Origin of the sequence: Microbispora sp. NBRC 16548, assembly GCF_030268985.1 — a bacterium.
Classification (GTDB): Bacteria; Actinomycetota; Actinomycetes; order Streptosporangiales; family Streptosporangiaceae; genus Microbispora; species Microbispora catharanthi.
Genome location: NZ_BSSF01000005.1, coordinates 1 through 648,336, shown reverse-complemented (window position 1 = coordinate 648,336; position 648,336 = coordinate 1). Strand labels below are relative to the sequence as shown.

Here is a 648,336-nt window from a genome sequence, read left to right as displayed (position 1 = left end):
TACGGCGGTCATAGCGGCAGGGAAACACCCGGTTACATTCCGAACCCGGAAGTTAAGCCTGTCAGCGCCGATGGTACTGCACCGGGGACGGTGTGGGAGAGTAGGACACCGCCGGACAATCTTTGTGAAGGGCCACCCCTATGGGGTGGCCCTTCCGCATTTCCGGAGGGGTTTCCCCCCGTGCCCCCGTGCCCCCGCGCCGGCTCGTCGTGGGGGTGTCCCGGACGGCGCGTGTGCGGGTGTGTGTGGTGTGTTGGTGGTGTGGGGGTGCCCCGGCTGTGGTTGGCCGGGGCTTTCGCATGTCCGGGGGGTGACGGCCGGCGCCGATCCGGAATTCGGAATGCTGTTGGGATTGTGGTGCGGGGCCGCACTCCGGTCGCGCAAACAACCCGGGGGAGCCGACTTGGCCGGAGGCGCGAGCAGCGCAGCGGTACGGGAGGAGCGGAGCGGGCGGGAGGGAGGACCGCAGCGAAGGCCCAGCGGAGCGGGCTTCGCGAGGACCGGACCTTCCGACCGGCGCAGTGACGTCCCAACACAACCCACCCGACCCCAACCACCCACCAAATACTTGACGAAGACATCAGTCGAGGGATAGCCCTGCGGCTGGAGTTACCCGAGCGGCCCGGCGTGCCGGGAGAACAGCGGCGAGGAGTCCGGACAGGGCGGCGATGAGGGCGACGACGCCGAGTGATGGCCAGGGGACCTGCATGGCGGCGTCGCTGAGAGCCCGCGTCACAATCGTCTCGTATCCGACCCAGGCGAACCCCACGCCGATCGCGGTGCCGAGCAGGGTGGCCACCACCGACAGCAGCACTGCCTCGATCGCCAGCATCCGCCGCAACTGCCCGCGGGTGAGCCCGAGCGCGCGCAGCATCGCGTGTTCGCGGGCGCGTTCGAGTACGGAGAGCCCCAGGGTGTTCGCGATCCCGATCAGGGCGATCACGACGGCGATGCCGAGCAGGCCGATCGCTGACCAGGTGTAGATGCCCAGCTGTTGATCTAGCGTCTCCCAGGTCCGCAACCCATTCTCGATCATCGCGCCGACCGGATCCGCCAGCTGGTCCAGGTCACTGCCGAGTCGGGCCGGGTCGGTGCCGGAGGAGGCGCGGATCCAGATGGCATGCGGCTCGGGGGCGTCGGTGAGCGTCGCCAGCGTCTCGGGTGCGACCACGGCCGCCGGGCCCCAGCCGGTGCCGACGGCGACCTGCAACTGGGCTCGCCGGTCGCCGACGCGCACCATGACCCGGTCACCGGGCCGGAGACCCAGGTTCTTGCCGAAGGCCTCGGAATCGATTCTGATCTTTCCCGGCTCGACCCGGGCGAACGCTCCGCCGTCGCGGGCCACCTGCGCCGCGGCCGGCGTGGTGACGACCGGGATCTGTTCGTCGAGCCCGGCCACTCCGGCCACGGCGCCGTCCACCGCAATGGCCTGCTCCACACCGGGAGTGCGACGTACCCGGTCGAGGAGGCCAGTGGTGACCGGCTCCTTGGGCGAGGTGAGCGCGACGTCGATGGGGTGGTCCCTACCGATCTGCTCATTCAATGACGAACGCCATGTGGCCATCCCGGTGAGTACGGCGGTCGTCAGGGTGACGCCGACCAGCAGGGAGGCGGTGGTGGTGGCCGTCCGCCGCGGATTGCGCACAGCGTTCTCGGTCGCCAGCCGCCCGGCGGGGCCGAGCAGCGCGCCGGTGATCCGAACCAAGCGGGGAACGAGCACCGGTCCGAAGAGGAGTACGCCGGTGAACACCGATCCCCCGCCCGTCACCATGAGCGCCGTACTGTTTCGGACCATCGCCACCCCGAGCAGGGCCAGCCCGATGACCAGGAGGATCACAGCGAGCGCCGGCCGCACCAGGCCGGTGGCCGTGTGCACGTCGACCGCGGCATCCGGGCGCAGCGCCGCCAGCGGGCTCACCCGCACCACACGCCGGGTCGGCAACCAGGACGCGACCAGGGTGACCACCAGGCCGACGGCGAACCCCGCGAGCAGCCAGGGCGTGGGCAGCCCGGCGGCGCCCATCGGGATGGCGGGCGTGAAGGCGTTGATCAGGGCGACCAGCCCGTAGCCGAGGCCGATACCGACCAGTGTCCCGGCCAGCGACGCGAGCACCCCGACGACGGCCGCCTCACGGCGTACCGAACGCACCATCTGCCGCCGTGTGGCGCCGATGCAGCGCAGCAGTGCGAAGTCGCGGAGTCGTTGCGCGAACAGGATGGAGAACGTGTTCGCGATGACCAGGACCGAGACGAAGAGCGCGCTGCCGGCGAACAACAGCAGCATCACCGACAAGCTGTCCACCCGGTTCTGGACATAGGTCAGCCGCTCCGCGGCGAACCCCTCCGGCGACTGCGCCTTCGCGCCTTCCGGGAGCTGACCCACCTCCCCGCGCACCGCCACCGCGCTCAGATGGAGTTGGTCGCGCCACTGCAGCAACTGCGGCCAGGTGACGTAGATCGCGGCCTGGGCCGGGGGCGAGGGCGACTCCACGAGACCGACCACTCCTACGTCACGCGCTGCGGCGCCCTCGCCGATCCGAACCCGGTCGCCGACCTCGACATTCTCGGCCAGGGCGAAATAGACGTCCGCAACGGCCTCGCCTATGCCTGCCGGGAAGCGACCCGAGGTGAGCTTCTGCCAGCGCCACTCCTCCGAGGTGGAGATCGGCCCCACGGTCGTTTCGGAGAGCCGCCGGCCGTTCGCGCGCGCCGGCAGCGTTGCCCGGCCGGTCGGGGCCGCGTTCTCACCGTGTCGCTCGGTGTATGCGATCGCGGCTTTCGGGTTCAGCTCGGACGATGGCCACGTCGCGGCCGAGACCACGTGGTCGGCATTGCGGTACGGCGCTCCCAGGCCGTCCATGAGTCCGCTACGTGCCCCGGACGTGAGCACGCCGACCACGACGACGAAGGCGACCGCGACGGAGACCGCGATGGCCGCTGCGACGTACCTGCGGATGTGAGTGCGCAGCGACGCGAGGAAAACGGTACGCATCACACGACCCGCCCGTCCTGCATGGTGACCACGTGGTCGGCGTACGCCGCCGCGTCCCGCTCGTGCGTGACCATCACGACGGTCTGGCCGAGCTCGCGCGCCGACCGGCGCAGGTGATCCAGCACCTCCGCCGACGTGGTGCTGTCCAGGTTTCCTGTGGGCTCGTCGGCGAACAGCAGGTCCGGCTGGGTGATCAGGGCCCGGGCGATGGCGACCCGCTGCTGCTGACCTCCGGACAGCTCTGCGGGCCGGTGGCCGAGCCTGTCAGCCACGCCGAGGACATCGGCGAGCGTGCGTGCGCGCTCCCGTGCCGCGTCGTCGATCCGGCGACCGCCCAGCTCCAGCGGCAGCACGATGTTCTCGCCCGCGGTGAGCATCGGCAGCAGGTTGAACGACTGGAACACGAAGCCGATGTGCTCGCGGCGGAAGATCGTGAGCGCGTCGTCATCGAGTGATCCGAGGTCGGTGCCGGCCACGGTGACGGTGCCGCCACTGGGTTGGTCGAGTCCGGCCAGGCAGTGCATCAGTGTGGACTTGCCCGATCCGCTCGGGCCCATGATCGCGATGAACCTGCCTCGTGGGAGGTCGAGGTCGATGCCCCGGAGGGCATGCACCTGCGCATCGCCTTTGCCATAGGTCTTGGTGAGGTCGCGCGCGCTGGCGGCCACGGTCTCCCGAGTGGCGGTCGTCATGGCGTAGCCGGTTTCGGCTGACCGGGCTGAGGTGGTTCGGGGATCGATTGCCGGAAGCCGACGGGTCTGGGCTGGGTCATGCCGAGAGTCGGTCACTGCTGCGTCCCCGGGCCCTGAGTGGGGTCGGCGTACCGCGGTGACGACCACGACGGCAGCGAGGATTTCCGTCGGGCACGGCGGGCTGCTGTTCGTGCTGGTTCGCTGTGGGTCATGCTCGTAGTCAAGGCAGCTTGGTGTTGTCAGCACGTATGCGGTTTTCGATATGCCGACGATATGCTCCGGCTCGTAGCCTCGAGAGTGTGCGAGTGTTGATCGTCGAGGACGAGCTCTACCTGGCAGAGGCCATCCGCGATGGCCTACGCCTGGAAGCGATCGCCGCCGACATCGCCGGTGACGGCCACACCGCGCTGGAACTGCTGAGCGTCAACGCCTACGACATCGCGCTCCTCGACCGAGATGTCCCCGGCCCCTCTGGTGACGAGATCGCCAAGCGCATCGTCGCCTCCGGCAGCGGCATGCCCATCCTGATGCTCACCGCTGCCGACCGGCTCGACGACAAGGCCTCCGGGTTCGGACTCGGCGCCGACGACTACCTCACGAAGCCCTTCGCACTCAAAGAACTCGTGCTCCGTCTCAGAGCACTCGACCGCAGGCGCGCCCACAACAGACCACCCGTGCGAGAGATCGCAGGCCTGCGTCTGGACCCGTTCCGCCGTGAGGTCTTCCGCGACGGCCGCTACGTCGCGCTCACCCGGAAACAGTTCGCCGTGCTCGAAGTCCTCGTCGCCGCCGAAGGCGGTGTCGTCAGCGCCGAAGAGCTCTTGGAGCGAGCGTGGGACGAGAACGCCGACCCCTTCACCAACGCCGTCCGCATCACCGTCTCCGCCCTGCGGAAACGACTCGGCGAACCATGGCTCATCGCCACGGTACCCGGCGCCGGCTACCGCATCGACGTAGGGCCTGGCGCCGGACGTGCGGGAGGGGACGGTGGATAGGGGGCGTGGCTTGAGCATCCGCCTCAAACTCACCCTCAGCTACGCCGCGTTCCTCATGCTTGCCGGCGCCATGCTGATCGCGGCGGTGTGGCTGTTCCTGCGTGTCATGCCCGACGATGTGATCAGGACCACCATAGGGTTCGTTCCCAACCGCTTCATTTTCCAGCGCAGCTTCCTGCCGGCCATGGGCACGGTGCTGGTCTTCCTGCTGATGTTCGGTCTCGTGGGAGGGCGGATTCTCGCCGGCCGCATGCTCGCCCCGCTGGCCCGCATCACGGACGCCACACGCATGGCCGCGAGCGGGTCACTCTCTCACCGGATCCAGTTGGAAGGCCGTAAAGACGAGTTCCGCGAACTCGCCGACGCCTTCGACACGATGCTCGCACGGCTCGAGGCGCATGTCGCGGAACAGCGAAGATTCGCAGCCAACGCCTCGCACGAACTGCGCACCCCGCTGGCGATCTCGCAGTCACTTCTGGACGTGGCACGCGAGGATCCGACACATGACCATGGCGAGCTCGTCGACCGCCTTCACGCTGTCAACGCTCGAGCGATCGACCTCACCGAGGCGCTGCTCGTGCTCAGCCGCGCTGACCAGAGGTCCTTCACTCGAGAACCTGTCGACCTGTCCCTACTCGTGGAAGAGGCCATCGAAACACTGCTCCCGCTCGCGGAGAAACGCGGTGTCACCATCGAGACTTCCGGTGACATCACCCCGGCTCTCGGGTCGCCGGCGCTCCTGCTGCAGATGACGACGAACCTGGTGCACAACGCGATCGTGCACAATCTGCCCGAACAGGGCAACGTATGGGTCGAGACCAGCGTTCGCCCCGAGACCGTGGTGCTCACTGTCGAGAACAGCGGCGAGAAGCTGTCCCACCAGTTGGTCTCGACACTCACCGAACCGTTTCAGCGCGGCACCGGAAGAATACGCAACGACCTCGCCGGTGTCGGCCTCGGGCTGGCGATCGTCAAGAGAATCACCCAAGTACACGACGGATCCCTCACTATCGTCCCGCGCTCTGGGGGCGGACTCCGCACCGTCGTTCAACTGCCCATCCCATGGAGGGCGCGAGCCGGCGGCGAGGAGGACCGGACCTTCCGGCCCGGGCGGTGATGCCCCAACCCGGTGCACGGATTGACAGCGATCAATAGCGGAGGATAGGAGCCTGAGGTGAGCTGTGGATCGTCGCTGCCCGAGGTGACCGCTGAGCAAATGGTCCCGATCTCCGCAGGGAGGATTCTCCTTCGAGATGAGGGGACGCAGAGGAACTGGGTGGCCGAGGTCGAGGATTTCCTGCTGGCGCCGTATCTCGTGACCGCTGAACTGTACCGAGCCGTCACGAATGAGACCCCATCGAACTTCAAAGAACCGCTGACGCCGGTGACCGAGGTTTCCTGGAACGACGCCGTCCGGTTCTGCAACCTCCTCTCGGAGGCGGCCGGGTTGACTCCTTGTTACTCGATCGGAGGAGACGTCAACGCACAGGACGTGATCTGCGACTGGGATGCCGACGGGTATCGGCTGCCGTCCGAGGCGGAGTGGGAGTACGCCTGCAGGGCCGGAACGACCGGCGAGCGGTACGGGGAGCTCGACGAGATCGCCTGGTATCGGGAGAACTCCGGCGGGCGGGTGCGCGACGTCGGAACCAGGGCGCCGAATGCGTGGGGCCTGTACGACATGCTCGGAAACGTGTGGGAATGGTGCTGGGACGTCTACGACGCGACGGTGTACGGCCCCTACCGAGTGTTCCGCGGGGGAGGCGCGCATGACCTGCCCAGGGGATGCCGGGCATCGTGCCGCCGCAAGAGCCACCCGACGTTCCGCATCGACGACCTCGGCTTCCGCCTCGCCCGATCTGTCTGAACCCGATCCCTCTGAACTCGATCTGTCTGAGCCCAGTCCGTCTGAGCGTGGTCGTTACGGCGTGGGTGGCGTGACCGCGGCCTGCAGCAGGGGCTCGATGCGGAAGGGGATCTGGGTCGACAGGGCGATCGTCGTGTCGGTCCGCTGGATGGCGGGCGAGGCGAGGATCCGGGCGATGACCTCCTGGAGGTGCGGGGTGCTGCGGGCGGCCACGCGGCACAGCAGGTCGGCCTGGCCGCTGGTGCCGTACACCTCGAGGATCTCCGGAACGTCGGCCAGCCACCGCACGGCCTCGGTCAGCCGGCCCTGCGCGATCTGCAGGGACGCGAAGGCGAGGATGGGGTAGCCGATCTGCTCCGTCGTGATCGTCGGACCGAAGTCGCTGATGACGCCGCGCGCGGTGAGCTTGTCGAGCCGCGCCTGCACGGTGCCGCGAGCCACCCCGAGCAGGCGGGCCAGTTCGGTGAGCCCGATCCGGGGGTTGGCCCGCATGGTGGTCAGCAGGCGGCTGTCGAGCGCGTCGAGCATGCGCCGAGGGTACGCCTCGACTGAGCGAATCGACCAGTGTGACCAACCAGAAGCGCACTGATTTGAGCGTTTCGCACACCCTGACTGGTCACTCTTGCCAGCTAAACGGTTACTTGCTGTCATATGGGAGTATGTTTGAAGAAGCGCAGTATTTCGCTCCGGTGGCGACGAAGGATGACGGATCCGTCGTCGTCGAGTTGGCCACGAGCCACCCCGGTTTCGCGGACGCCGTCTACCGTCAGCGGCGCAACGCGATCGCGGCGCTGGCGCTCGGTCACACCCCTGGTGATCCCATTCCGACGGCCGAGTACACCGACGATGAGCACCACGTGTGGGCGCTCGTCACCAAGGAACTGGCGGTCAAGCATCAGAAGTACGCGGTGCGCGAGTTCCTCGACGCGACCAGGCGGCTCGGCCTGCCCGAGGACCGCATCCCGCAACTCCAGGAGGTCGGCGACCTTCTGGAGCCGCTGACCGGATTCCGTTACCTGCCGGCGGCCGGGCTGGTCCCGCTCCGTGAGTTCTACGGCGTCCTGGCGGACGGCCTGTTCCACTCCACCCAGTACATCCGGCATCATTCCGTGCCCCTCTACACCCCCGAGCCGGACGTCATCCACGAGGTGATCGGGCACGCGAACACGCTGGCTTCGCCCCGCTTCGCCGCGCTGTACCGGGCCGCGGGCCGGGCGGCGCGCCGGGTGGAGACCGACGAGGCGCTGGAGTTCGTGTCCAAGGTGTTCTGGTTCACTCTGGAGTTCGGCGTCATGCGGGAGGACGGCGAACTCAGGGCGTACGGCGCGGGGATCCTCAGCTCGTACGGCGAGATCGAGGAGTTCCGCGGGATGGACATCCGCCCGCTCGACCTCGCAGCGATGGGGACCACTCACTACGACATCACGAAGTACCAGGAAGTGCTCTTCGAGGCGGCCTCGTTCGACCACCTCGAAGACACCGTCGGGACGTTCTGGGACACCTGCGACGACGACACGATCGCCCGTCTGCTCGCGGCGTCTTCGGCGTGAGCCGGCGCGTGAGTAGGCTCAGCGCGCGCCGACGATCAACAGGGCGTCGCCGACTCCCCGCTCGACGCCGTCGGACGGACGGTTGACCACCTTCTTGCCGATGACCATGGTGGTCGACCCGCCGCCGTCCAGGTTGATCGCGTCGCGCGCGCCGAGCCAGCGCATGAGCTCGGCCGCCTCGAAGAACGACGCGCCGATCGTACTGCCCGGCGCCCGGCCGTCGACGACCGCGATGACGAGCTTGCCGTTGCGGGTGACGCCGGCGAGCGTGCGCGGGTGGCGGCGCAGGATCATGTTGGTGTTGGCCATGCCGTCCCGCGACGCGGTGATGGAGGTACTGCCGTTCCTGACCAGGCCGATCGCGCCCCCGATGATGTTGGTCTCCGGGGTCAGCGGGACGGCCTTGTTCGTCCGCAGGTCGGTGACCCGGGTCGTGACCGTGACGGTCGTGCCCTCGCCCGCGTGCTGCGACAGCCAGTCGGCGGCGGCTCCGACCCCGTGCAGCACACGGGTGCCGGGCGTCACGGGACCGCCGGACCCGCGGACGGCGGTGACCCTGCCGGAGGCGTCGAGGACCACCTCGGTCCCGTCGTCCTGCGGAGTGTCCCGCCCGAGTTCCTCGGTGTACATCACCAGCTCGTCCGGCTTCGGCACCCGGTTGAGGCCGGTCACCTCGGCCGTGGTCCCGTCGGCCGCACGGGCGACGACCGAGGACGACAACTCGGTGACGCGGGCCGTACGGCCCCGCAGGACCAGGCCCACACGGCCGGCGACGGCCTCGCTGAGCAGCTTGCCGCCGACGACGGAGATGCCCGTGGGGTCGCCGCGGAAGGCGGGCAGCGTGTGGATGTCGAAGAAGCCGCCGTTCACCGCGGCGAGCGCCTTGGCGGCGGAGGCCATGGCCGAGACCTTCTCCCGCTTGGCGACGCTCGTGCCCAGGGAGGTCTGGTAGGAGCCGCGGAACGTACGCGGGTCGACGACGATGACCCGCACGCTCCAGGGACCGGTGGTGACGAAGCCGTCGTCGCCCTGGAAGTCGACCTTCGCGCTCACCCCGGCGTCCTTGAGCTGCTTGACGACCTCGGCGGCCTCGGCCTTCCGGTCGAGCGGCCAGCTGCCCACCCGGACCATGAAGTAGTCGCCGGCGGGGTGGTCCGCGACGGCGGGCCGGGTGAACTTCACGATGACGGGCTCGAGACCGGCCATCTGCACGGCCGTCGCCTGGGCCTGCGCGTTGGCCTCGGACATGAAGTCCTTGCCCTTGACGACGACGCTGACCGTGTACCCGTCCTGCGGTGTGCCATGGCGAAGGGTGAAGTAGCTGACTCCGGGGGCCAGGCTCTTGGCCGCCGACTTCGGGATCCCGGGCTCGCCGAGAGGGAAGTTCGTCGTCGGCAGTCCGGCGACGGGCTCGGCGGCGGCCGGTGCCGAAGGGGTGGTCGTCGCCAGGGCCAGTACGGCGGCCCCGACGACAAGGCGGCGTCTCATGCGATTACTCCCCATTGGTGATCCTTGCGGGACCATCGTGGCGACAATCGCGTACGGAGACGACTGAAACGCGCCAAAGAGCATGAAATTCCCCAACGCCGAATCGGGCGTTTAGGACATAAGCACATAAACGTCAGGGAGTACCGGCGTCGATCTCCCGGGCCCGCTGGACGAACTCCTGGGCGGATCGGGCCTCGATGTGGACGAGCAGTCCGTCGCGCCGCCGGGACATACCCCAGTAGTGCGTGGTGGCCTGGCCCCACCAGATGGTCCATTTGGGGAAACGTGCGGACAGGGCCCGCACCACGACCGTCGGGCTGATTTGGGGTTCGCTCATCGTGGGCACGTTTCGAGGTAAGCACGATTCACCCAGTGAGCGCGAGTATACGAAGAGTAGTCAGGTGCGATAGGACTTACACCCGGGACGACATACCTACTTTCCGGGTGTCACCATCTCCGCAAGGAGCCGCCCATCGAGCCCTGTAACGGTCAAATCATCTGCTCCGGTCATCGTCTCGGCCGCGACGAGCGCGTTGACGACGGCCTCCTCGGTCGCCTCGATGACCGCGTAGAAGAGCGGATCGAGGTACTCGTCCGCGAGCACCGTGACCTGGAACGTGCGCGGAGGGGCCGCGTCGAGGGCGTTGGCCGGCAGGTTCCGGTTGCCGGTCGAGAAGCACAGGAAGCCGTCGCCGCTGGAGTTCTCCCCGGCGCCTCCCGTGCGCGCCACGCCGAGTCCGGCGCGCTGTGCCACCCTCCGGCACTGGTGCGGCAGCAGGGGAGCGTCGGTGGCGACGATCCCGATGATCGACCCGGCCTCCTCATCGGGCAGCGCCGAGATCGGGAGGCTCCTGCCCACGTTGACGCCGTTGACCGTCAGCCGCTCCCGCCGTCCGTGGTTGGCCTGGACGAGCACGCCCACGGTGTAGCCGTCCACCAGACGGGAGGCCGTGCCGATGCCGCCCTTGAAGCCGTGGCAGATCATCCCGGTGCCGCCGCCGACCGCGCCCTCCGCGACCGGCCCGCCCGCGGCCTTCTCGTACGCCTCCCGGACGTGGGCGGCCTTCACGTGCCTGCCGTCGATGTCGTTGAGCATGCCGTCCCAGGTCTCGCCGACGACGGGCAGCGACCACGCCCGCCCGCCCTTGCCGAGCGAGCCGACCTCGATCTCGACGAGCGCGTCGCGGACCACGCCCACCGAGCCCGTGTTCGTCAGCCCGATCGGCGAGGCGAGCAGCCCGAAGTCCTGGAGGAACGCCATCCCGGTGATCTCGCCGTTGCCGTTGAGCCAGTGGAGCCCCGCGTAGAGGGGCTCGTCGAAGGCCGAGCGGTCGTGCGGGACGACAACGGTGACGCCGGTGCGCACCGGGCCCTCGCCGACCACGCGCGGGCCGCTCCCGCTGATCAGCGTGGTGTGCCCGACCCTCACGCCCGGAACGTCGGTGATCGCGTTGTGCTCGCCGGGGGTTCCGGTGCCGACGACGATGCCGAAATCCCGTGCTCTCAACGACGGCCCCTTCTCGATCAGGTGGTCTCGCGGCGGAAGGTCTCCAGGGCCAGCAGTGCGACGTGCAGCGACAGGCACGACTCGACGTCGTCGAGGTCGGTGTCGAGGACCCGCTCCAGCCGACGCAGGCGGTCGTAGAACGCGGGTCGGGACAGATGGGCCTTCTGCGCGGCCACCGCCTTGTTGCGTCCCGCGTCGAGGTAGATGCGCAGGATCCTGGTCAGGTCGCCGTGCCGCTGGGCGTCGTAGGCCAGCAGGGCCCCCAGCTCGCGCTCGGCGAAGGTCTGCAGCCGGGCGTCGTCGCGCAGCAGGTGGAGCAGGCCGCGCAGCCGCAGGTCGGGCAGGCGGTAGAACGGCCGTCCGTCGGGCTGGCGCACCGCGACCTCCGCCACCTGCTCGGCCTCCAGGAAGCTGCGCCGTACGTCCTTGATCGACTCCACGACCGAGCCGGCCGCCAGCACGAACGGTGTGGCGAAGTTCGCCCGCAGGCGCTCGGCCAGCGCGCCGAGCGCGGTCTCGGCGGCCATGCGGGGCGGCAGCGGCAGCAGCACTCCGACGCGGCTTTGGTCCAGGGCCCCGACCAGGGCGGGCAGCTTGGCCTCGCGGCAGGCGGCGGCGCCTGCCTCGGCGAGCTCGCCCAGCCTGGCCTGCTCGCCCAGCGCGGTGCCCACGGAGGCGGTCAGCCGGATGACGGCGCTGACCAGCCTGCGGCCGGTGAGCGGGACGCCGACGGCGCGGGCGCGGGCGGCGGCCTCGTCGGGGTCGGCGTACGCGTGGGTGAGGATGCCGGTCAGTATGGTCCCGTGTGCCTGCCGCTCCAGGGACTCCTGGTGCCGCTCCAGCAGGCGGCTCAGCGCGAGCGTGGTCGCCGCGCGTTCGGCGAGGACGATGTCGCGGGGGCTGGGCGGCCCGTCGCACAGCAGGATGAGCCGTCCCCAGTCCTGGCCGCGGGCGCCGACCATGGTCACCAGCCATCCGGCGGCCGCGTCGTAGGCGGTCCGCTCGGAGGGCATGACCGCGCGCGACCTGGTCTCCCAGTTGGCCAGCACGCTTCCGGTGTCGCCCCCGGCCGTGTCGCACGCCAGGACCTGGTGGGCCAGGTTCTCCAGCAGCACGGGGCGGCCGGAGAAGCGGGTGACCTGGTTGAGCACCTCGGCCGGGGACGCGCCCTCGACCGACAGCTCGGTGAAGACCTCGTGCAGCTGCTCGGAGGCCCGCAGCTCCTGGAGCTGGATGTCGATGATCCGCGCGTGGACCGACTCGGTGATCTGCACGAAGGGCGTCTCGCGGGCCAGCGTGATCAGGGGCAGCCCGTGCTCCTCCGCGGCCTTGACCACCGCTCTCGGCAGCTCGCGGACGAACCGGCGGCCGAGCTCCACGATCAGGCCCGAGGCGCCGACGGCGGCCAGCTCGCAGATGTAGTCGGCCAGCTTGTCGGGCTCGCTCGGCAGCGCCACCCCGGTCGTGAGGACCAGCTCGCCGCCGCGCAACAGATGGGCGATGTCGTGGACCTCGCCCACATGGACCCATCGGACCCGGGTGTCGAGCCGGTCGCCGCCCGCCACCACCCGGGGGCTGCCACGCCGGACGGTGTCCAGCGCGAGCACGTCGGCGACCGTGGGGAGCATGCTCAGAGGCTACCTGATCATTATGTAAGGATGACCCCCCAGTAGCTGACAGTGTGTGGGCCCGAAACGGACACTCAGCGCAGGCGCGTGCCGAGACCGTCGAGGAGGGCCATCAGCCCGAATTCGAAGGCGAGCCGCCGGGCCACGAGCGGGTCGTAGTCCTGGTCAGCGTAGGACCGATAGCGTTCCAGCAGGTTGGGCCGGTCGGAGGCCAGCTTCATCACGATCGGGTCCACCGCGGCCTGCAGCTCCGTCATGCTCTTGCCCGTCGCCTTCAGCGAGCTGAGAAAGGCGACCTCGGGGATCGTGGCGCCCAGCGTGTACGACACGACGGCCGTCATGGCGTAGTCCACGTCGATGCCCTCGAAACCCGCGCGGACGAAGGCGCCCATCAGCCGGTCGGACGCGGTGAGCGCGTTCGGCCCGAGCGCGGGGACCACGCCGATGAGGCTCGCGCTCCACGGATGGTCGAAGACCGCCTGGCGCATTGCGTAGGCGAAGACGCTGGCCGCTTCCCGCCAGTCGGCCGCCTCGGGCATCACGACGCCCGAGTAGACCTCGTCCATCACGAGTTCGATCAGCTCGTCCTTGTTGGCGACGTGCCAGTAGAGGCTGGTCGCCCCCGCGCCGAGCCGGGCGCCGAGCTTGCGCATGCTGAGCGCGTCGAGCCCTTCGGCGTCGAGCAGCTCCATGGCCGCCCGGACGATCTGGTCGCGGCTGAGGCCCTGCTCGCGCCCTCCCTTGCGCTCGCGGGTCCAGACCGAGGAGAACGGCTTCGCTGACACGGCCTCACAATATTCGCTCGCACGGTGTTCGATTGAGTCGTACAGTGTCCGATACTACTCGCACACTGTTCGAGGTGACCTTCATGTCCCATCCCCGACGCTGGTGGATCCTCGGCGTCCTCTGTCTGAGCCTGCTGACCCTGGTCGTGGACAACACCGTCCTCAACCTGGCGATCCCGTCGCTCATGCGCGACCTCGGCGCCACGCCGTCCGACATCCAATGGGTCATCGACGCGTACGTCCTGGTCTTCGCGGGCCTGCTGCTCACCGCGGGCAGCCTGTCCGACCGGTACGGCAGGCGGCGGATGCTCGTGATCGGCCTGGCGTTCTTCGGCGGGGCCTCGCTGGCGGCCACACTCGCCACCGAGCCGTGGCAGCTCATCGCGGCCCGCGCGCTGATGGGCGTCGGCGGCTCCTGCGTGATGCCGTCGACCCTGTCGATCCTGATCACCGTGTTCGACGAGAGCGAGCGGCGCAAGGCCATCGCCGCGTGGAGCTCGGTCGCCATGGTCGGCGTCATCGCCGGTCCGACGGTCGGCGGGTTCCTGCTCCAGCACTACTACTGGGGCTCGGTCTTCCTGATCAACGTGCCGATCGCGGTGCTGGCGATCGTCGCGGCCTTCGCGCTCATGCCGGAGACGTACGGCGAGACGCGGCGGGCCGACCCGCTCGGGGTGATCCTGTCCACGGCCGGGATGGGCGGGCTGGTCTGGGCCGTCATCTCGGCGCCCGGCGGGCACTTCAACCCCCTCGCGGTGGCGGTCTCGGCGGCCGCCCTGCTGGCGTTCGTGCTGTGGGAGCGCCGCACCCCCCACTCGATGCTGCCGCTCGGCCTGTTCCGGAACCGCTCGTTCAGCGGGGCGTGCTTCTCGATCGTGCTGCTGTCGTTCGGCGCGGGTGCGCTGATGCTGGCCATCACGCAGTATCTGCAGTTCGTCCTGGGCTACGACCCGCTGAAGGCCGGGTTCGCCCTGCTGCCCTACGTGGCGGCGGCGATGGTGTTCAACGGTCTGGGCGCGTCGCTGGGCAAGAAGGTGAGCAACCGGGTGCTCATCGTCTCCGGCCTGGTCGTCATGGCCGCCGGGTTCGTCCTGCTGTCCACGCTCACCGGAGGGTACGGCACGCTGATCGCCGGCCTGATGGTCATGGGCGTGGGCGGCGGCCTGGCCGGTCCCGCGGCGTACGCGACGCTGATGGGCGCGGTGCCGCCCGAGCGCGCCGGGGTCGGCTCCGCGCTTAACGACACCGTGCAGCAGGTCGGCATGGCGCTGAGCGTTGCCGTTCTCGGCAGCGTGCTCGCCGGGGCGTACACCGCGGCCATGCCCGAGTCGGCGCCGCCGGCGGCGCGGGAGTCGATCGGCGTCGCGGTGAGCCTGGGCGATCCCGCCCTGGCCGCAGCCGGGCGCGACGCCTTCGTGTCGGCGATGTCCGTCGGCTCGTGGGTGGGCGCGGCCTGCTCGCTCGCGGCGGCCCTGGTCGCGCTGCTGGTCCTGCGCCGGAAGGCCGCCGGGGCGGCTCCCGCGCAGGAGCCCGCAGCGCCCAGCACTGTGTAAGCCAAATTCGAGGTATCCCAGACAGGCTGACGGGTGAGGCGGTCGCCCGCCAGCCGGGATACTCGGAGCATGTCGGACCTTCTCGCACGCCATCGCGCGGTCATGCCGAACTGGATGGCCCTCTACTACAACGAGCCCATCGAAATCGTCGGCGGCAAGGGGAACCGCGTCGTCGACGCGAACGGGAAGAGCTACCTGGACTTCTTCGCCGGGATCCTGACCAACATGATCGGGTATGACGTGCCCGAGGTGCGGGAGGCCGTCGAGCGCCAGCTCGCCACCGGCGTCGTCCACACCTCGACGCTGTACCTCATCCGCAGCCAGGTCGAGCTGGCCGAGAAGATCGCCCGCCTGTCGGGCATTCCGGACGCCAAGGTCTTCTTCACCAACTCCGGCACGGAGGCCAACGAGACGGCCCTGCTGCTGGCCACCTACGCCCGCGGGTCCGACCAGGTGCTCGCCATGCGGCAGAGCTACCACGGCCGGTCGTTCGGCGCGGTCAGCGTGACCTCCAACCGGTCGTGGAAGAACAACTCGCTGTCGCCGCTCAACGTGCACTTCCTGCACGGCGCCGACCGCCACCTCGCGCAGTTCCGCGGCATGTCGGACGCCGACTACATCGCGGCCTGCGTGGACGACCTGCGCCACGTGCTCGCCACGGCCGTCACCAAGGACGTCGCCGCGCTGATCGCCGAGCCGATCCAGGGCGTGGGCGGCTTCACCATGGCCCCCGACGGGCTGTTCGCCGCGTACAAGGAGGTCCTCGACGAGGAGGGCATCCTGTTCATCTCCGACGAGGTGCAGACCGGCTGGGGCCGTACGGGCTCGGCGTTCTTCGGGATCCAGAACCACGGCGTGACGCCCGACATGATGACCTTCGCCAAGGGGCTCGGCAACGGCTTCGCGGTCGGCGGCATCGTGGCGCGCGGCGACCTCATGGACGGCCCGCACGCCGTGGGGCTGTCCACCTTCGGTGGCAACCCGATCTCGATGGCGGCGGCCAACGCGACGCTCGACTACGTGCTCGACCACGACCTGCAGGCCAACGCGGCGCGCACCGGCGAGATCATCGTCTCCGGGCTGCGCGAGGCCGCCGAGCGGCTGCCCGTCGTGGGCGACGTGCGGGGCAAGGGCCTGATGTTCGCGATCGAACTGGTCGATCCCGCCACCGGCGCGCCCGCCCCCGCGCTGGCCGCCCGCTTCATGGAGGAGACCAAGAGGCTCGGCCTGCTCGCCGGCAAGGGCGGGCTGTACGGCAGCACCCTGCGCATGGCTCCGCCGCTCACACTCACCGAGGACGAGGCCCGCGAGGGCCTGGGCATCCTCGTCACCGCTCTGGAGGCCGTCAACGATGAAGCGCGTTAACCACTGGATCGGCGGCGCCCGGACGGGCGAGGGCGGCCGTACGGCCGACCTGTTCGACCCGGCGACCGGCGAGGTGAGCGGTCAGGTGTCGCTGGCCTCGGTCGAGGAGGTCGACGCGGCGGTGGAGACGGCCGCGCTGGCCTTCCCCGCCTGGCGCGACGCCTCGCTCACCAAGCGCACCCAGGTCCTGTTCCGGTTCCGCGAGCTGCTCGACGCGCACCGCGACGACGTGGCCGCGCTGATCACGGCCGAGCACGGCAAGGTGCACTCCGACGCGCTGGGCGAGGTGGCCCGCGGCCTGGAGGTCGTGGAGTTCGCCTGTGGCATCCCCCACCTGCTGAAGGGCGGCTACTCGGAGAACGTCTCGACCCGGGTCGACTCCTACTCGATCCGCCAGCCGCTCGGCGTGGTGGCGGGCATCACCCCGTTCAACTTCCCGGCGATGGTCCCGATGTGGATGTTCCCGGTGGCGATCGCCTGCGGGAACACGTTCGTGCTCAAGCCCTCCGAGCGCGACCCCTCCGCGTCCCTGCTGATCGCGGAGCTGTGGCAGCGGGCCGGCCTGCCGGACGGCGTGTTCAACGTGGTCCAGGGCGACAAGGCGGCGGTGGACCGGCTGCTCGAGCACCCGGACGTACGGGCCGTGTCGTTCGTCGGCTCCACGCCCATCGCGCGGTACGTGTACGAGACCGGCACGGCCCACGGCAAGCGGGTGCAGGCGCTCGGCGGGGCCAAGAACCACATGCTCGTGCTGCCCGACGCCGACCTCGACCTCGTCGCCGACTCGGCCGTCTCGGCGGGCTTCGGCTCGGCGGGGGAGCGGTGCATGGCGATCTCCGTGGTGCTCGCGGTCGACCCGATCGGCGACGAGCTGGTCGAGAAGATCGTGTCGCGGGTGCGCGACCTCCAGATCGGCCCCGGGAACGACCCCGAGTCGCAGATGGGCCCGCTCGTCACCGCCGCCCACCGCGACAAGGTGGCGTCCTACCTCGACCTCGGCGTCGAGGAGGGGGCCAAGCTCGTGGTCGACGGCCGGGAGACCCCGGTGCGCGGGGACCGGGGGAACGGCTTCTGGCTCGGCCCGACCGTCCTCGACCACGTGCCGCCGAACTCCCGCGTCCACCGCGAGGAGATCTTCGGCCCGGTGCTGTCGATCGTGCGCGTCCGCTCGTACGAGGAGGGCCTGGAGCTGATCAACACCGGCGAGTACGGCAACGGCACGGCGATCTTCACCAACGACGGCGGTGCGGCCCGGCGCTTCCAGAACGAGGTCGAAGTCGGCATGATCGGCGTCAACGTGCCGATCCCGGTGCCGATGGCCTACTACAGCTTCGGCGGCTGGAAGGCCTCGCTGTTCGGCGACACCCACGTGCACGGCACCGAGGGGGTCCACTTCTACACCAGGGGCAAGGTCGTCACCTCGCGGTGGCTCGATCCCTCCCACGGCGGCGTGAACCTGGGCTTCCCGACCAACGCCTGACGCCGTAGGCGACGCCCCGGGCCGGTGGGGCCCAGTAGGCTCGGGGCGTCCGTCTTTCTCATGGGGGTCGTGCGTGCGCCGTACACACCTGGCCGCGACGGTCGCGGCCGTGGGACTGCTCGCCGCCGCCTGCGCCGGCCGGCCCGGGCCCGCGACGAAGGTGGCCACGCCGGGCACCTCGGCGGCCGCGGCGACGACGGCCTCCGGCGGCGCAGGTCCCAGCCCGTCGTCCGGCGGCCCCACGCCCACCCCGGTCGCGTCTGCCGGGCCGGGCGAAGGAACGGTCAGCGTGGTCGCGATCGACGGGTACGCCGAGTGGGGCGGCGTCGATCCCAAGGTCAAGTGGGTCGGCACGTTCGAGAAGGAGACGGGCTGCAAGGTCAGCCTGCGCTACTACGACCCGCGCCAGGAGGAGAAGCCGGGCGACTTCCCGCCGGCGTCGTTCGACGTGATCTCCGCGACGCCCGAGGTGGGCGGCAGGCTGATGGACGACGGCAAGGCCGCCCCGCTCAACACCGCTCTGCTGGACGGCTACGACAAGATCCCCAAGCGGCTGCGCACGCTGCCGTCGGTCACCCGGGGCGAGCGGGTGTACGGCGTGCCGTACGTGTGGGCGACCAACGAGATCCTCTACGACGCCGGCAAGGTCAGTCCCGACGGCCCGGAGTCGCTCTTCACGGACAAGGGTCCCGTGATGCTCCGGGACCGTCCGCTGTCGCTGGCCGACGCCGCGCTGGTGCTCAAGGCCCAGGGCACGGACATCGGCGAGGACATCAAGGACCCGTTCGACCTCACCGACGCCCAGCTCGACGCCGCCGCCAAGCTGTTCACGTCCGACGAGGACGGCCGCCGCGTCTTCTGGCGCGATCCCGTCGAGGTCGTCCAGGGCTTCGCGACCGGGTCCGTACGGCTCGCGCAGGCCACGCCGTACCATCTGGACGTGCTCAGGCGGGGGCACAAGCCGGTCAGGGCGCTGACGGACCGGCCGGTGACCGGATGGGCCGACGCGTGGATGATGTCGGCCCAGGCCCCGCATCCCTCGTGCGCGTACAAGTGGCTCGGCTTCACGATGTCGGCGGACGTGCAGCGCAAGGTGTCGGCCTGGATGGGCCTCGCTCCGGCCAACCCCGAGGGGTGCACCGGCGCGGCCCGCCGGATCTGCGCGGACTACCGCGCCGGCACCTCCCGGGCGTTCCAGGGCGTCTACTTCGCGGTGCGTCCCGAGGCGTACGACAAGTGGGTGGAGCGCTGGTCGCGGATCGTGTCCTGATCCGTGTCTTTGGATCCGCGTCTCCTCATCCGTGTCTCCTCATTTGGGCCGCGAACGTCCAGGGGTGGGCGGGTATCCATCGGTGCACGCGTGGGGAAGACGGTGCAGGCTAGCGGCCAGAACACCAGCCAGACCACCATGGCGAACGTCAGGCGACCGGCCCACTCCAGGAGCGCCGCCCCGCGTCCGAGGTCGCCGATGACCACGACGCCGGCCAGCAGCAGGCCGCAGGCGACGGCCCAGCCGATCATGCCCTTGCCCCAGGCGTGCCATTCGTATCGGGCACGCTCCCTGCCGTAACGCTTGCGCCGGTCGGGCGGCGGCCCCCGGCGTAGCGGTGGGCGAACCTGACGTCGGCAACCGGGTGCGGCGGGAGGAGATCGCCGAGGCGTTGTGGCGGGTCGTCCGCCGGGACGGCGTGGGCGCCGCCACCGTCCGCAGCATCGCGGCGGAGGCCGGCTGGTCACCGGGCGCGCTGCGGCACTACTTCTCGACCCGGGCGGAGCTGCTCGCCTTCGCGATGGAGCACGTCATCACGCGGGTCCGCGCGCGTATCGAGACCACCGACTTCCGCGGGCCCGTCCGCGTCGCCGTCCGCGCGCTCGCCGAGGAGGGGGAGCTCGCCGGCCATCGGGACGCCGAGTTCGAGGCGGCGCGGCTACACGCCCTCATCGACGGTCTGACCATCCACGTCCTGGCCCGGCCGGATTCGATGCCGCCGGACCGCGTGAGCGCCGTGCTGGCCGCCCATCTGGAGGATCTGGCGACCTGAGGACGTCACGAGGCCGGGGGAAGCTTCGCGACCGCGGCCTGGAGGGCCGGCCCGGAGATGTCGGCGAACCCGCCGCCCGGATAGTCGACCAGCCACACGTGCAGCATGTCGGTCTCCCCGGGCGGGTCGCAGAGGGGGCAGGTGTGGGAGTGCCACGGCGTGAGCGGGCCTATCGCCGGGCCCCGGGCGCCCGGCGGCATGACGAACACCGCGCCCAGCAGGGTCTTCCCCTCGTGGTAGACCAGCACCTCCGGCTGTGCCGGGTCGAGGACCAGGCCGTCCTGCAGCAGCGCGGGGTTGGCGAGCTGCTGGACGCCGTCGTTGTCGGTCCAGACCCGGTAGCCCGCCCGCTCCGCGTCCGCCGCCGTCGGCAGACGACCGGCGGTCTCCCGCCGTACCGCCGCCGCCAGGGCCTGCGCCGCGCTCGTCGCGGCGTCGGCCGCCACCACGCCCGCGCCCGGGGTGAGGGGCTCCTCGGCCGCCGCCGTGGCCGGCGGCTGCGCCGCCCCGTGGTGGTGATGTCCCGCGAGCGGTCCCGGCGAGGTCGTGGCGGGGCGCGCGACCAGGATCTCGTCGAAGGCCGTGGTGCCCCAGGAGGTGAAGCTGACGCCGACCGCGGCGGCGACCAGGCAGGCGACCACGGCCGCGCCCACACCTCCCGCTGACCGGCCCCGGCCGGTGGGAACGCCGATCGGCCGGCGGGAGCGGGCGCCGTCGTCGTCCGTGACCGACGCGTACGCGACGAGGGCCGGCGCGGCCGCCGCGAGCAGCGTCTCCAGGAGCGCCGCGAGCGCCTCGGGGGCGCCTCCGGGGTCGGGCGTCCACGCGTCGGGGCCGAGAGGAAGCCCGGCCGTCCTGCCGACCAGCCAGATCACGACCAGGGCGAGGTTGACGAACCCGCCGGTCAGCACCACCGCCTGTGTGGGACGGAGGAGCAGGGCCGCCGCCCAGGCCAGTTGCAGGCATCCCGCGACGGCGAACAGCGCGCCGTGCCCGGGAGACGCGGCGAAGTGGCCGGGGATCACGCCGAAGTGGATCGCGGCCGATCCTACGGCCGGCGCGGCCAGAGTCAGCGGCGGCGCGCCGCGCATTTTGTCCACATTGCGCATTATTGGGCGCAATGATCTCGTTAGGGAAGGCCCGAAAATAGGAGCAACCCGGCACTGGGGCAGACGCCGTGGATGGGGCACGCCGCGGGCCGACCACGGGCCGGCCGAGCTGAGCCGGGGTGAAACGGGGTGAAATGGGTGGTCAGGACATGGCCGCCCGGGAGCGGCGGGGCAGCGGCACCTTGCCCTCGGGGGCGGGCAGCAGGGCCTCGGCGCAGTCGTCGCAGGCGTGGACGGGGGCGTTGTCGGGCAGCATGCCGACCTTGACCCGGGGGCGGGGCCACTTCTTGTGGCAGACGACGCAGGCGTCGCCGTCGCGCTGCGTGGTGGTGAGGCCGGCAGGGTCGAACGTCAGCATGAGCCGCTCGGCGCCGTTCGGGTTCCAGCCCATCAAAGTCCCCCCTCGATCGCCTATCGGAACCGTTATAACGCGGTTACCCTTCGTGATCGGCGCGAGTCGGGCCAAGCGATGGTTAAATCGAGGCATAACGCAAGCCGTACAACAACAAAAGGGACACCTTGGAACAGACCGGGTGCCCCTTTTGGTGTTGTTCAAACTGTCTAGTCCACGTTGAGTGCCTTTTCCAGAATGGAGAGGCCCTCTTCGAGCAGGTGGTCCGGGATCACCAGCGGCGGCAGGAAGCGCAGCACGTTGCCGTACGTTCCCGCGGTGAGCACGAGCAGGCCCTGCTCGTGGCACCTGCGCGCGATCTCGGCGGCCGGGTAGGGCTCCTTGGTCCCCGGGACCACGAGCTCGACGGCGATCATCGCGCCGCGCCCGCGCACGTCCCCGACGATCGGGTTGTGCTCCTGGATGGCGCGCAGGCGGGGCAGCATGACCTCGCCGATGTGCCGGGCGCGCTCGACGAGCTTGTCCTGCTCGATGGTCTCAAGCACGCCCAGGGCCGCCTCGCAGGCGAGCGGGTTGCCGCCGTACGTGCCGCCGAGACCGCCGCTGTGGACGTGGTCGAGCAGGTCGGCCCTGCCGGTCACGGCCGCCAGCGGAAGGCCGCCGGCGATGCCCTTGGCGGTGGTGATGATGTCCGGGACGACGCCCTCGTCCTCGCAGGCGAACATGTGGCCGGTGCGGGCGAAGCCCGTCTGCACCTCGTCGGCGATGAAGACGATGCCGTTGGCGCGGCAGAACTCGACGATCTTCGGCAGGAAGCCGCGGGCCGGCTCGATGAAACCGCCCTCGCCCGCGATCGGCTCGATGAGCACCGCCGCGACGTTCTCCGCGCCGATCTGCTTGTTGATCATGTCGATCGCCTGGGCCGCGGCCTCCTCGGCGCAGTTGTCCGGGCCGGTCGGCCAGCGGAACGGGTAGGCGAGCGGCACCCGGTACACCTCGGGCGCGAACGGCCCGAACCCGTGCTTGTACGGCATGCTCTTGGCCGTCAGCGTCATCGTCAGCAGCGTGCGGCCGTGGTAGCCGTGGTCGAAGACGACGACCGCCTGCCGTCCGGTGGCGTGGCGGGCGACCTTGACCGCGTTCTCGACGGCCTCCGCGCCGCTGTTGACCAGGAACGTCCGCTTCTCGTGGTCGCCGGGCGTGAGCTCGTTGAGCTTCTCGCACACCGCGACGTACGACTCGTACGGCGCGACCATGAAACAGGTGTGGGTGAAGTCGGCGACCTGCTTCTGCACGCGCTCGACGACCCGGGGGGCGGCGTTGCCGACGTTGGTCACGGCGATGCCGGAGCCGAAGTCGATCAGCGAGTTGCCGTCCGCGTCGACGATCACACCGCCGCCCGCGTGGGTCACGAAGACGGGCAGCGTGGTGCCGATGCCCGGAGGCACGGCGGACTGCTTGCGCGCGAACAGTTCGCGCGACCGCGGGCCGGGGATCTCGGTGACGAGGCGGCGCTCCTGCGGGAGCTGCGGGCCGCCGTGCGTGGTGGCAGTGCTCATATCTCCGACGGTACGGCCGCCGCCTCCACCAGCCGATATGCCGCTATGTCAGAATGTAGGCGTACTTTTGGCCGGTGAGGACAAGCCGGGTGTTCGGGGGGAAGAGCAGTGGCACCCACGCTGCGCCGGATCGCCGCGATCGTACCGCTCCACCTGAAGGTGCTCGCCGGGCGGAACGGCTTCGACCGCCCCGTCCGCTGGGTCGCGGTGAGCGAGCTTGAGGACCCCACGCCGTTCCTCGAGGGCGGCGAACTGGTGCTCACGACCGGCATGCGCCTGTCCGCCGGCGACGCCGTGCCGTACGTCTCCCGGCTCGTGGCCCGGGGAGTCACCGGGCTGGGGTTCGGGGTGGGGCTGAGCCACGACGCCGTGCCGCCCGCCTTCGCCGAGGCGGCCGAGGCCGCCGGGCTGCCGCTGGTCGAGGTGCCGAGGGCCACGCCCTTCATCGCGATCGGCAAGGCCGTCAGCGACCTGCTCGCGGGGGAGCAGTACGAGGAGATCAGCCGCGCCTTCGCCGCGCAGGGCAGGCTCACTCGCGCCGCCCTCCAGCGGGAGGGGCCGGTGGCCGTGGTGGACCGGCTGGCCCGGGAGATCGGCGGCTGGGCGCTGCTGCTCGACCCCGCGGGCGCCGTACGGCACGCCGCCGACGCGACCGGCCGTCGCACTGTCGACAAGCACGCCGGTCCGGGTGACAGGCGCGGCGCGGCGGGGGACTGGGCGCGGGAGACGGCCCGGTCGCTGGAGCCCGAGGTCGCCCGGCTGCGGAGCGCGCCGTCCCTGGCGAGCCTCGCCTTATCCACCCCGGACGAGCACGTCGTGGTCCAGCCGCTGGGCCGGAGGGGATTCTTCGCGGTGGGGTCGCCGCGGCCGTTCTCGCCCATCGCGCACACGGTCGTCAACGCGGCCGGGTCCCTGCTGACGCTGGCGCTGGAACAGGGCAGGGAGCAGCGGTCCGCGGCGGCGCAGGTGCGGTCGGCGGTGCTCCGGCTGCTGCTGGCCGGTGAGGTGCGGGCGGCCGCGGAGACGCTGGCGGCCCTGGGCATGCGGCTGCCGGGGGAGCCGGTCACGGTCCTCGCCTGCGACACCTCCGATCCGGATGCGCTGACCGAGGCCCTGACCGGCACGTTCACCGCGCCCTGCGAAGGGCTGCTCGTCGTGCTGGCCCCGGACGCGCATGCCGACGAGGTCGTCGCGCTGGCCGCACAGCACGGCCGGGTGGGTGTCAGCGCGCCCGGTGTGGAGATCGCCCGTGCCGAGGGCCGCGTGGACAGCCGTTCCCCTGCGGACGGATCGGCGGCCCGAGGCGCGTCCCGCCCGGATCTCGCCACCGGGCTCGACCGTGTCTTCGAACGCGTTCCCGATCGTGCCTCCGACCGTGCCTCCGATCGTGTCCCCGACCGGGCCCTCGCCACCGCCCTCGACCGGGCCCTCGACCAGGCGCGGCGGGCACTCGTCTCGGCCTCACCGGTGGCGCGCTTCAGCGAACTGGCAGGGCGCGGGCTGCTGTCGCTGCTCGATCCCGCCGCCGCCGCGTCGTTCGCGGCGGCGATCCTGGCGCCGCTCCGCGAGTACGGCTCGCGTGCCGACCTGGTGGAGTCGCTGCGCGCCTACCTGGCCAGCAACGGCCATTGGGACGCCGCGGCGCAGCGCCTGGGCGTGCACCGGCACACGCTGCGCTACCGGATGAAGCGGGTGAGCGAGCTGCTCGGGCGCGATCTGGACGATCCCGCGGTGCGGGCCGAGCTGTGGATCGCGCTGTGCCTGTGACGCCGGTCAGGCCGAGGGGCGCGCGAGGAAAGCGCGGACGGCGGCGTCGGTGACGATCTCGTAGGTCTTGCCGTCGGGCAGATGCCCGGCACGTTCCAGGCTGAGCGCGCCCTGAGCCGCGGCCCACAGCGCGTCGGCGATCTTCCTCGGCTGGGTGGGCACGAGGTGACCGGCGGAGATGCAGTCGGCGATCACCCGGTCGACGATGTTGAGCGCGGCCCTCGCGAGCGTGCGAGCGCGCTCGCTCGGCACGAACCCGGGGATGGCCCGTTCGAACATGAGGCTGTAGTAGCCGGGCTCGGCCAGCGCCGCCTCCCGGTAGGCGGGACCGAGCAGGCTCAGGTGCTCCAGCGGGTCGTTGCGCTGCGGCACGGCCTCCAGCCTGCGCCGAAACCGCTCGAAGCCCTCCAGGTAGAGCGCTTCGGCCAGGCCCTCCTTGCTGCCGAACATCGTGTAGATGACCTGGGTGGAGCAGCCGGCCTCGGCGGCGATCCTGCGTACGGTGAGGCTCTCCGGCCCGGCCTTGGCGAGCAGGTCGTTGGCGACGTCGAGGAGACGGGTGCGTAACTCGTCGTAGTTGCTGCGATGGCCGCGTGCGTAGGCACCCTGAAGACCGAGCGGCGCCGGCGTACCCATCAGCGACGAGCCCTTCTCATATTGGGGGTCCCGCGACAGACCCGGATGATGACTTAACCATGCCGCTCGGCTTTCAAACCGCAGTGAAACAGAAAACATCATGAAATTGCCGCGCATCTGTGACATGTGAGTAGTTGTCCATGATGGCGCGACAGGGGACGGTGATTGGCCCGTCCGGAGTAGCGACCGGCTCCCACCAGCTGGCATAGCGTGAAGACATGGACGTAGGCCGCACTTCCGAACCCCGCCCCTTCTGGCTCGCCGGGCGCCCCGCGACGGGGGACGCCGAGCAGGCCGTGACCAATTCTCACGACGGCCGGGTCGTCGGCGTCCACTCGGTGCCGACTCCCGAGCAGGTAGAGCAGGCCGTGGCCGCCGCGGACGCCGTGCGCAAGCAGGCCGCCGCGCTGCCCATCCACGTCCGCGCCGAGGCACTGGCCCACGTGGCCCGGCGGCTGACCGAGCGCGCCGAGGAGATCGCCCGCCTGATCAGCGAGGAGAACGGCAAGCCGATCTTCTGGGCGCGCGGCGAGGTGGGCCGCGCGATCTCGACGTTCCGCTTCGGCGCCGAGGAGGCCCGCCGCTTCAGCGGCGAGGTGCAGCGGCTCGACACCGAGCCCGCCGCGCAGGGCCGGCTCGCCTATGTCTCGCGCGTGCCGTACGGCCCGGTGCTGGCGATCACGCCGTTCAACTTCCCGCTCAACCTGGTGGCCCACAAGGTCGCTCCCGCCATCGCCGTGGGCGCGCCCATCGTGATCAAGCCCGCGCCCGCGACCCCGCTGTCGGCGCTCGTCCTCGGCGAGATCCTGGCCGAGACCGACCTGCCGGAGGGCATGTTCTCCGTGCTGCCGGTGCCCAACGACCGCGCGTCGTCCCTCGTGGAGGACCCGCGGCTGCCGGTCGTCTCCTTCACCGGCTCAGGCCCGGTCGGCTATTCGATCATGGACAGTGTGCCGCGCAAGCACGTCACGCTGGAACTCGGCGGCAACGCCGCCGCGGTCGTGCTGGCCGACGCCGACCTCGAGTGGGCGGCGAGCCGCGTGGCGCTGTTCTCCAACTACCAGGCGGGCCAGAGCTGCATCGCGGTGCAGCGGGTGATCGTGGAGGACGCGGTCGCCGACGCGTTCACCGACAAGCTCGTCGCCGCCGTCGGCTCGCTCGTGACGGGCGACCCCGCGGACGACAAGACGCAGGTCGGCCCCCTCGTCAGCGAGGACGCCGCGATCCGCGTCGAGAGCTGGGTCAACGAGGCCGTCTCGGCCGGGGCGCGCCTGCTGGCGGGCGGCACCAGGGACGGCGCGACCGTCGCCCCCACCGTGCTGGCCGACGTGCCCGCCGACGCCAAGGTGGCCCGCGAGGAGGTCTTCGGGCCCGTCATGATCGTGCAGCGGGTCGCCTCGGTCGACGAGGCGTTCGCCGCGGTCAACGACTCCCGGTACGGCCTGCAGGCCGGGGTCTTCACCCGCAGCCTGGACGTCGCCTTCCGGGCCAACCGCGAGCTCGAGGTCGGCGGCGTCATCATCGGCGACGTGCCGTCCTACCGGGCCGACCAGATGCCGTACGGCGGGGTCAAGGAGTCGGGCGTGGGCCGCGAGGGGCTGCGTTCGGCCATGGAGGACCTCACCTACGAGAAGGTCATGGTGCTCACCGGCCTCACGCTGTAGAACCACGTGTCCGAGGGGGCCCGGGAGACCACCGTCTCCCGGGCCCCCTCGTCGTGGGAGGCCTGGCGACTTCAGAGGAGACTCAGCGCCTTGGCGAGGCCGGGGTCGCGGCCCGTGGCCAGATCGAGGGCCGTCATGGGGGCGTAGTGGTCGACGGGGACGCCGACGGTGTCGATGATCTCCCGGGCCGGCCCGAGGTGCCGGACCTTGGGCAGCAGCAGCACGCTGTTGTCGTCGAGCAGGTACGCCTCGGCCGGGCCGGAGACGGCCCCCGCGGTGCGGGTCCCGACGAGGGTGCCCAGGCCGTTGTCCTTCACGGCCCCGCTGAAGTCCTCGCAGGCCGAGGCGCACGCGCGGTCGGTGAGCACGATCAGGCGCAGCCCGAGCAGCGGGACGGAGTCGTCGGTGTGGTTGGCCGTGCAGTCACCCTTCAGCGGGCAGAAGTAGCTCGTGACCTTGCCGTGCGCGAACGCGCCGAGCAGCCGCGTCACCTCGCGCGGCGACCCGCCGCCGTTGCCGCGCACGTCGATGACCGCGGCCTTCGTCGTGTCCTTCAGCTTGGCGATGACCTGGTCGGCCGCGCCCTGGAAGAACCCGGGCACCTGGACGTAGGTGACGCCGCCGGGGAGCGTCTTCGACGTCACCGCCCGCTCCTGCTCTTCGAGGGGACCCTCCGTGAGCTTCACGGTCCGGACGCGTCCCGTCGTGGGCCGCTTCAGCGTGAGCCGTACGGTGCTGGAGGCGAACGTGTCGATGAGGCTCTGGTTCACCTTGTCCCCGATGAACGCCGGTATGCCGTCGACCTTCTCGATGATGTCGCCGGGCCGGATGCCGGCCTTGTCCGCCGGGCTGCCGGGCAGGACGCGGGTGATGAACAGGGGCGGCCGGGCGGCCGGGTCCAATCGTGGGCCCTGCGCGGCCGACAGACCGGCGATGCCCGTCCCCACCGGCCCGTCCTCCGACGGGGGAGTGATCTTCTCCACCCGGGCGTGGTTGTCGTGGAGCCCCGCGACCATGCCGGTGATCGCGGCGTGCAGCGCCGCCGGGTCGCCGGTGCCGATCATGTCGGCGAACGCGGCCCAGTCGGCGTCGCGGTTCCCCGTCAGCGCGGGCAGGCGGAGGCCGGCCCTGTCGGCCCCCCGACGCATCAGCTCCTGGGTGTACGCCGCGAGGGCGTCCCGCAGCAGGACTTTCGAATCCAGCACGGGCCCGCTGTAGTAGTTGTCCAGCACGCACTCGTACGCCTGCCGGAGCGTGTTCACCGACGTCGGCGGCGCGGACTCGGGCGGCGGCGCGGTTATCCGGGCACACGCGCCGTCCGTGGTGGCCTGCACGGTGGCGGCCTGCACGGTGGCGGCCTGCGCGGCAGGGGCCGGGAGGGAGGCGGACAGGGTGCCGGCCGTCAGCAGGACGGCGGCGCAGACAGTTCTGATCATGGCCGTCAGCGTGGCCGCCGACGGGTTGCACGGCCGTGAACGACACCGTTAACGCCACTGTTACCGCACCTGCGGTACGAACGAGGCATGCGGGTTCTCGTGGCCGAAGACGAGCGCGATCTGGCCGACCTCGTCGCGATGGGACTGCGCCGCCAGGCCATGGCGGTCGACGTCGTGTACGACGGCGCCGCCGCGGCCGAGCGGCTGGCGGTCAGCGACTACGACGTCCTCGTGCTGGACCGCGACCTGCCCGGGCTGCACGGCGACCTCGTGTGCCGCGAGCTGGTGGCGCGCGGGAGCCGTACGCGGATCCTGATGATGACGGCGGCGTCGTCGGTGCCGGAGCGGGTCGCCGGCCTCGGCATGGGAGCCGACGACTACCTGCCCAAACCCTTCGACTTCACCGAACTGGTCGCGCGGGTGCGGGCGCTGGGACGGCGCAGCCGGGACCAGGTGCCTCCGGTGCTGACCCGGCACGGGATCGTGCTCGACACGCACCGGCTCCAGGCGTCCAGGGACGGCCGGCACCTGCACCTGTCGCTCAAGGAGTTCGCCGTCCTGGAGGTGCTGATGCGGGCGGATGGCGCGGTGGTGAGCGCCGAGCGGCTCCTGGAGGAGGCGTGGGACGAGAACGCCGACCCCTTCACGACCGTGGTGCGGGTCGTGGTCAGCCGCCTGCGCGCGAAACTGGGCGACCCGCCGTGCATCCAGACCGTCCCCGGCGCCGGATACCTGCTGTGACGACGGTCCGCGTACGGCTCACGCTGATCTACTCGGGGCTCTTCCTGCTCACCTCCGTCGTGCTGCTGGTCATCGTCAACACGCTGTTGCGCATGGCGCTGCACTCGCGGATCGAGCGCCTTTCCCCGTCTCCCATGGGAGAGGCCCCGGCGGCCCCGGCCGCCCCGTTCCCCGGGTCGGAGGTGGAGCCGCTCCCGCCGCTGTCCGAGCTGGCGCGGGACGTGATCCACTATCAGTGGGACGTGAGCGCGCTGGCGATCGGGGTCCTGACTCTGGTGTCGGTGGTCGTGGGATGGGTGATCGCGGGGCGGATCCTGCGGCCTCTCCACCGGATCACCGCCACCGCGCAGCGGCTGTCCCTGTCCACCCTGCACGAGCGGATCGCCCTCGGCGGGCCGCGGGACGAGCTGAAGGAACTGGCGGACACGTTCGACGCCATGCTCGACCGGCTGGAGCGCTCCGTCGAGGGGCAGCGCCGCTTCATCGCGAACGCGTCCCACGAGCTGCGGACCCCGCTGGCCGTGCAGCGGACGGCGATCGAGATCGGCCTGCCCGAGGACGTCGGGGAGATCCGCGACAAGCTCCTGCTCCACAACCACCGCATCGAGAGCCTCATCGACGCCCTGCTGGTCCTCTCCCAGGCCGAGCACGGCCTGGAGAGGCGGAGCCGGGTGGCCCTGGACGAGGTCGTACGGCTGGTCCTGGCGGAGGGGGACCGCGGCGAGGTGACCGTCACGGCCCGGATCGAACCGTTCACCGTCCACGGCGACCCGGTCCTGCTCAACCGGCTCGTCACCAACCTCGTCGACAACGCCGTGCGCTACAACCACCCCGGCGGCGCCGTCGAGGTGACGCTCGCCGGGGGCGTGCTGACGGTCCGCAACACCGGTCCCGAGGTGCCGGCCGAACGCTTCGGCGACCTCTTCGCGCCCTTCCGGCGCCTGCACACGACGCGAGGGCAGGGCGCGGGGCTGGGGCTGTCGATCGTCGCCTCGATCGCGACGGCGCACGGGGCCGCCGTGGGGGCGCGCCCGAATCCCGGTGGCGGCCTCGAGGTCGCCGTGACGTTCCCGGCGGTCGTCCCTTAAGCCGTCCCATAAGTCGTTCCGTGACAAGGGGCGTGGTCAGCGGCGGGGGCGCAGGCCGTCGAACAGGACGTCGAGCGTACGACGCCGCAGTCCGTCGCTCCACTGGTCGCGTTCGGCCGCCAGGCACACCCCGCACAGCAGGGCCAGCAGTTCGGGCATCCGGAGGTCGGGCCGCACCGCGTCCGCCTCCTGCGCGGCCGTGAGCAGCCGCCCGATCGCGGCCCGCATGTCGCGGCTGACGTCGGCCGTCCCGGCCTTGGGGTCGGCGCCGGCCCCGGCGAGCAGGTCGGCGGCGGTCTTCTTCTGGGCCGCGTGCACCACGATCCGCTCGAGGAACGTGAAGAAGGCCGTGCCCGGATCCGGCGACGGCCTGTCCGCCTCCGCCAGGAGCCGTCGCGTACGGTCGACGATCACCGCATGGTAGAGCGCCTCCTGGGTGGGGAAGTGCCGGTAGATCGTGCCGAGCCCCACCCCTGCCTCCCCGGCGACCGCGCGCACCGATGCGGACGTCCCTTCGCGGGCCAGCACGGCCTCGGCCGCCTCCAGGATGCGCTCCCGGTTGCGCTGCGCGTCGGCACGCCGGGGCCTGACTTCGCCGGTCATCGTCCTCCTCGTCGCGTTGACAGCCGGAACACGTGTTCCGTATCGTCCCAGCCAACCGGAACAGATGTTCCTGATCCTACGGGAGGACACGTGATGGAGTACGCCACGCTCGGCCGTTCGGGACTGCGGGTCTCCACGGCGAGCCTCGGCACGATGAACTTCGGCGCCCCCGGGAGCTGCGACGAGACGGAGGCCGCCCGCATCGTGGACGCCTTCCTGGAGGCGGGCGGGAACGTCGTCGACACCGCCGACGCCTACAACGGCGGCGAGGCGGAGCGGATCGTCGGGCGGGCCGTGCGGGGCAGGCGGGACGCGGTGGTGCTCGCCACCAAGGCGTTCCTGCCGCAGGGGCCCGGTCCCAACGATCGCGGGCTGTCCCGGGCCCACCTCACCAGGGCGCTGGAGGGCAGCCTGCGCCGGCTCGGGACCGACCACATCGACCTCTACCAGTGCCACCAGTGGGACGACTCGACTCCGATCGAGGAGACCATGGCGACTCTGGACGGATTCGTACGGTCGGGCAAGGTGCGGTACGTCGGCTGCTCGAACTTCACCGCGGCCCAGATCGTGGAGGCCCAGTGGGCCGCGCAGCGGGCGGGCGGGACGCCGTTCGTCAGCCTCCAGCCGGAGTACTCGCTGGTGGCCAGGGGCATCGAGGCGGAGATCCTGCCCGTCTGCCGGCGGCACGGGCTCGGCACGCTCGTCTGGTCGCCCCTCGGCGGCGGCGTGCTCACCGGCCGCTACCGCAGGGGCGAGACCCCGGGGGCCGACACCCGGCTGGGGCGGCTCATGGCGTCGCCCATCCCCGGGGCCCGCACCTGGGCCGAGGGCTTCCTGAACGAGCCCAACCTCGCGATCGCCGGACACGTCGCCGACGCCGCCGCGGAGCTCGGCGTCGCCCCGGCGGCCGTGGCGCTGGCCTGGGTGCGGAGCAGGCCGGAGGTGACCTCGGTCATCGTCGGCCCCCGCACGCTCGACCAGTTGCGCGGCAACCTCGCCGGGCTCGGCCTCGCCCTGCCGCCCGATGTCGCCGCCCGTCTCGACGAGATCTCCGGTTGAGGGACGCGAACAGCGGTGATCGGGTGTACGACACCCGGCGTGGGGCAGCGGGACGTCCGCGGACATGCTGGCCAAGTGAACGGGACGCCTGAGATGCCGGAAGTATCACCGCAGTTAGGGGAGCATCCCGACGGGGTCGAGCTGCTGCGCCGTACGCCGGGGCTGAAGGTGCTGGACGACGATGACGACGATCCCGTCCTCGTGCGCGCCGACGGCGGCCCGGTGGACACCTGGCGCGAGCACTACCCGTACGACCACCGCATCTCCCGGCAGGAGTACGACCGGCACAAGCGGTTGCTGCAGATCGAGCTGCTGAAGCTGCAGTACTGGCTGAAGGACACCGGCGGCCGCCTGGTCCTCCTGTTCGAAGGACGGGACGCGGCCGGCAAGGGCGGCACCATCAAGCGCTTCATGGAGCACCTCAACCCCCGCGGCGCGACCGTGGTGGCGCTGGAGAAGCCCAGCGAGCGTGAGCGCGGCCAGTGGTACTTCCAGCGGTACGTCGAGCACCTTCCGGCCGCGGGGGAGATCGTGCTGTTCGACCGGTCCTGGTACAACCGCGCCGGAGTCGAGCGGGTCATGGGCTTCTGCACTCCGGAGGAGTACATGGAGTTCATGTACCAGGCTCCGCTGTTCGAGCGGATGCTCGTGCGCGACGGCATCCGCCTGGTCAAGCTGTGGTTCTCGGTGTCGCGGGCCGAGCAGCGCACCAGGTTCGTCATCCGTCAGGTGGACCCCGTGCGGCAGTGGAAGCTGTCGCCGATGGACATCGCCTCGCTGGACCTGTGGGACGAGTACACCCGGGCCAAGGAGGACATGTTCCTCAACACCGACACCGAGGACGCCCCCTGGACGATCATCAAGAGCAACGACAAGAAGCGCGGCAGGCTGGAGGCGATGCGCTACGTCCTGTCCCTGTACGACTACGACGACAAGGACGCCTCGGTCGTGGGCGCGCCCGACCCCCTGATCGTCCGGTCCGCCGCCGACATCGTGGACGAGGACAACGCCGAGCCGTTGTCGCCGTTCTGAGCCTCAGCCGACCTTCCACCCGGAGTCTTCTTCTCGTTCGTCACGCCCGCTCGGCGGTGCGGAACAGGTCGCGTACGGCGGAGCCGAAGTAGGGGCCGTACATCGTGCGGTGGTCGTTGCTGTACTTGAAGCTGCTGACGGACGTCAGCGTGCCCCGGCCGGAGACCGGGTCGAAGCCGCTGAGCCAGGGCCCTCCGCTGGCCCCCGCCGTGAGGTCGCAGCGCAGGCCCTGGTCGCGGGTCTGCCCCTGCGGGTCGCCGTGGGGGACGCCCGCGCAGTACAGCAGCCGTTCGCCGTCGTAGGGAGGGTCCGCGGGGAACCCGAAACCGTAGGTCCGGCGGCTCCGGGGCGGGTCGAAGGCGATGGGCTGTCCGCCCACCAGGTCGGTCAGGTGCTGCCCGTCCAGGTCGTCCACGGCGACCATGCCCACGTCGTAGTCGTCGTTCCCGGATCGCGACCAGGGCCCGGCGACGAACATCCGCCGTGCGGGGAAGGCGCCGTACGGCTGCCGCCCTTCGTCGTATCCGGGGACGAAGGTCCAGTTCTCCGCCCAGTCCCCGGCGCCGTCCTTGACGCAGTGCCCCGCGGTGGCGACCAGATCCCTGTTCGCGCTGCGCACGGCGCTGGCGGAGCAGGAGAAGTCCACCCCGTTCAGCGTGAGGAAGACCCTGCCGGTGGTCCTCGTCACCGAACCTCCCGCCGCCCAGCGCGTGCCGCTCGTCGTCGCCGGGGGCATCGCCGCCGCCTGCCGTGTCCTGGCCGTCCTGCTTGCCCGGGTCGTCCTGGTCGTTGCGGTGGACCGGCTTGCCGCCTGGCCGGGGGCGAGGACCGCTCTGGCGGCCGGCGGCAGGGCGGCCCTGGCGACGGACGGCAGCACCGACCCCGGGGGAGCGGCCGGCAGCGCCGATGGGGCGCCGGGCCGGGCGGCCGTGATCCTTTGCAGGCCCCCCAGCAGCCCGATCGGGACCGCCCGCGCCATCCGCTGCGGCGTCCAGTAGGTCCCGGAGGCGTGCCCGGCCACGTGCTCCACGACGTCTCCCACCGGGGAGACCTCCCGGTCGGGGGCTCCCAGGAGTCCGGTGACGAGGGCGGTGACGGCAAGCAAGGGGAGGCTCGGAGTCATGGCTCCCGAGTGTGGACCACCAGGAGTGCTCTTGTGGTTACTTTCGGTGAATCAGGTGAGGGCCGCGTTCTGGGCCGTGTTGTAGACCGCCTCGGCCTCCGGGCCGAAGTAGGGGCCGAACATCCAGTAGGACGCGAAGTTGTACTTGAAGCTGTTCACCGAGTTGAGCAGGCCGCCGCCGGTGCTCTCGCTGAAGTTGAGGAACCACGGGCCGCCGCTGGCGCCGCCGGTCATGCCGCAGCTCAGCCCCTGGTCCTGCGAGCTGAGGTAGTCGTCGAACGTCCGTCCGCTGCAGTAGACCAGCCTCGACCCGTCGTACGGCCCGCCCGCGGGGTAGCCGAAGGCGTACGTCTGGCGCCCGCGCGGCTGGTTGAACGCGACGCCCTGGCCGCCGACGACGTCGGTGAGACTCTTGCCGCCCTGCGGCGCGACGACGGCGGCGGCGACGTCGTAGTTCATGTTCTCGCCGGAGTTCCACTGCGCGGTGGTGAGCAGGGTGGTCGCCGGCCAGGTGCCGTTGGGCCTGTTGCCCTGGTCGTAGCCCGGGACGAAGACCCAGTTGGCGTGGAAGGCGCCGTTCAGCTTCACGCAGTGGCCCGCGGTGATGACCACGCTCTTGTTGGCGCTGGTGACGGCGGTGCCCGAGCAGGAGGCGTTCCTTCCGGCGTCCGATCCGGCCGTGACCGTGAAGAAGACCCTCCCCGTGGTCTTCGCCACCGTCCCGCCCGTCGTCCAGGACGAGCCGGAGGTCCGCGAGGAGACACGAGCCGTGGCGGCGGCCGTGCCGGTCGCGGCGGTCAGGGTGGGGGCGACCGTCGCGGGCCGCGCCGCGGAGGCGTCGGCGGGCGCTGAGCCGGCCGCCGCGAATCGCCGGTCGCCGGTGCCGGGGGCGTCCAGCGGCTCCGCGGCCTCCATCCGCGCGACGGTCCAGAACTTCTTGACCGTGCGCTGCTCCGTCGCCGTGTCGGCCGCCTCGTGTACGGCGGGCCGGGGGCCCGCGGCGGCCGACTGCGTGACGGTTCCCGTCACGGTCGCCGCGGCGCCGTGTGCGGCGGGGAGCATCACCCCCGCCGCGGTGAGGGCGGGGACCGCGAGAACGGCGAGACGTCGTGCCCTGGGGTGCATGCCTAGCTACCTCCGTGTCGGGATGCCTGAGGCGTGTCGGGATGTCCTGACGCGGGAAAGTAGCGACGCCTTCAACCGGATTTCTCGCAATCTGCCTATACGGTTATGGGCAGATTCGGGCATATATGTGCTTGTTTCTCCCCTGCATCTTTCTGCGCAGCGAGATGCAGCACCGTCCGCTTCGGCTCCGGCCGTTCCGCGTACGGGCGCGTGCCGTTGCGGGCCCGCGGGCCGTCTCGGAGACAATGAGGGGATGAGCTCCCAATCCCTGCCGCAGCCCCGATCTGTCGTCGTGCTGGGTTCGACCGGCTCCATCGGCACCCAGGCTCTCGACGTCGTCGCCAACGCCCCCGGACGGTTCCGCGTGACCGCGCTCGCCGCGGGCGGCGGCCGGGTCGACCTGCTGGCGAGGCAGGCGGCCGGCTTCGGGGCCGAAGCGGTGGCGGTCGCCGACCCGGCGGCCCTACCGGCGCTGCGCGAGGCGCTGTCGGCGGCGGGCGCGCGGGCGAGGGTGCTGGCGGGCCCGGAGGGGGTGGCGGAGGTTGCGGCGTCGCCCTGCGACATCGTGCTCAACGGCATCACCGGGGCCCTGGGGCTGACCTCCACGCTCGCCGCGCTGGAGGCGGGCCGGGTGCTCGCGCTGGCCAACAAGGAGTCGCTGATCGTGGGCGGCCCGCTGGTCAAGCGCCTGGCCCGGCCGGGGCAGATGATCCCCGTGGACTCCGAGCACTCCGCGCTCGCCCAGTGTCTGTGGGCGGCCGGGCCGGGCGGGGCCGACCCGGCGGCCGTACGGCGGCTGGTGGTGACGGCGAGCGGCGGCCCGTTCCGGGGCAGGAAGCGGGCCGAGCTGACGGACGTGACCCCGGAGATGGCGCTGAACCACCCGACCTGGAGCATGGGCCCGGTCATCACGGTGAACTCGGCGACGCTCGTCAACAAGGGCCTGGAGGTGATCGAGGCCCATCTGCTGTTCGACATCGGGTTCGACCGGATCGAGGTGGTGGTCCACCCGCAGTCGATCATCCACTCGATGGTGGAGTTCGCCGACGGCTCGACGATCGCCCAGGCGAGCCCGCCAGACATGCGGTTGCCGATCTCGCTCGCGCTGGCCTACCCCGACCGGGTGCCCGGAGCGGCCCGGGCGGTCGACTGGACCACCGCCCACACCTGGACCTTCGAGCCGCTCGACGACGAGGCGTTCCCGTCGGTCGCGCTGGCCCGTCACGTGGGCGCCCTGGGCGGCACGGCGCCTGCGGTCTACAACGCGGCGAACGAGGTGTGCGTGGAGGCGTTCCTGAAGGGCGCCCTGCCGTTCCTCGGCATCGTGGACACGGTGGAACGCGTGGTGGCCGCCCACACCCCCGGCCCGGCGGCGTCCGTGGAGGAGGTCCTCGCGGCGGACGCGTGGGCGAGGGCGCGGGCGGCCGAACTGACGAGCTGAGCCCGTGGCGCGACCCGGGTCAGGCGGGCCGCGCCGCGGGCCGGCGGGGTCAGGCCGCCGAGCAGGTCAGGGTCGGGGTGCTGCCGCTCGATCCGTTGGCCAGGAAGCCGAACGTGGTCGAGGCGCCGGCGCCCAGGCTGCCGTTGTAGCTCACGTTCTTCACGCTGACGTCGCTGCCGGACTGGCTGAGTGTGCCGTTCCAGACCTGCGTGATCGTGACGCCGCTCGGCTGGGTCCATCTGGCGGTCCAGCCGCCGATGGACGAGGAGCCGGCCTTCACCGTCACCTCACCCTGGAAGCCGCCGCCCCACGAGCTGACGACCTTGTAGGTGGCCGAGCAGCCGCCGGGGCCCGCGGTCGGGCTCGCCGAGGGGCTGACCCTCGGGCTCGGCGAGGTGTTGGGGGAGGTTCCGGGGGACGGGGAGACGGGCGGGTTGGGGCTCGGGCTGGTGCTCGGGCCCGTGCCGACGCCGGTCACCTCGCCGTTGCCGCCGTCGAAGACGACGTCGGAGCAGCTGTAGAACGTCTCGTTGCTGTCCGAGCGCTGCCACACGGTGTAGATGATGTGGCGGCCGCTCTTACCCGACGGCAGGTGGGCGTTCCAGTAGTAGTGGCCGTCCTCGGTGCCCACCGAGCCGACGCTCGGCGGGTCGGTGACGCTGTCGAACGGCGTCGACTCCAGGTCGCTCCAGGCCAGCGGCCGGGTCGGGCTCCAGGAGTCCTTGGTGATGTACGACCGGAACGTGCCGGGGTGCGCGGCCCACTTGTTGTACTTGAACTCGATGGTCGCCCCGGACGTCAGGTGGGTGACCGGCCAGTCGTCGCGGGCGAGGTCGAAGCCGCTGAAGTCGTAGACGATCGCGCCGCCGCTGCACAGCTGCCCGTCCGGGATGAAGCCGGACATCCGGCCCGCGCCGTCCGAGCGGAGCACGGCGAACCAGTTGTACAGCGCGTTGGTCCCGCCCTTGGCGACCGCGGCCGCGCAGGCGGGGTTCTTCGGCTGGATGGCTCCGCTCGAGGTCGTGCCGTCCTTCCAGCACAGGTAGGTACGGCTGCCGGGCACCATCGGGGCGCCGTGCGCGGACGCCGGGGAGGCGAGCACGACGGCGGAGACGAGGGCGGACAGCGCGGCGACGATCAGCCCGATCGTCGCTTTCGACAGTTTTCTTCGTGGTCTACCCACGGGCTACCCTTTCGCGTGGTCATGGCTGCCGCACTCGTGGTGCAGCACGGCACCGCCGACGGCGCGAGCACGTCGGCCCGGGGGGACAGCCGTTGACTTACCAACCAGGTGGTGCGTAGAGCGCTCTCGCGATTCGGACTCTAGGTCGGCCTCCGCCGCCTGCCCACCCGTACGAGGGCCACCGTGCCCGTCCTCGCAGGTGGCGGCTCTTCCTTCGGCCGCAGGTCATGAAACCTTCATTCCTCGTGAAAAGGTTTCGGGCCGTCCGGCGTCGCGGCACTCCTTAGACTGGGAGGGCCCCCCATCGGGCGTCGCCTATTACAACAAGGTGCAGAAATGTCTGTTGATCTCGGGATTCCCGCCGTACGGACCCAGCCGATCGCCAACCGGCGGGTGTCACGCCAGATCATGGTCGGCTCGGTCCCCGTCGGCGGGGACGCGCCGGTCTCGGTGCAGTCCATGACCACCACGCTGACCGCCGACGTCAACTCCACCCTGCAGCAGATCGCCGAGCTCACCGCCGCCGGCTGCCAGATCGTCCGCGTCGCGGTCCCCTCCCAGGACGACGCCGACGCGCTGCCGGCCATCGCGAGGAAGTCCAAGATCCCGGTCATCGCCGACATCCATTTCCAGCCCAAATACGTCTTCGCGGCGATCGAGGCGGGGTGCGCGGCCGTCCGGGTGAACCCCGGGAACATCAAGAAGTTCGACGACAAGGTCGGCGAGATCGCCCGCGCCGCCTCCGACGCCGGCGTGCCGATCAGAATCGGGGTCAACGCCGGCTCGCTCGACCCGCGCCTGCTGCAGAAGTACGGCAAGGCCACCCCGGAGGCCCTGGTCGAGTCGGCGCTGTGGGAGTGCTCCCTGTTCGAGGAGCACGGCTTCCGCGACATCAAGATCTCGGTCAAGCACAACGACCCGGTCGTCATGATCCAGGCCTACCGGCTGCTCGCCGAGCGCTGCGACTATCCGCTGCACCTCGGCGTGACCGAGGCGGGGCCGGCCTTCCAGGGCACGATCAAGTCCGCGGTGGCGTTCGGCGCGCTGCTGGCCGAGGGGATCGGCGACACGATCCGGGTGTCGCTGTCGGCGCCTCCGGTCGAGGAGGTCAAGGTCGGCACGCAGATCCTCGAGTCGCTGGGCCTGCGCGAGCGCGGCCTGGAGATCGTCTCCTGCCCGTCCTGCGGCCGTGCCCAGGTGGACGTGTACACCCTCGCCGAGCAGGTGCAGGCCGGGCTGACCGGGCTCAAGGTGCCGCTGCGCGTGGCCGTGATGGGCTGCGTGGTCAACGGCCCCGGCGAGGCCAGGGAGGCCGACCTCGGTGTCGCATCCGGCAACGGCAAGGGCCAGATCTTCGTGAAGGGCGAGGTCATCAAGACCGTCCCCGAGTCGCAGATCGTCGAGACCCTCATCGAGGAGGCCCTGCGCCTCGCCGAGGAGATGGGCGTCGACGTGGACTTCGACGATGACGAGGCCGCCGGTCCGGAGGTCGTCGTCCGCTGACCCCGGCATTACAGTTCGCAATGCTCTGACTACACAATGGCAATGATCGGGTAGTACGGACCGTACACGGTCGATCACATCGCGAAGCTGTCCTCTGCTGTTCGGAAGCAGAGGAGCAATGCCGGTGAAGCGGGTCGTTGGTGTGATCGCGGGCGTGGCGACGCTGGTCGCCGGGCTGGTCGGTCCGGAAGGGGTGGCCGCCGGGTCGGACCGGTCGGGGCACTGGGGGCCGCCGCAGCGTCCGCTCGAATGGAAGCAGTGCCCGCCGGAGACCAAGTCGGCCTCCGGCGGCCTGCTCGGCCTCGGCTCGGCCCGGCCGATCCGGCCGGCTCGCCGGGGCGACCGCCGGGAGTCCGTGCAGGAGTGCGCGGAGCTGCGCGTCCCGCTCGACTACCGCGAGCCGTACGGCCAGCAGATCACGCTGGCGCTCAACCGGATCAAGGGCACCGCCTCACGTGACGGCAACCACCTCGGCGCGCTGCTGGTGAACCCCGGTGGACCGGGCGGCGAGGGGCTCAGCCTGGCCAGGTACGTCGCGGCACGGCTGCCCAAGGACGTCGCGGCACGGTTCGACATCATCGGTTTCGCCCCGCGTGGGGTGGCGCCCAGCCAGCCCGCCATCTCCTGCGTGGACCCGGCCCGCTTCTACGCGCCGCCCCGGCCGGACAACGTGCCGAGGAACGACGCCGAGGAGCAGGTGCTGGCCGGCCGGGCCAGGCAGTACGCCGAGGGCTGCGGCAACCGCTGGGCCTGGTTCCTGCCCTACCTGACCACGGAGAACTCCGCGCGGGACATGGACGCCGTGCGCGCGGCGCTCGGCGAAGAGAAGATCAGCTACCTCGGCTACTCGTACGGCACCTACCTGGGGGCGGTCTACGCCACCCTGTTCCCACAGCGGGTGCGCCGCCTCGTGCTCGACAGCGTGGTGGATCCCGACGGCGTCTGGTACGAGGCCAACATCGCCCAGGACCACAGCTTCGACCGGCGGCACCGCGACTTCCTCGCCTGGGTGGCCGAACACGACGACGTCTACAAGCTGGGCGCGACGCAGGCGGCGGTGTCCTTCGCGTGGTACTCCATGCGCTCCCGCCTGCACGACAGGCCCGCGGGCGGGGTCGTGGGCCCGAGCGAACTGGACGACGTCTTCTCCAACGGCGCCTACAGCGACCGGCTCTGGCCCTACCTGGGCGCCGCCTTCTCGTCCTACGTCCGCAACGGCGATCCCACGGTCCTGGTGAAACTGTTCCACCTGGAGGCCGAGATCGACGCGGAGGAGGAGAACTCCTACGCGGTCTACCTGGGCGTGGAGTGCCGCGACGCGGCCTGGCCTCGATCCTGGGACCGCTGGCGGGCCGACACGCGCCGGGCGCACACCGAGGCGCCGTTCATGGCCTGGCCCAACGCCGTCTACAACGCGCCGTGCGCCTTCTGGCCGGAGAAGGGCGGCACGCCGGTCAAGGTGGGTACGTCGCACCTGCCGCCGGTCCTGCTGATCCAGGCCGAGCGCGACGCCGCCACGCCGTACGAGGGGGCGCTACGCATGCGCCGCCTGTTCCCGACCGCGCGCCTGCTCACCTCGGGCGGCGGCAACCACGGCGTGTCGCTCGCCGGGAACGCCTGCGTGGACCGGCAACTGGCGGCCTACCTGCGTGATGCGGCGCTGTTGCCGCAGCGCAGAGGCAAGCGGGGTGCCGACGCGACCTGCCCGGGAGAGCCGGAGCCGCGGGCCGCGCTGATGAAGGTCGCGGCGGGTGCTCCGGGAACGGCGTCCCACGCCTCCGACGTACGGTGAGCCCGGCCGGGCCGATACCTCCCAAACGCGAACCGTTCGCGTAGGCTGGGCCCGTGATGCTGCGAACATCGGCGTCGCGCGTGCTCGACGACAGCGATCGTGACGAGGTGCTGGCGCTCCTCGACACCGATCCGGTCGCCAATGTGTTCGTAGCGGCCCGGGTCAGGGCCGTCGGCCTCAGCCCTTCACGGCTCGGCGGTCAGATGTGGGGCTACGGCCCGCGCGGAGGGCTGGTGTCCCTGTGCTACGCGGGTGCCAACCTGGTGCCCGTGAACGCCACCCGCGAGGCCGTGCACGCCTTCGCCGACCGGGCTCGCAAGCAGGGCCGTCGCTGCTCGTCCATCGTCGGCCCGGCCGACCCCGTGGAACAGCTCTGGGAGCGGCTGGAGCCGCACTGGGGCGGCGCCCGGGCGATCCGGTGGGCGCAGCCGGTCATGGCCACCAGTTCCGCGCCCGCCGTCGAGCCGGACCCGCTCGTACGGAGAGTCCGTCCCGAGGAGTTCGGCATCCTGCTGCCCGCCTGCGTGGCGATGTTCACCGAAGAGGTGGGCGTCTCTCCGGACAACGGCGACGGCGGAGCTCTCTACCGGTCCAGGGTCGCCGAGCTCATCCGCATCGGGCGGTCCTACGCGCGCATCGACGACGGCCAGGTGGTCTTCAAGGCCGAGATCGGCGCGGTGACGCCGCAGGCGTGCCAGATCCAGGGCGTGTGGGTCCACCCCGACCTGCGCGGGCGCGGCCACGCCGCGGCGGGCATGGCCGCCGTGGTCGAGCAGGCGCTGAAGTACTTCGCCCCGGTTGTCACCCTCTACGTGAACGACTTCAACCTCCCGGCCAGGGCCGTCTACCGCAAGGTGGGCTTCCAGGAGGTCGACACGTTCATGTCCGTGCTGTTCTGACCGGCGCTGTTCTGACCGGTGCTGTTCTGAGCCTGTTGTTCGAGCGCGTGTTTTTCAAGCGAGTGCTGTTCTAGGCGCTGAGGCCGGCCTGCGCCGGTCGCACCAGCCGGGTCAGCAGGTGGTCCAGCTCGGCCGCCGGGTCGCGGGTCAGCCCGGCGTGCACCGGCCCGGTCTGCACGACCGTGCTGCGCGGCGCGGTGAGCCAGCGGAACCGTGCGCCAAGCGGCTCCCCGCACAGCGGCCCCGCCTCCTCGCCACACGCCCGCTCGTAGGCGGCGAGGGCCAGCCGTACGCCGGGCAGGTCCACCGGCGCGCCCAGCGCCAGCAGCCGGGCCTCGTCCAGCTCCACCCGCGCGCACAGGTAGCCGCGCGGCTGGCAGTAGAGGATGACCCCCGCGTTGACCAGTTCGCCCCGCTCCACGCTGGGCACCACGCGGATCACCGCGTACTCGTAGACGTCCAGGTCGCTCATCGGCCGCCCTCTCGCGCCGCACGCCAGAAACCGCCGATCGTCGCGTTCCGCTCGCCGCGTCGCGGCGCGGGAGCGGCGGCGGTGCCGATAGCGGGGTCGGGCAGCCAGTCGCGGGGCCCGGCGACCCGGGCGAGCAGGTGCTCGGTGTAGGCCCGCCGTACGGCCTGCGCGTCCGCGAAGCCCGGCTCGCCCTCCAGCCACTCGTCCGGCACCAGCGCGGTCACCTCGTCGAGCAGCGGGCGGGTGACGAGCCCGGCCAGGTCCGCGTCGGCCTGCTCCAGCTTCGTCGCGAACGGCGCGAGCACGTGGTCGCGGCCGTCGAACCGGCGGCGGGGGTCGGCCGTCGGCCAGTTGTGGTGGAACCACAGGGCAGCGCCGTGGTCGATCAGCCACACGCCGCCGTGCCAGACGAGCAGGTTGGGGTTGCGCCAGCTCCGGTCGACGTTGTGGACGAAGGCGTCGAACCACAGCACCCGGGAGGCGAACTCCGCGTCGGGCTCCCAGGCGAGCGGGTCGAAACCGAGCGCTCCGGGCAGGAAGTCGATCGCGAGGTTGTGCCCGGCGCTCGCCGTGAGCAGGTCCTGGATCTCCTCGTCGGGCTCGCGGACGCCGAGCTGCGGGTCGAGGTCGATGACCTTGAGCTCCGGCGTGGCGAAGCCGAGCCGCCTGGCGAGTTCGGCGCAGACGATCTCGGCGACGAGCACCCGCCGGCCCTGCCCGGCACCGCGGAACTTCACGACGTACGTGCCGAGGTCGTCGGCTTCGACGACTCCGGGCAGCGACCCGCCCTCGCGCAGGGGCGCGACGTACCGGGTCGCCGTGATCTGTTCGAGCACGAGAGGAAGGCTACCGGCAGGACCGGCGGGCGCTCCCCTCCACGCGCCCGCCGGCCGTTAGGCCGACCCAGTTCGGCTGACCCAGTTCGGCCGACTCAGGTGGCCTTGCTGGGCAGCCACCACATCCGGCCCTCGGCGACGTCGTGGTAGACGTCGAGCAGATCCATGCCGGTGGTCTTGCTGCGTGACTCGGCGGCGGCCCAGGCGTACACGCCGCGTGCGATCGAGCCGCGCTCCTGCTGGACCCGCAGCGCGTAGACGAGGGCCCTGATCTCGTGCACCCTCCGGTTCTCCGGCTCGGCCTGCGCGGCGAGCTCGGCGAGCTGGCAGGCCAGGCGCAGGTCGCCGTCGGCCGCCGCAGCGACGGCCCGGCCCGCGACCGACGCCGCGCCCGCCGACAGCTCGGCGACCGCGCGAGCGAACACGGCGTCCGGTGCGGGCTTGAGGTTGGCGGGGTTGCCGTCGTGCCAGCCGCCGTGCAGCCGCCAGATGTTGCGCACGATGAACTCGGGCTCGTCGTGGCGCTCGCGCAGGTAGGGCCGCCCGGCGAGCGCGGGCGGCGGCTTGACCGAGTGCAGGATCTCGTCCAGGCGGGCGCCGGCGTTCATCAGGTCGAGCGTCTGCTCCACCAGGCTGTCGAGATAGTCGGCCGTGTCGGTGAGCGCCCGGCGGACGCGTTCGGGCCCGCGGATCGGCAGCCCCCGCCCGGGGAGCAGCAGGTCGGCGTCGAGTGCGGCCATGGCCCGCAGCGCCACCGCCCAGTCGTCCGGATAGCGCTGGATCCGCTGTGGGTCGCCTGCCCCGGGGACCGTCCAGGCGAACAGGTCTCCGGTCAGCAGCACGCCCCGCTCGGGCAGGAACGCCCAGGTGGCGTCGTCGGTGTCGCCGCGGGAGTGGGTGAGCTGGAAGGTGACGTCTCCCAGTGACAGGGACAGCCGGTCGCGGTAGGTCAGATCGGGGAGCCGCTGCGGCGGTGGCCAGACCATCCGGGGAAAGCCCTGCTCACGCAGATCCACGACCGCGTTGTAACCGGCCGTCCTGCCTCGCTGGGCGAGCCTGTGGGCCAGCCCCTCCTGCGCCACTACCAGCGGGCGGGGGCCCGGCTCGGCGTCGAACTCCTCCATCCCGGCCAGCCGGTCGGCCCGGCTGCGGGAGAAAATCGCGTATTTGAGCGGTTCGGCCGACCACTTCCTGATCGCGCGGTACGACTGCTCGGCCTCACGGGCGTCGCCCGTGTCGAAGAGACCCAGCCCGTCCTCGCCGCGGACGACGTACACGTTGCCGCACGCCGGCCACATCGCCACGCCGTAGGCGATCTCCTGCACTCCGTCGCGGCGCAGCTCCGCGTAGGGCACGTCCTCGGGGCGCACCGAACCACGCCAGACCTCGTCGGCGTACGAAAGGATCGGTGATTCCATGGTCAAGAGCCTGATCCTCCGGGCGGACGGTGCACAGTAGGGAGATCCCTAATGTCCGTGCCGCCCCCGTGCCTTGCCCCCGCGCCTCGCCCTCACGCCTTGCCCTCACGCCGTGCCTCGCCCCTCGCGGCCGTGGGCGCCTCACCTTCGCACCCGCGCCTCGCCCCTCGCACCCGTGCGGGGCAGCGCCGTCCGGGCAGCGCCGTCCGGGCAGCGCCGTCCGGGCAGTGCCGTCCGGGCAGTGCCGTCCGGGCAGTGCCGTCCGGGCAGTGCCGTCCGGGCAGTGCCGCGCGGGTTACGAGCCGAATCGGCGAAACCGCTGTCCCGATGCGCGGTGCCAAGGACAAGTGGCGCCTAAAACGGCGGCACCTCGCGATCGTTCTTGAAGGAAGCTCCTTCGGCTTGGTCGTCGACCTGCTCTCTGATCGCATGGACGCCTTCGCCATTCGCCTCACCACTGGTCGTGCCACGACGTCCGCCGCTGGAATTTGCCAGAGGGCCGTATGGAGCCATGATCGTGTCCGGTGCTCCGGCAGGGTCGGCGGGCAGGCGTCCGGGCGGAGCGTCGGGCCAGTTTCGGGGCCGGGGTTCGGGGGCAGGTTGCATGATCTTCGGCAGCGGGCTGGGGTAGGCGTGTCCGAGCGGGCTGGTCCAGACGATCAGATGGGGTCCCGCCCAGGTGACCCGCCATCCGCCGAAGTGCCTGGCGCGGTGATCGTGGCGGCAGGCCAGGTGCAGGTTGTCGGCAGTGGTGGCGCCGTCGTCGGCCCACGCATGGATGTGGTCCTGGTCGGTCCGGGTGGCAGGCATGCGGCAGCCCGGCCAGGAGCAGACCCGGCCCCGAATCTGGACGTATCGGCGTAAGGCCGCACCGGCATGCCGCCGACCGGCGGACTCAGCGGACTCAGCGGACCCGGCGGACCTGGCGGACCCGGCGGACCCGGCGGACCCGGCCGCGTCGGGTGGGTGAGCGCCGGGGCGGCCGGTTTCCGGTTGCCTGGGCTCGGCGAGCTGGGCATGGCGGGCCACGTCGGCGATCAGGGGGGCCCAGACGCCGGTGGCGCCGGCTGCGGCGGCCAGTTCGCGAAGCTGGGTGACGGTGACTTGGAGCTCGACGATGCCGCCGCGTCGCGCATCGCGTGCGGGCCGTTGCGCGGGCGGGCAGGGGCGTCGGCCCGTGATGCCCGTCAGCAGCAGATGCCCGTTGTCGGCACAGACGGCAAAGCGCCATTGCCCGGTGAGCATGGACGCGACGATCCGGCGGGCCTGAGTGGCGTGGACCATGCCCCAGCCGGGCAGATGGGCCGGGTGCTCGTCGAGGCAGAGCAGGGTAGTGAGCTTCACCCGTATCTCCGGCACCGACCACGCCCGCACCGGCGAGGCGCGCACCGGCGAGGCCCACGCCGACATTGCCTGTGCCGACGTTGCCTGTGCCGACGTTGCCTGTGCCGACCATCCCTGGGTTGACGATGCCTGCGCAGCGGGGGCGCTCTCGTCGTGGTCAGGGGTCTCGTCGTCGCTTGTGTCGTCGGTCTTGCCGACGGGGGCGCCGGCGCGGTCGTCAGCGTGGCTCTCGGCGCGATCCTGCGTGGGATCTCCATCGCGCGCCTCGCCGTGGATTCCGGTGCCGGTCGAGCCGCCGGTCTCACAGGGGGCTTCAGGGTGTGTCTGACTGCGGGTCCCAGAGCACCTCGCGCCGCGGGGCTCGTCAGGGGTCTCGGCATCGGCCGCGTCGGCGGCCGCGTCATCGGGCTCGGTGGCGGGCTCGGCATCGGCCGCGTCGGCAGCCGCGTCATCGGACTCGGTCGCGGGCTCGGTGGCCTGGTCTGTGGGGCGGATGTCAGGGGAGCCGGCTGAGGCGTCGGAGGGGGTGGCATCCACGAAAGGGTGGGTGCGGACGTGAGTGACGATCTCGGCGTCGGACAGGCCTTCGAAGCTGCCGTCCAGGCTGCCCAGGAAGAGGTCGGCACGGATGTGGTCGACGGGCCGGTGGTCTCCCGCGCGTTTGCAGGCGCGGGCCAGCTCGTCGATGCGCTCGCAACCGGCCACCGCCCGATCAAGAGGCAGATCCAGACCCGAAACCGTCGCGGTGCCGTCGTCGTTGCGCATGCCGACCACGCGGCGCCTGCGCACCGCCTCCCTGTAGCGCTTCTCCGCCCAATCGGGGTCGATGGCCAGCACGAGACGCTGGATGTGCTCGATCAGCTCTCCCACCGTCCAGGCCGGGGCGCGGCTGATCAGGCGCTCGCAGACCCAGCCGGCCTGGGTGTCGGTCAAACCGCTCGTCCAGCGGATGAAGGCCGACGCCCGCGGCTCGTCCAGCTCTCCCGCCAGCATGGCCTCGCCGAGAGCAGGAAGGCGGCGGTGCAGGTTCCACGCCAGATCGAACGCCGAGTCCGCCCGGCGGCGGGACCACACCAGCGCCGCCCGCGCCTCATCGGGAGCGAACTCGTCGGGCACTTCCAGGCGGACCACGCTGTCGCCGGTGAACTGCTCGCGCAGCCCGACCTCCAGCAGCGTGTGCAGGAACCGTGCCCGGTCGTGGCAGGACTGGCGGTAGGCGGCCTTGAGCACCTCGACGGTGTCGAACCCCGACACCCGCTCGACATCGATGTCGGCCAGCATCTGGGCGAGTTCGGCCCCGGGCGGCATCGCCGCCAGCCCTTGAGGAATCGCCGACGGCGTCCCGTCCCCACTATGTGAGGACGGCCGCGCGAGAGCGGACGGCGATTGTGGCGCGGACACGGCGCGTGACCCCCGGGAGCGGAGACGAAGGCGACTGAACGGTTCCCGGCCGCCCGGACCGGGACTTCCTTCACGCAGACTCGGCTCAACACACGGCGTACGGCCACCGAGGGCCCGCCCACTAGGCTCACCTGTAACAGCTGCCCTCACTCTATCTCGAACACACTATCGATCCAAGCTCTCACCACCACAAACGTGGAGTCACAACCGGTCCCGCGTCACAGCTCACCGCGTTCGACGGCCAGGGCGAGTTCGACGCGCGACCGCAGGCCGGTCTTCGCGTAGACACGGGTGAGATAGACCTCCACGGTCTTGCGGCTGTAGTGCAGTTCCTCCGCGATCTGCGGGTTGCTCAGCCCGTCGGCGACCAGTTCGATGACGCGGCGCTCGCCGGGAGTGAGGCGGCCCGCCGGTTCGGGGACCATCCCGGCCTCCCGCAGGCGGCGTTCGGACAGCGCCGCCCAGGGCGCCGCGCCGAGCCGGGTGAAGATCGCGTGCGCGCGGGGGAGTTGCGTCGTGTCGCCGAGCGCGCCGAGGACCAGCCGGGCCCGGGCCTCCTCGAACGGCAGGCCGTCGGCGCGGGCCTGCTCCAGCGCCGCCCCCGTCCGCGCACGATCCCGGAACGCCCAGCCCACCGCCAGGTCGGCGGCGAGCCGGGCCCGGGGGGTGCCGTTCGCCGACCGCTCGTCCAGCCGGGAGGCCGCCGCCCGGTAGCCGACGTCGTCGCCCGCCGCTCCCGTCACCAGCACCTTGACCGCCAGGGCCCGGTGCACCACCTCGGGCACCTCGTACGCGAGGGCGCGGTCGAGTTCGCGCCGCGCGGCGGCGATGTCGCCCCGCCCGAGCGCCAGGCGCGCGCGGAACACGCATCGCATGCCCTGCTGCAGCGCGGAGCCGGGCGGGGGCTCGGCGAGCACCCGGGCGGCCGCGTCCAGCCTGCCCTGGTCGAGCAGGATGTCCAGCTCCATGTTGCGCAGCAGGGCGAGGTTCTCCAGAAGGCCCGCCTCGGCCAGTGCCCGGCCCGCGACCGCGATCTCCTCCAGTGCCCGTGCCCATTCGCCGCCCATCCGCCGGATCACGGCCATGGTCCGTACGTGCTGTCCGGCGATGTCGTGCCAGCCGAGGCCGCGGTGGATCTGCTCGGCCTGGTCGAGCACCTCGACGGCGCGGGAGCGCAGCCCGGCGATCGCCAGCACGTGCGCCGCCGACTCCAGCGACGCGAGCCGGGCGCCCGGCGGCAGCGCGGCGGCGAAGGTGAGCAGGTCGTCGACCGCCCGCTGCGTCTCGGCCCAGTCGCCCCGCACGAGCGCGTGGATGGCCAGATAGCCGACCGTGATCGCGCGGTCCTGCGGCGGGCAGTCGGACAGGCCCTCCCAGGCCCGCCGGGCGGCCTCCCTGCTGGGGAGGCCCATCTCCGCGCTGACCAGCGCCTGCTGGGCCAGCAGCGCCGAGGCGTCGTCGGCCTTCGGGATCTGGCGGCGGGCCACGTCGAGGGCCACTTCGTACCAGCCCATCGCGTGGGCCGCGCCGACCGCGGTGTAGGCGGCACGGGTGCGGCGGCGGCCGGAGGGCAGTGCGGCGAGCGCCCGCTGTGCCGAGTTGAGCGCCAGCGCGGGACGTGACCCCTTCCAATAGGCGAGAGCCTGCCTGGCCAGCAGTTCGCCGGGCTCAGGGGACAGCTCCGCGGCCTTGCCGTACCAGTGCGCGGCCGACAGCGGCGCGGTCCAGCGGGTCAGCTCGGCCGCGCGCAGCACCGCGGGCAGGGCCTCGGCGGGCGGCCCCGCCTCGGCCATGTGGGTGGCCCACTCCAGGACCCGCCTGGTCCCGGTCAGCCCCTCGCCATCGAGCATGTCGGCGATGCGGCGGTGCACCTCGCGCCGGCCGGAGGCGCCGAGGTCGTCGTAGAGCGCCTCGGCCACCAGCGGGTGCGCCAGCGCGTAGCCCTCGCCGTTCCTGGTGACGACGCCGTCCCTGACCAGTGCGTCGAAGGCGCGCTCGGCCTGATCGGGGTCGAGCCCGGCCAGTTCGGCGAGCGCGGGGAGATCGGCGGCCTCCCTCGTCCGCGACAGCGCGGCCAGCACGCGGGCGAGGTCGCGTCCGCCCCGGTCACGCTGGAACAGCCGGCTGAGGATCGCGCCGCGCCGCGCCCCCGGATCCGCCGAGCGCACGGCGCCGCCCTGCACCAGGGCCAGCACCGCCTCCTGTGCGAACCACGGGTTGCCCCGGCTCGCGACGTGGATCCGCCGCAGGACGGTGTCGCTCGGCGTACGGCCGAGCAGCGTGGTGACCAGCTCGGCGACCTCGGTCATCGTCAGCGGCTGGAGCCGGATCGACAGGTCCACGTCGAGCGGGGGAGGGTGGCGGGCGGTGCCGAGGATCGCGACGGCGTCGTGGCGGCGTGGCAGGGCCCGCAGCACGCTCAGGGTGTCGGCGTCGGCCAGGTGCAGGTCGTCGATGGCGAGGAGGGTGGGGCCGGGCAGCGACTCCAGCAGCCGGGCGGCCATCGCGCCGGGCGCCGCGGCGGGGTGTCCGAGCGCGGCCTGGTCTATCGCGTCGAGCAGGCCGGACAGGACGTCGGCCGCCTCGCCGCCCACTGCCCCGAGCGCCTCGACGAGTGGGGCGTAGGCGCGCCCGCCGTCCAGTTCGCGGGCCTGGCCGCGCAGCACGCGGAAGCCCTTCAGCCGCGCCGCGGCCTCACCGAGCAGATGGGTCTTCCCGATGCCGGGCTCGCCGAGGACGAGGACGGTCCGCGGCGTCTTCGACAGGGCCGAGACCACCTGGCCGAGCGCGCCCGCGCGGCCCTCCCCGACGGCCGGTACGTCCACGGCTGGCCGTCACTCCCTTCGCATCCGTCCGCTGGTGTCACGTAGGACGCGGCGGAAATGTTGAACGTGCACACGAAATGTGACGCGCTCCGAGAGTGATCGCAAGGGGGTCGGTATATCAAGATTCGAACACGGCCACGGCGGCGGTGGTCAGCGTTTCCTCGACCACCTCGGCGGGCACGTCCACGGTCTTCACCACGCCGGACTGCACCGCGCCGAGGGCGGCCCAGGCGCGTACGCGCGTGCCGGGGGAGGGGTCGGGCCCGGCCAGGCGGATGAACAGTTCACGGCCGAACTCCCTGATCGCCTCGCCCGGAGATCCGGGAGGGGCGCTGTCGGCGCCGCCGATGTCCTCGGTGAGCAGCCGGATCACCGCGCGGTGCCGTACGGCGAAGGCGGTGAACGCGCGCAGGAACTCCCGGTGGCCGGAGAACTCGCTGCCGAGCAGCGTGAGCAGGTCGTCGGCGGCCGGAGCGATGATCTCGGCCGCCAGCCGGTCCTTGGGATGGAAGTGGTAGGCGACCGCCGTCTTGGTCAGGCCGACCGCCGCCGCGATGTCGGCGAGCGACACGGCGGCGTATCCCCGCTCGGCGAACAGGTCGCGGGCCGCGGCCAGGATGCGGGACCGGGTCGCGTTGCCCTGGTCGAGTGTGGTCATCGTCTCATTTTCCGGCGCGACGCTCGCCGCCGATCAAATCCTTTTACCCTCGTTTTGTACGGCCGTACAGGACGGTCGTCAGGACATGCTACCCGGGACGGACGGCGATGAGCGGACTTCTGGGGCGGCTCGGCGGATGGTGCGCACGCCACGGCTGGATCGTGCTGACCCTGTGGGTGCTGGCGGCGGGCCTGCTGACGGCGGGCACCCTGGTGTGGGGCCGGCCGGTGAACAACAACGTGTCGATCCCCGGCACCGACGCGCAACGGGCGCACGAGCTCATGCGCGAGGGCTTCGGACCGGGGTACGACCCCGGCGGGACGGTGCAGCTCGTTCTCTACACCGCGAACGGCACGCTGATCGACAAGTCTCGCAAACAGGCCGTCGAGCGGTCGCTGGACGCTCTGCGGCGTACGCCGCACGTCGCCGAGGTGGAGACGCCGTACCGGATGGGCGGAATGTCGTCCAGCCTGCGGATCGGGATGATCACCGTACGGCTGAAGGGACAGGACACCACCAAGCTCGCGCAGACGTCCGAGCAACTCGTCGCCGTCGCCGCGCCGGCGGTGCGGGCGGGCATCGAGGTCGTTCCCTCCGACAGCTCCACACCCGCGGACAAGCAGATCAAGACCGGTGCCAGCGAGATCGCCGGCGTCGTCTTCGCGCTGCTGGTGCTGCTGTTCGCCTTCGGGACGCTGGTCGCCGCGCTCGTGCCGATCTTCACCGCGCTGATCAGCATCGGCGTGGGGCTCGGCCTCATCGCGCTGCTCGGCCACGTCGTCGACGTGCCCTCGACCGCGTCGATCCTGGCCACGATGATCGGTCTCGGCGTCGGCATCGACTACGCGTTGTTCCTGCTGTCGCGGCACCGGACGCTGCTGGCTGAGGGCGTGCCGGTCCACGAGGCGGTCCGGCGTACGGCGGCCTCGTCGGGCGGGGCCGTGCTGTTCGCCGGCGGCACGGTCGTGATCGCGCTGAGCGCGCTGATGCTCACCGGCTTCCCGCTGCTGCGCACGCTCGGCTGGATCACCGGCGTCTCGGTCGTGTGCGCCGTGCTCACCTCGATCACGCTGGTGCCGGCGCTGCTCGGCCTCCTCGGGCACCGGATCAACGCGCTGCGGCTGCCGCTGGCCGGGCGCACCGCCCGCCGCGACGGCCCGGCCACGGGCTGGGCCAAGCTGGGCGCCTGGGTGGCGCGCCGTCCCTGGCGGGTGCTCGCCGTCACCGTGGTCGTGCTCGCGGCGCTGGCCGCCCCGGCAGCCACGATCAAGCTCGGTCCGCTCGACAACGGGTACGGCGACAAGGGCACCTCCGCCCGGCGGGCGTACGAGCTGATCGAGGCGGGCTTCGGCCCGGGGGCCAACGGCGGGCTCGTCGTCGTGGCCGAACTGGACCAGAAGATCGCCGACTCGACCCCGCCCGACCCGGTCGTGCAGGTGCTGCGGCAGCGGGTCGAGCACACCGAGGGCGTCGCGTTCGTCGCCCCGCCGAAGGTCAACGAGGGCGGCCGCTCGGTGCTCATCCAGGCCGTCCCCGACTACGCGCCGAGCGACCCGCGGGCCCTCGACGTGGTGAAGCGGGTGCGGGCCATCGAGGTGCCCGGGGCGCACGTCCACGTCGGCGGCGAGGTGGCCGGGCTGGCGGACGCGGGCGACCGCATCATGGGCAGGACGCCGCTGGTCGTCGGCATCGTCGTGCTGCTCAGCGCCCTGCTCCTGCTGCTGGCCTTCCGCGCGCCCCTGGTCGCGATCAAGGCGGCGGTGATGAACCTCGTCTCACTCGGCGCCGCCTTCGGCGCCCTTGCCGTGGTGTTCTCCCACGGCCTGGGCAGCCGCCTGGTCGGCATGGACCCCCCGCCCTCGGCCGACGGGTCCTACCTCGCCACGCTGTTCTTCTCGGTGCCCATCGACACGTACGTGCCGCTCATCCTGTTCGCCGTGCTGTTCGGCCTGTCGATGGACTACGAGGTCTTCCTGCTGACCTCCGTACGGCAGGCCTACTCGCGCAGCGGGGACAACCGGAGCGCGGTGGCCGAGGGACTGGGGTCCACCGGCCGGGTCATCACCTCGGCCGCCCTGATCATGGTGGCGGTGTTCACCGCGTTCATCGCCTACCCCGACCCTCTGGTCAAGGTGTTCGGCGTCGGGCTGGCCGTGGCCATCGCCGTCGACGCGACCCTGATCAGGGGCTTCCTCGTGCCCGCCACGATGGTGCTGCTCGACCGGCTCAACTGGTGGATCCCGCGCTGGCTCGACAGGATCCTGCCGAACCTGTCGATCGAGGGCCACGAGGAGGACGGCGCGCCCGCCGAGACGGAGCCCGAACTGGTCGGCGCGGGCGGGCACGCCCGCGCCTGACCTCGATCGGCGTGAGGGATCAGAAGTTCTTGCTGCGGACCGTCCAGGGGGCCCTGGCCGCCAGGCCCGAGGGCCCCAGGATGTACGCCCGCGCCGTGGCGTTGTCGTTGAGCGTCATGTCCAGGAACTGGACCACCGCGGTCATGCCTTCGCTCATCTGGGCGCCGGTGATGAACCCGACGTGACCGGCCTGCGGCTGCTCGGCCAGCACGGCCGGCACCTGGGCCAGGTCGTAGTTGGCCCGGGTGTTGTCGTAGGCGATGTCGGAGGACCCGCCGTCGAGGAACATCACCGGAGTGTGCAGCTTGGAGAGCTCCGAGCGCGGGTATCCGAACGAACCGTCGGCGAAGAACCCGCTGTCCAGCGAGACGACGCTCTTGACCCGCCGGTCCTGGGCGGCGACCAGCGCCTCCAGCCCCCCGCAGGAGTGGCCGGCGGCGGCGACCCTGGACAGGTCGAGGCGCTGGTAGAGCGGTGAGCCGCTGCGGGCGTTCTCCCGCTCGGCCCAGCTGATCCCGTCGGTCAGCAGCGACGGAATCGGGGACCCGCTCTGCACGCCGTTCGACGAGCCGTCGACCGATGCGGTGTCCACCACGACGAACCCGCGGGCCGCGATGAACGTCAGCGCCTGGATCACCTCGCTCCCGTTGGTGTGCGCGCAGGCCCCGTTGCCGAAGACCAGCACGGGCATGGCACGACCGACGGCCGAGGGGTTCGACGGCCGGAACACGGTGTAGCGGTTGGTGCCGTACGCGCCCTCCCGAGTGACCGGGAAGTTGTTGTCGATGGCAGGACGGCCCGGCGGCGTGGGACTGGCACTCGGGGAGGCACTGGGGCTCGGGGAGGCACTGGCACTCGGCGAGGCACTGGGGCTCGGCGAGGGCGTGGGCGTGGGGGAGGGAGACGGCGAGGTGACGCCGCCGGTGCAGGTGACGCCGTTCAGGGCGAAGCCGGACGGCACGGGGTTGGAGCCGTTCCAGCTCCCGTTGAACCCGAAGCCGGCGCTGCCGCCGGTGGGGATGCCGCCGTTGTAGGAGGCGTTGGTGACCGTGACCTGCGAGCCCGACTGGGTGAAGGAGCCGTTCCACAGCTGGGTGACGGCCTGCCCGGCCGGGAACGACCAGGTCAGCCTCCAGCCGTTGATCGCGTCGCCGAGGTTGCGAACGCTGACGCTTGCGCCGAAGCCGCCGGGCCACTCGCTGGTCACCGTGTAGCTGACCTCGCATCCGGCCGTGGCCGCCGACGCGACATGGGCCGCGGTCACCGTGACGCCGGCCGTCAGCAGCACGGCGGCGGCAGCGGACAGCCGCGACCGCCGACGGAAAGAGCTGTCAAGTCGCACGGGCTTTCCCTCCGAGACAACGGGTGTTAGCGCTAACAACATCAGGACGCCGATGTCGACGGGTGGTGAGCTCCTGGAGTCGCGAGTCAACCCCGGCACAAAAGGGCGAGTCAAGGAAATTGATATTGCTGCTGTTCCCCTCGCGACGTGAGTTCCCTGTTGAGCAGGCGCTTCGGGGAAGCGTGTGAAAGGCCGGCCGTCAGGACGACGGTGAATATTTCATTCCCCCTGCTCGTCGTCGCAGGGTCAGGAGATCACTGGAGGGGGCGGGCTGTCCTGCGGATCGGGACTCTTCGGTTCGGGACTCTTCGGCTCGGGGTCGCGTGGTTCGGGACTCTTCGTCTGGGGGTCGCGTGGTTCGGGGCTGCGGGACTCGGGCGGCTCGGGACTCGTCGCCGGGGAGGGATCCTTCGCCGGACCCGGACTCTCCTTCGTGGGCTCCGAGGGCGACTCCTGCGGCTTCGGGCACCGGGGACCGGTGACCCGCACCTCGGCCTGGCGCGGCTCGCCGGGATCGGCCGGCTCGGTCGTGACGCGCACCCCGAACACGGCCCTCTTCCCGCACTCCACGACGCCGAGGCCGGCGGCCACCGTGAACGAGTAGGACGTGCGGCCAGAGAGCGTGCGGGTGTCGGACGCCGCCACGCGGCCGTCGCGCGTGAAGATGCTGGAGACCCTGACCGGGCCCTTGCCCGAGGTCCGCACCGTCACGGCCGCCGTCCTGCCGTCCCAATCATCGATCGCCACGCCCTCGACCGCGGGGGTCGGGCAGGGCGGCCCGGTCAGTTTCCGCGTGCGCGTACGGGTTCCTCCCTGTGCGGCGGGGACCGTGGACACCTCGACCCGCCGGTAGACGGTGGTTCCGCAGGCCGGGGAGGGGAAGGGCTGCTGCAGGCCGATGTGATAGGACGTCGCGCCCCGCAGCCCGACCATTTGCGAGGGCGCGGCGGCGAGCGCGTCCGGCGACGGCCCGGAGGCGAAACGCGCGGTGAGCAGGACCCGGGCGGCGGTGCTCGCCCGTACGTCGACCGTGACCGCCTGACCGTCGAACGCCGCGATGCCGAGATCGGTCACCCGCGCCGGCGCCGGCGACGCGGTCGCCCCCATGTGGGAGGGGGTGGCGCTCCCCTGCGGCCCGGAAGGTCCCGGCGGCACGGCCGGCCCGGTGGACACGGACGACACCGGCGTGCCGGACAGTTCGGGCGGCGTCGTCCCGGCGTTCTCGTCCGGCCCCGCATCGGTGGGTCCTGAAGCGGCCTCCGAGGTCTCGTCCGGCGCCGTCTCACCGGGTGCGGACTCGCCGGGCGCTGTCTCGTCGGGCGCTGTCTCGTCGGGCGCTGATTCGTCGGGCGCGGCCGGCGGGACCGTCTCGGCCGAGCCCGGGGCCGGGGGAAGCGCCGCCGGGGCGCTGTGCGGTGGCGGTGTGAGCAGGGTGTCCTGCGCGACCGGGGTCTGCCGGTTGGCCGCGACCACCGCCGCGATCACGGCGGCCGACAGCACGGCGGCGCCGATGGCGAACCGGGGCGCGAAGCGCGAGAGCCGCTCGGACAGCACGGTCTGGGCGAGGGACGTGGACGCCTCGACCGGCTCGGCCGGAGCGGCCAGGGGAAACGTCAGCGCCAGCAGGGTCGCGAGTTCGGCCAGGTGCCGGCGGCCCCGCTGCTCCCAGTCGGACCCGTACGCGGCGGTCGCGGCGGTCTCCAGGTCGGCGATGAACGCCCGTGCCGTGGGCGGCCGGTCCGCCGGGTTCTTGGCCATGCCGCGCGTGACGAGGCCCCGCACCGAGCCCGGCACGTCCGCCGCGGGGATGGGAGCGCTTCGGTGCAGCATGCGCAGCGCCGTCAGATCGTCGGCCCGGTACGGCCGGCGCCCGGTGAGGCACTCGTAGAAGACGCAGGTGGCGGCGTAGACGTCGGCGGCCGGGCCGGCGGGCCCGCCATACCACTGCTCGGGGGCCATGTAGGGCGGCGTGCCCGCGGAGGTCTCCGGCGAGCCGCTCGGTGTCGCGATGCCGAAGTCCGACAGCTTGCTGTTGCCGTCGGCCTGGATCAGCACGTTCTCCGGTTTGTAGTCCCGGTGGACGATGCCCGCGGCGTGCGCGGCCGACAGGCCCGCCAGCGAGCCCTTCAGCACGACCAGCGCCGCCTCCGGGCTGGTCGAGCCGTGCTCGGCGAGGATCCTGCGCAGCGAGACCCCGTCGACGAGTTCCATGACGATCGCCGCGCCGTCGCGCGCCTCGACGTACTCGTACAGGCGCACGATGTTCGGATCGTTCAGCTCCACCATGACCCGGGCCTCGTGGCGGAACCCAGCGAGGAAGCGCCGGTCCCGCCGCAGTTCCTCGCGCAGGTATTTGATCGCGACGTAGGCGCCGGTGGTCACGTAGGTCGCCAGCACGACCCGCCCGGCGCCGCCCGCGCCGAGTTCGCGCACCTCCCGGTAGCCCGGTACCGACCAGGCGTTCATGACGCCGCCCCCTCGGATTAGGTCGTCTCTGACAAATCAAGCCCTGCTGCGCGTGGCCCAGGCGGTGCCTCGCTGCGTTGTCGTCGTCGGCCGGAGGCTCCGCTCCGACCTCCTCCTCCGCCTTGCGATGCATCCACCTGGATCCCCGCTCGCGACGGGCAGCATTTGCCAGACACTCCCTGGCCCTGACTCAAGGTCTCACCCGAAAGGGCGGTTGTCACCGGAGCAAAAAAGTCACCTTGCGGATGTAGTCCTGGCCTGCGCGGTCACGTGCCGGGCCGCGCGTACGGCGAGGTCGCGGGCGCGGTCCACGTCCACCCCCACCAGGCGGCCTCCGCGCTTGACGATTCGCCCGCCGACCAGCACGGTGTCCACGGCGGCGGTGTCGGCCGCCGTGACGACCGCGGCGACCGGGTCGTGCACGGGCGCGAGGCCCGGGGCTCCGGCGTCCAGGATCACGATGTCGGCCTGCTTGCCGGGGCGCAGCGAGCCGATCCTGCGGTCCATCCCGATCGCGGCCGCGCCCTCGAGCGTCGCCATGCCGAGCACGTCGGACGCGGTGAGCTCCGGCGCCGCCTGCCCGGCGCGTCCGGCCGCGAACGCCGCACGCATCACGGAGAACATGTCGCCGGGGACGTCGGTGACCGTGTCCACGCCGAGTCCCGTCGTGATCCCGGACGACCGCAGCCTGCCGGTCTCGGGGTGGCCGTGCCCCATCTGCGACTCCACCGCCGGGGCCACCGAGGCCGTGCCGCCGCTGCCGGCGACCAGCTTCAGCGACTCGTCCGGGATGCCGTTGCAGTGCACGAACAGCACGTCCGGGCCGAGCAGTCCGGCGTCGTGCAGCCGCTCGACCGGGCCCTCGCCGGTGGCGTGCAGGCTGAGGCGCAGGCCGAGGTCGCGGGCGAGCGCCCAGTCGGCCCGCGCCGCCTCGACCGAGCCGTAGACCGGGCCCCAGGCGGCGAAGGCGGGGGTGACCAGGCCGTCGTCGGACGGCAGGAGCACCGAGCGGACCCGCCGCACCTCGTCCTCGGCACGGTCGGCGTCGCCCGTTCCCCGATGGGCGTACCCGAAGACCGCCCGTACGCCGGACTCGCGCAACGCCTCTACGGCCGCGTCGGTGTGGCCGGGGGTGAGCTGGATGTGCGACCAGTCGTACACGGTGGTGACGCCGGCGTTGAGCGCCTCGATCGCGCCCCAGAGGTTGGCGGCGTACACGTCCTCCGCCCGGAACGCCGGGGTGAGGGTGCCGAGGACCAGGCCGAGGTACGCGCCGAGCGTCGCGTCGGCCGCGATGCCGCGCAGCACGCTCTGCCAGACGTGGCGATGGGTGTCCACGAAGCCGGGCAGCACGATGCCGCCGGCGGCGTCGATGATCTCGGTGCCTTCCGCCGGGTCGTCCGGCCGCGGGCCGACCGACACGATGACGCCGTCCTCGACGACGACGGCCGCGTCCGGCACGACGTGCGGCCGCGGCTCGGTGTCGACGACGACGCCGTTGACGATGATCGTTCTCACAGACAAACCTCTTTCTCAAATGCTTTCGATAAAGCTTTTCGAAAAGCTATCAGGGTGGGGGACTAGGCTCAACCTCATGCGACAGCGGGACCGGGTCGACGAGATGATCGAGGGATGGCGGGCCGAACTGCCGGAGGCGGCCACCGTCCAACTGGAGATCGTCAAGCGCGTCAGCCGGCTCAAGGCCCGCATCGAGGAGGTCACACAGGCGGTGCTCGGCCGCTACGGCCTGACGTACGCGGAGTTCGACGTGCTCGCGACCCTCCGCAGGGCCGGTCGGCCGTACCGGCTCAAGCCGAGCAGGCTCGCCTCCCACCTCATGCTCACCACCGGGGGGACGAGCAACATCCTGCAGCGGCTGGTCGCCGCGGGGCTGGTCGAGCGGGAGCCCGATCCGGCGGACGGGCGCAGCTCGTGGGTCCGGCTCACGCCGCTCGGCGTCGAGAGGGCCGAGGAGCTGTCGCTGGCCACGACCGAGGCGCACAGGGAACTGCTGGCGGACGTGCCCGAACCGGCCGTGCGCGCCCTGGCCGACCTGCTCAGGGATGTCCTGCTCGCACTGGGCGACCGCGCCCAGCCCTGACCGCCATGACGCTCCGGGCGGGGCCTAAGGTGCTCTCATGCCGCGCAATCTCATCCTGTCCGGGGGGGTGGCCCACGACTTCCCGGCCACCTCAGCCGCCCTCGCGGGCGTGCTCGCCGAGATCGGCATCGAGTCGGAGATCACCGAGGACGTCGCCGGAGCCCTGGCCGCGCCCGCGCCGGTCGACCTGATCACGGTCAACGCCTTCCGATGGAGGATCGACGGCGACGACTTCGCGGAGGAGCGGGACCGCTGGCGTTTCGAGACGCCGGACTCCGTCAGGCGGACGGTGCTCGATCACCTCGCGAGGGGTGGCGGGCTGCTGGCCGTGCACACCGCCTCGCTCTGCTTCGACGACTGGCCCGAGTGGGCCGAGATCCTGGGCGGCGCCTGGAGGTGGGGCACGTCGTACCACCCGCCGATCGGCCGGGCGAAGGTCCGGCTCGGCGCCGGTCATCCGATCGTCGACGGCCTGACCGGCTTCGAGGTGACCGACGAGGTCTACACCGACCTCGACGTCCTCCCGGACGTGGAGCCGCTGGCGTACTCCGGAGACCAGCCCCTGCTGTGGGCGAGAACCGTGGCGGGCGGCAGGGTCGTGTACGACGCGCTCGGCCACGACACCCGGTCGTACGAGAACCCGGTGCGCCGCACCCTGCTGCGACGGGCGGCGCGGTGGCTCCTCGGGAGCTGACCTCCGGAGACCTACCGCCCCCAGAGCGTCGCGGCGACGAGTTCGGGCACCAGCGTCTCGGTGAGCAGGGCGACGTCCGGGTCGTCGTCGTGGCGGTAGCGCACCGCGGCCGCCTGCCCCTCGACCTCCCCGCCGACGGCCAGCACGCGCGACCCGCGCAGGCGAATCCACTCCATCGCCTGCTCGTCGTAGCGTGACCCGGGGAACAGCACGGCTCGGTAGTCGCGGGTCTTGGTGAGATAGACGTCCACGTGCGCCCAGTCGCCCGTCTCGCACGCGTCCGCCTGGATTCGCGGTCCCTCGCGGAACATCAGCGCCGACTGCTCGGCCGACGACAGCCGTTCGGCCGGCGCGATCGCGTAGACGCCGTGCGGCCCGTCGAGCAGCCTCACGGCGTCCGCCAGCCACTCACGCCGCCGCTCCAGCAGGTCGGCGGTGGCCGCCGCGGCCCGCCGTACGAGGCCCGCCACGGCATCGGGGCCATCGGCGAGCGTGAGCAGGAGGGCGAGCGTGTGCTGGAAGGTCCGGCAGGCGACGCCGCCCCGCTCCTCGCCCGCGAGCATCGGCACGACCAGGTCGGCGCCCTCGGTCACGGGGGAGCCGGGCCGGTTGGTCAGCGCCACGACGAACGACCTGCCCCGGTGACGGGCCAGGGCGTCGAGCGTCTCCCGGCTGCCGCCCGTCGCCGACACGACGACGGCGGCGGTGCGCGGGCCGGGCGGGGTGCCCAGCGCGGCGGAGGCGTATTCCGCGACGGCGTCCACCCCGGCCGCCCGCAGCCGCTGCGCCGCCACCCCCGCCGCGTAGCGCGAGCTTCCCATGCCCAGGAACACGACGCGGTCGAACCGCCCCTCAGTAAGCCGGGTGGTCAGCCCCTCGAACGGATCGCCGCCGTCCAGGAGGCCGGCCAGCGCCTCCATGGCCTCCGGCTTCGCCTCCAGGTCGGCAAGGAAGAGCTCCGCGTCCACGTCCATCTCCTTCGAAGAGTCTTCAGGCGTACCAGGCCCGCAGCACGCCCATCGGCGCGTACCGCCAGCGCGGCAGGTGGCGGGCGGCGTAGATCAGTTCGCGGCACTCCTGCTCGACCTCGAACGGCCGCAGCAGCGACCGGTCGAGCAGGTCGGCGCGGCCGGCCCGCGCGAGCGTCCGGGCGTAGGCCGCCGTCAGGCCCCGGCGCGCCGCGGCGGCCCAGGCGGCCGTCGCGTCCGGGTCGGCGGACCTGCGTCTGACCGCGACCTGCCCCGCGTGGTCCACGCTGGTGGTGAGCTGCGCGAGGTCGCGGGCCGCGGGCTGGTAGGGGTCGGCGTCGGCCACGGTCGGGTTGCCGTCGAAGTCGACCACCGCGTAGCCGTCCCGCCAGCGCAGGATCTGTCCCACGTGCAGGTCGCCGTGGACGCGGATCAGCGGTGTGGCGGGGGTGCGGGCGAGAGGCTCCAGTTCGCGGCGCAGGGCCTCGGCCCGCCCCGCCAGCCACGCGCCGTCCGCGCCGTCCGTCAGCGCCAGGGCCTCACGCAGCGCCTCCTCGGCGCGGGCCCGCCATGTCCCCTCGCCGGGCCGCGACAGCCGTACGGGGCCGGGGAAGACCGCGGACGGGGTGGCCATCGCGAGGTGCAGTTCGGCGGCGAGGGCGCCGACCTCGGCGGCGAAGCCGGTGCGGCCGGCCTCGGCCTCGTCGACGCACCACTCCCAGCCGTCCCGCGCCTCGGGCAGGTACGCCGTCACCAGGGCGACCAGCGCGTCCTCCCAGTAGATCGCCGCGTACGGCGTGGCCGTACGGCCGAAGCCGGCCAGATGGGCGAGCAGCCCGGGGGCGGGGTGCGGGGCCCGCGACGGCCGGGGGAACCACTTGACGACCACGGTCTCGCCGGCGACGACCGAGTGGTTGGTCTGGTCCACCGTGATGGCCCGTTCTCCGGGGGGCACCGGCGGCAGCGGCCGCAGCGCCCGCACCGAGAAGGGCGGCGGAGCGGCTCCCCGCGCCAGGTCGCGCAGCACGCGCTCGGTGATCCCTTCCGCCGTCTCCAGCGTGAGGACGCCGTCCGGGCCCTCGGTCACCCGAGGCCAATGGGAGCCTTCCACTCGGCCTCCTGAACGTGGATTCAACGCGGAAACGAAAGGAGCAGGTAGACGTAACGGGAAAAGTCTTGTCTATGTTGATGCGTCCTGCAACACTGGCCGCCATCCTCACGCAAGGGAGCCCCCCATGACGCGCCGCGTGCCCCTCGTCGTGGCCTCTGCCTTTCTGGCGTCCGCCCTGACCGCCTGTGGTGGAGGCGCGGCGACCGACTCCGCGGGTGCGCCCGCGACCCTCGACGCCAAGGCGGATCTGTCCAAGCAGAGCCTGACGATCTCGATCTGGGACGGTTACAGCCCGAAGGACCTTCCGCAGCGGGTGAAGGCCAAGCTCGGTTTCGACACCAAGGTCGCCATCCACGACACGAACGAGACGATCGTGGCCAAGCTGACCGCCGGAGGCGACAGCGGCATCGACGTGGCGTTCGTGTCCGGTCAGTACGCGCAGGCGCTCAACGCGCAGGGCCTGCTGGAGCCCATCCACCGTGAGCTGGTCCCGAACCTGAAGAACCTCTACCCCGAGGCGTCCCAGCTCGCCTACGACAAGGGCAACGTCTTCTCCGTCCCGTACACCTGGGGGACCACCGGGTTGTGTTACCGCAGCGACCTGGTGAAGACGCCGCCGACGAGCTGGAACGACCTGCTCAGCCCGGCCCCCGAGCTCAAGAAGAAGATCACCATGATGACCACCGAGCGGTGGCTGGCGCTGCCGGCGCTCAAGCTGCTCGGAGCCTCGGTCAACACCACCGACCAGGCCACGCTCGGCAAGGCCAAGGAACTGCTGCTGAAGGTCAAGCCCGACCTGCTGGCCTACGACGACACCACGTTCGGCGACCGGCTCAAGTCCGGCGAGGCCGTGATGGTCGAGGCATGGGACGGCTGGTGCCCGACGTCGGAGAAGAACGTCGAGTTCGCGGTGCCGAAGGAGGGCAGCGACCTCTGGGCGGACACGATGGTGATCCTCAAGAGCTCCAAGAACAAGGAGGCGGCGCACGCCTTCGTCAACTACATCCTCGACCCCGAGGTCCATGGCTGGGTGCCCGCGAACATCCTTTACAGGATCCCCAACAAGGCGGCCATGGACAAGGTGGACCCGGCACTGCTCAAGAGCTACCCGGCGCTGGCGGAGCCGCCGTCCGAACTGCTCAAGGGTGAGAGCCTGATCGACCTGGGCGAGGCCTCCACCGCGTACACGCGCCTGTCCACCGAGGTCTCGGCGGCGCAATGACGGCCCGACAGCCCGCCCGCGTCGTCGGCAAGGCGGCCGGCCGCCTCGCCACGATGGGGCCCGGGTTCGGCTACCTGACCGTCTTCCTGCTGGTCCCGCTGGCGCTGGTGCTGAGCTACACCGTGTTCAGGCGGGGCCGGTTCGGGGGAGTGGTCTACGAGCCGACGGGGGAGAACTTCACCCGCCTCGCCGACCCGCTCTACCTCGACGTGGTGATCGGGTCGGTGAAGCTCGCGGCGATCACGACGCTGCTCGCCCTGCTGCTCGGGTATCCGACGGCGTACATGATCGCGAGGCTGCCCGCCCGGTGGAAGGTCGTCGCCCTGGTGGCGGTCGTGCTGCCGTTCTGGACGAACTTCCTCATCCGTACGTACGCCTGGATCGTGCTGCTCAACTCCGAGGGGCCGGTGAACTCCGGGCTGAAGGCGCTCGGCCTGGGGCCGGTGGAGCTGCTCTACACGGACGGCGCCATCGTCGCCGGGCTGCTCTACGCCTATCTCCCGCTGATGATCCTCCCGCTGTATTCGGCCGTGGAGCGGCTGGACCCGCAACTGCGGGAGGCTTCGGCGAACCTGGGCGCACGGCCGGCCAGGACGTTCTGGTCGGTGACGCTCCCGCTGTCGCTGCCCGGTGTGCTGACCGGATGCGTGTTCGTGTTCGTGCCGAGCCTGGGCAACTTCGTGATCCCGGAACTGCTCGGCGGCGGACGCCGGATCATGGTCGGCAACCTCATCCGCGACCAGTTCCTCAAGGCCCGCGACTGGCCGTTCGGGTCGGTGCTGGCGCTTGCCGTGATCGCCGTGCTCGTGTTGCTGCTGTTCGCCCAGGCGTGGGCCGCGCGGAGGGCGGGACGCGGTGCGTAGACACGGCTGGCTCCGGCTGCCCTTCTGGCTGACCTATCTGTTCCTGTACGCGCCGATCGTCGTGCTCGTCGTGATGTCGTTCAACCGGAACAAGTCGCCCTACTCGTGGGGCGGCTTCTCGCTCGACTGGTACGGCAGGCTGGCGGGCAACGCCTCGATCCGCACCGGGCTGCTGAACACGCTGATCGTCGCTCTCGGCTCGACGGCGCTGTCCACCGTGCTCGGCACGCTGCTCGCGGTCGGGCTGGCCCGCCACACGCGCTCGCGGCTGCTCGACGCGCTCTCGACGCTGCCCGCGATCCTGCCCGACCTCGTCATCGCGATCGGGCTGCTGGCGTTCTACTCCGCGATCAAGCTGACGCTCGGGCTGCACTCCGTGCTGATCGCGCACACCGTCTTCGGCATGGCATTCGTCGCGGCCGTCGTCCGGGCCCGGCTCGGCGGCATGGACACGTCGCTGGAGGAGGCGTCCCGGGACCTCGGCGCGACCCCGCTGACCACGTTCGCCAAGGTCACCCTGCCAACGCTCGCCCCGGGCATCCTCGCGGGCGCGCTGCTCGCCTTCACGCTCTCCCTGGACGAGTTCGTGATCGCGTTCTTCACCGCGGCTCCGTCCGAGCCTACGCTGCCGATCGTCATCTACTCCATGGTGCGGTTCGGCGTGACCCCCGAGATCAACGCGCTGGCGACGCTGCTGCTCGCGGTGAGCTTCACCGTCGTGATCGTCGCGCAGCGCCTGACCAGACTGACCGAGGCCCTGCGATGACTCTCATATCCATCGACGGCGTCAGCCGCCGGTTCGGCGAGGTGACCGCGCTCGACTCGGTCGGCCTCGACATCCGGCAGGGCGAGTTCTTCGCCCTGCTGGGGCCGTCCGGCTGCGGCAAGACCACCCTGCTGCGGATCCTCGCCGGGTTCGAGCAGCCGGACGCCGGCACGGTGCGCCTCGACGGCGCCGACCTGCTCGCGATCCCCGCGCACCGTCGCCCGGTCAACCTCATGTTCCAGTCGTACGCCCTGTTCCCACACATGAGCGTGGAGAAGAACGTGGCATACGGCCTGGAACGGGAGCGGCTGCCCCGCGCGGAGATCCGGGAACGGGTCGGCGCCGTGCTGGAGACCGTCGGCCTGACCGCGCAGGCCCGCCGCAGGCCGCACGAGCTGTCGGGCGGGCAACGCCAGCGCGTGGCCCTGGCCAGGGCCATCGTCAAGCGTCCCCGGCTGCTGCTGCTCGACGAGCCGCTGAGCGCCCTGGACAAGAAGGTCCGCTCGGAGATGCAACTCGAACTCAAGCGGCTGCAGCACGAGGTCGGCATCACCTTCGTCGTGGTCACCCACGACCAGGAGGAGGCCATGTCGCTCGCCGACCGCATCGCGGTGATGAACGGCGGCCGGGTCGAGCAGGTGGACGCCCCCGTGGACCTCTACGAACGGCCGCGCACGCCCTTCGTGGCCGGCTTCATCGGGGCCAACAACCTCTTCACCGGCAGGGTCACGGGCAAGGGCCTGGAGGTCGACGGGCTGGGCGTGCTCCCCGCGCCCGCGGGGAGCGAGGAGGGCGGGACGGCGATGCTCGCGGTGCGGCCGGAACGGATCCGCCTCGGCCCGGTCGCGGCCGGCGAGGGGGTGCTGCGAGGCCGGGTCGTCGACGTCAGCTTCTACGGCGGCGTCTCCCACGTGGCGCTGAGCGTGCCCGGTCACGACCGCGCGGTGCTGGCGGCCACGCAGGGGCGGGCGAGGGTGGAGGCCGGCGCCGAGGTCGCCGTCTCCTGGGACGCCGACGACGCCGCCCTCGTCGACGGGGTCAGCGGCGATCGGCGGGCCTGAGCGGGTTGCCCGTGGCCAGGCGGGCGTAGTCGAGGATCAGCTCGACGGCCTTGTCCGGGTCGATCGAGTGGTGCCGGGCGATGATGCGGTAGCCGTACGCGTCCTCGAGTGCGACGAGGTTGCGGGCGATGGTCTCGGAGTCCTGCGCCAGCGTGAAGACGCCGTGGGCGGCGCCCGTCTCAAGGATCGTCTGGTACATCGACACCTGCCGGTCGAACAGCGTGGTCAGCAGCGTCGCGTAGACGCGGTTGCGGCCGGCGGCGCCGCCGAGCTCGCACAGCAGCCGCACCCCCGCGTCGTCCGGGCCGTCGGGCAGGCCCGAGCGGATCGTGACGATGAGCTTGTCCGCCGGATCGGAGATGCCGCTGATCTTCTTCACGCGCCGCTCGTAGAAGCGCTCCATGCCGGCGTGCTGGGCCTCGATCAGCAGCTCGCGCAGGTCGGGGTAGTGGTAGAGCACCGCGCCGGAGGTGAGCCCCGCCTCCTCGGCGATCTGGTTGAGGTGGACCCCCTCGGCGCCATGCTGGATCATCGCCCGATGGGCCGCGTCGATGAGGTCGAGCCGCCGGTCCGCCTTGCTCTTGCGCTGTGTCATCCCACCCCTTTCATTGCACCTCGCTTCACATCGCGCACACGATACTCCCCCAGCTCTTGACGGGTGTATCCCCCTCGTATTTGAATCTCGCTTCAACTAGCTTCAGAGGAGCCCCGAATGACGGCCACGCCCTTGACGATCCTGTTCATGCCGGAGAGCGCCTACGGACCGACGAACAACTGCGTCGGAATCGGCGATGTCCTGCGCCGCCGTGGCCACCGCGTGGTGTTCGCCGCCGAGGCGTCGTGGAAGGGCAAGCTGGAGGCGCTCGGCTTCGAGGAGGACCTGGTCGACCTGGCGCCGCCGGCGCCAGAAGAACAGGACGCGACGGAGCAGGACGCGGGCCAGTTCTGGAAGGACTTCATCCGCGACACCGCGCCGGAGTACCGCAAGAGCACCCTGGAGCAGCTGGAGACGGTCGCCAAGCCGATCTGGGAGGCGCTCGTCGACGGCGCCAAGTACTGCGAGCCGCAGCTCAAGGCCATCATCGAGCGGGTCCGGCCGGACGTGATCGTCGAGGACAACGTGGTGGCCTTCCCCGCCCTGGTGACGGCGGGCGTCCCGTTCGTACGGATCGTCTCGTGCAACCCGCTGGAGGTGAAGGGCCCGGGCGTGGCCCCGCCGTTCTCCGGACTGCCGGCCGACGGCACCGGCTGGGCGGAGTTCCGGGCGGAGTACGACCGGACCCATCGTGAGCTGTGGGAGGCGTTCAACGCGTGGGTGGTCGAGCAGGGCGCCCCGGCCCTGCAGGACCTGGAGTTCATCCACGAGGGCGACGCGAACCTGTACGTGTATCCCGAGATCGCGGACTACACGGCGGAGCGTCCCCTGGGGGACTCCTGGACCCGTGTCGACTCGTCCGTTCGGGAGACCGACGAGGAGTTCACGCTGCCGGACATCCCCGGCGAGGGCGCGCTGATCTACTTCTCGCTGGGTTCGCTCGGCTCGGCCGACGTCGAGCTGATGCGCCGCGTGATCTCCGTGCTGGCCCGCACGCCGCATCGGTACATCGTCTCCAAGGGCCCGCTGCACGAGGAGATCGAGCTGGCCCCCAACATGTGGGGCGCGGAGTTCGTGCCGCAGACGAAGATCATCCCGCTGGTCGACCTGGTGATCACGCACGGCGGCAACAACACGACGACCGAGGCGTTCCACTTCGGCAAGCCAATGATCGTCATGCCGCTGTTCTGGGACCAGTACGACAACGCCCAGCGCGTGCACGAGACCGGGTACGGCGTCCGCCTGGACACCTACGGATTCGCCGACGAGGAGCTGACCGGGGCCATCGAGAGGCTCCTCGGCGACCAGGACCTGCGCGACCGGCTCGCGGCGGCCGGCGAGGAGATCCGCCGTCGTGACGGCCTGCGCCTGGCCGCGGACGTCATCGAGAACATCGCCACCAAATGATCAAGGGCAGCCGGCTGATCGAGGACGCCGCTCCACGGGTCTTCTGGACCGACCGGCCCGGGGCTCCCGGCCCGTACGAGCCCCTGCACGGCCGCACCACGGCGGACCTGCTGGTGGTCGGCGGCGGCTTCACCGGCCTGTGGGCCGCCGTGCTGGCCAAGGAGGAGAACCCGGCCTGCGACGTCGTCCTCCTGGAGGCGCGCTCGATCGCGTACGGCGCGAGCGGCCGCAACGGCGGGTTCGTCTCCGACTCCCTGACCCACGGGCTGGGGCAGGGAGCGAGGTTGTGGCCGTCGGAGAACGCGGCCCTGCTCGCGCTCGGGCGGGCGAACCTCGCGGCCATCGCCCGCTTCGTCGACGACCACGGCATCGACGCCGGCCTCCGCCTGGTCGGCAAGACCACGGTCGCGGTGGCGCCTCATCAGGTGGAGGAGCTGAGGCGGGCCGAGAAGCTGCACCGCGAGCACGGCGAGGACGCGGTGTTCCTCGGCCGCGACGAGATGCGCGCGGACGTCGAATCGCCCACCTATCTCGCGGGGCTGCGCCTGCGCGGCACCGGCGGCGTCCTCGACCCCGCCGCGCTCGCGTGGGGCCTGGCCCGCGTCGCGGCGCGGCTCGGGGTACGCATCCACGAGGGCACCGAGGTCACCGCGCTGACCCGGACGCGGACCGGCGTTGAGGCCCGGACGGGAAACCGCGGCGCGGTGAGCGCCGGGCAGGTGCTGCTGGCCACCAACGCCTTCCCCTCGCCCCTGCGCAGGCTGGGCCTGTTCGTGCTGCCGATCTGGGACTACGTGCTCGTCACCGAGCCGCTGTCGCCCGAGCAGCGGGCGTCGCTCCGGTGGCCGGAGAGCCAGGGCCTGACCGACGCGGGCAACCGGTTCCACTACTACCGGCTCACCCGGGACGATCGCATCCTGTGGGGCGGGTACGACGCGATCTACAACTTCGGCGGCGGCGGCTCCGAGCAGCGGGACGCCACGCACGAGCGGCTCGCGCGGCACTTCTTCGCGACGTTCCCGCAGCTGCGTGGCCTGCGCTTCACGCACAGGTGGGGCGGGATGATCGACTCGACCAGCCGGTTCACCCCGTTCTTCGGCACGGCGATGGGCGGGCGGCTGGCCTACGCCCTCGGATACACCGGCCTCGGCGTCGGCGCGTCCAGGTTCGGCGCACTGACCGGCCTCGACCTGCTGGCCCGGCGGTCCACCGCGCGGACGCGGCTGCGCATGGCCCGCCGCCACCCGGTGCCGTTCCCGCCCGAGCCGCTGCGCTGGCCGGTGGTGCAGCTCACCCGCCGCGAACTCGCCCGCGCCGACGAGAACGAGGGCCGCAGGGGGCCCTGGCTGCGGTCACTCGACCGTTTCGGCATCGGCTTCGACAGCTGAGGACGACCTAATGACGACATTGATCAATCCCGCCGACGGCCGGGCCGTCGAGGACGTGCCCGACACCCCGCTCGACGGGGTGGCGCGGGCCGTACGCCTGGCCCGGGAGGCCTTCGAGCAGTGGCGCGAGACGACGCCGGGGGAGCGGGCGCTGGTGCTGCTGCGCCTGGCGGACCTCGTCGAGCGGGACGCCGCGGAGCTGACCCGGCTGGAGGTGGAGGAGACCGGCAAGCCCGCCGCCGTGTTCCGGGACGGCGAGCTGCCGTTCGCCGCCGACAACCTCAGGTTCTTCGCCGGCGGGGCCAGGTCCCTGGACGGCACGGGCGCCGGCGTGTTCAGCGCCGGATACACGTCCGTGCTGATCAGGCGGCCGATCGGGGTCGTGGGGGCGATCGCGCCGTGGAACTTCCCCCTCATCATGGCGGTCTGGAAGATCGGCCCGGCCGTCGCGGCGGGGAACGCCGTCGTGATCAAGCCGGCTCCCCGGACGCCCCGCACCACGCTGCGGCTCGCCGAGCTGTTCGCCGAGGCCGGGGCCCCGGAGGGCCTCGTGCGAGTGGTGACCGGCGGCGCGGACGTGGGGCGGGCCCTGGTGACCGACCCCGGCGTGGACATGGTCAGCGTCACCGGGTCCACCGCCACCGGCCGTGAGGTCATGCGCGGCGCGGTGGACGGCCTCAAGCGGGTCCATCTGGAGCTGGGCGGCAAGGCCCCCGCGCTCGTTTTCGCCGACGCCTCGCTGGAGGACATGGCGGCCGGGGTGGTCATGGGCGCCACCTACAACACCGGTCAGGACTGCACGGCCGCGACCAGGGTGTACGTCGAGAGATCGCGGTACGCCGAGGCGGTCGAGGCGCTGCGGGAGGCCGTCGCCCGCGTCCGGCCCGGCGACCCCTGGGCGCCGGACGCCGACATCGGCCCGCTGATCAGCGCCGAGCACCGTGAGCGGGTCCACGGCTTCGTGACCAGGGCGTCCGGCCGCGTCGTCCACGGGGGCGCGCCGATCGACGGCCCCGGCTTCCACTACGCGCCGACGTTGATCGCCGACGCCGACCCGGCGAGCGAGATCGTGCGGAGCGAGGTCTTCGGCCCGGTGCTGGTGGCGATGCCGTTCGACGGCGAGGACGAGGCGGTGCGGCTCGCCAACGCCACGCCGTACGGGCTGGCCTCGTCGGTGTGGTCCACGGACGTGGCCCGCGCGCTGCGCGTCTCCCACCGGCTGGACGTGGGCGTTACGTGGGTGAACGACCACCTGCCGATCGCCTCGGAGGCGCCGCACGGAGGCGTGAAGGGCAGCGGGTTCGGCAAGGACATGAGCCAGGAGGCCGTGCTGGAGTATTCGGTCACCAGGCACCTCATGATCAAGCACGCGGCCCCACAGGCGCGCGACTCGTTCCGCCCCGCCTGAGCAGCCCGCCTGAGCGGCCCGCCTGCTCTATGCGTCAGGGACGTTGCGCAGCGCCTCGCGGCGGCTCAGCCCGCTGATGCCCTGGTGCTTCACGTAGCGGAGCACCTCCTGCGGGTTGGTCTTCGCGTACTCCCGCAGCGCCCAGCCGATCGCCTTGCGGGCGAAGAAGTCGGTGTCCGACAGGCTCGGCTCGATGCAGGCGTAGAGCAGGTGGACGTCGGTCCGGTCCTTGAAGGAGTTCTGGCTCAGGATGGCGGTGCGCCGCTTCCACAGGTCGGCGTCGTGCGCCCACTCGAGCACCAGGCGGCGCATGCTCTCGGGATACAGCCGCAGCAGCGTGCCGATCCGGTGCACGGCGATGTCGTCCACCAAGTCCCACCACGCCCCGGTGACGATCATCTCCTCGTACATGGGGATCGTGTAGAGCGTCTGCCAGGACCGGTAGAAGCGGTGCGCGGACAGCTCGATGGCGGCGTAGCGCTCCTCGCGGTATTCCGCCTCGCGCCACAGCGCCAGGACCGCCCTGCGCCACTCGGGGGCGCTGTCCAGCCGGTGCTCGGCGAAGACCTTGCGCAGCGCGGCCCGCCGCGGCACGGCCGTCACCCCGAGGAAGGGCATCTCCGACTTCATGTACGACCGCATGCCCTCGGCGCGCGCGGGGTCGGCCAGCTCGGTCAGCGCGAGCCGTACGGCCTTGAGTAGCGTCATGACGGCTGGCTCGCCCGCTCGCCGGTCGCCAGGCCGTCGAACAGCAGCTTGACGAAGTGGTCGGCCAGGGCGTCGGTGTCGAGCCTGCCGCCGGGGCGGAACCAGCGCACGGTCACCCAGATCGTGTCGCGGATCATCCGGTAGGTGAGCTTGGGATCGACGTCGGGGCGGAACTGGCCGGCGGCCTGGCCGCTCGTGATCTGCTCCACCCACATGCGCTCGACCTCGTCCTCGGCCCGCACCAGGTAGTCGAACCGGTCGCCGGGCAGCGAGCGCAGGTAGTTCCAGTCGTTCTGCATGACCGTGATGGCCGCCCGGTGGTCCTCCAGCGTGCCGAAGCCGATGCGGACCATCTCCGCCAGGACCGAGCGCGGGTCGGTGTGCGTGCCCAGCACCGCGCGGTAGCGGTTGATCAGATCCTCGAGGAAGGTGCGCAGCACCTCGTCGACGATCGTCTCCTTGGAGTCGAAGTGGTGGTAGAGGCTGCCGGACAGGATGCCGGCCTCCAACGCGATCTCCCGCACGGTGGTGGCCTGGAAGCCCTTGCGCGCGAACAACTCGGCGGCGAGCTTGACGAGGTGGTCGCGCCGTTCGGACGCCGAACCGGCCGCCCCCCGCTTCGCCTTGACCGGCGCGGCCGTGCCGCCGGAGTCCTTACGCTGGTTCACGGCTCCCATTATGGCCGTCGAGCAAGAGCTTGTTCACATTCTCGCCTCGCCCGACCTTCCCGCATGGGCGGGATCAGTAGGGCAGGATCGAACCCATGGCGAAATTGGGCTATCCGTTCACCTTGGGGGTGGCGTCAGGAGAGCCGTTATCCGACGGCGTGATCCTGTGGACCCGTCTGGCCCCCGAGCCGCTGCATCCGACACAGCCCGGCGGCATGCCCAACCGGGCGATGACCGTACGGTGGGAGCTCGCCGAGGACGAGGCGTTCACGAAGGTGATCCAGTCGGGCACCGCGCCCGCGCAGCCCGACTGGGCGCACAGCGTGCACGTACGGGTGACCGGGCTGCGGCCCGGGGCCGACTACTTCTACCGCTTCTCCATCGAGGGCCACGTCAGCCCGGTGGGCCGCACCAGGACGGCGCCCGGCCCGGACTCGACCGCCCCCGTCCGGTTCTGTTTCGTCTCCTGCCAGCGCTACGAGCACGGCTACTTCACGGCGCTGCGCCACCTCGCCGCCGAGCGGCCCGATCTGGTCCTCCACCTCGGCGACTACATCTACGAGTACGGCAAGCCGAAGAACCCCAAGCCGGGCCGCTGGGTGCGCCCGCTCGAGTCGACGGCCGAGTGCACGACGCTCGGCGCCTACCGCGACCGCTACGCCCGCTACAAGATGGACCCGGACCTGCAGGCCGCCCACGCCGCCGCGCCGTGGGTCGCGATCCCCGACGACCACGAGGTCCGCGACAACTGGGCGGGCGCGCTGCCCGGTGACGGCGGCAGCCCCGCCGCCTTCCTCAAGCGCAGGGCCGCCGCGTTCAAGGCGTACTACGAGCACCAGCCGCTGCGCGTCCATCCGTCCGGCTCCGGCATGCAGAACTACCGCTGGCGGCCGTACGGCCGGGTGGCCGACTTCCTGCTCGCCGACACGCGGCAGTATCGCGAGGGGCGCGACATGCTCGGCGCCGAGCAGGAGAAGTGGCTGAAAGACCGGCTGCACGGATCGACGGCCCGGTGGAAGGTGCTCGCGCAGGCGGTGTTCTTCTCCCAGCGGAAGTTCCCGCTCGAACCCGTCAGCGCCGACGCCTGGGACGGCTACCCCGACTCGCGCGCCCGCGTGCTCGCCGCCGCCCCCGACGGGCTGGTCGTGCTGAGCGGCGACGTGCACAGCGCGTACGCCTGCGACGTGCGCGCCGACTGGGCGGACCCGGCCTCCCGCGCCCTCGGGGTCGAGTTCGTCGGGCCGTCGGTGACGAGCATGCCGGGCGTCACCGACGCGAGCGCGATCCTCGACCTGAACCCGCACATCGCGTTCTTCGACAGCCGCCACGGCTACGTGTCCTGCGTGGCGGACATGGAGAACTTCCGCGCGGACTACCGGGCCGTGGCCTTCGTGGACCGTCCCGGCGCGCCGCTGACGACGATCGCCGGCTTCGAGGTGAAGGAGAACAAGCTCCACCGCACCGACGTGTGATCGGGAAACAGGCGACAACCCAGGCCTGCCCTCTAGCAAATAGGAAACTTTCCTATTAGATTGCGGGGCATGCCTGAGCGATGCCCTGCGGGCGCAGCATGAAGCGAAGCCCTGACCTGCTCCGTCTGGCCGGCACGGTCCTGTTGCCCGGCTTCACCGGGACCACCGCCCCCGACTGGGTGCGGCGGCGGCTCGCCGGCGGGCTCGCCGGTGTGGTGCTGTTCTCCCGGAACGTCGACACCCCGGCCCAGCTCGCCGCACTCACCTCGGCCCTGCGCGCGGAGAATCCCGAGATCCTGATCGGCATCGACGAGGAGGCCGGGGAGGTGACGAGGCTTGAGGCCCGCACGGGCAGCTCGCGCCCGGGCAACTACGCCCTGGGCGTCGTGGACGACGTGGGCCTGACCGAGCGGGTGGCCCGCGACATCGGGCGGGACCTGCGGGCGGCGGGGGTGAACATCGACTTCGCCCCGGCCGCAGACGTCAACTCCAACCCGAACAATCCGGTCATCGGTCTGCGGTCGTTCGGCGCCGATCCGCGGCTCGTCGCGCGGCACACGGCCGCGTGGATCCGCGGCCTGCAGTCCACCGGCGTGGCGGCCTGCGCCAAGCACTTCCCCGGGCACGGGGACACGTCGGTCGACTCCCACCACGGCGTCCCGCGTGTGACGGCCTCCCGGGAGGAGCTGGCCGAGGTCGAGCTGGAGCCGTTCCGGGTGGCCATCGACGAGGGCGTGCGCTCGATCATGACCGGCCACCTGCTGGTCACGGCGTACGACGAGGAGCTGCCGGCGACGCTCAGCCCCCGCGTCCTCACCGGCCTGCTGCGGGAGGAGCTAGGCTTCGACGGCCTGATCGTCACCGACGGCATCGAGATGGCCGCCGTCTCGGGCCGGTACGGCCTGGGCGGCGCGAGCGCGATGGCCGTGGCGGCGGGGGCCGACGCGGTCTGCGTGGGCGGGGAGAACGCCGACGAGGCGACCCACGAGTACATCCGCGACGCCGTCGCGGACGCGGTGACCGAGGGCAGGCTGTCGGAGGAGCGGCTCGCGGAGGCGGCCGCGCGGGTGCGCGCCCTGACCGCCTGGCAGGCGCAGGCCCCGCCCATGGACGACCGCCAGGACGAGATCGGGCTGGTCGCCGCCCGCCGGGCCGTACGCGTGACCCGGCGCGGGGCCGGCGTGCTGCCGCTGGCCGCCGCCCCGCACGTGGTGGAGCTGGCGCCGGAGACCAACCTCGCGATCGACAAGGACATGCCGTGGGGCGCGGGGGAGCCGCTGGGCAAGCTGCTGCCCGGCACCACGGTCGCCCGGCTGCGGCGGCAGGACGTCCACAACGGCGTCGCCGGCACGGTGCTGAGCCAGGCCGCCGACCGGCCGCTCGTCATCGTGGTGCGGGACGCCCACCGGCACCCCTGGCAGACCGACCTGCTGGAGCGCCTGCTGGCCGCCCGGCCGGACGGCGTCGTGGTCGAGATGGGGCTGCCGGGCCGTACGGACCTGGGGGCGGCGCACATCGCCACGCACGGCGCCGCGCGAGTCTGCGGTCAGGCGGCGGCGGAGGTGCTGGCCGGCCTCGTCTGACATTGCCCATAGCATTGGTCACTGCTGACATGCGGATGGGAGCGTCATGAAGGTCGCCTACGTCACCACGGACCATCCGGCCGCCGAGCACGACGACGAGCGGGAGATCGCCCTCGCCGCCTGGCTCGGGGCCGGCATCGAGGGCTCGCCGGTGAACTGGCGCGACCCCCGCGTCGACTGGTCGGAGTTCGACGCGGCGGTCGTCCGCTCCGCCTGGGACTACATCGACCGCCGTGACGAGTTCGTCGCGTGGGCTCACCGGGTGGAGTCGGTGACGCGGCTGTTCAACCCGGCGCCGGTGATCGAGTGGAACACCGACAAGACCTACCTGCGCACGCTCGGTGTGCCCACCGTCCCCACGCACTGGGCCGAACCCGGGACGGACCTGCCCGAATGGGATGAGTACGTGGTCAAGCCCGCCGTCTCCGCGGGGGCCCGCGACACCATGCGCACCACGGACCGGGACGCCGCCGCGGGCCACGCGGCGACGCTGCTCGCCGCGGGCCGCACGGTCATGGTGCAGCCGTACATCCCGTCCGTCGAGCAGGAGGGGGAGCTGTCGCTGGTGTACTTCGGCGGCCAGTTCAGCCACGCCGTACGGCGGCACCCGATGCTCACCGGGGTGGCCGAGACCGCGGAGAACCGCGCCACGCTGCGCGACCCGGACGACGACCAGTTCGCCCTCGCCGAGCGGGTCCTGGCCGCCGTGCCGGCGAACCTGCTGTACGCCCGGGTGGACCTGGTGCGGATGCCGGACGGCGAGCCGGTCCTGATCGAGCTGGAGCTCACCGAGCCCTACCTGTTCCTCCGGGACGAACTGGCCGCGCCCGACCTGTTCGCCGAGACCCTCGCCGAGATGCTCAAGGGCTGAGATTGTCTAGGGGCTGAGCGGGCGGGCCCGCTCGGCGGCGGCGAGCGCCAGCCGCACGGCCTCGGCCGGGCCGGTGGCGGCCACCGGACCGGGCACGGAACGGCCCTCGGCGTCGAGGACCCGCCAGCCCCCGAGGGTGATCACCGGCGTGCCGCCCCGCTGGGCGAGCGCCAGCTCCGAGAGCGTGCCCCAGGAGCCGCCCACGACGACGACCGCGTCGGCGGCCCGCACGATCAGCGCGTTGCGGGCCTCGCCCAGGCCGGTGGGAAGGGCCACGGTGAGGTCCGGGCTCGCCCCGGCGCGGTCCCGGCCCGACAGGACGCCGACCACGACGCCTCCGGCCTCCCGCGCGCCCGCCGCCGCGGCGGCCATCACCCCGCCGTACCCGCCGCACAGCACGACCGCGCCGCGCTCGGCCAGCAGGCGGCCCACGTCGCGGGCCGCCTCGGCGTCCTGCGGGGTGCACTCGCCCGGCCCGCACACCGCCACCTGCCACATGCGCACAAGGCTAGGCGGAGATGCCGCCGTCCACCGGGATCACGGCGCCGGTCAGGTAGGACCCGGCGCGTGAGGCCAGGAAGACGGCCGCGCCCGCCATGTCGTCGGGCCTGCCGATGCGGCCGAGCGGGACGTTGCTCTCGATCGCGCCGCGCATCTGGGGATCGTCGAGCGCGAAGGCCATCATCTTCGACTCGAACGGCCCTGGCGCGATCGCGTTGACCGTGATCGACTCCCGGGCGAGCTGGCGCGCCAGATGCCGGGTCAGCATGTGGACGCCCGCCTTGGCCGCCGAGTACGCGTAGTTCTCCATGAACGGCACCCGGAGCCCGTCGATCGACCCGATGTTGATCACGCGTGCCGGGTCGTCGGGCGACGCGGCGGCGCGCAGCAGCGGCAGGAGGCGGCGGGTGAGGAAGAAGACGCCCTTGACGTTGATGTCCCAGAGCTTGTCGAAGGCGTGCTCCGGATACTCCTCGAGCGGCGCGCCCCAGCTCGCCCCCGCGTTGTTGACGAGCACGTCGAGCCGGCTCTCCCGCTCCGACACCGCCTGCGCCAGCGCCTCGACGCCGTCGGGGGTGGACAGGTCCGCCTGTACGGCGTGGCAGCCCAGCTCGGCGGCCGTGGCCTCCAGCTCGTCCTTCTTCCGTGAGGAGATGTAGACGGTGGCGCCCGCGTCGAGGAACCCCCGCGCGATCATCTTCCCGATGCCCCGGGACCCGCCCGTGACGACGACCGTCTTGCCTTCCACCGAGAACAGAGTCATGCGGGCAGCATACCGACCGGTCGGTTCCGCGTCAGGCACGTCACGCCTGGAAGCTCCCGTAGGCTCCGCGGAAGAACACCAGCGGGCCGCCGTCGTCGTGCCGGTCGAGCCCCGTGACCCGGGCGACGACGATCACGTGGTCGCCGGCCGGATGCTCCTTGTCCACCGTGCAGTCGATCCAGGCGAGCGCGCCGTCCAGCACGGGTGCGCCGCCGGGGGACAGGGCCCACGGAAGGCCGCCGAACTTGTCCCCGCCCTTCGCGGCGAGCCGATCGCACACCTGTCGCTGGTGGTCGGCGAGCACGTTGACGCACAGGGTCGTCGCGGCCTTGAGGCGCGGCCAGCTCGTGCTGGTCTGCGAGACGCAGAACGACACCAGCGGTGGATCGAGGCTCACGGACGTGAAGGAGTTGACGGCCAGGCCGCACGGCTCCCCGGTCTCCGGGTCGATCGCGGTGACGGCCACGACGCCGGCGGCGTACCTGCCGAGGACGTTCCTGAAGTGCTGGGGATTGACGGCCGGAATCCTCCTGGCGCCGTCATGGCCGACCCTCCGGGCCACAGGAATGCTCATCGCGCACGTGCCTCCTCGGTCGCCTCCCCATGAAGTCAAGGAGGGCCGGAGTCGATGCATTCCCTGTGTGTGGTTAACGGTGGCGCGTCCTGGCGGGCGTGGGGGACCCGCCAGGACGCGCTCCGCCCCGGCGCGAGACCTCGACCCCGGCGAGGGTTGGGGTCGAGATCTCGTTCAATCGCACGGAGTCCATGGGGAGCGGCCGTCCTCGATTGGCCGCTCCGGCGTGCGGTGGTACCGCGTGCTCGGGCATGTCACGCCGTTCCCGCACAAGGCGGTCATGTCGGTGGATACCGACAGCTCTGACATGTCGTTCCCGTCGCTCTGATAGGTCTGGGCTCTGGCAGGTCTGGGCTCGCGCCAGGGCGACTTCGGCGTTCCCGCACCGACCGCCCTCACGGGCCCACCTCCATTGGATGGATTTGTACCAACGTTTGGATAATGCGCGGCTGGGTGGGCTCTGGTCAAGGGGTTGTTTCCCGGTAGACCGAGATCCTCTAGATTTGTTGGAACAAAAGGGTGGATTGAGGAAAGATGGCACGATCGTCGCTCTACCAGCAGGTGGCCGCCGAGGTACGCAGGGCCATCTACGCGGGCGAACTCGCGCCGGGCGACCAGATCCCGACCGAGGCCGACCTCATGGAGGCGCACGGCGTCAGCCGCAACACCGTAAGGCTGGCCCTGGGCGAGCTGGAGAACGAGGGTCTCATCCTGCGGATGCGCCGGCGTGGAACGTTCGTACGCGAGCGCCGTCCCCTCCTCATGCGCCCCCAGGACGAGTTCCTCCCGTACGACCAGGAGGGGCGGCGGTTCGACACGTTCGTCCATGCGGTCCGCTCCGAGGGCCGTACGGCGGACCAGAGGATCGAGGTCTCGATCGTCGAGCCGCCCGAGGACGTGACCACCCGCCTCGCCCTCGCTGACGGCGCCCTGGCCGTCGTGCGCCGCCGGCTGCGCTTCGTGGACGGCCAGCCGTACAACACGCTGGACTCGTACTTCCCCCTGGAGATCGTGGGGGGCTCCGAGATCGCCCGGCCCGGCGACATCACGCGCGGGGCCAACCGGGTGCTTGAGGAGCTGGGCCATCTCCAGGTCCGCGTGATCGACGACCTGTCGGCCCGCATGCCGACCTCTGACGAGTCGTCGCGGCTCCAGCTGGAGCCCGGCACTCCGGTCGTCGTCCACACCCGGGTCGGCTACGACGCCGACGACACGCCCGTCCGCGTCGCCGTGTCCGTGCTGCCCGCCGACAAGCATCTGATCCGATACGAGCTGGAACGTCATTGACGAGGCCCGGACGCCCCTTGGCCTGAGCGGGCGTCCCCGGCCGCCGGGCCCTCCTCCGGAGGGCCGCTCCCGCGATTCCCATCCTGACCCCGGCAGGGGACCGCGCCGCACCCGCGCGCCCTAGCCGGGTCCGCCGTCTCCGGACGGACGCTGCACGGCATCATGCCGTCACTCTCAGTGATCAAACCGCCGCCGTCGGCACGAAAGGAATCAGGCATGCCCGCGAACACCCTGGATCTTGTTACGGAACTCACGCTGCGTCGCGCCACCCCGGCCGATCTGCAGGGGGTCCTCGCCCTGCTGGCGCGCACCGCCGGATGGCTGAACGGTCTCGGCGTACGGCAGTGGCCCGCCGGCGGCTTTCCCGCCGAGCGCATCGAACCGCTGATCGGCGCGGGCGTCATGTACCTCCTGGACGCCGGCTCCCAGGTGCCGGCCGCCACGATCGCCGTGGACGACCATGCCGACCCGGAGTTCTGGACCCCCGCCGACCGCCCCGGGGACGCGCTCTACGTCCACAAGCTCGCCGTGAGCAGGACCTACTCGGGCCGGGGCCTGGGGGACACGCTGCTCGACTGGGCCGCCCTGCGGGCCGCCGCTCACGACCGGCCGTACCTGCGGCTGGACTGCGCCAAGGACAACGCCCGCCTGCAGTCGTACTACCGGAAGGCGGGTTTCCGGCACGTCCGCACCGTCGACCTGCCGCACCGCGCCTCCGGCGCGCTGTTCGAGCGGGACGCCAGCGCCGCGATCCCGGCCGCGTTGTCCTATCGCCGCACGCCGGCGGTGCCGGCCCAGCGCTCGGGACATGCGGCGCAATCCTGGAGGGTTCTTGACATCACTGCACACAATGAGTTGATCGAGTGCTGAACAGGGCGGACGCCGTGAGGCGCCGCAAAGGGACCGGATACTGTTCACTTCATGACGGGATCCCTCCTTGAAGTGATCGCGCTCGACGTGCGTGACGCCGTGGCCGCCGAGGAGGGCGGAGCGGATCGCCTGGAGATCGTGTCCGACATGGACTCGGACGGGCTCACCCCCTCGGCGGACCTCGTCGCGGCGATCTCGCGCGAGTGCGGGCTGCCGCAGATGGTCATGCTCCGCTGCAACGCCGGGTTCACCGTGACCCCGGAGGAGCTCGACCGGCTGCGCGGCCACGTCAAGGAACTCGCCGAGGCCGGCGCGGCGGGCTTCGTCTTCGGCTTCCTGACCGAGGACGGGTCGGTCGACAGGGAGGCGACGGACGCGCTGATCCACGCGGTCTCGCCGCTGCCCTGGACCTTCCACCGCGCCGTGGACCACGCCGCCGACGTGCGGGCCGCCTGGCGCGCCGTACGGCTGCTGCCGAACCTGGCGACCGTCCTCACGTCCGGTTCGCCCGAGGGCGTCGGCAGCGGCCTCGGCGTGTTACGCGCGCGGGCCGAGGCGGGGGACGCCTCGCTCGTGCTCGCCGGCGGCGGGCTGCGCGAGGAGCACGTGCCGGTGCTGCTCGACTACGGCGTCCGCGCCTTCCACGTGGGCAGCGCCGTGCGGGGCTCGTGGCGCGAGCCGGTCGACCCGGACCGCGTCCGGCGCTGGCGCCGCATCGTCGACCGGCTGTGACCGCGCGGTTGTGACCGAGCAGCTCAGGCGCGGCGGCGGGCGACCAGGACGGCGTCGCGGATGGTGACCTCGCCGCCCTCCGGGTCCACCGCCGTGCGCGGCCGGGCCTCGGCCGCCGTGACCTCCCACTCGGCCGGATCGAGCGATGCCGCGACCTCCTCGGCGGTGAACATCATCTGCGGGAAGTGCATCCGCCGGACCTTGGTCAGCAGGTCCGACGGGTGGTGCCCGACGATCAGCAGGGTGCCGCCAGGAGCCACCGCGGCGGCCAGCCGGGCGAACAGCGTCCGCCTGGCCTCGCGCGGCAGGTGCATGTACTGCGCCGACACCAGGTCGTACGCGCCCTCGGGAAGGGCGTGGTCGCGCAGGTCCGCGCGCACCCACTCGGTGCGGTCCGCGACGTCCGCGCCCGCCTCGGCGGCGTGGGCGGCGGCCCGCTCCAGCGCCGTGGCGGAGATGTCGGTTCCCGTCACCCGCCAGCCTCTCGCGGCGAGCCAGACGGCGTCGGCGCCCTCGCCGCTTCCGACGTCGAGGGCCCGGCCCGGGGGCAGCTGCGCGGCCTCGGCCACAAGCTGCGGGTTCGGGCGGCCGCTCCAGACCGCCGTCCGGGAGCGGTAGCGCTCCTCCCAGGTCGCCTCCTCGAACAGCGTGCGCACCTCGTCCCGGTAGGCGTCGACGGCCTCCCGGGTCTCCTCGGCGATGAGATCCATGTTGATCGCCGCGCCGGCGGCCAGGCCCGCCGCGGCGGACGCGATCACCACGGCGCGCACGTCCGTCACGTTCCCCGCCACCCAGACACCGGGCACGGCGGTCGTCCCGGTCGGCTCCGCGGCGATCCGGGTGCCCGCCACGTGACCGCCGAGCTCCACCTCGACCGGCTTGAGCCCGAGCGATTCCAGCACCCCGGACCGGGCGGTGAGCGGCGCGCCGACGACGAGCGCGTCGAGCGCGACGACCTCGCCGGAGGCCAGCCGAACCCCGGTGAGCGCGTCGCCGGTCACCTCGATCCCCGTGACCGAGCCGTCCGCGACGGGGATCCGGCGCGCGGCGAGCCGCTCGGCATCCTCCTCGGACGGCGCGGGGCAGTGGTGGGCCAGGAACACCACGTCCTCGCTCCACTGCCGCCACAGAAGGGCCTGCTCGACGGCGAGCGGCCCGGTGGCCAGCACGCCGATGCGCCGGTCGCGGACCTCCCACCCGTGGCAGTACGGGCAGTGCAGCACGTCGCGGCCCCAGCGCTCGGCCAGGCCCGGCACGTCGGGCAACTCGTCCACGGCCCCGGTCGCCACCAGCAGGCGGCGGGCCCGGACGGCACGGCCGTCGTCCAGCGTCACGAGGAAGTCGTCGCCCTCCCGCGTCGCGGCCTCGGCCCGCCCGGCGACGACCTCGCCGCCGTACCTGATCACTTCCTCGCGCCCGGCCGCTCGCAACTCGGCGGGCGGCGTGCCGTCCCGGCCGAGGTAGTTGTGCATGTGCGCGGCCAGCGCGTTGCGCGGCTCTCCCGCGTCCACCACCAGCACCGACCGCCGGGCCCGCGCCAGCGCCAGGGCGCCGCTGAGCCCCGCGGGGCCGCCGCCCACCACGACCACGTCGTACTTCTTCTTCTCGTCCACCCCGTGCCTCCTGCGTCGACGTCTGCTTCAGATGTCTGCTGTCGAACAGTGCGGCACGGGCGGCGAGAGCGGCAAGGAACCTTGCCGATACGGCAAACCTCAGCAGAGGGCGCGGTCGGCCCGGGCCAGGGCGGCGACCAGAGTCCTGATCGTCGCGGGCTCGTCCAGCACGCCCCCCGCGGCCTCGCGCCGTTCCTGCCAGGCGCGCACCCGGTCGGCGTACTTCTCGTAGCAGGCGAGGTGGAAGGCGTACACGGTCGTGAAGCGGCTGACGAGGTGCGAGGGGTGCATGTCCCAGCCCTGGTAGAAGCCGTGCGCCAGCGAGTGCGACACCAGCGCCGAGTGCCTGCGCAGCAGGGCGTGCACGTCGGCCGCCGTGTCCGAGGCCGGGGCCGCGGCCAGTGAGCCGTCCGACAGCTCCACCCCCGTCCCCGACAGCGCCGTCTGCATGACGTGCCGCGCGTGGTCGCAGGCCGGGTGGTCGAGCCGCTGCTCGCCCGGCGGCAGCCCGAGCGCGGCCGTGTAGTCGAACACTCCGAAGTGGGCCGCCGCCAGCCGCCCGCCCAGCGAGGGCACCAGGTCGGCCGACCGCTGGAGCATGAGCACGGTCTGCGGGGCCTCCACCTGCATCTCGAAGCGCAGCGTGCCTGAGGGCAGGTGCAACGCGCGCTCCAGCGCCTCCAGGCAGCCGGCGAACTGGCGCAGGTAGTCTTCCATGAGGATCTTGGGGAAGGTCACCGTGAACCCGTCCGGAAGCCTGCCGGCCCGCCGCACGACCCCGGTGAGGAACCCGTCGAGCGTGCGCACCGAGCGCAGGGGGTCGCCGTCGGCGAACGACTTCACCCGCAGCCCCCACCTGCGGGGCAGCGTGCCCGCCTCGTGCATCGCGGCCACGGCCGCCGCCGCCGACTCGGCGTGCCGGTCCTCCTCCTCGGGGGAGCGCCCGCCGTATCCGTCCTCGAAGTCGACGCGCAGGTCCTCGATCGGCTCGGCGTGCAGCTTCCGGCGTACCCGGTCGTGCACGGGCTGGGCCAGCTCGGGGTCGAGCTCGAACAGCGCGGCCACCTCGGCGGGGGTGAACAGGAACCGGTGGAGGAGGTCGGTCGCGGCGTGCCGCCACTGCTGGACGATCTCCGCCGTCACCCGGTCCGCGGGCACGTACACGGTGTGCACCGGCTGCCACGCGGGTTCCCGTACGGGAAACCGGGCGAGCTGCTCGCGATGGGTGCCGGCGAAGCCGTCGAGCACCCCGTCCACGCCGGTCAGCGTCGTCTCCATGGGGACGATCCTCGCAGAGTCCCGCCACGGTGAGGTCAATCACGCAACGTCGCTGCGTGACCACGAAGCGTTGGCTATCCTTTTCCTCGAACAGCCGATCGAACAGGTGAGCGAAAAAGAAACGGCCCCCTCTCGGGGGCCGTAGAGCCCGGGGACGTAGCCGCGGGCGCGGTGACTCCATGTTAGGAGATGATGGCGGTGAGCGACAACCCCGTTCCCCAAGTCGTGCGTGTCGGGGTCTACGTCGACGGGTTCAATCTTTACTACGGGCTGCGCTCCCTGCGGGGGCGGCGCTATCTCTGGCTCGATCTACGGGCGCTGGCCCTTCGGCTGCTGAGGACCGGGCAGACGCTGACCGCCGTCCGCTACTTCACCGCTCCCGTCCGAGGCGACGCTCGTGCCCTCGCCCGCCAGCAGACCTATCAGGCGGCCCTGGAGACCCTGGGGGTCGAGGTGGTGCTCGGGCGTTTCCAGGAGCAGCGGGCCTCCTGCCGGGCCTGCGGCGTCTCCTGGCGGACCTACGAGGAGAAGCAGTCCGACGTCGCCCTGGCCGCCGCCATGGTCGGCGACGTCGCGCTCGACCTGGTCGACACGGTGCTGCTGCTGTCGGCGGACTCCGACCTGTGCGCGGCCATCGAGGCGGTGCGCGAGGTGGACGCACGGCGCGGCGGCAAGACCCGGGTCGTCACCGTCTTCCCGCCCGGCAGGCGCTCGGACGGCCTGCGCCTCGCGAGCGACGCCTGGTTTCCCCTCGGCGAGGCGCTCATCCGGCAGTCGCAGCTGCCCGGCTTCGTGCCCGGCCGCGACGGCGCGCGCTACCACCGGCCGGCCCACTGGTCCTGACCGGGACAGCCGTCAGGACGCGCCCCCCGGCCGGGCGAGCCGGCCGCACGCGCCCAGCATCGCGTCCCTGCCCACCAGCTTCACCCGCTCGCCCCTGCTCAGGCTGCCGGCCAGCGAGGCCTCCGCGGCCTCGATCGCGAGCCAGTCCTCGTACGTCACCGGGCTCAGCCCGCGCGCGGCGAGCAGGTCGTCCAGCCGGGCGGTCGCGGTTCCCGGCACCGCTTCGGCGAGCAGCGTGCGCACGGTCTCGGCGGCGTCGGACTTGTTGGTCCCGATCACCCCCGTCGGCCCCCGCTTGAGCCAGCCCGCGACGTACTGCCGGTCCGCCGCCTTGCCGGCGACGTTCGGCACCGTCATCGACCCCGGGTCGAACGGCACCCCGGGCAGCGCCACGCTCTGGTAGCCCACCGAGCGCATCACCATGTCCGCCGGGATCGTCTCGAAGTCGCCGGTCCCGACGACCTGCCCGTTCTCCAGCCGGGTCCGCTCCAGCCGCACGCCCTCGACCCGGGACACGCCGAGGATCTCCACGGGACGCAGCCAGAAGCGCACCTCCAGGCGGCGGGGCCGGTCGGCCGCCTTGCGCTCCGACCACGACCGCAGCACGTCCACATTGCCCCTGACCTGCCGCGACAGCGTCGTCAGGTCGGCGACCGCGATCTCGTCGGGGAAGGTGAGGACGTCGGCGTTCAGCAGCTCGCCGAGCTCGCGCAGCTCCTTCAGGGTGAACTTCGCGTGCTCGGGGCCGCGCCTGCCGACCATGTGGATGCGCTTCACCTTGGAGGCGGCCAGCCGGTCGAGCACCTCCTCGGGCACGTCGGTGCCGCGCAGCTCGTCGGCCGTCTTGGCCATGATCCGCACCACGTCCACGGCGACGTTGCCGACGCCGATGACGACGACCTCCTCCGCGTCGAGGGAGAAGGCGTCCGGCGGTACGTCGGGATGGCCGCAGTACCAGTTGACGAAGTCGGTCGCCGCGACGCTGCCCGGCAGGTCCTCGCCCGGGACGCCGAGGTGCCTGTCGACCATCGCCCCTGTGCAGTAGACGACGGCGTCGTAGCAGGACAGCAGGTCGTCCACCGAGAGGTCCGCGCCCAGCTCGACGCCGCCCAGGAAGCGCACCCCCGGAGTCTCCAGCACCCTTCGCAGGTAGCCGGCGATCGACTTGATCGACGTGTGGTCGGGGGCCACGCCGTACCGGACGAGCCCGTACGGCGTCGGCAGGCGTTCGAGGACGTCCACCTCGACGGGGTCGTGCGACTGTTTGACCAGTGCCTCGGCCGTGTAGATGCCGGCCGGGCCCGACCCGACGATCGCGACGCGCAGTGTCACCATGGCCTCCAGCAGCGGCGTCTTCAGCGGCGATTCTTCACCATAGGAGGGCGTGCGGCCAGGACCACAGGGAAACCGGCCGCGGCGCGGGCGTGTCGCCGCGACGGGCGGTCACCATCCGCGGTCTCTGATGACCACCGATTGTGCGTTGCCGGTGGCCTGGTCGATGGCGTGAACGCTCAGCACGCCGTTGGCGTCGATGTCGAAGGTGACCTCGATCCGCGGTACGCCCTGCGGCGCCGGGGCGATGCCGGTCAGTTCGAAGGTGGCCAGCTTCCTGTTGTCCGCCGCGATCTCGCGCTCGCCCTGGTGAACCTGGATCTGCACGGACGGCTGGTTGTCCTCGGCGGTGGTGAAGATCTCCGAGCGCTTGGTCGGGATCGTCGTGTTGCGCTCGATGATCCTGGTGAAGACGCCGCCCTTGGTCTCGAGGCCCACGGAGATCGGCAGAACGTCAAGGAGGAAGCCGGTGGTCTCCCCCCGGAACATCCCGGCGTGCAGTGCGGCGCCGATCGAAACGACCTCGTCCGGGTTGACACCCCCTTCGGGCTTCCTGCCAGTCAGCTCCGCGACCAGGCCGGACACGGCCGGCATACGGGTCGAGCCGCCGACCAGGATCACCCGGTCGATCTCGGAGATCCTGATCCCCGCGTCCCTGACGACCTGCTGGAAGGGGCCCTTGCAGCGCTCGAGCAGGTCCGCGCTGATCCGCTGGAACTTCGCCCGGGTCAGCTTCTCCTCCAGATGCAGCGGACCCTCGGAGGACGCGGTGATGTAGGGCAGGCTGATCGTGGTCTCGGTCTGGGCCGACAGCTCGATCTTGGCCTTCTCCGCCGCCTCGCGCAGGCGCTGGAGGACCATTGCGTCCCGCGACAGGTCCACGCCGTGCGCGCGCTTGAAACGGGTCACCAGCTCGTCGACGATCCTCTGGTCCCAGTCGTCGCCACCGAGCCGGTTGTCACCGCTGGTGGCCTTGACCTCGACGAGATCTAGCCGGTCCGAATCGTCGAGGACGGACACCTCGAGGAGGGACACGTCGAGGGTGCCGCCGCCGAGATCGAAGACCAGGACGAGCTGTTCCTGGTCGGTGCCATGGTCCGCGCAGTAGACCAGGGCCGCGGAGGTGGGCTCGTTGATGATGCGCAGCACGTTGAGACCCGCGCTTCGTCCGGCCTCCTTGGTGGCCTGCCGCTGGGCGTCGTCGAAGTACGCAGGGACGGTCACGACCGCGTCGGTGACCGTCTCGCCCAGGTACGCCTCCGCGTCCCGCTTGAGCTTGCGCAGGATGAACGCGCTGATCTGCTGGGGCGTGAACCTCTTGCCGTCGATCTCGATCGACCAGTCCGTGCCCATGCGGCGCTTGACCGAGCGGACGGTCCTGTCGACGTTGGTCACCGCCTGCCGCTTGGCGACCTCGCCGACGAGAACCTCGCCGTTCTTCGCGAACGCGACCACCGACGGCGTGGTCCGCGACCCCTGCCCGTTCATGACGACCACGGGTGTCCCGCCCTCGACGACCGAGACGACGGAGTTGGTCGTGCCCAGGTCGATGCCGACGTAGCGTCCGGTGGGAGTGGCCCGGGAGGAAGAGGCCTGCGGTTCGGTCCTGACCGAGTGCATGGACGCCGGCGCCGTGGGGACGGGCGAGGCGGGACCGGACGGTCCGCGGGCGCTCCGGAGGCTCCATTGGCGGTTGCGCACCAGGCCGATGCGGTCGCCGTTGTCGTACTGGCTGGACCTCGGCTCGGGCATGCCCTGTTTGAGGAGATTTAGCCGAACTATATGTGCTATGTCCGAGAGAGTGAGATATTCGCTCGTGGTCGAAATCCCTTCTCGCAGCACGCGGAGGAGTTGGCCGGTGAACACGGTGTTCCGCTCTCCGGGAAGAGCCAGCGACAGGGCGTTCTTCGCGGATGAGGTCATCACGTACGCGTTGGTCCGGCTGATGTGGGCGTCGAGAAACGACGCGTTGTCGGCCATTCCATGCGCCATGCCGCTGTAACAGCAATCCAGGATCACCACCGCGTTGAGGCAGCGGCGTGTCCGGATGAGGTGGCTCACGTCCGAATACATGACGCTGCGGTACGGCTTGTCCATGGTGGTCGTGGAGAGGGTCAGGCGTAATTCCTGGACGGTGCGCGAGCCGTGCCCGGCGTAATAGATGATGGCGGTGTCGTTCGCCTTACGGGTCGCCTCCGCGATGGCGTCGAGCACGTCGCCCACGTCCCGGGGGTCGAGCAGGGTGGTGCAGTTCTCCTCTGGGAGCCCCCAGAGCTCCGGATCGGTGAGAGTCTGCCGCAGGTCGGCCACGTTGGCGCGGACCGCGGGCAGCGGGGGCCACTCCTGCGGGTCCGCGTAGTCGGCGACACCGATCAGCACCGCACGGGAGCCCCGCGGATCGGGATGGTAGATCATTTCTCCCTTGATTTCGGCTCGGTGAGGTCGAGTTCGCGCAGCAGTTCGATGATCTGCCGCGGATCCCTGGCGGATTTGGCGTCCACTTCCACCGTCCGGTCGCCGTTGGAGATTCTCACGGTGATTCCCGAGGGGCGGCCGCGGAGCCAGCCGAAGACGCCCTCGACCACCGCGACGCCGGCGCCGCCCGTGGTGAACGCCACGAGGAGAGTTTCGGTTATCGGTCCCATCCCGCCTGTCGGCAGGCTTGTGCGGCTTTCTATGGTCGCGCCTCGAAGCGCGTCGTCAATGAGCAGATCTTCCCGTAAGGACTCCAGCTCGACGCCTGTCGATTCGGGTGCGGCGAGCTCGATGGTGAGATTCACGATGCAAGTATCGGCATGCCGCGCAGAGTGGCGCAATGAGTGGAGAAACAGGCCGCGTCCGCGATTCTCCGGCGTGGGCCGGAGCCACTGGTTTCCTCCATTTCCCCGCGAACCTCCCGGGGCTCCCGCTCCTCGCGGGGAGGCTGCGGGGGGTTGCGGCGACCCGGCTGCGGGGGTTGCGGCGACCAGGCGGCCACGATCAAAGTGATGCCCGTGGGCAGTGGGGCTAAAAGACGGGGAAACCCGCGGACGAGAAGGCCGGGCGGTGGCACCCTCCCTGACATGAGGGGACTCCGCGGGGGGCGGGACGAGCCCGGGGCCTCACCGGCCACGGCGTACGGCCCGCAGAACGGTCAAGACGACGGCGACGCGCCGTCGCCGCACGGCTCGGGGCCGGACGGGCTCAGGTATGAGGCGCTGGGGCGGGTCATGGCAGCCCTGTCCGGCGAGGCAGAGACGTTGGAGGCGTGCCGCGACCTCACGTGGTGGCGGGGCACCGACCGCTCCTGGCACATCGAGTGGCGCGACGGCCCGTACGCCGCCGAGGTGGCGGCGCTGCTCCTGGAACGGATCGGCGAGCCGGGCCCGGACGCCGTGCGGGCGGCGCCCGCGGGCCCGGCGACCACGTCGACCGCGATGCTGAACGTGATGGGCGTCACCTTCGTGCTGCGGGCCATCGACCCGTTCGGCATGGAGCCGCTGCGGACCAGGCCCGGCCTGTGGCGGCTGTCGGCGGCGCTGGACGGCCCGGCGGGCCCGGTGGGCACGGGCGGGCGGTCCCGTCAGCACTGGGAGGAACTGCTTGGCGGCTGACATCGGCGGGCCGATATCGGCTCGCCCGTCGTTTACGTGAGGCGGTGGGGCCCCCGGAGTCGATAGCCTTGGGAGCACATCGTCTTCGTCTCGTCCCTCCGGTCGTCTCCGAGGGTCCGCGAGGAGATCCGCATCTCGCTTCCCGAGGAGGCGCCGCGGACGAGACCTCTCACGAGCAAGGAGTAGCCGTGCTGCTGCGTATGTCGACCCTGTTCCTGCGCACCCTGCGTGAGGATCCGGCGGACGCGGAAGTGCCGAGCCACAAGCTGCTCGTCCGCGCCGGCTACATCCGCCGCGTCGCGCCCGGCATCTACTCCTGGCTGCCGCTCGGCAAGATCGTGCTGGAGAACGTCGCGCGGGTCGTGCGCGAGGAGATGGACCGGATGGGCGCGCAGGAGGTGCTGTTCCCCGCGCTGCTGCCCCGGGACTTCTACGAGCCCACGGGCCGCTGGACCGAGTACGGCGACACGCTGTTCCGGCTGAAGGACCGCAAGGGCGCCGACTACCTCCTCGGGCCGACCCACGAGGAGATGTTCACCGACATGGTGAAGGGGGAGTACTCCTCCTACAAGGACTATCCCGTCACCCTCTACCAGATCCAGACCAAATACCGCGACGAGGCCCGGCCCCGGGCGGGCATCCTGCGGGGCCGCGAGTTCGTCATGAAGGACTCCTACTCCTTCGACCTCGACGACGACGGCCTGAAGCGGTCCTACGAGATGCACCGCGAGGCGTACATCCGCATCTTCGAGCGTCTCGGCATCGACTACCGGATCTGCTTCGCGATGTCGGGAGCGATGGGCGGGTCGGCCTCCGAGGAGTTCCTCGCCCCCTGCCCGACCGGTGAGGACACCTTCGTGGCCTGCCACAACTGCGGCTACGCGGCCAACGCCGAGGCCGTCGTCACGCCCGCGCCGCCCGCCGTCACCGCCACGCAGCCGCCCATGCAGGTGCTCGACACGCCCGACACCCCGACGATCGAGTCGCTCGTCTCGTACGTCAACGAGCACCACGGCCTCGGCATCACCGCCGCCGACACGCTGAAGAACCTCGTCGTCAAGGTCCGCACGCCGGGCTCCGACGAGATCAAGACAGTGATCATCGGCGTGCCCGGCGACCGCGAGGTCGACTTCAAGCGCCTGGAGGCGGCGCTTTCGCCCGGCGTGCCGGAGATCTTCGAGGCCGAGGACTTCGCCCGCCACCCCGGCCTGGTGCGCGGCTACATCGGCCCGCAGGTGCTCAGGGACCTGGGGATCACCTACCTGGTCGACCCGCGCGTGGTGGACGGCTCGGCCTGGGTGACGGGCGCCAACGAGCCGGGCAGGCACGCCGCGCACGTGGTCGTGGGCCGCGACTTCCAGCCCGACGGCACGATCGAGGCCGCCGAGGTGCGGGCGGGCGACTCCTGCCCCCGCTGCGCGCACCCGCTGTCGATCGACCGGGGCATCGAGATCGGCCACATCTTCCAGCTCGGCCGCAAGTACGCCGACGCCGCCCAGCTCGACGCGCTCGGGCCCGACGGCAAGCCCATCCGCATCACCATGGGCTCGTACGGCGTCGGCGTGTCCCGGGCGGTGGCCGTGCTCGCCGAGCAGCGCCACGACGAGCTGGGCCTGGTGTGGCCCAGGGAGGTGGCGCCCGCCGACGTGCACATCGTCGGCACCGGCAAGGAGAACCAGATCGAGGTCGCCAGCACGCTCGCCGAGACCCTCGAGGCGCGGGGGCTGCGGGTGCTCGTGGACGACCGTCCCGGTGTGTCGCCCGGCGTCAAGTTCAAGGACTCCGAGCTGCTCGGCCTGCCCACCGTGCTGATCGTCGGCCGGGGCCTGGCCAACGGCGTGGTCGAGCTGCGCGACCGGGTCACCGGGACCAAGGAGGAGATCCCGCTGGACGAGGCCGTCGAGCGGGTGCTGGCCGCCTGCCGGGCCTGATCGCCGCGGACACAGGGCACCGCCGTCCCCCACGGGGGCGGCGGCGCCGCCTTTCGCGGGAGCCGCTCCTTGTGCGGGAGCCGCTCCTGGCCGTGGGTCGTGGCCCGCGCCGCCTACTGGCCGTCCGGCGCGGACGGCTCCGGCTGGACCTCCTGGCCGGGTGCGCCGGCGGACCCCGCCGGTCCCGAGGAGGCCGCCGACGGGGACTCGGCCCCCGGAGTGGGGACGGCGACGTCGAAGTCGGCACCGCCTCGGTCCATGCCCGGGAAGGGGCCGATCTTCGGCTGCCAGCCGTACGCCCGGGTCGCGCACTCCTGCGCGGCCAGCGCGGCGATCCGCCGCAGTGCCGGGTCGCGGTCGGCGGCGAGTTCCAGGTAGGCGGTGGTCACCCGCTGCTCCACCAGCACGGCCAGGCGCACCGCGTCGGCCGGTCCGCGCACCTCGAAGGGCAGGCGGTAGGTGGGGCCGGGCTCGGCGGGCGTGCCGCCCCGCTGGGTGATGAGCGTGCGGAGCTGGTCGCGCCGTGCCCGGTGGGCGTCGAACCCCGCGGTGGCGCGCCTGAGCAGCGCGCCGCTCGTCTTCCCGCCGATCACCCCGTACGCGTACACGGCGGCGTGCTCGGCGGACAGGGCCCGGCCGAGCGCGTCGCCGACCGGTGCCCCGGCCGGCGCTCGGGCGGGCTCGGCCGAGGTCTCAGTCACGCACCCTCCCCAGGGCGACGACGTGGACGGCCTCGCACGCGCCGATGCTCGCCAGGAGCTGGGCGAGCGCGGGGGAGGCCGTGGCCATCTGCGCCGGTCGCGCCGACGCCGCCCGCCGCTCGGCGTCCCTGAGCGCCCCGACGGAGACCGCGGACGGGCGCTCCGACGGGGACGCGGAGGACGACGCCGGCGGCGCGGGGCTCACGGGGAACGTTCCCGTGCCGTTCGCGGCGGGCAGGAGCGCGCGCAGGGCCTGCAGGTGAGCCGCGTGACGCTGGCGGAACGGCTCGAGCGCGGCGGCCCGGGCGGGCAGGGCGGCGACCGCGCGCCCGTAGAGCGACACCAGTTGCTCCTTGCCCGCGATCAACGAGGTGAGCAGCACGGTCTGCGGATCCGGAGGGGCAGTCGCGGCAGGTTTGCGCGGGGCCGAGGAACAACCGGCCGCGGCCAGACCGGTCGCGGCGGCGGAGCCCAGCAACGCGCGTCTCGTCACCTGTGCCCCGCCGCTGTGTCTCACGACACAGCATCGTACGGCGCGCCGCCCACTGGTCATCGCCCGTGACCGTGATGATCGTGCACGTGTCGGGTCGCCGCTCGGGTGTGGCGCTGTTTCCACCTCCCGGTGTCGATAGGCTGTTGGCACATCGGGCTAGGCACACGGTCACAGCCACACGGTCATTGGGAGGTCGGCATGGGCAGCGACGCTCGAAGCGGCCGCCTGGTTGAGCTGCTCGGCCCGGTGGTCGCCGCCGAGGGATTCGACCTGGAGGACGTCACGGTCACACCGGCGGGTCGCCGGCGGCTGGTGCGCGTCGTGGTGGACAGGGACGGCGGCGTGAGCCTGGACGACGTGGCCGACGTGAGCCAGTCCGTCTCCAAGCGGCTGGACGAGGTGGACGTCCTCGGCGGCAGCCCGTACGTCCTCGAGGTCACCTCTCCCGGAGTCGACAGGCCGCTCACCGAGCCGCGCCACTGGCGCCGGGCGCGCGGGCGGCTGGTGAAGGCGGAGCTGCGTGACGGCACCTCCGCGGAGGGCCGTGTGACCGAGGCCGACGAGACCGGCGTGGAGCTGGACGGCGCGCGCCGCATCGCGTACGGCGAGCTGGTGCGCGGCCGGGTGCAGGTCGAGTTCAACCGGCGCGACGCCGGGCTCGACGACGAACTTGATGAGGACCTCGATGTCGACGAAGACATCGACGACGCCGACGACGAGGGCTAGGGGGAGCCTTGTGGACATTGACATGAGCGTCCTGCGCAGCCTGGAGCGGGAGAAGGACATCTCCTTCGACCTGGTCGTCAAGGCGATCGAGGACGCATTGCTGATCGCGTACTTCCGCACGGAGGGCGCGGCACAGAAGGCGCGGGCCGAGCTGGACCGCCACACGGGCCACGTGATCATCTGGGCGGCCGAGCTGGACGAGAACGGGGAGGTCGTGCGGGAGTACGACGACACCCCGTCCAACTTCAGCCGGATCGCCGCGACCACGGCCAAGCAGGTGATCCTCCAGCAGCTGCGCGACGCCGAGGACGAGGTCAACTTCGGCGAGTTCGCCAGCCGCGAGGGCGAGCTGGTCGCGGGCGTCATCCAGCAGGGCAAGGACCCGCGGGTGGTGCTGGTCGACCTCGGCAAGATCGAGGCGATCCTGCCGCACAACGAGCAGGTCCCGGGCGAGGAGTACGCGCACGGCGAGCGCATCCGCTGCTACGTGGTGCAGGTGAAGAAGGGGCCCAAGGGACCGTCGGTCACCCTCTCGCGCACGCATCCCAACCTCGTGAAGAAGCTCTTCGCGCTGGAGGTGCCGGAGATCGCCGACGGCACGGTGGAGATCGCGGCCATCGCCCGCGAGGCCGGCCACCGCACCAAGATCGCGGTGAGGTCGCGCAAGCCCGGCGTCAACGCCAAGGGCGCCTGCATCGGCCCGATGGGCTCGCGCGTGCGCAACGTCATGACGGAGCTGCACGGCGAGAAGATCGACATCATCGACTGGTCGGAGGATCCGGCCGAGTTCGTCGGGAATGCCCTGTCGCCCGCGCGTGTTTCCCGTGTCGAGGTGGTCGACGCCGACAGCCGCACCGCGCGGGTGATCGTGCCCGACTACCAGTTGTCCCTGGCGATCGGCAAGGAGGGCCAGAACGCCCGCCTCGCCAACCGTCTGACGGGCTGGCGGATCGACATCCGGCCGGACACCGAGCAGGCACCTGCTGATCCCGCTGATGCGTCGGCAAGGTAAGCTGGAATATGGTTGCCAGGCAGCCCCGCTGAGAACGTGTGTGGGCTGCCGGGTTCGCACGGTAAAGTCCGAGTTGCTCCGCTTGGTCGTGGTCGAGGGCGTGATCGTCCCCGACACGCGAGGACGGCTCCCGGGACGCGGTGCCTCATTGCACCCGTCCCCGCGCTGTCTGGAGCTCGCCGAGCGTCGTCGGGCGTTCCCACGCGCGTTCCGCGCGCAGGGATCGCTTGACACGTCGCTCTTGCGGGCTCACCTGGAGGGGTTGACTCCGGGGCGGTCCGGGTGAATGGTTACCGCTGGCCCTCGGTATCGGCTCCGGGAGCCAGGGCACAACGAAATTGTCATGTAGGACGCCGAGTTGATGGGCGGAGTCAGATTGCTATGAGCGCCTGATGAGCACGCGGCGATGAGTACGTTCAGGTAGCGACGGTCCGGCGGCACTGCGAGCCTCCCGGGCCGAGTTAGGGAGTGCAGTGGCGAAGGTCCGGGTATACGAGCTCGCCAAGGAGTTCGGGGTCGAGAGCAAGGTCGTCATGGCCAAGCTCACCGAAATGGGCGAGTTCGTGAGGTCGGCGTCCTCGACGATAGAGGCGCCGGTCGTCCGCAAACTGACAGAGGCGTTCAAGGGTGACGTCTCCAAGGGCGGGGGTAAGCCCGCCCGTCCGGCGCAGCCGAAGCCTGCGCCGAGGCCGGCAGAGAGCCAGGCCAACGGGGGCGCCCCACAGGCGCCCGTTTCCCAGTCCACCGGCGCGGTGGCCAAGCCGGGCCCGAAGCCCGGTCCGCGGCCCGCTCCGCGTCCGGTTCCGATGCCTCACCCGCCGGTGTCACAGCCGGACGCGGCGCGCCCCGAGGCCGCCCGTCCGCAGACGCCTCGCCCGGAGTCTCCGCGTCCCGCGGCCGCCGGCCCGAGGTCGGGTGGCCCCGGAGCCGGTGCGCCCAAGCCGGGCCCCAGGCCGGCCCCGGCCCCGCGCCCGGGTGGCGCACCCGCCGGTCCCGGCGCGCCCACCGGTGGCGCTCCGCGCCCCGGCGCGCCCAAGCCGGGTCCGCGCGGCCCGCGTCCGGGCAACAACCCGTTCTCCTCGACCGCAAGCGGCATGGGTCAGCGCCCCGCGCGGCCCGGCGGCCGTGACGGCGGTCGTCCCGACCGCGGGGACCGTCCCGAGCGTGGCGACGGCGCCCCCCGCGAGCCGCGTCGTGACGGCGCGCGCGACGGTGCCATGCCGCGTCCGCCGGGCGCGCGTTCCGGCGCTCCGGGCGCCGGCGGCCCGCGTCCCGGACCCGCGGGTCCGCGTCCCGGGCCGGGCATGGGCGGTCCGCGTCCGGGCCCCGGGGCGGGTGGTCCGCGTCCCGGTGGTCCGCGTCCGAACCCGATGATGATGCCGCAGGGCCGTCCGGCCGCGCCGGGCGGCGGTGGCCCTCGTCCCGGTGGCGGCGGCGGTCGTCCCGGTGGTCCCGGCGGCGGCGGCCGTCCGGGCGGCGGCGGCGGTCGTCCCGGTGGGGGCTTCGGCGGTCCGCGTCCCGGCGGTGCCACGGGTGCCGGTCGTCCCGGTGGTCCCGGCGGCGGTCCTGGCGGTGGCGGCGGCGGTTTCGCCGGCCGTCCGGGCGGTGGCGGCGGCCGTGGCCGCGGTGGCGGCACGGCGGGCGCCTTCGGGCGTCCGGGAGGCCGTCCGACCCGTGGCCGCAAGTCCAAGCGCCAGAGGCGCCAGGAGTTCGACAACATGCAGGCCCCGGCGATCGGCGGCGTGCAGGTTCCGCGTGGCGGCGGCCAGATCATCCGCCTCCCGCGTGGCGCGTCCCTGTCGGACTTCGCCGACCGGATCGGCGCCAACCCCGCCTCGCTCGTGCAGATCATGCTGCACCTCGGCGAGATGGTGACGGCGACCCAGTCGGTCAACGAGGAGACGCTGCAGCTTCTCGGCGCCGAGCTGGACTACAACGTCCAGGTCGTCAGCCCGGAGGAGGAGGACCGCGAGCTCCTCGAGTCCTTCAAGATCGAGTTCGGTGAGGACGAGGGCGACGAGGCCGACCTCGCGCCGCGCCCGCCGGTCGTGACCGTCATGGGTCACGTCGACCACGGTAAGACGAAGCTGCTCGACGCGATCCGCCACACCAACGTGGTGGCCCGCGAGGCCGGCGGCATCACCCAGCACATCGGCGCCTACCAGGTGGCGACGACGCACGAGGGCGAGCAGCGGAAGATCACCTTCATCGACACCCCGGGTCACGAGGCGTTCACCGCCATGCGTGCCCGTGGTGCGCAGGCCACCGACATCGCGGTGCTGGTGGTCGCGGCCGACGACGGTGTGAAGCCGCAGACCATCGAGGCGCTGAACCACGCCCAGGCGGCGAACGTCCCGGTCGTGGTGGCGGTCAACAAGATCGACAAGGAGGGCGCGGACCCGACCAAGGTGCGGGCCCAGCTCACCGAGTACGGCCTGGTGGCCGAGGAGTTCGGTGGCTCCACCCTGTTCGTGGACATCTCCGCCAAGCAGGGCGTCGGCATCGACAACCTGCTCGAGGCCATCCTGCTGACCGCGGACGCCGAGCTCGACCTGCGGGCCAACCCGGAGATGGACGCCCAGGGCCTCGCGATCGAGGCGCACCTCGACAAGGGCCGCGGCCCGGTGGCGACCGTGCTCGTGCAGCGCGGCACGCTGCGGGTGGGCGACTCGATCGTCTGTGGTGAGGCGTTCGGCCGCGTCCGCGCCATGCTGGACGACAACGGCGAGACGGTCGACGAGGCCGACCCGTCGCGTCCGGTCCTGGTCCTCGGTCTGACGGCCGTCCCGCGCGCCGGTGACAACTTCATCGTCGTCACCGACGACCGCATGGCCCGCCAGATCGCCCAGCAGCGGGCGGCCAGGCAGCGGATCGCCGACATGGCCAAGTCCGGCCGCCGGCGCACCCTCGAGGAGCTGTTCAAGGACCTCGAGAAGGGCCAGGTCGACGAGCTCAAGCTCATCATCAAGGGTGACGTCTCCGGTTCCGTCGAGGCCCTGGAGGACGCGCTGCTCAAGATCGACGTCGGCGAGGAGGTGCGCCTGCGGGTGCTCCACCGCGCGGTCGGCGCCATCACCGAGCACGACGTCAACCTGGCGATGGGCGACGACAACGCCGTCATCATCGGCTTCAACGTGCGTCCCGAGGTGCGGGCGCGCGACCTGGCCGAGCGCGAGGGCGTGGACATCCGGTACTACTCGGTCATCTACCAGGCGATCGAGGAGATCGAGGCGGCCCTCAAGGGCATGCTCAAGCCGGAGTTCGAGGAGGTCAGGACCGGCACCGCCGAGATCCGCGAGGTCTTCAAGGTCCCGAAGATCGGCAACGTCGCCGGTTCGATCGTCCGCTCGGGCGTGATCACCCGCAACAGCAAGGCCCGGCTCATCCGCGACGGCGTCGTGGTGGCCGACAACCTCACCGTCTCGTCGCTGCGCCGCTTCAAGGACGACGCGACCGAGGTCCGCGAGGGCTTCGAGTGCGGTATCGGTATCGGCTACAGCGACATCAAGCTCGAGGACGTCATCGAGACGTTCGAGATGCAGGAGAAGCCGCGCGTCTGACGCTCCGTCCCGCCGCCCCCGCCACGCGCGGGGGCGGCGGCCGGGCGTCCGTGACGTGGTGACAACGCATGTTCATCGGTGCTCTTACTCTTGACATCCTGCTGGGCGACGTCCACTCGCTGAAGCAGAAGCGCTCGGTGGTCCGGCCGCTCATCGCCGAGATCCAGCGGAAGTACCCCGCCGTCGCCGTCGCCGAGGCGGGCCACCTCGACCTGCACCGGCGCGCCGAGATCGGCGTCGCCGTGATATCGGCGTCCGCGGCCAACTGCGACGAGGTGCTGGACGCCTGCGAACGCCTGGTCGCCTACCACCCCGAGATCGAGTTGCTGTCCGCGCGGCGGCGGCTCTTCAACGACCACGAGGAATAGACGCCGGGGCCCGCGCGTCAGCCGTACAGATACGAGGGAGCGTGAGCATGGACGCAGCGCGTGCCAGGAAGCTGGCCGATCGCATCCAGCAGGTGGTCGCGGAGATGCTGGAGCGGCGGATCAAGGATCCGCGGCTGGGGTTCGTGACGGTGACGGACGCGAGGGTCACCGCGGACCTGAGCGACGCGACCGTCTACTACACGGTCTTCGGCTCCGAGGCGGAGCGCGCCGACACGGCCGCCGCCCTGGAGAGCGCGAAGGGCATCATCCGGTCGGAGGTCGGCCGGCAGACCGGCCTGCGGCACACCCCCGGCCTCACGTTCGTGCACGACCCGCTCCCCGACAGCGCCCGTCACATGAACGACCTGTTCGAGCTGGCGAAGGCCAAGGACGCGGAGATCGCCCGCCAGGCGGAGGGCGCGCAGTTCGCCGGGGACTCCGACCCCTACCGCTTCGAGGAGGACCTCGACGCCGAGGCGGCCGAGGAGGCGGGCGAGGACGAGCCCACCGGCCAGGCGGGGCGCCCCGCCCGGTGACCACGAACGAAAGCGCCGCCGGCGAGGCGGACTGGCGGCGCGCGACCGAACTGATCCGTGCGGCCGACACGCCGGCGCTCGCCTGCCACGTGTCCCCGGACGCGGACGCCCTCGGCTCGATGCTGGGCCTCGGGCTGGCGCTTGCGCGTACGGGCAAGAAGGTCGTCGCGTCCTTCGGTGACCGCGTGTTCGCCGTGCCCCGGCTGCTGCGGTTCGTGCCCGGGCAGCACCTGCTGGTGGAGCCCTCGGCCTACCCCGCCGAGCCCGACCTGATGATCACCTTCGACGCCTCCACGATGGAGCGGCTGGGCCTGCTCACGCCCCACGCGGGCAAGGCCGGCGAACTCCTCGTGATCGACCATCACGTGTCGAACACCCGCTTCGGGACGGTCCACCTCGTGGATCCCGGGGCCGCCTCGACCACGATGATCGTCGAGGAGCTCATCAACCGGCTCGGCCTCCCGATCGACCGGGAGGTCGCCACCTGCCTGTACGCGGGGCTGGTGACCGACACCGGCTCCTTCCGGCACTCCATCACCAGCCCGGCCGCGCACGCCATGGCCGGCCGGTTGCTGGCCACGGGGCTGCGCCCGGAGGAGATCGCCAGGGACCTGTGGGACCGCTCGCCGTTCGCGTACCTGCGGGTGCTCGGCACGGCGCTCGGGCGGGCCACCCTGGAGCCGGACGCCGTAGGCGGCCTGGGGCTGGTGTGGACCTACGTGACCCGCGCCGACCGCGCCGCGGAGGGCCTGCCGTACGACGAGGTGGAAGGCATGATCGACGTCGTGCGCCGGGTCGACGAGGCGGAGGTCGCGGTCGTGCTCAAGGAGGACGACGAGGGCGGCTGGAACGTCTCGACCCGGTCGAAGGGCGCGGTGGACGTGGCCCGGGCCTGCGCCGCGCTCGGCGGCGGCGGTCACCCGCGTGCCGCCGGGTTCTCCTCGGCGCTGTCCGTGGCGGACACGATGGCCGCCCTGCGTCCCCTCCTCGCTCCGGAAGGGAGCCGGTCGTGAGCACGGCCAAAGCCAGAAGGACCCCGCCGCCGAGCGGTCTGATCATCGTGGACAAGCCCGCCGACTGGACGTCGCACGACGTCGTGGGCAAGATGCGCGGCATCGCGGGGACCCGCAAGGTCGGCCACGCGGGCACGCTCGACCCGATGGCCACCGGCGTGCTGGTGATCGGGGTGGAGAAGGCGACCCGCCTCCTCGGGCACCTCGCGCTGACCGAGAAGGTCTACGAGGCGACGATCCGCCTCGGCGTGACGACGAACACCGACGACGCCGAGGGCGAGGTGGTCGCCACCACCCTCGCCGGGCACGTCACCGACGAGCAGGTGCGCAAGGGCGTCGCCGCGCTCTCCGGCGAGATCATGCAGGTGCCGCCGCAGGTGAGCGCCATCAAGGTCGACGGGCAGCGGGCCTACAAGCGGGCCCGCGCCGGCGAGGAGGTGGCGCTGGCCGCTCGGCCGGTCACGATCCACGCGTTCGAGGTCGGGGAGATCCGGCGGACCCCGGAGACGGTGGACCTGGACGCCGTGATCACCTGCTCCAGCGGCACCTACATCCGGGCGCTGGCCCGCGACCTCGGTGCGTCGCTCGGCGTCGGCGGCCATCTCACCCGGCTGCGCCGCACCCGGGTCGGGCCGTACGGCATCGAGGCGGCGCGCACGATCGAGGACCTCGCCCGGGAGTGCGTGATCATGCCCATGGCCGACGCGGTGGCGGCGGCCTTCCCCCGCAGGGACGTGGGCGAGGACGAGGCGCGGCTGGTCGCGCACGGCGGGAGGCTGCGCGCGGCGGGCCTCGGGACGGGCCCGATCGGCGTCTTCGGGCCCGACGGCGCGCTGCTCGCGCTCGCCGAGGAGCGCGGCGGGACGGCCAGGCCTCTGGTGGTCTTCGCCTCCTGACGTCGGGGGCTGGTTCCCCGGCACCCCGCGGGGCATGGCAGTCTTGTCTACTGCGCTTCCGATGCGGGGCAACTCAGCCGCCTTGCCGAAGGCGAGGCAATCAGACACGAAGCGAGGTCGAGGTGCAGAGCTGGCACGGGCTGGACGAGGTCCCGCAGGACTGGGGCAGGTCCGTCGTCACGATCGGCGTGTTCGACGGTGTGCATCTCGGTCACCAGCGGATGGTGGCCCGCGCGGTCGACATGGCCCGCGATCTGGAGCTGCCCGCCGTGGCGGTCACCTTCGACCCGCACCCCGACGAGGTCGTGCGGCCCGGCAGTCATCCGCCGCGGCTCACCACCACCGACCGCCGGGCCGAGTTGCTCTTCGCGCTGGGCGTGGACGCGGTGTGCGTGCTGCCGTTCACGCTGGAGTTCTCCCGGATGTCGCCGGACGAGTTCGTCCAGACGGCTCTGGTCGACCGGCTGCACGCGGCGGGGGTCGTGGTGGGGGAGAACTTCCGCTTCGGCCACAAGGCGTCGGGCGACCTGGAGACGCTGCGGACGCTGGGGGAGAAGTACGACTTCCAGGCCGAGGGCGTGCCCCTGGTCAGCGACGGCGACGCCATCTCCTCCACGGTGATCCGGGAGCGGCTGGCCGTGGGTGACGTCGCGGGCGCGGCCGTCCTGCTGGGCCGCCCGCACCGGGTCGAGGGCGTGGTGGTCCGGGGCCACCAGCGCGGCCGGGCGCTCGGCTTCCCCACCGCCAACGTCGAGTCGCCGCAGCACACCGCCATCCCCGCCGAGGGTGTCTACGCGGGATGGCTGCAGTGCACCCAGAGCCCCTCGCCGTACGAGGGGGAGCGCTGGCCGGCCGCGATCTCGATCGGGACCAACCCCACGTTCGACGGGGTGGAGCGCACGGTCGAGGCGTACGCGCTGGACCGCGACGACCTGGACCTGTACGGCGCGCACGTGGCCGTGGACTTCGGCGAGCGGCTGCGCGACACGCTCAGGTTCGACTCGATCGAGGCGCTGATCGAGCAGATGCACGACGACGTCGCCAGGGCCCGCGAGTTCGCCTCCTGAACCAGCGGCTCCTGAACCTGCTGCGTGGCGCGTCGTGACTGGATGTGTCCGACGAGCTGGTAGGGTTGTATGTCAGCCATGCTCAGGTGGTGTGAGCCACCCGGCTGTCCTGTCACGGCGACTGTAGGCACGCACGGTCGTTCGCGGGATGGGAACCGTTGCGCGTGCCATTTCACCAGAACGGAGAAGCAGTGTCGCTTGACGCCGCTACCACCAAGTCCATCATCAGCGAGTACGGCACCACCGAGGGTGACACCGGGTCGCCGGAGGTCCAGATCGCGCTTCTGAGCAAGCGGATCAGCGACCTCACCGAGCACCTGAAGACGCACAAGCACGACCACCACAGCCGTCGTGGTCTGCTCCTGCTGGTGGGCCGCCGTCGCCGGCTGCTGAAGTACCTGCAGGCCAAGGACATCACCCGCTACCGCTCCCTCATTGAGCGGCTGGGCCTTCGCCGATAAGGTGAGGAAGGAGCGGCGATTCTTCGCCGCTCCTTTTCCATAACCGGCCACAATGGCCTGAGCACAACAACCGAATAGCCGAGACCAAGTGCCCCGCGTCCGCAAGCAAGCCGCAGCGCGATCCCGCGGCGTGAGAGGGCCGGTCCTCGGTAGTGGCCCCCGGTCGGCACGGCGACAGCCGTGCGGACGGACCGGGCGCTTCGATCGAAGACCGGCACTGCACCTGAACGGGGAGCCCGGCGACGCAGGACGCGGGAGACCGACCCGAAGAGGAGGTCCCCCGTGGAGGGTGTCCACAGCACAGAGGCCGTTATCGACAACGGTCCCTTCGGCACGCGCACGATCAGGTTCGAGACCGGGCGGCTGGCCCGGCAGGCGGCGGGCAGCGCCGTCGCCTACCTGGACGACGAGACGATGATCCTGTCCGCGACCACCGCGTCCAAGCATCCCAAGGAGAACCTGGACTTCTTCCCGCTGACGGTCGACGTCGAAGAGCGGATGTACGCGGCCGGCCGCATCCCCGGCTCGTTCTTCCGCCGGGAGGGCAGGCCGTCCGAGGATGCGATCCTCACCTGCCGTCTCATCGACCGGCCGCTGCGCCCGTCGTTCGTGAAGGGCCTGCGCAACGAGATCCAGATCGTCGCGACGGTCATGGCCCTGCACCCCGAGCACCTGTACGACGTGATCGCGATCAACGCCGCGAGCATGTCCACGCAGCTCGCCGGGCTGCCGTTCTCCGGCCCGATCGGCGGCGTGCGCGTCGCGCTGATCGACGGCCAGTGGGTGGCGTTCCCGACCCACACCGACCTGGAGCGCGCCACGTTCGACATGGTCGTCGCCGGGCGCGTCCTGGCCGACGGCGACGTCGCGATCATGATGGTCGAGGCCGAGTCGACCCGCGACACGCTCAAGCTGGTCGCCGATGGCGCGGTCGCCCCGACCGAGGAGGCCGTGGCCCAGGGCCTGGAGGCCGCCAAGCCGTTCATCAAGGTGCTCTGCGAGGCCCAGTCGAAGCTGGCCGAGGTCGCCGCCAAGCCGACCGCCGAGTACCCGATCTTCCTCGACTACCAGGACGACGCCCTGGAGGCCGTGACCGCCGCCGTGAAGAGCGAGCTCGCCTCGGCGCTGACGATCGCGGGCAAGCAGGAGCGCGAGCTGGAGATCGAGCGGGTCAAGATGCTGGCGGCGGAGAAGCTGCTGCCCGACTTCGAGGGCCGTGAGAAGGAGATCGGCGCCGCGTTCCGGTCGCTCACCAAGAAGCTGATGCGCGAGCGCGTCATCAGCGAGGGCGTCCGCATCGACGGCCGTGGGCCGAAGGACATCCGGCAGCTCAACGCCGAGGTCCACGTGGTGCCGCGGGTGCACGGGTCGGCCCTGTTCGAGCGGGGTGAGACGCAGATCCTCGGCATCACGACGCTGAACATGCTGCGCATGGAGCAGATGATCGACACGCTCAATCCCGAGCGGACCAAGCGCTACATGCACAACTACAACTTCCCGCCGTACTCCACGGGCGAGACGGGCCGCGTCGGTTCGCCGAAGCGCCGCGAGATCGGCCACGGCGCGCTGGCCGAGCGGGCGCTGATCCCCGTGCTGCCGTCGCGCGAGGAGTTCCCGTACGCCATCCGCCAGGTGTCGGAGGCGCTCGGATCGAACGGCTCGACCTCCATGGGGTCGGTCTGCGCCTCCACGATGGCCCTGCTCGACGCGGGCGTCCCGCTCAAGGAGATGGTCGCCGGCATCGCGATGGGCCTCATCGGTGAGGGTGACACCTACGTCACGCTGACCGACATCCTCGGCGCCGAGGACGCCATGGGCGACATGGACTTCAAGGTCGCCGGCACCAAGGACGTCATCACCGCGCTGCAGCTGGACACCAAGCTGGACGGCATCCCGGCCAGCGTGCTGGCCGCCGCGCTGAAGCAGGCGAGGGGCGCCCGGCTGGCGATCCTCGACGTGATGCAGGAGGCGATCGACTCCCCGGCGGAGATGAACCCGACCGCGCCGCGCATCATCACGATCAAGGTCCCGGTAGACAAGATCGGCGAGGTCATCGGCCCGAAGGGCAAGATGATCAACCAGATCCAGGACGACACGGGCGCCGAGATCACCATCGAGGACGACGGCACGATCTACATCGGCGCCACCGACGGCCCGTCCGCCGAGGCCGCCCGTACGCTGATCAACGGCATCGCGAACCCGCACATGCCGGAGGTCGGCGAGCGTTACCTGGGCACGGTCGTCAAGATCGCCGCCTTCGGCGCGTTCGTCTCGCTGCTGCCGGGCAAGGACGGCCTGCTGCACGTCTCGCAGATCCGCAAGCTGCACGGCGGCCGCCGGATCGAGAACGTCGAGGACGTCATGAACGTCGGCGAGAAGATCCAGGTGGAGATCGCCGAGATCGACTCGCGTGGCAAGCTCTCGCTGGTCCCGGTCGAGGTGGTCGAGAAGGAGGCCGCCGAGAAGGCCGCCGCGGACGAGAACGGCGAGGCCGCGCCCGCTCCGGCGGAGGCCGCCGCCGCACCGGCGGATGAGGAGCAGCCGCGAACGCCGCGGCGCAGCCGCAGCCGCACCCGTGGCGGTCGGGACGAGCGCAACTCGTGACGACCGAGACACTGTTCCCGGGCAAGGACGGTGCGGGGGTCATCCGCCGCACCGTCCTCCCCGGCGGCCTGCGGGTCGTGACCGAGACGATGCCGACCGTGCGCAGTGTGGCGGTCGGCCTCTGGGTGGGCATCGGGTCGCGCGACGAGGCCCCCGAGCACACGGGGGCCACCCACTTCCTGGAGCACCTGCTCTTCAAGGGCACGCCCACGCGCGACGCCATGGAGATCTCGGCGTCCATCGAGGGCATCGGCGGTGAGATCAACGCGTTCACCGCCAAGGAGTACACCTGCTACTACGCCCGGGTGCTCGACGAGGACCTGCCGCTGGCGATCGACGTGCTCGCCGACGTGGTGACCTCCTCGCTGATCACCGAGGAGGACGTGGAGTCGGAGCGCGGCGTGATCCTGGAGGAGATCGCCATGCACGACGACGACCCCTCCGACGTGGTGCACGAGCAGTTCTCCGCCGAGCTGTACGGCGACACGCCGATCGGCCGCCCGATCCTCGGCAACGAGGAGTCGATCAACGCGCTCACCCGTGACCGCATCCGCGAGTACTACCAGCGGTTCTACGTCCCGCCCCGCACGGTCGTCTCGGTGGCGGGCAACATCGACCACGAGCGGGTGGTCGCACTGGTCGCGGCGGCGTACGAGCGGGCGGGCGCGCTGGGCGGCTCCGCCGCGCCCGCGTCCCCGCGCATCGGCGGCCCCGGCGTGGACGTCAGGACCGGTGTCCGGGTGCTCGACCGGCCCACCGAGCAGGCCAACCTGGTCCTCGGCATGACCGCCTTCCACCGCAACGACGACCGGCGCTTCGCCCTCGGCGTCCTGAACGCCGCGCTTGGCGGCGGCATGTCGTCGCGCCTGTTCCAGGAGATCCGGGAGAAGCGCGGCCTGGCCTACAGCGCCTACAGCTACACCTCGCAGTACGCCGACACCGGCCAGTTCGGCATCTACGTGGGCTGCCTGCCCTCGAAGGTGGACGACGTGCTGAAGATCTGCCGTGACGAGGTGGCCAGGGTCGTGGCCGAGGGGATCAGCGCCGAGGAGATCGCCCGCGGCAAGGGCCAGATGCGCGGCGGACTGGTGCTCGGCCTGGAGGACACCGGCTCGCGCATGTCCAGGATCGGCAAGAGCGAGCTCGTGTACGAGCGGCTCATGACGGTCGACGAGGTGCTCGGGCGGATCGAGGCGGTCACCCCCGAGGAGATCACCGCGGTCGCGGAGGACATCCTCAAGCGGCCGCTGACGCTCGCGGTGATCGGTCCCTACACCGACAAGGACTTCGGCTCCGCCATCGCCTGACGTGCCGTTGGAGGCCGCGCCGGTGCTCTTCCGCACCGGCGCGGCCTCGTCGTTCCTCCCCTACGGCTCTCGCCTGAGGCGGCGCCTCCCGCCGCACGGGACCCGGGCGCGTCGGTCCGCTCCTCGCCGTCCCGCCTCCCACCGTCACGTATAGCCTTGGGCGCGTGATTAAGGTCGGTGTTCTGGGCGCCCGCGGGCGCGTGGGTGTGGAAGTGTGCAAGGCCGTCGCGGCGGCCGATGACCTGGAGCTCGTGGCGGAGGTCGACAAGGGCGATCCGCTCGACGCGCTGACCGGGGCCGAGGTGGTGGTGGACTTCACCCACCCCGACATCGTCATGGGCAACCTCGAGTGGTGCGTCTCCCACGGCATCCACACGGTCGTGGGCACGACCGGTTTCGACGCCGGACGGCTGGAGACCGTGCGGGGCTGGCTGGCCGCCAACCCCGGCACGAACTCGCTCATCGCCCCCAACTTCGGCATCGCGGCCGTGCTGATGATGCACTTCGCCGCGCAGGCGGCCAAGCACTTCGAGTCGGTCGAGATCGTCGAACTGCACCACCCGCACAAGGCCGACGCCCCCTCAGGCACCGCCCGCCGTACGGCGGAACTGGTGGCGCGGGCGCGGCGCGAGGCGGGTCTCGGCCCCTCTCCCGACGCGACCACCACCGCGCTCGACGGCGCCAGGGGCGCGGACGTCGACGGTGTCCACGTGCACGCCGTACGGCTCGCCGGGCTGATCGCCCACCAGGAGGTCATCCTGGGCGGCGAGGGGGAGACCCTCACGATCCGGCACGACACGATGAACCGGGCGTCGTTCACGCCGGGCGTCCTGCTGGGCGTACGCCGCGTGCAGGGGCTCGACGGCCTCACCGTGGGCCTGGAGCGCCTTCTCGACCTGTAGTAGTCGCGCCCGCCGCCCGGCCCGGACGTCGTTCCGGACAGTGCCGGGCGGCCTCTCGTCGTTCCGCGGACGACCGGCTCGGCGCCGGTCGACGGCGGCCCGGTGAGCCGGCGGTGAGGGAACGGTGAGCGGTCCTCGTCAGTGTTAGGCCATCGCCGGATCCACCGGGGACCGGCCTCAGAGAGGGAACACGACGATGGGCGAGCTGAGCGGCAAGACGGCGCTGGTGACGGGTGGGTCGCGGGGGATCGGGCGCGCGGTCGCGTTGCGGCTGGCCGACGAGGGGGCTCTGGTCTGCGTCCACTACGGCGGCAACGAGGACGCGGCCAAGGAGACCGTGGCGCGGATCCTGGACGCGGGTGGCCGGGCGTTCGCCGTACGGGCCCGGTTCGGTGAGGACGGCGCGGTGGACAGGCTGTTCGAGGGGCTGACCGCCGGGTTGGCGGAACACGGCGTGGACGGCCTGGACATCCTGGTCAACAACGCGGGCATCGCTTCCACCAGCCCTATCGCGCAGGTCACCGAGGAGGAGTTCGGCAGGCTGCTGGCGATCAATGTGAGCACGCCGTTCTTCGTGATTCAGCGGGCACTGCCGCTGCTGAACGACGGCGGCCGGATCATCAACATGGGCTCGACGGCCAGCCGGTTCGCGGTCACCATTCAGATCGGTTACACCATCAGCAAGGCGGCGCTGGAGTCGATGGCCCCGACGCTGGCCAACGAGCTGGGCAGGCGCGGTATCACCGTGAACACGGTCGCGCCCGGCGCGGTCTGGACCGACATGACCAGCGGCTACACCTCGATGCCCGAGGTGGTGGCGGGGCTGGAGGCGATGGTCGCGCTGGGGCGGCTCGGCGAGCCGGAGGACGTCGCGGACGTGGTCGGGTTCCTGGCGGGACCACGCGGACGGTGGGTGACCGGGCAGACCGTCGACGTGTCGGGCGGGACCTACCTGGGGCCGATCGTCCCCGCATGATCTCCACCGTGATCTCTACTGTGATCTCCTCTGCGATCTTCCCTGTGATCTTCCCTGTGATCGCCGGCGGGCCGCCGGGGGATATCGCGGGATAATCACGGGCATGCGGTTCGGAATCCTCGGCGAGACCCGGGTGTGGCGCGACGACGGGACCGAGGTCCCCCTGGGCGGACCGGCGCGGCGCGCGCTGCTGGCGCTGCTGCTGATCCGCCCCGGTCAGGTCGTGCCGTCCGACCGGCTGATCGAGGAGATCGATCCCTACGGCGCGCTGTCGGCGCACGCGCTGCAGTCGCAGGTGTCCCGGCTGCGCACCGCGCTGGGGCCGGCGGCCGCGATCGAGCGGAGCGGCGCGGGATACCGCATCGTCGTCACGGACGACGACGTCGACGCCTGCCGGTTCGAGCGGCAGGCCGGGCAGGGCCGGATGGCGTTGCGCGACGGCGAGGTGGAACGAGCGGTGACGCTGCTGCGCGAGGCGCTGGACCTGTGGCGCGGACCCGCGCTGGCCGAGCTCACCGAGAGCGAGACGGCACAGGCCGCCGCGATGCGGCTGGAGGAGCTGCGGCTGGCGGCCCTGGAAGACCGGATCGAGGGCGAGCTGCGGCTCGGCGAGCATCGCGCCGCCATCGCGGAGCTGCGCGAGCTGGTCGGCCGCCACCCGCTCAGGGAACGGCTGGCCGGATTGCTGATGCGCGCGCTGTCCGCCGAGGGCGGGCAGGCCGAGGCGCTGGTCGTGTTCGAGGAGACCAGGCTCCACCTGGCAGAGGAGCTGGGCGCAGATCCTTCGCCCGAGCTGGTCGCGCTGCACCGCGAGTTGCTGAGCGTCGATCCTTCGCCGTCGCCGGCCGCGCCGCCCGCCCCGCTGACCTCCTTCGTCGGCCGCGACGAGGAGGTGGCCGAGGTCGCCGGCCTGCTTCGGGTGGCCCGGCTGGTGACGTTGCTCGGCCCCGGCGGTGTCGGGAAGACCCGGCTGTCGGCCGAGGTGGCCGGGGCGGCGGCCGACGAGGTGTGCTTCGTGGAGTTGGCCGCTCTGGCCACGCCGGGCGACGGGGCCGGGCCGGCGCGGGCGGTGCTCGGCGCGCTCGGCCTGCGCGAGAGCGGGCTGCAGGTGGGGGACGGCCCGCGGACGCCGGTCGACCGCCTGATCGCGGCGCTGTCCCACCGGGTGCTCCTGCTCGTGCTGGACAACTGCGAGCACGTGGTCGAGGAGGCGGCCGCGCTGGCGGCGCGGCTGCTGGCGGCCTGCCCCCGGCTGCGGGTCCTGGCCACCAGCCGTGAGCCGCTGGGTGTCATCGGCGAGCACCTCTACCAGGTGCGTCCGCTCGACGGCGACGCGGCGGTGCGGCTGTTCACCGACCGGGCCCGCGCCGTGCGACGGGGGTTCGCCGCCGACCCCCGGCGCGTACGGCGAGTCTGCGCGGCTCTGGACGACCTGCCGCTGGCCGTCGAACTCGCGGCTGCGCGGCTGCGTTCGCTGGACCTCGGCGAACTCGAGGGGCGGCTGAACGACCGGCTCGCGATCGCGTCCCGCGGCAGCCGCCCGGCCGACGGCCGGCACCGGACGCTGCGTTCGGTGGTCGCGTGGAGCTGGGACATGCTGACCGAACCCGAGCGGCGAGCCGCCCGGCGGTTCACCGTCTTCGCGGGAGGCGCGACGGCGGAGTCGGCGCGGCAGGTGTGCGGAACGGACGCCGAGACGCTGGAGTCGCTCGCCGACAAGTCGCTCCTGGAGGTCTCCCGCGGCCGTTATCGGATGCTGGAGACGATCCGCGCCTACGGCGCCGAGCGGCTCGACGAGGCGGGCGACCGCGAGACGGCGCTGCGCGCCCACGCCCGGCACGTCCTGGAGCTGGTGCGGACCGCCGATCCGCACCTGCGGCGGGCGGAGCAGCTGGAATGGCTGCCGCTCCTCGTCGCCGAGCACGAGAACCTGCTGGCGGCGGTGCGCTGGGCGGTCGAGGCCCGGGAGATCGCGACGGCGCTGGAACTGCTCGCCGCGGCCTCGGCCTACCTGTGGATCCGGGGCGCGTCCGCCGTGGTCGCGCCGTACGCGATCGGGCTGCTCGGCGCGCTCGGTGACACGCCTCCGGACGGCCTCGGCGAGGAGTACGCGACGTGCGTGCTGCTGGGCGCGTTCGACCGCGCGACCTGGCTCCGCCACCGCGCGGCGGCGGACAGGGCCCTGGCCGCCGCGTGGTCGGGCGACCGGCCGGGCCGCTACCCGGCGGCCCTGCTGCCGTGGATGATGCGGAACGTCGGCGAAAGCGACGCGCAGGCCGCGTTCACCCTCCTGTCGGCCCAGCACGACAGCCCCGAGCCGTGGGTGCGGGCGGTCGTCCGATTCGTGTCGGGCTTCGGCGCCCTGGGCGCGAGGGACGTCGCACCGGCGGAGCGTGACTTCGGCGCGGCCGCCGAGGAGTTCCGCGTTCTCGGCGACCGATGGGGCGCCGCACTGACTCTGGACATGCTCGCCGGGCTGGCGGGCGGGCGTGGCGACCACGCGCGCGCGATCGCGCTGACCGACGAGGCCCTCACCCTGACCGGCCGGCTCGGCGCCCTGGAGGACTCCGCCGACCTGCTGGTCAACCGGGGCGACTACCTCGTCGCCGCCGGCGACGCGGAGGGGGCCCGCGCCGACTACGCGAGAGCCGCCGATCTGGCCCGCGGCGCGGGGAGCACCACCTGTCTGGGCGCGGCCCTGCGGGGACTCGGCGACATCGCCCTGGGGGAGGGCGGCCTGGACGAGGCGGAACGGCTGTACGCCGAGGCTCTGGAGCGGATCGACCCACACTGGATCAGAAGCCTCGGCAACCGGGTGCGCGCGCTCGCCGGGCTCGGCCGCGTCGCCGAAGCGCGCGGCGACCACCCGACGGCCCAGACGCGCTACCGGGAGGCCGCCGAGGCCGTGGGGGCCGGCGGCGTCGCGGCCCCGGACGCGCTGCGCCAGCTGGGACTTCCCGGTGCCCTTTCCGATGCCCTCACGGAGGCGGTGAGTCGGCGGTGAGCCTGCGGTGAGCCCTCACCGGCAGGCTCTCGGCCATGGACAACGCAATGACGAACCGCAGCGTGCTGATCTCCGGTGCCTCCGTCGCCGGCCCCGCCCTCGCCTACTGGCTCCACCGCCACGGCTTCACCCCCACCATCGTGGAGCGTGCACCCGCGCTGCGCGACGGCGGCTACGCCGTCGACTTCCGGGGTGAGGCGCACCTGTCGATCCTGCGCCGGATGGGCATCCTGGACGACATCGAACGCGCCAGCACCGGCATGGGCTCCATGTCGTACGTCAACAGCGCCGGCAAGCCGCTGGCCAAGATGCCCGCCGACCTGTTCGCCGGAGACGTCGAGATCCTCCGCGGCGACCTGGCCCGCATCCTCTACGACGCCACCAAGGAGCACACCGAGTATGTCTTCGGCGACTCGATCACCTCGCTCACCGAAGACGCCCACGGGGTGACGGTCACCTTCGAACGTGGCGCGCCGCGCCGGTTCGACCTGGTCGTCGGCGCCGACGGCCTGCATTCCATTACCCGCCGCCTGGCCTTCGGACCCGAGGAGGACTACGTCAGGCACCTGGGCCTCTACTGCGCGATCTTCACCACCGCCAACCACCTCGGTCTCGACCACACCGGCCACGTCTACCGCACCGCCAACAAGCTGGTGGCGATGTACAGCGCGCGCCGCAACACCGAGGCCAAGGCCGTCTTCTACTTCGGCTCGCCGATCCTGGACCTGGACCGCCGCGACGTGGCCCGGCAGCAGGCCGTCCTCGCCGACCAGTTCGCCGGCAACGGCTGGCAGAGCGATCGGCTGCTGCGGGAGATGCGCGTCGCGCCGGACTTCTACTTCGACTCGGTCGGCCAGGTCCGCATGGACTCCTGGACCCGAGGGCGGGTGGCTCTGGTAGGCGACGCCGCCTACTGCCCGTCCTCCCTGTCCGGGATGGGGTCCGGCCTCGCCCTGGCCGGCGCGTACGTCCTGGCGGGCGAACTGGCCGCCGCGCGCGGCGACCACCGCGTCGCGTTCGCCGCCTACGAGCGGGAGATGCGCGAGTATGCGGAGGGCTGCCAGAAGATGGGCGACGGCGTGGCCAAGCTCATGGTCCCCGGCAGCCGATTCCTGGCCTCGGCCCTCAACCGCTACTACAAGATCATGCCCTACCTACCGGGAAGGAACATACCCACCAAGATCGCCCGCAAGACCGCCGAGAACATCGCCCTCCGCGACTACGCCGAAGTCAGCGCAGCTCGACGGTGACGTCTGCCTCGGCGAACATGCCGAGCGGCTCCTCGCCCCGGCTGTCATCGCCCCGGCCGTGGAGAAGGAAGCCCTGCGCGTCCGGCGGTCGCGCGGTCGGATTCCCAGATGCGGGCGCGGTCAGAACAGGGCCAGGCCGAGGGTGAACAGGGCGCCGAAGACCAGTTGCAGGCGGCCGGTCTGCTGGAGCGTCGCGATGAGCGCGGGACCGGTCGCCCCCGAGCGGACCGTCCTGATCGGGGCCACCACGAGGGGGAGCGCCAGCACAGTCAGCGCGGCGAAGGGCCGCACCGGCACCAGGGCGAGCGCGAACACGAAGGGCAGCACCAGGGTCGCCGAGTAGGCCAGGCGCGTGCGGCTGTCACCCAGCACCACGGCCAGCGTGCGCTTGCCGGAGGGGCCGTCGGTCACGATGTCGCGGAGGTTGTTGACCATGAGAAGCGCGCAGGCGAGCAGGCCCACGGGCACGGCCGCGGCCAGCGAGAGCCAGGTCAGCCGCTCCACCTGGACGTACGTCGTCCCGGCGACGGCCACGACGCCGAAGAACACGAAGACCGAGATCTCCCCGAGCGCGCGGTAGCCGTACGGGCGGGAGCCTCCCGTGTAGAACCAGGCCGCCAGGATGGAGGCGAGGCCGACGAGCAGCAGCCACCACGCGCGGGTGGCGACCACCAGGACGAGCCCGGCGACCGCGGCGGCGAGGAAGCAGCCGAGGGCGGCGGTGAGCACCTGCTTCGGGGCCGCGACGCCCGAGCCGACCAGCCGCAGGGGCCCCACGCGGTCCTTGTCGGTGCCCTTCACGCCGTCGCTGTAGTCGTTGGCGTAGTTGACCCCGATCTGCAGCGCCAGCGCGACGAACAGCGCGAGCAGGGCTCGCCACCAGACCGCGCCGTCCTCCGCGACGGCGGCGCCGGTGCCGACGGCGACCGGGACGACGGCGGCGGGCAGCGTACGGGGGCGTGCGCCCGCTAACCATTGAGCTGGGGTGGCCACGTGACTCCCTTTTCCTACCTGTGCGTAGCCGGTAAAGGCGTACCTAGTTTGGCCAATCCCCTGTCAAGTCGTGACAGCGGGGTTGGCGGAGGCGACGCCGCCGGGGGCGGAAGCCGTACGGACGGGCGGAAAGGGAGGTCACTCAGCTGATGTCGGTGGTGAGGCGGATCATCCTGATCGGGCGGCCCATGTCGAGAACGCGCTCGGCCTCGTCCTCGCCCCAGCCGGCCGACTCAAGGAAGCCGATCATCGGATGGTTGTCGGCGAAGACCCAGGTGACGACCGTGTTGTAGCCGTCCTCGCGCAGGTGGTCGACGGTGGCGTTGAGCAGCCTGCTGCCGTGTCCGCGCCTGATGTGGTTGGGATCGACGAGCAACGTCATCAACTCGGCCGTGGTGGCCGGGTGCAGATCGGGGTCCTCGGCGGGTCCGTGCGACGCCAGCCCCACGACCCGGTCGGAGGCACGCTGCGCCGCGGTCGCCAGGATGCCGCCAGGGCCGAGCGCGGTGAACGCGTCGGTGTCGGGCACCACCCGCTCGACGGCGACGAGCAGACGGTGACGGGGCGTGGGCGGCGAGAGGATCGCCTCCTCCCACTGGCGGCGCCACATCTTCTCCGCCGCCGGCCCGGTCATCTGCTCCAACGGGATCGGTGGCAGGAAGTCGCGATAAACCGCCTTCCACGCCCGGATCTGGGTGCTGGTCACCGCGTCGATGTCCTCGAGGCGGGCAGCTCTAACACCCATTCGGCGGGCTCCTTTCTTAGCCTGTAACACCGTACTGGTCAGGAGGGCCTCGGCGTACCTTCCGCCTGGCGTCGTGCCCGATATGCCCGGGTTTTTGTGCGGTTTCCGCAGACGCGCATGGAGCACCAGGAGCGAGACCGGTTTTTCGAGGAGTCGATGAACGCCCATTGACAGGTGCTCTCGGCGCAGACCTTCAGCCGTGGCCAGGTGCCGTCGGCGTGGGCGGCCGGGATCAGCGCCGCGAGCCGCGTGAGCCCGCCCGCCACTCCGGACCTCACGGGCTCGAGCGCCGGCGTCCCCGCCGAGAGCGTCACGCGGACCGGCAGTCCCGCCAGCGCCGCGTCCAGCCCGTCCGGAACCTCGTACGGACCTCCGTCGTGGTTGCCGCGCAGCGCGGCCCGCAGTCCTTCGCGCAGCTGGGTCGCCACCGCGAGGTCCTCGTCGGCGGCGCGGTCGTCGTCGCCGATCAGTCCGCGTTCGCGCAGCCAGACGGACAGTTCGGCCGGCGAGGCCAGCTCGTCGGCGTCTCCCTCGACGTCGTAGGTGTTCACGAAGTCGCGGAGCAGCTCCGCCGGGCCCGTCATGATCGATCACCCCTCGTGACCACTGTACGACAGTCGGAGGTCGCGAAATACCAACACCATCGCAAGCGTTTCACTGGTGTCGGCTATTCCGAGGAGGATTCCATGCGTGTCGGCTACCTGGCCTATCTGGCATCGCGAAACAAGGAGCGCCGCGAGCGCCTGTCGGAGGAGCGCCGGCGGGCGGGGGCGCCGACGACCCAGGGATCTAGAGTCCGAGCCGTCGCACCGCGGTCCGCCAGTTCTTGGCGATAGCCTGCTGCGCCTTGGCGAGCGGCACCTCGCCGTGGCACACGGCCCTCCACAGCGTGAGCTCGACCGCGTCCTTGTCGGCCGGGGTCTTGCCCTTGCCCGCCAGAACCGGCTGGGGCCACAGGTTCTTCGCGCTCTTGGGCGACCCGCCCAGGGACAGCGGGATGAGGTGGTCCTCCTTGTAGTGCGACGGCTTCCTGTCTGCGTAGCCGTACTGGGCGATCTGCTTGACGCGCAGCGCGTTGGCGTAGCTCGCCGGAGGCGCGACCTTCCTGCTGTAGCCGGGGGTGCAGATCGTGGACTTGATCGTCTCCTGGGTGACGGCGGGGTTACGCGTCCCCGGCTGGCACTTCGGGTCCGGCAGCGGCAGGTACTTCTGGGAGCACTTCGACCCCGCCGCCTTCGCGGTCGGCGTGGGTTTCGGGGTCGGTTTCGGGGTCGGTTTCGGGGTCGGCTTGGCCGTCGGCTCCTGTGTCGCGCCGCCGGAGGAGCCGACCGGCTTCCACCGCCAGTAGGAGCCGTCCTGCACACACCGGTAGGAGTCGCCGTCCTCCGAGGTTCCGTTCCTGCCGTGCGCCGCCGCCGGGCAGAAGGCGCCGGGCGTGACGCATTCCCAGTGGTCCCCGACCTGGTGGTAGCAGCCGGCCGAGGCGGAGGAAGTCCCGGTGGGGGCGGCCTCGGCGGCGAACGGGAAGACGAGCAGGCCGGCTGACGCGAGCACGGCGCATAACGCGATCAACAGGGAGCGGACGCGCACGGTGTCTCCTCTGTGAGGGGGTTTGAAGGGCGACAGAGAAAAGACGACTCAGCCGGGGCGAAGGTTCACCAGTGGGACTGATGTGGCTCGCGGGACAGGACCGGGGCGAGGCGGCGGATGCCCTCTTCGAGCTCGGGCAGGCCGGTCGCGGCCGTGTGGGTCAGCCGCAGCCGCGGTCCCGGGGGCTCGGCGGGGTAGTAGATGCGCCCCGGGCTCACCAGTACGCCCCGTGCCTGCGCCGCCTCGACCACCTCCGCCTCGTCGGTGCCGGGCGGCAGCCGTACCCAGACGTGCAGGCCACCGGGAGGCGCCAGGTGCACCTCGGCGGCGGGCGCGTGGCGGGCGAGCCCGGCCAGCAGCGTGGCCTGCCGCACGCCGATCTCCTGCCGGACGGTGCCGAGGTGACGCCGCCAGGCGGTGGAGCCCACGAACTCCACGGCCGTCTCCTGCAGGGGACGGGCGACGAAGAACGACTCCACCACCTGGCAGGCCCGCAGCCGGTGCGCGGCCGGGCCCCGCGCGGTCAGGCCCGCCACTCGCAGACTGGGCGAGGTGATCTTGCTCAGCGACAGGATGTGGACCACCGTGCCGTGGGCGTCCATGGTCACCATGGGCGGCGGGACCGGTCCTGTGGCCAGATATCGCGCGTAGTCGTCCTCGATCACGAACGCCCCCGCCGCCCGGGCCACGGCGAGCACCTGCTCCCTGCGCTCGCGGGTCAGCGTCGCCCCGGTGGGGTTGTGCAGCGTCGGCTGGCAGTAGAACACCCGCGCCCCCGTCATCGCGAACGCCTCCGCCAGGAGGTCGGGCCGCACGCCGTCCTTGTCGAGCGGCACCGCGCTCGCGCGTAGTCCGGCCGCCTTGGCCGCCGCGAGCGCGCCCGGGTAGGTGGGGGTCTCGACGAGGATCGGCGAGCCGGGAGCCGCCAGCGCGCGGAACGCGAGAGTGAGCGCCGACTGTCCGCCGCTCACCACGAGCACGTCGTTCTGCGTCACCGCGCCGCCGACCTCCGTGGCGAACCACCGGCGCAGCTCCGGCAGGCCGTTCAGCGGCGGCATGCTCCACGCCTCAGGCCGGCGTACGGCTCTCGCGGCCGCCGCGGCCAGCGCCTTGACCGGGCGCAGCTCGGGGTTGAGATAGCCGCCCGTGAGCGGCACGACGCCGTCGGGGGGCTGGGCCAGCAGGCTCGCCGTCGCCGAGTCGTCCACCACCCGGTCGCCCAGGGCCACGGTCTGCCACGACAGGTCGGGCGCCTCCGCGACCGGCCGCCGGGCCGGGGCCACGAACACGCCCGCGCCGGGACGGGTGACGACCCGGCCCTCCGCCGCGAGCTGCGCGATCGCCCGCGAGACCGTCACCGGGCCCACGCCGTGGCGGCGCATGATCTCCCTGCTGGACGGCAGCCGTTCGCCCGGCCGCGACCGTTCCGTCTCCTCCCGGAGCATCGCGGCGAGGCGGACGATACTGCTATCGTCATGCATGAAAGCTGACGATAGCGCTATTGACGTCCTTCCGATAGCGGACGCCCCCGCCGCGAATACCCCTCGCCGCCTGGCATGGCGGGGCAGCCTCCTGGCGGGCGCGGGCGTCCTGTCGTTCTCGGGGTCGTTTCCCGCGACCGTGTTCGCGATGCGGGGGTTCGATCCGTACCTCGTCGCGATCGGGCGCGCCGCGCTCGCGGCACTCGCCGCGGTGATCTGCCTGAAGGCCGCCGGGGCGCCGCTCCTGCCGCCCCGCGCCCACCTGCGGTCGTACGTGATGATCGCCCTGGGCGTGGTCCTCGGCTTCCCGCTGTTCAGCGGCCTGGCCCTGGACGGCGGCGCGAGCACGGCCCACTCCGCCGTCGTCATCGGCCTGCTCCCGGCCGCCACGGCCGCGTTCGCCGTGCTGAGGGCGGGGGAGCGGCCGAAACCCCTGTTCTGGGTGGCCTGTGCGGCCGGCGCGCTGTCGATCACCGTGTTCACGCTGACCCGGGGGACCGGCCGCTTCGCCGGGGCCGACGTGCTGCTCGTGCTCGCCCTGCTGTCGGCCGCCGTCGGCTACACCGAGGGCGGACGCCTCGCGCGGGAGACCCCCGGCTGGCGCGTCATCTCGTACGCCCTGGTGCTCGCGGCCCCGCTCACCGTGCCCGTGACGGCGGTGCTGGCGATCACCACGCGCATGGAGCCGTCGGCCGAGTCGCTTGCCGGGTTCGCGTACGTGGGGCTGGTGTCGATGTTCCTCGGGTTCATCCCGTGGTATGCCGGGCTCGCCATGGGCGGGATCGCCCGTGCCGGGCAGATCCAGCTCGCCCAGCCGCTGATCACGCTGGTGTGGGCCTGGCTGCTGCTGCACGAGGAGATCGGCGTCGCGACGATCGCGGCGGCCCTGGCCGTGCTCGTGTGCGTGGCGGTCACGCAAGCCAGCCGCGGGCGGCGCGGTGTGGGCACTTGATTGGTGTGACGGCACGGCGCAGGATGAGGCTGACAGTGTTACAAGGTGAGGCGGGTCACACGCACGCGGGATGGTGAGGCGATGTCGGACGTCGTGGTTCCTGAGGGTGGTTTCTGGCCGGCGCCCGAGATCCCGCAGCCCAACATCTACCCGATGGAGTGGCGGGTGGAGACCGAGAAGCTCGCGGCGATCTACGAGAAGTCCAAGCGGATGGTCTGGAACCCCGCCGACCTGCCGTGGAACCTGCTCGACCCCGGCGAGTTCACCGCCGAGCAGCGGCTGGGGATCATGTACTGGTTCTCCGTGCTGGCCAACTTCGACGCCTCGGGCCCGGCCGTCTTCGCCCGCGCCACCATCCAGGCGTTCGAGAAGCACGAGGAGGATCCCGTACGCAAGTGCTTCTTCTCGATAACCCGTGACGAGATGAACCACGAGGAGTGCTGCCAGCGCGCGATCGCCCGGCTGTGGCCCGGCGGCCCGCTCGACTGGCAGCCCTCCACCGACCTGGAGCGGGCGGCGCACAACAACATCGGCTGGCTTTACCACAACGGCGGGCGCTACTGGAACGGCTACAACGCGGCCGTGGGCAAGTACTCGCTCGCCGTGCTGTTCACGAGCTTCATGATGGGGGAGATGGCGGCCTCGACGCTGTTTCGCGGGATGGCCTCCGGCACCGAGCACCCCCTGTTCTCGGACATGTTCCACAAGATCGGCCGGGACGAGTCGCGGCACCTCCAGATCTGCATGACGATCCTGGAGAACGAGTGGCCCGGGCTCACCGACGACGTACGCGGCCTGATCACGCGGCAGCTGCGCGCCGGGTTCGTGTTCCTGTCGATGATCCTGTGGGAGCCGCCCGAGGGCTTCTGGGAGCTCCCGCCGTACTTCCTGCACAACCACCGCGTGCTGATGGACCACGCGCGGGAGGGCGGCCTCGGCGTGCTGTCGTACGAGGAGCAGGCCGACAACTGGCGGCTGGCGATGGCCCGCGTACGCGCGATCGTCGAGCGGTGGGGGATCGAGTTCCCCGCGATCCCGGAACTCGACATCGACGGTGTGGATGTCGACGTCATCGACCCGGAGGACATCATCCCGGTGTTCTGAGCCCTATCGGACGGCGGAACGCAGGGCCGCGATCAGCGCGACGACGGCGGGGTGACCGCCGGCGCCCCGGCGGAAGGCGACACGGGTGCGGCGGCGCATCGACAGCGCGGTCAGCGTGACGCCTTCTGGCGGGTCGGCGGTGCCCAGCTCCGGCACGAGCGCCACGCCCTGCCCGACGGCGACCATCGCCAGGACCGTGGCGAAGTCGTCGATGTGGTGGCGTACGCGAGGGGAGAAACCGGCCGCCTGGCAGGCGCGCACGGTCATCGCGTGGCAGAGCGTGCCGGGGGTGGAGGCGATCCACGGCGCGTCCCGGCAGGTGAGGAGCGTGGCCGCGTCCCCCTCACCGCTCACGGTGTGCACGGTGGCCAGGTACATGGGTTCGTCGAGGAGGGGGACGGCGTCCAGGGCGAGGTCGGGCTCGGCCGGGACGAAGTCGTACTCGTGGACCAGGGCGACATCGAGCTCACCGGCGCGCAGGCGCGGCGCGACCTCGGCCGGGTCGACCTCGTCCACCATCGGGTCCAGGCCCGGGTGGCCGCGGGCGAGCGCCGCCAGGGCCGAGGGGAGGATCGCGCGGGTCGCCGTGGGAAAGGCACCGATCCGCACGGTCCCGGCCAGGTTGGTGCCGGACAGGTCGGTCCTGGCCGCGGCGAGTTCCGCCGCGGCCTGCTCCAGTCGTTCGAGGACGGCCTCCGCGTGCCGCACCAGCGCCACGCCGGCGGGGGTGAGCACGACCCGGCGTCCGGTGCGCTCCAGCAGGGCGACCCCCGCTTCGCGTTCCAGCGCGGCGAGCTGCTGGGAGACGGCCGAGGGGGTGAACGTCAGCGCCTCGGCCACGGCCGCGATCGTGCCACGGTAGGCGAGCTCACGGAGCAGGCGGAGCCTGCGGACATCGAGCATCAGCGCAGGGGGAGTCTGCGGGCATCGAGCATCAGTTCAGCTTATCGGTTTCGACAGAAAGGCGAACTGGACCTACATGGTCGCTCGCCGGAAGGATCGCGGTATGACTCTTTCCGGCATCCATGTCCCGCTGATCACCCCGTTCGCCGAGGACGGCGAGATCGCGTTCGAAGCGCTCGAAGACCTGGCCCACGGCGTGCTCGACGACGGCGCGTCCGGGCTCGTCGCGCTCGGCACCACCGCGGAGGTCGCCACGCTGGCCGAGGAGGAACGGCGCGCGGTGATCGAGATCTGCGGCCGGATCTGCCGCGAACGGGGCGCCACGCTCACCGTCGGCGCGGGGTCGGCCGACACGCGGAGCACGGCCGAGGCGCTGCGCGCCCTCAAGGGGGAGGCGGACGCGGCGCTGGTGACGGTTCCGGCGTTCGTCCGCCCGTCCGAGGCCGGCGTGCTCGCCCACTTCACCGCGCTGGCCGAGCAGACCCCGGTGCCGCTGGTCGTCTACAACATCCCCTACCGAACGGGGCAGTCGGTGGGCGCGGCCACGCTGCGCCGGCTGGGCGAGTTGCCCATGGTGGCCGGGGTCAAGCACGCGGTCGGCGGCGTCGACCTCGACACGGTCGCCCTGCTCGCCGACCCGCCGGCGGACTTCGCGGTGCTCGCCGGGGACGACCCGTTCCTGTCCGCGCTGCTCGCCCTGGGCGCCGCCGGCGGCATCCTCGCCTCCGCCCACCTGCGCACCGGCGAGTTCGCCGAGCTCTTCCAGGCGTGGCGGGCCGGAGAGGTCGAGCACGCCCGAGCCCTCGGTCACCGGCTGTCGCTCATGTCGGCGGCCATGTTCGCCGAGCCCAATCCGACCGTCCTGAAGGGCGTCCTGCACGCGCAGGGCCGCATTCCCACCGCCGCCGTACGGCTCCCGCTCGTCCCGGCGAGTCAGGCGTCGATCGAGGCCGCCCTGCGGACACTGTGACCGCCGGAGGCGACGCCAGCAGGACTCTTGGAGATAATCCACAAGCGGACGAATTGATAGCCTGGACGCATGACCGCCATGGCACCCTCGCGTAACGAGCCCGACCTGTCCTTCCTGCTCGACCACACCAGCCACGTGCTGCGAACGCAGATGGCGGCGGCCCTCGCCGAGATCGGCCTGACGGCGCGCATGCACTGCGTGCTCGTCCACGCGCTGCAGGAGGAGCGCACGCAGATCCAGCTCGCCGAGCTCGGCGACATGGACAAGACCACGATGGTCGTCACTCTCGACGCTCTGGAGAAGGCCGGTCTCGCCGAGCGCCGCCCGTCCAGCACCGACCGGCGCGCCCGGATCGTCGCGGTCACGGAGAAGGGCGCGCAGGTGGCGAAGCGGAGCCAGGAGGTCGTCGACGGCGTCCACCGGGCCGCCCTCGGATCGCTGCCGGAGGAGGAGGCGGAGGTGCTCGTACGCGCGCTCAACCGGCTGGTCACGGGGCATCTGGCCACGGCGGTGGAGGCGCCGCAGCCGGTCAGGCGGGCGCGTCATCGCGGATGATCGGTCCGTAAGGGATCGTCTATAACGAAACTATCTGCTACGGTTTTTCCTGTTCCTCATGAACAGGAGGCGACTCATGTCGCGTATATCCCGATCCCGGTGGCTCGTGCTTGGCGTGCTGTCCGCCACGATGCTGATGACGGTGCTCGACGGCAGCATCGTGACCGTGGCCATGCCCGCCATCCAGCGGGATCTCGGCTTCGCGCCCGCCGAACTGAGCTGGACCGTGAACGCCTATCTCATCGCGTATGGCGGACTGCTCCTGCTGGCGGGCCGGCTGGGCGACCTGATCGGCCGCCGGGCCATGTTCCTGGCGGGCAACGCCGTCTTCGCCGCCGCCTCCCTGCTGGCCGGAGCCGCCACCGGGCCGGGGACGCTGATCGGCGCCCGGTTCCTCCAAGGCGTCGGCAGCGCCATGGCCTCGGCGGTCGTGCTCGGCATCCTGGTGACGACCTTCACGGACGCGGGGGAGCGGGCGAAGGCCATCGGTGTCTTCAGCTTCACCGGCGCCGCCGGGGCGTCGCTGGGCCAGGTGCTCGGCGGAGTCCTCACCGACGCGCTGGGCTGGAACTACATCTTCCTCGTCAACGTGCCGATCGGCGTGGTCACGATCGCGCTGGCGGTCCGGGCGCTGCCCGCCGAGAAGGGGCTCGGGCTGTCGGCGGGCGCGGACGCCGTCGGCGCCCTGCTGGTCACGGCCGGTCTCATGCTGGGCATCTACGCCGTGGTCCAGATCGAGCGGTATGGCCTGCGCTCCCTGTGGTTCGGCGCGGTTGCGCTCGTGCTGCTGGCCGCGTTCCTCGTCCGCCAGGCGACCGCCCGGACCCCGCTCATGCCGCTGCGGATCCTCCGCTCGCGCGCCGTCGCCGGGGCCAACCTGGTGCAGGTCCTGACGCTGGGCGCGATGTTCGCCTTCCAGATCATGGTGGCGCTGTTCATGCAGCAGGTGCTCCGGTACGGCGCGCTCGACACCGGCCTGGCCATGCTCCCGGCGGCGCTGGCCATCGCGGGGGTGTCGCTGTTCGTGTCCCCGCGGCTGAGCACCCGCTTCGGCGCGCGTGCCGTGCTGCTGGGTGGCCTGGTGCTCCTGATCGGCGCGATGGCCTGGCTCACCCGCGTCCCTGTCGACGCCCGCTACGTGACCGACCTGCTCCCCGTGATGGTGCTCATCATGGGCGGGGGCCTGGTGCTTCCGGCGCTGACCGCGCTCGGCATGTCCGGGGCCCGTTCCGACGACGCGGGCCTGGTCTCGGGGTTCTTCAACACGACCCAGCAGGTCGGGATGGCCGTCGGCGTCGCGCTGCTGTCCACGCTGGCCGCCTCCCGCACGGAGGGGCTGCTGGCGGGCGGGGCGAGCGAGGCGGTCGCGCTGACCGGTGGCTACCGGCTGGCCTTCACGGTCTCCCTCGTTCTGCTGGTCAGCGCCCTCGTGGCCGCGTACGTCGTCCTGCGACGGCCCCGAGTGGGTGTGGAGCAGGCGGCGGAGCTTCAGCCCGAGCGAGTCTGAGGGCTGCCGCCCCCCAGGGCCCTGTGACTCCAACGAAACGGCCCCCGGCTGTCACCGGCCGGGGGCCGTGTGGCGTCCTCTCCCGTGCGACCAGTGTTCACGGAGGCAGCGATGCGCGTTCCCTCGCAGGCCATGCGCGCACCCGCGGTGCGGGTGACGAACCGCGCCCGCCTCACGCACTGCCTCGCCCGGCCGGTGAGTGACGGTGACCGCGCCCCCGCGCGACCGGCTTCCGTACGGCGACGCGTTCGTCGCCGGTCTGTCCCCCGACTACGGAGCCATGGTGGATTCCCAGACTCTTCTCGTCCTCGCCGGGGCCTTCTTCGGCATCTGGCTCGTCTCCGACTATGTACGCAACTACCTGTCCAGATGCCCCAAGTGCAAGGGGAGCGGCACGCTCAAGGCCACCTGGTGGTCCGGGCGATACCGGCCCTGCCCGCGCTGCGGACGCAAGGGAGAAGTCCCGCACGCCTTCGGCCCCAAGAGCTGAGCCGGGGGACGAGGGCGCGGGAAACATCGCTTTCCGGATGATCCATTGTCAGGCTGCCCCTGACGGCCTTAGCCTTGGGTCGAGCGTCAGGAACAGCCTGACAGGACATCCCCTTGGAGGCGACATGCCGGCACCTTCTCTGGCGGAACAGGACATCCGCTGCTCGTTCTGCTCGAAGTCCAAGAACGACGTGACCAAGGTGATCGCCGGTCCCGGCGTCTACATCTGCAACGAGTGTGTCGGGCTCTGCGCCGAGATCCTGGCGGCGGAGTCCGCCGGCACTCCGGAGATCTCCTACACCGAGAGCATGACCGTCGAGCAGATCCTGGAGCTCCTTCCGCGCGTCGCCAAGGTGGGCGCGCAGGTCGAGGACAACCTGCGGATCTGGGTGCAGCGGGCGCGTGACCGGGGCGCCACCTGGGCCAGGATCGGCGCCGCGCTCGGCATGACCCGGCAGTCCGCCTGGGAGAGGTTCTCCGGCGAGGAGTGACGCGGGGCCGGTCGTGTCCTCGAGATTCAGGTGCAGCTGGCGCCGTTGACGCTGAAGCCGCCGGTGCCGGATTCGTTCCGGTGTTCGTGCCGGTGAAGCCGATGTACACGGTCTGCCCGGGAGCGAGGTCCTTGTTCCACTCGTAGCCCTGGGCGTCCACACTGCTCCCGCTCTGGGTCCACTGGGCCGGCCAGCCGGAGGTCACGTGCTGGCCGCCCGAGGGGAAGGCGAACGCCAGGTGCCAGCCGGGAATGGTCCACAAACCGGTGTTGGTGACCGCGATGGAGGTGCTCATGCCGCCCTGCCAGGACGTGGAGGTGTAGTTCACGTGGCAGGAGGGCGGGATGGGCGGCGCCGACGGGGACGGCGAGGTGGGCAGCACGTCGTTGTAGACCGTCACCGCGACCGGCTCCGACGGTCCCTTAGGTCGCCAGGGGGAACTGGAAGGTGGCCCGCAGTTTGAGCAGGCCGTCCACCTCCATCGCGACGTCCTCGGCTTCGCCGCCCTGCACGACCACGTGGCGGGTGGCTACCGCTTCCTGCACATCGGCCTGCCCGGACAGGAGGGGGTGGGTCTGTGGCTGATGCCGATCACCTCCGAGCAGCAGCGCGAGCTCATCGGTCGGTAGACCGGCGGGCAGCCGCTGCTCGTCCTCTACACCCCGGTTGCGTCGGACTCCCGGTCAGGGCACGAGCACGATCTTGCCCATGGCGGCCCTGTCCTCCATGCGCCGGTGTGCCTTCGCGGCTTCCGCGAGTGGGAGCACGGTGTCGACCTGCGGGAGGAGGCGACCCTCGGCGACCATGCCCAGCACCCCCGCGCGGGCGGCCAGCACCCCCTGAGCCCAGGCGTCCATGCCGCCGCAGCCCACGAGGGTCAGCCCGCGCTGCAGGAGGTCCATGGGAGCGATGCCGGGCGCGCCGTTGAGGACGCCGTAGAACATGATCCGGCCGCTGCCGGGCGTGAGCGCGTCCAGCAGTCGCCCGGCCGAGGCGCCGCCGAGGGATTCGAAGACCACGTCCACCGTCCCGCCGTCGAGAGCGTCGCGTACCCCGTCGGGCCAGTCCGGGTCCGAGTGGTCGAGCACGTGGTCGGCGCCCAAGGCCCGTGCCCTGAGCCGCTTGGCCTCGCTGGCCGCCGTCCCGATCACCCGGCCCGCGCCCGACTCCCTGGCGAGCAGGGTCAGGTAGCCGCCGGTGCCGCCTCCCGCCGCTTCGATCAGCACGTTCTCCGTTCCGTTCAGGCGCGCCGCCCGTAGCAGGGCCAGCGCCAACGCCCCCTGCACGGCCACGGCGACGGCGTCCGTCGCCGTCACCTCGTCGGGAATGAGGGTGAGAGCACCCGCGTCCGCCGCCACGTACTCGGCGTACGCGCCGCTCGCGCCGTCCAGGTTCATGACGTGTGCGCGGGCGCCGGACAGGGACGGGTCCACTCCCTCCCCGACCTCCGTGACCGTCCCGGCGGCCTCGAAGCCGAACACCGCCGGAAGCGGCGCGGGGAAGGGGAACGCGCCCCCGCGCAGCAGGGTGTCGGCGTAGCCGACGCCCACCGCCTCCGTCCGTACGAGCACCTGCCCGGGGCCCGCGGTGGGTGTGGGGACCTCTTCCAGCCGAAGGACCTCGGGTCCGCCGCTCTCGTGCATCACGATCGCACGCATGTGTTTCTTCTCCTGTCGAAGTTAACTGGACCACAGGTCAAGTTAATGCGACCGCTACTATATGGACCGGTGGTCAAGTTGTCCACAGAGAGGGCACGAGTGGGCGAACAGCGGCGCGAGCGCGCTGACGCGGCGCGAAATCGGCGCGCGATCCTTCAGGCGGCGGAGGAACTGCTGCGGCTCCACCGGCCCGACGAGGTGTCGGTCGAGCAGGTCGCGGCGGCCGCCGGCGTGGGCAAGGGAACGGTGTTCCACCGTTTCGGCAGCCGGGCCGGGCTGATGCTCGCGCTGATGGAGGAACGCGCACAGGAGTTGAGCGATGCCATCGCCGCCGGCCCCCCTCCGCTGGGTCCGGGGGCGCCGCCGCACGAGAGGATCCTGGCCTTCCTTGACGCCATGGTGGCTCTCGCCTCGCGAAACGTCGGCCTGATCACGGCGCACGAACACGCCGTGGCCACGCAGAGAAGCGCGGCCGGTCCCCGGGAGGCCAACCCGGTCTACCGGCGGTGGCATGCTCATGTCTCGGAGCTGATCGCGCAGGCGCGTCCGGACCTGGACGCCACGCTCGTCGCCCACCTCCTCATCGGCTCGCTGCACAACGAACCGGTGGCGCGGCTGCTGCTCGACGGTGAGTCCGAGCGGCTCGCGCGCGGACTGCGGTCGCTCGCGGCGTCCCTGCTCGGCCCGGGCTCGGCCCAGTGGAGTGGAGATCGGCGGAGCGAGCCCGGCGGGAGGCCGTAGCCGGGCAGGCCGCACCGGTCAGGAGTCCGGCGGCGGTTTGAGGCGGATGCCGAGCTGCGAGTAGAGCTCCAGCTGGTCGTAGTAGTCCCGATCGGTGATGATCTCGCCGTTCTCGACCGCGCAGGCACAACTGCCCCACACCGTTATGCGACGGCCGGTCGCCGCCGCCACGCGGCCGCCCGGCAGCAGGAGCGGGCCCATGTGCGTGCCGGTCTGACAACCGCTTCGTCGCAGGGCATTCGGCCGGACTCGACACGGTGGTCGCGCCGGTGGCGTGATGTGCAATATCTGTGTCGTTGACGCCATGAAGCCATGCTCGGAAGCATGGAGGCCATGCAGCGACGCGTGGTCATCGTGATCTTCGATGGCTTCCAGATGTTCGACCTCGCCGGTCCGGCCGACGTCTTCGCCACGGCGGGACTGTTCGCTCCGGAGCCCGGCTACCGGGTCGAGGTGGCGGCCGTGCGCGTCGGAGCCGTGCTTGCGCAGAACGGGATCACGACGCTCGCGGAGACCGCGCTCGGCGAGGTCGCGGGGCCGGTCGACACGCTGCTGGTCGTGGGCGGGCTATCCGTGCCGGAGCACCTGGGCGACCAGGAACTGGTCATGGGCATCGCCCGGCTGGCGGCGGGGGCCAGGCGCGTCGCCTCCGTCTGCAACGGGAGTTTTCTCCTCGCGGAGGCCGGGCTGCTCCGCGGCAGGCGCGCGACCACCCACTGGCTGGTCGCGGGGGAGATGGCCGGCCGCTATCCGGACGTCGAGGTGGACGCCGATCCCATCTACATCCGCGACGGGAACGTCTGGACCTCGGCCGGGGTCAGCTCGGGAGTGGATCTCGCCCTGGCGCTCGTGGCCGACGACCACGGCCACACGCTCGCCCGCAACGTCGCCCGCGGACTCGTGGTGTACCTGCACCGTCCGGGCGGGCAGAGCCAGTTCAGCGCCCCCATGCGGGCCGCCGTCCCACGCGCCGAGCCGCTGCGCGAGATCCAGGCGTTCATCGACGCCAACCCGGCCGAGGACCTGAGCGTGCCCGCGCTCGCCCGGCGGGCCGGGATGAGCGAGCGGCACTTCTCCCGCGTCTTCACCGAGCAGACCGGGGTCTCACCCGGCAGGTACGTCGAACGCAGCAGGGCCGACGCCGCCCGGCGGCTGCTGGAGACCACCGGCCACCCCCTGGACAGGGTGGCCAGGGAGTCGGGACTCGGCGTTCCCGAGACCCTCTACCGGGTCTTCCGCCGGCACTGGCGCGTCTCACCCGGCGACTACCGCCGCCGGTTCCGATCGAAGGAAGGCAGCAGATCATGAACATCGCCATCCCCCTCTATCCCCGGTTCACCGCGCTCGACGCCGTCGGGCCGTACACGGTGCTGGCCTTCGCGCCGGGCTGCACGGTCACGTTCGTCGCGGCCGAGCCAGGCCCGGTGCTCGACGACCGGGGGAGCCTGAGCCTCGCGGCCACCGCGTCGTACGACGACCTGCCCGCTCCGGATGTCGTCGTCGTGCCCGGAGGACCCGGGACGATCGAGGCGCTGTCCGACTCGGAGCTGCTGGGCTGGATCGCGCGGGCACACGAGCGCACCCGGTGGACCACCTCAGTGTGCAGCGGCTCGTTCCTGCTGGGCGCGGCGGGCCTGCTGAAGGGCCGCAGGGCGACCACCCACTGGGGCTGGCTCGATCAGCTCGCCGGATTCGGCGCCGAGCCGGTGAGCGAGCGTGTGGTGATCGACGGCAAGGTCGTGACGGCGGCGGGGGTGTCCTCCGGCATCGACATGGCCCTGACCCTGCTGGCCGCGATGCGCGACGAGGAGACGGCGCAGGCCGTGCAGCTCGCGATCGAGTACGACCCGCGGCCGCCCTTCGACGCCGGCAACCCTAAGACCGCCCCGGCGGGCCTGAGCGACAAGGCGATGGCCCTCATCAACTGAGCCTTTCCATCCGGCGGGCTTCGGGGAGGCGCCGGCGCCGCCTGATGATGCTTTCGACCACGACCAGGTTGACGACCCAGCCCAGCGTCTGACCGATCGGGATCATCGAGGTCGCGAGTTCTCCCGTCGATCCCGGATCGGCCCCGCGGAACGGGATCTGGACCAGCAGGAACAGGGGAACGAGGATGCGCCCGGTGACCGCGAGGAACGTCAGGGCGTAGTTGCGCATCATCCAGTTCCGGTGGGCGGTGAAGTCGCGCCGGCGGGCGGCCCGGTACGCGAGACCGCCGGTGATCAGCCACAGAACGGCCGCGGTCGTGAGGCCGACCTGCGTCATGAGGCGGCCCGACCACAGCGCTACCGGGATCGTGGCCACCGCGGACGGCAGCACTCCGGCGAGGAGATAGACCCGGCCGAGCGTCCGGTGGACCCGCCTGCGCGCCCGCACCGCGGGCATGAACTGCAGGGAGCCGAGCACGAGCGCGACCGCGGCGGTCCCGATATGACCGACCAGAACGTAGTAGTGCAGGCTGTCGCGCACATCGAGGCGGCTGTCGTCGATATCGAGGCCCAGGTACGGATAGACGAGCACCGAAGTCGCGATGACCGCGACGATGAAGATCACCCATGCCGTTCGCCTGTGCATAGCCCGGAGCCTCGCAGGCACGGCCTGCCCCGGCATCCGCCCCCGGATGGCTGTACTCGTACGCAATTCGGCGTACGGACTCTGTCGCCTTGCCGTGGACGAACTCGACGGCGGCTCCTCATTTCGGCGCGAAGCGCTCCCCCCTACGCGGGCGTGATCAGTCTTCGATCGGCCAGTTCTCCGGGGGAGACACATAGGAGCCGCGTTGGGGAACGGTGTAGACCCAGCCTTCCTCGCGAAGTACGGCTATGGCTCGTCGCACGGTTTCGCGGGCTACGCCATATCGATGCACCAAGCTCGTCTCGCTCGGCACCGAACGGCGGGGCGCCAAACTTCCCTGTCTTATTCGCTCGACAATTTCCTGAGCGATCTGCCGGTAAGCAGGGTTCGAGCGCGGCGCTGCGGCCCTTGCATCGGAGGCGCCGGCAAACGCCCCCTGGCCGGGGACCGTGTATACGAGACCGTCATTCCGAAGTACCCGCAGGGCCCGGCGTGCGGTGGTTCGCGCCACGCCGAACTCGCGCTGAATGGCCGCCTCGCTGGGGACCGGGGAGCCGGGCGGGAGGTCTTCGATCCGCCGACGCAGGATCTCGGTCATCTGAAGGTAGAGATGCGTGTCGCCGTCGTGGTCAAGCACACCACCACGTTAGGAGTCGGACGCCCCGATCAGACGCCTCTTCTCGAATCGCGTGGTCAGTCCTGTGGCCAGTCATCCGGAGATGACACATAAGTGCCGCGATGGGGGACGGTGAAGACGTAGCCCTGGTCCCGGAGGAATCCGACGGCCAGTCGCACGGTCACCTTGGCCACGCCGTACTGCTCCATGAGCGCCTTCTCGCTGGGGATGGCGCGGTTCGGCTTGAATTCCTGCCGTCGGATGCGCTGCGCGACCTCTTCGGCGATCTCCTGGTAGAGGGGTTTTTTGCGGCGCGCACGCGGAGCGGCCTGATCGCCGACGAAGGTGCCCTCGCCCTGAACCGTGTAGACGAGACCCTGCTCGCGTAGCTCCCGAGCGACCCGGCGTGCCGTCGTCCTCGCTATGCCGTACTCGGCCTCGAGCTGCGCCTCGCTCGGCATCGGATTGCCGGGGGCCAGCTCGCCGCTGTCGATGCGTTCTCGAAGGATCTCGGCGATCTGCTTGTAGACAGGTACGGGTCCATCTCGGTCAAGCACGATCAAACCATAGACCGAAACAGACATCACTGCACAAAATGTAACATCTTAAGGCCCTGGCAGATACGGCCTGTAGACCGGCGGTAACGGTAGAACTTATAGTGACGATTCTGCTACTCATCGTGGGGCACTCGGCGCCAGGCGGTGTCGGTGACGATCACGTGGTCGAGGAAGCGGAGGCCGACGGTGTCGGCGGCCTCGTGGAGGCGGGCGGTGACCTCGACGTCGGCGGGGCTGGGGTCGAGCGATCCGCTCGGGTGGTTGTGGGCGAGGCCGAAGGCGGCCCCGCCGGAGAGGAGGACGGTCGTGACGATGTCGCGGACGGGCGCGGGAGTGTGGTCGCTGCCGCCCTCGGTGACCACGGTCCGGCGCAGCACGGCGCCGCGGCCGTCGCACACGACCACGACGAGCCGCTCGCGCGGCTGTCCGTGCAGCAGGGGAGCGGCAGCCGAAGCGATGTCGGCCGAGCAGGTGATCCGGCTTCGCTCCGGCTCCGCCTGGGCCCGCCGTACGAGATGGAACGCGGCCGCCACGCGGGCGGCCTTGGCGGGGCCCACGCCAGGGACGGCGAGCAGCCGATGGGCCTCGGAGCGGGCCAGCTCGCCGAGGTCGCCGCAGTGGGCGATGAGCTGGGAGGCGAGCTCGACGGCGCTCACGCCCCTGCTGCCCGAGCCGAGCAGCAGGGCGAGCAGCTCCCTGTCGGCGAGCGCGGCGGCTCCCGACGCCAGCAGCCGCTCACGCGGCTGGTCGGTCAGGGGCATGTCCTTGACGCGCATCGGCACCTCCGGATGGGGGATCCGGATCGGTTGTACCAGTGGGCACCGACAGTCAGAGGGGACTGGGAATGCCGTAGACCAGGCGGAATCTGTCGCCGGGCACCACGGCGTCGCTGGTCTCCACCGGACGCTCCCCGGCCCAGTACGTGCGCTCGATCTGGAGCACCTGGACGCCGGCGGGCAGTTCGAGCAGGTCGCTCTCGGTCGGCTGGGGGACGCGGATGAGCACGGTCTCGCTGATCTCGGTGAGCGGCAGGCCGCTCGCCACGAGCCGGAAGGCCGCGCTCCTGCGTTCGTACGTGCCCTCCTCGGGCGCCTGGCTCTGGCCTGGCTCGACCGGTTCGTACGAGGTGAGCAACTGCACCGGGCGGCCGTCCCCGCGGAAGACGTAGCGGGTCCTGATCACGGGGCTGCACTCCCCGACGCGCAACCGGTGGGCGATGTCGGGAGGGGCGTCGGCGAGCTCGCTGCGCCAGCTCCAGCTGGGTTGTCGTCCGCCCGCCTGCATGTCGTTGGCGAAGGCGGCGTGCGGTTCGGGGAGGCGGCTGCGGTGGAGCGGGAGCAGGATCGGTTTCTCCCGCACCCGGTGCCCGGAGCCCACGCGGCCGATGATGAGGCCCTCCTGGGCGAGCACGCGCAGCGCGTGGCGGGCGGCCGTCTCACCGACGCTGTACTTCCGGGTGATCTGGTGCCGCGAGGGGATCGGTGCGCCCGGGGGGAGCGTGCCGTCGACGATCTGGCGGCGAATGTCCTCGACTACGCGCAGGTAGACCGGATCAGAGTTTGCCATCAATCCATCCCTGAGGGGGTGACGGGTCCTCCAAATCTTGGCGTATTCGCCGGGCGACCGAGAGTGACGGAGATGGCCTGTGACTCCAACTTTGCCTGGTGAAAGGGCTGCTAATGGGTGATTGTGCCGCTAAGCGGCCAGGTGCTGATATTCCCCTCCCGCCGCCCTATCACGGCATCCATGCCAGCCCTCCCAGGGACGGGCACAAGAAGATCAACTGGATGAAGCCCACCAACCGGAGCGATCGAGTGCGGGTGCGCCGCCACACGTGTGAGTGCAAGGCGACGATCTACGAGCTGTGTGCGGCGGGCGGGCTGTTGTTCATCCGGCGGACGACGCGGGGCAAGAAGGTGGAGATCCGCGAGACCGAGCGGCTCGTCGCCACGCGGATGGAGGAGCTGTGGGTGAGGCTCCTCTCGGGGGAGGTCCACTGATCCGCCCCGGCCCCAGGGGTGCAGAAGCCGCTGTTCGCGGCCTTCCGGAAAAATTTCGCCAGCGGTGTGTAACGTCCGCGTAAGGCGCGGCGATTCCCGGTTAGAGGTCGCTGATGTGTGTACCCCCGAGCACATATCGGCGGCCTCTTCCGCTGCCGGCGGCGTCCGCGGGGCGGTACTGGACATAACGGGGTGGCGAGGTCCATCACTCCTGCGGATCCGGGTACCGTTCGGTCTATGGCATCGCCTACCGGAACCTCCGACGCCCCCTTCGGCCGCACGCTGACCGCGATGGTCACGCCGTTCACCTCTGACGGCGCCGTCGACTACGAGGGCGTCCAGCGGCTCGCCGCCTATCTCGTGGACGAGCAGCGCAACGACGGCCTGGTCGTCAGCGGCACCACGGGGGAGTCCCCCACCACCTCCGACGAGGAGAAGGACCGGATCCTCCGTGCGGTCGTCGAGGCCGTGGGCGACCGGGCCACCGTCGTGGCCGGCGCCGGTACGAACGACACGCGGCACAGCGTCGAGCTGGCCAAGGCCGCGGAGCGCGCGGGCGCGCACGGTCTCCTGGTGGTGACGCCGTACTACAACAAACCGCCGCAGGAGGGCCTGCTCCGGCACTTCACGGCCGTCGCGGACGCGACCGGCCTTCCGGTGATGCTGTACGACATTCCCGGCCGCGCCGGGGTGCCCATCACGATCGAGACCCTGTTCCGGCTGGCCGAGCACCCGCGCATAGCCGCCGTCAAGGACGCCAAGGGCGACCTGTTCGCGGGCTCGCAGGTGATGGCCTCCACCGACCTCGTCTTCTACTCGGGCGACGACCTGCTGAATCTGCCGTGGCTCTCGGTCGGCGCGGCGGGATACGTCAGCGTGGTGGGCCACGTGGTGGGCGCCGAGCTGGCCTTGATGATCGATTCCTACCGGTCCGGCGATGTCGAGAACGCACTGGCCGTCCACCGTCAGCTCCTCCCGGTGGTCTCGGCGATCATGACACGCACCCAGGGCGCGATCATGGTCAAGGCGGCGCTGAAGTTGGTGGGCCAGGACGCCGGGTACGTCCGCCCGCCGCTCGTGGACGCCACGGAGGAGCAGATCACGGCGCTTCGGGAGGACCTCATCACGGGGGGCCTCAAGCTTGTGGATTAGATCAACAGATGGAGCCGAATGAGCGACTTGACCAGAAGAAGTGAAAACAGGGAACCGCGCGTGAGCGCGTACGGCGCCGGGCGCGGGGCGGAGGGCGCGGAATGAGTCATCCGCATCCCGAACTCGGGCCGCCTCCGCCGCTGCCGGAAAACGGCCTGCGCATCGTCGCGCTGGGCGGTCTCGGCGAGATCGGCCGCAACATGGCGGTCTTCGAGTACGACGGCCGTCTGCTCGTGGTGGACTGCGGCGTGCTGTTCCCCGAGCCCGACCAGCCGGGCGTCGATCTCATCCTGCCCGACTTCGACTACATACGGGGGCGGCTCGACGACATCGAGGCGCTCGTGCTCACGCACGCGCACGAGGACCACATCGGCGCGGTGCCGTACCTGCTGCGGGAGCGGCGCGACATCCCGGTCGTCGGCTCGCGGCTGACGCTCGGGCTCATCGAGAGCAAGCTGAGCGAGCACCGGATGCAGCCGGTCAAGGTCGAGGTGATCGAGGGCGAGCGGCGCTCGTTCGGGCCGTTCGAGTGCGAGTTCGTCTCGGTCAACCACTCGATCCCCGACGCGCTGGCCGTGGCGGTCCGCACCCCTGCGGGCCTCGTCCTGCACACCGGCGACTTCAAGATGGACCAGCTTCCGCTGGACGGGCGGCTGACCGACCTCGGGGCGTTCGCCCGGCTCGGGGGCGAGGGCGTCGACCTGCTGATGTCCGACTCCACCAACTCGGAGGTGCCGGGCTTCGTCACCAGCGAGCGGGAGATCGCGCCGGTCATCGACGACGTCTTCCGCAGCGCGTCCAAGCGGATCATCGTGGCGAGCTTCGCCTCGCACATCCACCGCGTCCAGCAGATCATGGACGCGGCCGAGAAGCACGGCCGCAAGGTCGCGCTCATCGGCAGGTCGATGGTCCGCAACATGGGCGTGGCACGCGAACTCGGCTACCTGAAGGTGCCCGGGGGCCTGCTCGTGGACTCCCGGGAGATCGAGGAGTGGCCGCCGGAGGACGTGGTGCTGATCTGCACCGGTTCCCAGGGCGAGCCGATGGCCGCGCTGTCGCGCATGGCCAACCGCGACCACCCGATCAGGATCGCCGAGGGCGACACCGTCCTGCTCGCCTCGTCGCTCGTGCCGGGCAACGAGACGGCGGTCAGCAAGGTCATCAACGGCCTCAACCGCTGGGGCGCGCGCGTGGTCCACAAGGGCAACGCGCGGGTGCACGTCTCCGGCCACGCCGCCGCGGGCGAGCTGCTGTACGTGCTCAACCTCACCAAGCCGTCCAACTTCATGCCGGTGCACGGGGAGTGGCGGCACCTGCGGGCGCACGCCCGGCTGGCCGAGCTGACCGGCGTCCCCCAGGAGAACATCGTCATCGCCGAGGACGGCGTGGTCGTGGACCTCGTCGACGGCCAGGCGAGGATCACCGGCGCGGTCCCGTGCGGGTACGTCTTCGTCGACGGCACCTCGGTGGGCGACATCACCGACGTGGCGCTCAAGGACCGGCGCATCCTGGGCGACGAGGGGTTCATCTCCATCGTCGTCGTCGTGGACTCCACCACCGGGAAGCTCACCGGCGGGCCGGAGATCACCGCCCGCGGCTCGGGCATCGACCCCGAGGCGTTCGACGCGGTCATCCCGCAGATCGAGGCCGCGCTGCAGGAGGTCGCCGCGTCCGGCGTGGCCGACGAGATGCAGATCCGCCGGACCATCCGGCGTACGGTGGGCCGCTGGGTGAGCGACACCTACCGCCGCCGCCCGATGATCATCCCGGTGGTCGTCGAGGTCTAGCCGGTAATCCCGTTGTACTCGGAGACGGGCGTGGCGTAGCGTCCCGCCCGTGTCCGAGGTGAGGATCATCTACCGCAAGTACGGCGGATCGCTGCACTGGCACCACCACGCGAGGGTGCTGGGCGAGGACGAGCACGGGGTCTGGGTCGGCTGTCCCTCCGGGATGATCGCCCAGCGGGGGCACGAGCCCCCGACGGTCTTCGAGTTCGCGTCCGTCATCCTGTTTCCCCGCGACGCGTGGTGGACGGCGGCGTTCAACGCGCCGTCGCACAAGGCGGAGATCTACTGCGACATCACGACGGTCCCAGTGCGCGGCGACGCCCGGATCACGATGGTCGACCTCGACCTCGACGTGCTCCGGATGCGCGACGGACGGCTGATCCTGGACGACGAGGACGAGTTCGCCGACCACCAGGTGCGGTACGCGTACCCGGAGGAGATCATCCGGCAGGCGGAGCGGTCGGCCGCCTGGCTGATGAAGGCCGTGGGCAGCCGTACCGGCCCCTTCGACGGCGCCCACGACCGCTGGCTGTCCCAGGTCACATGACCGGGATCACTTGACCGGGACCGGCTCGGGCTCGTCCGCGGTCTCGGGGATCACCTTGGGCACGCCGCGCAGCGCGAACGGCACGGCGACCGCGAGCACGAGCAGGATGGCCGCGCCGGTCAGCACGGTGACGTGGATGCCCTCGACGAATGCCTGGCGGGCGGCCCGGGCGACGGCCCCCGCGGCGTCGCCCGGGAGCGTGGCGGCGGCCTTCAGCGCGCCGGCGAGCGTGTCGCGGGCCTCGGCCGCCGCGCCGCCGGGCAGGCCGGGCGGAAGCACCAGGCCGTTGCGGTAGGCGCTGGTCAGCACGGTGCCGAGCACGGCGATGCCGAGCGCGCCGCCCATCTCGTGGGCGGTCTCCGAGATCGCGCTCGCCGCGCCGGCCCGCTCCTTGGGCACCGAGGCGAGCAGCGTGTCGCCGGTCACCGCGAACGTGAAGCCCATGCCGACGCCCTGGATGAGCATGGCGACGAGCATGTAGAGGTAGGGCGTCTCGGTATCGATCCGGCTGAACAGGATGAACCCGGTCGCGGTCAGCACCAGCCCGAGGCTGACGACCGGTCCACGCCCCATCCGGTGCACGAGCACTCCTGACAACGCGCCGCCGAGGCCCCCGGCGAGGCCGCCCGGCATGCCGGCGAGCCCGGAGGTCAGCGGCGACCAGCCCATGACGAGCTGGAAGTACTGCGCGAAGACCACCGACATGGCGAGCATCGCGAAGACCGCGACCAGTTCGGCGCCGACAGTGGCCGCGAACGCGCGCCGCCGGAACAACTCGATGTCGATCAGCGGCTCGGCCAGCCGGGTCTGCCTGCGGACGAACACGACCAGGGCGGCGACCGCGATCACCGCCGCGACGATCACGGGGGCCTGCGCGACGCCGCCGGTCGTGGCCTCCTTCATCGCGTAGATCAGGCCGAGCACGCCCACGGCGGACAGCGGGACGCTGACGAGGTCGAGCCGTCCGGGACGGGGGTTGCGCGACTCGGGCAGCACGACGAACCCGGCGGCCAGGACGGCCACGACGACGGGCACGTTGATCAGGAAGACCGAGCCCCACCAGAAGTGGCCGAGCAGCAGGCCGCCGACGATCGGCCCGAGGGCGAACCCGATCGCACCCACGCTGCTCCAGATGCCGACGGCGGTGGTCCGCTCCTTCGGGTCGGGGAACACGTTGCGGATCAGCGACAGCGTCGAGGGCATGATCGTCGCGCCGGCCACGCCGAGCAGGGCGCGGGCGGCGATCAGCAGCGGCGCGTTCGGCGCGTACGCCGTCAGCACCGAGGTCGCGCCGAAGGCGGCCAATCCGACGAGCAGCAGCCGCCTGCGCCCGATCCGGTCGCCGATGTTGCCCATGGTGACGAGCAGCGCGGCCAGCGCGAAGCCGTAGATGTCGGCGATCCACAGCAGTTGGGTGGCCGACGGCGCGAGGTCCTCGCCGAGCTTCGGCAGGGCGAGGTGCAGCACGGTGAGGTCGAGGGACAGCAGGAGCATGGCCAGGCAGGCGATGACCAGCGTGCCCCACTTGCGTGAGGTGTCGTTCATGGCCGTCAGCGTGGCTGCGGACGCTGACGGCTCACCCACCGAGCGCTGACAGGTGCCCTTCGACGATGGTCAGCGCCGCCGCATCCGTGTCCGCGGTGATGGCCATCCGCTCGCGCGCGTACGCCCTGCCCTGGCCGTACGCCCGGTCGAACGCCTCGCCGCCAAGGGCGGCCCGCGAGCGCGCCTCGACCCGGGCGACGTCCGGGTCGCCCGCGGCCGGAGCCCCGCGCAGGGCGGCGCCCACGCCCAGCAGCCACGCGGACCGCCCGGGATCCTCCTCCAGCAGCGCGACGCCGGCGACTCCCTCCGCGACCGCGGCGGTCATCCCGAAGCTGCGGCGAGTGCCGGGCACGGTGGTGAGGGCGCGGCGGTGCCACGCCAGCGCCTCGGCGGCCGACTCGGAATTCTGCGCGGCCCAGCCGAGCGCGAGGTAGATGCGCGAGCGCGTCTCCTCGACGTTGAACCACGCGGTCGTGCACTCCGCGAGGGCCGCCTCGTATCCGCGCCGGGCCCCGGCCATGTCACCGTCCAGCCTGGCGAGCTCGCCGAGCCCGAGTAGCGCCGCGGCGAGCACCTCCGGGGCGCCCGTGCGGCGGGACAGCGCGGCGGCGCGGTCGTAGTCGTCTTTCGCGGCGTCCACGCGTCCGGAGCGCATCCGTGCCCAGGCGCGCCGGCAGAGGGTCTCCGCCACGTCCGACGTCGCGCCGAGCCGCTCGGCCAGCTCAAGCGCCTCGTTCACCAGCGCCTCGACCCGTTCGTGGTCCCCCCGCCGGTCGGCGACGTCGGCCACCGCGGACAGGATGATCACCAGGACCCACAGGTCGCCGATGGAACGGGCCTCCCGGAGCGCCTCGGCGAGCTCCTGTTCCGCCTCCGCGAGCCGGCCGTCGAACATTTTCAGGTACGAGAGGCTGAAGCGGCTGAGCGTCCGCGTCCACGGGTCGCGGTTGAGCGCGTCGAACAGGCCCCCCATGTCGTGGAACTCCTCCCGTGGGGGCGGGCCGTTGATCAAGGCGTGCAGGACGAGAAGGAACGGCTGCCGGGGCGGCATGGGCAGGGTGTAGGTCCGCCGGACGGCCTCGGCCACGCGGGTGTCCAGGCCGGGGCCGCTCATTCCGCCCCAGCCCACGAGGCAGGCGCACACGATGTACTCCTCTTCCAGCCCCTCGGGCGGCGCGGAGCCGATCCTGCCGAGCACTTCGGCGGCCGACCGGGCCGCCTCCCCACGCAGGCCGCGCAGGATCCAGTAGCCGGTCATGGCCGACAGCAGCCGCAACGCCGGCGCCACGTCACCCGCGCGTACGGCGCGGCGCAGCGCGGCCTGAAGGTCGTCGCGCTCGCCGTCCAGCCGGCGCAGCCACTCGATCTGGTCCGGCCCGCGCAGGTGCGGGTCGGCCGCGGTGACCAGGTCCAGGACGTACGCGAGGTGGGCCTTCCGCACGGGCTCGGTCTCGCCGGCCTCGGCCAGCCGTTCGGCGCAGAACGCCCGGATCGTCTCCAGCATCCGGTAGCGGTCGTCCACCACCTCGACGAATGACTTGTCCACCAGGGAGGCGAGCACGCCGTCGGTGTCGGGCAGGCCGCACACCCGCTCGGCCGCCTCCAGCGTCGCACCGCCCGCGAAGACCGTCAGGCGCCGCGCGAGCGCGCGTTCCGGTTCGTCGAGCAGGTCCCAGCTCCACTCGACGACCGCGCGCAGCGTCCGGTGGCGCGGCTGCGCCGTACGGCTGCCGCGCGACAGCAGCGCGAAGCGGGGGGCGTCGCCCTCCGGTCCCATGTCGGCTGTACCGTCATCGGTTCCGAGACGGGCGGCGATCCGGGCCAGGGGCAGCGAGCGCAGCCGCGCGGCGGCCAGCTCGACGGCGAGCGGCAGCCCGTCCAACGCCCGGCAGATCCGCAGCACGTGCTCGACGTCGCCGGGCGCGAGGACGAAGCCGGGCCGTACGGCGGCCGCCCGCTCGACGAACAGCCCTACGGCCGGATAGGCGAGCGCGTCCTCGACCGCGAGCTCGCCGCCGGGCGGGGGGACCCGCAATGGGGGAACCGGGCACAGGCGCTCGCCGGTGATGCCGAGCGCCTCCCTGCCGGTGGCCAGCACGCGCAGGGCGGGGCACGCCGCGAGCAGCCGGTCGGCGAGCAGGGCCGCCTCCTCCACGACGTGCTCGCAGTTGTCGAGCACGAGCAGCACCGGCCGCAGGGTCAGGGCCGCCACCAGACGGGCGACGGGATCGGCGGTGCCCTGCCGGGTCCCGGGAGTGGGGATGGCCACGGCGGTCTCGCGCAGCCCGAGCGCGCCCAGCACGGCCTGCGGCACGTCGGCGCCGTCGGTGAGCGGGGCCAGTTCCACGAGGCAGACCTCGCCGGGCCACCGGGTGGCCGCCTCGAGCGCCAGCCGGGTCTTCCCGGTGCCGCCCGGGCCGGTCAGCGTCACCAGCCGCGCCTCGGCGAGCAGCGCCTCGATGCGCTCCAGCTCGGCGGCGCGGCCCACGAGAGAGGTGAGCGGCACCGGCCGCCCGCCGGGCGCGGCGGAGGCGGGGGTGAGGGCCGGATCGGAGCGCAGCACCGCGAGGTGGATCGCGGACAGCTCGGCCGACGGGTCGGCGCCCAGTTCGTCGGCGAGGACCCGCCGGGCGTCGTCGTAGGCGGCCAGGGCCTCCGCCGGGCGGCCCGCGGCGTACAGCGCGCGCATGAGCTGCCCGCGCGAGCGCTCCCGCAGCGGGTGCGCGGCGATCCGTTCCTGCAGCTCAGGGAGCAGGTCGCGGTGCCGTCCCAGGGCCAGGCCCGCCTCGGCGAGGTCCTCGGCCGCCGACAGGCGCAGCTCCTCCAGCCGGGCCGCCTGGGCGGGTGCGAACGGCGCGTCGGACACGTCCGCGAGCGCCGGGCCGCGCCACAGCGCGAGGGCCTGACCGAGCAGGCCGGCGGCCCGGGCGGGGTCGCCCGCGCCGAGCGCCCGCCGCCCCTCGGCCGCCAGCCGTTCGAAGCGCGACGCGTCCACGTCGTCCGGGTCCACCGCCAGCCGGTAGCCCGCCGGTTCCCGCACGACCAGGTCGCCGAGGTGTCGGCGCAGCCGCGACACCTGGGCCTGCAGCGCGTTCTCCGCCCCGGAGGGAGGCTCGGCGCCGTACAGGCCGTCGATCAGGCGGTCGGTGGTGACCACCCGCCCCGCGTTGAGGAGCAGCAGGCCGAGCAGCGCCCGCAGCCCCGGCCCGCCGACCGGCACCGGGCGGTCGCCGTCGGGCCGCGCCTCCGTGGGGCCGAGGATGCCGAACCGCATGCCCATGATTGTTCCGCATCGTCCAGCCTTGTGCGGAGCGGTGCGGTTCAGCGGCGGACGGCCTCCGCGATCGCCTTCAGCCGGGCGGCGGAGGCGAGGCCGCCGTGATACCAGTGGATCTCGGCGGCGCCGGCCGCCGTGTAGGCCTCGGCCAGGAACGACAGCGCCGCGCCGTCCGCCGGGCGCGGGGGCAGGGCCAGCACGTACGCGCCCACGCGGGGGCCGAGCCGGCCCAGGGCGCGCAGCCCGGCCTCGTCCACCTCGGGGGCGTTCCAGCAGTTGCCGACGAGCAGGTCGACGTCCACCCCCTCGGGCACGGTCGCGAACGGGCCGGTCGCCCACGGGTCGGCGTTGGCGTGCAGGGCGATCTTCAGGCCAGGCCGCACCGCCCTGGCCTCGGCCAGCAGCAGGTCGCGCAGTTCGCCCGCGAGCCCCGTGCGCAGGTCGCGCATCGCGCCGGCCAGGTCGCCGAGCGCGTCCTCGACCGAGCCCGGCGCGCCGTCGACGCCCGCCCGCACCCGCGCGCGTACCTCGGCGACGTCCAGCCCGGCCGCCTCGTAGCGGCGTACGCAGGCCGCGCAGAAGCACAGCGACAGCAGCGCGACCTGCACGGGCGACCAGTCCGCGCCGTCGGTCTTCTCGTGGTGGCCGCCGTGGCGGAAGCCGAGCGCGCCGCACGCCTCCAGGATCAGCGCGTCGGGGTCGCCCACCTCGACGACCTCGTGGACCAGCGTGCGGCAGTAGTCGCGCACGTCGGCCGCCGCCGGGCACAGTGCATAGGGGTAGATCTCGCCGAAGGCGTTGGTGACGACCAGGTCGGGGTTGGCCGAGCCGAGCAGCGTGTTGTGGGTCAGCACGGTCCACGCCTGCACCGGCAGGCCGGCGGCGCGCAGGGCGTCTCTGGCCTCCCCGAACGGGTCGGCCGAGTCCATCCACGACGGCGTGCCGGGCACCAGCCGGTTGCCCTTCCACGCCTCCTCGCGTACGGGGACGTAGCAGGCCGCGTGCCGCGCCTCGACCAGCCGGTGGGCCGGATGGGCGGGGGTCGCGGCGCGGGTGGTGTGGTAGGAGGCGGCGAGCGCCACCGCGTCGACGCCGAGCGCCTTGAGGCGCGCGGCGGCGCCGGGGTCGCCGGCGATGTCCCAGGGGTAGGCGTAGATGACGTTCACCAGCGTGGCCTCCGTGCGGAGAAGGACGGGTCGACGGACCTCATGTACGTCGTGTCGTCGCGGGAGCGGACCCCGCACTTCTCATACTGCTCGTTCATGATTGCGAGGGCGTCGCGGTCGAGTTCCACCCCGAGCCCCGGGCCGTCCGGCACCGGGACCGCGCCGTCCACGAACCGCAGCGCGCCTTTACCGCCCGAAGATGGGGCGACCACGTCCTGGCCGTCCTGCCAGGGAGTGTGGGTGTCGCAGGCGTGGGTGACCGCCGGGGTGGCGGCGGCCAGGTGGGTCATCGCGGCGAGGCTGATGCCGAGGTGGGAGTTGGAGTGCATCGACAGCTCGATGCCGAAGGTCTCGCACAGCGTGGCGATGTGCGCCGAGCGCACCAGGCCGCCCCAGTAGTGGTGGTCGGTGAGCAGCACGCCGATGGCTCCCTGGCGTACGGCCGATGGGATGTGCTCGGGGGTGACGACGCACATGTTCGTGGCGAGCGGCATCGGCACCTCGGCGGCGACCCGCGCCATGCCCTCGATGCCCTCGGTCGGGTCCTCCAGGTATTCCAGCACGCCGTCGAGCTCGCGGCCCACGCGGATGGAGGTCTCCACACTCCAGACGGCGTTGGGGTCGAGGCGCAGCGGATGCTCGGGGAACGCCTCACGCAGCGCGCGGATCGCCTCGACCTCCTGCTCGGGCGGGAACACGCCGCCCTTGAGCTTGATCGAGCGGAAGCCGTACCGGCCGATCAGCAGGCGGGCCTGCTCGACCACCCCCTCAGGGTCGAGTGCGGCGCCGAAGCCGTCCTCCGGCGCGCCCGGATGACCCGCCCACTTGTAGAACAGGTAGGCGCTGTACGGCACGGCGTCGCGCACCCTGCCGCCGAGCAGGTCCACGACGGGCCGGCCCACCGCCTTGCCGCGGATGTCCAGACAGGCGACCTCGAAGGGGGAGAAGATCCGGTCGACGGTCTTGGCCCGTGAGGAGGTGCCGGTCAGGCCGTGCAGGTCGGTGACGACGTCGGCCCCGACGAGGCCGGCCACGGTGGCGTACATCGCGTTGTGGCCGTAGACGTCGTGGCCGATCAGCGCCTCGGCGGCGGCCCGCACCCGCACGAGGTGGTCGAGGTCGCCGTAGGTCTCCCCGAGGCCGGTCAGCCCCTCGTCGGTGACGACCTCGACGATCGTGCGCAGCGCCCAGGGCTCGTGGACGCCTGCGGCGTTGAGCAGCGGCGGGTCGCGGAAGGCGACCGGCGTGACGTTGATCTCGCGAATCCTCATCCGGCTCCTCATCCGACGATGTCCAGTCCGGTCGCGATCAGCTTCTCCAGCCGGGCGACGTGCTCGGGGGCCGCGTCGACCAGCGGCGGCCGCACTTGGCCCACGTCGAGGCCGCGCAGGGCGACGCCCGCCTTGACGAGCGAGACGGCGTAGCCGGGCACCAGGTCGCGCAGCTCGACCAGGGGGCGGTAGAACCCGGCGAGCAGGCGCCGCACGAGGTCGTCGTCCCCGGCGGTCACGGCCTTGTGGAAGGCCAGCGCCACCTCCGGGAGGAAGCAGAACACGGCGGAGGAGTACAGGCTCACGCCGATCCCCCGATAGGCGGGCACGGTCATCTCGGCCGTCGGCAGCCCGTTGAAGAAGGTGAAGTCGCGGTCGGTCGCCTCCCGTACGGCGAGGATGATCCGCTGCATCGCGTCGATGTCACCGAGGCCGTCCTTGAACCCGACGACGTTGGGGATCCCGGTCAGCGCCGCCGCGGCGGCGGCCGTGAAGCGGGCGTTGGCCCGCTGGTAGACGATGATCGGCAGGTCCGTGGCCGCCGCGACCTCGCGGACGTAGCGCACCAGCCCGTCGGCGGGCGCGCTGACCAGGTAGGGCGGCAGCAGCAGCAGACCGTCCGCGCCCGCGTCGGCGGCCCTGCGCGCGCACTCGCGGGCGAACGGGAGCGAGCCTCCGGCGCCGGACAGGACGGGAACCCGCCCACCCGCCGACTCGACGGCGATCCGCACCACCCGCGCGTACTCGTCGATGCCCAGCGCGTTGAACTCGCCCGTGCCGCAGGCAGCGAACACCCCGCCCGCGCCCTCGGTCACGCCTCGGGTCACGTGCTTGGCCAGCACGTCCTCGGCCAGCTCACCGTCCGGGCCGAACGGTGTGACCGGAAAGAAGAGAACGCCGTCGAGCTGCATCCGCCCACTCCCTTGGGTGTCCATATATATGGACAAAGTTCTTCAATATGTCCACGAAGCTAGCCGGGTGATCCGACGAAAGTCAACCTGGTCAGCCTTGACCGCGCCGCTGGTCAGCCCGCGCATGAACTGCCGCCGGAAGGCCGGGAGCGTGAGCGGTCGTGCGTACCCGGCCGAGTGGATGACGCCGACCGGGTAGACGACGCGGCATGCGCCCGCCTCCAGTTCGCGTACTCGACCTGTTCACGTTTCTGAATCGGCTCCGCAATTGTGTTCAGTTGCTAGCAAGACCGTAGAAATTGACAACAGTTGCGTCAAGAAGAGATCGTGGGTCAGATATGTGAATTGTGCCCGTGCTTGTGAACAGTTGGGAGATACTGGGAGACTGGCGGCGTTCGGCATTGACACGGTCCGCACGTCGCGCGGACGATCACGGAGCGCCGCGCTCTATTGCAGGGCCGATCCGACAGGAGACACATGCGAATTCTCATGACCGGCGCGGCGGGCGGCGTCGGCACCCTGCTGCGACCCCGGCTGGCCAGGGAGGGGCGCGTGCTGCGCCTGCTCGACGTCGTCCCGCTTGAGGCGGGGCCGGGCGAGGAGGCGGTGACCGCCGACATCACCGACCCCGAGGCGATGGACGCGGCGATGGACGGCGTGGACGCGGTGCTGCACCTGGGCGGCCACAGCCTCGAACAGCCGTGGGCGGACATCCTGCAGGTCAACATCCACGGCACCTATGTGGTGCTGGAGGCCGCGAGGCGGGCCGGAGTGCGCCACGTCGTGCTGGCCAGCAGCAACCACGCGGTCGGGTTCTTCCCGCGCAGCGCGGGCGAGGCCCCCGACTACCTGTTCCCGCGCCCCGACACCTTCTACGGCGTGAGCAAGGTGACCAAGGAGGCGCTCGGCTCGCTCTACCACGACCGTTACGGCATGCAGGTGACGTGCCTGCGCATCGGCTCGTGTTTCGAGCAGCCCAGGGACGTGCGCATGCTGTCGACCTGGCTGTCCCCGGACGACTGCGCCCGGCTGGCCGAGGCGTCGCTGGCGGCCGACGGCTTCCACGTGGTGTGGGGCGTGTCGGCCAACACGCGCCGCTGGTGGTCGCTGGAGGAGGGCCGGGCCATCGGCTACGAGCCCAAGGACGACTCGGAGGCCTACGCCGAGAAGCTCATCGCCGAGCACGGCGAGCCCGATCTCGGCGAGCTGCCGCATTCGCTGGTCGGCGGGGCGTTCTGCGGTCCCCGCTACGATGTCGAGAACCTTACGGCGGGGGGATGAGGTGACGGGTCAGGTGAACGATTCCGTCCAGGCGGCGGTCGAGCGGGCCGCCGCGGCGGGCGAGGCATGGCGGGCGACGCCCCCGGCCGAGCGTGCCACCGTGCTCGAAGGCGTCTCCGACGCCCTGCTCAAGCACGCCGAGGAGCTGTGGCCGGCCGCCGCGGAGGAGACCCGGCTGCCGGAGGCGCGGCTGCGCGGCGAGATCGCCCGTACGGCCGCGCAGTTCCGGCTGTTCGCCGACGTCCTGCGGGACGGCGGCTGGGTCGAGGCGGTGATCGACCACCCCGACCCCGGCGCCACTCCGCCGTGTCCCGACGTGCGCCGGATGAACCACCCGCTCGGCGTCGTGGCCGTCTTCGCGGCCAGCAACTTCCCCTTCGCGTTCTCGGTGGCGGGCGGCGACACGGTGTCGGCGCTCGCGGCCGGCTGCCCGGTCGTGGTCAAGGCCCACGAGGGGCATCCCCGCACCTCCGACCTGACCGCCTCCGTCGTACGGCAGGCCCTGCCGGACCCCGACCTGCTCGGGCTCGTGCACGGGTTCGAGGCGGGGGCCCCGCTGGTGAAGCACCCGCTCGTCACGGCGGTCGGCTTCACCGGCTCGCTCGCGGGCGGGAAGGCCATCCAGAAGCTGATCGACGAGCGGCCCGACCCCATCCCGTTCTACGGCGAGCTGGGCAGCGTCAATCCGGTCGTCGTGCTGCCCTCGGCCGACCCCGCCGAGGTGGCCTCCGGGTTCGCGGCCTCGCTGACGCTGGGCGTGGGACAGTTCTGCACCAACCCCGGCCTGGTGTTCGTCCCGGCTGAGGGAGGGTTCGAGCAGGCCGTCGCCGAGGCGGTCGCCGCCACCAGCGGCGGGCCCATGCTGACCGACAAGATCCGCGAGGGCTACCTGCGGGCGTCCGGCCGGCTGGCCGAGCGGCTCACCGTGCTGGCCGGTGGGAGCGCGGTGGACGGCATCACGCCGCAGGTCTTCGCCGCCGGCCTGGAGGTGTTCGCGGACGGGCTGCCCGAGCTGGGGGAGGAGTGCTTCGGCCCGTCGGCGATCGTCGTCCGCTATCGCGACCCCGCCGACCTGCCCGCCGTGCTGCGCCGGCTGCCCGGGTCGCTGACCGCGACCGTCCACGCGGCCGGCCCGGAGGAGGCCCGCGACCTCGTGCCGGTGCTGAACCGGCTGGCCGGGCGGCTCATCTGGAACGGCTGGCCCACCGGTGTCGCCGTCTGCTGGGCGATGCACCACGGCGGCCCCTGGCCCGCCTCCACGGCCCCGGCGCACACCTCCGTCGGCGCGGCCTCGATCAGGCGCTGGACGACCCCCGTGGCGTACCAGGACTGGCCGGCGGACCTGCTGCCGCCGGAGCTGCGCGACGACAACCCCCTTGGTGTGCCGCAACGTGTGGACGGCCGCCTGCGCGTCTGACGCCCCGCCGCGCGCGTTTCCGCGCCGCTCTCCCTTCTGGGGGAGCGGCGCCTCCATGCTCGGACCCGGACGAGGAGGACGAAAACCGCGTCTCGATAGCCTGGACTTCCGGATGCGGGAATCGGGGGTCTCGCGGTGGTCGACGTGGTGGGCCGGTATTTCGGCGCGTACAACGCCCACGATCTGGACGCGCTCATGGGGTGCTACTGCTCCAAGCCCGTCGCGGTGGGGCCGGGCGGCCCGGCGGAGGGACGCTCGGAGGTGGCGTCCTATCACACCGGGACCTGGCAGGCGTTCCCCGACGTGCACGTCACGGTGTTGCAGAAGGTCGTGGACGGCGAGGCCACGGCGGTCACCGCGGTGGGGACCGGCAGGCACACCGGGCCGTTCCCGCTCACCACGGGCGACGTGCTCCAGAGCACCGGGCGGTACGTCAGCGTGCGCTGCTGCTGGTTCTTCATCGTGCAGGACGACCTGATCGTCAACCAGCAGGTCTTCTACGACCAACTGGAGCTGTATCTCCAGCTCGGGCTGCCGCTGTCCCGCCTCGGCCCGGCGACATGAGGGTGCGCGCGGCCCCTCCGCACCCCCAGGGGCCGCGCGCCGCCGGCCGTCAGTGGATCTCGCCGGCCCCGGCGTGCCGGGAGACCTCCCTGCGCACGGTCTCGGCGGGGTCGACCCCCGTGTGCAGGGTCGGCGTCCAGCCCGCGTCGGCGCCGAGGTCGGGGTCGTTCTTCGCGTTGTAGGCGGCGATCAGGTCGATGGGCTGCTCCTTGCCGCCGACCCGCAGCAGGTTGCCCTTGGCCGTCAGCGCCGTGCCGCCCCAGTTGTAGAGCAGGTCGGCCGGGTCCACGCTCCGGCTCAGCCGGAAGTAGTTGTTCTCGGCGTAGATCTGGGACTCCACGCCCACGCCCAGCGCGTACTCGAAGGGCTCGGCGTCGGGCACCTGGTAGTAGTTGTTGTAGACGTGCACCTTGCCGAACCGCACGCGGGGCAGCCGCTGGAGGTTGCCGGAGAACTCGTTGTGGTGCACGGTGACGCTGAGCTTGCCCCGGTCGTTGGCGGGGTTGTTGGTCGAGCCGATCAGCATCGTCTTGTCGTGGTCGGAGAACTTGTTCCACGACACGGTCACGAAGTCGGACGCGCTGGTGATGTCCGCCTGCCCGTCGTGCACCTGGTAGGGCCGGCCGAAGTAGACCGGCTGGTTCGAGTCGGGGTTGTCCGCGTCGGTGAACGAGTTGTGGTCGATCCAGACGTGGGTCGAGCCGGTGACCGAGATGTTGTCGTAGAGGGAGTTCCAGTTGCCCTCGGCGCCGTCGGTGGGGTCCCACTGGGGGAAGCAGTCGGCCGCGTCCTCGAACCGGATGTTGCGGATGATGACGTTGTCCGCCTTGTCCACGTGCAGGTTGATGTGCCGGATGGTCGCTCCCGGCAGGCCCACGATCGTGGTGCCGGACGGCACCTTGAGCTTGATGTACTTCGTCTGCGCCGCGGCGGAGGCCGCCCGCGCGTCCTCCATCGGCCCGGACGGCTCGGTGTCGCGGCCCCACACCGCCGGGTCGTACGCCGCGAGGTAACCGGCCAGCGTGTAGCCGCCGGTGGCGAAGTCCGCGCAGGTCTTGTCGACGTCGATGACGCCCTTGACGTAGATGATGCGGGGGCCGGGGGAGGCGAGCGCCGCGGCCAGGCCCGCGCGGTCGGTGACGACGTGGACGTTCGACGCGGGGGCCGCCGCGCCGCCGGTGGTGCCGGTGCCGGCCGAGGCCCAGCCGTCGCCCGCGGGCAGCGTCTGCCGCCCGAGATCGGCCGGCTTCCCGGCCGGCGGCGTGGCCGCCCCGGCGGGGCCCGCTCCCAGCACGGGGACGGCGGCCGTGATCGCGAGGGCGGTCGACAGGAGTAAGGATCTTCCGGGCATGACTGTCTCCGTTCCGCGGTCGCTCCCCCGAGACGAGTCCGTACGTGTCGCCGGCGCTCAGGCCGGGTTGGGCGACCGCTCCAGTTCTTCGAGAAGGGCGAGACCGCGGTCGATCAGCGCGGCGAGCCTGTCGAGGTGCTCGGGGCTGGGATCGGACAGCGGCCGGCGGACGGGTCCCACGTCCAGACCACGCAGGCGCACACCCGCCTTGATGAGCGAGACGGCGTACCCCGGGCCCTCGCTGCGGAGGTCGACCAGGGGACGGTAGAAGCCCTCGATCAGACGGTTCGCGACGTCGTCGCGGCCGTCCCGCAGCGCCCGGTAGCAGGCGAGCGCGAGGTCGGGGAGGAAACAGAAGACGGCGGAGGAGTAGCGGACCACCCCGAGGTCCCGGTAACCGAGCTGGGACAGCTCCGCCGTCGGCAGGCCGTTGAAATAGAGCATTCCGGGCGGGGCGGCCTCGATGATCCGGCGCATGAGGCCGAGGTCGCCGTAGCCGTCCTTGAGCCCGATGACGCCCGGGTGCTCCGCGAGCGCCGCGACCGTCTCCGGCTCGAAGACGGCGTTGTCCCGCTGGTAGAGGATGATCGGCAGCCGGCTGCCGTCCGCGATCGCCTCGTAGTGGCGGCGCAGGCCGTCCTGACCCGCCTGCACGAGGTACGGCGGCAGCGCGAGCAGGGCCGAGGCCCCGCCGTCCGCTGCCGCCCTGGCGAACTCCAGGGCCATCGCGGTGCCGTAGCCGGTCCCGGCGACCACCGGGACGCGGCCGGCCGCCTCCTCGACCGCCGCGGCCACGCAGGCGGTGTAGTCGCGCAGGCTGAGCGAGGGGAACTCACCGGTGCCGCAGCAGGCGAACACCGCGCCGCACCCCGCCTCGACGCCCTGCCGCACGTGCCGCCGGAACACCTCGAGGTCGAGCCGCTCCTCCTCGTCGCAGGGCGTGACCGGGAAGAACAGCAGGCCGTCGAATGTCACCGGCTTCCTCCGTCATCCTTCTGAGCTGTCATTCATCTGACATCCATCTGAACCTGATTCATATTCATGAACACCGGGACCGTACGGCGCGCGGCGGCGCGCGGTCAAGACGTGCGCCTCAAGAGGGTGAATGTTTCGAATAGGACACGGGTTCTTGACAGGACCGAGGCCCGAACATCACCGTTGATCCGTCCACGTTTGTGAACTACGTTCAGGAATATGTCTTGAACATGGTTCGGGAAAAAGTCACAGAGGAGATGCGCCGGTGACGACGATGCGCCGCAGGGCCGTGCCGTACCTGCTGATCTCACCGACGGTCGCGCTCATCGCCGCGTTTCTCGTCTACCCGATCGCCAGCGTCGCGTACTACAGCCTGCAGCACCGCAACCTCACCCGGCCATGGGCGGACGGCTTCGCCGGTCTCGACAATTTCCGGCAGATGCTGTTCGAGGACGAGGTCTTCTGGCACAGCCTGGGCTTCACCGCCAAATGGGTGGTCGTCGAGATCGGCCTTCAGCTGATCCTCGGGCTGGCCCTGGCGCTGATCGTCAATGAAAGTTTCACCGGCAGGGGGCTCGCCCGGTCGCTCGTCTTCTCCCCCTGGGCCGTCTCCGGGGTGCTGACGACGGGCATTTGGATCCTGCTCTACACGCCGAGCACCGGGGTGCTGCGCTTCCTCGGGCAGCCCGAGGCGGCGGTCCTCGGCAACCCCGACACGGTCTTCCCGGCCGTGGTGGTGACCGAGCTGTGGCGCGGCGTGCCGTTCTTCGCGATCCTCCTGCTCGCCGGCCTGCAGGGCATTCCGGGCGAGCTCTACGAGGCGGCGGCGGTGGACGGCGCCGGGCGGATCAGGCGCTTCCTCCACGTCACGCTGCCGCACCTGCGGGACGCGATCGTGCTGGCCACGCTGCTGCGCGGGGTCTGGGAGTTCAACAACGTCGACCTGCTCTACACGCTCACCGGCGGCGGCCCGGCGCAGGTCACGACCACGCTACCGCTGTACGTCGCGCAGCGGGCCGTCGACTCCAAGGACTTCGGGTACGGCTCGGCGCTCACGATGGCGGGCTTCGTGATCCTGCTGTTCTGCTCCATCCTCTACCTCCGGCTCAGCCGGTTCGGCGAGGAACGATGAAGAGGCGAGGGGTTTCGCAATGAGCGCCGACGTGATGACCCGCCCGCGCACCCGAGCGGTGCCCGCGGGGACCCGCCGACGGAAGAGGCGCGATCCCGGCCGCGTGCTGCGGCTCTACGTCCCCCTCGGGATGTACCTGGTCTTCACCCTCGTGCCGTTCTACTGGATGCTCGTGTTCGCCCTGCGGCCGGCCGGATCGACCGACCCGGTGCCCTGGCCGATCACGTTCGAGCACTTCGAGACCGTCTGGAACGACATCGGCTACGCGGTGTTCTTCAGGAACAGCGTGATCGTCGGGGTCTGGTCGCTGCTGTTCACCACGGTCATCGCGGTCATGGGCGGCTACGCGCTGTCGCGCTACCGGTTCCGCGGCCGGGGCCTGTTCATGGTCGTGCTGCTGTGCACCCAGTTCATCCCCGGCGCGATGATGTTGATCCCGCTGTTTTCGATCTTCAAGACGCTCGGCCTGATCAACAATCTGGCCAGCCTCGTCGTCGCCGACACCGTCTTCAACCTGCCCCTGTCGATCATTCTGATGAGCGGGTTCATCTCGGCCGTGCCGTTCACGGTCGAGGAGGCCGCGATGGTCGACGGCTGCACCCGGTTCCGCGGCTTCCTCGCCATCGTGCTGCCGCAGCTGCGGCCCGGCCTGATCGCCGTGGGGTCGTTCGCCTTCATCCACACGTGGAACAACTTCCTGTTCGCGCTGATGTTCGTCAGCAAGCAGGACAGCTTCACGATCCCCGTCGGGCTCAGCTACACGATCGGGGAGTACAGCGCCGACTTCGGGGCTCTCGCGGCCGGGGGCGTCGTCGCCGCCCTGCCGGTGGTCTGCGTGTTCGCAGTGGTCCAGCGCTATCTCGTGCACGGCATCAGCGCCGGCGCGGTCAAGGGATAGCAACCCCCCAACCATTGAAGAGACCAGCCTGTCGTAAGCAGGAGGAACCATGAAGATCAAAGTGGCCTGGGCGGCGCTCGCCGTTCTCGCCGTCACCGCTACCGGATGTGGGTCGGACTCGGGTTCCGGCGAGGGCTCCGGCAAGACGACCATCACGTTCTGGGACAACAACGGGGGCGCCCGCACCCCGATCTACCAGGAGCTGATCAAGCGGTTCGAGGCGGCCAACCCCTCGATCCACGTCGAGTACGTCGGCGTCCCCATCGCCTCCGTCCAGCAGAAGTACGACACCGCCATCGCGGGCGGGGACACCCCCGACGTCGGCGGCGTCACCACGTCGTACCTGGCCAACCTGACCGGCCAGCAGGCGCTGGAGCCGGCGGACGAGTGGCTGGCCAAGAGCTCGGTGAACGGCAAGCTGGCCACGCCGATGCTCGACTCGGTCCGCAAGACCGTGCCCGACGGCAAGCTCTACCTGGTGCCCAACACCTCCAACATGGACGTGGTCTGGTACTTGAAGGACAAGCTCCAGCAGGCGCCGAACACCTGGGACGAGTTCTTCAAGGACGCCGACGACCTGACCAAGAAGCCCGACGAGTACGGCTACACCATCCGCGGCGGCGCCGGCTCGATCTTCCAGGTCCTGGCCGAGATGTACTCCTACTCCGGCGTGAGCGAGTTCTTCGACGCGTCCGGCAAGAGCACGGTCAACGACCCGAAGAACGTCGAGTTCCTCACCAAGATGGCCGGGCTGTACAAGAAGGACACCCCCGAGGCCGACGTCACCAACGACTTCCCGAAGATGGTCGCCGCGTTCGGCACCGGGAAGATCGCGATGATGCACCACAACCTGGGCTCCTACAACGACCACGTCAAGGCGCACGGCAAGGACAAGATCGGCGCCTTCGCGCTGCCGACCGGTCCCGGCGGCAAGCGGACCGTCGTCGCCAACCCCGTGGACGGCTTCGCGGTGTTCAAGAGCAGCGAGCACAAGGACGCCGCCTGGAAGTTCGTGGAGTTCCTGGTCTCCCATGACAGCAACAGCTACTGGAACCAGCAGACGGGCCAGATCCCGGCCAACACCGAGGCGCAGGGCGACTCCTGGCTGCAGGGCCTGGAGCACCTGAAGACGGCCGTCGACACGCTGAACGACCCGAACACCCAGGTCGTGTCGCCGCCCTACTACCTGCCCCAGTTCTCCTCCATCACGAAGGCCGACACCGAGCCCCTCTTCCAGAAGGTGCTGCTCGGCCAGATGAAGCCCCAGGAGTTCCTCGACACCCTGGCGCAGAAGCTGACCGACGCCCAGGCCGAATGGAAGAAGGCGACCGGCGGCTGACAACCGCCGCCGCGTCCCGGGACCGGGCCGGTGCGTCCCTGACCGCGCACCGGCCCTCCGGGCCCCTCCAGCACCGAAAGAGAAGGGAAGAGTCCATGGCGGTCGTCGAACGCGTCATCGTCACGGTCTTCACCACGGTCACCAGGTCCGTGGTCGACGGGCACGGCCACCGGCATCCCGGCCCGCCACGGGAGGTGCGGGAGGCGCTGCTGGCCATCACCGACAGCGACGGCACGACCGGATACTGCCTGGCGGCGCCGGACACCGTCAGGGAGGCGGTGATCACGAGCCACATCGGGCCGGCGCTGATCGGTCAGGACAGCCTCGACCGGGAGCGGCTGTGGCACCGCGTCGCCCGCCGGCAGCGGGGCGCCCAGGGCAACCTGTCCGACCGGGCGCTCAGCGCGGCCGACCAGGCCCTGTGGGACCTCGCCGGGCGCAAGCTCGGCCTGCCGGTCTGGAAGCTCCTCGGCGGCGCCCGCTCCGAGGTGCCCGCCTACGCGAGCACGATGTGCGGCGACGACATCCCCGGCGGCCTGGCCACCCCCGAGGACTACGCCGCCTTCGCCAAGGAACTCGTCTCCCGCGGCTATCGCGGGATCAAGCTGCACACCTGGATGCCGCCCATGCCGTACGGCGTGGACCGCGACATCGAGGCGTGCGCCGCGGTCCGGGAGGCGGTCGGCCCGGACGTCGCGCTCATGCTCGACAGCAACCACTGGTACTCCCGCTCCGAGGCCCTGGCCCTCGGCAGGGCCCTCGACGAGCTGAACTTCGCGTGGTACGAGGAGCCCATGGAGGAGGCCTCGGTGCAGTCGTACCGATGGCTCGCCGACCAGCTCAGGACGCCGATCCTCGGGCCGGAGACCTCCTGGGGCAAGCACATGGCGCGGGCGGAGTGGGTGGCCGCGGGGGCCTGTGACATCCTCAGGGTCGGCGTGGTCGGCTCCGGCGGGATCATCCCGGCGATCAAGGCGGTCCACCTGGCCGAGTCGTTCGGCATGGACTGCGAGATCCACGGCAACGGCTCCGGCGCCCTCGCCGTGATCGGCGCCACGCTGTGCGGACAGTGGTACGAGCGGGGGCTGCTGCACCCGCACTCGGACTACGACACGCCCGCCCCGCACCTGCGGTCGATCGTCGACCCGCTCGCCGACGGAAAGGTGCGGATGCCGGACACTCCCGGACTGGGGGATGATCTGGATATGGACTACATCGCCTCCCGGACGGTCACCTCCTGGGGAACCGGCTCACAATAGGAGGCGGACAGGCGGGTCAGGGAGGTTACACATGGCGGAACCCGTGCCGCACGTGAAGTCGGCACTCCGGACGGTCGAGCTGCTCGACTTCTTCGCGCAGTATCCCGGACTGCACAGCCTCACCGACCTACAGGGCAAGCTGGGCTACCCCAAGAGCAGCCTGCACGCCCTGCTGCGCACGCTGGTCGACCTCGGCTGGATCGAGACCGACGTCACCGGCACGCTCTACCGGATCGGCATGCGGGCTCTGCTGGTCGGGGCGACGTACATCGACGGCGACCCGGTGGTCCAGCTCGCGCACGACGCACTGGACTGGCTGGCCGAGGTCACCGGCGAGACGGTGCACCTCGCCCGTCTCGACCACTTCGACATCGTGTACCTCGCCACGCGCGCCTCGCGGCACTACCTGCGGCCGTTCTCACGGGTGGGCCGCCGCCTGCCGGCGAGCACCACGTCGCTCGGCAAGGCGATCCTGGCGAGCAGGGACGACGGCGAGGTGCGCGCCATGCTGCCCGCCGAGCTGCCCTCGCTGACGGCCCACACGATCGTGGACGCCGAGGAGCTGCTGGTCGACCTGCACCGGGTGCGCAAGCAGGGCTACGCGGTGGACCGTGAGGAGAACACCGAGGGACTGCGCTGCTTCGGCGTCGCGCTGCACATCAGCGACCCGCCGCGCGACGCCATCAGCTGCTCGGTGCCGATCCCGCGCCTCACGCCCGAGCGGGAGAAGGAGATTGCCTCCTGCCTCCTGGAGGCGCGCGAGCGTATCGAGCGCTCCGCCATGCGGCAGCGCCGCGCCTACTGACCGGCTCCGCCCCCGGCGGCGGAGCCGTGTCCTGCGCCTCACGCTCTCCAGCCGGTGGCGCGCAGCCACGTCTCCAAGGTCATCAGGCCCGGGTGCTCGGATCGCAGGGCCCGCAGATCGACCTGTGCGGACGGTTGCTGGTCGAAGAACTCGTACATCCGGGCCACCCACTCGTCGAACGCGCGCACCCGCTCGATCGGCGTCCGTTCGAAGCGGGCCGGCAGGCCGCACACCCGGCCGAACGTTTCGGCGATCTCGGATGGGGTGAGCTCGTCGGCGCCCAGGTCGACGGTGTGGCCGAGGAACCGGCCGGGGCGCTCGAAGGCGAGGGCGGCGAACACCCCGATGTCCTCGACGCCGATCAGCTGCATCGGCTTGCCGGGCTGCGCGGGGAGCCGCACGACCAGCGTGCCGTCCTCCAGGACCGGCCGGCTGTAGGTGGCGAAGTTCTCCATGAAGGAGACCGGGCGCAGGATCGTCGCCGGGAGCCCGAGGGCGTGGATCTCGCGCTCGATCCGTGCCTTGCTCTCGAAGTGGGGGATTCCGGAAGGGGCGTCCGCGCCGGGGACCGAGCTGTACACCAGGTGTCCCGTGCCGATCTCCGCGGCCAGCCGGGCCACCGTCAGGCCCCGCCGCTCCTCGGCGGCGGCGCCCTCGACGGTGATCCTCGGGCCCTGCATCATGGTCAGCGCGAGGAAGACCCCGTCCACGCCCCGCATCGCGTGGCGCAGCGACGCCTCGTCGTCGAGGTCGCCCACGACGAGTTCCGCCCCCGACTCTTCCAAGGTCTTCGCGGCGGAACGGCCCGGGTCGCGCACCAGGGCGCGCACGCTCCGGCCCCGGGCGAGCAGTTGCCGCGCGGCGGCGCCGCCCTGCCGCCCCGTGGCGCCGACCACCAGTACGGGATCGCTCATGGCGCCTACCTCCGTGGCACACTCGCGGTGTGAAGGATCATGGACGTCACGATAACGAGAGGGCGTCCGGCGGTCCTGGCACTCGTGCTGCCAGTCACGCGTCCGGCCGCCGCGCCAGGGCGTCGGACCGCAGGGCCGAGCTCGGCGCGTTCCTCCGCGCCCGGCGGGCCCGCCTGCGTCCGGCCGACGTCGGCCTGCCGGAAGGCGAGCCGGCCCTGCGCCGCACCCCCGGCCTGCGCCGCGAGGAGATCGCCGAGCTCTCGGGTGTCGGTGTCACCTGGTACACCTACCTGGAACAGGGACGGGACATCTCGGCGTCGGCGCAGGTGATCGACGCGCTGGCCCGCGCGCTGCTGCTCGATCCCGACGAACACCGCCACCTGCGCGACCTGGCCGGCCTGGCCCCGCCGGACACGCCGTCCGGCGAGGGGGAGCGGCCACGGGACCGGCTGCGGCGCCTGGTGGACGCCGCCGCCCCGAACGCCGCCTCCGTGTACGACGCGCGCTTCGACTATCTGGCCTGGAACACCCCCTACGCCCTGCTCCGCCACGATCCGCTGACGCTCCCGCCGGGCAGGCGGAACCTGCTGTGGATGATGTTCACCGACGCCGGCAACCGCGCCCGGATGGTCCACTGGGAACCCGCCGCCCGCGCCGTGATCAGCCAGTTCCGCGCCGCGATGGGACGCCGGCCGGGTGACCCCGCCTTCACGGCGCTGGTGGCGGAGCTGAGTGAGGTCAGCCCGGAGTTCCGGGAGTGGTGGGCGGACTACCCGGTCCGCCGCTTCAGGCCCGCGACGGTCACGATCGACCACCCCGAGATCGGGCGGCTGGACCTCGAGGTGTTCCAGCTGCGTCCGGCGGAGCACCCCGATCTCCTGCTGGTGCTGCAAGTGCCGGCGGGCGAGGACGGCCGCAGGCGGGTGAGCTCGCTTCTCGATGGACGGCGGGACTTCGGCGGCGCCCCAAAGGACAGTGCTCCGAAGGGCAGCGCCCCAAAGGGCGGCGCTCCAAAGGGCGGCGCTCCAAAGGGCGGCCTCCCGGCGCGCCGCCCCGGTAATCGCCCGCATCCGGGGTAACTTCGGCATCATGGCCACCCGTACGTCCGGACAGGGGTCCGGCAAGCGCCCCGCGTCGCGCTCCGGATCCCGTACGGCTTCCCCGAAGCGATCCCCGGCGGGTTCCCGAGGCAGGGCGGCGCCCAGGCCCGCGCCCAAGCGGCCGGTCGCCACCGGACAGGACCCGATCAGCTGGTTCTTCCTCGTGATCGGCAAGCTCTTCATCGGCATGTGGATGCTGGTGGCGAACGGCGTGGGCGCGGCGGCGCGGGCACTCGGGCAGGGAGCGCGCGACCTCGACCCCGTGCACCGCCGCGACGGGCAGGGGCTGTCGGTGCTCGCGGCCGCCATCGTGCTCGCCGCCCTGACCTGGCGGGACACCAAGACGGGATTCGCCGAGTTCGTCGACACCGTGGTGCGCGGGACGGTGGGATCGCTCGCCTGGGCGGTGCCCGTGCTGCTCGCGCTGCTCGCCTGGCGGCTGCTGCGCCACCCCGACCAGAACGCCGAGACCGGCAGGATGGGCATCGGCTGGACCGCGCTGCTGGCCGGGATCCTCGGGATCGTGCACGTCGCCCACGGCACGCCGTACCCCTCAGGCGGGCCCAACGACGGCATGGGCAACGTGTCGGCGGCGGGCGGCATGATCGGCTTCATCGTCTCGGCTCCGCCGTCGAGCATCCTGCCGGCGTTCATCACGATCCCGCTGCTGGTGATGCTGTCCGGCTTCGGCCTGCTGGTGATCACAGCCACTCCGGTCCACCGCATCCCCGAGCGTCTCGCCGAGATCCAGCACATGCTCTTCCAGCGGCCGGAGGAGACCGGGGAGCCCCGTAAGGCCCCCGCGCCGGCCAAGAAGCGCACCCGCAAGCAGCCGGGCGGCGGGCGCGACGCCGAGGGCGGCGATGGCGTCAAGCCGTACGACACGCCCGTGCTGTCGGAGAAGGACCACTCGCCGGAGATCGTCCCCGGCCTCGTGGACGACGTAGTGGAGTCGGCCGAGCCGACCGAGCCGGAGATACCCAAGCCGGCGCCTCAGCCTCCGCTGCCGACCCCCGCGCCGCGCAAGGTGGAGCAGCTCGTCCTGTCCAGCCAGGAGGGGCCGTACACGCTGCCGGACCTCACGCTGCTGCGGCCGGGCAGCGCGCCCAAGCAGGAGACCAAGGGCAACCGGACGGTCGTGAACGCGCTGACCAGCGTGCTGGAGCAGTTCTCCATCGACGCGCAGGTCGTCGGCTTCACCCGGGGCCCGACGGTGACCAGGTATGAGATCGAGCTCGGCCCGGCCGTCAAGGTCGAGAAGGTCACCGCGCTCACCAGGAACATCGCCTACGCCGTCAAGTCCGCGGACGTCCGGATCCTGTCTCCCATCCCCGGCAAGTCGGCCATCGGCGTGGAGATCCCCAACGTCGACAAGGACCTCGTGTCGCTCGGCGACGTGCTGCGCTCGCAGGTGGCCCAGGCCGACCACCACCCTATGATCGTCGGGCTCGGCAAGGACGTCGAGGGCCGCACCATCGTGGCCAACCTGGCCAAGATGCCGCACATCCTCATCGCGGGCGCCACCGGCGCGGGCAAGTCGACCTGCATCAACGGGCTGATCTCCTCGGTCCTCCTGCGGGCCACGCCCGACGAGGTCCGCATGGTGCTGGTCGACCCCAAGCGGGTCGAGCTCAGCGCGTACGAGGGCATCCCGCACCTCATCACGCCCATCATCACCAACCCGAAGAAGGCCGCGGAGGCCCTGGAATGGGTGGTGGGCGAGATGGACCGGCGGTACGACGACCTGGCGGCCAGCGGCTTCCGGCACGTGGACGACTTCAACAAGGCCGTGCGCGCGGGCAAGCTGGTGCCGCCGCCGGGCAGCGAGCGCGTCTACCAGCCGTACCCGTACCTGCTGGTGATCGTGGACGAGCTGGCCGACCTGATGATGGTCGCGCCGCGCGACGTGGAGGACTCGATCGTCCGCATCACGCAGCTCGCCCGGGCCGCCGGCATCCACCTGGTCATCGCCACCCAGCGGCCGTCCGTGGACGTCGTCACCGGCCTGATCAAGGCCAACGTGCCCTCGCGGCTGGCGTTCGCCACCTCCTCGCTCGCCGACTCGCGGGTCATCCTCGACCAGCCGGGAGCCGAGAAGCTCGTCGGGCAGGGCGACGCGCTGTTCCTGCCCATGGGCGCGAGCAAGCCGATGCGGCTGCAGAACGCGTTCATCTCCGAGAAGGAGATCGCGGAGGTCGTCGCCCATTGCAAGGCCCAGATGCAGGCCGAGTATCGGGAGGACGTCGCCGCGCCCGCCGCCGCGAAGCGGGAGATCGACGAGGAGATCGGCGACGACCTCGACCTGCTGATCCAGGCCGCCGAGCTGATCGTGTCGACCCAGTTCGGCTCGACGTCCATGCTCCAGCGCAAGCTGCGCGTGGGCTTCGCCAAGGCCGGGCGGCTGATGGACCTGCTGGAGAGCCGGAACGTGGTCGGCCCGAGCGAGGGGTCCAAGGCCCGCGAGGTGCTGGTCAAGCCCGACGAACTGCCCGGCCTGCTCGCCGAGTTGCGCGGCGGCGAGTAGTCGCCGGGCCTCGCCAGGCCCTTCAGGGACCAACCGGCGCGCCTCGGCGGCGCACGGGTGCACGTTCTGCTGGTCCGGAACGCGCAGCCGTGGATCGTACGCTTCCCCGGCCATGTCCCTGCGGCGACGCCCCCGTGATCGGGGTCCGCTGCGCGTCGAAAGGCTGTGCGATGCGTGGTTCTCCCTTTCCATTGGTCGGCCCCCCGGACGACGTCTTCCAACGCATGAGCCTCAGGAGGCCCATGAGGGCCGTCGCCGGCTGGCTCGCGCTCCTGCTCGTCGCGGTCGCCGGCCTGACCGCCACCGCCGTGTCCAATGCGCAACCCGCGGCCGCGGTGACGTCTGGCGCATCCAACACGTCGCGCCGCCGGCAAGTACGTCTCCGTCGAGATTCTGAACACCGGCGACCGCTTCGGTGAACTGCGGGCCCGGGCCGACGCGATCGGTCCGTGGGAGAAGTTCACCGCCGACACCACCGCCACCCGTACCGGCTGTTACCAGTATTCGTACGACCGTCTCGACGCGAGGCTGTCCTTCAGCACTCAAAACGGCGGCGGATGCGACGGCGGCGCGGTAACCGCCACCCAGACGCCGTACGACGGAGGCGTGCTCGAACTGCGCTGGGGTCCGAATTGCGAGACGAAAGAAGTGGCTGGGCAGCGCCTGGGGCCCCGACGTCTGCACGGGCTGGATCACCTGACATCAGCGCCGGCGACCCGGTGGGCGGCGGTGGCGAGCAGCAGGGCCGCGTGCGCGCCGGGGTCGGTCACCGGGTGGCCCAGCAGCGTCTCGATGCGCTGCAGCCGCTGGTAGAACGTCTGCCGCCCGAGGTGCAGCGCGGCGGCCGCCCGGGTCGCGCTGCAGCCGTGCAGCAGGAAGACCTCCAGCGTGCCGACGAGGTCGGTCCGGTGGGCCGTGTCCCAGTCCACCAGCGGGCCGATGGTCCGCCGTACGAGCTCGGCGGCGTGCCGGGCGTCGGCGTGGCGGGTGAGCTCCAGTTCGAGGGCGAGCGCGCGGGTGGTGACGAGCCGGGCGCCCCGCCGCAGCCCGAGCGCGGCCCGCGCGTCCCGCAGCGAACCGCCCAGCTCGGCCAGGCCGGTCGCGGCGTGCCCCACGGCGACTCTGAGCTGGGGGGTGTGCAGCCGCCGCAGCGCCTCCTCCAGCGCCTGGGCGGCCGCGCCGGCGGCGTCCGCCACGGCCACCGGCACCGCGAGGGCGCCGAGCACCAGGCGGCTCACCCGCCCCCGCAGGGCGGTCGTGTGCAGGATGTGCGCGGCCCGGTCGAGCACGGCGAGCGCGGCCGCCGTCTCCAGGGCGTCCACGGCCACGCCCACCAGCAGGTGGCCGGGCCCGGTGGGCAGGCCCGCCATGACCGCCCGTACGCCGGGGTCGGCCTCGGCCGTGCCCTCGATGAGGTCCCGCAGCAGCGCGGACGCCTGGCGGTCGCGCTCGCTCGGCGGACTGCCCGTCCTGAGCATGGCGAGGGCGAGGGCGACGGCCGTCCGCTCCAGCGCGATCGCCAGGTCGTCGGCGGGCAGCGCCGAACCGGGGCCGGCCACCAGCCGCCCCCAGGGGTGACCGTGGAGTGTGACCGGTGACTCGCAGACCGCACGCTCAGCCGCGCGCCAGGCGTCCCGGTCGCTGCCCACGCCGTGGGCGGCGACCAGCGCGCCGCCGGCGGACAGCAGCATCAGCGGTGCCCCCACCACCTCGGCTCCGGTCGCCAGTACCCCGGCGACCCCGGCGCCGGCGATGAGCGCCTCGTTGAGGGCGCGAGTGGCTGAGTCGCCCACCCGCAGCCGCCGGCTCGCGTAGTCGACGATCAGCGTGTTGACGTGCTCGGTGATCCGGATGAACGGGACGACCGCGTGCAGGGTGATGAAGGGCAGCTCCTGCCTGCGGGCCTCCTCCACCAGCTCGGGCGGCGTCTCGGGGAACGTGCGGCCGAGTTCGAGGGCGACCCCGGCCACGCCCCTGGCGGCGATCTCCCGCAGGTAGTGCCTCCGCGCCCCCGCGTCGGTGCCGGCCAGGCCGAGCCCGGTCGTCAGCAACAGCTCGCCGCCGGTGAGCAGGGGGCCGATCTCGTAGATCTCGCTGGAGTGCACCCATCGGACCACCCGGTCGAGCGCACCCTCCCCGGCGAGGACCTCCGGCCGGGCCTCCCGCAGCACCTCGAAGGACAGCAGCTCGCGCAGGGTCAGAGGCATCGGTGCACCCCTATACGGATCGTCCGTTAAGGGTCGTCATAGTACGGACGTTTCGTCCGTTCCCGAAGGCCCGGCGTGGAGGGATAGTGAGCGCATGACGAGCGACGCAGCCATGCTCAGCGTGGCCCTGGAAGAGGCAAGGAAGGGGTTCGCCGAAGGCGGCGTGCCGGTCGGCGCGGCCCTGTTCGGCCCGGACGACCGCCTGCTGGGGCGCGGGCGAAACCGCCGGGTCCAGGACGGCGACCCCTCGGTGCACGGGGAGACCGCCGCCTTCCGCGACGCGGGCCGCCAGCCCTCCTACCGCGGGACCACCATGGTGAGCACCCTGTCGCCCTGCTGGTACTGCAGCGGCCTGATCCGGCAGTTCCGCATTCCGCGGCTGGTGGTCGGCGAGTGTCGCACGTTCATGGGCGCGCACGAGTGGCTCGCCGAGGCCGGGGTGGAGGTCGTCGTGCTCGACGACCCCGAGTGCGCCGGGCTCATGACGGCCTTCATCACGGCCAACCCCGCCGTCTGGAACGAGGACATCGGAGATGAGGCATGAATTCGGTTCCCGTCGTCGACCTGACTCCCTGGTTCTCCGGTGAGGCGGACGACCGGGCGCGGGTGGCCGCCCAGGTCGACGCCGCGCTGCGCGAGATCGGCTTCCTGCTGGTCACCGGGCACGGCGTGCCGGCCGCGCTGCGCGAGGACGTGCGCGCCGCGGCCCGGCGGTTCTTCGCCCTGCCCGCCGAGGCGAAGCAGCGGTACGCGGCCATCGTGGGAGAGCGGGGCTGGCTGCCGCCGGGCGTCGAGGCCAACGGCTACGCCGAGGGCACGCCCACCCCGCCCGACCTCAAGGAGACCTTCGCCGTGGGCGCCGACCAGCCGATCGGCGTCCCGGAGATCGACGCCGACTGGTTCCTCGCCAACGTCTGGCCGTCCGAGGTGCCCGAACTCCAGATGCTGCTCACCCGCTACTTGGCGGAGATGCGCTCGCTGGCCGGCGAACTCCTGGTGGTCTGCGCGGCCGCTCTGGGAATCGAGGAGGACTTCTTCGCCTCCCGGGCCGACCACCCGTCGTACACGATGAACATCAACCGCTACCCGCCGCTGTCCCAGGTGGGCGAGCCGGAGCCGGGGCAGTTCCGGATCGGGCCGCACACCGACTTCGGCACCGTGACCGTGCTCGACCGGCAGCGGGGCGTCGGCGGCCTGCAGGTCTACACGCTCGACGGCGAGTGGATCGACGCGCCGTTCGTGCCGGACTCGTTCACGATCAACATCGGCGATCTGCTGGCCCGCTGGACGGGCGACCGCTGGCGCTCCACGCGGCACCGGGTGCTCCCGCCCGACCCGTCGGTGCCGGACGAGGAGCTGATCTCGCTCATCTACTTCTACGAGTGCAACCCCCTGGCCGAGGTGGAGTCGCTCGGCCCCCCGATCGGCCGGGTCTCCTACGAGCCCGTCCGCGCGTCCGACTACCTCCTCGAGAAGCTGAGGGCGATCACCGTATGACAGTTCTGGAACCCCCCGAAGTCGCCGTACGCGAGGGCCGGTACGGCGACAAGGTCGCCGCGATCGAGCCGGGCGGCATCGAGTTCATCCCCCTCTCCGAGCGCCACGGCAGGCCCCGGCAGCTCTTCTGGACGTGGACCTCGCCGAACCTGGAGTTCGCCACGATCTTCCTCGGGGTCCTCGCCGTGGCGGCGTTCGGGCTCGGCTTCTGGCAGGCCGTGCTCGCCGTCGTCGTGGGCAGCGGCCTCGGGGCCCTCACCCACGGCGTGCTGTCGGCCAGGGGCGTGAGCGCGGGGCTGCCGCAGATGGTGCTCGGCAGGCTGCCGTTCGGCTATTGGGGCAACGTCATCCCTTCGGCGTTCAACTCCGTCGCCGCCGGAATCGGCTGGTTCGCGGTCAACAGCGTGAGCGGCGCGCTCGCGCTGAACACGCTGACCGGTCTGCCGGGCTGGGCCTGCCTGCTGATCGTCGTCGCGGTCATGGTGGCGCTCGGTTTCTTCGGCCACAACCTCGTGCAGGCCTTCGAGAAGTACGCGTTCCCGGTCCTCGCGGTGATCTTCGCGGTCACCTCCGTGATCATCCTGTCGAAGGCCCAGCCGGGCTACGTGGGCAGCGGGGGAGGGCTGGGCGGCTTCCTGCTGACCGTGGGCGCCACGTTCGGCTACGCGGCCGGCTGGAACCCGTACGCCGCCGACTACACGCGGTACCTGCCGCAGGACGCGAGCAGGCGGGCCACCGGCCTGTCGGCGGGCCTCGGCGTGTTCGTGTCGTGCGTGCTGCTGGAGGTCGTCGGCGCGGCGTCCGTGACGATCGGGGGCGGCGACGCCCTCGGGCAGCCCACCTCGGCGTTCACCGGCCACCTGCCCGCGCTCGTGGCGAACCTGACGCTGCTCGCGATCGCCCTCGGGGCCGTGTCGGCCAACGCGCTCAACGTCTACTCGGGCGCGATGTCGCTGCTCGCCCTCGGCGTACGGCTGCCGCTGACGATGCGGCGGGCCATCGTCGCGCTGGCCTGCGGCGTGATCGGCTTCGCGGTGGCGCTGTCGGGCCTGGAGGACGCCGGGCACAAGTATGAGGCGTTCCTGCTGGTCATCGCGTACTGGATCGGCCCCTGGCTGGGCGTGGTGCTGACGGACATGCTGCTGCGGCGCGGCCAGGACGTCCGCGCGCTCGAACCGCTCATGTTCGACCGGCGGCACGCCAACTGGGCCGGGCCTGTCGCGATGGTGGCGGGGGTCGTCCTGTCGGTCTGGCTGTTCTCCAATCAGGAGCAGTACGTCGGCCTGGTGCCGCGGAGCGTGCCCCAGGTGGGGGACATCGCGTTCGAGGCCGGGTTTTTCATCTCCGCCGGGCTCTATCTCGCGCTGAAGCCCCTGCGGCGCGGCTGAACGGGCCCCGCGGCCGCTCCCCGCGTGCACTCTCCGTGCACATTCGACCCACCCCCGGGTACCCATCGTAGCCAGTTACTGATTGAATGTGACTAACTACGCATTGTGGGGCGAGCTGTGAGCTCGGACAGGGGGCGGAACGATGAGCGTTGGTGCTGTTTTGGCCGAAGCCCGTGAGCGCGCCGGGCTGACCGTGCGTCAGCTCAGCGAGCGCACGCGGATCCGCGAGACCGTCATCGAACGCTTCGAGCGCGACGACTTCTCGGTGGGCGACTTCTACGCGCGCGGGCACATCCGGACCATCGCCTCCGACCTCGGCCTGGACCCGGACGAGATCCTGCGGCAGTACGAGCAGGAGAACGCCGACATCGCGTCACCGGTCAAGGCGTCGGCGGTGTTCAGGGGCGACGTGGGGGAGCGGGCCCGCAGGGCCCCCAGCTGGACGATGGCCGTCGCGGTGGCCCTGGCCATCGTCGCGGTCGTCGTCGTCGCGCGGATGCTCGGGGGCTCCGGCGGGAAGACGGGCCCGACGGCCGCCCAGCTCCCGGTGACCGCGCCGCACGCGCACGCGCGTCACGACAAGGGCCACGAGAAGAAGACCCTCGAGGAGGCCGTCGCGCCCGGCCTCGTGGTCGTGAAGGTCACGGCGCGCAAGCAGGCCTACCTCAACGTGAGGGACGCCAAGGGCCACGAGATCTTCCAGGGGACGCTGCCCGAGGGGAAGACCACGACCTATTCGGCCAAGGACCGGATGAAGGTGACCATCGGCGACGCGGGGGCGGTGCGGCTGGAGGTCAACGGAAGGGACCTCGGCACGCCCGGCAAGGACGGCCAGATGATCCGGCGGACCTTCGACGCGGGCGGCCCGAGTCCCCGTTAATCGCCGACTGCCGATACCGTAGTTCGCATCATGTCTTCTCGCCGAACCGTATCGCTGATCACGCTGGGCTGCGCCCGCAACGAGGTCGACTCCGAGGAGCTGGCCGCGCGGCTGGAGGCCGCCGGCTGGCACACCGATGACGACGATCCCGACGTCGTCGTCGTCAACACGTGCGGCTTCATCGATTCGGCGAAGAAGGACTCCATCGACACCCTGCTCGCCGCGGCCGACTCGGGCGCGAAGGTGGTGGCGGCGGGCTGCATGGCCGAACGGTACGGCGCGCAGCTCGCCGACGCCCTGCCCGAGGCGACCGTGATCTCCTTCGACGACTACGCCGAGATCGGGGAGCGCCTCGACGACGTCCTCGCGGGCAGGCCGCTGGTCCCGCACTCGCCGCGGGACCGCCGCACGCTCCTGCCGATCACGCCGGTGGAGCGCGCGGCCGCCCGGGCCCACATTCCCGGTCACGCCCAAGAGGACCCGCTGCCGGAGGGCGTCGCCCCCGCCAGCGGCCCGCGCATGCTGCGCAAGCGGCTCGGCTCGGGGCCGGTGGCATCGCTGAAGCTCGCGTCGGGCTGCGACCGGCGCTGCACGTTCTGCGCGATCCCGGCCTTCCGCGGCTCGTACGTCTCGCGCCGCCCGGAGGACCTGCTCGCCGAGGCCGCCTGGCTGGCCGGGCAGGGCGTCAGGGAGCTCGTGCTGGTGAGCGAGAACTCCACGTCGTACGGCAAGGACCTGGGCGACCTGCGCGCGCTGGAGAAGCTGCTGCCCCCGCTGGCCGCGACCGAGGGCATCGAGCGGGTGCGGGTCAGCTACCTGCAGCCCGCCGAGCTGCGGCCCGGGCTGCTCGACGTGATCGCCTCCACCGAGGGGGTCGCGCCCTACTTCGACCTGTCCTTCCAGCACGCCAGCGGGACCGTGCTGCGGCGGATGCGGCGTTTCGGCGACCCCAAGCGGTTCCTCGACCTGCTCGCGCAGATCCGCGACCGCGCGCCGGAGGCGGGCATCAGGTCAAACTTCATCGTGGGGTTCCCGGGGGAGACCCAGGAGGAGTTCGACGAACTGGTGGGCTTCCTGGAGGAGGCCAGGCTGGACGTCATCGGCGTCTTCGGCTACTCCGACGAGGAGGGCACCGAGGCGTACGGCTTCGAGGGCAAGCTCGACCAGGACGTGGTCGAGGAGCGGGTCGCGACGCTGACCGAGCTCGCCGAGGAGCTGACCGCCCAGAGGGCCGAGGAGCGTATCGGCACCGAGCTGGAGGTCCTGATCGAGGAGGACCTCGGGGACGGCGGATACGAGGGCCGGGCGGCGCACCAGGGCCCCGAGGTGGACGGTGCGGTCACGGTCCAGGGGATCGGCCTGGTCCCCGGCCAGATCGTCCAAGCGGTCGCCGTCGACTCCGAGGGGGTCGACCTCATCGCCCGGATCAAGGCAGGCACATGACGGAGCGCGGTGAGCCGCCGGTGGACGTGGCGGGCCCGGGAGAGGTGACACCGGAGCCCGCGGCGCCGCCGGTCGCCGCCGTGCCCGCCGCGCCGGTGGCGATACCGGCGTCCGCCGACGTGGCCGGAGCGGTCGCAGGAGAGGGCGCCGCAGACGCCACGGTGCGCCACGTCAGCACCTGGAACATCGCGAACGTCCTGACCATCGCCCGGCTGGCGATCGTCCCCGTCTTCACCGTCTTCCTTTTCGTCGAGGGGGAGGGCTGGCGCTTGGCGGCCCTCGGCGTCTTCCTGCTCGCGTCCCTCACCGACCAGCTCGACGGCTGGCTCGCCAGGAAGTACGCGCTGATCACCGACTTCGGGAAGATCGCCGATCCGATCGCGGATAAGGCGCTGATCGGCGCCGCACTGCTCAGCCTGTCGTACCTCGGCGAGATCCCGTGGTGGGTCACCCTGGTGATCATCGCCCGCGAGGCGGGGGTCACGCTGCTGCGCTTCCTCGTGATCCGGCACGGGGTTATCCCGGCCAGTTACGGGGGCAAGGTGAAGACCGTGTTGCAGATCGTGGCCATCGCGCTCTACATCGTGCCGGGGGTGCCGGATCTGGTCAGGTGGGCGGCCATGGGCCTCGCCCTGGTGGTCACGGTGGGCACCGGCGCCGACTACGTGGTGCGGGCGGTGCGGCTGCGGCAGGTGGCGAGGAGCGCGCGAAGCCGATGATGGGCGTGGCGAGCGAGGTGCTGTCCCTGCTGGTTCGCCAGGGCGCGACGGTCGCCGTGGCCGAGTCGCTCACGGGCGGCCTGATCGGGGCCGCGATGACCGGTCCGATGGGGGCCTCGGCCGCCTTCCGGGGCGGGGTGATCGCCTACGCCACGGATCTCAAGGCGAGCGTCCTCGACGTGCCGTCCGACCTCCTCGGCAGGGAGGGAGCGGTGCACCCCGACGTGGCCGCGGCCATGGCCACGGGAGTGCGCAAGCTCGCGGACTCCGACTACGGCCTGGCGGTGACCGGGGTCGCCGGCCCCGATCCCCAGGACGGCAAGCCGGTCGGCACGGTCCACATCGCGCTGGCGGGACCGGGAGAGCGGCTCTGGCACCGCGACCTCCGGTTGACCGGAGACAGGGACGGGATCAGAACTGCCACCTGTCAGGAGGCGTTGACCCTGCTGGAAGGTGTGCTGAAGGCAAATTTGGGGGAACATTCGGGGTGATTACCGCGTTACGTCCCCAGCGAACATGCTCGCCTCGGTCTGCCGCGGTGTCGCCCTCTACAGGTACGGTGGAGCTGTGAGTGAGGTCCGTGAGCCAACGGCGAGGAGCAAGACAGGCGCACGCCCGGCGAAGGGGCCGAGCGAACCCATGATGACGGCGAGGCGTATGTACGAAGGGCAGACGAAGAAGGGGCGACATGAGCCCACCGTGAGAGGCGTCGTGAAGGCGCCCCCCTTGGGGAGGGAGCGACAGATGATCCTGCTGCGTCAGCTGCTCGGTGACGTGCTGCGGCGGCTGAGGGTGCGGCAGAATCGCACCCTTCGCGAGGTCTCCACTCTGGCGCGTGTCTCACTCGGCTATCTGTCCGAGGTCGAGCGCGGTCAGAAGGAAGCCTCCTCCGAACTGCTCGCCTCGATCTGCGGCGCGCTCGGGGTCCCGCTGTCCCAGGTGTTGCGCGAGGTGTCCGACCAGTTCGCGCTGGCCGAACTCCAGGCCGCCCCCGTGCTGGCAGAGGTGCCTGAGCACGAGCGCCTGCCCATCCCCGAGACCGTCCCCTCAGGGCCGGAATTCGAGGGCTTCCCCGAGGTCAAGGACATGGTCGCCGCCTAGGCGGCGTCTCGACGCCCCGCCGCGCCGGCGGTCGGCGTCTCCACGACTTCGCCTGACCGTCCCCGCAGGCCCCATAAGACACGGCTCGATAGGACACGCCCGGCAGAAGGCCAGGCGTGGCCCCGCGCTCGCAGTCCGGCTCGATCCGGACCCGGGTGCCCTGTCCCGATCCCACGGGCGGGCGCCTGGCCCCCGCAGGCCCGGTTCACAGGCCCGGTTGACAGGCACGGTTGACAGGCACGGTTCCGTTCCGGCGTGCCCATTCGGGCCCCGTTCGCGCTCGGTCGCGCTCGTCCGCTCCCGTCTCTGCGGTCTCTTCCGCACCGCGGTCCCGCGGCGTCCTCACGTCCCTCGGTCGCGTGGCTCCCTCGTCTCCGTACGGCTGTCCCCTCGCGGCCCCATCCCCGGCCTCCGTCCCGGGGTCGCCCTCGTCGACCGCCGTGATCACGATGCCTGGATCTCGACCATTCTGCCGTCCGGGTCGGTCATGAGGTGCCGGCCGGGCTCCAACCGCGGCTCGGCGGTGGCGCCGTCCACATGGAGACCGAGCCGTACGGCTCCGGTTCTGCGCTCGGTGGTCGCCGGGTACAACTCGAACACGGTGCCGTCGGCCAGGACGGCGGCGTAGTGCTGCGGGCCTCGGCCGTGCCGCTCCCGGGTGAATCCGACGCCGAGTGCGCCGTAGAAGGCGCGGCACTCCTCGATCCGATCGGTGTACAGGACGAGCAGCATGACGCGGGCGGCGGTGGGCACGGGATCCCCTTCGGTTCTCAGTCCCGCTGGCAGGCGGGGCACCAGTAGATCAGCCGCTCGGCCGGCTGCGGTCCCATCTCCCCGCCGCTGATCGGGGCGCCGCAGCGGCGGCACGGGCGGCGTCCCCTGCCGTAGACGAGCAGCGACCGCCCGGGGCGCGGATCGCCCGTCGTCACCGGGAGCGGCGCGTCCTTGCTCGCGTCCATCAGACGGTGGGCGACCGTGACCAGCGCCTCCAGCTCGTCCTGCGGGATCGACCCCACGGGGCGCCACGGGGACATCCGCGCGGCGTACAGCGTCTCGGCCCGCCAGATCGTGCCGATGCCCGCCAGATCGCGCTGGTCGAGCAGCGCCTCCCCGATCGTCCGTTCCGGAGCGCGCAGCAGGTTCCGTACGGCGAGGGCGGCGTCCCAGTCCGGCCCGAGCAGGTCCGGACCGAGATGCCCCACGACCCGCTCCTCACGGTCGGTCGGCACGAGATCGACCATCCCCAGCCGCGTGCCGACCGCCTGCCACTGGATGTTGGCGAGGATCAGCCGGACCACGTCGCCCCTCGGCGCCGGACGGCCGGCCGGGCCCACGCGCCAGCTTCCCTCCATGCGCAGGTGGGTGTGGACGGTGAGCCCGCCCTCCACCCGGGTCAGGAGGTGCTTGCCGCGCGAGACCGTCGTCAGCACGGTCCGGCCGCGCAGATCGGCGGTGGCGTACCGGGGCACCCGGAAGTCGCTGCGGGTCAGCCTCCGGCCGTCGAGGGCCTGCCTGAGCCGCTTTGCGGTCCGGTAGACGGCGTCACCCTCCGGCACGGCTCTCCTCCCGGGAGGATCGGGTTCAGGCGGCTCACACGGGCATGTGTGAGTCCCACGCCGCCGGGTCGGCGGCGAGCTCGGTCACCCGGTCCGGCAGCTCGCCCTTGGCGATCTGCTCCAGGGTGACCTCTTCGAGGATGGCCCGCTCACTCGCCCGCAGCGCGATCCACACCTGCTGCAGCGCCTGGGCGGCGCCCTGGTAGCCGACGTGCTCGGGCCGCTCGCCCCGCACGTTGGCCAGCGGCCCGTCCACCGCGCGGATCACGTCGGCGAGCGAGATCTGACTGGCCGGCCGTGCCAGGACATAGCCCCCCTCTGGGCCCCGCTGCCCGCGCACCAGTCCGGCGCGGCGCATCTGCAGCAGGATGTTCTCCAGATATTTGGGGGGCATCTCCTGCTCCTTGGCCAGCTCGCCCACCGTGGTGGGTCCCTCACCCGCCGCGGCGAGCTCGGCGGCGGCACGGAGGGCGTAGTCGACACGGGCAGAAAGTCGCATGTAGTCGATTATCCCGCCTGGTTGGCATCGGTAGGACGCCCGCCCGCCAACACGGCCCGGCCGGGCCTAATCCAGCCGGAGCCGCACGACGAGCGGGAGGTGGTCGGAGAACGGAACCCGGGGCGCGTCGGCCGCCACCGCGGTGAGCCCGTCCGAGATCAGCACGTGGTCTATGCGCCGCACGGGGGCGTCGGCGGGCGAGGTCGGCGGGTCGCCGAGCGCCCGCAGGGGGTCGGACAGGCCCGCGGCCTCCAGCACGCGCATCTGGGGCTCGGACGGCGTCGTGTTGAGGTCTCCCGCCACGATCACCGGTCGCGGGTCGGCCACACCGATGCCGGGTGGGAGGGGGTTCGCGGCGAGCCGCCGGGCGATCGCCGCCACCTCGGGCGCCTGCCCGCGTGGCTCCTGCAGGTGCGTGTTCACGATCCCCACCTCGTGGCCGCCGATGTTCAGCACGATCGACTGGGCCTGGGCGCCGGTCGGGTATCCGTGCCGCCCCAGCCGGGTCGAGCCGATCTCGGCGACGGGCAGGTTCGTGAGCAGCGCGTCGCCCCAGAGGCGGTCCGCGGCGGGGGCGAAGTAGTAGCGCATGCCCAGGCCGCGGGCGATCCTCGCCAGGTCGTCGTGCCCGCCGTTGAGCAGCCAGCCCCGGTCCACCTCGCTGAGCAGCACCACGTCGGGGCGTCGCGTCGCGGCCCAGGCGGCGACGCGGTCGAGGTCGAGCCGCCCGCCGAGCCCGAAGCCCATCCGGATGTTGTACGCCACGAGTGTGAACTCGTTCCCCCTGATCGTTTTCGTGGCCGGCGGCGACTGCCAGGTGAGGAGGCCGGTCAGCAGGGCCAGCGACACCGCGATCGACCCCCATCGGCGCGGCGCCCGCCGTGCCGGGGCGGTCCGGCGCCGCCGGCCCCCGCGTACGGCGACGGCGGCGACCGGAACGGCGACCGCCACCGGGACCAGGGCGTTGGGGAACCCCAGGTCGGCGTCGAAGGCCGCGTAGTAGAGGAACGCCCCGGCCAGGAACACGAGCATCCCGCCCAGCACCGCGACGCCCTCGCGCCCGCCCGCGCTCCCCGCGGTCGGGGCCGTGTGCCGCCCGGCGGCGCCGGCGCAGGCTCCGAGGGCGACCGCCGTCACGAGGGCCGGCAGGCCCTGTACGCCGGTCTCCGCCGCCGCCACCCCGGCGATCAGGACGAGCCCGGCGGTCCAGCCCCACGACGTGGTCCAGGAGTAGACGACGGCCGCGCACAGCGCCGCGACCTGGAGCGCGACCGCCAGGGCGGTGAAGGGCGCACTGTGCTGCCCGGTCTCCTGCGCGAGTATTGCCGGTCCGCCGCAGTACATGCCCGCGAGCATGAGCATCGGGCCGAAGGCGAACCACACGGCCGCCGGGGCGGGGATGGGCGACGCGGGCGAGAGCCGTACGGACCGCAGGAAGGCGGCGCAGAGGGCGACGGCGGCGAGCCAGGGGAGCGGCCCGCCCCGCCAGACGAGGTCCACCCGGTCGAGGGCCAGATGGACGATCGACGCGCCGGCCAGGCCGCCGATCAGTCCGGCGGGCACCCACGTGTCCGCCACCGTCCGCGCGCAGCCGTAGAGGAAGACCAGGCCCGCCGTGACCCCGGCGGAGGCGAGCAGAAGCTGGGGGGCGCCCCCGTCCGCGGCCTGCAGGCCGAGCCGGGCCACGACGAGCGCCACCGCACCCGCCGTCCTGACGATCCGGGGCGACGCGAGCCGCGCCGCGGGGACGGCGGCGAACGGCAGGACGAACCACAGCGCGGCGTACATCCCCATGCTCGCGGGGTCGGTCTCGCCCGCCCTGCCGTACAGGGTGATGAGGGACGGCAGGAACACCCGCAGCACGTCGAACAGGAGCGCGACGCCCGTCACGAGCATGACCAGTGGCCACGGGGGAGCGGGAAGTCGGCGGGTCGGTGTGGTGTGCGGCTGCCTGGCCGTCTCGGTCATGGCTCTCCCTTCGGACTCATATGAGCCATCCTCATGAAAGATGGGAGCGTTACCAAGACGTTCGACCTGGGGCGTTCCCCGCCCTCGTCGGCTCGCTAAGCTTGCTGGAAACCTTGTTGTTCATTCACGGGCGCACATGGTCGAAGCGCCGCCGGGGGCCGAGCGAACCGGAGGGGCATGGTGGGCGCACCGACGGCGAGCCGGAGACTCAGACGATGGGAAGCAGGAGCATGGAGCGACGTCCTGGCGTGCCCCGGCTGCTCCGGGAGATCAACGACCGGGCCGCCCTGGAACTGCTGCTCGCCTCGGGTCCCCTGACACGCGGCCAGATCGGGGAGCTCACCGGCCTGTCCAAGGTCACCGCGTCCCAGACGCTGGCGCGTCTGGAGGAGCGCGGCCTGGTGGAGGTCGTGGGAGAGCAGGCGGGCAACCGGGGGCCCAACGCCGCGTTGTACGGCGTGATCGCCTCCTGCGCGTACGTCGCGGGGCTCGAGGTGGGCCCCGACCGGGTGTCGGCGGCGATCGCCGACATCAACGGCGACGTGGTGGCCGAGGTGACGGCCTCCCCCGAGGGGCAGGACGACCCGGTGTCGCTGGTGCACGCGGCCGTGGTGAAGGCCTGCAGGAGCGCGAAGGTGGCGCTGTCGCGGCTGCGCGGCGTGGTCATCGGCACGCCCGGCGTCGTCGACCCCCGCACCGGCGATGTGCGGTTCTCCTTCGACCTGCCGCAGTGGCACGAGGGCATCCACGAGGCGCTGGCACGCGACCTGCGCCGGGATGTCACGATCGAGAACGACGTCAACCTCGCCGCGATCGCCGAACGTGCGAAGGGCTCCGCCCAGGAGGTGGACGACTTCGTGCTCGTATGGGTGGGCCGGGGCATCGGCCTGGCCGTCGTGCTGGGCGGACGGCTGCACCGGGGCCGGTCGGGCAGCGCGGGGGAGATCGGCTACCTCCCGGTGCCCGGCGTGCCGCTCGCCGAGGACGTGAGGGCGGTCCCGGGGCGTCTGCCGTCGCTCGGGGGCGGCCTGCAGTCGCTGGTCAGCTCCGAGGCCGTCACCGAACTGGCCCGCGGGCACGGCTTCGCCGGGAACACCGCCGCCGACTGCGTGACCGCGGCCGTCGCCGCCGGGTCCGCGGGCGAGCCCCTGCTCGACGAGGTCGCCTCGCGGCTCGCCCTCGGCGTGGCGTCGGTGTGCGTGGTGCTCGACCCCGGCCTCGTGGTGCTGGCCGGAGAGGTCTGCCGGGCCGGCGGGGCGGCGCTGACCACCCGTGTGGAAGAGGCGGTCGCGCGCATCTGCCCGGTCCCGCCGCAGGTCGTCACGAGCCAGGTGGAGGGCAATCCGGTGCTGCGCGGCGCCGTCCTCGCCGCGCTCGACCAGGCCAGGGAAGAGATCTTCACGGCATAGGGAGTGCTTCCAGCCGAAGCCCCGATCCGGACGTGTGACGGCGTCGCCGTTACGAGCCGTCCATGGAGTGGCTCGGCATCCCACTCATCGAGTGGTCCGGCATGTCGTCCATGGAGTGGCCCGGCACGTTTCCGTTCGCGTCGGTCACCGTGAACATCCCGGCCATTCCCATGTCGGAGTGGCTTTGTACGTGGCAGTGGTACATCCACATTCCGGGGCCGACGCGTTCGCCGGCGATGACCTGGAAGCCGAACGATTCGGCGGGTCCTGTGGTCTTGGTGTCGATGATCCGGCTTTGGTCTTGCGGGTCTTTGAGCATGCCGGTGCGGTTGTCGGCCCAGCGGTGTCCGTGGATGTGGAAGGTGTGGAAGAGGTTGCCGTGGGCGATGACGATGAATTCCACGCGTTCGCCGAGTTCGGCGGTGAAGTCGGGCGCCGGGGTGAGGTTGTTGGTCTTCATGTCGTTGAAGACGACGGTGAAGGTCTTGTCGGGGAGTGTGTCGCCGGTGCGGCGTACCACTAGTGGCCCGTAGAGTCCGCGCAGGATGCCGCCTGTGCCGTGGTCGGTTCCCACGACGTGGTCGTGGTAGTGCCAGTAGCCGGCGCTGCCGGGTGCGATGGTGCCGTCCGGGCGGGTGGTCGGGGTGTGGGTGCGCCAGGTGTAGACGTATCGGCCTCCCGGTTCCGCCACGCTGTTGTTCATCCGCGTGCCGTCGCTGGTCGTTTCGTAGTCGACTCCGTGCGCGTGCAGGCTGGCGGTCACGCCGGTGTTGTTGACCAGCTCGATTTCGAGGGTCTCGCCCTCGATCATCTCGATCAGGGGGCCGGGGATCGTGGGCTTGCCGGGCTCCAGGCCGTAGCCCATCTGACCGTCCGGCAGGTTGTCCGCGTAGAGGGTGATGCGGCGGACGCCGCCCGGCTCGCCCGCGGTCTTGCCTGCGGTCTTGCCTGCGGTGTTCTCGGGTGATTGTGCGGTGGCCTGGCTCGCCACGGCGAACGGCGCGATCGCGGCGGCTGTCGCCGCGGTGGTGGTGAAGGCGCGTCGGGAGAGCAGGCGTCGCGTCACATCAGTGCTTTTCTCAGTCATGGTTCCCAATCGGTGACGGCGCTCGCCCGGGCGCGGCGAGCGGGGGGGTGGTCCGTGATGCCGGCGGATACGACATGGGGCCGGGGTCGAGGCGCGGCCATGCCGATCCGGAGGAATTCGCGCAGGTGAAAAGGGAATGTCGAAGCCAGGTCAGCCGCAGCTGATCGCGTTGTAGTCGGTCTCGTAGGACGTGGTGACCTTCTCGCCGTCGATGAACGACGTTCCGGTCACGGTGACCTTGCCCGCGCCGATCTGTTTGGCCCGCGCGTTGAAGGACTGGTACGCCTGCTTGCCCGGGGCCACGTCGGCCACGGTCTTGGTGCCGTACGGGGTGGTCAGCGTCACGGTCGCCGGCACGTCGCCGTCGTTGACGGCCGTGACCGCGACGTACACCGACGTGCCCACGCAGCGGGACGAGGCGGTGACGGTCAGCGGCACGCTCTTGCTCGCGCCGGTCACCGTGAACGTCCCGGCCATTCCCATGTCGGAATAGCTCTGTACGTGGCAGTGGTACATCCACTTCCCGGGGCCGACGCGCTCGCCGGCGATGACCTGGAAGCCGAACGATTCGGCGGGTCCTGTGGTCTTGGTGTCGATGATCCGGCTTTGGTCCTCCGGGTCCTCGAGCATGCCGGTGCGGTTGTCGGCCCAGCGGTGTCCGTGGATGTGGAAGGTATGGAAGAAGTTGCCGTGGGCGATGACGATGAACTCAACGCGTTCACCGAGTTCGGCGGTGAAGTCGGGTGCCTGGGTGAGGTTGTTGGTCTTCATGTCGTTGAAGACGACGGTGAAGGTCTTGTCCGGGAGTATGTCGCCGGTGCGGCGTACCACCAGTGGCCCGTAGAGCCCGCGCAGGATGCCGCCCGTGCCGTGGTCGGTCCCAACGACGTGGTCGTGGTAGTGCCAGTAGCCCGCGCTGCCGGGCTCGATGGTGCCGTCCGGGCGGGTGGTCGGGGCGTGGGTGCGCCAGGTGTAGACGTACCGGCCTCCCGGTTCCACCACGCTGTCGTTCATCCGCGTGCCGTCACTGTCCCATTGGTAATCCACTCCGTGCACGTGCAGGCTGGCGGTCACGCCGGTGTTGTTGACCAGTTCGATTTCGAGGGTCTCACCCTCGATCATCTCGATGAGGGGGCCGGGGATCGTGGGCTTGCCGGGCTCCAGGCCGTAGCCCATCTGACCGTCCGGCAGGTTGTCCGCGTAGAGGGTGATGCGGCGGACGCCGCCCGGCTCGCCCGCGGTCTTGCCTGCGGTCTTGCCCGCGGGCTCCGCGGTGGCCTGACTGGTCACGGCGAACGGCGCGATCGCGGCGGCTGTCGCCGCGGTGGTGGTGAAGGCGCGTCGGGAGAGCAGGCGTCGCGTCACATCAGTGCTTTTCTCGGTCATGGTTCCCAATCGGTGACGGCGCTCGCCCGGGCGCGGCGAGCGGGGGGGTGGTCCGTGATGCCGGCGGATACGACATGGGGGTCGGGGTCGAGGCGCGGCCATGCCGGTCCGGAGGAATTCGCGCAGGTGTAAGGGCACTTCCACCGATGCGTAACGAGTCTTTGGCTGATTTCTTCGGTAAGTATGGTAACGAACTAGTCAACTTAGTAATTGATGTGGACTAAATGCAGCCAGACTGTTACGTTTTCCAGCCAAAGCGCCTGAGGAGCGGCCACCAGCCTCTGAAGGGATGTAGGACGTCACGGCACCGCTGCCGTCACCGGGAATGATCGATCGGCGCAGGGACGAGGAGACCGGCAAGGCCGGCGCCGCGTCCGCCATCGGCGAGCCCAGTGACCACCGCGGCTGATCAGGCAGTTCTTCCGAAGGTTGATGTTGCCCCCTCACAACCGAAGGAGCGGACGATGGGCCGAAGAGACCTCTTCGCACACCCCGGCCACCCGCCTGGCGCCGCGCCGTGATCATAAGGGAAACGCCGCCCTGGCTCTGGGCGTGGCGACGCCGCGCGTCATGACCGCCCGACCTACCACCGCTCCGAGGCCGACACCGCCTGGCCGAGTTCCGCGACGCCCGTGTACGCGAGCTCTCCCACCCGGCACGCCCTCTGAGTGACGTCGGCCAAAGCGCGGTGTCCGCCGGCCGAGGCATCAGATCATGAGAGGTACACGGTATATGCGCATCAGATCTTTCTCGGGCTTCCTCGGTGATTTGCGGAGGGCGCTCAGAACCCCTGCAACGCTCGGACGCATGGCCCTGGTGATTGTGGCAGTGGCACTGCCGACGGTGTGGCTGTCGGGAGTCGGGGCCGCGGCACAGGAACAGAGTCAGCAAGTCGGCCAGGCGGCGGAGCAGACGCTCGTCTGGACCGCCGACAACAGTTACACCGAGTACAAGTCCGCGCCGACCACGGCGACGGCCGGCCCTGTGACGATCATCTTCGAGACCAACGCGTCGACCGGCAACACCTCCGGGATGACGCACACGCTGACGTTCGACGTCTCCAGCCCCGGCTACAACCACGACGTCAACGTCAACATCGTCGCCAGCCCGTTCGACACGAACGGGGGCAGGCACGAGGTTCAGGTGAACCTCACCCCTGGAACGTACCGCTACTACTGCGCGATCCCCGGTCACTCGGGAATGGTCGGCGAGATCGTGGTCACCAGCGCCGGCCCCACCGACACGACGCCGCCGCAGGTGTCGGCGTCGGTGTCGGGCGAGGAGAACGCCGATGGCGACTACGTGGGTTCCGCCGCGGTGACCGTCTCGGCCACCGACACCGAGTCCGGTGTGGACACGGTGGAGTACGCCCTGGACGGTGGCGCGTTCCAGGCCTACACGGCTCCGGTGCCGGTGAACCAGGTCGGCGAGCACACTGTGCGGTACCGGGCCGCCGACAAGGCCGGCAACACCTCTGAGGTGCAGTCGGTGACGTTCACGGTGGTGGCCCCGCAGCCGAAGGACACCACCCCGCCGACGGTGTCGGCGGCTGTGTCCGGCACGAAGGATGCCGATGGCGACTACGTGGATTCCGCCACGGTGACCATCTCCGCGACCGACACCGAGTCCGGTGTGGACACGGTGGAGTACTCGGTCGACGGTCAGCCGTTCGCGTCGTACACGAAGGCGCTTGTGATCGACCAGCCGGGGGCGCACACCGTGAGCTATCGGGCGACCGACAAGGCCGGCAACACCTCCGACGTCGCCACGGCCGACTTCACGGTCGTCGTGGCGTCGCCGCCCGCCGAGACGCCGCTGACCGTCACCGCCTCGTCCCGCTGCGTGGGCACGTCGGTGTACGTCGCGGTCACGGCCGTCAACGACGGTGACGTGCCGGCGACCGTGACGCTGACCACCCCGTACGGCACCAAGACCGTGGCCGACGTGGCCCCGGGCAAGCAGGCGTACCAGTCCTTCAACGCGCGGGCCAAACAGATCGGCGCGGGCAAGGTCACCGCGACCGGAACGTCGTTCATCGACGGCGAGAAGGTCACCACGTCCTACGAGACCGACTACACGGCGATCAGCTGCGGCTGACCGGGCCGGCGTGGCGATCACGGTGTACGTACCGGGGACGCCACCGTAGTGAACCGGGGCCGACCGGCCGATGGGCCGGTCGGCCCCGCCCTCTACAGCCCCGCCACCGAGGGACCATCGCTCAGCAGCTCCACCGCGGCCCGGGCGTTGGCGCGGGCCGCGCCGTACGTCGCGATGTAGGCCCCCGCGACGGGCCGCCAGATCGGCAGGCCCATCTCCATCACGACGGCGTCCGGGCGGGCGGCGAGCAGCTCCGAGATCAGCGCGCGGCTTTCCGGGTGGCGGTGGGCGTCCTTGACGACCACGATCAGCGAACGCTCCCGGGCCCGGCCGAGCAGCGCCCCGGCGTCGGCCTCCGCCAGCGTGACCCGGACGATCTCGGCCTCCGGCAGCCACGGCGCGACCCCCCAGGGCACCTCGCCCACCGCGATCGTCGGCGGTGTGTCGATCTCGACCACGAACGGATCGACCAGTGGCCCCGCCGAGCCCGTCAGCGACACGGCGCGCCGGGCGGCGTGCAGGCCGACGGCGTCGCCCTCCGCGGCCTCCCCGGCCGGCCCGCTTCCTGATGGCAGATGCGCGCCGGCGAACCAGTCGCGCAGCCGCTCCACCCGCGCGGCGGCCTCTTCCAGCCGCTCGGCCGTGAGCCTGCCCTCGGCGACGGCGTCCACGATGTGGTCCACCATGCTCCGCACGTCCTCCGATGTGGGCAGCGGCCCGAGGCACAGCAGGTCGGCGCCCGCGGCCAGGGCCCGCACCGCGCCCTCCGCGAGCCCCACGTTCTTGCTGATCGCGTGCATGTCGAGGGCGTCGGTGAGCACGACGCCGTCGTAGCCCAGCTCGCGGCGCAGCAGCCGGGTGAGCGCCTGGGCGCTGAGCGTGGCGGGCAGGTCGCCGGTCAGCTCGGGAACGGCCACGTGCGCCGTCATGATCGACTTCACTCCGGCCTCGATCGCCGCGAGGAAGGGGACCAGCTCACGCTCTCTCAGCAGGTCGAGCGAGGCGTCCACCAGCGGGATCTCCAGGTGGGAGTCCTGATGGGTGGCGCCGTGGCCGGGGAAGTGCTTGACGCAGGCGGCGATCCCCGCCGACTGCAGGCCGCGTACGGCGGCGACCGTGTGCCGTGCCACCAGGCCAGGCGACGAGCCGAACGACCGGGTGCCGATGATCGGGTTGTCGTCGGCGGTGTTGACGTCGGCCACCGGGCCCATGTCGAGGTTCACCCCGCACCGCGCCAGGTCCGCGGCCATCGCGTGGTAGACCCGCTCGGTCAGGGCCACGTCGTCCACCGCGCCGAGCGCCGCGTTGCCCGGGTAGGCGCTCCCGGTGTGGTAGGCCAGCCGGGTGACGTCCCCGCCCTCCTCGTCGAGGGAGACGACCGGGCGGCCCGCCTCGTTCAGGCGGGCGCTGAGCGCGGCGACCTGCTCGCCGCCCGCGACGTTGAACCCGAAGAGGCAGACGCCGCCCAGACCGTCCTCCAGGCCGCGCAGGACCCAGTCCGGCGCGGTCGTGCCCTGGAACGAGATCAGCAGTGCGCCCGCCGCGAGCCGGTGCAGGCCCGGGTCGCCGGTACGCGTGGACAGGTCGGCGGCCCCCGCCAGGGGGTCGCGGGTGGCGGACATGGTGTCTCGGCTCCTTAGGTGACAGTGGGAGTGAGGACGCGCGGGCAGGGCTTGTACGGCCACCGGGTGCGGTGGCCGTACAAGCGGCCTTCAGGAGAGTGGGGTGCCGGTGAGCGGCGGGGTTATCCCTTGACCGCGCCCGCGACGAGGCCGGAGACCATCCGCCGCTGGACCAGCAGGAAGAAGACGAGGACCGGGATGGTCATCAGGGTGGAGGCGGCCATGATGCCGCCCCAGTCGGTCGAGCGCTGGCCGACGAAGAACTGCAGCGCGACCGGCATCGTGTACTTGCCCTGGTCGCCGATGAGGGTCAGGGCGTAGACGAACTCGTTCCAGGTGGTGATGAACGCGAAGATGCTGGTCGCGACGAGGCCGGGCGCGACGAGCGGGAACAGCACCCGCCAGAACGTGGTGAACCGGCCCGCGCCGTCGATCCAGGAGGCCTCCTCCAGTTCCTTGGGCACGGCCGCGACGAACGTGCGCAGCATCCAGACCGAGAACGGCAGCGTCAGGCCGACGTTGATGATGATCAGGCCGAGCAACTGGTCGTACAGGCCGAGCCGCTTGACCATGGTGAACAGCGGGATCAGCAGCGCCTCGGCCGGCACCATCTGCACGATCAGCAGCAGGATCAGGAACGAGGTGCGGAACCGGAAGCGGAACCTGGCCACCGCGGTCGCCGCGAGCAGCGCGAACACCGCGCCGAGCACGACGGCGCTGAGCGCCACGAGGGTGCTGTTGAACAGGTACTGCCAGATGGAGTGGCCGGCGACGCCCTTGGTGAAGACCCGCGAGACGTGGTCCATCGAGGGCGGGCTGGGGAACGGGATGAAGCTCGTGGTGAAGATCTGGTCGTTCGGTTTGAAGGCCGTGGTGACCATCCAGTAGACGGGGAAGACCGCGAAGAGGAACACCACGACCCCGGCCGCGTTCAGCGCGGCCCGTCCGAGCCTCCTGCGGGCGAGCGGGCTCATCGGATGTCGTCCTCCGTCTTCACGATCTGACGCACGTACACGAAGGTGATCAGCAGCAGGATCACGGTCAGCACGACCGCGATGGCGGCGCCCAGGCCCATCTTCGGCGGGCTGCTGAACGCCTCGGCGTAGCTCCACAGCGACAGGTTGAACGCGTCGCGGTTCACCGTGCCGCCGGCCAGCAGGTAGAGCTGCGTGAAGACCTTGAAGTCCCAGATGATCGACAGCACGACCAGCACCGAGAACACCGGCTTGAGCAGCGGAAGCGTGATCCTCCTGAACGTGCGCACCGCGCCCGAGCCGTCCATCTTCGCCGCCTCGTACAGCTCCGAGGGGATGCTCTTGAGCCCCGCGAGCACCGACACCGCGATGAAGGGGAACGACGCCCACACCACGGCCGCGATCAGCACGAAGTAGAGCGTGAGCGTGTCGTTGAACCACGGGTGCCCGCTCCAGTCGGCGCGGCCGAACAGCAGGTTCGACAGCCAGTCGGGCAGGAGGTTCAGCGTCCAGTTGACGATGCCCGAGTCGGAGTCGAACAGCCACTTCCACACGATCGCCTGAGCGGTGGGCGGGGTGGCCCACGCGGCCATGATGCCGACGATCACGAAGGTCGACATCTTCGGGCCGAGTTTGTTGAGCAGCAGGCCGACGAGGGTCCCGAGGACGAGCGTCGCCGCGACGGTGACGACGGCGAAGAGCACCGTGTTGCGCAGCGACGACCAGAACAGGTCCGAGTCGAGGATCTGCGAGTAGTTGTCCCAGCCGACGAACTCGGCGGGCGCGGGGTTGACGGCCTTGATCTGCCGGAGCCCGACCTTGTGGAAGGACATCTCGACCATCTGGTACAGCGGGTAGAGCAGCAGCACCGCGATGACCAGGAAGCCGGGCAGGAGCAGGACGTACGGGACGGCCTTCGGGGAGAGCCCCGGCCTGCGCGCCCGCTTGCGACTGCGCCGCGACGGGGCGGAGGTGTCGGCTCCGCCCCGGGCGAGGGTTGACGATTGAGTCATGATCTACTGGTTGAGGATCGTCTCAAGTTCGGTGTTCGCGTCCGTCAGAGCCTGGTCGACGCTCTTCTTGCCCTCGATCACCTCACGCGCCGCGTTCTGCAGCACGGCCTTGGTGTCGTTGGCCTCCGCCCAGTTGGGGCTGGCCGGGAAGCCCTTGGCGACCTTGAAGGTGTCCGTGAACGGCTTCTGGGCGGGGTCGCCGCCCATCTCCGCGAGCGCGTCGGGGTAGAGCGGGAGCAGGCCGCCCTCCTTGGCGTACCGGACGCCGAACTCCTTGCCCGCGGCGAGCTTGACGTACTCGAGGGCGAGCTCGGGGTTCTTGGAGTCCTTCCAGACGGCGATGTCGTTGCCGCCCTGGAAGGCCGGGGCCGGGCCGGAGCCGTCCTTGGCGGGCAGCGAGAAGAAGCCCATCTTCGACTCGTCGACCTTGCCCTTGCTCTGCTCCTTGATGGCGGCGATGTCCCAGCCGCCGGTGACGTACATGCCGACCTTGCCGGCGGCGAAGCGCTGGGCGATGTCGACGGAGTTCTGCGTCAGGCGGCCCTTGCCGGACACGCCGTCCTTGGCGACCAGGTCCGTGTAGAACTGGAAGCCCTCCTTGAAGGCCGGCTGGGTGAGCTGGCCCACCCACTTGCCGCCCTCGAACTTGGCGAAGTCACCGCCGGCGGACCAGACGAACGGCGACAGCGACATGTTCGCGTCGGAGCCGCCGTTGAAGGCGAAGCCGTCGACGTCCTTGCCCTGCTTGTCCACGATCTTCTTGGCCGCGGCGACCAGGTCGTCCCAGGTCTTGGGGACCTCGATGCCGAGCTTGTCGAACCAGTCCTTGCGGTAGAGCACGGCGCGGGTGCCGCCGCCCCACGGCACGGCGTAGATCTTGCCGTCGATGGTCTCGTAGCTCCACAGGTTCTGCGGGATCTGCTGAAGCTCGGAGTCGCCCTTCGCGGCGTCGGTGATGTCGGCGAGCGCGTCCTGCGCCACCCAGGCGGCGACCTGGTCGTTGCCGAACTCGGTGACGTCCGGGCCCTCGCCGCCGGCGAGCGCGGTGGTCCACTTCTTCTGGGCGTCGGGCCAGGGGATCCACTGGACCTTCGCCTCGGCGCCCGTCTTCTCCTTGAACGCGGCGTTCAGGTCGTCCATGTATTTGGTGAAGACATCGGTGGGGGCACCGAGTCGCCACACGGTAAGAGTCTGGCCGGCGAACTTCGGACCGCTCGCGGCCGCGGAGGCCGACGGGGCGGTCGTGCTACCGGAGTCGTCGCTTCCGCAAGCGGCGAGTCCCAGGGCCAGGGCAGCGGTCGCGGTGGCTGCGACCGCGATCTTCACGATCTTCACGATGGGTCTCTCCCTTCCCGGCTTCGCGTCGGGGGTGCGCCTCGTGGGGGGTGTCGGCGGACCGCTCACCTGCTGGAAGGCGCTCTCCTTTCGGTCGGCGCTCTGGCGTCCCGAGGCTGATCGGTTGCCTCCGGGCTGGCAGGCGATAAACTAACAAGAAACTTTCTTATAAAAAAGACCGCGTTAGCGGATCGTGACGAGAGGGGAACCAGCCGGTGCCTCAACGACCGGGTACGCCTCGGCTGCTTCGGCAGATCAACGACCGCGCGGCATTGGAACTCCTCATCTCCAGAGGCCCGCTGACCAGGGCCGAGTTGGGAGAGCTTACCGGGCTGTCCAAGGTCACATCCGGCCAGCTCCTGGCCCGGCTGGAGACGCGCGGGCTGGTCACGGCCGCGGGGGAGCGACCCGGCGGACGCGGCCCCAACGCCGCGCTGTACGGGGTCAACCCCTCCAGCGCGTACGTCGCCGGGCTGGAGGTGCTGCCGGACAGCGTCACGGCCGCCGTCGCCGACATCACCGGCACGGTCGTCGCCCAGGTGACCGTGGACCCGAGCGAGGCCCGCGATCCCGTGGGGATCGTCCACGAGGCCGTCCAGCGGGCGTGCGGGACGGCCGGGATAGAACTCACCCGGCTGCGCTGCTTCGTCATCGGCACGCGCGGAGTGGTCGATCCGCTCACCGGCGACGTGCGCTACTCCGTCGACCTGCCCACCTGGCACGTCGGCATCCTGGCCGGGCTGCGCACCCTGCTCGGCGAGTGCGTGATCATCGAGAACGACGTCAACCTGGCGGCCCTCGCCGAGCAGACGTACGGCGCCGCGCGGGGCGCCGACGACTTCGTGATCCTGTGGACCGGCGTCGGCCAGGGCCTCGGCGTCATGCTCGGCGGCCGGCTGCATCGGGGAATCACCGGCGGCGCGGGTGAGATCGGCTGGCTGCCCGTGCCCGGGGAACCGCTGCCGAGCGCGGTCACCGCGCCGCAGACCGGCTCCTTCCAGCGCCTCGTCGGAGGAGAGGCGCTGTGGAACCTGGCCCGCGCGCACGGCCTCGCCACCCCGGACGTGCGGGCCGCCGAGGTGGCCGTCCTGGTCCGTACGGCCGTCGACGCCGGCAATGAGGACTTCGTCGAGGACCTGGCCGGACGGCTCGCCGTCGGGGTCGCGGCGGTCTCCGTGGTCCTCGACCCGGGACTCGTCGTGCTCGGCGGTGACGTGGGCAGGGCCGGCGGTGTTCACCTCGCGGAGCGCGTCGAGGAGGCGGTGGCCCGGGTGTGTCCGAGCCGTCCCACGGTGGTGGCGACCGGAGTGGAGGGCAATCCAGTTCTCATGGGTGCGATCGTCGCGGCATTGGACCGAGCGCGTGAAGAGGTCTTTTCGGACACCGTCTGACGATAGGTTGATCCTTGTGCCCGACTCTCCGCGTGATCGCTCCACCGTGCCCGGCCTCGCCGAGGGTCCGGTGCTCATCTCCGACCCCCGCGTGACCTCGATCGGCGTGAGCGAGTGCGGGGAGAAGCTGAGCGACGTACGGGGGCGGCTGCGGGTGGACGGGCGGCTCGCCGACCCCGCCGGGGCCTACGCTCACCTGCGCGAGGGCCTGCTCGCCCGTCTGGAGGAGGCACAGGAGCGCCTGCCCGCCGGGTGCAACCTGGTGGTGGTCGAGGGTTACCGCCCGCCGGCGCTGCAGACGAAGTACTTCGAGGACTACAAGGACGAGTTGCGGGCGGCGTTCCCCCGGATGTCGGGCGCCGAGCTGCACGTCGCCGCGAGCCGGTACGTCTCGCCGATCGAGGTGGCCCCGCACACGGCCGGCGCGGCCGTCGACCTCACGCTGTGCGGCGACGACGGGGTGGAGCTCGACATGGGCACGGCCGTCAACGCGACCCCGGAGCAGAGCGGCGGCGCGTGCTACACCGACGCCCCCGTGGGCGCCGAGGCGCGGCGCAACCGCGACCTGCTGCGCGCTGCCCTGGAGGCGGCCGGGCTGGTCAACTACCCGACCGAGTGGTGGCACTGGTCGTACGGCGACCGCTACTGGGCCATGACCCGCCGCGCCCCCGCCGCCATCTACGGCCCGGTCGAGCTGTAGGGACGGCCCGATCGACGGTGCGGGGTCAGGCGTGCGCCCGCGCCGGCGTGCCGGCGCGGGCGGTTTGGTAGGACGGCGTGGCTCAGGTGAGCTGGATGTAGTCCAGCTCGGCATAGCCGGTGCCACCGGAGAAGCCGGGGGAGCCCTTGGCCAGGCGGATGACGTTGTATCCGGCCTTGAGACCGACGCTGGTGCTGACGGTGGCGCCGAACTGGCCCCACCCGGAAGTGGCCGGGTAGCTGACGGTGCTCCACGACCCACCGTTGACGGCCAGGCCCTGGGTGGCGGTGGCGTCGTCGCCGTTGGCGTAGCCGATGGTCATCGTGTACGTCCGGGCGGTCGGCACGTTCACCACGAAGTCCACGTAGCTGTCCGTCCGGTGCGTGCTCGTGTTGTTGTCGATGCGGCCCACGTAGCCGCCCTCGGACGCGCTGGAGCCCGTCTGCCGCTGGGCCCGGAAGACCGACGCGTTCTCCGCCTCGTAGCGCTGCTGGTAGGACGGCACCCCGCCGGCCGGCTGGACGACCACGTGGTAGGCGTTGGAGGTGGCCATGTTCGGTACCGTCACCAGTAGCTGATCGCCGGTCACCCGGTAGACGATGTCGGAGATGGCGGTGGCCGCCGGGACCGAGGTGAAGCGGTTCGGCGTGTGCGTGGACTCCAGCGTGACCCGGACGGAGGGACCGAGCGCGCCGATGCCCGTCAGGCGGACGGTGTTGGTGCCGGACTCGTCGCCCAGGACGACGTTGACGATCTTGCGGGTGGAGTCGTATGAGGCGAAGCCGTCCAGCCCGGTCTGGCCGGGCGGGGTGGTGGTGACCATGCGGCCGGCCATGTCGCCGTACCACTTGTACAGCCACCAGGTGCCGGTGGGCTGGCTGTTGTTGACGACCAGGCCGTTCATGGTGCCGTATTCGTACCAGAACGCCCGGTGCGCTGTTTCGACGCCGGCGCGCTCGAACTTGGCCACGTAGCTGGCGATGCGGCCGGGGACGTCCACCTCACTGGTGGCCGCGTACTCGTTGATCGCGATGCGGCGGGGGCTGATGCCGAGCGAGGACTCCAGGGAGCGGTAGTCGGCGATGTGCGCGGCGATGGCGGTGGGGTCGCCCAGCTCGTGCCAGCAGATGATGTCGGGCAGTGTGCCCGCGGCCTTGGCGCTGCTCAGGAACGACGACAACCAGGAGCGGTTGTAGTAGGCGATGCTCGGGCCGACGATCGGCGTCGTGGCGTCCAGTGCCCGCACGGCCCGGTAGGTGCGCGTCCAGCCGTCGTTGAACGACCCGGCGGCGGAGGTGTTCCAGGTCCAGTTGGGCTCGTTCCACAGCTCCCAGCCCTCGATGTTGGTCACCGAGGTCGCGTTGAGCCTGGCCCGGACCATCGTGTTCACCTTGGCCAGCCAGTCGTCCCAGCTCACCCACTGGTAGGGGAAGTTCGGATAGATGTCCGGCATCCGGATGTACTCCCCGGCGCCGATCCGGGTGGCCTGCGGGGCTACCAGCAGCGAGTCGCCGCCGGGGGGCTGGCCGTTGGGCCTCTGGCCCACGCCTGGGGCGGGCTGCGTCAGCGAGTTGACCTTCAGCGGCAGCAGCGCGGAGTCGGCCGGGCGGCTGTTCTCCGCCAGGCCGTACAGGCCGCCGGCCGCGACATGCGTGACCGGCCGGAACGGGGAGCCGGCTGCCACGGTGAGCACTTTCCCCACGGGGTTCGTCGGCGGCGTGGTGCCGGAGGGGCTGACCGAAGGGGTCGGCGACGGGCTCGCGGACGGGCTCGCGGACGGGCTCGAGGAGGGGCTCGAGGAGGGGCTCGCGGACGGGCTGGGCGACGCACTCGGACTCGAGTCGGGTGACCGCGTGGGGCTCGCCGACGGGCTGGCGACGGTGCCGGTGCAGGGGGTGCCGTTGAGGGCGAAGTCGGTGGGAACGGGGTTGGAACCGTTCCAGGAGCCGTTGAAGCCGAAGCTGGCCGTGCCGTTGGTGGGGATGGAGCTGTTGTAGCCGGCGTCGTTGACGGTGACCTGCGCTCCCGACTGCGTGTGGCTGCCGTTCCAGAGCTGAGTGATGGTCTGCCCGGCATCGAACGACCAGGTCAACTTCCAGCCGTTGACCGGATCACCGATGTTGTTAACGCTAACATCCGCACCGAAGCCGCCCGGCCACTGATTGGTGATCGTGTAGGTGACCTGACAGCCGGTCGCGGCCTGGGCGGTCAGGGCGGGCGCAACAGCGCCGGCGGTCCCGGCGCAGACGACGGCGGCCAGCGCCAGTCCTAACCGGTGGGAGAAGAGTCGCATCTGTCTCCTTGAAGACGGGGGGTGCATTGACGGGAGAAGGGAGCCCATAAGAGAGCCGCCGACGTGGAGCACTGAGCGGACGTGACCTGATGCGGCGGAGCGGCCGTTCTGATCCGGCGGTTGACGCCGACAGGCGGCGATCGACAGGACCGCCACCCTCGGCCGGCTCGCGCGCGTGCCGGCTCATCCGCTCCGCGAGGTCCCGCCCGGACGGTTCCTGCGGGGACGACAACAGCTGGGACATCGGTTGCCGGTTAGTTGCCGACAGGAGGGAAGGAGGCCGGGCAGGAAAGCCATCAAGCACTTCACCTGCCGGGTTCGCTGTCACCGCCGCTCCCGATGAGTCCGACAAACGATTTCCTTCACGGAAACTTTTCGTTTCCCGGCGGACCGTACGCAGGGGGCGGGTCAAGCGTCAACGGACATGTCGGCGGCGGACGGCCGGACAATCGGTATGGCACCGTTCCTGCGCCGCCCACGGGAGGTGTCGCGCCTTCGCGCGATCAGAGGATCGGCTGAAAATTACATGTCCGGGGAAGACGGCCGGCAACGCCGTGCCTGCTTTCGCCTGCGCGGGTGGCGGCCGGAAATCGCGTGTCGCCCTCTGTGTCGGAGGCGGCGCGGTGGGTGATGCCCGCCTCCGAACCCACCGGTGGCCGGAGCCCCCCAGCCGGTGCCTGCCGAGCCGTGGCGGAGGGTGGATTCAGGCGCGGATGCGCAGGCCGCGGGGAGTGGGGTGGAAGCCCGCGGCTTCGAGCGCCGCCGCGAGCGGAGAGTCGGCGATGGCGGTGCCGTCGGCTCGCTCGACCGTCAGCTTCCCCAGGGCTCCCCGCTTCACGGCGACCGCCAGGGCCAGTACGGCGGACCGCAGGTCGTCCTCGGGCCCGAACGACAGCAGGGTCTTCCCGCCGCGCTCGACGTAGAGGATCAGCGCGCCCTCCACCAGCACCACCAGCGCGCCTGCCTTGCGGCCCGGCTTGTGGGTCACGTCGTCCGTGCGGTCCGGCCAGGGCAGGGCCGCGCCGTAGGGGTTGGCCGGGTCGGTCGCCGCGAGCACGACCGCACGGCGGGGCGGCGGCGGGGCGGGGATCGACCACAGGTCCTCAACCGGAGCGGGACGCGTGGAGGACATGGCGCGCATGCGGTCGACCGCGCCCGGCAGGGCGAACTGGGCGCCGCCCAGGCCTTCGACGAAGTAGCCCCGGCGGCACCGGCCGCTCTCCTCGAACGCGCGCAGCACCTGGTAGACAGCGGAGAAACCACCGGGCAGGCGCTCGGCCGAGATGCCGCCCCGCGTCAGCACGCCGTGCCGCTCCAGCAGGACTTCGGCCTGCGCGTGGGCCCGCTGAGTGGCGTCGGCCGACGGCGAGGGCAGCAGCCACCATCGGCCGCTCACGGTCGGCGGGCCGCTTCTCGTCGGCAGCACCGCGCGGCGGCGCCTGGTCGCCGACGGCCGGTGGGCGGGCCGCCCGGTGCCCAGCGTCGAGCGAAGCGGGGCGAGCGTGTCGCCGGTGACCCGGCCCGCCCAGACGAGGTCCCATAGGGCCGCCGCGAGCGTCGTGTCGTCCGGCACCGCGCTCGCACGCGCGACACCCGCCGCCTCGTCCGGGACGCGGCCGAGGATTCTGGCCCGGCGGGCCGAGGCGGCGTCCTGGCCGGACAGGGACGGCGCCTGCTCGCCGAGCGCCGCGGCCGCGATCCGGTTGGACAACTCGCGGAAGAACAGCGCGCCGCCCCCGCTCAGGATCTCCAGGACCTGCTCGTGCAGCGGAGTCATGGTGATCTCCGACGGCGCGGGGAGCAGCAGGGGTGCGGTGTCGGCGAAGTAGAGACCGACCCACCCGTCGCCGCCGGGCAGGGAACCCTGGCCCACCCAGACGACCTCCCCGGACGAGGTCAGCTCGTCGAGCAGGGCGGGGGAGTATCCGGGCACTCGCGCGGGGAGCACCAGCGACTCCAAGGCGGAAGCGGGGACGGCCGCGCCCTGCAACCGTTCGATCGCCGTGATCAGAGCGTCCATGGCCCGCGCCGGGCCGTGGCCCTGGCCGTTCTGGGCGCCGGGCCCCGAGAGTCCGGTCCGGCCGCCGTTCCCGCCCTGCCCGCCGTCGGCCGGCGTGACGCTCTGCGGGACGACGCCGTGCCAGGCGGGCAGGAACGCCGCCAGCGTCTCCGGGGGGACCGGTTCGACCTCCTTGCGGAGCCGCGCCAGCGACCGGCGCCGCAGCAGCCGCAGCACCCCGGTGTCGCACCACTCCTCGCCCCGGCCCCCGGGGCGGAACTCGCCCACGACCACCCTGCCCGCCGCCGCGAGACGGCGCAGCGCCTCGTCCACCACGGCGACGCCCACGCCGAAGCGCGCGGCGGCCGTGCCGGACGAGAACGGCCCGCGGGTGCGGGCGTGGCGCGCGACCAGGTCGCCGAGCGGATCGGGGGCGGCGGCGCGGCCCGGCCCGCCGGACCCACCGGCGAGGGGCGCTTCGAGGAACTCGTGCGGGACGCCCACCGGCAACGGCACCCCGAGCGCGTCGCGCAGGCGCCAGGCGTCTTCCACCGCGGCCCATTGCTCGTGGCCCGCCACGCGTACCCGGATGGCCCGGCGCGCCCGTTCCAGGTCGGCGAGCCAGCCGGGATCTCCTTCGCGGATCGAGACGTCCTGGGCGAGCAGCGGGCCGTGCGAGCGCAGCAGGTCGGCGAGGTCCTCGGCGTCGCGCAACGGCCTGTCCAGCCGCGCCAGCTCCCGCTCGGTCTCGGCGACGACATCCGGGTCGAGCAGCTCCCGCAGGTCGGCCTGCCCCATGAGCTCGGCGAGGAGCGCGGTGTCGAGGGCGAGTGCCTGCGCCCGCCGCTCCGCCAGCGGCGCGTCACCCTCGTACATGAACGCGCCGATGTAGTTGAACAGCAGCGACGCCGCGAACGGGGACGCCTGGGAGGTCTCCACCTCGACCACCCGCACCCGGCGGGCGGCGACGTCCCGCATGAGATCCACCAGGCCCGGCACGTCGAAGACGTCCTGCAGGCACTCGCGCATCGTCTCCAGCACCACCGGGAACCCGGCGTACTTGCTCGCGACGCCGAGCAGATGGGCCGCCCGCTGGCGCTGCTGCCACAGGGGGCTGCGCCTGCCGGGCGAGCGGCGGGGCAGCAGGAGGGCGCGTCCGGCGCACTCCCGGAACCGGGAGGCGAACAGGGCGGAGCCCCCCAGCTCCTCGATCACGACCTGCTCGATCTCCTCGGCGTCGAACACCGCGACGTCGGTCGGCGCGTCCTCGAAGGTGTCGGGCACGCGCAGCACGATGCCGTCGTCGGAGTGGACGGCCTGGACGTCGACGCCGTACCGCTCGCGCAGCCGCCGCCCGATGGCGAGCGCCCAGGGGGCGTGGACCCGCGCGCCGAAGGGGCTGTGGATCATCACGCGCCAGTCGCCCAGCTCGTCGCGGAACCGCTCGACCACCAGCGTGCGGTCGTCGGGCACATAGCCCGTCGCCTCCCGCTGCTCGGTCAGGTAGGAGAGCAGGTTGCCGACGGCGTAGTCGTCGAGCCCCGCCGCGCGGATCCGCTCGCGCGCTGACGCCGCGTCGCCCCGGCCGCCCGCCCCGGTGGCCGAGAGCTCGCGGAGGAACGCGCCGATCGCCCGGCCGAGCTCGGCGGGCCGGCCCGGCGCGTCTCCGTGCCAGAACGGCAGCTTGCCCGGCTGCCCGGGGGCGGGGGAGACCAGGACCCGGTCGGCGGTGATGTCCTCGATCCGCCACGAGGTCGCGCCCAGCACGAACACGTCGCCGACGCGGGACTCGTAGACCATCTCCTCGTCCAGCTCGCCCACACGCGACGCCTTGTCACCCACCAGGAACACGCCGAACAGCCCGCGGTCGGGGATGGTGCCCCCGTTGGTCACCGCCAGGCGCTGGGCCCCGGGACGGCCCTGGAGGGTGCCCGTCACCCGGTCCCACACGATGCGCGGCCGCAGGTCGGCGAACTCCTCGCTCGGGTAGCGCCCGGCGAGCATGTCGAGCGTCGCCTCCAGCGCGCTGCGCGGCAGCGTGGCGTACGGCGCGGCCCGGCGCACCAGCGCCTCCAGCGAGTCGACCGTCCACTCGTCGAGCGCGGTCATCGCGACGATCTGCTGGGCCAGCACGTCGAGGGGGTTGCGCGGATAGCGGATCTCCTCGATCTGCCCCGTGCGCATGCGCTCGGCCACGACGGCCGTCTGGACCAGGTCGCCCCGATACTTGGGGAAGATCACGCCGCGGGACACGGCCCCGACCTGGTGCCCGGCGCGGCCGATGCGCTGCAGGCCGCTCGCCACGCTGGGCGGCGCCTCGACGCAGGCCACCAGGTCGACCGACCCCATGTCGATGCCCAGCTCCAGGCTGGAGGTGGCGACCACCGCGGGCAGACGGCCCGACTTCAGCGCCTCCTCGATCTGGGAGCGCTCCTCCTTGGAGACGGAGCCGTGATGCGCCCGCACCACCTCGGGGATCGCGCCGCCCGAGGCTCCCGCCTGGGCCATCATCTCCGACGGCATGGCCGGCGGGCCGGTGCGCCGGGCATCCCCGCGCCGGGCATCAGGCAGAAGGGCGTCCGTCCGCCCGATGCCCCCGGGCTCGCTGTCCCCGTGTCCGCTGTCCCCGTGCGCACTGTCCGTGTGTTGGGCGTCAGGTCCTTCGTGCCGGTCCGACCATTGCGCGCGCAACTCCTCGAAGGCATCCGACCAGTGGGCCGGATCTCCGAGGCCCGGGCTCGCACCCTCGCCCGGCGCGGGCGCGGTCCGCCGTTCCCAGGCGAGCTCGTTGAGCCGGGTGCACAGGCGCTCCGACAGACGCCGCGAGTTGGCGAAGACGATCGTGGATCGATGGGCTTCGATCAGGTCGAGAAGGTGCTCCTCGACATGCGGCCAGATGCTCCTGCGGTGCTCCGGCGACTCGCCGTCGGCGCCGGAAGGAGGCGGCGCCAGCTCGGTCATGTCCTCCACCGGCACCACGACGTCGACCTCGATGACCTTCTCGGAGGGCGGCTGCACAACCGTGGCCGGGCGGGACCCGCCGAGGAACGTCGCCACCTCCTGGACCGGCCGCACGGTCGCCGACAGCCCGATGCGCTGGGCCGGAGCGGGCAGCAGGGCGTCGAGCCGCTCCAGGGTCAGCGCGAGGTGCGCCCCGCGCTTGGTCCCCGCGACGGCGTGGACCTCGTCCACGATCACGGTCCCGACGCCGCGCAGCGCCTCGCGCGCCTGCGAGGTGAGGATCAGGAACAGGGACTCGGGCGTCGTGATCAGGATGTCGGAGGGCCGGGCGGCGAAACGGCGCCGCTCCTCGGCCGCGGTGTCTCCGGAGCGGATCGCCACCGAGATGTCGGGGGCGGGCAGGCCCATCCGTAGCGCCGTCTGCCGGACGCCCGTGAGCGGGGCCCGCAGGTTTCGCTCGACGTCCACCGCGAGGGCCTTCAGGGGGGAGACGTACACGACCCGGCAGGGCCGGGGCGGCTCCCCGTCGTCCTTCCGCCCGCGTCGCGCACCGCGGCGGCCGCCGGGCCGTCCCACCTCGGCTCCCGGCGGGGCCGGGCGCGTCGTGTGCTCGACGGCGAGGCGATCGATGGCCCACAGGAAGGCCGCGAGCGTCTTGCCGGACCCGGTGGGAGCGACCACGAGCGTGTTCTCACCCCGCGCGATCGACGACCACGCGCCCTCCTGCGCGGCGGTCGGCGTCGCGAAGGCGCCGGTGAACCACTCCCTGGTCACAAGGCTGAAGCCGTCGAGCGCACCCACCTGCCCATCATGCATCGCCCCACCGACAGAAAACGCCGCGCCGCCATCCCGTCACCAGGTGACAGGCAAGTGCGGGGCAAGCCGGCCCAGGCAGGCTGATCCCGTACGACACGACCACGACCACGACCTTCGACGAAGGGAAACGAGATGTTCCGCAGGACGAGCCGCACCGACCGGCAGGACCCCGCCCACCAGGCCCGCCAGGCCCGCGAGTCGCGATACGAGGCGCTGCGGGCGGAACGCGTGGAATGGGTGAGCTGGCGAAGATGGCTGCTCCCCTGACCCCGGACAGCATGAGATGCCGCCATCGGGCCAAACTTCCTCAGTATGGAAATCGACTACGCGGCCATCGAGGCGGAGCGCGCGCGGATCCGCGAGCGCTACCTGAGCGAGCGCCGTGCCGCAAGCAGCGCGAGGGGCCTGCACCACTTCGCACTGATCTCGTCTGACGTCGAGCGGACGATCCGCTTCTACCACGAGCTCCTCGAGTTCCCGTTGACCGAGATATTCGAGAACCGCGACTACCGCGGGTCCAACCACTTCTTCTTCGACATCGGCAACGGCAACCTGCTGGCGTTCTTCGACCTCCCCGGCCTCGACCTGGAGCCGTACAAGGAGGTCCTCGGCGGGCTCCACCACATCGCGATCTCGGTGGAGCGGGAGACATGGGAGCGCCTGCGCGGCAAGCTCGACGCCGCCGGCGTCCCCCACCAGGTGGAAAGCGGTAGCTCGATCTACTTCCAGGACCCGGACGGCGCCCGCCTGGAGCTGCTCGCCGACCCGCTCGGCGAGATGTACGGCACCCGCGTCATGTGACGCCGTCCCCTGCCGGTGGGGCAGCGACCGCGACGCCGCGGCCGGGACGGGACATCCGGGCCGCGGCGTCATACTGAACGCATGCGCCTCACAGACTTCTGGAACAGGATGCGCCGCCACTTCGGCGAGGCGTACGCGGAGTCGTGGGCGAAGGACTACGTGATCGCCGGGCTCGGCGGGCGCACGGTCGAGCAGGCCCTCGCGGAGGGCGTGGCGGCCAAGCAGGTCTGGCAGGCCGTCTGCCAGGCGGTCGACGTGGACCCCAGGCTGCGCTGACACTCCCTCTCCCGCCTACCGGCAGACCGCGCCGGGGGCTACCGCTCGGCGGCGGTCTCCGTCGACTCCACCCCGTGACCGCGGCGGTGTGATCCCGTCACGTGCCGCTCCCTCATGACTCATGTCCTCGGTCGTCTACGGCAACTACTTGAATGCCGGTTGAGTGCTTGCTACCGTGTTGAGCAGATGAACACGGAGGAAGCACATGAGCGGAGACGACTTCACTCCCGATGAGGCTCTCCAGGAGATCGGGCGCGTGGGGCGGCGGGTCCGGCGTTCCTCTCGCGGGCCAGGACGGGCATACCTGTTCGTGGGACTGGCCACGATGGTCTACTGGCCGGCGATGTTCCTCGGCGGCCGTCCGTTGCCGTTGCTCGCCGGGCTCGGGTGGATCGTCCTGACGGTCGCCCTGTGCGTGTACTGGGCCCGGCTGCGGGTGCACGACCGGCTGATGAAGCGGATCAACGGGCCGGTCTCGGCCGCGTACGTGGTGACGATGATGCTGCCGTTCGTCTTCGGCGTCTGGCTGCGGCCCGACCGGCCCACGGCGGGCTGGACGGCGGCGCTCGTCGCGCTGTCGGTGCTCGCCGGGCTGCCCCTGGTGTACGGCGGACTCCGCGTGATGAGGAACCGATGACGGCTCACCCGCGTCACGAGCTCGACGAGATCATCCACGCGCCGGTGCGGCTGTCGATCATGGCGGCCCTGGCGGCGGCGGACAAGGCCGACTTCCGCTTCCTCCGCGACACCATCGAGGTCAGCGACTCGCTGCTCAGCAAGCACATCCTCACGCTCGAAGAGGCCGGCTACGTCCGGGTGGAGAAGACCTTCGTCGGCAAGCGCGCACGCACCTGGCTCTCGCTGACCGACCAGGGGCGTAGGGCCTTCGAGACATACATGGATGTTCTGCGACGAATTGTGGAGGCGACCCCCCGTGCTTGAGATCGACGGCCTGCGCAAACGCTATGGAGACAAGACCGCCCTCGACGGGGTGGGCTTCACCGTACGGCCGGGCGAGATGTTCGGGTTCGTCGGCGCCAACGGCGCGGGCAAGACGACGACGATGCGGATCGTCATGGGCGTGCTCGACGCCGACTCCGGCGAGGTGCGCCTGGACGGGCGCCCGGTGACGTACGACGACCGCCGCACGTTCGGCTACATGCCGGAGGAGCGCGGCCTCTACCAGAAGATGAAGGTCGCCGAGCAGATCGAATACTTCGGGAGGCTCCACGGGCTCGCCCCGGCCGTCGCGCGCTCGGCCACCGCCGCCCTGATCGAACGGCTCGGCCTGGTCGAGCGGCGTGACGACGCCGTGGAGGCGCTGTCGCTCGGCAACCAGCAGCGGGTGCAGCTCGCCGTCGCGCTCGTCCACGAGCCGGCGGTCCTGATCCTCGACGAGCCGTTCTCGGGCCTCGACCCGCTGGCGGTCGACGCGCTCGCGGAGGTGCTCAAGGACCGCGCCGCCGCGGGTGTGCCGGTGATCTTCTCCAGCCATCAGCTCGACCTGGTCGAACAGCTCTGCGACTCGGTCGGCATCATCTCGGCGGGCCGCATGGTGGCGTACGGACCGGTCGGCGAGCTGCGCGAGCGGGAGGGCCGCGGGGTGCTGCGGGTCGTGGTCAGGGACGCCGCGCCCGGCTGGGCCGACGGCCTGCCCGGCGAGCTCACCCGCGAGGGCGACCGTGACGTCCTGCTGTGCGAGGAGGGCGACGACCAGGACATCCTGCGTACGGCGATCGGGGCGGGCAGGGTGGAGCACTTCGGCCGCAGGCAGCCGACGCTGGCCGAGATCTTCAGGGAGGCGGTGGCATGAACGGCCTGTGGCTGGTGGCCCAGCGGGAGATCCGCACGCGCGTCAGGACGAAGTCGTACCTGATCAGTCTGGCGGTCAGCGCGGTCCTGGTGGCGGCGCTCGCGTTCCTGCCCAAGGTCCTGGGCGGCGACGACACCTACGACGTCGGCGTCGTGGGCGACGCGCCCCCGCCCGCCGCCCAGCTCGCGTACTCCCGGTGGCCGGACGAGGCGGCCGCCCGGAAGGCCGTGGTCGACGGGGACCTCGACGCGGCCCTCATCAACGGGGACAAGGTCCTCGCGAACGGCGAACTCGACCAGCGGCTGGGGCTGATCCTGGAGAGCGCCCACCGTGACACCCAGATCAAGGCGTCCGGTCTCACGATCACGCCGCTGACGGTGGAGTCGGTCGGCGCGGACGCCCGCTACCAGGGCGTGCGCACCGGCATCGCCACGCTGATCGTGATGGTGCTGTTCTTCCTGCTCATCTACTCCTCGATGTTCGTCGCCATGGGTGTGGTGGAGGAGAAGGGCAGCCGCATCGTGGAGATCCTGCTCACCTCGGTGCGTCCCTGGCAGCTCCTGGGCGGCAAGATCGTCGGGCTGGGCTCGCTGGGGCTGGTCAACCTCGTCGTGGTCATCGCCGCCGGTCTGGCGGCGTCGTTCGCGACCGGCTTCACAGCCGACCTGCCGCCCGGAATGGGGGGAATCGTGGTCAGCGCGGTCGTCTGGTTCGTGCTGGGCTACGCCTTCTTCTCGGCGCTCGCCGCCGCGTTCGGCTCCCTGGTGTCGCGGCAGGAGGAGCTCAACACCGTCCTGACGCCGATGACCATGCTCATGATGTTCACCTACCTGACGGCCTACTTCGCCGCCGTCGAGCCGACGGGCACGGTCGCGCGCGTGCTGTCGTTCGTGCCGCCGTTCTCCTCGATGGTCATGCCCGTGCGTACGGCGGCCGTCGACGTGCCGCTGGGGGAGATCCTCATCGCCGGAGCGCTCATGGTCGTGGCCGTGGTGGCCGTCCTGCTGGGCGCGGCCCGCGTCTATCAGCGGGCGGTGCTCCGCACCGGCGCCCGGGTCAAGCTGGGCGAGGTCGTCCGCTGACGGCCGGGGCGCCGGCGGAGGATCAGGGGCGCCGGGAGAGCGTCCGGCCGATCAGTTCGGCCGCACGGCCGGGGTCGTCGGCGCTCTCCTGGCCGCCCGGCGCCCACAGGAACATCCAGCCTCCCTTGGCGGGCGTCGCGAAGACGATCGTCTGCCTGCCGGTGCCCGGGTGCCAGACGGACAAGACCGGATCGTCCGTGCCGAGCAGTCGCGCGGAGAGACCGTGCTCGGGGAGCCGCGCCGCGAGCGCCTCAAGGCGGGCGAGGCGCTGTCCGCTGTAGTCGCCGGTGCCCGTCACGTGGCCCCTCCAGCGGGGAGATCCAGCTTTGCTACAAGGATCGTCCCAGGTCAGCGCGCTGGCAACCATGGCAGAGTAACGCCCGGGAATGTAACGGCGCGGTTGGGACGCCGTTCGTCCCCGGGTTCGGCGGCGGATCGGGCATGTGATCGAACAGTCGTTCGGCTATATTGGACTGGTCGCCGCCGGGGTGCGCGCCGTCAGGTCGCCGGGGCGCGACAGGCTCCCGGCCCGCCTTCCGGGGCGGGCTGCGGGAAGCTCCGGAAAATGTCGGTGGCACCCCGTAGCTTTTCGGTGACCGAGCAGACGACCACCCTTCAGGGGGCACCCAATGGCAATCAACGACCGCGAGAAGGCCCTTGAGACCGCCCTCGCACAAATCGAGCGGCAGTTCGGCAAGGGCAGCGTCATGCGCCTCGGAGACGACGCGCGTGCCCCGATCGAGGTCATCCCCACCGGTTCTATCGCTCTCGACGTGGCCCTCGGCATCGGCGGCTATCCTCGCGGCAGGATCGTCGAGGTGTACGGCCCCGAGTCTTCCGGTAAGACGACGGTCGCCCTGCACGCCGTGGCCAACGCCCAGAAGGGCGGCGGCATCGCCGCGTTCATCGACGCCGAGCACGCCCTCGACCCCGAGTACGCCAAGAAGCTGGGCGTCGACGTCGACGCGTTGCTCGTCTCCCAGCCGGACACCGGTGAGCAGGCGCTGGAGATCGCGGACATGCTGATCCGCTCCGGCGCCGTCGACATCATCGTGATCGACTCGGTGGCGGCCCTCGTGCCGAAGGCCGAGATCGAGGGCGAGATGGGCGACAGCCACGTCGGTCTCCAGGCCCGACTCATGTCGCAGGCCCTGCGCAAGATCGCCGGTGCGCTGAACCAGACCCGGACCACCGCCATCTTCATCAACCAGCTCCGCGAGAAGATCGGCGTCATGTTCGGAAGCCCCGAGACCACCACGGGTGGTAAGGCGCTGAAGTTCTACGCGTCGGTGCGGCTGGACGCGCGCAGGATCGAGACGCTCAAGGACGGCACCGAGCCGGTCGGCAACCGGACCCGGGTGAAGGTCGTCAAGAACAAGATGGCCCCGCCCTTCCGCCAGGCCGACTTCGACATCCTTTACGGCATCGGCATCTCCCGCGAGGGCGGGCTGATCGACATGGGCGTCGAGCACGGGTTCGTGCGCAAGGCCGGAGCCTGGTACACGTACGAGGGCGACCAGCTCGGGCAGGGCAAGGAGAACGCCCGCAACTTCCTGAAGAACAACCCCGACATCGCCAACGAGATCGAGAAGAAGATCAAGGAGAAGCTCGGTGTCGGGCCGCGGCTCGACTCGCCGAGCGAGCCCCCCGCCGCTCCGGCGGCGCCGCCCGCCCCCACGTCCGGCCGGGGCAGCAAGGCGGCCAGCGCGCCCAAGCCGGGTGACGTCTGAGCGCAGGCATGAGGCGCGACGAGCCCCCCGGCCCGGACGACGGGATCGGGCCGGGGGACTGGAACTCGGGACCCTGGGGGCCGGCCGAAGAGCTGCCCGGATCGGCTGAGGACGCCTCCGCGACGATCGCCGCCCTGCGTGAGGAGATCCGGCGCGCGGAGATCGGACGTGCGGAGATCGGGCGTGCGGAGGCGGGTCAGGAGGCCGGCCGGGCCGGACGCCGGCGCCAGGGACGTGGCGGCCGGCGAGGAGACCCGGCAGGCCTGAGAGAACAGACAGCTCCGGGAGACTGGGCAGGCCAGGGGGGACAGACAGCTCCGGGAGACTGGGCAGGGCTGGGGGAACAGGCAGCTCCGGGAGATTGGGCGGGCCTGGGAGAACGGGGAGCGCCGAGAGGCCGGGGAAAGCGTAGGAGGTCCGGCGGGTGGCTTCCCGACGGGCCGCAGGAGGGCACCGCGGCGGGCGAGGGCCCGCCGGCCGATCCCGAGGCGGTGGCCAGAGCCATCTGCCTGCGGCTGCTGACGATGGCACCCAAGACCCGGGCCCAGCTCGCGGACGCCCTGCGCAAGCGGGACGTGCCAGAGGAGGCGGCGAACGCCGTGCTGGAGCGGTTCTCCGAGGTCGGGCTCATCGACGACGAGGCGTTCGCCGCCGCGTGGGTGAGTTCCCGGCACACCGGTCGCGGGCTCGCCCGCCGCGCGCTCGCCCAGGAACTGCGGCGGCGCGGCGTGGCCGAGGAGACGGTCAAGGACGCCGTCGGACGGCTCGATCCGGACGAGGAGGCCGAGACCGCACGCAGGCTGGTGGATCGGAAGCTGGCCGCCACCCGCGGGGTGGAGCCGCAGGCGCGCATGCGACGATTGGTCGGCATGCTGGCCCGCAAGGGCTACTCGCCGGGGCTGGCCTTCCGCGTGGTCCGAGAGGCGATCGAGGCCGAGGGCAGCCCGTCAGATGGGCTTCCGGATACCTTCGAGTGAGCCATAGCACCACGCAAAAGTCACTTGACAGGGCATCTTTGCTTGCTCGTTACCTCTCTGACGCTTAATCTCGACCGCAGTGAGGAGTTACTCCGCGCAGCGCGGATTGCCATAACGGTGTACCACGACGGACGAGAGACATTGACCGGCCTTCGGGCCATATGGGTCGCCCCTCGGGGCGCCTGGGCATTGCGACGATATTTGTCCTGGTGACGCCACCGGGCGCTGCCGTGCTGCGCGTGTGACCCCTGCCAAGAGTTGTCGTGAGGGGTGAGCGCGCATGGACACGATCGTGATCGTTCTTGCGGTTGCGGTAGTGCTGCTGGCTCTCGTGATGATCGCCGCCCTCGTCATAGTCATGCGCCGCACCGGAGCCGTCGCACCGCCCGGCCCCTCGCCCGAGCAGCTTGCCGAGGTGAAGGCCGAGGTCAACGAGGAACTCGAACGGGCCAGACGCGAGGCTGAGGAGATCCGCACGAAGGCGGAGCGTGACGCGGGGGAGATCCTCAAGAAGTCGGAGACACTCGCCGAGAGCGCAGCGCTGATGCGCAAGGAGGTCGAGGAGGAGGCGCGAATCCTCAAGACGGAGCTCAAGGAGCTGCGCTCCGACCTCGAACGCCGCGAGAACCGGCTGGCCGAGCGCGAGCAGCGGCTCGACGAGGAGGCGCGCAGGCAGACCGAGCGGGCCCGCAAGCTGGCCGAGACCGAGACCGAGCTGGCCGACCGCCGCGAGGAGCTGGAGCGGGTGGCCGAGCGGCGGCAGGAGATCCTGGAGCGGGTCGCCGGACTGACTGCCGAACAGGCCAAGACGGAGCTGGTCAAGGAGATCGAGAACCAGGCCAAGCGCGAGGCCGCGCTGATCGTCCGGGAGATCGAGAGCGAGGCCCGGAAGGAGGGCGAGAAGCGCGCCTGCAAGATCGTGACGCTGGCCGTGCAGCGGGTCGCCACCGAGCAGACGGCCGAGTCGGTGGTGAGCGTCCTCCACCTGCCCGGCGACGAGATGAAGGGCCGGATCATCGGCCGCGAGGGTCGCAACATCAGGGCTTTCGAGTCCACCACCGGGGTCAATCTGATCATCGACGACACGCCGGAGGCGGTGCTGCTGTCGTGTTTCGACCCGGTCCGTCGGGAGACGGCCAGGCTGACGCTGGAGAAGCTCGTGCTCGACGGCCGGATCCACCCCCAGCGCATCGAGGAGGCGTACGAGCGCAGCAAGGCCGAGGTGCGGGACCTGTGCGTGCGGGCGGGAGAGGACGCGCTGGTCGAGCTGGGCATCACCGAGATGCACCCCGAGCTGGTCACGTTGCTGGGCCAGCTCCGCTATCGCACCTCCTACGGCCAGAACGTGCTCAAGCACCTGGTCGAGTCGGCGCACATCGCCGGGATCATGGCCTCCGAGCTGCGGCTCGACCGTGACCTCGTCAAGCGCTGTGCGCTTCTGCACGACATCGGCAAGGCGCTCACCCACGAGGTCGAGGGCAGCCACGCGATGATCGGCGCGGAGATCGCCCGGCGGTACGGCGAGCACGAGGACGTCGTCCACGCCATCGAGGCGCACCACAACGAGGTGGAGGTCAGGACCGTCGAGGCGGTCCTCACCCAGGCCGCGGACGCGATCAGCGGCAGCCGCCCCGGCGCCCGGCGCGAGTCCCTGGAGGCGTACGTCAAGCGGCTGGAGCGCCTGGAGGAGATCGCCCAGTCGTACGACGGCGTGGACAAGGTCTTCGCCATGCAGGCGGGCCGGGAGATCCGGGTGATGGTCCGGCCGGAGAACGTGGACGACATCCAGGCCCAGGTCATCGCCAGGGACGTCGCCAAGCAGGTCGAGGAGGAGCTGACCTACCCGGGCCAGATTCGGATCACCGTGGTCCGCGAGTCCCGCGCCACGGAGTTCGCCCGGTAAGGCCTCGGCCGTCACGCCTCCTGCCGACCGCCTGTCAGGGCGAAGGGGCCTGGCTGATCCCTCTCGTGAGGGCGGGTGGTCGAGTCCCACACCCGCCGGAGCCCAGGACGGCCCCCGACCGGGTCACATGCCCGCCAAGGCCAAGGGCCCCCGCCCACTGCTGGGCGGGGGCCCCGGTCGTGCGGGGGACGCCCCGGTGGGACGCTCCCCCGAGGTCACCATGTCGACGCGGACCAGCGCATCGAGATCGACCGCATGCGCACGCTTCTCGCCGAGACGGACGGGTGACCGGCCCCGCTCATCGGAAGATCTGCAGGTAGAACGACAGCTCGGCGGCGAGGGCCGCCGCCTTGGTCTCCAGCCGCCGGAACCCGTGGGCCTCGCCCTCGAACGTCAGATGGGTGCAGGGCACGCCGCGCGCCATCAGGCGCTCGGCGAACGCCTGCGACTGGGCCGGCGGCACGACCGGGTCGGCGAGCCCCTGCATGAGCAGCATCGGACAGTTCACCCGGTCGGCCCGGGCCAGCGGCTCACGCTCGCCGTATCGGTCCTCGGGACCGACCAGCCACTCCACGTATCGCGACTCGAAGTCGTGGGTGGCCGCGACCAGGGGCCCGAGCGCGCTGACGCCCGCCACCGAGACGCCGCCCGCGAAGACGTCCGACGCGCCGCAGGCGGCCATGACCGTCCACCCGCCCGCGCTCGCCCCGCGTACGGCGATCCGGGCGGGGTCGGCGAGGCCCTCGGCGACCAGCCACTTCGCCGCGGCGATCACGTCCTCCACGTCGGTCACGCCCCACCGGCCGCGCAGGCGCTCCCGGTAGGCCCGGCCATACCCGCTGGATCCGCCGTAGTTGACGTCGATCACGCCGATGCCGCGGCTGGTGAAGAACGCCTTCTCCAGGCTGAGCTCGCTCGTCGCGTGCCCGGTAGGCCCGCCGTGCACGAAGACGACGTACGGCGCGCCGCCCTCGTCCGCCTGTTCCGGCGGATACAGGTACGCGTGGACCCGCGTGCCGGGCCCAGCCTCGAACCCCACAGCCTCGAACTCCACGGCCCGGGGCACCGGGAGGACACCGGCGGGAACGTCGTCGATCTCCCGTCGCAGCTCCTCGGCGTGACCGGCGTGACCGGCGTGACCGGGGTCACGGGCGTCACCGGCGGCGTCGATCCGGACGACCGAACGCGGCGCGCCCGCCCGGTAGCCGAGGCCGGCGAGCACGTCGCCGTCCGCGTCCAGCACGGGCGCCCACCCCTGAAAGGGGACGTCGAGGTCGGTCAGCGTGCCCGTCTCCGCGTCGAGGACGCCCAGGCGCAGGTCGCCGCGTCCGTGCAGCACGGCGAGCCGCCCGTCGCCCAGCACGGCGTACGGCAGGCCGCCGAGCTGCCACAGCGGTCCGGCGAACTCCTCCTCCGCCGGGCAGAGGGCCTCGCACGACGATCCGGAGATGTCGGCCCGGTAGAGGTTCCACCAGCCGGACCGGTCGGAGACCGCGTACAGGCGCCGCTCGTCGCACCACAACGGCGCGAGGACCGACTCGGCCGGCCCGCCCATCACCGTCCGCGTGGCGCCGTCGGACAGCCGCGTGACCCGCAGCTCGGTGCCGGTCCAGGGCATGTGCGGGTGGTTCCAGCAGATGTAGGCGAGGTGCCGGCCGTCGGGGGACGGCGTGGGTGAGGCGTAGAAGTCGCTGCCGGTGACCCGCTCGGTGACGTCGCCGGCCTCGGTCAGCGCCACCGACACGATCGATCGGGTGACCTTGGCGTCCTGGTGGTGGCGTTCCCGGACGCACCACACCCGGGGCCCGTCCGGGCCGTCCTGGACCCGCAGGTCGGCGTAGCGCAGCGCGCCCGGCTCGTCGGGCTCCGGCGTGATCGGCCGGGGCCGCTCCGCGCCCGAGCCCGGCTCGCCGCCGGACTCGGTGCATGGACCCGGCTCGCCGGGCCGTGGCCGGGCGAGATAGAGCCGCTGGTCGGGGTGGTGCGCGAAGACGAGCCCGTGGCCCGGGACGACGACATACGACCGCCCGCCGTACTCGTGGACGCGCGTACGGGCGTCCCAGGGCGCGGGAAGGAGGTCGGTGAGGGCGCCGTCGGCGGCCCGGTGGACGACCGTACGGCGGCCTCCCTCTGCGGCGCGGTCCTCCTCCCACCACGTCTCCCGGCCCAGCACGGTCGGGAAGCCGAGCCGCAGACCGGCGCGTGCCACGTCGGTGGTGGAGATGGGGGACGGCCGTGGCGAGAACGACCTCGGGCCAGGCGTGGGGGGCATGACCGCATCCTGCCGGACGAGCCCGCTCCCGCGGGTGCGAATGCGGCAACGCATCAGTCGAGGGACGGAGGGGTGGTGTAGCGGGTGGCGAGCGCGCCGAGCTGGTCGATGACCGTCCGCTTCCAGGTGCCGTCCTCGAACATCCGGCGCAGCGCCTCCTCGACCTGGTCGCGCAGTGCGGCCGTCCCGGTGGCGATGCCGTACTTCTCGGTGGCCAGCGACCTGCCGCTGAAGCGGAACCTGCCGGGATACTGCGCCGACAGCCCGGCGAGCACGGGGGCGTCGGCCACGATCGCGTCGGTCCTGCCGGAGGCCAGCAGCGGCGCACAGGCGGCGGGCAGGTTCGCCTCCGCGAGGAAGAACTGCCGCCAGCGGGTGCCGAACCTCTGCACGAGCGGCTCGGCGGACTCCCGGGTGGCGCAGACGCGTTTGCGGGCGAGGTCGCGCGGGCGGCGGATGGACAGGTCGTGGGCCCGGACGAGCACGTCGGTGCTGGTGACGAGGTAGGGGCCGGCGACATACCGGGAGCCCGGCGGACCGGTGGCGCCGACGACGAGATCGGCCCGCGCGGTGTCGAGCGTGTAGACGACCTGGTCGTCGCGGTAACCGAGCGCCCGGGCGACGTACTGCGCGACCTCGATGTCGAAGCCGCTGTAGCGCCCGTCGGGAAGCCTGGTGACCAGGCCCGGCTGCCCGGGACGCACGCCGACCACCAGCGTGCCGTCGTTCCCGCATCCACCGGTCAGGAACGCGGCCGCCAGGACGCCGACCACGGCAACGCCACGCCACACGCGCTCAATATCGAGGTCGCGCGCGTCCCCCCGCCAGCAGCGACACGGCAAAGAACCCTTGACCCGAGCGGCGTCAGGCGGGAGGGGGTCAGCTCATCAGCGCGACCTCGCCGCCCGCGGCCACCTCGGCGGCGGCCGGGTCGGCCGCGATCTTGCGGCTGCGCCTGCTGCGCCGTTCCAGCCAGGTGGCGAGGTAGCCCAGCGCCAGGTTGATCGCGATGTAGACCACCGCGATGACGATGACCGAGGGGATCAGGTTGGCGTAGTTGGCCGGCACCACGCGGGCGCCCGCGTTCAGCAGGTCGGCGTACGCCACGACGAACCCGAGCGCGGTGTCCTTGAGCAGCACCACGAGCTGGCTGACGATCGCGGGCATCATCGCGGTCACCGCCTGCGGCAGCAGGATCAGCCGCATCACCTGGTTCTTGCGCAGACCGATGGCGGATCCCGCCTCGGCCTGGCCGCGCGGCACGGCGAGGATGCCCGCGCGCACGATCTCCGCGAGGACCGACCCGTTGTAGACCGTGAGACCGAAGACCACGGCCGCGAACTCGGTCACGACCAGCCCGGCCAGGCTCCCGCCGTACTGGGCGAAGAAGATCAGCATGAGCACCGGGACCGCGCGGAAGGCCTCGACGATCACCGCGGCCGGGATCCGCACCCAGCGGTGGTCCGACAGGCGGGCAATGCCGAACACGGCCCCGAACAGCAGCGCGAGCACCGCGGCGACCGCGGCGGCGGCCAGCGTGTTGAGCAGCCCGGGCAGGATCAGCTCGGTCCAGGTGTCGGCCCGCAGGAACGGCTGCCACAGCTTGCCGTCCCACTGGCCCTTCTCGTCGAACTTCGTCCAGACGAAGTACGCGACCAGCAGCAGGACGACGCCGAACGCGAGGGTCAGCACGTTGTTGCGCAGGCGGGCGCGCGGGCCCGGGACGTCGTAGAGGACGCTGGCGCCGCGCCCGGTCATCGGACCACCGCCAGGCGCCGGGCCAGCCGGCCGGACAGCAGGTTCATGGGAAGGGTCAGCACGACGAACCCGGCGGCGAAGCCGAGGAAGATGGGAATGATCGCGTCTCCGTGGGCGTCGAACAGGTTCTTCATCCGCAGCGCCGCCTCCATGACGCCGATCGCGGCCGCGACCGTCGTGTTCTTGACCAGCGCGTTCAGCAGGCTCCCGAGCGGCGCGATGACCGTGCGCACCGCCTGGGGGAGGATCACCAGGCGGAGCGTCTGCAGGAACGTCAGCCCGATCGCCCGGGCCGCCTCGGCCTGCCCGAGCGGCACGGTGTTGATCCCTGACCTCACGACCTCGCACACGAAGGCGGAGGTGTAGGCGGACAACCCGATGATCGACAGCCAGAAGCTGTTGAGCGACAGGTCGTCCCGGGAGAACTGGACGTTCATCACCGTGCCCAGGCCGAGACCGCAGAACACGATGATCAGTGTGAGGGGCGTGTTGCGCAGCACGTTGACGTACAGCGCACCCGCCCCTCGCAGCACCGGCAGCGGACTGACGCGCATGGCCGCCAGCACGATCCCCCAGATCAGCGAGATCACCCCGCTGACCACCGTGAGCTTCACCGTCAGCCAGAACGCGCCGAGGATGACGGGAAGCTCGTCGACGACGGCCTCCACCGCCTGCCTCCTTCCAGTGCCGCTATCGGTGCTCTAGTACCGTTCGACGGACGGCGGCGAGGTGAAGTATTTGCCGAACTCGCCGAGGTTGGCGTCGAGGGCCTTGCGCCAGCTGCCGTCCTTGAAGAACTTCTCGATCGCGTTGTTGATCGCGTCGCGGCCGGCCTTGTCGTCCAACTTGATGCCGATGCCGTACTTCTCCTCGCTGAACGGCTGGCCGATCAGCTTGAACTTGCCGGGGAACTGGGCGGCGAACCCGGCGAGGATCGTCGCGTCCGTGGAGATCGCGTCGACCTGCTTGTTCTCCAGCAGCGGCAGGCACGCGCCGTACCCCTGCTGCTGGGTGAGGTTCTTGGACTCCCACTCCGCCCCGAACTTGTCGGCGAGGCGCTTCGGCGACGACGAGCCCTGCGCGCCGCAGACCTTCTTGTCCTTGAGGGACTCGACCCCGGTGATCGAGGTGTCGTCGGCGCGGACGAGGATGTCCTGGCCGGTGACCAGGTACGGCCCGGCGAAGGAGATCTTCTTCTTGCGCTCGTCGGTGATGGAGTAGGTCGCCACGACCATGTCCACCTGGCCCTGCTGGATGAACGGCTCGCGGTTGGCCGACTGGGCCTCCTTGAACGTGATCCCGCTCTCCGGCACGCCGAGTTCCTTGGCGACGTACCTCGCCACGTCGACGTCGAACCCGCCGTAGCTGCCGTCGGGCTTTTTCAGCCCCCAGCCCGGCTGGTCGATCTTGATGCCGATCACGAGCTTCTTGTCGTTCTTGGCCTTGTCGGCTATCGAGTCCGCACCGGAGTTGCCGCAGGCCGTCAGGCCGGTGGCCAGGGCGGCCAGGGCGAGCAGGCCGGCTCCGAATCGCATCCGCGTCACCTTTCGCTTCTTGTGGAGCTTGTCGTGAGCTGGGATCAGTGAGTGAGGATCTTGGAGAGGAAGTCGCGGGCGCGCTCGGTGCTCGGCTGGGTGAAGAACTCCGAGGGCGACCCCTCCTCGACGATCTGGCCGTCGGCCATGAACACGATCCGGTTGGCCGCCCGGCGGGCGAAACCCATCTCGTGGGTGACGACCATCATCGTCATGCCGTCCTTGGCCAGGCCGGTCATCACGTCGAGCACCTCCTGGACCATCTCTGGGTCGAGGGCCGAGGTGGGCTCGTCGAAAAGGATCATCTTGGGGTCCATGGCCAGCGCGCGGGCGATGGCCGCGCGCTGCTGCTGGCCGCCGGACAACTGGGCGGGATACTTGCCCGCCTGAGAGGCGATGCCGACCCGTTCGAGCAGTTCCATGCCCCGCTGCTCGGCCTGCTGCCGGGAGATCTTCCGCACCCTGGTCGGGCCGAGCGTGACGTTCTCCAGGATCGTCTTGTGGGAGAAGAGGTTGAAGGACTGGAACACCATCCCGACCTCGGACCGCAGGCGGGCCAGGGCCCTGCCCTCCGCGGGCAGCTCCCGCCCGTCGAAGACGATGGTCCCGGTGTCGATCGTCTCCAGGCGGTTGATCACCCGGCACAGCGTCGACTTGCCGCTGCCGGACGGGCCGATGACGACGACCACCTCGCCCCGGCCCACGCTCAGGTCGATGTCCCTGAGCACATGCAGGGGACCGAAATGCTTGTTGACTCCCTCCAGCCTGACAAGCGGGTCGGAACCACTGATCTCCGTCATGGTCAACAACGTAGGGGGGTCAATGCCGCCGAGTCACTAACGGGCCGGTACCGAATAGATCACATCCCGGCTGCTCAGGACATCACTCCCGGTTTGTCCGTACGGCCCGCCCCATGCGGCCCGGGACGCGGTCCCGGTTGGCTCCTGCCGACCTCTCACCGCGTAGGAGCACAGATGCTGAAAAATCCGGACCTGTTTCGGAAGACCGTGGCGGCGGCGGCCATGCTGGCGTGGCCCGTCCTGCTCGGCCTGGCCTTCCTGACCTCGCCGCCGGGCACCGAGCACGATCCCGCGGTGTTCCGCGCCAGCCCGGTGCAGGTGCAGGCCAGCGCGCTGCTGTTCCAGTGGGCGACCGTCTGCCTGGTCCCGGTGATCCTCGGGCTCGCCCACCTCCTCCGCGCGCGGGCGCCGCGCACCGGCAACATCGGCGCGGCCGTCGGCCTCACCGGCGCGGTCACCGCCACCTGCCTGTTCATGACCGACTTCTACGACCTGGCGCTGGCGCTCACCCTTCCGGACGCCCCGGCCACCAGGGTGACCGAGGTGGCCGGCGCGCTCGGCGGGTTCGTGTACGGCATCCTCCTGCCGGGCTTCCTCCTCCACGTGGGCCTGCTGGTGCTCCTGACGGGCCTGGCGGCGGTGCGGCGGGCGCCGTGGTGGGTCCCTGTGGCGGCGCTCGCGGGGACCTGCGGGCCGTTCCTCACGATGGGGCAGCCGCCGGCCGTCCAGGCCATCGGGTCGCTGTTCCATCTCGCCGCGTTCGGCGCGGTCGGGCTGAAGGTCCTGCGCATGCCCGTGGACGACTGGCGGGCCGCCTGAGCACCCGCGGGCGCCCGGCCGTCCGCTACAGGCCCGACTCCCTGACCCGCATGATCGCCTCGGCCCGGTCGGCCACGCGCAGCTTCGCGAAGATGCTGGACACGTGGTTGCGCACGGTCTTCTGGCTCAGCCCGAGCCGGGCCGCGATCTGGACGTTCGTCAGATGGCCGGCGACCAGGCCCAGGATCTCCCGTTCACGCGGGGTGAGTTCGGGAAAGCTCGGCTCGGGCCTGCGGCCGAGATCGGAGAAGTAGCCCATCAGCCGCCCGGCGAGGGCGGGGCCGAAGATCGCCTCGCCCTCGGCCACGGCCAGGATCGCACGCACGAGCTCGGCCCGCCGCGCACCCTTGAGCACGTATCCGCGGGCCCCCGCGCGTAGTGCCGCGAAGACCGCGTCGTCGTCGTCCGCCATGCTGAGCACCAGGACCCGCACATGCGGGTTGTCCCTCGTGATCCGCTCGGTCGCGGCCACCCCGCCCATGCCGGGCATGGCGAGGTCCATCAGCACGACGTCGGGCTGCACGCGGGGGAGGAGGGCGAGGGCCTGCTCGCCGCTGGCCGCCTCGTCGGCGACCTCCATCTCCTCCACCGGCCGCAGGAGCGCGCGCAGCCCCGCCCGGAAGGCCGCGTGATCGTCAACCAGCAGCACGCGGATCGGCTCCATCGCCCGCCTCCCGTCTCGTGTCCTGCGCCGTGTTCAGGCGTGTGCTCTGGGCTGTGTTCTCGACCGTGTTCTCGGCCGTGTTCCGGGCCGGAAGGCGGGCCAGCACGCGCGTCCCGCCACCGGGCCGCGGACCGATCACGCAGGTGCCGCCGAGCTCGGCCGCCCGCTCGCGCATCGACGCCGTGCCGACCCCGCTGCCACCGCCGTCCGCGTGCGGCTCGCCGCCCTCGTCGGCGATCTCCACTTCGAGCACGCCGGCATGAGTCCCGCCGGTCATGCCGAGCCGTACGCGCACCCGCCCGGCTCCGGCGTGGCGGCGCGCGTTCGCCAGCGCCTCGGCCGCGATCCGGTACGCCGCCACCTCGACGGCCGCGGGCAGCGCCGGGAGGGATCCGTCGATCTCGACCTCGATCTCGACGCCGGGCAGCCGGGCCGCGTGCGACCTGATCGCTCCGGCCAGGCCCAGCGTGTCGAGGGCCGGTGGCCGCAGCCCCTCCACCAGCGTCCGTACGTCGCCCATCGCCGTGCGGGCGTCCGTCATGATCTCTTCGAGCATCGCCAGGGCGTCCGGGTCGCGCACTATGTCCTGCACCATGTCCTGCACGGCCTCCGCGCGCATGGTCAACGCGGCCAGCGTCGGCCCGAGGCCGTCGTGGAGGTCGCGCCGCAGCCGCCGCCGCTCCTCCTCGCGGGCCGCCACGAGCCGTTCACGCGATCGCTGCAGGTCCGCCGACAGCCGCACGGCGTGCACGGCGATCCCCGTCTGGCGGGCGAGGTCGGCGAGAACCCGGCGATCTCTCGCGCCGAGCCCGCTCTCGCCCGGACGCGGAGACAGGACCAGGTCGCCCACCGGCTCGCCCCTGTGCACGAGCGGCAGCCGTACGGCGCCGGGGGAGGGCACGCCGTACGCGTGGGTCGGCCCTCCGGCCACCTCGACCGCGACGTGCGGCAGGCGCAGCGCCTCCGCCACCGACCGGGCCGCCGCGGCCAGCACCGCGCCCGGCTCCGCCGCCTCCTCCAGGCGCCTGCCCAGCAGGGCCAGCGCCGCGTACGGATCGTCGCGCCTGCCGTACATCACCAGATTGACGGCACGTTGCAGCCGCTCGCGCAGCGGCGCGAAGACGAGGGCGACCACCCCGGCGGCGGCCACCGACACCGGCAGCCCGCCCGCCGTGCGGAACACCGCGCCGAGATAGGTGACCACGAGCACGTAACCGCCGAACACGCACGCCGACAGCAGCACGTAGACGAGCGTGCGGTTGATGACGAGGTCGATGTCGAACAGACCGTGCCGCAGCACCGCCACCGCGCTGGCGGCCGGCAGCAGGCAGGCCGCGAACGTCCCCAGAACCTCCCAGAACGGGCTGGTGATGGGCCAGATGGAGCGCGGGTCGCCGTCCGACAACCCCGCGGCCACCCGCCCCGCGACGATCAGCCCGGCGAGCCCCGCGGCGTACCCGAGCCACTTGAGCCGGATCCGCTCGTCGGCGTCGCCGCGCCCGGCCCGGCGTACGAGACCGGCCGCGCCCGTCACGAACAGGGCAGCCATCAGCCCGGTCGTCAGCGGCTCGACGAACGGGGAGACCACGGCGAGCGCGGGCACCCCAAGGGGGTTCGGCAGCGGCGTGCCCCATCCGAGCTGGTGGCTGGGGCCGGGCAGCAGGGCGCTCAGCGCGGTCGTCACGGCGGCGACCGCGGCGAGCGCCCACAGGGTCGCCCGCCACCCGGGCGACGACGGCCGTCCCAACGGGAAGAAGGCGGGCACGGCGGCGACCGACAGGTTGGCGGGGACCCACAGCCACGTCTGCGGCCAGGCCATCGGGGCCGCGAACGGCAGCCCGGCCAGGGCGTAGTGCCCGGTTGCGTCCAGCAGCGCGAAGCACAGGCCACAGGCCGCCATCAGCCAACCGACGGCGTTGCCCGGACGTTCGGCGGTGATCAGGCCGCCGACCAGCGCGCAGACGGTGACGAAGAGGAGGTGGCTCTGGGCGAACAGCCCGGCGCCGTTGCGGTGACCGAACACCAGGGCCGCGACGACCAGGAGCAGGCTGAGCGCGCAGACCGCCCACGCCGTACGCCGCACTGCCCGCCTCCTTCGCGCCTCCGGCGCGACCGCCGAGTCGGGGCTCAGGCTAGCGACCGAAATGCCCAGACGAACAGGACGATGTCCCAGGACGTCCGGGGCCTCGCGGCGCCGGCCGGTTCATCGTCGGGCGTCGCGGTCCCGGGTAGCGGCTCATCCTGGGACGGCGGATCACCCTGGGACGGCGGCTCATCGTGGGACGGCGCTCATCGTGGGACGGCGCTCATCGTGGGACGGCGCTCATCGTGGGACAGGGAAACTGAAAAGGCCGGCGTGACCGGCACGATGCTCGCTTCGTCCGGCGATCTGAGGCGCTTCGCGGACGGGGAGGCGCAGCACGAACCGTGCTCCCCGTTCGCTGTCCTGGATGGTCAAGGTGCCCTGATGTGCTTCTGCGATCTCCCGCGCGATCGCCAGCCCCAACCCGGTCCCCCCTGAGTCCCGGTCGCGTGAGGCGTCCAGCCGGGTGAAGCGGTCGAAGACCCTTTCCCGGTGTTCCGGGGCGATACCGGCGCCGTCGTCGAGGACCTCCAGCGTCGCCGTCGGCCCGTCGGCCCGCACGCTGACGGTGATCTGTGAGGTGGCGTGCCGTTCGGCGTTGTCGAGCAGGTTCACCAGGAGCCGGGTGATCCGCAGCCGGTCGCAGTCGACGAAGACGTTCTGCTGGAGATCCCTCACGATCTCCATCCGGTAGGTGCGGCGGTCGAGCTCGCCGCGGACCAGCCGGCCGAGGTCGGTCGGACTGAGGTCGAGGGGGGCGCGGGCGTCCAGCCTGGCCAGGGTCAGCAGGTCGGTCACGATCGCCTGCAGCCGGTCGACTCCGGCGAGCACCGCCGCGGTCGTCCTCGGCCAGTCGGTGTCGTCCGGATCCATGAGGGCCTCTTCGAGTTGGGCCCGCATGGCGGTGAGGGGGCTGCGCAGGTCGTGAGAGGCGTCCGAGGTGAACTGCCGCAGTTGCTTGTACGCGCCCTCGAGCCGGTCCAGGGTGTCGTTCACCGTTCCGGCCAAGAGCTTGATCTCTTCCTGGTTGTTGTGCGCCACGGGGACCCGGCGGTGGAGATGGGTGGCGGTGATCTCCGCCAGTTCCGTGCGGATGGCGTCCACCGCGGTCATATCCCTTTTGGCCACATGGAAGGTCCCGGCTGCCGTCATCGCGGTCATCAGCAGGGACATGCCGATCGCGAAGGACAGCGCCGCCGTGTTCCCATACCAGGGGACCGTGGGCACCGCCACGTAGAGGAGCCAAGGCCCGTCCGGCTGATAGACCTTGTAGGAGAAGACGGTCATACAGCCCTTCAGCCCGGCCGGAGGGCACACCACCCGTTCGGAGTGCACGCTTGCGCTGGTCGCGTGGAAGGTGGCCATCGGGGGCTTGCGGGCGAGTTGCGGCGTCGCCGCGACGACCTGGTGCCGTGTGTTCAGGACCTGGATCGCGATGTCCTTGCCCGCCGGCAGCACGGAGGGGAGGAACCCCTCTCTGATGAGGGGCACCGCCCGGTCCCACGCCCCGGTGACACGAGCCCGGGCCGCGTCTGCGTCCTTGCTGCCCACGACAACGAGGAAGAGCAGGCTGACCCCGGCGCACACCAGTGCCGCGACGGCGGAGTAACCAACCGTCCTGCGGACGAGAACGGATGATCGGTTCCAGTTCGACATCGGTTCAGGCCAATCCGTGGGGAGTGTGGGTCTGGTGCCTTCACAAGGGCACCACATAGACATGAATGGTTCAATAAAGCGAACTTTTCGCTTTTCACAAGCCTGGGTAATGGCAGATGCGAGCCCTGGTCATGACGCGGATCCGCACCCGTGATCCGGTCCGCTCCGGGAGGGCTTGGCATGCGGCGACAACGCCGTTGTCGTCGCCGCTTGTACGCGATCGAGTGCGCGACGTTCCGGTACGGGCGGGGGTGGGAAAGCGCCTACCCTTGTAGTGCGATGACTGCGACCACACAGACTGTGACGACGACACAGGGCGCCGAAGGCGTGACGACGACACAGGGCGCCGAAGGCGCGACGACGACACAGGGCGCCGAGCGGACCTATGAGGTGCGGACCTACGGCTGCCAGATGAACGTGCACGACTCCGAGCGGCTGTCCGGGCTGCTGGAGGACGCGGGATACGTCCGCGCGGCAGAAGGGGACACGCCGGACGTCGTCGTGTTCAACACCTGCGCCGTACGCGAGAACGCCGACAACCGGCTCTACGGCAACCTGGGCCACCTGCGGCCGATCAAGATGGCCCGCAAGGGTATGCAGATCGCGGTCGGCGGGTGCCTGGCGCAGAAGGACCAGGGCGAGATCGTCCGCCGGGCCCCCTGGGTGGACGTGGTCTTCGGTACCCACAACATCGGGTCGCTGCCGGTGCTGCTGGAGCGGGCCCGGATCGCCGAAGAGGCCCAGGTCGAGATCAAGGAGTCCCTGGAGACCTTCCCCTCCACGCTGCCGAGCCGCCGCGAATCGGCCTACGCGGCCTGGGTGGCGATCTCGGTCGGGTGCAACAACACGTGCACGTTCTGCATCGTGCCGTCCCTGCGCGGCAAGGAGAAGGACCGCCGTCCCGGCGACATCCTCAGCGAGGTGCGCACCCTGGTCGACCAGGGCGTCCTGGAGATCACCCTGCTGGGCCAGAACGTCAACACCTACGGCGTGGAGTTCGGCGACCGGCTGGCGTTCGGCAAGCTGCTGCGGGCCTGCGGGGACGTCGAGGGCCTCGAGCGGGTCCGCTTCACCTCGCCGCACCCGGCCGCCTTCACCGACGACGTGATCGCCGCCATGGCCGAGACGCCGAACGTGATGCACCAGTTGCACATGCCGCTGCAGTCCGGCTCCGACCGCATCCTCAAGGCCATGCGCCGGTCGTACCGGTCCGAGCGCTACCTCGGGATCATCGAGCGGGTCCGGGCCGCCATGCCGGACGCCGCGATCTCGACCGACATCATCGTGGGCTTCCCCGGCGAGACCGAGGAGGACTTCCAGCAGACCCTCGAGGTCGTGCGGCAGTCGCGCTTCGCCAACGCGTTCACGTTCCAGTACTCCATCCGCCCCGGCACCCCGGCCGCGACCATGGAGGACCAGGTGCCCAAGGCCGTCGTCCAGGAGCGGTACGAGCGCCTGGTCGCCCTCCAGGAGGAGATCTCCTGGGAGGAGAACAAGAAGCAGGTCGGGCGCACTCTGGAGGTGCTGGTCGCCGAGGGCGAGGGCCGCAAGGACGACGCCACCCACCGCCTGTCCGGCCGGGCCGCCGACAACCGCCTCGTCCACCTCGCCGCGTCCGATGTCGCCGCCGGCGCCCGTCCGGGCGACATGGTCACGGTCGAGGTGACCTACGCCGCGCCGCACCACCTGGTGGCCGACAAGGTCCTGTCCGTGCGGCGGACCCGCGCGGGCGACGCGTGGGAGGCGCGGCAGGCCGCTCCGCAGCGGGGCAGCGCGGTCAGCCTGGGGATGCCCACCATCGGCCGTCCCGCTCCGCTGCCCGCGGAGCCGTCCGCCTGCTCGGCCGTCTGACGCGCCGAGTCCGGCGGCGGCCGGGTCACCGGCCGAGGCGGCTCAGGACCTCGTAGCAGTAGGCGCGCCGCAGGTCGTCGTCGAACCGCAGGCAGGGGTCCTGGATCCGGGTGTGCGTCACGCCGTCCGCGTCCTTGGCCGCTGTGTTCCCGGCGGCTGCGTTCTCGGCTCTGTTCTCGGTGGTGGTGTTTTGCGCCGCCGGGTCGCCGGTCGCAGAGGTCCGTACGGCCGGCTTCGAGGCGTCCAGCGGAGCGACGCGGGCGGGCCGGGGCCGGTGCGTCTCCCTCGTCCCGGCGCGATCTGCCGTGCCGGTGGAGTCGCTTCCGCCGCTCCGGGACGACGAGACGGGCGAGGGCGGCCGGGACCGGGAGGAGGGGCCCGCCGTCCGGTCAGGGCGCCTGGACGGCCGCGACGCTCCGGTCTCGTGACCGGGCGGCAGCGCACCGCCTCGACGTGCCGGCCGCTCTCGTTCCGGCTGTTCTCTCTGCGATTGTCCGCTTTCTGCGCTTTCCGGGTCGTCTCGCGTCGCCGTTTCCTCCGTCTCCTCCCGGTGCTCAGCCGCGCGTTCCGGTTCCGTTTCCGGCCGCTCGGATCCGGGTTTCCGCGGGGCGGTCGCCGGTGAGAAGAAGGGGCCGGCGGCGGGAAATCCCGGCGCCGGACGTGCCGGTGAGGCCGCAGTGCCCAAATCGGCGGCCACCGGCCGGGCGGCGGAGGGCGCCGGATCCCGCGCGGGCAGGACGGCCAGGACGACGCCGAGCCCGGCGATCGCGGTCACGCCGATCACGCCCGTCAGGGCGAGGACGGGATGGCCGTCGCGCCGGTGCCGTGGGGTGGGGGAGAAATCCGGCAAGGTCGTTTTCTTCCATGCGGCGGTCGGTTGTTTCCGATTTCTCAGTCTGCCCGCCGCGGGCGAATTCCAGCGGTGGTTCCGTCGATTTCCGGGAACTCCAAATACGCCGCCCGGCCATTATTGAGAGAAATATCCTGAATGATGGTGAATATTGACTGAGCCGCTTATACCAGGTGAAAGGCCGCGCATGACGGTGCTTCCGTCGGAGCGCGGCAGGGCCCGATCGCCGGACACGTCCTAGCATCGGCGGTGTGTCCGTTCGTGAACTGGTCGTCCTCGGCACCTCGAGCGCGGTGCCCACCCGTCACCGCAACCACAACGGTTACCTGCTCCGCTGGGACGGCGAGGGGTTCCTGTTCGATCCGGGAGAGGGCACCCAGCGGCAGATGCTGCACGCAGGGGTGAGCGCGCACGACATCACCTGGATCTGCGTCACCCACTTCCACGGCGACCACTGCCTGGGGGTGCCCGGCGTGGTCCAGCGCATCGCCAGGGACAAGGTGAACCACGAGGTGCGGGCGGCCTACCCCGCGAGCGGCGAGACGTACTGGCGCAGGCTGCGCAACGCGTCAGCCTTCGCCGACACCGACGTGATCGCGCCCCGGCCGGTCTCCGGCGAGGTGGTCCGGTGGCCCTCGGGACCCGTGACGCTGACCGCGCGGCCGCTGTCGCACCCCGTCCAGTCGTACGGCTATCGCCTGGACGAGCCGGACGGGCGCCGCATGCTGCCCGGGGAACTGGCCAGGCGGGGCGTGCGCGGGCCGATGATCGGGGAGCTCCAGAGGCACGGCTCGCTGACGATGCCGGACGGCTCCACGGTCACGCTGGACGAGTGCAGCGCCCCCAAGCCGGGACAGAGCGCGGCCTTCGTGATGGACACCCGGGTGTGCGACGGGGCGTTCGCCCTGGCCGACGGCGTCGACCTGCTGGTGATCGAGTCGACGTTCCTGTCGGACGAGAGCGCGATGGCCGCGCAGTACGGGCACCTGACGGCGGCCCAGGCGGGTCAGATCGCGGCCGCCTGCGGGGTGCGGCGGCTGGTGCTCACGCACTTCTCCGAGCGGTACACGACGGCGGACGAGCCGCGCTTCGTGGACGAGGTGCGCAAGTCCTACGCGGGGGACGTCGTGACGGCCCGCGACCTCATGCGCGTCCCCGTGCCGAAGCGCGCGGACTACCAGGCCCAGCGGGCGGCGAAGTAGCCCACGCCGTAGGGCGCGTCGTCGTACAGCAGCTCGGAGGCGGCCGGCGGGGGCGCCTCCTGCGCCGCGCCGCCGAGGACCTGGAAGGCCGCCCGGCCCGCCGCCCACAGCTCCCGCGCCTCGTCCGGGTCGAGGCCGAGCAGACGCCCGGCGTCGCCCGAGGCGAGCGCGCCGGCGAGCATCTCGTCGTACGGCACGGCGTCGGGATGGATGTAACCCGGTGCCTTCTCGGTGCGCCTGGCCGAGCCGTCGCCCATGACCAGCAGCGCCACCCGCCGCGCCGACTCCGCCAGACGGCGGCCGAGCGCGGCGCACTCGGCGGGCGGCGCGTCGAATCCGACCGCCTCGAACCGCAGCGCGGGCAGGCCGTCCCCGGACGCGTGCGCCCGCTCCAGCAGCCAGCGGCCGATCGTCAGCGACAGGGGCAGGACGAGATCCCCCGGGCCGACCCGGACGTCGGGGCCCCACGGGCGCAGCGTCCCCGCGGCGTCCCCGGGGAAGGACGCGGTGACCTCCGCGCCGCCGGCCACGGCCAGCACGTCGGGGCGGGCGTCCAGGAGCGGGCCGACCGCCGCGGCGCAGGCCGCGCGCAGGTCGTCGAGTTCGGGCGCGGCGGCCCCGGCGACCTGTGGGACGAGCAGCGGAGGATGCGGGCAGACGGCAGCGGCGACCAGCACCCGATCACCCTACCCCGCCCGGCCACGCGCAGAATGGGACGTATGGACAGCAGCACGGTGGCGTTCGCGACCGTACCGACCAGGCTGGGCGACGTGCTCGCCGCCGTCACCGAGGACGGGGTCGCCGCGACGCATTTCCAGGACGGCCCCCTGCTCAGGGAGCGCATCGCCGATCGCCTCGGGATGGCCGTCGCCGACGACCCGGACCGTACGGCCGCCGCCGGGGAGGAGCTGGCGGCGTACTTCCGGGGCGAGCTGAAGGAGTTCCGCGTGCCGGTGGACTGGCGGCTCATGTCGCCGCTGCAGCGGCAGGTCCTCGGCACGTTGTTCGCCACCGTCCCGTACGGCGAGGTCGTGACGTACGGGGAGCTGGCGGCGCGGAGCGGCACGGGGGTCCCGGCGCGGGCCATCGGCTCGATCATGGGCGCCAACCCGATCCCGATCATCGTTCCGTGCCACCGGGTCGTCGCGAGCAACGGGCTCGGCGGCTTCAGCGGCGGCGAGGGAGTGGAGTCCAAGCGGTGGCTGCTCACCCTCGAAGGCCACCTGCCTCCCACCCTCGACTGGGACATCTGACCTCCTCGCCGCTGGGACACTGGAGGGTGTGGGGCAGCTACCTGTGATCGCCGTCGTGGGCGCGACCGCGGCGGGAAAGTCCGACCTGGCCGTCGAGCTCGCGCTCCGCCTGGGCGGCGAGGTGATCAACACCGACTCCATGCAGCTCTACGAGGGCATGGACATCGGCACGGCCAAGCTGACCCAGGGGGAGCGGCGCGGCGTCCCCCACCACCTGCTGGACATCTGGCCGGTGACGCGGACCGCCAGCGTGGCCGAGTATCAACGCCTCGTCCGCCCCCTGATCGAGGACCTGCGCTCCCGTGGCCGGGTGCCCGTGCTGGCGGGCGGCTCCGGGCTCTACGTGCGCGCCGCGATCGACGATCTGGAGTTCCCGGGGACCGACCCGGACGTGCGCGCCCGGCTGGAGAAGGAGCTCGCCGCGACCGGCCCGGCGCCCCTGTACGAGCGGCTCAAGGGCCTCGACCCGGTGGCGGCGGAGAACATCCTGCCGAGCAACGGCCGCAGGATCGTCCGCGCGCTGGAGGTCATCGAGCTGTCCGGGCGGCCGTTCTCGGCCACGATGCCGTCGTACGACGCGGTCTACGACAGCGTGCAGATCGGCGTCGAGGTGCCGCGGCCGGTCCTCGACGAGCGGATCGGGCGCCGGGTCGACCTCATGTGGGAAGCAGGGCTGGTGGACGAGGTGCGCGCGCTCGCCGCGCGCGGCCTGGCCGAGGGCAGGACCGCCGGCCGGGCGCTCGGGTACGCGCAGGTGCTGCGCTTCCTCTCCGGGGAGTGGTCCGAGGATCAGGCGCGGGAGGAGACGGTGCGGGCCACCCGCAGGTTCGCCCGGCGGCAGGAGTCGTGGTTCCGCCGCGACCCCCGGGTGGTCTGGCTGCCGTTCGACGCGCCCGACCTGGCCGACCGCGCGATCGCCGTGATCACCGGCGCCTCCTAGACTGCTGCCATGCGGTTTGTGAAGGGCCACGGCACCGAGAACGACTTCGTCATCCTGCCGGACGCCGACGCCACGCTGGATCTGTCCGCGGCGGACGTCGTCGCGCTCTGCGACCGGCGCGCGGGCATCGGCGCCGACGGGGTGCTGCGCGTCGTGCGCGCCAAGCTCTGCCCCGAGGCGGCCGGGCAGGCCGGCGAGGCGGAGTGGTTCATGGACTACCGCAACGCGGACGGCGGCATCCCCGAGATGTGCGGCAACGGCGTCCGGGTCTTCGCCCGCTACCTGGTGGACGCGGGCCTCGCTGCGCCCGGCGAGTTCGCCGTCGCCACCCGCGGGGGCCTCAAGCGCGTACGGCTCGGGGTGACGGGCGACGTGACCGTGGACATGGGCAGGCCGCGGGTGCTGGGGAACAGCCTCGCGGTCGTCAACGGGCGCGAGTGCCGTGGCGTGAACGTGAACATGGGCAACCCCCACCTGGCGTGCGCCGTAGAGGAGCCGGTGGCCGGGTTCGACCTCGGCCGCGAGCCGGACTTCGACCGCGCGGACTACCCGGAGGGCGTCAACGTCGAGATCTTCAACGCCGTGGGCGACCACAAGGTGACCATGCGGGTGCACGAGCGGGGCTCGGGGGAGACGCGCTCGTGCGGCACCGGGGCGGTCGCGACGGCCGTCGCCGCCGCCCACGCCGCCGGGGAGACCACCGGCACCTGGGAAATCCGGGTGCTCGGCGGCACGGTCACCGTCACGCTGGAGGAGGACACGAGCTACCTGTCGGGGCCGGCCGTCCTCGTCGCCTCGGGGGAGTGGCCCGCCGTCCTCTGATCGTTTCAGGACTTGCAGAATCTTGTTCTGATGCGCCACCCTGGGTCTGGAGATTAGACCGAGGAGGGCGTATGGACCCGCGTGACGCGGTGGTGGAGACGAAGGCGGCCATCGGGGCCCTCGGCGGGGGCTTCATGATCTCCCGGGAGGTCAAGACGCTGTGCGAGCGCCACGGCCTCGGTCCACGGGAGATGTACTTCCGGGGCAGGTGCGGCGTCCTCGGCGAGGTGGACGCCGACGTCGTGCTCGCGGCGGTCGTCTTCTTCCCGGCCCGGCACGTCCGCGAGTCGTGGGAGGGCGGGCGCAAGCTCCCGGCCGAGGAGGCCGCCGCGCTCTACGCCGGCGCCTGCCACGACTGGGGACGGCGCAGGCTCGCCGGGCTCGGGAACGCCGACCGGCTGGCGGAGCTGCTCGCCGCCGTCGCCGACGGCGCCGACCCGTTCTGCGCGCCGCTGTTCGCCGGATGGCGGGCCATGCCGCGGCCCGGCGGCGGGCCCGCCCTGGCGGCCCACCTGCTGCACGTCGTGCGGGAACTGCGCGGCGCCCGGCACGCGACGGCCGTGGTGGCGCACGGACTCGGCCCGCTGGATGCAACCCTCGTGGGCGCGGACAACACCGGGACCCCGATCCCGTACGACCGCACCTCCGACGTCGCCCGCTTCCTCGCCTGGCCCGAGCCCTACCCGGAGCCGTCGGCGGAGGCGGCGGAGCGCAGGGCCGGAGCGGAGGAGCTGACCGACGACCTCGTCGCCCGCGCGTACGCGGCGCTCGGCCCGGCGGAGCTCGCCGAGCTCTCCGCCATCCTCCGGGAGGCGTCCCAGGCGGCCCTGGCGCGCTGACGCGCCGGTGAGCCGAAGGCCGCGTTCGTTTGGGTCATGGTCGGCGACCTGGCAGACTGACTGCTCATGGACGTGGACATCTGGGCCTGGGTCGGTGGCACCCAGCGTGAACTGCACGAGGCGGGCAACACGGGGCTGGCCATGGCGCTGGGTGACGTGCCCGCGCAGGCGCTGGAGGGCCGTTTCACCCAGCTCGACGTCGTGGCGCCGGCGATCGCGCAGCACGCCGAGACGCTGGAGAAGCCGTGGCTGGAGTTCTTCGCGCGCTACTGGCATCTGCTCGGCCGGGTGGGCGACCGGGCGATCGGCGCGGCCGCGCTTGACGACGCCGTCGCGCTGGCGGACTTCGCCCAGCGTGACGACGTCCGCGACTGTCCCGCCGCCCCCGGCGCCGTGGAGGTCCTGGCGATGGCCCAGGCCAACGCCGACGGTCCCGGCTACGCCGAGGCCCGGCTGGCCGCCCTCGGCGCGGCCCTCGACGGCGTCGGCCCGGACTCCCTCGCCTTCTCCGGCCTGGCCACGCAGTACGTCGCCGCGCTGATCGACGCGGGCCAGGCGGCCGAGGCCGTCGCGTACGCCGAGGCGGCGGTCGAGCGCCTGCGCGGCGAGGGGCGCGAGGCGAGCTGGGAGCTGGGCGCCGCCTCGGCGCGGGCGCTGCTCGCCGCCGGACGCCCGGACGACGCCCTGGCCGCGCTCGACGCCTCGACCGGTTTCAAGCCGGACGACCCGGTCGCGAAGGGCCGCCGCGAGACCCTGCTCAGGTCGCAGGTGCTGGCCACTCTCGGCCGCGTGCAGGAGGCCGTGGACGCGCTGCCCGACCTCGACGTGGTGGGCGACCACGCGCGTGAATGGGTGGAGTGGGCGCGCACCGTCCGGATGCTCACCGAAGGCATCGCCAACACCTGGCAGCTCGGCCGCATCCTGCGTCAGTGGATCGCCTACTTCGAGAGCGTGGGCGGCCACCGCGCCAGGTTCGAGCTGGCGCTGACGGCCGGGCACCTGGCGATCGTCCGGCAGGGCCTGTGGCAGGCCCGCCTGCTGGCCGACTACGCCGAGGCCGCGATCGCCGACCTCCGCGTCACCGAGGGACTCGCCGAGCGGGTGGCCGAGCTGCGCGCCGCGGCCGACGCCGCCAAGGAGCTTCCGCCGCCCGGCCCCCGCGACGAGCTGGTGGCCTACTTCGACGCCGCCGACGGCCGCACGGCCGACCCCGAGCGGTGGGTGGGCTGGCTGTGGCCGCTGTCCGGCACCGACCTCGAGGCGACCCGGCGGCACACCACGACGCTCGGGTTCCTCGGTTACGCCCCGGTGGGCGCCGACGTCTACTGGAAGACGATCGTCGAGGACGGCGACCCGGCCGCCGCCGGCGACGAGGACATCTCCTACCTCACCGGCCTGCTCATCGAGGCCGGGCAGGACGAGCGGGTGGAGACCCTGGCGGCCCGGCTGCCGGAGACCCGTTCGCACCTCGCGCTCGCCCGGCTCCACCGCGCGCGCGAGCGCTGGGAGCAGACGGCGGCCGAGGCCGAGCAGGCGGTGGCCCATGAGGGCGGGCTGGAGGCGCGCCGCCTGTGGTCGGGCGCCGTCCAGCAGCTCGGCGACAACGTCAAGGCGGCCGAGATCCTCAAGCCCCTGCTCGACTCCGGCGAGGGCGAGGAGGAGGACGTCTGGCGGATCATCGTCCTGTCCACCGCCGTGGAGGACTGGGCGACCGTCCGCGCCGCGGGCGCCAAGCTGGGCATGCCGATCGAGCCGGGCGAGGGCCCGATCGAGGAGGAGTGGCACCTGGTCCGGGTGATCCTCCCCGCCCCCGACGGCAGCCAGCGGGAGGTGCTCGCCGTACGGACCGGCCCGGCCACCGCGCGCCTGGCGATCCCGCAGCCGCGCGGCATGGAGTACAACGCGGGCGACGTCGTCGTGATCGACCCCCGGCCGCTTGAGCCGATCCCCGAGAACGAGCAGGAGCGGGAGAGCTTCGTCATCCCGTTCGCCGGGGTGACGATGCTGCGCCCGGGCGGCTACACGAGCTGGTTCTTCGACGGCGCGGCGCCGTCGGAGGACGAGTGGGCCGAGTTCAACGAGGTCCTCGCCGAGCGCGGCTGGCCGATGTGGGTCTACAGCGACGAGAACTACCGCGTCACCCACCCGGCCACCGGCGAGCAGCTTCCCGGCGTGTTCGGCTGGATCGCGATCCCGCCCGCCGTGCGGCCGGCGGAGCTGGACGCCGTTCTCGACGACGTCACCGAGCAGTGGTCGCACCCGCTGGCGTGGCTCGACCTCGCCCGTGAGGTCGGCATCGAGGCCGAGCGGCACGAGCGGATCTCCAAGGAGTACGGCCTCTGATCCGCCCGCCCGCCACCCTGGCAAAACGTCCCTCTAGAGTCGGGTTCGATTCTTGAGCGAGGAGGCGGCGTGATCCTGGACCGGTTCCGTCTTGACGGCAGGGTGGCCATCGTGACGGGGGCCTCGTCGGGGCTCGGCGTCGCCTTCGCCAGGGGCCTGGCGGAGGCGGGCGCCGACGTGGCGATCGGGGCCCGCCGTCCCGAAGGGCTGGAGCGGACCCGGCGGCTGGTCGAGGAGACCGGCCGCCGATGCCTGGCGGTCCCGACCGACGTGTCGGTTCCCGAGGAGTGCCAGGCCCTCGTCGACGCGGCCATGGGCGAGTTCGGCCGCGTCGACGTGCTGATCAACAACGCGGGCGTCGGCACGGCCGTGCCCGCCCTGCGGGAGACGCCCGGCGAGTTCCGCCGCGTGCTCGACGTCAACCTGAACGGCACCTATTGGATGGCCCAGGCCTGCGCCCGGGTCATGCGGCCGGGATCGTCCATCGTCAACATCGGCAGCGTGCTCGGCGAGACCACGGCCGGGCTGCCGCAGGCGGCCTACAGCGCGTCGAAGGCCGCCGTCGTCGGCCTGACCCGCGACCTCGCCCAGCAGTGGACCTCGCGCCGGGGCATCCGGGTCAACTGCCTGGAGCCGGGCTTCTTCGACTCGGAGATGACCGCGCAGTATCCCGACGGCTACCTCGACCGCATGCGGGAGCAGCGGGTCCTGATGAAGCGCTCGGGTGACCCGGAGGAACTCGTCGCCGCCGCCGTCTTCCTCGCCTCCGACGCCGGTTCGTACGTCACCGGGGCGGTGCTCCCGGTCGACGGAGGCATTCTCGCCACCTGAGCCCGGCCCGGGTGCCACCTCGCCGGGGCGGGCCCTCACGCCGCGCCGCCGCGCCCTCACTGCCCGGTAAAGCCCGTGGGGCAAAAGATCACCGGACGATCACGATATGGAGATTAGGTGGCATTTTTCACCATATGAGGGGCAGCAGGGCCCTAGCCTCAGACCTGTTGTCAAAACAGGATCCGTGTTGCGCGTAGCGCAACGCCTGTGCGTGTGCCCTGAGGAGTCGTTGGCCCCCCGCTCTTCATTCACGGCGTGCGAGCGGCAGCCCTCGCGCCGTGCTTTGGCGTTTCCGGGCGTCCACGCCGCCTCGCGGGCGAGCGCCAAGTGAGGGGAATCAGAGTGGGCACAGCCGCGATCGAGGTTCGCGGGCTCTGGAAGATCTTCGGTCCCAAGGCCGACCGGATCATCGGCAGCCCCGACGCCGAGCTTGAGCCCGCGCAACTGCGGGCGAAGACGGGGTGCACCGCCGCCGTCAGGGACGTCAGCTTCGAGGTACGCCCGGGCGAGGTCTTCGTCGTCATGGGCCTGTCGGGCAGCGGCAAGTCGACGCTCGTGCGCTGTCTCACCCGGCTGATCGAGCCGACGGCGGGCGAGCTGCGCATCGACGGTCAGGACGTGCGCGCCATGTCGGCCAGGCAGCTGCGGGAGCTTCGCCGTCACCGGGTGAGCATGGTCTTCCAGCACTTCGGGCTGCTGCCGCACCGGAAGGTCGTGGACAACGTCGGCTACGGCCTGGAGATCCAGGGCGTCGGAAAGACCGAGCGGCACGAGAAGGCCCGGCGCATCCTGTCGCTGGTCGGGCTGGAGGGCCACGAGGACTCCTATCCCGAGCAGCTGTCGGGCGGCATGCAGCAGCGGGTGGGGCTGGCCCGGGCGCTCGCCGTCGACCCCGAGGTGCTGCTGTTCGACGAGCCGTTCAGCGCGCTCGACCCGCTGATCCGCCGTGATATGCAGGCCGAGGTCATCCGGCTGCACCGCGAGGTCGGCAAGACCATGGTCTTCATCACCCACGACCTGTCCGAGGCGCTCAAGCTCGGCGAGCGCATCGCGATCATGCGGGCGGGCGCGATCGTGCAGCTGGGCACCCCCGAGGAACTGGTCGGGGCGCCCGCCGACGACTACGTGGCCGACTTCGTGCGGGACGTTCCGAGGGCGCAGGTGCTGTCGCTGCGCTGGATCTCCCGCGCCCCCGAGCCTGACGAGCCGCTCGACGGTCCCGAACTTCCCGCCGACACCGTGATCCACGACGCGGTCCCGGCCGCGATGGCGTCCGACCGGCCCATCCGGGTCGTCGCCGACGGCGAACTGGTCGGCGTGGTGAGCCGCGTCGACCTCCTCGGCGCGGTGCGGCCCGAGACCGAATCCGTAGTCGTCTCCGCCCCCGCCGAAAAGCCCGCCGACGAGTCCGACGAGTCCGACGAGTCCGCAGAGGAAGCCGCCGAGGAGCCGGCCGAGGAAGCCGCCGACGAGTCCGCAGAGGAAGCCGCCGAGGAACCCGCCGGCTCGGAGGAGTCCGGAGGCGACGAGCCCGTCGCCCCCGGCGGGGCAGGCGAGGACGCCCCCGCCGTCGAGGCCGTTCAGGACAAGCCGTCCGGTGAGGACGTTCACCAGGAACCGTCCGGCGAGGACGTTCAGGAGGAGCAGCCGGCGCGGGACGAGGGCGGCACCTCCGCGACCGCCAAGGCGAGGACTCGTGGGGGCGCGGCGGTCGCCTCCGCCGGCGCGCCCGGGGAGGCGTAGATGGTGAGCGCGCCTGTTCAGGTGGCGCCGCCCGTGCAGGCCCCGGCGCGGGTCCGGCGCCTGCCGCGGTGGGTCGCGCCGGTCGCCGGGGTCGTCGCCGTGGTGGCCCTCTACGCGGCCTTCCGCGGCAAGGCCACGCTGCCGCACGACGATGACGCCGGCCTGTTCCACTGGCTCAACGACGCCCGCGACTGGGTCGACGCCAACCGCAACAGCAGCCCGATCTTCCTGTACGTCGTCAACTACCTCCGCCTGGGTGCGGCGGAGGTCTTCGCGCTGATCCAGGGTGCCCTGGTGGCGCTGGGGTGGCCCGGGCTCGTCGGCCTGGCCGCCGGCCTCGGCTGGCTCGCGGGCGGCTGGCGGATCGCGCTCGTCTCGCTCGCGGGCTTCGCCGGCCTCGGCGTGCTCGGGTTCTGGGAGGCGAGCGTCGAGACGCTCGCGCTGACGCTGTCCGCGGTGGTGCTGTCGCTGCTGTTCGGCATCCCGCTGGGGATCTGGGCCGGCCGCTCGCCCCGCGTCCGCCGGATCGTGACGCCGGTGCTCGACGTCATGCAGATCATGCCGACGTTCTCGTACCTGTCGCCGATGGTGCTGCTGTTCCTCATCGGGTCGGCGTCGTCGACGGTCGCGACGATGATCTACGCGATGCCGCCGGCGATCAGGATCACCGCGCTGGCCATCGAGCGGGTCTCCGGCGTGACGGTGGAGGCGTCGGAGTCGCTGGGCGCCACCCGCTGGCAGACGCTGCGCAAGGTCCGCCTGCCGCTGGCGCTCAACACGATCATGCTGGGCGTCAACCAGACGATCGCCGCGGCTCTGTCGATGGTGCCGTTGACGGCGTTGATCGCGGCGCCGGGTCTTGGCGAGGACCTGCTCCGCGCGCTCGCCCGGGTCAACGTGGGCGCCGCGCTGGTGCCCGGCGTCGCGATCGTGCTGATCGCCATCGTGCTCGACCGCATGACGCGGGCGGCGGCGCAGCGGCGCGAGGGTGGGAGCCGGGCGAGGATCGTCCGCTGGGGTGGTTTCGCCGTCCTCACGGCCGCCGGGCTCGCCCTGACCCCCGTGCTGGCGCAGGAGTTCCCCGAGCAGTGGCAGGTGCAGATCGTCCGGCCGATCAACGACGTGGCCGACTGGATCGAGGCGCACTGGTACACCTTCACCGGCTTCCTCAACGACACCGTCGCGTACGGCCTGCTCAACCCGCTGCAGGACGTGCTGACCAGCGCTCCCTGGTGGCTGGTCACGGCGGCGGTGCTGGCGTTCGCCTGGCGGGTGAGCGGCGCGGGCCCGGCCCTGGTCGCCGCCGCCTGCCTCCTGGGCGTCGCCGCGCTCGGCCTGTGGGAGCACGGCATGGAGACGCTGACGATGGTGCTGGTCGGCTCGTTGATCACGATCGCGGTCGGGCTCGTGCTCGGCGCGGCGGCGGCGCGGTTGCGGTGGTTCGCCGCCGTGCTGCGGCCGCTCCTCGACGCCGCGCAGACGATGCCGTCGTTCTCCTACCTGCTGCCCGCCGTTGCCCTGTTCGGCAACGGCCGCTTCACCGCGATCGTGGCCGCGTTCATCTACGCGGTGCCGGTGGTCGCGCGCCTGGTCGAGGACGGCCTGCGGGCGGTCCCCGCGACCGTGATGGAGGCGGCGAAGTCCGCCGGTTCCACCGACCGGCAGCTGCTGTGGAAGGTCCAGCTCCCGATGGCCCGCGGCTCGCTGCTCCTGGCGGCGAACCAGGGCATCGTCATGACGCTGGCGATGGTGGTGATCGGCGCGCTGGTCGGTGCGGGGGCCCTCGGATACGACGTCGTGGCCGGGTTCGCGCAGCAGGAGGACTACGGCAAGGGCCTCGCGGCCGGCGTCGCCCTGGTCCTCCTCGGAGTCATGCTCGACCGGATCACGCAAGGCGCCAACGGGCGCCGCTCTCCCCACAAGAAGAGGAACGCATGAAGAAGTTACGCCTAATCGCAGGGGTTCTCGTTCTCGGCCTCAGTGCGGCCGCCTGCGGAGGCGCCAAGGTCGAGGACGACTCCGCGGCCGCGCCGAGCGCGAGCGCGGCGGGCTCCGCGGGCGCGTCCGCGGCGGGCACGGTCAAGATGGCCATCAACGGCTGGGTCGGCTACGAGGCCAGCGCCGCCGTGGTGTCCTACCTGATGGAGCACGAGCTCGGCTACAAGGTCGAGAAGGTGACGCTCGCCGAGGAACCGTCCTGGCAGGGCATGGAGTCGGGCGACGTCGACGTCATCATCGAGAACTGGGGCCACCCGGACCTCAAGAAGAAGTACATCGAGGAGAAGAACGTCGCCGTCGAGGCGGGCAGCACCGGCAACAAGGGCGTCATCGGCTGGTACGTGCCCGAGTGGATGGTGCAGAAGTACCCCGACATCACCGACTACAAGAACCTGAACAAGTACGCCGACCTGTTCAAGACCTCCGAGTCGGACGGCAAGGGCCAGATGCTGGACGGCGACCCGTCCTTCGTCACCAACGACGAGGCGCTGGTCAAGAACCTGAAGCTCGACTACAAGGTGGTCTACGCGGGCAGCGAGGCCGCGCTGATCAAGGCCGCCAAGCAGGCGACCGAGCAGAAGAAGCCGCTGCTCATGTACTTCTACGAGCCGCAGTGGCTGTTCAACCAGGTCAAGCTGGTGAAGGTCAACCTCCCCGCGTACACGGAGGGCTGTGACAGCGACCCCAAGAAGGTCGACTGCGACTACCCGCCGTACGACCTCGACAAGATCGTGAGCAAGAAGTTCGCCGACACCGGCGGCAAGGCGTACGAGCTGGTCAAGGCCTTCCAGTGGACGAACGACGACCAGAACGCGGTCGCCGACGACATCACCAACAACGGCATGTCGGCCGAGGACGCGGCCAAGAAGTGGGTGGAGGCCAACACCGCCAAGTGGCAGGCCTGGATGCCCAAGTGATCCGGGTCGTGTCCCCCGTGCGCCCGTCAGGGCGTTGAGCACTCGTCGGCCGCGATCTCCACGATCGCGGCCGATCCCGCTTGTTGTGGAATACTCTGCCGGTGTCGCCGCGGCCCCGCCGCTCGCGTTCGCCGCCCGTACGACATCAGATGAGGCTAGATATGAGGATCCGTCTCCTTGCCGGCGTGCTGACGCTCGCGCTGGCCATGACCGCCTGCAGTGGCGGGAGTTCGGATGACGCCGCCGGAGCAGGCGCCGGGGGCGGCACGAAGACCGTACGACTCGCGATCAACCCCTGGATCGGCTACGAGGCCAGCGCCGCGGTCGTCGCCTATCTCCTCGAGCACGAGCTCGGCTACAAGGTCGAGAAGATCGAGAGCGCCGAGGCGGACTCCTGGAAGGGCTTCGAGAAGGGCACGGTCGACGCCGTGCTGGAGAACTGGAGCCACCCGGAGCTGAAAAAGGAGTACATCGACGACAAGAAGGTCGCGATCACTGCGGGTGAGGACGGCAACAAGGGCGTCATCGGGTGGTACGTCCCCGAGTGGATGGTCCAGAAATATCCGGACATCACGGACTGGCACAACCTGGTCAAGTACAAGGACCTGTTCAAGACCGACAAGAGCGAGGGCCTGGGCCAGTTCCTCGCCGGCGACAAGTCCTTCGTCACCAACGACGAGGCGCTCATCAAGAACCTGAACCTGCCCTACAAGGTGGTCTACTCCGGCAGCGAGGACGCGCTGATCGCGGCGGCCCGCAAGGCCACCGAGAACGAGACCCCGCTGCTGATGTACTTCTACGAGCCGCAGTGGCTGTTCAACCAGCTCAAGCTCGTCAAGATCAACCTTCCGCCGTACGCCATCGGGTGTGACGACAACGTCAAGACGATCAAGTGCGACTATCCGCCGTACCTGCTCGACAAGATCGTCAGCGTGAAGTTCGCCAAGACCGGCGGCAAGGCGTACGAGTTCATCAAGAACTGGACGTGGACCAACGACGACCAGAACGCCGTGGCCTACGACATGTCGGTGAACAAGATGAGCGCCGAGGCGGCCGCGAAGAAGTGGGTCGACGCCAACAAGATCGTTTGGCAGGACTGGATTCCGGCCTGATCCACCGGATCTCATCCATCGGGCCGTTCACCGGGCCCGTTCGAGGGGCGTGGCGCGCACGGCGTGCCGCGCCCCTCGTCGTACGCCGCGGCTCTCCTGCGCGCCTCCTTTGCCACCTTTTTACTCTTTGCTATATCTGAGGGGGATATTTCATTACCTAGGGGTGGCAGTGGGCGGGCGTGGAACCCGGTTGATCGCCGGAATCTCGGTGGCGGTGGCCGTACTGGCGGGTTGCGGGCCGATGCCCGAACTAGACGGCGACCCCACGGGCAAGGGCGGCGGCGCCAAGAGCGACTCGGGGACGGAGCGGGGCGTCAACCCGCTCGACAACCCCGACGGCACCGGCCCCGGCCTGAAGCCGATCTCGTCGGACAAGGACCGCGCGAAGGCTCGCGATCTGATCGACAAGGTGGCGACGAAGGGCCGGGGGGCGAAGACCGGCTACGACCGCGACAAGTTCGGCTACGCCTGGGCCGACAACGTGGACGACGTGCCATGGGGGCGCAACGGCTGCGACACCCGCAACGACCTGCTCAAGCGGGACGGCCGGGACATCAAGTATCGCAGCGGGTCGAACTGCGTCATCGCCTCCATGACCCTGTACGACCCGTACACCGGCAAGACCATCGACTGGAGCAAGTCGCATGCGGCGGAGGTCCAGATCGACCACGTCATGCCCCTGTCGTACGACTGGCAGATGGGCGCGTCGCGGTGGAGCGAGAGCAAGCGCAAGCAGATCGCCAACGACCCGCTCAACCTGATCCCCGTGGACGGCTCCACCAACGGCTCCAAGGGCGACTCCGGCCCGGCCACCTGGCTGCCGCCCAGCCGCGACATCCGCTGCTCCTACGCCGTGCGATTCGCCCAGGTCTCCCTCAAGTACGACCTGCCGGTGACCTCCGCCGACAAGGCGGCCATGCTGGAGCAGTGCAGATGAGCCGCCGGCTCACCGGTACACGACCTTCTTGACCGATCGGCCGGGGAACACGACGACCAGGTGCTCCTCGGCCCCTTCGCCTCCCCGGGCGTAGACGCGCAGCCGATAGCGTCCGGGGCCCTTCAACGCCAGGTTCGGCAGCCGGGCCCCGGCGCCCTCGTCGCCGTCGGCGTACGAAGGCACCTCCAGGCGCCCGCTGCGGCTGACCAGGCCGACCTCGGCCACCTGCGCCCAGCCCTTCAGCCGCAGCCGGGGAGCGGAGCCGAACGCCTTCACGGTCAGGCACATCGGCTCGTTCTCGCCGTAGGTCATCACGACCGCGGAACTGCCCGCCGCGCCGAGGAACCCGTCGTCCACGCTCGCGTAGGGGTCCTCGCCCTCTGTGGTGTCGTCCGGGTCGTACACGCCGTATCCCCCGCCCTCGAACAGGAAGTACGCTGCCGTGCCCTGCCGCCGGGCCCGTAGCCGGGGCCAGGGGTCCCGGCAGCGGGCGTTGGCCTCCGCGACGACGTCGCTCTCGTGGTCCGCGCGTGCCCCGTCCTCGGACCGGGTCGCCTCGGGTGGCCCGGCGTCGTACCACGAGCCGTTGTAGGCGGGGCGGGCGGTCTCCTCCGGCCCGACCAGCGCGAGGAACGGCAGCAGGACCGCCGCCAGCAGGATCGGCCCGGACGGGCGGAGCGGCGCAGGTTCCGGGGGCGTGCCGCGTGGGCCGGTGAGTTCCCGGGCGGAGCGGGCCAGCCACACCGCCAGGAAGACGTCGAACTCCTCCAGCATCTCCATCAGCGGCAGGGTGGTGGAGGTGAACGCCCAGAGGACGGCCATGGCGGCGAGAGGGGTCGCCAGCGACACCGTGACGTGGCGCCAGCCGGCCGTCACGGTGTCGCGGCTCCAGCGGCCGTCGCGGTGCTGGCCGAAGAGGACGGCCACCTGCCAGGCCAACGCCATCGCCAGGCAGGCGAGCAGGAGGAACCGGGGCGCCGGCACCCCGGGCACCTCGTCCATCGCGATCATCGCCAGGCCTGCCGACCCCGGCCAGGCGGTGACGAGCGCGAACACCCGGAGCCGTCCGCGGAGGGTGAGCGCGAACAGCACCTGCAGCGGGCACCACAGGGCCAGCGTGAGCGCCTCGCCGACGAGGTCGGGGAGCCGTACGGCCGGCAGCGGGGGGATCAGGGCCTGGGCGACGGCCAGGTAGAGCAGGCGCCGCAGCCAGACCGTCCGCCGGTCGGCGGGCCGCGGCGCACGCGGGGGGAGGGTGAAGACCTGGCGGAGCATCCAGGTCTTGAGCGCGAGGATCGCGAAGAGACCCACCGCGGCCACCGCGGCCACCGCGGCGAGGCCGTCCGAGGAGTAGTCGTCGAGCGGATACCACAGGACGGCCGCCCAGAGGGCGTCGAGACGCCCGGTGACGGCCGTGACCACGGCGCCGACGGCCGAGACCGCCAGGTAGGCCCCGGCCGCGATCCACCCCGCACGCTGTCGTAACACTCGGCGCCCTTTCCGGGACAAAGAAGGACGATCTTAGGGGAGATCGCTTCCGGCGGCGCCTGGCGTCATCCGGCGAGCAGGTCACGCAGGCGCGCGCACTCCCGGGCGAAGCGGCTTCCCCGGCTCGCCCGGCCAGTGGCGGCGTGCGCCGACACGACCGGGATCTCGCCGCGGGCGCCCACCCAGGCGGCCACGTCGGCGGCGAGCGTCACCGCCTCGGTATGAGTGACGTTCGGCCGCTCTCCGGCAGCGGGCAGCAGATCCGGCAGCAGGGCCCTCAAGATCTCCCACACCTGCTCGTGCGCCCCCTGATGCGCGGCCTCCCGCAGCGATGCCAGCACCGGACGGGACTCGAACCAGGTGCGGCGGATCAGCAGCGCGAGCTGACGGCCGACCGCCTCGGCGGGCAGGACTCCCCGGCTCGCCATCCGCAGCAGCAAAGGGACCGGGTCCGGGCGACGCTCGGCCAGGAAGTAGGCCACGATGAGCGCGGTCGCGTGCCCGAGTGGGCCGTCGGCGTCCGCCACGGCCTCCAGGTATGGCGGGTAGACCCCCGGGTGGTTCCACTGGTAGAGCAGGTGGGGCAGATAGTTGACGGAGACGGCCTCACGGTGCGACGGGAGCATCGACGGCCACCAGCCCATGACGTAGCCGTGATCGTCCCAGCGCCACTTCGACGGCTCGCGCAGCAGCTCGTCGATGAGAGGGTGCCCGGTCGGCTCCGCGCGCAGCACCGGCACCAGCCGCACCTGCTCGACGTGCCCCGGGGCACGCTCCTCGAACAGGTGTTCGTGCGCGCCCTCGATGTAGCCCCACTTCAGCCCCGCCTCCGGGTCGGGCAGGCCGCCCCGGGCGAGCCAGGCGGCGACGGCCGACGCCGCCCGTGATCCCACGCGTCCGGCGCGTTCGGCGACGAGGGGGTGAGCCCCCCTCGGCAGCCGCAGCAGCGCCTGCTGCAGGTCGGCGGGCAGCGGTTCCGCGCCCGCGGCGGCGCACAGCTCCAGCCGGTCCACCAGGACGCCGGGGTCGAGATGCCCGGTCAGCACCGTCGGCGTCGCCAGCAGGACGGGCGGCGGCGTCCCTTCTCGAAGCGCCCGGTAGATCTCGCTGAGCCGGTGCAGCAGGAACATGTGCGGCGGAGAGACGTGCGCGGGCTCCGGCAGCCGGTTGCGGCGGCGGAACTCCACTGCGGGGTCCGGCTCCTCCGGCGTGCCGTACAGCGGCCGGAAGCCCGAGTACATGATCTGCACGCTGAACTCGGGCTCGCCGGGATCGCGCGCAGGCGTGGGCAGCCCGTCGCGCATCGCCGCCACCCGCTCGGCGGAGACCCCGATCTCAAGGATCTGGCGGAAGATCTCCTCCCGGACGTGCTCCGGCAGGTCGCCGAAGGCCGGCTCGGGCGCGGCCTCGTCTTCAGCGCCGTCTTCGTCCTCAGAGCCTTCTTCGTCCTCCGGCCCGCCCTGGTCTTCCGGCCCGGCCTCGTGGCCGTCCATTTCGTCGGGCGGCACGGCGCTGACGTGCACGGAGAAGCTCGACCCCGCCCAGGGATCGACGGGCTCCGGATCGGGCACGCCGGGATCGGTGCCGGGAGCGATCACCTCCTTCGCCAGGGCGGCGATCCAGGCGTCCGGATCGAGCCAGCGCTCCGTGTCGTACAGGTAGGGAAAGGAGTCCCGGAAGACGGGGGCGAGCGTCTCGCGCAGGGCCGCTCGGTTCTCGCCCACCAGCGCGACGAAGCCGGCGAGCCACTGCTCGCACGCCACCCACCCGTGGAGTTCCCCCGTGGTCCGGTCCACCGTCGGTGCGGGGAACGGGCCGGGCTCGGGGAAGATCGGCAGCGGCGCGGGGGAGAACGGCTCCGGTGTCTCCTCGGCCGCGACCTCGCCGCCGAACACCGCGGCGAGCTCCCGGCCGAGATCGGCGGGCAGCAGCGGGACCGCGTCGGCGATCGGCTTCGCGTCGGCGGTCGGCTTCGCGTCCGCGCCGAACGCCGCGGCGTGCTTGAGCGCGATCCGGACGGCTCGCCGCCGTACGTCGTCGGAAGCGTGAGCGAACGCCGTGACGAGCGCGGGAACCAGTTCGCCGGCGCGTGCGGGCCTCTGCCGCACCTCCTGGTCCAGCCGGGTCAGGCCGGCGCGGGCCAGCTTGGCCTCGGGCCTGAAGGTCAGCGCCTCGATCGCCTCCTGGACGTCGGCGTCGTCGTGAGGGCCGGTGCGGTTGATCTGGGTCAGGGCCAGCTCGGCGACCGGGCCGGGGGCGGCGGGGAGCAGGCGCAGGTAGTCACGGGCCCGTTCGGCCGCCTCCTGCGGCGCCGGGTCGATCAGCTCGTGCAGGCGCACGAAGAAGCGCAGGTCCGCGGCGTCGCCCCCGCGCAGGAAACGGCTCACGCAGCCGTCCAGGAGCTCCGCCCGCGACACCCGTCCGGCACGCAGGAGCCGCCGGATCAGGGAGAGCCACGGGGTGGGCGACGGCGTGAGCCGTTCCTCACGCAGGGCGCGGCCCGCGCCCTCGGCCTCGAAGATCCGCGGCAGCAGCGCGCCGAGCAGCGGATCGTCGTCCGCCGCCTCGCCGGTCAGCCACGCGACCACGAGCGGGTCGTGCGGGGGCGGTGTCACGGCGGAGGCCCGCAGCAGCGCGAGCACCAGCGGGGCGCCCCGGTCGTCGTCGGCCCTGCGAATCTTTCCGGCGAGCCGGCCCGTCACGTCGGCCTGCCACTCGGCCGGGCGGGTGACCAGCACCCGGACCACCTCGGCCGGGTCCGGGGCCGGCGCCCACTCCGGGTAGAGCTCGCGGCGGGTCAGCCAGGCCGCCGCGGCGGCGGGCCCGGAGATCGTCCCCGCACCCGCGATCCGCAGGGACGCGCCGAACTCGGCGAGGGCGCCCCGCACGGTCCGGCGACGCTCCCAGGCGAACCACGGGTCCTCGTCGTCGAGGTCGTGGGCCCCTCGGCTCTCGCGGGCCATCTGCGTGGCGGTGTCGCGCATCTCCGTGAGGAAGCCCGGCAGCCGCCTCGCCACCTCGGCGCGCTCGGCCTCGGTGAGCGCGATCACGCGGTCGGCCAGCGTCTTCGTCTCACGTGCGGTGACGAGGTCGCGCACCTCCTGCCAAGCGCTCATCGGGCCGCCTCCGAACTCATCTCCACACCGGTCTCCACACCGGTCTCCATGCCGGTCTCCGTGGTGGACCGCGAGGCGATCCTGGCCGCGAGCACGTGCTTGCACGGCCCGCGTGAGCCGCGGTGGTCCCACCACCAGGGGCAGGTGCACGACCCGTCGGTCAGGCCGGCCTCCCGCACCCCGCCGTCGGTCCGTACGCGCGCCGTGTCGCCCGTGATCTCCACGGCGCCGGCCTCGACCAGCGCCCGCGCGGCCGTCAGCCGCGGGTTGAGGTGCTGCACGTGCTCCCTGTCGTAGGGCAGCTCGCGGTGGAAGTACGCCGCCTCGGACAGGTCGTAGCCGACCCGCCCGGCCGTGCCGAGCTGGGTGAGGGCGGCCCGTACGCGCGTGGAGGACAGCCCGGCGCGGTCGGCCAGCAGGCCGATCTCCACCTCGGGCTCGAAGTTGAGCAGCATCCCCACCACGTCGGCGTCGGCCTCGGCCTCGTCGGTGGCGAGGTCGGCCAGCACCGCGCCCTCGCCGGAGAAGCCGCGCCAGCGCTCCGGCGACAGGACCAGCGTGTAGCGCATTCCGGGCAGCTCCAGCTCCCACGCGCTCGACGCCGGGCCGCCGGAAGCGGCCGGGCCGTACACCTTGAGGCTCCTGGCGAAGCGGAGCAGGGGCAGCAGCGTCGCCAGGCGGCCCACGCCGGACAGGCACACCGCTCCGGGGCCGGGCCGGTCGGCGACGCGCAGGTCGCGGCCCGCGGGGGCGACCCACAGGTCGGCCGTCGCCCGCTTGGGCAGGGACCGCAGGAACCGCACCGCGCTCATCCCGTGCAGCTCGGCCCGCAGGTCCATGCGGGCCGCGATCACCTGGACCTCGGCGAACCCCCGCAGCCACCGCTCGGGCAGCGGCACCTTCTTCTCCACCACCGCGCCGTCGAGCGTGGTCACCGTGAGCTCGTCCGCGCCGACCCCGAGGTGCAGCGGGTCGCGCGCGCCCACCCGGGCCAGCGCCTCCCGCAGCGGGCCGTTGACGTCGACGTTGGTCGTCCCCCGGTCGAACACCTCGCCGTCCAGGGCGTTCTCGAGCAGGTCGAGCCGGGCGTACACGCCGCCGCAGGCGGAAAACGACTCGAACCGCAGCCGGTCGCCGCCGCACGTGACGACCGGATCGCGTGTCCACCCCGGACGCGGCTGGTGATAGCGGGTGAGGGCCACGTCGGCCACGCCCAGCAGGGCCGCCGCCGCGGGCGCCGCCTGGGTCACCACCCCGCTGAAGAACCTCGGCGCCACGGCGGGGCCGCTCAGGGCCTTGCCGCCGGACGTTGAGAGCCCGAGGCGTCCGTCCACCAGCATCGAAGGCGCGGCGTAGCTGTACGCCTGCGTCGCGTTTGTCATGTGCCGGAGGCTAGAGATCACCACCGACAAATCGCCGTCCGTACGGCGGGCCGTACGGACGGGGGATCAGAGGCAGCCGGAGCGAGGGTCGTTCACCTCGGGCGCGGTGTCGTCGACCGTGACCTCCAGTTGCGCGGTCGAGGCCACCAGGCTGCCGTTGGGCGCCTTCGCCTCCTTCTCGTCCACCACGACGCCGCGCTCCCCGAGCAGCTCGTAGGTGGCCGGGTCGAAGATGATCTCCTCACGCACCCCGCCGGAGACCCGGCCGACGCCGATGCCGGTCCGTCCGGCGGCGTCCTCGGTGCTCTCGGTCACCGTGACCCCGGGGATCGTGGCGGCGGCCTTGAACAGCGCCGCGCGCTGGGGCGCCGGCACGTACGTCTCCCGCAGCAGGTCGCCGACGGCCGTCCACGCCCCCGTGTCGGGCGGATTGTCGCCGTGCGGCCGGTCGTACAGGTAGGCGCGCATCTTCTCCGGGTCGGCGGGCAGCTTCTTCAGATTCGTGTAGGCGGTGTCCCGCACGCTGTTGCAGGCGGGGAGCCGCATCCACTCGGTGCCCTTCTCCTTGTACGCCTCCGGCGGGATCGGCCACCCGGGGTAGGCGTGGGGCTCCAGATATTCGATCTTCAGTGCGCCGTCCCTCGTGCCGTCGGCGGACAGCCAGATCGTCCGCTTCGTCCGATAGAGGTAGCGCGACTCCTTCTCGCCCTCGCCGACCACGTCGGCCTCGTACATCGTCTGCGAGCTGACCTTGACGAACTGGTCGTCGCGCGGCGACAGGTCGGTCACCGCGCGGGCCGCCCTGCCCAGCACCTCCTCGGCCGACATGGCCGACACCTTCGGCAGCGTCACGACTCCCGGGCTCACCTTCGCCGGCCGGGCCTCCGGTTCCGTCAGTACGGTGGTGACGGCGACGACGCCCGCCGCGGCGAGCAGCGCCGTCCCGCCCGCCAGAAGCAGGTACGGACGTGGGCGCGGGCGGGCGGGACGGCCCGCGGGGTCGGCCAGCCGCCGCCGTACGGCCGCCTTCGCCGCCAGGGAGTAGGGCGCGACGTCGGGCCGCTCACGCGCCACCAGGTCGATCTCGTCGGTCATCACACGTTCTCCTCGGGAAGGTCGAGATGGCGGCGCAGCTTCGCGCGCACCCGGTGCAGGCGCGAGCGGACCGTGCCGATGGGGATCTTCAGCGCCTCGGCCGCCTCCTCGTAGGAGAGGTCGGCCCAGGCGACCAGCAGGAGCAGGTCGCGCTCGGCGGCCGACAGCCCGGCCAGCGCGGCGGCCAGGGCGGGCCGCAGGGCGGCGGCGCTCGCCCGCTCCGCTCCGCGCTCCTCCTCGTGGGCGCCGCGCTCGCCGGCGTCGCGCGGCGCACGGGCGAGCGCTCGCAGCCGGCGGACCTCCGACCGGCGGTGCCCGGAGATGAGGTTGCCGGCGATGCCGTACAGCCAGGGCCGGGCGTCCGGCCGGGAGGTGTCGTAGCGGTGCCGCTTGCGGAAGGCCACGAGGAACGTCTCGGCCGTCACGTCGTCGGCGTGCTCGGGGCCGAGACGGCGACCGGCGTAGGCGTGGATCTCGTCCGCGTGCCGGTCGAAGACGCCCGCGAACCGCTCGGGCACCGTCAGCGACGCCTCGATCAGCCCGGCGTCGCTCGGCTCCGCGCCATCCGGCCCGGTGTCGGACGGCCCGGTGTCGGACGGCCCGGCGCCCTCCGGTCCGGTGCCGTAAAGCCGGGTGCCGGCGACGCCGCGTGCCCCGCTGCGGGTCCCGGATCCTGGGTCCGTGCCGTCGCGGGAGCCGCCGGGCTCGCGGCCCGGGGCGACCGTGGGGAAGCGCGTGTCGCCGGAGACCGTCCTCACCACCCGATTTGTCCGTTCATAGGGGATTCCTTCCGTGGGCGCCGTCGCGCCCTTCACCCCTACTCCGCCGGACGGCCCGGGCCGGTTCCGTGGGTCGCCGGAGCGACGTCAGCCGGAGGGCGTACCGCCGGGCCGTCTGGTCTGTCCGTCCGCCTGCCGCGCGACGAGCGCCCCCTCGACAGGGGACGCCACGGGGGACGCCACGGAGACCGGCTGGTCGAAGATGTCGATGTCGACCTCCTCGCCGCCGACCGTCAGCGTCTCCCAGGCTCCGCTCACCAGCAGGGTACGCAGCGTCTCGCTCGGCAGTTCGCGCAGGTGCCGGATGAGGGTCGCGTCGTCGGGCATGCCGGGAACACGTGGTGACAGGCGGTCGCGGATCTGCCGCAGGCGCTCCATCAGGGCGTCGATGTCCGCTTCCCTGTCCGGGGCGGCGCGGCCCTCCTCGATGCCCTGGACGATCGTGTCCTTGATCGCCCGGGTGACCCCCTGCTCGTCGGTGGTCACCATCGCGTTCCACGCGCGGCTCTTGTGCCGATACTGCAGCATCGACATCGCCGCCTCGTGCCGTACGAAGTCGGCGTCCCGCAACGGCCTGCCGCGCCAGTTGCGGTTGAGCGACCGGGCCAGCGAGATGGCCGACGCCAGCCCGCTGTTGAGGCCCCGCCCCGGCCAGAAGTGGATCGCGTTGGCCGCGTCCCCCAGGAGGAACCCGTACGTCCCCGGGGTGGTCGAGGTGGGGGAGTACAACCGGGCGGTGAACCGCGGCCGCTGCACCATGTCCAGCCGGAAGGCGGTGACCGCGCTCACGTCGCCATCGGCGACGCCGAAGAGCGCGAGCCCTTCCTTCGCCCGCCTCCACAGTGCCGAACCCCTGATCAGGGCGGGCAGGAACAGCGTGTGGTGGGTCGAGCAGTGGAAGTCGCCGTCCTCGGTGCGCTCCATCAGGCAGGGACTGGAGGCGACGCACTCCTCGAACACGTGCCGGACGGGGTCGATGCCGACGACCTCCGCGGCCTCGTCGTCGGTGAGCCGCATGTTCAGGAAGCCCTCGCCGCGCAGGGAGTTCAGGAGAAACCGGTTCTGCGCCACGGTCAGCAGCACGATCGCCGGGTCCGGCAGGCTGGACTTCACCCGCAGCCCCAGCACCACGTCCTGCAGGTGCCGGCCGTCGAGCGAGAAGATCGAGTCGTCGGCCCGGCCGAACCTGTCGGTGAAGTGCTCGCGGGTCCGCGAGCGCCCTCCCTCGCAGATGGCGAGCACGTGCTCCTTGGCCACGGCGTCCTGGCGCTCCGCGGGGTCGAATACCTCGGGCACCAGACGGATGCGGGCGGACCTCTCGTTCGCCATCTCCAGCAGGGTGTCCTCGATGTAGGCGATCCGGATGTTCCGCGGGCGGTGGTCGCGGATCGAGTCCGGACCGGCCGGCCACATCTCGCTGTAGGACCCCTCGGTGAACAGCCGCGACTGGACGTCCTCCGGGAGGTTCAGATACTGGCGGCTCTGCACCGTCACGACCTGCTGCCGCCGGTTGTTGCCCTGCGTGGCGTTCTTCCACACGATCCGCGGCCCGTCCTCGGTCCAGCGGCCGTCGTAGATCGTGATGGCGACCCGGTGCCCCATGAGGTGTTCGAGGAGCAGGGCGAAGGCCAGCCCGACGGGCCCGCCGCCGGAGATGGTGACGTGCAGGACCTGCTCCGGTTCGACGTCCGGGAACGACCGGCGGAACCGTTGCATCAGGGAGGTGTCCATGACCGTCTCGGCGTCGTCGAACACCTCGAAGCGGAACGTCTCCCCTCCGATGGCGATCGTGTCGCCGGGCCGGAGCACATGCGTGGTGACACGCCTGCCGTTGACCAGCGTCCCGTTGCTGCTGCCCCGGTCGAGCAGCACGTAGCCCTCGGCCTCGAGGCGCACCTCCGCGTGGAAGCGCGAGGCCCTCTCACTCGTTATCACCACACTGTTGTCGCCTCTGCGACCGAAGGTGATCGGCTTGTCGTCGATCGGGAAACGCTGACCGGCAAGGGGACCTTCATGCCCGACGATCGCAGGTGGCACCGGTCCGCCCCCTTTCCCTCGGAACCGCCGATGCGATCATTAATCGTGACACGCTTCCCGTCTGCTGCAAAGCGCCGCAGTCAGGACAGGCAATCACCCCTGCGCGAGCGAGGCGGGGGCCGGCGTCCCACGGACTCGCAGAGACGCGAGAAGTCCGGGCGTGGTCACCGACGCCTCGATCAGCCCGGCGTCGCTCGGTTCGGCGCCCTCCGCCCCTACTCGGCCGGACCGGCCGGGCCGGTTCCATCCGATGTGCTCACCCGGTGACGAGGAAGCCGTTGTGGTCGCGGGCGACCCCGCCCGTGCGCTCGGCGATCGCGAGGGCGGCCCGCCGGGCGGCGGCGGGAACGTCCGTGCCGTAACCGCCGTCCGCGGACAGCTCGTACGTCACGTCGTCGGCGTCCCATTCGGTGACGAAGACCTCGATCGGGCTCTCGGCGCTGGTGAGCAGCGTCGTGCCGGCGTCGGTCACCGTCGTGACGGCCAGGCCGGGCACGTCGTCCGCGAGCAGGCCGATCACCTCGTCCACTGCGATGAGCCGCCCGCCGGTGACCTCGGCCAGGTCCTCCGGCGGCTCCTGGCACTCCGGGTGCTCCCGGCCGCCGAGCCGCTCGGCCAGACCCCGCACGAGCAGGCTCGGGCGCGCGAAGTCGCCGCCCGCCTCGCTGTCGATGTTGCGCGCGAAGAACGCGGCCGCCCAGCCTGCCGGCAGGCCCGCCCTGGCCGCCAGCTCCGGGGTCAGCTCGATCGGCCCGCGCAGCTCCACGTTCTCGCCGATCTTGAAGCCCCGCCCGTACGGCCCGGCCTGCGGGTCGTGCAGCCGCACCGTCTCCAGCAGGGTCGCGGGATCGGGCGCGTACGGCAGCAGCAGCGTGGGCCCCTTGCGCAGCCGCCGGGCCATGAGGAAGTCGGAGATCATACCCATGCGGCCACTGTCCCGCCCGGCACTTGTGGTCGGCTTGGACTCCCCTGCTCGGACCCCGTGCGTGAACTCCGGTGCTATCGGGCGGCCGAGCCGCGGACCTGGAGGGAGGCCAGCAGCGCCGTGCTGGCCTGCGCGATCTCCTCGACCGCGCGGTCGAACGCCTCGGCGTTGTGCGCGGCGGGCGCGCGGAAGCCGGAGATCTTGCGGACATACTGCAGGGCCGCCGCCCGGATGTCCTCCTCGGTCACCTCGTCGGTGAACGGCGGGCGCAGGGTCTTGATGCTTCGGCACATGACCCCATACTGGCCGATCCGTGGCGCGGTCAGGAATGGAAGACGGCGGTGCCGAAGTCCTCTGCCACCTTGCGCAGCATCGCGGCGAGCTCCTCGCGGTCGACCGCGTCGATGCGCTCGGCCGGTCCGGACACCGACATCGCCGCGAAGGTCCGCCCGCCGTCGTGGACCGGCACGGCCATGCAGTGGACGCCGCTCTCCTCCTCGCCCAGGTCGAGCGCGTACCCCCGGGCGCGCACCCGGCCGAGCTCCTCCAGCAGCTCGCCGACCGCCGTTATCGTCCGGTCCGTACGGCGGGGCAGCCCGGTGCGCAGGAACACCGCCTCCGCGTCGTCCCGCCCGGCCAGCAGGGCCTTGCCGACGGCCGTGCTGTGCGGCAGCACCCGGCGGCCGACCTCGGCGAACATCCGCAGCCTGCGCGGCGAGGGCACCTGGGCCACGTAGACGACGTAGTCGCCCTCCAGCACGGCGAGGTTGGCGGTCTCGCCGGACAGCTCGACCAGCCTCGCGAGGTAGGGCTCGGCCCAGACCGCGAGCATCCGCTCGGCCACGCCGCCGATCCGCACGAGCGCGCCGCCGAGGGCGTAGCGCCGGTCGGACTCCTGCCGGACGTACCCGCGGGCCAGCAGCGTCTGTAACAGCCGGTGGATCGTCCCGTACGGCAGGCCGGTCGTGGCGGCGATCTCCGACAGACCGGCCTGGCCGCCGTGCTCGGACAGTGCCTCGAGCACGTCCAGCGCCCGGTCGACGCTCTGCACGCTCACCGCGTCCTCCTCCTCGGCGGTGTCATCCTCTGCGGAGACCGTCCCAGCATGCCGGGTTCGAGGCCGCGCAGCGAGGCGTCGAGCACCTCGGCCGTGTGCGCGACCCGGATCTCCCCCTTGCCCGCCCTGCGGACGGAGGCCGCGATCTGCATCGTGCATCCCGGGTTGGCCGACACCAGCAGGTCGGCGCCGGCGGCGAGCACGCGCTCGGCCTTGCGGTCGCCCAGCTGCCGGGCCGCCTCGGGCTGGAAGAGGTTGTAGGTGCCCGCCGATCCGCAGCAGACGGCGGACTCCTCGACCTCCCGCAGCTCCAGCTCCGGGATCGCGCGCAGCAGCTCGCGTGGCTGGGCGCGCACGCCCTGGGCGTGGGCGAGGTGACAGGCGTCGTGGTAGGCGATCGTGACCGGCAGCGGGTGGCGCTCGGCGACAGGTCCCAGCTCGATCAGGAACTCCGCCAGGTCGCGGGTCCGCAGCGCCTCGGCACGGGCCGCCCAGGCGGGCTCGCCGGCCAGCACCTCGGCGTAGTCCTTCATACTCGACCCGCAGCCCGCCGCGTTCACCACCACGGCGTCCACTCCGGCCCGCTCGAAGGTGGCGATCGTGCGGCGGGCGAACCCGCGCGCCTCGGCCTCGCGGCCCGAGTGCAGCGACAGCGCCCCGCAGCAGCCCTGCCGGGGCGGGATCACCACGTCGCAGCCCTCCAGCGCGAGCACCCGGGCCGTCGCCGCGTTGACCTGCGGGAAGAACTCGCCCTGCACGCAGCCGGTGAGCAGCCCGACCCGCGCCCTGCGGCGTCGCCTCGCCCGCACCAGCGGCGGCAGCCGTACGGGCCGGGGGACGCCGGGCGCCAGTTCGGCCATCGCGCCGAGGGAGGGGTGCACCTGTTCCAGGAACGGTTGCAGGCGCCTGCTCAGCCGCATGGGCAGCCGCATCGCCCGCAGTCTGCGCCGGTAGGGGAACAGCGCGAACACCAGCGCGCGGATCGCGCGCTCGTCCGGGCGGCGCACGTGCTCGCGTTCGACGACCGCGCGGGTCTGCTCGATCAGGCGGTCGTACCGCACGCCCGACGGGCACGCGGTGACGCACGCCATGCAGCCCAGGCAGGCGTCGAAGTGGCCGGCCATCGCGTCGGTGAGCGGCGTGCCGTCGACGTGCTGCCCCATGAGGTGGATGCGCCCGCGCGGGGAGTCCATCTCCTCGCCCCACAGCACGTACGTCGGGCAGGTGGGCAGGCAGAACCCGCAGTGGACGCAATCCCTGATCAGCTCGGGGTCCATCAGATGCCTCCCAGGAAGCGGCCGGGGGAGAGCCGGCGATCGGGATCGAACCGCTCCTTGACCCGGCGCATCAGCGGCAGCGCGCCGACGCGTCCCCACCGGTCGAGGCGGCGCGCGGCCTCCTGCGGCGCGGCGAGCACGACCACCCGGCCGCCGAACATCCCCTCGGCGTCGTCACGCGCCAGGCCGGTGAATCCGGCGATCTCACCGGGCAGGCCCCGCAGACCGATGTGCAGGGTCCCGGCGGCGAGCGAGCCGCGGATCGCCGGCCGTGCCCCCGACACGTGGGCGGCCTCCCCCAGGGCGGGGAGCATGTGGGGAAGCGAGGAGATCCCGATCCTGAGCTCGAGCAGGGCGTCGTCGTTCGGCGAGGGAAGCCGGTTCCACCAGGGTGGCGGCTCCTCGGTCACCTCCGCCGTCTCGCCCAGCAGTTCGCACAGCGTCTTGGCGCGCTCGGCCGCGGCGGCGCCCTCGACGAGGACCGCCAGCGTGCAGGGGCCGTCCACGTCGGGCCAGTCGATCTCCACCGCGCTCGGCTCCAGCGGCGACTCGGTCACCGCGGGGACCGCCGTCAGCAGGACGTCGGCCGCCGACATGACCCGTCCGGTCTCGGTCACCGGGCGTTCCACCGTCGCCGTCACCCAGGCGCGGGCGGCGGGCAGGGGATGGAGGCGGAACGTCGCGTCCGCGATGATCCCGAGCGTGCCGTACGAACCGGTGAACAGCTTGCCGAGGTCATATCCGGCGACGTTCTTGACGACCTTCCCGCCCGACTTGGCGATCGTGCCGTCGGCGAGCACGACCGTGACGCCGATGAGCAGGTCGCGGGCCGTGCCGTGGCGGAACCTGCGCGGCCCGGCGATGCCGGTGGCCAGCAGCCCGCCGACCGTGGTGCCCGGCACGGGCACGTCGAGCGCGAGCTCCTGGCCTCCCTCGGCGAGAGTCCGCGCCAGCGCCTCCACGGTCACCCCGGCCTGCGCCCGGACGACCAGGTCGCCCGCCGCGTGTTCCGGCACCCGGTTCATGCAGCACAGGTCGACGAGCACGTCGCAACGGGCGGGCGGCGCGCCCCAGTGCAGCTTGGTCCCGCCGCCCGTCGCGACGGCGGCCAGGTCGTGCGCGGCGCACACCCGCATCACGGCCGCGATCTCCTCGGCCGACTCGGGCAGCGCCACCCAGCGCGGCCGCACGCCCGCGACCTCGTCTCCGTCGCCGGCCGCGCGCACGGCCACGCCGGTCGCCTCCAGTGCGTCCCGCGCGTCCATCAGAACTGCTCCGCCAGACCGGCCTCGACCAGGGGATGGGCGCCCCTGCGCACTCCCGGCACCTCGCCGCACAGGCGGGGGGTGGGGAAGACCTTGCCCGGGTTGGCCAGCCCCCGGGGATCGAACGCGCACCGCACGAGTTGCATGGTGTCGAGGTCGTCCTCGGTGAACATCCGGGGCATGTAGCGGGCCTTGTCCACGCCGACGCCGTGCTCGCCGGTGATCGACCCGCCGTGCTCGACGCACAGGTCGAGGATGCGCCCGCTGACGGCCTCGGCGCGCTCGGCCTCGCCGGGCACGGCGTCGTCGAACAGCACGAGGGGGTGGAGGTTGCCGTCGCCCGCGTGGAAGACGTTGGCCACGCGGATGCCGTACTCCTCCTGCAGCCGGTCGATCCCCGCGAGCACGCGCGGCAGCGCGGTCCGCGGCACCACGCCGTCCTGCACGATGTACGCCGGGCTGATCCGGCCCACGGCGGCGAACGCCGACTTGCGGCCCCTCCAGATGGCCGCCCGCTCCTCGGCGGAGGCGGCCACCCGGATCTCGAAGGCGCCGCTGTCGCGGCAGATGCGCTCCACGGCCGCGAACTGGTGCTCCACCTCGGCATGCGGGCCGTCCAGCTCCACCACCAGTACGGCTCCCGCCCCGGCGGGGTAGCGGCAGTGGACGGCGGCCTCGGCCGCCTCGATCGCCAGCGCGTCCATCATCTCGATGGCGGCGGGCACGACGCCCGCCGCGATGATGGCCGACACGGCGTGCCCGCCGGCCTCGATGCCGGTGAAGGCGGCGAGCAGGGTCGTGACCGCCTCGGGCGCTCGCGACAGCCGTACGGTGATCTTGGTGGCGATGCCGAGCGTGCCCTCCGAGCCGATGAACGCGCCGAGCAGGTCGTAGCCCGGGTCCCGGTCCGACAGCGCTACGATCTCCCCGTCCGGCGTGACGATCTCGGCGGCGAGCACGTGGTTGACCGTGAAGCCGTACTTGAGGCAGTGCGCGCCGCCCGAGTTCTCCGCCACGTTGCCGCCGATCGAGCAGACCTGCTGGCTGGAGGGGTCGGGGGCGTAGTAGTACCCCCGGTCGCGGACCGCCTCGGTGATCGCCAGGTTCGTCACCCCGGGCTCCACCACGGCCCGGCGGTTCGGGATGTCGATCTCCAGGATCCGCCGCATGCGGGAGGTGACGATCAGCACGCCGTCCGTGCGGGGGAGGGCGCCGCCCGACAGGCCGGTGCCCGACCCGCGGGCGACGAACGGCACGCCGTGCTCGCCGCACAGCCGCACGACCGCGGCGACCTGCTCGGCCGCCTCCGGCAGCACGACCACCCCGGGCGTCGCCCGGTGGTGGGTCAGCCCGTCGCACTCGTAGGTGCGCAGCCGCACGGGGTCGGTGACGACGGCGTCCGGCGGGAGCACGGCCGCCAGCCGTGCCGTCAGCCGTTCGAGCTCGGACATCGGCTCCCGCTTCCCCTCACATCGTCACGGCATCCGCTCGTACGCAGGAAGCGTAAGGAACTCCGCGAAGTCGTCGTCAAGGGCGACCTCCTTGAACAGCGCCGTGGCCTGCGTGTAGAGCTTCTCGTCGTAGCCCGGCTCGGCGGCGATCCCGGCCAGCTCCTCCTCGATGATCCGCTCGGCGAGCTCCCGTGTCACCACCGCGCCGGTGTCGGCCAGCGTGATGTCGTTGTGGATCCACTGCCAGACCTGCGAGCGGGAGATCTCGGCCGTCGCCGCGTCCTCCATCAGGTTGTGGATCGCCGCGGCGCCGTTGCCGCCCATCCAGGCCGCCAGGTAGCGCAGGCCGACGTCCACGTTGCTGCGCAGCCCGGCCTCGGTGATCTCGCCGGGGGTCTTGGACACCGACAGCAGGTCCTCGGCCGTGACGTGGACGTCCTCGCGTAGCCGGTCGAGCTGGTTGGGCCGGCCGCCGAGCACACCGTCGAAGACCTCCCGGCAGATCGGCACGAGGTCGGGGTGGGCCACCCAGGAGCCGTCGAAGCCGTCGCCCGACTCGCGGGTCTTGTCGGCTCGCACCTTCTCCAGCGCGACCTTGTTGACCTCGGGGTCGCGGCGGGAGGGGATGAAGGCCGCCATGCCGCCGATCGCGTGCGCGCCGCGCTTGTGGCAGGTGCGCACGAGCAGTTCGGTGTAGGCCCGCATGAACGGCGCGGTCATCGTCACCGCGTTGCGCTCGGGCAGCAGGAACTCCCGCCCCCGGGTGCGGAACTTCTTGATGACGCTGAACAGGTAGTCCCAGCGGCCGGCGTTGAGGCCCGCGGAGTGCTCGCGCAGCTCGTAGAGGATCTCCTCCATCTCGAACGCGGCCGGGTAGGTCTCGATGAGTACGGTCGCCCGGATCGTCCCCTGGGGGACGCCGAGCAGCTCCTGGGCCCGGACGAACACGTCGTTCCAGAGGCGTGCCTCCAGGTGCGACTCCATCTTCGGCAGGTAGAAGTACGGCCCGCGGCCCTTGCCGATCTGCCGCTGCGCGCAGTGGAAGAAGTAGAGGCCGAAGTCGAGCAGCGACCCGGACATTCGCGCGCCGTCCACCAGGATGTGCTTTTCCGGCAGGTGCCAGCCGCGCGGGCGGACCACGATCGTGGCCAGCTCCTCGTCCGGGCGCAGCGCGTACGTCTTGCCGCCGGACTCGAAGTCGATCGTGCGGTCGAGGGCGTCGCGCAGGTTGAGCTGCCCGTTGATCGTGTTCTCCCAGGTCGGAGAGTTGGCGTCCTCGAAGTCGGCCAGCCAGACCTTGGCGCCGGAGTTGAGCGCGTTGATCGTCATCTTGCGGTCGACAGGCCCGGTGATCTCGACCCGGCGGTCCTCCAGCCCCGGGGCGGGCGGGGCGACCCGCCACTCGGACTCGCGGACGTGGGCGGTCCCGGGAAGGAAGTCGAGCATGCCGCCCGCGGACAGCTCCTCCTGCCGCGCCTGGCGCGCGGCGAGCAGTTCCCTGCGCCTGGGGTCGAACTCGCGCTGCAAGGTGGCCACGAAGCCGAGGGCCTCGGGAGTGAGGATCTCGTCGAACCGGTCCAGCAGGGGGCCTTTGATCTCGACGCCTTCCGTCATTTTCCACCTTCCGGAAAAATAGTTCTGAATCGTGGAATCGACGCTACTTCAGGAGGCGGCCGGGGGTCAACGCAAGGGATTCCTCAGGGGGTGGTCCGGGGATTCCCCGATGGGAGACGCCGCACGCATGGCCGAGGATCGGTGCATGAGACACAAGACGATGGCCGTCGCGGGGGCCGTCCTGGGCATGAGCCTGCTCGTCGCGGCGTGCGACGTGCGGATCGGCTTCGGCGGGCAGCAGGCCGTGGAGTCCTACGACGTGACGGACAAGGTGGCCGTCCTCGACGCCCGCACCGATTCCGGCGACGTCGTGGTGAACGAGAGCGACAGGTCCGGCGTCCACGTCACCGAGACCCTGCACTGGCGGGGGGACAAACCCGCGAACGGCCACTCCGTCGACGGGGACACGCTCACGCTGGCGTACAAGTGCGGCAACTGCTCGGTGGACTACAAGGTGGAGGTGCCGCGCGGTCTCACCGTCAAGATCCACACCGGATCGGGAGACGTCACGCTGCGCGACCTGACCGGCCAGGTGAACGCCTCCACCGGCTCGGGCGACGTCGACGCGCGGGGGCTCGCCGCCACGCAGGTCAACACCCGCACGGGCTCGGGGGACATCACCCTCAGGTTCTCGGCCGTCCCTACGGACGTGCAGGCCGTGACCGGGTCGGGCGACGGCCGGCTCTGGGTGCCGGACGGCGTCTACAACGTCAACGCGTCGACGGGAAGCGGCGACCGCAAGGTCGAGGTGGCGCACGACGCCTCGGCGCCGCACACGATCACGATCAGGACCGGATCGGGCGACGCCGAGGTGCACAAGCTGTGATCGCCGTCAGGCGAGCACCGGCTGGTTGGCGCGGAAGACGCCGTCGGGGTCGCGGCGGCGCTTGATCTCACGCAGCCGGGCCAGCGTGTCCGCGTCGAACGCGGAGGCGGCCTTCTCAGCGCCGTTCAGGTAGGTGAACGGCTTGCGGCCGGTCGTGTGCGGCGCCATCGCCCGCGCGATCTCCGACTGCCGCGCGGTGACCGCCTGCCCGCCCTCCGGCGACATGACCGGCCCGATCATGTTCAGCAGGTACGGCTCGGCGATGTGCCCGCACGCCCCGCCGCCGTCGGCGGGCCGGCTCAGCGCGCCGCCCAGGTGGCGCACCTGCACCGTGGTCAGGGGGGCGACGTCGCCCACGGCCGCGAGCAGGTCGTCCGCCACGGCGTCGCCGAGCCCGGTCAGCAGTTCGCCGCGGCCCGCGCCGGGCACCGGCTGCGTCGGCTCGGCGCAGATGCCGCCCAGGGCGTCCAGGGGCATCGCCGCACGGCTGTCGCTCAGCACGCCGGGGATGTCCTCGAACCGCCGGAGCAGATCGCGCCCCTCCTCCTCGCCGCCCAGGAACGTCGAGTCCACCGCGACCGCGGCGAGTCCGCGCAGCGGCTCGGGCACCTGGGGCACCGGCGGGAACTTCACCATCGCGAACCAGACGGTCAGCTCCGCGGGCGCCGCCGCGGTCACCTCCCGGTAGGCGGCGAGCACCTCGGGCGCCCGCTCGGCGGGCCACAGCATGCGCCCGCCGTACAGCAGCGGCGCCGGGTGCAGGTCCAGCTCCATCGCCGTCACCAGCGCGAAGTCGCCCCCGCCGCCGCGCAGCGCCCAGAACAGATCGGGGTCGGAATCGGCCGTGACGCGGGCCTGCGTGCCGTCGGCGCCGACCACCTCGAAGGAACGTACGGCGCCGGCCGCCCAGCCGTGCCTGCGGGCGAACCATCCGAGTCCGCCACCGAGGGTGTAGCCGGTGACGCTGACGACGGGAGAGCTGCCGGGCAGGCCGGTCAGCCCGTGCTTGCCGGTCGCGGTCAGCAACTCGCCCCACTGCACGCCGGCCTCGACGCGGGCGGTCCGCCGCTCCGGCAGGACCTCCATGCCGCGCAACCGTCCGGTGCGCAGCAGGATCGTCCCGTCGAGGCGGGTGGTGGCGCCGTGTCCGCTCGGCTGCGCCGCGACGGCGAGGCCGGCCAGCCTCGCGCAGCGGACCACGGCGGCGGCGTCGGCCGCGTCCTCGACCTCCACGACCGCGGCCACCCGCTGGTCGACCGCCCGGTTCCACGGCAGCCGCGCGGTCTCGAAGCCGTCGTCGCCGGGGACGAGGACCTGCCCGCGTACCGTACGGCGAAGGTCGGTTCCCAGGGTTGTCACGTTCTCCTCCTGCTTCACGTGTTTCGGGTCGATTCAGAGCATGAAGCAAAAGGTTTGCGATCGATTAGGAATCGGCCAGGAACGGGCTAGTTGTCCTGCCGGCCGGGCACCTTTGGTGCCGAGTTCCACCGCCGTCGATACGAATTCTTCACCTGTCGATGGAGGCGCGGAGAGGAGGTTTGGGGCAGATGACCGTTTAAGCCCGATGCTGATTGGCGCCCACGTGAACCGAGCCGGAATATGGCCGATCAACACCCGCCTGTCGCTGATCACCGGCGGGAGTGTGGCCGTCCTGTGCCTTCTGTTCTCCGCTGTCCTGATGTTCGCACTCCACCGGCTGAACACCCATAACCTCATCAGGGAGGCGACCGCCGCCGGCGACCTCATCGCGTACCGTCTGGACCGGGGAGGGGTCGACAACCCGCTTCCGTCGATCTCGCCCACCCTGATCCGCCCCATCCAGGTCGTCGATCCCGACGGCAGGGTCGTCGCGGCGACCGCGGACCTGCAGGGCAGGCCGCCGATGGCCCGGTTCCTGCCGAAGGCCCCCCGCCGGAGTACGATCGGCGTCGTATGCGACCACGTCTTCGGTCCCGACCGGTGCGAGATCGTGGTCGCGCAGCAGGTCTACCGCAACGGCACGTGGACCGTCTACAGCGCGGTGCCGACGGTTCCGTTCTACGTCTATCCGAGTCTGGTGGCACTGCTGATCGGCGGGACCGTCGTCGCCACCACCGCCGTCGTGTACGGCGTCCACCGGGTCGTACGCCACTCTCTCCAGCCGGTCGACGCGATCCGCACCCAGCTCGACGAGATCCACAAAACCACCCTCGCCCGCAGGGTTCCGGTGTACGTCGAGAAGGACGAGATCCGTCACCTGGCGGAGAGCGTGAACTACACGCTGGACCGGCTCGAGAGCGCGTTCGAGGAGCTGCGCCGCTTCACCGCCGACGCCTCTCACGAGCTCCGCAGCCCGATCACCGCCATCCGTACGCAGATCGAGAGCGCGATGCTCGCACCGGAGGACACCGACCTGAACACGCTGGGACGGGATGTCCTGCGGAGCCTGGACCGGCTCCAGGCGATCGCGGCCGACCTGCGCACGCTCACCCGGCTGGACGAGTGTGCGCCGGGCGAGCGCGAGCGGCTCGATCTGAGCGAACTCGTCGCCGCCCAGCTGAACGCCCGCCGGCCCACGCGGAACGTCGTCCGTCGTCTCGAGAGCGGTGTGACGGTCACGGGCGACCGGGCCCGGCTCGACCGGCTGATCGCGAGCCTGCTCGACAACGCCGAACGGCGTGCGGAGTCCAGGCTGACGGTCTCCGTGCGGTGGGAGGCGCCTGTCGACGGCGATCCCCGGTTCCGAGCGGGGGCCGCCGTGCTGGAGGTGCTCAACGACGGCGCGGTCGGCGGTCGCGATCGCAGCGGGACGAGCGTCCAGGGCTTCACCCGGCTCGACGCGGCGGGCGGTGGGAGCGCCGGGGGCGCCGGGCTCGGGCTGCCCATCGCCCGCCAGATCGCGGAGAGCCACGGCGGCGCGCTGATGATCACGAACAGTCCCCGGGGCGCCTGCTTCCTGCTCCTGCTTCCGCCGGCCTCGCCGGGCTGAACCCCCGCGTCCGCGCGACCCGTGCCCGAGTCGCTCCCGGGGCGAGGCCCGTGCTCAACGTGGCCGGCGTCACATGACCGGAAGCCGAACCCTCAGCGCCTACGGTCGGGCGACAAGCCTGGTCGGCAGCGGGCGAATCCGGCAATACGCTACGAAGCGTTCACTCCGTCCCCGAGAGGAACGATGGACTTTCGCCTGTTCGGCCCGCTCGAGGTCACCGACGCCACCGGCCGGGCCGTCGACCTCGGCACGCCCAAGCAGCGGGCCGTGCTGGCCATGCTCGCGCTGGAGCCGGGCCGCGTGGTCTCCCTCGACCGCCTCATCGACGAGCTCTGGTCGGGGGAGGCGCCGTCGAGCGCGACCGGGACGCTGCAGGCGTACGTCTCCCAGCTCCGCCGGGCGCTCGAACCCGGCCGGCCGCCGCGTACGCCGCCGAAGGTGCTGGTCACCCGCGAGCCCGGCTACCTGCTGGCGGTGGCGCCCGGCCAGGTGGACCTGGTCCGCTTCACCGCGCTGGCCGAGGACGGCGGGCGGGCGCTCGCCCGGGGCGAGCACGTCGCCGCGGCCGAGTCGCTGCGCGGCGCGCTGGAGACGTGGCGGGGCGAGCCGCTCGCCGAGTTCGCCGCGTACGAGTTCGCCCAGCCGGTCGTCGCACGGCTGACCGAGCTGCGCGCCACGGCCACCGAGAACTGGTTCGAGGCCCGGTTGGCGCTCGGCGACGCGGGATCGTGCGTGCCCGACCTCGAACGCCTGGTGGAGGACCATCCCTACCGGGAGCGGCTGTGGAGCCTGCTCGTGCTCGCCCTCTACCGGTCCGGACGGCAGGCCGACGCCCTCGCCGCGCTGCGCAGGGTCAGGGCGCTGCTCGCCGGGGAACTGGGCCTGGAGCCCGGCCCCGAGCTGCGGCGGCTCGAGCAGGCCGTCTTCGACCAGTCGCCGGACCTCGACGGCCCCGGGCCGGTCCTGCTCGCCCCCGCCGCCGCGCCGATGACGGCCGTCCCGCCCGGGACCGCGCCGCGACCGGTCGTCGACGACGGGCTCGTCGCCCGGCGCGAGCAGCTCGGACGCGTGGCCGCCCGCCTGGCCGAGGCACGCCGAGGCCGGGGCGGCGTGCTGCTGGTCGCCGGGGAGGCGGGCATCGGCAAGACCCGCCTCGCGGAGGCCGCGGCCGACGAGGCGGCCGCCCTGGGGATGGCGGTCGCCTGGGGCCGCTGCGCCGAGGACACCGGCGCCCCCGCCTTCTGGCCCTGGCTGCGGGTGCTGCGCGACCTCGGCCCCGACGCGGCGGACGCGCTGGCCGCCCTGTCCGGGGGCTCGCCGGGACGGACACCGGGCGGTGACCCGGGCGCCGCGCTGTTCGAACTGCACGAGCGGGTGACCGCAGCCCTTCGGACGGCGGGGCCGTCGCTCGTCGTCCTCGACGACCTGCACTGGGCGGACGCGTCGTCCCTGCGCCTGCTCGCGTTCGCGGCCGGGGAGCTGCACCGGTCGCCGGTGCTGGTGCTGGCGACGATCCGGCCTGAGCCTGGCGGCGACCCCGAGCAACTGGGCGACACGCTGGCCGCGCTCGCCCGCGAACGCGGCGCGGAGCGCCTCACGCTGCCGCCGTTCACCCGGGAGGAGGTGGCCGCCTACCTGGCCGGGCGCGACCTGCAGGACACGCGGCTCGCCGCGCTGCTGCACGAGCGCACCGGGGGCAATCCCTTCTATATGGGCGAGCTGATCCGGCTGCTGGGCAGCGAGCACCGGCTCGACGCCGCCTCGGTCGGAGTGCCCGACGGGGTGCGCGAGGTCATCGGCCGCCGCGTCGCGCGGCTGCCGGAGGACACCCGTGCGCTGCTGGAGGCGGCCGCCGTACTCGGCCGCGAGGTGAGCCTCGACGCGCTGGAGGCGGCTTGCGGCGTGGGCGCGGAGGAGGCGATGCTGCGGCTCGAACCGGCCGTGGCGACGGGGCTGCTCGTCGAGGCGCCCGGCTTCGACTACCGGTTCTCGCACGCCCTCGTCCGCGACGCCCTCTACGCCGGTCTCGGCCGGGTGCGCGCGGCGCGGCTGCACCTGCGAACAGGGGAGGCGCTGGAGACGCTTCCGGGGGTCGAGGCGTCCGTGCTCGCCTACCACTTCGTGGCGGCCGCCCGGGCGGGCGGCGCCGCCAAGGCGGTGGAGTACGCCGTCCTGGCCGCCCGGCAGGCCGCCGCCGGCTGCGCGTACGACGAGGCGGTGGAGTGGTGGGGCAGGGCCCTCGCCGCCCTCGGCCCGGCGGACCCGGCCCGGAGGTGCGCGCTGCTGGTGCGCCGCGGCGAGGCGCTGCGCGCGGTCGGCGACGTGGCCGGGGCGAGGTCGGCCCTGCAGGAGGCGATCGGTCTCGCCGCCGGGAGCGGCGAACGCGCGACGCTGATCGAGGCCGTCACCGTGTTCGGCGGCATGGCCGTGTGGAACTGGCGCCACTACGGCGTCGTGGACGGCGAGTCGGTCGCCCTGCTGGAGGGCCTGCTGAAGGAGCCGCTCGGCGACGCGGAGCGGGCCACCCTGCTGGGCACCCTGGGCCTGGAGCTGTACTACTCGCCGCGCAGGGCCGAAGGGGAGCGGCTGGCGGCCGACGGCGTGCGGCTCGCCCGCCGCACCGGCGACCCCCGCCTGCTGGCCCGCTCGCTCAACAACTACGTGATGGCCGCCTGGGTCTCCGAGCGGGAGGACGAGCGCCGCCGGGCGGTCGAGGAGATGCTCGCCCTTCCTCTGGACGCGACGGCGGAGGCCGTCGCCCGGGTCTTCCGCATGGCGCACCTGCTGCGGGCGGGCGAGCTCGCGGAGTGGGACCGCGACCTTACCCGCTGCGTGCGGCTGGCGGACGAGATCAGGCGGCCAGAGATGACCGGGATGGCGCGGATCGCCGAGGCCGCCGGCCGCACGATGCGCGGCGACTGGGCGGAGGCCGAACGCCTCGCGGAGGAGTTCACCGCGCTCATCGCGGGGTTCAGCATGTGGGGGCTCGACTACCCCGGCCTGATCACCCTTTACACCTGCCGCCGCGGGCAGGGCCGGGTGGACGAGCTGGCCGACCGGCTCGTGTCCCGGGCGCACGACCCCGACATGGTGCCGCTGCGCGCGGTCGCCGTGCTGGCCGCCCTCGACGCGGGCGACACGGCGCTCGCCCGGCGGCTGGCGGAGCGCTGGAGCGGCGACATCCGCGACGACTGGACCGCCGAGTTCCTCGTCGTCGTGTGGGGTCATGTGGCCGCCCGGCTCGGCGTGCCCGACCCCGCCGCCCTCTACCGGAGGCTCGCGCCGTACGGGGACCGGCTCGTGGTCAGCGGCATGGGCGGCGCCGGCTGGGGCTCCACCCACCTGGTCCTGGCCGAGCTGGCGGACGCCACGGGCGAGCGCGGCCTCGCCCTGCGCCACGCGCGCCGGGCCCACGGGACGCACCTGAGCCTGGGGCTGGACCACTGGGCGGGGGAGAGCAGCCGGCTCCTCGCCGAACTGGACGGATGAGCCGCCGTCACCCGAGGACGGGGTGGTTGCCGAGGATCACGCCGTGCGGGTCGCGGCGGCGCTTGATCTCGCGCAGGCGGGCCAGGATCTCGGCCGGGAAGGCGGACGCCGCCGGCTCCCCGTGGCCGAGGAAGGTGAAGGGCGTGCGGCCGCTCGCGACCCCCGCCACCGCGTCGGCGACGGCCGACTGCCGCCTCTGGATCGCCTCCGCCATGCCGGGCGCCGCGAGGACGCCGAGCGTGCTCAGCAGGTAGGGCTCCGCGATCTGGCCGCAGGCGCCGCCCTTCTCGTCCACGCGGGCCAGCGCCCCGCCGAGGTGGCGGATCTGCACGTAGGCGAGCGGCGCGATGGTGCCGGGACCGGCGGCGGCCAGCAGCGCCGTCGCGTCGGCGTCGCCGAGCCCGGTGAGCAGCTCGGAGCGCAGCATCGCGGGCGTGGGGTCGGTCGGCTCGGCGCAGATGTCCGCGAGGTTCGCCACGGGCATCGGGCCGCGCGTGTCGAAGACGGGCTCGGGAATCCGGTCGAACCGGTGCAGCAGGGCCCGCGCCTCGTCCGGGTCGCCGAGGTAGGTGACGTCGATCGTCACGGCCGACAGGCCGCGCAGCGGCTCGGGCAGCTCGGGCAGCGGCGGGAACTGCAGCAGGTGGAACCAGACCGTCAGCTCCTCGGGCGCCTCGGCCGTGGTGGCGCGGAAGGCGGCCAGCACCTCCGCGGCCCGCCTGGCAGGCCACAGGATCCGCCCGCCGTACAGCACCGGCGCCGGGTGCAGGTCGAACTCCATCGCGGTCACCACCGCGAAGTCGCCCCCGCCGCCGCGCAGCGCCCAGAACAGCTCGGGGTCGCTGCCGGCCGTGACGGTCGCGTGCTCGCCGGAGGCGTCCACGACCTCGAACGCGCGCACGCTGTCGGCGGCGAAGCCGTACCTGCGCCCGAACCAGCTCAGGCCCCCGCCCAGGGTGAACCCGGTGGCGCTGACGGCCCCCGTGCTGCCCGCCAGCGGCGTCAGCCCGTGCTCGCCCGCCGCCGTGAGCACCTCGCCCCAGGAGACGCCGGCCTCCACCCGGGCCACCCGCTCAGCCGGCCGTACGGTCAGGCCGCGTAGCGCCGTCGTGCGCAGCAGGATCGCGTCGTCGAAGGCGTCGGGGGCGTGCCCGTTCGCCTGGGTCGCGACGCGCAGCCCGGCGAGGCCCGCGTAGCCGACCACGGCCGCGACGTCGTGCGCGTCCCGCGCCTCGACGACCGCCGCGACCCGCTGGTCGACGGCCATGTCCCAGGGGCGCCGGCTCTCGTCGAAGCCCTCGTCGCCCCGCACCAGCACCCGGCCGCGCGCCACCCGGCGGAGATCGGCGCCGAGCGCCTTCACCTGGTCCATCTCTTCTCCTCCCCATCGTGGGTTCCTCGTGCGGGACCACCGTGGAACACAGGGATCGGAGCCTGCATGGGCGTGGCTTGGAGACCGTCCAAGTCGCCCCCAAGTGGACCGTTCCGGTGGGGGTCGTCCCGGCTCTACGCTTGCCGCAGCTATCAGAGGGGTTTTCGGTCATGAACTCGCTGTCCTTCCGGCTGCTCGGCCCCTTCGAGGTCACCGGCGGCGACGGCCGCGTCATCGACCTCGGCCCGCGCAAGCAGCGGGCGGTGCTCGCCGTCCTCGCCCTGGAACCCGGCAGGATCGTCTCCCTCGACCGGCTGATCGACGAGCTGTGGGCGGACGAGCCGCCCTCCAGTGCCACCGCGACGCTGCAGTCGTACGTCTCGAACCTGCGCAAGGTGCTGGAGCCGGGACGCCGGCCGCGCACGCCCCCGGCCGTGCTGCTCACCCGCGAGCCCGGCTACCTGCTGTCCGTCGCGCCCGGCCAGGTCGACCTCGTGCGCTTCGTCTCCTGGGTGGAGGACGGCCGCAGGGCGCTCGCCCGGCGCGAGTACGCCGCGGTGCTCGGGCTGATCGACCGGGCGCTGGAGACGTGGCGGGGCGAGCCGCTCGCCGAGTTCGCGGCCTACGATTTCGCCCAGCCCGTCATCGCGCGCCTGTCCGAGCTGCGGGCGGTGGCGGTCGAGGACCGGTTCGAGGCCAGGCTCGCCATGGGCGACGGGCCCTCGTGCGTGGCCGACCTGGAGCGGCTGGTCGAGGGGTACCCCTACCGCGAGCGGCTGTGGAGCCTGCTCGTCCTCGCCCTCTACCGGTCGGGCAGGCAGACCGACGCGCTCGGTGCGCTGCGCCGGGTGCGGGCCCTGCTCGCCGAGGAGATGGGCCTGCAGCCCGGCCCCGAGCTGCGGCGGCTGGAGCAGGCCGTGCTGGAGCAGTCGCCGTCCCTGGACGCGCCCGCGCCCCTGGAAGCGCCCGCCGTCGCGCGGCCGGCCGCCCCGGAGGAGAGATCCCTCTCGGCGGCCGAGCCGCCGTCGTCCGCGGCCCTCGTCGCGCGCGAGCGCGAACTCGCCCGCCTCGGCGAACGGCTCGGCGCCGTACGGCGGGGCCGCGGCGGCGTGCTGCTGGTGACCGGCGAGCCGGGAATCGGCAAGACCAGGCTGGCCCAGCTCGCCGCCGAGGAGGCCGAGGCCCGTGGCGTCACGGTCGTCTGGGGCCGCTGCGTGGAGGCCGAGGCGGCCCCGCCGTTCTGGCCCTGGCTGCAGGCGCTGCGTGAGCTGGGGGAGCGGGGCCGGGCCGCCGCGCGGCTCCTCGCGGGCGAGGGCGACGCCGCCGCCGACCCCGAGGCCGCGCTCTTCGAGCTGTACGAGGGCGTGCTGGCCGCGCTCGCCCGATCCGGCACGCCGACGCTGGTGGTGCTGGACGACCTCCACGCGGCGGACGCCGCCTCGCTGCGGCTGCTCGCCTTCCTCGCCGCCGAGCTGCACCGCAGGCCCGTGCTGGTGCTGGCCACCGTACGGCCGGAGCCGGGCAGGGAGCCCGAGCGGCTGCGCGACACCCTCGCCGCCCTGACCCGCGAGCCCGGCACCGAGCGGCTCACCCTCGCGCCGTTCACCAAGGAGGAGGTCGGCGCGTTCCTGCGGCGGCACGACCTGACCGACCCCGCGCTCGCCGAGGTGCTCTACCGCCGCACCGGCGGCAACCCCTTCTACCTCGGCGAACTGCTGCGACTGCTCGGCAGCGAGCACCGGCTCGAGGACGCCGCGTCGCTGGGCGTGCCCGAAGGCGTCATGGAGGTCATCGAGCGGAGGGCCGCGCGGCTGCCCGAGCCCACCAGGGAGCTGCTGCGCCGCGCCGCCGTCCTGGGCCGCGACGTCAGCCTCGACGTGCTGGAGGCGCTCACGGAAACCCCCGCAGAGGAGGTGATGTCGCTGCTGGAGCCCGCCGTCGCCGCCGGCCTCCTCGCCGAGGCGCCGGGAGGCTTCGACTACCGCTTCTCGCACGCCCTGGTGCGTGACGCGCTCTACGCCGGGCTCGGCCGCCTGGAGAAGGCCAGGCTCCACCTGGGCGTGGCGGAGGCCCTGGAGTCCCTGCCGACGGCGCCGCCCGGCGGCGACAAAGCGGCGCGCCTGCCCGTCCTCGCCCACCACTTCGCCATGGCGGCGCGGGTCGGGGGAGCGGACAAGGCCGTCGGCTACGCCGCCAGGGCGGCCAGGCAGGCGACCGCGCAGCGCGCGTACGACGAGGCGGTCGAGCTGTGGGACAAGGCGCTGCTCGCCCTCGGCACGCGCGACCCGGCCAGGCGGTGCCGCCTGCTGATCGAGCTGGGCCGGTCGCTGCGCGTGGTCGGGGACGCCGTACGGGCTCGGGCGGCACTCGAGGAGGCCATCGAGCTGGCGGAGGACATGGCCGACCGGGAGGCCCTGGTGGAGGCCGTGGCGGTGTTCGGCACCCTCAGCGTCTGGAACTGGCGGTCGTACGGAGTGGTCGACGACCACACGGTCGCCCTCATCGAGAACCTGCTGGAGGGCCCCCTGGACGACGCCCATCGGGCGGCGCTGCTCGGCACTCTCGGCATCGAGCTCAACTACGGGCCTCGCCGGGCCGAAGGCGAGGCGATGGTGGCGGAGGCCGTGGAGATCGCCCGCGGGGTCGGCGACCCGGCCCTGCTCCTCCAGGTGCTCAACAACTACATGATCGCGTCCTGGGTGCCGGAGCGGGAGAACGAGCGGCGCCGTGCCGCCGAGGAGATGCTCGCGGTGCCGGATCTTCCCGCCGCGGCTGAGATCGTGGCCCGGGTGCACCGGATGGCGTGCCTGTTCAGGGCGGGGGAGCTGACCGAGTGGGAGCGGGATCTGGCCCGCGCCGAGCATCTGCTGCAGGAGGTCAGGAGATCTGAGCTGACGGCCATGGTGCGCATCGCCGAGGCCGCGCGGCTGACCCTGGACGGCCGCTGGGACGAGGTCGAGCGCCTCGTCGGCGAGCTCGGCGAGGTCTTCGGCGACAGCAGCATGTGGGGCCTGGGCGTCGTGCGGCCGACCATGCTCTACGCCTGCCGCCGGGGACAGGGCAGGGTCGCCGAAATCCTCGAGGAGGTCATCGCGGCGGCGTCGCAGCCGCACAACGACCCGCTGCGTCCCATAGCCGTGCTCGCGGCGCTCGACGTGGGCGATCGTGAGCTGGCCGGGAACCTGATCGCCCGATGGGGCACGACCGTCCCCGACGACTGGTCGGGGGAGTTCGTCGCCGTCGTCTGGTCGTACGTCGCGGCCCAACTCGGAGTCCCCGACCCCTCGGGCCTGTACGCCAGGCTGGCGCCGTACGCGGATCGGCTGGCCCTGCACGGCAGCGGCACGGTCGGCTGGGGCTCGATCCACCAGGCGCTGGCGATGTTGTCGATGGCCATGGGCGAGCGGGAGCGGGCCCTGGACCACGCGCGCCGGGCCCACGAGATCCACACCCGCCTGGGGCTGGACTACTGGGCGGAGCGGAGCGCGCGACTCCTGGCCGAACTGCGCGTATAAGGGAGTGCGTACGTCCCGGGGTCGTGTCACCATCGACGGAAGGCACCCGGGAGCCGGGAAGGCATCGGGGTGTCCGACTGTTCTGTCTAGTAGAGATGACATATATGCGAAACGAGCCCGAAGACCTCGCCGTAGGCGATTACGAACTGGAAGAGCGCCAGGCGCTCCGCCGCGTAGCGGGTCTGTCGACAGAGCTCGAAGACATCACCGAAGTCGAGTACCGGCAGCTCCGGCTGGAGCGCGTCGTCCTGGTCGGCGTCTGGGCGGGCGGCACGGCCCTGGAGGCGGAGAACTCGCTGCAGGAGCTGAAGCTGCTGGCCGAGACCGCCGGATCGCAGGTGCTGGAGGGCCTGATCCAGCGTCGCGACCGGCCCGACCCCGCCACCTACATCGGATCGGGTAAGGCGATCGAGCTGCGGGACATCGTGGCCGCCGGCGGCGCCGACACCGTGATCTGCGACGGTGAGCTGACCCCCGGTCAGCTCCGCCAGCTCGAAGAGGTCGTGAAGGTCAAGGTCATCGACCGGACCGCGCTGATCCTCGACATCTTCGCCCAGCACGCCAAGAGCCGCGAGGGCAAGGCCCAGGTCGAGCTGGCGCAGCTGCAGTACCTGCTGCCGCGCCTGCGAGGCTGGGGTGGCAATCTGTCCCGCCAGGTCGGCGGTCGCGCCGCGGGCGGCGTCGGCATCGGCGGCCGCGGCCCCGGTGAGACCAAGATCGAGCTGGACCGGCGGCGGATCCGCGAGCGGATGGCCAAGCTGCGGCGGCAGATCAAGGAGATGTCGACCGCACGGCAGACCATGCGGCACCGTCGGCAGGCCCGCGAGGTGCCGGCCGTGGCGATCGCCGGATACACCAACGCCGGCAAGTCGTCGCTGCTCAACCGGCTCACCGGCGCGGGAGTTCTGGTCGAGGACGCGCTGTTCGCGACCCTCGACCCCACCGTGCGCAAGGCCCGCACGCCCGAGGGCCGCCTGTTCACGCTGGCCGACACGGTCGGTTTCGTCCGGCACCTGCCCCACCAGCTCGTCGAGGCGTTCCGCTCGACGCTGGAGGAGGTGGCGGACGCCGACCTGATCCTCCACGTGGTGGACGGGTCGCATCCCGATCCCGAGTCGCAGATCGCGGCCGTCCGCGAGGTGCTGGCCGAGATCGAGGGCGCGCGGGACATCCCGGAGATCGTCGTCGTCAACAAGGCCGACGCCGCCGATCCCGTCGTGCTGACCCGGCTGACGATGAAGGAGCGGCACAGCGTCGTCGTCTCCGCCCGCACCGGGGCCGGGATCGGCGAGCTGATGTCCGTGATCGAGCGGGAGCTGCCCCGCCTCGACCACGAGGTCAGGCTGCTGGTGCCGTACGACAGGGGCGACCTGATCGCGCGGGCGCACAGCGAGGGCGAGGTCCTGTCGCTGGAGCACACCGGCGACGGCACGGTCCTGCACGCCCGGGTCTTCGCCGACCTGTACGCGGAGCTGGACCGGGTGGCCAAGCCCGTCGAGACCGTCTGACGCCTCTCACAGGCGGGCCACCTCCGGCGTGTCGGTGGCCCGCCAGCGGTTGCCCTTGCTACGATAAGGAAAGCCTAATGGGACCTTATGGCGTGGGTAACAACATGACACCAGGCAGTGCGGTCACCCTTTCCGAGGCGTTCGCGGACATCGGATCGGTCTCGTCGATCCTGATCTCGCCGCAGCGTGTGAGACGACTGATGCGCGGCGATGCGCATGAGACCGGCGTACGTTTCTGTCGCTAACCCTGTACATCAAGCCCACCTGTGAAATACCGTAACTGAACTGAATCGCCCGGGTTCGAGACCCCGGCGGTAGGGTCATCGCACAACATCGGTGCGCGATGAGGCAGGAGACCCCCCAATGACGTCCGGACGCGAAGCGGACCCGGCGGGCCAGGCGCCCGCAGGCGGGGGCCGTTCGTCGTCCCGGGGTGTTTGGCAGGTGATCGGATGACCGTTCGCCTTCTCACGAACATCGGCCGGCTCTGGACCGGGCACGATGTGTGCAGCAACGCGGCGATCCTGGTGCACAACGACCGGATCGCGTGGGTCGGCCGCGCCGCCGACCTCCCGCAGAGCGTTCCCGGCGTCGTGGACGACATCGTCGACGTCGACCACGTGGAGAACCTCGGCGGTGCGCTCGTCACGCCCGGCCTCATCGACGCGCACACCCACCCCGTCTACGCCGGCAACCGCTACGCCGAGATGGCGATGCGTTCCGGCGGGTCCAGCTCCTCGGCCATCGCGGCGGCGGGCGGCGGCATCGGCTCGACCGTCACCGTCACGCGTGGCACCGACCCCTGGACGCTGTGCAACGGGGTCCGCGAGCGGCTGCGCGAGTGGCTGCTCGGCGGCACCACGACCGTCGAGGCCAAGACCGGCTACCACCTGACCCGCGACGGCGAGCTGGCCGACGTGCGGCTGCTGCGCGAGCTCGAGAAAGAGCCGATGATGCCGCGGGTCCACGTCACGTTCATGGCCGCCCACGTGGTGCCGCCGGAATACTTCGGCCGCCAGCGCGACTACGTCGAGGCCGTGGCCTCGTGGTGCGCGGACGCCGCCGGCGCCGGGGCCGACAGCGTGGACGTCTACTGCGACGACGGTCACTTCACTGCCGAGGAGGCCCGCTGGGTGCTGGCCTCCGGCCGCAACGTCGGGCTGCTGCCGCGCATCCACGCGGGCGCCTACAACCGGCGCGGCGCCGTCCAGCTCGCGGCCGAGATGGGCTGCGCCTCCGCCGACCTGCTCCACCACGCCTCGGACGAGGACGTCGCCCTGATGGCGAGATACGGCGTGCCCGCCGTCGTCTGCCCGGGCGCGGCCCTGCAGGTGGGCCACCTCCCGCCGGTGCGCCGGATGCTGGCCCAGGGCGTCCCGGTGGCGCTCGGCAGCGACCACAACCCGGGCCACTGCGGCATCACCTCGATGTCCCTGGTCATCAGCCTCGCGGTGGCGGCGTTCGGGATGAGCGTCGGAGACGCTCTGCGGGCCGCCACGCTGGGCGGCGCCCAGGTCCTCGGCGCTCCCGACCGCGGCATCCTCGCTCCCGGCCGCCTCGCCGACATCGTCCAGTGGGACGCCGACCACGAGGGCGCGTTCGCCTGGTCGTTCGGCCTCAAGCCGCGTCGCGTCTGGCGGGGCGGCGTACCGGTCCAGTGACCGGTGTGGCCTGAACGTTCACGAAGAGGTTGCCGGGCGATCACCCTTGGGTAATCTCGCGATATGTCACCACCTGTCGCTGTCGTCACCGATTCCACGGCGTACCTGGGCGCCGAGGCGACCGGCAGATGGAACATCACCGTCGTACCGGTTCAGGTGATCCTGGGCGATCGCGAGATCGACGACGTGACCCCGTTCGACGCCGGTCTTCTCGCGCACGCCCTCAAGGGCCGCTCGCCGATCGTCACCTCCCGCCCGGCCCCCGAGCGCTTCGCCGACGCCTACCGGCGAGCCGCCGCGAACGGCGCCGCCGCGATCGTCTCCGTCCACCTGTCCGGCGCGCTGTCCGGCACCGCGGACTCCGCGCGACTCGCCGCGCGTGAGGCCCCCGTGCCGGTCGAGGTCGTCGACAGCGGGTCGATCGCCATGGGACTCGGCTTCGCGGTGCTGGCCGCCGCGCGGGCGGCCGTGGCGGGCGCCGCGGCCGCCGAGGTGGCCGACGTGGCCCGCCGGCGGGCCGCTGCCGCGAGCACGTTCTTCTACGTCGAGACGCTCGACTACCTGCGGCACGGCGGCCGCATCGGACGGGTGACCAACCTCCTGGGATCGGCGCTGTCGATCAAACCGCTGCTGCGCATGGCCGACGGCGAGATCGGCGTTCTGGAGAAGGTCCGCACCGGGAGCCGCGCCCTCGCCCGCCTGGAGGACCTGGCCGTCGAGGCGGCGGGGGACCGGCCGGTCGACGTGGCCGTGCAGCACCTGATGGCGGCCGAGCGGGCCGAGGCGCTGACCAAGGGCCTGACGGCACGGCTGCCCAGGCTCGTACGGATGTGGGTGGCCGAGGTCGGGCCTGTCCTCGGCGCTCACGTCGGCCCCGGCATGCTCGGCGTCACCGTCGCTCCCGCCGCCATGGACTGAGCGTCCGGGCAAGGCCGCCGCGCTGCTGTGCTGTGCTGTGCTGTGCTGCCCGGCCGTGCCACCGTGCCGCGCCGCTTGGCCGTGCCGTCGCGCTGTGCCGGGCCGCGCAAGCGCCGTGTCGCCGTGCCGCGCCGCGCCCTCCCGCCCTCGCCTGGCGGACCCTCCGGTGTTCGCGGGTTGTCCACAGAATCGCGTTCGGCAGCGGGCGGGGACCTGGCATGTCCCTACCGTCCATGGCGTGCGAAGCAAGGAGTCTCGCGGGGCCGTCCGCGGCGTCGTCGGCGAGTCCCGCCTGCGCGGGCTGTTGCGTCCGCTCGACCCGGTTCCCCCGTCCGCGCGCCTGCGGTCGACGCCGTCCCCGCCCGGGCCGCCGCCGTCGTTCGGCGCACCCCACCTCGTCCGTACGGAGACGTACGTGCCGGAGCATCCGACGGAGACCGAGGACGGCCCTTACCGGGAGGAGACCTCCGGCATGTCCGGCACGCCCGAAGAGGTCGCCGATCGGCGGGAGGGACGAGCGGACGAGCCGCGAACATCCGTGCGGGACCTGCGGACGCTCGGACGGGGGGCTCTCGGTCGTGCCCTGCCACGGCTCGACCCGGGCATGTCCGGGCTGCGGGTGCTGGTGGCCGCCGGGCTGCTCGCCGCGGTCGTCACCGGGATCCTGGCCTGGCGGTCGAGGCCGGTGGCCGAGCCCGTGGCCCCGCCGCTCCCGGCCGCCGCGGTTCGCGAGCTCGGCCCTGCCGCCGACCACGTCGCAGGCTCCGCCGCCGGCCCAATCGCGGCACCGGGTTCGGCCTCGCCCGCGACGTCGGGCCCCGCAGCCGATAGCGGGCCGGGCGCGACGGCCTACGTCGCGGGCGCCGGTGGTCCCATGGCCACGACCCCCGGTTCATCGGCGCGAGTCGTGGTTCACGTGACGGGCAAGGTCCGCAACCCGGGGGTGTTCGTCCTCGCGTCCGGCTCGCGGGTCGCCGACGCGATCGAGGCCGCGGGAGGTCTGCGGAAGGGCGCGAAACCGGATGGGATCAACCTGGCCCGGCGTCTGGTGGACGGTGAGCAGATCGTCGCCGGAAGCCCGGCGACGGCCGGCGCGGGCCCCGCTACCGGCCCTGAATCGGGCATGGCGCCGGGGGCACCGGGAGCCGGGGTGGTGAACCTCAACACCGCCACAGCCGAGCAACTCGACGCGCTGCCCGGGATCGGCGGCGTGATCGCGCAACGGATCGTCGACTACCGGGACGCGCACGGAGGCTTCCAGAGCGTCGACCAGTTGAAGGACGTCCCAGGCATCGGAGACAGGAAGTTCGCCGAGATGCGCGACAAGGTCTCCGTGTGACCACCGCCGGCTTTCCCCATGATCTCCCCGAGGCCCGCGACGAGCCGGGGCAGGACGAGCCGGGGCGTGAAGGATCGGGCAGCGACGAGCCGGGGCAGGATGAGCCGGGGCGCGGCAGGGCGGTCTCCGGTCCGGCGGCTCTGGCCGCTCCAGCGGTGGCCTCCTGGCTCACGGCACTCGTGCTGCTCGGCTGCCCCGCCGCCGCCGGAGCCGCCGTGGCGCTGGCCGCGGCTGTCGCGGGCGCCGTCACGTGGGCCGCGGCGCGGCGCCGCGACCAGGTGGCCGACCCCGACCAGGCGCCGGCAGGAGAGCACTCCGCCGCCGCGGGCGGGAAATGGGCAGGTGAGGCACCCCGCCACCGCTTGGGAGAGCAGCAGCGGTGGACGGGCGGGGCTGCCGCGAGGATCGCACTGGCGGTGCTCGCGTCCGTGGCCGTTACGGCCACGGTGACGGCGTTCACGGTCCACGCGGTGACGACCGGGCCGGTGCCGGACCTGGCCCGCCGGGACGTCACGGTGACCGCGGAGGCCGAGATCACCGACGATCCGCGCATCCGGCCGCACCAGGGCGGGGTGTCCCGGCGCGAGACGGCGGTCGTCCGGGCCCGGATGCTGCTGGTGTCGGCCGCTCGGGAGCGGTACGCCGTGGACGTGCCCGTCGTGCTGCTCGGTCCCGCCGACGGCTGGCGTCCGCTGTTGCCGAGCCAGCGGGTCAGGGTGCGCGGGCGGTTGCGCCCGGCCGAGCCGGGCGAGCCCGTCGCGGCCGTGATGCTCGTCCGGGGGCCGCCCGAGCCGATCGGCACGCCCTCGTCCGTGCAGCGTGCGGCCGGAGTGCTGCGCGCGGGGCTGCGCGAGGCGAGCGATGTGCTGCCGGACGATCAGCGCGGGCTGCTGCCCGGCCTGGTCGTCGGCGACGTGTCGCGGCTGGACGAGGAGGTCCGGCTCGACCTGGCGACGGCGGGGCTCGGCCACCTCACCGCCGTATCCGGCACCAACCTCGCGATCGTGGCGGGCGCCGTGCTGGTGCTCGGGCGCTTCGCCGGCCTGCCACTGGCCCTCAGGGCCGTCGTCGCGGTCGTCGCGATGATCGCGTTCGCGGTCGTGGCGAGGCCGTCGCCGAGCGTGCTGCGAGCCCTCGTCATGGGAACTGTCGCCGCCGTGGCCCTCGGCACCGGCCGCACCCGGGACGGCGTGGCCGCCCTGTCGGCGACCGTGCTGGGGCTGGTCGTGTTCGATCCAGGGCTGGCCCGGCAGTGGGGCTTCGCGCTGTCGGTGTTCGCGACCGGCGGCATCCTGGTCCTCGCGCCCCGGTGGCGGGACCGTCTGGCGGCGCGCCGGGTGCCCCGTCTGCTCGCCGAGGCCCTGGCCGTGACCGCTGCGGCGCAGGCGGCGGTCACGCCACTGCTGGTGCTGATGTCCGGGCGCCTCGACCTGGCCGCGATCCCGGCCAACCTGCTCGCGGAGCCCGCGGTGGCGCCCGCGACGGTGCTGGGGTTCGGGGCCGCCGTGATCGCCCCGGTGAGCATGGACCTGGCCCGGCTGCTGGTGCGCCCCGCCGGGTGGGCCGTGGGCTGGATCATCGCGGTGGCGCAGCGGGCTGCCGACCTTCCGTTCGCCTCGGCCCAGTGGCTCGGGGGAGCGGCGGGCGTCGCCGCGCTCGCGGCGGCGGCCGTCGCGGGATGGCTCGTCCTGCGGGGCCGTGCGCGAAGACGCCTGGTGGCGGCGCTCGCTGCGGGAGCGCTGCTCGCTGCCCTCGTGGCCATGCCGGTGGTGTCGCCCTGGCCGCCGACGGGATGGCTGCTGGTCGTCTGCGACGTCGGCCAGGGGGACGCCCTGGCGCTGGCGGCCGGTCCCGGCCGGGCCGTGGTGGTCGACGCCGGACCACAGCCGGGTCCGGCCGATCGGTGTCTGCGCGCTCTCGGAGTGCGGCAGGTGCCGCTCGTGGTCCTCACCCACCCTCACCTCGACCACGTCGGCGGGCTGCCGGGCGTGCTGCGCCGCCGCGCGGTGGGGGCGGTCGTCGTGAGCTCGCGCCGCGTGCCGGAGGGCGAGGCCGGTCGCGTCTCCACGCAGCTCAGGACGGCCCGGATCCCGGAATGGCAGGCGGTCCCCGGGATGCGGTGGCGATTCGGGCCGAGCGAGATCACGGTGCTCGCCCCCGAGCCCGGTGCGGCGCCGCAGGGCCCCGGCGAGGGGGCGACGGCCAACAACGCCAGCGTCGTCCTGCTGGTCCGCTGGTTCGGACCGCGCACCGCACCACGCGACCCGTCGGCGACACCAGGCGACCCACCCGGGGCACAGGACGCAGCCGCAGCGCCCGCAGCGCCCGCAGCGCCCGCAGCGCCGGGAGTGCCTGGAGTGTCGGGGACGCCGGCAGGGCCCGGAGCACGACCAGCATCCGGGTCGATTCTGGGGGCGGCCCTGCTCGCCGGTGACCTGGAGACGGAGGCGCAGGAAGCCCTGGTGCGGCGCGGCCTGCCACGGGTCGACGTGCTGAAAGTGCCCCATCACGGGTCGTCCCGGCAGGCACCGGCCTTCCTCGCCGCCACGGGCGCGCGGGCCGCCCTCATCAGCGTCGGCGCGGTCAACGACTACGGGCATCCCGCCCCGTTGACGCTGCGGCGCCTGAGCTGGCTCGGCATGCGCCCCTACCGCACCGACCTGTCGGGTGACATCGCCGTCGTCGCCACCCACAACGGCCTCGCCGTGGTCGTACGGGGCAAAGGAGCGCGAGCCAGGTGAGGGAGGCGTGGGGGCGGCGGCGGATGTGCCCCGGCCGCCTGGGCGTGGCATGCTGCCTGACATGGCGAACCCAGCACCTGTGACCCTGGTCGTCGGCGACGAGGAGTTCCTGGCCGATCGCGCCGTCGGCTCCATCGTGGCGGCGGTACGCGCCGAGGATCCGGGGGCGGAGCTGCGCGACCTTCAGGGGAGCAAGGTGGAGCCGGGGGAGCTGACCGGGCTCGCTTCCCCCTCGTTGTTCGGCGACCGGTCGATCATCGTGATCCGCGGGGCACAGGACCTCTCGAAGGACGTCATCGCCGAGATCCTGAAATACACCGCCCGTCCGGCCGACGACACGGTGCTGGTGCTGGCCCACCCCGGCGGGGTCAAGGGAAAGGCGCTGGTGGACGGCGTGAAGAAGGCGGGCGCCGACGTCGTGACCGTGGCCAAGGTGACCAAGGTGGGAGAGCGGCTCGACTTCATCAAGGCCGAGGTACGCAGGGAGGGCCGCTCGATCTCCGCCGCCGCCGCCCAGGCGCTGCTCGACGCCGTGGGCAGCGACCTGCGCGAGCTGGCGGCCGCCTGCGATCAGCTCGCCTTCGACACCGAGGGCAAGAACATCGACGAGGCGGCGGTCGCGAAGTACTACCGGGGACGCGCCGAGGTCAGCGGCTTCACCATCGCCGACCTGGCGATCGAGGGCCGCTTGGGTGAGGCGCTGGAACAGGTCCGGTGGGCCATCGCCACGGGTGTGGCTCCGGTGCTGATCGTCAGCGCGCTGGCGGGAGGCCTGCGCTCGCTCGCCAAGGTGGGCGGGGCGCCCCGCAACCTGCGCGGCGGCCAGCTCGCGAGCCATGTGGGCATGCCGCCCTGGAAGATCGACCGGGTGAAGCGCCAGCTGGCTGGCTGGGGGCCTGAGGGGATCTCCGCCGCCCTGCAGGCCGTGGCAACCGCCGACGAGCAGGTCAAGGGCGGCGGCACCGACCCTGCGTACGCGCTGGAGAAGGCCGTCCACACGATCGTGGCCAGTCGAAACAAACGCTGACTTCCGCCATCGGCTCGGGGTGTGGCCCGAGGGTGCCGAGGCGCCCGACCGGAGCCGGTCGCCAGGCCTGGTCCCGGGGCTCGCCGCCCCGTCTATCGGTCAGGGTGGCCGGGGTTCTCCATGCGGAGCAGCATCCGCTTGAGCAGCGCCGCGAGGACGTCCTGGTCGTCAGGTCCCAGGACGCCCACCATCGCGTCCTCGACCTCGCCGCGCAGGTCCATCGCCTTGAGCCAGATCGCGCGGCCCTCGCTCGTCAGCTCCACGTCCACCCGGCGGCGGTCCTCCACACTGCGGATGCGCCGGACGAGCCCCGCCTTCTCCAGGGTGTCCAGGCGGCCCGTCATGCCGGCGGGAGAGACCTTCAACTCGGCGGCGAGCTCCGACGGGGTGGCGCGGCCGCCTTCTCCCCGGGCGCCGAGCCAGTGAAGGGTCTCGTACTCGAAGTCCTGCAGGCCCACCGCGGCCAGCGCGCCGTCCTTCGCTTGGGCCAGGTGCTTCACCAGGAACTGCATGCGCGTGACGATCGCCTCCACGCGTTCGTCGAAGGGCGCCTTCCCGCGCCACCGCGCGATGTGCCGGTCCACCGAGTCGTCCACGGGGCAATCCTACGCCACATTAAAATACGTTGACGAAAGATTCGCTGACGAAATACCTTTCCTCGCATGATTGCACGTCTGGTCGCCGGGCGGACGGTCGCGGCGCTCGCCACCGCCCTCATCCCCACCGGGCTCACTCTCGCCGTCATCAGAGTGACCGGCTCCGCCCTCGATCTCGGCGTCGTCCTCGCCGCCGAGATGCTGCCCATGCTCCTGCTGCTCCCGGTCGGCGGAGTGTTCGCCGACCGCTTCCCGCCGAGGCGGGTGATCCTCGTGGCCGACCTGGTCCGCTGCGCCGCCCAGGTGGCGCTGGGGTCGCTGCTCCTCCTCGGGCACCCCGGTATCGCCGTGATGGCGGGACTCGCGGCGCTCACCGGAGCCGCGGTGGCCTTCGGCGTCCCGGCGGTGTCACCGCTGGTCGTCGGAGTGGTGCCGGCGGAGCGCCGGCTGCGGGTGAACGCCCACATCGGAGTGGCCGGCGGCCTCGCTCAGATCGCCAGCCCCGCGCTCGCCGGAGGCATGACGCTGTGGCTCGGCCCGGGCTGGTCCTTCCTGCTGACCGGGGTCCTGTTCGCGGGGTCCGCGGTCACGCTGGGCGGCCTGGTCACGGCTCCCCGGCCGGCGACCGAACGCGATCACTTCCTCGGTGACCTGCGGGAAGGGTGGCGCGAGGCACGTCGGCACCGCTGGTTCCTCGTCAGCGTGGCCGGGCACGGCGTCTGGCATCTCGGGGCGGGCGTCCTGCTGACCCTCGGCCCGGTCATCGCCGTACGCGAGCTGGGAGGGGAGGCCGTCTGGGTGGTCGTCGCGCAGGCGGGAACGGCGGCGGCGGTGCTCGGCGTCTTCGTCTCCCCCAGGCTGCCGATCCGGCGGCCCCTCGCCGTGGCGGCGGTCGGGGCGGCGGTCTACGCGTGCCCGCTCGTCGCCTTCGCGTTCCCCACGGCGTTTCCCGCGCCGGCCGTGGTCGTCACCGCCGCGTACGTCGTCGCCATGCTGGGCGTGGGGATGCTGACGCCGCTGTGGGAGACGGTCGTGCAACAGCGTGTGGAGCCTCAGGCCCTCGGCCGGGTGGACTCGTTCGACGCGCTCATCTCCTACGCGGCCCGGCCGCTCGGGCTCGCCGCGGCGGCGCCGATCGCCGCTTGGGCGGGCACCGCGCTTCCGCTGCTCACGGCCGCGGCGCTGGTGGCCGCGGTCAACCTGGCCGTGCTCGCCCTGCCCGAAGTCCGGCGGCGTTGGACGGAGGAGGCGGCGCAGTCGCCCGTGCCCGCCTGACGTCCTTCAGCGGGCACGCGAAAACGCCGCATCCCCCGCGAGGGGAGATGCGGCGTGCGCTGTGTGTGAACTACTTGGCGGCCTGCAGGGCGGCGGCGCGCTGGGCGATCGCCGACTTCCGGTTGGCGGCCTGGTTCTTGTGAATGACGCCCTTGCTGACGGCCTTGTCGAGCTGCCGGGACGCGGCCTTGAGCGCGACGAGGGCGTCGTCCACGTTGCCCTGGTCGGCGGCCTCGCGGAACTTGCGGACCGCGGTCTTCAGGGACGACTTGACGGCCTTGTTGCGCAGCCGACGCTTCTCGTTCTGCCGGTTACGCTTGATCTGGGACTTGATGTTCGCCACGAAGAAAGCCTCAGTGTTAAGTCTCGGTCGGATGGGGCGCGCGGGCTCGTGAGAGGGCGCGCCACACGCAGTTGGACAGGATACCAACAGCCCGGGCCGCCGCTCAAATTCACGACGACAGGGCCGCCCCCGCTCATGCTATCGCGGCGCGGCCGCCGCGGTCCGCACATCGGCCCGCCCGCCCGACGACTCCACGCTCCCTCCGGCGCCGCCGCGCACCCAGGCCCGCTCGTACTCCCTCCAGTCCTCCTCCGTGGCCGCGAAGTCGACGTACAGGGCCAGGCCGAACTCGGTGCGCGGGCCGTGCTCACTGAGCGCGAGCCGCGCGCCCTCGGCCGCGGCCTCGACGCTCTCCGCGTAGTCGAGGTACGCCACGCCGTGGTCGTGGTAGGCCGGAGCCCCGATGAGGAGGGTCTTGTCCTCGGGCACGAGGTCCAGGGCGAGCGAGGTCTGCCGCGCGACGTAGCCGCCGTACAGGGACGGCAGGGGCGTCCCCGAGTCGTACGTCATGATCGCGACCTGGTCGGTCAGGCCGACGACCCGGCGGAAGTAGTCCGGCGTCCAGTACTTGTCATGGCCGATCGCCAGGGCGGTGGGGGCGCGCAGGCCGGTCAGCGGCTCGATCTGCTGGGTGGCGACCGACAACGGCCGGGCGCCGATGGCCTGCCGCGTCTCGCGCAGGACGCTGAGGAACGGCTCGTCCCCGTCGGAGACCGGTTCGAAGTCGTAGTGGATCCCGTCGAAGCCGAGGGCGACCAGGTCACCGGCGCCCGCCACGACGCGGGCCCGCGTCGCCGTGTCGGCCAGGCTCAGGTGCTGCTTGCCGTTGTCGTTGACCGTCTGACCGAGCCAGGCCGACACTCGGACGCCGGGCAGGTTCTTCCGCCACCATTTCAGGAAATTTCTGGCATTGGCGTAGCGGTCGGGGGGCAGGGTCCCGTCGTACTTGAACGGCCCGCTGTGGACGTACACGTCCTTGATCCCGCTCGCGCGCAGCCGTACGGCGAGGGCCCGTACGTCGGCCTCGGTGCGGCGGCCGTCCACCCACGCGTGGCCCATCCACAGGGCGTCGTGGCCCGTGGTCCTGGCCCATCCGGCGGGCGTGCCGGCGAACTGCAGGCGCAGCGCGGCGGCGCCGGCCAGGGCGAGCACGAGCGGCACGGCCACTACGACGGCGGCTATTCGCAGAACACGTCTGGTGGTCAAGGCAAGCATCCGGACATGCCACCATGGAGGGTGGCTGGTCCGCCAGCCTCGGGAGGGCCCGCCGAGCGCGAGGCGAGGCGGACGGCCCGCCCGATCAGCAGTCAATCATCTTGTCGAAACGGACCTCGGTGCGCACTCAGCCTGGCCAGACCGACCCCGCGTTGATCCGCAACTTCTGCATCATCGCGCATATCGACCATGGCAAGTCGACACTCGCCGACCGGATGCTGCAGCTCACCGGTGTGGTGGACGACAGGTCGATGCGCGCACAGTACCTCGACCGCATGGACATCGAGCGGGAGCGGGGAATCACCATCAAGTCGCAGGCCGTGCGGCTCCCGTGGAACGGCCACGTCCTCAACATGATCGACACGCCCGGCCACGTGGACTTCACCTACGAGGTGTCCCGGTCGCTGGAAGCGTGCGAGGGCGCGATCCTGCTGGTCGACGCGGCGCAGGGCATCGAGGCCCAGACGCTGGCCAACCTCTACCTGGCCATGAACGCCGACCTCCACATCATCCCCGTGCTCAACAAGATCGACCTGCCCGCCGCGCAGCCGGACAAGTACGCCGAGGAGATCGCGGGCCTCATCGGCTGCGACCCCGGCGACGTGATGCGCGTGTCCGGCAAGACCGGCGAGGGGGTCAAGGAGCTGCTCGACCACGTCGTGGAGCACATCCCGGCGCCCGTCGGGAACACCGACGTCCCCGCCCGGGCGCTGATCTTCGACTCGGTGTACGACACCTATCGGGGCGTCGTGACGTACGTCAGGGTGGTCGACGGGCATCTGTCCAAGCGCGAGCGCGTGCTGATGATGTCCACCGGCGCACAGCACGAGCTGCTGGAGATCGGCGTCATCTCGCCCGAGCCCATGCCGTCCGACCGGGGGCTCGGCGTCGGCGAGGTGGGCTACCTGATCACCGGTGTGAAGGACGTGCGCCAGTCCCGCGTCGGTGACACGGTCACCAGCGCGGCCAAGCCCGCCGCGGAGGCCCTGGGCGGCTACGAGCACCCCAAGCCGATGGTCTACTCCGGGCTCTATCCGATCGACGGCGACGACTACCCCGAGCTGCGCGAGGCCCTCGACAAGCTGCGGCTGAACGACGCCGCGCTCGTGTACGAGCCGGAGACGTCGGCGGCGCTCGGCTTCGGCTTCCGCTGCGGCTTCCTCGGCCTGCTGCACATGGAGATCGTCCGGGAGCGGCTGGAGCGCGAGTTCAACCTGTCGCTGATCTCGACCTCGCCCAACGTCATCTACCGGGTGATCATGGAGGACGGCAAGGAGCACGTCGTCACCAACCCGTCGGAGTTCCCGGCCGGGAAGATCGACCAGATCTTCGAGCCGGTGGTGAAGGCCACGGTGCTCGCGCCGGCCGAGTTCATCGGCGCGATCATGGAGCTGTGCCAGGGCCGCCGCGGGCAGCTCCAGGGCATGGACTACCTGTCGGAGGACCGGGTCGAGATCCGCTACACGCTCCCGCTCGGCGAGATCATCTTCGACTTCTTCGACCAGCTGAAGTCGAAGACCCGCGGGTACGCCTCGCTCGACTACGAGCCGTCCGGCGAGCAGGAGGCCGACCTGGTCAAGGTGGACATCCTGCTGCAGGGCGAGACCGTGGACGCGTTCAGCGCGATCGTCCACCGCGAGAAGGCGTACGCCTACGGCGTGGAGATGGCCAAGAAGCTCAAGGAGCTCATCCCGCGGCAGCAGTTCGAGGTGCCCATCCAGGCCGCGATCGGCGCGCGCGTCATCGCCCGGGAGAACATCCGCGCCATCCGCAAGGACGTCCTCGCCAAGTGCTACGGCGGTGACATCAGCCGTAAGCGCAAGCTGCTGGAGAAGCAGAAGGAAGGCAAGAAGCGGATGAAGATGGTCGGCCGGGTGGAGGTCCCCCAGGAGGCCTTCGTCGCCGCCCTCTCGTCCGAGGCCCCGGACAAGAACAAGAAGTAGGCGTCCCTGGTTTGACCAGAACTTAATTGCAATCGCGGAGAAACATGACCCTCGGTTAACGTTTGGTCATGCGCATCCTCTCTGTGAACGTGGGCCGGGCCGTGGACGCCGAGTGGGCGGGCAACCTCCGGCGCACCGCCATCGACAAGCGGAAGATCGAGGGCCGGGTCGCCGTGCGCGAGAACGGTCTGGCGGGCGACGAGCGCGCCGACGTCGCCAACCACGGCCACCCGGACCAGGCGGTCTACGCCTACGCGCGGGAGGACTACGACTGGTGGGAGCCCCGCATGGGCCGCGACCTGCGCGACGGCCAGTTCGGGGAGAACCTCACGACGTCCGGGGCCGACGTGACCGGCGCGGTCCTCGGGGAGCGGTGGCGGGTCGGCACGGCCGTCCTGGAGGTGACCGCACCCCGCATCCCCTGCGTGGTGTTCCGCAACTGGCTGGACGAGCGCGGCTGGGTGAAGCGCTTCACCGAGGCGGGCCGCACCGGGGCGTACTTCCGGGTGCTCGAGCAGGGCGAGCTCGGCGCCGGCGACGAGATCGAGGTGCTCGACCGGCCCTCGGACAGCGTGACGATCGCCGAGTCGTTCCGGGCCTACCACGGCGACCGGGACCTGTTGCTGCGGATCCTCAGCGTCCCCGGCCACAGCGACAAGTGGGACCAGGTCGCCGAGCGCGTGCTCGCAGACCGCAGCGGCGTTGTCGCATCCTGATCACGAACTGCCCGCGGCCCTCGGTTCCGCCCGTGGAGCGATCTACCGTGGCCGTATGAGACGGCTCACGGGTCTGCTCGCGGCCGGGTTGATCGCCTTCGGGGCGACCGGCTGCACCGTCCCCATCAACGGGATCACGGGCGTCGGCGTCGACCAGGACGGTAACCTCGTCATCGTCCTGGCCTGGTGCGGGCGGCAGCCGGACGGCGTGACCGTCTACCACGACCGATACCCGGAGGACCCCACTCCCGCGACGTACGACCCCGACGCGAGCGGGCCGCCCAATCCCACCATCGACGACGCCTCCTATCTGGCTCCCCAGGTGACGGGTGAGACGGCGTCCTTCCGGCTCGACGCACCCGGCGACGGCTGGCGGGCCGAGCAGGAGATCCCGTCGTTCGACCCGGCCATCACCTACACGGCGTACGGCTGGACGCAGGACAACAGCTATTCGACCGCGCACATCGAGTTCCAGCTCGGCGACGCGGACAAGCTCAGGCGCAAACCGGGCACGGTGCTCGTCAACGATTACGACGACAGGACGGACAAGGTCGTCGACGTGCTGATCCCGCGGGCCGAGTTCGACCGGCAAGGACGGACGAAGTACTGCGAGGACTAGGCGAACCGCGTGAGGAGCCGGTCAGCATCCGTTTCCCGCCCGGCCAGGGGAAGGCCGGGACGCGCGCGTTGAGCACGGCGTAGCCGTGCAGGCCCACCCACATCGCGGTGGCGTCGAGTTCAGGGGAGTCGCCGCTGCCGGCGACGGCGGCGACGAGCCGGCCGAACGCCTGCACCACCACGGACAGGCACGAACTCGTGTCGGAGTTCTTCGCGGTCCGCACCGGAAGCGAGCCGCCCCAGGCGGCCTTCGGCGCCTACTGGACGGGCCTCGGACTCGACGGGTCTCCGTTCGGGCCGGACAACCCGAAGGTCCCGCGGAACGCGTGCCCAGGCAAGGAAGCTACGCGGGCAGGAGGCTGACGTCGCCGGAACCCGCGCGGGCCACGACCTTGTGCGGTGAGTTCTGATCGGTCGTCACCGAGACTGTCACGTCTCCCGACTTCGCCTCGGCGTCCACGTCGTACGGCCCGCCGGGAAGCGTGATCTTCGCGGTTCCCGAGCCGGTTAACAGGTCGATGCTGTCGGGAGCGGTGGCGTACTTCAGCGTGGTGTCGCCCGAGCCCGCCTCGACCGTGAGATCCGTGCCCGTCAGCCCGGCTCCCTCCAGGTTCCCGGAGCCCACCTTGACCTTGATCGGATTGCTCAGGGCTCTGAGGTGGATGTCGCCGGATCCGGTCTCCAGCTCTGTCCGCATGCCCTTGGGTACGTGGACCTTGTAGTCCACCGAGCAGTTGTCCATGGCGTGCGGGCAGTCGTACGTCATCACGAGAGCATCGCCATCCACGTGGTGCTCGGTGGTGGGCTTACTCGAGGACCAGTGGAGGGTCTCGCTCACTGTGACGACGTTGCCGGCCGCTTCACTGATCACGATGTCACCCGCACCGCCCACCACGACCAGCCTGGCCACCTTCTCTTTCACCTCGTAATCGAGGGTCGCCTGGTTGGCTGCCTGCGTGATGTCCCGCAAACCGCATCCGGTCAACAACGCCGCAGTCGCCAGCAGGCCGCCCGCCATCACCATCATCCTCACGAAGAGGATCATGCCGTCCCGAAAGGGGCTGCCGCAGTAGGGCCTACCCCCGTATGTCCGCTAAGGCATTCCCGACCCCTTGAGTCCGATGCGAGTGCCAGGTGGTGCCGTGGGGGCCCACCCGGCCCCCACGACACGGCCGGCCAGCGCGGGATGGAGGGCGGTGGTGGGTTGCCGTCGGCGGTCACGCCGGTCCAGCCCTGCGGAGACCGATCCTTGCGGATTTCGAACACTGCAACCCCTGAACAGATCAGGTGTTGCAACGATCCTTAGAACCTAAGGAATTGGGGGCCTTCAGCCTTCTATCGGTTGTCAGCGAGACGATGGAAGGCGCACCAAGCGTGGACGCCGGCGAGCCGAGGGCAGTAGCTTTCCGCCGTGGCGCCGCCGGCCCAACCGCTTCGCGGCCCTTCTGGGTGCCTACGGCATCGCGCCGGCCGCGCCACTCTCGGCTGCACGCCCGCCCGTCAGTGCGGCCTGCCGCCAAAGGACCAGTAATGACGTGCACCGATCTTGCTTAGCTCCGGCCGTGGGCCTTTCCCCGGGGGTATGAGGCGCACATCCCGGCAGAACCGGACAAGCGACGGCGAACGCCCGTCACTGAAGAAGAAGGTGCTACCAAGTTGTACCGCTACGCTGCACGGAATTCGCGCCACGCCGTGCTCCTGACGACCCGGCGGCTGGCCCTGACCACGCTTGTGATCACGGCGGCAGGGATTTCCGCCGCGCAGCCGTCGAACGCCCGCGTCACTGCCCACCACGCGGTGCTCGAAGTACATCACCGCCCTGGCCCCGGCGGAGGCGGAGGTCAGGTGATCAGAGGGGGACGAGCGGGCGGCGGCCAGGGCCGATCCGGCATGGGTAGGTTCAACCAGAGCGTCACCGGCACTGTCGCTCCCACCTTCGTCCAGGGAGCGTCCCAGCAGGCATTCACCAACGAGGGTTCGTTCGACGTGCAGAACGGCGTCTGCTGGAGGCAACCAACCATCTGCACCGTCGGGCAGAACCTGCCGGTCCGCTATAGGTCATGACGGGGTGAACTCCTCCCGCTCCCGCTCACGAGCCATCCGGCGGGCGGTGGCGATGCGTTGCCGGATCAGCTCGGCCCACAGGTGTTCGCCGTGCCGGTAGGCGCTCCCGGCGGAGCCGCCACTGGCCGACCGTCACCGTCTGCCGCTCATCTCGAGAAGACCGCGCCGTTCCCGAGCCCGATCGGCCTGGTGATCGGCGCGTACCTGCCGCAGCGCGCCCAGCGTAAGCGGCTCTTGGTTGAGAAATGGCCCCGGTAGCCGAGCATGTGCGCCCACTGCCGCAACGGGATCAGCCGGTAGTCCGGATCGTTCGCCAGGGCGAAGCAGGTGTAGATCATGCGCTGGGCGTGTACGGCGACGTCGAGCCGTGCGACTTCGGCGACCTCCCGGATCGGCCGGTCCCCGGTCCCGGCTGACTCGGCCGCCTTGGTCGCGTACTTCGCGATGTACGCCGCCACCCGCTGATCGGCGATGCCTTCCAATCCCGTCGCGACGTAGATGGGGTCCACGTCGAGTTGCGTCCCCCACCGCCGACGAACGACGGGGGCATCGTCCGGCACCGGAACCGAGACCGCAGCCGCGGTTTCCCGAATCGCCGCCTGGAGCACGGGCACCGTCGCCCAGCCCGGCGGACGATCGGACGGACCATCCGGGCCGTCGAGGCGGATCACGGTGTGGAAGTGGACCAGGCCCCGCGCCTGGTACTCGGCCACCTTGGCGTACGACAGCCGAAGCCGCCGCCGCAGTTCGGCCCGCGAGATGCCCAGGTGCCGGGCGAAGGTCGCCGGTAGCGCCTGCGTGAAGCGCCGCCACAACTCACCCGCGTGCGCGTTCCACAGCACGGCCCCGGCGTAGTCGTAGCAGTCCACACAGATCGGCTGCCCGACCTGGGAATCGTCGTCACCGTGCTGGACGCCGCAGCCTTCCGGCCTGCCGTGCTCGCACACCGGGCTATCCCGCCGAGGACGGCACGGCAGCACCCTGTCACCCTTCACCCGGCGCGCGTGGACCGCGCCGAACGAGGGGGCGGTGAAGGTGGCGAACACGCGGGGATGGGCGCTGACGTCTTCGGGGACACCCTTGCCGCCGCGCAGGCCGGACAGGATCAGGTGATAGGTGTCGTCCCGATAGACCTCCGAGCAGGCCGGGCACCTTGACGCGCGCCGGTTGCCGCACGCGGTCAGCAGGTACCCGGTCGGCTCGTCGGCCGTCCGGTAGACGTCCAGCACTTCCAACCCGGCATCGAAGGTGATCCGGCGTCCCTGGAGCCGGATCGGCTGGGCGCAGCCGCCCGTCGCGCGCACCATCTCCTGCCACCGGGCGAAGTCCGGCATGGCGGCGCGTTGGGCGGCGGCCAGCACATCGGGGGAGAGGGGAGGCAGTTCGCTCACGCGGCGTCCCTCCCGCTGTCGGAGGCGGTGTCGTGCGCGTCGCCGACGTACTCGGCACCGTGGATGGCGGCGAGCCGCCGCCACTTGTTGACGCCCCACCGGGGCGAGCGTTCGAGCTGCCGCTTGCACCACTCCTCAGCCAGCGCAGCCATTGGACCCAGTTCCTCGGGTACCAGCGGAGACCTCCTTTCCTCGTAGGAAGCCCCCTCGCGCGAACCCGGGAAAGACAAAGCACCAGCGCAGAGCAGACCGAAGGCAGGTCTGTAGTGCGGTGATGCTTGCAGCGAGGCGATTTGTGGAGTGTTTTATGCGACGGTGAACCGGTGAGCACGTCCAGGGGGCCTACCGCTGGGCCGGGTCCCTCCAGCGGAACGGCTTATCTGTTGTGTTGTTTGCCCGGTGGTTCCCCTGTGCTCGAATCTGTCGCGGCCGGTAGCTCGCTGTTGTGAATGTCTTTCCGCCCTGTCGCGGACGGAGCTCTTGCCCTTTCAGATGTACCACCCGGAGAACGTATTTAGCCAGGTCAGCGTTCCGCGCATGGCCCTTCTCGGGACTGTCCACCGTTGTTCGCTGGCGTTCACTGGCGTCCATTGGCGTTCGCTGGCGTATGTCTGCGTAGGGAGCGGGGGAAGGCAGATGTCACGCCGAGGTAAGGGCGTCAGTCCTCTCGCCAGACGGGTTCGAGCGCGTTCGGGTCGAAGTTGCCCCACGAGCCCATGCCCTTGCCCACGGGATGGACGATCACCGCGTGGAACGCCTCCATGACCATCGCGCGCTTGGTGCCCATGGAGAGGCCGCCCTGGTCCTCGGGGAGGTACCAGCGCCGCCGTATGTCGGCCCCGTCAACGATGCGCCGAACCCGCTTGCGGTCCTTGGCCCGCCGTGTACGACTGATGCTCCTGCCGCAACTCGTTGATCTGTTGCTTGAGCGAGGGCGCGAGCCCTTCGCGTTCGTCATCAAGGGATTTCAGAAGCCGCAGGCACGGGGGAGGGGGTGGCCTTCCCTCCCCCGAGCGGGGTCAGCGCAGGACGGAGTAGAGGGCGGTGGTGAGGGAGGCTTTGGCGTCGTCCTGGTCGATGGACCACAGCATGGAGCCGCCGAGGCCGTTGAGGCGGATGTAGGCGGCCTTCTGCAGCATGACGGCGGGGTCGTCGTAGGACCAGAACTCGTTGCCGTCGTAGAGCCACAGGGTGCCGGTGAGCAGGTCGCGGTAGCGCTTGCCGGGCTTGTTGACGAGGTTCTTGTAGTCGTCGCTGCCGGCGGCCCAGGTGCCGGGGGCGGGGCCGGTGGCCGGGGCGTACCGGCCGTCGCCGTCGGCGGTCACGCCGGTCCAGCCCTGGCCGTAGGCGGGGACGCCGATGACGATCTTCTGCTTGGGTGCGCCGCGTGCGATGTAGTCGCGTACGGTCTGGTCGACGCTGAACTTCACGTCGCTGGGGTCGCGCCGGTCGGTGAGCAGGTTGGCCTGGTGGCCGGTGCGGTTCTCCCATGGCCCGTGCAGGTCGTAGCCCTGGACGGTGGCGAAGTCGAGCTTGTCGAAGACCTTCCGCACCTCGAAGCCGACGTCGATCTTGGCGGCTGCGGCGGGGAGGAAGGCGGTCAGTTCGTCGCGCCGGTCGTGGGCCTTCATCTGGCGGCGTAGTTCGGCCAGGAACAGGGTGAAGTTCTGCTTGTCCTCGGGGCGGATGACGTTGCCGTCGTTCCCTGCGGATCCGGGCCATTCCCAGTCGAGGTCGATGCCGTCGAACACGCCGGCGGCGGCGCCGGGGGGCAGGCCGGGCAGGTCGCCCTTGAGCCACAGGCCGACGCAGGAGGCGGCGAGCTTGGCCCGGGACTCGGGGGTGAGGACGGCGTCGGAGAAGTATTTGGAGCCGGTCCAGCCGCCGAGGGAGATCAGGACCTTGAGGCCGGGGTGACGGGCCTTGAGCTTCTTGAGTTGGCCGAGGTTGCCCTTGAGTGGCTGGTCGTCGCTGTCGGCGATGCCGTCGACGCTCTGCTCGGCGGGGACGGGGCGCTGCCAGTCGGCCCAGGGGTCGGCGGAGTAGCAGGTGCCCTCGGGGCCGACGAATCCGAAGGCGTAGTTGAGGTGGGTCAGCTTTCCGGCGGCGCCGCTGGCGTCCACGTCCTTCACGTGGAAGTTCCGTCCGTAGATTCCCCACTGGATGAAGTAGGCGACCCGTTTGTAGCGGTCCCCGCCGGTGGTGGCCTGGGCCGCCGCCGGCGCCAGCCCGGCCGCCAGGGTGGCGGCGACCGCCACGGCGAGGGTCCTTCTCATGAGCACGCCGACCTCCCGAACGCTATTTATAGGAAAGTTTCCTGTAAATTGTCGCGATCGTAGACCCCGGTGATCAGGGCGTCAATGGCGCGCGTGAGGGGCGGCAGGCCGAACACGGCGCCGTTCCGCGCGACTACGCCGCCATCGCCGAGGAGGTGCGGTTGGCCCGGCGCGTGCGGAGGACGGCGTCCCCTGCACCCGCCGAGAGGAGCCGATCGAGCTCACGCAAGCCCGCCCAGGCCGGGTGCAGCGCGAGCGCCACGGCACCGGCCCGGCTGTCACGCGGGCAGAAGGACGTCAACGTGCCCGCGCCCGCATCCGCGCCCCCGGAGAACGCGCCACCGCGATCCTGTGGGCCGGCCTCGTCCTGCAAGCCGTCGAAGACGGCCGCTACTCACGATGAGAAGGGCTCAAGGATGCATGAGGAGCAACGGGTCGCAGGTGTCGGTTCCGAGCAGCTTGGGGTTGTTCGGGTCTTTCACACCCTTCTCGCTGTTGACGATGTAATAGCCTCCGGCGGGCCGAGGTATCACGATCAGCGTTTGATACTGCATCCTCGCCTGAGCCTTGGCGGTGGTCCCTCCATGTCCGAGAGAATGCCTCAGCATGGTCCTGAGCATGGCGAAGAGATTGTCGTGGTGGAATCCCGGCCAGATGAGCACTCGGTAGGTGTGCGGGATGATCCCGAGATTCTGGCTGAGGCCGCGGATCGACACGCGCGAGTTCGCCCAATTTGCCACGGTTCTGGCGGCCAAGTTGTCCTGGGCGGCGAGGTCGTGCCACGACTCCCATCGCGCCCGTGCCATATGAATGTGCAGCTGGTTGAAACCTCTGGCCTGCTTTGAATTGATTCCCAATCCCACGGGGGCGGGAACTACGGTGGGAGGCTTGGTGGCATAGTAGTTTGCGGCGCTCCAATAATTCGGTGCACTGCTGCCGCAGATCCAGGAACACTCGATGCCACTGATCCGCTGAGTGGGGACGAGAATATAGTTGGCGTACTTCTTCTTGCTCTTGGTGCCGCCCATCACCACGTAGTCGGCATGGTTCTGCCGGCAGGTGTTGTTGCTGTGACACTTCTGGCTGAGCCGCCAGAGAGAGTCCGAGTCACCGATCTTGCCGCACTCCTTGGGATCGGGCCCTTTGGCGAGTTCCAACGAAGGCGCGGCCAGCGCGTGCTCGGCACCGGAAAAAATGCCTACACCCGCGAGCACGCTGGTGCCCGCCAGGCTGGAGAACTGGATGAACCGGCGTCGCGTCAGCTCGCTCGCCTCGTCGTTCGGCCGGTCGCCGTCACGCATGATTACCCCCGATAAACTGCACCTGAAGCCGCTTGTCGCGATCTATGCACGCGCTGCGCCCTCGGCCATGTATGAGACCGGAACACTCCGCGGGCCGAGAGTCCGAGCAGCGTGTTCGCGACGCCTCTGCCCATCACTCGAAGATCGACGCACTCGGCCAGGTTGATCCCCTCCCGATCGGCCGATAAAAGCCCCTGGCGCAGCCTTGAGTTTCAGCAGGATAGATCGAAACCCTTCCCTCGGGCGCTGCGAAAATCACCGGGTGTTCCACTCTCGAGCGTGCACGGCGACTGGTCTCAAGAAGGCGATGATTTGTCATGGCGTTGCGCGGCGGCCGAGTGGGCGCGCCATTAGAATAACCGGCACGACATATTGTGCGATATGGGGTGAGTGCGACAAAGTCGGTCCCGGAGGAGGCGCAGCGTCTCCGGAAGGCGTGGATCAGCCGGCATCCGCATCCCGTGGGCGCCTCGCCCGAGCCGGAAACGGATCCCGGTGATCAGGGCGTCAGTGGCAGGGCGCGAGTGGCGGCAGACTGGAGAGCGTGCCTTCAGTGCTTCCCGACGGCGACCCCGTCCCCGCGAGCGGCGAGCTGCCGTCCGAGGCTCTCGACGGGCTCGGCTCCCGTCCGTTCGGCTTCTACGTCCACGTGCCGTTCTGCGCGACGCGCTGCGGCTACTGCGACTTCAACACCTACACGGCGGCCGAGCTGGGCCCCGGCGCCGCGCAGCGCGACTACGCCGCCACCGCGGTCGAGGAGATACGGCTCGCCCGGCGCGTGCTGGGAGACGCCGCGCCGCCTGTGGAGACCGTCTTCTTCGGCGGAGGAACGCCGACCCTGCTGCCCGCCGCCGACCTCGTACGGATCCTCGACGCGATCGGCGAGGAGTTCGGCCTGCGGCCGGACGCCGAGGTGACGACCGAGGCCAACCCCGAGTCGGTGGACCCGACCTACCTGAAGGAGCTGCGGGCGGGCGGGTTCACCCGCGTGAGTTTCGGCATGCAGAGCGCGGGCGAGCACGTCCTCGCCGTACTCGACCGGCGCCACACCCCCGGCCGGCCCGCCGAGGCCGTACGGGAGGCCCGAGCGGCCGGGTTCGAGCACGTCAACCTCGACCTGATCTACGGCACGCCGGGGGAGAGCGACGACGACTGGCGGGCCTCGCTGGAGGCCGCGCTGGCCGCCGGGCCCGACCACGTCTCGGCGTACTCCCTGATCGTCGAGGACGGCACCCGGCTCGCCGCCCGGATCCGTCGCGGCGAGCTGCCGATGCCGGACGACGACGTGGCGGCCGACCGCTACCTGATCGCCGAGGAGCTGCTGACGGCCGCGGGCCTGAGCTGGTATGAGATCTCCAACTGGGCGGCGGGAGACGAGGCCCGCTGCCGCCACAACCTGCTGTACTGGACCGGCGGCGACTGGTGGGGGGCCGGACCGGGGGCGCACAGTCACGTCGGCGGCACCCGCTGGTGGAACGTCAAGCACCCCGCGGCGTACGCCGCCCGCCTGGCGGCCGGGACCTCGCCCGCGCACGCCCGTGAGGTGCTGCCGGCGGAGGACAGGGCCGTCGAGCGGGTCATGCTGGAGCTGCGCCTCGCCTCGGGCTTCCCGCTCGCCGACCTCGCCCCCCAGGCGCGTACGGCGTGCGCGCGGGCGCTGGCGGACGGGCTGCTGGAGGTGGAGGCGTTCAAGGCGGGCCTCGCCGTGCTCACGCTGCGCGGCAGGCTGCTCGCCGACGCCGTGGTGCGGGACCTGACTCTCTAAGCCGGAGCCGTGACGAAGTCGATCAGTTCTTCCACGCGGCCGAGCAGTTCGGGCTCCAGGTCGGCGTAGGTCGTGACCCGGCCCAGGATGTGCCGCCACGCCTCCTGGGGGTCCATCCGCCAGCCGAGGGCCGCGATCACGCCCTCCTTCCAGGGCACGCCGCGTGGCACGTCCGGCCAGGCGGGGATGCCGAGCACCCGGGGCTTGACCGCCTGCCAGATGTCCACGAACGGATGCCCCACGACGAGCACGTCGTCGCCGGACACCCGGGCGGCGATGCGGCTCTCCTTCGAGCCGGGCACCAGGTGGTCCACGAGCACCCCGAGCCGCCTGCCCGGCTCGGGGCCGAACTCCTCGACGATGGCCGGGAGGTCGTCCACGCCCTCCAGGTATTCGACGACGACCCCCTCCACCCGCAGGTCGTGTCCCCAGATCCGCTCCACCAGCGAGGCGTCGTGGACGCCCTCGACGTAGATGCGGCTCTCCCTGGCGACCTGCGCGCGCAGGCCCCCGACCGCGATCGACCCCGAGGCGCTCCGCAGCGGCCCCTTCGGACCGGCCTGGGGGCGCACCAGCGTCACCGGTTCGCCGTCGAGGAGGAATCCGGCGGGCGTCAGCGGGAACACCCGCCGCCGGCCGAACCGGTCCTCCAGCGTCACGGCCTCCTTGTCGCAGGCCACCACGGCGCCGCAGAAGCGGCCTTCGGCGTCCTCGACCACGAGGTCGGGCTCGGCCGGGATCTCGGGGATCTGCCCCCGCCGTGGCCGCCGCCAGTCTCCGGAAAGCACGTCCCGCCCGTACATGCGGGGAACGCTAGCAAATCACGCCAGGCGACGGCGGGCAGCGGAGCGGCGCGCGAGCACGACGATCGTCACGATCAGCGCGGCCAGGAAGCCGACGGTGGGCAGCGCCAGCAGCGCGACGGCGCCGCCCACCAGCATGCCGACCGCCCCGGTGAGCTGCTTGCCGACGCCGAACCGCACCCCGTCGCCCTCGCAGGCGAGCTGGTAGGTGCCCGCCTCGGGGACTCCGGCCTCGAATAGCAGCTCCCAGGTCGTGCCGTTCAGCGTGACGGTCTGCGAGACGGCCGGCCGGGTCAGCCGCACCCGCGGGTCGGCGCCGTCGCCGAGCTGACAGCGGACGTCGGTGGGCTGGTCGACGGCCGCGTAGATCGCCGGCTTGTCCGCGGGGTCGAGCGCGACGTTCACCGACTGCCCGCCGGAGAAGATCGTGGCGGGCGCGGCGTCGCCGAGCGTGGAGAACAGGCCGCCGGCGAACCCGCCGACGCCCGCCACCACCAGGACGACGAAGAGCGCCCAGGAGAGGAAGATCCACACCAGCCGGGGCCGGATCGGCCGGGGGCCGGCGTACGCCGGGGGAAAGGGGTGCGGCATCCGCAAGGTCACGTCGGCCGGTGCCGGGGGCATGGGGCGGGGCACCCGCATGGTCACGTCGGCCGGCGTGGAGGTCTGATTCTCGTGCATGGGTGAAGAGTCGACCATGCGGCTTGTGGTCGATTTGCAGCTCGCTTGTCCTGGTGCCCTGCGTCGTCTTGGTGCCCCCTGCGTTATCGCACCACGTGGGGTGGTAGCCGTACACTTGGCACTCGGGAACACAGAGTGCCAGAGTCGGTGTTTCCACGCACAGGGAGGTGACGATTGCTCGACGACCGCAAGCTCGCCGTCCTGCGCGCCATCGTCGAGGACTACGTGTCCACCAACGAGCCGGTGGGATCCAAGGCCCTGGTGGACAGGCACAACCTCGGCGTCTCCCCGGCGACGATCCGCAACGACATGGCGGCGCTGGAGGAGCAGGGATACATCACCCAGCCGCACACCAGTGCCGGCAGGGTGCCGACCGACAAGGGATATCGCCTGTTCGTCGATCGGCTGTCGCAGATCAAGCCGCTGTCCGGCGCGGAGCGCAGGGCCATCGAGACCTTTCTCGCCGGGGCTGTGGACCTCGACGAGATCGTCATGCGCACGGTGCGGCTGCTCGCGCAGCTCACCCGGCAGGTCGCGGTGGTGCAGTACCCCTCGCTCACCAGGTCGTCGGTCCGTCACGTGGAGATCGTCCCGCTCGCGGAGCGCCGGGTCATGCTGGTGCTGATCACGAACACCGGGCGGGTCGAGCAGCGTGTGGTCGACCTGCCGGAGGCCATCGCCGACGACCGGATCGCGAACCTGCGCGCCGTGCTCAACGCGTGCCTGGACGGCTGCGGCCTGTCCCAGGTGCCGGAGACCGTGGCCGACATTCCCGAACGCCTGCCTCCCGAGGACAGGCCGGTGGCGGCCACGATCCTGTCCGTGCTGCTCGAGACGCTCGTCGAGCGGCACGAGGAGAAGATCGTTTTTGGTGGGACGGCCAACCTCGCCGCCGCCGACCTCAGCATCGGCCTGCGGGACGTGCTGGAGGCGCTGGAGGAGCAGGTCGTCCTCATTCGCCTGCTGGGGGAAACCGGCGGGCTGTCCGAACTGACCGTCCGCATCGGATCCGAGAACCCCTACAGCGGGCTGCGCGGCACATCTATCGTGGCCGCGGGATACGGTTCGGGCGACAGAGAACTGGCCCGGCTCGGAGTGCTGGGCCCGACACGAATGGACTATCCGGTGACGATGGGTGCGGTGCGCGCGGTGGCGCGTTACGTCGGCCAGATCCTGGCGGGGTCATAAGTGTCCAACGACTACTACGCGACCCTTGGCGTACGGCGCGACGCCAGCCAGGAAGAGATCAAGAAGGCATACCGCCGTCTCGCCCGTGAGCTGCACCCGGACGTCAACCCCGATCCGGAGACCCAGGAGCGGTTCAAGGAGATCAACCAGGCGTACGAGGTGCTGTCCGACGCGGGCAAGCGCCGCATGTACGACATGGGCGCCGACCCGTTCGGCGGCGGCGGCGCGGGGCCGGGGGCCGGTGGTTTCGGCGCGGGCTTCCCGTTCAGCGACATCATGGACGCCTTCTTCGGCTCGGCGGGCGCCGCGCGGGGGCCCCGCTCCCGCGCCCGCCGTGGCCGCAACGCCACCATCAGGGTCGAGCTCGACCTGTCGGAGACGGCCTTCGGCACGACCCGCGAGATCGTGGTCGACACGGCCGTGGTCTGCGAGGTCTGCCAGGGCTCCGGGGCGGCGTCCGGCACCCACCCCGACACCTGCGACATGTGCCACGGGCGCGGCGAGGTCTCGCAGGTGACCCGTTCGTTCCTCGGCCAGGTCATGACCTCCCGTCCCTGCCCCCAGTGCGGCGGGTACGGCAGCGTCATCCGGCACCCCTGCATGGAGTGCTCGGGCGAGGGACGGGTCAGGACCCGGCGCACGATCAAGGTCAGGATCCCGGCCGGCGTCGAGGACGGCACGCACATCCAGCTCGCGGGCGAGGGCGAGGTCGGCCCCGGCGGCGGGCCTCCCGGCGACCTGTTCCTGGAGATCGTCGAGCGGCCGCACCAGATCTTCGAGCGACGCGGCGACGATCTGCACTGCACGGTCCACATCCCGATGACCGCCGCCGCGCTCGGCACCTCGATCGCGATCGAGACCCTCGACGGAGCCGAGGACATCGACGTGCGGCCCGGCACCCAGGCCGGCCAGGTCATCCCCCTGTACGGCAAGGGCGTCCAGCGGCTCAACGAGACCGGCAGGGGCGACCTGCTGATCCACGTGAACGTCGAGACGCCGACCAAGCTCGACCCGCAGCAGGAGGAACTGCTGCGCGAGCTGTCGAAACTGCGCGGAGAGGAGCGGCCGCCAGGCAAGTTCTCGCCGGGCCAGCAGGGCTTCTTCTCCCGCCTGCGGGACGCCTTCAACGGCCGCTGAGCTGATCGCATGAGTGTTCCCGTGTTCCTGTCGGACGCGGCCGGCCAGGCGGCGGACACGATCGTCCTCGACGGGCCGGAGGGGCGGCACGCCGCCGCCGTACGCCGCCTGCGGCCGGGGGAGCGGATCGACCTGACCGACGGCGCGGGGCGGGTGGCCGAGTGCACGGTCACGGCGGCAGGCAAGGACTCGCTGACCGCCGAGGTGCTGCGCCGGTTCGAGGTCCCGCCGCCCCGCCCGAGGCTGGTGGTCGTCCAGGGCCTGCCCAAGGGCGACCGGGGCGAGCTCGCGGTCGAGATGATGACCGAGGCGGGGGTCGACGTGATCGTCCCCTGGGCCGCCTCCCGATGCGTGACCCAGTGGAAGGGCGACCGGGCCGCCAAGGGCCTCGCCCGCTGGCGCGGCACGGCACGCGAGGCGGCCAAGCAGGCCCGGCGCTTCCACCTGCCCGAGGTGACCGAGCAGGCCACGACCGCGGCGGTCGGCTCGCTCGTCTCGGCGGCGGCGCTCGCGGTCGTCCTGCACGAGGAGGCCGCTGAGCCGCTGAGCCGCCTGCCCCTGCCGGAGGAGCCGGGCGACATCGTGATGATCGTCGGCCCGGAGGGCGGCGTCACCGACGAGGAGATCGCCGCGTTGCGGGCCGCGGGAGCCACGCCGGCCCTGCTGGGGCCGACGGTGCTGCGGACTTCGACGGCGGGCGTGGCCGCGGCGGCCGTCCTGCTGTCCCGCTGCGGCCGTTGGTGAGAGCTAGCCGAGGAAGCTCACCTCGGGGAACGCGCGACTCGGCCCGTCGAACAGGCGGGTCTTGCGGCCCTTCAGCCGCAGGGCGAGGAACGCGGCCACGTAGGCACGCTGGGCCGCGATCGAGCGGGCCGGTCCGATGGTGCCGACGATCTCGGACGGCGTGCCCGGGCGGTCCGAGATCCGCGGGACCAGCGCCTGCAGGTCGGAGAAGGAGTAGTGCTTCGCTCCGGAGAGCCGCAGGTCGCGCTTCCAGCCCCGGCGCTGCTTCCTGAACGTCTCCCAGGAAGGGTCGTCCTGCTCGTCGGCGGCCAGTTGGAGGAACGGGCCGTCGAGGCCGCGCTCGGCCACCTCGCCCAGGAGCGAGCCGTCGAGGTTCACGCCCGCCTTGACCCGGTGGTCGGCGTACATCAGCCGCGCCGTCGCCGCGCCGCCCATCGAGAAGCCCATGGCCGCCATCCGGGCGGTGTCCAGGGCCCTGTACAGCCGGGAGGGCAGCCCGGTGTGCCGCGCGGTGATCACGTCGAGGACGAACCGCAGGTCCGCCACCCTGACGTCGAGGGCCTTCATCGCGTCGTCCATGCTGTCCGCCCGCACCCTGGCGTGCTCCAGCCGCCCGCCGGGGAACTCGACGGCGGACGCCTCGTAGGTGTGATCGACCGTGACGACCACGTAGCCGCGCGAGGCCAGGTCCTCCGCCGCGAGCGTGCCCAGCGAGCGCGGCACCATGTAGCCGGGGGAGTAGAGCACCACCGGGTAGCCCCCGGCCCTCGGCCGTACGGGCGCGTCCAGGCGGGCGTGCGTGCGGGTCGCCGCCCAGTCCACCTGGCCCGGCCGTACGCCGAGGAGGGCGGACGCCGACGTGGCGTCGAGGTCGGCGGCGACTGTCTCGCCTCTTTCGATCCTGATCGCTGTCGGTTGTGTGATCAGGATTCCAACGAGGAGGCGCGACGCCCTCCGGCCGTGTGACGATCTCCCGGTGCGACCCCCGGTGATCGGGCGAGCACCGGTCATACCTCAGGATGACCGGCGGGCCGGGTCAGGGCGAGGGCGTCTCGGTCGCCGAGTCGAGCGTGGCCGTCTCCGTGGGCGTCGCGCTCGGGGTGACCGTGGGCGCGGACGTCGTGGGCGGAGCCGTCGAGGGACGGCGCGAGGCCGAGGGCTTCACCGTGGGCGGCTGCGTCACCGACGTCGGCGAGCACGTCGGGGAGAGGGTTCCGTCGGGCTCGATCACCCCGGGCTGGGGGGTGGGTGTGACGCAGGGGTCAGACGGCGAGGGCGACGGCCGGGTGGTCACGCCCACCTTGTGGGTCGGGGACGGGGCGGGCCGTCCGCGGGACGGGCTCGGGGTGACGGGCACGATCACGACCGGATGCGAGGGCGCCGGGTTGGGCGGCCGGTTCACCGACGAGGTGTCCGTCTTATCCACTTGCTCGTCGCCGGCGGGGGCGATGCCCGTGGACTGCGCCACCTGGTCGCGCAGGCCGGGGACGACCATCACGACCGTGCCCGCCACGAGCACGGCCCCTGCGGCGGCCGCTCCGACGCGCCACCACAGCATGTTCCGCAGGCCGCGCAGACCGCGCTGGTCGATCCGCCCGCGGATGATTTCGAGTCCTTCGGGAGACGGCACGACCGAGTCCGCCTCCGCGCGCAGGGCACGGCGGAGCAACTCGCCGTACTCGTCGTCGGGAGGGAAGGTCATGAGAACTGCTCCAGTGCCATCCGTAGTGCGGCCATGCCGCGGGCCGTGTGACTCTTCACGGCGCCCTTGCTGATGCCCATCGCGTGTGCGATCTCGGCCTCCGACAGGTCGCCGTAGTAGCGCAGCACCAGCGCCTCGCGCTGGCGGGTCGGTAAGCCGCGGAGCGCTTCGATGACGGCCGAACGCTCCAGTTCACCGATCGCGCCGTTCTCCGCGCTCGGCGCGTCCGGCAGCCCCTTGGGCGCGTACTTCTCGACGACCGCGCGGTGCCGCAGCACGGAACGTGATCGGTTCACGACCGATTGACGAAGGTAGGCCAGTGCCTTGTCGGTGTCTCTCAGCCTGCGCCAGGCGCCATGAAGGGCGACGAACGCGTCCTGAACGACCTCTTCCGCGCTGGCCACGTCACGCACCAGCAGCACGGCGAGACGCACCAGTGACCGATAGTGAGCGCTGTAGAGCGCCGTAACGGCCATGTCGGCATCCCACCCGACGGGCACCGTCCCCAACGACCTGTCGGCCACGAGGGTCTCGGTGGTCACATCAATAGGACGCTCGTCATCCCCGGGGGGTTTACGTTCTTCCGAATCATGAGGGGGCATGGCCCAGCGGTGTCCTCGCCCGACACTAGGGGGGTTTTCTGGTGCAGTCTCGCACACTCACACTAGCCGGGGGGATCATTGCAGTCATCAACTACAGCCAACGGCTAGGCTTTCGCGCGTGAGCGACTGCCTCTTCTGCAAGATCGTGGCCAAGGAGGTCCCGGCGGACATCGTCCTGGAGGCCGGGCGGGCGCTGGCCTTCCGCGACATCAACCCGCAGGCCCCCACCCACGTTCTCGTCGTGCCCAAGGCCCACCACGAGAACGCCGCCGTGCTGGCGGCGGTCGACGACGGCCTGGCCGACGACCTGCTCAAGGCCTGCCACGCGGTGGCCGTGCAGGAGGGCGTGGCCGAGACCGGTTACCGGATCGTGTTCAACACCGGGCCGGGGGCCGGGCAGACGGTCTTCCACGTCCACGCGCACGTCCTCGGCGGCCGAGGCCTCACCTGGCCCCCCGGCTGAGCGGCTAGCATAAGAAGGAACTAGGGAGGCGATCAGGGCCGCAAGGGCCGCCCATGTCCGAGTCACAGCACATCCACAAGACCCAGGCCAAGGTAGTCATCCCCGAGGGGCAGCCGATGGTCAGCCTCCTCGGGTCGGGTGACGAGCTGCTGCGGGTCATCGAGGGCGCCTTCAGCGCCGACATTCACGTGCGGGGCAACGAGATCACGATCACCGGCAGTCCCGAGGAGAGCGGCGTCGTCGTCCGCCTCTTCGAGGAGCTGGTGGAGTTGGTCGGCTCGGGTGCCGAGCTGTCCCCCGACGCGGTCGAGCGCAGCATTCACATGCTGCGGCAGGCCACCGACCGTCCGGCCGAGGTCCTGTCCCTGGACATCCTGTCCTCGCGGGGCCGCACCATCCGCCCGAAGACGGTCAACCAGAAGCGGTACGTCGACGCGATCGACAGGCACACCATCGTCTTCGGTATCGGCCCCGCCGGCACCGGCAAGACGTACCTGGCGATGGCGAAGGCCGTGAAGGCCCTGCAGAACAAGCGGGTCAACCGGATCATCCTCACCCGCCCCGCCGTCGAGGCGGGGGAGCGGCTCGGCTTCCTGCCCGGCACGCTCTACGAGAAGATCGATCCGTACCTGCGGCCGCTGTACGACGCGCTGCACGACATGCTCGACCCCGATTCGATCCCCCGCCTGATGTCGGCCGGGACGATCGAGGTCGCGCCGCTCGCCTACATGCGCGGCCGGACGCTCAACGACGCCTTCATCATCCTGGACGAGGCGCAGAACACCTCGCCCGAGCAGATGAAGATGTTCCTGACCAGGCTCGGGTTCAACTCGAAGATCGTGGTCACCGGCGACGTGACCCAGATCGACCTGCCCGGCGGCCAGGACAGCGGCCTGAAGGTCGTGCAGCACATCCTCGAAGGCATCGAGGACATCCATTTCAGCAGGCTGACCAGCGCCGACGTCGTACGGCACAAGCTGGTGAGCGACATCGTCGACGCCTACGGCCGTTACGACGCCGCGATGGCGTCGGAGCCGCGCGCGATCAACAAGCGGCCGCGGAACAACCGGCGGTGAGCGCGACCATGACGGGTGAGGAGACCCCGTGAGCATCGAGGTGGCCAACGAGTCCGGCGTCGAGGTCGACGAGTCGGCGCTGGTCGAGCTGGCCGGGCACGTCCTCGGCCGGATGGGGATCAACCCGCTGGCCGAGCTGTCGATCCTGGTGATCGACGAGGCGGCGATGGCCGAGCTGCACGAGCAGTGGATGGGGGAGCCGGGCCCGACCGACGTGCTGGCCTTCCCCATGGACGAGCTGCGGCCCAACGTCGGCGGCCGGGACGAGGACGCGTCCCCCGACCCGGCGCTGCTCGGCGACGTGGTGCTGTGCCCCCAGGTGGCGGCCAAGCAGGCCGCCGAGGCCGGGCACAGCGCGCAGGACGAGCTGGAGCTGCTGTGCACGCACGGCATCCTGCACCTGCTCGGCTACGACCACGCCGAGCCCGAGGAGCACGCCGAGATGTTCGGGCTGCAGGACGAACTGCTCGGCGCCTGGCGGGAGGTGCGGCGTAAGCCGTGAGCAACGGCTGGCTGCTCTCCGCCGTCTTCCTGATCGTGGCCGGCGGCCTGCTGGCGAGCGCGGAGACGGCGCTGACCCGCATCTCCAGGGTGCGTGCGGAGGAGTTCGTCAAGGAGGGCCGGCGCGGCGCGGTCCGGCTGCAGGCGATCGTCGCCGACCCGCCGCGCTATCTCAACCTGGTGCTCCTGCTGCGTCTGAGCTGTGAACTCGTCGCGACGGTGATCACGACGCTGCTGTTCATCGACTGGCTCGGCGACCGCGGGCAGGCGTACGCCCTGGCGGCCGTGGTGATGATCCTGGTGAGCTACGTCATCGTCGGGGTCATGCCGCGTACGCTCGGCCGCCAGCACGCCGAGCCGGTGGCGCTGGCGAGCGCGCCCATCGTGTACGGCCTGACCCGGATCTTCGGCCCGCTGCCCGAACTGCTGATCCTGCTCGGCAACGCGCTCACCCCGGGCAAGGGCTTCCGCGAGGGCCCGTTCACCTCCGAGGCCGAGCTGCGCGATCTCGTCGACCTGGCCGAGCAGCGCCGGGTCATCGAGCCCGACGAGCGGGAGATGATCCACTCTGTCTTCGAGCTCGGCGACACGCTGGTGCGCGAGGTCATGGTGCCGCGCACCGACATGGTCTTCATCGAGCGCGGCAAGACGCTGAGCCAGGCGCTCTCGCTGGCCCTGCGCAGCGGGTTCTCCCGCATCCCCGTGGTGGGGGAGAACGAGGACGACGTGGTGGGCATCGCCTACCTCAAGGACATCGTCCGCCGCATCCAGGACACCGGCGACGACGGCGTGCGGGTGGACGAGCTCATGCGCCCCGCGACGTACGTGCCGGAGAGCAAGCCGATCGACGAACTGCTGCGCGAGATGCAGGCGCGGCAGATCCACCTCGCCATCGTCATCGACGAGTACGGCGGCACCGCCGGCCTCGTCACCATCGAGGACGTCATCGAGGAGATCGTCGGCGAGATCGCCGACGAGTACGACCAGGAGGCCCCCCGGGTCGAATGGCTGGACGACGGGGCGGTGCGGGTGACCGCGCGGCTCCCGGTCGACGAGCTCGGCGAGCTGTTCGACGCCGAGATCGAGGTCGAGGACGTCGACACGGTCGGCGGCCTGCTGGCGCACGCCCTGGGCCGGGTGCCGATCGCGGGCTCGGAGGCGGTGGTCGGCGGCCTGCGCCTGACGGCCGAGAACCTGGCGGGGCGCCGCAACCGCATCAGCACGGTCGTCGTGCGCCGCGAGGAGCCCGCGACGGGCGACGAGGTCGTGGCCGCCGGCGCCGACCACGAGTGACCCGTCGCCGTCCGGGACTGCAAGCGTCTTTCAACCGAGCTGCAAGCGCGCCCGGCCACTGTTGTCCCAGGCGCTCAGAAGGGGTTCGGGGCGCCTCGTTGGGGAGTCCGGCGCGCCGGGAGGGGGTTCGCGGCGCACCGGAGCCTCCCATGGGGGATCCGTAATCGGTGCGGGGCTCTCACCCGGCTCGGGTGGGAGCCCCGTATCGATGAGGACTCCGTATCGATTACGCAATGTGATTACCCGCTCGCGGTCCGGGGAAGGAAACCTCCGGCAAAGCGGGGAGGCGGGTATGCGCATCGTCCACGCGGCCGTCGCGGGCTGCCTGGTCCTGGCGACCGGTGCCTGCGGCACGGGCCGGGTCACGTACGCCGCCGTCCGGGTCTCCGGCAAGGCGGCGGACGCGAACCGTCCGCGGACGGTGCTCGGCAGGATGGACGGCCTTCCCGAGGGGTTCTTCAGCCACGCGCGGGCGCCCTGGCGTCCGCCGTTCCGTCCCCGCGCCCGCGCGTGCCGCCTGCTGTTCGACGCGGCCGCGGGCAGGCCCCCGCGTGAGGGGCTCAGCGGCACGACCGCCGCCACCTACCAGGGCGCGCACGCGGGCGAGCTCGCCGGGGTCGGCGTCGCCGTCTACGACGGCGGCGAGGCGGCCGGGCACCTCGCCGCGCTCCGCGACGCCCTCTCCCACTGCGCGACGGCCGACGGCGGCACGCCGTACGACCGCTTGGCGGCCGCGCGGACGTCGCTGCCCGGCGTCGGCGGCCCGGACGCGGCGGGCCGGGCCCTGTCCGGGAGGGTCGGCGGCTACCCCTACCGCATGCACGTGGTCGTCGCCCGCTCCGGCCACACGTTGATCGCGCTCGTGCACGCGGGCCTGACCCCGCCCGACCCGGCCCGCACGGCCGAACTGACACGGCTGCTCGTCCGCGAGGTCGGTACGCTTGACGCGTGACACAGACGCTGGACCCCGAGGACAACAAGATCATCACGCTGGCCAGGTCGGCGCGGGCGCGCGGCGGCACCCCCGAGGGCGCCGCGGTGCGCGACGAGACCGGCCGGACGTACGCCGCGACCACGGTGGCGCTGCCCTCGCTCCGGCTCTCGGCCCTCCAGGCGGCCGTGGCCATGGCCGTGTCCAGCGGGGCGAAGGCCCTCGAGGCGGCGGCGATCGTCACCGAGGCCGACGACCCGGCCGAGCAGGACCTGGCCGTCATCGAGGACATGGGCAACGGCACGCTGTTCCTGGCCGGCCCGGACGGTTCGCTGAAGGGCCGGTACATCTGACGTGGACGCCGAATCGAGCGGTTTCCGTGCGGGCTTCGCCTGCTTCGTCGGCAGGCCCAACGTCGGCAAGTCCACGCTGATGAACGCCCTGGTCGGCACCAAGGTGGCGATCACCTCGTCCAAGCCGCAGACCACGCGGCGGGCCATCCGCGGCATCGTCCACCGGCCGGACGCCCAGCTGGTGATCGTGGACACCCCCGGGTTCCACCGTCCCCGCACGCTCCTGGGGGAGCGGCTGGACAGCCTGGTGCTGTCCACGCTCACCGAGGTCGACGTGATCGGGTTCTGCGTCCCGGCGAACGAGCCGATCGGCAAGGGCGACCGGTTCATCGTCGACAAGCTCGCCGCCGTCAAGAAGACCCCGGTGGTGGCGGTCGTCACCAAGTGCGACCTGGCCACCCGCGAGCAGGTCGCACACCAGCTTCTCGCGGTGTCCGCGCTGGCCGAGTTCGCAGAGATCGTCCCGGTGTCCGCGCAGGGCGGCGAGCAGCTCGACGTCCTCGCCGACGTGCTCGTCAAGCGGCTGCCGGAGTCGCCCCCGCTGTACGCCGGCGGGGAGCTGACCGACGAGCCCGAGCAGGTGCTGGTCGCCGAGCTGATCCGGGAGGCGGCGCTGGAGGGCGTGCGCGACGAGCTGCCCCACTCGATCGCGGTGGTCGTGGAGGAGATGCACCCCCGGGAGGGCCGCGACGACCTCCTCGACGTGTACGCCCACATGTTCGTCGAGCGCCCCTCGCAGAAGGCGATCGTGATCGGCCCGGGCGGCACGAGGCTCAAGGACGTGGGCACCCGCGCCCGGCAGCAGATCGAGGGGCTGCTCGGCACCCGCGTCTACCTCGACCTGCGGGTCAAGGTCGCCAAGGAGTGGCAGCGCGATCCCAAGCAACTGCGGCGTCTCGGCTTCTACGACTGACGGCCGTCACCGGCGGCGCAGCAGCGCGGCGGCGGCCAGGACGGCCAGCGCGACCGAGGCCAGCAGGCCGGCGAACCAGCCGTACTGGATCGTCGGGTGCACCCGCAGCAGCCCGGAGATCTGGAAGTCGAGCCGGCCCACGAGGTCGCGCGGGTCGGCGAGGAACATGGCCAGCGCGAAGGCGGCCACCGCACCGGGCAGGATCGCCAGCCCGGTGAACAGCCAGTTTCGCGTCGCGCCGAGCACGCCGAGCAGCATCGCCGTGATCCCGGCGCCCAGCACGAACCAGCCGGGGCCCGCGTCCACGCCGCGCACGGCGTGCGTGAGCGACGCGTCGAGGATGCCGAACTCGGCGGTGAGGCCCGCCCACGGGAGCAGCGCGGTCACGGCCAGCGCGAACCCCGCGACGAACACGCCGGCGGCCCGCAGGACGCCGGCCACGCTGGTGCCTCGCCGCGGCCTGCCGGGATGCTGCGTGGGTTCCGACACGATCACCAGGCTACGGCCCGAGGCGGCCGGTTTCAGCCCTTGCGTGCCTCGGAGCCGGTCCGGGCCGGTCGGCGAGGCGTCGGGCGCCGGGGCGGCACCAGGGGTGGCACCGGGGGTGGCGGGGTTCAGCCATCGGGAGCCGAGGTGGCAGGTGGGGTGGTCGGTGGGGAGGCGGCCGCGGCCTCCTCGCCGCGCCGCAGCCGCTCCCTGAGCTGGACCGCGTCCGCGCCGAGCGCGCAGACCTGCACGCCCGGACCGGCCAGCGGCAGCGCCGCCCAGCCGTCCCCCAGGGCGGCCCGCCGCTCGCGTTTGACGTCCGGCACGGCGGGCGGGGCCCAGGCGGGTCCCGCGATCAGGGTCGAGCCCACGCACCGGGCCTCTCCGTAGACGGCCGGGCTGCCGTCCACCGCCTCCTCGCCCACCAGGAGGTCCTGGCGGAGCAGGGGCCGTCCGGCCACCGTCGCGTCGAACCGCGCGCGGCCGCGTCCCGGCCGTTCGCCGTGCCGCCCGAAGACGATCTCCTCCCGCCAGAAGACCGTGGCGTCCTCGGCGAGCGAGAGCCGTACGACGAGGCGGTGGACGCATCCGGCGGCGAGGACGGTCGGCTCGGGGGAGAAGTGCAGGGTGGCGCCCGCGCCGACCCGCGCCCGGACGACCATGACCGAAGGGGTGTCCGCGAGACCCGGCAGCACCAGCGTGGCGCCCACCGAGCGGACCTCCAGCGAAGTGCCGGGGGCGACGTCCACGCCGAGTTCGAGGTGGTCCCCGCGCAGCGGGCCGGCGCCCGTCGAGACGAGGTGGACCCGCCGCGGACCGGTCTGCCGCAGCGTCAGCGGTGGGTCGGACCGCAGCGTCTCCAGCCGGGTCCGGCCTCCGCCCGCGGCCTCCGTCCTGATCAGCGCATGCGCGGTGACGGCCGTCATGCCGGTCAGGACGCCGGAGCCTGCCGGGCGGCGCTCTGGGCGGCGCTCTGGACGGCGCTTTGGACGGCGTGGTGGTGCGGCTCGCCGTGCTCGCGCCGCCAGGCGTCGACCATGTGCGTCACCCACTCCGCCACGCTGTGCGCGCCTCTGTCCTCTCTGATCGACGTGAACAGCACGGGCTTGCCGTCCCGCACGGCCGCGGCGTCGCGGGACATCACGGTCAGGTCGGCGCCGACCATCGGCGCGAGGTCGGTCTTGTTGACGACGAGCAGGTCGGCCGAGGTCACCCCCGGTCCGCCCTTGCGCGGCACCTTGTCGCCGCCCGACACGTCGAGCACGAAGATCTGCCGGTCGGCCAGGCCCCGGCTGAACGTGGCGGTGAGATTGTCGCCGCCGCTCTCGACGATCACGAGGTCGAGCGGCCCGAACCGCTCCTCCAGCGTCTCGACGGCGTCCAGGTTGGCCGCGATGTCGTCGCGAATGGCGGTGTGCGGGCAGCAGCCGGTCTGCACGGCGAGGATCCGCTCGGGGTCGACGACCCCCGCACGGCGCAGGAAGTCGGCGTCCTCGGTGGTGTAGATGTCGTTCGTCACGACCCCGAGCCGCAGCGACGGCCCGAGACTGCGGCACAGCGCCGCCACCAGGGCGGTCTTGCCGCTGCCGACCGGCCCGCCGATGCCGAGGCGGAGCGCCCGCCCGTGTGGTTCGGCCGCGTCGTGGAGGTCGTCGTGGTGAGCGCCCATGCGGGTACCTGCTCTTTCTCGTGCGGTGGCCGGTGCGGAGACGTCAGGAGACGAAAAGCTTCATCGGGTTGGTCAGGTGTCCCTCCGCCAGGAGGTCGAGCGCGGGCGCGCTGTGCCCCGGCAGCGCGTGCCATCGCGCCTGCCAGGCCAAATGCCGCCCAGGGTGCCGCCCAGGGGGCTGTCCAGGCTGCTGTCCCGGATGCCGTCCCTGGTGGTGTCCCTGGTGGTGCCCCGCCTCGCACCCGTCCGGCTCGTCGTCCGCCGGGACCGCGTCGTCGAGCGACGCGCAGGCGACGTGGGCCGCGTCCTCGAGTGCGGGGGCGAGATCGGCGAGCAGGCGGTGCACGGTGACCGGGTCGAGGCCGAGGAGCCGCACGGCCGCCGTGGCCGGGCCGGTGACCGAGGTGTAGGCGGCGGCCAGCGCGGCCTGGCGGGGTGTGCAGCCCGCCGAGGCCGCCGCCGCGCCGAGCGCGACGGGGTGATGCGGGCCCTCCGGCACGGCCCGCGCGAGCGCGTCCAGGGCGGCCGATGGCCACATCCGCCGGGCCGTGCGCAGCAGGAGCCGCCCCTGGGTGCGGGCGGCCTCCCGCTGGGCGGGCGAGGCGGTCCTGGCGTCGGCCTCGGCGTCCAGCCGCCGCCACAGCGGAACGCCGTCCGCGGCGTCATCCGCGGGCGGCGCCCCCGGGTCACCGGCGCCGCGAAATTCTCGGTCGGCGCTGCCGCCGCCGTCGACGGCGGCCAGCTCGCACGCGGCGGCGGCGAGGGCGGCGGTGACGAGTCCGGCGGTGGCGAGCCTGCCGCGCAGGAACCGCGCCAGGTCGCCGGCGCCGGTGACCGCGCCCCGCCGTACGGCCTCCTCCACGCCGCCCGAGTGGGCGTGCCCGCCCGCAGGCAGCCGCGAGTCGGCCAGCAGCAGCAGCGCCGCGTCGCCGTTCATCTCAGAAGAGGAAGTAGCGCTGCGCCATCGGCAGCGACTCGGCCGGGGCGGGCTCGATCAGCTCGCCGTCCACGTGTACGGCGAAGGTGTCGGGGTCCACCCGGATGTCCGGCAGGGCGTCGTTGAGGGGCATGGCGTCCTTGCGCCGGGCGCGTACGTCGGCCACGGGGACCAGCCGCCTGCCCACGGCCAGGCGGTCGGCCAGGCCGTCCTCCACCGCGAGCGGCGCGACGAAGTGCAGCGAGGTCGCCGCGGCGGTGGCCGGGGCCGCGCCGAACATCGGCCGGGGGAGCACGGGCTGCGGCGTCGGGATCGACGCGTTCGCGTCGCCCATCTGCGCGTACGCGATGACGCCGCCCTTGACGACGAGGTCCGGCTTGACCCCGAAGAAGGCCGGGCTCCACAGGACGAGGTCGGCGAGCTTGCCGGGCTCCACCGAGCCGATCTCCGCATCCAGGCCGTGGGCGATCGCCGGGTTGATCGTGTACTTGGCGACGTAGCGGCGGGCGCGGAGGTTGTCGGCCGGGCCGTCGCCCGGCAGCGCGCCGCGACGCCGCTTCATCACGTGGGCCGTCTGCCAGGTACGGATGATCGTCTCGCCGACCCGGCCCATGGCCTGGGAGTCCGAGCCGATCATCGAGATCGCGCCCATGTCGTGCAGGACGTCCTCGGCCGCCATCGTCGTCGGCCTGATCCGCGACTCGGCGAACGCCAGGTCCTCCGGGATGGCGGGGTTGAGGTGGTGGCACACCATGAGCATGTCCAGATGCTCGTGGTGGGTGTTGACGGTGTGCGGCCGGGTCGGGTTGGTGGAGGACGGCAGCACGTTGGCGTGGGAGGCCACCGTGATGATGTCCGGAGCGTGGCCGCCTCCCGCGCCCTCGGTGTGGTAGGCGTGGATCGCCCGGCCGCCGATCGCCCGCAGGGTCGACTCCACGAACCCCGCCTCGTTCAGCGTGTCGGTGTGGATGGCGACCTGCACGCCGGTGGCGTCGCACACCCGCAGGCACGCGTCGATGGCGGCCGGGGTGGTGCCCCAGTCCTCGTGCAGCTTGAAGCCCGACGCCCCGGCCCTGAGCTGTTCGAGCAGCCCCTCCTCGCTGACCGTGTTGCCCTTGCCGAGCAGGGCCACGTTGACCGGGTAGGCGTCCAGTGACTCCAGCATCCGGCCGAGATACCAGGTCCCGGTCACGGTGGTGGCCTTCGTGCCCTCGGCGGGCCCTGTGCCGCCGCCGACGACCGTGGTGACGCCCGAGGCGAGCGCCTCGTCGAGGATCTGCGGGCAGATCAGGTGGACGTGGGAGTCGACGGCGCCCGCCGTGACGATCTTTCCGTTGGCCGCGAGGATCTCGGTGGACGGGCCGATGACGAGGTCCGGGTGGACGCCGTCCATGGTGTCGGGATTGCCGGCCTTGCCGATGGCGGCGATCCGGCCGTCGCGCACGCCGATGTCGGCCTTGACCACGCCCCAGTGGTCGAGGATCACCGCGCCGGTGATGACGAGGTCGGCCGCGCCCTCGGCCCTCGTGGTGCGCGCCTGCCCCATCGACTCGCGGATGACCTTGCCGCCGCCGAACACGGCCTCGTCGCCCGCCCCGGCGGGCCCCATCGACAGGTCCTCGGTCACCTCGACGTACAGGTCGGTGTCGGCCAGGCGCACCCGGTCACCGGTGGTCGGGCCGTACAGCGCGGCGTAGCGGGAGCGTTCGACGCTAGACATCGGTCCTCCCGTCGAGGGGCCCGGCCCACTCGGGACGAAGGCCCGGTACGACCCGGTGGCCGGCGATCGGGACCAGCGTGACGTCGCGCTCCACTCCGGGCTCGAACCTGACCGCGGTGCCCGCCGGGATGTCGAGGCGGGTGCCCCAGGCCGCCTCGCGGTCGAACTTCAGGCCGGGGTTGGCCGCGGCGAAGTGGTAGTGCGACCCGACCTGCACCGGCCGGTCGGCCGTGTTGACGACTCTCAGGGTGATCCGCTCCCTGCCGGGGTTCAGCGGCACGTCGCCGTCGCCGCACACGATCTCGCCGGGCGTGCTCATGTGATGGGGTTGTGGACGGTGACGAGCTTGGTGCCGTCGGGGAAGGTGGCCTCGATCTGGACGGACTCCAGCATCTCGGGCACGCCCTCCATGACGTCCTCGCGCCGCAGGACCTTGCGGCCGGCGTCCATCAGGTCGGCGACGCTGCGGCCGTCGCGGGCGCCTTCCAGGAGGAAGGACGCGATGAGGGCCGTCGCCTCCGGATGGTTGAGGCGAAGGCCGCGCTCCTTGCGCTCGCGGGCCACGCCCGCGGCGACGTGGATGAGGAGCCGTTCCTGTTCGTGTGGAGTGAGCCGCATGGCGGGACGATAAGTACCCGGCGTTTCCCCCGCGTTACCCGCTGATTTCGTCTGCGTATCCGGACGGCGGTGAGCCTTCGCTAATGAGTTGTTAACCGCCGGGATTTCGGCGGGAAATACCGCGCGCTCACCTTGACGGCAGACGGATCGGCGCGGGGACCGTAGCGGCAAGGGAGAGGCATTTGCGTAACTCATTATGGCGCACTGGAGCGGCGTTCACGCTCGCGGCCGTGACGCTCGCGGCCTGTGCCGGGCAATCGCCCACGAATGACACATCGGCCTCGTCTGGCGGCTCCGACACCATCAAGGTGGGCATTCTTCACTCGCTCAGCGGCACGATGGCCATCAGCGAGGTCACGGTCAGGGACGCGGAACTGCTCGCGATCGAGGAGATCAACGCGGCGGGCGGCGTGCTGGGCAAGAAGCTGGAGCCCGTCGTGGAGGACGGCGCGTCCGACTGGCCGACCTTCGCGGAGAAGGCCACCAAGCTCATCGCGCAGGACAAGGTCGCCACCGTCTTCGGCGGCTGGACGTCGGCGAGCCGCAAGGCGATGCTCCCCGTCTTCGAAAAGCGCAAGGCGCTGCTGTGGTATCCGGTCCAGTACGAGGGACTGGAAAGCTCGCCGTACATCTTCTACACGGGCGCGACGACCAACCAGCAGATCGTCCCGGGGCTCGACTATCTGAAGGAGAAGGGCAAGAAGAAGCTCTTCCTCGTGGGCAGCGACTACGTCTTCCCGAGAACCGCGAACAAAATCATCAAGGCGTACGCCGCGGCGAACGGGATGGAGGTCCTCGGCGAGGAGTACACCCCGCTCGGGCACACCGAGTACAGCACGCTCGTCAACAAGATCGTCGAGGCGAAGCCGGACGCGGTCTTCAACACCTTGAACGGCGACAGCAACGTCGCGTTCTTCAAGCAGCTCAAGAGCACCGGGATCAGCGCCGACCAGATGCCGGTCATGTCGGTGTCCGTGGCCGAGGAGGAGGTCAGGGGCATCGGGGTCGACAACGTCGCCGGGCACCTGGTGGCCTGGAACTACTACCAGACGACCGACACCCCGGCCAACGAGAAGTTCGTCGCCGCGTTCAAGGCGAAGTACGGCGCGGACAAGGTGACCTCCGACCCGATGGAGGCCGGATACAACGCCGTCTACCTGTGGGCCGAGGCCGTCAAGAAGGCCGGGACCACCGACGTGGAGGCCGTCAAGAAGGCCGCCGGCGGCGTGTCCCTGGACCGCCCCGAGGGCAAGGTCACCATCGACGGCGACAACCAGCACGTCTACAAGACCGCGCGCATCGGGGTCGTCCAGCCGGACGGCCAGATCAAGGAGGTCTGGAACTCCGGCGAACCGATCAAGCCGGATCCCTACCTCAAGACGTACTCCTGGGCCGGCGGCCTGGTCTGACGGCCGACATGGAGGGAGTGCTCAACCAACTGCCGATCGGGCTGTCGATCGGAGCGGTCCTGCTGCTGATCGCGCTGGGCCTGACGTTCACGTTCGGGCAGATGGGCGTGGTCAACATGGCCCACGGCGAGTTCATCATGGCGGGGGCCTACACGGCCTACCTGCTCCAGGGCGTGGGCTTCCTGATCGCCCTGCCGGCCGCGTTCGTGGTCGCCGGGCTCATGGGCCTGGTCCTGGAGCGCACGCTGATCCGGCGTTTCTACGGCCGCCCGCTCGACACGCTGCTGCTCACCTGGGGCGTCAGCCTGATGCTCCAGCAACTGGCCCGGGACCTGTTCGGGGCGCCGAATGTGCAGGTCGCCTCGCCCGCCTGGCTGCGCGGCGGCATCGGGATCCTGCCGTACAACCGGCTGTTCATCATGGCGCTCGCCGCGGCGTCCGTGCTCGCGATCTGGGCGTACATGAACAGGACCGGGCAGGGGCGGCGCATGCGGGCGGTGATGCAGAACAGGAGACTCGCGGCGACGAGCGGCATCGACACCGGGCGGGTCGACCAGCGGACGTTCTTCATCGGCTCGGGGCTCGCCGGGGTCGCGGGGGTCGCCCTCACGCTGATCGGACCGGTCGGCCCGACGCTCGGGACGTACTACATCGTGGACGCGTTCCTCGTGGTCGTCGCGGGCGGCCTGGGCCAGCTTCGGGGCGCGGTGCTGGCCGCGGCCGGCCTCGGCCTGCTGAACTCCTACGCCGAGTTCTGGAGCGACGCCAGCCTCGCCAAGGTGGTGGTCTTCGTGGCGATCGTCGGCTTCCTGCAGGTCCGGCCGCAGGGGCTGTTCTTCGTCCGGTCGCGGGCGCTGACATGACGGCGCCGGAGCAGTCCGTACGCCGATGGCAGGGCCCGGCGGTGTTCTCGGCCGTGGCGGTGCTCGCCCTGGTGGCGGCGCCGCTGCTGCTGGAGCCGTTCCGCCTGGGCCTGCTGGCCAAGTATCTCTGCTACGCGATCGTGGCGCTGGGCATCGGCCTCGCCTGGGGACAGGGCGGCATGCTCACGCTCGGGCAGGGGGTGTTCTTCGGCCTCGGCGGCTACGCGATGGGCATGTATCTCAAGCTCAACGACGCCGCCGGGGACCTGCCCGACTTCATGGTCTGGAGCGGGGTGGAGAAGCTGCCGGCGCTGTGGAAGCCGTTCGGCAACCCGGTCTTCGCACTGGCCATGGTCGTCGTGCTGCCTGCCGCGGTCGCGCTGCTGCTCGGCGCGCTGGTGTTCCGCCAGCGCGTACGCGGGGCGTACTTCGCGATCCTCACCCAGGCGCTGGCGGCGGCGCTGGTGATCCTGCTGGTCGGGCAGCAGGGGCTGACGGGCGGCACGAACGGCCTGACCAACTTCTTCGACTTCTTCGGCCACGACGTGGCGGCCGACGAGACCCAGCGCGGCCTCTACCTGCTCGTCGCGGTCGTGCTCGGGGCGCTCTACCTGGGCGCCAGGCAACTCGTCCGCAGCCGGTTCGGACGGCTGCTGCTGGCGGTCAGGGACGGCGAGGACCGCGTGCGCTTCCTCGGCTACTACCCGGCCACCGTGAAGACGCTGACCTTCGCCGTCTCGGCGGGCATGGCCGGCATCGCGGGGGCGCTGTTCGTGCCCGTGGTCGGCATCATCTCGCCGGCCCTGCTCGGTGTCGTCCCCTCGCTCGAACTCGTCGTCGCGGTGGCGGTCGGCGGCCGGTTCGCGCTGGCCGGCGCGGTGCTCGGCGCGGTCGTCATGGGATACGCGCGGACGTACTTCAGCGAGGAGCTTCCGGACGCCTGGCTCTACCTGCAGGGCGCCCTGTTCGTGCTCGTCATGACGCTGGCGCCCAAGGGCATCGCGGGCCTGGCCGCCAATCTCGTACGGAGAAGGGAGGTGCGGGCGTGACCGAGGCGCTACCGGAGACCGCGTTACCGGAGACCGCGTTACTGGAAATCAGGGGTCTGGAGGTCGCCTTCGGCGGCTTCCGCGCGCTCGACGGCGTGGACCTGACCGTCGGCCGGGGTGAGCTGCGCTTCCTCATCGGGCCGAACGGCGCGGGGAAGACCACCCTCATCGACGTGATCACGGGCCTGACCAGGCCCACCGGGGGCTCGGTGCGGTTCGAGGGGCACGACCTCGTGGGCCGCAGGGAGCACGAGATCGTCCGGCTCGGCGTGGGCCGCACCTTCCAGACCTCGGTGGTCTTCGAGGAGCTCACCGTGCTGGAGAACCTCGACCTGGCCGCGTCGTTCCGCCGCCCGCTGTGGTCGCTGCTGCGGCGCAGGCGCGGGGTGTCGGAGGAAGTCACGGCGGCGCTGGAGACGACCGGCCTGGCCGGGCTGGCGGGCAGCAGAGCCGGGGTGCTGTCCCACGGGCAGCGGCAGTGGCTGGAGATCGGCATGCTGATCGTCCAGCGGCCCCGGCTGCTGCTGCTCGACGAGCCGGTCGCCGGCATGTCGTCCGGCGAGCGCGAGCGCACCGGCGAACTGCTCACCGAGGTCGCCCGCGACCACACCGTGGTCGTGGTCGAGCACGACATGGACTTCCTGCGCCGCTACGCCTCCCAGGTCACCGTGCTGCACGAGGGCAGGGTGCTGACGGAGGGCTCGGTCGAGCAGGTGCGGGCCGACCCGCGCGTACAGGAGATCTACTTGGGACGGGCGCGGGAGGGTGCCGAGGATGCTGTCCGTTGAGGGACTGGAGTCGGGGTACGGCCGGGCCCGGGTGCTCTTCGGCGTCTCGCTGGAGGTGCCGGCCGGCCGCCTCGTCTGCGTGATGGGCCGCAACGGGGTCGGCAAGACGACCCTGCTCGACACCGTCATGGGCGTGCTCCCGGCGACCGGCGGGAGGGTGACGTTCGAGGGCAGGGACGTCACCCGGCTGCGCCCGGACCAGCGCGTACGGCTCGGCATGGGCTACGTGCCGCAGGGTCACGACACGTTCCCCCAGCTCAGCGTGATGGACAACCTCCTGGTCACGCTGGAGGCGTCCGCGCACCGGGACCGGGCGGCGCTGGAGGAGGCCCTGGAGGTCTTCCCCCGGCTCAAGCCGCTGCTCAAACGGCCGGCGGGCTTCCTGTCCGGCGGCCAGCAGCAGCAGCTCGCGATGGCCCGGGCCCTGGTCACCCGGCCGAAGCTGCTGATCCTGGACGAGCCGACCGAGGGCATCCAGCCGTCGATCATCCTGGAGATCGAGGAGGCCGTCGAACGCCTGCACGCGACCGGTCTCGCGATCCTGCTGGTGGAGCAGTACCTGGACCTCGCGCTGCGACTGGCCGACGGGTTCGTGATCCTCGACGCCGGGCGGGTCGTCAGGTCCGGCCCCGCACGGGAGCTCCAGGACGAGGAGGTCCACCGGCTTTTGTCCGTCTGACCTCGGCGCCTACCCTGGAAGGGAGGAAGCGATCGCACGTGTGAACGCCTTTGGCCGCGCCGGAGGCTCCGCGCCGCAGGAGCGGCTGGGGCCGTCCGGACCCGGCACTGCGCACGGCCCGACCGCTTCCTCCGTCGTCTCCGGCGACGCCGCCGCGAGGCGGGGCAGGATGGGCGAACCTGTCGAGCCGCCACGGCAGATCAACCGTGGAATCAACGGCCTCAAGCAGGGGTCAACCAGCGCGCCCGGCCTCGATCCGGACTCGCCGGACGTGGCCGAGTATCACCGTGACGATGAGCTCCGGGCGGTCCCGGTGGATGTGGTGCCCCGCATGCTCCGCGACGACGTGTACGGCGTTCGAGGACAGCCGCACCAGGTCGGCCTGAAGCGGAGACCAGACGGAGAAGAAGCGGCGCTGTTCCTCGACCGCCTTCATGTCGGTGCCCGGCGGTTCGTCCGGGCTGGAAGAGACCACGGTGAGCGGAATCGCCCCCAGGCTTGGCGCCCGGCGGCGGACCTGCCCGGGGTTGACGGTGATCGCGGCCGCCGCCTCACACAACTCCGTGCGGCGTTGCCGATCGCTGAGGTCGAAGGCGATCGTGGTGGAGAGGAGCTTCGACGGCAGGCGCCGGGCCTCGGCTGCGCGGCGGGCGCGGTCGCTCCATCCGGCCTCGAAAGCCAGGCGCCGAAGTCCCAGCGGCGTCAGGCGCGAGCGCAGCATTTCCAGGGCGATCATTGTTCTCGTCCGGTGCAGCAGGCGGATCTGCTCGGGATGGCTGGAGTCGACGAGGACGACCGCTGCCACGGCGTCGGGTCTTTCGGCTGCGAACAGCCGGACGATGTTCCCTCCGGCTGAATGCCCCACCAGAACGTACGGGGGAGCGATCCCCGCCTGGTCCAGCGCGCGCCGCAGGTCACGGGCGGCTCCCAACGCCGTTGCCGCCCACGGAGACGGGTCGCTCCACCCGAGTCCGGCGCGGTCGTACAGGACAACCGACGACTCCACCGCCAGTTCGGGTAACAGCGCTGCCCAGTTCAAACCCGGCTCACCCAGCCCGGGCACGATCACGACGGTCGGCGAGCCTGTGCCCGCGGTCCACAGATGGATCCTGCGGCCGCCGACGTCGGCCATACGTCCGGGGGGAGGAAACCGGCGGCGATCATGCCAGGCTCCGTAGGTCTGGTAGACGGCGCTCATGGCGGCCCCGGCGATCGCTCCCGAAACGAGCCCGGCCAGCGCCTTGACGATGATCCTCTTGCTGCGGATCGAGCGCTTCATCACGCTATTCGTACGTGAATCCGGTCACCAGATCAATGACGAGCGAAAAGAGCAGTCAGATGTCGAGCTGCCACTGGTGCCAGGTGTCGAAGACCTCGAAGCCCATCGCCTCGTTGATCGCCAGCATGTGCGGGTTCGCGACGGAGTTCCACGTGATCACACGCTCGGCGGACGGCTCGCACGCACGGAACCAGGTGATGTTGGCGAGCTTGAGCACCAGGCCGAGCCGCCGGCCGCGGTGCGGCGCGAGGACGGTGGTCGAGCTCTGACGGGCCCATCCCTCCGGCCGCTCGGCGTCCACCACGAGCTGGGTGAACCCCGCCGGCTCGCCGCTGGCCGTGTGCCGGGCGATCATCGTGTACGTCCGCTGGCCCGCCCGGGCGAGCATCTCCTCGCGGGCGCGCACGCGGTCGGCGGTCCACCGCTGGTCCTCCATCGCGAGGTCGCCCAGTGGCTCGTCGTTCATGCCCTCCGCCAGGCAGGCCATGTCGCCGAGCAGGTCGTCGGGAGTCGGCCCGGCCCACCGTTCGAGCGAGTAGCCCGTGGCGTGCCGTACGGCGCGGGCGCGGAGGAGTTCGAGGCCGGACCAGTCGGCCGTACGCAGGTCGAGCACAAGCCGGGTCTCGGTGGAGGCGGGGGAGAATCCGCGGGCCTTGGCGAACGCCGCGCCAGGACCGTCCGCCACGGCCTCGGCGATCAGGACCCGCCTGCCCTCGTCGCGCGCCCGGGCGATCGCGTGGTCGAGCAGCGCGACGCCGATTCCCTCGCGCCTGCGGCCCGGATGCGTCATCAGCCGGAGCAGGGCGAGATGGGTGTTGTCGTCCTGAGGGAAATGGAGGATGTGGCCGCCGACGACCTGGTCACCGCCGACCTGGCGGCCGGTGATCTGGCTGCCGTCGCACGCCACCCACGCCTCGGCCCGCTCGCCGCCGGACCCGCTCCGGACGCTCGCCGTGAAGTGCCGCCACGACATCGCCGGACCCGGATGGTCGCATGCGCGCGCGATGCCGTACAGACCGGCCAGAGGGGAGTGCCCCGCCGGGCCGTCCGGGGCGTCTTCCCCCTGATCGGCGTCGTTCTCGATGGGGGCGACGCGCTTCATGTGCATGCCGACAAGAATTTCGCACCCCTTGTCAGGAGCGCGACTGATTTTCACATCGTGGAACGGCGGTGGGTGAGGGCTCTATTGCATGTAGTTCTCGACCTCGTCGACCGGGCGGGGGGAGGCGAAGTCGGGGTCCTCGCCCACATCGCGCCGGGCGCGGCGCTGGCGCAGCAGGTCCCAGCAGCGGTCGAGCTGCTCCTCCAGCGAGGCGATCCTGTTGTGCTCCTCGTCCGAGGTCAGCTCACCCGCGACCAGTCGTTCGCGCAGGGAGTGCTCCTCGTCGACCAGGTCGCTGATCCGCTTCAGGATCTCGTCGTCCTTCATGTGGCCTCCTTCGTCACGAGTCACCCTAACCTGGTGCTCCGTCTCGGAATGTGATCGGGTGTCTCGTCCGGCTGAGGGCGTCTGCTAGTCTGCTTGGCATGCTGCGCGGACTCCTTCTTATCCGCCGCGGCGAGGGCCTGTAAGAGGCCGGCTCCCTCGCCGCGGTGCGAGAGGCATGCGCGTCGGCCGCCCTGGTTTCATCCAACGGCGCCCCCTTCCTAACGAATCGACGGCAACGTCGTGCCCGGGGCTCGCCGTGCGCCCGACGAGGAGCAACCATGAATGAGCAGCAGCCCAGCCCCATGCCGTTCCACCGCTACACGCCGTTCGAGCCGGTACGGCTGGCCGACCGCACCTGGCCCGACAAGGTCATCACGGAGGCGCCGCGCTGGTGCGCGGTGGACCTGCGCGACGGCAACCAGGCGCTGATCGACCCGATGGACTCCGACCGCAAGCTGAAGATGTTCGACCTGCTGGTCAGGATGGGCTACAAGGAGATCGAGGTCGGCTTCCCCGCCGCGTCGCAGACCGACTACGACTTCGTCCGCCAGATCATCGAAGAGGGGCGCATCCCCTCCGACGTGGTCATCCAGGTGCTGACGCAGGCCCGGCCCGAGCTGATCGAGCGGACCTTCGAGGCGCTGCGCGGCGCCCGCCAGGCGATCGTCCACCTGTACAACTCCACCTCCACCCTCCAGCGCCGGGTCGTCTTCGGCCAGGACAGGGACGGCATCACCGCGATCGCCGTCGAGGGCGCCAAGCTGTGCAAGAAGCTGGCGGCCGAGATGGAGGGCACGGAGATCTACTTCCAGTACTCGCCCGAGTCCTTCACCGGCACCGAGCTGGAGTACGCCGTCGAGGTCTGCAACGCCGTCAACGACGTGTGGCAGCCCACCCCCGACCGCAAGGTGATCGTCAACCTGCCGGCGACGGTCGAGATGGCCACCCCCAACGTGTACGCCGACCAGATCGAGTGGATGCACCGCAACCTGGCGTACCGGGACTCGGTCGTGCTGTCGCTGCACCCGCACAACGACCGCGGCACCGCCGTCGCCGCCGCCGAGCTGGGCTACATGGCCGGCGCCGACCGCATCGAGGGCTGCCTGTTCGGCAACGGCGAGCGGACCGGCAACGTCTGCCTGGTCACGCTGGGGATGAACCTGTTCTCGCAGGGCGTCGACCCGGAGATCGACTTCTCGGACATGGACGAGATCCGGCGCGTGGTCGAGCACTGCAACCAGCTGCCCGTGCACCCCCGCCACCCGTGGGGCGGCGAGCTGGTCTACACGGCCTTCTCCGGCTCCCACCAGGACGCCATCAAGAAGGGCCTCGAGCACCTGGAGCGCGACGCGGTCGCCGCCGGCGTGCCGGTCGACCAGTTCACCTGGGCCGTGCCGTACCTGCCGATCGACCCCAAGGACATCGGCCGCACGTACGAGGCCGTGATCCGCGTCAACAGCCAGTCGGGCAAGGGCGGCGTCGCCTACATCATGAAGGCGGACCACCAGCTCGACCTGCCGCGCCGCCTGCAGATCGAGTTCTCCCGCGTCATCCAGGCCCGTACGGACGCCGAGGGCGGCGAGGTCACGGCCGCCGAGATGTGGGAGCGGTTCGCCGACGAGTACCTGCCGAACCCGGCGAGCCCCTGGGGCCGCCTGGGCCTGCTGGCCCACCGGCACACCTCCACCGTGGACGACAAGGACGCGATCAACGCCGACGTGCGGGTCGACGGCCAGATCAGGGAGATCGAGGGCGTCGGCAACGGCCCCATCTCGGCCTTCTGCGACGCGCTGGAGAACATCGGGGTGCCGGTGCGGGTCCTCGACTACACCGAGCACGCGATGAGCGCGGGCGCCGACGCCAAGGCCGCGTCGTACGTGGAGTGCGAGGTCGGCGGGCCGAACGGCACGCAGGTCCTGTGGGGCGTCGGCATCGACGCGAACACGACGAGCGCCTCGCTCAAGGCCATCATCTCCGCCGTCAACCGCGCCACCCGCGCCTGACAGCCCCCTGAATCTCGCAGTGATGCGGCAGGACCTGCGGTCTCACTGCCCGTGACCTTGCACAAAAGCGCAAGCGTATGACCTGACCGGCCCAAAAGGCTGTCGGAAACACGCGAAAGGCGGCAACCGGGAGATCCCCGACTGCCGCCTTTCGCATGTCTCGTTCTTCTCAGGTACTCCGGTCAGAACGATGGGTACGCATACGCAAAGTAGCGTACCGGTGACGGATTGGTGGGACCGCTTCGGTTAGCCTGAGGGCATGGCGGACGAGGTCGTCAGCGTGGGAGTACGGGAACTGCGCGACCGGCTTGCGCACTATCTGGAGCTGGTCCAGGCGGGAAACACGGTTGAGATCACGGAGAGGGGGCGGCCGGTGGCACAGCTCACCGCATTGCCGCACGAACGTGTCGTCACGGACCGGCTCGTCGCGGAGGGCCGCATGAAGCTGCCCGAGGTGGAGATCGACTGGGCGGCCTGGCATGCCCTGCCCTCGGAATCCGGAACGCCTCTGCCCAGCGAAGTGCTGGCGGAGCTCAGGGTGGAGGAAGGGTGATCTACCTGGACTCTTCGGCGCTGGTCAAGCTGGTCGTCCGGGAGGAGGAGACGGCGGCGCTCGAAAAGTGGCTGGCGGCACAGGCCGGGGCGGTGGTCGCCTGCGAACTCGCCCGGACCGAGGTGGTCCGGGCGGTGCGGGCCTCCGGACCTCAGGCGGTCTCCATGGCGAAGGCGTTGATGGCCCGGCTGAGGACGTTGCCCGTGGACACACCGCTCCTCGACGCGGCCGCGGAGATCGGGCCGTCCCGGCTGCGGACCCTCGACGCCCTTCACCTGTCCGCCGCGCAGCTGCTGGAGCGGGCTCTCGACTGGTTTGTGGCCTACGACAAGCGGCTGCTCGCGGCGGCCGAAGAGGCGGGCCTCCCCATCGCCGCACCCGGCTTAAACGGGGCCGGGCCCGGGTAGAGCGGGATTCCCATGGCGTGAGCGTGCGCGGGAGCAGCGCTGCCCTCGCCCGAGGCGGCGGGGTGGGGGCGCTTGGCGGCCTGATATCTTTCACGAGTAAAACACTTGAGAAAGAATTGGGGATCATGAGGCCGGCGATGCGAGGGCGGCTGCCGTTGCGGGGAGTGTTCCGGATCGGCGGGCTGGGGGACGTCTGGCACAAGCACGCGCTCAGCGCGGTCGTCGCCCTCGCCGTGCCGGACACGGTCCTGCTCCTGCTGGACCGCCTGGACCTGGCCGTCTACACCTCCGCCGGAGCCATGTGCGCCCTCTACGCGCACGGCCTGCCGTACCGGGTCCGGGCGCGGACCCTCCTCGGCGTCGCGACGGGCATGGTCGCCAGCGTGGGTGTCGCGCTCACCGCGGCCGGGCTCACTCGGTCGGCCCCCGTCCTGGTCCTGGTGGCGGCGCTGCCGGCCGCCGCGCACAAGGTGGCGTGCGACGCCGCCCGGATCGGGCCGCCGGGGAGCCTGATCTTCACCTTCATGAGCGCGACCTGCGCGTTCCTGCCGCAGCGGCTCGAAGAGATCCCCCTCCACCTCGCTCTCGTCGCGGCCGCCGCGGCGCTCGCCTGGCTGGTCTGCATGGCGCCCGCGCTCGTACGGCCCGAAGGGCCCCAGCGCGCGGCGGTGGCCCGCGCCCTGGAGGCGGCCGTACGGCTCGCCCATGCGGAGGGTCCGGCGGCCGCCCGCGCCCGGCACGACGCGGCGGCGGCGGTGAACGCGGCCTGGCACACGCTGCTCCCATCACCCGAGGGAGCGGGCAGGCGCGCGCTCGAACGCCTCCTGGCCCGGGTGGAGGCGTCCCTCCCCGCCGTGTCCCGGGACGAGGCGGCCCGCTTCGCGAGCTGGGCGGCCGAGGTGCGACGCAACCGCCCGGTGCCCGAGGTGAGTCTCGGTGAGACGGGGGCCGCCGGGCTCGCGGGCATCGCGCTGGAACGGGCGGCGCCGGGCGGGCCCGGCCCGCTGCGCATGTTCCACCCCGCCTCGCCGCTGTTCCCGATCGGCGTACGCGTCGCCGTCGGGTCCGCCCTCGCCGGGCTGGTCTCGCTGGCGGTGGGAGTCGGCCACCCATACTGGGCGGTGGTCACGGCCGCGTCCGTCTTCCAGGCCAACGCCACGCTGTCGTGGCAACGGGCCCTGCAGCGCGCCCTCGGCAGCGTGGTCGGCCTGCTCGTCTTCACGGCGCTGCTGCCGGTCGGCCGTACGGGCGCGCTCGCCCTCGTCCTGCTCACGCTGGCCCTGCAGTTCTGCACCGAGGCGCTGATGACTCGCAACTACTGGCTGGGCACGGTGTGCGTGACGCCGATGGCTCTCCTGCTCACCGAGCTGCCCGGTTATCAGCCCGCGTGGCGGCTGATCAGCGACCGCTGGCTGGACACGGCCGTGGGCGTCGCGGCGGGCCTGCTCGGCTGCCTGCTGGTGACCAACCGCCGCAGCGCCGGACGGATCGACGCGGCGCTGCGGCGCGTGGCCGACGCCCAGGCGGCTGCCCGGCGTCTGCTGGCGGTCGGCGCCGATGAGCCGGCGGAGACCGTGCGGGTCCGCGGCACGCTCGTCGACGACCTGGTGGAGCTGCGCCGGGCCGCCGACGTGGCGGCCGGCGAGTGGTGGCAGCGCGCGCTGCCGGAGGAGCAGGTCGCCCGGGCCGAGCACGAGGGGCACCGCCTGCTGGCGAGGCTGGCCGCACCGGCTCGGGATAGAGTCGGCTGCGAACGGACCCAGGGCTGAGGAATCGGGGCGTGGAGGACATCGCCGAGGAGGCGCCCGAGAGCGTCGCAGAGGACGTCGTCGAGCAGGTGATGCACCAGTGGCGGCGTGTCCACCCCGAGCTGGACACCGCGCCGATCGCCGTGATCGGCCGCCTCACCCGGTGCGTGTTGCTGCTCCAGCAGGCCGGTGACGCGCCCCTCCGGGAGTACGGGCTCACCCGGCCGGAGTTCGACGTCCTCGCCGCCCTGCGGCGGCTCGACCGGGAGCTCACGCCGGGCCGGATCGCCAAGGAGACCTTCGCCTCGGGGGCGGCCGTCACCAAGCGGCTGCGGGCCCTGGAGGAGCGCGGGCTGGTGAGCCGCCGCCCCGACGACCGCGACCGGCGGGTCTCCCACCTCGCGCTCACCGAGGAGGGGCGCGCGCTCACCGACCGGCTCCTGCCGCGGCAGCTGCGTTACGAGAGCGATCTTCTGGCGGCGATGGGCGCCGACCGGCGGCGGGAGCTGGGAGACCTGCTCGGCGAGCTGCTCCTCCTGCTGGAAGGACGCCTCGGCGCCCGCCGGCTCTGACCGCGATCCGGCCCGCCGAGTCGTGTCGCCTACTCGGGCAAGCCGAGTCGTGTCGCCTACTCGGACAAGCCGAGTCGTGTCGCCTACTCGGACAAGCCGAGAAACCGGCCCAGGCAGGTCATGTTGTGCTCGAACAGCTCGGTTCGGTGGGCGATCGTGTTGTTGAACTGGCCGAAGAGCTCGAAGCTGACCATCCCGAACAGGCCCGTCCAGACGACGATCGCCCGTGTGACCACGTCGTCCGGCACGTCCGGCATCAGCGACCGTACGATCTCCGCGTCCTCCGCCAGGATCGCGGGTGGCGGCGGGCAGATCGGGGGAGGGGCGAGCCTGCCCGCGCGGTGGGCCTCGGCGACGATCCGCCCGTACACGGCCGTGTCCCGCACCGCCGGCGCGACGGTGTCCTGCGGAGCGGCGTAGCCCGGCACGGGTGAGCCGTACAGCAGGGCGTACTCGTGCGGATGGGCCAGGGCCCACTCGCGGACGGCCCGGCAGGCGGCGAGCCATCGTCCGGTGAAGTCGTCGCGCGCGCAGGCGGCGTCGGCGCGTTCCACGGCCTCTCCGAGGGCGTTGTATCCGTCTATGATCAGCGCGGTCAGCAGGTCGTCGCGGCTGGGGAAGTAGCGGTAGATCGCCGAGGAGACCATCCCCATCTCGCGGGCCACCGCCCGCAGGGACAGGCCCGTGGCTCCCTCCGTCGCCAGATGTCGCCGGGCGATGTCCGTGATTTCCCTGATCAGCTCCGCTCTCACCCGCTCGCGCGCGGTCCTGCTCGCATTCATGTGGCAAGGTTAACAGAGCACCTGAGCGATTAGAGAGCGGTGCTCTTGACGAAATCCGCCCCAATAGGAGAGCATTGCTCTCGAAACGGAGCAATGAAGTCAAGGAGTGCCGATGCTTACCGTGGCCAAGGGAACGATCTCCGCACTGATGTTCTTCCTGGAGCTGGGCGTGCTGATCTCGCTGGCCTACTGGGGGTTCACCCGGGAGGCCAACATCCTGGTGAAGATCCTTCTGGGACTCGGTGGGCCGGCCGTGTTCGCCACGCTCTGGGGGTTGTTCATGGCGGGCGGCAAGGCGCCGCACCAGCTGCACGGGATCGCCCGGGCCGCCTTCGAGGTCGTGTGGTTCGGCGCGGGGGCGGCCGCACTGGCGGCCTCCGGGCTCGTCACCGCGGGTGTGGTGTTCGCGGTCGTGTACGTCGTGGACGGCGTGCTGCGGCTGCTGACGGATCAGGTCTGAAGGAGAAGTGATGGGCAGGCATGTGATCGTCGGTTCGGGACAGGTCGGCGGCGGGCTCGCCGAGACGCTGGCGGAGCGCGGGCACGAGGTGACCCTCGTCACCCGCTCGGGCTCCGGCCCGGAGCGTCCGGGGATCTCGCGGGTCGCCGCGGACGCGGCCGACGCCGCCGTGATGCGGCGGCTCACCGAGGGGGCCGACGCGCTCTACAACTGCGCCAACCCGCGCTATCACCGGTGGCCCCTGGACTGGCCGCCGATCGCGGCCTCGCTGCTGGCCGCCGCCGAGTCGTCCGGGGCCGTCCTGGTCACCCTGGGCAACCTGTACGGATACGGGCCGGTGGACGGACCGATGACCGAGGATCTGCCGCTCGCCGCGACCGGCACCAAGGGCATGGTCCGGGCGCGGATGTGGGAGGAGATGCGGGCCGCCCACGAGGCCGGCCGGGTGCGGGTCACCGAGGTGCGCGGCTCGGACTACTACGGGCCCCGGTCGTCCGACCAGTCGTACGTGGGGCCGCGGCTCCTGGAGCCCCTGCTCGCGGGCAAGCCCGCCACCGTCGTGAGCGACCCCGACATCCCGCACAGCTGGACGTACCTGCCCGACGTCGTGCGGGCGCTGGCGGCGGCCGCGGGGGAGGAGCGCGCGTGGGGCCGGCCCTGGCACGTCCCGACCGCGCCGCCCTTCACCATGCGGCAGTACGCCGAGATGGTGTGCGAGGCCGCGGGCGCCCCGGCGCCGCGCCTGCGGCGGCTGCCGTCGTGGACGCTGAAGGCGGGGGGCCTCGTATCGCCGTTCCTGCGCGAGCTGGGGGAGACCCGTTATCAGTTCGACCGGCCGTACGTGCTCGACTCCTCCGCCTCCCAGGCGGTCCTCGGATTCGGGCCGACGCCGGTCGAGGACGGGGTGAAGGAGACGGTGGCGTGGTGGCGGGGGCGCTGAAAAGCGCCGGAAGGACGGCGATAGTCTCCCCGGCATGAGAGTTGGGATCATCGGCCTGGGAGACATCGCGGAGAAGGCATACCTGCCCGTGCTGGCGGCGACGCCGGGCATCGAGCCGCTGCTGTGCACCCGCGACCGAGCGGCTCTCGACCGGCTCGGCGACGCGTACCGGATCGGCGCGCGTTTCACCTCCGTGGACGGCCTCGCCGAGGCCGGGATCGACGCGGCGTTCGTGCACGCGGCCACCAGCGCGCACGTCCCGATCGTGACCACGCTGCTGGAGGCGGGCGTGCACGTCTACGTGGACAAGCCGCTCGCCTACGCCGCCGCCGCCTCCGCCGGGCTCGTACGGCTGGCACGCGAGCGGAACAGGTCGCTGATGGTCGGGTTCAACCGCAGGCACGCCCCCGCGTACGCGGCCCTGCGCGGCCTGCCGCGCGACGTGGTCGTGATGCAGAAGAACCGGCGTGACCTGCCCGGCGACCCGCGGACCGTGGTCTTCGACGACTTCATCCACGTGGCCGACACGCTGCGCTTCCTCGCCCCCGGGCCGGTCACCGACACCGCGATCAGGACCAGGACGCGGGACGGCCTGCTCGAACACGTGGTGCTGACGCTCGGCGGCGACGGGTTCACCGCCGTCGGAGTGATGAGCCGCACCAGCGGAGCGGCCGAGGAGACCTGCGAGGTCATGGGCGGCGGCGGCAAGCGGCGGGTCGTCAACCTCGGCGACGTGGTGGACCTCGGAGGGGACGAGATCCTCACGAGGCGTGGCGACTGGGTCCCGGCGACCCGGCAGCGCGGCATCGAGCAGATCTGCAGGGAGTTCCTCGCCGCGGTCAGGGAGGGCCGGATCCTCGCGGCCGACGACGCCCTGGAGACCCACGAGCTGTGCGAGCAGATCGTGCTGGCCGCCACGGACACGGCGGCGACGGCCTGACCGCCTCCCGGAAGCCGCATATTCCCGGGAGGCGGTCGTCGTCGCCGTCTTCAGAAGGGCGTCAGGGGCGTCAGGGGTAGAGGCCCCGCATCCGGTGGGCCTCGGCCACCCGCCCCACACCGATCGCGTGGGCGGCCTGGCGGAGCGTGAGGTCACGCTCCGCGGCCAGGTCCGCGACCGCCCGGTAGGCGTTCTCCATCAGGTCGCGGAGCTTCACCTCGACCTCTCCGGCGCTCCAGGAGTACGCCTGGGTGTTCTGCACCCACTCCAGGTAGGACACGATCACCCCGCCGGCGTTGGCCAGGATGTCGGGGACCACCGTGACCCCGTTGCCGGCCAGGATCAGGTCGGCCTCGGGCGTGGTGGGCCCGTTGGCGCCCTCCACGACCAGGCGGGCCCGTACGCGCGGCGCGTTGTCCGCCGTGATCACGCCTTCGAGCGCGGCCGGCACCAGCACGTCCACGTCGAGTTCGAGCAGCTCGTCGTGGGAGAGCGGGTCGGCCTCGCGGTAGCCGTGGACCGACCCGGTCTCGGCGGCGTGGGCGCGCAGCGCGGCGACGTCGAGGCCGGAGGGGCGGACGACCGCGCCGCCCGCGTCGGAGACGGCCACGACACGGCAGCCGGCGTCGGCGAGGTACTGCGCGGCGAGCGCGCCCACCTTGCCGAAGCCCTGCACCGCCACGGTCGCGCCCTCGGGGGATCGCGCCCTGCTCATCTGGGCCAGCGCCTGCAGCGCGGCGATCTGCACCCCGCGCGAGGTCGCGCCCGCGCGACCGAGCGAGCCGCCGAGCGCCGTGGGCTTGCCGGTCACCACGCCCGGGACCGAGTAGCCCGCGTTGGCGCTGTAGGTGTCCATGATCCAGGCCATGGTCTGCTCGTCGGTGCCCACGTCGGGCGCGGGGATGTCCTTCTCCGGGCCGATGAGCGGCAGGATCTCGTTGACGTAGCGCCGGGTGACGCGTTCGAGCTCGCGGGTGGTCAGCGCGGCCGGGTCCACCGCGACGCCGCCCTTGGCCCCGCCGTACGGGATGCCGACGAGGGCGCACTTCCACGTCATCCACATGGCGAGGGCGGTGACCTCGGCGAGATCGGTGGCGGGGTGGAAACGGATGCCGCCCTTGGCCGGTCCGCGCGACAGGTTGTGCTGCACGCGGTGGCCCTGCACCACCTCCAGGCGGCCGTCCTCGCGCCGTACGGGCACGGAGACCGTCAGCGAGCGGCGGGGCGTGGCGAGCATGTGGTGCATGCCGTCGTCGAGACCGAGGAAGCGGGAGGCCTCGGCGAGCTGGAAGCGGGCGGCGGCGAGGGCGCGCTCACCCAGTGAGGGGGCGTGGAGGTCGGGGATCGGGGACCGAACCCCCGACGCCGTTGTCGGGAAGTCCGTGATGGTCATTCTGTTGTTCTCCTGTCGGAAGGGTGGCCGTCCCCCGGACCCCGCGTACCGTCGTCGTTGACGGCCGCGAAAGGCGGACCGGGAGGAGCGACATCTGGATCAAACCGTGGACCGGGTGATCGCGATATAGGCCAATACGGAGATCGGCGCGCGGAATTTCGCCGTTCCGGCGCATAGGTGGCGCACCACGTGAACGGCGGTGGACGGATGGGCGCAAGTCGCGCTTTGCCGCCCTTTTGCAGTAGACAGGGTTTGTGCCGGAACTTGTGCTGGGCCCGCTGCTGCGCCACGTGGACGCCGCCGCCGCGACCGTCTGGGTGGAGACCTCCGAGCCCTGTACGGTCCGCGTGCGGGCCGGCGACGCCTGCTCGGAGGAGCGCACCTTCACCGTGCACGGCCACCACTACGCCCTGCTCGACGTCGGCATCGAGGGCCCGGTGGCCTACGAGGTGGAGCTCGACGACCGGCGGGTGTGGCCGGAAGAGGGCCTGCCGCCCAGCGTGATCCACCCGCTGACCCGCCTCGACCGGCTGATCTTCGGCTCCTGCCGCACCAGCGTCCCGCACGAGGAGCCGTACGTGCGCACGCACGGCCCGGACGTCCTGCGGGCTTACGGCCTGCGCCTGATGGAGTCGCCGGACGAGCGGCCCGACCTGATCCTGCTGCTGGGCGACCAGGTGTACGCCGACGAGCTCACGCCGGACATGAAGGAGTTCATCGCCGGGCGCAGGGACGAAGGACCCGAGGAGGTCGTCGACTTCGAGGAGTACGCCGAGCTGTACCGGCAGGCGTGGTCCGACCCTCCGGTCCGCTGGCTGATGGCCACGGTCCCCACCCTGATGATCTTCGATGACCACGACGTCAGGGACGACTGGAACACCTCGAACGTCTGGCGCGAGCAGATGGCCGAGGTGCCCTGGTGGGAGCGGCGCATCGTCTCCGCGCTCGGCTCGTACTACGTCTACCAGCACCTGGGCAACCTGCCCCCGGCCGAGCGGGCGGCCGATCCCGTGCTCGCCGCGCTGCGGGCGGGCGGCGGCGACGAGGCGCTGGACACCTTCGCCCGGCGGGCCGACAAGGAGCCCGACTCGGTGCGCTGGAGCTACCACAGGGACCTGGGCGGCACCCGGCTGATCGTGCTGGACAGCCGCAGCGCCCGGGTGCTGGAGCCGGGACGCCGGCGGATGCTCGACCCCGGGGAGTGGGACTGGTTCGACAAGCACGCCACCGGCGACTTCGACCACCTGCTCGTCGGGTCCTCGCTGCCGATCCTGCTGCCCGCGGGGATCCACCATGTGGAGAGCTGGAACGAGGCGGTCTGCGACGGCATCTGGGGCCGCAGGGCGGCGCGGTGGGGCGAGCGGGTGCGGCAGTTTCTCGACCTGGAGCACTGGGGGGCCTTCCGCCGGTCGTTCGAGGAACTCGCGCAGGTGGTGCTGGAGGTCGCCTCGGGCGGCCGGGGGAGGCCGCCCGCGACCGTCCTGCTGCTGTCGGGCGACGTCCACTACTCCTACATGGCGTCCGTGCGGCGCCGGGGCGGCGGGCGCGTCCACCAGGTCGTCTGCTCGCCGATCCGCAACCCGCTGAGCCGCACGCTGCGCTTCGCCAACATCGTGGCGTCGTTCGGGCTCGCGGGCGTGCTCGGCGGGGTGCTGGCCAGGGCCGGGGGCCTTCCCCGGCCGCCGTTGCGGTGGCGCATCAGCAAGGGACCCTGGTTCCCCAACATGATGACCGCCATCGACCTGGCGCCCGGGGAGGCCACGGTGACGTGGTTCACCGACACCGGCGATCAGGACGCGGTGCGGATCAGGCCCGAGCCTCCCGCAGCACCGCGCTGAGCTGGTCCGCCGCCCAGGCCAGGTCGTCCCGGGAGACGACGAGGGGCGGCGCGAGGCGGATCGTCGAGCCGTGCGTGTCCTTCACGAGCACGCCGCGGCGCATCAGCGCCTCGCTGATCTGCCGTCCGGTGCCGAGCGAGGGGTCGATGTCGATGCCCGCCCACAGCCCGCGCCCGCGCACCGCCACCACGCCGGGGCCGAGGTCCGCCAGGCGCGCGTGCAGGAACGCGCCGAGCTCGCGGGCCCTGGCCTGGTACTCGCCGGTCCGCAGCAGCCCGATCACCGCGTCGCCGACGGCGCACGCCAGCGGGTTGCCGCCGAAGGTGGAGCCGTGCTGGCCGGGCCCGATCACGCCCATGACGTCGCTGTTCGCGACGACCGCGGAGACCGGGACCACGCCGCCGCCGAGGGCCTTGCCCAGGACGTACAGGTCGGGGACGACGCGCTCGTGGTCGCAGGCGAACGTGTCCCCGGTGCGGCCGAGGCCCGACTGGATCTCGTCGGCCACGAACAGCACGTTGTTGTCGGTGCAGATCTCCCGGACCGCGGCCAGGTAGCCGTCCGGCGGGACCAGCACGCCGGCCTCGCCCTGGATGGGCTCCAGCAGCACGGCCACCGTGTTCTCGTCGATCGCCTCCCTGACCGCCTCGGCGGAGCCGTACTTGACGATCCGGAAGCCGGGGGAGAAGGGGCCGAAGCCCTCCCGCGACTCGGGGTCGGTGGAGAAGCCCACGATGGTCGTGGTGCGGCCGTGGAAGTTGTCCTCCATCACGACGATGTTGGCCTGGTCGGGGGCGACGCCCTTGACCTCGTAACCCCACTTGCGGGCGACCTTGACGGCGGTCTCGACGGCCTCCGCGCCGGTGTTCATCGGCAGGACCATGTCCTTGCCGCACAGCTCGGAAAGGCCGGTCACGAACGCGGCGAACCGGTCGTGGTAGAACGCGCGGCTGGTCAGCGTCAGCCGGTCGAGCTGCTCGCGGGCCGCCGCGAGGATCGCGGGGTTGCCGTGGCCGAAGTTCAGCGAGGAGTAGCCGGCCAGGCAGTCGAGATACCGCTTGCCCTCCACATCGGTGACCCAGGCGCCCTCGGCCGAGCTGATCACGACGGGCAGCGGGTGGTAGTTGTGCGCGCTGTGGCTCTCGCTGAGCCGGATCAGTTCCTCGCTGTTCATCGAATCTCCCTGTTCGGCCGGATCTCGAGGGTGCAGCACTTGGGCCCGCCGCCGGCCTTGCGCAGCTCGCCGAGGTCCACCGGGACGACCTCGAAGCCACGACGCTTGAGTTCCAGGATCAGCCCGGTCGCCTCGGCGTTGACGACGACGTTGCGGCCGTCGCTCACCGCGTTGAGGCCCAGCACCTCCGCGTCCGCGGACGTGGCGATCACGGCGTCGGGGAACAGCCGCCGCAGCACCTTCCTGCTGCCCTCGCTGAACGCCTCCGGATAGTACGCCACGTTGTGGCCGTCCAGCGGAAACAGGGCGGTGTCGAGGTGGTAGTACCTCGGGTCGACCAGGCGCAGCGTGACGACCGGCCGGCCGAGGAACTCCTGGGCCTCCATGTGCGCCGCCACGTCGGTGCGGAAGCCCGTCCCGGCCAGGATCATCTCGTCGAGCGTCAGGTAGTCGCCCTCGCCCTCGTTGGTGAAGGACGCCTCCAGTGTCTCGTATCCCCGTTCGACGAACCACCGCAGGTAGGCGGGGCCCTCGGCGGCGCGTTCCGGGTGGGCGAACCTCGCTCCGTAGACCCGTCCGTCCACGACGAGCGCGCCGTTCGCGGCGAACACCATGTCCGGCAGGCCATCGATCGGGTCGATCAGGCTGACGCGGTGGCCGAGCGCCTCGTACGCCTGCCGGAGGCTGTCCCACTGCCGCAACGCCCTGGCCGTGTCGGCGCCCTTCTCGGGATGCATCCACGGGTTGATGGAATACGAGACCGTGAAGAACTCGGGCCGGCACATCAGGAAATGCCGGGCCGTACCCGTACGACCACTGTCCGTGGTCTCGGTGGCGGGCGCGAGTGTCATCGTCGACTCCAAGCGGGAAACCGGGTGAACGGGACTTCAGCGTAGGAATCGGAAGGCGACAATCCAATGCGCCCGCGTTGCGATCACCTGTGGATCGGTTGCGTCCTTCACCCGTTTTGCGGCGATCCGTTAATCAGCCGCGACAGCACGATCGAACTCTTGGTGCGCACCACGAACGGCTCGGCCGCAAGGCGTTCGATGACCCGCTCGACGTGCCGCACGTCGGTCGCGCGGATGTGCAGCAGCGCGTCGGCCTCGCCGGTGACCGTGCAGGCGGAGACGACCTCCGGGTGCCGGGACACGGCCATGCCGATCTCCGCCGGTGAGGTCTTGCCCCGGCAGTACAGCTCGACGTACGCCTCGGTGGTCCAGCCGAGGGCCGACGGCTCCACCCGGGCGCTGAAGCCGGTGATCGCGCCGCTGGCGATGAGCCGGTCGACCCGCCTCTTCACGGCCGGAGCCGACAGCCCCACTTGAGCGCCTATCTCGGCGTACGTCGCCCGGGCGTCCTCGACAAGGGCCCGGATTATGGCGCGATCAAGCTCGTCCAACCTCACGTGGACCTGTATACAGCCGCCGCCGCGGATGCGCCGCCCGGCATGCCACCCCGGCCAGGTAGGCCACCGAGTCCGCAGGGCTGTGTGGCGCGAGGCGGAGATGGACGGCGTGACTGCGATGACATGAGCGAGGTAATGATCACAGGCACGGATTGTCGGTGGCGGTTGAAAGGATGGCCGCCATGACCGAACTCACGTCCGCGATCACCGACTACTGGGATGCCGCCGCCGACGCGTTCGACGACGAGCCCGACCACGGCCTGCGAGCTGATCGAACACGTGCCGCCTGGGACCGCCTGCTGCGTGCGTGGGCGCCTTCCGATCCGGCCGACATCCTGGACATCGGCTGCGGCACCGGCTCTCTGTCGGTGTTGCTGGCCGCGGCCGGGCATCGCGTGACCGGTGTCGACCTGGCACCGCGGATGATCGGGCAGGCCCGGGCCAAATTCGCGGACGCCGGGCTCGCCGGACGGTTCCTGGTCGGCGACGCCGACGCCCCGCCCGTCGGCGACGATCGGTTCGACATGCTGCTCTGCCGGCACCTGATATGGACCTTGCCCGATCCCCACGCGGCGCTGCGCGAGTGGGTCGCCCGGCTTCGCCCGAACGGCCGGCTGGTGCTGGTCGAGGGACGCTGGGGTGAGCCCGGGCAGGCCGGGCTGCCCTACGTGGCGGGAGCCGAAACGCTGCCCTGGGGCTTCGGCGTCAGCGCCGCCGACCTGGCCGCTGCGGTGCGGCCGCTCGTCGCCGACGTACGCATCGAACCGCTCAGCGACGATCCCGACCTGTGGGGGCGCCCGGTGAGCGATGAACGTTATGCGCTCATCGCGCATATCTAGCCGGCTGATCAGAGCGTGGGGGTGAGCGGAAACGAGGGCGCGGGCCCCCTCGCCGGGCCCGCGCCCTCTCTTCGACGGCGGGTCGTCAGGCCGCCGTCTCGCAGATCAGCTCGGCCGCCCTGGCCAGCAGATCCGTGTAGACGGTCGGGTCGTCGGCCTCGATGACCGGGAAGCCCACGCCGAAGTCGCCGTTGACCCACCGTGCCCGCACGCCGGGATTGGCGACGTCGGTCCCGTCGTACAGGAACACGTGGGGGCTGCAGTCGACCCGGCCGTGCCGGGCCGTCTCGAACTGATCCATCACCGCCCGCCGGGCGCGGCCGTCGTCGAGCGCCTCGGCCAGCGCCCCGACGTCGACCGCCCCGGTGGAGGCCGCGACGTCGAGGATCTCGTGCCGCAGCGAGATGCACCGGCCCTCGGCCCAGAAGGCCCGGCGCAGCGCCAGATCGAGCTGTTCCGAGGCGTGCAGGCTCTGCGCCTTGGCCGCCTGCACGGCCTCCAGGGGCGGCAGCATCGTGACCGGGTAGGTCCAGTCGGGCCCCTGCCACAGCCGCCAGCCGGCGCCGGGGTCGAGCGCGCCGACCACCGACACCTCCGAGTCCACCCCGGGGCGCTCGTTCACCGTCCGGTTGAACAGCTCCAGCGGGAAGCAGCGGTGGTCGAACCACAGCCGTCCCTCCAGGCCGAGCCGCCGGCGCGCCTCGTGCAGGCGGTAGACGGCCAGGTGGGCGAAGGAGCAGTTGAGGTCGGAGAAGACCACGATCGTGTCGGGCGAGTCGGGCAGCCGCGGATCTCTGTTCATCTCGAATCACCTCCGGTCGGTACGGCCGTCCGCTCGGGGAACAGCCGGCACAGCGCGGCGTAGAGCAGCGCCGCCGTGCAGAACGGCACCAGGCAGCTCAGGTCCACCCCGCCCGCCAGGCGGGCGAACGGGCCGGTGTAGATCGTGTTGTCCACGAACAGCAGCCCCAGGACCACCGCGGGGACGAACGCCCCCAGGGCCCGGAGGTTGAACCCGCCGGTGAACCAGTAGCCGCCCCGGTGGCCGGGCCGGGCGAAGCCGTACAGGTCCTCGGGGTGGTAGCGGCCCCGCCGCAGGGCGAACCCGACCAGCATGATCGCGGTCCACGGCGAGACGAGGACGAGCAGGATCAGCACGAACGTCGAGATCGACTCGATGGCGTCGAAGACGATCGCGCCGACGTAGAGGGTGGCGACGCCGAGTGCCCACATCAGCCACGTCGCGGCGGCGCGGGGGAACCGCCACAGGATGGAGTTGGCCGACAGCCCCGCCGCGTACAGGCACAGTGCCGCCTGCGGCAGCGTGCCGGCGAACCCGAAGGCGATCACCACGACCGTGAACCAACGGGGCACGGCGTCGGCCACCCCGAGGATCCAGGGCGCCGAGCCGTTCTTCAGCATCGTGGTGACATAGGCGCCGCCGACGAGCGCGAGCGCGTTGCTCACGTACATCGCCGCGCCGTTGTACGCCACCGCCGCCCGGTCGCGGACCCCTGGCGACAGGTAGCGGCTGTAGTCGCCCTGGAACGTCGAGTACGACACCGGCAGCGTGGCGCTGAAGGACACGGCCAGCAGCCAGGTCCGCCAGAAGTCGCCCAGCGCGTACGGCCCGCCCGCGTACGCCGGGTCGAAACCGGGCAGCAGCACCACGACCAGCGCCAGCAGCACCAGCCCGCCGATCACCGTCATGACCTTGTACGTCGCCAGCAGCGCGCCGTATCCGTACACCGCGACCACCACGACGGCCAGTGCCATCACCGGCATCGTGACGGCGAGGCCGGCCGGGCCGGCAGGGGTGCCGAGCACCCGCTGGCCGGCCGCGAGGATGGCCGTCGCGCCCGTCCACACCGCGATCGAGAAGAACCCGATCGCGACCACGATCGTGATGACGTTGGCGACGACCCGGCCGCGCACGCCGAAGTGGGCGCCGCTGGACACCGCGTCGTTCGCGCCGGTGCGCTTGCCGAACAGCACGAGCGGTGCGAACACCGCCGTGCCGATCAGCAGCCCCACCAGGATCGCGCTGACGGAGGCGGTCCAGCTCAAGCCGAAGCTCACCGGCACCGAGCCGAGCACCACCGTGCCGAACGAGAACTGGGCCGAGTGCCAGATCCACAGGAACTCGCGGGGCGAGGCGGTGCGCTCGCCGTCCGGGATCCGGTCGACGCCGTGCGCCTCCACCCGCGTGCTCTGCCCGGTGACCTGCCCGGTGACCTGGGCGGGCAGCTCGCGGGTGGTCACGGAGCACCCGCCTCGGGCCGGACCGCCTCGGCGTACGCCGCCGCCTCCGCCGCCGACCGAGGAGACGCGGCGTCCTCGGGCAGCAGCGTGACGCGCAGCGAACCGCACGGCGGGCCGGCCACCTGCCGGCCGGTGAGCAGGTCGAACGTGGAGTGGTGCAGCGGGCAGGTGATCCGCAGCGTCCGGCCGTTGAGATAGCCGTAGCGCAGCCGCCCCCTGCGGTGGGGGCACTCCGCCTGGGTCAGCACCCGCCTGCCCGCCACCTCGATGAGCAGGAGGTCGGGCGCGATCTGGCGCAGCGAGACAGGCCCACCCGTGTCGTCGGTCATGCGGGCACCTTCCTCGCCCTGTCCACCGCCGCCTCCGTGGCCTCCGCGATGACGGCGCTGGTCAGCGTGACGCCGGCCCACACCTTCGCCAGGTCGACCTGGCGGTGCTCGCCCAGCGCCCGTATCGCGGTCTGCATCTGCTTGGAGTGGAAGCTGTCGATGTACAAATGTTCTGTGTAGTACCGGTCGTTGCCGATGCCGAGCCGTTTCGCCGCGGCCGCGAAAGGCTTGAAGGCGTACAGCACGCTCGCCTCGAAGTAGGCGTACGCGCCGAGGAAGTACTCCGGCGCCGGCGCCCGGTCGGCCAGCCAGTGGAACAGGTTGACGTACGCGAAGCTGGCGTCCCCGGCCAGGTCCACGTAGTGCTCCAGGTCGGCGGGCATGCCCAGCTCGGTCACCAGGTCGCGGTAGAGCCGCGAGTGCTCCATGTCGTCGTTGCCGCAGCCGAACTCGTCGATGAGCACGCGCAGCACGGCCATGCGCGCCTTCGACGGCAGGCGCCGCAGGATCCCGAGGTGGGACTGCGACTCCACCAGACCGTCGACGGCGAACTCCGCGACCACCGTCTTGAACTGGTCGAGGGTGGCCTCCTCCGCGAGGAACCGCTCGTCGCCGGAGGGGTTGGCCTGCTCCTTGGCCAGCAGGTCGTGGAGCGCGTCGATCAGCTCGATGCGGAACCCGAAGCGGGGAGCGCGCTCCTCGTGCTCGGCGGCGAGACGCACCACCCAGTCGCGCTCGATCTCGCACAGCTCGGCGTACCTCTCGGGTGTGAGGACCGAGCGGTTGTAGACGTAGAGCCGCTTCTGGGCGGAGTCTCCGGGCCGGACCTCCAACATCCCGCTCACCCCGCTTCCTCGACGACCGCTTCGGTGTCGATGACCCCGCGGCGGTGCAGTTCCTTCTTCAGGTGCCGGTACCAGTCGTCGTTGAACAGGCCGTACCGCTCACAGGTCGCGTCGATCTCGCGCTGCCGTCGCTCGGACGGCTGGGCGAGCATGGCGTTGGCGAGGCCGGGCTCCAGGTTGGCCAGGGGGCCGATGAACCCGGCGACCCCGCCGGGCCCCGTCACCTCGTGCAGGAGGTTCTCCCAGCCCTCGAACACCGGGATCTCGGGGACCGCGGCGACGAGCTTCCTGGTGAACTCGGCCGACCCGCTGGACTCCTTGATGCCGACGACGCCGGGCAGGGCGCAGACGCGCACCAGGGTGTCCAGTTCGATCTGGTTGCCCGACAGGGCCTTCTCGTTGTAGACGAACAGCGGGACCGGCACGGCCTCCCGGATCGCCCGGTAGTGCTCGTAGATCTCCTCCTGCGTAAGGTCCGGCGAGAAGGGGGTGGTGACGGCGATCGCCGCCACGCCGAGGGCCTGGGCCTCCTTCGCTCTGGCGATCACCTCCTCGGTGGTCGGCGACTGCACGCCGGCCAGGACGGGCAGCCCGTCCGCGTGGCGGACGGTGTACGCGACCACGTCGTGCCACTGCCGATCCGACAGCTTCCACCCCTCGCCGGTGGACAGGGCGGGCATCAGCCCGGTGACCTCGCTCCTGAGGGACTCGACGAGCCGCCGTACGCTCGGCTCGGACACCTCGCCCGCCTCGGTCAGGGGCGTGACCATGGGGACGATCGTCCCCGAGTGCTTTGCTGGATACACAGGTCACCTCACAGGTCGTCGACGTCGACTCGCAGGGCCAAGGACCGCTCGTAGAGCCGCTCCAGCGGCGCCGGGAACACCGGTTCGTCGTCGGCCGGCTTCGCCGGCTCCACCGGCCGGACCGGGAGGTCGGGGCGCAGGCTCAGCCGGGGGCTGGCCGTGACCACGACCGTGTCGCGGCGCATCGCCATCGCCACGAGCAGCCGCTCGTGCAGCGGAAGGTCCGACAGCACCCCGGCCTCGAGGGCGAGGCGCAGGTCCTGCTCGTCGTAGCCGATGCGGTCGATGGCCATGTCGGAGTGCAGGTTGTCCATGAACGGGTAGTACTCGTCCTGCGCCTCGCGGGGGTACCGCCAGACCAGGTCGTCGCAGCGCCCGACGTGCTCCAGGCTCATCAGGACGTGGCCGCCGGACAGGCGCTCGGTGAAGAAGCGCTTGCACCCCCGCCGGACGTCGTCGTCGCGGCTGTGCATGCCCATGAACAGGGCGGCGTCGAGGAAGGGCTTATCGCTCATAGCCGAGCAGCACCTCACGCATCCGGTGCATGGCGCAGGCGAAGGTACCGGGTCGGCGGGCGAGGGCGACGCGGATGTAGCGCTCGCCCTTCGCCGGGTCGTTCCAGTAGAAGTACGTGCCGGGCAGCACGTAGATCTCGTCCTCCAGCAGCCGCTGCTGCAGCTCGCTCGCGGTGAGGTCCTCCGGCTTGATGCGGAACCACGCGACGCTCGTGTTCACCACGGGCTCGACGTACTCGAGGATCGTGCCCTCGACGGCCTTGACGGCCATCGCCCGGTTGTCGGTGATGACGTCGCGCACCGAGGCGAAGTTGTCCTCGATGGAGTCCTCGACGTACTGGGTGAGGAAGTTGAGGACGAACGGCGAGACGTTCAGCAGGACGGCCGTCTGGATGTTGTAGACCTCCTCCTTGATGTCGTCGCTGACCGTCAGCATCGCGCACTTGGCGTCCTGCACCGGCCAGGTCTTGCCGGTGTCCTCCAGCGCCATGTACGAGACGCCCGACTCCTCCAGCAGCTTGTAGATGTCGATGCGCCCGATCTTCTCGTCGCACAGCGCGAACGACGCGAAGCACAGGTCGAGCATCAGCAGCTTGCCGTGGTCCTTGCAGTAGCGGATGACCTCGCGGAATCCGTCCATCCCGTACTGCAGGAGGCTGAATCCGGTCGGATTGTTTGGGTCGACCAGATAGAGGGCGTCTGTTTCCAGCGTGCTCAGGTTCGCGTAAATGCGGGCCGGATCGGCGAGCGACTCCTCCGGCAGCGCGGTGAGTTCGACCTGCATGTGCTTGAGCAGGTCGACGAGATTGTCGAAGCACGGCTCGATGAGGCCGACCGACATGTTCCGCTGCATCAGGTACATGGCGGCGACCATTGTGGAGACGCTGGCCGAATACGACAGCCAGGTTTTGCCGGCGGCCGCTGCGGTGGGCTGCTTGTGCAGCCGGAAGAAGGCGTCGATGAATCGGCGCTCGAAATACGCCTGCTGGTTTTCCTCGGCCTCGTACCACAGGTCGGGGAGACGGGAGACGATCTTGTCCTGGCCGGCGGACTGACGCTGGTGGGTGTGTGCGTCGGCGAGGTTCCACCGGGTCTTCAGGGCCTGGATCTCGTGCTGGGTGAGGTCGACGAACCCGGTCACGTCCGGCGTGCCGGACGCGCTGAGCGGCGTCTCTTCGATTTCCGAACCGACATTGTTCATGACAGATCCCTTCACTGGTGCGGAACATGGAGTAGCGCAAGAGTGGTGCGGGAAGACATGCGTCGGAGGCGGCGGTTTCGCCGCGAGCTCCTTCTTACGGAGAAGCAGGGAGGAACGTCACTCCCGTTTTGCCCGCGATGGGCGATGCAATAAAAGGTACGTCTCACTTACGGCGGAGTCAACGGGTGAGACGGGAAATGCTTCTTTCCGGATTTCCGGAATGGTCCGGCTTTCGCGTCACCGGACGCTGACCCTGGGTAATCAAAATTCGCATCGATTATCCCAGGAATGGGGGTCGTCCATAAAGAATCGGCGCGCGTCGACGTCCCGGCGCGCGCCGATGAAAGAGCCGGTCGCGTGCTGCGCCGGCGGGCCACGCGGGTCCGCCGGCGTTCTGTGCCCCCGGGGAGAGGGGTTCTGTCTGCCCGGGAGAGGGGTTCTGTGTTACCGGGAGAGGGCTTGTGTTACCGGGGGGAGGGCTTCGGTCAGGCGGCGGCGCGCTTGAGGATGTCCTCGAACACGCTCGGATCGTCGGAGGAGACGACGGGCCAGCCGATGCCGTACGAACCCACCCAGCCGACCTCGATTCCGGGGTTGGCGTGGTCGGTGCCGTCCGGCAGGAACAGGTGCGGGCTGCAGTTCACCCGGTCGGTCGCCGCGATGGCGGCCTGTTCGGACAGTGCCCTGCGTGCCCGGCCGTCGTCGAGTGCGGCCGCCAGGGCGTCCACGTCCACCACGCCGGTGGACGCGGCGGCGTCCAGGATGACCTTGCGATGGCTGATGCACCGCGACTCGGCCCAGAAAGCCTTCCGCAGCGCCAGGTCGAGCTGTTCCGACGCCGCGAACCCCTGCTCCTTGGCCGCCTGGACGGCCTCCAGCGCGGGCAGCGTGGTGGACGGGTACAGCCAGTCCTTCGCCTGCCACAGCTGCCACCCCGCGTCGGGCTCCAGCGCGGCCATCCGGCCCACCTCGCTGTCGGTCCCCGGCCGGGGACTGGGCGCGTCGTTGAGCAGTTCCAGGGGGAAGGCGCGGTGGTCGAACCGGACCCGGTCGGTCAGGCCCAGCCGTTCCCGGGTCCTGTGGAGCCGGTGCACGGCTATGTGCGCGAAGGAGCACCAGATATCCGAGAAGATGATGATGGTGCCGGGCTCCGGGGTCAGTGTCGTCGTCATCGACGTTCTCCTTGTGTCGTGCCTCGTATCGCTCAGGCCGCGCCGGCGCTGAGCGTGGCCCCCTCGTGCTTGGCGAGCACGGCCTCCACCAGCACGTCCTCGTCCGGCAGCCACGGCGTCATGGAGGGCACCTCGCGCAGCGTCTTCACGAGCGTCTCGGTGCCCTCCACGACGGTGGCGCCGTGCGAGCTGAGGATGTGCCGGGGGGCGAGCCGGAGCAGGTCGTCCAGCACGGTGTCGAACTTGGCCGGGTCGGCCAGTGCGGTCCAGGGGGCGTTGGCCCTGGTGAACAGGGCCATCCCGGCGAGGTAGTCGCTCTCCGGGATGTCCTGGGCGTCCTCCGCCAGTGTCGGCAGGATCGCGCCGAAGCTGTCCGCGCTGAACAGCGAACGGGTGGCGTGATCATAGAGGGCCAGCGTCGAAGGGGAGTCGTAGGCGGGCGGGCGCAGCAGGGAGACGATCCTGCCCCCGAGGTCGAGCGTGCGTCCGGGGTTGACCTGCAGAACGCGGTTCGGGGGCACGTCCCACTCCTCGCCGAGCCGCGCGACGGCCAGGCCGTTCGTGATGACCTTGGCCTGCGGCGCCGCCATGAGGACTTCCTTGAGGTTGCCCGCGTGGTCCCTGTCGTCGTGCGTGAGCACGATCCAGCGCAGGTCGGCCGGGTCGACCAGGGACCACAGGGCCTGTTCGAAGTAGCCGCGGTCGATCGCCATGCCGGTGTCGACGAGGATCGGCTGCGGGCCGCGGATCAGGTAGGCGTTCACCGGCAGCAGACCGGCGCCGGTGATGGGGAGAGACGACGGCAGCGTGGTGACGCCGGGTGTCGCCTCGTAGGGGCTGCGCAGATAGGAGGTCATGGAGGGGGTCCTTTCCGCGGTGGGTTGACTCAGGTGAGCTGGACGAGCACCGAGCCGACGATGAGCAGGGCGAGACCGGACAGGCGCGGCGCGGTGAGCGGGCGGCGGGGCAGCCGCAGGAAGCCGTAGTTGTCGATCACGGCCGAGGCGACCTGCTGGCCGGTCACGGTCAGCGCCACGGTGGTGGCGGCGCCGATCGTGGGGATGAGCGTGAAGGTCGCGGTGACGTACGCCGCGGCGCAGGCGCCGCCGAGCCAGCCCCACCAGGGCATCGTGCGCAGCCCGCCGAGCTGCGGCCGGGGGGTGCGGCGCGTCGCCAGCAGGACGAGCAGAACCACGGCGATGGTGATCGTGGCCACGATGAAGCTGATCATCGCGGTGGTCACCGGCTCGTGGATGTCCTTGCGCAGCGCGGCGTTGACCGCTCCCTGCACCGGCAGGACAGCGCCGGCCACGATGCCCAGCAGGATCCAGCCGCCCTGGCCGAGGCCGCCGCTCCGGCGTACGGCCGCCGCCGTCGCGGCCGGGGCGGTGACGGTGGCCGTCCCGCCACGGGCGGGAGTGCCGGGAGCGCCGCCGGACGCCGGTCCCGCCGCGGGCGGCGACTGCGCCGGGCGCTGTCCGCGGATGATGACCGTGATGCCGGCGAGGACCGCGAGCGCGCCGAGCGCGATGCCGACGCTGAGCGGCTTGCGCGCGATGCCGAACAGGCCGAACAGGTCCAGCCCCAGCGACGCGAACATCTGGCCGGTCACGAACAGACCCGCCGCGGCCAGCGCGCCGAGGCGGGGGAAGAGCAGGATCCCGCTGGTGATGTAGAGCGGGCTGGCCAGACCCCCGAGCAGGTGCCAGAAGGGCACGCCGGGCACGAGGCGGACGGCGCCGATCGCTCCGACCGCGACCGCGAGGAGCGCCAGCAGGGCCGTCGCCACGCCCAGTTGCAGGGTCGAGGCGCCGTACGGCGTCCCCACGGCCTTGTTGAGCTGGAGATTCACCGAGGCTTGCACTGCCAGTAAGCAGCCGACCAGCAGTGCCGAGGCGAGGAACAGGGCATGCATCGCGATCCCTCTTCTAGAGAACCGGGTTTCCGAGAAGCCGGGCCAGAACCGGACATGGTGTCCGGATGAGCGTAAGGCAAAAGTGGACGCTCTGTCCACATCGTTCCGTCGGGGGGCTACCATGTCCTCATGAACAACGGGTTTATGGATCCTGGCGGGAACCGGAGGAACGGCCGCGTTCCGTCGGAGGGGACCATGCCGGCCGGCATCGGCCGGGAACTGCCCGTGCTCGACCTCGAACCGGGCCCCCCGGCGCCGGTGCGGGAACGGGCGGACGCCGCGCGCAACCGCATGCGCGTGCTGAAGGCGGCCGAACAGCTTTTCGCGACGAGGGACGCGCGGCATGTCACCATGGACGAGATCGCGAAGGCGGCGGGGGTGGGGCGGGCCACGCTCTACCGGCGCTATCCGGACCCCGCCTCGATCGCGACGGCCCTCCTGGACGAGCACGAGCGGCAGGTGCAGGGACACATCCTGAACGGCCCGCCGCCGCTCGGCCCGGGGGCCTCACCGGCCGACCGGCTGGCCGCGTTCTACGTCGCCATGATCGACCTGCTGGAGCGTCACCTGCACCTCGTGCTGGGAGCCGAGACCGGGAGCGCGCGTTTCGGCACCGGCGCCTACCGCTTCTGGCGCGCGCACGTGCGGATGCTGCTGACCGAGGCGCGAGTGCCGGACCCGGAGGGAATGGCGGACGCCGTGCTGGCGCCCCTCGCGCCCGAGGTCTACCAGTTCCAGCGGCACACCCTGGGCCTGTCGCAGGCCCGGGTCACCGAGGCGCTGGTGTGGAGCGCTCGCCGGCTTGCGGGAGGCTGAGCGATCCGGGCTCGGGGCGCGGGCAGTAGCCGCCGACCCCGTGCTCCAGCAGGTCGAAGGCGTGCTCGGCGTGCTCCCTGACGTCCGCCCTGATCCTGGACAGGTCCTCGCCGGCCATCTGCCGGGCCGTGGCGTGCCGGGTCAGCGTGCGAACGACCGCGCAGATCTGCGCGGACACCAGCCACGGGGTCAGGTCGTCGGGGTCGGCCTCGGTCTCGTCGGCGAGCGTGCGGGCCAGTCGCTCCTCCCGGTGGACCTCCAGCATGCGCACCCGTGACTGCAGCGCCGGGCTCTCTCCGACCCGCTGCGCGAACAGGCTCATTCCCTCGACCATTCCGTAGCGCCAGTCGCCCTCGGCGAGCGCCTCGAAGAAGTCCCGCCGCACGGCCTCGACCGCCGTCTCGCCCGCGCGGCGCTCGCGCACGGCCCGGGCCAGCATGTCCTCGGTCTCCTCGCTGCGGTCGAGGAACAGGTCCTCCTTCGTCCGGAAGTAGTTGAACACGGTGTTGACCGACACGTCGGCCGTACGGGCCACCTCGGCCACCGTGACGTTGTCGAAACCCCGCTGCAGGAACAGCCCCATCGCGATGTCGGCGATCCGCTGGCGGGTCTCCCGCTTCTTCCGCTCCCGCAGTCCCTCTTCCACGCTCCGATTCTAAGGGCGGGCACAAACTTTAAGTGACTCTAAATTTGGTGTTACTCTACCCGGCATGATTCATGCTAGAGGGCTCACCAAGACCTACGGCCCGGTCGAGGCCGTCCGTGGAGTCGACCTCGACGTCTCCGCGGGGGAGATCGTCGGCTTCCTCGGACCGAACGGCGCGGGCAAGACCACGACGCTCAGGATGCTGACCACCCTGCTGACGCCGACCGCGGGCACCGCCACGGTCGCGGGCAGCGATCTGTTCGCCGACCCGGTGGGCGTACGCCGGCGCATCGGGTACGTGCCCCAGGGCGGCACGGTCGGCCCGATATCTCCGATCGGGGAGGAACTGCTGCTCCAGGCCCGCCTGTACGGCCTCGGCAAGGCCGAGGCCCGCGAGCGCGTGACCGCGCTGCTGCGCCGGCTGGAGCTCGACGGGGCCGAAAACCGCACCGCGATCACGCTGTCGGGCGGCCAGAAGAGGCGGGTGGACATCGCGATGGGCCTGCTCCACCGGCCCGTCCTGCTGTTCCTCGACGAGCCGACGACCGGGCTCGACCCGCAGAGCCGTGCCAACCTGTGGGACCACGTGCGGCGGCTGCGTGAGGAGGAGGGGATGACGGTCTTCCTGACGACCCACTACCTGGAGGAGGCCGACGCCCTCTGCGACCGGGTCCTCATCATCGACCACGGCCGCATCGTGGCGGAGGGCGCACCCGGCGAGCTCAAGACGGCGCACGGGGCGGGCTCGCTCGACGAGGTCTTCCTCGCGGTGACCGGCCGCGAGCTGCGCGAGGGAGCCGCCGCGTGAACGCGCTCGCCGTCCTGACGCGTTACTACCTGCGTGCCACGTTCGGCAGCAGATTCGCCATCGTCTTCGGGGCCGTCCAGCCGTTCCTCTACCTCGTGCTGTTCGGCCCGCTGTTCAACCGCAGCGGCGTGGGCTCGTGGGCCGTCCTCGTGCCCGGCCTGCTGATGCAGCTCGGGCTGATGAGCGCCGGGATGGCCGGCTTCTCCATCGTCATCGACCAGCGGTTCGGCGTGCTGGAACGGCTGCGGGTCACGCCGGTGAGCCGGGTGACGCTGCTGCTCGGCCGGGTGCTCAAGGACAGCGTCGTGCTGCTGTTCCAGGCGGCGGCGATCATCGTCACGGGCTACGCGCTGGGGCTGCGGGCGCCGATCGCGGGGGTGCTGGCGGCGCTGTTGCTGGTCACCGTGCTGTCGGTCGGCATGGCGTCGCTGTCGTACACGGCGGCGCTGACGATACGGCAGGAGCTGTTCGCGCCAGTGATGTCCACCATCGTGATCCCGCTCATGCTGCTGTCGGGCGCGCTGCTGCCGATGTCGCTCGCCCCCGCCTGGCTCGACGTGGTGTCGCGGCTCACGCCCTTCCGCTACGCGGTCGAGGCGCTGCGCGCGCTGTTCGCCGGATCCTACGGATCGTCGGCCGTGTTCTGGGGAGTGCTCGTGTCCCTGGTCTTCGTCATCGTGGGGGTCGCCGCGGGCACCAACCGTTTTCAGCGGGAAAACGCCTGATCAGGGCTAGGAAAAGGCATTCGAAGTTGATACCGGTTTGCGGGCGCCGCCGGGCACGGAGACGGTCACAATGGGTGGCGTGGCGGACGTCAACTTCACCCTCGTCCAGCTGCGTTACTTCGTAACCGCGGCCGAGCTCGGCAGCATGACCGCGGCCAGCAGAGAACTCATGGTGGCGCAGTCGGCGATCTCGGCCGCCATCGCCCAAGTGGAGCGGGAGCTGGGCGTCCAGCTCCTGATCCGCCACCACGCCCGCGGCCTGTCGCTGACCCGCGCGGGCGAGCGCTTCCTCGTCGAGGCCAGGGAGTTCCTGTCCCACGCCGCGGCGCTCGCCCAGTCGGCGCGCGGCCTCGCGGGATCGCTGACCGGTGAGCTCGCCGTCGGCTGCCTGACCACGCTCGCGCCGTTCTACCTGTCCCGGCTGCTGCGCGAGTTCGCCGAGAAGTACCCCGGGGTGCGGGTCAGCGTCGCGGAGGGCGAGATCTCCGCCATGGAGTCGGCCCTGCTCGACGGGCGATGCGAGGTCGCCCTCGTCTACGCCATCGACCTCGCCCTCGACCTCGACATCCGGACGCTCACCCGGGCCAGGCCGTACGCGTTGCTGCCGCCGGAGCATCCCCTGGCCCGGGCGGAGACGGTGTCGCTGACGGACCTGGCGGCCGAGCCGATGATCCTGCTGGACCTGCCGCGCAGCCGCGACTACTTCCGGGCCATCTACCCCACCGAGCCGCGCGTGCGGTTCCGCACGTCGAGCTACGAGACGGCGCGCTCGCTGGTGGCGGGCGGGCACGGCTACTCGATACTCAACCAGCGGGCCGACAACGACCAGACCTACGACGGCGGCCGGGTCGCGTGCGTCCCGATCAGCGACGACGTGCCCGCGCTCGACGTCGTGCTCGCCTCGGTGCGCGGTGTGCGGCCCACCGCCCGGGCGGTCGCCTTCGCCGAGACCTGCCAGGCGTTCTTCTCCAGGAGGTAGTTCACCCGAGGTCGGCGAGCAACTCCTCCAGGAACGCGCCGGTCTGCGTGGCCGGCCGGGCGTCCACGCACACCGCGTTCATCACCTGCGTGTACGCCTCGGTGTCCTCGGACTTGTCCAGATAGAGCGCGCTGGTGAGCTGCTCCAGGTAGACGACGTCGGGCAGCTCGGGCGCTTCGAAGCGCAGGATCGTGAAAGGCCCCCCGCACGCGGCGTGCCCGCCGTGGTCGAACGGCACGATCTGCAGCGTGATGTTCGGCTGCTTCGTCACCTCGATGAGGTGTTCCAGCTGGGCCCGCATCACCTTCCGGCCGCCGATCGGGCGGCGCAGCGCCCCCTCGTCCATCACGGCCCACAGGGTCGCCGCCTCGGGCCCGGTCAGCCGCTCCTGCCGGCGCATCCGCAGGTCCACACGCCGGTCGACGTCGTCGGCGGCCCGCCCCGCGTTGCTCCGCAGGACGAGGGCCCGCGCGTACTCGGGCGTCTGCAGCAGCGTGGGCACGAACTGCAGCTCGTAGCAGCGGATGACGGACGCCGCCTCCTCCAGCCCGACGTAGAACTCGAACCAGCCCGGCAGCACGTCGCTGTACTTGTGCCACCAGCCGGGGATGTTCGCCTGCCGCGCCAGGTCGAGCAGCACGGCCCGGTCGTCGGCGTCGGTGATGCCGTAGAGGGTGAGCAGGTCGGCGACGTCCCGCTCCTTGAAGCCGACCCGGCCGAGCTCGAGCCTGCTGATCTTGGCGTGCGACCCGCGTATGGCACGGGCCGCCTTCTCTGGGGTGATGCCGCTCTCCCGGCGCAGCCGCCTGAGCTGGGCCCCGAGCAGAAGTCGCAGGGCCGTCGGGCCGCCGCGGGCGGTCCCGACCGGTACGGGGGCGGTGTGGCCCGCCTGTGCGTTCACGATCGCTCCATCGGCGGCGCTCCCGGAAGAATTCCTGGTGAACCAATCGGATTGATCATCCTACCGGACCGTGGTGAGGCCGTCTTTTCTGGGAACTTCCACGGAAAGTCGGGGGACGCGCGACATTTGCACGTGCACGCGTGCTTGCATCCGCAAGGCACAGGGCAAGATACACGACGGCAGGGAAATTCACATCATGTAATGAGTGAGACCTGAGGGATCGGCGATGACAGCAGACCTGGCGGGCCCGGGAGCCGCGACAGCGCCTCCGTGGTTGACCTCGATGTTCGAGCGCGACGACGTCGCCGGCTTGTCCCTGCCTCCGTCGGCCACGTGTACCTTTCATGGGCGCACCACGTCCGCCGCCGCGGCACGTGATTTCACCGCCAGGACGTTGTGCGGCTGGGGCGTACCCGGCCTCGTGCCGGACGCGCAGATCGTGGTGTCCGAGTTGGTGACCAACGCGCTGCGGCACGTTCCCGGCGACCCCGCGGACGCCCCGCCGATCCGCCTGAGGCTGGTGAGGCACCGGTTTCATATCGGCTGCGGCGTGAGCGACGCCAGCGAGCGGGTGCCCGCGGTCTCGCCCGGGAACGACCTGTCGGAGTCGGGCCGGGGGCTGCATCTGGTCGAGGCGCTGACCGCGGCGTGGGGATGGATCCTCACCCGCGGCGGAGGCAAGGTGGTCTGGGCGCTGTTCGACGCCTCGCCCGCCTCCTGATCAGCCCGCCTGCCGGGACCGGCCCGAGCCGTGACGCTCGGGCCGTGACGCTCGGGCCGTGACGCTCGGGCCGGCCCGGTCAGCCCTGCTCGGCCTCGCCGGTGACCTGCTCGGCGGCCTCCTCGGGCGACTGCTCCAGATCCTGGTCGGCCTGGGCCTGCGCGGAGGCCTTGTCCAGCCGGACCCAGCTCGTGATGCTCTCGACCGCGAACAGCACGAGCAGGTACGCCGTGAGGACGGCCGCCACGGGGGTCAGCCATCCGGCGGCGGCGGCCACGCCCAGGACCAGCAGGCGGACCTCCCAGCCCAGCCCCGCCTGATACAGCCAGGCGGGCGGCCAGATGCCCTGCCGGGTGCGGTAGACGGTGTCGTACGTGTGGTAGCCGATCACGTAGATCAGCACGAACAGCAGCCACTTGGGCGTGTCCTCGGCCAGCCCGAGCAGGATGATCGTCAGGAACTCGGCCGCACGCAGCAGCGGGGGAGTGAGCCAGTCGAAGCGGCCCAGGTGGTCGCGGCCGGCGGTGGGCAGGACCAGCACGAGCAGCACGGCGACGGGCACGAGCAGGATCGGGCCGTCGGTGAGGGCGCCGGCGACGGCCAGTGCCACGATCGCGATCAGCGCCACCGCGGTCGCGGGCACGGGCGGCAGCAGCCGGCCCAGGGAGCCCTTCAGCGCGTTGGCGAGCGGGCCGTCGTCGCGGTAGGCGAGCAGGCGCGCGGTCTGGACCCGGCGGCGCTCCTCGTCCGGGTCCGGAAGCGTGGTGGTCTGCGGCTGGGTGATCATGCGAGCGACCTCAGGAGACGTCCGGTGAGGGTGTAGGTGGCCGCGATGCCGCCCCAGACGATCAGCGTGAGGAACGTCACCCGGGGGTTGAAGAACGCGGCGGTGATCGCGATCGCGGCGAAACGCTCGCCGATGGGGAACACGATCATCTTGCGGGCCCAGTGGACCGGGCGGAACTTGCCGGCCTTGGTCCACAGCTTCAGCAGCCCGCGCACGCCGGTGCTCCGGCTCGCCCTGCGCTGCTCCAGCGCCTCCCGCAGCGGACGGTCGTCGGCGACCGTCAGGTCCAGCGTGGGCAGCGGCACGGGCGCCTTGCGCCGGTTGGCCGCACCGAACGAGAAGTCCACCAGATGCTTGACCGACTGGAGGGCCAGCGCGACGAGCGCCAGCGTCCACACGCCCTCGCCGTCGCCGAACTGCCCGGACACCGTCGCGCCGACCGCCAGGCCGACGAAGACGGCGTACTCCTTGAACCGGTCGAACGTGGCGTCCAGCCAGGCGCCGAGCACGCCGAACTTGCGCGCGTAGCGGGCGACCTGACCGTCCACGCAGTCGAAGACGAACGCGAAGTAGATGAGCACCCCGCCGGCCACCGCCCCCCAGCGGGTGCCGGTGGCGAACGCGCCGGCCGACAGCAGGCCGAGGGCGATGGAAATCAGCGTCACCTGGTTGGGCGTGAGCCCGCGGCGGGCCGCCCAGCGGGCGATGAAGCGCGAGTAGGTGCTGACGAAGAACGTGGTGAAGAAGCCGTCGGCGCCCTTCACGGCGTTGTTCAGCCGGGCCCGGTCCTCGTCGTACCCCGCCATCTCCGCCAGCGCCTCGTCGGCCTCGGCCTGGCTGCGGACGCGGCGGAAGAACAGGTCGCGGCGGCCCCGCCGGCCCACCGACACGCCGCGCCGGACCAGGCCGAGCACGAGAAGCTCGGTCACGTCGTCCTCGGGGCCGAACAGGTGGGCCATGTCCGCCAGCTCGCGGGCGACCTCGGCGAGGGTCTGCAGGTGCCGCTGATGGAGGTGGAGCGGTCCGAGCAGCGCCGCGTTCGGCCGGGTCACCGCGTGGTAGGCGGTGCCGACCGAGGTGATCCGGCTCCGGCCGATGCGGGTGCGCTGGGGGAGCCCCTCGATGACCTTGTCGCCGATCTCGGGCTCCGCCTCCTCGATCGGCACCTCCTCCTCCGGAGGCCCGTTCTCGTCCTGCTCCTGCCGCTCCTGCCGGACGACCAGTGCGATGGCCCCCCGCTTGGCCTTGGTGATCTGGTAGATCAGCTCGTCGTGCACCAGCGAGTCGGCCGGCAGGATCAGCAGGTTCTCCTCGGCGCCCTCGACCGCGTCGGCCAGCGCGCGCAGGTCGCCGGCGACGTCACGGCTCTCCACCACCCGGCCGTACGGCCTGTGGTAGGCGGCGGCGTCCCCCGGCCGGGCGATCGTCGTCGGCTCGGGGTCCAGAGCGACGGCCTGCGCGAGCAGCCTGTCGTACGCGGAGGGGGCCCCGGGCAGCGATTTCAGCGTGATGGCCGCGGGCAGGGCGGGCTGACCGCCGTGCGGCGGGGGACTGATCGGGCCGGGCGGGGCGCCCAGCAGGACCACGCGGGTCATGGCAACCTTTCACGCAACGGGGGGAGATCAGGCCCTCAGGCTTGACCGGCGCGGGGAAGTCCGCCGGAAGCCAAAGCTTAGTGACCTTTCGGTTGAGCCGATGCACCCCAGGTTTACCGTACGGCCCCTGTATGTACAGCTTGAGGAGGCTTCGTCGCCCGGCTTCGTCGCCGGATCATTACCGAATTTTCACCATTCATGCCCCTCAACGGGGCGAATGACCGTCTGCCGGGGCGGCCGCCCGCGCGCACCCATACGATGGCGGGGTGAGCCTCTACCGGGACGAGGGCGTCGTGCTGCGCACCCAGAAGCTGGGTGAGGCCGACCGCATCATCACGCTCCTCACCCGGCGCACCGGCAAGGTCCGCGGCGTGGCCAAGGGCGTGCGCAGGACCATGTCGCGCTTCGGCGCGCGGCTGGAGCCGTTCTCCCACGTCGACCTGCAACTCCACGGCGGCAGGTCGCTCGACGTGATCACCCAGGTCGAGACCCTGCATCCGTACGGCGAGGCGATCGTGGCCGACTACGCCAGGTACACCGCCGGGACCGCGATGCTGGAGACGGCCGACCGGCTGACGGTGGGGGAGAAGGAGCCGGCGCTGCGGCAGTTCCTGCTGCTGGTCGGCGGACTGCGCACGCTCGCCGAGGGCGGTCACGAGGCCCGGCTGGTGCTCGACGCGTTCTTCCTGCGCTCGCTGGCCGTCGCGGGCTACGCCCCCGCGCTGTCGGAGTGCGCGCGGTGCGGCGCGGAGGCCGTGCGCGCCTTCTCCATCGTCGCCGGCGGCGTGGTGTGCGGGGCGTGCCGCCCGGCCGGCGCCGCGGTGCCCGCCGCGGAGACGATCGCGCTGATGATCGCCCTGTTGCGCGGCGACTGGGCGGCCGCCGACGCCTCCGAGCCCCGGCACCGCGCCGAGTGCAGCGGCCTGGTCGCCGCCTACCTGCAGTGGCACCTGGAGCACGGCATCCGCTCGCTGCGTCACGTGGAACGGGAGTGGCCGGGTCAGATGACCGCAAGCGAAGCGAGGATCATCTGACCGGCCCTGCGGGGGTCCGGGGGTCGTCCCCCGGTGTCGGCGGGTCAGGTGACCGCAAGCGAAGCGAGGATCATCTGACCGGCCCTGCGGGGGTCCGGGGGTCGCCCCCCGGGTCAACAGGTCCGGAGGCGTTTTCCGGTGGCGTCGGCGTAACGCGGGGGGACGCACGAAACGCGCATGGAACGCGCACGGTATCCGCACCGGATCTGCACGTCTACCGCGCCTGAGGACCGGTCTGGACGCAATACCCTCGGTACATGGTCCGTCCTCCCACTCCGCACCCGTCCGGTGCCACCCCGCCCGCCATCCCGCGCGACCTGCTGCCGCGACACGTGGCGATCGTCATGGACGGCAACGGCCGCTGGGCCAAGGCGCGCGGGTTGCCCAGGACCGAGGGGCACAAGATGGGCGAGGCGTCGCTGTTCGACGTCATCGAGGGCGCCGTCGAGATCGGCATCCCCTACCTGTCGGCGTACGCCTTCTCCACGGAGAACTGGAGGCGCTCGCCTGACGAGGTGCGCTTCCTCATGGGGTTCAACCGCGACGTCATCCGCCGGCGGCGCGACCAGCTCAACGCGATGGGCGTGCGGGTCCGCTGGGCCGGACGTCCCGGGCGGCTCTGGAAGAGCGTGATCAAGGAGCTTGAGGACGCCGAGCGGATGACGGTCGGCAACAGCACGCTGACCCTCCAGTTCTGCGTGAACTACGGCGGCCGCGCGGAGATCGTGGACGCGGCCGTGCGGCTCGCCCGCGACATCGCCGCGGGCCGGGTCAAGGCCGACAAGGTCTCGGAGAAGACCTTCGCCCGCTATCTGGACGAGCCGGAGATCCCGGACGTGGATTTGTTCCTGCGTTCGTCCGGCGAGCAGCGCACCTCCAACTTCCTGCTGTGGCAGTCCGCGTACGCCGAGATGGTCTTCCTGAACCAGCTGTGGCCCGACTTCGACCGGCGCGACCTGTGGCAGGCGTGCGAGATCTACGCCAAGCGCGACCGCAGGTATGGCGGGGCCATTCCGAACGAGGCGGCCCAGAACTCCGGCACGGCGCGGCACTGAGTCACGGCGCGGCACTGAGACACAGCGCGGCACTGAGACACAGCGCGGCACTGAGTCACGGCGCCGGCGGGCGGGCCCGGCGTCAGGAGGCGTCGCGGCGGCGGGCCCGGTACGCGGCGACGTGCATGCGGTTCCCGCAGGTGCGGCTGTCGCAGTAGACGCGGGAGCGGTTCCTCGACTCGTCCACGAAGACGTGGGAGCAGTCGGGCGCCGCGCACGTCCGCAGGCGATCCCGCTCGTTCTCCACGAGCACGTGGGCGAGGGCGACGCCGCAGTCGGCGGCCAGATGCTCGGCGACCGACGAGCCCGGCGCGAAGTAGTGGACGTGGAGGGGGTGGCCGTCGTGCTCGGCGAGGTGCGGCGTGATGCGGGTGCGCTGCAGCAGCGTGTTGAGCAGGCCGACCGCCGTCGGCTGGTCCGGCGCGGTGAACACGGCGTGGAACTCCTCGCGCAGGGCCCGGACCTCGCCGAGGTCGCGCCGGGTCACCGCCCCGACTCCGCTGACCTCCCGCCTGCGGACGAACTCCTCCAGGTCGCCGACCTCGGCCAGCCCGTCGCGCTCGCCGGCGCCGGTGTTGATGAGGTCCACCACCGTCGCCAGCGAGTACACCATGTCATGGCTGAACGGCACGCCATCTCCCTTTTGTCGCGGCGGTCCCTGTCGCGGCGCAGGCAGCGTATCTCTCGAGGAGCCCGCGCGGGGCGGGGTCAGCTCTTTCCCGCCGCCTCCGCGCGCGACCCGGCCGCCTCCGCGCACGATGAACAGGTGCCGAAGACCTCCACGGTGTGAGTGACGTCGATGAAGCCGTGCTCGGCCCCGACGACCTCGGCCCAGCGCTCCACGTCCGGCCCGGCCACCTCGATTGTGCGCCCGCACTCCCGGCACACGAGGTGGTGGTGATGTGTGTCGGTCTGACATGCCCGGTAGACCGACTCGCCCTCGTCGGTGCGCAGCACGTCGACCCGGCCGGCGTCGGAGAGCGACTGGAGCGCCCGGTACACGGTCGTCAGGCCGATCTTCGAGCCGACCGCGCGCATCTCGGCGAACACGTCCTGCGCGCTGCGGAACCCCCGGCTCTGGCGGAGGATCTCGTGAACGGCGTCGCGGCTCTTCGTCATCAGGACTCCTGTGTACGGCTTCGCCCTACGACCTACCAGGTTAGGCCGGTTTTCATCAGATCAGGCCGAAACGGGTGGCGGCGAGGAGGACCAGGAACGTCGCGACCGCCACGCGCAGCAACCGGCCCACCGGACGCAACGAGGGCCACGACAGGTAGGCCAGGCAGACGATGAACGCGAGCACCGGAAGCACGGCCACCCCGCCACGCCAGTCGGGCACCACCAGCCCGGCGATCAGCAGGGCCACCAGGACCAGAGGGACCAGCCAGCGGGGCAGCTGGAACAGGAAGACCAGCGGCGCGGCGCTCCTGCGCTCGACCGCAGCGCGCAGCCCGGTGGCGCCGGGCGTGAAGAACTGCTCGCCCGGCGGCAGCGGCCGCCGCACCCGCGGGGACGCCGCGTTCCCCTGGGCGGGAGGCTTCCTCGCCAGAGGATGGGACGGCACCTGACGGCGCGGCGGTTCGGTTTCGCTTCCCACGTGTTCGAGCCTAGTGCGCATCTGCTCAATCTTCGCCCTGTCGCGCCGCCCACGGTGCTCCTTCCGTCCGGGTCGCCCCCTCCCCGGCGGGGCGTACGCGCGGGGTGGCATGCTGGGCGGCATGCTCGCCGTGATCCGTTACTCGGTGCCGGGCGCCCGCGCCGACGAGTTCGCCGCCCAGGCGCGCGCCATCCTCGATCTGCTGTCCGCGCAGCCGGGATACCTGCGCGGGCAGATCGGCAGGTCGGTGGACGAGCCGGTCCTGTGGGCGGTGGTCAGCGAGTGGGAGGGCGCGGGCTACTACCGGCGCGCCCTGTCGGCGGCCCGGATGGTGATGTATCCCCTGATGACCCTTATGATCAACGAGCCCAGCGCCTTCGAAGGCGTCTACGCGCTGCCGGGCGAGGGGGCGAGCGCGGGGACCGTGGGCAAGGCTTGAGCGCGGGGGCGCCGGATTCCCCTAAGCTTGAGCACGGATCCGGGCAGGTGGCCGGACGTCCCGCAGCCGCGACACGGCCGGGCCGGCCCGCCCGCTTCAGCGAGCATCGCACCGCTGACCCCGATCTCAACGCCGACACCCAGCCGGATGGAGTTCCACTGATGGCACGTCGCACCGACGTCTTGGAAACGATCGTCAGCCTCGCCAAACGCCGCGGGCTCGTCTTCCCGTCGAGCGAGATCTACGGAGGCCTGCGGGCGTCCTGGGACTACGGCCCTCTCGGTGTCGAGCTCAAGAACAACGTGAAGCGCGAGTGGTGGAAGGCCATGGTGCAGGGCCGCGACGACGTCGTCGGCCTCGACTCCTGCGTCATCCTCGCCCGCGAGGTCTGGCAGGCCAGCGGCCACGTCGAGACCTTCACCGACCCGCTCACCGAGTGCCAGTCGTGCCACAAGCGCTACCGCGCCGACCATCTCGTCGAGGCGTACGAGGCCAAGCACGGCAGTGAGCCGGCGGGCGGCCTGGCCGACATCACCTGCCCGAACTGCGGCAACAAGGGCGCCTTCACCCAGCCCAAGCAGTTCAGCGGCCTGCTGAAGACGTTCCTCGGCCCGGTCGAGGACGAGTCGGGCCTGGCGTACCTGCGGCCGGAGACCGCCCAGGGCATCTTCATCAACTACCTCAACGTCCAGCAGTCGGCCCGCAAGAAGATCCCGTTCGGCATCGGCCAGGTCGGAAAGTCGTTCCGCAACGAGATCACCCCGGGCAACTTCATCTTCCGCACCCGCGAGTTCGAGCAGATGGAGATGGAGTTCTTCGTCAAGCCCGGCACGGACGAGGAGTGGCACCAGTACTGGATCGACGAGCGCCTGCGCTGGTACGTCGACCTCGGCATCAACAAGGACAACCTCCGGCTCTACGAGCACCCGAAGGAGAAGCTGTCCCACTACTCGAAGCGGACCGTGGACATCGAGTACCGCTTCAACTTCGCCGGTGGCGAGTGGGGCGAGCTTGAGGGCATCGCCAACCGCACCGACTTCGACCTCACCGCGCACGGCAAGGCGTCCGGCACCGACCTGTCGTTCTTCGAGCAGGAGTCGGGCGAGCGCTACGTGCCGTACGTCATCGAGCCGGCGGCCGGTGTGGACCGCGCGACGCTGACCTTCCTCCTCGACGCCTACACGGTCGACGAGGCGCCCAACGCCAAGGGCGTGATGGAGGAGCGGACCGTGATGCGCCTCGACCACCGCCTTGCCCCGGTCAAGGTCGCGGTGCTGCCGCTGTCGCGCAACGCCGACCTGTCGCCGAAGGCCCGGGACCTCGCGGCCCGGCTGCGCCGCCGGTGGAACGTGGACTTCGACGACGCGGGGGCCATCGGCCGCCGCTACCGCCGCCAGGACGAGATCGGCACGCCGTTCGCGATCACGGTCGACTTCGACACCCTGGAGGACCAGGCCGTGACGATCCGCGAGCGGGACACCATGGCCCAGCAGCGGGTCGCGCTCGACCAGGTCGAGTCGTACCTGCGCCAGCACCTCAACGACTGATCACCGCGACAAGGCGCCTGTCCGGAAATTTCCGGACAGGCGCCTTTTGCTATCGTGTGCTGCTACCCCGTGCTGCTACCCCGTGCATGTGAGGAGCTGCGAACTCAGCCCTTCAGGGCCGAGAAGCCGACGTGGAACGAGTAGAGGCTCTCCAGCTTCAGACGGTCGACTCGCGGATGATCAGACGGCACGGCATCCGGTGCACGCCCGGCGTCGCCCGCCCGTCCATGGCCGCGAACAGGTGCTGGGCCGCCGTGCGGCCGAGCACCTCCAGGTTCATGTCGATCGTGGTCAGCGGGGGCCTGGTCTCCGTGGACAGGACCTCCCAGTTGTCGTAGCCGACCACCGCGAGGTCTTCCGGCACCCGGCGCCCGCGCTCCCGCGCGGCCTCCACCAGGCCGGCCGCTATCTGGTCGCTGCCGCAGACGACGGCGTCCACCTCGGGGTCGGCACGCAGGACCACCTCGGCGGCCTGCCGTCCCCAGCGCTGCGACCACACGCCGTACAGGACCTGGCCGCCGGACATCGGCAGGCCCGCCTCCTCCAGCGCGAGCGTCACCCCGGCCGCCCGGTCCTGGGCGGCCTGGTAGTGCTGCGGGCCGGTCACGTGCGCGATCCTGCGCCGGCCGAGGGTCACCAGGTGCCGTACGGCCTGCGCCGCGCCGTCCACGTCGTCGGGCACGAACGACACGTCGTCCGGGTCGTCGGACGGCGCGTAGGCGTACACGACGGGCACGGGCAGGTCACGGCTTATCGACGGCCGGGGGTCGGTGCTCTCGCCCACGACGATGAGGCCGTCCACCCGGCGGGCCAGCAGCGCGCGGATGTGGTGCTGCTCGCGGATGGCGTCGCCGCGCGCGTCGCACAGCAGCACCGCCATCTCGCCCGCGCCGAACGCGTCCTCGGCGCCGAGCAGCACGGGGATGCCGAAACGGCCGACGCTGTCGCTGGTGAGCAGGCCCATGGTGCGGGTCTGTCCGGTCAGCAGGCTGCGGGCCAGCGCGTTCGGCTGGAACGACAGCTCTTCCGCTGCCTGGAAGACGCGCCTGCGGGTCTCCGCGCGGACCTGTGCCCGGCCGTTGAGCGCCTTGGACGCGGTCGCGATCGAGACCCCCGCGAGGGCGGCCACGTCGGTGATCGTGGCGGGTCGTTGCGGAGGAGCCATCGATACGTAAAACCTTTTCAGATATGGGCGACTACGGCGTTGCCGAAGATAGTCGTCGTTCCGTGATGACGCAAGGACTAGGCATGCTGTTGACGGCGACGTATGTTGCGGCTACGTTTCCGAAAACCTTTTAGGTCGTTTTCCGTGATCTTCACGCGACGAGCACCTGCCAGCACGGCACACCCCCCATAAGGAGCACCGATGTTCAGACGACTGCCGGCGATCACGGCCGCAGCGCTCCTGGCCGCGGCACTCGCGGCCTGCGGCGGCGGCGAGCCCGCGGGATCGGCATCGGCCGGGTCGAGCGGCCCGGTCACCGTCACGATGTGGACCCGCGCCGCCACCCAGGCGCAGAGCCAGCGTCTGGTCGACGCCTACAACGCCACGCACAAGAACCAGGTCAAGCTGACCGTCATCCCCACCGACAACTACCAGCCGAGGATCGCCGCGGCGGCGGGGGCCAAGCAGCTCCCCGACATCTTCGCCGCCGACGTGATCTTCGTGCCCAACTACACCTCCCAGGGCCTGTTCCTGGACATCACCGACCGGATCACCAAGCTCCCGTTCAAGGACGCGCTGGCCCCCTCGCACATGCGGCTCGGCACGTACGAGAACCGGCAGTACACGCTGCCGCACACCCTCGACCTGTCGGTCTGGTTCTGGAACAAGGACCTCTACAAGAAGGCGGGGCTCGACCCGGAGAAGGGCCCGGCCACGCTCAAGGAGTTCGCCGAGCAGGCCACCACCGTGCAGGAGAAGCTGGGCAAGGACGGCAAGGTCCACGGCACCTTCTTCGGCGGCAACTGCGGCGGCTGCTACGTCTTCACGTTCTGGCCGTCCGTCTGGGCCGCCGGCGGCGACGTGATGAACGAGGACGGCACCCAGTCGCTGGTGGACAAGTCGCCGATGACCGACGTCTTCGGCATCTACCGCAGCCTGTACGAGAAGGGCGTCACCGGCCCGACCACCAAGGAGGAGCAGGGGCCGACCTGGACCGGCTTCTTCCCGAAGGGTGAGATCGGCGTGATGCCGATGCCGTCCACCACGCTCGGGTCGATGCCGGCGGACATGAAGATCGGCGTCGCCCCCATCGCGGGTCCCGACGGCGGGCAGTCCACCTTCGTCGGCGGCGACTCGGTCGGCATCTCGGCCACGTCCCAGCACCCGGACGAGGCGTGGGACTTCCTGTCCTGGTCGGTCTCCGACGAGGCCCAGGTCGAGGTCATGGCGAAGAACAAGGACGTCGTGGCCCGCACCGACCTGGCCGACAACACGTACTCCTCCGCCGACCCGCGGGTGGTGCTGATCAACTCGCTCGTCGCCAAGGGCAGGACGCCGTACGCGCTGAAGTTCGGCCAGACGTTCAACGACCCGCAGGGGCCGTGGCTCAGGCTGGCGCGTGAGGCCGTCTTCGGGGACGCCTCGAAGGTCACCTCGCTCAACGAGCCCGTCAACCAGTCCCTCCAGCAGTGATGACGGGCATGACCCAGGTGACGGCGGCCCGTGCGGGCCGGGGCCGACGCGCCCCGGCCCGTCCGGGCACCCTGCGCGCGCTGGCCGGGATGGGCTACGCGGCGCCCACCGCCGTGATCGTCCTCACCCTGTTCCTCGCCCCGCTCGTGCTGGTCGTCGTGATGTCGCTGCACAAGTGGCCGCTGCTCGGGGCACCCACGATCAACGCTCCGGCGAACTACACGAAGATCGCCGACGACCCGCTGTTCCCCGGCGCCGTGGTCTTCACGCTGAAGTACACCGCGATCACCACGGTGCTGCTGTCGGCGCTGGCCCTCGGCCTCGCGCTGCTCGTGCAGGAGCGCCGGCCCGGCGTCGGCTTCTTCCGCACCGCGTTCTTCCTGCCCGGCGCGGTCGGGTTCGCCGCGGCGGCGCTGCTGTTCTACGGCATGCTCAACAACGACGTCGGCCCGTTCGGGTTCCTCGGCGTGAAGTGGACCGGCACGCCGAACATGGCCCTGACCTCCACGATCATGCTGGTGCTGTGGCGCTTCGCCGGATTCAACATGCTGATCCTGCTGACCGGCCTGCAGTCCATCCCGGTCGAGGTCTACGAGGCGGCCAGGTCCGACGGCGCGTCCCGGTTGCAGGTGTTCACCAGGATCACGCTGCCGCTGCTGCGCCCCACCCTCGCGCTGATGCTGATCCTCAGCATCACCGGGTCGCTGCTCGCCTTCGACCAGTTCTTCATCTTCACCAACGGCGGGCCCGACAACAGCACGGTCTCGATGGTGATGGTGATCTACCGCAACGCGTTCTTCAAGTTCGACCTGGGCGGCGCCGCCGCGATCTCCGTCGTGGTGCTGGCCGTCCTGGTCGCGCTCAACACCCTCCAGCTGAAGGTCCTGAGATGAGGTACTACTCGTCCCGGTCGGCGCTGGCCGTGCTGTTCCTGTTCCCGCTGCTGTGGAGCGGCTGGTCCTCGCTGCGGGGACAGGACGGCGGCTACACGCTCGGCAACTACGCGCAGATGGCGCGGTTCGGCGAGGGCCTGCCGCGCTACTTCGGCAACAGCCTGCTGGTGTCCGTGCTCACGGTCGCCGGCACCGTCGTCGTCTCGGCGCTCGGCGGCTACGCGTTCGCCCGGTTCCGCTTCCCGGGCAAGAACCTGCTCTTCCTGGCCACGCTCGCGATCCTCATGGTGCCGTACGCCACCATCCTCATCCCGCTGTACGTCCTGCTCGGGTACGTCGGGCTGCAGAACTCCCTGGTCGGGCTGGCCCTGGTCTTCGTGATGTTCCAGCTTCCTTTCGCCACCTACATGATGCGCAACTCCTTCGAGGCCGTCCCGAAGGAGCTGGAGGAGGCGGCGATGGTCGACGGCTGCGGCTCGCTGCGCGCGCTGATCGGCATCCTGCTGCCCGCCGTGCGGCCCGGCCTGATCACCGTCGGCCTGTTCGCGTTCCTCGCCTCGTGGAACGACTTCTTCGCGCCGTTGATCCTGCTCAACGACGGATCGAGCTTCCCGCTGCCGGTCGCGGTCGTCAGCATGACGCAGAAGACCTTCGGCGCGATCGACTACGGCATGTTGCAGGCCGGCGTCATGGTCATGGCGGTGCCCTGCCTGCTGCTCTTCCTCGTCCTGCAGCGCTACTACGTCCGCGGATTCATGTCAGGAGCCTTGCGTGGTTAGTCCCGTCGTCCCCTCCTCCGGCGCCCTCAGCCCCCTCGGCCTGCCGGACGTCCGCCTGCTCCCCGGGTTCTGGGGATCGCAGCGGACCCAGACGATCATCGACCACTGCTACACGTGGATGGAGCGGGTGGGGTGGATCGGCAACTTCGCGGGCGGGCCGCGGCGCGGACGCGAGTTCAGCGACTCCGAGGTCTACAAGCTGATGGAGGCGATGGCCTGGGCGGGCGATCCCCGCATCGAGGAGCTGACCCGCGTCGTCGCCGCCGCGCAGGAGCCCGACGGCTATCTCAACACCAAGTGGCCCGGCGCGCGGTACAGCGACCTGGAGTGGGGCCACGAGCTGTACTGCTACGGCCACCTGTTCCAGGCCGGGATCGCCCGTAAGCGCACGTACGGCGCGGACGAGCTGTGGGACGTGGTCCGCCGCGCCGCCGACCACGTCTGCGCGACGTTCATGGAGGGCACGGGCGTCTGCGGGCACCCGGAGATCGAGATGGCGCTGGTCGAGCTCTACCGCGAGACCGGCGCGGAGCGCTACCTGGAGATGGCCCGCCGGTTCGTCGAACGGCGCGGGCTGCCGGCGCTCGCCGACATCGAGTTCGGCCGCGCCTACTACCAGGACGACCTGCCCGTACGGCAGGCCGAGGTGTTCCGCGGGCATGCCGTACGCGCGCTCTACCTGGCCTGCGGGGTCGTGGACCTGGCCGTGGAGACGGGCGACAAGGAACTGCTGGAGATTGTCGAACGGCAGTGGGAGCGTACGGTCGCCAGGCGCACCTACCTGACCGGCGGCATGGGCTCGCGGCACGCGGGGGAGGCGTTCGGCGACGACTACGAGCTGCCGCCCGACCGCGCCTACAACGAGACCTGCGCCGGGGTGGCGTCGGTCATGCTGGCCCACCGCCTGCTGCTGGCGACCGGCGACCCCCGCTACGCCGACCTGGCCGAGCGCACGCTCTACAACGTCGTGGCCGCCGGGCCCGCGCTCGACGGGAAGTCGTTCTTCTACGCCAACCCCCTCCAGGTGCGGGTGCCGGGGGAGAAGATCGAGGGGGTCAGCCCGCGTGCGGAGGGCGGGCTGCGCGCCCCCTGGCGCGAGGTGTCATGCTGCCCCAACAACATCGCCCGCACCTTCGCCTCCCTGCCCGCCTACCTCGCGACCGCCGACGAGCGGGGAATCCAGATCCAGCACATCACGCCGTCGGTCATCGGCCACGACGGCCTGCGCGTCCGGGTCTCCACCGGTTATCCCTGGTCGGGAGCGGTGACGCTGATCGTCGAGGAGGCTCCGGCGGACCCGCGCCGGATCACGGTGCGCGTCCCGGGCTGGGCGGGCGGCGGGGTGCACGAGTGGGAACGTTCCTGGCGGCAGGGGGAGGAGGTCCGTCTCGACATCCCGATGGGCCCGCACTGGGTCCGCGCCGATCCCCGCGTTGACGCCGTGCGCGGGTGCGTGGCGGTCGAGCGCGGCCCGCTGGTCTACTGCGCGGAGTCGCCCGGGGACGCGCCGCTGCTGTCGCAGGTCGAGGTCAGCACCGCCACGCCGCCGGTGGAGCGCGGGCCGTCCCTGGAGGTCGCCGCCCGCCACGTCGTCGCCGAGGACGACGGCTGGCCGTACGGGGAGGCCCGCACGGAGCGGGGAGAGCCGATGGTGCTGTGGCTCGTGCCCTACCACCGCTGGGGCAACCGTGGGCCGGCGACGATGCGGGTCTGGCTGCCGGAGGCCCGCTGAAAGGTTTATCCGAAAACCTTTTCTTAACTAATTCGAATAAGCCGGTGCGGTAATTCTTCGTGGAATTCAGTCGCCGGGGTGGCGGGGGAGCGGGCCGGTCGACTCCCGCACCACCAGCCGCCCCGGCTGCCGGACGACGCCGGCTGTGCGGTGCCCGTCGAGCGCGGCCGACAGGTGCTCGACCGCCGCCGCGCCGAGCTGCTCCAGGTTGAGGTCGATGGTCGTCAGCGGCGGGCGGCAGTCGGCCGCCAGCGCCTCCCAGTTGTCGTAGCCCACCACCGCGACGTCGTCGGGGATGCGCCGTCCCAGGGCGGCCAGGGCCTCGCAGGCGCCGTCGGCGATCTGGTCGTTGCCGCAGAAGATCGCATCCACCTCGGGGGCCGCGGTGATCAGCATCCGGGTGGCGTGACGGCCCCACCGGCGCGACCACTCGCCGAAGAACGGCTCGCCGCCGGCCAGGCCGAGGCCCGCCTCGTCCAGCACCGTCTGCAGGGCCCCGGCCCGGTCGCGGGCGGCCCGGTAGGACTCGGGGCCGGTGATGTGGGCGATGCGGCGGCGGCGCAGCGCGATCAGGTGGGCGGCGGCCAGCCGGGCCCCGCCCCGGTCGTCGGCGAGGATGGACAGGTCGGCGGAGTCGCTGGACTCGCCGTACACGTAGACCACCGGCACGGGGATGTCCCGGGTGAGGGACGGCCGCACGTCGTTGCTCTCGCCCAGGATGACGAACCCGTCGACCTGCCGGGCCAGCAGCGTGCGGATGTAGTGCTGGCGCCGGATGACGTCGCCGCGCGCGTCGCAGAGCACGACGGACATCTCCTCGTTGCCCAGCGCGTTCTCCACCCCGAGCAGCACGGGCATGGAGAAGCGCCCGCCGAGCTCGTCGGTGAGCAGCCCGATGGTGCGGGTGCGGCCGGAGATCAGCCCCTGGGCGAGCGCGTTGGGGCGGAAGGACAGCTCGGCCGCGGCCCGCCGCACCCGGGCCCGGGTCTCCTCTGCGACCTCGGCCCGGTTGTTCAGGGCCTTGGAAGCCGTCGCCACCGAGACCCCGGCCCGGGCGGCGACGTCGGTGAGCGTCACCATTCCGGAACGACGTCGGCCCACCGAAATCCTTTCGAAAGACATTTCAAGAAAGGCGCCGCGAGAAGGCGCCGGTACGCCCCGACCATATGCGGGCGAGCGTGTCGCCATCAATGCCGCATCCGCACTGAGCTCGTTACCGAAAGTTAACGTTGCCGAAAACCTTTTCGGGGTCGATCGTGGGCTCAAGCGCGGCATCCGCCCCCGCGGATGACCGTCCCCCCACCACCCCCGAAGGAGGTGACGTGATGCCGGCGTTCACCCGCTCCCGGTTCAGATCCCTGACCGCGGCGGTGGTGCTCTGCCTCGTCATCGGCGCCCTCATGGTCCCGAGGCAGGACGCCTCCGCCGCCCAGACCATCGGCTATCCCACGTTCACCGGTCCCGCCATCCCCACGCCGCCCGTCGGCTACAGCACGGGGAACATGCTGCGGGCCGTCTACGACTCCGAGAGCTCCGGCACCGACTTCTGGATCGACCGGCTGCTCAGCCGCACCGGCGGAAGCGACCCCTCCGACGCCGACGGCGGCATCCTCATGACGCGCGGCCGGGCCCTGTTCATGAAGACCCACACCCCCGGCACGCTCGGCTTCGCCGGCAAGGTCGCCTACATCGAGAGCATCAACGACCAGAGCGCCTTCACCGTCGCCGTCACGCCGGGCACGTTCACCGAGCAGACCGCCCAGCGCAAGCAGGCCCCCAGCTACTGGAAGAGCGTCCACACCAGCGGCGACGTCCGGATCGAGCAGACGAAGTTCATCACCCAGAACAACGTCGCCGTGGCCGACCTGGCGATCACCAACGGCGGGAGCGCCTCCACCACCCTGCAGGTGCGCGCCACCTCGCCGTACGCCACCTCGGGCAGCGGGAACGAGCTGACCGGCACTGTGAACGCCTTCAACAACCTCACGACGATCCGCCCGCGGCTGTCGGGCGACGGGTTCGCCGTCTCCAGCGGGGGGCTGAACCGCTCGGTGACGGTCGCGGCCGGCGCCACGGTCACCGTCAAGCTCGTCATGGGCTTCGTCACCGACGAGATCCCCGAGTCGCTGAGCGAATACAACGCCTACAAGGGCTACGACGCCGCCACCGCGTTCGCCACGCACGTGCGGGCCTACAACCGGTGGTGGGCGGACAACATCCCCTACTTCGACTCGCCCGAGCCGGCGATCACGAAGAACTACTACTACCGCTGGTGGCTGATGCGGTTCAACAACCTCGACGCGAACCTGCCCGGCCAGACCTACCAGTTCCCGACCTCCGTCGAGGGCGCGCTCGGCTACAACAACGCCATCGTGCTCACCCAGCCGATGCACATCGACGACCTGAAGTATCTGCGCACCCCGCTCTACGCGTACGGCGACTGGCTGTCGGCGGGCCAGGTGTCCAAGGGCGGCCGGTTCCTCGACAACCCGGGCGACCCGGCCAACTGGTCCAACAGCTACACCCAGTACATCGGTGAGGCGGCCTGGCGCAGCTACCAGATCCACGGCGGGCCGCCCGCCGTCGCGGCCAACCTCGCGAAGTACGCCGAGGGCGACGCCAAGGGCCAGCTCTCCTACTACGACCACGACGGCAACGGGCTGATCGAGTACGACTGGGGCGCCCTCACCGGCAACGACGCCGACGCCGTGTCGTTCCACTGGCGCAGCGGCAACCTCGACCGCACCGAGTCGGCGTACGTCTACAGCGGGGCCCTCGCCGCCGCCAAGGCGTACGACGTGATCGGCAACGCGACGAAGGCGGCCGAGATGCGCGCGCTCGCCACCCGCGTGCAGAACGCCGTGGTCAACGTGCTGTGGGACCCGGCCAACCGGGTGCTGGAGCACCGCCACGTGGCGACCAACACGCTCGACCCGTGGAAGGAAATCAACAACTTCTACCCGTACGCCGTGGGCCTGATGCCGAACACGGCGACTTACCGGGAGGCGCTGCGGCTGTTCGCCGACCCGGCCGAGTATCCGGTCTTCCCCTTCTACACGGCCAACCAGAAGGACAAGGCGGCCGCGGCGGCGGCCGGCAACCCCGGCAGCAACAACTTCTCCACGATCAACTCGACCGTGCAGTTCCGGCTGTTCTCCTCGGCCATCCGCAACTACCCGACCTCCTACATCACGAAGGACGACTACAAGAAGCTGCTCTACTGGAACGCCTGGGCGCAGTACGTCGGCGGCGACACCCGCTGGCCCGACGCCAACGAGTTCTGGGCGAACTGGAACGGCTCGTCGATCACCTACCGGTCGTGGATCCACCACAACATCCTCGGCAGCTCCAACTGGACGCTGATCGAGGACGTGGCCGGACTGCGCCCGCGCGACGACGCCAAGGTGGAGCTGTCGCCCATCGACATCGGCTGGGACCACTTCGCCGTCAACGACATCCGCTACCGCGACGCCGACCTGTCGATCGTCTGGGACGACCCGTCCGACGGCGTCACCCGCTACGCCGGGGTGCCGCAGGGATACTCGATCTACGTCAACGGCGCCCGGGCCGTCACCGTGGACCGGCTCGCGCCGTTCGTGTGGGACCCCGCGACCGGGTCGGTCACCTTCACCGGGGGCGCCGGCGGGACCGTCTCCTACAACCAGGCGGTCGCCGGGATGAAGGCGCCGCAGCAGGTCGTCCACACCGACGCGCGGGTGGTCGACGAGCTGGCCAAGGCCGGAGCCGACATCACCGCGAACCTCACCGACCTGGCCCAGGGCGCCACCGTGTCGGCGTCCTACACCGGCTCGGGCACCACCACGGCCTCCGCGGTGGACGGGTTCCCGATCAACGAGCCGTTCTGGGGCGCGGGCGGCTCGCCCAACGCCCAGGACTGGTACGAGGTGAACTTCGGCAGCGCCAAGACGTTCGACGAGGTCAGGCTCTACTTCAAGGACAGCCGCCCGGCGAGCACGGCCTACCGGCCGCCGTCGGCCTACCAGATCCAGTATCTCGACGGGAGCACCTGGACCACCGTGAGCGGCCAGGCGAAGACGCCCGCCACCCCGCAGGGCAACTACAACCTGGTCAGATTCAGCCCGGTGACGGCGCAGCGAGTCCGCGTGCTGATGACCAACCCGTCCGGGGCCAAGAGCGGGCTCACCGAGATCAAGATCTACAACCGCGGCGGCACCAACCCGCCGCCGGTCACCAACCTGGCGCAGTCGGCGACGCCCTCGGCGTCGTACACCTCGTCGTGGGAGTCGGTCGCCGCGATCAACGACGGGATCGACCCGCCGTCGTCCAACGACACCGTCAACCCGCGCTGGGGCACCTGGCCCAACCAGGGTGAGCAGTGGGCGGCCCTCACCTGGCCGTCGGCGGTGACGGCCGGCCGGGCGCAGGTCTACTTCTTCGACGACGACCAGGGCATCGACCTGCCGGCGTCGTGGAAGCTCCAGTACTGGAACGGCAGCGCCTACGTGGACGTCGCCGGGGCGAGCGGCTACCCCGTCGCGGCCAACCAGTACAACACCGTGACCTTCACCCCCGTGAGCACCACCCGCCTGCGGGTGCTGCTGCAGAGCGCCTCCGGCTACTCCGTCGGGCTGCTCGAAGTCAAGGCGTACGGCTCGTAACGCGTCAGGCGGGGGAGGCGAGCGGCCTCCCCCGCACCCCCCACTCCGACGGAAGACGAGACAGCCATGCCAGAACCCCCCAGAAGCGTGTCCCGCAGAACCCTGCTCGTGGCCGGCGCGGCCGGGCTCGCCGCCGGCGCGCTCGGCGCCCCCGGGACCGCCCGCCCCGCCGCGGCGGCCCCCTCGTTCATGGTGCCCCGTCCCGACATCGGCGTCGCCGCCCACGCGTTCCCGCTCACGGCCGTGCGCCTGCTGGGCGGGCCGTTCGCGGCCAACGCCGGGCGCACGCACAGCTATCTGTCGTTCCTCGACCCCGACCGCATGCTGCACACCTTCCGGCGCAACGTCGGACTCGCGTCGGCCGCCACGCCCTGCGGCGGCTGGGAGTCGCCGACCACCGAGCTACGCGGCCACTCCACCGGGCACCTGCTGTCCGCGCTGTCCCAGGCGTACGCCTCGACCGGCACGGCGGCGTTCACGACCAAGAGCGACTACCTGGTGGCCGAGCTGGCCAAATGCCAGGCCCGCGCGACCGCCGCCGGGTTCACCGCCGGTTACCTGTCGGCCTTCCCCGAGAGCTTCATCGACCGCGTCGAGGCGCGCCAGCAGGTCTGGGCCCCCTACTACACGCTCCACAAGATCATGGCGGGGCTGCTCGACGCGCACCTGCTCACCGGCAACGCCCAGGCGCTGACCGTCCTGCTCGGCATGGCCGCCTGGGTGAAGCTGCGCTGCGACCGGCTCAGCTACAGCCAGCGGCAGAACATGCTCGACACCGAGTTCGGCGGCATGAACGAGGTGCTGGTCAACCTCTACCAGCTCACCGGCGACCCCGTCCACCTCACCACCGCGCAGTACTTCGACCACGCCGAGGTCTTCGACCCGCTCGCCGCCGGGACCGACGCGCTGAACGGCTACCACGCCAACACCCAGATCCCCAAGGTGATCGGGGCGATCCGGGAGTACCACGCGACCGGCACCACCCGCTACCGCGACATCGCCGTCGCGTTCTGGGACATCGTCACCCGCCACCACACGTACGCCATCGGCGGCAACTCCAACGGCGAGTACTTCAAGGCGCCCGACCGGATCGCGAGCGAGCTGTCCGACACCACCTGCGAGTGCTGCAACTCCTACAACATGCTCAAGCTCACCCGGCAGTTGTTCCTCACCGACCCGTCGCGGGCCGATCTGATGGACTTCTACGAAAGGGCGCTCTACAACCACGTCCTGGCCTCGCAGGACCCGAACTCGGCGCACGGGTTCCAGTGCTACTACGTGCCGCTGTGGCCGGGCGGCCTCAAGACCTACAGCAACGACTACGACAGTTTCGTCTGCTGTCACGGCACCGGGATGGAGAGCAACACCAAGTATGGCGACAGCGTCTACTTCCACTCCGGCGACACCCTGTACGTCAACCTCTTCATCCCCTCGGAGCTGACCTGGGCCGAGCGCGGGCTGACGATCAGGCAGGAGACGACGTTCCCGGAGGCCCCCTCGACCCGGCTCACGGTCACCGGCTCCGGGGCCGCCACCTTCCGGATCCGCATCCCGTCCTGGACCTCCGGGGCCCAGATCCGGGTCAACGGCGCGGTGCAGGCGCTGACCCTCACCCCCGGCACGTACGCCGCGCTCACCCGCACCTGGAGCAGCGGGGACGTGGTCGACGTCAGCCTGCCCACCCCGCTGACGCGGGAATCCGCGCCGGACGACGCGACCGTGCAGGCGGTCAGGGTCGGGCCGATCGTGCTCGCCGGTGGGTACGGCACCGCGAACCTCGGCGCCCTGCCCACGCTCGACCCCGCCACGATCACGGCGACCTCGACGCCGCTGCGCTACACGGCGACGGCGAGCACCGGGCAGGTGACCCTGCGGCCCTTCCACCAGACGCACGGGGAGCGCTACACCGTCTATTGGAGGGTCGCCGCCGCGCCGCCGCCGTTCGTGGCCCACTACCGCTTCGACGAGACCTCCGGGACGACCGCCGCCGACGCCACCGGCAACGGCCGTACGGCGACGCTGGCGGGCGGCGCGACCTGGACGGCGGGGCGCACGGGCAACGCCGCCGGGCTCGGCGGGAGCGGGCAGCACGTGGCGCTGCCCTCCGGCATCCTCGCGGGTGCGGCGGCCTTCTCCGTCGCGCTCTGGGTGCGGCTGGACGCGGCCGACACCTGGTCGCGGGTCTTCGACTTCGGCACCGGCACCACGGCCTACATGTTCCTGACCCCGCGCAGCTCGGCGGGGACGGCCCGCTTCGCCGTCACCACCACCGGGTCGGGCGGGGAGCAGCGCCTTGACACCCCCGCCGCCCTGCCGGTCGGGACGTGGACCCACGTCGCCGTGACCGCCGCCGGCGGCGCCGCGACGCTGTACGTCGACGGGGCCCAGGCGGCCCGCGCCACCGGGATGACGCTGCGCCCCGCCGACCTCGGCTCCACCACGCGGAACTGGATCGGCCGCTCGCAGTACGCCGGCGACCCCTACCTGCGGGGCGCGGTCGACTCGCTGCGGATCTACAGTCGCGCGCTGAGCGCCGCCGAGATCGCCGATCTCCACTCGACAGGCTTGTAACCCCTCGCGGAAAGGCACTTCATCCATGTCACGACGCTCATGGCGCCGGCGCCTGTCCTCGGTGGCCGCGATCACGGCCGCGCTGGTGCTGGTCCTGACCGGCAACGCGCTGGCCGCCAACCCGGTCATCACCTCCATCTACACGGCCGACCCCGCCGCCCTCGTGGTGGGCGACACGATGTACATCTACTCCGGGCACGACGAGGCGGCCCCCGGCGCGAGCAACTTCTCCATGCGCGACTGGCACGTGCTCTCGTCGACGGACGCCAACACCTGGACCGACAACGGGGCGAAGTTGTCGATCGCCGACTTCTCCTGGGCGGGCGCGGACGCCTGGGCGGGGGAGGTGGAGCCGCGGGGCGGCAAGTACTACTGGTACGTCCCGGTCAACGGCAACGGGCCGGGGTGGATGGACATCGGCGTGGCGGTCGGCGACGGCCCGCTCGGCCCGTTCCACGACGCCAAGGGCGGCCCGCTGATCAGCGACAGCACCCCGAACTCGTCGCCGCTGAACATCGACCCCACCGTGTTCACCGACGACGACGGGCAGGCGTACATCTACTGGGGCGGCTACTGGGGGGTGCGGGCGGCGAAGCTCAAGTCCAACATGATCGAGCTGGACGGCTCGGTCGTCACGCCGCAGGGCCTCACGAACTACTGGGAGGCGCCGTGGATGTTCAAGCGGAACGGCGTCTACTACATGGTCTACGCGGCCAACGACACCAACGGCTGCGTCACCTCGTCCAGCTACGCCTGCCAGCGCTACGCGACCGCGAGCAACCCGCTCGGGCCCTGGACGCAGCGGGGCGTGATCCTCGATCAGGTCAGCTCCACCACGAGCCACGCGGCGGTGGTGGAGTTCAACGGGCAGTGGTACATGGTCTACCACACGGCCGACGCCCCGGGCGGCGGCAACTTCCGCAGGTCCGTCGCGGTGGACAAGCTCTACTTCAACGCCGACGGCACGATCCAGAAGGTGATCCAGACCAGGGGCGGCGGCACTGGCGGTGACAACAAGGCGCTGACCGCGACCGCCTCGACGTCGTACGTGTCCTCCTGGGAGAGCCTCGCGGCGATCAACGACGGCTACACCCCTGCCAGTTCGGCCGACCGGGCCCACGCGGTGTACGGCAACTGGCCGCAGCAGGGCGCCCAGTGGGTGCAGTACGACTGGCCGGCCGCGGTCACCCTCAACCGGGTGCGGGCCTACTGGTTCGACGACAACCAGGGCATCGACCTGCCGGCGTCCTGCTCGGTGCAGTACTGGACCGGGTCGGCCTGGCAGAACGTGCCCGGGGCGAGCGCCTGCGGCGTGGCCGCGAACACCTTCAACACCGTGACGTTCTCTCAGGTCACGACCACGCGGATCCGGCTGAACTTCACCTCGCGCAGCGGCTACTCGACGGGGCTGCTGGAGGTCCAGGCCCTGGCGCCGTGAGCCGGGCGAGCGCCTTCCCTGTCGAGGAAGGCGCTCGCTTGTCACTCACGACCCAGAAGAAGCCGAACGCCTGCCCGCGGCGCGGTCCTCGGCAGGATCGTGCTGTGGGCAGGCGTGGCCGATCAGCGGTGACGCGGGTGCCGCCGGCCCGGTGCAGGGCGGCCGGTCAGCTCCGGTCGATGTACCAGTTACCGCAGTAGCTGCCGAGCGCGTTGCGCGCGCACGCGCGGACCGCGTAGTGCCGCTGCTGATCGGTGTTCCAGTTCATGACGAGGTTGCTGCTGCTGGAGCTGTAGAACGGACCGCACTGCTTCCAGCCGCCGTTCGCCTGCACCTGCTCCGTGGTGGGGAACATGGGCAGGCTGCTGGGCATCCCCTGCAGGCTACGGTCGACCCAGACGGTGTACCCCGAATCGCTCGGCGAGATCTGGGCGTAGCTGTAGTTGAAGGCGCCGCCGTTCATCAGCTTGACGAAGCGTGCGTTTCCCAGGTAAATGTCGGCGCCGCCGACCTCCTTGTAGTAGTCGGGAACCCAGGTCTTGTCGCACTCGCCTGTGGTGGCGTGCGCGGCGGAGATCGGGCCGGCCGTCGTGGCCGCCGCTCCGATGGCCACGGCGAAGAGAACCTTCATGAAGCGCTTCGAGGTCGTGTTCCTGTAAGTCACGGCTGTCCTTTCCATTGACGGATCTACGTGGTCACCGGTCCGATACCGGGCCCGGCGCGATGAGAATGAAGTGGCCATCGGGGAATCAGCTGGGATCGACCCAGAAGGCGTCGCGGTCCAGCAGCCGATCGCGGGTGACGAGTGCTCCGAACTTCCCTCCCGCGCCCGAGTTGTCCGTGTCGAGGACCATGTCCGTGCTGTAGGCGCCGCCGCTCGTCCAGGCGCCCTCCCAGGTGCGCGCCATGGGGTATTCGTCGCATGTCAGTCCAGGTGGACGGGGCGTCGACTCGGGGCAGGCCAGATCCCGGTTCTTCTTGGCCTTCGCCGGGTCGGCAAGCCGGTGAAGGGGGGTGGTGCCGGGGGCTCCCGGAAGCCCACGGGCCTGCGCACGCTTGATGTGCTCCCTGACCGTCGGATAGGCGGACAGCCCGTCGAGCGTGGGGACGAAACTCGGGATGACGCAGCCGGCGCCGCTGAGAATCCTGTCGCAGCGGATGTCCGGCGAAGGGTACGGGCCCTTTTCCGGCGGGAAGACATTGATGATCTCCGTGTCCCCGCCCGGATGCGTCAGCTGCAGCTCGTACGTGGTGTTGACGGTGCGTATCCCGTCGATGGGCACGTTCACGAGATGGGGGACGGACGGGGTCAGGTAGCGGGTGGAGTTCTCGGGCAGTGTGATCGGAGGGCCGAAGTCGCCGGCCGTACAGCCGTAGGAACAACTGACCGCGAGGCGGAAGCTGAGCGCGTCGTCCGGGACCAGTTCTCCCTCGGAGTAGAAGCGGACGATCGCGAAGACATCGGTGAGTTCCAGGCTGTCGTTGAACATGCCGATGAAATGCATGTAGTTGATCATGGTGCGGCCGAGCAGAGCCCTCGTGGTGGTGTCGTAGACGCTGACGGACGCATAGTTGATCAGGCAGGCGGCGAATCGCCTGGTCTTCCACGCGCTCTTCGACTGATCGTCAGGGGGATCGATGCACCAGGCGGGCAGGGGTGGCGGGTCGTCGGCGGCGCTCGTCGAACTCAGGACCGATCTGCCCGGCGGTTGTGTCACCGGCGCGACGCACAGCACCTTCCTCTTGCCTTGACGGGCGAGTGAAGGGAAGCGATCACGGATGTGATCGCAGCCGTTCTCAGTGATCGCCTTGGTGGCGGCGTGCGCGACAGCGTCCCGTGCGGAGGCCGTCATCAGCGCACAAACCAATAGAAGCGGCACTGTCAGAAGCGTGATTTTTCGCATGGGAAGAGTGCTCATGGCGTCCCGTAAGGCAGGAGGGGGGTGGGGGGAAGCGAGGGTTCTGCGAGGAGGTGAATCCGGTCCGGGAACAAGGGCAGGCGACAAAACATCTGAGACGTCGGTATAGGCCGGGTATACGCACTGGTAGAGCCACTACGACGCCTAGCAGGCGATGGGGAGCCGACCCCCGCCACCCCCTGAACGAGCAGACGCTCGCCGACCGGCGGCGGGTGCCAGGCTCCGACCACCCACGACGCGGCGGCGAGTCGATCCACGCCTGCTTTCGCCTATATGACCTCCTGGTTCACCGCACATAAGGTTCCGGAAACGGCGCGCCGCCCGCGGTCTCCGCCCGCCCCCGCGGGAAGGGCGGAACCGGCGGTGCCACCAAGGTTTCGCCGCCCGCTCCATTCGCGCTTAACGAATCCTTGAGCGGAGCCGATCTGTCCTGATTAGCTGTGGTCGCGCATTCGCACGGACCGGCCCGCGCTACCAAAGGGGAACAGACAGGCCATGGTGCAGTTCCGGCTGCTGGGACCGGTCGAAATCACAACGGACACGCATCTGGTGGATGCGGGCCCGCGCAAACAACAGGCGGTTCTCGCCGCGTTACTGGTCGACGTGGGCGTACTCGTCCCCATCGAGAAGATCATCGACCGGGTTTGGGACGAGGCGCCGCCCACGACCGCTCGCGGGGCCGTGCACAGCTACGTCACCCGGCTGCGCCGGGCGCTGAGTGAGGCCGCCGCCGGCGGCGACGCGCCGAGGCTGGAGCATCGCCATGCCGGTTACGTTCTCGGCGCCCGGCCGGAGCAGGTGGATCTGCACCGTTTCCGGCTGCTGCTCGACTGTGCACGGGCGACACGAGGGGACGATCCGCGCAGGGCCGAGCTGCTGCGGGAGGCGCTCGGCCTCTGGCGGGGGGTTCCGCTCACCGGCCTGACCGGGGAGTGGGCGGAGTCCGTGCGCAGGGAGGCGGCCCAGCGGCGCCTCGGCGCGATGCTCGACCTGGCGCGCCTGGAGACGGCAGCGGGCCGAGGCGGGCTCATGATCGAGCGCCTGCGGGAGATACTCGACGAGCATCCCCTGGTCGAGCCGTTGAGCGCCGCACTGATCCGGGCCCTGGCCGCGGTGGGGCGCAACGCGGAGGCCCTGCAGGTCTACGCGGAGACGCGGCGGCGCCTGGCGGAGGAGCTGGGCGCGGATCCGTCCCCCGATCTCCGGCAGGCGTACCGGGACGCCCTCTCTCCGCAGGCCCACACGGCCGGGGCCACGAGCACGGCGGCGCCACGGCGCGGACCGGTCCTGCTGCCCGCGGACGTGATGGGCTTCACCGGGCGGGCAGAGGCCGTGAGCACGCTCGACGAGCTGGCGGTGATGTCCGAACGGGAAGCGACGGCTGTGGTCGTGGCTGTGCTCTCCGGAGTGCCCGGGGTCGGCAAGACCGCCCTCGCAGTGCACTGGGCCCACCGCGCGCGTCATCGTTTCCCGGACGGGCAGCTGTTCGCCGACCTGCGCGGTTTCGATGCCAGCCGGTCGGCCGTCACCAGCGAGCAGGTCGTGCGCGGCTTCCTCGCCGCCCTCGGGGTTCCCGTGCATCGGGTGCCGGTGTCCCCGGACGCCCAGATCGGCCTGTATCGCGATCTCTTGGCAGACAAGCGGATGCTGGTGATCCTCGACAACGCCCACAGCGCCGAACAGGTGCGTCCACTGCTGCCTGGATCGCCTGGGTCCTTCGTCCTGGTGACCAGCCGCAACCGGCTCTCCGGTCTCGTCGCCGGTCATGGTGCCCATCCGCTCGCGGTCGACGTGCTCACCCCTGAAGAGGCGCAGGAGCTGCTGACCCGCAGGATCGGACGCGACCGGGTTTCGGCGGACGCCGGCGCGGTGGACCACCTCATCGCCTCCTGCGCCCGCCTCCCGCTGGCGCTGGTGATCACCGCGGCCCGGGCCGTGACCCGTCCCGCGTTCCCGTTGCGCGCGCTCGCGGACGAGCTCCGGCAGGCCGGGGCGAGCCTGGACGCGTTCCACGACGACGACCCGGCGACCGATGTGCGGTCGGTCTTCGCCTGCTCCTACCGGGCACTCAGCGTTGGAGCGGCGGAAATCTTCCGGCGGATGAGCGCCCACCCCCGGCCGGACTTCGGCTTGGCCGTGGCGGCGAGCGCCGCCGCACTCCCCCCGGAGCAGGCGCGCCGCCTGCTGGCGGAGCTCACCGCGGTCCACCTGCTGGACGAGCACGCGCCGGGCAGGTGGGCGTTCCACGATCTGCTGCACACCTACGCCGTCGAGCTGCACCGGGAGGCCGAGAACGAAGCGGAACGCCGCGAGGTCGCAGGCCGCGTCATCGACCACTACCTGCAGACCGCCTACCGGTCGGCGCTTCTCCTCCATCCGGCGCGCGACCCCATCGCGATCGCCGATCCGCGTCCCGGCGTGACGGTGGCCGCCCCCGCCGACCACGGCGAAGCCCTCGCCTGGTTCACATCGGAGCGGTCCGTCCTGCTCGCGTGCGCCGAGCTCGCCGCCGCGTACGGGTTCGACACGCACACCTGGCAGCTGGCGTGGTCCATGAGCAGTTTCCTGGACCGTACAGGGGCCTGGCGGGACATGATCGCGGTACACGGTCACGCTCTCGCGGCGGCCCGAGGGGACGACCGGGTGCTCGCCCTCAGCCGGCTTGGGATCGCCCTGGCCCACACCCGGCTGGGTGACGCCGACGCGGCCGTCCGGGAGTACGGGCACGCGCTCGAGCACTTCGCGCGGCTGGAAGACCTGACCGGCCAGGCGCACATTCACAGCAACCTCGCGCGGGTCTTCGAGCAGCAGGGCCACCATGTGGAGGCGCTGGACAGCGCCGAACACGCACTCCGGCTCTACCGGGCCGCCGGCCAGCGGCACTGGGAGGCCAGGGCGATCAGCGCGGTCGGCTGGTACCACATCGCCGTCGGAAACCATCGGGAAGCGCTCGAGCACTGCCGGCAGGCTCTGACCTGGCTTCGGGAGGCCGGGGATCGCGACGGGGAATCAGCCACCTGGGACAGCCTGGGCCACGTCCACCATCAGCTCGGGGACTACGACCAAGCCGAGACCTGCTACCGGCGCGCGCTCGCGATGCACCGGCAGGACGGCGACCGCTACAACGAGTCTCTGGTCCTCACCCATATGGGCGACAACCACGAGGCGGCGGGCCGGGAAGCGGACGCCCGCGGCACATGGCGTCTGGCGCTGAACATCCTGACCGATCTGGGCCACCCCGGCGCCGATGACCTCCGGTCGAGACTGGGGCGGTCGGATGGCCCCGCCTGACGCCATGTCGACGAGTTCGGCGAGCCAGGCGGCGGCCCCGGCTCTGCCGGGCCTGTGCGGGGTAGCCGTAGCATCCGGAACCGCGCTGACGGCGGAATATGCTCGTAGCGTAATTTGCTGACGGCGAAATGTGCTCAGGGTGAAATAGGCAGGCCCTTTTCCCGGTTCCGGGACTAATGTCGCCGCACAACCCGATTACCGGAACAGGGAGACCAGATGGACCACCACGCGCGCTCCGGAGACCCCGCCGCAGACCGGTTCGCCTTTGGCGATCTTGGCCGTAAGCTGCTGGAACGGCGCATCGTCGTGCTCGGCCAGGAGGTGGACGACGACATCGCCAACCGGATCTGCTCGCAACTGCTGCTGCTGACCGCGGAGGACTCCACGCGGGACATCAGCCTTTACATCAATTCCCCCGGTGGTTCCGTGTCGGCCGGCCTGGCGATTTACGACGTCATGCAATACGTGCCGAACGACGTCGTCACCGTGGGCATGGGCCTGGCCGCCTCGATGGGACAGTTCCTGCTGTGCGCCGGCGCGCCGGGCAAGCGGTACGCCCTGCCGCACGCGCGCATCATGATGCACCAGCCGCTCGGCGGCATCGGCGGCACGGCGGCCGACATCGCGATCCAGGCCGAGCAGATGCGGCACACGAAGAAGACCCTGGCCGAGCGCATCGCCTTCCACACCGGTCAGCCGCTCGAACGCATCGAGGCGGACTCCGACCGGGACCGGTGGTTCACCGCCGAGGAGGCCAGGGAGTACGGCATCGTCGACCACGTGGTGGCCGGGCTCGGCGCCCTGCGGACGGCACAGTGAGCGCCAGAGTGAGCGCCAGGGTGAGCGGCACGGCGGCGACGAGGTGGATGGCGTTGTGAACGAGCAGGGGAGCGCGCTCAGCCGCAGCGCGTCCCCTTGGCCGGCACCGTCCCCTCCAGCAGGTACGCGTTGACCTTGTCGTCGATGCACTGGTTCTGGCCGTACGCGCCGTGGCCCTCGCCGTTCAGCGTCAGCAGCACGGCGGTGCGCAGCTGGTCGGCCAGCCGCGGCGCCCACTGGTATGGCGTGGCCGGGTCGTTCGTGACGCCGACCACCAGGATGGGATTGGACCCGGTGGCGTCGACGTGCCTGGCGGCGTCGTCCCCGCGCACCGGCCAGACGCTGCACGATCCCGCGCTGATCGCGGTCGAGGCGAAGATCGGGCTCTTCTTCTCCAGCCGCCGGGCCAGCTCCTCGGCCTGGGCGACCGAGGGGCGGTCGGTGCTGTCGACGCACAGCACCGCCGGCAGCGAGAACTGCAGGGTCGAGTAGGTGCCGTTCGGCTGCCGCCCGGCGTACTGGTCGGCCAGCGCGAGCAGGCCGTCGAGCTTGCCCTTCCTGCCTTCGTCCAGCGCCTCGGTGAGCAGCGGCCAGGTGTACTTGCTGTAGAGGGCCTGGGTGATGCCCGCCCTGGCGATGTCCTCGGTGACCGTGCGCGAGCCGACCTTCCCCGGCGTGCGGGCCACGGTGTCGAGGAGCTTCAGCACGGTGGCGTTCGCGGCGGCGGCGTCGGCGCCGAGCGGGCAACTCGTCCGCGTCTTGGTGCAGTCGGCCAGGTAGTCCTCGTACGCCTTCTGGAAGCCGAGGGCCTGCGTCTTGGCCATGTCGAGCATGGTGACCGAGGGGTCGACGGCCGAGTCGAGCACCATCCGCCCCACCTTCTTCGGGTACTGCGTGGCGTACACCGCCCCGAGGTGGGTGCCGTAGGAGAAGCCCAAATAGTTGAGGTGCGGGTCGCCGAGGGCCGCGCGCAGCGACTCCATGTCGCGTGACGCGTTGACGGTGCCGACGTAGGGCAGGATCCAGCCCGCGTTGCGCTCGCACGCCTGGGCGAATCCCTTGACGAGCGTGGTCTCGGTCGCGGCGTTCTCGCTGGGCTCCCTGCTCATGTACTGGTCCATCTGGGGAGCGCTGAGACAGCGGATGCCGCTGCTGCGCTCCACACCGCGCGGGTCGAAGCCGACGAGGTCGTAGCGGCTGTTCAGGGTGGAGAACGCGTGGGCCGCGTTGATGAGCGTCGTGACGCCGGAGCCGCCGGGACCGCCGAAGTTGAAGACCAGGGAGCCGATCCGCCGGCCCTGGTCGGTGGCCCGCAGCCGGACCAGGGCGATGCCGATCTTCTTGCCCTCCGGCTTGGCGTAGTCGAGGGGCACCTGGAGCGTGGCGCACTCGAAGCCGGAGGAGGAGGCCGTCTCCTCGCACGGCTTCCAGGACAGGGAGGGCGTGCCCGACGCGTAGCCGTCCTGGGTGACCCGTGCGCCCCCGCAGCCGGCGGTCGCCGTCATCGCGCCGAGCCCGGCGACCGCCGCCGCCATCACCGGCCAGACCCTGCGCGCCGCCATTCCCCGCGCCGCCCGCATCCGCGCCGCCATTCCCCGCGCCGCCACTCGCGCCGATATCCCTCGCTCCGGAACCCCTCGCGACAACGCTCGCGACACTGACAACCCTCCGTGTTCGACTGTATTCGGAGGGTGTCTCGTTTATATCGCATGCCGTCGCGACCGCACCGCCGACTCACCGGAACTCCGCCTTACCGGACAATGGTCTAAACCATTTCCCCTCTCGTGATGTGGAGCCTTCATGTCGTCCTTGGTGGCAAATTGGTTTATACTAGTTCACCATCGTCGAAAAAATGGCGGTTCTTGGATTGGATTAGACCTCTCTGATGCCATCTACCTGCTTAGACGTCGTATGTGGTGCAGGGTGAGGTTTGGTGCTGCTTTTCCTAGGTACAGTCCGGTTGCGGGCCGCGTCCGCGGTTTTATCGAAGTCGGCGAAGGAGCGTCGCATGCCCAAGTATGTTTACGACTTCACCGAGGGCAACAAGGACCTCAAAGACCTACTCGGTGGCAAGGGTGCCAATCTGGCGGAAATGACGAACATCGGCCTCCCCGTGCCTCCCGGCTTCACGATCACTGCCGAGGCGTGCCGCCACTACCTGGGGCACGGCGGCATGCCCGACGGGCTGGAGGGGGAGATCGCCGAGCACCTCGCCGCCCTCGAGGCCCGGATGGGCAAGCGTCTCGGTCAGGCGGACGACCCGCTGCTGGTCAGCGTGAGGTCGGGGGCCAAGTTCTCGATGCCCGGCATGATGGAGACGGTCCTCAACATCGGCCTCAACGACGACTCCGTCCTCGGGCTGGCCAAGCAGTCGGGCAACGACCGTTTCGCGTGGGACTCCTACCGCCGGCTCATCCAGATGTTCGGCAAGACCGTCCTGGGCATCGACGGCGAGCTGTTCGAGGACGCGATGGACGAGCTCAAGGGCGAGCGGGACGACACCGACCTCGACGCCGCCGACCTCCAGCGGCTGGTCGAGACCTTCAAGGGCATCGTCAGGGAGCGGACGGGCCGCGACTTCCCCGCCGACCCCCGGGAGCAGATGGACCTCGCCGTCAGGGCGGTCTTCGACTCCTGGAACGCCCCGCGCGCGATCCTCTACCGCCGCCAGGAGCGCATCCCCGCCGACCTCGGCACCGCCGTCAACGTCGTCGCCATGGTGTTCGGCAACATGGGCCCGGACTCCGGCACCGGGGTCGCCTTCACCCGTGACCCCGGCTCGGGACGCCAGGGCGTCTACGGCGACTACCTGCGTAACGCCCAGGGCGAGGACGTCGTCGCCGGCATCCGCAACACCGTCCCCCTGCAGGAGCTGGAGACCATCAATCCGGGGGCCTACCGCGAGCTCCTCGACATCATGGCGACGCTGGAGCGGCACTACCGCGACCTGTGCGACATCGAGTTCACGATCGAGCGCGGCAAGCTGTGGATGCTGCAGACCCGGGTCGGCAAGCGCACGGCCGCCGCCGCCTTCTGCATCGCCACCCAGCTCGTGGACGAGGGCCTGATCGACATGGACGAGGCGGTCACCCGGGTCACCGGTGAGCAGCTCGCCCAGCTCATGTTCCCCCGCTTCGCCGCGACGGCCGGCGACCGCAGGCTGACCACCGGCATGAACGCCTCGCCCGGCGCCGCCGCGGGCAGGGCCGTCTTCAGCTCCGAGCGGGCCGTCGAGCTGGCCGGACGGGGCGAGGCGGTCATCCTCGTGCGGCGGGAGACCAACCCCGACGACCTCGCTGGGATGATCGCGGCTCACGGCGTGCTCACCTCCAGGGGCGGCAAGACCTCCCACGCCGCCGTGGTGGCGCGCGGCATGGGCAAGACCTGCGTGTGCGGGGCCGAGGAGCTGGAGGTCGACCCGCACGCCCGCCGGTTCACCGCACCCGGAGGGGTCGTCGTCGACGAGGGCGACGTGATCTCGATCGACGGCGGCAGCGGAGCCGTGTACCTCGGTGAGGTCCCCGTCACCGCCTCGCCGGTCGCGAAGTATTTCGAGGGCGAGCCGGCCGAGGACGAGCTGGTGCGGGCCGTCGACCGGATCATGACCCACGCCGACTCAGTACGCCGCCTCGCCGTACGGGCCAACGCCGACACCCCCGAGGACGCCGCCCGCGCCCGCCGCTACGGCGCCCAGGGCATCGGGCTGTGCCGTACTGAGCACATGTTCCTGGGGGAGCGGCGGCGGCTCGTCGAGGACCTGATCCTGGCCACGACGCCCGAGGCGCGGCAGGCCGCGCTCGACGCGCTCGAACCGCTGCAGACCGGCGACTTCACCGGCATCTTCACGGCCATGCACGGGCTGCCGGTGACGATCCGGCTGATCGACCCGCCGCTGCACGAGTTCCTGCCCGACCTCGTCGACCTGGCCGTGAAGGTGGCCCTGGCGGGGGACAGGGCGGACGACCGGGACCGCCGGCTCCTCGATGCGGTCAAGCGGCTGCACGAGCAGAACCCGATGCTCGGCCTGCGCGGCGTACGGCTCGGCCTGACGATCCCCGGGCTGTTCGCCATGCAGGTGCGTGCCATCGCCACGGCGGCCCGGCGGGTCGGGGGCGCGCGGGCGGAGATCATGATTCCGCTGGTCGGCGCGGTGCAGGAGCTGGAGATCGTCAGGGAGGAGGCGGAGCGTATCCTCGCCGAGGCGGGCGTGGAGGCGGCGATCGGCACGATGATCGAGGTGCCGAGGGCGGCGCTGACGGCCGGGCAGATCGCCGAGGCCGCCGAGTTCTTCTCGTTCGGCACCAACGACCTCACCCAGATGGCCTGGGGCTTCTCCCGCGACGACGTGGAGAGCGCCTTCTTCGGCACGTACCTCGACCTGGGCGTCTTCGGGGTCTCGCCGTTCGAGTCCATCGACCGCGAGGGCGTCGGCCGGCTGATGCGGATCGCGGTCGAGGAGGGCAGGCGGACCCGGCCGGACCTCAAGCTCGGCATCTGCGGCGAGCATGGCGGGGACCCCGACTCGGTGCACTTCTGCCACGAGATCGGCCTCGACTACGTCTCATGCTCGCCGTTCCGCATTCCGGTGGCCCGGCTGGAGGCGGGCCGTGCCGCCCTGACCTGCGCGCAGTCCGACACGCGATGAGTTGAAATTCCCACAAAACATGCGGACTGGTTGTGGAATGGCCAGGCCGGAGTGGGGGCGGTTCACGGCGGTTCACCGGGCCGCGCGACACGGCCCGGTGACCGTTGAAGCCGCACGCGTCGCCACCGCGTCGCTGACCGGGCTGGCCGGCCAGACCGTGCGTATCCAGTTCGAGGCGCCCGGCCTGGCCTCCGCCGGCCTTCTGGAGGCCGGGGTCGACGACGTGACGATCACGAAGACCTGATCCACCGGGGATCACGCCAGCGCCGTGACGCCGGCAAGGGCGACCAGCGTGACAAGGATCGTGGAGAGGGCGCCCAGCGCGACGGCGCGGCGGCCGGTACGCAGGAGCGCGCGCAGGCGGACCGCCGCTCCCATGCCGAACAGCGCGGCGGTGAACAGCAGGGTCTCCGCGGTCTTCAGCGCCGACAGCGACGCGGGCGGCAGGACGCCGAGGCTGCGCAGGGCCGCCATGGCGAGGAAGCCGGCCACGAAGAGGGGCACGACGGGCGGCCTCCTGCCCTCGGTGGGAGCGGCCGTACGGCGGCGCCAGAGCGTGACCCCGGCGATGAGAGGGGCGAGCAGGACCACCCGGGTCAGCTTGACGACCACCGCGGTGGTGAGCGCCGCCCCGCCTACAGCCTGCGCGGTGGCCACGACCTGGGCCACCTCGTGCACGCTCGCGCCGGCCCAGACGCCGAACGCCTCCGGAGACAGGTGCAGGAGGCCCTCGGCCTGCGGCAGGACGGCGATCGCGAGCGAGCCGTACAGGGTCACCAGGGCGACGGCGGTCATGACGTCCTCCTCGTCGCTGTCCGTCACCCCGTCCATGGCCGCGACGGCCGCCGCCCCGCAGATGGAGAAACCGGTCGCGACGAGCAGGGACAGCTCGCGCCCCAGTCCGAGTCTGCGGCCGAGCCACTGTGTGCCGAAGAAGGTCGCGGTGACCGTCACCACGACCGGCAGCAGCACCGGAAGTCCCAGGGCGAGGACGTCGGGAAGGGCGAGCTGCGCGCCGAGGAGGACGATCCCGAGCCGCAGCGGCCCTCTCGCGGCGAACTCGAGCCCGGGACGCAGGGCGGGTGAGGACGGGCCCAGGTTGGTCGTGACGGCGCCGAGGACGAGCGCCGCCATCAGCGGGCTGACGGCGGGGACGAGCGCGTTGACGGCGATGGCCAGGGCGACCCCGGCGGTCGTCACCAGCAGTCCCGGAAGCAGCCTGGAATCAAGCGTGGAACGGGCAGCGGTGGCCCGCGTGAGAGACGGAGGCATGCGGAGATCGTCGCGAAGTCCCATATGCCCCGGTAGCCACCGATTTCGCAGGACCTCATACGGTTGCCGTATGACCCCACGGTGGCCGGATCTGGCCAGCCTCGAACTGCTGCTCCTGGTGGCGGAGCAGGGCAGCCTCGGTAAGGCGGCGAAGCTGCACGGCATCACGCAGGCGTCCGCCAGCCGCAGGCTCGACACGCTGGAGCGGGAGCTGGGGGTGCCGCTGCTGCACCGCTCGACCACGGGCTCGCGCCTCACCCCGCAGGGCCAGGTCGTCGTCGACTGGGCCCGCGCCACTTTGACGGCGGCGAACGACCTGCTCACAGGGGTGCAGGCCCTTCGCGGCCGGCGCGACGCCCGCGTACGGGTGGCCGCGAGCATGACCGTCGCCGAATATCTGATGCCCGGCTGGCTGGTGGCGCTGCGCCGCGTGCTGCCCGACGTCGAAGTGGGGCTGCGCGTGGTCAACTCCGGCGAGGTCTGCCGGATGGCGATGGACGGCGAGATCGACGCGGGCTTCATCGAGTCGCCCGCCGTGCCGCGGGAGCTGACCTCCTGGCCGGTCGCAGAAGACCGGCTCGTCGTCGTGGTGGCCCCGGGCCACGCGTGGGCCCGGCGCGGGGAACCTCTGCGCGGGGAGCCTCTGCGCGGGGAGCCTTCGCGCGGGGAACCACTGAGCCGCGCCGACCTGGCCGCGACGCCGCTGGTGGTGCGCGAGCCCGGCTCGGGCACCCGCCATGCCCTCGACCGTCTCCTGACCGGGCCGGACGTCGCCCCGCCGATCCTGGAGCTGTCCTCCAACGCCGCGGTGAAGGTGGCGGTGGAGACCGGGGTCGCCCCGGCGGTCCTCAGCCGTCTCGCCGTGGCCGCCGAACTACGCGACGGACGCCTGATCGAGGTGCCCGTCGCCGATCTCGACCTGCGCCGGCCGCTGCTCGCGGTGTGGCGGGCCAGGACCCGGCTGACCGGTCCGGCCGCCGAGCTCGTCCGCCTCGCCCGGACCGCCGCTCACGGCTAGTCCCACTCCCAGCGGATGCCGCGCACGCCGGGCCGGGCGCCGGTGTCCACCAGGTGGGCGGCCACCGAGTATCACTCGCGGTCGCTTACCGGGCAAGGGGGCAATCTCCCATCGGACTACCGGATCTGTCGTGAAACCGGACCTTCGCGGGTACGCTCCATTCCCCGCCGCCACGGGGCTTGCCACAGGGAAGGAGGATGGATGGCCCGCTACGACGAGCACGACCAGGCACGGTGGGTGCCGGAGCCGCCGGGTAACCCCGAGCGGAGCGCGTTCGAGCGGGACCGGGCACGCGTGCTCCACAGCGCCTCGCTGCGCAGGCTCGCCGCCAAGACGCAGGTGGTCGCCCCCGCCGACTGCACCGGCCTGCACAGCCCCCGCACACGGTTGACCCACTCCCTGGAGTGCGCGCAGATCGGCCGGGAGATGGGCAAGGTCCTCGGCTGCGACCCCGACCTGGTGGAGACCGCCTGTCTCGCCCACGACCTCGGCCATCCCCCGTTCGGCCACAACGGGGAGGCCGCCCTCGACGAACTGGCCGCGCCGTGCGGCGGGTTCCAGGGCAACGCGCAGAACCTGCGCCTGCTGACCCGGCTGGAGGCCAAGGTCATCACCGAGGACGGCCGCAGCGCCGGGCTCAACCTCACCCGGGCCGCGCTCGACTCGGTCTGCAAGTATCCCTGGGCCGGGTCCTCCTGCCGGGTCCCGGGCGTTCCGCTCGCCGCAGAGGGCCGGCCCTACTGCGTCTACCCCGACGACCTGGCGGTCTTCCGCTGGGTGCGGGAGGGGGCGCCCGACTACGCGGTCGGCTTCGAGGCGCAGGTCATGGACTGGGCGGACGACGTGGCCTACTCGGTGCACGACCTGGAGGACGCGCTGACGTGCGGCCACGTCACGATGGCGGCCCTGCGCGACCCGGAGGAGCGGCTCGAGGTGTGCCGTCTGACGAGGGAGTGGTACGCGCCCGACGCGGGCTTGGAGGAACTGTCGGAGACCTTCGCCCGGCTGCTCGCCGAGCCGCTGTGGCCGGCCGCCTTCGATGCCGGGCTCGCCGACCTCGCCGCGCTCAAGCGGCTCACCAGCGCGCTCATCGGCCGGCTGTGCCGCGCCGCCCAGGACGCCACGCGCGAAACGTACGGCTGCCGCCCCACGCCGGGAGACAGGGGCGGCCACAACCGGTACGACGCGGACCTGGTGGTGCCGAGGACGACCCGCCTGGAGTGCGCGCTGCTCAAGGGGGTGACGGCCCGCTACGTGATGTCCAGGGAGGCCCACCACGCCGTCCAGGCCCGGCAGCGCGAGATCATCGCCGAGCTGGGCGACCTCATCCTGCGCGGCGCCCCGGCGACGCTGGAGCCCGCCCTGCGGCCGCAGTTCGAGCAGGCCGCCGACGACGCGGGGCGGCTGCGCGCGGTGGTCGACCAGATCGCCTCACTGACCGACGCCTCCGCCATGGGCTGGCACCGCCGCCTGTCGGCGGCCACGCACCGCCTCAAGGCCGGCTGACCCGCCGGGCCGCCTCAGGACCGGCTGAGACCCGCCGCGCCACCTCCGCCGCCGCGCGCACGAAGGCGGCCAGCGCCCGCGACCGCGCGTCCCGCGGCCAGGCCAGGACCAGCGTCGTCGGCGGCGCGTCGGCCACGGGCACGCCGACGAGGTCGTGACGCAGGTTCGCCCGGATCGACTCGGGGACGACCGCCACGGCCCGGCCGAGCGCGACGAGATGCATGAGCTGGCCGCTCTCGGCGATCCGGGAGAAGCCCTCGGGGACGGCACCGGGCCACCGCGGCAGCGGCTCGCCGTCGAGGTCCGCCATCGACAGCTCCGCGCGCCCGGCGAGCCGGTGCCCCCGGGGCAGCACCGCCACCTGGCTCTCGACCAGGAGCTCCTCGACCGCCAGGCCGGTCAGGTCCTCACGCGGGGCGTGCAGCAGGGCGGCGTCGGCCCGGCCGTCCCGCACCATCGCGCCCCGCTCCCGTGCGCTGAAGACGATGTCGACGGGCAGCGCGCCCGGCGTGGCCGCGTACGCCGCGAGGATCTCGGGCAGCAGGTCCGCGTCCCCGCCCGGTTTGGCGGCGAGCACGAGCGAGGGCTCGCTCCGCCCGGCCCGCCGGGTCCTGCGCACGGCCGCCGACACCGCGGCGAGCGCGGCGTTGCCCTCCCGCAGCAGCGTCTCACCCGCTTCCGTCAGCGCCACCGTGCGGTGGTCGCGCTCCAGCAGCCGCACCCCGAGGCGGCGTTCGAGCTGCTGGATCGCCCGTGACAGCGGCGGCTGCGCGATACCGAGCCGCCGGGCCGCCCGCCCGAAGTGCAGCTCCTCGGCCACCGCCACGAAATAGGCCAGCTCCCGTGTCTCCACGGTGTCGTCACCGGCGGTCATACCGCGAGGGTATCGCCCGTGACCGAGACGGTGTTGGGCTCCGCGGGGGACGCGGTGATGGGCTTGCTCCATGAACAGCACTGACAGCACTGACACCGTCGCCCTCGTCACGGGCGCGAACAAGGGCATCGGCTATGAGGTCGCCAGGCAGCTCGGCGAGCTCGGCATGACCGTGCTGCTCGGGGCGCGCGACCCGGGACGCCGGGACGAGGCGACCGCGAAGCTGCGGGCGGAGGGCCTGGAGGTCCACCCGCTGACGATCGACGTCACCGGAGGGGAGAGCGTGCGGGCGGCGGCGGCGCGGGTGGGGGAGCGGTTCGGCCGCCTCGACGTGCTCGTCAACAACGCCGGCATCTCGGGCGGGACGCGGCAGACGCCCGGCTCGGTCGACCTCGGCGTCGTGCGCGAGGTGTTCGAGACCAACCTCTTCGGCGTCATCCGGGTGACCGACGCGATGTTGCCGCTGCTGCAGCGGTCGGCGGCCGGCCGGATCGTCAACGTGTCGAGCGGCACGGGGTCGATGACGCACATGACCGACCCCGGTCACTACTTCACCGGGAGCCCGGGCTTCGCGGCCTATCCGTCGTCGAAGGCCGCGCTCAACATGCTCACCGTGCAGTACGCCAAGCAGTTGCGCCCGCTCGGCATCCTGGTCAACGCCATCGCCCCCGGGCCGTGCGACACCGACTTCGCCAGGGATCTCGGCAGGTCCCTGCGGCGTACGGCGGCGCAGGGCGCGGCGGTCGCGGTCACGCTCGCGACGCTCGGTGCGGACGGCCCGTCGGGCGGATTCTTCGACGAGGACGGACCGGTGCCCTGGTGACCGTGCTTCTCCGCAGGACCGGTGCCGTGGTGACCGTCCCGTTCACAGCGGGATGACCACCACGTCGTCGTCGCTGCCGCCCCCGTTCTTCTTTTTCTTCGTGGGCGGCTTGGTCTCGTCCGGGGTGGGCGTGGGCTGCTTGGACGAGTTGGACGCGCACAGTTGCGTGCAGGCCGGGGTCGCGCCCATCTTCTTGCGCAGCGTGAGCATGGCCTTGCGTGGGGAGACGGTGCGGTTGCCGTCGTCCCAGGCGTCCAGGTAGGGCCACGCCGGCACCACGCCCCGCCGCACCCACCAGTACTGGGGCGCGGCCGGCCACGAGATGGCGAAGTAGAGGTTGCTCGCGGTGTCGCGCGCGTTGCCCGTGTTGCCCACCCGGCCGAGCAGCTGCCCGGCCTTGACCTTGGTGCCCGGCGTGATGTCCTGCTCCACGGAGTCGAGGTGCCCGCCGAGGTACAGCACGCCGTCCTCGCCCTTGACCGTGACGAACCGGCCCTCCCGGTCGGCGCCGCGGTCGGTCGAGGGCGTCCAGAGGTTCTTGACGTTGACCTCCTGGACCACTCCGTCGACCGGCGACACGAACGCGCATCCCTTGGCCGCCCAGACGATGGTCTTGGGAAGCACGAGCAGCTTGCGGGAGTACGACACCTTGCAGCCCTTGATGGGGAAGGCGTACGTGTAGGAGGACACCTTCGGCGGGGGGACCCGCACCGGCTCGTCCCCGGGCGGAGGCACGACGTGGCCGGGCTGGGAGTCGTCCATGGCGGCCGTGACGCCGCCTCCCGGCGGCGGCGTGGGCGGCAGCGTGCTCACTCCCGCGACCCCGGCGGGCGCGCCGCAGGACGCCGCGACGAACGCGGCGCCGGCGAGGGCGGCCAGTCTCCCCGATCGCATGATCTCCACCTGGTCGACGTTACCGAACCTTTCCTTTGTAACGGACCAAGCCGCACATCACGACCGGTTCGGGAAAGTCGTGACATGTCCTCGACCATCCGCGGTGGGGCGTCCGGGCTGTCGGGGGCAGGCTCTAGACTCGCCAGCGTGGCAGGGCGAAGCGGTCGGATCAGTGACGAGGACATCGCGCTCGTGCGGGAGCGCTCGCCGATCGCCGACGTCGTCGGCGAGCACATCCAGCTCCGCAACGCGGGCGGGGGCAACCTGAAGGGGCTGTGCCCGTTCCACGACGAGAAGTCGCCCTCGTTCAACGTCACCCCGGCCCGTGGCTACTACTACTGCTTCGGCTGCGCCGAGGGCGGCGACGTCATCACGTTCGTTCGCAAGATCGAGAACCTGACGTTCACCGAGGCCGTCGAGCGGCTCGCCCAGCGCGCCGGTATCCAGCTCCGCTACGAGCAGGGCGGCTATGTGCCCGGTCGTGAGCAGGGCGAGCGGCTGCGGCTGATCGAGGCGCACCGCGCCGCCGCCGAGTTCTACGCCGAGCGGCTGTCCGGCCCGGAGGCGGCCCCGGGGCGGCGCTTCCTGTCCGAGCGCGGCTTCGAGCGGGCCGACGCCGAGCATTTCGGCGTCGGCTACGCCCCCAACGAGTGGGAGGCGCTGTCGCGGCACCTGATGGCCCGCGGGTTCACCTCCCAGGAGCTGATCAAGGGAGGCCTGGCCCGCGAGGGCAGGCGCGGGCCCGTCGACCGGTTCCGCGGCCGGCTGGTCTGGCCGATCCGCGACATCACCGGCGACGTCATCGGCTTCGGCGCGCGCAAGCTGCTCGACTCCGACGACGGCCCCAAATACCTGAACACCCCCGAGAGCCCGATCTACCACAAGAGCTCGGTGCTGTACGGCGTGGACCTCGCCAAGCGGGAGATCGCCAAGCGGTCACAGGCCGTCATCGTGGAGGGCTACACCGACGTCATGGCCTGCCATCTGGCCGGCGTGCCGACCGCGGTGGCCACCTGCGGCACCTCCTTCGGGGAGGACCACATCAAGGTCCTGCGCCGGCTGCTGCTCGACCAGGCCGAGTTCCGGGGTGAGGTGATCTTCACCTTCGACGGCGACTCGGCGGGGCAGAAGGCCGCCCTGCGCGCGTTCCAGGACGAGCAGAAGTTCGTCACGCAGACCTTCGTCGCCGTCCAGCCCGACGGCCTCGACCCCTGCGACCTGCGGGTCAAGCAGGGCGACGCCGCCGTGCGCGACCTGGTCGCCAGCCGCGAGCCGCTGTTCGCCTTCGCGATCCGCAGCATCCTGTCGCGCTACGACCTCAACACCAACGAGGGACGCCTGGCCGCGCTCGACGCCGCCGCGCCCGTCGTGGCCTCGATCAAGGACCCGGGGCTGCGCAAGACCTACGTGGTGGACCTCGACCGCTGGATCGGCTTCATGGACGAGGGCTTCGTCATCCAGCGCGTACAGCAGGTCGTGGGGCGGGCGCAGGAGGGCGTCCACGCTCCCGGGCGACGGCAGCCGGCGCGCGGGGCCGCGCCCGCGCGGTCCGCCCCGGTGCGTCAGGAGCCCCTGGACCCCGCCGTCCGCCTGGAGGCGGAGGCGCTCAAGCTCGCCGTCCAGCGGCCCGCGCTGCTCGGGCCGGAGTTCGACGCGCTCGGCGCGGCGACGTTCACCCTGCCCGAGCACGTCGCGCTCTACGAGGTCATCCTGGCGGCGGGAGGGACCGCCGCCGGAGGACCCGGCGGGCGCGAGTGGGTCGACCGGCTGCTGGAGCAGGCCGACGCCGGGACGCCCGGCGGGACCGGCGTCGACCTGAGTTCGCTCGTCACCCGGTTCGCGGTCGAGGCCGTGCGCGCCGACGTCAACGTCGAGGAGCGGTACGGCGCGGCCGTCCTGGCCAAGATCCAGGAGGTCGCGGTCGGCCGGGCCGTCGCCCAGGTGAAGTCGCGCCTGCAGCGGCTCAACCCGGTCGAGGAGCAGCAGGAGTACAACCGGCTGTTCGGCGAACTCGTGGCGCTGGAACAGCAGCGACGCGTGTTGCGAGAACGCGCCAGCGGGGCCTGAATAAACGTCCCTTTCCAGATCTCACAGCCGCCAAACATATGTTTTGATCTCGATTCGGTATTGACTTCCGCCTTACCTTGGGTGACAAAAATAGGCCTGCCATTTAGTGGTGCCTTTCCTGCACACTGTGTTGCGTGGGTGCATCGGTGCTGCCAAGCAGGCCGCCATCGGTAGACCAGGTGGCGGACCTCGTCGCTAAGGGAAGGGAACGCGGGAGCGTCACGGTTGACGACGTGGCCGCCGCGCTCGACCGATCCGAGTTGCCCGCCGACGCGCTGGAGCGCGTCGTGCGGATGCTCGCCGAGAACGGGGTTGAGGTCCTCGAGCCGCAAGGCGACGAGGAGCCCAGCAAGCCGGACGAGGAGGATATCGGCAAACGCGCTCCGACCAGCGACCTGGTCAGGATCTACCTCAGGGAGATCGGCAGGGTTCCGCTGCTCACCGCCGAGGAGGAGGTGGAACTGGCCAAGGCCATCGAGGCCGGTCTGTTCGCGGAGGACAAGCTCTGCGAGAGCCCCGCCGCCAGGTTCGCCCGGCCGGAGCTGGAAGACCTGGTCTGGGAGGGCGTCCGCGCCAAGCAGCGGCTCATCGAGGCCAACCTCAGGCTCGTGGTCTCCATCGCCAAGCGCTATGTGGGGCGCGGAATGCTGTTCCTGGATCTCATTCAGGAAGGCAATCTCGGTCTCATCCGTGCGGTCGAGAAATTCGACTACACCAAGGGATACAAGTTCTCGACCTATGCGACCTGGTGGATTCGCCAGGCGATCACCCGGGCGATCGCCGACCAGGCGAGAACGATCCGGATTCCCGTGCACATGGTCGAAACGATCAACAAATTGGTCCGCGTGCAGCGGCAGCTTCACCAGGATCTCGGCCGGGAGCCCGCCCCCGAGGAGATCGCCGCCGAGATGGACCTGCCGATCGACCGCGTGGTGGAGATCCAGCGCATCGCGCAGGAGCCGGTCTCGCTCCAGGCGCCCATCGGCGAGGAGGACTCCGACCTCGGCGACTTCATCGAGGACGCCGACGCCGTGGTGCCGATGGAGGCCGCGGCCTTCATCATGCTGCAGGACCAGCTCGACGACATCCTGGCCACGCTGTCGGAGCGCGAGCAGCGGATCATCCAGCTGCGGTTCGGCCTCTCCGACGGCCACCCCCGCACGCTGGAGGAGGTCGGCCGGGAGTTCGGCGTGACGCGTGAGCGCATCCGCCAGATCGAGTCCAAGACGCTGGCCAAGCTGCGCCACCCCACCCGGGCCCAGATGCTCCGGGACTACCTGGACTGACGCCTCGACCGCGACGAGCGCCTCCCGCCGCTGGGAGGCGCTCGTCGCGTTTCGGGGCGGCCGGCGGCCCCGCTCGCGGATCACCCGCTCGGAACTCGGGTATCTCGCCGGACTTCGGGAGCGGCTTCCCTGAGATGTGAAGCGGCTCCTTCCGGGGGGAGCGAAGTCGACACCGGGGCGCCGGATAGCCTCGGGGGTGTTAACGGTCGACGTACGCTGGCGGTGCTGCTCCCTTGACCTCTCAGAAGCCCTCGCTGTCCCGTCTGTTCGGCTCCCGGCTGCCCCGTGAGGTCCGTACGGCTCTCGCCCTGGAGAGCGGCGAGCGTCCGATCAGCCACGCGCTGACGCCGGAGGGCGGCCACATCGTCGCCACCACCCGGGCGCTGCACCTGCCGGACGGGCCGCGCCTGGCGTGGCACCTGATGGACAAGGCCGTGTGGGACGAGGAGGGCGTGACGGTCACGATGACGGACGGGGCCGTCCACCGGGCCCTCCTGCCCGAGCCGGGCAGACTGCCGGAGACGATCCGCGAGCGGGTGACCTCGACGATCGTCGCGAGTCGCCATGTGACCATCAACGGCCGTGGGGGAGTGCGCCTTGTCGCCCGCCGGATCCCCGGCTACGACACCCCGCGCTGGGAGTTCATCTTCGACCCCGGGCTCGACGCCGACGACCCGGGCCTGCGCGCCCACGCCGAGCAGGCCCTCGAAGAGGTACGCCGCAGCCTCGGCGTCTGACGCGGCGGGCCCCCGGCGTGATGCCGGGGGCCCGCCGATGGCGCGGCACGCCGTCCGGGCCGGTCCTCCATGGGGAGACGGAGCCGGACCGGCACCCGTCCGGTCTCGGGGGCGGTTCAGGGGATCTGGTCGGCGCCGGCCGGCCAGCCGGTGGCCGTGCCGACCCGGTCGGTTCTGTCGGCCTGCTCCCAGGTCTCCGTCTTCTTCAGGAACGGCACCTTGTCGCCCGCGAAGTCCTTGGCCTTGCCCGCCACCTTCGAGGCCTGGGCGCCGACCAGCCCCGCCGCCTCCTGCACCGTGGGGCTGTCCGCGAACCGCTGCGCGAAACGCTTGATCTGCTCGTAGCGCTCACGCCCGGCCCGCGTGCCGAGGACGTAGCCGACGGCCAGCCCGGTGGCGAACATCGCCTTGTATCGCATCTTCCACCTCCGCGCTCGTGTTCCCCGCCCCCCTACCCCGAGGGCCTGTCTCTATCCAACAGCAGCCGTTCCGGCCCCGCCCGGGCGGGCTCCCGGGCCGTCCGGGCGCTCTTTGCCGTACGCCGATCAAGACCCGACGACTCGCGGACGGAATCGATGTGACAGACACCCCCCGGAGTGCGCTAATCTAGTTCCGCGCCGCAAGGAAAGCCGAAAGGCCGGAACGAGCGGAGCAGGCAGTAACAGCAGTAACAGCAGTAAGAGCACGATCCCGTGTAGCTCAATCGGCAGAGCAGCCGGCTGTTAACCGGCAGGTTATAGGTTCGAGTCCTATCGCGGGAGCATTTCACCCCGGGGCGGTGGTCACAGACCACCGCCCCGGGGCTTTTGCATGTGTCGGCACATGCCAATGGAGAGGACGGACACCCGACGATCTGGCCCTCAGTGAGGAAGCGGCCCGACGCGAGGGGCGTCTGAAGCCGAGACCACCCGGGAGAGGCATGTCTCGTCGCTCTCGCCCGGGCGCGGTCAACATCGTGCTCGCCGCGAAGTGCCGCATGGGCGTCGTACAGCGGTCAGCGGCGATGGTACGCATCTGAGCGGTGCCTGATGTCGAGGATGTGCACCTCACGAGGCCCCTGCTGATCATGAATCTCGTAGAGGATGCGCCACTCGCGCATCAGGCGAGCGCTGAAGATCCCGTCGAGAGGCGCCTGAAGCTCTTTGCCGACCCGGTATGGGTTCTCGAGCAGCGGACCCGTGATGAGTTCGACCGCACCGACAGCGACGTCTGGAGGTAACTTGTCGGAGATCGCACGTCTGGCGGCCGCGCCGAGAACAGGCTCGAACGGCTCGCGGGGGAATGACATCACTGCCGACCGTCAAGTAGCCCCCGGATGGCTTCCCTGCCACGGAGACCTTCTCCGCGGGCGATGGAGGCACGGGACTCGATAACGGCTTGAAGGGCGTCGTTGTCGGACAACACTTCGATGGTCTCGCGCAGGCGGGCGATCAGGTCAGGCTGATCCGCTGGAACGACTGCGGCCAGGCGCTTCCCGTTTCCCGTCACGGTGACCACCTGACCGTTCGAAGCTGAAACCACAGCCTCGTCCCACCGCTCGGGGTGAGCGTGCAATTCCTCCAAGGGAATCTCGCGTGCCGCCTCGCTCATGCCTTCCATCGTATGTTGCGCCTACTCACGACGGCAGTGAGAACGTGGAGCGACTTGGAGGACCAAGCCCGCTGCGGTCCAGTCGTACTCGATGTACGGGGCGTCGTCGCTCAGGCTTACGCGGATTGCCGTCGGGGCGAGTGTCTGGAGACGAGGACGGAAGGCAAGGGTTGCAGCTGTTCGCCGGGGATGACTGAACCGTGTCCCACCCCGACGTGATTCTGGAGTGGTTGCGTGATCCCGAGCGGCACCTCCCACCGCAGCGCGACGGTGATCTGGTCCGAGACGGGGTCTGTTCCTTCTTCATCGCCCAGAAATTGGGGGTGAGCCAACCGACTTGCGGCGATCATCTGCGAGTGCTCTCCCAGGCGGGGCTGGTGCGCGGCAAGAAGATCAAGCAGTGGGTGTTCTACCAGCGCGGCGAGGACCGCATCGCGCAGGCGAAGGAGTTGCTGAGCGGTGAGTGGTGAGCTGGACGGCGCCGTCGCGGTGCCCGGCGGCCTGGGGCTCTATGAGAGTCTCATCGGGGACCTGGATGCCGCCGGGGCGCGGTATCGGCTGATCGACCGGCAGGCGTTCACCGTCCCGGCCGGGATGTCGCACCGGCCCGTCGTCCCCGTCCGCAGCGCCGTACTGATGATCGAGAAGGCAGGCGTCATCGCCACCGGAGACTGACCGCGCCGGTGTGGGGATTTGGCGGACAAATCCGGGGACATCGCGGAAAATGTGATCGCCGTGGCCGTACCGGTCGCGGCTGCCGCGGACCACGGACGGCGCAGTGGGGTGAGGGCCACTGCGGGAAGGGTGTCGCCGCCGGCCCGGAACCGGTGCGGGGCGCCCGTGAGCGCGAAGTGTGTGGCGGTCGTGCTGAGTTGGCGGAAATCGAAAAAGACCCCCGCGCCCGTACGGGAGCGCGGGGAGGAGATCGACTGGCGGGAGGCGGAGAACTTCATCCGGCTCCACCACGCGGAGAACCCGATGGCGGGCCCGGTGGAGCCCCGGCTCCGGGAGGTCCTCGCGGAGATCGACCAGACAGGGACGTACACGCACACCACGGGCGAGCTGACCTTCGGCGCGCGGGTGGCGTGGCGCAACAGCAACCGGTGCATCGGGCGCCTCTACTGGCGGTCGCTGCAGGTCCGTGACCGGCGGCACGTGGACACCGCCGACGGCGTGGCCGAGGAGTGCGTCGAGCACCTCAGGGCGGCCACAGGGAGGGGCAGGATCCGCCCCACCATCACGGTGCTCGCCCCCGACCGGCCGGGGGAGCGGGCGCCGCGAATCCTCAACGACCAGCTCATCCGGTACGCCGGGTACACCCGCGAGGACGGCTCCGTCCTCGGGGACCCGGCGAACGCGGAGATCACCAAGCGGGCCCTGCGGATGGGCTGGCGGGGGGAGGGCACGAGGTTCGACGTCCTGCCGCTGGTCGTGGAGGCCAAGGGCGCCCTGGTCCTGCGGGAGGTGCCGCACGAGGTGGTCCTGGAGGTGCCCCTGCGGCACCCGGCCTTCCCGTGGTTCGCCGACCTGGGGCTCAAGTGGCACGCCGTGCCGGCGATCTCGAACATGTCACTGGAGATCGGCGGGATCGCCTATCCGTGCGCGCCGTTCAACGGCTGGTACATGGGAACCGAGATCGGCGCGCGCAACCTCGCCGACCGGGACCGCTACGACCAGCTTCCCGTGGTCGCCGAGCGGCTCGGCCTCGACACCTCCCACGAGCGGACGCTCTGGCGTGACCAGGCGCTGGTGGAGCTCAACGTCGCCGTGCTGCACTCCTTCGCGGAGGACGGCGTCACGATCACCGACCACCACACCGAGGCGCGGCGGTTCCTGACCCATCTGGAGCGGGAGGAGCGCAGCGGACGCGTCTGCCCCGCGGACTGGTCCTGGATCGTGCCTCCCCTGTCCGGCGCCGCGACGCCGGTCTTCCACCGCTACTACGACGACGTACGGCTCACGCCGGCCTACGTCCACCGCCCTCCCGTGGTGTAGAACATAGTTCGGGTTAGGGAGGGTGAACATGGTGGTGCTGTCCGAGGACGACGGCGGTGTGCGGATCCTGACGTTGAACCGGCCGGAACGGCTGAACGCCTGGACCGCCGAGATGGGACGGCGCTACTTCGACCTGCTGGAGGAGGCCGACCGCGACCCGTCCGTACGGGCGATCGTGGTGACCGGCGCGGGAAAGGGCTTCTGCGCCGGGGCCGACTTCGCGGACCTGACGGCCCTGCAGGCGGGCACGTACGCCGATGAGCAGGACAAAAGGCCGACCACCTTCCCCACCACCCTGCGGACGCCGGTCGTCGCCGCGGTCAACGGCGCCTGCGCCGGTCTGGGGATGGTCCACGCGCTCGTGTGCGACGTGGTCGTCACCGCCGACGACGCCAAGTGGACGACCGCGTTCTCCCGGCGCGGGCTCATCGCGGAGTACGGCCTCGGCTGGATCCTGCCCCGGCTCGCCGGGCAGGCCCGCGCCATGGACCTGCTGCTGTCCGGGCGCGTCTTCACCGGAGCCGAGGCATGCGCCATGGGCCTCGCCGTACGGGCCGTGCCGGGGGAGCGGCTGCTCAGCGAGGCCGTCGCGTACGCGAAGGAGCTGGCCACCCAGTGCTCGCCCGCCTCGATGTCGATCATCAAGCGGCAGATCTGGGGCGGCTGGCAGGCGGGGCTCGACGAGGCCAGGGACGAGGCCGTACGGCTGATGACGGAGTCGTTCCGGCGGCCGGACTTCGCCGAGGGAGTGGCGAGCTTCCTCGAACGCCGGCCGCCGGAGTTCCCGCCCCTGGGATAGGACTCAGCGGAGGCGGTGGGCGCCGGCCACCGGGGTGGCGGGCAGGAACGTCGGCGCGGCCCAGCCGCGCTCGGCGTAGGCCTGCTCCACGGTGGCGCGGACCCGGTCCACCCGGTCGTCGGCGACGAGCGCGATGGCCGAGCCGCCGAAGCCGCCGCCGGTCATCCGCGCCCCGCGCGCGCCGCCCCGCACCGCGCCCTCGACCGCCACGTCCAGTTCCGGGCAGGAGACCTGGTACTGGTCGCGGAGAGACAGGTGTGAGGCGTTCAGCAGGGCGCCGATCTCCTGTACGGCTCCCGCCCGCAGCAGCCCGATGACGGCCTCCACCCGGTGGTTCTCGGTGACGACGTGCTGGGTGCGGGCCCGCTCGTCGCCGCTGAGCCTCGACAGGGCAGCGGCGAGGTCGGTGACGTCCCGCAGCGACGGGACGCCGAGGTGCTTGGCGGCGTTCTCGCAGTCCTGGCGCCGCTTGGCGTACTGCCCGTCGGCCAGTTCGTGGTGCACGCCGGTGTTGATGATGAGGATCTGCAGGCCGTACGCCGACAGGTCGAACGGAACGGCGCGGCCGGCCAGCGAGCGGCAGTCGAGGAACAGCGCGTGCCCCTCCTTGCTCAGCGCCGAGGCCGCCTGGTCCATGATCCCGCACGGCATGCCGACGAACTCGTTCTCGGCCTTCTGGCACAGCCTGGCCAGCTCCATCGGCTCCAGGCCGAGGCCGTACAGGTCGCTCAGGGCGAGTCCGACGGACACCTCCAGCGCCGCGCTGGAGGACAGCCCCGCGCCCTTGGGCACGTCGCCGTCGATCACGATGTCGGCGCCGCGCACCGGCAGCCCGGCGCCGCGCAGGATCGAGACGACTCCGGCGGGGTAGCGGGCCCAGCCCTCGGCCCGCTCGACGTCCTCCAGCACCTGCTCCTCGCCGGGGGCCTGCAGCGAGGAGATCCGGACGGTGCGGTCCTCGCGGGGGCTGACGGCCGCGGTGACGCCCCATGGCACCGCGAACGGCAGCACGAAGCCGTCGTTGTAGTCGGTGTGCTCCCCGATCAGGTTGACCCTGCCGGGCGCGTGCCAGACTCCGGCGGGCTCGCCGCCGTACGCCTGACGGAAAGCATCAATAACGCGCATAGTCGCACACTCCTCAACATCGCAGCCTCCCCGTAGGGTAGCGACTCAGGTGCCCGCGCGGTTAAGCGGGAGAAACCGCGCCTCGCCGGTCCGCACCCGTCTCGTCTCCGACGGAATGAGGAGAACTCGGATGGCCGCCGGCCTCCGATCGGTCAGCGGGGGGCCGGATTGTCCCCCGGCCGCACCAGGCCGGTCTCGTAGCCGAGGATCACCGCCTGCACCCTGCCGCGCAGGTCCAGTTTCCGCAGCACCGCCGCGACGTGCGTCTTCACGGTGGTCTCGGCCAGGTTGAGCGCCGCCGCTATCTCGGCGTTCGACCTACCGTAAGCGAGCTGCCGCAGCACGTCGAGCTCTCGCCCGGTCAGGACGTCCAATCGATCGGACACCTCCGCCGGGCGGCGCGCCGCGTGCTCCTCGACGATCCTGCGTGTCAGGACGGGGTCGAGCAGCGCCTCGCCGTGGACGGCGGTCCGCACAGCGTGCAGCAGATGCGCCCTCGGCGTCGACTTCAGCAGAAACCCACAGGCCCCGGCGTTCAGCGCGGCGTAGAGGTACTCGTCCCGGTCGAACGTGGTCAACATGATCACGCGGATGGCGAGCCGGGAGTCCGCCAGGATGCGCCGGGCGGCAGCGATGCCGTCCATGCCCGGCATCCGGATATCGAGGAGGACCACGTCGGGCCGGTGCAGCAGGGCCTCGCGGACCGCCTGCTCCCCGTCGCCCGCCTCCGCGACCACCTCGACGTCCTCCTGAGCCTCCAGGATCATCCGAAGGCCGAGCCGTACCAGTTCCTGGTCGTCGGCGAGCAGAACGCGGATCATGTGCGGAGCCTCGCCCGGACCCGGAAGCCGCCCTCCGGGGCGGGCCCGGCGGTCACCGAGCCCCCGACCAGATCCGCCCGTTCGACCATGCCGCGCAGCCCCCGGCCCGACCCCGGGACCGGGGGGAGCCGGGCGGTGCCGTCGTCGACCACCTCGATGACCAGTTCGTCCTCCGCGTACTCCGTCCGCAGGGCGATCTCACCGGGCGCACCGTGCCGTACGGCGTTGGTGAGCGCCTCCTGGATGATACGCCTGGCCGTGTCCGCCACGGCGGGCGGCAGGGGCCTCGCCTCGCCCGTCTCCGTGACCCGGACGTCCACGCCGAGCCGCCGGACGCCGTCGACGAGATCGGACACCGTCAGCCGCGCCGGTCCAGGGCCGAGCATCGACAGCATGGTGTGCAGGTCGGCGGTGGCGGCACGGCCGGTGTCGGCGACGGCCTCCACGGCTTGTGCGGCCCGTTCCGGATCTCGCGGCAGGATCTCGGCCGCCGCCTCGGCCTGGACGACCATGAGACTGATCCCGTGGGAGATCACGTCGTGCAGGTCGCGAGCCAGGCGAGCCCGCTCCTCGGCGGCCGCGAGCGCCTTGGCCGTGGCCTGTTCGCGTTCGAGGGCGTCCGCGCGTTCCCGGGTCAGGCGCAGGTTCGCCGCCCGCTGACGGGCCAGCCATCCGACGAGTGCGGCCCCGCCGAAGTAGACGACCGGATAGACGAGCCCGAGCGCGCTGTCCGCTCCGCTGTGAATCTGCTGGAACGCCATCGCGCCGATCGTCACGGCCAGCGCCCCGTAGCATGCGAAAGCCTCTCGTGCCGATCCGTATCTTGCCAGGGCCGCGCAGAGCACCATGCAGGCGAGGAACGTCGCGAAGGGAGGCGTGGTGAGGAGAGCGGCGAGCACGCCGACCCCGGCGATCACCCCCGCCGCCGCGAGCACGAGCCGCCCCGGAATCAGTGCGAGTGCCCCGATGGCGAGCGCCGACGCCAGCACGGCGGGGGCGAGCCGGCCCGCCGGCGGCTCGGCGAGCAGTTGCGCCAGGCCGACCACCCCGAGGGCGGCCGCGAGCAGAGGGTAGACAGAGCCACGCCAGCCGGACATGGCAGGACGATAGCCGGGGCGACCGGCGCCGAACAGCTACCGCACGGACGACCTTCTCCTCCTCACGGACGAGGCGACTCGGCCACGCGGCGCCGAGGAGACTCCCTCCGGACACCCGGAATCGCTCACACGGCCGAAGAGCGGCGGATCTCGCGCCGCCTAGCGTCCTGGCGACGATCCGCTTCTCCCGGGAAGGTCCTTCCATGACCACTCTCACCGTCCCCGCCACCCGCGCGGCGCGCGGAGCCGCGCTCGCCGCCGGGCCGTCCGCCGTCATCTCCCTGGCCCTGACCGTCGCCGCGATCGCCCAGGGCGGGGACAACGCCGAGATCGCCCGGTCCCCGCTGGGGATCGCGGCCGCGGTCGTGGGACTGCTCAGCCTGATCGCGCTCGCGGTCGCTCTCGTCGACTTTCTCGGCCGCACCGACCGGTTCGCTACCGGGCTCGGCAGACCGGCCTGGCTCCTGGCCCTCATCGGGACGATCATGACGGCCGGCGGGCAGTGGGACGCGGTCTTCCTCGTGCCGGGCCTGGCCGCGAAGGCGCCGCAGATCGCCGACACGGGACTCGACACCACGACGGCCGGCTATCTCCTGTCGTTCGCGCTGCTCGCGCTGGGTTGGATCGCCGTCGCGGTCGTGTTCGTCCGGGCGCGGGTCCGGCCGGCCTGGCTCATGGTCGTCGGCGCGGTCCTGTGCCTCGGCCCGCTGCCCGTCCGCTGGTTCGTCCTGGCGATCGCCGTATCCCTGGTGGGCGGACGGTCCCGCTGACCGCGTGGGAACCGCAGCCCGGCCGGGGAGTCCCGGCCGGGCCTGGAACGCGGATCTCACATCGCGGGTACGGTCGCCCGCTCGTCGGGGACGCAGTGCGTCATCTTCAGCCCCGAGACGTCGCGCGGGCCGTTCTTGCCGAGGTTGGCCAGGCGCTCCCTGTCCTCGTCGGTCAGGTCCTGGCTCGCCAGCGGCTCGAGGTGCATGACGTCGTCCGGCGTGATGCCGAGCCCCTCGCCGACGCGCAGCCCGAGGTCGTCCTCGACCAGCAGGAAGTGCCAGACCATGCGCTCCTGGATCGGCCGGTCGCACTGCGACAGCATGGTGGTCAGGTTCTCCACCAGGTCGTCGCGCTCCCACTGCTCCATGAGCAGGTAGCGCTGGCCCGCCTGCTTGTAGTCGTTGGTCCGCGGGATGCGCTTGCGGGTGAGCCTGCCGACGATCTCCGGGCCCTGCTCGTCGTGCATCGGGAACTGTCCCTCGCGCGGCCCGCCGGTGATGGACGGCTCGTAGTTGACGTGCGGGTTCTCGCCTCCCTGATCCTGGTGGTAGGTCATGAAGCCGTCGCGCTGGTTGGTCCGCACGTCGGCGTTCTTGGCCTGGTTGACCGGCAGCTGCAGGTAGTTCGGCCCGACGCGGTAGCGCTGGGTGTCGCTGTAGGAGAACGTGCGGCCCACCAGCATCTTGTCGTCGGAGAAGTCCAGCCCGTCGACGAGGACGCCGGTGCCGAAGGAGATCTGCTCGTTCTCGGCGAAGACGTTGTCCAACGTCCGGTTCAGGACCATCCGCCCGACCGGCTTGGCCGGGAAGATCTCCTCCGGCCAGACCTTGGTGTCGTCGAGCGGGTCGAAGTCCAGCTCGGGGTGCTCGTCGTCGCTCATCATCTGGACGAGCAGCTCCCACTCCGGACAGTCGCCGCGCTCGATGGCGTCGTGCAGGTCCTTCGTGGCGTGGCCCAGTTCGTGGGCCTGGATGCGGGCGGCGTCCTCGGCCGTCATGCTCCTGACCCCCTGCTTGGGCATCCAGTGGTACTTCACGAGCACGGTCTCGCCCCGGTCGTTCACCCACTTGTAGGTGTTGACCCCGAAGCCCTGCATGTGCCGGTAGTCCGCCGGGATGCCGCGCGGGCTGAACAGGTTGACCAGCATGTGCATGCTCTCCGGGCTCTGCGACATGAAGTCGAAGATCCGGTTCGGCTCCTGCCGGAACGTGACCGGGTCCGGCTTGAGCGCGTGGATCACGTCGGGGAACTTGATGGCGTCGCGGATGAAGAACACCGCGAGGTCGTTCCCGACGAGGTCCCAGTTGCCGTCCTCCGTGTAGAACTTCACGGCGAAGCCGCGCGGGTCGCGGGCGCACTCGGACGAGTCCCGCCCGCCGATCACGGTCGAGAACCGCACCGCCAGGTCGGTGCGCTTCCCGGTCTCCTGGAACAGCTTCGCCCTCGTGAACCGGGCGATCGGCTCGTCGCCCCACCTGCCGTACGCCTCGAAGAAGCCGTACGACGTCGTGCCGCGCGCGTGCACCACCCGTTCCGGGATGCGCTCCCGGTCGAAGTGACTGATCTTCTCCAGGAACTGGTAGTTCTCGAGAGTGGCCGGGCCGCGCGCGCCGACCGTCCGCTGGTTCTGGTTGTCGTAGACCGGGTGCCCTTGACGGTTGGTCAGCACCGGACGCTCGTCCCCAGGCTCCGGTCCCTTGCTCGACACGTCCGTCATGGGACGGCTCCTCTCGCTATTTGATCTCATTTGAGTTGTTTGTCCTCTTCAAGACCCCCCTTTCCGCTTTTTGCCGGGGTATTCGTCCCGGCGCCCTCAGGAGAGGAGATCCTGGAACGTCCGGAGCACGCGGGGGAGGGACCGCAGGGCGCCGTGCACGTGGTCCACGGCCCCGACGTCCACCAGGCGCACCTCGGCCCCGCCCGCCGCCAGGTCGTCGCGGCACAGCCGGGAGTTGGCGATCGCCACGTCGCGGTCGCCCCGGGAGGCGTACAGCGTGACCGGGACCCGGGGCCGCCAGCCGGTGCAGGTCGTGTCGCCGGCCCGCAGCGCTTCGAGGAAAGCGCCGGTGGGCTGCCTGACCAGGTCCATGAACGCGTCGGTCAGCAGCTCGGCCGGGCTCGCCGGGAGCGCGGCGGCGATCTGCTCCTCGGTGTGCAGCCCGTCGAAGAGCCCCCCACCGTCGTGTCGTACGGCGCGCGGAACGCCTGGCCGGGTGTGTCGTACAGGTGGTGGAGGCGGTTCATCGAGGTGATCCAGTACGCGAGGTAGAACGTCGCGGTGTGCGGCTCGATGTCCCCGGACAGGACGGCGGGCAGCTCGGCCCGCTCCACGGCGTACGGCCCGCTGATCGGGGCGAGCGCGGCGAGGCGGAGACCGGGCACGGCGCCCTGCTGGAGCGCGCGGCCCAGCGCCATCGCGGCCTGCCCGCCCTGGGAGAAGCCGGTGACCATCACCCGGCCGTCGAGGGTCCGGCCGTGCCGGGCGGCGAGATCGCGGGCGGCGCGCAGCAGGTCGGCCGAGGCCGTCACCTCCGACGCCGTGTCCATGTACGGGTGCCGGCCCGGCCCGAGGCCGAGACCGAGGTAGTCGGGCGCCAGCCCCGCGAAGCCGGCGGCGGCGAACATGACGGGCACCAGCCGGCCGTCGCCGTCCGCCGAGACGGAGGGCGCGTAGCGCTTGGTGGGGAGCGTCCCGTGCTCGTAGACCGCGAACGGCAGGCGCCCGTCCCGTGAGCGGGGCAGGGTCACCACGCCGCTGGCGGTCGTGGGCCTCCCGTCGGCGCCGATGGTCCGGTAGACGACCCGGTAGACGTCGACGCCGAGCGGGTGCTCCGGCGCGGGGAATCCGGCGGTGCGCAGGGTGGCGGCGACCTGGGCGGGCGACAGCCGGTCGAGGCGGGTCGCCGACACGATCGCGCCCCGCGGGGCCTCGGCGGTGACGGCGGTGACTGCGGTGGCGGCGGGCCGGGTGATCGCGGCGGAGGCGGTGGCGGGAACGGAGAGCACGGTGACCACCAGGGCGGCGCAGGCCGCGGCGGCGAGGAGTCGCTTGGGGAGGGAATTCGTCATGGCCGTCAAGCTAGGTTCCGGCGGTGATCACGGCCCATCCCGCGCACCGCAGAAACCATGGTGGGGAATCCCCTACCTCACCCCTCAGTGCGTGTTCGGCACGCTTGACCCTGTGACGGCTCGCTCGCGTCCTGGCAACGTGAACTAAGCTGTTCGAGTTGCTCGGGAACGTCGGCTCAGGGAGCACAGGAGCGGAAATGGCAGCCACACCGCGCGGCGCCGGTGACAGGTCGCGGTCCGCGCAGCGCCCCGCGGCGCAGGCCGAGCGGCGAGCCGACGCCCGGCGCAACATCAGGTCCATTCTGGACGCGGCCCAGCTTTGCCTGGCCCGCGACGCCGACGCCAGCGTCGCCGACATCGCCAAGGCGGCGGGGGTCGGCCGGGTCACGCTCTACGGGCACTTCAAAACCCGGGCAGATCTCGTCGACGCCGTCCTGACGCGCACGATGGAGCAGTCCGACGCCGCGCTCGACGCGACCGACACCACCGGTGACCCCTGCCAGGCGCTGACCCGGCTCGTCGGCGCCTCATGGCAGATCGTCCACCAGTTTCACTCCGTGCTTCAGGCCGCCCAGCGCGAACTGCCCCCGGAGCGGATCGTGGCCGTCCACGACCGGACCCTGCAAAGGGTCCAGACGATCATCGATCGCGGGCGACGCGCCGGCGCCTTCCGCGACGACCTACCCGCGAGGTGGCTCGTCACGACCGTGTTCAGCCTGATGCACGCCGCGGCGGAGGACACCGCCGCCGGCAGGCTGGACGCCGACGATGCCGCGCGGGTCATCTCGGCGACGCTGCTCGCCGCCCTCACCCCGCCCGGCACGGCCGTGCCCACGCCCGCCCCGTAACCGCCGACGCCACCGGTCCGCCCTGGCCGCGCACGCCCACACCGCGGCCGCGCGGCTCGGCATGGTCTCCGCCGGGTGACATCTCACGGCGCCAGACCTCCTCACCACCGTGCCGCGACCGCGCGCGCCTCTTCCCGGTGACGGCGACCTGGAGACTGCGCCATCCGAATCCGAACATCTATGTACGAATTAGGTGCTAGCCTGAAACTCGAACATGGTTGTTCAGGTTAACTCCCGAATCGTGAACACCTTCCACCGGCTCGGCGGCGCACTCGGGGTCGCCGTCCTGTCCACCGTCGCCGCCGACGGCACGACCGGCGTCACCCCGGCCTTCGCGGTCGGCGCCGTCGTCGCGCCGGCCGCCGCCGCGCTGAGCGCGTTCGCCGTGCCCGCGGGGGCCGCACCCGCCGGTGCGGCGCCACACGCCCCGCCGAGCCGCGCACCAGACGCGCACCCACAATGCAACGAGATCCAGGAGAACGACGATGAGTAGCCACCGCTCGGCGCACCATGACGCCGGCACGACGACACCGCCCCGGCCTCTCCGCCACCACGGCGCCGAGGACGACACCCGGTATGTACGGGTGATGGTGAGGCTCACCGCGATGATCGGGGGCCCGTTCTTCCTGCTCACCGTCATCCTGCACCCGGCCCGCGACGGGCACGACATCGCGGCGGGCGCCCAGTGGTATGCCTTCACTCATTCCATGGAGGCCATCAGCCTGCTGGTCCAGGCGATCTGCCTGGCCGGTGTCCTGGCCCTGGTCATGAACAGGTTCGGTCCGCGCGGACTCACCACGCTGTACACCGCGCTGGCCGGGACCATGCTCTGGTTCGGTCTGATCGTCTTCGACGGCGGCCACAACCCGGTGACGGCCAGGTATGCGCCCGACCTCGTGCACACCTCCAAGGACATCGACATCGAGGGCGGCATCATCGTGCTGGCCGCGAACATCGTCTTCCCTCTGGGATACGTGCTGCTCGCCCTGCTGCTCAACCGGTACGGACAACGGTGGACCGGCCTGCTCCTGGGATTCGGCGGCGTCGTCTACGCGATCGGCGGAACCGCGTCCCTGTTCGGCTTCGGACCGCACTCGGTGATCACATCCGTCATCGAGATCATCGGCGCCGCCCCGTACGCGTTGGGCTACGTGCTGCTCGGCCGCACCTTCGGGCGGGCCAGGCAACTCTCCACCTGACGCCCTGGTCGCGCCGGTCTCCCCGCCTGGACGGAAGCGCGACTCGACCGACCGACGACCACCGCGACGAGCCGTTCGCGGACGACCTGACGCCGGCTCATCGGCACCTTGCCGCAGAGAGCGGATCCTTGATACGACACATGGCCGGCCGCGCGCTGTGACCCTCGTCACGTATCAACACGAACACTGATGTACGACTTAAGTGCTAGAGTGAAACTCGAACATAGTTGTTCAGGTTAATCGGGGGTCGTGTCACGCCCGCGATCGCGGTTGACGCATTCCCCCGAGACCATCCCCGCCACATGAGACTTCCTGCCTATAGGGAGGTGAATTGCCATGACGTCGTTCCCCAAGGGCTGGTTTCCCCAGCAGGCATAACCCAAGAAGTTGATCTCAGTCCGATTCGGTCACGAGATCGTCGTGCCGGGTCCGAGGGGCGGAATGCCGTGGCAGTCGTGCCGCCCTCGGATCCGGCTTCGGCGCCCGCGGGTGCCTGCCGTGACCGTCATGACAGGGAAAAGCGAATCTCCGCATGGCAGAGCCCTCCTCCACGGCCGAATCGCAGGACGCGTCAGCGGCCTCACGAAGCCGAGCACGCGTCAAAGCCGGATACGGCGCCGTGTTCGTGGTCAAAGAATTCCGGGCGATTTTCACGGCCCATGTCCTTTCCATGCTGGGAAGCGTCTTCGCCGACGCCTCGCTGGCCGTGCTGGTATTCCGGCAGACCGGCTCGGCGCCGCTGACGGCGCTCGTCATCGCCCTCGGCTTCCTGCCCTACGCTCTCAGCGGGATCCTGCTCTCCGGCGTCGCCGACCGATACCCCGCCCGCCGGGTGCTGGTGGCCTGCGACCTGCTCTCGGCCGGCTGCGTGACGTTGATGGCCGTTCCGGTGACTCCGCTCGCGGTGTTGTTCGTCCTCCGCTTCGCCGTTTCGATGATGTCGCCGTTGTTCACCGGCACCCGGGCGGCGAGCCTGGCCGACATCCTGCCGGATGACTTGTACGTCCTGGGTCGCTCGCTGGTGCGGATGGTCTCGCAGGGGTCCCAGATCATCGGCTACGGACTCGGCGGATTGGCCCTGGTATGGCTGTCGCCCCGCACCGCGCTTCTCGTGACCGTCGCGACCTTTCTCGGTTCCGCGCTGCTCCTGCGTCTCGGCACCCGCGGCCGCCCGGCCCGGGCATCGGGGGGCGAGGCGATGATGCGCGCTTCGCTCGCCTCCACCCGGTCGTTGCTCGGCGCCCCCCGAATCCGCGCGCTGCTGCTGATGTGGTGGATCCCGCCGATGTTCTTCATCGTCGCCGAAGGAACCGCCGCGCCTTTCGCGGACGCCGCGGGTGCGGGCTCGGCGGGGTTCGGGCTCATCATGGCCGCGATGCCCGCGGGGACCGTGGCTGGCGAGGTGCTGGCCGGCACCCTGCTCGGGGCGGCCGCCCGCGAGCGGATCGCACTGCCGCTGGCAGTAGGGTCGATGCTGCCGATGGCCGCGTTCGCCGTCCATCCGCCGTTGCCGCTCGCGGTCGCGCTCCTGTTGCTCACAGGGCTGTGCGCCGCCTACACGCTCGGCATGGACCAGTGGTTCGTACACGCGGTGCCTGCGACGGTGCGGGGCAGCGCCATGTCCCTGCTGGGCGCCGGGCTCATGACCCTCCAGGGGCTCGGCGTGACCGCCGGCGGCGCCGTCGCCGCGTTCATTCCTCCGTACGCGGTGATCTGCGGAGCCGGTGCGGTCGGGACGGCCTGTATGTTCCTCGTCCTGCGATCGGTGCGCGCGACGCGGACGACGGCGCCGGCCGCGGACGCGGAGACGTAGACGCGAGACCCCGCCGCCGCTCCGCGCGTCCAACCGAGAAACTCCCGCAGCGAACGCGGTGCAGCGTCCGGGCTGCCGCCGTCTCCACCGCCGCTGCGAACGTCGGCGCCATCGCCGCCGCCCCTATTCGCTACCGCCGGCTCACCGAATGAGCGTCTAAAGGGCCGCGTTCCGCGGCTCGCCGCGGTAGGTGCCGAACGACCAGAGGTTGTCCTCCGGGTCGCGGACGACGAACTCGCGGGAGCCGTAGTCGGTGTCGTGTAGCTCCTGGACGACCCGCGCCCCCGCGGCGGTCGCCCGCGCGAACAACGCGTCCGGGTCGTCGGTCACGGCGTACGCGCCGAACGAGCCGGGGGTGAGGCTCCACTTGTCGTCCGGCGTGTCCCGGACGCTGCCCAGCATGATCCCGCCGCCGTGCGGCCAGGAGAGCTGGGCGTGGTCGACGCGGTCGCCCTCGCCGTACACGGCGGTCTCCTCGAAGCCGAACGCCTCGACGAGGAAGGCGATCAGGGCGCGTGCGTTCCTGGCCCGAAGCGTGGGCCATACCTGAGGTGCTGGTGTGGTGTCGTTCATGCCACCGAGTCTGGCGAGCCGTCCCCCGGCGCGGCTTGGACGTTTCGGAACAGCTCGCTGCCATGGCCGCCCTCCTCGGCCAGCCAGCGGCTGGGGGAGCACCCGGCGAGGGCGCCGAACTCGCGGGCGAGGTGCGCCTGGTCGTAGAACCCGCACTCGGCCGCCGCGTCGGCCAGCGTGAGCCGCCGTCCGGACGCCACCGCGCCCCCGGGCTGGTAGTGGACTTGGAGCAGGCGGCGGACCCGGTCGAACCGCACGACCCGCGCCGCCTCCTTGGGGGACAGGCCGATCTCCTCCCGGAACCGGCCGTTCAGGTGCCTGGTGCTCCAGCCCGCCTCGCGGGCGAGACCGGACACGGTGACCTGCCCGCCGGCGGCCAGCATCCGCCGCCACGCCCGCGCCACCTCGGCCGGATGCGCCCGCGTGGGGCGGGCGTGCCGGGACAGGATCGCGTCGAGGACCGCGAAGCGCTCGTCCCAGCCGGGCGCCTCCAGCAGGCGCTCGCGCAGCTCGCCCGCCCGTCGGCCGAGCACCTCGGCGCCGTCCAGGTCGAGCCCCGACAGCTCGCCGGCGGGCAACCCGAGCAGGGCCCGCGCGCCGAGCGGCGTCAGCGCGAGCTGCACGCCCGACTGCCGCCCGTCGTGCGTGATCAGCGCGGGGCCGGTGTGCAGCCCGCCGACCAGCGTGTCGTACGACCCGGGCGGGGTGCGCGGATCGGGGTGCGCCGCGACGACGAGCGGGTCGTCGAGCGTGACGATCACTGTCAGGTAGGGCGACGGCAGTCCGCGGTGCGTGGCGGGCGGGACTCCGGCCTCGCGATAGCCGGTGTACCACGCGACCAGTGGACGCAGCGCTGGAGCGGGCCGCCGGTGCAGGAAGCGTGCCTCGTCGCGCTCCTCGCGTTCGTCCGCGTCCGTCGTCCGTCGTGTCCGCGCCGCCATCGGCTGGTCCTCCTTCCCGCTCTCCCAGTCTCCACGAAGGGGAGCGCGGCGGCCATCGGGACCGGTCAGGCGGCTCCGGCGGCTCCGGCTCCGGCATCCGGGGCCCCTTCGGCCCCTTCTGCGTCGAGGTCGCGGGACAGGAGGTCCGCGAGGGAGGCGAGGGCCTCCTCCGCCCCCGGGCCGTCGGCCTCCAGGGTGACCTCGGTGCCGTGCCCGGCCCCGAGGGTGAGCACGCCCAGCATGCTGTTGGCGGGGACGGCCTTCCCGTCGCCCACGCGGATGCGCACGGGCACCGCCTGCCGCGCCGCCGCCTCGACGAAGATCTTGGCGGGGCGGGCGTGCAGGCCGGAGCGCGAGACGACCGCCACTGTCCTTTCCGGCATCGCGTACCTTTCAGGGCTCGATTTCAGGGCTCGATTTCAGGGCTCGATTTCAGGGCTCGGCTTCAGGGCTCGGCTTCAGGGCTGGCTTCAGGGCTCGATGGTGACCTTGATGGCGGCGCCGCGGGCGACGACGTCGATGGCGTCCATGACCTCGTCCAGGCCGAGGCGATGAGTGATCAGGTCGGCGACCGGCACCGCTCCGTCGGCGATGAGCCGCAGGGCGCGGGCGTTGTGCGCCGGGCTCGACCCGTTGGCGCCGACGATGGTCAGCTCCCGGTAGTGCACCAGGTTGGAGTCACAGGCGATGATCGGGTCGTCCTTCGGCAACCCCCCGAAGAAGCTGATCCGGCCCTGCCGCGCGGCCATCTGCAACGCCTGCTGCTGGGCCGCGCCGGAAGCCGCCGCCGTGATCACCACGTCGGCGCCCCGGCCTCCGGTGAGCTTGAGCACCTCGTCCACGAGGTCGGTCTCGCCCGAGCAGATCGCCGCGTCCGGCCGTACGAGGTCGGCTGCCATCGTGAGGCGTTCGGCGTTCAGGTCGGCGAGGAACACCCGGGCCGCGCCGCGCGAGCGGGCCAGCCGCACGTGCAGGCAGCCGATCGGGCCCGAGCCGACCACGACGACGTCGTCGCCCTCGCCGACGCGGGCCAGTTCCTGCCCGTTGAGCACGCAGGCGAGCGGCTCGGCGAGGGACGCCTCGGCGAACCCCACCCCGTCGGGGATGCGGTTGAGCCCGTCCACGGCGAGCACCTTGGCCGGTACGACCATGTACTGCGCGAAGCCGCCGTCGTAGTGGTAGCCCATCGACTCCTGGTTGGGGCAGACCGTGAGGTGGCCCCGGCGGCACTCCTCGCACTGGCCGCACGGGATCGCGGCGATCACCTGCACCCGGTCGCCGGGGCTCCAGCCGGTGACGCCCTCGCCGAGCTTCACGATCTCCCCGGCGATCTCGTGGCCCATCACGCGGGGCGGCCTGATGTGGTGGTGCCCGAACCGGTAGATCTTCACGTCCGTGCCGCACGTCGAGCAGTTGCGCACGCGGATCTTGACCTCGCCGGGGCGGGCGACGGGCTCGGGTACCTCCTCCAGGCGGATGTCCCCAGGAGCGTGGAAACGGGCGACTTTCACTCGGAGTCTTCCTCTCCGTCCGGTTGCAGCAGGTGGATGACCTCGTCGACCTCGGTGGCCGCGCGCAGCGACGCGGCGCGGTCCGGGTCGAGCAGGATCTGGGCGAGCTGCGACAGCAGCCGCAGGTGGCCGTCCCCGCGGGCCGCGATGCCGACGCACACCGTCACCCGCTCGCCGTGCCAGTCGACGCCCTCGGGGAAGCGCAGCACGCAGATGGCGTCGTGGCGGACCGCCTCCTTCGAGGTCAGCGTGCCGTGGGGGATGGCGACGCCCTCGCCGACGTACGTGGAGATCGACCGCTCGCGTTCGAGCATGGCCTCGGTGTAGCTCCCGTCCACCGCGCCGACCTCCTGGAGGACCGCTCCGCACTGCCGGATGGCGTCCTCGATGTCCGCGGCGGTCGCGGCCGTCCGTACGGCGCGGGGATCGAGGGGGAGCGGGGCCGTGCCGGCCCGGTCAGCCATCGATCGTGCCCCCGTTCTTGATGGCGGTGACGACCCGCGCCACGGCCGGGTCGCCGATGAAGACCTGGAACGGCACGAGCACGACGCCGGGGGCGCTCGCCCTGGCCCGGTCGGCCAGCCCGGTGTGGCACACGATCACGTCGGCGTCCCCGGGGATCGAGTTGACCGGGGTGTGCTCCACGCTGACCGGGGTGCCCTTGAGCTGCTTGCGCAGGGTGCTCGCCAGCATGACGCTGCTGCCCATGCCCGCGTCGCAGGCCACGATGAGCTTGCGGACGTCCTTGCCCTCGATGCTGGACACGGTTCTACGCCTCCTTGGTGGCGGGCACGCTCTCGGCCGCCGTCTCGCCGGTTGTGTCGCGGTTCTCGTCGCTCGTGAGGGTGGTGTCGCCGGTGTCGACCGGGATGGCGTCCTGCGCCGGGTCGTCCGCCTTGTCGCCGTTGGCGCGGCCGAAGCCCAGCAGCGCGGCGGCGACGGCGAAGGAGACGGCCGTCGCGACCACGATCCCGGCGATCACGCCGAACCAGCCGCCCTTCGGGGTCACCGCCATGTAGGCGAAGATGCTGCCCGGCGACGGCGTCGCGACCAGGCCCGCCCCGGTGACCAGGAAGGTGAGCACGCCCGAGGCGCCGCCGGCGATCGCCGCGAGGATCAGGCGCGGCTTCATCAGCACGTACGGGAAGTAGATCTCGTGAATACCGCCGAAGAAGTGAATGATCATGGCGGCGGGGGTGCTGGGACGCAGTGACCTCGGGCCGAACAGCAGGTAGGCGATCAGCAGGCCGAGGCCGGGGCCGGGGTTGGACTCCAGCATGAACAGGATCGACTTGCCATGCTTGACCGACTCGGCGACGCCCAGCGGCCCGAGCACTCCGTGGTTGATCGCGTTGTTGAGGAACAGCACCTTGGCCGGCTCGATGATGACCGAGGCGATCGGCAGGAGAGAGTGGGTGATGAGCCACTCGACACCGCTGCCCGCCACCTCGGTGACCTTCTCCACGACCGGGCCGATGGCGAGGACGCCGGCGATCGCCATGACCGCGCCGACGATGCCGGCGGTGAAGTTGTCGACCAGCATCTCGAAGCCGGCCTTGGTCCGCTCGGCGGTGAACCTGTCGACGTACTTGAGGATCAGCGCGGCCAGCGGGCCGATGATCATCGCGCCGAGGAACATCGGGACGTCCGCCCCGACGACGACGCCCATCGTGGCGACGGCACCGACGACCGCGCCGCGCTGGGCGTGGACCATCCGGCCGCCGGTGTAACCGATGAGCACCGGGAGGAGGGTGCTGATTATCGGGCCGACGAGCTCGGCGAGTGTCTTGTTCGGCAGCCACCCGGTCGGGATGAACAGGGCCGTGATGAGGCCCCAGGCGATGAAGGCGCCGATGTTGGGCATGATCATCCCGGCGAGATGGCCGCCGAAGCGCTGGATCGTGGCCCGCACACCGGTGCCGTGGACGGTGGGGGTATAGGGCGTGGCCATTGACGTGCTCCTTCCGGGGCGACCGGCCTGGCTGGCCGGTTGGTGGGGGGTGGCGCTCATCCCCCGGGTATGAGCGAGCGAAGCGAGTGAATCGGTAGGGACGGTGCGTCGCGCTCAGGCGCCCTCGAGCGCCGAGCGAGGGGGTGGCGTGAGCGGCCGGGACGGGTCGGGGGGACCGATCCGGACGTGTGTGCGATCGATGTCGGCCGGGCGGGGCATCCGGCTGCCGGGCAGTCCCACGGCCGCGCTAGCCCAAGCGAGGCCCTCGGCGAGGGCCGTCGCGCCGCGGGCCCCCGCGGCGAGGAAGCCCGCCAGCAGGGCGTCGCCCGCGCCCACGCTGCTGCGCGGCTCCTCGACCGCGCATTCGCCGTACCAGACCTGTTCGTCGTGCTCGACCAGCAGCGCGCCGTCCGCCCCGAGGCTGGTCAGGACCGACCGCGCGCCCATGGCGCGCAGCTTGCCGACCGCGTCGAGCACGTCGCCGACACGGGCGATCGATGTGCCGGTGGCCTCGGCGAGCTCGTCGCGGTTCGGCTTGACCAGCGCGGGGCCGGCGTTCACGGCGGACACGAGGGCGGGGCCGCTCGTGTCGACCGCCAGGTTGATGCCGGCGTCGGCGAACCGGCGGCACAGCCCGGCGTAGACGTCCACCGGCACGCCGGGCGGGAGGCTGCCCGAGGCGACCACCCAGTCGGCCGACCGTGCGGCGTCGAGCACGGCGCCCGCCAGCGTGTCCAGCTCGGCGGGGGTCAGTGCGGTGCCCGGCTCGTTCACCTTGGTGACGGTGCCGTCCGGCTCGGCGATCGCGACGTTGGACCTGGTGGGGCCCTCCACCGGCACCGGGATCATGTCGATGCCCTCCGCCGACAGCAAGTCGAGGAGCCGACGCCCCTCGCTGCCGCCGTACGGGATGACCGCGCACGACCGGACATCGTTGGCCAGCAGGGCCCGCGACACGTTGACGCCCTTGCCGCCGGGGTCGAGGTGGGTGGCGGCCGCCCGGATGACGGCCCCGCGGGTGAGCGCGCCGACCTCGATCGTGCGGTCGAGGCTGGGGTTCAGGGTCAGGGTGAGGATCATGCGCGGACCACCTCGGGTCCGGCGGCGGCGAGCGCGGCGGCCTGGTCGGGGTCGAGCCCGGTGTCGGTGATGACGACGTCGATCTCGCCGAGCGTCGCGAAGCGCGAGAGGTAGGTGCCGGAGAACTTCGTGTGGTCGGCCAGCAGGACGGCGCGATCGGCGCAGGCGATCATCGCCCGCTTGATCGCCGCCTCGGCCGGGTCGGGGGTGGTCAGGCCCTTGGCCAGCGAGCAGCCGTTGGTGGCCATGAAGGCCACGTCGACGTTGAGCTGCGACAACTGCTGGATGGCCCAGTCCTCCACGGTCGCCAGCGTCCGGCCGCGCACCCGGCCGCCCAGCATGAGCACGGTCAGGTTGGGGCGGGCCGCCAGCACCGTGGCCAGCGGAGGCGAGTTCACGACGACGGTGAGCTCGCGGTCCGGAGGCAGTGCCTGCACGAGCCGGCTCGTCGTGGAGCCCGCGTCGATGACCACGGAGCCGTCCTCGGGGAGCTCGGCCAGGGCGGCCTTGGCGATGCGCTCCTTCTCGGCCGTCATCACCTCGTCCCTGGCGGCCAGGGCGGGCTCGAACCCCAGGCGCTCGACCGGGATCGCGCCGCCGTGCACGCGCCGCAGGACGCCCGCGCGCTCCAGTGCGGTCAGGTCGCGGCGGATCGTCTCCGTCGTGACGCCGAACCGCTCGGCCAGCGTCACCACGTCGACCCGGCCGGCGTCGCGGGCCGCCCGCAGGATCTCCTGCTGCCGCTCCTCGGCGTACATCGTGTTGGTTCACCGCCGTTTCGATGTTGTTTCGTATGTGTTTATACCCGGCTCTGTTGGACGGTCAAGGGCGGTGGACGTAACAAAACGGCACCCGGCGGTGTGTCTGCGGGGCCGGCGGGTTCGTGCCGGGCCATCCGGCAGGGCGGCTTCGGGTCCGTCAGGGACGTGGTGGCGTACCGGACCGGGGCACACCGGTGTCCGCTCCCGCGTGCTCGGGTGCGACGCCCTGCGTGTCGTACGGCGGCGCGGTCACGCGCGGGGGCGCGCGATGAGCGCCGCCGTCACCTGGTGCGCCCGCGCGTTGAGACGGCGGACAAAATCGACGAACTTCTCCAATTGGTCGTCGTCGTAGTCGGAGACGACCGCCAGGAACTCCGACTCCACCGTGGCGAAGACCTCCTCCAACGCCGCCTCGTGCCGTCCGGTCGAACGGATCAGCACCTTGCGGCGGTCGAGGTCGTCCCGATGCCGCTCGACGAAGCCGCCGCGTTCGAGCCGGTCGACGACCGACGTGACGGCCGACGTGCTCAGGCCGGTGAGCTCGGCCAGCCGTCCCGCCGTGAGCTCCGGCTCGTGGCGGGCCAGATCGAGGCACTTCAGATCGGTCGGACCGAGCCCGAATCGGTCCGCGATCGCCTGGTGCAGCACGACGCCGCGGCCGGCGTTCTCGCGCATCGCCTCCATCAGAGCTCGCAGTGCCTCGGATCGATGGGTTGACACGAATACTCCACATCGTTCATAAGTGTAGATATCTCGATCGATCGAGATTTCCCAAGCGTCGGACGAATTTTACCTTCAGGAGGCTGATCATGACCACCGAGTCCGCACCCGTCCTCGTGGCCGGAGCCGGTCTGGCCGGACTGTCCACCGCGATGTTCCTCGGTCTGCACGAGGTGCCCGCGCTCGTCGTGGAACGCCACGCGGGCCTGTCGACCCAGCCCAAGGCACGGGGGCAGATGCCTCCGACGATGGAGGCGCTCGCCACGGCCGGCGTGGCCGGACGGTTCCTGGAGGCCGCGCCGCCCGGGGGGACCGAGAGCATCATCGTGATCGCGGAGAGCGTCACCGGCAGGGTCCTGCACGACTTCGTGCAGACCGCGCCGGACTTATCCGGCTTATCCGCTGCTCCGATGGCCGCGACCAGTCAGGAACGCGCCGAGCGCATCCTCGCCGACAGGGCCGTCCAACTGGGAGCCGAGATCAGGTTCTCCACCGTCCTGGAGTCCTTCAGGCAGGAGGACGACAGGGTCGTCGCCACGCTCCTCGACACCGCCACCGGGCGTCGGCGGACGCTGACCTCCCGCTACCTGGTCGGCGCGGACGGCCACAAGGGCACGATCAGGGACGCCGCCGGCATCTCGGCGCACGGACGGACCTCGGCCCGGCCCGCCCGGACGATGTTCCTGCAGTTCGAGGCCGATCTCGACGTCACGCTCCGGGGGGCCGCCTTCGGCCTGTTCTACCTCCGCAACCCCGCCCTGCCCGGCGGATCGGTCACCGTGGTCACCACCGACCACCCGGGCCGGTACGTCGTGAGCTGTGTGTTCGGCCCGGATGAGGAACCCGATCGGGACGCGCTCACCCAGATCATCCGCACCGCCTGCGGCGTGCCGGACCTGGACGTGACGATCGTGGACGCGGCGTGGTCGTCCTCCGGTGAGCACGTCACCCGTGTCGCCGACACCTTCCACTCCGGGCGGGTCCTCCTCGCCGGCGACGCCGCCCACCTCATGCCGCCGACCGGCGGGCAGGGTGGCAACACCGCCGTCATGGACGGGTATCACCTCGCCTGGAGGCTCGCGTACGCGCTGGCCGGTGTGGCGGGTCCCGGCCTGGTCGCCTCCTACGACGCCGAGCGCCGCCCGTACGCCGACGCCCTCGCCGAGCAGCAGTACGCGAACATGGTCCAGCGCCGGGCGCCGCACCTGCGCGACGACACGGTCGCGGAGATCATGGATCCCGCGGTCGCGTTGTTCGGCTACGTCTCGCCGTCCGGCGCGTTCGTCCGCGAACCGGGCGAGGAGCGCCCGCTCTTCGAGGATCCGGCCTCGCCCTCGGGACGTCCGGGAACCCGGGCGCCCCATGTGCGGCTCAGCCGCGAGGGCGTGCCGATCTCGGCCCGCGACCTGTTCGGCACCGGGTTCACGGTGCTCGCCGGCGCCGAGGGCGGGATCTGGGAGAAGGCGGCGGCCGAGGCCGCGCGGAGTCTCCGCGTTCCCATCGAGACGTACGTCGTGGGCGGCGCGCCGGAGCTCGGCGACCCTGACGGCCGGTTCCCCGCCGCGTACGGGATCACCTCGACCGGAGCCGTCCTCGTGCGGCCGGACGGCATCATCGCCTGGCGGTCGCCCGGCGAGGCCGGCCTCGCGGACCTGGAAGGCGCGCTGCGTACGGTCCTCGCGTGAGCGGCTAGGGTGCTGGACTCGTGAGATCGAGCGGGGAGGCGCGGATGCGACCGTCGGGACCGGAGTGGGCCGAGGTGCGGCGACGCCTGGACGGGCATCGGCACGAGCTGACCGTGGCGGCGGATCGGCTCTATCCCGGGCCGCCCAGGGCCGGATCGACCCGTCTGCTCACCCGGGACGGCTGGATTCCGGCCACGCCGCTCGACCTGCGCGAGGTGCGGCTCCGATGGGTGGAGGACGCTCCCGCCCCCGCCGTCACGGGCCGCGAGCCGGAGGCGGCGGCCCTGCTCCCGGAGGGCGCAGGCGCCTACCCGGACGCGCTGGGGACGCTCGCCCGCCCCCGGCTCTTCGAGGACCGCACCTGCTACCGGCTGCTGGAGGTCGCCTGGCCGGAACTGGCCTTCACCCGCGCGCGCTACTTCGACGGCGTGAGCGTGGGAGAGGCGGCCGCGCACGAGTTCGCCGCGCACGAGTCCGCGGGGTATGGCGGCGGACAGCCGCCGCCGTTCCGCGCCCTCGTGGGCGACCCCACCGACCTGCGCCGGCGGCCCGCGCTCTGCGCGATCTCGATGCTCACGCTGCGCCACGACCGCCGTACGGGGGAGACGTCGTTCGTCCTGCACTGGCGCGACCCGGCCCGGGTGGCGCACGCCGGCGGGCTCTTCCAGGTCATGCCGGTCGGGGTGTTCCAGCCCGCGCACGAGTCCGCGGGCGCGGAGCAGGCCGACCTCGACCTGTGGAAGTGCGTGGTCCGCGAGTACGCCGAGGAGTTCCTCGGACGGGGGGAGGAGTACGGCGACGGCTTCGACTACGAGAGCTGGCCGCTCTACCGGCTGCTGACGGACGCCCGCGAGGACGGGCGGGCGCGCTCCCTCGTGCTGGGTGCGGGGGTCGATCCGCTGACCTTCGCGACCGACTTCCTCACGGCGACCGTGCTGGAGGCGGAGACGTTCGACGCCGTCTTCGGCGAGGTCGCCGCGTCCAACAGCGAGGGCCGGGTCGTCGGCCGCGTCCCGTTCGACGCGGAGACGGTGCGGCGGTACGTCCGCGACGAGCCGATGCAGGCGGCGGGCGCGGCCGTGCTGGACCTCGCCTGGCGGCACCGCGAGGCTCTGCTGTAGTCACACGCACGCCGTCCCCGCCGGCCGATCAGGCCGAGGGGGACGGCGTGTCGCGAGGAGGACGGTCAGCTCTCGGGGGTGAGCGCGCCGGCGCCGCCCACGATCGGCAGCGTCACCGTGCTCTTCGTCGTGTCGAGGTGCAGCCGCGCGCCGGGGGCGGGCCGGATGGTGTACTCGTAGTCGCTCGACAGCAGCACGACCCCGATCCGGTGCCCCGCCGGGAAGACGTAGTCGTGCGGCTGAAGGTCGAAGTCGAGGCGGTAGGGCGTGCCCGGCTTGACCGGCTCGGTCCGTGAGATCGACTTACGGTTCTGCGGGTCGATCCAGCCCCGGGTGATGATCTTCGCCTTGCCGTTCTGGTCGTAGTCGACGAGCAGCGCCGTGACGTTCGCGGCGGGCTGGTCGAAGGACATCCGCAGCGACACCCGCGGGGTGCCGCTGAGCCTGGCCGCCGCGGTCAGCGCCTCCGACTTGTACGCCAGGCGGTTGGGCGAGGTGGCGGCGTCGGCGAGGGTCTGCGCCCGCTTGGTGGCGTCGTCGACGATCGTCTCGGTCACCGGCTCGCCCGCCCGGGTCCTGTCGGACGTGAGGACGCCGGCCGCGCCGCCGGCGCCGGGAGCCAGGTTGAGCTCGGTGTCCGCGGCGGCCGGGTCGGGCCACTCGGCGTACTGCACCAGGGTCCGGTCCTCGCGCTGCACCAGGGCCCGAGGGTCGTTCTCCACGCCGTTCTGGTAATCCCACAGGTAGCGGGTGAACCAGCGGTTGAGCACGTCGACGCTGGGGGAGCCGCCATGCCCGCCCTGGTGGAGGTAGATCTTGTGCGGCACCCCGCGCGCCTTGAGCGCCTCGTACCACTGCGCGGCGTGCTTGGTCTTGACGTTCCAGTCGTTGAGGCCGTGCGCGACCAGCACCGCGGCGTGGACCTTGTCCACGTCGTTCATGTAGTTGCGTTCGTCCCAGAAGGCGTTGTAGTCGCCGGTGACGCGGTCCTGCGCCTTCGCGAGCTCCTCGATGACGCTCCGGCAGACCTGCTTGTCCGCGCGCGTGTAGACGTACTCCGCGAGCACGTCGGTGTCCTCGCCCTGGTAGCCGCCGGGGGCCACGACGGCGCCGTTCGCCCGGTAGTAGTCGTACCAGCTGGAGATCGCCGAGATCGGCACGATGGCCTCCAGCCCCTCGACGCCGGTGCTCGCGACCGCGTTGGGCAGGGTGCCGTTGTACGAGGTGCCGATCATGCCGACCTTGCCGGTCGTCCACGTCGCCGTGACCTCGCGTCCGGAGGCGTCGTACGCCTTCGCGCGGCCGTTCAGCCAGTCGACGACGGATCTGGCGCCGATGGTCTCGTTGCGCCCGCCGGTGGTCGGGCAGCCGTCGGACTTGCCGCTGCCCAGCGACTCGGCGTGGACCACCGCGAAGCCGCGGGGCAGCCAGTTGGACTCGTGGCTGGTGCTGATCGCCGGCTGCGGGCCGCTCGCCGCGAGGGACGCGTCCGCGCCGCCGGCCCCGGCATCGTCCGCGGTCGCCGCGGCCAGCCGCTCGTCGGCCGCCGGGTCGAGCACCTTGCCGCCGCGGTCCAGCCAGCCCTTGCCCGGGCGGAGCGCCTGGTTGAGCTCGTGGTCGACGTCGTGGTTGGTGATGGGGTTGCCGCCGGCGTAGTAGGGGCTGACCTCGTACACGACGGGCGACTTCAGGCCGGCCGTCTCGGTCTCCTTGAGCCGGGTGACCTCGGCGTGCACCCGGTCGCTCCGGCCGTCGCCGTCGCTGTCGACCGGGGTCTCGACCCACACCTCCTCGCGGATCCAGTCGTTCCTGTTGGACGAGAACACCGGCTGGGCCATGCCGTCCTGGAACACCGGCCCGACGGGGACGGCCGCGCCCGCGGGGGCCGAGTTCGCGGCGAGCCCCGTGACGGTCGTGGCGACGGCGAGGCCCAGCGCCGCCGCGCCCCTGCGTGCGGCTCCCGTACGGCGTGACGCGGCCGGCGGGAGGGGACCAGGCGTCAATCGGCGCGATGAGGACATCGGCAAACCTTCCAAGAACCATCGGGGGGATTCGGGCCGGGGGATTCGGCCCGCAGAGGGCGATGCTAGGGACGCAAGTGCCGAATGTCTTCGGACGACCGTTCTGTCTTGATCGCTACTGTTTTCGACAGATGTCGAAATCTGCCTCAACGCGACACCGCAGGGCCGGATGATGATCGCCGTACACGACGTACCCGTGACGGTGACCCCGGCAGGCGCGGGCTCCCTCGACGAGACCGCCCGCCGGGCCCGCGCGGCCCGCCGTCGCCGCTACCTGCTGCCGGTTGTCCGTACGCCGGAAGGGCGTCAGTAGCCGTAGCGGCTCTTCAGATGCCGCCATACGTCGCGCAGCATCCACGCGTCGAACTCGGTGATCGACGTGGCGGAGCCCGCCTTCATGAGGAAGCAGCACTGCCCGGCCGGGGTCCAGTCGTAGAAGTCGTCCAGGCCGAAGCTGTGCCCGATCTCGTGGAGGAGGATGTGGATGTCGTCGGTGCCGAGGTTGTCCACCAGATACTCGCTGCCGACGCGCTGTCCCCAGGCGCCTCCCATGCCGCCGTTCATGCCCTCGGTGAGCCACAGCGACATGTCGTAGTGGTGGGAGGCGCCGCCCGGGCAGTCCGGGTAGGCGCCCGACTGGTCGAACAGGCGTCCGCACGGCTCGGCGCACTGCGGCGCGTTCTCGCGCATGTCGCCGGCGTACACGTCCACGGAGTCGTCGCTCCACTGCAGCGTGGCACGGTCGCGTACGGCCCAGCCGACCACCTTCACCGGCACGTCCGCGTACGGCCAGCCGTTGTGGCCCGCCATCACGTCCATCCACTTCTTGAACGACCTGGCCAGCGCGGCGTGGATCTTGTCGCGCAGCTCCGCCGAGACCGGCGCGCTGGAGTCCCAGCGGACGCAGTAGTTGACGCTTCCGCCGTTGGCCATGATCTGGTCCCAGGCGTAGTTGCGGTAGGCGTACAGGTCGGTGTTGGTGGACTCGACGTGCCGCCAGACCTCGTCGAGCGGCGCGACCATGCCGGCGGGCGGGCTCCAGCCGCTCTGCTTGGCGGCGTCGGCGAGCGCCCTGATCTCCAGCAGCCCGACCGACGCCTGGCCGCTGCGCAGGACGACGCGCAGCCGGGTCGTGGTGACGGCGGGGAACGTGACGGTGTTGTAGGTGTCGGCCGCGGTGGGGTAGGAGGCGGCGACGTCCACGTACGCTCCGCCGTCCCAGCTCTGGAGCTTCCACGAGGCCGGCAGTCGTACGCCGCCTCCGTCGTCGAAGAAGTAGACCTGCACCGAGGAGATCGTCTGGGCGGACGGCCAGGTCAGCTGGGCCCACTGCTCGCCGGCCTCGGGCCAGGTGCCCCAGCGGCGGTTTCGCCTGTCATCGGAGCGAGCCGGGTCGATGCCGTCGTTGACGGCGGCGACGCTCTCCCAGGGAGAGGTGTAGGAGGCGGAGGCGGTGGCCGACGGGGCCACGTTCGCCACGGCGGCGTCGGCACGCGTGGGCGCCAGCAGAAAGCCTGCGACCAGCGCGAGAACGGCGAACAATCGCCTCATGCCTGTCTCCTTCGCGGCACGGTGAGCGAGCGCTCACCGTGCCGCCGTCGGGGGGAGTGCTGTGGAGCGGAGTGCTCCGAGTTTTTTCCGCCACAAAAGGGGTGTCAAGCCCCCAACCGGAACGATGTGACGGACGGGACCACGAGCCGACAGGGTCAGCGCGGCTCCAGAACGACCCGGTGAATTCCGGAAGAAGTCGCTGATTTTAGGATGACCTGGTCGTTTAAGGGTGACGAGGTGGTTTCCGGGATGACAGCGCGTGGATGACAGGGCGGTTGGGGACCCGCTGACCCCGCATGACGGGGTGATCCGGGATGAGCCGGTGGTTCGGGATAGGGCGGTGGTTCGGGATAGGGCGGTGGTTCGGGATAGGGCGGTGGTTCGGGGTGGGACGGTGCCGAAGGGCGATGTAGCGCGGCGGAGCCCTGTGAAACAGCGGCAGGGCCGTGCCCGGTCCGCCACCTGGACGCGCCGCCTGGCGGTCGCCGCGCTGGTGCTGGCCGCGCTCAACCTCAGGCCCGTCGTCACCAGTCTCGGGCCCGTTCTCGAAGAGGCCCGCGCCGCCCTCGGGATGAGCGCCACCGTCGCCGGGCTGCTCACGTCCGTGCCGGCGGTGTGCTTCGCGCTGGTCGGCTCGGCCGCACCCCGCCTGGCCCGCCGTCACGGACCGGAGGGCGTCGTCCTCGCGGGGTTGGCGGCGGTCGCGCTCGGGCTCGCCCTGCGTCCGTTCGTCGGCAGCACCCCGGCCTTCCTCACGCTGAGCGGCCTCGCACTGGCCGGGATCGCGGTCGCCAACGTGCTGTTGCCGGTCGTGGTCAAGCAACGCTTCCCGGACAGGGTCGGCATGATGACCGGCCTGTACTCCATGGCCCTCAACCTCGGCGCCTCGACCGCCGCCGCCGTCACCGTCCCGCTCGCCGGGGTGTTCGGCGGTGACTGGCGTGCCGGTCTCGGCGCCTGGGCCGTCCTCGCCGCCGTCGCCGTGCCGCCCTGGGTCGCCCTCGCCCGCGACGGTCGGCGGCCAACCGGGCGGCCAACCGGGCGGCAGACCGGGCGGCAGAGCGAGCAGCAGGCCGGACGGGCGGCGGGTGGGGACGCCGCCGCGGGGGCCGGGGCGCACGTACGGGTGGCCCGCAGTCCCACGGCCTGGGCGCTCGCGGTCTTCTTCGGCCTGCAGGCCACCTCCGCGTACGTCATCATGGGCTGGCTGCCCCAGGTCTTCCGGGACGCCGGGCTGTCCGCCGAGGCCGCCGGCCTGCTGTTCGCCGTCACCTCCGTGCTCGGAGTGCCGCTGTCCTTCGTGCTGGCCGCCGTCGCCGGGCGGCTGCGGAACCAGAGCGGCATCGCCGTACTGCTCGGAGCGTTCGGGCTCGCCGGGTACGCCGGGCTGTGGGCGGCTCCCGCCGCCGCGCCCTGGTTGTGGGCGGTGCTCCTCGGCGTGGCCAACTGCTCCTTCCCGCTGGCGCTCACCATGATCGCCATGCGTGGCCGGGACGGCGCGACGGTGATCCGGTTGTCCGCCTTCGCGCAGAGCGTCGGCTACCTGCTGTCGGTCCCCGGTCCCATCCTGGTCGGAGCGCTCTACCAGCACACCGGCGGCTGGCAGGGGCCGCTGGCCTTCGTGGTGTGCCTCATGGTGCCGCAGATCGCGGCCGGATACCTCGCGGGCCGCGACCGGCAGATCTGATCTCCAGGCGCTCCCGTCGCGCTTCGGCGTACGCGCCTCATCGAGGCCGCCACGCCGGGTCGCGGCCGGTGAGGCCCAGCAGCCGGTCCAGCGGCGGGGCGTCGTCGGGCACGGGCACCGGCGGTCCGAACAGGCCGGGACTGCCCTGGGGGTGCTCGGCGACGACGGCGCCGACCCACCGGCAGGCCCGGTGCACGGCCTCGGCGAGAGCGGGATCGTCGGCGGGGTAGGCCGCGCCGGTGGAGACGGCGAGGTCCCAGCCGTGCACGACGACCTCGTCGAGCGCGGACGTCCCTGCGACCTCGGCCGGCAGCACACCGCCGCCGATCTCGGCCGTGCCGGTCCAGGCAGACGGCTCCCGCCATGCCTCGGCCAGTTCCGCGAGGCGGGCAGGTATGCGCTCGCGCCAGTCCGCGCCCAGCCTGGACGCGTCCGGCACCGGCGGCCTGCCACCTCCCTCCAGCGGAATCTTGCGCGCCGCCGCGGCGAACGCGACGCAGAGGCTGTCGATGTGATCGAGCAGCTCGCCGACCGTGGTGCCCTCGCACGGCGTCGGCCCGGTGAGCCGGTCGTCGGGGACGTCCCGGATGATCGCGGCGAGCATGTCCGCCGCGGGCTTCAGGTCGGCAGTCACCGCTTCACCGCCACGGTGAGCCGGTCGAGCACGCCGTCCCACCCGCCGCCGATCTGCTCGGCGACGTGCGGCAGCGCGGCGGCCAGTGCGTCGAGCCGCTCGTGCAGGAGGGTCATGTGCGTGCCGCCGCCCGCGGTCTCGCTCAGCTCGACCGTGAGCAGGGAGTCGAACATCGGTCCTGCCTCACGGTCGGGACCGACGAATCCCCAGCGCCAGACGATACGGCGGTCCGGGACGAGCTCCAGCAGCTGCGCGTCGAAGCCGCCGATCGGGCGGTCCGAGGATGCCTGCCAGATGCGGTAGCGGCCGCCCACCCGCTCGTCCACCTCGGCCCGCACACACTCCAGGTCGCCGGGCGCGAGCCACAGCCGCAGGACGTCCGGATCGAGCCAGGCGCGGTAGACGGTGTGCGGGGGTGCGGCCAGCGTCCGCTCCCGCCGTATGGCGGGGTGGGTCGCGGCATCAGCGATCATGACGGCTCCTCGGATGTGTGCGCGGGTGGGGGGTCGAGGACCTGCTGCAGCGCGTCCAGGCGGTCATCCCAGAACCGCTCGTAGAAGCGCAGCCATTCGACGGCGCTCGCGAGAGGGCCGGACCGCAGACGGCACACGTGCCGGCGTCCCACGACCGTGCGCTGCACCAGTCCGGCGTTCTCGAGCACCTTCACGTGCTTGGACGCCGCCGCCAGCGACATCCGCAGCGGCTCGGCGAGCTCCCCGACGGTCAGTTCACCCGCCGCGAGCCGGCGCAGCATGGTGCGCCGCGCGTCGTGAGCCAGGGCGTGGAACACCTCGTCCAGCATCGATCGATCCTCAACCACATGGTTGACAATAGCGGAAGGCGCTGCAGATGTACAACCAGATGGTTGAGCTTTCTGGGTGGAAAATCGTTGGACAACGCCGTACGTCGATGGTGATCGTGGGGAGCATGCGGCAGGAGGAGATCTGGAACGCCGACACCGCCCGGCACTACGACACGCCGGGCACCGGGATGTTCGCGCCCGAGGTCCTCGGGCCGGCCGTCGATCGCCTCGCCGATCTCGCGGGGGACGGGCGGGCGCTCGAGTTCGCCATCGGAACCGGCCGTGTGGCCGTTCCGCTCGCTGAGCGCGGGGTGCCCGTCAGCGGCATCGAACTGTCCCGTCCGATGATCGACCAACTACGTACGAAGGTGGACGGAACGAAGATCCCGGTCGTCGTCGGCGACATGGCGACCGCCGTGGCTCCGGGGGAGTACTCGCTCGTCTACCTCGTCTACAACACGATCTCCAATCTCCTCACCCAGGCCGAGCAGGTCGCGTGCTTCCGCAACGCGGCGCGCCACCTGATGCCCGGCGGCCGCTTCGTGATCGAGCTCTGGGTGCCCGAGCTGCGCAAGCTCCCACCGGGCCAGGAGGCCGTGGTGTGGCATTGCGAGCCCGGCTACATCGGCCTGGACACCTACGATTTCCTGCGGCAACACCTCGTGTCGCACCATTTCAGGTTCGACGAGAGCGGACAGGCTCAGCTGTTCCGCAGCCCTCATCGATACATCTGGCCGGCCGAGCTCGACCTCATGGCCCAGCTGGCCGGGTTCGAGCTGGAAGCCAGGCACGCCGACTGGATCGGTACCGAGTTCACCGCCGAGTCGCGTTCACACGTGTCCGTCTATCGAATCCCGCCCGGTCGAACCGCGTCGCAATAAGGCGACGCCGTCGCCGGCCTGAATCGCGCATTCGCGGGGGCCGGAGAATTCGCTTTCGCGGCGACGGCCGAAATGCGGGCGAGCGGGCCGTGCCGCAATCGGCCGCAAAGGGAGAGCCCCGCGAGGCGATCGCCTCGTGGGGCAGGAGGGTCCAGCAGGTTCGATGTGCGGTTATCCGGTCCTTGCTGCTGCCTCGCTCTCCCTGCTGCTGATGCCGCTACCGCGGTGCGCGTTCCTCGAATCGCCCGCGCTCGCGACCGCGTTCTTCCATGCGCCCGCGCTCGCGTCCGCGTTCCTCGAATCGCCCGCGCTCGCGTCCACGTTCTTCCATGCGCCCGCGCTCGCGTCCGCGTTCACGGCCGCGTTCCTCGAACCGTCCGCGTTCACGACCGCGTTCTTCCATGCGCCCGCGCTCGCGTCCGCGTTCACGGCCGCGTTCCTCGAACCGTCCGCGCTCGCGTCCGCGTTCTTCCATGCGCCCGCGCTCGCGTCCGCGTTCACGGCCACGTTCCTCGAATCGGCCCCGTTCGCGGCCACGTTCGCGACCGTAGTGACCGTACGTCCGTTGGCGCTCACGGCCACGGCACCTGCCTCCGGGGCAGGGCTGTGTCGGGTTCTGCATGACCTGCGCGGTGCTGCCGGCCGCATTGACCGGTTGCGTCTGCATCGTCACCGGGACGATGAGGGCCGACGCCGTGATCGCGCCAGCAGCCAGTGCTTCCTTGAGCATGAGTATCACTCCGTCGACTCCGTGACCGTCGCCGGGGAACACCCGGACGCACGAAGCGCGAATCGATCCATCGAACCTTGGATCCAGACCCTGATTCTCACGCTAGAGGTAACAAAAGGCCCCGTCACCCAGCAATGCGCAAACAACCGCTTTTCGCAACAGAAAACAAATGTAATCGGAGGTGTTGTCGGTCCGTTTCTCCGTGCCGACAATTCCTTTACGCGGGTGGCTGGATTCCTTCCACATCATTGAGGCGCATTGGTTGTGATCGCACATACTCGGCCGGAGGCCCGTCTCCGGCCCCTTCCGGGTTGTTACGGTGAGTCGCTGACCGAAACCGCGTGGGTTCTCGAGGTTGTCGTGACCGCGGTCGAGGAAGCGGGCCCGGCGCGCGCTCCATTCTGACGCCGCCGCCTGCGGTGGTCGAACGGGGTCGCGTGGACCGCGGCGCGGCAACCGCGAGATCGCGCGGCCTGGCCGCTTATTCCGGTTCTGGGACCAAGTCGTGGCTGCCGCGCTCCGCCGGTGTCGCTGTGCTCGTACGCGGCAGAACGGCGAAGGCGATGAGGGCTGCACCGACCAGGAGTACGGCGCCGAGTGTCATACCGAGCGCGTATCCCTCGGTGAGGCCCTCGATCGTGGTGCTCTGGCCGGTGCGCGCGTGGGCGGCTGTGCCGAGAGCGGCCAGTCCGAGTGATGCGCCGATCTGGCGTGAACTGGAGAGCAGACCGGAGGCGGTGCCCGTCTCGCTCGGCGCGACACCCACGGTGGCGGCGGAGACGACCGGTCCGAGGCAGAGCCCGAAACCGACGCTGGTGACGAGCGACGGGCCCAGGACGTCGGTGAGGAAAGAGCCGTCGGCACTGATCAGGCCGAACCAGGCGAACCCGGTCGCGGTCATCAGCCCGCCGATGATCAGCAGGGTGCGGAGCGGGAGACGGTAGCCGAGCTTGATGGCGACCGCGGCGCCGGCGACCACACCGATCGCGAAGGGCAGCAACTGGATCCCGGCCATGGTCGGACTGGCCTTGAGCACTTGCTGGAGGTAGAGGGACGCGAAGTAGAAGGATGACGCCATGGCGGCGCCGAGGAGGAGGTTGTAGGAGTTGGCGCCGGCGACCGAGCGGTTGGTCAGCAGGCCGAGCCGGATCAGCGGATCGCGGGTGGTGGTCCGCTCGACGTAGACGAACGCGGCCAGCAGTGCGACGGCGATCACCAGGGTCGTCAGGGTGACCGGCGAGGTCCACGCGTACTGGTCGGTGCGGACGACGCCGAACACGAGCAGGGACATCCCCGCCGTGGCCAGGATGCCGCCCAGCACGTCCGGGCGGCCGCCGGGAGCCCTGGGCGGAGCGCCGGTGACGCCCCGCCAGGCCAGGGCCAGCGCGATGGCGGCCATCGGGACGCTGACGAACATCACCCAGCGCCAGCCCGCGTACTGGGTGAGCACACCGCCGATCAGGACGCCGAGGGCGCCGCCGGCGGCGTTCACCGCGCTCCATATGCCATAGGCCCGGACACGGGCCTTGCCGGAGGGGAACGTGACGGTCAGCAGCGCCAGCGCGGCCGGAGACAGCGCGGCGGCCCCGATGCCCTGCAGGGCGCGGCCGGCTACCAGATGGCCGGGCTCCTGCGCGAAGCCGCCGGCGAGGGAGGCGAGGCCGAAGACGGCGAGCCCGAGCAGCAGGACCCGCTTGTGGCCGTAGCGGTCGGCGATCTTGCCGCCCAGCAGGAGCAGCCCGCCGAAGGTGAGGGCGTAGGCATGGATCACCCAGGTCAGGCCCACTGAGCTGAAGCCGAGGCCGGCAGCGATCCGCGGCAGTCCGAGGTTCACGACCGACAGGTCCACCGACACCATGAACTGCACCACAGCCACCGCGGCAAGGGTGAGCCCTGGCCGGGCGGCCGTACGAACGACCGGTTGTCCGGTTGCTGATCTCGTGTCTGTCACCGTTCCTCCGCCCTCTGGCCGGTTCTCGTGGGATGCTTTTCGTACACGTACTGAAAGTACATCGGAACCGGTTCGGTGTCGACGGCCGAAGCCCCGGTTGGCGGAAGGGAGTGGCCGGACGGAATGATGGGACGGTGCCCCGACGCAATGCCCCGCACGGCCGCACCGGCCGCCCCCCGGTGACCTCCCGGGCGCAGATCCTGGACGCGGCTCGTCGGCTCATCGGCCGGGACGGCTGGGAGAAGCTGAGCATTCGTCGGCTGGCCGCGGAGCTCGGTATCGGGACGATGACCCTGTATCACCACGTGCGGGACAAAGAGGACCTGCTGCTTCTGCTGATCACCGAATACGCGGACCAGGTCCCGCAGCCCGACCTGCCCGGCGAACCGCGGGACCGCATCATCGCGACCGCCACTCTGATCCACGACGCCCTCGCGGCCTGGCCGTGGGCCGCGGAGGTCCTCACGGCCGACGGGTTCATCGGCCAGCTCGGCGAATCAGTGTGGATGGTCGAAACCATCGTGGCCGGAGCCATCGACCACGGGTGCACACCCGAACAGGCCGTGCACGTCTTCCGCCACATCTGGTACTACACGGTCGGCGAGATCCTCGTCCGCGCCCACTCCGCTAACCAACCGGCGGACGCCGGGGGACCCACCGACCGCGACCCTCTCTTCAGCGGCCTCGACAAGTCGCGGATGCCACGCCTTGTCGCCCTCGGCGATCGATGGCGAACGCTGTCGGCGCAGGACACCTACCCCCAGGGACTACGGGCCCTCGTCGACGGGCTGCTCGCGCAGGCCACGTCGGGAAGGCCGCGCCAGGTGGCGTCCGCGGAGCGGGGTGAATAGCTCGGCGAAGTCGGCGCCGTGCGCTGGTCTCAGGCAGCCCCAAGGCGCCTTGGCCGGCCTGGCCGCCGGCCACCCGTACGGCCGACGCCCGAAGCCCCGGGGCTGGCGCCTGCGAGAAGACTTCCCAGGTCGGCGGAGCCCGGCTCGATAACATCGGGATCATGCTGGACTGGAGTCTCCGGCCGGCCTCGATGGCGGACGTCGAGGCGGTGGCCGAATTGCGGGCCGTGGTGCTCAAAGCGGATCTCGAGCGGCTCGGCCGGTACGACGAGCAGCGCGTTCGGCAGCGGCTCCGGGCCGGATTCACACCGTCGCACACCTGGACGATCGAGGTGAGCGGTGTCCTGGCCGGCTGCGTGGCGCTGCGGCCGGCCGACGGCGCCTATTGGTTGGAGCACTTCTACCTGGCCCCGGACCTGCAGGGCGGCGGCATCGGCTCCGCCGTGCTGAGCAGGCTGCTCGAACGGTGTGACCGAGAAGGCGCCCTGATCCGGCTGAACGTGCTGCAGGGCAGTCCCGCCCGGCGGCTGTACGAGCGGCACGGGTTCACGGTCGAGACCGAGGACGAGGTGGACGTGTTCATGGTGCGTGATCCGGCCCCGGCCGCGCCTGGTGATTGATCACGCGGGTGCCCGAAGCCACGCCATCACCACCGTGGGCGTCCGGTCGCCCGCCCGGGCAACGCGAAACGGCCGATCGGCGGATTAAGGTTTGCCATGCGTCACGCTCGGATGCGTACCACTTCCCTCAGCCTTCCCGCCGTTCTCGCCGGCGTCCTGCTCCTCTCGGCCTGCGGATCGGAGAGGGTCGCCGCGTGGAGCGACGGCTCGCAGCAGACCCGGGGACCCGACTCGGCATACCGGCGCGGTGACCCCTCATGCGGTGCCCCGTCCACCGGTACGCCGCCCACGTCCGGCACTTCGGTACTTCCTGGCGGCCCCGAGGATCTGGAGAAGGACGGCGTCAAGATAACCGGCCTGGGCGGACGGTCCCGCAACTGCGACCTCTCCCCGTTCTCCGCCGAGTTTCGGGTCACCAACCACGAAACCGAACCGTTCACGTACACCGTCACCTTCGCGTTCGTGTCCCATTCCGGAGAGGTGCTGGCAGGTGCGGAACAGACGGTTCCAGTGGTCAAGCCCGGTCAGACGGTGAAGCGCACGGTCGCCTTGGGCGAGCTTCCTCCGCAGACGTTCCCCCCGGTGGGTGTGCGAATCGCCAAGGTCAGAAGCGTCCCGGCGGACGAGGCACCCGCCCCGGCAGGTCCATGCCCGCCCTCCGGCATCCGCGTCACATTGGGCAACGGTGACGCCGCCATGGGGCTCCGCGTCGTGGGACTCCATCTGGAGAACTGCTCAAGCCGCGTCTACCACGTCAACGGCTACCCGCAGCTCCAGCTCCTCGACGAGGGCAGAAAGCCCGTCACCGGTGTCGAGGTTCTGCACGGCGGCATATCCACCGTGACCGGCTTCGACGACCCGCCCCAGCCGGTGCTCCTGAAGCCGGGTCAGAGCGCGTCCGCCGGCCTGATGTGGCGCAACACCGTCACTGTCGGCACTCCCGTGAACCTGCCGTACGTCAGGGTGAACGCCAAGGCCGGTGCTCGACCTGTGATGGTGACGCCGGAGCTCGATCTCGGCACCACCGGGAAACTCGGCGTCAGCCCGTGGAAAAAGGACGAGTCTCCGTAGACCCCGTCGAAGTACCGGCTCCGATCTCGGTCTGCTCTGGCGTTGCGTGTCAGCTGCTTGTGTCGGTCCTCCATTCGGTGGCAAGGATGCTGAATATGGCGGAGTCTCGCCAGCCGTCGCGCAGCTTCATGGTGTGGCGGAGGTGGCCTTCATACGTCATCCCGAGTTTGTTCAGGACGGCCGCGGAGGCGGTGTTTCGGGGGTCGCAGGTGGCGTAGACGCGGTGCATGCCGAGTTGGTGGAAACCGATGTGCAGTAGTTGCCGGCCGATGGCGGTGCCCAGGCCATTGCCCCAGAGACGGGGGGCCCTGGGCGTGCGTGACGTTGCGGATGTGGAACTCGCCCATTCCTATGACCTCGTTGTGCAGGAGGGCCGCGTAGGTGAAACGTGTTTGTGGTTCTACATGCCATGCGGCTGCGGCTTCTTCCACGAAGGCGCGCGTTTGCGGGAGGGAGTTGGGTCCCCATGCCTGATACCGGCAGACCTCGGGGAGGCCGGCCCAGGAGTGAACGGCCTCGATGTCGGCGGGTTGAAGCTGTCGGAGTCGGATTTCCGGACGGGTCATGATCTGAATCATGATGGGTGAGGGAATGGTGTTCCACAGTGTCTCGTGCCGGCGCGCAGGCCGTCCGTGCGCGGCGTGATGCTCAGGGTCTATGCCAAGCGCATTGAGGGCCGACGCGAGATGGCCAACCGCAGGATCTTGGAAGCGCTCGCCGTACGAGGCGCTCGGACTCACCGGCACGAAACCGCGGGTGAGATCCCGGATGGCTGGCCGTACACGGTAGGGCGGGTGGGACTTGAACCCACGGCCCACGGATTATGAGTTTCCTGGATGAATGCCGCCCTGTGTCTCGTCGTACCGGTTTCTATGATTCCGTCTGTCCTTGTCCCCGCTGACGTGCCAAACTGTGGCGGTTCATTTCACTCCGTGTCACGTACATCCGAGCCATCAGAAGGCGGCGCGCCGGTGGAGTCGGCTGTTTGCTCACAGGTTGCGTGTCCAGAACGTACGCTTTTGATCAGCTGACCAGACGGGGAGAGGCGTAGATGTCGTTAATCACGCGGATGGCCGCGGCCTTCAAGGGGGAGGTCTCGGCCGAGGAGCTCGAGGCCTACCGGCGCGCGGGCGGGTTCGTCTACACCGAACTGCAGCAGACGGAGGCCCTGCGTAGCAAGTTGGCCGCCGAGGGAGTCAACCTGTGGCACGGCCCGCAGGCGGCGGCCGGCCAGCTGCTGTGCACGTGGAACGCGTTCGTCCTGCAGGCGATCGGAGAGCACCTGCTGGACGCCGACTACGCGGCAGATCCGCGCACCGTCGGATACGTTCCGCAGGTCACGAGCCTTCAGGTCGGCGCCTGCTTCGCACAGGTCGAGGGTTGGGTGTCGCGGGCACGCCAGGCCGCAGGCAACTCCCGCTACCTGGTGGAGAAGGAGATACTGCTCCCGGCCGACCTGCCCGAGTGGGCCGAGGCGAGCCCCTGCCCGCTGCCGCACCTGCACGGCATGCTCGCCGCCTCGCGCGCGATCCGCCAGCACGCCGAAGTCGCTCTGGGGGCGTTCGAGCAGACTGTGGCCGACGCCGACCAGCACAGAGCCGACCTGGAGCGGCTGCGCCAGCTCGCCGCGGAGGCGGCCACGGCCGCTGACTACGCGGAGGGCCTGCTGGACACCGACCCGGCCCCGCGCATGCACGAGGCGATCGAGCAGCGTCTGCAGCGCGCGCTGGACATCTACTACCACCTGGGCCAGCTGATCGCGATGCCCCAGCTGATCGCCGGCTACCGGGGCCCGGACGCACGGCAGGCCGTACCACCCGCCAACCTGGCCGTGGTCGACGCGCGCAACTTCGACCCGTGGTGCTTGACCGACCCGCAGAGGCGCAGCAACTGGCAGGCCGACCCGCGAGCGCGCCAGGCCATCAAGGAGATGTGGGACTACGACCCGGCCCCGGCCGAGACCTTGCGGATCCAGGCCGAGATCGACGCCGCCCTCCAGCAGGGCGCGGTCACCTTCGCGACCGATTCGAGCGGTGAGCCGTACGGAAGTTTCTACTGCTGCCCGTTCGCCGCGATCTACCTTGTCCGGCGGCCGGTGGTCATCGCGGGCCGGAGGCTGCGCGCGATGCAGCAGTTCACGTTCGAGGTGTCGGCCGAGGACGTGCCGAAGGGCGGGCCGTTCAAGCGCGAGATCATCGTCTCCACCTTCACTCCGACGGACAAGATCGACTACTGCGACCCGGACGGTCTGCACGGCGACTGACCCGCTGGAACAAATCCCTGAGCGCGGCCGGCGCGTCCGCGCCTGCCGCGCTCCTCGCGGGTGACTCGCCGGCGCACCGAGGTTGGCGCCTGGTCGGTCAGGTGGACCCCGGACCATGGCGTCCACCTCGGAGGTCGGCATGGCCACCGGGCCCGGCCGGCGCAAGGCCATCTCGGCGGTCGTCGCGTCGATCACGTGCTTGCGGCGGTGCGGGCCTGTGGCCTTGAGCAGTCCAGCGGACCTCTTCGCTGCGCTCTCGGCATGCCCAGGCAGTCGTGTTCCATCGAGAAGCCGCAGCTTAGGCAGGGTTTTCCTGATCAAACGTGGTAGGGCGGGTGGGACTTGAACCCACGACCCAAGGATTATGAGTGGAGGATACTTCTCCGGCTTTCCAGGGCGTTGACCTGCTGAACCAGGGGCCCGAAGTGAGCTGAGGACAAAGACCATCCCGCGTACATCCGGCGGGGCCTACTGATCAGCCGTCTGATGCCTGGCCCGCTCTCGTAGTCGACGTAGCCGGCGTTCGTACTGGCCCGCATACGACCTGTGAGCCTTATCGACAGCGCGAATCAAGGGATCCGAAGAGTGCTCATAAAGCTCGACCTCGAACGCGTCACTGTCGTAGTCGATGAGCCGGGCCAGCGTCTCACGGTCCTGTTCGACAGAGCCACGACTCCGAACGCCTTCACGCCAACTTTCCGCGCTCGCCTGGGCCTCGTCCACTCCCTTACCGTAGCTGGCAGCGGGCATACCGGGGGCGGCAGCATGCTTCCTCTCGTGAGCGATGGGAAGTTGAAAGCAGAAGGAGGTAGGCGCGATGAGTCCGGCGGTGGCACGTTTTCACGTCGAGACGGGCCCAGATTCCCTGTTCGCGCGGGTACGCCAAGTGCTATCTGGTGCTCGTCAACTCGGGCTTCACGGATCACACCTAGTGGAACGGGTTGCAGACACCAATGCACCGATGGCGGACTTAAAGCCCTTCAATCCGATCGAATGGGAGCTGGTCCTCGTCGAGGCCCGGAAGGACACGGGGAAGTTCGTTTCCACGACCTGGCGGCGGAGCTATCAGGACGGGGAGTGGTGGGTTGTCATCGGGTTCGGAGACGTCGTGCGGACCTTGTACCGAGCATCCGAGAACAAGCGTGCTCTAGGTGCCGGCATCGTGACCGAAGGACCGCTGTGGGAAATGGTCAGCGATGTCAACGCCCGACTCCTGTCGCCGGCTGAGCCCGCATAAGTGATTTTGAGGTCCTGCGCCCCGGGAGCCGCGACCCCACCGGGGCCTTTGTACGTAGGGCGAGTGACGGGAATCGAACCCGTACTGTCAGCTTGGGAAATGCATGGATCACCGTCCGTAGAGCCGTTGACCTGGGCGTTGGACCGGTCGTGAGTGACCATGCTTGACCCTTCGTCACCCTGGTTAATGGCCCCGCTATCATCGCCGGTCATGCCGTCATGGAGTGCGAGATACCGCGCGGGCGAGTGCCTCGCCGTCTGGGATGAGCTTCGGGCGTACGGCCCTAATGGTGTTCCCGAGGCGCTTCACGAGGACGCCGAAGAGGTCGCGCGAGAGACCATGAGACGTGTCGCGGCCAACGTGGACGTCGTCGTGGAGCGGCTTACCGCAGGGGGCTACGCCTTCGCCTACCCCGAATATGTCCGGCAGGTGCCCACGGAGGATGATCTGGTAGCGATGAGAAGGGCAGAGCAGGTGATCGGCCCGTCCCCGCTCGCTTTGCGCGCCTGCCTGGAGATCGTGGGAGCCGTTAACCTCTGCGGTGACGGGGGCGCGGTGTTGCCGCATGTCGCTTACCACGCTGATCCGTACGAAGAGTGGGTCCTCTATCCGGACCCGCTGGTGCTCCCCCCAGGGGCCCACCTGTGGCGGGACTGGGAATCATGGGGTGGCGGCTTCGAGCAGGGGTGCGCCTGTACTGATCCCGAAGAAGAGGATCGCTGTCGATTCCACTTGGAAGGCTTCCTCTTCGCCTTCGCGCCAGATGAAGCCCATAAGGCGAACGTCAGCGGCGGTGAGCAGAACATCCTGCTTCCGAGCAACGCAGCGGATCCTGAGTTGATTGGTGCCCGTCATCGGACGGGCGTCACGCTTATCGAGTACCTGCGGATTTCGCTGGCCTGGGGAGGCTTTCCCGGTTATGACGAGGCCCACGCATTCATCGCCGTACCGGGCATGATCGAGGAACTGCGTCGTGACCTTCTCATGTTCTGAGCGTCGCCTCTCATCACGGTGCCAGACAAAGTGACGCACCCTGCGCACGCCTCTGTCTGACTGATCACCCTGTCGGCCGTCGACCCGCCCGCAGGGGAAGCAGGGCAGGGCCAGGGGGTCAAGGTGGAGCGCCCCACGGACGAACGACCTTGACCCCCTGGCCCTGGTCCGCTCGGCTTGTCCCGGGTCGATGGCGGGCGGGGTGATCAGGCCCCTACCTCAGCCATTTTCGGGCCGATAGTGACAAACGGACGGTCACCCCGGAGCCGGAGAGCTCCCGCCGGAGGCTTTATCTAGGGCTCCTCGGCTAGAGCTATGCCGTAGAGATGCTGACGGACTGTGGCGTCGTTCTCCAGGATGTGATCTATGGTCTCCCAATAGTCGGACAGCCAGGGATGGGCGAGGGCTTCCTCGCGGGTCAGCTTGCGACCGTAGAACGGTTCATCGGGTGCGACTGCGGCGCCTTTGACCAGAGAGCAGGCGGGGGTGGGCTGCCCTTCGACGGGACCGACGCGACATCCGAAGGTGACGCGGTTGGGGCCAGGGCGGCTGACAGGCTCGTCCGGAGCCCAGGCGTCGTCGATGATGACATCGATCCAGGCTTCGTGGATTCCGTTGTGGTGGTAGCAGGATGCGTAGTAGATCGCATAGGCGTCGTCGTTGTTGATGAACCCGGTCACGCGATCGAAGGGGGTCTGGCAACAGTTGCAGACGCCGGTTCGGATATTCCTGTCTGGATCGATTCGCAGTTCCACGCTCGCATTATGGGGCGGCTTGGAGGGGGTTGCTGGCGGGGTGCTTGTGATCAACGGATGCTGGACCTTTCGGCGGAAGAGGGCCATCTTCCATCACGCCCTGGAGTACGCGGTGGAGCTGGAAGAGCTTTCGGCAAATCCGCTCGACCGGGTGAAGCTGCGCCGCCCCAAGATGAGCGGCGAGGTGGATCGGCGGTCCGTGGTCAGCCCGGCCCAGGTGCGAGAGCTCATCGTCGCGCTCACCTACTGCGGACGGACGCGCGGGCGATGTTGGCCGCGATGTTCTCCTGCATGTACTTCGGCGGCCTGCGTCCAGCCGAGGCGGCCGGGCTACGGGAGAAGGACTGTCACCTGCCCTCGTCCGGCTGGGGCTGCTGACGCTGGAGAAGACCCGGCCGCAGAGCGGCAAGCGGTTCACCGATTCGGGGGAGGGGTTCGACGAACGAGGCCTCAAGCACCGTGCGGAGGGCACTACGCGCATCGTCCCCATCCCGCCGGAACTGGTCGCGATCCTGCGCACGCACCTGGAGACGTACGGGACGGCCAAGGACGGTCGGCTCTTCCGCACGCGGACCGGCGGCGTCATCTCGGCCTCGGCCTACGCGAAGATCTGGAAGGAGGCACGGACGTACGCGCTGACGCCCGAGCAGGTCGCCTCGCCTCTCGCGGCCCGGCCATATGACCTGCGCCACGCGGCCGTGTCCCTCTGGCTCAACGCCGGGGTCCACGCCCCGGAAGCGGCGGAGCGCGCCGGTCACGGCATTAACGTCATGCTTCGGGTCTACGCCAAGTGCATTGACGGACAGCGTGAGATCGCCAATCAACGGATACAGGCGGCCCTCGTCGGGTGAACGCCTACAGCCTCGTCCCAGGGTCTCGGGTCACCCGGGGCCCTTCGACGTTTTCAGGGGTGGCTCTCATCCCGCAGAGGCGCCGGAGGCCGCGACGCGACCTGCGGAAACGCCACCAATGTCATCCCGCGTATATCCCGTGACTGGCGACAGACGGCGGCTCTCGGTAGCCTACGGCTGCACGCACGGCAGGCATGATCTATGGAGAATCCGCAGCTCAGGCAGGGTTTCCCTGATCAAACGTGGTAGGGCGGGTGGGACTTGAACCCACGACCCACGGATTATGAGTCCGATGCTCTGACCGGCTGAGCTACCGCCCCGCAATGGTGGAGTCTCTCACAACTTAGCGGGTGAGGGGATCTGTGCGCGGAGGTGAGCGGTGGCCTTCGGCCGTGGGCGTAATCCCCCGCCCGATCACCTCGCCGTGATCGTCCGTGCTGGGGTACGGCTGCCGTGGCGAGAGTTGTGGGGCATATGTCCGGGTATGTGACTGTTGAGGCGACATCGCTCCAGAAGACGGCTCTGCGAAACGTGGCTCCGCAACGAATCGGGGGTGCCCCGTGGGGAGACGACTGGCGGGCGTCTGCGTGCTTCTCCTGATGTCCCTTCCCGCCTGCGGGCAGGGCGGGCGGCAGCCAGGAGCGGAACTCGGAGCGGTCGGCGACGTGCGGGAGGGCTTCACCGTCGGCCTGCTGCTCCCTGGCGAGGGACCCGACCGGCCTCTGTTCACGCGGGCCCTGGCGTCCCTCTGCCCGCGCTGTCATGTCCAGTACGCGAACGCCGCGGGCGACCGGGCCAGGCAGGGGCGGCAGATCGGCCGGATGCTGGCCGACGGCGTGCGGGTGCTCGTCCTCGGCGCGGTGGATCCCGGGACCGTCGCCCCCTGGGTGGCCAGGGCCAAGCTGTCCGGGGCGAAGGTCGTCGCGTACGACCGGCTGGCGAACGGGCCGGTGGACGCCTATGTGGCGACGGACCCGGCGCGCGTCGGGCGGGAGCAGGCGCTGGCCCTGCTCGGCGCCATGAAGGTCGCGGGGCCGGTGCTGCTCCTCAACGGCCCCGCCACGGATCCGTATGCCGCGACGGTGAAGCGAGCCCTGCACGCCGTGCTCGACGGCCGGGTGACGATCGGCTGGGAACGGGACCTCACGCGGCCCGACGAGGCCGTGCGCGAGGTGGCGGCGGCCGTCGCCGCGCTCGGCGGGGCCACGAAGGTGGGGGGCGTGTGCTGCGCGAGCGACGCGGTGGCGGAGGCCGTCGCGGCCGAGATGGCGCGGGCGGGGATGGCCGGGGTGCCGCTGATCGGGCATGGCGGGCGGCCCGCGGCGCTGGGGCGCGTCAGGGACGGTACGCAGACCGCCACGGTCCGCGCCGACGTCGTGGCCGAGGCGTCGGCCGCCGCCAGGCTGGCGGTCGAGGTCGCGGCCGGCAGGACCGTGTACGGCACGGCCGTCGTGTCCAACGGGACGACGGTTTCGATCCCGGCGGTGCTGCTCCCGCCCGCCGTGATCACCAAGGCGACGGCTCACGAGGCCCCCGCCCCCGGGACCGCCCGCGGACAGAACGCACGACCGCACTGACACATCCACCGCGACGCGGGCCGGTCGGGCGGCAGCAGGACCGATGCCCCGGCGCCGCCGCGCGGCCTCCACCGAATCGCCGGAATGAAAAGGCCGCGGTAGCGCGGAGAGCGCGACCGCGGCCGGGAACAGCCGGTTCACTCCTCTTCGTCGGAGGGGGAGGGGGCGTCGGACGGGCGCAGGCGCTCCCAGAGCAGGAACGCGCCGCCGACGACGAGCATCGCGATGCCCGTCCACAGGTTGATGCGGATGCCCTCCGCCTTCTGGATCTCCTGGGTGCCGTCGAACAGCCCGGTGACCATGAGGATCAGTCCGTACGCCAGGAACAGACCACCGATCACGCGGCGGATGTCGAAGAGTCGTTGCGGGGCGGCCATGCGAACCTCCTACAGGAAGGGCAGGTAGAACGCCGCGGCGAGGACCACCGCCCCGGCGCCGAGGATCACGGGGGAGCGATACCAGGCGGCGTCTCCCGCCAGCGCGTCGTCGGAGACGGACGCGTCGCTCAGGCCGTAGACGAGCCCGCGCAGCTCGCTCTCCGGCTTGGGGGTGGTGGCGAGCGTGACCACGACGGAGACGATCGCGTCGACCACGAAGGCGATGCCGGCGCCCCAGAAGCTCGCGTTCAGCTCGGTGCCGAAATCGAACACGCCCGCCTTGTAGAGGATGTACGAGGCGAAGGCGCACACGGTGCCGCTCAGCAGGCCCCAGAAGCCCGCCCAGGCGGTCATCCGGCGCCAGAACAGGCCGATGATGAACGTCGCGAACAGCGGGGCGTTGAAGAACGAGAACAGCGACTGCAGGTAGTTCATGATGTTGCCGAACCCGGCGGCGATGAACGCCGTGCCGATTCCGGCGACGACGCCGACCACGGTGGCGATGCGGCCGAGCCGCACGTACCACTCGTCGGGGTGGTCGCCGTTGATGTGCGCCTTCCAGATGTCCTGCGTGAAGACCGTGTTGAAGCCGCTGATGTTGGCGGCCATGCCGGCCATGAACGACGCGAGCAGGCCGGTCACCGCGACGCCGAGCACGCCGTTGGGCAGGAACTCGTTCATGAGCAGCGGGATCGCCTCGTTGTACGTCGGCCCGCCGTCCTTGCCGAGGTTGCCGAACAGCACGACCGCGACGAGACCGGGGATCACGGTGACGATCGGGATCACGAGCTTCGGGTAGGCCGCGACGATCGGGGTCAGCCGGGCGGCGTTGGTGTTGCGTGCCGACAGCGCGCGCTGCACCTCGGCGAAGTTCGTGGTCCAGTAGCCGAAGGACAGCACGAAGCCGAGGCCGAAGACCAGGCCGATCCAGTTGGCGTTGAGCGGGTTGTCGGTGCCGGCGGTGTGCGCCCAGGTGTGCAGCCCGCCCTCGCCGAGCACGCTCTGCTTGACCTTCTCGCCGAGGCCGGAGAAGCCGCCGACCCTGGTCAGGCCGATGATCACCACCGGCACGAGCCCGGCGACGATCACGAAGAACTGCATGACCTCGTTGTAGATCGCCGAGGACAGGCCGCCGAGCGTGATGTACGCCAGCACGATCGCGGCCGACACAAGAATGGACAGCCACAGCGGCCAGCCGAGCATGGCGTCCATGATCAGCGCCAGCGCGTACAGGTTGATCCCGGCGATGAGTATCTGCGCGACGGCGAAGGTCCCGGCGTTGAGCAGCTGGGTCGCCCCGTTGAAGCGGCGGCGCATGAAGTCCGGGACGCTGTGCACCTTGGACCGGTAGTAGAACGGCATCATCACGACGCCGAGGAACACCATGGCGGGGACCGCGCCGATCCAGTAGTAGTGCAGGGTCATCGCACCGTACTGTGCGCCGTTCGCCGCCATGCCGAGGACCTCGGTGGCGCCGAGGTTGGCGGACATGAAGGCCAGGCCGGTGATCCAGGCGGGAAGTGCGCGGCCCGAGAGGAAGAAGTCCAGACTCGTCCGTACGGCCCGTTTCGCGGCGAAGCCGATTCCCAGGACCACGAGGAAGTACAGGGCGAGGATCGCGTAGTCCAGAACGTTGACGTCGAGCCGCAGATCCTGTGCGGCCAGCAATTGGGCATCAGGCACGCAACGCCAGCTACCCGTACGTCTCGTCCTGTCACAGACCCGACCCCGGTATACCCAATCGTGACAAAAGCGCAGGTTAAGGCGTCGCAAAGGCTCCCGCGCAGACGACGGAGGGCCCGGATCGAGTCGATCCGGGCCCTCCGTCGTTCGGTGCCGGGGTCAGCCGGTGACCGGGATGTTGGTCTTCACCGGCGTCGGAGTGGGCGCCGGCTTGGGCTTGCCCTGCGTCGGCGTGACGTCCTCGTCCCACTCGATCCACACGTCGATCGGCGGGCTGCCCGGCGTCGGCGTCGAGGTGGGTGTCCGCGAGGGAGTGGGCGTCCGGGTGGGGGTGGGCGTCCGCGAGGGGGTGGGCGACGCGGTGGGGGTCGACGTCGGAGTCGGACTGACCGTCGGCGTCTGGGACGTCGTGGGCGTCCGGGAGGGCGTAGGCGTCTGCGAGGGCGTCACCGTCGGCGTAGGCGTCTGCGAGGGCGTCACCGTCGGGGTGGGTGTGGGGCTGGGCGTGGACTCGCACTCGACCCAGAACACCTTCTGCTTGGGCGCGCCCTTCTTCCCGGCGAAGGTCCAGAACAGCTTGTAGTGCCCGTTCGGCAGGGCCATGTCGACGGTGCGGCCATGCCCGCTGTGGTCGAGCACGAGGGTCCCGCTCTTCACCGTGGTCTTGTCGCCGGTGGGGGGCCAGGACTTGATCTCCCAGCTCACCTGCTCGGCCGCGTCGAAGTTGAACCCGACCAGGTAGAACACGCAGACGTGCGGCTCGTCGCGCTGGTCGTCCTCCGGCGTCGTCCACTTGTGGATCTTGACGTCGCCGTTGTCGCCGGGCGCCGTCCTCTGGACCGCTCCCGCCGAGGCGGTGGTGGAGATGGCGAGCGCCCCGAGCGCCGCCACCGCGAGCATGAGCGCCGCTGTGAGCCAGCGACGGGCTGAAGAGAGTCTGGGGGCTGTCACGACCGCACCTCGGGATGTATGAGAGAGCTTGAGCCTCTCTGGGCTCATCTATGTAAAAATGTCACACCCGCTGGCCAGGACTCTTCAAACGGTCCAAACCGTTATCCATCGAGGCCAGGCGGTTACACGTTCGTGTCGTATTGGCCATATATCTCAGGAGCCGATCGTGCCGCTCGATGCCCCCCGCCGACTCATCGGCGCCGCGCTCGTCGCCATGAGCCTCGTCGCCGCGGCCCCCGCCGGCGCCGCCGCGTCGCCCGTCACCCTCGCCGCCGGCGCGTCGGCCGCGGCGACGGCACTCCCCGCGGCCACCACGTTCACCGAGCTGAGCGGCCTCCCGCAGGACACCGACCTGTACGGCAAGCTGAGCGGCATCGTGGTCCACCCCGCCCGCACCGTGGCCGTCTACGCCCAGCCCGGCGGAAAGCCCGCGGCCACCCTCCCGGCGAAACAGCTCGGCAGCCAGACCTGGGTGCCGGTGGTGGAGGCACGCAAGGGCTGGTATCGCGTGCTCCTGCCCAGCAAGCCCAACCACGTGACCGGCTGGATCAAGGACAAGGGCCTGAAGAAGGCGCGCAGCCGCTACCGCGCCATCGTGACGCTGGGCACCAGGCGTCTGACCGTGATGAACGCGAGCAAGAAGCTCGGCACCTGGACGGTGGCCATCGGAGGTCCCGAGACGCCCACCCCGGTGGGCAGGACCTTCCTGCTGGCCCTGATGTCGCCGAAGAAGAAGACCTACAGCCCGCTGATCCTGCCGCTCGGCACGCACTCGGCGACGCTCGACACCTTCGGCGGCGGTCCCGGCACGGTCGCCTTCCACGGATGGCCGGACCGGAAGGTGTTCGGCAAGGCGGTCACCCACGGCTGTGTCAGGGTGCCTGCTCGCGCGCTCAAGGTGCTCGCAGGGCTGCCCCTGGGGACACCCGTTCTGATCGCTCCCTGATCACGAGGGCGGCCGCCGGCGAAAACGCGCTCGCCGGCGTCAACGCCACTCCCGGGCGCGGTGTCGCCCACCGGGGCCGCTCTGCCGGTGCCGTCGCCGGGAAACAGCGGTCGCGACGGCTACGACCTGTCCTCTCGCCAGGACGAGCCCGCCCGCGGCGCGGCCGGTGCGGCGTCGAGGGGCAACCGGACCTCGACGCAGGTGCCGGTTCCCGCACGGGCGTCGGCGACTCGGATGGAGCCGCCGTGGAGGAGCACGTGCTGGCGGACGACGGTGAGGCCGAGTCCGGAGCCGGGGCTGCCCCTGCGCCGGTGGAAGCGGACGAAGACGGATTCGCGGTCGGCGGGTGGGATGCCGGGCCCGGAGTCCCGCACGGCGAGGAGCGCGGCGGCGCCGTCCTCGCACACGCCGACCGAGATCTCGCAGGCGCCCCTGCCGTCCGCGCCGTGGACGGCGGCGTTGTCGAGCAGGTTGTCGAGGATCCCCCGTATTCCCTCGGCCCACCCGGTCAGCACCAGGCGGCCCGCGACCGAGACGGTGATCGCGGCGTGGGGGTGGCGCCTCCTGGCGTCCTCGACGGCGTCGTCGACGATCTCCACCAGGTCGATCTCGGTGAAGGCCGCCGGACCGAGCAGTTCGCCGCGCGCGAGCTGCCGCAGGGCCGTGATGAGCCGCTGCATCCGGCCCTGCTCTGCCCTCAGGTCGGCGACGATCTCGGCCCGTTCCGGGGCGTCCACGTCCGGATGGTCGAGCAGCCCGAGGTTGGCGCCCATGCTGGTGAGAGGGGTGCGCAGCTCGTGCGCGGCGGTCGCGGCGAAGGCGCGGGCCGTCTCCAGCGCCTCGCCGGTGCGGGCCACCGCCGCGTCCCGCCGGTCGAGCGACGTGTTGAGCATGCCGGCGAGTTCGTCGATCTCGCCGACCCCCGACGCGGTGGCCAGCCGTGCGCCGGGCCGGGAGGGCGCGTCGATCACCCTGGCCTGCCGGTGGAGGACCTCAAGAGGCCGTACGGCGAACCGGCCGAGGGCGAGACCCGCCAGGGCGCCGACCACCACCGAGACGAGCGCGGTGAGCCCGACCCGCCGGCGCAGCAGGTCGAGTTGCGCGTCGAGACGCGCCTGGGGATCGAAGACCCACAGGCGGGCGCGGTTCTCGCGAATGCCGAGGTCTTCGGCCACGAACCGCCACGTGCGCTCCCCTTCGGCGAAGTCGGCGGGGCCGGGCGTCCCGGCCGGCGGCAGGGTGTGCGGCACGTCTCCGATGACGAGGGGTTCGGCCCCGGCGATGTCGAGGTACACACCGCCCGGGCTGTCGGCGCCCGCCGTGGCCTCCGACAGCCGCCGCTGGAGGAAGTCCGGCGGGATCCGGGGCGTCGCCCGCGCCCGCCAGGCGTACGCCGAGGCCATGGGCGCGAGCGCGCGCAGCCGTACGGTCAGCTGCGTGTCCCTTTCCGCGCGCAGGTCGTGGGACACCAGGCTGAGCATGAGCAGCCCGGCGAGCAGAACGAGGAGCGGCACGGCGACGGCGAGGCAGATCGCGAACCGGGTGGACAGCCTCATGGAGCGGCCTCCGGAGCACTCACAGGGTCGCCTCCCTGAGCACGAATCCCACTCCGCGTACGGTGTGCACGATGCGCGGCTCGCCCCCTGCCTCGAGCTTGCGCCTGAGGTAGCCGACGAACGTGTCCACGGCGTTGCCGGTCACCTCGAAGTCGTATCCCCAGACCCGTTCGAGCAGCACGTCGCGGGACAGCACGATCCCGGCGTTGTGGGCGAGCACCTCCAGCAGGTCGAACTCCCGCCGGCTCAGCTCGACCGGCCGGCCGTCGATCGTGACCCGCCGCCCGGCCGGGTCCACGGTCAGGCGGCCCACCCGCACGACGGCGCCCGGAGGACGGCCCGCCCGGCGCAGCAGGGCGCGCAACCGCAGGACCACCTCCCGCAGTTCGAACGGCTTCACCACGTAGTCGTCGGCCCCGGCGGCGAGGCCGGCGACCCGGTCGGTCACCTCGTCCATGGCCGACAGCATCAGCACCGGAACCTCTGACCGGCCCGACCGCAGGCGCTCGCACACCTCGATCCCCGACAGGCCGGGCATCGACACGTCGAGGACGACCGCATCGGGTGCCGCGCGGTGGACGAGTTCCAGCGCCTCGCGTCCCGAGGCGGTCACGTCCACGTCGAATCCCTCCACGCGCAGACCACGTCGTAACGCGCGCAGGATGGCCGGATCGTCGTCGACGACGAGAACCCGGTATCTCGTCATGGCAGGGCTCCTGCTGCTTCGGGAGCGACCGGCAGGAGGATGACCGGCCGCCCTCGTGATCTCTTCCGAGGTCGGGAGTGGGCGGGGGCGTCGGCGTACGGCCGGGGGGTGGACCAGGAGCGGGAACCTACCAGGCGCCGACGGTGGAAGTCGATCTCCAATCTACGGCACCGCTCGCGGGCCGGGACGTCGCGCGTCAGGGACCGTCCGCCGGGGCGCGGCGATCCTCGAAGGGCCGCACGGCCTTCGCACGGAGCCCGGCGGCGGGAGTCATCTACGAAGAGTCGCGACGGCTTGCCAGAGATATGCCAGAAACGTTCGCCATCATCCCTGCCGAGCGGCTCGCGCGGCCGTTCCCCTGGCACCCCCGAGATCAGTGCGGAGCATTCGATGCGATCACGATTCCTCCCGGTCGCCGCGGCGACGGCCGCGGCGGCTCTGGCGGCGGGCACGGCCCCCGCCCAGGCCACAGCCCGGACCGGGGGCCCGCCCGCCGGCTCTCCGGCCGTGGCGGCCTTCCTCCCCTCCACGTCGTCGCCGCTCGATCCGATGGCGTTCGCCGTGGTGCGCCCGTCCGCCCACCCCGTCGAACTGCGGAGTGCCCCGCGCTCCCTGTCGGTGACGTACACGTTCCAGGGCAGGAAGTACACGCTCGACGACTACCTCGCCAGGTCGAAGGCGAACGGCTTCGTCGTCCTCGACGGCCAGAAGGTCGTGTACGAGCGCTACCGCGCAGCCGGGCCGGACACCCGGTTCCAGTCCTGGTCCATGGCGAAGTCCTTCACCTCGGCGGCGGTCGGCATCGCCCTGCACGAAGGCCGCATCCACTCCGTCGACGACCCGGTGACGCGGTACCTGCCCGAACTGCGCGCCTCCGGCTACGACGGCGTCTCCATCCGGAACCTGCTGCGGATGTCGTCCGGGATCGACTGGAACGAGCGGGCCGACGTGCCGAAGACGCAACTGGCCGCACATCGCGGTTTCCCGGTCAAGCGGCTCGCGCAGCGGCAGGTACGCGGCTGGGAGCCGGGCAGCGGATTCGAGTACACCAGCATGAACACGTTCGTCCTCGCCCGGCTGGTGAGCGAGGTGACGGGCATGCCCTACCACCGCTACGTCGAGGAGAAGGTCTGGAAGCCGGCCGGCATGGCCTCCACGGCCCGCATCGGCGGCGACTCCCATGACGACCTGGGATATTGCTGCTACTACGCGACTGACCGCGACTTCGCCCGGTTCGGCCTGCTGTACCTCGACAAGGGCCGCGCCGGTGGACGCCAGGTGGTGCCGCGGGCGTGGGTGGAGGAGTCGACCCGGCCTTCCGCCTCCTTCAATCCGGATTACGGTCTGCACTGGTGGCTGGGCGGCGGGGGCCAGGACGACTTCATGGCCGCGGGATTCGGCGGCCAGTACATCTACGTCTCGCCCGAACACCGGGTCGTGATCGTCAAGTCGGCCGTTTCCGCCTCGCAGGACCAGGGAGAGGCGCTGTCCGCCTTCCGCGCGGTGGCAGCCGAGGTGGCGAGAACACGCTGACGCGGCCCGCCTCCAGGCGCTCTCGCTGCTCCTGCCGTAGGCCGGGGAGCTCGACTGGCGGCTTCGAATGGCGGACTCACCGAGGAACAACCGGGTAGGCGAGGGAGAGCAGGAGAACACCGACGAAGGGAGGAACGTCATGGCCGACGCACCGAACCCGATCCAGCTGCAGAAGCACCTGAAGGGCGTGGACTATCCGGCGGGGAAGTCGGACCTGGTCCGTACGGCCCGGGAGCAGGGCGCGGACGACACCATCGTCAATGCGCTCGAACGCATCCCGGACCGGCAGTATGACGGCCCCAACGCGGTCAGCAAGGCGGTCACCGAGGCCAGGTGAGACGCCGGGCGAACCCGGGACGGTGATGTCCGGCGCCCCGCCGCTGAGCGGGGCGACAACCACCGGATGACGTCGGGCGGGCGGTGGGCGGAGACATTCCGCGCCCCGCCCGCCCGACGCGTGCCGGGGGTGACCCCCCTGGCGTCGCGAGCATCGCGGCCACGGCCGTCGAGGTGTGTACGCACTTTTAGTGAACGTTGCGTTTCCAAGACGTGAGTTTTACTCTGAATTAGAGAACGTTGGGTTCTCTAATTGCCTGGACGAGGCTCGCGAGGAGAAGGCATGGCACTCGTCGCCCCCCTGGAGGCCTTCGGACGAGACGACCTCGACCTGGCCGGAGGGAAGGGAGCCAATCTGGGGGAGCTGGTCCGGGGCGGTTTCCCCGTCCCGGCCGGGTTCGTCGTCACCACCGCCGCTCACGAGACGGCCGTCCGGCGCGCCGGGGCAGGCGGACCGGCATCGGCGATCCCGGACATGCCGCGCGAGGTGCGGGAAGCCGTGGTCGCCGCCTACGCGGCGCTCGGCCGCGGGCCCGTCGCGGTGCGGTCCAGCGCCACCGCCGAGGACCTGCCGGGCGCCGCGTTCGCCGGGCAGCAGGACACCTATCTCAACGTCGTCGGCGAGCAGGCGCTGGTCGACGCCGTGTGCCGGTGCTGGGCCTCGCTGTGGAACGAGCGTGCCGTGGCCTACCGCCGCAGGCTGGGCATCCCCGACGACGGGGTGAGCATCGCCGTGGTGGTGCAGAGCATGGTCGAGGCCGACACGGCGGGCGTGATGTTCACCGCCGACCCGGTGAGCGGCGACCGCTCCCGCGTCGTGGTCGACGCGAGCAGCGGCCTGGGCGAGGCCGTCGTCTCCGGTCTGGTCACACCCGACCACTACGTGCTCGGCGCCGCCGGCCGGGTCGTCTCCCATACGGCGGGCCGCCGCGAGGTGGTCGTCCGCGCCGTCGCGGGCGGCGGCGTCACCCGCGAGAGCGGCGAGGCGGCGGCCGGCTCCGGGCTGCCTCCCTCGGCTCTGCGGGAGCTGGCCGAGCTGGGCGGTGAGGTGGCGGCCCTGTTCGGCCGGCCCCAGGACATCGAGTGGGCCCGTGCGGACGGCCGGCTCTGGCTGCTGCAGGCCCGGCCGATGACCGCGCTGCCGCCACCCCCGGTGGGGCGGCTCAACCCGCTGCGCCGGAGGATCGCCTCGGTCCTCGTCGAGTACGTGCCGGTGCGGCCCTATCCGATCGACATGTCGACCTGGCTGCCGTACGGCCCCGCCGGGCTCATGGCCAAGGTGACCGAGAGCTTCGGCATCCGCAGCGCGTTCGCCGACTTCCTCCAGGAGGAGGACGGGGTCGTCTACCGGCTGGTGCCGCCGCGTCCGCGGCCCGCGCTCGGCCTGCTCGCCGCGCCGTTCCGGGTCGCGGCCCGGGCCCGGCGTTTCGACCCCGCGCGGTGGACGGAGGATCCGCGGTTCCTCCGGCTCCTGACCGCTGCGAGGGAACTGTCCGGGCGCGACCTGTCCGCCCTGCCGTGGCGCGAGCTGATCCGGGTGCCCCGCGAGGCGCTCGACGTCGTGCAGCCGGTGGCCGGCCTGCGCATCGACTATCTGCCGGGGACCGGGTTCGCGCTGCTGCGGCTGCTGCTGTCGCTGCGCTGGCTGGGCGAGGCGGACCGGTTCGGCGAGCTCATCAGTGGTGCGCGCACCCGCACCGGCGACGCCAACAGGGCCCTGGCGGAGCTGGCCGAGGAGGCCGGGCGCACCGGAGCGCTCGACGCCGACCCGATGCCCGAGGAGTTCGCGGCCAGGATGCGGGCGTTCCTCGCCGAGTACGGCCACCGCGAGACCGCGAGCCCGCTGCTGGTCACCACGCCCACCTGGTCCGACGCCCCGGAGACGGTGCTCGGCATGATCCGCGTGCTGGCCGAGGGGCATGATCCGAGCGCCCACTCCGGCCTCGCCTCCACGTCCGGCCCCGATTCCGACGCGGCGCTCGAGCGGCTGCTCGCCCATCCCCGGCTGCGGGGCGATGGCGCCCGCCGGGACAGAATGGCGCGCCGGGTGCGGGCCGCCCGCGCCGGCATCGCGTTCCGCGAGGACAGCCACTTCTACTTCACCCTGCCCCTGCCCGTGCTGCGCAGGTCCCTGCTGGAGATCGGCCGCCGGCTGCGCGAGGCGGGCGTGCTGGACAAGGAGGAGGACGTCTTCCACCTGCGCCTGGAGGAACTCGAGGCGATCGGCGACCTGACGACGGCCGGGCCGGAGCGGACGGAGGCGCTGCGCGCGGCGGTGCTGCGCAGAGCGGCCAAGAGGGAGGAGCGGGCGGGTGTCCGGCTCATCGACCCTGCCGCGATCTTCCCTGCCCGCTCGGAGGAAGGCGCCCTCGTGTCCGGGACGCCCGCCGGCGGCGGGCGGGCCACGGGACCGGTGAAGGTCATCCGCCGGCCCGCGGACTTCGGCCGCCTCAGCCGGGGTGACGTGCTCGTCTGCCCCTACACCAACCCGTCGTGGACACCGCTCTTCCAGCGGGCGGCGGCCGTCGTGGTCGACACCGGTGGCATCGCCTCGCACGCCGCGATCGTGGCCAGGGAGTACGGCATCCCCGCCGTCATGGGCACCGGCCGGGGCACCTCGATCCTCGACGACGGCCAGGTGGTGACCGTGGACGGCGGCACGGGCCACGTGTTCCCGGCGCCGGCGGACGACGCGGAGGGCCGTGCGGACGTCCACGGCGCCCGCGCCTGAGCACGGAGCGCGCGTCCCCGCCGGGGAACGGCCTCCGTAGGATTCCAGCATGGTCACCGACCACCGCAAGCTGCCGCGTCGCCGGGGAGAAGCGCTCAACGCGGCGATCTTCCAGGCGACGCTCGACGAGCTGGCCGAGGCCGGCTACGCCGGGCTCACGATGGAACGGGTGGCCGAGCGCGCGCGGGCCGGCAAAGCCTCGCTGTACCGGCGCTGGCCCACCCGCATCGAGCTGGTGATGGACGCCGTCTACCACGTGCTGCCCGTCCCGTCGTCGGTGCCGGACACGGGCTCCCTGCGTACCGACGTCCTGGCGGCGCTGCGGGAGGCGGCCCGCTTGCTGTCCGGACCGGCGGGAGAGGCCATGCGCGGGCTGCTCAGCGAGGCGCTGGCCGACGAGGCGAGGGCCGCCGCGTTCCGGCGCAGGTCCCACGGTCTGGGCCGGAGGGTGATGCAGGAGATCACCCGCCGGGCGGTCGAACGCGGCGAGATCGACGCGAGCGCCGTCACTCCCCGCCGGCTGGACGCCGGCCAGGCGCTGCTCAGGCAGCACTTCCTGTTCGCGGGACCGCCCATCCCGGACGAGCTGATCGTCCAGATCGTCGACGAGGTCGTGGTGCCGCTGCTCACGCGCCGCTGAGCCGCCCGGCGCGGCGCGGACGTGAAGCGGCCGCGCCGGAGGCGCGCGGCGCGAGCGGCGGCGGTGTCAGGAGCGGCGGTGTCAGGACCAGACGGCGGTGATCGGCTCGGCGAGGGCGGCGGCCTGGTCGATCCCCGCCGCGAAGGCCGGTCCCCACAGGGCCGGATCGAGGACGTTCTGGCCGAACACCGCGACCGACGCCGTGTCGGGGTGGACGACGTACGACGTGGCCGCGCACGCCTGCGCCATCTCGGCCTCGAGGACGGCCCGCGGGGTCAGGTTGCCGAGCGGTTCGAGCACCACGAGCGCACGGGCGCCCTCCGCGAGGTCGGCGTTGGTCGCCGAGCGGACCCCGCCGTCCACGTACCTGCGGCCGTTGATCTCCACGGGCGGGAAGACCATCGGCACGGCGCAGCTCGACGCGACGGCGAGCACCAGCGGCGTGCCGGAGGACCGGTCCCACACGACGAACTCGCCGGTGGCCGCGTCCACACTGGTGATCAGGAGCTCGCGCTCGGGCCACTCCTTCACCGGCAGCCGTTCGCCGACCGCCGCGAGCCGCTCGGCGTAGTGGTCGACCCTGGCCGCCAGAGCCATCTGCCCGACCCTGCGGCGGGCCTCCCGCCGGTCGAGGTTCGGATCGAACATGATGGCGAACGCCTGCAGGACCTCGTCCATGTGGTCGACGGCCGGGGGTGGGCCGGTGTCCACCTCGGCCTGGTGGGCGATCGCCTCCTCCAGGTCGGCGCCGGTGGCCACGAGCGTGCCGACGACCGAGCCGGCCGAGGTGCCGACGATCCGGTCCGCCGTCCCCAGGTCCACGCCGAGGCGGCGCAGGCCGGTGACGATCCCCGCCTCCCAGGCGATGCCGGCGACTCCTCCGCCGCCGAGCACGAGAGCAGTAGTCATAACCAGAATTATGTTCCACGCAGGCGCGTGCTCGGGCCGGGGTGAAACCGGTTCCAATTAGTGTGGACGCCAAACTATTGACGGCGCTTCCGCCGGTGTGTGAATCTTCCCTTCAGATTTCCATGCACGTGGGAGAAGGACGGTCAGGGTCCCCGCCTGGTCGTGCATGGCCGGTTGTCCGTGCTCGGAGGGAAACCGTCCATGCGAAGATTCGCAACCCTGCTCGTGGTCGCCGCCGTGGCGCTGGTCACGGCCGTGATCCGAATGTCCCCGGTGTCGGCCGTCGCCGCCGACTCGTACACGTTCAAGAACGTGCAGATCCTCGGCGGCGGCTTCGTCCCCGGGATCGTCTTCAGCCCCGCTCAGAAGGACCTGATCTACGCGCGCACCGACATCGGCGGCGCGTACCGCTGGAACCAGTCGTCCCAGACCTGGACGCCGCTGCTCGACTGGGTCGGGCAGTCCAACTGGGGCTACAACGGCGTCGTCAGCATCGCCCCCGACCCCGCGGACGCCAACAAGGTGTACGCCGCCGTCGGCATGTACACCAACAGCTGGGACCCCAACAACGGTGCGATCCTGCGCTCGTCGAACAAGGGCGACACCTGGCAGGTGAGCCCCCTGCCGTTCAAGCTGGGCGGCAACATGCCCGGCCGCGGCATGGGCGAGCGCCTCGCGGTGGACCCGAACAAGAACAGCATCCTCTACTTCGGCGCGCCCAGCGGCAACGGCCTGTGGCGGAGCACCGACTCCGGCGCCACCTGGTCCAAGGTGACCAACTTCCCGAACGTCGGCAACTACGTCGCCAGCCCGGGAGACGCCTACAACGGTGACAACCAGGGCGTCGTCTGGGTGACCTTCGACAAGCGGACCGGCACCTCGGGCAACGCCACCCAGACCGTCTACGTGGGCGTGGCCGACAAGGACAACACCGTCTACCGGACCACCAACGGCGGCACGTCCTGGGAGCGGGTCGCCGGTCAGCCCACCGGCTACATCGCCCACAAGGGCGTGCTCGACACGGCCAACGGCTACCTCTACATCGCCACCAGCGACACGGGCGGCCCGTACGACGGCGCCAAGGGCGACGTGTGGCGCTACGCCACCGCCACCGGCACCTGGACCCAGATCAGCCCGATTCCGTCCAGCAGCTCCGACGACTACTTCGGCTACAGCGGCCTGACCGTCGACCGCCAGCACCCCGGCACGATCATGGTCGCCACCCAGGTCTCCTGGTGGCCCGACGCGATCTTCTTCAGGAGCACCGACAGCGGCGCGACCTGGACCCGCATCTGGGACTGGACGTCCTACCCGAACCGTAGCTTCCGCTACAAGATGGACATCTCCGCCGCTCCGTGGCTGACCTTCGGCACGAACCCCCAGCCGCCCGAGGTCACGCCCAAGCTCGGCTGGATGAACGAGTCGGTGGAGATCGACCCGTTCGACTCCGACCGGATGATGTACGGCACCGGCGCGACGATCTACGGCACCACCGACCTCACGAAGTGGGACTCGGGCGGCCAGTTCACGATCAAGCCGATGGTGAAGGGCCTGGAGGAGACCGCCGTCCTCGACCTGATCAGCCCGCCGAGCGGCGCCCCGCTGGTCAGCGCGCTGGGCGACATCGGCGGCTTCCGGCACACCAACCTCGACGCCGTGCCGTCCATGATGTTCACCCAGCCCGTCTTCACCTCCACGACCTCGCTCGACTACGCAGAGACCAACCCGAGCGTGATGGTGCGGGCCGGCAACTTCACCGACTCCGACCGCCCGAACGACAGCCACGTGGCCTTCTCCACCGACGGCGGGGCCAACTGGTTCCAGGGCACAGAGCCGGGCGGCGTCAACAACGGCGGCACGGTCGCCGCTGCGGCGGACGGCAGCCGCTTCGTGTGGTCGCCTGGCGACCCCGGCATCCAGGTCGTCTACTCCGTCGGTTACGGCAACAGCTGGAGCGCCTCCACCGGCGTCCCGGCCGGCGCGATCGTCGAATCCGATCGCGTGAACGCGCAGAAGTTCTACGCCTACTCGGGCGGCAAGTTCTACGTCAGCACCAACGGCGGCGCGAGCTTCAGCGCCACCGCGGCCACCGGCCTGCCGACGACCGGCGTGCACTTCAAGGCGCTGCCGGGCAAGGAGGGCGACGTCTGGCTGGCCGGCGAGGGCGGCCTGTGGCACTCCACCGACTCGGGCGCCTCGTTCACCAAGCTGTCGAACGTCAGCAGCTCGATCAACATCGGCTTCGGCAAGGCGGCGCCCGGCAAGACGTACCAGGCCCTCTACCTCGCCGGCACCGTGGACGGCGTGCAGGGCCTGTTCCGGTCCGACGACACCGGCGCGAGCTGGGTGCGCATCAACGACGACCAGCACCAGTACGGCAACATGGGCGAGGCCCTGACCGGCGACCCGCGGATCTACGGCCGGGTCTACCTCGGCACCAACGGCCGGGGCATCATCTACGGCGACCGCAACGGCGGGTCCTCCCCGTCGCCGTCGCCGTCCGCTTCGCCGTCGGCGTCCCCGTCCGCGTCGCCCTCGGCCTCTCCGTCGAAGTCGCCGTCCCCGAGCCCGTCGGCCAGCCCGTCGCCCTCGCCCAGCCCGTCTCCGAGCCCGTCGCCCTCGGCGAGCCCGTCGGGCGGCAAGGGGTGCTCGGCGACGTACAAGGTGGTCAACCAGTGGCCGGGCGGCTTCCAGGGCGAGGTCACGGTGAAGAACACCGGCAGCGCCTCGATCAGCGGCTGGAGCGTCAAGTGGGCCTTCGCGAACGGCCAGACGATCAGCCAGCTCTGGAACGGCACGGTGAGCCAGTCCGGGGCGAATGTCACGGTCACCAACGTGAGCTACAACGGCTCGGTCGGCTCCGGGGCGTCCACCACGTTCGGGTTCCAGGCGAGCTGGAACGGCACCAACGCCGTCCCGTCGCCGGTGACCTGCACCGCCTCGTGAGATAGCACGACAACGGCCGTACGGATGGGCCGCCGAGGTGGCGCATCCGTACGGCCCGTCCGTCAGCGACCCGGCCGTACTCGGGGAAATTCGCGTGCGCCCCGAGGGCGGCCGGGTGTTGCATGAATCCGATGATCGACGAACCGCTGGAACGACTGCGCGCCGCCGCCCGGCGCACGCGTGAACTCGCCCTCAAGCGGGCGGGCACCGGCCTGGGCCACGAGGACGCCGACGACGACGTCGGCACGATAGGCACGGACGGCGCCCTCGGATTCGACCCGTTTCCCCTGCTCGAAGCCCTCCACCGCCATGGCGTCCGAGCCGCGGTGATCGGGCAGGTCGCCGGCATCATGCACGGATCCACCGAACTGACCGGCGATCTGGATCTGCTCTGGGACGGCGAACCGGTCCACGCCCCGGCGCTGGCGGCCGCCTTCATGTCCGTCGACGCCCGGCTCTCCGACGAAACGGGCGCCCCCATGGCGACTCATCCGGATGCTCTGCTCCGCCCCAAAGTGCAGTTCACCGCGCCCGGAGCGAGCGGCGACTGCTGCACCCCCGCGCTCCCCTGGGGCAACCTGCGAGTCCGGGAGATCCTCGACAGGGCGGTCACGGCATACGGCCCGGGCGCCCTGGAAGTTCACTACGTGTCCCGGGAGGACCTCATCCGGATGCGGCGGGCCATAGGCCGCCCCAAGGACCTCCGGCGAGCAGCCGAGCTCGACAGTCTCACCTGCGAATGATCCGGAGAACGCGAAGCCCGGGTTCCCGTCAATTCCGGCGGTAAGCCCGGGCAGGGGGCGGCATCTGGAAGCAAGCATGCCTAGGGGGCGCCCAGGTGATCTATTGGAGTGGTGACGGGAATGTCCGACGAGTGGGGCGGGGCGGGATGGGACAGCCAGGCCCGGCTGGTCCGGGGGCGATGGGTGGAGCGCCGTCCCAGGCGGCCGGAGGTGGCCGCGCGGCTGCTCATGGAGACCCGCCTGATGCCGTGGCTCGCGCAGCGGCTGCCGTTGCCCGTCCCGATCCCTCATGTCCTGCGGCAGGAGCCGTTGGTCGTACGGCACGAGATGGTCGCCGGAACGCGGGCACTAGCGAACGCCTGTGAGACGGCGCGACTGGTGAGAAAAGACCCTACGGATGTGACCTTCGACTGGTATCGCCGTGGGGCCCTTCGCATAGCCTTGCCTGGGCGGGCCGTCGGGCCGCGCCGGGACAGGGGTGACTGCGCGATGGCGATCGGAGTTTACGTCGCGGCCGGCGACGCGAGGAGCAACAAGGGCACGATCGCCCTCGGCATGATCGAACTGCTGACCCGCCAGGTGGGCACGGTCGGCGTGTTCCGGCCGGTCGTCCGGTCAGGCCGCCAGGACAGCCTGGTCAACACCGCGCGCAGCCGCTTCGGGATCGGCCTGCCCTACGCCATGTGCACGGGCGTCACCTACGAGGAGGTGCACGCCGACGAGGAGCGCGCGGCCGGGGAGATCCTGGCCCGCTACCGGGCGCTCGCCGGGCGGTGCGACGCGGTCGTGGTGATCGGCACCGACTACACCGACGTGGGCGCGCCCACCGAGTTCGTGTTCAACGCCGAGCTCGCTGCCAACCTGGGCACACCGGTGATGAACGTGGTGACCGGGCTCGACCGCACTCCCGACGAGATCGCCGCGGCGGTCGAGATGTCGCGCAAGGAACTGGCCGAGCGGCACGCCACCGAGCTGGCCACGGTCGTCACGCGGGTCGCCCCCGGCCTGGTGGACGAGGTCGCCGCCCGTGTCCCCGCGTACGTCCTGCCGGAGGTGCGGCGGCTGTCCGCGCCGACGGTCAGCGACCTGATGGCCGCCTGTGACGGCGACCTGTTCATGGGCGACGCCGACCAGCTCGGCCGGGAGACGGGCGGGCTGATGATCGGCGCGATGTCGCTGCCGAACATCCTGGAGCGCCTCACCGAGGGCCTGGCGGTCGTCGTCCCCGCCGACCGGGCCGCCGCGCTGGTGCCGGGGCTGCTGGCCGCGCACAAGGCCCCCACGTTCCCCGCCCTGTCCGCGATCATCCTCAACGGCGGGCTCGAGTTGCCCGACGCGGTCGTCCGCCTGCTGAAGGGCATGGACATCCGGCTGCCGATCATCACGACCGGCGGCGGCACGTTCGAGACCGCGACCAGGCTGTCGAAGGCCGAGGGCCGGTTCAGCCCGGACGCCAAGGGCAAGATCGACACGGCGCTCGGGGTCTTCGCCGAGCACGTCGACGCGGGGGCGCTGCTGCGCAACCTGCGGGTCACCAAGGCCGCGGCGATCACCCCGCTCATGTTCGAGTACGACCTGCTGGACCGCGCCCGTGCCGACCGCAGGCACATCGTGCTGCCGGAGGGCGCCGAGCCGCGGATCCTGCGCGCCGCCGACAGCCTGCTGCGCCGGGGCGTGGCCGAGCTGACCCTGCTGGGCGACGAGCGGGAGATCCGGCTGGCGGCGGCCACGATGGGCCTGGCCGTCGACGGCGCCCGCGTGGTCAGCCCGTTCGACCCGGAGCTGCGCGAGCTGTTCGCCGAGGAGTACGCCCGGCTGCGCGCCCACAAGGGCGCGACGGTCGGGCAGGCCCGCGACATCGTCACCGACGTCTCCTACTTCGGCACGATGATGGTCCACCTCGGGCTGGCCGACGGCATGGTCTCCGGCGCCGCCCACACCACCGCCCACACGATCAGGCCCTCGTTCGAGATCATCAAGACCTCGCCGGGCGTCGGCGTCGTGTCCAGCGTCTTCTTCATGTGCCTGGCCGACCGCGTCCTCGTGTACGGCGACTGCGCCGTCGTCCCCGACCCCACGGCCGCCCAGCTCGCCGACATCGCGATCTCGTCGGCCGCCACGGCCGCCAGGTTCGGGGTCGAGCCGCGCGTGGCCATGCTGTCGTACTCGACCGGCGAGTCCGGCGCGGGGCCCGAGGTGGACAAGGTGCGCGAGGCCACCGCGCGGGTCCGCGAGCTGCGGCCGGATCTGCCCGTCGAGGGCCCGATCCAGTACGACGCCGCGGCCGAGCCGAGCGTGGCGCGCACCAAGATGCCCGGCAGCCCGGTCGCCGGGCGGGCGACGGTGTTCGTGGTGCCCGACCTCAACACGGGCAACAACCTCTACAAGGCCGTGCAGCGCAGCGCCGGCGCGGTCGCGATCGGGCCGGTCCTGCAGGGCCTGCGCAAGCCGGTCAACGACCTGTCCCGCGGCGCGACCGTGGGCGACATCGTCAACACCGTCGCGATCACGGCCATCCAGGCGCAGGCGCACGGGGAGGCACAGTGAGCGCGGGCGCGATGGGAGACACAGTGAGCGCGCAGGCGCGGCAGGGCACACAGTGAGCGCGCGGGCGCGGGAGGAGACACAGTGAGCGGGCAGGTCCTCGTCCTGAACACGGGGTCGTCGTCCATCAAGTACCGCCTCATCGACATGGGGACGCGCCGGGCCGTGGCCGGCGGGCTGATCGAGCGCATCGGCGAGGACGAGAGCGTGCTCACCCACGACGGCGTGCGGACCGAGCGCCGGGTGGCCGACCACGAGGAGGGGCTGAAGGCAGTGCTCGCGGCCTTCGCCGGGCACGGGCCGCCGCTCGACGGCGTGACCGCCGTGGGCCACCGGGTCGTCCACGGCGGCAGCCGGTTCGTCACGCCCGTGCTGATCGACGACGAGGTCGAGCGGGCCATCGAGGAGATCGCGCCGCTGGCGCCGCTGCATAACCCGGCCAACCTGGAGGGCATCCGGGTCGCCCGGCGGGCCTTCCCCGGCCTGCCGCACGTCGCCGTCTTCGACACCGCCTTCCACGGCACGATCCCGCCCCACGCGCACACCTACGCCGTCCCCCGCGAGTGGACCCGCAAGCTCGGCGTGCGCCGCTACGGCTTCCACGGCACCTCCACGGCGTACGTCTCCCGCCGGGCGGCCGCGCTGCTCGGCCGGCCGTACGACGAGGTGAACTCGATCGTGCTGCACCTCGGCAACGGCGCGAGCGCGACGGCGGTGCGGAGCGGGCGCAGCGTGGACACATCGATGGGCATCACCCCGCTCGCCGGGCTGGTGATGGGCACCCGTTCCGGGGACGTCGACCCGGCTCTGGGCGCCTACCTCGGCCGGGTCGCCGGCATGGACCTCGCCGGCGTCGACACGGCGCTCAACAAGGAGAGCGGCCTGCTGGGCATGTGCGGGGCCAACGACATGCGGGAGGTCTGGCGGCTGGCCGACTCCGGCGACGAGGACGCCCGGCTCGCGCTCGACGTCTACGGCTACCGCGTGCGGGCCTATATCGGCGCCTACTACGCCGCGCTCGGCCACGTGGACGCCCTCGTCTTCACCGGCGGGGTGGGGGAGAACAGCCCCCGTGTCCGCGCGCTCGCGGCGACCGGGCTCACCAGGCTCGGCATCGAGATCGATCCCGATCGCAACGCCGCCGAGTCGGCGGAGGCCAGGGTGATCTCGCCGGAGGGCGCCGAGGTGACGGTGCTGGTGGTGCCCACCAACGAGGAACTGGAGATCGCCGAGCAGACCGCCGCCTGCCTCGGTGACGCGTGAACCGGCCGATCGCCGCCGCGGTCGTCCGCTGGCTATCGTGGGCAGCGAATGGGGGTGAGCCGTGTGGCGACGGCTGAGGACAGTCGTACGGGTGGGAAAGAGGGCACTGCCGATACGCCGGGCTGGCTCGACCGGGTCCGGGCGACTCCGGCGGGCCGGTTGACGCTGCGGATCGTCATCGGGGTGATCGGCGCCGCGCTCGTGGTCACCGGCCTGATCATGGTGCCCTTTCCGGGCCCGGGCTGGCTGGTGGTCTTCGCCGGGCTCGCCGTCCTGGCCACGGAGTTCCCCTGGGCGTCCCGGCTGCTGCAGTTCGCCAAGGAGAGGGTGAGAGCGGCGACCGACTGGCTGAAGCGGCAGAACTGGTTCGTCCGCATCGTCGCGGGCGCGCTCACCCTGCTCTGCGCCGGGGCCATCGTCTGGGTGTCGGTCCGGCTGACCGTCGGCGTCGACCTGATCCAGAAGGCCCGCGAGCTGCTGAGCTGACCGTCAGGCGCGGGCCAGCCTGCGGACCGCCAGTTCGCCGAGCAGCGTCGCGCCGTCGGACAGGATGGCGTCGTCGAACTCCGCCTCCGCCGAGTGGTTGGCCGGGGCCGTGGCGAGATCCCGGCCGGGCGGGCAGGCGCCGACCACGAGGAACGCCCCCGGCACCTGTTCCAGCACGTACGAGAAGTCCTCCGACCCGGTCGCCGGATTGGGCAGCGGGAAGTAGCGGTCCTCGCCGAGGGCCTCCCGCACGGTCCGGGCGGCGAACTCCGCCTCGGCGTCGTCGTTCACCGTCACGGGATAGCCGATGCCGAACGCGCAGTCGACGGTGAGGCCGTGCGCCTCGCCGATGCCTTGGGCGAGCCGGACCAGGCCCTCCCTGACGCGGTCGCGCGAGCCGGCCGAGAACGTGCGCACGGTGGTCTCGAAGACGGCCTCGTCCGGGATCACGTTGTCGGTGGTGCCGGCGTGGAAGCTGCCGACGGTCACCACGACCGGGTCGAACACGTCGTAGCCGCGGGTGACGTGGGTCTGCAGGGCCGTCACGATCTCGCAGGCCGCGGGGATCGGGTCGAGGGCGCGGTGCGGGGAGGAGCCGTGACCGCCCCTGCCGCGCACGGTCACGGTCAGCGTGTCGGCCGCGGCCAGCACGGGCCCGCCCTTGGTCAGGAACAGCCCGCGCGGGATCGTCGTGGAGAAGACGTGCATGCCGTACGCCGCGACGGGTCTCGCCCCGGCCGCGTCGAGCACGCCCTCCTCGATCATCAGCCGGGCGCCCTCCTGGCCCTCCTCGCCGGGCTGGAACATCAGCACAACGTCGCCGGCGAGGTCGGCGCGGCGCTCGCTGAGCAGGCGGGCGGCTCCCACCAGCATGGCCGTGTGCAGGTCGTGGCCGCAGGCGTGCATGCGGCCGTCGAAACGCGACCGGTAGGGCACGTCGGTCTTCTCGTGCACCGGCAGCGCGTCCATGTCGGCGCGCAGCAGCACGGCGGGGCCCGGGCGGCCGCCGCGCAGGACGGCGGTCACCGACGACAGGCGCTCGCCTGTGGTGATCTCCAGGGGCAGGCCGTCGAGCGCCGCGAGCACCTTCTCCTGAGTGCGGGGCAGGTCGAGGCCGATCTCCGGCTCCCGGTGCAGCGCGCGGCGAAGCTCGACGAGATCATCCTGGAGGGTCATGGTCCACCTTGGCGCGAGGTCGGGAGGTCAGAGGTAGAGGCCGGTGCCGTGGTCGGTCTGCTGCGTCGCCACGGCGTGCAGGTCGCGCTCGCGCAGCACCAGGTAGAGCTGGCCCTGGACCTCCACCTCGTACTGGTCCTCGGGGTTGAACAGGACCTTGTCGCCGGTCTTGACCGACCTGACGCTGGCGCCGGCGCCGGACACCTCGCCCCAGACGAGCCGGTTGGCCATCTTGACGGTGGCCGGGATGACGATGCCCGCGCTGCTGCGCCGTTCCTCAAGCTCCCGCTCAACCTTGACCATCACGCGGTCGTGGAGCATCTGGATCTCGAACTTCGGGTCAGCCACGCTGGAAGTGTACGCGCAGCGGCCCCGGGCACCGTCATCGGAGGTTCACCGTCGGCGGGGGCTCACCGGCGGCCCATGGCCAGGTCGTAGCCCGTTCCCGAGTGGCGGTAGACGCCGCCCTTGCCCCACTTCAGCACCTGGAACCGTACGTGGACGGTGTTGGAGGCGACGCCGGTCAGGTCGGCCATCATCTTCTCGGACAGGTCGACGATCGCCGGGATGTCGTGCTGGGCCACGGCCCACTCGGCCGGGCCGAAGTCCTCGACGACGCCGATCGCGCTCTTCCCCTTGTAGGTGATCCGCACCTTGGTGCCGAGGGGCCAGTAGGGGCTGGCGACGGTCCGGTACCGCATCGGCTTGCCGGACGCGGTCTCGCCGTCCCAGAAGGACGTGGCGGTGGAGACGCCGGAGGGCAGGGAGGCGGCCTTCTTCATCTCGTCGTACGCCGTGCGGAGGGTCGCGTTGAAGGCCGCGCCCAGGGTGACCAGGTCTGTGGGGGCCGGGCGGGCGGTGTCCGCGGAGGCGACGGGCGCCGTCCGGGTGAGCGGCGCGGAGGAGGGAGCCTGAGGGATCACCGAGGCGTCCGCGGCGGTGGCCGCGCCGGCGACGAGTGTGGTTCCGGCCATCGCCATGGTGATCGCCTGACGGGCTCGCTTGCGCATGAGGTTCCTTTCGTCTCGGTCGCGGGGCGGCCCTCGGGGGAACAGGGCCTCGCGTCGTCGAGGAGTCCCGGCTGGCCGGCGGGCTCCGCACGCGCGCCCGGGCGTGGCGGAGCGGCCCTCGGAGAGGAGGGACGGAAGGCTCCGGAAGCGGGGCGCGCGTTCCCTGGGGAAGGGGATACGACGGTGATGCGATGTACGGGATTTACAGGGGCAAAAGGTGATGTGAGGCACGAGTATAGGGAAAGAGGGAGTAAAGAGGACAAATCGATCTAAATTGCAGGTAGATCGTCCTTGACGCGGGCATCCGGAAAGCGCTCTCATGGCAAGATCAGTGAAACCGACGGCAAGGGGCCGGCATGGTGTTCGACGACTTCATGTGGATCAACGAGCCCACCGAGTGGTCGCGGACCGGGGAGGGCCTGCGGGCCGTCGCAGGCGCCCAGAGCGACCTGTGGCAGAAGACGCACTACGGCTACTCGTACGACACCGCCCACATGTTCGGCCGGCAGGTCGCCGGGGACGCGCGGCTCACCGTGACGTTCGAGGCCGACTACTCCGAGCAGTACGACCAGGCCGGGGCCGTGCTGCGGATCGACGAGGAGAACTGGATCAAGGCGGGGGTGGAGTTCGTCGACGGCGGCCACCAGCTCAGCGTCGTCGTCACCAGGGGCTTTTCCGACTGGTCCGTCACCCCCGCGCCCGGCGGCCTCGTCTCCGCGACGTTCGACCTCGAACGGGCCGGCGACGCCGTGACGGTCCGGTACGGCGTGAACGGCGCGGAGCCGGAGCACATGCTGCGCCTGGCCTACTTCCCGCCGCAGGCGCCCGCCCTCGCCGGGGTCATGTGCGCCGCCCCGGTGGGCAAGGGCTTCGAGACCCGCTTCAGCCGCGTATCACTGGCGTAGCCCTGGCGCCCAGCCGCTCCCGTCCCCGCGCCGTGAACCGGTCCTGGGCGTCCAGCACGGCGTCCCCGTAGCGCACGGCCCACATGCCCATCGCGCGCATGGGGGCGAGCAGCGCCGTGCCCGCCTCCGTCAGCGCGTAGTCGACGCGGGGCGGCGCCTCGGCATACGCGCGGCGCTCGACCAGGCCGTTGTACTCCAGGCGCCGCAGCGCCTCGTTGAGGACCTTCGGAGAGATTCCGCCGATCCGGGCGCGCAACTGCCGTGGCCGAATCGGACCGGCCTCGCCGAGCGTGTAGACCACGACGCTGTCCCAGCGGTTCGCGAGCACCTCGAACGCGAGGCGCGCCCGGCAGTCGGAGGTGTACGACCGCTCGTCGTGGAGCTCGTCCATGGCCTAATCCTGCCCGGTCCGAAGGACACCGTGTGGTGTGCGTCGGCCGCCCTAACGTCGAGGGCCGTCACCTGGTTCGTTCGAAAGGGAGAGGCACCATGCGCATCGGCATCCTCGGCACGGGCGCGATGGCCACGGCGCTGGGCGGCGCCTGGGTCCGCGCGGGGCACGACGTGCTCGTCGGCGGACGCGACCGGGCCGCGGCCGCCGCGACGGCGGCCCGCACCGGCGCCGCGAAGGACGGAACGCTCGCGGACGCGGCGGCATACGGCGAACTCGTCCTCGTGGCGGTTCCCGCCGGCGTGGCGCCGCAGCTGGTGAACGGGCTCGCCGCCGTCCTCGCCGGGCGGACCGTCGTCGACTGCTCGAATCCCGTCGAGCCGGGCGACGACGGGCTGACGCTGACGACGGGAGGCACGACATCGGTCGCCCGCCTGATGGCGGACGCCGCGCCGGACGCCCATGTGGTCAAGGCGTTCAACCTCTGTCACGACAGCATCTGGACGCTGCCGCGGCCGGCGTTCGAAGGCACTCCGCTGGCCGTGCCGTTCTGCGGCGACGACCCGAACTCCCTCGACCGGATCGCCGCGCTGATCACATCGATGGGGTGCACGCCGATGCCCTGCGGAGGGCTGTCCCGCGCGGTCCACATCGAGGCGACCGCGGCGTTCGCGATCGGCGTGTGGTGGTCAGGTGCGGAGCCGCGGTTCGCCTTCCCGACGTCGGAACGGGCCTGAGATCCTGGTCCGGCGGATCACGGAGTATCAGCCGTCCCGCGCCCACAGCCGCAGCTTCTCCGGATTGCGGACCACCCAGATCCGGGTGACGCGGCCGTCGGTGACTTCGAACGAGGCTACGGTCACGACGACGCCGGCACGCTCGGCCACCAGGCCCGGCACACCGTTGACCGACCGCTCCAGGAGTTCGAGCCCCGGAGCCATGCCGGCGATGGCGACCATGTACTGGGCGATGCGCGCGCCGCCTTCGATCGGGCGCAGGACGGTGCCGGCGATGCCGCCGCCGTCGGCGGTCATCACGGCGGCCGGGTCGAGGAGGTCGACGAGGGCCTCGATGTCCATCGCCTCCCATGCCTCCTTGACGTGCCGCACCACGTCGGCCTGCCCCGCCGCCGTCACGGGAGCGCGCGCGGCGCCCACCCGCCGCCGGGCGGATGCCGCCAGCTGCTTGCAGGCCGCGGAGGTCCGGCCGAGGACGTCGGCGATCTCGGCGAAGGGGTAACGGAAGACGTCGTGCAGGACGAACGCCACCCGCTCGGCGGGCGTCATCGAATCGAGGACGACGAGGAAGGCCATGGACACCGATTCGTCCAGGACCATCTGGTCGGCGGGGTCGGTGCCATGGCCGTGGTCCCACTCGGCGCGCCCGGGCAGCGGCTCGGGCAGCCACGCGCCGACATAGCGTTCACGCCGGGCCCGCGCCGAGCCGAGCACGTCCAGGCAGATGCGGCCGGTCACCGTCGTCAGCCAGGCGCCAGGGGACACGATCTCCTCCTGCCGGCTTCGTGGCAGCGCGTACCAGCGCGCGTAGGCCTCCTGCACGGCGTCCTCGGCCTCGGCCAGTGAACCGAGCAGCCGGTAGGCGACATTGATCAGTTGGCGCCGCTCACCGGCTATCCCATCGATGCTCGTTCCCGCCATCCCCATGCTCCCGGCCGCACCTTACCTTTCGCGGGCCCGCGTCGTCGGGCTGGTGAGACCTTATCGATCGACTGCCCCCGGGGGCGGAACAGGGGAACCGTGACATGGCCACACAGACGACGGCACGGCGCAGCTTCTCGTTTCTGCAGATCGCGATCACCCTGCAGACCCTGACCATCTTCCTTCAAGCGGTCTCCGCGGGACTGCTGCTGACCGCGTCCTACGGAGAGACGCTGCACAGCGTCGGCGCCCGCGTGATGTACGGGGCGTCGATGCTGTACGTGCTCGCCGCGGTGCTGGCGTGGAAGCCGGGCGGCGGCTCGCCCCGGCCCGTCTGGCACGCGTCCGGCTTCCTTGTGCTCGCCTCCGCCCAGGTCGCGCTCGGCATCGCGCACGTACCGTCGGTCCATCTCCCCCTGGGCGTCCTGATGTTCGGGCTGAGCGTGCTGGCGCTGGCGCGGCGCTGAAGTCCGACACGGAGGCACACCGGGATCAGCTGGAAGGCGCGGCGGAGGGCAGGACCAGTTCGGCGAAGATCGCCCGGTGGTCGGTCACCGGCAGCCGGTGGATGCCGAACGCCCGGACCGCGACGCGCGGATCCACCAGGATGTGGTCGAGGGTGACGGGCGGCACCGGCAGGCCGCCGAAGTCCGACGACCTCTGGTATGGCCAGGTGCCGGCCAGGCCGTTGCCGGTCGCGTCGGCCGCGTCCCGGTAGCCCGCGTCGAGCAGGCGCCGGACCCGGGCGTGGTCGAGCGTGGCGTTGAAGTCCCCGGACAGGATCTGTACGCGCCCGCCCGGACCGGGCAGCGAGGCGAGCGACTTCGACCAGCACCTGAACCGGTACACGTAGCGCGGCGCGCACGGGTGCACGGACACGACGGCGACGGGTCCGGCGCCGGGGACCTCGATGACGCCCGCCGCCTGCCGGCGGCCGTTGACGGCCGTGAGCTCCTCCGGCCGCAGGGGGAACCGCGTGAAGAGCCCGGAGCCGCCCGAGCCCTCCTGGGCCCGGTCGTCCGCGTACGGCAGGAGCGCGGTCAGGCCCGCCGCCCGCAGGCCCGCCGAGGCCTGCGGGGTCAGCTCCTGCAGCGTCAGGACGTCGGGACGCAGCCGCCGCACGAGGTCCACCAGCGCGGCGGGCGGAACGGAGCCGTAGAGCAGGTTGGCCGACAGGACCCGCAGGGCCGGGGCCTGTGTCCCTGATGCGCCCAGGGCGCCGGCCGTCCGCACGCCCGCGCCGGTCGAGGCGCGCGGGGACGGGTCCGACAGCGCGCGGGGCAGCACGCAGGCCGCCAGCGTCGCGGTGACCGCCAGCCCGGCGGCCAGCGCCGCCGGGCGCCGCACGAGCAGCGCGACCAGCGGCGCGACGACCGAGGCGAGGGCGACGTACGGCGTGAACGCCACCAGTTGCACCCACCGGAAATGGACGTCGCCGGGCACCAGCCGCAGCAGGGCCCAGAGCGCGAACGGCGCGACCGCCGGCCACGCGAGCAGGCCGCGCCAGACCCCCGGGCGGCCCACCCAGCCGGCTGTCAGTCTCGCCATCCCCGGACTCCTTCCCGAAAGATCCACCGTACGACGGTCCGCACGTGCGTTGAGGGGCTCCACGCCGGTCGGAGGCAGGCCGTACAGTCTCCGGCATGGATGTGGAAGCGAGAGTCCTGGACGCCATCGACGAGGCGGAGACGGTGCGCCTGCTGGCCGACCTGGTCAGGGTGCCGAGCGTCACCGGCACCGACGCCGAGTCGGACCTCCAGGACGGGTGCGCCCGCATGCTCACCGGATGGGACCTCGACGTCGACATGTGGAAGCTCGACCTCGACGATCTCCGTTCCCGCGAGGGGTTCCCCGGCATGGAGGCGGAGCGCGCCGAGGGATACGGCGTCGTCGGCGTCACCGAGGGCGAGGGCACGCCCGCGCTCATCCTGCAGGGGCACGCCGACGTCGTGCCGATCGGCGACCTGGGCAAGTGGGAGGGGCAGGACCCGTTCGGCGCCCGCCTCGGCGCGACCACCCTGCACGGGCGGGGCGCCTGCGACATGAAGGCCGGTCTCGCCGCCAACCTCGCCGTGGTCCGCGCGCTGCGCGTGACCGGCGTACGGCTCGCGCGTCCCCTGGCCGTCCACTGTGTGGTCAGCGAGGAGGACGGCGGGCTCGGCGCGTTCGCCACCCTGGCCAGGGGCCACACCGGGGAGGCAGCCGTGATCACCGAGCCGACGAGCGGGAAGCTGATCACCGCCAACGCCGGCGCGCTGACCTTCCGCCTCGAGGTCGCCGGCCGGGCCGCGCACGGCGCCACCCGCTACGAGGGGGTCAACGCCGTCGAGGCGTTCATGCCGGTGCTCCAGGCCGTCAGGCGGCTCGAACGCGAGCGCAACGCCGATCCCGGCTCCCTCTTCGCGGGCAACCCGCTGCCGTATCCGATCGAGATCGGCACCGTGCGCGCGGGCGACTGGGCGAGCACGGTCCCCGACCTGCTCGTGGCCGAGGGACGGCTGGGCGTCCGGCTCGACGAGGACCCGGCCGACGCCCGCGCCGCCCTGGAGACGGCGCTCGCCGATCTGGACGACCCCTGGCTGCGGGACAACCCCGTACGCGTCACCTGGCCGGGCGGGCAGTTCGCCAGCGGCAGGCTGCCCGAGGGGCACCCGCTGGCGGAGGAGGCGGCCCGCGCGGTGGCCGACGTGACCGGGGCGCGGCCGGGCCGCACCGCCGCGCCGTACGGGAGCGACCTGCGCCTGTACGCGGGTGCGGGCGTGCCGACCCTGCACTACGGGCCGGGCGACGTCCGCTTCGCGCACGCCCCGCGCGAGCAGGTCGACCTGCGGGAGGTCCGCGACGTCACCCGTGCCCTGGCCCTGCTCGTCCTGCGCCGCTGCGGCGTCCGCTGAGACCGCTGTGACGGCTGCGACGGCTGTCAGCAGTCGGCGGTGACCGAGGCGATCTCGTTGAGCGGGAACTCCAGGTAGTCGCCGGCCTCCTCGCACCACGCGTCGAGCACGCCGCTGCGCAGTTCGCCGTGGCTGACCGTGGCGGTGACCCCGTCGGCCAATGTGATCATCGCGCGGACGTCGCGGTCCACGACGAAGCCCAGCAGCGACTGCTGCGCCGCCGGGAGCCGGGTCGCCATGCGCCCGATGACGGCCCACGTCTGGCGGGGCTGCGCCGCGGCCGCCACCGGGCCGCCGCTGACCAGCAGCCGCCTGGCATGCTCGCGCGGGTCCGGCGGGGGCTCCAGCAGGGGGCCGGGAGGTTCGAGCTCGGCGACCCGCCCGCCGGGCAGGAGGATCAGCCGCCCGCCCTGCGGCTCGCGCCGGATGGTGATCTCTCCGGTGTCGTCCACCGGCACGGGGGCGTAGCCCGCCTCCCTGAGGGCGGCCAGCGTGGCCGCGGCGGGCGCCGCGCCGGCGAGCACGGTCGGCGCCAGCAGCCGCAGGCCCAGCTTGGCCAGTTTCCGGTGCGCGGCGATCTCGGCGAGGAGCGCGGGGTCGGAACCCTGGACGATGCAGCCGACCGACGACACCGTGACCTCGCCGTGCCGCCGCGCCACGTCCCTGATCAGGTAGGTCAGCGGCTGGGGGAGCGTCCCGGCCTCCGACAGGTCGGCGATGAGCGTGTCGGCCGTGTCCCCGCCGTCCAGGGCCCGCCGTACGCTCGCGGGGCTGAACCGCCACACCGACGCCGAGCCCTGCGACTCACGGTCCGCGGCGCGGTCGAGCAGCGCGGCGAGTTCGACCGAGGGCGGGCCGGTCACCACGGCGGTGAGGTCGGCGCCGAACAGGGCCGTGCGCCGCGCGCTCGCCATGGCGTGCGTGGCGGCCTTCGCCAGCGCCGGGTCGTGCTCGACCTCGGGCACGCATTCGCGGCTCTCGTCCCCGGCCACGGCCGTGAGCGGGGCGAGGGCCCGGCCGAGACCGGTGAGCGCGTCGCAGGCCACGAGCCCCAGCAGGCGGGCCTCCTCAAGCACGGCCGCCGCGCAGCCGTCCAGCAGTTCCCGGTCGAGCAGCGGGGCGCGCCAGTGCACCCGCTGCACGAGCTCCGGCAGCGTCGCGAAGGCCCTGCCCTCGGGGATCTCGGCGAGCGCCGCGAACAGGGCCCACCGGATCCTGGCGATCGTCTCGCCGGCCGGGTCGTCGCCGAGCGCGGCGGGGTGGCGGCCGTCCACCCGGCGCAGCGACGAGCGCTCCATCCGCCACCAGGCGGCCAGCAGGACGCGCAGCCGCATGGGCGCCTCCTCCAGCCGCCACGCGTCGTACCGGCCGGCCGGCGTCAGCCCGCCCGCCTCCTCGTCGATCGCGATCAGCCGGGCGACCGCGCAGACCTCCAGCAGCAGCCGGGTCTCGTCCTCGGCGCAGCCGGTCTCCCTGGCCAGGCGCTTGATCTCCCGCACGCCGACCCCGCCGTTCTTGAGCAGCGGCAGCGGCGTCTTGTCGACGTTCTCCAGCAGCGCCGTGGCCCGGTCGAGCACGTGCGGCGCGGCCAGGCACATCGCGTGCTCGACGGCGTCGGCGTCCGCCTCCGCCGTGGCCAGGTCGGGCGGGTACGGCGTGAACGGCCCGCGGTAGTCGGGGCCGCGCAGCGCCAGCGCGACCTCGCGGGGCATCTCCGCCAGGTCCCACTGGGTGCGGAAGAGCAGGCCGCGGTCGAGCGCCCACTTCTCCGGCGTGCCCGGGGTGATGAACCGGTTGCCGTTCACGCTGCGGACCGGGCCGTCCCACGCGAAGTCGTCGAGCATGCCGAGCGTGCCGTCGGGGGCGTCGTCGAGAAGCGACCCCAGGCGCTCGCAGTCGCCGATCAGCGCGGTGATCCGGGCGATCACCTGGCGTCTCCCGCCGTGCGGGGGCAGGTCGAGCACGCGGCACATGCGGCGCAGCGCGTCGGTGCTGAGCTTCCATGAGTCGAGGTACGCGCCGAGCGGCTCGCCCAGGCCGCAGGGCGCGGTCCACCAGCGGGCGACGGCCTCGGACACGCTGATCCTGCCGTCACGACCGGGCCAGGCGACGGCGTGGTCGTACAGGCGGTCGAGCCAGGGGATCACCGCGGAGGTGCTCACCCCGAGGAAACGGGCCAGTTCGTCCTCCGTCGGACGGCCGCCGATGACCAGGCACGCCTGCAGGAGTTCGAGCGGGGGAAGGGGGAGGCCGCGCATGACCTCCATGACGGCGAAGGTGTCGGTCAGACGCTGCGCGAGGGCGTCCAGGCGCCGGGGCCACGGCGCGGCGATCGCGTCCGGCCGGTTTGCCAGCACGCGGGCGAGCCTGTCTTCGTCAAGACCGGTCAGCCAGCCGATTAGGTGATCGTCCATAGTTGATCTCTCGGGAGTCCCAGGAAGCCACCGTAGTGCAGATCACAGTCTCGGCGGGGTCCGTGGGCGAACAAAGAGCGCAAAGTCACGGATCCCGAGATCACGATATTTCTCCGCCGATCGATGGGGAACGAGCACGCCGCCGGGCCGTCACGGCCCGCTCTCAGCCCATCATCGCGTGCCCCGCCCGGCGTCAGGGGCGGTTCCGGGGAATCCGGGCCGCCGGCCGGAGGGCGCTCCCATGCATTCCGGGCTGCACGGGAGCGCTCTTCGGCCGGCGGACCATGACCGGCGACATATAGATCTGGCGATCGGGTTAGGTTTTCCGGTGCTCCTGACCGGAAAACGGTCGCTCCCCGCGCGAGGCGGCCGAAACCGACGGCGAAGCGCGTGGCCCCGCCGTCCGGCCGCCGGCCGGTGTTCAGGCCGCCAGTACGGCCCACACCGCCTTGCCCTGCGGGACGAGCGGGCACCATCCCCAGCACACGCTCAGCGACTCCACGATGTGCAGCCCGAGGCCGCCCGGCTCGAAGGGCGCCGGATCCCGCAGCACCGGCGCGGACGTTCCGGGGTCGGTGATCGCGCAGGTCACGTGCGCGCCCCGCCGGATCAGCGACAGCCGCATGGCCTCCCGCGCGCGGCTGTCGGTGAGCGTCATGCCGTGCCGCAGGGCGTTGGTGACCAATTCCGAGACGACCAGTTCCATTCCGTCGAGCAGGTCCGCCAACTGCCAGCCCGCAAGGGTCCCGGCGGCGAAGCTGCGCGCCGAGTGGACCGATTCCGCGCGGGGCGGCAGGACGAAGGTGGCGCTGGCGGTGGCCGACCCGGGTTCGAGGAGATCGCGTGCGGGCTCCGGCCACCAGCCGATAGGCGGCCACCAGTCGAGCGCCGACCACTGGTTCTGGCCACGAGTCAGGTTCGTGGACTGCACGAGATCATGATGAGGGACACTCCCGTGCATGTGCAAGAGCGAATGCACGTGCAAGCGCGTTGTGCAAGCGCTACGGTTACCCCCGACACCACTGGGACGAAGGGGGCGATCTTTGACAGACTGTGAACCAGTCCACAAAGCGGAGGAATAGCACGTGTCCATAGATCCGCCCGGATCCGGTTCCACCGTTCGACGCATCATGCTCGGCGCGAGCCTTCGCCGCCTGCGTGAGCAGCGGGGCCTGACCCGCGAGGTCGCCGGATTCCACATCCGTGCCTCGGAGTCGAAGATCAGCCGGATGGAGCTCGGCCGGGTCGGGTTCAAGACACGTGACGTCGAAGACCTCCTCACGCTGTACGGCGTCGACGACGACGCCGAGCGGCGCGGCCTGCTGGAGATGGTCCGCGAGGCGAACACGCCCGGGTGGTGGCACAAGTTCGGCGAGGTGCTGCCGAACTGGTTCGTCACGTACATCGGCCTGGAGGAGGCCGCCAGCGTGATCCGCACCTACGAGGTGCAGTTCGTGCCCGGCCTGCTGCAGACGGCGGCGTACGCCCGCTCGGTGATCATGCTCGGTTATCCGGACGCCTCGGAGGCCGAGCTCGAACAGCGCGTCCATCTGCGGATGCAGCGGCAGGAGAGGCTCACGCGCAAGGACGGCCCCCGGCTGTGGGCCGTCATCGACGAGGCCGCGCTCAAGCGGCCCATCGGAGGGAGTGCGACGATGCGGGAACAGCTCCAGCACCTGCTGGAGGTGTCCACGCTGCCCAACATCACCCTTCAGGTGATGCCCCTTCGCTACGGGATGCACGCGGCCGAGGGAGGCGCGTTCACCATCCTCCGCTTCCCGGAGTCCGACCTTTCGGACGTGGTCTACGTCGAGCAGCTCTGGGGTGCGCTCTACCTGGACAAACGTGAGGACATCGATCCCTACCTCACGGCCATGGAGCAGCTGTGCGTGGAGAGCACCACGCCCGGCGGCACTGCCGAGATCCTCGGCGAACTTCTCAGAGAGACATGAATGCAGACATATAACGGGATGCCCGCAACCGACATCGCCGGTGTCACCTGGCGGAAAAGCGCCCACAGCAACTCGACCGGCAACTGCGTGGAGCTGGCCGAGCTTCCCGACGGCGGCGTGGCCGTCCGGAACTCCCGCTATCCCGACGGGCCGGCGCTCATCTACACCCGCGACGAGATACGGGCCCTGGTGCTCGGGGTCAAGGACGGCGAGTTCGACGGCCTCCTGGTCTGACCGGTTCTGGGGTAACCCCGTGTTCACCCGCTTCTCACGGGCGTAACAGCGCGACGCGGGAGGCGTAACACGGATCGGGCACAGTGAGTCCCAGGAAAGCTCACAAGGGGGACCCCGTGCTGGACCAGATGACTCTTTACCCGGTGGCCGACGACGAACTGTTCGCACCCGGAGGCCGCGTGGTGATCCGCACCTACGGAGTCGCGGCACCGGCCGACCCGGCGGACGGGCGGCCCAGGTCGGTGGCGTACCGGACATGGGTCACCGGGGTGCGGGAGCAGCCCAGGTACTGGCGGTGGGGGCACTTCGAGGACGCCCGGCGCGGCCACCGCAAGGTCCTGGAATGGCTGACCGGCCGAGGCCCGCAACCCCAGCCGGTCGCCCAGGTGTGACACGGTGTGACACGGCGTGACACGCGTTCCAGGCGCGCGTCCGATCGGACAGGCGTGATTCAGGCCGGCACGTTTCAGGTCGGCACGTTCCAGCGGAGCAGGACGGGCTCGTCGTGCTCGTGACCGAGGACGGAGTACGTCCCGGTGTCGAGGCGCAGGTATCTGCCGTGGCCGGCGGGCAGCGACAGCCAGCGCGCCGCCAGCACACGCAGGATGTGCGCGTGCGCGACGAGCAGAACGTCGCCGTCCGTCGAGCGGATCCGGGCGAGGACCTTGTCCGCCCGCTCCCCGACGTGCTCGACGGTCTCACCCGGGTGCGCCTCGTCACCCGGGACGACGCCGTCGCGCCAGACGTACCAGCCGGGGCGTGATTCGCGGATGTCGGGAGTGGAGACGCCCTCGTAGCCGCCGTAGTCCCACTCCCACAGGTTCGGGTCCACCTCGTACGGCCCGGCGCCGGCCAGTTCGGCCGTACGGCGGGCCCGCTGCGCGGGACTGACGAGGACCAGTGCGAACGACCGGCCCGCCACCAGGCGGGACAGGGCGCGCGCCTCCTCCTCGCCGTGGGGTGTCAGCGGCAGGTCGGTGCGGCCCGTGTGCCGCCCGGCCCTGCTCCACTCGGTCTCGCCGTGCCTCAGCAGGATGACGTTCATAGAGGGTCCATCTTGCCCGTACGGCCGATTTCACGCGCGACGGCCCCCTTGACCGCCCGCCCGTGGCCTGCAGTAGGGTCCCCGCGGAAAGGGGGCGCCATGGAGCCGGTGCGGGTGGGACTGGTCGGTGCGGGACCGTGGGCGGAGATGGTGCACGCTCCCGCCCTCGCGGCCGGGCCGCACACGACGCTGGCCGGAGTGTGGGCGCGCAGGCCCGAGGCGGCGCGAGCGCTGGCGGACGCCCACGGCGCGCCCTCCTTCGAGCGGCTGGAGGACCTGTTCGCGGCGTCGGAGGCGGTCGCCTTCTGCGTGCCGCCCGCCGTGCAGGCCGAGCTGGGCGTGCTCGCTGCCCGGGCGGGCAGGGCGCTGCTGCTGGAGAAGCCGCTCGCGGACGGCCTCGACGGCGCCCGGCGCCTGGCCGGGGCGATCGAGGAGGCGGGCGTCGCCTCCCAGATGCTCTTCACGTTCCGCTACTCGGCGGCGACGGTCGACTTCCTCGACCGGGTCCGGCGGATCGATCCCTTCGGCGGGCACGCCGCCAACGTCTCCGGAAGCCTGCGCGGCGGCCCCTTCGCCACCCCCTGGCGGCTGGAGCGCGGGGCGGTGCTCGACGTGGGCCCGCACATGATCGACCTGCTCGACGCCGCGCTCGGCCGGGTGGTCGCGGTCAAGGCCCACGGCGACCCGCTCGGCTGGGTCGGCCTGCTGCTCGAGCACGAGGGCGGCGCGGTCAGCGAGGCGTCGCTGAGCATGGCCGCCGAGGGCGAGACCCCGCCCAGCCGGATCGACGTGTACGGACGGCTCGGCAGCGCCTCGCTGCTCGGCTCAGAACTCGGCGACGTCTTCCCCGAGGTGGTCCGGCAGTTCGCGGGCACGGTACGCGACGGCGGCGGGCATCCGCTCGACGCCCGCCACGGCCTGCGCCTGCAGGAGATCATCGACGACGTGGATCGGCAGCTGCGGGCCGGCTGACCAGGGCCAGGCCCGCGACCAGAGCCAGGGACGCGATCACCGGCGCCGGGCCGGGCGCGAAGCCGGTGATCGTGAGGGTGAGCAGCGCGCCGCCGACGAGCGGGACGGCCGCCGGCACGAGCCGGTGGGCGGCGGCGCCCACGGGGTCCTCGAAGCGGCCGAGCAGCGCGGTGAGCGCGACCAGGACCAGCGCCAGGGCGGCCAGCCACAGCGGGACGGCGCTCCACCAGGCCGCCGAGCCGGCGTGCGGGGTCGCCAGCCCGAACCCGACGGTCGCCACACCGGCGACGGCGACGAGCGCGGTCATGTGCCACAGGTAGACGGTCATCATGCGCGGTGCGAGCGCGGTGAGCACCGCCTCGGCCCTCGGCCGGGCGGCCAGCGCGTTCAGGGCGGGGCGCAGCAGCATCGCCAGGCCGAGCTGACCGGCGAACAGCGCGAGCAGGCAGGCGCTCGGCGGGGCCATGTTCGAGATCATCCCGGGCATCCCGATCATGCTGGCGGGGTAGGGCCCGGTCGCCACCAGGGCCGCCACCATCGCGAACCCGGCCACCGCGAGCCCGGCGGCCCGCCGCCCCGTCAGCCACTCCAGGCGGCCCTCGGCGTACCGGAACCCGATCTGATGGACCGCCAGCCAGACGAACGCGACGTTGAGGTAGCCGGCGGCCTCCAGGCCGGAGAATCGGACCACGTCCATCAGCACCGCGCCGCCCGCCAGCACCGGCAGGGCCACCCCGGTCCGCACCCGCAGCAGGTGGGGCGTGGCCACCACGGCCAGCAGGTAGACCGCCAGGAACCACAGCAGCTGGCCGACCGTCCGCGCGGCCGTTTCCACCGGTTGCGCGGGCACTCCGAGGGCCACCAGGAGGTGGGGGAGCGGCAACCACACGACTGCCAGCGGCACCACCGGCCAGGCCAGGCGGCGCACCCGCCGCGCCGTCCACTCCCGGGCCGTCCCGCCCCGGCGGGCGGCGGACCTGAAGCTGATCGCGTTGGCCGCGCCCCCGGCGAAGAAGACCAGCGGCATGACCTGCGAGATCCAGGTGACGTACGGAACCGCCGCCAGGGCGTTGCCCGTGGTGAGCCGTCCCTGGGCGTACGACAGGACCGGCATCGTCCAATGCTGGACGACCACCAGGACCATCCCGAAGACGCGCAGGACGTCGATGAAGCGGTCCCGTGGCGCGGGCGCGGCCGGGGCCCTCTCGGGTGCGGGGGGAAGCATGGTCAGGGACACGGGGGGCCGCCTTCGCTGTGTCGGGCCGCCGCGGGGGTGCGTCCGCGGGCGGCGGGGCCGGGGGCCTGGGGTTCCCCGGTGTGCGGGTCTGTGGAGCTCGGGGTCTTTCGGGGCTCGGGTCTTCGGGGTCTGCGAGGCTCTGACGCCTCGGAGTTCCGGTCCCGTCGAGCACGTCAAGCGTCCCGCCGCGGCCCCGTCCGGCACAGCGACGCGGTCCCTACTTCCGATCATGGGCGGCCCCCTACCGCCCGGGGTAGGGCCAGCCCTACCATCCCCGCGTACGCCCAGGTAGACGGATGCGAGGAAGGCGGCCGCCCATGCCCGCGGCGCGGTGACCAGGCTGGGCCGGGACCGCGCCGTGGGGTCCCGGGCGAAGGGCGGGCGCGTTGACCGAATAGGTCAATACCAAGTGCCGGTCCTTTTTCCAGGCGGCAGCGCCCTGCTCGACCTGGGCACCTACGCGGTGTCGTTCGCGTCGATGGCGTTCGGCATCTCCTGGCGGTGCACGCGATCGGCCACTTGGACCCGATAGCGCGCCCGGCCTTCCCCGTCGTGCACGGCACACCCTGCCTCTCGCAGTATGAATGGCAGGCCCGGTTTACGGGGTCATACATCGGCCGGAGGCGCGATCGCCGCGAAAGCGCAATTCGGTCGCCCGCCGAAATCTCTGATATCACGAGAAAGTTGTGGGATGCGCGATCTCGATTGGTGGATTAGTCTGGCCTGGTTTCCGGCATTTCGCCGTTCAAGCATCACCCGAGGTATACCGGTCAATCGAAACAGGCGCCCGCGAGGAAAGAATGGATCTCGAACCGCTCGCGAGCACGACGACGCGATCCGGAGGCCGGCCCGCGGATCCTTATGTGCGAATGGCCACCAATGGCAGCGTTTCGGTCATTTTCGGCACGACCCGCCGCCTTTATTGGCACCTGCTGACGATAGGCGCCATGACCCTCGTCCCGGGCCTTGTGGCGCCGTTGGCCGTGCTCGTCGCCGCGGGCGACCGGGTCGCACTCGTCGGCGGAATCCCGCGATTCGTCGAGTCCTCACCGGTCTTCGGCGTGATCCTCGCCGTGTCCGCGGTGACCGCGATCGCATCAGGCCTCGCCGCCCTGGCCGGCGGCGCCCGTCTCGTGCTGGACTTCATCGACGGCCGTCCGTTGTCGGCCCGGCTCGCGGTGACGGCCGCCCTGCGCCGGCCGCGGACGTTCGCCATGCTCGTCATCCTGTTTGTGCCGGCCGTCGTCGTGCTGGTGGCCATCGGTGCGGCGCTGGCGGCCTCGGCGCCGTCCGTCGTCCCGGCGGTGGTCGTGGTGACGGCGGTCGGTGTCACCATGCTGCCGCTGATGATCGCGAGGGCCGCACTGACCGATGGGGTTCCTCCGCTGCGCATGACGTGGCGGCTGATCTCCCGTGGCTACGGCGAAGCCGTCTGGATGCTGGCGCCGGGATACCTCGCCGTTCCCGTCCTGCTCCAACTGGGCCTGTTCGCACTGGGCGGACTGCTTCCCGCCCCCACCGACGGGCTGTTCCGCGACGCGGCGCGGCTGACCGTGGCCGTCCTGCAGACGCCGCTCCAGGCCGCCGCCGTAGGCTGCTGCTACGCCTACCTGCACCGGCTGGGCCCGGCCACTGTTGACGACCTCGACCGGGAGAAGGGCGACGACCGCGGCCACGAGCGCGTCGGGTGGCGGTGGCCGCCGATCATCGCGTGGCCGGCCGTACTGCTGGTCGCCCTGCTGCCCGGCCTGCTGTACGGCGGGTACGCGACCGAGCCGCTCTTATGGGCACGAATGGTCGACAACGAAATCGGCGTCAAGGAAAGGGACGTGGACTACCCGTCGCGCACCGAGATCATGCTCGGCCCCGGCGGGAAGCCCGTCATCTTCCGCGACGAGCGCCGCCCGGTGGTGGTGTTCTGCGGCGACGACGCTTGTGGCGGTCACGTCAGCGTCACGCTGGACGAATACTTCCGCACCCATCCGGCGACGGCGGTCGCGCCCGACGGTTCGCTGGTCGTCGCGGGCTGGACGAGTGAGATCGGCGCCTCCCGGATGGAGTTGGCGATGTTCTCATGTCGGCCGGACGGCTGCATCCGGCGGCCGAGCAAGCCGCTGAAGGCCACCGAGGAGTCGTCGGACGCGCGGGCCGCCGCCGTGGCGATACCGCACGGACTCGCCATCGCCTGGAGCGCCCCCCTTCCTGGCCACGATAAGAAGCCGCTCTCCCGCGTCGAGCTCGCGCTGTGCGACGACGTCGCCTGTGCCCGGCGTCGCGTCGTCCCGGTGGGCGACATCACCGACAGCTTCGCGCTGGAGGACATGGACGCGCGCGTCCTGGCCGTCGCCGCCTCCCCGGACGGGCGGCCGGTCGTCGCCTACACAGACCGGGGCACCCACAAGATCACTGTGGCGAGCTGCGAGTCCGCGGCGTGTGCACACCCGTCGATCCATGCGTTCGACCTGCCCGCGCTGACGAAGTACACCTGGCTGACCAGCAACCTGCGCACGCAGGTGGTGGTGCGGCCGGACGGTCGGCCGGTCATCGTGTACAGCGACCCCGGCGACGGCCACACCTCGACGATCCTGCTCTGCTCCGATCCGGGCTGTTCCGGCACGCCTCGTTTCGTGCCGGTGCCCGAAGTCGTCGCGGTGAGCGCGCCCGGCCTTGCCCTGGACGCCCATGGCCTCCCTCTGCTGGCCGGTTACCGCCGGAAGGGCGCCGCCCTGATCGATCTGGTCGCGTGCGAGGACCAGGACTGCGCCCGCCGCTCCGCCTCCCCTCTGCTGCCCGTCGGCGGGGTCGGGCAGTTCGACCTCGCCATCGGCTCCGACCAGCGGCCGCGCATTCTGTGGTACGGCACGGCCGATCCGGCCGGCGACAACGCGTATCACCTGCTCACCTGCGCCGACCCGCACTGCGCCCCATGAGGAACGGGGACCGGGGTGCTGATCTGCCCGTGGCCCGTCTTCGCGCGACCGGGCCGCCACCACGAGGGGGGAAATGAGTCTCGAATCGTCCACAAGCCCGGCGGCCCGATCGGAAGCGTGGTCGCAGGAGACGCTCGCCCAGGTGTGGGGCGAACGAAACCTCGAGATCGTGTACGGCACCGCGGGCCGCCTCTACCGGCCGTTGCTGGCCGTGTGCGCCATGACGATCGTCCCGGCCCTCGTGGCGGCGGCGGCCGTGGTCGTGGCCCTGGGCGACCGGATCGCCATCGTCAACGGGACCCCGCTGCTCCTGACCTCGTCGCCGGGCGTCCTGTGGGCGTACGCCGGGGTGCTGCTCATCATGATCGCCGCCGGACTCGCTTGTTCGGCCGCGGGCAGCCGCCTCGTCGTCGATCACATCGACGGCCGCCCGTCGTCGCCGGCGCGTGCCGTCCTGGCCGTCCTGCGCCGCCCGCACGCCTTCCTGCTGCTCGCCGCCGAGCTCACGCTGGCAGCCGGAGCGCTGTTCGTCCTGGTCGTCGTCGTGGCGGAGTTGGTGGAGTCGATCGTTCTGGCGCTGATCCTGGCCGCGGTGGCCGGCCTCTTCACGCTGCCCGCCCTGCTCGCCCTGACCGCGCTGACTGTGTCTCCGGGGCGCGTTCCTCCGCTGAGAACGGCGTTCCGCCTGGCCGCCCGCGACTACACGGGAACGGCCTGGAGGGTGGCGCTGGCGTGCCTCGTCATCCCCGGCCTGGCCCAGGCGGCCCTGTACGGCCTGCGCTTCCTGCTCCCGATTCCCACCGGCGTGGCGATCGCCGACGCCGTACGGGTGACGGCGGCGGTCCTGCTCGCACCTTTTCAGGCGGCCACGCTGGGATGCTGCTACGCCTACCTCAGGAGATGGGACGCGCCGGAGCCCACGACGACCGGCGAACCCGCCAGGCGGCGGACCAAATCCTGGCCTGTCGTGGCCGCGCTGCTCCCCGGCCTGCTGTACGGGGAGTTCGCCGTCGCCAACCCGCTCGGGCGGGCCGAGGTGGTCGACAACGAGCTCATCGCGAAGGAGCGGTATCCGGACCAGTCGATCAGCGCCCAGATCGTCACCGGGTCCGGCGGCCGACCGGTCATCATCACCGACCGGGGCATGCCGAAGCCGGCCTTCTGCGGCGACGGCGCCTGCGCTCGGCAGGCCGCCGTCCCCCTGGGGGCCTACCTGGACGGGCAATCCGTCGCCACATCCATGCCCGACGACTCGGTGCTGATCTCCGGATGGGTGTACGAGCCGTCGCCGAGCGACGACGTCGAACTCCACCTGTTCTCGTGCCGCCCCGGCGGCTGTGCGCGACGGCCGGGAAATCCGCTGCGGTTGGCGCGGAAAGGGTGGCTCCACGTGAACGTCGCCGCGGCCGCGACACCGGACGGCGTCGCCATCGCCTCGATCGCGCCCGAGCCCGGCTCCGACGGCGTTTTCGCGCGCGTCGAGCTCACGCTCTGCCGGGACGCCGCCTGCGCCGCCCCGCGGACCATCGCTGTCGGCCGCCTCCGCGACAGGCCCATCGTCAGCGTGGACAACCGCACGGTCGCCGTCGCCGTCTCCCCGGACGGGCGCCCCGTGATCGCCTACGTCGACCGGGTCTCGCGGAAGACGACCGTGGTGAGCTGCGACACTCCCTCCTGCCCGCATCCGCGGACCCACGCGTTCACGGCATCCGAGTCGCCCGAGCCGGTCCTGTGGTGGTGGCTCACCGGTTCATTGCGGATCCAGATGGCGATCGGGCCGGACGGCAGGCCGGTGATCGTCGAGAACGACCCGGAGCGTGAGGTCTCGAAGATCCTCTTCTGCTCCGACCGGGAGTGTTCCGGGCCCCCGCGGTCGGTGACCGTGTCCGAGATCGCCACGATGAGCGCCCCCGGCCTGGCCCTTGACGCCGCCGGCCGTCCGATCCTGGCCGGCTACGACACGGAGGACCTCCGGGTGACCGTCCTGGCGTGCGAGGACACCGGCTGCGCCCGCCGCCGGCTCACCCACCTCATTCCCGCGAACGCGTTCGGTCCCCTCGACCTCGTCGTCGGCCCCGACCGCCGCCCGCGCATCGTCTGGTACGGCACGCCCGATCGCGGGGGGACGCCCACTTATCACGTCCTCACCTGCGCCGACACGTACTGCCGGAAGTCCTAGACGAAGCGCCCGGACATCCCGAGGAGGGACATGAGTCTCGGAACGCCGGTGAGTGCGACGGGGTCGCCCGCCGCCTGGCGGGATGACGCGTTCGACCAGTTGAAGGGCTTTCGCGGCCTGCGCATCATGTACGGCACGGCCGTCCGTCTCTACCGGCACCTGCTGGCGGTGTGCGCCCTGGTCCTCGTCCCGCCGTTCGTGGCGCTGGTGGCCGTGCTGGTGGCCCTGAGCCACCGGGTCTCCTTCGTCAACGGAGCTCCTGTGCTCCTCGTGCCCTCACCGGCCGTCCTATGGATCTTCGCCGGACTCCTGCTGACGGCCGTCGTGTCAGGGTTCGCCTGCCTGGCTGCGGGCAGCCACCTCGTGGTGGGCCACATCGAGGGCCGCCCCCTGTCGGCGGGGCGTGCTGTCCTGGCCGTTCTCCGGCGCCCGCACGCCGTGCTGCTGCTCACCGTCAATCTCGTGGTGATCCTCGCCGCGCAGGCCGGTGTCATCGCCGTGGTGGCCCATGCGACGGGATCGATCGTCGCGGTGGTGATCCTGGGCGTGCTGCTCGTCCTCCTGGCGCTCCCGGCCGTACTCGCCTGGACGGCGCTGCCCGAGCGCATTCCCCCGCTGACGGCGGCGTACCACCTGGTGGCCTACGACTTCTGGTGGACGATCCGGACGATCGTGGTGGCCTTCGCCGCCGTTCCGGTCCTGGCGCAGCTCGGTCTGCACCTCCTCTGCGCGGCGCTCCCCGTCCCGACCGGCGTGCAGATCGGTGACGCCCTGCGGATGACGGTGGCCATCCTGCTGGTGCCCTTCCAGGCCGCAGTGCTCGGCTGCTGCTACGCGCGGCTCCATCGGGAGAACCAGGCGCGCTGGGGAGCCCTGGTGATCCGGGGAGACAAGGGTGGGCGTGGGCGGTCCGCGACCGCGACCGCTGGCGCACCCGGCGGGCGGCGCACCCGCTGGTGGCCGGTCGGGCTGGTGCTTCTGCCCGGCCTGCTGTATGGCGGCTACGCGGTGGCCGGTCCGCTCAGCGGCGTGATCGACAACGAGATAGCGGGCGAGGACCTCGGCTGGGATCTCGGTGAGGATGGCCCAGGACCGGTCCAGATCGCCTTCGGCCCTCGCGGGTTTCCGATCGTCATCCGCAACCGGGGGTTCCAGGAGGTGACGTTCTGCGGCGACGACACCTGCGGCGCGCAGAGCACCGTCATCCTGGACGCCTCCTTCGAGGAGCAGGCCGGGGCGGCGGTCACCCCCGACGGCTCGGTGGTGTTCGCGGGCTGGGTGAGGGGGGCCGGTGAGATCGAACGGCGGGAGCTCCAGCTGTTCTCCTGCCGGCCCGACGGCTGCACGTGGCGCCCCGGCCCGCCCTTGAGGACAGCGCCCGGCGACGTGCTCCGGCTGGACGTGGCCCCGGTGAACGCCACCGCGGTCGCGACGCGAGGCGGCATCGCCGTCGCCTCGATCGCCCCCGTCTCCGCGGACCGATACCCGGCTCCCGCACGCGTGACGCTCACGCGGTGCCCGGACCTCGCCTGCGTCCACCCCCGGACGATCACGGTGGGAGACCTCACCGTCGCGGGCTTCGTCACGCACCGGAAGCCCCGCGCCCTCGCCGTCGCGGCGTCTCCGGACGGGCGCCCGGTGATCGCATACGCGGACCTGATCACGCGGAAGGCCACCATCGCGATCTGCGACACCGTGGCATGCGGGCATCCGGCCACTCGCGCGTTCGACATGCCCGACAGGTCCTCGCCACGGTACGACCCCAGGAGGTCCTTCGACGACCTGCGACTCCAGGTCGCCGTCAGGTCGGACGGCAGACCGGTGATCGTCCACAACGGCGGTGGCACCGGGGACACGACCATCATGCTCTGCCGCGATCCGTCCTGTTCCGGGACCCCGCGGACGGTGTCGGCCTCCGAGCTGGTCACGCTGAGCGCCCCCGGCCTGGCCCTGGATCCGGTTGGCCGTCCCGTTCTGGCCGGATACGACGCGGCCGACCCACCGGTAGCCGTCCTGTTCTGCCGCGACGACGACTGCGTGGGGAGAGACGTTACCCACCTGATCCCCACGTCCCACGTGGGCGAGGCGGACGTCGCCATCGGTCCCGACAGACGCCCGCGCATCGTCTGGTACGGCACGCTCGATGGCAGGAGAGCTCCCACCTATCACTTCCTCACCTGCGCCGACGCCTGGTGCGGCCTGCGGCCGTCGCCGTCCTGACGAGCAGCCGTCGCCGATGGGGCGGCGGGCGGCTACGCCTTCTTCGCCGTGCCGATGATGAGCGGCTGGTGCTTCGCTGTCCTTCGAGGAGGCGTCCGGGCATCCCGCTGCGGTGGCCGGGTTCGCCGGTGCGGGCGGCACGGGGGCCTGGGCGGAGCCCGGCGGGGGCGGGGGTGGACGCCGCGTGAGGGGTTGATACCGTTGCGTCCGACGCGCACCGCGCAGCGAAGTCCGGTGAGAACCCGGCGCTGTCCCGCAACTGTGGTTCCCCGCCCCCGGGGACGAGCCAGGTCGCCTGCGCCGTGCGCCGACGCCATCGACCCTCGTGGAAAAGGGTGATCCGTCGCTTCCAGCGGGTCCCTCGATTCCCGGCATTCCCCCTGATGGAGGACCTCGTGAGGCCCGTACGCACGGCCGTCGCGGGTGTGGTGCTGGGCGTGCTCGCTCTGGCCGGCTGCGGCCAGACCGACGGCGCCGCCACGTCCGCGACCCCCACCCCCGCCGCCTCGGACAGCGCCGGACAGGGCGCCTTCCCCGCCACGATCCAGGCGGGCAACGGCGCGGTGACCATCGCCAAAAGGCCCGAGCACATCGTGTCGCTGTCCCCGACGGCCACCGAGATCCTTTTCGCGATCGGCGCGGGCGCGCAGGTGGCGGCGGTGGACGACCAGTCGAACTACCCGCCCGAGGCGCCCAAGACGTCGCTGTCGGGGTTCAAGCCCAACGTCGAGGCGATCGTCGCCGCCAAGCCCGACCTCGTGGTGCTCGCCAACGACCTGGAGGGCGTGGTCGCCGGGCTCGGCAAGGTCGGCGTGCCGGTGCTGCTCGAACCCGCCGCCACCAAGCTGGACGACACCTACGACCAGATCAGGGACCTCGGCGCGGCCACCGGCAACGCGGCCAAGGCCGACGAGGTGGCGAGCGGCGTCAAGCAGAAGATCGACACCCTCGCGGCGGCGGCGCCGAAGGGCAAGGAGCTGACGTACTACCACGAGCTGGACACCACGCCCTACGCGGCGACGTCGAGCACGTTCATCGGGCAGGTCTACAGCCTCTTCGGGCTGAAGAACATCGCCGACGAGGCGCCCGACGCGGCGGGCGGCTATCCCAAGCTGTCGGCAGAGTTCATCGCCAAGGCCGACCCCGACCTGATCTTCCTCGGCGACACCAGGTGCTGCGGCCAGAACGCCGCCGCGCTGGCCAAGCGGCCGGGCTGGTCCGGCCTGTCCGCCGTGAAGAAGGACCGCGTGGTGGAGCTGGACGACGACGTCGCCTCCCGCTGGGGGCCCCGGGTCGCCGACCTCGCCCAGGCCGTCAGCGACGCCGTGCAGAAGGCGGCGAGCTGAGCCGGTGGTGACGCGGACGCCCCTGGTGGTGCGGTGAGCGGTGACGCGGTGCGGCCGGTGGTGGCGTGGTGACGCCGGCGCGGCCGCGCGGCCGGGCGCTGTTGGTCGCGTCCGCCGTGCTGGTGGCCAGTCTCGCCCTCGGCCTGATGGCGGGCGCGGCGGGCATCTCGCCCCGCGCCATCGCGCTGGCACTGCTCGACCGGCTGCCGCTGGTGTCCGTGCACTCGGGCCTCGCACCGGTCGAGGAGGGGCTGCTGTTCCAGCTCCGGGTGCCGCGGGTGCTGCTCGCCGCCGTCGTGGGCGGGCTGCTCGCCACGGCCGGGGCCGGCTACCAGGGCGTGTTCCGCAACCCGCTGGCCGATCCCTACCTGCTCGGGGCGGCGGCCGGGGCCGGCCTCACGGTGACGCTCGTCGTGGTCTTCCTGGGCGGAGACGCCGGGGTGACCGCGGTGCCGATCGCCGCCTTCGCCGGGGCCGTCGGCGGGGTGTTCCTCGCGTACGCGCTGGGCCACACGGCGGGCCGGGGCGGCGGCACCGCGACGCTCGTGCTCGCCGGGGTCGCGGTCACCTCGTTCCTCACCGCCATCCAGACCTTCGTGCAGCAGCTCAAGGTGGACGAACTGCAGCGGATCTACTCCTGGATCCTCGGCGACGTCGGCGGCGGCTGGGACCAGCTCCGCATGATCGCGCCGTACGCCGTCGTGTCGACCGTCGTCATGCTGCTGCACGGGCGGCTGCTCGACGTGCTGTCGGTGGGCGACGAGGAGGCGGTCAGCCTCGGCCTGCGCGCGGCGCGCGTGCGCTTCGTCGTGCTGCTGGCCGCCTCGCTGGCCACGGCGTCGGCGGTGGCGGTGAGCGGGCTGATCGCGTTCGTCGGGATCGTGGTGCCGCACGTGGTCCGGCGGCTCGCCGGCTGGTCCTACCGGATCGTGCTGCCGCTGTCGTTCCTCGGCGGCGCGGCGTTCCTCGTGCTGGCCGACACGATCGCGCGTACGGTGCTCGCGCCGGCCGAACTGCCGATCGGGGTGGTCACGGCGTTCGTCGGGGCGCCGTTCTTCGTCACCGTCCTGCGCGTGACCCGGCGGGTGGAGACGTGAGCGGGCACGCCGTGCCGGCCGTGGAGGCGCGCGGCGTAGGCGTCACGCTGGGCGGGCGGCGGGTGCTCACGGACGTCACGCTGTCGGCCGCGCCCGGCCAGTGGCTGGCGATCATCGGGCCGAACGGCGCGGGCAAGTCCACGCTGCTGCGGGCCGTCGCCGGGCTGGTGCCGAGGGAGGGCGAGGTGCTCGTCGAGGGGACGGCCGTGGACGACCTGCGCCCGCGCCGGCGGGCCCGGCTGATCGCCTACGCCCCGCAGAGCCCGGCGCTGCCGCCGGACATGACGGTCTACGACTACGCGTTGCTGGGCCGTACGCCGTACATCCCCTATCTCGGCAGCGAGAGCGCGCGGGACCGCGAGGTGACGCGGTCGGTGCTGGAACGGCTCGACCTGGACGGCTTCGCGTCCCGGCCGCTCGGGCACCTGTCCGGCGGCGAGCGGCAGCGGGTCGTGCTCGCCAGGGCGCTGGTGCAGCAGGCGCCGGTGCTGCTGCTGGACGAGCCGACCACGGCGCTCGACCTGGGCCACCAGCAGCAGGTGCTCGAACTCGTCGACCGGCTGCGCCTGGCCGACGACCTCACCGTCGTGACGACGCTGCACGACCTCAGCCTCGCCGCGCAGTACGCCGACGCGCTCGTGTTGCTCGCCGCCGGGCGCGCGGTCGCGGCCGGGCCGCCCGCGCGGGTGCTGGCCGGGCCGCTGCTGACCGAGCACTTCGGCGCCCGCGTGCGGGTGGAGTCAGGCCCCGAGGGGCGCCCGGTCGTCCACCTGGTCCGCCCGTCGATCTCCTCGATGGTGGAGGAGGCATGACGGGCGTCCCGCGGCCGTCCCTGACGCACCGGGTGGAGGACGGCCTGCGGCTGGGCGCGCTGCTGTGGCGGTTCGGGCCCGGCTGGCGGATGATCTCCTCGGCGATGCTCGGCGGCGGCATCGGCCACCGCGAGTGGGTGCTGAACGCGCAGGTGGCCGCCGGGTACTCGCGCATGGACCCGGTCGAGCACATGGACGCGCTCGGTCCCGGCGGTGCCGGAGTCGGCATGATGACGGCGGCGCTGGTGGAGCGGTACGCCGCGGCGGCCGACGGGGGAGCGGAGGCCGTCGCCACGGTCGGCCTGGGCGTGCCGACCTGGGCGGCCGCGCCCGAGGGCGTGCCCGACCCCGGTCTGCCGGCCGCCCCGGAGACCGGGCAGGAGTCCGGGCAGGAGCCTGGGCGGGAGGCCGCCGGCCCGGCCGCTTCCGGGACGGCGCGGGAGGCCGTCGGCGCGGGCGACGTCAGGGTGCGCGACGCCGGCGAGTGCGCGCCGCGCCCGGGGACGATCAACATCCTGGTGGTCGTGCCGGTCGCGTTCTCCGATCCGGCGCTGGTCAACGCCGTCATGACGGTCACCGAGGCGAAGACGCAGGCGCTGCTGGAGGCGGGATTCCCCTGCACCGGGACCGCGTCGGACGCCGTCTGCGTCGCCGTACGGGAGGACGGCCCGGCGGAGGCGTTCGGCGGCCCGCGCTCCGTCTGGGGCGCGCGGATCGCCCGCGCGGTCCACCGTGCCGTCCTCGACGGTGCGCGGGACTGGCGAACCTGGCGGGCTAGGACGTGAACGTGATCGTGTTCACCATGTGGTCGATCATCGATCGGTCACACCGGCCGGCCGGGCAGAAGAACGTGACCAGGACGGTCGTGCCGGCGTCGCCCTGACGGACGACGTAGGCGAAGAAGTCGAGCCGACCGGCCTGCTGGGGGTCGCTGAGCACGCCCTCGATCCGGAACGCCGGCCTGGCTCCGACCGTCGTCGGTGTCGGCACGCCGTAGTAGGTGGTCGCGCCCGGGAGCGCGGGGCCCAGGCTCTCCTGCAGCTCCATGGGCGAGTCGGACGTGCTCAGGGTGTTGCTGACCTGGGCGAACACGCCCGTGGCCCGGTCCGGATGGCCCGTGATGATGGGGTTCACCTTCGACCAGTCGGTGTTGCCCGGCACCGCGAACAGCGCGTTGAACTCGTCGACGGCCGGGGAGGCGATCATCCACTGGTCGGCGTTGGTCTTGGCCTCGCCCCAGGCCGAGGGGTAGGACATGGTGAACGGCGCCGCCGTGCTGCCCGGGTAGGTGTTCCACGTCGCGGCGGTGTCCCCTCCCCTGGTGAGCAGCAGCGCGGCGGCGACGGCGATGGACACCAGGACCGCCAGGCCGCCGATCAGCGGACCGAGCGGCAGCCCCCGCCGGTGGTCCCGCGAGGCCGCCGACGCGACCGTCGCCTGCGAGTGCGGCGACGCGGGAGGGTACGACCCGTGCCCCTGCACCGGGCCCGAGGACGGGTGGCTCACGGGCGGGCGGGACGCCGCGGGCACCGAGCCGGAGGGATGAGAGACGGGCGGCCTGGTGCCGGGAGGGAACGAGGAGGGCGTGACCGGCGGGTAGGAGCCCTGCGGACGGGACCCGGCGGATCCCGCGGAGATCGGGGGATCCGGGGGATACGACCCCGGGGGATAGGACGGGGAGACCGGCGCCGGGTCGCCCGCGCCGCCGCTGATCGCGTCGCGCAGCGCGGACACGAACGCCTGGCATGTCTCGAACCGCTCGCCCGGCGACTTGGCCAGCGCCCGCGTGATCACGGCGTTCACCGCGTGCGGCAGATCCGGCCGGTACGGCGTGAGCGGCGGCGGGTCGTGGGACACGTGGGCGTAGAGCAACGCGAGTTCGGTGTCCCGCTGGAACGGCGGCTGCCCGGCGAGCGCCTCGTACACGACGCAGGCGAACGCGTACAGGTCGCTCCGGCCGTCGACCGGCAGGCCCCGGATCTGCTCGGGGGCGACGTAGCGCGGGGTGCCCATGAAGTGACCGTGGCTGGTCAGCCCGGCCTCGGCCGCGGAGCTCTTGGTCAGCCCGAAGTCGGTCAGGTAGACGTGGTCGGACCGCGTGACCAGGATGTTGGCCGGTTTCACGTCGCGGTGCACCAGGCCGTGGGCGTGCGCGGCGTCGAGCGCGGAGGCGATCTGCGCGAACAGCGGGTTGGCCCGCCCGACCGGCAGCGCGCCCTCCGACTGCACGAGCTTGCGCATGTCGTTGCCCTCGACGTAGCGCATGGCGATGAACAGCAGGTCGTCGCGCTCGCCGGCCTCGTAGACCGGGATGATGTTGGGGTGGTCGATGCTCGCCACCATCCGGGACTCGCGCACGAACCGGTCGCGGAAGCGGTCGTCGTGCGCGAGCTGGGGCGCGAGCACCTTCAGCGCCACGGCTCGCCCGAGCCGCTGGTCGCGGGCCCGGTAGACCGTCGCCATGCCGCCCCGCCCGACGACCGCCTCGACCGTGTAGTCGCCGAGCCGCCGCCCGACAAGCGGCGGCATCACGGGCCCCTCGGTCATGCGGTCTCCCCCTTGAACGTTCTGTTGATCACGAATCGGCCGGGTTCCCGCAGAAGCCGCAGAAGCGGTGTCCCTGGCCCAGCCGCATGCCGCACTGTGTGCAGAACTTCAGCTGTGCCTGTCCGCGCGGCGGCGACGGGTTCGGCGGGTACGAATGCCCACGCGGCGGCGAGGGGTCGGCCGGATGCGCGTGCCCGTGCGGCGGCGACAGGTCCGCGGGGTGCGCCTGCCCGCCGGGCGGGGACGGATCCGCGGGCACAGGAGTCACCGGAGCCGGTCCCATGACCTCGGGAGAGCGGGCGGCCTCGGCCCCGAACACCCTCGTCACGGCGTACGGCGGCCAGGAGTTCTCCCCAGGCGGGTAGGACCCGGCCTCGCCCGCGAAGTCCCCCTGCGCGGCGTAACCGTGCCCATCGATCCCCGGGTCCGGCTGGCCGCCGGTGCCGGGCCGGGCGGCGCTCCTGCGGCGCAGCAGCACGACCCCCACGGCCAGCAGGGCGAGGACCACGACGCCGCCGGCCGCCCACACGTACGGCGGCACCGACGACTTCGGCTGCTTGGGAGCGGCCGGGCGCGCCGCCGGTTTGGCGCCGGCGTCCTCCGCCGTGCCCGCCTTGGACTGGGCGACCCGCAGATGGTCGGCCGCGACCGCGTGGTCGGGCCGCAGGTTGAGCACCTGCTGCAGCGCCGGTATCGCGCCGCTGTAGAGCTTGTTGTGGTAGGAGGCGAGCGCGTTCTCGTACACGACGTCGACCGGGCCGCGGCGGGGGGTGACCCCGGCGGCGACCAGCGCGCTGCGGATGTCGTCGGCGGGGGTGATGGTCACCGGCTCGCCGCCGCCCCCGGAGACGAACCCGACCACCTCGCTCTTGCCGTCGTCGATGAGGGCCGCGCCGGGCGCGCCGTCGTCCAGCAGCTTGGCGACCTTGTCGCGCTCCTTGAAGGTCCGGCCGCCCGGCGGGTCGAGGTGCGCGGTGTCGAGCTTGGGCGGCAGCTTCGCCGACGGCCTGCCGGTGAGCGTCATCACGTCGAGCGACTCGACCGCGCCGCCGATCGCCGTGCCCAGCGGGACCGTGGGCAGCGACTGCTTCTCGCCGCCCTTGGTGACCTTCAGCACGGCCGGGGCCGCGGGGGACGCCCCGGTGGTCAGGATCTGCGCGGGCAGGCCCCCGGGCGGCGGCGGGTCGAGGTTGGGGTAGACGCTGACGTTCGTCGTGACGTCGGCGATGCATGTCGAGTCGGTCTGCTGCGGCGGGTAGCACGCCTGGAGCCGCCGGTCGAGGTCGGCGTCGTCCAGCGAGTGCCGCTTGAAGTCGGCCGGGATCTTCACCTTGAAGTATTCGGCGAACACCCGGTTGGCGGCGTACACCCGGGGGTCGTCCGCGGTCTGCACGACCTGGGTCGCGGTGACGACCACGCCGTCGGGCGTGACCGTGAAGCCGCTGCCCTTCGCCAGGTCGACGTCGTAGTCCCGGGCAAGCTGCTTGATCACGCCGCGGTCGTCGAGCAGCGTGATGCGGACGTGCGAGGAGGACTCCACGCGTACGGCGCCGGGGGTGACCCGGTCGGTGGAACCGCTGGGGTGCGGGTGGAGCATGGGTGCCGCGAGCGCCGAGAGCGCGCCCAGCCCCGCGATAAGGGAGTGCAGGCGGGGCATCTGCTTCTCCTAGGCCTGTTCGGAACGCTTCAAGCGTCTCAGCGCGGACAGTGCTCGACAAGGTGAGTATCGTGACCGACACCCACTTGATACAGGGCGATGATCGTCCCGTCGCTTGACGTTGACTTGCAGGCCGATTGCGGGACGTCTGTTGCCTGATGCGCGCTATGCCGGGCAGGGATTACTCTGCGCGCATGCGCTTGTCCCCCCTCCGCTCCGTCCCCCGCGTCGACCTCCTGATCGGCTTCGCGATCATCGCGCTGGGCACCCTTGAGGCGTTCACCGTGGGTCCGGCGTACGGCGAGCCGCGGCCCGAGCTGTGGTGGGTCGGGCAGGCGCTGGTCACCGGCGTCCTGGTCTGGTATCGCCGCAGGGCTCCCGTGGCGGTTTTCATCCTCATGATCCTCGCCCAGTACGTCTGGCACCGGCAGGGCCACCCGGGCTGCCCCGTCTGGCAGCTCGCCGCGCTGCTCATCGTCTTCCACACGATCGGCGCCCATCTGCCGGTCAAGCACGGCGGATCCTGGGCGCTCGCGGGCATCCTGATCTTCGACTCGGGTGCCGTCGACCACCGGTTCCTGCCGTTCGACGAGGTCATCTACCTCACCGTCATGTTCGGCTCGGCGTACGCCACGGGGCTGGCCCTGCGCGGCTACCTCCTGCGCGCGCACCGGATGAGCGAGCGGGCGGCGCGGCTGGAGGTGGAGCGGGAACGCCGGGCCGCCGAGGCCGTCGCCGCCGAGCGCAACCGGATCGCCAGGGAGCTGCACGACGTGGTGGCCCATAGCGTGAGCATGATGGTCATGCAGGCCGGTGTGCTGCGCCGCCGGATGGGCGCGGCGCAGGAGGACGGCCCGTCCTCGGAGGCCGAGATGCTCAGCGGCATCGAGCAGGCGGGCCGGGAGGCGGTCGAGGAGCTGCGGATCATGCTCGGCGCGCTGCGGATGCCGCAGGACGAGGCGCTGCCGCAGCCGGGGCTCGACATGGTTCCCAACCTCATCTCGACGGTGGGATCCTCGGGGCTCCGCGTGACGCTGGAGACGGAGGGCGAGCCCGTACGGCTCGCGCCCGGTCTCGACCTGTCGGCCTACCGGATCGTGCAGGAGGCCCTCACCAACGCGGTCAAGTACGCCGGGGACGCCGACGCGCGCATCCGGATCGCCTACCTCCCCGACCGGCTGGAGCTCGAGATCACCGATAATGGCGGGGGCGCCGGACCGGCGCTGTCCACCGGCAACGGGCTCATCGGCATGCGGGAGCGGGCCGAGCTGTTCGGCGGCTCCCTCGACGCCGGGCCGCTGCCGCAGGGCGGCTACCGCGTCCGCGCGACGCTGCCGATCTCCCAGGGAGTGCCGATGAGCGAGGCCACGAATTGACCATCCGCATCGTCCTCGCCGACGACCAGGCGATGATCCGGGCCGGCCTGCGCATGGTGGTCGAGAGCGAGCCGGGGATGGAGATCGTGGGCGAGGCCGCCGACGGCGCCGAGGCGGTCGCCCTGGCCCGCCGGGTGCAGCCCGACGTCGTGCTCATGGACATCTCGATGCCGCGTATGGACGGGCTCACCGCGGCCAGGCAGCTGCTCGACGCGCCCCGGCCGCCCAAGGTCATCATGCTGACGACGTTCGACACCGACGAGAACCTGTACGCCGCGCTGCGCGCGGGCACCAGCGGCTTCCTGCTGAAGGTGTCGCCGCCCGAGCAGCTCGTGGAGGCCATCAGGGTCGTCGCCGCGGGTGACGGCCTGCTCGACCCCGCCGTCACCACGAGGGTGATCGCCTCCTTCGCGGGCCGGCACGAGCCGGTCCGGCCGCCCCAGCTCGCCGAGCTCACTCCTCGCGAGCTGGAGGTGCTGCGGATGCTCGCCCGGGGCCTCACCAACGCCGAGATCGCCAAGGAGCTCTTCGTCGGCGAGGCCACGGTCAAGACCCACGTCGCCCGCGTGCTCATGAAGCTGAACCTGCGCGACCGCGCTCAGGCGGTCGTGTTCGCGTACGAGTCGGGCGTGGTGACGCCGGGGTCGGCGCTCGGGTAGTACGACGCCCATTCGGCGTTCGTCATGCGCAGCACCTTGAGTCCGAGGTAGCCCAGGGCGATGACGGGGGCGCCCCAGAACGGGATCATCACCGGGCTGTACGGCACCGCGAGCGAGCCCAGGTAGCCCAGGGCCACGACGGCCGGCACCCACCAGTGGACGAAGCCGGTGCGCCAGACGGCCAGCAGGAGCAGCGGCAGCCCGACCATGCCGAGGTAGAGCCACGGCATCACGAAGCCGAAGATCGTGCCGGGCAGGTTGAACACCTCGTCGAACATCTTCTGGCCCTGCTCGACCGGGTAGTGCTGCCCGAACCACCACTCCACGGGGTCCATCATGAGCAGCGCCGACTGGCTGATGTAGCCGACGATGGTCATGCCGCCGGCGATGTGCCCGAGGACGACGGACCTCTTGCGCACCAGGTGCAGCAGGCCGAAGGCCGCGATCGGGACGAGCAGCCAGCTCCAGTGGTAGAGCGCCGATTCCAGCTGGGCCAGGGCCGGGTTGTCGCCGTAGCTGAGGATCTCGCGGTCGTCGCCCCAGGTGCCGGGGTCGACGAGGAGCGCGACGAACTGCAGCAGCGGCGCGACGAAAAGCAGGACTCCGGTGACGGTGCGCCGGAAGGCCACCGAGTCGGACAGTTTGAACATCGATCTTCCCCTTCGGGTCTGTCTCCCTACGGCCGGTGACGGTAGGTGAGCGACCCCCGGGGACTCGTCCGCCGCTCGGGTGATGCCTCCTCATCCGCTAGAGCGACTTATCGCTACAAGGCTAGGTATGTGTATATTTTCCGGAAGACGGCTCACACTACGGGAGATTTTTCATGAAGGCTTTCCCGGCGGTCATGTTCGACGAGGCGCACAGCGAGGCATGGACGATCCGGCGAGAGGTCGCCGAGGCCATGAACCCCGCCCACCCCGACGACAACAGCTATGCCGAGGCCGCCGGGGCGCTGCGGCGGCTCGGCCACACGGTGCGCGCGCACACCGAGGGCCCGATCACGCGGGACGTGCTGGACGGGTGTGACGTCTTCGTGGTCGCGCACCCCTCGGCCGAGCGCTGGGAGCGCACCACCGGGGTCGGCAGCCCCGTCTTCTCCGCCGAGGAGATCGACGCGCTCGAGGCGTACGTCGCGGGCGGCGGCGGGCTCATCGTGCTGGCCGAGCACGAGCAGGAGAAGTACGGCAGCAACCTGGGCGAGCTGCTCACCCGGTTCGGGGTGACGGTCGAGCACGCGACCGTGCAGGACCCTGCCAACTGCCACAACACCGTTGCCACCTGGATCCTCGGCGTTCCCTCCGCGCAGGCCGTGACCGAGCGGGGCGGCGTGGCCCAGGATTTGCTGGCAGAGGTGCGCCGGGCCTGCTTCTACCGCGCCGGGACGCTCGGCGTGCCGGCCGGGGAGAGCGTCCTGTTCACGACCTCCGGGTCCGCCGACCCCGCGAACGCCCCGCTCGTCGCCGCCGTGCGGCACGGCCGCGGCCGGGTGGTCGTCCTGGCCGACTCCGACCTGTTCGGCGACGACTCGATCCACGACTACGACCACGAGAAGCTGTGGGGCAACCTGGTGACCTGGGCCGCCCGCGTGCCCGAGGCGTCCGGCGCCGCCCGCGTCTCCCGCCCCGAGGTGGCGGAGGAGTTCGCCAGGCTGAAGGCCGCCGTGGAGCGGCTGCGCCCGCTCCAGGCCAAGGACGGCTCGGTCACCGGCGACCACGACGAGGCCGTGGCGTGCATCAGCGAGATCGTCGACGGCATCGGACGGCTCGCGCCGCACTTCCCGCACGACGCCGAGTATCTCGACGCGGTGATGAAGGACTTCCGGGCGTGGGTGTCGGCCGGCCTCGGCGTGCCGGACTTCCTCGACTCGCTGAACGTCTTCCACCCCGACGCCCAGCGGATCGACGGGCTGGAGCACCTGGTCGTCTTCCCGATGTACACCCAGAACGGCAATCCCAACCGCAACGTCGAGGCGGTGTGGATCCGGGTCGTGTGGCCCGAGTGGCTGGCCGAGCTGGAGCGGGGCGGCTACGACAACCCGATGTTCGTGCCGATCACGTTCGTCGACTTCACCTCCGGCTACGACACCAACTCGGCCGTGCTGTTCCCCGAGACCGTGGTCGTGCGCCAGACCCCGCCGCGCTTCACCTGGGGCGGCATCTTCTGCGACCGCGAGGCGGCCCGGTTCCGCCGGGTCAGCGAGGCCGCCGCGGCCACGCTGAAGCTGGAGCTGCCGCCGGACGCCGCCCGGCTGCTGGCGTCCCAGGACCTCGCCCAGGACACGTTCGTGCTGTGGGACCTCGTCCACGACCGCACGCACAGCCACGGCGACCTGCCGTTCGACCCGTTCATGATCAAGCAGCGCATGCCGTACTGGCTCTACAGCCTGGAGGAGCTGCGCTGCGACCTCACGGCGTACGGCGAGGCCGTGAAGCTGGAGGCCGCGGGCGTGCCGCACGCGCGGTACGTGCAGTACGCCATCCTGTTCGACCGGCTGTTCCGCTTCCCCATCACCGGCGAGCGGGTGCGCAACTACGACGGGCTCGGCGGCCAGCTGCTGTTCGCCTACCTGCACCGGCAGGGCATCGTGCGGTGGACCGACAACCGGCTCACGATCGACTGGTCGCGGGTCGCCGACGGCGTCGCCGACCTGCGCGGCGAGGTGGAGAAGCTCTACCGCGACGGCATCGACCGGTCCAAGCGCGCGCACTGGCTCGCCGCGCACGAGCTGGTCGCGACCTACGTCGAGCCCGACCCGGCATCCGCGTGGAAGCAGGGCGTGCAGGCGCTGCCCACCGAGCAGAAGGCCATGGTCGACGCCGTGCTGCCCGACGAGTTCCCCCTGAGCATGTTCTACGAGGCCCTGCGCCGTAAGCTCACCGACGTGGTGGAGTCGACCCGGGGCATCCGGGCGTGAACGGGGCCGGGGAGGAACGTGCGATGAGCAGGGTGATCGTGGTCATGGGGGCGGGCGGCCCGGCCGGCCGCGCCGTCGCCGGGAAGTTCGCCGAGCTCGGGGACACGGTCGTCGGTGTGGACAAGTCCGGCGCCGAGGGCTGTCTGGCCGTCGACCTGCTCGACCGGGACGCCGTACGCGGTCTGGCCGAGCGGGTGCGGGCCGAGCACGGCCGGGTGGACGGCGTCGTCCACCTGGTCGGCGGCTGGCGCGGGTCGAAGACCTTCGCCGACACCTCGCTCGACGACTGGGACCTGCTGCACGACCTGCTGATCAGGACCCTGCAGAACGTGTCGCTGGAGTTCGAGCCGCTGCTGCGGGCGAGCGGGAACGGCCGTTTCGTGATCGTGTCGGCCCGGGCCGCCCAGAAGCCGACGCAGGGCGGCGCGGCGTACGCCGCCGCGAAGGCCGCCGCCGAGGCGTGGACGCTGTCGCTGGCCGACGCGCTGAAGGACACCTCAGCCGCCGCGGTGGTCCTGGTGGTCAACGCGTTGGTGCACGATGAGATGAGGGCCGCGAACCCGGACAAGCCGTATCGGACCTTCACCGATGTGAAGGATCTGGCCGCGGCGGTCGCGGGCCTGTGGGACGAGGAGCCGGCCGCGGTCAACGGCCGCAGGATCGACCTCACGCCCTGATCTACGCTGCTGATCCGGACCCGCGGCCCGGCCTGGACGGGCCGGCCGCGGGCCCGAAACCGCGATGGGGAGACATCTCGTGACAACCGATGCCGTACGCCGGCACGACCCGGCGAGCCGGACGTTCGCCAGTGACAACTACGCGGGGGTGCACCCCGAGGTCCTGGAGGCGATCGCCCTCGCCAACGGGGGACACCAGATCTCCTACGGCGACGACGTCTACACCGAGGCGGTCCGGGGCGTCTTCCGCAGGCACTTCGGCGAGCAGGCCGAGGTGTTCCCCGTGTTCAACGGCACGGCGGCCAACGTCGTGTCGCTGCGCTCGATGTGCGCTCACTGGGAGGCCGTGGTCTGCCCTGAGACCGCGCACATCAACACCGACGAGGGCGGCGCGCCCGAGGTCACCGGCGGGCTGAAGCTGCTGACCGTGCCGACCCCGGACGGCAAGCTCACGCCCGGCCTGATCGACCGGCAGGCGTGGGGGTTCGGCGACGTGCACCGGGCGCAGCCCCGGGTCGTGTCGATCTCCAACGCGACCGAGCTGGGCACGCTCTACACCCCGGCGGAGATCAAGGCGATCTGCGACCACGCCCACGAGCTGGGGATGTTCGTCCACCTCGACGGTTCGCGGATCACCAACGCCGCCGCCGCCCTGGACGTGCCGCTGCGCGCCCTGACCACGGACGCGGGGGTCGACGTGCTGTCCTTCGGCGGCACCAAGATCGGTCTGTTGCTGGGCGAGACCGTCGTCGTGCTGAACCCGGAGGCGTCGCGCGGCCTGCCGTACCTGCGCAAGACGAGCATGCAGCTCGCCTCGAAGATGCGCTTCGTGTCGGTGCAGTTCGAGGCCCTGCTCGGGGGCGACCTGTGGCTGCGCAACGCCCGTCAGGCCAACGCGATGGCCCGGCGGCTCGCGGACGCCGTACGTGACCTGCCCGGCGTGAGCGTGCCGCGCCCGGTCGAGGCCAACGCGGTCTTCGCGATCCTGCCGGCCGACGTGGCCGACCGGCTGCGCAAGCGGTTCCGGTTCTACAACTGGAACGAGCAGATCGGCGGGGGCATGGTCGAGGTGCGGTGGATGTGCGCCTTCGACACCACCGAGGCCGACGTGGACGCGTTCGCCGCGGCGCTTGCCGAGGAGCTGCGCGCCTAGCCGTGACCCGCGGCCGTCGTCCCATCGTCAGTCCGGACAGCTCACGGTGATCGACGGCGGCCGCACCCTGTGGCGTCCCGGCCGAGGACGTCTGCGTCTCCTCGGGATCAGGGACCCGGACTGCTGGCCGACGAGAGGTCCGGCTGGGCGGCAGCCTCCCGGCCGGGCCATGCGATGTCGTCGACCGCCAGAAACGGCTCGCCCGCCACGTTCGCCGGGGTCACTCCGATGAACTCCATGACGTCTCGATGCAGATGGGACTGGTCGGCGTAGCCGGCCTCCACCGCGACTCGGGCCGCGCTGCCGCCCGCGACCAGGCGGTGGGCGGCGTGGTCGAAGCGGACCAGCTTCGCAGCGCGCTTGGGCGGCAGGCCGATCTGCGAGTGGAACCGGGACCACAGGCGCTTACGGCTCCATCCGAGCTCGGCAGCCAGCCGGTCGACCCGGACCAGGCCGCGGCCTCTCACGATCCGGCGCCAGGCCCAGGCCACCTCCGGGTCCACCGGCGGCCCCGCCTCATACCGGCGGGCGAGCAGCGCGCCGGTCAACGCGAAGCGATCCTCCCAGGAGGAGACGCCGGCCAGCCGCTCACGAGCCTGTGACGCCTCCCGGCCCCACAGGTCGTCGAGGGCCACCACGGTGCCGTCGAGGTCGGCGGGGGAGACGCCCAGAATCGCGCGCGCGACGACCGGGGACAGCCGCACCTGCACGCACTCGACGTTCTCCCCCCGTGCCCAGGCCGCGCCTCCGGAGCCGAGTCCGGGCCCCGCGACGAGACTTCCGCGCTCCTGCCGCCCGGCGGCGTAGTCCACGACGGGCGAACCGGCGCCGAACTCCAGCAGCAGCGTCACGGCCGGGTGCGGGACCATCCGGAGCGCGTCCAGGTCACCGACGCGGAACCCGGCCATGGTGACACCGGCCACCCGGACGGGCCCCCGCGGGGAGGCGACGTCCCACACCGCCTCACCGTGCACGAAAGTCGACACGGCCGCCAGGCTATGCGAGCAGCGAGGGGAACGACCGAAGGGAACATTCGTCCAAGACACCGGCGCGCACCGGCGGCGACAGTGGGCGCATGACTGTTTCCGACGGCAATCGGCATGCGGCGGAAGCCGAGGCCACCGAGAGTTCGACGCTGTCCCTGGACGACGGCGACATCCACGTGTGCCAGGACGGCCCCCGCGACGCCCCGGCACTCCTGCTGATCCACGGGTCCGCCTCCTCGACCCGCTCGTGGGACTCTCTGGTTCCGCTGCTGACCGGATCGCATCGCGTCATCCGGATCGACCTGCTCGGGCACGGGCGGTCGGCCAAACCGGCCGGCCCGAGCTACGCGACCCCGGACCAGGGACGCCGGGTCGGTCTGGCACTGGACCGGCTCGGCGTCGAGCGCGTGATCGTGGTCGGTCATTCCAGCGGCGGCGCGGTCGCCACCGCTCTCGCCGAGCAACGACCCGACCTGGTGATCGCGCTCGCGCTCATCAACACCGGACCCGGCATGGACGCCTTCATCGCACCCGAGTCCGCCGCGATCGCACCGTCGCAGTGGCCGCCGACCGACGAGCAGATCCGCCGGTTCGCGAGCACCGGTTTCAGCCGCGCGGGCTATCAGATCCCGCAGGAGCTTCTCGACGAGGTGCGCATGATGACCTACCACACGCTCACCACGACGATGGGGGCCACCCGCGCCTACCTGGAGCAACAGGCGCTCCCGGAGCGGCTGACGGCCCTCGGCAAGCCGCTGTTGGTGATCTTCGGCGAGGACGACCGCAGATGGCGATCCTCATCCGCCGCCGACTACCGGACGGTTCCGGGCGCGAAGGTCGAGTTGCTGCCCGGTCTCGGGCACTCGCCCATACTCGAGGACCCGGAGAGGACCGCCGGCCCCCTGCTGGCCTTCACCGCGATCCACGCCGCGAGGGGCTGAAGGCCCAGCCGCCGTCACCCGCAGCCGACGACGGACCGGCCGGAGAGGGTCACGGAGAGGGTCACGGTGCGGGGAGCGCCTGGGCTCCCCGCTTGGCCAGCAGCTCCTTCATCGTGCGGATCTCGGCGTTCTGGCCGTCCACGATGTGCTGGGCCAGGGCGCGCACCTCGTCGCGGTCCGACAGCCTGAGCAGGCCCTCGGCCATCTCCACGCCGCCCTGGTGATGGCGGATCATGAGCTGGAGGAAGAGGATCTCGGCGTCCCTGCCGGTGGCCTGGCGGAGCCGGTTCATCTCCTCCTCCGAGGCCATGCCGCGCATCCTTCCGTCGGGCAGCAGGGCGGCCGTGGACCCTCCGCCGTGCCCGTGCCCGGACATCCAGGCCATCGCCGGACGGCTCGAGCTCTGGTCGAGGCCCCACTGCTGCAGCCAGCCCATGAAAATTCCACGCTGGGTGCTCTGCGTCGTGATGATGTCGTACGCCAGGCTGCGCAGCGCCTGGTCGGAGGTCTTGTCCCTGAGGATGAAGGACATCTCCACCGCCTGCGCGTGGTGGACCCCCATGTCCCTGGCGAAGCCGGCCTCCGGGGAGGTGTCCCCGGGCGTCCCCTGCCTGGTGAAGAACAGTACGAGCGCCGCCGCCGCGAGGAGGACGACGACCAGCCCGAGGGCGGGGAGGCGGCGCCGGGCCGGGGGAGCGGTCTCGACCGCGTTGTCCCCTGCGGCGTCGATGTCAGTGCTCACCGCCCACAGGCTACTCGCCACGGCCGTCGCTCTGCCCGAAGCAATACCTTTAGCCACTATTCTCCATACGCAGCGGGGGTGTCAGTGATCAGCGGTTGGAGGAGCGATGACCAAGGAGAAGTCGCAGGCGAGGCGTGAGCACCTCGCCCGCATGCGCGCCGAGCAGAAGCGCAAGGAGCGGCGCGCCGCGCTTCTCATGTGGGGGATAGGCGGCCTCGTGATCGTCGTCCTGGTCGCCCTCGTCGCCGTCTACGTGGTCAACGACCGCTCGGCCAAGTCGCTCAGCGCCGTCAAGACCTTCAACTACAAGGGCTCCGACCACTCCTGGACGAAGGTGTCCTACAAGGAGACCCCGCCCGTCGGTGGCCAGCACAACTTCTACTGGCAGAACTGCGGCATCTACGACAAGCCCATCCACAACGAGCACGGCGTCCACTCGCTGGAGCACGGCGCGGTGTGGATCACCTACCAGCCCGACCTGCCCAAGGCCGAGGTGGACAAGCTCAAGAGCATCGCTTCCGCCGACTACATGCTGCTGAGCCCCTACCCGAACCTGCCGTCCAAGATCGTTGCCAGCGCCTGGAACCACCAGATCGCGCTGGACTCCGCGGACGACCCCCGCCTGCCGGAGTTCGTCAAGAAGTACAAGCAGAACCCGACGAACACCCCCGAGTACGGCGCCTCCTGCTCGGGCGGCATCGGCACCACCGACGAGAAGCCGCTCCCGCCGCCGCAGGCGGAGACCACGCAGGAGCCGATGCCGAGCGCGGCCCCGTCCTCCTGATCCGGACGTCCCCTGGCCGGGTTCAGGGAACCAGCACGCGGTCCACGGGCACGGCCTCCAGCCCGTGGGCCTCGGCCACCGGGCGGCTCGTGAGGTGGCCCTGGTGGGTGCTCAGACCGAGGGCGAGCGCGGGGTCGGCGGTCAGCGCCTCGCGCCAGCCCAGGTCGGCGATCGCCAGCGCGTACGGCAGCGTGACGTTGGTCAGCGCGTACGTCGAGGTGTGCGGCACCGCCCCCGGCATGTTGGCCACGCAGTAGAACACCGAGCCGTGCACCCGGTAGACCGGGTCGGCGTGGGTGGTCGGCCGCGAGTCCTCGAAACAGCCGCCCTGGTCGATGGAGATGTCCACCAGCACCGACCCCGGCTTCATCCGCGAGACGAGGTCGTTGCTCACCAGGGTCGGCGCCTTGGCGCCCGGCACGAGCACCGCGCCGATCACCAGGTCCGCGTCCACCACCGCCCGCTCGACCTCGTACGCGTTGGACGCCACCGTCTGGCAGCCTCCCCGGAACACGAGGTCGGCGTGGCGTAACCGGTCGACGTCGCGGTCGAGCAGCAGCACCTGGGCCCGCAGACCCACGGCGACCGCGGCGGCGTTCATGCCCGACACCCCCGCGCCGATCACCGCCACCTTGGCCGGGTAGGTGCCGGGGACGCCGCTCATCAGCACTCCGCGCCCGCCGCCCTGGCGCATGAGATGGTAGGCGCCCACCTGCGGCGCCAGCCGTCCGGCGACCTCGGACATGGGCGCGAGCAGCGGCAGCGTGCGGTCGGGTTTCTGCACGGTCTCGTACGCGATGCCGGTCACGCCCGACTCCAGCATGGCCCGGGTGCAGGACTCCGAGGCGGCGAGGTGGAGATAGGTGAACAGCACCTGGCCCTTGCGCATCCGGTGGTACTCGTCCGGCACCGGTTCCTTGACCTTCAGGATCAGGTCACCCTCGGCCCACACCTCGTCCGCCGTGCCGAGGATGACGGCCCCCGCCGCGGCGAAGTCCTCGTCCGGGATCGCGGACCCCAGTCCCGCGCCCTTCTCGACGAGGACCCGATGGCCTTTGCGTACGAACTCGTTGACCCCCGCGGGTGTGAGCGCGACCCGGTACTCGTGCGTCTTGATCTCTCGGGGAACTCCCACCTTCATGTTTTCACTGTCGGCTCCCAATGCCTGTGTGGACATCGGGCAACGGGCAACCATTTGGCGGATATTCATGACAAATTGTCAAGAGAAGAGCGTGTTGAGCGTTCCATGGTCGGCCGGTTACCCGCGGTTGGCAGACCTCGGTAGGCTCTGCGAGCGGTGTAAGGGATCGAGGTGGGAATGCACAACGCGCCCGTGCCGGGAGACGAGGAGCCCGGCCCGCGGCCCGGCGGCCTGACATCGGGAGCCGAGACGGCGCCCATGCCGAAGCCGGTCGGCTCCGAGGACCGCGGCGGCGTGCCCGCCGATGCGTCCGGCGGGTGGGGCGGCTGGTTCGGCGACATGTCCGGCGCGTCCGGCGCCACGGGAGAGACGGCTGTCCTGCCCGCCGCTGCCGGCGGTGCGGGTGACACGTACGCCGGGCCCATGAGCGGGCCCGGTGACCCCGGCGGACACGGTGACCCGTTGGGCGGGCCAACCGGCGTGCCCGAAGTGCCCGGCGTGCCCGGTGCGCGCGGAGGGCTCGCCGATCCGCTCGCGGATCCACTTGGTGGCCCGGGTGGTGCACTGGGTGAGCGCGGCGGGCTCGGCGGGTTCGACGACCCGCTCGGTGTGCGCGGTGAGCCGCCGGGCGGGCTTGCAGATCCGCTCGGTGATCCGCTCGGTGACACGCTCAGTGGCCCGGTCGGCGTGCCGGGTGAGCCTGCCGGACGTGGCGACTCCCTCGGCATGCCGGGCGGGTTCGGCGGACCGGATGACCCCCTTGGCATGCCGGGTGAACCTGGTGGACTGGGTGACCCTCTCGGCGTGCCCGGTGGGCCGGGTGATCCGCTCGGGGTTCCCGGCGAACTCGCCGGCGTGCCCGGTGTCGCCGACGCTCCCCTCCCGCCCGGTGAGCCGGTGGAGCCCGTCACGCCCGACGGCGCGCCCCCAGGTGGGGCCGCAGGGCCGGGTGACGCGCCGCCCGCCCCCGCCGGCCCTACGGAGCCGAGGGCGGCCAGGGGGACGACGATCGCCCTCGTCGTGGCCCTCGTGCTGGTGGTCGTCATGTCCGGGGTCCTCGGCGCTGTCGCCGTGGTGATGACCCGCAACCCGGACGCCCCGCCGCTCAAGCAGACGGCCGTACGCACTCTGCTGACGCCCGTGCACTTCGCCCCCGTCACCGGAGTGGGGCAGGCGCCCTGCAGTGGAACGGACGCGATCCCGGACGACAAGGGGACCTCCTGCTACCAGCTCGACCCGGGGGTCACGGTCACGACCGTGCAGAAGATCGAGGAGGTGCCGGAGAACGACGGCACCTACTCGATCAGGCTCGTGCTGTCCCCCTCCAGCCAGGAGCAGATCGCCGCGCTCACCCGCGAGACGGTCAAACAGCAGCTCGCGATGGTGGTGGGGGAGAAGGTGGTGGCCGCCCCGCGGGTGGCCCAGGAGATCACCCAGGACAGCCTCGGCGTCGCGGGCTTCGACAAGGCCCAGGCCGATGCGATCATGGCGCTGCTGACCGGATCCGCCCCGGCGGGCCAGCCGAACCCGGGCGCCTCGCCCGCCGCTACCGGCGCCGGCCAGCCCGGCGGAACGCAGCCGGGCGGCACTCAGACCGATGGCACGCAGCCGGGCGGGACAGTACAGGACGGCAGCCAGCCGGGAGGGTCGCAGACGGGCGGCACCCAGCAGGGCGGGACACAACCAGGCGGTGGCACCCAGCAGGGCGGGACACAACCAGGCGGCGCGGGACAACCGGGAGGCACGCAGTCCACCCCTGAGGGCTTCCAGTGAGCGCGCATCACGGCCCGGGCCGGCGCTCCCGGACCTGAACCGGCCGGCCGGCGGCCGGGGCGCGCTCGTCCCGGCCGTCCGGTCTGGGCCGTCAGGTCTCGATCGTCGCCATGTGGTTCCTCGCCGCCGGGCGCGCCACGTCCACCGTCATGACCGCCACCTCGGCCGTGGTGTGGGTGCCCGTGGCCGGCGGGGTGCTGTCCGGTGTGACACTGCCTGCCGGATGCCTGGCCGCCGCAGGGCGCGGCCTGGCCGCCCAGCGGTCCTCGCCTTGAGCGGACACCGCTGACGGCCTCGGGCGGGCCGTCGCGAGGGCGGCAGCGGCCGGTGCAAGCCGGGGTCAATCCGGGTGCAAGGAGATCCCTGTAGCGTACGGCGCGTGTCAGCACGATGGTTGCGAGGCGCGGCCGCCACGGCCGCGACCGCCGCGTTCCTGGTCCCCGCCTCCCCGCTCGCCGCCGCCCCGGCTCTCGCGCACACCGCGCATGCCCCAGTGCATGCCCCTGTGCAGGCTCCCGCCCGGGCATCCGCGCACGGCACGGCCGCACCGGCGGCCGTCGCCAAGAAGCTGTTCGGCGCCTGGCTGCGCGCGGACCGCCACGCGGCATCCCGGGTCGCCACCGCGGGCGCGGTCTCCACGCTCTTCTCCTACCCCTTCCGGGCCCCGGACGAGTTCGCGGGCTGCTCGGGCAACGCCTGCCGGTTCGTCCACACCAGCGTGCGTGTGCCGGGCGGGCTCGACGGGGTCCTTATGGTCGTGTCGGGCGCCAAGGTCACGAAGGTGTACGAGTCCCGCCACATCGCCAAGCCGTCCGCCGCGGCCAAGTACCTGTTCGACGCCTGGCGCGCGGGCGACCGCAACCGGGGCCTGGAGATCGCCACGACCACGGCGGTCAAGACGCTGTTCCGGACGAAGTACGACCCGAAGGGTGTGAAGTACTTCTTCCAGGGCTGCAGCTCCGAGCCCAAGGGCTACAGCTGCGCCTACTCCTACGAGGGCGGCGGCATGTTCATGCACGTGCGGGGCTCGAAGAGCCGCGGCTACGAGGTGACCTCCATCGGCTACATCGCCGACTGATCCGAGCCACCAACCCCGGCCGACCAACCTCAGCCGACTGACCCCAGCCGCGCCGAGTACGACGGCGGGGCTCAGCCGGCGACGGGCGAGAGCGCGATGTCCTCGGGCCGGATCGGGACACGGGAGAGATCCAGCCCGGTCGCGGCCCTGACCGCCGCGGCCACCGCCGGGGTCGACGACAGCGTGGGCGGCTCGCCCGCACCCCGCAGGCCGTACGGCGCGTGGGGGTCGGGGTTCTCCAGCACCGACAACCGCATCGGCGGCATGTCGAGGATGGTGGGGATCAGGTAGTCGGTGAACGAGGGGTTGAGCACCCGGCCGTCCCTGACCTGGATCTCCTCCATCAGCGCCAGGCCCAGGCCCTGCGCGGAGCCGCCGTGGATCTGCCCTTCCAGGGCCAGCGGATTGAGGATCTTCCCGACGTCCTGCACGGCGGCCAGTTCGACGACCTTGACCAGGCCGAGCTCGACGTCCACGTCGACCACGGCCCGGTGCACGCACAACGCGAGCTGCGTGTGGGAGTCGCCCCGGCCGGTGACGGGGTCCATGGGGAACGTGGGCCGGTGGCGATACTCCCGCGTCTCCTCGACCGGCCCGAACCGCTCAAGCACCTCCTCCAGCGACAGCTCCGGATGCGCCGCACGCAGCGCGTCGAGGCGCGCCCGCACCGCCTCGCAGGCCGTCTTGACCGCCCCGCCGGTGACGTACGACTGGCGGGAGGCCGAGGAGGACCCGGCAGAGCCGACCGCGGTGTCCGCCGGGGCGACCGTGACCCTGGCGATCCCGAGCTCCGTACGCGCGATCTGGGCCTGGACGGTGACGAGCCCCTGGCCCACCTCGGCGGCGGCGGTGTGCACGAGCACGTGCGGCTCGTCGCCGGCGAGCTCGACCCGCACGCGGGCGGTCGAGTAGTCGTCGAAGCCCTCGGAGAAGCAGATGTTCTTGATGCCGACGCCGTAGCCGACGCCGCGCCGCACGCCCTCGCCGTGCGTCGTCTGCGCGACGCCGCCCGGCAGGAGGCGCAGGTCGGGCTCATCCGCCGGTTCCGGCGGCAGCGGCATCGCGGCCAGCTCACTGAGCATGTCCGCGAGCGGCGCGGGGCTGTCGATCAGCTGCCCGGTGGCCAGGCGCGACCCCTGCGACACCGCGTTGCGGACGCGGATCTCGACCGGTGACAGCCCACAGGCCGCCGCGAGCCGGTCCATCTGCGACTCGTACGCGTAACACGCCTGGACCGCCCCGAACCCGCGCATCGCCCCGCAGGGCGGGTTGTTCGTGTAGACGCCGTACGCGTCGATCCAGACGTTGCCCACCTCGTACGGACCGACGCCGAGCGATGCGGCGTTGCCCACCACGGCGGGCGTGGACGAGCAGTAGGCACCGCCGTCGAGGAGGATCTCCGCCTTGACGTAGACGAGCCGCCCGTCGGCCGTCGCGCCGTGCTCGTAGCGCATCCGCGCCGGATGCCGGTGGACGTGGCCGAAGAACGACTCCTCCCTGCCGTACACCATCTTCACCGGGCGGCCCGTCCGCAGCGCCAGCATCGAGGCGTGGACCTGCATCGACAGGTCCTCCCTGGCGCCGAACGCGCCGCCGACCCCGGCGAGCGTCAGCCGCACCTTCTCCTTCGGCAGGCCCAGGCACGGCGCCACCTGGTCCTGGTCGACGTGCAGCCACTGGGTGGCGACGAACAGGTCCACCCCGCCGTCCTCGGCGGGCACGGCCAGGCCCGACTCCGGCCCGAGGAACGCCTGGTCCTGCATGCCGACCTCGTACTCGCCTGTGACGACCACCTCGGCCTCGAAGATCCGGCCCACCCTCACCGGCTGGTGCCGTACGAGGTTGCCCTGATCGCTCCCGGGGTGGACGGCAGGGTGGACGGCGGGACAGGACGGGTCGAAGGCGGCCCGGCGGAGGTCGGTCACCGCCTCGCGCTCCTCGTAGCGCACGACGATCGCGGCGGCGGCACGGCGCGCGGTCTCCGGATGGTCGGCGGCCACGATCGCCACGGGCTCGCCCTGGTAGCGGACCTGGTCGACGGCGAGCACCGGCTGGTCGCGGCGATCCAGCCCGTAGAACTTCTCCCCGGGCACGTCCTCGTGGGTCAGCACGGCGAACACGCCGGGCATCGCGAGCGCGGGGCCGACGTCGATCGTGCGGATCCACGCGGACGGGTGCGGGCTGCGCAGCGTGGCGCCCCAGAGCATGCCCTCAAGCCACAGGTCCGAGGAGTACGCGAACTCTCCGGTCACCTTCAGGGTGCCGTCGGGGCGCGGCGCGCTTTCGCCGAGGCCGGAACGCCGCCCCGTTGCGGTCGCCGTCCCCGTCGCCGTCTCAGTCGCCATCCGCCGCTCCACCGTCGTAGTACAGCAACCGGGCGGGGGCGGGGCCTATCGGCGCGGCCATGAAACCCGGGGACGGGCGTAGTCGATGCTTGTAGATATCTCCAAATACGCTGTCTGTCGTGCTATTGCATGATCTGCTCGCCGTCCCGGAACTGCGGCTCACCCTGCTCACGGGCGACGAGCCGCTGGACCGCGAGATCAAGGGCGTGCTCATCACCGACCTGCCCGATCCCCGGCGGTACCTGTCGGGCGGCGAACTGGTGCTGACCGGCCTGATGTGGCGTCAGTCGCCCAAGGACTCCGCCCGGTTCGTCGACGCTCTGGCCGAGGCGGGCGTGGCCGCGCTCGGCGCGGGCGACGCGCGGCTCGGCACGGTCCCCGACGACCTGGTGGAGGCGTGCCGGGCACGCGGGCTGCCGCTGCTCGAAGTGCCCGTCGAGGTGTCGTTCGGAGCGGTCACCGAACTCGTCGGCAGGCGCGTCGCCGCCGCCCAGGTGGGCGACCTGCGCGGCGCCCTCGGGCGGCACCGCAGGATCGTCGCGGCGGTGGCCGAAGGGGCCGGGCTCGGCGAGCTGTTCGCCCTGGTGGAGGCCGAGCTCGGTGTCACGGCCGCGGTCGTGTCCGCCTGTGGCGCGGTCGTCGCGGGCGCGCTGCCCGAGGAGCAGGCCGTACGGCTGGCCCGCGACTATCTCGCCGCCGTCCGCCTGCCGGTCGTCGTGGACCGCGGCGGGCCGTTCACGCTGTTCGCCGTGGACCGATCGCACCGGGCCGCCGGCTGGGCCCTGGTCTGCCGGGGCGAGGTCGACGTGGAGATCGGCTACGAGCTGGCGGCGTGCGTCGCGATGGAGCGGACGCGGGCGGAGGAGGGCCGCCGGGTGGAGCGCCGGCTGGCCGAGCAGCTCATCGCCCTGGCCTGCGCGGGCGGCGACCTCGCGGAGCTGTCGGCCCGGCTGCGGACGTGCGGCATCGACCCGGCCGAGCCGTACGCGGTGGTCGCCGCGACGGCGAGCAGGCACGGGGCGACGGACGGCCCCGACCGCGCCCTGCTGGGCGGTCAGGTGGTGGAGGAGCTGCTGGACCGCGGGGTGGTGGCCGCCGCGGGCGCCGACGCGTCGGTGGCGCTGGTCCCCCTGCGCGACGAGACCCCCTGGAGCGATCGCGAGGCACTCGCGGCGTGGTTGCGCGCCCGTACGGCGGTGCTCGCCGGCGGCCTGCCCTCGATCACGGTGTCGGCCGGGCTGAGCGGCGCGCTGACCGGGCCGCAGGCCATCCGCGGAGGGGTGGAGGAGGCGGGCCACGCCCGGCGGATGGCCGAAGCGCGCGGCGGGGGAGTGGTCACCAGCGACGAGATCTACACCCACGCGCTGTTGCTGGCGACCGTGCCCGGCGACGTGCGGTCCTCGTTCGCCGGACGGCTGCTCGGGCCGTTGTTCGACTACGACCGGCGGCACGGGGCCGAACTGGTGCGCACGCTCGGCGCGTTTCTCGACTGCACGGGATCGTGGAACGCCTGTGCCGAGCGGCTGCACGTGCACGTCAACACGGTGCGCTACCGGATCAGGCGGGTCGAGGAGCTGACCGGCAAGGATCTGTCGTCCATGGCCGACCGCGTCGACCTCTTCCTCGCCCTCCGCGCCGGCTAGTCTCCGGGCCGGACGGGACGAAGATCGCCGGGAGAGAGCAGGTCAAGGCGGGGCGTCCGCTCTGGATTCAGATCCGCCTCTTATGTTTTCCGCGATCACTTATTACGCTGAAAAACGACCCGGCCCCGGCCCGAACGGCCGGGCGCCGTAGGCCCGACATCGTCGCGGCCTACGGCGCGATGCCGCGCTATGGGGGCACCACAGAGCTCATGGGGGCACGACAGGCCGTCGCCGTTCTCGCCGCCTGGTGGGGGGTGCCTGATCCCGCATGCATCGAGGCGGGCGAGAGCCCGCCTGGTCAGGCCGCTAACGCGGAAATCGTGCGGGCTCGGGACCGGACAGGCCGTTGGATGGCGGTGCCTCAACAGGCTCGATGGTGGGGGATCAGCAGCAGGGCTCCGCGGACAAGACTGCTACTGACGCGGAGCCGGTTGCGGCCGTAGCATGAGCGGCAGGTGCCAGGCTGAGCGATATGAGAGCAGCCAGGGTGAACAGTGAAAGGCGGCGCATGAGGATCTCCTTCATGGGGGACGACTGTCCGGCCTTCATCTTCTCAAGGGGTGCGTGTGACTAGTCAAGGCATGGTCGGCGAGCGGATCAAGGCCATTCGTCGGCAGCGGGGTCTCTCACAGGCGCAGCTCGCTCATCCCGAATTGTCCGACAGCTACGTTTCGCTGATCGAGAGTGGCAAGCGCACGCCCACCCCCGCGGTCCTGGAGCTTCTCGCCCAGAAACTCGACTGTTCGCTCACCTATCTGGTCAACGGCGTCACCGCCGAGCAGATGGAGGAGATCGAGCTGGGCCTCCGCTTCGCCCAGCTGGCCCTGGAGAACGGCGACCTGACGGAGGCCAGGTCGCGCTACGCGGAGCTGCTCGCCGACAAGAACCTGGCCGGGCTGGCGTCGCTGCGCAGGGACGCCCAGTACGGGTACGCCCTGGCGACGGAGGCCTGCGGGAACTTCCCCGAGGCCATCACCGTGCTCGAGTCCCTCAGCGGCGAGGAGGCGGACGGACAGTCGCTCGAGCGGCGGGTCCAGGTGGCCATCGCGCTGTGCCGGTGCTACCGGGAGCTCGGCGACCTCCAGGCCGCCGTCCGCGTCGGCGAGTCGACGCTCGGGCTGGCCACCTCCCGCCCCCAGTGGACGGACGTCACTGTGGAGCTCGGCTCGACCCTTCTGTTCGTGTACGTCGAGCGCGGCGATCTCCTCCGCGCCCGGCAGTTCGCCGCCGAGCTCCTCGCCGCGGCCGAGCTCCTGGGGACGCCCACGTCCATGGTGGCCGCGTGCTGGAACGCGGCTCTCACCGCCCAGGCGTCCGGCAACGGAGACGAGGCCATGTCCCTGGTCGAGCGCGCCCTCGCGGTGCAGTCGGAGAACGGAGAGCCCCGCAACCTCGCCCGGCTCCGCTCGCAGTTCGCGATGCTTCTCCTCCAGGTGCGTCCCGCCGAGGCCCTCATGGCCAAGGAGCTGTCGGAGCGCGCGCTGCGTGAGCTGAAGGAGTCGTCGGCGGGCAAGACGGCGATCGCCCGCTGTGAGCTGAACATCGCCCGTGCGCAGATGGCGCTGGGGCGTCCGGTCGAGGCCGTCGAGCACGCGCGGCAGGCGCAGTCGCTGCTGGCGGACGGCAGCAGCCTTGCTGTGGCCGCGGACGCCTGTCTCGTGCTGGGTCAGGCGTACTGGATGCAGCGGCTGGACCAGGAGGCGCTGGCGGAGCTGCAGGCCGCGGCCGAGCGGCTGCGCCGTCTGCCGGTGACCCGCACGATCGCCGAGAGGTGGCAGTCGGTCGCCGAGATGCAGGCCCGGCTGGGCGAGCACGAGCCCAGCATGTCCAGTTACCAGCAGGCGCTCGCCTGCGCCGGGCTCTGACGCCCACCCCGAGGGCGGGCCTCCTCGGCGGGGCCCGCACCAGGGATGTCCTCGGGTTATCCCCAGTCTTCCGATGCGAGGTATGGACCGGACCCCCGCGTCGGTAGCCTGGGAGGTGCCATGAAGAGACCCTTCCTCGCCGCATTCGCCGCGCTCGTGGCGGCTCTCCTGCTGTGTGCCGCGCCGGCCCAGGCGCACACCTCGCTCAAGAGTAGCGACCCGCAGAAGAACGCCCAGGTCAAGACCTTGCAAAAGGTCACGCTCGAGTTCGCGGACTCCGTTCAGTTCCCGGTCGTGATCGTCCGCGGCGAGGACGGCAAGCGCTATGAGAAAGGCGACCCGGTCGTCGACGGGCCCAAGGTCACCGAGGCGGTGACCGAGCCGGTTCCCCCGGGTCGCTACACGATCGCCTGGCGGGTGGTCTCTCCCGACGGGCATCCGCTCGAAGGGGAGATCCCGTTCACCGTGGTCGGCGATCAGTCGGTGGGGGCGGCGACCTCGGCGGCCGCTCCCGGCGACACGTCCTCCACGTCCGCGCCGGCGGCCGCCGCGCCCGCGACGGCACCTGCGGCGCAGGCCGACGACGGAGGGCAGAGGGGCGTTCCGGGGTGGATCTGGGCGGTGATCTTCGGGATCGCCGGCGTCGGCATCGGGATGTTCCTGAGCCTGCGGAAGAAGCCGTGAACAGGGCGGTGCGCCTGACCGCCGCGGCGCTCTGCGCGGCCGTCGGCGCACTCGTCATCGCGATGGTGCTCGGCGGCGCCGCGACGCCGCGGATCATCCCCGGCCTGCCCGACGAGGGCACCCTGACCCGCTGGATGCTGCCGCTGTCGAAGCTCGCGATGGACGTCTCCGGCGTCCTGACCGTCGGCCTGCTGGCCGCGGCCGCGGCGTTCCTGCCCAACGACAAGGGACTGCTCGGCAAACAGGCACAAAGTTACGTGAAGGGCGCGTCGTGGTCCGCGCTGGCCTGGGCGGTCGCCGCGGCGGTGGCGCTGGTCTTCAGCCTGTCGGAGACCCTCGGCGCGCCGGTGGGGCAGATCCTCGCCGGCAACGAGCTCACCAGCTACGCCAGCCAGGTGCCGCAGGGCATCGCGCTGACCCTGGTCGTGCTGTTCGCCGTCGCCATCGCGCTGTTCGCCCGGGGCGCGATCACGGCGGGCGCCGCCGGGGGGCTGCTGGTCTTCGCGCTCGTGACGCTGCTGCCGCCCGCGCTCACCGGGCACCAGGCCACCTCGCCCAACCACGGGCTGGCCACCACCTCGGTGGCCATGCACCTGCTCTTCCTGGCCCTGTGGGTGGGCGGTCTCGGGGTGGTCTGCGTGCACGCGCTGCGCGGGCAGCCGCTCCTGGACGTCGCCGCCGCGCGCTTCTCCCGGATGGCGCTGTGGTGCTTCGCCGGGGTCGGCGTCTCCGGGCTCGCCGCCGCCGCGTCGCGCCTCACCTCGGTCGGCGAGCTGTTCACCTCGAACTACGGCCTGCTCCTACTGGCCAAGATCGTCGCGTTCGCCGTGCTCGGGTTCTTCGGCTGGCGCCACCGCGGCCGTACGCTGCCGAGGCTGTCGGCGGGGGAGCCGCACGCCTTCCTCCGCCTCGCCCTCGGCGAGGTCCTGCTGATGGGGGCGACGATCGGCCTGGCCGTGGCGCTGTCGCGGACCGCCCCGCCACCCGTCGACACGCCGGTCGACCGGGCCTACGAGCTGCTCGGCTACCTGGTTCCGCCGCCGGTGACGCTCGCCAACCTGGTGACGCTGTGGTGGTTCGACCTGTTCTTCGCCGTGCTCGCCGTCGTCATGGCCGGTCTGTACGGCGCGGGCGTCGTACGGCTGGCCCGCCGGGGCGACCGGTGGCCGCAGGGCCGCACGGTCAGCTGGTACCTCGGCGTCGTCATCCTCGTCCTCAGCACGCAGAGCGGCGTGGCGCGCTACTCGCCCGTGCTGTTCAGCGTGCACATGACCGAGCACATGATCCTGTCGATGCTGGTCCCGATCTTCCTGGTGCTCGGCGCGCCGGTCACGCTGGCGCTGCGCGCGCTCAAGCCCGCCGCCCGCCGGGGCGACCGGGGACCACGCGAGTGGCTCACGGTGATCCTGCACAGCAGGGTCCTGAAGTTCGTCAGCCACCCCGCCATCGCGACCGCGATCTTCGTGGTGTCGACGTTCGCCCTGTACTTCACCCCGCTGTTCGCCGCCGCGATGGAGGAGCACCTCGGTCACATCGCGATGACCGTGCACTTCCTGCTGAGCGGCTCGCTGTTCTTCTGGGTGATCATCGGCGTGGATCCGGCGCCGCACAAGCTGCCCCACGTCGGGCGGCTGCTGCTGCTCATGGTGACCATGCCGTTCCACGCGTTCTTCGGGATCGCCCTGATGAGCATGGGCACGGTGCTCGCGTCCGGATACTACGACCAGCTCGGGCGCACCTGGGGCGTCTCCTCGCTGGCCGACCAGCAGGCCGGCGGCGGAATCGCCTGGGCCTTCGGCGAGATCCCCACGCTGATCGTGCTGCTCGCGCTCGGCTACCAGTGGTGGCGCGACGACGAGCGCGTCGCGCGCCGGGCCGACCGCCGGGCCGACGCCGCGGCGGCCAAGTCCGGTGGCACCGGGGACGCGGAGCTGGACGCCTACAACGACTACCTGGCGAGGTTGAACAGGCGGGACAGGGCCGCCGAGTAGGCCGCCCGCCTCGGCGGGCTGTGCCCGCAGGTGATCGTCCGTCCGCCGAAACCGCCCGCCGAAACCACGCGGCGCCTCCGCCGGAGCACCGGCGAGGCGCCGCGGCACCGCTCCGGAGCTCCTACGGCAGGGTGAGGATCTCGTGACCCGTCTCGGTCACCACGATCGTGTGCTCGAACTGCGCGGTCCGCTTGCGGTCCTTGGTCACCGCGGTCCACTTGTCGGGCCAGATCTCGTAGTCGATCGTGCCGAGCGTCAGCATCGGCTCGATCGTGAACGTCATCCCCGGCACCAGGGTCACCGACAGCGAGGGGTCGTCGTAGTGGGGGACGATGAGCCCGGAGTGGAACGAGGTCGCGATGCCGTGCCCGGTGAAGTCGCGGACGACGCCGTAGCCGAAGCGCTTGGCGTACGCCTCGATCACCCGGCCGACGATGTTGAGCTGGCGGCCCGGCGCGACCGCCTTGATCGCCCGCATCATCGCCTCGCGGGTCCGCTCGACCAGCAGACGGGACTCCTCGTCGACCTCCCCGACCAGGAAGGTGGCGTCGGTGTCGCCGTGCACGCCGCCGATGTAGGCGGTGATGTCCACATTCACGATGTCACCGTCGCGCAGCACGGTGTCGTCCGGGATGCCGTGGCAGATCACCTCGTTGATCGAGGTGCACAGCGACTTCGGGTAGCCGCGGTAGCCGAGCGTCGAGGGGTAGGCGCCGTGGTCGCAGAGGAACTCGTGCCCGATGCGGTCGAGTTCGTCGGTCGTCACGCCGGGGGCGGCGTGCTTGCCGACCTCCTCGAGCGCCTGCGCGGCGATCCGGCCCGCGATCCGCATCTTCTCGATGGTCTCGGAGGTCTGGATGTCGCTGTCGCCCTTCTTGGGCTCGGCCTTCCCCACGTACTCGGGCCGGGGGATGTGGGCGGGAACCTTACGGATGGGCGAGATTCGCCCGGGGCGGAGCAGCGTGGTCATGCGGCCAAGTCTAGTTGCGCGTCAAGGGGGCACGATTAAGGACGTGAGCGATCAATGGTGGTTCTGCCTGAAGCACATGAGCGTCGAGCCCGAGAAGGGCTGCCCGAACAAGGACCGGCTCGGTCCCTACGACTCCCGCGACACCGCCGCCCACGCCCTGCAGACGGCGGCCGAGCGCAACAAACGCTGGACCGAGCAGGACAAGGAATGGGACGACTGATCCCCTGACCCCTTCCCCTGGCCCGGTTCTCCCCGGCTCACCCGCCCCGGGTCTCACCGTCCCGGGTGGCTCTCACCGTGCCCTGTCTCAGGGTCCTGGGGCCGGGGCGGGCTCGGCCGCGTGCCGCCGGGCCGTGGCGCGGCGGGCGACGAGCCGGCCGAGCGTCCACACGCCGATGCCGCTCCACACCAGGTTGAGGATCGCCGAGGGCCAGGCCGAGTGGTACGCGCTGTTGATCATCAAGGTGGCCGCGCCGCCGAAGTTGAGCAGCTGGTAGGGCAGCCCGTCCGCGGACATCCTGCCGGACGACACCATCGCGTACGCGAACAGGAGGACGACGGCGCCCGCGGCGCCGATGATCGCGATGAAGGTGGACATCAGGACGGTTCGCCGTCCACGGAAATGCTCATGACCTGATGATCTGCCCCCTGCAGAGTGAAGAGCAAGTGAAGGATTCTTAATTCGAACGTAAGATCTGCTGCATGGAAATCGACCCGCGGCGGCTGCGGATCCTGCACGAGGTGTCCCGCAGAGGCGGCGTCATGAAGGCCGCGCAGGCGTTGCACCTCACGCCCTCGGCCGTCTCCCAGCAGCTCGCCCAGCTCGAGCGGGAGGTCGGCCTCGCGCTGTTCGACCGGTCGCAGCGCAGGGTCACGCTGACTCCGGCCGGACGGGTCCTGGCCGCGTACGCCGAGCGCATCGAGGAGCAGCTCGCCGAGGCGAGGCACGAGCTCAACCGCTTCGCCGAGCGGCTGTCCGGGCCGGTCACGATCGCGGCGTTCCCCACCGTGATCCGGCATCTGCTCGTCCCCGCGCTGCGCGAGCTGGCCGTACGGCACCCGCGGATCACACCCGTGATCCACGAGCTGTTCGGGCCGGGCGCGGTGCAGGAGCTGCGCCTCGGCGGCGTGGACCTGGTCGTGACGGAACGGGACATGAGCCAGCCGGCCGCGTCGCTGCCGTCGATGTCCCGGCACCGCCTCTACGACGACGAATACCGCATCGTCGCCCCGCCGTCGTGGGACGAGGTGCCCGCCACCGTCGCCGACCTCGTGGACCTGCCGTGGGTGGCCGGAGTGCCGGACCAGGCGTGCGGGCAGGCGCTCGAACGGCTAGCCCAGCTCCACGGGTTCGTCCCGCGCCGGGTTCACCTGATCGCGGAGTTCCCGCCCGTGCTCGGGCTGGTGTCGGCGGGGCACGGAGTGGCGATCGTGCCGTCGCTGGCGCTGCTCGACGTGCCGCCGGGCGAGGTGGTCGTCACCGGCATCCGCGGCGTGGGCAGCCGCAGGATCGAGGCGCTGACCAGGGTGAGCCGTACGACGTCGGGGGAGCCCGACCCGATGCAGGCCGTGGTGATCGAGGTGCTGGGCGATGCGGCCGAGGCGGTGGACCGGCGGGTGCGCGAGCTCAGCCGCGCCCCGCTCGGCTCGCCCACGCCCTGACCCGCCGCCGGCCGCACCCGCGCGGCCGGCGGCGCTCGGTCACTCCGGTGGCGTCGCAGGGTGCCCGTGCAGGAGGGCGGCGAGTTCGGACCGGCTTCGGGCGCCGGTCTTGGTGAAGACGGCCTTGAGGTGGTCCTGCACGGTGAACGCCGACAGGAAGAGGACCGAGCCGATCTCCTTGTTGGTGAGCCCCCGCCCGGCGAGCGCGGCGATCTGCCGTTCCCTGGCGGTGAGCCGGTAAGCGTCGGCGAGCAGCTCCATGATCTCGTGCGGGCGCGTGGCCTCCAGGATGACGGAGACCGAATCCTCCCCGAGACGCTCGGCGTGCGCGGTCAGCCACCGTCCGGTCCGGACGCGCATCCGGACGCGATGCGGGGCGCCGGAAACGCTGCGCCGGTGCGCCGCGTGCACCAGCGACGCCAGCGTGTACGGGAGATCGCCGAGGCGGCCGTCGTCGATCTCGTCGAGCAGCCGCCGGGCGGACGCCGACACGTGATCGACCACGACGGTGGCCGCCACCCTGCACAGCAGCAGGCCGGGCCCGCCATGGTCGGCCGTCGGCCGTTCGGAGAGCATTGTGGCCCGGCGCAGCCCGTCGGCGACGACGTGGCTGATCCCGCGCAGGACGCCGAGCTCCCGCGCCGTGAAATCGGGGACGTCGCTGCCCCGCATCAGGACCATCGCACCCCACACCCGGCCGTCCTGCGCCCGGAAGGCGATGCGGACCTCGTGCCTGACGCCGGACGGGCTCAGCACGTCGCGGAAGCGGTGGCTGCGCTCGAGGTCGCCACCCGTCGCCTGCGTCAGGGTGCGTGCGACCACGCCGCCGCGGACCAGCTCGCGCATGGTCAGGACGTCCGGGTCCGTCTCCTGCTGCTCGATCTCGGTCAACCGGCCGAGCAACCGGAACGGCAGTCCTTCGTCGTGGAAGCCGCCGCTGATGTTGTGTGTGTCCGGGTCGATGGTCAGCGCACACCACAGATCGGCCGGAACCACCCGGGTCACCTGGGCGGCCACCGCTCGCTCGAGCGCCAGCGGGGAGTCCGCCCGGCGAGACAGATCGGCCACCGCCTCCCGTACGTCCCGCACTGTCGCACTTCTCACGGCGCCAGTATGGGCGCGGATCCCGCGTCCGAACCATCCCTCACTTGAGGGATGCCGCCCGCGCACCGCCCTGCTCCAGTCTTGGCGCGTCACCGCGACAGACAGGAGAACTGACATGATCATCGGCGTCCCCGCTCCCGCCCTCGACGGTTTCGAGGGCGAACTGCTCACCCCACGCCACGCGGACTTCGACACGGTGCGGCGGATCTGGAACGGCTCGATCGACCGCAGGCCCGCCTTCGTCGCCCGGTGCCGCTCGACGGCGGACGTGGCCGCCGCGGTGGTCTTCGCCCGCCGCCACGACCTCCCGATCGCGGTGCGCGGCGGGGGCCACAGCATCCCGGGCTACTCGGTGGTCGAGGGCGGGCTGATGATCGACCTCAGCCTTATGAAGGGCATCGCGGTGCGCGCGGCGGCTCGCCTCGCGGACGTGGACCCGGGGGTCCTGTGGCGGGAGTTCGACGCGGCGGCGCAGGCGGAGGGACTCGCCACACCCGGTGGTGAGATCTCCGACACCGGAGTGGCGGGCCTCACGCTGGGCGGCGGCATCGGCTGGCTGTCCCGGCTACACGGCCTCGCCGCGGACAACCTCCTCGGCGTCGAGCTGGTCACCGCGGACGGGAACGTCGTAACGGCCGACGACGACACCGACCCCGAGCTGATGTGGGGGCTGCGCGGCGGCGGCGGCAACTTCGGCATCGTCACCCGGTTCACCTTCCGCCTTCACCCGGTCGCTCCCGCGTGGGCGGGCATGGTGATGTATCCGGGAGAACTCGCCCGCGACGCCCTCCACGCCTTCCACCAGGTCGGCGAGCGGGCGCCGCGCGAGCTGTCCCTGGTCGCGGCGCTGGTGTCCGCTCCCGCGGCGCCCTTCGTGCCCGCCGAGGCCGTCGGCAGGCCCGTCGTCGGCATCGCGGCCGCCTACTTCGGCCCGCACGGCACAGGTCGGGAGCTGACCGCGTCGCTGCGCGGCCTCGGACGGCCGCTCGTCGACACCTTCGGGGTGACCGGGTACGCCGGCCTGCAGCGGATGCTCGACGACGCGAACGTCCCCGGGCGGCAGCAGTACGTGCGTTCCGACTTCCTCCATGGCCTGCCGGACGAGGCCGTCGCCGCGCTCGCCCACCACGGCACCCACCCGTCGTCGCCCCTGAACCAGGTGCTGCTCCGCCGTCTCGGGGGCGCCATCGCCGACAGGGACCCGGAGGCGACGGCCTTCGGTCACCGGTCGGCGGACTACATGACGATGATCGCGGCCACGTGGGAGGACCCGGCCGAGGACCCCGAGCGGCACCGCCATTGGGTGGGCGAGACGTGGAACTCCACCCGGCCGTGGGCCCACGGCACTTACGTCAACCACCTGGGCGACGAGGGCGGCGGCCGCATCCGAGAGGCGTATCTGCCCGGCAGCTGGAGCCGTCTGACCCGGCTCAAGGCGCGTATGGATCCGGACAACGTCTTCGCGTTGAACCAGAACATCCCACCCGCAGGCGCCTGAGACGCGCTGGGGGACCGGGAACCCGGCCCGACCTCAGTCGCTCACGTGGGGGCCGGTGATCCGTTCGGCCAGGCGGGCGAGGCGTTCCCGCAGGCCGAGCCGCCGCACCTCCCCGGCCGCGCTGCTCACCAGGTGCTGCGCCGCGTCGAAGCTCAGGACGGCCCCCTCGGCCGGCACGGCGATCGCGTCGTGGGCCAGGGACTCCAGCTCGGGGTCGCCGCCGTCGATGGCGAGGATCGTGGCGCCGGTGCGACGGGCGTCGTCCACGCGCTCGAGCAGGGGCACGGGGGCTCGTTGCTCGGCGACCACGAACAGCGTCTCGCCCCTGCCGGCGCTTCGCAGGCGCTCCATCCCGACCCGCAGGTGGGCGGGCGCGCCCGGCGGCGGCGCCCAGCGGACGAGCGTGGGGGAGAGCTGGGCGAGCCCCGACAGCCGGGCCTCGTCCGTGAGGTGGGCGGTGACATGCCACGGCTCGTCCTCGGGGGTGCCGACGACGAGGAGCCCCCCGGGCGACCGGGTGGCCCGCAGGGCCAGGCCGAGCTCCCGGGTGCGTTCGAGCCATCCGGTGGAGGCGAGCACCTCGCGCAACAGGTTCACCGATGCGGCGTCCATGACCGTCATGGTGCCTGACATGAGCGCGTGAAGTCCCGCCAATTGGGTCCTTGACACACCGTTACCGTCAGGTAACGATCAGCCCACGGCGCCGATCCTCGAACGTGATCCAACAGCCGGAAGGCGGCTTCATGAACCTTCGCGTTCGTGCCACCCTGTCCATGATCGGGGCTCTCCTACTGCTGCCCGCACTGGGCGGCACCGCACGCGCGACCTCCGCCGGGGACGTCGTCGAAGCGAGCCGTACGACGGTCTACCTCGTGCCCGGCAAGCTGCTGGAGGTGCCGGTGAAGGCATGGCACCTCCGCTACCGGTCCACCTCCGCCACCGGAGAGCCGGACGTCGTCTCGGGCACCCTGCTCGTGCCCGACTCCCCGTACCCCCTCGGCAAGCGGCCCATCGCCGGGTACGCCGTAGGCACGCACGGCATGGGCGACCAGTGCGCCCCGTCGGCCGCCATGGCGAGCGGCACCGAGGCCGAGCTCGCCATCATGAGCCTGATGCTGCTCAAGGGCTGGGCCGTCGCGGTGACCGACTACGAGGGTCTCGGCACGCCGGGCGATCACACGTACATGGCGGGCCTGTCGCAGGGGCACGCCGTGCTCGACTCGATCAGGGCGGCGACGCGGGTGCCGGGCGCGAACCTGTCCGGCAGCGCTCCCGTCGTGGTCATGGGCTACTCGCAGGGCGGGTCGTCGGCGGCCTGGGCGGCCCAGCTCCAGCCGTCGTACGCGCCCGAGCTGCGGCTCAAGGGCGTCGCGGCCGGCGGGGTGCCGGCCGACCTGCGGGCCGTGGCCGACCACCTGGACGGCACCGGCGACTTCGGGCTCGCCGCGGCCGCCGGCATCGGGCTGGACGCCGCCTATCCCGAGCTGCACCTGGAGAGCTACCTGACCCCCGAGGGCGCGGCGCTGTTCGGCGACGCCCGCGACGACTGCGTGAGCGACCTGCGGGCCGAATTCGGCGGGCGGCGGCTGGCGGAGTTCACCACCGCCGACGTGCTGAACCTGCCGGACTGGCGGGCCCGCCTCGCCGAGAACCGCCTCGGCGCGTCCGCGCCGCGGGTGCCGTTGTTCCTCTACCACGCCAAGGGTGACGAGATCATCCCGTACGAGGTGGGCAGAACCCTGCGGAAGGAGTACTGCGCTCAGGGCGTGAACGTCCTGTGGACCAGCCTGCCGGCCGGCAGCCACGTGCTCGGCGCGGTCGAGGGCGGCCCGCTGGCGGTCGCGTGGCTGGCCACCCGCGTCGCCGGTCTCCCCGCGATCCCGAACTGCTGAGCGCCCCGGAAACCACCGCCGGCGGTCTCCGCGACCGCGGAACCGCCGGGCGGTGGCCATGAAGAAGATCGCCCGCGCGCTTCAGCGAGTCGAGTGGACGAGGTCGCCCTCGTAGGCCGCGATGACGAGGTGTGCGCGATCTCGTGCCTGGAGTTTGCTCAGCAGGTTGCCGACATGGGTCTTGACGGTCTTGATCGAGATCGTGAGTCTCGCCGCGATCTCGTCGTTGGAGAGCCCGCGACCGACCAGGGTGAGGACCTCGGTCTCCCGCGCGGTGAGAGCGTCCAGGCTCGCCGGCTTCGCGCGTGGTGGCTGGGCGATGTAGGCCTCGATCATGCGGGTGAGGACTTTCGGGGCGAACGGCGATTCGCCCCGATGAGTCCGGCGGATCGCGTCAAGGAGCGTGTCGGGGTGGGAATCCTTGAGGAGGAAGCCGCTGGCGCCGGCGTGGAGGGCGGCGCGGACGTACTCGTCGAGCTCGAACATCGTGAGCACGATGACCTTCACGGATCCGATTCCCGCGTCGGCCGTGACGCGGCGGGTGGCCGCGATTCCGTCGGTGCCCGGCATCCGAATGTCCATGAGCACGACGTCGGGGCGCAACTCGGCGCAGAGCCTGACGACCTCATCGCCGGTGCCCGCCTCGCCGACCACCGTCATGTCGTGATTGGCGTTGATGACGGCGGCGAGGCTGTGGCGCAGCAAGGGCTGGTCGTCGGCGATGACGACGCGAATCGAGGTTCCGCCGTCATTCATGACATTCCAGCCTCAGGGATACGGGCGGTGACGCGAAAGCCGTTCTCGACGTGCTCGGCGTCGAAGGTCCCGCCGATCGCGGTGACGCGTTCCCTCAGCCCCTCGATTCCGTGCCCGGCTCCCGGGTGCGGGGTCCATCCGTCCACGGGGCCCTCGTCCCAGACGCTCGTGACGATCCAGTCGCCGTCGCGACGGACGTACACGTTCGCGCTGGTGGGTCCTGCGTGCCGAGCGGTGTTCGTGAGGGCCTCGCGCACGATGGAGCAGACCGCGAGTTGTGCCCCGGAGCTGATGTCGTCGATCTCGCCGAGCTTGAGAGTGACGGCCGGGCCCGCCCTTTCGGCATCCTCGATGATGGCCGGCAGGTCGTGGAAGGACTCGGCGGGCCGCAGAGGCGCGGCCACATCGGTCGAGTCACGCAGCACCTTGAGCAGGCGGCGTAGCTCCGTCGTGGTCCGCCGCCCGATGCGCTCGATGTCCGCCAGCGCCGCAGAGGTGTCGTCCCCCGTGCCGGGATAGCGTGCCGCGCTCGCCCGTACAGTGATCAGGCCGAGGCCGTGGGAGACGATGTCGTGCAGCTCGCGCGCGATCCGGAGCCGTTCGGCCTGCGCCGCGCGTTCGCCGGCCCACGCCGTGAGCCGCGCCTCGTACGCGATCCGCTGCTGGCGCGCGTGGAACGCCGCCCACACGGTGACCGCCAACGCCAGCGCGGCGATGACGACGGGGAGAACGACCGCGGCGAGACCTCCGCGGCTGACCGTGAGAAGGACGAGTAACAGCACGACGTGAGCGGCGATGGCCAGTGGCCAGACTCGCCGCCCGCGTCTCGGAAGTGCTTGGTCGGCCCCCATGCTCTCAATCTACGGACGTGCCCCCGAACGGCGCATCGGACCAGGGTCCGAGAGATCTGGGTCTGAGCCGCGAAACCGAGTCCGGTCGTCGGTCCGATGACCGGAGGTGGCGCTCCGCGTTCAGATGTGGACGTGATTACGATCGACAATCTCGTCAAGCGGCGCGGTTCCGCAGAGATTCTGAGCGGCATCAGCTTCCAGGCCCGCCCCGGAAGAGTGACCGGGCTCCTCGGCCCGAACGGCGCGGGCAAAAGCTCCACACTGCGCATTCTGCTGGGCCTGGATCGGGCGACCTCCGGCACGGCGCTCATCGGTTCCGTCCCGTTCGTGAAGCTTCGTGACCCGCTCGCCACGGTCGGGGCCATGTTGGACGGCTCCGGCGCGCATCGGGCGCGGACGGGCCGGGCGCACCTGCGGTGGGTGGCCCGCTCCGCCGGATTGCCGCGTGCGCGCGTCGACGAGGTGCTCGAGATCGTGGGCCTGACGAACGCGGCGTCGAAGCGGGTCGGCGGTTACTCCCTGGGCATGGGGCGTCGCCTCGGGCTGGCGACGGCGCTGCTCGGCGACCCGGAGATTCTGGTCCTGGACGAGCCGGTCAACGGGCTGGACCCGGACGGCATCCGGTGGATCAGGACCTTCCTGCGCGAACGCGCCGCGTCCGGCCGGACCGTGCTGCTGTCCAGCCACCTGATGGGGGAGCTCGCGGCGACAGCGGACGACGTCGTGGTCGTCAACGAGGGCAAGGTCGTGGCGGACGGCACCCTCGACGAGGTCACCGGCCCCTACGGCACCCTTGAGGACGCGTTCTTCGCCCTCACCACCGGTGGCGCCCCATGAGGGCGCTCGCGGCGGAGGCCTCGAAGCTCGCCTCGTTGCCGGCGGTGTGGATCGCGGCGGCCGCCGGGGTGCTCGTGCCGGGCGTCGTCGCCGCGATCACCGCCTCCTCGGCCCTCGGCGCGATCACCCGGGGCGCCGCGGCGAATGCCGCGACCGACATCGGCTACCAGGAGCTGGCTTTCGGCGTGGCCGGAGCGATCATTCTCGGCGTCGTCGGTGTCAGCGGCGAGTACGTCACCGAGAGCGCGGAATCCGGAGGCGGGCGTCAGATCACCACCAGCCTGACCGTCGTTCCCTCCCGCCCCCGCTTCCTGCTTGCGAAGATGTCCGCGATCGCGATCAGCGGCGCGTTGCTCGCGATCACCGCGACAGTGATCACCATGAGCGTCGTCCGGGTGGTGCTCGGCGAGCACGCTCCGGCCTGGGGAGCGGACGACGTTCCACGGCTGGCCGGTGTGGTCTGCTACTGGGTGTACACCGCGCTCCTCGCCTCCGCGATCACCGTGCTCACCCGCCACGGGGTCATTCCGCTCGCGGTGCTCACCGCGAACACCTCGGTCGTCTCCGTCACCTACCTGCTGACCAAGATCACACCCTTGGCGAATTATCTGCCCGACATGGCCGGAGTCCGTATGTTCATCCGGAAGCTCGCCGACAGCACCGCCGAGATCAGCCCGCTCACCGGATGCCTGGTGATGACCGCCTGGGTGACGGTGCTGCTCGTGATCGCCGTGATCTCGTTCACGCGGAGGGACGCATGACGGTACCCCCGACGACTCGCACCCGTGGCAGGGAAGGAGCCCGCGCGCTCGCGGCGGAGCTGTCGAAGCTCGTGTCTCTTCCGGCGACCTGGCTCACGCTCGGAGGCACTCTCGCAGTGAATCTGATCCTCGCGATCGCGTTCACGATCGCCGGTCTGCGGGGTTCGACCGGAACCGGGAGCGCTCCTGGCATCGGACTGGCGTCGATCGGCTACGCGCAGGCCGGTTTCGTCGTGCTCGGCGTCCTGGCCGCCTGCTCCGAGTACACCGGCGGGCAGATTCGCACCACGCTGACCGCGATGCCCCGTCGCGCCCTCCAGTTCGCCGCCAAGCACGTCGCGCTGGCGATCGTCGTGCTTCCCGCGGCGGCGATCACGGCTGCGTCCGGAGTCGTGCTCGCGGCCGGCGTGCTCGGCGACGCGGCCGCGCCCGTGACCTCGGGCCGTGTCGCGGGGGCGCTGAGCGGTGTGACCGCGTATCTCGCGCTCACGACGCTGATCAGCGCGGCCGTCGGCGCCCTCGCGCGTCAGACGCTCGCGGCGGTCGTCGTCCTGCTGGGGTATCTCTTCATCGCCGGGCCGCTCCTGCGCGACCATGTCTCCGCGGCCAAATACCTCCCGGACAGCGCCGGAGTCGCCATGTGGTTCCCGCCGGCCGACGACGCGGGCGCGGTGACACCGGTGCACGGTGCCCTGCTCCTCATGGCCTGGACCGCCGTCCTCATGGCTGTTGTCGTGCTCGGATACCGCCGATGGGATATGTGAAACGCGACCATCGGACACCGTGGCGGGGACGCCCCGGAGAGGTCGCGGCGCTCGCCTGCTGGCATGATCTGACCCATGGTTGAGCACACCTCCGCAGATCTGCCCGACGTCTCCGCGCTGACCATCGGCATCCTGGGCGGGACCGGAGACCAGGGCAAGGGACTGGCCCGCCGGTTCTCGCTGGCCGGGCACACCGTGCTGATCGGCTCGCGCAGCGCCGAGCGCGCCCAGGAGGCGGCGCGTGAGATCGGCGTACGCGGGGCCTCGAACGCCGAGGTGGCGGCCGAGGCGGACGTCGTGATCGTCGCCGTGCCTTGGGAGGGGCACAAGGCACTGCTGGAGTCTCTGCGCGAACCGCTCGCCGGGAAGATCGTGGTGGACTGCGTCAACCCGCTCGGCTTCGACAAGCAGGGGGCGTACGCGCTGCCCGTGGAGGAGGGCAGCGCGGCGCAGCAGGCGGCGGCGGTGCTGACCGGCAGCCGGGTGGTCGCGGCCTTCCACCACGTGTCGGCGGTGCTGCTGCTCGACCCGTCGGTGGCCGAGATCGATCTCGACGTGCTCGTGCTCGGCGACGACCGCGAGGCCACCGACGTCGTACGCGCGCTCGCTGGCCGCATCCCCGGCGCGCGGGGCGTCTACGCGGGCCGGCTGCGCAACGCCCACCAGGTCGAGGCGCTCACGGCGAACCTGATCTCGATCAACCGCCGATACAAGGCCCACGCCGGCATCCGGGTGACCGACGTCTAGCCATCCGCGCTTCATCTGATCGTCACGTCGGAGACGTGGTCGTTCACTACCTTCGGGCGCTGTCGTCGCTGTCTGAAAGGTCTCCAGTGCTACGTCACGTCTCCGCCGGTCTGGCGATCGCCGCCGCGCTCACCCTCACCACCGCCGGTACGGCCGCCGCCGATCCGGCCAAGGGCCCCGTCGTCGTCGCCGACGTCACGCTCCCCGCCCCCGCGCTGAAGCAGGTGCAGCCGTCCATCGCGGACGACCGCGGCGTGCGGCTCGGCGGCGTCGGCAGCGGCCTGTTCCCGGCCGGCCGGGCCGGGGAGTTCTGGCTCGTCACCGACCGCGGCCCGAACGGCCAGCCGACCGTGGACGGGGAGAAGCGCCGGACCTTCCCGGTGCCCGAGTTCGCTCCGGCGATCGTCCGGGTCGCCCTCGCCGGCGGCACGGCGAAGATCAAGCAGTACATCCCGATCGTCGGCGCCTCCGGCAAGCCCGTGACCGGCCTGTCGAACCAGGCGGGGCACGACGAGACGCCCTACACCTGGGACGGCCGCACGGTTCTGCCGTACAACCCGAGCGGGCTGGACGTCGAGGACCTCGTACGCACCCGCGACGGCGACTTCTGGCTGGTCGACGAGTACGGCCCGTCGCTGGTGCGGGTGTCGCCGGACGGCCGGGTGCTGGAGCGGCACATCCCAGCGGGGCTCGGGCTGACGGGCGCGGACTACCCGGTGAAGGAGACGCTGCCCGCGATCCTGGCGAGCCGCCAGCAGAACCGCGGCTTCGAGGGCCTCGCGATCTCGTCCGACCAGCGCACGCTGTACCTGGCCGTGCAGAGCCCGCTGCCCAACCCCGACAAGAAAGCCGCGAAGAAGTCGCGGTTCGGGCGCATCCTCACCTTCGACCTGCGCGGCCGGAAGGTGACCGGGGAGTACCCGTACCAGTTCGAGGACGTCACGACCTTCGATCCGAAGGTGAACGGCGACCAGAGCGAGATGAAGATCTCCGGTCTGGCGTACGCCGGCCGGGACCGCCTGCTCGCGGACGAGCGCACGGACAACGTCGCGCGGGTGTACGCGATCGACCTGGCGAAGGCGACGAACCTGCTCGGCGGGCCGTACGACGACCCGAAGACCACTCCGTCCCTGGAGGCGCTGACCGGCGCGTCCGGCCTCAGGCTGCCCGCCAAGTCGCTGGTGCTGGAGCCGAACGCGCTGGTGCCGTCGCTGCCCGGCAAGATCGAGGGGCTTGCGGTGCTGGGCCCGCGCACGATCGCGCTGGCCAACGACAACGACTTCGGCCTCGGCGACTTCGGCCCCGACGGCAGGCTGGTGGACAGCGGCGTGCCGAACCGTCTCGTCGTTGTCCGGCTCCCTCGCGCACTCGGCGCCCACTGAGCGCGCCCACTGAGCGCGCCCGCTGAGTGCGCTGTTGAGCGCGCCCGTTGAGGCGCGCTCACGGGCGCGGCTACGCGACGCTGGCGAGCAGCCAGTCGGCCACCGCCTCCGGCGCGACGAGCTGGTGCAGGTGCTCGCCGGGGATGCGGGCGACCGGCCAGCCGCGCTCCCCGGCCTCGTGGGCGAGGGCGGCGTACATGTCCGCGAACCACAGGTAGCCGCTCCTGAGGTGGTCCCAGCGGGCGGGCACCGGGATCTCCTCCAGGTAGTACGCGAGGGGCAGCCGCGCCTGCTCGGCCACGACCACCTGGCGGGCCACCGGGTCGGGCAGGAGGGCGGCGACGTCGTCCTCGGGCCACCAGTCGGTCCAGCGGGGCAGGACGCCCGCGTCGTCGGCGAGCGAGCGCAGGAAGGCGAGGTGCTCCGGCTCCGCCGCCTGGCACACGCCCCTGCGCGGCGGCAGAGCGGCGTCGACGAACAGGCATGCGGCGACCTGCCCGGCGAGGGCCTGCGCGATCAGCGGCACGAACAGCCCGGCGTTGCTGTGCGCCACGACGGCCAGCGGCCCGCGCGGCGCGCTCGCCGCCACCTCGCTCACCACCCTCGGCCAGTAGGGCGGCGGACCGGCCGTCACGTCGGTCAACCGCGGCACCACGGCGGTGTGCCCGCGCGCTCGCAGGATCTCGGCGACGGGGGTCCAGGTCGAGGGACCGACGGAGGGGCTGTGCACGAGGAGGAAGCTGACGTCCATCCCCTCATCCTCGCCGTGGGCGGCGGCGCCGGACGCATTCTCCGCTCGCCGCGTAACCGGTCGTCGGGTGGCCAACCTGACAAGAACGGCTTTTCTGGGTAATTCTGGACGACATGAGCTCCCTGCATCCGGAAACGCGCGTCGTCCACCTGCCCCGGCCCACGCCCGAGGCCAGCACGCCGATCTCCATGCCGATCTACCAGACCTCGGGGTTCGTCTTCGACGACCCGGCCGTCTTCGCCGACGGCATGGGGCGGCCCGACGGGGCCTACGTCTACGGCCGGCTCTCCAACCCCACCGTGCGCGCGCTGGAGGAGGCGGTCGCCGGCCTGGAGGGCGGCGTGGCCGCCGTGGCCACCGGCTCGGGCATGGGCGCGATCAACTCGGTGCTGCTCGGCCTGCTGAAGTCGGGCGACCACGTGATCGCCCAGTCGGCGCTGTACGGCGCCACCGCGCAGACGCTGGCCGACCTGGCGGAGCGCTTCGGCGTCGAGGTCACCCGCGTGCCGGAGGACGACCCCGCGGCCGTACGCGCCGCCGTGCGGCCCACGACGAAGCTGCTGTATCTGGAGACCATCGCCAACCCGATGACGCAGGTGGCCGACCTGCCGGGGATGTGCGCGGCGGCGCGAGAGGCCGGGATCCTCACCGTGGTCGACAACACCTTCGCCTCGCCGGTCCTGTGCCGCCCCATCGAGCACGGCGCGGACATCGTGGTGCACTCCGTCACCAAGTATCTGTCCGGGCACACCGACGTCGTCGGCGGGATCGCCGTGTTCGCCTCTGAGGACGTGTACCGCAGGGTGTGGTCGTACGCGGTGGAGCTCGGCGCGACGGCCGACCCGTTCGCCGCGTGGCTGACCCTGCGGGGGATGCAGACGCTGCCGCTGCGGATGGAGCGCCATTGCGCCAACGCCCGCGTGCTCGCGACGCGGCTCGCCGGGCATCCGGCCGTGGCCGCGGTCCACTGGCCGGGCCTGCCCTCCCACCCGTCGCACGAACTCGCGGCGAAGCTCCTGCCCGACTTCGGCGGCGTGTTCTCCTTCGACCTCGCCGGAGGGCGTCCCGTCGGCGAGGCGTTCATGCGCAACGTGCGGCTCGCGCTGCTCGCGCCCTCGCTCGGCGGCGTGGAGACCCTGATCCTCCACCCGGCCACCACGTCGCACCGTACGGTGAGCGCCGAGGGCCTGGCCGCGGCGGGCATCGGCGAGGGGACGGTCCGGGTGGCCGTGGGCATCGAGCACGCCGAGGACCTGTGGGCCGACTTCGCCCAGGCGCTCGACGCGATCTGAGACGCCTCGCGGGGGACGACCCCCGCCGCCGGAAGACGCCGGTCAAGGGCGGCCGCCGCGCGCTGCCGCGGCCGCCCGCCGGGCGTCAGCGGTAGCTGTGCTCGGGCCTGGGGAAGACGCCGGAGACGACCTCGTCGGCGTACGCGCGGATCGCCCGGTCCATCTCCCCGGCCAGGTCGAAGTACTTCTTCACGAACTTCGCGGGCTGCGGGGTCAGGCCCATCAGGTCCTGCCAGACGAGGACCTGCGCGTCGGTGTGGGGACCCGCTCCGATGCCGATCGTGGGGATGCTCAGCGACGCGGTGACCCGCTGGGCGAGGTCGGCGGGAACGCATTCGAGCACGACGGCGAAGGCGCCCGCGTGCTCCAGCGCCTTGGCGTCGGCCATGATCTCGTCACCCGCCTGACCGCGGCCCTGCACCCGGTAGCCGCCGAAGGCGTTGACCGACTGCGGGGTCAGGCCGAGGTGGGCCATGACCGGAATTCCGGCCGACACGAGCATCTCCACCTGCGGGAGGACCCGGTGGCCGCCCTCCAGCTTGACGGCGTGCGCGCCGGCCTCCTTCACGAAGCGGGCCGCGGTCTCCAGGGCCTGCTGCGGTGAGGCCTGGTAGGAGCCGAACGGCAGGTCGGCCACGACCATCGCCCGCGACGAGCCGCGTACGACCGCGGCGGTGAGCGGGATGAGGTCGTCGACCGTGACGGGCAGCGTCGAGTCGTAGCCGTAGACGACCATGGCGGCCGAGTCGCCCACGAGCATCACCGGGATGCCCGCCTCGTCGAACACCCTCGCGGTCATCGCGTCGTACGCCGTCACCATCGGCCACTTCTCGTGGCGCTCCTTGGCCGCCGCGACGTCGCGGACGGTGACCCTGCGTCCCGCGGCCCCGCCGTAGAGGGCGGGCTTGGACACAACGGAAACAGAGGACATGGCTACCTCCAGGCCTCGTGGCGCCCCTGTGGCGTCCCCGGACAGTCAGATCATTGCATGCCGCCTTGGGCTGGAACACCCCCATACGGGCGCCGTAATCCTGGCCTGCGACGAGTGGGACTAAAGGGACGAATGAGGCGACCCGGCGGCATGAATGTCGGAGGCACCCGGCACAATGCCGTGCGGAGGTAAGGAACCACAATGGCTTTTGATCGTTACCGGCGGGTGCTCGCCCTGCCGGGCGTGCGGACGTTGCTGCTGGTCGGCATGATCGCGAGAATTCCCCTCACCGGCACCGGCATGACGCTGACCCTGCACGTGGTGAACGACCAGAAGCTGGGTTTCCTCCAGGCGGGTCTGGTCGGCACCGCCTCCATGGCGGGCGCCGCGATCGGCTCGCCGCTCGTCGGCCGGTTCGTCGACCGGCGCGGGCTGCGGCCGGTGCTGGCCGTGACGACCATCGTGCAACTGTGCCTGTGGTGCGCCGCGCCGGCGATGCCGTACGCCGTGCTGCTGCCGGCCGCGCTGATCGGCGGGCTGTTCAGCCAGCCGGTGTTCGGGGCCATCCGGCAGTGCGTGGCCGCGATGGTGCCGGTGGAGAACCATCAGACCGGCTTCGCCCTCGACTCGATGGGCGTGGAGTTGTCGTACATGGTCGGCCCGGCTCTCGCCGTCGCGAGCGTGACGGCGTTCGGCGGCACCGCGACGATGTACGGCGTGGCCGCCGGTCTGGCCGGCTCGGGAGTGGCGCTGTACCTGCTCAACCCGCCCACACGGTCGGCCGAGGAGGACGCGGGGCACGAGGGGGCCGTCTCCCGGCGGCAGTGGCTGCGGCCGGGCCTGCTCGCCCTGCTCTGCCTGGTGTCCGGGCTCACCTTCGTGCTCACCACGACCGAGTTGAGCGTCGTGGCGATGCTCAAGGCGGACGGCGCGACCGCCTGGACCGGGCTGGTCATCGCGCTGTGGTGCGCGTTCTCGCTCGTCGGCGGGTTCGTGTACGGCGGGCTCTCCCGGGGGCTTCCGCCCGTGGTGCTCGCGGGCGGCCTGGCGGTGCTGACCGCGCCCGTGGGCCTGGTCGGCGGGGGCTGGGGCTGGCTGTGCCTGGCGCTGGTGCCGGCCGGGCTGCTGTGCGCCCCGGCGCTGTCGTCCACCGTGGACGCCGTCAACCGGCGCGTCCCGGCGGCGGCGCGGGGTGAGGCGATGGGCCTGCACGGCACGTCGCTGACGATCGGAGGAGCGCTGGCCGGGCCCCTCGCCGGCGGGCTCCTGGACGCCCACGGCCCCGCCTGGGCCTTCGCCGTGTCCGGAACGGTCGGCGTCGCGCTGGCCCTGCTCGCCGCCCTGGTCATGCGGGATGCTCCGGCCGCGGCCCTCGCCCCGGCCGGATCGAGCACGGCGACCGGCTCGAAGGGCGTGAGCGGCTTCGCCGCGCCGGCCGGCTCGGGGGGCGTGAGCGGTCTCGGCCCGGCGGCCGGCTCGGACGTCACGGCCGGTCTGGACGCCGCGACACCCCTGCCCGCCCCCGCCGCGGACTGAAACCGGGCCACACGCGGGATTGGATCCCGCCCCGGAGCGGGAATAGAACCGGCCCCCGTGCGGATGTACAAGGGGCGCGCGGCTGTCCCTCGGGGCCGCCGTGCGAAGGGTGTCCGCCGCCTGCTTTGGGGTGGCCGTGCGAGACGCCGCGACGTCCCCGCACGCCGGAAGGCACGGGTGCCGGGGACGAGCAGTGCGCGGGCCGGTGCCTCGGCCGAGCGTCTTTTGCCCAACTGACCAGCGGATACAGCGGCACCGCCCAGGATTATGAAACGGTCCCGTTGCGTATCGGAATGACCAACGCTACGCTTGCGTTGCGAAACTCAGCCGTATCGAAATCATGGGGGAATCCGTGGAAGCTCAGACAGAAGCCCATACAGGTCACCCACGCCGATGGCAGGTCCTCGGCGTGATGGTGTTCAGCCTGCTTGCCGTCGTTCTCGACAACACCATCCTCAACGTGGCGATCAAGACGATCGCCGATCCCGTCCACGGTCTGGGCGCGACCCAGAGCGAGCTCGAATGGGCGATGAACTCCTACACCCTGGTGTTCGCCGGCCTGCTGTTCACCTTCGGGGTGCTGGGCGACCGCTACGGGCGTAAGCGGATGCTCATGGCCGGCATGGTCCTGTTCGGCGTGGCCTCGCTGGCCAGCGCGTACGCGCAGGACCCGATGCAGCTCATCGCGGCGAGGGCCCTGATGGGTCTCGGCGGCGCCGCCATCATGCCGGCCACGCTGGCGATCATCTCCAACGTCTTCCCGATCCACGAGCGGGGCAAGGCGATCGGCATCTGGGCCGGCGGCGTCGGCATCGCCGTGGCGATCGGCCCGATCACGGGGGGCGTGCTGCTGGAGCACTTCTGGTGGGGCTCGGTCTTCCTCGTCAACGTGCCCATCGTGCTCATCGGCCTCGCGCTGATCGCCGGGATCGTGCCCGACTCCAAGGACCCGAACAAGTCCGGTCTCGACCCGGTCGGCGTGCTGCTGTCCATCCTCGGCCTGATCAGCCTCGTCTACGGCATCGTCCGGATCAGCGACCTCGGCACCGTCGCCGACGTCTCGGTCATCGTGCCGTCGCTGCTGGGCCTCGCGATCCTCGCCGCGTTCGTCTGGTACGAGAGCCGGATCGACCACCCCGCATTCGACGTGCGCAACTTCCGCAACGCCGGCTTCTCCACCGCCATCGCCACCGTCGGCCTCGTGTTCTTCGCCGCCATGGGCGTGATGTTCTTCCTGGCCTTCTACTGGCAGATCGTCCGGAACTACTCGCCGCTGCAGTCGGGGGCGCTCGTGCTGCCGTTCGCGGCCGCTCAGCTGATCTTCGCGCCGCAGAGCGCGCGCATGGTGCAGAAGTACGGCGCCCGCGCCGTCGGCACGGTGGCCATGCTCATCATCACGCTGGCCCTGGCGTGCTACGCCTTCGTGCAGGTGGACACCCCGATCTGGATCCTGCTGGCCCTCGGCTTCGTCCAGGGCGCCGCGATGGCCAACATCATGCCCCCGGCGACCACGGCCATCATGAACGCGCTGCCGCGCGAGAAGGCCGGTGTGGGCTCCTCGATGAGCAACGTCGTCCGGCAGGTCGGCGGCACGCTGGGCATCGCCATCCTGGGCGCGGTCCTGTCCGCGAGCTACCGCAGCGACATGGAGAGCAAGGTCGCGGCCCTGCCGGAGCAGCTCCGCCACGTCGTGACCGAGTCCATCTCCGGCGCGGCCGGCGTCGCCGGGCACCTGGGCCCGCAGGGCACGAGGCTGCTCGACGCCGCGAACGCCGCGTTCGTCACCGGCATCCACTGGGCGGCCCTCGGATCGGCCTTGGTCGCCCTCGTCGGCACTCTTGTGGTGGCCCGCTGGATGCCGGGCAAGGCTTCGGTCCAGGCCGCGGTCACCAAGGCTGAGACCGAAAAGGAAGCGGCGGTAGTGTGAACTCGTCATGAAGACGCAGCAGACGGCTGAGGGGGTGGCCCGCCCGGCGGGCCGCCCGCGCAGCGAGAAGGCGGAACGGTCGATCATCGAGGCCACCCTCGAACTGCTCGGTGAGGGCATCGGGGTGTCGGAGCTGTCCATCGAGTCGATCGCCAGCCGCGCCGGTGTCGGGAAGACCACGATCTACCGCAGGTGGTCCAACAAGGAGGACCTGGTGGTGGACGCTCTGGCGTCGCTCAAGCCGCCGATCCCGCTGCCGCAGGGCGGAACCGTGCGAGACGACCTGGTGACCTACCTCCGGGTGATCCAGGAGGAGGCCAGCCACCACCGCACCCGCTGCATCATGAACATCGCCATGAGCGACTCCGAGCGGCATCCCCGGCTGGCGGAGCGGTTCCGCGAGCTGACCGTGGAGCCGCGCAGGGCGGTGGTGGCGGCGGTTCTGCGGCGTGGCATGGAGACCGGGGAACTGCGCGCGGACCTCGACATCGACATGGCGCTGGCGCTCCTCAGCGGGGCGGTGATCTGGCTCACGAAGTGGTCCCACCCCGGCGAGTCCCACGCCGACGTTCCCGAGCGGATCGTCGACGAGGCGCTCAAGGGCTTCCGCCCCCGCCCCTCCGAGCCGTGACCCGTCCCTCCGCCCCCGAGCTGTGACCCGGCTCTCCACCCGAGCCGTGATGCGGCCCTTCACCTCCGAGGCGTGACCCGGTCCGTGCGGCCGACGGTCGTACGGACCACGCTCGTCACCGTCATGCGCTGCGCGCGGAGCGGAAGCACCGCGCTGAGCCTTCTCGGGAGATCCGGGTACCACTGGCGGGAATGGACGCGAGGGCGGGCGGCCGTCTGCCGGCGATGCCGCCTCCGATGACCCCGTGACCGGTGCCGGACGCCTGCCCGGCACCGGTCACGGCATTCTTATCTCAGGCCCGCGTCGAGCGCGCCCATCAGCGTGCCGGTGTCGCCGGACATCTCCCAGATCATCGCCCCGAGCAGGCCCTTACTCCGCAGCCAGGCGGCCTTGCGCCCGATCGACCAGGCGTCGTCGAAGCTCCACCACTGGCCGCCGTCGCCGGTGTAGCAGGAGGTCGCCACCGCCTGCTCGTCATGGCTGACCGTGCAGTTCGGGACGCTCGCTAGTCGGCGTCCGCGTCCCCCCGCGCCGTCGCCCTGGCTCGGGTCCTGCGGGTTGGACGTCGTCCCCTTGGTCACGCCGTTCAGGCAGGTCAGGTTGACCGGGTCGATGTTGGCGAAGGCGTAGTTGAGGTGCGTAAGCCGCGCCGCCGCTCCGGTCGTCTCGAGGTTGCGCACGAAATACTGCCTGCCGTAGATGCCCCACTGGACGAAGTAGCCCACGCGGGCGTAGCCGCTCCCGACGATGTCGGCCGTGCTCACCTTCACCGGATCGCTCGGCGCCGACACGTTGTCGTACAGGTCGCGCGCCCGCACGGTGAACGTGTACTCGGTGGACGGGGACAGTCCCGTGACCTTGGCCGAGGTGCCGGTCACCGTGGCCGCCAGATCGTTGCCGGCGTACACGTCGTACGCCGCCACGCCCTTGTCGTCGGTGGAAGCCGTCCAGGCGAGCGTGACGCTGGTGGCGTCCTTGGCGGTGCTGTGCAGGCCGGACGGGACCGTGGGCGGCCGGGTGTCGTCGGCGGGGTCGTTGGTCGTGACGGTGAGTGCGCCGCTCGCCGGGGACGGATCGCCCTTCCGGTCCTTCGCCCTGACCGTGAACGTGTAGGCGGTCTTCGGCGTCAGTCCGGTGACCGTCGTGCTCGTCCCGGTCACCGTGGCCGCGAGTGCCGAGTCGTTGTACACCTCGTACGCGCTGATGGGCAGGCTGCCGGGGGTCGCGGCGTCCCAGGCCAGCGTCACCGTCTTGGTGGTCTTCACGGTGGCGCGGAGGTTCGCCGGCGCGCCCGGCGGCGTGTCGGCCGCGCCGTCACACCTGACGTCGTTGATCCGGCAGCTCGCCGGCTCGGCCGCCGCACTGAGCGTGAAGGTGGGGCTGTACGGCTCGGTCGACCCGTGCGCCGCGACGGCGGAGTTGTAGAAGGCCGGGGTGAGCGTGACCTGCCGCCCGCTCTGGCTCAGCGTGCCGTTCTGGGCGCCGCTCGCGGTCACCCCGGCCGGCAGCTCGAAGACGATCGACCAGCCGTTCAACGCCGTGTCGGAGTTGTTGTTCACGACGAACTTCCCCTGCGTCCCGCCGGCGGAGAACGTCGCCGTCAGCGGGGCGGGCGGGGGAGGCGGGTCGCCGGTCCCGTCGCAGTCGGCGCCGTTGATCGTGCAGTTGGCCGGCTGGGCCGCGGCGCTGAGCGTGAAGGAGGGGCTGTACGGCTCGGTGGTGCCGCCCGCCCGGATCGTGTTGATGTAGTAGGCGGGGGTGAGCCTGACCTTCGTGCCGTTCTGGCTGATGGTCGCGTTCTGCGGATTGCCCGCCGTGACACCGGCGGGCAGGTCGAACTGGAGCGACCAGCCGGTGACGGCCGTGGAGCCGGACGCGGGTCCGCGGGCGGAGCCGCCGTGCACCGAGACGGGGCTGACGATGAGCGGACGGCCCGGTCAGGTCCGGCCCGGTCAGGTCGGCCCGGAGATCCCGTGGAGCGGAGCACGACCAGTCCGGTCTCGTACGCCATGACGACGGCCTGGGTCCGGTCGCGCAGGCCGAGCTTGCCCAGCACCCGGCTCTCACGTGCGTCTTGGCCGTCTCCTCGGTGACGGTCAACCGGGCGGCTCCACCGCCGGTGTCGCCATTGCTCTCGGCGGCGGCGTGATCGCGACGACGTTCGCGGCCACGACCACGCACCTGGACGACCTTCGGATCGGCCCATGGGAGGGACTCGGCGTGACGGCCGCGTGGGCCGCCGCCGCGCTGCTCGGCGCCTGGCTGCTGGTCGGCACCCGCGACGTGGGTGTTTAAAGGCGCTCGCGCCAGCGGGTGGTGATGGGCAGGCGGCGGTCGCGGCCGAAGTTCTTGGGCGTGATCTTCGGACCCGGCGGGTACTGACGGCGCTTGTACTCGGCCAGGTCCACCAGGCGGATGATCTGTGTGACCAGCTCGGGGTCGTGATCGGCCGCGACCAGCTCGTCGCGGCCCATGTCCCGCTCGACGTAGTCGCGCAGCAGCCGGTCGAGCACCTCGTACGGCGGGAGCGAGTCGGTGTCGCGCTGGTCGGGCCGCAGCTCCGCGCTCGGCTCCTTGGTGATCGAGTTCTCCGGGATCGGGGGCTGTCCCGGCTGGGCGTTGCGCCACTCCGCGAGCTTCCAGACCACGCTCTTGAGCACGTCCTTGATCGGGGCGAACCCGCCCGCCGAGTCGCCGTACAGGGTGGAGTAGCCGGTGGCCAGCTCGCTCTTGTTGCCGGTAGTCAGCACCAGGTGGCCGTGCTCGTTCGACAGGCTCATCAGCAGCATGCCGCGCACGCGGGCCTGCAGGTTCTCGGCCGCGAGGCCGTGCAGCTCGATCTCCTTCTCGAACGCCGAGACGATGTCGGCGATCGGGACGACCTGGGAGTCGACCCCCTGGCGGCGCACCAGCTCCTCCGCGTCGGTGATCGAGTGGTCCGAGGAGTAGCGCGAGGGCATCAGCACCACGTGGACCCGCTCGGGCCCGACGGCGTCGGCGGCGATCGTGGCGACGAGGGCGGAGTCGATGCCGCCGGACAGGCCGAGGATGACCGACCGGAAGCCGTTCTTGCGCACGTAGTCGCGCACGCCGAGCACGAGCGCGTTGTAGATCTCCGCCAGGTCGTCCAGCCGCTCGGCGACGACCGGCGCCTCCGGCTCGTACGGCTCGACCGGCGCGGCCGACAGCAGCACCCGCTCGACCGTGATGACCGTGCCGTCGTGCGCGTCGTGGCGCGACTCGCCGAGCTCGCCCGTGCCCTCCGGGAGCTCCAGGTCGGTGACGAACAGGTCCTCTTCGAACTGCGGCGCGCGGGCGACCAGCTCCCCGGAGGCGTCCACGATGAGCGAGTCGCCGTCGAAGACCAGCTCGTCCTGGCCGCCGACCATGTTCACGTACGCGAGCGCGCAGCCCGCCTCACGGGCCCGCCGCGCGCACAGCTCCAGCCGCACGTCGTCCTTGTTCGTCTCGTACGGCGAGCCGTTGGGGACGACGAGCAGGCCGGCGCCGGCCTCGGCGACCACCGAGACCGGACCGCCGTCCTGCCACAGGTCCTCGCACACGGCCACGGCGACGTCCACGCCGTGCAGGCGGAAGATCGGCAGGCGGTCGCCGCGCACGAAGTAGCGGTACTCGTCGAACACCCCGTAGTTCGGCAGGTGGTGCTTGGCCGACTTCGTCACCACGCGGCCCTCGTGGAGCAGGGCGACCGCGTCGAGCGGAGCGCCCTTGGGCTGTCCCACGCGCGGGGCGAGGTCGGCCCGGTCGAGGTAGCCCACCACGACGGGGAGGTCGCCGAGACCCTCGTCGGCGAGTCGCGTGGCCGCCTTCGACAGCGCCGTGATCGACGCCTCCACGAACGACGACCGGAGCACCAGGTCCTCGGCGGGGTAGCCGGTCAGGAACATCTCGGGGAACACCACGAGGTGCGCGCCGCGCTCGGCGGCCCTGCGGGTCCACTCGACGAGCATGTCGGCGTTGCCGGCGATGTCACCGACGACCGGATTGGTCTGGGCGAGAGCGATACGCAGTTGAGCCACGGTCCCACCCTAAGGTGTCCGATGATTTGTCGTCAAAGCGACGATAAGGGTCAGGCGCCGGGCGACCCGGGGCTGACCAGCCCTCTTTCGTACGCCAGGACCACGAGCTGGGCGCGGTCGACCAGGCCGAGGCCGCGCAGCAGCGCCGTGACCTCGTCGGCGACCTCCTGCTCCGGCACGGCGAGCGTCATCGCGATCTGCCGGTTGGTGAAGCCCCGGGCGACGAGCTTGATCAGGTCGATGTCGGAGTCGGACAGGCCTTCCGGCGCCGCCGGGTCGCGCCGCCCGGCGAAGGCCGCGATGAGGTGCGTGGTGACCGCGGGATCGAGCAGCGCGTCACCCGCGACGGCCGCCCGGACCGCCGCGATGAGCTGCTCGGGTGCGGAGGTCTTCAGCACGAAGCCGCTCACTCCGGCCCGCAGCGCGGCGTAGAGGTTCTCGTCGGTGCCGAAGGTGGTCATCATGATCACCTTCGGTGGCGCCTCCGCCGCGAGGATCCGCCGGGCCGCCGCGAGGCCGTCCAGGCGCGGCATCTGGATGTCCATGAGCACCACGTCGGGCCGCGCCGACTGGACGAGCGCGATCGCCTGCTCGCCGTTCTCCGCCTCCCCGACGAGGTCGAGCCCCGGCTCGCTGTCGAGGATCACCTTGAGACCGGTGCGCACCAGCGCCTGGTCGTCGGCGATCAGCACGCGCAGGGCCGCCACCCCCGGCACGGACGGCGCGGACGGCGCGGACGGCGCGGACGGCTCCACACCGTGCCCGCTCGGCGACCCTTTCAGCGGCCCGTTCAGAGGCCCGCCGGCGGCAGGATCGGGGGCGTCCAGATGCTCGGCCTGCACGAGGATGTCCTGCTCCAGCCTCTGCAAGGTGGGGCCGAGGTCGAGCCCGAGTTCGTCGCGCAGCGCCTCCCGGGCCCGGCGCAGCGCGCCGAGGGCGTCACCCTGCCGCCCGGCGCGGTAGAGCGCGAGCGCCAGCAGCCGCCAGGCCTCCTCCCGCAGCGGGTGCGCCGACGCGTGCGCCTCCAGGTCGGGGATCATCGGGCCGGTGCGGCCCAGCCGCAGCGCGGCGTCCGCGCGGCGCTCCACGGCGAGCAGGCGAAGCTCGTCCAGCCGCGTGGCCTCGGTCTGCGCCCAGGCCAGCTCCTGGAACCCGGCGAGCGCGGGTCCGCGCCACAGGGCGAGGGCCGTCTCCATCCGCTCCAGCGTCGCGGCCGGGCCATCGTGGTCGCTCTTGACCAGGTGCTCGAAGTGCCAGGAGTCCACGTCCTCGACGGCCGCCCGCAGCGCGTAGCCGGGCGGGGCCGACACCAGGACGCCGGCCTCCTCGCGCGGCGCGCGGTTCGGTTCGAGCGCCCGCCGCAGCCGGGAGACGTACCCCTGGATCGTGGACAACGCCTGGGCGGGCGGCTCGCCGGGCCACAGTTCGTCGATCAGCACGCTCACCGGTACGGCGCGCCCTCCGGCCACGAGCAACCGGGCGAGCACGGCCTGTTGCCGCTGGCCGCCCAGGTCGAGCGTCTCGCCATCGGTAATCGCTTCGAACGGCCCAAGAGCACGAAAAGTCACCATCGCACGGTAAGCGTAGAGGCAGTGGCACTCCCGGTCGTGCCGAGCGCCTCTCGGTTGGGTCACGAGGCGCGCGGCGGGCGCTCAGGCGGTGAGCGGGAACCGGGCCTCGACGACCGTGCCGCCGGTGTCGGGGGCGGCGACCACGCAGCTTCCGCCCAGCTCGGCCGCCCGCTCGCGCATGGAGGACATGCCGACCCCCGCGCGCAGCCGGGCGGGCGGGCCGATGCCGTCGTCGGCGACCGTCACCCGCAGCTCGCCGCCGCCGTCCCCGGCCGGGGGACGCGTGACGCGGACCTCGACGCGGGTGGCCCGCGCGTGACGGCGCACGTTGTTCAGCGCCTCCTGCGCGATGCGGTACACCGCGACCTCCACGGCGGCGGGCAGCCCGGCGAGATCGCCGTCCACCCGCACCGAGACGTCCTCGACGCCGTCCGTCCCCGCGGGCAGCGTCTCCTCCGCCAGCGCCCGTACGGCTCCCTCCAGCCCCAGGTCGTCGAGCGCCGGGGGCCGCAGGCCGTACACGAGCTCGCGGATGTCGCCGGCCACCGCGTCCATGCCGACCCGCAGGTCCCGCAGCAGGTCGTCGGCCGTGTCCGGCGACTTGGCCAGGCTGATCCTGGCCAAGTTGATCGTCATCGCCATCGCCCCGAGCGTCTGGCCGAGCCCGTCGTGCAGGTCGCGGCGCAGCCGCCGGCGCTCCTCCTCGCGGGCGGCGAGGATGCGCTCGCGCGAGCGCTGGAGGTCGGCGGCCATCCTCACGGCATGGGCCACGTCGGCCACGTAGGGGAGCAGCGTGGAGAGCACCCGCTCGTCGTGGGCGGGGGCGAACCGCCGTGTTCCCGGCGGGCCGACGAGCAGCCGGCCCACCGGCTCGCCGTGCCAGACCAGCGGCACCTCGCGCGGGGACGGCCCGACCTGGCCGCTCTCGACGTATCGCGGCCTGCCGTCGGCGATCTCGACGGCGACCCCGTCCACGGCCAGGCCCTCGCGCACGACCGTCACCACCGACGCGAGCGCCTCGCCGGGGTCGGCCCGCCGCACCTCCTGCGTCAGCCGCTCGGCGAGCAGCGCCGGATCGCCCACCCTGCCGTAGAGCGCGCGATCGACCACACGCTGCAGGGCGCGGCGCAGCGGCTGGAAGAACGCACCGGCGAACAGCGCCGCCGCGAGGCCGCCCACCTGGTGGTATCCGGACACGACCAGACTGGAGACCGCCCCGGCCCCGAAGTAGACGGCGCTGATCGTGCCCAGGAGCCCGGCGGTGACGAACGTCCGGCTGATCACCGTGTCGATGCCGTACAGCCGGTAGCGCAGCACCGCGAAGAGGATCCCGAACGGGATGAGCGCCGTCCACAGCGTCGCGGGCAGCCACATCGCGGGGCCGAGCAGGTACAGCGCCACGTACACGGCGAAGATGGACAGCGGCCAGGCGATCTGCCGCCGCGTCACGGGATCGGCGCGCCGCAGCCGGAGCACGAGCGAGGCCAGCGCCGCCACCACACAGACCTGGATCACGTACTGCAGGACGTTCCACGCCGTGCCGTAGTACGGGACGAGACCTCTGACCTGCAGCGGGTTGTGGATCACCTCCGGCCAGTCGTACGCGGCCGGGTCGGGGTCGGGCCGCAGCAGGCCCAGGACGACCTCGGCGAGGGTGGCGGCGGCGCCGGCGGCGACGACCACGCGCCAGCCGCGGGAGGGGAGCGCCCCGGTGGGCGAGTAGAGCGGCACCATGACCGCCAGCAGCAGGCCCGACACCGCCCAGCAGATCAACTGGACGGCCCGGGCCGTGATGGCCGCTCCCATGTCGCCCTGCGAAGCCCAGTGGAACATCAGCGCCGTGAAGGCCACGTTGCCCGACCCCAGCAGGCCGCCCACGCAGATCAGCCAGGCCATGCTGAGCCGGGGCCGCTGGGACACCAGGAACGCTCCCGTGAGCGGGAACGTGAGCGCGACGCCGAAGTCCGGCGTCAACGGGGGGTGCGGCTGCCACTCCGCGGGGATCCGGACCTGGACCAGCACCCCCACGAGGGTCAGGACCAGTGCCACGGCCGCCATCGCCCAGGCCACCGCCCGCACGGGAAAGGCAGGGGGGTTCTCGTCCATCCTGCGATGGATTATGTCCTGTCCCGTTCCGTTCTGACCAGGAAACGGCCAGCGCGTGAGTCCCTGCGGACCTAGACCGTCTGGGCCGCGCGGCGGCGGACGGCGCGGCCGATGAGGAGCTGGCCCGCCGCCGCGAGCAGGCCGAGACCGCCGAACAGGGGCCACACCAGCCCGGGGGCGGCGGCCAGCAGCCGGGTGCCCACCAGGGGGGCGAGCAGGGAGCCGGCCGACCAGGCCAGGCCGTACAGGCCCGAGTAGCGACCGCGCAGGTGGGGCGGCGCGAGCGCCGCGACGATCGCCCCGGGGATCCCGGCCGTGAGCACCTCGCCGAGCGTCCAGACGGCCACGGTCGCCGCGTGCCCGGCCGCCGTCGACACCAGCGAGGTCAGCGCGAACCCGAGCCCGACGAGCGCGAACCCGGCCGCGAGCACCCTGGACGGGTCGAACCTGGCCAGCCACGAGTTCGTGAGCGGCTGGACGACCACGATCAGCAGGCCGTTGACCGCCATCGCCATGCCGTACGCGCTCGTGGGCAGTCCCTGCCCGGTCATGGCGAGCGGCAGCGTGCTGTACGCCTGCAGGTAGACCAGCGCGTACGCCAGGTTGCCCAGCACGAAGGCCAGCATGAGGCGGTCGCGCAGGACGTCGGCGAACCGGCCGGGCTGCGCGTCCTCGCGGGCCGGGCGGGTCTCCGGGATGGCCCGCCACACGAGGAGGCCGAAGATCAGGCAGGTGACGGCGTCCACCCAGAACAGCACCGTGAAGCCCGAACGGGCGAGCCAGCCGCCGGCCACCATGGCGACCGAGAAGCCGAGGTTGATGGCCCAGAACAGCAGCCCGAACGCCCGGGGCCGGTCCTCCGGCGGCACCAGGTCGGCGACGATCGCCTGCGACGCCGGCCGGTAGGCGTCCACCACGATGCCCAGCACGAGCATGCCCACGACGAGCCCCGGCACGCTGGTCGTGTAGCCGAGCGCGATCATGGTGACGGCCGTGGCGACCATGCCGCCCGTGAGCGTGACCCGGCGCCCGAGGCGGTCGGCCAGCCATCCGGCGACCGGCTGCGACAGCAGCGATCCCACGCCGAACATCGTCATGACCAGCCCGGTGGTGGCGAGGGAGACGCCGCGCGCCTGCGTGAGGTAGATGCCGATGAACGGCTCCACCATCGTGCCGAGCCGGTTGACGAACGATCCGCCGAACAGCACCCAGAACGGACGGGGCAGGCCGCCGACCTTCGACTGGATGAAGCCGGTCCTGCTGATCACAGTGGTCACGGCGTCCACCCTTGGACAATGGGGACGTCCCGTGCCAATCTTTTAGCCCTGGCTGAAACATGGGGGGACGGCCGTGGCGGTGGAGTGGCGGTTCACGCCGGACGACGTGGCGCGGCTGCGCTTCGCGTTCTCCCCGATGTGGGAGCTGGTCGCCAGCCTCCGGGTGCTGCGCGCCCCCGACCGTCACTCGCTGCACCTGCCGTGGCTGCGGGCCGTGCAGCCGCGTCTGCGTGAGGTGGATCTCAGGGATCTGTTCGCGCTGGTCCCGGCGAGCGGCTACATACCCGACTTCCTCACCCCGCCGCCCGACACCCCGCTGCCGGACTTCGCCGCCGAGCTGGAGCGGGTGCGCGCCACGCCGCCCACCACGGCGTACGAGGAGATGGTGTGGGTGCAGACGCCCGATCCCGCGGCGCTGCGGCGGTTCGCCGACGACCCGGCGGAGGGCGTGCGGCGGGTGGCCGACCAGCTGCGGGAGTACTGGACGGTCGCGTTCGAGGAGTTCTGGCCCGGGATCCGCGCGCTGCTGGAGGCCGACGTCATGTGGCGGGCCCGCACGCTGGCGGCCGGGGGAGTGCGCGAGCTTTTCGCCGACCTGCATCCGGGCGTCGCCTGGCACGGCGACCGGCTCGTCACGGCCAAGAGCTGCGACTATGACGGCGACCTCGGCGGGGACGGCCTCGTCCTCGTGCCGAGCGCCTTCTCCTGGCCGGACGTCTGGGTGATGTACGAGCCGTACCTGCCGATGCTGTGCTACCCGGCGCGGGGCGTCGGGACGCTGTGGTCGGACGGCACGCCCTGCACGCCCGAGGCGCTGGCCGCGCTCATCGGCCGCACCCGGGCGCAGGTGCTCACCGCGCTCGCCGAGCCCGGCTCGACCACCGGGCTCGCCCGGCGGCTCGGCCTCACGCCGGGCGCGGTCAGCCAGCACCTCGCCGTGCTGTCCGACGCGGGCCTGGTGGCGCGGCGGCGGCTCGGCCGCGAGGTGCTCTACCGGCGGACCCCCGTCGGAGAGTCGCTCGCCGCCGTCTGCTGATCAGCCCAGGTCGGGCGGGGCGGGCACGGCGGGCAGCCGGGCCGTGACCGTGGTGCCGCGGCCGGGTCCGGAGGTGACGGCGCAGGTGCCGCCCAGCTCGGCCGCCCGCTCGGCCATCGAGCTCATGCCCACGCCCGACCTGCGGCCCGGCGGCAGTCCCACGCCGTCGTCGATCACGACGACCCGCAGCTCGCCGTTCCTGTGCAGGACCACCCGCACCCGCCGGGCCCGCGCGTGCTTGCGCACGTTGGTCAGCGCCTCCTGCACGATCCGGTAGGCCGCCACCTCCACGGCGGCGGGCAGCCCGGTCATGTCCCCGGTCACCTCGACCTCCGCGACCGACTCCCCACCGGCGGCCAGGCCGGGGCGCGCCTCCTCCGCCAGGGCCCGTACGGCTCCCGCCAGCCCCAGGTCGTCGAGCGCGGGCGGACGCAGGCCGTACACGAGCTGGCGGACGTCGGCGGTGACGCTGTTCATGCCCTCACGCAGGTCCCGCAGCAGGGTGTCGGCCGTCTCCGGGGACCGTTCCAGGCTGTGGCGCGCCATGTTGATCGTCATCGCCATCGACGCCAGCGTCTGCCCGAGCCCGTCGTGCAGGTCGCGGCGCAGCCGCCGCCGCTCCTCCTCCCGGGCCGTCAGGATGCGCTCGCGGGAGCGCTGCAGCGCGGTGGTCAGCGACACCGTGTGCGCGGCGTCGGCGACGTACGGCGCCAGCACCGCGATCACGCGCTCGTCGTGGGCGGCGGGGAAGCGGCGCCCGCCCGGCGGGCCGATGAGCAGGCGGCCGACCGGCTCGCCGTGCCAGACCAGGGGCACCTCCCGCGCCACGGGACCGGGCCGCCCGCTCGTCGTGACGGCCCCGTCGACCTCCACCGCCATGCCCGTGACCGACAGGCCCTCGCGCAGCACCTCCAGTGCGGCCAGCAGGGCGTGCGCGGGGTCGGCGTGCTGCAGCCGCCGACGCAGCCCGGCGGCGAGCGCGAACGGGTCGCCGCCCCTGCCGTACAGCGCGCGGTCGACGAGGCGCTGCAGGCCGCCCCGGATCGGATGGAAGAACGCCCCGGCGAACAGGGCAGCGGCCAAGCCGGCGAACCGGTCGACGCCGGACAGGATCAGGCTGGAGCCCGCCCCGACGAGCACGTAGACGGCGGCCACGACGCCGACCAGGCCCGCGCCGACGAGGGCCCTGCTGATCAGCGTGTCGATGCCGTACAGCCGGTAGCGCAGCACGGCGACCGCGATCGCGGCCGGCACCAGCGGGAGCGTGAGCGAGGCGGTCCACCAGACCGGATAGCCGATCACCCAGGGGATCACCACCCCGGCCATGGCCACCAGGGGCCACAGGATCTGGCGGCGCTCGATCCCGTCGGCCCGGTTGAAGCGGACGACGAGCGAGGAGAACGCCAGCGCCATGCCCACCGCGACGACCGTGTGCATCACCTGCCGGGTGCCCTGGTAGTACGGCGCGAAGGCCGCCACCTCCAGCGCGTTGTAGCCGGTGCGCACGCTCGACGGGGCGATCAGCGAGCACAGCCAGTCGAGGGCGAGGGCCGTGGCGGTCATGCCCCCGGGCACGCACCACCGCTTGGACAGGATGCGCCCGGTGGGGTAGAGCAGCGGCAGCAGCACGCCGAGCGCGTACGTCGTGAGGTTCCACACGCCGTCGGCGAACACCCAGAGCGGGTGGACCAGCGGATGGCCGCCGCTGTGGACGAGCAGGGTCGCCGTGTTGGCGGCGAGGATGTTGGCGGCCGAGCCCAGGCCGCCCAGGCACAGCAGCCAGCCGAGCAGCAGCCGGGGCCGCGAGATCACCAGCAGCGCGCCGAAGATCGGGAACGTGGTGCCCGCCACGTCCTCGGGCGCGAACGGCAGCGGCGTGTAGGGGGCGTCGGGCAACTGGGCGGTCACCCAGATGTCGGCGAGCTCCAGGCAGATCGCCACGCCCGCGATCGCCATCGCGACGGCGGGCCCGAGCGCCCGCACCCGGCCCGGCCAGTCGAGCGCCCGCAGCCGCAGGAGCCGGGGTTCCGCGGAGTCGAGCAGCGGTCGTGCCACGGACGTGGGCTCCTTCGGGTTGTGCACCGGCATGCCGGGAAGGTAGAGCGCGCGGGTCGACACCCGATCAACGCCGGATCAACAGCAACGACGACCCCGCCATGGGATTTGTTCGCTGTGATCTACGTCACCTGATCCACCCGTCCCTCCGGGCGCCGTAGCCGTCCCAGGTCCGCGGTGATCCCCAGGACAGCCGGCTCACACTCCCTCGTAACCCCTGTGAAACACTCAGGAGGCAGACTGGTAGGCGACCAGACCTGTAACTCCGTGAGGTACGCCTTGGACCGCCAGCAGGAATTCGTCCTCCGCACGCTCGAAGAGCGAGACATCCGGTTCATCCGGCTGTGGTTCACCGACGTGCTCGGTTTCCTGAAGTCGGTGGCGATCGCGCCGGCCGAGCTGGAAGGCGCCTTCGCCGAGGGCATCGGCTTCGACGGCTCGGCGATCGAGGGCTTCTCGCGGGTCTACGAGTCGGACATGCTGGCCAAGCCCGACCCGTCGACGTTCCAGATACTGCCGTGGCGCAGCGAGTCGCCGGGCGCCGCCCGCATGTTCTGCGACATCCTGATGCCGGACGGCTCGCCGTCGCACGCCGACCCGCGCTTCGTGCTCAAGCGGACGCTGGCCAAGGCGGCCGACATGGGCTTCACGTTCTACACCCACCCCGAGGTGGAGTTCTTCCTGCTGCGCAACCGGCCGGAGAAGGGCGACAGGCCCCAGCCCATCGACGAGGGCGGCTACTTCGACCACACCCCGCACAGCGCGGGCCACGACTTCCGCCGCAACGCGATCATGATGCTGGAGTCGATGGGCATCTCGGTGGAGTTCAGCCACCACGAGGGCGCGCCGGGCCAGCAGGAGATCGACCTCCGCTACGCCGACGCGTTGACCACGGCCGACAACATCATGACGTTCCGGCTGGTCATGAAGGAGGTGGCGCTGGAGCAGGGCGTGTGGGCCTCGTTCATGCCCAAGCCGTTCACGGACTACCCCGGGTCCGGCATGCACACGCACATGTCGCTGTTCGAGGGCGACCGCAACGCCTTCTACGAGCCCGGCGCCGACTACCAGCTCTCCAAGATCGGCCGGTCGTTCATCGGCGGCCTGCTCCGGCACGCGGCGGAGATCACCGCCGTGTGCAACCAGTGGGTCAACTCCTACAAGCGGCTGTGGGGCGGCGCCGAGGCGATCGCCGGGGCCGGCGGCGAGGCCCCCGCGTACATCTGCTGGGGGCACAACAACCGCTCCGCGCTCGTGCGCGTGCCCATGTACAAGCCGCACAAGGGCGGCTCGACCCGCATCGAGTTCCGGTCGGTCGACTCCTCCTGCAACCCCTACCTCGCCTTCGCCGTCATCCTGGCCGCCGGGCTGAAGGGCATCGAGGAGGGGTACGAGATGCCGCCGGGCGCCGAGGACGACGTGTGGGCGCTGACCAGCGCGGAGCGGCGGGCGCTCGGCATCCAGCCGCTGCCCCAGTCGCTGGACGAGGCGATCGCGGCGATGGAGCACAGCGAGTTGGTCGCCGAGACGCTGGGCGAGCACGTCTTCGACTACTTCCTGCGCAACAAGCGCGCGGAGTGGCAGGATTACCGCCGACAGGTGACCGAGTACGAACTCGGCCGCTACCTGCCCGTGCTCTGACGGAGATCACTCCGTCACCGCGGTGTTACAGCCTGCAAATCTTTCTGACACTCCCGTCTGTTTGGCTGGTCCCTACGCCGGAACAGTAAAATCGGTTCACTTGTTACGACTTTTACGGGTGAGCCGTATCAAGACGTGACTCAGGGAGGGCGTGGGCCATATGACGGCGGCTGCGGGGCTGCAGACCGTTCTGACCGTACCGAAGCGTTTCCGGGGACCCGAGGGCACCGCCAACGGCGGCTGGATCGCGGGCACTCTCGCCGGCACGCTGACCGGGGGCGGTCACGACTCGCCGGTGGAGGTCACCCTTCGCAGACCGGTCCCGCTGGAGACCGCGCTGTCGGTCGAGCACGTCGGCAACGCCGTCGTCCTCAGCCAGGGCGACGACCACCTCGTCGAGGCGATCCCCGTCGCCGAGACGCTGACGCCGCCGCCGTTCGTGCGGTTCACCGACGCGGCCCGCGCGGAGGCGGGCTTCCCCGGCAGGCACGGCCACGCGATCGCGGGCTGCTTCGCCTGCGGGCTGCGCGAGCCGGGCGACGGGCTGCGCATCTTCCCCGGCCCGGTGAAGGACCCGGTGGAGGACCCCGCGGAGGGCGGCGAGCTCGTGGCCGCCGGCTGGCGGGTGCCGTTCAACGTGACCGACGAGCAGGGCGTGGTCCCCGACTCGATCGTCTGGGCGGCGCTGGACTGCGCCACCGGTTGGGCGCACTACCGCAGCTTCCCGGACCGGCAGCCGATCCAGCCTCCGCTGCTCGGGCGGCTGACCGGGCAGGTGTTCCGCCGGGTCTACCCGATGGGCCGATACTCGGTCGTGGCCCGGGCGGAAGGCCGCGACGGCCGCAAGCTGTTCGGCACGAGCGCGGTCTACGAGGTGGACGGCGCGCTCGTCGCCGCCGCCAAGGCGACCTGGATCCTGCCCCGCCAGTGACCCGGTCCTGCCGATGATCCCGCCCTGCCGCATGTGACACCGGGGTACACGCCCCGGAAGTCGACGCGGCGCCGGCCGGATGGTCCCGGGGATCGCGACCACCGGCCGGCGGAGCCTCGCTCAGGACGAGCCGCAGGACACGGCCGCCGTGATGCGGCCGAGGATCTCGTCCAGGACCGTGGGGCTCGTGGCGAAGTTGAGCCGCGCGAACCCGGCGGTGTCCACCGGCGTCTCCTGCCCGAACTCGGCGCCCTCGGCCAGCTTGACCCCCGCCTCGCGTTCCAGGCGCTCGGCTGGGTCGACGCCCCCGAGCGGCGTGCCGGTGAAGTCGAACCAGCCCAGGTAGGTGGCCTGCGGCGAGTGGTAGCCGAGGTCCCACGGCAGGTCCGCGGCCCACCGCTCGACCGTCCGCCGGTTGCGCTCCAGCGTCCGCATCAGGTCGGCGTGCCAGTCCGCGGACTCCCGCCACGCCGCGACCGTGGCCGCCCGGCCCACGACGGCCGGCGTGCCGAAGTAGTCGTACGGCATGCGCGACAGCGCCTCCCACACGCCGTCGTGCCCGACGTGGGCGACGGCGCAGCGCAGCCCGGCGATGTTGAACGTCTTCGTGGCGGAGGTCGCGGTGATCGTCCGTGCCGCCGTCGCGGGCCCGAGCGAGGCGAACGGGACGTGGCGGTGCGGCGCGTAGACGAGGTCGGCGTGGATCTCGTCCGAGACGACGACCAGGTCCAGCTCCTCGGCCGCTTCGGCGAGCGCTTCCAGCTCCTGCCGCGTGAAGACCCGTCCGGTCGGGTTGTGCGGGTTGACGAGCACGAGCATCCGGCAGCCCGCCGCCCGCAGCCGGTCGGCCACCCCCTCGGCCGCGAAGCCCCAGCCGTTCCCGGTTCGCGTCATGGGCAGCGGCACGATCCGGCGCCCCGCCCGCGCGATGCTCGCCAGGAACGGCGGATAGGACGGCACGTGGATCGCCACCCCGTCGCCGGGCCGGGTGGCGTGCTCGACCATCACCTGGAGGATCTGGATCAGGTCGGTCAGGACGCGGACGCGCCCCGGCTGCGGCGTCCAGCCGTGCCGCGCGGCCATCCGCTCCGCGAACGCCTCGGCCACCGGATCCTCGCCCCGCCAGAACGGGTAGCCGAAGTCCTCCCGCTGGGCCAGCCGGATCACGCACTCCCGTACGGCCGGCGGCACGCCGAAGTCCATGTCGGCGACCCACGCGCCGAGGACGCCGGGCGCAAGGGAGCCCCACTTGACGCCGTACCCGGACCGCAGCCGGTCGACGTCGACGTGGGCGAAGGGGTCACGGGTCATGATCGTCCTTTCGTTCCGGAGCCGGCCGCGGAGGCGACGATCCAGTCGCGCAGGATCTCCATCTGGCCGTGGTGCTGGGCCAGCTCCTCGTACACGTGCAGGAGCGCGGCCCCCTGGGTCAGCTCGCGAGCGGGCCCGAGGAACGCGGCGGGCGGCGTGCCCCGCAGCGGCTCGGCCGGCCGCGCGGCCCGCACGTCCACCGCCAGCCGGTCGCGTACGGCGGCGGCCCGTTCGAGCAGGGGCCCGACGGACCCGGCGGCGGCGAACTCCGCGTCGCGGTCCCGGGCCACCTCCCGGCCCGCCACCAGTGCGCCCGCCCAGTACGAGACCACGCCGAGGCAGTGGGTGAGCAGGGCGTGGGGAGAGTTCGCGCCGGGGAAGGGCGGCCGGACATTGGCGAGGTCGTCGCCCAGCTCGGCGACGATGCCGGTCATCCCGTCGAGGGCTCGGCGGGCGAAGTAGAGGTAGTCGTCTTCGTCGATCACCGCGACCTCCGATGGCGTCACTGGTTCAGGGGGTGACGATAGTGCTTGCGGCACCCGATGTCACCTGCCAAGGTGGTGACGTGGATTTCGTCTTCGTCGGCGGGAATCTGGCACTGGACTTCGCCGGCACGCTCAAGTGGCGCCGTACCCGTGCGGAGGAGCTGTTGCGCACGCCCGGCGACCTGGCCCGATGGTCGGTGGAGGCGGGCGTGCTCACCGGGGAGCCGCCGCTCGACGGCGAGGACCTGCGCACGCTGCTCGGCCTGCGCGAGGCGGTCTACCGGCTCGTCGCCGCCGCGCTGGACGGCCGTCCCTGGCCCGGCGAGGATCTCGGCGTGCTCAACCGGGCGGCCTCCGCCGCGCCGCCGCGGCTGACGCTCGGCCCCGGCGGTCTGGCGCGGGACGGAGGCGCGGCGGAGATCGGCGCGGAGGTCGCCCGGTCGGCCGCCACGCTGCTGGCGCGAATGCACGCGGGGGTGTCCTCGGTGCGGGTGCGGGAGTGCGCCCGCACCGAGTGCACCCGCCTGTTCGTCGACCGCTCACGGGGCGGCACCCGGCACTGGTGCGGCATGGAGGAGTGCGGCAACCGGGTCAAGGCCGCCAGCTACCGTTCCCGTAAGAAGGGATGAGCGCTCACCCGGTGAGGCGGGCGGCCACGACCGCGGCGCAGCGGGGGTCGAACAGGATCGTGTAGTGGTTGCAGTCCGGCACGACCTGGTCGCGCAGGCCGGGCAGTTCCGCCGCCCACCGCGCGGTGAGGTCGTCCGGGAGCATCCCGACGTCCTGGTTCAGCAGCCCTCGCGGCGCGCGGAGCAGGAGCGGCGCCGGTTCGACGGCCTTCAGCGCCGTCCCGACCGCCTCGTGCTCGGTGAGCAGCCAGCGGCCGTCCTGCCTCACGGCGTCCTCGCGGGCGCGTGAGCGGACGGCGCCGTCCGGCCCGGTGGCGTCGTAGCGGACGTACTCCTCGATGAGCGGGGACCAGTCATCGGCGAGCGCGGGATGGGCGCGGAAGAAGTCGAGGTAGGCGTCCACGTTCTGATAGGTCTGGGAGAGCCTGACGATGGCCGGTCCGAGCGTCGCCTCCAGCACCTCGTCGGGGTCGGCGCCGGGCGGCAGCGGCAGCGGCAGGCCGCCGTCCACGAGCACCACCCGGGCGTAGCGCCGGTGCGCACCGTGGAGCGCCGCGACGTAGGCGCCCATCGAGTGCCCGGTGAGCACGCTTGTGCCGTCCGCGCCCACGTGCTCGGCGACCCGTTCCAGGTCCTCGGCGTGCCGGTCCAGGCCGTAGGGGCCGGGCAGATCGGCGCTGTGGCCGCGCCCGCGCAGGTCCACGGCGACCAGCGACCAGCCGGGCGGCAGCGCCTCGGCGACCGCCCGCCACGACATGAGGGAGGCGGTGATGCCGTGCGCCGCGATGATCAGGCGGGGACCGCCGCCGAACCTGGCGATCCGCAGCCGTCCGCCGGGGACGGCGACCTCATCGATGTTCATGGTTCGGACTGTACGGTACGACCCTCTCAGGTATCGCCTGTCCCGATATGTGTCTTTAAGCTCTCCCATATGGGTGAACGTCTGATCGTCATCGAGCACGAGGCCGACGCGGGCCTGGGCTTCTTCGCAGGGTGGCTGGAGGCCGCCGGAGTCGAGGCCGAGGTCGTCCGGCCGTACAAGGGGGAGCCGGTGCCCGGACGCGCCGCCGGCGGGCTGCTGGTCCTCGGCGGCTCCGCGGCGGCCTGGGACGACGAGGGGTACGGCTGGCTGCCGGCCACCAGGGACCTGATCGCCCGCGCCGTGGACGAGGGTGTGCCGACGCTCGGCATCTGCCTCGGCGCCCAGCTCATGACCATGGCCTGCGGCGGGACCGTCGAGCGCGGCGACGCGGGCCTGGAGATCGGCCTGGGGGAGATCGAGCCGCTGCCCGAGGCCGCCGCCGACCCGCTGCTGTCGGCGCTGCCGTCGGGCCCGGTCCGGGCGATCCAGTACCACTACGACGCCATGACCACCCTGCCCGACGGCGCCGTACGGCTGGCCACCGGCGCGCGGTACGCCAACCAGGCGTACCGGCTCGGCGACCGGGCCTGGGCCGTGCAGTTCCATCCCGAGGCCACGCCCTCGATCTTCGCCTCCTGGACCGGCGGCGGGGAACTGCCGTCCGAGCGGGCCGAGGAGCTGAACACGCGGGTCGAGGCGGCCGGAGACGAGCTTGAGCGCACCTGGAGGCCGCTGGCCGAGGCGTTCGCGGCCCAGCTCACCCGGAGCTGACATGAGCTGACATGGGCCGAGATGGGCGGAGGGGCGCGCGGAGAAAACCCGTGATGGGCCGATTACGCAGAGAAACCGCTAAGGACGTGCACAACCCGGAGGGTTAGCGTGTGCGCTGAGCCCGGCAGGTGCCGGGCGGCGACATCCAAGGTCGGTTCCGCGGCAGGGGCCGATCTCTGCGAGGAGGCTTCCGACCCATGTGTACGGTTACTGGGAAGGTTCGTCTCGGGGGGCCGACGTGATCGACGTCGGGGTGGAGGAAGGAACGGTGAACGCCGCGCCTCGGATACAGACGACGGCAGGGCGCCTGGCGGCGCTCGGATTCGCCGACGGTGCGCGGGCCGAACGGCTGCTCGACGAGCTCGGCCCCGAGGCGGTCGGCGACTTCGCGCTGCTCGACGACATCGTCAGGGCCGCCGACCCGGATCTGGCGCTCACCACGCTGAGCCGTCTGGTGGAGCGGGACCCGAGCGTGCTCGGGGCGTTCCGCGCCGACCCGGACCTGCGCCGCAGGGTGCTCGGCGTGTTCGGGCTCAGCGCGGCGCTCGGCGAGCACGTCGTACGGCACCCGGAGTGCCTGCCGTCGATCCAGTGGACGCGGTGGCCCACGCTCGGCGACCTGCGTGAGGAGATGCTGCTCGCGGTCGGGGCGGACCCGGACGCGGCCGAGCCCGTGGCCGAGCCCGTGGCCGAAGGGGGCACCGCCGGGCCGGGCACGTCCGGGCCGGCGATGGCGGCGCTGCGCGTCGCCTACCGTAACCGCCTGCTGCACCTGGCCATGCGGGACGTGACCGGCGAGTGCACCCTCGCCGAGGCCGCCGCCGCGCTGGCCGACCTCGCCTCGGCAGCGCTGGAGGCCGCCCTCGCCATCGCCAGGGCCGAGGTGGCCGACGCGGGCGACGTGCGGCTGGCCGTCATCGGCATGGGCAAGTGCGGGGCCCGCGAGCTGAACTACATCTCCGACGTCGACGTCGTCTTCGTGGCCGAGCCCAAGGAAGGCGTGGACGAGACCAAGGCGCTGCAGGCCGCCACGCGCCTCGCGCAGGGGATGATGCGGGCCTGCTCGGCGAGCACCCCCGAGGGTGCGCTGTGGGAGGTGGACGCCAACCTGCGCCCGGAGGGCAAGATGGGCCCGCTCGTGCGCAGCGTGGAAAGCCACCTGGCCTACTACCGCAGGTGGGCCAAGACCTGGGAGTTCCAGGCGCTGCTCAAGGCGCGCCCGGTCGCGGGCGACCTGGAGCTCGGCCAGGAGTACGTCGCCGCGGTCAACGAGCTGGTCTGGCAGGCCGCCGCCCGGCCCAACTTCGTGGAGGACGTGCAGGCCATGCGCCGCCGGGTGGAGGCGCACGTGCCCGCGGGCGAGGCCGACCGGCAGATCAAGCTCGGGCCGGGAGGGCTGCGGGACATCGAGTTCGCCGTTCAGCTCCTCCAGCTCGTGCACGGCCGCTCCGACCCGCTGCTGCGCCGCAGGGCCACGCTGTCGGCCCTCGCCGCCCTCTCGAGGGGCGGCTACGTCGGGCGCGACGACGCCAAGGCGCTCGCCGAGGCCTACACCTTCCTGCGCCAGGTCGAGCACATGCTCCAGCTCCACCGGCTGCGCCGCACCCACGTGGTGCCCTCGGACACCGCCGACCTGCGGCGGCTCGGCCGGGGGCTGGGCATGACGACCGACCCCGTGGGGGAGTTCACCACCACCTGGAAGCGGCACGCGCTGGAGGTGCGGCGGCTCCACGAGAAGCTGTTCTACCGCCCGCTGCTGCAGGCCGTCGCCCGGCTGCCGGAGACCGAGGCCCGCCTGTCCACGGCCGCCGCCACCGCGCGGCTGGAGGCGCTCGGCTACGCCGACCCCGAGGGCGCGCTGCGTCACATCGCCGCGCTCACCAGCGGGGTCTCCCGCCGGGCGGCCATCCAGCGGACGCTGCTGCCGGTCATGCTCGGCTGGTTCGCCGACGCCCCCGACCCCGACGCCGGCCTGCTCGGCTTCCGCCAGGTGAGCGACAAGCTCGGCACCACGCCGTGGTATCTGCGCCTGCTGCGCGACGAGACCGCCGCGGCCGACCGCCTCGCCCACCTGCTCGGCACCAGCAAGTACGTCACCGGGCTGCTGCTGCACGCCCCCGAGGCCGTCGCGATGCTGGGCTCGCCCGCCGAGCTGGCCGTACGGCCAGCCGCGACGCTCGCCGCCGAGGCCGCCGCCGCGGTGGGCCGCCACGCGGAGGACGCCGAGACCGCCGTCGCCGCCGTCCGGGCGCTGCGCCGCAGGGAACTGCTCCGTACGGCCTGCGCCGACCTGTCGGAACTGATCGACATCGAGGAGGTCGGCCAGGCCCTTTCTTCGCTGAACGACGTCACGATCCAGGCGGCGCTGGACACGGCGATCAACAAGGTCACGCTGGAGCGGCGGGCCCCGTTCCCGACGCGGATGGCCGTGATCGCCATGGGCCGCCTGGGCGGCCTGGAGAGCTCCTACGCCAGCGACGCCGACGTCATGTTCGTGCACGCGCCGTTGGCCGGGGCGGCCGAGCGGGACGCGGCCGTCGCCGCCCACGCGGTGGCCGAGGAGACGCGGAGGCTGCTCGCGCTGCCCGCCCCCGACCCGCCGCTGCAGATCGACGCGGGCCTGCGGCCCGAGGGGCGGCAGGGGCCGCTCGTGCGGACGATCGCCTCCTATCGCGCCTACTACGACCGCTGGGCCTCGCATTGGGAGGCCCAGGCGCTGCTGCGGGCCCGGTTCTGCGCGGGCGACGCCGAACTCGGCCGAGAGTTCGTCGCGCTCGTCGAGCCGCTGCGCTACCCGGCCGAGGGCATCTCCGCCGACGCCGTACGCGAGATCCGCAAGCTCAAGGCGCGCATGGAGGCCGAGCGGCTGCCGCGCGGGGCCGACCCGGCCCTGCACACCAAGCTCGGCAGGGGTGGGCTGAGCGACGTGGAGTGGGTGGCCCAGCTCATCCAGTTGCGGCACGCGGGAGCCGTACCCGCGCTGCGCACGACGCGCACCCTGGACGCGCTGCGCGCGGCGGCGGGGGAGGGCCTGCTCGACCCGGCCGACGAGGAGGTGCTCGCGCAGGCGTGGCTGTTCGCCTCGCGCATCCGCGACGCCCTCATGCTGGTGCGCGGCCGGGCGGCCGACAGCATCCCCACTCCCGTCAAGGAGCGTGTGCTGCTCGCGCGGGCGCTCGGTTATCCGCCCGAGGGCACCGAGGACTTCGTGGAGGACTACCGGCGCGCCACCCGGCGGGCCAGGACCGTGGTGGAGCGCGTCTTCTACGAGGACTGAGTCCGACCAACGGGCCCGATCAAGGGTGGTTGCCGCCTTGGCGCGCGGCTTGTTCCGTATGACGTATATGTATGCGGATCGGAGCGTTGCCATCGCAGCCCGTAACGTGTATCAACGGGTGCGGGTGATCTCTTTGATCTCGTATTACGCAGACCTGGCCATCGGGCTGATCCTGGCCTTCCTGCTGCTGTCGCTTCTCGTCAGCGGCATCAACGAGGGCATCGTCAGGCTGCTCGGAATCCGCAGCAAGTTCCTGTGGGCGTACCTGCGCGACACCCTCGACGGCGCGGAGACGGCGGACGGGACCTCCCGGCTCGACCGGATCCTGGACGCGCTCAAGAGGTTCGGCCGCAAGGCGCGCACGCCGCTGACGCAGGCGGCGTCGCCGGAGGAGGGCCGCTCACGCCTGCCCGCCAGCGTGCTGGGAGTGTTCGCGCGGCTGCCGTTCGGCCGGGACCCGCGGCCCGCGTTCAGTCAGCAGCCGCCGCCCGTGGAGAGCCCGCCGCTCGCCGCCGCGGCCGACTCCGTGGCCGCCGAGCAGATGGCCGCCGAGCAGACGACGGCCGGTCAGGCGACGGCTTCGGCCGACGCCCCGGCGGGCGCGTCGGCGGACCCCGCGCACCCCGCCGGACAGGCCGATCCCGAGGAGGTCGCCGTCCTCGCGGTGGACCCGGCGGCGGCCGGCGCGGCGGGCGGCGTGCTGCCGCCGGACCAGGGCAAGTCGATGGCCGAACTGCTCCACGAACGGCTGCAGGAGATCGACCACGCCAAGCGCGGAAGGACGAGCATCGCCGACATCCCGCCCGCGCGCTTCGCCGTCGCCGTGATGGAGATCGCCACCGAGCACGGCGGCGTGGAGGCTCTCATGCGGGACCTCGACGCGCTGAAGAGCCCCTTCTCCCGGCCGCTCAAGGCCGTGTGGGACAGGGCGAGCCACGACCTGGAGGCGTTCCGCCGCGGCGTCGAGGACTGGTTCGACGGCGAGATGGAGCGGCTCAGCCTGCTCTACCGCCGCTACGTCCGCTGGGTCCTCGTGGCGCTCGGCCTCGTCGTGACGCTGGTGTTCAGCATGGACTCCCTGGAGTACGGCAAGACCCTGCTGCGCGACAACGCCTACCGCAGCGCGGTGACCGCCTTCGGCCAGTCGGGCCCGCAGGCGCTGGAACCGCTGCGTGAGCAGTGCGAGCCGGGCCAGGACCCGTACGCGTGCGTCACCGACGTGCTGAGCACTCCGGCGTTCGTGAAGATCTTCACGCACGCCCCGGTGAGCGTCACGATGGACGCGGCCGACGGCCCGGCGTGGGCCTGGCACGGCGGGGACTGGTGGCAGCGCCTCACGTCGCCGGGCCACTGGCCGGGGTTCCTCATCACGCTGATCGCCCTGTTGTTCGGCGCGCCGTTCTGGTGGGACATCCTGCGCCGCGTGAGCGGCCTGCGCGCCCGGACCTCCGGCTCCACCCCCTCCTGACCGGCGGCACCGCATGCCGCGGTGTGAGGCCGCGATATCCGGTTGCGGCGGCCGATCCCCGTGCGTACGGTCGGCCGGGTGCGTGGGCGAGGGCCGGCCGGGTCGCTGTGGCGGCACCGGGACTTCATGCTGCTGTGGAGCGGCCACACGGTGAGCATGTTCGGCTCGCAGATCAGCTGGATCGCCCTGCCGATGGTCGCGGTCGCCGGGCTGCGGGCCACCACGTTCGAAGTGGCGGTGCTGGGGGCCATGAGCACGCTGCCGGCGCTGGTCGTCTCGCTCCCGGCCGGCGTGCTGGCCGACCGTCACCGCAGGCGGCATCTGATGATCGCCTGCGATGCCGGATCCGCGCTGGCCATGGCGTCGGTGCCGATCGCCGCCGTGGCGGGCCGGGTCACGATGGCCCAGCTCTACGCGGTCACCCTGGTCGTCGGCGTGCTCGGCGTGGTTTTCGGCACCGCGGCCGGCAGCCTGACGCCGGTGCTGCTCGGCGGGAACCGGCTCTCCGACGCCAACGCCAAGATGAACACCGCGCGCGGCCTGGCCGAAATGGCCGGGCCGAGCGTCGGAGGCTTCCTGGTGGGCCTCGTCGGCGCCGCCCGCGCGGTCGCCGCGGACGCCCTCTCGTACGCCGTGAGCGCCGCGGCCCTGGCGTCGATGCGCCTGCGGGAGCCGAAGCCCGAGCGCACTCCGCATCGCGGGCGCTTCCTCGGCGAGATCGCCGAGGGGCTGCGGTTCGTGCTCGCCCAGCCGGTGCTGCGCGTGCTCGCCCTCTCCGGGGCGGTCAGCGCCGTGCTGCTGCGCGGGATCAGCTCCATGTGGCTGCTGTACGTCGTGCGGGAGCTGGGCTGGAGTGCCCGGGCGGCCGGGCTCGTCTACGGCCTGAGCCTCATCGGCGGGGTCGCCGGGAGCATGGTGGCGGGGCGGGTGACGGCCCGGTTCGGCATGGGCCGCGTGATCGTCCTGGGGGCCCTGCTGTCGGCCCCCTTCGAGCTGGTCACCCCGCTCGTGCCGCCCGGCCTGGCCGGCCAGTGGACCGTCGGGCTGGTCTTCACCTTCCTGACGGCCGCCGGGATGGTCCAGGCGACCGCGGCCCAGACCGCGCGCCAGCTGCTGTGCCCGCCCGGCATGCTCGGCCGGATGAACGGCTCCACCCAGTTCGTGCAGGCGGGCCTGCTGCCGCTCGGGCCGCTCCTGGCCGGCGCCCTGGGCGCCTGGATCGGCCTGCGCCCCGCCCTGATCATCCTGGGCGGCGCGACCCTGCTGTGGCCGCTCCTGCTGTTCCTGTCACCCGTACGCACCGTGGATGTGAGATGAACATGATGGACGACGACCAGCCGCGGTCTCCCCGGCGGCTCGCGACGCGCTATTTCGAGATGTGGAACACCGGCGACACCTCGGCGGCCGAGGAGATCCTGAGCCCGGACTGGGGCGATCACGCGCATCCCGAGGTGGCCGGGCCGCAGGGCGTGCGAGAGGCGGTCGAACGGATCCGCGGCGCGCAGCCGGACCTCCGGTTCCGGATCGACGCCGTCCTCGGGGATGGCGATCTGGTGGCGGTCGTCGGGAACGCCGGCCGCGGCCAGGACGCGGACGGCACCCCTCTGGTCTGGCTCATCCGCGTACAGGACGGCCTGCTCGCCGAGATGTGGACCTACCGCGACATCGGCGGGTGATCGGCGGGTGATCGGCGGCGTATCCGCATCCCGTTGCCCTGCGGGTAGCCGATCGAGGGCCGCGACCGCAGCGGCACCGCCGCGCCGCCGGCCTGGGAACCCAGGTCAGTGGCTCGGCGGGCGGCGCCGCTCGCGGCGTCCCGGACTTACGCGACCCGTCAGGGCTCCAGGTCGGTCACTCCCTTGCCGCTCGACATGTCGAGCGGCACAGAGGCCTGGTCGTGCGCGATCAGCCAGTCGCCGTCGGTCTTCCGCAAGCAGAAAGTGCCCCGGACCCACATACCGCTCGTCGCGGTCCCGTTCCTCAGCGTGCCGCTGAGCCGGCCGAAGCAGTGACCGAACGCCACCGTGTCGCCCACGGTGAGGGTCAGGTCGCGGACCTCGTAATCCACGTCCTGGAAGAACGCGAACGCCCTCTCCCAGTTCTTCAATTTCGCGTCGATCCCCACATGCTGCAGCGGCGGCTCGACGTCGAACGACACGACGTCCGTGGCGTAGAGCCGCCTCAGGCCCTCGAGATCCTTGGCCCGGATCCCTTCGACGATCCTGCCGATCTGCCGCCTGATCCTGGCTTCGTCTTCTTCGCGTTGCGTAGGCATCGCTACCCATCCCTTCATTTCGGTGTTCCTCGCTGGTTCGACCGGACAGCACCCGGAAATGTCAGGCCTGCGAATGTCCTTGTTCTTCGCCTGTGGTCCAGTTCCAGTCGGCGATCGTGGTGCGCATCAGCCGGGCGGCGGTCGACAGGTGGCTGTCGGCGCCCCAGTAGAGGGTGACCGTGCGACGGCAGTCGGGGCTGTCGACGGCGATCCAGGCGACGGGGGCACGCGGGTCGCCGCGGCGCGCGAAGCCGGGGACCAGGCCGATGCCGAGTCCCGCGCTGATCAGATCCGCGATGGCGCTGTGCTCGTCGCTCTCGCAGACGATCCTCGGAGTGAGGCCTCGCGTCGCGAAGAGCCGGTCGAGTAGCCGGCGGAGCCAGTGCCCCTTGCGGGCGGTGACGAAGGGCTGCCCGGCGAGCTCGTCGATGCTCACGGACGTGCGGCCCGCGAGCGGATGATCGAGTGGTATGCCCACACCCACGGCCTCATCGAACAGCCGCATCGACTCCAGGCCTTCGGCGTGGATCGGCTGCGAGGCGACACACAGGTCGACGTCCTGGGCGCGCAGGCGTCGGGCCATGTCCTCGGCCAGGGACCAGTGGAGCTCGATCTCGATGGAGGGATGGGCCCGCTTGTAGGCCGCCAGCGGGCCGGTGAGGGTGAGGAAGGTTTCCGACGCCAGTCTCACGGTGCCCATGCCCTCGCTGGTGGCCTCGGCGACGGCGCGCCGTCCGGCCTCGAGCTCGCCCAGGGCGCGTTCGACGTGATCGCGGAAGAGCTTGCCCGCGTCGTTGAGCCGGAGCCGGCCGCTCCGGTCGAACAGCGGTGTGCCCAGTTCGCTCTCCAACCGGGCGATGGTGCGGCTCAGCGACGGCTGGGCGATGTGAAGCTCGTCGGCCGCCCGGCTGAGGTGCTCCAGCCGTGCCACCACCAGGAACTGCCTGAGCGAGTTCAGGTCCATCATGACTCCGTTGCTATAACTGCATAGCGATATTGATCTTAGACAAGATAACTCTGCAGCCATAGCGTCGGGCCGTTCACGGAACGAGGACGGAGTGAGGAGGGATGCACATGCTCACCGTGGCCGCGTCCCGGACGACAACCACGGGATGGCTGCTGCGCGCCGTCGTCAGCGCCCACGCGGTGGCGATCGCCGGGCAGCCGGTGTTCGCCGGGGTGTATCTGACCGGTGACTACGTCGGTTTGAGCCTGCATGCGGCCGGCGCCGACGCCGTCACCTCCATCGGGTGCCTGCAGGCGATCGTCGCGATCGCGGTCTGGATTCGGCTGCGTCAGGCCTGGCCGTTTCTTGCCACGGCGGCCGTGGTGGCGGCCGAGACGGTGCAGTACTTCGCCGGGTTGGACGGGGCGCTGTGGTTGCACCTCCCGTTGGGAGTGATGACCGTCGTCGCGGTCGTGGTGCAGTTCATCGACGTATGGCGGCGGCCTCTGCTGCGTCAGGGGGCGGACAATGCGTAACAGCCGTGGCGTGACCAGGCGGCGTGCCCTGGGCATCGGCGGGGCGCTCGGGCTGATGGCGGCCACCGGGCTGACGAGCGCGGCCGCGCTGGCCCGCCGGCCGTCGATCACCGGTGCCCAGTTGCGCAGCGATCTACCGCTCCCGCTCCCGTTCCAGGTGCCGCTGCCGGTTCCCGCCGTGCTGAAGCCGGTCGGCACCTCGGGCGGGGCCGACCGTTACGAGATCATCCAGCGCGAGGCGAGCGTGGAGATCCTTCCCGGTGTCACGACGCCGATGTGGACCTACGACGGGAGCTTTCCGGGGCCGACGATCGAGTCGCGCCGCGGCAGGCCGGTCACCGTGTCACACCGCAACGAGCTGCCCGTCCCGACGGTCGTGCACCTGCACGGCGGCCGGACTCCGGCGGCCTCCGACGGGTATCCGACCGACCTGCTCCTGCCGGCGGCACGGCAGGAGCACTCCACGCACATGGAGCACGGTTCCGAGCACATGGGGCACGGTTCCGAGCACGGCATGCACGACCCGAGGGCCGTGGTGTCCGAGCTGACGCGGGACTACACCTTCCCGCTGGACCAGCGGCCGGCGCTGCTGTGGTACCACGACCACCGGATGGACTTCACCGCCCCCGCGATCTGGCGGGGCCTGGCCGGGCTGCACATCGTGCGCGACGACGCCGAGGACGCCCTCGGCCTGCCCGCCGGGCCGCGCGAGCTGCCCCTCATGATCGCCGACCGGGCGTTCGCCGCCGACGGCGGCCTCGCCTATCCCGCCCTCGATCCCACCCTGCGCGTACGGCCCGGCGTCCGCGAGCCTTACCTGGCCGGGGTCCTCGGCGACGTCATCCTGGTCAACGGCGCGCCGTGGCCCGTGCACGAGGTCGACGCGGCCCGCTATCGGCTGCGCATCCTCAACGCGTCCAACGCCCGCCACTACGAACTCGAAGCGGTCACCGACGACGGGCGCCGCCTCGATCTCGTCCAGATCGGCGCCGACCAGGGACTCCTCGCCGCCCCGGTCGTCCACACGCTGCTCCCGATCGCACCCGCGGAACGCTACGACGTGGTCGTCGACTTCTCCGGCGTCCCGATCGGCGGCCTCGTCAGGGTGGTCAACCGGCTCGGCTCAGGCCGTACCCGCGACGTGATGGCCTTCCGGGTCGCGCGCAGGGCCGCCGACGACAGCCGCATCCCTCGCGCCCTGTCCGCCGACCTGCCGGCCTGGCGGCGCTCGGACGCCGTCAGGGTGCGCGATTTCGCCTTCCGCGCCGGACAGATGGACGCGGGCCACGGCTGGCTCATCGGCGGCCTGCCGTTCGACCCCGCCCGCACCGACGTCACCACCCGGCTGGGCGACGTCGAGGTCTGGCGGCTCGTCGCCGACGTCCACCTGCACCTGGTCGGCTTCCGGGTGCTCTCGCGCAGCGGCAGGCCGCCGCTCCCTCACGACGCGGGACTCAAGGACACCGTCTCGCTACGGCCGGGCGAAGCGGTGGAGATCATCACTCGGTTCGACGGCTATCGCGGCCGCTACCTCTTCCACTGCCACAACGCCGAACACGAGGACATGGGCATGATGGCCAACCTCGAGATCGTCTAGGCCGCCCAGCCCCATCAGCCGATTCAGGCCACCTTCGAGGACGGGGCGGTCCACGGGTTGCAGGTCCCGGGGTCGCCGGACTTGAATCCCTCGTTGGCCCAGTAGGTGATCGACTTCCTGTTCCCGTCGTACTTGCCCGCCCAGCCGCGCAGATAGTAGAGCAGGTCGTCCCAGTCCTCGCGGTCACGCCGGAAGGACTTCCAGAAGCTTCGCAGGGAGGCTCCGGCGAAGCAGTAGCTCTGCAGGCTGTATCGCCGTGTCTGCTCGTGGAGTTCGGCCTTGCTCCGGTAGTCGGTGTTGAACCAGGCCCGGTAGATGCCGGTGACGTTCTGCACGTGCTCCCCGTACTTGGACGCCAGCAGGTTGAACAGGTAGAGATCCCCCGGCTCCTCCAAGAGGTCCTTCCGGAGCACGATCAGGATGGTGCGCGACGCGTCGCAGTAGTAGGCGTCCCAATCGCCCCACTTCGAGCCGCAGAACTTCGCCGGCGGCTTAGTGGCGTACGTGAGCTTGACCCGGGACTGCTTCAGACCCGCCTGCTTCAATTCAGCGGTCCAGGAGCGGTTGAGGCAATTCAGTATCTCGTTCAGATAGACCTTGGCGGACCTCGCGTCCGCCTTCTTCACCGGTCTTTCCCGGCAGTCGGTGGCCGGCAAGGGTCCCGCGCCGTACAGGCGGTTGTCCGTGAGGGTCCTGTTCTTGATCGGATGGGCGGCGGCCGTGCCGGAGACGGCCGGGACGAGTCCCAGTGCCACCGAACCGGCGAGCGCGATCTTGGCGAGTTTCACGGACGACGAGGTTAGGCCATTCAAAAGTCCACCGGAAGCCTTTTTGTGAATACTGATCCCTTTGGTTCACGCGTGGCAGTGGGGTGTATATCGGGGTGCGGGCAGCGAAAGCGGATATGGAGCGTGCATTGGTCATCAGACGCGCCGAACCGGCGGACGCGGAGGCGATCGCCGCCGTCCACGTCCGGTCGTGGCAGGCCGCCTACCCGGGGCTCATGCCCCAGGCTTATCTCGACGGGCTCACCCCGGCCATGCGCCTGCCCGTCTGGGAGCGGCTGCTGGGGGAGTCCTCCCCGCCGCGTACGGAGGTCCTCGTGGCGGAGGCGGACGGCTCCGTCGCCGGGTTCGCCGCGCTCGGCCCCGACCGGGACGACGACGTCGATCCGGCCTCGGTGGCGGAGATCTCGGCGATCTACCTGATGCCCGAGGTATGGGGTGCCGGGGTCGGCGGGCGTCTCATGGCGGCCGCGCTGGACAGCTCGCCACCGCCGGGTATGAGCAGGCCACCCTCTGGGTCGTCGACGGGAACGCTCGCGCGCGGCGGTTCTACGAGCGTGGCGGCTGGCGCCCCGACGGCGCCGTACAGCGGGACGAGTCGGACTGCTTCCCGCTGACCGAGGTCCGCTACCGCCGGGCCCTGCGCCGTTGACCCATCGGCCGGCCTGGTGATAGATCCTTGGGCAGCGTCGCGGTGCACCCGGCAAAGAGACCGTCGAGGGCATGGAGGCGCCGGTACAAGGGATGACCTTGGCGACATCGCATGGACGCCTGGTGGCGTTCGGCAACCAACTGATCGACGTACACATCTGGCTCCGCGAGGAGCTCGCGGCGCTGCGCGAGGACATCGACGCCTATCTGGCCGGCGGTGCGCGCCCCCGCGAGCTGCGGGCTCACTGCCTGGCCTTCTGCTCCGCGCTGAACCGCCACCACACCGGTGAGGACGACGGCGCGTTTCCCGAGCTCGCCCGGCGGTTCCCCGAACTGCGTCCGGTGCTGGAGGAACTGCGCCGCGACCACCGCCTGGTGGAGGACTCGCTCCGCCGGCTCCAGGCTCTTGCCGGCCGCCTGGACCGGGCGACGGACCCCGCCGACGTGCACCGTGAGCTGGACAGCCTGGCCGCGCTGATGGAGACGCACTTCGTCTACGAGGAGAAGCGGATCGTCTCGGCACTCAACGCGCTGGACGCGCCGGGCTGGCACCGCTCCCGTCCCGAGTTCCTGCGTACGGACGAGGAGCGCTAGCGGCCGGGCTTCGTCCAGGTCAGGGAGTAGCGGCGGAGCACGTGCCGGCGGTAGCGCACGCCGGGCAGCAGGCGGCGTGCCGCGGCCCGCACCTGCCCGTAGCTCATCCGCGGTTCGGCCACCGGCATCCCCTCGGGCCCCCGCGCGCGGCGCAGCACCTTCGTCACCCGTACGACGGGAGCGGTCGCGATCATCGCCGCCCATTCCGCGGGGGACGCCTCGCGGGCCAGGCCGACCACCACCAGCGTGCCGCCGGGGCGTAGCAGTTCGCGCATCCGGGTGAGGGCCGCGTCGAAGTCCATGTGGTGGATCGTGGACACCGAGCAGACGAAGTCGTACTCCTCGACGGGCAGGACGGCGGTGAGGAAGTCGCCCTCGACGAAGGTGAGCTCCGGCCGGCCGGGAGACAGCTCGCGGGCACGCGCGATCATCTCGGGCGATCTGTCGACGCCGGTGACGCGCTTGGCCCGGCCGGTCAGCTTCCGCGCGAGCAGTCCGTCCCCGCAGCCGACGTCCAGCGCGTCGCCGCACCCTTCGGGGACGGCGCGGAGGATGCCCGGGTGCCGGGCGACGTTGGTGTTCCAGTACGGATCCGAGTCGGCCTGGCGCATCGGATCACCCTAGGGCGGGCGTCATGACGAAGTCCCGGAAGCGGGTGGCGGGGGCGGCCGGGGCATGGTCCGTACGCCAGGTGAGGCCGATGGTGCGGCGGGCGGCCTCCGCCGCGATCCTGACGCCGACGGTGCCGGACTGGCCGGCGAAGGGCTCCGGCACGATGGCCACGCCGAGCCCGGCCGCGACCAGGCCCTCGATGGTCGCGAGGTCCTGGCTCTCGAAGGAGACGGCGGGGGACACCCCGGCGTCGCGCAGCAGCGCGTCGACCAGGGCCCGGTAACCGAAGCCGACCGGCGTGGTGACGAGCTCCTCGTCCGCCAGCTCCTGCAGTTCCACCTCCTCCCGCCCGCGCAGCCGGTGGCTTGGCGGCACGACGAGCACCAGCCGCTCCTCCTGCAGGGGATGCCAGCCGAAGTCTCCGGGTGGGCGTGGGGAGGTGATCGCGAGGTCGGCGGCCCCGGTGCGCAGGTCCTGGACGATCTCGTGCGCCGGTTCCTGGCGCAGCAGGATCCGCATCCGGGGGGCGTGCTCGTGGAAGGAGCGCAACAGCCGCGGGACGAGGGAGGTGGCGATGGAGTCGAGGAAGGCCAGGCGCACCACGCCGGTGTCCGGGTCGAGCAGGCTGCGGAGATCGGCCAGCAACTGCTCGTAACGTGCCGTGAGGTCGCGCGCGGCCCCCACCACGAGTCTGCCGTTGGGCGTCAGGTGGACCCCGTCCGGGGCGCGCTCGAACACCCGGGTCCCGAGCTCGGTCTCCACGCGGGCGAGGGCGCGCGAGAGCGTCGGCTGGCTGGTGCGGAGGATGGCGGCGGTGTCGGTCACGTGCTGGTGGTCGGCGAGGGCGACCAGCCAGGACAGGTCCCGGAGCAGCATGCCCGCCATCATACGCATCACGTATCGAAATCCGCTTCTCCTCGCATTGGACGCATAGCGGCAGGAAGCGCACAGTCATTGGGGTGACCGCTGTTCTTGAGAAGACCTCTGCCGTGGAAGGACACCTGCCGGGGACCACCGGATATCGGAGGGTCGTCGTCGCCCTGTTCGCCGCCGGGGTGGCGACCTTCGCGCTGCTGTACAGCACCCAGGCGATCCTGCCCGAGCTCGCCGCGCAGTTCGGGGTCTCCACCGCGGAGAGCACGCTGAGCGTCTCGCTCACCACGCTCGGACTCGGCGTCGCGCTGCTGGTGGCCGGACCCCTGTCCGACGTCGTCGGGCGCACCCGGCTGATCCACCTGTCGCTGACGGCGTCCGCCGTCGTCGCGGCGGCGTGCGCGCTGGCGCCCGGCTGGCCGGCGCTCATGGTCCTGCGGTCACTCCAGGGCATCACGCTGGCCGGGCTCCCCGCGGTGGCCACCGCCTACCTCCGCGAGGAACTGCACCCGTCCACGCACGCCCGCGCCGCCGGTCTGTACGTGGGCGGCACGGCGCTGGGCGGGATGGCCGGTCGCCTTCTGACCGGCGCGGTCGCCCAGGCCGCCGGCTGGCGCTGGGCCCTGGCCGCGGCCGCCGTACTCGGCCTGCTGTGCGCCCTGACCGTACGCGTGCTGCTTCCGGCCTCCCGGCGCTTCACCGCTGCCCCGGCGAGCGTCCGTGCCCTGCTCCGCGGGAGCCTGCGCGCGGTGTCGGACCGCGGACTGCTCGCGCTGTACGGCATCGGTGGATGCTCGATGGGGGCCCTGGTCGCGGTGTTCAACGCCCTGGGCTTCCGGCTCGCGGGCGCGCCGTTCCACCTCGGTGTCGGAGCCGCCGGCCTGATGTTCCTCGTCTATCCCATCGGCTCCGTCAGCTCCGCGGTGTTCGGCCGGCTGGCGGACGGCTACGGGCGCCGGACCGTGACGCCGCTGGGCTGTCTGCTGGCCGTCGTCGGCGCGCTGGTCACGCTGCCGTCCTCGCTGCCGGTCGTGGTCATCGGACTCGCGCTCCTCACCGCTGGGTTCTTCGCCGTCCACGGGGTGGCCAGCGGATGGGTTCCGGCCCGGGCGTACGCGGGGGGAGTGTCCACAGGCCAGGCCGCGTCGCTCTACCTGTTCACCTACTACCTTGGGTCCTCCGTCTTCGGCAGCCTCGCGGGCCGCGCCTGGACGGACGCCGGATGGCCGGGCGTGGTCGCCCTCGCCGTGCTCCTGCTCGCCGTCACCGGCGCTCTCGCCCTCCTGCTGCGCAGAACCCCCGCCCTTGCGTCGGGTAGAACATCGGGGTGACCCCCGACAGTGCGCTCGACCCTGCGACGATGGCCGGCCTCTGGGACCGGCGGTGGCCCGAGTGCCCGCCGTTCGCCCACTGGCTTCGCGACCACTATCCGGACCGCTGGGTCAGGTTCCACAGCCTGCCGGAGTCCAAGCGCTATCCGGACGACGAGGCGGAGTACGCCGTCGTGCTCGGCCGTCACCACACCGTGCTCTCCGAACTCGATCCCGGACCACACCTTCTGGTCATCACGGCCGAGTGGACGGACACGCCCGCGACAACGCCCCAAAGGTGGCCGCGGCGATCAGAGGTCGCACCGGCGGCCTGGCACTGGCGGACCCTCCTCGAGGATCCCGACGATGATCCCCGCTACCGCAGCTACACCCAGCTCTACGCCGAGACGCGACCCTGGCGGCCCGGCGTCATCGACGAACTGCTCCGGGCCGTGGCGGACGACGAGATCGGCGGCGTGATCCTCGGCCCTCCGGACCTGCGCTGGCTCTATCACCCCTACGACGGGGGCGCCGACGTGATCGCGCCCACCCGCGCGGAACGCGACGCGCTCAAGGAGCGGCATCGGGACTGGTTGTCCACGCACCCCTTGGGCCTGTAGCTGTCACGGCTGCCGCGGGCTCTCCGCTCGGCGACCACGCCGGCAGGGACGCTCGCGCTCAGGTCGGCTCGTGCCGGCCGGATCTCGTCGTCACCGCAGCCCGCGGCGCAGGCGGAGGTCGCCTCCGAAGGCTTCCGCGATCACGCGTCCCGTCTCGAAGACGAACTCCGCCTCCACCCATTGGGCGGGGTCCTCGGCGTCGAATCCCTTGGTCACGCGGACAAGCCGCTCGCCGACATGTCGTACGAAGGGCACCTCGGCGGGGGCGGGCACGATGTCCACACGGCTGCCGAGCTCCTCCATCGCGTAGCTCTCTCCTGGTTCGTCCGGCGTGATGCGTAGAGCCCAGTCGGCGGTGTCACGGACCACGACCGTTGTCGTCTCCAGATGGAGCCACACGTGCAGGAGTTCGGGGGCGTCGGACTCGTGGGTGAACAGGGCCGCGGTGACCGCGACTAGGCGGAGGCCCTCCATATCGGAAAGATCCGTCACTCACCACCTCCGCACGGGTCGTCCGTCTGCGATCAGTCTGGCGCCTCACGAGCCCGCCTGTTCATCGGTCGCAACCGGCTCAGTGCCTCGTGGAACTCCCGCTCGCCGATCTCGTACGGAGCGAACTCGTCGAGATCCAGCTGATCGTAGGTCAAGCCCCCGTACTCGTCCTCGTCGTGATCCGCGTCGTAGGCGATCACGGTGCCGCCGGCGTAGGCCTCGACCTGCACATGGGCGTACCCCTCGGGGTCGAGCGCCAGATAGAACGTGCAGGTGCCCCAGTGCGCGTACTCATCCCCGCGATCTTCGTCCCACCCTCGCCGGAAGTACCGCACTCCACCGGCCACCTCTCCGCGCGACAAGCCGACTTCTGGACATGCTGCGGGTCGTGCGTCTCCGCAGCGGCAGCGAGCGGGGGACCCGCAGTGGCGAACGCGGAACAATCTCGCCGTCTCACCCGTCTTCTCGCGATCTCACACCGGCTTGTGCCGGTCATGCTCGGCTGCCAGCCGCTTCGGCGCCTGCTGACGCCATGCCTCTTCCACGAGACTCCTGACGCGTTCCGCCGGGACCCTGCCGAGCTCGACCTGCAGCCCGAGGAAGCTCTTCCTGGCATCCGGGCGGCGTACGGACTCGTAGGCGGACGGGTCGGCCTGCGCCGCGTCGGCGGCCTGCTCCTCGGCGACGCAGAAGACCGCCGTCGTCTCGTCCCTGCCCATGCCGAGGAAGGTCCGGCCTCGGACCTTGAAGACGGGAACGTGGAACCGGAAGTGACTGACCTCTTCGACCTCGGGCAGTGCCGTGGCCCAGCGCCGGATGTCGTCCGTAGTGGTCACGAAGGGACTATATCCGCGTGCCCCCGCGGCAGCCGTCCCACAGGGCAGCCGTCCCTCAGGGCAGCCGTCCCACAGGGCCGCGGTGACCGCGACCAGACGCCGGCCTTCCCAGCGGAAAGATCCATCCCTCTGGCGTCTCCGCGCCGGTCGTCCGTCTGCGATCAGCCGGGTGCCTACGGCAGCCGCGAGATTGGACTTGCGGGTCCAATTCTTACCTCGCACAGTGGCAGTGCCGCACGGGTGACCGGACCAGGTTCCGGTGCGGGCACAGGCAGACGAGCATGACAGGAGCGCGTGATGAGCGGACGGCTGCAAGGCAAGCGGGCGCTGGTGACCGGATCAACGAGCAACATCGGGCGGGCGATCGCGGAGGCGTTCTCGGCGGAGGGCGCGCACGTGATCGTATCCGGCCGCAGCGCCGAGCGGGGCGGGAGAATCGTTGACGGCATCCGGGCGCGCGGTGGCCGGGCCGACTTCGTTATGGCGGATCTGGACGGAAGTGCCGAGGCCTCGTACGCCCTGGCGCGTGAGGCGACGTCCGTTCTCGGCGGGGGCATCGACATCCTGGTCAACAACGCCGGGATCTACCCCGGCGACAGCACGGTGGACACCGACGAGAAGACCTTCGACCAGGTCTACGCCCTCAACGTGAAGGCGCCGTTCTTCCTGACCGCCGCGATCGCTCCGGCCATGGTCGAGGCCGGGGGCGGGGCGATCATCAACCTGGGCTCGTGGATCGCACGCTTGGGCGTTCCCCAGGGCGCGCTCTACAGCTCCACCAAGGGCGCGGTGGAGGCCCTCACGCGCGCCTGGGCCGCCGAATTCGGCCCTCGCGGCGTACGCGTGAACGCGATCTCCCCGGGCGTGATTCTGGAGCCCACGCCGGGAGCGGCGCATCCGGGCGAGGTCATGATGAACGGCACTCCGGCGGGGGGGATGGGCAAGCCGCAGGCCGTCGCGCATGCCGCGGTCTACCTCGCCAGTGAGGAGGCCGCGTTCGTCCACGGCATCGTGCTGGACGTGGACGGCGGCCGTACGACCACGGCCGTCATCGCCGGATGACGCAGCGCATCGCTACGCGCCCGGCGTCACGGTGTGCGCCGTGACGGCCCCGCGTGCGGTGCGGTCAGGGCCCCTTGAGCGGGCGATGCGGAAAGCCCGTGGCAAGGTGCGGGACCTTCCCACGGGCTTCCCGCCATCCAGCCGGAAGCCGCGCGATGAGGCAGGTACGTCACGCGTCGCGGCCCCCACCTTTCCTCTCGTGTGACTTGAACCTGACGTTACGTCATGTTTTACGCTTCGATCGTGTATCACCAAGCGATGGAGAAGGCATGTCACGCCATGACGGGACGTGGCGGATCGGTGAGCTGGCCCGCAAGACCGGGCTCACAGTCCGGACGTTGCATCACTACGATCAGCTCGGCCTGTTGTCGCCGCTGTCGCGGACCGAGGGCGGGCATCGCTGCTACACCGACGCCGACGTCCAGCGCCTGCACCGCATCGTCGCGCTGCGCGGCCTGGGGATCTCGCTGGAGGAGATCGGGACGCTCCTGGACGGCGAGCCCGACCCGACCGCCCTGCTCCGCCGCCAGCTCGACGTCGTGGAAGAGCGCATCCGTAAGGCGTCTGACCTGCGAGCGCGGCTACTGGACGTGCTGGACGACCTGGGCAGGAACGCCGAGCCTTCCGCCCGGCAGCTCCTGCAGCTCATCGAGGAGACCGTTGCGATGAACGAGCCGATGACCCCAGAGCAGTTCGCGGAACTCAAGGAAGAGCTGAAACGGCAGGTACGCGAACGTGGCGACGAGGACGTGGCCGCGCTCAGCCAGAAGAGGGAGGACACATGGAACGCACTGAGCCGCCAGGAGCAGCAGCGTATGACGGAGCGGCGCCGCACGATGGTTCCGCACGCCGCCGACGGCATCACGAAGGACGGGTCATGACGACCGTCGTCTCTGAGCTGGCCGACCGTGCCGAGATCACCAGCCTCGTCAGCCGTTACTTCAGCGCGATCGACGACAAGCGCCTCGATCGCGCGACCATGGAGGCGGTGTTCACCGCCAGTGGCCGCCTGACGCGGCCCAACGGTGCGTCACTTGTCGGACCCGAGGCCATCGCCGCCGGGCAGAGCGAGAGCTTCGCCCGCTTCCGGGCAACCCACCATGTCAGCTCCGACCACGTCATCGACCTCGACGGAGACAGCGCCCGGCTCCGAGCCAACCTGATCGCCATGCACCTGTGGGCCGACCAGGAACGAGATCCCAATACGCTGCAAACGCACTTCCTCGCCGGCGGGGTACTCCACGCTGTCGTGGTGAGCACCGCTCGGGGATGGCGCTTAAGTGAACTGTCACTGCGCAATACCTGGCGAACCGGGAGCGGGTACGCCGCGATGCTCGCGACCGGGAGATAAGAAAGGCCGGCGGCCGCACCAGCCGGACACCGCGCGATGAACTAGCACGTCACCGCGCGGTCGCCGATCACACGTCGCAGTACAGCTCGAACCTACTCCCGCCACTTCTTGACCTGCGTCTATGGCGCGGAGTAGTGCTCTGATCCGGCAGTACGGCTCTCGACGTCTCTCATCAAATCTTGGCTTCTTCAGCCCTCACGCGGAACCAGGACGGAACTGGGGGCATCTACCACGTGCACCGATTGCATGAGCCTGCTCTACGAACGCTCTTGACGTGGTCTCCGGATGGTCCCCAGCAGACCCGGCGTCTACGGGATCGCCACTAGAAACATGCGACTAGCGGAACCTTGAAGCGCTCATGCCGAGAAGGTCGTCTTGGAGTGACGCAGGCGCGACGGCTTCTCCCTTCTCTGGCTTCGATGCCGCGTACAACCGCTTCGCACTTTGGGGGGCAGAGGACCGTTTTCGGGGGAGCCGTAGCCCACCCAGGTGTCCGGACCTCTGCCCATGACGTTTCACCCGTTCGCCCTTATGCGCCGAACGGGATGGCCAGAATCAACTGCGCAGGGTCCACTTCTGGTTGTTTCCGCCGTTACAGGCCCAGAGGATGATCTTCGTGCCGTTGGCGGTGCCGGCCGCGTTGGCGTCCAGGCACAGCCCGGACTGCACGCCGGTGATGGTGCCGTTGGAGTTGATGTTCCACTGCTGGTTGGTCTGGCCGTTGCAGTCCCAGATGATCACCTGGGTGCCGTTGGTCGTGCCCTGCCCGTAGGCGTCCAGGCACTTGTTGCCGTACACCTGCAGGCTCTTGCCCGATGTGTAGGTGAACCGCTGGTTGGTGCCGCTCCCGCAGTCCCATATCTGCACCTGGGTGCCGTTGGTGGTGCTGGAGTTCGGCACATCGACGCACCGACCGGACTGGCCGCCCACGATCTGGACGCCCTGCTGCGGGTTGCTGCCGCCCGCCGGTGCGTAGCCGGCGGCGGCGATGTTGGCCTGTACGGCGTCCTCGGTGGCGGCGCTCGGATAGCCGGAGGTCAACACGCCCTCGAAGAAGGTGCCGCGGCCGGAGACGCTGTTGTCGCCGCCGATGCCGAGCAGGATGGCGCCTTCCTTCTTCATCGGGTTGTAGCCGTTGGGGCGCCGTCCGTCGAAGTAGTTCGTCAGGCCGCCCGACTGCGCGTCCCCGCCCCGGATCGCCCAGTGGTTCGGCTCGCCCTTGACCATGGCCGTGACGAAACGGTGGTTGATGGGCGCGAGGTCGTTGTAGCCCGCGTTCACCCCGGAGAACAGTCCCCACTCCAGGTCGGCCATGATCCAGGGACCGGCTCCGGCCCCATAGCCCCACTGTTTGTCGGCACCGAAGTAGACGGTCTCCATGATGGCGGGGGAGTCGGCCTGGCCATCCGTCTGCGCGTTGCCGTAGTCGAAGCAGCACCACTGGTTGTAGTGCGTGCCGTCGACGACGGCGTAGATGCCCTCGGGCTGGTCGCCGGTCGCGACGCCATTGGTGTTGTTGTTGCGGTAGCCGGTGCCGGGCTCCACGCGGACACCGTAGGCCTTCTGGCCGCCGATGGTGATCGGGGCCGCCTTGGCGTCGGCGAGATTGTCGTATCCGCCGGCGGCGGGGCCCTTCCAGTAGCCGGGAGGCGCCTGGGTGAGGCGGTTGTTGCGGCCGGACTGGTCATAGATGACGGTGATCACGCAGGTCGTGTTGGCGCAGAAGGAGTCCTGCGTGGCGGCGTTGACGACTCCGCCCGCGCTCAGCACCCCGATGTCCCGGGTGGTGTTGTCCGAGGCGCGCCGGACCTGGTACAACGGGCCGTTGTAGGCCGCGTACAGGGCACGCGTCGTGCTGTGCGCCGCGACACACGGCGTTCCGCCCGCGGCGTAGATGTCACACGGTTGCGACGTCGCGGCCTGGGCTGTCCCACCACCGCCGACCAGGCAGGCGGTGGCGAGCAACGCACCCGCCCCGGCCGCGACCATCCTTCTCAGGCTCCCGAAAAGCATCATGCCTTCTTCTCTCAACCAGGAATCATGACCGGATGGCACCGATGCGACAGGCCTGACCGGGCAGGTGTGAGCGCTAACATCGATGGGCGTCCGAATCGATTCGACGGTTAACGGATAGTGCGGAGTCAAAAACGATGAAGGTCCCGGCGTCAAGAACGCAGATCGAATCTCTCAGACGCCCGGGGTGCCGTCAGCGCGCCGCCTGGGCTCTTACCGTGACGCGTTCACACCGTTGCCATGAGATGTCGTGAAACTTTCATCGCGGTCGCCGGGTGGTGAGGCGTCGCCCGCCAGACCGGGCCGCCGTCGGCGGCTGGGAGCGGGATGCCGGTGGCGTCGGCGATCAGTTGGTGTTTGCTGCCGGCCCGCCTTCGATCGACCCGGGCTCGGGCCGGTCTGCGCCCCGCTTTGAGGTCTGACAAGGGAGGAGCACTGCGCCAACTCTGACCAGGCCAACCACACCGTGCAGACCCGGGCTCTGCACGTATACCTGTGCTGGCGCAACGCCAACGCCCGCCATCCGACGTCCCTGGCCGCCCAGCGCCGCGAACGCGCCCGCATCCGCAGCGAGAAAGGCATCCGCTGGGACGGCCGCCCACTCTCAGCCGTGGCCTGACCACCCAACCCGGTGATCGTTTCCGGTCACAGCGCCAGGACCGATTGTCGGCGACCGCTCCCTGCTCGGACGTCAGCCAGGGGTACGCCGGACAGGCGCGATTCCCTTCTGCTGGACCGATACACACTGTTCATGGCCGCGACATGTGGCATTGACATCCATGAATAGCGAGATTCAATCTGCGTGCGAATCGATTCGACTAAGCCTCATACGGCCTGCGGGCTAACTGGGCCGGCGAGGGGAACCTGCACAACGACCTGGCCAACCTCCTCGTCCACGACTCGTCGGGCAACTACCAGCCCAAGGGCGAGTGGTGGGTCTACCGCTTCTACGGCTCCCAGACCGGGCAGATCGCCTCGGTCACCCCCAGCTCCAACTACGACGCCTTCGCAAGGCGACCGGTAACGCCAAGGTCCTCGTCGGCGGCGGCACCACGACCGGCAACGTCGCCGTCAACCTGCAGCGCCTGGACACCACCAGCGGCGTCCTGCAGAACGACCAGGTCCGGACGGCACCGTCACCGGCGTGCAGTCCGGACTGTGCATGGAGGCCGGCAACTTCGGCACCGCCAACGGCACGAAGGTGCAGCTGTGGTCCTGTCGCGGCACGACCAGCCAGAAGTGGACCCGGAGCTGATCGAGTAACCCGCAACGGGCAAGCCCTCTGAACCCGCCTGACTGGTGAAACGCCCCCGTTCACACACGACCAGCACCGCGGGATGCGACGTCCACCCTCAGCAACCCAGCGCTCACGAGCCTGCCCCCCCACCGCCCGTCCATCCCGGAGCCGGAGCGCCCCCCGCCGGAGGCGCACCACGCGCCGCGCCGCACTGGCGGCCGTTCCAGCTCAGCCCGCCGTCCGCGATCAGACCTGTACTGTCGCGCATGCTCCCTGCGCCGGCGGGAGGCGGCGGCGTTGCCGTGACGGCGGCGCGTGCGGCCCGGCTTCGGGCCGCCTTGAGCGCGCAATGCGGAAAGCCCGCGGCAAGGTGCAGGACCTTCCCACGGGCTTCCGATTCCACGACTTGCGGCACTACCTCGCGTCGCTCCTGATCTCCTCGGGCGCTGACGTCAAAGTCGTTCAGGCCCGTCTCCGGTATGCCAGCGCCAAGACCACGCTCGACACCTACGGCCACCTGTGGCCCGGCTCTGACGAGTCGACCCGGGCCGCCATCGATGCGGTGCTCACCGCTCGGACGGAACTGAGGCAGAACCAGCCGGACACCGCGCGATGAACGAGCACGTCACCGCGCGGTCGCCGATCACACGTCGTAGTACAGCTCGAACTCGTGCGGGTGCGGGCGGAGACGGATCGGGTCGACCTCGTTCTCACGCTTGTAGGAGATCCACGTCTCGATGAGGTCCGGCGTGAACACGCCGCCCTCCAGCAGGTAGTCGTGGTCGGCCTCGAGCGCGTCGAGCACCTTCTCCAGCGAGCCCGGCACCTGCGGGATGTTGCGGGCCTCCTCCGGCGGCAGCTCGTACAGGTCCTTGTCGACCGGCTCCGGCGGCTCGATCTTGTTGCGGATGCCGTCGATGCCGGCCATGAGCATGGCGGCGAAGGCGAAGTACGGGTTGCAGGACGGGTCCGGCACGCGGAACTCGATGCGCTTGGCCTTCGGGTTCGAGCCCGTGATCGGGATGCGGACGCAGGCCGAGCGGTTGCGCTGCGAGTAGACCAGGTTGACCGGGGCCTCGTAGCCGGGCACCAGGCGGTGGTAGGAGTTCACCGTCGGGTTGGTGAAGGCCAGCAGCGACGGGGCGTGCTTGAGCAGGCCGCCGATGTAGTAACGCGCCATGTCCGACAGACCGGCGTAGCCGACCTCGTCGTAGAACAGCGGCTCGCCGTCCTTCCAGAGGGACTGGTGGCAGTGCATGCCGGAGCCGTTGTCACCGAAGATCGGCTTGGGCATGAACGTGACCGTACGGCCCGCCTGGATGGCCGTGCTCTTGATGATGTACTTGTACAGCATCAGCTTGTCGGCCGTCTCGAGCAGCGTGCCGAACCTGAAGTCGATCTCCGCCTGGCCGGCGGTGCCCACCTCGTGGTGCTGCATCTCGGTCTCGATGCCGGCCTCGATGAGGTTGCGCACCATCTCCGAGCGCAGGTCGGTGAAGTGGTCCATCGGCGGGACCGGGAAGTAGCCGCCCTTGTAGCGGGGCTTGTAACCCAGGTTGCCGCCCTCGGAGGCCTTGCCGGTGTTCCAGGCGCCCTCGATGGAGTCGATGTAGTAGTAGCCGGCGTTCTGCTTCGTCTCGAAGCGGACGTCGTCGAAGATGTAGAACTCGGCCTCGGGGCCGAAGAACACGGTGTCCGCGATGCCGGTGCCCTTGAGGTACTCCTCGGCCTTGCGCGCGACGTTGCGCGGGTCGCGGCTGTAGGCCTCGCCGGTCAGCGGGTCGTGCACGAAGAAGTTGATGTTCAGCGTCTTGTGCTGACGGAACGGGTCGAGCACGGCCGTGGACGGGTCGGGCAGCAGGAGCATGTCCGACTCGTGGATGGCCTGGAACCCGCGGATCGACGAGCCGTCGAACATGAGGCCGTCGGTGAAGACGTTCGGGCCGAAGTTCTCGGACGGGAAGGTGAAGTGGTGCGTCGTCCCCGGCAGGTCCGTGAACCTGACGTCAACGAACTGCACACCCTCGTCCCGGATGAACTTGAGGACGTCATCGGCGGAGTTGAACACTCTCGAACCTCCCAGGGGCATGGGCTAGCAACCCGAAAATAGGCCGATGCCGTTTCCGCCCCATGTCTCGATTGTTTCGCGCGTGTTAAGGGAAAGCGCTACCCGGGCGGTCGCGGCGATAACGTCGGCCCGCCGTTCCCCGGGCTCCATCGTACGGCCTTCTCGCAGGTCAGGTGCCCAACGCGGCCGGGCAGCGGGGCCCGCCGGAAACGCCTGAGGCGCGGTCGTAGGGGTCGACGGGCTCGCCGGGGGGCCGCGCTCCCTGCGGGTCGCCGGGGAATCGCGGATGGACGAATCCGTTATCCGGGGCGCAATTCGCGCCGAAGAGGGCTGATCTGTCCGTGGTCAGCCAGACGATGAGCTTCCCGTCCTCACGGTAGGCGGAGAACTCGCTCCTGTGGTGCTCGACGACCCTCGTCACGATCAGGGGCGCGCCGGGGCGGCTGACCGGGTGGACGAACAGATAGTCCGTCTCGATCGTGACGCCTCCGCCGGCCCTTTCGGAGATCGTCGTCTCGCCGGAGACCTTCACGACGTCCCCGACCGGCTCGGCCGCGTCCGGGGCGAGGCTGAACAGCCACGACCGGGTGCCTGCGGGGCCGCTGTCGTCCAGGCGGCGCAGGAACGTCTCGCGCTGCCGGGGATGCAGCAGGCGGACGAACTCCTCCGGGCGCCCGCCCCGCACGGTGGCCGGGTCGAGGTGCGCGGCCGACAGCAGTCGCCGTACGCGCTGCAGGGCCTGGCCGACCTCCTTCTCCGTGAGCCCGCCGAGCGCGCGTGCCGCGGGCATGGCCAGCCCCTGCTCCCCGTCGGCGTAATCGACGGCGGGAGTGCCGGCGAACGGACCGGTGGACGGCGCCGGGACGGGGCCGTGGTCGAACAGGCCCTCCTCGCCGTCGGGGATCGGCGTCAGCACGGGCCCGGGCCGGGCGACCACGGGGCCGGAGATCATCAGGTCCTCGCCGCCGGCGGCCGGGCGGACGATGCCGAGCCTCTCCAGGACGTCGGGCCGCAGGACGACGACGAGCCCCACGAGCACGACCAGGCCGGCGATCACCACCAGCACGGCCGGACGGCGCCGCCGTCCCGGTGGTGACTCGGCCGACTCGGCCGCCGAGGTCATCCGCCGGATCTCGTCCTCGTCGAACTGCGCGACCAGCGCCTCGAAGCGCGCGTCGATGTCATCGGGGTCCGCCGGCCGCACGGTTCCCTCCAAAGCGCTCAGGTCGGAAACGATTCACGATACCGGGATTTAATGCGCTAAGCCTGCCCATGATGTACGGCTTCGCGGCCGGACGCCAGACCGGTGACCCTCCCCGATACGCTGGGAAACCATGAGTGACCGGCAGCCGCGTTGGACGCAGACCTGGATGGGGGGCCCGCGGGCCGCCGGGGTGGACCTGGGCTATCCGGGGCAGCGCCTCGGCCTGCCCGAGCAGGGCCCCGGGGCGGTCGCGGGGTGGGGGCGCAGGATCGGCGCCGTCGCCGTCGACTGGCTGCTGTGCACCTGGGCCATCGCCGGCGGTCTGCTGCGCTTCCAGGGCAACGACGTCGGGGCCGTCGGCCTCGGGGTCTTCGCCGCGGAGTACGTCCTGCTGGTCGGCACGATCGGCATGACGCTGGGGATGCGCCTGTTCGGCATCCGCGTGGCCGGGCTCGACGGCGGGCGGCCGCCCTTCCTCGGCGTGCTGGTGCGCACGCTGCTGCTGTGCCTCGCCGTGCCCGCGCTCATCTGGGACCGCGACCGGCGCGGCCTGCACGACCGTGCGGGCGGCACGGTCGTCGTCAACCTCTAGCCGGGTTCAGTTCCTGACGCACTGGAAGATCGCCGTACCGGGGAGCAGGCGGCCGCGCAGCGGGCTCCAGCCGCCCCACGTGCGGTCGTGGCCCGGCGGCCACTCCGGCTCGGTCAGGCCGGTCAGGACGAGGCCGGAGGCGGCGATCAGGCCCACCCAGTCGCCCATCGTCCGGTGGTGCTCCACGTACGACGGCTCGCCGTCCTCGCCGAACTCGACGTACGGCGACCGGTCGAAGTAGGGCCGGTCGGCGGTCAGGCCGCGCGGGCCCGGGTCGTCGGGGAAGGCCCACCGCACGGGGTGGCTGACGGAGAACACGAACCGGCCGCCCGGCCGCAGCACCCGGCGCAGCTCGGCCAGCACCGCCCCGGCGTCCGCGACGAACGGCAGCGCCCCATAGGCCGAGCACGCCAGATCGAACGACTCGTCCGCGAACGGCAGCGTCTCGGCGTCGGCCTGGACGACGGGCAGTCGCATCCCGGCGGACATGTCGATCCGCCGGGAGTGCTGCAACTGCCGGTAGGACAGGTCGACGCCGACAACCGTCGCCCCTTGTCCCAGCAGCCACCGGCCGCACTGGCCCGCGCCGCACCCGATCTCCAATATCCGGCGCCCCGCCACGTCGCCGAGCAGCCGGGCCTCGGCCTCGTCCAGGCCCTCGGGGCACCACACGAAGCCGTCGTCGCGCAGGAAGCCGCCGTGCTCGGCCTGGTAGTCGTCGGCCGCGCCGTCCCACCAGCCCCGGTTGGCCCGCGAGGTCTGCGACCGGGAGACCGGCCGCCTTCCGACACCCACCCTGTCGTCTTCCTATCGGGTCAGCGCATCTTGGGGCCGCGCGGCATCCGGGCGCCCTTGGGGATGGGGCCCTTCGGCATCGGGATGGCCGGGGTGAGGGCGCGCATCCGGTTGTTGACCTCGGACACCGCGCCCTTCTTCAGGTTGCGGGGCAGCTTCATCATGTGCCGCTGGAGCTTGGCCAACGGGACCTGGCCCTCCGCGTCACCGCACTGGATGTCGTACACGGGCACGTCGACCGCGACGCGCTGCACGCGCTTCTTCTCCGCGACGAGCATGCGCTGCACCCGGTTCGGCGGGCCCTCGGAGACCAGGATGACCCCCGGAAATCCGACGACCCGGAAGACGAGGTCCTGGTCGCGGTTGACCGCGACCGGCTTCTCCTCGACGTACCAGGTGCCGCGCAGGCTCTGCAGGATCGCGTACGTCGCCCCCGGCTGGCCGTGGAGCATCGAATACTGCGCCTTCTGCGCCAACCGGCTGAAGATGACCATCCCAACCAGTACGGCGGCGAAGACGCCGAACACGATCCACGTCCAGCTGAAGATCACGCCGATGACGACGAACAGGACGAGCGTGCCCAGAGCCGACGCGTAGACGATCGGCATTCCCTTGGGGTTCGCCTGCTGAATGATCTGTGCGACCATCCGGAGTTGCTTGAGGCGACCCGGAGCCGCTGCGTCTTTCGCCATGGTCTGAAGGATACAAACGCCGAGCTGACTTAATGAAAACGAGACTCGCCCACACGGGCGGCGATCGCCTGCTGGTACAGGCGGCCGGCCCGGTAGGACGAGCGCACCAGCGGTCCGGACATGACGCCGGCGAAGCCGATCTCCTCGGCCTCCCGCTGGAGCTCCACGAACTCCTCGGGCTTGACCCAGCGGTCCACCGGGTGGTGGCGCGGGGTGGGGCGCAGGTACTGCGTGATGGTCACCAGGTCGCACCCGGCCTCGTGGAGGTCGCGCAGCGCCTGGGTGATCTCCTCGCGCTCCTCGCCCATGCCGAGGATGAGGTTCGACTTGGTGACCAGCCCCGCCTCGCGGGCCATGCTGATGACCGCCAGCGAGCGCTCGTAGCGGAACGCGGGCCGGATCCGCTTGAAGATCCGGGGCACGGTCTCGATGTTGTGCGCGAAGACCTCGGGCCTGCTGGAGAAGACCTCCTCGAGCTGGCCGCGGTCGCCGTTGAAGTCCGGCACCAGCAGCTCGACGCCGCAGCCGGGCACCATCTCGTGGATCTGCCGGGCGGTCTCCGCGTACAGCCAGGAGCCGCCGTCGGGCAGGTCGTCACGGGCGACGCCGGTCACCGTGGCGTAGCGCAGGCCCATCTGGTGCACCGACTCGGCGACGCGGCGCGGCTCGTCCCTGTCGTACTCGGCCGGCTTGCCGGTGTCGATCTGGCAGAAGTCGCAGCGCCGGGTGCACTGGTCGCCGCCGATGAGGAAGGTGGCCTCGCGGTCCTCCCAGCATTCGGAGATGTTGGGACAGCCCGCTTCCTGGCACACGGTGTGCAGCCCCGCGCCCTTCACCAACGACTTGATCTCGTTGAAGTTGGGGCCGTTGCGCAGCCGCGTCTTGATCCACGGCGGCTTCTTCTCGATGGGGGTCTGGCTGTTGCGCACCTCCAGGCGGAGGAGCTTTCGGCCTTCAGGAGCGACGGTCATGCGACTTCCTTCGCAGCACTCCGCGGTAGCGGTCCGCGGGCCCGGGGTCCGAGCGGGAGCACGCGGCCCTGCGCCGTACGCGGGCCTGCGCGCCTGTCGGAACGCTCGTTCACGAGCCCAGCTTATTACCTGCCTTCAGGTGATCCGGGACAGCTCCCGGACCGTCCGCGCGAGGTGGCGCGACAGCTCGGCGTCGATCCGGTCGGACTCGCCGGAGCCGAGGCCCACCGAGCCCTCGTCGACGCCGGCCGATTCGAGGAGGACGGCCCGCAGCGCCGTCGGCGGCTCCGCCTGCCAGGCGGTCTGTCCGGCGAGGGAGTCCTCGCGCGAGCTCCGCTCCGAGCATGCCCGCCCGCTCGCGCGGCGTCAGCGTGAGCAGCAGCGGAAGGCCGACGAGCAGCACGGGCCGCCGCCGCACCCCGACGCGCAGGTGGGCGCACCGGAAGAGCCGGTCGTGCAGGTGGATCGCGGCCGGAGGCGCGGCCGGTCGGCCGGGTCTGTCCAGCCGCCGGCCCCGGAGCCGGAGAAACCGCCTCCTGGCGTCACGGGGGAGCGGATCGGCACGGACCTCGCCGGGGGGTGAGGAGAGGTTCATGCCGCGAGTATGTCCGAGGCCGTCCCGCCGGGCGAGGTGCACAAAAGTGCAATCGATTGCAATTTTGCAGTAGAGTGCAGGAATGGTCGAGGGACTGCGGGAGCGCAAGAAGCGGCAGACCCGGCAGCGCATCGCCGAGGTGGCGGTCGGGCTGTTCGTGGAGCGCGGATTCGACAACGTCACGATGGCCGAGGTCGCGCAGGCCGCCAAGGTGTCGGTGAACACCGTCTACAACTACTTCCAGGCCAAGGAGGACCTCGTGCTCCCGCCCGAGGAGGCCTCGCCGCGGAGGCTGGCCGACATCGTGCGGGAGCGGCCGCCGGGCCAGTCGGCGGCCGTCGCGGTGCTGGAGCGCCTGCGCCGGGAGATACACGGGCGCGAACGCACGGTCGGGCTGAGCGCGGGATTCGGACGTGTGCTGGAGATGATGCGGGCCGCCCCCACGCTGACCGCCCGGCTGGAGGACCTCGGCCGCCGGATGACCGACGCCCTGGCGGTCGCGCTGGCCGAGGAGACCGGCGCGGACGCCGGCGATCCGCTGCCGCGCGTGGTCGCCTGGCACATCGGCTGCCTCCACTCGCTGGTGTACGCCGAGATCGGGCGGCGTACGACGGCGGGGGAGAGCCCGGACACCATCGCGGCCGCCGTGCTGGAGTTGCTCGACGTCGCCGAGAGCCTCCTGGGCGAGCGGGTCCGCGCCTATGCCGTACGAGAGGGACGACCGTGTTCAGAGTGACGATCAGAGGAAAGTTCAAGGGCCTCGACGACGCCGGCCGGGCCGCCGTGACGGCGGTGGGCGGCGCGGCCTACACCGAGGGCGGCACGTTCACCCACGACGCGAGCGTGTCCGCCTTCACCTTCCGCTGCCAGGTGCCCGCGGGGCCGGACGACGGCGAGGACGAGGCCGCGCTGGGAGCGATGGCCGCGCTGGACGCGCACGGGCACCCGTACGAGATCCTGCACGTCGCGGTGACCGACATGCGCCAGATCAAGATCCGCCGGAAGGGCCGCGGCGCGTAGCCGTCAGGCGAGATCCTCCTCGTACAGGTCGTACGGCTCCTCGCCGAGAGCCTCGGCGAGGCGCTTGCCGGCGAACGGGATGACCTCGTCGACCATGATCCGCCGGCCGGTCTCGGCCGCCAGCGACGTGACCCCGGAGTCGTCACCGGCGATGCGGGTGTACCAGCTCAGGTCGTTGACGCAGTTGAGTGCGAAGCCGTGCATGGTGACCCCGCCGGAGACCCGGATGCCGATCGTGCCGAGCCTGCGGTCGGGCAGCCCGTGCGCGGGGTCGCCGGGCACCCAGACCCCGCCGCGGCCCTCGACCCGCCGGGCCGTCAGCCCGAAGTCGGCGCAGACCTGGATCAGGACCTCTTCCAGCAACCGGATGTAGGAGACCACGTCGCCGATGCGGATGATGGGGTAGCAGACGAGCTGCCCCGGGCCATGCCAGGTGATCTTCCCGCCCCGGTCGACGTCGATGACCGGCGTGCCGTCGACCGGCCGCTCGTGCGGCAGCGTCCGCTTGCCCGCCGTGTAGACGGGGGCGTGCTCCAGCATGAGGCACAGGTCGGAGATCTCGTCGGCCGCCCGCCGGGCGTGCAGCCGCCGCTGCAGGGTCCACGCCTGCTCGTACGGTACGTCGACGCCCAGGCGGACGATGGCCACGCCCTTCACGTTCCCATCGCCCTTCACGTTCACAGCGTAGAGGTCAGCAGCCGGGGCTCGATACGCAGCTCCTTGACGGCGGGCCCGTCCCGCTCGATCCGGTAGGCGTACCCCTCGGGGTCGGTGGTCACGGCCTGGATGAACTCCGTGCCCACGTAGTGCAGCGCCACGCCCTCGTCGGCGGCGTATCCCTCGGGCAGCTCGCCCGACGCGACCGACTCGTGCAGCAGCGCCCGCCGCTGGGGGTCGGAGTTGTAGTGGACGCCGCAGGAGTAGGGGAGCAGGCCCAGGCCCTCGGCCCAGGGCCGCAGTCTCGGCCCGAACGAGTCGGTGTTGCCGCCGACGTGCCAGCACAGTGCGCCGGCGCTCTGCCCGGACAGCACGATCCCCGCCCGCCACGCCTCGGCGAACGCCTCGTCCAGGCCGTGCAGCCGCCAGAGCGCGGCGAGGTTGGCGACGCTGCCGCCGCTCACGTAGATCGCGTCCTGCTCCAGGATCCACTCGCGGGGGTCCTCGACGTTCGGCATCGGGAAGACCGTCAGGTGGCTCACCTCGACGTCCCAGCGGGCGAACGCGCCGTACATCTTGAGCAGCCAGTCGGCGTCGTCCCCCGTGGCCGTGGCGAGCAGGCCGAGCTTGGGCCGGTCCTGACCGGTCAGGTCGAGGACGTAACGCAGCAGGGCGGTCGGCTCGATGAACCCGTATCGCTCCGTCTGCCGGAACGACCCGCCTCCGATGGCGACGATGTGCGACTGCCCGATGCGGCTCATGCCCACCACTCCCGTTCCCGGATCGAATGACTCTTTAGAGTACGGCGGCCAGCGCCTCGCCGATGGTGGGATGGGCGAACCGATGACCCGCGTCGAGCAGCCGCCGGGGGAGCACCCGCTGTCCGGCGAGCAGGGCCTCCTCCGCGAACTCCCCGAGCGCCAGGCGCAGCGCGAGACGCGGGGCAGGCAGCGGCATCGTCGGGCGCCGCAGCGCCTTCGCGAGAGCGGCGGTGTACTCGGCGTTGGTCACCGGCTCCGGAGCCGTGAGGTTCACCGGCCCGGCCAGCTCGTGCGCGAGCAGGAAGCGGACCGCGTCCACCCAGTCGGGGAGTGAGATCCACGAGACGTACTGCCTGCCGCTGCCGAGCACGGCGCCCGCGCCCACCTTGAAGATCGGCAGCATCCGGGCGAGCGCGCCGCCGCGGCCGCTGAGCACGACACCCGTGCGCAGCGGCGTCACCCGCACGCCCGCCTCCCCTGCGGGTGCGGCGGCGGCCTCCCAGCTGCGCGCCAGATCGGCCAGGAAGCCCGTGCCCGCCGGCGCGGACTCGTCCACCGCACGATCGCCGGTGTCGCCGTAGAAGCCGATCGCGGAGGAGGACAGCAGCACCCGCGGTCCGCCGTCGGCGCGGGCCAGCGCCTCGGCGAGGGTGCGCGTGCCGCTGACCCGGCTTTCCACCAGCTCCCGCTTGTACGCCTCGGACCACCGGCGGTCGCCGATCCCGGCGCCGGCCAGATGGACGACGGCGTCCGCGCCCTCCAGCGCCCCGGGATCGAGCACGTCGCCCGCCGGGTCCCAGAAGTGCTCGTCGGGCCCGGCGGGCGCGCGCCGTACGAGACGGCGCACCTCGTGCCCGTCGGCGCGCAGCGCGCGCACCAGAGCCGTCCCGAGCAGCCCCGAGGAGCCCGTCACCACTGTCGTCATCGTCTCCACGCATCGATCACTACCCGGAAACGAAGGGGGCCGCCCCGCGAAACGCGGGACGGCCCCAGTTGCGTCCGGGCTGCACGGCTCGCGCCGGCCCCGGGCGTACGGCTACGCCAGGCCGAGCTGGGCCTCGAAGCGGCCCTCCTCGAGACGGTGCTTGATCGTCGTGAGGAAGCGGGCGGCGTCGGCGCCGTCGACCAGGCGGTGGTCGTAGCTGAGCGCGAGGTACACCATCGAGCGGACGGCGATGACCTCGCCCTCCGGGGTGTCCACGACGACCGGGCGCTTGACGACCGCGCCGGTGCCCAGCATGCCGACCTGCGGCTGGTTGAGGATCGGCGTGTCGAACAGCGCGCCCCGGCTGCCGGTGTTGGTCAGCGTGAACGTGCCGCCGGTGATCTCGTCCGGGCTCACCTTGTTGGTGCGGGTGCGCTCGGCGAGGTCGGCGATCTTACGGGCGAGCCCGGCGATGTTGAGGTCGCCCGCGTTCTTGATCACCGGGACGAGCAGGCCGCGCTCGGTGTCGGTCGCGAAGCCGAGGTGCTCGACGTCGAAGTAGGTGACCTCGTTGGTCTCACTGTTGATCGTGGCGTTCAGCTTCGGGTGCTGCTTGAGCGCCTCGATCGCGGCCATCGCGAAGAACGGCATGAACGACAGCTTCACGCCCTCGCGCCGCAGGAACTCGTCCTTGGCCCGGTTGCGGAGCTGCGCGATGCGGGTGACGTCGACCTCGACCACGGTGGTGAGCTGGGCCGAGACCTGAAGCGACTCCACCATGCGCTTGGCGATGGTCTGCCGCAGGCGCGACATCTTCTCCGTACGGCCGCGCAGCGTGGTGTCCACCCGCACCTCCGACGCGGCGGGCGCGGCGGCGGCCGGGGCGGCGGGAGCCTGAGCCGGGGCGGGCGCCGCCTGCGGGGCCGCGGGAGCGGCGGCAGCGGCGGCGGCCTGCTCGCGCTGGACGCGGGCGGCCTCGATAACGTCCTGCTTGCGGATCCGGCCGCCGACGCCGGTGCCGTTCAGCGCGTCGAGGTCGACGCCGTGCTCGGCGGCGAGCTTGCGGACCAGCGGCGTGACGTACGGGCTCTCGCCGGACGAGGGCAGCGGGGTCGGCTCGCTCGGCTGCGCGGCCGGGGCGGGCGCCTGCGGCTGCGGAGCCGGAGCCTGCGGAGCCGGGGCGGGCGCCGGGGGCGCCGGCTGCGGCGTCACCACGGAGGGCGCGGGCTGCGGGATCGACGAGATCGGCGCGGCGGGTGCGGGCTCGGGCGCCGCCTGCACCGGGGCAGGAGCGGGCTCCGGCTCGGGCTCGGGCTGCGGAGCGGGAGCCGGAGCCGCCGGCTCGGCGGCGGCCGGAGCGGCGCCCGCCTCGGAGTCGATCAGGGCGAGCTCGGCGCCGACCTCGACCGTCTCGTCCTCGGCAACGATGATCTTGGTCAGGTAGCCGGCGGACGGCGAAGGGATCTCGGTGTCGACCTTGTCGGTCGACACCTCGAGGAGCGGCTCGTCGGCCTCGACGCGGTCGCCTTCCTTCTTCAGCCAGCGGGTGACGGTGCCCTCGGTAACGCTCTCGCCGAGCTGGGGCATGGTTACGGAGACCGGCATGGTGTGTCTTCTCTCGCGTTCGCTAGGAGGGCTTCAGTTGTGGACGTGCAGCGGCTTGCCGGCCAGGGCCAGCATGGCCTCGCCGAGGGCCTCGGACTGGGTCGGGTGCGGGTGGATGAGCTGGGCGACGTCGGTGGCCGTGGCCTCCCAGTTGAAGATCAGCTGAGCCTCCGCGATCAGCTCGCCCACCCGGCTGCCGACCATGTGGACGCCGAGCACCCGGCCGTCGCGCTCGGCGACGACCTTGACCTCGCCCTGGGTCTGCAGGATCTTGCTCCTGCCGTTGCCGGCGAGGTTGTAGTTCAGCTCGACGACGTCGTGACCGCGCTCGCGGGCGACCGACGTGGCGACGCCCACCGACGCGACCTCGGGCTCGGAGTAGGTGATGCGCGGCACGCCGTCGTAGTCGATCGGCACCGGGTTCAGCCCGGCGATGTGCTCGGCGACCAGGATGCCCTCGGCGAAGCCGACGTGGGCGAGCTGCAGCGTGGGGATCAGGTCGCCCACGGCGTACACGCCCGGCACGCTGGTCTGGCAGAACTCGTTGACGAGCACGTAGCCGCGCTCCATGGCGACGCCGTTCTCCTCGTAGCCGAGGCCGGCCGAGACCGGGCCGCGGCCGACGGCGACGAGCATGATCTCGGCGTCGAGGGTCTTGCCGTTCTCCAGGGAGACGACGACCCCGGTGTCGGTGGTCTTGACGCTCTCGAACCGGGCGCCCAGCTCGTACTTGATGCCACGGCGGCGGAAGGCGCGCTCCAGCAGCTTGGAGCTGGACTCGTCCTCCAGCGGCAGCAGGTGCGGCAGCGCCTCGACGATCGTGACCTCGGCGCCGAACGAGCGCCACACGCTGGCGAACTCGACGCCGATGACGCCGCCGCCCAGGATGACGACCGAGGACGGGATCCGGTCGAGGACCAGCGCGTGGTCGCTGCTGATCACCTTCTCGCCGTCGATGTCGAGGCCGGGCAGCGACTTCGGCACGGAGCCGGTCGCCAGCACGACGTTGCGGCCCTCGTAGACCTGGTCGCCGACCACGACGCGGTTGGGACCCGCCAGGCGGCCCTCGCCCTCGACCACGGTGATCTTCTTGCTCTTGATGAGTCCGGCCAGGCCCTTGTAGAGGCCCCCGATCACCTTGTCCTTGTACGCGTGGACGCCGGGGACGTCGATGCCCTCCAGCCGGGTGCGGACGCCGAACGACTCACCCTCGCGGGCCTGGTCGGCGAGCTCGGCCGCGTGCAGCAGCGCCTTGGTGGGGATGCAGCCGCGGTGCAGGCAGGTGCCCCCGACCTTGTCCTTCTCGATGAGGACGACGTTCATGCCGAGCTCGGCCGCCCGCAGGGCACAGGCGTAACCACCGCTACCGCCACCTAGGACGACGATGTCGTAGGGGCCGCTGCCATCAGCCACTGGAATGCTCCTTGGTCGTATTCGCACCGCCGGGTGGACCCGGCAGCATCTTTTCACTTGTCCCGGAAGATCGTGGCCCCGGCCCGGGCCCGCGCGGGCATGCCGCGACGGAGCCGTCTTCCGTTTTCGAACAGCCCGCGAAGGCTCCTTCTGTTTAAACAGCCTGCGCGGACGTGCCGTTCCCCGCGTAGTGCTCGGCGACGGCGACGAGCGTGCGGGTCAGCGCGCCGGTGCCGCCCTTGGGCGTGTAGCCGTGCGGCTCGCCCTTGTTGAACGCCGGCCCGGCCATGTCCACGTGCGCCCAGCGGACGCCCGCGGGGACGAACTCCCGCAGGAAGATGCCCGCGGCGAGCATGCTGCCCCACCGCTCGGGCTGGAGGTTGGCGATGTCGGCGACCGCGGAGTCGAGCCCCTTGCGCAGCTCGGCGGGCAGCGGCATGCCCCAGGCGCCCTCACCCTGCTCGCCGGCGATGCGGACGATCTCCTCGCGCAGGGCGTCGTCGTTGGCCATCACGCCGGCCGTACGCCACCCGAGCGCCACGATCTGGGCGCCGGTCAGGGTGGCGACGTCGATGATGACGTCGGGCTCGTCCTCGGTGGCACGGGCGATGCCGTCGATCAGCACCAGGCGGCCCTCGGCGTCGGTGTCGAGCACCTCGACGGTCTTGCCGCTGTAGGTGTGCAGGACGTCGGAGGGGCGCTGGGCGCTGCCCGAGGGCATGTTCTCGGCGAGACAGAGGTAGCCGACCGCGTTGACGCGCAGACCCAGCCTGGCGATCGCGAGGAGCGCGCCGAACACGGCTCCCGCCCCGCCCATGTCCGACTTCATCCAGTCCATGGAGGCGGAGGGCTTGAGCGACAGGCCGCCGGAGTCGAAGGTGATGCCCTTGCCGACGAACGCGACCTTCCGGCCGGCCTCGGGGTGGCTGTAGGCGACGCGGACCAGGCGCGGCGGGTTGACCGAGCCCTGGCCGACGCCGATGATGCCGCCGTAGCCGTCCTCCTTGAGCCTGACCTCGTCGAGCACCTCGACCGACAGGCCGGCCTCGCCGCCGGTCTCCTGGGCGATCTCGGCGAAGCGCGCGGGCCACAGGTCCGACGGCGGCGTGTTCACCAGGTCGCGGACGAGGGTGACGGCGTCGGCGAGCGTCGCCGCGTGCGCGACGGCCTCCTCGGCCCCGGCCGCGCCGGACAGGACGGTCAGCTCGCCGACCGGCGGCTTGCGGTCACCGCCGGTGCGGTAGCGCGTGAAGTCGTAGGCGCCCAGCAGGCCGCCCAGCGCAACGGCCTCCGCTTCGGCGGCCGTACGGGCGGGCAGAGCGAGCGCGGCGGACGCCGTCCCGGCGAGTGAGCGGACGGCCGCTCCGGCCGCGCGGCGCAGGGTTTCCAGGTCGTAGCCGTCCTCGGGGCCGTCCTGCGGGCCGTCCTGCGGGGCGTCGCCGAGGCCCACGGCGACGGCGACGGGCGCGGGCAGCGCCCCGAGGGTCGGGATCTTGACGACCTCTTCGGCCTTGCCGGTGAACCCCATGGTGGTGAGGATCTCGGCGAGTCGTCCGTCCAGGGCCTGGTCGAGGCCTTCGCCTCCGGGAGCCGGGCGTGGACCCTCCGGGGTCGTGTGGACGCCGATTATGAGAGCACTGGTCTCGATGGAGACCGCGTCAGATGCGTTTATGCGCACTGTGGTCACGTGAGCCGATGCTAGCTGGGCTTACTCGGCTACGCATAAACGAGGGTTCATCCTACCTATCGGTAATCTTGATGGTGCCAGTGAAACTAGCACCATTGTGATCTCTCGGGCATATGGTGCTAATGTCAATAGCACTATGTTGCTCACGCTCGATCTCAACGATCCGCGGCCCCTGCACGAACAGGTGGCCGCCGCCATAAGGCGCGCGATCGGGGCAGGGGACATCGCCCCCGGCGATCGGCTGCCGCCGGCCCGCGACCTGGCCCACGCGCTGGGCGTCAACGCGAACACGGTGCTGCGCTCGCTGCGCGACCTGCGGGACGAGGGCCTGCTGGAGTTCCGCCGCGGGCGCGGCGTGTCGGTGCTGCGGCGGCCGGACGGCCGCGCGGCGCTCAGGACGCGTGCGCGTGACCTGCTCGAGGAGGCCGCCCGGTATGGCCTCACCGCCGACGACGTCGTCGCTCTCATCAAGGACCTCAGCGAGGAAATGGCATGACCGACCCGCAGGACACCTCCGTAACCGGCTTCCGCACCCGATTCCTGCTGGCCGCCGCGGCCTGGGCCGTCCTGGTCGCCGCCGTGCTCGTGGCGGTGCCGCTGGCGTTCGCCGGCCGCCTGCCCGATCCGCTGGCCACTCATTGGGGGCCGTCCGGGCGGCCCGACGGCTCCATGGCGTTCGCGACCTTCGTGCTCTTCACGGTCGTGCTGTGGGCCGTCGTCGCGGGGATCGGCGCGGCCGTCGCGGCGCGGGGCCGCACGCCGGTCCGCCGGGCGCCGCGCGCCTGGTTCTGCGCCGGGCTGGCCTGGGCGGGCGCGTTCACGGTCATCACGCAGGCCTTCACGATCGCCGCCAACCTCGACCGCGGCCACTGGACCCGCGCGGCCGGCCTGAGCTGGCAGGTCGCGGTGGTCGTCGCCGCGCCGATCGCGCTCGGGGCGCTGGGCTGGCTCGCCGGCCGTCGCGGCCCGGACGTTCCTCCGGCGCCACCGCAGAAGGGACCGCTCATCGACCTCGATCCCGGAAAGCGGCCGGTGTGGGTCTCCACCGCCACCGCGCCGTGGGCGACCCGGCTCGCGCTCGTGGCGCTCGCCACCGCCGTGGCGCTGGCGGGGGCGGCCCTGTCCGGCCTGTTCGGCGGAGGCTGGGGCGCCGTGGTGGCGCTCGCCCTGGTGGGCGTGGTCGGTCTGGCGGTGTCGTCGGTCTCGGTGCGGGTCGTCCCCGAAGCGCTGACCGTGTCGGTCGGCCCGCTGCGGTGGCCCTCTCGCAGGGTGCGGCTGGACCACGTCGAGCAGGCGTGGGTGGAGGAGCGGTATCCGGCCCAGGTGGGCGGATGGGGCTACCGCGGCCTCCCGGGACGGGCCACGATCATGATCCGCGGCGGCGAGTGCCTGGTCGTGCGGTACACCTCCGGCGGGCAGCTCGCCATCACCGTGGACGACGCCGAGACCGGCGCCGCCCTGCTCAACGCCCTCGCAGCCCGGCAGCACCCCTCCGTCGAAAGGTGATGACCGTGATCCGGCGCAACGCCGATGTCTGGCTCTTCCTCCTCGTCGCGTTCGGGGCCTCGTGGCTGATCGCGCTGCCCCTCTGGACGCGGGCCGTACCGCTGGGGCCGCCGGGCTTCCAGCTCCTCGGAATTCTGATCATGACCACGCCCTCCCTGGGCGTACTGGCCGTGTGGCTCACCCGGCGGCGCGGCACGCCGCTGAAGGAATGGGCGCGGGCGACCGGGCTCACGCTCGGACCGGACCGGGGTAGGACGGCCGCTCTCCTGGTGACGGCCCTGCTCGGCGTGCCGCTTCTCGTGGCCGTCGCCCTCCTGGCCAGCGCCGCCGTCGGCGTCGTGAGCCTCGACGTCGCCGGCCTGAGCCTGTATCGCGCGCAGCTGAGCGCGGCCCTCGGCAAGGTGCCGCTGGACCCGCGGGTCATGTACGCCGTGCAGGCCGTGCAGGCCGTGCTGATCGCCCCGTTCATCAACGCGATCCCCGCGCTGGGGGAGGAGTGGGGCTGGCGGGGCTGGCTGCTGCCGCGCCTGCTCGGCGACCCGGCCGTCTCGTCCGGGCCGGGCGCGCGCCGCGTGTGGCCCGCGCTGGTGCTGTCCGGCGTGATCTGGGGTCTCTGGCACGCACCCCTCACACTGAAGGGTTACAACTACCCGCAGCTCGGCGCCTGGGCGGCGGCGCTGTTCATCGGCTTCTGCGTCATCTTCGGGGCGCTGCTCGGCTGGATGCGGCTGCGCTCGCGCAGCGTGTGGCCCGGGGTCATCGCGCACGCCTCGGTGAACGCCACGACGGGCCTGGCGCTGCTCCTCGGCGACGCGTCGGCTCCGCCGAACCCGGCGCTCGCCGGGATCAGCGGGATCGTCGGCTGGGTGCTGCTCGCGGCCGTCGTCCTCGTCGTCTACCGGCTGCGTCCCGTCACCGCGCCGCGCTGACGTGCGCGCTCACGAACGTCACATCAGCAGGGCGGCGGTCAGCAGCGTGACCGTCGTGGCCGTCTCCACCAGGGCGCCGAGCACGTCGCCCGTGACGCCGCCCAGCCGCCGTACGGCCCGGCGGCGCAGCAGCGCGGCGGCCCCCAGCCCGGCTGCCATCGCCGGCAGCAGCCCGGCCGTCGTGATCAGATACGGATCGTCCGACAGGTGATGCAGCAACCCGGCGGGCCGCAGGCCCGCGTAGACGGTGTGCCCGTAGGTCAGCCCGGAGTAGGGGACCAGCTCGGGATAGGCGTGGCCGAAGGGGTTCGACAGACCGAACGGCCAGCAGTAGTCCAGCAGCGACGGGCCGGCGGCCGCCACGAGGGCGAGCACCGCGATCACAGCGGCCGTCGCGAGGGTGACCCCGATCGCGGCGCCCCGCCGTACGGAGCCGGCGACGAGCGCGCCGAGGCCGGTGGGCCGGGCGGCGGGCACGCCCTCGCGGCAGGCCCACGTGACGGCCAGCCTCCCGGTCGCCGCGGCCGCCACCAGCGCGACCCAGGCGGCCGTGCCGTCCCGTGACAGCACGGCCACCTGGGCGAGCAGGGCCACCACGACGGTGACGACCCCGAACGGGCCGATGTCGGAGCGCTTCATCACGTCGAGCGCGCCGTCGGCCGGCTTGCCGCTGCCGAGCCCGTCGGCCAGGTCCGCGAGGCCGTCCAGATGCAGGGCCCGCGTCAGCCACGCCAGGGCCCCCACCGCGAGGACGGCGCCGATCAGCGGCGAGCTCGACGCCGCCCCGGCGGCCTCGAGCACCACGGCGGCGACCAGGCCGAGCAGCAGGCCGACGAACGGCGCCAGAGACATCGCGCGTCCCGCCACGGAACGGTCGACCTCCACCGGCCGAACGGGGAAGACCGTGAGGGTCCCGACCGCGAGCCGCCAGGCCGCGCCGGGGCCACTCATGCCCCCTCCTCGCCTGGCGGCTCGGAGTCGAATGAGCGAATCACACTGTGCTTGCTGATTCGCTCGCTTATGGGGGAGGGTTCATCGGGCACGAGGGCAGATCGTAGTTGTCACAGGGGCAGCGGGACGACCCGGCCGGAGACCACCAGGGCGACGTCCTCGGACTCGCGGGCGAGGGACTGGTTGAGGCGGCCGAGCGCGTCGCGGAACAGCCGTCCGGCGGGCGTGGCCGGGATCACCCCGAGGCCCACCTCGTCGCTCACCGCCACCACCCGGGCGCGGGTGCCGCGCCAGGCGGCCGTCAGCGCGTCGCAGCGCTCCGCCACCCTGTCGAGGGCGGCGCGGTGGCCGGCCGCGGGCGTGCCGTCCGGCCAGGCGGCGCACTCGTCGAACGCGGCGGCGAGCCAGGTGCCGATCCCGTCGATGAGCAACGTCCCCGGACCTCCGGACAGGACGGACACGAGATCGGTCGTCTCCACGGTCCGCCAGTGCGCCGGGCGCCGTTCACGGTGGGCGCGCACACGGGCGAGCCAGGCCGGGTCGTCACCGCCCGAGGGCCCGGTGGCGACGTAGGTCACCTCGGGTTCGGCGGCCAGGCGGAGTTCGGCCTCCTCGGACTTGCCCGACCGCGACCCGCCCAGCAGCAGCGTCCGGCGTGGCCGCACCCACGGCTCCGCCTCCGCGCTCGCCGTGTCCACGACGGTCCCGTCGGGGACGGCCGTTGCGCCCCACAGGGCGAGGCGGCGGGCCAGTTCGCTCTCCGCGGGGACGCGGTGGCCGAGGTGCACCGCGACGATCCGCGTCGCCGGCGTGACCCGTCCGCGGCGGCGCAGGTCGCCCAGCCGCTCCGGCCGGTCGGGCAGGTCCATGAGCACCACGTCGAAGGGCGCGTCCGCGTCCCGCCCGGGGGAGCCGGTGGCGGGCCCCGCGGCGTACAGCAGGCGACCGCCGCCGGGCCCGGTGACCTCGCACCCGTCGGCCGTCCGGCGGATCACGTACCCGGCGGGCGGGCGGGCGTCCGTGAGCCGTACGCGGCCGTCGAGCACGATGGAGGCCGGACGCCGGTGGCCGGGGGCGAGCCGGCCGCAGGACGCGCAGGGACAGCCGGGGACGGGCCAGCCCTCCGGGCCGCCGGTTCCCTCCAGGCGGATCTCCATGCCGCTGCCTTTCCGCGTCCGTGTCGCCGGGCGGCCCCGCGTCGTCGGCGGGGGGAGTGGACGCCGGGAAGAGAGGATAGGGTCCGGCTGCACGGTCTTTGTGCCGCACCGGCCCCGGCGTGAAGTCCCGGTGCGGGGGCGGCGAGGAACCGAAGGAGCGGGTGCGGATGATTTGGCGGTGGCGTTACGAGGACGCGAACGGCGGCGAGGTCACGGACCGGCCGCTGCCCCGGGAGATCTTCTCCAGCCAGTCGGACGCGGAGTCGTGGCTGGGGGAGAGCTGGCGCGAGCTGCTGGAGGCCGGTGTCGAGCAGGTGACGCTCATGGAGGACGAGCGGGTCGAATATTCGGGGATGTCCCTGCGCGCCGAGTGAGCCGGGCGGGGGCCGGGACCGCGACGGGCGCGGTCGCGACCCCCGCGACGACACCGGTCCGCAGGACCGGAGGCGGCGTCAGGGACGAGCGGGCGGGCTGACGGTCTTGGCCGGGTCACGCTCGACGACCGGGCCGAGCACGTCGTCGATCTTCTTGAGCACCTCGGCGTCGAGCTTCACGCCCGAGGCCTTGACGTTGTCGCGCACCTGCTCGGGCTTGGTGGCCCCGATGATGGCCGACGACACGTTCGGGTTCTGCAGCACCCACGCCACGGCGAGCTGGGCCATCGAGAGCCCGAGGTCGGCCGCGATCGGCTTGAGGTCCTGCACCCGGCGCAGCAGGTCGTCGTCCATCATCCGGCCGATGAAGCCGGAACCGGCCGGGTCGGTGGCGCGGGACCCGGCCGGCGGCGGCTGGCCGGGCAGATACTTGCCGGTGAGCACGCCCTGCGCGATCGGCGACCAGACGATCTGGCCCAGGCCCTCCTTCTCGCACAGCGGCACGACCTCGGCCTCGATGACCCGCCAGAGCATCGAGTACTGCGGCTGGTTGGACACCAGCCGGTCGAACCCCATGTCGTCGGCGATCTTCAAGGCCTGGGCGATCTGGTCGGCCGACCACTCGCTGACGCCGACGTACAGCACCTTGCCCTGCCGTACGAGGTCGTCGAAGGCCCGCAGGGTCTCCTCCAGCGGCGTCTCGACGTCGTAGCGGTGCGCCTGGTAGAGGTCGACGTAGTCGGTCTGCAACCGGCGGAGCGACCCGTTGATCGACTCGGTGATGTGCTTGCGGGACAGTCCCCGGTCGTTCTTGCCCTCCCCGGTGGGCCAGTAGACCTTGGTGAAGATCTCCAGCGACTCGCGGCGCACGCCCTTGAGCGCCCGGCCGAGGACCTCCTCGGCCCTGGTCCCGGCGTAGACGTCGGCGGTGTCGAAGGTCGTGACACCCTCGTCGAGAGCCGCGCGGACGCACTCGACGGCGGCGTCCTCCTCCACCTGCGACCCATGGGTGATCCAGTTGCCGTAGCTGATCTCGCTGACCATGAGGCCACTGCGGCCAAGGTGACGGTATTCCATGGGTCCGACCTTAGGTCATGACATCGCGTCACTCCTCCGCGTGGTTCGCGGTAGGGTGCCCGGCGTGCGCCGGTTGATCACTTCCCGCCCCGTACGACTGGCTCTGGCCGTCGCGCTGGTCGCCGGTGTCGCCGCCGGGCTGGTCGTGGTCGCCCGCCGGCGCCGTGCCGCAGTGCCGGTACCGGCCGCTCCGCGCCCTGCCCCGCCGCGGGACGCGGGAGACCCGGCCGGGCGCGGCCCCGAACCGGTGCTCGGATGGCCCACGAGCGAGGACCTCGAGAGGTACGACCGGCCGGAGGCCGGCGCGCCGATCGCCCGTCTCCTCGACGGGCTCCCCCGGATCGAGCGGCCGCGCGGGAGGAAGGCGCGCCGCTGGACGGCCGTACTCGTCGCGCTCGGCCTGCTGGCCCTCGGCGCGCAGATGCTGGACAACGCCGTGTTCGGCCCGGAGCCCGGGCCGTCGTCCGGCTGGACGGCATACGCGGGAGGCGACGTCGAGCCCTGTCTCGCGGCCGATTGTCAGGTGGCGGGGGGCTCAGCGCCTTCCGACCAGTCCTGTCCGGCGCCCGGTTGCGCCGCCGTGCCGGACTCCGCGCCGTCCGCCGGGCCCGCGGGCGAGGAGGCCACGCCACAGGGGCCGGCGCCGTCCCCCGCTCCCACGTGCGCGGTCCGGAAGAAGGCCGCGGCTCCTGTCGTACGGCCGGTCTCCCGGCGCGTGACGGCCGCGGTGAACCGGCAGTGGCGGCGGATAGAGAGATGGTTGAAGGCGCGCGCGCCAAGGACGTACGCCTCGCTGAACGGCCCGGCCGGTCGCCGGCTGGTGGCGACGGCCGAGGCGCGGCTGGGGACGCGCGTCCCCGACTCGCTGAGGGCCTCGCTGCTGCGCCACAACGGCGCCCGCGGCCTGGCGGCGTTCCGGTTCTCGTCGAATTACACGATCATGGGTGCGCGTGGGCTGGTCTCCTCCTGGCCCGACGCCTGCGAGATGGGTGGAGGAGGCATCCCCTTCGCCTACGACTCCGACTTGGGCGGCTACCTCGTGACGAACTCCGCCACCGGCGGCGTGGGCTCGGCGGACTGGGAGCTGCCGTACTTCGAGGACGGGTGGTCGTCGTACTACGCGCTGCTCAAGGCCACGGCGGACGCCCTCGCCGAGGGCGGCCCGGTGGGCGGGTCGGTCCCCGTGGTACGCAAGGGCGTCCTGGAGTGGAAGTGAGGCGGCCGAGGTTAGGCGGCCGGGGTTAAGCGGCCGTGCGGGTCACTTCTTGGCGCCGGCCGTGTTCTTGAGGGCGACCGGGAGGCCGCCGGGCAGGACGGCCGGCTTGGGGAAGCGCAGGCGGCGCATCTGGGACGAGCGCATCGCCGCGTAGAAGCCCACGCCCTTGAGGTCCTCGCCCGGGAACTTCGCCGCCGCCTCCTTCTTCACCTTCGTGGCCACGTAGAACGAGCTGGCCAGCACGAGCACCATCACGACCGGCAGCGACAGCGTGTAGACCAGCATGACCGCCGAGCGGACCGGGATCGGGAACGGCACCATCGACAGCAGCATGATGACGAACACGACGGGCAGGAAGTACTGCCCCGGCAGCCGCCGCGCGTCCACCCAGTCGCGGGCGAACTTGCGCACCGGGCCGCGGTCGCGTGCCGGCAGCGCCCGTTCGTCGCCGCGTAGCAGGGCTTCGCGCTGCTTGCCGCGTAGCGCCTTGTCGCGCTCGCGCGCCAGGCGGTAGGCCTCCTTGCGGTTGGCCGGAGCGGTCACCGGGGAGCGGCGGCGGCCCTGCGCCTCGCTCCGCTTCGGGGTGGGACGGCCCTTCCCCGGGGTGCCGTGGGGCTTAGGATCCTCTACAGGGACGGGGGAGTCCTCCGCTGAGGTCTGGCTGCGACGTCGGAACACGTCGCCCAGCCTACCGGGAGTGCAACTTAGTGACGCCCTCGCGCGTTATGCGTAGGGTGAACCCAGGCGGCTACGCCGCCTGACAAGGGGCTTGAGACGGCTGGGGTCACCCACGCACAACCTTGGAGAAGGGGACGGCCGACGCGCATGAGCGTGATGAAGAGACTTTCCATGATCTTCAAGTCCAAGGCCAACAAGGCCCTGGACAAGATGGAGGATCCGCGGGAGACGCTGGACTATTCCTATCAGCGCCAGCTTGAACTGCTGCAGAAGGTCCGCCGGGGCGTGGCCGACGTGGCCACCAGCCGCAAGCGGGTGGAGCTGCAGATCAACCAGCTCGAAGGGCAGGCCACGAAGCTGGAGAACCAGAGCAGGCAGGCCCTGTCGGCCGGGCGTGAGGAGCTGGCCCGCGAGGCGCTCGTCCGCCGCAACGGTCTCAACGCCCAGATCGCCGACCTGCGCATCCAGTACAGCAACCTCCAGGGCGAGGAGGAGAAGCTCACCCTCGCCAGCCAGCGGCTCCAGGCCAAGGTCGACTCCTTCCGCACGAAGAAGGAGACCCTCAAGGCCACCTACACGGCGGCCGAGGCCCAGACGCGGATCAACGAGGCGTTCTCCGGCATCTCCGAGGAGATGGGCGACGTCGGCCTGGCGATCCAGCGGGCCGAGGACAAGACCGCGCAGATGCAGGCGCGCGCGGGCGCCATCGACGAGCTGCTGGCCAGCGGCGCGCTGGACGACTTCACCGGGCAGCGCGACGACATCCAGGCGGAGCTCGACCGCATGGGCGCCGGCTCGGACATCGAGCTGGAGCTCGCCAAGATGAAGGCCGAGCTCGGCCAGGGCCCGGCGCCCAGGAGCGCGATCGAGCCCGGCCAGCAGGGCCAGGCCGCCCCGTCCAGCCCGCAGCACACCCAGCAGCTGCGCCAGCCAGGGGAGGGACTGTGATCGTCAGAATCATGGGCGAGGGACAGGTCGAGATCGGCGCCGCCGACATCGACGTCCTCAACGAGCTCGACAGCGAGCTGGAAGCCGCGATCGAGTCGGACGACGAGACCGAGTTCCGCACCAAGCTGCACGCGCTCCTCGACAAGGTGCGTCACGTCGGCAAGGCCCTGCCGGACGACTCGCTGGAGCCGTCCGAGCTGATCCTGCCGCCGGCCGACGCCTCGATCGAGGAAGTGCGGGAGATGCTCGGGGACACCGGGCTCATCCCTGGCTGATGGCCTCCACGCGGTTCGCCCCTGATCGCGGCCTCACCGTCCGGATGACCGTGACGATGTTCCTGCTCGGGCTGCTCTACGTCGCGTTCGTGGCCGTCCTGGTCGCGGCGGGCGTACGTGCGGTCACCGTGCTCGTGATCGCCGGGGGTCTCCTGCTGGCGCAGTACTTCCTGTCCGACAAGATCGCGCTGTTCGCGATGCACGGGCGGGAGGTCTCCCCGCAGGAGGCCCCCGAGCTGCACGGGATCATCGACCGGCTGAGCGCGATGGCGGGGATGCCGAAGCCGCGGGTGGCGATCGCCGACTCGGACATCCCGAACGCGTTCGCCACCGGACGCAACCAGAAGAACTCGGTGGTCTGCGTGACCACGGGCATCCTGCGCAGGCTCGACGCGCGGGAGCTCGAAGGGGTGCTGGCCCACGAGATGTCCCACGTGGCCCACCGGGACGTGGCGGTGATGACGATCGCCTCGTTCCTGGGGGTCGTGGCCGGCCTGATGACGCGCTTCGCGCTCTACACCGGTCTGGGCGGCCGGAGGAACGACAACGGGCCCCCGATCGGCCTGATCATCTTCGCGGTCTCCGGCCTGGTCTACGCCGTCAGCTTCCTGCTGACGCGGGCGCTGTCGCGCTACCGCGAACTGGCCGCCGACCGTGCGGGCGCGCTGCTGACGCAGCAGCCGAGCGCCCTGGCCAGTGCACTGGTCAAGATCAACGGCGACATCGGCAGGATCCCGACCAGGGATTTGCGCGAGGCGCAGCCGTTCAACGCCTTCTTCTTCGTGCCCGCCCTGTCGGGCCAGAGCGTCGCCTCGCTGCTGTCGACCCACCCGTCGCTGGAGCGCCGGCTGGACCAGCTCGCCAGGATCTCCGCGGCGCTGGGCCGCTGATGAGGAGGCGCTGATGGGCTGGTTCGACGCCCTGCTCGGCCGCTCCAAGCCCGCCAGACCCGACCTGGACGCGCTGTTCGCCCTGCCGTCGGCCGCCGTCACGCTGCAGGCCGCCACCGGATTCGCCCCGGCGGGCACCGGCTCGGTGTGCTTCCGCGCCGCGGAGGGCGGCGCCTTCGCGCGGCTCGAACAGGACATCGAGGCCCTGATGGGCAGGGTCGAGGTCTCCCGGGACTCCTACGGCTACACCTGGCTGCAGGTGCGCAACCCCGACGTGGCCGGGCTCGTGACCGACCTGCACGCCGCCAACTCGTCCCTGGAGTCGGCCGGGTTCGGCCCGTCGCTGCTGTGCTCGCTCGTCACCTTCGCAGACCCCTCGCACAGGAAGCTGGCGATCGTGTATCTCTACAAGCGCGGCACGTTCTACCCCTTCGCCCCCATCGGCGAACCACGCCGTGACAACGCGCTGGAACTGCAGGTGCGCGGCGTCCTGGATCGCGAGCTCACGATCGAGCCCGAGCTCGCGAGCTGGTTTCCCGTCTGGGGCGCCCCCGGCCTCTGACCCTTCGGGAGTCCTCATGACCGAGTGGACCCACCTGCGGCACACCGAGGCCGCGGCCGCGGAGATCGGCCGGATGGCCGAGGCCGTACGGGGACGGGACGGCGCCACGCCCGTGCCGACCTGCCCGGGATGGGACCTCAGGGAGCTGGTCGAGCACACCGGCGCCGTGCACCGGTGGGCCGCCGCGATGGTGCGGGACGCCGCCGGCCGCCGATACGACCGCGCCGCGATGGACCACGGCTTCCCCGAGGACTTCGCCGGCCACGCGGACTGGCTGGAGGCGGGAGCCGTACAGCTCGCCGAGGCGCTGAAGGGCCGCGACCCGGACACCGAGGTGTGGGGCTGGGCGGGAGACGGGTCCCGGCGGGCTCGGTTCTGGTCCCGCCGCCAGCTCCACGAGACCGTCGTCCACCGAGCGGACGCCGAGATCGCCCTCGGGATCGCCCCGGAGGTGGACGAGGACGTCGCGCTCGACGGCGTGGAAGAGTTCTTCGACCTGCTGCCGTACGCCCGGTGGCGGCCCCTGCTCGCCGAGCTGCGGGGCGACGGGGAGACGATCTCCTGGCGGGCGGAGACGGGCGGGGCGTGGCTCGTGCGGCTCACGCCCGAGGGGTTCACCTACGAGAGGTCCGACGCCCCGGCCGACGTCGTCGTACACGCGCCGACGACCGGGGACCTGATGCTGACGCTGTGGAACCGGCGCGAGCCCGACGCGGTCCACGGCGACGACGAGCTGCTGCGATTCTGGCGCGAGCGCGCCAAGATCTGAAGCCGGGACCTGAGGACAGGGTCTGAAGACGCGGGCGCCCCCGGGAGATCCGGGGGCGCCCGCGTCGCAGGGCCACGACTACGGAAGGGCCAGCATGCGGTCGAGGGCGACCTTGGCCCAGTGGGTGGTGTCCGCGTCGACGGTGATCTGGTTGACGACCTCGCCGTCGGCCAGCGACTCCAGCGCCCAGACCAGGTGCGGCAGGTCGATGCGGTTCATGGTGGAGCAGTAGCACACGGTCCTGTCGAGGAACGTGATGGTCTTGTCGGAGAACCGGTCGGCCAGGCGGCGCACCAGGTTCAGCTCCGTTCCGACGGCCCAGGAGGACCCGGCCGGGGCCTCCTCCAGCTTGCGGATGATGTACTCGGTCGAGCCGACGAAGTCGGCCTTGGTCACGACCTCGTGGCGGCACTCGGGGTGGACGAGCACGTTCACCCCGGGGATGCGGGCCCGCACCTCGTCCACGCACGCGGCGGAGAAGCGCCCGTGGACCGAGCAGTGGCCCTTCCACAGGATCATCTTCGCGTTCTCCAGCTGCTCCCGGGTGAGGCCGCCGTTCGGGCGGTGCGGGTTGTAGACCACGCAGTCGTCCAGCGACAGCCCCATCTCCAGCACGGCCGTGTTGCGGCCCAGGTGCTGGTCGGGCAGGAACAGCACCTTCTCGCCCTGCTCGAAGGCCCAGTCGAGGGCGCGCTTCGCGTTCGAGGAGGTGCACACGGCGCCGCCGTGCCGTCCGCAGAACGCCTTGATGTCCGCGCTGGAGTTCATGTACGTGATCGGCACCACCCGGTCGGCGATGCCGGCGTCCTCCAGGGCGTCCCAGCAGTCCTCGACCTGGGTGAAGGTCGCCATGTCGGCCATCGAGCAGCCGGCGGCCAGGTCGGGGAGCACGACCTTCTGCGTGTCACCGGTCAGGATGTCGGCCGACTCGGCCATGAAGTGGACACCGCAGAACACGATGTACTCCGCCTCGGGCCGGGCGGCGGCCTCGCGGGCGAGCTTGAACGAGTCGCCGGTCACGTCGGCGAACTGGATGACCTCGTCACGCTGGTAGTGGTGACCGAGCACGAACAACCGGTCGCCAAGCCGCTCCTTGGCCACGCGGGCGCGCTCCACGAGGGTCGGATCGGACGCGGGAGGCAGCTCGCCCGGGCAGTCGACGCCGCGTTCGCTGTGCGGGTCGGTGCCCTGGCCGAGGATGAAGAGCGGAAGGCCGGTCTCGGTGATCGTCACGACCACACCCCCTCGGGGACTTATCGTCTAACTGACGACTAATCATTACACATCACCTCGCCTGGTTCGTCGCACGGTTGCCCGTGATGCACGTGGAATGTGTAGGGCTTCACGGGTGTTGGTAGCGTCTAGGTAGGACGTCGGAACCAATCGACCGCCCCGAAGGGCGGTTGGCGCAGACGCGGGAGTCAGCACATGACGGTTGAGAGCAGCGAGACCACGCAGCAGGGCCTGATCCTGACTGACGCGGCCGCCGCCAAGGTCAAGAGCCTGCTCGAGCAGCAGGGCGAGGAAGGTCTGCAGCTTCGGGTGGCCGTCCAGCCGGGTGGCTGTTCCGGCCTGCGTTACCAGCTCTTCTTCGACGACCGCTCGATGGACGGCGACGTGGTCTCCACCTTCGGCGGCGTGAACGTCGTCACCGACCGGATGAGCGCGCCGTACCTCGTCGGGGCCACGGTCGACTTCGTGGACACCATCGAGAAGCAGGGCTTCACCATCGACAACCCCAACGCGACGGGGTCGTGCGCGTGCGGCGACTCGTTCAACTGACGAGCGCGTCGTTCGACTGACGCCAGCGCGCGCCCGGCGGCGCCGGGCTCGTGCGGCGATGGAGCGTGGGTCGAGCGCCCCGTACGGATCGTTCCGTGCGGGGCGTCGTCATGTCACGAGACGGTACGCTCAGTAGGTTCGGCGGGATCAACGTCCCCGCCCCGTCTCTCTGATGCTGACAACGAGGAGAATGACCCCGTGCGCATCGCCGTCACCGGCTCCATCGCCACCGACCACCTGATGACGTTCCCCGGCCGCTTCGGCGACCAGCTCATCGCCGAGCAGCTCGACCGGGTGTCGTTGTCGTTCCTCGTCGACGATCTGCAGATCCGCCGTGGCGGATGCGCGGCCAACATCGCGTTCGGCATGGGCTGCCTGGGGCTCACCCCGGTCCTCGTCGGCGCCGTCGGCACCGACTTCGCCGACTACCGCTCCTGGCTGGAGCGCCACGGCGTCGACTGCGCCTCGGTGCACATCTCCGAGCTGCACCACACGGCGCGCTTCCTGTGCACCACGGACGAGGACCACAACCAGATCGCGTCGTTCTACACCGGTGCGATGGCCGAGGCGAGGGAGATCGAGCTGGGCCCGATCGCCGAGCGTCTCGGCGGGCTCGACCTCGTGCTGATCAGCCCCAACGACCCGGCGGCGATGCTGCGGCACACCGACGAGGCGCGCCGTCGGGGCATCCCGTTCGCCGCCGACCCGTCGCAGCAGCTCGCCCGCATGCCGGGGGAGGAGATCCGCCAGCTCGTGGAGGGCGCGGCGTACCTGTTCAGCAACGACTACGAGCTCGGGCTGATCGAGCAGAAGACCGGCTGGTCCGGCGAGGAGATCCTCGACCGGGTCGGCGTCCGGGTGACCACCCTCGGGCCCAAGGGCGCCAGGATCGACCGGAAGGGCGAGCCGTCGCTGCACATCTCGCCGGCTCCTGAGCTGGGCAAGGCCGACCCGACCGGCGTCGGCGACGCCTTCCGCGCCGGGTTCCTCGCGGGCCTCGCCTGGGGACTGCCGCTGGAGCGCTGCGGCCAGATCGGCAACCTCACCGCCACCCACGTGCTCGAGCAGATCGGCTGCCAGGAGTACGAGCTGGGCCAGCGCGTCTTCCTGGAGCGCTTCGCCGCGGCGTACGGCTCCGAGGCGGCCGACGAGGTGGGCGCGCACGCCCGCTGCCACTACGCCTGAAAACAGGCTCTCAGTAGTTGCGGCGCACGTGGATGGACCAGCCGCCCTGCGGCAGCTCGTAGCTCCCCACGTGCTCATGTGACTTCAACCGGCACCAGGCCGGGACGTCGGTGAACGCGGCGGGGTCGTCGGCCAGCACGGCGACGACGCCGCCCGTCGCCACCTGGTTGATCCGCTCGGCCAGCATGATGATCGGAATCGGGCACTTGCGGCCCAGCGCGTCGATCGTCAGCGCGGGCGGCTCCGCCGGCTGGACCGGCTCGGCGGGCTCGGGCTGCGTCACCTCTTGGGCCGCCTCGGGAGCCCGCCGGGCGCCGCCCGTCCGTCTGCGCCACATCAGTGCACCCCCAAGCTCGACCGGATCCGCCGCACGATGTCCGGGAGCACCGCGAGGAAACGATCGATGTCGTCCTCGGACGCGCCACGGGGCAGCGATACCCGCACGTTCCCATGCGTAAGCACGCCCATTGCCTCCAGAACATGCGATGGACGAAGCGTACTCGCCGTGCAGGAGCTGCCGGACGAGACGGCGAAACCGGCCTTGTCGAGCTCGGTCAGCAGCGCCTCGCCCTCGACGTACAGGCAGGAGAACGTCACCAGGTGCGGCAGCCGCAGGACCGGGTCGCCGACGACCTCCACGTCGGGCACCAGGCGGGGCACCTCGGCGCGGATCCGGTCGACCAGGGCGGACAGCCGCCGCCCCTCGGCCTCCGCCTCCTCGGCCCGGGCGCGCAGCGCCGCGGCGGCGGCCACGATCGCGGGCACGTTCTCGAACCCCGGCACGCGCCGCCGCTCCCGCTCGTCCTCGGGCAGCGGCGAGCGCCAGCGCACGCCCTTGCGCACCGCCAGCACGCCCACCCCGGCCGGACCGCCCCACTTGTGCGCGCTCGCGGTGAGGACCGACCAGCCCTCGGGGACCGGCAGGCGGCCCGCCGACTGTGCGGCGTCGACCAGCAGCGGCACGCCCGCCTCCCGGCAGGCCCGCGCCGCCTCCTCCACCGGCTGAAGGGTCCCCACCTCGTGGTTGGCCGTCTGCAGGCACGCCAGGGCCGTGCCGGGCCGCGCGACGGCCTCGGCGAACGCGCCCGCGTCCACCCGGCCCGTACGGCTCACGCCCACGATCTCCACCTCGCCGCCGGCGCGCTCGTGGGCCTCGCCCGCGTGCAGGACGCTCGAGTGCTCGACGGCGCCCGCCACCAGGCGGGTGCCGGCCCGGCGGCGGCCGGCCAGCGTGCCGAGCACTCCCAGGTGGACGGCCTGCGTCCCCGACGAGGTGAACGACACCTCGTCGGGCCGGGCGCCGATCAGTTCGGCTACCTCTGCCCTCGCGCGCTCCAGTAACATCTGGGCGCGTCGCGCCGTGCCGTACAGGCGGGCGGGATCGGCCCAGCCGGCGTCGATCGCCGCCAGCAAGGCGTCACGGGCCGCGGGATGGAGAGGTTCGGTCGAAGCCGCGTCCAGGTAGGCCACAGTTAGGACATTAACGGGGGCTGCTCAGAGGGGCGGCGCCGGTCCGCGCTAATGTGTCCCCCAGCGTGAACTCAACCAAGTAAAGGGCAGACCGGCCACAAGGCTGGTGCCGGTCTGACCCAAGGGTCAATTGGAAAAACCGCCCAGGAGAGGAACTCTTGGGCTTCATCTGTGGGGTAGGCGATCCGTGAGTCCGACCCGCCGTACGACACGGCGACCGTGGGCACGCCGCCGGTTGCCCGGAGCCGCCGCCCTGGCGCTGCTGGTGGCGTCCGGGACGGCGTGTAGCAACCAGGCGATCGATCAGTGGTCCCGTGGGGGCATGCCGGAAGGTGTCACCAAGCAGGCCGGCATCGTCCAGACGCTCTGGAACGGGAGCTGGATCGCGGCTCTCGCCACCGGTGTGGTCGTTTGGGGACTGATCCTGTGGGCGTGCATCTTCCACCGTAAGAAGAAGAACAGCCCCGATCAGCTGCCTCCGCAGGTGCGCTACAACCTGCCGATCGAGATCCTCTACACGGTGGTCCCGGTCATCATGGTCGCGGTCTTCTTCTACTTCACGGCCCGTGACGAGACCGAGATCACGCGGATCACCGAGGCCGCCCCGGTCAAGGTCGCCGTCGAGGGCTACCAGTGGAGCTGGCGCTTCACGACCGAGTACCAGGGCCAGAAGGCCGTGGTCGCGGGCGTGCCGGTGGACCTCAGCAAGCAGAGCGCGGAGAACCCGCAGGGTCCGCAGCTCGTGCTGCCGGTCAACACCCAGGTGCAGTTCGACCTGCACTCGCCCGACGTCATCCACTCGTTCTGGGTGCCGGCGTTCCTGTTCAAGCAGGACGTCTTCCCGGGCAACGTGCACAACCGCTTCCAGATCACGACGCTCAACAAGACGGGCGTCTTCGTCGGCCGATGCGCCGAGCTCTGCGGCACCGACCACAGCAAGATGCTGTTCTCCGTGAAGCTCGTGCCGCAGGCCGAATTCGACCAGTACATCAAGAGCCAGGCGGGGAGTGCGCAGTGACCGCCATCCAGGAACCGGCCGGCATCGTCGCCCGGCCGTACACCAAGGGCACGGTCATCGCCAAGTGGCTGTCCTCGACCGACCACAAGGTGATCGGGCACCTCTACCTGATCACGTCGTTCGTGTTCTTCCTCATCGGCGGCCTCATGGCGCTGGTGATGCGGGCCGAGCTCGCGCAGCCGGGGCTGCAGGTCGTGTCGAACGAGCAGTTCAACCAGCTGTTCACGATGCACGGCACGATCATGCTGCTCATGTTCGCGACGCCGCTGTTCGCCGGCTTCGCCAACGAGCTGATGCCGCTGCAGATCGGCGCCCCTGACGTGGCCTTCCCCCGGCTGAACATGGTGAGCTACTGGCTCTACCTGTTCGGCAGCACGATCGCCGTGCTGGGCTTCTTCACCCCGAACGGGTCCGCGTCGTTCGGCTGGACCGCGTACGCGCCGCTGTCGAACGCGGTGACCTCGCCCGGCCTCGGCAGCGACTTCTGGGTCCTGGGCCTGGCGATGTCCGGTCTCGGCACCATCCTCGGCGCGGTGAACTTCATCACCACGATCCTCACCATGCGCGCCCCCGGCATGACGATGTTCCGGATGCCGATCTTCACCTGGAACATCCTGCTGACCAGCATCCTGGTGCTGCTGGCCTTCCCGGTGCTGGCCGCCGCGCTGCTCGCCCTGGAGGCCGACCGCAAGCTGGGCGCGCACATCTTCGACTCGCCCACGGGCGGGGCGATGCTGTGGCAGCACCTGTTCTGGTTCTTCGGGCACCCCGAGGTCTACATCATCGCGCTGCCGTTCTTCGGCATCATCACCGAGATCCTTCCGGTCTTCAGCCGTAAGCCGATCTTCGGGTACATCGGCCTGGTCGGCGCGACCATCGCCATCGCGGGCCTGTCGGTCACCGTGTGGGCGCACCACATGTTCGTCACCGGACAGGTGCTGCTGCCGTTCTTCTCGTTCATGACGTTCCTCATCGCCGTACCGACCGGTGTGAAGTTCTTCAACTGGATCGGCACAATGTGGCGGGGACACCTGTCGTTCGAGGCGCCGATGCTGTTCGCGGTCGGCTTCCTGGTGACCTTCCTGTTCGGTGGTCTGACCGGTGTCATCCTGGCGTCGCCCCCGCTGGACTTCCACATCAGCGACACCTACTTCGTCGTGGCCCACTTCCACTACGTGGTCTTCGGCACCGTGGTGTTCGCGATGTTCGCCGGGTTCTACTTCTGGTGGCCCAAGTTCACCGGCAAGATGCTGAACGACAAGATCGGCAAGCTCCACTTCTGGCTGCTGTTCTTCGGCTTCCACCTGACCTTCCTGGTGCAGCACTGGCTGGGCGTCATCGGCTTCCCCCGCCGCTACGCCGACTACTCGGCGGCCGACGGCTTCACCGACCTGAACATGGTCTCCTCGGCCGGCGCGCTCCTGCTGGGCCTGTCCACCCTGCCGTTCTTCTACAACGTCTGGGTGACGTGGCGTAAGGCTCCCAAGGTCACCGTGGACGACCCATGGGGCTTCGGCGGCTCGCTCGAGTGGGCGACCTCCTGCCCGCCGCCGCGGCACAACTTCCTGTCGCTGCCGCGGATCCGGTCCGAGCGCCCGGCGTTCGACCTCAAGTACCCGCACATCACCGCCAAGCCGGAGCTGGTGGAGGAGTCCCGATGAAGATCCAGGGATGGATGTTCCTGCTCTGCGGCATCTTCTTCGCCGCCGCGGACGTGGTCTACTGGTTCTGGTCCAAGGAGCCGACCGGCACCACCGCCATGGCGATCTCCGTCGGCCTGGCCCTCATGATCGGCTACTACCTGCTGTTCACCGCGCGCCGCATCGGCGACCAGCCGGAGGACAACAAGGAAGCCGAGATCAGCGACGGCGCGGGCGAGATCGGCTTCTACAGCCCGCACAGCTGGTGGCCGCTGTTCGTGTGCCTGTCGGCCGCGCTCACGTTCTTCGGCTTCGCGGTCGGCTGGTGGCTGTTCTTCATCGGCCTGTTCTGCACGGTCATGAGCATGATCGGGTTCGTGTTCCAGTACTACCGGGGCAACTTCTCGCACTGAGTGCGTGAACCCCGCTGGGCGGCCGGTCGGCGATCTCGCCGACCGGCCGTTCGCGTTCTTTGCCGGCACGCGGTCCCCGGACTGCCCGTACGGTACGTCACCAGGGAATAACCCCCGGAAAGCGACGCTAGGGGGACGGACGTGCGTGCTGGTGCGGGGGCGCTGGCCCTTCTCGTGATGGTTGCCGGGTGTTCCACGTCGGGCGGGCGGGACGAGGATCGAGGCTCCGGGACGGCGATCAGCATCAGCCCGCTCGACGGCGCCGCCGACCTGCCGCCCGAGCTTCCGATCCTGATCGGCGCGGCGGGCGGCAAGCTCACCCACGTGGCCGTACAGGCCGCGGGACGCCCCGTCGCGGGCGTCTTCAGCCCCGACCGCACCCAGTGGCGCAGCGAGCGTCCCATGGCCCCGGGGACGGCCTACAGCGTCGAGGCGACGGCCGCGGGCGCCGGCGGCTCGGCCACCAGGACCGTCCGCTTCGCCACGAAACAGGCCGCCAAGACCTTCGGCATCTCCACCCTGCTGCCCAACAAGCAGGACACCGGCCTGACGGTCGGCGTCGGCATGCCGATCATCATCACCTTCGACAAGCCGGTCACCGACCGCGTGTCCGTCGAGCGCAACCTGATCGTGCAGGCGTCCAAGCCCATCGACGGCGCCTGGCACTGGCTCGACGACAAGAACGTGGTCTTCCGCCCCGAGAAGTACTGGCCGACGTACACGAAGGTCCGTGTCACCGCGCGCCTGGCCGGCATCAGGGGCGGCGAGGGCATGTACGGCAAGCAGGACTACGTCAGGGACTTCGAGGTCGGCCGTTCGCAGATCAGCGTCGCCAACACTCAGACCCACTACATGAAGATCGAGCGGGACGGCAAGCAGATCAAGAACATGCCGATCAGCGCGGGCATGGGCGACGTGCTCCGCCACCACACCACCAGCGGGATCCACGTGGCGATGTCCAGGGAGGACGTCACGGTCATGACCTCGCCGGACGCCTCGCCGGGGCAGGCCGGCTACTACGAGACGACGGTGTACAACAGCGTCCGCATCTCCAACACCGGCGAATACGTCCACGGCGCTCCGTGGTCCGTCGGCGACCAGGGCAACTCCAACGTCAGCCACGGCTGCGTGAACGTCAGCCCGGAGAACGCCAAGTGGTTCAAGAACAACACCCTGATCGGCGACCCGATCATCGTGACCGGGACGCCGCGCAGGCTGGAGGCGACCAACGGCTGGAGCTACTGGCAGGACTCCTGGCCGGCCTGGCTCAAGCGGAGCCGCCTGCGCGCCGCTCCCGCCGAGGCCCTCTGAGCGGCTTTCCGCCACCGCGTGGGGCGCGTGTCTCGTAGCGGCGGAAGGCCGCCCAGCACACCGCCAGGGCCGCCGCGAACGCCGGCAGCCACGCCAGACGGGCGGCCACCCAGCCGAAATCGCCGGGGACGGTGTGCAGGCCGGGCAGCGCCCCGCCCGCGAGCCGCAGGGCCGCCGCCGTGACCGCGATCATCGCCGTCTGGTGCCACAGGAAGATCGTCATCGCGGAGAGGTTGGCCGCCGCCACGAGCGCCCAGGCGGCGGGACGGCGAAGCACCCGCCGCAGCGGCCCGGACAGCACCAGGGCCGCCCCGCACTGGGCCAGCCCGAACGCGACGGCCGCCAGCGTGGGCGGGGACTGGTTGGAGACCGGCGCGCCCGGCACCCCGACCATGGACGCCGGATAGCCGGCCCACAGGACGAGACCGGCGGTGGCGGCGGCCCCGCCGAGCAGCAGCGCCCATCCGGTCACCCGGCCGTCCAGCCGCCCGCGCGCCCAGAGGGCGCCCAGGCAGTACGGCACCAGCCAGCCGGTCCCCACGTTGATCCAGCCGACCCAGGACGGCCCGCCCAGGCCGAACCTGACGAGGTCGGCCACCGCGACGGCGGCGAGCGGCCACACCGGGTGCAGCCGGGCGGCGAGCGGGGTCGCCGCCGTCAGCGCCGCGAAGACCAGCAGGAACCACATCGGCGACCACACCAGCTTGACCAGCGCGTACACGGTTCCGGGGTCGGCTCCCCAGGCGAGCATCGCGACCGCCGCCGCGCTCCACACCCCCAGCACGGGCACGACGGGGCGGAACAGGCGGGCCATCCGGGCGGCGGCCCACCGCCCGTGACCCACGCCCCGGCCCCGCGCGCGGCCGTGGCTCTCGACGGCCACCCGCCCGCCCACGAAGAAGAACACGGCCATGGTCTGGAACAGCCAGGAGACGGGCGCGAGCTGCGGCATGTACTTCAACGGGCTGGTCACGCGGAGGACGCCGCTGTCGGCGACCGGGGCGGTCACCAGCCAGTGGCCGAGCACCACACCGGCGATGGCGAGGGCACGCAGCGCGTCGACGGCGCGGTCGCGTGGTGTTTCCAAGGCGCGGTCGCGCGGGGCCGGTGTCGCCTTCTCGGCACGCCGGACGAGGTCACGAAACATGGCTCACCTCGGCGGGAGCATGCCCCGACACGATCCGGGCGATGTTCGCCAGCGCGGGCGATCCGTCTTTCAGATAGTCGCTGTGACCGCCGTCGCCCGCGGCGAAGATCCGGGCGCCGAACCGGGGATCCATGGGATCCCCCCCGAGCCCGATGGTGGCGAAGGGCAGGCGCACCGCCGCGTGCGGCAGATCGGCGACCCAGTCCCCGGTGCCGCGGGCGGCCCACACGGCCGCCCGGGTGCCCATCGCCGCCACGTCGTCCACGCCCGCGCCTGGGCTGCCGTACAGGACGATGTCCGCGACGTTCAGCCCGGGCGCGGCCCGGCCGCACAGCACGCCGCCGTACGAGTGACACAGCAGGCTGATGCGGGCGGCGGGCTTGAGCCGGGCCAGGTCGCGGACGAAGGCGCGCAGAGCGGGGACGGCCTCGTCCGCGCGGCCGGGAGTCAGCGCCTGGAGGCTCACGGTGCTCGGGGTCCGGTATCCGAGCCAGGCGACGACGGCCCCCCGGCCGCCGGTCGCCCGCTGCAGCCGCATCGAGCCGGCCCGCAGGAGCCCGTACGTGTCGAGGCTGGTGCCGGAGCCGGGGACGACCACCGCGATCAGGTCGGCGGTGGCCAGGTCGCCGAACACCTCGGCGGCCCGGCCGCCGTCGCGGCCGTCGAAGGACAGGAAGTGCCGGGCGGGATCGGCCATCGCCCGCAGCATCGCGGCCCGCCAAGGGTGACCGGCGGCCGTGGCGGTCCGCATCGCCGCCTCGATCGCGCCGCGGGTCGCGGCGTACCGCTCGGCCAGGCTCGCGGCGGTCACGGCGCGCAGCGGGGGCAGGGGCCGCGGGGCGGGCGCGGGGACCGCCTCGGGACGTGCCGCGCCGGTCACCGGGACGGCGAGTGCGGCGGCGACGAGTGCGGCGAGCAGCCTCCGGCGCAGGCGGCCACCGGCCGGGCCGGGCCGAGGGGGTGCGAGCGGGCCGCGGCGTGCGCCCGTGCCGCCGCGGGGGAGGGGGAGCGGCTCCGGTGGGCGGTCGTGGGCGCCCGTCGGCTGTGCGGTGTCGATCACCCGGTTCACGGTGCCGTCCGGCGCGTCCCCACCGCATCGGACCGTCAGCGACATTCGCCGCTACACCGGTTAGACCGCGGATGTAGACCCCTGGGCGGATGCCTGCAAAAGGGACGCCCGGATACGCTCTGATGATGCAGGTCGCACCCCCGAGTTCCCTTCTGAAGCGGCTGCCGCCCGGTGCCTGGGTGGTCCTCGCATGGTGTGGCGGCATGGCGTTCACGTTCCTGATGCGGCTGCGACTACCGGGCGAGTGGTACCCCGCCGAGCGCCCGGCGGCGCAGTTCTTCCGGTGGGATGGTCAGGTCGACATGGCGATGGCCACCGCATTCGCGCTGGCCGGGGGCGCCCTGCTGCGTCGCCGCCCGCTGCCGGCTCTGGTCCTGCTGCTCGCCGCGTCGGTTCTCGGGACGTTGCCCTTGGGCGTGGCGGAGATCCCGCTGCCTCAGTTCCTCGCGGCCGGGGTCGCGGTGTTCTTCATCGCCGCCGGGCGGCCGCGCGCGACCGGCGTCGTCGCCGTTCTCATGGCCCTCGCCGTGCTGGGCGGCTATCTGGCGGTGCGGCTGGTGTGCGGGTGGCCGATCACGGCGTCGTCCGAGACGGCCGTGGCCCTGACGACCGTGATCGCCTGGCTGCTCGGCAACTCGCTGCGTGAGTCCCGTGAGCATGCCGAGGAGTTGCGCGCCCGGGCGGCGACCCAGGCGGTGACCGACGAGCGGCTCAGAATCGCCCGTGAGCTGCACGACATGGTCGCCCACAGCATCGGCGTCATCGCGCTCCAGGCCGGCGCGGCGCGGCGGGTCATCGACACCCAGCCGGAGCGGGCACGTGACGCGCTCGGGGAGATCGAGACGGCCGGCCGGCAGACGCTGTCCGGGCTGCGCCGGATGCTCGGCGGGCTGCGCAGCCCCGAGCAGGGGCGTCCGGCGCCGCCCGTGCCGCTGGAGCAGGCGCATAGGGAACCGGGGCATCGGGAATCGGGGCTTGGGGAACCGGGGCTCGGCCTCGCCGACGTCGACCGGCTGGCCGCCACGATCACGCAGGCGGGCGTACCCGTCGACGTACGCCGGTCGGGGGAGCCTCGTGCACTGCCGCCGGAGATCGACGTGTCGGCCTACCGCATCGTCCAGGAGGCCGTCACCAACGTGGTGCGTCACGCCGGCACGACGTCGTGCCGGGTGTCGATCGACTACCGGGACGACGAGGTGCGCATCGAAATTCTCGACGACGGGCGCGGCGGTGACACCGAAGGAGGTTACGGTCTGATCGGGATGCGCGAGCGGGTCTCCGTCCTGCACGGGACCTTCGCCGCCGGGCCGCGCCCCGAGGGGGGCTTCCGGGTCGAGGCCCGGCTGCCCGTGCCCGCGGGAGTGCGATGACCGTCCGCGTGCTGCTCGCCGACGACCAGCCTCTGGTCCGCGCCGCCCTGCAGATGGTCATCGCCGACGCGCCCGACCTCGACCTGGCCGGGGAGGCGGGCAGCGGCGCGGAGGCGGTGCGGATGGCGGAGGACGCCGAGCCCGACGTCGTGGTGATGGACATCCGCATGCCCGGCATGGACGGCATCGAGGCCACCCGGCTGATCACCGCGGGCTGCGGCGCCCAGGTCCTCGTCCTGACGACCTTCGACGACGACGAGTACGTCTACGGCGCGCTGCGCGCCGGGGCGTCCGGGTTCCTCGTCAAGGACATGGCCTTGGACGACATCCTCGCGGCTATCCGGGTGGTCGCCGCCGGTGAGGCCCTGATCGACCCGCGCGTGACCCGCCGGCTGATCGAGGAGTTCGCGGGCCGTCCCGCGCCCGGCCCGCGGCCTCGGCCGGCCATAGGGCTCACCGAGCGGGAGGCCGAGGTGCTGACCCTCGTCGGGCGCGGCCTGTCCAACGCGGAGATCGCCGCCGAGCTGTTCATCAGCGCCGCCACCGTCAAGACGTACGTGACGCGGCTGCTCGCCAAGCTCGGGGCCCGCGACCGCGTTCGGCTGGTCATCATCGCCTACGAGACGGGCCTCGTGTCACCGACCGGCTGAGCGGGAAAGCGCCCCGATGAGCGACGCGGGAAACACCGAGCGAGCCGGAGGGCCGCGCCCATGCACGCCTCCGGCATGACCGGCGGACGTGAGCGCCCCGATGAGCGACGCGGGAAACACAGCGGCCCGGCGGGGGAGTGGTTCCCCCCGCCGGGCCGCGTAGTGCCGGTCGGTCAGATGCCCGTCAGTGGAGCTCCTTGCGGTCGCCGGCGCCGACGCCCGCGTGCTCCTCTGCGTGCTCTTCCTCGTGGTGGCCGTCGGTCAGCGGGACCCGGTCGGTCCCGTACGCCTGGCTCATCTTGGCGCGGAGCCGGCCGATCGCGCTGCGGGCGCCCTTGGGCGGGATGCCCTCGCCGTCCTCGGCGCTCTCGAGAACCGGGATCTCCTTCTTGCCGCGGATGTGCTCGGCGATGTCCTCCGCCGGCGGCGTGTGGACCTCGATGTACTGGCCGTTCGGCAGCCGCTTGATGACGCCGGACTCCACGCCGTGGGACAGCACCTCGGCGTCCTTGCGCTGGAGGCCGATGCACATCCGGTAGGTGACCCAGTAGGCGATGGCCGGGCCGACGAAGATGGCGATCCGCCCGAACCAGGTCGTCGTGTACAGGTCGAGGTGGAAGTTCGCCGAGAGTTCGTCGTTGGCACCCAGCAGCCACAGGATGCCGTAGAACGTCATGCCCGAGATGCCGATAGCGGTGCGGTGCGGGTTGTTGCGCGGCCGGTCGGCGACGTGGTGCTCGCGGCGGTCGCCCGTGATCCACTGCTCCAGGAACGGATACAGCGCCAGGCCCGTCATGACGAGGCCCAGCGGCACCAGCGCCGGGATCAGCACGCTCAGCGTCACCGTGTGGCCGAGGAAATTGATCTCCCACGACGGCATGAGGCGGAGCGCGCCCTCCAGGAAGCCCATGTACCAGTCGGGCTGGGAGCCCGCCGAGATGTCCGCCGGTGTGTACGGCCCGAACAACCAGATCGGGTTGATCTGGGCGAACGTGCCGAGCAGCGCGATGACGCCGAACGTGAACAGGAAGAACGCGCCCGACTTGATCATGAAGGCCGGGTAGAACGGCGCGCCCACCACGTTCTTGTCGGTCCTGTTCTTGCCGGGCATCTGCGTGTGCTTCTGCACCCACATGAGGATCATGTGCGCCGAGACGAGCGCGAGCAGGATGCCCGGGATCAGCAGGATGTGGATCGAGTAGAACCGCGAGATGACGTCGTGGCCCGGGTACTCGCCGCCGAACAGGAAGAACGAGACGTAGGTGCCCACGATCGGGATCGACTGGGCGACGCCCTGGGTGATCCGCAGGCCCGCACCGGAGAGCAGGTCGTCGGGGAGGGAGTAGCCGGTGAGGCCCTCGAGAAGCGCCAGCGAGAGCAGGAGGATGCCGATGATCCAGTTGAGCTCGCGCGGCTTGCGGTACGCCCCGGTGAAGAAGATCCGGAGCATGTGCACCGTCATGCCGCCCACGAACAGCAGCGCCGACCAGTGGTGGATCTGCCGCATCAGCAGACCGCCACGGACGTCGAAGCTGATGTGCAGCGCCGAGGCGTAGGCCTCCGACATCCTCACGCCGTACAGCGGGGCGTAGTTACCCGTGTACGTGACCTCGCCCATACCCGGCTTGAACCAGAACGTCAGGAACGTACCGGTCAGCAGCAGGATGATGAACGAGTAGAGCGCGATCTCCCCCAGGAGGAACGACCAGTGGTCGGGGAAGATCTTCCTCAGGTTGCGCTTGAGGAAGTTCCCCGCGCCGATGCGGTCGTCGAGGAATGTCGACGGGCCTGCGATGGCCTTCGGGGGAGCATTCATGATGCGTTCTCCCTAGCTTCGGCTTCGGCGTCGCCACGCTCCCAGAAGCTGGGACCGACGGGGACCTTGAAGTCCGACTTCGCGACGAGGTAGCCCTCCCCGTCGATTCCGATGGGGAGCTGCGGCAGCGGCCGGGCGGCGGGGCCGAAGACGACCCTCGCTCCGTCCGCCGCGTCGAAGGTCGACTGGTGGCACGGGCAGAGGATGTGGTGCGTCGTCTGCTCGTAGAGAGCCGCCGGGCAGCCCACGTGGGTGCAGATCTTGGAGTAGGCGACGATGCCGTCGTGCGTCCAGTTGAGGTTCGTACCGGACTTGAGCTCTTCCGGACGGAACTTCAGCAGGATCAGCGTCGCCTTGGCCAGCGCGTTCAGGTCCTCCTCGTAGCCCTCGGGGACCACGGAGAGGATGCCGCCGGGAGAGTTGAAGTCGGCCGCGCGGATCGGCTGGCCGGAGCCCTCGACCACGAGGCGGCGCGGCTTGCCGTCCTTGGTGGGCTCGCCCCAGACGGTGTGCCGGAGCGAGGTCCCGGGCAGCGGGCCGAGGTCCTTCAGCAGCACCAGCGGGGCCAGGCCCAGCGGAGCGGCGGCCAGCAGCAGCGTGCGGCGCAGCAGCCTGTGCTTGACGAACCCGCTCTCGTCGGCGCCCTGGAGGAAGGTCTCCTTGACGTATTCCCGCGTGTCGTCGTCGGAGCGCATCTCGTGGCGCTCCTGGACGAGGTTGTACTTCGGCATGATCTGCCGCACCCAGACCGTGAGGCCCGCGGCCAGCGCGAGCAGGGCCAGGGCCAGGGTGCCGCCGAGCGCGAGGTTCGACGTGGCCGTCTTGCTGATCGAACCGACCTGGAAGATCACGTACGAGGCGATGAAGCCCGCCCCGGCCAGGAAGGTGATCAGGAACAGCAGCGCGACGAGGCGCTCGGCCTTGCGGGCCTTGACGGGGTCCTGCGGGATCACGCCGGGAACGCCCTCGGGCGCGTGGATCGGGTCGCTGTCGACGATCGGCGCGTCTGCGGGCGGCGTGCCGAGGACACGCGTCCGCACGCGCCCGCTCTCGGGGTACTCGTTCTGCTCTGTCATGCCGCCCGTCGCTTCTTCGCTGTGATCCAGATGGAGGCCAGGATCAGGAGGCTGAGACCCACGACCCACGCTACAAGGCCCTCGGTGACGGGACCGATTCGGCCCAGACCCGAACCGCCCGGGTCGACCTGCGACCGCACGTGGGTGATGTACGCGATCATGTCGCGCTTCTGCTCCGGCGTGATCGTCGAGTCGTTGAACACCGGCATCGCCTGCGGGCCGGTGGCCATCGCCTCGTAGATCTGCGTCGGCGTCGCCGGGTTCAGCGGCGGCGCGTACTTGCCGTAGGTCAGCGCGCCGCCGGCGCCCACGAAGTTGTGGCACTGGATGCAGTTGGCGCGGAAGAGCTCGCCACCCTTGGCCGGGTCACCCTTGGCCGGGTCGACCTGCTCGGCGCTGGGCACCGTCGGGCCGCCGCCCAGCGACTGGACGTACGCCGCGAGCTGGTCGACGGCCTGGTCGGTCGCCCACTCCGCGCGCGGCTTGCGCGGGGCCTGGGGACCCGCGTCGGCGGCGGGCATGCGGCCGCTGCTCACCTGGAAGTTCACGGCGGCGGCTCCGACGCCGATGAGCGTCGGAGCCTTCTTGGTGCCCTCGGCGTTCATGCCGTGGCAGCTCGCGCAGTGCGCCACGAAGAGGCTCTTGCCCTGCGCCACGTCGTCGGCCTTGCCGGACGCGATCGCGGCGTCCGCGGTGCTGCCGTTCGGCGCCGCGAGCGCGTAGCCGCCGCCGAGCAGGCCCAGCGCGAGCGCCAGGACGGCGACTCGCGCGAGGGGATGGCGCCGTCGGGCGGTGATGGAGTTCACCGAAATCCCCGTTCCGATCATTTGATGATGTAGATGGTCGCGAAAAGGCCGATCCAGACCACGTCGACGAAGTGCCAGTAGTAGGACACGACGATCGCGCTGGTCTGCTGCTCATACGTCAAGCGCTTCGCGGCGTACGTACGTCCCAGGATGAACAGGAACGCGATCAGACCACCCGTCACGTGCAAGCCATGGAAGCCCGTGGTCAGGTAGAACACCGAGTCGTACGGAGAGTGCGAGAGGATGTGACCCTCCTCCGCCAGGTGCCCGTACTCCCAGAGCTGTCCGCCCACGAAGAACGCACCCATCAGGAAGCTTACGACATACCAGAATCGCAGCTTCTTGACCTGGCCTTTCTCGACGGCCCACACGCCCAGCTGGCACGTGACGCTCGAAAGGACCAGGACGGTCGTGTTGAAGGTCGCGAACGGGACGTTGAGGTCCGCCTCAGGCCAGTGCGTGCCCTGCCCCAGGCTGACCGACCGGATGGTGAAGTACATCGCGAACAGCGCCGCGAAGAACATGAGCTCAGAGGACAACCACACGATGGTCCCGACCTGAACCAGGTTCGGCCGGCTGGACCCGTGCGGTCTCGTCGTCGTAGTAATTGCGGATGCTGTCGCCACGCCCAGCATTATTGCGGCTCCCCAGGTCGGGTCGCCCCACGACCCCCCGCTAGGGTCCATACGCGCCTACGAAACGGGCATGTCATAGCAATCGCCCCGGGGCTGCGAGCCCTGCAGCCGCGCCGGTAGCATCACGATGACCATACCCCGCGATTCGACAGTGAGCGTGAAATGAGGGTTCTCGTCTACAGCGACGACGCAAGCACCCGGGAGAAGGTGCGCCTGGCCATCGGGCGGCGCCCCGCCGCGGACGTGCCCCTCGTCGAGATCGTCGAGTGCGCGACCCAACCGGCCGTGATCAAGCACCTCGACTCCGGCGACATCGACGTGGCCGTCCTCGACGGCGAGGCGCAGCCGGCCGGCGGCATGGGGGTCAGCCGGCAGGCCAAGGACGAGGTGCACAACTGCCCGCCGATCCTGCTGCTCATCGCCCGCAGGGACGACCGGTGGCTGGCCAACTGGTCCCGCGCCGACGCCGTCGTCGCGCAGCCCATCGACCCCGTCGTCCTCGCCGAGGCCGTGGCCGACCTCATGCGGCGCCGCCTCAGCCTCACCCAGGCGCACTGATCCGGGCGCACTGAACCGGGCACACTGATCCGGGCGCATCAGCTCCGGGCCCTGGAATTCTGGGCGCCGGCACCGGGCGCGCACTGACGCCGGGCGTACCGACGCCGGGCGCCGTGGCGCCCGGTCCGGGGCCCACGTGTCACCGCACCGGCCCACCCGGCCGAGGCGGGGGCACACGCGTCACCGGACTCACCCGGGCCCGGGCGTCGCCGGGCCGTCGCTTCACCCGGGCACGCCGACGCCGCCCAGTCGCACCGAACCGCCGACCCGACCCCACACCGAATCCCGCGGAGCCCACCATGGACACGCGCACCACCTGGCCCTCCACGCTGAACGCCCTGCTGGCGGGTGAGAACCTGACGGCCGACGAGACGGCCTGGGTGATGGGGGAGATCATGTCGGGGTCGGCCACCCCGGCGCAGATCGCCGCCTTCGCCGTCGCCCTGCGGGCCAAGGGCGAGACCATCGCCGAGGTGACGGGCCTCGTGCGCACCATGTTCGAGCGCGCCACCCCGCTCACGGTCGAGGGGCCGGTGGTCGACATCGTCGGCACCGGCGGTGACCGGGCGCACACCGTCAACGTCTCGACGATGGCCGCGATCGTCGCGGCGGCGGCCGGGGCCCGGGTCGTCAAGCACGGCAACCGGGCCGCCTCCTCGCTGTGCGGCGCGGCCGACGTGCTCGAACACCTGGGCGTCGCCCTCGACCTGTCGCCGGAGACCACCGCCAGGGTCGCGGTGGAGGCGGGCATCGCCTTCTGCTTCGCGCCCGTCTACCACCCCGCGCTGCGCTTCACCGGCCCGCCGCGCAAGGAGATCGGCGTGCCGACGGTGTTCAACTTCCTCGGGCCGCTCGCCAACCCGGCACGCCCCGCCGCCCAGGCCATCGGCGTGTTCGACGCGCGCATGCTGCCGGTAATGGCCGGGGTCTTCGCCGAGCGCGGCGTGTCGGCGCTGGTCTTCCGGGGCGACGACGGCCTGGACGAACTGTCCACCGCGGCCCCGTCGACGGTCTTCGTCGTCAGGGACGGCACCGCGACCCAGACGGCGATCGACCCGGCCGACCTCGGCATTCCCCGCTCCCAGCCGGGCGACCTGCGCGGCGGCGACGTCGAGTTCAACGCGGCGGCGGTGCGCGACCTGCTGCGCGGCGAGACGGGGCCGGTACGCGACGCGGTGCTGCTGAACGCGGCGGCCGGCCTGGTCGCCTACGACGGCCCGGGCGACGACCTGACGGGCGACCTGCGCACGGCGTACGCCCGCGCGGCCGAGGCGGTCGACTCGGGCAGGGCCGCGCAGACCCTGGAGCGCTGGGTCGAGATCAGCCGCACGCTCGGCGGCAAGGCCTGATCGCGCTCCTGATCCGGATCGCCTCCACCGCTGGAGGGATCAGGCGTCCGCCTTGATGGGGACGTGCCGGGTTCGGCGTTAGCCGTACCGTTCCCGCCATGATGCGCCTGTTCGCCCTTCGCGTCATCCACCGATGGGCCGCGTTGGCCCGCGGCGGGATGGCCATGCTCACCGCCGGTCTGCGCGGCGCGCCCTCGGCCGGTTCTCGCCCCGGCGCGGTCTTGCCGGGACTGGACAGCGGCAGGGGCGGCCGGCAGGGCCGGGCGGAGGGCGGGGACGGCGCGCGGCCCGGGCGTCCCGCTCACGCCGACGCCGAGGACGACGCCGTCTGGGAACGCCTGCGGATCGCCTCGGAACTGCACGACCTGGTGGCCCACGACCTGAGCGTGATGACGCTGGGCGTGGGAGCGGGCCGGGTGATCATGGACAAGGACCCGGAACGGGCGCGGCAGACCTTCCGCGAGGCCGAGGAGTCGGGCCGCCGGGTGCTGTCCGACCTGCGCCGGATGATGGGTCTGCTGCGCATGGACGGGCAGCGCCGCGGTCCCCAGCCGGGCCTGGGAGACCTGCCCGGGCTGATCGACGACTTCCGCGCGAGCGGGCTCGGCGTCTCGTTCGCCGAGGTCGGCGCCCGGGGGAGCGGCCCCACGCTGGAGCTGTCGGCATACCGCATCGTGGAGGAGGCGCTGGGCAACGCCCTGTGGTACGGCATGGCCCGCACGGCGACGGTCACGCTGCGGTGGCTGCCCGCCGTCGTCGAGGTCGTCGTCCACGACGACGGGCTGCCCCGCGACCGGCTCGTCAGCACCTGGGAGCGCGCGGCGCTGTTCGGCGGCTCGGTCGCCGCGCACCCGCTTCCCGGCGGGTTCGAGGTCCGCGTGCGGCTGCTACGTCCGGCCTGATCCGCCGCGCTCCGCCTGGCCTGCTCCGTCCTGCCCGACCGCGTTCTACCTGCTCAACCGCGCTCTGCCCGCTCAACCGCGCTCTGCCCGGCCGACCGGTGTGTCTGGCCGGGCGGGGTCAGTCCGCGTCGGCGAGGCCGATGGAGAAGGCCGCCTCCAGGTCGTGGCGGGAGTAGGTGCGGAAGGCGATGTGCGTCTCGGTGTGGCGCACGCCGGGCACCTTGTTGACGCGGCCGGGCACGACCTCGGCCACCTCGTCGTAGCGGCCGACCCTGACCATGGCCAGCAGGTCGAACTCGCCGGTGATCGAGTACACCTCGCTGACGCCCTCGATCTCGGCGATGGCCTCGGCGACCTCGGGGATCCTGTCGACGTCCGCCTTGATGTGGACGATCGCGGTGACCATTCGCGTCTCTCCTGCTGTCTCGCGGCTCGGGTCTGTCGCCCCCGACCTTAGTGCCACTCCCGCCGCGTCACCGCAGGGGCCGTCCCTCACGGCGGTCGCCGCGCTGGTGCCGGTAGGCGCGCTCGATGCGCTCGATCAGCCGCCCCGCGCCGTACGCGGGAAGGCTCCAGGTGCCGTCGACCTGGACGAGGCGCACGCCGGGGGAGTCGAGCCAGCGCAGCACGCACTCGGTCTCCTCGGCGCTGGCGGCCGGGGTGGGGCCGGGACCCGGGACGACCGTCTCCGCCGTGGCGACCAGCGCGTCCACGTACGGCGTGGGGTGGGCGCCCCTGGGCATCACGCCGGCCGCGGCGAGCCTGCCGTGCCGGATGACGTGGATGTCCCAGCCCCCGTCGAAGGCCGGGCTGGCCGCGACCATCTGCGGGATGCCGGTCAGCGAACGCAGGCGCTGCATGCGCGCGGCGGTCCTGACGTAGGCCGCGAGCCGGTCCCGGTCGACGGCCGCCTCCTCGTATCGCTGCTCGGCCGACAGGCGGCTCATGCGCGCCTCCATCGCCGAGAAGACCGCCTCCGCGTCGAGTTCCATCGCGTGCCGGGCGTGGCGGACGTGGCGGGCGTAGCTCTCCTCGCTCTCGCGGCCCTCGCAGGGCGCGCCGCAGCGGCCGATCTCGGCGAGCGCGCAGGCGGGGCGCCGCACGCGGGCCGACAGCCGTTCGGTGCACTGCCGCAGCGGCAGCGCCTCGTGCATGGCGGTGCGCGCGTCGTCGGCGGTGCGGCTGCTGCCGAACGGGCCGAGGTAGGCCGCGCCGTCGTCCTTCACCTCGCGCACGACGCTGAGCCGGGGGAAGGCCTCGTCGGTCAGCTTGAGCCAGACCACCCGCTCGGGGAAGCGGGACCGTCTGTTGTAGCGCGGCTTGGTCGCCCCGATCATGCGCAGTTCGCGGATCTCCGCCTCCAGCGCGGTGGCGCAGACGATCGTCCTGACCCGCTCGGCGATGCCGACCATCTCGCGGATGCGCGAGCGGGTCTCGCTCGCGGTGAAGTAGCTGCGCACGCGGTTGCGCAGATTGGAGCTCTTCCCGATGTAGAGCGCCTCGCCCTTGGCGTCCTCGAAGATGTAGACGCCGGGCGCGCCGGGTACCCCGTCGGCGAGGTGGCGTTTGCGCTGCTGCTCCGGAGTGGGGGCGCGGACGAAGCCGCGCAGGTCTTCCAGCGTGTGCACGCCGAGCGACCCGACCCGCGCGATGAGGCCGTGCAGCACGTCGACCGTGGCCTTCGCGTCGGCCAGCGCCCGGTGGCAGGGCTCGGTGGAACTGCGGAAGACCCGGGCGAGGGTGGCCAGCTTGCAGTTGGGGGTCTCGTCGCGGGTCAGCACGCGGCGCGCGAGGTCGGCCGTGTCCACCACCGGGTTGGCCGGGGGCGGGTAGCCGTTGACCTGGCACGCCGCCTTCAGGAACGACATGTCGAACGGCGCGTTGTGCGCCACGAGCGCCGCCCCGGCGATGAACTCCAGGAAGCTCGGCAGCACCTCGGAGAACTTCGGCGCGGCCACGACCATCGCGTCGGTGATGCCGGTCAGCACGGAGATGAACGGCGGGATCGGGCCGCCGGGGTCGACCAGCGTGGCGAACTCGCCGATCACTTCGCCGCCGCGCACCTTCACCGCGCCGATCTCCGTGATGGCGTGCTCCGCGGACGACCCGCCGGTGGTCTCCAGGTCGAAGACGACGAACGTCACCTCCCGCAGGGGAGTGCCGAGCTCGTCCAGCGTGCCCTGTACCGCATCCACGCCCATGACCATAGAAGTCCCGACCGACAATTGCCGCCCCCGCCCCAGGCGGAGGCAAAGCGACGGTCAGGCGGGCGGCTACACGGAGGCCGCTCCGGCGCGCCACTCGCGAGCCAGCATCGCGAAGACCAGCTCGTCGCTCCACGCGCCGGCGAAGAACTCGTTCTCCACCAGGCGGGCCTCCAGACGCATGCCGAGCCGCTCCATGAGGCGGGCGGAGGGGGTGTTGCGCGCGTCGCAGTTGCCGTGCACGCGGTGGAGCCCGAGACCCTCGAACCCGATGCGCAGGATCTCGCGCGCCGCCTCGGTGGCCAGGCCGCGGCCCTGGTAGGCCGGGTTGAAGACGAAGCCGATCTCGCCCTGGCGGTGCTCGCGGCTGCGCAGGAACAGCGTGAGGTCGCCGATCACGGGCCCACCGCCGGCCGGCGCGGCGGCCACGCTGAGCACGTCGCCGTCCTCCCCGATCGACGCGCAGGCGATCTTCCGGTCGAGCGCGGCCTTCGTCTCCTCCCGCGTACGGGCGTCCCAGTAGAGGTATCTGGCTACCTCCGGCAGGGAGTGGAAGGCGTGCAGGTCGTCGAGGTCGGCCTCGGTGAAGGGGCGCAGGACCAGCCGGGGGGTCGTGATCGGGTACGGCGGGGTGAACACGCCGCCAAGCGTAAGGACAGGGACCGGGCGCGCGCCAACGGGTCGTGCCTCCCCGCCCCGCCGGTGCGGGGCACGGTGACAGATCTTGAACGCGACATGGACACGGTGCGACGGCCGTACCCTTGAAAGAAGACAAGAACAAGGGAGTGTCTCGCAGATCTTGCCGTGTGAGGGCGGTTCGGTGGGCGCGCCGCGAGGCCAGGGCCTCGCGGGCGGCGGGCATCGGGGACGTTCTCGCACTCGGGGGCGACAGCACCGCGAGGCGCCGCCGGGGCGACCGCAGTGGGCAGAAGATCTGTAGGACACGACCGAGGAGCGACGAGATGAGTTCAGCCGGAGAAGGCCTGTCTCGTCCGTTGCCAGAGCAGGTCCGTTTACACGTGGTGGAGGTCGCGGCGCAGGTGCTGGGCTCGATGCCCGCCGCGGCCGTGCCGCCGCCGTTGCGCAACATCGCCAAGTTCGACCCGCGCAAGCGCGCCCGCCTGGGCAGCGCGCCGATCGCGGCCCAGCTGGAGAACGACAAGGAGTTCCGCGAGCGGGTGGCCGAGACGGTGGAGACCGCCTGGCCCGAGCTCGTGGCGAGCCTGGCCGAGGGCACCGTGCCCCCCGCGGCCGAGCCGGTGCTGGTCGCGGCGGCGGCGTACCTGACCCGCCCGCCCGGCTGGCCGGACCTGGTCGAGCAGGCGCGGACCGACCTGGAGCAGGCCGCCGCCGCGGGCACCCAGCGGGAACAGGCGGAGACGCGGCTGCGCGAGCAGCTCGCGGCGCAGCGTGCCTCCGCCAAGGAGGAGATCGACCGGGTGCGCGAGCAGCTCAAGGCGGCCCGGGCGGAGAACTCCGACCTGCGGCGCAAGCTGCACGACGCCCGCGAGCGGGTCAGGGCCGCCGAGGCCAGGGCGGCCGAGCTGGAGGCAGAGACGGCCGAGGCGCGGGCCAGGGCCGCGAGCGCCAACGGCGCGGCCGAGACCGAGCTGCGCAGGCTCAGGGAGCGCCTGGCGGACGCCGAGCGCCAGCTGGAGGCCAGCCGCAGGGCCGCCCGTGAGGGCCGCAGCATCGAGGACGCCCGGGTGCGGGTGCTGCTGGACGCGCTCCAGGACGCCGCCGCCGGGCTGCGCAAGGAGCTCGGCCTGCCCACGACGATCAGCAGGCCGGCCGACTACGTGAACGCGGTGCTGCCGGGCGAGCCGGGCGTGACGGCCGTGCCCGCGCGGGCGCTGGCCAACGACGATCCCCAGCTCCTCGACCAGCTCCTCGCCATCCCTCATCTGCATCTGATCGTCGACGGCTACAACGTGACCAAGACCGGTTACCCGTCGCTGACCCTCGCCGACCAGCGGGCCCGGTTGCTGACCGGGCTCGGCGGTCTCGCCGTGCAGACGCGGGCGGAGGTGACGTGCGTGTTCGACGGCGCCGAGCTGAACGGGCCCGTCCAGGTGTCCGCGCCGCGCGGGGTGCGGGTGATGTTCAGCGCGCCCGGGGAGATCGCCGACGACCTCATCCGCACGCTGGTGCGGGCGGAGCCGCCGGGCCGGGCCATCGCCGTGGTCTCCTCCGACCGGGAGGTGGCCGAGTCGGTGCGCCGCATGGGTGCCCGGCCGGTGCCCTCGCTCCTGTTGCTGCGCCGTCTCGGCCGGAGCTGAAGCGCCGTACGCGCGCTCCGGACCGGCGTCGTCACGGTGAGTGATGACTGCCGCGAATACCTGCGAATAGGTTGAAGCATCAAGATCGCCTAGATAGAGTCGCGCCGCAGGTTTCGTTGATCTAAGAGGTTGATCCTCAAGGGGGCTCAGTGCGAGGGCGTGTGCCGGTGGCCGCCGGTCTGGCCGCCGTGGTCCTGCTGACGCCGATGGCGGGCGCGCAGGCGGATCCGAAGCCCACAGTCGCGCAGGCCAAGGCGAAGCTGAGCAAGCTCAACGAGCAGGCCGACACGCTCGTGGACCGCTACAACGCGGCCAACGAGAAGTGGAAGAAGGCGAAGCAGAAGTACCTCGCGATCAACGACGACTACAAGAAGCAGAACGTCCGGGTCGAGGCGCTGCGCTCCGGGCTGGTCTCGATGGCCGTCAGCAGCTACCAGGTCGGCGAGATGGGGTCGTGGGGCGGCGTCTTCTACAGCTCCAACCCCGATGCCATGCTCAGCGGCCTCGCCACGCTCAACCACATGTCGGCCGAGCGGGCCGGGCGGCTCAGGGAGTACGAGGGCGCCATCAAGGACCTCAAGGACCGCCGCGACCAGAGCAAGGCGGTGTACAAGGAGGCCACCGACGTCAGGGGCGAGCTCGCCGACGAGAAGGACAAGGTCGACAAGCTCGTCCGTGAGCAGATGAAGCTGCTGCGCTCGCTCGGGACGTACAACCCCGGCAACCCCAACAGCGCAGGCGTCGTCTATGCCGGGCCGGCGTCCGGCAACGCGCTGTCGGCCCTCCAGTTCGCCTACAAGCAGGTCGGCAAGCCCTACCGTTACGGGGGCACCGGACCGGCCTCCTGGGACTGCTCGGGGCTCGTGCAGGCCGCGTGGGCGGCGGCGGGCGTGACGCTGCCCCGGACCAGCTACGAACAGTGGGCCTGGGGCGCGAGCCGCAGGGTCTCGCTGGACGAGCTCCAGCCGGGCGACCTGCTCTGGCACGCCGGGTACGGGCACGTCGGCATCTACGCCGGCGACGGGAAGGTCGTCCATGCCCCCCAGACCGGCGATGTTGTGAAGATTGTCACACTCGCCGAGTATCACGCGATCGGAGCTGTGCGCCCCTGAGGGCCCGGCCATGTTTGTGATCTCTGTGCCTTTTGTGGCTTCTGTGACCCGATTTAGTCGTTGTTGCCGAGATTGTGAGCAGAGTCACACTTAGCCGTTTGCGGTGCGGGTAAGCTGCGCTTTCTTCTCGGCGGCCTTCGTTATCCGATCTTTATCCGGCGGGAAGGCTTTGCCGAACGCGGCGGGACCTCGGTAGCTTCTGGGCCGCGGCGAGCACACCTCGCCGCGGCGCACCCGGTCGGCCGGCCGGGGCGCGCAGTCATCCACCGTCATCGGCGTCCTCCATCACCCTCCCCTTCGCGGGATCCCCCGGCGCCGGTGGCCTGCCGAGTCCGTGCAGTCAGGAGGCACGGAGCCGGGGAACCATCGACCTTCACGCGAAGGTCCGGGGTGAATCGGCGCATCGCGCGCCGTAGGGCGACTTCCCCGCCCGAACCCGTCAGCTAACCCGGTAGGCGTGAGCGGAAGACCCGAGGAGAGATCCTGTCTACCACCCCCGCTAGTCTGTCCCGTCTTGCCCGAATTGCCCTTGGTGGTGCCGCTTTGACGGCGTCCGTAGGGGTCGCCGGAGCACATCCGGCGGCGGCCGACACGGTGACGGTCACGGTCGTCAAGACGGCCACAGCGACGAAGACGGCCACGAAGACGGGCACCGCGACGAGCGCGAAAACCGCCGCCCGCAAGGCCGCCGCGAAGAAGCAGACCAAGAAGCACACCGCCAAGCGGAAGATCAGCAGGGCCTCGCTCCAGCGGGTCAAGGCCCAGCGCGCGGTGAAGGCCGCGGAGAAGCAGATCGGCGACCCCTACCGCTACGGAGCAACGGGACCGGGCGCGTTCGACTGCTCGGGCCTCGTCCAGTACGCCTGGCGCAAGGCGGGCGTACGGCTGCCGCGCACGACGTGGTCCATCCGCGGCGCGGTCAGGAAGAAGGTGTCCTGGGGACACTTCGAGCCCGGTGACCTGATCTTCACCAGCGGCGGCGGCCACGTCGGCATGTACGTCGGGCACGGCAGGATGATCCACGCTCCGCACACCGGCACGCGGGTCCGGATCGACAAGCTGGACGCCTACCGGAGGAGCACCTTCGTGGGTGCCGTCCGTCCCGGCGTCTGACGGGCACCGGTCACCAGCCCCCTCGACCGGCGCCGTCCTCGCGGCCCCGTCCACCTCGCCGAGGTGGACGGGGCCGTGGCACGTGCTGGTTACCATGCACGGCGTGACTGTCACGAGCGCCGTGCCCGGGGGCGTGCCGGGCGCGCGCGCCGAGGCCGATCGGCGCCGGCCTGAGGTTCCGCCTCACGGGTTCCGTCCCCGCCGGATCGCGGCCGTGGCCGCCGCCCTGGCCGCGCTGCTCGCCGGGCCCGCCGCCGCGGCCCCGCCCGACCCGCTGCTTCCGCTGCGACTGGACGCCCGGGCCGCCGTGCGGGAGCACCCGGGCATGTGGACCGGTGCCTCCGTCGCCCGCGGCGAGCGCGCCGTCGTCGTCGGGTCGCCACGGCCGCTGGTCGCCGAGATCGCCGCGCTGGCCGATCGCGCGGGCCGCACGGTCACGAGGATCTGGGGCGGGTACGGCGGCGCGGTGGTGCTCGTGCCGCGCACCGAGGAGCAGGCCGCCGTGCTGGCCGAGCCGGCGAAGGTGGACGGCCTGGCGGCCGTCGCCACCGGCGGCCGCGTGATCGTGCAGCCGGCGGCGTTCGCCCGCCTGTCCGCGACCGGCCGCCTGGTCGTCGTGACCCATGAGCTGACGCACGTCGCGACCGCCGGTCCCCGCGCGGTGCCGATGTGGCTCATGGAAGGCTTCGCCGATTATGTGGGCTACCTGGACAGCGGACTGCCGGTCCGTACGGTCGCCGCCGAACTGGCCGCCGACGTGGCCGCCGGGAGGCCGGCGCTGAACGGCCTGCCCGGGCCCGCCGACTTCGCCGCCAGGCCCGCGCAGGCGTACGAGGAGGCGTGGCTCGCCTGCCGCTACGTCGCGGCCCGGTTCGGCGAGCGGAGGCTGGTCGCCCTCTACCGCGCCGCGCTGCGCGAGGGGATCGGCGCCGCGCTGCGGGAGGTTCTCGGGCTGTCCGCCGACGGCCTGACCCGCGAATGGCGGTCGTACGCGCGCGAGCAGCTCGCCCGGTCCTGATCTCCGCAGGGCGCCGGATCTCCATGAGGTGCGGGTGCGACCGCGGCTGCGACAATGCGTTCTCGGGCGGCGCGGGCGGACCGCGCGACCACGCCGGCAGCGGGGGTGAGGATGACGAAGCGGACGCTGATCGTCACGAACGACTTCCCGCCCAGACCGGGCGGCATCCAGGCGTTCGTGCACGGCCTCGCCTCGCGCAGGCCGCCCGGCTCCGTGGTCGTGTACGCCCCGCGCTGGAAGGGGTGTGAGGAGTTCGACGCCCGCCAGCCGTACGAGGTGGTCCGTCATCCCTCCTCGCTGATGCTGCCGACGCGCTCGGTGGCGAGGAGGGCGGCGGCGCTGGTCGAGGACGGCGCCACCGTCGTCTTCGGGGCGGCGGCGCCGCTGGGGCTGCTCGCTCCCGTCCTGCGCGCCGCGGGCGCGGGCCGGATCGTCATGCTCACCCACGGGCACGAGGCGTCGTGGGCCCGCCTGCCGGGCGCGCGCGCCCTGCTGCGCCGCATCGGCGCGGGGGCCGACGTCGTGACCTACCTCGGCGAGTACACCCGCCGCCGGATCGCCCGGGTCGTCCCCGCCTCCAGGCTCGTACGGCTCGCGCCCGGCGTGGACACCGCCGCCTTCCACCCGGGGGCCGGCGGCGACCGGGTCCGCGCGTCCCTCGGCCTGGGCGACCGGCCGGTGGTCGTGTGCGTCTCCCGGCTGGTGCCGCGCAAGGGCCAGGACGTGCTGCTGCGGGCCTGGCCGCTCGTCCTGCGGCGGATTCCCGGCGCGGTCCTGCTCCTTGTCGGCGGCGGCCCCTTACGGCGGTCGCTGGAGCGGACGGCCGCCCGGGCCGGCCTGCGCGGCTCGGTGGTCGTCACCGGGTCCGTCCCCTGGGCGTCCCTCCCGGCCTACTACGACGCGGGCGACGTGTTCGCCATGCCGTGCCGCAGCAGGTTCGGGGGGCTCGACGTCGAGGGCCTCGGCATCGTCTACCTGGAGGCGTCGGCCACCGGGCTGCCGGTGGTCGCGGGCTCCTCCGGAGGCGCCCCCGACGCCGTACGGCACGGCGAGACGGGCCTGGTGGTCGACGGCACGTCGCACACGGCGGTGGCCGGCGCGCTGTGCGACCTGCTGGGCGACTCGGCCCGCGCCCGTGAGATGGGCGAGCGGGGCCGGGCCTGGATCGAGGAGGAGTGGCGCTGGGACCTCGTCGCGGCCCGGTTCGCCGCGCTGTTGTGACGGAAGGCCGCCTCAGCCGGTGAACACCTCCACGAGGAGGAGGCCGTTCACCGCGCAGATCACACCAGCGACGACGGCGCCGGCGACGGTGGTGAGGCGGCGGTTGACGAGATCGCCCATCAGCTTCCTGCTGCCGGTGAACGCCACGAGCGGGACCAGGGCGAACGGGATGCCGAAGGACAGCGCGACCTGGCTCAGCACGAGCGCCCGCGTGGGATCCACCCCGGCGGCCAGGACCGCCATGGCCGGGATGATCGTGACCAGCCGGCGCGCCAGGAGCGGCACGCGGCGGCGCAGGAACCCCGCCATGATCACCTGCCCGGCGTAGGTCCCCACGCTGGAGGAGGCCAGGCCTGAGGCGAGCAGGGCGAGCGCGAACGCGACGGCCGCCCCGGGGCCGAGGACCTGCCCGAGACCGGCGTGGATGGCCTGCAGGCTGCCGGGATCGCCGCCGCCGAACGTGACGGCGGCCACGGTCAGCATCGCCATGTTCACCAGCCCGGCGGTGCCGAGGGCGACGGCGATGTCCATCCTGCTGGCGCGCACGGCCTCCCGGCGACCGCCGTCCGCGCCCTGGCGCTGGGTGAGGGCCGAGTGCAGGTAGACGACGTGGGGCATGACGGTCGCCCCGATGATCCCGGTGGCCGGCAGCAGGCTGTCGGTCCCGGCCAGGCGGGGCACGAAGCCGCCCGCCACACCCGCGAGGGACCCCGACAGCAGCACCTGGTAGGCGAAGCCGGCCAGGACCACACCGAGCATCGCGGCGACGGTCGCCTCGAACCGGCGGCGTCCGCGCGGCGCGAGCATGAGCAGAAGCGAGGAGACGACGGCCGTGACGGCGGCGGCCGGCAGCAGCGGCACGCCGAACAGCAGGTTCAGGGCGATCGCCCCGCCGACGAACTCGGCCAGGTCGGTGGCGGCGGCGACCAGCTCGGCCTGCACCCACAGCGGCAGGCTCACCCGGCGCGGCAGGTGGTCGCGGCACAGCTCGGGCAGGTTGCGGCCGGTGGCGATGCCGAGCTTGGCAGAAAGCGCCTGCACGAACATGGCCAGCACGCTCGCGAGGGCGATCACCCACAGCAGCATCGTCCCGTACTGGGCGCCGCCCGCCATGTTGGTCGCGAGGTTGCCCGGATCGATGTACGCCACGGAGACGACGAAGGCGGGACCGCACAGGTCGGCCAGCCGCGCCAGGCGGCCCGGCGCCGCCCGCCCCTCGGCGGGTACGGCGGGCGCGGGCCCGTTCAGGGGACGGCGGGAGTCGAGCACGAAAGCCTCACAGGCGGGAAACCTCGCGTGCGGCACGGCGGAGCAGGGTGTCGCGGCACCGGGTCGGGCTTTTCTGGCTTGGCCTCGAACTGCAGGCGGCGGTTGTGCCGGAACATGGGACTCCTCGCGTAGGAAACCACAGGGAGCCGCAGGCCTTACGCGGGCGAAGGGCGCGACCCCGCTGGTGCATCTGGCGGGGGGTCACGCATAAATCCCAACACGTGGCGCAACGGGACCACAGGAGCGACACCTAACGAAGGATCCAATGGATGGACAGGTGCCGCCCCCCCGCCGTGATTAGCGCGAAGAGCCAGCTGTTCGCGCATATGCGACACATCGGCGTGCGCGAGCGGGCCGGGAAAGGAGCGGAGGCCGGTCGGTCAGGGTTTGCGGCCGATGCCGCCGGTGACGCAGACGCCGCCGAGGTCGAGGGGGTGGCGGACGGGTTCCTCGGGACGCCACTCGGGCACGTGCACCACCCCGGGCTCGACCAGGTCGAGGCTGTACGGCGGGTCTCCGTGATCGTGTCCCGCTCCGCTGGGACGGTGCGCCGAAACGGCCGAAACTTGTCAAAAACTTCCGACATGTTTCGGCGCACCTGCTCGGTCAGTCGCCGTACAGCTCGTCGATCTGCTTGGCGAAGTCGCGGGCCACGACGTGCCGCTTGATCGACTGCTTCGGCGTGACGTGGCCGGTCTCCTCGCTCAGCTCGATGTCGAGGATGCTGAACTTCTTGATCTGCTCGGCCTTGGAGACCATCCGGTTGGCGTCGTCCACGGCCTGCTGCACCTCGGCGACGACGCCCGGGTCGGAGCAGAGCTCGGCCATGGAGGCGCCGGAGCGGCCGTTGGCCTGCTTCCACTGCTCCATCGCCTCGTGGTCGAGAGTGACGATCGCGCCGATGAACGGTTTGCCGTCGCCGACGACCATGACCTGACTGATCAGGCGGTGCGCCCGGATGGCGTCCTCGAGCGGTGCGGGCGCGACGTTCTTGCCGCCGGCGGTGACGAGGATCTCCTTCTTGCGGCCGGTGATGCTCAGGTAGCCGTGTTCGTCGAGGTGGCCGACGTCCCCGGTGTGGAACCAGCCCTCCGGGTCGATCGCCTCCTTGGTGGCGCGCTCGTTGTTCCAGTAGCCGTCGAAGACGTGGCGGCCCTTCACCAGGATCTCGCCGTCGTCGGCGATGCGGATGCTCACGCCGGGGAACGGCTTGCCGACCGTGCCGATCTTGTTGGCGCCCGGGATGTTGACGGTCGAGGGCGCGCTGGTCTCGGTCAGTCCCCAGCCCTCGAACACCTCGATCCCCACGCCGCGGAAGAAGTGGCCGAGCCGCTCACCGAGGGCCGAGCCGCCCGAGACCGCCGCCGTCAGCGCGCCGCCCGTGGCCGCCCGCAGCTTGCCGTACACGAGCTTGTCGAAGGCCGCGTGCTTGAGCCGGGCGCCGAGGCCGGCCCCGCCGGAGCTCTCGGCCTTGCTCCACTCGATCGCGGCCCGTACGGCGGCGTGGAAGATCTTGCCCTTGCCCTCCGCGTTGGCCTTCTGCTCGGCGGCGTTGTAGACCTTCTCGAACACCCGCGGCACGCCCAGCAGGAACGTGGGCTTGAACTCCCGCAGGTCGGGGGCCACGTTCTTCATGTTCGGGCTGTGCGCAAGCACCGTGCCGGTCTCGATCAGGACGATCTGGATGAGCCGGGCGAAGCTGTGCGCCAGGGGGAGGAAGAGCAGCGCGGCCCGGCCCTCCACGTCGAACAGCGTCTCCAGCGGCCCGTGTGAGACGTTGCGCGCGGTGAACAGCAGGTTGTCGTGGGTCAGGCGGCAGCCCTTCGGCATGCCGGTGGTGCCGGAGGTGTAGATGATCGTGGCGAGGTCGCGCCCGCCCCGGCTCGCCCTGCGCTCGGCGAGCGTGTCGTTGGTCACGTCCGCGCCGAGGCGCTCCAGCTCGGCGAACCCGCCGTCGTCGACGCGCCACAGCAGCGGCAGCTCGGGCACGGCCTCGCGGACGGTCTCCTCGTGCGCGGCCGTCTCCACGAACACGGCCTTGGCGCCGCTGTCGGTCAGGATCCACTTCACCTGGTCGGCGGAGGAGGTCTCGTAGATCGGCACTCCGACCGCGCCCGCCGCCCAGATGGCGTAGTCGGCGACGGTCCACTCGTAGCGGGTGCGCGACATCAGACCGACCCGGTCGCCGGGTTCGATCCCGGCGGCGATCAGTCCCTTGGCGACGGCCGCCACCCTGTCCCTGAACTGCGCGGCGGTGACCGGTGTCCACGGCGCGGCCGGGTCCTCGCCCTCCTTGCGGCGGACGACGACGGCCTCCGGCTCGTCCACGCCGCGCTGGAACACCACGTCGGTGCAGTTCGCGGACGGGGGCACGTCCACCAGCACGGGAACGCTGAACTCGCGCACGGGTCACTCCTTCGCGCACGGCCTCGCGGTCCCCGGAGCGCAGGGCGGGAACCGCGTTGCGGGCATAACTCTTCGTGTCTCACCGGACGCTACCGCGCGATGTTACGCAGGGGTAGGTCCGTCACCCAGGCGTTATCCAGGGACAAATCGACGCTATCAGTGTCCCCCGCGCGGCGAGCCCGACACCTTTCCGTTACCCAAGCGGATGCTAGGTAAAGCGGCCGTTACCATGTCCCCCATGCGCATCCACGTCGTCAGCGACGTCCATGGCCGGGCCGACGCGCTCGCCCGCGCGGGCGACGGGGCCGATGCCCTGATCTGCCTCGGAGACCTGCTCCTGTTCATCGACTACGCCGACCACTCGCAGGGCATCTTCCCCGACCTGTTCGGCGCGGAGAAGGCGAGCGAGTACGTGGAACTGCGCGCGGCGGGCCGCTTCGACGAGGCGCGGCAGCTGTCGGCGGGTCTGTGGGCCTCCCTCGACGGCGACCCCCGCGACCTCATGGAGGCGGCGGTCCGCCGCCAGTACGAGCAGATCTTCTCCGCCATGCCGACGCCGGCCTACCTCACGTACGGCAACGTGGACATGCCACGCCTGTGGGCCGACCACCTGCGGCCCGGGCAGCGGGTCCTGGACGGCGATGTGGTCGAGATCGGCGGGCTGACCTTCGGGTTCGTCGGCGGGGGCCTGCGCACCAGGTACCGCACGCCGTACGAGATCGACGACGAGGAGTACGCGCGCAAGGTCGAGGCGATCGGCGAGGTGGACGTGTTGTGCTGCCACATCCCGCCCGCCATCCCCGACCTGCTGTACGACGTGGTGGCCCGGAGGTTCGAACGGGGGAGCGAGGCCACGCTGGAGGCGATCAGGAGGACCCAGCCGCGCTTCGCGCTGTTCGGCCACGTCCATCAGCCGCTGGTCAGCCGTACCCGCGTCGGGCGCACGGAATGCGTCAACGTCGGCCACTTCCGCGGCCGTGGCACGCCTTTCGCCCTGGAATGGTGAAGTACGGTTGGCGCATGGCTGATCGCACTTCGTCGAGCATCACGATCGGCGCCGGCCGGTCGACAATCATGGCTGTCATCGCCGACTTCCCCGCTTATCCGGAGTGGGCCGGCCAGGTGAAGAAGTCCGAGGTCCTGGAGACGGGCGCGGACGGCCGTGCCTCCCGGGTCCGCTTCGTCCTCGACGCGGGCGTGATCAGCGACGAGTACGTCCTCGGGTACGACTGGGACGACGACGCGGGCGTGAGCTGGCGGATGGTCGAGGCCGGGAAGATGCTCTCGGGCCTGACCGGCAGCTACCGCCTGACTGAGAACGGCGGCGGCACCGAGGTCACCTACGACCTCGCCGTGGACCTGAAGGTCCCGATGATCGGCATGATCAAGCGCAAGGCCGAGAAGGTCATCGTCGACACCGCGCTGAAGGGGCTCAAGCGGCGCGTCGAGAGCCGATGAGGATCCTCCTCTTCACGGGGAAGGGCGGTGTCGGCAAGACCACGGCGGCCGCCGCGACCGCCACGCTCGCCGCCGAGCGGGGCAACAAGACGCTGGTCGTCTCCACCGACACCGCGCACTCGCTCGCCGACGCGCTCGGCGTGCCGCCCTCGTCCGAGCCGGTCGAGGCCGCGCCCGGCCTGCACCTGCAGCAGGTGGACACCCAGAAGTCGCTGGAGCGGCACTGGGGCGAGTTACGCGACTACGCCGGCAACGTGCTGGCGGAGCTCGGTCTCGACGAGGTCACCGCCGAGGAGATCACCGTACTGCCCGGCGCCGAGGAGATCCTCGCGCTGCTCGAACTGCGCGAGCAGGCCCGCACCGGCCGCTGGGACGTGATCGTCGTCGACTGCGCGCCGACCGCGGAGACGCTTCGCCTGCTCGCCCTGCCGGAGGCGCTCGACTGGCACGTCAACCGCCTGCTTCCCACCGGCAGGCGGATGCTCAGGGCCCTGTCGCCGGTCATCCGGCACGTCGCCAAGGTGAGCGTGCCCGAGGGCGAGGTCGTCTCGGCGGGGGAGCGGCTGCACCGCGGCCTGCTGGAGGTGCGCGCGCTGCTGACCGGCGACGACGCGTCCGTGCGGCTCGTGCTGACCCCCGAGGCCGTGGTCGTCGCCGAGGCCCGCCGCACCCTCACCTCGCTCAGCCTGTACGGCTACCGCGTCGACGCGGTGATCGCCAACCGGGTCTTCCCCGCGGAGGGCGCCGACGAGTGGCGGCTGGGCTGGGTGGAGGCCCAGGCCAGGCAGCTCGCCACGGTGCACGAGTCGTTCGCGCCGCTGCCCGTCCTCACCGTCCCCTACCTTCCGGCGGAGCCGGTCGGGACCGCGGCCCTCTCGGGCCTCGCCGCGCGGATGTACGGAGACCGGGATCCCTTCGCGCGCCCCGACGTCGAGCCGCCGCTGAGGTTCACCACGGACGAGCTGGCGCTGTCCCTGCCGCTCGCGGACCGCGACGATCTCGACCTCGCCCGCAAGGGGGACGAAATCATCGTCACCGCGGGGTCCTATCGGCGCGTCATCGCCCTGCCCGCCGCCCTCGCCCGGCGTGAGATCTCCTCGGCCGCGCTCCGGGACGGCCGGCTCCGGGTACGGTTCGAGGCAGGAGGGGCGAAATGACGGATTCCAACGACACCACTCCGCGCAGCCAGGACCCGCTCGGGTCGGCGGCGGAGGAGGCGATGAAGCTGCTGGACGCCGTACAGCGGCGGATGGGCCGGGAGCTCGGCAAGGGGCTCGTGAAGGGCGGCGTGAGCGGCTTCGGATCCGCCTTCGGCGGCGCCGGCGCGAGCGGCCGGGGCGGCGACGTGTGGAGCGAGGCCGTCGCGGAGGACCACGACGAGTACGTCTGCCGGGCCTGCCCGGTGTGCCGGGTCATCGCGGCACGCCGCGAGTCCGGCGGCGACGTCACCGGCCACCTGATCGCGGCGGGCGGAGAGCTGTTCGCGGCGTTCAAGGAGGCGGTCGACGCCCTGCAGCGCCCCTCCGCGAGCGGCAGGGCGCGACCGGCCGGGGAGCGCCGATCCGGCGAGCCGAAGGTCGAGCACATCGACCTGGGTTGAAGGGCCGGTTAAGGGCGGGCGACGGCGGGATTGCCACAACCCGGCTCGATCGGCTTCAATCGGCGCGGCGTGATGCCTCGGGCGGGTGACGGCCCGGGCGGAGCGGATCGGGCGGAAGCGGATTGGGCGGAAGGAAGACGGCATGGCGCTGACCATCGGCGTGGACGTGGGCGGTACCAAGATCGCGTATGGTGTCGTCGACGAACACGGTGCCATCATCGAGCGCGGCCTGCGGCACAGCCCGGCGGGCAGTCCGGAGAAGATGGCGCTCACGATCGCCGATGCGGTGACCGAGCTCGCGGCACGGCACTCCGTCGAGGCCGTCGGCATCGGCGCGGCGGGCTTCGTCGACGAGACCCGCTCGATCATCCGCTTCGCCCCCAACCTGGCCTGGCGCGAGGAGCCGCTGCGCGAGAAGGTGGGCGAGCTGGTCGGCCTGCCGGTCGTGGTCGAGAACGACGCCAACGCCATGGCCTGGGGCGAGTACCGCTTCGGCGCGGGCCGGGGCGAGAGCCACGTCGTGTGCGTGACCGTGGGCACGGGCATCGGCGGCGGCATCGTGCTCGGCGGCGAGCTCTACCGCGGACGGTGGGGGATGGGCGCCGAGCTCGGGCACATGCAGGCGGTGCCGGGCGGCCGTCCCTGCGGCTGCGGCAACAGCGGCTGCTGGGAGCGGTACGCCAGCGGCAGCGCGCTGCTGATGGAGGCCAGGGACAACGCGCAGGCCGACCCGGAGGCCGCCGCGCACCTGCTGCGGCTCGGCGGCGGCTCGGCCGAGGGCATCCAGGGCGAGCACGTGACCGAGGCGGCGCGCCAGGGCGACCGGGCGGCGCTGGCCGCCTTCGAGTCGCTCGCCCGATGGCTCGCCCAGGGGCTGGCCGACATGGCCGCGGTCCTCGACCCCGGGTGCTTCATCATCGGCGGCGGCGTCTCCGGTGCGGCGGATCTGTTCGTCGACCGGGTGCGCGAGGAGTTCGCCGCGCGGCTGACCGGCCGGGGGCACCGCCCGCTCGCCGAGATCAGGGTGGCCGAGATGGGCCCGTCGGCGGGGCTGGTGGGAGCCGGCGACCTCGCCCGGTTCCGCTGACGGCGTGCTGCGGGTCGCGACCTACAACGTCCGGGGACTGAAGGACGACCGCAGGGCGCTGGTCCGGGTGATCCGGGCCCTGCGGCCCGACGTGCTGTGCCTGCAGGAGGCGCCCCGCCTGCCCGGCTGGCGGCGGAAGCGGCGGGCGCTGGCCCGCGCGGCCGGTCTGTCCGTGGCCGCCGGAGGCCGCGTCGGCGGGACCGCCGTGCTCACCGCCCCGGACGTACGGCTCCTGCGCGGGCGCGGGCACCGCCTGCGGTGGTTCGCCGGGCTCGAATGGCGCTCCATCGCGCTCGCCGTGGTGGAGAAGGACCGCGAGAGGTACGCCGTGTGCTCGGCCCACCTCGACCTTCTGGCGGGGGCGCGCCTGAGCCACGCCACCCAGATCGTTCCGCTCCTGGAGCGCGCGGCCCGGGAGTTCGGCGCCGCGCCGGTGCTCGCCGGGGATCTCAACGAGATCCCCGGTGCCCCGGTCTGGCGTCTTCTCGGGGGCCGCTACACGGACTGCTTCACCGCCGTGCGGGGCCCCGCGCCGCGGATCGGGGCGGACGGGGACGACGGCCGGGCCGGTGCGACGTTCCCGGCCCGCGATCCCCGGGTGCGGATCGACGCGATCTTCGCGGGCCCGGGCCTGACTGTCGTGTCGTACGGCGGCGCGGACGTCCCGGCCGATGACCTGCCCGCCGCGAGCGACCACCGGCCGGTCGTCGCCGAGATCGCCTTCACGCCGTCCGCCCGGGCCTGACACGCCGCTGACGGGCCGGGGGACGGCCGCGGATTCCGCTCGGCCGGAGACGGCCGGAGACGGCCGGCACGGTCGCGTCCCCGCGTCTCTAGGTAATCGGATTCGCGGCCTGTGTGACGGGGAGTGCCCGGTCCCCCGTACGATCGTTTCATGACCCGCCGCCTCATACGGCGTGCGGTGCCGTTGTGTGTGCTGTCCGCCGGCCTGCTGACCGGACTCCTCCCGCGCGCCACATCGGTCGCGCACGCGCACACAGGGATCGTCCGCGCCCAGGCGGAGCGCAGCCCGTCGGGGGACGAGGTCGCCCAGGACGCGGGCTCCTCCACCGGACGGCTCCAGCCCGACGGCTCGCTGTCCGACGTGGCCGGCCTGTCGGCCAAGGACGTCTGGGCCGTGGGCCAGCAGAACGCCTGGGACTTCTGGCGGAACCAGGGGATCATCACCCACTGGAACGGCTCCTCCTGGAGCGAGGTGCCGATCCGGGGCGACGCCACCGGCGCCGGCCACCTGCGGTCGGTCGCCGCCGCCTCCGCGACCGAGATCTGGGCCGTCGGCGACGGCCACGACGGCCTGCCGTACGTCGCGAAGGGCTCGCGCGACGGCTTCGACCGCGTCGGCGTGCCGCAGCTGCGCTCCGGGGACTGGCTCGGCGGGGTCGCCGCCTCGTCCGGGCGGGTGGTCGCGATCGGCAGCCGGGACGGCAAGGCTTTCCTGCTGAGCAGCGGCGGCTCCGCCAAGGGCACGACCTGGAAGACCGGCCAGGGCCCCGGGGGCGCGCTGTACGGCGTGGCGCTCGCGGGCCGGTCGGACGGCTGGGCGGTGGGCGACTCCGGCTCTGGGCCCCTGGCCATGCGCCTGACCGGCAGCGGGTGGAAACAGGCCGATCTGCCGGAGATCAAGGGCGGCTTCCTGCGGGACGTGTACGCCGACGGCCGCAAGCGCGCGGTCGCGGTCGGCGGCGTCTACCAGAGCGACGGCGGCATCGCCCCGCTGGTCCTCGACTGGGACGGCAGGCACTGGAAGCGGGTGACGCCGCCGGAGCGGCGCGCGGAACTGTACGGCGTCACGGGGGACGGCGACGGCGTGTTCTGGATCTCCGGGTACGACCCGAGGCACGAGGCCGAGGGCTTCCTGCTCCGGTACGACGGATCGCGCTGGACCACGCTGCGGGGCCCGGCGCCGGCCGAGGAGCGCACGGTGCGGCTCCAGGCGGTCGCGCACGTAGGCGACCTCACCATGGCGGTCGGTCACACGCTGGACGACAAGGGCCGCTACACCGACCTCGTGGAGCGGTTCGGCCCGCCTCCCGCCGACAGCACGGTGAAGGCGGCCTCCGAAGCCGAATGAACACCGGCGCGGCGTGGCCCGGACCGGCCGGGGCGCGCGCCGGAGTCAGACGACCGCGCCGTCGTCCCAGCCGGAGTCGGCAGGCGGCCCGTCGCCCATACGCACGACGAGGATCACGAATCCCGCGATGAACGCCGACACCGCGGCGAACACGATCCAGCCGTCCATGGGCCATTGCAGCAGAGCGGCCAGGAGCAGGTAGGCGGGGCCGCCGAACAGCGCGAGCCAGGAGAGCCTGCTGAGGGCGTCGCCGTGCGGAAGCGGCGGAGGGGCCGGTGGGATGTAGTGGTCGTCGTCGACCGGGGCGGGAGGCTGCTCCTCGCCGGTGCGGTCGTCGTCCTGGGCCGTGTCGCCGGGAGCCGCGTCGCCGGGGGCGTCGTCACCGTCGCCCGCGTCGGTCTCCTCGGTGACGTTCTCCCGGTCAGGCCATGGCTGTTCGGCCGAGGCGTCCTCGGCTGTCTCGTTGAACGAGGCGACGATCTGGCGCCAGACCTCGTCCTCGTCACTTTGCGGCGTCACGTCGATCCCGGGTCACAAGTCCTTCGTCAAGGGTACCGAGGCGTGGGAGCGGATGAAATCCAGACTCCCTTCGAAGATCACAGGCGCGTCGTTGTCGAGGGTGGCGACGTGGTAGCTGTCCGCCAGCTCTCTGACTTCCAGATTGTTTCCCATTCTCGCCTGCAGGAACGCGACGCTCCCCGGCTTTACCACGTGGTCGTTCCTGCTGTGGAACACCAGCACCGGCTGGGTCACCTTGGCGATGTCGGACTGGACGAGCCTCCACAGCCGGGGCAGCGTGGCGGCGGCCCGGACGGGTGTGCGCGGATAGCCGAGCTCGCTCACGCCCTCCTTCTTGATGTCGCCCGCCACCCCTGGGATCGAGCGTACGACGTACTTGAGCGCCGGGGCCAGCGCCAGCAGCGGCACGTCGTTGATCACGGACGGGTTGACCACCACGACCCCCGCGACGGCGTCACCGTGGACCTCGGCCAGGCGCAGCGCCATGCAGCCGCCGAGGGACAGGCCCATCACGAACGCCTCCGCGCACCGTCCGCGCAGGTCGGCGAACGCCTTGTCCAGCTCGGCGTACCAGTCCTCCCAGCGCGTGCGGCTCATCTCCTGCCACGTCGTTCCGTGTCCGGGCAGGCGCGGCAGGGACACCGTCATCCCCGCCCCGGCCAGGTGTTCACCCCACGGCCGCAGAGACTGCGGCGAGCCGGTGAAACCGTGACAGAGCAGGACGCCGATGTCGCCGCCCTCGTGGTGGTACGGCTCCGCGCCGGGCAGCACTGGCATGGGTGACCTCCGTGAAACGGCGGCGTGTTCCGCCCGATACTCGCACGTTGGTCAGCGTTAGTGCGAGAGGGCTGGGCGTGCGAAGATGACTGCACATCCGAGCCGAGGGGGTGCCCGCGTGTTTTATTGGGTGGTGAAGGCCATCCTCTGGCCGATCCTCCGCTTCGTGTTCCGCCCCTGGGCCGAGGGGGTGGAGAACGTGCCGAAGGAGGGCCCGGCCATCCTGGCCGGCAACCACCTGTCGTTCGCCGACCACTTCTTCGGGGCCGGATTCCTGCCGCGCAAGGTGATTTCCCTGGGCAAGGCCGAGTATTTCACCGGCCGCGGGCTCAAAGGAGTGGTGAGCCGCGCTTTCTTCTCCGGCGTCGGCACCGTCCCGATCGACCGTTCCGGCGGCAAGGCGAGCGAGGCGGCGCTCCGCACCGGCCTGCGCATCCTCAGGGAGAACCAGGTGCTCGGCATCTACCCCGAGGGAACCCGCTCGCCCGACGGCCGCCTCTACAAGGGCAAGACGGGCGTGGCCCGGCTCGCGCTGGAGTCCCGGGCGCCGGTGATCCCGTGGGCCATGGTCAACACGTTCGAGATGATGCCCCCCGGCCGGCCGCTCCCCAAGTTCGGCATCCGTCCCGGCGTCCGATACGGCAAGCCGCTCGACTTCTCCCGCTATTACGGCATGGAAAACGACCGCCTCGTGCTGCGAGCGGTGACCGACGAGATCATGTACGCGCTGATGGAGCTGTCGGGTCAGGAGTACGTCGACAAGTACGCCGCGGCGGCCAAGACGGAAACGACCAGGGCAGCTCGCGAGAATTCCTAATACTTCCGGACCGGACGGGTAACGTGGCGGTGTCCGCCGCGCACGTTGGGACGTTTCAGACACGTTCGGATCGGAAGGCGTAGGAGCATGCCAGCACGCAGGCACCGCACATGGGCCCAGCCCGGCGCCACGAGGCACGGAGCGGACGCCGCCGCTCGCGGGCGCGCTGCCCGAGACGCCGCTCGTGGATGCCCCGCATGAGCGTCCGGGAGGAACAGCAGGCCGACACCGGATATCTCCCGCACCGCCAGATCCTGGTCGTGCTCTCCGGAGTGGCGGCCGGAATGCTGCTGGCAGCCCTCGACCAGAGCATCGTCGGCACGGCCCTGCCGCGCATCGTCAGCGAACTCGGCGGCCTCGACAAGCTGTCGTGGGTGGTCACCGCGTACCTGCTCACCTCGACCGCGGCGACCCCGCTGTGGGGCAAGATCTCCGACCTGTACGGCAGGCGGGTGATCTTCCAGACCGCCATCGGCATCTTCCTGCTCGGCTCGGTGCTGGCCGGGCTCAGCCAGAACATCGGCCAGCTCATCGGGTTCAGGGCGATCCAGGGCCTGGGCGGCGGCGGCCTGATGGCGCTGGCGTTCAGCATCATCGGCGACGTCATCCCGCCGCGCGAGCGCGGCCGATACCAGGGATACTTCGGCGCCGTCTGGGGCACCTCCAGCGTCGCCGGGCCGCTGCTCGGCGGCTTCTTCACCGACGGGCCCGGCTGGCGGTGGATCTTCTGGATCAACCTGCCGATCGGGCTGATCTCGCTCGTCGTGACCTCGATGGCGCTGCGGATCCCCTTCACCCGCCGCAGTCACCGCATCGACTACCTGGGCGCGGCGCTGATCGTGGCCGGGGTGTCGTGCTTCCTGCTCTACCTCGACTGGGCGGGCGGCGACATCGGCTGGACCGCTCCCGGCTCGCTGGCCCTGCTGACCGGATTCGTGGCGCTCGCGGCCCTGTTCGTGTTCGTCGAACTGCGGGCGGCCGAGCCGATTCTGCCGATGCGGTTGTTCCGCAACAAGATCTTCAGCGTGGGCAACGGCTTCAGCTTCCTCGCGGGCCTGGCGATGTTCGGCGGCATGATCTTCCTGCCGGTCTATCTCCAGGCGGTCCAGGGCATGTCGCCGACCGTGTCGGGCCTGGCACTGCTGCCGGCGGTCTTCGGCATCTTCTCCACGTCGATCACCTCCGGCCAGATCATGAGCCGGACCGGCCGATACAAGATCTTCCCGATCCTGGGCGGGGCGGTACTCCTGGTGGCCATGTGGCTGCTGTCCACGATCAAGGTGGACACGCCGTACTGGCAGGTGGCGGTCTACGCCTACCTCTTCGGCGCAGGGCTCGGGTTCACCATGCAGACGATCGTCACGGCGATCCAGAACGCGGTGGAGCGCAGCGACATGGGCGTGGCGACGAGCTCGGCGACGTTCTTCCGGATGATGGGCGCCGCCATCGGCACGGCGATCATGGGTGCGGTCCTCACCAACCGGCTCGCCCACCACCTGACCGCCGAGTTCGGCGGCAGGATGCCGCCGGGGCGCGTGGACGCCAACAACGTGCAGGCGATCCAGCAGCTGCCGCAGCCGTTCAAGAATCACGTGCTGGTCGCGTTCACCAGTGCGATCGACGACGTGTTCCTCGCCAGCCTGCCCTTCGTCGCCCTCGCGCTGGTCGTGGCTTTCTTCCTCAAGGAGATCCCGCTCGCCGCGCGGAGCACCGAGGGCCCGGCCGCCATGGGCTGACCCCGCGCGTAGTCGGCGGCGTAGGGCCCGGGGCGGCCGGTTCGCCGCCGGCCTGGCGAGCGGTCTCGCGCGGGGGTCTCGGAGGGAGGTCTCACGCGGGGTCTCGCAGGGAGGTCTGGCGCGGGGGTCTCGCACTGGGCCGAGCCGCTGCGGAGCAGAGCCGGGTGACGGCGGGATCGCGGCAGTCTCCTGCGCGCGGCCAGGCTCTCGCGACTGGTGGTGACGAGCCCGGCGGCGCCGGCCTTGCCGCTCTCCCGAAGCGGGCTCAGGCGAGGTGGGAGCGGATCTCGCGGATGTGGGCCGGGGTGGTGCGGCAGCAGCCGCCCACGTAACGGGCGCCGAGCGAGGCCCACCCGGCCGCCGCCCCGCCGAACTCGACGGGATCGGCGAGACCCAGCCAGCGCCGGTTCGCGGCGTCCCAGGTCTCGCCCGAGTTCGGGTAGACGATCGAGGCTCCGTGCTTGATCAGCTCGGGTATGAACCGCGGCGCGGTGCAGTTGACGCCCACGGCGACCACCTGGGGGAGGTCCGCGAAGATCGCCGCGCACTCCTCGAACGGGGTCCCGTCGCTGACGTGCTCGCCGTCGCGGCAGGAGAAGGTGAGCCACGCCCGTACGGACGGCGTCTCGCGCAGGAGCCTCGCGAGCGCCCGCGCCTCGGCCTGCGAGGGGATCGTCTCGCACGCCAGCAGGTCGGCCCCTGCGTCGGCGAGGATCTCGAACCGCTCCCGATGCCACTCGGTCAGGCCGTCCTCGTCGAGGTCGTAGTCGCCGGTGTACTCCGCGCCGTTGGCCAGGTAGGCGCCATACGGCCCCACGCTCGCGGCGACGAGCCCGTGCCCGGCCTCGTCCCTCGCCTGTACGGCAAGCGTCACCGACAGCCGGATGAGGTCGCGGGCCTTCTGAGAGGTGAGGCCGTGCCGTACGAACCCGGGGACGCTCGCCTGATAGCTCGCCGTGGTGGCGACATCGGCCCCGGCCCTGAAGTAGTCGAGGTGCGCCTGACGGATGACGCCGGGATCGTCGGCGAGCAGCCGCGCCGACCACAGGTCGTCGCTCAGGTCGCAGCCGAGTGTCTCCAGGTGCGTGGCGAGGCCGCCGTCGAGGACGATTGGGTTCATACCGGGCAACACTACGTGCTCACGCGCACTGCGGGCGTGGCGGCGTCGTCGTCGGCGGGACCAGTGCTCGGGCGCCTCTGGCCGGCTCGCGGCCGAGCTGATGGAGGCGGGGGCCGCCATATGCGGGGGAACCGCTCAGTGGGCACCCGTCGCTCAGTGGGCACCCGTCGCTCAGTGGGCACCCGTCGCTCAGCGGGCACCCGCCGGATGGCTGGGCGCCCACAGCCGGTCGGCGTCGCCGGCGGCGAGCCGGCCTCGATAAACGTCGATCTTGTGGTCGATGAGCCTGAGGTTCTCCTGCACTTCGGCGAGCTTGGCGGCCACCTCGGCGCGGTGGGCTTCGAGGAGAGCAAGCCGTTCCTGCTCGTTGCCGGCCCCGCCGGCGACGAGCTGGGCGTAGCGCCGGATGGCCTTGATGGGCATGCCGGTGGCTCGCAGCTTCGTGCAGATGACGACCCATTTGAGGTCGAGCAGGCGGTAACGCCGCCGTCCGCCGGCGGTGCGGCCGACAGGGGTGACGACCAGGCCGGCGCGCTCGTAGTAGCGCAACGTGTGCACGCTGACCCCGGTGCGGCGGGCGGCCTCGGCGATGCTCAGGCCCTCCTGCGGATCCGGGGGAGCGGGTTCGGGCACTGCCCGCGAATCGACTTCGAGCATGCTCGAAATCCTAGTCTCGTGGCCGCTGCCAAAGCCGGCGCTGCCGGTCACCGGCAGCGCCTGCGGATTGGACCTCATTCCCGAACCGGCAGTCCGCCGATCACCAAGACGGCGGTCGCCGGAATGGTCCGCTCGACGGCCGGTGTGGCGGCCTCGCCGCCCTCCACCGCCCGGCGAACCGGCAGCACCTCGAGTCGCGATCGCCGGAGCGACCCTGGGAACGGCCTCGGCCCGGCGGCGAGGCGACGGCTCTTCCGCAGCGGTGAGACCGTGCGTCTGCCCGGCGGTGAGGCCGCGGCCCTTCCCGGCGTTGAGACCCCGGCTCTCCCGGGGGAACGTCCGCGGCCCTTCCCGGCGGTGAGACCGTGGCTCTTCCGAGGAAAGTCCGCGGCCCTCCCCGGGCGAGGAACCGATCGGCGGTCCCATGCGTTGGCGGCACATGGGGCTGAAAGGGCTCATCAATCGGTTGCTGCGCCGCCGGTCTCCCGTCCCCGCAGGTGGACGCGACGATCGGCCCGACACGGGAGGGGTGAGGGAGCCGCGGCGTCCCGCACCCACCCCGCCGTCCGATGTCATTCGCCTACCCGAACCCTCGTAGGGGCTTCGCCCACAGCGGAACCCGAACCGATGCGGCCGGGCCCGGCATCCCCGCCGGCGTCCCGGCCGCACTGGTTTTTTCTCGGCTTTTCTCTCGGCAGACTGTCACCTCGCCCGGCGCCGCCCGATGAGTGGGCGGTCGACTGGTCGCGCTCGTGGACGCGGGTGGTGCGGCCCGGCGGGGCCGGCTCTCCTCGCCGATACCCCGCCGCCCGGCCTCAGCCCTGCTCCAGCCCCGCCGCGTGCTGACCTCTCGCTTGCCGGCTCACGACCGCTTCCAGAAGGGACGCCGGCCTTCCTCCGCACCGGGCGCGGAGCCCGGGGAACCCGGGGACGTGGAGCCCGCGGATGCGGAGCCGGAGGAACCGGTCAGGGCGGTCAGCAGGTCGGCCGCCCGCCGCCAGAGGTCGTCGAGTGAGACCTCGGCCCACTCTGCCCTCTCCAGGTCGGCCGCGAGCGCCGCGAGGTCCGGGTGACCGCCCACCATTTGAGCGACGACGCGCAGGCGACTGGCGAGATCCGCCAGATAGCGCCGCCGCTCCCGCTCGGGCAGCGACTCCGCCTGGACCAGCTTCGTGAGCTCCTCGGCCAGCAGGGGCCGGATGCCCTCGAAGCCCGTGACCGGTGCGGTCCCCGCGCCGGGATGTGGAAGGAAGCGACCGATGGAGAACCCGCGGGAGGCCCGTCTCGGAGCCGGTGCGGGCGCGGCGGCGTAAGGCGGAGCAGGAGGCACGGCAGGGGGTGCGCCGGGCGGAGGGGCCGCTGCGATGGGCCGGTCCGCCGCGGAACCGGAAGGTGTCTCCGGTCCGCCCGTGGTGAAGGCGGCCATCTTCGCCATCATCGGAGCGCCCGCCGCCATCATCGGCATCGCGGTCGGCATCTCCCAGCCGCTTGGTGGCTCGACCGGCTGGATCACCCGATGCTCCGGGCCGCCCTCGCCCGTCACGCGGGTGTCGACGGCCACGAAGGCGGTGAACCGGCACAACACGCCGAAACGCAGCGAGGTGTCGACGATCCGCTGTTCGAGGGAGTGGTCGCCCATGGCGTACCGGTCTTCCAGACCGCGCAGATGCGCCCGCGCCCACACGGCCCGGGCGGCCGGGCCGTGGGCGGGACGGCCCTCGATCCGCTCCTCCCAGGGGCGGCCGTCGGCCGTGCGGCCCTGCACGGTGAGGGCTCCGTCGGGGCGCCGTCCCCGGTAACGCCCGCTCACGACCAGAGGGACGCCGGGGTAGAGCGAACCGGCATGCGTGACGGTGTCCGCCACGAGGTCCATGCCTTCCGCCTTCAGCGCGACGTCCGTGACCAGCGGCGAGCCGATGCGACGGTGAATGTGCTCCATCGCCGCGTCGAGCCGGTCCTCCGACTCGACCAGTTCGCACCGGCCCGAGCCGAGCAGGGCCAGCCGCCCGAGGAAGCCGGCGTTCACCGCTCTGTCGATGCCCACGGTGTGCACCCGGACGCCGTGCAGCCGGGCGCCGATGCGTTCGAGGATCTCGTCCTCGTTGCCCACCTGGCCGTCGGTCACCAGGACGAGCACTCGATCGCGTGCCTGCTCGCGGGACAGACCGGATTCGCCGGGCCGGTCGTCCTCATGCAACCGGCTGGTGTCCGTGCCGGTGGCCGCCCCCGGGGCGGGCGCGTCGTGGCCGTCGAGCAGTCGCAGGGCCTCCTGCAGGGGAGCGAGCATCTCCGTCCCCCCGCGGGCGTCGAGCCGGGACAGGTGCTCGACGGCGCGGTATCGGTTGCGGTCGCCCGCGTCCACCAGGCCGCCGGAGAAGGCCCGCTCCACCACCGAATCGAACGAGAGCACGGCGAACCGGTCATGCCGGGTCAGCGTGTCGACGATCCGGGCGGCGGCGCGCCGTGCGGCCACCATCTTCCAGCCCGTCATGCTGCCCGAGCGGTCGAGCAGCAGGACGACGTCACGGGACGCGGTCCGGGTGGCGTCCTCCTGCGGCGGCAGCAGGGTCAGCACGAAGGTTCCCTCCGCGCCCGCCACGTCCTTCACCGTGTCCCCCGCCGTGTCCTCCGCAGGGCCGCTGCCGCTGCCGTCGGCCGTGCCTTCGCCGGGTGAGCCGGCGTCCGCGGCGTCGTCCGGGACGAGCGCGAGCGAGGAGGAGGCGTCGAACGCCAGGCGCAGGATGAAGTCACGGTCGAGCCGTTCGCCGGGCCGCAGCCTGATCGTGTCGCCCTCCCGGTCGACCTCGTGCAGGCTGGAGCGGACCTCCCGCAGACCGAGCCCGGCGGGGTCGATCGTCGCCGCGAGCGACAGCCGTACGGGATGGGGGAAGCCGGGAAGCAGGACGGGCGGCGTGATCCGGGAGGCGTCGGGCACGGCGTCGGTGTCGGGCGCCACGCCGCCACCGGCCGGAGGCCCTGGCAGCGGAGCCCCGGGGATGTAGCGGGGCGCCACGACCAGTGGGAAGCGGAACTCGGCCGAGCCGTCCTCGTAGGGGAGCGGCTGGCTCAGCGTGAGGCGGACGAGCACCCGCTCCCCGGGGACGATGTTGCCGACCCTGATCGTGAACACGTCGGGCCGGTCCTCCTCGGCGATCGCCGCGCGCCTGCCCTCGGCGAGCGCCCGGTCGTAGTCGGCCCGTGCCTGCCCGCGCTCCTTGAGCACGCCGTCGACCACCCGGTCGTCCGCCTCCATCCGGAAGGCGGTGACCGCGGCCCGCGGCGGCAGCGGGAAGACGTACGTCGCCTCCAGCGACACGTCGAAGGCATTGCGGAAGGTCTGGACGACCTCGACGCCTGCCACCAGTCCGGTGACGTGGGCGGCGACGTCCACGCTCTCCAGCGGAAGGTTTCCCTTCTCGGTCTCCAAGGCTCCGAGCCCGGCGTCCGGCACGGGCCGGCACTCCTCCGGCCGCAGAGGTGTGATGGGAACGGTCATGGCGTTATCCCTCCAGCGGGTCGGAAGCGTGTGGATCGAGTGCCGAGTCGTCGTGAGTGTCATGGGCGCCGTCGAACGGCCCGGCCAGACCGAGCATGGCGAGGGCCGTGAGGAGCGGTGCCGCGGCCCGGCGCAGCGCGGCCACCTCGTGACCGTCCGGCACCCGGTGGGCCGGATCGAGCAGGACCGTCACCCCGGGTGCGAGCCGTACCCCGTGTACGACGTCCGGGACCACGGTGTTCACGGGTGCGACGTTCTGTGTGATGTCGTCGTGCGTGGTGTCGCTGTTGGCGGTCGAGAAGTGGCCGGGGTCCGCCGTGGCGGCGACTGAGGCCGGGCGTGCCCAGAAGCGGTCGCGCGCCGCCGGCCGCGCGACGTCCGGTACGGCGGGTGCGGTGCCGGTTTCCGGCCTCGTCCCGCACCAACCGGGCGACGGCGGTGTCGCGGTGCCGGGCGCGTCCGGAAGGTGGTTCGCGGCGTTCGCCGTGGCCGGGGCCGCCGGACTGCGCGGATGAGGCGGGACGAGCGGCCGGGGCGCCGGCCCGGGTGGCGGCTTGGGCGGTGGCTCGGTGAGCCCGGCGGCGCGCTGGAGCATGGCGTCGGTAGCACCCGCCAGCTCCGCCTGGATGGCGGCGATGGACAGGCCGTCGGCCTGACGGCGCTTCACAGCCACGAGCTGGAGCAGGTGGCGGCGGCCGTAGAGGGCCACACGGCCGCGCCGGCCCAGGGGAGGGTCGAGCAGCCCGATCGTCGTGTACCAGCGGATGAGACGTTCGTTCGGCACCTCGCGGATTCTGCCGTTGACACGGGACTCCGGACCGTCGTCGCGAGGCTCCTGGCCGTGGGCGCGCCGATCCTGGCCGAGCAGGTCCGCCGCCCGCTCCGCCAGTTCGCCGATCGTCCAGGTGTCGCTCATGCCTCCACGATGACACTGTCACAATGACACTGTCAATCTCGCTCCGGTCATGCGGCGTCATGGTTTTCGAAGAGTTCGTCTCGGCGAGGGACGCCGCTTCTCCCGCCGTTCACACGAGACGGGTCGACTGGGCGCCGCGACGTGTGCGACGTGCCGCCGGGGGACACGAGAACACCGGGCAGGACGACGCGGGACAGAACGACGCGGGACAGGAACACCCGGTCGCGTGCCCGCCGGGTGGGTAGGGGAGCGGGGCGGCCCCGTTCCGGTCCGGGCTCGACGGCCGCGCGGGAACGAACGAACGGCCCGTCAGGGGCGGACCGGCATGACCAGGGGCAGGTCGAGGAGGCGGTCAGCGGTGCAGGGTACTTCCGTCCGATCGGCGGCGCTCTCGGCGCTGCCGGGAGCGTTGTGGCGCGCGACGTTCGCACGGCCTGACGGCGGGAGCGAGCCGCGCGGGCAGGGGGATCACGGGCAGGGGGATCAGGGCGGCCCGTTCCCGATGGACGTGCTGCGGGCCCTGCCGCCGGGGTTCGCCGGCCGGATCGTGGCGCGGTCGGGAGAGCGGGCCGGGGGCGTCGTCTGGCACGCGGCCCCGGACGGCGGCGGATGCTTCCCGGACGGGGACGGCTGGATATACGTGTCCAACTGCGCGCTGCCGCTGCTCGGCGGCGTGACGGCGCTGCGTTTCGCCCCGGACGGGACCCTGCGCAGCGGATATCGCATCCTGTCCGGCGCCGACCGCAGCGGGGCCGGTGCCGCGACACCGTGGCACACCTGGGTGTCGGGCGAGCGGACGCCGTACGGCCGGGTCTTCGAATGCGACCCGTACGGCCTGCGCGCCCCCATGCCCCGGCTCGCGATGGGCCTGTTCACCCACGGCGGCGTGGCATGCGATCCCGACGGGGGCGTCGTCTACCTCACCGAAGGGGAGCCGGACGGATGCCTGTACCGGTTCCGCCCGGACGACTGGGGCGACCTCACGACGGGCGTGCTCGAGGTGATGGTCGGCGACCCCGGCGAGGAGTCCGTGGCCTGGGAACGGGTCCCGATCCCGGCTCTCCCTGACCATGTTCCCCTGCGTGAGCAGGTGAACGGCGCCAGGAGGTTCGCGGGCGGCGGTGACTGCCGCTATTCCGACGGCCTGGTGCGGTTCGTCACCGAGGGCGACGGCCGGGTGTGGGCGTACGACGCCGCCCGCGAGTGCCTGACCGTGCTGCACGAAACGGCCGGCGGGTCGGGCGGCGGTGCGGACGGCGAGATCACCCTCGTCGCCGGGGATCGGTCGGCGCCGTTCCTGCGCCTCACGGACGGCTGGACCGTCGCGGGCTCCTCGATGTCCCCGGCCGGCGACAGGCTCTACTTCTCCTGCCGTCCATCGCAGGATGTCAGGCCCGCCCCGGCCCCCGTGACCGTCGAGGTCCGCGGGCCGTTCCGCGATCTCGTCCGCGACTGAACCGGTGCGGACGCGACTCCGCGAGCCGATGGGTTGATGCCCACGTTGAACGTCGTCCTGCAGGGTTGTTAGCTTGCGCGCATGTCAGATCTAGGACATGTGGCTTGGCCGCCTGAGCTGATCCGCACCGAGCGGCTCGTGCTCCGTGAGCCCGAGGCGCGGGACCGTACAACGTTCATCGAGCTGCTCGCCTCGCCAGAGGTGCACACCTACCTCGGCGGCCCCCGCCCGCGTGACGAGCTTGAGCGTGAGATGCCCGAGGTGCCCGAGCGATGGCCCGGGAGTTTCGTCGTCGAGCTCGACGGGGCGATGATCGGCCAGATCCTGCTCAGGAGAGCAGCCGGGCACCGTCGCCCGGCTGCCGTGGGGAAGGTCGATCTCGGTTACCTGTTCCTGCCGAAGGCCTGGGGGCAGGGGTACGCCGCCGAGGCGTGCGCGGCGGCACTCGACTGGTTCGACGGCGCTCTTCCCGGCGAGCCGGTGGTGCTCACCACCCAGAGCGCCAACGTCGGCTCGATGCGCCTCGCGGCAAAGCTGGGGTTCACCGAGGTCGAGCGGTTCCATGCCTGGGACGCCGAGCAGTGGCTCGGCCTGCGGCCCCCGGCCACGTGATGGGGCTACGCGATTCTGGCTCTGACGCTTTCCCTGCGGGCTGGTCCGGCCGCACCGTGGCGGGGAGCACGGCCGGGACGGCCGCACCCTGGGGGTAGCCGACGACCACGGCGGCGGTCCTCGCGGCCCTCGTGAGCCGCAACGGCTGGGCGGCGAGCCCCGGTGCCCGCAGGACGGCGGCGTCGGCCTCCGGGTCGAACGCCACCACCCGCGCGGCGAACCGCCGCCCGTCGTCGAGGGCCGCCGCTAGGGATCGCCCGGACGGACCCGGAAGGTCACAGGTCCCTGGCCCATACCTGATCGTTGACGGGGATGCCCGTCTCCTCGCTCGGGTGTTGCTCCACCAGTTCGAACCCCGCGTTCTGGTAGATCCGGCGGGCGCTCGCGAGCACGTCGCGGGTCCAGAGCGTGATCCGCCGGTAGCCGGCCGCCGTGGCGAAGCGCAGGCACTCCTCGACCAGCCGCCCGCCGATGCCCATGCCGCGCGCGGACGGCTCGACCAGCAGCAGGCGGAGCTGGGCCGTCGTGTCGTCCTTGCGCACGCAGAAGACGCACCCCACCGGCTCGCCGCGCACCTCGGCGATCCAGCACGCCTCCCGGCGGGGGTCGTGGTCCTCGACGTACTCGGCGACGATCCGCGCGACCAGGGCCTCGAACGCGGCGCCCCAGCCGTACTCCTCGCTGTAGAGGGCCCCGTGCCGGTGCACCACCCAGCCGAGGTCGCCCGCCCGCGGCGGCCTGATCACGTACGGCTCGCGCCGTTCGGCGGGCTCAAGCAGGCTCCGCACGCTGCCCATCGCGGAGACGAGCCGCCGGCGTTCGGGATCGGTCAGCTTCGCCAGCAGGGTCTCGATCTCGGCGGCCGAGCGCCGGTCGAGCACGGCGAAGGTGTCGCGGCCCTTGGGGGTGAGCCGTACGACCTGGCGGCGGGCGTCCTCGGCCGACCGCTCCCGGGACACGAGCCCGTCGCTCTCGAACCTGGCGAGGATCCGGCTCAGGTAGCCGGGGTCGAGACCGAGCATGGCCCTGATGTCCGCGGCGTCGGCCGCCTCCGTGGTGCCGAGTTCGAACAGCACCCGCGCCTCGGTCAGTGAGTAGGAGGTGTCGTGCATTCCCGCCCCTAGCACGCCGATGACGGACGTGTAGAAGCGGTTGAACGCACGGACTTCCGAAACGATGTCCATTTTTCCCTTGCCTATCTCAAGGAAATGATTGACGGAGTCAAACATAGAACCGCGGAGAGCCGTTGGGAAGACGCCTCTCACGACGCGGGCGGTCTCGCCGTGCGAGACTGGGTTGGTCTGGTCGGCCGGGTGGCGTAGCCTCTCCTTTTGGTCTAGACCATTGAGATAGGCTCAGGCAGAATGCGGTGCGGTGGAGCGCCGGGGTCTGCGTCGGGCCGGCCGCGCCATTCCACGCGTAATCCCAGATGGAGGAAGAACCCGTCATGCGTATTGGAGTCCTGACCGGAGGCGGCGACTGCCCCGGGCTGAACGCGGTGATCCGCGGCGTCGTCCGCAAGGGCGTCGGCGTGTACGGGCACGAGTTCGTCGGGTTCCGGGACGGCTGGCGTGGCCCTCTGGAGGGCGACACCATGCCGCTCGACATCCAGGCCGTCCGGGGCATCCTGCCGCGTGGTGGCACGATTCTCGGCTCCTCCCGCACGAACCCGATCAAGATCGAGGGCGGCGTCGAGCGGATCAAGGAGAACCTCGCCGCGCAGGGCGTCGACGCGCTCATCGCCATCGGCGGTGAGGACACGCTGGGCGTCGCCAAGCAGCTGTTCGACCGCGGCGTGAAGGTCGTCGGCGTGCCCAAGACGATCGACAACGACCTGAACGCCACCGACTACACCTTCGGCTTCGACACCGCGGTCAACATCGCGATGGAGGCCATCGACCGGCTGCACACCACCGCCGAGTCGCACCACCGCGCGCTGATCTGCGAGGTCATGGGCCGCCACGCGGGCTGGATCGCGCTGCACGCGGGCATGGCCGCCGGCGCCAACGTCATCCTCATCCCGGAGAAGCCGTTCGACATCGAGAAGGTCTGCGCCTACGTCGAGTCGCGGTTCAAGACCCGCTACGCGCCGATCATCGTCGTCGCCGAGGGCGCCCACCCGCTCGAGGGCCAGATGGCGCTGCAGGCGGGCGAGCTGGACGCGTTCGGCCACGTGCGTCTCGGCGGCATCGGCGAGGTCCTCGCCAAGGAGATCGAGAAGCGCACCGGCAAGGAGGCCCGCACCACGGTCCTCGGCCACATCCAGCGCGGCGGCACGCCGACCGCCTACGACCGCGTTCTCGCGACCCGCTTCGGCCTCGGCGCGATCGACGCGGTGCACGAGGGCGACTACGGCAAGATGATCGCGCTGCGCGGCACCGACATCGTCCGCGTCGCTCTCGCCGAGGCGACCGCCGAGCTCAAGACCGTGCCGGCCTCCCGCTACGAGGAGGCCGAGGTCTTCTTCGGCTGATCGGTCGCGGGCCCGTCACCGCGGCCCGCGCACGATCCGGTACGGCTCCCGCGTCGCCCCGCGGGAGCCGTACGCATGCGCGGCCCCGAACGGCTCCGAATGAACCGCGGGGGCGCGGCGATTGCCCGAGTATGTGAGCGGAGGGCCCGGCCCTCCCGGCTCGATCAGGAGAGGGCGCCGCGCGATGGGCATCGAGGGACCGTTCTGGCGGGCGATCGCGGTCTTCCGCGTGGCGTCGCTCGCGTACGCGGCGTTGCTCGTGCTCAGGGCCGGCGGCTACGCCCGTCCCGCCGTGGCCTGGGCCGTCGTCGGCGTGATGGCCGTCTGGACGGTCCTCACGCTCGTCCCGCGTCCCGCCGCGCGGCGTGAGCCGCTGCTGGCCGCCGACCTCGTCGTCACGGCGGGATGCCTGCTGGCCACGCCGTACGCGCAGAGCCGCGGCGACATGCTGGCCGGGGCGATCCCGATCACGGCGACCTGGGTGGCCGGGCCCGTCCTGGCGTACGGCGTGGCGCGGGGACGCCGGGCCGGTGCGGTCGCCGCCGCGATCATGTCGGCCGCCGACCTGTGGCTGCGCAGCGGCAACGGGGTCGACCTCGCCTCGATCCCGGTGAACGGCGCCGTGCTCATGTTCATGGCCGGAGTCGTCGTCGGGCACGTCGCCCGGCTCGCACGGCAGGCCGAGGAGCGCATGCGGCGCGCCGCGCGGATCGAGGCGGCGGGCCGCGAGCGGGAGCGGCTGGCCCGGGGCATCCACGACTCGGTGCTCCAGGTGCTGGCCCTGGTGCAGCGCAGGGGCGCGGAGATCGGCGGCGAGGCGGCCGAGCTGGGCAGGCTCGCGGGGGAGCAGGAGGCGGCGCTGCGGGCGCTGGTGCAGGCCCCGTCCGTGGCGGAGGCGCCGGATCCCGCCCCGCCGCCCGGTCTTCGCGGCCGGCTCCGGTCGCCGGCGCGGCCTCGCCGTCCATTCGCCGCCGAAGTGACCTCCCCTGAGGCGGATCTCACGGGGACCGGCCCGGCGGAGCCCGAGGTCGATCTGCGTGACCTCCTGCGCCCGTACGGCACCTCCCGGGTGACCGTGTCCGCGCCCGCGACACCGCTGCCGTTGCCGGCCGAGAGCGCGCGGGAGGTGGCGGCGGCCGTCGGCGCGGCCCTCGACAACGTCGTGCGGCACTGCCCCGAGGGCGCCCGCGCGTGGATACTCGCAGAGGAGGACGGCGGCGCGGTCGTCGTCACCGTACGCGACGACGGGCCGGGCATCGCCGAGGGCCGGCTGGAACAGGCGGCCCGCGAGGGGCGCATGGGCGTGGCCCGCTCGATCCGGGGCCGCATGGCCGACCTCGGCGGCACGGTGGCGATCACCTCGTCGCGGACGGGAACGGAGATCGAGCTGTCGGTCCCGGTGCGGGCGGACGAAGGGAGCGAGAGGCGGTCGTGAGCGGAGACGGACGGCTGCGCGCGGATGGTCCCGCGAGCCCGGCCACGGGCGCGGGGGCCGAGAACGAGGCGGCGGCCGGCGGCCGGGAACGCCCGCGGGTGCGGGTCATGGTGGTGGACGACCACCCGATGTGGCGGGAGGCGGTCGCCCGGGACCTGACCGAAGCCGGGTACGACGTCGTCGCCGCCACCGGGGAGGGCCGTCAGGCGCTGCGCGTCGCGGCGGCGGTGCGGCCGGACGTGGTGGTGCTCGACCTGCGGCTGCCCGACCTGCCGGGGGTGGAGGTGGCCCGGGGGCTGGGCGCGTCCGCGGCCCCGCCGCGCGTGCTCGTCCTGTCGGCCAGCGCCGAGGAGGCGGACGTGCTGGAGGCGGTCAAGGCGGGCGCCTCCGGATATCTCGTGAAATCGGCGAGCCGGGAGGAGTTCCTGGACGCGGTCCGGCGCACCGCCGAGGGCGACGCCGTCTTCACTCCCGGCCTGGCCGGGCTGGTCCTGGGGGAGTACCGCAGGCTGGCCCACCGGTCCGCCGGCCCGGGGCGGGACGCCGCGCAGGACGGCCCCCGGCTGACCGACCGGGAGACCGAGGTGCTGCGCATGGTCGCCAAGGGCCTGACATATCGGCAGATCGCCGAACGTCTGGTGCTGTCGCATCGCACGGTGCAGAACCACGTGCAGAACACGTTGAGCAAGCTCCAGCTCCACAACCGGGTCGAGCTGGTCCGCTACGCGATAGAGAAGGGCCTGGCCGAACTCGACTAGATGATTGATTCCAAGGGCTGAGGTTCGCGAACTGCCTGCGGACATGAAGCGAGGGTGTCCAAGATCGATTTGTGACGAAAGACCTAGACACCCTCGCCACCGCACTGTACGTGAAGATCGACG

The 648,336-nt window shown here is 71.6% G+C and carries 587 protein-coding genes, 2 tRNA genes, 1 rRNA gene, 7 pseudogenes and 1 riboswitch; of the genes and pseudogenes, 324 read left to right on the top strand and 273 right to left on the bottom strand.

The genetic code is table 11. From position 1 onward, the window contains the following. A 5S ribosomal RNA gene (gene rrf, locus QSK36_RS17255) occupies window positions 1-117 on the top strand. A gap of 463 nt (window positions 118-580) precedes the next feature. On the opposite strand, the gene QSK36_RS17250 is transcribed toward rrf, so the two are convergent. Together QSK36_RS17250 and QSK36_RS17245 are read right to left on the bottom strand one after the other, a co-directional pair. Further along, complete coding sequence (locus QSK36_RS17250) at window positions 581-2,992, bottom strand: ABC transporter permease (protein WP_285783082.1); 2,412 nt, start codon at window positions 2,990-2,992, stop codon at window positions 581-583. Then, window positions 2,992-3,684, bottom strand: a complete 693-nt coding sequence (locus QSK36_RS17245; RefSeq protein ID WP_183535588.1) for an ABC transporter ATP-binding protein — start codon at window positions 3,682-3,684, stop codon at window positions 2,992-2,994. The genes QSK36_RS17250 and QSK36_RS17245 overlap by 1 nt, the downstream gene beginning before the upstream one ends. Before the next feature lie 299 nt (window positions 3,685-3,983). On the opposite strand from QSK36_RS17245, the gene QSK36_RS17240 reads away from it, so the two are divergent. The 3 genes from QSK36_RS17240 to QSK36_RS17230 all read left to right on the top strand — a co-directional run bounded on the left by QSK36_RS17240 (window position 3,984) and on the right by QSK36_RS17230 (window position 6,546). Continuing rightward, entirely contained in the window at window positions 3,984-4,679 is a 696-nt protein-coding gene (locus QSK36_RS17240) for a response regulator transcription factor (protein WP_183535590.1), read from the top strand. A 10-nt stretch (window positions 4,680-4,689) separates the two neighbouring features. Then, window positions 4,690-5,796, top strand: coding sequence for a sensor histidine kinase (locus QSK36_RS17235; protein WP_285783081.1), 1,107 nt, complete (start codon window positions 4,690-4,692; stop codon window positions 5,794-5,796). 84 nt (window positions 5,797-5,880) lie between these two features. Then, window positions 5,881-6,546 carry a formylglycine-generating enzyme family protein gene (locus QSK36_RS17230; protein WP_502883324.1) on the top strand — a complete coding sequence of 222 codons (666 nt, stop codon included), beginning with the start codon at window positions 5,881-5,883 and terminating at the stop codon, window positions 6,544-6,546. A 54-nt stretch (window positions 6,547-6,600) separates the two neighbouring features. Here the strand turns inward: QSK36_RS17230 and QSK36_RS17225 are convergent, their stop codons facing one another. Beyond that, window positions 6,601-7,074, bottom strand: a complete 474-nt coding sequence (locus QSK36_RS17225) for an Lrp/AsnC family transcriptional regulator (RefSeq protein WP_182897709.1) — start codon at window positions 7,072-7,074, stop codon at window positions 6,601-6,603. Window positions 7,075-7,235: 161 nt separating this feature from the next. Between QSK36_RS17225 and QSK36_RS17220 the strand changes: the two genes are divergently transcribed. Then, a complete protein-coding gene (locus QSK36_RS17220; RefSeq protein ID WP_285783080.1) occupies window positions 7,236-8,096 on the top strand; it encodes a phenylalanine 4-monooxygenase in 861 nt (286 codons plus the stop codon). Window positions 8,097-8,114: 18 nt separating this feature from the next. Here the strand turns inward: QSK36_RS17220 and QSK36_RS17215 are convergent, their stop codons facing one another. The 5 genes from QSK36_RS17215 to QSK36_RS17195 all read right to left on the bottom strand — a co-directional run bounded on the left by QSK36_RS17215 (window position 8,115) and on the right by QSK36_RS17195 (window position 13,504). Further along, a complete protein-coding gene (locus QSK36_RS17215) occupies window positions 8,115-9,584 on the bottom strand; it encodes a phosphodiester glycosidase family protein (protein WP_285783079.1) in 1,470 nt (489 codons plus the stop codon). Between the two features lie 133 nt (window positions 9,585-9,717). Next, window positions 9,718-9,921: a hypothetical protein gene (locus QSK36_RS17210; protein ID WP_142566284.1), complete on the bottom strand. Its 204-nt coding sequence runs from the start codon at window positions 9,919-9,921 to the stop codon at window positions 9,718-9,720. Window positions 9,922-10,017: 96 nt separating this feature from the next. Continuing rightward, window positions 10,018-11,091, bottom strand: coding sequence for a DmpA family aminopeptidase (locus QSK36_RS17205; protein ID WP_285783078.1), 1,074 nt, complete (start codon window positions 11,089-11,091; stop codon window positions 10,018-10,020). A 17-nt stretch (window positions 11,092-11,108) separates the two neighbouring features. Further along, entirely contained in the window at window positions 11,109-12,719 is a 1,611-nt protein-coding gene (locus tag QSK36_RS17200; protein ID WP_183535600.1) for a PucR family transcriptional regulator, read from the bottom strand. Window positions 12,720-12,793: 74 nt separating this feature from the next. Beyond that, entirely contained in the window at window positions 12,794-13,504 is a 711-nt protein-coding gene (locus QSK36_RS17195) for a TetR/AcrR family transcriptional regulator C-terminal domain-containing protein (RefSeq protein ID WP_285783077.1), read from the bottom strand. A gap of 83 nt (window positions 13,505-13,587) precedes the next feature. On the opposite strand from QSK36_RS17195, the gene QSK36_RS17190 reads away from it, so the two are divergent. From QSK36_RS17190 to QSK36_RS17170, 5 genes are all read left to right on the top strand, one after another. Further along, the gene (locus tag QSK36_RS17190) at window positions 13,588-15,057 is read left to right on the top strand and encodes an MFS transporter (protein ID WP_183535604.1); all 1,470 of its coding nucleotides are present in this window, start codon (window positions 13,588-13,590) and stop codon (window positions 15,055-15,057) included. Between the two features lie 69 nt (window positions 15,058-15,126). Continuing rightward, window positions 15,127-16,422 (top strand): aspartate aminotransferase family protein, encoded by a 1,296-nt coding sequence (locus QSK36_RS17185; protein WP_079318906.1) that lies wholly within the window; start codon window positions 15,127-15,129, stop codon window positions 16,420-16,422. After that, window positions 16,409-17,902, top strand: coding sequence for a CoA-acylating methylmalonate-semialdehyde dehydrogenase (locus tag QSK36_RS17180; RefSeq protein WP_285783076.1), 1,494 nt, complete (start codon window positions 16,409-16,411; stop codon window positions 17,900-17,902). Before QSK36_RS17185 ends, QSK36_RS17180 begins: the two co-directional genes overlap by 14 nt. 73 nt (window positions 17,903-17,975) lie before the next feature. Beyond that, window positions 17,976-19,172, top strand: coding sequence for an extracellular solute-binding protein (locus tag QSK36_RS17175; protein ID WP_285783075.1), 1,197 nt, complete (start codon window positions 17,976-17,978; stop codon window positions 19,170-19,172). A 337-nt stretch (window positions 19,173-19,509) separates the two neighbouring features. Next, window positions 19,510-19,944, top strand: coding sequence for a TetR/AcrR family transcriptional regulator (locus tag QSK36_RS17170; protein WP_352240418.1), 435 nt, complete (start codon window positions 19,510-19,512; stop codon window positions 19,942-19,944). Between the two features lie 5 nt (window positions 19,945-19,949). On the opposite strand, the gene QSK36_RS17165 is transcribed toward QSK36_RS17170, so the two are convergent. The 3 genes from QSK36_RS17165 to gabT all read right to left on the bottom strand — a co-directional run bounded on the left by QSK36_RS17165 (window position 19,950) and on the right by gabT (window position 22,964). After that, window positions 19,950-21,044 carry a hypothetical protein gene (locus QSK36_RS17165; protein ID WP_285783074.1) on the bottom strand — a complete coding sequence of 365 codons (1,095 nt, stop codon included), beginning with the start codon at window positions 21,042-21,044 and terminating at the stop codon, window positions 19,950-19,952. 151 nt (window positions 21,045-21,195) lie between these two features. Beyond that, on the bottom strand, window positions 21,196-21,444 hold the full coding sequence (locus QSK36_RS17160) for a hypothetical protein (protein WP_139576006.1): 249 nt from the start codon (window positions 21,442-21,444) through the stop codon (window positions 21,196-21,198). Window positions 21,445-21,614: 170 nt separating this feature from the next. Beyond that, a complete protein-coding gene (gabT, locus tag QSK36_RS17155) occupies window positions 21,615-22,964 on the bottom strand; it encodes a 4-aminobutyrate--2-oxoglutarate transaminase (protein WP_183535618.1) in 1,350 nt (449 codons plus the stop codon). Window positions 22,965-23,072: 108 nt separating this feature from the next. On the opposite strand from gabT, the gene QSK36_RS17150 reads away from it, so the two are divergent. Next, complete coding sequence (locus tag QSK36_RS17150) at window positions 23,073-24,731, top strand: PucR family transcriptional regulator (protein ID WP_285783073.1); 1,659 nt, start codon at window positions 23,073-23,075, stop codon at window positions 24,729-24,731. Window positions 24,732-24,737: 6 nt separating this feature from the next. On the opposite strand, the gene QSK36_RS17145 is transcribed toward QSK36_RS17150, so the two are convergent. Continuing rightward, complete coding sequence (locus QSK36_RS17145; RefSeq protein WP_139576008.1) at window positions 24,738-25,367, bottom strand: TetR/AcrR family transcriptional regulator; 630 nt, start codon at window positions 25,365-25,367, stop codon at window positions 24,738-24,740. Between the two features lie 218 nt (window positions 25,368-25,585). Here QSK36_RS17145 and QSK36_RS17140 point away from each other — a divergent pair, with 218 nt between their 5' ends. Further along, a complete protein-coding gene (locus tag QSK36_RS17140) occupies window positions 25,586-27,031 on the top strand; it encodes an aldehyde dehydrogenase family protein (RefSeq protein ID WP_285783072.1) in 1,446 nt (481 codons plus the stop codon). Between the two features lie 71 nt (window positions 27,032-27,102). Here QSK36_RS17140 and QSK36_RS17135 read toward each other — a convergent pair whose 3' ends face one another. Then, the gene (locus QSK36_RS17135; RefSeq protein ID WP_285783071.1) at window positions 27,103-28,467 is read right to left on the bottom strand and encodes a S41 family peptidase; all 1,365 of its coding nucleotides are present in this window, start codon (window positions 28,465-28,467) and stop codon (window positions 27,103-27,105) included. An 87-nt stretch (window positions 28,468-28,554) separates the two neighbouring features. Here QSK36_RS17135 and QSK36_RS17130 point away from each other — a divergent pair, with 87 nt between their 5' ends. Continuing rightward, the gene (locus tag QSK36_RS17130; protein ID WP_285783070.1) at window positions 28,555-29,208 is read left to right on the top strand and encodes a response regulator transcription factor; all 654 of its coding nucleotides are present in this window, start codon (window positions 28,555-28,557) and stop codon (window positions 29,206-29,208) included. Beyond that, the gene (locus tag QSK36_RS17125) at window positions 29,205-30,296 is read left to right on the top strand and encodes a sensor histidine kinase (protein ID WP_183535627.1); all 1,092 of its coding nucleotides are present in this window, start codon (window positions 29,205-29,207) and stop codon (window positions 30,294-30,296) included. The genes QSK36_RS17130 and QSK36_RS17125 overlap by 4 nt, the downstream gene beginning before the upstream one ends. Before the next feature lie 36 nt (window positions 30,297-30,332). On the opposite strand, the gene QSK36_RS17120 is transcribed toward QSK36_RS17125, so the two are convergent. Beyond that, entirely contained in the window at window positions 30,333-30,899 is a 567-nt protein-coding gene (locus tag QSK36_RS17120; RefSeq protein ID WP_285783069.1) for a TetR/AcrR family transcriptional regulator, read from the bottom strand. 93 nt (window positions 30,900-30,992) lie between these two features. Here QSK36_RS17120 and QSK36_RS17115 point away from each other — a divergent pair, with 93 nt between their 5' ends. Continuing rightward, entirely contained in the window at window positions 30,993-31,958 is a 966-nt protein-coding gene (locus tag QSK36_RS17115; RefSeq protein ID WP_183535631.1) for an aldo/keto reductase, read from the top strand. A 93-nt stretch (window positions 31,959-32,051) separates the two neighbouring features. Then, complete coding sequence (gene ppk2, locus QSK36_RS17110) at window positions 32,052-32,990, top strand: polyphosphate kinase 2 (protein ID WP_183535634.1); 939 nt, start codon at window positions 32,052-32,054, stop codon at window positions 32,988-32,990. 40 nt (window positions 32,991-33,030) lie between these two features. Here ppk2 and QSK36_RS17105 read toward each other — a convergent pair whose 3' ends face one another. Both QSK36_RS17105 and QSK36_RS17100 read right to left on the bottom strand, forming a co-directional pair. After that, the gene (locus QSK36_RS17105; RefSeq protein ID WP_285783068.1) at window positions 33,031-34,113 is read right to left on the bottom strand and encodes a trypsin-like serine peptidase; all 1,083 of its coding nucleotides are present in this window, start codon (window positions 34,111-34,113) and stop codon (window positions 33,031-33,033) included. Window positions 34,114-34,164: 51 nt separating this feature from the next. Further along, window positions 34,165-35,238, bottom strand: a complete 1,074-nt coding sequence (locus QSK36_RS17100) for a trypsin-like serine peptidase (protein WP_285783067.1) — start codon at window positions 35,236-35,238, stop codon at window positions 34,165-34,167. Between the two features lie 253 nt (window positions 35,239-35,491). Between QSK36_RS17100 and dxr the strand changes: the two genes are divergently transcribed. Beyond that, window positions 35,492-36,679 (top strand): 1-deoxy-D-xylulose-5-phosphate reductoisomerase, encoded by a 1,188-nt coding sequence (dxr, locus tag QSK36_RS17095; protein WP_285783066.1) that lies wholly within the window; start codon window positions 35,492-35,494, stop codon window positions 36,677-36,679. A gap of 49 nt (window positions 36,680-36,728) precedes the next feature. On the opposite strand, the gene QSK36_RS17090 is transcribed toward dxr, so the two are convergent. Next, window positions 36,729-37,862: a lytic polysaccharide monooxygenase auxiliary activity family 9 protein gene (locus QSK36_RS17090; RefSeq protein WP_285783065.1), complete on the bottom strand. Its 1,134-nt coding sequence runs from the start codon at window positions 37,860-37,862 to the stop codon at window positions 36,729-36,731. A gap of 336 nt (window positions 37,863-38,198) precedes the next feature. Between QSK36_RS17090 and ispG the strand changes: the two genes are divergently transcribed. From ispG to QSK36_RS17075, 3 genes are all read left to right on the top strand, one after another. After that, window positions 38,199-39,365 carry a flavodoxin-dependent (E)-4-hydroxy-3-methylbut-2-enyl-diphosphate synthase gene (gene ispG / locus QSK36_RS17085; protein WP_139576019.1) on the top strand — a complete coding sequence of 389 codons (1,167 nt, stop codon included), beginning with the start codon at window positions 38,199-38,201 and terminating at the stop codon, window positions 39,363-39,365. Between the two features lie 124 nt (window positions 39,366-39,489). After that, window positions 39,490-41,157 carry an alpha/beta hydrolase gene (locus tag QSK36_RS17080; RefSeq protein ID WP_285783064.1) on the top strand — a complete coding sequence of 556 codons (1,668 nt, stop codon included), beginning with the start codon at window positions 39,490-39,492 and terminating at the stop codon, window positions 41,155-41,157. 56 nt (window positions 41,158-41,213) lie between these two features. Further along, window positions 41,214-42,056, top strand: a complete 843-nt coding sequence (locus QSK36_RS17075; protein ID WP_285783095.1) for a GNAT family N-acetyltransferase — start codon at window positions 41,214-41,216, stop codon at window positions 42,054-42,056. A 70-nt stretch (window positions 42,057-42,126) separates the two neighbouring features. Here the strand turns inward: QSK36_RS17075 and QSK36_RS17070 are convergent, their stop codons facing one another. The 6 genes from QSK36_RS17070 to QSK36_RS17045 all read right to left on the bottom strand — a co-directional run bounded on the left by QSK36_RS17070 (window position 42,127) and on the right by QSK36_RS17045 (window position 51,010). After that, a complete protein-coding gene (locus QSK36_RS17070; protein ID WP_139576021.1) occupies window positions 42,127-42,528 on the bottom strand; it encodes a DUF3037 domain-containing protein in 402 nt (133 codons plus the stop codon). Further along, complete coding sequence (locus tag QSK36_RS17065; protein ID WP_139576022.1) at window positions 42,525-43,364, bottom strand: HipA family kinase; 840 nt, start codon at window positions 43,362-43,364, stop codon at window positions 42,525-42,527. Before QSK36_RS17065 ends, QSK36_RS17070 begins: the two co-directional genes overlap by 4 nt. A gap of 95 nt (window positions 43,365-43,459) precedes the next feature. Further along, on the bottom strand, window positions 43,460-44,782 hold the full coding sequence (locus QSK36_RS17060) for an alkyl sulfatase dimerization domain-containing protein (protein WP_285783063.1): 1,323 nt from the start codon (window positions 44,780-44,782) through the stop codon (window positions 43,460-43,462). 354 nt (window positions 44,783-45,136) lie between these two features. Continuing rightward, a complete protein-coding gene (locus tag QSK36_RS17055; protein ID WP_285783062.1) occupies window positions 45,137-47,407 on the bottom strand; it encodes an HNH endonuclease signature motif containing protein in 2,271 nt (756 codons plus the stop codon). 338 nt (window positions 47,408-47,745) lie between these two features. Then, window positions 47,746-50,352 carry an ATP-binding protein gene (locus tag QSK36_RS17050; RefSeq protein ID WP_183535651.1) on the bottom strand — a complete coding sequence of 869 codons (2,607 nt, stop codon included), beginning with the start codon at window positions 50,350-50,352 and terminating at the stop codon, window positions 47,746-47,748. Window positions 50,353-50,470: 118 nt separating this feature from the next. Continuing rightward, window positions 50,471-51,010: a TetR/AcrR family transcriptional regulator gene (locus QSK36_RS17045; protein ID WP_139576026.1), complete on the bottom strand. Its 540-nt coding sequence runs from the start codon at window positions 51,008-51,010 to the stop codon at window positions 50,471-50,473. A 107-nt stretch (window positions 51,011-51,117) separates the two neighbouring features. Here QSK36_RS17045 and QSK36_RS17040 point away from each other — a divergent pair, with 107 nt between their 5' ends. Next, window positions 51,118-53,367 carry an MMPL family transporter gene (locus QSK36_RS17040; RefSeq protein WP_285783061.1) on the top strand — a complete coding sequence of 750 codons (2,250 nt, stop codon included), beginning with the start codon at window positions 51,118-51,120 and terminating at the stop codon, window positions 53,365-53,367. A gap of 19 nt (window positions 53,368-53,386) precedes the next feature. Here the strand turns inward: QSK36_RS17040 and QSK36_RS17035 are convergent, their stop codons facing one another. The 3 genes from QSK36_RS17035 to QSK36_RS17025 form a co-directional block, all read right to left on the bottom strand. Continuing rightward, on the bottom strand, window positions 53,387-54,709 hold the full coding sequence (locus tag QSK36_RS17035; RefSeq protein WP_285783060.1) for a cellulose-binding domain-containing protein: 1,323 nt from the start codon (window positions 54,707-54,709) through the stop codon (window positions 53,387-53,389). 246 nt (window positions 54,710-54,955) lie between these two features. Then, entirely contained in the window at window positions 54,956-57,175 is a 2,220-nt protein-coding gene (locus QSK36_RS17030; protein ID WP_285783059.1) for a serine/threonine-protein kinase, read from the bottom strand. Window positions 57,176-57,409: 234 nt separating this feature from the next. Next, on the bottom strand, window positions 57,410-58,693 hold the full coding sequence (locus QSK36_RS17025; RefSeq protein ID WP_285783058.1) for an amidohydrolase family protein: 1,284 nt from the start codon (window positions 58,691-58,693) through the stop codon (window positions 57,410-57,412). 76 nt (window positions 58,694-58,769) lie between these two features. Between QSK36_RS17025 and QSK36_RS17020 the strand changes: the two genes are divergently transcribed. Further along, window positions 58,770-59,276, top strand: coding sequence for a MarR family winged helix-turn-helix transcriptional regulator (locus QSK36_RS17020; RefSeq protein ID WP_139576029.1), 507 nt, complete (start codon window positions 58,770-58,772; stop codon window positions 59,274-59,276). A 37-nt stretch (window positions 59,277-59,313) separates the two neighbouring features. Continuing rightward, window positions 59,314-59,970 carry a ThuA domain-containing protein gene (locus QSK36_RS17015; RefSeq protein ID WP_285783057.1) on the top strand — a complete coding sequence of 219 codons (657 nt, stop codon included), beginning with the start codon at window positions 59,314-59,316 and terminating at the stop codon, window positions 59,968-59,970. Between the two features lie 11 nt (window positions 59,971-59,981). On the opposite strand, the gene QSK36_RS17010 is transcribed toward QSK36_RS17015, so the two are convergent. Both QSK36_RS17010 and QSK36_RS17005 read right to left on the bottom strand, forming a co-directional pair. Beyond that, on the bottom strand, window positions 59,982-60,938 hold the full coding sequence (locus QSK36_RS17010; protein ID WP_285783056.1) for an SIS domain-containing protein: 957 nt from the start codon (window positions 60,936-60,938) through the stop codon (window positions 59,982-59,984). Window positions 60,939-60,960: 22 nt separating this feature from the next. Then, the gene (locus QSK36_RS17005; protein WP_285783055.1) at window positions 60,961-62,049 is read right to left on the bottom strand and encodes a hypothetical protein; all 1,089 of its coding nucleotides are present in this window, start codon (window positions 62,047-62,049) and stop codon (window positions 60,961-60,963) included. Window positions 62,050-62,173: 124 nt separating this feature from the next. Between QSK36_RS17005 and QSK36_RS17000 the strand changes: the two genes are divergently transcribed. The 4 genes from QSK36_RS17000 to QSK36_RS16985 are packed head-to-tail and all read left to right on the top strand — an operon-like array spanning window position 62,174 to window position 65,961. Further along, window positions 62,174-63,271, top strand: coding sequence for a polyamine ABC transporter substrate-binding protein (locus QSK36_RS17000; RefSeq protein ID WP_285783054.1), 1,098 nt, complete (start codon window positions 62,174-62,176; stop codon window positions 63,269-63,271). Then, window positions 63,268-64,134, top strand: a complete 867-nt coding sequence (locus tag QSK36_RS16995) for an ABC transporter permease (protein WP_225897844.1) — start codon at window positions 63,268-63,270, stop codon at window positions 64,132-64,134. The genes QSK36_RS17000 and QSK36_RS16995 overlap by 4 nt, the downstream gene beginning before the upstream one ends. After that, entirely contained in the window at window positions 64,127-64,900 is a 774-nt protein-coding gene (locus QSK36_RS16990) for an ABC transporter permease (protein ID WP_285783053.1), read from the top strand. Before QSK36_RS16995 ends, QSK36_RS16990 begins: the two co-directional genes overlap by 8 nt. Beyond that, entirely contained in the window at window positions 64,897-65,961 is a 1,065-nt protein-coding gene (locus tag QSK36_RS16985) for an ABC transporter ATP-binding protein (RefSeq protein ID WP_285783052.1), read from the top strand. Before QSK36_RS16990 ends, QSK36_RS16985 begins: the two co-directional genes overlap by 4 nt. On the opposite strand, the gene QSK36_RS16980 is transcribed toward QSK36_RS16985, so the two are convergent. Next, window positions 65,939-66,556 (bottom strand): TetR/AcrR family transcriptional regulator, encoded by a 618-nt coding sequence (locus tag QSK36_RS16980; protein ID WP_139576036.1) that lies wholly within the window; start codon window positions 66,554-66,556, stop codon window positions 65,939-65,941. The genes QSK36_RS16985 and QSK36_RS16980 overlap by 23 nt on opposite strands. Window positions 66,557-66,673: 117 nt before the next feature. Here QSK36_RS16980 and QSK36_RS16975 point away from each other — a divergent pair, with 117 nt between their 5' ends. From QSK36_RS16975 to QSK36_RS16965, 3 genes are read left to right on the top strand one after another with little or no spacing between them, the layout of a single operon-like run. Further along, window positions 66,674-67,963 carry a glycosyltransferase gene (locus QSK36_RS16975; RefSeq protein ID WP_285783051.1) on the top strand — a complete coding sequence of 430 codons (1,290 nt, stop codon included), beginning with the start codon at window positions 66,674-66,676 and terminating at the stop codon, window positions 67,961-67,963. After that, entirely contained in the window at window positions 67,960-69,351 is a 1,392-nt protein-coding gene (locus QSK36_RS16970; RefSeq protein ID WP_285783050.1) for an NAD(P)/FAD-dependent oxidoreductase, read from the top strand. The genes QSK36_RS16975 and QSK36_RS16970 overlap by 4 nt, the downstream gene beginning before the upstream one ends. Window positions 69,352-69,361: 10 nt before the next feature. Then, window positions 69,362-70,759: an aldehyde dehydrogenase family protein gene (locus QSK36_RS16965; protein ID WP_139576039.1), complete on the top strand. Its 1,398-nt coding sequence runs from the start codon at window positions 69,362-69,364 to the stop codon at window positions 70,757-70,759. Between the two features lie 27 nt (window positions 70,760-70,786). Here QSK36_RS16965 and QSK36_RS16960 read toward each other — a convergent pair whose 3' ends face one another. Beyond that, complete coding sequence (locus QSK36_RS16960) at window positions 70,787-71,467, bottom strand: DNA alkylation repair protein (protein WP_285783049.1); 681 nt, start codon at window positions 71,465-71,467, stop codon at window positions 70,787-70,789. Then, a complete protein-coding gene (locus QSK36_RS16955) occupies window positions 71,464-72,144 on the bottom strand; it encodes a TetR/AcrR family transcriptional regulator (protein WP_183535672.1) in 681 nt (226 codons plus the stop codon). Before QSK36_RS16955 ends, QSK36_RS16960 begins: the two co-directional genes overlap by 4 nt. 86 nt (window positions 72,145-72,230) lie before the next feature. On the opposite strand from QSK36_RS16955, the gene QSK36_RS16950 reads away from it, so the two are divergent. The 3 genes from QSK36_RS16950 (at window position 72,231) to QSK36_RS16940 (ending at window position 76,061) form a co-directional block, all read left to right on the top strand. Next, complete coding sequence (locus QSK36_RS16950; protein WP_285783047.1) at window positions 72,231-73,607, top strand: alkaline phosphatase D family protein; 1,377 nt, start codon at window positions 72,231-72,233, stop codon at window positions 73,605-73,607. Window positions 73,608-73,705: 98 nt separating this feature from the next. Then, window positions 73,706-75,190, top strand: a complete 1,485-nt coding sequence (locus QSK36_RS16945; protein WP_285783046.1) for a glycoside hydrolase family 3 protein — start codon at window positions 73,706-73,708, stop codon at window positions 75,188-75,190. Between the two features lie 46 nt (window positions 75,191-75,236). Then, window positions 75,237-76,061: an ATP-grasp domain-containing protein gene (locus tag QSK36_RS16940; protein WP_285783045.1), complete on the top strand. Its 825-nt coding sequence runs from the start codon at window positions 75,237-75,239 to the stop codon at window positions 76,059-76,061. Between the two features lie 6 nt (window positions 76,062-76,067). On the opposite strand, the gene QSK36_RS16935 is transcribed toward QSK36_RS16940, so the two are convergent. The 3 genes from QSK36_RS16935 to QSK36_RS16925 are packed head-to-tail and all read right to left on the bottom strand — an operon-like array spanning window position 76,068 to window position 77,899. Further along, window positions 76,068-76,559: a TIGR00725 family protein gene (locus QSK36_RS16935; RefSeq protein ID WP_183535676.1), complete on the bottom strand. Its 492-nt coding sequence runs from the start codon at window positions 76,557-76,559 to the stop codon at window positions 76,068-76,070. Window positions 76,560-76,569: 10 nt separating this feature from the next. Beyond that, entirely contained in the window at window positions 76,570-77,325 is a 756-nt protein-coding gene (locus QSK36_RS16930; RefSeq protein WP_183535677.1) for an SDR family oxidoreductase, read from the bottom strand. A gap of 40 nt (window positions 77,326-77,365) precedes the next feature. Continuing rightward, window positions 77,366-77,899 (bottom strand): flavin reductase family protein, encoded by a 534-nt coding sequence (locus QSK36_RS16925; RefSeq protein ID WP_183535679.1) that lies wholly within the window; start codon window positions 77,897-77,899, stop codon window positions 77,366-77,368. Window positions 77,900-78,433: 534 nt separating this feature from the next. On the opposite strand from QSK36_RS16925, the gene QSK36_RS16920 reads away from it, so the two are divergent. The 3 genes from QSK36_RS16920 (at window position 78,434) to QSK36_RS16910 (ending at window position 80,788) form a co-directional block, all read left to right on the top strand. Continuing rightward, entirely contained in the window at window positions 78,434-79,186 is a 753-nt protein-coding gene (locus tag QSK36_RS16920) for a GntR family transcriptional regulator (RefSeq protein ID WP_139576048.1), read from the top strand. A gap of 216 nt (window positions 79,187-79,402) precedes the next feature. Continuing rightward, on the top strand, window positions 79,403-80,056 hold the full coding sequence (locus QSK36_RS16915) for a GNAT family N-acetyltransferase (RefSeq protein WP_285783044.1): 654 nt from the start codon (window positions 79,403-79,405) through the stop codon (window positions 80,054-80,056). 51 nt (window positions 80,057-80,107) lie between these two features. Beyond that, on the top strand, window positions 80,108-80,788 hold the full coding sequence (locus QSK36_RS16910; RefSeq protein ID WP_285783043.1) for a copper homeostasis protein CutC: 681 nt from the start codon (window positions 80,108-80,110) through the stop codon (window positions 80,786-80,788). Window positions 80,789-80,811: 23 nt separating this feature from the next. Here the strand turns inward: QSK36_RS16910 and QSK36_RS16905 are convergent, their stop codons facing one another. Both QSK36_RS16905 and QSK36_RS16900 read right to left on the bottom strand, forming a co-directional pair. Beyond that, window positions 80,812-82,401, bottom strand: coding sequence for an FAD-dependent oxidoreductase (locus QSK36_RS16905; RefSeq protein ID WP_285783042.1), 1,590 nt, complete (start codon window positions 82,399-82,401; stop codon window positions 80,812-80,814). A gap of 99 nt (window positions 82,402-82,500) precedes the next feature. After that, the gene (locus QSK36_RS16900; protein WP_285783041.1) at window positions 82,501-83,679 is read right to left on the bottom strand and encodes a DUF6986 family protein; all 1,179 of its coding nucleotides are present in this window, start codon (window positions 83,677-83,679) and stop codon (window positions 82,501-82,503) included. Window positions 83,680-83,877: 198 nt separating this feature from the next. On the opposite strand from QSK36_RS16900, the gene QSK36_RS16895 reads away from it, so the two are divergent. Then, complete coding sequence (locus QSK36_RS16895; RefSeq protein ID WP_285783040.1) at window positions 83,878-84,522, top strand: NYN domain-containing protein; 645 nt, start codon at window positions 83,878-83,880, stop codon at window positions 84,520-84,522. 12 nt (window positions 84,523-84,534) lie between these two features. Here QSK36_RS16895 and QSK36_RS16890 read toward each other — a convergent pair whose 3' ends face one another. From QSK36_RS16890 to QSK36_RS16875, 4 genes and pseudogenes are all read right to left on the bottom strand, one after another. After that, a complete protein-coding gene (locus QSK36_RS16890; protein WP_285783039.1) occupies window positions 84,535-85,857 on the bottom strand; it encodes an FAD-dependent oxidoreductase in 1,323 nt (440 codons plus the stop codon). 126 nt (window positions 85,858-85,983) lie between these two features. Then, window positions 85,984-87,474: pseudogene (dnaK, locus tag QSK36_RS16885) on the bottom strand (molecular chaperone DnaK); the annotation flags it as partial. Between the two features lie 156 nt (window positions 87,475-87,630). Then, window positions 87,631-88,269 (bottom strand): annotated as a pseudogene (locus QSK36_RS16880) (caspase family protein); the annotation flags it as partial. Further along, window positions 88,266-88,634: an effector-associated constant component EACC1 gene (locus QSK36_RS16875; RefSeq protein WP_183535692.1), complete on the bottom strand. Its 369-nt coding sequence runs from the start codon at window positions 88,632-88,634 to the stop codon at window positions 88,266-88,268. The gene QSK36_RS16875 and the pseudogene QSK36_RS16880, both read right to left, overlap by 4 nt. 282 nt (window positions 88,635-88,916) lie before the next feature. Between QSK36_RS16875 and QSK36_RS16870 the strand changes: the two genes are divergently transcribed. Both QSK36_RS16870 and QSK36_RS16865 read left to right on the top strand, forming a co-directional pair. Next, the gene (locus tag QSK36_RS16870; RefSeq protein ID WP_183535694.1) at window positions 88,917-89,447 is read left to right on the top strand and encodes a hypothetical protein; all 531 of its coding nucleotides are present in this window, start codon (window positions 88,917-88,919) and stop codon (window positions 89,445-89,447) included. Window positions 89,448-89,635: 188 nt separating this feature from the next. Further along, window positions 89,636-91,378, top strand: a complete 1,743-nt coding sequence (locus QSK36_RS16865) for a proline--tRNA ligase (RefSeq protein ID WP_183535696.1) — start codon at window positions 89,636-89,638, stop codon at window positions 91,376-91,378. A 113-nt stretch (window positions 91,379-91,491) separates the two neighbouring features. Here the strand turns inward: QSK36_RS16865 and QSK36_RS16860 are convergent, their stop codons facing one another. Further along, complete coding sequence (locus QSK36_RS16860; protein ID WP_183535698.1) at window positions 91,492-92,079, bottom strand: ferritin-like domain-containing protein; 588 nt, start codon at window positions 92,077-92,079, stop codon at window positions 91,492-91,494. Then, entirely contained in the window at window positions 92,072-92,596 is a 525-nt protein-coding gene (locus tag QSK36_RS16855; protein ID WP_285783038.1) for a hypothetical protein, read from the bottom strand. Before QSK36_RS16855 ends, QSK36_RS16860 begins: the two co-directional genes overlap by 8 nt. 174 nt (window positions 92,597-92,770) lie before the next feature. Here QSK36_RS16855 and rimP point away from each other — a divergent pair, with 174 nt between their 5' ends. The 16 genes from rimP (at window position 92,771) to QSK36_RS16775 (ending at window position 112,254) form a co-directional block, all read left to right on the top strand. After that, window positions 92,771-93,298, top strand: a complete 528-nt coding sequence (gene rimP, locus QSK36_RS16850; protein WP_183535702.1) for a ribosome maturation factor RimP — start codon at window positions 92,771-92,773, stop codon at window positions 93,296-93,298. A 22-nt stretch (window positions 93,299-93,320) separates the two neighbouring features. Next, window positions 93,321-94,310, top strand: coding sequence for a transcription termination factor NusA (gene nusA / locus QSK36_RS16845; RefSeq protein ID WP_285783037.1), 990 nt, complete (start codon window positions 93,321-93,323; stop codon window positions 94,308-94,310). Further along, window positions 94,294-94,596 carry a YlxR family protein gene (locus QSK36_RS16840; RefSeq protein WP_182897648.1) on the top strand — a complete coding sequence of 101 codons (303 nt, stop codon included), beginning with the start codon at window positions 94,294-94,296 and terminating at the stop codon, window positions 94,594-94,596. Before nusA ends, QSK36_RS16840 begins: the two co-directional genes overlap by 17 nt. 187 nt (window positions 94,597-94,783) lie before the next feature. Further along, window positions 94,784-97,870 (top strand): translation initiation factor IF-2, encoded by a 3,087-nt coding sequence (infB, locus tag QSK36_RS16835; RefSeq protein WP_183535706.1) that lies wholly within the window; start codon window positions 94,784-94,786, stop codon window positions 97,868-97,870. Between the two features lie 68 nt (window positions 97,871-97,938). Continuing rightward, a complete protein-coding gene (locus tag QSK36_RS16830) occupies window positions 97,939-98,238 on the top strand; it encodes a DUF503 domain-containing protein (RefSeq protein ID WP_183535708.1) in 300 nt (99 codons plus the stop codon). 47 nt (window positions 98,239-98,285) lie between these two features. Further along, window positions 98,286-98,774 (top strand): 30S ribosome-binding factor RbfA, encoded by a 489-nt coding sequence (gene rbfA, locus QSK36_RS16825; protein ID WP_183535710.1) that lies wholly within the window; start codon window positions 98,286-98,288, stop codon window positions 98,772-98,774. Then, window positions 98,771-99,787, top strand: coding sequence for a DHH family phosphoesterase (locus tag QSK36_RS16820; protein WP_183535712.1), 1,017 nt, complete (start codon window positions 98,771-98,773; stop codon window positions 99,785-99,787). Before rbfA ends, QSK36_RS16820 begins: the two co-directional genes overlap by 4 nt. Continuing rightward, a complete protein-coding gene (truB, locus tag QSK36_RS16815; protein WP_285783036.1) occupies window positions 99,784-100,683 on the top strand; it encodes a tRNA pseudouridine(55) synthase TruB in 900 nt (299 codons plus the stop codon). Before QSK36_RS16820 ends, truB begins: the two co-directional genes overlap by 4 nt. A gap of 122 nt (window positions 100,684-100,805) precedes the next feature. Then, window positions 100,806-101,750, top strand: a complete 945-nt coding sequence (locus QSK36_RS16810) for a bifunctional riboflavin kinase/FAD synthetase (protein WP_183535716.1) — start codon at window positions 100,806-100,808, stop codon at window positions 101,748-101,750. 191 nt (window positions 101,751-101,941) lie between these two features. Continuing rightward, window positions 101,942-102,211 (top strand): 30S ribosomal protein S15, encoded by a 270-nt coding sequence (gene rpsO, locus QSK36_RS16805; RefSeq protein ID WP_139576065.1) that lies wholly within the window; start codon window positions 101,942-101,944, stop codon window positions 102,209-102,211. 282 nt (window positions 102,212-102,493) lie between these two features. Continuing rightward, a complete protein-coding gene (locus QSK36_RS16800) occupies window positions 102,494-104,815 on the top strand; it encodes a polyribonucleotide nucleotidyltransferase (RefSeq protein WP_285783035.1) in 2,322 nt (773 codons plus the stop codon). After that, complete coding sequence (locus QSK36_RS16795) at window positions 104,812-106,122, top strand: M16 family metallopeptidase (RefSeq protein WP_183535720.1); 1,311 nt, start codon at window positions 104,812-104,814, stop codon at window positions 106,120-106,122. Before QSK36_RS16800 ends, QSK36_RS16795 begins: the two co-directional genes overlap by 4 nt. 164 nt (window positions 106,123-106,286) lie before the next feature. Next, entirely contained in the window at window positions 106,287-107,024 is a 738-nt protein-coding gene (gene dapB, locus QSK36_RS16790) for a 4-hydroxy-tetrahydrodipicolinate reductase (RefSeq protein ID WP_285783034.1), read from the top strand. Between the two features lie 196 nt (window positions 107,025-107,220). Next, window positions 107,221-108,000, top strand: coding sequence for an SDR family NAD(P)-dependent oxidoreductase (locus QSK36_RS16785; RefSeq protein ID WP_285783033.1), 780 nt, complete (start codon window positions 107,221-107,223; stop codon window positions 107,998-108,000). A gap of 103 nt (window positions 108,001-108,103) precedes the next feature. Then, window positions 108,104-111,004, top strand: a complete 2,901-nt coding sequence (locus QSK36_RS16780) for an ATP-binding protein (RefSeq protein WP_285783032.1) — start codon at window positions 108,104-108,106, stop codon at window positions 111,002-111,004. 35 nt (window positions 111,005-111,039) lie between these two features. Next, window positions 111,040-112,254 (top strand): FAD-dependent monooxygenase, encoded by a 1,215-nt coding sequence (locus QSK36_RS16775; protein WP_285783031.1) that lies wholly within the window; start codon window positions 111,040-111,042, stop codon window positions 112,252-112,254. 120 nt (window positions 112,255-112,374) lie between these two features. Here QSK36_RS16775 and QSK36_RS16770 read toward each other — a convergent pair whose 3' ends face one another. The 5 genes from QSK36_RS16770 to QSK36_RS16750 all read right to left on the bottom strand — a co-directional run bounded on the left by QSK36_RS16770 (window position 112,375) and on the right by QSK36_RS16750 (window position 117,063). Next, window positions 112,375-113,247 (bottom strand): 1,4-dihydroxy-2-naphthoate polyprenyltransferase, encoded by an 873-nt coding sequence (locus tag QSK36_RS16770; protein ID WP_285783030.1) that lies wholly within the window; start codon window positions 113,245-113,247, stop codon window positions 112,375-112,377. 142 nt (window positions 113,248-113,389) lie between these two features. Beyond that, window positions 113,390-113,992, bottom strand: a complete 603-nt coding sequence (locus QSK36_RS16765; protein ID WP_285783029.1) for a GNAT family N-acetyltransferase — start codon at window positions 113,990-113,992, stop codon at window positions 113,390-113,392. Between the two features lie 38 nt (window positions 113,993-114,030). Further along, a complete protein-coding gene (locus tag QSK36_RS16760; protein WP_285783028.1) occupies window positions 114,031-114,576 on the bottom strand; it encodes a CGNR zinc finger domain-containing protein in 546 nt (181 codons plus the stop codon). A gap of 205 nt (window positions 114,577-114,781) precedes the next feature. Next, window positions 114,782-115,582, bottom strand: coding sequence for a hypothetical protein (locus tag QSK36_RS16755; protein WP_285783027.1), 801 nt, complete (start codon window positions 115,580-115,582; stop codon window positions 114,782-114,784). A 65-nt stretch (window positions 115,583-115,647) separates the two neighbouring features. Next, complete coding sequence (locus QSK36_RS16750; protein WP_285783026.1) at window positions 115,648-117,063, bottom strand: aminotransferase-like domain-containing protein; 1,416 nt, start codon at window positions 117,061-117,063, stop codon at window positions 115,648-115,650. Here QSK36_RS16750 and QSK36_RS16745 point away from each other — a divergent pair. Both QSK36_RS16745 and QSK36_RS16740 read left to right on the top strand, forming a co-directional pair. Beyond that, a complete protein-coding gene (locus QSK36_RS16745; protein ID WP_285783025.1) occupies window positions 117,062-118,015 on the top strand; it encodes a DMT family transporter in 954 nt (317 codons plus the stop codon). The two genes, QSK36_RS16750 and QSK36_RS16745, sit on opposite strands and share 2 nt — an antisense overlap. Window positions 118,016-118,096: 81 nt before the next feature. After that, window positions 118,097-119,119 (top strand): hypothetical protein, encoded by a 1,023-nt coding sequence (locus QSK36_RS16740; protein ID WP_285783024.1) that lies wholly within the window; start codon window positions 118,097-118,099, stop codon window positions 119,117-119,119. Window positions 119,120-119,122: 3 nt separating this feature from the next. Here the strand turns inward: QSK36_RS16740 and QSK36_RS16735 are convergent, their stop codons facing one another. Further along, window positions 119,123-120,022, bottom strand: coding sequence for a LysR family transcriptional regulator (locus tag QSK36_RS16735; protein ID WP_285783023.1), 900 nt, complete (start codon window positions 120,020-120,022; stop codon window positions 119,123-119,125). A 103-nt stretch (window positions 120,023-120,125) separates the two neighbouring features. Here QSK36_RS16735 and QSK36_RS16730 point away from each other — a divergent pair, with 103 nt between their 5' ends. The 5 genes from QSK36_RS16730 to QSK36_RS43710 all read left to right on the top strand — a co-directional run bounded on the left by QSK36_RS16730 (window position 120,126) and on the right by QSK36_RS43710 (window position 124,034). After that, window positions 120,126-120,992, top strand: coding sequence for a dihydrodipicolinate synthase family protein (locus QSK36_RS16730; RefSeq protein ID WP_285783022.1), 867 nt, complete (start codon window positions 120,126-120,128; stop codon window positions 120,990-120,992). Between the two features lie 69 nt (window positions 120,993-121,061). Further along, window positions 121,062-121,547 carry a MarR family winged helix-turn-helix transcriptional regulator gene (locus QSK36_RS16725; RefSeq protein WP_139576081.1) on the top strand — a complete coding sequence of 162 codons (486 nt, stop codon included), beginning with the start codon at window positions 121,062-121,064 and terminating at the stop codon, window positions 121,545-121,547. A gap of 76 nt (window positions 121,548-121,623) precedes the next feature. After that, complete coding sequence (locus tag QSK36_RS16720; RefSeq protein WP_285783021.1) at window positions 121,624-123,054, top strand: MFS transporter; 1,431 nt, start codon at window positions 121,624-121,626, stop codon at window positions 123,052-123,054. A 205-nt stretch (window positions 123,055-123,259) separates the two neighbouring features. Continuing rightward, on the top strand, window positions 123,260-123,544 hold the full coding sequence (locus tag QSK36_RS16715) for a hypothetical protein (RefSeq protein ID WP_139576083.1): 285 nt from the start codon (window positions 123,260-123,262) through the stop codon (window positions 123,542-123,544). Window positions 123,545-123,668: 124 nt separating this feature from the next. Continuing rightward, entirely contained in the window at window positions 123,669-124,034 is a 366-nt protein-coding gene (locus QSK36_RS43710) for a ClpX C4-type zinc finger protein (RefSeq protein WP_285783020.1), read from the top strand. Window positions 124,035-124,101: 67 nt separating this feature from the next. Here QSK36_RS43710 and QSK36_RS43510 read toward each other — a convergent pair. From QSK36_RS43510 to QSK36_RS16700, 3 genes and pseudogenes are all read right to left on the bottom strand, one after another. Further along, a pseudogene (locus tag QSK36_RS43510) lies at window positions 124,102-124,362 on the bottom strand (cellulose binding domain-containing protein); the annotation flags it as partial. 94 nt (window positions 124,363-124,456) lie between these two features. Then, window positions 124,457-124,579, bottom strand: a complete 123-nt coding sequence (locus tag QSK36_RS16705) for a hypothetical protein (RefSeq protein WP_285783019.1) — start codon at window positions 124,577-124,579, stop codon at window positions 124,457-124,459. 138 nt (window positions 124,580-124,717) lie between these two features. Next, window positions 124,718-125,692, bottom strand: coding sequence for a quinone oxidoreductase family protein (locus QSK36_RS16700; RefSeq protein WP_285783018.1), 975 nt, complete (start codon window positions 125,690-125,692; stop codon window positions 124,718-124,720). 99 nt (window positions 125,693-125,791) lie between these two features. Between QSK36_RS16700 and QSK36_RS16695 the strand changes: the two genes are divergently transcribed. Further along, entirely contained in the window at window positions 125,792-126,433 is a 642-nt protein-coding gene (locus QSK36_RS16695) for a TetR/AcrR family transcriptional regulator (RefSeq protein ID WP_285783017.1), read from the top strand. An 18-nt stretch (window positions 126,434-126,451) separates the two neighbouring features. Here the strand turns inward: QSK36_RS16695 and QSK36_RS16690 are convergent, their stop codons facing one another. After that, window positions 126,452-126,634 carry a nuclear transport factor 2 family protein gene (locus QSK36_RS16690; RefSeq protein WP_285783016.1) on the bottom strand — a complete coding sequence of 61 codons (183 nt, stop codon included), beginning with the start codon at window positions 126,632-126,634 and terminating at the stop codon, window positions 126,452-126,454. 132 nt (window positions 126,635-126,766) lie between these two features. Here QSK36_RS16690 and QSK36_RS16685 point away from each other — a divergent pair, with 132 nt between their 5' ends. Continuing rightward, entirely contained in the window at window positions 126,767-127,741 is a 975-nt protein-coding gene (locus QSK36_RS16685; protein ID WP_285783015.1) for a GlxA family transcriptional regulator, read from the top strand. Then, window positions 127,738-128,361 (top strand): DJ-1/PfpI family protein, encoded by a 624-nt coding sequence (locus tag QSK36_RS16680; protein ID WP_183538746.1) that lies wholly within the window; start codon window positions 127,738-127,740, stop codon window positions 128,359-128,361. The genes QSK36_RS16685 and QSK36_RS16680 overlap by 4 nt, the downstream gene beginning before the upstream one ends. Here the strand turns inward: QSK36_RS16680 and QSK36_RS16675 are convergent. The 5 genes from QSK36_RS16675 to QSK36_RS16655 form a co-directional block, all read right to left on the bottom strand. Continuing rightward, window positions 128,354-129,007: a DUF2306 domain-containing protein gene (locus tag QSK36_RS16675; protein ID WP_285783014.1), complete on the bottom strand. Its 654-nt coding sequence runs from the start codon at window positions 129,005-129,007 to the stop codon at window positions 128,354-128,356. The genes QSK36_RS16680 and QSK36_RS16675 overlap by 8 nt on opposite strands. A gap of 157 nt (window positions 129,008-129,164) precedes the next feature. Continuing rightward, the gene (locus QSK36_RS16670; protein ID WP_285783013.1) at window positions 129,165-129,644 is read right to left on the bottom strand and encodes a GntR family transcriptional regulator; all 480 of its coding nucleotides are present in this window, start codon (window positions 129,642-129,644) and stop codon (window positions 129,165-129,167) included. 56 nt (window positions 129,645-129,700) lie between these two features. Beyond that, window positions 129,701-130,207: a GntR family transcriptional regulator gene (locus tag QSK36_RS16665; protein WP_183538750.1), complete on the bottom strand. Its 507-nt coding sequence runs from the start codon at window positions 130,205-130,207 to the stop codon at window positions 129,701-129,703. 86 nt (window positions 130,208-130,293) lie between these two features. Further along, on the bottom strand, window positions 130,294-130,956 hold the full coding sequence (locus tag QSK36_RS16660; protein WP_285783012.1) for a JAB domain-containing protein: 663 nt from the start codon (window positions 130,954-130,956) through the stop codon (window positions 130,294-130,296). A gap of 52 nt (window positions 130,957-131,008) precedes the next feature. Then, entirely contained in the window at window positions 131,009-131,746 is a 738-nt protein-coding gene (locus tag QSK36_RS16655; protein WP_139576095.1) for a GntR family transcriptional regulator, read from the bottom strand. Window positions 131,747-131,967: 221 nt separating this feature from the next. Here QSK36_RS16655 and QSK36_RS16650 point away from each other — a divergent pair, with 221 nt between their 5' ends. From QSK36_RS16650 to QSK36_RS16635, 4 genes are all read left to right on the top strand, one after another. After that, a complete protein-coding gene (locus QSK36_RS16650) occupies window positions 131,968-132,180 on the top strand; it encodes a hypothetical protein (RefSeq protein ID WP_225898376.1) in 213 nt (70 codons plus the stop codon). A gap of 237 nt (window positions 132,181-132,417) precedes the next feature. Beyond that, window positions 132,418-133,332, top strand: coding sequence for a 4-hydroxy-tetrahydrodipicolinate synthase (gene dapA, locus QSK36_RS16645; protein ID WP_285783011.1), 915 nt, complete (start codon window positions 132,418-132,420; stop codon window positions 133,330-133,332). Between the two features lie 101 nt (window positions 133,333-133,433). Beyond that, complete coding sequence (locus tag QSK36_RS16640; RefSeq protein ID WP_183538756.1) at window positions 133,434-135,119, top strand: ribonuclease J; 1,686 nt, start codon at window positions 133,434-133,436, stop codon at window positions 135,117-135,119. 49 nt (window positions 135,120-135,168) lie between these two features. Further along, window positions 135,169-135,666, top strand: a complete 498-nt coding sequence (locus QSK36_RS16635; protein ID WP_285783010.1) for a DUF402 domain-containing protein — start codon at window positions 135,169-135,171, stop codon at window positions 135,664-135,666. Window positions 135,667-135,672: 6 nt separating this feature from the next. Here the strand turns inward: QSK36_RS16635 and QSK36_RS16630 are convergent, their stop codons facing one another. Genes QSK36_RS16630 through QSK36_RS16610 form a run of 5 tightly spaced genes read right to left on the bottom strand, consistent with a single transcriptional unit; the run spans window position 135,673 to window position 143,836 of the window. Continuing rightward, entirely contained in the window at window positions 135,673-137,211 is a 1,539-nt protein-coding gene (locus tag QSK36_RS16630; RefSeq protein ID WP_183538760.1) for a DHA2 family efflux MFS transporter permease subunit, read from the bottom strand. Between the two features lie 31 nt (window positions 137,212-137,242). Next, window positions 137,243-140,485 carry an AfsR/SARP family transcriptional regulator gene (locus tag QSK36_RS16625; protein WP_285783009.1) on the bottom strand — a complete coding sequence of 1,081 codons (3,243 nt, stop codon included), beginning with the start codon at window positions 140,483-140,485 and terminating at the stop codon, window positions 137,243-137,245. Window positions 140,486-140,532: 47 nt separating this feature from the next. Next, window positions 140,533-141,654, bottom strand: coding sequence for a hypothetical protein (locus QSK36_RS16620; protein WP_183538764.1), 1,122 nt, complete (start codon window positions 141,652-141,654; stop codon window positions 140,533-140,535). Continuing rightward, window positions 141,651-142,925 (bottom strand): glucarate dehydratase family protein, encoded by a 1,275-nt coding sequence (locus tag QSK36_RS16615; RefSeq protein ID WP_285783008.1) that lies wholly within the window; start codon window positions 142,923-142,925, stop codon window positions 141,651-141,653. Before QSK36_RS16615 ends, QSK36_RS16620 begins: the two co-directional genes overlap by 4 nt. Window positions 142,926-142,933: 8 nt before the next feature. Further along, on the bottom strand, window positions 142,934-143,836 hold the full coding sequence (locus tag QSK36_RS16610) for a 5-dehydro-4-deoxyglucarate dehydratase (protein WP_285783007.1): 903 nt from the start codon (window positions 143,834-143,836) through the stop codon (window positions 142,934-142,936). Between the two features lie 477 nt (window positions 143,837-144,313). On the opposite strand from QSK36_RS16610, the gene QSK36_RS16605 reads away from it, so the two are divergent. From QSK36_RS16605 to QSK36_RS16595, 3 genes are all read left to right on the top strand, one after another. Continuing rightward, complete coding sequence (locus QSK36_RS16605; RefSeq protein ID WP_142558453.1) at window positions 144,314-145,117, top strand: NAD-dependent epimerase/dehydratase family protein; 804 nt, start codon at window positions 144,314-144,316, stop codon at window positions 145,115-145,117. 13 nt (window positions 145,118-145,130) lie between these two features. Further along, window positions 145,131-146,534, top strand: coding sequence for an aldehyde dehydrogenase (NADP(+)) (locus QSK36_RS16600; RefSeq protein WP_285783006.1), 1,404 nt, complete (start codon window positions 145,131-145,133; stop codon window positions 146,532-146,534). A 135-nt stretch (window positions 146,535-146,669) separates the two neighbouring features. Further along, window positions 146,670-147,098, top strand: a complete 429-nt coding sequence (locus QSK36_RS16595; protein WP_183538775.1) for an ester cyclase — start codon at window positions 146,670-146,672, stop codon at window positions 147,096-147,098. Between the two features lie 49 nt (window positions 147,099-147,147). On the opposite strand, the gene QSK36_RS16590 is transcribed toward QSK36_RS16595, so the two are convergent. Together QSK36_RS16590 and QSK36_RS16585 are read right to left on the bottom strand one after the other, a co-directional pair. Then, complete coding sequence (locus QSK36_RS16590) at window positions 147,148-148,449, bottom strand: pectate lyase family protein (RefSeq protein WP_285783005.1); 1,302 nt, start codon at window positions 148,447-148,449, stop codon at window positions 147,148-147,150. A gap of 57 nt (window positions 148,450-148,506) precedes the next feature. Beyond that, window positions 148,507-149,424 carry a 5-dehydro-4-deoxyglucarate dehydratase gene (locus tag QSK36_RS16585; protein ID WP_285783004.1) on the bottom strand — a complete coding sequence of 306 codons (918 nt, stop codon included), beginning with the start codon at window positions 149,422-149,424 and terminating at the stop codon, window positions 148,507-148,509. 274 nt (window positions 149,425-149,698) lie between these two features. Between QSK36_RS16585 and QSK36_RS16580 the strand changes: the two genes are divergently transcribed. From QSK36_RS16580 to QSK36_RS16560, 5 genes are all read left to right on the top strand, one after another. Next, complete coding sequence (locus QSK36_RS16580) at window positions 149,699-150,556, top strand: carbohydrate ABC transporter permease (RefSeq protein WP_285783094.1); 858 nt, start codon at window positions 149,699-149,701, stop codon at window positions 150,554-150,556. Window positions 150,557-150,575: 19 nt separating this feature from the next. Next, on the top strand, window positions 150,576-151,454 hold the full coding sequence (locus tag QSK36_RS16575; RefSeq protein ID WP_139576108.1) for a carbohydrate ABC transporter permease: 879 nt from the start codon (window positions 150,576-150,578) through the stop codon (window positions 151,452-151,454). 49 nt (window positions 151,455-151,503) lie between these two features. Beyond that, entirely contained in the window at window positions 151,504-152,793 is a 1,290-nt protein-coding gene (locus QSK36_RS16570; RefSeq protein WP_285783003.1) for an ABC transporter substrate-binding protein, read from the top strand. Between the two features lie 95 nt (window positions 152,794-152,888). Next, entirely contained in the window at window positions 152,889-154,052 is a 1,164-nt protein-coding gene (locus tag QSK36_RS16565; protein WP_285783002.1) for an enolase C-terminal domain-like protein, read from the top strand. 31 nt (window positions 154,053-154,083) lie between these two features. Beyond that, window positions 154,084-154,857 (top strand): IclR family transcriptional regulator, encoded by a 774-nt coding sequence (locus QSK36_RS16560; RefSeq protein ID WP_139576111.1) that lies wholly within the window; start codon window positions 154,084-154,086, stop codon window positions 154,855-154,857. 38 nt (window positions 154,858-154,895) lie between these two features. Here the strand turns inward: QSK36_RS16560 and QSK36_RS16555 are convergent, their stop codons facing one another. Further along, the gene (locus tag QSK36_RS16555) at window positions 154,896-155,771 is read right to left on the bottom strand and encodes an NmrA/HSCARG family protein (protein WP_285783001.1); all 876 of its coding nucleotides are present in this window, start codon (window positions 155,769-155,771) and stop codon (window positions 154,896-154,898) included. A gap of 29 nt (window positions 155,772-155,800) precedes the next feature. Between QSK36_RS16555 and QSK36_RS16550 the strand changes: the two genes are divergently transcribed. Beyond that, complete coding sequence (locus QSK36_RS16550; RefSeq protein WP_285783000.1) at window positions 155,801-156,850, top strand: helix-turn-helix transcriptional regulator; 1,050 nt, start codon at window positions 155,801-155,803, stop codon at window positions 156,848-156,850. A 10-nt stretch (window positions 156,851-156,860) separates the two neighbouring features. Next, window positions 156,861-159,395, top strand: a complete 2,535-nt coding sequence (locus tag QSK36_RS16545; protein ID WP_183538789.1) for a DNA translocase FtsK — start codon at window positions 156,861-156,863, stop codon at window positions 159,393-159,395. Window positions 159,396-160,087: 692 nt separating this feature from the next. Here QSK36_RS16545 and QSK36_RS16540 read toward each other — a convergent pair. Then, complete coding sequence (locus tag QSK36_RS16540; protein ID WP_285782999.1) at window positions 160,088-161,602, bottom strand: PucR family transcriptional regulator; 1,515 nt, start codon at window positions 161,600-161,602, stop codon at window positions 160,088-160,090. 94 nt (window positions 161,603-161,696) lie between these two features. On the opposite strand from QSK36_RS16540, the gene QSK36_RS16535 reads away from it, so the two are divergent. The 8 genes from QSK36_RS16535 (at window position 161,697) to QSK36_RS16500 (ending at window position 168,630) form a co-directional block, all read left to right on the top strand. Continuing rightward, window positions 161,697-162,146: a nucleoside deaminase gene (locus tag QSK36_RS16535; protein WP_285782998.1), complete on the top strand. Its 450-nt coding sequence runs from the start codon at window positions 161,697-161,699 to the stop codon at window positions 162,144-162,146. After that, complete coding sequence (locus QSK36_RS16530) at window positions 162,143-163,099, top strand: isopenicillin N synthase family dioxygenase (protein WP_285782997.1); 957 nt, start codon at window positions 162,143-162,145, stop codon at window positions 163,097-163,099. The genes QSK36_RS16535 and QSK36_RS16530 overlap by 4 nt, the downstream gene beginning before the upstream one ends. Beyond that, window positions 163,096-164,487: a purine-cytosine permease family protein gene (locus QSK36_RS16525; protein WP_285782996.1), complete on the top strand. Its 1,392-nt coding sequence runs from the start codon at window positions 163,096-163,098 to the stop codon at window positions 164,485-164,487. The genes QSK36_RS16530 and QSK36_RS16525 overlap by 4 nt, the downstream gene beginning before the upstream one ends. Before the next feature lie 160 nt (window positions 164,488-164,647). Beyond that, a complete protein-coding gene (locus tag QSK36_RS16520; protein ID WP_183538799.1) occupies window positions 164,648-165,367 on the top strand; it encodes a helix-turn-helix domain-containing protein in 720 nt (239 codons plus the stop codon). Window positions 165,368-165,397: 30 nt separating this feature from the next. Next, entirely contained in the window at window positions 165,398-166,810 is a 1,413-nt protein-coding gene (rimO, locus tag QSK36_RS16515) for a 30S ribosomal protein S12 methylthiotransferase RimO (protein ID WP_183538801.1), read from the top strand. Then, on the top strand, window positions 166,807-167,529 hold the full coding sequence (pgsA, locus tag QSK36_RS16510; protein WP_183538803.1) for a CDP-diacylglycerol--glycerol-3-phosphate 3-phosphatidyltransferase: 723 nt from the start codon (window positions 166,807-166,809) through the stop codon (window positions 167,527-167,529). Before rimO ends, pgsA begins: the two co-directional genes overlap by 4 nt. Further along, the gene (locus QSK36_RS16505) at window positions 167,526-168,020 is read left to right on the top strand and encodes a CinA family protein (protein ID WP_139576122.1); all 495 of its coding nucleotides are present in this window, start codon (window positions 167,526-167,528) and stop codon (window positions 168,018-168,020) included. The genes pgsA and QSK36_RS16505 overlap by 4 nt, the downstream gene beginning before the upstream one ends. Window positions 168,021-168,273: 253 nt before the next feature. After that, on the top strand, window positions 168,274-168,630 hold the full coding sequence (locus QSK36_RS16500; RefSeq protein WP_142558490.1) for a helix-turn-helix domain-containing protein: 357 nt from the start codon (window positions 168,274-168,276) through the stop codon (window positions 168,628-168,630). Between the two features lie 444 nt (window positions 168,631-169,074). Here QSK36_RS16500 and QSK36_RS16495 read toward each other — a convergent pair whose 3' ends face one another. The 4 genes from QSK36_RS16495 to QSK36_RS16480 form a co-directional block, all read right to left on the bottom strand. Continuing rightward, window positions 169,075-169,362, bottom strand: coding sequence for a VOC family protein (locus QSK36_RS16495; RefSeq protein ID WP_285783093.1), 288 nt, complete (start codon window positions 169,360-169,362; stop codon window positions 169,075-169,077). A 38-nt stretch (window positions 169,363-169,400) separates the two neighbouring features. Further along, window positions 169,401-170,186 (bottom strand): DNA-formamidopyrimidine glycosylase family protein, encoded by a 786-nt coding sequence (locus tag QSK36_RS16490; protein WP_183538805.1) that lies wholly within the window; start codon window positions 170,184-170,186, stop codon window positions 169,401-169,403. A gap of 34 nt (window positions 170,187-170,220) precedes the next feature. After that, window positions 170,221-170,685: an RrF2 family transcriptional regulator gene (locus QSK36_RS16485; protein ID WP_139576126.1), complete on the bottom strand. Its 465-nt coding sequence runs from the start codon at window positions 170,683-170,685 to the stop codon at window positions 170,221-170,223. A gap of 66 nt (window positions 170,686-170,751) precedes the next feature. After that, window positions 170,752-172,653: an endonuclease/exonuclease/phosphatase family protein gene (locus QSK36_RS16480; RefSeq protein ID WP_285782995.1), complete on the bottom strand. Its 1,902-nt coding sequence runs from the start codon at window positions 172,651-172,653 to the stop codon at window positions 170,752-170,754. A 230-nt stretch (window positions 172,654-172,883) separates the two neighbouring features. Here QSK36_RS16480 and QSK36_RS16475 point away from each other — a divergent pair, with 230 nt between their 5' ends. After that, entirely contained in the window at window positions 172,884-174,062 is a 1,179-nt protein-coding gene (locus QSK36_RS16475) for an ROK family transcriptional regulator (RefSeq protein ID WP_183538809.1), read from the top strand. 49 nt (window positions 174,063-174,111) lie between these two features. On the opposite strand, the gene QSK36_RS16470 is transcribed toward QSK36_RS16475, so the two are convergent. Continuing rightward, window positions 174,112-175,149: a multicopper oxidase domain-containing protein gene (locus QSK36_RS16470; protein ID WP_285782994.1), complete on the bottom strand. Its 1,038-nt coding sequence runs from the start codon at window positions 175,147-175,149 to the stop codon at window positions 174,112-174,114. 150 nt (window positions 175,150-175,299) lie between these two features. Next, window positions 175,300-176,535, bottom strand: a complete 1,236-nt coding sequence (locus tag QSK36_RS16465; protein WP_285782993.1) for a multicopper oxidase domain-containing protein — start codon at window positions 176,533-176,535, stop codon at window positions 175,300-175,302. Between the two features lie 807 nt (window positions 176,536-177,342). On the opposite strand from QSK36_RS16465, the gene QSK36_RS16460 reads away from it, so the two are divergent. Continuing rightward, a complete protein-coding gene (locus QSK36_RS16460) occupies window positions 177,343-178,632 on the top strand; it encodes an OmpL47-type beta-barrel domain-containing protein (RefSeq protein ID WP_285782992.1) in 1,290 nt (429 codons plus the stop codon). A 92-nt stretch (window positions 178,633-178,724) separates the two neighbouring features. On the opposite strand, the gene QSK36_RS16455 is transcribed toward QSK36_RS16460, so the two are convergent. The 4 genes from QSK36_RS16455 to QSK36_RS16440 all read right to left on the bottom strand — a co-directional run bounded on the left by QSK36_RS16455 (window position 178,725) and on the right by QSK36_RS16440 (window position 183,576). Beyond that, complete coding sequence (locus QSK36_RS16455) at window positions 178,725-180,254, bottom strand: glycoside hydrolase family 3 protein (RefSeq protein ID WP_285782991.1); 1,530 nt, start codon at window positions 180,252-180,254, stop codon at window positions 178,725-178,727. 122 nt (window positions 180,255-180,376) lie between these two features. Then, the gene (locus tag QSK36_RS16450) at window positions 180,377-181,228 is read right to left on the bottom strand and encodes a carbohydrate ABC transporter permease (protein ID WP_285782990.1); all 852 of its coding nucleotides are present in this window, start codon (window positions 181,226-181,228) and stop codon (window positions 180,377-180,379) included. After that, window positions 181,225-182,241 (bottom strand): carbohydrate ABC transporter permease, encoded by a 1,017-nt coding sequence (locus QSK36_RS16445; protein WP_183538821.1) that lies wholly within the window; start codon window positions 182,239-182,241, stop codon window positions 181,225-181,227. The genes QSK36_RS16450 and QSK36_RS16445 overlap by 4 nt, the downstream gene beginning before the upstream one ends. 3 nt (window positions 182,242-182,244) lie before the next feature. Next, a complete protein-coding gene (locus QSK36_RS16440) occupies window positions 182,245-183,576 on the bottom strand; it encodes a sugar ABC transporter substrate-binding protein (RefSeq protein ID WP_285782989.1) in 1,332 nt (443 codons plus the stop codon). A 215-nt stretch (window positions 183,577-183,791) separates the two neighbouring features. Here QSK36_RS16440 and QSK36_RS16435 point away from each other — a divergent pair, with 215 nt between their 5' ends. Both QSK36_RS16435 and QSK36_RS16430 read left to right on the top strand, forming a co-directional pair. Beyond that, entirely contained in the window at window positions 183,792-184,967 is a 1,176-nt protein-coding gene (locus tag QSK36_RS16435; protein WP_285782988.1) for an ROK family transcriptional regulator, read from the top strand. A 16-nt stretch (window positions 184,968-184,983) separates the two neighbouring features. Then, complete coding sequence (locus QSK36_RS16430) at window positions 184,984-185,667, top strand: M15 family metallopeptidase (protein WP_285782987.1); 684 nt, start codon at window positions 184,984-184,986, stop codon at window positions 185,665-185,667. An 82-nt stretch (window positions 185,668-185,749) separates the two neighbouring features. Here the strand turns inward: QSK36_RS16430 and QSK36_RS16425 are convergent, their stop codons facing one another. Beyond that, window positions 185,750-187,960 (bottom strand): cellulose binding domain-containing protein, encoded by a 2,211-nt coding sequence (locus tag QSK36_RS16425; RefSeq protein ID WP_285782986.1) that lies wholly within the window; start codon window positions 187,958-187,960, stop codon window positions 185,750-185,752. 703 nt (window positions 187,961-188,663) lie between these two features. Next, the gene (locus QSK36_RS16420) at window positions 188,664-193,736 is read right to left on the bottom strand and encodes an Lhr family helicase (RefSeq protein WP_502883317.1); all 5,073 of its coding nucleotides are present in this window, start codon (window positions 193,734-193,736) and stop codon (window positions 188,664-188,666) included. A gap of 132 nt (window positions 193,737-193,868) precedes the next feature. On the opposite strand from QSK36_RS16420, the gene QSK36_RS16415 reads away from it, so the two are divergent. The 7 genes from QSK36_RS16415 to QSK36_RS16385 all read left to right on the top strand — a co-directional run bounded on the left by QSK36_RS16415 (window position 193,869) and on the right by QSK36_RS16385 (window position 197,708). Next, entirely contained in the window at window positions 193,869-194,003 is a 135-nt protein-coding gene (locus QSK36_RS16415) for a hypothetical protein (RefSeq protein ID WP_285782984.1), read from the top strand. 45 nt (window positions 194,004-194,048) lie between these two features. Next, the gene (locus QSK36_RS16410) at window positions 194,049-194,537 is read left to right on the top strand and encodes a VOC family protein (protein ID WP_183538829.1); all 489 of its coding nucleotides are present in this window, start codon (window positions 194,049-194,051) and stop codon (window positions 194,535-194,537) included. A gap of 81 nt (window positions 194,538-194,618) precedes the next feature. Beyond that, window positions 194,619-194,813 carry a DUF3046 domain-containing protein gene (locus QSK36_RS16405; protein WP_183538831.1) on the top strand — a complete coding sequence of 65 codons (195 nt, stop codon included), beginning with the start codon at window positions 194,619-194,621 and terminating at the stop codon, window positions 194,811-194,813. A gap of 205 nt (window positions 194,814-195,018) precedes the next feature. Beyond that, window positions 195,019-195,450, top strand: a complete 432-nt coding sequence (locus tag QSK36_RS16400; RefSeq protein ID WP_183538832.1) for a hypothetical protein — start codon at window positions 195,019-195,021, stop codon at window positions 195,448-195,450. Continuing rightward, window positions 195,447-195,755 (top strand): winged helix-turn-helix domain-containing protein, encoded by a 309-nt coding sequence (locus QSK36_RS16395; protein ID WP_139576141.1) that lies wholly within the window; start codon window positions 195,447-195,449, stop codon window positions 195,753-195,755. Before QSK36_RS16400 ends, QSK36_RS16395 begins: the two co-directional genes overlap by 4 nt. After that, window positions 195,748-196,626: an ABC transporter ATP-binding protein gene (locus QSK36_RS16390; RefSeq protein WP_285782983.1), complete on the top strand. Its 879-nt coding sequence runs from the start codon at window positions 195,748-195,750 to the stop codon at window positions 196,624-196,626. Before QSK36_RS16395 ends, QSK36_RS16390 begins: the two co-directional genes overlap by 8 nt. After that, entirely contained in the window at window positions 196,623-197,708 is a 1,086-nt protein-coding gene (locus QSK36_RS16385) for an ABC transporter permease (protein ID WP_285782982.1), read from the top strand. The genes QSK36_RS16390 and QSK36_RS16385 overlap by 4 nt, the downstream gene beginning before the upstream one ends. A 22-nt stretch (window positions 197,709-197,730) precedes the next feature. Here QSK36_RS16385 and QSK36_RS16380 read toward each other — a convergent pair whose 3' ends face one another. Beyond that, window positions 197,731-198,006 (bottom strand): hypothetical protein, encoded by a 276-nt coding sequence (locus QSK36_RS16380; RefSeq protein ID WP_139576144.1) that lies wholly within the window; start codon window positions 198,004-198,006, stop codon window positions 197,731-197,733. A 331-nt stretch (window positions 198,007-198,337) separates the two neighbouring features. Between QSK36_RS16380 and recA the strand changes: the two genes are divergently transcribed. The 3 genes from recA to rny all read left to right on the top strand — a co-directional run bounded on the left by recA (window position 198,338) and on the right by rny (window position 202,318). Further along, window positions 198,338-199,438 (top strand): recombinase RecA, encoded by a 1,101-nt coding sequence (gene recA, locus QSK36_RS16375; protein ID WP_030506474.1) that lies wholly within the window; start codon window positions 198,338-198,340, stop codon window positions 199,436-199,438. A 371-nt stretch (window positions 199,439-199,809) separates the two neighbouring features. Beyond that, the gene (gene recX / locus QSK36_RS16370; RefSeq protein ID WP_502883323.1) at window positions 199,810-200,415 is read left to right on the top strand and encodes a recombination regulator RecX; all 606 of its coding nucleotides are present in this window, start codon (window positions 199,810-199,812) and stop codon (window positions 200,413-200,415) included. 280 nt (window positions 200,416-200,695) lie between these two features. Continuing rightward, window positions 200,696-202,318 carry a ribonuclease Y gene (gene rny, locus QSK36_RS16365; protein WP_285782981.1) on the top strand — a complete coding sequence of 541 codons (1,623 nt, stop codon included), beginning with the start codon at window positions 200,696-200,698 and terminating at the stop codon, window positions 202,316-202,318. A 298-nt stretch (window positions 202,319-202,616) separates the two neighbouring features. Here rny and QSK36_RS16360 read toward each other — a convergent pair whose 3' ends face one another. From QSK36_RS16360 to QSK36_RS16335, 6 genes are all read right to left on the bottom strand, one after another. Beyond that, entirely contained in the window at window positions 202,617-204,590 is a 1,974-nt protein-coding gene (locus tag QSK36_RS16360) for a S9 family peptidase (RefSeq protein ID WP_285782980.1), read from the bottom strand. Window positions 204,591-204,643: 53 nt separating this feature from the next. Then, a complete protein-coding gene (locus QSK36_RS16355) occupies window positions 204,644-205,381 on the bottom strand; it encodes a transporter substrate-binding domain-containing protein (protein ID WP_161628038.1) in 738 nt (245 codons plus the stop codon). 88 nt (window positions 205,382-205,469) lie between these two features. Beyond that, complete coding sequence (locus tag QSK36_RS16350; protein WP_183538838.1) at window positions 205,470-206,348, bottom strand: amino acid ABC transporter permease; 879 nt, start codon at window positions 206,346-206,348, stop codon at window positions 205,470-205,472. Beyond that, the gene (locus QSK36_RS16345) at window positions 206,345-207,016 is read right to left on the bottom strand and encodes an amino acid ABC transporter permease (RefSeq protein WP_139576150.1); all 672 of its coding nucleotides are present in this window, start codon (window positions 207,014-207,016) and stop codon (window positions 206,345-206,347) included. Before QSK36_RS16345 ends, QSK36_RS16350 begins: the two co-directional genes overlap by 4 nt. A gap of 33 nt (window positions 207,017-207,049) precedes the next feature. After that, the gene (locus QSK36_RS16340) at window positions 207,050-207,883 is read right to left on the bottom strand and encodes a glutamate ABC transporter substrate-binding protein (protein WP_183538840.1); all 834 of its coding nucleotides are present in this window, start codon (window positions 207,881-207,883) and stop codon (window positions 207,050-207,052) included. A gap of 44 nt (window positions 207,884-207,927) precedes the next feature. Beyond that, a complete protein-coding gene (locus QSK36_RS16335; protein ID WP_079312037.1) occupies window positions 207,928-208,683 on the bottom strand; it encodes an amino acid ABC transporter ATP-binding protein in 756 nt (251 codons plus the stop codon). 174 nt (window positions 208,684-208,857) lie between these two features. Here QSK36_RS16335 and QSK36_RS16330 point away from each other — a divergent pair, with 174 nt between their 5' ends. Next, entirely contained in the window at window positions 208,858-209,502 is a 645-nt protein-coding gene (locus QSK36_RS16330; protein ID WP_285782979.1) for a hypothetical protein, read from the top strand. 25 nt (window positions 209,503-209,527) lie between these two features. On the opposite strand, the gene QSK36_RS16325 is transcribed toward QSK36_RS16330, so the two are convergent. The 3 genes from QSK36_RS16325 to QSK36_RS16315 all read right to left on the bottom strand — a co-directional run bounded on the left by QSK36_RS16325 (window position 209,528) and on the right by QSK36_RS16315 (window position 213,905). Then, a complete protein-coding gene (locus QSK36_RS16325) occupies window positions 209,528-210,166 on the bottom strand; it encodes a response regulator transcription factor (RefSeq protein WP_182897572.1) in 639 nt (212 codons plus the stop codon). Beyond that, the gene (locus tag QSK36_RS16320; RefSeq protein WP_285782978.1) at window positions 210,138-212,249 is read right to left on the bottom strand and encodes a sensor histidine kinase; all 2,112 of its coding nucleotides are present in this window, start codon (window positions 212,247-212,249) and stop codon (window positions 210,138-210,140) included. The genes QSK36_RS16325 and QSK36_RS16320 overlap by 29 nt, the downstream gene beginning before the upstream one ends. Before the next feature lie 240 nt (window positions 212,250-212,489). Beyond that, the gene (locus QSK36_RS16315) at window positions 212,490-213,905 is read right to left on the bottom strand and encodes a sensor histidine kinase (RefSeq protein WP_285782977.1); all 1,416 of its coding nucleotides are present in this window, start codon (window positions 213,903-213,905) and stop codon (window positions 212,490-212,492) included. Window positions 213,906-214,295: 390 nt separating this feature from the next. Here QSK36_RS16315 and miaB point away from each other — a divergent pair, with 390 nt between their 5' ends. From miaB to QSK36_RS16300, 3 genes are all read left to right on the top strand, one after another. Further along, a complete protein-coding gene (miaB, locus tag QSK36_RS16310) occupies window positions 214,296-215,756 on the top strand; it encodes a tRNA (N6-isopentenyl adenosine(37)-C2)-methylthiotransferase MiaB (protein ID WP_285783091.1) in 1,461 nt (486 codons plus the stop codon). 179 nt (window positions 215,757-215,935) lie between these two features. Further along, window positions 215,936-216,184: a hypothetical protein gene (locus QSK36_RS16305; protein ID WP_285782976.1), complete on the top strand. Its 249-nt coding sequence runs from the start codon at window positions 215,936-215,938 to the stop codon at window positions 216,182-216,184. A 673-nt stretch (window positions 216,185-216,857) separates the two neighbouring features. Continuing rightward, a complete protein-coding gene (locus tag QSK36_RS16300; RefSeq protein WP_183538851.1) occupies window positions 216,858-217,808 on the top strand; it encodes a ribonuclease Z in 951 nt (316 codons plus the stop codon). Here the strand turns inward: QSK36_RS16300 and QSK36_RS16295 are convergent. After that, on the bottom strand, window positions 217,781-218,485 hold the full coding sequence (locus tag QSK36_RS16295) for a class III extradiol dioxygenase subunit B-like domain-containing protein (protein ID WP_285782975.1): 705 nt from the start codon (window positions 218,483-218,485) through the stop codon (window positions 217,781-217,783). The genes QSK36_RS16300 and QSK36_RS16295 overlap by 28 nt on opposite strands. 42 nt (window positions 218,486-218,527) lie before the next feature. Between QSK36_RS16295 and QSK36_RS16290 the strand changes: the two genes are divergently transcribed. The 11 genes and pseudogenes from QSK36_RS16290 to QSK36_RS16240 all read left to right on the top strand — a co-directional run bounded on the left by QSK36_RS16290 (window position 218,528) and on the right by QSK36_RS16240 (window position 231,543). Continuing rightward, window positions 218,528-219,061 carry a methylated-DNA--[protein]-cysteine S-methyltransferase gene (locus QSK36_RS16290; RefSeq protein ID WP_183538855.1) on the top strand — a complete coding sequence of 178 codons (534 nt, stop codon included), beginning with the start codon at window positions 218,528-218,530 and terminating at the stop codon, window positions 219,059-219,061. Window positions 219,062-219,089: 28 nt separating this feature from the next. Beyond that, a complete protein-coding gene (gene miaA, locus QSK36_RS16285; RefSeq protein WP_285782974.1) occupies window positions 219,090-220,001 on the top strand; it encodes a tRNA (adenosine(37)-N6)-dimethylallyltransferase MiaA in 912 nt (303 codons plus the stop codon). Window positions 220,002-220,010: 9 nt separating this feature from the next. Beyond that, window positions 220,011-220,823 carry a diaminopimelate epimerase gene (gene dapF, locus QSK36_RS16280; protein WP_285782973.1) on the top strand — a complete coding sequence of 271 codons (813 nt, stop codon included), beginning with the start codon at window positions 220,011-220,013 and terminating at the stop codon, window positions 220,821-220,823. A gap of 71 nt (window positions 220,824-220,894) precedes the next feature. Next, on the top strand, window positions 220,895-221,662 hold the full coding sequence (locus tag QSK36_RS16275) for an SCO6745 family protein (protein WP_285782972.1): 768 nt from the start codon (window positions 220,895-220,897) through the stop codon (window positions 221,660-221,662). A gap of 66 nt (window positions 221,663-221,728) precedes the next feature. Next, window positions 221,729-224,005, top strand: coding sequence for a tetratricopeptide repeat protein (locus tag QSK36_RS16270; RefSeq protein ID WP_285782971.1), 2,277 nt, complete (start codon window positions 221,729-221,731; stop codon window positions 224,003-224,005). A gap of 69 nt (window positions 224,006-224,074) precedes the next feature. Next, entirely contained in the window at window positions 224,075-224,836 is a 762-nt protein-coding gene (locus tag QSK36_RS16265; RefSeq protein ID WP_285782970.1) for an SDR family NAD(P)-dependent oxidoreductase, read from the top strand. A gap of 327 nt (window positions 224,837-225,163) precedes the next feature. Beyond that, window positions 225,164-226,186: pseudogene (locus QSK36_RS16260) on the top strand (quaternary amine ABC transporter ATP-binding protein); the annotation flags it as partial. A 393-nt stretch (window positions 226,187-226,579) separates the two neighbouring features. Continuing rightward, window positions 226,580-228,517: an ABC transporter permease gene (locus tag QSK36_RS16255; protein WP_285782968.1), complete on the top strand. Its 1,938-nt coding sequence runs from the start codon at window positions 226,580-226,582 to the stop codon at window positions 228,515-228,517. Next, entirely contained in the window at window positions 228,514-229,494 is a 981-nt protein-coding gene (locus tag QSK36_RS16250; protein WP_183538866.1) for an ABC transporter substrate-binding protein, read from the top strand. Before QSK36_RS16255 ends, QSK36_RS16250 begins: the two co-directional genes overlap by 4 nt. 161 nt (window positions 229,495-229,655) lie before the next feature. Then, window positions 229,656-230,606 (top strand): ABC transporter substrate-binding protein, encoded by a 951-nt coding sequence (locus QSK36_RS16245; protein WP_183538868.1) that lies wholly within the window; start codon window positions 229,656-229,658, stop codon window positions 230,604-230,606. A gap of 190 nt (window positions 230,607-230,796) precedes the next feature. Beyond that, window positions 230,797-231,543 carry an HNH endonuclease family protein gene (locus tag QSK36_RS16240; RefSeq protein WP_225898378.1) on the top strand — a complete coding sequence of 249 codons (747 nt, stop codon included), beginning with the start codon at window positions 230,797-230,799 and terminating at the stop codon, window positions 231,541-231,543. A 9-nt stretch (window positions 231,544-231,552) separates the two neighbouring features. On the opposite strand, the gene QSK36_RS16235 is transcribed toward QSK36_RS16240, so the two are convergent. The 13 genes from QSK36_RS16235 to aceB form a co-directional block, all read right to left on the bottom strand. Beyond that, window positions 231,553-233,031, bottom strand: coding sequence for a hypothetical protein (locus QSK36_RS16235; protein ID WP_285782967.1), 1,479 nt, complete (start codon window positions 233,029-233,031; stop codon window positions 231,553-231,555). A 65-nt stretch (window positions 233,032-233,096) separates the two neighbouring features. Next, entirely contained in the window at window positions 233,097-236,147 is a 3,051-nt protein-coding gene (locus QSK36_RS16230; protein WP_285782966.1) for a DUF6493 family protein, read from the bottom strand. Continuing rightward, window positions 236,144-237,529: an SWIM zinc finger family protein gene (locus QSK36_RS16225; protein ID WP_285782965.1), complete on the bottom strand. Its 1,386-nt coding sequence runs from the start codon at window positions 237,527-237,529 to the stop codon at window positions 236,144-236,146. The genes QSK36_RS16230 and QSK36_RS16225 overlap by 4 nt, the downstream gene beginning before the upstream one ends. Window positions 237,530-237,595: 66 nt before the next feature. Beyond that, a complete protein-coding gene (locus QSK36_RS16220; protein WP_285782964.1) occupies window positions 237,596-238,624 on the bottom strand; it encodes a CU044_5270 family protein in 1,029 nt (342 codons plus the stop codon). Next, complete coding sequence (locus QSK36_RS16215) at window positions 238,624-239,382, bottom strand: RNA polymerase sigma factor (protein WP_352240364.1); 759 nt, start codon at window positions 239,380-239,382, stop codon at window positions 238,624-238,626. The genes QSK36_RS16220 and QSK36_RS16215 overlap by 1 nt, the downstream gene beginning before the upstream one ends. Before the next feature lie 108 nt (window positions 239,383-239,490). After that, window positions 239,491-241,440 (bottom strand): FHA domain-containing protein, encoded by a 1,950-nt coding sequence (locus QSK36_RS16210; RefSeq protein WP_183538877.1) that lies wholly within the window; start codon window positions 241,438-241,440, stop codon window positions 239,491-239,493. A 256-nt stretch (window positions 241,441-241,696) separates the two neighbouring features. Beyond that, the gene (locus QSK36_RS16205; RefSeq protein ID WP_182897552.1) at window positions 241,697-242,365 is read right to left on the bottom strand and encodes a hypothetical protein; all 669 of its coding nucleotides are present in this window, start codon (window positions 242,363-242,365) and stop codon (window positions 241,697-241,699) included. Window positions 242,366-242,439: 74 nt separating this feature from the next. Next, complete coding sequence (locus tag QSK36_RS16200) at window positions 242,440-242,658, bottom strand: DUF2277 domain-containing protein (RefSeq protein WP_142558590.1); 219 nt, start codon at window positions 242,656-242,658, stop codon at window positions 242,440-242,442. A gap of 29 nt (window positions 242,659-242,687) precedes the next feature. Continuing rightward, a complete protein-coding gene (locus QSK36_RS16195) occupies window positions 242,688-243,422 on the bottom strand; it encodes an IclR family transcriptional regulator (protein WP_182897551.1) in 735 nt (244 codons plus the stop codon). Continuing rightward, the gene (locus QSK36_RS16190) at window positions 243,419-244,699 is read right to left on the bottom strand and encodes a (Fe-S)-binding protein (RefSeq protein ID WP_285782963.1); all 1,281 of its coding nucleotides are present in this window, start codon (window positions 244,697-244,699) and stop codon (window positions 243,419-243,421) included. The genes QSK36_RS16195 and QSK36_RS16190 overlap by 4 nt, the downstream gene beginning before the upstream one ends. Then, entirely contained in the window at window positions 244,699-245,964 is a 1,266-nt protein-coding gene (locus QSK36_RS16185; RefSeq protein ID WP_285782962.1) for an FAD-binding oxidoreductase, read from the bottom strand. Before QSK36_RS16185 ends, QSK36_RS16190 begins: the two co-directional genes overlap by 1 nt. Continuing rightward, a complete protein-coding gene (locus QSK36_RS16180; RefSeq protein WP_285782961.1) occupies window positions 245,964-247,415 on the bottom strand; it encodes an FAD-linked oxidase C-terminal domain-containing protein in 1,452 nt (483 codons plus the stop codon). Before QSK36_RS16180 ends, QSK36_RS16185 begins: the two co-directional genes overlap by 1 nt. A 24-nt stretch (window positions 247,416-247,439) precedes the next feature. Continuing rightward, window positions 247,440-249,029, bottom strand: a complete 1,590-nt coding sequence (gene aceB / locus QSK36_RS16175; protein ID WP_285782960.1) for a malate synthase A — start codon at window positions 249,027-249,029, stop codon at window positions 247,440-247,442. A 145-nt stretch (window positions 249,030-249,174) separates the two neighbouring features. Between aceB and QSK36_RS16170 the strand changes: the two genes are divergently transcribed. Beyond that, window positions 249,175-249,855: a DUF4097 family beta strand repeat-containing protein gene (locus QSK36_RS16170; RefSeq protein ID WP_285782959.1), complete on the top strand. Its 681-nt coding sequence runs from the start codon at window positions 249,175-249,177 to the stop codon at window positions 249,853-249,855. 6 nt (window positions 249,856-249,861) lie between these two features. Here QSK36_RS16170 and QSK36_RS16165 read toward each other — a convergent pair whose 3' ends face one another. Continuing rightward, window positions 249,862-251,214 carry an FAD-binding oxidoreductase gene (locus QSK36_RS16165; protein ID WP_285782958.1) on the bottom strand — a complete coding sequence of 451 codons (1,353 nt, stop codon included), beginning with the start codon at window positions 251,212-251,214 and terminating at the stop codon, window positions 249,862-249,864. Between the two features lie 223 nt (window positions 251,215-251,437). Between QSK36_RS16165 and QSK36_RS16160 the strand changes: the two genes are divergently transcribed. Further along, on the top strand, window positions 251,438-252,823 hold the full coding sequence (locus QSK36_RS16160; RefSeq protein ID WP_285782957.1) for a sensor histidine kinase: 1,386 nt from the start codon (window positions 251,438-251,440) through the stop codon (window positions 252,821-252,823). Window positions 252,824-253,006: 183 nt separating this feature from the next. After that, on the top strand, window positions 253,007-256,312 hold the full coding sequence (locus tag QSK36_RS16155) for an ATP-binding protein (protein ID WP_285782956.1): 3,306 nt from the start codon (window positions 253,007-253,009) through the stop codon (window positions 256,310-256,312). 7 nt (window positions 256,313-256,319) lie between these two features. Here the strand turns inward: QSK36_RS16155 and QSK36_RS16150 are convergent, their stop codons facing one another. After that, a complete protein-coding gene (locus QSK36_RS16150; RefSeq protein WP_285782955.1) occupies window positions 256,320-257,684 on the bottom strand; it encodes an FAD-binding oxidoreductase in 1,365 nt (454 codons plus the stop codon). Between the two features lie 170 nt (window positions 257,685-257,854). Here QSK36_RS16150 and QSK36_RS16145 point away from each other — a divergent pair, with 170 nt between their 5' ends. The 7 genes from QSK36_RS16145 to holA all read left to right on the top strand — a co-directional run bounded on the left by QSK36_RS16145 (window position 257,855) and on the right by holA (window position 270,393). Next, on the top strand, window positions 257,855-261,199 hold the full coding sequence (locus QSK36_RS16145; protein WP_285782954.1) for an ATP-binding protein: 3,345 nt from the start codon (window positions 257,855-257,857) through the stop codon (window positions 261,197-261,199). Between the two features lie 104 nt (window positions 261,200-261,303). After that, on the top strand, window positions 261,304-262,707 hold the full coding sequence (gene hflX, locus QSK36_RS16140; RefSeq protein WP_225898379.1) for a GTPase HflX: 1,404 nt from the start codon (window positions 261,304-261,306) through the stop codon (window positions 262,705-262,707). Between the two features lie 452 nt (window positions 262,708-263,159). Beyond that, window positions 263,160-264,368 carry an imidazolonepropionase gene (gene hutI, locus QSK36_RS16135; RefSeq protein ID WP_183538901.1) on the top strand — a complete coding sequence of 403 codons (1,209 nt, stop codon included), beginning with the start codon at window positions 263,160-263,162 and terminating at the stop codon, window positions 264,366-264,368. 63 nt (window positions 264,369-264,431) lie between these two features. Next, window positions 264,432-265,286, top strand: coding sequence for a DegV family protein (locus QSK36_RS16130; protein ID WP_183538903.1), 855 nt, complete (start codon window positions 264,432-264,434; stop codon window positions 265,284-265,286). A gap of 238 nt (window positions 265,287-265,524) precedes the next feature. Then, the gene (locus QSK36_RS16125; RefSeq protein WP_285782953.1) at window positions 265,525-266,625 is read left to right on the top strand and encodes a ComEA family DNA-binding protein; all 1,101 of its coding nucleotides are present in this window, start codon (window positions 265,525-265,527) and stop codon (window positions 266,623-266,625) included. Then, window positions 266,622-269,366, top strand: a complete 2,745-nt coding sequence (locus QSK36_RS16120) for a ComEC/Rec2 family competence protein (protein ID WP_285782952.1) — start codon at window positions 266,622-266,624, stop codon at window positions 269,364-269,366. Before QSK36_RS16125 ends, QSK36_RS16120 begins: the two co-directional genes overlap by 4 nt. Before the next feature lie 61 nt (window positions 269,367-269,427). Then, on the top strand, window positions 269,428-270,393 hold the full coding sequence (holA, locus tag QSK36_RS16115) for a DNA polymerase III subunit delta (RefSeq protein WP_285782951.1): 966 nt from the start codon (window positions 269,428-269,430) through the stop codon (window positions 270,391-270,393). Window positions 270,394-270,485: 92 nt separating this feature from the next. On the opposite strand, the gene QSK36_RS16110 is transcribed toward holA, so the two are convergent. Further along, the gene (locus tag QSK36_RS16110; RefSeq protein ID WP_221263990.1) at window positions 270,486-270,989 is read right to left on the bottom strand and encodes a MarR family winged helix-turn-helix transcriptional regulator; all 504 of its coding nucleotides are present in this window, start codon (window positions 270,987-270,989) and stop codon (window positions 270,486-270,488) included. 66 nt (window positions 270,990-271,055) lie between these two features. Here QSK36_RS16110 and QSK36_RS16105 point away from each other — a divergent pair, with 66 nt between their 5' ends. Further along, window positions 271,056-272,264 carry an MFS transporter gene (locus tag QSK36_RS16105; RefSeq protein ID WP_285782950.1) on the top strand — a complete coding sequence of 403 codons (1,209 nt, stop codon included), beginning with the start codon at window positions 271,056-271,058 and terminating at the stop codon, window positions 272,262-272,264. Window positions 272,265-272,334: 70 nt separating this feature from the next. Here QSK36_RS16105 and rpsT read toward each other — a convergent pair whose 3' ends face one another. Then, a complete protein-coding gene (gene rpsT / locus QSK36_RS16100; RefSeq protein WP_139576195.1) occupies window positions 272,335-272,607 on the bottom strand; it encodes a 30S ribosomal protein S20 in 273 nt (90 codons plus the stop codon). A gap of 138 nt (window positions 272,608-272,745) precedes the next feature. After that, window positions 272,746-273,822 carry a glycoside hydrolase family 18 protein gene (locus QSK36_RS16095; protein ID WP_285782949.1) on the bottom strand — a complete coding sequence of 359 codons (1,077 nt, stop codon included), beginning with the start codon at window positions 273,820-273,822 and terminating at the stop codon, window positions 272,746-272,748. 119 nt (window positions 273,823-273,941) lie between these two features. On the opposite strand from QSK36_RS16095, the gene lepA reads away from it, so the two are divergent. From lepA to QSK36_RS16075, 4 genes are all read left to right on the top strand, one after another. After that, entirely contained in the window at window positions 273,942-275,765 is a 1,824-nt protein-coding gene (gene lepA / locus QSK36_RS16090) for a translation elongation factor 4 (RefSeq protein ID WP_285782948.1), read from the top strand. Between the two features lie 68 nt (window positions 275,766-275,833). Then, window positions 275,834-276,481, top strand: a complete 648-nt coding sequence (locus QSK36_RS16085; RefSeq protein WP_183538912.1) for an MOSC domain-containing protein — start codon at window positions 275,834-275,836, stop codon at window positions 276,479-276,481. Window positions 276,482-276,536: 55 nt separating this feature from the next. After that, entirely contained in the window at window positions 276,537-277,100 is a 564-nt protein-coding gene (locus QSK36_RS16080; protein ID WP_285782947.1) for a hypothetical protein, read from the top strand. A gap of 107 nt (window positions 277,101-277,207) precedes the next feature. Further along, window positions 277,208-277,462 carry a hypothetical protein gene (locus tag QSK36_RS16075; RefSeq protein WP_285782946.1) on the top strand — a complete coding sequence of 85 codons (255 nt, stop codon included), beginning with the start codon at window positions 277,208-277,210 and terminating at the stop codon, window positions 277,460-277,462. Here the strand turns inward: QSK36_RS16075 and QSK36_RS16070 are convergent. Continuing rightward, a complete protein-coding gene (locus QSK36_RS16070; protein ID WP_285783089.1) occupies window positions 277,443-278,126 on the bottom strand; it encodes a DUF4097 family beta strand repeat-containing protein in 684 nt (227 codons plus the stop codon). The genes QSK36_RS16075 and QSK36_RS16070 overlap by 20 nt on opposite strands. An 863-nt stretch (window positions 278,127-278,989) precedes the next feature. Here QSK36_RS16070 and QSK36_RS16065 point away from each other — a divergent pair. Beyond that, window positions 278,990-279,163, top strand: coding sequence for a hypothetical protein (locus QSK36_RS16065; RefSeq protein WP_285782945.1), 174 nt, complete (start codon window positions 278,990-278,992; stop codon window positions 279,161-279,163). A gap of 146 nt (window positions 279,164-279,309) precedes the next feature. Here QSK36_RS16065 and QSK36_RS16060 read toward each other — a convergent pair whose 3' ends face one another. The 5 genes from QSK36_RS16060 to QSK36_RS16040 form a co-directional block, all read right to left on the bottom strand. Further along, window positions 279,310-280,554 (bottom strand): replication initiator, encoded by a 1,245-nt coding sequence (locus tag QSK36_RS16060; protein WP_285782944.1) that lies wholly within the window; start codon window positions 280,552-280,554, stop codon window positions 279,310-279,312. After that, window positions 280,551-280,706, bottom strand: coding sequence for a hypothetical protein (locus tag QSK36_RS16055; protein WP_161628146.1), 156 nt, complete (start codon window positions 280,704-280,706; stop codon window positions 280,551-280,553). Before QSK36_RS16055 ends, QSK36_RS16060 begins: the two co-directional genes overlap by 4 nt. A gap of 506 nt (window positions 280,707-281,212) precedes the next feature. After that, complete coding sequence (locus QSK36_RS16050) at window positions 281,213-281,341, bottom strand: hypothetical protein (RefSeq protein WP_285782943.1); 129 nt, start codon at window positions 281,339-281,341, stop codon at window positions 281,213-281,215. A gap of 232 nt (window positions 281,342-281,573) precedes the next feature. Further along, window positions 281,574-282,830 (bottom strand): glycoside hydrolase family 18 protein, encoded by a 1,257-nt coding sequence (locus QSK36_RS16045; RefSeq protein WP_285783088.1) that lies wholly within the window; start codon window positions 282,828-282,830, stop codon window positions 281,574-281,576. A 410-nt stretch (window positions 282,831-283,240) separates the two neighbouring features. After that, window positions 283,241-284,131, bottom strand: coding sequence for a CDP-diacylglycerol diphosphatase (locus QSK36_RS16040; RefSeq protein ID WP_183538941.1), 891 nt, complete (start codon window positions 284,129-284,131; stop codon window positions 283,241-283,243). 544 nt (window positions 284,132-284,675) lie between these two features. On the opposite strand from QSK36_RS16040, the gene hemW reads away from it, so the two are divergent. Then, window positions 284,676-285,896 carry a radical SAM family heme chaperone HemW gene (hemW, locus tag QSK36_RS16035; RefSeq protein ID WP_285782942.1) on the top strand — a complete coding sequence of 407 codons (1,221 nt, stop codon included), beginning with the start codon at window positions 284,676-284,678 and terminating at the stop codon, window positions 285,894-285,896. Here hemW and QSK36_RS16030 read toward each other — a convergent pair. Beyond that, window positions 285,893-286,699: a DUF3097 domain-containing protein gene (locus QSK36_RS16030; RefSeq protein WP_139579468.1), complete on the bottom strand. Its 807-nt coding sequence runs from the start codon at window positions 286,697-286,699 to the stop codon at window positions 285,893-285,895. The genes hemW and QSK36_RS16030 overlap by 4 nt on opposite strands. Before the next feature lie 18 nt (window positions 286,700-286,717). Beyond that, window positions 286,718-287,380 carry a hypothetical protein gene (locus QSK36_RS16025; RefSeq protein WP_183538945.1) on the bottom strand — a complete coding sequence of 221 codons (663 nt, stop codon included), beginning with the start codon at window positions 287,378-287,380 and terminating at the stop codon, window positions 286,718-286,720. 174 nt (window positions 287,381-287,554) lie between these two features. Between QSK36_RS16025 and hrcA the strand changes: the two genes are divergently transcribed. Genes hrcA through QSK36_RS16010 form a run of 3 tightly spaced genes read left to right on the top strand, consistent with a single transcriptional unit; the run spans window position 287,555 to window position 290,449 of the window. Beyond that, window positions 287,555-288,568 carry a heat-inducible transcriptional repressor HrcA gene (hrcA, locus tag QSK36_RS16020; RefSeq protein WP_182897521.1) on the top strand — a complete coding sequence of 338 codons (1,014 nt, stop codon included), beginning with the start codon at window positions 287,555-287,557 and terminating at the stop codon, window positions 288,566-288,568. Then, window positions 288,569-289,705, top strand: a complete 1,137-nt coding sequence (gene dnaJ, locus QSK36_RS16015) for a molecular chaperone DnaJ (protein ID WP_139579471.1) — start codon at window positions 288,569-288,571, stop codon at window positions 289,703-289,705. 9 nt (window positions 289,706-289,714) lie between these two features. After that, a complete protein-coding gene (locus tag QSK36_RS16010) occupies window positions 289,715-290,449 on the top strand; it encodes a 16S rRNA (uracil(1498)-N(3))-methyltransferase (protein ID WP_285782941.1) in 735 nt (244 codons plus the stop codon). Between the two features lie 3 nt (window positions 290,450-290,452). On the opposite strand, the gene QSK36_RS16005 is transcribed toward QSK36_RS16010, so the two are convergent. From QSK36_RS16005 to QSK36_RS15995, 3 genes are all read right to left on the bottom strand, one after another. Further along, window positions 290,453-291,271 carry an alpha/beta hydrolase family protein gene (locus QSK36_RS16005; RefSeq protein ID WP_285782940.1) on the bottom strand — a complete coding sequence of 273 codons (819 nt, stop codon included), beginning with the start codon at window positions 291,269-291,271 and terminating at the stop codon, window positions 290,453-290,455. A gap of 214 nt (window positions 291,272-291,485) precedes the next feature. Continuing rightward, a complete protein-coding gene (locus tag QSK36_RS16000; protein WP_183538951.1) occupies window positions 291,486-292,151 on the bottom strand; it encodes a hypothetical protein in 666 nt (221 codons plus the stop codon). Further along, on the bottom strand, window positions 292,148-292,627 hold the full coding sequence (locus QSK36_RS15995) for a SigE family RNA polymerase sigma factor (RefSeq protein ID WP_111697223.1): 480 nt from the start codon (window positions 292,625-292,627) through the stop codon (window positions 292,148-292,150). Before QSK36_RS15995 ends, QSK36_RS16000 begins: the two co-directional genes overlap by 4 nt. Before the next feature lie 244 nt (window positions 292,628-292,871). Here QSK36_RS15995 and QSK36_RS15990 point away from each other — a divergent pair, with 244 nt between their 5' ends. The 7 genes from QSK36_RS15990 (at window position 292,872) to era (ending at window position 298,283) form a co-directional block, all read left to right on the top strand. Beyond that, window positions 292,872-293,216: a histidine triad nucleotide-binding protein gene (locus tag QSK36_RS15990; protein WP_285782939.1), complete on the top strand. Its 345-nt coding sequence runs from the start codon at window positions 292,872-292,874 to the stop codon at window positions 293,214-293,216. A 53-nt stretch (window positions 293,217-293,269) separates the two neighbouring features. Continuing rightward, window positions 293,270-294,292 (top strand): PhoH family protein, encoded by a 1,023-nt coding sequence (locus QSK36_RS15985; protein WP_139579476.1) that lies wholly within the window; start codon window positions 293,270-293,272, stop codon window positions 294,290-294,292. 28 nt (window positions 294,293-294,320) lie between these two features. After that, complete coding sequence (gene ybeY, locus QSK36_RS15980; RefSeq protein WP_079312172.1) at window positions 294,321-294,794, top strand: rRNA maturation RNase YbeY; 474 nt, start codon at window positions 294,321-294,323, stop codon at window positions 294,792-294,794. Further along, window positions 294,791-296,086, top strand: a complete 1,296-nt coding sequence (locus tag QSK36_RS15975) for a hemolysin family protein (RefSeq protein ID WP_183538955.1) — start codon at window positions 294,791-294,793, stop codon at window positions 296,084-296,086. Before ybeY ends, QSK36_RS15975 begins: the two co-directional genes overlap by 4 nt. 292 nt (window positions 296,087-296,378) lie before the next feature. Continuing rightward, the gene (locus tag QSK36_RS15970) at window positions 296,379-297,038 is read left to right on the top strand and encodes a hypothetical protein (protein ID WP_285782938.1); all 660 of its coding nucleotides are present in this window, start codon (window positions 296,379-296,381) and stop codon (window positions 297,036-297,038) included. Continuing rightward, window positions 297,035-297,370: a cytidine deaminase-like protein gene (locus QSK36_RS15965; RefSeq protein WP_285782937.1), complete on the top strand. Its 336-nt coding sequence runs from the start codon at window positions 297,035-297,037 to the stop codon at window positions 297,368-297,370. The genes QSK36_RS15970 and QSK36_RS15965 overlap by 4 nt, the downstream gene beginning before the upstream one ends. A 1-nt stretch (window position 297,371) precedes the next feature. Next, on the top strand, window positions 297,372-298,283 hold the full coding sequence (gene era / locus QSK36_RS15960; RefSeq protein WP_139579480.1) for a GTPase Era: 912 nt from the start codon (window positions 297,372-297,374) through the stop codon (window positions 298,281-298,283). A gap of 6 nt (window positions 298,284-298,289) precedes the next feature. On the opposite strand, the gene QSK36_RS15955 is transcribed toward era, so the two are convergent. The 7 genes from QSK36_RS15955 to QSK36_RS15925 all read right to left on the bottom strand — a co-directional run bounded on the left by QSK36_RS15955 (window position 298,290) and on the right by QSK36_RS15925 (window position 303,713). Further along, complete coding sequence (locus QSK36_RS15955; RefSeq protein WP_139579481.1) at window positions 298,290-298,772, bottom strand: hypothetical protein; 483 nt, start codon at window positions 298,770-298,772, stop codon at window positions 298,290-298,292. A 125-nt stretch (window positions 298,773-298,897) separates the two neighbouring features. Next, window positions 298,898-299,695 carry an urease accessory protein UreD gene (locus QSK36_RS15950; protein WP_285782936.1) on the bottom strand — a complete coding sequence of 266 codons (798 nt, stop codon included), beginning with the start codon at window positions 299,693-299,695 and terminating at the stop codon, window positions 298,898-298,900. Window positions 299,696-299,700: 5 nt separating this feature from the next. Next, a complete protein-coding gene (gene ureG, locus QSK36_RS15945; RefSeq protein ID WP_285782935.1) occupies window positions 299,701-300,438 on the bottom strand; it encodes an urease accessory protein UreG in 738 nt (245 codons plus the stop codon). A 43-nt stretch (window positions 300,439-300,481) separates the two neighbouring features. Next, entirely contained in the window at window positions 300,482-301,375 is an 894-nt protein-coding gene (locus tag QSK36_RS15940) for an urease accessory protein UreF (RefSeq protein ID WP_285782934.1), read from the bottom strand. Window position 301,376: 1 nt separating this feature from the next. Next, on the bottom strand, window positions 301,377-303,095 hold the full coding sequence (locus QSK36_RS15935; protein WP_183538964.1) for an urease subunit alpha: 1,719 nt from the start codon (window positions 303,093-303,095) through the stop codon (window positions 301,377-301,379). Beyond that, window positions 303,088-303,414, bottom strand: coding sequence for an urease subunit beta (locus QSK36_RS15930; RefSeq protein ID WP_183538972.1), 327 nt, complete (start codon window positions 303,412-303,414; stop codon window positions 303,088-303,090). The genes QSK36_RS15935 and QSK36_RS15930 overlap by 8 nt, the downstream gene beginning before the upstream one ends. After that, window positions 303,411-303,713, bottom strand: a complete 303-nt coding sequence (locus QSK36_RS15925) for an urease subunit gamma (RefSeq protein WP_139579487.1) — start codon at window positions 303,711-303,713, stop codon at window positions 303,411-303,413. Before QSK36_RS15925 ends, QSK36_RS15930 begins: the two co-directional genes overlap by 4 nt. A gap of 182 nt (window positions 303,714-303,895) precedes the next feature. Between QSK36_RS15925 and urtA the strand changes: the two genes are divergently transcribed. The 5 genes from urtA to urtE are packed head-to-tail and all read left to right on the top strand — an operon-like array spanning window position 303,896 to window position 308,501. Next, the gene (urtA, locus tag QSK36_RS15920) at window positions 303,896-305,122 is read left to right on the top strand and encodes an urea ABC transporter substrate-binding protein (protein ID WP_183538974.1); all 1,227 of its coding nucleotides are present in this window, start codon (window positions 303,896-303,898) and stop codon (window positions 305,120-305,122) included. Between the two features lie 8 nt (window positions 305,123-305,130). Beyond that, window positions 305,131-305,985, top strand: coding sequence for an urea ABC transporter permease subunit UrtB (gene urtB, locus QSK36_RS15915; RefSeq protein ID WP_183538976.1), 855 nt, complete (start codon window positions 305,131-305,133; stop codon window positions 305,983-305,985). Beyond that, window positions 305,982-307,034: an urea ABC transporter permease subunit UrtC gene (urtC, locus tag QSK36_RS15910; RefSeq protein ID WP_285782933.1), complete on the top strand. Its 1,053-nt coding sequence runs from the start codon at window positions 305,982-305,984 to the stop codon at window positions 307,032-307,034. The genes urtB and urtC overlap by 4 nt, the downstream gene beginning before the upstream one ends. Continuing rightward, window positions 307,031-307,822, top strand: coding sequence for an urea ABC transporter ATP-binding protein UrtD (gene urtD, locus QSK36_RS15905; protein WP_183538980.1), 792 nt, complete (start codon window positions 307,031-307,033; stop codon window positions 307,820-307,822). The genes urtC and urtD overlap by 4 nt, the downstream gene beginning before the upstream one ends. Continuing rightward, window positions 307,809-308,501, top strand: coding sequence for an urea ABC transporter ATP-binding subunit UrtE (gene urtE / locus QSK36_RS15900; protein WP_079312194.1), 693 nt, complete (start codon window positions 307,809-307,811; stop codon window positions 308,499-308,501). The genes urtD and urtE overlap by 14 nt, the downstream gene beginning before the upstream one ends. Window positions 308,502-308,733: 232 nt before the next feature. Here the strand turns inward: urtE and QSK36_RS15895 are convergent, their stop codons facing one another. The 3 genes from QSK36_RS15895 to QSK36_RS15885 form a co-directional block, all read right to left on the bottom strand. Beyond that, window positions 308,734-309,780, bottom strand: coding sequence for an alpha/beta fold hydrolase (locus QSK36_RS15895; RefSeq protein WP_285782932.1), 1,047 nt, complete (start codon window positions 309,778-309,780; stop codon window positions 308,734-308,736). 55 nt (window positions 309,781-309,835) lie between these two features. Beyond that, window positions 309,836-310,888 carry a GNAT family N-acetyltransferase gene (locus tag QSK36_RS15890; RefSeq protein ID WP_285782931.1) on the bottom strand — a complete coding sequence of 351 codons (1,053 nt, stop codon included), beginning with the start codon at window positions 310,886-310,888 and terminating at the stop codon, window positions 309,836-309,838. 75 nt (window positions 310,889-310,963) lie between these two features. Beyond that, the gene (locus QSK36_RS15885; protein WP_183538988.1) at window positions 310,964-311,209 is read right to left on the bottom strand and encodes a DUF2630 family protein; all 246 of its coding nucleotides are present in this window, start codon (window positions 311,207-311,209) and stop codon (window positions 310,964-310,966) included. A 278-nt stretch (window positions 311,210-311,487) separates the two neighbouring features. On the opposite strand from QSK36_RS15885, the gene leuA reads away from it, so the two are divergent. The 5 genes from leuA (at window position 311,488) to QSK36_RS15860 (ending at window position 316,492) form a co-directional block, all read left to right on the top strand. Further along, window positions 311,488-313,212: a 2-isopropylmalate synthase gene (gene leuA, locus QSK36_RS15880; protein WP_183538989.1), complete on the top strand. Its 1,725-nt coding sequence runs from the start codon at window positions 311,488-311,490 to the stop codon at window positions 313,210-313,212. 259 nt (window positions 313,213-313,471) lie between these two features. Continuing rightward, window positions 313,472-313,765: a type II toxin-antitoxin system Phd/YefM family antitoxin gene (locus QSK36_RS15875; RefSeq protein WP_183538991.1), complete on the top strand. Its 294-nt coding sequence runs from the start codon at window positions 313,472-313,474 to the stop codon at window positions 313,763-313,765. Continuing rightward, a complete protein-coding gene (locus QSK36_RS15870; protein WP_285782930.1) occupies window positions 313,762-314,172 on the top strand; it encodes a type II toxin-antitoxin system VapC family toxin in 411 nt (136 codons plus the stop codon). The genes QSK36_RS15875 and QSK36_RS15870 overlap by 4 nt, the downstream gene beginning before the upstream one ends. A gap of 125 nt (window positions 314,173-314,297) precedes the next feature. Then, entirely contained in the window at window positions 314,298-315,941 is a 1,644-nt protein-coding gene (locus tag QSK36_RS15865; protein ID WP_285782929.1) for an FUSC family protein, read from the top strand. 11 nt (window positions 315,942-315,952) lie between these two features. Further along, a complete protein-coding gene (locus QSK36_RS15860; RefSeq protein ID WP_285782928.1) occupies window positions 315,953-316,492 on the top strand; it encodes a MarR family winged helix-turn-helix transcriptional regulator in 540 nt (179 codons plus the stop codon). Window positions 316,493-316,575: 83 nt separating this feature from the next. On the opposite strand, the gene QSK36_RS15855 is transcribed toward QSK36_RS15860, so the two are convergent. Next, entirely contained in the window at window positions 316,576-317,274 is a 699-nt protein-coding gene (locus QSK36_RS15855; protein WP_285782927.1) for a TetR/AcrR family transcriptional regulator, read from the bottom strand. 112 nt (window positions 317,275-317,386) lie between these two features. Here QSK36_RS15855 and QSK36_RS15850 point away from each other — a divergent pair, with 112 nt between their 5' ends. From QSK36_RS15850 to QSK36_RS15840, 3 genes are read left to right on the top strand one after another with little or no spacing between them, the layout of a single operon-like run. After that, window positions 317,387-317,734 carry a YrdB family protein gene (locus tag QSK36_RS15850; RefSeq protein WP_183538997.1) on the top strand — a complete coding sequence of 116 codons (348 nt, stop codon included), beginning with the start codon at window positions 317,387-317,389 and terminating at the stop codon, window positions 317,732-317,734. Between the two features lie 10 nt (window positions 317,735-317,744). Beyond that, complete coding sequence (locus QSK36_RS15845; protein ID WP_285782926.1) at window positions 317,745-318,674, top strand: NAD-dependent epimerase/dehydratase family protein; 930 nt, start codon at window positions 317,745-317,747, stop codon at window positions 318,672-318,674. A 34-nt stretch (window positions 318,675-318,708) separates the two neighbouring features. After that, on the top strand, window positions 318,709-319,614 hold the full coding sequence (locus QSK36_RS15840) for a Gfo/Idh/MocA family protein (protein WP_285782925.1): 906 nt from the start codon (window positions 318,709-318,711) through the stop codon (window positions 319,612-319,614). Between the two features lie 70 nt (window positions 319,615-319,684). Here the strand turns inward: QSK36_RS15840 and QSK36_RS15835 are convergent, their stop codons facing one another. Next, window positions 319,685-321,007 (bottom strand): Glu/Leu/Phe/Val family dehydrogenase, encoded by a 1,323-nt coding sequence (locus QSK36_RS15835; RefSeq protein ID WP_183539003.1) that lies wholly within the window; start codon window positions 321,005-321,007, stop codon window positions 319,685-319,687. Between the two features lie 254 nt (window positions 321,008-321,261). Here QSK36_RS15835 and QSK36_RS15830 point away from each other — a divergent pair, with 254 nt between their 5' ends. Then, window positions 321,262-322,845, top strand: coding sequence for an alkaline phosphatase D family protein (locus tag QSK36_RS15830; RefSeq protein ID WP_285782924.1), 1,584 nt, complete (start codon window positions 321,262-321,264; stop codon window positions 322,843-322,845). Here the strand turns inward: QSK36_RS15830 and rocD are convergent. From rocD to QSK36_RS15815, 3 genes are all read right to left on the bottom strand, one after another. Then, window positions 322,814-324,019, bottom strand: a complete 1,206-nt coding sequence (rocD, locus tag QSK36_RS15825) for an ornithine--oxo-acid transaminase (protein ID WP_182897494.1) — start codon at window positions 324,017-324,019, stop codon at window positions 322,814-322,816. The genes QSK36_RS15830 and rocD overlap by 32 nt on opposite strands. Beyond that, a complete protein-coding gene (ddaH, locus tag QSK36_RS15820; RefSeq protein ID WP_285782923.1) occupies window positions 324,016-324,870 on the bottom strand; it encodes a dimethylargininase in 855 nt (284 codons plus the stop codon). Before ddaH ends, rocD begins: the two co-directional genes overlap by 4 nt. 107 nt (window positions 324,871-324,977) lie before the next feature. Beyond that, window positions 324,978-325,427: an Lrp/AsnC family transcriptional regulator gene (locus tag QSK36_RS15815; protein WP_183539010.1), complete on the bottom strand. Its 450-nt coding sequence runs from the start codon at window positions 325,425-325,427 to the stop codon at window positions 324,978-324,980. Between the two features lie 182 nt (window positions 325,428-325,609). On the opposite strand from QSK36_RS15815, the gene QSK36_RS15810 reads away from it, so the two are divergent. After that, window positions 325,610-326,266 carry a class I SAM-dependent methyltransferase gene (locus QSK36_RS15810; protein ID WP_285782922.1) on the top strand — a complete coding sequence of 219 codons (657 nt, stop codon included), beginning with the start codon at window positions 325,610-325,612 and terminating at the stop codon, window positions 326,264-326,266. Between the two features lie 85 nt (window positions 326,267-326,351). On the opposite strand, the gene QSK36_RS15805 is transcribed toward QSK36_RS15810, so the two are convergent. The 10 genes from QSK36_RS15805 to QSK36_RS15760 all read right to left on the bottom strand — a co-directional run bounded on the left by QSK36_RS15805 (window position 326,352) and on the right by QSK36_RS15760 (window position 335,311). Beyond that, window positions 326,352-327,068 (bottom strand): DsbA family oxidoreductase, encoded by a 717-nt coding sequence (locus QSK36_RS15805; protein WP_183539024.1) that lies wholly within the window; start codon window positions 327,066-327,068, stop codon window positions 326,352-326,354. Then, complete coding sequence (locus QSK36_RS15800; RefSeq protein ID WP_285782921.1) at window positions 327,065-328,528, bottom strand: purine-cytosine permease family protein; 1,464 nt, start codon at window positions 328,526-328,528, stop codon at window positions 327,065-327,067. The genes QSK36_RS15805 and QSK36_RS15800 overlap by 4 nt, the downstream gene beginning before the upstream one ends. Next, window positions 328,525-328,857, bottom strand: a complete 333-nt coding sequence (locus QSK36_RS15795) for a Rieske (2Fe-2S) protein (RefSeq protein WP_285782920.1) — start codon at window positions 328,855-328,857, stop codon at window positions 328,525-328,527. The genes QSK36_RS15800 and QSK36_RS15795 overlap by 4 nt, the downstream gene beginning before the upstream one ends. After that, window positions 328,854-329,693: an iron-containing redox enzyme family protein gene (locus QSK36_RS15790; protein WP_285783086.1), complete on the bottom strand. Its 840-nt coding sequence runs from the start codon at window positions 329,691-329,693 to the stop codon at window positions 328,854-328,856. The genes QSK36_RS15795 and QSK36_RS15790 overlap by 4 nt, the downstream gene beginning before the upstream one ends. Window positions 329,694-329,698: 5 nt before the next feature. Beyond that, on the bottom strand, window positions 329,699-330,508 hold the full coding sequence (locus tag QSK36_RS15785) for a dihydrodipicolinate synthase family protein (protein ID WP_285782919.1): 810 nt from the start codon (window positions 330,506-330,508) through the stop codon (window positions 329,699-329,701). An 8-nt stretch (window positions 330,509-330,516) separates the two neighbouring features. Further along, on the bottom strand, window positions 330,517-331,023 hold the full coding sequence (locus tag QSK36_RS15780) for a DUF6190 family protein (RefSeq protein WP_183539028.1): 507 nt from the start codon (window positions 331,021-331,023) through the stop codon (window positions 330,517-330,519). Then, window positions 331,013-332,224 carry an aminotransferase class I/II-fold pyridoxal phosphate-dependent enzyme gene (locus tag QSK36_RS15775; RefSeq protein ID WP_183539030.1) on the bottom strand — a complete coding sequence of 404 codons (1,212 nt, stop codon included), beginning with the start codon at window positions 332,222-332,224 and terminating at the stop codon, window positions 331,013-331,015. Before QSK36_RS15775 ends, QSK36_RS15780 begins: the two co-directional genes overlap by 11 nt. Before the next feature lie 485 nt (window positions 332,225-332,709). Further along, window positions 332,710-333,396, bottom strand: coding sequence for a DsbA family oxidoreductase (locus QSK36_RS15770; RefSeq protein WP_183539037.1), 687 nt, complete (start codon window positions 333,394-333,396; stop codon window positions 332,710-332,712). 32 nt (window positions 333,397-333,428) lie between these two features. Then, complete coding sequence (locus QSK36_RS15765) at window positions 333,429-334,253, bottom strand: MBL fold metallo-hydrolase (RefSeq protein WP_139579509.1); 825 nt, start codon at window positions 334,251-334,253, stop codon at window positions 333,429-333,431. Window positions 334,254-334,282: 29 nt separating this feature from the next. Beyond that, on the bottom strand, window positions 334,283-335,311 hold the full coding sequence (locus tag QSK36_RS15760; protein ID WP_182897485.1) for a DMT family transporter: 1,029 nt from the start codon (window positions 335,309-335,311) through the stop codon (window positions 334,283-334,285). Window positions 335,312-335,440: 129 nt separating this feature from the next. Here QSK36_RS15760 and QSK36_RS15755 point away from each other — a divergent pair, with 129 nt between their 5' ends. After that, window positions 335,441-336,127, top strand: coding sequence for a TetR/AcrR family transcriptional regulator (locus QSK36_RS15755; RefSeq protein ID WP_225898383.1), 687 nt, complete (start codon window positions 335,441-335,443; stop codon window positions 336,125-336,127). Here the strand turns inward: QSK36_RS15755 and QSK36_RS15750 are convergent. Further along, a complete protein-coding gene (locus tag QSK36_RS15750) occupies window positions 336,081-336,773 on the bottom strand; it encodes a TetR/AcrR family transcriptional regulator (RefSeq protein ID WP_285782918.1) in 693 nt (230 codons plus the stop codon). The genes QSK36_RS15755 and QSK36_RS15750 overlap by 47 nt on opposite strands. 64 nt (window positions 336,774-336,837) lie before the next feature. Between QSK36_RS15750 and QSK36_RS15745 the strand changes: the two genes are divergently transcribed. From QSK36_RS15745 to QSK36_RS15735, 3 genes are all read left to right on the top strand, one after another. Continuing rightward, window positions 336,838-337,581 (top strand): ABC transporter ATP-binding protein, encoded by a 744-nt coding sequence (locus tag QSK36_RS15745; RefSeq protein WP_502883315.1) that lies wholly within the window; start codon window positions 336,838-336,840, stop codon window positions 337,579-337,581. Further along, window positions 337,578-338,306 carry an ABC transporter permease gene (locus QSK36_RS15740; RefSeq protein WP_183539043.1) on the top strand — a complete coding sequence of 243 codons (729 nt, stop codon included), beginning with the start codon at window positions 337,578-337,580 and terminating at the stop codon, window positions 338,304-338,306. Before QSK36_RS15745 ends, QSK36_RS15740 begins: the two co-directional genes overlap by 4 nt. A gap of 70 nt (window positions 338,307-338,376) precedes the next feature. After that, window positions 338,377-339,285, top strand: a complete 909-nt coding sequence (locus QSK36_RS15735; RefSeq protein ID WP_030506250.1) for a LysR substrate-binding domain-containing protein — start codon at window positions 338,377-338,379, stop codon at window positions 339,283-339,285. Between the two features lies 1 nt (window position 339,286). On the opposite strand, the gene QSK36_RS15730 is transcribed toward QSK36_RS15735, so the two are convergent. Next, on the bottom strand, window positions 339,287-340,186 hold the full coding sequence (locus tag QSK36_RS15730; protein WP_183539045.1) for a Sco1979 family transcriptional regulator: 900 nt from the start codon (window positions 340,184-340,186) through the stop codon (window positions 339,287-339,289). Between the two features lie 226 nt (window positions 340,187-340,412). Between QSK36_RS15730 and QSK36_RS15725 the strand changes: the two genes are divergently transcribed. Beyond that, the gene (locus QSK36_RS15725; protein ID WP_285782917.1) at window positions 340,413-340,907 is read left to right on the top strand and encodes an ATP-binding protein; all 495 of its coding nucleotides are present in this window, start codon (window positions 340,413-340,415) and stop codon (window positions 340,905-340,907) included. A 79-nt stretch (window positions 340,908-340,986) separates the two neighbouring features. Here the strand turns inward: QSK36_RS15725 and QSK36_RS15720 are convergent, their stop codons facing one another. Together QSK36_RS15720 and QSK36_RS15715 are read right to left on the bottom strand one after the other, a co-directional pair. Beyond that, window positions 340,987-341,694, bottom strand: a complete 708-nt coding sequence (locus tag QSK36_RS15720; protein ID WP_285782916.1) for a DUF5941 domain-containing protein — start codon at window positions 341,692-341,694, stop codon at window positions 340,987-340,989. Then, complete coding sequence (locus tag QSK36_RS15715; protein WP_285782915.1) at window positions 341,691-343,289, bottom strand: CDP-alcohol phosphatidyltransferase family protein; 1,599 nt, start codon at window positions 343,287-343,289, stop codon at window positions 341,691-341,693. The genes QSK36_RS15720 and QSK36_RS15715 overlap by 4 nt, the downstream gene beginning before the upstream one ends. Before the next feature lie 266 nt (window positions 343,290-343,555). Between QSK36_RS15715 and recO the strand changes: the two genes are divergently transcribed. Together recO and QSK36_RS15705 are read left to right on the top strand one after the other, a co-directional pair. Beyond that, entirely contained in the window at window positions 343,556-344,323 is a 768-nt protein-coding gene (recO, locus tag QSK36_RS15710; protein ID WP_285782914.1) for a DNA repair protein RecO, read from the top strand. A gap of 257 nt (window positions 344,324-344,580) precedes the next feature. Then, entirely contained in the window at window positions 344,581-345,378 is a 798-nt protein-coding gene (locus QSK36_RS15705) for an isoprenyl transferase (RefSeq protein WP_183539055.1), read from the top strand. Between the two features lie 82 nt (window positions 345,379-345,460). Here QSK36_RS15705 and QSK36_RS15700 read toward each other — a convergent pair whose 3' ends face one another. The 3 genes from QSK36_RS15700 to QSK36_RS15690 form a co-directional block, all read right to left on the bottom strand. Next, a complete protein-coding gene (locus QSK36_RS15700; protein WP_285782913.1) occupies window positions 345,461-346,009 on the bottom strand; it encodes a CGNR zinc finger domain-containing protein in 549 nt (182 codons plus the stop codon). Between the two features lie 77 nt (window positions 346,010-346,086). Next, window positions 346,087-346,497 carry a Fur family transcriptional regulator gene (locus tag QSK36_RS15695; protein ID WP_182897476.1) on the bottom strand — a complete coding sequence of 137 codons (411 nt, stop codon included), beginning with the start codon at window positions 346,495-346,497 and terminating at the stop codon, window positions 346,087-346,089. 55 nt (window positions 346,498-346,552) lie between these two features. After that, window positions 346,553-346,975, bottom strand: a complete 423-nt coding sequence (locus QSK36_RS15690; protein ID WP_285782912.1) for a DUF6703 family protein — start codon at window positions 346,973-346,975, stop codon at window positions 346,553-346,555. 121 nt (window positions 346,976-347,096) lie between these two features. On the opposite strand from QSK36_RS15690, the gene QSK36_RS15685 reads away from it, so the two are divergent. Both QSK36_RS15685 and QSK36_RS15680 read left to right on the top strand, forming a co-directional pair. Further along, a complete protein-coding gene (locus tag QSK36_RS15685) occupies window positions 347,097-347,414 on the top strand; it encodes an antibiotic biosynthesis monooxygenase family protein (protein ID WP_139579522.1) in 318 nt (105 codons plus the stop codon). A gap of 161 nt (window positions 347,415-347,575) precedes the next feature. Further along, complete coding sequence (locus QSK36_RS15680) at window positions 347,576-348,961, top strand: glycine--tRNA ligase (protein ID WP_139579523.1); 1,386 nt, start codon at window positions 347,576-347,578, stop codon at window positions 348,959-348,961. A gap of 157 nt (window positions 348,962-349,118) precedes the next feature. Here the strand turns inward: QSK36_RS15680 and QSK36_RS15675 are convergent, their stop codons facing one another. Then, complete coding sequence (locus QSK36_RS15675; protein WP_183539059.1) at window positions 349,119-350,126, bottom strand: LacI family DNA-binding transcriptional regulator; 1,008 nt, start codon at window positions 350,124-350,126, stop codon at window positions 349,119-349,121. Window positions 350,127-350,327: 201 nt separating this feature from the next. Here QSK36_RS15675 and QSK36_RS15670 point away from each other — a divergent pair, with 201 nt between their 5' ends. From QSK36_RS15670 to QSK36_RS15655, 4 genes are read left to right on the top strand one after another with little or no spacing between them, the layout of a single operon-like run. Further along, window positions 350,328-351,599, top strand: coding sequence for an ABC transporter substrate-binding protein (locus QSK36_RS15670; RefSeq protein WP_285782911.1), 1,272 nt, complete (start codon window positions 350,328-350,330; stop codon window positions 351,597-351,599). An 8-nt stretch (window positions 351,600-351,607) separates the two neighbouring features. Then, window positions 351,608-352,492: a carbohydrate ABC transporter permease gene (locus QSK36_RS15665; RefSeq protein WP_285782910.1), complete on the top strand. Its 885-nt coding sequence runs from the start codon at window positions 351,608-351,610 to the stop codon at window positions 352,490-352,492. Then, a complete protein-coding gene (locus QSK36_RS15660) occupies window positions 352,489-353,271 on the top strand; it encodes a carbohydrate ABC transporter permease (protein WP_183539065.1) in 783 nt (260 codons plus the stop codon). Before QSK36_RS15665 ends, QSK36_RS15660 begins: the two co-directional genes overlap by 4 nt. Beyond that, a complete protein-coding gene (locus QSK36_RS15655) occupies window positions 353,264-355,003 on the top strand; it encodes a glycoside hydrolase family 127 protein (RefSeq protein ID WP_285782909.1) in 1,740 nt (579 codons plus the stop codon). Before QSK36_RS15660 ends, QSK36_RS15655 begins: the two co-directional genes overlap by 8 nt. 66 nt (window positions 355,004-355,069) lie before the next feature. On the opposite strand, the gene QSK36_RS15650 is transcribed toward QSK36_RS15655, so the two are convergent. Next, the gene (locus QSK36_RS15650; protein ID WP_285782908.1) at window positions 355,070-356,104 is read right to left on the bottom strand and encodes a LacI family DNA-binding transcriptional regulator; all 1,035 of its coding nucleotides are present in this window, start codon (window positions 356,102-356,104) and stop codon (window positions 355,070-355,072) included. 224 nt (window positions 356,105-356,328) lie between these two features. Between QSK36_RS15650 and QSK36_RS15645 the strand changes: the two genes are divergently transcribed. The 3 genes from QSK36_RS15645 to QSK36_RS15635 all read left to right on the top strand — a co-directional run bounded on the left by QSK36_RS15645 (window position 356,329) and on the right by QSK36_RS15635 (window position 363,652). After that, the gene (locus QSK36_RS15645; RefSeq protein ID WP_285782907.1) at window positions 356,329-359,643 is read left to right on the top strand and encodes a galactose-binding domain-containing protein; all 3,315 of its coding nucleotides are present in this window, start codon (window positions 356,329-356,331) and stop codon (window positions 359,641-359,643) included. A gap of 87 nt (window positions 359,644-359,730) precedes the next feature. Beyond that, window positions 359,731-362,214 (top strand): glycoside hydrolase family 127 protein, encoded by a 2,484-nt coding sequence (locus QSK36_RS15640; RefSeq protein WP_285782906.1) that lies wholly within the window; start codon window positions 359,731-359,733, stop codon window positions 362,212-362,214. Between the two features lie 25 nt (window positions 362,215-362,239). Then, entirely contained in the window at window positions 362,240-363,652 is a 1,413-nt protein-coding gene (locus tag QSK36_RS15635) for a family 43 glycosylhydrolase (protein ID WP_285782905.1), read from the top strand. Between the two features lie 166 nt (window positions 363,653-363,818). Here the strand turns inward: QSK36_RS15635 and QSK36_RS15630 are convergent, their stop codons facing one another. Both QSK36_RS15630 and QSK36_RS15625 read right to left on the bottom strand, forming a co-directional pair. Next, the gene (locus QSK36_RS15630; protein WP_182897475.1) at window positions 363,819-364,316 is read right to left on the bottom strand and encodes a hypothetical protein; all 498 of its coding nucleotides are present in this window, start codon (window positions 364,314-364,316) and stop codon (window positions 363,819-363,821) included. 85 nt (window positions 364,317-364,401) lie between these two features. Next, a complete protein-coding gene (locus QSK36_RS15625; protein ID WP_285782904.1) occupies window positions 364,402-365,370 on the bottom strand; it encodes a NucA/NucB deoxyribonuclease domain-containing protein in 969 nt (322 codons plus the stop codon). A gap of 696 nt (window positions 365,371-366,066) precedes the next feature. On the opposite strand from QSK36_RS15625, the gene QSK36_RS15620 reads away from it, so the two are divergent. Together QSK36_RS15620 and QSK36_RS15615 are read left to right on the top strand one after the other, a co-directional pair. Next, entirely contained in the window at window positions 366,067-368,862 is a 2,796-nt protein-coding gene (locus tag QSK36_RS15620) for an AfsR/SARP family transcriptional regulator (RefSeq protein WP_285782903.1), read from the top strand. Between the two features lie 216 nt (window positions 368,863-369,078). Continuing rightward, window positions 369,079-369,681: an ATP-dependent Clp protease proteolytic subunit gene (locus QSK36_RS15615; RefSeq protein WP_183539081.1), complete on the top strand. Its 603-nt coding sequence runs from the start codon at window positions 369,079-369,081 to the stop codon at window positions 369,679-369,681. 77 nt (window positions 369,682-369,758) lie between these two features. On the opposite strand, the gene QSK36_RS15610 is transcribed toward QSK36_RS15615, so the two are convergent. Beyond that, window positions 369,759-371,288: an alpha/beta hydrolase gene (locus QSK36_RS15610; protein ID WP_285782902.1), complete on the bottom strand. Its 1,530-nt coding sequence runs from the start codon at window positions 371,286-371,288 to the stop codon at window positions 369,759-369,761. Window positions 371,289-371,689: 401 nt separating this feature from the next. Here QSK36_RS15610 and ppdK point away from each other — a divergent pair, with 401 nt between their 5' ends. Together ppdK and QSK36_RS15600 are read left to right on the top strand one after the other, a co-directional pair. Then, on the top strand, window positions 371,690-374,326 hold the full coding sequence (gene ppdK / locus QSK36_RS15605) for a pyruvate, phosphate dikinase (RefSeq protein ID WP_285782901.1): 2,637 nt from the start codon (window positions 371,690-371,692) through the stop codon (window positions 374,324-374,326). A 97-nt stretch (window positions 374,327-374,423) separates the two neighbouring features. After that, window positions 374,424-374,570 (top strand): hypothetical protein, encoded by a 147-nt coding sequence (locus tag QSK36_RS15600; RefSeq protein ID WP_285782900.1) that lies wholly within the window; start codon window positions 374,424-374,426, stop codon window positions 374,568-374,570. A gap of 11 nt (window positions 374,571-374,581) precedes the next feature. Here the strand turns inward: QSK36_RS15600 and QSK36_RS15595 are convergent, their stop codons facing one another. Continuing rightward, complete coding sequence (locus tag QSK36_RS15595) at window positions 374,582-375,598, bottom strand: YeiH family protein (protein WP_183539087.1); 1,017 nt, start codon at window positions 375,596-375,598, stop codon at window positions 374,582-374,584. Between the two features lie 70 nt (window positions 375,599-375,668). Here QSK36_RS15595 and QSK36_RS15590 point away from each other — a divergent pair, with 70 nt between their 5' ends. Both QSK36_RS15590 and QSK36_RS15585 read left to right on the top strand, forming a co-directional pair. Continuing rightward, window positions 375,669-376,616, top strand: coding sequence for a LysR family transcriptional regulator (locus QSK36_RS15590; RefSeq protein WP_285782899.1), 948 nt, complete (start codon window positions 375,669-375,671; stop codon window positions 376,614-376,616). 201 nt (window positions 376,617-376,817) lie between these two features. After that, a complete protein-coding gene (locus QSK36_RS15585) occupies window positions 376,818-378,122 on the top strand; it encodes a deoxyguanosinetriphosphate triphosphohydrolase (protein WP_139579531.1) in 1,305 nt (434 codons plus the stop codon). On the opposite strand, the gene QSK36_RS15580 is transcribed toward QSK36_RS15585, so the two are convergent. Further along, window positions 378,109-378,996, bottom strand: a complete 888-nt coding sequence (locus tag QSK36_RS15580) for a LysR family transcriptional regulator (protein WP_285782898.1) — start codon at window positions 378,994-378,996, stop codon at window positions 378,109-378,111. The two genes, QSK36_RS15585 and QSK36_RS15580, sit on opposite strands and share 14 nt — an antisense overlap. A 70-nt stretch (window positions 378,997-379,066) precedes the next feature. Here QSK36_RS15580 and QSK36_RS15575 point away from each other — a divergent pair, with 70 nt between their 5' ends. After that, a complete protein-coding gene (locus tag QSK36_RS15575; protein ID WP_285782897.1) occupies window positions 379,067-379,819 on the top strand; it encodes an SDR family oxidoreductase in 753 nt (250 codons plus the stop codon). 42 nt (window positions 379,820-379,861) lie between these two features. On the opposite strand, the gene QSK36_RS15570 is transcribed toward QSK36_RS15575, so the two are convergent. Then, window positions 379,862-380,713, bottom strand: a complete 852-nt coding sequence (locus tag QSK36_RS15570) for a M23 family metallopeptidase (protein WP_183539867.1) — start codon at window positions 380,711-380,713, stop codon at window positions 379,862-379,864. A 147-nt stretch (window positions 380,714-380,860) separates the two neighbouring features. On the opposite strand from QSK36_RS15570, the gene dnaG reads away from it, so the two are divergent. The 3 genes from dnaG to QSK36_RS15555 all read left to right on the top strand — a co-directional run bounded on the left by dnaG (window position 380,861) and on the right by QSK36_RS15555 (window position 384,803). Then, a complete protein-coding gene (gene dnaG / locus QSK36_RS15565) occupies window positions 380,861-382,780 on the top strand; it encodes a DNA primase (protein WP_285782896.1) in 1,920 nt (639 codons plus the stop codon). A 146-nt stretch (window positions 382,781-382,926) separates the two neighbouring features. Continuing rightward, on the top strand, window positions 382,927-384,066 hold the full coding sequence (gene rpoD / locus QSK36_RS15560; protein WP_079312297.1) for an RNA polymerase sigma factor RpoD: 1,140 nt from the start codon (window positions 382,927-382,929) through the stop codon (window positions 384,064-384,066). Between the two features lie 233 nt (window positions 384,067-384,299). Next, window positions 384,300-384,803, top strand: coding sequence for a hypothetical protein (locus QSK36_RS15555; protein WP_225898384.1), 504 nt, complete (start codon window positions 384,300-384,302; stop codon window positions 384,801-384,803). A 116-nt stretch (window positions 384,804-384,919) separates the two neighbouring features. Here QSK36_RS15555 and QSK36_RS15550 read toward each other — a convergent pair whose 3' ends face one another. Beyond that, a complete protein-coding gene (locus QSK36_RS15550; protein WP_139579537.1) occupies window positions 384,920-385,222 on the bottom strand; it encodes a YtxH domain-containing protein in 303 nt (100 codons plus the stop codon). Between the two features lie 269 nt (window positions 385,223-385,491). Here QSK36_RS15550 and QSK36_RS15545 point away from each other — a divergent pair. Then, a tRNA-Asn gene (locus tag QSK36_RS15545) sits at window positions 385,492-385,564 on the top strand. 233 nt (window positions 385,565-385,797) lie between these two features. On the opposite strand, the gene QSK36_RS15540 is transcribed toward QSK36_RS15545, so the two are convergent. Together QSK36_RS15540 and QSK36_RS15535 are read right to left on the bottom strand one after the other, a co-directional pair. After that, on the bottom strand, window positions 385,798-386,091 hold the full coding sequence (locus tag QSK36_RS15540) for a type II toxin-antitoxin system RelE family toxin (protein ID WP_183539099.1): 294 nt from the start codon (window positions 386,089-386,091) through the stop codon (window positions 385,798-385,800). Next, window positions 386,091-386,393: a type II toxin-antitoxin system Phd/YefM family antitoxin gene (locus QSK36_RS15535; protein WP_183539101.1), complete on the bottom strand. Its 303-nt coding sequence runs from the start codon at window positions 386,391-386,393 to the stop codon at window positions 386,091-386,093. The genes QSK36_RS15540 and QSK36_RS15535 overlap by 1 nt, the downstream gene beginning before the upstream one ends. Before the next feature lie 200 nt (window positions 386,394-386,593). Here QSK36_RS15535 and QSK36_RS15530 point away from each other — a divergent pair, with 200 nt between their 5' ends. From QSK36_RS15530 to QSK36_RS15515, 4 genes are all read left to right on the top strand, one after another. Beyond that, the gene (locus QSK36_RS15530) at window positions 386,594-386,863 is read left to right on the top strand and encodes an ArsR/SmtB family transcription factor (RefSeq protein ID WP_183539102.1); all 270 of its coding nucleotides are present in this window, start codon (window positions 386,594-386,596) and stop codon (window positions 386,861-386,863) included. Then, window positions 386,853-387,068, top strand: coding sequence for a cupin domain-containing protein (locus QSK36_RS15525; protein ID WP_285782895.1), 216 nt, complete (start codon window positions 386,853-386,855; stop codon window positions 387,066-387,068). Before QSK36_RS15530 ends, QSK36_RS15525 begins: the two co-directional genes overlap by 11 nt. Window positions 387,069-387,233: 165 nt before the next feature. Next, window positions 387,234-388,388: a nitric oxide synthase oxygenase gene (locus QSK36_RS15520; protein WP_285782894.1), complete on the top strand. Its 1,155-nt coding sequence runs from the start codon at window positions 387,234-387,236 to the stop codon at window positions 388,386-388,388. 28 nt (window positions 388,389-388,416) lie between these two features. Then, window positions 388,417-389,187 carry an enoyl-CoA hydratase-related protein gene (locus QSK36_RS15515; protein WP_285782893.1) on the top strand — a complete coding sequence of 257 codons (771 nt, stop codon included), beginning with the start codon at window positions 388,417-388,419 and terminating at the stop codon, window positions 389,185-389,187. Between the two features lie 3 nt (window positions 389,188-389,190). On the opposite strand, the gene galK is transcribed toward QSK36_RS15515, so the two are convergent. From galK to QSK36_RS15500, 3 genes are all read right to left on the bottom strand, one after another. Continuing rightward, window positions 389,191-390,312 (bottom strand): galactokinase, encoded by a 1,122-nt coding sequence (gene galK, locus QSK36_RS15510; RefSeq protein WP_183539108.1) that lies wholly within the window; start codon window positions 390,310-390,312, stop codon window positions 389,191-389,193. A 152-nt stretch (window positions 390,313-390,464) separates the two neighbouring features. After that, entirely contained in the window at window positions 390,465-391,133 is a 669-nt protein-coding gene (locus QSK36_RS15505; RefSeq protein WP_183539110.1) for a response regulator, read from the bottom strand. Then, window positions 391,130-392,230 carry a sensor histidine kinase gene (locus QSK36_RS15500; RefSeq protein ID WP_285782892.1) on the bottom strand — a complete coding sequence of 367 codons (1,101 nt, stop codon included), beginning with the start codon at window positions 392,228-392,230 and terminating at the stop codon, window positions 391,130-391,132. The genes QSK36_RS15505 and QSK36_RS15500 overlap by 4 nt, the downstream gene beginning before the upstream one ends. 203 nt (window positions 392,231-392,433) lie before the next feature. Between QSK36_RS15500 and QSK36_RS15495 the strand changes: the two genes are divergently transcribed. After that, window positions 392,434-393,000, top strand: a complete 567-nt coding sequence (locus tag QSK36_RS15495) for a hypothetical protein (RefSeq protein WP_285782891.1) — start codon at window positions 392,434-392,436, stop codon at window positions 392,998-393,000. A gap of 56 nt (window positions 393,001-393,056) precedes the next feature. Here the strand turns inward: QSK36_RS15495 and QSK36_RS15490 are convergent, their stop codons facing one another. The 3 genes from QSK36_RS15490 to QSK36_RS15480 form a co-directional block, all read right to left on the bottom strand. Beyond that, window positions 393,057-394,718, bottom strand: a complete 1,662-nt coding sequence (locus tag QSK36_RS15490; protein ID WP_285782890.1) for a catalase — start codon at window positions 394,716-394,718, stop codon at window positions 393,057-393,059. Window positions 394,719-394,814: 96 nt separating this feature from the next. Further along, on the bottom strand, window positions 394,815-395,090 hold the full coding sequence (locus QSK36_RS15485; RefSeq protein ID WP_285782889.1) for a hypothetical protein: 276 nt from the start codon (window positions 395,088-395,090) through the stop codon (window positions 394,815-394,817). Window positions 395,091-395,101: 11 nt separating this feature from the next. Further along, window positions 395,102-396,070 carry a dienelactone hydrolase family protein gene (locus QSK36_RS15480; protein WP_285782888.1) on the bottom strand — a complete coding sequence of 323 codons (969 nt, stop codon included), beginning with the start codon at window positions 396,068-396,070 and terminating at the stop codon, window positions 395,102-395,104. A gap of 197 nt (window positions 396,071-396,267) precedes the next feature. On the opposite strand from QSK36_RS15480, the gene QSK36_RS15475 reads away from it, so the two are divergent. The 4 genes from QSK36_RS15475 (at window position 396,268) to QSK36_RS15460 (ending at window position 399,930) form a co-directional block, all read left to right on the top strand. Then, the gene (locus QSK36_RS15475; RefSeq protein WP_183539119.1) at window positions 396,268-396,918 is read left to right on the top strand and encodes a TetR/AcrR family transcriptional regulator; all 651 of its coding nucleotides are present in this window, start codon (window positions 396,268-396,270) and stop codon (window positions 396,916-396,918) included. 241 nt (window positions 396,919-397,159) lie between these two features. Then, window positions 397,160-397,411, top strand: a complete 252-nt coding sequence (locus tag QSK36_RS15470; protein WP_285782887.1) for a hypothetical protein — start codon at window positions 397,160-397,162, stop codon at window positions 397,409-397,411. Continuing rightward, window positions 397,404-398,117 (top strand): hypothetical protein, encoded by a 714-nt coding sequence (locus QSK36_RS15465; protein ID WP_285782886.1) that lies wholly within the window; start codon window positions 397,404-397,406, stop codon window positions 398,115-398,117. The genes QSK36_RS15470 and QSK36_RS15465 overlap by 8 nt, the downstream gene beginning before the upstream one ends. 532 nt (window positions 398,118-398,649) lie before the next feature. Continuing rightward, window positions 398,650-399,930 carry an MFS transporter gene (locus tag QSK36_RS15460; RefSeq protein ID WP_285782885.1) on the top strand — a complete coding sequence of 427 codons (1,281 nt, stop codon included), beginning with the start codon at window positions 398,650-398,652 and terminating at the stop codon, window positions 399,928-399,930. A 156-nt stretch (window positions 399,931-400,086) separates the two neighbouring features. Here the strand turns inward: QSK36_RS15460 and QSK36_RS15455 are convergent, their stop codons facing one another. The 10 genes from QSK36_RS15455 to QSK36_RS15410 form a co-directional block, all read right to left on the bottom strand. Further along, a complete protein-coding gene (locus tag QSK36_RS15455) occupies window positions 400,087-400,503 on the bottom strand; it encodes a VOC family protein (protein WP_285782884.1) in 417 nt (138 codons plus the stop codon). Further along, on the bottom strand, window positions 400,500-401,444 hold the full coding sequence (locus QSK36_RS15450) for a helix-turn-helix domain-containing protein (protein ID WP_285782883.1): 945 nt from the start codon (window positions 401,442-401,444) through the stop codon (window positions 400,500-400,502). Before QSK36_RS15450 ends, QSK36_RS15455 begins: the two co-directional genes overlap by 4 nt. Before the next feature lie 65 nt (window positions 401,445-401,509). Beyond that, window positions 401,510-401,827, bottom strand: a complete 318-nt coding sequence (locus tag QSK36_RS15445) for an HPr family phosphocarrier protein (protein WP_285782882.1) — start codon at window positions 401,825-401,827, stop codon at window positions 401,510-401,512. An 87-nt stretch (window positions 401,828-401,914) separates the two neighbouring features. Then, window positions 401,915-402,955, bottom strand: a complete 1,041-nt coding sequence (locus QSK36_RS15440) for a zinc-dependent dehydrogenase (protein WP_285782881.1) — start codon at window positions 402,953-402,955, stop codon at window positions 401,915-401,917. Continuing rightward, window positions 402,952-403,419, bottom strand: coding sequence for a PTS mannitol transporter subunit IIA (locus tag QSK36_RS15435; RefSeq protein ID WP_285782880.1), 468 nt, complete (start codon window positions 403,417-403,419; stop codon window positions 402,952-402,954). The genes QSK36_RS15440 and QSK36_RS15435 overlap by 4 nt, the downstream gene beginning before the upstream one ends. Next, window positions 403,412-403,720, bottom strand: coding sequence for a PTS sugar transporter subunit IIBC family protein (locus tag QSK36_RS15430; protein ID WP_076431715.1), 309 nt, complete (start codon window positions 403,718-403,720; stop codon window positions 403,412-403,414). Before QSK36_RS15430 ends, QSK36_RS15435 begins: the two co-directional genes overlap by 8 nt. A 4-nt stretch (window positions 403,721-403,724) precedes the next feature. After that, complete coding sequence (mtlA, locus tag QSK36_RS15425; protein WP_285782879.1) at window positions 403,725-404,906, bottom strand: mannitol-specific PTS transporter subunit IIC; 1,182 nt, start codon at window positions 404,904-404,906, stop codon at window positions 403,725-403,727. A gap of 114 nt (window positions 404,907-405,020) precedes the next feature. Further along, window positions 405,021-405,986: a 1-phosphofructokinase gene (gene pfkB / locus QSK36_RS15420; protein WP_285782878.1), complete on the bottom strand. Its 966-nt coding sequence runs from the start codon at window positions 405,984-405,986 to the stop codon at window positions 405,021-405,023. Next, complete coding sequence (locus QSK36_RS15415) at window positions 405,983-406,744, bottom strand: DeoR/GlpR family DNA-binding transcription regulator (protein WP_183539138.1); 762 nt, start codon at window positions 406,742-406,744, stop codon at window positions 405,983-405,985. The genes pfkB and QSK36_RS15415 overlap by 4 nt, the downstream gene beginning before the upstream one ends. Before the next feature lie 252 nt (window positions 406,745-406,996). After that, window positions 406,997-407,467, bottom strand: coding sequence for a MarR family winged helix-turn-helix transcriptional regulator (locus tag QSK36_RS15410; RefSeq protein WP_183539139.1), 471 nt, complete (start codon window positions 407,465-407,467; stop codon window positions 406,997-406,999). Between the two features lie 89 nt (window positions 407,468-407,556). On the opposite strand from QSK36_RS15410, the gene QSK36_RS15405 reads away from it, so the two are divergent. Both QSK36_RS15405 and QSK36_RS15400 read left to right on the top strand, forming a co-directional pair. Next, complete coding sequence (locus QSK36_RS15405) at window positions 407,557-409,152, top strand: FAD-dependent monooxygenase (protein ID WP_285782877.1); 1,596 nt, start codon at window positions 407,557-407,559, stop codon at window positions 409,150-409,152. A gap of 44 nt (window positions 409,153-409,196) precedes the next feature. Next, window positions 409,197-410,273, top strand: a complete 1,077-nt coding sequence (locus QSK36_RS15400; protein WP_285782876.1) for a hypothetical protein — start codon at window positions 409,197-409,199, stop codon at window positions 410,271-410,273. A gap of 65 nt (window positions 410,274-410,338) precedes the next feature. On the opposite strand, the gene QSK36_RS15395 is transcribed toward QSK36_RS15400, so the two are convergent. Beyond that, entirely contained in the window at window positions 410,339-412,294 is a 1,956-nt protein-coding gene (locus tag QSK36_RS15395; protein ID WP_285782875.1) for a Xaa-Pro dipeptidyl-peptidase, read from the bottom strand. Window positions 412,295-412,463: 169 nt separating this feature from the next. Between QSK36_RS15395 and QSK36_RS15390 the strand changes: the two genes are divergently transcribed. Continuing rightward, on the top strand, window positions 412,464-412,607 hold the full coding sequence (locus tag QSK36_RS15390; protein ID WP_285782874.1) for a hypothetical protein: 144 nt from the start codon (window positions 412,464-412,466) through the stop codon (window positions 412,605-412,607). Here the strand turns inward: QSK36_RS15390 and QSK36_RS15385 are convergent. Continuing rightward, on the bottom strand, window positions 412,601-413,845 hold the full coding sequence (locus QSK36_RS15385; protein WP_285782873.1) for a DUF7402 domain-containing protein: 1,245 nt from the start codon (window positions 413,843-413,845) through the stop codon (window positions 412,601-412,603). The two genes, QSK36_RS15390 and QSK36_RS15385, sit on opposite strands and share 7 nt — an antisense overlap. Before the next feature lie 427 nt (window positions 413,846-414,272). Between QSK36_RS15385 and QSK36_RS15380 the strand changes: the two genes are divergently transcribed. Next, a complete protein-coding gene (locus tag QSK36_RS15380) occupies window positions 414,273-415,532 on the top strand; it encodes a CynX/NimT family MFS transporter (RefSeq protein ID WP_285782872.1) in 1,260 nt (419 codons plus the stop codon). 37 nt (window positions 415,533-415,569) lie between these two features. On the opposite strand, the gene QSK36_RS15375 is transcribed toward QSK36_RS15380, so the two are convergent. Genes QSK36_RS15375 through QSK36_RS15365 form a run of 3 tightly spaced genes read right to left on the bottom strand, consistent with a single transcriptional unit; the run spans window position 415,570 to window position 416,986 of the window. Further along, on the bottom strand, window positions 415,570-416,166 hold the full coding sequence (locus tag QSK36_RS15375; protein ID WP_285782871.1) for a TIGR03086 family metal-binding protein: 597 nt from the start codon (window positions 416,164-416,166) through the stop codon (window positions 415,570-415,572). Then, on the bottom strand, window positions 416,163-416,639 hold the full coding sequence (locus QSK36_RS15370) for an SRPBCC family protein (RefSeq protein ID WP_285782870.1): 477 nt from the start codon (window positions 416,637-416,639) through the stop codon (window positions 416,163-416,165). Before QSK36_RS15370 ends, QSK36_RS15375 begins: the two co-directional genes overlap by 4 nt. Further along, the gene (locus tag QSK36_RS15365) at window positions 416,636-416,986 is read right to left on the bottom strand and encodes an ArsR/SmtB family transcription factor (RefSeq protein ID WP_352240318.1); all 351 of its coding nucleotides are present in this window, start codon (window positions 416,984-416,986) and stop codon (window positions 416,636-416,638) included. Before QSK36_RS15365 ends, QSK36_RS15370 begins: the two co-directional genes overlap by 4 nt. An 89-nt stretch (window positions 416,987-417,075) precedes the next feature. On the opposite strand from QSK36_RS15365, the gene QSK36_RS15360 reads away from it, so the two are divergent. Together QSK36_RS15360 and QSK36_RS15355 are read left to right on the top strand one after the other, a co-directional pair. After that, window positions 417,076-417,849, top strand: a complete 774-nt coding sequence (locus tag QSK36_RS15360; RefSeq protein WP_285782869.1) for a class I SAM-dependent DNA methyltransferase — start codon at window positions 417,076-417,078, stop codon at window positions 417,847-417,849. A gap of 163 nt (window positions 417,850-418,012) precedes the next feature. After that, window positions 418,013-418,831 carry a hypothetical protein gene (locus QSK36_RS15355; RefSeq protein ID WP_285782868.1) on the top strand — a complete coding sequence of 273 codons (819 nt, stop codon included), beginning with the start codon at window positions 418,013-418,015 and terminating at the stop codon, window positions 418,829-418,831. A 229-nt stretch (window positions 418,832-419,060) separates the two neighbouring features. Here the strand turns inward: QSK36_RS15355 and QSK36_RS15350 are convergent, their stop codons facing one another. Next, on the bottom strand, window positions 419,061-420,455 hold the full coding sequence (locus QSK36_RS15350; protein WP_285782867.1) for an MFS transporter: 1,395 nt from the start codon (window positions 420,453-420,455) through the stop codon (window positions 419,061-419,063). A gap of 209 nt (window positions 420,456-420,664) precedes the next feature. On the opposite strand from QSK36_RS15350, the gene QSK36_RS15345 reads away from it, so the two are divergent. From QSK36_RS15345 to QSK36_RS15335, 3 genes are all read left to right on the top strand, one after another. Next, window positions 420,665-421,381, top strand: a complete 717-nt coding sequence (locus QSK36_RS15345; protein ID WP_285782866.1) for a TetR/AcrR family transcriptional regulator — start codon at window positions 420,665-420,667, stop codon at window positions 421,379-421,381. A gap of 161 nt (window positions 421,382-421,542) precedes the next feature. Further along, window positions 421,543-422,001, top strand: a complete 459-nt coding sequence (locus tag QSK36_RS15340) for a GNAT family N-acetyltransferase (protein ID WP_285782865.1) — start codon at window positions 421,543-421,545, stop codon at window positions 421,999-422,001. Window positions 422,002-422,112: 111 nt separating this feature from the next. Continuing rightward, entirely contained in the window at window positions 422,113-423,072 is a 960-nt protein-coding gene (locus QSK36_RS15335; protein ID WP_285782864.1) for a DUF4232 domain-containing protein, read from the top strand. A gap of 49 nt (window positions 423,073-423,121) precedes the next feature. Here the strand turns inward: QSK36_RS15335 and QSK36_RS43505 are convergent. Beyond that, window positions 423,122-423,638 (bottom strand): annotated as a pseudogene (locus tag QSK36_RS43505) (GNAT family N-acetyltransferase). Window positions 423,639-424,123: 485 nt separating this feature from the next. Here QSK36_RS43505 and QSK36_RS15330 point away from each other — a divergent pair. The 3 genes from QSK36_RS15330 to QSK36_RS15320 all read left to right on the top strand — a co-directional run bounded on the left by QSK36_RS15330 (window position 424,124) and on the right by QSK36_RS15320 (window position 427,565). Beyond that, the gene (locus QSK36_RS15330) at window positions 424,124-425,335 is read left to right on the top strand and encodes a hypothetical protein (protein ID WP_285782863.1); all 1,212 of its coding nucleotides are present in this window, start codon (window positions 424,124-424,126) and stop codon (window positions 425,333-425,335) included. Between the two features lie 961 nt (window positions 425,336-426,296). Further along, the gene (locus QSK36_RS15325) at window positions 426,297-426,572 is read left to right on the top strand and encodes a hypothetical protein (protein ID WP_285782862.1); all 276 of its coding nucleotides are present in this window, start codon (window positions 426,297-426,299) and stop codon (window positions 426,570-426,572) included. Between the two features lie 360 nt (window positions 426,573-426,932). After that, entirely contained in the window at window positions 426,933-427,565 is a 633-nt protein-coding gene (locus QSK36_RS15320; protein WP_285782861.1) for a hypothetical protein, read from the top strand. Window positions 427,566-427,858: 293 nt separating this feature from the next. On the opposite strand, the gene QSK36_RS15315 is transcribed toward QSK36_RS15320, so the two are convergent. Together QSK36_RS15315 and QSK36_RS15310 are read right to left on the bottom strand one after the other, a co-directional pair. Further along, window positions 427,859-428,320, bottom strand: coding sequence for a hypothetical protein (locus QSK36_RS15315; RefSeq protein ID WP_183539169.1), 462 nt, complete (start codon window positions 428,318-428,320; stop codon window positions 427,859-427,861). A gap of 1,094 nt (window positions 428,321-429,414) precedes the next feature. Further along, a tRNA-Ile gene (locus QSK36_RS15310) sits at window positions 429,415-429,491 on the bottom strand. Window positions 429,492-429,731: 240 nt separating this feature from the next. Here QSK36_RS15310 and QSK36_RS15305 point away from each other — a divergent pair. Next, entirely contained in the window at window positions 429,732-430,748 is a 1,017-nt protein-coding gene (locus tag QSK36_RS15305; protein WP_285782860.1) for a substrate-binding domain-containing protein, read from the top strand. Between the two features lie 137 nt (window positions 430,749-430,885). Here QSK36_RS15305 and QSK36_RS15300 read toward each other — a convergent pair whose 3' ends face one another. The 3 genes from QSK36_RS15300 to QSK36_RS15290 all read right to left on the bottom strand — a co-directional run bounded on the left by QSK36_RS15300 (window position 430,886) and on the right by QSK36_RS15290 (window position 433,759). Beyond that, entirely contained in the window at window positions 430,886-431,125 is a 240-nt protein-coding gene (locus QSK36_RS15300) for a hypothetical protein (protein ID WP_183539173.1), read from the bottom strand. Between the two features lie 9 nt (window positions 431,126-431,134). Continuing rightward, on the bottom strand, window positions 431,135-432,808 hold the full coding sequence (locus QSK36_RS15295) for a sodium:solute symporter family protein (protein WP_285782859.1): 1,674 nt from the start codon (window positions 432,806-432,808) through the stop codon (window positions 431,135-431,137). A gap of 159 nt (window positions 432,809-432,967) precedes the next feature. After that, a complete protein-coding gene (locus QSK36_RS15290; protein ID WP_285782858.1) occupies window positions 432,968-433,759 on the bottom strand; it encodes a hypothetical protein in 792 nt (263 codons plus the stop codon). Window positions 433,760-433,925: 166 nt separating this feature from the next. Between QSK36_RS15290 and QSK36_RS15285 the strand changes: the two genes are divergently transcribed. Next, entirely contained in the window at window positions 433,926-434,705 is a 780-nt protein-coding gene (locus QSK36_RS15285; RefSeq protein ID WP_285782857.1) for a L,D-transpeptidase, read from the top strand. 119 nt (window positions 434,706-434,824) lie between these two features. Here QSK36_RS15285 and QSK36_RS15280 read toward each other — a convergent pair whose 3' ends face one another. Next, window positions 434,825-436,261 carry a sensor histidine kinase gene (locus QSK36_RS15280; RefSeq protein ID WP_285782856.1) on the bottom strand — a complete coding sequence of 479 codons (1,437 nt, stop codon included), beginning with the start codon at window positions 436,259-436,261 and terminating at the stop codon, window positions 434,825-434,827. A gap of 19 nt (window positions 436,262-436,280) precedes the next feature. Next, entirely contained in the window at window positions 436,281-436,967 is a 687-nt protein-coding gene (locus tag QSK36_RS15275) for a response regulator transcription factor (RefSeq protein WP_285782855.1), read from the bottom strand. 390 nt (window positions 436,968-437,357) lie between these two features. Between QSK36_RS15275 and QSK36_RS15270 the strand changes: the two genes are divergently transcribed. From QSK36_RS15270 to QSK36_RS15255, 4 genes are all read left to right on the top strand, one after another. After that, complete coding sequence (locus tag QSK36_RS15270; protein ID WP_285782854.1) at window positions 437,358-438,500, top strand: serine hydrolase domain-containing protein; 1,143 nt, start codon at window positions 437,358-437,360, stop codon at window positions 438,498-438,500. A gap of 139 nt (window positions 438,501-438,639) precedes the next feature. Then, window positions 438,640-438,837 (top strand): DUF2795 domain-containing protein, encoded by a 198-nt coding sequence (locus tag QSK36_RS15265; protein ID WP_183539183.1) that lies wholly within the window; start codon window positions 438,640-438,642, stop codon window positions 438,835-438,837. 282 nt (window positions 438,838-439,119) lie between these two features. Next, the gene (locus QSK36_RS15260) at window positions 439,120-441,567 is read left to right on the top strand and encodes a PEP/pyruvate-binding domain-containing protein (RefSeq protein ID WP_285782853.1); all 2,448 of its coding nucleotides are present in this window, start codon (window positions 439,120-439,122) and stop codon (window positions 441,565-441,567) included. 49 nt (window positions 441,568-441,616) lie between these two features. Beyond that, on the top strand, window positions 441,617-442,207 hold the full coding sequence (locus tag QSK36_RS15255) for a TetR/AcrR family transcriptional regulator (protein ID WP_183539187.1): 591 nt from the start codon (window positions 441,617-441,619) through the stop codon (window positions 442,205-442,207). A gap of 81 nt (window positions 442,208-442,288) precedes the next feature. Here QSK36_RS15255 and QSK36_RS15250 read toward each other — a convergent pair whose 3' ends face one another. Then, on the bottom strand, window positions 442,289-443,116 hold the full coding sequence (locus QSK36_RS15250; protein ID WP_285782852.1) for a patatin-like phospholipase family protein: 828 nt from the start codon (window positions 443,114-443,116) through the stop codon (window positions 442,289-442,291). A 201-nt stretch (window positions 443,117-443,317) separates the two neighbouring features. Here QSK36_RS15250 and QSK36_RS15245 point away from each other — a divergent pair, with 201 nt between their 5' ends. The 5 genes from QSK36_RS15245 to QSK36_RS15225 all read left to right on the top strand — a co-directional run bounded on the left by QSK36_RS15245 (window position 443,318) and on the right by QSK36_RS15225 (window position 451,098). Continuing rightward, on the top strand, window positions 443,318-446,062 hold the full coding sequence (locus tag QSK36_RS15245; protein WP_285782851.1) for a cellulose binding domain-containing protein: 2,745 nt from the start codon (window positions 443,318-443,320) through the stop codon (window positions 446,060-446,062). 131 nt (window positions 446,063-446,193) lie between these two features. Further along, the gene (locus QSK36_RS15240; RefSeq protein ID WP_225898387.1) at window positions 446,194-446,805 is read left to right on the top strand and encodes a hypothetical protein; all 612 of its coding nucleotides are present in this window, start codon (window positions 446,194-446,196) and stop codon (window positions 446,803-446,805) included. Window positions 446,806-446,925: 120 nt separating this feature from the next. Continuing rightward, complete coding sequence (pta, locus tag QSK36_RS15235) at window positions 446,926-449,352, top strand: phosphate acetyltransferase (protein WP_502883314.1); 2,427 nt, start codon at window positions 446,926-446,928, stop codon at window positions 449,350-449,352. An 81-nt stretch (window positions 449,353-449,433) separates the two neighbouring features. Then, window positions 449,434-450,612, top strand: coding sequence for an acetate/propionate family kinase (locus QSK36_RS15230; RefSeq protein ID WP_285782850.1), 1,179 nt, complete (start codon window positions 449,434-449,436; stop codon window positions 450,610-450,612). A 63-nt stretch (window positions 450,613-450,675) separates the two neighbouring features. Continuing rightward, window positions 450,676-451,098 (top strand): TIGR02611 family protein, encoded by a 423-nt coding sequence (locus QSK36_RS15225; RefSeq protein WP_285782849.1) that lies wholly within the window; start codon window positions 450,676-450,678, stop codon window positions 451,096-451,098. A gap of 3 nt (window positions 451,099-451,101) precedes the next feature. Here the strand turns inward: QSK36_RS15225 and QSK36_RS15220 are convergent, their stop codons facing one another. The 3 genes from QSK36_RS15220 to QSK36_RS15210 all read right to left on the bottom strand — a co-directional run bounded on the left by QSK36_RS15220 (window position 451,102) and on the right by QSK36_RS15210 (window position 453,284). Beyond that, window positions 451,102-452,274 (bottom strand): M20 metallopeptidase family protein, encoded by a 1,173-nt coding sequence (locus QSK36_RS15220; RefSeq protein ID WP_285782848.1) that lies wholly within the window; start codon window positions 452,272-452,274, stop codon window positions 451,102-451,104. A 27-nt stretch (window positions 452,275-452,301) separates the two neighbouring features. Beyond that, entirely contained in the window at window positions 452,302-452,622 is a 321-nt protein-coding gene (locus tag QSK36_RS15215) for a GroES family chaperonin (protein ID WP_139578087.1), read from the bottom strand. Between the two features lie 62 nt (window positions 452,623-452,684). Beyond that, window positions 452,685-453,284 (bottom strand): RlpA-like double-psi beta-barrel domain-containing protein, encoded by a 600-nt coding sequence (locus QSK36_RS15210; protein ID WP_183539205.1) that lies wholly within the window; start codon window positions 453,282-453,284, stop codon window positions 452,685-452,687. A gap of 356 nt (window positions 453,285-453,640) precedes the next feature. On the opposite strand from QSK36_RS15210, the gene QSK36_RS15205 reads away from it, so the two are divergent. After that, window positions 453,641-454,189: a DUF1349 domain-containing protein gene (locus QSK36_RS15205; RefSeq protein WP_285782847.1), complete on the top strand. Its 549-nt coding sequence runs from the start codon at window positions 453,641-453,643 to the stop codon at window positions 454,187-454,189. Here the strand turns inward: QSK36_RS15205 and QSK36_RS15200 are convergent. Then, window positions 454,167-454,580, bottom strand: coding sequence for a winged helix-turn-helix transcriptional regulator (locus QSK36_RS15200; RefSeq protein ID WP_285782846.1), 414 nt, complete (start codon window positions 454,578-454,580; stop codon window positions 454,167-454,169). The genes QSK36_RS15205 and QSK36_RS15200 overlap by 23 nt on opposite strands. A 98-nt stretch (window positions 454,581-454,678) precedes the next feature. On the opposite strand from QSK36_RS15200, the gene QSK36_RS15195 reads away from it, so the two are divergent. Then, complete coding sequence (locus QSK36_RS15195) at window positions 454,679-455,317, top strand: NADPH-dependent F420 reductase (RefSeq protein ID WP_285782845.1); 639 nt, start codon at window positions 454,679-454,681, stop codon at window positions 455,315-455,317. A gap of 27 nt (window positions 455,318-455,344) precedes the next feature. Here QSK36_RS15195 and sigJ read toward each other — a convergent pair whose 3' ends face one another. Continuing rightward, the gene (gene sigJ / locus QSK36_RS15190) at window positions 455,345-456,238 is read right to left on the bottom strand and encodes an RNA polymerase sigma factor SigJ (RefSeq protein ID WP_285782844.1); all 894 of its coding nucleotides are present in this window, start codon (window positions 456,236-456,238) and stop codon (window positions 455,345-455,347) included. A gap of 104 nt (window positions 456,239-456,342) precedes the next feature. On the opposite strand from sigJ, the gene QSK36_RS15185 reads away from it, so the two are divergent. Then, entirely contained in the window at window positions 456,343-456,705 is a 363-nt protein-coding gene (locus QSK36_RS15185; protein ID WP_285782843.1) for a hypothetical protein, read from the top strand. 25 nt (window positions 456,706-456,730) lie between these two features. Here QSK36_RS15185 and QSK36_RS15180 read toward each other — a convergent pair whose 3' ends face one another. Then, entirely contained in the window at window positions 456,731-457,786 is a 1,056-nt protein-coding gene (locus tag QSK36_RS15180) for an endonuclease/exonuclease/phosphatase family protein (RefSeq protein WP_285782842.1), read from the bottom strand. 95 nt (window positions 457,787-457,881) lie between these two features. Between QSK36_RS15180 and QSK36_RS15175 the strand changes: the two genes are divergently transcribed. Continuing rightward, complete coding sequence (locus QSK36_RS15175; protein ID WP_285782841.1) at window positions 457,882-459,132, top strand: ArgE/DapE family deacylase; 1,251 nt, start codon at window positions 457,882-457,884, stop codon at window positions 459,130-459,132. A 26-nt stretch (window positions 459,133-459,158) separates the two neighbouring features. Here QSK36_RS15175 and QSK36_RS15170 read toward each other — a convergent pair whose 3' ends face one another. After that, window positions 459,159-461,546 carry a helicase-associated domain-containing protein gene (locus QSK36_RS15170; RefSeq protein WP_183539220.1) on the bottom strand — a complete coding sequence of 796 codons (2,388 nt, stop codon included), beginning with the start codon at window positions 461,544-461,546 and terminating at the stop codon, window positions 459,159-459,161. Window positions 461,547-461,967: 421 nt separating this feature from the next. After that, window positions 461,968-462,477, bottom strand: coding sequence for an ATP-binding protein (locus QSK36_RS15165; protein ID WP_285782840.1), 510 nt, complete (start codon window positions 462,475-462,477; stop codon window positions 461,968-461,970). A gap of 154 nt (window positions 462,478-462,631) precedes the next feature. Here QSK36_RS15165 and QSK36_RS15160 point away from each other — a divergent pair, with 154 nt between their 5' ends. The 3 genes from QSK36_RS15160 to QSK36_RS15150 all read left to right on the top strand — a co-directional run bounded on the left by QSK36_RS15160 (window position 462,632) and on the right by QSK36_RS15150 (window position 464,124). After that, window positions 462,632-463,498: a Sco1979 family transcriptional regulator gene (locus QSK36_RS15160; protein WP_502883313.1), complete on the top strand. Its 867-nt coding sequence runs from the start codon at window positions 462,632-462,634 to the stop codon at window positions 463,496-463,498. Next, window positions 463,499-463,732: a DUF397 domain-containing protein gene (locus tag QSK36_RS15155; RefSeq protein WP_079314287.1), complete on the top strand. Its 234-nt coding sequence runs from the start codon at window positions 463,499-463,501 to the stop codon at window positions 463,730-463,732. It begins immediately after the preceding gene. A gap of 116 nt (window positions 463,733-463,848) precedes the next feature. After that, complete coding sequence (locus QSK36_RS15150) at window positions 463,849-464,124, top strand: hypothetical protein (protein ID WP_183539225.1); 276 nt, start codon at window positions 463,849-463,851, stop codon at window positions 464,122-464,124. Between the two features lie 74 nt (window positions 464,125-464,198). Here QSK36_RS15150 and QSK36_RS15145 read toward each other — a convergent pair whose 3' ends face one another. Then, window positions 464,199-464,777 (bottom strand): histidine phosphatase family protein, encoded by a 579-nt coding sequence (locus QSK36_RS15145; RefSeq protein ID WP_285782839.1) that lies wholly within the window; start codon window positions 464,775-464,777, stop codon window positions 464,199-464,201. 99 nt (window positions 464,778-464,876) lie between these two features. Here QSK36_RS15145 and QSK36_RS15140 point away from each other — a divergent pair, with 99 nt between their 5' ends. After that, window positions 464,877-465,749, top strand: coding sequence for a Gfo/Idh/MocA family protein (locus tag QSK36_RS15140; RefSeq protein WP_285782838.1), 873 nt, complete (start codon window positions 464,877-464,879; stop codon window positions 465,747-465,749). Here the strand turns inward: QSK36_RS15140 and QSK36_RS15135 are convergent. Continuing rightward, on the bottom strand, window positions 465,712-466,986 hold the full coding sequence (locus tag QSK36_RS15135) for an acyltransferase family protein (protein WP_285782837.1): 1,275 nt from the start codon (window positions 466,984-466,986) through the stop codon (window positions 465,712-465,714). The two genes, QSK36_RS15140 and QSK36_RS15135, sit on opposite strands and share 38 nt — an antisense overlap. Window positions 466,987-467,933: 947 nt before the next feature. On the opposite strand from QSK36_RS15135, the gene QSK36_RS15130 reads away from it, so the two are divergent. From QSK36_RS15130 to QSK36_RS15100, 7 genes are all read left to right on the top strand, one after another. Then, on the top strand, window positions 467,934-469,916 hold the full coding sequence (locus tag QSK36_RS15130; protein ID WP_285782836.1) for a hypothetical protein: 1,983 nt from the start codon (window positions 467,934-467,936) through the stop codon (window positions 469,914-469,916). A 73-nt stretch (window positions 469,917-469,989) separates the two neighbouring features. Further along, complete coding sequence (locus QSK36_RS15125; protein ID WP_285782835.1) at window positions 469,990-472,095, top strand: hypothetical protein; 2,106 nt, start codon at window positions 469,990-469,992, stop codon at window positions 472,093-472,095. A gap of 30 nt (window positions 472,096-472,125) precedes the next feature. Continuing rightward, on the top strand, window positions 472,126-474,315 hold the full coding sequence (locus QSK36_RS15120) for a hypothetical protein (protein WP_285782834.1): 2,190 nt from the start codon (window positions 472,126-472,128) through the stop codon (window positions 474,313-474,315). A 395-nt stretch (window positions 474,316-474,710) separates the two neighbouring features. Next, window positions 474,711-475,661 (top strand): ABC transporter substrate-binding protein, encoded by a 951-nt coding sequence (locus tag QSK36_RS15115; RefSeq protein WP_182897402.1) that lies wholly within the window; start codon window positions 474,711-474,713, stop codon window positions 475,659-475,661. A gap of 68 nt (window positions 475,662-475,729) precedes the next feature. Beyond that, window positions 475,730-476,758, top strand: coding sequence for a FecCD family ABC transporter permease (locus tag QSK36_RS15110; protein WP_139578104.1), 1,029 nt, complete (start codon window positions 475,730-475,732; stop codon window positions 476,756-476,758). Beyond that, complete coding sequence (locus QSK36_RS15105; protein WP_285782833.1) at window positions 476,755-477,570, top strand: ABC transporter ATP-binding protein; 816 nt, start codon at window positions 476,755-476,757, stop codon at window positions 477,568-477,570. The genes QSK36_RS15110 and QSK36_RS15105 overlap by 4 nt, the downstream gene beginning before the upstream one ends. Continuing rightward, entirely contained in the window at window positions 477,567-478,355 is a 789-nt protein-coding gene (locus QSK36_RS15100) for an adenosylcobinamide amidohydrolase (protein ID WP_285782832.1), read from the top strand. Before QSK36_RS15105 ends, QSK36_RS15100 begins: the two co-directional genes overlap by 4 nt. Here the strand turns inward: QSK36_RS15100 and QSK36_RS15095 are convergent. Together QSK36_RS15095 and QSK36_RS15090 are read right to left on the bottom strand one after the other, a co-directional pair. Beyond that, complete coding sequence (locus tag QSK36_RS15095) at window positions 478,345-480,117, bottom strand: serine/threonine-protein kinase (RefSeq protein ID WP_285782831.1); 1,773 nt, start codon at window positions 480,115-480,117, stop codon at window positions 478,345-478,347. The genes QSK36_RS15100 and QSK36_RS15095 overlap by 11 nt on opposite strands. Window positions 480,118-480,145: 28 nt before the next feature. Next, entirely contained in the window at window positions 480,146-481,774 is a 1,629-nt protein-coding gene (locus QSK36_RS15090) for a zinc ribbon domain-containing protein (protein ID WP_285782830.1), read from the bottom strand. Window positions 481,775-481,968: 194 nt separating this feature from the next. On the opposite strand from QSK36_RS15090, the gene QSK36_RS15085 reads away from it, so the two are divergent. Next, window positions 481,969-483,150, top strand: coding sequence for a sensor histidine kinase (locus tag QSK36_RS15085; RefSeq protein ID WP_285782829.1), 1,182 nt, complete (start codon window positions 481,969-481,971; stop codon window positions 483,148-483,150). Continuing rightward, window positions 483,147-483,809, top strand: a complete 663-nt coding sequence (locus tag QSK36_RS15080) for a response regulator (RefSeq protein WP_079314277.1) — start codon at window positions 483,147-483,149, stop codon at window positions 483,807-483,809. The genes QSK36_RS15085 and QSK36_RS15080 overlap by 4 nt, the downstream gene beginning before the upstream one ends. Here QSK36_RS15080 and QSK36_RS15075 read toward each other — a convergent pair. Further along, complete coding sequence (locus tag QSK36_RS15075; protein ID WP_285782828.1) at window positions 483,749-484,459, bottom strand: hypothetical protein; 711 nt, start codon at window positions 484,457-484,459, stop codon at window positions 483,749-483,751. The genes QSK36_RS15080 and QSK36_RS15075 overlap by 61 nt on opposite strands. Before the next feature lie 173 nt (window positions 484,460-484,632). Here QSK36_RS15075 and QSK36_RS15070 point away from each other — a divergent pair, with 173 nt between their 5' ends. The 3 genes from QSK36_RS15070 to QSK36_RS15060 all read left to right on the top strand — a co-directional run bounded on the left by QSK36_RS15070 (window position 484,633) and on the right by QSK36_RS15060 (window position 488,553). Continuing rightward, entirely contained in the window at window positions 484,633-486,723 is a 2,091-nt protein-coding gene (locus QSK36_RS15070; protein ID WP_285782827.1) for a DUF6421 family protein, read from the top strand. 23 nt (window positions 486,724-486,746) lie between these two features. Beyond that, a complete protein-coding gene (locus QSK36_RS15065) occupies window positions 486,747-487,400 on the top strand; it encodes an SDR family NAD(P)-dependent oxidoreductase (protein WP_183539254.1) in 654 nt (217 codons plus the stop codon). Between the two features lie 64 nt (window positions 487,401-487,464). After that, a complete protein-coding gene (locus QSK36_RS15060) occupies window positions 487,465-488,553 on the top strand; it encodes a threonine aldolase family protein (RefSeq protein WP_139578113.1) in 1,089 nt (362 codons plus the stop codon). A 107-nt stretch (window positions 488,554-488,660) separates the two neighbouring features. Here QSK36_RS15060 and QSK36_RS15055 read toward each other — a convergent pair whose 3' ends face one another. Then, on the bottom strand, window positions 488,661-489,539 hold the full coding sequence (locus QSK36_RS15055; RefSeq protein WP_285782826.1) for a helix-turn-helix domain-containing protein: 879 nt from the start codon (window positions 489,537-489,539) through the stop codon (window positions 488,661-488,663). A gap of 89 nt (window positions 489,540-489,628) precedes the next feature. On the opposite strand from QSK36_RS15055, the gene QSK36_RS15050 reads away from it, so the two are divergent. Further along, window positions 489,629-490,480: an alpha/beta fold hydrolase gene (locus QSK36_RS15050; RefSeq protein WP_285782825.1), complete on the top strand. Its 852-nt coding sequence runs from the start codon at window positions 489,629-489,631 to the stop codon at window positions 490,478-490,480. Between the two features lie 61 nt (window positions 490,481-490,541). On the opposite strand, the gene QSK36_RS15045 is transcribed toward QSK36_RS15050, so the two are convergent. Further along, the gene (locus QSK36_RS15045) at window positions 490,542-491,222 is read right to left on the bottom strand and encodes a DUF305 domain-containing protein (protein ID WP_285782824.1); all 681 of its coding nucleotides are present in this window, start codon (window positions 491,220-491,222) and stop codon (window positions 490,542-490,544) included. A 106-nt stretch (window positions 491,223-491,328) separates the two neighbouring features. Here QSK36_RS15045 and QSK36_RS15040 point away from each other — a divergent pair, with 106 nt between their 5' ends. Further along, window positions 491,329-492,006 (top strand): thioredoxin-like domain-containing protein, encoded by a 678-nt coding sequence (locus QSK36_RS15040; RefSeq protein ID WP_183539262.1) that lies wholly within the window; start codon window positions 491,329-491,331, stop codon window positions 492,004-492,006. Between the two features lie 22 nt (window positions 492,007-492,028). Here the strand turns inward: QSK36_RS15040 and ald are convergent, their stop codons facing one another. Beyond that, the gene (ald, locus tag QSK36_RS15035) at window positions 492,029-493,147 is read right to left on the bottom strand and encodes an alanine dehydrogenase (protein WP_183539264.1); all 1,119 of its coding nucleotides are present in this window, start codon (window positions 493,145-493,147) and stop codon (window positions 492,029-492,031) included. A gap of 177 nt (window positions 493,148-493,324) precedes the next feature. Here ald and QSK36_RS15030 point away from each other — a divergent pair, with 177 nt between their 5' ends. The 3 genes from QSK36_RS15030 (at window position 493,325) to QSK36_RS15020 (ending at window position 495,998) form a co-directional block, all read left to right on the top strand. Then, on the top strand, window positions 493,325-494,920 hold the full coding sequence (locus QSK36_RS15030; protein WP_502883322.1) for a SecDF P1 head subdomain-containing protein: 1,596 nt from the start codon (window positions 493,325-493,327) through the stop codon (window positions 494,918-494,920). 110 nt (window positions 494,921-495,030) lie between these two features. Further along, window positions 495,031-495,195: a hypothetical protein gene (locus QSK36_RS15025; RefSeq protein WP_285782822.1), complete on the top strand. Its 165-nt coding sequence runs from the start codon at window positions 495,031-495,033 to the stop codon at window positions 495,193-495,195. 104 nt (window positions 495,196-495,299) lie between these two features. Beyond that, a complete protein-coding gene (locus QSK36_RS15020) occupies window positions 495,300-495,998 on the top strand; it encodes a hypothetical protein (protein ID WP_285782821.1) in 699 nt (232 codons plus the stop codon). A gap of 71 nt (window positions 495,999-496,069) precedes the next feature. On the opposite strand, the gene QSK36_RS15015 is transcribed toward QSK36_RS15020, so the two are convergent. After that, the gene (locus QSK36_RS15015; protein ID WP_183539278.1) at window positions 496,070-498,343 is read right to left on the bottom strand and encodes a molybdopterin cofactor-binding domain-containing protein; all 2,274 of its coding nucleotides are present in this window, start codon (window positions 498,341-498,343) and stop codon (window positions 496,070-496,072) included. Between the two features lie 119 nt (window positions 498,344-498,462). Here QSK36_RS15015 and QSK36_RS15010 point away from each other — a divergent pair, with 119 nt between their 5' ends. The 4 genes from QSK36_RS15010 (at window position 498,463) to QSK36_RS14995 (ending at window position 504,526) form a co-directional block, all read left to right on the top strand. Next, entirely contained in the window at window positions 498,463-499,986 is a 1,524-nt protein-coding gene (locus QSK36_RS15010) for a PucR family transcriptional regulator (RefSeq protein WP_285782820.1), read from the top strand. 566 nt (window positions 499,987-500,552) lie between these two features. Then, window positions 500,553-501,851 (top strand): helix-turn-helix domain-containing protein, encoded by a 1,299-nt coding sequence (locus QSK36_RS15005; RefSeq protein ID WP_139578124.1) that lies wholly within the window; start codon window positions 500,553-500,555, stop codon window positions 501,849-501,851. A 120-nt stretch (window positions 501,852-501,971) separates the two neighbouring features. Next, window positions 501,972-502,535, top strand: a complete 564-nt coding sequence (locus QSK36_RS15000) for a copper resistance CopC family protein (protein ID WP_183539287.1) — start codon at window positions 501,972-501,974, stop codon at window positions 502,533-502,535. After that, a complete protein-coding gene (locus tag QSK36_RS14995) occupies window positions 502,532-504,526 on the top strand; it encodes a bifunctional copper resistance protein CopD/cytochrome c oxidase assembly protein (protein ID WP_285782819.1) in 1,995 nt (664 codons plus the stop codon). The genes QSK36_RS15000 and QSK36_RS14995 overlap by 4 nt, the downstream gene beginning before the upstream one ends. 121 nt (window positions 504,527-504,647) lie before the next feature. Here the strand turns inward: QSK36_RS14995 and map are convergent, their stop codons facing one another. Next, on the bottom strand, window positions 504,648-505,496 hold the full coding sequence (gene map, locus QSK36_RS14990) for a type I methionyl aminopeptidase (RefSeq protein WP_182897382.1): 849 nt from the start codon (window positions 505,494-505,496) through the stop codon (window positions 504,648-504,650). A 43-nt stretch (window positions 505,497-505,539) separates the two neighbouring features. Here map and QSK36_RS14985 point away from each other — a divergent pair, with 43 nt between their 5' ends. Then, a complete protein-coding gene (locus QSK36_RS14985) occupies window positions 505,540-505,716 on the top strand; it encodes a hypothetical protein (protein WP_225898484.1) in 177 nt (58 codons plus the stop codon). Window positions 505,717-505,803: 87 nt separating this feature from the next. On the opposite strand, the gene QSK36_RS14980 is transcribed toward QSK36_RS14985, so the two are convergent. Beyond that, on the bottom strand, window positions 505,804-506,094 hold the full coding sequence (locus QSK36_RS14980; RefSeq protein ID WP_183539291.1) for a CBU_0592 family membrane protein: 291 nt from the start codon (window positions 506,092-506,094) through the stop codon (window positions 505,804-505,806). A 104-nt stretch (window positions 506,095-506,198) separates the two neighbouring features. On the opposite strand from QSK36_RS14980, the gene QSK36_RS14975 reads away from it, so the two are divergent. After that, a complete protein-coding gene (locus QSK36_RS14975) occupies window positions 506,199-507,158 on the top strand; it encodes a LysR family transcriptional regulator (protein WP_139578128.1) in 960 nt (319 codons plus the stop codon). A gap of 39 nt (window positions 507,159-507,197) precedes the next feature. Here the strand turns inward: QSK36_RS14975 and QSK36_RS14970 are convergent, their stop codons facing one another. Beyond that, window positions 507,198-508,262: a helix-turn-helix transcriptional regulator gene (locus QSK36_RS14970; RefSeq protein WP_285782818.1), complete on the bottom strand. Its 1,065-nt coding sequence runs from the start codon at window positions 508,260-508,262 to the stop codon at window positions 507,198-507,200. A 115-nt stretch (window positions 508,263-508,377) separates the two neighbouring features. Between QSK36_RS14970 and QSK36_RS14965 the strand changes: the two genes are divergently transcribed. Beyond that, on the top strand, window positions 508,378-509,760 hold the full coding sequence (locus QSK36_RS14965; RefSeq protein ID WP_285782817.1) for an FAD-binding oxidoreductase: 1,383 nt from the start codon (window positions 508,378-508,380) through the stop codon (window positions 509,758-509,760). A 33-nt stretch (window positions 509,761-509,793) separates the two neighbouring features. Here the strand turns inward: QSK36_RS14965 and QSK36_RS14960 are convergent, their stop codons facing one another. Next, window positions 509,794-510,372, bottom strand: coding sequence for a hypothetical protein (locus QSK36_RS14960; RefSeq protein WP_182897376.1), 579 nt, complete (start codon window positions 510,370-510,372; stop codon window positions 509,794-509,796). Window positions 510,373-510,503: 131 nt separating this feature from the next. Between QSK36_RS14960 and QSK36_RS14955 the strand changes: the two genes are divergently transcribed. Then, window positions 510,504-511,652: a lipase family protein gene (locus tag QSK36_RS14955; RefSeq protein ID WP_285782816.1), complete on the top strand. Its 1,149-nt coding sequence runs from the start codon at window positions 510,504-510,506 to the stop codon at window positions 511,650-511,652. Between the two features lie 81 nt (window positions 511,653-511,733). Here QSK36_RS14955 and QSK36_RS14950 read toward each other — a convergent pair whose 3' ends face one another. Continuing rightward, window positions 511,734-512,408 carry a response regulator transcription factor gene (locus tag QSK36_RS14950; protein WP_285782815.1) on the bottom strand — a complete coding sequence of 225 codons (675 nt, stop codon included), beginning with the start codon at window positions 512,406-512,408 and terminating at the stop codon, window positions 511,734-511,736. Next, window positions 512,405-513,259 (bottom strand): sensor histidine kinase, encoded by an 855-nt coding sequence (locus QSK36_RS14945; protein WP_285782814.1) that lies wholly within the window; start codon window positions 513,257-513,259, stop codon window positions 512,405-512,407. The genes QSK36_RS14950 and QSK36_RS14945 overlap by 4 nt, the downstream gene beginning before the upstream one ends. A gap of 132 nt (window positions 513,260-513,391) precedes the next feature. On the opposite strand from QSK36_RS14945, the gene QSK36_RS14940 reads away from it, so the two are divergent. The 5 genes from QSK36_RS14940 (at window position 513,392) to QSK36_RS14920 (ending at window position 517,750) form a co-directional block, all read left to right on the top strand. Then, window positions 513,392-514,096 carry an ABC transporter ATP-binding protein gene (locus QSK36_RS14940; RefSeq protein WP_285782813.1) on the top strand — a complete coding sequence of 235 codons (705 nt, stop codon included), beginning with the start codon at window positions 513,392-513,394 and terminating at the stop codon, window positions 514,094-514,096. Continuing rightward, window positions 514,093-514,857, top strand: a complete 765-nt coding sequence (locus tag QSK36_RS14935) for a hypothetical protein (RefSeq protein ID WP_285782812.1) — start codon at window positions 514,093-514,095, stop codon at window positions 514,855-514,857. The genes QSK36_RS14940 and QSK36_RS14935 overlap by 4 nt, the downstream gene beginning before the upstream one ends. Continuing rightward, complete coding sequence (locus tag QSK36_RS14930) at window positions 514,854-515,621, top strand: ABC transporter permease (RefSeq protein ID WP_285782811.1); 768 nt, start codon at window positions 514,854-514,856, stop codon at window positions 515,619-515,621. Before QSK36_RS14935 ends, QSK36_RS14930 begins: the two co-directional genes overlap by 4 nt. Window positions 515,622-515,696: 75 nt before the next feature. Next, window positions 515,697-516,368 (top strand): NADPH-dependent F420 reductase, encoded by a 672-nt coding sequence (npdG, locus tag QSK36_RS14925; RefSeq protein WP_285782810.1) that lies wholly within the window; start codon window positions 515,697-515,699, stop codon window positions 516,366-516,368. Window positions 516,369-516,454: 86 nt separating this feature from the next. After that, complete coding sequence (locus tag QSK36_RS14920; RefSeq protein WP_285782809.1) at window positions 516,455-517,750, top strand: esterase-like activity of phytase family protein; 1,296 nt, start codon at window positions 516,455-516,457, stop codon at window positions 517,748-517,750. Window positions 517,751-517,820: 70 nt separating this feature from the next. Here the strand turns inward: QSK36_RS14920 and QSK36_RS14915 are convergent, their stop codons facing one another. After that, window positions 517,821-518,501: an alpha/beta hydrolase gene (locus QSK36_RS14915; protein WP_183539314.1), complete on the bottom strand. Its 681-nt coding sequence runs from the start codon at window positions 518,499-518,501 to the stop codon at window positions 517,821-517,823. Window positions 518,502-518,614: 113 nt separating this feature from the next. Between QSK36_RS14915 and QSK36_RS14910 the strand changes: the two genes are divergently transcribed. Continuing rightward, complete coding sequence (locus tag QSK36_RS14910; protein WP_285782808.1) at window positions 518,615-519,793, top strand: trans-sulfuration enzyme family protein; 1,179 nt, start codon at window positions 518,615-518,617, stop codon at window positions 519,791-519,793. Between the two features lie 85 nt (window positions 519,794-519,878). Here QSK36_RS14910 and panB read toward each other — a convergent pair whose 3' ends face one another. Continuing rightward, on the bottom strand, window positions 519,879-520,724 hold the full coding sequence (gene panB, locus QSK36_RS14905) for a 3-methyl-2-oxobutanoate hydroxymethyltransferase (RefSeq protein ID WP_183539318.1): 846 nt from the start codon (window positions 520,722-520,724) through the stop codon (window positions 519,879-519,881). 201 nt (window positions 520,725-520,925) lie between these two features. Between panB and QSK36_RS14900 the strand changes: the two genes are divergently transcribed. The 3 genes from QSK36_RS14900 to QSK36_RS14890 all read left to right on the top strand — a co-directional run bounded on the left by QSK36_RS14900 (window position 520,926) and on the right by QSK36_RS14890 (window position 524,818). Next, on the top strand, window positions 520,926-522,260 hold the full coding sequence (locus QSK36_RS14900) for an MFS transporter (RefSeq protein ID WP_285782807.1): 1,335 nt from the start codon (window positions 520,926-520,928) through the stop codon (window positions 522,258-522,260). A 412-nt stretch (window positions 522,261-522,672) separates the two neighbouring features. Continuing rightward, entirely contained in the window at window positions 522,673-524,187 is a 1,515-nt protein-coding gene (locus QSK36_RS14895; protein ID WP_183539896.1) for an MFS transporter, read from the top strand. A gap of 7 nt (window positions 524,188-524,194) precedes the next feature. After that, window positions 524,195-524,818 (top strand): TetR/AcrR family transcriptional regulator, encoded by a 624-nt coding sequence (locus tag QSK36_RS14890; RefSeq protein WP_183539322.1) that lies wholly within the window; start codon window positions 524,195-524,197, stop codon window positions 524,816-524,818. A gap of 287 nt (window positions 524,819-525,105) precedes the next feature. Here the strand turns inward: QSK36_RS14890 and QSK36_RS14885 are convergent, their stop codons facing one another. Continuing rightward, the gene (locus QSK36_RS14885) at window positions 525,106-526,722 is read right to left on the bottom strand and encodes a fibronectin type III domain-containing protein (RefSeq protein WP_285782806.1); all 1,617 of its coding nucleotides are present in this window, start codon (window positions 526,720-526,722) and stop codon (window positions 525,106-525,108) included. Between the two features lie 163 nt (window positions 526,723-526,885). Between QSK36_RS14885 and QSK36_RS14880 the strand changes: the two genes are divergently transcribed. After that, complete coding sequence (locus QSK36_RS14880; protein ID WP_285782805.1) at window positions 526,886-527,113, top strand: hypothetical protein; 228 nt, start codon at window positions 526,886-526,888, stop codon at window positions 527,111-527,113. On the opposite strand, the gene QSK36_RS14875 is transcribed toward QSK36_RS14880, so the two are convergent. From QSK36_RS14875 to QSK36_RS14855, 4 genes are all read right to left on the bottom strand, one after another. Then, the gene (locus tag QSK36_RS14875) at window positions 527,110-528,858 is read right to left on the bottom strand and encodes an NAD+ synthase (RefSeq protein WP_183539326.1); all 1,749 of its coding nucleotides are present in this window, start codon (window positions 528,856-528,858) and stop codon (window positions 527,110-527,112) included. The genes QSK36_RS14880 and QSK36_RS14875 overlap by 4 nt on opposite strands. A 50-nt stretch (window positions 528,859-528,908) precedes the next feature. Further along, window positions 528,909-530,429, bottom strand: a complete 1,521-nt coding sequence (locus tag QSK36_RS43500; RefSeq protein WP_352240292.1) for a BTAD domain-containing putative transcriptional regulator — start codon at window positions 530,427-530,429, stop codon at window positions 528,909-528,911. An 81-nt stretch (window positions 530,430-530,510) separates the two neighbouring features. Continuing rightward, window positions 530,511-532,535, bottom strand: a complete 2,025-nt coding sequence (locus QSK36_RS14860) for a sensor histidine kinase (protein WP_285782804.1) — start codon at window positions 532,533-532,535, stop codon at window positions 530,511-530,513. 71 nt (window positions 532,536-532,606) lie between these two features. Continuing rightward, window positions 532,607-533,812, bottom strand: coding sequence for an MDR family MFS transporter (locus tag QSK36_RS14855; protein ID WP_285782803.1), 1,206 nt, complete (start codon window positions 533,810-533,812; stop codon window positions 532,607-532,609). A gap of 73 nt (window positions 533,813-533,885) precedes the next feature. Here QSK36_RS14855 and QSK36_RS14850 point away from each other — a divergent pair, with 73 nt between their 5' ends. Then, a complete protein-coding gene (locus tag QSK36_RS14850) occupies window positions 533,886-534,848 on the top strand; it encodes a DUF5937 family protein (RefSeq protein WP_285782802.1) in 963 nt (320 codons plus the stop codon). On the opposite strand, the gene QSK36_RS14845 is transcribed toward QSK36_RS14850, so the two are convergent. Continuing rightward, a complete protein-coding gene (locus tag QSK36_RS14845) occupies window positions 534,849-536,936 on the bottom strand; it encodes a sensor histidine kinase (protein ID WP_285782801.1) in 2,088 nt (695 codons plus the stop codon). A gap of 246 nt (window positions 536,937-537,182) precedes the next feature. Here QSK36_RS14845 and glnA2 point away from each other — a divergent pair, with 246 nt between their 5' ends. Both glnA2 and QSK36_RS14835 read left to right on the top strand, forming a co-directional pair. Next, window positions 537,183-538,544, top strand: a complete 1,362-nt coding sequence (gene glnA2 / locus QSK36_RS14840) for a gamma-glutamylpolyamine synthetase GlnA2 (protein ID WP_139578245.1) — start codon at window positions 537,183-537,185, stop codon at window positions 538,542-538,544. A gap of 160 nt (window positions 538,545-538,704) precedes the next feature. Beyond that, entirely contained in the window at window positions 538,705-539,475 is a 771-nt protein-coding gene (locus tag QSK36_RS14835; protein WP_285782800.1) for a hypothetical protein, read from the top strand. A 120-nt stretch (window positions 539,476-539,595) separates the two neighbouring features. Here the strand turns inward: QSK36_RS14835 and QSK36_RS14830 are convergent, their stop codons facing one another. Then, the gene (locus tag QSK36_RS14830; RefSeq protein WP_285782799.1) at window positions 539,596-540,786 is read right to left on the bottom strand and encodes a MalY/PatB family protein; all 1,191 of its coding nucleotides are present in this window, start codon (window positions 540,784-540,786) and stop codon (window positions 539,596-539,598) included. Beyond that, complete coding sequence (locus tag QSK36_RS14825; protein WP_285782798.1) at window positions 540,783-541,271, bottom strand: DinB family protein; 489 nt, start codon at window positions 541,269-541,271, stop codon at window positions 540,783-540,785. The genes QSK36_RS14830 and QSK36_RS14825 overlap by 4 nt, the downstream gene beginning before the upstream one ends. Before the next feature lie 80 nt (window positions 541,272-541,351). Here QSK36_RS14825 and QSK36_RS14820 point away from each other — a divergent pair, with 80 nt between their 5' ends. Next, complete coding sequence (locus QSK36_RS14820) at window positions 541,352-541,900, top strand: CGNR zinc finger domain-containing protein (RefSeq protein WP_285782797.1); 549 nt, start codon at window positions 541,352-541,354, stop codon at window positions 541,898-541,900. Between the two features lie 4 nt (window positions 541,901-541,904). Here the strand turns inward: QSK36_RS14820 and QSK36_RS14815 are convergent, their stop codons facing one another. Next, window positions 541,905-542,762 (bottom strand): alpha/beta hydrolase, encoded by an 858-nt coding sequence (locus QSK36_RS14815; RefSeq protein WP_285782796.1) that lies wholly within the window; start codon window positions 542,760-542,762, stop codon window positions 541,905-541,907. A gap of 69 nt (window positions 542,763-542,831) precedes the next feature. Between QSK36_RS14815 and QSK36_RS14810 the strand changes: the two genes are divergently transcribed. From QSK36_RS14810 to QSK36_RS14790, 5 genes are all read left to right on the top strand, one after another. After that, window positions 542,832-543,533: a type 1 glutamine amidotransferase gene (locus QSK36_RS14810; RefSeq protein ID WP_183539347.1), complete on the top strand. Its 702-nt coding sequence runs from the start codon at window positions 542,832-542,834 to the stop codon at window positions 543,531-543,533. Window positions 543,534-543,801: 268 nt separating this feature from the next. Further along, on the top strand, window positions 543,802-546,810 hold the full coding sequence (locus tag QSK36_RS14805) for a bifunctional [glutamine synthetase] adenylyltransferase/[glutamine synthetase]-adenylyl-L-tyrosine phosphorylase (protein WP_285782795.1): 3,009 nt from the start codon (window positions 543,802-543,804) through the stop codon (window positions 546,808-546,810). 133 nt (window positions 546,811-546,943) lie between these two features. Further along, window positions 546,944-548,278 (top strand): hypothetical protein, encoded by a 1,335-nt coding sequence (locus QSK36_RS14800; RefSeq protein WP_352240285.1) that lies wholly within the window; start codon window positions 546,944-546,946, stop codon window positions 548,276-548,278. Between the two features lie 78 nt (window positions 548,279-548,356). Next, window positions 548,357-549,595 carry an MFS transporter gene (locus tag QSK36_RS14795; RefSeq protein WP_285782793.1) on the top strand — a complete coding sequence of 413 codons (1,239 nt, stop codon included), beginning with the start codon at window positions 548,357-548,359 and terminating at the stop codon, window positions 549,593-549,595. Beyond that, window positions 549,592-549,954 (top strand): ester cyclase, encoded by a 363-nt coding sequence (locus QSK36_RS14790; protein WP_183539355.1) that lies wholly within the window; start codon window positions 549,592-549,594, stop codon window positions 549,952-549,954. The genes QSK36_RS14795 and QSK36_RS14790 overlap by 4 nt, the downstream gene beginning before the upstream one ends. A 158-nt stretch (window positions 549,955-550,112) precedes the next feature. Here the strand turns inward: QSK36_RS14790 and QSK36_RS14785 are convergent, their stop codons facing one another. Both QSK36_RS14785 and QSK36_RS14780 read right to left on the bottom strand, forming a co-directional pair. Beyond that, entirely contained in the window at window positions 550,113-550,553 is a 441-nt protein-coding gene (locus QSK36_RS14785) for a YybH family protein (protein WP_183539357.1), read from the bottom strand. Window positions 550,554-550,614: 61 nt separating this feature from the next. After that, entirely contained in the window at window positions 550,615-551,520 is a 906-nt protein-coding gene (locus tag QSK36_RS14780) for a LysR family transcriptional regulator (protein ID WP_285782792.1), read from the bottom strand. Between the two features lie 107 nt (window positions 551,521-551,627). Between QSK36_RS14780 and QSK36_RS14775 the strand changes: the two genes are divergently transcribed. Both QSK36_RS14775 and QSK36_RS14770 read left to right on the top strand, forming a co-directional pair. Beyond that, window positions 551,628-552,035 carry a hypothetical protein gene (locus QSK36_RS14775; RefSeq protein ID WP_183539359.1) on the top strand — a complete coding sequence of 136 codons (408 nt, stop codon included), beginning with the start codon at window positions 551,628-551,630 and terminating at the stop codon, window positions 552,033-552,035. Between the two features lie 10 nt (window positions 552,036-552,045). Then, window positions 552,046-553,632, top strand: a complete 1,587-nt coding sequence (locus QSK36_RS14770; RefSeq protein WP_285782791.1) for a multicopper oxidase family protein — start codon at window positions 552,046-552,048, stop codon at window positions 553,630-553,632. 23 nt (window positions 553,633-553,655) lie between these two features. On the opposite strand, the gene QSK36_RS14765 is transcribed toward QSK36_RS14770, so the two are convergent. Next, window positions 553,656-554,420 carry a neutral zinc metallopeptidase gene (locus QSK36_RS14765; RefSeq protein WP_285782790.1) on the bottom strand — a complete coding sequence of 255 codons (765 nt, stop codon included), beginning with the start codon at window positions 554,418-554,420 and terminating at the stop codon, window positions 553,656-553,658. 128 nt (window positions 554,421-554,548) lie between these two features. Between QSK36_RS14765 and QSK36_RS14760 the strand changes: the two genes are divergently transcribed. Both QSK36_RS14760 and QSK36_RS14755 read left to right on the top strand, forming a co-directional pair. Further along, window positions 554,549-555,034 carry a GNAT family N-acetyltransferase gene (locus QSK36_RS14760; protein WP_285782789.1) on the top strand — a complete coding sequence of 162 codons (486 nt, stop codon included), beginning with the start codon at window positions 554,549-554,551 and terminating at the stop codon, window positions 555,032-555,034. 133 nt (window positions 555,035-555,167) lie between these two features. Beyond that, window positions 555,168-555,662: a hemerythrin domain-containing protein gene (locus tag QSK36_RS14755; RefSeq protein ID WP_285782788.1), complete on the top strand. Its 495-nt coding sequence runs from the start codon at window positions 555,168-555,170 to the stop codon at window positions 555,660-555,662. Here the strand turns inward: QSK36_RS14755 and QSK36_RS14750 are convergent. Both QSK36_RS14750 and QSK36_RS14745 read right to left on the bottom strand, forming a co-directional pair. Further along, window positions 555,659-556,273, bottom strand: coding sequence for a class I SAM-dependent methyltransferase (locus QSK36_RS14750; protein WP_285782787.1), 615 nt, complete (start codon window positions 556,271-556,273; stop codon window positions 555,659-555,661). The genes QSK36_RS14755 and QSK36_RS14750 overlap by 4 nt on opposite strands. Before the next feature lie 4 nt (window positions 556,274-556,277). Further along, entirely contained in the window at window positions 556,278-557,150 is an 873-nt protein-coding gene (locus tag QSK36_RS14745) for a LysR family transcriptional regulator (RefSeq protein WP_285782786.1), read from the bottom strand. An 83-nt stretch (window positions 557,151-557,233) separates the two neighbouring features. On the opposite strand from QSK36_RS14745, the gene QSK36_RS14740 reads away from it, so the two are divergent. After that, complete coding sequence (locus QSK36_RS14740) at window positions 557,234-558,478, top strand: MFS transporter (RefSeq protein ID WP_285782785.1); 1,245 nt, start codon at window positions 557,234-557,236, stop codon at window positions 558,476-558,478. Beyond that, window positions 558,475-559,077 (top strand): DUF3885 domain-containing protein, encoded by a 603-nt coding sequence (locus QSK36_RS14735; RefSeq protein WP_285782784.1) that lies wholly within the window; start codon window positions 558,475-558,477, stop codon window positions 559,075-559,077. The genes QSK36_RS14740 and QSK36_RS14735 overlap by 4 nt, the downstream gene beginning before the upstream one ends. Before the next feature lie 90 nt (window positions 559,078-559,167). Here the strand turns inward: QSK36_RS14735 and QSK36_RS14730 are convergent, their stop codons facing one another. The 3 genes from QSK36_RS14730 to QSK36_RS14720 all read right to left on the bottom strand — a co-directional run bounded on the left by QSK36_RS14730 (window position 559,168) and on the right by QSK36_RS14720 (window position 560,405). Then, window positions 559,168-559,569, bottom strand: a complete 402-nt coding sequence (locus QSK36_RS14730; RefSeq protein WP_285782783.1) for a hypothetical protein — start codon at window positions 559,567-559,569, stop codon at window positions 559,168-559,170. A 32-nt stretch (window positions 559,570-559,601) separates the two neighbouring features. Next, window positions 559,602-559,931 carry a hypothetical protein gene (locus QSK36_RS14725; RefSeq protein WP_285782782.1) on the bottom strand — a complete coding sequence of 110 codons (330 nt, stop codon included), beginning with the start codon at window positions 559,929-559,931 and terminating at the stop codon, window positions 559,602-559,604. Between the two features lie 111 nt (window positions 559,932-560,042). Continuing rightward, window positions 560,043-560,405, bottom strand: coding sequence for an MmcQ/YjbR family DNA-binding protein (locus tag QSK36_RS14720; RefSeq protein ID WP_285782781.1), 363 nt, complete (start codon window positions 560,403-560,405; stop codon window positions 560,043-560,045). Window positions 560,406-560,702: 297 nt separating this feature from the next. Between QSK36_RS14720 and QSK36_RS14715 the strand changes: the two genes are divergently transcribed. The 3 genes from QSK36_RS14715 (at window position 560,703) to QSK36_RS14705 (ending at window position 562,818) form a co-directional block, all read left to right on the top strand. Continuing rightward, window positions 560,703-561,467: an SDR family NAD(P)-dependent oxidoreductase gene (locus QSK36_RS14715; RefSeq protein WP_285782780.1), complete on the top strand. Its 765-nt coding sequence runs from the start codon at window positions 560,703-560,705 to the stop codon at window positions 561,465-561,467. 269 nt (window positions 561,468-561,736) lie between these two features. After that, window positions 561,737-562,348, top strand: a complete 612-nt coding sequence (locus tag QSK36_RS14710) for a MerR family transcriptional regulator (protein ID WP_285782779.1) — start codon at window positions 561,737-561,739, stop codon at window positions 562,346-562,348. Next, the gene (locus QSK36_RS14705) at window positions 562,345-562,818 is read left to right on the top strand and encodes a nuclear transport factor 2 family protein (RefSeq protein WP_285782778.1); all 474 of its coding nucleotides are present in this window, start codon (window positions 562,345-562,347) and stop codon (window positions 562,816-562,818) included. The genes QSK36_RS14710 and QSK36_RS14705 overlap by 4 nt, the downstream gene beginning before the upstream one ends. 555 nt (window positions 562,819-563,373) lie before the next feature. Here QSK36_RS14705 and QSK36_RS14700 read toward each other — a convergent pair. Continuing rightward, a complete protein-coding gene (locus QSK36_RS14700) occupies window positions 563,374-564,834 on the bottom strand; it encodes an arabinofuranosidase catalytic domain-containing protein (RefSeq protein ID WP_285782777.1) in 1,461 nt (486 codons plus the stop codon). A 430-nt stretch (window positions 564,835-565,264) separates the two neighbouring features. Here QSK36_RS14700 and QSK36_RS43495 point away from each other — a divergent pair. From QSK36_RS43495 to QSK36_RS14690, 3 genes and pseudogenes are all read left to right on the top strand, one after another. After that, a pseudogene (locus tag QSK36_RS43495) lies at window positions 565,265-565,450 on the top strand (IS630 family transposase); the annotation flags it as partial. Between the two features lie 522 nt (window positions 565,451-565,972). Next, window positions 565,973-566,086, top strand: a pseudogene (locus QSK36_RS14695) (RICIN domain-containing protein); the annotation flags it as partial. Window positions 566,087-566,417: 331 nt separating this feature from the next. Then, entirely contained in the window at window positions 566,418-566,684 is a 267-nt protein-coding gene (locus QSK36_RS14690) for a tyrosine-type recombinase/integrase (protein WP_285782775.1), read from the top strand. Window positions 566,685-566,711: 27 nt separating this feature from the next. Here the strand turns inward: QSK36_RS14690 and glnA are convergent, their stop codons facing one another. After that, window positions 566,712-568,136, bottom strand: a complete 1,425-nt coding sequence (gene glnA, locus QSK36_RS14685; RefSeq protein WP_183539386.1) for a type I glutamate--ammonia ligase — start codon at window positions 568,134-568,136, stop codon at window positions 566,712-566,714. A gap of 169 nt (window positions 568,137-568,305) precedes the next feature. After that, on the bottom strand, window positions 568,306-569,340 hold the full coding sequence (locus tag QSK36_RS14680; RefSeq protein WP_285782774.1) for a hypothetical protein: 1,035 nt from the start codon (window positions 569,338-569,340) through the stop codon (window positions 568,306-568,308). A gap of 130 nt (window positions 569,341-569,470) precedes the next feature. Here QSK36_RS14680 and QSK36_RS14675 point away from each other — a divergent pair, with 130 nt between their 5' ends. Further along, window positions 569,471-569,932: an RDD family protein gene (locus QSK36_RS14675; protein ID WP_183539389.1), complete on the top strand. Its 462-nt coding sequence runs from the start codon at window positions 569,471-569,473 to the stop codon at window positions 569,930-569,932. Between the two features lie 6 nt (window positions 569,933-569,938). Here QSK36_RS14675 and QSK36_RS14670 read toward each other — a convergent pair whose 3' ends face one another. Genes QSK36_RS14670 through lipA form a run of 3 tightly spaced genes read right to left on the bottom strand, consistent with a single transcriptional unit; the run spans window position 569,939 to window position 572,390 of the window. Beyond that, the gene (locus QSK36_RS14670; protein WP_182897332.1) at window positions 569,939-570,727 is read right to left on the bottom strand and encodes a class I SAM-dependent methyltransferase; all 789 of its coding nucleotides are present in this window, start codon (window positions 570,725-570,727) and stop codon (window positions 569,939-569,941) included. A 20-nt stretch (window positions 570,728-570,747) separates the two neighbouring features. Then, a complete protein-coding gene (locus QSK36_RS14665; protein ID WP_285782773.1) occupies window positions 570,748-571,419 on the bottom strand; it encodes a DUF4191 domain-containing protein in 672 nt (223 codons plus the stop codon). A 29-nt stretch (window positions 571,420-571,448) separates the two neighbouring features. Continuing rightward, window positions 571,449-572,390 (bottom strand): lipoyl synthase, encoded by a 942-nt coding sequence (gene lipA, locus QSK36_RS14660; RefSeq protein WP_182897331.1) that lies wholly within the window; start codon window positions 572,388-572,390, stop codon window positions 571,449-571,451. A 677-nt stretch (window positions 572,391-573,067) separates the two neighbouring features. On the opposite strand from lipA, the gene QSK36_RS14655 reads away from it, so the two are divergent. Both QSK36_RS14655 and QSK36_RS14650 read left to right on the top strand, forming a co-directional pair. After that, window positions 573,068-573,721, top strand: a complete 654-nt coding sequence (locus QSK36_RS14655) for a TetR/AcrR family transcriptional regulator (protein WP_285782772.1) — start codon at window positions 573,068-573,070, stop codon at window positions 573,719-573,721. Further along, window positions 573,718-574,005 carry a DUF6204 family protein gene (locus QSK36_RS14650; protein ID WP_240809253.1) on the top strand — a complete coding sequence of 96 codons (288 nt, stop codon included), beginning with the start codon at window positions 573,718-573,720 and terminating at the stop codon, window positions 574,003-574,005. Before QSK36_RS14655 ends, QSK36_RS14650 begins: the two co-directional genes overlap by 4 nt. Before the next feature lie 3 nt (window positions 574,006-574,008). On the opposite strand, the gene lipB is transcribed toward QSK36_RS14650, so the two are convergent. From lipB to QSK36_RS14620, 6 genes are all read right to left on the bottom strand, one after another. Next, on the bottom strand, window positions 574,009-574,680 hold the full coding sequence (gene lipB, locus QSK36_RS14645) for a lipoyl(octanoyl) transferase LipB (RefSeq protein ID WP_285782771.1): 672 nt from the start codon (window positions 574,678-574,680) through the stop codon (window positions 574,009-574,011). Between the two features lie 2 nt (window positions 574,681-574,682). After that, a complete protein-coding gene (locus QSK36_RS14640; protein ID WP_142556527.1) occupies window positions 574,683-575,423 on the bottom strand; it encodes a Type 1 glutamine amidotransferase-like domain-containing protein in 741 nt (246 codons plus the stop codon). A 34-nt stretch (window positions 575,424-575,457) separates the two neighbouring features. Continuing rightward, window positions 575,458-576,348, bottom strand: coding sequence for a TIGR01777 family oxidoreductase (locus tag QSK36_RS14635; protein WP_285782770.1), 891 nt, complete (start codon window positions 576,346-576,348; stop codon window positions 575,458-575,460). A 111-nt stretch (window positions 576,349-576,459) separates the two neighbouring features. Continuing rightward, the gene (gene sucB, locus QSK36_RS14630) at window positions 576,460-577,953 is read right to left on the bottom strand and encodes a 2-oxoglutarate dehydrogenase, E2 component, dihydrolipoamide succinyltransferase (RefSeq protein ID WP_285782769.1); all 1,494 of its coding nucleotides are present in this window, start codon (window positions 577,951-577,953) and stop codon (window positions 576,460-576,462) included. A gap of 33 nt (window positions 577,954-577,986) precedes the next feature. Beyond that, window positions 577,987-579,366: a dihydrolipoyl dehydrogenase gene (lpdA, locus tag QSK36_RS14625; protein WP_183539401.1), complete on the bottom strand. Its 1,380-nt coding sequence runs from the start codon at window positions 579,364-579,366 to the stop codon at window positions 577,987-577,989. A gap of 154 nt (window positions 579,367-579,520) precedes the next feature. Next, entirely contained in the window at window positions 579,521-581,053 is a 1,533-nt protein-coding gene (locus QSK36_RS14620; RefSeq protein ID WP_285782768.1) for a leucyl aminopeptidase, read from the bottom strand. 136 nt (window positions 581,054-581,189) lie between these two features. On the opposite strand from QSK36_RS14620, the gene QSK36_RS14615 reads away from it, so the two are divergent. The 3 genes from QSK36_RS14615 to QSK36_RS14605 are packed head-to-tail and all read left to right on the top strand — an operon-like array spanning window position 581,190 to window position 583,488. Next, on the top strand, window positions 581,190-581,549 hold the full coding sequence (locus QSK36_RS14615) for a GntR family transcriptional regulator (RefSeq protein ID WP_139578182.1): 360 nt from the start codon (window positions 581,190-581,192) through the stop codon (window positions 581,547-581,549). Continuing rightward, window positions 581,546-582,559 (top strand): DUF1648 domain-containing protein, encoded by a 1,014-nt coding sequence (locus tag QSK36_RS14610; protein WP_285782767.1) that lies wholly within the window; start codon window positions 581,546-581,548, stop codon window positions 582,557-582,559. Before QSK36_RS14615 ends, QSK36_RS14610 begins: the two co-directional genes overlap by 4 nt. Before the next feature lie 5 nt (window positions 582,560-582,564). Continuing rightward, on the top strand, window positions 582,565-583,488 hold the full coding sequence (locus tag QSK36_RS14605) for a CPBP family intramembrane glutamic endopeptidase (protein WP_285782766.1): 924 nt from the start codon (window positions 582,565-582,567) through the stop codon (window positions 583,486-583,488). A gap of 18 nt (window positions 583,489-583,506) precedes the next feature. Here QSK36_RS14605 and QSK36_RS14600 read toward each other — a convergent pair whose 3' ends face one another. Together QSK36_RS14600 and QSK36_RS14595 are read right to left on the bottom strand one after the other, a co-directional pair. Then, window positions 583,507-584,439 carry an adenosylcobinamide-GDP ribazoletransferase gene (locus QSK36_RS14600; RefSeq protein WP_285782765.1) on the bottom strand — a complete coding sequence of 311 codons (933 nt, stop codon included), beginning with the start codon at window positions 584,437-584,439 and terminating at the stop codon, window positions 583,507-583,509. A 110-nt stretch (window positions 584,440-584,549) separates the two neighbouring features. Beyond that, window positions 584,550-585,596 carry a bifunctional adenosylcobinamide kinase/adenosylcobinamide-phosphate guanylyltransferase gene (locus tag QSK36_RS14595; protein ID WP_285782764.1) on the bottom strand — a complete coding sequence of 349 codons (1,047 nt, stop codon included), beginning with the start codon at window positions 585,594-585,596 and terminating at the stop codon, window positions 584,550-584,552. A gap of 167 nt (window positions 585,597-585,763) precedes the next feature. Between QSK36_RS14595 and QSK36_RS14590 the strand changes: the two genes are divergently transcribed. Further along, window positions 585,764-585,970: a hypothetical protein gene (locus QSK36_RS14590; protein ID WP_079313380.1), complete on the top strand. Its 207-nt coding sequence runs from the start codon at window positions 585,764-585,766 to the stop codon at window positions 585,968-585,970. Window positions 585,971-586,048: 78 nt separating this feature from the next. On the opposite strand, the gene QSK36_RS14585 is transcribed toward QSK36_RS14590, so the two are convergent. Further along, on the bottom strand, window positions 586,049-587,047 hold the full coding sequence (locus QSK36_RS14585; RefSeq protein WP_183539411.1) for an aldo/keto reductase family protein: 999 nt from the start codon (window positions 587,045-587,047) through the stop codon (window positions 586,049-586,051). A 64-nt stretch (window positions 587,048-587,111) separates the two neighbouring features. Between QSK36_RS14585 and QSK36_RS14580 the strand changes: the two genes are divergently transcribed. Next, window positions 587,112-588,263: a hypothetical protein gene (locus tag QSK36_RS14580; protein WP_285782763.1), complete on the top strand. Its 1,152-nt coding sequence runs from the start codon at window positions 587,112-587,114 to the stop codon at window positions 588,261-588,263. Between the two features lie 42 nt (window positions 588,264-588,305). Here the strand turns inward: QSK36_RS14580 and QSK36_RS14575 are convergent, their stop codons facing one another. Next, window positions 588,306-588,941 (bottom strand): DUF3043 domain-containing protein, encoded by a 636-nt coding sequence (locus QSK36_RS14575; RefSeq protein WP_139578188.1) that lies wholly within the window; start codon window positions 588,939-588,941, stop codon window positions 588,306-588,308. Between the two features lie 147 nt (window positions 588,942-589,088). Between QSK36_RS14575 and QSK36_RS14570 the strand changes: the two genes are divergently transcribed. The 5 genes from QSK36_RS14570 to QSK36_RS14550 are packed head-to-tail and all read left to right on the top strand — an operon-like array spanning window position 589,089 to window position 592,385. Continuing rightward, a complete protein-coding gene (locus tag QSK36_RS14570; protein ID WP_183539415.1) occupies window positions 589,089-589,889 on the top strand; it encodes a PspA/IM30 family protein in 801 nt (266 codons plus the stop codon). Beyond that, window positions 589,886-590,164 (top strand): PspA-associated protein PspAA, encoded by a 279-nt coding sequence (gene pspAA, locus QSK36_RS14565; protein ID WP_030508884.1) that lies wholly within the window; start codon window positions 589,886-589,888, stop codon window positions 590,162-590,164. The genes QSK36_RS14570 and pspAA overlap by 4 nt, the downstream gene beginning before the upstream one ends. Further along, window positions 590,164-591,054, top strand: a complete 891-nt coding sequence (gene htpX / locus QSK36_RS14560) for a zinc metalloprotease HtpX (protein WP_183539417.1) — start codon at window positions 590,164-590,166, stop codon at window positions 591,052-591,054. The genes pspAA and htpX overlap by 1 nt, the downstream gene beginning before the upstream one ends. Window positions 591,055-591,067: 13 nt before the next feature. Beyond that, complete coding sequence (gene pspAB / locus QSK36_RS14555) at window positions 591,068-591,616, top strand: PspA-associated protein PspAB (RefSeq protein ID WP_285782762.1); 549 nt, start codon at window positions 591,068-591,070, stop codon at window positions 591,614-591,616. Window positions 591,617-591,632: 16 nt separating this feature from the next. Next, window positions 591,633-592,385 carry a maleylpyruvate isomerase family mycothiol-dependent enzyme gene (locus QSK36_RS14550; RefSeq protein WP_285782761.1) on the top strand — a complete coding sequence of 251 codons (753 nt, stop codon included), beginning with the start codon at window positions 591,633-591,635 and terminating at the stop codon, window positions 592,383-592,385. Between the two features lie 78 nt (window positions 592,386-592,463). On the opposite strand, the gene nadA is transcribed toward QSK36_RS14550, so the two are convergent. Beyond that, window positions 592,464-593,618: a quinolinate synthase NadA gene (gene nadA, locus QSK36_RS14545; RefSeq protein ID WP_205826147.1), complete on the bottom strand. Its 1,155-nt coding sequence runs from the start codon at window positions 593,616-593,618 to the stop codon at window positions 592,464-592,466. 195 nt (window positions 593,619-593,813) lie between these two features. Between nadA and erpA the strand changes: the two genes are divergently transcribed. Both erpA and QSK36_RS14535 read left to right on the top strand, forming a co-directional pair. Beyond that, the gene (gene erpA / locus QSK36_RS14540; protein WP_036321717.1) at window positions 593,814-594,167 is read left to right on the top strand and encodes an iron-sulfur cluster insertion protein ErpA; all 354 of its coding nucleotides are present in this window, start codon (window positions 593,814-593,816) and stop codon (window positions 594,165-594,167) included. A gap of 198 nt (window positions 594,168-594,365) precedes the next feature. Continuing rightward, entirely contained in the window at window positions 594,366-595,352 is a 987-nt protein-coding gene (locus tag QSK36_RS14535) for a carbohydrate kinase family protein (protein ID WP_183539423.1), read from the top strand. Between the two features lie 10 nt (window positions 595,353-595,362). Here QSK36_RS14535 and QSK36_RS14530 read toward each other — a convergent pair whose 3' ends face one another. Next, window positions 595,363-595,689, bottom strand: a complete 327-nt coding sequence (locus QSK36_RS14530; RefSeq protein ID WP_183539425.1) for a sulfurtransferase TusA family protein — start codon at window positions 595,687-595,689, stop codon at window positions 595,363-595,365. Beyond that, complete coding sequence (locus QSK36_RS14525) at window positions 595,689-596,822, bottom strand: cysteine desulfurase family protein (RefSeq protein WP_183539427.1); 1,134 nt, start codon at window positions 596,820-596,822, stop codon at window positions 595,689-595,691. Before QSK36_RS14525 ends, QSK36_RS14530 begins: the two co-directional genes overlap by 1 nt. Window positions 596,823-597,009: 187 nt before the next feature. Here QSK36_RS14525 and ctaC point away from each other — a divergent pair, with 187 nt between their 5' ends. The 4 genes from ctaC (at window position 597,010) to QSK36_RS14505 (ending at window position 601,204) form a co-directional block, all read left to right on the top strand. Then, window positions 597,010-597,840 carry an aa3-type cytochrome oxidase subunit II gene (gene ctaC / locus QSK36_RS14520; protein ID WP_183539429.1) on the top strand — a complete coding sequence of 277 codons (831 nt, stop codon included), beginning with the start codon at window positions 597,010-597,012 and terminating at the stop codon, window positions 597,838-597,840. Further along, entirely contained in the window at window positions 597,837-599,501 is a 1,665-nt protein-coding gene (gene ctaD, locus QSK36_RS14515) for an aa3-type cytochrome oxidase subunit I (protein WP_285782760.1), read from the top strand. The genes ctaC and ctaD overlap by 4 nt, the downstream gene beginning before the upstream one ends. Beyond that, window positions 599,498-599,893 (top strand): cytochrome c oxidase subunit 4, encoded by a 396-nt coding sequence (locus QSK36_RS14510; RefSeq protein ID WP_139578199.1) that lies wholly within the window; start codon window positions 599,498-599,500, stop codon window positions 599,891-599,893. The genes ctaD and QSK36_RS14510 overlap by 4 nt, the downstream gene beginning before the upstream one ends. Window positions 599,894-600,034: 141 nt before the next feature. Continuing rightward, window positions 600,035-601,204, top strand: coding sequence for a L,D-transpeptidase (locus tag QSK36_RS14505; RefSeq protein WP_285782759.1), 1,170 nt, complete (start codon window positions 600,035-600,037; stop codon window positions 601,202-601,204). Here the strand turns inward: QSK36_RS14505 and QSK36_RS14500 are convergent. Both QSK36_RS14500 and QSK36_RS14495 read right to left on the bottom strand, forming a co-directional pair. Beyond that, window positions 601,161-602,351, bottom strand: a complete 1,191-nt coding sequence (locus QSK36_RS14500; protein WP_285782758.1) for an acyltransferase family protein — start codon at window positions 602,349-602,351, stop codon at window positions 601,161-601,163. The genes QSK36_RS14505 and QSK36_RS14500 overlap by 44 nt on opposite strands. Beyond that, window positions 602,341-603,411, bottom strand: a complete 1,071-nt coding sequence (locus QSK36_RS14495; RefSeq protein ID WP_285782757.1) for an alpha/beta hydrolase — start codon at window positions 603,409-603,411, stop codon at window positions 602,341-602,343. Before QSK36_RS14495 ends, QSK36_RS14500 begins: the two co-directional genes overlap by 11 nt. 212 nt (window positions 603,412-603,623) lie before the next feature. On the opposite strand from QSK36_RS14495, the gene QSK36_RS14490 reads away from it, so the two are divergent. Continuing rightward, window positions 603,624-604,790, top strand: coding sequence for a sensor histidine kinase (locus tag QSK36_RS14490; protein WP_285782756.1), 1,167 nt, complete (start codon window positions 603,624-603,626; stop codon window positions 604,788-604,790). Next, a complete protein-coding gene (locus QSK36_RS14485) occupies window positions 604,787-605,440 on the top strand; it encodes a response regulator (RefSeq protein ID WP_285782755.1) in 654 nt (217 codons plus the stop codon). The genes QSK36_RS14490 and QSK36_RS14485 overlap by 4 nt, the downstream gene beginning before the upstream one ends. Window positions 605,441-605,624: 184 nt before the next feature. Here QSK36_RS14485 and qcrB read toward each other — a convergent pair whose 3' ends face one another. The 4 genes from qcrB to ctaE are packed head-to-tail and all read right to left on the bottom strand — an operon-like array spanning window position 605,625 to window position 609,773. Next, complete coding sequence (gene qcrB / locus QSK36_RS14480) at window positions 605,625-607,256, bottom strand: cytochrome bc1 complex cytochrome b subunit (RefSeq protein WP_183539439.1); 1,632 nt, start codon at window positions 607,254-607,256, stop codon at window positions 605,625-605,627. Next, the gene (gene qcrA / locus QSK36_RS14475) at window positions 607,253-608,332 is read right to left on the bottom strand and encodes a cytochrome bc1 complex Rieske iron-sulfur subunit (RefSeq protein WP_183539449.1); all 1,080 of its coding nucleotides are present in this window, start codon (window positions 608,330-608,332) and stop codon (window positions 607,253-607,255) included. The genes qcrB and qcrA overlap by 4 nt, the downstream gene beginning before the upstream one ends. Next, a complete protein-coding gene (gene qcrC / locus QSK36_RS14470) occupies window positions 608,329-609,138 on the bottom strand; it encodes a cytochrome bc1 complex diheme cytochrome c subunit (protein WP_139578206.1) in 810 nt (269 codons plus the stop codon). Before qcrC ends, qcrA begins: the two co-directional genes overlap by 4 nt. A gap of 17 nt (window positions 609,139-609,155) precedes the next feature. Beyond that, window positions 609,156-609,773 (bottom strand): aa3-type cytochrome oxidase subunit III, encoded by a 618-nt coding sequence (gene ctaE, locus QSK36_RS14465; protein WP_030508904.1) that lies wholly within the window; start codon window positions 609,771-609,773, stop codon window positions 609,156-609,158. Window positions 609,774-609,935: 162 nt separating this feature from the next. On the opposite strand from ctaE, the gene QSK36_RS14460 reads away from it, so the two are divergent. The 3 genes from QSK36_RS14460 (at window position 609,936) to QSK36_RS14450 (ending at window position 612,582) form a co-directional block, all read left to right on the top strand. Next, window positions 609,936-610,331, top strand: coding sequence for a DNA-binding transcriptional response regulator (locus QSK36_RS14460; protein WP_182897304.1), 396 nt, complete (start codon window positions 609,936-609,938; stop codon window positions 610,329-610,331). A 299-nt stretch (window positions 610,332-610,630) separates the two neighbouring features. Further along, on the top strand, window positions 610,631-611,680 hold the full coding sequence (gene trpD, locus QSK36_RS14455; RefSeq protein WP_285782754.1) for an anthranilate phosphoribosyltransferase: 1,050 nt from the start codon (window positions 610,631-610,633) through the stop codon (window positions 611,678-611,680). Window positions 611,681-611,778: 98 nt separating this feature from the next. Beyond that, window positions 611,779-612,582, top strand: a complete 804-nt coding sequence (locus QSK36_RS14450) for a sensor histidine kinase (RefSeq protein WP_285782753.1) — start codon at window positions 611,779-611,781, stop codon at window positions 612,580-612,582. 118 nt (window positions 612,583-612,700) lie between these two features. Here the strand turns inward: QSK36_RS14450 and QSK36_RS14445 are convergent, their stop codons facing one another. From QSK36_RS14445 to QSK36_RS14435, 3 genes are all read right to left on the bottom strand, one after another. Further along, window positions 612,701-612,988 (bottom strand): Lrp/AsnC family transcriptional regulator, encoded by a 288-nt coding sequence (locus tag QSK36_RS14445; protein WP_079313341.1) that lies wholly within the window; start codon window positions 612,986-612,988, stop codon window positions 612,701-612,703. A 67-nt stretch (window positions 612,989-613,055) separates the two neighbouring features. Next, complete coding sequence (locus QSK36_RS14440; RefSeq protein WP_183539453.1) at window positions 613,056-614,783, bottom strand: DEDD exonuclease domain-containing protein; 1,728 nt, start codon at window positions 614,781-614,783, stop codon at window positions 613,056-613,058. 72 nt (window positions 614,784-614,855) lie between these two features. Further along, complete coding sequence (locus QSK36_RS14435; RefSeq protein WP_285782752.1) at window positions 614,856-615,425, bottom strand: GNAT family N-acetyltransferase; 570 nt, start codon at window positions 615,423-615,425, stop codon at window positions 614,856-614,858. Between the two features lie 323 nt (window positions 615,426-615,748). On the opposite strand from QSK36_RS14435, the gene QSK36_RS14430 reads away from it, so the two are divergent. Continuing rightward, complete coding sequence (locus QSK36_RS14430) at window positions 615,749-617,065, top strand: NYN domain-containing protein (protein WP_285782751.1); 1,317 nt, start codon at window positions 615,749-615,751, stop codon at window positions 617,063-617,065. A gap of 149 nt (window positions 617,066-617,214) precedes the next feature. Further along, window positions 617,215-618,177, top strand: coding sequence for a C40 family peptidase (locus tag QSK36_RS14425; RefSeq protein ID WP_285782750.1), 963 nt, complete (start codon window positions 617,215-617,217; stop codon window positions 618,175-618,177). Window positions 618,178-618,267: 90 nt separating this feature from the next. Here the strand turns inward: QSK36_RS14425 and QSK36_RS14420 are convergent, their stop codons facing one another. Beyond that, complete coding sequence (locus QSK36_RS14420; protein WP_183539459.1) at window positions 618,268-618,450, bottom strand: hypothetical protein; 183 nt, start codon at window positions 618,448-618,450, stop codon at window positions 618,268-618,270. Window positions 618,451-618,491: 41 nt separating this feature from the next. Beyond that, window positions 618,492-618,646, top strand: a riboswitch (cyclic di-AMP (ydaO/yuaA leader). 74 nt (window positions 618,647-618,720) lie between these two features. On the opposite strand from QSK36_RS14420, the gene QSK36_RS14415 reads away from it, so the two are divergent. The 3 genes from QSK36_RS14415 (at window position 618,721) to QSK36_RS14405 (ending at window position 621,529) form a co-directional block, all read left to right on the top strand. Next, window positions 618,721-619,290 (top strand): C40 family peptidase, encoded by a 570-nt coding sequence (locus QSK36_RS14415; protein WP_285782749.1) that lies wholly within the window; start codon window positions 618,721-618,723, stop codon window positions 619,288-619,290. A gap of 103 nt (window positions 619,291-619,393) precedes the next feature. Beyond that, window positions 619,394-620,308, top strand: a complete 915-nt coding sequence (locus QSK36_RS14410; RefSeq protein WP_285782748.1) for a gluzincin family metallopeptidase — start codon at window positions 619,394-619,396, stop codon at window positions 620,306-620,308. Window positions 620,309-620,419: 111 nt separating this feature from the next. After that, window positions 620,420-621,529 carry a glycosyltransferase family 4 protein gene (locus tag QSK36_RS14405; protein WP_285782747.1) on the top strand — a complete coding sequence of 370 codons (1,110 nt, stop codon included), beginning with the start codon at window positions 620,420-620,422 and terminating at the stop codon, window positions 621,527-621,529. 12 nt (window positions 621,530-621,541) lie between these two features. Here the strand turns inward: QSK36_RS14405 and QSK36_RS14400 are convergent, their stop codons facing one another. Next, window positions 621,542-622,798 carry an Nramp family divalent metal transporter gene (locus QSK36_RS14400; RefSeq protein WP_285782746.1) on the bottom strand — a complete coding sequence of 419 codons (1,257 nt, stop codon included), beginning with the start codon at window positions 622,796-622,798 and terminating at the stop codon, window positions 621,542-621,544. 606 nt (window positions 622,799-623,404) lie between these two features. Beyond that, window positions 623,405-625,204, bottom strand: a complete 1,800-nt coding sequence (locus tag QSK36_RS14390) for an AMP-dependent synthetase/ligase (protein ID WP_285782745.1) — start codon at window positions 625,202-625,204, stop codon at window positions 623,405-623,407. Between the two features lie 238 nt (window positions 625,205-625,442). On the opposite strand from QSK36_RS14390, the gene QSK36_RS14385 reads away from it, so the two are divergent. From QSK36_RS14385 to QSK36_RS14355, 7 genes are all read left to right on the top strand, one after another. Beyond that, entirely contained in the window at window positions 625,443-626,210 is a 768-nt protein-coding gene (locus QSK36_RS14385; protein WP_183539467.1) for a metallophosphoesterase family protein, read from the top strand. Between the two features lie 14 nt (window positions 626,211-626,224). Next, window positions 626,225-626,662 (top strand): SRPBCC family protein, encoded by a 438-nt coding sequence (locus QSK36_RS14380; protein ID WP_285782744.1) that lies wholly within the window; start codon window positions 626,225-626,227, stop codon window positions 626,660-626,662. Next, entirely contained in the window at window positions 626,659-627,819 is a 1,161-nt protein-coding gene (locus QSK36_RS14375; protein WP_285782743.1) for an ArsA family ATPase, read from the top strand. Before QSK36_RS14380 ends, QSK36_RS14375 begins: the two co-directional genes overlap by 4 nt. Beyond that, window positions 627,816-628,262: a hypothetical protein gene (locus tag QSK36_RS14370; protein WP_183539473.1), complete on the top strand. Its 447-nt coding sequence runs from the start codon at window positions 627,816-627,818 to the stop codon at window positions 628,260-628,262. The genes QSK36_RS14375 and QSK36_RS14370 overlap by 4 nt, the downstream gene beginning before the upstream one ends. Window positions 628,263-628,404: 142 nt before the next feature. Further along, the gene (locus tag QSK36_RS14365) at window positions 628,405-629,349 is read left to right on the top strand and encodes an ROK family glucokinase (protein ID WP_183539481.1); all 945 of its coding nucleotides are present in this window, start codon (window positions 628,405-628,407) and stop codon (window positions 629,347-629,349) included. A gap of 4 nt (window positions 629,350-629,353) precedes the next feature. Next, window positions 629,354-630,094, top strand: a complete 741-nt coding sequence (locus QSK36_RS14360; protein ID WP_183539483.1) for an endonuclease/exonuclease/phosphatase family protein — start codon at window positions 629,354-629,356, stop codon at window positions 630,092-630,094. A gap of 150 nt (window positions 630,095-630,244) precedes the next feature. Further along, window positions 630,245-631,441 carry a hypothetical protein gene (locus QSK36_RS14355; protein WP_285782742.1) on the top strand — a complete coding sequence of 399 codons (1,197 nt, stop codon included), beginning with the start codon at window positions 630,245-630,247 and terminating at the stop codon, window positions 631,439-631,441. Between the two features lie 45 nt (window positions 631,442-631,486). Here QSK36_RS14355 and QSK36_RS14350 read toward each other — a convergent pair whose 3' ends face one another. Both QSK36_RS14350 and QSK36_RS14345 read right to left on the bottom strand, forming a co-directional pair. Beyond that, the gene (locus QSK36_RS14350) at window positions 631,487-631,960 is read right to left on the bottom strand and encodes a hypothetical protein (RefSeq protein WP_183539487.1); all 474 of its coding nucleotides are present in this window, start codon (window positions 631,958-631,960) and stop codon (window positions 631,487-631,489) included. A 12-nt stretch (window positions 631,961-631,972) separates the two neighbouring features. Then, entirely contained in the window at window positions 631,973-632,737 is a 765-nt protein-coding gene (locus QSK36_RS14345; protein WP_139578226.1) for an alpha/beta hydrolase, read from the bottom strand. A 118-nt stretch (window positions 632,738-632,855) separates the two neighbouring features. Between QSK36_RS14345 and QSK36_RS14340 the strand changes: the two genes are divergently transcribed. Both QSK36_RS14340 and QSK36_RS14335 read left to right on the top strand, forming a co-directional pair. Beyond that, a complete protein-coding gene (locus QSK36_RS14340) occupies window positions 632,856-633,554 on the top strand; it encodes a lysophospholipid acyltransferase family protein (protein ID WP_139578227.1) in 699 nt (232 codons plus the stop codon). Window positions 633,555-633,751: 197 nt separating this feature from the next. Next, complete coding sequence (locus QSK36_RS14335) at window positions 633,752-635,290, top strand: MDR family MFS transporter (protein ID WP_225898398.1); 1,539 nt, start codon at window positions 633,752-633,754, stop codon at window positions 635,288-635,290. A 265-nt stretch (window positions 635,291-635,555) separates the two neighbouring features. Here the strand turns inward: QSK36_RS14335 and mmuM are convergent, their stop codons facing one another. The 4 genes from mmuM to QSK36_RS14315 form a co-directional block, all read right to left on the bottom strand. Continuing rightward, entirely contained in the window at window positions 635,556-636,410 is an 855-nt protein-coding gene (mmuM, locus tag QSK36_RS14330; protein ID WP_285782741.1) for a homocysteine S-methyltransferase, read from the bottom strand. 189 nt (window positions 636,411-636,599) lie between these two features. Next, window positions 636,600-637,067, bottom strand: coding sequence for a MerR family transcriptional regulator (locus tag QSK36_RS14325; protein ID WP_285782740.1), 468 nt, complete (start codon window positions 637,065-637,067; stop codon window positions 636,600-636,602). 862 nt (window positions 637,068-637,929) lie between these two features. Next, on the bottom strand, window positions 637,930-640,563 hold the full coding sequence (locus tag QSK36_RS14320) for a VIT domain-containing protein (RefSeq protein ID WP_285782739.1): 2,634 nt from the start codon (window positions 640,561-640,563) through the stop codon (window positions 637,930-637,932). 4 nt (window positions 640,564-640,567) lie between these two features. Then, complete coding sequence (locus tag QSK36_RS14315) at window positions 640,568-641,479, bottom strand: MerR family transcriptional regulator (RefSeq protein WP_285782738.1); 912 nt, start codon at window positions 641,477-641,479, stop codon at window positions 640,568-640,570. Window positions 641,480-641,837: 358 nt separating this feature from the next. On the opposite strand from QSK36_RS14315, the gene QSK36_RS14310 reads away from it, so the two are divergent. Both QSK36_RS14310 and QSK36_RS14305 read left to right on the top strand, forming a co-directional pair. After that, a complete protein-coding gene (locus QSK36_RS14310) occupies window positions 641,838-642,935 on the top strand; it encodes an alkaline phosphatase PhoX (RefSeq protein WP_285782737.1) in 1,098 nt (365 codons plus the stop codon). A 99-nt stretch (window positions 642,936-643,034) separates the two neighbouring features. Next, a complete protein-coding gene (locus tag QSK36_RS14305) occupies window positions 643,035-643,547 on the top strand; it encodes a GNAT family N-acetyltransferase (RefSeq protein WP_285782736.1) in 513 nt (170 codons plus the stop codon). Here the strand turns inward: QSK36_RS14305 and QSK36_RS43490 are convergent. Together QSK36_RS43490 and QSK36_RS14300 are read right to left on the bottom strand one after the other, a co-directional pair. Next, window positions 643,477-643,848: a trypsin-like peptidase domain-containing protein gene (locus QSK36_RS43490; protein ID WP_352240424.1), complete on the bottom strand. Its 372-nt coding sequence runs from the start codon at window positions 643,846-643,848 to the stop codon at window positions 643,477-643,479. The genes QSK36_RS14305 and QSK36_RS43490 overlap by 71 nt on opposite strands. Next, entirely contained in the window at window positions 643,823-644,731 is a 909-nt protein-coding gene (locus QSK36_RS14300; protein WP_183539501.1) for a bifunctional helix-turn-helix transcriptional regulator/GNAT family N-acetyltransferase, read from the bottom strand. Before QSK36_RS14300 ends, QSK36_RS43490 begins: the two co-directional genes overlap by 26 nt. A gap of 263 nt (window positions 644,732-644,994) precedes the next feature. Here QSK36_RS14300 and QSK36_RS14295 point away from each other — a divergent pair, with 263 nt between their 5' ends. From QSK36_RS14295 to QSK36_RS14285, 3 genes are all read left to right on the top strand, one after another. Next, window positions 644,995-646,020 carry a 6-phosphofructokinase gene (locus tag QSK36_RS14295; RefSeq protein WP_285782735.1) on the top strand — a complete coding sequence of 342 codons (1,026 nt, stop codon included), beginning with the start codon at window positions 644,995-644,997 and terminating at the stop codon, window positions 646,018-646,020. Between the two features lie 184 nt (window positions 646,021-646,204). Then, window positions 646,205-647,455, top strand: a complete 1,251-nt coding sequence (gene macS, locus QSK36_RS14290) for a MacS family sensor histidine kinase (protein ID WP_285782734.1) — start codon at window positions 646,205-646,207, stop codon at window positions 647,453-647,455. A 107-nt stretch (window positions 647,456-647,562) separates the two neighbouring features. Next, entirely contained in the window at window positions 647,563-648,213 is a 651-nt protein-coding gene (locus QSK36_RS14285; RefSeq protein WP_285783083.1) for a response regulator, read from the top strand. Window positions 648,214-648,336: the final 123 nt, after the last annotated feature.

Bases quoted from the DNA above. Each gene is read 5' to 3' on its own strand.
- QSK36_RS15195 (WP_285782845.1), top strand. From the start codon at position 454,679: ATGCGCATCGGCATCCTCGGCACGGGCGCGATGGCCACGGCGCTGGGC.
- QSK36_RS15450 (WP_285782883.1), bottom strand. From the start codon at position 401,444: ATGGCGGCGCGGACACGACGGACGACGGACGCGGACGAACGCGAGGAG.
- QSK36_RS15705 (WP_183539055.1), top strand. From the start codon at position 344,581: ATGGTCCGTCCTCCCACTCCGCACCCGTCCGGTGCCACCCCGCCCGCC.
- QSK36_RS17250 (WP_285783082.1), bottom strand. From the start codon at position 2,992: ATGCGTACCGTTTTCCTCGCGTCGCTGCGCACTCACATCCGCAGGTAC.
- QSK36_RS14790 (WP_183539355.1), top strand. From the start codon at position 549,592: ATGAACATGATGGACGACGACCAGCCGCGGTCTCCCCGGCGGCTCGCG.
- dxr (WP_285783066.1), top strand. From the start codon at position 35,492: ATGAGCTCCCAATCCCTGCCGCAGCCCCGATCTGTCGTCGTGCTGGGT.
- QSK36_RS14430 (WP_285782751.1), top strand. From the start codon at position 615,749: ATGAGTTCAGCCGGAGAAGGCCTGTCTCGTCCGTTGCCAGAGCAGGTC.
- QSK36_RS15355 (WP_285782868.1), top strand. From the start codon at position 418,013: ATGTGCGGTTATCCGGTCCTTGCTGCTGCCTCGCTCTCCCTGCTGCTG.
- QSK36_RS17000 (WP_285783054.1), top strand. From the start codon at position 62,174: ATGACGCGCCGCGTGCCCCTCGTCGTGGCCTCTGCCTTTCTGGCGTCC.
- QSK36_RS17055 (WP_285783062.1), bottom strand. From the start codon at position 47,407: ATGCTGGCCGACATCGATGTCGAGCGGGTGTCGGGGTTCGACACCGTC.
- QSK36_RS16025 (WP_183538945.1), bottom strand. From the start codon at position 287,380: ATGCACGAGAATCAGACCTCCACGCCGGCCGACGTGACCATGCGGGTG.
- QSK36_RS14510 (WP_139578199.1), top strand. From the start codon at position 599,498: ATGAAGATCCAGGGATGGATGTTCCTGCTCTGCGGCATCTTCTTCGCC.
- QSK36_RS17030 (WP_285783059.1), bottom strand. From the start codon at position 57,175: ATGAACGCCTGGTCGGTACCGGGCTACCGGGAGGTGCGCGAACTCGGC.
- QSK36_RS15575 (WP_285782897.1), top strand. From the start codon at position 379,067: ATGAACAGCACTGACAGCACTGACACCGTCGCCCTCGTCACGGGCGCG.
- QSK36_RS15970 (WP_285782938.1), top strand. From the start codon at position 296,379: ATGCGCATCGTCCACGCGGCCGTCGCGGGCTGCCTGGTCCTGGCGACC.
- aceB (WP_285782960.1), bottom strand. From the start codon at position 249,029: ATGACGGAAGGCGTCGAGATCAAAGGCCCCCTGCTGGACCGGTTCGAC.
- QSK36_RS14610 (WP_285782767.1), top strand. From the start codon at position 581,546: ATGACCGACCCGCAGGACACCTCCGTAACCGGCTTCCGCACCCGATTC.
- QSK36_RS15515 (WP_285782893.1), top strand. From the start codon at position 388,417: ATGGTGGTGCTGTCCGAGGACGACGGCGGTGTGCGGATCCTGACGTTG.
- QSK36_RS15400 (WP_285782876.1), top strand. From the start codon at position 409,197: ATGCGACCGTCGGGACCGGAGTGGGCCGAGGTGCGGCGACGCCTGGAC.
- QSK36_RS16065 (WP_285782945.1), top strand. From the start codon at position 278,990: ATGGGTAGGTTCAACCAGAGCGTCACCGGCACTGTCGCTCCCACCTTC.
- QSK36_RS16460 (WP_285782992.1), top strand. From the start codon at position 177,343: ATGGCCCTGGTGATTGTGGCAGTGGCACTGCCGACGGTGTGGCTGTCG.
- QSK36_RS15780 (WP_183539028.1), bottom strand. From the start codon at position 331,023: ATGAGCGATAAGCCCTTCCTCGACGCCGCCCTGTTCATGGGCATGCAC.
- QSK36_RS16475 (WP_183538809.1), top strand. From the start codon at position 172,884: ATGGAGCGACGTCCTGGCGTGCCCCGGCTGCTCCGGGAGATCAACGAC.
- QSK36_RS15720 (WP_285782916.1), bottom strand. From the start codon at position 341,694: ATGATCACCCAGCCGCAGACCACCACGCTTCCGGACCCGGACGAGGAG.
- QSK36_RS15760 (WP_182897485.1), bottom strand. From the start codon at position 335,311: ATGCATGCCCTGTTCCTCGCCTCGGCACTGCTGGTCGGCTGCTTACTG.
- QSK36_RS15570 (WP_183539867.1), bottom strand. From the start codon at position 380,713: ATGCGATCGGGGAGACTGGCCGCCCTCGCCGGCGCCGCGTTCGTCGCG.
- QSK36_RS16335 (WP_079312037.1), bottom strand. From the start codon at position 208,683: ATGACGGAGATCAGTGGTTCCGACCCGCTTGTCAGGCTGGAGGGAGTC.
- QSK36_RS16330 (WP_285782979.1), top strand. From the start codon at position 208,858: ATGCTGAAAAATCCGGACCTGTTTCGGAAGACCGTGGCGGCGGCGGCC.
- rimO (WP_183538801.1), top strand. From the start codon at position 165,398: ATGTCTTCTCGCCGAACCGTATCGCTGATCACGCTGGGCTGCGCCCGC.
- QSK36_RS15480 (WP_285782888.1), bottom strand. From the start codon at position 396,070: ATGACGAATTCCCTCCCCAAGCGACTCCTCGCCGCCGCGGCCTGCGCC.
- QSK36_RS15250 (WP_285782852.1), bottom strand. From the start codon at position 443,116: ATGACTACTGCTCTCGTGCTCGGCGGCGGAGGAGTCGCCGGCATCGCC.
- QSK36_RS15795 (WP_285782920.1), bottom strand. From the start codon at position 328,857: ATGACCGACGACACGGGTGGGCCTGTCTCGCTGCGCCAGATCGCGCCC.
- QSK36_RS16980 (WP_139576036.1), bottom strand. From the start codon at position 66,556: ATGACACAGCGCAAGAGCAAGGCGGACCGGCGGCTCGACCTCATCGAC.
- QSK36_RS14835 (WP_285782800.1), top strand. From the start codon at position 538,705: ATGACGGCGGCTGCGGGGCTGCAGACCGTTCTGACCGTACCGAAGCGT.
- QSK36_RS16785 (WP_285783033.1), top strand. From the start codon at position 107,221: ATGGGCGAGCTGAGCGGCAAGACGGCGCTGGTGACGGGTGGGTCGCGG.
- QSK36_RS15040 (WP_183539262.1), top strand. From the start codon at position 491,329: ATGACCAAGGAGAAGTCGCAGGCGAGGCGTGAGCACCTCGCCCGCATG.
- QSK36_RS14715 (WP_285782780.1), top strand. From the start codon at position 560,703: ATGAGCGGACGGCTGCAAGGCAAGCGGGCGCTGGTGACCGGATCAACG.
- QSK36_RS14295 (WP_285782735.1), top strand. From the start codon at position 644,995: ATGCGTATTGGAGTCCTGACCGGAGGCGGCGACTGCCCCGGGCTGAAC.
- QSK36_RS15280 (WP_285782856.1), bottom strand. From the start codon at position 436,261: ATGAGGCTGTCCACCCGGTTCGCGATCTGCCTCGCCGTCGCCGTGCCG.
- QSK36_RS15370 (WP_285782870.1), bottom strand. From the start codon at position 416,639: ATGATCGCTGATGCCGCGACCCACCCCGCCATACGGCGGGAGCGGACG.
- QSK36_RS15620 (WP_285782903.1), top strand. From the start codon at position 366,067: ATGGTGCAGTTCCGGCTGCTGGGACCGGTCGAAATCACAACGGACACG.
- QSK36_RS15435 (WP_285782880.1), bottom strand. From the start codon at position 403,419: ATGGCTGACCGGGCCGGCACGGCCCCGCTCCCCCTCGATCCCCGCGCC.
- QSK36_RS15810 (WP_285782922.1), top strand. From the start codon at position 325,610: ATGACCGAACTCACGTCCGCGATCACCGACTACTGGGATGCCGCCGCC.
- QSK36_RS14845 (WP_285782801.1), bottom strand. From the start codon at position 536,936: ATGCCGGTGCACAACCCGAAGGAGCCCACGTCCGTGGCACGACCGCTG.
- QSK36_RS15615 (WP_183539081.1), top strand. From the start codon at position 369,079: ATGGACCACCACGCGCGCTCCGGAGACCCCGCCGCAGACCGGTTCGCC.
- QSK36_RS16840 (WP_182897648.1), top strand. From the start codon at position 94,294: ATGCGTCGGCAAGGTAAGCTGGAATATGGTTGCCAGGCAGCCCCGCTG.
- QSK36_RS15595 (WP_183539087.1), bottom strand. From the start codon at position 375,598: ATGCCTCCGTCTCTCACGCGGGCCACCGCTGCCCGTTCCACGCTTGAT.
- QSK36_RS16530 (WP_285782997.1), top strand. From the start codon at position 162,143: ATGAATTCGGTTCCCGTCGTCGACCTGACTCCCTGGTTCTCCGGTGAG.
- QSK36_RS16615 (WP_285783008.1), bottom strand. From the start codon at position 142,925: ATGAGGATTCGCGAGATCAACGTCACGCCGGTCGCCTTCCGCGACCCG.
- QSK36_RS14595 (WP_285782764.1), bottom strand. From the start codon at position 585,596: ATGGAGATCCGCCTGGAGGGAACCGGCGGCCCGGAGGGCTGGCCCGTC.
- QSK36_RS16405 (WP_183538831.1), top strand. From the start codon at position 194,619: ATGCGCCTCACAGACTTCTGGAACAGGATGCGCCGCCACTTCGGCGAG.
- QSK36_RS16535 (WP_285782998.1), top strand. From the start codon at position 161,697: ATGACGAGCGACGCAGCCATGCTCAGCGTGGCCCTGGAAGAGGCAAGG.
- QSK36_RS17180 (WP_285783076.1), top strand. From the start codon at position 16,409: ATGAAGCGCGTTAACCACTGGATCGGCGGCGCCCGGACGGGCGAGGGC.
- QSK36_RS15325 (WP_285782862.1), top strand. From the start codon at position 426,297: ATGGCGGACTTAAAGCCCTTCAATCCGATCGAATGGGAGCTGGTCCTC.
- galK (WP_183539108.1), bottom strand. From the start codon at position 390,312: ATGCGCGTTATTGATGCTTTCCGTCAGGCGTACGGCGGCGAGCCCGCC.
- QSK36_RS43710 (WP_285783020.1), top strand. From the start codon at position 123,669: ATGCCGGCACCTTCTCTGGCGGAACAGGACATCCGCTGCTCGTTCTGC.
- QSK36_RS16915 (WP_285783044.1), top strand. From the start codon at position 79,403: ATGCCCGCGAACACCCTGGATCTTGTTACGGAACTCACGCTGCGTCGC.
- QSK36_RS17120 (WP_285783069.1), bottom strand. From the start codon at position 30,899: ATGACCGGCGAAGTCAGGCCCCGGCGTGCCGACGCGCAGCGCAACCGG.
- dapA (WP_285783011.1), top strand. From the start codon at position 132,418: ATGGCATCGCCTACCGGAACCTCCGACGCCCCCTTCGGCCGCACGCTG.
- QSK36_RS15075 (WP_285782828.1), bottom strand. From the start codon at position 484,459: ATGTTCAAACTGTCCGACTCGGTGGCCTTCCGGCGCACCGTCACCGGA.
- QSK36_RS15855 (WP_285782927.1), bottom strand. From the start codon at position 317,274: ATGAATGCGAGCAGGACCGCGCGCGAGCGGGTGAGAGCGGAGCTGATC.
- QSK36_RS14590 (WP_079313380.1), top strand. From the start codon at position 585,764: ATGATTTGGCGGTGGCGTTACGAGGACGCGAACGGCGGCGAGGTCACG.
- QSK36_RS17200 (WP_183535600.1), bottom strand. From the start codon at position 12,719: ATGCTCCCCACGGTCGCCGACGTGCTCGCGCTGGACACCGTCCGGCGT.
- QSK36_RS16290 (WP_183538855.1), top strand. From the start codon at position 218,528: ATGGACAGCAGCACGGTGGCGTTCGCGACCGTACCGACCAGGCTGGGC.
- QSK36_RS15475 (WP_183539119.1), top strand. From the start codon at position 396,268: ATGGCAGCCACACCGCGCGGCGCCGGTGACAGGTCGCGGTCCGCGCAG.
- QSK36_RS17100 (WP_285783067.1), bottom strand. From the start codon at position 35,238: ATGCACCCCAGGGCACGACGTCTCGCCGTTCTCGCGGTCCCCGCCCTC.
- QSK36_RS17045 (WP_139576026.1), bottom strand. From the start codon at position 51,010: ATGACCACACTCGACCAGGGCAACGCGACCCGGTCCCGCATCCTGGCC.
- QSK36_RS16775 (WP_285783031.1), top strand. From the start codon at position 111,040: ATGGACAACGCAATGACGAACCGCAGCGTGCTGATCTCCGGTGCCTCC.
- QSK36_RS15100 (WP_285782832.1), top strand. From the start codon at position 477,567: ATGACGGGCGTCCCGCGGCCGTCCCTGACGCACCGGGTGGAGGACGGC.
- QSK36_RS15330 (WP_285782863.1), top strand. From the start codon at position 424,124: ATGTCGTTAATCACGCGGATGGCCGCGGCCTTCAAGGGGGAGGTCTCG.
- rbfA (WP_183535710.1), top strand. From the start codon at position 98,286: ATGGACGCAGCGCGTGCCAGGAAGCTGGCCGATCGCATCCAGCAGGTG.
- QSK36_RS14900 (WP_285782807.1), top strand. From the start codon at position 520,926: ATGGCTTTTGATCGTTACCGGCGGGTGCTCGCCCTGCCGGGCGTGCGG.
- QSK36_RS15090 (WP_285782830.1), bottom strand. From the start codon at position 481,774: ATGCCCCGCCTGCACTCCCTTATCGCGGGGCTGGGCGCGCTCTCGGCG.
- urtB (WP_183538976.1), top strand. From the start codon at position 305,131: ATGGAGGGAGTGCTCAACCAACTGCCGATCGGGCTGTCGATCGGAGCG.
- QSK36_RS16745 (WP_285783025.1), top strand. From the start codon at position 117,062: ATGAAAGCTGACGATAGCGCTATTGACGTCCTTCCGATAGCGGACGCC.
- QSK36_RS14810 (WP_183539347.1), top strand. From the start codon at position 542,832: ATGGGTGAACGTCTGATCGTCATCGAGCACGAGGCCGACGCGGGCCTG.
- QSK36_RS14895 (WP_183539896.1), top strand. From the start codon at position 522,673: ATGGTGTTCAGCCTGCTTGCCGTCGTTCTCGACAACACCATCCTCAAC.
- QSK36_RS14945 (WP_285782814.1), bottom strand. From the start codon at position 513,259: ATGGGGGCCGACCAAGCACTTCCGAGACGCGGGCGGCGAGTCTGGCCA.
- recA (WP_030506474.1), top strand. From the start codon at position 198,338: ATGGCAATCAACGACCGCGAGAAGGCCCTTGAGACCGCCCTCGCACAA.
- QSK36_RS15175 (WP_285782841.1), top strand. From the start codon at position 457,882: ATGGATGTGGAAGCGAGAGTCCTGGACGCCATCGACGAGGCGGAGACG.
- QSK36_RS16870 (WP_183535694.1), top strand. From the start codon at position 88,917: ATGAGGGGACTCCGCGGGGGGCGGGACGAGCCCGGGGCCTCACCGGCC.
- ppdK (WP_285782901.1), top strand. From the start codon at position 371,690: ATGCCCAAGTATGTTTACGACTTCACCGAGGGCAACAAGGACCTCAAA.
- QSK36_RS14550 (WP_285782761.1), top strand. From the start codon at position 591,633: ATGACCGAGTGGACCCACCTGCGGCACACCGAGGCCGCGGCCGCGGAG.
- QSK36_RS16655 (WP_139576095.1), bottom strand. From the start codon at position 131,746: ATGGCAAACTCTGATCCGGTCTACCTGCGCGTAGTCGAGGACATTCGC.
- QSK36_RS15665 (WP_285782910.1), top strand. From the start codon at position 351,608: ATGACCCAGGTGACGGCGGCCCGTGCGGGCCGGGGCCGACGCGCCCCG.
- QSK36_RS14345 (WP_139578226.1), bottom strand. From the start codon at position 632,737: ATGCCAGTGCTGCCCGGCGCGGAGCCGTACCACCACGAGGGCGGCGAC.
- QSK36_RS14285 (WP_285783083.1), top strand. From the start codon at position 647,563: ATGGTGGTGGACGACCACCCGATGTGGCGGGAGGCGGTCGCCCGGGAC.
- QSK36_RS17015 (WP_285783057.1), top strand. From the start codon at position 59,314: ATGCCGCGCAATCTCATCCTGTCCGGGGGGGTGGCCCACGACTTCCCG.
- QSK36_RS14490 (WP_285782756.1), top strand. From the start codon at position 603,624: ATGGCGTTCACGTTCCTGATGCGGCTGCGACTACCGGGCGAGTGGTAC.
- QSK36_RS16450 (WP_285782990.1), bottom strand. From the start codon at position 181,228: ATGAGCCCGCTCGCCCGCAGGAGGCTCGGACGGGCCGCGCTGAACGCG.
- QSK36_RS15505 (WP_183539110.1), bottom strand. From the start codon at position 391,133: ATGATCCGCGTTCTGCTCGCCGACGACCAGGAACTGGTACGGCTCGGC.
- QSK36_RS16925 (WP_183535679.1), bottom strand. From the start codon at position 77,899: ATGAGCATTCCTGTGGCCCGGAGGGTCGGCCATGACGGCGCCAGGAGG.
- QSK36_RS15580 (WP_285782898.1), bottom strand. From the start codon at position 378,996: ATGACCGCCGGTGACGACACCGTGGAGACACGGGAGCTGGCCTATTTC.
- nusA (WP_285783037.1), top strand. From the start codon at position 93,321: ATGAGCGTCCTGCGCAGCCTGGAGCGGGAGAAGGACATCTCCTTCGAC.
- QSK36_RS15850 (WP_183538997.1), top strand. From the start codon at position 317,387: ATGCTTACCGTGGCCAAGGGAACGATCTCCGCACTGATGTTCTTCCTG.
- QSK36_RS17225 (WP_182897709.1), bottom strand. From the start codon at position 7,074: ATGCTCGACGCGCTCGACAGCCGCCTGCTGACCACCATGCGGGCCAAC.
- sigJ (WP_285782844.1), bottom strand. From the start codon at position 456,238: ATGGCGGGAACGAGCATCGATGGGATAGCCGGTGAGCGGCGCCAACTG.
- QSK36_RS16665 (WP_183538750.1), bottom strand. From the start codon at position 130,207: ATGTCTGTTTCGGTCTATGGTTTGATCGTGCTTGACCGAGATGGACCC.
- QSK36_RS16940 (WP_285783045.1), top strand. From the start codon at position 75,237: ATGAAGGTCGCCTACGTCACCACGGACCATCCGGCCGCCGAGCACGAC.
- QSK36_RS17215 (WP_285783079.1), bottom strand. From the start codon at position 9,584: ATGAGACGCCGCCTTGTCGTCGGGGCCGCCGTACTGGCCCTGGCGACG.
- QSK36_RS14355 (WP_285782742.1), top strand. From the start codon at position 630,245: ATGACCCGCCGCCTCATACGGCGTGCGGTGCCGTTGTGTGTGCTGTCC.
- QSK36_RS16610 (WP_285783007.1), bottom strand. From the start codon at position 143,836: ATGCAGCTCGACGGCGTTCTCTTCTTTCCGGTCACACCGTTCGGCCCG.
- QSK36_RS16565 (WP_285783002.1), top strand. From the start codon at position 152,889: ATGGCGGTCGTCGAACGCGTCATCGTCACGGTCTTCACCACGGTCACC.
- QSK36_RS16590 (WP_285783005.1), bottom strand. From the start codon at position 148,449: ATGCCCGGAAGATCCTTACTCCTGTCGACCGCCCTCGCGATCACGGCC.
- QSK36_RS15335 (WP_285782864.1), top strand. From the start codon at position 422,113: ATGCGTACCACTTCCCTCAGCCTTCCCGCCGTTCTCGCCGGCGTCCTG.
- QSK36_RS14500 (WP_285782758.1), bottom strand. From the start codon at position 602,351: ATGTTTCGTGACCTCGTCCGGCGTGCCGAGAAGGCGACACCGGCCCCG.
- QSK36_RS17130 (WP_285783070.1), top strand. From the start codon at position 28,555: ATGCGGGTTCTCGTGGCCGAAGACGAGCGCGATCTGGCCGACCTCGTC.
- QSK36_RS16995 (WP_225897844.1), top strand. From the start codon at position 63,268: ATGACGGCCCGACAGCCCGCCCGCGTCGTCGGCAAGGCGGCCGGCCGC.
- QSK36_RS15755 (WP_225898383.1), top strand. From the start codon at position 335,441: ATGAACAACGGGTTTATGGATCCTGGCGGGAACCGGAGGAACGGCCGC.
- QSK36_RS16040 (WP_183538941.1), bottom strand. From the start codon at position 284,131: ATGCGTGACGGCGACCGGCCGAACGACGAGGCGAGCGAGCTGACGCGA.
- QSK36_RS14585 (WP_183539411.1), bottom strand. From the start codon at position 587,047: ATGGAATACCGTCACCTTGGCCGCAGTGGCCTCATGGTCAGCGAGATC.
- QSK36_RS16150 (WP_285782955.1), bottom strand. From the start codon at position 257,684: ATGGACCAGGTGAAGGCGCTCGGCGCCGATCTCCGCCGGGTGGCGCGC.
- QSK36_RS14915 (WP_183539314.1), bottom strand. From the start codon at position 518,501: ATGGACGTCAGCTTCCTCCTCGTGCACAGCCCCTCCGTCGGTCCCTCG.
- QSK36_RS14785 (WP_183539357.1), bottom strand. From the start codon at position 550,553: ATGCCTACGCAACGCGAAGAAGACGAAGCCAGGATCAGGCGGCAGATC.
- QSK36_RS17245 (WP_183535588.1), bottom strand. From the start codon at position 3,684: ATGACGACCGCCACTCGGGAGACCGTGGCCGCCAGCGCGCGCGACCTC.
- QSK36_RS16830 (WP_183535708.1), top strand. From the start codon at position 97,939: ATGTTCATCGGTGCTCTTACTCTTGACATCCTGCTGGGCGACGTCCAC.
- QSK36_RS16105 (WP_285782950.1), top strand. From the start codon at position 271,056: ATGATTGCACGTCTGGTCGCCGGGCGGACGGTCGCGGCGCTCGCCACC.
- QSK36_RS15465 (WP_285782886.1), top strand. From the start codon at position 397,404: ATGAGTAGCCACCGCTCGGCGCACCATGACGCCGGCACGACGACACCG.
- QSK36_RS14375 (WP_285782743.1), top strand. From the start codon at position 626,659: ATGAGGATCCTCCTCTTCACGGGGAAGGGCGGTGTCGGCAAGACCACG.
- QSK36_RS16960 (WP_285783049.1), bottom strand. From the start codon at position 71,467: ATGACGCTACTCAAGGCCGTACGGCTCGCGCTGACCGAGCTGGCCGAC.
- QSK36_RS14780 (WP_285782792.1), bottom strand. From the start codon at position 551,520: ATGATGGACCTGAACTCGCTCAGGCAGTTCCTGGTGGTGGCACGGCTG.
- trpD (WP_285782754.1), top strand. From the start codon at position 610,631: ATGGACACGCGCACCACCTGGCCCTCCACGCTGAACGCCCTGCTGGCG.
- QSK36_RS16055 (WP_161628146.1), bottom strand. From the start codon at position 280,706: ATGGCTGCGCTGGCTGAGGAGTGGTGCAAGCGGCAGCTCGAACGCTCG.
- QSK36_RS15000 (WP_183539287.1), top strand. From the start codon at position 501,972: ATGAAGAGACCCTTCCTCGCCGCATTCGCCGCGCTCGTGGCGGCTCTC.
- QSK36_RS15405 (WP_285782877.1), top strand. From the start codon at position 407,557: ATGACCACCGAGTCCGCACCCGTCCTCGTGGCCGGAGCCGGTCTGGCC.
- QSK36_RS16640 (WP_183538756.1), top strand. From the start codon at position 133,434: ATGAGTCATCCGCATCCCGAACTCGGGCCGCCTCCGCCGCTGCCGGAA.
- QSK36_RS15930 (WP_183538972.1), bottom strand. From the start codon at position 303,414: ATGAGCACGCCCGGCGAGATCGTGTGCGGCGACGGCGACGTGCCGCTG.
- QSK36_RS15050 (WP_285782825.1), top strand. From the start codon at position 489,629: ATGACTGTTTCCGACGGCAATCGGCATGCGGCGGAAGCCGAGGCCACC.
- QSK36_RS16660 (WP_285783012.1), bottom strand. From the start codon at position 130,956: ATGCGCGTCAAGGACATGCCCCTGACCGACCAGCCGCGTGAGCGGCTG.
- QSK36_RS14485 (WP_285782755.1), top strand. From the start codon at position 604,787: ATGACCGTCCGCGTGCTGCTCGCCGACGACCAGCCTCTGGTCCGCGCC.
- QSK36_RS15840 (WP_285782925.1), top strand. From the start codon at position 318,709: ATGAGAGTTGGGATCATCGGCCTGGGAGACATCGCGGAGAAGGCATAC.
- QSK36_RS16410 (WP_183538829.1), top strand. From the start codon at position 194,049: ATGGAAATCGACTACGCGGCCATCGAGGCGGAGCGCGCGCGGATCCGC.
- QSK36_RS17135 (WP_285783071.1), bottom strand. From the start codon at position 28,467: ATGATCAGAACTGTCTGCGCCGCCGTCCTGCTGACGGCCGGCACCCTG.
- QSK36_RS16720 (WP_285783021.1), top strand. From the start codon at position 121,624: ATGTCGCGTATATCCCGATCCCGGTGGCTCGTGCTTGGCGTGCTGTCC.
- QSK36_RS15645 (WP_285782907.1), top strand. From the start codon at position 356,329: ATGCCGGCGTTCACCCGCTCCCGGTTCAGATCCCTGACCGCGGCGGTG.
- QSK36_RS16085 (WP_183538912.1), top strand. From the start codon at position 275,834: ATGCGCATCCTCTCTGTGAACGTGGGCCGGGCCGTGGACGCCGAGTGG.
- QSK36_RS16395 (WP_139576141.1), top strand. From the start codon at position 195,447: ATGACGGCTCACCCGCGTCACGAGCTCGACGAGATCATCCACGCGCCG.
- QSK36_RS14965 (WP_285782817.1), top strand. From the start codon at position 508,378: ATGATCATCGGCGTCCCCGCTCCCGCCCTCGACGGTTTCGAGGGCGAA.
- QSK36_RS14335 (WP_225898398.1), top strand. From the start codon at position 633,752: ATGAGCGTCCGGGAGGAACAGCAGGCCGACACCGGATATCTCCCGCAC.
- ald (WP_183539264.1), bottom strand. From the start codon at position 493,147: ATGAAGGTGGGAGTTCCCCGAGAGATCAAGACGCACGAGTACCGGGTC.
- panB (WP_183539318.1), bottom strand. From the start codon at position 520,724: ATGTCCTCTGTTTCCGTTGTGTCCAAGCCCGCCCTCTACGGCGGGGCC.
- QSK36_RS16700 (WP_285783018.1), bottom strand. From the start codon at position 125,692: ATGCGTGCGATCGTGATGCACGAGAGCGGCGGACCCGAGGTCCTTCGG.
- QSK36_RS15390 (WP_285782874.1), top strand. From the start codon at position 412,464: ATGATGATCGCCGTACACGACGTACCCGTGACGGTGACCCCGGCAGGC.
- QSK36_RS14450 (WP_285782753.1), top strand. From the start codon at position 611,779: ATGATGCGCCTGTTCGCCCTTCGCGTCATCCACCGATGGGCCGCGTTG.
- QSK36_RS16315 (WP_285782977.1), bottom strand. From the start codon at position 213,905: ATGTCGAACTGGAACCGATCATCCGTTCTCGTCCGCAGGACGGTTGGT.
- QSK36_RS16580 (WP_285783094.1), top strand. From the start codon at position 149,699: ATGCGCCGCAGGGCCGTGCCGTACCTGCTGATCTCACCGACGGTCGCG.
- QSK36_RS15070 (WP_285782827.1), top strand. From the start codon at position 484,633: ATGAAGGCTTTCCCGGCGGTCATGTTCGACGAGGCGCACAGCGAGGCA.
- QSK36_RS15660 (WP_183539065.1), top strand. From the start codon at position 352,489: ATGAGGTACTACTCGTCCCGGTCGGCGCTGGCCGTGCTGTTCCTGTTC.
- QSK36_RS14775 (WP_183539359.1), top strand. From the start codon at position 551,628: ATGCTCACCGTGGCCGCGTCCCGGACGACAACCACGGGATGGCTGCTG.
- QSK36_RS17185 (WP_079318906.1), top strand. From the start codon at position 15,127: ATGTCGGACCTTCTCGCACGCCATCGCGCGGTCATGCCGAACTGGATG.
- QSK36_RS14445 (WP_079313341.1), bottom strand. From the start codon at position 612,988: ATGGTCACCGCGATCGTCCACATCAAGGCGGACGTCGACAGGATCCCC.
- QSK36_RS16230 (WP_285782966.1), bottom strand. From the start codon at position 236,147: ATGAGCGCTTGGCAGGAGGTGCGCGACCTCGTCACCGCACGTGAGACG.
- QSK36_RS16445 (WP_183538821.1), bottom strand. From the start codon at position 182,241: ATGACTCAATCGTCAACCCTCGCCCGGGGCGGAGCCGACACCTCCGCC.
- QSK36_RS16425 (WP_285782986.1), bottom strand. From the start codon at position 187,960: ATGCGACTCTTCTCCCACCGGTTAGGACTGGCGCTGGCCGCCGTCGTC.
- QSK36_RS16575 (WP_139576108.1), top strand. From the start codon at position 150,576: ATGAGCGCCGACGTGATGACCCGCCCGCGCACCCGAGCGGTGCCCGCG.
- ppk2 (WP_183535634.1), top strand. From the start codon at position 32,052: ATGCCGGAAGTATCACCGCAGTTAGGGGAGCATCCCGACGGGGTCGAG.
- QSK36_RS15445 (WP_285782882.1), bottom strand. From the start codon at position 401,827: ATGCCGGAAAGGACAGTGGCGGTCGTCTCGCGCTCCGGCCTGCACGCC.
- QSK36_RS14365 (WP_183539481.1), top strand. From the start codon at position 628,405: ATGGCGCTGACCATCGGCGTGGACGTGGGCGGTACCAAGATCGCGTAT.
- QSK36_RS15940 (WP_285782934.1), bottom strand. From the start codon at position 301,375: ATGAACGGCGACGCGGCGCTGCTGCTGCTGGCCGACTCGCGGCTGCCT.
- QSK36_RS16050 (WP_285782943.1), bottom strand. From the start codon at position 281,341: ATGGGCACCAAGCGCGCGATGGTCATGGAGGCGTTCCACGCGGTGATC.
- QSK36_RS16945 (WP_285783046.1), top strand. From the start codon at position 73,706: ATGAAGCGAAGCCCTGACCTGCTCCGTCTGGCCGGCACGGTCCTGTTG.
- QSK36_RS16485 (WP_139576126.1), bottom strand. From the start codon at position 170,685: ATGCGACTTTCTGCCCGTGTCGACTACGCCCTCCGTGCCGCCGCCGAG.
- QSK36_RS15985 (WP_139579476.1), top strand. From the start codon at position 293,270: ATGTCCGAGTCACAGCACATCCACAAGACCCAGGCCAAGGTAGTCATC.
- QSK36_RS14745 (WP_285782786.1), bottom strand. From the start codon at position 557,150: ATGCTGCTCCGGGACCTGTCCTGGCTGGTCGCCCTCGCCGACCACCAG.
- QSK36_RS15715 (WP_285782915.1), bottom strand. From the start codon at position 343,289: ATGACCCGCGTGGTCCTGCTGGGCGCCCCGCCCGGCCCGATCAGTCCC.
- QSK36_RS14615 (WP_139578182.1), top strand. From the start codon at position 581,190: ATGTTGCTCACGCTCGATCTCAACGATCCGCGGCCCCTGCACGAACAG.
- QSK36_RS15455 (WP_285782884.1), bottom strand. From the start codon at position 400,503: ATGAACGACACCACACCAGCACCTCAGGTATGGCCCACGCTTCGGGCC.
- QSK36_RS16080 (WP_285782947.1), top strand. From the start codon at position 276,537: ATGAGACGGCTCACGGGTCTGCTCGCGGCCGGGTTGATCGCCTTCGGG.
- rocD (WP_182897494.1), bottom strand. From the start codon at position 324,019: ATGAACAGCGAGGAACTGATCCGGCTCAGCGAGAGCCACAGCGCGCAC.
- QSK36_RS14910 (WP_285782808.1), top strand. From the start codon at position 518,615: ATGAGCTCCCTGCATCCGGAAACGCGCGTCGTCCACCTGCCCCGGCCC.
- QSK36_RS15145 (WP_285782839.1), bottom strand. From the start codon at position 464,777: ATGAACGTCATCCTGCTGAGGCACGGCGAGACCGAGTGGAGCAGGGCC.
- QSK36_RS16385 (WP_285782982.1), top strand. From the start codon at position 196,623: ATGAACGGCCTGTGGCTGGTGGCCCAGCGGGAGATCCGCACGCGCGTC.
- QSK36_RS15240 (WP_225898387.1), top strand. From the start codon at position 446,194: ATGATCGACGAACCGCTGGAACGACTGCGCGCCGCCGCCCGGCGCACG.
- gabT (WP_183535618.1), bottom strand. From the start codon at position 22,964: ATGAGCACTGCCACCACGCACGGCGGCCCGCAGCTCCCGCAGGAGCGC.
- mtlA (WP_285782879.1), bottom strand. From the start codon at position 404,906: ATGGCCACGCCCTATACCCCCACCGTCCACGGCACCGGTGTGCGGGCC.
- QSK36_RS17040 (WP_285783061.1), top strand. From the start codon at position 51,118: ATGAGCGGACTTCTGGGGCGGCTCGGCGGATGGTGCGCACGCCACGGC.
- QSK36_RS15220 (WP_285782848.1), bottom strand. From the start codon at position 452,274: ATGACCCTCCAGGATGATCTCGTCGAGCTTCGCCGCGCGCTGCACCGG.
- QSK36_RS16680 (WP_183538746.1), top strand. From the start codon at position 127,738: ATGAACATCGCCATCCCCCTCTATCCCCGGTTCACCGCGCTCGACGCC.
- QSK36_RS16030 (WP_139579468.1), bottom strand. From the start codon at position 286,699: ATGTACGGGCGGGACGTGCTTTCCGGAGACTGGCGGCGGCCACGGCGG.
- QSK36_RS16750 (WP_285783026.1), bottom strand. From the start codon at position 117,063: ATGCATGACGATAGCAGTATCGTCCGCCTCGCCGCGATGCTCCGGGAG.
- QSK36_RS15260 (WP_285782853.1), top strand. From the start codon at position 439,120: ATGGCACTCGTCGCCCCCCTGGAGGCCTTCGGACGAGACGACCTCGAC.
- hflX (WP_225898379.1), top strand. From the start codon at position 261,304: ATGCGAAACGAGCCCGAAGACCTCGCCGTAGGCGATTACGAACTGGAA.
- QSK36_RS16500 (WP_142558490.1), top strand. From the start codon at position 168,274: ATGATCCTGCTGCGTCAGCTGCTCGGTGACGTGCTGCGGCGGCTGAGG.
- QSK36_RS15155 (WP_079314287.1), top strand. From the start codon at position 463,499: ATGCAGACATATAACGGGATGCCCGCAACCGACATCGCCGGTGTCACC.
- holA (WP_285782951.1), top strand. From the start codon at position 269,428: ATGGCGAACCCAGCACCTGTGACCCTGGTCGTCGGCGACGAGGAGTTC.
- QSK36_RS43500 (WP_352240292.1), bottom strand. From the start codon at position 530,429: ATGGTGACTTTTCGTGCTCTTGGGCCGTTCGAAGCGATTACCGATGGC.
- QSK36_RS16010 (WP_285782941.1), top strand. From the start codon at position 289,715: ATGAGTGTTCCCGTGTTCCTGTCGGACGCGGCCGGCCAGGCGGCGGAC.
- QSK36_RS14320 (WP_285782739.1), bottom strand. From the start codon at position 640,563: ATGACCGTTCCCATCACACCTCTGCGGCCGGAGGAGTGCCGGCCCGTG.
- ureG (WP_285782935.1), bottom strand. From the start codon at position 300,438: ATGGGCGCTCACCACGACGACCTCCACGACGCGGCCGAACCACACGGG.
- QSK36_RS15030 (WP_502883322.1), top strand. From the start codon at position 493,325: ATGCACAACGCGCCCGTGCCGGGAGACGAGGAGCCCGGCCCGCGGCCC.
- QSK36_RS17070 (WP_139576021.1), bottom strand. From the start codon at position 42,528: ATGAGCGACCTGGACGTCTACGAGTACGCGGTGATCCGCGTGGTGCCC.
- QSK36_RS16920 (WP_139576048.1), top strand. From the start codon at position 78,434: ATGGCACGATCGTCGCTCTACCAGCAGGTGGCCGCCGAGGTACGCAGG.
- QSK36_RS15805 (WP_183539024.1), bottom strand. From the start codon at position 327,068: ATGAACAGAGATCCGCGGCTGCCCGACTCGCCCGACACGATCGTGGTC.
- QSK36_RS16950 (WP_285783047.1), top strand. From the start codon at position 72,231: ATGGCGAAATTGGGCTATCCGTTCACCTTGGGGGTGGCGTCAGGAGAG.
- QSK36_RS16095 (WP_285782949.1), bottom strand. From the start codon at position 273,822: ATGCTTGCCTTGACCACCAGACGTGTTCTGCGAATAGCCGCCGTCGTA.
- QSK36_RS15095 (WP_285782831.1), bottom strand. From the start codon at position 480,117: ATGACCGAGGGGCCCGTGATGCCGCCGCTTGTCGGGCGGCGGCTCGGC.
- lipA (WP_182897331.1), bottom strand. From the start codon at position 572,390: ATGACCGTCGCTCCTGAAGGCCGAAAGCTCCTCCGCCTGGAGGTGCGC.
- QSK36_RS16205 (WP_182897552.1), bottom strand. From the start codon at position 242,365: ATGGGTATGATCTCCGACTTCCTCATGGCCCGGCGGCTGCGCAAGGGG.
- QSK36_RS14530 (WP_183539425.1), bottom strand. From the start codon at position 595,689: ATGTGGCGCAGACGGACGGGCGGCGCCCGGCGGGCTCCCGAGGCGGCC.
- npdG (WP_285782810.1), top strand. From the start codon at position 515,697: ATGGTTGAGCACACCTCCGCAGATCTGCCCGACGTCTCCGCGCTGACC.
- QSK36_RS15890 (WP_285782931.1), bottom strand. From the start codon at position 310,888: ATGCACATGAAGCGCGTCGCCCCCATCGAGAACGACGCCGATCAGGGG.
- QSK36_RS14930 (WP_285782811.1), top strand. From the start codon at position 514,854: ATGACGGTACCCCCGACGACTCGCACCCGTGGCAGGGAAGGAGCCCGC.
- sucB (WP_285782769.1), bottom strand. From the start codon at position 577,953: ATGCCGGTCTCCGTAACCATGCCCCAGCTCGGCGAGAGCGTTACCGAG.
- QSK36_RS17115 (WP_183535631.1), top strand. From the start codon at position 30,993: ATGGAGTACGCCACGCTCGGCCGTTCGGGACTGCGGGTCTCCACGGCG.
- QSK36_RS16130 (WP_183538903.1), top strand. From the start codon at position 264,432: ATGTCACCACCTGTCGCTGTCGTCACCGATTCCACGGCGTACCTGGGC.
- QSK36_RS15360 (WP_285782869.1), top strand. From the start codon at position 417,076: ATGGTGATCGTGGGGAGCATGCGGCAGGAGGAGATCTGGAACGCCGAC.
- QSK36_RS16765 (WP_285783029.1), bottom strand. From the start codon at position 113,992: ATGGGTGTTAGAGCTGCCCGCCTCGAGGACATCGACGCGGTGACCAGC.
- QSK36_RS16930 (WP_183535677.1), bottom strand. From the start codon at position 77,325: ATGACTCTGTTCTCGGTGGAAGGCAAGACGGTCGTCGTCACGGGCGGG.
- QSK36_RS14370 (WP_183539473.1), top strand. From the start codon at position 627,816: ATGACGGATTCCAACGACACCACTCCGCGCAGCCAGGACCCGCTCGGG.
- QSK36_RS14325 (WP_285782740.1), bottom strand. From the start codon at position 637,067: ATGCTCGAAGTCGATTCGCGGGCAGTGCCCGAACCCGCTCCCCCGGAT.
- QSK36_RS16540 (WP_285782999.1), bottom strand. From the start codon at position 161,602: ATGCCTCTGACCCTGCGCGAGCTGCTGTCCTTCGAGGTGCTGCGGGAG.
- ispG (WP_139576019.1), top strand. From the start codon at position 38,199: ATGTCTGTTGATCTCGGGATTCCCGCCGTACGGACCCAGCCGATCGCC.
- QSK36_RS16200 (WP_142558590.1), bottom strand. From the start codon at position 242,658: ATGTGCCGAAGCATCAAGACCCTGCGCCCGCCGTTCACCGACGAGGTG.
- QSK36_RS15200 (WP_285782846.1), bottom strand. From the start codon at position 454,580: ATGGACGAGCTCCACGACGAGCGGTCGTACACCTCCGACTGCCGGGCG.
- QSK36_RS16555 (WP_285783001.1), bottom strand. From the start codon at position 155,771: ATGAGCGATCCCGTACTGGTGGTCGGCGCCACGGGGCGGCAGGGCGGC.
- QSK36_RS15060 (WP_139578113.1), top strand. From the start codon at position 487,465: ATGGGGAGACATCTCGTGACAACCGATGCCGTACGCCGGCACGACCCG.
- QSK36_RS15125 (WP_285782835.1), top strand. From the start codon at position 469,990: ATGAGTCTCGAATCGTCCACAAGCCCGGCGGCCCGATCGGAAGCGTGG.
- QSK36_RS15340 (WP_285782865.1), top strand. From the start codon at position 421,543: ATGCTGGACTGGAGTCTCCGGCCGGCCTCGATGGCGGACGTCGAGGCG.
- QSK36_RS16255 (WP_285782968.1), top strand. From the start codon at position 226,580: ATGGTGAGCGCGCCTGTTCAGGTGGCGCCGCCCGTGCAGGCCCCGGCG.
- QSK36_RS16465 (WP_285782993.1), bottom strand. From the start codon at position 176,535: ATGACCGAGAAAAGCACTGATGTGACGCGACGCCTGCTCTCCCGACGC.
- QSK36_RS17190 (WP_183535604.1), top strand. From the start codon at position 13,588: ATGTCCCATCCCCGACGCTGGTGGATCCTCGGCGTCCTCTGTCTGAGC.
- QSK36_RS16225 (WP_285782965.1), bottom strand. From the start codon at position 237,529: ATGACAAACGCGACGCAGGCGTACAGCTACGCCGCGCCTTCGATGCTG.
- QSK36_RS15130 (WP_285782836.1), top strand. From the start codon at position 467,934: ATGACCCTCGTCCCGGGCCTTGTGGCGCCGTTGGCCGTGCTCGTCGCC.
- pta (WP_502883314.1), top strand. From the start codon at position 446,926: ATGTCCGACGAGTGGGGCGGGGCGGGATGGGACAGCCAGGCCCGGCTG.
- QSK36_RS15770 (WP_183539037.1), bottom strand. From the start codon at position 333,396: ATGACGACGACACTGACCCCGGAGCCCGGCACCATCATCATCTTCTCG.
- QSK36_RS16760 (WP_285783028.1), bottom strand. From the start codon at position 114,576: ATGACGGGCCCGGCGGAGCTGCTCCGCGACTTCGTGAACACCTACGAC.
- QSK36_RS14975 (WP_139578128.1), top strand. From the start codon at position 506,199: ATGGAAATCGACCCGCGGCGGCTGCGGATCCTGCACGAGGTGTCCCGC.
- QSK36_RS17075 (WP_285783095.1), top strand. From the start codon at position 41,214: ATGCTGCGAACATCGGCGTCGCGCGTGCTCGACGACAGCGATCGTGAC.
- QSK36_RS15500 (WP_285782892.1), bottom strand. From the start codon at position 392,230: ATGTCCGGCTGGCGTGGCTCTGTCTACCCTCTGCTCGCGGCCGCCCTC.
- QSK36_RS14890 (WP_183539322.1), top strand. From the start codon at position 524,195: ATGAAGACGCAGCAGACGGCTGAGGGGGTGGCCCGCCCGGCGGGCCGC.
- QSK36_RS15395 (WP_285782875.1), bottom strand. From the start codon at position 412,294: ATGTCCTCATCGCGCCGATTGACGCCTGGTCCCCTCCCGCCGGCCGCG.
- QSK36_RS14385 (WP_183539467.1), top strand. From the start codon at position 625,443: ATGCGCATCCACGTCGTCAGCGACGTCCATGGCCGGGCCGACGCGCTC.
- QSK36_RS16045 (WP_285783088.1), bottom strand. From the start codon at position 282,830: ATGAGAAGGACCCTCGCCGTGGCGGTCGCCGCCACCCTGGCGGCCGGG.
- QSK36_RS15875 (WP_183538991.1), top strand. From the start codon at position 313,472: ATGGCGGACGAGGTCGTCAGCGTGGGAGTACGGGAACTGCGCGACCGG.
- QSK36_RS15670 (WP_285782911.1), top strand. From the start codon at position 350,328: ATGTTCAGACGACTGCCGGCGATCACGGCCGCAGCGCTCCTGGCCGCG.
- QSK36_RS15185 (WP_285782843.1), top strand. From the start codon at position 456,343: ATGGCCACACAGACGACGGCACGGCGCAGCTTCTCGTTTCTGCAGATC.
- QSK36_RS16190 (WP_285782963.1), bottom strand. From the start codon at position 244,699: ATGGACCCCGAGCTGATCAGGGATTGCGTCCACTGCGGGTTCTGCCTG.
- QSK36_RS16605 (WP_142558453.1), top strand. From the start codon at position 144,314: ATGCGAATTCTCATGACCGGCGCGGCGGGCGGCGTCGGCACCCTGCTG.
- QSK36_RS14830 (WP_285782799.1), bottom strand. From the start codon at position 540,786: ATGACCCGTGACCCCTTCGCCCACGTCGACGTCGACCGGCTGCGGTCC.
- QSK36_RS17020 (WP_139576029.1), top strand. From the start codon at position 58,770: ATGCGACAGCGGGACCGGGTCGACGAGATGATCGAGGGATGGCGGGCC.
- QSK36_RS14315 (WP_285782738.1), bottom strand. From the start codon at position 641,479: ATGAGCGACACCTGGACGATCGGCGAACTGGCGGAGCGGGCGGCGGAC.
- QSK36_RS16495 (WP_285783093.1), bottom strand. From the start codon at position 169,362: ATGCTGCTCGTCCTGTACACCGATCGGATCGAGGAGTGCCGCGCCTTC.
- QSK36_RS16890 (WP_285783039.1), bottom strand. From the start codon at position 85,857: ATGGTGACACTGCGCGTCGCGATCGTCGGGTCGGGCCCGGCCGGCATC.
- QSK36_RS15995 (WP_111697223.1), bottom strand. From the start codon at position 292,627: ATGGCCGTTACGGCGCTCTACAGCGCTCACTATCGGTCACTGGTGCGT.
- QSK36_RS16270 (WP_285782971.1), top strand. From the start codon at position 221,729: ATGGACGTGGACATCTGGGCCTGGGTCGGTGGCACCCAGCGTGAACTG.
- QSK36_RS16935 (WP_183535676.1), bottom strand. From the start codon at position 76,559: ATGTGGCAGGTGGCGGTGTGCGGGCCGGGCGAGTGCACCCCGCAGGAC.
- QSK36_RS14860 (WP_285782804.1), bottom strand. From the start codon at position 532,535: ATGGACGAGAACCCCCCTGCCTTTCCCGTGCGGGCGGTGGCCTGGGCG.
- QSK36_RS16360 (WP_285782980.1), bottom strand. From the start codon at position 204,590: ATGCCCCCCACGCCTGGCCCGAGGTCGTTCTCGCCACGGCCGTCCCCC.
- QSK36_RS16340 (WP_183538840.1), bottom strand. From the start codon at position 207,883: ATGCGATTCGGAGCCGGCCTGCTCGCCCTGGCCGCCCTGGCCACCGGC.
- QSK36_RS17140 (WP_285783072.1), top strand. From the start codon at position 25,586: ATGGACGTAGGCCGCACTTCCGAACCCCGCCCCTTCTGGCTCGCCGGG.
- dapF (WP_285782973.1), top strand. From the start codon at position 220,011: ATGCGGTTTGTGAAGGGCCACGGCACCGAGAACGACTTCGTCATCCTG.
- QSK36_RS14570 (WP_183539415.1), top strand. From the start codon at position 589,089: ATGAGCGTGATGAAGAGACTTTCCATGATCTTCAAGTCCAAGGCCAAC.
- QSK36_RS16185 (WP_285782962.1), bottom strand. From the start codon at position 245,964: ATGGACGCGCGGGACGCACTGGAGGCGACCGGCGTGGCCGTGCGCGCG.
- QSK36_RS16220 (WP_285782964.1), bottom strand. From the start codon at position 238,624: ATGACCGACGAGATCGACCTGGTGGCGCGTGAGCGGCCCGACGTCGCG.
- QSK36_RS16245 (WP_183538868.1), top strand. From the start codon at position 229,656: ATGAGGATCCGTCTCCTTGCCGGCGTGCTGACGCTCGCGCTGGCCATG.
- QSK36_RS16730 (WP_285783022.1), top strand. From the start codon at position 120,126: ATGACTCTTTCCGGCATCCATGTCCCGCTGATCACCCCGTTCGCCGAG.
- QSK36_RS15065 (WP_183539254.1), top strand. From the start codon at position 486,747: ATGAGCAGGGTGATCGTGGTCATGGGGGCGGGCGGCCCGGCCGGCCGC.
- QSK36_RS17145 (WP_139576008.1), bottom strand. From the start codon at position 25,367: ATGGGTACGCCGGCGCCGCTCGGTCTTCAGGGTGCCTACGCACGCGGC.
- QSK36_RS15180 (WP_285782842.1), bottom strand. From the start codon at position 457,786: ATGGCGAGACTGACAGCCGGCTGGGTGGGCCGCCCGGGGGTCTGGCGC.
- hutI (WP_183538901.1), top strand. From the start codon at position 263,160: ATGACCGTTCGCCTTCTCACGAACATCGGCCGGCTCTGGACCGGGCAC.
- QSK36_RS15895 (WP_285782932.1), bottom strand. From the start codon at position 309,780: ATGAAGCGCTCGATCCGCAGCAAGAGGATCATCGTCAAGGCGCTGGCC.
- QSK36_RS15590 (WP_285782899.1), top strand. From the start codon at position 375,669: ATGACCCCACGGTGGCCGGATCTGGCCAGCCTCGAACTGCTGCTCCTG.
- map (WP_182897382.1), bottom strand. From the start codon at position 505,496: ATGACCACGCTGCTCCGCCCCGGGCGAATCTCGCCCATCCGTAAGGTT.
- QSK36_RS16525 (WP_285782996.1), top strand. From the start codon at position 163,096: ATGACAGTTCTGGAACCCCCCGAAGTCGCCGTACGCGAGGGCCGGTAC.
- QSK36_RS15485 (WP_285782889.1), bottom strand. From the start codon at position 395,090: ATGGACCTGGTCAGGCAGCCCACCGGCGCTTTCCTCGAAGCGCTGCGG.
- QSK36_RS16545 (WP_183538789.1), top strand. From the start codon at position 156,861: ATGGCCACCCGTACGTCCGGACAGGGGTCCGGCAAGCGCCCCGCGTCG.
- QSK36_RS14380 (WP_285782744.1), top strand. From the start codon at position 626,225: ATGGCTGATCGCACTTCGTCGAGCATCACGATCGGCGCCGGCCGGTCG.
- QSK36_RS15270 (WP_285782854.1), top strand. From the start codon at position 437,358: ATGCGATCACGATTCCTCCCGGTCGCCGCGGCGACGGCCGCGGCGGCT.
- QSK36_RS15725 (WP_285782917.1), top strand. From the start codon at position 340,413: ATGACAGCAGACCTGGCGGGCCCGGGAGCCGCGACAGCGCCTCCGTGG.
- QSK36_RS17060 (WP_285783063.1), bottom strand. From the start codon at position 44,782: ATGGAATCACCGATCCTTTCGTACGCCGACGAGGTCTGGCGTGGTTCG.
- QSK36_RS14405 (WP_285782747.1), top strand. From the start codon at position 620,420: ATGACGAAGCGGACGCTGATCGTCACGAACGACTTCCCGCCCAGACCG.
- QSK36_RS15140 (WP_285782838.1), top strand. From the start codon at position 464,877: ATGGAGCCGGTGCGGGTGGGACTGGTCGGTGCGGGACCGTGGGCGGAG.
- QSK36_RS14815 (WP_285782796.1), bottom strand. From the start codon at position 542,762: ATGAACATCGATGAGGTCGCCGTCCCCGGCGGACGGCTGCGGATCGCC.
- QSK36_RS15025 (WP_285782822.1), top strand. From the start codon at position 495,031: ATGTGGTTCCTCGCCGCCGGGCGCGCCACGTCCACCGTCATGACCGCC.
- QSK36_RS14665 (WP_285782773.1), bottom strand. From the start codon at position 571,419: ATGGCGAAAGACGCAGCGGCTCCGGGTCGCCTCAAGCAACTCCGGATG.
- QSK36_RS14705 (WP_285782778.1), top strand. From the start codon at position 562,345: ATGACGACCGTCGTCTCTGAGCTGGCCGACCGTGCCGAGATCACCAGC.
- QSK36_RS15765 (WP_139579509.1), bottom strand. From the start codon at position 334,253: ATGACCTCCTATCTGCGCAGCCCCTACGAGGCGACACCCGGCGTCACC.
- QSK36_RS15495 (WP_285782891.1), top strand. From the start codon at position 392,434: ATGACCACTCTCACCGTCCCCGCCACCCGCGCGGCGCGCGGAGCCGCG.
- QSK36_RS15685 (WP_139579522.1), top strand. From the start codon at position 347,097: ATGCTCGCCGTGATCCGTTACTCGGTGCCGGGCGCCCGCGCCGACGAG.
- QSK36_RS14655 (WP_285782772.1), top strand. From the start codon at position 573,068: ATGGTCGAGGGACTGCGGGAGCGCAAGAAGCGGCAGACCCGGCAGCGC.
- QSK36_RS15695 (WP_182897476.1), bottom strand. From the start codon at position 346,497: ATGACGAAGAGCCGCGACGCCGTTCACGAGATCCTCCGCCAGAGCCGG.
- QSK36_RS15120 (WP_285782834.1), top strand. From the start codon at position 472,126: ATGAGTCTCGGAACGCCGGTGAGTGCGACGGGGTCGCCCGCCGCCTGG.
- macS (WP_285782734.1), top strand. From the start codon at position 646,205: ATGGGCATCGAGGGACCGTTCTGGCGGGCGATCGCGGTCTTCCGCGTG.
- rny (WP_285782981.1), top strand. From the start codon at position 200,696: ATGGACACGATCGTGATCGTTCTTGCGGTTGCGGTAGTGCTGCTGGCT.
- QSK36_RS16735 (WP_285783023.1), bottom strand. From the start codon at position 120,022: ATGCTCGATGTCCGCAGGCTCCGCCTGCTCCGTGAGCTCGCCTACCGT.
- QSK36_RS15490 (WP_285782890.1), bottom strand. From the start codon at position 394,718: ATGACGGACGTGTCGAGCAAGGGACCGGAGCCTGGGGACGAGCGTCCG.
- QSK36_RS16325 (WP_182897572.1), bottom strand. From the start codon at position 210,166: ATGGAGCCGATCCGCGTGCTGCTGGTTGACGATCACGCGGCCTTCCGG.
- QSK36_RS16415 (WP_285782984.1), top strand. From the start codon at position 193,869: ATGTTCCGCAGGACGAGCCGCACCGACCGGCAGGACCCCGCCCACCAG.
- QSK36_RS16625 (WP_285783009.1), bottom strand. From the start codon at position 140,485: ATGCGGTTCGGCATCCTCGGCCCCACGGAGGCGCGGCCCGACGGCGAC.
- QSK36_RS16570 (WP_285783003.1), top strand. From the start codon at position 151,504: ATGAAGATCAAAGTGGCCTGGGCGGCGCTCGCCGTTCTCGCCGTCACC.
- QSK36_RS15635 (WP_285782905.1), top strand. From the start codon at position 362,240: ATGTCACGACGCTCATGGCGCCGGCGCCTGTCCTCGGTGGCCGCGATC.
- QSK36_RS14600 (WP_285782765.1), bottom strand. From the start codon at position 584,439: ATGAGTGGCCCCGGCGCGGCCTGGCGGCTCGCGGTCGGGACCCTCACG.
- QSK36_RS16420 (WP_502883317.1), bottom strand. From the start codon at position 193,736: ATGCATGATGGGCAGGTGGGTGCGCTCGACGGCTTCAGCCTTGTGACC.
- QSK36_RS16910 (WP_285783043.1), top strand. From the start codon at position 80,108: ATGACGGGATCCCTCCTTGAAGTGATCGCGCTCGACGTGCGTGACGCC.
- QSK36_RS16985 (WP_285783052.1), top strand. From the start codon at position 64,897: ATGACTCTCATATCCATCGACGGCGTCAGCCGCCGGTTCGGCGAGGTG.
- QSK36_RS14750 (WP_285782787.1), bottom strand. From the start codon at position 556,273: ATGCGCCAGGCCGACTCGGATCCGTACTGGAACACCAACGTCGCCCGG.
- QSK36_RS15680 (WP_139579523.1), top strand. From the start codon at position 347,576: ATGGCACGTCGCACCGACGTCTTGGAAACGATCGTCAGCCTCGCCAAA.
- QSK36_RS15275 (WP_285782855.1), bottom strand. From the start codon at position 436,967: ATGACGAGATACCGGGTTCTCGTCGTCGACGACGATCCGGCCATCCTG.
- QSK36_RS15385 (WP_285782873.1), bottom strand. From the start codon at position 413,845: ATGAGGCGATTGTTCGCCGTTCTCGCGCTGGTCGCAGGCTTTCTGCTG.
- QSK36_RS16970 (WP_285783050.1), top strand. From the start codon at position 67,960: ATGATCAAGGGCAGCCGGCTGATCGAGGACGCCGCTCCACGGGTCTTC.
- QSK36_RS15925 (WP_139579487.1), bottom strand. From the start codon at position 303,713: ATGCGGCTCACTCCACACGAACAGGAACGGCTCCTCATCCACGTCGCC.
- QSK36_RS16350 (WP_183538838.1), bottom strand. From the start codon at position 206,348: ATGACCGGGCGCGGCGCCAGCGTCCTCTACGACGTCCCGGGCCCGCGC.
- QSK36_RS14935 (WP_285782812.1), top strand. From the start codon at position 514,093: ATGAGGGCGCTCGCGGCGGAGGCCTCGAAGCTCGCCTCGTTGCCGGCG.
- QSK36_RS16070 (WP_285783089.1), bottom strand. From the start codon at position 278,126: ATGATGGTGATGGCGGGCGGCCTGCTGGCGACTGCGGCGTTGTTGACC.
- QSK36_RS15835 (WP_183539003.1), bottom strand. From the start codon at position 321,007: ATGACCATCACGGACTTCCCGACAACGGCGTCGGGGGTTCGGTCCCCG.
- rimP (WP_183535702.1), top strand. From the start codon at position 92,771: ATGGGCAGCGACGCTCGAAGCGGCCGCCTGGTTGAGCTGCTCGGCCCG.
- QSK36_RS15015 (WP_183539278.1), bottom strand. From the start codon at position 498,343: ATGGCGACTGAGACGGCGACGGGGACGGCGACCGCAACGGGGCGGCGT.
- QSK36_RS15255 (WP_183539187.1), top strand. From the start codon at position 441,617: ATGGTCACCGACCACCGCAAGCTGCCGCGTCGCCGGGGAGAAGCGCTC.
- QSK36_RS14440 (WP_183539453.1), bottom strand. From the start codon at position 614,783: ATGGGCGTGGATGCGGTACAGGGCACGCTGGACGAGCTCGGCACTCCC.
- QSK36_RS16675 (WP_285783014.1), bottom strand. From the start codon at position 129,007: ATGCACAGGCGAACGGCATGGGTGATCTTCATCGTCGCGGTCATCGCG.
- QSK36_RS16955 (WP_183535672.1), bottom strand. From the start codon at position 72,144: ATGGGAGCCGTGAACCAGCGTAAGGACTCCGGCGGCACGGCCGCGCCG.
- mmuM (WP_285782741.1), bottom strand. From the start codon at position 636,410: ATGAACCCAATCGTCCTCGACGGCGGCCTCGCCACGCACCTGGAGACA.
- QSK36_RS15885 (WP_183538988.1), bottom strand. From the start codon at position 311,209: ATGAAGGACGACGAGATCCTGAAGCGGATCAGCGACCTGGTCGACGAG.
- QSK36_RS16170 (WP_285782959.1), top strand. From the start codon at position 249,175: ATGAGACACAAGACGATGGCCGTCGCGGGGGCCGTCCTGGGCATGAGC.
- pfkB (WP_285782878.1), bottom strand. From the start codon at position 405,986: ATGATCCTCACCCTGACCCTGAACCCCAGCCTCGACCGCACGATCGAG.
- QSK36_RS15170 (WP_183539220.1), bottom strand. From the start codon at position 461,546: ATGGACGATCACCTAATCGGCTGGCTGACCGGTCTTGACGAAGACAGG.
- QSK36_RS15535 (WP_183539101.1), bottom strand. From the start codon at position 386,393: ATGAGCGAGGCGGCACGCGAGATTCCCTTGGAGGAATTGCACGCTCAC.
- QSK36_RS14300 (WP_183539501.1), bottom strand. From the start codon at position 644,731: ATGGACATCGTTTCGGAAGTCCGTGCGTTCAACCGCTTCTACACGTCC.
- QSK36_RS14420 (WP_183539459.1), bottom strand. From the start codon at position 618,450: ATGACGGTGGATGACTGCGCGCCCCGGCCGGCCGACCGGGTGCGCCGC.
- QSK36_RS16690 (WP_285783016.1), bottom strand. From the start codon at position 126,634: ATGGGCCCGCTCCTGCTGCCGGGCGGCCGCGTGGCGGCGGCGACCGGC.
- QSK36_RS15675 (WP_183539059.1), bottom strand. From the start codon at position 350,126: ATGGCTCCTCCGCAACGACCCGCCACGATCACCGACGTGGCCGCCCTC.
- QSK36_RS15460 (WP_285782885.1), top strand. From the start codon at position 398,650: ATGGCAGAGCCCTCCTCCACGGCCGAATCGCAGGACGCGTCAGCGGCC.
- QSK36_RS14980 (WP_183539291.1), bottom strand. From the start codon at position 506,094: ATGTCCACCTTCATCGCGATCATCGGCGCCGCGGGCGCCGTCGTCCTC.
- QSK36_RS16560 (WP_139576111.1), top strand. From the start codon at position 154,084: ATGGCGGAACCCGTGCCGCACGTGAAGTCGGCACTCCGGACGGTCGAG.
- QSK36_RS14950 (WP_285782815.1), bottom strand. From the start codon at position 512,408: ATGAATGACGGCGGAACCTCGATTCGCGTCGTCATCGCCGACGACCAG.
- QSK36_RS16470 (WP_285782994.1), bottom strand. From the start codon at position 175,149: ATGACTGAGAAAAGCACTGATGTGACGCGACGCCTGCTCTCCCGACGC.
- QSK36_RS16780 (WP_285783032.1), top strand. From the start codon at position 108,104: ATGCGGTTCGGAATCCTCGGCGAGACCCGGGTGTGGCGCGACGACGGG.
- QSK36_RS16685 (WP_285783015.1), top strand. From the start codon at position 126,767: ATGCAGCGACGCGTGGTCATCGTGATCTTCGATGGCTTCCAGATGTTC.
- QSK36_RS15775 (WP_183539030.1), bottom strand. From the start codon at position 332,224: ATGAACAATGTCGGTTCGGAAATCGAAGAGACGCCGCTCAGCGCGTCC.
- QSK36_RS15205 (WP_285782847.1), top strand. From the start codon at position 453,641: ATGGTGTTCGACGACTTCATGTGGATCAACGAGCCCACCGAGTGGTCG.
- QSK36_RS15790 (WP_285783086.1), bottom strand. From the start codon at position 329,693: ATGTTGGAGGTCCGGCCCGGAGACTCCGCCCAGAAGCGGCTCTACGTC.
- QSK36_RS17160 (WP_139576006.1), bottom strand. From the start codon at position 21,444: ATGGGCTGGAACCCGAACGGCGCCGAGCGGCTCATGCTGACGTTCGAC.
- QSK36_RS15935 (WP_183538964.1), bottom strand. From the start codon at position 303,095: ATGTCTAGCGTCGAACGCTCCCGCTACGCCGCGCTGTACGGCCCGACC.
- QSK36_RS14700 (WP_285782777.1), bottom strand. From the start codon at position 564,834: ATGATGCTTTTCGGGAGCCTGAGAAGGATGGTCGCGGCCGGGGCGGGT.
- QSK36_RS15415 (WP_183539138.1), bottom strand. From the start codon at position 406,744: ATGTACGCCGAGGAGCGGCAGCAGGAGATCCTGCGGGCGGCCCGCGAC.
- QSK36_RS15245 (WP_285782851.1), top strand. From the start codon at position 443,318: ATGCGAAGATTCGCAACCCTGCTCGTGGTCGCCGCCGTGGCGCTGGTC.
- QSK36_RS14955 (WP_285782816.1), top strand. From the start codon at position 510,504: ATGAACCTTCGCGTTCGTGCCACCCTGTCCATGATCGGGGCTCTCCTA.
- QSK36_RS16455 (WP_285782991.1), bottom strand. From the start codon at position 180,254: ATGTCCGCCACCCGCGACCCCCTGGCGGGGGCCGCCGACCTGTCCACG.
- QSK36_RS16900 (WP_285783041.1), bottom strand. From the start codon at position 83,679: ATGGAGACGACGCTGACCGGCGTGGACGGGGTGCTCGACGGCTTCGCC.
- QSK36_RS16630 (WP_183538760.1), bottom strand. From the start codon at position 137,211: ATGAACGACACCTCACGCAAGTGGGGCACGCTGGTCATCGCCTGCCTG.
- QSK36_RS16155 (WP_285782956.1), top strand. From the start codon at position 253,007: ATGGACTTTCGCCTGTTCGGCCCGCTCGAGGTCACCGACGCCACCGGC.
- erpA (WP_036321717.1), top strand. From the start codon at position 593,814: ATGACGGTTGAGAGCAGCGAGACCACGCAGCAGGGCCTGATCCTGACT.
- QSK36_RS16650 (WP_225898376.1), top strand. From the start codon at position 131,968: ATGAAGCCCACCAACCGGAGCGATCGAGTGCGGGTGCGCCGCCACACG.
- QSK36_RS16975 (WP_285783051.1), top strand. From the start codon at position 66,674: ATGACGGCCACGCCCTTGACGATCCTGTTCATGCCGGAGAGCGCCTAC.
- QSK36_RS16275 (WP_285782972.1), top strand. From the start codon at position 220,895: ATGGACCCGCGTGACGCGGTGGTGGAGACGAAGGCGGCCATCGGGGCC.
- QSK36_RS16180 (WP_285782961.1), bottom strand. From the start codon at position 247,415: ATGTCCGAGCTCGAACGGCTGACGGCACGGCTGGCGGCCGTGCTCCCG.
- QSK36_RS14460 (WP_182897304.1), top strand. From the start codon at position 609,936: ATGAGGGTTCTCGTCTACAGCGACGACGCAAGCACCCGGGAGAAGGTG.
- QSK36_RS15735 (WP_030506250.1), top strand. From the start codon at position 338,377: ATGGGTGGCGTGGCGGACGTCAACTTCACCCTCGTCCAGCTGCGTTAC.
- QSK36_RS16480 (WP_285782995.1), bottom strand. From the start codon at position 172,653: ATGACCGAGACGGCCAGGCAGCCGCACACCACACCGACCCGCCGACTT.
- QSK36_RS16740 (WP_285783024.1), top strand. From the start codon at position 118,097: ATGTCGGACGTCGTGGTTCCTGAGGGTGGTTTCTGGCCGGCGCCCGAG.
- QSK36_RS15300 (WP_183539173.1), bottom strand. From the start codon at position 431,125: ATGGCCGCCCCGCAACGACTCTTCGACATCCGCCGCGTGATCGGTGGT.
- QSK36_RS15085 (WP_285782829.1), top strand. From the start codon at position 481,969: ATGCGCTTGTCCCCCCTCCGCTCCGTCCCCCGCGTCGACCTCCTGATC.
- QSK36_RS16965 (WP_139576039.1), top strand. From the start codon at position 69,362: ATGACGACATTGATCAATCCCGCCGACGGCCGGGCCGTCGAGGACGTG.
- QSK36_RS15950 (WP_285782936.1), bottom strand. From the start codon at position 299,695: ATGACGGCCGTCACCGCGCATGCGCTGATCAGGACGGAGGCCGCGGGC.
- QSK36_RS16000 (WP_183538951.1), bottom strand. From the start codon at position 292,151: ATGACCTTCCCTCCCGACGACGAGTACGGCGAGTTGCTCCGCCGTGCC.
- leuA (WP_183538989.1), top strand. From the start codon at position 311,488: ATGAATGAGCAGCAGCCCAGCCCCATGCCGTTCCACCGCTACACGCCG.
- QSK36_RS15845 (WP_285782926.1), top strand. From the start codon at position 317,745: ATGGGCAGGCATGTGATCGTCGGTTCGGGACAGGTCGGCGGCGGGCTC.
- urtE (WP_079312194.1), top strand. From the start codon at position 307,809: ATGCTGTCCGTTGAGGGACTGGAGTCGGGGTACGGCCGGGCCCGGGTG.
- QSK36_RS15745 (WP_502883315.1), top strand. From the start codon at position 336,838: ATGATTCATGCTAGAGGGCTCACCAAGACCTACGGCCCGGTCGAGGCC.
- urtC (WP_285782933.1), top strand. From the start codon at position 305,982: ATGACGGCGCCGGAGCAGTCCGTACGCCGATGGCAGGGCCCGGCGGTG.
- QSK36_RS17105 (WP_285783068.1), bottom strand. From the start codon at position 34,113: ATGACTCCGAGCCTCCCCTTGCTTGCCGTCACCGCCCTCGTCACCGGA.
- QSK36_RS16725 (WP_139576081.1), top strand. From the start codon at position 121,062: ATGACCGCCATGGCACCCTCGCGTAACGAGCCCGACCTGTCCTTCCTG.
- QSK36_RS16505 (WP_139576122.1), top strand. From the start codon at position 167,526: ATGATGGGCGTGGCGAGCGAGGTGCTGTCCCTGCTGGTTCGCCAGGGC.
- QSK36_RS16400 (WP_183538832.1), top strand. From the start codon at position 195,019: ATGAGCGGAGACGACTTCACTCCCGATGAGGCTCTCCAGGAGATCGGG.
- QSK36_RS15865 (WP_285782929.1), top strand. From the start codon at position 314,298: ATGAGGCCGGCGATGCGAGGGCGGCTGCCGTTGCGGGGAGTGTTCCGG.
- QSK36_RS15585 (WP_139579531.1), top strand. From the start codon at position 376,818: ATGGCCCGCTACGACGAGCACGACCAGGCACGGTGGGTGCCGGAGCCG.
- QSK36_RS17210 (WP_142566284.1), bottom strand. From the start codon at position 9,921: ATGAGCGAACCCCAAATCAGCCCGACGGTCGTGGTGCGGGCCCTGTCC.
- qcrA (WP_183539449.1), bottom strand. From the start codon at position 608,332: ATGACAGAGCAGAACGAGTACCCCGAGAGCGGGCGCGTGCGGACGCGT.
- htpX (WP_183539417.1), top strand. From the start codon at position 590,164: ATGGCCTCCACGCGGTTCGCCCCTGATCGCGGCCTCACCGTCCGGATG.
- qcrB (WP_183539439.1), bottom strand. From the start codon at position 607,256: ATGAATGCTCCCCCGAAGGCCATCGCAGGCCCGTCGACATTCCTCGAC.
- pspAB (WP_285782762.1), top strand. From the start codon at position 591,068: ATGGGCTGGTTCGACGCCCTGCTCGGCCGCTCCAAGCCCGCCAGACCC.
- QSK36_RS15210 (WP_183539205.1), bottom strand. From the start codon at position 453,284: ATGCGCAAGCGAGCCCGTCAGGCGATCACCATGGCGATGGCCGGAACC.
- ctaE (WP_030508904.1), bottom strand. From the start codon at position 609,773: ATGCTGGGCGTGGCGACAGCATCCGCAATTACTACGACGACGAGACCG.
- QSK36_RS16250 (WP_183538866.1), top strand. From the start codon at position 228,514: ATGAAGAAGTTACGCCTAATCGCAGGGGTTCTCGTTCTCGGCCTCAGT.
- QSK36_RS14675 (WP_183539389.1), top strand. From the start codon at position 569,471: ATGAGTGACCGGCAGCCGCGTTGGACGCAGACCTGGATGGGGGGCCCG.
- QSK36_RS16145 (WP_285782954.1), top strand. From the start codon at position 257,855: ATGAACTCGCTGTCCTTCCGGCTGCTCGGCCCCTTCGAGGTCACCGGC.
- QSK36_RS15540 (WP_183539099.1), bottom strand. From the start codon at position 386,091: ATGTCATTCCCCCGCGAGCCGTTCGAGCCTGTTCTCGGCGCGGCCGCC.
- QSK36_RS15550 (WP_139579537.1), bottom strand. From the start codon at position 385,222: ATGCGATACAAGGCGATGTTCGCCACCGGGCTGGCCGTCGGCTACGTC.
- QSK36_RS14690 (WP_285782775.1), top strand. From the start codon at position 566,418: ATGCGGAAAGCCCGCGGCAAGGTGCAGGACCTTCCCACGGGCTTCCGA.
- QSK36_RS14640 (WP_142556527.1), bottom strand. From the start codon at position 575,423: ATGAGCCGCATCGGGCAGTCGCACATCGTCGCCATCGGAGGCGGGTCG.
- QSK36_RS14710 (WP_285782779.1), top strand. From the start codon at position 561,737: ATGTCACGCCATGACGGGACGTGGCGGATCGGTGAGCTGGCCCGCAAG.
- QSK36_RS15265 (WP_183539183.1), top strand. From the start codon at position 438,640: ATGGCCGACGCACCGAACCCGATCCAGCTGCAGAAGCACCTGAAGGGC.
- pgsA (WP_183538803.1), top strand. From the start codon at position 166,807: ATGACGGAGCGCGGTGAGCCGCCGGTGGACGTGGCGGGCCCGGGAGAG.
- ddaH (WP_285782923.1), bottom strand. From the start codon at position 324,870: ATGACACTCGCGCCCGCCACCGAGACCACGGACAGTGGTCGTACGGGT.
- QSK36_RS14960 (WP_182897376.1), bottom strand. From the start codon at position 510,372: ATGGACGCCGCATCGGTGAACCTGTTGCGCGAGGTGCTCGCCTCCACC.
- QSK36_RS14635 (WP_285782770.1), bottom strand. From the start codon at position 576,348: ATGACGACAGTGGTGACGGGCTCCTCGGGGCTGCTCGGGACGGCTCTG.